The sequence below is a fragment of the Variovorax sp. YR216 genome (assembly GCF_900107745.1).
Classification (GTDB): Bacteria; Pseudomonadota; Gammaproteobacteria; order Burkholderiales; family Burkholderiaceae_C; genus Variovorax.
Map to the genome: position 1 here is coordinate 1 of NZ_FNRO01000001.1, position 902,215 is coordinate 902,215.

Here is a 902,215-nt window from a genome sequence, read left to right on the forward strand (position 1 = left end):
GCTGGGCAAATACGCCGTACATGTGGTTGGAGACCTGGATGTCAGCCACGCCCACGCGCTGTGTCGTGTCGTCGGCCACGAAGGTGATCGAGCCCCCATTCGAAGAGTACGAGCCGGCGCCGCTGGAAGTCTGGCCGATCTGCCACCAGAACGGGTAGCTTGGCGCGGGGGAGGCGAGTTGGGTGTCCGTCCGCTTGTACAGCGCCGGGCCGCTGTTGGCCGTGCCCGAGGAAACTGCATCCGGGCCGTAGCGGTAGGCGATGCCGGCATCCTTGCTCAACTGGGCCGCCATGGCGGTGTATTGCGCCGGAATGATGTTCAGGGCGCTGTCCACGATGTCGCCGGAGACGGCCGGAGCAGGAGCAGGTGCTGGGGCCGGAGCGGGCGCTGGGGCCGGAGCGGGTGCTGGGGCCGGAGCGGGCGCGGGGGCCGGAGCGGGCGCTGGGGCCGGAGCGGGCGCTGGGGCCGGAGCGGGTGCTGGGGCCGGAGCAGGTGCTGGGGCCGGAGCGGGTGCCGGGGCCGGAGCGGGTGCCGGGGCCGGAGCGGGTGCCGGGGCCGGAGCGGGTGCCGGGGCCGGTGCCGGGGCCGGAGCGGGTGCCGGGGCCGGAGCCGGGGTCCCTCCCCAACGGCGGTACTTGTCGAGTTGCGCCTGATCCTTGGCCGCATCCGTACCGCTCGCAGCCGCACTCGTCGTGCTGCCATCTGCGACCGTCGTCGCGCTTCCATTCACGGTGGAAGAGGCGACCGTTCCGGTACCTGCACCGGTTGCTGCAAGCGCACCCAGGTCGCTGCCACTGCCTCCACCCCCACATCCTGCAATCGTCCCTGCTGCAATAAGCAGCAGAAGAGAACTTTTTTCCATAGTTTTCACAAAAAAGGCCTCGAGATTAAGAAAAGAATGGTTTGTACGTGGGACCCTTCCTACCCCGCAAGCTTTCTTTCAAATCCTTTCCGCATGTTTTTTCTTTCTTGGGGCGCGGTTACAACAGTAGTGCTCAGTGACGACTCTGCAGTTAACTTCCTTCTTATTTGCAAAATCCGCATGTAACAGTAGGCAACGCGATTTCATTCGCTTTCATCATGCGAGATGTGAAGATTTGATGAAATTTCAGTACGTCAGCGGCCTACACAAGCTTGGGATGTGGCGCCACGACGCGCGCCTTTTCATCGGCCTAAATTGAAGCGAGAGCCTTCGCGGGCTCGCCGTCAAAAAGGAGCCGTTGAAATGTCGAGTAAAGATTGGTTCAGGACGCCGCCGCTTCTGCGAATTGCGGCGATCACGGCGTGCATTCTGGGTGCGGTGGCATGTACCGACCGGGCCGCCAACGAATCCGCGAAGCGGCAGGTGGACGCTGCGGTGGATCAGACCGGCAAGGCCGCCGCCGCAGCAGCCAACAAGGCCGCGGAGATGGCGGAAACCGCACGCGACAAGACGAAAGCCTTCGTGACCTCGCCCGAAGTCAAGCAGGATGCGATCGCCGCGAGGGAGGCCATCAAGGATCTCGGGGCGGCCACCATCGCGACCACCGATGATGCGGGCGTGACCCTGGCGGTGTCTGCGGCGCTGGCCCGCGATCCCGATCTGAGCGTCTCCCGCATCGACGTCGAGACCCGCAACGGCGCGGTGCGGCTATCCGGACCGGCGCCGAGCGAGGAAGCCAAGGCACGCGCCGGCGACATCGCCAAGTCGGTCAAGGGCGTGGTGTCGGTCGACAACGCGCTGGAAGTCAGATCCGCTGGTTAACCCTGATCGAAAATTGTGCAAATGACTGAATGTCAGCCAATCGACATGTTCTGAAATCAGTCGAACGACGGGATTCTCCAATGAGAAGCCGCGAGCGCCGGGCGCGTATGGCGGTGGCACGGAGTGTGCAGGTTTCGGGCATCGCCAAGGAGACATCGCTATGGACCATCGCCATGACCCCGTCATTGCCGTCCCGGCCGCACACCCGGTTCTGGATGCTGACATCGCCATCCTCGATCTGTCGTTGCGCACGACCAACGTGCTGCGGCTGAATCAGCTCCACACGGTCCGCGACCTGACGCGCGTGCCGGCGCGCAAGCTCTTCGTGCTGTCGAGGCTCGGGCGCAATTCGCTGAGGGAGATCGTCGAGAGCGTCAACCGCCAAGGGCTTCAGCTGGCGGAATGAGGCTCAGCGTCCCTGGTTGAGACGCCGCAAACCCTGCTCCGTGAGGAAGGTGCCTCCCTGGCGGTCGGAGGTCACCAGCCCGTTCGACCGCAGGCGCTCAGACACCTTGATGGCGTCGGTCGGCAACTTCTGGGTGTGCGCTGCGTAGAGCGCGTGTAACGTATTCCATTGCTCATCGTTGAGCCGAATCTTCTTGACCACGGCATCCCCACTTTCCTGCCGGGGAGTTTGAAACAGCTTGTTGTTTTAAACCTCCCCAAAACGGCTCTTGCAAATTGAGGAAGTTCGAGTTAGGGAAAACGATGAATCGAAGGGCCCGCGGACCGTCGTGGCCGGGACGCGGCGCCCGGTGTGTTGCTGGTAAAACGGCTGGCAACCATGTCCATTCCCGCGAATTCCCCTGCGGCGCCCGTCCGCCCCGTGCGCACGGCTGCCACCCTGATCGTTCTGCGTGACGGCCCGGCCGGGCTGGAGGTGCTGATGCTGCGGCGCGCCGAGAAAGAGGCCGACCAGAACAGCGGCGCCGCCGTGTTCCCCGGCGGTACGGTCGACGCCAGCGATCGGGCGCTGCATGGGCTCTGCGCTGGCGTGGACGACGTTGCAGCCAGCCTGCGGCTCGCGATGCCGGCGAACGGCCTCGACTATTACGCTGCGGCGGTCCGCGAATGTTTCGAGGAGGCGGGGCTGCTCTTCGCCACCGGCGCCGACGGCCGGCTCGTCGCGCTCGACGGCCTGCCGCCCGCGGAAGTCGCCGGGCTGCGCGCGACGGTGGAAGAGGGCGGCGACGCCATGCTTCGCCTCTGCGAGCGCCATGGCTGGCGCCTGGCCGTCGACCAGCTGGCGTACTTCAGCCACTGGCTGACACCGCCCGGCATGCCGCGCCGCTTCGATACGCGCTTCTTCGTGGCGCTGGCGCCGCCCGCGCAGAGCGCCCGTCCCGACGGGCGGGAGACGGTCGAGCACCTCTGGCTGCGGCCTGTCGAGGCGCTGGATCCGGCGCGGGGGCTGCGCCTGATGAATGTGCAGCGGCGCATCCTGGAGCAACTCGCGACCTTCGGCACGGCGCTGGATTGCATGGCGCATGCGCGCGGGTTGGACGAGGTCCGTCTCGTGATGCCGCGCCTGGCCGAGGGGCCGGGCGGCCGCAGGCCGGTGAATCCCGGCGAGCCCGCCTATGAGGAGATTTCCCTGATCGATCCCGATGGGCAGTGCCACGGGCGCTACGAGCTCACCCCGGGACTTTCGATGCGCCTGTCGGCCCACGTCGTGCGGGTGACGGCGCGCGCCGGCGACCTGCTGGTCAACAGCTATTTCGTCGGCGGCGAAGGCGGCGAATGGGCGCTGATCGATGCGGGTGCCGGCGACGAGGCGCATGCGGCGATGCTGTCGGCATCCGCGCCCGGCCCGGTGCGTTGGACGCTCGCGCTGCGCGGCCCGGCGCCGTCTTTCGGCGATCGGCTGGCGATCGGCGGATGCACCCTGCGGGTGCTGCGCGCGGCGGAAGCGCCGGATGCGGTGGCCTGCCTGCTGCTGGAGGAGGAGAAGCTGCTTTTCCTCCGCGAAGCGGATCAGCCCTCCGTGCTGGCGGCCGAAGGCGTCGAGTGGCTGGCGCCGGCCAGCGGCTTCCTCAGGCGCGCCTGAGCCTCGGTCTGGTCGCGCGCGAACCCGGGGCGCTCCTCGAGGTCGCGTGCCAGCACGCTGCATTCGAGCAGCGAGATGTCGGGATCGCCTTGCCGGATGCGGACATCCAGCAGGCATCTGCGAAGCAGGGCCATGGTCGGTGAAGAGAAAAGGCCTCCTTTCGGAGGCCGGTCTGGCGATTCTCGATTTGCCCGGCCTCGCGGGTTTTCGCGCTGCGAGGATGGGGCGTCCATGAAAGCGAAACAATCCTAAAGCAGGTCCTCGGGCACCAGCGGGCCGACGACGTCCTTGTAGAGGCGCTGGAACCAGGTGGATTCGGGCTCGGTGCGCAGGATGACTTCCTTTTCGCCGTCCACCGCCAGCCATTCGAGGCTGCCGTCCTCGGCCAGCCGCAGCCGGTAGGCGCTTTCGAGCCGGCTGATCTTGATGATGCGCAGCATCTCGCGGGCGAGCTGCGGGCTGTCGACCATGATGCCGAGCTCGGTGTTCTGCGTTGCCGAGCGCGGATCGAGATTGACCGAGCCGATGAACATCCGCCGCTGGTCGACCACCGCGGTTTTCGCATGCAGGCGGCCCAGCGAGTTGCCGAACATGCCGAGCCGCCCGCTGCGGGTGCGCGCGGGGCTGAGTTCGTAGAGATCGACGCCTTCCTTCAACAGTCGCTCGCGGTAGCGCGCGTAGCCGCTGTGCACCAGCGGCTCGTCGTTGGCCGCGAGCGAGTTGGTGACCAGCGTGACGTTGACATCGCGTTGGCGCAGTTCCGCGATGGCGGCCATGCCTCGGTCTCCCGGCACGAGGTAGGGCGTGGTCAGGACGATCTCGTGCTCGGCTTCGAGCAGCCGGGCCCAGAAGCGGCTGGTGACGCTGGCCGCGTAGGCGCCTTCGGGCGACATGAAGCGCAGCTTGGCGGGCGGGTCGGCCACCGCATTGGCGCGGCCCCAGAGCAGGCCGAGCCTGCCTGCGTCGAGTTCTTCGCCGATCGGGCCGTAGCCGAGCACGTCGCTGGGCGGCAGCGAGAGCTTTCGCGCGCGCGAGTCCATGTCGACTTCCCGCGTGAACCAGGCGACCTGCTGCTCGCGGTCCCGGTCCGGCCGCACCACCGCGGTGACCGGATAGACCTCCTCGCTGTTCCAGTACTCGTCGAAGATGCCGGAGAGCTGATCGACCACCTTGCCGACCACCAGCGAATCCATGTCGACGAAGTTCTGCGCGGTGTTGAGCGTGAAGTACTCGTCGGCGATGTTGCGCCCGCCCGCGACCGCCATCACGCCGTCCGCGATGAACAGCTTGTTGTGCATGCGGTGGTTGAGCCGTTCGAAGTCGAAGGCAGATGCTGCGAAGCGCCCCGGCAGGCTGCCGCGCGCGCAGCAGAAGGGATTGAAGAGCCGCACCTCGGCGTTCGGGATGTTGTGGAGCGCCAGCAGCAGGTGTTCGGTGTTCGCCGTGTACAGGTCGTCGACCAGCAGCCTGACGCGCACGCCCCGTTCGGCCGCCTGCTTGAGCGCCCGCAGCAGCAGCCAGCCCGCGCCGTCGTTCGCGATCACGTAGTACTGCACGTCGAGCGTGCGTTGCGCGCGCTCCGCGAGATCGATGCGCGTCTGCAGCGAATACTCGCCCAGCGGCATCAGGCGAAAGCCCGAGTGCTCGCCGGGCGGCGTCGAGGCCGCGACGATCTTCGCGAGCGATGTCTGCGGGTCGATGGGCGGCGCGGTGGTGGGTGCCATCTGCTTCACGGGGGGAAGCCCACCGCACGCCGTCAGCAAGACCGCGGCGAGCAGCAGGGCGGCGCGCAGGACCCGGCCCGCCCAGGACGCCTGGAATACCATGCGGCTCATCGATCCGGCAGGAATGAGGACATGAAGACTCTCGCAGGCAAGGCAGTGGCGTTGGCGGTCATGGCGTTGGTTCTGGGTGCGGCCGCACCGGCCGGCGCGGCACTCGACGTGGGACAGCGCGCGCCGGCCTTCAGTGCGCCGGCCGCCCTGGGCGGCAAGCCCTTCACCTATTCGCTTTCCACCGCGCTGGCCCGCGGGCCGGTCGTAGTGTATTTTTTCCCGGCGGCTTTCACGCAGGGCTGTTCGATCGAGGCCCATGCCTTCGCGGAGGCGATCGACCAGTTCGCCGCGCTGGGCGCGACGGTGATCGGCGTGTCGACCGATGACATCGACACGCTGGCCAAGTTCTCCAGCCAGGCCTGCCAGGGCAAGTTCCCGGTGGCATCCGATGCGGACAAGACGATCAGCAAGTCCTTCGACGCGATCATGCAGACGCGGCCGGACTATGCGACGCGCGTGTCCTACGTGATTGCGCCCGACGGCACGGTGGCGGCGCAGTACCAGAGCCTCAACCCCGACAAGCATGTCGAGAAGATGCTCGACGCGGTCCGGGCGCTGCCGCGCAGCGGCGCTGCGAAGTAACCGCGACGCCGCGCTGTACAGGCTCACGCGTTGCCGCTACGCTCGCGGCCATTCGCCAGCATTGGCCCGGAGGAGAGCGCATCGTGATCCTGTACCCCTTGCCCGGTTCTCGCGCCTATCAGGAGCGGCTTTACCCCGATCCCGCGCTGCTCGATCCCGCGACGCGCGCGAAGCTCAAGCTCGAGACCCACGAGGACGTCATCGCGCACTTCACCAGGAGCTCCCTGGACGAAGACGGGATCCAGATCGAACCCGGATCGCTCACCGTGACCAAGGGCGCCGGCGGGACCGGCTACATGGTCGGGTTTCGCGCGTTGCCGGCCTTCGCGCAGCAGGCCGAGCATTTTGCGGCGATGCACGTCGCGATGCTCGATGCACGGCATGCGGGCCTCGCGCTCGACGGCTGCGATGCCTGCCGCGAGACGCCCGCATGGAACCCGATGGCCGGCTTTCCGGTGAACCGCAGCGACGGGCCATCGGAATGGCTGCCATGCCTGCCGGTCGGCATGCCCTTCGCCAACCACCAGGCGGTGACGCTGATGCACTACCCGCCGATCGTCGCCTACCGGACCGCGAACTACCTCAACAACATGACGCTGCGGCGTTGGGCGCAGATCCTCCAGTGCGCGGGCATCGGTTCGCCGGAGCGCTACCACGCGATCGTCGACGTCAATCCGATCGCCGCGCCGGGTTCGGGCGAAAGCGAATACCCCAACGACTACTTCCCGATCAGTCTCACCTCGATGTTCTTCGACAACGACGCGCGCGGCCTGACCTACGTGCGCTCGATGCTGGAGCTGATGCTGAATCCGCCGTCGAATGCGGAGAACCCGCTGACGCTGCCGCTGCTGGTGTGCGGTTCGCCCCTCTACGACCCGCAGGCGCCCGGCTGGTTTCGCACGCGCTACAAGGAACATCTGCCGAAGGACGAGAACGGCTCGCCGACGGTCAATGTGCTGCAGGCGGGCTTCATCCGCGTGCTGCCCGGCAGCCCGAAGAAGACGCCGTACCTGATTGCCAACCACATGATCGCTGCCGGCGTGACCGGCCGCTGCACCGACGACGCGGCCCAGATTCCGGACATCCGCAAGTACGAGGCGCAGGACCTCGCGGCCGCGAGCTTCCTGGGTCTTTGCGCCGAAGCGGCCAGGCGCGGTGACGAGGTCGATCCGGAAGAGGCGATCCGCACGGCCTGCGAACGCTGGTTCGGCCCCAACCAGGGCGACGGCAGCGGGGCGCCCGCGCCGGCGAGCGAGAACGACCGGCTGGCCATCTGCGCGCTTGCGCAGATGGACCTGTGCTTCAACCCGCAGACGATCTCGCCGACCTACACCTACGAGCAGGCATTGGCGCGTTGCCAGAGCAAGGGCGGCGCCGATTTCTCGCCCTGCTTCGGCTGCGCCTGAACGCGCCAGCGGTGCGGCCGCCTACTTGTGGAGCAGGCGCTCGAATCCTTCCCACGCCGTGACGGGCTCGCGGAGGTGCCGGGTGCAGCGCTCGATGAAGATGTCCGGGACCGCATCGAGCGGGTCCGCTGCGCCGACCTGTTCGAACAGGCGTAGCGCGGCTTCGAACTCGCCTTCGAAGTACAGCGTCATCGCCGAGTCGAGACGCGCGCGGGTCGAGAGCTTTGCATCGCGCCGCTCCGGCGCCTCGGCATCGATCACCTCGTAGACGTCCACGGCGATGTTCTTGCCCTTCACCGCCACGCGATCGACGCGACGCAGTGCGAATGCATCGGGCGTGCGCAGCGCGTGGTAGGTCGCCTCGCCGATCAGGAAGCGCGCGTGGTAGACCTTGGTGAGCTGTTCGATCCGTGAAGCGAGGTTGACCGGGTCGCCGATCACCGTGCACTGGATTCGGTCGTCGCCGCCGACCGTGCCCAGCAGCAGCGGCCCGGTGTTGACGCCGATGCCCGCCGCCAGGGTCGGCTGGCCGCGCGCGACCGAGCGTTCGTTGAAGGACTCCAGCGCCCGCCACATCGCGATGCCGGTGCGCACCGCGGCATCGGGCTCGGCATCGAAGAGCACCTTGATCTCGTCGCCGGCGAAGGAGTCGATGAAGCCGCCCCCTTGCGTGATCTGGACCTCCATGCTGCCGAAGTACCGGTTGAGCAGATCGATGGTGCTGCGCGGGTCGAGCCGCTCGGACAGCGGCGTGAAATCGCGCAGATCGGCAAAGAGCACGCTCATGGTCTTGGCGACGTTCTCGCCGAGGTTCACGCGCGCGATGTCGCGGCGATCCAGGCTTTCGAGGAACTGGCTGGGCACGAAGCGCCGCTGTGCGTCGATGAGGCGCTGCTGCTGCTGGTAGAGCCGCGCGTTCTCGATGGAGATGGACACCTGCGCCGCCAGCAGCTGGATCACCTCGATGCGCTCCTCGGTGAAGACGCCTGCCGTGAGGCTGTTCTCCATGTAGATCGCGCCTTCGCACCGTCCACGCTGGCGCAGCGGAATGCACAGCACCGACTGCGGCTGGCGCGCCTGCAGATAGGCATCGCGCGAGAAGCGGCCCGCGCGTGCCGCATCGTGCAGAACGATCGGGTCTTCGGTGTGCAGCACGTGATAGACGATCGAGATCGGCAGCGCGAGCGCGCCTTCGTTGCCGTCGAAAGGCATGGAGCGCGACGGTGCGCCGGCCTCCTGCCCGGCCTCGCAGAGCCCTTCGATCAGGAGCTGCCCCTCTTCGCGCACCACGAAGCAGCCGCGCTGGGCGCCGGCGTTCTCCAGCATGATCCGCATCGTCGTGGTCCAGAGCTGGTCCAGTGCGATCTCGCTGGCGATGGCCTGGGAGGCCTTCATCACCGAGGCGAGATCGAGTGACGCGGAGTCGAATCCGGCAGCGGCGGACTTCGCCGCATCGCCGCGCGGCCGCGTGGCCGACGACGGCCGCAGCACCGGGAACTCATCTTCCATGTGCGCGACCTTGCGCCGCGCGCCCCAGCCTTCGTAGAGATTGCGTGCCGCGCGCAGGTAGCCCTCGGCGGCCTTGCGGCGGCCGGCGGCCAGCAGGTGGCGGCCCGCGAGTTCATTGGCCATCGCCTCGTCGCGGCGAAAGCCGGATTCGTGCGCGGCGGCCATCGCGGTTTCATAGGCTTCCAGCGCGGCTTCGACGCGACCGTCGAGGCGCGCGAGTTCCGCCTGCATCAACCACTGCAGATGCAGGAAGTTCGCCGCGCAGTGGCTCGCCCAGCGCGTCATGCGCCGGAGATCGGCGCGCATCCGCGTACGGGTTGCCGCCTGTTCGTCGGCCGTCATGCCCGGCAGGCAGGCGGCCAGCGTGAGGAACGCGACGATGTAAAAGCGCACGAGCTGCGGCAGCGACATCGCGGAGGCGATCAGCTTGTCCTGCTCGCGCACGTGGGCCAGCGCCTGCTGGTGCTCGCCGTAGAACCAGCAGATCTCGGCCTTGTAGATGTGATAGTTGGCCACGCCCGTCATGAAGCGGCGCTGCTGCATGCCCTCGAGGCAGCGCGCCTCGTTGAAGCTCGCGTCGTTCATGGAGCACAGGCCGTCGGTCTGGCCGAGGAAGTTGCGCTGCATCTGCAGGAAGAGCGTCCCCGAATCAAGCGAGTCCTGGTATTCGCAGTCGCGCACGATCGTCAGGAAGTCCGCGTGCTCCTGGGCGGCGGCTTCGAGGTCGAGCTTCGGATCCCAGATGATGCAGTCCTGCGCGCTGTAGGCCAGGTACAGCAGGTCGCCGGACTGGTAGCCGGCCTCGATGCCGCGCCGGAACCATGGCGTCATCGTCGACCAGTGGTTGCTCCAGTGGTGCACGAACATCGCGTACACGTAGATCACGCGCGACTTGAGCGCGATGTCGTCGCTGCGGTCATTCATCGCCACCGCGAGCTGGCCGTACTCGTAGCCGAGCGGTGCATCGTCCAGCGCGCCGCACAGCAGCATCCCGTAGGCCGCATACGCGAAGGCCGATTCCGGGCTGGTGCCGTGGCGCAGCGAGATGTTCACCGCGCGCAGCACCAGGAAGGGGAAGAGGTTGCCGCTGCCCGACAGGAAGGCCGCCGGGAAGATCTCCATCAGCAGCCGGATCGCGACCCGCTGGACCGGATCGGACATCGGCGGCGCGTCGATGAGGTCGGCGATCCGGCGCCCGCCGAGATTGCGCCGCACCGCCGCCATCTCGCGGCCGATCGCGGCGCGGTCGGGGTCATCGGTCATCCGCATGCCGAGCAGCGCGAGGCCGGTGGTCGCGGCGCGGATCGACTCAGCCATCTTGCCGATCGTGGCGTACTGGCGCGTGCGCATCGAGAGGATCTCGGCCTTCTCCAGGTTCGATCGTGCGTGGTCGAGCATTTCCTCGATCCACGATTCCGCTTCGCCGTAGTTCGCGGTCAGGTAGGCGCACTGCTGGTATTCGGTGGCCAGCGCCATCTTGAGGTCGATGTCGCTCGTCCACGCATCTGCCGGCAGCAGCGCGAGGCCATGGCCGAGATAAGCGCGTGCCGATTCGTAGGCCGAGGAGCGCAGCGCGCGAACGCCCGCTTCGAGGTTCATGCGCGCGAGTGCCTTGCGCTCGGCCGGTTGGGCAATGAGCCCGTGGCATTCGTTCAGGTGGCCGACGATCTCGATCAGCCGTTCCTCGCGCTCCTCGGGCGTGGCGTGGCGCTGGATCAGCCGCCCGATCGAGAGATGCACGCTTTCCTTGCTGTCGGCGGCGATCAGCGCGTAGGCCGCCTGCTGCACGCGGTCGTGCTGGAAGCGGTAGCTCGGGTTGAGCCCGGCGCCGGCGGCTTCGTCGCCGCTGCCGACCAGCTTGTAGTCCTCGTTCAGCGGCACCACCAGGTGCCGCTGCATCGCGGGCAGCAGGTCCGCTGCGGTCTGCGCCATCGAATGCTCGTGGATGATCGACAGCGTGCGCAGGTCGAAGGTGTCGCCGATGCAGGACGCCAGTTCCAGCACGCGCTGGGTCGCGGGCGGCAGCTTGCGCAGGTTGGCGAGCACGAAGTCGACCACGTCGCTGCCCAGGCCGCTGCTGCGCACCGCGTCCATGTCCCAGCGCCAGCGGCCCGATTCGGGCGCGAAGGCGATGGCCCGTGCCTGTTCGAGTGCACGGAGCATCGCGGTCAGGAAGAAGGGATTGCCCTGCGCGCGCTCGTGCAGCAGCTCGGCCAGCGGGCGGCACGCCGCCACGTCGGCGTGCAGCGTATCCGCTACCAGTTGCTCGACGGCGGGAAGCGCGAGGGGCCGCAGAGCCAGTTCGTGGATCGCACGGCTCTCCTGGATTTCGTTGAGCGCCAGCCGAAGCGGGTGGCCGACGTCGACCTCGTTGCTTCGATACGCGCCGATCAGCAGCAGATGCCGAAGGTCACGCGCACTCGCCAGCCAGCGCATGAGGTTGAGCGTCGATGCATCGCTGAACTGCAGGTCGTCGAGGAAGACCACCAGCGGTCGTTCGCTCGCGACCGCGCGCACGAAGTTCAGGAAGGCGATCTGCAGCCGGTTCTGCTGCTCGTTGGGCGGCAACGCGGGCACCGGCGGCTGGGGGCCCATGACCTCTTCGAGCTCGGGAATCAGCTCGATGAGCAGCCGCCCGTTGGGCGCCACCGCCGCCACGAGCCTTTCGCCCAGCGCCCTGCGGCGTTCGAGCGGTTCGGCCATCAGTTGCCGTGCGAGGCTCCGGAAAGCCAGTGCCACGGCGGAGTAGGGCGTGCTGCGCTGGAACTGGTCGAACTTGCCCTGGATGAGATAGCCCTCGCGCTGTACCAGCGGCTTGGCGATCTCGTTGACCAGGGCCGACTTGCCCACGCCCGAGTGGCCCGAGACCATGCAGAACTCCGTCCCGCCGGCGGCGACCCGTTCGAACAGCGCGAGCAACGCGGCCTGCTCGGGTTCGCGTCCATACAGGCGCTGCGGGATGTTGAACTTGCGCGAGACGTCGCGATGCCCGAGCGGGAAGGGCGAGATGCTCCCGGTCTGCGCCAGTTCGCGCTGGCAGCGGCCCAGGTCTTCGATGAGCCCGTAGCTGCTCTGGTAGCGGTCCTCCGCGTTCTTCGCCATCAGCTTGAGCACGATCGCCGACACCGGTCGCGGGATCGCGGGCTTCAGGTCGCTGGGCGAGGGCGGTGCCTTGCCGATGTGGCTGTGCACCCATTCGAGCACCGTGCGCGCGTGGAAGGGCAGCTCGCCGGTCAGCAGCTCGAAGAGCGTGATGCCCAGCGAATAGAAGTCCGAGCGGTAGTCGAGCAGCCGGTTCATGCGCCCGGTCTGCTCGGGGGACATGTAGCGCAGCGCACCTTCGAGCCGGCGCGAGAGCGCGTCGTTCTGCCGCTCCAGCGAAAGCTCCGATGCGATGCTGAAATCGATCAGCCGCACATCGGCGGCATCGTCGACGAGGATGCTGTGCGGCTCGATGTTCTTGTGCACCACGTCCAGCTCGTGCACGCGCGCGAGCGCCTCGGCCAGCGCGATCGCGATACGGAAGAGGCTTTCGAGCGGCAGGCCGCGCTCCCCCTGCGCGGCGGCTTCTTCAGCGAGCGAATGGCCGAAGGGTTCGAGCACCAGCGCCACGTTGCCGTTGCCCCAGGATTCGAGCGCATGCACGCGCACCACCGATTCGATCGACTGCAGCCGCTGCAGCAGGCTGTATTCGTGGCGCAGCTCGGCCACCTCCTGCCTGCTGGGGTACTCGGCGTCGAGTGTCTTGATGACGACCGGATGCCCGTCCGCGATGCGCTCGGCGCGATAGATCGAGCGGCGCTGGGACTGGTGGATGCGCTCGCCGATCCGGTAGCCGGGAATCGTGACCACCGTCGGCCGATCCGAAGCGCTAGGCGCCGAACACCTGGCGTGTCCGCTCCGCGTAGGCTTCGGCTGCCCGGTCGCGCAGCGGCGCGCCGTGTCCGCACAGCGCGTGACGGTAGGGAATCGCGCCGAGGCGCGCGTAGTCGCCGACCTTGGGCTGGTTGACCTGCATGAACAGGGGGCCGAAGTTGGCCGGCTGGAAGAAGCCCATGCCGCGCATCATCTCGCGCGACTCTTCAGAAAAGTACTCGTTGGGTTCCACCCAGTTCTGCAAGGCATCGCAGGCCACGAGGATGCCGCCCGCGCGGTCGATGCGCAGGACGCACTCGGGCATGCGGGTCGTCTCGAAGGCGAAGACGGTGCATCCCTTGAAAGGCACCTCCGAGTCGGGGGCCAGCACCTTGTCGGGCACCAGGCCATAGGCGTGCTGCGTGCCCGGCGGCGCCCAGAAGGTCGCGCCGTAGCGCTGCTTGTAGAAGGCGTTGTCGCGGTCGTGCAGCGATCCGATCTGCACCACGTGCGCGATGCGCCCGAGCGCTTCGAGCTTCTTGAGGCCCGCTTCGTCGAGACGCATCGGATTCACCAGCGTGAGGTCCCCGCCGTCGCGCACCACCGTCATGTTGCGGCTGAAATGCCAGGGGGCGTCCATCAGGATGGTCTTCATCGTGCCTGTCACGAAAAAGACATCGGGAAAGACCTCCTCGATCTCGCCGTGCGGCAGGGCAGGTGGCAGTTCGTCCAGCGCGTCCATCGGATGGTTCCTTTGCTCAGGGTAGCCGCGAGCGTACTTCGGCGCCTGCGGCGCGGCAAGGCAATTCACTCGTAAACGAAGCGTCCCGCGTAGGCGTATTCATGCAGGTACGCGTACAGGTATTCGTCGAGGTAGCGCCGCTGCGCTGGCGTGAAGCGGCCGTGGCGCACGTCTTCCAGGGTTTCGCTGCCGTCGGACTGGTCGAGCCGCTTGAGGTGAAAGAGCGTCATGTCGCGCCCGCCGAAGAAGCGCTGGAGATAGCGGTGGTAATCCCGCGCGCCGCTCATGTCGAAGACGCAGCCCGCGAGTGCGGTGTACAGCGGCCGCCGGGCCAGTTCGTCCGCGTTGAATTCGGGGAAGTCGCCCGCGGGCGGTACGAAAGGCGGCAATTCGGGGTTGGCCTGCACCGGCTGGCGGCGCAGCGCATCGACATAGGCGGAGTCGAGCCCGGCGAGCGTCGCGCCCTGCAGCAGGATGTTGAGGTAGCGCTGCGTCGGCAGGCAGGCGTCGTTCAGGAAGGCGGGCAGGCCGACGTAGGCGATCGCCCGCTGTTCGCCCTCGTCGGTCTCCACGGTGACTTCGACGCGGTCATAGCCATGGCCATGGGCTTCGGTGGCATCCAGGGGCGCCATGTGCGCGTCTTCGCAGAGATGGAGCACGCCGCGCACCACGTCGGACGGATCGCCCGTCGGCTCGATGTTGCCGACGCCGCCTTCGTGGCGGAAGAAATGCTGCACGTTGAATCGCAGCCGCCAGCCGTGCAGCGCCGCGCGGCGCGACAGGCGCGGCTCGACGCCCTTGGCGCGCAGGGACGTCAGGTCCATGTTCGATCCGTAGCCGAAGTACCAGAACACGAGGCTCCTCCTGTACATGCAGTGGTCGGCACCAGTAGTATTCGCCGCTGGGGAGTGGGGCGACCGGGCCGCTATGGCTGCGGGATTGTCCGTGAAGGCGGTATCCGTCTTCAATCAGGAGTTGCGCAATGGGCCACAACACACCCGCGAGCCAGGACTTCGTGATCAGCCGCACGCCCGCCCGAGGTGCTTCCACGGGCAGCCCGGGCTATGGGCTCTGGCGTTTCGATCCCGACGCGGACGAGATCTTGACGCCAATGCCGCTTTCGTCCGGCGCGGCATTCGATCCGACCCACTCGCTGGTGCCCATCGGGCGCTACCTGCTCGAATGGGGGCCACTGATGCTGCAGCCCTACCAGCCGTGCTTTCCGTACCGGCTCTTCGAGTTCGATCCGCAAAGCGACGATCCGCTGAATTCGACTGCCTTGCAGCACGGGCTCTGGACCAAGACCAAGTTCTGGCAGTACCGCCCCGACTTCGGCAATCCCGAGGGCGCACACGAGGGCTACGACTCGGGCGACGAACTGCTCCTGCTGCCGCTGGGCGGCTTCATGCTCAACATGATCCCGACGGAGGGACGCGGCACCTTCCAGCTCTGGAACTTCGATCCGAGCCCGCTCAAGCCGGGCGGCGCCGATCCCTTGCCCGCGCCCTACACGCCGCAGGGTTCATTCGACAGCATCCAGTTCGGCCACGAACTGATCCCGTTGGGCAACTACGTGCTCGACCGCGTGCCGGAGACGGGCGAGTACTGGGTCTGGAGCTTCGATCCGCAGAGCGTGATGCCGCTCGGGCAGCCGGCCATCCAGCGCGGCCAATGGAGCGACATCGACGCCTCCCACAGCCTGGCGACGATCGGTGACCTGGTGCTCGACTGGACGCCTGCCGACGGCGCCTATCGCCTGTGGCGATTCGACCCGCGCAGCGCCAATCCGCTGACCGGTCCGCTGCGGCAAGGCACCTTGCCGGAAGGCTTGCGCAGCGGCGTCGAACTGACCGGCATCCAGTCGCTGCGGGTCATCGATCCGGCGCTGGCCGAAATGCCCGGCACGATCGATTTCATGCGCTCGAAGATCAAGCACGTGGTCTACCTGATGCTGGAGAACCGCTCCTTCGACCATGTCTGCGGCTGGCTCTACGGCAAGGGCGAGACCGGCATCAACTTCGTCGGCGACGACCGGCCTTTCGACGGCGTCCTGGAAAGCATGTTCAACCTCGACCCCGGCATGCCCGACAAGAACGGCAAGCCCACGCCGGTGTTCGTCGAGAAGTACAAGGACGGTCAGCTGAGCGACGACTGGGACCTCGACTTCCTGCCGGAAGACCCGTACCACGACAAGTCCGATGTGCTGCGCCAGCTCTTCTACTCGAACCGCGATGGCTACGCGCAGCGCGCCACGCCCGACATGGGCGGCTTCGTGTGGAACAACGGCGTGCACGAGGTGATGTGGACCTACTCGCCCGAACAGTTGCCGGTGCTCAACGGCCTGGCGAAGGGCTTTGGCGTATCCGATGCCTGGTTCAGCGCGATGCCGGGCGCGACCGATCCGAACCGCGCGATGGCCTTCACCGGCTCCGCGCTCGGTCAGCTCAACAACTTCCAGAACGGCACGCAGTACACCTACTGGCCGCTGTCGCCGCACCGGCAGTCGATGTGGAAGGTGCTGTGGAGCAACGGCTTCACCGACTGGAAGATCTACAACTCGGTGGAATGGATGAACTTCGTCCACACCTACCACTTGTACCTGCAGGGGCAGATCCCGTCGGTCGATGCGGCCATCGCGCAGAACCAGAGCAGCTTCATCGAAGGCATCGAGCAGTTCAAGCAGGACGCGCGCGCCGGCAAGCTGCCCGCCTTCAGCATGCTGGAGCCGGCATGGATCGCGACCACGGGCACCTCGTCCTACCACCCCGGCGCCGACCTGGTGCCGGGCGAAGTGGCGCTCAACGAGATCTACGACGCCTTGCGCGCGGGGCCGGCCTGGAACGAGACGCTGTTCGTCATCACCTTCGACGAGCACGGCGGCATCTTCGACCACGCGAAACCGCCTTATGCGGCGAACCCGTGGCCCAACGACGTCAACGACGGCTTCCGCTACGACATCATGGGCGTTCGCGTTCCGACCATCATCGTCTCGCCCTGGATCAAGGAGAAGACGGTGTTCCGCTCGCCCAAGGACGTGGCCTACGACGGCACTTCGTTCGCGGCGACGTTGTTGCGCTGGTTCGGGATTCCCGAATCGCGTTGGTGCATGGGCGATCGCATCATGCAGGCACCGACGTTCGAGGGCGTCCTGCAGTGCGCCAGCCCGCGCGACGAGTCGCCGACGCTCAAGCCGCCTTACGACCGGACCTTCCCGCGCGAAGGCAAGTCGGGCCGCCGGGAGCGGCTGCACGACCTGCATCGCCTGATGGCGCCGCGCGCGGTGACGGCGCTGGCGGCAGGCAAGCTGCCCCCGGACGAGATCAACCGGATCTCCGAGCAGATCCTGGCCGACGCGACCGACCTCAAGTCGTTGCACGCGATGATCGACGCGCTCGCGAAGCGGCTGGCCTGATCACAGCAGGTCTTCGTCCACCATCGCGGCGAGCATCTGCAGGCGCAGCTTGCGGGCGGTGGTGGCGTTCGGCTCGCTGCGCAGCACGACTTCTTCGGTGCCGCGCTGCGAGACCCATTCGATGCCCTGCCGTCCTGGCGTCGTGCGCACCTGGTAGCTGCGCGGCAGGCGGTCGTTGTATAGCAACCCTGCCACTTGCGTCGCGAGCATCGGGCTGTCGACGATCAGGCTCATCTCGGTGTTGGAATGCGCCGAGCGGCGATCCATGTTCATCGATCCGATCGAAAGCCAGCGGCGATCCACCACCGCGAGCTTGGCGTGCAGGCGCCCGAGCGAACCATGTGGGCCGTCGGCATGCGCTTCGCGCTCGTCATCGCCGGGCATCAGCTCGTAGAGCGCCACGCGTCGCTCCAGCAGCGCCTGCCGGTAGCGGGCATAGCCGAAGTGCGCGAGCGGCTCGTCGGTGGTGGCGAGTGAATTGGTCATGATCGAGACGTGTACCTTGTCCTCGGCCGCCTGCTGCAGCACGTCCATCGTGCGGCGCCCGGGCACGAAGTAGGGCGACGCGATCAGCACTTCGGATTGGGCCGACTGCATCAGGTCGAGATTGCCGTTCATCACCACGCCGTCGGCGAGCGATTCGTTGTCGGCATCGGCCTTGCGCGGCGAATCCGCGACCACGCGGACGGCGGCCATCCGCAGCTGGACGCGCCCGGCCGCGATCTGCGGACCGATGGCGGGCTGGCCGAGCGAATCGAGCGTCGTCACTGCCACCTCGGATACTGCCGCGGCGGTCACCTTGTCGAAGTGCCACCTCGCCGCCTCGGTGCCGATGTGGGTCGCAAGCTGCTCGATCGGGTAGGCGTGCGGGCTGTTCCAGTAGGCGTCGAAGACACTCGCCATCTCGGCCACGACCGGGCCGGCGGAAAGCACGTCCATGTCGATGAAGTTCGCGGGCTCGCTGCGGCCGAAGTACTCGTCGGCGATGTTGCGGCCGCCGCTGATCGCGAACGCGCCGTCCGCGACGAAGAGCTTGTTGTGCATCCGGCGGTTGATGCGCGAGAACTCGTTCATCGAGAAGAACACCCGGCGGCCCACGCTGCCGTCGCGCACCGCGAGCGGATTGAACATGCGCACTTCGATGCCCGGATGGGACGCGAAGCCGGCGAGCAGTGCGTCCTGCCCGGCGGCGTGGAGGTCGTCGACCAGCACGCGCACCCGCACGCCGCGATCGGCTGCGTTGCTCAGTTCACGCAGGAACTGCCGTCCCGAGGCGTCGTCGGCGATCTGGTAGTACTGCGCGTCGACTGACTTTTCCGCTGTGCGAACGAGCGCGATGCGGGCTTCGAAGGCCTGGTCGCCGGCAGGCAACAGGCGCAGGCCGGAGAGGTGGGTGTCCTGCGCATCGACCGACGCTGCCGCAACCGCGGCCAGCCGCGTGTCGGCCACATCGGTGCGCGCCTGCGAGACGGGCCTCTCGACGGTCGCCGGCAGGCTCGCGCAGCCGGCAAGTACGGCGAACACCAGCAACAGAAGGATTCGAACGACCCGATTCGACATACAGCGAATCTAGGATGTGCGTCGCCGCCCGGCCATGAAGCAGTGCCCACGCCGAAAGTGACATTGATCACATTGCCTACCGGGTTTGATAATTCGTCCTCACGGGGCTGCCACACCCCACCGCGGGCAGCCCGGAGCCTCCGATGAGTTCTGCCAGCGAACGCCTGCCGCAAGCCCTGCTCGACGCCATCGCGCCGCGCGGCGTGACCCGCACTTTTCCCGCGCACGCGATCCTCATCAATGAGGGGGATACCACCGATTCGCTCTATATCGTTCTGAGTGGCCGCGTGAAGGTCTATGCCAGCTCGGAGGATGGCCGCGAAGTGGTGCTGACCGAGTACGGCCCCGGTGAATATTTCGGCGAGCTGGCCATCGACGGTGAGAAGCGATCGGCCTCGATCAAGGCACTCGGGCCGTGCACCTGCCGCGTGGTGCAGGGCACCGAACTGAGGCAGTTCCTGCTGGAGCAGCCGGATTTCGCGGTGCACCTCACGCACAAGCTGATCGGCATGGTGCGGCGCCTCACCGACCAGGTGCGCAGCATGGCGCTGCAGGATGTCTACGGCCGCATGGTGCGCGTGCTCACGGAGCTCTCCGACCCCGTCGGCGAGGAGCGGGTGATGCGCAACAAGCTCACCCAGCAGGACATCGCGGACCGCGTCGGCGCATCCCGCGAGATGGTCAACCGCGTGATGAAGGAGCTCTCGGCCGGCGGGTACATCGGCCAGCGCGACGGACGGATGGTGATCCTGAGGAAGCTGCCCGCGGCCTGGTAGCGTCCGGCTGCGGTGCCTAGGCCCGTGCCCCCTCGGCACCGAGCTCCGCGCGCTTGTCGTGCCCCACGACGAGCACGAGGCCGATCGCCACGACAGACAGCGCAGCGAGGAACAGCACCGCGTAGAAGTCGTTGCCCATCCGGTCCTTGAGCACCCCGAAGATCGTCGGCCCGATATAGCCGCCGAGGTTGCCGATCGAATTGATCCAGGCGATGCCCGCTGCCGCCGCGACGCCGCTCAGCAGGGCGGTCGGCACGGTCCAGAACACCGGCAGCGCGGAGAAGATGCCGACCGCGGCCACGGTGACTGCCGCCATCTTGGGCACCGGCGAGCTGATCTGCGCCGCGGCCACCAGTCCGAAGAAGATGCAGGCCAGCGGAATCAGCAGGAACAGCTTGCGTTCGCGCCGCGCATCGGACCAGCGCGACCACAGCACCATCGCGATCGACCCGACGAGGTACGGAAACGCGTTGATGAAGCCGATCTCCACATTGCCTAGCCCGCCGAAGCCCTTGATGATCTGCGGCAGGAAGAAGCTGAGCCCGTACAGCGGCACCGTGATGCCCATGTAGACGATGCCCAGCGAGATCACCTTCCAGTTGAGCAGCGCCTGCTTCCACGAGATGCTGTGGATCGACTCGCGATGCACGCGCTCGGCATCGATCCTGCTCTGGAGCCAGCCGGCCTCTTCGGCCGTGAGCCACTTGGCATCCTTCGGACGATCCGGCAGGTAGAAGAGCACGACGAAGGTCAGCACGATGGCGGGAATGGCTTCGAGGATGAAGAGCCACTGCCAGCCACGCATTCCCCCGAACCCGTCCATGTTGAGGATGTAGCCGGAGATCGGCGAACCGATCACGGTCGAGATCGGCACCGCGAACATGAACCAGCCCACGATGCGCGCGCGGTAGGCGGCGGGAAACCACAAGGTCAGGTAGAAGATCACGCCCGGAAAGAATCCGGCCTCCGCGATGCCGAGCAGGAAGCGCACGACATTGAAGCTCGTCGCGCCGCCGACCCAGGCCTGTGCCATCGAGAGCACGCCCCAGCTGAGCATGATGCGTGCGATCCACCGCCGCGCACCGAAGCGCTCCAGCGCGAGGTTGCTCGGCACTTCGAACAGGAAGTAGGCGATGAAGAAGATGCCCGCGGCATTGCCGAACACGGTGGCGCTGAAGCCCAGGTCCTTCGACATCGACGCGCCGGCGAAGCCGAGGTTCACGCGGTCGAGGTAGGCGATGAAGTAGCTGACCATCAGGAGCGGCAGCAGCCGCCAGCTGATCTTGGAGATGGTGCGTTGCTCGATCGAGTCCATGCTGTTGTCTGTCTCTTTCTGTGTTGTTGACGCGTGGGAGCCGACGTTTATACATCGGCGACGCATGCGGCGCAGACGCGCGCTCAGTCGTTCGCGCCGCGCGCGCGAAGGCGGTCGAACAGCACCGCGACGATGATGAAGCTGCCGACGAAAGTTCCCTGCCAGAAAGTGCTGATTCCGAGCAGGATCAGGCTGTTTCTGATCACCTCGATCAGCGCCGCGCCCACGACCGCGCCGAATGCGGTGCCGACGCCGCCCGCCAGGTTGGTCCCGCCGATCACCGACGCGGCGATCACCGACAGCTCCATGCCTTGCCCGAGGCTGGTGGTGACCGTGCCCAGCCAGCCGACTTCGAGGATGCCCGCGATGCCCGCGCAGAAGCTGCAGAACATGTAGACGCTGACCTTCACGCCCTTCACCGGCACGCCGGTCATCGTCGCCGCGCGTTCGTTGCCGCCGATGGCGTAGAGATGACGTCCCCATCGCGTCCAGCGGAACACGATGCTGGCGATCACCAGCAGCACGACGAGAAAGATCACCGGACTCGGAATGCGTATCGGGTCCATGAGGGGCAGCGTCAGGTTCACGAAGCCGCCGCCGAGCGCGAGGAGCCTGGGCTGGTCGGGCCCGAACTCATACACCATGCGGTTGTTCGACAGCACCATCGCGAGGCTGCGCGCGATCGACAGCATGCCCAGCGTGACCACGAAGGGCGGCACGCCGACGTACGCGATCATGAGGCCGTTGAAGGCGCCCACCACCAGCGACGCGCCGAGCGCCAGCGGCACCGCCAGCCAGATCGGCATCCCCGCGTGCATCGTCATGCCGATCACCATCCCCGAGAGCACCAGCACGGCGCCCACCGAGAGGTCGATGCCGCCGGTGATGATCACTGCCGTCATGCCGATCGCGATGATCGCGACGAAGGCAAAGTTGCGCGTGACGTTGAACAGGTTCTGCTGCGTTGCGAACACATCGCTCGCGAACGAGAGCACCACGAATGCCGTCACGGCGGCCACCGAAACCCAGAAGGTCTGCTGGCTCACCAGCCAGCCGAGCCAGGTGCCATGGGCGCGGCGGTCGATGTGTTCTTCGAGCGTCGCGGCCATGGGTTCCCTAGGCAGATTCAATTGCGCCGGTGATGAGGCCGGTCACTTCTTCGGGCGAGCTCTGCGCAATCGGCTTGTCGGCCACCTTCGCGCCGCGGCGCAGCACCACGATGCGGTCGGCGACCGCGAAGACGTCGGGCATGCGGTGGCTGATCAGCACCACCGCAATGCCGTGATCGCGCAGGCGCCGGATCAGGCTCAGCACCTCGGCGATCTGCCGCACGCTGATCGCGGCGGTCGGTTCGTCCATCAGCACGATGCGCGGGTCTGCGAGGCGGGTTCGCGCGATCGCCACCGCCTGCCGTTGGCCACCGGACATGCGGCGAACAAGGTCGCGCGGCCTCGTCTCCGACTTCAGCTCGGCGAAGAGCTCGCCGGCGCGCAGGAACATCGCGCGGTAATTCAGCATCTTGAACGGGCCCACGCGGAACGTCAGCTCGCGGCCGAGATACACGTTCTCTGCGGCCGTGAGGTTGTCGCACAGGGCCAGGTCCTGGTAGACGATCTCGATGCCTTCGCCGCGCGCGTCGGCGGGCTTGTGGAAGAAGACCTGGCGGCCTTCCATGCGCACCGTTCCGTCGCTCGGCGGATAGTTGCCCGCGACGATCTTCACCAGTGTCGACTTGCCGGCCCCGTTGTCGCCCATCAGGCCGACGACCTCGCCGGCCCGGAGCGACAGCGACACATCGTTCAGCGCCTGGATCGCACCGAAATGCTTGGAGATCCGCGAGAGCTCCAGCACGGATGGCGCCGTGGCCTCGCCAGTCGATTGGCCGGTCACTTCGCCGGGCACTTGTCCAGGTTGGTCGGCACGCATTCGTCGAGGCCCGTGTAGAGCGGGTCCGCGACCTGCTTGCCGTTGATCAGGTCGATCAGCACCACCGGCGCGCGGTGACCCATCTCGAACGGGCGCTGGCCGATCTGCGCATGGCTGCGGCCAGCCTTGAGCGCATCGAGCTGTGGCGGCAGCGTGTCGCCCGCGATGATGATCAGCTCCTTGGACTTGAGCTTGGGCATCACCTGGTCGGTCACCTGCGCATAGGCCTGCGGGCCGAACTGCGCCCAGCCGCCCACCAGGATGAAGGCATTGAGCGTCGGGTTCTTGGTGAACACATCGGACATCTGCTGGTTCGCGAGGTCGATCTGGTCATTGGTGAAGAGCGGGCAGCCGGCGATCTCGGTCCAGCCGCCTTCGCCCTTCAGCCGGTCGATGCCTTTCTTGCCGCTGACGGTGTCGCGGAAGCCCGCCGCGCGCGCATTGATGTTGTCGGCCGCGACGTTGCCGAGCTGCATGCACACCGTGCCGCCCTTTGGATTGAGCGCCTTCAGGTGCTTGGCCATCAGCACGCCCATGTCGTAGTTGTTGGTGCCGAGGTAGGTCTTGCGCAGGGCTCGATCCGATGCCGCGAGGTCGGCGTCGATCGTCATGATCGGCATCTTCGGGTTCTTTGCCTTGAGCATCGTCGCCATGGCCGGTGCGTTCGACGGCGAGATCGCGATGCCTGCGACACCCTTGTTGATGAGGTCCTCGACGATCTGGACTTCGCCGGCTTCGTCGGCGCTGGAGGCGGGGCCGGTGTAGAGGCAGGTGTATTCGGAACTCGCGTTCTCCTTGTTCCAGAGCGCGCAGCCATCGCCGAGCACCGTGAAGAAGGGGTTGTCCAGGCCCTTCACGACGACGGCCAGAGTTTTCTTCTGGGCCATGGCCGGCGCGGCGGCGAGGAGGGCGGCGAGCAGGGTGCCTGCGACCATGAGAATCGACTTTTTCATTGCGTCTCCTTCGTTGTGGATTTGCACTGTCGAGATCTCCTGTGCCACTGGCAGCCGCAGCGGCATCTTCCGGGGAGCTGTCGCGGCCCAGGAGGAAAGCGACTATAGGACTCGCCTTCCCCTGTGTCGAGTCGGCGCCGCCGGCAGCCGGGGAGTACACAATCGGCGGTCAAACTCGAAGGTCAACGGTCCTCAGCGTGCAAGCCAGACTTCATCACCTCCCGACTCGACTGGCACTGGCCGCGCTGGTCTTCTGCACAGTTGCGCACGCCGCAGACGACGACGGCGGTCCGCCCATCACCCCTTATCGCCCCTCCGTCTCGAGCCCCGCGCAGCTGCCGGCACCGGGCCAGCTCGAACTCGAACTCGGCGGCCAGCGCAGGAGCGACAGCCAGTCGCTGCGCAACAGCGCGCCTTACCTGTTGAAGCTGGCCTTCGACGACAAGTGGGGCGTGCTCGTCGGCGGAGAGGCCTATGTCTCGCAGCATGGCGATATCGGCCAGTCGCAAGGCGTGGGCGACACCGTCCTGACTTTGAAGCGGGCGTGGGTCGTGGACGATGCAACCGCGTTCGGCATGGAGTTCGACGTCAAGCTGCCGAGTGCCAACGACGTGATCGGCAGCGGCAAGACCGACTACACGATCAACGCCATCTTCAGCCGCAACCTCGGACCGGTGCACATGGACGCCAACCTCAACGCGACGCAACTGGGCCAGGCCGATCCCGGCAGCTCGCACACGCAGATCGGCGCCTCCGCCGCGTTTTCGACCTTGTGGTCAGGGCCGTGGGAGCTGACCGGGGAAGTCTCGGGCACCCACCGCAATGGCGCCGACAACGGCGTGCAGCTTCTTGCGGCGCTCACTTTCAGTCCGACCAGGCGGCTGACTTTCGACGTGGGCGTCGCACGTTCGTTTCGGCCCCGGCCCGCGGCGACGATGCTGTTCACTGGCGTCGTGCTGCCGGTCGCGCGCCTTTGGTAAGTGCGTCCTATGAATGCTCGTGCGTGTGATGTGCATCCGGCACATGCGCGTGCGAATGCCGCAGCGGCTCGTGGCGATGCGGGTGGCTGTGCGGGCCTGAGGGCATCGGGTCGTGTGTGTGCGTGTGATGCCCGTCGTCATGCGAGTGCGCATGTTCGTGCTCGAGTTCGAGGTGATCGTGTTCGTGACCGTGCGACTCGGCCAGGTGAAGCACGACGCCCGCGAGCATCAGCGCGCCGCCGATGGCCATGCCGGTGCTCAGAGACCGGTCGCCGAGTGCGATGGCGCCAACGGCGCCGATGAAGGGGGCGAACGCGAAGACCGAGCCGGTGCGCGCAGCGCCGAACGCGCGCTGGGCGAGCAGATAGAGCCGCAGGCTCAGGCCGTAGCCGCTCGCGCCGATCGCGAGCAGTCCGAGCGCAGCAGGCCAGCCCGGCATCGGCTCGCCGGCCACGATGGCGAGCGTGGCTGTGATCGTGGCGCCCATCAGCGATTTGCCGAACACCACTTGCCCGGGATCGCGTTCTGCCAGCGGGCGTGACAGCGTGTTGTCGACGCCCCAGGCCGCTGTGGCGCCGAGCACCGCGAGCAGGCCGAGCCCCTGCATTCCGCCGGTCAACCCTCGATCGAGCACGAGCGAAATGCCGCCGGCGAGCAGCAGGAGCATCGCCATCCACACGCGGCGATCCATCACCTCGCGGTACAGCAGCCGGGCGAGCAGCGCGGTGAACAGGGCTTCGAGTGCCAGCATGAGGGACGCGCTGGTGCCGCTCGTGTGCTGCAGGCCCCAGGCGAGCGCCACCGGCCCGATGCCGGCGCCGAAGAGCGCCATGAGTGCAAGGCGGCCCAGATCGCTGCGTTGCACGGCTGCCTCGCGTTCGACCGGCTGGCGCAGCAGCGCACCGATGATGGCCGCGCCGGCATAGAGCAGTGCTGCGGTCGAGAACGGCCCGAGCCCGGCGCCGGCACGCTGGACGAACGGCGTGCTGACGCCGAAGAGCGTCGCTGCAAGCAGCGCGAGAAGGGCGCCGCGAACTGCGGGCAGATTGCTCATTGGAGTCGATCCAGCGTCAGGGTTAATTTGATGTCATAGACTCTACATCGATGTAGGATTATCTACATGAATACAACGGGCCTTTCGTGGTTATTGCTGATCGTCTCGTTGCCGACCTCGAGCGCGACGGCGCGCATGCGGGTCTGGCGGGGACTCAAGGCACTCGGGTGCGCAGCTTTGCGCGACGGTGCGCATCTGCTTCCCACGCGCCCTGAGCACGAGCAGGCCTTGCAGGAGCTCGGCGACGAATGCCTGCGCGAAGGCGGCAGCGCCTGGCTGATGTCCGTATTGCCTCGGTCCGACGAGGACGCCGTGGCCTACCGCCATTTGTTCGATCGCAGTGACGACTACGTGCAACTGCGCAAGACCTGGAAGGAAGCGAACGGCGGCCTCGCAGCGATGGGGCCGCAGGAGCTCGCACGCCTGCAGCGCAAGCTCCAGCGTGAGTTCGATGCCGCGCGAGCGATCGACTTCTTCCCGGGCGATGCGAGCGCAGAGGCAGAGGCTGCATGGAACGACTTCAACAAGCGCATCGAGTCGCTGCTTTCACCCGACGAACCGCACGAGACGGAAGGCGGCATTCCGCGGCTCGACATTGGGGACTACCAGGGCCGTCTGTGGGCCACGCGTCGCCGCTTGTGGGTCGATCGTGTTGCAAGCGCCTGGCTGATCCGCCGCTTCATCGACCGGGACGCCCGATTCCAGTGGCTGGCCAAGCCGTCGGACTGCCCGAAGCGCGCACTCGGCTTCGACTTCGACGGCGCAGCCTTCACGCACGTGGGCGATCGGGTCACCTTCGAAACGCTGCTGGCAAGTTTTGGCCTGGATGCCGATCCGGCACTCGTGCGACTCGGTTCCATGGTCCACGCGCTGGACGTCGGCGGCGAACCGGTGCCCGAAGCGAAGGGTTTCGAAGCCGTGATGGCGGGTGCGCGCGAGCGTCTGGCAGATGACGACGCACTGCTGGCCGACATGAGCACGGTACTCGATTCGATCTATGCGCACTTCCAGCGCGAAGTCCAGCGAAACAACGCAAGCAACGACAAGTCGGGAGCGAAATGACCGAGATGAACGAAATGACTGAAATCAAGCCCTCGCAGCCCAGCTATTCGATGTGGCAGCTCGTGCGCTACATGCTCGCCTTGGGCACTTGGGGATTCGGTGGGCCCGTCGCGCTGGTCGGCTACATGTACCGTGATCTCGTCGAGAGACGGCACTGGATCTCTGAAGGCGACTACAAGGAAGGCATGGCCCTGGCGCAACTGATGCCCGGGCCGCTGGCCGCACAGCTGGCCATCTATCTGGGCTTCGTGCACTACCGCTTTGTTGGCGCGACTCTGGTCGGCCTGGGGTTCGTGCTGCCTTCGTTCGCAATGGTCGTCGCGATCGGAGCGGCCTACAAGGCCTACGGCGGCATCGGATGGATGCAGGCCGTGTTCTACGGCGTCGGCGCGGCGGTGATCGGGATCATTGCCATGAGTGCCTACAAGCTCACGACAAAGAATATCGGCAAGGACAAGCTGCTGTGGGCCATCTTCCTGGTGAGCGCAGCGGTCACGGTGATCACCAAGTCCGAGATCGTGTGGATCTTCCTTGGCGCCGGCGTCCTGGTGTGGCTGTGGCGTGCGCCACCGAAGTTCCTCTCTGGCGGTACGGTGAACAGCATCGCAGCGCCCCTTGCGGCGTTCTTCGCGATCGATGCGCTCGACTGGCACAAGCTCGGACAGCTCGGCGCGTTCTTCGCCTATGCCGGCAGCTTCGTGTTCGGAAGCGGCCTGGCGATTGTGCCGTTCCTCTATGGCGGCGTGGTCCAGGAGCACCACTGGCTCACGGACCGTCAGTTCGTCGATGCCGTGGCCGTCGCGATGATCACGCCCGGGCCCGTCGTCATCACGACCGGGTTCATCGGCTTCCTGGTTTCCGGCTTCTGGGGCGCGGTGGTCGCGGCTGCGGGCACCTTCATCCCGTGCTACCTATTCACCATTCTTCCCGCGCCGTACTTCAAGAAGCACGGCAAGCGCCCCGGCATCGTGGCCTTCGTCGACGGCGTGACTGCTGCGGCCATCGGGGCCATCACTGGAGCGGCGATCGTCATCGGCCAGCGGTCGATCACCGATCTCCCCACGGCCGCCCTGGCACTGATCACCGTCGGTGTCCTGTGGCGCTTCAAGAAGGTGCCGGAGCCCGTCGTGGTTGTCGTCGCCGCGCTTGCAGGACTGGTGCTGTATCCGTTGGCCGCCCACCCGTGACATCAATCCATGAGGAGCCGGCATGCATTTGGAGACCATTCCTTCACGCCGCGAGTTCATCGCGGCGACGGCCGTCGGCGCCGTTGCGCTGACCGCTGCCAGCGCGGTCAGCGCGGCAAACACCTCTGATCCAACCAAGGAGACCGCCATGATCACATCGCCTGCTTTCCAGGCCAGCGACGCCTTGAGGCCGCTGCCGTTCGATCCGAGCAAACTCAACGGCCTCTCCGAGCGACTGGTTCGGTCGCATTGGGAGAACAACTACGGTGGCTCGGTCAAGGCGCTGGTCGTCGTCAAGAAGCGTCTGGCCGACGCGATGGGCGAAAAGGATCTTCCGCCCTATGTCTACAACGACCTCAAGCGTGAGCATCTGGTGCGCACGGGCTCGGTAGTGTTTCACGAGCACTATTTCGACAACCTCGGAGGCAATGGAAAGGCCGGCGCACAGGAACGGCAAACCATCGGTCAGGCATTCGGCAGCTTCGACAACTGGGAAGGGGAGTTCCGTCGAATCGGTGCGGGCCTCGGAGGGGGATCGGGGTGGGTCGTGCTCGGATTCAACCTCCACACGCGCCAACTCGAGAACTACTGGATGGCAGACCACGCACACGGGCCGGCGGCGACCGTACCAGTGCTCGTGATGGACATGTACGAGCACTCGTACCAGATGGACTACGGCGCTGCGGCCGCGAAGTACATAGATGCGTTCTTCGAGAACGTGAACTGGGATCGGGTGGCCGCACGACTCGCAGCTGCGAGTGCCATCAAGACATGACACAGGGGAGCCGACATGGACGCGCGCGTATCTCCGCTGAACGAGCTTCATTTCGGGAGCCTCGGAGGCGACGGCATCACGATGGAACCCGCGATGAAACTTGCCCTGGAGGCGAACTTCGGCAGCTTCGAGGGCTGGCGTGACGCGTTCGTTGCCAGCGCAAGGGCGCACCGCTCGGGCTGGATGCTGCTCGAATTCGACCCGCAGAAAGGCACACTCGCAAACCAGTGGACGGGCGACGAGGTGCGTTCAGGTGGCGTTTCAATCCTCGCGCTCGACATGCGCGAGCAGATGGATGCCTTCATGGCCAATATCGACTGGGCTGTCGTCTATCTGCGCTACCAGACGGCCGTGCACGAGGCGAGCGAACCCTACGTTGCGGATATCGACTCATTGCTCGGGGCGGTCGTGCTTGATGTTCGGCGCGCGGGTGTCTTCGAGCAGGCGGACTCGCTCATACCGGGCGCGAAGTGGCGTGACCCCAAGGCGGTTGGCGAATGGGTTCATGACCTACCTTCCGGACGGCCGGTCGTCGTCTACTGTGTCTACGGGCATGAGGTCGGGCGCTCCACCGCGATGCGACTGCGAGCGGCTGGCGTCGATGCGCGCTTTCTCGGTGGCGGCATCGACGGCTGGCTCACGGCGCGTCGGCCCGTCGTAGCAAAGCAGCGAGGATGAACGTCATGTTCGCCACACGCCAAATGTCCGTGGCCTTGCTCTATCCGGGCGATCGGGCGGCGCGCGACCGCAGCGATCCCGCCGAAAGCCGCTTTGCGGCACTGTTCGCTGCCTTTGCGGCTGCAGGGGTGGCGGCGCAACCGGCTGTCTACCACGACGACTTTGCCGATGAGGTTGCCGCGCAATTGCGACGGGTCGACGCGGTGCTCGTCTGGTGCAATCCGGTCGAGGGCGGTCGAAGGAGGGATCGGCTGGACGCCATCCTGCGCGAGGTGGCGCGGGCGGGCGTCCTCGTCAGTACCCATCCGGACACGATCCTGCGGTTGGGTACCAAGGACGTGCTGGTCGACGTCCGCGATCTGCCCTTCGGCAGCGATGCCGTCCGTGTGGACAGTCTCGGGCAACTCGCTGCCGAATTGCCCGATCGACTTCGGCGCGGAGCGCGAGTGCTCAAGCAGTATCGGGGGCACAGCGGCATCGGCGTGTGGCGGGTGGAGTGCATCGAGAACTCGTCGCTGCTTCGCGTTCGGCATGCGCAACGCGGCAGCGAGGAAGAGCAACTCGCGCTTCCGGCATTGCTCCAGCGCGTGGCGCCGTACTTCGAGTCCGCCAACGGCGGCCACATGATCGACCAAGCCTGGCAGCCGAGACTGGTCGACGGCATGGTGCGGGCCTATCTCGTCGAGGACCGTGTGACCGGCTTCGGGCATCAGGCGATCAATGCCCTGTATCCGGCGCAACAGGGGGAACCGGCGCCGTCGCCCGGGCCGAGGCTCTATCACGACGCCGGCATGCCGCAATTCCAGGTGCTCAAGCGGCTGCTCGAAACGCAATGGATCGGGCTGCTGCGAGATCGCGTCGGATTGAGCCCCGCACAGTTGCCTCTGCTCTGGGACTGCGACTTCATGTTCGGCGAGCCGACGGCGCAGCAGGCCGAGCGCTATGTGCTCTGCGAGATCAACGTCAGCAGCGTGTCGCCGTTCCCGCCGTCGTCCATCGATCCGCTTGTCCGCGCCGTGATCGCGCGACTCGCGTTGCGAGGTGCCTGAGCGGCTCCGCGTTGCGGTGGAGGCGCCATCCGCAATGGGGAGCGCGCGCATCGCGAGAGAATGCGCAGGATGCAGAGAACCAACGCCTCATGGCTGAGTCAGGCTCGGCGCACCGTCTCCGTCCTTGCGATCGCGACCCTTGCGGGTTGCGCCACCCAGCAGCCGCCCGTTGCGCCGGCCGCGCCTGTCCAGCCGATGCCGGCGCGGCCGCAGGCGCCAGCGGTCACGGGCCAGCCCGGCTCTGAACAGGGGTTCGCCCAGTGGGTCCAGGACTTTCGCGCCGAGATGCGCGCGGCCGGCGTCGGCGAAGCAGCACTGCGCGATGCCTTTGACAACGTGCAGTACCTGCCGCGCGTCATCGAACTCGACCGCGCGCAGCCCGAATTCGTCCGCCCCGTCTGGGACTACCTCGACACGGCCGTGTCCGCGCAGCGGGTCGCGACCGGCCAGGAAAAGCTCGCGCAGATCCGCGCGGCCGCGGATGCGGCATCGGCACGCTACGGCGTGCCGGCGGGCATCATCGTGGCGATCTGGGGCATCGAGAGCAATTACGGCAGCAACTACGGCAACACGCCGGCGATCGATGCGCTGGCGACGCTCGCCTACGAAGGCCGCCGTCGCGACTGGGCGCGCGGTGAATTGCGCGCGGCGCTCAGGATCATCGAGAACGGCGACATCGATCACGTCCACATGATCGGCTCGTGGGCCGGCGCGATGGGGCAGACGCAGTTCCTGCCATCGAACTTCCTGCGCTATGCGGTCGACGCCGATGGCGACGGCAAGCGGGACATCTGGGGCAGCATGGCCGATGTCATGGCGTCGACGGCGAACTTCCTGGCGAGTTCCGGATGGCAGCGCGGGCAGCCCTGGGGCGCCGAAGTGCAATTGCCTGCGGGCTTCGACTACAGCCGAGCCGATTCGAGTCGGCGCCAGTCGAGTGGCCAGTGGGCCGCCGAAGGCGTGCGCACCATGGACGGACGGCCGCTGCCCGAGTTCGCCGATGGCGCGATCCTGCTGCCGGCCGGCGCGCGCGGGCCGGCGTTTCTGGTCGGGCCCAACTACCGGGCCATCCTGCGCTACAACAACTCGGACAGCTACGCGCTTGCGGTGAGCCTGCTCTCGCAACGCCTGGAAGGCGGCCCCGGCGTGCAGACGCCATGGCCGCGCGACCTGACGCCACTCACGCGAAGCCAGGTGCGCGAGCTGCAGACGGCGCTGAACCAGCAAGGGTATTCGAGCGGCGAGCCCGACGGCCTGCTCGGCCCGGCGACCCGCGCCGCGGTGCGCAACTATCAGCGCAGCGCGGGCCTCGTCGCCGATGGCTTCCCCACGCTGGAGCTGCTCAAGCGCCTGCAGGCGCCATGAGCCCACGCATCGTCCGGATCAGCGGAAGAGGTCGTTGAGTTCCGCGCCCGAGGCCGCATCGGCGAAGCCGTCGAACCGGCCTTCGGCCAGCGTGCGGGCCGCGCGCATGAAGCCGCCCCATGCCGCACGCGCAAGCGCGCCGCCGACGCTCACGCGCCGCACGCCGAGTGCCTCGATGTCCTCGAGGGTGAGATCGCTCGTCGAACCGACCAGCAGATTGACCGGCTTCGGCGCGACCGCGGCGACCACCGCCGCAATCTGCTCGCGTGTGCGAATGCCGGGCGCGTAGAGGCAATCCGCGCCTGCGTCGGCATAGGCCTTGAGCCGCCGGATCGCATCGTCGAGATCGGGCCGCCCGGCGAAGAAGTTCTCGGCGCGGCCGACGAGCAGGGTGTCGCCGCCTTCCTGGTCGATCGCGCCGCGCGCTGCGCGCAGCCGCGCCACGGCGACATCGAGCTCGAACAGCGGCGCCGCCGGGTCGCCCGTGGAGTCTTCGATCGACAGGCCCGCAACGCCGGTGTCGATCGCCATGCGCACGCTTTGCGCCACGCCTTGCGGATCGCGCGCGAAACCGTTCTCGAAATCGGCGTTCACCGGAAGATCGGTCGCGGCGACCATCTGGCGCAGATGCGCGAGCACCGCCTCGCGCGTCTCCGCGCCGTCGCGCCGGCCCTGGGACCATGCGTGGCCCGAGCTGGTGGTCGCGAGCGCCTTGAAGCCCTGGCTCTGCAGGAAGCGCGCGCTCCCGACATCCCATGGATTGGGCAGGATGAAGCAACCCTGTTCATGAAGGGCGCGGAAGGCCGCGCGCTTGTGTGCAACCGTCAGTGTCATGGAGTCCCGCCTCGCCGAATATGATGGCCCGCCGATCCCGCAGGTGCGGGCTTCGATTGTGGATCGCCGGCGCGAAGCCGGAAAGGACTCTGGGATGCACGCCAGCCGTTGGGCTCTTGCCGCGATGGGTTTCTGTCTCCTGCTTCCCGCGGCACCGCCGGCCGCGGCGGCGTCGCCGAGCTTCAGTTGCGCCAGGCCGTCGGGCGCGGCCGAGGAAGCCGTCTGCAAGGACGACATGCTCGCGGCGCTCGATCGCGAGACCGCGCGCCTCTACCGATTGGCGGTGGGCACGCGCGATCTCGGCGCGAAGGAAAAGAAAGAGCTCATCGCCTACCAGCGCGGATGGTTCAAGGGCCGCAACGATTGCTGGAAGGCTGGTGACGCGCGGGCCTGCATCCGCGACAGCTACATGGTGCGGATCGGCGAACTGAGAACCCGCTTCGCAGCGGCACGAAGCGGGGACACGCAGGGCGTGAGCCTCGGGCCGGCTTCGGTGCGCTGCCCGGACGGCCTGAACATCAAGGCGACCTTCGTGAACGTGGAGCCGCCGCTCGCGCTGCTGGCGCTGGACGCCAACAACCTGGTCCTGACCATCGCGCGTTCCGCATCCGGTGCGCGCTACACCGCGACAACGCAGCAGGGCGAGGCGCTCTTCTGGCAGAAGGGGCCGGAGGCGATCGTGCAGATTCCCGGTGGGAAGGAGCAGACCTGCAGCGTGGCCGGTCTGCGCTGAGCGCGGTCTATTCGAGTTCGTGCACCGTTTTCCGCAACGCGCGCAGTCCTGCGTTGCGCGGCGGCTTGCGTGCCGGGGCGCTTTCCTGGCCGTTCCAGGCGATGGGATGCCGCAGCCGGGCTTCGATGGCGCGCCGGCGACGCTCCTTGCGCGACTCGATCGAATCGATGAAGGCCACGATGAGCAACCCGACGATCGAGGCGACGCAGGACACGAGCGCGACGACCATGATCAGGAGCTGGAAGTCATAGAAATCGACGTCCATCGCTGCCATGCGGGTTCCCAGCGCGTCCGCCAGGGTGTCCGACGATTGGGGAGAGAACCTGATGCCCTGCGGGAAGCGCACCTCCAGGGTGATCATCGCGAGCATGAGCAGCAGGGAGAGCGCAGCGGTCCAGGCGAAAAAGCGCCGATAGCCGTGGCGCATCTCCAATGTCGAGGTTTCCATGACACTCATCACGCACTCCACCGATCCTGCGGAAGCTCGCAGAGAAAGGTTGTGATGCCATGCGCTCCGTCCGCTTGTCGGACGAAGCCTGATGCATCTGTGCGTGAAGAAGCGTTACGACCGCACTCACTGAGCCGCCGGACTTGCCCTTGCCGCGGCTTCGTCGTCGATGGCCTTCTGGACGGCCTTGTAGAACACCTCCCGCGCCTCGACGTCGGCCCGGTTGTTGGCGCCTCCGGCCCAGTCGCTGTTGGAAGCGATCACCAACTGGCGCTTCGGGTCGATGAAGATGCCCTGGCCGAAGATGCCGCGCGCCGCGAAGCTGCCGTCGTCGTAGGTCCACCACTGGAAGCCGTAGCCGCGGCCCGGCCGCCCGATGTCGGCCTGCCGCGTCGTTGCCTGCGCCAGCCAGTCGTCCGGCACGATGGGCTGGCCGCCGACCTTCGCGCCGCCGAGCACGAACTGCCCGAAGCGCGCGAAATCGCGTGTGGCGGCCTGCAGGCAGCAGCCGCTGATTTCCTGGCCGGTGCGGCTGAGGATCCAGGTGGCCTGCTGTTCCATGCCGGCAGGGATCCAGATCTTTTCCGAGAGGTAGCTGGCGAGCGGCTTGCCGGTCGCGCGGTTCAGCAGGATGCCCACGAGGTTGGTTTCGCCGGTGCTGTAGTTCCACCGGGTGCCGGGCGGGGCGGCGCGGGGGAGCTTGCGCAGGTAGCTCACCAGTGCATCGACGCCTTCCTCGGGTTGGTGGTTGTTGAAGCGGGCGACATCCGAATTCGGATCGCCGTAGTCCTCGTTCCAGCGCACGCCGGAGGTCATGGTCAGCAACTGCCGGATGCTGACGTCGTCATACGCCGAGCCCTTCATCTCCTTGATGTATTCGCTGACCTTGTCGTCGAGGCTGCGGATGTGCCCGTCGCGCACGGCAGCGCCGAGCAGCGTCGAGGTCATGGACTTCGCGACCGAGAAGCTGGTCCAGCGCCCCTCGCGGTCGAAGCCGAGGCCGTAGCGCTCCAGCCGCAGCTTGCCGTCGTGCAGGATGACGATCGCGGCGCTGCGCTGTTGCGCCATGTAGGCGTCGAGGTCCACGGGCAGCGCCAGCGGCGGACCGGGCGGCAGGGGCGAGGGCGTGCCGCCGGCGGGGACGACGCGGGCCTTGGCGAGGATCGGAAGCCGGTCGAGCGCGCGGAACGCCGCATCGCGCTGCGGCTGGCTCCAGAACAGCACGTCGCGGTTGGTCGGGAGCGTGGCGAGCAGGCCGCGCGTTTCCTTGTCCAGGCTGAACCAACCCGCTGCGCCGGCCACGACGGCCACTGCCAGCGCTCCGAGAACGACCTTGCCAAGCTTCATGCTGCCTATCCTTCGTTGATGTGATGTGCAGCGGATTGGACATCAATCGGCTCGATGCGCCATCCGCATCGGCCCGATGGCTGGGTCAGAGGACGGCGGGGCCCGGCGCGTACAGCACGCCGCGCGGCGCACGGCACAGGCCCCACAGGCGCAGCCCGGAAAGCTGAGCCACCTGCACGCCGGTCGCGGTCGGAGCCGAGATGGTCGCCAGCGCCGCGATGCCGAGGCGGGCGCACTTGCGCACCAGTTCGTGGCTCGCGCGGCTCGACATGACGACGAAGCCGGGCTCGCTGAGCCGGCCCGCGCGCGCGAGCGTGCCGAGCAGCTTGTCGAGCGCGTTGTGGCGTCCGACGTCTTCGAGCACGTCGGTGAGCTCGCCGTTCAGCGTGGACCAGCCGGCGGCGTGGATCGCGCCGGCCTCGGCGTTGAGCACCTGTCGCGCGGGCAGTGAAGCGAAGGCGCGGAGGACCGTCGGCAGGTCGACGCGGTCGATCCACGCGCGCCGCGCGACCGGGGAGGGCGCGAGATCGAGCGCCGCGAAGCTCTCGACCCCGCAGATGCCGCAGCCCGTGCGCCCGGCCATGCTGCGCCGGCGGCCCTTGAGGCGCTCGAAGCAGCGGGGCGAGATGTCGAGGCGCACCTCGATGCCGTCGAGGCCTTCCGGCAGCCCGGAATCCGCGGCATCGACGACGCGCACTTCGATGTCGCGGCAATCGCGGACATGGTCGATGAACCCTTCGCTCAGCGCAAAGCCGAGCGCGAACGATTCCAGGTCGGCAGGCGTGGCCATCATCACCGCGTGCGAGATGCCGTTGAAGACCAGCGCCACCGGCACTTCGGCGGCCAGCGTGTCGTTGCAGTGGCGGCCGGCGGCGGGCGCGCCTGCTTCGCCGACCACGTGCACCGGATGCCGCGACAACGGCGGCGCAAGCTGCGCCAGCGGGATGTCGTCGATGAGCGCGCTCACACCGTCACCTCGTCGGCGGCCGCTTCGGGCTCCGGCGCGAGTTCGTGCAGCGTCAGGATCACCGGGATCGACTTGGACGCCGGCGTGCCGGCATTGCGCGCCACGGCGTCGAGCGGCACCAGCGGATTGGTCTCGGGGTAGTAGGCCGCGAGATTGCCGCGCGGAATGTCATAGGCCACCAGGCGGAACCGGTCCGCGTGGCGCTCCTCGCCGTCGTCCCACACGGTGCGGATGTCGACCCAGTCGCCGTCCTTGAAGCCCAGCGCGCGGATGTCATCCTTGTGGATGAACACCACGCGGCGCTGGCCGAACACGCCGCGATAGCGGTCGTCGAGCCCGTAGATGGTGGTGTTGTACTGGTCGTGGGAGCGCGTGGTGAGCAGCGTGAAGACGATCGCGTCGCGCACCCGTTCACGGGCGAGGTGCGAAGGCGTGTCCTGCGGCACCGCATGCGCCGCGAAGCTCGCCTTGCGGGTGGGCGTTTCCCACACGCGTTCACTCGCTGCGTTGCGCAGGCGGAAGCCGCCGGGCACCGACACGCGCCGGTTGAAATCGTGGAAGTCGTCGAACACCGCCTCGATGCGGTCGCGGATGCGGCTGTAGTCCTCGATCAGCCAGAGCCATGGCGTCCGGCTGCGTTGGCCGATGGTCGCAGCCGCGAGTCGCGCGACGATGGCGGGTTCCGACAACAGGTGCTCCGATGCCGGCGGATTGATGCCGCCCGAGATGTGCACCATGCCCATCGAGTCCTCGACAGTCACGCCCTGCGCGCGGCCGGCCTGCTCATCGATCTCGGTGCGGCCGAGGCAGGGAAGGATCAATGCCTCGCGCCCGTGCACCACGTGGCTGCGGTTGAGCTTGGTCGTCACGTGCACCGTGAGATTGCATTTCTGCAGCGCCTTCCAGGTGGTCGGCGTGTCGGGCGTGGCCGCTGCGAAGTTGCCGCCGAGTGCGAAGAAGACCTTGCCTTTGCCGGCGAGCATGGCGCGGATGGATTCGACCGTGTCGAAGCCGTTGTCGCGCGGCGGCTCGAAGCCGAACACGTCGCGCAGGCGATCGAGCAGCGCGGCGGGCGGCTTTTCCCAGATGCCCATGGTGCGGTCGCCCTGCACGTTGCTGTGGCCTCGCACCGGGCAGGGGCCCGCGCCTTCGCGGCCGATGTTGCCGCGCATGAGCAACAGGTTGACCAGCATCTGGATCGTCGCGACCGCGTGCACATGCTGCGTGATGCCCATGCCCCAGCAGACGATCGCGCGCTGCGCGTGGCGGTACACATCGGCTGCGGCGCGAATCTGCGCCTCGCTGAGACCGGATTCCTGCTCCAGCAGCGGCCACGATTCGGCGCGCAGGTCGGCGGCCAGTGCCTCGAAGCCGGTGGTGTGCTCCGCGATGAAGGCATGGTCCAGCACCGCGTCCCCCGCATCCTCGCGCTCGACGAGGTGCTTCATCATCCCCTTGACCACCGCGAAGTCGCCGCCCACGCGGAGCTGGAAGTAATGCGTGCTGATGGGTGTCGAGCCCATCGTCGCCATCTCGAGCTTGTCTTGTGGATCGGCGAAGCGTTCGAGCCCGCGCTCGCGCAGCGGATTGAAGCTGACGATCTTCGCGCCACGTCGATGGGCCGCACGCAACTCACCGAGCATGCGCGGGTGGTTGGTTCCCGGGTTCTGGCCGAAGATGAAGATCGCATCCGCCTTCTCGAAGTCATCGAGCGTGACCGTGCCCTTGCCCACGCCGATCTGCGGACGCATGCCGCTGCCGCTGGGCTCGTGGCACATGTTCGAGCAGTCGGGGAAGTTGTTGGTGCCGAACTCGCGCACGAAGAGCTGGTAGAGGAAGGCGGCCTCGTTGCTCGCACGGCCCGAGGTGTAGAAGATCGCCTGGTTCGGATCGGGCAGTGCGCCCAGATGGCGCGCGATCAGCGCGAAGGCGTCGTCCCATGCGATGGGGCGGTACTTGTCGCTTGGGGCGTCGTAGACCATCGGGTGCGTCAGGCGGCCCTGGTCTTCGAGCCAGAAGTCGCTCTGCCTGGCGAGTTCGGCCACGGTGTGGCGGTCGAACAGTTCGGGGCCCGCGCGGCGCGCGGTGGCCTCGGCCGCGACGGCCTTCACGCCGTTCTCGCAGAACTCGAAGCTGGATGCGTGATTGCGGTCCGGCCAGGCGCAGCCGGGGCAGTCGAAGCCGTCGGGCTGGTTGGCCGAGAGCATCGTGCGCGCGCCCTTGATCGGGATGTCCTGCTTGAGCAGCGTGTTGGTGACGCTGCGCAGCGCGCCCCAGCCGCCGGCCGGCCCCTTGTAGAAGGCAATTCGTTGTTCCTGCATCCGGCGAGTTTTCAGAAACCACCGGTGCAGCGTCAAATTGAATCGCGACATGCCGCGATTCAATTTGGAAATGATCGAGGCGGGACGCTACTTCGCTTGCTGCGCCCTGTGCGTGTCGGACACCGGATGAACGCGCTGGATCGGCGCGCGCTGCACGTCGCGGCGGGCAATGTCCGCGACTTCGCGCATCAGGGCGCGCGCATCCCAGTCGACCGGCCAGCCCTTCCACAGCCGCATGGCGCCGTTGACGAAGACGGCAGCGATCTGGTCGCGGTTGGCAAAGCGCACCAGTTCCCAGCCCAGGTCCCAGCTCGGCACGAACTCCGGCACGTCGAGGTCGACCAGCAGGAAGTCCGCGGCCAGGCCCGGCGCGATGCGTCCGGTCACGCTGCCCAGGCCCGCGGCCACCGCGCCGCCGTGGGTGGCGTGGTCGAGCCAGAGCCAGCCGCCGCCGCAGGACGAGTCCCCGTTGGCCAGGCCGTGCGTCAGGCGCTGCGTGGCCTCGGCCGCGTCCATGAGGCGGAAGCCGTCCGCGCGCGTTCCGTCGGTGCCCAGGCCGAAGGGCACGCCCAGCATCGCAATCAGCCCGGCATCGAGCACCGCATTGCCCTTCCATTGGCTGGCGACGGGGTTGTAGGCAACGGCCGCGCCGCTGTCGCGCAATAGGCCGATCTCGCGAGGCGTGAGCAGGGTCGCATGCGCGAGCAGCGCCGATTCGTTGAGCGCGCCGCATGCATGCAGCAGTTCGAGCGGCCTGAGACCGCGTGCGACCAGCGATCGCTCGACGGCGGCGAGGTGCTCGTTGACGTGGGTCTGGAAGCGCCGGCCGCTCTCCCGGGTCAGCGCGGCCACCTCGCGCAGCATGCGGTCGGTCGCGGCCTCGGGGATCGAGATCGCCAGCGAGGGGTGCACGAGCGGATCGTGTTCGAGCTGCGCCAGGAAGCCCTGCGCTGAATCGAGGATGCGACGAGCAGCCGCCTCGTCGCCTTCGAGTCCGGCGTCGTTGCAGATCTTGCCGAGCACGCAGCGGATGCCCACGTCACGCACTGCGGAGGCGACTGCATCGAGTCCGGCTTCGGAGCGCGTGCCGGCGTCGACCACCGTGGTGAAGCCACCCCGCAGCGATTCGAGCGCTGAGAGCTTGGTCGCGAGATAGGCCGCGTGCGCGTCGAGCACCGACTCCATCGGCACCCAGATGCGGCGGAAGATTTCCGACGGCTCGCCGAAGGCCAGCGCCTTGCCGAAGGACTGGGTCAGGTGGGTGTGGGTGTCGATGAGGCCCGGCATCAGCAGGTGCTGCGGCAGCGCCACCGGCGCGAGCGAGGGGTGCGCCGCATGCACTTCGGCCAGCGGGCCCACCGCGAGGAAGCGGCCGCCACGCACGACCACCGCCATGTCCTGGCGCGGGCCTTCGGAAAGCATGAGCCACTCGGGCGCGAGCAGCAGGTCGCCGGAAGTGTTCAGGTGTTCGCGTGAAAGCATGATGGATCCGGGTGAAGGTTCATGACAGCAGCAGCCAGGCGAACCAGGCGCCCACCGACAGGAGGAGCAGGGAGACCAGCCGCTGCAATTGCAGCCGGTCGAGGCGGGCTGCCGCGCGTTGGCCCGCGATCGAGCCTGCGAGCATCAGGAGGCCGGCAAGCAGGGCGAGGCGCGGTTCGAGCCGGCCTTCGATCGCGTGCACCGTGCTGCTCGCCAGAGCCACCGGGAGCTGGATCGCTTGCGCGGCGACCACGGAAAAAGGGAGCGGCTGCCCGAGCAGCATGAGCAGCGGCAGCACCAGCACCGGCCCGCCGGTGCCGGTGAGCGCGGAGCCCATGCCCACGAGCGTGCCGACGGCGAACAGGGCAGCCGGTGCAAGCCGCACTTCGGCATGCGTCGCCGCGGTCGCCGATGCGCGCAGGCCGCGCCAGCCGGAAAACAGGACCAGCACGGTCACGCCCGCCATCAGTGCGGTGCCGGGCATCCAGCGCACCAGGAAAGCCCCTGCGCCCGCGCCCAGCAGCGCACCGCCCAGCAGTGGAGCGCAACGCGCCAACAGCGCCGGCTCGCGGCGCAACGGGCCGAGCGCGACGAGCGCCGGCAGCGCGAAGCCCAGCGATGCGGCGGCGATCGCCTGCGGCAGCGGCACGCCACCGAGCGTGGTGAGCACCGGCACCAGCAGCACGCCGCCGATGCCGGTGGCGCCGATCAGCGCGCCGGCCAGCACGATGGCGGGCAGCACCATCCAGGCGCCGGTGAGCGTGAGGGGCATGCGTCGGTCTTCCGCTTATTCGGCCTTGATGCCGGCGGTCTGCACCACGCCCGCGATGGCCTTGCGCTCCTTCGCGAGGTATTCACCGAAGGCGGGGCCGCGGATCAGTTGCGGCTTCACGGCCACGTCGGCGAGCTTGCGCGCGATCTCGGGGTCCTTGATGGTGGCATCCAGCGCGGCCGTCCAGGCGGCGATCACCGCGGGCGGCGTGTTGGCGGGGGCGAGCACGCCGAGCCAGGAGTCCATCTCGAAGTCCTTGAGGGCCGGCGTCTCCGCCAGCGTGGGAATGTCGGGCGCCGAAGGCGAACGCGCCGGCGAGGTCACGCCGAACGCCCGCACCTTGCCTTCCTTGATGAAAGGCTGCGCCAGCGTCAGCGGCAGCACCGCGAGGTCGACCTGGCCGCCGGCCACGTCGGTCAGCACCTGCGGGCCTGACTTGTAGGGCACGTGCACGATGTCGATGCCGGCGCGTTGCTTGAACATCTCCGCGGTGATGTGCAGCGAGGTGCCGACGCCGTCGGTGCCGAAGTTGAGCTTGCCCGGCTGGGACTTTGCGAGCTGGATGAGTTCAGCCGCGGTGCGAGCGGGCAGCGCCGTCTTGCCGATCAGCACGAAGGGGGAGGTGCCCACCGTCGCGACCGGCACGAAGTCCTTGAACGTGTCGTAGCGAACCGCCGAGGGGGCGACCAGCGGCGCGACGTTGAGCGGACTGGCCACCGCGAAGAGCAGCGTGTAGCCGTCGGCGGGCGCGCGCGCCACCTTCTGCGTGCCGATGGTGCCGGCGGCGCCGGCGACGTTCTCGATCACCACCGGCTGCTTCAGGATCTCGCCGAGCTTGGGCGTGAGCAGGCGTGCCGTGGCATCGACGCCGCCGCCGGCCGAGAACGGCACAATCAACGAGATCGGCTTGGTGGGATAGCCCTCGGCCTGGACGGCCCCGGCAGTGACGCCGAGCAAGAGCGCGGCAGCGAAGGAGCGAAGGCGGATGTGGGTAGCAGGCATGGTTTATTTCCTCGAACGATGAATGAACGAAAAGAAAAAGCACCCAGACGGTGCGAGAGAATACTCGTTATGACAAGTTATAACAAGTCATGCAAGCCGCATGCCAGGGACGCCATCGGGGTCCGCCATGTCTGAGCTGCCTCAGTCGCTGCATGCCCAGCTGCGCGACGCCTTGCGCGCGCGCATCCTCGACGGACGCCTCGCGCCGGGCGCCAAGCTGCCGTCGGAGTCCGAGCTCACGGCCGAGCACGGCGTGAGCCGGATCACCGTCCGCCAGGCGCTCGGTGCACTCCAGTCGGAGGGCCTGATCGTCAAGCTGCACGGAAAGGGTGCGTTCGTGTCCCATCCGAAGGCGGCGCAGAGCCTGAACCGGCTGGAAGGGCTGAACGAAGCGCTGGCGATGGAGCAGCACTCGGTGAGCAGCAAGCGCCTGATGTGGCGCGAAGTGAAGGCGCCGGCCGCGGTGGCGCGGCAGCTGGGGCTGCCGTCCGGCGAGAGCGTCTACCACCTGCAGACGCTGCGCTACCTCGACCGCAAGCCACTGTCGGTCAACAACTCGTACCTGCCGCGCTTCCTGGGCGAGAAACTGTCCCGCGTGGATTTCTCGCAGCGCGACCTGATCGACGTCTTCGAGCACGAGGGCGGCCTGAAGATCGGCGAGGCGCAACTGGCGATCGGCGCCGGCCTTGCGCGGCCGCAGGAGGCGAAGCTGCTGCATCTCGAACCGGGTGCGCCGGTGCTGGAGGTGGAACGGCTGCTGCACGTCGCGGACGGCGGGCCGATCCATGTCGAGTTGGCGGTCTACCGCGCGGACACCTTCCGCTACAAGCTCAACCTGCGGCGCTGACCGTCATCACACTGCCATGTGCGGCCGCTAGATTCCCGGGAACCCATGAGTTCCCGCCAGTCAGTCCACATGCAAGTCACGCCGATCGCCAAGATCCTCGCCACCACCGCCGCCGCGTGGATGCTCGCGAAGGATGTCCGCGCGCAGGCCGCAAGGCCCGACGCCGCGCCGTCACGCCAACGCTGAGGTGTAGAGCCGCTTGCCGCGCGTGCGCAGCAGTGCCACGAGGCGCTGCGCGGCAGGCGACAGGTAGCCCTCCTTGCGATAGGTGACGCCCAGGTGGCGTCGCAGCGTCGTTTCCTTCAGCGGCACTTCGCGCAGCGCGTTTGCTGCACCACTCGCATTCAGCGTGTGTCGCGAGAGGAAGCTCAGCAGATGCGTGCGCGCGATCAGCCGCGGCAGCAGCGGGATCGAGTTGGCGTCGATCTGCGCCGTCGGCGTCGGCAGGCCTCGCGAGCGGAAGGCCGCATCGAGCCACTGCCGGCTCACGATCGAGTTCACCGGCAGCACCCAGCGCCACTCGAGCAGCGACTCCATCGTGATCTTCGGTAGCTTGAAGACCGGGTGATCCGGGCTGGTCGCGACCACGACCACGTCCTCCACGATCGAGTGCGCCACGAAGTCGTCGTCGTGCTGGGGCATCAGCCCGATGAGCAGGTCGATCGCGCCTTCGCGCAGCCGTTCCCGCAAGGCGATGCTCGGCGCGACGGTGATGTCGATGGTGGTCTCGCTGGCTTCTGCCAGCAACAGGCTGCAGATTTCGGGCAGCACATGGTCCGCCGCGATGGGCCCGCTGCCGATGCGCACGTGGCCCGCATTGCCCTTGGCGAAATCGCCGACCTCGCGCAGTGCCTCCTCGGTCGCGCCGCGCAGCACCCGCGCACGAGCGAGCAGCACTTCGCCGACCGGCGTGAGCCGGATGCCGCGGCCCTGGCGCTCGAACAGCACCGCGCCGAAGGCTTCCTCCAGCCGCTGGATCGCCTTGGTCAGCGCCGGCTGCGTGCGCCCGATCTTGTCCGCGGCTTGCCCGACGTGCCCCAACTCGGCCACAACCTCGAAATAGCGCAGATCCCGAAGCTGGATGTCCATTCATATCTCCGAGGAATCGAAAGATGAACATTATCGAATGGACGGAATGAGTCGAGATTTCGAGAATCCGACCTATCAACAGGAGACTTGGAGACATGCAGATGAATCGTTCACAACGCTGGATCGCGGGCGCTGCCCTTGCATTGGTGGCCTGCAGCAGCTTTGCCCAGACGGCCTGGCCCGCCAAGCCGATCAAGCTGGTCGTTCCTTTCCCGCCCGGCGGCGGAACGGACTTCGTTGCGCGCCTCCTGGCCGAGAAGCTGACCACGCAGGCCGGCTGGACGATCGTGGTCGACAACAAGCCCGGCGCGGGCGGCAACATCGGGCTCGATGCGGTCGCGAAGTCCCCGCCCGACGGCTACACCCTCGGCCTCGGGCAGACCGCGAACCTCGCGATCAATCCGGCCCTGTACACCAAGATGCCCTTCGACCCGCTGAAGGATTTCGCGCCGATCGCGCCGGTCGCTTCGCAGCCGGTGGTGCTGCTGGTGAATGTGTCGTCGCCCTACAAGACGCTGGCCGACGTGGTCGCCGCGTCGAAGGCCAAGCCGGAGTCGATGCGCATCGGGCTCGCCGGCAACGGCACTGTCGGCCACCTTGCGGGCGAGATGCTCGAGCGTCGCGCGGGCATCAAGATCCTCAACGTGCCCTACAAGGGCGCGGGCCCGGCCATGACGGACCTGCTGGGCAACCAGGTGGAGCTGAACTTCGCCAACACGCCGGTCGCGATTCCGCAGCTTGCCGGCGGCAAGGTGCGCGCACTGGCGATCAGCTCGCCGCAGCGGCTGAAGACCGTGCCGCAACTGGCCGCGGTGCCCACCGTCGCGGAGTCGGGCTACCCGGGCTTCGACGCCATCACCTGGACCGGCCTCGTCGCGCCGGCCGGCACGCCGCCGGCGGTGGTCGACCGCATCAACAGCGAGGTGCAGAAGATCCTCAAGCGGCCCGACGTCGTCGAGAAGCTGGCCGTGGAAGGCAGCACCGCGGCGGCCGAATCCACGCCGAAGCAGTTCGCCGACTACATCCGCAGCGAGCACCAGAAATGGGGCGCGCTGATCCGCGAAGCCAACATCAAGCTCGACTGAGCATCGACGGGAAAGAACAAGTGAATCCAACCATCCTGGTCACGGCGCCCAAGCTTGCGAAGGCCGGTGTCGATCTGCTGTCGCAGGCGGGCGCGCAGGTCCTCTATCTCTCCGATCCGGACGGCACGGAAGAGGTCGAGCACATCATGGCGACGCAGCCTGTCGATGCGGTGATCTCGCGCACGGTAGAGCTCTCCGCCCGGGCGATCGCCGCGTGCCCGACGCTCAAGGTCATTTCCAAGCACGGCGTCGGCGTGAGCAACATCGATGTCGATGCGGCCACGTCGCGCGGCATCCCGGTGTACGTGACGCCGGGCGCCAACGCGCAATCGGTGGCGGAGATGACACTGGGCCTGATGTTCGCTGCCGCGCGGCGCATCGGCTGGATGGATGCCGAGCTGCACGCCGGCCGCTGGTCGCGTGCGCAGGATGGCATCGAGCTGCACGGCAAGACGCTCGGGCTGGTCGGCTTCGGCCAGATCGGCCAGCGCGTCGCCACGGTGTGCCAGGCGCTCGGCATGGAGGTCGTGGCCTTCGATCCGGCCCTGGCGGACGGAGCAAGCCCCGTCGAAGGCGTGCGGTTGATGCCCACGCTCGACGCCATGCTGCCGGTGGTCGATGTGCTGAGCCTGCATGTGCCGCTGAACAGGCACACGCGCAACATGCTCGGCGCGGCGCAGTTCGGCGCGATGCGACGGGGCGCCATTCTCGTGAACACGGCGCGTGGCGAAGTGATCGACGAATCGGCGCTCGTCACCGCGCTGCAGACCGGCCAGCTTCACGCCGCCGGCCTCGACACCATGGCGGCCGAGCCGTTGCCGGCAGGCAGTTCGCTCGCCGCATTGCCGAACGTCGTGCTGACGCCGCATGTGGGTGGCTCCACCCCGGCCGCACTGGCCGGCATGGCCAGCGGGGCTGCGCGCAACGTGCTCGGCTGGCTGCGGGGAACGCCGGTCGATCCCTCCGCCTGCGTCAACCCGCAGGTCTTTTCCTGATTCCTTCCATTCCGCATTTCATCGTTTCCGGAGATTCCATGAGCACCGAACCCACCGTCCAATGGCCCGCCGGCTATCGCATCCATCCGCGCGCCGAAGGGCCGGCGGCCGAGATCGTGGCCGCCTTCCGCGATATCCCGGTCGCGGCGATCGGTGATTCGATGAGCCGTAATGTCGGCACCGTCGGCCTGCGCCAGTACCACGCGCGGCTCGACACCGTGTTGTGTGGCCCGGCGGTGACGGTGCGCGTGCGTCCGGGCGACAACCTGATGATCCACAAGGCGCTGATGATGGTGCAGCCCGGCGATGTGCTCGTGATCGATGGCGGCGGCGATGTGTCGCAGGCGCTCGTCGGCGGCTTGATCCGCACCACCTGTGTCTTCAAGCGCCTCGGCGGTCTCGTGATCGACGGCGCGGTCCGCGACCTGTGCGAGTGGGCGGAGGACGGCATGCCGATCTTTGCCCGCGGCCATACGCATCGCGGTCCGAGCAAGGATGGCCCCGGCGAGATCAACATCCCGATCGCCTGCGCCGGCATGGCCGTGCTGCCCGGCGACCTCATCGTCGGCGATGCCGATGGCGTCATTGCCATCCCCGCTTCGGAATGCGCCGACATCCTCGTGCGCAGCCGTGCACATCTGGTCAAGGAGGCGAAGATCCGCGCCGATAACGCGGCAGGCAAATCCGATCCCGAGCGCTTCGACGCGACGCTGCGCGCCAAGGGCCTGCCGGTGTGAGCGCAGCCGTGACGCCGGTCTCGACCAGCCTGGACGACGTCGCCGCACCGAGCTCGTCGGCGCCGAACGCGAACGCGGCGAAGAAGCTGCCGCGCCAACTGCGCTGCGTGCTGTCACTGGATGACTTCGAGGACGCGGCGCGGCGCTTCCTGCCCAAGCCCATCTTCGCGTACGTGTCCGGCGGTTGCGAGACGAACCGCTCGCTGCGCGCCAATCGCAGCGCATTCGAAGACTACGCGTGGGTGCCGCGCGTCCTCGTCGACACCGCCGCTCGCACGCTGGCCACACCCTTGCTCGGCCACCGGTACGCGGCGCCGTTCGGCATCGCGCCGATGGGCATCAGCGCACTGTCGGCCTACCGCGGCGACCTGGTGCAGGCGCAGGCCGCAGCGGCCGCGAATGTGCCGATGATCCTGAGCGGCACCTCGCTGATCCCGATGGAGGACGTCGCGCGCGCCAATCCGCACGCCTGGTTCCAGGCCTATGTGCCCGGCGAGCCGGAGCGCATCCTGAAGCTGCTGGATCGCGTGGAGCGCGCCGGTTTCGGCACGCTGGTGGTCACGGTGGACACGCCCGTGTCGGGCAACCGCGAGAACAACATCCGCGCCGGATTCTCGACGCCGCTGCGCCCGGGCCTGCGGCTGGCGCTGGACGGCATCACGCATCCGGGGTGGCTCTGCAAGACCGCGCTTCGCACGCTGCTCTGGCACGGCATGCCGCACTTCGAGAATTCGCAGGCTTCGCGCGGCGCGCCGATCCTTTCGTCCAGCGTGATGCGCGACTTCGGCGCCCGCGACCATCTGAACTGGGAACACCTCGCGCTGATCCGCAAACGCTGGACGGGGCAACTGGTGGTCAAGGGCATCCTCGATCCGCGCGATGCGCTGCTGGCCCGAGAGCAGGGGGCGGACGGCATCATCGTGTCGAACCATGGCGGGCGGCAGCTCGACGGCGCCGCCTCGCCGATGCGCATGCTGCCGAAGGTCGTCGAAGCGCTCGGCGACGGCGACTATCCCGTGATGATCGACAGCGGCTTTCGTCGCGGCAACGACGTGCTGCTCGCGCTCGCGCTGGGTGCGAAGTTCGTCTTCGTGGGCCGGCCGTTCAACTACGCCGGCGCCGTGGCGGGCGAGGCCGGCGTGCGGCATGCCATCGATATCCTCGCGTCCGAGATCATGCGCAACATGGCGCTGATCGGTGCGCGCAGCCCGTCAGGCGTCTCGCGCAGCCAGCTGGTCGAGCAGAAGCCGTGATGGACGGACGTCGACTCAGTTCGCGCCGTTCAGAAACTCCCGCACCAGCTTGACGGTGGCCTTCGGGTTCTCTTCCATGATCCAGTGGCCCGATGCGGGCACGATGCCCTCGGTCACGTTGTCCGCGGCGGCGCGCATGACCACCGCCATGGTCGGCCCGAACGACTTCTCGCCGCCCACGGCCAGGACCGGAACGGTGAGCTTGCCCTGGGCCAGGAACGCCTTGTTGTCGATCGCGTCCTGATCGAAGGCGGCGAACTGCGCGAAGCCCGAATGCATGGCGCCGGGCAGCGCATAGAGCTTGGCGTAGTGACGGCGCGAGGCTTCGTCGAACTTCTTCGGGTCGGCGGAGAACTCGTTCCAGAACCGGTCCAGGTAGATCCGCTCGCGGCCTGCCACGAGGCGCTCCATGTCCGGACCGCCGAAGCGGAAGTGCCAGAGCAGCGGGTTCTTCAGGATCTCTTCCCAGGGGCCGACGCCGGGAACGGGCGCGTCGATGAGCACGAATCGCCCGACGCGGTCGCGGTACTGCGCGGCGAAGGCAAAGCCGACCATGTTGCCGATGTCGTGGGTGACGAGATCGGTCTTGTCGATCTTGAGCTTGTCGAGGACCTGCGCGATGTCGACGGCCTGGTTCTTCTTGTCGAAGCCGCCCGGCGGGTGCGCCGACAGGCCCATCCCGCGCAGGTCCGGTACGACGACGGTGTGGTCCTTCATCAGGTCGGCGGCCATCGGTGCCCACATGTCGCCAGTCTCGCCGTACCCATGAATCAGCGTGACCGCCGGCCCCCTGCCGCCGACACGGACATGCAGCGTGGTGCCGTTGACGGCGAGCTCCTGCGTCTTGAAGCCGGGTGGAAAGGGCTGGACTTGCGCGTGCGCCGCGCCGGCAACAAGAGAGATCGCGAGCCATCGGAACAGGAACTTGAGCATGGGCTTTTCCTCGGTGTCGTGGGCAGGTTCGCTTGCGGCGCCGGGGAGGCAGTCTTCGCTCGGATGGCGAGGCGGCGCAATCGGTCGGGCCGCCAGTGTAGGGGCGTCAGTGACTTTTGGCGACCGCTCCCGCCGGGCATCCGGCCCTGCTCACGGCCGGCTTCTGAAGAGCCGCTTCAGCCAGGAATCTCCGGCGGTCCCGGCCGCCCGGGCCGGCATCTCCGCATCCGACAGCTCGATGCCACGGGCCATCTGCGCCAGCGTCTCGTAGATCAGGCGCTGGGTTTCAAGCCGGACCCCCGAGGTGCGCTCGAAGTGGATGATCGTGCGCCCGGCCTTGAGGGAGTCGCCGCCGAGATCGAAGAAGTTGTCGCGCGGACCGATCTCGTCCACGTCCATGCCCAGCACCTCGGCCCACACGCCGGCGAGCGCAGCCTCGGCAGGTGTGCGCCCCTCGCGGAGGAAGACTGGGTCGCCGCGCGATTCGGGTTGGGGCGCAGGAAGCGCATGCCGATCGATCTTGCCGTTGGGCAGCAGCGGCAGTGACTGCAGCGTCACGTAATGCTGAGGCAGCATGTAGTCCGGCAGCCGGCCCCTGAGATGATCCTTGAGGCGCGCGACGTCGATGGCGGTGCCTTCCGTCGCGATGACGTAGGCCACCAGGCGCACGTCGCCCGGCAGGTCCTCCCTGGCCATCACCAGGCATTGCGAGAGCTCGGGGAGCGCCTGCAACTGGGCTTCGATCTCGCCGGGTTCGATGCGGTGGCCGCGCACCTTCACCTGGAAGTCGAGTCGTCCCTGGTGTTCGAGCAGGCCGTCGTGGCGCCATCGGCCACGGTCTCCGGTCTTGTACAGCCGCGCGCCGGGGGCCGCGCTGAACGGGTCCGGAACGAAGCGCTCGGCCGTCGCCCCGGGCTGGTTGAGGTAGCCCAGCGTCACTCCGTCGCCGCCGATGAAGATCTCGCCGGCGCAACCGATGGGACAGGGCTGGCCGTGCTCGTCGAGCACGTGCACGCTGGTGTTGGCGATCGGCCTTCCGATCGAGATCGCCCCCGTTGCTCGCGGCACCTTCCAGCAGGTGGACCACACGGTGGTCTCGGTCGGACCGTACATGTTCCACAGTTCGCCGGTGCGATCGGACAGGGCCTGCGCCATGTGCTCGCTCAGGCTCTCGCCGCCGATCAGCGCCTTGAAGCCGGGGGCACCGTTCCAGCCTGCGTCGATGAGCATCTGCCAGGTCGCCGGCGTTGCCTGCATCGCGGTCGCGCCCGACTGTTCGAGCAAGACACGCAGGGCCGCGCCATCGGTGGCCTGCTCGCGGGTGGCGAGCACGACGGTGGCGCCGACGGACAGCGGCAGCAGCAGCTCGAGCACGGCGATGTCGAAGCTCAACGTGGTCACCGCGACCAGGACGTCCTCCTTGCGCAGGCCGGGTTCGTGCTGCATCGACAGCAGGAAGTTCACCACCGCCCGGTGCGGCACCGTCACGCCCTTGGGCCTGCCGGTGGATCCGGAGGTGTAGATGACATAGGCCGGGTCCTCCGGCCGCGCGTCGCGTTCGGCATCCGGCGGCAACGCGGTGTCGGGCGCGGCGTCGTGCCCGGCCTCGTCCAGCAGGAGCATCGGCAGCGACAGCCCGTGCCAGTGCCCGGACAGGTCGCTGCGGGTCAGCAGGAGCGACAGCCCCGCGTGGCGGGCCATGTCGTGCAGCCGCAGCTGCGGGTAGGAGGGGTCGAGCGGCACATAGGCGGCCCCGGCTTCGAGGACGGCGAGCTGCGCCATCACCATGCCGGGATCGCGTTGCAGGCAGAGGCCGACCCGCTGGCCTCGATGCACGCCGCGCTGGCGCAGCGCACGCGCGAGCCGATGCACACCCGACCACAGCTGCGCGTAGGTCGTCGCATCGCCTGGATGTTGCAGCAGGGCAATGCCTTCGGTGCCGGCCTGGCGGGCCAGCAGGTCATTGATCGTGTGGTCGCGCGGGTAGGCGCGTGCGGTCTGGTTCCATGCGGCCAACCTGGCCAGTTCCCGGGGGCTCGAAAGCGCATGCTCCCGCATCGGCCGGTCCGGCTCGTGGAGGAGGCACTGCAGCACATGCAGGTAGTTGTCCAGCAAGGCCTGCATGGTCGCGGCCGTGAACAACTCGGTGGAATAGGTCAGGGAGAGGGCGTGCTCGCCCTCGGTGTCGATGGTGAGCGCCAGGTCGAACTGCGTCGCCCCGAGACCGAGCGGCATGTAGTCGACCTCGAGCCCTTCGAATGCCAATGCCGGGCTGGGCGTGTTGAGCACGTTGAACATGACGCGCACCTCGGGGATGCGCCCGCCCTGGCCGTGCTCGCGCAGATAGCCGACCAGGTCGTCCAGGGGAACCTCCTGGTGGGTGAAGGCCGACAGGCAGGTTTCGCGCACCTGCTGCAGCAGCTCGCGGAAGCTCTGCCCGGGCTGCACGACGCAACGCAGCACCAGCGTGTTGATCAACGAGCCGATCACGTCTTCGGCCTCGACGCGGTTGCGGCCGGCGATCGGCGTGCCGACCGCGACATCGTCCTGCCCGCAATAGCGCGAGAGCAGCCATTGGAAGGCTGCCAGCAGCGTCATGAAGGGCGACATCCCGTGTTGCGCGCTGAAGTGCTGGATCTGCGCGAACCAGCCGGCCGAGAAAGCCTGTCGCACGCGCGCGCCCTGGCTGGTGAAGCGCTGCACCGCGGAGGTGTCGACCGGAAGGTTCAGCGGGCTCATGCCTGCAAGTTGCCGCAGCCAGTAGCGCACTTGCGGCGCGAGTACCCCGTCGTCGAGGTGCTTGCGCTGCCAGTTCGCGTAGTCGATGAAATCGATCGCGCGCGCAGGCGGCGGGGGCGGCGCCTTTCCATGCACACCCGCGCGATAGATCGCCTGCAGCTCGCGCAGGAGGATGCCCCATGACCAGGCGTCGCCGATGATGTGGTGCATCACCAGCACGAGCGCATGGTCCTGCTCGCCGAGCTGGATGAGGGCGAAGCGGTGCAGCGGACCCAGGACCAGGTCGAAAGGCTGTGCAGCGATGTGCCGGGCCTCGCTCTCGAGCTGCGCCTCGCGCGTCGGTTCGGGCCACGCGCGCGCATCCACCTCGATCAGGTTCGCGGCCTGCGGCTGTCCGACGACGGCCATGGGCTCGGCACCGGCCAGCTCGAAGGTGGTGCGGAAGGCTTCGTGCCGCGCAACCAGTTCGTCGAGCGCAGCGCGCAGGACGTCACGCCGCAGCGGGCCACGCAATCGCAGGGCCTCGCGCATGTTGTAGGCCGCGCCGCGCGGGTCCATCTCGTGCAGGGTCCACATGCGCCGCTGCGAGAAGGAAACGAGCGCCGGCCGCGTGCGCGACACGACGGCGATGGGACTGGTGCCTGCCGCCTCGCCCCCTGCCGATTGGACGAGCAGCGCTCCAACCACCGGGGCCAGCGCCTCGATCGTCGGGTGCTCGAACAGGCTGCGAACCGGCAGGTCGACCTTGAAGGTCGCGCTGATCCTGGAGGCGATCTGGGTCGCGAGCAGCGAATGCCCGCCCAGGTCGAAGAAGTTGTTCCGCACCCCGAATCCGGACCTGCCCAGCACGGCTTGCCATGTCTCCAGCAGCACGGATTCGATCGGCGAGCGCGGGCCGAGCCGGTTGGAAACGGTCGCGCCGGGGTCGGGTTGCGGAAGGCGGCGCCGGTCGATCTTGCCGCTGGGCAGCTGCGGCAGCGCGGGCAAGGACACGAACGCGGCCGGCATCATGTAGTTGGGCAGACGTGCCTTGAGTTCGGCGCGCAACGCGTCGGCGTCCACATCCGCTTCGGTCTCGCCCACGACGTAGGCGACCAGCTCCTTGTGCCCCGGCAGGTCCTCGCGCAGCAGCACGGCGGCCGCACGCACGCCAGGGCAGCCGAGGATGCCGGCCTCGACCTCGCCCAGTTCGATGCGGAAGCCCCGCAGCTTGACCTGGTGGTCGTTGCGTCCGATGAATTCGACAACGCCGTCGTTCAGCCACCGGGCCAGATCGCCGGTGCAGTACATGCGCTCGCCGGGCCGGAAGGGATTCGGCACGAACTTCTCGGCGCTCTGCGCCGGCCGGTTGAGATAGCCGCGGCCGACGCCCACGCCACCCACGTAGAGTTCGCCCGCGACATTGACCGGCTGCGGCTGGAGCCAGGCATCCAGCACGTAGAGCTGCGCATTGGCGATGGGGCGGCCGATGGGCACGATGCGGCGTTCCGGCAGCCGATCGCCCAACTCGTACCAGGCGCTGTCCACCGTGGCCTCGCTGGGTCCGTAGAAGTTACCGAGCGTGACGCCGGGCAGCCTCGTGCGAAACGCGCGGGCCAGCGCACTGTCCAGCGCTTCGCCGCCACTCAGCACATAGCGCAGGCGAGTGGGGCGATGCATCGCCGGCTCGTCGAGGATCATGCGCATCTCCGATGGCACGAACTGGACGACGGTGATGCCGTGTTCGCGAATGGCCTGGGCCAGCAAGGGCATGTCACGGTGCGCGTCGGGTTGCGCGAGAACCAGCTCTGCGCCCGAACTCAGGGTCGAGAGGAACTCCCAGAGCGATGCGTCGAAGCTGAGCGAAGTCTTCTGCAGCACGCGGTCTTCCGGGGTGAGCCGCAGCACGTCGTTCATCCAGAGCACGTGATTGCAAAGGCCCCTGTGCGTCAGTTGCGCGGCCTTGGGCGCCCCGGTCGAACCGGAGGTGTAGACGAGGTAGGCGAGATGCTCGGGCCGGCTGAGTTCTTCGAGCGCAGTGAGCGGCTCGCGCGGCATCTCGCCGCCGTCCGCCTGCACTTCGAGGATCTCGAGCGTCGGCAGCGCATCGAGTTTCCGCAGGATCTCGCCGAAGGGGGCCTCCGCGAGCACGAGCACGGGCGCGGCATCGGCGAGCATTGCGCGCAGCCGGTCGGGCGGATGGTCCGGATCGAGCGGCAACAGCGTCCCGCCGGCCTCGAAGATGGCGAGCAGTCCGACCACCAGGCGGAAGCTGCGTTTCATGCAAAGGCCGACCACGGCGCCCGGTCCCACGCCCTTGCGCCGCAGCCGTCGGGCGAGCTGCTGCGACAACGCGTCGAGCTGGGCGAAGCTCATGGTGTCCTGCCCGAAGCGCAGCGCGATCGCTTGCGGCGTCCGGAGCGCCTGGTCGCGAACATGCAAGTGCACCGGCCGGTCGTTGGCGTACGGGCGGTCGCTGTCGTTCCATTCGACGAGCAGCCGCTGCCGCTCGGCCTCGTCCAGCAACGGCAGCCGGACCACCGGGCGTTCCGGTTCCGCCACCATGGCCGCCAGAAGCCGGCGGAAATGCGTCGCCATGCGCGCGATGGTCTGTGCATCGAACAGGTCGGTGCGGTATTCGATCTCGGCTTCGAGGGATGCTCCGGTCTCGATCACGTTCAGCGACAGGTCGAACTTGGCGCTTTGCGATGGCACGGCCAGCCGCTCGCTGTGCAGGCCCTCGAGCTGGAGGACACGGTGGCCGAAGTTCTCCAGCGCGAAGGACACCTGGTAGAGAGGGTTGCGGCTCGCGTCGCGCAGGGGTCGGAGTTCGCTGACCAACTGGTCGAAGGGCATCGCCTGATGCGTCAGCGCTTCCAGCGTCGCCTCGCGGCTGCGCCGCACCAGGTCGACGTAGGAGGCCTCTGCGCTGAATTCGGCCCGAAGGACCAGCGTGTTGACGAAGAAGCCGACCACGTCGCGCGCACGCGGGTCGTCTCGTCCTGCGAGCGGTACGCCGACGGCAATGTCGTTCTGGCCCGTGTAGCGCGCGAGCAGCGACTGAAACGCCGCGAGCAGGGCCATGAAGAGCGTGGCGTCCTGCCGCGTTGCAAAGGCGCGCACCGCGGCCGTGAGCTCTGCGTCGATGCTGAACGCGAGGGCCCGGCCCGCCGAACCGGCCTGCGGCGGATGCGGCCTGTCGGTAGGAAGTCGCAGGGTTTGCAGGTCGTGCAGCTTCTTGCGCCAGTAGTCCAGCGCAGCGGCCATCGCGCCGGATTCGTATCGCTCGCGCTGCTGTCGTGCATGCTCGCGCAAGTCGAGGCCCGGTTCGGGCAGCGTCGGCGTTGCATCGCTTCTGGCGTAGAGCTGGCCGAGTTCGCGATGGATGATGCTCATCGACCAGCCGTCCGCGACGATGTGATGGACCACCAGCACCAGAGCGTGATGCTCCGGCCCGAGGCGCAACAGGTCGGCGCGCAGCAGGGGCGCCTGCGACAGGTCGAAGGGGCTGGCGATGCTGGCCGCGATGTGCTCGGCAAGCATCGCATCCGAGGCGTCCCGCGCCGTTGCATCGATATGCGTGACGCCAAAGCGCTCCAGGGCTTCAGCGACCGGCATGAGGCGCTGCACCGGTCCCTGCTCTGTCGCATGAAAGGATGTGCGCAGGCTGGGGTGGCGGGCGATCAGCGCACGCAAGGCCTGTTCGAGGCGCCCGGCGTGCAGCGGCCCTTGCAGCCGCGTGATCGAGTGGATGTTGTAGGCGGCGCTGCCGGCCGCCAGCAGATCGAGGAACCAGAGTCCCTCCTGCGCGAATGACAGCGGCGCGTCCTGCTGCGGCCCGGGCGCGGGGCGGGGCGCTGGCTGGGCGTGTTGCTGCTGGAGCTTTCGCGCAAGCAGGCGACGCCGGACAACGGCCATGTCGATGTCCCAGCTTTCCTGCGGGGGTTGATTCGGGTCGAAAGCATCATCCATGGCGTGGCAGCAAGGGGTGGCGGCTAGGGGCCGTGGTGGAGAAGTCGCTCGATGTCCTCGTCAGTGAGTTGATCGATCTCGTTCTGCAGGGCATCGCCAAGGGCATCGGCCTCGTCGATGGCGTCATGGAGCAGCGCCGCGAAGGCGCCGACGGTGGGTGCGGCCAGCACGGCCGAAGCGGACAGATCGACGCCCCAGGCCTCATTGACCCGTTGCGCGAGTCGCGCCGCCGACAGGGAGTCGCCGCCCAGTGCAAGGAAGTTGTCGTCAGGGCTGGCGACCGGACGGCCCAGCAGGCCGGCGAAAAGCGCCGCGACGCGCGCCTCGATGGCGCTGAAGGCGCGCGCGGTGCCGCTCGATGCGGCCGCTGTGCCCTCGATCTTCTCGTGGAGGCGGCGGCGTTGCAGCTTCCCGCCGACACCGACGGGAATCTCGTCCAGGATGTGGATGCGTGCGGGGACCTTGAAGTCGGCGATGGTCCCGAAGAGTGCCATGCGAATGGCGTGCGGATGAGCGTCGCTGCCGCGCGTGAGCACCACGGCCGCGTGCACGTCTTCGCCCAGTGTGGGGTGCTGCACCGGATAGGCGACCGCCTGGGCCACGGCGGGCAGGCGCAGCAGCGCCTGCTCGATCTCGAAGGGCGCGAACTTTTCGCCCCCGCGATTGATGGTGTCGCCATCGCGTCCGACGATGTACAGGTAGCCGTCGGCATCGAACCAGCCAAGGTCGCCAGTCACGAACCAGCCGTCCCTGAAGGCTGCGGCATTCACTGCTGGCGCATCCTCGTAGCCGCTGAACACCACGGGCCCGCGGGCCGCGATGCGGCCGACGTCCCCTGCTGGTTGATCGATGCCGTCATCGTCGATGACGCGCAACCTGGCGCCCGCGGGCAAGCCGACCGATCCGGGCTTGCGCAGTCCGGGTGGCAGCGGGTTGCTTGCCACCTGGGTCGCAGACTCGGTCATCCCATAGGACTCGATGACCGGTACGCCCCAGAGGCGCTCCAGCCGCTGCTGCAGTTCGGGCGGCAGCGCCGAGGAGGCCGAGCGGATGAAACGCAACTTGTGGTTCGACGGCACGCCGTCGGCCTCGTCTGCCAGATCGGCGATTGCCCGGTGGATCGTCGGGGCCGCGGTGTACCACGTGGGCGCGAACCCGCCGATCCACGACATGAATGCAGCACCGTCGAAGCCGGGTGTGCACACGACGGACGATCCGGCCGCGAGCGGCACGAGCAGTCCTCCCACCAGACCGTGGCTGTGGAAGAGCGGCATCAGGCACAAGCCACGATCGTCCGGAGTCAGGGCCAGATGCCGCGCGATGTTGTACGCGGAGGCCAGGACCTGCCGATGGGTGAGCGGCACGCGCTTGGGCTGCCCGGTGGTGCCGGACGTGAAGAGAACGAAGGCCGTGTCATCCGGCAGGGGACCGGCGCGCGTGTCGGTCTCGTCCTCGTGAATCTCCGTCGGGCTGGACAGCAGCCGTTCGAGATCGAGCGTGAGGTACGTGATTCCCTGTTGCCGCGCGAGACGCGCAGGAAGCGGATCATCGGGCAGACCCAGCACCGCATCGGCGCGCGCGTCGGCCAGCAAGGCAGCCAGCTCAGGCTCCGTCAGCCCAGGATGCAGCGCCATCACGGTGGTGTGGCAGCCCACGGCCAGCACCGCAATGGCGAGCGCCATGCCATGAGGCAGGCAAAGGGCGATGCGAGAACCGGCGACCATGCCGTTCGACGCCAGCCACGCTTGCACATGCGAGACGGTATTTGAGAGATCGCCATAGGTGACAACGGGAGACCCGGGCGCGAGCAATGCAGGTGCCGAAGGCGTCGCATGCGCATGGCAGGCCACCCAATGGCGCAAGGTCATGCAATCGGATCCACGCATCACACAAGGTGCCCCTCACAGAGTCGATTCGATCGATTCTGGGCACTGCCACGCCAGAGTGGCTGTAGGAGTACGACTGAACTTTGAGACGGCTCGTTTGCAGTCCGTCTGAACCGACTAGCATGTGTTGCTGCGGAACGCCCATTGCCGAATTCGCAGCGACGCAGAGAACACACCGCGAGCATGAACGCCTTTCTGAATCATGCGGAACTCAGGGAGCTCGCAAGGCGCCGGCTTCCTCGCGCCATCTTCGAATACATCGACAGAGGCACCGAGGATGAGGTCGGTCTTCGGCACAACCGGGAGGCCTTCGACGCGGTGCGCATCCGGCCACGGGTGTTGGCCGCCGGTGGCACCCGTTCGCAGGCGGTCACTCTGTTCGGACAAGCCTGCGACATTCCCATCATTGCCGCACCGACCGCTTGTGCCGGACTGGTGCGCTTTCGCGGAGAGGTCGAACTGGCGAAGGCGGCAGCGGCGAACAACCTGCCGTTCTGCGCTGCGCTGGAAGCCATCAACTCTCTCGAAGACATCACCGAAGCGAGTGAAGGGAACGTCTGGTTCCAGGTCTACGTCTGGCAGGACGAGCAGCTCGTGAGCGCCCTGCTGACGCGGGCATGGAACTTGGGCGTGCGGACCCTGGTCGTCACGCTCGACAGCCCGGTTGCGAGCAAGCGCGAGTACAACCTGCGCAATGGTTTTGGCATGCCGTTCAGGTTCTCGCCGCGCAACGTTTGCGACGTCGCCCTCCATCCCCGCTGGGCCCTTGGCGTTCTGGGCCGCTATCTGGCTTCCGGCAGCGTGCCTTCGTACGCGAACTATCCCGCGGGGCACCGCGACACCATCTTCGCGTCGAGCAAGCCACTGGCGTATCAGGACGACCTGTGCTGGACTCACATGCGCTGGTTGCGCGAGCAGTGGAGGGGCAACCTTGTCCTGAAAGGCATCCTGCACCCGGACGACGCGGTCCTCGCGTGCGAACTCGGAGCGGACGGCATCGTGGTTTCGAATCATGGCGGGCGCACATTCGACAGCGCGGTGGCTCCCATCGAGGTGCTGCCGGAGATAGCGCGAGCGGTGGGTGACCGCGCGACCATCCTGGCTGACAGCAGCGTGAGGCGAGGCAGCGATGTACTGAAGCTGATCGCCGCCGGTGCGAAGGCGGTGATGGTCGGTCGGGTGCTGCTTTATGGCACCGCGGTCGGAGGGATGTCAGGCGCCAGCCAGACGATCGGGATGCTCAGGAGCGAAATCGACAGTGCGCTGGCCATGAGCGGGTGCAAGGACATCCGGAACGTCGACGGGAGTCTCCTCGTCGGCTCGGGCCGTCTTTCTGATCGCTGCTGATGATGATGACGGGGCTGCTGCAGCGGATTGAATTGGCCTGCCCGGAGGGGATCGAACCCCCGACAACCTGCTTAGAAGGCAGGTGCTCTATCCAACTGAGCTACGGGCAGTGAGTGCGGTGCGAGATTCTAAAGCGGCACACAGGCGTCCGCCGGCTGCAGGCCTCAGACCACCAGCGGGGTGGCCGCGCCGTCCATCGAAATGATCGCGCCGGAGATGTAGCTCGCGCCCGGCGATGCGAGAAAGACCACCGCATTGGCGATGTCCTCGGGCATGGCGAGCCGGCCGAGCGGCATGCGCGACTGGGCGTCGCGCAGCACCTCCGCTTCCGGAATCTTGCGCAGGCGCGCATCGGCCGCGATCCCTTCGGCCATGCGGTCGGTCAGTGTCAGCGCCGGGTTGACGGCGTTGACGCGAACGCCGCGAGGCCCGTACGCTGCCGCGAGGCCGGCCGTGGCCAGCATCAGCGCCGCATTGGCGGCCCCGCCCGCGAGATGGGTCGGCGTTGCCACCTTGCCACCCATGCCGATCACGTTCACGATCGCGCCCGTTCCGCGTTCGCCCATGCCCTTGATCACCGGGTCCATCACGTTGATGTAGGTGAAGAACTTGGCCTGCATCGCGTCCTGCCAGTTCTGCGGCCGCAGTTCGTCAAAGGGCGTGCGGCGCGCTGCGCCGGCGGAGTTGACCAGGATGTCGATCGGGCCGGACTCGGCCTGCACCGCGTCGACCATGTTCTGCGCGGCGCGCGGATCGCCCAGGTCCGCGCTGTAGCCGGCGACGGCATGGCCTTCCGCCAGGAGCTGTGCCGCAGCCGCTTCGAGATGCGCCGGCGTTCGGCCCGCGATGCTGACCTTCGCGCCTTCCTTGAGGAACGCGCGCGCACAGGCCAGTCCGATGCCGCGGCTGCCGCCCGTGACGAGTACGTGTTTGCCGGTCAGTCGAAGGTCCATGTCATCTCCGGGAGGTCGTTTGCAACCGGTGGATTGTGAGGTGTTGCCGGAGCGTGGACTCGTCCATACTCCCGGCACCTGAATCATCACGTGGGGATTCCTGATGCGATGTCTTCTGCTGGCTGCGCTGGTGCTATTGGGCGGATGCGCCGATCTGGGAAAGCCTGTCGGCAGCGCGCTGGACCCGCCCTTGATGGGGCACTACTGCGACGCGCCGGTGAGCGGGGCCTGTCTGGGTTGTGACATCCGCTGCCCGTTCCAGGAGCGTGCAAGCTGCAAGTCGGGCGTGACGACGCGGGTCGCGGGCAATCCGCAGGGCGTGTGTACGCGGGGCGCGGTGTGCGAATGCAAATGAAGAAATGCCCGCAACGACGGGCGTCGATGCGGGCATTCAGTTTTGATGGTCGGGGCGGCGGGATTCGAACTCGCGACCCTCTGCTCCCAAAGCAGATGCGCTACCAGGCTGCGCTACACCCCGACAAGCCCTCTATTCTAACCTGACTGAAGGGGCGTTCCGGATTCAGTCGATCAACGACGTTGATATTGCGTCTTGCCGAAGAGAATTTCGCGTTCCTTGTCGCCGGTGATCGGCGTACGCAGGTCTGCAAGCACCTTGACGCCGCGCTGAACTGCCGGCCGCGCCGCGATGCCGTCGAACCATTGCTTCAGGTGCGGGAAGTCCTCGAGCGTGATGCCCTGGTTCTCGTAGCTGCGCAGCCACGGGAAGATCGCGATGTCGGCGATCGTGTAGCTGTCGCCCGCGATGAACTTGTGCGTCGAGAGTTGCTTGTCGATCACGCCGTAGAGGCGCTTGGTCTCGTTCGAGTAGCGGTCGATCGCGTACTGGATTTTCTCCGGCGCGTAGTTGCGGAAGTGATGCGTCTGCCCGAGCATCGGCCCGACGCTGCCCATCTGGAACATCAGCCACTGCAGCACGGCGAATCGGCCGCGGTCGTCTTCCGGAAGGAACTTGCCCGTCTTTCCGGCGAGGTAGACGAGGATCGCGCCCGATTCGAAGAGCGAGATCGGCTTGCCGTCCGGCCCTTCCGGGTCGGTGATGGCGGGGATCTTGTTGTTGGGGCTGATCTTCAGGAACGCGGGCTCGAACTGGTCGCCCTTGCCGATGTTGACGGGATGCGCGCGATAGGGGAGGCCGCATTCCTCCAGCATGATGTGAACCTTGTGGCCGTTCGGCGTGGCCCACGAATAGACGTCGATGGGTGCTTGAGACATGTCCCGGGATCCAGAGGTTGATGACAGGCCGGCCAGCATAGCCGCCGTCGCCGAATCGTGCAGGCGACGGCTTTCAGGCCACCGCGCCCTCGCGCGCCGCCAGGTGCTGATGGATGAGCGCCACGACGGCCGCGCCTTCGCCGATGGCGCCGCCAACGCGCTTGACAGACCCTGATCGCACATCGCCGACCGCGAACACACCCGGCACGCTGGATTCGAGCGGCGCGGCCACCTTGGCGGGAAAGCCGCCACGTGCCTCTGGCCCGGTCAGCACGAAGCCATGCCGATCGAGCGCAACGCCGCAGCCACCGAGCCAGTCCGTTTCCGGCACTGCGCCGATGAAGAGAAAAAGGTTGCGGGCCGGGCAGTCGTGCTGATCGCCGTTGCGTCGGTCGCGCCAGGTCGCGCCGTCGAGGCCGGTGGCCGGCTCGCCATGCAATTGCACGAGCTCGGTGTGGGGCCGCAGCGCGATGTTGGGCGTGGCTTCGATGCGGTCGATCAGGTAGCGTGACATGGTGGCCGCGAGCGAGGGGCCGCGCACCAGCACGTTGACCTTGGCGGCGTGCTGCGAGAGGAACACCGCGGCCTGTCCGGCCGAGTTGCCGCCGCCCACCAGCGCAACTTCCTGTTCGGCGCACAGCTTGGCTTCGAGGGCGGATGCCCAGTACCAGACGCCGCGTCCCTCGAAATCAGCAAGGCGAGGAACCTCGGGCCGGCGGTAGCGCGCGCCGCTGGCGATCACCACGGTCTTCGAGCGCAACCGGCGGCCATCCACCAGTTGCACTGCGATCTCGCCCTTCGATTCCGCAGTTTCGCAGTCGAGCGACGACACCTGCGCCGGGATCAGCATCTCGACGCCGAACTTCTGCGCCTGTACATAAGCGCGACCGGCCAGCGCGCCACCGGAGATGCCGGTCGGAAAGCCCAGGTAGTTCTCGATGCGCGCGCTGGCGCCGGCCTGTCCGCCGAAGAAGCGGCAATCGACGACGATGACGCGCAGCCCTTCCGACGCCGCATAGACCGCCGTTGCCAGTCCGGCCGGGCCCGCGCCGACCACCAGAACATCGAAGAGCTCCTGGCGCTCGAGTGTGTCGACCATGCCGAGGCAGCGCGCCAGCGCGTTCTCGGTGGGGTTGACCGAGACCGAGCCGTTGGGGCAGACCACCAGCAACTCCGCCTCGCCATACTGTTCGAGCAGGGCCGCGGCATCGCGGTCCTGTGTGGCATCGACGACGTGGTAGGGATGGCCGTTGCGGCCGAGGAAGTTCTGGATTCGGAGCAGGGACGCCGATTGCGGGGGGCCGATGAGGACCGGCCCGCTCGCGCCCGATTCGATCAGCGCCACCCGCCGCAGGATCATCGCGCGCACCAGGCGCTCGCCGAGGTCGGCCTCCGCAATGATCAGCGCGCGCAACTGTTCCGGCGGCACCAGCAGGGTCTCGACCCGGCCCTCGGCATGGCCGTCGACCAGCGCGGGCCGCCCGGAAAGTTGCGCGACTTCGGCCAGGAACTGCCCCGGGCCCTGGCGTTCGATCGGCACCACGTGGCCGAGGCCGTCGCGCTGCGTGATCGCGACCACGCCGTCGAGCACGACGAACATGCCCGGCCCGGGCTCGCCGGCGGTGAACAGGCAGGCGCCATCCTCGAAGTGACGCACTTCGCCGAAGCGGCGGATCCGTTCGATGTCCGCGGCGCTCAGCACCGGAAACATCTGATGGCGGCGGGTCTCGACCTCGATACGTACTTCATTGGCCATGAAAACTCCAAGTCTCCTTTGAGCGAATCCCCGGCATTAAACGCCGATGCGGCCGCTTTGGTGCGAGTCACGCAATTGCCACTGGACTGACACGCTTGTTTCACCGCGGGTGCCGAGACTCCGTCCGCAGAAAGGGACCCCGCATGAAAGAACTGCCCACACCGACGTTTCCGTTCTCGCAACTGGGATTGCGTGCCGCGCTCTGGCCTGCCCAGACCCCGCCGCAGCGTTCCGATGCAATCACCGTGCCGCAGCCTGTGCGGCCGGCGGCGAAGGACGCGGCGGGCGGCATCAGCGTGAGCTGGGCGCGTCATCTGGATGAAGTGCGCGCGGCGCAGCGCCTGCGCTACGAAGTCTTCGCCGGCGAGATGGGCGCGCGTCTCTCGACGCCGATCGATGGCCATGACGTGGACCTGTTCGACGACTTCTGCGAGCACCTGCTGGTGCGTGACGACGCCACCGGGCGCGTGATCGGCACCTACCGCGTGCTGACGCCCGCGCAGGCCCGCCGGGTCGGCAGTACCTACAGCGACACCGAATTCGACCTGACCCGGCTGCGCGACCTGCGCCAGCGCATGGTCGAGCTTGGACGCAGCTGCGTCCATGCGGAGCACCGGCAAGGCGGCGTGATCCTTGCGCTCTGGGGCGCGCTGGCCGGCTTCATGAACCGCAACGGCCTCGACACCATGATCGGCTGCGCCAGCATCCCGATGTGGCACAACGGCGTGACCAGCGGCGACGCGGCGGCGAGCATCTGGCGTCAAGTGTCGGAAACACACCTCGCGCCGATTCAATATCACGTGCAGCCGCGGCTGCCGCTGCCGGTGCACCGGCTCGACGACTCGCTCGACGTCGAGCCGCCGGCGCTGATCAGGGGATACCTGCGCCTCGGCGCCAAGGTGCTCGGGCCACCGGCTTGGGATCCGGACTTCAACACCGCCGACCTACCGATGCTGATGCGCATCGAGGATCTGCCGGCGCGCTACCGCAAGCATTTCCTGGGCAATCCAGCCGATTGAGACAGCAGTGCTACATAGTCATACGACTGTCACGCAACTGTCATAAGCTGTCGCGTTTTGGTCTATGGTTGTATCTGTGTCGGCTGATCCTGAGTTCGTTGCCCCGTTGCCGGAATCCGGCGACAACCTGAGCGTCCCCGCCAAACCCGGGCTCACGCTGCTCGATCGTGACCACAGCATCCTGGCCTTCAACGAGCGTGTGCTCGACTGGGCACACCGCCCCGAAGTGCCCCTGATCGAGCGGCTTCGCTATCTCACGATCGTTTCCTCGAATCTCGACGAGTTCTTCGAGGTTCGCGCCGCGCCGCACCTGGCCGCGCACATCGCCGGCGAGCGCAAGGGCAACTACAACGTCGATTCGTTCGAGCGGCTGGCCGACGCGGCGCATTCGCTGGTGGGCCGGCAATACGCGCTGTACAACGACGAGCTCATCCCGGCCTTTGCGGCCAAGGGCATCCAGATCATTTCGCACGGCGAACGCAATGCGGTCCAGCGCAAATGGGTGCACGACTATTTCGAGCGCGAGGTGCGTCCGCTGCTCATCCCGGTCGGGCTGGATCCGGCGCATCCGTTCCCGCAGGTCGCGAACAAGTCGCTGAACTTCATCGTGCGCCTGAGCGGCAAGGATGCCTTCGGCCGCGAGAACCCGATTGCGATCCTGAAGGTGCCGCGCGTGCTGCCGCGCATGATCCGCATGCCGGCCAAGGTGTCGGGCGGCAAGACGCTGTTCATCGCGCTGTCGAGCGTGGTGCGGGCGCACCTGTCGAGCATGTTCCCGGGGCGCGAAGTCGGCGAGTTCTCCCAGTTCCGGGTGACGCGCCATTCCGATCTGGCGGTGGACGAGGAGGACGTCAAGAACCTCCGCACCGCGCTCCGGCAAGGACTCCAGCATCGCCATTTCGGGCAGGCCGTGCGGCTGGAGGTGTCGTCCAGTTGCGCCGAATCGCTCGCGAGCTTCCTGCTTGCGCAGTTCGATCTGCCGCCGCAGGCGCTGTATCGCGTGCATGGGCCGGTCAACCTCGCGCGGGTCGCGCAGATGATCGACCTGCTGGACGAACCGCAACTGCGCTTCCAGCCCTATCAGGGTTCGTACCCGGTGGCTCTTTCGCCGGGGCAGTCCTTCTTCGAGCGGCTGCAGCAGAGCGATGTGCTCATCCACCAGCCGTTCGAGAGTTTCGAGGGTGTGCTTGCCTTCCTCCGTGAGGCAGTGCAGGACCCGCAGGTGCTCGCGATCAAGCAGACCATCTACCGGACCGGCGCGGATTCGCAGATGATGGATTTGCTGCGCGAGGCCGTGCGCCGCGGCAAGGAAGTGACCGCGGTCGTGGAGCTCAAGGCCCGTTTCGACGAAGAGGCCAACATCAACTGGGCCGAGATGCTCGAATCGATCGGCGCGCAGGTGGTCTACGGCGTGGTCGGCCTGAAGACGCACGCGAAGATGTTGCTGGTCACGCGCCGCGAGGGCAAGCAGATGCGCCGGTACGGCCACCTGTCGACCGGCAACTACAACCCGCGCACCTCGGCGCTCTATACCGACATCAGCCATCTGACGGCCGATCCGCTGCTCACTGCGGACATGGAGACGGTGTTCGTCCACATGGCGAGCCAGAGCCGTCTGCCCAAGCTCAACCGGATGTGGCTGGCGCCTTTCGATCTGCATCGCAACCTGATTGCGCGCATCGACGCGCTGGGGGCGGCCTCGGCGGCCGGCGAGCCGACGCGCATCGTCGCGAAGATGAACGCCCTGACCGACGAGGCCCTGATTGCGGCGCTGGTGAAGGCAGGGCAGAAGGGCGTCAAGATCGACCTGATCGTACGCGGCGCCTGCACCTTGCCGGCGAAGGTGCCGGGGCTGACCGACAACATCCGGGTACGCTCCGTGATCGGCCGCTTCCTGGAGCATTCGCGGGTCTTCTATTTCCGCCAGGGGGCCGATGAGTCGCTCTACCTGTCGAGCGCCGACTGGATGAACCGCAACATGTTGCGGCGGATGGAGTTGGCCTGGCCGGTGACCGATCCGGTGCTGCGCCAGCGGCTCATCGACGAATGCCTGGTGGCCTATCTGCACGACGGTCGCGATGCCTGGAACCTGGATTCCGACGGTGTCTATCACCGTGTCTACAAGGACACCCATGCAGGCGAGGACGGGGCACCACGCAACGTCGAAGCCCACGGCGCCCAATTGGCGCTCATGAATCGCTATGCATCGCGCGGGTTCCGGCGCGCCGCACCACGGAGCTGACACCATGGATCTGATTTTCTGGCGCCATGCCGAAGCCGAGGAATGGGTCGAGGGCACTGACGACATGCAGCGCTCGTTGACGCCGCGCGGCGAAAAGCAGGCCAAGCGCATGGCTGCGTGGCTCGACCGTCAACTGCCGGAAGGCACCCGCATCGTCTGCAGCCCGGCGCGCCGTTGCGAGCAGACCGTGCTTGCGCTCGGCCGCAAGTACAAGTTGCGCGGCGAACTGGCGCCCGACACGACGCCCGATGCGCTGCTCTCCGCCGCGGGCTGGCCCAATGGCCGGTCTGTGGTGCTGATGGTCGGCCACCAGCCTTCGCTCGGGCAGGCCATCTCGCTGCTGCTGGGGCTGCAGCAGGACAGCTGCCCGGTGCGCAAGGGCTCCGTCTGGTGGATCCGCACGCGCGAGCGCGACGGCGACGTGCAGACCGTCGTGGTGACGGTTCAGGCGCCGGAGTTGCTGTAGAGCGCCTCCCGTCGCAGCGTCAGGCCGCCGCCTTCAGGCTGCCGGCCAGGTCGATCCGCCAGTTGGTCCGCTGCCATGCCAGCACTTCCTCCCGCAGGAGGTGGCTCGACTGGGGATAGAGTTCGGGCCAGTCCGGTCGCGTGGTGATCGTGAACTGCCGGCTGCCGGGAGAATGGATGATCTTCAGTCCTTCGAGGTCCGGATCCCGCCGTGCGTGACAGAGGATCACGGCCAGGCGCAGGGCGATCAGCTGCCAGACGAAGGCCTCGTCGTCCAGCACCATTTCGAGCTTGCGCAGCTTGCCCCGGTGGCCGAGCACCAGCTGGCTGAGCCAGTGCATCTCGTTGACCGCAAAGCCGGGCGCCTCGGTGTTGTCGAGGATGTAGGCGCCGTGCTTGTGATAGTCGCTGTGCGACACGTGGGTCCCGATCTCGTGCAGCCTGGCCGCCCAGCCCAGTTTGCGCAAGGAGCGGCCGGGGCGACTGGTGGTGCTGGCCCCGCGCGCGCGCGGCTCGAGTTGCAGGAAGAGTTCCGCCGCGGTGTCAGCGACCCGCCGGGCTTGCGCGGCGTCGACCGCGAAGCGGTTGGCCAGCCTGCCGACCGTGGAACTGCGCAGATCGGCAACGACGGCGTCGCGTTCCAGCAATTCGTAGAGCACCCCGTGCCGCAGGGCGCCCTGGGCGACCCGCATCTCATCGATCTCGAGCAGGTCGAACACCGCGCGCAGTACGCTCACGCCGCCGCCGATCACCGCCTTGCGGTCCTCGCGCATGCCGTCGATGCGCAGGCGGTCGGCGCTGCCGGCCTTCAGGAGCTTGTCGAGCAGCCAGTCCAGCCCCTCGCGCGTGACGAGTCCCGGCTCGTTGCCGGCGGCCACGAGCACGTCGCCCACCGCGCCGATGGTGCCTGACGATCCGTAAGCCACGTCCCAGCGGTCCGGCACGTAGGTGGACAGCGCGTCGTCGAGCACCGCCTTGGCCGCGACCTCGGCGGCGCGGAAGGCGGCCGGCGTGAACAGGCCGCTCGCGAAGTGCTTCATCGACCAGGCGACGCTGCCTACCCGATAGGACTCCATCGCCTCGGGTTCGAGCCCCTGGCCGAGGATGATCTCGGTCGAGCGGCCTCCGATGTCGACCACCAGCCGGCGCTCGTTGTTCGAGGCGTCGGTGTGCGGGAGCGTGTGGGCGACGCCCAGGTAGATCAGGCGCGCTTCCTCGTGACCCGAGATCACGTCGATCCCGAACCCCAGAATGGTGCGCGCTCGCAACAGGAACTCGTCGCGGTTGCGGGCTTCGCGCAGCGTCTGTGTTGCGACAGCCCGGACCTCCGAACGCTTGAAACCGGCCAGCCGTTCGGCGAAGCGGGCAAGGGTGTCCCAGCCCCGCTGCATTGCTTCGGGCGTGAGGTTGCGGGCGCTGTCGAGCCCATTGCCCTGGCGGACGGTCTCTTTGATGTACTCGGTGCGGTGGATCTGGCCGTGATCGACCCGGCCGATTTCCAGCCGATAACTGTTCGAGCCCAGATCGACCGCGGCGAGGCGGGTTCCGTTTTGCATGTTGAAGTAGGGATGTCGGGGCCTGATCGTAGCCGGAGGGGCACCATGGCCCGCGCGCGGCGAGGGATCAAGGCTAGGTGTGCAGTGTGACGCTTCGATGACAGCGTCACAAACTGCGGCTTGCTTCAGAGGGTAATTCTCCTCTGTCAAAGGTGTCATCGCACTGTCACACAAGGTTTCTAGAGTCCATGCCAACCCCTGAGGGGGCTTTTGTGCATACCAAAGGAAGTCTTATGAAGATGACGTTCAAGTTCGCAGCTGCCGCCGGTCTGATCGCCGCCGCGTTTGCCGCCCATGTTTCCGCTTTCGCCCAAGAGGCCACGGGCGCTGGTGCCAGCTTCCCGGCACCTCTGTATTCGAAGTGGGCCGCCGACTTCAACAAGGCCACCGGCGCCAAGATCAACTACCAGTCCGTCGGTTCGGGCGCGGGCATCAAGCAGATCGACGCCAAGACCGTGGACTTCGGCGCTTCGGACATGCCGCTGACGGACGACGAGCTCAAGACCAAGGGCCTGATGCAGTTCCCGACCGTCATTGGCGGCGTGGTGCCGGTCATCAACATCCAGGGCATCAAGCCCGGCGAGCTCAAGCTGAGCGGCGCTGTGCTCGGCGACATCTACCTGGGCAAGATCGCCAAGTGGAACGATCCGGCCATCAAGGCACTGAACCCCTCGCTGAACCTGCCTGACGCCGCGATCGCACCGGTTCGCCGCGCGGACGGCTCGGGCACCACCTTCCTGTTCACCAACTACCTGAGCAAGGCCAATCCCGAGTGGAAGGCCAAGGTCGGCGACGGCACGGCGGTCAACTGGCCCACCGGTGCGGGCGGCAAGGGCAATGAAGGCGTCGCCGCTTTCGTGAACCGTCTGCCCAACTCGATCGGCTACGTGGAGTACGCCTACGTCAAGCAGAACAAGATGAACTACGCCCAGATGCAGAACAAGGACGGCAACTTCGTGTCGCCGGACGATTCGGCATTCAAGGCGGCCGCCGCGGGTGCGGACTGGTCCAAGAGCTTCTACCAGGTGCTCACCGACCAGTCGGGCAAGGAATCGTGGCCCATCACCGGCGCCACCTTCATCCTGATGCACAAGACGCAGGACAAGCCGGCGCAGGGTGCGACGACGCTGAAGTTCTTCGACTGGGCCTACAAGAACGGTGACAAGACCGCCGGCGACCTCGACTACGTGCCGATGCCCGACAAGGTCAAGGGCGTGATCGCCACCGCCTGGGGCGACATCAAGGACGCGTCGGGCAAGTCCGTCGCTCCGGCGTCGAGCAAGTAAGCAAGACACCTGGCGCGCCAATGGGCAATCCGCTTGATGGCGCGCCGCTTTCGGAGCGACCTGTGTCATCCACATTTCCTGCGAACGCCACCCCGATCGACGTGAACGCCGAGCGCGCCCGTGCGAAGGCAAGCCCGCCGCCGGCCAAGCGCCCGCGCTCCGGCCCGGCGGCCGATCGCCTGTTCGGCCTTGCCGCCAAGGGCGCCGCGCTGCTCACGCTCGCGATGCTGATCGGCATCCTCCTTTCCTTGCTGGCTGGCGCGTGGCCGGCCATCTCCAAATTCGGTCTCGGCTTCCTCACCAGCAGCGTGTGGGATCCGGTGCAGAACGAATTCGGCGGCCTCGTGATGATCTATGGCACGCTGGCCACTTCGTTCATTGCCCTGGTGATCGCCGTGCCGGTGAGTTTCGGCATCGCGCTCTTCCTCACCGAGATGTCGCCGGCCTGGCTCAAGCGGCCGCTCGGCACCGCCATCGAACTCCTTGCGGCCGTGCCCTCGATCGTCTACGGCATGTGGGGTCTGCTGGTCTTCGGCCCGATCCTCTCCACGTACGTGCAGCAGCCGCTGCAGAAGCTCTTCGCGGGCGTGCCCTACCTGGGCGCGCTGGTGTCCGGGCCGCCTGTGGGCATCGGCATCCTTTCGGCCGGGATCATCCTCGCGATCATGATCATTCCGTTCATCGCCTCGGTGATGCGCGATGTGTTCGAGGTCACGCCGGCGCTGCTCAAGGAATCGGCCTACGGGCTCGGCTCCACGACGTGGGAAGTGGTCTCGAAGGTCGTGCTGCCCTACACCAAGGCCGGCGTGGTCGGCGGCATCATGCTCGGCCTCGGCCGTGCGCTCGGCGAGACGATGGCCGTGACCTTCGTGATCGGCAACACCAACCAGCTCGCGTCGCTGTCGGTCTTCGAGGCGGCGAACAGCATCACCTCGGTGCTCGCGAACGAGTTCGCGGAAGCCGGGGCAGGTTTGCACCAGGCCTCGCTGATGTACCTGGGCCTCGTGCTGTTCTTCATCACGTTCGTGGTGCTGTCTCTGTCGAAGCTGCTGCTGGCGCAGATGCGCAAGAGTGAAGGGAAGAAGGCATGACGACCGCTGAACGCCTGCTGAGCGCCAAGGCACTCGAGGAAACGCGCGCGGCCAAGTTCGCCGGCCGCAAGCGCATCAACATCATCGCCCTGGGGCTGTCGCTTGCCGCGATGGCCTTCGGCGTGTTCTGGCTCATCTGGATCCTCTGGGAGACGCTGCGCCTGGGCTTCGGTGGGCTCACGCTTGCTGCATTGACCGAGATGACCCCGCCGCCGAACGAGGCCGGTGGCATCGCGAATGCGATCTTCGGCTCGTTGGTGATGGTGGCGCTGGCCACCTTCATCGGTGCGCCGATCGGCATCATGGCGGGCATCTACCTGGCCGAGTACAACCCCAAGGGTTGGCTGTCGAGCGTCATCCGCTTCGTCAACGACATCCTGCTTTCGGCGCCGTCGATCGTGATCGGCCTGTTCGTCTATGCGCTCGTCGTCGCCCAGCTCAGGTCGTTCTCGGGCATTGCCGGCGCCGTGGCGCTTGCGCTTATCGTGATCCCGGTCGTGATCCGCACGACCGAGAACATGCTCCAGCTCGTACCGCCGGGGCTGCGTGAAGCGGCCTATGCGTTGGGCACGCCGAAGTGGAAGGTGATCCTGAGCATCACCCTGCGTGCCGCGCGTGCGGGCGTCGTGACCGGCATCCTGCTGGCCGTGGCGCGCATCGCGGGCGAAACCGCGCCGCTGCTCTTCACCGCGCTGAGCAACCAGTTCTGGACGGCCGATCTGACCCAGCCGATGGCCAGCCTTCCGGTGACGATCTTCAAGTTCGCGATGAGCCCCTACGAGAACTGGCAACAGCTCGCGTGGGCCGGCGTATTCCTGATCACGCTCGCGGTTCTTGCACTCAACATCCTCGCGCGAGTTCTCACGCGCAACAAGCTCTGATCAACATGGCACCCACTCTCGCTCAACCCTCGCGCGCGAAGATTTCGGTCAAGGACCTGAACTTCTACTACGGCAAGTTCCACGCACTCAAGGGCATCAATCTCGAGATTCCGGAGAACAAGGTCACGGCCTTCATCGGGCCGTCGGGCTGCGGCAAGTCGACCCTGCTGCGCACCTTCAACCGCATGTTCGAGCTCTATCCGGAGCAGCGCGCCGAAGGCGTGATCGCGCTCGACGGCGAAAACCTGCTGACCTCCAAGCAGGACGTGGCGCTCATCCGCGCCAAGGTCGGCATGGTGTTCCAGAAGCCGACGCCGTTCCCGATGTCGATCTATGACAACATCGCCTTCGGCGTGAAGCTGTTCGAGAACCTTAGCGCTTCCGAGATGGACGACCGTGTCGAATGGGCGCTCAAGAAGGCGGCCCTGTGGACCGAGGTCCGCGACAAGCTGCAGCAGAGCGGCTCGGGCCTCTCCGGCGGCCAGCAGCAGCGTCTGTGCATCGCGCGCGGCATCGCGATCAAGCCCGAAGTGCTGCTGCTCGACGAGCCGTGCTCGGCGCTGGACCCGATCTCGACCGCGAAGATCGAGGAGCTGATCGCGGAACTGAAGAGCGAATACACCGTGGTCATCGTGACCCACAACATGCAGCAGGCTGCCCGCTGCAGCGACTACACCGCCTACATGTACCTCGGCGACCTGATCGAGTTCGGTGCTACCGAAGAGATGTTCTTCAAGCCGAAGCGCAAGGAGACCGAGGACTACATCACTGGCCGTTTCGGCTAAGGAGTTCGAATGACCGAAAAGCACCTTTCCAGCCAGTTCGACAGCGAACTCAACATGGTGTCGTCGCGCGTGATGGAGCTCGGCGGCATCGTGGAATCGCAGATCAACCAGGCCGTCTACGCGCTGCAGGAGTTCGACTCCGAGACCGCGGAGCGCGTCATGGAGACCGAGAACCGCGTCAACGCGATGGAGATCGAGATCGACCGCGAGCTTTCGTCGATCATCGCGCGACGGCAGCCGACCGCACGCGACCTGCGCCTCTTGATCGCGATCTCCAAGACCACCGCCAACCTCGAGCGCGTGGGCGATGAGGCCAACAAGATCGCGCGCATGGTCAAGTCGATCATCGAGAGCGGCGCAGCCCGTGCCCTGCCGTCGACCGAACTGCGCATCGCCGCGGACATGGCATCGGGCCTGCTGCGCAAGGCGCTCGATGCGTTCGCGCGACTCGATACCGCCGCGGCGCTGTCAATCCTGAAGGACGACGATCTCATCGACAAGGAGTTCGACGGCTTCGTGCGCAAGCTGGTCACCTACATGATGGAAGACCCGCGCACGATCTCCGCGAGCCTCGACCTGCTGTTCCTCGCCAAGGCGATCGAGCGCATCGGCGACCACGCGAAGAACATCGCCGAGTTCATCATCTACATCGTGAAGGGTGCCGATGTCCGGCATGCCTCCATGAATGAAATCGAAGCACAACTGCAATGAGCACGCCAGGCGGCCATACGCCGTCTCGCGAATGAATGGAGAATCTGAGGATTCATGAAGAAACCCCGCATTCTGATCGTCGAGGACGAGTCTTCGATCGCCGAGCTGATCGCCGTCAACCTTCGCCATAACGGCTTCGAGCCGATCTGGGCCGAAGACGGCGAATCGGCGCAGCGCGAGATCGATGCTTTCCTGCCGGACCTGGTGCTGCTGGACTGGATGCTTCCGGGCCAGAGCGGACTGCAACTCGCGCGCCAATGGCGCAAGGACCCGCGCACGAAGACCATCCCGATCCTGATGCTGACCGCGCGCGGCGACGAGCCGGACAAGGTCGCCGGGCTCGACGCCGGTGCCGACGACTACATCACCAAGCCCTTCTCGACGCAGGAGATGCTCGCGCGGATTCGCGCGGTCTTGCGTCGCCGCGCGCCTGAAGCGGTGACCGAGCGGGTCGAGATCGGCGAACTCGCGCTCGACACCGCCACGCATCGCGTCACGTGGCAGGGCAATCCGCTGAAGGTCGGGCCGACCGAATTCAAGCTGCTGGGCTTCCTGATGCAGCACGCCGAGCGCGTGCACAGCCGCGCGCAGCTGCTCGACAAGGTCTGGGGCGATCACGTCTATATCGAGGAGCGGACGGTCGACGTCCACGTCAAGCGTCTGCGCGAATCCCTCGGCCCGGCCGCGCCGATGGTCGAGACGGTCCGCGGCGCGGGCTACCGGTTGACCGCACAAGCCACCGTCTGAGAGGCCTCCCCGCCGAGCCGGGCGGGATAATGTTCGGGCATGCCCTTTCGTATCGCGACTTTTCTACTCGCTTCGCTCCTTGGCGGCGGCGCCGCTGCATTCATTGCCTGGCGGTTCGCCTGGCTCGGCGCATGGCTGGGTGCCGTGGCGTGGCTCGCGATCGATGCGTGGCGGGCGCACCGGCTCCTGCGTGTGCTGCGCAACGATGCCGTCGGGCTGCCGTCGCGCGGTCCGGGGGTCTGGGTCGAGCTGGCTGAACGCATCCGCAAGCTGCTGCGCGACCGGGAGAAGCTCGCACAGCAGGCCGAGGAGCGGCTGCAGGAATTTCTCGCGGCGATCCAGGCATCGCCCAATGGCGTGGTGCTGCTCGACCAGCAGGGCCGCATCGAGTGGTGCAACCAGACGGCGGCCGAGCAACTCGGCATCGACGCCGAACGCGATCTGCTGCAGCACCTTTCCAACCTGGTGCGCGATCCCGCCTTCGTGGCGTACCTGGCGTCGTGGAACTACAGCCGCGATGTGGTGATCGATGCGCCTTCGAAGGCGATGCAGCGCAACCAGCACTGTCGCCTGTCGATTCAGGTGCACCCCTATGCCGGCAACCGCCGCATGCTGCTGACGCGCGACGTCACCTCGCTGGAGCAGGCGGAAGCGATGCGTCGCGATTTCGTCGCCAATGTGTCCCATGAGATCCGCACGCCGTTGACCGTGCTGGCCGGTTTCGTCGAGACCCTGCAGAACCTGCCGCTGGATGCGGACGAGCGCGCCCGCTACCTCAACCTGATGAGCCAGCAGTCGCACCGCATGGAGACACTGGTCAACGATCTGCTGACCCTGTCGCGCCTCGAAGGCAGCACCGCGCCGCCGCCCAACCGGTGGATCCGCGTGCGCGCCTTGCTGGCCCAGTGCGAGGATGAAGCGCGCGGGCTTTCGAGCCGGCTGTCGCAGCAGGGACATCGCCTGTCGTTCACGATAGAAGCCGATACCGAAATTGCCGGCGCATCGACTGAATTGCAGAGCGCCATGTCGAATCTCGTGAGCAATGCGCTGCGCTACACGCCGCCGGGCGGCGAGGTCGCGGTGTTGTGGCGCCAGTTGCCCGACGGCCGGGGTGAGTTCTCGGTGCGCGATACCGGCCCGGGCATCGCTGCGGAGCACATTCCGCGATTGACGGAGCGCTTCTATCGCATCGACCGCAGCCGCTCCCGCGAAACCGGCGGAACCGGCCTTGGCCTCGCCATCGTCAAGCACATCGCGCAGCGCCACGGCGCCGAACTGCGGATCGAAAGCAAGGTGGGCGAAGGCTCGCGCTTCACGCTGGTTTTTCCGGTCACGCGACTGCGCCGGACGCCGGCGGTCAGCGCTGTCGCCTGACAGTCCACCCGAGCAGCACGAGAAAGAGCACCGCGGTGGCGAAAAGCGCCGCGCCGCTCATGAGCCAGAACGCGAGGGGCGATTGCATCGCCGCCCAGGGGCCGATCCCGCGATAGGCCAGCAGATAGCTCCCACCCAGGCCGACGCCCCACAGCAGGGTGCAATAGAGGATCAGCGGCATCACCGTCACCTGATAGCAGCGCAGCACGAAGACGCACAGCGTCTGCAGTGCGTCGGCGAGGTGATAGAAGGAGGTCGCCAGCAGCAGCGTCGCCCCCAGCGCGATGACTGCGGGGTTGGCCGAGTAGATGCCCGCCAGCTGCCAGCGGAACAGCGCCATGGCCGATGCGATGAGCAGCGCGAAGAGCAGCGTCAGCTGGAAGCCCTTGCGCCCCGCCTTCCGCGCGAACAGGGGGTCGCCGGCACCCAGCCAGAAGCTCACGCGCGCGCTCGTGGCGATGGCGAGCGACAGCGGCACCATGTAGGCGACCGCGGTGAGGTTCGAGGCGATCTGGTGCGCGGCCGACGCTGCCGTCCCGAGGCGGGCGATGAAGAGCGCCATGAGCGTGAACGAGGTCACTTCCACCAGCACGGCGAGCCCGGCCGGGAGGCCCAGCCTTGCGAACTTGCGAAGCTGCGTCCAGTCGGGCGGCTCGATGCGCTGCCAGAAGCGGTACTCGCGATACGAAAGTTCGGTGCGCAAGAGCCAGAGCGCCGCGCCGAGCATGGCGTAGTTCACCACCAGCGTGGCCCAGCCGCATCCGACGAGGCCCATCGCCGGCAGGCCCGCACCGCCGAAGGCGAACCAGATCGACAGCGGCAGCTTGATGCCCAGCGATGCCAGTTGCAGCCAGGTCACGAGTTGCGGCTTGCCCAGGCTCTGGTTGAGCGTGCTGAAGAGACGGAAGAGCAGGGCCGGCGCCAGGGCGAAGGCGAGCACGCCAAGATAAGCCTCGACGTCGCCGCGCATGCCTGGCGGCACGTCGGTCCACCGCAGCATTGGCGCGGGAAACAGCAGGATCGCCATCCCGATCGCGATCGCGGCGCCGCAGACGTAGAGCGATTGCCTGACCGACCGGCCGACCTCGGACGTACGTTGCGCGCCATGGAGCTCGGCCCAGACAGGCAGCAGCGCCTGCAGCGCCCCCATCAGGGAGACATAGACGCTGATGAAGATCGCGGACCCGACCGAGAGCGCAGCCAGCGCGCCTTCGGCATAGCGGCCCGCAACGATCGTGTCGGTGACGCCGAAAGCCATGACCGCCATCTGCCCGACGAACACCGTCGCGGCGTGGCGTCCGATGACGCGCCGCTCGCTAGTCACCGACGGGCGTCAGGCGTTGATACAGCAGCAGGTCGTCCCCGGGGCTTGTCGGGCGACGCAAGGTGCCGACGAGGCGCCAGCTTTCGAGATTCACGATCTCATGGAGCTTCGCGATTGCGTCGGGGCTGACCAGCAGCCAGGGGCAGGGCGGACCGCCGACCAGCGGCTGCACGTTGAAATTGCCGTGGTAGCGCAGCGCCGCGATGTGCGGGCGGCCAAGTGCCAGTTCGGAGATGCAGCCCGGCTGGCCGACGCGTTCGGCGATCGCGTTGACCTGCGGCACATAGCTGCGGGCGAAGTCGAGCACCGGCAGCCACAGCGTCATGACCAGCATCCAGCACAGGGCGGCGCCTCCGGCTGGCAGCACGAGCGTCTTCCACAGCGCCGCGCGATGGCGTCCGGTGCGCCATCGCACCAGCCAGGCCCAGGCCAGCGTTGCCGTGAGCGCGAAGATAAAGGGCGCCAGGGAAAACTGCGGAACGAAACCTGGGGCCAGCCTGGCGACGTTGGCCGCAGGCTTGGCCGGAACGCCGGTTTGCATGGCGACCCAGATCACCCAGATGATGATGGCCGAGCCGCTGAAGAACAGCAGAGTGAACCAGTCGATCAGCGCGGCCACGCTGCGCCGGAAGGTCGGCAGCGCGAAGGCGGCCAGTGTCGCGAACGCCGGCAGGCCAAGGAGCAGCGAGCGCTCGGAGAAATTGGTGGTCCAGGTCGCCAGCAGCGGCACGGCCGCGAACCACATGGGCAGGGCGACGTGGCGTGCAGTCAATTGCCGGCGCCAGCGCCAGAGTGTCCAGATCGCGAGCGGCCAGGTCGGCCAGGTGAACCAGAGCAGGAGCTTGGCCTGGCTGCGCACTTCGGGCAGCACGCCGCGCGAGGTCGGCAGGTCGATCTTCCACTCCAGCAGGCCGAGCGCGCCTGCCAGTGCGCACGCGAGCAGCGAGATGACGAACACCGCCGCGATCGAGGCCGTGGTGTAGGTGGGTTCGGACGCGGGCACTTCCTGGGCCGGCAGGCGCTTGCGTTCGATCAGCAGGATGACGCCACAGCCGATTCCAAGTGCCAGGCCGACCGTCGGACCGCCGCTGAGCGCCAGCCCGACGGCGCCCAGGATCAGCGCGGCGAAGGGGCCGATGCGTCGGTAGGGCAGTGCCGCGACACCGAAGAACAGGTTCGAGGCGAAGAACAGTTGCGCGAGGGCCGGCGTGGTTTCATGCCCGAGTTGGGCCAGCCCGAGCGATGCAATGAGCGCCAGGAGCGCCCCGTCGGCGATGGCGCGCGCATAGTCGGTCGGCCGCGCCTCGCCGCCGAAGGCGAATGCGACCGGTTGGGCGCGGTAGGTGCGCGCCAGGTAGTAGACGGCATACCACGTCACGGTGAACGTGCCGGCGAGAAGCAGCGCGAAGGCGATGCGGACCGCGAGGTCGGGATTGATCCACGAAGGCGCGATCTTGATCGCCCAGGCCCCGATCCAGTAGGGGATCAGCGCCGGCGTCTCGGGGCGCAGCCCGAGCAGCAGCGGGTCGAACCAGGCCGCAATGCCCCCCTTGCTCTGGGCGAGCTCGGCCATGTAGCCGAACGAGGTGATGTCCGCGCTCTTCCACGGACCGCGGCCGAGCAGGCCGGGCATGAGGTACGCCGCGCACAGCAGCAGCAACGCAACGCGCGGGAGGCGGCGCACGGCGCTCTGGGCAACGATTGCGGGCGTCGGCTGGTTCAACTCGGGTGGGGAGCGTGCTCGTTGGGAAAGAAAAAGGGCAGCGCGGTAACCCGGGCTGCCCTCGACTCGGAAGCGCCTTCCTTACTTGGAGGCCGTCTTGCCGAAGCGGTTGCGGAATTTCTCGACGCGGCCGCCCATGTTGTCGACCGACTTTTGCGTGCCGGTGTAGAACGGATGCGATTCGCTCGAGGTATCGAGCTTGAACAGAGGCAGTTCACGACCGTCGTCGGTCTTGCCGGTTTCCTTGGTGTTGACGCACGAGCGGGTCACGAACTTGAAGCCGTTCGACAGGTCGACGAACAGAACTTCGCGGTAGTTCGGGTGAATGCCTTCTTTCATGATGATTCCTTTGGTCGATGCGAGAGCCACAATCCACGCAGCAGGGGCGCCGCGGTGCACTTTTCGCGAAGCCCGCAATTATCGCATACTGGCCCTTTTCTGCGCCAGAGGCCTAGAGTCATGCCCCAAACCACCCTGCGTGCCGGCCTTGTCGGCTACGGATTCGCCGGTCAGACCTTTCATGCGCCCGTCCTGTCGGCGGTGCCCGGACTGGTGCTTGGCGCCGTGGCAAGTTCCCAGCCGCACAAGGTTCACGCGGATTGGCCGCAGGTGGATGTGGTCCCGGATGTTGACGCCCTGTTGCGCCGAACCGACATCGATTTGGTGGTCGTCGCCACGCCCAATGCCCAGCACCATCCGGTTGCCAAGGCGGCGCTCGCCGCCGGCAAGCACGTGGTCGTGGACAAGCCGTTCACCCTCGATGCGGCGCAGGCGCGCGAGTTGGCGGCGATGGCCGAGCGGCAGGGCCGGGTGCTGTCCGTCTATCAGAACCGGCGGTTCGACTCCGACTTCCTCGCGTTGCGCGAAGTCCTCGCAAGCGGCGAACTGGGGCGACCGGTCTACTTCGAGTCGCATTTCGACCGTTTTCGCCCCGAGGTGCGGGCGCGCTGGCGTGAACAGCCGGTGCCTGGCGCCGGGCTCTGGGTCGATCTCGGCTCGCACCTCGTCGACCAGGTGGTGCAGTTGTTCGGCCGTCCCGATGCGCTGCATCTCGACAGTGCGGTCCTGCGCGATGGTGCGCTCGTCGAGGACTACTTTCACGCCGTCTTGCGCTACGAAAGCGGCCCGCCTGCGCCGCTGCGTGTCGTCCTGCACGCGACGACGCTGGCTGCACATGCCGCTCCCCGCTACATCGTGCATGGCACCCGGGGCAGCTACATCAAACGTGGCGTGGACCCTCAGGAAGACGCGCTTCGCGCCGGAGGCCGCCCGACGGATGCCGCATGGGGTGCGGATCCGGTCGACGGCGAGCTGACGGTGTGCGCGGCCGACGGGCGCATGCAAACGCGCAAGCTGCCGACGAAGGCGGGCGACTATGTCGCCTACTACGCCGCGTTGCGCGATGCGATTCTGGGGAAAGGCCCGAATCCGGTCTCGCCGGATCAGGCGGTCGAGCTGATGGAACTGCTCGACCTCGGCCGACAAAGCGCCACCGAAGGGCGGGCCCTGCCGGCGCGCTGATCAGCCGCCGCGACGCATCATGTCGAAGAACTCGACATTGGTCTTGGTGGCCTTCATGTTCTTGAGCATCAGCTCCATCGCCTCGATCTCGTCCATGTTGTACATGAGCTGACGCAGGATCCGGGTCTTCTGCAGGATCTCGGGCGGCAACAGCAGTTCTTCGCGGCGGGTGCCGCTGCGGTTGAGCTGGATCGAGGGGAACACGCGCTTCTCGTAGAGGCGGCGGTCGAGGTGGATTTCGGAGTTGCCGGTGCCCTTGAACTCTTCGAAGATCACCTCGTCCATGCGGCTGCCGGTGTCGATCAGCGCAGTGCCGATGATGGTCAGCGAGCCGCCTTCTTCCACATTGCGTGCCGCGCCGAGGAAGCGCTTGGGGCGCTGCAGGGCGTTGGAGTCCACGCCGCCGGTCAGCACCTTGCCGGACGAAGGCACCACGTTGTTGTAGGCACGGGCGAGGCGGGTGATCGAGTCGAGCAGGATCACCACGTCCTTCTTGAGCTCGACCAGGCGCTTGGCGCGCTCGATCACCATTTCGGCGACGTGTACGTGGCGGGCGGCGGGCTCGTCGAAGGTCGAGGCGATGACTTCGCCCTTGACCGTTCGCTGCATCTCGGTCACTTCTTCAGGCCGCTCGTCCACGAGCAGCACCATCATGTGCACCTCGGGGTAGTTGGCACTGATCGCGTGTGCGATGTGCTGCATCATGACCGTCTTGCCGCTCTTGGGCGGGGCCACGAGCAGGGCGCGCTGGCCTTTGCCGATCGGGGCGATGATGTCGATGATCCGGCCGGTGATGTTCTCGTCGCCCTTGAAGTTGTCGCGTTCGAGGCGCATCAACTGCTTGGGGAACAGCGGGGTCAGGTTCTCGAACATGACCTTGTGCTTGTTCGCCTCGGGCGGGCCGTCGTTGACCTTGTCGAGCTTGGTCAGCGCGAAGTAGCGCTCGCCGTCCTTGGGCGTGCGCACTTCGCCTTCGATCATGTCGCCGGTGTGCAGGTTGAAGCGTCGGACCTGGCTCGGCGAGATGTAGATGTCGTCCGTGCTCGCGGTGAAGCTGGTGTCGGGGCTGCGCAGGAAGCCGAAGCCGTCGGGCAGGATTTCGAGCACGCCGTCGGCAAACACCTGTTCGCCGGCCTTCGCACGCTTCTTGATGATCGCGAACATCAGTTCCTGCTTGCGCATGCGACCGACGTTTTCGATCTCCAGGGCTTCGGCCTGCTTGAGGACTTCGGAGACGTGAAGTGCCTTGAGTTCGTTTAAGTGCATGGAACGACCCCTTGCGGGGATAGCTGTCAAAACGGGGGGGAGGTTTGATGTGAGGCGAGAGATGCCTCACAAACCGGGGAACTCGAACCGGGTCCCTGAAAGGGCCGGTGATCTTTGGGGGATTATGACAGGAAAAAAGCCGCCAACGCATTGCGCGTGGGCGGCCGGGAGGCTCTTTTTCAGGCGAGCTGCTGGTCGATGAAGGCGGTCAGTTGCGCCTTGCTCATCGCGCCGACCTTGGTGGCGGCAAGCTGGCCGTCCTTGAACAGCATCAGGGTCGGGATGCCGCGGATGCCGAACTTGGCGGGGATGTCGCGGTTCTCGTCGACATTCATCTTGGCGATCTGCAGCTTGCCTTCGTAGGCGCTGGAGACTTCGTCCAGGATTGGCGCGATCATCTTGCAGGGGCCGCACCATTCGGCCCAGTAATCCACGAGCACAGGCTTGCCGGACTTGAGCACGTCGGCTTCGAAAGAGGAGTCGGAGATGTGTTTGATGAGGTCGCTGGCCATGGGATGTGTCCTTCTGCGCTGAGAGTTTCGGTGCAGCTAAAGTGCGGGTCATTGTGACAGAAACCAAGTTCCGGCGTGGCCGGCACAGAAGCTATGGCGCCGATAGCCAAAGCACCCAGAGCGCTTCGACAACCTCCCATGCATCCCTCTGAGCATCACCCCGCGCACGCGCTCTGGCGCGACCCAGGCCACGGCATCGTCGGCCGCATCTCGCGCGTGCTGGCTCAGCGTGACCTGCATCCGTCCCGCACGGTGGTTCTGGTGCCGTACGCGCAACTCATGCAGGTCGCGCGCGACATGTGGGCCGCCCACGGTGCGCCGGGGTTCGCGCCGCGTTTCGAGACCACTCGCAACTGGGCGCGCAGCATCGGCGGCTTCGTGCCCGATGCGGACGACATCGCATTCGATATGGCGCGCGACCTTCTCACTGCGCAGTCGCTCCTGGCGCGAGCGGGATTCGGCGCGTCGCGCAATGCATTGGCGGGGCGTCTGGTCGAGATCGCGCTGCAACTGGCACCGCTGGCCGCGGCCGAGTCGCCCGGCGAGCGCACGGCGTGGATGGAGCGCGTGCGTGGACAGATCGAGGCCGGGCGCGGATCCGAATGGTTCGACGTGGAGAGCGCGCTGAACGGTGTCGCGCTCGCCTGGGCCGGCAGCTCGGGCTATGCGACCGACGTCCTCTTTTCACGGGGCGCGCTGGCGCAAGTGGACCAGCTGATCGTGCTCGACGGCCTGCAGCCCGACCCGCTCATCAGGAAGCTCGCGGCGCTGTTCGGCGACCGCTGCGCGCACCTGCCGCTCGTGACGAAGGATGCGCCCTCGCACGTCGGACTTCACGCGGCCACGGATCCCGAAGACGAAGCCGAACGCGCTGCCGCCTGCGTGCTGCGCCACTTGACGGAAGGCCGTGCCCCGGTCGCCCTGGTTGCGACCGACCGTGCCCTGACGCGACGCATCAGCGCGCATCTCGTCGCGCATGGCGTCACGCCGCACGACGAGACGGGCTGGAAGCTGTCGACCACGCGCGCAGCCGCCAGCCTGATGAGCGCACTGCGCGCTTGCTCCCACGACGCCGGCAGCGACCAGGTTCTGGACTGGCTCAAACATGCCGAAGCTTTCGATCGCAGTGCGGTGCTCTCGCTCGAGGCACGCTTGCGCGACCGTGGCATGCGCGACTGGCGCGGCTGGTGCGCATTCGTGGCCGTCAGCTCGAAGCCCCAGGATGCGGCGCTGCGCCCTTTGACGGAATCCATCGAAGCGGCGCGCGCAGCACTGGTCGGCTCGCGGCCTCTTGGCGAGTGGCTCGCTGCCGCGCGGGCGCTGCTCGATGCCAGCGGCCAGTGGCTGGGCCTGACGAGGGATGTGGCCGGGCTCGAGGCGATTTCCGCACTGCATCTGGATGCCGAGTCCGGGGAGATTCGCGGCCCCCGTTGCACGCTCGTGGAGTTCACGGCCTGGGTGCGCGATGTGCTCGAGGCGGCGAGCTTCGTGCTGGTGCCCGGAGAATCGGAGTCGCCGGGCGCCGTGATACTCCCGCTTCATCACCTGCTTGGCCGTGCGTTCGCCGCGGTGGTGGTGCCGGGGTGCGACGACCAACGTCTGCCGGCGTCGCCCGAGCCCGCCGGCGACTGGAGCGCTGCCCAGCGCGAAGCACTGGCGCTGCCTTCGCGCGAAGCGCTCGAGGCTGCGCAGCGTGCCGGTTGGGCGGTTGCGATGGGCGCCCCGCATTGCGACGTGCTCTGGCGCCGGTTCGATGCAAGCGGCGAACCTGTGCGGCCGAGTCCGCTCGTGCAGATGCTTCATCTCGACGGCGCCGCCGAAGACGCGGCCGACCCGCGTACGCGCGTGCCAGTGGCGACGCGGCCGACCCCGCATCCGAGGCCGCAGGGCGATGCGCTGATGCCGCCCACGCTCTCATCGACGGCTTACGAAGACTTGCGACGCTGCCCCTATCGATTCTTCGCCTTGCGGCAACTGGGTCTGCGAAGCAGCGATGAACTGGACGCCGAGCTCGACAAGCGCGACTTCGGCAACTGGCTGCACGCGGTGCTTGGCCATTTCCATGAGGCGCTGAAGCTCGACCCGACCCCGGACCTGCACGCGCGCCGCACCATGATGGCCGACGCCGAGGCCCAGGCGACCCGCGAATTCGGCCTTTCCGAGGCCGAGTTCCTGCCGTTCGCCGCCGCCTGGCCTGCAACGCGCGACGGCTACCTGGCCTGGCTCGCGGGCCACGAGGCAGGTGAAGGCGCAGTGTTCGTCGAATCCGAGCCGTGGAAGGAAGTGCCGCTGGCGCGCATCAAGCTGGTCGGCCGACTGGACCGCGTCGATTCGACGCCCGATGGCAAGGCCTTCGTGATCGACTACAAGACCGAGTCCGCCGACAAGACCCGCGAGCGCGTGAAAGACCCCTACGAAGACACCCAGCTTGCGTTCTATGCGGCGCTGTTCCCGGACGACACGCTGCGCGCCGCCTATGTCAACGTCGGTGAGAAATCCTCCGGCACCCGCGCCTTCGAGCAAGAGGACATCGTGGAGGCTCGCGATGCGCTGGTCGAGGGCGTGATCGGCGATCTCGAACGCATCGCCGCGGGTGCACCGCTGCCCGCACTCGGCGAAGGGCAGGTGTGCGAGCACTGCGCCGCGCGCGGGCTCTGCCGAAAGGATTTCTGGGAGGGCCAGCCATGACCGCGCCCGCCTACGAACACAACGGCGCGCATGTGTCGCGCGAGCGCTTCTACGAGATCGCGTGCGATCCGCGCCGTTCGGTCGCGGTGGAGGCGTGTGCCGGCGCCGGCAAGACATGGATGCTCGTGTCGCGCATCCTTCGCGCCCTGCTCGAGCATGGCGACGCCGCCTGTGCGCCCCATGAGATCCTCGCGATCACCTTCACGAAGAAGGCTGCCGGCGAGATGCGCGAGCGTCTCGACCAGTGGCTGGAGAAGTTCGCGGCACAGCCGGTGGAAGAGCTGGTGCCCGAGCTGAGGATGCGCGGCATGTCGCTCGAAGCCGCACAGGGCGCGGCGCCCCGGCTGAAGGGCCTCTATCGCGAACTTCTGGGCCGCGGCCGGCCGGTGCAGTTCCGGACCTTTCATGCATGGTTCGCCGGCCTGCTGCGCAATGCGCCGGTCGCGGTGCTCGAGCGGTTGCGGCTTCCGGCCAACTACCAGCTGCTCGAAGACGACGCCGAGGCACGCATCCGCGCCTGGCGCCCGTTCTATGCGGCGGTGACGGCGGACGCGGAGGCTTCGGCGGACTACCACGCGCTGGTCGCGACGCACGGCCGATCGCAGATCGCCAAGGCGCTCGACGAGGCGCTCACCCGCCGCGTCGAGTTCGCGCTTGCCGAAGCGCACGATGCGGTCGATGGCGCGGTGACGCCGATGCAGGCGATGTATCCCGCCTTTGCGGGCTCGGACTCGCCGGATGATGTCCTGCTGCGCGATCCGGCCTGGCGCGGCGTGCTGCTGGCGGCAGCGCGTGCGCTGGGCCGCGCGAGCGCGCCGACCTTCTCGCGCCGCGGCGTCGAACTGGAGCAGGCGGTGACCGACGGCCACGTCGAAGGCGTTCTCGATGCGCTGCTCACGCAGAAGGGAGAGCCTCGCAAATTCGGCGAGAAGCTCGTCGGCATCGAGGATGTGCGCGCGGCGCAGGAGCGCGTACAGCAGTACGGCGCCGCACGTGCGCAGCACGAGGCATGGCTCTATCAGCAACGCATGGCGCGGCTCACGCGGCTGCTCGTCAAGTGCTTCGCCGAGGTGAAGCTTGTCAACGGCTGGGTCGACATGAACGATGTCGAACAGGCGGCGCACATGCTACTGGGCAATGCGGAACTCTGGGGCTGGGTGCAGGAGCGTCTCGATGCGGGTGTGCGGCACCTGCTCATCGACGAGTTCCAGGACACGAACCCGCTGCAGTGGCAGGCCCTCAACGGATGGCTCGGCAGCTATGCCGGCGCCGGCGCCCGGCGCCCGGGCGTGTTCATCGTCGGCGATCCCAAGCAAAGCATCTACCGCTTCCGCCGTGCGGAGCCGCAGGTGTTCATTGCGGCCAAGGAGTTCGTGCGGCAGGGGCTTGGCGGCGACTTGCTCAACTGCGACCACACCCATCGCAACGCGCAGGCGGTGATCGGTCTCGTGAATGCCGCGATGCAGGAGGCGCAGCAGGCCGGCGAGTTCGGCGGCTTCCGCGATCACACGACCGAATCGGGCACGGTGGGGCGCATCGTCAAGCTGCCGCTGATCGGGCGCGACGCGGTTGCCGCCGCGTCCCCGGCCGATGCGACGGCGGATCTTGCACCTGCGTGGCGCGACAGTCTGACCACTCCGCGGCTCTTGCCCGAAGAGAAGCTCCTGCAGAAGGAATGTCAGCAAGCCGCCCGCTGGATCGCCGCGCGCATCGCCGAGGGCATCGCGCCCAGCCAGGTCATGGTGCTCGCGCGCCGGCGCAGCCGGCTTGCGGTGATGCAGGACGAGTTGCGCAAGCTGCACATCGCGGTCCAGCAGCCGGAAAAGAACGAGCTCAACGATGCTCCCGAAGTGCAGGACGTGGTTGCGCTCATCGATGCGCTGGTGTCGCCGGACCACGATCTCTCGCTCGCACGGGCGCTGAAGTCGCCGCTATGGCACCTGGGCGACGACGCACTGGTGCAGATCGCACGCCGTCAGCGCGAAGCCCGCGCGAGCTGGTTCGACCTGCTGCAGGCGCCGGATTGGCCTGCGCCGCTGGCCGGCATCGGTCCGCGGCTGCGGGAGTGGCAGCAGTGGTTGCAGGCGCTGCCGCCGCATGATGCGCTGAGCGCGATCTTTCACGATGCCGACGTCCTTTCGACGTTTGCGGCTGCGGCGCCGGCGGCCATGCGTTCGTCCGTCATTGCCAACCTGCGGGGACTGCTTGCGGCTTCGCTCGAACTCGATGGCGCGCGCTTCGCGACGCCGTATGGCTTCGTGCGCGCATTGCGCGCGGGCGGCGTGCGAGCGCCTTCGGTGTCGGTGACCGAGGCGGTGCAGCTTCTCACGGTCCATGGCGCCAAAGGCCTCGAGGCCAGGTTCGTCCTGATGCTCGACACGGACGCCTCCGCGCAGCGTGCGCAGACCATGGGCGTGCTCGTCAAATGGCCGGGCCACGCGCCCGCGCCGGAGCGCTTCGTGTTCATCGCAAGCGAGAAGAATCCGCCAGCCTGCACGACGGACGATCTGGCGGAAGAGCAGTCGGCCAGGCATCGCGAAGAGATCAACGGACTTTATGTGGCGGCCACGCGCGCGCGGGAAGCACTGGTGGTTTCCGCCGTCGCCGCCGCGCGGACGAATGGGCGAAGTTGGTGGGCGAGGCTCGAAGGCCTCTGCGAGCCGATCGACGATGTGGAGACGACGGCGGACATCGCGGCGGAGTCCGTGCCTTCGTCGTTCGAGATGCCGAGCCTGTCAGCGCTCGCGATCGAGTCGTCCGCGAAGCCATCCGTGGTGTCCATGGTGCGAAGCACCGACAGCCGTGCATCCGCGCTCGGACAGGCCATGCACCGCCTGCTCGAATGGACGCAGCCGGGCGCGCCTCTGCCGATGGAACATCTGCGCGCGGCCGCCCGCGAATTCATGCTCGACCTGCAGGCCACCCGCGCGGCGGCCGCCATGGCGCAGCGCATTCGTTCCGGCGCGGGCGCCTGGGCATGGGAGATCGATGCGCTGGACTGGCACGGCAATGAAGTCACGCTGGTCCATGAGGGGCAGGTTCTGCGCATCGACCGGCTGGTGCGCCACCGCGAGAGCGGCGCGTGGTGGGTGCTCGACTACAAGTCCGCGGCCCGCCCCGAGCGCGATGCAACCCTGATCGCGCAACTCAATCGCTACCGCGATGCGGTGCAGGAAGCCTATCCCGGCGAAACCGTGCGAGCGGCCTTCCTCACGGGGCAGGGCGAACTGGTCACACTCGAATGAACAAAGAAAAGTCTGTAGCGATCGTCGGCGGCGGTCCCGCCGGATTGATGGCTGCCGAAGTCCTGAGCCGGCACGGCGCGCAGGTCCACCTGTATGACGCCATGCCCTCGGTGGGGCGCAAGTTTCTGCTCGCGGGGCGCGGCGGACTCAACCTCACGCATTCCGAACCTTTCGATCGATTCGTCGAACGCTTCGGCGAGCGACGCGCAGAGATCGAGGCGCTGCTTCGCCGGTTCGGCCCCGATGCGCTGCGCGAATGGGCGCACGGGCTCGGGATCGAAACCTTCGTGGGCACCTCGGGCCGGGTCTTTCCGAAGGACATGAAGGCCGCACCGCTTCTGCGTGCATGGTTGCATCGTCTGCGAGAGGCGGGCGTGCAATTTCACATGCGCCATCGATGGATCGGCTGGGAGGATGCATCGGCGCCGACAAGCCGCTTGCGCTTCGGAGCACCGGGCGGCGATGTCGTCGTGTCGCACGATGCGGTCGTGCTGGCGCTCGGCGGCGCGAGTTGGGAACGCCTGGGGTCCGATGGCGCATGGGTGCCGTGGCTGGCGTCGCGCGGTGTCGACATCGCGCCGCTGGTTCCCGCCAACTGCGGGTTCGACCTGCCGTGGACCCCATACTTCGCCGAGCGCTTCGCCGGAATGCCATTCAAGTCGGTTGCCGTTGCGTTCACCGACACGCAGGGGCGCCGGTTCGCGCGCAAGGGCGAGTTCGTCGCGACCGCCACGGGCATCGAAGGAAGCCTGATCTACGCCGCGTCCGCCTTGCTGCGCGATGAGATCGCGGCGCACGGCAGCGCCACCTTGGCGCTCGACCTGTTGCCCGATCGCACGCCGGAGCAGGTGCGCGCTGCCGTGATCCATCCGCGCGGTTCGCGATCGGTCGCGAGCCATCTGAAGAGCCGCTTGGGCCTCGACGGCATCAAGGCGGCCGTGCTGCACGAAGTGCTCACGAAAGACGAGATGCATTCGCCGGAAAGACTGGCTGAAACGATCAAGGCCGTCCCGCTTCGGGTCGTCGCACCGAGGCCGATCGATGAGGCCATCAGTACCGCCGGCGGGGTGCGCTTCGAGGCGCTCGACGACAAACTGATGAGCCTTGCGCTGCCGGGCGTCTTCATTGCCGGCGAGATGCTCGATTGGGAAGCGCCCACCGGCGGCTATCTGCTGACTGCCTGCATGGCCAGTGGCGCTGCTGCGGCAGACGGCGTGCTTCGCATCCTGGACTGAGCCCTACACCGCCTCTGGGCGCAGCTGCCAGTGCCTCACGGTGGTTGCGATGACCCGCGCCGCGTGGATCTGAAGATTGACTGCGCGCGCGGCGGGCGCGGCGGATGCAATGGGAAAGGGCCACGCAGACCGGCCGACCCGCGGCCGAGGTGCAAATGGAAGCACTCGCGCCGCGGCTTGGGGGGAGGGGTGGGTGGTCATATCGTCGCCTCGAGTTGTTCTTGGAGACGACGAATTCTACTCGTTTCACTGTATTTGCATACAGTACTTTCGGTTGAAAGCGCTGGGCGTGAACCCTTCAACGAGCTTCTTGAATGAGGTTGACGAGCCTTACCCCCGGCACTGGCTACGCAGTTAGGGCTGCTTGGTTCCCCACCTGACCCGGTTGGCCACTTCACCATGCGGGGAGGCCCGTCAACCGCTGATTGTAGGCGACGATTCACCACACCATCAGGGAAGTCTCGAGCGCCGCATCGGCGTAGTACAGGCGTACGCCGATCTGGTAGCGCCGTCCCTTCTGCAGACGCATGCTGACCTTGGCGTTGAGGTCCGTGCCGCTGTCGTCGGCCCCTGCGATCTGGACGTTGCCGGTAGGCGTGACCTCGAACAGCACGAGGACCGTGTCGGACGTGCCGAAGGTCCCGATGTTGTAGGTGCGCGTGCGGGGCGGCAGGAAATCGAAGATGCGCGTTTCGCCGGCATTGAGCTTCAGCAACTGTGACAGCCCGACCCCGAGCGCTGCGACGTCAGCCGCCTTGACGCCGGGGTAGGACTCCAGCACCCACGACTTGTCCGCGGCAGACAGCCCGCCTTTCGGCTTGATCCCCGCCTTGTAGGCGGCCGGGGCGTCGATCAGTCCCGCATCGAATCGATACTCCATGACCGAATCAGGATCCCACGTCGTTCCCTTGATCTCCGACACCGGGATCTTGCGCAGGATGTTCCACTCGATCTGCGCGTCGTCCCAGTTGTTCGGCGGACCCTTGAAATAGTCGAGCACCGCCTGCCGGTTCCAGGTGATGCCGGCGTTGGGGTTCTGGTGCTCGTGCTCGAGGCCGATGGTGTGGCCAATCTCGTGCAGCGCGGTGTCGCGGCCGTACGCAGTCGTGAGCGGCCACCCGAAATTCATCGTGCGCTCTTGCAGCGACTTGATGTTGAGCACGTCGCGGCCCACGTAGGACCACGAGCCGTCATTCGGGTTGAATCCGATTCGCACCATGGCGTCTTCCGGGGCGTTGACGCGGCGGAAGCTGATGCCGATGCCCAGCTTGGCCCAGGTGTCGAACGCCTCGTCGACCACGCCCATGTCCGCATTGCCGCCGAGCCAGGCCGCGGGCACCGCATCGCCGCGCTTGAAGCAGTAGTAGGTGATTTGCGTGCCGCTCACCCATTTCTTGCTCGCGGCCAGGATGGCGCGGGTGCGGCCGGCGGGCATGCCGACTTCGAAGTGGCGCAGCGGTTGGATGGGTTGGGCGCAGTAGCGGCGCGGACCGGTGTCCTCGGCGGGTTTGGATTTCCGGGCGGCGGTGGTGGCTGCGGACTTGCGCGATGCGGTGGCCATGGCGGTCTCCTCCAACGGTTTTCATGCTAGGACACGGGGTCGGGATTTCCATCTGAAAGATGGCCTAGTTCGTGGCCGGAGCGCCCCGGCGGGCGCCCTAAAATGCGCCGATGGCCTATCTCGTGCTCGCTCGCAAACACCGTCCAAGAACCTTCAGCGAGATGGTGGGGCAGGAGCATGTCGTGCAGGCGCTCGAAAACGCGCTGACCTCGCAGCGCCTGCATCACGCCTACCTCTTCACCGGCACGCGCGGCGTCGGCAAGACGACCGTCTCGCGCATCCTGGCCAAGTCGCTCAACTGCCAGGGCCCGGACGGGCAGGGCGGCATCACCGCCACGCCCTGCGGCATATGCCAGGCGTGCAGGGATATCGATTCGGGCCGCTTCGTCGACTACACCGAACTCGACGCGGCCTCCAACCGCGGCGTGGACGAAGTGCAGGCGCTGCTCGAACAGGCCGTCTACAAGCCGGTGCAGGGCCGCTTCAAGGTCTTCATGATCGACGAAGTGCACATGCTCACCGGGCACGCCTTCAACGCAATGCTGAAGACGCTGGAGGAGCCGCCGGAGTACCTCAAGTTCGTGCTCGCCACGACCGATCCGCAGAAGGTGCCGGTCACCGTGCTGTCGCGCTGCCTGCAGTTCAACCTGCGGCCGATGGCGCCCGAGACCGTGCTCGAGCATCTCACCCGCGTGCTGCAGACCGAATCGGTCCCCGCCGAGCCGCAGGCGCTGCGGCTGATTGCGCGTGCCGCCCGCGGGTCGATGCGCGATGCGCTGTCGCTCACCGACCAGGCGATCGCCTTCGGCAACGGCGAGCTCCAGGAAAGCGGCGTGCGCCACATGCTGGGCAGCGTGGACCGCGGCCATGTGTTCCGGCTGATCGAGGCGCTGGCGCAGGGCGACGGCAAGACCGTCGTCGAGACCGCCGAGGGCTTGCGGCGCGACGGTTTGTCGGCCGCATCGACGCTCGAGGAAATGACCGCGGTGCTGCAGGGCATGGCGGTGCTGCAGGCCGTTCCTTCGCGCGTGGGCGCGGACACGGGCGGCGACCCCGAGGCGGCCGAAACAGCCCGCCTCGCTGCGCTGATGCCGGCCGACGAGACGCAACTGCTCTACAGCCTGTGCCTGCACGGCCGTACCGAACTGGGACTTGCGCCCGACGAATACGCGGCGCTCACGATGGTGTTGCTGCGTCTGCTCGCATTCAAGCCGAGCGGCGCGGCCACAGAGGAAAAAAAAACTCTGAATGAAGCGCCGCGGCGCGAAGTGCCCCTGGCGCGCGTCGCACCTGCTGAGGCCGCACCGCCGGTTGCCGTAGCGCCGCCGAGCGTGGATCCGGCGGCTGCGCCCTTGGCTCCTGCCGCGCGGCCGGGCCATCGTCTGCCGGTCGTGGACGCGCCAGCGCTGAACGTCGCTGCTTCCGCGCGGCCGGTGGCTACCGACGAGCCCGAGCCGGCCCCGACCAAGGTCATGGCCGTGCCGGTGCGCGTGCAGCCGCCCGCGGGGGCACGTGAGGGTGAATCGATGGCGTCGGCCGCATCGCACCCGATTCCGCCCAGCGAGGAGGGGGATTTCTGGTACGCCACAGTCACGCAGATGGTGGCGGCCGAGTCCATCGCGGCGCTGGCGCGGGAGCTCGCATTGCAATCGCAACTGGTCGCCCGCGATGTCGACCAATGGCTGCTGCGCGTCGAGCGAGAATCGCTCAATCAGTCCGGCAGCCGGGACAAGGTCCAGGCGGCGCTTGCGGCGCTCGGTCATGACGTGAAAATCGCGATCGAGATCGGCAGCGTCGTCGACAGCCCGGCGCGCCGCAACAAGCAGGCTGCCGAGGAGCGCCAGCGCGTCGCCGAGGAGGCGATACGCAATGATCCGGACGTGCAGTCGATGATGCGCGACTGGGACGCGAGGATCGTCCCGGGCACGCTTCGACCCGTCTAGTGTTTTCAATTTCTTTCAACGATCGACAGGACCAACGATGTTCAACAAAGGACAACTGGCCGGCCTCATGAAGCAGGCGCAGGCGATGCAGGACAACCTCAAGAAGGCGCAGGAAGAGCTCGCCACGATCGAGGTCGAAGGCGAGTCGGGTGCCGGACTCGTGAAGGTGGTGATGACGTGCAAGCACGACGTCAAGCGCATCACGATCGACCCGAGCCTGCTGACCGACGACAAGGACATGCTCGAAGACCTCGTGGCGGCCGCTTTCAACGCCGCCGTGCGCAAGGCCGAGGAAACCAGCGAGCAGAAGATGGGCAAGCTCACAGCCGGCATGCCGGGCCTGCCGCCCGGCATGAAGCTGCCGTTCTGAGCGCGCGAGCGTCGATGGCGGATTCCGGCTCGCTCGATGCGCTGGTCGATGCGCTGCGCCGGCTTCCCGGTGTCGGTGCGAAGTCGGCCTCGCGCATGGCCTTTCATTTGCTGCAGCACGACCGCGAGGGCGCGCAGATGCTTTCGCGCGCATTGCAGCAGGCGGCGAGCAACGTGCGACATTGCACGCGGTGCAACACCTTCACGGAAGCATCGATCTGCAACGTGTGCAGCGATCCGCGCCGCGATGCGACCAAGCTTTGCGTGATCGAGACGCCCGCCGATCAGGCGGCGCTGGAGCGCACCGGCGCGTTCAAGGGCTACTACTTCGTGCTGATGGGCAAGCTCAGCCCGCTCGATGGCATCGGTCCCAAGGACATCGGGCTTGCCAAGCTGTTCGACCGCGCGCTCGACGGCACGGTGACCGAAGTGATCCTCGCGACCAACTTCACCGCCGAAGGCGAGGCGACCGCGCATGTCATTGGCGAGGCGCTCAAGCAGCGCGGCCTCACCGTGACGCGGCTGGCGCGCGGCGTGCCGGCCGGCAGCGAGCTCGAGTACGTCGACCTGGGCACCATTGCGCACGCGCTGGTCGATCGCCGCTAAGCGAAAGCCATCGCGAGGAGACGCGCGCATGAGCCTCCCCCATCTGACCCTGGCCTATTGGTGCGTTCTCGCCGCTGCGTTGCTGCCGTATATGTCGGCCTACATCGCGAAGGCCGGTGCATTCGATCTCAAGGACAACAACGCGCCGCGGGAATGGGGCACCCGGCAGGCCGGCTGGCGCGCGAGAGCAATCAGCGCGCAGGCCAATGGCTTCGAGGGCCTGCCGTTTTTCATCGGCGCAGTGGTCATCGCGCATCAGCTCGGCGCAGCACAAGCGACGCTCGACATGCTGGCCCTCGCGTATGTGGTGCTGCGCGTTATCTACATCGGCGTGTATATCTGGGGCATCGGCGCCTTGCGCAGCGCGGTGTGGACGCTGGGCTTTCTGGCGAACATCGCGATCCTCTTCGCGGGCCGCTAGAGGTCTTCATGTTTACGTGAAAACCCGCACGGGATGTTCCCGATGCAGGCGCTGAATCGCGCCCCTAAGCTCGTTTCGAACCACGAAAACAGAGCCTCAGGCGTCGTCATCCATGCTGCTCAATCGCCGTACCTTCACCTTCGCTGCGGCACTGGGAGCCGCTGCCATCGGTGCGCCGCTGGTCCATGGTCAGCCGAAGCTCGAGAAGTCGAAGATATCGATCGCCGTGGGCGGCAAGGCGGCGTTCTACTACCTGCCGCTGACCATCTCCGAGCAGCTTGGCTACTTCCAGGCAGAAGGCCTCGAAGTCGAGATCTCGGACTTTGCCGGCGGCTCACGCGCGTTGCAGGCGGTGGTCGGCGGATCCGCCGACGTGTGCTCGGGCGCCTTCGAGCACACCATCAACCTGCAGGCGAAGAACCAGTACTTTCAGTCCTTCGTGCTGCAAGGGCGCGCGCCGCAGATCGCCATCGGCGTGTCGACCAAGAACATGCCCTCGTACGCCAGCGTCGCCGACCTCAAGGGCAAGAAGATCGGTGTCTCCGCGCCCGGCTCGTCGACCAACATGGTGGCGAATCTGGTCCTCTCGCGCGGAGGACTCAAGGCCAGCGACGTGAGCTACATCGGCGTCGGTGTCGCGGCCGGCGCGCTGACCGCGCTGCGTTCGGGGCAGATCGACGCCATCAGCAACACCGACCCGGTCATGACGATGCTCGAGCAGAAGGGCGACGTGAAGATCATCAGCGACACGCGCACGCTCAAGGGCACGCAGGACGTGTTCGGCGGCCTGATGCCGGCGGCGTGCCTCTATGCGTCTTCCGAGTTCGTGCAGAAGCATCCCAACACCTGCCAGGCGCTGGCCAACGCGATCGTGCATGGCCTCAAGTGGCTGCAGACGGCGGGGCCGGGCGACATCATCAAGACGGTGCCCGAGACCTATCTGCTCGGCGACCGCGCGCTGTATCTCGCTTCGTTCGACAAGGTGCGCGAGGCGATCGCCACCGACGGGGTGGTTCCGGCCGACGGGCCGAAGACTGCATTGAACGCCATCGCGAGCTTCGACTCGACGGTCAAGGCCGACAAGATCGACCTCTCGAAGCTCTATACCAACGAGTTTGCGCGGCGTGCGAAGGACAGGTTCAAGGCCTGACTTGCGCGTCCAGCAACCCGGCTTCGGCCGGGTTTTTTCTTTGATCTCATGGTGGACCACGCACTCGAACTCCTGAACATCAGTTGCATCTTCCGCGCGAAGGACGACCGGACGCAGCGCTACACGGCCGTCGCAGATGCCACCCTGCGCGTGCGTGCAGGAGAGTTCGTGTCGGTGGTGGGGCCGACCGGGTGTGGCAAGTCGACGCTGCTCAATGTCGGTGCCGGGCTGCTCGAGCCTTCGTCGGGCGAGGTGAAGGTCTTCGGGCAATCGCTCAATGGCATCAATGCGCGCGCGGGATACATGTTCCAGAGCGAAGCGCTGATGCCGTGGCGCAGTGCGATGGACAACGTGATGGTCGGCCTGCAGTATCGCGGCATACCCGATGCGAAGGCACGCGCACTGGCGAGCGAGTGGCTCTCGCGCGTGGGTCTGGCGGGCTTCGGCGACCGCTATCCGCACCAGCTTTCGGGCGGCATGCGCAAGCGCGCGGCGCTGGCGCAGGTGCTGGCGCTGGACCCGGACATCATCCTCATGGACGAGCCCTTCAGCGCGCTCGACATCCAGACGCGGCAGCTGATGGAGAACGAAGTTCTCGCGCTCTGGGCGAGCAAGAAGAAGGCGGTGCTCTTCATCACGCACGACCTCGACGAGGCGATCGCGATGAGTGACCGCGTGGTCGTTCTGTCCGCGGGGCCGGCCACGCGGCCGATCGGCGAGTTCGAGATCGACCTGCCGCGTCCGCGCGACGTGGCCGAGGTTCGCACGCATCCGCGATTCATCGAATTGCATTCGCAGATCTGGGCCGTGCTACGCGATGAAGTGCTCAAGGGCTACGCACAGCAGCTGACAAAGGTCGCCTGACATGACACTTCGCCCCAATGAAAGCAATGCGCGCTTCTGGCAGGTCGTGCTGCTGCTGCTGTTGTTGGTGGCGTGGCATGTTTCGTCGCGCAACGAGCAGTTCGCGTTCTTCGTCGGCGAACCGATCAAGGTCGCGGGCCGGATCTGGAGCTGGTTCATGCCGATCGCGATCCCTCCGAACCCCGTGTTCCCGGAAGGGCTGCCGGGCAACGCGGATGTCTATTTGCACCTCGGCGTGACACTGCTCGAGACGGTGCTGGCCTTCATCTTCGGCACCGTGCTGGGGTTGGCTTTCGGCCTGTGGCTCGCGCTGGCGCCGACGGCAAGCCTCGTCTTCGATCCCTACATCAAGGCGGCCAACTCGATGCCGCGCGTGATCCTCGCGCCGATCTTCGCACTGTGGTTCGGCCTGGGCATCTGGAGCAAGGTGGCGCTGGCGGTCACGCTGGTGTTCTTCATCGTGTTCTTCAACGTCTACCAAGGCGTGAGGGAGGTGAGCCCGGTGGTGCTCGCCAATGCGCGCATGCTCGGGGCGAACCAGCGCCAGCTTTTGCGCACGGTGTACCTGCCGAGCGCGACGAGCTGGGTGTTCTCGAGCCTGCACACCTCGGTCGGCCTGGCTTTCGTGGGCGCGGTCGTCGGCGAGTACCTGGGCTCCGCGCGCGGGGTGGGCTACCTCATCCTGCAGGCCGAAGGCACCTTCGACGTGAACACGGTATTTGCCGGCATCGTGGTGCTCACCGGCTTTGCGCTGGTACTCGACGGCATCGTCGGTGTGTTGGAGCGGCGGCTCATGAAATGGCAGCCGAGGATCGGCGAAACCGAAAAGATCTGAACCTCCCCCAGCCGCGCTCTCAGCGCTTCTTCTTGGAAGGCGTTCCGCCGCGCGGCTCGCGAACCACTTGCTTCTCGGCCGGTTTCTTCGCCGTCTTGGAGGGGGTGCCTCGCGGTTCCCTCGATACCACGCTGTCCGCCTTGAGCGTCTTGAGCGTCCTGCCGCCCGTCAGGTGCGCTAGCCCGGCGCCGACGCGCGTGGCCGGGGCAGCCTTCACCGGCAGGTAAACCACCACGTCGTAGCCCTTCGGGAAGGCGTGATTGGTCTTCACGTCATTCCACTCGGCCACGCTGGCCGGGCTGAGACGATAGCGCTGGGCAATGCTCGCGACGCTGTCGCGCTTGCCCGCTTTGATGACAGTGCGGCGCGTGACGATCTCGGGCTGGAAGCTCAGGTGGCCGGTGTCGGCGACGACCGCGTCCACGTCTTCCTGCACACGCGCGGTCCGCGGCACGATCAGCGTCGAGCCGGCCTTGATCAGCATCCGCGGGGGCACGCTGTTGATCGCGCGCAGGTCGGCTTCACTCATGCCCGAGCGCTGGGCCGCGTCCGCGACGGTCATGGTGCTGGGCACGGTCCATGCGGTCCAGCTCGCGTACTGCCCTTGCGCATAGGCCTCGAAATTGCGCTGGAAGACTGCCGCGTTGTCCCACGGCAGCAGGATCTCCGGCGTGCCCGCGGCCAGCAGCACAGGCTTGTGGGCCGACGGATTGAGCGCGCGGAAGTCGTCGATCTTGACGTCCGCCAGCTTCGCCGCGAGGTCGACATCGAGGTCGCGCTTGAGTTCGACGGTCTGGAAGTACGGGTGGTTGGCGATGAGCGGCAGGTCGGTGTTGAAGCGTTCTGGGCTCGCGACGATGTTCTTCACCGCCTGCAGCTTCGGCACGTACATCCGCGTTTCGGCGGGCATCGACAGGTCGTTGTAGCCGGTAGGCAGTCCTGCGCGCTGGTTCTTCGCGATGGCGCGGCTCACATTGCCTTCGCCCCAGTTGTAGGCGGCGAGGGCGAGATGCCAGTCTCCGAACATGCCGTAGAGCTTCTGGAGGTAGTCGAGCGCCGCGCGGGTGGAGGCGACCACGTCGCGGCGGTCGTCGCGGAAGATGTTCTGCTTGAGGTCGTAGTCGGTGCCGGTGGCCGGCATGAACTGCCACATGCCGGCCGCGCGGGCACTGGACACCGCCTGCGGGTTGAAGGCGCTTTCGATGAACGGCAGCAGCGCGATCTCGGTCGGCATGTCGCGCCGCTCGAGTTCCTCGACGATGTGGAAGATGTAGCGGCTGGAGCGCGCGGTCATGCGCTGCATGTAGTCGGGCCGGCTCGCATACCACTGCTCGCGGTCATGCACGAGGTCGTTGTCGAGGTCGGCCATCTTGAAGCCGCGGCGGATGCGGTCCCACATGTCGGTAGGCGCCGCCAGCGTGACGACGGCGCGCGACTTCGTCTGGCCGGAGGTGATCGGTTTGAGTGCCCCGTCCGGATAGACGGGCGCGGCAGTGCCCGATGCAGACGAAGGACCCGTACCGGTGGCGCAGCCTGCGAGAAAGAGGGAGCCCGCGAGGCAGGCGGCAACGATGAGTCTCATCGGAAATCGTTCTTCCATTGACGCAGCGCAGCGAACACCTCGGCTTCGGCGGCCTGAGCCGACAGGCCGGCCTGGGCCTGGACTGCCAGGCGGACGGTGGATTCGCGGCTGCGGAGAAAAGGGTTGACACGGCGCTCGGTGGCGAGCTGCGATGGCAGCGTCGGTTCACCGCGCGCGCGCAAAGCTTCGCATTGCGCCGTGTACTGAGCGAGATCGGCGTTGCCGGGTTCCACGGCATGCGCGAATCTCAGGTTAGCAAGTGTGTATTCGTGGGCGCAGCACACGCGCGTGGGGCCCGGCAGCGAGGACAGCGCATCGAGCGATGCAAGCATCTGCGCGGGTGTGCCCTCGAAAAGCCGCCCGCAGCCGCCGGAAAACAAAGTGTCACCACAAAAGACCAGCGGAGCGACGTCGCCCGCCGATGCGGTGCGTGCGTTGGCCGGCAGGAAATAGGCGATGTGCCCCGCGGTGTGGCCCGGGACCTCGATGATTTCGAAGCGCAGGCCCAGCACGTCGGCGTGGTCGCCCTGAACGAGCGGTGTGTACGGCTGGGGAATGCGTTCGCGCGCAGGGCCGAACACCGGTGCGCCGGTGGCTTCGCGCAACGCGTCCACGCCGCCGGTGTGATCGGCGTGATGGTGCGTGACTAGAATCGCGGCCAACTGCAGATTGTCGCGCCGGAGTGCTTCGAACACTGGCCCGGCATCCCCTGGGTCGACCACGATCGCGTTGCGTCCGTCCTGCAGCATCCAGATGTAGTTGTCGGCAAAAGCGGGCAGCGGAACGAGGGTCATGAGCGGTCAAATTATAGGTTTGCACGATTGGTTCGAGACCCCTCCAGGGCGCTACCTGCTGGACTGGGAGCAGGACCAGTTCGATCAGGCCGTGGCGGACGTCTTCGGCTATCACGCGCTCCAGCTCGGGCTGCCGGAGGTGCAGGGCCTGCGCGCCAACCGTATGCCGCATCGCTGGCTGGCGCTGTCCGAATCGCACATGGCGCCTCGCAGTTCGCTCGTCACCGACTTCTCGGCGCTGCCGTTTTCGGCGAACAGCCTCGATCTGGTCGTGCTGCCGCACACGCTCGAGCTGAGTCCGGACCCGCACGCAACACTGCGCGAGGTCGAGCGGGTGCTCGTGCCTGAAGGCCGTGTCGTGATCTGCGGATTGAATCCGGCGAGCCTCTGGGGAATGCGGCAGCGGCGGGCACGGCTTTACCAGCGGCTGGGGTTCGGCGAACTCTTTCTGCCGGACGCGGGCGAGTTCATCGGCTATCGGCGCATGCGCGACTGGCTGCGGCTTCTGAGCTTCGAGGTCGAATCGGGCCGCTTCGGCGTCTATCGGCCGGCGGTCCGCAGCGAGGCCTGGCTCGAGCGCTGCCACTGGTTCGATTCCGCCGGGGAACGCTGGTGGCCGATTTTCGGCGCCGTGTATTTCCTGGTGGCGGTCAAGCGGGTTCGCGGCATGCGGCTTTTGAGCGCCGACTGGCGCCGCGCGGCGGCACGGGCCAGCGCGCCGGTGCCGATCGCAGGAAGCGTGCATCGGGACCATCGTGAGCACGCGCGCCGCTCATCTCATCGAAAGAAACAAGGAAAAGGTTCTTGAACGAAGTACAGATCTACACCGATGGCGCCTGCAAGGGCAATCCCGGCCCCGGCGGCTGGGGCGCATGGCTGAAATCGGGAGTGACCGAAAAGGAATTGTTCGGCGGCGAACTGAATACCACCAACAACCGCATGGAACTCCAGGCGGTCATCGAGGGGCTCGCGGCGCTGAAGCGGCCGTGCAAGGTCGTCCTCTATCTCGACAGCCAGTACGTGCGCATGGGCATCACCGAGTGGATCCGCGGCTGGAAGGCCAAGGGCTGGCGCACCTCGACCAAGCAGCCGGTCAAGAACGTGGAGCTCTGGCAGCAACTGGACAGGCTGGTGTCGGAAGGCGGCCACCAGATCGAATGGCGCTGGGTCAAGGGGCACTCGGGAGATCCGGGCAACGAGCGCGCTGATGCGCTGGCGAACAAGGGCGTCGAGCGCGCGCTGGGACGCATCTAGGGCGTGTTCACCCTATTTCCGGGGTCGCGAAGGTCTGCCAGGGCCTGCCAATCAAGGCGCGCGACGCCGCATGTGCGTTTGCACATGCAAGGAGCGCAACGCCGAGTGGCAGGCCCTGGCAGACCTTCCCTTCGGGTTGCCGCGCCAAGGGGCCGTCTGCGGCGTTGCCCGCGCTTGCAAGGCCAAAGCCTTGCTGCGCGCGGGCGCCTTGCATCCAGCCCCTTGGTGCGGCAACGCGATCCCCGGAAATAGGGTGAACACGCCCTAGAGCCGTTCGGGCGCTTCCGGCACTTCGCCCATCTGGGCGCGGAACAGCAGGTCGTCGGTGATGCGAAGCCGGCGACTCATCTCGCGGGCGATGTTCATCTGGATCAGCGCGAACTGCTCGACGTTGTGCTCGAACAGCCGGTAAAGGTTGTCCGAGGTGAGTTCGATCGCGCTGCAGTCTTCATCTGCCCGCACGGTCGCGCTGCGGGGGCAGAGGTCGAGCAATGCCATCTCGCCGAAGCAGTCGCCGGGGCCCAGGCGTCGGATGAACAACTCGTGGTCCCGCCAGCTTTTCGAGACCGTGACATGGCCGCTCTCGAGTACGAACATGCAGGTGGGGGTGTCGTTCTCGTGGAAGAAGAAGTCACCGCGCCGCATATGGCTCACGGGTGCTTCGCCGAGCAGGAATTCGATGGTTTCCGCGCCGATGGCGCCGAAGATGGGCATCTGCTGGATCAACTCGATTCTTGATGCCATGCACCGCTCCTTGCCGGGTGGAAGGCTGACGCTAGATCACGCCGGCGAACATCATGACGTCGACCGGATCGCCGTCGGCCACGCTGCCCTGGTCGTGATGCAGCACGACAAGGCCATTGGCCTCGACCATCGAGCTCAGCACGCCCGAGCCTTGATTGCCCGCGATACGCACTTCGGGCAATGATCCGGCCACCGGCTGGACGTAGCCTCGTTGGTACTCGGTGCGCCCGGGCTTCTTGCGGATGGCGCCGATGCTTCGGGCGCGCAGCAGCGGCGGAGGGGCGGCGCAGGCATCGTTGCAGCCCATCATGCGCAGAAGCGCGGGTCGCACGAAGGCCAGGAAGGTGACCATGACCGCGACCGGATTGCCGGGCAGCCCGAAGAGCACGGCGGGTTCGCGATCCGACTTGTCCGTCGGGATCAGGCCGACCGCCATGGGCCGGCCCGGCCGCATCGCCACACGCCAGAACGCCATGTCGCCGAGGCGCTGCATCACGGCTCGCGTGTGATCGGCCTCGCCGACGCTGACGCCGCCGCTGGTGATGATCGCGTCGGCTTCGTTCGCGGCGCGGCGCAGCGCCGATTCGAGCGCGGCCGGATCGTCGCGCACGAGGCCGAGATCGATCACTTCGCAGCCGAGCCGCGTCAGCAGCCCGAAGACGGTGTAGCGGTTGCTGTCGTACACCGCGCCTTCGCGCGGCAACTCGCCGAGGCTCAGGATTTCGTCGCCGGTCGAGAAGTAGGCCACGCGCAGGCGTCGCAGAACCGGCACCATGGGCAGCCCAAGGCTCGCAACCATGCCGAGCGCGGCGGGGGAAATGATCTCGCCGCGCCGCAGTGCAGGCTTGCCCTGCAGGAGGTCTTCGCCGGCCAGCCGCCGGTTGTCGCCCCGGCGCAGCGCCTTGGCGGGGAAACGGACACTCTCGCCCTCGACCGCACAGAACTCCTGGGGAATGACGGTGTCGAGGCCCGCGGGCATCACGGCGCCGGTCATGATCTTCACCGCATCGCCGGCGCCCGCGTTGCCACGCCACGCCGCGCCCGCCAGCGCCGTGCCGACCACGCGCAATTGCACTGTGGCGTCGTTCGCAAGCCCATCGAGCAGGCGGCCGTCGAAGGCGAAGCCGTCCATCGCCGAGTTGTCGTGCGGCGGCACGCTGACGGGCGAGATGATGTCCTCTGCCAGCACCCGGCCGAGGGCATCGCGCAAGGCAATGCGCTCGACCTGCGTAACGACGGACGGCTCGGCCAACCGCGCCAGGAAGGCCTGCACGGCATCGACGCCCAGCGCCTTCGGGTCGTAGCCCGCCAGTGCGGCGGCGATGTCTGCGATACGGCTCATGGAAGCAGCAATGGATCAGTTGCGCTGGGATTCGAGCGCATGCAGCTCGGTCAGCGTGTTGGCATTGAAGAACGCATCCGGCGCGTCGCCGGGCTGGTCGAAGGGCACCAGCACCGTGCGATGCTGGGCGGTCCATTTGTCGATCTTCCGGCCGCCGGCCTGGGTGAAGCGCACGAGGCTTTCGAGCAGGGTTGCGTTCAGGAGGCAGAACACGGGCTGGGCGCGCAGGGCTGCGGCACTGCCGGGTTCTTCCGAGGGCTCGGGCGCCGACACCATGGCAATTTCCGCATCGTTTGCGACCAGCGCTTCAGCCAGTCGGCTTGCCAGATCGAGCGGGAAAAGCGGCGTGTCGCACGGCACCGTCAGGAGGTAGGGCGTCTCGCAATGCTCGAGCCCGGTCAGGAACCCTGCCAGCGGCCCTGCATAGTCGGCCAGTCCATCGGGCCAGACCGGCACGCCGAACGACTCATAGGCCGAGAGATTCCGGTTGGCGTTGATCATCAGCTCGCCGACCTGCATGCCGAGCCGCATGACGGCGTGCATGGCGAGCGCCGTGCCGTTGAAGTTCTGCAGGCCCTTGTCGACACCGCCCATGCGGGTGCCGCGACCGCCCGCGAGCACGAGGCCGGTGATGTCGCCGGTGGCGATGGGGGGTGTGGTGGTCATCCGCCGATGTAGCTCATTTCGACCCGCCGCGGCGCGGCGCCGTCGGTGTCGGGTGCGCGCAGTGCGCGAAGTTCGGAATAGCGATCGGCCCGGCCTTGCCAGATGTGGCCGATGGCCGAGGTGATCTGTTCATCGCTGGCGCCGCCGCGCAGGAGCGGGCGCAGATCATGGCCCGCATTCGCGAAGAGGCACAGGTAGAGCTTGCCTTCGGTCGACAGGCGCGCGCGATTGCAGTCGTGGCAGAAAGCCTGCGTGACGCTGCTGATCACGCCGACTTCGCCGCCGCCGTCCTGGTAGGACCAGCGCTGGGCGGTTTCACCCTGCGCGGTCGCTTCGAGGGGCACAAGAGGGAATTCCTCCGCGATGCGTCGCACCACCTCCGCGGAGGGCAGCACCTCGTCCATGCGCCAGCCGTTGGTGGCGCCGACGTCCATGTACTCGATGAAGCGCAGCACGATGCCGGTCCCGCGAAAGTGGCGGGCCATCGGCAGGATCTCCTGCTCGTTGGTGCCGCGCTTGACGACCATGTTCACCTTGATCGGGCCGAGGCCCGCGGCCTTGGCCGCGTCGATGCCGGCCAGGACCTCGGCGACCGGGAAGTCCACGTCGTTCATGCTGCGGAAGGTGACGTCGTCGAGGCCGTCGAGACTGACCGTGACGCGGCGCAGCCCGGCTGCCTTGAGCGCCGGGGCCTTGCGGGCCAGCAGCGAGCCATTGGTGGTCAGCGTGAGATCGAGCGGCAAGCCATCCGGCGTGCGCAAGGCCGCGAGCTGCTCGATCAGCACTTCGAGATTCTTGCGAAGCAGCGGCTCGCCGCCGGTGAGCCGGATCTTGTGTACGCCGTGCGCCGCGAAGAGGCGGGCGAGCCGGGTGATTTCCTCGAAGCTCAGCAGTGCGCTGTGCGGGAGGTACTGGTAGTCCTTGTCGAAGACTTCCTTCGGCATGCAGTAGCTGCAGCGGAAGTTGCACCGGTCGGTGACGCTGATGCGCAGGTCGGTCAGCGGCCTTTGGAGGCGGTCGAGCAGCACGCCGGTGGCCGGCACCGCAGGGTCGGCCATCGCCGCCGCTGGACGGGCGCGGCCGATTTCGGAAACAGGGACGACATGCTGGCTCATGGGGGAGGCAATTTAACCCATCCCCCCGAGCGGCGACATGCCGAAACCTCTTGACCCTGAGGCGAAGAGGCAGCCCGAGATCACCCGTGACGGATCGCGACGGTCTTCAGCGTCGTGAATCCGTAGAGTGCCTCGAAGCCCTTTTCGCGCCCGTAGCCCGAGGACTTGACGCCGCCGAAGGGCAATTCGACACCGCCGCCGGCGCCGTAGTTGTTGATGAACACCTGGCCGCTCTTCACGCGCTTGGCCATGCGCAGTTGGCGCGCGCCGTTCTCGGTCCAGATGCCGGCGACCAGCCCGAAGCGCGTGGCGTTGGCGAGCGCGACGGCTTCGTCTTCGTCATGGAACCGCATCGCAGCGAGCACCGGGCCGAAGACTTCCTCCTGCGCGAGCCGGTGGTCGACCGGCACGTCGCGCAGCAGGGTTGGTGCCTGGTAGAAGCCGCTTTGGGGCGCTTCGTCGACCACGGTGCCCTGGCCGACCATCGGGATGCCGGCGACCTGGGCGTCCGAGAGGAAATCCCACACGCGCTGCTGCTGCGTCTGGCGGATCAGCGGGCCGACATCGAGGTCCATCGCCGCCGGGCCGACGCGCAACGCTTCGAAGGCGTGCCCGAGGCGCTCCAGCAGCGGCTCGTAGATGCCCTGCTGGATCAATACGCGCGAGCCCGCCGAGCAGGTCTGGCCCGCGTTCTGCACGATCGCGTTGATCAGTACCGGAATGGCCGCGTTCAGGTCGGCGTCGGCAAAGACGATCTGCGGGCTCTTGCCGCCGAGTTCGAGCGTGACCGGGCAATGCCGCTCGGCCGCCACCTGCTGGATGATCGTCCCCACCGTGGGGCTGCCGGTGAAGCTGATGTGGTCGATGCCTTCGTGCCGCGCCAGGGCGTCGCCGACTTCATGGCCGTAGCCGGTCACGATGTTGATCGCCCCGGGCGGAAAACCGACTTCGGCCGCCAGTTGCGCCACGCGGATCAGCGACAGGCACGCGTCTTCGGAGGGCTTGACCACGCAGACGTTGCCGGCCGCCAGTGCACCACCCACGCTGCGCCCGAAGATCTGCATCGGGTAGTTCCAGGGAATGATGTGGCCGGTGACGCCGTGCGGCTCGCGCCACGTCAGCACGCTGTAGCCGTCCTGGTAGGGGATGGTTTCGCCGTGCAGCTTGTCGCACGCACCGGCGTAGAACTCGAAGTAGCGCACCAGCGCCAGTGCATCGGCGCGCGCCTGCTTGACCGGCTTGCCGCAGTCGCGCTGCTCGATCAGCGCGAGTTCGTCGGTGTGCGCCGCAATCTTCTGCGAGAGCTTGTAGAGCAGGCGTCCGCGCTCGGCGGCGCTGACTTTCTGCCAGCTCGTCTCGAAGCAATGACGCGCAGCCTTTACGGCGGCATCGATGTCTGCCGCGTTGCTGCGCTGCAGTTCGTCGAAGGTCTGACCGTCGGAGGGGTCGATCACCGGCAGCGTGCGGCCGGACGAGGAGGCAACGCTTTCGTTGCCGATGTAGTTGAGTTGCATGGGGAAATCTTAGCGCTCACCGCGCGGCGGTCGCGCGGGGCAGGGCGCGCAGCGCATTGAGCATGCGCTCCACGTGCTTGTCGGGGTTGAGGTTCTGGTAGTAGTAGGCGACGCGGCCGTTGGGCGTGACCACGTACGAGAGCCGGTTCGCGAAATCCGGCCGGGTCTGCATCACCGCGTCGAAGCCCTGGATGACGGCCTTGGATTGGTCGGACGCCACTGGAAAGCGGCTTTGGCAGGACCTGACCGAGAACTTGGTCAGCGTGTCGATGTCGTCGGCCGAGATGCCGATCACCGTGGCGCCGAGGGCGGCGAACTGGTCGATGGCTTCGGCGAACGCGTGCGCCTCGATCGAGCAGTCGGCGGTGTCGGCCGCCGGAAAGAAATACACCACCACCGGCCCTTTGGCGAGCGCCTCGGCGAGCGAATAACTGAAGACTTTGCCGCCCTGTGCTGCAGTGGCGATGAACTTCGGGACGGGATCGCCAATGTCGAGCGCGGCGAAGGCTGTCGGAGCCACGGCGGCGGCCAGGGCAAAAAGCGCGGCGCGCACGGAAGTGTGGAGCATCATGATGTAACCCCGGAGGAAGGCGTTCCGAATTCTAGGACCGAGGAGCTGATGCAATTGGCAGCCGACTTGAAGAGAAGGGGGACCGAACATGACGTCCAAGGCTTTCGCTTTCGCCCGCTTTCTGGGCGCCGTGATCTTGTCGGGGGTGATCGCCGCGCTCGCCGCTTGCGGCGCGCTGCCGACGATGCCCGAGCGGCCGGATGAACGCGCCGCCGCGCCGGATCCGTCGACCGTGCTCGCGAAGATCGTCACGGCCTCGACGCCGCCCGGCGAGCACTCCGGCTTCCGCCTGATGCCCCTGGGCGTCTATTCGCTCGATGCACGCATCCAGTTGGCGCAGCGCGCACAGCGTTCGCTCGTGGTGCAGTACTACCAGTTCGAGAACGACGCCACCGGCCGCCTGCTGATGCGCGCGCTGCGCGAGGCCGGTGCGCGCGGCGTGAAGGTGCGGGTGCTGGTGGACGACCTCTACACCAGCAAGAGCCAGCAGCCGCTGCTGGCGCTCGCGCAGACGCCGAACGTGGAGGTGCGGCTCTTCAACCCCTTCTGCTGTGGCCGCGGCGGCATCGTGTCGCGCTTCGCGGCGTCGCCGCAGGACATCCCCAGGCTCAACCACCGCATGCACAACAAGCTGTTCATCGCCGACGGAGTGGCCGCGGTGGTCGGCGGTCGCAACATCGCCGACGAATATTTCGTCCTCAGCCAGGCACAGAACTTCATTGACATGGACGCGCTCGTGGTCGGCAAGGTCGTGGCTGAACTGGAGGCCGTCTTCGATGCCTTCTGGAACGCCGAACAGGTCTGGCCGATCCACGACATCGTGATGGGCGAGGGCGGGCGCAAACCCACGGCGCAGGACTTCGACGACTGGATCGGCATGGCCGCGCTGCCGCCCAGGCTGGAAATCCCCCCGGTCGACGTGCTGGGCTACGGCCCGATCGCCGAGGAGCTCGACGCCGGCCGCATGGGCTTGCTGTGGGGCGAGGCGCATGCGATCGCCGATCCGCCGAGCAAGCCGAAGTACATGTCGGCCGATGAGGCGCTCGCGACCAGCGTGACGATGAAGGTCTGGGGACTGCTGCTCGACGCGAAGTCCGAGGTGGACCTGACCTCGCCTTATCTGGTGCCGGGCGAGAAGGGCATGGCGGCCTTCGACGACCTGATGCAGCGCAAGGTCAAGCTGACGCTGCTGACCAATTCACTGGCGGCCAACGACGAGCCGCTGGTCCATACCGGATATGCGCGCTATCGCGAACGGCTGCTGCGCGGCGGCGCGGATCTCTACGAGCTCAGCCCCGAACGCACCACCGCCAACAAGCGCCTGGGCATGTTCGGCAATTCGCTGGGCAGGCTGCATGCGAAGACGGCGGCGATCGACAAAGAGCGCATCTTCGTTGGCTCGATGAACCTCGATCCACGCTCGGCAACGCAAAACACGGAAATGGGCGTCGTCGTCGACAGCCCGCAGCTCGCGCGCGAAATGCTGCGTGTCATCAACATCAGCAAATTCCAGAATTCCTATCGGCTGCGGCTGGATGGCGAAACCGGGGCATTGCAATGGCTGACGACGGACGGGGAAAAGGAAATGATCCTGACCTCGGAGCCGGAAGCAGGGTTTTTCCAGCGCTTCTACAACACCCTGGTGGCGCCGATCGTTCCGGAAATGCTGTTGTAATCCCGGGATGCTCCTGTCGCTTCCTCCCCCTTGCAATCTCCCGGTGGCGCCCCACATGCTTCGCATGAACGCTACCAACACCCCTGCTCACAAGACCGATCTGGCGGTGACGCACGTCCTGGCGCAGCTCCTCGAGCGGCTTGAGCACAGCGCCGTGCCGGTCGGCGCCGAGCAATACCGCTCCGTCGTCATGCATCTGGTCGACGAGTTCCGCGATGTGGAACCGGGCGCCCAGCTCGGTCAACTGCTGGATGCCTATCCGGCTGCGGCTGAGGTGTACGAGAACATCAACTACCAGCACGCGGGCCTGTGCCGTTCGGGGCTGGATGCCTCGTTGACCGCCGAATTGGCCGCCAGGAACGCCATCGAGCGCGCCATGGGCCGTGGCCCGGAGACCGCGCATGAGTAAAGCCGACGTCAAGACCACCGTGGTGGCCGACGGGCTGCGCTACAAGGCGAAGGCGCCGGGTTCGCCGTTCCGTGCTTCCGCCTCCTTCAGCGGCGCGACGATGTCGTGCTTCATGTGCGGCAAGCATCGCGTTCGCTCGCAATTGCGTACGCGCCAGCTGCTGGGCAAGGCCCAGACGGTTTGCGCCCCGTCCTGCAAGGCACTCGACGAGCTCGTCGCCAGCGGCGGAGGCAGCTGAATCCCTGGCCCGCGTGATTTGCTTCACGAAAGGGCCTATTCGGCGCGCTGAATTTAGTACTTCATACCGCCTATCAAATCGGGAAAAATCGATCTACAGTTAGAAACAATTGATGTGAATTGCATCAATACCAAAGTTTTAATTGATGATCGATTCAATGATCCCGAAGAATTCAAAGGCCGGCGAGGCCCCGGGTCTATGTCGATCGAACGCGAAAGGACGGGCCCCGTGAGCCGACAACGCCACGTCATCATGCAAGTCGTCAAGCGCTCCGGCGGATCGACGCATCACGTCGAGTTCGTGATGGACGACAACTTCGCGGAACGCCTGAAGCAACTGCGTTCGCTGGTGCCGCCGCTCAACTCGCTCAACAAGCAGCGCGATCTGGTGATCGACAAGGTCCGGGTGCGCCTGCCTTCGGCGGTGTGGCGCTACGGCAGCGACATCGACAGCCAGGTCGACGGCTCGTGCATCGTCATCGCGTCGGAGGGCTACTTCAATTGCGGCGCCAAGGACCGCAAGACGAAGGAAAAGCTGGTGACCTACACCTTCCCGATCGCGCGCCTGATCGAACTGCACATGGAACGCCCGCCCGGCGAAGTCTTCTACATCCGCGACGGCATCTTCACCAACGACGAGCCGGCGGAATCGGCGGCGGGCCGTTGGGTGCAGTCCCTGCACGAGCTCGAGGAAATGCAGATGCGTCCGCCCGAGGCCTCGTCCGACTTCGACACCCTGCAAGGTGTACCGCTGCGCAGCGAGCCTTCGCGCACTGTCAGCCTGAACTGATCGCAGTCGTTCCCACAAAGTCCCGCACCGGTCGGTGCGGGACTTTTTTCTTTCTATCGCACCTTCATTTCGATGCGCTGCCGTCTGCGGCGGCCACGGGCGCCGCCGGTGCGGGCGCCGCGGCTTGGGGCGCGACAGACGCTGCCGGCGCGGTCACCGGTGTCGGCGCAGGCGCAGCATGCGCACCGACATCGCCGGCATGGAACTTGACCACCAGCGGCACGATGAGCAGCGCCACGATGTTGATGATCTTGATCAGCGGATTCACCGCCGGGCCGGCTGTGTCCTTGTACGGGTCGCCGACCGTATCGCCGGTCACCGCCGCCTTGTGCGCCTCCGAGCCCTTGCCGCCGTGGTGACCGTCCTCGATGTACTTCTTGGCGTTGTCCCATGCGCCGCCGCCGGTGCACATCGAGATCGCGACGAAGAGGCCGGTGACGATGGTGCCCATCAGCAGCCCGCCGAGCGCCTTGGGGCCGAGCAGCAGGCCGACCAGGATCGGCACGACCACCGGCAGCAGCGACGGAATCATCATTTCCTTGATCGCCGCGCCGGTCAGCATGCTCACGGCGCGGCCGTATTCGGGCTTGCCGGTGCCTTCCATGATGCCGGGGATTTCGCGGAACTGGCGGCGGACCTCTTCGACCACCGAACCGGCCGCGCGGCCCACGGCTTCCATCGCCATTGCGCCGAAGAGGTAGGGAATCAGGCCACCGATGAAAAGGCCCACGATCACCATCGGATCGCTCAAGTTGAAGCTGATTTCCTGCCCGAAGCTCTCGAGCTTGTGTGTGTAGTCGGCAAAGAGTACCAACGAGGCCAGGCCCGCCGAGCCGATCGCGTAGCCCTTGGTCACCGCCTTGGTGGTATTGCCCACGGCGTCGAGCGGATCGGTGATGTCGCGCACCGACGCAGGCATTTCCGACATCTCGGCGATGCCGCCGGCGTTGTCGGTGATCGGGCCATAGGCGTCGAGTGCGACCACGATGCCGGCCATGCTCAGCATCGAGGTGGCAGCGACTGCGATGCCATAGAGGCCCGCGAGCGTGTACGACACGATGATCGCGATACACACGAAGATCACCGGCCAGGCGGTCGAGCGCATCGACACGCCGAGGCCCGCGATGATGTTCGTGCCGTGACCCGTGGTCGATGCCTGCGCGATGTGCCGCACCGGCGAGTACTGCGTGCCGGTGTAGAACTCGGTGATCCACACCAGCGCAGCGGTGAGCGCAAGACCCACGAAGCACGCGCCGAAGAGCTTGAGCTGGCTGCCGGTCGCGGCGATCGCGTTGTCCGGGATCAGCCATGCGGTCACGAACCAGAACGCGATCAGTGACAGGATGCCCGCCACCGCGAGGCCCTTGTAGAGCGCCGGCATCACGTTGACCATGCCCGGCTTCGCCTTCACGAAGAAGCAGCCGATGATCGACGCGATGATCGATACGGCGCCGAGCGCGAGCGGGTACATCACCGCATTGACCGGCGCCGACGCAACCATCAGCGCGCCCAGCACCATGGTCGCGATCAGCGTCACCGCGTAGGTCTCGAACAGGTCGGCGGCCATGCCGGCGCAGTCGCCGACGTTGTCGCCCACGTTGTCGGCGATCACGGCGGGGTTGCGCGGATCGTCTTCGGGGATGCCGGCTTCCACCTTGCCGACGAGGTCCGCGCCCACGTCGGCGCCCTTGGTGAAGATGCCGCCGCCGAGTCGCGCGAAGATCGAGATCAGCGATGAGCCGAAGGCGAAGCCGATCAGCGGATTGAGGACTGTGGAAAGCTTCTTGTCCGGCGTCAATACGCCGTTGCCTGCGAGAAACCAGTAGAAGGCCGTGACGCCCAGCAGGCCGAGGCCGACCACCAGCATGCCGGTGATCGCTCCGCCACGGAACGCGACGTCGAGCGCCGGGCCGATGCCCTGCGTGGCAGCCTGCGCCGTGCGCACATTGGCGCGGACCGACACATTCATGCCGATGAAGCCGCAGGCGCCCGAGAGCACTGCGCCGACCACGAAGCCGACGGCCGTGGTTCCGTCGAGGAAGATGCCGATGAGTATCGCGAGCACCACACCGACGATCGCGATGGTGCGGTACTGCTTTGCGAGATAGGCCGCCGCGCCAGTCTGGATCGCCGCGGCGATCTCCTGCATTCGTGCGTTGCCCGCGTCTTTCGAGAGGATCCAACTGCGTGCCCAGAAGCCATAGGCTACGGCCACGAGGCCGCAGACGATGGCGAGGACGAGTGGGGTGTTGCCAGTCATGCGTTGCTTCTCCAGTAGTTCGTCAAACTTGATGGAGACGTAGGCCGGACCCTGTGCGCAACGCGTACGGGTCAGTGCTTCCGTCGCGTTGCTTCCTCGAGGCCCCGGTGCCTTGACGGCTGGGAACGATTGGCCAACGAGGGCAATTTACAGGCAAATCCGCGGTTCTGTGCGACCGGTCCGTGACATGGAAAGTAAACTTCGGGTTTTTCCGCATCCCACTAACACTTTCAAACTACGAAGCCAGACCATGTCCCTCGGCAAAGTTTCCCCCGGCAAAGACACTCCCGAAGCCTTCAACGTCGTCATCGAAATTCCGATGAACGCCGATCCGATCAAGTACGAAGTCGACAAGGAATCGGGCGCGATCTTCGTCGACCGCTTCATGACCACCGCCATGCACTACCCGACGAACTACGGCTACGTGCCGCAGACGCTCTCGGGCGACGGCGACCCGGTCGACGTGCTGGTCATCACGCCCTATGCGCTGGTCCCCGGCGTGGTGGTGCCATGCCGCCCGCTCGGTATCCTGATGATGGAAGACGAAGCAGGCGTCGACGGCAAGGTGCTGGCGGTGCCTACCGATAAGGTGCTGCCCATCTACAGCCACTGGAAGAAGGTCGAGGACGTCAATCCGATGCGCCTGAAGGCCATCACGCACTTCTTCGAGCACTACAAGGACCTCGAAGCCGGCAAGTGGGTCAAGGTGCTCGGCTGGGAAGGCGTCGATGCCGCGAAGAAGGAAATCGTGGACGGCATCGCGAACTACAAGAAAGAGTCGAAGTAAGTTTCGGCGCCGGAAGTTTTCGGGAAGAGCGCCTCGCGGTATCTGCCGCGAGGCGCTTTTTCATTTGGACGCCTCGCGGTCTTGACGTGGATCAAAGCCGCGGCGAAGGCGCGTCGCTAGCCTTGTCGCATGCAAGCTGCGCTCGCGCACGGCCCGGCCGCGCGTTCCTTCCACGATGCTCCCGATCAGTCGGCAACGCAGCCCGACTGGTCGCTGCTCGACGATCCCGCCGAGTGGCCGGTGTTCGGCCGCCTGCTCGATGGCGACGAGGCGGGCGGTCGATGGGAATCGCAGGTGGTCGTCGAGGGCATGCATTGCGCGGCGTGTGCGCTTTCGGTCGAAGAGGCCGTGGGTCGCATTCCCGGTGTCGAGCGCGTGGAGGTGAACGCGGCCAGCCATCGGGCGCGCATCGTCTGGTCTGCCGCCGCCGTCAAGCCGTCGCGCTGGTTCGAAGCATCGGCCGTCGCCGGCTACGCGCTGGTACCGGCGGGCGATGTATCCGCACGTGGTAGACGCTCCCGCGAAGCCCGGCTAGCGCTCTGGCGCTGGCTTGTCGCGGGCTTCTGCATGATGCAGGTGATGATGTATGCCTATCCCGCGTACATCGCGCAGCCCGGCGACATGTCGGCCGATGCGGCCCAGCTCCTGCGATGGGCTTCCTGGGTGCTTACGCTGCCTGTGATGCTGTTCTCCTGCGGGCCGTTCTTCCGCAGCGCCTGGCGTGATTTGCGCGCGCGCCGCATCGGCATGGACCTGCCGGTGTCGCTCGGCATCGCGATCGCCTTCGTCGTGAGCACCGCCGCGACCTTCGACGCCGGGGGCGCGCTCGGCCACGAGGTGTATTTCGATTCGCTCACGATGTTCGTGTTCTTCCTGCTCACCGGCCGTTGGCTGGAGACGCGGCTGCGCGACCGTACTGCCGGCGCGCTCGAAGCGCTGATGAACCGGCTGCCGGACAGTGTCGAGCGTCTCGGCGAAGGCGGCGTCTTCAGGCGTGTTTCGGTTCGCCGGCTGGCCGTGGGCGACGTGATTCGTGTGTTGCCGGGAGAGGCTTTCCCTGCGGATGGTGTCGTGATCGCAGGAGACACCACCGCCGACGAAGCATTGCTGACCGGCGAATCGCGCCCCGTGCCGCGCCCTTGCGGGGACCGGGTGCTGGCGGGCAGCCACAACATCGCGTCGGCGGTAAGGGTGCGGATCGAATCGATCGGGCAGGGCACGCGCTTCGCGCAGATCGTCGCACTGATGGAAAGTGCCTCGTTGCAGAAGCCGCGCCTGGCACAGTTGGCCGATCGCGCCGCGCGGCCTTTCCTGTTCGCGGTTCTTGTGGCGGCGGCGCTCGCGGCGGCATTGTGGTGGCACATCGATTCGGGCAAGGCGCTGATGGTGGCGGTCTCGGTGTTGATCGTCACATGCCCTTGTGCGCTGTCGCTGGCGACGCCCGCGGCGATGCTCGCGAGCGCTGGCTCGCTCGCCCGTCACGGCGTGATGGTGCACAACCTGCAGGCGCTCGAGACGCTGGCTTCGGCCGACACCGTGGTGTTCGACAAGACCGGAACGCTCACGCGCGACGTGCCGCGATTGGAGCGCGTCTATTGCCGCAAGGGACTGCGGCCCGGCGATGCGGTCGAGCTTGCCGCTGCATTGGCTGCGCAGTCGCTGCATCCGGCGTCGCGCGCGCTGGTGAATGCGTGGAACGGGCAGTTCCGCTCACCGCCGTCGTGGGAACTGGTGGAAGGGAAGGAATACGCCGGAGAGGGGATCGCCGGCCTCCTGCGTCGCCGGGGCGACGCAGGAGGCAAGGTGCGAGTCGCCCGGCTGGGCGCAGCGGCCTTCTGCGGCGTCGAGTCCTTGCAGTCGGGTGCGATGCAGGTCCATCTCGCGGATGAGGACGGCTGGGTCGCCAGCTTCGTTCTGGCCGAGGATCTGCGCGCGGATGCCGCATCGGCCGTGGCCGATCTGGAGGCGCAAGGCCTGTCGGTGCAGCTTCTGTCAGGCGATCGCGACACGGCGGCCAAGGAGGTCGCGCAGCGCGCGGGCATCCGCGATGCGCACGGCGATTGCCTCCCGGAAGAGAAGCTTCGTGTCATGCGGCAATGGCAGGCGCAGGGTCATCGCGTCGTGATGGTCGGCGATGGCCTCAACGATGGCCCGGTGATCGCGCAGGCCGATGCGTCCTTCGCATTCGGGCACGCGGTGCCCCTGACCCAGGCACGCGCGGATTTCATCGTGATGGGCGGCGAGCTCTCGGCCATCGTGCGGACGATCGCCCAGGCGAAGCGCACCTTGCGGGTGGTGCGGCAGAACCTCTGGTGGGCTGGCGGCTACAACGCGTTGTGCGTGCCGCTGGCGCTGGCGGGTTGGCTCCCGCCTTGGCTCGCAGGGCTCGGCATGGCGGCCAGCTCGCTGTTCGTGGTGCTCAACGCGGCGCGACTCGCGCATGTCGCGCCGCAGCCCGGCGCCTGATCCCGATGGACATTCTCTTTCTGCTCATCCCGTTCTCCGTGGTGCTCGTGCTGATGATCCTCGGCGGGCTCTGGTGGGCGGTGCACTGTGGTCAGTTCGACAACGTCGACCACGAGGGCGAGCGCATTCTGCGCAACGATTGATCTGCATCAATTTCGCTCTTGCGAGCCACTTGGAAACTCGGACGAGTTCCATAAGAGTTTCAAGAACAGAGGTCCGATGATGCAATCTCCGAATCCACCCGCAGCGGTCTACAGCGATACCGCGGTGCGGCAGTTCGCCATCATGTCGGTGGTCTGGGGTGTGGTGGGCATGCTCGTCGGCGTGGTCATTGCCTCGCAGCTGGCGTGGCCCGAGCTCAACTTCGGCATCCCGTGGCTCAGCTACGGCCGGCTGCGTCCGCTGCACACCAATGCGGTGATCTTCGCGTTCGGCGGATGCGCGCTGATGGCGACGAGCTTCCACGTGGTGCAGCGCACCTGTCAGGTCCGGCTCTTTGCACCGGCCCTGGCCTCCTTCGTGTTCTGGGGCTGGCAGGCGGTGATCGTGGCCGCCGCCATCAGCCTGCCGCTGGGCTACACCAGCGGCAAGGAATACGCCGAGCTCGAATGGCCGATCGACATCCTGATCGCGGTGGTGTGGGTGGCCTATGCGATCGTGTTCTTCGGCACGATCGGGATCCGCAAGGTGAGGCACATCTACGTGGCCAACTGGTTCTACGGTGCGTTCATCATCGCGGTCGCCTTGCTGCACATCGTCAACAGCGCGGCCGTTCCCGCCGGCTGGATGAAGAGCTACTCGGCCTACGCCGGCGTGCAGGACGCGATGGTGCAGTGGTGGTACGGCCACAACGCGGTGGGCTTCTTCCTGACCGCGGGCTTCCTCGGGATGATGTACTACTACATCCCCAAGCAGGCGGGCCGGCCGGTGTATTCGTACCGGCTGTCGATCGTGCACTTCTGGGCGCTCATCTTCACCTACATGTGGGCGGGCCCGCACCATCTGCACTACACCGCGCTGCCCGACTGGACGCAATCGATCGGCATGGTGTTCTCGCTGATCCTGCTCGCGCCGAGCTGGGGCGGGATGATCAACGGGATCATGACGCTCTCGGGCGCATGGCACAAGCTGCGCACCGACCCGATCATCCGCTTCCTGATCGTGGCGCTGTCGTTCTACGGCATGGCGACCTTCGAGGGCCCGATGATGTCGGTGAAGACGGTGAACGCGCTGTCGCACTACACCGACTGGACCATCGGCCACGTGCACGCCGGCGCGCTCGGCTGGGTCGGCCTCATCACGATGGGATCGCTCTACTATCTGATCCCGCGCCTGTACAACCGCACCGAGATGTACAGCATGAAGGCGATCGAGCTGCATTTCTGGATGTCGACCGTAGGCATCGTGCTCTACATCGCCGCGATGTGGATCGCCGGCGTGATGCAGGGGCTGATGTGGCGCTCCATCAATCCCGACGGCACGCTCACCTACACCTTCGTCGAAGGCGTGAAGGCCACCTATCCCTACTACGTGGTGCGCCTGATCGGCGGCGTGCTGTATCTCGCCGGCATGCTGGTGATGGCGTGGAACGTCGTGATGACGATCGGCGCAGGCCATTCGGTGCGGGCTCGCATCCCCCTGCCTGCTGCGGCCCATGCCTGAAGGAATCGAGGAAAGAACAATGAGCTCCCGCACCCCCGAACCCTCCACCTTCTCGCATCAGAAGATCGAGACCAACAACTTCCTGATGATCGTGCTGATCCTCCTGGTCGTCGCCGTCGGCGGCCTGGTGGAAATCGTTCCGCTCTTCTTCCAGAAGTCGACCACCGAGCCGATCACCGGCCTCACGCCGCCCACTGCACTGCAGGTGCTCGGCCGCGACGTGTACGTGCGCGAGGGTTGCTACAACTGTCACTCGCAGATGATCCGACCGTTCCGCGCGGAGACGCTGCGCTACGGCCACTACTCGGTGGCAGGTGAATTCGTCTACGACCATCCCTTCCAGTGGGGCAGCAAGCGCACGGGCCCCGACCTGCAGCGCGTGGGCGGCCGCTACAGCGACGAGTGGCACCGCATCCACCTGAACAACCCGCGCGACGTAGTGCCCGAATCGAACATGCCCGCGTACCCGTGGCTCGAGAAGACGCAGGTCACGCCGTCCGATGCCGCGGACCACATGCGCGCCTTGCGCCGGGTCGGCGTGCCGTTCACCGACGAGCAGATCGCCGCCGCGCCGGGCGAGGTCAAGGGCAAGACAGAACTGGATGCGCTGGTGGCGTATCTGCAATCGCTGGGCCTCGCGCTCAAGTGAAAGGGCACACGATGGACTTCGACGTCACCACCTTGCGCATCGCAGCCACGCTGGCTTCTTTCGCGACCTTCATTGGCATCCTCGTGTGGGCCTATTCGCGCCGCCGCGCCGCGGCCTTCGAGGCCGCGGCCCGCTTGCCCTTCGAGCAGGACTGACACCATGAGCGATTTCATTCACGATTTCTGGTCGCACTACGTCGCGATCGCCACCGTCGCAAGCATCGTTGCGTGCCTGCTGCTTCTGTGGATCACCGCACGCGCCAAGACGCCGGCCAGCGAAGACAACACCACCGGCCACGTCTGGGACGAGGACCTGCGCGAGATGAACAACCCGATGCCGCGCTGGTGGGTGGGCCTGTTCGTGCTGACCATCGTCTTCGGGCTGGGCTACCTCTTCGTCTTCCCGGGGCTGGGGAGCTACAAGGGCCGGCTCGAATGGAGCACCGATGGCGAATACACCAAGGACCTCGCGAAGGCCAACCGCGAACTCGAGCCGGTCTATGCCGCCTATACGGCACTGCCGGTGGAGAAGGTCGCGACGGATCCGGGGGCGATGGCCATCGGCGAGCGCCTCTTCCTCAATAACTGCGCGCAGTGCCATGGCTCCGATGCGCGCGGCGGCAAGGGTTTTCCGAACCTCACGGACAACGACTGGCTGCATGGCGGCACGCCCGAGAAGATCAAGGAATCGATCACGCTCGGCCGCATCGGCGTGATGCCGCCGATGGCCGAGGCGGTCGGCACGCCGGAGGATGTGAAGAACCTCGCCAACTACGTGCTGAGTCTCTCGGGCAGTCCGCACGACTCGGTGCGCGCCGGGCTCGGAAAGAGCAAGTTCACCGTCTGTGCGTCCTGCCATGGCATCGGCGGCGTTGGCAACACGGCGGTGGGTGCGCCCAACCTGTCGGACCGGATCTGGCTGCACGGCTACGGTCTGGAAGCGATCATCCAGATGATCAACACCGGCAAGACCAACCAGATGCCGGCGCAGCAGGGCCGCCTGACGGAGGCGCAGATCCATGTGCTGACCGCCTACGTGTGGGGGTTGTCGAACGGCAAGTCCCCTGTTGCCGGCGCACCCTGAGGACTTCGACGTGCCGGACTCCGTGCCGAGACCGCGCCGCGTGATCCCGATCGCGGCGGCCGAGAAGAACGTGGGCCTCTACGAGGCCCACAAGAAGGTCTACCCGCGCTCCATCGACGGTGTCTTCGCGCGCTGGCGCTGGGTGATGGTGTTCGCAACCCAGCTCGTCTTCTACGGCATGCCGTGGCTCGAATGGGGGCAGCGGCAAGCGGTGCTTTTCGACCTGGCTTCGCGCCGCTTCTACATCTTCGGGCTCGTGCTGTACCCGCAGGACCTGATCTACCTGACCGGGCTGCTGGTCATCTCTGCGCTCTCGCTGTTCCTGTTCACCGCGGTGGCCGGGCGCCTCTGGTGCGGCTACACCTGTCCGCAGACGGTCTATTCGGAGATCTTCCTGTGGATCGAGCAGAAGATCGAAGGCAACCGCACCGCGCGCATGCGGCTGGACGACGGCGACCTGTCGATCGAAAAGCTGGTCAAGAAGTGGTTCAAGCACGTGGTGTGGCTCGGCATTGCGCTGTGGACCGGCTTCAGCTTCGTCGGCTATTTCACGCCGATCCGCGATCTGGGCATGGCCTTCCTGCAGACGCGCATGACCGGCTGGGAAGTCTTCTGGGTGCTGTTCTACGGCTTCGCCACCTACGGCAATGCCGGCTTCATGCGCGAGCAGGTCTGCAAGTACATGTGCCCGTACGCGCGCTTCCAGAGTGCGATGTTCGATCGCGACACGTTGATCGTGAGCTATGACGCCGGCCGCGGCGAGCCTCGCGGCGTGCGGGCCAAGGGCACGGATGCCCGCGCGCTGGGGCAGGGCGACTGCATCGACTGCTCGCTGTGCGTGCAGGTGTGCCCGACCGGCATCGACATCCGTCAGGGACTGCAATACGAATGCATCGGCTGCGGCCTTTGCGTGGACGCCTGCAACACGGTGATGGACAAACTCGCCTCGCCGCGCGGGTTGATCCGCTACGCCACGCAGAACGGCATGGCGGGGAACTGGTCACCGCGGCAGGTACTGCGGCGCGTGCTGCGACCGCGGGTGCTGATCTACAGCGGCGTCCTCGTCGCGCTCAGCATCGGCCTGCTGGCCAGCCTGGTCACGCGCACGCCGCTCAAGGTGGACGTGGTGCGCGACCGCGGCACCCTGGCACGCATCGCCGAAGGTGGGCGCATCGAAAACGTGTACCGCCTGCAGCTCATGAACGCGACCGAAAAGACGCAGCACTACCTCATCGAGGCGCGCGGCCTCGAGGGATTGCATGCCTTGCCCGAGCAGCCTGTGGAAGTCGGGCCTGCGCAATCGCGCTGGGTTGCGGTCCGCCTGCAACTGCCGTATGGCTCCGCGGAGCCAGGCTCGCATCCGGTCTATTTCGATGTGCGCGCGGCCGAGGGCGCAGCGCAGGTGTCCGAGAAGGCCACCTTCATGGTTCCCCGGTGATGCCGGTCAAGGAGATGTCGATGAACGCAACGAAGACGAACGAAGTGACCCGGACCGAACCCTGGTGGCGCTTCCCTCTGCTGTGGATGGTCCTGGCCGGCCCGGCGGTGGTGGTGGTGGCGAGTTTCGTGACCCTGTGGCTCGCCATGCGCTCGCCGGACCCCGTGATTGCGGAGGACTACTACCGGCAAGGCATCGAGATCAACAAGACGCTGGCCGACAAGAAGCTGATGCCGGCGCTAACCGGCCGCAACCACGCGGCAACTCCGGCGGATGACGTGCCGGCGCCGAAGCGCTGACAAATGCTGGCAGATGGAATCAGCAACCCGCCGGCGTGATCAGCCGGCGAAGTCCCTCGGCATCGACGATCCGCAGGTTGCGCTGCTGGACCTCGATGAGGCCATCGTCCATGAACTTGGAGAGCGTGCGGCTCACCGTTTCGAGCTTGAGCCCGAGGTAACTGCCCATCTCCTCGCGCGTCATGCGCAGCACGAGCTCGGAGCGCGAGAATCCGCGGGCGTGCAGGCGCTGCGCCAGGTTGAGGAGGAAGGCCGCGAGCCGCTCTTCGGCGCGCATGCTGCCCAGCAGCATCATCACGCCGTGCTCGCGCACGATCTCGCGGCTCATGATCTGGTGCACATGCCGCTGCAGGGCCGAGACTTCGCGCGAGAGCTCCTCGATGCGATCGAAGGGCATCACGCAGACTTCGGAATCCTCCAGCGCCACCGCGTCGCAGGTGTGCTGGTCGTTGACGATGCCATCGAGGCCGATGATCTCGCCGGCCATCTGGAAGCCGGTCACCTGGTCGCGTCCGTCCTGGCTGGCCACCCGGGTCTTGAAGACGCCGGTGCGGATCGCGTAGAGCGACGTGAAGCGGTCGCCGTTCCGAAAGAGCATCTCGCGGCGGCGGACCTTGCGCCGCTTGGCCACGATGTCGTCGATGCGCTGCAACTCGGTGGGCTCGAGACCGACCGGCATGCAGAGCTCCCGAAGATTGCAGCTGGAACAGGCGACCTTGATGTTTTCGGTTTTCATTGATGTACGTCGAGTATCTGTCGATTCTGGAACCCGTCGTGGGCGCGGGTGTTGATCCACATCAAGGATCGGGGGGCGCCCCGGCGGCATAGTGGCCCGGACACTGCCTCTGATCGCCTGCGATGAACTCTTCCCCTGCATTCGCGACCGCTTCGCATTCCCAGGAACTGCCGTCGCCCGCCGTTCTGCGGCGTTTCGACGTTGCCGGTCCGCGTTATACCTCCTACCCGACGGCGGATCGATTCGTGGATGCCTTCACCGCGGACGACTATGTCCAGGCGGTTCACCAGCGTACCGCCTCCGGCATGAATGCGCGGCCGCTGTCGCTGTACGTTCACCTGCCGTTCTGTGAGTCGCTCTGCTACTACTGCGCCTGCAACAAGATCGTCACCCGCCACAAGCACTGGGCGGTCGAATACCTCGACTACCTGGAGCGGGAAGTGGCGCTGCAGGTTTCCGAGCTGGGGCGGGGCGCGGTGGTCAGCCAGTTGCATCTAGGCGGCGGAACGCCGACTTTCCTCGATGACGAGGGGCTGGGGCGGCTGCTGGGGATGCTCGGCCGGGAGTTCACGCTTTCGCCCGAGCGCGAGCAGTCGATCGAGATCGATCCGCGCACTGTGGATGGCGCCCGGCTCGAACGGCTGGCCGCACTGGGATTCAACCGGCTGAGCTTCGGTGTGCAGGACTTCGACCCCGACGTGCAGCAGGCGGTCCACCGCATCCAGCCTGCCCGGGAGGTCTTCGACCTGATGGGAAGCGCGCGGGCGCTGGGCTACCGCTCGATCAACATCGACCTCATCTACGGGCTGCCGAAGCAGAGCCGGGCTTCTTTCGATCGCACGCTGGCGCAGGTTTGCGACCTGCGGCCGGACCGGATCGCGCTCTATGCCTACGCGCACCTGCCGGAGCGCTTCAAGCCGCAGCGGCGCATTGCGGCGGAGGACCTGCCGGACGCGAAGACCAAGGTCGAGATGCTGTCGCGCGCGATTGCGGCATTCACCGCCGCCGGCTATGTGTACATCGGCATGGACCATTTCGCGCTGCCGGACGATCCGCTGGCGATCGCCAAGCGCCAGGGCCGGCTGCACCGCAATTTCCAGGGCTACAGCACGCAGCCGGACTGCGACCTCGTGGCGCTGGGCGTTTCGGCCATCGGCCGCGTCGGCGCGACCTACAGCCAGAACGCCAAGACGCTCGAGGAGTACTACGACCTGCTCGACCAGGGGCGCCTGCCCGTGGTGCGGGGTCTGGCGCTGACGCGGGACGACGTGCTCCGCCGTGCGGTCATCATGGCGATCATGTGCCAGGGGCACGTGGACTTCGAGGCCGTCAACCTGGCGCACCTGATCGACTTCAAGGATCACTTCGCGCCAGAACTCGCCGCGCTCGCGCCGCTGGCTGCCCAAGGGCTGGTGAGGATCCGCGACCATGACATCGAAGTGACGCCGACCGGCTGGTTCTTCGTGCGCGCCGTGGCGATGGTCTTCGACCGCTATCTGCAGGCCGACCGCAACCGCACCCGCTTCTCCCGGATCGTCTGAACGATGCAGACGGCGCTACTCGGCACGGCGTTCCTGATGGGCCTCGCCGGAGGGCCACACTGCGTCGCGATGTGCGGCGCGGCCTGCGCGGGCGTCATCCGGATCGTTCGAGCGCCGCAGGGCGGGGCTGCGTCGGTGACCAGCGGCGGCAGCCTGCAAGGGCAGGGCGCGACGCTGGCGTTTCATGCCGGGCGCATCGCGAGCTACGCCGCGGCCGGTGCGGTCGCCGCCATGACGGTTCAGGGCATCGGGCTCGCGAGCGAGCGCATCGCCGCCTTGCGGCCGTTCTGGGTGCTCCTGCACGTCGCGGTGCTGATGTGGGGCCTGTCGCTCGCGGTGCTCGGGCGCCAGCCGGTTTGGGCGCATCGCCTCGGAGGCACGCTCCAGGCGCGGTTGCGTCCATTGACAGGCTCGACGGCCGGGGTGCTGGCGACCGGCGCGCTCTGGGGCGCCATGCCGTGCGGCCTTCTCTATTCCGCCCTGATGCTGGCTGGGCTGGCCGACGGCCCCTTGCAAGGCGCGATGGCAATGGCCGGTTTCGGGGCCGGGAGTGGCGTCTCCCTGATCGCAGCGCCGTGGCTGTGGCAACGCCTGAGCACCAGTGCCGGCATTGCGCGGAAAGAGTGGGGGAGCCGTCTTGCCGGCGCCTTGCTCGCCGCCGTGGCGTTTCACGCATTGTGGGCCGATCTCGCCCGGCAGATCGATCTCTGGTGCCGCTGAACGGGGTTTCCGAAACTGACCGATTGCGTGCAAACTCGAATTCAAAAGGAGTGAATGATGAAGTTGAAAACAACATGCGCTGCGGCGCTCTGGCTCGCATTGGTCGGTACGGCATCCGCCGCCACCTGCGATGTGGACATCGAAGGCAATGACGCGATGCAGTTCAACAAGAGCAGCATCGACGTGCCGCAGAGTTGCAAGCAGTTCACGGTGAAGCTCAAGCATGCCGGCAAGCTGCCCAAGGCGGCCATGGGTCACAACTGGGTGCTGACGACGCCGGCCGATGCGCAGGCCGTGGCGACCGATGGCATTGCCGCCGGTCTCGACAAGAATTACCTGAAGCCAGGCGATGCGCGGGTCATCGCCTTCACGCCGATCGTCGGCGGTGGCGAGTCGACTTCGGTGACCTTCGACACCAGCAAGCTCAAGGCCGACCAGAGCTACATGTACATCTGCTCGTTCCCGGGGCATTCGGGCTTGATGAAGGGCGCGCTGAAACTCGTCAAGTGAGCCGGCGGATGCGTGCCGTCCGTGCACGCATTTGATCTGCCTCAAGGTCGCGAAGCCCCTGGCGTGCGAAGCTGCCATCAACCACGGAGAGAGGCATGATGCACGCCACCTTGCGAATCATTCGGGACGAACATTCGGCCCTTTCGGCCATGCTGCGATCGATCGTCCTGTTGCTGGCAGAGCATCGCTCAAAGCACACGCTGCCGGATTTCGCAGCGCTGCGGGCGATGCTGTTCTACGTCGATGAGTTTCCCGAGAAGCGACATCATCGCAAGGAATCCGAGCTGCTGTTTCCGAAGCTGCGCGCTCGCACGCCGATCTCGCGCGAACTGCTTGATCGCCTGGACGACGATCACGCACGCGGTGAACGCAAGATCCGCGAGGTGGAGCATGCGCTCCTCGCCTTCGAGATGATCGGCGAGCCGCGCCGCCAGGCCTTCGAGCAGGCGGTCGAGCGCTACGTCGAGTTCTATCTGTCACACATGGCGCTGGAAGAAAGGGAGATCCTTCCGCTTGCCGAGAAAGTGCTCACCAAGGACGACTGGGCACAGCTCGACGAGGCATTCCTGGCGAATCGCGATCCGCTGACCGGCTGCGAACCCGAGCCGGACTATGCGGCGCTTTTCAGGCGCATCGTCAATGCGGTGCCGGCGCCGATCGGGTTGGGCGCGCCGCGCTGAGCCTCATTCCTCGTGGCGGAAGGGGCTGCGGTCCCCGAGGTGGTCCATGTAGTTCTGGATGCCCGCGTCTTCGCGTTCGAGAAAGCGCTCAACCGCATCCGCGAATGCCGGATGGGCCAGCCAGTGCGCACTGGTGGTCTTGACCGGCATCAGGGCACGAGCCATCTTGTGCTCGCCCTGCGCGCCGCCTTCGAAGCGCTGCACGCCGTGCTCGATGCACCACTGCAGCGGCTGGTAGTAGCAAGCCTCGAAGTGGAGGCAGTCCACGCGTTCGAGCGCGCCCCAGTAGCGGCCGTAGGCCAGCAACGGGCGGTCCGAGGCGTTGTCCCCGGCCAGGCCGGCCGAAAGGGCAATCAGGCTCGATGCGATCGGCTTGCCTTCGCGCTCCGCGATGAAGAGCAGCCACGCCTCCGGCATCGTCGCCGCCATGCGGTGGAAGAAATCGCGGTTCAGGTACGGCGGATTGCCGTGCTCGCGGTAGGTGCGGGCGTAGCAGCGGTAGAAGAAATCCCAGTCCGCATTGGAGATGTCGGCCCCGCGCGACCAGCGGAACGTCACGCCTGCGTCGCGGACCTTGCGGCGTTCCTGCCGGATCTTCTTGCGCTTGTCGTGCGAGAGGTTCGCGAGGAAGGCGTCGAAATCGTGCCAGTCCTCGTTGGTCCAGTGGAACTGGACCGTGTGGCGAAGCATCAGCCCGGCGTCGGCGCAGGCCACGATGTCGTCGTCGGCGCCGAAGAGCAGGTGCAGCGACGACACCTCCGTCTGCTCGCACCAGGCGACCAGTGCGCGCAGAAGCAGCGCGCGGCTCGGCGCATCGCGCGCGAGCACGCGGGTGCCGGGCACCGGCGTGAAGGGCACCGCGACAACCGCCTTGGGGTAATAGTGCAACCCATGCTGCTGATAGGCGTTGGCCCAGGCCCAGTCGAAGACGTATTCGCCGTACGAATGGTCCTTGACGTAGACCGGGCACGCGGCCATGAGTACACCGTCCTGCCATAGCGTGACGAAGTGCGGCGCCCAGCCGGTGCGAGGCGATGCGCTGTCGCTCGCGTCGAGCGCGTCCAGGTAGGCGTGGCGCATGAAGGGCGAGGGCTCCGCCTGCGCGATGAGCAGGCCGTCCCAGGCGGCAGCGTCGATCTCGGCGACCGATCGGTGGATGCGGATGACCGGTTCGCTCAAGGGAGTCCCATCAGGTCCTTTTGGCGCCGAGGGTCTCGGCAACGTAGATGCCGCCGAGCACGAGGGCCAGCGCGACCGCGTGATACGGCGAGAGCGGTTCGCCAAGGATGAGCACCGCGAGCAGCGGCCCGAAGATCGGCACCAGATTGAGAAAGACGCCGGCCCGCGCGGGGCCGATCAGCCCGACGGCGTGGATGAAGGTGATCTGTGACACGAAAGAGGGCAAGAGGCCAATGAAGACGATCAGCGCGAGACCCTTCGAGGTCGGCATGAAGAACTGGCCCATCGCGATCTCTGCCGCGACCAGCGGCAGCGAAACCACGCAGGCCACCGCGGCAGTTGCGGCAAAGAACACGATCGCCGGCACCGCAGGCCGATTGCGCAGGCCCAGGGCGTAGCCGGCGTACAGCAGGCAGGCGACGATCATCCAGACGTCGCCGATATTGAAGCCGAGGGTTGCGAGCAAGGCCAGATCTCCGCGCGATGCGACGACGCCGATGCCGGCAACCGTCATCATGACGCCGATGATCTGCAGGCCGCGGATCCGCGTGCCGAAAAAGAGAAAACTGCCGACGAGCACCAGCACCGGAATGGTGCCCTGGATGATCGCGATGTTGATGGCCGTCGTGTGGTGTGCTGCTGCATAGAAGAGCGCGTTGAAACCGGTGAAGCCCAGCGTGCCCATCAGCGCAATGGCGCGCCATGACGGCAGCAGCGTTCGCCAGTGCGCTGCGATCTCGCCCCGCGAAGTGAATCCGAGCGCCGTGCAGCAGACGATCCAGCGCGAAAAGGTCAGCATCATCGGCGAGACCTCTCCGACGGCGAGTCGCGCGGCGACCGCGTTGGCGCCCCAGATCACCGTGGTGAAGACCAGCAGGAAGTAGGCCTGACCTTGCGGGCTCGGGATGACCGAGTCGAAGAAGTTGGCGAAGGGGGAACCAGTGCGCATGGCTGGGCGAGGTTAACAGCCCCCGCGATCACGCGTGCCTCGAGGGTTGCGCGGCGGATGCGCGAAATGCGGATGACATAATCGTTCGGCCGTTTCCCCGCTTTGAATGAAAGACCGTATGAAGCAAATCACAGCCATCCTCAAACCGTTCAAGCTCGATGATGTGCGCGAGGCACTGGCCGAGGTGGGCGTCACCGGGCTCACGGTGACCGAAGTCAAGGGCTTCGGCCGCCAGAAGGGGCACACCGAACTCTACCGAGGCGCCGAATACGTTGTGGACTTTCTGCCAAAGATGAAAGTCGAGGTCGTGGTCAACGAGAACGACGTCGATCGCTGCGTCGACGCGATCGTCAGCGCGGCGCGTACCGGCAAGATCGGCGACGGCAAGATTTTCGTGACGAATGTCGAGCGGGTCGTTCGGATCCGCACCGGCGAAGAGGACGAAGCGGCGGTCTAGGCTCTCCCCCAGGCTGCGCGCACTCCGTGTCGCTTTGCCAACCCCCTTCCGGGGGCAACACCAGTGGACCGGCGGAGCCGGATCCACGGTGTTTCTGGCTTCAGGGCGTGCCTGATCTATAGGACTTCGGCCAGTTTGTCGCCTCGGGGGTGGCGGCCGACTTCTTCGACGAGGGCTTCGAGCAAAGCGGGGGCGTCGTTGCCGGAGCGCACCAACTCCATCTGCCATTCGCCCATGAAGCCTTCGCGCACGCTGTGCGCAAGGAATCCGAGCAGGGCGTCGTAGTAACCCCCTGCGTTCAGGATGCCGACCGGCTTGTCGTGGTAGCCGAGCTGGCGCCAGGTCCAGATTTCGAATAATTCCTCAAGAGTGCCGATGCCGCCCGGCAGGGCCAGGAAGGCGTCGGCGCGCTCGCCCATCATGGCCTTGCGCTCATGCATGGTGTCGACGACGTGGAGCTCGTCGCTCTGGCGGTTGGCCAGTTCCTTGTCGACCAGCGCCTTGGGAATGACGCCCACCACGCGGCCGCCGGCGGCTCGGGTGGCCTCGGCGACAGTGCCCATCAACCCGGTCCGCCCGCCGCCGTAGACCAGTTGTCCACCGCGTTCGCCGATCCAGCGGCCGACGGCCCGCGCAACGTGGACGAATTCCGGACGCTCACCGGGGCGGGAGCCGCAATACACGCAAATCGAAAAAGTTGGAGTCATCCCCCGATCATGCCCGGCTCGGGCGTCGACTATGTGGCAAACCGTTGCCAGACGGCGGTGATCCAGACGCCGCCGCACAGGAGGATCGACAGCAGGACGGCTGCGCTGCCGAGATCCTTGGCCTTCTTGGAGAAGCTGTGCCATTCGGGCCCGACGCGGTCGATTGCCGCTTCGATGCCGCTGTTGAGCAATTCAACGATCAGGACAACCGCCAGCACGGCGATGAGCAGCGCGGTTTCGACCCAGTTGCGACCGACCCAGAACGCCGCCGGCAGCATCACGAGGGCGAAGAGGATTTCCTGGCGGAAAGCAGGCTCGTGCCAGCCTTCCCGCAACCCGTGGAGCGAAATCAGGGTCGCGTGCCACACGCGGATCAGTCCGCGGCGGCTCTTTTGAGGATTGACGAGGGGTTCGCTGGTGCTCACGACTTGCTCAGCGGCTTCGAGGCAACGAGCCGAGTGCCCGCCCACACGTCGTGCCAGAACTGCTGCTCGGGCTGGAAGCGCGCCAGGAGCGCCCACACGATGACCCAGCCGAAGATCAGGACGGCAGATTCACCCGCGCCGAGCCCGAAGGGCGAGATGGCCGCCAGCGGCGGCAGGAACCAGATCCAGCTCAGTAGATAGCGCAGTAGCGCCCGGCCTTGGGTGAGCGCGCGGCCATGCCGGTCGACGACCCGGATACCCCAGGTTTTCATCGCCAGCGTCTGGCCATGGGCCCAGAACCAGACGAAATAGACGCCGAAAACGATGAACAGAAACGCCTGAAGGAGATGGCGGCGCGAATCCATGCCACTGCGCATCTGGCTCAGGGTGCTGAACAGCCAGCCGGCGATGAACACGACGGCGAAAAGCAGCATGCCCTCGTAGAGCCAGCAGGCCATGCGGCGCCATAGTCCGGGTGCCACAAGGTGGGAAGCTGCGGTGTCGTCGGCGGACGGTCGAAGGGATCCGGCGTTGCCGGGAGGCGCGGAACGCATTGGCACCTGTATCAGGGCGCCGCTGGGGGTTGTTCCGAAGCCTTCGGCGCGACGTCCGTCGCGCTCGGCGGCGGAAACTGGGCTTCGGCGCTCACCGGCGGGAGGCTCGGTGCCGGAGCCGCGACGGGCGCTGGTGCAGGCACCGGCGCAGGCGCAGGACGCGGGGCGGCCGCAACCGGCGCGGGCGGCGGAGCGAGCTGAATCCTCGGCGTGTGCTGTCCGTCTTGCCCGGCGGCCGGGATGGGAACGAGCTTTTGCTCGGGCACGAGGCGGATCGTCGGCGCAGCGCCGGGTGCCTTCGCGCTCTTTGCGCGCTCGGCCAGCTTGCTCTTTTCTTCGTCGCTGAGCGCCTGGTAGGCTTCCCATTTCGCCTTGCGCTCATCGACAGGGACTTGCTTGACATTGGCGAAGTTGACCCGCGCCTGGGCGCGCTGCTGGTTGGTCAGGCTCGCCCATTCGGTCATGCGGCTATGGAGCATCTCCTGCTCCTCGGGGGACATCTTGGCGTAGTCGCGCGAAACTGCCAGCCACTTTCGCTTGTGGGGTTCCGTCAGCTCGTCCCAATAGGGCGAGAGCGGTTGCAGGGCCTTCTGCTGCCGCGCCGTGAGATCGCGCCACAGCGGCTTGGAGACGACCGGCGGCTTCGCCGGCGTGGTCGTCTGTGGCGGCGCCGAACTCTTGACCGACTGGGCCTCGACCGACGAACTGGCAAGACCAGCGGCGCCAATGAGGAGGCCGGCGCTCAGCCAGGCAGCAGCCGCTCGCGGACGAGCGCACGCGAGACCGAGCGCTTCAGCGCGGGAGAGGGGGCGTTGATGCATTCGGTTGCCGGGCGATCAGCGTTCGGGCGAGTCGTCCGACGTCTTCAGGAACTGCGCAAATCCCGGATCGGTGTAGGCCGCGGGAGGGAGGTCGTCAGTCAGCAGCGCGGAGTCGATCGCGGCGATTTCATTGGCGCGGTTGTCTTCCTGCATCACACTGATCGCCACCAGGCCGGCGACAAGGGCAACCAACGGGATGACCGAGCCGATCCGCGTCCACCAGCTGCCGCCGAGCGTCGCCGTGCCGCCGCGCGAGAGCACCACGGGTGCCGGGCGAAGCTGCTGCGCGACCTTGCGACGGGCGACGGCTTGCACCCTCGCTGCTCGCAAGCGCTCGCTGACCTCGTGCGACAGCTCGCCATTGCCGGCGGTCAGGCGCGCAGCCACCTGGCGGGCGAAGCGCTCCTCGAGTGCGGCGGAAGAGGCAGTTTGCGTAGTGTTCATAGCGAAATTCCCTTGGCTTTGAGCGCCTTGCTCAAGGCGTGGACGGCGCGCGAACAGTGGGTCTTGACGCTCCCTTCGGAACACCCCATGGCGGCCGCCGTCTCTGCGACATCCATTTCCTCCCAGTAACGCATCAGAAAGGCCTCGCGTTGACGACCCGGCAGCGCCGCGATTTGTTCCTCGATTTCGCGAAAAATCTGAGCCCGCCTCGTGGTGTCCTCGGCGCTCTCGGATTCCTGGGAGTCCGCCGACAGCTGGATGTGCTCCAGGAGGTCGAAATCACCGTCGTCGTCCAGATTCTCGAAATCGCTCAGGTTGGAAAAAAGGGCCTTGCGGGTCTTCTGCCGCCGGAACCAGTCCAGGGTGCAGTTCGACAGGATGCGCTGGAACAGCAGCGGCAGCTCGTTCACCGGCTTGTCGCCGTAGTGCTCGGCCAGCTTCATCATGCTGTCCTGCACGATGTCCAGCGCGGCTTCTTCGTCCCGGACGTGGTAGACGGACCGCTTGAAGGCCCGTCGTTCGACGCTCTTCAGGAAATCGGATAGTTCTTTTTCAGTGGCCAAGCGAGTCCGGCGCCGGGGGATGCGCCGCGTACGAAGTATCTCGGGGGACGGGGTCTTTTTCGCCGCGGATTATGCCTGCGAGCCTTAATTGACCGTGATGTGGCCCTTCGGGTGCCTTCCGGTGTCATAATCCGCCTTGCAAGTCAAAAGGCAAACGGGTCACGATCCGGCGGTTGACAAATCCGCCCATGGTTGTGGCCTCAAGTCCCGACGCGGCTTCAAAAGAGCTGGTGAAGGGGCACCCAAGGTTTTTCGTTCCCGAAAATCGCAAAGGTTGATCATGGAAATGTCAAAGGCGGAACTTGCTTCCGCAGCAGCCGTCACCGGCGGTCAAACACAAGAACTCATGGGCGCCGAGGTGCTGGTCAAGGCACTTCAGGCTGAGGGCGTCAAGTACGTCTGGGGCTATCCGGGCGGCGCGGTTCTCTACATCTACGACGCGTTCTACAAGCAGGACACCATCCAGCATGTGCTGGTTCGCCATGAGCAGGCTGCCGTGCATGCCGCCGACGGCTACGCGCGTGCCACCGGCGACGTGGGCGTCGCGCTCGTGACGTCCGGACCAGGCCTCACGAATGCCGTGACCGGCATCGCGACCGCGTACATGGACAGCATCCCGATGGTCATCATCTCCGGCCAGGTGCCCACAGCGGCGATCGGCCTCGATGCGTTCCAGGAATGCGACACGGTTGGTATCACCCGTCCCATCGTCAAGCACAACTTCCTCGTCAAGGATCCGAAGGATCTGGCCCTGACGATGAAAAAGGCCTTCCACATCGCGCGCAGCGGCCGCCCCGGCCCCGTGGTGGTGGACGTGCCGAAGGATGTTTCCTTCAAGAAGGTAACGTACAGCGGCTATCCCGAGAAGGTCGAGATGCGCTCGTACAACCCGGTGCGCAAGGGCCACGGCGGGCAGATCCGCAAGGCGCTGCAACTGCTGCTGAACGCCAAGCGTCCTTATATCTATACCGGCGGTGGCGTGCTGCTCGGCAATGCGACCAACGAGCTGCGCACGCTGGTCGACATGCTCGGCTACCCGGTCACGAACACGCTGATGGGCCTTGGCGCGTATCCCGCGTCGGATCGCAAGTTCCTTGGCATGCTGGGCATGCACGGCACCATCGAAGCCAACAACGCAATGCAGAACTGCGACGTGTTGCTGGCCGTGGGTGCACGTTTCGACGACCGCGTGATCGGCAACCCGAAGCATTTTGCGCAAAACGAACGCAAGATCATCCACATCGACATCGACCCGTCGAGCATCTCCAAGCGCGTGAAGGTCGACATCCCGATCGTCGGCGACGTGAAAGACGTGCTGACCGAACTGATCTCGATGATCCGGGAAAGCACCACGCGCCCCGACGCCGGCGCGCTCGCGAGTTGGTGGGACACCATCGAAGGCTGGCGCAGCAAGGACTGCCTCAAGTACGACCGCGGCAACAAGGATGTGATCAAGCCGCAGCGCGTGATCGAGACCCTCTGGAACATGACCAAGGACACCGACACGTACATCACGTCGGACGTCGGCCAGCATCAGATGTGGGCGGCGCAGTACTACCGCTTCGACGAGCCGCGCCGCTGGATCAATTCGGGCGGGCTGGGCACGATGGGCGTCGGCATTCCGTACGCCATGGGCATCAAGCTCGCCAAGCCGGATTCGGAAGTGTTCTGCGTGACCGGCGAAGGCTCGGTGCAGATGTGCATCCAGGAACTGTCGACCTGCCTGCAGTACAACACGCCGATCAAGATCGTCTCGCTCAACAACCGCTACCTGGGCATGGTGCGGCAGTGGCAGGAGATCGAGTATTCGGGTCGCTACAGCCACAGCTACATGGATGCGCTGCCCAACTTCGTGAAGCTCGCCGAAGCCTACGGTCACGTCGGCATGCTGATCGAGCGCCCGCAGGACGTGGAGCCCGCGCTGCGCGAAGCGCGCAAGCTCAAGGACCGCACGGTGTTCATGGACTTCCGCACCGACCCAACCGAGAACGTGTTCCCGATGGTCAAGGCGGGCATGGGCATCACCGAAATGCTGCTCGGCTCCGAAGACCTCTAAACCTGATCCCAGTCCCCGGTCGGAGGACCGGGTTGTTTCACCTCAATCTTCAGACGAATCTATTGCTCGCCAAGCCCGCGCATTACCGTGCGCGGGGGAGGGCGGCGAAAAGAGGAGTCCCATCGCCATGAAACACATCATTGCCGTGTTGCTCGAGAACGAGCCCGGTGCACTCTCCCGCGTTGTCGGCCTGTTTTCTGCCCGCGGCTACAACATCGAATCGCTCACCGTCGCGCCCACCGAGGACCCGAGCCTCTCCCGGATGACGATCGTCACGGCGGGGTCCGACGACGTGATCGAGCAGATCACCAAGCATCTCAACCGGCTCATCGAGGTCGTCAAGGTCGTCGATCTCACCGAAGGTGCCTACACCGAGCGCGAGCTCATGATGGTGAAGGTGCGCGCCGTTGGCAAGGAGCGCGAGGAGATGATGCGCATGGCCGAGATCTTCCGCGGTCGCATCATCGACGTGACCGACAAGAGCTACACCATCGAGCTCACCGGCGATCACGGAAAGAACGACGCTTTCCTCGAGGCCATCGATCGCGGCGCGATCCTCGAAACCGTCCGTACCGGCGCCAGCGGCATCGGCCGCGGCGAGCGCATCCTGCGCGTCTGACAACCACCGTTCCACATCCACCGAATCAACGAAGGAGAAATCTCATGAAGGTCTACTACGACAAGGACGCTGATCTCAGCCTCATCAAGGGCAAGACGGTTGCAATCATCGGCTACGGCAGCCAAGGTCATGCGCATGCGCAGAACCTGAACGACAGCGGCGTCAAGGTTGTCGTCGGTCTGCGCAAGGGTGGCGCATCGTGGTCGAAGGTCGAGAAGGCCGGCCTCAAGGTGGCTGAAGTCGCCGAGGCCGTGAAGTCCGCCGACGTCGTCATGATCCTCCTGCCCGACGAGCAGATTGCGAACGTCTACAAGAACGACGTCGCGCCGCACATCAAGGAAGGTGCTTCGCTCGTCTTCGCGCACGGCTTCAACGTGCACTACGGTTTCGTTCAGCCGCGCGCCGATCTCGACGTGTGGATGGTTGCGCCCAAGGCCCCCGGCCACACGGTTCGCAGCACCTACACGCAAGGCGGCGGTGTTCCGCATCTGATCGCTGTCCACGCCGATCGCAGCGGCAAGGCCCGTGATCTCGCGCTGTCGTACGCTACGGCCAACGGCGGCGGCAAGGCCGGCATCATCGAAACCAACTTCCGCGAAGAAACGGAGACCGACCTGTTCGGCGAGCAGGCCGTTCTGTGCGGCGGCACGGTCGAGCTGATCAAGGCTGGTTTCGAGACCCTGGTCGAAGCTGGCTACGCGCCTGAAATGGCGTACTTCGAGTGCCTGCACGAACTGAAGCTGATCGTCGACCTGATCTATGAAGGCGGCATCGCGAACATGAACTACTCGATCTCGAACAACGCCGAGTACGGCGAATACGTGACGGGTCCGCGCGTCGTGACCGAAGAGACCAAGAAGGTCATGAAGCAGGTTCTGAAAGACATCCAGACCGGCGAATACGCGAAGAGCTTCGTGCTGGAAAACGCGGCCGGCGCGCCGACGCTCATCAGCCGTCGCCGCCTCAACGCCGAGCACCAGATCGAAGTGGTCGGCGAGAAGCTGCGCGCGATGATGCCGTGGATCAAGAAGAACAAGCTGGTCGACCAGACCCGCAACTGATCGGAATCTTTCCGAACATGATCAGGGCCACCCTTCGGTGGCCCTTTTCTTTCTGAGCGCCATGGCGCCTGAACTACACTGCGACCGATGCAATCGACCCCCTCATTTGTCCTGAATCCGACAGTCATTGGCGCCGCTGCGGCGCGCGCTGGAGGCCGGCTGCATGCATGACGACACGATGCCCGAGGAACTGGCGCCCAAGAAGCGTCGGAAGGGTATCTACATCCTGCCGAACCTGTTCACGCTCGCGGCCTTGTTCGGGGGCTTCTACGCCATCGTGATGGCGATGAATGCGCGATTCGATCTGGCTGCGCTGGGTGTCTTTGCGGCCATGATCCTGGACAGCCTCGATGGTCGCGTCGCTCGACTCACCAACACGCAGAGCGCATTCGGCGAGCAGATGGATTCGCTGTCGGACATGGTGTCCTTCGGTGCAGCGCCGGCGCTGATCGCCTATGAGTGGTCGCTGAAAGGGCTGGGCCGCTGGGGTTGGATCGCCGCCTTCGTCTACTGCGCCTGCGCTGCATTGCGACTCGCCCGGTTCAACGTCAACACGGGCGTCGTCGACAAGCGTTGGTTCCAGGGCTTGCCGTCACCCGCGGCTGCAGCGTTGGTCGCAGGCTTCATCTGGCTGGTGACCGAATGGGGCAAGCGCGGCGGCGAGGTGCTGTATCTCTCGTGGCAGCAGATCACCTGGATCACCTTCGGCTTCACGCTGTACGCCGGGCTTTCGATGGTGACCAACGCGCCTTTCTACAGCTTCAAGGACGTGCAGGTGAAGAAGAGTGTGCCCTTCGCCGTGATCGTTCTGATCGCTCTGGGCATCGCCATCGTCAACATCCATCCGCCGACGGTTCTGTTCGGTATGTTCGTCGCGTACGGACTCAGTGGCTATGTCGTCTACGGTTGGCGCAAGGCAAAAGGGCAGCAGGTCAGCGTCATCAGCATCTCTACCGATGAACCCGATGAGCGAGGTCTGCACAAGTAGCCACTGCTGTGCTACATTCCAGCCTCCTATGAACAAGATTTCGCTGGCCCTACTACTGATCCCCTACGGGCGGAGAAGTTAGCGCGCGCGCAAATTCCTCACAACGGCCCGTTCGCACCAGCAACGGGCCGTTTGTTTTTGGGGTTGCTGGTTGATCCAACCACAGCGAGAAATATCAGATGTTGAAGCAACCCGACCTCAAGTACCGTGCCTTTGCGCCGGTCGGCCTCAAAGATCGCACCTGGCCCGATGCCGTGCTGACGAAGGCCCCGATCTGGCTGTCGACCGATCTGCGTGACGGCAATCAGGCGCTGGTGGAGCCCATGGACATCGCCCGCAAGATGCGGATGTTCGAGACGCTGGTTGAGATCGGCTTCAAGGAAATCGAAGTTGGCTTTCCTTCTGCCTCGCAGATCGAGTTCGACTTCGTGCGCAAGCTCATCGAAGAAGACCGCATTCCGGACGACGTGACGATCCAGGTGCTGACGCAGGCCCGCGATCATCTGATCGAGCGCACCTTCGAGGCTTTGCAGGGCGCGCCGCGCGCGATCGTTCACCTGTACAACGCCGTGGCGCCGGTCATGCGCCGTGTGGTGCTCGGCATGGACGAGGACGAGATCGTCGAACTCGCGACCACGCATGCGCGAATGTTCAACGAACTCGCCGCAAAGCAGCCAAACACGCAGTGGACGTTCCAATATTCGCCGGAGATGTTCTCAGGCACGGACCTCGCGTTCTCCAAGCGGGTGGTCGATGCGGTGACGGCGGTGTGGGCACCGACGCCGGAGCGCAAGTGCATCGTCAACCTGCCGTCGACGGTCGAGCACTCGACCCCGAACATCTTCGCGGACATGATCGAGTGGATGCACCGTCATCTCGCTCGCCGTGACTCGATCGTCCTGTCGGTTCACCCGCACAACGATCGCGGCACCGGTACCGCGGCTGGCGAATTCGCCCTCATGGCTGGCGCTGACCGGATCGAAGGCTGTCTCTTCGGCAACGGCGAGCGAACAGGCAATCTCGACCTTGTGAACGTGGCCCTCAACCTCTACACGCAGGGCGTGTCTCCCGAGCTCGATTTCTCGAACATCGACGAAATCCGTGCCACCGTGGAGCACTGCAACCAGTTGCCCGTGCACCCGCGTCATCCCTACGTCGGCGATCTGGTCTACACCTCCTTCTCGGGATCGCACCAGGATGCGATCAAGAAGGCGTTCGCCGCGCGCAAGGACGGCGACATCTGGGACATGCCTTATCTGCCGATCGACCCCAAGGACGTGGGGCGGACGTACGAAGCGGTGATTCGCGTCAACAGCCAGTCGGGCAAGGGTGGCATCTCCTACCTTCTCGAGAGCGAATACGGGCTCGAACTGCCCCGGCGCCTGCAGATGGAATTCAGCCAGATCGTCCAACGTGTGATGGACGTGGCCGGCAAGGAACTCACGGCCGCCGATCTCTGGGCGCTCTTCGAAGGCGAGTATGGAATTCGTGATGCGGCGGGCCCGCAACACCGCGTGCTCGAAGAGCAGGGCGAGGGAGCCGACGCTTCCGTGGTCCTTCGTGCCGACCTTCCATGGGAAGGCGAAGTCCGACGGATCGAAGGGCGCGGCAACGGCCCGATCGACGCCTTCATCCATGCGCTGGCGGAAGCCACCGGGCACTCGATCCGCGTCATCGACTACCACCAGCACGCGATCGGCTCCGGAGCCGACGCCCAGGCGGTCGCCTACCTCGAACTGCGGGTCGACGAATCCAGGACGCTCTTCGGCGTCGGGATGGATGCGAACATCATCTCGGCTTCGCTGAAAGCCATCGTATCGGGGTTGGCGAGGGCTCGGACCCAGGCCTCGGCCGGCGCACAATCGGTGGCTGAACCCGCCTGAGCCGGCGGAAGGGCCGCGGCGCGGCCTTCGCCCGGCAGTGCGCGCACTGCCGGGCCGTGACATGGAACAAAGGAGATCCACGATGGCCGACAAACTGATCATTTTCGACACCACCCTGCGCGACGGCGAGCAGTCGCCCGGTGCTTCCATGACCAAGGACGAGAAGCTGCGCATCGCGCGCCAGCTCGAACGTCTCCGGGTCGACGTGATCGAAGCGGGTTTTCCCGCGAGTTCGAACGGCGACTTCGACGCGGTGGTCGCGATCGCGAATGCGATCAAGGAATCGATCGTCTGTGGCCTGTCACGCGCCAATGATCGCGACATTTCGCGCGCGGCCGAAGCGCTCAAGGGTGCGGCCCGTGGCCGGATCCACACGTTCATTGCGACCTCGCCGCTTCACATGGAGAAGAAGCTGCGGATGACGCCCGACGAGGTGTTCGAGCAGGCGAAGCTGTCGGTGCGCTTCGCGCGCAATCTGATCGCCGATGTGGAATTCAGCCCGGAGGATGGGTATCGAAGCGACCCGGACTTTCTCTGCCGGGTGCTGGAGGCGGTCATCAACGAGGGCGCCACCACGATCAATGTGCCCGACACCGTGGGCTACGCGATCCCGGAGCTCTACGGCAATTTCATCAAGACGCTGCGCGAAAGGATCCCGAACAGTGACAAGGCGGTGTGGTCCGTTCACTGCCACAACGACTTGGGCATGGCGGTCGCCAATTCGCTCGCCGGCGTAAAGATCGGCGGTGCGCGGCAGGTTGAATGCACCATCAACGGCTTGGGCGAGCGCGCCGGCAACTGCTCGCTCGAAGAGATCGTCATGGCGGTGAAGACCCGCAAGGACTATTTCGGGCTGGATCTGGGCATCGACACACGCCACATCGTGGCGGCGAGCCGCATGGTCAGCCAGACGACCGGGTTCGTGGTGCAGCCGAACAAGGCGGTCGTGGGGGCGAATGCCTTTGCGCACGCCTCGGGGATCCACCAGGACGGCGTCCTCAAGGCGCGCGATACCTACGAGATCATGCGAGCCGAGGACGTGGGTTGGACCGCCAACAAGATCGTGCTCGGCAAACTCAGCGGGCGGAATGCGTTCAAGCAGCGCCTCCAGGAACTGGGCGTGACCATGGAGAGCGAGGCGGACGTCAACGCCGCATTCGCGCGCTTCAAGGAACTCGCCGATCGGAAAAGTGAAATATTTGATGAAGACATCCTCGCGCTGGTCAGCGACGAGGAGCTCTCGCACGTTGGGGAACAGTTTGGTTTTGTTTCCCTGTCGCAACATAGTGAAACAGGTGAGCGGCCTCAGGCGCGCATCGTGTTCACCGTGAACGGCAAGGAGGTCACCGGAGAGTCGGATGGCAATGGTCCGGTCGATGCTTCGCTGAAGGCGATCGAGGCGCACGTCAAGAGTGGCGCCGAGATGGTGCTCTATTCGGTCAATGCGATCAGCGGATCGACGGAGAGTCAGGGAGAGGTGACAGTGCGGCTGCAAAATGCAGGCCGGGTCGTCAACGGTGTCGGGGCGGACCCCGATATCGTGGTGGCGTCGGCCAAGGCTTATTTGAGTGCGCTCAACAAGTTACAGAGCCAAGCTGAGAGAGTAGCGGCACAAGGTTGAATATTAAAGTGCTCCTTGTTTTCGAATGAAGAAGAGGATGCAAGTAACTGATATTGCGTGCCTTTTTTGATTTCGATACACTTCGGAAACCTATTTTCCGCTGGAGAGTTTTTAATGCCCGAAGCCCGTACCCATCGAGTTTCAAGCCAGCGGTTCCTTCCCGCGTTTCGCATGCTCGCCGTTGCGCTGTGCGCGACGGCGTTTTTGTTGCCAGCCGCCCAAGCCGCCGAAAAGAAGGGACCGGCAACCAAGAAGACCGCCACCGCAGACAGCAAGCGCAAGACTGCATCGGTGCCGACCCGTGAAACCGCGTCCTCCAAGCGGAAGGCGGGTGCTGACAAGGACGAGAAAGTCGTCAGCGGCGGCAAGAACGTAGTCGCCTCGGTTCGCCAGAAGAATGGCCGTACTGTCGTGGCTGTGCAACGCCGATCGGTCGTGCGTGTTGCGGAACCCGCGCCTGCGCGTCTCTCGTTCGGCCAGCTGGCCGGTTTGCATCAGACGCCCGATGCACTCGACCTGAAGTCCAGCGTGGCGCTGGTCATCGATCAAGACACCCATGAAGTGCTCCTGAGCAAGAACGACCACGCCGTTCTTCCCATCGCTTCGCTGACCAAACTCATGACCGGCCTGCTCATCAGCGAGGCCCGGCTGCCGTCCGACGAACTGATCACCATCACGCAGGATGATGTCGACACCGAGAAGCGAAGCGGCTCGCGCCTGAGCGTCGGAACGACCCTGCCGCGGGGAGAGCTCCTTCATCTGGCCCTGATGTCCAGCGAGAACCGCGCTGCGCATGCGCTCGGCCGCACCTATCCCGGAGGTCTGGAGACTTTCGTGAGCGTCATGAACGCGAAGGCGAAGATGCTGGGCATGAAGGACACGAGCTACGTCGAACCGACGGGCTTGTCGAGCCGCAACCAGTCGAGCGCGCAGGATCTGGCGCTCCTGGTGAACGCGGCCTATGCGGATGCCACCGTCCGCCAGCTGTCGACCTCGCCGGAGTATCAGGTTGAAGTCGGCAATCGCGTGCTGCAGTTCAACACGACCAACCGGCTTGTGAAGAACCCGGATTGGGACATCGGCGTGCAGAAGACCGGCTACATCAGCGAAGCAGGCCAGTGCCTGGTGATGCAGGCGAAGATTGCAGGCCGCAAGCTGATCATGGTGTTCCTCGATTCGGCAGGGAAGCTGAGCCGCATCGGTGATGCCGAGCGCGTTCGCCGCTGGGTGGAGGCCAATCACATGCTCAACAAGGCCGCGCAGCAGCACGTAGCGTCGAGCAACGCGACCTGATCTCGCGTGACCTGACCCCTTGAACGGGCCGCTTCGTCCATCCGGATAGCGGCCCTTTTCGCTTTCAGGCTGAGCCCGTCGGGCTCGCCTTGTAGCCCAGCGCGCTGGAGATCTCGTTCGCGGTGGCCTGCAGCTTTGGCAGCCAGCCGTCGTCCAGCCGGTCGGCGGGGGCCGAGATCGAGAGTCCGGCCACCAGCTTTCCCTGGTCGTCGTAGATTCCCGCGGCCATGCAGCGCACGCCGAGCTCGAGCTCCTCGTTGTCTCGCGCGATGCCGTACTGGCGCGCTTTCGATAGTTCGCGTTCTAGAACAGGCAACTGCGTGATGCTGTTGCGCGTGTGGCCGGCCAGACCCGTGCGCGTGGCGTAGCTGCGAACACGCTGAGGCTCGTCCACCGCGAGGAATAGTTTGCCGGTCGAAGTCAGGTGCAGTGGCGCCCGCCCGCCGATCGCGCGGACCACCTGCATGCCGGAGCGCTCGCTGTAGGCGCGCTCGATGTAGACGATCTCGTCGCCCTGCCGCATGCTGAGGTTCACCGGCTGCTGCGTGAGCTTGTGCAGTTCCCGCATCGGCGCCATGGCGGCATCGCGGACGTTCAGACGGCCCTTGACCAGGTTGCCAAGTTCCAGCAGGCGCATGCCAAGCCGGTAGCTTCCGGCCTCCGGGCGATCGACGAAGCGGCCGACCGCCAGGTCGTTCAGGATGCGGTGCGTGGTGGACGGGTGCAGCCCCGTCTTCTCGCTGATCTCCTTGAGCGAAATCGCTTCTTCCCGCGACGCGAGCACGTCGATCAGCGCGAACATGCGCTCGATGACCTGGATCACGGGCGTAGCGGGAACGTCGGATTGGAGCTTTTTCATTTGCAACACGGTTCGAAGCCGGTCGCGATTTTACTTGGTGAAATGACTCGGTGGTAACTGCCATTGACCGTTGAGCAGAACTTCGTGCGGGCTGTACCGCGCCTTGTAGTTCATCTTGGCACTGCCCTGGATCCAGTAGCCCAGGTATACATGGGGCAATCCGAGCTTGCGGGCCTGTTCGATCTGCCAGAGCACGCTGTAGTTGCCGTAGCTCGCTCCAGTCTCCGGCTCATAAAAGGTATAGACCGCGGACAGTCCGTCGTTGAGGACGTCGAGGATGGACACCATCTTGAGCACACCGGCGCTGCCATCAGGACGCGTCTCGCGAAACTCCACCAGCCGTGAGTTGACGCGGCTTTGCAGAAGGAACTGCGTGTACTGGTCGATGCTGTCGTGGTCCATGCCGCCGCCTGCGTGTCGGCCATTCTGGTAGCGCAGGTAGAGCTGGTAGTGCTCGGGCACGAAGCACAGTTTGAGCACCCGCGCCTGGAGATCCGAATGCCGCGACAGCGCGCGGCGTTGGCTTCGGGTGGGGGCGAATCCGTTGACCAGCACCCGCAGCGGAACGCACGCATTGCACCCGTCGCAATATGGCCGGTAGGTGAACATGCCACTGCGGCGAAACCCGCTCAGCACCAGGTCCGAATAGGCGTCGTTGTGGATGAGGTGGCTCGGCGTGGCGACCTGGGATCGCGCCTGCCGGTCAGGCAGATAGCTGCACGGATAAGGTGCCGTCGCGTAGAACTGCAGCGTGTGGAGCGGGAGGTCCTTGAGGTGCGTCACGTCTTCAAGAAAGTTCGCGCGGACAAGAGTTGATTCCAGTATACGGGCTCGAAGCGCCAGGCAGGGCCGGGTAATCCGCGGGCGTGGGCCACGTGCGACACGAAGTCGGCTCGCGGCATTTCGTGCGCACCGAGACTGGCGAGGTGGGCTGTGTTCTGCTGGCAATCGATCATCGAGATGCCATGCCGCAGGCAGAAGCAGACCAGCGCCGACAGTGCGATCTTGGAGGCGTCCGTTCGCCGCGCGAACATCGATTCGCCGAAGACAGCGCGCCCGATGGCCACGCAGTAGAGGCCGCCGACAAGTTCGCCGTCCACCCAGGTCTCGACGCTGTGGGCATGGCCTGCGCGATGGAGCGCGGTGTAGGCGCGCACCATGTCGGGCAGGATCCAGGTGCCGGTCTGGCCGGGTCGGGGCGACTGCGAGCAGTGCGAAATCACCGTTTCGAACGCATGGTCTATGCGGATCTCGCAGCGCTCGCCTGCGGCAAAGTGGGCGATGGTCTTGCGCAGCGAGCGGTGCAGGCGAAATTCTCCGACTTGGAGCACCATTCGCGGATCGGGACTCCACCAAAGAATCGGCTGGCCTTCGCTGAACCAGGGAAAGATGCCATTGGCGTAGGCCTGCAGGAGGTTGGCGACATCGAGCGCTCCGCCGGCCGCCAGCAGTCCGGGCACGGGGTCGGCATCGCCCCACGCCATGGCAGCGTCAGGGAGCGGGTCGTTGGGCTCGAGCCAAGGCAGTTGCATGCTCGAATGTTTGCATGCTTTGGCGCGAGCAGGATCGCATCGAGCCGAAAGTACCCGAAGACCCTATAGTCGTTTGTGACCCCGAAAAATTCCCACGACCCAACACAAAGGAAGACGGTGACAACTGAAACGAATCCCACGCGCTTCGGAAGCGGTCAGGCAGTCAAGCGACTCGAGGACGAAGCCCTGCTGGCCGGCGCCGGCCGCTATACCGACGATGTCTCGGTGCCGGGCCAAGCCTGGCTCAGCTTCGTACGGTCACCCTATCCCCATGCGAAGCTGGTCTCGATCGACCGCGATTCGGCGGCGGCGATGCCTGGTGTGCTCGGCGTCTTCACTGGTGCGGACCTGGCTGCGGCCGGCGTTCAGCCGATGCCCGGCGCCGCAGCCTTCAAGCGCGCCGATGGCTCGGATTGCGCGACGCCCGAGCGTCATGTCCTGGCAGTGGGCAGGGTGCGTTTCGTCGGTGAACCCGTGGCGATCGTGGTCGCCGAGACTGCGCAGCAGGCGCGCGATGCCGCCGAGGCAGTGATGGTCGACTACGCGGAACTGCCGATGGTCGTCGATATCGCGGGCGCCACGGCCGACGGCGCGCCGCTCGTGTATGACGCTGCGACGGGCAACATCGCTGCTGAAATGCGGCATGGCAGCGCTGAAGCCACTGCCCAGGCCTTCGCCAAGGCGAGCCATGTGGTCGCGCTCGATGTGGTCAACCAGCGTGTCGTGGCGCTCACGATCGAGCCGCGCTCGGTGCTCGCGGACTTTGACGCCGCGACGGACCGCATCACCATCCGGATGAGCACTCAGATGCCCTCGGGCGTCCGCGACTCCGTGTGCGCCGCCATCGGCCTGCCCAAGGAAAAGGTGCGGGTGGTCGTCGGCGACGTCGGGGGGGGCTTCGGCATGAAGACGGGCGCCTACCCGGAGGACATCGCCGTGGCTTTCGCGGCGCATGCGCTGAAGCGCGCGGTCAAGTGGGTTGCGGACCGGAGCGAGGAATTCCTCTCCACGTCGCACGGCCGCGACATCGAGGCGCACGCCGAACTGGCGCTCGATGCCAACGGAAAGATCCTCGGCCTGCGCATCAAGTCCCATGCAAATGTCGGCGCCTATGCGACGGGCACGGGGGTGGCGATCCAACTCCTGATCGGCCCGTGGGTCCAGACGAGCGTCTACGACATTCAGACCATCGATTTCCACTTCAAGGCGGTGCTGACCAATACGGCGCCAACCGGGGCCTACCGTGGTGCCGGTCGCCCGGAGGCGATCTACAACATGGAGCGCCTGATGGACGAGGCGGCTCGCCAGACTGGCATCGACCGCATCGAGCTTCGCCGCCGGAACTTCATCCGACCAGAGCAGATGCCCTACACGAATCCGATGCGCCAGACCTATGACACGGGCCAGTTCGAATCGGTCATGAACCAGGCGCTGAAGCTCGCCGACTGGGGCGGCTTCGAGGCGCGCGCCGCCGAGTCGAAGCGTGCGGGCCGCATGCGTGGGCTGGGCATTGCGACCTTCCTCGAATGGACCGGGGGCAATGTCTTCGAGGAGCGCGTGACGGTGTCCGTTCAGGCCGACGGCGTCATCGAGGTGTATTCCGCGGTGAACGCCATGGGGCAGGGCATCGCGACCACGCTCGCCCAACTGGTGGTGGATGCCTTCGGCGTGCCGATCGAGAAGGTGCGCATCGTGCTCGGCGACACCGATCGCGGCGACGGCTTCGGCAGCGCCGGCTCGCGATCGCTCTTCACCGGCGGGTCGGCGGTGCGGATCGGCGCCGAGCGGACCATCGACAAGGCCCGTGAGCTGGCGGCGCAGGAATTCGAGGTTTCCCCGGCCGACGTTCAGTACGCCGCAGGCCTTTTCAATGTCGCCGGGACCGACCTCCAGCTCGATCTCTTCACGCTGGCGAGCCGGCAGCCCGAGGGCGAAATCTTCGTGGATTCGACCAGCACGGTGTCCGGTCCCACCTGGCCGAACGGCTGCCACATCACCGAGGTGGAGCTCGATCCGGCAACGGGCGACGTGGGCGTGATGACGTATGCATCGGTCAACGACGTCGGCCGCGTGGTCAACCCGCTGATCGTGCGCGGCCAGCTCGAGGGCGGCGCGGTTCAGGGCATCGGGCAGGCGCTCTGCGAGCGGGTCGTGTATGACCCGCAGACCGGCCAGCCGCTGACCGGCAGCCTGATGGACTACGCCGCGCCGCGTGCGGACATCATCGCCACCATGTTCCGCATGGAAATGGACGAATCCACGCCCTGCAAGAACAACCCGCTGGGGGTGAAGGGTGTCGGGGAGCTCGGCACCATCGGTGCCACGCCCGCCATCGTGAACGCGGTGGCCGATGCGCTGGCGCGCAACGGCATGGCCAAGCTGTCGCCGCGACTGGACATGCCGTTGACGCCGGACCGGCTCTGGCAGCTGATGACCACAGCCGCCTGAAGGCGCCGGTCAGGGCGCTCAGAAGTCTTCGAGCGGCAGGCCGACGTAGTTTTCGGCGAGCGACGTCGAGGCGGCGCGGGAGTGCACCAGGTAGTCGAGCTCGGCTTCCTGGATCTTCTGGCCGAATTCGCCGGTGTCGGGAAAGCGGTGCATCAGCGAGGTGAACCACCACGAGAAGCGTTCGGCCTTCCAGACGCGGCGCAGGCAGAGATCGGAGTACCGATCGAGCGCGGAGGCCGACTTCTCCGCATAGAAGATCTCGAACGCACGCGAAAGATAGCCGACGTCGGCTGTCGCGAGATTCAGGCCCTTGGCACCGGTCGGCGGGACGATGTGCGCCGCGTCGCCGGCCAGGAACAGGCTGCCGAAGCGCATGGGCTCGGCCACGAAGCTGCGCAGCGGCGCGATGCTCTTTTCGAGTGAGGGGCCGGTGACGAGGCGTTCGCGCGCCTCGGGGTCCAGCCGCAGGCGAAGCTCGTTCCAGAATGCTTCGTCGCTCCAGTTCTCGACGCGCTCCTCGGTCGGCACCTGGACGTAGTAGCGGCTGCGCGTGGCGCTGCGCATGCTGCACAGGGCGAAGCCGCGCGACGTGTTGGCGTAGATGAGCTCGTGAGAAACGGGCGGCACGTCCGCCAGCACGCCGAGCCATCCGAACGGGTAGATCTTCTCGTAGGTATGGATCGATTGCGGTGGCACGCTCGTTCGGCTCACGCCGTGGTAGCCGTCGCAGCCGGCGATGAAGTCGCACTCGATCTCGTGCGTGGCGCCGTCCTTCTCGTAGCGGACGCGGGGCTTGGCGCTGTCGAAATCGTGCAGGCTGACCGAGGCCGCGCTGTAGATCGTGGTGAGGCCTTCGGCGTCGCGCGCGGCCATGAGGTCCCGCGTGACTTCGGTCTGGCCGTAGACCGTCACCTGCTTTCCGTCGGTCAGGCCGTGCATGTCGATGCGGTGGCGGGCGCCCTTGAACAGCAGTTCGATGCCTTCGTGCGGCAGTCCCTCGGCGATGGCGCGGGCGTCGACGCCCGCCCGCTTGAGGAGGTCCATCGTGACCTGCTCGAGGACGCCGGCGCGAATGCGGCCGAGCACGTAGTCGGCGCTCTGCCGCTCCACGATGATGTTGTCGATTCCAGCCTTGTGCAGCAGTTGCCCGAGCAGCAGTCCTGCTGGTCCGGCACCAATGATGGCTACTTGTGTTCGCATGGTTGTCTCCAGATGACGAATTCCCGAGCGTAGGGCGGACGATGGGGTACTGTCTCGACGGATTTTCAGGCTGTGTGCGATCATGAGCCTGCCTGCGCGATGATCGCGCAACTCTTTCGGCCATGACCATCGCAAAACCCGACTTCATCGAAGGCATCGCCAAGGGAATGGCCGTGCTCGAGAGCTTCGACACCGAACGCCAGCGGCTCAACGCCACGCTGGCAGCCGAGCGCGCCGGATTGACGCGTGCCGCGGCCCGCCGGCATCTGCTGACGCTGGCGCATCTGGGCTATCTCGAGACCGACGGCAGCTACTTCTGGATGGCGCCCAAGGTGCTGCGCTTTTCAGGCAGCTATCTCGCGTCTTCGCGCCTGCCGCGCGCTCTGCAGCCCACGCTCAACCGGCTCGCGGCGCAGACGCAGGAGTCGTTCTCGGCCGTGGTGCTCGACGGCGAAGAGGTGGTCATCGTCGCGCGCAGCGGCAGCTACGGCGCACCGACGCGCGTTCTGGCGTATGGACTGCATCTGGGTGCCCGGCTTCCGGCACATGCCACGTCGACCGGGCGCGTCCTGCTGGCCGGCCTTGGCACCGCCGAGCTTTCGCAATGGCTGAAGGGGCGCACCCTCCCGCGCCTGACGCCCCACACGATCACGAAGACGAGCGTGCTCCGGCAACGGATCGCCCAGGCCCGCAAAGACGACTTCTGCTTTGCCAGCGAAGAGCACGAACTCGGTGTCCAGGCGCTGGCGGTGCCGCTGCGCGACATGCAGGGGCACACCGTCGCCGCGCTCAATGTGGTGCTTTCGGGCAGTCACCACAACGAGGAGACGCTGCGGCGCGACATGCTCCCGCTGCTGTTCGAGGCGGCGCGGGAGGCCAGGGCGCTTCTATAGGTGCCGGCGATCGCCGCTACGATCTCCCACACTGTGCCGGAAGGACCGAACAGCCATGCGACTCCTGCTGCTTGAAGACGATGTGATGATCGGCGAGACCGTGCTCGACCTCCTGCGGGCCGAGCAGTACGCCGTCGACTGGGTCAAGGACGGCGACATGGCCGACAGCGCGCTGCGCTCCCAGCAGTACGACCTAGTGCTGCTCGATCTGGGTGTGCCGCGCCGCGACGGGCTCGACGTCCTGCGCGCGCTGCGGGCCCGCAAGCAGCGGATGCCGGTGCTGATCGCGACAGCGCGCGATTCGGTGCAGCAGCGCATCGAAGGCCTCGATGCCGGCGCGGATGACTACGTGCTGAAACCCTACGACCTCGACGAGCTCCTCGCTCGCATCCGTGCCCTGCTGCGCCGCGCATCCGGGCGCGCGGAGCCGGTCTACGAGCACATGGGCGTCACGGTCAATCCGACCACGCGCGAAGTTTCGGTGCGCGGGCAGCCGGTGACGCTGTCCGCGCGCGAATGGGCGGTGCTCGAGCCGTTGATCGCTCGACCAGGGATGGTGCTTTCCCGAGCGCAGCTCGAGGAAAAGCTCTACAGCTGGAAGGACGAAATCAGCAGCAATGCCGTGGAGGTCTACGTCCACGGATTGCGCAAGAAGCTGGGCGCGGACCTGATCCGCAACGTACGCGGCGTCGGCTACATGGTCCCGAAGGAATGACCGCCTGATGAAATCATTGCGTGCGCGTCTGCTGTGGTTTCTCCTGGCCGCGATCGTGGTGGCTGCCGGCATTCAGGCGTTCGTGGCCTACCGCACCGTGCTGGAGGAAGCCGACGATATCTTCGACCACCACATGCAGCAGATGGCGCTGTCGCTGCGCGCGGGGCTGCCGCCGAGCGCGACGGTGGGCGGGCTCGGGAATCTCGGGGCGGGGGAGGAGAACTTCGAGTTCATCGTCCAGGTCTGGACCGCCGACGGCCTTCTGATCTTCCAGTCTGCGTCGCACCCCGCGCTGCCGCAGCGTGCGGTGCTCGGCTTCTCGAACGTCCAGGCTCGCGGCACGACCTATCGCGTGTTTTCGATGCAGGCCGGACCGCTGGTGATCCAGGTCGCACAGGACATGGCGGCGCGTCGGCGGATGGCCGGCTCGCTCGCGCTGCGCACCGTGGGGCCGATCGCGCTGGCGGCGCCGCTGCTCATGCTGGTGGTCTGGTGGGTGGTCAGCTTTTCGCTCGCGCCGGTGGCACGGGTGCGGCGACAGGTGGCGGAGCGGCAGGCCGACGACCTCTCGCCGCTGAGCGAGACCGATCTTCCCGAGGAGGTCCGGCCGCTGGTCCATGAACTCAACCTGCTGTTCGCCCGCGTTCAGAAGGCCTTCGAAGCCCAGAAGCATTTCGTCGCCGATGCGGCGCACGAACTGCGTTCACCTCTCGCTGCCCTGAAGCTCCAGGTGCAGGGTCTGCAGCGTGCGACCGATGAATCCACCCGCGAGCTTGCGGTGGCTCGTCTCGCTGCGGGCATCGATCGCGCGACCCGGCTCGTCGAGCAGATGCTCGCGCTCGCGCGCCACGAAGCCAGTGCCGCTTCGGGCGCCGAGCGTGAAGAGGTCGGCTTGTCCGAGGTCGCGCGTCTGGCGATCTCCGACGCGATCGCGGGCGCACAGGCGCGGCACATCGACGTCGGTATCGTGCAGGCCGATCCGGTCAAGGTGGCGGGCCAGGCGGAGGCACTCCGAATGCTGCTTCGCAATCTGCTCGACAACGCCATCAAGTACACGCCGGAGGGCGGGCGGGTGGACGTGAACATCGCCGCGCTCCCGGACGGGGTGGAACTCAGCGTGGACGACAGCGGTCCAGGCATCGACGCCCTCGAGCGCGAGCGGGTGCTCGATCGCTTCTATCGGTCCGGCGAGCCGCAAGCGCCCGGCAGCGGGCTCGGACTGGCCATCGTGAAGTCGATCGCAGATCTGCACGGCGCGACCGTGAGGCTGGAGCGCTCGGAGTCGCTGGGCGGGCTTCGCGTGGTGGTGCGCTTTCGGGCTTCAGCCTGAACTGTTGTCGCGGTGTGTCGCGCATGCGCGCGTGTTTAAGTCGGGCTTAAGCGGGAGCCACGACATTCCTTTCGTCGATTTCTAAAACCCTCGAAAGGATCTCAAATGAAGAAAAGCCTGACTTCGCCCCGCGCGCTCGTCCTTTCGCTGGCGGCCGCCGGCGTGATCGGCGCGGCCGCCACCGGCGCGTACACCAGCGCGAACGCAGTCGCGTCCGCCCAGCCCGCTGCAGCCACGGCCGCGGCATCCGCGCCGCTGGTTTCCATGCCCGATTTCTCCACCGTCACGGCGCAGACCGGGCCGGCGGTGGTCAACATCAGCGTGGTCGGGACGACCAAGACCGCAGAAGGACCGCAGGGGATCCCGGGCATGGACCCGGATGATCCGATGTACGACTTCTTCCGTCGCTTCCAGGGCCAGGGCATGCCGCGTGGCAAGCAACAGCAGCAGCGCGAAGTGCCTGTGCGCGGCCAGGGCTCCGGCTTCATCGTGAGCCCGGACGGCATCATCCTGACCAATGCACACGTCGTGAAGGATGCGACGGAGGTGACCGTCAAGCTGACCGACCGCCGCGAGTTCCGCGCGAAGGTGCTGGGCTCCGATCCGAAGACCGACGTGGCGGTCATCAAGATCGATGCGAAGAACCTGCCGACGCTTTCCATGGGCAAGACCAAGGATCTGAAGGTCGGCGAATGGGTGCTCGCGATCGGTTCGCCTTTCGGCTTCGAGAACACAGTGACCGCCGGCGTCGTCAGCGCCAAGGGCCGCACGCTGCCGGACGACAGCTACGTGCCGTTCATCCAGACCGACGTGGCGGTGAACCCCGGCAACTCCGGCGGTCCGCTGATCAACACGCGCGGCGAGGTCGTTGGCATCAATTCGCAGATCTACAGCCGCAGCGGTGGCTACCAGGGCGTCTCGTTCGCGATTCCGATCGACGTCGCGATCCAGATCAAGGACCAGATCGTCGCCACTGGCAAGGCGAGCCATGCGCGTCTTGGCGTTGCGGTGCAGGAGGTCAATCAGACCTTCGCCGACTCGTTCAAGCTGGACAAGCCTGAAGGCGCCCTGGTGTCGAACGTGGAGAAGGGCAGTCCCGCGGACCAGGCCGGCCTGCGCTCGGGCGACGTGATCCGCAAGGTCGACGGCGATCCGATCGTGGCTTCGGGCGATCTTCCTGCGCTGATCGGGCAGAAGAAGCCGGGCAGCAAGGTCACGCTGGAAGTGTGGCGCCAGGGATCGCGTGAGGAACTCACGGCGAAGCTGGGCGATGCAGCCGAGAAGACCGCCACGGTCGCCAAGAACGAAGACGGCGCGTCCCAGGGCAAGCTCGGTCTTGCGCTGCGTCCGCTCCAGCCCGACGAGCAGCGCGAGGCGGCGGTCGACGGTGGCCTGCTGATCGTGAATGTCGGAGGCCCGGCCGCCATGGCAGGCGTCCAGACCGGCGACGTGCTGCTGGCAATCAATGGCACGCCTGCGAAGAACATCGAGCAGGTTCGCGAAGTGGTGGCGAAGTCCGACAAGTCGGTGGCTTTGCTCATCCAGCGCGACGGCGACAAGATCTTCGTGCCGGTCCGCCTGGGCTGATCGCAGCGGTTCGCGAGCCGGAGTCCTTTGAGACTTTGTTCCGGTTCGCGGACCCGCATGCGGTCCGATGTGCAAAAGTGCCTTGGTCGAAGTTTCTTGCAGCTGTAACAATTCGTGAAGCAACTGAATAAGAGATTTCCCTATGGCACTTCGCGATATTGCTCTGACCGTTCTCGAACTGGAGCCCAATGAGTTTCATTGGGTCCTGATGGAGCCGGTGCAGGCCGAATCCGAGGAGTGCCTGGGCTATCGCCCCATCGACTCCTCGACCCAAGGGCTGCCTGACTACTCGGAAGCGCTGATTCAGGGTGCGTCGGCCCTTCGTGTCCTTCAAGGGCTCGCGCCGTTCGGTAAACCGGTCAACGCAGTTGGCTTCGGAGAAGCCGGCGGATCGGCGGAAGATTCGATGTCCTTGCCTGAGGGCCCCGATTCCTGCATGTTCTCCACCACCGATCACCCAGCGCTGTAATTCCGGAACTCGGGTTCTAGCGAATGCCGATGCCGAAATCGATCGCCGACACCGCGATCACCTTTGCGGCGCGCGACCGGATGGTTTCCCTTTGCGAAACGCCGCGCAGAACCATCAAAGGCTGCGCGGTCCGACTGCATTCGGCCTCTCGCGACCGATGCACGAACGGCGACGAAAACGCGATCCGAAATCGGGTTGCCAGCATGGCGATCTGTTGCATGCGTCGAAATTACGCGAGGCCGTCCTTGTCGGGAATCTCTCTAATGGGGCACTGATCCGCCAGGCGGCATACTCCGGAAGGTCGGAGGATTGGTGAGGCAAGCACCAGCGAAAAGGACTGAAAAATGCCCAGACTCATCGTGCTGCAGAAAAATGGTTCGGCGAGGCAGGTCACCGTCACGACCACGCCATTCGTGATTGGTCGGTCGGATGCAAGCGACCTCGTGCTCGACAACCAACTGGTCAGCCGGTCGCACGCAGTGTTCGAGATGGTCGGCACCACGATGACGATCCGCGATCTGCACAGCCACAACGGAACCTACGTCAATGGCGAGCGTCGGGAATCGGTCGCCTTGAACAACGGCGATGAAATCAAGATCGGCAGCTACCAGATCCGATTTCTCGGAAACAGCGGGCCCGTCGGCGAGGCGCAGGCGCTTCGACTGGTGACCATTCCCGGCAGGCTGGACGAAATCGACCTCATCAAACTCGGCGTCAAGCCCGAGTCTTGAAACGCCGGCGCCGGCTTCGAGGCGCAGTGTGATACTTTTGGTGGGCGAATTTCGCGCTGAAGCCAAAGGGGGCACATGCGACAGAAGCGTAATGACACCGGCGAGCTGAGCTTTCACCTCTTGAAGTGCCTGGTCGCACTGGTCGACCATTCGCATGTTTCACGCGCTGCCGATGCGTTGTTGATCAGTCAACCTGCGATGAGTCGCGCGATGAGCCAATTGCGTGCGGTCACGAACGACCCCATCCTCGTCAAAGGCGGCAGCGGCCTCATTCCCACCGCCAAGGCCGTCCAGCTACGTGAATTTGCCGATCGAATCCTCCAGGAAATGAACCGGCTGCTTGGCAATGCTGTGGCTTTCGATCCCAGCGTGACGCGACATGAATTCCGAATGGTCGTCTCGGACTACATGGAATTCATCTTCATGGAGCGCCTGCTGCGGCACCTCGGCACCGCATTTCCGGGGATCGGCGTCTCGGTCCGACATCCGGTTCATCCATCCCAGTTCACCAAGGTGCTCGAAACCGGTGAGGTGGATTTCGCGGTCGGCATACTGCCGTCGACGCTTCACGATCTTCGTCATCGCCCATTGTTCAAGGACAGGATCGTCTGCGCGGCCAGGGCGGGGCACCGAGCGGCCGGCAAGAAGCTCAGCATCGAGGAGTTCTCGGCGCTCGAGCACCTTGTCATCAAGCCCAATGTTGCAAACGCCTTCGGTGAGATCGTGGACATGGCGCTCGAAAAACACGACGTCAGTCGCAACAGGCGCTATGTCACACCGAACTATCTGACGGCGCCCCAACTTGTCGGAAATTCCGACATGGTGGCGCTCCTTCCCGAACTGCTGTTGACGCGCTTTCGTTCTCATATCGATCTGGTCGAAATTCATATGCCGATCGAAGTACCGCCCTTTGATATCTATCTGTCATGGCACGACCGGACGCATCGCCATGCCGCGCATATGTGGTTTCGTGAGCAAGTCATGAAAAGTCTCGATCCCGAAAGAGTGCCGTCGCTCGCAAGCGCCGAGAAGCAAGAAAATTCGGTACGCGCATAGCGATCATTCTCTGTCGGCATGGACAACTGGCGGGCGACTCTCAATACTCAGCTAGCGCCGCAGCGGGGCGGCGAGTCAGAGAAAGAAACATGCAGTTGGATTTCCGGGTGGGTACCGAACAGAAATCGAGCTGCGCGCGTGGCATCTCCAAGTCAGCCACTGAGGGCAGCTACTGTCACCCAGCGCCGGGGCGCTGGTTGCACATCGATTCACTGTTTGCGTACTCGCTGAAATCGGGTGTATGTCGTATCCGAGCCTTGACGGACTCGCGGATACACGATTCAGAGAGGTCTTCATGTCAAACCGAACCATCCGATCCGTTGAAGATCTGGCGCAATTGCCGGACGGAGAATTGCTGGCGTGCCTTGGTGCATTGCGCGCCGCCATTGTCGAAGCGAAACGTCAGCATGCCGTCGCGCTGCGAGAGCACCTGATTCCTGTCGATTCACCATTCGCCTTCCACACGTTCAACTGGCGACCCAAGGGGCCGCAAAGGCTCGATACACCGGTTCAGTTGAAGCCGGACACTCCGATCGATGAGATTTCTGTTCGCGCGAGTGCGCGCGAAGCATTGAGAGAACTGAGCATTTTCTGCATCGAAGACCTCTCCGCGATCAGCGAGCAGGAGCTTTTGCAGGAAGAGGCCATCGGCGCCAAGACAGTGGGGCGTCTGAGGGAGATCCTGGCGCGAGTCGGGCTGGATTTCCTTCCGAACCCGAACACGGAAGAGCGCGCGCGCGAGCAGAGCAAGGCGGTGCTCGCGCTTCCCTACGAGGCGCGTGCGCTCGCATTGCGCAATCTTGAAGATTCGGCGCCGGTGTCGGCGTTGGGCCTCCGATCATCGACCTTGAGCCGCGCCTTGGCGAATGGTCATGACATGGTTGGCGACCTGCGCCGCCTTCCGCTGCTTGTGCTGTGCGAGAACTACGGCAAGCGCGAGGCGCGCGAGATCTACGATCTGCTGATGCTGACGGACCGCCCATTTGCCGGTTCGGCGGCGCCGATCGAGCTGTGGCGACATGGCCTCGCCTCGACGAAGGAACTGTCGATTCCAACGGCACCGGAAACGCCGATCGGGGAATTGCGCCCCTGGCTCGGCACGTCCGTCGACTCACTGGGGGCTTGCGGAATCCATACCCTCGGTGCCTTGCGTGTTGCGGCCTCCCGCGGCGACGTCGCGTCATTCAGGGGAATCGGCCGAGTCACTGCTGAGCGCGTGGTTGGCTTCCTCGGCGCGTATGTCACGCCGCAGCCCTATCGCCGTGGAGTGTCGGCTGCGGCAGGCTGACTCCCTTCCCTCGATGCAGGGACTTGGTGCAACATGTCGCATCCAATGACCCGAACCAATCCATGAAACTGCACCTGTGTCTTGCTTCCCTGTCGATAGGCCTGCTTGTCTCGACGCAGGCGAACGCTCAGTCGGAACCTTCGAAAAAGACGGAGGCCGATTGCTATGCCCAACAGGCCGCCCTCGAGAAAGACATGAGGGACGCGCGTTCGCGAGGACAGATGCTGCGGCGCCGGCAACTGCAGGAGTCGCTGAACGCGCTGCGCGCGCGCTGCGATGAAATCGCGTCCAAGGAGACGCACGAAGCCCGCGTGATGCGTCAGAAGAACGTAGTCATGCAGTTGAGACTCGATCTCGCTGGCGCGGAAGACGAGTTGCGGCGGCTCGTCTCCGAGAAGAAGAAATAGAGCGCGAGACGGCAGTCGCTGCCCGCGGTCATTCCTTGGAGGTCAGCCGATCACGTACCGCGGTGACGTGATCGCCGACGTGGCTGATGGCGTCGTGCAATTGCGCCTCGGTGCAGCGGAGTTCCTGGCACCAGTACTGCAACTCGACAGGATCCAGCGTATTGATCCGTCCAGGATCCAGAGGCTTGAAGTGGCTCATATCGACAGACATGTCTGCTCCTTCACGATTCCACAAGCACCTCTTATAGGAGGTGAGCGCTGCGACATCAAGCTCCGATGCATTGAGATGCATTGACGCAAAGAAAAGACACCCAAAAAAGAAAATGCCCCGCTATCTTTTGGATAGCGGGGCATTCCAGAGGCCTTGCGGCTTGTAGTGGCTCCTCGACCTGGGCTCGAACCAGGGACCTACGGATTAACAGTCCGGCGCTCTACCGACTGAGCTATCGAGGAACAAGACTTAGATTATAGCGTCTTTTTTTTGCCCTCCCGGATGCGCGAAAAAATCTTTGAAATTTTTATCGCGCGTTCGCCGGGTCAGCAACGATGCGCAGGAGTCTAACCGCTGCAGCTTCGGGATTCGAGTCGGCGACCAGCGCGCGAACCACCGCCACCGATCCGACGCCGGTGCCCAACACTTCAGGCATGCGCGCGGCATCCACACCGCCGATGCCGACCTGCGGATAGCCGCGCATCAGACGTGCATAGGCCGCGAGCCGCGCAACGCCCTGCGGCGCGGTGGCCATCTGCTTGAGCGTGGTGGGATAGATCGCGCCCATCGCGATGTAGCTCGGGGTCACCGCGTCAGCGCGGACCATCTCGGCGTAGCCGTGCGTGCTCACGCCGAGGCGGATGCCTGAGTCGCGGATGGTCTTCAAGGCCTCGGGTGTCAGTGCATCGAGGTCTTCCTGCCCGAGGTGCAAGCCGTAGGCTCGTGCTTCGATGGCTGCACGCCAGTGATCGTTGATGAAGAGCAGGCTGCCAGTGCCCTGGACCACCTGGACCGCGGCGTTCACCTCACGCGCAATCGCTTCGTCGTCGTTGGACTTGAAGCGCAACTGGACGGTGGGAACACCAGCGCGCGCCATGCGACCGACCCATTGCGCGTCTGGCAGCACCGAGTAGAGGCCGAGCTTCTCGGGACACGATGGGAATGCGTCTTCCCGCGCTCCCGGAGGAAACGATCGCATGCCGAAGTCGGCTGGATGTTCGGGCCATGCGTGCGCGTCGAACATTCCAACGCGTTTTGTCTGCGCCTGCCAGGCGCGAGCGAGGCATTCGGCATCGATGTCGATGAATCCGAGCGCGCTGCACGCCTGCTTGGCGCCACGATAGATCGGATCCTCCGACGAGAAAGAGGCGATGTCGCCAGCGAACTCGCCGAAGCGTGAGGCATGTGCCGCAACGATGGATCGCGCAATCGCCTCGGGTGTGTGGAGTTCAGTCATCGCTTTCGATGTGTTCATTGCGTGGAAGCGTGATGCCAGAACGGCGTGCCCAGCACGGGCGTACTTGGTTGTGCGGATTCCTGCGCGGCCATGGCGCCCGCGAGGTACGCACCGCGGCCGGCCTGCACCGCATCCGCAAACGCGCCAGCCATGGCGACCGGGTCCTGCGCGAGTGCCACCGCGGTGTTGAGCAACACGCCGTCGAATCCCCATTCCATGACCTGGCATGCGTGCGAGGGCAAGCCCAGTCCGGCATCGACGAGCAACGGAACATCGAGACGCTCGCGCAGCACCTGCAGCGCGTAGGGATTGATGGGCCCGCGCCCGGTGCCGATCGGCGCCGCCCAAGGCATCACCGCCTGGCAGCCGACGTCGACCAATCGCTGGCACAGCACGAGGTCCTCGGTGCAGTAGGGCAGCACCTGAAAGCCGTCCCGGATCAGCTGCGAGGCGGCATCGACGAGGTTCAGCGTGTCCGGCTGCAACGTGTAGTCATCGCCGATCAGTTCGAGCTTGATCCACGGCGTCTCGAAAAGCTCGCGCGCCATCTGCGCCGTGGCGATCACTTCCTGTACGCTGTGGCAGCCCGCAGTGTTGGGAAGCATCGGCACGTCGAGGCGCTTCATCAATTCCCAGAAGCCGTTGTCGCCGCCCGATCCGTTCGGCGTTGCGGTCTGCCTGCGCAGCGAGGCGGTCAGCATCGCGGGGTTCGCGCGGCGCACCGCGGCTTCGAGAACATCGGGCGAGGGATAGCGCGCCGTGCCGAGCAGAAGGCGGCTCTGGAAGCGCTGTCCGTAGAGAACGAGCGTGTCGTTGTCGGTTGGATGTGTCATGGTTCTTCTCAGCCCCCGGTGACCGGTCGGATGACTTCAATGCGATCGTCGGTTTGCAGCGCGTGCGATTCGTAGTGGGAGCGCGGCACGAACTGACGATTCACCGCTGCAGCAAAGGGCGGCGTCGCGTTGATGAGGCGCAGGGCGTCGGCGAGTTTCGCTTCCGGCGGCAGCGTGTGAGGAATGTCGTTGATCAGGATGTTCATGGGAGGGTTTCTTCCAGGCTGGACGCCAGGTCGAATCGGCTCGCGAGCGCTGAATGCCCGGTCGCGAGCAGCTCCACCGCCACGTCGAGTACCGCGGGTGCAATCATGAAGCCGTGCCTGTAGAGACCATTGATCTGCATGACGCCAGGTCTGAGCTGTCGCACGGCCGGCAGGTTGTCGGGCAGGGTTGGGCGGCACTGCGTCGCGATCTCGACGATTCGCGCTTCGGCAAAACCGCTGTGCACCGCGTACGCAGCGCTCAGCAGTTCGAGCGTCGAGCGCACGCTCGCGGGCGACATGTCGTCGGATTCGATCTCGGTGGCGCCGATCACGAACACGCTGCCCGGCTTCGGCGCGATGTAGAGCGGATAGCGTGGATGCACTAGCCGTGTGGGCCGCCGGAGCTGGACTTCCGGCGCATGCACGCGAATCACTTCGCCGCGCACTCCGCGCAGGTTGCGCCAATCAGGGCGCGCGCCGAGGCCGCGGCAATCGATGACGCGGTCGGGCTGCTCGGGTTCACCCGGCCTGAACGCATCGAGCGTGCGGGGTGAATCCCAATGCAGGCGGACCTGCGGCATGGCCTGCAACGTGGCCAGCAGCGCTGCGAGCAGTTCGCGGTTGTCGAGCTGGCCTTCGTCCGGCAGCAGCAGCCCTTGCGCAAACCGGCGGCCGAGCGACGGTTCCAGTGCATCGATGGCGGCCGCATCCAGTTTCTGCATCGCTGGCAGTTCGGGGACGGCATCGTTCGTTCCGGTCAGCACACGGGCCAGCCGTGCGGCTTCGGGGGCGTCCTGCCGATGCCACAGTACCAGCGTGCCTTCGCGCTGGAAGAACACTGGCCTGTCGAGCGATGCGATCAGCGCGGGCCAGCGCGAAAGCGCGTAGTGCCCCATGCGGACGACCGGGGGAGGCGCGACGGCGGACTCGGCCAAAGGCGCCAGCATCGCGGCGGCCACGCGGGCAGCAGCACCGTTCGCTTCCGGGCCGCCGGCTTCGTAGAGATCCACCTTGCAGCCAGCCTGTGCAAGCGTCACTGCGAGCAGTCGCCCCATGAGCCCGGCGCCAAGGATTGCGGCGTGGCGGAAAGGAAATTCGATTCGGCTGGTCATCGCCCCCTCACGCGGCACGTACGGTGTGGCCGATAATTTTCATCATGACCCATGCATTCTCCCGCTACGCCCGCGTGCTCTCGATCGCGGGCTCCGACAGCGGCGGCGGCGCCGGCATTCAGGCGGACCTCAAGACCTTTGCGGCCCTCGGCTGCTACGGGATGACCGCCATCACGGCGCTGACCGCGCAGAACACGCTCGGTGTCTCGGGCATCCACGGCGTCCCTCCCGAATTTCTCAAGGCGCAGATTCAATCCGTCGTCGAGGACATCGGTGTCGATGCGGTCAAGCTCGGCATGCTGCATGCGCCTGAAATCGTCGAAGTCGTCGCCTGGGCGATTGACCACTACAAGCTGCCCAACGTGGTGCTCGATCCGGTGATGGTCGCCACGAGCGGCGACAGGCTCATCGCCGCCGAAACGGTGCAGGTGCTGGTGCGCGAACTGTTCCCACGCGCAGTGGTGGTCACGCCCAATCTGGACGAGGCCGCGCTGCTGATCGGCCATGCGATCGACGGGGTCGATGCGCTGGACGATGCGGCGAGCGAGCTGCTTGCCCTGGGCACCAGCGCCGTTCTTCTCAAGGGCGGTCATCTGCCCGGGGAGGATGTGGTCGATCTGCTCGCGCAATCCAATGGCGATCGGTTGCAGCTCGCATCGACGCGCATCGTGAGCCGCAATCTGCACGGCACCGGGTGCACCCTGTCTTCCGCCATCGCGTCGCACCTGGCGCTCGGCTACGACCTCGCGCAGGCCGTCGAACGCGCGCGCAACTACGTTGTTGCCGCCATGGCGGCGGGCGCGGACGTCAAAGTCGGAAGCGGACATGGCCCTCTCAACCACGGGTTTGCGCCAGTGCCGACGTTCCGCCTGCCGGCGACGGGCGCGTGACCCAGGCCAGCACGAAGGTGATCGCGAGCGTCGGCAGCGCGGAGCCCCACTGAGGCGCCCATGCGGCGCACGCGTGGTAGATCGCGATACCGCCGATCCAGATCGCTGCCGCGGCGATGTCCACGCGCCGCGCATCGATCGCATCGACGCTCACACCGACGCCCAGCCGCCCGAGGATCACGCCGTAGAGCGGTACGAAGACCGAGCTCAACAGGAGCAGGAAGGGCTCCAGCGAGTGCATCGGGAGCACCAGCGCGAGGGCGATGCACATCGCGGCGAGCATCAGCCCCCAGCGGCGGATGCTCCATTGCGGGAACAGGCTGTGCGAAGAGACGGAGCCCGAGTAGACATCGCCGTAGGCATTGTCGAGTTCGTCGACCAGGATCAGCCCCAGCGCGACCAGTCCGCCCTGCGCCAGCAGCAGGGCAGCGAGCATGTCGGTGCCCGGCTCTGCAACGCTGACGACCATCACGCCGAGCGCATAGCACCAGACGTTCGCGACGGCATAGCCGAGCCAGGTGCCACCGAATGCGCCACCCAGACCGCCCGTGCTGCGCTTGCCGTGGCGGGCGTAGTCGGCCACGAGCGGCAGCCACGAGACAGGCATCGCGATCACCAGATCGAGCGCGCCGAACATGCCCATGCTTCCATCGCCCGGGCGCGACCAGAAAGCTTCGAGTCCCTTTGCGTGGAGGCGGGCGGCGAATTGCCAGCTCAGCCACACCAGTGACAGGACCACCAGCGGCAGCCCGAACCGGCTGACGAAGCGCCGCACCAGCTTCACCATCGAGCCGGCGAGAAGGGCGAGCAGGACCGCGCCCCAGATCAGCGTGGTGATCACCGTGCCCATGCTGCCGTCCAGCGACCAGCCGAATGCCTGCTTGCCGATGGCCTGCGTGCCCTCGCGCATGATCACGATTTCGAAGGTGGTCCAGCCGATCAGCTGGACGATGTTCAGGATCACCGGCAGCCGGGCGAATGCGCTGCCGTAGGTGGCATGCATGAGCCCTGCGCTGGCAAGCCCGCTCTCGCAGCCGATACGGGCGGTCCAAGCCAGGAGGCCCGCGCCGATGCACGAGCCCAGCACGATCGCCAGCGCGGCATCGCGCGTGCCGACCGCCGGCACGAGGAAGGCCCCGATCTGCATGACCAGCAGGCCGACGCCGAGGCTGAACCAGAGCGCCATGTGGTCGTGCCACCGGAAAACGCGTCCGGCTTCGCGAAGCGGCGTGAGCGCCTCATTGGCGCCGAAGGGCGCCTCGGTGTTGTTGGTGTTTGCCATCCATTTGCTCCAGTGCAAATTGTTTGGCAGGTGGGCGAGGCCACGGCGACGGATCCGGCACGCGAGAAAACGTGCGGCCGCCGGACCAGCTTCCCTGCGCGAGGATTACCTCAGTCAGGTTCAAAGGGACTCTCTCAGCCGACTCACCGATAAAACGATGGGCCGGCACCCCTAGCGTTGCTTCAGTCTGGCGAAGCAGGATGGATTGTAGGCCTGACCTTCAGGAGCAACCAGAACACGCCGGTGATGGCCGCGGCCAGGAGGAAGCCCGACGCGACGTCGAGCGGGTAATGCACGCCGACGTAGATGCGGGCCCAGCCAGTGACCAGTGCGATCGCCAGCAGGGCGATGCCCGCGACGCGCAGCGCGGGGCGCATGCAGGCGATCAGCGCAATGGTGAACATGACGGTCGCGTGCGCGCTTGGCAGCGAGCCGCGTGCGGCGTGGTTGATGTAGCTCGGACTCAGGCCGGCGACGAAGGGCCGGGGCACGTTGATGGCGCCTGCAATCGCGTGCGCCAGAAGGGTCGTCGCTGCTGCAGTGGCAAGGGTCGCAGCGACATAGGTGCGCTGCGCAGGATGCCGCCATGCCATCCAGCCCATCACGGCCACGCAGAGCCACGACGAGCCGACGGCGATCGTGGCGGCAAGCCACAGGAGCTGGGGATTGGGCGAATGGCCCGCGGCCATCCATTGGAAGAGCGTGGTGTTCAGCGCCTGCATGCGCGAATGCTAGCCATGGGGCTTGTAGCCAGGATGAACAAGCGATTCACCCTTCGTTCAGGCGCGTCCGCGCAGGCGTCGCTCAGTGCTTCACGCCGAGCAGCTCGTGCAGGCGGGTGCTCGTGGTCGTGTACTGCAGCGGAATCGACTTGTCGGGAAAGACAATGGCCGTCGCGCCCCATGCGGCCAGGGTGGCCTCGTGGAAGCCGCAGACGATCAGCTTCTTCTTGCCCGGGTAGGTGTTAATGTCGCCGATCGCGAAGATGCCGCGTTCGCGCGTCTCGTACTTCTCGGTGTCGACCGGGATCTGCTTGCGCACCAGCTCGAGGCCCCAGTTGGCGATCGGCCCGAGACGCGGGGAGATGCCGAGGCACCCGATGATCGCGTCGAAAGGAAGAACGAGGTTCTGCGCCTCCGGTGTGATGAGCGTCAGGCCCGCATCGTCGAGGGCGGAAGGCTGGCCGATGGCAAGCCGGATCGCGCCCTCCGCGATGCGCTGGCGCAGCGTGGCGACCGTAGCCTCGTCGCCCTGGAAGACATCGCGCCGGTGGACGAGCGTGACCTGCTTCGCAATGGACGCGAGCGCCAGTGCGGTTTCGACCGCAGCATCGTCGCCGCCATTGACCACGACCGTCTGGCCGGCGAAACGGCCGAGCGAATGCGCGTCGGGGTGGTAGAAGAGCTTCGTGCCCTCCAGCCGCTCGATGCCATCGACAGCGATCCGCTTGGGTACGAAGGCGCCGACGCCGGCCGCGATGAAGACCGTCCTGGCCAGAAAGCGCTTGCCGTGATGGGTCGCCAGCAGCAACCGTCCGTCATCCTGCCGCTCGAGCGTTTCGATCTGCTCGCCGAAGTGGAATTGGGGCTTGAAAGGCGCAATCTGCTCCAGCAGTGATTCCGCCAGTCCGCGACCGGTGGTCTTCGGCGTGCCGGGGATGTCGTAGATCGGCTTGTCGCCATACAGCTCGACGCACTGGCCGCCAGCGCGGGGCAGTGCGTCGACCATGTGGCAGGAAATTTCGAGCAGGCCGAGCTGGAAGGCCTGGAACAGCCCGACCGGTCCGGCGCCGATGATCAGCGCGTCGGTTTCGATCGGGGCGGGTGCCGTGCTCAGCGCACCAGCTCCGAGAGCTTGCCGGTCTTGTCCTTCCACTCTTCAGCGTCGGGCAGCGCCGGCTTGCGCTTGGTGATGCTCTTCCAGCCGTCGGCCAGGGCCAACTCGGCGTTGAGCTTGATGAAGGCGATCTGGTCGGCCGGGAGGTCTTCCTCGGCGTAGATCGCGTTGACGGGGCATTCGGGGATGCACACCGCGCAATCGATGCATTCGTCCGGGTCGATCACCAGCATGTTCGGCCCCTCGCGGAAGCAATCGACCGGGCATACGTCGACGCAGTCGGTGTATTTGCAGCGGATGCAGGCTTCGGAGACGACGTGGGTCATGGTGGGCTAGAACGAGTGTTTGATCGGGAAAACCCCGAATTTTAGGCGTTTGTGACAGAAGGCTGCACGAGCACGGCCGCAGAAGTCCGGTGCGAGGCGGTATCGACCAGGATCAGCGAGCCCAGCGCACGCGATTGCGTGAACGGCAGCACCGCGAGCGGCTGCTGCAGGCTGAGCACCACGTCACCGATCGCATTGGCTTCGAGTTGGTCCGCCGGTTCGGATTCGAGCGTGGTGATGTTGACCCGATCGACGATGCGCGCGACCTTGGCCTTGACCCAGCGATGGCCCTGCAGCGCCCAGTAGACGCGGCCCGGCACCAGCGGCTCGTCGTCGAGCCACGCGATGGTCGCGGTGATCTCGCGCTGCGGCTCGAAGGCGCCGGGTTCCAGCAGCCAGTCGCCGCGCGACACATCGAGCTCGCGATCGAGCACGATGCCGGCGCTGTGGCCCGCATGGACGGTCTTGGGCTGGCGGGTGTGGCTCAGCACCTGCGCAACGGTGGCGGTCTGGTTGCCGGGCAGCACCGTGACGCGCTGGCCGGGCTCGACGTGGCCGCTGGCGACACGGCCCCAGAACACGCGGCGGCCGCGCGAGGTGTCGGCCGATGCCGAGAATTTCTCGACCCACTGGACCGGGAAGGCAAATGGAACGGCCTCGTCCTGCGCGGTGACCGGCAGCGATTCGAGTAGCTCGAGCAGGCTCGGGCCTTCGTAGCCCGCCCAGTTGGCATGGCGGGAAGCCACGTTCCAGCCCTTGAGCGCCGAGATCGGCACGGTCGCGGCGACCTGGACGCCCGCGGCTTCGGCGAAGTTCGTAAGGGCGGCGGAAATGCGTTCGAACGCCAGTTCGGCGTCGTCGATCGCGTCCAGCTTGTTGACCGCGAACACGATCGACTGCACGCGCAGCAGATGGCACAGCAGGGTATGGCGGCGCGTCTGCGGCAGCAGCTCGCGCTTCACGACTTCGCCGTCGCCCACTTCGGCGGCCCAGGCCAGCTTGGTCGCGTCGACCAGCACCACGGCGGCATCGGCGCTCGAAGCCGCCGTGACCATGTTGCGGGTGTACTGCTCGTGGCCCGGCGCATCGCCGATCACGAACTTGCGGTGTGCGGTCGAGAAGTAGCGGTAGGCCACATCGATCGTGATGCCTTGCTCGCGCTCGGCGGACAGTCCGTCGGTCAACAGCGCCAGATCGACCTCGCCGCCGCGCTGCACGCCGGCCAGCTGGTCTTGCAGCACCGTCTTGCTGTCCACCAGCAGGCGGCCGATCAGCGTGCTCTTGCCGTCGTCCACGCTGCCGCAGGTGATGAAGCGCAGCGCCGCGCCGGTTTCAGCTTCAACCTTATTCATCGTCGTCGTCGCGTTCATCAGAAATAACCGTCCTTCTTGCGCTTTTCCATCGAAGCTTCAGAGGTTTTGTCGTCCATGCGTGTCGCACCGCGCTCGCTCACGTCGGCGGCGAGCGTCTCGACCACCACGTCGGCCGCATCAGCCGCAAGGCTTTCCACCGGGCAGGTGCAGGTGATGTCGCCCACGGTGCGGAAGCGCACGTCGCGCACTTCGACCTTTTCATCGTCGCGCGGCGGCGTGAGTTCGGTCACCGGCACCAGCAGGCCGCGGCGCTCGACCACTTCGCGCTTGTGGGTGTAGTAGATCGAGGGCAGGGCGATGTGTTCGCGCTCGATGTATTGCCAGACGTCGAGCTCGGTCCAGTTCGAGATCGGGAATACGCGGAAGTGCTCGCCCGGTGCAAGGCGCGTGTTGAAAAGCGTCCACAGCTCGGGCCGCTGGTCCTTGGGCTGCCACTGGCCGAAGCTGTCGCGGTGCGAAAAGATGCGTTCCTTGGCGCGGGCCTTTTCCTCGTCGCGTCGCGCGCCGCCGATCAGCGCATCGAAGCGGAATTCCTCGATGGCTTCGAGCAGCGTCACCGACTGGTGAACGTTGCGCGATTCGCCCGGATGCGCAAGCCGCACCGTGCCGCGCTTCATCGAATCCTCGACGCTGCGCACGATCAGTTCGGCGCCCAGTTCATCGGCGCGCTGGTCACGGAAGTCCGTCACTTCGGGGAAGTTGTGGCCCGTGTCGATCATCAGCAGCGGGTACGGAATGCGGCCGATGCCGAAAGCCTTTTCCGCGCACTTCAGCAGCACCAGCGAATCCTTGCCGCCGGAGAACAGCAGCGTCGGCCGCTCGAAGGAGGCCGCGACTTCGCGCAGGATGAAGATGGTTTCTTCTTCGAGCGCATCGAGGTGGGTGTTGGACAGGCGCGCGAGCGACTGCGAGGTGGTTTGCAGCAGCAGGTCGTGTTCGGTACGGGCGTTCATGGGGATGGGGCGCTCAGAAAACATTGTTGGGGACGGGGCGAACTCAGTGCGAGAGGTGCAGCCCGCACTCCCGGTTGTCCTCGCCCTTGGTCGGATCCACGTAATCGAAGTTGTTCGGCAGGCCATGCGCCTGGCAGTACTCGTACAGATCCTTGGAAGACCAATGCAAGAGCGGCGCGACCTTGATCAGGCCATCGGGGTTGATGCTGACCGGATCCATCTGCGCGCGCACCGCGGTGTCGGTGGCCCGCAGTGCGGTGAACCAGACCTTCGGCGCCATTTGGCGCAGCGCGCGGGCGAAGGGCTCCAGCTTGACCTCCTCGGTGAAGGCGGCGTGGCGCGGATCGTCGAGCGCCGGCGTCGGGCCTTCCACCGCTTCGCGATGTGCGCGCGAACGCCGCGGCACGAAGATGCGCAGGTCCAGATCGAGCAGCTTGGTCACTTCGTCGGCGAAGCGGTAGGTGGCCTCGGTGTTGTAGCCGTTGTCCATCCAGACCACCGGCACGTCAGGCTTCGCGCGCGTGACCATGTGCAGGATCACCGCTTCGAAGGGCCGGAAGTTGGTGGTGATGATCGCCGGCTGGCCCAGGCCGATGGCCCAGTCCACGAGGCCTTCGGCGTTGCGGCCGAACTTGGCGTTGACTTGTGCGAGATCGATGCTCATTTGACGAGGATTCCGATGAAGGCTGGGCCGCTCAGGCGCGTGTGAACAACGGGGCGGCTTCCACCGCGTCGCCCTGGTAGTAGGCGGCGAAGCGGTCGAACTGGCGCTGCGCGGCCGTGGCGTCCACGCCTTCCTTCAGCACAGCGCTGGAGAAACCCGTGCGCTGCATCTGGACGAGCTGGTCGATCAGCACATCGCCCGTGGCGCGGATGTCGCCCTTGAAGCCGAGGCGGCGGCGCAGCAGGTAGGCCTGGCTGTAGGCCCGGCCATCGGTGAACTTCGGGAAGTCGAGGTCGATGCGCTCCACGTCGTCGAGGCACACCTCGATCGCCAGCGGATCGGCGTCGTTCGTCAGTTGCAGGACGTTCGGCTCGCCGTTGTCGACGTGCTCTTCGGCGGCGAGGATCTTCAGGGTCTTGTTCATGCTGCGGCCTCCTCGACCTTGAAACGTGCCGCGTTGGCGGCGGTCTTGAAGGGCTCGATGCCCACGCGCCGCAGTGCATCGATGAAGGATTCGCCGGATTCGCGCGTGTCGCGGTAGGTGTTGAGCACCGCTTCGATCACGCCGGGCACTTCGGTCGCCGAGAACGACGGGCCCACGACCTTGCCGGCCTGCGCCGGTCCGCTCAGGTCCGAGCCGTCCGAGCCGCCGAGCGTGACCTGGTACCACTCCTTGCCGTCCTTGTCGACGCCGAGGATGCCGATGTGGCCGCTGTGGTGGTGACCGCAGGAGTTGATGCAGCCGCTGATGTGCAGGTCGATCTCGCCGAGGTCGTCGAGTTCGTCGAGGTCCTGGTAGCGCTCGGTGATCGCTTCGGCGATCGGGATGGAGCGGGCATTGGCCAGCGCGCAGAAGTCGCCACCAGGGCAGGCGATCATGTCGGTCAGCAGGTGCACGTTGGCGCTCGCGAAGCCGGCTTCGCGGGCGGCGAGCCACAGCGCGTGCAGGTCTTCGGCATGCACCCAGGGCAGCAGCACGTTCTGGTCGTGCGTCACGCGGGCCTCGCCGGCGCTGAAGCGGTCGGCCAGGGTCGCGACGGTTTCGAGCTGCTCGGCCGATGCGTCGCCGGGCGCCTGCAGGCGGCGCTTGAAGGACAGCGTCACGGCACGCAGGGCGGGGTTCTTGTGCGGCGCGACGTTGCGGGCCAGCCAGCGCGCGAACATGACGTCGTCGGCGGCCTGGGCGCGCAGCTCGGCATCGGTTTCCTCGGCGCTGCGGAACACGCGGGTCGCGAGCGTCGGCGGCACGAAGGAGGCGCTCACGCGGTCCAGCTCGGCCTGCGAGATGGTGTGCGGCGCGCCGTCGTGTTCGAGGATCTGCTTGTACTCGGCCTCGACGTCGTCGATGTAGACCTGTCCTTCGGCCTTCACGAGGATCTTGATGCGCGCCTTGTAGATGTTGTCGCGGCGGCCGTAGCGGTTGTAGACCCGGATCACCGCTTCGAGGTAATTCATGATCTGGTTCCACGGCAGGAACTCGCGCAGCACGGTGCCGATGATCGGCGTGCGGCCCATGCCGCCACCGACCTGCACGCGAAAGCCGAGCTCGCCCTTGTCGTTCTTGACGAGGCGCAGACCCACGTCATGCCAGCCGGTCGCGGCGCGGTCTTCGGCGGCACCGGTGATCGCTATCTTGAACTTGCGCGGCAGGAAGGCGAACTCGGGGTGCAGCGTGCTCCACTGGCGCATGATTTCGGCGAAGGGGCGCGGATCGGCCACTTCGTCGACCGCGACGCCGGCACGTTCGTCGCTCGTGATGTTGCGGATGCAATTGCCGCTGGTCTGGATGCCGTGCATGTCGACCGAGGCGAGCAGGTCCATCACGTCTGCCGACTTGGAAAGCGGAATCCAGTTGTACTGGACGTTCTGGCGCGTGGTGAAGTGAGCGTAGTGCGTCGGCAGCTTGTGCGAGCCGAGCTTGCCTTGCGTGGCCACGGCGTTCTTGTAGACCTCGGCCTCCGGCTCGTCGTACTCGCGGGCGATCTTCGCGAGCACGCGCAGCTGCTTGCTCGACAGCTCGCCGTAGGGCACCGCCACGCGCAGCATCGGTGCGTAGCGCTGCACATACCAGCCGTTCTGCAGGCGCAGGGGACGGAATTCATCCTCGGACAGCTTGCCCGTCTGCCAGCGTTCGAGCTGGTCGCGGAATTGCGCCGCGCGCAGGTGCACGAACTGGCGGTCGAAATCTGTGTATTGGTACATCGTGTGTCAGTTGTTGAAGGCAGTGCGTCCACCGGCCCCGGTCAACGAGGCGGCAACTTTAGAAGCGCTCCTTATGGAAACAAACTATTTTTTGGTTCGCGCTTTATGCGGATAAGCATATTCGCCAGTCTCCATGCGGGTTTGCGGGCGATTGGTTGCTTATTCGGGATAAGGCGGACGGGACTGGAATCGCCGTCTTGCGCGGCTGGGCCGCACTCGAAACCGGGCGAATTCTAGGGTCGGGAATTTCCCTACCGGCTGCGGCCGGGCCTGAAGTTCTTCGCGCAGATCAATAACCTGTTCGACCGCAAGTACACGACCGGCGCTTTCCGCTGGTGCACGCGACCTTCCTGGCGCCGGGGGCGCTGCGCACGGCCTGGCTTGGCGTGCGCTACGGCTTCGGAAGCTGACCTACAGCACGAACTGCGTGACGGCAACGTAGTGGCACAGCGTGCCGCCGATCACGAACAGGTGCCACGTGCCATGGGCATGGCGCCAGCCGCGTGGATTGGCATAAAAGATCGTCCCCGCCGAATAGAGCACGGCGCCCGTCAGCACCCACGCGACGGCGACGCCGTCGAGCCGCTCGATGAGCGGTCCGAGCACCAGCGCGCCGACCCAGCCCATGCCCAGGTAGATGAGCAGCGAAGGCTTCGGCGCATTGCCCGGTCGCATCTCGCGGCCGATGCCGACGATCGCCGCGGCCCAGATGCCCGCAAGCAGCGCCCAGCCCCACGGCCCGTGGAGAGTGACCAGCGCGAAGGGCGTGTAGCTGCCCGCGATGAGCAGGTAGATCGCGCAATGATCGGCCCGCTGCCAGAACAGCTTCATCGGCCCGCGCGTGCTATGGAAGAGGGTCGAGGCGGCGTACAGCACCATCATCGACACGCCGAACACGAGCGCGCTGGCCGTCTTGGCCGGATCGTCGCCGGTCATGGTCTTCGAGATCAGCATGGCGGACCCGGCGGTTGCCAGAAGAAATCCGCACAGGTGGCTGTAGCCGTTGAAGCGTTCACCGTGGTACATGATCCTTGCCCCAGGTGTTGCAGGTCCCAGCCGCAGCGTGCAACTGCGCTGCGGTGACGTCATGAGACACCTGTTTACGTATTCACACATCCACCGTTGGCGCTGGCAGATCGGCAGGGGGTCACACCTTCACGGTAGCGACCTCTGCCGATCGGCAGAGCACGGCGGAAAAGGTGCGTATGGCCTCTGGTCAAGCGGGCAGGTCAGCGGCGCTCGCCGAAGACCAGGCTGAACTGGCGCGGGTCCGATTTCGGATGGCCGTGCTCCGTCTCATCCTCGCCGGGATGCGGCTCGCCGGCGATGAGCGCGCGGCAACATTGCTTGCAGGGGCGATCGGCCGTGAAGTGAAATGGCGGCCCGACACAAAGGAGACCGCATGCCCGTGTTCAACACCGTCGTGATCGACAAGGACCCCGCTCATCCACGCATCGCGCGGCTGCTGCTGAATCGGCCGGAAAAGCTCAACGCCATCGGCGAGACCACGCCGTCGGACATCCGGCAGGCCGTCGCCTGGGCGCAGGCCGAGGACGAGGTGCATGTCATCGTCGTCGAAGGCGCCGGTCGCGCCTTCTGCGCGGGCTACGACCTGGGCGACTATGCGGAGGGCCACGTCGACCGCGCAGGCGGCGATCACCCGTGCCGGCAGGAGAAGACGCCCTGGGATCCGATGCTCGACTACGCGGCGATGAAGGGCAACACGGACGACTTCATGTCGCTCTGGCGCTGCACCAAGCCGACCATCGCCAAGGTGCACGGCTACGCGGTCGCGGGCGGCAGCGACATCGCCCTGTGCTGCGACCTGCTGGTGATGGCCGACGACGCGAAGATCGGCTACATGCCCACCCGCGTCTGGGGCTGCCCGACGACCGCGATGTGGACCTACCGGCTGGGCGCGATGCGGGCCAAGCAACTCATGTTCACGGGCGACACCATCACCGGTGCACAGGCCGCTGATTGGGGCCTCGCCAACTTTGCGGTTCCGGCCGGCGAGCTGGACGAGGCCACGCTGAGGCTGGCGCAGCGCATCGCCGGTGTGCCGCGCTCGCATCTCATGATGCACAAGCTGGTGGTCAACCAGGTCTGGCTCTCGATGGGGCTGGAGCAGTCGCAGATGTTCGCCACGGTGTTCGACGGCATCACCCGCCACAACCCCGAGGGCCTGTGGTTCCGTCGGCAGGCCGAGGTCGAAGGCTTCAAGAGCGCCGTGGCCTGGCGCGACAGCGGGCGGCCGATTCCCGAAGGCGACGAGGCGAGGGCCCTGGTGGCCGAACTCGAAGCGCGCCTGGCAGAGGCTCGGGCGGCCGCCAGACCGTAGCAACTGGCGCCGAAACGCGCCTGCGCCGGCACCGGGCCAAATGTCTACCGCCTTCGCGGTATGGACCTATACGTTTATATGTAATACATAAGTAGTCTTGAAGATGCTCCGAAACTTCAGGAGGACGTGTGCAGCGCGAAAGGAGAGGCGAGCTGACCCAGCTCTACCAGGCCGTTGTCGTGAGTCGCCTCGCGGTGGAAGCTGCGCGCGGGGAACTCATCGAGGCGCTGGGCGATTGGCTCTGCGGTGCCGACACGCTGCCGCCGGGGTCGCTGGAGATGCAGGCGCTCGCGCGCCTTTGCGAAGCACAAGAGAAGGCCGAGGCGGAATACGCGAAATGCGTTTCGGCGCTGTCCGAGAAGCTCGTCCAGCGCGCCCGGGTCGCGTGAAGGCGCCCGGAAAGTTTCAGAACGACCCGAAGGTCGACCCCAGCACGATGACCGCAACCAGCGCCAGCAGCGCGCCGACGATGCCCACCATCACGATGTCGAAGTAGCTCTCCTTGTGGCCCGTGCCGCACACGGCAAGCAGCGTGACCACCGCGCCGTTGTGCGGAAGGCTGTCGAGCGTCCCCGCGCCGATCACCGCAACCCGGTGCATCAGCGCCGGATCCAGCCCGGTCGCGGCGGCCAGCTGCATGTAGGTCGCGCCGAGCGCATCGAGCGCGATCGTCAGCCCGCCCGAGGCCGAACCGGTGAGCGCGGCGAGGATGTTGGTCGACAGCGCCAGCGACACCAGCGGCCCGCCGCCGATGCCCAGCACCCATTCGCGCACCATCTCGAAAGCCGGCATCGCGGCCACCACCGCGCCGAAGCCCACGAGGCTCGCCACCGACACCACCGGCAGCACCGAGGCATTGGCACCCGCGTCGACCGTCTCCCGCAGCGAAGGCAGCCGGTTCCAGTTGCAGGCGATCAGCACCACGATCGCCGCCATCAGCGCCACCAGCACCGCCCAGACGCCGCCCACGTTGGCGATCGAGATCCCGCCGAAGCGCGCCTCGGCGAGGTAATCGGTATCGAGCCGCGGCAGCACCACCAGCGCCATCAGCAGATTGACCAGGACGACCACGATCAGAGGCAGCAGGGCGATGAAGACGCCGGGCTCCCTGTCGCTGTGACCGCCGCGCGTGGCCTCGGCGGGATCGAAGCTGCCCGACGTGCTAGCGCGCTCGCGCACGACCGGGTCGGCGGAGGCGTCCATGTGCTTGTCCACCGTGACGGCGCCGAAGCCTTCGCCGGCCTTGCGCGCGACGTTCTCGGCGCGGCGCAGCCACCACATCCCGAAGCCCAGCATGATCACGGCGGCGATCACGCCCAGTCCCGGCGCGGCGAAGGCGGTGGTGCCGAAGAAGGGCATCGGGATCGCGTTCTGGATCGCCGGCGTGCCTGGCAGCGCGGACATCGTGAAGGTCGACGTGCCGAGCGCGATCGCTGCAGGCATCAACCGCGCGGGCACGTTGGCCGCGCGGAACAGCGCCTGCGCCATCGGCGCGAGCACGAAGAAGGCGACGAAGAGGCTGACCCCGCCGTACGTCACCATCGCACCCGCCAGCACGACCGCGAGCATCGCCCGCTGCGGGCCGAGTTTCTCGGTCATGAAGCGCGCGATGGTCTGCACCGAGCCGCTGTCGTCCATGAGCTTGCCGAAGATCGCGCCGAGCAGGAAGAGCGGAAAGAAGCTCGCCAGGAAACCCGCCGCGGAGCCCATGAAGGTCTGCGTCCAGTGCGCGAGCAGCGGCTCGCCCGCGAAGAGTGCCGCGATGATCGCCGCGAGCGGCGCGAGCACCAGCACGCTCCAGCCCCGGTACGACAGCCAGATCAGCAGACCGAGGCCGACGAAGATTCCTGCGAGTCCCATACGCTCACACCCCTTCGAGCAATGCGTCGAGATCGAGCGTCGATCGCTTGCCGATGTCGCTCGTGTGCGCCGCGAGGAATTCAGTGGCTGCACGCCGGCCTTCGTCGCGCAGCTTGCAAAGGAACGCCCATTCCGCGATCAGCTTCGACGAGTAGCCGAGATCAAGCATCGCGTCGGTCGCGATGCGGTGGATGCGCATGCGCGCCCATGCCGCACCCTCGCCGTGGCCGGGGTCGGCCACCTGATGCAGCATCGCGATCATGCGCAGTTCCTTCAGCAGCGGCGAGTTGAAGGAGATCTCGTTGAGCCGGTTGTTGATTTCCTGCGCGCTGCGCGGGACGCCCGGGCGCTCCACCGGATTGATCTGCACCAGGATGGTGTCGCTGGAGGAGCATTCGCGGATGAGGGGGGTCATCGTCGGGTTGCCCGCGTAGCCGCCATCCCAGTAGGGGTCGCCGTCGATCTCCACCGCATGGAACATCGACGGCAGGCAGGCCGAGGCGAGCAGGACATCGGGGCTGATCTCGGCATTGCGGAAGACGCGGCCCCGGCCGGTGCGCACGTTGGTCGCGGTCACGAAGAGCTTGATGGGCGACGAAGCCAGGCGCTCGAAGTCGATCAGGTCCCTCAGGATGCCGCGCAGCGGGTTCATGCCCTGCGGATTGAGGTCGTAGGGCGACCACACGCGCATCGCAAGGTCGGCGGCGAGGAAGGTCGGAGAGTTGTCGAGCGTCCAGCGGCCGGAGATCATCTCCATCCAGCTGCGCTGGAACGGACTGAACCTGGCCGCTTCGGATACGCCGCGCCAGAACTTCTCCAGCGATTCGCGGGCGCCCTCGGCGCCGCCGCCTGCATGGCCGCAGGCCAGCACGGCGGCGTTCATCGCGCCGGCGGAGGTGCCGGAGACGCCGTCGATGCGCAGCCACGACTCCTCGAGCAGGCGATCGAGTACGCCCCAGGTGAATGCGCCGTGGGCGCCACCGCCTTGCAGTGCAAGGTCAATCGCAAGTGTTTTCAAACGGTTCCTCCAAGCGCATCGCGCCGTCATGCACACCAAGCAATGCCCGCGCCAGCGCGATGGCCGGGCCATCCTATGCGAGCAGTGAGACCGACTCAAGGCGATCGTTTGACCATCGTCAAGCGTGCGGCGAACAGGAAAAGGTGGTAGCGGCGGATGATGACGGGGACGCATGACAGTCCCGCGTCGGGTCGCCGAGGTGCTCGGGATTGCACCAAGGGGCCATTGCCTGCCCCGTGCTTTGAAGCGACATTAGCGTTTCACAACAGCCTGCATCGGGTCGGTCGTCGTGCACGATCGGCGTGGGCGAGGAGGATGGTCTATGGGTTTGTCGACTGACATGGCCTTGCGAGCACGACGTGCGGGCCCTTCCCGGACAGTTGCCGCGTCGAGCGTCCGCGGCCTGCTCCCGCTGTTGTGTGCCGCGGTGCTCCTGTCCGCCTGCTCGAAGTCGGAGCCTGAAAAAGCCGCGCCGCCTCCCGCCGAAGTCTCCGCCCTGACCGTCAAGGCGCAGACCGTTCCCGTGACCTACGAGTTCGTGGGCCAGACCGAGAGCTCCCAGCAGGTGGAGATCCGGGCCCGCGTCAACGGCTTTCTGGAAAGACGGGTCTATACCGAAGGCACTTTCGTCGAGCCAGGTCAGGTCCTTTTCAGGATGGACGTGAAGCCCTTCGAGGCCAGCCTGAAGGCCGCGAAGGCCGAACTGGCGCAGCAGCAGGCGCGGCTTGCCACCGCGCGCGCCAACCTCGCGCGGGTCAAGCCCCTCGTTGCCGACAACGCCTTGGCGGTCAAGGATCTCGATGACGCCACCGGCACCGAGCAGGCCGCTGCGGCTGCCGTCGAGGCGGCGGCCGCCAAGGTGACCGACGCGCAGTTGAACCTCGGCTACACCACGATCACCTCGCCGGTCGCCGGCCAGTCGTCGTTTGCCAAGGTTCAGGACGGTGCCTATGTGAACGCCGAGAACAGCCTGCTCACCTACGTGGCGAAGCTCGATCCGATGCGTGTGAACTTCAGCCTCTCGGAAAACGAATCGTTGCGCCTGCAGGACGAGATCGCCAAAGGCAAGCTGATCAAGGCGCCACGCGACGATTACGCGGTTGAACTGGTACTGGCCGACGGCTCGAGCTTTCCGGCGCAAGGGCGCATCACCTTCGCGGATGCCTCCTTCAGCCAGGAGACCGGCACCTTCCTGCTGCGCGCCGAGCTGCCCAATCCGAAGGGCGAACTGCGGCCGGGACAGTTCGTGCGGGTCAAGGTCCACGGCTTCCAGCGGCCCAATTCGATCATCGTGCCGCAGCGCGCGGTGCAGGAGGGGCCGCGCGGCGAGTACGTCTGGGTCGTCGATGCCGAGGGCAAGGCTTCGCAGCGGCCGGTGTCCGTCGGCGACTGGATGGGCGACCAATGGCTGGTGACCGGCGGCCTAAAGGACGGCGAACGCGTCGTGGTCGACGGGTTCATGCGGCTCGCGCCGGGTGCGCCGGTCAAGGTGAAGGACGTGCCGCCGGAGCCGCTGCCGGAGGGCGCGCTGGGACGCCAGGCGGGGCCGACGCCTGCGGGTGCGGCGGCCGCTGCGGCTTCGGTGATGCCGAACTCGGGCGCCGGCCCGGCGGGCGGTGCCGCGAAGGCTGCCGCGGCGTCTCCGCCCCCGGCCTCGGCATCCGCGTCCCCGTCCGGCAGTGGGGGCGCCAACGACGATGCGGTCTATTTCGATCGCGGCCGCACCGCACTCGACGCGACGGGCCAGGTGCGGCTGGTTGCGATCATCGCTGCGCTGAAGGCCAAGCCTGAACTGCGCGTTGTCCTGCACGGCTACGTGGATTCGAGCGGTGATCCGAAGATCAACGCGGCGATCGCCAAGCGGCGCGCGGAAGCGGTGCGCGATGCACTGCTGGCGGCCGATGTGCCGGCCAAGCAGATCGAGATGAAGGCGCCGGCCAACATCGTCGGCGGCGATTCGCCGGCCATGGCGCGCCGCGTCGATGTCATCCTGGCGGAGGCACGATGAAGTTCGCGCACTTCTTCATCGACCGTCCGATCTTCGCGTCCGTCATCTCGATCATCCTGGTCATCGCCGGGGTGGTGTCGATGTTCAACCTGCCGATCGCGCAGTTCCCCGACATCACCCCGCCGCAGATTTCGGTCAGTGCCACCTACCCGGGCGCCAGCTCGTCGGTGGTGGCCGAGAACGTGGCTGCACCGATCGAGCAGCAGGTCAACGGCGCCGACCGCATGATGTACATGAACTCCACGTCGAGCTCGACGGGGAACATGACGCTGTCGGTCTACTTCGAGATCGGCACCGACCCCTCGCTCGCGCAGGTGGACGTTCAGAACCGCGTGAACCTCGCGCTGCCGCAATTGCCTTCGGCGGTGAGCCAGCAGGGCGTGAGCGTGCAGAAGAAGTCGCAGGCCTTCATGCTGATCGTGGCGATCTACTCGCCCGACAACAGCCAGGACCCGACCTTCGTCGCGAACTACGCCAACATCAACGTGCTCGATGCGATCAAGCGCATTCCTGGCGCCAACCAGAGCTCGATCTTCGGCTCGCCCGACTATGCGATGCGCCTGTGGCTCAAGCCCGACCGCATGGCGAGCCTGGGCATGACCGCCACCGATGTGCAGAACGCGGTCGCCGCGCAGAACCAGCAGTACGCCGCAGGCCGGCTCGGCGCGTCGCCGACGGTCACGCCGGTGCAGCAGACCATTCCGGTGGCGACCTCGGGTCGCATGACCGAGCCCACCCAGTTCGACAACATCATCCTGCGCGCCTCCCAGCAGGGCACAGGTGCCATCGTGCGCGTCAAGGACATCGGCCGCGCCGAGCTCGGCTCCAAGGACTATTCGATCCGCTCCAAGTACAACGGCAAGACCGCCACGCTGATCGCGATCTACCAGCAGCCCGGCGCCAATGCGCTGCAGGTGGCCAAGGACACGCGCGCGCTGATGGCCGAGCTGAAGAAGTCTTTCCCGGCCGGGCTGGACTACGACATCGCGCTCGACACCACCGAGTTCGTGCAGGAGTCGATCAGCGAAGTGGTCCACACCTTCTTCGAGGCGGTGATTCTGGTGGTGATCGTGGTGTTCGTGTTCCTGCAGAGCTTCCGCGCGACGCTGGTGCCGATCCTGGCGGTGCCGGTCTCGATCCTCGGCGCCTTCATCGGCATGACCGCGATGGGCTTCTCGATCAACATGCTCACGCTGTTCGGCATGGTGCTCGCGATCGGCATCGTGGTGGACGATGCGATCGTGGTGGTCGAGAACGTCGAGCGCAACATGAGCGAGTTCGGCCTCTCGCCCAAGGACGCGGCCAAGCGTGCGATGGATGAAGTGAGCGGGCCGGTGGTCGCGATCGTGCTCGTGCTGTGCGCGGTGTTCATTCCCGTCGCGTTCCTCTCGGGCATCACCGGGCAGCTCTACAAGCAGTTCGCGATCACGATCGCGGTGTCGGTGGTGCTGTCGGGCCTCGTCGCGCTGACGCTGTCGCCCGCACTCGCGGCGCTGCTGCTGAAGCCGCCGAAAGCGGGCGAGCACGAGAAGAAAGGCTTCTTCGGCTGGTTCAATCGCGGCTTCGACCGGGTGACCGAAAGCTACACATCGACCACCAGGCTGGCGATCAAGCGTGTGCTCGTCTCGGTGCTGCTGATCGTCGGCATGGTCGTGATCATGATGGGCCTGTTCAGGAAGGTGCCGACCACCTTCCTGCCAGTGGAAGACCAGGGCTACATCTTCACCGCGGTCATCATGCCGGATGCCGCGAGCCTGGATCGCACCGAAGCCATCACCGACCGCGCGCAGCAGTGGTTCAGCAAGCAGCCCGGCGTGAAGGCGGTGGCGACGGTGCCGGGTTTCAGCCTGATCGACTCGCAGAACAAATCCAACGCGGGCGTTCTCTTCGTGTCGCTCAAGAGCTTCGCGGAGCGGCAGTCGCCGGACGACCGCGCCGACGCGCTGATCCGGCAGGCCAGCGCGGAGTTCTCGACCTTCAAGGAGGCCGTCCTGGTGCCGGTCAACCCGCCGTCGATTCCGGGCCTGGGGACCACCGGCGGCTTCGAGTTCTGGATCCAGAGCGAGGGCGATGCGCCGTTGCAGCGGGTAGAGCAGGTCACGCGCGACTTCATCGCCAAGGCGCGGCAGCGGCCCGAACTGCGAGGCCTGAACTCGACCATCAACACGCGTTCGCGCCAGTTGATGGTGGATGTCGATCGCGACAAGGCCGAAAGCCTCGGCGTGCCGACGCAGGATGTGTATTCCACCTTGCAGACGCTGTTCGGTTCGCTCTACGTGAGCCAGTTCCCCAAGAACAGCCGCCTGTTCCAGGTGATCCTGCAGGCCGAGCCGGACTTCCGCACCAAGCCCGAAGACCTGCAGAACATGTACGTGCGCAACAAGGAGGGCAAGATGGTGCCCCTCAAGGCGGTCGCGACCACGCGGTACGTGACCGGCGCCGACATCGTCACCCGCTTCAACAACTTCGTCGCGGCCAAGGTCACGGGCGACGCGGGCATCGGCTACAGCTCCGGGCAGGCACTGGCCGCGATGGAAGAGGTGGCGCGCGAGGTGCTGCCGGCGGGCTTCTCGTTCGCCTGGTCCGGCGAGGCCTACGAAGAGCGCAAGGCGGGCTCCACGGCCGGACTGGTGTTCGCATTCGCGCTGGTGATGGTGTTCCTGATCCTCGCGGCGCAGTACGAGAAATGGTCGTTGCCCCTCGGCGTGCTGCTGGCAGTGCCGTTCGCGCTGTTCGGTGCCATCGCGGCAATCTGGCTGCGCGGCATCCAGAACGACGTCTACTTCCAGATCGGCCTCACGGTGCTGATTGCGCTGGCGGCGAAGAACGCGATCCTGATCTTCGAGTTCGCGGTCGAGCTGCGGCACAAGGAAGGGCTCTCGCCCTACGACGCGGCGGTCGGCGCGGCCAAGCTGCGCTTGCGGCCGATCATCATGACCTCGCTGGCCTTCATCCTGGGGTGTATTCCGCTCGCGATCGCCAGCGGCGCTTCGGCCGCCAGCCGGCAGTCGCTCGGCACCGGCGTGATCGGCGGCATGCTGGGCGCGACGGTGATCGCGATCTTCTTCATCCCGATGTTCTTCTGGGGCCTGGAAGCGTTCAGCGATCGCATGAGCGGCAAGAAGGCCGAACATGCGAAGGGCGAGGGGCCGGAAGCGACCGGACAGGGAGCCACCGATGCGCCGCACTGATGCGACTTGTCGCGGCGCGGTGGCATGGGTGTCCGCGCTGTTCTTGGGCCTGCCGCTCGCCGGCTGCATGCTCGGGCCGGACTACAAGCGGCCCGATCTCGACGTTCCGACGCAATACCGCAGTGCCACGCCGATGGGTGCCGTCGATGCGGCTGCGACCGAATCGGCATGGTGGCAGCAGTTCAACGATCCGGCGCTCGATGCACTGATCAGCGAAGGGCTGCGCAACAACCAGGACCTGGTCGCCGCGGCCGCGCGCGTGGAGCAGTTCTACGGCGTGCTCGGCACCACGCGCTCGCAGCTCTTCCCGCAGGTGGGCGCGCAGGTGAGCGGCAGCCGCACGCGCGCGAGCGAGCAGACGATCACCCGGGCGCCGTCGATCAACCCGTACAACGCCTACCAGGCCAGCCTTCTGCTGAGTTGGGAGATCGACCTCTTCGGCCGCACCCGCCGGCTCACCGAAGCCGCGACTGCGGAGCTGGAGGCGAGCGAAGCCTTCCGCCGCGGCACGGTGCTTTCGGTCGTGACCGCGATCACCTCGGGCTACGTCAACCTGCGCGAACAGGACCGCGAGCTGGAGGTGTCGCGCGAGACGCTCGGGCTGCGCCTCGATGCCTTGAACCTGTTCGAGCGGCGCTTCAAGGGCGGGGTGGTGTCCGAAGTCGAGGTCAGCCAGGCGCGGTCGGAATACGCGACGGCGCTGCGTTCGATTCCATTGCTCGAGCAATCGATCGTGCAGCTGGAGAACGCGCTGGCGAACCTCGTCGGCCGCAATCCGGGTCCCATCGCGCGCGGCAAGCCGATCGACCAGCTCATGCTGCCGCCGGTGCCGGCGGGCCTGCCGTCCGATCTGCTGGAGCGGCGCCCGGACATCCGGCAGGCCGAGCAATCGATGATTGCGGCCAATGCCCGCATCGGTGCGGCGAAGGCGGCGTACTTCCCGACGATCTCGCTCACAGGCGCCTTCGGTCAGGCCAGCCGTTCGCTGTCCGACCTGTGGGAGGGGCCGTCGCGCCTGTGGACCTATGGCGCGGACATCGCGATGCCGATCTTCACCGCCGGGGCGATCGCGGGCCAGGTCACGAGCGCCGAGGCGGCGCAGCGGGCGTCGGTCGCGCAGTACCGCAAGGCGGTGCAGGCGGCGTTCGGCGAAACAGAGAACGCGCTGTCCGGCATCACCACGTCGCGCACCGCGCTCGATGCGCAGCTGATGCAGGTTGCCGCGCTCGACAACTATGCGCGGCTGGCGCGCCGGCGGTTCGAAGGCGGCTACACCAGCTATCTCGAAGTGCTCGACGCCGATCGCGCGCTGTTCAGTGCGCGCCTTCAGCTGGCCCAGCAGCAGGGCAGCGTGCTGTTGCAGTCGGCGGCGCTGTATCGCTCGCTCGGCGGCGGCTGGGTCGACGTCGCGGACAAGGAAGCGCCGCAGCCCGGCGTGAACGTGAGCGAGCGGCCGCGCATCTTTCCGTGAACCCGGCTCAGTCCCTCACCTTCCGCACCACGACGGAAGCTTCCAGTCCTTCATAGGTTCCGGGATCGCCATACCAGGTGCCCGACACGGGGGCCGCCAACGACGGATCGCGAGCGACCGCGACGCGGATCAACTGCCCGCCACCCATGAGGTTGTTGGTGGGATCGAACGCGATCCAGCCCGCACCGGGCAGATAGGCATGCAGCCATGCGTGTGTCGTTCCCGCGCCGGTCACGGACTCTTCCGCCGATTCGCCGTCGACGTCGAGCGCGGCGTCGTACAGATAGCCCGACACGAAACGCGTCGCCACCCCGAGCCGTCGAACGGCCTCCATCATCAGCAGTGCGTAGTCGCGGCAGCTGCCGCTGCCCAGGTCGAGCGTCTGCAGCGGCGTCTGCGTGCCTTCCTCCTCGCGTGCCGCATAGGTGAAGTTCTGGCCGATGTAGGCATTCATCCGGGCGAGCACGTCGCGGGTGCCGTTGCCGCCTTCGAGGAATTGATGCGCCCAGCGGATCAGGCGGCCGTCGGGGTCGTCGTGATGGGGGCGGAGGTAGCGCTCGAGGTCGAAGCGGTCGTCCACCGAATAGGCGAAGGGCAGGAGTTCGGCGGACGGATCGAGCGGCAGCTCGTCGACGTAGGTCGGTACATGCTCGATCGAGAAGCGGCAGACGATGCGCAGCTCGTCCGCCTCGCCGAGCGGCTGCACCAGCGCCACGGAATTGGAGTGCGGGTCCTGGATCATCCGGATGCTCGCATCCGGGCTCACCTGGAGATCGGTGGCGAGCACGCGAAGATCGTGGCTCTCGCGCGGCCGGAACATCACCCGGTGCAGGCCGAAACGCACCGGCTTCCTGTAGCGGTAGACCGTGGTGTGGGTGATGTCGTAGTGGATGGGCATGACGCGTCCTCCTTGTGCTCGGCGGCGGGGGTGGCTCGCAGCATGAAATGTAGCGAGCTGCCGCGACATGAGCAGGGGTGGATGTCGGACTACGGGGCGCTCGACAACTTCTGGGTGGGAGGCCTGGCCCACACGCGACGTGTGTCCAGCGCGCTCGCGAGCTTTGCCGGCAGAGGCAAGGGCTCGCCATGCCAGCGTGCGGCCAGCAACTCGGCGCAGAGCGCGGCGAAGCTCATGCCACGCGAGCCGAGCGCGGTGCAGACCCATACGCCGTCTTCCGCATCCGGCCGCAGGGGGCCGACCAGCGGACGACGGTCGCCGGAGGCGCAGCGTATGCCGGCCCAGGCGTGCACCCGGCCGCTCTGGAAGTCGGCAAACAGGTGCGCCGCGGCGTCGGGATGAAGTCGGCGGAGCTTCTCGAGATTGACCTCGTTCTCGTCCGGACGCAGGGCGGGGTCATCGCTGTCGCGGTCGAAGGTCGCGCCCGTGAGCCACAGTTCGCCGCCGTCGTCGGGCACCTGCGCGATCAGGTGGCCATCGCCATTGATCGGCACGGCGGGAAGCGCCGAACCGTGCGGCGCCACGCCCCACGCGACCTGGCCGCGCACGGGCTGCAAGGGCAGGTCGGGCGCGAGGATCCGGCTGTCGAAACCTGCCGCGATGACGACCTTGTCGGCCTGCGCAAAGGGCTCGCCGTTCTCGCCGCGCACTATCCAGCCCGGCGTGCTTTCGTTCGATCGTTCGATGCCGGTCACATGGCGCCCGGTTTCGACGCGGATGCCGGGCTGCGCAAGCCAGGCCTTCACCAGCCGGGCAGGGCGCACCCATCCGGCGCGCACATGCCGGATGGCTTTTGCATCGGCGGGCAATCCGAGCGCGTGAAGCTGTTCGGCCGTCGCGAGCCACGATTCGTTGGGGCCTTCGGCGGACCAGCCGGCGGGCAGGCGCGCATCGCCCGGTGCGCGCCGTTCGACAACGCCGGTCGCGCCCCAGTCGCGCCCTTCGACCAGCCATTGCCCGAGCTGCGGCCACACCGCGCGAATGCCGGCGCGCGTCAGCCGCGACAGCAGCGCGTCGTCCGGCGACACATGGGGCGCCAGCACACCCACCGGCAGGCTCGATGCGCCGGTGGCGGGTTGCGCGGATGCGTCGAGGACCGTCACGCTCCACCCGCGCCGCGCGAGGCTCGATGCGACCGCGGCGCCGGCGAGGCCTGCGCCGATCACGATGCAATGTCCGGGCTGCGTGACCTCCTCGGGCGACGGGTCGCGGCGGCGCAATTCCCAGGCAGGGTCGTAGACCCCGTGGAGGCAGTCGCGCTTCGGAGGCAAGCCTGGCGTCTTCGCGACCTTGAAGCCGCACTGCGCCAGCGCATCGCGCACCGTCCGTGCGATGGTCCAGGTCGCGATGCGCGTGCCGCGCCGGGCGAAGCGCGAGGCCGACTTCAGCGTCTCGGCCGACCACATCTGGGGATTGCGCTGGGGGCTGAACCCGTCGAGATAGATGCTGTCCGCGTCGAAGCGCTGCGCGCGCAGCATCGGCTGCACATCGCCGATGCACAGGGTCAGCAGCACCTGGCCCTTGTCGAGCCAGATGCGATGAAATCCCGGCAGCAGGCCGTGCCATTGCGCTGCCAGTTCCCGCGCCAGCGGAAGCAGCTCCGGCGAACTGGCGGCGGCGCGCAGCAGGTCGTCGCGCGAGACCGGATAGGCCTCGATCGAAACGAAATGCAACAGCCGGCAGCGATTCGGATCCGCGCGCCAGGCTTGCCAGGTTGTCAGGAAGTTGAGCCCGAAGCCGAAGCCGGTTTCGAGAATCCGCCATTGCGGCTTGCCCGACCAGGCCGCAGGCAGGCCGCAGCCGCCCAGAAATACATACCGGGCCTGGGCGGCGCCGCCGCTTTCGGAGTGATAGATGTCATCGAACCGCGCGCTGCGCGGGATGCCGTCCGCGCGCCATTCGACCGGTTCGGCCATGCGCGCGCGTGGGTCAGTTGCTTGGAGGAACGTATCCCTGCGCCACGTCGGCGCCGTCGCCGAAGAAGTGCTTTTCCATCTGGCGGGCCAGGTACTGGCGCGCGCGGGCATCGGCGAGGTTCAGGCGGTTTTCATTGACCAGCATGGTCTGCTGCTTGAGCCAGGCCGCCCAGGCCTCCTTGCTCACGCTCTCCCAGATGCGCTTGCCGAGTTCGCCGGGATAGGGCGGGAAGTCGAGACCTTCGGCTTCTTTGCCGAGCTTGATGCACTGGACCATGCGTGCCATTTGGATGCCTTTGGGGTGTCTTAGTTGATTTTGCTATTTAGAACTGACAACTCGGTCGTTCCGGTTTTCTTATGCCGTATTCAGAATGCGTGGCATCTGCTTTATGCAATTTACGAGCACAAGACCATGAGCCTTCGCCGCGACTTTATCAAGCTTTCCCTCGGTGCCGCCGCCGCCGCGAGCATCGCCCTGACGGCATTGCCGTCGTTCGCCCAAGGCGGCGTGACGCTCTTGAACGTGTCCTACGACCCGACGCGCGAACTGTACGTGGACTACAACCAGGCTTTCGCCAAGTACTGGAAGGGCAAGACCGGCCAGGACGTGACGATCAAGCAGTCGCACGGCGGTTCGGGCAAGCAGGCCCGCTCGATCATCGACGGCATCGATGCCGACGTCGCGACGCTGGCGCTGGCCGGCGACACCGACGCGCTCGTCACGCACGGCGGTCTGGTCAAGCCCGACTGGCAAAAGCGCCTGCCGCACAACTCGGCCCCGTACACCTCGACCATCGTCTTCCTTGTGAAGAAGGGCAACCCGAAGGGCCTGAAGGACTGGGACGACCTGGCGAAGCCGGGCGTGCAGGTGATCACCCCCAACCCGAAGACCTCCGGCGGCGCCCGCTGGAACTACCTTGCCGCATGGGAATTCGCCAAGCGCAAGTATGGCGGCGACGACAAGGCCAAGGAATTCGTCGGCAAGCTCTACAAGAACGTGCCTGTGCTCGACACCGGCGCGCGCGGCTCGACCATCACCTTCGTGCAGCGCGGCGTGGGTGACGTGCTGCTCGCCTGGGAGAACGAGGCTTTCCTCGCGCTGAAGGAGTTCGGCCCTGACAAGTTCGACATCGTCGTGCCGTCGATCAGCATCCTCGCCGAACCCACCGTGACGGTGGTCGACAAGGTGGTCGACAAGAAGGGCACGCGCGCCGTCGCCGAGGAATACCTGAAGTACCTGTATTCGGACGAAGGCCAGGACATCGCCGGCCGCAACTACTACCGCCCGACCTCCGACAAGGCCAAGGCCAAGTACGCGAACCAGTTCCCCAAGCTCACGCTGTTCACCATCGACGAAGCCTTCGGTGGCTGGACCAAGGCGGACAAGGCGCACTTTGCCGATGGCGGCTCGTTCGACCAGATTTACTTGAACAAATAAGCTCGCCCCCAGGCTGCGCGCACTGCGTGTCGCTTCGCCAACTCCCTACCGGGGGCGGGCCGGCCGCTTCGGGCGGCCGGGCGCGGCGCCCCTCCCGACGACATTGCTCTTGAAAGTGATTTGACGTGTCTGTGCTCCTGATCGCCGGTAGTCCCTCTGCGCCGTCCCGCTCGGCGGTCCTGCTCGATGCCGTGGCGGCGCGGCTGGCGCTGCGCGAGGTGAAGGTGGATCGTCTCGCGATCCGCGAACTGGCCGCGCATGCGCTGCTGCTGGGCGAAGCCTCGCACCCCACGGTGCAGCACGCGGCCGAGCAAGTGCATCGCGCCGACGTGATCGTGATCGCGACGCCCGTCTACAAGGCGGCGTACAGCGGCGTGCTCAAGGTGTTCCTCGATCTGCTGCCGCAGTCCGCGTTGAAGGGCAAGACGGTGCTCCCGCTCGCCACCGGCGGCAGCCCGCATCACATGCTGGCGCTCGACTACGCGCTGCGGCCTGTGCTGCAGTCGCTCGCGGCGCGGCACATCCTGCCGGGCGTCTATGCGACCGACGGACAGGTCACGCTGCAGCCCGAAGGCGCCTACCAGTTGCAGGCGGACCTGTCGCAGCGTCTGGACGATGCGGTCGAGACGCTCGCCAGCGAAGGTCTCAGGCTGCCAGCGACCTGGGGCTTCGAGCCCGTGGCCTTCGAACAGGTGCGATGTAGCGTCTGACGGTTCGTCCGTCATCCGGGCGCCTGAATGGCGCCGCCTCCGTCCAACTCCCGTCCCGATCGATTGGGCCGCCATGCGGTCAGGGGACGCCTACGCCCGAAGAAAGAAGAACATGCCCCCTTTGACCTCGAACACCCTGACCCCGCCGCGCTCCGCGTTGTGGGTCGCCCTGGACCTCGCCATCAGCGCGCTGGTGGTCGTCGCGGTCGCGCTCATCACCGGCTTCATCGCCGCGACGTCATGAGCACGCATTCGATTGCGCGCCGCCGCCTGCTGCAACTGCTCGTGGTCACGGCGTCGACCTGGGGGCTGGGCGGGCCCGTCGCGCTGGCGCAGCCGGCGGCTTCGCCGGCATCGTCCGAGCCGCTCCAGCAGCTTCGGATCGGCTACCAGAAGTCCGCGGCCAACCTGGTGATCGTGAAGCAGTCGGGCTGGCTGGAAAAGCGCTTTCCGAGCTCGAAGATTGCCTGGATCGAGTTCCCGGCCGGGCCGCAACTGCTGGAGGCGCTGTCGGTCGGCAGTCTCGAGTTCGGGCTCACCGGCGATTCGCCGCCGGTGTTCGCGCAGGCCGCAGGCAAGGATCTCGTCTATGTCGGCGCCGAGCCACCGAAGCCCGACAGTTCCGCCGTCCTGGTGCTGAAGGATTCGCCTCTCAAATCGCTCGCCGACCTCAAGGGCCGCAAGGTGGCGCTGCAGAAAGGGTCGAGCGCGCACTACCTGCTGGTGCGCGCGGTCGAGAAGGCCGGCCTGCAATGGAACGACATCCAGCCCGTCTACCTCGCACCGGCCGATGCGCGCGCCGCCTTCGAGCGAGGCAGCGTCGATGCCTGGGCGATCTGGGATCCGTTCTATGCCGCGACCGAGCTCGCGATCCAGCCGCGTGCGTTGGCCACCGGCCGTGGGCTGTCGGGCAACAACTCCTTCTATCTGGCGTCGAGGCCGTTCGCGGACAAGCATGCGGCGGTCATCGCCGCGCTCTTCGAGGAACTGACCCGCGCCGATCGCCTGGTGCAGCAGGAGCGTGCCGCCGCGATCAAGCTGATCGCGGATTTCAGCGGTCTCGATGCGGGGATCGTGAGCCTGTTTCTCCAGCGCCGGCCGCCGTCGCCCGTGGGTCCGATCCAGCCTGCGACGGTGACCGACCAGCAGCGCGTTGCCGATGCCTTCTACAAGCTCGGACTCATTCCGAAGCCCGTGGAGGTCGCGCGCATCGTGTGGCGGCCTGACACACGGCTCGCCTCCACCAAACCCTGACGACCAAGCACAAGACACAGCCATGAACATCTTCTGGTTCCTCCCCACGCACGGCGACAGCCGCTATCTGGGCACGACCGAGGGCGCGCGTCCGGTCGATCTGGCCTACCTTCAGCAGATTGCGGGTGCGGCCGATCAACTGGGCTACGAGGGCGTACTGATTCCGACAGGCCGATCGTGCGAGGACCCGTGGGTCGTCGCCTCAAGCCTGATCGGTGCGACGAAGCGGTTGCGTTTCCTGGTCGCGGTGAGGCCCGGGCTGCACCAGCCGAGCCTCGCGGCGCGCATGGCTGCGACCTTCGATCGGCTGTCGGGCGGCCGCGTGCTGGTCAATCTCGTGACCGGCGGCGATCAGGCGGAACTCGAAGGCGACGGCGTGCTTCTGCCCCACGCCGAGCGCTACGAGCAATCGGCCGAGTTCATCCGCATCTGGCGCGAGATCATCGCGCGCAGCCATGACGGCCAAAGCTTCGACTACGACGGCAAGCACCTCTCCGTGAAGGGCGCGAAGCTGCTGTTTCCGCCCACGCAGAAGCCGTATCCGCCGGTATGGTTCGGCGGTTCGTCGGAGGCGGCGCACGAGCTCGCCGCCGAGCAGGTCGATGCCTATCTCACCTGGGGGGAAACGCCCGCCGAGGTCGCGAAGAAGATCGCCGATGTTCGCCAGCGCGCGGCGCGCAAGGGCCGCACCGTGAAGCTCGGCATTCGCCTCCATGTGATCGTGCGAGAGACCGAGGACGAAGCCTGGCGTGCTGCCGAATCGCTCATCAGCCGCGTGAACGACGACACGGTGATACGCGCTCAGGCCGCGTTCGCGCGCATGGATTCCGAAGGGCAGCGCCGCATGGCCGCGCTGCATGCGGGCGGTGCGAAGCGCACCCGCGCCGATCTGGAGATCAGCCCGAACCTGTGGGCCGGCGTGGGGCTGGTGCGCGGCGGTGCGGGCACCGCGCTGGTGGGTGATCCGAAGACTGTCGCTGCGCGCATCGAGGAATACGCATCGCTGGGCATCGAGAGTTTCATCTTCTCGGGCTATCCGCACCTCGAAGAGTCCTACCGCTTTGCGGAGCTCGTTTTCCCGCTGTTGCCGCGCAAGCAACGCACCAGCGTGCCGTCGCAGGCGCTGACCGGGCCTTTCGGCGAGGTGGTCGCGAATCTCGATGCGCCTTCGCGGCTGCTCTCGCAGAGCTGACCGGCGACCCGACAAAGGACCCCAATGACAGAACAAGTGCAAACACAGCCGCTGCCAACGCCGGTGCCGTCGCTGAACGGCGCGAAGGCATTCGGTGTGTCGGTGGCGAAGCGACTCGTCCCGTGGCTGGTGCCGGTGGGCCTGATCGTGGCGTGGCAGATCGCGTCCTCGCTCGGCTGGCTTTCGACCCGCGTGCTGCCGGCGCCCATCGACGTGGTGAAGGCCGCGTGGAATCTCGCCGTCTCCGGCGAGCTGTGGACCCATGTGAAGGTGAGCGCCGGGCGCGCCCTCGGCGGCCTCGCGATTGGCGGCGGGCTTGGGCTGGGGCTGGGACTGCTCACCGGTTCGATCCGCTTCTTCGAGACGCTGCTGGATTCGAGCATCCAGATGGTGCGCAACATCCCGGCGCTGGCGCTGATCCCGCTGGTGATCCTGTGGTTCGGCATCGACGAGTCGGCCAAGCTGTTCCTGATCTCGGTGTCGGTGTTCTTTCCGATCTACCTGAACACCTTCCACGGCATCCGCAACGTCGATCCGCAACTGATCGAGATGGGCCGCACCTACGGGCTCTCGCGCTGGCAGCTCTACAAGGAGGTGATCCTGCCGGGCGCGACCTCGTCGATCCTCGTGGGCCTGCGCTTCTCGCTCGGGCTGATGTGGGTGATCCTGATCGTGGCCGAGACCATCTCCGCGCAGTCGGGCATCGGCTATCTGACGATGAACGCGCGCGAGTTCCTCCAGACCGACATCGTGCTCGTGGGCATCCTGCTCTACGCACTGCTCGGCAAGCTGGCCGACCTGTTCGCCCGGGCGCTGGAGCGCTGGTGGCTGCGCTGGCATCCGGGCTACCAAACCGCAAAGTGAGGAAGAGAAGACCATGAGTGCCATCCCCCAGACCGCGCAGCGCGAGGCCGAGGTGCCCGGCGGCGTACGCCTCGACATCCGCGGCCTGTCCAAGCGCTACGGCGAACGCGAGGTGCTGCGCAATACCCAGCTCGCGGTCGAGCCCGGCCAGTTCATCGCGATCGTGGGCCGCAGCGGCTGCGGCAAGAGCACCTTGCTGCGCCTCGTCGCGGGACTCGAGCAGGGGTCCGAAGGTGCCCTCTACACCGACGGCAAGGCGGTCGACGGCCTGCACGACGACACGCGGATCATGTTCCAGGAAGCGCGCCTCTTGCCGTGGCGGCGCGTGCTCGACAACGTGACGCTGGGCTTGCCGGCCGAGCACCGGGCGCGCGGCGCCGAGGTGCTCGCGCAGGTCGGACTCGCGGAGCGCAAGGACGAGTGGCCCGCGCGCCTTTCGGGCGGCCAGCGCCAGCGCGTGGCGCTTGCGCGTGCACTGGTGCATCACCCGAGGCTGCTGCTGCTCGACGAACCGCTGGGCGCGCTCGATGCGTTGACGCGCATCGAGATGCATCGGCTCATCGAGAGCCTCTGGCAGCGTCACCGCTTTACCGCGCTGCTGGTCACGCACGATGTGCAGGAGGCCGTCGCGCTGGCGGACCGCGTGATCCTCATCGAGGACGGGCGCATCGCGCTTGACGAGAACATCGCGCTCGCGCGGCCTCGCTCACAGGGCGATCCGGCTTTCGCCGCGATCGAGAAACGCATCCTGGATCGCGTGCTGCAGAAGCCCGATGAGGCAGAGCCCGCCAACGACACGCGGTGGGCCGACGGTCCTGCCCACGTTCTTCGCTGGGCGATCTGACCCGCCCGTTTCATTCATCCCAACCCAAAAGGAGTTCTTCATGTCCATCCAAGCCATCAACGTCCGCAACCAGTTCAAGGGCAAGGTCCGCGAAATCATCCGCGGCGATGTCGTCTCCGAAGTCGACGTCGAGACCGCGTGGGGCATCGTGACCTCGGTCATCACCACGCGCTCGGTCGACGAGCTGCAACTCAAGGTCGGATCCGACGTGGTTGCGCTGGTGAAGTCGACCGAGGTGTCGATCGCCAAGCTTTAAAATGGGGATGATCCAACTCTCTGACATTCACCAGATTTATGACGGCCCGAACGGGTCGGTCGAAGCCCTCAAGGGAATCGACCTGACGGTGGCGCCGGGCGAAGTGTTCGGCGTGATCGGGCGCAGCGGGGCGGGCAAGAGCTCGCTGGTGCGCACCATCAATCTTCTCAATCGTCCCGTGCGCGGCAGCGTGCGCGTGGACGGGCGCGAGCTCACTGCGCTCAATGAGGCCGAACTGCGCGCCGCGCGCCAGGGGATCGGCATGATCTTCCAGCACTTCAACCTGCTGGCCTCCCGCACCGTCTACGAGAACGTGGCGCTGCCGCTCGAACTCGCGGGCCTGCGTCCGTCGGACATCCGCGGCCGCGTCGAACCCCTGCTCGAACTGGTGGGCCTGACCGGCCTGCGCGACCGCTATCCGGCGCAGATCAGCGGCGGCCAGAAGCAGCGCGTGGGCATTGCGCGTGCACTCGCCAACCGGCCGAAGGTGCTGCTGTCGGATGAGGCGACCTCGGCGCTCGATCCCGAGACCACGCGTTCGATCCTCGCGCTGCTGCAGCAGATCAACCGCGAGTTCGGCCTGACGGTCGTGCTCATCACGCATGAGATGCAGGTCATCAAGCAGCTCGCGCAACAGGTCGCGGTGATCGACCATGGGCGCATCGTGGAGCAGGGCGCCGTGCTCGATGTCTTCACTCGGCCGCAGCACGAGACGACGCGCAGCCTGCTCGATGACATCGCACCGCAGGAACTGCCTGAAAGCGTGCTGGCGCGCATTCGCACGCTGATGAAGAGCGGCAGCAGCGGGGCGCCGCAACTCTTGCGACTGGCTTTCGCGGGCGACGATGCTGCCGACCAGCCGCTGCTCTCGCAGGTGATCCGCCGCTTCGGCATCGACCTGTCGATCGTGCATGGGCAGGTCGACGAGATCCAGGGGCGGCCTTTCGGCTCGCTCGCCGTGCTGGCACGCGGCGCGGGCGAATCGGTGGCATCGGCCGTCGCCTATCTGCGCGGCGCCGGCGTGGCGGTGCAGGAGGTGGCGCATGTTTGACGTCTTCACCGGCCCCATGCTGGAACTCTTCGCGACTTCGCTGTGGGAAACCATCGTGATGGTCGGCATCTCGGGCCTGATCGGCGCGGCGGTCGGCGTGCCGCTCGGCGTGTACCTGCATCTCACGGACACCGGCGGCGTGCTCGAGAACCGGCCGGCCAACCGCATCGTGGGTGCCATCGTCAATGCGGTGCGCTCCACGCCTTTCATCATCCTGCTGGTGGCGATCATTCCGTTCACGCGCTTGTTGACGGGCTCGTCGATCGGGACCGCGGCGGCCGTGGTGCCCTTGAGCATCGCCGCCGCGCCCTTCGTTGCGCGGCTGGTCGAGACCTCCCTGCGCGAAGTCGATCGCGGCCTCGTCGAGGCGGCGCAGGCCATGGGCGCGACCACGCGCCAGATCGTCTGGAAGGTGCTGCTGCCCGAAGCCTTGCCCGGCATCGTGGCGGGCGTGACGATCTCCTTCGTGAGCCTCACGGGCTACTCCGCGATGGCGGGCGCCATCGGCGGCGGTGGCCTGGGCGACCTGGGCATCCGCTATGGCTACCAGCGCTTTCTGCCCGAAGTGATGCTGGCTGTGGTGATCGTGCTGATCCTGTTTGTGCAGGCGCTGCAAAGCGGCGGCGACTGGCTGGTGCGCAGGCTCAGCCACAAGTGATCCGATTTTTTCTCCCTGGACCCACCGGTCTTTCTTTCTCTCTCCCACAAGGAACACGTTTCATGTCTTCATCCAAACGCAAGCTTCTCCAGTCGATCGTCGCGCTGGCGATCACGTCGGGCTTTGCGGCCGTGCCGGCATTCGCACAGGACAAGCCGATCAAGGTCGGCGTCACCGGCGGCCCGCACGCGCAGATCTTCGAGCAGGTCAAGAAGGTTGCCGAGAAGGACGGCCTCAAGATCCAGATCGTCGAGTTCAGCGACTACGTGCAGCCGAACGCCGCGCTGGCCGCCGGCGATCTCGACGCCAACAGCTACCAGCACAAGCCTTACCTCGACCAGCAGGTCAAGGACCGCAACTACAAGCTCGTGGACGTGGCCTACACGGTCAACTTCCCGATCGGCATCTATTCGAAGAAGGTCAAGAGCCTGAAGGACCTGAAGGACGGCGCGCGCGTCGGCATCCCGAACGACCCGACCAACGGCGGCCGCGTGCTGCTGGTGTTCCAGGACCAGGGCCTGATCAAGCTCAGGCCCGAGGCCGGTCTCAAGGCCACGCCGCTCGACGTGATCGAGAACCCGAAGAAGATCAAGTTCGTCGAAGTCGATGCCGCCCAGTTGCCGCGCTCGCTCGACGACCTGGATGCCGCGGGCATCAACACCAACTTCGCGCTGTCGGCCGGCCTCAACCCGGGCAAGGACGCGATCGCGAAAGAAGGCGCGAAAAGCCCCTACGTGAACATTCTGGTCGTGCGCGAGCAGGACAAGAGCAAGCCCTGGGTCGCCAAGCTGGTGAAGGCCTATCACTCGGAAGAGGTGCGCAACTACATCCAGAACGAATTCAAGGGTTCGGTGCTGGCCAGCTGGTAAGCCTCGCGCGAAGTTGCCGCCGGGGCGGGCGGGTTTCGTGTAGAAACCCGCTCGAGGTGGGGTTTTGCGCGATGGTGCATGGTCAGACCCCACGACCCGGAGGAATGGCATGTCTTTGTTCGATGTGAGCGACATCGTTGCCGCGCTGCATGCGGCACGCGACGAATGGCGCGATGCCCAGAAACGATCGCGCGAGCCCGGCAGCCGCGAATTCCCCTCGCGGGAAGCGCTGGCCGATATCGTCGATTCGCTCAAGGGGGCGCTCTTCCCGATGCGCCTCGGTCCGCCCGATCTTCGTCGCGAGAGCGAGGACTTCTACGTGGGCTATACGCTCGACGCGGCGTTGCAGTCGCTGTGGACGCAGGCCCGCCTGGAACTTCGCTACACCTCGCGCCACGACCCGCGCCCGCCCGAAGCGATCGATGAACAGGCCACCGAGGCCGTTCGCGAATTCGCGGCCGCACTGCCGGGCATTCGCCGCTTGCTCGACGGCGATGTGCTGGCCGCCTACCAGGGCGACCCCGCGGCACGCAGCGTGGATGAAGTGCTGCTGTGCTATCCGGGCATCCTCGCGATGATTCATCACCGGCTCGCGCACCAGCTTTACGGCCTGGGCCTGCCGCTGCTTGCGCGCATCGTGGCCGAGCTCGCGCACAGCGTGACGGGCATCGACCTCCACCCCGGCGCGAAGATCGATGCGGGCTTCTTCATCGATCACGGCACCGGCGTCGTGATCGGCGAGACGGCCGTGATCGGCAAGCGCGTGCGCATCTACCAGGCCGTCACGTTAGGCGCCAAGCGCTTTCCGACCGATGCCGAAGGCAATCTCCAGAAAGGGCAGCCGCGCCACCCGATCGTGGAGGACGACGTGGTCATCTACGCCGGCGCAACCATCCTGGGCCGCGTCACGCTGGGCAAAGGGGCGACCATCGGCGGCAACGTGTGGATCACCGACGATGTGCCGCCCGGCGCCAGCGTGTCGCAGGCGAGCCTTCAGAACGCGCCGCGCAGGACGGCGGCATGAGCCGCACAATCCACCCCTCACGACTTCCTTCAACCCGCACCACAAGGAGTTTCCATGGCCCAGAAAAAGATTGCCGTCGTCATCGGCAGCCTGCGCAAGGATTCGCTGAATCACAAGCTCGCGCTGGCGATTGCGCATCTCGCGCCCTCGGACTTCACGTTCGAGCATGTCCGCATCGATGACCTGCCGCTCTACAACCAGGACCAGGACGGCAACCAGGCGCCCGCGGTCAAGCGGCTCAAGACCGAGATCGCGGCCGCGGACGGTGTGCTGTTCGTGACGCCGGAATACAACCGGGCGATTCCGGGTGTGCTCAAGAACGCGATCGACAACGCATCGCGGCCTTACGGGCAAAGCGCGTGGGCGGGCAAGCCGGCCGGTGTGATCGGGATCTCCATCGGCCAGATCGGCACCGCCGTCGCCCAGCAGCAGCTGCGCGCGGTGCTGGCCTATCTGGACATGCCGACGCTCGGGCAGCCCGAAGTCTTCCTGCAGAACAAGGAGGGGCTCTTCGACGACAAGGGCCATGTGGCCGAAGGCAGCAAGCAGTTCCTGCAGGGTTGGGTCGACAAGTACGTGGCCTGGGTCAACGACCACTCCAAGTAATCGACAGACGAAGAAAAGGGCGGGTACCCGATGGGGTACCCGCCCTTTTTCTTTGGGTCCGCCGGATCAGGCGGCCAGGGTGGCTTGATCCTGGTTGGCGGCCTTGCCGGTCGCCGCAGCGATGTCGGCGCGTGCGGCGGTAAAGGCAGCTGCCTTGGCGGCGTCACCCATGCCGACGCCTTCCGCGCGCACGAAGCGCACGTCGGTGATGCCGAAGAAACCGAAGATCACCTTCAGGTAGCTTTCCTGGTGCTCCATGGCCTGACCGCCTTCGCTGGTCGAGTACATGCCGCCGCGGGTGGAAGCCACGATCACCGTCTTGCCGCCGGCGAGGCCGACCGGGCCCTTGTCGGTGTACTTGAAGGTGCGGCCGGTCTGGGCGAGGCGGTCGATCCATGCCTTGAGCTGGGTCGGCACCGTGAAGTTGTAGAGCGGCGCGCCGATGACGATCACGTCGGAGGCGAGGAACTGGCTCACCAGGCGCTCGGACACCTCGTTTTCGCGGCGCTGGGCTTCGGTCGGTTCGGCCGGGACGCCCACCTTGATACCGAGCGCATCGGCGCTGAAGTGGTTCGGCGTGTCCACCGCGAGGTCGAGATAGTCGACCTTGGTGTGAGGGTGGTTCTTGCGCCATTCGGCCACGATCTCGGCCGTGAGTTGGCGCGAGACGGAGTTGGTGCCCAGGACGCTGGAGTCGACGTGCAGCAGTTTCATGATCGATGGTCTTTCTTGAACAGGGCCGGCACGGAAATCGGTCGGCGTGGGAAGAATTCTATTTTTGAAGCGATTTGCTGATAAGTCGGTAAAAATGGTCTAAATCGTTCCACTGATAGGACAATTGACCATGCAAGACCTGAACGACATGGTGTTCTTCGCCGAAGTCGCCGAGCGCGGCGGCTTCGCGGCGGCGAGCCGCGCGCTCGGCATTCCAAAATCGCGGTTGTCACGGCGCGTCGCGGACCTCGAGACGCAACTGGGCGTGCAGCTGATGCAGCGAAGCACGCGGCGCCTCTCGCTGACGCCGGCCGGCGAGATTTTCCTGAAGCACTGCGCGGCAATGCGCGACGCTGCACAGGCCGCTTCCGAAGCCGTGGCCCAGGTGCAGACCGAGCCGCGCGGCACGGTGCGGCTGAGTTGCCCGGTCACGCTCGCACAGGGCAGCGTCGGGCCCTTGCTGCCGCGCTTCATGGCGCGTTTTCCTGCTGTACGTGTCGAGATGCGGGTGCTCAATCGGCCGGTCGATCCGGTCGAGGAGGGCGTCGATCTCGCCTTGCGCGTGCGGCCTGAGATCGAGGACAGTGCCACGCTGGTCGCGAAGACCTTCGGCATCAGCCGCGGAATCCTGGTCGCGAGCCCCGACCTGCTGCGCAGGCAGGGTCCGGTGCAGACGCCGCCGGATCTGGGAAGGCTGGACACCGTCACGATGTCCACCGGCGACGGCCGCGCCAACTGGCGGCTCGAAGGCCCGGCCGGCAAGGTGGTGGTCCACACCCATGTGCCGCGCTACGTCGCGGACGATCTGCTGACGCTGAAGTTCGCGGTGGTGCAGGGCACAGGCGCCTCGGTCCTGCCCGACTACATGTGCCGGGCCGAACTCAAGGCCGGCACTCTGGTGGAGGTCCTGCCGGGTTGGGGGCCGGCGCCGGGCATCACCCACGCCATGTTCCCGGCCCGGCGGGCGCTGGTGCCGGCGGTGCGGCAGCTCATCGATTTCCTGGTCGAGAACCTGGACCGCGAAGAGCCGCACGACTACGTGATCTGATTGCTTATGCGAAAAACGTCATATTCAAACAATCAGATATTCGTTTGCCTTTGAAGGAAGGCTTCGGAGAATCGCCGGTTCCCCATCCACCGAGAGCGAGCAAGAGGAACCATGGCCCACGTGGCAAAGCCGACCATCATCATCGTGCCGGGCTGGCGCGATTCCGGTCCCGGCCACTGGCAGAGCCTGTGGGCCGAGCGGATGCAGGGCGCGGTCCGCGTCGCGCAGGACGACTGGATCACTCCGCGCCGCGAGGCCTGGGTGGCGTCGCTCGAAAAGCTCGTGCTCGGAAGCCCCCAGCCGGTGGTCATCGTTGCGCACAGCCTCGGTTGCATCGCGACCACGCATCTCTCCGACACGGCCGCGGCACGGATCAGCGGTGCGCTGCTGGTCGCGCCGGCCGACCCGGAACGCCGCGCGGTGCTTTCCGATTTCGCGCCGGTCCCGTACGCGAAGCTGCCGTACCGCAGCATCGTCGTGGCCAGCAGCAACGACCCCTATTGCCCGGTGCGCCTCGCTGGCGCCTATGCCCGCGCCTGGGGGAGCGAATTCGTTCGCATGCAGAATGCCGGGCACATCAACATCGAATCCGGCCACGGTGACTGGCCGCTCGGCCTTGCGCTGCTGCAATCGTTGACGGACGAGCCGTTTCCTCTCCTGGACGGCCGCAAGAATCTGGAACCTCTGGCAACCCTATGACTTCAAGAATCAAGACCCTCATCGGCGCATTCGCGCTGGCCGCCGCCGGCATCGCGTCGGCGCAGCCGACGACCCTGCTCAACGTGTCGTATGACGTGGCGCGCGAGTTCTACAAGGACTACAACACGGCCTTCGCGGCTTACTACAAGAAGACCACCGGCAAGGACGTGAAGATCGACCAGTCGCACGCCGGCTCCAGCGCGCAGGCGCGCTCGGTGGCCGACGGTCTCGATGCCGACGTGGTGACGATGAACACCAGCACCGACATCGATTTCCTCGCCAACGCCGGCGTGGTCGCGAAGGACTGGCCCAAGCGCTTCCCGTACAACGCATCGCCGACCACTTCGACCATGCTGTTCCTCACCCGCAACGGCAACCCGAAGGGCATCAAGGACTGGGATGACCTGGTCAAGCCCGGCGTCCAGGTGGTGATCGTGAACCCGAAGACCGGCGGCAATGGCCGCTATGCGTACCTCGCGGCATGGGGCTATGTGAAGAAGAAGGGCGGTACCGACGCCCAGGCGGCCGAGTTCGTCGGCAAGCTGTTCAAGAACGTGCCGGTGCTCGCGCGCGGTGGCCGTGATGCGACGACTGCGTTCCTGCAGCGCAACATCGGCGACGTGCTGATCACCTTCGAATCGGAAGTGGTCTCGATCGACCGCGAGTTCGGCGCAGGCAAGGTCGATGCGGTCTATCCCTCGATCAGCATCCTGGCCGAGAACCCGGTGGCCGTGGTCGAGCGCACGGTCAACAAGCGTGGTTCGGGCGACCTGGCCAAGGCCTACCTCGACTACCTCTACTCCGACGAGGCGCAGGAAATCGCGGCCAAGCATGCGCTGCGTCCGCGTTCCGAAGCCGTGCTCAAGAAGCACGCTGCGACCTTCAAGCCGCTGCAGCTCTTCACGGTGCAGGAGTTGTTCGGCAGCCTGGCGGAAGCGCAGAAGGTGCACTTCAACGACGGCGGGCAGTTCGACAAGATCTATACGCCTGGCGCGAAGTAATGAGCGCCGCGCTGAACCGCTTCGAGCAAGCGAACGCCCCCTCGGGGGGCAGCGATGACACGACAGTGCTGAGCGTGGGGGTCCGATGAGCGGCGCGGTTTCCTCGGCGCTGCCGTCTTCGGCGGCGGCGCCTGCGCGCACGGGCGGTATGGGTGTGTCCCGGCGCGTGCTGCCGGGCTTTCATCTGACGCTCGGCTATTCGCTGGTGTACCTCGGCCTGATCGTTCTGATTCCGTTGTCGGCGCTGGTCTTCAAGACTTTCGCGCTGACCTGGGATCAGTTCTGGGTGGCAGTCACCGCGCCGCGCGTGATGGCGTCGTACCGGCTGACCTTCGGCGCGTCGTTCATCGCGGCGCTGGTCAATCTCGTGTTCGGGCTGCTCGTGGCCTGGGTGCTGGTGCGCTACAAGTTTCCGGGCAAGCGCATCGTCGATGCGCTGGTCGATCTGCCCTTTGCGCTACCGACCGCGGTGGCCGGTATCTCGCTGACCGCGCTGCTCGCGGGCAACGGCTGGATCGGGCAGTACCTCGAGCCGCTGGGCATCAAGCTCGCGTTCACGCCGGCAGGCGTGGTGATCGCGCTCATCTTCATCGGCCTGCCTTTCGTGGTCCGTACGGTGCAGCCGGTGCTCGAAGACACCGAGAAAGAGCTGGAAGAAGCCGCGACCAGCCTCGGTGCGACACGCCTGCAGACCTTCACGAAGGTGATCCTGCCGTCGATCATGCCGGCGCTGCTCACCGGCTTTGCAATGGCTTTCGCGCGCGCGATCGGCGAGTACGGCTCCGTGATCTTCATCGCCGGCAACATGCCGATGATTTCCGAGATCACGCCGCTCATCATCATCGGCAAGCTCGAGCAGTACGACTTCGCGGGTGCCACCGCGGTGGCGCTGGTCATGCTCGTGATCTCGTTCGTCATGCTGCTGGTCATCAATGGCCTGCAGGCGTGGCAGCGTCGCCGTTCGGGAGCGCCGGTATGAACGCCTCTACGAAGACCGTCCGCCGCGCGCAGGCCGGCACGACCGAATCGCCATGGGTGCGCTGGACGCTGACGGCGATCGCGTTGCTCTTCATGCTGCTGTTCCTGGTGCTGCCGCTCGCGGCGGTCGCGACCGAGGCGCTGCGCAAGGGCTTCGGCGCCTACTTCGAAGCGCTCAAGGAGCCCGATGCATGGAGCGCGATCCGCCTGACGCTGTTGACCGCGGCAATCGCGGTGCCGTTGAACCTCGTCTTCGGTATTTGCGCCGCATGGGCGATCGCCAAGTTCGAGTTCCGCGGCAAGGCGTTCCTGACCACGCTGGTCGACCTGCCGTTCGCCGTGTCGCCGGTGGTCGCGGGCCTGATCTACGTGCTGGTGTTCGGCGCACAGGGCTGGTTCGGGCCGTGGCTCGCGGAGCACGACATCAAGATCATCTTCGCGGTGCCGGGCATCGTGCTCGCGACGATCTTCGTGACCTTCCCGTTCATCGCGCGTGAGCTGATCCCGCTGATGCAGGCACAGGGCACCGATGAAGAGCAGGCGGCGATCGTGCTCGGCGCGACCGGCTGGCAGACCTTCTGGCGCGTGACCTTGCCCAACATCAAGTGGGGCCTGATCTACGGCGTGATCCTCTGCAACGCGCGGGCGATGGGCGAGTTCGGCGCGGTGTCGGTGGTCTCGGGGCACATCCGCGGCCAGACCAACACCATGCCGCTGCACGTCGAGGTGCTCTACAACGAATACCAGTCCGTCGCCGCCTTCGCAGTGGCTTCGCTGCTGGCCATCCTGGCGCTGGTCACGCTGGTGATCAAGTCCTTCGTCGAGTGGCGTCACGAGCGTGAAATGAAGGCGATTGCCGACCTGCCGCCCGAGCGTCCAACGCCGGCTGCGTCCTGAAGGAAAGGAAATCATGAGTATCGAAATCCGCAACGTCAGCAAGCGCTTCGGCGACTTCCATGCCCTGCGCGACGTGAGCCTGGATGTGTCGTCGGGCGAACTGATCGCGCTGCTCGGTCCCTCGGGCTGCGGCAAGACCACGCTGCTGCGCATCATCGCGGGACTCGAGACCGCAGACACCGGCAGCATCCTGTTCTCGGGCGAGGACACCACGGATGTGCACGTGCGCGAGCGCCAGGTCGGCTTCGTGTTCCAGCACTACGCGCTGTTCCGGCACATGTCTGTGTTCGAGAACGTGGCATTCGGCCTGCGCGTGAAGCCGCGCAGCCTCCGGCCCAGCGAGGCGCAGATCAAGGCCAAGGTGACCGATCTGCTGAAACTGGTGCAACTCGACTGGCTGGCGGACCGCTATCCCTCCCAGCTCTCGGGCGGCCAGCGGCAGCGCATTGCGCTGGCGCGTGCGCTCGCGGTGGAGCCGAAGGTGCTGCTGCTCGACGAGCCCTTCGGCGCGCTCGACGCCAAGGTGCGCAAGGAGCTTCGCCGTTGGCTGCGGCGCCTGCACGACGAACTGCACGTCACCAGCATTTTCGTCACGCACGACCAGGAGGAGGCGCTTGAAGTCGCCGACCGCGTGGTGCTGATGAACAGCGGCAAGGTGGAGCAAACGGGTTCACCGCAGGACGTGTGGGACCACCCGGCCAGTCCGTTCGTCTACGGCTTTCTCGGCGATGTGAACCTGTTCCACGGCCGGGCCCACGAGGGCGAAGTGCATGTCGAGGGCTTCCGGATCGATTCGCCCGAGCACCGCGACCTGCGCGACGGCAAGGCGCTGGCCTATGTGCGCCCGCACGATCTCGATGTCGTGCCGTACAAGCAAGGTATCTCCGGCATCGTGTCGACTTTGTCACGAGCGATCGTTGTCGGACCCATCGCGCGCCTGGAACTCGAACCCGTCGAATCGAATCCTGATAATCCGGGCTCCGGAACCATCATCGAGGCGCAACTCCCTGCGCAACAGTTCCGGGAACTGGGTCTTCGCGAGGGCGACACGGTCGTCGCCACGCCGCGCAAGGCCCGGGTGTTCGTAGAGGACTGGGTATCACCTTGATCGATTGGTATTTCGGCGCGCCGCGGCGTGCACTTGCGTTGATCTGTGTCGCATGCGTCGCCATGCTGGCGTTCGGCATGTACTTGCAGCATGTGGTGGGGCTCGAGCCGTGCCCGATGTGCATCGTTCAGCGCTATGCCCTCGTGCTCGTCGCACTGTTTGCGGGGGGGGCCGCCATGAGCCGACGCAGGGGCCTGCAGATCACGGGCTCGCTGCTCGGCCTCGTCATGGCTGTCGGGGGTGCCTACACCGCCGCTCGACAAAGCTGGCTGCAATGGCACCCGCCGGAAGTCGTTTCCTGCGGCCGTGACATCTACGGAATGATCGAGATGTTCCCGCTGCAGCGCGCGGTCCCGATGATCTTCCGCGGTGCGGGGGACTGCACCAAGATCGACTGGACCTTCCTCGGCCTGTCGATCGCGAACTGGTCGTTCCTTGCGTTCAGCGTTTTCGCGGTGTTGCTGCTGGTTCTGGTGTTCCGTCGCGGAACCCGCTGATTTCGGCGCTTCGGTTTCCAGCTCCAGGCAAGAGTTTTCGCCTGAGTGGTCCGACGTTCCCTCGTGTTCCTGGGGCAGGGCGCAAGGCGCAGGGCGGTAAATTTGACCTGTCAAATAACACGCTCTGGCAAGTCCCTCGTCTCCCCACGATTCCATCGCAGCTCGTCATGCCGAAGCATGGCTTGAGCTTTGCTTCCCTCGGGTCGCTTTGATGGCTGATGGGCTGCCAGGCCAGCCCCCGCTGTCACCTCATGAACATCAACGCCACGGGCGAGGTTTACCTCCCGTTCGCGCATCCCGTCTACATCCGAAGCGTCCTTGACTGCCTGAACAGCCGCGGCGTGCGGCCCTCGGCCGTCCTCGAGCGGGCCGGCCTCGCCTGGCACGATCTGCACGACGAAAAGCAGATGGTCGACTTCGCGGTCTTTCGCCGCTTTGTCGCACATGCGATCGAGGCCAGCGGTGAGCCCGCGCTGGGCTTGATGGCAGGATCGATGCTCCAGCCGTATCACAGCCCCGTCGGCATCGCCGTCGTGAGCAGCGAAACGCTGGGCAAGGGCCTTCAGTTTCTCAGCCGTCATTCCAGGTTGATCTTCGGAAGCCTGGAGTTCCATCTCGAAACCGGTCCGAGGCTGAGCACGCTGAGGGTCAGACCGACGCGCCCGCTGTTCGAAACGCTCGTCTTCGTGATGCAGTCGATCGTCGGTGCATATTGCCGCCTGTTGGAAGCAATCCTGGGTCGCCCGGCGGATGAGCTCGCGGTGGGGCTTCCGTATTCCCATCCCTCCGGCAACGACGTGCCGTGCTTGCGCTACGTGCGAAAGGCGGTGTTCGAGCAAGAGCACCTGACGCTCCAGCTGCCATCCGAATTGCTCGATCTGCCTTGTGCCTCGGCCGATGCCAAGGTATTTCTCGACGCCGCGCAGGCCTGTCAGAGGCTGGAGTCGGAAATGCGGCATGGCGGCTTCGTCCAGCGCGTGCGCACGGCGTTGCTCGACCGGCTGATGACCAATCCCGATGTCGCCGAACTGGCGTCCTGCCTGGGGATCTCTGCCCGCACGCTGGTGCGCAGGCTCGGCGAGGTCGGCGCGACGTTCTCTGACATCAAGGACGACCTGCGCAAGACGCATGCGGCCTGGTATCTGCAGCACACGGAGCTGCCGGTCGAATCGATCGCCTCGCAACTCGGCTATGCGGACCCCGCCAGCTTCGGGCGCAAGTTCAAGAGCTGGTATCAGGTCGCGCCGAGCAAGATGCGGCAGGCATTGCGCGGCGGACTGGAGTGGAGCGGGGCGGCCGCTCGATAGGGAAATCGAACGGCGGCGAAGGGCCGCACGTCCTGACATCGGCCCTAGGTCGCGGCCGGCTCCATGGAAGACGACGCAGCCGTGCGGCTGTCTTTTCGATCTCGCGACGATTCCTTCTTGGTCGTCGCAACGAATTTGATCGTCTCGTTCACATGCGAGACGAATTCAAGACACCGCTCCCGCAATGCAGCGCCGCGGCCAGTCAATTCCACCTTGCGCGTCGTGCGTTGGATCAATGGCGTTTCCAGCATCGATTCAAGCCGTGCAATGCTGCGACTGACGCTCGATTTGTGGATTTTCAATGCGTCGGCGGCCAGTGAAAAACTGGCGAGCGAGGCCACGTATGCAAAGACGCGGAGATCATTCAGATCGATCAATTCATCCGCGGTATGAATGGACAGGATATTGTTGTTCGGCATTTCAAAAACTCCCTGGCCGGACTTTCTTATTGGAGATTTGCCGGCAATGCGAAAAAGGCCGCCCGGCTTTCGCCGGGACAGCCTTCAGGTTCACACCTGTTTCGAGACGGTAATCCGATCAGAAGGTGTGGCGGATGCCGATGTCGTAGCCAGTCGACGTCTTCGGCGTCAGGGCAGCAGCTTCGGCGGTGCTGAAGGTGGGCTTGTACTGCGTGACGAAGTTGGGTCCACCCACGGTCAGGCCTGCACCGTCCTTGTTGCTGATGCGCGCCACCGACGCGTACAACGCAGTGCGCTTCGACAGGTTGTGCACGTAGCCGATCGCAAACTTGTTGGCCTTCGGATCCGGGTTGGACACGAGCGGGTTGGCGATCGGATCGAAAGCTGCGCCCGGGTTAACCAGCGCCGCGGGTTCGTCGAGGTCGTACTTGACCGACGAGTAGGACACGCGGATGAGACCCGCACCGACCGGCACGGTCGCGCCGACCAGCCAACCCTTCACCGAGGGTTCGTTGAACGAGCGGAAGCCGTTGATCGGGTCGGTGATGTCGACGATCGGGTTGCTGTCCGACACCTTGTACTTGGCCTGCGAGTACTCGCCGAACAGCTTGACGGGACCGAAGTCGTACGAAGCGCCGAGGTTCCAGGTGTTGACCTTGCTGGTCAGGCCGTCATAGAAGTCGTCACCCACGGTGGACGAGCCGTACGAAGCTGCAACATCCAGAGGTCCGGTTGCATAGCCGAAGCGCCCGCCGACGTAGCCCCCGGTGCGCGAGTTGTTGAGCTCGTGGGGGGTGGCATCGCCGGGGCTGTACTTGGCTTGCTCGTGGAACGAGTACATCAGCTGGCCGTAGAAACCACCAAGATTCGGAGGCAGGAAGTAGCCCACCGAGTTGCTGGCGCGGTCATAGTTCGTGTTGCCCTTGTATCCGTTGTTGGCCGAGTAGACCAGGCTGGTGCCCACGCCGTTGGTGCCGAAGGGATCGAACACGGTGTCGTTCCAATACGTAGGGGTGTAGTCGCGGCCGAGGCGGACTTCACCGAACGGGCCCGACAGGCTTACCGTCGTGCGACGATTGAAGAGCATGCCATCCTTGCCGGCGGTGCCTTGGTCATTGCCAAGGCCGGCTTCCAGCCAGAAGCTGGCAGCCATGCCACCGCCCAGATCTTCCGTACCACGGAAGCCCAGACGGCTGGCGTTGTAGCCGGAATTGCCCAGTCCCGTGCGGCTGGTCGTCACGTGACCGACGTTGAGATATTCGGGGTTGGTCAGGGTGGGGAAGTTCTTGTCTTCCGCCTTGTTCGAATAGCCGCTGATCGAGGCATCCAGGACGCCGAATAGTGTGACAGACGATTGAGCCGAGGCGGTGCCGATGGCGGCCAGAGCGGCCAGGGCGACCAGAGTTTTTTTCATTGCAAATTACTCCAAGGTTAAACATAGGGCACCGGTTTTCACCGGGCCCGGCCAACCTCCTTTTGGGAAGTTGGTGTGATTCCATCAGAGCGATTTGCGAATGGCTGGCGCGATCCTGCTGAATTGCGCCACGATCCTGCAGGATCGACGCGCCTAATTAAGTGACGCGTTGTGGGATTGCGACAGGGTTGTCCAATAGAGCCGGATTCAACTGTCTATTTGCGCAATCGCATTGTTGCGAAATTGCGCAATGCGCGAGTCGTCAAAGCGGCAGCGTGTCGAACGCCGCATAGGCTGTTGCCAGCCAGGTCTTCACGCGCTGGCGTTCCAGCAGGCCGAGCGCACGCGGGCCTTCGCGGTCGTTGACAGCTTTCCAGAAGCTGGTGTTGTGCGCATCGATCTTCCGCATGCTCGCTTCATGCAGGCGTGGCAGGGTCACCACGCGCGCGCCGTGCGCGGTCGCCTTGGCCAGCGATTGCGATCCAAGCAGCATGCCGAAGTCGCTGCCGCGGCCGTAGTTCTGCACCACGATGTAGTTGGGCCGGTTGCCGAAGGTGTCGATCAGGACGCCGAGCAGGTCGGTGGAGTCCTTGCCATCGTCGAGTACATGCCAGAAGTTCACCGACACGCCCAGTTCGGCGAAGACGTCGAAAAGGTCCGACTCCTTGATCCAGCGCGCAAGCGGCGCCAGCGTCTGGGCGGCGAGGTCCACGATGACGTTCTGCTGCGGGTTGTGCTCGAAGCCGTTCACCACGGTGTCGAGACCCTCGAAGCTGTCCACCACCACCTGCGACGCAAAGCCTTCGTAGAAGCGGGTGAAGGAGCTGTGCGAGCGATCGGTGTCGAAGCCCACGAAAGGCCGGCTGTGATCGATGAAATACTGCGCCAGCACGCGCGCTGTCACCGATTTGCCGACACCGCCCTTTTCACCGCCGATGAAGTTGAGGGAGCTCATGAAGGTTCCTGCAGAGTGGGAATGGATGAGTGCGAAGCATTCTATGGGCCAGCCCCGCGTGGCTTCATCTCGATCCCGACCAGTGCCCGAGTTCGTCCTTCATGCGTGCCTGCAGCACGTCGATCATGGCGTCGGACGCCAGGATGGAGGTGTGGTCCTCGTCGAATCCGAAGATGAAATTGGCGCGCGACTGGAGTTCGGGCGGCAGCATGCTGCGCATCGACACGACCCCGTCGTTGTTGCCCGAGGCGAAGCTGGACCGGCCACCGTAGCCGAAGAACAGGGTGTAGCGAATGTCGGGCGGTCGGCGAACGACGGTGAGTTCGCTCAGGTACGCTGAGCCGGGCGCCATGTCGAGCCACGAAGCCGGTACGCGCGTGGGGCCGATGTCGGCCCATCGAGCACCTTCCTGTCCAAGCCAGGGCGTGGAGATCGTGATCACATGATGGACCGGCGGCTCGCGGCCTTCGCGCAGGATGATGTTCAACGCGCCGCGCGCGACCAGGCCGCCCATGCTGTGCGCCACCACGATGCTGGTCGGGAAGCCGTGGCGGAAGTGCAGTTCGTCGACCGCGTTGTTCAGCATCATGGCCGACAGCCCGATCGAGAAGCCGCTGGGGTAGTAGAAGACCCAGGGCTGGAATCTTGTGCGGTCGAGTTTCTCGATCACGTGCTCCCAGTCGCGCGGAGACCCGCCGATGCCGTGCACGAAGATCACCGGCACCCGCTGCGGGTCGTAGGGTTCGAGCATGAACAGGCCGGATCGCCCCTCTTCGAGGAACCGAAAGGGTTGAAACATGCCTTCCCGGATGAGCGGCGGGGAGAACCGCTTTTCGCTGATGCTGGCCTCGGAGCCGAATTCCTGGCGCCGGCGTTGCACCAGGGCGGCGTACGCCTCGGCCGGGAACACCGGCAGCGCGCCGGCCGGCGCACTGGAGGGAATCCTGATGTGACCCAGCCCGGTCGCTGCGGTCGGCGGATCGTTGACCGCGTCGATGCTCAAGGCCGTTCCCTCGTAGTCCACGCCGGGTTCGCCGGGTTGGCGAGTCATGTCCCCATTGATGTCTTCGAACGCCAGGATCCGGTACTTGGCCGGCGCGCCGGCCAGGTGGTAGACGCCGCGGCTTCGGGGTACGACTTCGAGAAAGACCGGCGTCGGTGTCGCGTCCACCTCGTAGAGCACGACCACGATCGGACCGCGGGCCTCTTTCTCCGTCTCGACGATTCCGGTGAAGTACATCGAGTTGTCCAGCCGCCGCATCTGCCGGTCGGCCTGCAGGAGCGAACAACCGGCTGCCAGGGCGCAGAGCACGAGCATCGCGAGCCATCGAACGCGCAATGGAGCCTCGGCATCCGGCATGGGTGACCTCCTAGTTCCTGGGCAACATCGAGAAGAACGGACCGAGGTTTCCGAGAATCCAGTTCTGACTGAAGTCCAGCGCGGCCCGACGGTATTTCTCGTCGGCCTGCGCGGCGAGCAGATCGAGTCGCGCGACCACTTTCGACAGTTCGCGATCGACCAGCAGGTTCCGGCCCCGGTCGCTGATTTCAGTCGCAAGCAGCAGCGGTTGTCCATCCGGACCATCCTTGGAGCTGATGAGCCAGAGCGAGATCTCGCGCAGGTCAGGGGCAGCCAGGCAAGACGTCGGACGAAGAGGGAAATCGAGGGGCAAGCGGGACGGGGCACGCATGGCCCGCACGTTATCATCCCGGCCTCGGGTGGCGGCCGCGCCCGCGGGTGCCGGCCAGTGAAATTTCCCTTATAAATCAACACCTTGGCATAGGGCCGACCTGTCGTGCGTCTTAACTCCATCAAGCTGTCCGGCTTCAAGTCGTTCGCCGAACCCACGAATTTTCTGCTTCCCGGCCAGCTCGTCGGCGTCGTCGGCCCCAACGGCTGCGGCAAGTCGAACATCATGGACGCGGTGCGCTGGGTGCTCGGCGAATCGCGCGCGTCCGAGCTGCGTGGCGAGTCGATGCAGGACGTGATCTTCAACGGCACGACCACGCGCAAGCAGGCGAGCCGTTCGAGCGTCGAACTGGTCTTCGACAACGCCGACCACCGCGCCGGCGGCCAGTGGTCGCAGTTCGCCGAGATCGCGGTCAAGCGCGTGCTGACCCGTGACGGCAATTCGAGCTACTACATCAACAACCAGCCGGTGCGCCGCCGCGACGTGCAGGACGTGTTCCTCGGCACCGGCCTCGGCCCGCGCGCCTACGCGATCATCGGCCAGGGGACGATCAGCCGGATCATCGAATCCAAGCCCGAAGAGTTGCGCCTCTTTCTCGAAGAGGCTGCGGGCGTCTCCAAGTACAAGGAACGCCGTCGCGAGACCGAGAACCGTCTCGGCGACACGCGCGAGAATCTCACCCGTGTCGAAGACATCCTGCGCGAGCTCAACAGCAACCTCGAGAAGCTCGAGAAGCAGGCTGAGGTCGCCGCGCGCTACAACACGCTGCAAGCCGATGCCACGCGCAAGCAGCACCAGCTCTGGTTCCTGAAGCGCGGCGAAAGCGACTCGGACCAGACCCGCATCAGGCTCGACGCCGAAAAGGCGCTCAACGACCTCGAATCACGCACCGCCGACCTGCGCCACGTCGAGGCGGAGCTCGAAACCATCCGCCAGGCGCACTATGCGTCGGGCGACCAGGTGAACCAGGCGCAAGGAAAGCTGTACGAAGCCAGCGCCGAGGTGGGCCGACTCGAGGGCGAGATCCGCTTCGTGGTCGAAGGACGCCAGCGCGTCGAGCAGCGCCTCGTGCAGTTGCGCGAGCAGATCGCGCAATGGAATGCGCGTCGCGAAGACGCCGAAGCCGAGATCGAAACCCTCGCCGGACAAGGTGTGAACGCCGAAGAGCAGGCCGAGCTGCTCGCCGCCCAGCTCGAAGAGCACGATGCGCGCATGCCCGAACTGGAAGACGCGCAGCAGCGCGCACAGAACGAGGCCAATGCGCAGCGCGCCGCGGTCGCGCAGGTGCAGCAGCAGATCCAGGTGCTGGCCGCCGACCAGCGAAATATCGAAGAGCAAAGCCGCCAGCTCAACCAGCGTGCCGAGCGGCTGCGCAGCGACCAGAACGCGCTTGCCGCGCCCGACGAAGCGCGTCTGCAAGACATGCAGGAGCAACTCGCCGCCGCGCAGGAAGCCTCTGCGGAAGCCGAAGCGCGCCTGCACGAGCTGCAGGATTCCGTCCCGCAACTCGACGAGGACCGCCGCAACCGCCAGCAGACGGTGAACACCGAAGGCGCGCGGCATGCGGAACTCGCGGCACGCCTCGAGGCGCTGAAGGCGCTGCAGGAAAAGGTCAAGACCGACGGCAAGCTTGCGCCCTGGCTCGCCAAGCACGGACTCGAAAGCCTGCACGGCCTGTGGAGCCGCATCCACATCGAGCAGGGCTGGGAAAACGCCCTCGAAGCCGCGCTTCGCGAGCGCCTTGGCGCGCTCGAAGTCAGCCGGCTCGACATGGTGCGCGCTTTCGGAAACGACGCGCCGCCGGCCAAGCTCGCTTTCTATACGCCGCCATCGGCCGCCGCGCCGCAGGGCGAGGGCGCATTGCCAAGGCTTGCTGCACTGCTTCGCCTCAGCGACGCCGGTCAGCAGGCACTGCTCGAAGAGTGGCTGCACGGCTGCTTCACCGCACAGACGCTCGAGGAGGCGCTGGCGCAGCGCGAGCAGCTCAAGGCCGGGCAGGTCATCTACGTCAAGAGCGGCCATGCGGTCACTGCGCACAGCGTGAGCTTCTATGCGCAGGATTCCGAGCAGGCCGGCCTGCTCGCGCGCCAGCAGGAAATGGAAAACCTGGAGCGCCAGCTGCGCGCGCAGACGCTGATCGCGGAAGAGTCGCGCACTGCGCTCTCACGCGCCGAAGCGGCGTATGCCGATGCGGCGCAACGGCTCGTCACCGCGCGCCGCGAGGCGGCCGACACGCAATCGCGTGCGCATGAACTGCAGGTCGAGACCCTGCGCCTCACGCAGCTGGCCGAACAGACCCGCGCGCGCAGCGAGCAGCTCTCGAGCGATCTCGGCGAAGTCACCGCGCAGCTCGAAGAACTGCAGGAACGCCGCATTACGGCCGAGTCGCGCTTCGAAGAGCTCGACATGCAGCTCGCCGACAGCCAGGAGCGCCACGCGCAGCTCGACGAACGCGTGATCGAAGCTGGACGTGTGCTCGCAGCGAGTCGCGAACAGCACCGCAGCCTCGAACGCCAGGCGCAGGAAGCCACCTTCGCGCAGCGGACGCTCGAAGCCCGCCGCGCCGAACTCAGCCGCGCCATCGAGACGGCTTCGCAGCAGACCACCTCGCTTGCCGATGAAGACGAACGCGCGCGCGCCGAACTGGGGCGTCTGTCGGATGCCGCAGCGCAAGCCGGCCTGCAGGACGCCCTGTCGGTCAAGCTCGAACGCGAGGCCGCGCTGGGCGCGGCGCGCAGCCAGTACGACGACCTCACGCTCAAGCTGCGCGCGAGCGACGAGCGCCGGCTCCAGCTCGAACGCGGACTCGATCCGCTTCGCCAGCGCATCACCGAGTTCCAGCTCAAGGAGCAGGCAGCGCGCCTGGGCTTCGAGCAGTACCAGCAGTTGCTGGCCGATGCCCAGGCCGACCTCGAAGCGATCGCGCAGTCGATCGAAACCGACAAGGTACGTCTCGCCGGCCTGCAAGGCGAGATCGACCGGCTCAACCGTGAAGTGGTCGCGCTCGGGGCGGTCAACCTCGCGGCCCTCGACGAACTCGCGGTGGCGCGCGAGCGCAAGACCTTCCTCGACTCGCAGTCGGCCGACCTCAACGAGGCCATCGGCACGCTCGAAGACGCGATCCGCAAGATCGACGGCGAGACGCGCGAGCTGCTCGGCGGCACCTTCAAGACCGTCAACGAGCACTTCAGCCGGATGTTCCCGGAGCTGTTCGGCGGCGGCAACGCCAAGCTCATGATGACCGGCGACGAGATCCTCGACTCCGGCGTGCAGGTCATGGCGCAGCCGCCAGGCAAGAAGAACCAGACCATTCACCTGCTTTCGGGCGGCGAAAAGGCGCTCACGGCCATTGCACTCGTGTTCGCGATCTTCCAGCTCAACCCGGCACCGTTCTGCCTGCTGGACGAAGTGGATGCGCCGCTCGACGATGCCAACACCGAGCGTTACGCCAAACTCGTGACGTCCATGAGCCGTGAGACCCAGTTCCTCTTCATCAGCCACAACAAGATCGCGATGGAAATGGCCGAGCAGCTCATCGGCGTGACGATGCAGGAACAGGGTGTCTCGCGGATCGTCGCGGTGGACATGGAGTCGGCCGTTTCGATGGTCGAGGCTGCATGAGCCGCCGGGTCGCCCCAAGGCGAATCCCGAAGCGCCGCTGCGCGAGGGCAGTCCAATGAGCAGCCTGACTGTCGCGCTCGCCATCCTCGGCGGGCTTACCCTGGCCGCGGTGGTGGGCTACAACGCATGGACCTCGCACCGCAACGCCCCGCGTCAGCCGGACGCGCGGAACACGCAGCCTCCCGAGGCGGAGGACGACGCGCCGCAGGAAGACCGCGAGCCGGTTCTCCACGTCGATCCGCACCGTGCTGCCGGCACCGAGCGGCACGAACCGCTGTTCGACCCGGCGCTCCCCGCACCGAGCGCGCTGCCCGTGCCATCGGCCGAGCGCCGCGGGGGCCTCGATCCGCTGATCGACGTGATCGCGCCGATCTCCCTCGAAGGGCTGGCTTCGGGTGACGCGGCGATTGCCGCCATGCCGGCCACGCGCCGGGCCGGCAGCAAGCCGGTGGCGGTCGAGGGACTCAACGAACACACGGGCGCGTGGGAACCTGCGGTGCCGGGCCAGCGCTACAGCGCTTTCCAGGTCGGCGTGCAGCTCGCCAATCGCACCGGTGCACTCAACGAGATCGAGTACTCGGAATTCGTCGTCAAGGCGCAGGCCTTTGCGGATGCGGTGAACGGCGCACTGGAGTTTCCGGAAATGCTTGACGAAGTCGCCCGGGCGCGCGAGCTCGACCAGTTCGCCAGCTCGCATGACGCGCAGCTGAGTTTCGTGCTGCGCGCGCGGCACGCGGCGTGGAGTCCCGGCTACGTTCAGCAGAACGCCTCGCGCCTGGGGTTCGTGCCGGGCATGATCCCGGGGCGCATGGTGCTGCCGGCGGCCGAACTGGGCCTGCCGCCGATTCTCGGTCTGTCGTTCGACACGCAGGCCGCGCTGGCCGACGATCCGGCGCAATCGGCGATCCGCCAGCTGTCGATCAGCCTCGACGTGCCGCAGGTCGACCGCGAGGAAAAGCCCTTCGAGCGGATGCGCAATGCCGCTTCGGCCCTGGCGCACGACATGGACGGTATCGTGACCGACAGCGACGGCCAGCTGCTGCGCGGCGAGACCATGGACGCGATCGGCGTCGATCTCGAACAGCTTTACGACACCCTTGACGCGCGTGACCTGTCGGCGGGTTCGCCGCTGGCACGTCGTCTGTTCAGTTGACGCCGCTCTTCGGGAGACCCGCATGACGACGCGCGACGACGCGGCCCGCGAAGCCGCTGCATTGAGCGAACAGCTCCATCGCCACTCGCACCTCTATTACGTGCTCGATGCGCCGGAAATCCCGGACGCGGAGTACGACAGGCTCTTCCAGCGCCTCCAGGCGCTCGAGGCCGAATACCCCGAACTGCGCACACCCGACTCGCCGACCCAGCGCGTCGGTGGCAAGCCGCTCGAAGGCTTCACCAAGGTGCGCCACAAGGTGCCGATGCTGTCCATCCGCACCGAGACCGACATCACGCCGGCCGGCGCCAGCGCCTTCGACGCACGGGTGCGTCGGGAACTGGGCCTTGCGGAAGACGGGCCGCAGGTCGAATACGTGTGCGAACTCAAGTTCGACGGCCTGGCGATCAACCTTCGCTACGAAAACGGCGTGCTGGTGCAGGCGGCCACGCGCGGCGACGGCGAGATCGGCGAAGAGGTCACGCAGAACATCCGCACGGTGCAGCAGATTCCCCTGCGGCTGCAGGGCGAGCCTTCGAAGATCCCGCCGGTGGTGGAAGTGCGGGGCGAGATCTACATGCGCCGCGACGATTTCGAGTCGCTCAACGAACGGCAGCGCCAGAAGATCGCCGCTGGCCAGAAGAACGAGAAGGTGTTCGTCAATCCGCGCAACGCGGCTGCCGGCGCTGTTCGCCAGCTCGACCCGGCGATTGCCGCGGATCGGCCGCTGAGCTTCTTCGCCTATGGGCTCGGTGAGGTGACGCCGGCAGAGCAGGGCGGCCCGGCGTACGCCACCCAGTTCGATTGGCTGCAGCAGTTTGGCGCCTGGGGCTTTCCGGTTGCCCGGCAGACGGCGCGCGCGCGTGGGGCGCTTGAGTTGATCGCCTTCCACGAGACGACCGGGCGTCAGCGCGATGCCTTGCCCTACGACATCGACGGCGTGGTCTACAAGGTCGACAGCCTGGAACTGCAGCGGCAGCTCGGCTTCGTCTCGCGCGAGCCGCGCTGGGCGGTCGCTCACAAGTACCCGGCGCAGGAACAGCTCACGCAGGTGCTCGGCATCGAGGTGCAGGTGGGCCGCACCGGCAAGCTCACGCCGGTCGCCAAGCTCGCGCCGGTGTTCGTGGGCGGCGTCACGGTGACCAACGCCACGTTGCACAACGAGGACGAGGCCCGGCGCAAGGATGTGCGCGTGGGCGACACCGTGATCGTTCGGCGTGCAGGTGACGTCATTCCCGAAGTGGTCGGCGTGGTGCCTGAAAGCGCGCAGCGCCCCGACAGCGAGCGCGGCCCTGTCTTCACGATGCCGCACAAGTGCCCGGTCTGCGATTCCGATGCGGTGCGGGAAGAGGGCGAAGTCGACTACCGGTGCACCGGCGGGCTCTTCTGCGGCGCGCAGCGCAAGGAGGCGATCCTGCACTACGCCCAGCGCCGTGCGCTCGATATCGAAGGCCTCGGCGACAAGCTGGTCGAACAGATGGTCGACGGCAACCTGATCCGGACGCTGCCCGATCTCTACAAGCTGGGCCTCGTGACGCTCGCCGGCCTCGACCGCATGGCCGAGAAATCGGCCAAGAACCTCATCGACGCGCTGGAGTCTTCGAAGAAGACCACCTTGCCGCGCTTCCTCTTCGGCCTTGGAATCCGGCACATCGGCGAAAGCACCGCGAAGGACCTCGCGCGGCATTTCGGCAAGCTCGACGCGATCATGGATGCGACCGAGGAGCAGCTGCTCGAAGTCAACGACGTCGGCCCGGTGGTCGCGCAGAGCCTGCACACGTTCTTCGGCCAGCCGCACAACCGCGAGGTGGTCGAGCAGCTTCGCGCCGCTGGCGTGCACTGGGAAGAAACCGAGCCGGAAGCACGCGCGCCCAAGCCGCTGGCGGGCAAGACCTTCGTGCTGACCGGGACGCTGCCGACGTTGAGCCGCGACGAAGCCAAGGACATGCTGGAGGCCGCCGGCGCGAAAGTCGCCGGCTCCGTCAGCAAGAAGACCGACTACGTGGTCGCCGGCGCCGAGGCGGGGAGCAAGCTCGACAAGGCGCGCGACCTGGGCGTGGCGGTGGTCGACGAGGCGGGCATGCTGGAGATCCTGCGGAACGGACTCTGACCGGCTGGCTCAAAGCCTCACGGGGGCCGGCTTTACATGGTCCGGCGCCGGTCCGTGTCAACATTGGCCCGCTGCCGGCGTTGAGCACAAGCGTATCGACCAGGAGTGCGTCATGAGCGAAGTTCGTCTTCTTGCGGCAAGTCTTGCGGCCTGTGGCGCCATCGTGCTTGGCGGCTGCGTGGCGGTCCCCGCGGGCTCCTACTACAACGGCGGCGTCGTGTATTCGCAGCCAGCCTACGCCTATCCCTATTCCTATTCCTACTATCCCTACCCGTACTACGGGTGGCCGTCGATCTACCTCAGCGGGTCCTATGGCTACTACGGGGGGTACCGCGGTGGTTACTGGCGGCCTCACGGGTATCCCTACTGGGGGCACGCCGGATACTACGGACCGTATCGCGGCGGCGCGGGCTGGGTGCGAAGAGGCCGCGTCTGACTCCGTATAGTGTCGGGCGCGCCGAACACGATGTCCGTGCCGGCCGACAGGGAGTTTTCATGAAGAGTATTCGCATGGGCGGCAACGCGCTTGCCACGATCGGGATGATTCTTCTCGGGGGTTGTGTGGCGCTGCCACCCAATTCGACCGAGAAGAGCCACGTTATGTTCTGGCAGTCCTACGACACGGCTTACTTCTATCCGTATTACTGGGGGCCAACCGTCTATCTCAACACCCGTACGCTGCTCCAGCCTTCCCCAGATGCCGCGTCATCGCAAGCTCCGGCCGCTGTGCCGACCTCTGATGAGAGTCGACCTTAGTCGGGGCCGGTTCGGCAAATCAAGACTGCACTCATGGCCATCCGCGAAATCCTGAAAATGGGCGACCCCCGGCTGCTGCGCGTTGCGCAGCCGGTCGCCGACTTCGACACCGACGAACTGCACCTCCTGGTGCGGGACATGTTCGAGACCATGCACGCGGTCAACGGCGCCGGGCTGGCCGCGCCGCAGATCGGGGTCGACCTGCAGGTGGTGATCTTCGGGACCGACACGGTCAACCCCCGCTATCCGGACGCGCCGATCGTGCCGCGCACGGTGCTCGTGAATCCCGTGATCACGCCGATCGGCGACGAGGAAGAAGAAGGCTGGGAGGGCTGTCTTTCGGTGCCCGGCCTGCGCGGCGTGGTGCCGCGCTTCGCCAACATCCGCTACACCGGCTTCGACCCTTACGGCGATCCGATCGACCGCACCGTGAGCGGCTTCCATGCCCGTGTGGTCCAGCACGAGGTGGACCACCTGCTGGGCAAGCTCTACCCGATGCGGGTGCGCGATTTCTCGCGCTTCGGCTTCACCGAGGTCCTGTTTCCAGGCCTCGATGCCGGCGAAGACGACTGAAGCTCAGTTGTAGCGGCCGCCGGTGCCGCCGACGCTGAAGCGGCCTGCGCCGAGAAAGGCGCAGGCGATCGCGCCGAAGAGGTACATGCCCTGCAGTTCGAGGGCCCAGCCGCCGCTCTTGCCGAGGTCCCAGACCTGGCCCGTGTGCACCAGCCAGATCGCGAAGACCATGTTGATGGCGACGACCCACGCCGCCGCCCGTGTGTAGATGCCGGCGATCAGCAGCACGGGTGCGAGTATCTCTCCCACATAGACCAGATAGGCCACCGCGCCGGGAATGCCGTGCGAGCTCAGCATGTTCGCGATGCCGCCAACGCCGCCGCCGGCGAGCTTGGCAATGCCATGCAGCAGGATCAGGGAGCCGAGGGTGACGCGCAGAACGAACTTGCCGGTGTCATCGGAACGAATCATGGTCGAGTAATCCTCTTCTTCGAGTGAGTTGAAACAAGGGCCAGATTGTGGTCGATGTGGCCACGCTGAAATCGCATGTGCTGCCAACTCGCGGTTCTTTGGCAGATGTTCGCGAGCCCTCGTAAACTGCCCGCTGCCGTCAATTCCGACACGACAAATCAAGAGGGGTTCCGAATGAACAAGGCTTTCCGTCCCATGCTGGCTTCCGTGGCCGCCGTCCTGGCCTTCGCCGCCACACCGGCGTTTGCAGGCAAGACGCTCGATGCGGTGAAGCAGCGCGGCACCGTCAAGTGCGGCGTGACGAACGGGGTGGCCGGTTTCTCCGCGCCCGACACGCAGGGCAACTGGTCGGGCTTGGACGTAGACACCTGCCGCGCGGTGGCCGCTGCGGTGCTCGGCGACGGCAAGAAGGTGGAGTTCGTGCCGCTCAATTCGCAGCAGCGCTTCTCGGCGCTGCAGGCCGGCGAGATCGACATCCTCGCGCGCAACACCACCTGGACGCTCACGCGCGACGCGTCGCTCGGCTTCCACTTCACGACCATCACCTACTTCGACGGCCAGGGCTTCCTGGTGCCCAAGAAGCTCAAGGTGACGAGCGCCAGGCAGCTCAAGAACGCCACCATCTGCACGCAGGCCGGCACCACCAACGAGAAGAACGTCGCCGACTACTTCAAGGCGCAGAACATCCCGGTGAAGACGGTCGTGTTCGAGAGCTTCGAGGCCTCGTTCAAGGCCTTCTTCGCCGGCCGTTGCCAGGCCTTCACGACCGACACCTCCGCGCTCGCGGGCCTGCGCAACAAGGAAGCGCCGAACCCCGACGACTTCGTCATCCTGCCCGAGCTGATCTCCAAGGAGCCGCTGGCCCCCCTGGTGCGCCGCGGCGACGACGAGTGGTTCGCCATCGTCAAGTGGGTGCCCAATGCGCTCATCGAGGCCGAGGAGTTCGGCGTCACGCAGGCCAACGTCGACGACCTGAAGGCCAACAGCAAGGATCCGGCCCAGATGCGCCTGGTCGGCACCGGCGATGACCTCGGCAAGCTCCTGGGCCTGGACAAGGACTGGTCGTACCGCGCGATCAAGGCCGTGGGCAACTACGGCGAAATCTTCGAGCGCAATGTCGGGCCGAAGTCCGTGCTGAAGCTGCCGCGCGGCACGAACAACCTCTGGAACAAGGGCGGTCAGATGTACGGGCTTCCCGTCCGATGAGCCGTCCGGCGGCCAGCGGGCGACGCGCCACGTGGGTCGCCTGGATGGCGCAGGCACTGCTGATCGCGGCGGTCGTCGGCGGCGTCTTCTGGCTCGTGAACCATGCGCTGGAAGTGCTGCGCGCACGAGGCGTACGTTCGGGCTTCGACTTTCTGCTGCAGCCGGCCGGCTTCGAGATCTCCGAGGGCTGGCTGGACTTCAGTTCGGGCCAGCCATTCTGGCGTGCGTTTCTCGCCGGGCTGATCAACACCATCCGGGCGGCGATCCCGGCCGCAGCGATGGCGGTCGTTCTCGGCACGTTGCTGGGCATCGGCCGGCTGGCGCCGCACGTTCTGGTGCGCGCACTTTGCGGGCTCTATGTCCAGGTGGTGCGCAACGTCCCGCTGCTGGTCCAGTTGCTGATGCTGTACTTCGCGCTGACGCAACTGCTGCCGGACTCGACCGAGCCGATCGAGCTGATGGACGGTTTCTGGCTCAGCAAGGGTGGCCTGTCGATGCCATGGCCGGTCGGAGACGAGGGCAGCTTCTGGCCGAGCCATTTCGAGTGGCCCGAGCGCGGCAGCTTCAACGTCAGCGGCGGCGCGGCGTTGAGCCCGGAATACCTTGCGGTGGTGATCGCACTGGGCCTCTACACCGCGGCTTTCGTCGCGGAGATCGTGCGTGCGGGGATCACCTCGGTGTCGCAGGGCCAGAAGCTCGCGGCACAGGCGCTGGGTCTTTCGCCGGTGCAGCAGCTTCGCATCGTGGTGCTGCCGCAGGCGCTGCGGGTGATCGTCCCGGCGCTCACGAACCAGTTGCTGAGCCTGACCAAGAATTCCTCGCTCGCGGTGGCGGTCGGCTATCCGGAACTGGTGTCGGTGGCCAACACGTCGCTCAACTCGACCGGGCGCGCCTTCGAGTGCATCGCGGTGATCATGGCGGTGTACCTCGGGCTTTCGTTGCTCATTTCGGCCGCGATGAACCGCTACAACGCGCGTGTCGCGCTGAGGGGATGGCGTTGATCGGGGCGGCACGTTCTCCCATCGAATGGCGCAAGGAGCTGTGGGGTTCGCCGCTGCGGGCGGTGTTCACCGTCGTGCTGGTGGCGGTGTTCGCCTGGGGCGGCTACTACCTCCTCGACTGGGCGGTGATCCACGCGGTGTTCCGGCCCGACGCACAAGCGTGCCGCGCCGTGCCGCACGGCGCGTGCTGGGGCGTGATCGCCGAGAAATGGCGGCCGATCCTGTTCGGCCGCTATCCGTATGAAGACCAATGGCGGCCGGCGGTCGCGGTGGTCGTGCTGTCGCTCACCACGATGCTGAGCGCGTGGCCGCGCACTTGGCGGTGGTGGCTCTTGCCTGTGTGGCTGGTTTCGCTCGTGTTCTTCCTGGTGCTGATGCGCGGCGGCGTGCTGGGACTCGAATCCGTGCCGACGAACCGCTGGGGCGGCCTGCCGCTGACCATCGGGCTCGCGGTGGTCGGCCTGGCCCTGGCGTTTCCGCTTTCGCTGGCGCTGGCACTGGGCAGGCGTTCGCAATGGCCGGTGATGCGGACGCTCTGCGCCACCTACATCGAGCTGGTGCGCGGCGTGCCGTTGATCTCGGTGCTGTTCATGGCCTCGTTCCTGTTGCCGCTGCTCTGGCCGGCGGGTTGGCAGCCCGATGTGCTGCTGCGCGTGCTGGCAGGACTGTCGCTGTTCGTCGCGGCCTATCTGGCGGAGATCATCCGCGGCGGCCTCCAGGCCGTGCCGCGCGGCCAGACCGAAGTGGCGATGGCGCTCGGTTTCGGCCGCTGGCCTGTGCAGCGCGACATCGTGCTGCCGCAGGCCCTGCGGCTGGTCGTCCCCGCACTGACCAACAGCGTGGTTGGCACCCTGAAAGACACCTCGCTGGTCACCGTCGTCGGGTTGTTCGAGCTCACCGGTGCCCTGGGCCTCGCGCTTGGGGGTGATCCAACCTGGCGCCCGTTTTACCTGGAGGGCTACCTGTTCATCGCGCTGGTGTACTGGGTGCTGTGCTTCGGACTGTCCCGCTACAGCGCCTGGCTGGAGCGACGGCTCGCTGCGGGACACGTGCAGCCGGAGCCCTGATCAGGCCTTGCGGATCACCAGTTCGGCATAGCCGGTGAGCGCGTCCGGCTCGCGGCTGAAGCGCCATTCGGGCAGCCACGCAACCAGCAGTTCGGCCGTCGTGCGGACGATGCAGCCCGGTGCGACATGGCCGCCGAGCACCTGCCCGTCTGCGTCCGCGATGCTCATGTGCAGATGCGAGCCATCGGCGGAGAGCGTTCCGCAGAGCGTCAGGATCTCCAGGTCGCCGTCCAACGATTGCGGTTCCTCGGCGCCGGCAAGGCGCAGACGCGCGGCGCTCAGGCTGCCGATGCCTGCCACGACGAATGCGGCTTCGCATCCGTGCGTTGCGCGGGCCGCATCGAGCGCGGCGCGAAGGTCGTCACCGGGGTTCAGGCGCAGCGGGGCGGCATCCAAGATCGGCGCCTCGTACTAGTTTTCCACCACGCTGTCGCGCGACCCGCGACGCCTGAAACCGACACAGCCGAGGCGAGGAACCCCGCGGAACCGGCTTTGCCGGGCCGCCGGGGTTGCCCCCTGCAAGGGGGTGTCCGAGCCACACGCAGTGGGCGAGGCTGGGGGTGGGCTTCATTCATGCCGCGAGCGCGTCCAGCAGCTCGGTTTCGATCGCCGCCTGAGCGCGCTGGCCCTGCAGTTCGGGCCCGCTGATCAGGAAGGTGTCTTCCACGCGTTCGCCGAGCGTGGTGACCTTGGCGAGCTGCAGGTTCAGGTGATGCCGTGCCAGCACCCGCGCCACCGAGTAGAGCAGCCCCGCGCGGTCGCTCGCGGAGATGTTGAGCAGCCAGCGCTGTGCCTTTTCGTCCGGCAGCAGGCTGACGCGCGGCTTGATTGGGAAGCTGCGCACCCGCCGCGACACGCGGCCCTTGCTCGGCGTTGGCAGCGGCCCGGCTTCGCTCAGGGCCTTGGCGAGGCCGGCCTCGACCATGTTGATGAGGTCGCGGTAGTGCTCCGGGATGAAGGTCGTGATGACCTGGAAGGTGTCCAGCGCGAAGCCGTTGCTCGTCGTGTACACCTTGGCGTCGAGGATGCTGAACGACGCCTGGTCGAAGTAGCCGCAGATGCGCACGAACAGGTCCGGCTGGTCGGGCGTGTAGACGGCTACCTGCAGGCCTTCGCCCACCGGAGAGATCCGCGCGCGCACGATCGGCGGCCGGTGCAGGTCGACCGGAACACCCGCGGGCGGCACATGGTAGGAGAGCTGCCGCGCGTGCCATGCGATTTCGGAAGGATCGTGGCGCATGAAGTAGCTCACGTCGAGCGTGTCCCACAGCGCCTTGTGCGCATCGAGGGGCTCGGCATGGAGCGCGAGTTGCGCGATCGCGTCGCGCTTGCGCGCTTCGATCTCGGCACCCGGATCGGGCATGCGTCCGCCCAATGCGCGCAGGGTGAAGCGGTAGAGGTCTTCGAGCAGCTTGCCCTTCCACGCATTCCACACGCGCGGCGAGGTGCCGCGGATGTCGGCCACGGTGAGCAGGTAGAGGGCAGTCAGGTAGCGCTCGTTGCCCACGCGCTTCGCGAAAGCGCCGATCACCTCCGGATCGCCGAGGTCCTGCTTCTGCGCGACCTGGCTCATCACCAGATGTTCGGCGACAAGGAATTCGATCAGCTTGGCGTCTTCGCGGGCGATCTCGTGCTGGCGGCAGAAGCGCCGCACATCGCGCGCGCCCAGCGTCGAATGGTCGCCGCCGCGGCCCTTGGCGATGTCGTGGAAGAGCGCTGCGATATAGAGGATCCAGGGCTTGTCCCATCCTGCCGCCAGCTGGGAGCAGCCGGGGTATTCATGCGCATGCTCCGCGATGAAGAAGCGCCGCACATTGCGCAGCACCATCAGGATGTGCTGGTCCACCGTGTAGACGTGGAACAGGTCGTGCTGCATTTGCCCCACGATGCTGCGGAACACGCGCAGGTAGCGACCCAGCACCGAGGTCTGGTTCATGAGCCGCAGCGCGTGCGTGATGCCGCGCGGTTGCAGCAGCATCCGCATGAAGGTCTTGTGGTTCTCCGGGTCGTTGCGGAACTTGCTGTCCATCACGTGCCGCGCGTTGTAGAGCGCGCGCAGCGTGCGGGCCGACAGGCCCGTGACGCCGATCGTCTTCTGGTAGAGCAGGAACGTCTCGAGGATCGCGTGCGGCTCCTTGAGGTAGAGGTCGTCGCTCGCGACCTCGATCATTCCGCCCTTTTCGAAGAAGCGTTCGTTGATCGGCGTGGGCTGGTCGGCCTGCGGCTGCAGCCGGTCGGCAATGTTGAGCAGCAGGATCTGGTTGAGTTGCGACACCGCCTTGGCGGCCCAGTAATAGCGCCGCATCAGCGCCTCGCTGGCCTTGCGCTGCGATTCGCCCACGTAGCCGAAGGTCGCCGCGACGGCGGTCTGCAGGTCGAACACCAGCCGGTCCTCGCGGCGGTTCGCGGTCACGTGCAGGCGGGCGCGGATCAGGCTGAGCAAGGCCTCGTTGCGCTTGATCTGCTGCACTTCGAAGGTGGTGGCGAGACCGTTCTTCGCGAGGTCGTCCCAGCGTTTGCCGAACCCGGCCGCCTTGGTCGCCCACAGGATGATCTGCAGATCGCGCAGGCCTCCGGGCGATTCCTTGCAGTTGGGCTCCAGGGCGTAGGGCGTGTTCTCGAACTTCTGGTGGCGGTGACGCATCTCCTGCGTCTTGGCCGTGAAGAAGGCCTGTGGATCGATGGCCGCGAGGAAGCGCTTGCGGAAGCCCGCGTAGAGCTTCTTGTCGCCGGCGATCAGGCGCGATTCCAGCAGCGACGTCTGGACGGTCACGTCCTTTGCCGCCTCGGCCAGGCACTCGGAGACGGTCCGCACGCTGGAGCCGATCTCCAGGCCGGCGTCCCAGCAGCGGCCGATGAAGGCCTCGACGCGTGCGGGTTCGATCTGGGCGCCTCCCTCGGGAAGCAGCAGCAGCACGTCGACGTCGGAGTAGGGGAAGAGCTCGCCCCGCCCGAACCCGCCGACCGCCACGAGGGCGGCCTCGTTGCCGAAGTCTGCATCGGTCCAGAGGGCGGTCAGCGTCTCGTCCGCCAGCGCAGCGAGCTGGCGCAGCACGGTGTGGACGCTGCGCGTCGGGGCGCGGGCGCTGCGGAGCTGGTCGAACAGCGCCAGCTTGTGCGTCCGATAGGCGTCGCGCAGCGATGGGATGTCCATCATGGCTCCCCTGAAGAGCACGCGCGGTGTCAAGCCGCGTCGGTCACGAAGGCGGGGGGCGGCGGGCTTCCGGCCGACAGCGTGAGCACCTCGTAGCCGGTCTCGGTGACCAGCACGGTGTGTTCCCACTGCGCGGACAGCGAATGGTCGCGCGTGACGATCGTCCAGCCGTCGTACTGGCCGCCCTTGGCGTCTTCCTTGATCTCGCGCTTGCCGGCGTTGATCATCGGCTCGATGGTGAAGGTCATGCCGGGCTTGAGTTCTTCGAGGGTGCCGGGACGGCCGTAGTGCAGCACCTGCGGCTCCTCGTGGAATCCGCGCCCGATCCCGTGGCCGCAGAACTCGCGCACCACCGAGAAGCCGTTGCCTTCGGCAAAGCGCTGGATCGCATGGCCGATGTCCCCGAGGTGGACACCCGGCTTGACCTTCACGATGCCGTGCCACATGGCTTCGTACGTCATTGCGCACAGGCGCTTGGCCGCGATCGAGGCGTCGCCGACGATGAACATGCGGCTGGTGTCGCCGTGCCAGCCGTCCTTGATGACCGTGATGTCGAGGTTGACGATGTCGCCCTTCTTGAGCGGCTTGTCGTTCGGGATGCCGTGGCAGACCACGTGGTTGACCGAGGTGCAGATCGACTTCGGATAGGGCACGCTGCTCGCGCCCATGTAGTTCAGCGGCGCGGGGATCGCGCCCTGGACCTGCGTGATGTAGTCGTGGGCGAGCTTGTCGATCTCGTTGGTGGTGACGCCGGGCTTCATGTGGGGGGTCAGGTAGTCCAGCACTTCGGATGCGAGGCGGCACGCCACGCGCATCCCGGCCACGCCTTCGGCGTCTTTGTAGGTAATGCTCATGGGCCGGAATTATCCCATTGACACCTCAATATTGCCCCGGTGCTCGGCACTTCGTGTCCTCGCGGCCCCCGAGGGGCTGCGGCCACCTTGGGAGCGGCCCGGCGGTGGCCTAAAATTCAGGGTTCGCGCGGATGGCCCCAGTCAGCGGCTGCCGCCCTCTACGCATTCTTCATCCTCAATCCGGCCAGCCGGCCAACCCGAACGTGACGTTGCCCGTGAACCCGTCTTCCCATCCCGCCCATGTGGTGACCTTCTTCGAGGGCGGCAGCGCACTCAGCGACTTCCGGGCCCGGCAACTGCTGCCGAAGCTCCAGGCCGTGGAGCCCCGCATCGAGGGCGTCAGCGCCCGGTTCGTGCACCTGGTCAGCACAGACAAGGCGCCGGACGCGGCGGCCCGTGAGCAGTTTTCGGCGCTCCTGGGCTATGGCGAGCCCTTCGTCGCGCCGGCGAAGACTGGCCCGACCGTCGTGGTCACGCCGCGCCTGGGCACCGTGTCGCCCTGGGCATCCAAGGCCACCGACATCGTCCACAACTGCGGGCTGGCCTTGCACCGGGTCGAGCGGGTCACGGAATACCACCTGACGCTCAAGGCGCCGCTCCTGGACAAGGCGCTCGGCAAGTCCGCCTCGCTCGATGGCGACAGGTTCGCTGCCGTCGCGGCGCTTCTCCATGACCGGATGACCGAGTCCGTGCTGCCGCGGCTCGACGAGGCGGCCGGCCTCTTCGCCGAGCTCCCGCCGCAGCCGATGGCCCACGTCGACGTGCAGGGTGGCGGCCGCGCAGCCCTGGTCGAAGCCAACAGGACCTTCGGCCTTGCGCTGGCCGAGGACGAGATCGACTACCTCGTCGACGCTTTCACCAAGCTGGGCCGCAACCCGAGCGACGTCGAGCTGATGATGTTCGCGCAGGCCAACAGCGAGCACTGCCGCCACAAGATCTTCAACGCCGACTTCATCATCGATGGCCAGCCGCAGCCGCAGAGCCTGTTCTCGATGATCCGGCACACCGAGCGCCAGAACCCGCAGCACACCATCGTGGCCTATGCGGACAACGCCTCGATCATGGAAGGCCATCCGGTCGAGCGCTTCGTGGCGGCGGCCGGTTCGGCCCGCTATGGCAAGACCGACGCGACCCACCATGTGCTCATGAAGGTCGAGACGCACAACCACCCGACGGCGATTTCCCCGTTCCCCGGCGCATCGACTGGCGCCGGCGGCGAGATCCGCGACGAAGGCGCCACTGGGCGCGGCTCCAAGCCCAAGGCGGGCCTGACCGGCTTCACCGTCTCGAAGCTCTGGCCGAAGGAGGGCAGCTACGGCAAGCCCGGGCACATCGCCAGCCCGCTGCAGATCATGACCGAGGGGCCGCTCGGCGGCGCCGCCTTCAACAACGAATTCGGCCGTCCCAACCTGCTGGGCTATTTCCGCGAATACGAACAGACCGCGGCGAGCGACGTCGACACCGTGCAGCGCGGCTACCACAAGCCGATCATGATCGCCGGTGGCCTGGGCAGCATCGACGCCGGGCAGACGAAGAAGATCCTGTTCCCGGCCGGCACGCTGCTGGTCCAGCTCGGCGGTCCAGGCATGCGCATCGGCATGGGCGGCAGCGCCGCCAGCTCTATGGCGACCGGCGCGAATGCGGCCGAGCTCGACTTCGACTCCGTCCAGCGCGGGAACCCCGAGATCGAGCGCCGTGCGCAGGAAGTCATCAACCACTGCTGGCAGCAGGGCGAAGCCAACCCGATCCTCGCGATCCACGACGTCGGCGCGGGCGGCCTGAGCAACGCGTTCCCCGAGATCACCAACGACGCCGGCCGCGGCGCACGCTTCGACTTGCGCGCGGTGCCGCTCGAAGAGTCCGGCATGGCGCCCAAGGAAATCTGGTGCAACGAGAGCCAGGAGCGCTATGTGCTTGCGATCGCGCCCGAGTCGCTCGACCTGTTCCGCGGCTTCTGCGAGCGTGAGCGCTGCCCGTTTGCCGTCGTCGGCGTTGCCACCGACGAGCGCCGGCTGCTGCTGGCCGACGAGGGTGCCGAGGACCAGCCGGTCGACATGCCGATGGACGTGCTGCTCGGCAAGCCGCCGAAGATGCTGCGCGATGTGAAGTCGATCGCGCGCCGGTTCCAGCCGCTCGACCTGACCGGCGTCGACCTGCAGAAGGCCGCGATCGACGTGCTTTCGCACCCGACCGTGGCTTCGAAGCGCTTCCTGGTCACGATCGGCGACCGCACGGTCGGCGGGCTCAGCCACCGCGACCAGATGGTCGGACCGTGGCAGGTGCCGGTGGCCGATTGCGCGGTCACGCTGGCCGACTACAGAGGTTTCGCCGGCGAGGCGATGAGCATGGGCGAGCGCACGCCGCTGGCGGCGCTCGACGCGCCGGCTTCCGGCCGCATGGCGGTGGCCGAGGCGATCACGAACCTGCTGGCCGCGCCGATCGAGCTGTCGCGCGTCAAGCTCTCTGCCAACTGGATGGCTGCCTGTGGCGAGCCCGGCGAAGACGCGGCGCTCTATGAAACCGTGAAGGCGGTCGGCCTCGAACTCTGCCCGGCGCTCGGCATTTCGATCCCGGTCGGCAAGGATTCGCTGTCCATGCGCACGCAATGGAACGACGGCGGCACCGACAAGAAGGTGACTTCGCCGGTCAGCCTGATCGTCAGCGCCTTCGTAACGCTGGCCGACGTGCGCGGCACGCTCACGCCGCAACTCGACGCCGCCGAGCCGGACAGCACGCTGGTGCTCATCGACCTCGGCCGCGGCAAGCTCCGCATGGCCGGCAGCATCCTGGCCCAGACGCTGGAGCAGAGCGGCGACGCCGTGCCTGATCTCGACGATCCGCAGGATCTCGTGAAGCTGGTGAGCGCAGTCAACGCCCTGCGCGCGGAGGGCAAGATCCTCGCGATGCACGACCGGAGCGACGGCGGCCTGTTCGCTGCAGCGTGCGAAATGGCTTTCGCGGGCCAGGTCGGGGTTGCGCTCAATGTCGACATGCTGGTCACCGAGGGCGACGGCATCAGCGACAGCCGCGCCGAGTACGGCGATGCCAAGAACTGGGCCGGACAGGTCAGCGCACGGCGCGAGGAGCTCACGCTCAAGGCGCTCTTCAACGAAGAGCTCGGCATGCTGCTGCAGGTGCGCACCGCGGACCGCAACGACGTCATGCAGACCCTGCGCGCGCACGGCCTGAGCGCGCACAGCCACTTCGTCGGCAAGACCCGGCCCGAGAGCTCGTCGATGGACGCCGGCAAGGGCAAGGTCGAGGTGTGGCGCGATGCGAAGTCGGTCTTCAGCGCGAGCCTCAGCGACCTGCACCAGGTCTGGGATTCGGTGAGCTGGAAGATCTGCCGCGAGCGCGACAACCCCGCCTGCGCCGACGCCGAGCACGCGGCGGCGGGTGATCCGCAGGACCCCGGCATGCATGTGCATCTGACCGCAGGCGTCGAGGAAAACGTTGCCGCGCCGTACCTGAATCTCGCGCGCCCCAAGGTTGCGATCCTGCGCGAGCAAGGCGTCAATTCGCACGTCGAAATGGCCTACGCCTTCACCGAGGCCGGCTTCGAGGCCTTCGACGTCCACATGACCGATCTGCAGACGGGCAGGGCGGACCTGGCCGACTTCAAGGGCGTCGTCGCCTGCGGCGGCTTCAGCTACGGCGACACGCTCGGCGCCGGCATCGGCTGGGCGCGGAGCATCACCTTCAACCCGCGCCTGGCGGAGCAGTTCAAGGCCTTCTTTGGCCGCAGCGACACCTTCGGCCTGGGCGTGTGCAATGGCTGCCAGATGTTTGCCGAGCTGGCGGACATCATTCCGGGCGCCGAAGCCTGGCCGCGCTTCACCACCAACCAGAGCGAGCGTTTCGAGGCCCGCCTGTCGATGGTCGAGGTGCTTGATTCGCCGAGCCTCTTCTTTGCTGGCATGGCCGGCAGCCGCCTGCCGATCGCGGTCGCGCACGGCGAGGGCTACGCCAACTTCCGCCATCGCGGCGACCCGGCCAAGGCGATCGCGGCAATGCGCTACGTGGACAACCACGGTCAGCCTACCGAGCGCTACCCCTTCAACCCCAACGGCAGCGCAGGCGGCCTGACTTCGGTCACGACGCCCGATGGCCGCTTCACCGCGCTCATGCCGCACCCGGAGCGCGTTTTCCGCAACATCCAGATGAGCTGGACCTCGGGCGACCGAAGCGCGCTCAGCCCGTGGATGCGGATCTGGCGCAACGCGCGCAAGTGGGTCGGCTGACGCCGCCCGCTCCCTCACCCAGCGATTGATCCGGCCATGCCGTCGCCCTTCGGGGCGACTGCAGGGTCACGCGTTCCTGCTCAGTCCATTGCGTCGGCTGCCGCCCTTGAGGGGCGCGCGGCCGCGTTCGCTTTCTCTGGGAATGTTCTCGTCATACATAGAGACATTTCTCTATTTTGAGACAGTTCTTATTCATTCGGTTTGGTCATTTATTTAAACTTGAGTCCATGGTTGAGTTGATCAATAAATATTGATTTCAAACGAAACCGAGGCGGGAAGACATCGCAAAGACAAGAATAATTAATTTGTGGATTTTTTCCTTTTGTTCGACGGCTCGAAATTTCAAAATCGAGCCATCAAATTCAAACGTTCAACATTTAAATTTAAAAGGTATTTCCATGAAAAAGTCTATTCTCTTCGCAGCCCTCGTAGCCACCCCGTTCTTCGCCTTCGCTCAAAGCGCGAACACCATCACCTTCCAGGGCGAAGTCGCCGCGCAGACCTGCTCGGTCGCGGTCAACGGCAATTCGAGCAATCCGGTCGTCCTGTTGCCGACGGTCAGCCAGTCCGAACTCAACGCGCTGGGCAAATCGGCCGGTGAAACCCAATTCACCGTCTCCGTGAGCGGTTGCGCGACCAAAGCCTCGGCGCAGGCCATCAACACGACCTTCATGCCGAACACGGTGACCGGCAGCGGCAATCTCGCGAACACCGGCACGGCCTCGAACGTGAGCCTGCAACTGCTCGATCCGCAGGCCGGGACGCCGTTCAATCTGACCGGCGGTTATTCGGCCCCGGGCCTGGTCGTGGCGGCGAACGAAACCACCGCTTCGCATCAATTCGCGGTGCGTTACTTCGCCGAAGGCGCAGCGACGCCAGGCAGCGTGGTCAGCGCGGTTCAATACGCGGTCACCTACCCGTAAGGCGGAACTCCCCGGGCCTCGGACAGGCCCGGGGAAGCTTGTCAAGGACAACGCGAGAAGCCCGACTCACGCGGATTTGCAGTAGGCTGCGAAAGATTGCCGATCGCCGGAGGGCGATCGGCATTGCGCTCAGGAGGGGGTATCCGTATGAGTCGCAAGTTGCGTTTGCTGCTGTCGCTTTTCGTGGCCGGATTCGCGGCCGCGTCCTCTTTGGCCAGCGTGGTGATGACCGGCACGCGGGTCATCTATCCGGGCGGCGCTCCGGAGCGGAGCATCCAGTTCACCAACCAGGACGATGTTCCCAATGTCGTGCAGGTCTGGGTCGACAGCGGCGATCCCAACTCCACGCCGGAGACCGCGAATGCTCCCTTCGTGGTGACGCCGCCCGTTTTCCGCATGGAGCCCAAGGCGGGACAAACCGCCCGTCTCATCTTCACCGGCAAGGACCTGCCGCAGGATCGCGAATCCGTCTTCTTCATCAATGCGGTACAGATTCCCGCGCTGAACCAGGCACAGGCCGATCGCAACAAGATGCTGTTGCTGCTGCGCAATCGGGTGAAGCTGTTCTATCGCCCGAGCGGCGTGGCGGGCGAGCCCGAGCGCGCGGCGGAAAAGCTCAGGTTCGGACTCAGCCGCGAGGGCAGCGAATGGAAGGTCGTGGCAACGAACGATTCGGCATTCCACGTGTCCCTGACCGATGCGCGGATCGTCAAGGCTGGGCGCGCCGGCGTCGCCCTCCAGCCGGACATGGTGGCGCCCAAGTCCACGTTCGAATGGCGCATCAAGAGCGGTGAAGACCTCGCGACCGACGGCTGGAACGTCAAGTTCGTCTTTGTCAACGATTACGGCGGCGAAATCAACGCCGAGGCGCCACTCCTCGTCAGCCGCTAGGGCGCGAATCCGATCTCCTGATGCGAGCACTGCCGGCCATTTTTTTCGGGTCTGCGGTCGGCACTGCGCTGTTCTCGTCCTCGGCCCGGGCCGCGGAGCCTGAAGCGCCGGCGGCCTACCAGTTCGACAGCCGTTTCCTGCTGGGCTCTTCGCTCGGGGCCGGCGACATCGAGCGCTTCAACCGGGCCCAGACGGTCGATCCTGGCGTGTACCAGGTCGACGTCTTCGTCAACGGTGTGTTCCGTTCGCGCAAGAACGTGGAATTCCGTGCGCAGGGCAACGAGGTGGCGCCGTGTCTCGAGACTTCGTTTCTGTTGGCTGCCGGTGTGCTGCCCTCCAGTTTCTCGGCGCCTGCGCAGGGGGCGGCGGATGATGCCTCGCAGACCTGCCGGCCCCTCGGCAGCATTGCCGGTGCGCGGACGAGTTTCGATCTTCCCCGGCTGCGGCTGGACGTGTCGATCCCGCAGGCATTGATGAAACGGACGATCCGCGGCGCGGTCGATCGGGCGGACATCGATCCGGGCGTCACCGCCGGTTTTCTCAACTACGACGCCAACTACTTTCGCGCGAGCAGCCAGGGCACTTCCAACGAGTCGATGTTCCTCGGGATGAACTTCGGCGCCAACCTGGGCATGTGGCGCTTCCGGCAGCAGTCCAGCTACAGCTATTTCGCGGGCCGCGACACCAGCGAAGGCCACTGGAACTCCATTCGCGCCTATGCCCAGCGGGCGCTGCCGGACTGGGGCAGCGAACTGACCATCGGCCAGAGCTTCACGACCGGACGCCTGTTCAGCACGGTCGGCTTCGAGGGCGTCCAGGTCGCCACGGACGAGCGCATGCTGCCCGATTCCCAGCGAGGCTTCGCGCCGGTGGTGCGCGGCGTCGCATCGACGAATGCGCGCGTGACGGTGCGGCAGGCGGGCAACGAGATCTACCAGACGACGGTGGCCCCCGGTCCGTTCTCGATCGAAGACCTGTACCCCACGAGCTTCCAGGGCGACCTGCAGGTGACGGTCACCGAGGCGGATGGCCGGGTGTCGACTTTCACGGTGCCTTTCGCGGCGGTTCCGGGCTCGATGCGGCCCGGCTCGTCGCGCTACGCAGCGACCGTGGGCCGCGTGCGCAACATCGAGGACAGCCGCGCCGTCTTCGGCGAGGGCGTGTACCAGCATGGGCTGTCGAACGAACTGACGGCCAACCTGGGCGTGCGCGGCGCGAGCGACTACCAGGCCCTGCTCGGCGGGGTGGTCTGGGGAACCTCGTTCGGCGCGTTGGGAAGCGACGCGACCTATGCGGTTTCGAAGAGCCCCTCGGGCGATGGCAACCTGACCGGCTGGCGCATCGGCGTGTCGTACAGCCAGTCGTTTCAGCCGATGGGCACCAGCTTCGCGCTGACGGGCTACAACTATTCGCAAGGCTATCGGGAGATGTCCGATGCGCTGGCTTCGTTGGCTGCGCAGCCGAACCTGACCATTCTCCAGTCGACCACGTACCTGCTGCGCAACCAGATCGTTGCCAACGTCAACCAGAGCCTGGGCAGCTTTGGGCAACTGTTTCTCACCGCCTCGGTGAGCGACTACCACGGCGGGCTGAAGGACCGCGACACGCAGTTCCAGCTCAGCTACAGCAACGTGTACCGGTCCGTCAGCTACGGCGTCAACATCACGCGCCAACGCACCGGGGCGCTCTTCGGCACGGACAGGGCGGCAACGGCATTCCCCAACAACGCACCTCCGGCGGTGCTGGCGATCGATTCGAGACTCGTCAACGTCGTGATGTTCACCGTCTCCATTCCGCTGGGCTCGGGGCCGCGCACCGCTTCGGCGTCGGCGTCGGTGGTCCGCAGAAGCGGTGGCGGCACGAGCTACCAGACCTCGGTCTCCGGTGTCGCGGACGAGGCGCAGACGCTCAGCTACGGCATCAGCGCGACGCACGACGCCTACGACGGTGCCGAGTCCGGCGGAACGTCGTCGTCGGCGACGAGCGTCAGTGGCAATCTGCAGAAGCGGTTGTCCATCGCCAGCGTCGGCGCCAGCTATTCGCGCGGCTCCGGCTTCTGGCAGGCGGGCGCCAGCGAGCGCGGTGCGCTCGTCGCCCATGCCGGCGGTCTGACACCCGGGCCCTACCTGAGCGAGACCTTCGGGGTGGTCGAAGCGCCGGGTGCCAGCGGTGCCACGGTGCGCAACGGGCTGGGCGCCCGGGTGGACGGTGCCGGCTTCGCGGTCATTCCTTCGCTCGCCCCGTACCGCTACAACGATGTCGGGCTCGATACGCAAGGCATCAACCGCAACGCCGAACTCGACGGGAGTCTTCAGCGGACCGCGCCATCGGCCGGCGCAGCGGTCCACCTCAAGTTCGCCACCCGCATCGGGTATGCGTTGCTGGCGCGCGTGGGCACCGAAAGCGGCAAACCGCTGCCGCTGGGCGCGCCGGTCACGGGAAGCGATGGCGTGAGCGTCGGCATGGTGGGGCAGGGCGGTCAGGTCTACGCGCGGGTCGGCGAGGCCCAAGGCGTGCTGACGGTCAAGTGGGGTGATGCGCCGTCGGAGCGCTGCGATTTCCCGTTCAGTATCGACCCCAAGGCCGATGAACTGCTGCATCGCTTCGAAGCGACATGCCGGTCGGCCGGGCCTTGAAAGGACGAACATGGCGCCGACATCCACTTCCGCACTTGTCCGCGCCGCCCGTGGACGCAGGGGGCGTTCATGGTGGACGCTGGCCGTGATGCTGACCCTCTGCGTGCCCGCATGGGCCACCTGCACCCGCATCAGCTATGCGCCCGGGGTCGCCTATGCGAGCAACTCGATCTACTACGTCGATCCGGCCCATGGCACGCACAACATCTGGTCGGGTTCGCTCGACACTGCCGGCGCCAGCGGGCTCTCGGTCTCGTCGGTGAATCTCAACAGCAGCACCTTCCAGCCGGACGGCACCCTGTTGGCCAGTGGCAGCGCGAGCTTTCTCACCCTGGGCAACGAGGCCTACACCGCCGAGCAGGTGCTGTTCCGCTGCGATGCGGCGGACGAGGGGAGCCTCTTCGAGTTCTACGCGACCAATGGCGACAACGACTATGGCGGACGCTACGAGGACGGCGCGAGCTTCGGCTTGCCCGGGGCCTACCGGACCTACATCCGGGACATGGTGATCCGCGTCACGCACACGCTCACCGGCAACTACTTCAGCCGCTACTGGCAGTCCAGGCCGCTGACAAACCTGGACCGGGACGGCCAGGGCAAGATCCTGGTCAAGGCCAAGAACTTCAGCGATGTGCGCGTTGAACTCTTTCGCGTCAGCAACACGTACGGCTCCGCCGGTTCGGGTCTCTATGGCTATTCGCAGCCGGCGGCCTACATCGCGTTCAAGGGGCCGGGCTGGTCGAACAATCTGCTGGACGGGCGCGACTCGGGTTCGTACTTCGACGGCTGGTACGCCGCCTGGCCCGGCACGATCAATCTGTACAACCGCCTCACGGTGCGCCGGTCGGCCACCTGCGCGGTGACGAACGTGACGCCGAATGTCCGCTTCCCGCTGATGACCGTCGCGGAGCTGCAGGGCGGCGGCACCCGGCAGATGCCGATCGACATCACGTTCGAATGCCAGACCGGGGCGCCGGCCAATACGGGGCTGGCCGCACTTGCGAGCGGGGTCAATGCCGGGCAGACCGCCATGGGCGTGCTCGTCCCGGCGGCCAACTTCCAGAGCGCGGCTGCCCAGGGACTGACCACTGCCGGCAGCGGGGCGACGTTTCTGCTGTCCGATGGCTACGGGACGGACCCGGGCGTCGCCACCGGCGTGGGGGTCTCGCTGGCGCTCGCCAACGGCACGCCGCTCAACTTTCTCGGCAACGCGATGGTGACCGGCAGCGGAAATGCCGCGGGCTGGTACCCGGTGCTGGACGGCGCGACCGCCACCGGCGTCGCCGCCGGCGTGACGAACTACACCAAACGCCTGCAGGCGACGCTCAAGAGGATCCCGGGCCGCACCGTCACGCCGGGCAAGATCAATGCGCGGGCGCAGGTCGTGATTCGCGTCCAGTAACCAGGAGTCGGCCCATGGCGATCCTTCGAATGCCGTTCGTTCGCATCCTCTTCCTGCTGGCGATGGGACTGTTCGCGGGACGTGCCGCCTTCGCCGGCGTCGTGGCCGAGTCGACGCGCGTCGTCTTCATGGCCAGCGCGGGCGAGCGTTCCCTGCAGCTGATCAACCTGAACGACTATCCGGTCGTGGTGGAGGCATGGGTGGATGACGGCGAACTCGATTCGCTGCCCGAGAACTCCCGCGCGCCGATCATTCCCTTGCCGCCGATCTTCCGCATGGACCCGCACGGCCAGATCAGCCTGCGCCTGCTGTATTCGGGCGCCCCGCTTCCCAAGGATCGCGAGTCGCTGTTCTGGCTGAACCTCTACGAAATTCCTCCCACCGAGCTCGACCGCTCGTCCGACGCGGCGACGCTCACCGTGGCGATCCGCACGCAGATGAAGGTCTTCGTGCGGCCGCAGAGCTTGCCGGTGTCGTCGAGCGAGGTGGCAACCAAGCTCGAATTCCTGCTCGACAACGAGCCGGGCCGCCCGCACCTGACGGTGAAGAACCCCACGCCGTACTTCGCGAACCTGGCCAAGCTGCAGTTCACGCACGCTGCCGAAGAGGTGGCCGAGGCCCTGACGGTCGCGCCTTACGACGACGCAGACGTGGACATCAAGCCCGAGGACGCAGCCCGAGCGGAGGCGACCGCCGCCTTCACGCTCATCGACGACGACGGCAACACCGAGGTCAGGGCGCGCGCCTGTCGCATCGCCCCGCGATGAGCCCAAAAAGAAAAGCGGTCCCGGGGGACCGCTTCGCCTGGAAGGGAGACAGGGCCGCTTACTCGACCTTCGCCTTCGCGCGCAGGTCTTCCTGGTACTTCTGCAGACGCTGCTGCTGCAACTGCTGGACGATCTGCGGCTTCACTTCCTCGAACTTCGGCAGCTGCGCCTGACGGATGTCGTCCACGCGGATGATGTGGTAGCCGAACTGCGACTTGACCGGCTTCTGCGTCATTTCGCCCTTGCCGAGCTTGACCATCGCTTCGGAGAACTCGGGTACGAAGCTCGCCGGCGAAGCCCAGTCGAGGTCGCCGCCGTTGGCGCCCGATCCCGGGTCCTTGCTCTGCTTCTTGGCGATGTCCTCGAACTTGGCGCCCTTCTTGAGGTCGGCAAGGATCTTGTTGGCCTGGTCTTCCGTTTCGACCAGGATGTGGCGGGCCTTGAATTCCTTGCCGCTGTTGGCGGCGACGAACTTGTCGTACTCGGCCTTGGCGTCGGCGTCCGACACCGTGTTGGTCTTGCGATAGTTCTCGAACAGCTGGCGGATCAGGATCGCCTGGCGCGCGAGTTCGATCTGGTTCTTGTAGTCGTCGGTGGCATCCAGGCCCTGCTTCTGCGCTTCCTGCATGAAGACCTCGCGGGCGATGACTTCCTCGCGGAGCTGGTCTTGCATCTCGGGCGTGACCGGACGGCCGGCGGCGGCCAGCTGCTGGGCCAGCACTTCCATACGCGCCTTCGGAACCGGCTTGCCGTTGACGATGGCTGCGTTCTGCGCAAAGGCGGCCACGGGGACCGCGCCAACGAGTACGGCGGCTGCGACGGCGTGCAGGATATGTTTCTTCATGTTGGGAGCCTCTGTCCTGGAGGTAGACGCGCCTTGGGCGCGGTTGAGTAAAGCGCTGGATGAAAAAGGGAGGGGAGTTTTTCGCCGCAAGGAGTACGGCCGGGGTGCGATCAAAGCGGCTTAGAACGTCTCGATGGCAATCGCGTGAAGACCCTGTGCGATGAAAAGCTGCAGCGCATCATACACAAGCCGATGGCGCGCCACGCGGGACATCCCGGCGAAGCGCGGCGAGGCGATCCGCACCCGGAAATGCGTGCCGTAGCCCTCGGCATTGGCGCCCGAATGGCCGGCGTGCGCTGCGCTCTCGTCGATGACTTCGAGCATCGTCGGCTGGAGGGCGTCACGCAGTCGCACTTCGAGATCGCGCGAGGTAGGCAACGTCATGCGGCGGGCTCGTCGGATTTGAGATACGGCGAGATGTACAGCCCCTGCGCAACAAGGAAGACGATCGGGAACACGTATCCCCAGAGCTTGAAGTTGACCCACGCCTCGGTGCTGAAGTACGCCGCGACATAGCCGTTGAGCGCGGCCATGAAGAGGCAATAGAAGACCCACGCGACGTTGAGCCGGCCCCAGATGTGCGTCGGAAGTTCGAGTTGCGTGCCCAGCAGCATCTTCAGGAAGTTCTTCTTGAAGCCCCACAGCGCCACCGCGAGCGCCACGGCCATCGCGCCGTACAGCACCGTCGGCTTCCACTTGATGAAGCGGTCGTCGTGCAGCGCCAGCGTCAGCGAGCCGAAGAGCAGGATCAGCACCAGCGTGGCTTTCTGCATCGGCAGCAGCTTGCGCTCGCGCAGCCAGATGATGCCCATCTGGATGACGGTGCCTGCCATCAGCACGCCGGTCGCGGTGTAGATGTCGTAGAACTTGAACGCCCCGAAGAAGAGCAGGATGGGGAAGAAATCGAGGATCAGTTTCATGATGGGGCGTTCGGTCGTTCGCAGTGGCTCAGCGCTTCTGGAAATCGAGCGCGGCCGAATTCATGCAGTAGCGCAGACCCGTCTCGGTCGGTCCGTCGGGAAACACGTGGCCGAGATGCGCGCCGCAATTGGCACACACATTTTCAGTGCGAACCATGCCGTGCGAGCGGTCGATGATGTTGCGGATCGCGCCGGGCACCGCCTCCTGCGAGAAGCTGGGCCAGCCGCAGCCGGCATCGAACTTGGTCGCCGACTCGAACAGCTTGGCGCCGCAGCAGATGCAGTGGTAGGTGCCGTCTTCCCAGTGCGCTTCGTATTTGCCGGTGAACGGGCGCTCGGTGGCCGCATGGCGCGTGACTTCGAAGGCGCCGCGCTCGGCATCTTTCTCGGCAAGGATGGCCTTCCATTCGGCGTCGGTCTTCTGGATGGGTGCAGTCATGATGAACAGCTGATTTCGATCGTTGAAGCCCAGTCGGGCGGGAAGCCGGCAAAGTCCTCGTGGCCGGCGTGCTCTTCAAATGGGGATTCAAGCAGCGCCAGCAAGGTGGCGACGCCGGAATGGTCCTTGCGCTGCGAGGCTTCGATGGCCTGCTGGCCCAGATGGTTCCGCAGCACGAACTTCGGGTTGCTGGCGAGCATCAGGTCGGCCGCTCTTGCCGGGGGAATGTCGGCATGGCGCCCGGTGAACGACCGGAACCAGGCGTCGAAGCCGTCACGGTCCATGAACAGGTCGCGGACCGTGTCCGGATTGTCACCGGCCACGACCCGGGAGAGCCGGCGCCAGAAGATCGGGTAGTCGACCTTCTCCTGCGCCAGCAGCTTCAACAACTGCTCGATCAGCGGTCGATCGGATTCGGACCGGTCCGGGAGCCCGAGCTTCGCCCGCATGCGCGCTTCATACTCGTTCGGGAAGATGGTCTTGTACGACTCCAGCGCTGCGACCGCGATTTCCTGGTCGCCGATCAGCGGCAGCAGCGCCTGCGCGAGGCAGAAGAGATTCCAGTACGCCACGTTCGGCTGCTGGTTGTACGCATAGCGGCCGGATGTGTCGCTGTGATTGCAGATGTGCCGCGGATCGAAGCCGTCGAGGAACTGGAACGGCCCGTAGTCGATGGTGAGCCCGAGGATGCTCATGTTGTCGGTGTTCATCACCCCATGGCAGAAGCCGACCGCCTGCCATTGCGCAAGCAGCGCCGCGGTGCGCTCGCTCACCGCTTCGAGCAGCGCAGCGTAGGCGTTGCCATTGAAGCGTTCCGTGGTGCGGCAGGCCGGGTAGTAGCGGTCGATCACGTAGTCGGCCAGGGCGCGCAGTTCCTGGTCGCGCTCGCGGGCGGCGAAGTGCTCGAAATGGCCGAAGCGGATGAAGCTCGGCGCCACGCGGGTCACGACGGCGGAGGTTTCGATCTCTTCGCGGCGCACCGGGGCGTCGGAGCCTGTCACGCACAGCGCGCGCGTCGTCGGGATGCGGAGCGCATTCATCGCCTCGCTGCAGAGGAATTCGCGAATGCTGGAGCGCAGAACCGCGCGGCCATCGCCCATGCGGGAATAGGGCGTGAGCCCGCTGCCCTTGAGTTGGACTTCGAGTCCGCCCGCGGATTCGCCGAGCAGGATCGCGCGGCCGTCGCCGAGCTGGCCGGCCCACACACCGAATTGGTGCCCGCTGTAGACCGTGGCGAGCGGCCGCGTGCCGGTGACGAGTGCATTGCCGGTGAAAGCGGCCAGGGCATCGTCCGACGAAAACCGGCCGGCATCCAGCCCGAGTTCCCTGGCCATGGAGAGGTTGCGGCCCACCCAGTAAGGATCGGGCAGCGGCGTCGGCCGGAGTTCGGTGAAGAACGCGGGGCCCAGCGCCGAAAAGCCCGGAACCCAGCGCAAGCCGAGATCCACGACTTCGGTTTCTTCTGCAAGCGTGCTCATGGGGCGGATTGTCCCGCACACGACGTGTGCCGGCCGCGACTGAGGGTTTACTGCGGGTTTCTGTCATTGTGTGACGCGCCCCGCTGGGTGAACCTCGGGCCGCAAGGCGCGCGGTGGTTACATCGCGTTGCCGCCGAATCAACAAAGCCCGTTCAACAAGGAGCCAATAGATGCTGGGTTTGATGCAGGATCAACCGTTGCTGATCTCGTCGCTGATCGAGTTCGCCGAACGCCATCACGGCGACGCCGAAATCGTGTCTCGCAGGGTGGAAGGCGACATCCACCGCACCACGTGGCGCCAAATCGCCGCGCGGTCGCGGCAGGTGGCCAATGCGCTCGAGGACGAACAACTGCTGTTCAGCGATCGCGTCGCGACGCTGGCGTGGAACGGCTACCGTCACCTGGAGTTGTACTACGGCGTCAGCGGTTCCGGCCGCGTCCTGCACACCATCAACCCGCGCCTGCACCCGGACCAGATCGCGTGGATCGCCAACCATGCCGAAGACCAGATCCTCTGCTTCGACATGACGTTCCTTCCGCTGGTGCAGGCGGTGCACGCCAAGTGCACCTCGGTGAAGAAATGGATCGCGCTGTGCGACGCCGACAAGCTGCCGGCCGACACCGGCATCCCCAATCTGGTGAGCTACGAAGCGTGGATGGGCCAGCGCTCCACCGAGTACGCCTGGCCGACCTTCGACGAGAACTCGGCTTCCAGCATGTGCTACACGAGCGGCACGACGGGCAACCCCAAGGCGGCGCTGTACAGCCACCGCTCGACCTTGCTGCACGCTTATGCCGCGGCCTTGCCCGACGTGATGACGCTGTCGGCGCGCGACGCCGTGCTGCCGGTGGTGCCGATGTTCCACGTCAATGCCTGGGGCATTCCGTATTCCGCCGCGCTGGTCGGCGCCAAGGTGGTGTTCCCTGGCCCGGCGCTGGATGGCAAGTCGGTCTATGAACTGATCGAAGCCGAGAAGGTCACCTTTGCCGCCGGCGTGCCGACGGTGTGGCAGATGCTGCTGGGCCACCTGCAGGCCAACGGGCTGCGCTTCTCGACGCTCAAGCGCACGGTGATCGGCGGCTCTGCCTGCCCGCCGGCGATGATCAATGCCTTCCAGCAACAGTACGGTGTCGAAGTGCTGCACGCGTGGGGCATGACCGAAATGTCCCCGCTCGGCACCCTGTGCACGCTGAAGAACAAGCACCTCGAACTTTCGCAGGAGCAGCAGACCGCGATCCGCATGAAGCAGGGCCGGGCGATCTTCGGCGTGGACATGAAGATCATCGATGGCGACGGCAAGGACCTGCCATGGGACGGCAAGGCCTACGGCGACCTGCTGGTCAAGGGCCCGTGGGTGGTCAAGGAATACTTCAAGGGCGAGGGCGGCAACCCGCTCGTCGACGACGAGAACGGACGCGGCTGGTTCCCGACCGGCGACGTCGCGACCATCGACGAAGATGGGTTCCTGCAGATCACCGACCGCAGCAAGGACGTGATCAAGTCCGGCGGCGAATGGATCAGCTCCATCGACATCGAGAACATCGCCGTGGCCCATCCGGCGATCGCGATGGCGGCCTGCATCGGCGTGAAGCATCCCAAGTGGGACGAGCGTCCGATCGTGGTCGTGGTCAAGAAGCCCGGCGGCGAGGTCACGCGCGACGAACTGCTCGCCTTCTACCAGGGCAAGACGGCCAAGTGGCAGATCCCGGACGACGTGGTCTTCGTCGACGCGATTCCCATCGGCGCGACGGGCAAGATCCTCAAGACCCGCCTGCGCGATCTGCTGCGCGACTACAAGCTTCCGGGCGTCTGAGGCCCGACTTCTACCGCCGGGTAGCACCAACAGGAGGCGCGCTGTCGCCTGAGTGATAGAAACCGGCCCGGCGGCAAATTCCTTACGGGCATTCCCTGACGGGCGAGGTTCCAAACACTTGTAATCTCGTCCCGCATTTCGACAGCTGACCAGGAGACACGCAATGAAGTTCGCTCTGAAATTCGCAACCGCTGCCGTACTTGCAGCTTGCGCAACCGGTGCTCTCGCGCAGAAGGGAGAGACCGTGAAAGTTGCCTGGCTCGACCCGCTGTCGGGTCTGATGGCCGCGGTAGGCACCAACCAGTTGAAGACCTACCAGTTCCTCACCGAGGAGTTCAACAAGAAGAACGCTGCCGGCGTCAAGTTCGAGATCATCGGCATCGACAACAAGCTGAGCCCGCAGGAAACCACCAGCGCGTTGCGCTCGGCGATGGACCAGGGCGCCCGCTATGTGCTGCAGGGCAATGGCTCGGGCGCGGCGCTGGCGATCATCGATGCGCTGGAAAAGAACAACGCGCGCAACCCGGGCAAGGAAGCGCTCTACATCAACTATGCGGCGGTCGATCCCGACCTGACCAACAGCAAGTGCAGCTACTGGCACTTCCGGCTCGATGCCGACACCTCCATGAAGATGGAAGCATTGACCACCTTCATGAAGGACCAGCCGGACATCAAGAAGGTCTACATCATCGGCCAGAACTACTCGCACGGCGTGCAGGTGGCCAAGTACGCCAAGGAAAACCTCGCCCGCAAGCGTCCTGACGTCCAGATCGTCGGCGAGGACCTCCACCCGCTGGCCCAGGTGCGCGACTTCGCGCCGTACGTCGCCAAGATCAAGGCGTCGGGTGCGGACACCGTCATCACCGGCAACTGGGGCTCCGACCTCGCGCTGCTGATCAAGGCGGCCAACGATGCAGGTCTCAACAACGTCAAGTTCTACGTCTACTACGGCAGCGTGAGCGGCACGCCGACGGCCATGGGTGCCGCCTCCGCCGGCAAGGTCTACCAGGTGGCCTACGGCCACACCAACATGGGCGGCGAGATCCAGCGCCTGGGCACCGAGTTCACCAAGAGGTTCAAGGAAGACCTCTACACGCAGTCGGCCTACACCGCACTGACGATGCTGAGCGAAGCCTTCGCCAAGGCCAAGTCGACCGATCCGGTCAAGGTGGCGCCAGTCCTCGAAGGCATGCGCTTCAAGAGCTTCAACGGCGATGTCGAGATGCGCAAGACCGACCACCAGCTCCAGCAGGGCCTCTACATCACCAAATGGGAGAAGGCGGGCGGCAAGTACCCGATCGACGAGGAAGGCACGGGCTACACCTTCGTTCCGGTGAAGTACTACGAGCCCTACGTCGCCAGCACGCCGACGACGTGCGAGATGAAGCGTCCGAGCTCCTGATACCTCTTCAGGCTGCTTGACTGGTCGAGGCCCGACTTCAACACTCGGGCCTCTTTCTTTTTCAACGTGACCTAACGATCGATGACCGTCGAATTCTTCGTCATCTCGCTGCTCAACGGCGTGAGCTACGGCTTGCTGTTGTTCATGCTGAGCTCTGGCCTGACGCTGATCTTCAGCATGATGGGCGTGCTCAATTTCGCGCACACCAGCTTCTACATGCTCGGGGCCTACCTGGCCTACACCATCTCGGGCGTCGTCGGCTTCTGGCCGGCGCTGTTCATCGCGCCGCTGCTGGTCGGCGCCATGGGGGCGGCCTTCGAGCGCTACAGCCTGCGCCGCGTGCACAAGTACGGCCATGTGCCCGAACTGCTGGTGACCTTCGGCTTGTCGTTCCTCATCCTTGAAGTGGTGCAGCTCGTCTGGGGCCGCTCCACCGTGCCCTACGGCCTTCCGACACAGCTGCAGGGGCCGCTCTTCACGCTGTTCGGCACGCAGTTCCCGAAGTCGCGCTCCTTCATCATGCTGGTCGCGCTGCTGATGCTGCTATCCGTGTGGCTGCTGCTGACGCGCACGCGCATCGGCCTGGTGATCCAGGCCGCGCTCAAGCATCCCGAAATGGTCGAGGCCCTGGGGCACAACGTGCCGCGCGTCTTCATGCTCGTGTTCGGCGGTGGCGCCGCGCTGGCGGGCCTCGCGGGCGTGGTCGGTGGCAACACCTATGTGACCGAACCGGCCATGGCGGCATCGGTCGGCTCGATCATCTTCGTGGTGGTCGTCGTGGGCGGGCTCGGCTCGCTCGCCGGGGCGTTCCTCGCGTCGCTGCTGATCGGCATCGTGCAGACCTTCGCGGTCGCGCTGGACCAGTCGATGGCGACCGGGCTCAGGGCCCTGGGCGTTGCGGTGACCGAAAGCACCTTCGGGTATCCGCTGCTCAACCTCACGATCTCGCAGGTGGCGCCGATCCTGCCGTACCTGTTCCTTGTCCTGATCCTGATCTTCAGGCCCAAGGGTCTGCTCGGTACACGCGAAGACTGACCGATGACCACCATGACGACCTCTCCCGCGTACTACCGCTTCAAGCCCTGGAACATCGGGCGCATCCTCATCTGGACGCTGTTCGCCGTCGTGCTGATCGTCGCGCCGATGCTCTTCAAGAGCAGCCTCGCGCTCACGATGCTCTCGCAGATGGGCTATCTCATCATCATCTGCCTGAGCTACAACATCCTGCTCGGGCAGGGCGGCATGCTCAGCTTCGGGCATGCGGTCTACGTCGGCCTCGGCTCGTTCATCGCCATCCATGCGATGAATCTCGCGAGCAAGGGCGGCTGGCCGATCCCGCTGGTGCTGATTCCCATCGTGGGCGGCCTCGCGGGGAGTTTCTTCGCGATCCTCTTCGGCTACGTCACCACCAAGAAGTCGGGCACCACCTTCGCCATGATCACGCTGGGCATCGGCGAGCTCGTGGCCTCGATGGCGCTGATGTTCCCCGGCTTCTTCGGCGGCGAGGGCGGCGTGACCACCGACCGCGTCTACGGCAAGCCCTTCTTCGGCATCACCTTCGGGCCGCAGAACCAGGTCTATTACCTGATCGCGGTGTACTGCTTCATCTGCACCGGGCTGATGTATGCCTTCACCGGCACGCCGCTGGGCCGCATCCTGAACGCGGTGCGCGACAACCCCGAGCGCGTGGAATTCATCGGCTACAACACCCAGCGGGTGCGTTACTTCGCCTTCATCATCGCGGGCTTCTTCGCGGGCATCGGCGGCGGGCTCGCGGCGATCAACTTCGAGATCGTCAACGCGGCGGACAGCCTCAACGCTTTCCGCTCGGGCAGCTACCTGCTGTTCACCTTCCTCGGCGGCGCGGTCTTCTTCTTCGGGCCGATCATCGGCGCGGTGCTGCTGGTGTTCGCCGCGGTGCTGCTGTCGGAGCTCACGAAGGCGTGGCAGCTCTACTTCGGGCTGGTGTTCGTCTTCATGGTGATGTTCGCGCCGGGCGGCATCGCGAGCCTGATCATGATGAACCTGCGCGTCGCGAAGTTCGGCAAGTTCAATCGCTTCTGGGGCCTCTACGGCGCTCTGGTGCTGACCGCGATCCCGGTCGTGATCGGCGCTGCCGCGATCATCGAGATGATCTATCACATCCAGCTCAACTCCGCGTTGGGCCCGACGCTCGACTTCATGCGCGTGACGCTCGACACCTCGTCGTTCATGAGCTGGTTCAGCGCGGCGTTGATCCTGCTGGTCGGCCTCGGCCTGCTGGAAGCGGTGCGCCGCCGCTTCGTGCGCGTCTGGGGGCAGGCGCAGGAAGAAATCGAAGCCGAGATCAAACGCAGGGAGACGGCATGAGCGCAGTGCAGAACAAGACCCACGCCATCGAACTCAAGGGCTTGCGCAAGAGTTTCGGCAAGACGGAAATCATTCGCGGCGTGGACCTCGCGGTCGAGGCAGGCGATCGCGTCGCGATCATCGGGCCGAACGGTGCCGGCAAGTCCACGCTGTTCAACCTGATCAGCGGCCGGCTCGCGCCCACCAGCGGCGAGGTGCTGCTCAACGGCAAGCGCATCGACGGCATGCGTCCGTTCGAGATCAATCGGCTGGGCCTTTCGCGCAGCTTCCAGATCACGAACATCTTCCCCAAGCTCAGCGTGTTCGAGAACCTGCGCTGCGGCGTGCTGTGGAGCCTCGGCTACCGCTACACCTTCCTGCGCTTCCTCTCGAATCTCGACGATGCCAACGAGCGCACCGAGGAGCTGATCCATCAGGTCGGCCTCGGCAAGAAGCGCGACGTGCTCGCGGTGAATCTCACCTACGCGGAACAGCGCGCACTGGAGATCGGCGTGACCATCGCCGGCGGCGCCGACGTGATCCTGCTGGACGAGCCCACCGCCGGCATGAGCAAGACCGAGACGCAGCACTTCATCGCGCTGATCAAGCAGGTCACGGTCGGCAAGACATTACTGACGGTGGAACATGACATGGGCGTGGTGTTCGGCCTGGCCGACAAGATCGCGGTGGTGGTCTACGGCGAAGTCATCGCTTTCGACACGCCGGCCGCGGTGCGCGCCAATGCGCGCGTGCAGGAGGCCTATCTCGGTTCGTCGGTTGCCGACGCGCAAGGTGCCGGACACTGAAATGCTCAAGCTTCAAGACATCCACGCCTATTACGGCAAGAGCCATGTGTTGCATGGTGTTTCGTTTGACGTGCGCCCCGGCGAGATCGTCGCGCTGCTGGGCCGCAACGGCTCCGGCCGATCGACCACCGCGAAGGCCATCATGGGCCTCGTGCATGCCGAAGGAACGCTGCGCTGGAAGGAACAGGACATCCTCCGCCGCAAGGCCTACGAGGTCGCCCACCTCGGCATCGGCTACGTGCCGGAGAACCGCGACATCTTTCCGAAACTGACGGTGCACCAGAACCTGCTGCTTGGCCAGAAGGGCTCCGGCAAGGGCAGCCGCTGGTCCTTCGACGACATGTACGGCATGTTCCCGCGCCTGAAGGAGCGCCAGCACACCGAGGCCGGCGTGCTCTCGGGCGGCGAGCAGCAGATGCTGACGCTCTGCCGCACGCTGATGGGCGACCCGGACCTGATCATCATCGACGAGCCCACCGAAGGCCTGGCGCCGAAGATCGTCGAGCTGGTGGGCCAGTACCTGCGCTTGCTCAAGGACAAGGGCATCTCGGTCCTGCTCATCGAGCAGAAGCTGACCATCGCGATGCAGATCTCCGACCGCGCGCTCGTCATGGGCCACGGCAGCATCGTGTTCGACGGCACGCCCGACAGCCTGCGCGCCGACGCCGCGACCCGCAAGGAATGGCTGGAGGTCTAGGCGCGCCTTGAAGTTGTCCCGGTAGCGACTGATTGCCATTGCGGCGACTGCCGAAACGCCTAGAATTTCACGCAAAAAAGAACACTCGTGCTTTTTAAGTGCGGAGCCTCCGGCGTCCATCGATGACGAGGGCTTCGAACCCGTTTTTTCGATCCTCTCCCAATCCAAAGGAACGCAGCATGACGGCTGAATACAAAGTGCTCGGCGACGTCGCCGTGATCACCATGACCAACCCTCCGGTCAATGGCCTCGGTTTCTCGACGCGCATCGGTATCACTGACGGTCTTTCCAAAGCCATCGACGATCCGGCGGTCAAGGCGATCGTCATCACCGGCGCCGGCAAGGCGTTCTCGGGCGGCGCGGACATCAAGGAATTCGGCACGCCCAAGGCGCTGCAGGAGCCCAACCTGCTGAGCGTGATCCTGGCGCTCGAAGCATCGACCAAGCCGATCGTCGCTGCGATCCATTCCGTGTGCATGGGCGGCGGCCTCGAACTGGCGCTGGGCTGCCACTACCGCGTGGCCGCGCCCGGCACCAACGTCGCGCTGCCTGAAGTCAAGCTGGGCCTGATCCCCGGCGCGGGCGGCACGCAGCGTCTGCCGCGCGTGCTCGGTGTCGAGACCGCGCTCAACATGATCGTGAGCGGCGAGCCGGTCAAGAGCGAACTGCTCGCTTCGTTGCCGGGCCAGAAGCTGTTCGACAAGCTCGCGGGTTCTGCCGAGTCGCTGTTCGACGAAGCTGTCGAATTCGCCAAGTCGGTCGCCGGCAAGACCAGCGAGGCGCTCCCGCTGGTGCGCAACCTGCCGTGCAAGCATCCGCAAGGCGACGCCTACTTCCAGTTCGCGCGCAACATGGTCGGTGGCATGTCGAAAAACTATCCGGCGCCGCTCAAGTGCGTCGATGCGGTGCAGTCCGCCACGAAGATGAAGTTCGACGACGGCATGGCCGAAGAGCGCCGCATCTTCACCGCGCTGATGTTCACGCCCGAATCCATCGCGCTGCGCCACCTGTTCATGGCCGAGCGCGCCGCTTCGCACATTCCCGACGTGCCCGGAGACACGCCTCAGCGCGCCGTCAAGTCCGTGGGCGTCATCGGCGCCGGCACCATGGGCGGCGGCATCTCGATGAACTTCCTGGACGCCGGCATCCCGGTGACCATCCTCGAGACGAAGCAGGAAGCGCTCGACCGCGGCGTTGCCACCATCCGCAAGAACTACGAAGCGCAGGTCAAGAAGGGCAAGCTCAAGCAGGACAAGTACGACCAGCGGATGGCGCTGCTCAAGACCACGCTGTCCTACGACGACCTCAAGGACGCGGACCTCGTGATCGAGGCCGTCTTCGAAGAACTCGGCGTCAAGGAAAAGGTATTCACTGAACTCGATCGCGTGGTCAAGCCCGGCGCGATCCTGGCCTCGAACACCTCCACGCTCGACGTGGACAAGATCGCGGCTTTCACCAAGCGTCCGCAGGACGTGGTCGGCATGCACTTCTTCAGCCCGGCAAACGTGATGAAGCTGCTCGAAGTGGTGCGCGGCAAGGCCACCGCCAAGGACGTGCTCGCCACCGTGATGGGCATTGCCAAGAAGATCAAGAAGACCGCCGTGGTCTCGGGCGTGTGCGATGGCTTCATCGGCAACCGCATGATCGAGCAGTACTCGCGTCAAGCCGGTTTCCTGCTCGATGAAGGCGCGACGCCGCAGCAGGTGGACAAGGCGATCGAGAAGTTCGGCTTCGCGATGGGCCCGTTCCGCATGGGCGACCTTGCCGGCAACGACATCGGCTGGGCGATCCGCAAGCGCCGCGCGACCGAAATCGCCGACATGAAGTACAGCCGCACCGCCGACAAGCTCTGCGAACTGGGCCGTTTCGGCCAGAAGACCGGGGCAGGGTGGTACGACTACCAAGCCGGTAAGCGCGACGCGATCCCGTCGGACCTCGTGAACAAGATGATCGAGGACCACCGCAAGGAACTCGGGATCACGCCGCGCAAGATCTCCGACGAAGAGATCGTGCAGCGCCTCGTGTATTCGCTCGTCAACGAAGGCGCGCACATCCTCGAAGACGGCATCGCCTCGAAGTCGGGCGACATCGACATGGTGTACCTGACGGGCTACGGCTTCCCGATCTGGCGCGGCGGGCCGATGCACTACGCGTCGCAGGTCGGCCTGTTCAACGTGGCCGAGTCGATGAAGCGTTTCGCGAAGAACCCGCACGACGATGCGAAGTTCTGGCAACCGGCGGCGCTGATCCAGAAACTGGTCGCCGAAGGCAAGTCGTTCAGCTGACCGGAGGCGAGACCGTTCCATGCTGAAACGAGTGTTCCTTGCGCTGGTGCTGGTGATCGCGGCACTGGTGGCAGTGGTGGCGGTCAATACCTGGCGCACGCCGTCACGGCAGGTTGCCGTGGCGCCGGCGCCGCCGCTTTCGATCGATCTCCCGGCCGCTGCCAGGCGGCTGGCGGGCGGGATTCAGTTCCGCACCGTCTCGAGCCTCGAGGATCCCGCCGGCAACTCGGCGGAATTCGACAAGCTGCATGCGTACCTCGCAGAGCAGTTCCCGAAGGTCCACGCCACCCTCAAGAAGGAAGTGATCGGGCAGCACGCGCTGCTCTACACCTGGGCCGGCTCCGACCCCAAGGTCAAGCCGATCGCGCTGATGGCGCATCAGGACATGGTGCCCATCGCGCCCGGCACCGAAAAAGCGTGGAAGGTCGATCCGTTCGGCGGCGTGATCGAGGACGGCTTCATCTGGGGCCGCGGCGCGCTCGACAACAAGGGCAACCTGTTCGCGCAGATGGAGGCCATCGAAGGGCTCATCGGCAGCGGCTTCAAGCCCGCGCAGACGATCTACCTCGTGATGGGCGATGACGAAGAGGTGAGCGGCCTGCGCGGTGCGCTGCCGATTGCCGAGCTGCTCAAGTCGCGCGGCGTGCGGCTCGACTGGGTGCTCGACGAAGGCCTGCTGGTGCTCGACGGCGTGCTGCCGGGCCTGTCGAAGCCTTCGGCGCTGATCGGCCTGGCCGAGAAGGGCTATGCGACGTTTTTCCTCTCGCTGGACACCGCACCGGGGCACTCGTCGATGCCGCCCGCGCACAGCGCGATCGGCCAGATGAGCGCGGCGCTCGCACGCCTCGAATCCAAGCCGATGCCGGGCGGCATCAAGGGCATCGCGGGCCAGATGTTCGGCACGCTGGCGCCCGAGATGAGCGGACTCAACCGCGTCCTGCTGTCCAACCTGTGGCTCACCGGTCCGCTGGTCGAAAGCCAACTCGAGAAGAGCCCGAGCAGCAACGCGATGCTGCGCACGACCACTGCGCTGACGATCGTTCGCGCCGGCAACAAGGACAACGTGCTGCCGGGCCGTGCCGAGGCGGCGGTGAACTTCCGCATCCTGCCGGGCGACACCATCGACAGCGTGGAAGCGCACCTGAAGAGCGCGCTCGGCAACGACGCGATCCAGGTCAAGCGCTATCCGGGTAACTCGGAGCCTTCGCCCGTTTCGCCGACCGATGGCGACGGTTATCGCGCCATCGAGCGCTCGGTGCGGCAGGCCTTTCCTGACGCCATCGTCGCGCCGGGCCTGATGGTCGCTGCCACCGATTCGCGCCACTTCAGCCTTGTGAGCGACCAGGTCTATCGCTTCTCGCCGTTCCGCGCCAAGAGCGAGGACCTCGCGCGATTCCACGGCACCAATGAACGTCTCGCCATTTCGAACTACGGCGAAGCGATCAATTTCTACCAGCAGCTGCTGCGCGACACCGCACAGCCCCAGTAACCGACATTCCTCTTCTTCAAAGGACCACATCATGACCAGCGCCGTCATCGTTTCCACCGCCCGTACGCCGCTCGCGAAGAGCTGGAAGGGTTCCTTCAACATGACCCACGGCGCCACGCTCGGCGGCCACGCGGTGCAGCATGCGGTCCAGCGCGCCGGCATCGATCCGGCCGAAGTGGATGACGTGATCATGGGCTGCGCGACGCCGGAAGGCGCGACCGGCTCCAACATCGCGCGCCAGATCGCGCTACGCGCCGGCCTGCCGATCACCACGTCGGGCATGACCATCAACCGCTTCTGCTCGTCGGGCCTGCAGACTATCGCAACCGCTGCGCAGCGCATCATCGCGGGTGAGGGCGAGGTCTATGTTGCCGGTGGCGTCGAGAGCATCTCCTGCGTGCAGAACGAAGCCAACAAGCACATGCTGGCCGACCCGTGGCTGGTCAAGCACAAGCCCGAGATCTACTGGAACATGCTGCAGACGGCCGAGCAGGTCGCCAAGCGCTACAACATCGGCCGCGATGCGATGGACGAATACGGCGCCGCCAGCCAGCAGAAGGCCACCGCCGCGCTCGAAGCGGGCCTCTTCAAGGCCGAGATCGCGCCGATCACCGTGCTGGCCGGCGTGGCCGATCCGGTGATGGGTCTGCGCACGAAGGAAGTCACCGTCGAGAACGACGAAGGCATCCGCGCCGGCACCACCAAGGAAGGCATCAGCGGCATCCGCTCGGCGCTGCCCGGCGGCCTGATTTCGGCGGGCAACGCCAGCCAGTTCTCGGACGGCGGCGGCGCCTGCGTGGTGGTCGACGAGAAGTACGCCGAGCAGAAGGGCCTGAAGCCGCTCGGCCGCTTCCTCGGCTTCGCGGTCGCCGGCTGCGAGCCTGACGAAATGGGCATCGGCCCGGTCTTCGCGGTGCCGAAGGTGCTCAAGCGCCTGGGCCTGAAGGTCAGCGACATCGACCTCTGGGAGCTCAACGAGGCCTTCGCGGTGCAGGTGATCTACTGCCGCGACAAGCTGGGCATTCCGGGTGACCGCCTGAACGTGAACGGCGGCGCGATCGCGGTTGGCCACCCCTATGGCGTGAGCGGCCAGCGCCTGACCGGCCACGCGCTCATCGAAGGCAAGCGCCGCGGCGCCAAGAAGGTCGTCGTCACGATGTGCATCGGCGGCGGCATGGGTGCTGCCGGCGTCTTCGAGGTTCTCTAGCTCGCCCCCAGGCTCGCGCACTTCGTGTCGCTCTCCACCCCCTACCGGGGGCAACCCCAGCGGCCCGGCGGAGCCGGTTCCGCGGGGTTTCTGGCTTTTAGGCCGTTGCATTGAGAACTCACATGAGCCTTCGTTCCACCCTCGACTTTCTTTTGTACGACTGGCTGCATGCCGAGTCGCTCAACGAGCGCGAGCGTTTTGCCGACCATTCGCGCGAAACCTTCGATGCGGTGCTCGACACCTGCGAGCGCATCGCGCGCGAGAAGTACGCGCCGTTCAACCGCATCGTCGACACGCAAGAGCCGCATTTCGACGGCGAGAAGGTGATCCTCCCGCAGGCCACGCACGATGCGCACAAGGCCTTCGTCGAGTCCGGCATGATGAGCGCGGCGCAGGACTACGACATCGGCGGCATGCAACTGCCGTACACCGTGCAGGCGGCGGCGAACAGCTTCTTCGCGATGGCCTCGGTCAGCATCGGCTCGAACATGCTCACCAGCGGCAATGCCAATCTGCTGATGGTGCACGGCACCGAGATGCAGAAGGAGGTCTTTGCCAAGAACGAATTCTCGGGCCGCTGGGCGGGCACCATGTGCCTGTCGGAGCCGCAAGCCGGCTCCAGCCTCAGCGATGTCGCCACGCGTGCGGTGCCCGACGGTGCCGACTTCCAGGACGATCCTCTCGGGCCACGCTATCGGCTCACCGGCAACAAGATGTGGATCTCGTCCGGCGACCATGAGCTGACCGAGAACATCGTTCACATCGTGCTCGCCAAGATCCCGGACGAGAGCGGCAAGCTGATTCCGGGCACGCGCGGCATTTCGCTTTTCATCGTGCCGAAGCGAATGGTCGATACCCAGGGCCAGCTCACCGGTGAGCGCAACGACGTGGCGCTTGCGGGTCTGAATCACAAGCTCGGCTGGCGCGGCACGACCAACACGCTGCTCAATTTCGGCGAAGGCAAGTACCCCGTGGGCGGCAAGGCCGGCGCGGTGGGCTACCTGGTCGGCCAGCCCGGCAAGGGCCTGCATTGCATGTTCCACATGATGAACGAGGCGCGCATCGGCGTCGGCACCGCAGCCGTCATGCTCGGCATGGCCGGCTACCACGCCTCGCTGGAATACGCGAAGATGCGCCCGCAAGGCCGCCCCGCCGGGCCCGCGGGCAAGGATTCCGCGAAGCCGCAGGTCCGCATCATCGAACACAGCGACGTGCGCCGCATGCTGCTCGCGCAAAAGGCGTACTGCGAAGGCGCGCTCGCGCTGGAGCTCTACTGCGCGCGATTGGTCGACGAGCAGAAGACCGGCTCGCCGGAAGCCGCCGACGACGCACGGCTGCTGCTGGAGGTGCTGACCCCGATCGCCAAGAGCTGGCCGAGCGAGTGGTGCCTCGAAGCCAACTCGCTGGCGATCCAGATCCATGGCGGCTACGGCTATACCCGCGACTTCCCGGTCGAGCAGTACTGGCGCGACAACCGTCTGAACATGATCCACGAGGGCACCCACGGGATCCAGGCCACCGACCTGCTGGGCCGCAAGGTCCTGATGGAGGACGGACGGGGCCTCACGCTGCTGGGCGGGCGGATCGCGGATACCATCCAGCGCGCCGCCGCGCAGCCCGCGCTGGCCGGTCACGCCAAGTCGCTCGGCGCCGCGCTGCAACGCGTGGCTTCCGCCACGAAGGCCGCATGGTCCACCGGCAACCCGCAGGAAGCGCTGGCGAATGCGGTGCCGTACATGCAGGCCTTCGGCCATGTGGTGCTGGCCTGGATCTGGCTCGATGTCGCACAGCGCGCCCTGGAGGCCGATGCCGCGAAGTCGCAGCCGGCCACCGTGGGCCGCGTCGGTGCAACGGACTTTTTCTTCAACTACGAACTGCCCAAGATCGGCGCGTGGCTCAACGTCGTGGAGTCGCGCGACCCGACTTGTGCCGCACTGCCCGAGGAGGCTTTCTGATGACCGCTACCAAACCGCACGCCACGCTGGAAAAATGGATCTGGATCCTGATCTACGGCGGCCTGCTGACCCTGATCCTCGGCATTGCGACCGGGCGCCAGGAAGGGATGGAGACGCTCGGGTGGGCCATGGCCGTGCCCGGTGCGGTGGCCGCCGCAGTGGGCGTCGTGCTGATCTACGTGCGCTCGCGTCTTTCGAACAAGTGAGGCCCAAGAAACGTCATGATCAAACACATCGTCATGTGGAAGCTCAAGAACCCGGGCGACGCGGCCAGGTTCAAGGCCCAGCTCGACAGCTGCAAGGGCCTCGTGCCCGGCATGCGCGAATTCGAAGCGGCGATTCGTACCGAAGGCCTCGAGGCCAACGTGGATGTCGTGCTCGTCTCGGCCTTCGACGACAAGGCGGCATTGCAGGCCTATCTGGAGCATCCTGTGCACGTCGAGGTGTCGGCCGTCCTCGGCGGCCTTCGCGAATCGCGCACCGTGCTCGACTATGAGATTTGAAACCCACTGATTCCCCGGAGACACCATGACTGCACGAAGCATCCAGCAACTCTTCGACCTGAGCGGCAAGGTCGCGCTCGTCACCGGCGGCTCGCGCGGGCTCGGGCTGCAGATGGCCCATGCGCTCGGCGAGGCCGGCGCGAAGATCATGCTGAGTTCGCGCAAGGCGGACGACCTCGAACAGGCTGCTGCAGAGCTGCAGGCCGCCGGCATCGATGCGCGCTGGATCGCGGCCGATTGCTCGAAGGAAGAAGACACGCGCCGCCTCGCCGATGAAACCCTGGAGCGCCTGGGCGCGGTCGACATCCTCGTCAACAACGCCGGTGCGAGCTGGGGTGCACCGGCCGAGAACCATCCGGTCGAGGCCTGGGACAAGGTCATGAACCTCAACGTGCGCGGCTACTTCATCCTGTCGCAGCAGATCGCGCGCAGCTACATGATCCCGAAGAAGAGCGGCCGCATCATCAACATCGCCTCCATCGCGGGCCTGAACGGCAACCCGCCCGAGATGCAGACCATCGCCTACAACACCTCGAAGAGCGCGGTCATCGGCTTCACGCACACGCTCGCGGCAGAGTGGGGCAAGTACGGCATCAACGTCAATGCAATCTGCCCGGGCTTCTTCATGACGAAGCTGGCGGCGGGCCTGATCAAGTCGATCGGAGAGGAAAAGATGGCTGCGCATGCGCCGCTCGGCCGCCTGGGCGACGACGAGGACCTGAAAGGCATCACGCTGCTTTATGCGAGCGACGCAGGCAAGCACATTACCGGCCAATGGCTGGCGGTGGATGGCGGCGTGAGTGTGGTTCTCGGCGCTTGAGATGACTGACACCAACGACAGCATCAACCTGCGGTCCTACACGGACCAGATTCCCTTCGCGCGCCATCTCGGTTTCGAGATCACGAAGTTCGAGGGCGGCGAGTCCGAGCTGCGCTACACGGCCAAGCCCGAGCACCTGAACACCTTCGACGTGACGCACGGCGGTGCGGTGATGACGATGCTCGACATCGCCATGGCTGCCGCGGCGCGCAGCGAGACGCCGGAGATCGGCGTCGTCACGATCGAGATGAAGACCACCTTCATGGCGCCTTCGGTCGGCCCGCTGATCGCGCGCGGCAAGCTGCTGCACCGCACCGCGACGATGGGCTTCACCGAAGCGAAGATCCACGATGCGCAGGACCGCGTCTGCGCCCATGCCACAGGCACCTTCAAGTACGTGAAGCGAAGGCTTCCCACCGGCGCGGCGAGCGCCAACGAAATGCGCCCACCCTCGACAGACTGAAAGACAAGACCATGCCCACCAATCGCCAACAGATCCTCGACAACCGCCCCGAAGGCGAAGCCGTCGCCAGCAACTTCAAGCTCGTGACCAGCGAGACGCCCGCACTCAAGGACAACCAGGTGCTGGTCCGCCATCACTACATGAGCCTCGACCCGTACATGCGCGGCCGCATGAACGAGTCGAAGAGCTACGCCCAGCCGCAGCCGCTCGGGCAGGTGATGCAGGGTGGCACCGTCGGCGAGATCGTCGAGAGCAAACACCCCAAGTTCGCCGTGGGCGACAAGGTCGTCGGCTTCGGCGGCTGGCAGGAGTACGGCGTGGTCGATGCCTCGCAGCCCGGCATGCTGCGCAAGGTGGACACCACGCACGTGCCGCTGTCGCACTACCTGGGCGCGGTCGGCATGCCGGGCGTCACCGCCTGGTATGGCCTCGTGAAGATCATCAACCCGAAGGCCGGCGAGACGCTGGTCATCACCGCCGCGAGCGGCGCGGTCGGAAGCGCCTTCGGTGCGCTTGCCAAGGCGCGCGGCTGCCGCGTGGTGGGGATCGCGGGCGGCGCCGACAAGTGCAAGTACGTGACCGACGAGCTCGGTTTCGACGCCTGCATCGACTATCGCCAGCATCCCGACGTCAAGAGCATGAGTGCGGCGCTCAAGGAAGCCTGCCCCAACGGGATCGATGGCTACTTCGAGAACGTCGGCGGCTACATCTTCGATGCGGTGCTGTTGCGCGCCAACGCCTTCGCGCGCGTCGCGCTGTGCGGGATGATCGCGGGCTATGACGGCCAGCCGCTGCCACTCGCGAACCCGTCGCTGTTCCTCATCAACCGCATCAAGCTAGAAGGCTTCATCGTCAGCGAGCACATGGAGGTCTGGCCGGAGGCGCTGGCCGAACTCGGCGCGCTGGTGGCGAGCGGCAAGCTCCGTCCGCGCGAATCGGTCGCGCAGGGCATCGAGGCCGCGCCCGAAGCCTTCCTCGGCCTGCTGAAGGGCAGGAACTTCGGCAAGCAGCTCGTCAAGCTGATCTGACAACCTCACGGAGACCGGCCATGGATGCGACTCACGAAGTCTTCAACCAGCCGGCTCCGCTGACCGGCTACAACCTCTTCGAGACCAACCGGCCGCTGCGGGACGCGTTGAAGTTCAACGCGCCGCAACTTCATGCGGCCGCGCTGAGCCATCTGGGCGCGGCACTCGGCTCGGCCGAGATGCAGGCGCATGCGCGGCTCGCGAACATCCACACGCCGTTGCTGCATACGCACGACCGGTTTGGGCGACGGATCGACGAGGTGGAGTTTCATCCGAGCTACCACGCGCTGATGTCGACGGCCGTCGGCGCCGGCCTGCACGGCGCGGCATGGGCGGCGTCCGGGCCGTCGCCGCATGTGCATCGCGCCGCCGGCTTCATGCTGTTCACCGAGCTCGAGCCGTCCATCCTGTGCCCGGTCTCGATGACGTACGCGGTCGCGCCGGCCCTGCGCGGCAATGCGGCCATCCATGCGGACTGGGGACCGAAGCTCTCCAGCCTCTGGTACGACCCGAGCCTGCAGCCATGGTCCGACAAGCCCGGCGTGACGATGGGCATGGGCATGACGGAAAAGCAGGGCGGCTCGGACGTTCGCGCCAACACCACGCGCGCCGTTCGCGTCGGCAGCGACGCCTGGGGCGAGCGCTACGAGATCACCGGCCACAAGTGGTTCTTCTCCGCGCCGATGTGCGATGCCTTCCTGATCCTCGCGCAGGCGCCCGCCGGACTGTCGTGCTTCTTCCTGCCGCGGGAGCTCAATGACGGCAGCCGCAACGCGATCCAGATCCAGCGGCTGAAGGACAAGCTCGGCAACAAGGCCAATGCCAGTTCCGAGGTCGAGTTCCGCGGTGCGACCGCGTGGCTGGTCGGCGAGGAGGGGCGCGGCATCCCGCAGATCCTCGAAATGGGCACGATGACGCGTCTCGACTGCGCGCTCGGCACCGCCGGCCTGATGCGCCAGGCGCTCAGCCTTGCGCTCAACCACACAGCGCAGCGCAGCGCCTTTGGCAAGCCGCTGATCGAGCAACCGCTGATGAAGAACGTACTGGCCGATCTCGCGCTCGAAAGCGAGGCGGCCACGGCGCTGGCGATCCGACTCGCGCGCGCCTTCGACCGGCAGGACGACGAGCATGAGCGCCTGATGGCGCGCCTGCTCACGCCGGTCGCCAAGTTCTGGATCTGCAAGCGTGGCAGCCTGTTCGCGCAGGAAGCGATGGAATGCCTTGGCGGCAACGGTTACGTGGAAGAGGGCGGCGAAGGCGTGATGGCCCGCGTCTACCGCGAGATGCCGCTCAACTCGATCTGGGAAGGTGCGGGCAACATCATGGCGCTCGATCTGCTGCGGGGCCTGCGCAAGGGCGATGCGGTCGCGGCGATCGCGCAGGAACTCGCGCCCGCGCGCGGCACCGAAGCGGCGCTCGACCGTCTGGCCGATGCCTTGCCCGCGCGCATCGAGGCCATGGCGACCGAGATCGAGGCGCGAAGGCTCGCGCAGGATGTGGCGCTCGCTGTGCAAGCCGCCTTGCTCGCGCAGACTGCGCCTGCCGAGGTTGCCAGCGCCTTCTGCGCATCGCGGCTCGGCGGCGACTGGGGCCACGCTTTCGGCACGTTGGGCGCATCGGTCGATTTCGATGCGATCATTTCCCGCGCGCAACCCCACTGAACCAACGCAACACGAAGGATTGCCATGGCAGATCTGATCCTCCATCACTACGCGACCTCGCCTTTCAGCGAGAAGGTCCGGCTGATCATGGGCTACAAGAAGCTCACCTGGAAGTCGGTGATCGTCCCGCAGATCATGCCCAAGCCCGACTATGTGGCGCTCACCGGTGGCTACCGCCGCGTGCCGGTGCTGCAGATCGGCGCGGACATCTACTGCGACACGGCGCTGATCTGCGACGTGCTCGAACATCTCACGCCGCTGCCGTCGCTCTACCCCGAGCCGGGCAAGGGCCTGTCGCGCGTGGTCGCGCAGTGGGCCGACAGCAGCCTGTTCTGGGCCGCGATGGCCTACAACCTGAGCGGCAAGGGCGCCGCGGATGTCTTCGCCAAGGCGCCGCCCGAGGCCGCCAAGGCTTTCGGGGAGGACCGCAAGGCCATGAGCAGCAACATGGTGCGCCTGCGGCCGGGCGACGCGACGTCGGCGTACAAGTCGTACCTGCGGCGGCTGTCCGACATGCTCGACGACACCGACTACCTGCTCGGCGGCTACCCGACGGTGGCGGACTTCGCCTGCTATCACCCGCTGTGGTTCACGCGCAAGCGCACGCCGTCGATGGCCGAGATCCTGCAGCTCACGCCGGCGGTAGTGGACTGGCTCGACCGCATGGCGGGCATCGGCCACGGCACGATGGAGACCTTCGACGAGGCCCAGGCCTTCGAGGTCGCCGAGGCCTCGCTGCCTCACACGCTGCTGTCGGACAGCACCTTCCAGGACGACCACGGCATTCCGCTCGGTTCGCACGTCACGATCACTGCCGAAAGCTTCGGCCCGGAGCCGACCGACGGCGAACTCATCGCCGCCACGCGCACGCACTTCACGCTGCGCCGCACTGGCGAGCGTTTCGGCACGGTGCATGTGCACTTCCCGCGCGTGGGCTACGTGCTGCGGAAGGTCGAGGGCTGATCGGACTCAGCGGCGCGCCGTGACGATGTGCGCCTGGATCCTGCCGTCGATCGGCCCGGCCCCGAACCGGTGCGCCAACGCCTCCTCGCAGACCGCCGTGGCCTCGGTCAGGCTGCCTGAGCGTGCTTCGATCTCGTTGCGCAGCGGCGTGCCCTGGCAGTAGGCGAGCGCCGCCACCCGCGGCGATGCGGCGCGGCTGCGCGCGGTGATGGTTTCGAAGCCGGGCGATGTCGTGAATTCCGCTTTGGCAAGATCGCGCTCGATCACCTGTCGTTCGTAGTAGCCGTGCGCCACCCGCGCCATGAAGCGCGGCGGGTCGGAAGGGAACAGCGTGGCAAGCGCCTGGGTGGAGACGTCGGCGAATTCGTTGTCCTCGATCCGGTCCCAGACGGCGAAGACGAACGCGCCGCCGGGACGGAGCACGCGACGCGTCTCGGCGTACGCCGCAGACTTGTCCGGAAAGAACATCGCGCCGAACTGGCAGACGACCACGTCGAAGCTCGCATCCTCGAAAGGGAGCTTCATCGCATCGGCCTGCTGCCATTGCACCGGCCGTTGCGTGCCCGTGGCGGCGGCGCGATCGAGCATCGGTTGATTCAGGTCGGTGGCGATCAGTTCGACGCTCGCCGGCAGGACGCGCGCCATGGCGCGCGTCACCACGCCGGTGCCGGCGGCGGTTTCCAGCACCCGCGACGGCGCCAGGGCAGCGACCCGCGGCGCGGTTTCGGCGGCATACACCTCGAAGATCAGCGGGACCAGGTACTCGTCATAGAGGGTCGGGATCGAGCCGGCGAACTTGATGTCCGAAGCGGGAATCGCCATCGCGTGCCTCCTGGGTGCTGAATCGCCGCGATTGTGAACCCGTCGGCGGTCTTGTCCTAGCGGATCGCGAGGAGCAGTTCCTCAGCGTTCACGGGCGGGCGCAGGCCATCGGCCCGGTCCCTGAAATAACGCTCGGCCAGATCCGCTGCCGACACGTGCCGGGCATCGCCGAAGCCCGCATCGTGCGCCATCTGCATCATTTCCTGCGGCGCGAAGAAACTGATGAAGGGCGTACCGCTGGCCCTTGCGCCCTTCTCCGCCATCTCCAGCCCGGGCCGCACCGCCGGCTCCGCCATCTCCAGCGGAAGCAGGAAAGTCATGGCGAACATCGAGCCGGGGGCCAGTGCCGCGACCTGTCGCAAGGTCGCGGCGTTTGCTTCCTTGCTCAGGTACATGCTGACGCCGGTCGATACCACGATGGCGGGTTGGTGCTCGTCGAAGCCGGCCTTCCGCAGCCCCTCGAGCCAGGACGCCCTGGCCTCGAAATCGACCGGCACGAAGTGCAGCCAATTGGGCGCTCCGAAGCCGAGCTCATCCAGACGTTGCCGCTTCCACGCCTGAGGCCCGGGCGGGTCCACCTCGAAGACGTGGAGCCGGGATGCGATCTCCGGCCTCCGTTGCGCGAAGCTGTCCAGGCCGGCGCCGAGGATGACGTACTGGGTGAGTCCGTGCCCGATCTGCTCCGCGACCAGATCCTCGATGAAGCGGGCGCGTGCCACGATGGAAGCCCGGAAGGGCCGCGTGAACTGCGGGTCCATGTCGCCGCGTTCGCGCCAGTGCGGACCTGGCGCCAGCATCCGAAGACCGACCGTGTCTTCGAACACATGCGGCAGGGCGTCGACTTCCACATGCAGCGCGCGCCACAACGCGACGCGCGCGGCGGTGCTGTCAGGGGACGATTCTTCGCAAAGGTTCATGTCATGGACTCGGGCAAGTGGCCGCAGATATTTTCAGCCACCGCCGTGTCGAGGCCTCATGGTCCGGGGATGTAGAACACCGAGGAGTTGATCGAACCACTGCCATGGCCGCCACCGACCAGGAGGATCCTGCCATCCGGCAGGGCGACCGCACGGTGTGCGCTGCGCGCCTCGGCCAGCGGATTGGCGCTGAGCCAATGTCCCGTCACCGAGTCATAGATCTCCACGGTGCTCAAGTAGCTGTAGTCGCCGGTTATTCCGCCCACGACGAGCACGTTCCCACTGGGCAGGAGCGTTGCCGTGTTGCCCAAGCGCGCAGTGCTCATGGGGTCGGTGGATGTCCATTGCCCGGCCAACGGGTCGTAGAGATTGGCGGTGCTCAAGAAGGCGAGTGTGTCGTAGGACAGGCCGCCAGCCGACAGAACCTTGCCAGTCGGCAGCAAGACTGCGAAGGCCGGGAGGTCCCGCACGGACATCGACCCGGAGAGCGACCAGGTATCGGTGAGAGGGTCGTAAAGCTCCGAAACCGCGCTTTCCCCTCCATAGGCCAGCACTTTTCCGTTCGGGAGCAAGACGCCGCCCTGATGCGCGTTGCTGAGCGAACCGGCCGGGGTCCATTGCCCGGTTGCTGGGTCATACAGTTCGGCAACGCGCCCCGCTGCGCCGGAAACCCCCCCGACAACCAATACCCTGCCATTGGGAAGCAGAGTGGCCGTATGGTTGCCACGCGCGACGCTCATCGATCCTGTAGGCGTCCATTGACCGGTGGTAGGGTCGAAGAGCTCGGCACTACTCAAGAATCTGCTCGCGATCGGCTCGCTATCGAGGCCGCCGACAGCAAGCACTTTGCCATCGGGTAGCAGGGTCAAGGTGTGGAACCCGCGTCGGGCATTCATTGAACCTGTCGCGGTCCATTGGTTCGAGCCCGAATCAAAGACTTCCGCGCTGTTGGTCGGGGACTCATAGAAGATGCTGGAAAAGTAGCCGCCGGTCGCGAGCGCCTTGCCATCCGATAGAAGGACGAGGCCGAAGTTGCTTCGAGCAAAGCTCATCAGGCCCTGCGCCTGCACTGCGATGGAAACGGTCGCCGAGACGCTGCCCGCAGTGTTGCTGCCGGTAATCACGTAGTCGGTTGCAGGCTGCGACGCCTGCGGTGTGCCGCTGATGGCGCCGCTGACCGTGTCCAGGCTCAGTCCTGACGGCAACGTGGGCTCGACCTTGAAGCGGGTGATGGGCCCACCGCCACCGAGCGGCAGGTTGGGAATGATGGGCTGGCCGAGCAGGTAGGCAGCGTTCTGTTTGTGATACTGCAACGGGCCCGGAAGTGGTGTCGTCCCCTCGACAGAAATACTCAGTGACAAGACGGTGTTCGAGCCTGCGCCATTGCTGACGGTTACCCTGTAGTACGCCTGCGGGCTCGACAGCATGGGCGTTCCGGTGATCGTGCCCGTGCGCGGATCGAGCATGAGGCCGATCGGGAGGCTGGGCGACACCGTCACCAGCGTGAAGTCGCCGCCTTGGGCGCTGAGCGTGTTGGGTGCGATGGGTTGCCCTTGGCGATAGATCGGCGATTCGACGGCGTAGCGCAGATTGCCCGGGGCCACGGTGCGTGGCGACACTTCGATCCGTAACCCCGCCGTTGCCGTTCCGCCGGCATTGCGACCGGTCACCTTGTAGATCACCGTCCTCGACGGGGTTTGTGGCGAACCGCTGATGATGCCGCTCGCCGGATCAATGGTCAGCCCTGCCGGTAGTGGCGGGTCGACGGTAAATTGCTCGATCGAATCGCCGCTGTAGATCGGCTGGTTCGGGACGATCTGAGTCCCTGCTGCATACGACACCATACTTCGGCCGTAATGGAGCCCTTGCGGCTCGGACTTCTGCGGATCCGGTATTGCCGGGGTCGTCGGCGTGGTCGGAGTCTCCGAGCCACCCGGAGACGCGACTTGCGTCGGAGAAGTGGTGGAGGTCTCCGCGCTGGCTTGCGCTGAAGCGGGCGGCGCCGACGAAGCCGAGGCCACGAAACCACTCGGGCCTCCTCCACCTCCACCTCCACCTCCGCACGCGGCCAGCGAAAGGCTGGCTGCGAGCACGACGAAGCGCCCCAGCAAGGCGCGCACGATTCCATCCGCACCTGCCCACGTTCTCCAAACCCTCATTCCTCACTCCTCATCTATTGCGACAACTAGTTACATTGAGTGTAACGATTTGGTAGTCATTCGTTGACTGGGATGTCGCAACATCCACCAGGGACCGCCGCCGCCCCGGCGCGCCCCCGACGCAGCCATGTCGGCACCTTCGTGACTGCACCAATCGGTTTTCCATATTTCAATAGCGCCTTTGCACACAAGAGACGACGAAAGGAAACGCGCAAATGATTCAGGATTTCAAGGGCACCACGGCTGTTCTCACCGGCGCCGGTTCCGGCTTTGGCCTGGAGTGCGCGCGCATCGGCGCGGCCCGCGGGATGAACCTCGTGCTCGTCGACGTGCAGCAGGACGCACTCGACAAGGCGAAGGCCGAGATGGAAGCCGCCGGCGCACAGGTCTTGGCGCGCAAGGTCGACGTGGCCGATGCGAAGCAGATGGAAGACCTCGCCAAGGCGGTGCAGGAGCGTTTCGGCGCGCCGCACTTCGTCTTCAACAACGCGGGCGTCGGTGCGGGCGGGCTGGTGTGGGAAAACACTGTCGCCGACTGGGAATGGGTGCTGGGCGTCGACCTCTGGGGCGTGATCCACGGCGTGCGCCTGTTCACGCCGATGATGCTCGAAGCCGCCGCGAAGGACCCTTCGTACCGAGGCCACATCGTCAACACGTCGAGCATGGCCGGCCTGCTGACGCCGCCCAACATGGGCATCTACAACACTGCGAAGGCGGGCGTGGTGAGCCTGACCGAGACGCTCTACCAGGACCTGAAGCTCGTTACCGACCAGATCGGCGCGAGCCTGCTGTGCCCGTACTTCGTGCCCACCGGCATCAGCCAGAGTCAGCGCAACCGGCCGGGCGAGCTCGCTGCCGGAAAGCCGACGAAGAGCCAGCTCATCGGCCAGGCCATGAGTGACAAGGCGGTGAGCAGCGGCAAGGTCACCGCCGCGGAGGTGGCGCAGAAGGTGTTCGACGCCATCTCCGCGAACCAGTTCTACGTGTTCAGCCACCCGAAGGCGCTGGGCAACGTGAAGAGCCGGATGGAGAACATCGTTGCCATCGAGAACCCGGCCGATCCTTTCCTGGAGCGGCCCGAGATCGGCGTGAACCTGCGCGCGCAATTGCGGGCGCAGTGACGCGGCATCGGCGGCGCGGGCGATGCCCGTGCCGCCGAACGGGACTTGGCCCCGTGGCGACTGGCTGCGTAGACTGAAGCCTTCCGGTTCGGTATCGCTGTCAATCCACATCAAGGAGACGCCGCATGGCCTACGTCGATGGATACGTTCTGCCGGTCCCCAAAGCCAACATCGAGAAGTACCGCGCGCTCGCGCAACGCGCCGCCGCGATCTGGCGCGAACACGGCGCGCTCCAGTACCGCGAGTGCATCGCCGATGACGTGAAGTCCGGCGAAGTCACTTCCTTCCCGCAAAGCGTCCAGCTGAAAGACGACGAAACCGTGATCTTCGCCTACGTCGTCTTCGAGTCGCGTGATCAGCGCGACGAGGTCAACGCCAAGGTCATGAGCGATCCACGTCTGGCCGACATGATGGACGCGAAGAGCATGCCGTTCGATGGCAAGCGCATGTTCTGGGGTGGATTCGAGGTGCTGGTCGAGGCTTGACCGCCTACACCGGCAGCGGGCTGCGCTCCGAGAACTGCCCGTTCCAGTACGGGTAGTACGGATAGGGCGGCGTCACCGCGCTCGCGGCATCGAGCCGCGCGACCTGCCCGGTCGTGAGTTCCCAGCCGGTCGCGCCGAGGTTCTGCTTCAGCTGCGCCTCGTCGCGCGCGCCGATGAGCACGCTCGAAACCGTCGGGCGGCGCAGCAGCCAGTTGAGGGCGATCTGCGGGATCGACTTGCCGGTCTCTTCGGCGATCTGGTCCATCGCATCGATCACGCGGTAGAGCCGCTCTTCTTCGACCGGCGGGCCGAACGCGGCGGTGTCATGCAGGCGGCTGCCGTCGGGCAAGGGTTGGCCCCGACGGATCTTGCCGGTGAGGCGGCCCCATCCCAGCGGGCTCCAGACGATCGCGCCCACGCCCTGGTCGATGCCCAGCGGCATCAGCTCCCATTCGTAGTCGCGGCCGATCAGCGAGTAGTAGGTCTGGTTCGCGACATAGCGGGCGAGGCCGCGCCGCTCCGACGCCGCGAGCGACTTCATCAGCTGCCAGCCCGAGAAGTTCGATGCGCCGATATAGCGCACCTTGCCGGCACGCACGAGGTCGTCGAGCGTGCCCAGCACGTCCTCGACCGGTGTCATCGCGTCGAAGGCATGCAACTGGAGCAGGTCGATGTAGTCGGTACCGAGGCGCTTGAGCGCCGCGTCGGTGGCCTTGACGATGTGATGGCGCGACGAGCCCACGTCGTTCGGCCCATCGCCCGAGCGAAGCGACAGCTTGGTCGAGATGATCGCCTTGTCGCGGCGGCCTTCGAGTGCGGCGCCGAGGATCGATTCCGACGCGCCGTTCGAATACACGTCCGCCGAATCGAAGAGATTGACGCCGGCGTCGAGGCAGATGTCGACGATGCGCCGCGCCGCAGCCACGTCGGTGCGGCCCCAGGCGCCGAAGAGCGGGCCGGTGCCGCCGAAGGTGCCTGTGCCGAAGCCGAGTGCCGGCACCTTGAAGCCGGAGTTGCCGAGATAGCGTTGTTCCATGTGGTTCTCCATTGATCGAAGAAGGGGTTCGGCGGATGTCAGGCGCCGACGCTCGCGCAGTCGGGCAGGGCGACGCGCCGGTCGAGCGCGCGGCTCCAGAGGGCGATGCCGAGCCCGCCGAGAGTGAACAGGGCGGCGGTCCATCCCAGCGCCTCGAGGCCCGGGCCGTGGTCGATCACCATGCCGCCGGCCCATGCGCCGAGCGCGTTGCCGAGGTTGAAGGCCGCGATGTTCAGGCTCGATGCCAGGTTCTGGCCCGCACCCGCGGCCTTTTCCAGCACGCGCATCTGCATCGGCGCGACCGTCGCGAACGAGGCGATGCCGAGAAGCAGCACGAAGAGCACGGCGGTGGTCGGGGTGTGGATCAGCCATTGCATCGCGCCGAGCGCCACGGCCAGCGCGAGCAGGGTGCCGATCAGGGCGGGCATCAGCGCGCGGTCCGCGAGCCGGCCGCCCAGCAGGTTGCCGATGGCGAGCCCGCCGCCGAAGACCAGCAGGATCGGCGACACCGACGATTCCGCCACGCCGGTGACTTGCGTCAGCAGCGGCTGGATGAAGGTGAAGACCAGGAACACGCCGGCGAAGCCGAGGATGGTGACCGCGAGGCCGAGCAGCACCTGCGGCCGGCCGAGCACCGCGATTTCCTCGCGCAACGGCGCTTGCTGGCCGTCGGCCCGGCCACGCGGCACGAAGACTGCGAGCACCGTGAAGGCGATGACGCCGATCAGCGCCACGGCCCAGAAGGTCGCGCGCCAGCCGAAGTGCAGCCCGAGCCACGCGCCGGCCGGCACGCCGAGCAGGGTGGCGGCGGTCAGGCCGGTGAACATGATCGAGATCGCCGAGGCGCGGCGCTCCGGCGGCACGAGGCCGGTCGCGACGACCGAGCCGACGCCGAAGAACGTGCCATGCGCGAGCGAGGTGATGACGCGTGCGGCCATCAGCATGTCGTAGTTGGCGGCCAGCGCACAGGCGATGTTGCCGACGGTGAAGATCGCCATCAGCGCGAGCAGCACGGTCTTGCGCGGCACGCGGCGCGTGGCGATGGTCAAGAGCGGCGCGCCGACCGCCACGCCGACGGCGTAGCCCGAAATGAGCAGGCCGGCGGTGGCGATGGAGACATGAAGATCCGACGAGACCTGCATCAGCAGGCCCATGATCACGAATTCGGTGGTGCCTATTCCGAAGGCACCGGCGGTGAGGGCGAGTAGAGCGATGGGCATGATGTCCCGTACTGTGCGGGCGCGGTCGCTTCGTGACTAGAATGCGCGTCGGATATAGAGCTGTGAACTGAAGTCACAAATCTCGAATCGCCATGCCCCGTATCGAAGTCAATCGCTCCGGCGAGATGGAAGCTTTCGTCCAAGTGGTCGATCGCGGCAGTTTCTCGGCCGGCGCCCGTGTGCTGGGGATGACGCCCTCGGCGGTCAGCAAGCTGATCCTGCGGCTGGAAGGGCGGCTCGGCACGCAACTGGTGCATCGGTCGACCCGCAAGCTGCAACTCACGCCCGAGGGGCGCAACTTCTACGAGCGCAGCGTGCGGGTGCTGGCCGACATGGACGAGGCCGAGCGCTGCGCCGCGGCGGGCGCACTGCCGCGCGGGCGGGTGAGCATCAACGCGAGCGTGTCTTTCGGGCACCATGTGCTGGCGCCGCTGATCCCGCGCTTCACCCGTCAGCATCCCGAAGTGACGCTTGATCTGTCACTTACCGACCGGGTGGTCGATCTGATGGAGGAGCGCGCGGACGTCGCGATCCGCTGGGGCGAACTGCCGCCGTCCGATCTGGTCGCGCGCCGCCTGGGCACGACGCGACAGGTGATCGTCGCCTCGCCGGCCTACCTGTCCCGCTACGGTACCCCGCGCACGCCGGAGGAGCTCGAAGCGCACAACAGACTCGGCTACACCCGTCATCGAAGGTCGGCCGAATGGGCGCTGCGCGTGGACGGCCGCACGATCGAGATCCCCACCGTCGGCAATGTGCGCGTGGCCGATGGCGAAACGCTGCGCGTGCTGGTGGTCGAGGGTCTCGGGCTCGCCAGACTGTCGCGCTACCACGTCCAGGGCGACATCGACGCGGGCCGCCTCGTGCCGGTGATGGAGGAATTCAATCCGGGAGACGTCGCCCCGATCCATGCGGTTTATCTGGGAAAGGCCGGGAGGCTTCCGGCGCGGGTACGGGCCCTGCTTGACTTTCTTGTCGCCAACGTCACCGACAATGGGCGACCCAGACCATGAAAGAAATCCCCGACGCCATCGTCTGCGAAGGTTGCGACGCGATCTACCGCCGCGTCGCGCTGCACCCGCGCGAGGTGTCGCGCTGCCCGCGCTGCGGCACCGAGCTCGACCGGCACGCCGGCGACCAGAGCGCCCGCATCCTGCCGCTCACCGTGGCCTGCCTGATCCTCTTCGCGATCGCCAACCTGTTCCCGATCGTCGAGATCGAGCTGCAGGGCCTGTCGAACGAAACCACGCTCGCCGGGGCGGTGGTCGCGCTCTCGTCCGAAGGCATGTCGCCGGTCGCGTTGCTGGTGCTGGCGACGACGATCCTCTTTCCGTTGCTGCAGCTGTGCATCCTGGCCTACCTTCTGGTGCCGATGGCGTACGAGCGCCGGCCGGCCGGCTTCGGCGTGCTGGTGAAGCTGCTGCAATCGCTTCGGCCCTGGGGCATGGTCGAGGTGTTCCTCCTTGGCGTGCTGGTGGCGATCATCAAGCTGAGCAGCATGGCGCAGGTCATCGCCGGCCCCGCGCTCTGGGCCTTCGCGGCGCTCACGGTGTTGCTGACAGCGGTGATTTCGTTCAACCCGCGCGCCTTTTGGGAAATGGCTTTCGAGCCCCGTCCGGAACAAGAGCAATGAGCGCTGCCCGGCCGCCCGAAGGCGCTCGCACCGCAGTGCGAAGCACGGAGGTTCCCCAATGAGCGAGCCCGATCCCCTGGTGCCCGTCGAAACCGCCGCGCAGTGCGGGCTCAAGAGCTGCCACCACTGCGGCTCCGTGTGGGAAGGCGCTGCGGAGGGCGAACCCTGTGCGCGATGCGCCACGAAGCTGCACAGCCGCAAGCCCGACACCTTCAATCGCACCTGGGCCTACCTGATCGCGGCGGCCCTCCTTTACCTGCCGGCGAACATGCTGCCGGTGATGATCACCAAGAGCCTGTTCGGCACGCAGCAGGACACCATCCTGAGCGGCGTCATCTACTTCTGGGTCTCGGGCGCGTACGGGCTCGCGGCGCTGATCTTCATTGCGAGCTTCCTGGTGCCGCTCTTCAAGCTGACGGCGCTGACGCTGCTCACCTACCTGTCGCAACGCGGCAGTGACTGGCGGCAACAGGAGCGCGCCAGGCTCTACCGCATCCTCGAAGTGATCGGCCGCTGGTCGATGCTCGACGTCTTCGTGGTGGCGCTGCTCGCCGGTCTGGTGCGCATCCATGGGTTCGCCGAGATCACCGCGGGCTTCGGCATCGCCGCCTTCGGTGCGGTGGTGGTGCTGACCATGCTCGCATCGCTGAGCTTCGACCCGCGTTCCACCTGGGACGTGCGAGACGCACCCGCTCCCGAGGACAGCGCCGAGGACGACATGAAAAGAAGTGGAGAAACCGCATGACGACACCCCCGCTGGCCGCACCGGCGGTCGCGAAGCGACGCAACTGGCTGCCGTCGCTGATCTGGCTGATCCCCATCGTGGCGGCGCTGGTCGGCGTGACGCTGGTCGTCAAGCTCCTGATGGAGCGCGGCCCCGAGATCGTGCTGACCTTTCGCACGGCCGAAGGGCTCGAGGCCGGCAAGACCGCGGTCAAGTACAAGGACGTGCAGATCGGCACGGTGCAGAACATCCGTCTTGCGCACGACCGCTCGCACGTGCGCGTGCTGGTGCAGCTCAAGAAGGAAGCCTCGGGCTTCACCGCCAAGGACACGCATTTCTGGGTGGTGCGGCCGCGGCTCGACACGTCGGGGATCTCCGGCCTCGGCACCTTGCTTTCGGGCGCCTACATCGGCGCGGATGCGGGCACGTCCGAGGAAAGCTCGGGCGAATTCACCGGCCTCGAAACACCGCCCATCGTGACGCGGGATGCATCGGGACGGCAGTTCCTGCTGCGCGCGCGCGACGTGGGCTCGCTCGACATCGGCTCGCCGGTGTACTTCCGCCGCATCAAGGTGGGCCAGATCGCGGCCTTCGAGCTCGATGGTGACGGGCGCGGCGTCACGCTGCGCGTATTCATCAATTCGCCTTACGACAAGTTCGTCGGTGTCAACACGCGCTTCTGGCACGCCAGCGGCTTCGACGTCGAGCTCGGCGCAGGCGGCCTCAAGGTGCGCACGCAGTCGCTCGCGACGGTGCTGCTGGGGGGCATCGCCTTCCAGTCGCCCGACGACGTGAGCGGGCCGGTCGCGCAGGAGAACACCGCCTTCACGCTGTCCGGGGACGAGACCTCGGCGATGAAGGAGCCCGATGGCCCGTCGCAGACCATGCTGCTGTACTTCAACCAGTCGCTGCGCGGGCTGTCGCCGGGTGCGGCGGTGGACTTTCGCGGCGTGGTGATCGGCGAGGTCAAGTCGATCGGCGTGGAATTCGACCGCGACGAGCGCGAGTTCAAGATGCCGGTCGTGATCCAGATCTATCCCGACCGGCTGCGGCGCCGCTCGGCGACCCAGCCCGACCCGCGATACACGCAGCTCGACCGCTGGCAGTTCCTGGTCAGCAAGGGCCTGCGTGCGCAGTTGCGCACCGGCAATCTGCTGACCGGGCAGGTCTACGTGGCGATCGATTTCTTCCCCGAGGTGCCGCCGGTCAAACTCGACATCACGCGCAATCCGCTGGAGCTGCCGACAGCGCCCAACAGCCTGGACGAACTGCAGTCGCAAGTGACCGAGATCGCGCGCAAGCTCAACAAGGTGCCGTTCGACGAGATCAGCGGCGACCTGCGCAAGTCCATTGCTTCGTTGAACCGGACGCTCGTCTCCACCGAGCAGCTGATCAAGGGCCTGAACGACAACGTCTCGCCGGAGATGGCCGCCGCGGTGAAGGACGTGCGTCGCACGCTCAATACGGCCGAGAAGACCATCGCCGACGATTCGCCGCTGCAGCAGGACCTGCGACAGACGCTGCAGGAGATCACGCGTGCGGCCGGTTCGCTGCGCGTGCTCACCGACTACCTCGAGCGGCATCCCGAATCCCTGCTGCGCGGCAAACCGGAGGACAAGCAGAAATGACGAAGAATCCCATCCGCCTCGCTGCAGTGGCGCTCGCAACCACCTGGCTGATGGCTGCCTGCGGCAGCGCTGGCGGGCCGCAGTACTACAGCCTCGCGGACACGGGCCTGCCTGTGCGCGCCCCATCCGCGACGGCGGGCACGCCGGCCTACATCGAGCTTGCGCCCATTTCCATGCCCGAGCGCTTCGCGCGCCCGCAGTTCGTGGTCCGCAAGAAGGACGCTCCGGACAGCCCGGCCGTCGATATCCTGGAGCAGCATCGCTGGTCCTCGTCTTTCGAGGACGAATTGCGTGACGCGCTCGGTAGCGGCATCGCGAGCCGCCTCGGCGCGGTCGACGTGACGAAGACCGGTCGCCAGCGCGGCCAGCCCGCGACTCGCATCGCGGTGCAACTGGGCCAGTTCGACGCCATCGAGGGCAAGCGGGTGGACGCCAGCTTCAGCTGGACCGTTCGCCGCACCGACGAAGGGCCGGCGGCAGGGTGCCAGCTCTCGCTCTCCGAGCCCGTGGGCAGCGGCTTCGATGCGCTGGCGCAAGGCGCCCAGCGCGTGACCGCGAGGCTGGCCGATGCGATCGCCGGCAGCGTATCGGCGCTGAAGGCCAACCAGGTGCCGGCCTGCGCGGTCTGAGCTTTCGGCGGCCGCCATGAACCCGACCGGCCTTGCGCTGTTCGCTACCGCCATCGGCGCGTGCGGCATCGCGTGGGGGCCGCATGGGCTGGTCGGCGTGCAATTGCCTGAGGCAGGGGAGACCGAGACGCGGACGCGCATGGCGCGCCGCTTCCCGACGTTGAACGAGTGCGAGCCGCCACCCGAGGTGCAGCGCGCCATCGCCTCGATACGGGCGCTGCTCGAAGGCGAGCCGTTGGACCTCGCCGAGATCGAGCTGGATCTGGAAGGCGTCAGCGAGTTTCACCGGCGCGTCTACGCCATCGCACGCCGCATCCCGCCCGGCCGCACTCGGACGTACGGAGAGATTGCGGAAGAGCTTGGGGACAAGGGCTTGGCACGCGCCGTTGGGCAGGCGCTCGGGCTCAACCCCTTCGCGCCGGTGGTGCCGTGCCATCGCGTGCTTGCGGCGGGCGGGAAATGGGGCGGCTTCTCGGCACACGGCGGCGCGGCATCGAAGCTGCGCATGCTGGCCATCGAAGGCGCACGGCCGGACAGCGATACCGCACCGTTGTTCTGACGGCACGAACCACGAACCCCGCGGAACCGGCTTCGCCGGGCCGCCGGGGTTGCCCCCTCAAAGGGGGGGCCGAGCCACACGAAGTGGGCGAGGCTGGGGGTTAGCCCCTATTTTCACGGCCCATCGAGAGCTTGGCGACAATCTGCCGAATGACTTCTTCGCGCTTCTTCAGGATCGCGCTCGTGCTGGGCCTCTTGTCGGCCATCGGACCGTTCGCCATCGACATGTATCTCCCCGCCTTGCCCGAGATCGGCAGCAGCCTCGATGCTGCCATCGGGCCGGTGCAGATGAGCCTCACCGTGTTCTTCCTTGCGCTCGGCGTGGGGCAGTTGCTGTACGGGCCGGTGTCGGACATGGTCGGGCGCAAGCCGCCGCTGTATTTCGGGCTGGGCCTGTTCGCGCTCGCGAGCATCGGCTGTGCGCTGGCGACCGGCATCGAGATGCTGATCGCGCTGCGCTTCGTGCAGGGCCTCGGCGCGGCGGCCGGCATGGCGATCCCGCGCGCGGTGGTGCGCGACCTGCATACCGGCAACGACGCGGCGCGGCTGATGTCGCTGCTGATGCTGGTGTTCAGCGTGTCGCCGATCCTCGCGCCGCTGGCCGGCAGCGCGGTCATCGCGCTCACCGGATGGCGCGGCGTGTTCTGGGCAGTCTCGATCGCGGCGGTGATCGGCCTTGCCACCATCGCGTCGGTGCTCAAGGAAACGCGGCCCTCCGAGGAACGCGTGGAAAGCAGCCTGGGCAGCGCGCTGCGCGCCTACGGTGTCCTGCTGCGCGACAGGCACTACCTCGGGCTCGTGTTCATCGGCGCATTCGCGATGGCTGGCTTCTTCACCTATCTCGCGAACTCCTCCTTCGTGATGATCGACCACTACGGCCTGTCGCCCACGATGTACAGCGTGGCGTTCGGCGTCAATGCCGCGGCCTTCTTCGGCGCGGCGCAGCTCAACGGCATGCTGTGCGAGCGCTTCGGCATCGTGCGCGTGGTCAAGACCAGCGTGACCGGCTGCGGCCTCGTGATGACCGCGATGTTCCTCTACTACCTGAGCGGCGGAGACCGGCTCGCGGTGCTCATCGTGCTGTACTTCATCGCGAGTGCGCTGATGGGCTTCGTGATCCCGACCACCTCGGTGCTGGCGCTCGAACAGCACGGTGCGATCGCCGGCACTGCCTCGGCGCTGCTCGGCACGATGCAGATGCTCACCGGTGCGGTGGTCATGACGGTGGTGGGCCTGTTCACCGACGGCCGGCCTTTGCCGATGGTCGCGGGCATGGCAGGCGGCGCCTTGATCGCGGTGGTGCTCGCCTGGATCACGCTCGGAGGCCGTCGGGCGACCCGTTACGCGGCAGGGTGAAGGGATGTCGGCCACCACAGCCTCCGCAGCCGCCGTCGCCGCCCGCGATGGCCTGCCGATGCCGCAGCGCTCGCACGCGATGCTGGTCATCATCCTCGGCCTCGCGGTGTCCGTCCTCGACGGCACCATCGTCAATCTCGCGCTGCCCGGCATCGCGCGAGAGCTGAACGCCGACGCCTCCCATGCGATCTGGGTGGTCAATGCCTACCAGATCGCGACGCTGGTGATGCTGCTGCCGCTCGCCTCGCTCGGCGACCTGATCGGCTACCGGCGCGTGTACCTCGTGGGGATGGCGCTGTTCGCCGCGTCGTCGGTGGTCGCGACCTTCTCGAATTCGCTCGGCATGCTGATCGGCGCCCGGGCGCTCCAGGGCCTGGGCGCGGCCGGGATCATGAGCGTCAACTCGGCGCTGGTTCGGCTCGTCTACCCGCGTGCCCAACTCGGGCGGGGCATGGCGATCAACTCGATGGTGGTGGCCATTTCGTCGGTGGCCGGACCGTCGGTCGCGGCGGCGATCCTCTCCGTGGCTTCATGGCCGTGGCTGTTCGCGATCAACGTGCCGCTCGGCGCGCTGACGCTGGTGCTCGGCATGAAGTCGCTGCCCGTGAGCGAACGCGCTTCGGTATCGGGCTCCCGCTTCTCCGGCCTGGACGTGCTGCTCAACGTGCTGATGTTCGCGCTGATCTTCATCGGCGCCGACCGGCTCGGCGTGCGCGGCGAGCAGGGGCAGGGCATCGGCGTCGGCGCATGGGCGATCCTGCTGGCGGGCGTGGCGATCGGATTCATCTACATCCGGCGGCAACTGTCGCTTGCGGTGCCGCTGTTTCCGGTCGATCTGCTGCGCATTCCGGTGTTCGCGCTGTCGATGGGCACCTCGGTCGCTGCGTTCTGCGCGCAGATGCTGTCCTTCATCGCGCTGCCGTTCCTGCTGCTGGAGACCTACGGCCGTTCGCACTTCGAGGCCGGCCTGCTGATCACCGCCTGGCCGCTGGCCATCGTCTTCATGGCGCCGATCGCCGGCCGGTTGATCGGCAAGTACCCGGATGGCCTGCTCGGCGGCATCGGCCTGGCGACACTCGCGACGGGACTCGCGCTGCTGGCTGCCTTGCCCGCGCATCCGGGCAACGCCGACATTGCATGGCGCATGGTGCTGTGCGGCCTGGGCTTCGGGCTGTTCCAGTCCCCCAACAACCACACCATCGTGACCTCGCCGCCGCCCCACCGCAGCGGCGCCGCCAGCGGCATGCTGGGCACGGCGCGGCTCACGGGCCAGACGCTGGGCGCGGTGATCCTGGCCGGCGTCTTCAGCTTCTGGCCGCCGCATGACGGCAAGGGCCAGGTGATCGCGCTGACGATCGCCGCGTGCTGCGCCGCAGTGGCGGCGGTTTTCAGCACGCTGCGAACCCGCCAGCCGGCCCCTCGCCACGCCTGACGCTACTTGGCCTGAATGACGTCGGCGATCCGATCTGCCATGTAGGGGAAGAACGGATTCGAAGACAGCCGCGACAGCGAATCGAGGCTGACGATCAGCGCCCCGCGTTCGCCGCGCATCGCAAGCGAGCCGAGATTGACGCCGAACTCGTCGGTGTTGTCGGGCCGCATGCCATACAGCGAATCGTTCATCGGGAAGGGCAGTGCGAGGTGCGAGAGCGAGAACACCTCCAGCGGAAATTCCAGGTCCAGCGTGCGCGCCTGCTCGTTGGTCGCGCCGGCTTCGGTGACGCGCTCCACCACCTGCCGGCTGTCGGGCCCGGTGTTGGTGATGATGGTCGAGCGGAAGTTTCTGGGCGCGGCCGGCAGGATGCGGTCCAGCCGCAGGTCGCTGCCCGAGCGCAGCAGCGGGCCGAACTTGACGCTGCGGTTCAGGTCGAAGAGCACCAACTCGCTGCCATTGGCCGGCAGCCGCGCGTAGAGCCCGGTCACGATCGCGCGCGTGCTCACCGTGAAGTCGATCAGCGACTGGAAGGTGAGGATTGGCGGCAGCTTCGCGAGGTTGCCCGCGCTTTCCTCGCGCGCGATGTGGGCGCGCAGGTCGCGTGTGAGCAGAGACGACTGCCGCGCGCCGTTCACCGGGAACGAGTTGTACTTGAAGGGGTTGAACTCCGGCACGATGCCCAACCACGCCGCCTTCGCGAACGCCGGGAAGATCGCCGGCCAGCCGAACACGCCCGCGAAGCGCGAGAGCTCGGTGATGCCGATCATCGGCGCGATGAGGATGACGCGATCGGGTCGCGCGAGGCCCTGGTCATCGAGCCCGTCGAGCGCGAACTTCATTGCTAACGCACCGCCGTTGGAGAAGCCCACCACATGCAGCGGCAGCGGCGCGGGCACGCGCCGGCGCGCTTCGCGCACCGCCAGGCGCGTCGCCTCCGACCAGTCTTCCCAATCGACGCTGGTGAGGCCCGAGGGCACCGTGCCGTGCCCCGGCATCCGGATCGCCACCGCGACGAAGCCGCGATCGCGGTACAGACGCGCGATGTGACGCAAGCTGTAGGGCGAATCGGTGAGGCCGTGCAGCAGCACGACCGCGCCGCGCGGCGCGCCTTCGGGCTCGAGGACATACGACCGGTTCCAGTCCTGCGCAAAGCGGCCCGGGTAGATCACGCTGTCCTTGTAGTAGCGGTTGCTGGGCACCTGAGCGTCGGGTGGCAGCTTCTCGGTGACCTGGGTGCGCACTTCGTCGAAGGCTTTGTTCTCGGCGGCGATGTAGGCGGCCCAGTCGGCCTTGCGCAGCTCGTCGCGAGACAGCTCATGAGGCACGAAGGTGTGCCAGCGCTCGAGCGGCGGTCCGCGCTGCACGTCGTAGGTGCGCAGGGCGATCGCCGTGACGAACACGATGACCAGCACCAGCGCGGTCCATTTCAGGAACTTCAACAATCGGGAAACCATTGCAGCCCTCTCGTCCTTGCGCGGCGTCGTGCCGCTGCCGGCGGGCAATCTAGCACGCAGGGCGCGCTGGCATGCGCCCATTCGATCGCCTTGCACGGCGCGCGTGGCTTGCCTTCATACTGGCGGGCCTTCGATGGCACCTGGAAGGCGTCCCAATGACCCAGATCGGCAAGCCGCCGGGCGACGACGCGCTGATCCGCCACGGCTGCGAGACCTTCGATTGCGCACCGGCCGCAAGGCCCTGGGTGCTGGCCGCGGCGATCATCGGCTCCAGCATGGCCTTCATCGACGGAACGGTGGTGAACGTCGCGCTTCCCGCGATCCAGGCGGACCTGCATGCGACCGCCTTCCAGGCGCAGTGGGTGGTGGAGTCGTATGCGCTGTTCCTCGCGGCGCTGCTGCTGGTCGGCGGCGCCATGGGCGACCGCTTCGGGCGGCGCAGGATCTTCGCGATCGGCGTGACGCTGTTCGCGATCGCCTCGGTCGCATGCGCACTGTCGGGCGACGTGCAACAACTCATTCTCGCGCGAGCCGTCCAGGGGGTCGGCGGCGCGATGCTCGTGCCGGGCAGCCTTGCGCTGATCAGCGCGTCGTTTCCAGAGAAGGAACGCGGCCGCGCCATCGGTACGTGGTCGGGCTTCAGCGGCATCACCGCCGCGATCGGGCCGGTGCTCGGCGGCTTCCTCGTCGATCGCTATTCGTGGATCTGGGCCTTTCTGGTCAACGTGCCGATGGCCATCGCGGTGCTGCTGATCGTGTGGCGGCATGTGCCGGAAAGCCGCGGCGGCGAGTCGGCTGCCGGGCTCGACGTCCCGGGCGCGGCGCTCGCGACGCTGGCGCTGGGCGGCGTGGTCTATGCCTTCATCGAAGCGCCGACGCAGGGCTGGAAATCGCGCACGGTGCTTGCAGCGCTGGTCGCGGGCGTCGTTGCCGGCATCGCGTTCGTGGGGGTCGAGCTGCGTGTGCGCTCGCCGATGCTGCCGCTGTCATTGATGCGCATCGGCAACTTCGGCGGGGCGAATCTGCTGACCCTGCTGCTCTACGCGGCGCTGGGTGGCGGGCTCTATTTCTTCCCGCTCAACCTGATCCAGGTGCAAGGCTACTCGGCGACGGCTGCGGGCGCTGCGCTGCTGCCGTTCATCCTCATCATGTTCGCGCTGTCGGGTTGGGCGGGGCAGCTCGTCGATCGCTTCGGACCGCGCGGGCCGCTGGTCATCGGGCCGAGCATCGCGGCGGTCGGGTTCGCGTTGTTCGCGCTGCCGGGCGTGGGGGTCAACTACTGGACGGCGTTCTTTCCCGCGGTGGTGGTGCTGGGCTTCGGCATGACCGTGACTGTCGCGCCGCTCACGACGACAGTGATGAACGCCGTTGGGCCGGACTTGGCGGGTATGGCATCGGGCGTGAACAACGCAGTGTCGCGCGCGGCCTCGGTGCTGGCGATCGCGGTCTTCGGGGTGGTGATGGCGTGGGCGTTCGGTGCGCAGTTGGGGGAAGGGCTGCGCGACGCGGGCGCATCCGCGCAGGCCACGGCGTTTCTCGAATCGCAGCGAAGCCAGCTGGCGGGCGCGGCGCTTCCGCCCGGCGTGGATGAGGCGACGGGCAACGCGCTGCGGTACGCGGTGAACGCGGCGTTCGTGTCAGGATTCCGTTGCGTGATGGGCATCTGTGCAGCGCTGGCGCTGTTGAGTGCGTTGAGCGCCTGGCTCTTCATCAGTCGCCAGCCGGCTACACTCCCGGCCCCTTTTTCTGATCGGAGACCCAAGCGCCCATGAAGAAGAACGAGAGCAAAAGTCCCTCGTGGATGCCCGCCGCCCTGGACTACATCCAAAAGTGGCTCGACTTCCAGGTCGAACGCTACCGCCAACCCGGCTGCGCAGTCGCCATCGCCCAAGGCGGCAAGGTGATTGCCGAATTCGGCATCGGCGTCGCGGACATGCGAACCGGCAAGCCGATGACGCCGAGGCATCGCTTTCGCATCGCGTCGCATTCCAAGACCTTCACGGCCAGCGGCGTGATGTTGCTGCGCGAGCAGGGCAAGCTGGGGCTCGACGATCCCATCGGCCGCTACGTCGGCGGCCTTCACAAGGACCTGGCGAAGGCACGCATCGGCGAATTGCTGTCGCACGGCGCGGGCGTGGTGCGCGACGGTGCGGATGCCGGCCAGTTCCTCGATCGCCGCCCCTATCTGTCGCGCGCCGAGTTGCTCGGCGAGCTTGCGAAAAAGCAGCCGCTCGATGCGGGTGTCCAGCTGAAGTATTCGAACCACGGCTACGGCCTGCTCGGCATCCTGATCGAGGAGATCAGCGGAACGGCGTACGCGGACTGGATCACGCGCAACGTGATCGAAGCCGCCGGCCTGAAGGAGACTGCGCCCGACATGCCGCAATTGCCGAAATCCGCGCCGATGGCCTCCGGCCACACCACGGAGTTTCCGTTCGGTCAGCGGCTGATCGTGCCGGGCGACAACGCCTGCAACGCGATCGCTCCGGCGGGCGGCTTCGTGTCGACCGCTTCGGATGTGGCGCGCTTCTTTGCGCAGCTTGCGCCCGAGAGCAAGCAGAGCATCCTCTCGCCAGCCAGCCGGCGCGAGATGATGCACCGCCGCTGGCGCGACGAGTGCAACACCATGGAGTTCCACTACGGCCTCGGCACGATGATGAACGAGCGCGGGCCGAAGGAGTGGTTCGGCCACACCGGCAGCCTGCAGGGCTTCATCTCGCGCACCGCACGTTTTCCGGCCACGGGCTTCACCATCACCGTGCTCACCAACGCGATCGACGGCCTGGCGTACGCGTGGGTCGATGGCATCGCGAGCATCCTTTCCGCGTTCAGCATCCACGGCGCGCCGGCCAAGGCACTGCAGGGCTGGAACGGCCGCTGGTGGTCGATGTGGGGCACGACCGATCTGGTCGCGATGGGCAAGGTGGTCTGCCAGATCGCACCGGCGATGTTGACGCCATTCGACAGCGCCACCACCGAGTTCACGATCACCGGCAAGGACGACGGGATCATCCGCAAGACGTCGGCCTTCAACAGCCCTGGGCAGACCGTCCGCCGCGTGCGCGACGGCAAGGACCGGGCGACCGAACTCTGGGTCGGCGGCACCAAGCTGCTGCCGAAGGAGACGATGGTGGCGGAGGTCACGGGGCGCTACCGCAAGTCCGGCAAGACGCGCTGAAGATGCCTGCGTAGCGAGCGCCACGCCGCATACTCCCTTCGCGTTAGCGCGCATGGCCGATAGTCAAGGCGCGCACCCCCCTCCAAACTGCGCCATCCCAGCCGCCTGCTCGCGTGGGCGCTGACGCAGGAGGGAAAGCATGACCCAGAGTAGCTGGCGCGCGGCAAGTCTCCTGCCGCTTCTCGCTTGCGCCGTGCTAGCGGCGTGTTCCAAGGGGCCCAAGCCCGGCGAGGTTCTCGACGAAGCCCGGCTGGCCGGACGCGAAGCCAAGTCGTTTCCGCAGGCGGACGAGGATTATTTCCACGACATGGACAACGGCATCGCGCTCTCGCCCGACGAGATCCGCGGCCGCAACATGTGGCTGGTCTGGAGCGGCGGCAACGATCGCTTCTGGAACCTGATGACCGACTACACCTTCGGTGCCTTCGACCTGCTGAAGATCATCAGCTCGCATCCCAGCCAGGGCTATTCGCGCGCCAATCGGTGGAAGTACTTCGGCCTGGTCAACGAGCCCTGCTTCGAGAACGCCGCTGGGCCCGACAAGAACCGCCGCGGCCTGTGGCTCGATGTGCGCAGCAAGGATTGCGCGCCCGACCCCTTCGAGAACGAGAGCAAGTATCCGGGCGTCAAGATCGGATCGCGGGGCCAGCCGCTGGGCGACGGCACCACGCAGCCGGTGGGTTCGTACTACGGCTATGCGACCGGCATCGCTGGCCTCAGGCTCTTTCCCAATCCGGCCTTCGACGAGAAGGCGGCAAAGGAATGGGATGCCGAGAAGTACTACACCGACCCGAGCTACTACAACCGCAAGGACCTCGTGCGGCCCTACCGCGTTGGCATGTCGTGCGGCTTCTGCCACCTGGGGCCGAGCCCGGTGAAGCCGCCCGCGGATCCGAACAGCCCGAAGTTCGAGAACCTCAGTTCGTCGGTGGGCGCGCAGTACATGTGGGTGGACCGGCTCTTCATCCACAACTCGAACAAGCCGGAGGGCCGCACCAACTACATGTACCAGCTCGCGCACACCTACCGGCCGGGCACGATGGACACCTCGCTGGTCTCCACCGACATGATCAACAACCCGCGCACCATGAACGCGGTCTACGAGTTCGGCGCGCGCATGGGCCTGGCCAAGCGGCTCGGCGCCGAGAAACTCGCGGGCGGCGAACTGGACAACAAGCAGTTCAACGACTTCCTCACCGAAGGGCCGCTGACCGAGTTCTTCTCGAAGGGCGACAGCATCGTGCGCACGCCGCGCGTGCTGAAGGACGGGGCGGATTCGGTCGGGCTCCTGGGTGCGCTCAATCGCGTGTACCTGAACATCGGCCTCTTCAGCGAGGAATGGCTGCTGCACTTCAACCCCGTGGTCGGCGGCAAGACGATCACGCCGATCCTCATCGCATCGGCGCAGAAGAACTCGAGCTACTGGCAGGCCACCGAGATCGGCAACTTCGACACGGCGAAGTTTTTCCTCAAGGCGGCAAAGCCCGACCACCTCAAGGATGCGCCCGGCGGCGACAAGTACATGGCCGATGCCGCGACGCTGGAGCGCGGCAAGGTCGCCTTCGCCGACACCTGCGCGCGCTGCCATTCGAGCAAGGCACCGCCCGTGCCCGAATCGCTCGGCCTGACGCCTGCGCGCTGCGCCGGTCCGGGCTACGTCGAATGCTTCAAGCGCTACTGGAACTGGACGCAGACCGACGAGTACAAGATGCAGATGCGCAAGATCGTCCAGGCACCGGACTTCCTGGATGGCAACTACCTCTCCACCGACCAGCGCATCCCGGTGACGCTGCTGCGCACCAATGCGTGCAGCCCGCTCGCGACCAACGCGCTGCGCGGCAACATCTGGGACAACTTCTCGTCGCAGACCTACAAGAACCTGCCCTCGGTGGGCACCATCACCATCGTCGATCCCTTCACCGGCGAGCCGAAGCCCTACCAGATGCCGGCGGGCGGGCGCGGCTTCACGCGCGTGCCTTCGTTGATCAGCGTGTGGTCGACCGCGCCGTTCCTCCTGAACAACACGGTCGGCGAGGCGGATCCCGACAACAACCCCTCCGTCGAAGCGCGGATGAAGGTCTTCGACGCCTCGATCGAGCAGATGCTGTGGCCCGAGAAGCGCAAGACCGATCCCGAGCTCGGCGCGAAGGCCGGCGGCATGATCGACCGCACGACCGAGCGCAGCACCGTGACCGTTCCCGCCGGCTTCGTGCCCGAAGCGGCGCAACCCCTGCAAGGCATGCTGCACCGATGGCTGCCGTGGCTGGTCAAGGACGAGGGCGACATCGTGCTCGGACCGATCCCCCAGGGCGTGCCGGTGAACCTGCTGGCCAACCTCAAGCTGCGCGCCGAAGCCGACAGCATTGGCGAGAAGGCCAGCCACGTGAAGGATGTCGGCGAACTGCTCGTCACGCTCAAGCGCACGCTCGCCAATGTGCCGGCAGGCGCGACCGACGAGGAACTGCGCAAGCACTTCGCCGTGGTGCGCGGCCCGATGCTGGAGCTGAGCAAGTGCCCCGACTTCGTGGTGAATCGCGGCCACTATTTCGGCACCGCGCAGTTCAACCAGCAGGAGAGCCTGAGCGCCGACGAGAAATCGTTCGGCCGCGAGCCCGTGCTGAGCGATGACGACAAGCGCGCATTGATCGCCTTCCTCAAGACCTTCTGACCGCGACACCGACCGCGCCTCATGCATGGACCCGACCCGACCGAGTGGGACTACGTCGTCGTCGGATCGGGGGCGGGCGGCGGCACGCTGGCGGCGCGGCTCGCCGAGGCGGGCATGCGCGTGTTCCTGATCGAAGCTGGCGGCGATCCACGCACGGGCGACAACCGCCTGCCGGACGACTACGACGTGCCGGCCTTCCATGCCTTCGCCTGCGAGAACCCGGCGATGAGCTGGAACTTCCACGTGCGCCACTACGCCGACGAGGCGCAGCAGGCCAGGGACTGGAAGTACGCGCCGGGGCAGGGCGTGTTCTATCCGCGTGCGGCAGGCCTTGGTGGCTGCACCGCGCACAACGCGATGATCTTCATGCTGCCGCATGCCTCGGATTGGGATCACATCGCGCAGCTCACCGGCGACCTCTCCTGGCGCGCCACCCACATGCGACGCTATGCGCAGCGGGTGGAGGACTGCCGGCACCGCCCGGTGTGGCGGGCGCTGCGACATCTCGGGCTCGATCCGACCGGGCACGGATGGCACGGCTGGCTGCGCACCGAAAAAGCCGTCCCGCTGACCGTGCTCGGCGACGACGGGCTGGTGCGCGTGCTGCGCGACACCGCGCGCACCTTCACGAGCAGCCTGCCCACGCCCATGCTCAGCACGCTGCGCTGGTTGCGCGGCGGCATGGGCGACCCGAATGCGCGGCGCGCGACGGGCAAGAGCTTCGAGGGCATCTGCTACACGCCGCTGGCGACGTCGGAGCACCGGCGCGTGGGGGTGCGAGAGCGACTGATCGACGTCGCACAGCGGCATCCTGACCGCCTGCACATCGAAATGAATGCGCTTGCCACGCGGCTGCTCTTCGATTCCGATGGCGGCGTCAGCGGGGTCGAGTACCGCAAGGGCGAAAGGCTCTACCGCGCCCACGAATACCCGAGCGAGTCGAACGGCGACCTGCATGAGGTCCGGGCGCAGCGCGAAGTCGTGCTGTGCGGCGGCGCCTTCAACACGCCGCAATTGCTCATGCTCTCCGGCATCGGCCCGGCGGATCATCTTGCAGCGCTCGGCATTCCGGTGCGCGTCGACCTTCCGGGCGTCGGGCGCAATCTGCAGGATCGGTACGAGGTGGCGGTCACCCATCGCATGCGCGCGCCGTGGGAAGTGCTCGAAGGTGCGCGCTTCGATCGCGACGACACGTTGTGGCGTCATTGGAACGATGGCGAATCGGGCATGTACGCATCGAACGGCGCGGCGCTCGGCGTGGTGCAGCGGTCGCAGGCGGCACAGCAACACGACCAGGCGCCGGACCTGTTCTGCATGGCATTGCTGGCCCGATTCGAGGGCTACTTCCACGGCTTCTCGAAATGGATCAGCGAGTATCAGGACCGCCTCACTTGGGCCGTGCTCAAGGCCCACACGCGCAATCGCGCCGGCACGGTGCGCCTGCGTTCGGCGGACCCGCGCGACATGCCCGAGATCGACTTCCGCTACTTCGATGAACACAGCGACCCGGCTGGCGAAGACCTTCAGGCGGTGGTCGAGGCGATTCGCTTCGTGCGCCGCATGACGGTGCCGCTGATCAAGAGCGGATGGATCGCCGAAGAGATCGCACCCGGGCCCGATGCGCAGAGCGACGAGGCGCTGGCCGCCTATGTGCGCGACACCGCATGGGGCCATCACGCCTCGTGCTCGTGCCCCATCGGCGCGGAGGAAGAGGGCGGGGTCCTCGACAGCACCTTCAGGGTGCACGGCGTGAAGCGGCTGCGCGTGGTCGATGCCTCGGTGTTCCCGCGCATCCCCGGGTTCTTCGTTGTCGCTGCGGTCTACATGATCGCGGAGAAGGCGGCCGACGTGCTCCTGCAGGAAGCGGGCCGCACACGTCTTTCGGCAAATTGACGACCCCCAACGATCGGCAGACACTTTCTGAGCAAAGGGGCTTCCCCCGAGGAGAAGGCGTATGGCATATGACGTGCAGCAGTTGCTGGACATGTCGCAGCAGCAACTCGACGACCTGTTCCGCGCAAGCCCTGCCGGCGACATCCCCAACGGCGAGGCCGAGGGCACCGCGATCATCGCGCCCGGTACGCACTACACGGAATCGATCGCGAAGATCATCAACTTCTTCGGCTGGCAGGGCAAAGTGTTCGATGCCGAGAAGGGCGTGCTGAAGAACAAGATCACGCCCTTCGGTGTCGAGGCCATCGTCGCCAAGGTCGGCAAGGGCGAGAGCTGGCTCGACGGCAAGGAGTGCATCGTGCTCGACTACTCCGCCACTTCGCTGGTCGCGCACTGGATCCGCGACGAGATCCGCCTCATTTCGCCCAACTTCTACCTGGGCAAAGTGTATTGGGGCAAGGAACGGCTGATCGACTTCTGCCTCAAGTTCTGATGATGCGGTGACGCCTCAATCCCACTTCATGGTGTTGGCAGCCATCGTGCCGGACCGGGAGTCCGACTTGCGCGCGTTGCTGGACACGATGAACCTGCTGCCGGGCATGGCGGATCCCGCGAATGCGCTCGTGCCCTTCGGCGCGTTCGAGCGCCTGCACTTCGCGCGCTTCGCAGTGCTCCCGGACGCCACCGGTTCCGACTTCGAGGTCTTCGATCTGCCGAGACTGCAGGTGCCGGTCTATCTCACCTTCCTCGGCGAATGCGACGGGCCGGCAGAAGCTCAGCTCGCGGAGTTCGCGGACGAGGCAGGAGAAGGGTTGCGGCGGATCTTCTCCCACTGTCAGGGCTTCGATGCGGGCGCCGATCTGCTCGCCTGGCTCAAGGCCCACCAGACGCCCACGTCGGCCGGCTATGTGAACTGGATCGGTCGCACCGTCAGGCAGATCCGCGAGAACAGCGCACTGCAGAGAGCGCTGTCTTCGCAGGTGCCGCGCGACGGGACCGCTGCAGACGATCCGCAAGGCGCACGGCACGCATTGATGGCCTTCGTGCAGGACGAGCAGCTCGAAGGCCGCCTGCTGCTGACATCCGCGGAGCGCACGCCGTTCGAATGGCAGGTCCGCAATTTCATTCACGCGGTTGGCATTCCGTTGATCGGCCTGATCCTGCTGCCGCTGATCATCGTGCTCGCGCCGTTCGCCATCGTGCTGTTGCGGCGCCACGAGAAAAGCGATCCCGAGTTCTGTCCGCGCCCCGAGCGGGCCGCGGTGCGGGAGATGCAGCAGCTCGAAGACCACGATCTCACCAACAGCTTCACCGCACTGGGACCGGTCAAGCCCGGATGGTTCCGTCGCCGGCTGACGCAGCTCCTGCTGCTGCTCATCGACTACGCGGCCCGCCATGTCTTCGGGCGCGGGCACCTTGCGCGCGTGCAGACGATCCACTTCGCGCGCTGGGTCTTCCTCGACGACAAGGCGCGGGTGCTGTTCGCGAGCAACTACGACGGCAGCCACGAGAGCTACATGGACGACTTCATCAACAAGGCCGCGTGGGGCCTGAACCTGATCTTCAGCAACGGCTTCGGCTGGCCCCGCACCGACTGGCTGATCAAGGGCGGGGCGCGCCACGAGTTGCGCTTCAAGTACTACCAGCGCCGCCACCAGCTCCCCACGCAGGTCTGGTACAAGGCCTACCCCGGCCTCACCCTCACGGATCTGAACCGCAACCAGCGCATCCGCGAAGGCTTCGAGATGGCATCGATGAGCGACGAACAGGTGCTCGCATGGCTGAGGTTGCTATGAGCCGCCCGGCCGCCCGAAGGCGAATCCCGAAGCGCCTCCGCGCGAGGGTTGTTCCATGAACGCGCGACCGGTCGACTACGAAGACATCCAGGGCATCGTGCGCTTCGGCTACAAGCGCATGACGCAGGCCGTCTTCCTGTTGCTGCGCGTGACGAATGCCGATGCCGCACGCACCTGGCTTGCGAACGCGCGCGTCACCAGCGCCATGACGCAGGAGCCGCCGCCCACGACCGCGCTGCAGATCGCCTTCACCAGCGGCGGCCTGCGCGCGCTCGGTGTGGCCGAGCACATCATCGAAGGCTTCTCGAGCGAATTCATCGTCGGCATGAGCAGCGACCCGGCGCGAGCGCGACGGCTGGGCGATCTCGGGTCGAGCGACCCGGCGCAGTGGCAGTGGGGCGGGGCGCCGGACGCGATCCCGCATGTGATGGTGATGCTCTACGCCGAGCCCGGCGGCCTCGAAGACTGGGGCATGGAGGCAATGGCGGGCGCGGAAGAGGGCTTCGTGCAGCTCGCCGGCCTCACCACGTCCGACATGGACGGCGTCGAGCCCTTCGGCTTCGTGGATGGAATCTCCGAGCCCGCGCTCGACTGGCAGCGCGAGCGTCCGGCGCGCGACATCGAGCGCGAGGACTACACCAACCTCTCGTGCCTTGGCGAGTACCTGCTCGGCTATCCGAACGAATACGGTGGCTACACCGACCGGCCGCTGCTCGATCCGCAGCGCGATCCCGATGCGCTGCTTTCGTCCGCGGAAGATGCGCCCGAGAAGGCCGATTTCGGCCGCAACGGCAGCTACCTCGTGCTGCGGCAACTCGAGCAGGATGTCTCGGGCTTCTGGCGCTTCATCGATGCACAGGTGCAGGGCGACCCGGCGGACCGCAAGCGGCTCGCCGAAGCGATGGTCGGCCGCACGATGGACGGCGAGCCGCTCATGGGCCGCACCAACGAGGCGATCGACGGCGAGGACAACCCGCGCAACACCTTCACCTACCGCGACGACGACGCGGGCCTGCGCTGCCCGATCGGTGCGCACATCCGCCGCAGCAATCCACGCAATGTCGATCTTCCGGCGGGGCCGCCAGGATTCATCTCATGGGCCAGGCGAACGCTGGGCTTCGATGCCAGCGCGCTCGCGGACGACCTCGTGGCATCGACGCGTTTCCACCGGCTTCTGCGGCGCGGACGTGAATACGGGCCGGGCGTCTCCTTGACCGAGGCCCTTGCAGGGCAGGTGCCGCAAGAGGGCACCGGCCTGCACTTCATCTGCCTCGGCGCGAACATCGCGCGCCAGTTCGAGTTCGTCCAGTCGGCATGGCTCTCGGGCATCCGGTTCAACGGATCACCCGACGAAAGCGATCCACTGATCGGCAACCACCTTCCGCGTGCCGACGGTACGCGGACCGACTGCTTCTCGATGCCGCTGGCCAACGGACCCGCGCAGCGGGTGTGCGGCCTGCCGCAGTTCGTGACAGTGCTCGGCGGGGCGTACTTCTTCCTGCCCGGGCTTCGCGCGCTGCGCTACATCGCGAAGGGAGAGCCATGAATTCGAACGTCAGCCGTCCGACGCCACGCGCCAACACGGGTTCGCTGTGGCGGAACGTGGTCAGCGATGCCGGCATGGCGTTCATCCGGCTGGAGCGCCGCTTCGACCCCTTGTTCAGGCCGGCCTTCGATGCCTTCCTGCGCGATCCCCTGGCGCGCTTCACCACCGCGCTGATCAACAGCCGGCGCGAGAACGAAGGGCTCGGCATCGCCGAGGAAAGACTGCTGCCCGACGAGGAAAGCTTCACCGATTCGATCGTCAAGAGCTTCACGCGCCAGATGACCGACCTGTGGAAACCCGGCGGCTTCGAGCGCGGCGGCAACACCAAGACGCAGGGCATCGTGCGCGGCGAGTTCATCGTCCACGACGACATCCCGGAACACATGAAGCGCGGCATCTATGCGAAGCCGCAGACCTTTCGCGCCTGGGTGCGCTTCTCGGGGCCGGGGCCCTACATCACGCCGGACATCGACGACGTGGGCTTCATGAGCATCAGCATCAAGCTCATGGGCGTGCCCGGCGAGAAGCTGATGGACGAGGAGAAGCACACGCTGGACATGTTCGCCGTGTCCACGCCGACGTTCGTGACGCCGGACGCCCGGTGCAATGCGGCCCTGCAGATCGAGAGCGTGAAGAACGCGCAGATCTTCTACTTCGTGAACCTGCGCGAGTCGCACATCCTCGACCTCGTGATGCAGTCGCTCTTCATCAAGACGCAGAGCAGCCCGTTCGAAGCGCCGTACTTCAGCTGCGTGCCGTACCTGATGGGCGAGGGGCAGGCGATGCAGTATTCGGTGTGGCCGAAGACGAACAAGCGCACGCCGATCCCGCGCCTGCCGCTGCGTCCGCCGGACGACTACCTGCGCAATGCGATGGTGGCCTCGCTCGCCGAGGGCGATGTGGAGCTCGACTTCCGCATCCAGATGCAGACCGACTCGCACCTCATGCCCATCGAGAACGCGGGCGTGCTGTGGCCGGAGAAGCTCTCGCCGCGCATCAGCGTCGCGACCTTGCGGCTGCCGCGCCAGAAGTTCGATTCGCCCGCGCAGATGGAATTTGCCAAGCGGCTTTCATACAACCCCTGGCACACCATCGCCGACCATCGCCCGCTCGGCAACCAGAGCCGCGCGAGAAAGCGGATGTACTGGGCGCTGTCGACGCTCCGGCACAACATGAATGCGGTGCCGCACTATGAGCCGACGGGAGACGAGCTGTTCGAGTAGCCCTCGCCGGGCTGGATTCCGGTCGCTACTCTCCTGCCGTCAGCAACACGCGACTCAAGTCAGTCGTAGAGGATCAGGATGGTTGCCGTGGCAGAGAACGGCCCGATCTTTGGCGTGCCCAGGGGGACGAGCGATGCCGTCATGGGCACGTCCATCTGAGTCTGGGTTGGCGAAAAGGTCCCCAACAGGAATGGCTCGCGAATCGGGACCTGCACACCGTTCTGATTCTGGATGCTGATGCCGAAATTGCTGTCCGCTGCGGGCAGCAGCAAGTTGTTCTGCACCGCATTGCTCGTCTCGAAATAGCCGCTGACCTTGATGGAGGTGCTGCAACTCTTGTCGAGTGCGAGGTTGAACGGCTTCGTCGGCCTGGAGGGAGAGAATCCTCCGGGTACCGCCTGCACCTCGCCGAAATCGACGACACCCGGCTCCGGCGTGACCTTCACGTCGACGGTGCAGGCAGTGCCGACGATATTGCTCATGCCTGAAAGAATGTACTGATAGCTCGCCTGCGTAGAGTTGATGCCCAACTGCCCGTCGAACTGGAAGAGCGAAAACAGATCTTGCGTCGGATGGACGAAAGGCGACAGGCCATGTTTTCGAATCACGATCTGATAGGTGATGCTCACATTGATGAAGCAAACACCCCGGTTGTAGTCCGCGAGCGAACAGGGAGGCAGGGTAAAGCCGGTGAACAGGCCATTGCCGGCAACTCCGGAGATCTCTGAAAGCGGATACTCGGCGCCGTTGTAGCGGATGGAGATATCGATCCCCCAGGTCGACGGATCACCGGGATAGATCGCTCTCGGGCTTCCCTGCAAGGAATAGAAATAGATATGGTCGACCGTGGCCAGGTTGACGGAGTCGGATGCCGACTTCTTGCAGGTGCCGCTCGTTGTCCGAGTCGGCGAAATCCAGATGATGGTGCCGTCCGGCACGGTGTCCGGAACAGAGACATTGCCGATGGGTTCGGTAAATTGGGTCGCGCCTGAGGACGTCTGGCAAGTGAGCGCCCATGCGGAAGATGAGCCCAGCCCGATCAGCAGGAACGAGAACACACCCAGGAAGCGCCTGAGGTGGGGCAGCCAGAAAAGCGCCTTCATGGCTGAACGCTCTTGCAGGTATCAGCGACGCACGCGTACTTGACTTCGCTCTCGCCGCCGAAATCGTTCACGTGCGACACGTACAGCGAGATGGGCGCCGCGTCCTTGAAGGGCACGTCCGCCTGGCTCATCGGGGTGACCATGATCGCTTCCAGTTCGACGCGCTTCCTGTTCTCGTCGCTGCCCGTCGAAAGACCGACCACCGTGATGTTGTACGGCGTGGGGTTCTCGAAGATCAGCTTCTGCGAAGAGGTGTCGACACGGATCGTCATGGGCAGGCTCGTGTCCACGCCACGTTCCGGCTTGATGCTCTTGGGCCGGTAGAACAACTTGAGTTTCGAATGCAAGGCGATCTGCAGGGCACTGGACGCCTCGGGTTTCGGTGGAATCTCTCGTATGTTCAGGTAGAACACCGATTCGCGATCCGCCGGCAGGGTGGTACCCGGCAGCTTCGCGACGCGCAGCACATTGCGGTCGTTGGGCTCGATGCGTTGCAGTGGAGGCAACACGACGAAGGGCGACGCGACTTTCTTGCCCTCCGAGTCCTCGATCCACGACTGGATGAGGTAGGGATGCTTCGGGCTCTTGTTGGCGACGGTCACGCTTTCCGATTGCGCACCTTCGTCGTAGATGACCCGGGTACGGTCGGGTACGACTGCGCCATGCGCGAAAAGGGGAGCAGCCACTGCCAGCGAGGCGCAAAGGCGAACGATCGCGGAGTTCGGGAATCGGGTGTTCATGTGTGAGAAGAGCTTGATCAGGAGCCAGCGTTTGGCAGGCGAGTTGCGGGACTGCAGGTGATGGGCGCCGAGGCCCCGTCCGGCGGCGTGTCGTCCGGCAACCTGCCGAGGTGACACACCGCGTTCGGGCCCAGGTTGACGACGAGTTCGCTGTCGGGCTGCACCTGTGTGAGATAGGTGGAACCTTGTTCGCCCACGATGCCGATTTCCCTGCCCGTTTTCAGGTCGGTCACGGAAGCGCCAAAAGGCATCGGCTTTCCGTCAACGCCACTGAGTGCCACCAACAGATTGCGTCCGCGCGCGGCATTGAAGTTCACGAAGCCGATGGCTCCTTCCGTCAGCACGAGGCGCTGCACAGGGTTGGCCACCTGGGTGTCTAGTCCGAGCTTGTTGGTGTTGATGCGGGCGTCGAAGGTATCGAACGGCGAGACGGAGCCGATGACCGCATAACCTGCGCCATTCGTTCGCGCCTGGCCACCGAGCAAGGGAACGCCAGGCACACCATCGGTCGACACGAGCAGGCGGGTGTCGCCATTGTTGCCATTGGCATGCGTTGCAACCCCGAACTGGGTTGCAACCACTGAGCCATCGACCTGGAGCGCCGCAGCGGAATAGGAGTTGGTGACCGTCGAAGCCTGCGCGCTGACTTGGAAGTTCGAAGTCGTCTTGCGGATGTTTCCGCTGGCCATGGGCCTGCCGTCGGACGAGCCGGTGAAGGCCGAGTAGCTCAAGCCATCGCCGTTGTCGCCTGAGAAGCCCACGTTGGCATTGACGCCGGAACCGGTGCTGGACGACACGTTCGTCGAGACAGTGTGGCGATCTCCAAAGGGAATCGTCGCCGAAACGTAGATCTGGTTGCTCCTGCCCGACGGACCGCGGTTGTGGAACGCGGAAAGACTGAGATTGACGTTCTTCAGTGCCCCGATCGATACCGAGCGTGCCAGCGAGACGCCAAACCGCTCGTCCGGATCGCGGTCCCAATAGGTCGACCGGTCATAGGAGAGAAAGGTCGAGACGTCGAACAGACGTTTGGACAGCGAGATGGAAAAGCGCTGCTTGCTGCCGGCGAACGAGTACGCATCGGGGTCGCCGGTGAACTGCGAGAACGTGGTGTAGGTCCTGTCGGAGAAGCGATAGCCAAGGAAGCGAAGGTCCGTGTCCAGGGAGTCGAAGTGCTTGGAGTAGTTGACTCGATAGGATCTGCCGCTCCGGGTTTCGTTGTTCCACCAGAGCGTGGCTCGTGAAGTCGTGACGTCCGCGGATACAGCGCCGATGGCGCCCAGATCCTTGCCAGCGCCGGCGGCGACCGAGGTGTATCCCGATGCACTGATCATGCCCCCATACAAGGTGACGCCGGCGGGCAAGCCATAAGCCGCCTCCCCGAAGCCCAGTGTCGGCGTGATGCCGAGAGCGCCGAAGAGTCGCGGCTGACCCACTGCGGCCTTGAAGCGCAGTTCGCCTTCGCGCGCGAGGAAAGGAACCGCTGCAGCGACCACCTGGAAACGCTGGACGCTGCCGTCTTCCTCCTGCACGGTGACGTCAAGCGTGCCCTGCACGTTGGCAGAGATGCCCTGCAGCGCGAAAGCGCCGGAGGACACCTTCGTCGCATACAACACCCGACCCTGCTGGGACACCGTGACGGTTGCGTTTGAACGCGCGACGCCACTGACCAAAGGCGCGTAACCGCGGAGCGCGGGCGGCAGCATTCGGTCATCGCTTTGTATCGATGCACCCGTATAGGCAAAGGTGTCGAAGACGTCGGAATTCAGGAAGTTGTTGCCGATCGAGGCGGTCGACCGGATGTCCGGCAACGCGCGAAACGCGTAGAGGCGGGTAAACCGGGAATTGGTGTTGCTACCCCCGCCGCCGCCGGAACTCGTCTGAGCCTGATAGTCACCGCGAAATCGCCAGGCGCCAAGATTCGCTCCGACCGTGCCGTAGCTTTGCACCGAGTGGGATTGAGCGTCGTCCCAAGTGTTCTGCCCCGTTTGCCGTCGCGTGTTCGCGATCACGTGGTAGTCGAGCATGGCGCCGTCGACACCGTTGCTCCAGCGCTCGCGCGGGATGTAGTTCGGATCGTCGTATTCGAACGCAACCTGCGGAATGTTGATTTTCAGGAGTGCGGCGCTTTTGATGTAGCGAACCGAACTGGCCTCGATCCCGTCCAGGTCGACGCAAGCGCCATCATTGGTATACGGCAATGCCTTGAAAATTTCCGGCTTCAATCCGAAGCCTTTGACAAGCTCGCCCGGCAGGCAGGCGTAGCTTGTATTGGCCTCGCGGCCTTCCACGAATCTGATCGACTGGCGCCCCAGATATTGATCATTGACCGATATGTCGAGCAAATACGTGCCTGGCATGGTGTAGTCGGCCTGGGAAAACTGGGAAAGATTGAGTTCGTTCGATCCATCGATATTCAAAAAATGTGAATTGAATTCAATCGCGTGGAGTTGGCTGCTGAGCAGTAGGATCGAAGCGTAGGGGATTGTTTTTTTAAAGCGCGCGCATGGAAACTTCAGCCCCTTGCGGGCCGAAGTGGAAGTGCGCGATCCTTTCCTGTTCATACGCAAACCAATCGCCTTCTACTGGGTTAAACAAGTTCGATAAAGTAAATGGGGCGCAAGAAGCGCCCCTTTTTCTGAACCTCGGAAGGCTTAGTAGTAGCGAATCGTGAAATTGGCGACGGCGTCGGCGTCACCCGGGGTCACGGTGGCTGCGGTCGACTCGTAGCGCGCGCCGAATTGGACGCGGTTGTTGCCGGGCTGAAGCAGCACGGGTGCCGCCTGCTCCACGCCGTTGTCGAGCGCCGTGCCCGAACCGGCCTCCAGACGGATGCCGACATTGGTCGCCGCGCCGGTCGTGGCGAACAAGGCAGGCGCGCTCGCGACCGAGGTTCCGGTGAACGTGAACTTGGCGTTCTTCGTGGTCGTCGTGTCGCAGTCGGTCAATTCGATCCAGAAGGGAACCGGAGTCGAGCGGTCGCCCGCAGCCTGGAACACGTTTGCCGGAACGTCGCCGAGCTGAACGATCTGGTCGACCGTGTCGCCGGAGATGCCGCAAGCGCCCGCGATGATCTTCCCCTGGAACGTGACCGTGTTCGCGAAGCTGGCGGAAGACAGCGCCGCCAGAGCAGCGACGAGTGCGATTTTCTTGAGAGTCATATATCCCTGTTTTAGTAGATTGAATTACGCCAAAAGGATTTGGCGGCTTTGGCACCAAATCGCGGAGCGATCGGGGTCGTGTACATTTTTCACATTTGCATTGCGGCCTGAATTCAAGTCGTTTTGGACTTCCCGGTCCGGCGACGAGCAACAACCCGTATACAGCTGCTTATCTGTACGTCCGCCATCATAGGAGGGCCTTCGGGCTATTGATTGAGAATGATCTGAAAGCTGGTTTTTCAGATCATTCTGAGACCATATGCAGCGCGCTCCAATACGGAGGTGCCTCGGCGAATTTCTTGAATTTCAATTCCCGGGCTGCTTGACAAGGCTTTGTGCTCGTGCCGCGTCGGCGTCCCGCGCTCACTTCTGGCGGCGGGAATAGAGAAAGCCAGGTTGTGACTTATTACCGCTTACCCGAATTAATTGATCCGGACGGTTCTTGCTCCGACGCCTTGATGGCGTTAATGAAAGCAATCCGGGTGTGAGCACGGGGCCAGCGAAAAGCGCGCGCAGCGGGAGGTGCGGGTTAGCGGCCCGGCTGGGCGCTGACATGGCTGGATCTTGCGAGATCGAGCTGGCGGAGATGCTGTCCGCCGCCGCAAGGAATTCGACTGAGCGGTGTCGCTCAGAGGTGCCTGTTTCTCGCGCCCGAGACGAGATCAGGCCCGGTGGCCGAGGTCGAAAGACCGGCGATTGGCCCACAGATTGACCATCGCATCGAGTTCCGTCGCATAGATGCCGACTTGCGGCGGCCCGATGGAGCCGTCGTCGCGGCGCTTGCTGCGCATGGTCGCATGCCAGAGCCCGTCCGACAGGTGCCGGTACTGGCCGAGGAACTCACAGCCCAGCGGCGTCGTCAGCGAGAAGGCGCAGCGGCGCAGCAGAATGCCGTCGCTCCGCGAGCCTTCCACCCCTTTGGTCGAGACGAGAAGGTGCTCCCCGTCGTCCTGCAGGATGCTTTCTCTGGGGAGTTGGGGCAGCACTCCCGACGGCTGGCTTGAATCTGGCGTGTCCATGGCTCTGCCTATCGGCGGCCACGGGGCAAGTTGTAGGCGGGTTGTCACGAAAAAGTGTAAGCGCCGGTTATTTAGTGACGCTCCCCAATTTCCGGAAGCGAGGCTTACGCAGGGAAGCTGATCCCGGGTTGCCCGGCCCGCCATTGGGGGTGCTTGTCCATGACCCGCGCGAAGACCGGCGCCTTCAGTCGCGCCGCGAGCCATTCACGAAGCCGCGGCCAGGGCTGAGCGTCGAACCAGGTTGCATCGACCTGCGCGAACTGGCGGACGAAGGGCGCGATCGCGATGTCCGCGAGCGCGGGGTTGTCGCCGAACAGGCAGCGGGATGACTGCAGGCGCGCATCCAGCGATTTCAGGAAGACGCCGCCTTGCTCGCGGTGCAAGGCCGCATCGCGCTCGGCTTCAGGCTGCCGCTCGGGGTACTTGTAGCCGTCCAGGTGCCGCTTGAACGCGCCGTCGCATTCGGCGATGAGGGCCAGCATGTCGTCAAGCGTTCCTTGCGCCGGGCGCAGCCATCCGTCGGGATCGTGGCGCCGAAGCGCCCACAGCATGATGTCCAGGCTCTGGTCGATCACGGCGCCGTGCGGGTCGACCAGCACCGGCACCGTGCCTTTGGGCGATGCGGCGAGCAGTTCGGCGGGCTTGTCGCGCAGCACGACTTCGCGCAACTCGCAGCGCTGGCCGCTTGCCGCGATCGCCATCCGCGCCCGCATCGCATAGGGACAGCGCCGGAACGAATACAGCACCGGCAGCGCTTGCGTCATCGTCAGATCAGCCGGCGGATGGTCTTCTTGCGCCAGACAAAGCGGTAGTAGCAGGCCTGCATCGTCAGCATCGCCGTGAATGCGACGGGGTAGGCGATCCAGATGCCGTTGAGGCCGATGCGGTGGCTCATCCACCAGGCCACCGGCACCTCGATCAATGCGATGCAGAAGATCGAGATGCTGGTCGGCACCAGCACCGAGCCGCTGGCGCGCATGATCCCCGACAGCGCCGAGCCCATGCCGAAGATCACCGTGCTCCACAGCATGATGTGCAGCAGCGTCTGAGCGACTTCGATGACCGGGTCGCTGGTGATGAAGAAGCCCATCAGCGGCCGCGAGAACAGGTAGCCCAGCACCACCAGCGCGCCGGTGAGCACGAGGTTCATCATCAGCGCGGTGCGCGTGATCGCGCCGAGTCGGTCGGTGCGGCCCGCGCCGATGGCCTGCGCGCCCAGGATCGACGCGGTGATCGCGATCGAGATCGCCGGGAACTGCACGTACGCGACGACCTGGTTCACCGCGCCGTACGCGGCGGTCGCATCCGAACCGTAGGTGTTCACGAAGGACAGCAGCGCGAGTTCGGCCAACGACACCACGATCATCTGCACGCCGGTCGGCACGCCGACCTTGAGCACCGCCTTGAGCAGCGCCGGCCGCACCCGCAGGTGCCGCACGAAATCGGCATCGGGCGCGAGCGGGCTCTTCTTGCGCCGCAGGTGGAACGCAAGCCATGTCGTCGCGACCACGAAGGAAACCACGGTCGCGCACGCGCCGCTCGCCACGCCCATCTGCGGCAGGCCGAACCAGCCGCGGATCAGCGCCGGCGTGATGAACAGGCCCATCAGGGTGGAGATCATCAGCGTGTAGAGCGGCGTCACCGTGTCGCCCACGCCGCGCAGCATCGCGGTGGACAGCAGGAAGACGAAGAGGCCCGGCATCGCGATCAGGATGATCCGGGCGTAGCTCGTCGCGTCAGCCAAGATGTCGTGCGGCGTGCCGAGCATGCGCAGCATCGGCTCGGTGAAGGCGCCGCCGAAGAGCGCCACGCCGAGGCCGAACAGCACGCCGACCGTCAGCGTGGTGCCGGCGACGGCGCGTGCCTTGTCCGGCTCGCGCGCGCCCCAGGCCTGGCCGATCAGCACCGAGGCACCGGCGCCGAGCCCGATGGTGAAGGCGATGAAGAAGAACATCACCGGAAAGAAGCTCGACACCGCCGCCAGCGCGCCGACGCCGATCATCTGCCCGAGGAACACGTTGTTGAGCGTGCCCGACAGCGACTGCAGGATGTTGCTGAGCAGCATCGGCGCCAGGAAGACAAGGAAGGTCTTCCATAGCGGGCGGGCCGCCATTGCCGCCGCGCGCGGGTTGGCATGTGAGGCGACCGGCGGCGGCGCCGGATCGGCCACCGATGCCGGTGGCGCGGTGGTCTCGCCCACGTGCTGGATGTCTTCCGGGTCGATGGGGTGGGGGACGGTTCGGGTCTGCATCGGATGGCTCATTGGAGTACCTTCGCGCAGCAGCGCTTCGGTATTCGCCTTCGGAGCGGCCGGGCGGCTCATGCGGCGGCACTCCAGGCCGCCGTGGCCAGCTTGTGCAGGTGTGCCTGTACGTCTTCGGGCCAGGTGGCGATGTGCGCGTCGAAACGCGTGCGATCGCCGGCAAAGAGCGCACGGGCCGCTTCCTCGAAGCCGGACAGATCACCGGCGATGACTGTCATGAAGCTGTAGGTGGCTTCGCGCGCGGCGCGCTGCGCATCGCGGTCGGCGTGCACATGGCGCGCCTCGTCGATCAGCCGCCGCAGCGCGACCGACGCGCCGCCCGGCTGGCGGCCCAGCCATTCCCAGTGGCGCGGCAGCAGCGTGACTTCGCGCGCAACCACGCCCAGCCGGGGCCGGCCGACACCGCGTGCGGAAGGCTCGTCGATCGCGACGGCAGGCGTGGGTGCGCCTTCGCGCAAATCGATGTCCAGCCGCTCGCCAGTGCTGTCGTCGAACACGAAGGGCTGCACCTGCCCGGAACCGGCGCATTGCTTGCGCACCTGGGCGATGACCTTCGCGCGCGGACCGGACGCGATGCGCCGGAAACCGGCGAAAGCCGTGAGATGGGATTCGGGGGAGGAAGACATGGGGCGCGAATAATACCCGGGCAAAAATGAAAGCGCAATCTACCCGGGTAAAAAATCGATCAGCGTGCGCGCCGGAAGCTGCGCCATGAGCGGCGCACGTTGATGCTGATCCCGCGGCCGATGCGCCAGGGCGGGCTTTGGCGCACCATGCACATGAGCCTGTCCTTCCATGCCTTCCAGCGCGGATACCAGCGTGCGAAGAGCGGGATGCGCATCAGCGCGGGCTCGACGAGCTGAAAGAGCCGCGCGAGGATCGCGGTGCCCACCAGCTTGGCCGCAAGCAGCAGCGTCACCGCGCTTTTCGCGTGGCCTTCCGCGAGCAGCAGAAGGCCGATGATCTTGATCGGGAACAGCAACACCATCGGCGCGAAGAAGGCGAGCACCGCGGCCCACGGCGACAGGTTGCGCAAGGCCTGTTCGACGCGTGCCCAGATGGGCAGGCGGGCGAGTTGCGCGACCCACCGCGCGAGCGGCTCCCAGCCCCATTCCTCGAACAGCAGCACCGGCACGATCACGATCGCCGCGAGCACGCGCAGGAGTTTCTTGAGGAGGCCCATTGCCGACCATTGTGGAGCGTCCGCCGTGGGCGCTCGATACACGAAGTAATGCGAAGTCATCACCCCGGAGGAGCCACCTGCCTATGGCAAACTTCCGCGCTTTCGCTTCTTCTTGTCAGTTGCCCGATACGGGCGCCGGATTCAGGGACGTCCTTCCAGCATGCAGAAAATCATTCGCCAGCTCGCCGCCGAGATCAAGGTCGGTGAGCACCAGGTGAAGGTCGCCGTCGAGCTGCTCGACGGGGGCGCCACCGTGCCCTTCATCGCCCGCTACCGCAAGGAGGCGACCAACGGCCTCGACGACACCCAGCTGCGCGAACTCGAAGCACGTCTCGCGTACCTGCGCGAGCTCGAGGACCGCCGCGCCGCGGTGATCAAGAGCATCGACGAACAGGGCAAGCTCACGCCCGAGCTTCGCGCCGCGATCGAGGCCGCGCCGACCAAGCAGGAGGTCGAGGACCTGTACCTGCCGTTCAAGCAGAAGCGCCGCACCAAGGGCCAGATCGCGCGCGAGTTCGGCATCGAGCCGCTGGCCGACAAGCTGCTGGCCGATCCGACGCTGGATCCGGCGGTCGAGGCCAAGGCCTTCCTGCAACCGCCCACCACGCTCGACGACGGCAAGCCGGGGCCCGATTTCTCGACGGTGCCGGCGGTCCTCGACGGCGTGCGCGACATCCTCTCCGAGCGCTGGGCCGAAGACGCCGCGCTGGTGCAGAGCCTGCGCGAATGGCTCTGGAGCGAAGGCCTCTTCAAGTCGAGCCTGATGGCGGGCAAGGACGAGAACAACGCCGAGGTCGCCAAGTTCCGCGACTACTTCGACTACGACGAGCCGATCGGCCGCGTGCCTTCGCATCGCGCGCTGGCCGTCTTCCGTGGCCGCGCGCAGGAAGTCCTCGATGCCAAGCTCGCGCTGCCGGTCGAGCCCGAGCCGGGCAAGCCATCGATTGCCGAAGGCAAGATTGCGCTGCACCTGGGCTGGAGCCATTCGGGCCGCGCGGCCGACGATCTGATCCGCAAGTGCGTCGCATGGACATGGCGCGTGAAGCTCGCGCTGTCGACCGAGCGTGACCTGTTCACCCGTCTGCGCGAAGACGCCGAGAAGGTCGCGATCAAGGTCTTCGCCGACAACCTGCGCGATCTGCTGCTCGCTGCGCCGGCCGGCCAGCGCGTGGTGATGGGCCTCGACCCCGGCATCCGCACCGGCGTGAAGGTCGCGGTGGTCGACGCCACCGGCAAGCTGGTCGAGACCGCGACCGTCTTCCCGCACGAGCCGCGCAAGGACTGGGAAGGCTCGCTGCACACGCTAGGCAAGCTCTGCGCCAAGCACAGCGTGAACCTGATCGCGATCGGCAACGGCACCGCGAGCCGCGAGACCGACAAGCTCGCCGCCGACCTCATCAAGCTGCTCGCGAAGATGAGCGCGCAGGCCGGTGCGGGCACGCACGCCATCGAAAAGGTGGTGGTGAGCGAGGCCGGCGCCTCGGTCTACTCCGCCAGCGAATTCGCGTCGCAAGAGATGCCCGATGTCGACGTGAGTCTGCGCGGCGCCGCGAGCATCGCGCGCCGCCTGCAGGATCCGCTGGCCGAACTCGTCAAGATCGACCCCAAGTCGATCGGCGTGGGCCAGTACCAGCACGACGTGAACCAGAGCGAACTCGCGCGCACCCTGAGCACGGTGGTCGAGGACTGCGTGAACTCGGTCGGCGTCGACCTCAACACCGCGAGCGTGCCGCTGCTGTCGCGCGTCTCGGGCTTGTCGTCGAGCGTGGCCAAGGCGGTGGTGCGTTGGCGCGAAGCCAACGGCGCGTTCGCGAGCCGGCAGCAGTTGCTGGACGTGACCGGTTTCGGCGCGAAGACCTTCGAACAGAGCGCGGGCTTCCTGCGTATTCGCGGCGGCGCCAATCCGCTGGACATGACCGGCGTGCACCCCGAAACCTATCCGGTCGTCGAGCAGATGATCGAGAAGACCGGCAAGCCGGTGCATGAGCTGATGGGCCGGGCGGACATGCTCAAGACGCTGAAGCCGGAGCTGTTCGCGAACGAGAAGTTCGGCGTCATCACGGTCAAGGACATCCTCGGCGAGCTCGAAAAACCCGGCCGCGACCCGCGCCCGGACTTCAAGGTCGCGCGCTTCAACGAAGGCGTGGAAGACATCACCGACCTGGTCGAGGGCATGGTCCTCGAAGGCACGGTGAGCAACGTGGCGCAGTTCGGCGCCTTCGTCGATCTCGGCGTGCACCAGGACGGCCTCGTGCACGTGAGCCAGCTTTCGCACAAGTTCGTCAACGACGCGCGCGAAGTCGTGAAGACCGGCGACATCGTCAAGGTCAAGGTGATGGAAGTCGATGTGGCGCGCAAGCGCATCGGCCTGTCGATGAAGCTCGACGCCGCGCCTTCGCGGCGCGACGGGCCGCGCGAGAACCGCTTCGAAGGGGCTGGGCGCGGCTACCAGCAGGGCTCGCGGCGAGACAGCTCGGCGCAGCCGGCCGGCCAGATGGCGAATGCGTTCGCCAAGCTGCAAGGCTTGCGCAAGTAGACGAACGCGGCGGCGGGCAGGGCATGAAGGCGCTTCGCATCTATGCCGGGCCGGCCGCCCGCGAACACATCGCCGCGAACGGCCTGCGCCCGCAGGACGTGCGTACCGTCCCCGGTGCGGCTGGCGGGCCGAAGGGCTTGATCCTGGGGCCGGTCGACCGCTTCCTCTTCGGCGAATGGCTGCCGCAATCGACGCAGCCGGTCGATCTGGTCGGCGCATCGATCGGCGCTTGGCGCCTCGCCAACGTCTGCCTGCAGGACACGAAGGACGCCTTCGAGCAGTTCGAACACGGCTACATCCACCAGCATTTCGAAGTGCCGCCGGGACAGAAGCGGCTGACGGCGCGACAGGTCAGCGCGCAGTTCGGCGAAGGGCTGCGCCATTTCTACGGCGGCCGCATCGACGAGGTGCTGCGGCATTCGCGATACCGGCTGCATGTCATCACCGCGCGTGGCCGGCACATCCTCGGTCGCGAAGGCAAGGCGCGCACGCCGGTCGGGTATCTCGGTGCCTTCATCACCAACAGCGTGCATCGCAAGAGCCTCGGTGCGTGGCTGGAGCGGGTGGTGTTCTCCACACCGGGTGCGGCGCTGCCTTTCGGCACACGCGATTTCCGCACGCGGCAGGTCGAGCTGATCAAGGGCAACTTCGAACTGGCGCTGCAGGCCTCGTGCTCGATCCCTTTCATGCTCGAAGCGGTGCACGACATTCCGGGTGCACCGCGCGGCGCGTACTGGGACGGTGGCATCACCGACTACCACCTGCATCTCGACTACGTGAATGCGGACGGCATCGTCCTCTATCCGCATTTCCAGAAAGCCGTGGTGCCGGGCTGGCTGGACAAGGGACTCAAGTGGCGACACAAGGCCACCGGCTTCCTCGATCGCATGGTGGTGCTCGCGCCCAGTCCCGAATGGGTTCACAGCCTGCCCAATGGCAAGCTGCCGGACCGCAACGACTTCGTGCGCTATGGCAACGATGTGCCGGCGCGGGTCAAGGCATGGAGCACCGCCGCGAAAGAGTCGCAGCGGCTCGCGGACGAGTTCGCCGAGTTCCTGCAACGAGGCAGCGCAGGCGACGTGCTGGCTCTGTGACTTGCGGCGGCGGGCCGGCTAAAGTCGAGGCGCTTTGGAGAGACTTCATGAACCTGACGCGCGTCATCGGCCTGATCCTCATCGTCGCGGGCATCATGGCCCTCGGCATGGGCGGCTTCAGCTACACGAAGGAAACCCATCAGGCCAAGATCGGCCACATCGAGTTGGCGATCAAGGAGAAGCAGGAAGTGAACTTCCCGATCTGGGCCGGTGTTTCGGCCATCGTGGTGGGCGGTGCGCTTCTGGTGTTTGGCGGCAGGAAGGGCTGATTCAGCCGCTCGCCGTTCGGCCATAGGCCGCGAGCAGTGTCAGCGCAGACGCCAGCATCGGCGAAAAGGTGAGCGCCATGCCGACCACCCGGAACCCATAGCGCTCCCGGACCTGGCTCACACCCACCGCGTGCAGCACGCGCCCGAGCAGGATGCTGATGCCCAGCGCATGCAGGAACCAGGGCTGCGGCAGCGTCGATGAAACGAAGTACATCAAGAGCAGGTTCAATGGCACGTATTCCGCGAAGTTGGAATGCACGCGCATCGCGCGCAGCATGCGTTCGTCGCCCGCATCGCCGATCACGATGCGCAGGCGTCGCCGCATCGCCAGCGTGCGGAAACTCAACCCGACGAACAGCAGCGCGAGCAGGGCGGCATAGAGCCAGACGATGCGCATGGCCTCAGCCGAAATCTCGCGGACGCAGCTCGATCGACTGGCCGTGCGGCGTGCGGTCGGCTGCGTGTTCCCAGGCATCGCGATAGCGCACGAGCTCGTCGGCCGAACTCGCGCCTTTGGCAGCGACCAGTGATTCGAGCGCCGCGAGCCAGTGGTGGTAGTAGGTGTCTCCGAGGTCGGCATCGCCGGCCGCCTGTGCGGCGGTGATCTGCCGCGCCAGCGCATCGGCCCACTCCGGCCAGGTGAACAGTCCGCGCTGGTGGAGGCTCACGGCCATTGCGAACGCGTGCGCCTCCCATGGTTCGCGAAACACCGGCTCCTGGCCGTCTGCCGTCGGCATGCCGGGCAGCAAGGGGAGGGCGTCGGTCATGCGGCGGGCTCCAGGTAGCTTTCCCAGGCGTCCACCGACACCATGAGTCCGGGCTCGGCGTCGTCTCCCCACAGCGCCGTGCCGTCGAAAGCGACCGTGTAGAGCCATTGCGGTTGTTCGCCGAGGCCTTGCGCATGCGCGTCGGCAAAGACGTGCATGCCGTGCAGGTGCTGGACGGTTCCGACCTTGCCCTGCACGTAGCCGGGAAGGCGGGTGTGGTGGTCCACGTGGCCGGCGCGGGTCCGCACGCGCTGGCCCACGGTGAATCGCGCCGGCGCAGTGGCGGGCCGCTCGACGCTCGTGCCTTTCGCGAGCGCGGAAGGCACATCGGCGGCGCGCAGTACTCGCTTCACAGGTACTGGCGCATGCAGCATGTGGCCGGCGGCGAGCTCGTCGGGCATGAGCTGCGAGCGCTCCGCCATGAGCTTTTCGAGCGCGGCCAGCCAGATCTGGTAGTAGCTCAATCGGGCGTAGTCCGGCAGCGTCTCGCGCGCGCTGCGGCTGGCATCGATGTTCCACGAACCGGTGCCGCCCATCGCCAGCGTGAGGGCCAGTGCGCGCGCTTCCCAGTCCGCATGGAAGGGTTCGCCTTCGGGCTCCGGAACGATGGCGCCGGGCAGGTCCCGGCCGCCGAGATCGGCGTGGCTGGTGTAGGTCATTGCACGGCCTCCGGGGTGCGGGGCAGGCCGGTGCCGATCATGGAGTCGCGCGTGACGAGGTCGGCGAGCCGCTCTTCGCTCCATCCCTCGGTGCCGGCAGGGCGTTGCGGAATCACGAGGTAGCGCACCTCGGCGGTCGAGTCCCACACGCGGATGGCGGTCGATGCGGGCAGCCGGACGCCGAAATCGGCCAGCACGCCGCGCGGGTCCTTGACCGCGCGCGAGCGGTAGGGCGCGCTCTTGTACCAGACGGGCGGGAGGCCGAGCACCGGCCACGGATAGCAACTGCACAGCGTGCACACCACCATGTGATGACGATCGTCGGTGTTGGCCACCGCCACCATGTGCTCGCCCTGGCGGCCGGTGTAGCCGAGCGAGGCGATGGCGGCAGTAGCGTCTTTCAGCAGCCACGCATGGAACGCCGGATCGACCCAGGCCCTGGCGACGACGCGGGCGCCATTGCGGGGCCCGATCTTCGTCTGGTAGGTGTCGATGAGCACGTCGAGCGCCGCCGGGTCGATGTAGCCCTTTTCGGTGAGCACAGTTTCGAGCGCACGGACCCGCAGGTCCATCTCGCCGAGCTCGCTGTGGTCTTCGTGGCCGTGGTGATCGTGGTGGTGGTCGTGTGCCATGGCCGCATGCTAGCGCGGCCTGGCGCTGCTACGGCACTTGTTTGTGGCGCGGCGCCGATCGGCTCGCCATTCAGGCCAGGAAGCGCTCGACCAGCCTGACCCAGTAGCTCGCGCCGATCGGCAGGATCGCGTCGTTGAAGTCGTAGCCCGGGTTGTGCACCATGCAGCCGCCCTCGCCATCGCCGTTGCCGATCGTGAGGTAGCAGCCGGGCTTTTGCTCGAGCATGAAGGCGAAGTCCTCGCTGCCGGTCAGCGGCTTCACGTCGGGGATCAGGCAGCCGGCGCCGAAATGTTCGACCGCCACCTGGCGCGCGAAATCGGTCATCGCGGGGTCGTTCTGCAGCGGCGGGTAGTCCCACTGGTAGTCGATCTCGGCGGTCGCGCCGAGCGCCTCGGCCTGGGTCGCCACGAGCCTGGTGATGCGCTCGCGCAGCAGTGCGCGCACCTGGGGGCTGAAGGCCCGCACAGTCAGCCGCATCTCGGCCGTCTCCGCGATCACGTTGGGCGCGTTGCCCGCATGGACCGCGCCGACGCTGATGATCGCCATCTCGCGCGGATCGACATTGCGCGAAACGATGGTCTGCAGCGCGACCACGATGTACGACGCCACCACCACCGCGTCGACCGTGTTGGCCGGCATCGCGCCGTGGCCGCCGACGCCCTGGACCTTGATGATCACGGTGTCGGAAGAAGCCATGAAGCCACCGGCGAGGAAGCCGAATTGGCCGACCGGGAAGCCCGGCATGTTGTGGAAGGCGAAGACCGCGTCGCACGGAAACTTCTCGAACAGGCCGTCTTCCATCATCCTGCGGGCGCCCGCGAAGCCTTCCTCGGCGGGCTGGAATATCAGGTTCAGCGTGCCGTTGAACCTGCCGTGCTGCGCCAGATGACGGGCCGCGGCCAGCAAGGTGGCGGTGTGGCCATCGTGGCCGCAGGCATGCATCTTTCCGGCGATCTTGCTGGCGTAGGGCAGGCCGGTCGTTTCGTGGATCGGCAGCGCATCCATGTCGGCGCGCAGGCCGATCGACCTGCCTGCGCCGCCCCTCGCGAGCGTGGCGACAACGCCGGTACCGCCCAGGCCGCGGTGGGTCGAATAACCCCATGCCTCGAGCCTCTCGGCGACCAGGTCGCTGGTCGCGAACTCCTCGTAGGCCAGTTCCGGATGGGCGTGGATGCGCTGCCGCAGCGCCAGCATCTCGGGCAGATGTTCGGCGATGCCGGACAAGACCGTGTCGTTGATTTCCATGGTGTCGTTCTCCCTTTCAGCTTCAAAAGAATCAGTCCTCGAGCACGTGGTCGCGCGTCTCGGGCAGCGCCGTCATCGCGAGGACCGTGATCGCGCTGGTGCCGGCCACATACCAGGCGGGCGCCGCCGGATTTCCCGTGACCTCGATCAACCAGGTGATGACGAACTGCGTGGTGCCGCCGAACAGCGAGACGCCGATGGCGTAGGCGATCGACAGGCCGGTGGCACGGATGCCGCGCGGCAGCATTTCAGGGATGGCGACGATCGAAGCGGCGCCGCTGACGGCGGTCAGCGCGGCCAGGAAGGCCGCCACCGCGAGCAGCAGCGGGACGCTCGGACGGTCGATCAGCAACAGGAACAACGGCACCGTGAGCACTGCAGTGGCGATCCGCGGCCACAGCATCATCGGCTTGCGGCCGAAGCGATCGGACAGCCAGCCACCGACCAGCGCGAACACCAGCGTGACGAGGCCCACCGTGACGGTGGCGACCATCGCGATCGCCGGCGGAAATTTCAAGGTCGTGATCGCGTAGGTGGTCATGTAGTTGCCGACATAGGTCGACACCGTGCCGCCCAGCACGACCAGCACCGCGAGGGTCAGGATGCGCTTGTGGCGGGCGAGCCCCTTGAGTCCGATGTTCTCGGATTTCTGCGCCGCGTCGTGCAAGGTCTCGGGCATGGCGCGGCGCAGGTAGAGGGCGATCGGCGGCAGCAGCAGCCCGACCACGAAGGGAACGCGCCAGCCCCAGGCCTGCACCTGCTCGGGCTGCAGGATGCCCATGATCAGCACGCCGAACAGGCCGGCCACCAGCGTGGCGATGCCCTGGCTGGCGAGTTGCCAGCTCGCGTAGAGCGCGCGCTTGTGCTGCGGCGCGGCCTCGATCAGGAAAGCCGTCGCCGGGCCGACTTCGCCGCCGAGCGCCAGGCCCTGGATCAGGCGGCAGGCGACGATGATGATCGGCGCCGCCATGCCGATGCTGGCGTAGGAGGGTGTGAGCGCCAGGCCCAGCGTGCCGAGGGTGATCAAGGCAATGGTCAGCAGCATCGCGGGCTTGCGGCCCGCGCGATCGGCGAAGGCACCAATCAGGATGCCGCCCAGCGGCCGTGCCACGAAGCCCACGCCGAACACCGCCACCGACAGCAGCAGGCTGCCCATCGGCGTGGAGGCAGGGAAGAAGGCGCGCCCGATGTAGACGGCGAAGAAGGCGTAGGTGACGAAGTCGTAGAACTCGAGCGCATTGCCCGCCACGCTGGCGGCGATGACCCGCTTCGAAACGGGGACCGGCTGCGCGTCGGGCGCCGATCGAGGGACGTCCAGGGGATTGGCGGCGGAAATGGCGACTGAACTCATGGTGTTGGCTCTCGCTTCGTGAGGGTGGAGGCTGGGCAAGGGAAATCGGTCGAAGACCGGCGCATCGGCGCGGCGATCGAATCGAGTTGGCCGACGGTCGGCTCAGCGCTGGAACAAGTCCTTGTGCTGGATGCGTATCAGGTGCTTCTGCAGCTTCCCGGTGCCGGTGCGCGGGAACTCGGCGACGAAGACGATCGCCTTCGGCGTCTTGAAGCCGGCCAGGCGTGCGTCGCAGTGCGCCATCAGCGCTGCTTCGTCGAGTTCCGATCCGGGCCGGCGAACGACGACGCCGGTGATCGCCTCGCCCCAGTGCGGATGCGGCAGCCCGACTGCCGCAGCCTCCGCCACCTCGGGGTGTTCCATGAGGCAGCGCTCGACCTCGACCGAGGCGACGTTCTCGCCACCGGTCTTGATCACGTCCTTGAAGCGGTCTTCGAACCAGATCGCGCCATCGGCGTCGATGTGGGCCACGTCGCCGCTGTGGAACCAGCCGTGGCGCAGGCAGGCGCGGCTTTCCTCGGGCATGTGGAGATAGGCGTTCATGACCTGCGGCCCGCGGTAGACGAGCTCACCGGTCTGGCCGCGCGGCAGCAACCGGCCTTGTTCGTCCATCACGGCGACGCGCGTCATTGCGGTGGCGGTGCCCCAGGTTGCGGACTTGCTCCACTGGTGTTCGGGTCGCTGCATGCACGTCGCCGGCGTGAACTCGGTCTGCCCCGACCCGAGCACCACGTCCGCATTCGGAAACATCGCGTGGATGGCCGCCAGGCGTTCGTGCGGCATCGGGGCCATGGCGTACATCGCTCGGCGCATTCCGGGAAAGCTGCGCCCCTGCAGCGCGGGATGGTCAATCAGCAGGCCGTACATCATCGGCAGCAGGACCACGAGGTGGACGCCCTCGGCCTCGAACAGCGTCGCCGCCTGCTGCGGCTCGAAGCCCTGAGCCAGCACCACGGTGCCGCCGATGATCATCAGCGGCAGCACGACACCGTTGAGCATCGCGCAATGAAAGAGGGGAAGCGCGACCAGCGCCGTGTAGCCGGGTCCGCCATGCAACGCCAAAGCACCGCTCAGCCCGGCCATCGTCACCGCGAGATGGCTGGTCAACACGCCCTTGGGGTTCGAGGTGGTGCCACTGGTGTAGAGCAGTTGCACGACGTCGCGGTCGCGGACCTCGACCTCCAGGGGCGCGCTGCTGCCACTGGCAAGAAGGTCATCGAACTCGGCGGCGTCAGCCGGGTCGTCGCTGCGGGTATGAAAGCGATGTGCAAGCAGCGGCAGCTCCTCGGCCAGGACCGCCGAGGCCATGTCACGCAGCGGCGCTTCGACGATCAGCACGCGGGCCTCGGCATCGCGCAGGCACCAGGCGATCTCGGCCGGGCGCAGTCCGAGGTTGACCGGCGCGCACACCAGGCCGGCGCGGGCGCAGGCGAAGTAGGTCAGCAGCAGCTCGATGCAGTTGCGCGCCATCACGGCCACGACGTCCTGGTGCGCGAGTCCAAGGCCGAGCAGCGCATGACCGAGCTGGTCGACCTGGCGATCGAAGTCCTCGTAGCGGAGCCGGCGTGGACCGTCGACGATGGCGATCCGGTCCGGATGAAGGTCGGCGCAGCGGGCGAGCACGTCACCCGCGCAGACCCGTTCGACGAGGTTGCGCTCCAGCGCGCCCGTCGAGGCGAACTCATGTTCAAGCATTGCTTGTCTCCCTGATTTGTGCCGAGAAGATAGGGAGGCCGCTATGCCTTGTCTTGCGTGAACTGGCTACCGAGCGCCGCCTGGACAGGCGCTACATCGACGCTTCGAGCATCTGCCGATAGTCCTCCCGCGTCGCGAGCCGCGGATTGGTCTTGTGGCAGTGGTCGGCCATCGCGCCGTCGATGATCTTCTCGAACATGTCCGTGCTGACCCCGACCTCGGCCAGGCCCTTCGGCAGCCCGAGACGCGCGTTCATGTCGCGGATCGCGTCGCCGAGATCGCCGGCCGAATCGAGGTGCATCGCCTGCGCCATGCGCTGCAGCCGCTGATCCTTGCGGACCGATTCCGCACCCGAGTTGAAGTGAATCACCGCGGGCAGGAAGAGGGCGTTGAGCGTGCCGTGATGCAGGCGCGGATCGATGCCGCCCAGGCTGTGGCTCAGCGAATGCACGCAGCCCAGGCCCTTCTGAAAGGCCATCGCGCCTTGCATCGATGCACTCATCAGGTTGAGCCGGGCTTCGCGGTCGCTGCCGTCCTTGGTCGCGCGTTCGATGTGGCCCCAGGCGCGCTCCAGGCCGTCCAGGCCGATGCCGTCCGCCGGCGGGTTGAACGCGGCCGACATGAAGGTTTCCATGCAATGCGCGATCGCGTCCATGCCGGTGGCAGCGGTGAGCCTGGGCGGCAGGCCGAGCGTGAGTTCGGGGTCGCAGATCGCGGCCTTGGGCATCAGGAACCAGCTGTGGAAGCCAAGCTTGCGGTGGTCGTCCACGATGACGATCGCGCCGCGTGCGACTTCGCTGCCGGTGCCGCTCGTGGTGGGCACGGCAATCAGCGGCGCGACGCGGTCGGTGATCTTCGGCGAGCCGCCTTCGATGGTGGCGTAGGTCTTGAGCGGCCCTTCGTGCGTGGCGGCGATGGCGACGCCCTTGGCGCAGTCGATGGCCGAGCCGCCGCCAACCGCGATCAGTCCGTCGCAGCGCTGGTCGCGGTAGGTGGCGGCGGCAGCGCGAACGGCGGCCTCCGTCGGGTTCGACGGCGTCTGGTCGAACACCGCACTGGGTAGGTCGCCGAGCGCATCGAGCGCCTTCTGCAGGATGCCCACGGCGCGCACGCCGGCATCGGTGACGACCAGCGGCCGCGTGATGCCGACGCGCTCGCATTCGCTGCGCAGCAGCTGGATGGCGCCGAAGTCGAACTGGATCTGGGTGAGGTATTGGATGAGAGCCATGGGGTCGTGGTCCGGACGGTACGATGCGGATCCTCGAATCTAACAAGCACCGAGCACCTTGGACACTCCAGAAACCCCTGCGCTTGACACAACCGGGACAAACAGCCGGGCATTGACCCAATGAGCGCACTGACACCCAAGATGGCGAACGTGATCGAGCGGATGGAGCGCGCGGGCCGTCCGCCGCTCTACGCCCTGTCACCGGCCGAGGCCCGTGCCGCCTACGAGAAGGGCGCCGGCGTGCTCGAAGTGCCCAAGCCGCAGCTCGCGCGCGTCGAGGACTTCACGCTGCCGGCGCGCGACGGCCATGCGCTGCCGGCGCGGCTCTACGCGCCCTCGAACGAGGTGCTGCCGGTGCTGATGTTCTTCCATGGCGGCGGTTTCACCGTCGGCAGCATCGCCACGCACGACATCCTGTGCCGCGTGCTGAGCCAGAAGAGCGGCTGCGCGGTGGTCTCGCTGGACTACCGGCTCGCACCCGAGCACAAGTTTCCGACGGCGTCGAACGATGCGTGGGACGGCCTGCAGCACCTGGCGAGGAACGCGGCGCAATTCGGGCTTGACGGCACACGCATCGCCGTCGGCGGCGACAGCGCGGGCGGCACCTTGGCCGCGGTCTGCGCGATCCTCGGGCGCGATGCCGGGTTGCCCATTGCCCTGCAGATGCTGATCTATCCGGGGACCACGTCGCACCAGGACACCGCTTCGCACCTCCGCTTCGCCACCGGCCCGCTGCTCGGCGAAGCGCTCATCAGCTACTTCTTTGCCCAGTACGTGAGCTCGAAAGCCGATCGCGACGACTGGCGGTTCGCGCCGCTCAACGCCGACGATGTGGAGGGCGTCGCGCCCGCCTGGATCGGCCTCGCCGAGTGCGACCCGGTGGTGGACGAAGGCATTGCCTACGCCGACAAGCTGCGAGCCTCGGGCGTGCCGGTCGAGCTGGAAATCTATCGGGGCGTGATCCACGAATTCGTCAAGATGGGTCGCGCCATTCCCGAAGCGCTCCAGGCGCATGAAGACGCCGCCCGCGCACTCAGAGAAGCCCTGCAACCATGACGAGAGCCATGACCGAGACACTCAAGAAATCCGACTTCCGCTTCTTCCACCGCCTGCGCGTGCGCTGGGCCGAGGTGGACATGCAGAAGATCGTCTTCAACGCGCACTACCTGATGTACTTCGACACCGCGATCGCCGACTACTGGCGCGCAATGGCGTTGCCGTACGAAGAGGCGATGCTGTCGCTCGGCGGCGATCTTTACGTGCGCAAGGCCACGGTCGAGTTCAATGCCTCGGCGCGGGTGGACGATGTGCTCGACGTGGGCATGAAGTGCGTACGCGTGGGCAATTCGTCGATCCTGTTCCTGGGCGGCCTGTTCCGCGGCGACGAGTTGCTGGTGACCTGCGAGCTGGTCTACGTCTACGCCGATCCGGCGACCCAGACTTCGAAGCCGGTGCCGCCGCTGCTTCGCGAGGTTCTCGCGGGCTACGAGGCCGGCGAGTCGATGCGCGAAGTCATCACCGGCAACTGGGATGCGATCGGCGAGGGCGCGGGCAAGGTGCGGCGCGAGGTTTTCATCGACGAGCAGCGCATCCCCAAGGAGCTGGAGTGGGACGAGCATGACGCGATCGCGGTGCATGCGGTCGCGCGCAACCGGCTGGGGCAGGCGATCGCGACCGGGCGGCTGGTGCAGGAGTCGCCCGGGCTGGGCCGCATCGGGCGCATGGCGGTGCACCGCACGCTGCGCGGCGGTGGTCATGGCGAGGCGGTGCTGCGTGCGCTCGAAGCGGCTTCGGCTGCCCGTGGCGACAAGGAAGTCATGCTGCATGCCCAGCGCAGCGCCGAGAGCTTCTATGCACGCCTCGGCTACGCGCCGCACGGTGAGCCCTTCGAGGAAGCAGGCATCGCCCACATCGAGATGCGACGAAAGCTCTGAGAGCCAGCCGCCGGGAAACCCCGGTGGCACCCGGCCGGGCCGCCGCTCAAGATGGCCGCTTCGATCTTTTCGGAGACACGGCGATGGCCAACTTTGTTCTCGTTCATGGCGCGTGGCATGGTGGGTGGTGCTACCGGGAAACTGCGAATGCGCTCCGCGCGGCCGGACACAACGTGTTCACGCCCACGCACACCGGCGTCGGCGAGCGCTTTCATCAGTCGGCGGAGAACGTCACGCTCGAAACCCACATCCGCGATGTCTGCGGCTGCATCGAGTGGGAAGAGCTGAACGACTTGATCCTGGTCGGCCACTCGTATGGCGGCATGGTCATCACCGGTGTCGCCGACCGCATGAGCGAGCGCATCCGCACGCTGGTCTATCTCGACGCCTTCGTGCCGGAGAACGGTGATTCGCTGATCCGTCTGATCGACAAGGCGCTCGCGCCCGAGGTGGCTGCGCAGTTCGTCGGCGCCTTCCGCGGCACGGCACTGCAAGGCAACTGCGGGCTGATGCAGCCGATCCCGGCCGAAATGTTCAACATCGCGCAGGTCAACCGCGCCAGGGTGGACCGCTTGTGCCGGCCGCAGGCGCTCGCGACTTTCGAGATGCCGCTCCTGCTCACCGGCGCAGGCGATTCGATCAAGAACCGTCTCTACATCCTGGCCGATGGCTGGGATCCGAGCCCGTTCCGCTACTTCGCGGCGAAGGTCGAATCGGCGCCGGGCTGGCGTTTGATCAAGATGCCGTGCAGCCACGACGTGATGGTCGACATGCCCAAGGAACTGGCTGCCGAGCTGCTCAAGCTGGCCTGAGGCGGCGCCGTAGCGGGGAGGGCGCGGTGGCAGGGCGGTGGTAGTCTTGCCGCCCCATGAATCTCCGCACGAAGATCGTTGCGCTCGCCATCGTGCCGCTGCTGACGGCACTGATGCTGGTCGCCTTCGCGGTGCGGCACCAGGAGCGTGACCTGGCGCAGCGCGAGCGCCTGCTGGCCGAACAGACCTACATGACCCAGCGACGCAGCGAACTGCGCAGCTATGTCGATCTTGCGGTGAGCGTCGTGCGGCCGCTCTACGACAGCGGCAAGGATGACGAAGCGGTTCGTGCCGAGGCGCTGCGCCGGCTGGCCGCGCTAGACTACGGCGACGACGGCTATTTCTTCGTCTACGACCTCGAAGGCAGGTCGCTGATGCATTCGCGGCAACCCGAACTGGTCGGACAGCGGCTCTGGGAACTGCGCGATTCGAAGGGCCGGCCCACGATCCAGGAACTGATCGCGCAGGCGCGCAGCGGCGGCGGCTACGTCGAGTACGAATGGCGCAAGCCATCCAACCAGCAGATGGCGCCCAAGCTCGGCTACGTGACCATCCTTCCGCGCTGGAACTGGATGGTCGGCACCGGCCTGTACCTCGACGACATCGACTCGGCGATGCATCGCCTCGACCAGCAGATGAGCGCCAATCTCACCACCACGATGCTGTGGATCGTCGGGATCGCGGCGCTGGGGATCGCGGTAGTGAGCGCGACGGGACTGCTGCTGAACCTCAGCGAGCATCGCGTGGCCGAGACCAAGCTGCGACAGCTCGCACGCCAGGTGGTGCAGTCGCAGGAGGACGAACGCGCGCACCTGGCGCGCGAACTGCACGACGGCACCAGCCAGACACTCGTGTCGGCGAAGCTGCTCATCGAATCGGCGGTGGATGCGCTGGAGCGCGGCCGGCAGTCGGTGCCGGCTTCGCTGTCGAAGGCGCTGCAGCGTCTCAATGAGTCGCTCTCGGAGGTGCGCGGCATCTCGCACCGGTTGCGCCCGGCGCTGCTCGACACGTTGGGCCTGCCGGCGGCGCTCGAACGGCTGGGCGCCGAGTTCGGCGACGAGGGGCCGATCGAGGCCGCGGTGTCGATCCACGGCACGCCGCGCGAGTTGCCGCAGGAAGTGAAGACCGCGCTGTTCCGCGTTGCGCAGGAGGCATTGACCAACGTGCACAAGCATTCGCATGCCACGATCGTCGACATCGCCCTGGCATTCGACGCCCGTCACGTACGGCTCGACATCACGGACGACGGCCGCGGCTTCGACGAAGCGGCGGTGCAGGCCGACCCCCGCAGCGGCATCGGCCTGCGCAACATGCGCGAACGCATTTCGGCGATCGGTGGGCGACTGGATGTGCTCTCGGGCGAGTCGGGCACGTCGATCCTGGTCGAGGTGGCGCTCGAAGGTCCGGGGGCTGCATGAGGAATCACGACACCATTCGCCTGTTTCTGGTGGACGACCACCCGCTTGTCCGCGACGGGCTGCGCGCGCGCCTTTCATCGCTGCCGGAAATCGACATCGTCGGCGAGGCGGACGGTGCCGCCGAGGCGCTCCCGCTGATCGAGGAACTGAAGCCCGACCTCGTGCTGGCCGACGTCGGCATGAAAGACATCAATGGCATCGAACTTGCTGCCCGGCTCCAGGAGCGGCAGCCGGAGGTGCGCGTGGTCATGCTCAGCATGTATGACAACCCCGAATACGTGCAGCAGGCGCTTCAGGCTGGTGCGCGCGGCTACGTGCTCAAGGATGCGCCGGCGAGCGAGATCGTCGCGGCCATCGACGCGGTGACGGCGGGCGGGACCTTCCTGAGCCCGGCGGTGTCGAAGCGGCTGTTTCGCAACCAGACGCCGCGGCCGCTGCTGACGCCGCGCGAGAGCGAGATCCTCTCGGCGCTCGGCCGTGGCGCATCGAGCAAGGAAATCGCGCTCGATCTGGGCCTGAGCGTGCGGACTGTCGAGGCGCACCGCCAGAGCATCAAGCGCCGCCTCGGCATCGAGGGGCAGGCGGAACTGATCAAGTACGCCGTCGAGCACGCCCGAAAGCTTTGAGGGTTATCCCTTAGGTGTTCTCGCGCGGGCGGCTTGCGCAGTGCAACCGATGCGCAGAAAGTAGTGTCTCGCGACACTCCCGGGGATCAGCTCAAGGAGACATCCGCATGCAAAACCTGCGCCGCCACCTGGTGTGGCTTGTCGTCGCCGTCGTCGGTGCCTTCGCACTCGGAACGGTGGCGCTATCGCGAGGCGAATCCATCAACGCGCTCTGGATCGTCGTCGCGGCCATCTGCACTTACCTGATCGCGTACCGCTACTACAGCCTTTTCATCGCCGAGCGCGTGCTCGGCCTTGACGGCAGCCGCATGACGCCGGCCCACCGTCACAACGACGGGCTCGACTACGTGCCGACGGACAAGAACGTGCTGTTCGGGCACCACTTCGCGGCGATCGCGGGTGCAGGGCCGCTGGTGGGGCCGGTGCTCGCGGCGCAGATGGGCTACTTGCCCGGCCTGTTGTGGATCCTGGCCGGCGTGGTCTTCGCCGGGGCGGTGCAGGACTTCATCGTGCTGTTCATCTCGACGCGGCGCGATGGCCGCTCGCTCGGCGACCTGATCAAGCAGGAGATGGGCACGGTGCCCGGCATGATCGCGCTGTTCGGCACCTTCATGATCATGATCATCATCCTCGCGGTGCTGGCGCTGATCGTGGTGAAGGCGCTCGCCGAATCGCCATGGGGCACGTTCACGGTCGCAGCGACGATTCCGGTCGCGATCTTCATGGGGATCTACCTGCGCTACATCCGCCCTGGCCGCATCGGCGAGATCTCCGTCATCGGCTTCGCGCTGCTGATGCTCGCGATCTACGGCGGTCAGGTGGTGAGCCAGAACCCCGATTGGGCCGCCATGTTCACCTTCGACGGCAAGGCTCTGACCTGGATGCTGATCGGCTACGGCTTCATCGCCGCGAGCCTGCCGGTGTGGCTGCTGCTCGCGCCGCGTGACTACCTTTCGACCTTCCTGAAGATCGGCACGATCATCGCGCTGGCGATCGGCATCGTCTTCGTCGCGCCGCAGCTGCAGATGCCGGCTGTCACGCAGTTTGCGCAGGGCAATGGCCCGGTCTGGTCGGGCAGCCTGTTCCCGTTCCTCTTCATCACCATCGCCTGCGGCGCGGTGTCGGGCTTCCATGCGCTGATCTCGTCGGGCACCACGCCCAAGATGCTGGACAACGAGCTCAACGCGCGCTTCATCGGCTACGGCGGCATGCTGGCCGAATCCTTCGTGGCGGTGATGGCGCTCGTCGCTGCCGCGTGCATCGATCCCGGCGTGTACTTCGCGATGAACAGTCCGGCCGCGCTCGTGGGTTCCACGCCGGACGCGGTGGCACAGGCGATCTCCGGCTGGGGCTTCTCGGTCACGCCCGACATGCTGCTGCAGACCGCCAAGGACGTCGGCGAGACGACCATCCTCGGCCGTGCGGGCGGTGCGCCGACGCTGGCGGTGGGCATGGCCCACATCCTTCACCAGGTCGTGGGCGGGCAGGCCATGATGGCCTTCTGGTACCACTTCGCGATCCTGTTCGAGGCGCTCTTCATCTTGACGGCGGTGGACGCCGGCACGCGCGCCGGCCGCTTCATGCTGCAGGACCTGCTGGGCAGCTTCGTGCCAGTACTGAAGCGCACCGACCTGATCGTGGCCAACCTGACCGCGACTTTTCTCTGCGTTGCGGCCTGGGGTTACTTCCTCTATCAGGGCGTGGTCGATCCGCTCGGCGGCATCAACACGCTGTGGCCGCTCTTCGGCATCTCCAACCAGATGCTCGCTGCCGTGGCGCTGATGCTGGGCGTGGTGGTGCTGTACCGCATGAAGCGCGAGCGCTATGCGTGGGTCGCCATTGCACCCGCCGCATGGCTGCTGGTATGCACCTTGACCGCCGGCTGGCAGAAGATCTTCTCGCCGGACCCGAAGGTCGGCTTCCTGTCGCATGCCTCGAAATACGCCGACGGCCTGGCCCAGGGCGTGCTGATCGCACCGGCCAAGACGCCGGAAGCCATGGCGCGCATCGTCTTCAACGACCGTCTCGACGCGGCGCTGTGCGGGCTCTTCATCTTCGTGGTGCTGAGCGTGCTCGTCTACAGCGTGAAGAGCTGCCTGGCCGCACGTTCGGCCAGCAAGCCGACCGCGCGCGAGACGCCTTTCGAACCGATGCCGGTGTCGGCCGCCGCATCATGAGAACCGCAGGCGCCAGCCTCACGGAATCGGGGCGCTATCTGGCGCGCTCGGTGGCGCAGTCGCTGCGCCTGATGGTCGGCATGCCCGACTACGACGCCTATCTGAGCCACATGGAACGCACGCATCCGGACCGCGTGCCCATGAGCTACGAGGCGTTCTTCAGGGAGCGACTGGAAGCGCGCTATGGCAGCGGCAAAGGCCGCTGCTGCTGAATCGCTCAGATGTCTTCGAGCAGGGGGTAGGGCAGGGGTTCGACCGTAAGCGTTGGCCCGTCGGCCGCGCGGGCGTGCAGGCCGCCCGCTTCGATTGCCGCGATCTGGATGGAGATCAGCCCGGCCCATCCTCCGCCGGGTGCCGGAGCGGCCTGGGCGACCAGACCGACCGGCTGCTCGGGATCGCCGGCGGCGAACACTTCCTGTCCGGCGGCGATCTCGTCGCTCGCCTGGACCAGGTAGGTGCGCCGCTTCAGCGTGCCGCGGAACTGGCTACGCGCCACCACTTCCTGGCCCGGGTAGCAGCCCTTCTTGAAGTTCACTCCGCCGACCGACTCGTAGTTGATCATCTGCGGCACGAAGGCTTCGATCACCGGCGAGGTCAGTGTCACGATGCCGCTTCGTACCTCGCTCCATGGCCACAGCGCCGGATCAAGGACCGAACCGTGGGGCGCGGCGCTGCCGGCCGGCGCGATCCAGAGTGCGCGTGGAACGCCGTCGGAGGGGTAGAGCGTCACGGCATGTGCGTCGCCCACCGCGATCGAGCGTCCGGGCAGCGAGGCCGGATCGACGTCGTTGGCCGCGAGTGCCGTACCGGCGAGGCCGTAGAGCGCGAATTCGTCGCTCGCATCGCTGAGCTTGGCTTTCGCGCGCAGTACATACATCGACAGCCGCTTGAGCGTCGCAGGCAGGATGTCGCGGCTGCAGACGAGCAGGATCCGGTCCGGTTGCGGCCGGATGCCGATGAAGCTCGCGATCGCCCGCCCCTTGGCGGTGCACAGGGCCGCAAGGCGGGCCTCGGCGGCATCGAGCAGCGCGAAATCCTGGGTGAGCTGGCCGTGCAGGAAACTGGCGGCGTCGGGGCCTTCGGCCCGGATGACACCGAGGTGGGAGAGGGCGGTCACGCCATTCAGAACGACTGAGGTCATCGCTGAATTATCATGGCCGGTCCCGATCCGTTCGATCGGCAGGGCTTCCTCCGCTTCCCAGTCTCTTTGCTTCCTTCGCCGGATTCCGTGCGCCGCTTCTTCCTCACGATCTTTCTGTTGGCCGCCCTGGGCGTTCTCGCCATCGGCGCTGCGGGTCTCTGGTGGGTCAACCAGCCGTTGCGGCTCCCGGCACCGAGCGTCGACCTGTCGATCGAGCCCGGCACCACGCCGCGCGGCATCGCTCAAGCTGTCGCCGACACCGGCGTGGACGTGCCCCCGCAATTGCTCTACTGGTGGTTCCGCTTCTCGGGCCAGGACCGGCAGATGCGCGCCGGCAGCTACGAGCTGGAGCGCGGCATCACGCCACGCACGCTATTGAGCGTGCTGGTGCGCGGCGAGGAGGCCACGCGCAGCATCGTTCTCGTGGAAGGCTGGAATATCCGCCAAGTGCGCGCGGCGCTCGCGAAGGCCGATCAGTTGAAGCCTGAAACCGCCGGCCTGACCGATGAGGACCTGATGACCAGGCTCGGCCGGCCGGGGCAGCATCCGGAGGGCCGCTTCTTCCCGGACACCTATACCTACTCGAAAGGCTCGACCGATTTCGCGCTGCTGCAGCGCGCGATGCGGGCCATGGACAAGAAGCTCGATGCGGCCTGGGCCGCCCGGGCGTCCGGGGTGGCGCTCAAGACGCCCGAGGAGGCGCTGATTCTCGCCAGCATTGTCGAGAAGGAGACGGGCAAGGCCCAGGACCGCGCGGAGATTTCTGCCGTCTTCCACAACCGCCTGCGCATCGGCATGCCGCTGCAGACCGACCCGACCGTGATCTACGGCCTGGGCCAGCGCTTCGACGGCAACCTGCGCAAGAAGGACCTGCAGACCGACACCCCCTGGAACACCTACACGCGCAACGGCCTGCCACCCACGCCGATCGCCATGCCGGGCAAGGCGGCGCTCCTGGCCGCCGTGCAGCCGGCGCAGAGCAAGTCGCTCTATTTCGTTTCGCGCGGCGACGGCACGAGTCAATTCAGCAGCTCGCTCGACGAGCACAACCGGGCGGTGAACCGCTACCAGCGGGGCAACACCGATCCGAACCAGCGGAGCGGTCAATGAAGGGGCTTTTCCTCACGCTCGAAGGCATCGATGGTGCCGGCAAGTCGAGCCACATCGATGCGCTCGAAGCGTTGTTCAAGGTTCAGGGGCGGCAGGTCACGCGCACGCGCGAACCGGGCGGCACGCCGCTGGCCGAAACCCTGCGCGGGCTGATCCTCGAACAGCCGATGGATGCGTTGACCGAATCGCTGCTGGTCTTTGCGGCCCGGCGCGACCACGTCGTGCGCGTCATCGAACCGGCGCTGGCGCGCGGCGATGTCGTGCTGTGCGACCGCTTCACCGACGCGACCTTTGCCTATCAGGGGGCAGGGCGCGGGTTCGATCCGGCGGTGCTGTCGACGCTCGAGCGCTGGGTGCAGGCGGATGCGGACGTTGCGGCCGGCGGACTCCTGCAGCCCGACATCACGATCTGGTTCGACCTGGCGCCGGAGATTGCGGCCGAGCGGCTGGCCGGGGCGCGTGTTCCGGACAAGTTCGAGTCGCAGCCGGTCGAGTTCTTCAAGCGTGTCGCTGCGGGCTACGCCGCGCGCGCGAAAGACGCACCACGCTTCGTCCGCATCGACGCCGACCAGTCGCGCGAGGCGGTGTGGCAACAGATCGAAGCGGCCTTGGCCGAGCGCGGTCTCGTGGCATCGCAGAGCGGAGGCGCGCCATGAGCCCCCGCCCGGCCGTTCCGAAGGGGGCTCGCACCGCAGTGCGAGGCACGGAGGTTGCTCAATGAACGCGGACACGCTGTCGCCGTGGCTGCGCAAGCCGCTCACCGAATTGCTGCGCCAGCGCGGCCATGCATGGCTGCTGCAGGGACCTTCGGGCTTGGGCCAATATGAGCTGGGCCTTGCGCTGGCCGCGGCCTGGTTGTGCGAGCAGCCCGAGGAGTCCAAGAAGGAGGGCGCTTGCGGGCACTGCCCCAGTTGCCATGCCATCCAGGTCCGCACGCATGCGGACCTTTGCGTGCTCATGCCTGAAGTCGCGATGCAGGCGCTCGGCTGGCCGCTCGACGAAAAGGCGCAGGCCGACATCGACGACAAGAAGCGCAAGCCAAGCCGCGAGATCCGCGTCGAGGCGATGCGCGATGCCGTGGGTTTCGCTCAGCGGACCAGCGCGCGCGGCTTAGGCAAGGTGGTGTTCGTCTATCCGGCCGAGCGCATGAACACGATCACTGCGAATGCGCTGCTCAAGACGCTGGAGGAACCCGTCGGCGATGTGCGTTTCGTCCTGGCCAGCGAGGCGGCGTGGCAGCTTCTGCCGACGATCCGCAGCCGTTGCCTCGGCTTCACGCTGCCGTGGCCGGAGCCGGGTGAAGCGCACGAGTGGCTGGTTGCGCAGGGCGTTCCAGCGTCCGATGCCGCCGTCCTGCTGCGCGCCGCTGGCGGCCGCCCGAGCGATGCGTTGCGCCTCGCGGCCCAGGGCCAATCGCCCAAGGCCTGGGGATTGCTGCCCAAGGCGATGGTGCGCGGCGATGTCAGCGCGCTGGCCGATCACGCGCCGGCGCAGGCCATCGACGTGCTCCAGAAGCTTTGCCATGACCTCATGGCGACCGACAGCGGCGCCGAGCCGCGCTTCTTCGACATGGCGGACCTGCCGCCGGTGCCGCCGAGGGGCGCATTGGCGCGCTGGTCGAAGTCGCTCGCCAATGCGGCAAAAACCGCGGAACACCCGTTCAATGCGGGACTCATGCTCGAAGCGCTTGTGAGCGAAGCGCGAACCACCCTAAACTCCGCACGCCGCCGCCCATGAACACACCTGCAGCTTCCACCCCCGCCGCGCCCGTCCGGCCCAGCGTCATCCAGTTGGCCATCAAGGAAAAAGGGGCGCTCTATGCAGCCTACATTCCGTTGTTCGCCGAGGGCGGCATCTTCATTCCGACCTCTCGCGAGTACCGTCTCGGCGACGACGTCTACGTGCTCCTGACCCTGCCGGACGATCCGCAACGCTATCCGATCGCCGGCAAGGTGGCCTGGATCACGCCGTCCCGCGCGGCCGGCAACAGGGCGCCGGGCGTTGGCATCCGCTTTCCGTCCGACGACAAGTCGCGCCAGCTCAAGGCGCGCATCGAGGAGGCGCTCGGCGGCACGATGGCCTCCGACCGGCCCACCCAGACCATCTGATCCGAACCCCGTCCTCACGGGGCGCGGACCGCAAGCGGCGCATCAGCGCCGCGCTCATTCCATTCCGCGATGTTCACCGATTCCCACTGCCACCTGACCTTTCCCGAGTTCGCGGACCAGATGCCGCAGATCCGCGCCGCCATGGCGGCCGCGCGGGTCGACCGGGCGCTCTGCATCTGCACGACCCTCGAAGAATTCGACGACGTCCAAGCCCTTGCGGCTGGTTATGACAATTTCTGGGCCTCCGTAGGCGTCCATCCGGACAGTGAAGATGTGCTGGAGCCCACTTTGGATGACCTCGTGCGGCGTTCGGCCCTCCCGAAAGTCATCGCGATCGGCGAGACGGGGCTGGACTACTACCAGATGGAAGAGCGCAAGGGCGGACGCAGCATCGCGGACCTCGAATGGCAGCGCAACCGCTTTCGGGTGCACATCCGTGCGGCACAACAGACGCGCAAGCCACTCGTGATCCACACCCGGGAAGCCTCGGCCGACACCCTGGCCATCCTGAAGGAAGAGGGCGAGGACGGCGGGCCGAAGGCTGCGGGCGGCGTCTTCCATTGCTTCACCGAGACCGCCGAAGTGGCCCGCGCCGCGCTCGATTTGGGCTTCTACATTTCGTTCTCGGGCATCCTGACCTTCAAGAAGGCGCAGGACCTGCGTGATGTGGCGGCATTCGTGCCGCTGGACCGGATGCTCATCGAAACCGACAGCCCGTACCTCGCGCCGGTGCCATACCGCGGAAAGACAAACAATCCCGCCTACGTTCCCTTCGTCGCACAGCAAATCGCCGAACTCCGAAGTCTGCCCGTCGAAACGATCGGAAAGGTGACCAGCGACAACTTCGACCGCCTGTTTGCGGCCGCAAAATCATGAAGAATTACTTTAAAACATTCGTATATCTTATTGTTCTTGCAGTAACTTTCGCTGCCCACGCCGATTCGTTCGACGACTTCTTCAGAGCCGTGCGCGCAGACAATGCCAGCGGCGTCAAAAGCCTCCTGAATCGCGGTTTCGACCCCAACACCCGGGATGCGCAGGGACAGACCGGCTTGCTGATCGCGTTGCGCGAGCCTTCACCGAAGGTGATCCAGGTCCTGATCGACTGGCCCAAGACCGACGTCGAGGCGCGCAATCCCAAGGATGAAAGCCCGTTGATGCTGGCCGCGATCAAGGGGCAGCAGGACATCGTCACGAAGCTGATCGAGCGCGATGCCGACATCAACAAGCCCGGCTGGACACCGCTGCACTACGCCGCGACCAACGGCCATGTGGCGATCATGAAGCAGCTGCTGGACAAGGATGCATTCATCGATGCGCAGTCGCCCAATGGCACCACGCCGCTGATGATGGCGGCGATGTACGGCTCGGCCGCTGCGGTGAAGCTGCTGCTCGAAGAAGGCGCGGATCCGCTGATGAAGAACCAGCTCGGAATGACCGCCGCCGATTTCGCGCAGAAGGCCAACCGCACGGACGCGCTCCAGATGATCAACGAGGCCGTGGGGGCCAAGGCCAAGAGGCCGGCGGATGGCAAGTGGTGAACCCCGGCCGGCGTCGAGGTGGCCGCCTTGAAAGACATACAATGTATATTATGTCAAATAAAGCCGAAGGCCGAGCAATCGATACCCAGCCTCCCTTCTATCGCGGCTGAACGGTTCAAAGCCTATCTGGGCTGCTCGTTGCCGTAGGTCTTCACGAGGTAGTCCACGATCAGCGGCATGTCCTCTTCGTTGATCGGGCCGTTGAAGACCTGCTTCATCCGCTTGACCATGGCCTCCCAATACGGGCGCGGCGCGCTGGGGGGCTGGTAGAGCATGTACTCCGCCGAATGACAAGTCATGCAGTTGGCCTGCGCCTTCTCGTAGCCCGGCAGCGTGTTCGCCTTGAGTTGCACGCCGTCCGGCGGCAGAGTGATCGTCCTTTCGGCAGCGCGAGCACCCGCCGCTCCGATGCACAGGGCCAGCGCGCAAGCGATCGGTGCAACGGAAGGTCTGCGGTTCATGTCTGTTGCTCCCTAGGCGGCAAGCATCTTGACGCTTTCGACCACGTTGCGCATGTAGCCCGCCGGCTGCCAGAGCGCTTCCATGGGCTGACTCTGGCCGGAGCGGTTCCAGGCCCGCACGCGAAGCACGTGGGTTCCCTTCCTGGGCGTGAAGCCGAAGGTGAATTCCCGGAACGAATAGCGCCCCATGTCGCTGCCGAGCGCGGCACTGCGCCAGCTTTGCCCGTCATCGGTCGAATACGCGACTTCGCGAATGCCCTGCCCGCCATCGAAAGCAATTCCGCGCACGACGAGGGGCTGGCCCGCACGCACGTGCGCGCCGTCGGCGTGCGAGGTGATGAACGAGCGCACGTTGAAGCGGCCGATCGGCCGGGTCGCTGCCGGCGCGGTGCCGGGCTCCACGCAGGCGCAGTCGTTGTCGGGCACCCGGTAGGCCGTCTTCATCCAGAAGCCGTCGAAGACGCTGTCGATCACCTGGATCTCCGAGAGGTGCTTCACCCAGTAGGTCCCGTAGTAGCCCGGCACGATGAGCTTGAGCGGATAGCCGTTCAGCATGGGGATGTCGGCGCCATTCATCTGCCAGGCGAGCATCACCTCGCCGTCCATCGCATGACCGACATCGAGGGCCTTGACGAAGTCGCCACCGCCGAAGAGCGCCATGTCCAGGCCCTTGAACGTGACCTGGCGGGCACTGTTCTTCGGTTCCGCACGTGCCAGCACGTCCTTGAGGGCGACGCCCGCCCAGCGCGCATTGCCCATCGCGCCGTTGCCCAATTGACCACCGGTGACCCGCGGATTGAACAGCGCTCGGCCATTGCCGGAACACTGGTTGACGGCCACGTATTCGATCGGCCTGAACTGTGCGCGCAGTTCGGCCAGCGTCAGCTCGAAGGGCTTGCCGACGGCATTGCCGCCGATCTTGATCACGTGCCTGTCGGCATCGATCGAGGTGGGAATGCCGGCGTTGTGGTAGCGCACGAAGAACGCATCGTTCGGTGTAAGCAGGCCGTCGTTGAAGACTTCGAACGGTGTTTCCAGTTGCGGCGGGCGCGAAGTCAGCACGATCAGCGGCCGCTTTTCCGGGTAGGCCGCGACGTTGCGCCTGCCATTGACGAATGGCATCTCGACAGTCGCGGCCTGCGCGAGGGCGGCCCGGCCGAGCGGGCCCAGCCCGAGCGCGGCGATGGCGCCCGTGCCGGCTGCGACCAGTCGGCGACGAAGCTGGTTCATGGGAGCGGCCATGTTTCCCTGCCCTCCCCTCAAGCGTGTGCGGTCACGGCCGCCGCGCGCGGGCGCAGCGTGGCCATCACCAGGTACACACTGCCTCCAACCGCCACGCCGATGAACCAGCCATAAATGTTCCACCAGGCCGGAAGCAGGTTCGTGAAGTTGGGCAGGAAGGTGGAGAAAAGGCTGCCGATCCCGGTCGCGACCAGCGCATTGACGTTCCAGCCGCCTTCGTAGCGATACTCGCCATGCTCCTGGTAGAGCGCCGCCACGTTGATGTCGCTCTTGGCCACGATGTAGTAGTCCACCAGGATCACGCCCAGGAGCGGGCCCATCGTCGCGCCGATCGCGTTGACGAAATGAGCCGCATTGCCCTCCCACGGCGCGAAGGGATAGAGGACGAGCGCGATCAATGCGGCGATCACCCCGCCCCGCTTGAAACTGATCACCTTCGGAAAGGTGTTTGAGATGTCGAACGCGGCAGACACGAAGTTGGCCACCACGTTGATGCCCAGCGTGGCGACCGCGAATGTGATCGCCGCAATGAGGGCGAGCACCCAGCTGTCGAACTTGGCGGAGATCTGCTCGGGATGCAGGAGCACTTCACCGTACACCTTGAAGGCCGCGATGGTGGTGACGCCAGCGACAAGCGAAAAAGCAATCAAGTTGATCGGCAGGCCCCACAGGTTGCCCGTGCGCACCGCCTCCTTGTTCTTCGCGAAGCGCGAGAAGTCGCAGAAGTTGAGGTAGAGCGCCGCGAAGTAGGTGATCCAGGTGGCGCCGACCGCCATCAACGCCCAGAAGGAGCCGGGCTGCCCTGAAACGCCGGCATCCTTGGTCTTTTCGAGCAGCAGATTCATGGGAATGCCGTGTTCGAACGAGAAGCCACCGGCCTTGACGCACAATCCGACCGCCAGGATCAGCATCGCAATCCAGACCGCCGGGCCCGCCCAGTCCTGGAACCGTCGGACCGTCTCCATGCCCTTCTGGATGATCAGCAACTGCAGTCCCCAGACCACGACGTAGCACATCACTTCGAGCCCTGTGTGTCCGACGAAATGCACGCTCTTGTGGAACTCGAGCATCGCATCGTTGCGGATCAGCAGCGCGACCACCGCGCTGGCGGCCGCGGCGGTCTGCGCCCCATACCAGAAGCAGGCCACCACAGCCCGCACCATGGCCGCCAGGTTGGCGCCCCAGACGCCGAAGGAGGCGCGTGCCAGCACCGGGTACGGCACGCCGGTCTTCTCGCCGGCATAGCCGATCAGGTTCATCAGCGCAAAGATCACCAACGAGCTGAGCCCGATGGCCAGCAGGAAATTGACGAAGCTGCCGCAGAGCAAGAACAGGCTGGCCGCGAGGTAGTAGCCCCAGAGGCTGTGAACGTCCGAAGTCCAGACGTTGAAGATGCTGAAGGCCCCCCATCGACGCTCCCGCGCCGGTGCCAGATCTTCGTTGTAGAGGCCTGGGGAAGGATTGCGGATCTCCATGGCTGTCTCCTCATGGCTATCTCGTCGCACACTAACATGCCAAGCTTGCGTCTGCTACTCCATTCCACCAGAACTCATGTCCAGCCTACGAGCCCTCTCCCCTCTCGAAACCCGTGTGCTCGGCGTTCTCTCGGAGAAGCAGCGCACGGTCCCCGACAGCTATCCGCTCACGCTGAACTCGCTGGTCGCGGGCTGCAACCAGAAGACGAGCCGCAACCCGATCCTGGACGTGTCCGAGGCCGAAGCCCAAGCGACTCTCGACAGTTTGAGGTCACTGAGTCTGGTGACGGAATCGAGCGGGGGGCGAGCGTCCCGCTACGCGCACAACATCGATGGCGTGCTGAGGATTCCGTCGCAATCGATCGTCCTGCTCACGGTGTTGATGCTGCGGGGACCGCAGACGCCGGGCGAACTGCGCATCGCATCCGAGCGCATGCACAACTTTGCGGACATCTCGTCCGTCGAGGCCTTCCTCGATGAGCTGGCTGAGAGGCCGGCAGGCGGCCTGGTGATGAAACTGCCTCGCCTGCCCGGAGCGCGCGAAAGCCGGTGGACGCATCTGCTCGGTGGTGCGCCGGAGGAAGATGCGCCCGCCCCTGCCGGCGCGCGTGGCAGCGACGAAGCGTCGCTGGGTGAAGTGGCCGCCCTGAAGGCCAATGTAGCCCGGCTGGAGGCCGAGCTGGCGGGCATGAAGGCGCTGGTCGGCCGGATCTGCTCGGAGCTCGGGATCAGCGACGCTTCCTAGCGAGCGTCGCGGCGCGCCAGGAGCACGTTGCCGCCGGTCGTATTAAAGGAGATTGTCGGGGCGCTGAAGTCACTCAGCGGCGCTCCAAGGCCGATCTCACCGCTGCCATGCAGCACGCACTCGTCACGCCGCAGCGCAATCTCGCCGCTTGCGCCCGCAGTGCCGTGAAAGCGGACCCAAGTGCCATAGGTGCTCACGTCCACGAGGACGCAGCTGCCGTGCCGCAATTCGATCCGCGCATGCAGGCGGGAAACGCGCGGATCGTTGACGACGAACTGCGCCTCGTCGACCCGGCCGAGATGGATCGGCAGATCCTCCACACGGAACAGCGTACGAACGTCGAGCCACGCCAGCTCGATCTGGCCGAACGACGAATCCGGCCCGCGCGCGGATGGAACCAGCGAAGCCGGCATCGTCAGGAACTCGGACACCTCGTCCTGCCAGTCGATGCGATGGACGATGGGCATTTCGTTCTTGCCGCGGATGTTGATCGGCCCCAGGCTGCGATGGCGCACTTCGCCTTCGTGCAACTGCTCGATCACCGACTCCGTGGCCCAAATTTGCCCGGGGCCTGCGAGGTCGCTGAGGCGGGATGCGAGATTCACGGCATCCCCATAGCAATCGCCGTCGACCTCGACAACCTCCCCGCTCGCAACGCCGATCTGTAGCTCCATGCGCAACGGAGTCGGCCAGGTCTGAAGGCGCTTCTGATGATTGCGCTGCATCTCGAGCACCGCGCGCGTCGCCGTGATGCCATTCCCGAAGATGGCGAAGACACCGTCGCCAAGGGACTTCACGACGCGGCCGCCGTGGGACTCGCAGACACCCCCGATCCATTGCGTCAGCCGCGTCACCGTCTCGGTGGCGCGCGCATTCCCCATGGCCTCGAAGACCCTGGTGCTCCCTGTCAGATCAGCGAAAACGACAGTCGAATTGACGCCCATGTTGTGCAGTTTTTGGTAGCCCTCGCCTTTGGATTATGGCAAAGCGGCATGAAAACACTCCCTCAATGCTTCAAATCGCGCGACTTAGGGGCGAACCCTGTTGCTTTTTCATTTAGTCACAGGCGCAGCGAACACTTTCGTTTTTAAAAGTAACACTTAGGTTCCAGTTCTTGGGTCGGCACTTGAACTGAAGCGTGAAGTATGTTGTTTTTAAACATGAAATGATGTTTCCATACTTGTGCGGCTTCGAAGCGGCGCTTAACGTAGGCACCCATCAAGGCTTCTGGCAACCCCGCCTTCCTCGCAATGGTGTCCTTCAGCAGGTTCTTCCGCTTTCTGTCCCTTCCCGGCCTCGGCTCGCGCCGTTCCACGGATCGTCAGATGGGCCAGATCCGTACCGCGATGCTGTCGCTGTTGCAGGTTCACGGCGGCCACTCGGTTCAAAGGGTGGCGCAGCGTGTTCGCTTCGCTGGCGATCTGGAAGCTCTCTGGTATCTCCGCCAGGACGTACTGACCGCGTTGAGCGCGGTCGATGGCGAGGTCGCCGCGCGCCGTCAAATGCGCCAGATCAATCGCCTCTTCAAGGGCGGCCTGCCGCACGCGATGGGGCCGCGTACCCATCAACGCATCACGAGCTGATACGCGTCCGAGCAGACGCAGAGAGGCCAACGGCCTCTTTTTTTCGCCCCTGCGCGCGTTCAATGCGCGTGCCGATGCCCCCAGACCATGAAGACGTCGCGACCATCGGCCGCGACCTCGACCTTGGCGCCGACCGGGAGCAACACCTTCGTAGGCACGTGGCCGAACGGCAGTCCCGTCAGCACGGGCGGCTTGATCAGTTCACGCAGGCGTGCAGCCACCGTCTTCATGCCGAAGCCGCGATCGTGCGGAACCTTGCGAATCCCGGTGAAGTGTCCGAGGATGACCGCCTTCTGCCTGGCCAGCACGCCCGCCTGCCGGAGCTGGTCGAGCATGCGTTCCACGCGATACGGATGCTCGTTGACGTCCTCGAGGAACAGGACGCCCTTGTCGATCGACGGAAAGTAAGGCGTTCCGAGCAGGCTGGTCAGCACGCAGAGGTTCCCACCCCAGAGCACCGCGCCATGGATGCCGCGCATGGGCGCCAGGCCATCGATGTCGCGGGCGGGCATGCGCCAGCCGGTGCCCTCCCCTTGCCCGCTGAGCAGATCGTCGAAGCAGGCCTCCATGATGTCGTCCGCTCCGTCTTCGGCGCCGAAGTCTTCGCCGACCGCTGGCCCCGCCCACGTCACGCTGCCGGTCTTGGCGAGCAGTGCGTTTTGAAAGGCGGTGAAGTCACTGAGCCCGACGAACTCGGTGCCATCATGGATCGCCTTGGCCACCGCCTTGTAGGGAATGGCATCGAGGATGCGCGTGAGCCCGTAGCCACCGCGCGAAATGAGCGCCACGTCGGCGCCGCTCGCCGCCGCCCGCGAGATGGCCGCGACACGCGTGGCATCGTCACCTGCGAATCGCTGGTGGGTGGCGAGTGCGGCCTCATCGATTTCGACCTCGTGGCCGAGTGCCCGAAGCCGTTTGACACCGCGCTTGAACGCTGACTTGTCGCGCACTGCGCTCGACGGCGAATAGATGTAGATGTGCTTTTTCACGGGGCGAAGTATCCCATTGCGTCTTTGACCATCTGCTCCGCCTGCGTGGCGTCGGGGCCGGACACGTGCTTCGGCGTGCGGCCCAAGGCGCGCAATGCGGCTTCATGACCGCGATCGGGAAAGGGCGCTCGCCACGCTTCAGCGACGTTTTCACCAGCATCGGGCGCGACCATCACATGCAGGAAGCGGGCAGGTGCCGCCGAAGCAAGCAGCGATGCCAAGCGGGCGCCGCTGGCGCTGTGGACCAGCACCACGGGCCCGGGACGAACTCGCTCGAGCCACTCCTGTAATACGTCACGATGCCAATCCAGGCGGTGGACGCCCTCCCGCTTGGGTTTGTCGCTCTTGCCCATGCCAATGAGGTCCGGCACCAGCACCCGCACGCCGTTCGCGCGCGCGAGGTGGCGGAAGAAGTAGCTCCACTCGCCGGGCCCGTGGATGCAGAGCAGCACCCGTTCCGAATCTTTCGGGCCTTCATCGAGGTAGTGCATCCGCCATCCGCGTAGCGCCGGCAGATCGCTCACGTAGTTCGCATCGAAGGCGTAGTCGGCCAGCGAGCCAAAGCGTTCGGGCGGCGTGCGCAATGCGTCGTCTCGCAGCGGCTCGGCGGCCATGCGGGCCTCGTTGCGGCGTTCCTGAAAGAAACCCTGGAGAAGCGCCTGGCACTCCAGCGCGAGCACGCCGCCCTGCACCGACGTGTGGTGATTGAGTTGCGGCGGAGCGAACAGATCGACCACCGATCCGGCCGCTCCAGTCCTGGGATCCGCCGCGCCGAACACCACGCGCTTCAGCCGCGCGTGGAGCATCGCGCCGGCGCACATCGGGCAGGGTTCCAGCGTGACGAAGAGTTCGCAGTCGTCGAGGCGGTAGTTGCCGAGCGCCGCGCCGGCGGCGCGCAGCGCGTTGACTTCCGCATGCGCGCTCGGGTCGTGCTGCGCCACCGGCGAATTGCGCCCGACCGCAACGACCACGCCCTCCTTCACCACCACTGCGCCGATCGGCACTTCGCCGGCATCGGCCGCGCGGCTGGCTTCGGCCAGCGCGAGCTGCATCCACTGCGCGTCAGTTGTCATCCGGCACAGGACGCCGTTGCTGCGCGGCGTCGAGCGATTGCTTGACCTGCTCCTGAATCTGCCGGCTTTGCGTCCGAACGTCACCCGCCGGCGCTTGCGTGGTCGCCTGCGCACCGGGCGGCAGCGCCGGCGCCACGGCCGAACTCATCTGCTTCTTGGCCAACAGCCCGACCACGAGCAGTGCGAGCACGAGTCCGATCAGTCCAACGACGCGCATCTCAGCCTTCTCCGATCTGCGCCGGATCGGCAACCTGCATGCCCAGGCGTTCCATCCACACGGCCAGTGCGCGTTCGTCGGCCGAACCCTCGCTGTAGCGGGCATGCATCGCCGCATGCGATTCCTTGCGATGCTGGTTCAGCTTGAGCTTGCATTGCAGCGCGGTCACGCGCAGTTCGAAGCCCACGATGCCGCCCAGCATCTTGTGCTGGAACTCCTCGCCGAGATCGCGCCACTGTTGCGCATAGGCGGGTTCATGCTGCCCGATGAGGCGCTTCAGCAGCGCGTCCTTTTCGTCCGGCGTTTCGATCAGGCGGGCCTCGACGGTGCAATGCACAGCGAGGTAGTTCCAGGTCGGCACGCGGGCAAGGTCGGGATAGACCGATGGCGACAGGTAGGCGTGCGGTCCGAGAAAGGACGCGACCGCCTTCGGCCGTGCCTGCAGATAGCGCCAATGGGGATTGGGCTTGGCGCAGTGGCCGAGCAGCGACCAGCCGCCCTCTCCCCGATCGTCCAGCACCAGCGGAAGGTGCGTGACGAAAGGCACGCCCTCGTCATCGGTCGAGACGAGGCTGGCAAAGGGATGCGAACGCATCAGTTCCATCGCAACCTCGCGGTCGGTGGAATTGAACTGGGGAGGCATGTACATCGGGCGGATCCTGTCTCAGGAATCGCCCGATTGTGCTCGACCGCGCTACCGTGCGCCGGCGGATTTCAGCTTTTCGACCATCGCCGCGTAGCCGCGCGCCTTGGCGAGTTGCAGTGGCGTGTTGCCCTGGCGGTCCGCGAGTTGCGTATTGGCGCCGGCATCGACGAGCGCAGCCATCGTGCGCTGGTGGCGCACCCCGCCGTCGCCGAGCACGATCGACTCGATCAGCGCCGTCCAGTGCAGGTTGTTGACATGGTCCAGCGGTGCACCGGCGCGGATCAGGATGCGCACCACCTCGTCGTGCCCGAGGTGTGCTGCGGCGATGAGCGCGGTGCCGTCGTAGCGGCTGGTGGTCTGCCCGGCTTTCGCGCCAAGCGAGAGCAGCAGCGACACTGTCTGCGGATCGTCGGCGACCGCGGCGATCGTGACGGCGTCGTAGCGGTCGTTCTCGAGGAGATCGAGCTTCGCGCCGGCCTTGGCAAGCAGCGTGATCGCGTCACGCTGCCCTGCATAGGTCGCGACCTGCAACGGCGTGCGGCCCTGCGCATCGCGGGCGTCGACATCGGCGCCGGCCGCGATCAGTGCCTTGACCTTCGCGGCATCGCCACGCCATGCCGCCTGGTGCAGGCCCACATAGGCCTGCGCCTCGGCGGCGGAAGGTGGCACCTGGGCGGTCGACAGCGCGGGCGCCATCGCGACGAGTGCGCCGAAGACGACTGCGCACCCGCACCGACGCAGCATGCCGCTCATGTCGCTCAACCCAGCTGCGCCTTGACCTTTTCGAGCGCTGCGTTGGCGCACTGCTCGTCCAGGTGGCCGCCCGGGGCGCCGCCGACGCCCACGGCGCCGATCACTTCATTGCCGGACTTGATGGGCACACCGCCGCCCAGGAGCAGGAAGCCGGGAATGTTCACGAGGTTGGCCGCGCCGGGGTTCTTCTGCGCGTTTTCCATCATGGCCGACGTCGGAGCCTTGGCAGAAGCCGAAGTCCAGGCCTTGCGCTCGCTCGCGCCCAGCGTGTGCGCACCCGCGTTGTCGGCGCGCTGGACGGCGCGCACGACGCCGGAGCGGTCGACCACGGTCGCGCTCACCGAATAGCCGTTGGCAGCGCAGGCCGCCACGGTCGCGGCAGCGATCTGGTTCGCGAGGTCGAGCGACATGTTCTTTTCGGTGCGCACGACGGGTGCCGGGCTCTGTGCCTGCGCGGTCACCGCGGCGGCTGCGAGAACTGCGGCGAGAGCGCCGAGGCGAAGGGAGGAATGCATGAGGATCTCCGAAGGTTGTGGTTGCTTGGGGCCAGCGCTTCGCCAGCCGCCCGGCAACTTTAGGAGTGCCGCCTCTGCAAAGGTATTCGTACGGCTACGCGCGACGTTCCGTAGAACTACGGAGCGCCATTTCAGTTGTCGCTGTCCACGAGCGCTGCGTAACGCCGGATCAATCGCGCCAGCGAATCGCATTCAAGCTTGGCGAAGAGATTCGCGCGATGCGTCTCGACCGTGCGCGGCGAGAGCGCGAGCGTCCGTGCGATCTCCTTGTTCGTGAGGCCGGTGACGATGAAACCCAGCACCTCGCGCTCCCGCTCCGACAACTGCGCATAGCGATCTCGCGCCACCTGATCCGCCTGCGTGCGCTCACGGGATCGAACATGCTGTCGCACCGCCTGCTGGACCACCTCGAGCAACTGTTCGTCGTCCACCGGCTTCTCGAGGAACTCCGCCGCGCCGGCCTTGAACGCGCGCCGGCACATCTCGACGGTGCCGTGGCCGGTGAGCATGATCACCGGCTGGTCGACACCTTGTGCGATCAGCGTATCCAGCACGGTGAGTCCGCTGATGCCCGGCATGCGGACGTCGAGCACGATCGCGCCGATGCCGTTGCGATCGAAGCCTTCCATGAAGGCCTGCGGGTCGGACCAGGTCTGCGCACGAAGCCCGACTGTGCCGATCAGCAGCGCAAGGCTCTCGCGCACCGCGCGGTCGTCGTCGATCAGATGGATCAGAGGAGATTGCGGCTCGTTCATGCGCTCGGCTTTCCGGTGTCCGCACCAGCCAGCGGCAGTCGCAGGATGAATCGCGCGCCGCGCTGCGCAGCAGGCTCGGCGCCCAACGTGCCACCCATGCCGACGGCCAATGTTTCGCACAGGCTCAGGCCGAGGCCCAGGCCGCCTTCGCGCGTGCTGAAGAAGGGTTCGAAGATGCGCGGCAAGGCATCGGGCGGGATGCCGCGCCCGCTGTCGGTCACGGTCAGCACCCCGTGGTTGCCCTGATGGCCGATCGCCAGAACCAGGCGGCGCTCGCCGGGAGGCACGTCTTCCAGGGCCTGCAGTGCGTTCATCAGCAGGTTGTGCACGATCTGTTCGAGCGCGACCGGCTCCGCCAGCACCACGACCGGTGCGTGCACCGTGTCCTCGAAGGCCGGCGTGACCGAGCGCCGCGCGAACTCGGGCGCGAGCAGATGGAGCGCGCCGCGCACCACGTCCTGGACAACGACGGGCTGGGTGCTGCCCGATCGGTCGGGCCGCTCGATCACGCGCCGCAGGCGCCCCACGACATCCGCCGCACGGCGCGCCTGTTCGCTCGCCCGCTTCATGGCATCTTGCGCGGTGGCGAGTTCCGGCGGATCGTCGTCCAGCAGCCGGCGCGCGGCCTGCGTATTGGCGAGCACCGCCGTCAAGGGCTGGTTCAACTCATGCGCCATGCCAGCGGCAAGTTCGCCGAGCGCGTTGAGGCGCGCAACCTGCCCGAGTCGCAGCAGATCTTCCGCGCGACGACGCTCGATGCGCTGCCGCTGCAGGGCCTGCGCGCCGCCGAGCACCACGGCCACTGCGAGCGCCCAGCCGGCCATGGTGCCCCAGGGCAATTCGCGCCACGAGACATCTCGCTCTGCGATGAGTTCGAAACCCTGGCTTTCCGACGCGAGCGTCTTCCGGAAGTCGAAACGCCATCCGCCGAATGCAGTGGTGTCCCCCGGCTGGACGACGAACTCCTGCCCGTCCTTGTCGAGCACCACGCGCACGGGACTGGTCTTCGGGTCCATCGGCCAGTCGCGCCAAGGCACGGTGGCGGCGAGGTCGACGTCGATGAGGTAGCTGACCGACGCCGCACCCATCATCAGCTTGTATCGGCCGCCCGCGAAATCATCGGCCACGTACTCCGGCCGGCGCAGTTCGCGCGAACGGGCTTCCGCGGCCGCCAGCGCGGGGTCGGTCCACGGGGCGCCACCTTCGTGCCGCTGAACCGCAAGAATCGACGGATACACCGACGACAGCCGCCGCTCGGGCGCGCCCCCCGGCGCCGGCTCCAGCAGCGCGAGCGTTGCGAGCACCGCGTCGTACTGCACCACCTGCTGGCTCATCAAGCGATGCGCAATGCGGCCGTTGGCGTCGAAATCCTCCCGCAGCTGCCGGATCTCGCCGCGCGCGATCCAGACCGCGCCGACGCCGGTGACCAGCAGCCAGGCGAGCCACCAGCCCCCATGTGTGCGCAACCATTGCCTCATGGCGCGGATTGTGCCCGGCGCGTTCCGCGAAAATCCCGCCTCATGACGGTTTGGAGATTTCCCCTCGCGGCGCTGGCCGTGGTTCTCGCCGCCGGCTGCGCGACCGGCGCAAGGCAGCAGGCGATGGCGGACGCGCGCATCGACACGGTCGAGGCCGGCGCCTTCGATCTGTGGGTCGGCCCTTCAGCGACGCAGGGTCTGAAGACAAGCTTCGTGCTCGCCGAGCCCGATTGAGGCGGCGCATGCAGAACTCGCTGTTCGACGATTTCGAGGACGCGGACGAACCCGCATCCGTCGCCGCACCTGAAATCGCGCCCGCGCCCGCACCGAAGAAACGCGCCGCAGCGCGCACGACCAAGGTGCTGCCGGCGCCGCCCGATTCCGTCTTGCAGGCGCTGGCGATCGAGCTGCCGACCAACCTCCGGCTCGGCACTTCGTCGTGGCACTTCCCGGGCTGGACCGGCATGGTCTGGGAGGGCGAGTACGAACAGTCGGTGCTGTCGAAGCACGGGCTCGCCGCCTATGCGCAGCATCCGCTGTTCCGCGCAGTGAGCATCGACCGCAGCTTCTACAAGCCGCTCACGGCGACCCAGTTCGCGGCCTACGCGGCCCAGGTGCCGGAGGACTTCCGCTTCACAGTGAAGGCGCCGAGCCTCGTCGCCGACGCGATGATGCGCGGCGAGGACGGGCGCGGCATGCAGGCCAATCCGGCCTTCCTCGATCCGGCGCTGGCCGCCACGGAATTCGTGCAGCCGGCGCTGGACGGACTCGGGCACAAGCTCGGCGCGCTCGTGTTCCAGCTCAGTCCCCTGCCCGGTCCGATGCTCGCGCGCATGCCGGAGATGCTGGAGCGGCTCGGCACGATGCTGCGTGCACTGCCCGCGCTGCGGCCGGTCGCGCCCGACGGCGTGGTCGCGGTGGAAGTGCGCAACCCGGAGTTCCTCACGCCGGCCTTCTGCGATGTGCTGCGCGACGCGGGCGCGACCTATTGCCTGGGCCTTCATCCCAAGCTGCCACCGATCGAGGCGCAGCTTCCACTCCTGCGGGCGCTCTGGCCGGGCCCGCTCGTGTGTCGCTGGAACCTCAACCGGCTGCACGGCGCCTATGGCTACGAGGACGCGAAGGCGCTCTACGAGCCCTTCGACAAGCTGGTTGACGTCGACCCCGAGACCCGGGCGACGCTCGCGCGCGTGATCGTCGGCACCACCGGCGCGGGCCAGCGCGCCTATGTGACCATCAGCAACAAGGCCGAGGGCTCTGCGCCACAGACGGTGCAGGCGCTGGCCGAGGAGGTCCGCAGGCGACTGACGGCGAATCGCTGAGCGGCACACCTGCCGGCAAGCGCGTCAATCCACCAGATCCGGATCGCTCGCGATGATCTCGTCCCACAGCGTCTGGAAAGAAAGCCAGCCGAAGGTCGGCGACCCCAGCACCGATGCGAGCCAGCGTGCGTCCTCCTCGCGCCATTGCGTCGGCTTGCCGGCGGCTTCGGCCATCAGCTGGGCCTCGCAACAGCGGTTCATCAGCACGAACCACCACGCGGCCTCGTCGATGCTCTGCCCCGTCGTGAAGATGCCGTGGCCGGCGTGGATCGCGACGCGGTGCTCGCCGAAGCCGGCCGCGAACCGGCTTGCCGCCTCGGGATCGCGCACCACGCGCGGCTCGCGGATCAGCGCCTGGTTCCCGAAGAAGATGCACGCATCCTGCGTGATGGGGTCCAGCAGGCGCTCGAACGACGACCAGGTCGAGGCATGCGGCGCGTGCGCATGGCAGACCGCGTTCACTTCCGGGCGCGCGCGGTGGACTGCCGTGTGAAGCAGCAGTCCGACCGGATTGACCATGCCGCTGCCGCGAACGACCTTGCCCTCGGGGTCGACCTGCACCAGATGCGACACCTTCACCTGATGCATCGCGACCCCGACCGGGTTGACCCAGAAGTGGTCGGGCAGCTCGGGATCGCGAACCGTCACATGGCCCAGGAGGCCTTCCGAGAAGCCGCGCCGCCCGAAGATCCTGCAGGTGGCGGCGAGGCGCTGCAGGGCATGCGTTCGCTCGGCCGCCTTGGTCTCGAAGCGCGGCGGGGTTCGGGTCACGAAATTCTGAACGCCGATCTGCACGATGGCTCTCCTTCAGTCGCGGGAGTTCCGGCTCGACGCCGGTCGGCGTAGTGAATCAGATCGCCCGGGCCTCTGCAACCGCGAACGCCTGCATGGCCTTGTTGCAGATTGGAGGCCGACTATGATGCCCCCCACATCAGGAGGACGGCCTCCCCCGCGTCGGGAACATTGTCGGGACGGCCGGTTGTCTTTGACAAGGAGAACCCTCATGGCCTGGACCTATCTCGTCATCGCCGGCATCCTCGAAGTGGCTTGGGCCTATTCGATGAAGCTCTCGGAAGGCTTCACGCGGCCAGTCGCGGCGGCAACGACCATCGTGCTGATGATCGCCAGCTTCGCGCTGCTTTCCATTTCCATGCGCACGCTACCGTTGGGCACGGCCTATACGGTGTGGACCGGCATCGGCGCCGTCGGCGCCTTTGTGGTCGGGATCGTCGCGCTGGGCGAACAGGCCAGCCTCATGCGGATCGGCGCCGGCGTGCTGATCGTCGCAGGCATCGTGCTGATGAAGCTCTCCTCGCCGCAGTGACGCAGCGCAGCGCACGGCCCTACGAGGGATCGGGCGCTTCGGCTTTCTCGGGCTTCGGCCGGTACCAGCGCGGATAGAACGCGGCGACGCGCGGTCCGTCGGTCGCGAGCGCATGGCACCCGTCGAGTTGGAAAGGCTTCTCGGTCTCGGACACGCCGAGGTGGGTCCCGGCCAGCGTCTGGAGCACGCCGGTGCCCATGGTGCGCAGCAATTCCGACATGTGCGTACAGCCGCGGACGCCGCCGAAGAGCCGGGCGGTCTGCCGGCTGAAGCCCGGGCCGACGCGCAGGCCGATCAGCTGCGTGTAGTCCGGCGCGATGTTGCCGCAGGCATCGGGGAACGGCGCGGCGTCAGTCGAGGCGACCGCGTCGACGATGAGCGCCGTCGAATCGACCGTCAGGCGCAGCCACATCGAGTGGATCGCCTCGCCGCCCGGCCGCTCGCCGCCGGGAAAGACGAAATGCTGGTCGCGCACATCGCACAGATGGCCTTCGACGTCCCAGAGGCCGTCGCTGCGGCGATAGCCGCGAAGGGTGATCGTGCGCCCGTTCACAGGGGCGCGTTCTGCAGTGGGTGGAGGCAATGGCATGGCTGGCGCACGATCATGCCCGAGCGTCGGCGAACCCGTCTTGCGCACACTGGTTGCCCCTTCAAGCGCCTCGCTCGCCCGCCTCGCTGGCAGTCACCAGGCGCTTCAACCCCTGGTTCGACCGGATGACCAGCTTCTCCGCCTCGACCACGAGGAAGAACCCCAGCCCGCCCGCGATGAGCCACGGCCAGACGTATCCGGGAACCGCCTCGGTGCCGAAGACCGCCTGCAGCGGCGGCGCATAGGTGAAGAGCAGCTGAAGAACCACGACCGCGCCGATGCCCATCGGCAGGTACTTGTTGCCGAGATGGGCCTGCAGCGACATCGAGCTGTCGATCAGGTAGCGGCTGTTCAGGAGATAGAAGCACTGGCCGATCGTGATCGCATTGACCGCCACGGTGCGCCCGAGCTCGTCCGAAGCACCGTGCCCCTTCATCCAGTAGAAAGCCCAGAGCGTGAAGCCCAGCAAGGCCAGGCCGACAAAGACGATGCGCCAGAAACCGAACCCTGTGAGGATCGGCCGATCGACTGCGCGCGGCGGCCGGCTCATCACGTCCGCCTCATGCGGCTCGAAGCAGATCACGAGCCCCAGCGCGACGGAGGTCACCATGTTGACCCACAGCACCTGCGGCGCGGTGATCGGCAGCACGAGTCCCATGAAGATCGCCACCGCGATGACCAGCGCCTGAGCGAAGTTCGTCGGGAACAGGAAGAGGATCGCCTTCTCGATGTTGTTGTAGACGGTGCGGCCTTCCTTGACCGCTTCGCTGATCGAGGCGAAGTTGTCGTCGACCAGGATCATCTCGGCCGCCTCCTTGGTCACTTCGGTCCCCTTGATGCCCATCGCCACCCCGATGTCGGCCTGCTTGAGCGACGGCGCGTCGTTCACTCCGTCGCCCGTCATGGCGCAGATCTGCCGGTTCGCCTGGATCGCCTTCACGAGCCGCAGCTTGTGTTCCGGGCTGGCACGCGCGAACACGTCGACATCGCGCACCGTCTCGCGCAGCGCGGCTTCGTTCATGGCCTCGATCTCAGTGCCGGTGACTGCGGTCTTGCCGTCTCCGATGCCGAGCATCCGCGCGATCGCGGCGGCGGTGATCCGATGGTCGCCGGTGATCATCGTGACGCGGATGCCGCCGGTGTGGCATTCCTTGACCGCCGCGATCGCTTCGGGCCGCGGTGGATCGAGAAGCCCGATCAGCCCGATGAGCACCAGATTCCTCGGCAAGTCCCCTGGGCCGAGCGCGGCCGTTCCGAGTCCGGCGTTGTCGAGCCAGGCGAGGCCCAGCACGCGCTCGCCCCGGGCGGCCATCTGGTCCGAGACGCGCATGAAGCGCTCGCGGTCCAGCGCGGCGACCGCGCCGTCGACCCCTTGCTGGCGATCGCAGTGCTCCATGATGACTTCGGGCGCGCCCTTGACGAAGAGCACCTCGCGCCCGTCGGCGCCCGCATGCACCGTAGCCATGAACTTGTGCTCGGACTCGAACGGGATCGCGTTGATGCGCGGCCACGCTTCGCGTTCGGCATCGCGCTGCATGCCGATCTTGTTCGCGAACGGATACAGCGCGCCCTCCGTGGGATCGCCTTCGACCGTCCAGAGGCCCTCGCGCTGGAAGATCTCGGCGTCGTTGCAAAGCAGCGAATTGCGCGCGAAGAGTTCGAGCACCCGGTTCGATCCGGACTGGCGGCCGTCGTGCATGACCTCGCCCTCGGGTGCGTAGCCGCTGCCGCTCACCGTGTACTCGGCATCCGCCGATGCCGCCGAGACGACCATCATCTCCATGAGCGTCAAGGTGCCGGTCTTGTCCGAGCAGATCCGCGACACCGAGCCGAGCGTCTCGACGGCGGGAAGGCGGCGGATGATGGCGTTGCGCCGGGCCATCCGCTGCACGCCGATCGCCAGCGTGATCGTGATCAGGGAGGGCAGCCCTTCCGGAATGAGCGACACGGCGATGCCGACCATGGCCTGGAACAGCTCGACGAAGTTCATGCCGATCACCCAGTGGCCATACGCGAACACCACCACGCTGATCACGGCGACGACACCCGTGATCAGGTAGCCGAGCCGCTTGATCTGGCGCAGCAGCGGCGTCTCGAGCTGGCTGACGTTGGCCAGCAGCTGGTTGATCTTGCCGAGTTCGGTTTCGCTGCCCGTCGCAACCACCATGCCGGTCGCCCGGCCGGACACCACCATCGTCCCGGAAAACGCCATGCTCTCGCGATCGCCGACGGTCGACTTCACCGCGACCGGCAGGGTGGTCTTCTCCGCCGGGACCGATTCGCCGGTGAGCGCCGCTTCCTCGGTGCGAAGGTTCTTGACGTCGACGAGGCGCAGGTCCGCCGGCACCTTGTCGCCCGATTCGAGAAGCACCACATCCCCGGGCACCAGTTCGTCCGCGGGGATCATTCGCGTCTCGCCGCCGCGCGTGGCACGTGCTTCCGCGGAAAGCATGTTGCGGATCGAGTCGAGTGCCTTTTCGGCCTTGCCTTCCTGCACGAAGCCCAGCAGCCCATTGAGGAACACGACGCCGAAGATGATGCCGGCGTCGAGCCACAAGCTGAGCATCAGCTTCACGAAGCCGGCGCCGAGCAGCACGTACACCAGGATGTTGTTGAACTGACTGAGGAAGCGCATCAAGGGATGGCGCTTCTTGCCTTCCGGGAGCCGGTTCTTCCCGTGCGTGCGGAGCCGGTCGGCCGCGTCGCTTGCGCCGAGTCCTGCCGAGCGATCGGTGGCGAGTCGCTTCTCGACTTCGTCGATCGGCATCGCATGCCAGGAAGGTGTCTCAGCAGAAGCGGTCGGTCGTGATTCCATGGCCTCCTCCTTCTGGATCGCCTGGATCCGGTAGGAAACAGAACGCTGTCGGGCCCGCCAATGTAGGCCTCCGCGCGCCACCTGGGAAGCCTTTGGGACAGGCTTGGCAGCGTTGCCGAACGGCAGCAAACTGCATGTCGACCTTCAGCGATGCCGAGCCGCAAACACATCTGGCTGCCGCTGATGTCGCGAAGGAGGTGCCCGATGAAAGAGTCGAAAAGTGCCGCCCGACCCAATCCGGCCGAGAAACTGTCGCGTGACATCTATGAGCGGGAGTTGAAAAAGCTGCACGAAGAACTGGTCCTCCTGCAGAAGTGGGTCGTCGAGACCGGGCAGAAGGTCTGCGTGGTCTTCGAGGGACGCGATGGCGCCGGCAAGGGCGGCACGATCAAGGCGATCCTCGAACGCGTGAGCCCTCGAGTCTTCCATGTGGTCGCCCTCCCCGCGCCAACGGAGCGCGAAAAGTCGCAGATGTACACGCAGCGCTATCTGAAGCACTTGCCCGCCGGGGGCGAGATCGTCATCTTCGACCGCAGTTGGTACAACCGGGCGGGCGTCGAACGCGTGATGGGCTTCTGCACCGAGGAGCAGGCGCAGCGGTTCCTGAAGATCGTGCCCGAACTCGAGGATCTGGTCATCGAATCGGGAACGATCCTGCTGAAATACTGGCTCGAGGTCAGCGCGGAAGAACAGACGCGGCGCCTGCAGGCGCGCATCAACGACGGGCGCAAGACGTGGAAGCTTTCACCAATGGACCTCGAGTCCTATCGCAGATGGCATGAATACTCCCGAGCCCGTGACGAGATGTTCAAGGCCAGCGACAAGGACTGGGCGCCTTGGCACGTGGTGCGATCGGACGACAAGCGGCGGGCGCGGCTGAATGTGATCCGGCACATGCTGGACCACATTCCGTACAACGCCAAGCCGCCGAAACCGGTCAAGCTGCCCAAGCGATCGCTCAAGGGCGACTACGTCGAACCGGACTACCCCTACAGGTTCATCGCGGAGCACGATTGGGGCGCTCAACGCTCCGGTTGATTCGATCCGCGCTGGAAGTCGCCGCTCGCGCCCGTATCGCTCACGATCTGTCGCAGCAGCTCCGTGGCCGCCGGGGACAGCACCCGGCCGTGTCGCGAAATGACGTGGGTGCGGCCCTGATGCAACAACGGGTTCTTCATCGGCAGCGCGCTGATCTCGGCCGTGTCCAGATGCGCCGGCAGCGACAGGCGCGTCGACAGTGCATACCCCAGTCCTGCCGCCACGAAGTGCCCCAGCGCGCTGAACGAACTCGTGGTGAGCAGCGCGTTCAGGCGCACACCTTCGCTGATCTCGGCCGCCTCGATGTGCTGGCGCACGCCGAAGCCGCGATGCAGCGTTGCGCCGGGATAGGCCTGCAGGTCCGCCAGCTTGAGCGGCCGTCCCAGCCGCGTGAGCGGATGGCTCGCCAGCACCAGCGTCTGGATGGGCTGTGGGTGTGAATGATGCGAACGCAGGCGTTCGTCCTTCGGCGGCTGGAACAGCATGCCGATGTGTGCGCGCTCATCGACGATGCGCTTGACGATCTCGTCGCTGCTGCCCACATCCAGCGCGATCGTGATCCTGGGATGCGACTGCATGAAGGTGCGCAGGCTGTTGCGCATCAGCCAGTCGACGAAGCCCTCGCCCGCCACGATGTCGATGTGGCCGCGCTCGATCTTGCGGATGCTGTCGAGTTGCGCCAGCAGATGCTGCTTCTGGCTCTGCTGGCGGCGCAGGTAGCTGGCGAGCAGGTCTCCCGCATCGGTGGGCACGACGCCCCGTCCGCGCCGCTCGAGCAGGCGCGCACCGCATTCCGTCTCCAGCAGCGCGACCGCACGGCTGACCGCCGAAGCATCCATGCCGAGAACCTCCGCCGCGCCGCGCACCGAGCCGCTCTCGAGCACCTGCATGAAGTACCGAAGACGGCGGGTTTCCAGCTTGTCATCCATGGCGCGTGCCTCTAAGCGTTGCAATTAATGCAACAAAGATCCGGCAATTCTGTCATTGATGCACGACGGGCTTTCTTTCAGACTTCGCCTGCCCGCCCCGGGCGTTCACAGAAGGTCCCGAATCCCCCATGACTTCCGCCGCTTCTGCCACGCTTGCAACCGAATCGCTGGACAAGTCCGGCACAGGCAAATTCAAGCTCGTCGTCGTTTCGCTGATCGTCGTGGCGATCGCCGAGCTGATCGGGTCCACGCAGTTCAAGCTCGGTCCCGGCAAGGTGGTGCTGCTGCCGATGCTGTGGGCGCTGCTCATTGCCGCCGCATGGGGAATCGCCGCGCGCCGCGTGCCCTCGGTGGGGCGTGTGTCGACAGGTCTGCAGGCCTATGCGGGCGGGCTGCTCAATGCCGGGCTTCTGCTCTTCATGGTCAAGCTGGGCCTGACGGTGGGCGCGGCGCTGCCGCAGGTCCGCCAGGCCGGGTGGGCGCTGGTCTTCCAGGAGTTCGGGCACGCGTTCGGAACGCTGGCGCTGGGCCTGCCGCTGGCGCTGCTGCTGGGCATCAAGCGCGAAGCCGTCGGCGCAACCTTCTCGGTCGGCCGCGAAGGCAATCTCGTGATCATCGGCGAGAAGTACGGCATGGCCTCTCCCGAGGGCCGCGGCGTGCTGGCCGAATACATCACGGGCACGGTGCTCGGCGCGCTGTTCATCGCGGTGCTCGCCCGAGACCGCCTTCGAGGAGCACCGCACCGCGAACCTCGTGGCCAACGCGCTCATGCTGATGGACATCCCGGTGAATCGGGGGCTGGCCGGCACCGGCGTGGTCGGCACCTTGCGCAATGGCGATGGCCCGAGCATCGCGCTGCGCGCGGATCTCGACGCGCTCAACATGACCGAACTGGGTGACCGCCCGCACAAATCCACCTGCGTCGGCAAGATGCACGGTTGCGGGCACGACGGCCACACCGCGATGCTGCTCGGCGCGGCGCATCATCTGGCGCGCCACAAGCCGTTCCGCGGTACCGTGCATTTCGTCTTCCAGCCCGCGGAGGAAAACGAAGGCGGCGGCCGCAAGATGGTCGAGGATGGCCTCTTCGACCAGTTCCCGGCCGATGCGGTGTACGGCATGCACAACTTTCCCGGCATGCCGCGCGGCCGCTTCGGCATCCGCACCGGCACGATGACGGCGTACCTCGACACCTTCGAGATCGTCATCACCGGCAAGGGCTGCCATGGCGCGATGCCCGAAACCGGGATCGACCCCGTCATGATCTCCGCGCAGCTCATCAACGCGCTCCAGACGATCGTGAGCCGCCGCATCGGTGCAACCGACTCGGCGGTGGTCAGCGTGACGCAGATCCACGGCGGCGACACCTGGAACGTGGTGCCCGAATCCGTGGTGCTGCGCGGCACCGCGCGCACGCTCGATGCGGCCATCCAGGACAAGCTCCAGGCCGCCATGGGCCAGATCTGCGCGGGCATGGCGCAGACGCACGGCGCGACCGTGGCGCTCAACTACATGCGCGGCTATCCGGGCGTGGTCAACACCCCGGCAGAGACGTCCGCCGCCGCGCGCGCCGCCGCGAGCCTGGTCGGCGATGCGCAGGTCGACACCGACATCAAGCCGGCCATGGGCTCGGAGGACTTCGCCTTCATGCTGCTGAAGCGGCCCGGCGCCTACATCGGCATCGGCGCGGGCGAAGGCCCGAACGACCCGCCGGTGCACAACCCGTACTACGACTTCAACGACAACATCCTTCCGCTCGGCGCGGCCTACTGGGTGGCGCTGGTCAAGCAGCAGCTTCCGGTTGCATAGTGTGTCGATGCTGTCCGTCTTCGACATCTTCAAGATCGGCATCGGACCGTCGAGCTCGCACACGGTCGGGCCGATGCGCGGCGCGCGCATGTTCGCGGACGCGCTGGCGCGGGACGGGCTGCTTTCGCGGACGGCTCATGTGCACGTGACGCTTTATGGCTCCCTCGGAGCGACGGGGCATGGTCATGCCACCGACGTGGGCGTCATCCTCGGCCTGATGGGCGAGGCGCCGGATACGGTCGATCCAGCGACGGTACAGGCACGGATTCAGGATCTCCGGCGGTCCGGCAAGCTGCAGATGCTAGCTCGACATCCGATGGACTTCGAGCTGCTGCGCGACATCGAATTCGCCGGGCACGAGTCGCTGAGCGAACATCCAAATGGAATGCGGCTGATCGCGCAGGCATCCGATGGCGCGACGCTGGCTGATCGATGCTACTTCTCGGTCGGCGGCGGTTTCGTCGTCGAGCGAGGCGCCACGAGCGATGCGGCAGGTGAATCCCCGGCAACGACGTGGCCGTATCCATTTCAGACGGGCGACGAACTGATGTCGCAGGCGAGAGCTCACGGGCTTTCGGTTGCGCAACTGATGCTTGCCAACGAAAGCGTCTGGCGTGCCCCCGCCGACGTGCGCACAGGCGTGCTGCGCATCTGGCACGTGATGCAGCAATGCGTCCAGCGAGGCTTCGGCATCGACAACCCGTCGGCGAACGAGCACCTGCCCGGCTCGCTGCACATTCGCCGCCGTGCACCCCAGCTCCATCGCGAACTGCTCGCGCGTGACAGCGGCGCCGAGGGGGCGGACCCATTGGCCGCGATGGACTGGGTCAACGCCTTCGCAATGGCTGCCAACGAAGAGAACGCTGCCGGCGGCCGCGTGGTGACGGCGCCGACCAACGGCGCAGCCGGCGTCGTGCCGGCGGTACTGCACTACTTCGCGAAGTTCTGCCGCGGCGCATCCGATGACGGCATCGTCGACTTCCTGCTCACGGCGGCGGCCATCGGCATGCTCTACAAGGCCAACGCCTCGATCTCGGGTGCCGAAGTCGGCTGCCAGGGCGAAGTCGGCGTTGCGTGCTCGATGGCTGCCGGCGCTTTGGCGGCCGCACTCGGCGGCACCCATGCGCAGGTGGAGAACGCTGCCGAGATCGGCATGGAGCACAACCTCGGCCTCACCTGCGATCCGGTCGGCGGGCTGGTGCAGATCCCCTGCATCGAGCGCAATGCGATGGGTGCGGTCAAGGCGATCAACGCCGCGCGCATGGCCCTGCGCGGCGATGGCAGCCACTACGTGTCGCTCGACGCGGTGATCCGCACGATGATGCAGACCGGCGAGGACATGAAGTCGAAGTACAAGGAGACTTCGCTCGGCGGGCTCGCGGTCAACGTGGTCGAGTGCTGAGCTGATCCGTTCATTGCCGACACAGCGCCACCAACTCCGACTTCGCCGCTTCGTCGTACACGCTGCGTCTGTCGCTCTTGTGCCCCACCTCCAGCCGGCGCTTGAGGTCTTCCAATCGTCTGTCAGTTACGTTCCCACGTTCATCTATGGAACGCAGGTTGTCCGGTCACAGCCAGCAGTTCAAGGACGTGCTTCATTGAGCGCATACGTTTCCGACAGGAGAGTCAGGCTATCAAGAAATACCCGCACCTTGGCCGGCCGGAGGCGACGGCTCGGCATAAAGGCGAAGATTCGCAGTGGCTCACAGCTGAAGTCCGGCAGCAACGGCGCTAGTTGCCCCGCATCGACCGCGGGCTGACAAAAGCTTCGGGTAATACGTACGATTCCCACCCCTGCGATCGCAGCGCGAAGCCTGATGCCCGCATTGGCGCTTCGCATGCGCGGCGCTGCAATGGGCACCGAAAACTCAAGGCCCTTTGCATCTTTCATCATCCATTCGAAATCTTCAGGACCGGCGATCAAAGGCATTGCAGTGATATCTTCAGGTCGGACGGGCTTGGAAAATTTCGACAGTAATTCAGGGGCTGCGAACAAACCGCGCTCCAGGGAAAACACTCGACGCATTACTACGGTGGTCGATGAGAGGGGATGGTCATGCGGCGAGAAGACGATGTCGTAGTTGCGCCCGATCAAATCTATTTTTTGATGTAGAACATCGACGTTGATTTTGAGTTCGGGGTAACGGATCATCATATCACTGGCCAGATTTGCTAGATGATGCGCTCCAAATTCATAAGGCGCGGCGATGGATAGCATGCCTCTGACAGCGTCGCCCTTGGCCAGTGCTTCCAGCGCTATTTCCCTGAGCTCGCCAAACGGCTTCGAAATGCCGCGGTAAAGGGCTTCACCGGCCTCGGTCAACCGCACGCGACGCGTCGTCCGTTCCAGTAACTGGACCCCCAATTGCAGCTCGAGCCTGGCGACAGAAGCGCTGAGGCTTGACTTGGGGCGATCTATCGCCCTTGCCGCAACCGTAAAACCTCCGTGCGCGATCACTTGGCAAAACGCGTCGAAATCGTCCCAGTTCATTGTCCATCCTGATGAACAGTCAATCTTCAAAAACCCATTTTTTCATTTGGGCCGTGGCTATATTATAGGCTCGCCAAGGAAGTCTCGTGTGACGTCTTTGCAATTCTGACATAAGGGCATTCACAGGTAGAAAGATCGATATGCTTGCGACGCAACACAATTCATTGAGACGCTTTTGGTACCCTGTCGCCAGGGTGATGGACGTCAGCGATGCTCCGCTTGCCGTTACCCTCCTCGGCGAGCCACTTGCACTTTGGCGAATTGGTGAAAATGAATTCGGCGTGGTGAGAGACAAATGTCCGCATCGCTCGGCAAAGTTGTCGAACGGCTGGATCGACCAAGGAAATCTTGTGTGCCCTTATCACGGATGGACATACAACAGCAACGGATCGTGCGTTCGCATTCCGCAGATGCCTCGAAAAAAGCCGTCGAACAAGATCGTCGTTCAAAATTATCAATGCAAGTCGAAATATGGATATATCTGGGTTTCGCTCGACGAGCCGCTGCATGATATCCCAAACTTCCCCGAGGCGGAAAATCCGTTGTTCTATCAGATTCACGAATTTATGGAGGTATGGAACTGCAGCGGGTTACGAATCCTGGAGAACGGGCTCGACAACTCCCATTTTTCATTCGTTCACAGGAAGACGTTCGGACTGGAAAATCCGGCGCCGGCACCAGCAAGGTACGAGGACACGGATACCGGCTTCAATATGTATAGCAATGTCATCGTCAACAACCCGGGTCTGCAGAAAAACAACCTCGGCATTGAAAGCAAGGAAACTACGAGATACATGGAGCACAACTGGTTTATTCCATTTGGTCGTCGAATGAAAATCCAATACCCTAATGGCTTGATTCACACCATCATTACGTGGGCGACACCGATCAACGAACGGCAATCTCTATTCGTGCAGTTCGCCTTTAGAAATGATGAAGATTGCCATCCAAACGTCGAAGACATCATTGCATGGGACCGCGCCGTTACGAATGAAGATCGCTGCGTACTGGAGACGACAGACTGGAACACTCCGTTGACATCGAACGAAGAATTTCATATGGCGTCGGATATGCCAGGAATCAAAATGCGACGAAAAATAAGCGCCATGTTTTCTCAATTTGACAATGAAAATCGAGCCTAATCGAATTTTCAATCGAAAGAAAACATCAACTCACACCACAGCAGGAAGGAAATAGATCATGAGTACATTCGGCAAAATCATCGTTTCACCAAAACAAGAAAATAAGGTATTTCGCGTCCTGGATATCGTTGACATCAGAATTAGAATGAGCCGCAAGAGCGCTGGCGGCAGGTTTTCCATTTTCGAGGAATGCGTGCCGCCGGGTTACGGGGTTCCGTTTCATTTGCACAAAAATGAGGACGAAATGTTTTACATCGTCGAGGGCACATATCAAATCTGGTGCGACAAAATGACCTTGATTGCCGAGCCGGGCGATACGGTGCTTCTACCCAAGAATGTTCCTCATTCCTTTTACAACGCCGGGGACACCGTGAGCAAGACCATTAATACTTATTTGCCCGGCGGCTTCGACGAATTCGTCGAGGTGCTGTCTACCATGGGAACCGATATCGACCTGACCAACCTCGGCGATCTCGGCGTGAAATATGGGATTTCCTATACGACTCATCGTCCGTGGGAAGACAACGCCCTGGTGAGCTAGTCGGGCCGCTCGGCGATCGGCTCGATAAGAACCATGTGCCCCCATCAAAACATTGTCAGGTTCGTGGTGAGATCAGCGTTTCGACCCGAACCGAACATCGTTTCGCAAGCCGGATGGTTGATATGACCAAGGCCAACTCCCTCAAGGGCTCGCTGTCCGGTGCGTGCTTGACCGTCATCTATCTCTGCCTCGTCTCGAGTGTCGGGAAGGCCATTCACAACGACTTTGCCTTCTTCCCCGAGCTTGCGGCACTCGCATATGGCATGTTCATGCGGCCGGCCGGACCGTGGGCCATGGCGCCGCTGATGGTCGTCACGACCCCCACGGTGACTGCGCTTTGGGGCGTGAGCGTCGCGAACCACCTGCCATACGGAATACCAGCCTCCGTGCTTTGTATCGCGGGTTCTATCCTGATCGTGAAGACAATGAAGTCCCCGGTGTTTCCTGCCGTTCCGGCCGGATTTCTGCCGTTGGTGTTCAACGTAACCAGCGTCCACTATGTTGCGTTCATCGTCTTCGACACCGGCTTGCTTGCGCTGCTGTCAGTGGCGTATCGGCGGTGGTGGCTGTCCGGGATCGGAAAATCTGCCGTCGCTCCCGTGAATACTCCCGCGCCGGCGAATACATCCAGCAAGACTATGCGCTGGGTGACTTTCTCCGGCGTCCTGGCGATCACCTATTTTTTGGCGGCTCGCACCGACATCAGACTGATCCTGTTCCCGCCGCTGCTCGTGATCGCGTATGAGTCGCTGGTGCGACCGGAAACATGCCCATGGGCACGACGTTTCGCACTGCTGCCGGTGATATGTGTGTTGACGGCGGGGCTCGGGTGGGCCGGCGTTGCGCTGTTCGGCGCCGGGCCGCTGTCGGTATTGTGCGCGTTGGGCGCAAGCATTGTCTTCATTCGCGTTATCGACACATTCGTGCTGCCGGCACTCGTGATATCGGTCATTCCACAGATCATCGTCCGCACGGACTGGAAATATCCCCTGGCGATCGGGACGGGCACGCTCGTGGTCGTCACCGCGCGGTCGCTACTCAATGTCATCGAGCGGTTCCAGTCTCGCTCGGCCGGCGATTGGCAATCGAACTAGGAAGAAGCGGAGCTCAGCCACTGCAAAACGCGCAACAGGCGATAAGGCCTAGCATCAATGTTCCCCACCAGGCGCGCGCCACCCTGCTGCGCGTGCTACCAGTGAACACGGCCCTGTGGGCGCTTGGGGCGTTCTACTTGTCCCTTGGTCCAACCCCGGCGGCACGCGTCATTGGCAACAGTGCACTGCTGGTAGGCGGCGCGCTGATTGGGGTGCTGATGTTCAGCAGCGCCGCAACGATCCCTTCTTTCACGCAGGTTCACTCCGCACACAGCGACGTCGGCAGGCGCGGTTGGCCTGACGGTCGGTGTATTGCTGACCCTGGTCGGAATCGAGTGGTCCTCGCCAAGCGCCGCGCTCACCGGCACGCTTGTCTCCGGCGCGGGCTTCGGTGCCGCATTCAGCGGTTCGCTGCGCAGCCTCGCCCCGCTCGCTTTGCCGCATGAGCGGGCCGGCCTGATGGCGGGCTTCTTCGTAGCCAGCTATCTCGCGTTCAGCGTGCCTCCCATCGTCGCGGGGCTATTCACGAGCAGGGCTGGCATCGAAGTCACTGCCGTTGGCTATGGGCTTGCTGTCGCCTCCTTGGCCTTGACCGCATTCGTCGCAACGTCGTTCCATGTCAGTAGCTACCAGAGATAAGTTGTTTAATATCAAAGACTTAACGCGCTTTTTTGATAGCTTCCGATAGCCTCGGAATGACCTGCGGTCATTCCCACTCGATCGTCGCGGGCGGCTTGCTGCTCACGTCGTAGGTCACGCGGTTGATGCCGCGCACCTCGTTGATGATGCGGCCCGAGACCTTCTTGAGCAGCGCGTACGGCAGCTCGGCCCAGTCGGCGGTCATGAAGTCGCTGGTCTGCACGGCGCGCAGCGCCACCACGTAGTCGTAGGTGCGGCCGTCGCCCATCACGCCGACGCTCTTCACCGGCAGGAAGACAGTGAAGGCCTGGCTGGTGAGGTCGTACCAGCTCTTGCCGGTTTCCTTGTCGACAAAGTTGCGCAGCTCTTCGATGAAGATCGCGTCGGCACGGCGCAGCAGGTCGGCGTATTCCTTCTTGACCTCGCCCAGGATCCGCACGCCCAGGCCCGGGCCGGGGAACGGATGGCGATAGACCATCTCGGGCGGCAGGCCCAGCGCGACGCCGAGTTCGCGCACTTCGTCCTTGAAGAGGTCGCGCAGCGGCTCCAGCAGCTTGAGACCCAGTTGCTCCGGCAGGCCGCCGACGTTGTGGTGGCTCTTGATCGTGACCGCCTTCTTGCTCTTGGCGCCACCGGACTCGATCACGTCCGGATAGATCGTGCCCTGTGCCAGCCACTTCGCGCCCTTCGCGCCCTGGCTGGTGAGCTTGGCCGCTTCCTGCTTGAAGACGGTGACGAACTCGCCGCCGATGATCTTGCGCTTGGCTTCGGGGTCGCTCACGCCGGCGAGCTTGCCGAGGAACAGGTCGCTCGCATCGACACGGATCACCTTCGCATGCAGCTTGCCGACGAACATGTCCATGACCATGTCGCCTTCGTCGAGGCGCAGCAGGCCGTGGTCGACGAACACGCAGGTCAGCTGGTCGCCGATGGCGCGGTGGATCAGCGCCGCCGCCACGGATGAATCGACGCCGCCCGAAAGGCCCAGGATGACTTCCTCGTCGCCAACCTGCTGGCGGATCGCCTCGACGGCTTCGGCAATGTGGTCGCGCATGATCCAGTCGGGCTTCGCGTCGCAGATGCCAAGCACGAAGCGCTCGAGGATCGCCTTACCCTGCTGCGTGTGCGTGACTTCCGGATGGAACTGCACGGCATAGAAGTGCCGTGCCTCATCGGCCATGCCGGCGATCGGGCAGCTCTCGGTCGACGCCATCAGCTTGAAGCCCGGCGGCAGTTCAGTGACCTTGTCGCCGTGGCTCATCCAGACGTTGAGCATGCCGTGGCCTTCGTCGGTCGTGAAATCGGCGATGTCGCGCAAGAGCTCGGTGTGGCCGCGCGCGCGCACCGCCGCGAAACCGAATTCACGTTTGTGGCCGCTCTCGACCTTGCCGCCGAGCTGGTGAGCCATGGTCTGCATGCCGTAGCAGATGCCCAGCACCGGCACGCCGAGCTCGAACACGACCTGCGGCGCCTTGTCGGTGCTTTCCTCGTACACGCTGGCGTGGCTGCCGGAAAGGATCACGCCCTTGAGATGGCCGTCCTTCGCGTAGTCGCGAATCCAGTCGTCGGTGACGTCGCAGGGATGGACTTCGCTGAGCACGTGGGCTTCACGCACGCGGCGCGCGATCAGTTGCGTGACCTGCGAGCCGAAGTCGAGGATGAGGATCTTGTCGTGTTGCATAGGTCAGAGCGTGGAGAGATCGAGAAGACGGATGCCGGACTGGGTCGCGGCTTCGGCCAGCTTCCTGTCGAAAGTGGCCAGGGGAAGATTGAGCGATCGAGCCAGCCAGAGGTAGCCCGCGTCATAGGAGGAAAGCCCGCTGTCCATGGCGATGGCCAGCGATGCCTTGTGCTGGGGAGGTGCCATTTCGTGCAGCTCGACGCGGTGCCGGACCGCCTCGAGTACCGACCAGAGGCCCTCGACGGCCGCTTGCGGAATCCGCCCGCGCCGCACGCCGTTGGCAATGATGTTGGCGCATTCCCACTGCCAGAGGTTCGGTGCCTGCGGCTCGACCTCGTCACGGCGCATCAGCGCGTACAGGCGTCGCGTATGTTCGTTCGCCTCATCGGGCAGCAGCCACGCGGCCGTTACCGAAGCGTCGAGGACGAAGGCGGTCATCCCTGCCGGCCTTCGTCGCGAAGTTCTCGCACCGACGGGCCGGGCCGGATCATCGCGTGGAGTGCGTCGATCTGGCTCAGCTCGCGCTGGATCTGCTCGTCTGTGATCACCGGCTTGCGACGCACCGGGAGGATGCGCGCCACTTCCTTGCCGTGACGGGTGATGCGAACCTCCTCGCCCTTTTCGACCGATTCGATCAGGGCCGAGAAGTTGTTCTTCGCCTCATAGATACCGGTGTACTGCATGAGTCTGACCAGATTTGGAAAGCTGGCCATTATAGGCATTCCGGCCAGATTTTGAAGTCTGGCCAGAATGGCGGTTCAAGCAATCACTCGGCGCGGTAGTTCGGCGCTTCCTTCGTGATCTGCACGTCGTGCACGTGGCTTTCGCGGATACCGGCAGCGGTGATCTCGACGAACTCGGCCTTGTTCTTCATGTCCTCGATCGTCGGGCAGCCGCAGTAGCCCATGCTCGCGCGCAGGCCGCCTGCCATCTGGTAGACGATGGAAACCATGGAGCCCTTGTAGGGCACACGGCCTTCGATGCCTTCGGGAACCAGCTTGTCGGCATTGGGGTTCCCGGTCGTCGATTCCTGGAAGTAGCGGTCGGCACTGCCCTGCTGCATCGCGCCGATGGAGCCCATGCCGCGGTAGCTCTTGTAGCTGCGGCCCTGGTACAGGACGATTTCGCCCGGCGCTTCTTCGGTGCCGGCGAACATCCCGCCCATCATCACCGTGCTCGCGCCCGCCGCGATGGCCTTGGCGATGTCGCCCGAATAGCGGATGCCGCCGTCGGCGATCAATGGTACGTCGGTGCCCTGCAGCGCGGTTGCGACGTTGTCGATCGCCATGATCTGCGGCACACCCACGCCGGCCACGATTCGGGTGGTGCAGATCGAGCCCGGTCCGATACCGACCTTGACCGCGTCGGCACCGGCGTCGGCCAGTGCGCGGGCGGCATCGCCGGTGGCGATGTTGCCGCCGATCACGTCGACCTGCGGATAGTTTCTCTTGACCCAGCGCACGCGCTCGATCACGCCGGCGCTGTGGCCGTGCGCGGTGTCGACCACGAGGGCATCGACACCGGCCTTGACGAGCGCCTCGACGCGCTCCTCGGTGCCCTCGCCCACGCCGACCGCCGCGCCCACGCGCAGGCGACCGCTGGCGTCGCGCGCCGCGTTCGGGAAGCTGGTCTGCTTGGTGATGTCCTTGACGGTGATCAGGCCCTTGAGCTCCCAGGCGTTGTTGATGACCAGCAGCCGTTCGAGCTTGTGCTTGTTGAGCAGCGCCTTGGCGTCGGCCAAGGTGGTGCCGTCAGGCACGGTGATGAGCTTGTCGCGCTGGGTCATGATCTCGCTGACCGGGGCGTCGTAGCGGCTCTCGAACCTCAGGTCGCGACCGGTCACGATGCCAACGACCTTGCCGGCATCGCACACCGGGAAACCCGAGATCCCGAGCTGCTCGGAGAGCGCCATGACCTGGCGGACGGTGTGCGTCGGCGTGATCACCACCGGGTCGCGTAGCACACCCGACTCGTAGCGCTTCACCTTGGCGACCTGCGCGGCCTGCTCGGCGGGCGTGAAGTTCTTGTGGACGATGCCGATACCGCCTTCCTGCGCCATCGCGATCGCGAGACGGGCCTCGGTCACGGTGTCCATGGCGGCGGAGACCAGGGGCAGGTTCAGGGTGATGTTTCGGGAGAGCCGGGTGGCGAGGGAGGTGTCCTTCGGGAGGACCTGGGAATACGCTGGCACCAGCAACACGTCGTCGAAGGTGAGCGCTTTGCCGAGAAGGCGCATGGGTGAAGCTCCAAAAGATGGATTGTAACGATCGGCAGGTCGTTTCTTGGGCCCAGGGGCTTGAGTCTGGCCTCCCACGGAGACCCGAAGCCGGTCAGAATTCGGAAAAGAGCGTTGCGAAAACGCCAGCTTTCAGGTTGCAAAACGTAAGGGAACGCTAAACTGCCGCCCATGAAACTCGCGCATCTTCTCGTCATTGGATCGGTGTTCCTGCTGCCCCTGGGCGCGCAGGCGCAATGGCAATGGATCGACAAGGACAACAAGAAGGTCTTCAGCGATCAGCCGCCCCCGATCGATATTCCCGAGAAGAGCATCCTGCGCAGGCCCAGCACCGCCAAGCGCCTGAACTTCAGCACGCCGGCCGCGCCGGAAGGCGCCGCCAAGGACACGCCGGCCGCGGCCCCCATCGCTGCCGCCAAGCCGTCCGGTGTCGACAAGGATCTCGAGGAAAAGGCGCGCAAGGCCGAGGAAGCCGAAAAGGCCAAGCAGGCCGCCGAAGAGCAGAAGATCGCCCAGGCCAAGGCGGACAACTGCAAGCGCGCCCGCGAAGGCAAGGCCACGATGGACAGCGGCATCCGCGTGGCGCGTGTCAATGCGCAGGGCGAACGCGAGATCATGGACGACGACATGCGCGCCGCCGAGCAAAAACGGCTTCAGGGCGTGATTAGTTCCGATTGCAAGTGAGCGGCCCTGCGGCTGCCCTTCAGTAGCCCGCCTTGCCGCCCTTGCGGCGGCGCGCGAACAGCCCGGTCCCACGGGCTCCCTGTTGCTTGAAGCGCTCACGTCGCGCCACCTTGGGGTCGACGGTGAGCGGGCGACAGAGCTCGACGCGATCGAGATTCGCGACCGCCTGCGTCCAGTCGACGGAACGCCCCCAGATCCCTGGCGCCGCAGCCTGCCAATCGAACGCCGGATATGCCGCGCCAAGGCCGCTCGCAACAACTGCATCGCGCACCGATGCCCCGTCGGCCACGCTCACGATCTCCTCGAAAACCTCCCGCGGCGCCGGCGAGCAAACCACTGTCACTTGCAGCAGCATCAGGCAGCGCCGTAGATGTGCTCTGCGCGCTTCACGAACGCTTCGACCAGGTTGGAAGCGATCTTGTCGAACACGGGGCCGACAAGTGTCTGCAGCGCAATGCTGTTGAAGCCGTACGTGAGGTTCAGCTCGACGCGACAGGCTCGCTCGCCCTCTTCACCCACCGGCGTGAACTTCCAGAGGCCATCGAGATTGGAGAAAGGTCCGTCGACGAGCTTCAGATGCACCTCGCGGCCGGGCACATGGGTGTTGCGGGTGGTGAAGCTCTTGTGCAAGCCGCTGAACGCAAGGCCGACTTCGGCCGTCATGCCGAAGTCGTCCTGTTCGATCACCTTGGACCGGTCGCACCACGGCAGGAACTCCGGGTACCTGGCCACGTCGGTCACCAGGGCGTACATCTCGTCGGCGCTGTACCAGATGAGGATGGACTTGTGGACTGTTTTCATAGAATGGGCACAGCGTGCGCGACGGATTGTATTGAAGCCATGCCGACCTCACTTGATTCACCATGGCCACAAAAAAGAAGCAGGACCCCTCTTCCCGGATCGCGGACAACAAGAAAGCCGCGTACAACTATTTCTTCGAGGAGCGCTTCGAGGCCGGTATGGTCCTCGAAGGCTGGGAGGTCAAGTCGCTGCGCGAAGGCAAAGTGCAACTGACCGACGGCTACGTGGTCATCCGCGACGGCGAACTCTTCGTGATCGGCTGCCAGATCAATCCCCTTCGATCCGCGTCGACCCACATCACGCCCGATTCGGTGCGCACCAAGAAGCTGCTCCTGCACAAGGAGCAGATCCGCCGTCTCATCGGCAAGGTGGAGCAAAAGGGCTATACCCTCATCCCGATCAATCTCCACTGGAAGGCCGGCAAGGTCAAATGCGAGATCGCTCTGGCGAAGGGCAAGGCCGAGCACGACAAGCGTGACACCATCAAGGACCGTGAAGGCAAGCGTGAAGTCGAACGGGCCATGAAGAACCGAACCCGCTGAGGAATCCCGGATGGCGCTGCAACCCCTGGACGCCTCCCGCGTCAATCCGCTCGAAGGCGGCCCGAGCTTTTCGCTGGGCAACCGGATCATGCGCGCCCTCTGGAGCGTGACCTGGGCGGTCCTCGCGTCCTGGACGCCGCCACAGATGAGCTTCTGGCGCCGCTTCCTCCTGAAGCTCTTCGGCGCCAGGCTGGGCGAGTCGTGCGACGTGCGCGGCAGCGCGAAAGTCTGGTATCCCCCTCACCTGCATCTGGCCGATCGCGCGCTCCTGGCCGAGCGGGTGACTTGCTACAACATGGCGCCAATCTCGCTCGGACGCGGCGCGCTGGTGTCGCAAGGGGCGCATCTCTGCGCGGGCACCCACGACATCTCCTCGCCCGCGTTTCAGTTGATCGCGCGGCCGATCACGATCGGTCCCCAGGCCTGGATCGCGGCCGAGGCCTTCGTCGGCCCTGGCGTGGAAGTCGGCGAAGGGGCGGTGCTGGGAGCGCGCAGCGTCGCATTCCGCTCGCTCGACCCGTGGACGGTCTATGGCGGCAACCCTGCGAAGCCGCTCAAGCGACGCGTCCTCAGAGACGCAGGCTGATCTTTTTTCGGGGGGCGTGGAATAAACGCCATTCCATAGGCGTTCATGCAGCATCAGCCAAACTGCATCCATGGATTCCAGCGTCATCGTCGAACACATCCCGAGCCTGCGCCGCTATGCACGGGCGCTGACGGGCGACGCGTGGGCCGCCGATGACCTGGTGCAGGACACCCTCGAGCGCGCCTGCACCAAATGGCGGCTCTGGAGCGTCGGCACGGATCTCCGCGCATGGCTCTTCACGATCATGCACAACGTGTTCGCGAGCCAGGTTCGCCGCGCACCCGCACGCAATACGGTCGACGTCGACGACGTGATCCACGAACTGCGCGTCGTCGACTCGCATCGCGACCAGGCCATCGATCTTCAGCGTTGCGTGCTGCTCCTGCCCGAGGACCAGCGCGCCGTGCTGCTGCTGGTGGCGCTGGAAGACCTGTCCTATGCGCAGGTTGCCAAGGTGCTCGGCGTTCCGCTCGGCACCGTGATGTCGCGCCTTTCGCGGGCGCGCGATCGCCTGAGAGAACTGATGGAAGCAGCGCCGCCGCCGGTCACGACCCGCCCTGGTCTGCGGCGCCTCAAATAGCCGGCCATGAAGACCACCGATACCGATTTCGATGACGGCTCGCCCGACTGGCAGGCGCAGCGTGACGCCCTGCGGCAACTGCATCGCGACGTGCTGGACGAGCCGATTCCGGCAAACCTGCTGGCCGCGGCGGGACTGGCCGCGCAGTCGCACGCCCGCAAGGCCATGTGGGCACGCTGGGGCGGCATGGCTGCAGGCATCGCAATGGCGTTTGGCGCAGGCTGGCTGGCCAGCGCGCAATGGTCCGGCTCCCACACCGGTTCGATGCTGGCGCGATCACCGGCGGCCCGAGAGTTCGTCCATGCCGCCGCTGTGGCGCACGTGGTCTATGCGCCGGAGAAGCGTCATCCGGTCGAAGTCGCCGCGGCCGAACAGCAGCATCTCGTCCAATGGCTGTCCAAGCGACTCGACAAGCCCTTGCGGGTGCCCGATCTCTCTGCACAGGGCTACGCGCTCGTCGGTGGCCGGCTGCTGCCGGGCAACGAAGGCGCCCGCGCACAGTTCATGTTCGAGCGCGCTGGCGGCGAAAGGCTCACCCTCTATGTCGGTAGTCTGGGGCCGTCGTCGAGTGCGCCGCGCGCCGACGAAACGGCATTCCGCTTCTCGGCCGACGGTCCGGTCCCCAGCTTCTATTGGGTCGACCGCGGCTTCGGCTATGCACTGACCGGCCCGCTCTCGCGGGACGCTCTGCTCACGCTTGCCACCGCGGTGTACCGTCAGCTCGAAAAGGCCGATGGATAGACTGCGACCTCGCACCGCTTTTTTTCAACCGAAGGAGAAAACTTCATGAAACTGCTCAGCGCCTCGATCCTCACTGCCGCCCTGCTTGCCGGCTGCGGAAGCATGTCTCCCGCGCCGGACACGCCCACCCGCACCGCCGACGGCGTGCTGATCGGCCCGACGGGCATGACGCTCTACACCTTCGACCGCGACGCGCCCAACAGCGGCAAGTCGGCCTGCAACGGTCCGTGCGCCACCAACTGGCCGCCGCTCCCGGTGGCCGATTCGGCCAAGCCCATGGGTGCCTACACGATCATCACGCGCGACGACGGCAAGAAGCAGTGGGCCTACAAGGGAGCGCCGCTGTACTACTGGGCGAAGGACGTCAAGCCCGGCGACAAGACCGGTGACGGCATGTTGAGCGGAGCCTGGAAGGTCGCTCGCCCCTGAACGGCGGCAAGGCACAAAGAAAAAGGGCCGGCAACCGGCCCTTTTTTCATTGGCGGGAGCGGCTCAGCACCGGCCCTTTTTCGCTTGTCCCGGAGGGCAGTGATAGTGGTCACCATCGTAGTCGTCACGGTCGTGGCGGTGGCCCTTCGGCTCCTTGTACTTGGCTGCCTTCCATTCGGGCTCGACCCAGCGCCATCCGCCCTCGGCGCGCACCCAGCGACCCGGCGCATAGACGTAGTCCGGTCTTGCGGGCTGCCAGTAGCCCTGCTGCCAGGCATAGGCGTCATGCCGGTACTGCCAGACCCCCGGCACCCACACATAGCCCACGCGCGGCGGCGGCACCGGCTCGTAGCGCGGCGCGGGCGGCGCCACGGCGACGAGGCCGGGCACGTTGATGTTGATCGAAACCTGCGCCGACGCAACGAACGGCGCGGCGGCCAAGGCGCATGCCAGGAGAGTGGATGAAAGTCGCATCAATACCTTCCTTCGAAAACGATTAAACGCGGCGATCCCTGTCTGGTGGACAGGGCTTGTCCCAGGCTCAGGGGGCTCCGCTCAGCGCGGCGCGCGGTGCGCGTCGCTCGCGCATGCCGAGCAGTTCGTTGAAGACCAGTGCGCCAATCACCAGGGCGCCACCGGTCAGCACGCTCGACGGTGGCTCTTCGCCGGCGCCGGCCCAGGCCAGCGCGATGCCGAAGATCACCTCCAGAAGCGCGAGCAGCGACACTTCGGGTGCCTTCAGCACGCGGGCGCAGATCACCGAAAGCACGCACGGGATCGCGAGTTGCACGAGGCCGAGAAAGGCCAGCAGGCCGAGGTCATGCGCGTTGGCCTGAAAGGGCCATGCAAGCGGCAGCGTCACCAGGGCCGAGATCGCCGCACCGATGAGCACCGCCGGTACGAGGTCGATGTCATGCCCCTTCGCATGCGCATGCTGGACGACGGTCCAGTTGCACGCAGCCGCGATGGGAACGCACAAGGCCACGAGCGTGCCGACGAGCAGGCCCTCCCCGAGTTGCGTGCCGTACATCCAGCCAATGCCCAGCCCCGCCACCACGATGGCGAACCAGGTCCGCGCAGGCAGCTTGTGCCCGATGAAGATTCTCGCGACGAGCGCCGTGAGCAGCGGCCCGACGGCCATGGTCACGAGCACATTGGCAACGCTGGTCAGCGTGAGCGCCACCATGAACGCGGTGAACATGACGCTCCAGCACACGCCCGAGATCCACAACTCGCGGCCACCGCGACGGATCTTGGCGAACACCGCCGGCCCCTGCCACAGCGGCAGGATGACGAGCAGCGCAAGCAGCGTGAAGAAGCTGCGCCAGAACGTCACCTCGAAGCTGCGCGCGTGCTCCAGATGCCGCGTGACGAGGCCCGCCGTGGCCCACATCAGGGTCACGGCGACCATCAGCCAGGCCGCACGGCCATGGGTCAAGCCACGACCCGCGGCCCGCATCAGGCAGCCTCGCGCGAAGCGCGCTTGCGCTCGTGTTCCTTGAGGTAGCGCTTGCGCAGACGCACGCTCTTGGGCGTGATCTCGACCAACTCGTCGTCCTCGATGAACTCGACGCCGTACTCGAGCGTGAGATCGATCGGCGGCGTGATCTTGATCGCGTCTTCCTTGCCCGAGACGCGGAAGTTCGTGAGCTGCTTGGTCCGCGTGGCGTTGACCACCAGGTCGTTGTCGCGGCTGTGGATGCCGACGATCATGCCCTCGTAGACGGGGTCGTTGGCGCGCACGAACATGCGGCCGCGGTCGTCCAGCTTGCCGAGGGCGTAGGTGAAGATCTCGCCATCGTCCATCGAGATCAGCACACCGTTCTTGCGGCCGCCGATGTCGCCCTTGTGCGGTTCGTAGCCGTCGAAGATGTTGGAGATCAGGCCCGATCCGCGCGTCAGGTTGAGGAATTCATTGCTGAACCCGATCAGGCCGCGCGCCGGAATGCGGTATTCGAGGCGCACACGCCCCTTGCCGTCCGGCTCCATGTTGACCAGATCGCCCTTGCGTTCGCCCAGCGCCTGCATGACGCCGCCCTGGTGCTGCTCCTCGATGTCTGCGGTGACCATTTCGATCGGTTCGTGACGGACACCGTCGATGTCCCTGAACACCACGCGCGGCTTCGACACGGCCATTTCATAGCCTTCGCGGCGCATGTTCTCCAGCAGGATGGTCAGGTGCAGCTCGCCGCGGCCCATGACCTCGAAGACGCCTTCTTCGTCCGTTTCCTTCACGCGCAGCGCCACGTTGTGCTGGAGCTCCTTCTGCAGGCGGTCCCAGATCTGGCGGCTGGTGACGAACTTGCCTTCCCGGCCGGCGAGCGGGCTGGTGTTGACGCAGAAGTTCATGGTCAGCGTCGGCTCGTCGACGCGCAGCATCGGCAGCGGCGCCGGCTTGAGCGGATCGGTCACGGTGACGCCGATGCCGATGTCCTCGATGCCGTTGATCAGGACGATTTCGCCGGGTCCCGCTTCCTTGGCCTGAACGCGGTCGAGCCCCTGGAACGTCAGCACTTGATTGACGCGTCCCTTGACCGCCTTGCCGTCCGGTCCTTCCATCACGACGACGTCCATCATTGGCCTGATGGTCCCCGCGTTGACGCGACCCACGCCGATGCGGCCGACGAAGGTCGAGAAGTCGAGCGCGGAGATCTGCAACTGCAGCGGTGCATCCGGATCGCCGGCATGCGCAGGCACGTGCTTCAGGACGGTGTCGAACAGGGCCGACATGTCCGGTCCCCACTGCTCGCCCGGCTCGCCCTCTTCCAGCGACGACCAGCCGTTGATGCCCGATGCGTAGACGACCGGGAAGTCCAACTGCTCGTCGGTGGCGCCCAGCTTGTCGAACAGGTCGAAGGCGGCGTTGACCACGTGGTCCGGACGCGCACCCGGCTTGTCGACCTTGTTGACGACCAGGATCGGCTTGAGGCCGAGCGCCAGCGCCTTCTTGGTCACGAAGCGCGTTTGCGGCATCGGGCCTTCCTGCGCATCGATCAGCAGCACGACGCCGTCGACCATGCTGAGCGCACGTTCCACTTCGCCGCCGAAGTCCGCGTGCCCGGGGGTGTCCACGATGTTGATGTGGGTGCCCTTCCAGGTGACGGCGCAGTTCTTGGCCAGGATCGTGATGCCCCGTTCCTTTTCGATGGCGTTGTTGTCCATCACCGTGTCGACCACTTTCTCGTGCTCGGCAAAGGTGCCCGACTGGCGCAGGAGTTGGTCGACCATCGTGGTCTTGCCATGGTCGACGTGGGCAATGATGGCGATGTTGCGAATCTGATTGGTGCTCATGGTGTCGCTTCGGTCAATAGTGTTTGCTGGATTTCGATGGGGCTCAGCAAGCGCCCCGGAATGAGCTCGCCGGCCTTCACATGGGCCGTGCCGAGAAAGGTGCGAGGTGTGTCGCCGAACACGGCCACGGCCGGCGAATCGCCCCAGCCGCCGCGCCTGCGCAGGCCCGAAAGAAAGCGCCCGGCATCTTCGGCACCGAGCGTGACACGGGTGTGATCGGCCACGAGCGACTCGGCAGGCAGGAGCCGGGCCAGGCGCTCGCCTTCGTCCATCGCTTCGAAGGCGTCCAGCGTGACGCACTGGCTCGCATGAAAGCCGCCGGTGGCGACGCGCCGCAATGCGACGAGGTGGGCGCCGCAACCCAGCGCTTCGCCGATGTCCTCGCCGAGCGTGCGGATGTAGGTTCCCTTGCTCACGGTCGCGCGGATGTGGATGTCGTCGCTGCCCGGCTGGGCGATGATCGAAAGGCTGTGAATCACGACATCCCGCGGCGCGCGCTCGACTTCGAGCCCTTCGCGGGCGTATTCGTACAGTGCCTTTCCGTCCTTCTTCAGGGCACTGTGCATCGGCGGCACCTGGCGGATCGGGCCGGTGAAGCGGGCTTGTACCCGGGCCAGATCGCCGTCGTTCAGTGCGACCGCGCGGCGCTCGATCACTTCGCCCTCGGCATCCCCGGTCGACGTCTTGACGCCGAGTCGTGCGACGGCTTCGTAGGTCTTGTCCGCATCCAGATGGAGCTGGCTGAACTTCGTGGCGGCCCCGAAACACAGCGGCAGCACGCCCGTCGCGAGAGGGTCGAGGGTTCCGGTGTGCCCGGCCTTTTCCGCGCGCAGCAGCCACTTGGCCTTCTGCAAGGCCTGGTTGCTGGAGAGCCCCAGCGGTTTGTCGAGCAGCAACACCCCATGCACAGGGCGCCGCTGCACCCGTGTGCGTGGCGCGTTCATCTTCAGTCGTCTTTGGAACGGGAAGCGACGGCCTGCGCGATGAGCGCATTCATGTCGGCGGCGCGTTCGGTCGTGCGATCGAACTGGAAGTGAAGCGTCGGCACCGTATGGATGTGCAGACGCTTGAAAAGACCGTTGCGCAGGAAACCAGCCGCCTGGTTCAGCGCCTCGGTCGTCTCGACCGGATCGCCCACCAGCAGGCTGAAGAAGACCTTCGCGTGCGCGTAGTCGGGCGTGACCTCGACCGCCTGGATCGTCACCATGCCCACCCGCGGATCCTTCAACTCGCGCGCGATCAGCTCCGTCAGATCGCGTTGGATCTGATCGGCCACCTTGAAGGCGCGGTTGGGGGCTGCTGATTTTCTCTTGGGCATTTCAGTTTCTCCACGATCTCCGTACGCCCCACCCTCTTTGTGGGAAACACCGCGGAACCGGCTCGGCCGGGCCGCTGGTGTTGCCCCCTGCAAGGGGGTTGGCGAAGCGACACGAAGTGCGCGAAGCCTGGGGGTGTTACAAGGTCCTTGCGATTTCCTTGATCTCGAAGAACTCCAGTTGATCACCTTCCTTGATGTCGTTGTAGTTCTTGAGCTTGATACCGCACTCGAAGCCTTCGCGCACTTCGCGCACATCGTCCTTCAGGCGCTTGAGCGATTCGATCTCGCCGGTATAGATCACCACGTTGTCGCGCAACAGTCGGAAGTGCGCGTTGCGGTTGACCGAGCCGGACGTGACGTACGAACCCGCGACCGTACCGATCTTGGATGCCACGAACACGGTGCGGATCTCGGCCGAGCCGATGACCTCTTCGCGACGCTCGGGAGCCAGCATGCCGGCCATTGCCGTCTTCAGATCGTCCACAGCGTCATAGATGATGCTGTAGTAGTGGATCTCGATGTTGTTGCCTTCGGCGTGCTTGCGCGCGCCGGCGTCGGCACGCACGTTGAAGCCGATGACCATCGCCTTGGAAGCGATCGCGAGGTTGATGTCCGACTCGCTGATGCCGCCCACGGCTGCGTACACGACCTGCACCTTGACCTCTTCGTTCGAGAGCTTGAGCAGGGATTGCGAGAGCGCTTCCTGCGAGCCTTGCACGTCGGCCTTGATGATGATCGGCACCGTCTTGACTTCGCCGGCGGTCATGTCCGCGAACATGTTCTCGAGCTTGGCGGCCTGCTGCTTCGCCAGCTTGGTGTTGCGGAACTTGCCCGCACGGTAAGTCGCGATCTCGCGCGCACGGCGCTCGTCGCCCATCACCATGAACTCGTCGCCAGCCTGCGGCACTTCCGTCAGGCCCTGGATTTCGACGGGAATCGACGGACCCGCGGACTTCACCGGCTTGCCGTCCTCGTCGATCATGGCGCGAACGCGGCCGTAGGTCGACCCCGCAAGCACCACATCGCCGGTCTTGAGCGTGCCGGACTGCACCAGCACCGTCGCGACCGGACCGCGGCCCTTGTCGAGCTGCGCTTCGATGACGAGACCCTTGGCGGCGGCATCCACCGGCGCCTTGAGTTCCAGAATTTCGGCCTGGAGCAGAACCTGTTCGAGCAGGTCGTCGACGCCCTGCCCCGTCTTGGCGGACACGGGCACGAACGGCGTGTCGCCGCCGTACTCTTCGGGCACCACTTCCTCGGCAACCAGTTCCTGTTTCACGCGGTCGAGGTTCGCATCGGGCTTGTCGATCTTGTTGATCGCCACCACGATCGGCACCTTCGCAGCCTTCGCGTGCTTGATGGCTTCCTTGGTCTGCGGCATGACGCCGTCGTCCGCGGCCACCACCAGGATGACGATGTCGGTCGCCTGGGCGCCGCGCGCACGCATGGCGGTGAACGCCTCGTGGCCCGGGGTATCCAGGAAGGACACCATGCCGCGTTCCGTCTCCACGTGGTACGCGCCGATATGCTGCGTGATACCGCCCGCCTCGCCCGCAGCGACCTTGGTGCGGCGGATGTAGTCGAGCAGCGAGGTCTTGCCGTGGTCGACGTGACCCATCACGGTCACGACAGGCGCGCGCGGGAGTGCTTCGGCCTGTTGTGCCGACACGTCCTCGTCAGTGAAGGCTTCGGGATCGTCCAGCGCCGCAACCACGGCGTTATGACCCATTTCCTCCACGATGATCATCGCGGTGTCCTGGTCCAGCGACTGGTTGATGGTCGCCATCTGACCGAGCTTCATCAACTGCTTGATGACCTCCGATGCCTTGATCGACATCTTGTGCGCGAGCTCCGCAACCGTGATGGTCTCGGGCACATGCACTTCGATCACGCGCGCCTCGACCGGCGCGGCCGGTGCGCGTTCTTCCATACCGTTGCGATCGTTGCCGCGCCGGCCGCGCGGACCACCGCGCCAGTTGCCTCGGCCAACGCCACCGCTGGCATCGCCTCGGGTCTTGATTTCCTTCTTCTTGGCCGTGTCGCCCGCCCAGCTCGACGAGAGCTTGGCCGACTTCACTTCCTTGCCCGCTCCGGCACCCGCAGCGGGGGCGGTTGCCTGTGCCCCCTGGGCCGCAGCCGGTGCGGCCGTACGGGTGGTGGGCGCGGTCGGCTTGTGCAGCGTGCCTTTGACGCCTGCCTTCGCTTCGACGGCCGGCCTCTCGGGTTGCTTCGGCACCAGCACGCGCGCCGGCGAGTTCAGCATCGCGCGGATAGCCTCGGCTTCAGCCAGCGCCTTGCGACGACGCTCGTCCAGATCCCGGGCGCGTGCGGCCTCTTCGTCGGCGCGCGCCTTCGACTCGGCGGCGGCCTTGGCCTTGGCATCTTCCTTGACTTGCGCGGGAGTGGGTTCAGCGGCCTTGCGGTCCGTCTCCGCCGGTGCTTCCTCGGCCGCCTCAGGGCCATCGGCCGTGACGGTCGCAGCAGCTGCGGCTTCCGCAGCCTTCTTTTGTGCAGCAGCCTTCGCTTCCTGCTCCGCACGCTCGGCTTCCTCGACGCGGGCGCGTTCACGCGCTTCCGCTTCCTCGCGCAGACGGCGCTTTTCGGCGAGTTCTTCTTCCTGGCGGCGGATCAACTCGGCCTGGCGTCGAGCTTCTTCCTCGCGTCGGGCAAGTTCGACGTCGTCGATGCGCGGTGCTGCGGGGGCGGCTGCAGGCTGCGCTTCCGCCTGCGGCACGACCGCTTCCGCGGCAGCCGGATGCCCGTCGTCGCGCTGGATGAAGGTGCGCTTCTTGCGCACCTCCACCTGGATGGTCCGGGCGCGTCCCGTCGCGTCGGCCTGCTTGATCTCGCTGGTCGACTTCTTGGTCAACGTGATCTTCTTGCGTTCCGGCTCGACCGTGCCGTGGCTGGCCTTCAGAAAGCCGAGCAGGCGCTGCTTGTCCGCCTCTGTGAGCGCATCGGTCGCGGCGGCCTTGGGCACGCCCGCGCTCTTGAGCTGGTCAAGCAGGATTTCGGGAGTCTTCTTGAGTTCGTGTGCGAACTCGGCGACAGTGGTACTGGACATATTGGTTTCGTGCCTCCATGACCATCACTCTTGGCCGGCGAACCAGTGTTCGCGGGCCTTCAAGATGAGGTTCTTGGCGTCATCGGCGCTCTGGCCGGTGATCTCGGTGAGTTCATCGACCGCGAGGTCGGCCAGGTCGTCACGGGTATGCACACCCGCCTCGGCCAGCTTCGGAATGAGCGCCGGATCGAGTCCGGCGAGATCTCGCAAGTCCTGGGAAATGCTCTCGACGTTTTCTTCACGGGCGATTTCCAGCGTCAGCAGCGCATCCTTGGCGCGCGAACGCAGTTCGTTGACCGTGTCTTCGTCGAAAGCCTCGATCTCGAGCATCTCCGAGATCGGCACGTAAGCCACTTCTTCGAGGCTCGTGAAGCCCTCGGAGATCAGGATGTCCGCGATTTCCTCGTCCACATCGAGCTTTTCCATGAAAAGCTTGCGGCTGGCGTCGGTCTCTGTCGCCTGCTTCTGGGCCGATTCGTTGGCATCCATGATGTTGATCTTCCAGCCGGTCAGATCGGAGGCAAGCCTCACGTTCTGGCCGCCGCGGCCGATCGCGATCGCGAGGTTTTCCTCGTCGACCACCACGTCCATTGCGTGCTTTTCCTCGTCGACGACGATCGAGGTCACGTTGGCCGGCGCCAGCGCGCCGATCACGAACTGGGCGGGGTCTTCGCTCCAGAGCACGATGTCCACGCGTTCGCCGGCGAGTTCATTGGTGACCGCATTCACCCGTGTGCCGCGGACGCCGACGCAGGTGCCGATCGGGTCGACACGCTTGTCGTGCGAAAGCACCGCAATCTTGGCACGCGAGCCGGGGTCGCGGGCGCAGCTCTTGATTTCCAGCAGACCCTGCTCGATCTCGGGCACTTCCTGGCGGAACAGCTCGATCATGAATTCCGGCGCCGCGCGCGACAGGATGATCGGCGCGCCGCGCAGCGTCAGGTCGACCTCCATGATCATGGCCCGCACGCGATCGCCGTTGCGCAGGTTCTCCTTGGCGATCATCTCGCTGCGGCGCAGGCGGCCTTCGACGCGGCCGGCCTCGACGATGATGTCGCCCTTGTCCAGCCGCTTGACGGTGCCGGTGAAGATCTTCTCGCCACGCGACATGAAGTCGTTGAGCAGCATCTCGCGCTCCGCGTCGCGGATCTTCTGCAGGATGACCTGCTTTGCAGCCATCGCGCCGATGCGGCCGATCGGCATGGACTCGACGGACTCTTCGATGTACTCGTCGATCTCGATGTCCGGCATCTCTTCCTTGGCTTCGAAGAGCAGGATTTCCTGGTCGGGCAGCTGCAGACCAGCTTCGTCGGGCACGACATGCCAGCGGCGGAAGGTTTCGTAGTCGCCGCTTTCGCGGTCGATCGCCACACGAATGTCCACATCACCCGGATAGAGTTTCTTTGTCGCTTGTGCAAGGGCGGACTCGACGGCGCCGAAGACGACGTCACGCTCGACGTTCTTCTCGCGCGAGATCGCATCCACCAACATCAACATTTCGCGATTCATGCCACCACTCTCCTCGTTCAGTCCGACACCAGCGTGCCAGGTTTGGGCCTACGCCCCTTGAAATCCACGATTGGCGCGAGTCGCGCCTCGCGCAACTCGTCCAAGGCAAAACCGAGCGCCTGCAACGGGGCGGGCGCGCGCTTCTTGCTGACCTTCTGGCCGGGCTTCGGCACTGGCTCGTCGCTCCAGACGATCTGCCAGCCCGACGAGCCGTCGGCCCCTGCGACCCGCTCCAGCGTGCCGCGAAACTTCTTGCGGTTGGCTGCCACCTGCCCACCCGCGGCGGCGCCCATCGGCGCCTTGAGCGTGACGTCGATCACCTCGCCGACAAAACGCTCGAAATCCTGCTCATTGCGCAACGGGCGATCAATGCCCGGCGACGACACCTCGAGGCGCTTGTAGTCAACGCCATCGACCTCGAGTGCAAACTGCAACTGCCGAGTGACCTTTTCGCAATCCTCGACCGTCACGAACGGCTCAGGCGCTTCGCCAGCCGCATCGGTTGAATTGGGGCCATTCCATGGCAAATCAATCGTGACGCGCAGCAATCCACCAGCCGAGCGCTCGATCTCGACCAGGTCGTAGCCGAGCCCGGCCACGGTTTTTTCCACTGTCTGCTGCAATGCCACGTGTCTGTATGCGCCCTTGAAATGTTTGCTGCCCTGTCGGCGCCGCCCGTCCCGCATGAGCCGCACCAAAAATGCATCGACCAATAAAAAACGGGCGGTTGGTACCCGCCCGTTTGGTCGTGAGAGTCGAATTATATGCCAAATGCGTTACGTAATAGCAATTTCTATCCGCCAGCGGATGTGCTCGAAGAACGGGATTGCCACCACACGCATGCAAAAAGCATCGCGCCAACAGTCAAAACTGCCGCTGCAACGAGCAAAGGCATCGTGAACGATCCGGTGCGCTGGGCCAGCGGCGCGGCAAACAAAGGCCCGAGGATCTGCCCCACTCCATACGACGCCGTTGCGTACCCGATCAATCCGGAAGATGAATTGCCGCGCAGGCGGCGCGCATCCCGCATCGCAAAAAAGGTAATGGCCGTGAACGGCATGCCCAGCAGCAGGCTCCCCAGCGCGAAACCGGCGATCGTGGGCCAGACCACGGAAAGCACCACCCCAAGGGCCTGAAGCAGGTACGCGACGGCCAGCAGGAGCCGGTTGTCCCAGTGGAGGGGCGCGCGCGCACCGATCAGGGCACCCGGGACGACCGCCAGCCCGAAAAGCGGCCAGAACAGGTCGGGCCACGGCGATCCCGGGAGCGCATGGCGAGCGATCACCGGCAGAAAGGTCGCGGTGATGATGTAGCCGAATCCGGCGAGCCCGTACAGCCCAACCAGCCAGCGTGCGTCGCTTCGCAGGGCGGTCGCCTTGGCCGGCGCCGAACCGGCAACGGGCGCGGTTGTCGCGGCTGCATGCGCTTGCGCGCCGTCGCCGAAAACGAACCAGGCGGCGGCGACCAGCACGAGCGCCATCAGGCCGAGCCCGATCCATCCGGCTTCGGATCCCCAGCGCCCCACCGCGCCACCCAGCAGGCCGGTCACGGCGATGCCGATCCCCGGCCCGGCGTAGATGACGCCGCCCAGCGCCGGTACGCCGGTTTCTGCGAGCCGCCGCAATCCCCAACCAGATGCGAAGACGAAGGTCCACGCGCTCATGACCCCTGCCGCGGTCCGCAAGATGCTCCATGCAACGAAGCCCTGCAGAAGTCCCATCCCGAGCAGCAGTGCAGCCGTCGCAACAAGTCCACCACGCACCATGCTGGCCGGCCGGACACGAATGGCTGCACAGCTGAGCGCACCCAGGAAGTAGCCGAGATAGTTCAGCGATGCGAGCAGGCCGCCCGCCTGCAGGTCGAGCTTGCCTTCATGGAGCATGACCGGAAGCATCGGCGTGAATGCAAAGCGCCCCAGCCCCATGGCGACGGCGAGGGCCACCATGCACGCCAGCGCTGCGCGCCAGGCGTCGCGCCTGTCATCACTGATCAGCGACATTCGTGCTCCAGATGCGCCTAGTCGGCCAGGGCCGCGGCGACCAGCTTCTGCGTGTAGGGATGCCCAGGTGCGTCGAGCACCTGCCCGACCAGGCCGGATTCGAGGATCGCGCCGTCCTTCATCACGATGACCTGGTGCGCCATGGCCCGGATCACCTCCACGTCATGGGTGATCAGCAGGTAGCTCAGGCCCCGTTCGCGCTGCAGGCGCTGCAGCAGCCCGAGCACCTGCTTCTGGATGGTCACGTCCAGCGCGCTCGTGGGCTCGTCGAGCACCAGCAGCTTCGGATCGACGATCAGCGCTCGCGCCACCGCGAGCCGCTGGCGCTGGCCGCCCGAGAACTCGTGCGGATAGCGGTCCAGCAGCGCCGGGAACAGCGCCTCCGTCAGGCCGACCTGGGCCAGCACATCGAGCGAGCGTGCTCGACGGGCGGCGGTGTCGAGTTCCGGCGCGTGCACCGTCAAGCCCTCGCCCACGAGTTGCTCCACCGTCATCCGGGGCGACAGCGACGAAAACGGGTCCTGGAAGACGACCTGCATCACTCGCCGCAATGCGCGGTCGCTGGCGCCGCCGGCGTTCCAGCGCCGGCCGGCGACGTCGAGCTCGCCCTGATGCTCGAGCAGGCCCAGTGCTGCGAGCGCCAGCGTGGACTTGCCCGAGCCGGATTCGCCGACGACCCCGAGCGTCTCGCCGGGCGCGATGCTGAAGTCGGCGCCTTGCACCGCGACGAATTCGCCCTTGCGGAACCAGCCTTTGAAGCCGGGCCGCGGCACGGGGTAGATCACGCGCAGCGACTTCGCAGCCAGCACCGGCTCGGCCTGGTGCGCAGTCACGGGCGCCACATCCCGCTGCGGGCGGCTGTCGATCAGCTTGCGGGTGTACGGATGTCGCGGCGCATCGAAAACGGCGGCCACGGCGCCGTGCTCGACGATGTGCCCGTTCTCCATCACCGCCACGCGATCCGCGAAGCGGCGCACGAGGTTGAGGTCATGCGTGATGAGCAGCACCGCCATGCCGTACTTGCGCTGCAGATCGGTCAGGAGATCGAGGATCTGCGCACGTACCGTGACGTCGAGCGCTGTGGTCGGCTCGTCCGCGAGCAGCAACCGGGGTTGGCAGGCCAGCGCCATGGCGATCATGGCGCGCTGGCGCTGGCCGCCCGACAACTGGTGCGGAAACGCCCTCGCCCGTCGCGCCGGCTCGGGAATGCCGGTGTCCGCAAGCAACTGCACCGCCGCCTCGTGCGCGGCCCTGGCCGACAGGGCCTGATGCAGTTCGAGCACCTCGGCGATCTGGTCTCCCACGGAATAGAGCGCATTGAGCGCGGTCATCGGCTCCTGGAAGATCATCGCGATCTCCTTGCCCCGGATGCCGCGGAGCTTCGATTCGGGCAGGGCGAGGAGATCGCGCGCACCGCCGCCCTCCTCGCCCGCAAAGTGGGCGACGCCTGTCACGTCGGCGTTCTGCGCCAGCCGGAGCAGGCTCAGCGCCGTCACCGTCTTGCCGGAACCGGACTCGCCGACCAGCGCGAGCTTTTCGCCCTGGGCGATGTGGAAGTCGATGCCATGCACGACCTCCTTGCCGCCGAAGCCGACACGAAGGCCTTTCACCTCGAGCAACGATGGGTTCATCGATCCGCCTTCCGGGGGTCGAGGGCGTCGCGCAAGGCGTCGCCCATGAAGGTGAGCAGCATCAGCGTGATCACGAGCACGCCGAAGGTGGACAGCGAAATCCACCACGCATCGATGTTGGCCTTGCCCTGGTTCAGCAGTTCGCCGAGCGATGGCGTTCCCGGGGGCACACCGAGTCCGAGGAAATCAAGCGAAGTCAGCGCGAGGATGGCCGCGCTCATGCGGAACGGCAGGAAGGTGACGACCGGCGTCATGCTGTTCGGCAGGATGTGCCGCCACATGATCTGCAGGTTGCCCACCCCCAGTGCGCGTGCGGCGCGCACGTAGTCCATCTGCCGGTTGCGCAGGAACTCCGCGCGCACGTAGTCGGACAGCCCCATCCACCCGAACAGGCTCAGCAGGATCAGCAGCAGCGCCACGCTGGGCGCGAACACCGCGCTGAAGATGATCAGCAGATACAACTCGGGCATCGAACCCCAGATTTCGATGAAGCGCTGGAAGGCGAGGTCGACCTTGCCCGCGAAGTAGCCCTGCACCGCGCCGGCGGCGACACCGAGCACCGTGCCGATCGCCGTCAACGCGAGGCCGAACAGCACGCTCACCCGGAAGCCGTAGATCAGTTGCGCCAGCAGGTCGCGCCCGCGATCGTCGGTGCCAAGCCAGTTGTCGCGCGTCGGCGGTGCCGGGCTCGGCGACTTCGCAAAGTAGTTGAGCGTCTTCGGCCCGTAGGTGTTGGGCGCGTAGATCGCCCAGTTGCCGCCCTTCGTGATGCGTTCACGTATGAAGGGATCGAGATAGTCGGCCGGTGTCTCGAAGTCGCCACCGAATGTCTTCTCCGAATAGTCGCGAAGCACCGGGAAGTAGACCTTGCCCTCGTAGCGCATGACCAGGGGCCGGTCGGTCGAGAGCACTTCCGCGAAGAGGCTCAGCACCACCAACGCAACGAAGATCACCAGGCTCCAGAAGCCGAGACGGTTGCGCTTGAAGCGCAGCCACGCGCGGCGTCCCGGGCTCAGCGACACGGGCTGGGCGGGCGGCGCGCTAGTCAAACTTCACCCTCGGATCGACCCATACGTAGCAGAGATCGGAGATGAGCTTCGTCAGGAGCCCGATCAACGTGAAGATGTAAAGCGTACCGAGCACCACCGGATAGTCGCGCCGGATCACGCTTTCGTAGCCCAGAAGGCCCAGGCCATCGAGCGAGAACAGCGTCTCGATCAGCAGTGATCCGGCGAAGAACGCCCCAATGAACGCGGCCGGCAGTCCGGTCACGATCGGGATCAGCGCATTGCGGAAGATGTGCTTCCAGAGCACCTGCCTCTCGCCCAGGCCCTTGGCCCGTGCGGTCAGGACGTACTGTTTGCGGATCTCCTCCAGGAAGGCGTTCTTGGTCAGCATCGAGGTCACCGCGAAGCTGCCCAGCACCATCGCGGTCACCGGCAGCGTGATGTGCCAGAGGTAGTCGACGATGCGCGCGCCCCAGTTCATCTCGTCCCAGTTGGCGGAGGTCAGGCCGCGCAGCGGGAACCACTGCAACTGCCCGCCGAAAACCACCAGCAACGCCACGCCGAGCACGAAGCCCGGAATCGCATAGCCCACGAGGATCAGCAGCGTCGTGACCAGGTCGAAGCGCGTGCCGGCGCGAACCGCTTTCGCCACGCCCAACGGCACCGCGACGCCATAGCTGATCAGAAAGGTCCAGAGCCCGAGGCTGATGGACACCGGGAGCTTTTCGAGGATCAGTGTCCATACGTCCTTGTTCTGGAAAAAGCTGCGACCGAGATCGAAGCGCGCAAATTGCCCGAGCATCTGGAAGAGCCGCTCGTGCGCCGGCTTGTCGAAGCCGTACAGCGCCTTGATTTCGGCGAGCCGCTTGGGATCGACCCCCTGGTCGCCGCGGTAGTTGGAGCCGCCGGATTCCACGCCGCCACCGCGCACGTTCGCCCTCGCCTCGGCCAGGTACTGCTCGACCGGCCCGCCCGGAACGAACTGGATCACCAGGAAGGTGACCAGCAGCACGCCGAGCAGGGTCGGGATGAACAGCAGCAGCCGCTTCAGAACATAGGCCAGCATCCGCGTCTACCTCCGGTCGCCCTCGCGGGCCCACCATGTCGTCATGATCCAATCTTCGGCCGAAGCGTAGGGCGGCATCGGCGACTTGTAGTCCAGCCGCCATGCGTTATAGGCGACGCGGTGCGCCGTCAGGGTCCATTGCGGGATCAGGTAGTGGCTGTGCATGATCACCCGGTCCAGTGCGCGGCAGGCCGGCAGAAGCTCCTGCTTGGTTTTGGCGCGCACGATGTCGGCCACCAGCGCATCGACCGCCTGGCTGCTCACGCCCATGTAGTTGCCCGAGCTTTCCGTCCTGGCGGCCTTGCTGCCGAAGATGTCCGCCAGTTGCTGGCCTGGGTTGTTCGTGCCGGGGAAGTTGATCGTCGTGATGTCGAACTCGAACTTGTCCAGCCGCTGCTGGTAAAGCGCGAAATCGACCGAGGCGAACCTGAGCGTGATGCCGAGCTTCTCCAGGTTGCGCATCCACGGCGACACGGTCCGCACGCCGCCTTCCTTGCTGTCGAGGTACTCGAGCTCCATGGGCTCGCCCTTCGCATTGCGCAGCGCGCCGTCGCGGTACTCCCAGCCTGCCTCCTTGAGCAGCTCACGCGCGCGCCGCAGATTGTTGCGCAGGGACTGCTCCGGACCATCGGTCGTGGGCGGCGTGTACATCGGGCCGAACACCGCATCGGGCACCTTGCCGCGCCAACGCTCGAGCAGCTTGAGCTCCTCCGGCGACGGCGTGCCCTCGGCCGCGCAGTCGGTGTTGCCGAAGAGGTCCCGCACACGCGGATAGCCGTTGTAGAACATCTGGCGGTTCATCCACTCGTAGTCCAGCGCGAGGCCCAGCGCCTCGCGCACCCGCGGATCCTGCAGCTGCGCACGACGACTGTTCAGAACGTAGCTCTGGAATCCCGATGGCAGCCGGTGGGTGAATTCGCGCTTGACCAGTTCGCCGGAATCGAAGCGCTTGCCCGTCACCCGGCGCGCCCAGTCGCCGGCCGAGTAGAAGCTCATCATGTCGAACTCGCCCGCCTTCAGGGCTTCGAGGCGCGCGGTGTTGTCCTTGTAGATCTTGATCGTGATGCGGTCGAAGTTGTTGGTTCCGCGCCGCACGCCGAGATCGCGCGCCCAGTAGTTCGGGTCGCGCACGTAGGTGATGTCCTTGCCGAAGCGCACCGGCCCGATCTTGTAGGGCCCGCTTCCGATCGGGATGTCCATGACGACCTGGTCGAAGGGCTTGGCCTTGCCGTTCTCCATGCCCCATCGCCGGCTGAAGACCGGCAGGCCGCCGACGATCAGCGGCAGTTCGCGATTGGGCTTCTTGAACTTGTAGCGAATGGTGTGGGCATCGATCACCTCGGCGCTCTCGACGTCCTCCAGCAACGTCTTGTAGGACGGCGAGACATACGGTCCGATCAGCGTGTCGTAGCTGTACTTGACGTCCGCCGCCTCGACTGGCGTACCGTCGTGGAAGCGCGCCTGCGGCCTCAGCCTGAAGGTCGCGCTGAGGCGGTCGGGAGATACGACGATGTCTTCGGCCAGCAGCCCGTAGCCGGAAGCGGTCTCGTCCATGGACCCGGCCAGCAGCGAATCGAACATCAGGCTGCCCAGGTAGGCCGGCGGCGCACCCTTGATCGTGAACGGGTTGTACTTGTCGAAGGTGGAATAGCGCAGGTTGCTGACGAGCCGCAGTTCGCCGCGCTTGGGTGCATCGGGATTGACGTAGTCGAAATGCGGAAAACCCGCCGGGTACTTGAGATCGTCCCACATCGCATAGCCGTGCGCAGCCCATGCGGGAAACGCGCATGCCATCAACCACAAGCACCAAAGAAGCCGCATGCGAGAATTCTGCCCAAGATTTTCACGAGGTCGTCCCATGGGCTTTCTTTCCGGTAAAAAACTTCTGATCACCGGCGTTCTGAGCAACCGCTCCATCGCCTACGGCATCGCCAAGGCCTGCCACGAGCAAGGCGCCGAACTGGCGTTCAGCTACGTGGGCGAGCGATTCAAGGACCGCATCACCGAATTCGCCGCCGAGTTCGACTCCAAGCTGGTCTTCGACTGCGACGTCTCCGACGATGCGCAGATCGACAAGCTTTTCGCGGACCTGTCACAAACCTGGCCCAAGTTCGACGGCTTCGTCCACAGCATCGGCTTTGCACCGCGCGAGGCGATCGCGGGCGACTTCCTCGAAGGCATCTCGCGCGATGCCTTCAAGGTGGCGCACGACATTAGCGCCTACAGCTTCCCGGCCATGGCCAAGGCCGCCCTGCCCTACCTCAACGACAAGTCCGCGTTGCTCACGCTGACCTACCTCGGCGCGGTGCGCGCGCTGCCCAACTACAACACGATGGGCCTCGCCAAGGCGTCGCTCGAAGCCTCGGTGCGCTATCTGGCCGAATCGCTCGGGCCGAAAGGCATGCGCGTCAACGGCATCAGCGCCGGCCCCATCAAGACGCTCGCCGCGAGCGGCATCAAGGGCTTTGGCAAGATCCTGTCGGCCGTGGCCGAGGTGGCGCCGATCCGCCGCAACGTGACGATCGAGGAAGTGGGCAACGTCGCCGCGTTCCTGCTCAGCGACCTCGCCAGCGGCGTGACGGCCGAAATCACCTATGTCGACGGCGGCTTCAGCCATGTCGTCGGCGGCATCGCCGAACCGGTCGCCTGAGCAGCGGACATCGCGCACGATAATCCTGGCATACCTAGAGATGCCAGGGAGTAGACAGTGAGTTTTTCCTTTCGTATGGGCCGTGACGTGCTCATGGCCATTACACGCCGATGGTTTCTGCTGGCGGCTGCCGGCGCGGCCTTCGGCCTTGCCCACGTCACGGATGCGGCCGCGCAACCTGCGCAGAAGGTGCCGGCCCCGGTCATGCTTGCCGAGGTCTACCACCCCGGCGTGGCGCTGGACGACTACTGGGTCAGCGAGAAGTACGACGGCATCCGAGGCTACTGGGACGGCAAGCAGCTATGGACACGCAGTGGCGAGCGCATCGCCGCGCCGCGCTGGTTCACCGAAGCGCTGCCCGCCGAGCCGCTCGATGGCGAGCTCTGGGCCGGTCGGGGCCGCTTTTCCCAGACCGTCTCGACGGTCCGCAGCCAGCCGCCGTCGGACACGGCCTGGCGCGAGATCCGCTTCATGGTTTTCGATGTGCCGGCCCAGCCCGGCGACTTCACCGCGCGGCTCGCGTACCTGCGCAAGCTGCTGCCCATCACGAGCGTCCCCTGGGTCGTCGCTGTCCCGCAGCAGCGCGCAACGACGGCCGAAGACCTCGACGCTCTTCTCGAGAAGACGATGAAGCTGGGCGGCGAAGGCCTGATGCTCCACCGTGGCGCATCGCACTATCACGCAGAGCGCAGCAACGATCTCCTCAAGGTCAAGGCCTACGACGACGCCGAGGCGCGCGTGGTCGAACACATCGGCGGACGCGGCAAGCACGGCGGACGCCTCGGCGCCCTGCTCGTCGAGATGCCCAATGGCAAGCGATTCAAGCTTGGCGGTGGCCTCACCGACGCGGAGCGCGAAAACCCGCCTCCGGTCGGCACGTGGGTGACCTACCGCTACAACGGCACGAACCCGTCCGGCGTGCCGAGGTTCGCGCGCTTCCTGCGCGTGCGCGAGGACATGGATTTCTGACCTCGCGCCGCCGCCTCGGCACGGATGCGGCGGCGACAGGCCCGGTCAGGCCGCGCGAACGCAATCGGCGTAGTAGCGCTTCTTGCCAGAGTCGTCGATCCGCGCGACCAGCCCGTGGATGTCGGTCTCGAAGCCTGGGCACTGCGTGTTGAACTCGCGCGCGAATTTCAGGTAGTCGACGATCTTCTTGTTGAACACCTCGCCCGGGATCAGGAGCGGAATGCCGGGCGGATACGGCGTGATCAGGCTGGTCGTGATGCGGCCTTCCAGTTCGTCGATCTCCACGCGCTCGGTCTTGCGGTGCGCGATGTGGGCGAAGGCGTCGCTGGGCTTCATGGCGGGCGTCAGGTCGCTCAGGTACATCTCGGTGGTCAGCCGCGCGACGTCGTAGCGCGCATAGAGTTCGTGCACGTGGTGACACAGGTCGCGCAGCCCGAGACGCTCGTAGCCAGGATGCTGCTGGCAGAACTCCGGCATGATCCGCCACATCGGCTGGTTGCGCGCGTAGTCGTCCTTGAACTGCTGCAGCGCCGTGAGCAGCGTGTTCCAGCGGCCCTTGGTGATGCCGATGGTGAACATGATGAAGAAGCTGTAGAGGCCGGTCTTCTCCACGATCACGCCGTGCTCCGCGAGGAACTTCGTGACGATCGCTGCCGGAATGCCGGTCTTGGCGAACTTGCCGTTGAGGTCCAGGCCGGGCGTCACGATGGTCGACTTGATCGGGTCGAGCATGTTGAAGCCGTCGGCCAGCGCGCCAAACCCGTGCCACTTCGCGGTGCGCGATTCGCCCTTGATGATCCAGTCGTCGGCGCGGCCGATGCCCTCTTCCACGAGCCTCTCGGGGCCCCAGACCTTGAACCACCACTCGTCCTTGCCGAATTCGGCTTCGACCTTGCGCATCGCGCGGCGGAAATCAAGCGCCTCGAGGATGCTTTCCTCCACCAGTGCGGTGCCGCCGGGCGGCTCCATCATCGCCGCGGCCACGTCGCAGCTCGCGATGATCGCGTACTGCGGGCTGGTCGACGAGTGCATCAGGTAGGCCTCGTTGAACAGGTCCCGGTCGAGCGCCCGATTCTGCGAATCCTGCACAAGCACGTGGCTGGCCTGGCTGATGCCGGCCAGCAGCTTGTGCGTGGACTGGGTCGCGAACACCAGCGACTCCTTCGGCCGCACGCGACGCTTGCCCATCGCGTGATAAGCGCCATAGAACGGATGGAAGGCCGCATGCGGCAGCCAGGCCTCGTCGAAGTGCAGCGTATCGACGTAGCCGTCGAGCATGCCCTTGATCGTCTCGGTGTTGTAGATCACGCCGTCGTAGGTCGATTGCGTGAGCGTCATCACGCGCGGCTTGACCTTGTCGGCGTCGACGTGCGAGAGCAGCGGATTGGCGCGGATCTTCGCCTTGATCGCGGTCGGCTCGAATTCGCTCTTGGGGATCGGGCCGATGATGCCGAAGTGGTTGCGCGTCGGCTTCATGAAGACGGGAATAGCGCCGGTCATGATGATCGCGTGCAGCACCGATTTGTGGCAGTTGCGGTCCACCACCACCACGTCGTCCGGCGCCACCGTGTGGTGCCACACCATCTTGTTGCTGGTGCTCGTGCCGTTGGTCACGAAGAAGCAGTGATCGGCATTGAAGATGCGCGCCGCATTGCGCTCGCTGGCCGCCACCGGCCCGGTGTGATCCAGCAACTGGCCGAGTTCCTCCACCGCGTTGCACACGTCGGCGCGCAGCATGTTCTCGCCGAAGAACTGGTGGAACATCTGGCCGACCGGGCTCTTCAGAAAAGCCACGCCGCCCGAGTGCCCGGGACAGTGCCATGAATACGAACCGTCTTCCGCGTAGTCGATCAGCGCCTTGAAGAACGGCGGCTGCACGCCCTCCAGGTAGCTCTTGGCCTCGCGGATGATGTGGCGCGCCACGAACTCCGGCGTGTCCTCGAACATGTGGATGAAGCCGTGCAACTCGCGCAGGATGTCGTTCGGGATGTGCCGCGAGGTCTTGGTCTCGCCGTAGATGTAGATCGGCACGTCGGCGTTCTTGCGACGCACTTCGCCGATGAAGTTGCGCAGGTTGAGAACGGCCGGATCCAGGTCCGGGCCGACCGAGAACTCTTCGTCGTCGATCGACAGGATGAAGGCGCTGGCGCGGCTCTGCTGCTGGGCGAACTGGCTCAGGTCGCCGTAGCTCGTGACGCCCAGCACCTCGAAGCCTTCGTTCTCGAATGCCTGAGCCAGTGCGCGAATGCTGAGCCCCGAGGTGTTCTCGGAGCGGAAGTCCTCGTCGATGATGACGATCGGAAAACGAAATTTCATGAGCGTGGCTCCGGTAGGGCTGGCAAACAGGCGCGAAGTGTACGGAATTCAGATGAACGCCCATGGCGTCTTTCGCCTTTGCCACAATCGCCGTGTCTCAACGCACAGAGAGGATTGGCTATGGCAAGTTCCACCGTCTGGTGGCTCATGACGGGGGCGGCCATCGTGCTCGAGCTGATTTCCGGGACCGGCACGGTCTACCTGCTGCTCATCGGCGCAGGCTTCGCTGCCGCGGCGGTGTCGACGCACCTGGGCGCCTCGCTCGGCACGCAGTTCATCGTCGCAGCCGTGGTCAGCGTGTCGGCGGTGATCGTCTGGCACGCCATCCGCCGCCGGCGTCCCCCGGGACCGCCCACCTCCGCCAATCCCGACGTGAACATGGATATCGGCGAGCGCGTACAGGTCGATGCCTGGAATGCGGACGGCACCGCCGTCGTGCGCTATCGCGGCACGCAATGGACCGCGGTCGCGCGCGCCGGCGACGTCCCGACCGCAGGGCAGCACAAGGTCGTCGAAGTGGTCGGCAGCCGCCTCGTCGTCGAAAAGATCTGAATCAAGAAAAGGAAGGAATCCGCTCAATGGAATATGCCCTCGTTCCCCTCGTCATCCTGGGGATCGCCATCCTCTTCATCACCCAGTCGATCAAGTTCGTGCCGCAACAGAACGCCTGGGTGCGCGAACGGCTCGGCCGCTATCACGGGACCATGTCGCCGGGGCCCAATTTCCTGGTCCCTTTCATCGACCGGGTCGCGTACCGGCACAGCCTGAAGGAAATTCCGCTCGACGTGCCCAGCCAGGTCTGCATCACGCGCGACAACACGCAGTTGCAGGTGGATGGCATCCTGTACTTCCAGGTGACCGACCCGATGCGCGCGAGTTACGGCTCGTCGAACTACGTCATGGCCATCACGCAGCTCGCGCAGACCACGCTGCGCAGCGTCATCGGCAAGCTCGAACTGGACAAGACCTTCGAGGAGCGCGACATCATCAACGCCCAGGTGGTCTCCGCCATCGACGAGGCGGCGCTCAACTGGGGCGTGAAGGTGCTTCGCTATGAAATCAAGGACCTCACGCCGCCCAACGAGATCCTGCATGCAATGCAGCGCCAGATCACCGCGGAACGCGAGAAGCGCGCGCTGATCGCCGCCTCCGAAGGCCGCCGCCAGGAGCAGATCAACATCGCCACGGGCGAGCGCGAGGCCTTCATCGCACGCTCCGAAGGCCAGAAGCAGGCGCAAATCAACAACGCACAAGGCGAGGCAGCCGCCATCACCGCCGTGGCCGAAGCCACCGCCGGCGCGATCGAGCGCATCGCCGCCGCGATCCGCCAGCCTGGCGGCGAGCAGGCGGTGCAGCTCAAGGTGGCCGAACGTGCAGTCGATGCCTACGGCAAGGTCGCTGCGGACGCGACGACCACGCTGATCGTCCCGAGCACCATGAACGAGACCGCCGCCCTCATCGCATCGGCGATGCGGATGGTGCAAGCAGGCAAGACATCGAGCACGACCTGACCCAGGATATGGGTCCACGCACTGCTACAATCGTAGGCTTCGGAGCGGTGGATGAGCGGTTTAAGTCGCACGCCTGGAAAGCGTGTGAGGGTTAATAGCCCTCCGCGGGTTCGAATCCCGCCTGCTCCGCCACAAATACATAGTCAAGTTTCAATCACGGCGCGACCCTCACGAGGGGTCGCGCCGTTTTTGTTTGCCGCGGCTTCTTTCTTCGGTTGATCCTGTTGAAGGCGGCGGCCACACCTCGTTCTCAAAAACCTCATAAAAAAGGGAGTTACCTCATGCCTCGTTTTCAACGTCCTGCCATTGCAGCCCTACTTGCCTTGGGCTTCAGCCTCGTCGCCCATGCCGCCGAGCACGCGCACTGGTCTTACAACGCCGGAACCGGCCCCGCGCAATGGGCCGAACTCGATCCGGACAACCGGCTGTGCAAGGCGGGCTTTCAGCAATCCCCCATCGCGCTTCACACGCGCAAGTCCACGCGCCTCGCGGACCAGGACATCGCCCTGCACCTCGGCAAGGCAAAGGGTCAGCTCGTCAACAACGGCCACACGATCCAGTTCAACGTGGCCGATGCGGCGCCCAACCGCGTAGCGTTCAAGGGCGGCAGCTATGCACTGGCGCAATTCCATTTCCACACGCCGAGCGAACACCATCTCGACGGCAAGTCGTTCCCGATGGAAATGCACTTGGTGAACAAGGATGTCGACGGCAAGATCACCGTTGTAGGCGTGTTCATCAAGCCAGGCGCGAAGAACGAAGCGCTCGCCCAACTGTGGGGACAACTGCCCGCCGCAAACGGAGCACCGAATGACGGCGAAGTCGATCTCGCCACTTTGCTGCCGACCTCGCACAAGGCCCTGCTCTATTCCGGATCGCTGACCACGCCGCCGTGCTCCGAAGAGGTGAACTGGATCGTCATGGAGCAGCCGATCGAAATGTCTCGGCAGCAGATCCAGGCTTTCCAGAAGCTGTTCCGCGACAACCACCGCCCCATCCAGCGGGACCACGGGCGCAAGGTGGTCGAGGAAGCGGCCATGTGAACTGAGCGCACAAACAAAAAGGGCCCCGAAGGGCCCTTTTTCATGGTCGGCGCTTGCCGATCAGCTACCACCGCGCACCACGGCGATCTGCGTACGCTGGCCGCCCTTGTAGGTGTAGAGCGTCAGCGCACCGTTCTTGACGTCGCCCTTCTCGTCGAATGCGATCGGACCGGTCAGGCCCTTGTAGTCGATCTTGCTCACTTCAGGCAGGTACTTCTCGGGATCGGAGGAGCCCGCCTTTTCCATGGCAGCAGCCAGCACGTTCACGGCGTCATAGACGTACGGTGCATAGATCTGCACTTCGACGCCGTTCTTCTCCTTGAACTTCGCCTTCCAGGCATCCAGCGGCGCCTTGAAGTCGCCTTCCACGCCACCGGCTTCAGCGCACACGACCATGTCTTCGCCGATCGCATCGCCGGCGAGCTTGGCGAGTTCGCCGGTGCACAGGCCGTCGCCGCCCATGAACTTGACGTTCATGCCGAGCTGCTTGACCTGCTTGAGCATCGGGCCGCCCACGGCGTCCATGCCGCCGAAGAACAGGATGTCAGGCTTGGCGCCCTTGAGCTTCGTCAGGATGGCGTTGAAGTCGGTCGACTTGTCGGTGGTGAACTCGTGGCCGACGATGTTGGCGCCGGCGGCCTTGGCGGCCTTCTCGAATTCTTCTGCGACGCCCTGGCCGTACGCGGTGCGGTCGTCGATCACGGCAATGTTCTTGCCGTTCAGCTTTTCGACCGCGTACTTGCCGAGCGTGCCGCCGAGCTGGGTGTCGTCAGCCACCACGCGGAAGGTGGTCTTGAAGCCCTGCCGGGTGTACTTGGGGTTGGTCGCCGACGGCGAGATCTGCGGGATGCCCGCGTCGCTGTACAGCTTGGAGGCCGGGATGGTGGTGCCGGAATTCAGGTGGCCGACAACGCCGTTGACCTTGCTGTCGACCAGCTTCTGTGCAACTGCGGTGCCTTGCTTCGGATCGGCTGCGTCGTCTTCGGCGAGCAGTTCGAACTTCGCGACCTTGTCGCCGATCTTGATGCCCTTGGCGTTCAGGTCCTCGATGGCCATGCGGGCGCCGAACTCGTTGTCCTTGCCGAGGTGCGCGATGGCGCCGCTGGTCGGAGCAACGTGACCGATCTTGACGACCAGCGTTTCAGCCGGAGGCGCAGCCGGTGCCGGCGCCGCTGCGGTCGGAGCAGGAGTTGCAGCGGGTGCAGCAGCTTCTTCCTTCTTGCCACAGGCCACGAGCGCGAGAGCAGCCAGTGCGACCGCAGTCCATTTCAATTGCATGGGGAACCTCCAGAACATGATTGAGTGAAGTTGAAAACCGGTCTTGCGATCCCGGCGCTTTCGACTCAGCAAATATCGCGCCGCGGTCGCTTGGCGCCCACGCGCTCTCCGACCTGGCGCGCAGTTTAGCCCAAGGATCGAGGGCCAAACGTTGGCGTAGACCCGGGGTTTTCCGTTAGTTCACGGGCCAGCGATTCGCTCACCAGATCACGCAATACCGCCTCGATTTCCTTGCGAAGTGCAGGGATCATCTTGTCCAGGTGATGCTGAACGGCGGCTGACACCGCATCGCTCACCCGCTCCTCGAGCGAGAGGTCCACGCGCTGCAGAACGCGGTGCAGCAATTGCTCTTCGAGCCTGAAAGCCTCGGCCTCGGAAAGCCGTGCCTCGGGGCTCAGCGCGACCGCCTCTGAAGGCTCCGTGGCCATGGGCAAGGGTTCGATCTGCGGGGTCTCCGACGGCGCAGTGAGCACAGGCGAAACCGGCGGCGTCTCCTGCGACTGCTCGAACACCGTCGTCAGCGTCGGAACGAAGCGCGGCGGCGTGCGTTGCGTCGACATCAGTTCGAGCCTCCGCCGTAGGGGTACGTGCGGATCGCGTACCCGCGATCCTTGTAGTGTCGCCAACGCGTCCGGCCGGCCTGCTTGTCGGCGTCTTCGCTGCCGACGATGTCGATCAGTCGCTCGAAGCGCTCGAACCTGGCGGGCAGCTCCGCGCCGAGGTTGACGAGGATCGGCCGGTCCGGAAGCGACGTCGTACCACTCTCCGCCAGCACGACAGGTGAACGCGCGACGACGTGGGCTTCATCGCCGCTGCGGCAATGCGCGATGAACTCGGTCGGCTGCAGGGCCCAGAGGGACTGGTCGATCGCATCCAGCGTCGCCTGATCGGCCATGACCACGAGACGTGCGCCGTGCGCGCCGACGGCCTTGCGCAGCAGACGGCAGGCGTAGCTCACCTTGTCCGGCATGTTGTAGTGGCCGTCGATCTCAGTCACTTGGTGCGCGCCTTTCCGGTGGCCTTTCGCGCGGCCTTGGGGGCCTTGGGGGCCTTGTCCGAAGCCGACTTGCCGCCGCCGGTCCGGCTTTCGGTCAGCAGGTAGTTGAGCAGCAGGCCGACCGGTCGCCCGCTTGCGCCCTTGGCCGCCCCGCTCTTCCACGCCGTCCCCGCGATGTCCAGGTGAGCCCAGGCGAAGTCGCTGGTGAAGCGCTGCAGGAACTTGGCCGCGGTGATCGCACCGCCCGCGCGGCCCGCGATGTTGGCCACGTCGGCGAAATTGCTCTTGAGGCCCTCGGCATAGTCGTCGTCGAGCGGCATGCGCCAGCAACGGTCTTGCGACTGCTCGCCAGCGGTCGTCAAGGCGGTGGCCAATGCGTCGTTGCTCGAGAAGAGACCGCTTCGAACGCCACCGAGCGCCACCACGCAGGCACCGGTGAGGGTCGCAATATCGATGACGGCCGACGGCTCGAAGCGCTTGGCGTAGCTCAGGGCATCGCAAAGGATCAGCCGGCCTTCCGCATCCGTGTTGAGGACCTCGATGGTCTGGCCGCTCATGCTCGTCACCACGTCGCCCGGCTTGACCGCGCGCCCGTCGTTCATGTTCTCGCAGGCCGGTACCAGGCCGATCACGTTGATCGCAGGCTGGATGTCGCCCAGCGCACGGAACACGCCGAGCACGCTCGCCGCGCCGCACATGTCGAACTTCATTTCGTCCATTTCGGCTGCGGGCTTGAGCGAAACGCCGCCGGTGTCGAAAGTGATGCCCTTGCCGACCAGCACGACAGGCGCCTGGTGCCGCGAAGCGCCGTGGTAGCGCAGCACGATGAAGCGCAGCGGCTCCGCCGAGCCCTGCGCCACGGCCGAGAACGCGCCCATGCCGAGCTTGGCGACTTCCTTGGGCCCGAGCACTTCGCATTTCACGTTCGGGAGCTTCGCGAGTTCTTCAGCGGCACCGGCCAGCAGGGTCGGCGTGCAGTAGTTGGCCGGCCGGTTCGCCCATTCCTTGGCGAGCTCGATACCGGCCACGGTCGCGGCCGCTTCGTCGAAAGCCTGGCGCAACCCGCCGACATCCGGGAGACCGAACACGACTTGCTTGATCGACCGCAATTCCGCCTTCGACTTGGTGGTGCCGTACATGTAGCTGGCATCGGCCACCGCGATCACGGCGCCGCCCAGCGCGGCGCCATCCAGCGGCTGCGTCGCCGCGATCACGACCCGCTTGGGATTCGATCCCTTCGCGGCGCCGATCGCGGCAGCCACCGCCGAGCGGACCGAAGCGGGCTTCCCGTCCCCCGACGACACCAGCACCACGCGCGACGCGGCGATCCCGGCGGGCCTGTACAGCGTGAGCAACTTGCCGGATTTGTCAGGCAGGTCGCCGGCCTTGCGGGCTTCGGCGATCAGCGCGGAAAGCGCGTCCTTGGCGGTGGTGGAACCGGCTCCCACAAGCACGACGAGCACATCGGCTTTTTCGGCGGCAGCCTGGGCGGCGGAGAGGGTCTTGAGTTGAAAGTCCATAATCCTTTTTTTCCCTCGACGATGTTATTCCATTCCTCATTACGCAAGGAGCTGTCCCGCAGCTTCGGAGCCACCGTGGTGGTGCTGGTCACGATCGTGATGACCATGATGCTGATCCGCACGCTCGGCTTGGCGAACAAGGGCAGCGTGAATCCTCGCGAGGTCTTCCTCGTGATGACGTACACCGTGCTCGGCTACATGCCGACCATCCTGAGCCTGTGCCTGTTCGTGTCGATCGTCGGCACGCTGTCGCGCATGTACCGTGACAGCGAAATGGTGATCTGGTTCTCCAGCGGGCGCGGGCTGGCCGAGTTCCTCCGGCCGCTGTTCGGCTTCGCATGGCCGATCCTGGTGCTGATCGCAGTTTTCGCGCTCGTCGGCTGGCCCTGGGCCAACTCGCAGACGCAGGGCATGCGAGAACGCTACGAGCAGCGCAGCGACATCGAGCGGGTCTCGCCGGGCGAGTTTCGCGAATCCGCGGGCCGGCTGCGCGTGTTCTTCATCGACAAGGACGCGCCCGACAGTGCCACCGCCAACAACGTGTTCATCCAGTCGATCGAGCGCAACTTGCAGATCATCACGTCCGCCCGCCGCGGTCACATGGAGGACATCGACGGCAAGCGCTACCTGCTCCTGAGCAACGGCCAACGAGTGGAGCGCTCGCTGAACGCCGAAGGCACCAAGATCAGCGAATTCCAGACCTATGGCGCCAAGATCGGCAGCAGCAGCGGCAACTCGCCCGATGACGCCCCGGTGCGCACGCGCACCACGCTGTCGCTGTTGCGCGAACCGACGCTGCTCAATCTCGGCGAGCTCGGTTGGCGCATCGGCATGCTGCTCGCGGGCGCCAATTTCGTGTTGCTCGCGCTGGCGCTCTCGAGCGTGAATCCGCGGGTGGGCCGCAGTGGCAACTATCTCTTCGCCCTCTTCGCCTTCGTCCTCTACTACAACCTGCTCAATCTCGGCCAGAACTGGGTGGGCTCGGGAAAGTACAGCCTGGGCGGCTTCATGCTGGTCCTGCATGGCGGCGCCTTCCTGATCGGCCTCGCCTGGCTCGCGAAGCGGCACTACAACTGGAGCCTGCTGCCCGCGTTTCGCGTCCGCCGCGCCCGAAAGACTGACGCCGCGTGAAAACAATCCGTCGCCTCATTTACGTGGAGGTGGCGAAGGCGGTCGCCTTCGTCGCGCTCGGTTTCTTGAGCCTCTTCTTCTTCTTCGACTTCGTCGACGAACTGCAATCGATCGGCCGCCCCGAGACGCTGGGCTACGGTGGGGCGCAGGCGCTGCTGTACGTCGCGCTGCTGATTCCCAGCCATCTCTACGACCTGCTGCCGATCGCTGTGCTGATCGGCACCATCTTCGTGATGGCGCGGCTCGCGCAGAGCTCCGAATTCACCATCCTGCGCACCAGCGGCCTCGGGCCCTGGCGGGCGCTTCGGGCATTGCTCATCCTCGGGCTGGGCTTCGTCGTGCTCACCTTCGCGATCGGCGACTACATCGCGCCGTTGAGCGACCGCACGGCGCAATTGCTCAAGGTGCGCTACCAGAATATCTTTTCGCTGGTCGGCAACACCGGCGCGTGGCTCAAGGAGCGCCAGGGCGACACCTCCTACGCCGTCAACGTGGCCACGATGGGCCGCAATGGCGAATTGAAGGAACCGCGCATCATCGAGTTCGACAACAAGGGCTTCATCACCTCGCAGACGACTGCCGCATCGGCCCAGGCCAGCGACGGACGATGGACGCTCGTCGATGTCAGCCGGGAGGAATACGACACGCGCGGGCCCGGCAATGCGCGCATCGTCACGACCAAGATCCCGATGATCGAATGGCCGACTTCGCTGACGTCCGAGATGGTGTCGGTCGCGCTGCTGCGGCCCGATCGCATGCGCACGCTCGATCTGTTCGACTACATCCGCCATCTCGAGGCCAATGGCCAGACGGCGCAGCGCTACGAGATCGAGTTCTGGCGCAAGGTGTTCTACCCGCTGTCGTGCCTCGTGATGGTCGTGCTGGCGCTGCCGTTCGCGTACCTGCACTTCCGCCAGTCCGGCATCACGACCTATGTGTTCGTCGGCGTGATGATCGGCATCAGCTTCTTCCTGCTGAACAACGTGTTCGGCTATCTCGGCAATCTCGGCAACTGGCTGCCATGGATGACGGCAGCCGCGCCGGGGCTCATCTATTCGGTGATGTCGCTGGGCGCGTTCACCTGGCTGGTGCTGAGGCGCTAGAGGCCCCCCGCATGAATGCCACCCGCGGCATCGTCCTCTTTGCGCACGGCTCGCGCGACGAGCGCTGGCGTGCGCCTGTGGAAGCGGTGGCGCGGCGGGTCGCCGAACTCGATCCGCAGACCAAGGTCTCTTGCGCGTACCTCGAACTGGTCCAGCCCGATCTGCGCGGTGCAGCGGAAGCCTTGATCGTCCAGGGCGCACGCACCATCCGGGTGCTACCGCTCTTCCTCGGGATGGGCCGGCATGTGCGCGAAGACCTCCCACGCCTTCTCGATGATTTGCGCGCACGGCATCCGGCGGTCGAATTCACCCTGGCCGGCGCTGTCGGCGAAGCGCCTGAGGTGATCGAGCTGCTCGCGAGAAAGGCGCTCGAATCCTGAAGCCGCGGTGATTTTCATAGATTCCGAAGGCATAATGAATTCCCGAATAAGACGGAATTTGTTATGAATCTTCACCAGTTCAAGTTCGTGCAAGAGGCCGTGAGGCGAAACCTCAACCTGACCGAAGCTGCCAAGGCGCTGCACACCTCGCAGCCGGGCGTCTCCAAGGCCATCATCGAACTCGAAGAAGAACTGGGCGTGGAAATCTTCGCGCGGCACGGCAAGCGGCTCAAGCGGGTGACCGAACCCGGCCAGCATGTGCTGGCGAGCATCGAGCTGATCATGCGCGAGGTCGGCAATCTCAAGCGGATCGGCGAGCAGTTCAGCGCCCAGGACAGCGGCACGCTCTCCATTGCCACCACGCACACCCAGGCCCGCTACGTCCTGCCGGTGCCGGTCGCCAAGCTGCGGGAGGCCTACCCCAAGGTCAACGTGAGCCTGCACCAGGGCTCGCCGGACCAGGTGGCGCGGATGGTCATCGACGAGATCGCCGAGATCGGCATCGCGACTGAATCGCTGTCCGACTATGCCGATCTCGTGACGATGCCCTGCTACGAGTGGCAGCACGTGCTGGTGCTGCCCAAGGAGCACCCGCTGGCCGCCAAGGAGCGCATCACGCTCGAGGACCTCGCGGCCGAGCCGATCATCACCTACCACCCCTCGTTCACCGGCCGCACGCGCATCGACCACGCCTTCGCACACAAGAAGCTGACGCCGCGCATCGCGCTCGAAGCGATCGATTCGGACGTCATCAAGACTTACGTGCGGCTCGGCCTCGGCGTGGGCATCGTGGCCGAGATGGCGGTGCGCGACGAATCGAACAGCGACCTCGTCGTGCGACCGATGGGCCACATCTTCGGCGTCAACATCGCCCGCGTCGCGTTCAAGCGCAGCGCCTACCTGCGCAACTTCGTCTTCAAGTTCGCCGAGCTCCTTTCGGACCGGCTCGACCGCAACCTGATTGCCAAGGCATTGAGCGGCCAGCACCAAGACTACGACCTGTGAGTACCTCCACCGTGACTGCACGCACCCCAGAAGTCCAGACCAAGCTGCCCGCCGTGGGCACGACCATCTTCACCGTCATGTCGGCGCTGGCCGTCGAAAAGAACGCGGTGAATCTCGGGCAAGGATTCCCCGATTTCGGGTGCGATCCGAAGCTGCTGCAGGCCGTGACCGATGCCATGGCCGCGGGGCACAACCAGTACCCGCCGATGCCCGGCATCCTTCCGCTGCGGCAGGCGATCGCATCGAAGATCGCCACGCTGTACGGCCACAGCTACGACCCGCAAACCGAGATCACCATCACCGCAGGCGCGACGCAAGCGATCATCACCGCCATCCTCGCGGTGGTCCGACCCGGTGACGAAGTGATCGTGCTGGAGCCGTGCTACGACAGCTACGTGCCCAACATCGACCTCGCCGGCGGCAAGGTGGTGCGTGTGCCGCTCACACCCGGAACCTTCCGGCCGGACTTCGACAAGATCGCAGCCGCACTCACGCCACGCACCCGCGCGATCATCATCAACACGCCGCACAACCCCAGCGCCACCGTCTGGACCGAAGCGGAGATGCAGCGGCTGGAGGAACTGCTCGCGCCGACCGATGTGCTCGTGATCAGCGACGAGGTGTACGAGCACATGGTCTACACCGGCGCAAGGCATGAAAGCGCCGCACGCTTCCCGGGCCTGGCCGCGCGCACCTTCATCGTGAGCAGCTTCGGCAAGACCTACCACGTGACCGGCTGGAAGGTCGGCTATGTCGCTGCGCCGGCGCCGCTCACCGCGGAGTTCCGCAAGGTCCACCAGTTCAACGTGTTCACGGTCAACACGCCTATGCAGCACGCGCTGGCGAGCTTCATGGCCGACCCCGCGCCTTACCTCGAACTACCGGCCTTCTATCAGCGCAAGCGTGACCTGTTCGCCGAAGGGCTTGCAAAGACCCGACTCAAGCTGCTTCCGAGCGGCGGCACCTACTTCCAGTGCGTGGACATCAGCGAGGTGAGCGACCTCAATGAAGCGGATTTCTGCCAGTGGCTCACCAGCGAGATCGGCGTCGCGGCGATTCCGCTGTCGGCCTTCTATGGCGACGGCTTCGACCAGCGGGTGGTGCGCTTCTGCTTCGCCAAGAAGGACGAAACGCTCCACAACGCCCTGGAGCGGCTGGCCCGGCTCTGACAGAAACGGTAGGAGAGTCCTGACCGCCGGAGGGCGTGCCTTCCGGCGAGGGATGCGACGGCCCGCCTCGACCATGGGCTTCTCGGTTGATTCCGCCCAAGGAGAAGTCCATGTCACTTTCGTTGATTCTGCTGATCGTGCTGATCCTGCTGTTGGTCGGCGCGTTGCCAAGCTGGGGCTACAGCCGCAGTTGGGGCTACGGTCCGAGCGGCGGCCTGGGTCTGGTGCTCGTCGTGGTAGTCGTGCTGCTTCTCATGGGGCGGATATAGCGCCCTCCGCCATCGCATGAGAACGCGAGCTGCCCGCTTCGGCGGGCTTTTTCGTGCGCGGTCGAAAGTCGCTCAGCTCTCGAGCTGGACCCAGAGCTTGTCGAGGCGCTTCACGCTCACGGGCTGCGGTGTGCGCAGTTCTTGCGCGAAGAAGCTCACGCGCAGTTCCTCGAGCAGCCAGCGGAATTCGCCCATGCGTTCGTCGATCGCACCCTTGCGCTCTGCGAGCAGGCGCCAATAGCGCTGCTCCTGAGGGCGAAGCTCCGCCAGGCGCTGCGCATCGCGGTCGGGGTCGCCGCGCAGCTTGTCGAGCCGCAACGTGATCGCCTTGAGGTAGCGCGCGAAATGCTGGAGACGCTGCCAGGGCGTATCGACCAGGAAGCGCTTGCCGACCAGCCGCTGCAACTGCTGCAACGCATCGGCCGTGGCCGTCGGCTGGATCTTGGTGTCCTTGATCTTGCGCGCCGCGACCGCGTACTCGGCGAGGATCACACCGGCAAGCCGCGCCACCTCGTTGGCAATCAGCGTCAGCCGGCCGCGCCCCTCTTCCACACGGCGCTTGAAGCCGGCTTCGTCGGTCGGCAGCGGGTCCTGCAGGAAAGCACGGTCAAGCGCGACATCGATGACCTGCGCGCGCAACTCCTCCAGCGTGCCGAGCGGCATGAAGGCCACCGCCATCTTCTGCAGATCGGGGATGTTCTTCTCGAGGTACTTGAGCGCATCCTTGATCTGCAAGGCGAAGAGGCGCCGCAGGCCGATGCGATGCTTCGCGGCCGCGACGGCCGGTTCGTCGAAGACTTCGATGGTGACCGCATCGCCGCCGTCGACCAGCGCCGGGAAGCCGATGAGCGATTGCGCGCCGCGCCGCACCTCCATCAGTTCCGGCAACTCGCCGAAGGTCCATGCGGTGTAGCGCTGTCCCGCCGGCACCGCCGCCGCGGGCGCTTCGGCTGCCGTCGCGGGCCGCTCATCGCGCTTGCCGGCCGGCGCCGACGGTGCTTCCGGCGCCGTCTTCACATTGAGCCCCGCGAGCGCCTGGAACGCACCCCGCGCCTGCGCGCCAAGCTCCGCCTTCAGCGCGCCAAGATTGCGTCCCATGCCGAGTTGGCGGCCATGCTCGTCCACCACACGCAAGTTCATGAACAGGTGCGGCGGCAGCATGTCCAGCTTGAAGTCCGTGCGCTTCACATCGAGGCTGGTTTCCTCTCGCACGCGCTTGAGCAGCGCATCCGTCAGCGATCCATGGCCGAATACCTCGGGCGCACCGAACACTTCAGCCAGGCGCGTCGCGGTTTCCGGCAGCGGCACCAGCCGCGCCCGCGGCTTCTGCGGGAGGCTCTTGAGAAGTGCCTGGATCTTGTCCTTGAGCATGCCGGTCACCAGCCACTCGCAACGCTCCTCGCTGACCTGGTTCAACACGAAGAGCGGCACCGTGACCGTGAGCCCGTCCTTGGCATCGCCCGGCTCGTGCAGGTAGGTTGCCGCGCAGTCGACGCCGCCGAGCCGAAGCGTTGGAGGAAATGCCTGCGTCGTGATGCCGGCCGCCTGATGGCGCATCAGCTCATCGCGCGTCAGATACAGCAGCCGCGGCGCGCCCTTTGATTGCGCGCGATACCAGTTCTCGAAGCCCAGGCCGCTCGCAACATCCGCCGGCACCTGCGCGTCGTAGAACGCGTAGATCAGTTCGTCGTCGACCAGCACGTCCTGGCGGCGCGACTTGTGCTCCAGCGCTTCGACCTCTCGCACCAGCTTCCGGTTGGCGGCAAGGAAAGGCAACTTGCTCTCCCACTGGCCGCCCACAAGCGCCTCGCGAACGAAGATCTCCCGCGCCGCCGCCGGGTCGACCCGGCTGAAGTCCACGCGGCGCCCGCTGTACACCACGAGCCCGTAGAGCGTGGCCCGCTCCAGCGCCGCGACCTGCGCGCCCTTCTTCTCCCAGTGCGGATCCAGCAACTGCTTCTTGAGCAGGTGGCCGCCGACCTGCTCGATCCACTGCGGCTCGATGTTGGCGATGCCGCGGCCGAAGAGGCGCGTGGTCTCGACCAGTTCGGCGCAGACGATCCAGCGCCCGGGCTTCTTCTTCAGGTGCGCGCCGGGGTGCCGGTAGAACTTGATGCCGCGCGCACCCAGGTACGCCTCGTCGTCTTCGAGCTTCCAGCCGATGTTGCCCAGCAAGCCCGACAGCATCGACATGTGCAGTGCGTCGTAGGTTGCGGGCTGCGCGTTGATCCGCCACTTGTGCTCCGTCACCACGGTCAGAAGCTGGGAATGGATGTCACGCCACTCGCGCACGCGCCGCACGTTGATGAAGTTCTGCCGCAGCAGTTGTTCGTACTGGCGATTGCTCAACTTGTGAGTTTCGCCATGCCCGCCACGCGCATCGTGGATCCATTTCCACAGCCGCAGGTAACCGCTGAATTCGCTGCGGTCGTCGTCGAACTTCGCGTGGGCCTGGTCCGCCTGCTGCTGTGCTTCCATCGGGCGGTCCCGCACATCCTGCACCGACAGCGCGCTGGCGATCACCAGCACCTCTTCGAGCGCACCGCGCGAGCGGGCCTCCAGGATCATCCGGCCGACGCGGGGATCGAGCGGCAGCTTCGACAGCTCCACGCCGGTCGGCGTGAGTTCGTTCGCGTCATCGACTGCGCCGAGTTCGTTGAGCAACTGGTAGCCGTCGGCAATCGCTCGCCGCTGCGGCGCTTCGAGAAAAGGAAAGCGCTCGACGTCCCCGAGGTGCAGCGACTTCATCCGCAGGATGACCCCCGCGAGCGACGATCGCAGGATTTCGGGATCGGTGAAGCGCGGGCGCCCATCGAAATCCTTCTCGTCGTAGAGCCGGATGCAGATGCCGTTCGCCACCCGCCCGCAACGGCCGGCGCGCTGGTTGGCCGCCGCCTGGCTGATCGGCTCGACCAGCAGCTGCTCGACCTTGCTGCGGAAGCTGTAGCGCTTGACCCGCGCGGTGCCGGCGTCGATCACGTAGCGGATGCCCGGCACGGTCAGCGAGGTTTCGGCGACGTTGGTCGCCAGCACGATGCGCCGGCCCGTATGGCCGTCGAAGATGCGGTCCTGCTCCGCCTGCGACAGCCGTGCGAAGAGCGGCAGCACTTCAGCGCTGCGCATCACCGGCTGGTGGCTCAGGTGCTTGCGAAGATGGTCCGCCGCCTCGCGGATCTCGCGCTCACCGGGAAGGAAGACGAGGATGTCGCCGGCGTTGTGCGGATCCCGCCAGAGCTCGTCGACGCCGTCGGCGATCGCGTCGTTCAGATCGTGGTCGCGTGATTCCTCGAAGGGGCGGTAGCGCTGCTCGACCGGAAAGGTGCGCCCAGACACCATGATCGTCGGTGCGGGCCCCTTCGCCGACGCGAAGTGCTGTGCGAAGCGATCCGCATCGATCGTCGCAGAGGTCACGATGACCTTCAGGTCCGGCCGCCGCGGCAGGATCTCCTTCAGGTAGCCGAGCAGGAAGTCGATGTTGAGTGAACGCTCGTGCGCCTCGTCGATGATCAGCGTGTCGTAGGCCTTGAGCAGCGGATCGGTCTGCGTCTCCGCCAGCAGGATGCCGTCGGTCATCAGCTTGACCGAGGCGTCGCGCGAGAGGCGGTCCTGGAAGCGCACCTTGAAGCCGACCACCTCGCCCAGCGGCGTCTTCAGTTCTTCGGCGATGCGCTTGGCGACCGACGAAGCCGCGATCCTGCGCGGCTGGGTATGGCCGATCAAGCGGCCCTTGCCGGGCGGCGCGTTCAGCTTGCCGCGTCCGAGCGCCAGGGCGATCTTGGGCAGCTGCGTGGTCTTGCCCGAACCCGTCTCGCCGCAGACGATGACCACCTGGTGCGCCTCGATGGCGGCCATGATTTCGTCGCGCCGGGCCGACACCGGCAGGGATTCTGGAAACTCGATTCGAAGTGAGGGCGAAGACAAGGCGGACAGTTCGGGGAAAATCGTCGATTATCTTGCGACCGGCCTTCCGCCGCCCCACTCCCGCCAATGTCCACCGTCTTCAACTTCACCTTCGTTCCCTGGTTCCGCTCGGTGGCGCCGTACATCCACACGCATCGCGGCAAGACTTTCGTGGTTGCCCTGGCCGGCGAGGCGATCGCGGCGGGCAAGCTTCAAAGCATTGCGCAGGACCTTGCCCTGATCCAGAGCATGGGCGTCAAGGTGGTGCTGGTCCACGGCTTCCGGCCACAAGTCAACGAGCAGCTGCGCGCCAAGGGCCACGAGGCGAAGTATTCGCACGGCATGCGCATCACCGACGAGGTCGCGCTGGACTGCGCCCAGGAGGCCGCCGGCCAGCTGCGCTACGAGATCGAGGCCGCCTTCAGCCAGGGCCTGCCGAACACGCCGATGGCCGGCTCCACGGTGCGGATGATCTCCGGCAATTTCATCACCGCGCGGCCGGTCGGGGTCGTCGACGGCATCGATTTCCAGCACTCCGGCCTGGTGCGCAAGGTCGATGCGGCCGGCATCCGGCGCGGACTGGATTTCGGCGCGATGGTGCTGATGTCGCCCTTCGGCTTCTCGCCCACCGGCGAGGCCTTCAACCTCACCATGGAAGAAGTCGCGACCAGCGTGGCGATCTCGATCCAGGCGGACAAGCTGATCTTCCTGACGGAAATCCCCGGCATTCCGGTGGATGCCAGCCGGCCGATCAGCGACGACAACCCGATCGACACCGAACTGCCGCTCGACGCGGCAAAGAAGCTTCTCGCCTCGCTGGCACCAGCGCAGCGGCCGACCGACACCGCCTTCTATCTCCAGCACTGCGTGAAGGCCTGTGAAGCGGGCGTCGAGCGCAACCACATCATTCCCTTCAGCGTCGACGGCTCGCTGCTGCTCGAGATCTACGTGCACGACGGCATCGGCACGATGGTGATCGACGAGAAGCTCGAATCGCTGCGCGAGGCCACCGCCGACGACATCGGCGGCATCATCCAGCTCATCGAACCCTTCGAGCGCGACGGCACGCTGGTCAAGCGCAGCCGCACCGAGATCGAGCGCGACATCGGCCAGTACACGGTGATCGAGCACGACGGCGTGATCTTCGGCTGCGCGGCGCTGTACCCCTATCCCGAAGCCAAGACCGCGGAGATGGCGGCACTCACGGTGTCGCCCCAGTCGCAGGCGCAGGGCGACGGCGAACGCATCCTCAAGCGCATCGAGCACCGCGCGAAGGCGCAGGGGCTGGACAGCATCTTCGTGCTCACCACGCGCACCATGCACTGGTTCCTCAAGCGCGGCTTCCAGCAGGTTAACCCCGACTGGCTGCCCGAAGCGCGCAAGCGCAAGTACAACTGGGACCGCAAGAGCCAGGTGCTGGTCAAGAAGCTCTGATCGATCCCCAAGGCCCTACCGACGAGGAGAAGACGATGTTTCCGTGGCTCTGGTTCTGGTCCCCGGTGTTTCATCTCCCCTTCAGCGGCAGCGTGGCGCAGCAGATCGAGCCCGACACCAACTGGTTCTTTGCCGGGATTCCTTCATCGGCGGGCAACGGCCTGCTCGAGAAGAAGGCGTTCGATGTGGCCAGCTACGGGCGGCAGCTCGGCTGGATCACCGAAGTACTGCTGGCCGCGAAGGGCTCCGACGCCATCGCGCCCGGCGATGCCGAGGATTCGCTGCGCAAGCTCGAAGCCGCCTATCTCAAGATCGAAGCCGTCAAGGAAGAGAGCCGCGCCGAACTCGTCGATGTCGCGAGCGCCGCGCTCCAGAAGCTGGGCGAAGCCGACCCGGCGGCGCTCGAAATGCTGATCCTCTCGGCACAGGCACGCCTCAAGGCGATGGCGCCGCGCCTCGGCCACGATAATTCCGCCCTATGAATCCCTTGCTCGCCAAACTGCAGCCCTACCCTTTCGAGCGGCTGCGACAACTCTTCGCGGGCGTCACGCCGAACCCGCAATACGCGCCCATCAGCCTGGGCATCGGCGAGCCCAAGCACCCGACGCCCGGGTTCATCAAGGACGCGCTCTGCGCCGGGCTCGGCGCCCTCGCGGTCTATCCGGCGACGGCGGGCGACCTGCAGTTGCGCGAGTCCTTCACCGGCTGGCTGCAGACGCGCTATGGATTGAGCCTCGACCCGGCGACGCAGGTGCTGCCGGTCAACGGATCGCGCGAGGCGCTCTTCGCGCTGGCGCAGACCGTGGTCGACGCGAGCCGATCGCCCGCGCCGATCGTGATGTCGCCCAATCCGTTCTATCAGATCTACGAAGGCGCGGCCTTCCTCTCGGGCGCCGAGCCGTACTACGTGCCGAGCGTGCCCGCGCGCAACTTCGCGGTCGACTGGGACAGCGTGCCGGATGAGGTCTGGGCCCGCACGCAGCTCGTCTTCGTCTGCTCTCCGGGCAATCCGACCGGGGCAGTGATGCCGCTCGACGAGTGGAAGAAGCTCTTCGCGCTCTCCGACCGCCACGGCTTCGTCATCGCCGCCGACGAGTGCTACAGCGAGATCTACTTCCGCGATGAACCGCCGCTCGGCGGGCTCGAGGCCGCGGCCAAGCTCGGCCGCGGCGACTTCCGCAACCTCATCGCGCTGACCTCGCTGTCCAAGCGCAGCAACGTGCCCGGACTGCGCAGCGGCTTCGTGGCGGGCGATGCGTCCATCATCAAGTCCTTCCTGCTCTATCGCACCTACCACGGCAGCGCGATGAGCGGCACGGTCGCGGCGGCCAGCATCGCGGCGTGGGGCGACGAGTCGCACGTGCTCGAGAACCGAATGCAGTACCGCACCAAGTTCGCGGCAGTCACGCCGCTCCTGGAGCCGGTGCTCGACGTGCGCCTGCCCGACGCGAGCTTCTACCTCTGGGCCGGGGTTCCCTCCTCCTGGCAGGGCGACGACCAGGCCTTCGCCCGCGAGCTCTACGCTCAATACAATGTCACGGTGCTGCCTGGCAGCTATCTCGCCCGCGACGTGGCCGGCAGCAATCCGGGACGCGGGCGTATCCGGATGGCGCTGGTCGCCGACACCGCCGAGTGCACCGAAGCCGCGCAACGCATCGTCCAATTCATCCAGAACCGAGTTCTTCCATGACCCAACAACTCCAGCAGACCATCGACGCAGCGTGGGAAGACCGCGCCAACATTTCCGCCGCCAGCGCTCCGAAGGAAGTGCGCGACGCCGTCGAGCACGTGATCGCCGAGCTCAACAACGGCAAGCTGCGCGTCGCCACGCGTGAAGCCGTCGGCCAGTGGACCGTCCACCAGTGGATCAAGAAGGCCGTGCTGCTGTCCTTCCGCCTGCGCGACAACGAGCAGATGCAAGCCGGCTCGCTCGGCTTCTACGACAAGGTGCCGACCAAGTTCTCGCACCTGTCGGCCGGCGAGCTGAAGGACGCCGGCGTGCGCATCGTGCCCCCGGCCGTCGCTCGCCGCGGCAGCTACATCGCCAAGGGTGCGGTGCTGATGCCTTCCTACGTGAACATCGGCGCCTACGTCGGCGAAAACACGATGGTCGACACCTGGGCCACCGTCGGCTCGTGCGCCCAGATCGGCGCCAACGTGCACCTCTCCGGCGGCGTCGGCATCGGCGGTGTGCTCGAGCCCCTGCAGGCCGGCCCGACCATCATCGAGGACAACTGCTTCATCGGCGCGCGCTCCGAGGTCGTCGAAGGCGTCGTCATCGAGGAAAACTCGGTGCTGTCGATGGGCGTCTACATCGGCCAGAGCACCCCGATCTACGACCGCGCCACCGGTGAAGTCACCTATGGCCGGGTGCCTGCCGGATCGGTTGTGATCAGCGGCACGCTGCCCAAGGACAACGGCCGTTACAGCCTGTATGCGGCCATCATCGTGAAGCGTGTCGACGCGCAAACCCGCGCCAAGACCTCGCTGAACGACCTGCTGCGCGACTGATCGAACACCGGCCGCCGGAGGGGCGGCCGGACGTCAAAATCCCTTTACAACAGATACGTCGAGGAGAGTGAGCCGATGAACACGATGGAGCGGATTCTTCGCCTGATGGCCGAACGCAAGGCCTCCGACATCTACCTATCGGCCAACTCCCCTGCGCAGATCCGCATCAATGGCAACTGCATGCCGATCAATGCGCAGATCCTGCCGCCCGAAGCGCCACTGAGCCTGCTGGCCGAGGTGGTGCACGAGAGCCGCATCGCCGAACTGGAACGCACCGGCGAGCTCAACACGGCGATCGCGCTCGAAGGCGCAGGCAACTTCCGAATCAGCGCGATGCGCCAGCGCGGCACCTATGCCGTGGTGGTGCGGCACATCGCCTCGGTCATTCCGGCCTTCGAGGACCTGAACCTGCCCGAGATCCTCAAGACGCTGGTGATGGAAAAGCGCGGCCTGATCCTCATGGTCGGCTCCACCGGCGCCGGCAAGAGCACCACGCTGGCCTCGATGCTCGACTACCGCAATGAGAACGCCACCGGCCACATCCTGACGGTCGAGGAACCGATCGAATTCACCTTCACCAACAAGAAGTCGCTGGTGAACCAGCGCGACGTCGGCAGCGACACGCAGTCGCTGCAGATCGCGCTCAAGAACGCGCTGCGACAGGCGCCCGACGTGATCCAGATCGGCGAAATCCGCGATCGCGAGACGATGACCGCCGCGATCGCCTATGCCCAGTCGGGCCATCTCTGCGTGGCCACGCTGCACGCCAACAACAGCTATCGCGCGCTGAATCGCGTCCTGAGCTTCTATCCGGTGGAAGTACGTCCCACGCTCCTCGGCGACCTCAGCGGCGCCCTGCGCGCGGTCGTCGCCCAGCGCCTGCTGCGCACACCCAACGGGGCGCGCGTGCCGGCCCTCGAAGTGATGCTCAACACCACGCTGATCGCCGAACACATCGCCAAGGGCGACTTCACCGCGGTCAAGGAAGCCATGGAGCAATCGATGGCCGAAGGGTCGCAGACCTTCGAGGAAGACATCGCCCGGCTGATCACCGAAAATCTCGTCACCCGCGAAGAAGGCTTGGCGCAATCCGATTCGCCGACCAACCTGATGTGGCGCCTGCAGAACCGCAAGGCGCCGACCACGCACAACGAAGAACGCTCCTTCCTCGAACAGGTCGAGGAACCCACCTTCACGGACATCACGCTCGACGTGCGTCTGTGAGCCACTCGCCCTTTCGATGTCCCGAACGCTCCAGCTTGCCGAACAACTGATTTCCCGGCCCTCGGTCACCCCTGACGATGCGGGGTGCCAGGGGATTCTTGGCGAGCGACTGGCGCGGCTGGGCTTCAGCCTCGAGACCATCGAAAGCGGGCCGGCGGATTTCCGGGTGACCAATCTCTGGGCGGTGCGCACCGGTACGGCCGGCGCTGAAAGCCGGACCATCGCCTTCGCCGGCCACACCGACGTGGTCCCGACCGGCCCGCTCGAACAGTGGACCAGCCACCCTTTCACCCCGACGCACCGCGACGGCAAGCTCTACGGGCGCGGCGCGTGCGACATGAAGACATCGCTCGCGGCCTTCGTCGTCGCCATCGAGGAATTCCTCGCCACCACGCCAGACCCACGGCTTTCGCTCGCCCTGCTGCTGACCAGCGACGAGGAAGGGCCCGGCGTTGACGGCACGGTGGTCGTCTGCAACGCGCTCGCCGCTCGAGGTGAACGCATCGACTACTGCATCGTCGGCGAACCGACGGCAGTCGAGCGCTGCGGCGACATGATCAAGAACGGCCGCCGAGGCACGATGAGCGGCAAGCTCACCGTGAAGGGCGTGCAGGGCCACATCGCCTACCCGCACCTCGCGAAGAATCCGGTGCATTCGTTCGCGCCAGCCCTGGCCGAACTGGTCGCGATCAACGACGCCGGTGGCTGGGATGCCGGCAATGAGTATTTCCAGCCAACGAGCTGGCAGATCAGCAACATCCACGCAGGCACCGGCGCCAGCAACGTGATTCCGGGTTCGGCGGTCATCGACTTCAATTTCCGTTTCTCGACCGAATCGACGCCGGAATCGCTGCAGCAGCGCGTTCATCAAGTGCTCGACTCTCATGGGCTGGACTTCACGCTCGCCTGGACTGTCGGTGGCCTGCCCTTCCTGACCAAGCCCGGCGAATTGGTCGAGGCGGTCCAGAAGGCGATCCGCGACGAGACCGGCATCGAGACCGAACTCTCGACCAGTGGCGGCACCAGTGACGCGCGGTTCATCGCCAAGATCTGCAAGCAGGTCGTGGAACTGGGTCCGACCAACGCCAGCATCCACAAGATCGACGAGCACATCGCGGTCGCGGAAATCGAGCCCCTCAAGAACATCTATCGCCGCACGCTGGACAGGCTCGAAGCGCTGCTTCACGTATGAGCACAGTGATCCAACTCGTCGAGGCCGGCGCGAAGCAGTTGGCCGACGCCGGCGTTTCCTTCGGCCACGGCACGACCAATGCCTTTGACGAGGCGGCGTGGCTGGTGCTCTGGCGTCTTGGCCTGCCGCTCGATGACCTCGATGGCGCCGCGGAGCGTCCGGTCGCGCCGGCCGATGCGGTCCGCGTCGCGGCACTGTTCGATCAGCGCATCCAGACGCGCAAGCCCGCGGCGTACCTGACCAAGGAAGCATGGCTCCAGGGCGTGTCCTTCTACGTCGACGAGCGCGCGATCGTGCCGCGCAGCTTCATCGCCGAACTTCTCGCCGATGGTTCCATCGATCCATGGCTCAGCGACCGGACGCACAAGGTGCTCGACCTGTGCACCGGCAATGGCAGCCTCGCGGTTCTCGCGGCCATGACCTATCCCGATGTCTCGGTCGATGCCGCCGACATCTCGAGTGAAGCGCTCGAGGTCGCGGCGATCAACGTCACGCGCCACCAACTCGATGCGCGCATCACCCTGCTCCAATCCGACGGCCTCGCTTCGGTGCGCGGGCCCTATGACCTCGTCCTCTGCAATCCGCCTTACGTGAACGCGCAAAGCATGAGCGAGCTTCCGGCCGAATTCCGCGCCGAGCCCGAACTGGCCCTCGCCGGCGGTACCGATGGCATGGACTTCATCCGCCGGCTCTTCGCCGATGCGCCCGCCAGGATGAGCGAGTCCGCCGTGCTGGTGCTTGAAATCGGCAACGAGCGCGCGCATTTCGAAGCGGCCTTTCCGCGGCTCGAAGTGGTGTGGCTCCCAACGAGCGCCGGCGATGACCAGGTGCTGCTGGTCCCGCGCGAATCCCTGTTGTAGATATTCCCCGGCCCGCCGCGATGGCGGGCGATTCCATGATCACCCTCAAGAACGTCATCCTGCGCCGCAGCGCCAAAGTGCTGCTCGACGGCGCCAGCGTCACCATCAACCCCGGCGAGAAGGTCGGGCTGGTGGGACGCAACGGTGCGGGCAAGTCGACCTTGTTCGCGCTCTTCAACGGCACGCTGCATGAAGACGGCGGCGACTTCTCGATACCGAAGCAATGGCGCATGGCGCAGGTCGCGCAGAACATGCCCGAGACCGACGAATCGGCGACCGATTTCGTCGTCACCGGCGATACGCGCCTGGTCGAGTTGCGCGAGGCGCTCGCCACCGCGGAAGCCGGGCACGAGGCCGACCCGGACGACGCCGAGCTGGGCATGGCCCTCGCCCACGCCTACACCGATCTCGCCGACGCCGGCGAGCACGACGCAGTGCCCCGCGCACAGGCGCTGATCCTTGGGCTGGGCTTCAAGCCGCATGAGCTCGACCAGCCAGTGAACAGCTTTTCGGGCGGCTGGCGCATGCGCCTGCAGCTTGCGCGCGCGCTGATGTGCCCAAGCGACCTGCTCTTGCTCGACGAGCCCACCAACCACCTGGACCTGGACGCCCTCGTCTGGCTCGAAGCGTGGCTGCAGAAATATGCCGGCACGATGATCGTGATCAGCCACGACCGCGAGTTCCTCGACGCCGTGACCGATGTGACGCTGCACATCGAACATGCCCGCCTCAACCGCTACGGCGGCAACTACAGCGCCTTCGAGACGCTGCGCGCACAACAGCTGGAGCTTCAGCAAGCCGCCTACGCCAAGCAGCAGGACAAGATCGCGCACCTGCAGAAGTTCATCGACCGGTTCAAGGCCAAGGCCAGCAAGGCCAAGCAGGCGCAAAGCCGGGTCAAGGCGCTCGAGCGCATGGAAAAGGTCGCGCCGCTGCTGGCTGAAGCCGATTTCAGCTTCGAGTTCAAGGAGCCGGGCAACATCCCGAATCCGATGCTGACGATCAGCGACGGGAGCTTCGGCTACCAGTCCGAGGACGAGCCGACCAAGATCATCCTGCGCGGCGTGAACCGGTCGGTGCTGGCCGGCCAGCGCATCGGCATCCTGGGGGCCAACGGCCAGGGCAAATCGACGCTGGTCAAGACCATTGCGCGCGAAATGGGCGCGCTGGCCGGCACGATCACCGAGGGCAAGGGCCTCAACATCGGCTACTTCGCGCAGCAGGAGCTCGACGTGCTCCGGCCGACAGACACGCCGCTCGAACACATGGTCCGCCTGGCCCGTGAACTCGGCGCGGCGGCCAGGGAGCGCACCGGCGAGCAGGACCTGCGCGGCTATCTCGGCAGCTTCAACTTCAGCGGCGACATGGTGAAGCAGCCGGTCGGCACGATGAGCGGCGGCGAAAAGGCGCGGCTGGTGCTCGCGATGATGGTCTGGCAGCGACCCAACCTGCTGCTGCTCGACGAGCCGACCAACCACCTCGATCTCGCGACGCGCGAAGCACTGGCGGTGGCGCTCAACGAATTCGAAGGGACGCTCATGCTGGTCAGCCACGATCGGGCACTGCTGCGTTCGGTCTGCGACGAGTTCTGGCTCGTCGGTCGGGGCGTGGTGAGTGACTTCGACGGCGATCTGGATGACTACCAGCGCTATCTGCTGGAGGAAGCCCGGCGCCTGCGCGAGGAAGCCAAGGCGGCGATGACTGCGGTGGCGGTCGAGCCCGTACCTGTCGTGCAAGAGGCGCCCGCGTCCGGAAAGGGCCAGCGTCGGCAGGATGCTCAAGACCGGCAGCAGCGCAACGAGCGCGCCAAGCCGCTCAAGCGGGAACTCGCCCAGATCGACCAGCGGCTGGCCGACGCCGGCGTCGAAAAGACCGCCATCGAGGCGCGTCTGGCACAACCACTGCCCGCACCCGAGATCGCCGAAGCTGGCAAGCGCCTGAAGGCGCTGAACGACGAGATCGAGCAACTCGAGGAACGCTGGCTGGACCTGTCCGATCAGCTCGAAGCGCTCGCCTGACTCTGATAAGGTCTGGGGACATGCCGTCCTCCGTCGAACTTGCACAGGGCGATCCCGAGCTGATCGCTGCCATCCGTCGCAGCCGCCGTCTGCTCAGCCGCAAGGCAATGATGGCCGCCGCGGTGGGCGCCGTGCCGGTGCCGGGCCTCGACTGGGCGGCTGACGCCACATTGCTGTCGCGGGTCGTCCCGCAGATCAGCGCCGAGTTCGGTCTTTCCGTCACTCAGCTCGAACGACTCGCTCCCTATGACCGCGAGCGTATCCAGAAGGCCGCCGGCGCCGTCGGCGCGCTGCTGGTCGGCCGGCTGGTGACACGCGAATTGCTGATCAAGCTCGCGCGCCATGCCGGCGTCAAGCTCACCGCCCAGCAGGCCGCAAAGTACGTTCCCATCGTCGGGCAGGCCGTTTCGGCCACGCTGAGCTACGCCGCACTGCGCTCGCTCGGCGAACTGCACATCAAGGACTGCGTCAAGGTGGCGCAGTCCGTCCGCCACCTGCTCCCTCCGCCGATCGCTGAGACCGAGCCGCGCCCCGAAGCTCGGCGCGCGCCACGGCTTGGCGGCGTTTGGCGCCGGCTGGGGCTGCGCCAGGGCAATTGAGCCATTTATCCCTGCTGACCTGTTGGACTAGCACGACAGCGGAAAGAGCGCAATTGAGCGAACGGGAGATAATGCCGAGGCTCACGAGAAATTTTCTATAGTTTTTCCGCGATCAAACACGGAGGGGCGGAAGATGAATGAGACAGATCTTGCAGCGTCGGTAGAACGATTGATGGCTCGGGTCGACTACTACCTGCATTGCGAACTCGACGAGGAATACGACCATGACAGGCCGGACACTGCTCGCCGCCTGCTTGAAGCCGCGCTGCGACAGGAACTGATCCGCGCCAGCGCCGTCGGCCTCGTTTCCAGCATGTCGGGGTCCCGACAACCATCGATGCACGACAACGACGCTCCTGCGTAGCTCACATCTGAAAAGGCCGCCTCCGCGGCCTTTTTGTTGGCCCGGGCGGACCCGGATTTGGGCGCTTCGCGATCCCGGTGTAAGCTGGCCGCGTGAAACGACACCTCCCCCTCATTGCCCTCGCCTGCTTCGCTTTGCTGGCGCCCGAGATCGCCGCGGCGGCGACGTCATCGAACAAATCGCGGTCCTGCAATTGGGACCGACAGACGGGCCGCATGATCTGCAAGCGGCGTGCGCCTTCGCCGAGTACCCCGGAAACGCCGCCCAAGCCGCAGCAGGACAATCCGCCAGCGACCGGCTCGTCTTCGTAGAGCGGGGAATGATCCGAAAAGAAAAATGCCTGCTAGCGATATCTCGATAGCAGGCATCTCCTGTTGTGCGCGCTTGAATGGTAGGACGTACTGGATTCGAACCAGTGACCAACGGATTAAAAGTCCGCTGCTCTACCAACTGAGCTAACGTCCCCTTCCTGTTCAGGCATCTTTGCCGGCGTCGAATCCGACAAAGCCAGAGATTATAGCGTGCTGATTCTGGCAATCCTGTCCAGAACCCACCCGGCGGCGCATTGACCGAAGGTCGCCGTGACGCTGACGACCGATCCATAGCCATGGCAGTTGAGCGACCCGTCGCCCGCGACCGCGCACGAGGCATCGGGGGGCGCCACGCTCTCACGGCTGAACACACAGGCGACACCGATCTTCCGGCCTTCGCGCGGCGCGCCGTGTTCCTTGCGCAGTCGTTGGCGCAACTGCGCGAGCAAGGGGTCATGCGTCACCAGCGAAAGGTCGTCGATGTCGACCTTGTGCGCCAGACGCTTGCCCCCCGCCGCGCCCACCGTGATGAAGCCGGCCTTGGTGGCGCGAGCCCAGGCCGCCATCGCCACCTTGGCCCGCACCTGATCGCAGGCATCGATGACTGCTGCCGGCACGCCGTGCGCTTCGCGTGCATTGGCAAGCAACGCCTCCCAGTTTCCCGGCTCCACGAATTCGTCGATCGCCAACACCTCGCACGAAGGGTTGATCTGCGCGATGCGCTCCCGCATCGCTTCGACCTTGGCCTGCCCGATCGTTGCGTCGAGCGCATGGATCTGGCGGTTGATGTTCGATTCGGCGATGTGGTCGAGGTCGATCAGCGTCAGTCGCCCGACCCCGCTTCGCGCGAGCGCTTCGACCGCCCATGAACCGACCCCGCCGATGCCGGCGACCATCACATGCGACGAACGGATCGCAGCCGCACCCGCGACGCCGTAGAGGCGCTCCAGCCCGCCAAAGCGGCGAGCCAGGTCCGCATCGTCCGAAGCAACGGCCGGCGTCATGATGTGGCGCGATGAAGGGCCGCGCTCAACGCAGCCGCGAAAGCCGCTCGCGTCCGGCCTGCGCGGCCTCGGATTGCGGGTAGGCCTTCGTCAGGTCCTCGAGCGTGCGCCGCGCCGCCTTCGTGTCCTTCAACTCGATCTGGCAGTTCGCGATCGACAGCACCGCCTCGGGCGCCTTCGCATGGTCGGGCGCGAGCGAAAGCATCGAGCGGAAGTTCGCGATGGCCTCGTTGTAGTTGCGGGTCGCGTACTGCGCGTTGCCAAGCCAGAACAGCGCCGAAGCGTTGTAACCACTCTGCGGATAGCGCTTCACGAAATCCGCGAAAGCGGTTTGCGCCTGCGCGAACTGCCCCGCACGGAAGACGCCCAGCGCCGCTTCGAAGTCCGCCTTCTCTCGCGGATCGGCATTGAATTCGCGTCCGTCGATCGCGACCTTCGAGGGCTCGTTCTTCTTGAGCTGGGTGTCGAGGTCGGTCTGGCGCTGCTGCATCTCGGAGAGCGACTTCGTGAGCTGCTCGTTCTGGCCCGTCATGCGGGCCAGGTCGCCGCGCATCTGCTCGATCTGGTTCTGCAGATCGAGCAGGCTGCGACGCAGCTGAGCGTTTTCGTCGGCACCTTGCGTGCGAATGGTCTCGACTCGCTGACGCAAGTCGAGAATCGCGCGCCGAGCCTCGTCGTCTTCGAAAAGAGCGGCCTGTGCGCCCAGCGAGGCGCACAGCAATGCGGCTGCGAGGGCGCTGCCTCGCAAGAAAGCACCGCGCATCATCATCAACGGTAGGTGATTTCGGCGCGGCGGTTCTGCGCCCAGACGTCCTCACCCGTGCCTTGAGCCGCCGGCTTTTCCTTGCCGAAGCTCACGGCCTCGATCTGGCTGTCGGACACGCCGAGCAGCACCAGCGCACGGCGCACGGCCTCGGAGCGCTTCTGGCCGAGGGCCAGGTTGTACTCGCGGCCGCCGCGTTCGTCGGTGTGGCCTTCGATCGAGACGCGGCGCTGCGGGTTCGCCTTCAGGAAGCGGGCATGGCCGTCGATCAGCGACTGGAATTCGGGCTTGACGGTGTAGCTGTCGAAGTCGAAATAGATGATCCGTGCCACACCGACCGGACCCTGCGCGGTTTGCGCATTCGGGTCGATCGTGACCGGAGCGACGCCGCTGGCCGCCCCACCCGAGCCCTGGCCGCCGCGGTCCGTCACCGGGGCTTCGTTGAGCTTCGTGCCCGACGAGCAGCCTGCGATGAGCGCGACGATGGCCAGCGAATAAATCGTACGTTTCAACATTTCGAACTCCTCAAGTTAATCATTGCTTTTGAAACGGACCCCAGTCCGGTTCGCGGATGTCTCCTGCCTGTCCTGCCAGGCGGGCTTTTATCTTTCCGTCCAGCGTCGTGGTCATCAGGGCCTCCCGGCCTTGAAGCTTCGTGGCGTAGACGATCAATTTGCTATTGGGCGCAAAACTGGGGCGCTCGTCGGCAGTGGTGTCGGTGATGGCCTGCGCGTTGCCGGACTGCAGATCCATCACATGGAGTTTGAATCCGCCGTTGACGCGCGAGATGTAGGCCAACCACCGCCCATCGCCGCTGATGGACGGAGAGATGTTGTAGGTGCCGTTGAAGGTCACGCGGGTCGGATTGCCACCGCTGGCACTCATCTTGTAAATCTGGGGCGCGCCCCCGCGATCGCTCACGAAGTAGATGGTGCTGCCATCCGCCGAGTACACCGGCTCGGTGTCGATGCTGTTGCTCTGCGTGAGACGGCGGGGCTCCCCGCCAGCGGAAGAGATCGTGTAGAGCTGCGAGCCGCCATCCCGGCTCAGCGTGACGGCGAGCGTGTTGCCATCGGGCGCCCAGGCCGGTGCGCTGTTGGAGCCGCGGAAATTGGCAACCAGGCGACGCTGACCGCTCGCGACGTTGTGCACGTAGACCACCGGCTTGCGCGATTCGAAGGACACGTAGGCGAGCTGCGTGCCATTGGAAGACCAGCGCGGCGAGATGATCGGCTCGGGGCTGGCGAGCGCGGCCTGCGCGTTCTCGCCATCGGCGTCGGCCACCCACAGGCTGTAGCGGCTGCCGCCCTTGGTGACGTAGGCGATGCGGGTCGAGAAGATGCCTTTCTCGCCGGTGAGTTTCTCGTAGACGTAGTCGGCGATGCGGTGCGAAGCGAGGCGCAGATCGCCCTGCGGCACGGTATAGCTCTGACCGCCGAGATCCTGGCCGCGAACCACATCCCAAAGGCGAAAGCTCACGGTGTAGCGGCCGTCTGGAAGGCGTGTCACGCTGCCTGCCACCAGGGAGTCGGCAGTGCGCTGGCGCCACAGGCTCAGGTCGGGACGGGAGTTCTCGTCGAGCGCCTGCCCCGAAGCGTCGACGCCACGGAACTGGCCGCTGCGCTCGAGGTCGGCCTGCACGATGGCGGAAATCTTCTGGGGCGAGCTGTCCTCACCCTTGAAGGGAACGAGCGCAATGGGCAGCTGCGTCAACCCCACGCCCGACACCTCGACCCGGAACTGGGCGAGTGCAGGAAGAACGGGGGAGGCAGCGAGAGCCGCAATCAAGGCGCGGCGAGCGAGGAACGATGAAGAAGGGGTTGGGGATAAGTCTTGCAACGGCTTTTTCATGCGGTTCGGAGAGATTTCCGAGGAATAAGTTTCCCGCCTCGGACCTGACGGGGTCACATGGTACACATTGCGATGCGGCCCAAGTCACAAAACGTGTACAAGAACCGGTCCGGTCCTACATGGAAGGCGCGAACGTAGAATGCGCCGCCATGCAACCCTCCCCCGCCGCCCCCGATGAGCGGCCCCCGCTGACGCGTCGACTCGCGCGATTGATGACCTGGTTCGGCGGTTCGCGCCAATGGTGGGCCATCGGATTCCTTACCGCCAGCATCGCCGCGCTGACCGAAGCGCTCATGCCCGCGCTCACGAAGCCCCTGCTCGACCGAGGCTTCACCAAGGGCCAACTGCAGCTCTGGATGGTGCCGGCGGCGATGATTTCGCTTTTCGCAGTCCGCGGGCTCGCGCAGTTCGCTTCGCAATACGCACTCTCGCGCATCGCGAATGAAGGCATGCAGCGGCTTCGCCGCATGCTCTTCCAGAAACTCATGGCGGCCGAGCTCGCATTGTTTTCGCGCCAGTCGGCCAGCGCGCTGTCCAACACCGTCATCTATGAAGTGCAGACCGGGGGGATGCTGCTGATACAGGCCCTGCTGGGGCTGTCACGCGATGGGCTCACCCTGATCGCGCTCGTGATCTACCTGCTCTACCTCAACTGGAAGCTCACGCTCATCATCTGCGCCATGGTGCCGGGTGTCGCGTGGATCATGAAGACGCTGTCGAAGCGCCTCTATCACCTGACGAAACTGGGTCAGCTCGCAACCGACGAGCTCGCCTATGTCGTCGAAGAAAACGTACTCGCCCATCGGGTCGTGCGCCTGCACAACGCCCAGGCGAGCCAGTTGGGCCGCTTCGAGCGCTTGAGCCACAGCGTCAATCGCCTGGCGCTGAAATCCACCATTGCTTCCGCCGCGATGACGCCGCTCACGCAGTTGCTAGCCGCCGTCGCGTTGTCCATCGTGGTGGTCATCGCGCTGTGGCAAAGCAGCGAACAAGGCCTGACGGTCGGCGGTTTCGTGGCCTACGTCGCCGCCATGGCGATGCTGATTGCGCCGATCCGTCGTCTTGCCGACGTGGCGAATCCGATCACCCGAGGACTTGCCGGGCTGGAGCGCGGCCTCGATCTGTTCGACACGGTCGGCCCCGAGAAGCAAGGCCAACACGAACTCGCGCGCGCCACGGGCCGCATCGAGCTTCGCAAGGCGCGCGTCAACTACCGCGGAAGCGACGAGGCACGTGCCCTCGACGATGTCGATCTGGCGATCGAGCCCGGCGAAGTGATCGCCTTCGTGGGACCCTCGGGTTCCGGCAAGACGACCCTCGTCAACCTCCTGCCGCGATTCGTGCTGCCGAGCGGCGGACAGATCCTGCTCGACGGCCTGGATGTCGCCGAATGGCAGCTCAAGAGCCTGCGCGCGCAGTTCGCCATGGTCAGCCAGGACGTCGTCATGCTCAACGACACGCTCGCGGCCAACGTGGCCCTCGGCGCCGAGATCGACCGCGACCGGATCGCCGAATGCGTCACGGCTGCCAACCTCGCGGCGCATGTCGAGAGCCTGCCCAACGGAATCGACACCGTGCTCGGCCATAACGCGACGCAGCTTTCCGGTGGACAGCGCCAGCGTCTCGCGATCGCGCGCGCCCTCTACAAGGACGCGCCGATCCTGCTGCTGGACGAGGCCACCTCGGCGCTCGACACCGAATCCGAACGCCTGGTGCAGGAGGCACTTCAACGCCTGATGCAAGGCCGCACCACGCTCATCGTCGCGCACCGCCTGTCAACCATCCAGCACGCCGACCGCATCGTGGTCATGGATCATGGCCGCATCGCGGAGCAAGGCAGCCACGCGCAGCTGATGGCTTTCGATGGGCTCTACGCAAGGCTGCAGCACCTGGCCATTCGAGGTGCTACCCCGGGCCAGGATCCGACGATCTAGAGCAGAACAATGTCGTACTGGCCCTGCCCCATCGCAGGCTCGGCCTGCAGCGAGATCGGCTTGCCGATGAAGTCGCTGAGCCCGGCCAGATGCTGGCTCTCCTCGTCGAGGAACAGCTCGATCACCTGTGGCGACGAGACAATGCGGAATTCGCGCGGGGTGAACTGGCGCGCCTCGCGCAGGATCTCGCGCAGCACGTCGTAAGCCACGCTGCGGGCGGTCTTCACGATCCCCTGTCCGCTGCATGCAAGGCACGGTTCGCACAGCATGTGCGCCAGCGACTCGCGCGTGCGCTTGCGCGTCATCTCCACCAATCCGAGTTGGGAGAACCCGCCCGCGGTCGTCTTCACGCGGTCACGCGCGAGCTGTTTGCGGAACTCGGCCAGCACCTGCTCGCGATGGTCGTCGCGGGCCATGTCGATGAAGTCGACGATGACGATGCCGCCCAGATTGCGCAACCGGAGCTGGCGCGCGATGGCCTGCGCAGCCTCGAGGTTGGTCTTGAAGATCGTGTCGTCGAAGTTGCGCGCCCCGACGAAGCCGCCGGTGTTCACGTCGACCGTCGTCAGCGCCTCGGTCTGATCGACCACCAGGTAGCCGCCGGACTTGAGATCGACGCGCCGTCCCAGCGCCTTGGCGATCTCCTCGTCGATCGAGTAGAGATCGAAGATCGGCCGCTCGCCCTTGTAGAGCTGCAGCTTGCCCGCTGCCTGCGGCATGAACTCGAGGCCGAACTTGAGCAGCGAATCGAACTGCTCGCGCGAATCGATGCGGATCGTCTGCGTGTCCTCGCTGGTCATGTCGCGCAGCACGCGCTGCAGGAGGCTCAGGTCCTGGTGCAGCAAGGACATCGGCGGCATGCGCGCCGACAGCTCGCGGATACGCGACCAGGTCTTGCGCAGGTAGGCGATGTCCTCGGCAAGCTCGGCATCGCTCGAATCCTCGCCGTTGGTCCGCAGAATGAAGCCGCCCGTGTTCGCGGGCACCACGCCACCGGCTTCCGCTGCCGCCGCGGCCTCGATCAGCACCTGCATGCGCGAGCGCAACGCATCGCGCAGATCGGGCGGAATCTTCTGCGAGACGCCGATATGGTTGTCTTGCGGGAGAAACACCAGCAGCCGGCCCGCGATGCTGATCTGCGTTGACAGCCGTGCGCCTTTGGTGCCGATCGGATCCTTGATGACCTGCACCAGCAGCGACTGCCCCTCGAACACCTGCTTCTCGATCGGGACCATCCCACCGGCATTGCGATGGTCACGGTCCGTCAGGATCGCGCTTGGCCGCGAGCCCGGCGTGAACGGCGCCACGATATCCGCCACATGCAGGAAGGCGGTGCGGTCGAGGCCGATGTCGATGAAGGCGGACTGCATGCCCGGCAGCACCCGCGACACCTTGCCCAGATAGACGTTGCCGACCAGCCCACGCTCGAGCGTGCGCTCCAGGTGGAGTTCCTGGACCGCGCCGTGCTCCACCACCGCAACGCGGGTCTCTTGCGGCGACCAGTTGATCAGGATGTCTTGCATCTGTTGTCTAAAGCCTGAACCCCGCCTGGCGCAGTAACCGGGCGGTCTCGAACATCGGGAGGCCCATGATGCCCGAATGCGAGCCGCTGATGTGTTCGATGAATGCGGCCGCACGACCCTGGATGGCGTACGCACCGGCTTTTCCGAGCGGCTCGCCCGTCGCGACGTAGGCGGCGATCCGATCGGCATCGATCGGCGCGAAGCGCACATGGGACACATTGAGCAACGTCCACCGCTCTGCACCATGCTGCAGCGCGATCGCGGTCATCACGCGGTGGGTGTGGCCGGAAAGCATCGAGAGCATCCGCCCGGCATCCGCGGCGTCCTCCGGCTTGCCGAGGATCGTCCGCCCGAGCGCCACGGTCGTATCGGCGCACAGGATCGGCGCACGCGGCAGGCTGCGCTGCTCCCAGCGCGCCACGGCCGCGTCCAGCTTCAGTGCGGTCACCCTCTGGACGTAGGCCGTCGGCGATTCGCCCGGGAGTACCGCCTCGAGCGCTTCGGCATCTTCGTCCGGCAGGGCAAGCAGCAACTCATGCTTGACGCCCAACTGGCCGAGCAGCTGGGCGCGTCGCGGACTCTGCGACGCGAGATAGATGAATTCGGGGGTCATTCGCGGTGGTAGGGATGACCGGCATTGATCGACCAGGCTCGATAGAGCTGTTCGACGAGCAACACCCGAGCCATCGCATGCGGCAGCGTGAGGTCGGAAAGCCTGATGCGCTCGTGCGCCGCCGCCTTGAATGCGGGGTCGAGTCCGTCGGGCCCGCCAATCACCAGGGCGACGTCGTCGCCCTCGCCCTGCCATGCCTGCAGCCGGGCGGCCAGCGCCTTGGTGGTGAGCGAGGTCCCTCGTTCGTCGAGCACGACGATGCGCATGCCCTTGGCGATGGCGGCTTCGATGCGCTCGCGCTCGGCGGCGTAGAGCGTCTCCAGGGTCTTGGAGCCGCGCGGCTCGGTCTTGACCGCACGCAGCTCGAGCTTGAGCTCGGGTGGAAAGCGCTTGGCGTAATCGTCCCAGGCGGTCTGCGCCCAGTCGGGCACACGCTGCCCGACTGCGACCACCAGGAGTTTCATGACCGGGCGGACGTGGTCTTGCGCGCCGCCTTCTTCGCCGGTGCCGCTTTCTTCGCCGCAACCTTCTTGGCTGGCGCCTTCACGACGACGGTCTTGGCCGGCTTCGGTGCCGCGGCCTTCTTTGCGGGCGCCTTCTTTGCGGCAGTCTTCTTGGCATCCGGCCTCTTCCCGGCGAGCTCCGCGGTACGGGCTGCCGTCTTGGCAGCGCTGGAACGCCGCAGCGACGTGTTCTTCGCGGCTGGAACCTTGTCAGCCTCTTCTGATGCCCTCACCGCCATCGGCTTGGTCGCGCCGAGCTTGGTGCGCACCGGCTTGTCACCCCAGATTTCCTCGAGGTGATAGTACTGGCGGATCGCCGGCTGCATGATGTGCGCGACCGCGGAGCCACAGTCCACGATGATCCACTCGCCGTTGGCTTCCCCTTCGACGCGCGGCTTGTTGAAGCCCGCCTCGCGCACCGCGTCGAGCACGCTCGCTGCAAGCGCCTTGGTCTGGCGATTGGAGGTTCCGGAAGCGACGATCACGCGCTCGAAGAGCGGGGAAAGATGCTCGGTATCGAAAACCTGGATGTCCTGCGCCTTGACGTCCTCGAGGCCATCGATGATGGCCCTCTGGAGTTTCTGCGTGTCTTTCTTGGCGGCGGCTTCAGTTCTCATCAGGCGGATCGGTAGAGGTGGTGTTGTTCAATATAGCGTGCAACCGCCGGCGGAACCAGTTGGCGAAGATCCTCCCCCCGCATGGCGCGCGCGCGGATGTCGGTCGCGCTGATGTCCATCGGAGGGAGCTGGAGCTTTTCGAAGTGGGCGCCGGGCGGCACGGGAGGCAGCGATGATGGATCGAACTGCACGTCAGAGCCCGTGGGTAGTGCGCGGTATGCTACGGAAATTATAGCGATCGAAAGAATCTCCTCCCAGCCGTGCCAGTGGTGCAGGGAGTTGGCCTGGTCGGCGCCCATGATGAGCACGAGCTGCGCGCCGGGCAATTCATGTTGCAGTTCGCGCAACGTGTCGAGCGTGTAGGTCGGGCCAGGTCGAAGGATCTCGCGCGGATCGACGCTGGTGCCGGCCAGATCGCCGAAGGCAAGTCGCGACATGGCGAGGCGATGCTCAGGCGCGCTCAGCGGCCGGTCCTTGTGCCAGGCCTGCCCCGTGGGGAAGATGCGCAACTCCGCCAGGTCAAGCTGTGCGAGCGCGGCCTGCGCCATGGCCACGTGCGCGTTGTGGGGCGGATCGAACGCCCCGCCAAAAACTCCGATCCTCGGCTTCTTCAAAGCCATTCACGTCGCACGATGAAATCGCGGTACAGCGCCGCTTCGGGGCTGCCCGGCTCGGGCTCCTGCCGGTACGCCCAGCTTGCGAGCGGCGGCATCGACAGGAGGATCGATTCAGTGCGCCCGCCCGATTGCAGGCCGAAGTGCGTCCCGCGATCCCACACGAGGTTGAACTCGACGTAGCGGCCGCGCCGATATAGCTGGAAGCCCCGCTCGCGCTCCCCATAGAGCGTGTTGCGGCGGCGCTCGACGATCGGCAGGTAGGCCGGCAGGAAGGCGTCGCCGACAGAACGCAGCATCGCGAAGCTGCGTTCGAAACCGAGCTCGGAGAAATCGTCGAAGAAGATGCCGCCCACCCCTCGCTGCTCGTTGCGATGCTTGAGGAAGAAATAGTCATCGCACCACGCCTTGAAGCGGGAGTACTTGTCGTCGCCGAAAGGCGCGAGCGCGTCACGGCAGGTACGGTGGAAATGGACCGCATCCTCCTCGAACCCGTAGTACGGCGTCAGGTCCATGCCGCCGCCGAACCAGCAGACCGGCGGCGCATCGGCAGGGAGCGCGGCGAGCATCCGCACATTCATGTGCACCGTCGGCACGTACGGATTGCGCGGATGGAAGACCAGCGACACGCCCATGGCCTCGAACGGCGCGCCGGCCAACTCCGGCCGATGCTGGGTCGCCGATGGCGGCAGCTTCGGGCCGCGCACCTGCGAGAAGCCGCAGCCTGCGCGCTCGAAGAGCCCGCCCGCCTCCATGATGCAGGTCAGGCCGCTGCCTTGAAGCGGTTCGCCCGGGGCCTTGTGCCACTCGTCGCGCACGCATTGGCTGCCATCCGCCGATTCGATCGCGGAAACGATGCGCTGCTGCAGACCGCGCAGGTAGTCGCCCACCTCCTGCGGTCTGGCTTCGAGCGGGGTGGGTTCCATTCGACGCTCAGGCGCCGCGGGCATGAACCGCGCGGTGCCCGATGTCCTTGCGGTACTGCGCGCCGTCGAAGCCGATGCGCGCAGCCAACTCGTAGGCACGCTGCTGCGCCTGCTTGACGCTGTCGGCCAGCACGGTCACGCAGAGCACGCGGCCGCCGCTGGTCTTGAGCTCGCCGCCTTCCAGGGTGGTGCCGGCGTGGAAGACAACCGCATCGGAAGCTTCAGCCGGAATGCCCTGGATGCGATCCCCCTTGCGCGGCGACAGCGGATAGCCGTGCGCGGCCATCACCACCCCGAGCGCCACACGGCGATCCCATTCGAGCTCGACCTGATCCAGCGTGCCGTCGGTGGCGTGCCAGAAGACCTCGAACAGGTCGGACTTGAGTCGCAGCATGATGGGCTGCGTTTCCGGGTCGCCCATGCGGCAATTGAATTCGAGCGTCTTCGGGTGGCCCGCGGCGTCGATCATGAGCCCGGCGTAGAGGAAGCCGGTGTACGGGATGCCGTCCTTTTCCATGCCGCGGATCGTCGGCAGGATGATTTCGCGCATCGCCCGCGCATGCACTTCCGCAGTGACCACCGGCGCGGGCGAATAGGCGCCCATGCCGCCGGTGTTCGGCCCCTGGTCGCCATCGAGCAGACGCTTGTGATCCTGGCTGGTCGCCAGCGCGGTGACGTTCTTGCCGTCGCACAGCACGATGAAGCTCGCTTCCTCGCCCTGCAGGAACTCCTCGATGACGACGCGCGCGCCGCCTTCGTTGTGCGACACGCCGAACTTGTTGTCGAGCAGCATGAAGTCGATGGCTTCGTGCGCCTCGGCCAGGGTCGTCGCGACGACGACCCCCTTGCCCGCCGCGAGACCGTCGGCCTTGATCACGATCGGCGCGCCCTTGGCATCGACGTATGCATGCGCGGCGGCAGCGTCTGTGAACGACTCGTACTCGGCAGTGGGAATGCCGTGGCGTTTCATGAACGCCTTCGAGAAAGCCTTGGAGCTTTCGAGCTGCGCGGCGGCCTGGGTCGGACCGAAGATGCGCATGCCATGCGCGCGGAACTCGTCCACGACGCCGGCAGCCAACGGCGCCTCGGGGCCGACGACGGTCAGCGAGATCTTTTCCTTCTGCGCCCACTCGCGCAGCGCGGCAGGCGCCGAAACATCGACGCACTCGTAGCGTGCATCCCCGCGGGTGCCGCCATTGCCGGGTGCCACGTACACCTTGCTCACGCGCTGGGACTGCGCCAGCCGCCATGCCAGGGCGTGCTCCCGGCCCCCTCCCCCGATCACCAGTACTTTCATTCGCGTGCTTTCGTTCGCGCTTCCGTCAATCGGGCAGCGCAGCGTTGTGATAGACGTCCTGCACGTCGTCGAGGTCCTCCAGGACGTCGAGCAGCTTTTGCATCTTTGCGGCGTCGTCGCCGGCGAGCTCGATGGTGTTCTCGGCCCGCATCGTGACCTCCGCCACGTCGGGCGTGAGGCCCGCGGCCTCCAGCGCGTTCTTGACGGCTTCGAAATCGCCGGGCGCGGTCAGGACCTCGATCGCACCGTCGTCGTCGGCGATGACGTCCTCCGCACCCGCGTCGAGCGCCACTTCCATCACCTTGTCCTCGCTGGTGCCCGGCGCAAAGATGAGCTGACCGCAATGCTTGAACTGGAAGGCGACCGACCCCTCGGTGCCCATGTTGCCGCCGTGCTTGGTGAACGCGTGGCGCACCTCGGCCACGGTGCGCACCCGGTTGTCGGTCATGGTGTCGATGATGATCGCCGCGCCGCCGATGCCGTAGCCTTCGTAGCGGATTTCCTCGTAGTTCACGCCTTCGAGGTTGCCGGTGGCCTTGTCGATGTTGCGCTTGATGGTGTCGGCGGGCAGGTTGACCGCCTTGGCCTTGTCGACCGCCAGCCGCAGCCGCGGATTGGCGCTGAGATCACCGCCTCCGGCCTTGGCGGCAACCATGATTTCACGGATCGCACGGGTCCAGAGCTTGCCTCGCTTCTCGTCCTGGCGGCCTTTTCGATGCTGGATATTCGCCCATTTACTGTGTCCGGCCATGGCTCTAACTCTCGCTGTCTTGTGTTTTCAAAGCAAAGGGCGAGTTTACTGTCCGGCGCGCACGGCGCCCGGGCCGATGTGGGGGAACCGGATGCCTTTTTGGGATAATCGCCGCGCTGAAAGACGCACTCTTCCGAGCACCCTTGCTCCGGATCCATTCCAGCCCCTCTGCATGAAGATTCCTTCCATCACGTCCGAGCATGTCGAAACCTGCGACGTCCTAGTCATCGGCGGCGGCCCCGCTGGCGCAACGGCCGCGGCGGTGCTCGCCAGCGAGGGGCGCAAGGTGGTGATGGTCGAAAAGGCGCATCACCCCCGTTTCCACATCGGCGAATCGCTGCTGCCAGCCAACGTGGCCCTCTTCGACAGGCTGGGCGTGCGCGACCAGATCGAACGCATCGGCATGCCCAAGTTCGGCGTGGAATTCGTTTCGCCGGATCACGATCACACCGCACGCGTCGAATTTGCCGACGCCTGGGACAAGTCGATGCCCTATGCCTGGCAGGTGCGACGTTCCGAAATGGACGAGATCCTCTTTCGCAACGCCGCGGCGCGTGGCGCGGAAGCCGTCGAGGGCTGCCAGGTGCGCGAGGTCAGCTTCGACGCCGACGGCGCCGATGTGCAGGCGGTACTCGACGATGGGTCCCGTCGCCAGTGGCGGGCGCGCTTCGTGCTCGATTGCTCCGGCCGCGACACCTTTCTTTCGAACAAGCTCAAGGCCAAGCTGAAGAACCCGCGGCACAACAGCTCCGCGCTGTTCGGCCACTTCGTGAACGCCGAGCGACTCCCGGGCAAGCTCGAAGGCAACATCACCATCTTCTGGTTCGACCACGGCTGGTTCTGGTACATCCCCCTGGCCGACGGCACCACGAGTGTCGGTGCGGTCTGCTGGCCCTATTACCTCAAGTCGCGCAAGAAGCCGTTGCAGGAATTCTTCGCCGACACCATCGCCATGTGCGAACCATTGAAGCAGCGGCTGAAAGACGCCACGCTGGTGGACGACGCTGTCTACGCGACCGGCAACTATTCGTACACCAGCACCCATTGCAGCGGCGAGCGCTACCTGATGCTCGGCGACGCCTACGCCTTCATCGATCCGGTGTTCTCGTCGGGCGTCTACCTCGCGATGCACAGCGCCTTCGAGGGCGCCAAGGTCGTCGCCGCCACGCTGGACCAGCCCGCGAGGGCCGCCGCGGCGCGACAACGATTCGAGCGAGACATGCGCCACGGACCACGGGAGTTCTCGTGGTTCATCTTCCGCGTCACCAATCCGACGATGCGGGATTTCTTCATGTACCCGCAGAACCCCTTCCGCGTGAAGGAAGCCCTGCTGTCGCTGCTGGCCGGCGACATCCATGGCAAGACACCGATCTGGGGCTCGCTGCGGATCCTCAAGACCATTTATTTCTCCGTCTGCGCCGTGAATCCGCGCAGGTCGTGGAATGCCTGGCAGCGCCGCCGGCGGAACATTCGCGACCTCGGCCCGCTCGCCGGCGAAAACATCATCGGAACCAAGTGACAGCAAGAGAACCTCTCGGGGCGCCGCCCCTGCGCGTCGAGCGCCTTTCCCTGTCCGACAGCCTGTCACTCGCGGCCGGCGGATCCTCGCCGTTCGGCGCGCTCGGCTACGGCACGCCCGACGACCTGGCCTGGATGCCGACCGTCAACGCGCGCGTCCTGTCGGCGCGCGGCGCGATGGCGGACGTCTGGCATGCCAGCGAACACATCGAATCCGGCACCACCGGCGTAGTGCGGTGGCGATGCGACGGCCACTGGATGCTCGGCGCCATCGACCTCGACGAGGCGGTCGAGAAGCAGGGCCTGGCCGCCCTCTCCCAGCACGCGTACCACGACCTCTTCAAGGCGCTCGAGCAGACCGGGTGCACGCACCTGCTGCGCATCTGGAACTACCTGCCGCAGATCAACGGCGACGGCGGCGGCCTCGAGCGCTACCGGCAGTTCAATCTGGGCCGCCAGCAGGCGTTCGTCGAAGCCAATCAGGCCGCCTTCGAAGGCGCCCCGGCCGCGTGCGCGCTCGGAATTCATCAGGGCGCGCTGAGCATCCGCTTCCTGGCGGGCCGCAGCGCGCCGGTGCCGGTCGAGAACCCGCGACAGGTCTCGGCCTACCACTATCCCAAGACCTACGGGCCGCGCGCGCCGACGTTCTCCCGGGCGGCCCTTGCCGAGATCGGCGGTGGCGACGTTGCGCTGTTCATCTCCGGCACGGCGAGCATCATCGGGCACGAGACGGTCCACATCGGCGAGGTCCTGGCGCAGACGCAGGAAACCTTGCGCAACCTGCGCGCGGTGATCGCCGCAGCCAACGCGCGCACCACGGCCACCTTCGACCTCGCAGCGATCGACAGCGTCGTCTATGTGCGTCATGTGGCCGATGCACCGGTCGTGCGGCAGGTCATGGAAGAAGCCCTCGGCCCCGAGGCGCACACGCTGACCCACGCGGTGTTCCTCGAAGCCGACATCTGCCGCCAGGACCTGCTGGTCGAAATCGAAGCCCACGCGGTCGGACGCGGCGCGCTTCGCGGCTGAGGACGTCATTCACGCCATGAATCGGCTGCTTCACCTGGCACTTTCGATGGCGCTTGCGCTGCCGCTGTACGCGCTGCTCGCGCTGCTGGGTGTCATATCGCTCGTCTGGAACCTGATCGCGATGCTGCTCTATCCGCTGCTGCCGGCCGGAGCCGGTCGGACAGTGGGCCGCAGCGTCATCGCGCACGCGTACCGGGCCTTCTGGGCCTCGGCATCGCTGTGCGGCATGATGCGCATCGATGCAAGCTGCCTCGACACCCTGCGCAACGAGCGCGGCCTGATCATCGTCGCCAACCATCCCACCATGCTGGACGCCCTGCTGCTGGTGGCGAGACTGCCGCGCAGCGCCTGCATCATGAAGGCCGACCTGATGCGCAATGTCTTCCTGGGCGCAGGCGCACGGTTGGCACGCTACATCCGCAACGACTCGGCCCGCACCATGGTCAAGCTCGCAGTCGAGGACCTGCGCAGCGGCGGGCAGCTCGTGATCTTTCCCGAGGGAACGCGAACCGTGACGCCGCCGCTCAACGCGTTCCGGCCCGGCGTCACGCTGATCGCCAAGCTCGCGCAGTCGCCCATCCAGACGGTCTTCATCGACACTGATTCGCCCTATCTCGCCAAGGGCTGGCCGCTGTGGCGCGTGCCGCCTCTGCCCATCGTCTTCCGGCTGCGCCTTGGCCAGCGCTTTGCGCCCTCGCAGGACAGCGACGCACTGCTCAAGCAGCTCGAACAGTATTTCCGCCAATCCATGGAACAGCGCACTCCAGATGCGCAGCCCGCATGCCAGACGTCTCGCGCACCCACCTTGTCCTGATCCCCAGCTACAACACGGGTGAGCGCCTGTTCTCGACGGTCGAAGCGGCCCGCGCGCAGTGGAATCCGGTGTGGGTCGTGATCGACGGCAGCACCGACGGCACCGGCGAGCGGCTTCAGGCGATGGCGGCGTCCGACCCGGGCCTGCGCGTTTCGATCCTCCCCGACAACCAGGGCAAGGGTGCCGCCGTGCTGCACGGCTTGCGCGAGGCGCGCGCAGCCGGCTTCACGCACGTGCTGACCATGGATTCGGATGGCCAGCATCCTGCCGACCTGATCCCGGCCTTCATGAAGGCATCACAGGATCGCCCCGAGACGATGGTGCTCGGCCGCCCCGTCTTCGATGCGAGCGCGCCACTGCTGCGCGTGCGCGGCCGCCGCGTCTCGAACAGCTGGACGCAGCTCGAAACCCTGTTCGCCGGCATCGGCGATTCGCTGTACGGCTTCCGCGTCTATCCCCTCGCCGAGCTGATGTCGGTGATGGAAGCGCAACCCTGGATGCGCCGCTTCGACTTCGACACCGAGGCGGTGGTGCGGCTGGCATGGCGCGGCGTGAAGCCGGTCAATATCGATGCACCGGTGAAGTACCTCACGGCCGAGGAAGGCGGCGTGTCGCACTTCCGCTATGGGCGCGACAACGTTCTGCTGACGTGGATGCACACCCGGCTGGTGATCGAGTTCGTCTTCAGGCTGCCAGGGCTGCTATGGCGCCGGCTGCGCGGCGCACCGCCCTTCCAGGCTTGAGGCGAGCGTGACCCCGCCTGCTCAGGCGTTTTCGCGGGCCTGTGCGCGCGCGAAAGCCGGGCGGCCGGTCACCCGCTTCACATAGTTCTCGAGCAAGGGCGTGCGCTGCAGCATCGGGCTGCCGAGGAAGAGCGCGAAGGTGGTGCCGACGAGGATGTCGGCGGCGGAAAACTGCTCTCCCAGAAGGTATGGGCCGCGCTCCAGGGTGCGGTTCACATGGACCATGACTTCATCGGGATCAACCCACCCCGCCGTGCCGCGCGGCGGTGTCACGCCCATGAACTTGCCAACCCAGGCGGGTTCCATCACACCGGCGTAGTAGGCCAGCCAGGTCAGGTACGCCCCGCGAAGCGGCGAGCCCACCACCGGGCCGATGCCGGCCGCGGGAAACTTGTCGGTGAGATAGCAGGCGATCGCGCTGGACTCGAACACCAGCGCGCCGTCGTCCTCGATCGCGGGCACCTTGCCGTGGGGATGCGGGTTGGCGGGGTCGGCCGCACCGGTGCCATTGCCGCGGCGGATGTCGACCTTCCGGATCTCGTACGGGGCACCCAGTTCTTCGAGCAGAAAGATCATGCGCGAGGAGCGCGAGTTCGGTGCGTGGAAGAGCTTGATCATCGCCTGCCTTTCAGATTCAGATCATTCCGCCGTTGATCGAGATGATCTGCCCCGTGATGTAGGCAGCCTCGTCGCTGGCGAGGAAACCAGCCAGCGCGGCCACTTCCTCGGGCGTGCCGGCGCGTTTCGCCGGCACGAGCTGGTTGATCATCGCCGCGTCGAACACGCCATCGGCCATCGGCGAGGCAATGATGCCCGGCGCGATCGCGTTCACCGTCACACCGCGCGCCGCCACTTCCAGCGACAGGGACTTCGTCGCACTGTTGAGCGCTCCCTTCGCCGCTGCGTAGTTGACCTGCCCGCGATTGCCGGTCAGCGACGCAACCGAGGAGATGTTCAGGATGCGCCCCCAGCGCGTGCGCAGCATCGGCAGCAGCAGCGGCTGCGTCACTCGGAAGAATCCGTTGAGCGACACATCGATCACCTTGTGCCACTGCTCGGGCTGCATGCCCGGAAGCACCGCGTCGTCGTGCACGCCCGCGTTGTTGACGATGATCTGCACCGGCCCGTCCTTCAGCATGCGCTCGCACGCAGCGCGTGCTGCCTCGTCGCTGCGCAGGTCGAACACCACGCATTCGGCCTTGCCGCCGGCTGCGGCGATGGTGGCCGCAAGCTGCTCGACCGATTCGGGCCGCGAATTGGCATGCAGCAGCACGGTCGCGCCATCGCGGGCAAGGCGCTGCGCGATCGCGGCGCCGAGCGCGCCGCTGGCGCCGGTCACCAGCGCACGTTTTCCTGTGAGACTCATGGACTTCCTTCAGTTGGCAAGCGGTGTGTTGAGCACGACGACTGCGCGGCCTTCGGCGAGCGCCCGGCCCTGCCCGTCTTTCACCGCGAACTCGTAGAGGATCTGCGTCGCATCGCCGGAAACCCGTTCGGCGTGCACATGCAGGGCGCCGGCCACCTCGTCGATGCGCTCGACGGCCAGCCGCACGCCGCGCGCGCTCGCCAGGAAACCGGCCGAGGGTTCGCTGTCTTCCGGCGCCAGCAGGCCGCCATGCAACGCCATCGCCTGCGCCGCGTATTCGACGAGGTTCGGCGACAGCAGGCCGCTGGCGGTGCGCAGCGGATTGTCCGGGCGCGTGTGCGTGTTCGTCGTGCAGTGGATGCGGTTCGCATCCCACGACTCCAGGCGCTCCAGCAGGCACATCGTGCCGCTGTGCGGGATACGGCGGGCAATGCCGGCCTGGTCCATGGTTTGAGGTGCGGTCATCGGGAATCCTTGAGATCGGCCACCAGCAGCACGTTCGCGAAGGGCGTGCCTTCGCTCATCGGGATGCTGTCGACCGAGAAACCGAGGCGCTCGAGCAGCGCCTTCCAATCCTTGAGCGGCCGGCCCCAGGTGGGCGACACCTGGTGCCCCCGGATGCGCGTGACCGTGCGATCGACCCACTGGCTGATCGCAAAGCCTCGCCGGCTGTCCGCATCACCCACGCGCAGGAGCAGCCGTCCGCCCGGTTGCAGGGCATCGCGGACGCGGCGCAGAACGCCCTCCTGCGCATCGAGGTCGACGTAGTGCAGCACGTCGAGGATCACCACGAGGTCGCTGGCAGGCAGCTCCGTCGTGCACATGTCGCCGCACACGAAGCGGGGTGCCGGCCGCAGATGGCCCACGGACGCCTCGGCGCGCGCCACGTCCTTGGGCATCAGTTCGACGCCGGTGTAGCTTGCCGCGGCCGGCGTGGCAGGCCATGTCGACGGCCATTCGCCGGGCTGCGCCTGCATCGCGCTCATGGCCGAAAGAAGGCTCACGAACAGGCCTTGCCCGCAGCCGATGTCGACCACGCGTGCCCGGCCTTCGCCGATCAATCCGCGCTCGATCAGCCCGCGAAAGACAGGGTCGCGCCCGAGCTTGCCGCGCGCGAAGTGCCAGGCAAACTTGCCGGCCTTCTTGTAAGGGGCGCTCGCGCGCTCATGCAATCGACGCCACGCGGCGTCCGTGGAAATCTGGACACTCATGAAAGAACTCTGGGAGGTGCGGCGACCGGCCGGCGACTCATGTCGACAGGCCCTCCGGCAAGGTCACGGCACGCAGGCGATCGACTTGCAGCCGCGCGAGCAACCCGGGAAGCACCTCGAGGATGACCGGCTGCCCCTGCGCGGTGCGCGCCGCGTGGCCGTCGTGCAGCAGCAGGATGTCGCCCGCCTTCAGCCCGTCGGTGAGCCGCGCCAGCACGGTCGCGGCGTTGCCTTCGCGGGTATCGAAGCCACGCCGCGTCCAACTCACCAGCGACAGTCCCATGCGGTGCAGCACCGGCGCCAGGAAGGGATTGCGCAGACCGGCGGGCGCGCGGAAGCAGTCGGGCCTCAGGCCGATGACGTCCTCGAGCACCTGCTGCGCGCGCGAGATCTCCTGCGCGAAACCACGCGGCCCCAGCAGCGAGAAGTTGTGACGGTGCCGCGCCGTGTGGTTCTGGATGCTGTGGCCGCGCGCGATGATCTCGCGTGCCAATGCAGGATGCTCGAGCACCCGCTCGGCAATGCAGAAGAATGTGGCGCGCTGCCCGTATGCGTCGAGCAGATCCAGCACCTGCGGCGTCACATCCGGGTCGGGACCATCGTCGATCGTGATCGCGACCTCGCACCTTGCCGCAGCGCTTGCCGGAAGCCGCGTGACGTTGGGGCCGAGCAGGCTGCTGCGCGGCGTCAGGCCGGCCGCGCTGATGACCGCATGGTTCAGCACGACGGCGCCAATTGCCCACGGCCACGCGCCCGGCACGAACAGACCCGCGCCGAGAGCCGCGATGTGCACCAAGGCGCTGGCCTGAATGACCGGCGGCCATGGCCAGGATCCGCGATGGGAGACAGGAAGGACTTGCGACATGGACTCTCGAGAGGCGTAGCCGGTCGATTCTCCCATCAGCGCGCCCTGGGAGCGAGCGGCGCGGTGGCACGCGCGAACGCGGCCGAGAGCAGCAGCGCCAGCAGCGCGCCGGGTGCGACCACGCGGCCGATCGACGACAGCGCCGGGATGTTGGAGATCGCGATCAACCCGAACGAGATCACCGTCGTCAGGTTCGCCAGCATCAGCGACGCCAGCGTGTCTTCGTCGGCGCGGCCGGTCTCGCGAAGTTGATCGAAGAACAAGGCGTAGTTCGATCCGACCGCCACGATCAGGAGCATCCCCACCAGATGAAGGATGCCCAGCGGCACATGGAGCGCCGCCATGCCGCCCATCGTGAGCACCACGGCCACTGCGAGTGGCTGGCACACCGCGAGCAACCGGCGGCCCGACCGCAAGTAGGCGCCGAGCAGGATCACCACCGCGAGCGCGCCGAGCATCACCTGCACGAAGGCCTCGTGCAGATAGCGCTGATAGAGGTTCGCCAACTCGTCGCCCACGTTGACCACCTGGACGTCCTGCACCCCGTCGAGCGCCGCCGCGAGCCGACTGGCGTCGAAGCTCGCGCCCGGATGCAACGCGATCAGCGTGGCCCATCCGCCGGCCTGCCGTTCGAACATCAATGCGCTGAGCACCGCGTCGAGCGGCCCGCCCTTCAGGTCGGCACGCTGGACGATCGGCAGGACCTTGGCCGCCTCCACATCCGCAATGAAGGGTTCGAGCCGCGATGCGGGCAGCGGTAATCCGCGCGTCGCATCTGCCAGCCGGGCGCGCAAGGTGTCTGCGTCCGGCAGGCTCGCGAGCCGCGCCTTCTGCGCCGCTTCGCTCGGCAACAGCCGCGTGACGGTTTCGTAGCCCGCGAGGTCGCCCTTGTCGACCAGCGCGTCAAGCCGCGCGCCAGCGGCCTCGGTGCTCTGCAGCGCCGATTGCAGATCGGCCCCCTGGACCACGACCAGCGTGCCGCCGTCGCTCGCGCCGATGTCCGATCGCAGTTCTGCGTCGAGCTTCTGCGTGGCCTGCGGCACCGGGCTCATCGCGCCGAGATTCGCGCGCCACAGATCGCCGCCCTGCCACAGCACCAGGACCAGAGCGACGGCGCCCAGTCCGGCGAACACCCAGCGCAGACGCGGCAGACCCCGCACGAGGAATCCCGCCACACGCGCCATCCGGGCCCGCATGCCCATGCCCGTGGCGCCGTCCGGCGCGAGGACCGGCAGCACGAAGCGTGCGACCAGCGCGGCCGCGATCAGGCCCGCGAGCGAGAACACGCCAAGCTGCGCCAACCCCGGAAAGCCCGAGAACACCAGCGCGGCGAATCCGCACACCGAGGTCAGCAGGCCCAGGCGCACCGTCGGCCAATGAATGTCGCGCCAGCGCCGCCATCCGGTGCCCGGCGTGGCCGCGCCGCGCGCCTGGATCAGGTAGTAGATCGCGTAGTCCACCGTCTCGCCGATCAGCGTGCTGCCGAACCCCAGCGTGAGGCCGTGCACCGAGCCGAAGACGAGGCTGACCGTCGCGGTGCCCCAGACCACGCCAGTCGCGACCGGCAGGAACGCGACGACGAGCGCGCGCGGCGATGCGAAAGCCAGCAGCAGCAAGGCGCCCATCACGATGCCGCCCACCACCGCGAGGTGAATCGCCTCGGTCTTGATCTGGTCCCGGCTCTCGACCGAGAAGATCGGCGCGCCGGTCATCTGCAGTTGCGGGCGGTCGCCCGAGAGGCCGTTCGTCGCTGCGTCGAACGCGCCGCGCACCTTTGCAATGGCCTTCGCGACTTCGTCGAGGTCGCTGCCCGACGCATGCGTGGTCGCGAGGATCACCGCGCGCGGCGCGCTGCGCGAGACCCACACGCCTTCTTCGCTGCGCGGTGAGCTTGCCGGGATCAGCCCTTCGGCGATGCGCTGCGTTTCGCCGGTCGGGTCACGATCGAGCAACGGCTTGAGCGCGTTGCCCGCGGGTGTTCCGAGCATCGACAGCGTGTCGACGATCGCATCGCGCAGGCCTTCGGTGGTGAAGCGTTCCGGCGTCACCCCGGGCGAAAGCTGGTAGCGGTGGTCGAAGACCCAGGTGCCCGACTGCTTCCATTCGCTGGTGTCGCCGTTCTGGACCTGGTCGAAGAGACCGCCTTGCCGCATCGCCGATGCAAGCGCGCGCGACACATCGGCGCGCTGCGCCGCATCCTTGCCGCCCTCGATGCCGATGAAGATGGTGCGCGAGGCGATGCCGCTCTGGAGTTGCTCGATCAGCAGCCGCTGCCGCGCGTCGGGGCTCTTCGGCAGGAAGGCGGAAAGGTCCGCGCTGAAGTGCGAGCGCGCGATCACCGCGATGCCCACGGCCAGCAGCGCCAGCCAGAGCCACAGCGAGAGCCTGGCGGGGCGCCCGCTCGCCGATGAAGCGACGCGCGTCACGGCGTGGGTCGCGCCGGCGCGCTGACAGTGCTGCGATCGGGCGTGATGTTCATCACCGAACGGTCGCCGCCGATGAACTCCATCTCGATGCCGAGCACTTCGCCGCCCCGACCGGTCAGGCGCATGCTGCGCACCTGTGCGGCGAGGCGTTCGTCGACGGGCTGGAGCTCCAGCGCCCACTCGTTGCGGGTGCCGGTGAGCGTGCTGCGGAAGTAGCGCTGCAGGCTTTGTGCATTGCCGCTCAGGGTGCCGCGCATCGCTTCGACCATGCCGAGCAGCTCGGGCATGCTGTCGAGCGCGACCGTGCGGGTGCGGCCGCCGCGCGACAACGTCAGCGTGTTGCCCTCCACGCTCATCGTCTCGGGGCGCGGCGTGATCGTGCGGCGCATCAGCCGGTCGGGCGCGGTAAAGCTCAGCACGCCGCTGGCGTCCAGCGGCCCTTCGAGGCCGCGCACGAAGCGCTGTTCGGTGAACGTGGCGTCCCCGCTCCTGCGCTGCGCCAGCAGGCTCATGAGCTCGGGCACATCGAACGCCCAGGCGGACGACGCCGACATCACGAGCGCCAGCGCCGCGAGCAACGCCTTGCACCAGCGATCAATCCGAATCTTCGAGCCAGAAATCATGAAAGTTGAACCAGTTGTGCGGATACGCGCGGCACAGCGCCTCGAGCCGCGCCACATAGCTTTCGAGCGCTGCACGGATGCGCCGTTCGCGCTCGGCAGGATCGGCGATGCGTTCGCTGAAGTCGGCCAGCGGCTCGAACAGCACATCGTAGCGGGCACCGCCCACGTAAAGGCCGGCCATGAAGAACACCTTGCGGCGCAGCAATGCGGCCAGGCGGAAAGGCCCGTCGTTGAAGATCGCAGGCTGCCCGAGGAAAGGCAATTCGACGCTGCTGCCCCGCTGCTGACCCGCCTCTTCGGGACCGGCGAGCGTGCGGTCCGCCAGCAGGCCGGCGAGGCCGCCGGAGTCGAGCCAGTCGCGCAGTTCGAGCATCGCGTGCGGACGGCCCAGCGCAATGATGTGCGGCCGGTGCTCGGGCAGGCTGATCGCATTGAGCAAGGCGCTGATCTGCTGCGCGTTGTCCTGGTACATCAGCATCGCGAGCCGGATGTCGGCAGGGGCTTCTTCCTTCTGCCGCGTGGCGCCCAGCGCCTCGAAGCTGCCGACGTGCGCGCCCAGCATGAAGGCACCACGCCCCGCATTCACCTCGGCCTCGACTGCTTCGTGACCGCGCACGTGCACGTCGAAGAGGTCGATGCGTCCGCGCAGGAAATAGAGCCGGTCGAGCACCGTCGATGCGAAGGCATGCAGCAGCCGGTAGCCATCGCTCCACCCGGCCCGCGGCCCGATCGCGCGGAGCAGATAGCGTTTGATGTGGCGTCGCGGCGTCGGCGAAAAGAGGAGGAAATAGAGCGCGATGGGATGCAGCACCAGGCGCGCAATTGGCCGACCGAGCCTGAGCGCGATCCAGCTGATGACACGCAGCGCGAGCATGTTGCTGCGCTCGGGCGCGCGTGCCCAATCGGCCTGCCCGGGACGGGAATCGCCGCTCTCGGGCGGCGAAGCGCTCATGACGCGATGCCGACGCCGGGTGTCCAGCGCCCGCTCGCGGCGACGACCTCGCCGCAGCGCACTTCGAACCGCAGCCCGCGCGACGCGCCGGTTTCAGGAACGAGATCGATCAGCAGCGCGCTGCCCGGCCGTACGGGCGCGAGGAACTTGGCCGCCGCAAGCGTCGGACTGGGCCCAAGACGCGCCGAGAGCGCCGGTACACCGCGCACGGCTTCGAGCACTTCCGCCACCAGCAGCGCACCCGGCAACAGCGGTTGGCCCGGGAAGTGGCCGGCGAAGGCCGGATGGTCTTCGGGCACCTCGCGCGTCAGTTGCACCGGCGTCGTGTCCGAGGCCAGATGCGCCAGCGCGAACTCGCGCAACGACTTGACCGTGAGCTTGCCGGTGCCTTCGCGCGGGAAGGCATTCACATGCACCACGCGCCGCGGCACGAACACCGCCTCGACGCGCTCGCGCAGCGCAGCGATGATCGCCTGTGCATCGAGCGTCGGCGCCACGACGAAGGCGACAGGCCGCACCACGCCGTCGACCACGTCATCGGGCAGCCAGAAGGCACCGTCGACGACGCCCGGAATGCTGTTGAGGTGGTGGTTGAGATAGCCCAGCGAACTGCGTCGGCCGGCCACGTGGATCAGGTCGTTCGCACGGCCCAGCAGGCGGAAGCGACGATCGCCCTGCAGCTCGAGGATGTCCGCCACCGGGGTCGGCTCGCGAATGAAGTCACCCGAGACGACGAAGCGCTCGTTGCCCGCTGCATCCTGCTCGCGGTGGACGCGGACGTCGCCAAAGGTTTCCCACACCTCGCTCTGGGTCGGCTGGCGCGTGGCGACCTGGCCGGATTCGGTGCTGCCGTAGATCTCGATCAGCTTGCCGCCCATCGCCTCCTCCGCCTGGGCCGCGAGTTGCGGCGACAGCGGCGCGGTGGCCGAGAGGATCAGGTCGACCTGCGGCAGCTCGATGCCGGACAGCAGCAGGGTCTTCAGGTGGAAAGGCGTGGTCACCAGCGCGCGCGGCTGCGGCACCGAGGCCAGCGCCTTCGCCACGTCGGCCGGGAAGAACGGCCGTCCGCTCTCGAACGCCGCGCCGCCCAGCAGCGCGAGCAACGCCGAGGATTCGAGGCCGTAGCTGTGCTGCACTGGCACCGTCGCGACCAGCGTCAGGCCGGACAGCGAGGGACGGCCCAGCAGGCTCGACAGCCGCTCGACCGCCGCCTTGACGCAGCCCACGAGACTGCCCCAGGTCTTGGCGTGCGGTTGCGGCGCGCCGGTGGAGCCGGAGGTCAGCAGACTCGCCGCATGCATGTCGCGATCGAATGCCGGCAGCGGCGCGTCGGCCGAGCGATCCGAGGGCGCGTGCTTGTCGAAGAGAACGTTCGGAAGGCCGGGCGTTTCGATCGCGGCGTCGTCGATCACCGCGAATGCCGGATCGCCGACTTCGTGCAGTCGCGCGAGGGTGTCGGGCCGGGCATCGGGCGGCAGGAAGCTGGTTTCTCCGCGTACGAGTGCAGCCGCCAGGCTGACGGCGAAGGCGTAACGGTCCACGCACAGGTTCACGACCGGGCCACCCTCGCGCAATTGCGGCGCGAAGCGGGCCACGTCGGCGAGAAACTCGCGTGCGCTCACGGGCACGCCGTCGCGCCACGCGAGCGGCTGGTCGAGGTCACGGTCCGCGATCAGCGGGAATTGGGATTTGGATGTCACCGCAGAGTCCGGTTCAACGCCGGGCGGTGCCACTGGCCGGCGTGCTGTAGAAGGCGCGCACCGCATCCACGAGGCGGGTGCGTTCGAATTCGGGATGGAGCCGATAGCGCAGCAGGTGTTCGCCCAGGAAGAGCACACCGATCAGCAGCGGCGTCAGCAGATTCGCGAGCACCGACCAGACCGCGAACGGCTGGGTTTCGAACACGATGACCGAAGCGACGGCCATCAAGGCGAAATAGAGCGTCCAGACCCGCGTGACCTGCGCGGTGTAGGCCACGTGGGCCGGCGACAGCGGATGCACGCGCTGCGCGAACTGCCCGATGAGCGACAGCCGGCCGGCGCGCAGCGTGCCACCGAACCACCCGCACAGCAGCGCGTTGATGCCGGCGTGCTGGAGCATGTAGAGCCGGTTCGTGTCGCCCACATCGCCACGGATCACGAGCGCGAACAGGACGACGCCCACCATGGCGGAAAGCGCCAGCCCCCGGCTTCCGAAGCGGCTGCCGGCGAGCCCCATGGCGGTCAGCCACAGCGGGCCGAGCAGCACCACGATCGCCCACGGCTCTGCCGCGTGGTAGAGCATCATCCAGTGGGAAACAAAGGCATAGCCCACCCCCGCGATCAGCAGGAGCGCCATGCGCCATCGAGACATGGATCAGGAAGTGCCGCGGTTTTGCGCGACATGCGCTGCAAGACTGCGCAGCGACGAGAAGATCTGCTGGTTGCGCTCGTCGTCCGAGCGCAGCTGGAAGCCGTACTTGCGCGAAACTTCCAGCGCCACTTCGAGGATGTCGATCGAATCGAGACCCAGGCCTTCGCCATAGAGCGGCGCGTTGGGCGCGATGTCGGCCGGGGCGACTTCCAGGTTGAGCGATTCGACCAGAAGCACGGCCAATTCATTCTCCAGGGGGGACTGTTCGGAAGTGTCGCCAGCGGCGGAAACGGGAAATTGTGCAGTCGATGACAAAAGAGAACTCCGGAACTTGTGAAAAACTATCGCTCGGGTTCTTGGAATTATAGGGAGGCCTGCTTCGCTAGACTGGCTGCTCTCGCAACGACCGGAATTCACCCATGGCCGACCCCCTCCTCATTGCCCGTCACGACGCCGTCGAATGCAACCTGCTGCCGGGACTGGCCAACCGCCATGGCCTGATCACCGGGGCCACCGGCACCGGCAAGACCGTCACGCTGCAGACCATGGCCGAGAAGCTGTCCACCATCGGCGTGCCGGTATTCATGGCCGACGTCAAGGGCGACCTGACCGGTGTCAGCCAGAAAGGCAGCATCGGCGAGAAGATGGCCGCTTCGCTGAAGGAACGCGGCATCGATGCGCCCGAGCCCTTCGCCTGCCCCGTCACGCTGTGGGATGTGTTCGGCGAACAGGGCCATCCGGTGCGCGCCACCATCTCCGACATGGGGCCGCTGCTGCTGGGCCGCATGCTCGACCTCAACGACACCCAGTCGGGTGTGCTCAACCTGGTGTTCAAGATCGCGGACGACAACGGCCTGCTGCTGCTCGACCTCAAGGACCTGCGCGCGATGCTCCAGTACGTGGGCGAGAACGCGAGCCAGTTCACCACCCAGTACGGCAACATCAGCGCGGCCAGCATCGGCGCGATCCAGCGCGGCCTCCTGCAGATCGAAACCCAGGGCGGCGACAAGTTCTTCGGCGAGCCGATGCTCAACATCGCCGACTTCATGCAGACCGAAGGCGGCAAGGGCGTGGTGAACATCCTGGCGGCGGACAAGCTGATGAATTCGCCGCGCCTTTACGCGACCTTCCTGCTGTGGATGCTCTCGGAGCTCTTCGAGCAACTGCCCGAGATCGGCGACCCGGACCAGCCCAAGCTGGTGTTCTTCTTCGACGAAGCGCACCTGCTCTTCAACGAGGCGCCCAAGGCGCTGGTGGAGCGCATCGAACTCGTGGTGCGGCTCGTGCGCTCCAAGGGCGTGGGCGTCTTCTTCGTCACACAGAACCCGCTGGACATCCCCGACTCGGTGCTCGCCCAGCTCGGCAACAGGGTGCAGCACGCATTGCGGGCCTTCACGCCGCGCGACCAGAAGGCGGTCAAAGCGACCGCGACCACGATGCGGCAGAAGCCCGGCCTGGACATCGAGAAGGCCATCACCGAACTCGCGGTCGGCGAGGCGCTGGTCAGCTTCCTCGACGACAAGGGCCGCCCGTCGGTGACCGAGCGCGTGTACGTGCTGCCGCCCGGCAGCCAGATCGGGCCGATCACGCCCGCCCAGCGCCAGGCCCTGGTCGCGAACTCGCTGGTCGCAGGTGTCTACGAAAAGGCGGTCGATCGTGAGTCGGCCTATGAAAAGCTCAAGGGCCGCGCGGCGAGCGCGCCGGATGCACCCGTGCCTGGGACCGTGAACCCGGGCGCGGCGTCGCCGCAGGATGCAGGCGGTGGCGTGATGAACACCGTCAACGAGATCCTGTTCGGCTCGGTCGGTCCGCGCGGCGGCCGACACGACGGCCTCGCGCAGACCATGGCGAAGTCCGCGATGCGCACCATGGGCACGACCGTCGGCAAGGAAATCCTGCGCGGCGTGCTTGGCGGCATCTTCGGCTCGAAGAAGCGCTGACTCAGACCAGCTGCGTCAGCGCGTTCTCGAAGGCCTGGCGCGCAATCCCGGTGCGGCCGCTCGAACGGGCATGGCAGCGCGCGAGCGCCGCAGCCACCGTGGCAGACACGTCACCGAAGATCGCCGCATCGGACACTTCCGCGTCACCCTCCATCAGGAACGCGAAGGCGCGCGCCATGCCGCAGTTGGCGATGAAGTCAGGGATCACCGCGACCTGCGAATCGGCCTGCTCGTAGATCGGGCCGTAGAAGATCTCGCTGTCGGCAAAGGGCACGTTCGCGCCGCTGGACACCACTTCGAGCCCGCCTTCGACCAACGCCTCGACCTGCTCGCGGGTCACGAGCCGAGAGCCCGCACAGGGCAGGAAGATCTCGGCGCCCGCGCTCCAGACCAGGCTGTCGATTTCGTCGAAGCGCAGCATGTACTTCGCCGAGAGCTGGTTGCCCTTCTTTTCGAGGAAAAGCTGGCGCACCTGGTCAAAGCTGAAGCCGTCCGGATTCAGCAGTCCGCCGTCGCGGTCGATGATCCCGACCACCTTCGCGCCTTCCTGCGCAAGGTAGTACGCGGCGGCGGAACCGACATTGCCCCACCCCTGCACGATGACGCGCTTGCCGGCCACGCTGCCCCCGTACAAGCGGTAGTAGTGCCGCACCGACTCGGCCACGCCCCAGCCGGTGATCAGGTCGGCCACCACGTATCGGCGCGCGATGTCGGGCGAGTACTGGCGGTCTTCCACCACCTTGGCCACGCCCATGCGCAATTGGCCGACCTTCTGGATGCGCTCGCTGTCGCTCGGCGCGAAATGCCCGTTGACCACGCCCTCCTGGGGATGCCAGAGGCCAAAGCTCTCGGTGATTGGGATCACTTCGTGCACCTCGTCGACGTTGAGGTCGCCGCCGGTGCCGTAGTAGGTCTTGAGCAGCGGCGTCACCGCCTTGTACCAGCGCCGCAGCACGTCGTTCTTGCGCGGATCGGCCGGGTCGAAGTCGATGCCCGACTTCGCGCCGCCGATGGCCGGGCCGGAGACGCTGAACTTGACTTCCATGGTCTTCGCCAGCGATTCGACCTCGCGCCGGTCCAGACCGGCACGCATTCGCGTTCCACCGCCGGCGGCGCCGCCGCGCAGCGAATTGATGACGACCCAGCCCTTGGCGGGTGTTTCGGCGTCGTGCCATTCGAAGACGATCTCGGGCGCCTTGTTCTCGAAGCGGGTCAGCAGTTCTTTCATCTTTGTCTTTCAGGATTCGTTGAGGTCAGGCAAGCAGCAATTTGTCGTCGTCGAGCTTCTCGCCGCGGGTCTTCTCGAACATGTCGAGCAGGTCGGGCACGTCCATGCCCGTGCGCTCCCTGCCCGCGACGTCGAGGATCACGCGGCCTTCGTGCAGCATCACGGTGCGTGTGCCGTAATCCAGCGCCTGCCGCATGCTGTGCGTGACCATCATGGCCGTGAGCTTGCCGGCCTCGACGATGCGCGCGGTGAGTTCCAGCACGAAGGCGGCGGTCTTCGGATCGAGCGCCGCGGTGTGCTCGTCGAGCAGCAGGATGCGCGACGGCTGCAGCGAGGCCATCAGCAGGCTCACCGCCTGCCGCTGTCCGCCGGACAGCAGCCCCATGCGATCGGCCAGGCGGTTCTCCAGGCCGAGGTTGAGGATGCTGAGCTTCTCGCGGAAGAACTCGCGCAGGCTGCGCGTGAGCGACAGGCCGAAGCCGCGGCGCGCGCCGCGCTTCCAGGCCAGCGCCATGTTCTCCTCGATCGTCAGCGCCTCGCAGGTGCCGGCCATCGGGTCCTGGAAGACGCGCGCCACCAGGTCCGAGCGCTGCCATGCAGCACGTCGCGTGACGTCTTCGCCGTCGATGTGGATCGTGCCGCGATCGACCAGGAGGTCGCCGCTCACCGCGTTCAGGAAGGTCGACTTGCCCGCGCCGTTGGAGCCGATGACCGTGACGAACTGGCCCGTCGGGATCTTCAGGTCCAGCCCGCGCAGCACGCGGTTCTCGATCGGCGTGCCGGGGTTGAAGGTGATTTCGAGACCCTTTGCGTGCAACATCAGCGTACCCCCTTGGCAGCCATCGAAGAGACAGTGCGCGCGGCCGCCCGGCGTGCCGGCAGCTTGCGCTTCCAGGCGGGCACGAGCAGCGCGAACGCGACGAGAACGGCCGTCACCAGGTTCAGGTCCTGGGCCTTCAGGCCAATGAAGTCGCTGTTGAGCGCCAGCGCGATGAAGAAGCGGTAGAGCACCGCACCGAGCACGCAGGCCAGCGTGGTCACGACCAGGCTGCGCGCCGGCAGGATGGTCTCGCCGATGATCACCGCGGCAAGCCCGACCACGATGGTGCCGATGCCCATCGAGATGTCCGCCCCGCCCTGGCTCTGTACGAAGAGCGCGCCGGCCAGTGCGACCAGCGCGTTCGACAGCGCCAGGCCGCAGATGGTCTGGCGATCGGTCGAGATGCCCTGCGCACGCGCCATGCGCGGATTGCCGCCGGTGGCCCGCATCGCGAGGCCCGCTTCGGAGGCGAAGAACAGGTCCAGCAGCACCTTGACTGCGACCACGATGGCGAGCAGCACGAGCGGCTTGAGCAGGTAGTCGGGCATGCCGCCGAATGCGAGCATGCTGAATACCGTGGGCTCGTCGATCAGCGCGATGTTGGGCTTGCCCATGACGCGCAGGTTGATCGAATAGAGCGCGATCATCACAAGGATGCTGGCGAGCAGCTGCATGATGCGCAGGCGCACGTTCAGCCATGCGGTGAGCCAACCGGCCAGCGCGCCGGCCGCGATGGCCGCGCCCGTCGCGGCGAAGGGATTCCACCCCGCCACGATCAGCGCTGCCGCGACGGCGCCGCCGAGCGGGAAGCTGCCGTCGACCGTCAGGTCCGGAAAGTTGATGATGCGAAACGACAGGTAGACGCCGAGCGCGACCAGTCCGAAGATCAGACCGATCTCGACGGCGCCGAGCGAAGCAATAAGGGACATTTCAGTTCTTTTCCAAACAGTGGAAATCGGCGCAGCGCAATCCAGGGATACCGCGGAACCGGCTTCGCCGGGCCGCTGGTATCGCCCCCGGTCGGGGGTGGAGAGCGACACGAAGTGCGCGAGCCTGGGGGCGAGTTACTTAATCACCACCTGGGCTGACTTGACGAGCTCATCCGAGAGCGTCACGCCCTGCTTCTGCGCCGCACCCGGGTTGACATGCAGTTCGAAGTTGTCGCTGGTCTGCGAGGCGATCGTTCCCGGCGCCTGGCCCTGCAGGATGCGCACGACGATCTTGCCGGTCTGGTGACCGATGTCGTAGTAGTTCAGGCCCAGCGCCGCGACCGCGCCGCGCTTGACCGCGTCGGTATCCGCCGCCACGACCGGGATCTTGGCCTGCTGGGCGACCTTCACGATGCCCTCGAAGGCCGACATCACGTTGTTGTCCGTCGGCGCGTAGATGACGTCCACCTTGCCGACCAGGCTCTGCGCGGCGCTCGCCACGTCGACGGTGCGCGCGGCGGCGCTTTCCACCAGCGTGAGGCCCGCGGCGGGCATCGCCTTCTTCAGCGCCTCGACGATCGCGACCGAGTTGGCCTCACCCGGGCTGTAGATCACGCCCACGCGCTTGGCTGTGGGCACGACCCGCTTGATCAGCGCCAGGTGCTTGTCCAGCGGCGAGAGGTCCGACACGCCGGTGACGTTCGTGCCCGAGGCTTCCCAGCCCTTCACCAGCTTGGCCGCGACCGGATCGGTCACCGCGCTGTAGACCACGGGGATGTCCTTGCTCGCAGCGACCACGGCCTGCGCCGACGGCGTGGCGATCGCGACGATCACGTCCGGACGCTCTCCGACGTACTTGCGCGCGATCTGCGCGGCCGTGCCGTTGTTGCCCTGGGCGCTCTGGAATTCGTACTTCAGGTTCTTGCCGGCTTCGAATCCGGCGGACTTCAGTTCGTCCTTGACGCCGTCGCGCACCGCGTCGAGGGCCTTGTGTTCGACGATCGAGGTGACGGCCACCGAGACCGTCTTGTCGGAGGCGTGGCTGGGAGCGGCTGCGCCAGCGAGCGCGAAGGCGAGAAGACCGAGGGCGGAACGCACGAAAGAATGTTTCACGTTGAAGTCCTGATGGGAAATAGTCGAGTGGGTTTCAATTCAGGGAAGCACTCCGGCGAAAGGGCTTTGTGAGCCCGGTCGAATCACTGCGTTCCCAGGGAGAGAAGTGTGAACTTCCGCACGAAAAATCTGCTTTCATCGCAGACCCGGGCGAACCCTCAGGCATGAAATAGAATTTCTCCAATTCGGCAACTTTGGAGTAAATCTTGTACGAGACCGATCTGGACCGCATCGATCGCAAGATCCTGGGCTTCCTGCAGGAGCACGGTAGAGCCTCCAACCTGGAGCTGGCCGAGGCCGCCGGCTTGTCGCCGGCACAGTGCCACCGCCGCCACCGGCGACTGGAGGAAGCCGGCTACATCGCCCGTTACGAGACCCGGCTGGCCCCTGCCCGGCTCGACCTGAATGTGGTCGCCTTCATCCTCGTGGCGATGGAGAAGGGCCACATCCGCGACCTGTCGAAGTTCACCAACGTGGTGACCGACCTGCCGGAAGTGCTGGAGTGCTACTCGATCACCGGCGACTACGACTTCGTGATGAAGGTCATCGCGCGCGACCTGAAGGGGCTGTCGCAGTTCCTGATCGAGAAGCTGATGCGGCTGCCCGGCGTGGACGGCGTGCGGTCCAGCGTGTGCCTGGACGAGTTCAAGTGCACGAGCGCGCTGCCCCTGCCGGAATGATCGGCGATCACCAGCGCAGGAAGCGACTGCCGATCAGCGCGCCCACGACCGCCGGCAGCGAAATGCCGAGCACGTACCAGACCGCGAAAAAAGGCGCTGCCAACTCCACGCAGTGCAGCGCGTAGATCGCCGCCCCGGCGCCGCCGGCCATCAGCCCGGCCGCGGCACCCGCCAGCGCCGGCCGTGTCGGCGCCAGCCCCTTGAGTGCAACCAGCGCCGCGACGAACACCGGCAGCGCGACGAAAGCGATGTTCGCCGTGCAGGTCCGCCAGGTCTGCCCCATGACCAATGCGGGGCGCTCCTCGGCGGGCGCGGACACCAGCATGTAGGCGGCCATGCCCCAGACGACCAGCACCGGCACGGCCAGCCCGAGCCAGGCCTTGCGCACCTTCACGCCCGGCCGCGACAGCCGCTCGACCATCAGATAGGCGCCTGCCGCGATGCAGACCGGGAACAGCAGCCGCACCCAGAACATGGGCCACGTCATCACTTCCATCAGGTCACGCCGCAGGCCGAACACCCACTGCATGAAGACGAAAGACAGCGGCAGCCCAACCAGCAACGCAGTCAACAGCCGCCGGCTTGCCACATGCGTCGGCACCGGCGTAGCGCTGGCGGCGAGCATCGAGATCAGGTCGTCCGTCTTCATCAGATCGCCTCCTTGATCTTCAGGGCGAGCGCCTTCAAGCCACGGTGGATGCCGACCTTGACCGCCGACTCCGACATGCCGGTGAGCTTCGCGGTCTCGGCCACCGAGAGGCCTTCCAGCTTGACATGGACGATGGGCAATCGATGTCGATCCGGCAAGGTGTCGAGCAGACCGGCCAGGTCCCGTCGCGCATCGCTGGCTTCAGTGGCCGATTCGGCAAAGACCGCGAGCTCATCGTCAAGCGGCTCGTGCAAGGCCTCGCGTCCCGCCTTGGAGCGCAGCAGATCGATCATCTTGTAGCGCGCGATCGCATGCACCCAGGCCGTCAGCGGCTGGTCGCTCTGGTAGGTGTGGCGCTGGTTGTGCATGGCGAGAAGGCATTCCTGGACGAGATCTTCCACTTCATCGGGCCACCCGAACAGCCGCCTCGCGAGATAGGCGCGAAGGTGCGCGCTCAGCTTCTGCAGGAAGGTGCGATAAGCCGTGGCGTCGCCTTCCAGCCCGCGCAGGAAGAGCTCGTGGAGCTCCTGCTCGGCGCCGTTCCCGTACTGCGGATTCCCTTTGGACATTCGTGTTTTCAGCTCACCTGGTTACAGGGCCATGCAAAAAAAGAAACCGGGCGGATTGTGCCGCGCGCTGTAACTCACGGCGAGCGGACCGCGAAGTAGAGACGACTGCGCCAGCCGGTGCGGTTGAACAACCACCCAAGCACAGGAGTTCACCATGATCAATCGTTCTTTCGCAATCGCCGCCCTCGCACTGGGCGCCCTCGCCGCGTCCTCCGCCATGGCACAGGACAAGAAGCCGATGGATGACTCGATGGCCAAGGTCGAGAAGTGCTACGGCGTCTCGATGGCCGGAAAGAACGACTGCGCCGCCGGCCCCGGCACCACCTGCGCGGGCACGTCGAAGATGGACTACCAGGGCAACGCCTGGCGAAACGTGCCCGCCGGCACCTGCACCTCGATCAAGACGCCCAAGGGCATGGGCTCGCTGATGCCGATGAAGGCCTGACCCACCTGTCAGGACGCGGCCATGTTTGCAGCAATGACAGCGGGCGTCGGACTCAAGCCGCAGCACTTCGACGCGGCGGCATCCGCCGCGATCGACGGCCTGTGGTTCGAGGTCCATCCCGAGAACTACGCCGTCGAGGGCGGGCCGCGCTTGGCATGGCTGGAAGCGATACGCGAGCGGCACCCGGTGTCGCTGCACGGCGTCTCGCTCTCGCTCGCGTCGGATGCCGGACCCGACGCGGCCCAGCTTCGGCGGCTGGCCGCGCTGGCGCGCCGGATCGAACCCGCGCTGGTGTCGGAGCACCTGGCCTGGTCGCGCTGGGACGGCCGCTACTTTCCCGACCTGCTCCCGTTCCCGCGCACGGATGAAGCGCTGCATTGCATCGTGCGCAACATCGAGCGCGTACAGGCCGCGCTCAACCGCCCGATCGCGATCGAGAACCCGTCGCACTACCTGCGCATCGCGACGCACGAATGGGACGAAATCGACTTCCTCGACGAGATCGCGCGACGCACCGGCTGCACGCTGCTGCTCGACATCAACAACGTGCACGTCTCGGCGCGCAATCTCGGCTTCGAGGCGGACGACTGGCTCGACCGCTTTCCCGCATCGCGCGTGACCGAGATCCATCTGGCCGGGCATACGCGCGATCCGAACCTGGGTGCCTCGCTGCTGATCGATTCGCACGATGCACCGGTCGCTCCGGACGTCTGGCGGCTCTATCGCCGATTCCTCGAGCGCGCGGGCGCACGCCCGACCTTGATCGAACGCGACGGCAACATCCCATGTTTCGACGAACTGATGACCGAACGCGCACACGCCGAAGGTGAACTGCGGCGCGCCGCGTGCGGCGCGGAGGTCACCTCATGACATCGGGACTCAGCCGATTCCAGTCGGCCTTCGCGTCCGCGTTGCACGCACCGGATGACATCGCGGACCCCGCCATGCACGCACTGCTCGCACAGCCGGCGTTCGCGGTCTACCGCAACACGGTGATGAAAGGCTGCGTCGATGCGCTCGAAGCCAACTTCCCCGCGGTGGCGCGACTGGTCGGCAGCGAGTGGTTCCGTGCAGCGGCGGCGCTTCATGTGGCCGACCAACCGCCGCGCGACGGGCAACTTTCGCGCTATGGCGGCGCGTTCCCCGACTTCCTCTCGGGCTTCGAGCCGGCCTCCGGGCTCACCTACCTCGCGGACGTGGCCCGGATCGATGCCATGTGGAGCGAAGCCCACGTCGCCGCCGATGCCGCCCCGGTCGACGCTGCATGGCTCGCCCGCCAGGAGCCCGATACGCTGGCCCGGCTCGTCCTCGTGCCGCATCCGGCGGCCCGCTGGGCATGGTTCCGTGATCAGCCGATCTTCTCCATCTGGCAACGCAATCGCGCAGAGGGCGACGCGGCCGGCATCGCGCATCTCGACTGGCGCAGCGAAGGCGCGTTGATCACACGCCCCCGCGACGCGGTTCGGTCGTGCGCGATCGGCGAGGCGGACTGCGCATTTCTCGATGCCTGCGCCACCGGCCTGCCGCTCGCCGAGGCGGCGGAGCGCGCATCGGACGCGAATCCCGAAGCCGACCTCGCCGCCCTGCTCGAAGGCCTGCTGCGCGCCGGCGCCTTCGCGCGCCCTTCCCCTCAACCCGACCTGGAAGTGAGAACGCCATGAACACCCGCACCGCATCCCCCGCGCTCAGCCATGACGCCCAGGACCACGGCCTGATCGCGCGATGGAACCGGCTCGCCGCCGGACTCACGCGCCTCGTGACGCACGACGTGCTGGCGCTGGCCAGCCGCTTCGCCATCGCCGCGATCTTCTTCATGTCCGGGCGAACCAAGGTCGATGGCTTTCTCCACATCACGGAAGGCGCCTACGAGCTTTTCCGTACCGAATACAAGCTGCCGCTCGTTCCACCCGAGATCGCGGCGCATCTGGCAGCCTATGCCGAGCATCTCTTTCCGGTGCTGCTCGTGCTGGGTCTGTTCACGCGGCTGTCCTCGCTTGCGCTGCTCGGCATGACATTGGTGATCGAGGTCTTCGTCTACCCCGACGCATGGCCGACGCATCTGTCGTGGGCCGCGCTGTTGCTCTACCTCGCGGGCCGCGGCGGCGGCACCCTCGCGCTAGACCGGTTGCTGCGCATTGCCTAGCGAGCGCATCGCGACGCCATCCGCCTGCTACGGCGAATGGCGTATGCACCGGCTTGCCAGTTGGGAAAGCCCTCGATACATTTTGTTTTTTGAGGGCCTGCAATGTCTGTTGACACCGTTCCGACTCCATCCTCTTCCTCCGTTTCCTCCGCGTCTCCCGAGCCCTCCATCGACGCAGCGGCCGCCCCGGCGGCCGGCCCATCCTCGCCACGCAAGCACATCCGACTGACGTCGCACGCCGGACTCACCGGCGCGCTGCCAATCCAGTGGGGCGCGGCAACACCTGCCGAGCGCGGACCCGTGGTCGGCACCACCACCAAGCGCGCCCACCGCAACGTGATCGGCACGCACAGCGGCTCCTACAGCGTCTATCGCGCGCTGGCCGTGGCTGCCGGCGCGCTGTCGCCGAGCCACAAGGCCGACCTGACCAACACCGCGCCCACCGATGCGATCGGCCCTTATCCGCAGTGGAGCGAACCGGGCCGCATCGTCTCGCTCGACCCATGGGGCGCTGTCGTCGCGGACGTCTTCGCGACCGAGCTTGCCGCCGGCTACGACATCCGACCGACCATCGCGATCACCAAGGCGCACGTCATCCTTCCGGAAGTCATCGAGGCGCTGCAAAAGGGCCGCCTCCAGGCCGACGGCAAGTTCCTTACGCCGGGCGGCGCAGCGATGGTCACCAAGGCGGCGGTCGAACCCGTGTGGTACCTGCCGGGTGTCGCCAAGCGCTTCGGCTGTTCCGAGACCGACCTGCGCCGCGTGCTCTTCGAGGAAACCGGCGGCATGTACCCCGAGCTCGTGACCCGCTCCGACCTGGAGGTGTTCCTGCCGCCCATCGGCGGGCAGACGCTCTACATCTTCGGCAACCCGCGCGATCTCGCGAACCCGGAGGTCGAACTCACCGCGCGCATCCACGACGAGTGCAACGGCTCGGACGTCTTCGGCTCCGACATCTGCACCTGCCGGCCGTATCTCACGCACGCCATCGAGGAGTGCATCCGCGGCGCGCAACGCGGCGGCGTAGGGTTGATCGCCTACTCGCGAAAGGAAGGCCGCGCGCTCGGCGAAGTCACCAAGTTCCTGGTCTACAACGCCCGAAAGCGCCAGGTGGGCGGCGACACGGCCGACCAGTATTTCGCCCGCACCGAATGCGTCGCCGGCGTGCAGGACATGCGCTTCCAGGAACTGATGCCCGACGTCTTCCACTGGCTGGGCATCCGCAAGATCCATCGGCTGGTCTCGATGAGCAACATGAAGTTCGACGCCATCGTCGGCTCGGGCATCGAGATCGGCGAGCGCGTCAACATCCCCGACGAGCTGATCCCCGCCGACGCGCGCGTGGAGATGGACGCCAAGATGGCGGCCGGCTACTTCACGCCCGGCGTGGTGCCCGACGCCGAGGAACTCAAGAAGGCCAAAGGCCGGGGGCTCGATCAATGAGCAAGGACAACTACGGGGTCGATCCCGACCGGCCGACGCGCAACGCAGCCGTGCGGAGCGCAGATGCCGAGGGTCATGTCGATCCCACTGTCGAGTTCGATCTGGACACCGACCAGCCTGCCGGCGCGGCCGCCTACCTGCGCACCACCACCGCGATCCGCAGCCGCGCGGCGATGCTGCTTGCACGCGCGCGGGCCGGCGAATCGCAGTGGTTCACCATCGGCAACGCCGATGCGCTCGAAGACACCGCACGCACGATCGGAGAAGTCACGCGCGACCGCTATCCGTGGAACCCGATCCCCTATCACAGCCGCTGGCGGCACTTCGAGGCGGGCGGCGTCAACCGCGTGAAGATGCTGGACGACCTGCTGGGCCCGATCGACGCGACCCAGCGCGCCCGCGCGCACATCGACCTGGCGCTGGTGAGCGTTCTCCTCGATGCCGGCGCCGGCCCCGACTGGCACTACGTCGAGCCGGCCACCGGCCAGCGCTACACCCGCTCCGAAGGTCTGGGCGTCGCGAGCTTCCATGCGTTCACGAGCGGTCTGTTTTCGTCGGACCCCAAACACCCGTACCAGGCCGACGCCGCCGGATTGCGCGCCCTCGTCACCGACCGGCTCGGCGATGCCTTTCAGGTCAGCACGTTCAATCCACTGGTCGGCCTCGCGGGCCGCGCCATGCTGCTGCGCCGCCTCGGCGAGGCGATGAGCGAGCAGCCGGAATACTTTGGCGACGACGGCCGGCCCGGCGGCATCTTCGATGCACTGGTCGCACCCCACGGTCCGGCCGCACCACCCACCGCGGAGATCCGGGCGCACGACATTCTTTCGCTGTTGCTCGATTCGCTCTCCGCGATCTGGCCGGCCTCCAACGCGGTCGACAGCATCGCGGCGGATGGCAGCGACTCGGCCGGCACCGGCGACCCCGCCTTTGCCCTGGGCGACTGCTGGCGCCATAGCGCGGTGCAGGGGCCGGGATTGACCCATGGCTGGATGCCCTTCCACAAGCTCTCCCAGTGGCTCACCTACTCGCTGCTCGAACCTTTCGAATGGGCGGGCGTGAAGGTGCGGCAGGTCGATGCACTGACGGCGCTGCCCGAATACCGCAACGGCGGCCTGCTGATCGACAGCGGGCTGATCGTGCCCAGGAGCCCGGCCTTTCTCGAACGCGAATGGAAGGTGGGCGACGAATTCATCGTCGAGTGGCGCGCGTTGACGATCGCCCTGCTCGACGAACTGGTGCCCGTGGTGCGCAAGGTGCTCGGCAAGAAGGACGACGAGCTGCCGCTCGCGCGCATGCTCGAAGGCGGCACCTGGGCGGCCGGGCGGGTGATGGCACAGCGCTTGCGTGAAGGTGCACCACCATTGCGGATCGTGAGCGACGGCACCGTCTTCTAGACTTCAACACCTTTTTCACAACGACAAGAGCGCCAAGGCGCGCCCCGAATCATCATGAGCAACGTCCACCTCCTCGACCATCCCCTCGTCCAGCACAAGCTCACGCTCATGCGCCGCAAGGAGGCCAGCACCAACAGCTTCCGACGGCTCCTCAATGAAATCAGCATGCTGATGGCCTACGAGGTCACGCGCGACATGCCGATGCAGGACATCGAGATCGAGACGCCGCTGGAGACCATGAACGCCAAGGTCATCGATGGCAAGAAAGTGGTGCTGGTGTCGATCCTGCGCGCAGGCACGGGCATCCTCGACGGGATGCTGAGCGTGATCCCCGGCGCGCGCGTCGGGCACATCGGGCTGTACCGCGATCCGAAGACGCTGACCGCCGTGGAGTACTACTTCAAGATGCCTAGCGAAATGGAAGAGCGCGATGCGATCGTGGTCGATCCGATGCTGGCGACGGGCAATTCGGCCGTGGCGGCGGTCGAACGCCTCAAGGAGCTGAACCCGAAGTCGATCAAGTTCGTCTGCCTGCTGACCTGCCCGGAGGGCGTCAAGACGATGCAGGAGGCACACCCCGACGTGCCGATCTACACCGCCGCAATCGATCGCGAGCTCAACAGCCACGGCTACATCCTGCCGGGGCTGGGAGATGCCGGCGACCGCATCTTCGGCACCAAATGAGCTCGCCCCCAGGCTGCGCGCACTTCGTGTCGCTTCGCCAACCCCCTACCGGGGGCGACACCGGCGGCCCGGCGAAGCCGGTTCCGCGGTGTCCCACGGCTGGGCTGTGATCCAACAAAGATTCTTTACTCGAGGAGAAGCACTGTGAACCAACGCCGCCAGATGATCGTCCGTTCCGTCGCCCTTGCCGCCGCGCTCGCGGCCGGTGCGCCGGGTCTTGCGCTTGCGCAGCAGAAGCTCAAGGTGGCGGCGGTGTACACCGTGCCCTTCGAGCAGCAATGGGTCGGGCGCATCCACAAGGCGCTGAAGGCGGCCGAGGCGCGGGGCGAGATCGAGTACACGGCAACGGAGAACGTCGCCAATGCCGACTACGAGCGCGTGATGCGCGAATACGCGCAGGCAGGCAACCAGCTCATCTTTGGCGAAGTCTTCGGCGTCGAGGCGGCCGCGCGCAAGGTCGCGAAGGACTTCCCGAAGACCGCCTTCGTGATGGGTTCCTCGCTCAAGCCGCAGGCGCCGAACTTCTCGGTGTTCGACAACTACATCCAGGAGCCGGCCTATCTGTCCGGCATGGTCGCGGGCGGCATGACCAAGAGCAACAAGATCGGCATGGTCGGCGGCTTTCCGATTCCCGAGGTCAACCGGCTCATGAATGCCTTCATGGCCGGTGCCAAGGAAGTGAACCCGAAGGTCGAATTCAGCGTGAGCTTCATCAACAGCTGGTTCGATCCGCCGAAGGCCAAGGAAGCCGCCTTCGCGATGATCGACAAGGGCGCCGACGTGATGTACGCCGAGCGCTTCGGCGTCAGCGACGCAGCCAAGGAGCGCGGCAAGCTCGCGATCGGCAACGTGATCAACACGCAGGACAAGTACCCCGACACCGTCGTCGCATCGGCCCTGTGGAATTTCGAGCCCTCGGCCGACCGCGCGATCAAGCTGGTCAAGGAAGGCAAGTTCACCGCCGAGGACTACGGCCAGTTCTCGACCATGAAGCACAAGGGCTCCGAGCTCGCGCCGCTGGGCACCTTCGAGTCCAAGGTGCCGGCGGACATCGTCGCCAAGGTCAAGGCCAGGCAGGCCGACATCCTCTCGGGCAAGTTCACGGTGAAGGTGGACGACACTCAACCAAAGTCCACGGCCAAGTGAGCGGCACGGGAAGCCGCCAGTGACGGTCCTGTCATTGCGCGGCATCACCAAGCGCTTCGGCGCGCTGGTGGCCAACGACGACATCTCGCTCGACCTGCAGGCCGGCGAGGTGCTCGCACTGCTCGGCGAGAACGGTGCGGGCAAGTCCACGCTGATGTCGATCCTGTTCGGGCACTACGTGGCCGATGCCGGCCACATCGAAGCCTTCGGACGGCCTCTCGCGCCGGGCAACCCCAAGGCGGCGCTGGCCGCGGGTATCGGCATGGTGCACCAGCACTTTACGCTGGCCGACAACCTGAGCGTGCTCGACAACGTGCTGATGGGCACCGAGTCGCTCTGGCGGCCGTTCTCGCAGCGTTCCGGCGCACGCACCAAGCTCATGGACGTGGCGCAGCGCTTCGGCCTGCCGGTACAGCCGGACGCGATGGTGGGCAGCCTGTCGGTCGGCGAACGGCAGCGCGTGGAGATCCTGAAGGCGTTGTACCGCGATGCGCGCATCCTGATCCTCGACGAGCCCACGGCCGTGCTCACGCCGCAGGAAAGCGAGGCGCTCTTCGCCACGCTCTCGCAGATGGTGGCGCAGGGCCTGTCGATCATCTTCATCAGCCACAAGCTCGCCGAGGTGATGCGCGTGTCGCACCGCATCGCGGTGTTGCGCGGCGGCAAGCTGGTCGCCGAGGCGAACACCCGCGATGCCACGCAGGCCCAGCTTGCGCTGTGGATGGTGGGGCATGCGATAGCAGGTACCGCGCGAAGCCCCGCCAGGCGTGTTGGAGATGCTGTGTGCGTGCTCGACCATGTGCGCACCGACGGCGACGGGCACGACCGGCTGCAAGACGTGACGCTCACGCTGCGCGCCGGCGAAATCACCGCGATCGCGGGCGTCTCCGGCAACGGCCAGGTGGCGCTGGCGGAACTGCTCAGCGGCACGCGCAGCCCGACGGCAGGCACGGTCAAGCTGATGGGGCGCGACCTGCCGCCCTCGCCCGCCCGGCTGGTGCTGCGCGGCGTGGCGCGCATTCCCGAAGACCGGCACGCGGTCGGCGTGATCGGCGATCTGCCGGTATGGGAAAACGCGGTGTCCGAACGCCTGCGCAGCCGCGCCTTTTCGCGCTGGCGGTTCTGGGTGCGGCGCGGCGCCGCGAAGGCGCACGCACGCGCAGTCGAGAAAGCCTATGACGTGCGCGGCGGCGGGCTCGACACGCCGGCGCGTTCGCTCTCCGGCGGCAACATGCAGAAACTGATCCTCGGGCGTGCGCTGCTGGCACCGGCATCGGTCGCGGCGCAAAACCGGCTCGCGCGGCTGATCGTCGCGCACCAGCCGACCTGGGGGCTCGACATCGGCGCGGTCGCCTATGTGCAGCAGCAACTGGTGGCCGCACGCGATGCGGGTGCGGCGGTGCTGCTGATCTCCGACGATCTGGACGAGGTGCTCACGCTCGGCGACCGCGTCGCGGTGATGCACGGCGGCCACCTCGGCGAACCCCGCGCGGCCTCTGCCTGGACGCGCGAGGCGATCGGCCTCGCCATGGCGGGGTCGAAGGCATGAGGCTCGAACGCCGCCACGAGATTTCGCGCACCGCGCTGCTGGTCGCACCGATCGGCGCGATCGCGTTCACGCTGCTGGTGAGCACCCTGCTCGTGCTCTGGGCCGGTGCGCCGGTGGGCCGAACCTACGCGGTGCTGCTCAAGGGCGGCTTCGGCTCGGTCTTTGCATGGAGCGAGACGCTCACCCGCGCGATTCCGCTGATCCTGACCGGCCTTTCCGCGACGGTGGCTTTCAAGGCACGCCTTTTCAACATCGGGGCCGAAGGCCAGCTCTATGCGGGCGCGCTGGCCGCCGTCGCGGTGGGCGGCATGCACGGCGGCACGGGCTTCGAGTTGCCTGTGTGGCTGCTGTTTCCGCTGATGATGCTGGCGGCGGCGATCGCCGGAGCGCTGCTGCTGCTCGGTCCGGCGCTGATGAAGAACAAGCTCGGCGTGGATGAAGTCGTGACCACGCTGCTGATCAACTTCATCGTGCTGCTCGGCGTCTCGGCGATGCTCGACGGGCCGATGAAGGACCCGAGCGCGATGGGCTGGCCGCAAAGCGTTTCGCTGCAATCGGACCTCGAACTGGCCAAGCTCATCGCCCAGACGCGGGTGCACACCGGGCTGCTCTGGGCAGCGTCGCTGGCGGTCGTCGTCTGGGCACTCTTCAAGTACACGGTGATCGGCTTTGACATCCGCGCCGTGGGTGCAAATGCGCGCGCCGCCGCGTTCGCTGGCGTGCCGGTCACGCGCACCGTGGTCTTCGTCGCGCTGATCTCGGGCGCGCTCGCGGGGCTGGCCGGCGCGATCGAAGTCGCCGGGCGTACCAGCTACGTGACTCTCGACATGTCGCCTGGCTACGGCTACAGCGGCATCGTGATCGCGATGCTCGCAGGGCTGAATCCGCTGGGCGTGCTTGCGGCTGCGATCTTCGTGGCGGGCGTGCTGGTCGGCGCGGACACCATGAGCCGCGCGATCGGCGTGCCGACGTACATCGCGGACGTGATCGTCGCCGCATCGCTGATCGCAGTGCTGGTCGCGACCTTGCTCACCCAATACCGCGTGCGCAGGAAATAGCGCCATGAGCGAGATCGCGGACATCCTTTCCAACGCAGCCTTCTGGGTGGCGGTGCTGCGCATCGCCACGCCACTGATCTTCGGCACCCTGGGCGTGCTGCTGTGCGAACGGGCCGGCGTGCTGAACCTCGGGATCGAAGGGATCATGGTCGCGGGCGCGTTCGCCGGCTGGCTCGCGGTCTATGCCGGCGCACCGCTGTGGGTGGGCGTGGGCGTGGCGGCGCTGACCGGCGCAGTGTTCGGGCTGCTGCATGCCTTCCTCACCGTGGGGCTCGCGCTGTCGCAGCATGTGTCGGGTCTCGGCATCACGCTGCTCGCCACTGCGTTGAGCTACTACGGCTACCGCGTGAGCTTTCCGAAGGTCAACACGCCCCCGACCATCACGCCCTTCGCACCGATGGAATGGCTGCACATCCCGGTGCTGGACGCGCAAACCCCGCTGACCCTGTTCGCGCTGCTGCTGGTGCCGGTGGTGGCGTACGTCCTCTATCGCACGCCATTGGGGCTCGCCGTCCGCATGGTCGGCGAGAACCCGCAAGCGGCCGAGGGCCAGGGGGTGTCGGTCGCCGCCACGCGCACCGGCGCGATCGTGGCGGGATCGGCGCTGATGGGCGTCGCCGGTTCGTTCCTCACGCTGTCGGCGTTCAACGCCTTCTTCTTCAACATGATCAACGGCCGAGGCTGGATCTGCGTGGCACTGGTGGTGTTCGCATCCTGGCGGCCGGGCAAGGCGTTGCTGGGTGCGCTGCTTTTCGCGTTCTTCGATGCGCTGCAGCTGCGCCTGCAACAGTCGGGCGATGCCTTGCTGCCCTATCAGTTCTATCTGATGCTTCCCTACCTGCTGTCGATCCTTGCGCTGGTGCTCGTGGCGCGAAAGGCGAGCTATCCGCAGGCACTCATGAAACCGTACCGCAAGGGAGAACGCTGATGCTCGATCTGCTCGTCCAGAACGCCACCCTGCCCGACGGCCGCACCGGCATGTCGATCGCGGTGAAGGATGGCCGTATCGCCGAAGTGACACCCGGCCTCGACGCACCGGCCGCAGAGAAGCTCGACGCCGGTGGCCTGCTAGTCACGCCTCATTTCATCGACCCGCACTTCCACATGGACGCCACACTCAGCTACGGCCTGCCTCGCGTCAACGAAAGCGGCACGTTGCTCGAAGGCATCGCGCTGTGGGGCGAGCTCAAGCCGCTGCTGACGGCCGATGCCTTGATCGAACGCGCGCTGGCCTACTGTGACTGGGCGGTGGCCAAGGGCCTGCTCGCCATCCGCAGCCACGTGGACACCAGCGACCCGAGCCTGCTCGCGGTGGATGCACTGCTCGAAGTCAAGCGCCGCGTGGCGCCCTATCTGGACCTGCAACTCGTCGCATTTCCGCAGGATGGCGTGCTTCGCACCAAGGGCGGCGTCGACAGCCTGAAGCGCGCGCTCGACAAGGGCGTGGACGTGGTCGGCGGCATCCCCCACTTCGAGCGCACCATGGCCGACGGCGCCGCAAGCGTGAAGTTGCTGTGCGAGATCGCCGCCGAGCGCGGCAAGCTCGTGGACATGCATTGCGACGAATCGGACGACCCGCACTCACGCCATATCGAAACGCTGGCCTTCGAGGCGCAGCGCCTCGGGCTGCAGGGCCGCGTGACCGGCTCGCATTGCACCTCGATGCACTCGATGGACAACTACTACGTGAGCAAGCTGCTGCCGCTCATCGCGGAAGGCGGCGTCAGCGTGATCGCGAATCCGCTGATCAACATCACGCTGCAGGGCCGGCACGACACCTATCCCAAGCGCCGCGGCATGACGCGCGTGCCGGAACTGATGGCCGCCGGCGTCAACGTCGCCTTCGGCCACGACTGCGTGATGGACCCGTGGTACGGCATGGGCTCGGGCGACATGCTCGAAGTGGCCCACATGGGCCTGCACGTGGCGCAGATGACCAGCCAGCGCGGCATCCGGCAGTGCTTCGACGCGGTCACGACCAACGCGGCGAAGGTGTTCCATCTGGACGCCTACGGCCTCGAGGCAGGCTGCGATGCGAGCTTCGTGCTGCTGCAGGCGCGCGATCCGGTGGAGGCGATCCGGCTGCGCGCGACGCGGCTCAAGGTGTATCGCAAGGGCAGGCTGCTGGCCGAGACACCGGCGGCCACCGCGGCGCTGCATGTGCCGGGCCGCGGGGCTTCGACGGCCTGGATGATTCCGCGCGCCTGATCCGGCCAGGCCATCAGGCCGCATCCGCCGCGTCATGGTCGCGGCGCCACTCCCCCGGCGGCTTTCCGACCAACCGCTTGAACGCGCGCGCGAAGGCCGCCTCGGATTCGTAGCCAACGTCGAGCGCGATCGCTGCCACCGTCGCCCGCGTTTCGAGCAGCAGCCGCGCCGCCGCCTGCATCCGCCACTGCGCGAGGTACTGGATCGGCGGAATGCCCACCAGGTGCGCGAAGCGGTCGTGAAGCGCCGAGCGCGACAGGCCCACCTGCCGCCCGAGTTCGTCGATCGTCCAGTCCTGCGCAGGCTGCTCGTGCATCAGCGCCAGCGCGCGCCCGACGAAACGGTCGCGCAGGCCGGCGAGCCAGCCGGCGCTCTGCGCGGGCAGGCTGTCGGCATAGCGGCGCACCGCATCGACGAACATCATCTCGCTCATGCGCGCCAGCATCGCCTCGCCGCCAGGACGCCGGGCGTGCGATTCGGCCACCGCCTGCTGCGTGAACTGCGCGATCCATGCGCCCTCGCCGTTCGCACGCAGATGCAGGAGGCGCGGCAGCGCATCGATCAGCGGGTTGAAGGGCTGCAGGTCGCATCCCAGGAAGCCGCAGACGATGGTGACGTCCGCATCGGCCTCGACATGCGGAACCCATTCCGGCGATGCCGAATGCGTGACGCTGGTACCGTTGTAGGCCACGCCCAGCGGAAGCTGGCCGATGCCGTCCATGCCCGGGAACCAGCCCAGGCCCGCATCGCCGCGCATGCCCGGCGCGCTCGACACCACATGGGCATCGCCGTGCGGGAACATGACGACGTCGCCGGCCAGCAGATGGGCCGACGGGCCGCCGGGGATGCCGGCCCAGCAACTGCCCCTGGCGACCGCGTGGTACTCGATCACATGATCCACGCCGCGCATCAGCATCGGCGCGAGTTCGCGGGCAGGCGGCGCCTCGGCGGCCCAGTCGCTGCTGCCGCTGATGCTGAAGAACACCGCTCCGCGAAGGCGCACGCCGCGCAGCACGTCCGACAGCGTGTCCTGGCTCATTGGGAAACCTCCGTGCTTCGCACTGCGGTGCGAGCCCCCTTCGGAACGGCCGGGCGGGGGCTCATGGCCGTGTCACCGCGGAGGATCGGACAAGGGGACCGGACGATCGGGCAACCCGCGAACCAGCCGCCGCGCAACACAGGACGATCGGACAAGACGCGCGGACTTCGGGTACGGCGCGGCGACGCGCGAAGGAAAAAAATGCTCCCACTCGCCGCAATGCGAGCACGGCGACGAAGTCTTCATCGTTTTCACCCGAGGAGCAGCTCATGCCATCGTTGACCTACCTTACGCTGGACAAGGACGTCCGGCAAGCCCAGCAGTCCGACGTCGATGCCTTCGCCGCGCAGATCAAAGGCGGCGTCCTGCGCATGGGCGATGCGGCGTACGACGAGGCCCGCAAGATCTGGAACGCGACCGTCGACCGCCGGCCGGCGCTGATCGCCAAGTGCACCAGCGCTGCCGACGTGCAGGCCGGCGTGCAGTTCGCCGCGAAGCACCGGATGCTTCTGAGCGTGCGCGGCGGCGGGCACCACATCGCAGGCAATGCGGTCGCCGAAGGCGGGCTGATGCTCGACATGTCGGGCATGAAGACCGTCGACGTCGATGCCGCGAAGCGCACCGCGCGCGTCGGCGCCGGCGCGCTCCTCAGCGACTTCGACAAGGCAGCGCAGGCGCACGGCCTCGCGACGCCGCTGGGCATCAACTCCACGACCGGGGTCGCTGGCCTCACGCTGGGCGGCGGCTTCGGCTGGCTCACGCGGCGCTACGGGCTGACCGTGGACAACCTCATGAGCATCGACGTGGTCACCGCGGACGGCGCCAGGCGCACCGCCTCGGCGACCTCCGAGCCGGACCTCTTCTGGGCGATGCGCGGCGGCGGCGGCAACTTCGGCGTGGCGACCTCCTTCGAGTTCAAGCTCCACCCCGTCGGGCCGGAGGTGTACTCGGGGCTGGTGGTCTACCCCTTTGCGCAGGCGCAAAAGGTGCTGCGCGCGTGGCGCGACTTCAACAAGACGTCGCCCGACGAGCTCAGCGTCTGGACCGTGATGCGCAAGGCGCCGCCACTGCCCTTCCTGCCCGAATCGGCGCACGGGACCGAAGTCGTGATCTTCCCGCTGGTGTACTGCGGCGAGATGAAGGACGGCGCAGGCGCCGCCGCGCCGGTGACGAAGTTCGGCGATCCGATCGCGGTCGCGCTGGGGGCGAACCCCTACGCCGGATTCCAGACCGCGTTCGACCCGCTGCTGACGCCGGGCAGCCGCAACTACTGGAAATCCAACAACTTCAGTGACCTCAGCGACGCAGCGCTCGACATGCTGATCGCAAACATCGGCCGCCTGCCCGGGCCGGCATGCGAGATCTTCATGGCGCAGCTCGGCGGCGCGATGGCGCGCGTGAAGCAGTCGGAAACCGCCTTCCCCGGCCGCGATGCGAACTACATCATGAACGTGCACGGCCGCTGGGACGACCCGGGCGACGACGACAAGGTGCGCGATTGGGCGCGCCGCGTGTTCCAGGAGGCCGCGCCGCACGCGACCGCCAGCGGCTACGTCAACTTCCTGACGGAAGACGAAGCGGCGCGGGTCGAGGGAAGCTATGGCGCGAACTACGCGCGGCTTCAGACAGCCAAGCGGAAGTACGACCCGGACAACCTCTTCCGCATGAACCTCAACATCGCACCGTAGGAGCCGCAGTGAGCCTGGTCGATCATCGCGGGAGCCGCATCACCGGCGCCACGCTCGAGGCGCTCGCCGCGTACGAACGGGCGCTCACTGCATTCCAGGGCTGGCGCACCGGTGTCGATGGCGAACTGGCGATTGCGCTGAGAGAAGCCCCCGACTTCGTCATGGCGCACGTGCTGCGCGGCTACCAGTGGATCTGCAGCCGCGATCCCCGGCAGGTGCGGCGCGGGCATGAGGTGCTGGCGCGTGCCGCAGCCATGACGGCCAACCGGCGCGAACGGATGCACCTGGCCGCTATCGCTGCCGCGTTGGCCGACGACTACGAAGGCGCGAAGTCGCGGCTCGGCGAGCTTCTCGACGAGCATCCGAGGGATGCGCTCGCGCTGCAGGTGGCGCATGCGTTCGACCACGTCACCGGCGACGAGGCCCAGATGCGCCGCCGTGTCGCGTCGGTGCTGCCGGCGTGGTCGCCCGACCTGCCGGGCTATCACACGATCCTGTCGATGCACGCCTTCAGCCTGGAGGAAAGCGGCGAATACGCGCGCGCGCAGGATGTGGCGCTGGCCGCCCTCGAACTCGACCCCCACGACGCCCGCGCGCACCACGCGATGGCGCATATCTTCGAAATGACCGGGCAAGCCGATGCCGGCGTCCGCTGGATGCGCCGGCACGTGGCCGCGTGGAGCGAGGGCACCGTCGTCGCGACGCATTGCTGGTGGCACCTCGCGCTTTTCCATCTGGCGCGTGCCGAGTGGGGGCATGCGCTGGCGCTGTACGACGAGCGCGTACGCGCCCGCCATTCGCTGGAGATCGCGGACCTGATCGACGCCGCGGCGCTCCTGTGGCGGCTCGACTTCCACCGCACCGACCTGGGTGCGCGCTGGGCGGAACTCGCCGCCGCCTGGGCCTCACACGTCGACGACGGTTTCTGCAGCTTCAACGACCTGCATGCTGCGCTTGCCTTTGTCGGTGCACGCCAGTGGGGCCTCGCCCGTCAGTTGGAGACCTCGCTCGTCGATGCGCAGTCGAAGCCCACCCGCCACGGGAACGCCACGCGGGAGCTCGGCCTGGCCTCGTGCCGCGCGATGATGGCCTTCGGCCGCGGCGATGAGACGCTTGCGGTCACCCTGCTGGCCAGCCTGCCGGCGCTGGCCCACCGGCTCGGAGGCAGTCATGCCCAGCGCGACGTGCTGCATCTCACGCTGCGAGAAGCGGTCGAGCGCCTCTGCGCGGTGGCCCGCCGGTCGCTGCAAAGCGCCTGATCCATCAAGAACAGAGAGAGAGGTCATTCCATGCAGTTCGCTTCCCAGCAGGTCGAGATGCTCCAGGACGTCCCCTTCTTCCGCGAATCCGGCAACGGGCCCGGTGTGGTCTGCATTCACTCGAATGCCAGCACGTCGTCGCAATGGCGCGCATTGGCCGACCGCCTGAGCCCGTCCTTTCGGATACTCGCGGCAGATTCGATCGGCGCCGGGAAGAGCCCCGCCTGGCCCGTGAATCACACGGTCACGCTGCGCGATGAAGTCGCGCTGCTGGAGCCGGTCTTTGCTGCTGCAGGGCATCCGTTCTTTCTGGTCGGCCACTCCTACGGAGCAGCAGTGGCGTTGATCGCGGCGCTGTCGTTTCCGGATCGGATTCGCGCGATGGTCCTCTACGAGCCGACCCTTTTCGCGGTGCTCGAGCAGGAATCCCCGGCGCAGCCTGCAGCGAACGGAATCCGCTCAGCCGCCGACGATGCGGCGAAATCGATCCGCGCGAACGATCCGATGGCGGCCGGCGAGCGTTTCATCGACTACTGGATGGGCGATGGCGCCTGGCAGACGACGCCCGAAGCGCGACGGGCGCAGATCGCCGGCAGCATGCACAACGTCGCGGGCTGGGCGCGCGCCCTGTTCACCGAGCCGACACCACTGCGCGATTTCGCGGCGCTCGACATTCCGGTCCTCTACATGCTGGGCGCCCGGTCGCCGGCTTCGACGCATGGCGTTGCGCGCCTGCTGACCGGCGTCCTGCCTTCGGTCACGGTCATGGAATTCACCGATCTCGGCCACATGGGGCCGGTGACCCACCCGGACGTCGTGAACGAGGCGGTGCAAGCCTTTCTGCTGCGCAACTGAACGTGCCGATCGTCACAAAGCGCTACGGCCCTCGAAGGGCCGCGGGCGGCCCTCTGGCGACGCCGCCCGCCGCGTGGTAACTTGCGTAGCTCTGCTTCAGCGTCAGAGACGCGAAGGAGTCCGCTATGACAACCGCCATGAATCCGCCCGTTGCACCGGGCGAACCGGCCCCCGACTTTGCGCTGCCGGCGGTCGCCGATGCCGACACCATCTCCCTGGCGGACTATCGCGGTCGAAGCCCCTTGTTCCTGGCGCTGCTGGTAGGCCTGTGGTGCCCCTTCTGCCGCCGGCAGCTCGTCCAGCTCGGCACCCTCGACGACAAGCTGAAAGCGCTGAGCGTCGAAAGTCTCGCAGTAGTGGCCACCGCGCCGGAGAACGCGCGGCGCTACTTCAAGTTCAGGCCGACGCGGCTGCGGCTGGCCTCCGACCCCGAGCTGTCGATACACCGCGCCTACGGGGTGCCCAAGCCCGAGGCCACGCCGGACCTCATCCGGGCGCTGGAACAGATCCGCGTGAACCCCTTCGGCGATCTGCCCGAGCCGCTGCCGGTCGCCGAAGCCGCCAAGGTGTTCCAGGATCGCGACGGCTACGTCAACACGCCGACCGACAACGCCGAGGTGGAAAGGCAATGGCCGCAGCTCAAGGCCTACTTCATGATCGACCGCGAAGGCATCGTGCGCTGGGCAGACATTGAGTGCAGCAGCGAAGGCCTGGGGGGCATCGGCAAGCTGGCGTCGGAAGACGTGATCCTCGGCGCCGCCCGCGCGCTGCATTGACGCGGCGCCGGCGCTTTCAGGGCAGCGCCGCCACCGCGCACCACATGTGCACCTTCGAGAGGTACGCGCCGTCGAGCGCGACTGCGTAGGGTTCGACGCCGAACGGCCTGAAGCCGCAGCGTTCGTAGAGCGTCTGCGCGGCGGCATTGCCTTCGGTCACGGTGAGTTGCACGACCCGCACACCCTCCCGTGCCGCGGCCTCGTCCAGCAGGGCCGCTACCAGTTTCCGTCCCAGCCCGGCGCCTCGCACGGCCGACGCGACGTACATCCCGAACAGGTCGGCCTTGTGCCTCGCCTTTTCGCGTCCCTGGAACTGCAATCCGGCGGCGCCCACGAGCACGTCGCCATCGAAGGCGCCGAACACCACCTGGTCGGCCGCCGCGGAAGCATCGAGGCGCTTCTCCCACCACGAAAGCGGCAGTGCCTCGCGCTCCGCGACCGTCGAGGTGAACGCGTCAGGATGGCGTGCATAGCCCTCGAGCATCAGTGCGCGATAGGCTTCGGCGTCGGCGGGAAGCAGGCGACGTATCGTCATGTCAGACCGCCGGTGCGATGGCCTCGGCGTATTCGTACAGTGCGCCAAGGATTTCTTCGCCGCGCTCGTCGGCCTTCTCGGCGAGCGTGTCGATCTCCGCGAACAGTTCATCGACATTGCGCGCACCGCCCTCGCCCTCGAGCAATCGCGCGACGCGATGGGCCTCCCAGCGTTCCGTTTCTTCCTCCGTCAGCGTCTCGACGAAATTGCGCGCGCGGTAGCGGAAGAGCAGCTCTTCGAGCCTCGGGTCGTCGAACGCGGTGCGTTCCTGGGCCTGCACGAGCTGCGCCGGCGAAAGGCTGCGCAACTGCGTGAGCCGCCGGCGATCGCCGTTGCCGACGAACCCGCCGTAGAGGTCTTCGTCGACATCGGGCGTGCCTTCCTTCGGGCGCTCGAAGACGCGCTGCCAGATGCTGCTCATGTCGGGCAGCGAGGCCGCGATGGCCGCGTTGCGCATGGCGGCGTCCATGTCGATGCCCCAGCGCTTGGCCATCGCCGGTGCGAGCGTGCGCAGGTTGCCGACGACCATCGGCGACTTGTTCAGGTGCACGCTCTTGATCGGCAGCCGCGTCACCCCTTCGGGCAGATCGGCGGTTCGCGTGAAAAGGCGAAGCCGCATCGTCTCGACGTCGAGGCCGCCCAGTTCGCTCGGGTCGTGCGCAAGGTCCCAGGCGAGCAGCTCGTTGCGATTGGTCGGATGGCTTGCCAGCGGCCACATCACCGCGAGGCACCCGCGCTCGGCGGGGAACATGCCCGAGACATGCAGGAAGGGGCGCATGCCTTCCTTCGTCGCCGGAAGGCCCAGCTCGCTCGCCACGCGATCCTTGCGGTGCAGTGAGAAAGCGAAGTCGAACAGGCGCGGCTGCTGGTCGCGAATCAGGCGCGCAAGCGCGATGGTCGCGCGCACGTCCGACAAGGCATCGTGCGCCGCCTCATGCACCAGCCCGTTGGCGCGGGCGAGGTCCTCGAGCTTGAAGCTCTGGCTGCCATCCGCCTTCTTCGGCCATTCGATGCCGTCCGGACGCAGCGCATAGGTCAGCCGCACCACGTCGAGCAGGTCCCACCGGCCGCAGTCGTTCTGCCACTCGCGCGCATAGGGGTCGATAAGGTTGCGCCAGAAGAGGAAGCGCGTGACTTCGTCGTCGAAGCGGATCGTGTTGTAGCCCACGCCGATGGTGCCGGGCTGCGAAAAGGCACTTTCGACCTGCGCGGCGAATTCGTGCTCGGGCAGGCCGCGCTCCAGGCATTGCTGCGGCGTGATGCCGGTGATCAGGCAGGCCTCCGGGCTCGGCAGATAGTCCGGCGCAGGCTTGCAGTAGATCATCAACGGCTCGCCGATCTCATTGAGCTCGGCATCGGTTCGGATCGCGGCGAACTGCGCCGGGCGATCGCGGCGCGGCACTGCCCCGAAGGTTTCGTAGTCGTGCCAGAGAAAGGTGTGAGGAGCCATCGTCAAAGCAAAGGGGAAAACAAGCGCGCCGTGGCTTCGCCCAGGCGCCGCGGGAAAGTCTGGTGCCGGTTGGCCCGCACCGGCGAGGCATTGCGCAGGTCGGTCTGGAACTGCGTCACGAGCGCACCGGTCAGTGTCGGTCCGTAGATCACGGCGGAAACCTCGAAGTTGAGCCTGAAGCTGCGGTTGTCGAAGTTCGCGGTGCCGATCATCGCGCAGTTGTCGTCCACCACCAGCGTCTTGGAATGCAGCATGCGGGCCTTGTATTCCCAGATCTTGACGCCGGCGGCGATCAGTTCGTCGTAGTACGAGCGCGCCGCGGCGCTGACGATGAGCGAGTCGCTGCGGCGCGGCACCAAAAGCCGCACGTCGACGCCGCGAAGCGCCGCACTCGTGAGCGCCATCAACGCCGGCTCGGTGGGCACGAAGTACGGCGTGGTGAGCCATGCGCGATGCTTCGCGGCATGGATCGCATCGACCTGGACGCGATGGATCGCCTCGACGGCGCTGTCGGGGCCACTGGTGACGATCTGCACCGGAATGTCCCCGACGCCGTCCTCCGCGTCGACGCGCGGGAACATGCTGTCGATCGCCCTGTGCACATGCCGCAGCGTCTCGCCGGTGGCATAGGTCCAGTCCTCGATGAAGGTGGTCTGGAGCCAGCGAACGGCGCTTCCCGCGATCTTCAGGTGGACGTCGTGATAGGCATCCGGCCGCGTGCGCGCATCTTCCTCATCGGTGATGTTGACGCCGCCGGTGAAGCCGATGCGTCCATCGCAAACGACGATCTTGCGGTGCGTCCGGTAGTTGGTCACCGGGCGCAGACGCCGGCCGATGCGCGTGTCATGGAACAGCGCCACATGGATGCCGACCTCGCGCATCGGTGCCATGAACTTGCGGCCGACGCGCTTGGAGCCGAGCGCATCGAGCAGCAGGCGCACCGTCACGCCTTCGCGCGCGCGCTCGATCAGCAGGTCGCGCAGCTGGGTGCCGATGTTATCGGGCTCGAAGATGTAGTACTCGAGATGCACGTGGTCTCGTGCCTGACGGATGCAGTCGAATATTGCATCGAAGGTGCGTGCACCACCCGACAGCAACTCGACCGAGGTCGCGGTCGACACTGGCAGGCCGCACGCCGCCGTACCCAGGGCAGCCAGCTGCCGCAAGGTGGGCGGCGCATGCTTCGAGGCGTCTCGCAGCCTCGCGATGTCACCCGGCGCCTGCTCGATCGCACGGCTGCGAAGGCGCCGCAGCCGCTGCTTCTTGAGTCGCTGCGGGCCGAGGAAGTAGTAGATGACGAAGCCCACGAACGGCAGCAGCGCGAGCGAGAGGATCCAGCTCATCGTCGATACCGGCGCGCGCTTCTGCATCACGATCCAGACCGAAAGGACCGCGATGTAGCCGCTCCATGCGAGGGAGAGACCCGTTTTCCATTCGTGACTGAACTCGGGGAGGATCAAGGCGAGAGGTAGCTGAAAAAGAAAAAGGCCGGTAGCCCGATGCTACCGGCCTTCGATGACCTTCCAGACGCGCCGATCAACCCGCGGCGGTTTCTTCCGCTTCCGGCTTCGAACGCCCTTCCTTCTTGGGCAGCGGCTGGATATCCAGCACGACCTCTTCCTTGTCGTCGAGATCGACCGTCAGACGACCGCCTTCCTGCAGGCGACCGAACAGCAGCTCGTCGGCCAAGGCACGACGGATCGTGTCCTGGATCAGACGCTGCATCGGACGTGCGCCCATCAACGGATCGAAGCCCTTCTTCGCCAGATGCTTGCGCAGCGTGTCGGTGAACGTGACATCCACTTTCTTCTCGGCAAGTTGAGTCTCGAGTTGCAGCAGGAACTTGTCGACCACGCGCAGGATGATCTGCTCGTCGAGCGCCTTGAAGCTCACGATCGCGTCCAGGCGATTGCGGAACTCCGGCGTGAACAGGCGCTTGATATCGCCCATTTCGTCGCCGGCCTGGCGCGGGTTCGTGAAGCCGATGGTCGACTTGTTCATCGTCTCGGCACCGGCATTGGTGGTCATGACGATGATCACGTTGCGGAAGTCGGCCTTGCGACCGTTGTTGTCCGTCAGCGTGCCGTGGTCCATGACCTGCAGCAGCACGTTGAAGATGTCCGGGTGCGCCTTCTCGATTTCGTCGAGCAACAGCACCGCGTGCGGCTTCTTCGTGATCGCCTCGGTCAGCAGACCGCCCTGGTCGAAACCGACGTAGCCCGGAGGCGCACCGATCAGGCGGCTCACCGCATGGCGCTCCATGTACTCCGACATGTCGAAGCGAATCAGCTCGATGCCCATGATGTAGGCGAGCTGGCGCGCCGCTTCGGTCTTGCCGACGCCGGTGGGACCACTGAACAGGAACGAGCCGATCGGCTTGTCGTCGCGACCCAGGCCCGAACGAGCCATCTTGACCGCGGAAGCAAGCACTTCCAGGGCCTTGTCCTGGCCGAACACCACGCTCTTGAGGTCGCGCTCGATCGTCTGCAGCTTGCCGCGATCGTCGTTCGACACGTTGGCCGGGGGAATACGCGCGATCTTCGCGACGATTTCCTCGACCTCGGTCTTGCTGATGGTCTTCTTGCGCTTGTTTGCGGGCAGGATGCGTTGGGCCGCGCCAGCCTCGTCGATGACGTCGATCGCCTTGTCGGGCAGATGACGGTCATTGATGTACTTGGCGCTCAGCTCGGCGGCGGCCTGCAGTGCGGCCGGGCCGTACTTCACGCCGTGATGCTCCTCGAAGCGCGACTTGAGGCCCTTCAGGATGTCGACCGTCTCGGCCACCGTCGGCTCGACCACGTCGACCTTCTGGAACCGGCGAGACAAGGCCGCATCCTTTTCGAAGATGCCGCGGTATTCGCTGAACGTGGTGGCGCCGATGCACTTGAGCTGGCCGCTGGAAAGCGCCGGCTTGAGGAGGTTGGACGCATCCAGAGTGCCGCCCGAAGCAGCGCCAGCGCCGATCAGGGTGTGGATCTCGTCGATGAACAGGATCGCGTTCGGCTTGTCCTTGAGCGACTTGAGCACGCCCTTGAGACGCTGCTCGAAATCGCCACGGTACTTCGTGCCAGCGAGCAGCGCGCCCATGTCGAGCGAGTACACGTTGGATTCGGCCAGGATCTCCGGCACGTCACCCTGCGTGATTCGCCATGCGAGTCCTTCGGCGATCGCGGTCTTGCCCACGCCAGCCTCGCCGACCAGCAGCGGATTGTTCTTGCGACGGCGGCACAGGATCTGGATCACGCGCTCGACCTCGTATTCGCGGCCGATCAGCGGATCGATCTTGCCCTCCTTGGAAAGCTGGTTGAGGTTCTGGGTGAACTGCTCGAGAGGAGACGACTTCTCGTTCTTCTCGCCACCGCCCTCCTCGCCCTCGCCGGACGACGCATCGCTGCTGCCCTTGGCCGCTTCCGGCGGATCGCTCTTCTTGATGCCGTGGGCGATGAAGTTCACGACGTCGAGGCGCGTCACGCCCTGCTGGTGCAGGTAGTACACGGCGTGCGAGTCCTTCTCGCCGAAGATCGCCACGAGCACATTGGCGCCGGTGACCTCTTTCTTGCCGTTGCCGGTCGACTGCACGTGCATGATCGCGCGCTGGATGACGCGCTGGAAGCCCAGCGTCGGCTGGGTGTCCACGTCATCCGTGCCGGCAACCTGCGGCGTGTTGTCCTTGATGAAGTTGGTGAGCGACGCCCGGAGGTCGTCGACGTTTGCCGAGCATGCGCGCAGGACCTCCGCGGCACTCGGGTTGTCCAGCAAGGCGAGCAGCAGGTGCTCCACCGTGATGAACTCGTGGCGCTGCTGCCTGGCTTCGACAAAAGCCATGTGCAAGCTGACTTCCAGTTCCTGGGCAATCATGTGATTTCCTTTTGGCCTTGCTGTAAATATTCCGCAGATGGGTTGGAGCGCAATTTATTCAACCGGTTCGCTGACACACTGCAGCGGATGCCCGGCCTGGTGGGCTGCTTCCATCACCTGATTCACCTTGGTCGCTGCCATGTCGCGGGAGTACACGCCGCACACGCCACGCCCATCGAGATGGATCTTGAGCATGATCTGCGTGGCTGTTTCCCGGTCCTTGTTGAAGAACTGCTGGATCACGACGATGACGAACTCCATCGGCGTGTAGTCATCGTTGAGCATCACCACCTGGTACATCTGGGGTGGTGCGGTCTTCTGCGGCCGCCGTTCAAGAACGACCGAGTCGCCGTCGTCGCCGGCCGGCTTCGTGGCCGGTGGCGTCTTGGGGGTCGGGGGGATTCTGGTAGCCATGAAAATCATTTTATAGAGCAGCCGCGCATTGCACTTGCGGCAGGGGGACAAGTGGTGGCGGCTTTGTGACATTCAAGGCGAATCGCGGGGTGGAACCGGTCGCCAGCTCACGCAAACACCGTGCCTCCGGGTCCGATAGCTCCCCATATATCGGCCGATCACGCCGAAAAGAAAGCCCCGGCGCCTTGCGACGCCGGGGCTTGGTGCTCGCGGTCCGGCAATGCGCCGGACGTCGCTTACATGTTGTCGATCATCACCTGCCCGAATCCGGAGCAGCTGACCTGGGTGGCGCCTTCCATCAGGCGCGCGAAGTCGTAGGTCACCTTCTTGCTCACGATCGACTTCTCCATGGCGCTGATGACCAGGTCGGCAGCCTCCTTCCAGCCCATGTGACGCAGCATCATCTCGGCCGAGAGGATCTCGGAGCCCGGGTTCACGTAGTCCTTGCCTGCGTACTTGGGCGCCGTGCCGTGGGTGGCCTCGAACATGGCAACCGTGTCGCTCAGGTTCGCGCCAGGGGCGATTCCGATGCCGCCGACCTGCGCCGCCAGGGCGTCGGAAATGTAGTCGCCGTTCAGATTCAGCGTGGCAATGACGCTGTATTCGGCCGGTCGCAGCAGAATCTGTTGCAAGAACGCATCAGCAATCGAATCCTTGACGGTAATTTCTTTACCGCTTTTCGGGCTCTTGAGTTTCATCCACGGACCGCCGTCGATGAGCTCGGCGCCGAATTCCTTGGCCGCCAGGCCGTAGCCCCAGTCACGGAACGAACCCTCCGTGAACTTCATGATGTTGCCCTTGTGCACGAGCGTCACGCTGGACTTGTCGTTGTCGATGGCGTACTGGATGGCTTTGCGGACCAGGCGCTCGGTGCCTTCCCGGGAAACCGGCTTGATACCGATGCCCGAGGTATTCGGAAAGCGGATCTTCTTGACACCGAATTCGTCCTGGAGGAACTTGATGAGTTTCTTCGCCTTGTCGCTCTCGGCTTCGAATTCGATGCCGGCGTAGATGTCCTCGGAGTTCTCGCGGAAGATCACCATGTTGGTCTTCTGCGGTTCCTTCACGGGGCTCGGTACCCCCTCGAAATACTGGATCGGCCGCAGGCAGACGTACAGGTCGAGTTCCTGCCGCAATGCAACGTTCAGCGAACGGATGCCGCCACCCACCGGCGTCGTCAGCGGTCCCTTGATCGAAACCACATATTCGCGGACCGCCTCCAGAGTCTCGTCGGGCAGCCAGACGTCGGGGCCATAGACCTTGGTTGACTTCTCGCCTGCGTAGACTTCCATCCAGTGGATCTTCCGCTTCCCGCCGTAAGCCTTGGCCACTGCGGCATCGACCACCCTCAGCATCACGGGCGTAATGTCCAGGCCCGTTCCGTCCCCTTCGATGAACGGAATGATCGGCTGATCGGGCACATTCAGCGAGTTGTCGGCATTCACCGAGATCTTTTGGCCTTCGGATGGGACTTTGATGTGCTGATAGCTGGACATGTGGGCGTCGGCTCCGGATGAAATGAAGACTGGAAGACACTACGCTTCCAATCGCCTGAATACCCTTAGAATTTTAGACGCAACCGGAGGAGCCTGAGGATGTGTCAACCGCGGCCGTATTGGCGCCGTTGTTGACAGACCTTCTGCTGGCCGGGAGGCGTTTTCAACCATTTCCAATGAGGAATCCGTAATGAGCAAAGTTCTCGCAGCAACGATGGCCGGCCTGATCGCAGCCAGTGCCGGTCTGTTCTCGGTCAATGCGTCCGCACAAGGCGCCTCCACCTCGCAGGAAGCCGCTCCGCCGACCAACACCAAGCCGCAACAACGCGCCACGGAACGCCGTGCCAGCAAGCCCCAGGGCGAAGTGCGCCCGCAAGGCGGCGACACGCCCAAGACGGCCGAAGGCAGCGGTGGCCTGACCCAGAACAAGTCAACGGCCGCCGGCCAGGCACGCGCCGACACGCGCAGCGACCGCCGCCGCGACAAGCAGGGCAACGTCCGCAAGATGAACCCGCAAGGCGGCACGCCTAACTAAGTCAGGGCTCGTCCCTAATCGAAAAAGCGTTCCCTGCGGAGCGCTTTTTTTTCGTCCTTCTCATCAGCTCGGCTGTCAGCTGGTCGACAGCAATTTCGGCCGAATTAGAGGTAAGCTCGTGGCAATTGGCGATGCCCGCGGACGCGGGCATTGTCGTTTGTGTTGCCGTTTGAAAGTCGTTCCATGTTTCAGCGCTTATTCGCTCTTCTCCTGCTGTCCACGTCTTTGAGTTTTGCGCATGCTCAGGAGCCGCAAAGCAATCTGCCGCATGTCCGGATAACGGCCGGGATGTATCAAATCGATGCACAAGTCGCCAAAACGCCCGAGCAGCGTCAGACCGGCCTGATGTTCCGCAAGGAGATGCCGCAAGCCGAAGGGATGATCTTTGTCTTCGAGCAACCGGCAACCCAGTGCTTCTGGATGAAGAACACCTTGATTCCCCTCACCGCCGCCTTCGTGGCGGACGACGGGCGCATCGTGAACCTCGCGGACATGAAGCCGATGACCGAGGATTCACACTGCTCGAAGGAACCGGTGCGCTTCGTCCTCGAGATGAACCAGGGCTGGTTCGAGCACAAGAACATCAAGGCCGGCACGAAGCTCGGCGGCGAGCTGTTCGCACAGATCCGCTAACCTCTGCGCCTCGACGCCAACGAAAAAGCCGACCCGAGGTCGGCTTTTTTCGTTGGTGCGGAGAACCGGAATCAGCCGAAGTTCTTCTCGGCAAAGCCCCAGTTCACCAGCTTGGCGAGGAAGGTCTCGACGAACTTCTGGCGCAGGTTGCGGTAGTCGATGTAGTAGGCATGCTCCCAGACGTCGACGGTCAGCAGCGCCTTGTCGGCGGTGGTGAGCGGCGTGCCGGCGGCGCCGGTGTTCACGATGTCGACGGAACCGTCCGCCTTCTTCACAAGCCAGGTCCAGCCGGAACCGAAGTTGCCCACGGCCGACTTGACGAAGGCTTCCTTGAATGCCGCGTAGCTACCCCACTTGGCATCGATCGCCTTGGCCAGCGCGCCGCTGGGTTCCCCGCCGCCCGCGGGCTTCATGCAGTTCCAGAAGAAGGTGTGATTCCAGATCTGGGCCGAATTGTTGTAGATGCCGCCGCTGGACTTCTTGACGATGTCCTCAAGCGCCATGTTTTCGAATTCCGTGCCCTTCTGCAGGTTGTTCAGATTCACGACATAGGCGTTGTGGTGCTTCCCGTAGTGGTACTCGAGAGTCTCCTTGGAGTACTCGGGCGCCAGTGCGTCCATCGCGTATGGCAGGGGAGGAAGAACGTGTTCCATGTTTTTTCTCTCGGGTTGGTTGTGGGATGGTTGATTCTAGAAAGGAAATCACACCGCTGACGTCGGACGCATTCCCTTGCCCGCAGTTTGCAGGACCTTGAGATCGGCCCGGCCATCGGCGAGATGCGCCTGCACTTCGTCGCCGACGGCCAGCCGATCGACGCTGGTGACCGCATGGCCCTGCGCGTCCGTGATGAGGGCATAGCCCCTCTGCAGCACGAGCTCCGGATCCAACAGCTTCAATCGCAGCAATGCACGGTTGAGCAGCTCGTGGTGACGATCGAGCGCCACCCGAAGCCGCGAAGGCAACCCGGTCTGCAGCGCCTGTTGCGCATGACCGAGCCGCGACGTCTTCGCCTGCACGGCGAAATGCATCCGCTGCGCGTGATGCGCCAGACGCAGACGCTGGCGCGCCACGAGCTCCGAGGGACGGCCGAGCCGTCCCGCTGCGACATCCAGCCGCTGGCTCGACGCATCGACCCTCGTGAGGATCGCGTCGCGCAAGCGCTCTTCGATCAGTTCCAGTGCGCCCAGCCAGACGTCACGCGGCGCCGCGACGAGCTCTGCGGCGGCAGTCGGCGTGGGCGCGCGCACGTCGGCGCAAAAGTCGGCGATCGTGAAGTCGGTTTCATGGCCGACACCGCTGACGAGCGGCACCGGACTTTTGGCGATCGTCCGCGCCAGCATTTCATCGTTGAACGCCCAGAGGTCCTCGATCGATCCGCCGCCACGCACGAGCAGGATGACATCGACCTGCGGCTTCAATGCATAGAGCGCCTCCAGCGAACGCACGAGTTCGGCCGGTGCGTTCGCACCTTGTACCGCCGCCGGCGCGAGCACCACCGGGATATGGGGCACCCGCCGCCGCAGCGCCGTCACGACGTCGTGAAGCGCCGCCGCCCCCAGCGACGTGACGAGCCCGACGGACCGGGGCATCGCTGGCAACGTGCGCTTTCGCGCGACGTCGAAGAGTCCCTCCGCCTCGAGCTTCGCCTTGCGCTGAAGAAACTGCTCGAACAACGCGCCCTGCCCCGCCCGACGCAGACTCTCGACGATCAACTGAAGGTCGCCGCGCGGCTCATAGAGCCCGAGCCGCCCGCGCACTTCGACCTGGTCGCCGTCGCGCGGCGCGAAGTCCAGCAGCCCCGCTGCGCGGCGGAACATGGCGCAGCGCAACTGCCCGTTCTGATCCTTCAGCGAAAAGTAGCAGTGGCCGCTCGAGGCTCTTGAAAAGCCTGAGATCTCGCCCCTGACAACGACCGGGTTGAAGCGCGCTTCGAGCGCGTCCGCGACGGCACGACACAGCGCTCCCACGGCCCAGACGCGCACGCCGCCCGCAGGTGTTTGCTCACGTTCATTCATGCCGCATCGATGTGACAGGGTGGGAATCTTCCACAAGCGCCCACGAGCCTCCCTGATGGAGCTCTCCATACGCATCACAGGCACATGTTCTCGTGCAAGCCATTGATTTCATTGAAAAAAGTACTGCTCAAATATCGCTCGATCCAGTGAGGCGTCCATCTGGCGCGGCTCCGGCCGAGTTGCTCTGCGTGTTAATCACAAAGTTATCCACAGTTTCTGTGCGTCAATCCCTACACGCGAAGGACACCGAAACATGCACCGGCTCGGTAGATAATCGCCGCGCATTTGCAGTCGATGGGCCGGAGGAATATTTGTTTTCCATCATAGTTGCTGCGGGCTGGCCGATCTGGCCGCTGCTCGCTTGTTCGGTTATCGGCCTGGCACTCGTCATCGAGCGCTTCGCCAGCCTGAAGACCTCGAAAGTCTTGCCACCCAAGTTGCTCGACGAGGCCATCGCGGTCTCGCGCAATTCCGTTCCGGCGCCGGACGTCGTGTCGAAGCTGGAGCACAACTCCAGTCTCGGCGAAGTCCTTGCTGCAGGTTTTCGGGCGCTGAACTCCAACCCGGCGTCCAGCGAGGATGATCTTCGCGTCTCGATGGAAGCTGCCGGGCGCGTGGTGGCGCATCGGCTCGAGCGCTATTTGCCCGCGCTTGCGACGATCGCCTCCGCCGCGCCGCTGCTGGGCCTGCTCGGCACGGTGATCGGCATGATCGAGATATTCGGCTCGCAATCGCCCTCCAGCGGCGCGGTCGGCTCCGGCAACCCGGCCCAGCTTGCGCATGGCATTTCGATCGCCCTCTACAACACGGCGTTCGGGCTGATCATCGCGATCCCGACGCTGATCTTCTGGCGCTATTTCCGTAGCCGGGTCGATGAGTACCTGCTCAACCTCGAGCTCGCGGGCGAGCGCTTCGCACGTCACCTGAACACGCTCCGCCGATGAGGATGCACTTCCGCCACGGCTCGCGCGACGAGCCGGAGATCAACCTGATCCCGTTCATCGACGTCCTACTCGTCGTGCTGATCTTCCTGATGCTGTCGACCACCTACAGCAAGTTCACGGAAATGCAGCTTCGGCTACCGGTGGCCGATGTCGAGGCGCAGCGCGACTATCCCAAGGAAGTGATCGTCTCCGTATCGGCCGATGGCCGCTACGCGATCAACAAGACGCCCCTGTCCGACCGCAGCGTCGAGGCAGTCACGGCCGCCCTGAGCGCTGCAGCCAGCGGCGCAAAGGACAACGTCGTCATCATCAGCGCCGACGCCAGCGCAGCGCATCAATCCGTGATCACCGTCATGGAGGCCGCACGGCGTGCCGGCCTCATGCAGATCACCTTCGCCACGCAGTCGGCCGCCCAGGCGGGTCGATAGCCTTGGCTTCGTTGCAGCACGCCTGGCTGCGACGCGGCACGCTGGCGCGGCTGCTGTGGCCGCTGTCACTCCTCTTCGGCGGGCTGACGGCATTGCGGCGCGCCCTTTTTCGATCCGGCATCCTGCGAACCGAACGCGTCGACGTGCCGGTGGTCGTGGTCGGCAATGTCGTCGCCGGTGGGTCGGGGAAGACGCCGGTCGTCATGGCCATCGTGCGCCATCTGCAATCGCAGGGTATCCGTGTTGGCGTGGTGTCGCGCGGCTATGGCCGATCGACCACCGGCTGCCGTGAAGTACTGGACGGCAGCACGCCCGCCGACACGGGCGACGAGCCGCTGCTCATACGGCGATCGACCGGCGCCCCGTTGTTCGTCGCCGAGCGACGCGTCGAGGCCGCGCGAGCCCTTCGGGCGCGTTATCCCGATACCCAGGTCATCGTCAGCGACGACGGCCTGCAGCATCTCGCGATGGCGCGTGATGTCGAAATCTGCGTCTTCGACGACCGTGGCGTCGGCAACGGATGGCTGCTCCCGGCGGGCCCCCTGCGCGAGAACTGGCCTCGGCGCTGCGATCTCGTACTGCACACCGGCCGGCATCCGGCTTTCGCGGGCTTCACGGCGACGCGATCGCTCGCCGACTACGCACTCGCGAGCGACGGCTCACGGGTGCCGCTCGCCAAACTTGCCGATCGGAAGCTCGCCGCCGTCGCAGCCATCGCGAAGCCCGAGGCCTTCTTCGAGATGTTGCGACAGTGCGGCCTGCGCCTCGAACGCTGCTTCGCACTCCCGGACCATCACGATTTCGAGGACTGGATGCCCGGGGCAACGCAAGGCTGCACGGTGCTCTGCACCGAAAAGGACGCCGTGAAACTCTGGCGCAAGGCGCCGGACGCGCTGGCAGTGCCGCTGCTGTTCGAGCCCGAAGCGGTCTTCTTCTCGGCGTTCGACGCAAAGCTATCATCGACCGATGGATACCAAGCTGCTTGAACTGCTCGTCTGCCCCGTGACCAAGGGTCCGCTCACCTGGAATGCGGAGAAGCAGGAACTCGTCTCACGCAGTGCACGCCTGGCCTATCCGGTGCGCGACGGCATTCCGGTGCTGCTCGAGAGTGAAGCGCGTCCCCTGACCGACGAGGAACTGGGCCTTTGATCTTGACCATGAAGTTCATCGTCCTGATCCCGGCACGGCTCGCCTCGACCCGGCTGCCGGACAAGCCGCTGGCCGACATCGCCGGCCTGCCCATGGTGGTGCGCGTGGCACAGCGCGCGCGCGAATCAACCGCCGGGCGCGTGGTCGTGGCAGGCGATGACACCCGCATCATCGAGGCGTGCGAGGCACACGGCATCGAAGCGTTGCTCACCCGCAAGGACCATGCGAGCGGCAGCGATCGCCTGTCGGAAGCCTGCACCCAGCTCGGCCTGCCGGACGACGCAACCGTCGTCAACGTCCAGGGTGACGAGCCGCTCATCGACCCTTCACTGATCGATGCGGTTGCGCAAACGCTCTCGGACCACCCCGGCGCGGCCATGAGCACCGCAGCGCACGCGATCGATTCGCCGCAGGAATTCACCAATCCCAATGTCGTCAAGACCGTCTTGGACGCGAATGGCTACGCGCTCTACTTCAGCCGCGCGCCGATTCCCTGGTGGCGCGACGGATTCGCTGATGCGGGCCCGAACAAGCTGCCACTCTCGCCGCCCGCCTTGCGGCATATCGGCATCTACGGCTACCGGGCCGGCTTCGTCCGGCAGTTTCCGAGTCTTCCTCCGGCACCGGTGGAAGGTACCGAGGCGCTCGAACAGCTACGTGCGCTTTGGCATGGCCACCGCATCGCGGTGCATGTCAGCGAGCACGCGCCCGGACCTGGCATCGACACCCCAGAGGATCTCGCGCGCGTGCGCGCCCTCTTCGCGGCAACCTAGCCGCCGGGCCCGGCGAGGGGCCATGCTATCCTCAAAGGAACTCCGCCATTGACGCCACTCGTGATCAGCACGGCGCGACAGAAATCCAAAAAAACCTTCGAGGACACCATGAGACTGATATTGTTGGGCGCACCCGGGGCGGGCAAAGGCACACAGGCGGCCTTCATTTGCCAGAAATACAGCATCCCCCAGATTTCCACTGGCGACATGCTCCGCGCGGCGGTCAAGGCCGGCACACCGCTTGGCAAGCAGGCCGAAGCCGTCATGGCTTCCGGTGCCCTGGTCAGCGACGACCTGATCATCAACCTCGTGAAGGAACGCATCGCGCAGGCGGATTGCGCGCAAGGCTTCCTGTTCGATGGCTTTCCACGGACCATCCCGCAGGCCGAAGCGATGCGGGCCGCAGGCGTCAAGCTCGACTACGTCCTCGAGATCGACGTCCCCTTCTCCGACATCATCGATCGGATGAGCGGGCGCCGCTCGCACCCGGCGTCCGGCCGCACCTATCACCTGAAGTTCAATCCGCCAAAGGTCGAAGGCAAGGACGACGTGACGGGCGAAGACCTGATCCAGCGCGAAGACGACAAGGAAGAAACCGTCCGCAAACGGCTTGATGTCTACAGCCAGCAGACCCGCCCACTGGTCGATTACTACTCGCAGTGGGCCAAGGTCGAGCCCGCTGCGGCGCCGAAGTACCGCTCCATCAGCGGCGTCGGCACCGTCGACGAAATCACGCAGCGCGCACTCGCAGCACTGGCGAGCTGATCAGGCCGGGCTGGAACGCAGCCCGTAGACCTTCCCGTCGACAAACAGGTATTCGACGCGGATCACCGCCTCCTTGCCTTCCTTCTGGCCGAAGCCGACGGCGGCCACCTGCGTGCCGGGCTTGATCTCCTGGATCTTCCAGGCCTCCATCCGGGTGAGTGGCGCCAGTTCAAGCTCCCACTGACGCGTATTGCGGCTCGGCGGCGCTGCCTTCGCAAGAAGCGCGGCTCCATCCACAGGCGCAGTCTGTGCGGGCAAGGCGCGCTTCGGCAAATCCGCCGGCACCTTCAGATCCGCCGGCACATCGATCATGAGCTCGACGTGCGGGTTCTGCCACTTCACGCTCACCACCCTGCCTTCGAGATAAAGCGGGCGGTCCTGGTCGAAGCTGCCCCACCCGTGGTGCGCCCAGGCTGACGACATCGTCGCGGGGACGGATGCGACGGCGAGTAAGAGGCTGCGGCGTTTCATGCGGGCTCCTTTCGATCAGTAGGCGATCCATCGGCCGCAGAACACCACGGCCAGCCAGATCGCAGTGGACGACAACATCTGTATCCGCGCCAGTGGATCGAGTTTGGCAAGCGAGCCGCGGGCGTGGAACCAGACGGCATTGCAGCCCGCGGCCACGAGCAGTCCCATCTTGAAGACGAAGGCCCGGTTCGCGAGCAACTCGGATGGTTGGGTTGAGAACATCAGTGCGCCGCTGGCCGCCGCGAGCGCGAAACCGCTCAAGGCGATGGTCAGCGACAGTCGCGCCAGGCCATGCACAGGGAGAGTGGCCGCCCGTCCGAACACACGCATCTCGAGCGCCACGAGATTGCCAAGCAGCAGCGCGATCCCGACGATGTGCACGACCTCCAGCGTCGGATAGACCCAGGTGGTCGTGCGCAGTGCATCGAGCATCGGACGGCTCCCGTCAAGAGGACTGCGCGCTCCCTGGGAGAAGCTCCAGCGCCAACGCGATACGTGCCTTGACCGGCGTCAGCGCGCCCGCGTCGCGCAAGGCTTCGTTCGGCTTCGGGAGAATACGACCCTGCATGCAACGGGTCGCGCGCACGACGGCGATCCCTGCGGCCTGCGCACGCAATGCGGCCGCCTCCAGCGCATGGTGCAGGGTGCCGTTGCCGGTCGCGGCAAGCACGATGCCCTGCACGGCGTCGGGAGCACCTCGCTTGCGTTCGGCGACCAACGCATCGACGATCGCGCCCCTCGCCTCGGCGTGGCTCACCAGGATCTCGACGCGCGGCCACGATGCCGCGCTGACGACACGATCGAAAACCGGCGTTGCAACCTGCGGCTCGGGCCAATTGCGCAGCACCCGAACGGCGCCCTCCTCCACGTACGCCAACGCGCCGGCATCCCCGGAGTCGAAGGCATCGAGGCGATAGGTGTGGACCTTCTGCACATCGGTGGCGCCGTGCACGGTCCCCGCGCAAACCGCCACGACGCCTCGCGCACCCGGCGTCGCTGCGACCACGACGGCATCGCGCACATTCTGAGGACCGTCGGGGGCCAGCGCGGTCGCCGGACGCATCGCACAGGTCAGCACGACGGGCTTGGAGGCCGACAGCACCGATTGGAGAAAGAAGGCAGTCTCTTCCAGCGTGTCGGTCCCATGCGTGATGACGATGCCCGCCACATCCGCTTCTGCGAGCCAATGCGCACACCGCTGTGCAAGCTTCTGCCAGGTCGCAAAGCTCATGTCCTTGCTGTCGATCTGCGACACCTGCTCTGCAAGAAGCGCCACACCGTCGGGCGCCTCGATACCCGTCAGCAGGTCCGCGACACCCACCTGCCCGGCGGTGTAGCCGATGTTGTCGCCCGCGTGGCTGGCACGTCCTGCAATCGTGCCGCCAGTGCCAAGAACGACGACCCGCCGCTTGCCGCCTTGAATGTTTTCGCGCATTGCTTGCCAATCCCAGGGAAACTGGTTAAAAATACAGGTACTGGATATGCACCCAGTCCTTCAGGAGTCACCATGCAGTTCGCCGTCAAGCTTACCGCCCGCCAGCAGCAGATTCTGGACTTGATTCAAAGCGCCATCGCCCGCACCGGCGCCCCGCCGACGCGCGCCGAGATCGCGGCCGAGCTGGGCTTCAAGTCGGCCAATGCGGCGGAAGAGCATCTGCAGGCATTGGCGCGCAAGGGCGTCATCGAACTGGTGAGCGGCACTTCGCGAGGCATCCGCCTCAAGGGCGAAGCGCTGCGCGCGCTCAACGAATCGCGGAACAACCAGTATTCGCTGTCCCTGCCCGGCATGGCGCAGCTTGCGCTGCCACTGATCGGCCGGGTCGCCGCCGGCTCACCGATCCTCGCGCAGGAGCACATCGACCAGACCTACTACGTCGAGAACACGCTGTTCCAGCGCCAGCCCGACTATCTCCTCAAGGTGCGCGGCATGTCGATGCGCGACGCCGGCATCATGGACGGCGACCTTCTCGCGGTGCAAGCCACCAAGGAAGCTCGCAACGGGCAGATCGTGGTTGCCCGCCTGGGCGATGAGGTCACCGTCAAGCGTCTCAAGCGGAACAAGCAGGTCATCGAGCTGCACGCTGAAAATCCCGACTACCCCACGATCGTTGTTCAGCCCGGCGAACCCTTCGAGATCGAAGGCCTCGCGGTCGGGCTGATACGCAACACGATGTTGATGTAGCCATCCGTACAGGTCAACGCGACGAAAGCTGCGTTCGCCTCATGACCATCCGCGACAGGTGGCGGGCGTATGGCACTAGCCATCACCCTGTCGAGGCAATGAAAGCAATCCTGCCTGTGTTCAATCTCTACCTCCTGGAGTTCACATGGGAATCGCTCTTCTCAGCATCGTCGACCTGTTCACGCCCCTGCAGTCGCTGGCCGATCGCTGGATGCCGGCACGGCGCTCGCGTCACGTCAATTCATCGGGATTGCGCTATGTTGGCGTCCGCCCAAGCTGCGCATCGCGGCAGAGTCCCGCAGTCCGGGATGCGTCCGCCAGCGCGCGGCCGCTGCGCGTCGTTCGCATGGTCGATGCTCAACAGCCCCATCGGCACCCGGGCCGGGTGGTCATCTCCGGTCGCATGGCGGATGTGTGCGCGGAGCTCGACCGACTGGCCGCGCTCGAAGCCGCGGACGCGGCCGGCCATTGCGCCCGCATGCATTGAAACCCCAACCCGGCGTTGCGTGCATTGCCCGACGCCGGGCAATGCGCCGACACAGCCGGCGGGTCGTGCAAGGCACAATGCACGCCATGAATATTGTGATCCTCGACGACTACCAGGACGCGGTACGCAAGCTGCAGTGCGCCTCCAAGCTCGATGCCTATGCAGCCAAGGTTTACACGAACACCGTCAAGGGTATCGGGCAGCTCTCGGTTCGACTCAAGGATGCCGAAGTGATCGTGCTGATCCGGGAACGCACTCACATCTCGCGGCAGTTGATCGAGAAGCTGCCCAAGCTGAGGCTCATCTCCCAGACCGGCCGCGTCGGCAGCCACATCGATGTGAACGCCTGTTCAGAGCTCGGCATCGCAGTGGCCGAAGGCACCGGGTCTCCGCAAGCGCCGGCTGAACTCACCTGGGCACTGATCATGGCGGCAATGCGTCGTCTGCCCCAGTACATCAGCAACCTGAAGCACGGCGCCTGGCAGCAGTCGGGGCTCAAGTCGGCATCCATGCCCGCGAATTTCGGACTGGGTTCCGTGCTCAAGGGCAAGACGCTCTGCGTCTGGGGCTACGGACGCATCGGGCAATTGGTCGCGCGCTACGGCCAGGCGTTCGGCATGCAGGTGGTCATCTGGGGACGCGAGCAGAGTCTTGCCAAGGCGCGGTCCGACGGCTTTCAGGTCGCGCCGAATCGCGAAGCCTTCTTCGCGGCGGCTGACGTGCTGTCGGTCCATCTCCGCCTCACGGAGGAAACCCGCGCACTCGTCACACTTGAGGACCTGTCGCGCATGAAGCCGACCTCCCTGTTCGTGAACACCTCGCGCGCCGAGTTGGTCGAGCAGGACGCGCTCCTCGCGGCGCTCAATCGCGGCCGGCCCGGTCTGGCGGCCATCGATGTCTTCGAAAGCGAACCACCGCTGCAGGGCCACGCCCTGCTCCGTCTCGAGAACTGCATCTGCACGCCGCACATCGGCTATGTCGAGCAGGAAAGCTACGAGATGTACTTCGGGCAGGCGTTCGACAACGTCGTGAGCTTCATCAAGGGCAATCCGACGAACATCGTCAATCCCGGCGCGCTGCAGGTCCGCCGTTGAAGCAGCCCGCACTGCCGGCCGCCTTGTGGGCCCTGCTGGCGGGCAACTTCGTGATCGGCACGGGTGTCATGGTGGTGCCCGGCACGCTCAACGAGCTCAGCTCGTCACTCCAGGTCGGCGCGGCGACCGCCGGCCAGCTCATCACTGCCGCCGCCGTGGTGATGTGTGTCGGCGCCCCGCTGCTGGCGGCGCTGGTCGCCGGTTGGGACCGGCGCGTGCTGCTGGCCTGCACGATGCTCTGGTATGCCTGCGGTCATCTGGTCTCCACCCTGATGCCCACCTTCGGCGCCCTGCTGCCGGTTCGCATGTTGACGGTGATCGCGCCGGCGATCTTCACGGCTCAGGCGGCCGCGTGTGCGGGACTGCTGGTGCCGTCGGAGCAACGCGGGCGCGCCGTGACCTTCGTCTTCCTGGGCTGGTCCATGGCTTCGGTGCTGGGCCTGCCCCTTGGCGCCCTGATCGGAGGCCACCTGGGCTGGCGTGCAGCCTTCGGCACCATTGCGCTGCTTTCGTTGATGAGTGCCGGCTGGATATGGCTGAAGCTGCCGTCCGGCATCCGCCCCGCCGCGTTGTCGCGCGATGCCTGGGGGCGTGTCCTCAAGAGCCCGCTCCTGATGGGCGTGGTCTGTGTGACGGCGCTACAGGGCTCCGGCCAGTTCGTGCTGTTCAGCTACTTCGCCCCCATCCTGAAGGAGCGGCTCGGCGCCGACGCAACGCAGCTCGGGCTGATCTGGGCGTGGTTCGGAGCCTGTGGCGTGGTGGGCAACATGCTGGTGAGCCGCTATGTCGATCGCCTCGGCGCATCGCGCATGGTCTTGCTGACGACGGCGCTGATCGCATTGAGCCTGCTCCTCTGGCCTCTGGGTGTCAGCCTGGCCTGGCTGGCCGTCCTGCTCACGCCGTGGGGGTTGGGCTGCTTCGCGACCAATTCGGCGCAGCAGGCTCGGCTGGTGTCGCTGTCTCCCGCCCTTGCGCCGGGCTCGGTCGCGCTGAACAGTTCCGGGATCTACATCGGCCAGGCCATCGGCGCCGGCGCGGGCGGCTGGCTGCTCGCCAACGGCGCGATCGGCTGGATGAACTGGGTCGGCTTCACGACGGTGCTCGCCGCACTTGCGCTGAGCGTCTCGGTCGACAGGGCGCAGAGGCGCGCCCCTGCCGTCAGCGTTTGATCGACTTCGCCTTCGGCGCGATCTCGGCCTCGGTGGCCGGATCGAAGAGTTCGAAATCGATGATGTGAGGATCGCTCGACGGGGCCGGCGGCTTCGGGGGCTCGATCGGCGTCGGCATGGTTTCGTAGGCTGTCTTGTCGAACTCTGCGAGGTCCAGCTCCGGCGGCGGCACGGCGCGCGGCGGAGCCTCCCGCTCCTCGCCTTGCGCCGGCATGACCGGCGCGTCAGGGACCATCACCGTGTCGTGGTGCAGCCTGTCGTCGATCGAACCAAAGATCGAAGGAGGCAGCGTCGGCCCGTCATGCATGACGGGCGGCATCGTGTCGGGCCAGAGCGGCGCGGTGGCGGTTGGTGAATGCGTGTCCGTGAACGGCGCAGGCATCTCCGCAGCGGGCGGTGCGGTGTCGGGCTCGGGCTCGGGCTCGATCACCTCCTTGGCCAGGCCGTAGAGAAGCAGAAGCTCCTGGTACGCCGCGAGATCGAAGGCACCGTCTTCGTGGACGCCGGGCTTGCGGAAGATCAGTTCCTCGATCAGCGCCAGCGTGCTCGGCGCCGGCCATTGCGATTCGATGCGCGCGAGCGCGCTACGGTAGTGCTCCAGTCCCTTGCCTGCGTCGGTGTACTTGTCGAACGGCGGCACATCGGCATTGAACGCACGTTCGAACTCCTCGGCGAGATGCGCGTAGTCCTCGCGGCGGTCGAGCGAATGGTAGATGCGCAACAAGTCGAGGTACGCCAGCGCGCTCGTGCCCGGGTTGGCGGCGATGTGCTCGCGCAACACGTCGATCGCCTGGTCATGCTGGCCGAGCGAGAGAAAGAAATCCGACTGCTGCTGCACGTCGAACAGTTCTTCGGTGTTGACCGGGCGGGCTGCGGCGCCTTCGAGCGGTCGCGCGGCGGGCGGCGGCGCGCCGGCCTCGTCATCGTCGTCCGGCGCCAGAGGTGCAAAGGGCGTGGCGCCGAAGGTCGTCATGCCGAGCGTACGCTTCCTGGGCGGTTCGTCCTCGGAATCGGGGTCCGATTCGCCTTCATCGAGCAGCCCGCCATCGCGGCGCAGCCGCTTGGAACTGCCTGTGCCTTCGGGCTGCAGCACCGATTCGCGCCACCACGCAGAGGCCGCGGCACGGCGATTCGCGCGCCACAGGAGCAGAAGAGCGACCAGCGCCAGTAGCAGTCCGGCAATCAGGGCATAGACCAGCGGATTGCGGAACTGGCTCTCACGAGCCTGAGCGAGCTCGCTGCGCAATTCGAGGAGCGCGCGCTGGTTCTGCGCGGTCTGTTCGCGCAACGCGGCCAGTGTGGCTTCGAGTTCCTTGTTGCGCGGGTTCTCGCGCTGCGCCTGTTCGGCAGCGGGATTCATCGCGCCCCACAGCGCAGCGGCAGCGGCGCGGCGGGCCGGATCCTCGACCGGTGGCGGCACGAGCTGGGCGGTGGTCTTCAGCCCGTTGTCCCTGGCTGGCTCGGGCTCGAGCGCTTCGACCTGCAGCCGGGGACCTGTTGCAACGGATTCAGTCTTCGTCGGAGCGACCGGTGTCGGCCGAGCAGCGGGCACTGCGCGCGGGATGACCGGCGCGGCGCGGCGCGGCGCCGCAGCCACGGGGGCACTTGCCTGCGGTGCGGCGGCCTGTGCGGTGTTTTCGCGTTCTGCCGAAGAGCGTGCCGCGGCACGGCGTGCCGTCGGACTACCGGAACCATCGGGACTCGCGACACCACCGCCGCCCCCACTCGCCGAGCGAGATGCGGACCGTGCAGGCTGTCTTTGCACCGGCACCGCATCGGACGACGGCCGCGCACCCGCTATCGCCACACCCGGCGGCGTGACATCGGAAGGCACGTCGGCCAGAAGCACATAGCTGCGTGTCGACTTCATGTCGCAGCCCGCGCGCACCGTGATCGTGACGACGGGCTCATCGACCGGAGCGGTCGTGCGCACACGAATGTTGGAATTGCCGGGGCTGCTGCCCGACTCGAGGGAAACAGTCACCCGGCGTTCGAGCATGGGCGTGTCGCCCTGCAGCACCTCGGCCCCGAGACACAAGGACCCACCGGCTTCTGCCGCGTCGAGCGCCAGGGGAATCACCATGTCGATCGGCTTGCCGATCCAGACGGCACCTTGCGGGCGCCCGATCGTCAAGGCGGGTGATTCGAGGGCGACTCCGAGGAGGAGCAGGCTCGCCGCTAAGCGTGGGAGTTGCAAAATGGGATGCGAAAAGCAATCAAAAGTTGACGCATTCTGACACGGTGGTCAGCCCCCCCTATTCACCGAGAGACAATTATCAAATGACTGTGAACTTTTCCAATACCGCCGTAATCGGCGCAGGCGCCATGGGGCGAGGCATCGCCCAGATCGCAGCGCAGGCCGGAAGCCAGGTCCTGCTGCTGGACAGCTTTGAGGGAGCCGCCGAGCGAGGCCGCGACGCGATCCTCGCCCAATGGCGAAAGCTGCAGGAGAAAGGCAAGCTCGATGCGGCGCAACTCGAAGCGCTTTCCGGTCGCGTGCAGACCGCCGGCTCGATGCAGGACCTTGCCGGTTGCGACCTGGTGATCGAGGCCATCGTCGAGGACATCGACGTCAAGCGAGCGCTGTTCCGCGACCTCGAGGCCGTGGTCTCCCCGTCGACAACACTGGTCAGCAACACATCGTCGTTGTCGGTCACTGCCATTGCGGCCGCGCTCAAGCATCCGGAACGCATGGCGGGATTCCACTTCTTCAATCCGGTTCCACTGATGAAGGTGGTCGAAGTCGTGGCGGGCTTCAAGACCGATCCCGAGGTCTGCCGCAGGCTGGCCGGCTACGCGACGCAGATGGGCCACAGCCCGGTGCAGGCCAAGGACACGCCCGGGTTCATCGTGAATCACGCGGGGCGCGGCTACGGCACCGAGGCGCTGCGCATCGCCGGGGAAAGCGTCGCCGACTTCGCCACCATCGATCGCATCCTCAAGGACCAGGCCGGCTTCCGGCTCGGCCCGTTCGAGCTGCTCGATCTCACGGCACTCGATGTGTCCCATCCGGTGATGGAGTCCATCTACCGCCAGTACTACGAGGAACCGCGCTACCGCCCCAGCGTGATCACCGCTCAGCGACTCGCCGCCGGCGCGCTGGGCCGCAAGAGCGGAGAGGGGTTCTACCGGTATCCCGACGGCGCGATGCAGCAAGTCGCGGAACCGCCTGTGCCTACGGTCGACACGATTCCGCCGGTCTGGGTATCGCCGCGCGCGGCACGACGCCCCGAACTGCTGAAGCTGGTCCACGCGCTCGGCGCGCAGCTCGAAAGCGGCGCGGCGCCCTCGCCCGCCGCACTGATCCTGGTCGCGCCGCTGGGCTTCGACGTCACGACCGTCGCGGCGGTCGACCGCCTCGACGCCACCCGCACCGTCGGCATCGACATGATGGTCGACGATGCCGCCACCAAGCGACGGGTGCTCGCCACCAATCCGGCCACGCGCCGCGACATCCGCGACGCGGCCCATGCGCTGTTCGCGCGCGACGGCAAGGCGGTCAGCGTGATCCGCGACAGCGGCGGCTTCGTCACCCAGCGCGTCGTTGCGACGATCGTCAACATCGCCTGCGACATGTGCCAGCAGGGGGTCTGCACGCCGGCCGATTTGGATCTCGCGGTGCGGCTCGGCCTCGGCTATCCGCGAGGGCCTCTGGCGATGGGCGATCTTTATGGTCCGACCAACATGCTGGAAATCCTGTTCAACCTCCAGACCGTGTACGGAGATCCGCGCTACCGCCCGAGCCCTTGGCTGCGCCGCCGAGGCGCGCTTGGCCTGAGCCTCACCCATCAAGAAGACTAGAGACCAAGAGACGACAACCATGACCGCAGAACTCAAGAGCACCACCGAAGGCAGCACCATGGTGCTGACCCTGTCCAATCCATCGCAGCGCAATGCGCTCGGCCCCGAGATGTATGCGGCCGGCATCGAGGCCTTCAACGGCGCCGAGAACAACGCCGAGATCCGCAGCGTCGTCATGGTCGGCGAAGGTAAATGGTTCTGCGCCGGCGGCTCGCTGCAGCGGCTGCAAAACAACCGCGCACTCGACCCCTCGGTGCAGGCAGAAAGCATCGAGGCGCTGCACACCTGGATCGACACGATCCGGACTTTCCCCAAGCCCGTCATTGCAGCCGTCGAAGGCGCCGCGGCCGGCGCGGGCTTTTCGCTCGCAATGGCCTGCGACTTGGTGGTGTCGGCGCGCGACGCGGTGTTCGCCGCTTCGTACAGCAACGTCGCGCTCTCGCCGGACGGCGGCCTGAGCTGGCACCTGGGGCGCGCGCTGCCTCGCCAGCTCGCCAGCGAGTGGCTCATGCTCGGCGAGCGGCTCGAACCCGCGCGCCTGCATGCGCTGGGCCTCGTCAACGAGCTGACCGAGAACGGTCAAGCGCTTTCCGGCGCGCTCGCACTGGCGGCAAAGATCAATGCACGCGCACCGAACTCGATGGCAAGCATCAAGGAACTGCTGGGCGAAGCACGCGGCGCATCGCTGGTTTCGCACCTGTCGCAGGAGCGCGATCACTTCGTGCGCAACCTCCATCACGCCAATGCCGGCATCGGCATCGCGGCATTTCTTTCCAAAGAGACCCCGCGCTACGAATAGCGCGGCGTCGCTCTCGTGACAACCCCAGGCATTTCAGTCACCGACAGGACAGCCCATGGACGACCCCATTCTTACCATCGAAGAACGTGAAGCGATCAACGGTGGTCGCTGGTTTTCTTCTCTTTCTCCATCACTGCGCCACGACATCCTCCGATGTGCATTTGTCAAGCGATACAAGGACGGCGATTTGATCTGCGCGCGCGGCGATCCGCCCGAGCAGTGGATCGCCTGCGCCAAGGGCGCGGTCCGCGTGAGCTCGACCGCGGTGTCGGGCAAGCAGGTCACGCTGACCTACGTGGAGCCGGGCATCTGGTTCGGCGACGTGGCGATGTTCGATGGGGACAGGCGCACGCACGATGCGTACGCGCATGGGGACTCCACGATTCTTTGCGTGGCACGCGCGGACTTCCAGAAGATCCTCGCGAGCCACGTGGAACTCTACGAAGCACTGATGCGGCTGCAAGCGCGCCGCATCCGGACGCTTTTCGGTCTGGTCGAGGACCTGAACACCCTGCCCTTGCGAGCGCGGCTCGCGAAGCAGCTCATCCATCTGGTGCGCAGCTATGGGGTGCCGAATCTCGCCGATGGCAGCCAGATGCGGATCGGGCTGCAACTCGCGCAGGAAGAACTCGCGCAACTGCTTGGGGCCTCGCGCCAGCGGGTCAACCAGGAACTCAAGGCCATGGAGCGCGAGGAAGCGATTCGCATCGAACCGGGCGGACTGGTGGTGCTCGACCGGGCCGCGCTGATGCGCATTTCAGAAGCCGATCAATAAATCTCAGAGACATGACCCAGGACTTCGACAAATTCGTCGGCACACGTGCCATCTCCCCACAGCACCAGTTCGACGTCGACGCGCTGACCGCCTGGCTCGAAAAGAACCTGGGCGGGTTCAAGGGCCCGCTGACGGTGGAGATGTTCAAGGGCGGGCAGTCCAACCCGACCTACAAGCTGGTGACTCCCACGCAGAGCTACGTGATGCGCGCGAAGCCCGGCCCTGTCGCCAAGCTGCTGCCTTCCGCGCATGCGGTCGAGCGCGAGTTCAAGGTCATGAGCGGCCTCGCCGGCACCGACGTGCCGGTGCCGCGGATGTACTGCCTGTGCGAGGACGAATCCGTCATCGGCCGCGCCTTCTACATCATGGAATTCATGCAAGGCCGGGTGCTGTGGGACCAGTCCCTGCCCGGCATGAGCAATGCGGAGCGCGCCGCAATCTACGACGAGATGAACCGCGTGATCGCCGCCCTGCATACGGTGAAGTTCGCCGAACGCGGCCTCGCCGACTATGGCAAGCCCGGCAACTACTTCGAGCGCCAGATCGGCCGCTGGAGCAGGCAATACGTCGCCTCGGTCACGCAGCCGATCCCGGAGATGGACCGGCTGATGGAATGGCTGCCGGCGCATATCCCGGCGAGCGCGCGCGACGAGAAGATGACCTCGATCGTCCACGGCGACTTCCGCCTCGACAACCTGATGTTCCACGCCACCGAGCCGCGGGCGATCGCCGTGCTCGACTGGGAGCTTTCCACGCTCGGCCATCCGCTCGCGGACTTCAGCTACCACTGCATGTCGTGGCACATCCCGCCCGGATCGTTCCGCGGCATCGGCGGCCTCGACCTCAGGAGCCTCGGCATTCCCACCGAGAGCGAATACATCCGCAAGTACTGCGAGCGCACCGGCATCACCACGCCCGAAGCGCTGGCGCCCGACTGGAACTTCTACCAGGCCTACAACCTGTTCCGCATGGCGGCCATCCTGCAAGGCATCGCCAAGCGGGTCGAGGCCGGCACCGCCTCGAGCGAACAGGCCGTGGCTTCGGGCCGCGGGGCGCGGCCGATGGCCGAAATGGCATGGCAGTTCGCCCAGCGGGCCTGATCGCGGCAGCGACCTGCTGAAACCCTTACCCCACAGGAGACGATATGGACTTCGAATACTCGGCCAAAACCAAAGACTTGCAGAAGCGCGTCACCGCCTTCATGGAAGACAACATCTACCCGGCTGAAGCGGAGTACGCGGCCGAGCTGGCGGCCAACACCGCAGCCGGCAAGCGCTGGAGCGCGCTCAACACCGTCGAAAAGGTCAAGGCCAAGGCCAAGGCCCAGGGTCTCTGGAACCTGTTCCTGCCGGTCGACAGCGCCGCCGCATCGGGCTACGAGGGCGCGGGTCTGACCAACCAGGAATACGCACCGCTCGCCGAAATCATGGGCCGCGTGCCATGGGCCAGCGAGGCATTCAACTGCTCGGCACCCGACACCGGCAACATGGAGACCATCGCGCGCTACGGCTCCGAGGAAATCAAGTCGCGCTGGCTCAAGCCGCTGCTCGAAGGCGAGATCCGCTCCGCCTTCGCGATGACCGAGCCTGAAGTCGCATCGAGCGATGCCACCAACATCGCGACGCGCATCGAGCGCCAGGGCGACGAGTACGTCATCAACGGCCGCAAGTGGTGGATCTCCGGCGCGGCCGACCCGCGGTGCAAGGTGTTCATCACCATGGGCAAGACCGACCCCGACGCGCCCAAGCATTCGCAGCAGAGCATGATCATCGTGCCGGCGGACACGAAGGGCATCCGCATCGTGCGTCCGCTCAACGTCATGGGTTACGACGATGCGCCGCACGGCCACGTCGAGATGTACTTCGAGAACGTGCGCGTGCCGGCCGGCAACATGCTGCTCGGCGAAGGCCGCGGCTTCGAGATCGCCCAAGGCCGCCTCGGCCCGGGCCGCATCCACCACTGCATGCGTCTGATCGGCCTCGCAGAACGCGCACTCGAACTGATGTGCAAGCGCGCCAGCTCGCGCGTCGCCTTCGGCAAGACCGTCGCATCGCAGACGGTGACCCAGGAGCGCATCGCCGAGGCGCGCTGCAAGATCGACATGGCCCGCCTGCTCACGCTGAAGGCGGCCTGGCTGATGGACGTGGCCGGCAACAAGGTCGCGAAGACCGAGATCGCGATGATCAAGGTGGTCGCGCCGAACATGGCCTGCCAGGTGATCGACTGGGCCATGCAGGTGCACGGCGGCGGCGGCATGTGCGACGACTTCCCGCTTGCCTACGCCTACGCGGGCGCGCGCACGCTGCGCTTTGCGGACGGCCCGGACGAAGTGCACCGCAATGCGATCGCGAAGTGGGAGCTGGGCAAGTACGGCACCGGCAAGACCGACGACACCATGCCCGTCACGCGCTTCTGAGCGCCGTTCCTTCCGGCACAAGCCGCCGCACTGCGAGGTGCCGGCGGCTTTTTTACAGCTTCTTCTGCAGGAACATCGCTGTGCCGAACGCGGGATCGAGCTGATAACCCGCAAAGCCCTCGCGCTCATAGGCGCGCAGCGCGCTCCCGTTGCCCGACAGCACCTCGAGCGTCAGCTTGCAGGCGCCGCGAGCCCTCGCTTCCTGTTCGACGCGGGCCAGCATGCGCTGGGTCACGCGCTGGCCCCGATGGCTCTCGAGCACCACCACGTCGTGCACGTTGACCAACGGCTTGCAGGCGAAGGTCGAGAAGCCCTCGATGCAATTGATCAGCCCGACCGGCTGGTCGCCGTCGTACGCCAACACACTGAAGGCCTGCGGCCGCGCTGCCAGCGCCTCCGGCAGTCCTGCCAGCACGCTCGCTTCGAGCGGCGTGCCGCCGCCCGCCGGATCACGCGCATAGGCGTCCAGGAGTGCCACCAGCGCGCGTGCATGCGAAGGATCGCGATAGTCTGCGAGCCGAACCTCGATCGCGGACTGGCTCATACGGCTTGCACGGCCGCGACGAGGCGCTTTGCGCAAGACTCGGACTGGGCCGCATCCCTGGCTTCGACCATCACGCGCAGAAGCGGCTCGGTGCCGCTGGCTCGGATCAGCACCCGGCCCGCATCGCCCAGCTCGGCTTCGACACGCTCGATCTCGGCGGCGAGCTTCTGGTTGGATTTCCAATCCTGGCCCTCGGCAAGACGAACGTTGATGAGCGTCTGCGGAAATAGCGTCACGCCGGCGAGCAGTTCGGCCACGGTCTTGCCGCTGCGGGCGCAGGCCTGGAGCACCTGCAGCGCGCTCACGATGCCGTCGCCCGTCGTGTGACGATCGAGCGCCAGCAGATGGCCCGAGCCCTCGCCGCCGAGGAGCCAGTTGCGCTTGTCGAGTTCCTCGAGCACGTAGCGGTCGCCCACGCGCGCCCTCACGAACTCGATGCCCTGGGCCTTCAGCGCGATCTCGACGGCCTTGTTGGTCATCAGGGTGCCGACCACGCCGGCGGGTTTCTCGCCGCGCGCGACACGCTCCATCGCCATCAGGTAGACCAGCTCGTCACCATTGAAAAGGCGTCCGCTCGCATCCACGAGCTGCAGACGATCGGCGTCGCCGTCGAGCGCGATGCCGTAGTCGGCGCCCTGCGCCTTGACCGCTTCGATGAGCGCCTGCGGATGCGTCGCGCCGAAGCCCTTGTTGATGTTCAAGCCATCGGGTGCGCAGCCGATGCTGGTCACCTCGGCGCCCAGCTCGTGGAAGACGGCCGGCGCGACCTGGTAGGCAGCGCCGTGCGCCGCGTCGACGACCAGCTTGCGCCCCTTCAGCGTCAGGTCGTTGGCGAAGGTGCTCTTGCAGAACTCGATGTAGCGTCCCGGCGCATCGTTGAGCCGGCGTGCCTTGCCGAGATTGCGCGAGTCGACCCACACCGGTGCCTCCTCCAAGGCGGCTTCGACCGCCAGCTCCCACTCGTCGCTGAGCTTGGTGCCGTGCGCGCTGAAGAACTTGATGCCGTTGTCTGGAAACGCGTTGTGGCTGGCGCTGATCACCACGCCGAGGCTCGCGCGCTGCGCCCGCGTGAGATAGGCCACGCCCGGCGTCGGCAGCGGGCCGAGCAGCACCACGTCCACACCCGCCGAGTTGAAGCCCGACTCCAGCGCCGACTCGAGCATGTAGCCGGAGATGCGCGTGTCCTTGCCGATCAGCACCGTCGGCCGCGACTCCGACTGCTTGAGCACACGCCCCACTGCATGCGCCAGCCGCAGCACGAAGTCGGGGGTGATGGGCGCCTGTCCGACGGTGCCACGAATGCCATCGGTGCCGAAATACTGCCTTGTCATTGTCGAGTTTCCTCTCTGTGTTGTTCTCTGTTCATCGCTTGCCAGACGGCCAGCGCCGCGACGGTTTCGCGCACGTCGTGCACGCGAACGATCGCCGCTCCCTTGTCCACGGCCAGCACCGCGGCGGCCACGCTGGGTACCATCCGCTCGCCGGCCGCTTCGATGCCGGTCACCGCGCCCAGCGATGACTTTCGCGACCAACCTGCCAGCAGCGGCAGGCCTGGGCCCAGCAATTCGGCCTGCCGCGCGAGCAGCGCGAAATTCTGCTCGACCGTCTTGCCGAATCCCACGCCGGGATCGAGGACGATGCGTTCCGGCCGCACGCCGCGGTTCGTCAGCGCCTTGACCTGCAGTTCGAGGAATTCGCGCACTGCGGGGACCACGTCCCCGCTCATCGGCGCAACCTGCATCGTCTGCGGATCGCGGTGCATGTGCATCAGGCAAACCCCACACGCCGGGTGCGCAGAGACGACCTCCATCGCGCCGGGCTGACGCAGGGCCCAGATGTCGTTGATGATGTCCGCGCCGAGTTCCAGCACCGCGCGCATCACTTCAGGCTTGTAGGTGTCGACCGATACCGGCACGCGCAGCTTCACCGCTTCGCGCACGACCGGCACCACGCGCGCGAGTTCTTCCTCCAGCGGGACCGCGGGACTGCCTGGCCGCGTCGACTCACCACCGATGTCGAGGATGTCCGCGCCCTCTTCAATCAGTTGCTCGCAATGGCGCAGTGCGGCGTGCGTCGAAGCGTGAGCGCCGCCGTCCGAGAACGAATCGGGCGTGACGTTGACGATGCCCATCACCTGTGGACGCGCAAGGTCGATCGCAAAGCGCGATGTTTGCCAGGCTGCCGTCATGCCGCGTCCCCATGAAAAAACGGGGCCAGAGGCCCCGTTGATTGCCAAAGCTCGGTCACGCTCAGGCTGCGGTCGGCGTCGGATCGGGATTCACCGCCGGCGTACCGCCACTGCCACCGCTGCCGGATGGCGGAACGCGCGGCGTCCAGTCTTTGGGCGGACGCGGCGCGCGGCCGGCCATGATGTCGTCGAGTTGCTCGGTGTCGATGGTTTCCCATTCGAGCAGCGCCTTCGCCATCGCGTGCATCTTGTCGCTGTTCTCCTCGATGAGGCGACGCGCCAGGGCGTACTGCTCATCGATGATGCGGCGGACTTCCGCGTCGACCTTCTGCATGGTCGATTCGCTCATGTTCGTGGTCTTGGTGACCGAGCGGCCGAGGAAGACCTCGCCTTCGTTCTCCGCGTAGACCATCGGGCCAAGCGATTCGGTCATGCCGTAGCGCATCACCATGTCGCGGGCAATCTGGGTCGCGCGCTCGAAGTCGTTGCTGGCGCCGGTGGTCATCTGGTGCATGAACACTTCTTCGGCGATGCGGCCGCCGAAGAGCATGCTGATCTGGTTCAGCATGTATTCGCGGTCGTAGCTGTAGCGGTCCTGCGCGGGCAGGCTCATCGTCACGCCGAGCGCACGGCCACGCGGGATGATCGTGACCTTGTGGACCGGGTCGCACTTGGGCAGCAGCTTGCCGATCAGCGCATGGCCCGACTCGTGGTACGCCGTGTTGCGGCGCTCTTCCTCGGGCATGACCATGCTCTTGCGCTCGGGGCCCATGAAGATCTTGTCCTTGGCCTTTTCGAAGTCCTGCATTTCGACCACGCGCGCATTGCGGCGCGCGGCCATCAACGCAGCTTCGTTGCAGAGGTTGGCCAGGTCGGCGCCCGACATGCCGGGCGTGCCGCGCGCGATGATGCTCGCGTTGACGTCCTGGCCCAACGGCACCTTGCGCATGTGGACGTTGAGGATCTGCTCGCGGCCACGGATGTCCGGCAGCGTCACATAAACCTGGCGGTCGAAACGGCCCGGTCGCAGCAAGGCGGCATCAAGGATGTCCGGTCGGTTCGTCGCCGCGACCACGATCACGCCGAGGTTGGTCTCGAAGCCGTCCATCTCGACCAGCATCTGGTTGAGGGTCTGCTCGCGCTCATCATTGCCACCGCCGAGGCCGGCACCGCGCTGGCGGCCGACCGCGTCGATTTCATCGATGAAGATGATGCAAGGCGCGTTCTTCTTGGCGTTCTCGAACATGTCGCGAACGCGCGCGGCACCCACGCCGACGAACATTTCAACGAAATCGGAACCGGAGATCGAGAAGAACGGCACCTTGGCTTCGCCGGCGATGCTCTTGGCCAGCAGCGTCTTGCCGGTGCCCGGAGGGCCGACCAGCAGCAGGCCACGAGGAATGCGGCCGCCGAGCTTCTGGAACTTGGCCGGGTCCTTCAGGAAGTCGACGACCTCCTTCACCTCTTCCTTGGCCTCGTCGCAGCCTGCGACGTCTGCGAAGGTGACCTGGTTGTTGTTCTCGTCGAGCATGCGGGCCTTGCTCTTGCCGAAGCTGAAGGCGCCGCCTTTTCCACCGCCCTGCATCTGTCGCATGAAGTAGACCCACACGCCGATCAGCAGGAGCATCGGGCCCCAGCTCACCAGCAGGGTCATCAGCAGCGAGCCTTCCTCGCGCGGCTTGACGTCGAACTTGACGTTGTTGGCGATCAGGTCGCCAACCAGCCCGCGGTCGAGATAAGTGGCGGTGGTTCGGATCTTGCGGTCGTCGGTGGTGACCGCGACGATTTCGCTGCCGCCCTGGCCTTCCTGGATCGTGGCGCTCTTGATTCGGTTGTTACGCACTTCCTCGAGGAAGTCCGAGTAGCCGATGTTGCCTGCGCCGGCCACGCCGCGGGTGTCGAACTGCTTGAACACAGTGAACAACACCATCGCGATGACGAGCCATACGGCAACTTTGGAAAACCACTGATTATTCAAACGAAGCTCCAGTCGATAGCGCTTAGCACTGAAAACAAAAAAGGCGCCGTGGGCACGCAATTGGCGCCCATTTTAGGCTTTTCAACCCGAAAAACCCGCTGATTTCCCTATAGCAGCCATAGGACGTGAGCGGTTTTAAGGAGAACGTTACACACCGGCACCGGTATCAATTCGTATCCAGCTACTTGAGCCCGATGCCGACCATGAATGTTTCAGCCGATTTGTCGCGCGATGCCTTGGGTTTGAACGGTTTGACGACGCGGAAGTTGTCCCTGAAGAGTTGGGTCAGCTCGTTGTAGCCGCTGCCGTGGAACAGCTTGGCCACCAGCGCTCCCTCGGGTTTCATATGGTGGCGAGCAAAATCAATCGCAAGTTCGATGAGATGCGCCACGCGCGCCGTGTCGGCCGAGGCGATGCCGGACAGATTGGGGGCCATGTCCGACACCACCACGTCGGCCTTCCGGCCCGCCATCGCGGCGGACAAGCGGTCGAGCACGTCGGCCTCGCGGAAATCGCCTTGAAGGAAGGTCACGCCTTCGATCGGCTCCATGGGCAGGATGTCCAGCGCGATGATCGTGCCCGCCAGTTCTCCGACCGCGGCGCCGTCCGGCGAGAGCCTGCGGCGCACGTACTGGCTCCACGCGCCCGGCGAGGAGCCCAGGTCGACCACGACATGCCCCGGCTTGATCAAGCTCAAGCTTTCGTCGATTTCCTTGAGTTTGTAGGCGGCGCGCGCCCGGTAGCCCTCCTTGGTGGCCAGCTTCACATACGGATCGTTCACGTGGTCGTGCAACCACGCGCGATTGACCTTCTTGGCTTTCGGTTTGGGATTCATTGACATCGATAATACGGGGATGCCCGCCATTCAACTTACCCCTGCGCAGCGCAAGGTGCACCGCGCCGAAGCGCACCACCTCGACCCGATCGTCATGATCGGCGGCGACGGTCTGACCCCCGCCGTCAAGAAAGAGGCCGATGCGGCGCTGAAAGCCCACGGCCTGATCAAGGTGCGCGTGTTTTCCGATGACCGGGCGGCGCGCGAAGCCATGCTCCAGACGTTGGCGGACGACCTGGACGCTGCACCCATCCAGCACATCGGCAAGCTGCTCGTACTTTGGCGCCCGATCCCCGAGAAAGAGCGCGTCCTCGACGAGGACCGCATGCCCGGCCCGCGCGACGTGAAGGTCATCAAATACAGCAAGCGTGGCGGCCAGCGCCCCGAAATCAAGACATTGCGAGTGCTTGGCAACCAGCGCCTGACCTCCGGCGGGAACATCAAGCGGGCCAAGCCGCGCAAGCCGCTGTCGGACAAGAAGCGGCGACAGGCAGACTGAGGATGCCGACCGAGACCGCGGCAGGCCCGCAACGCCACATCCTCTGCATGAAATGGGGCACGAAGTACGGCCCCGAGTACGTCAATCGCCTCTATGCGATGGTGCGCAGGCACCTGACTGGCGACTTCAAGTTCGTCTGCCTGACCGACAACGGTGCAGGGATTCGCAGCGAAGTCGAGTGCTATCCGATCCCCCCGCTCGACCTGGAACTGGCTCCCGGCCAGGTCGACCGCGCCTGGAAGAAGCTGACGACCTTCGAATCCGACCTTCACGGATTGCGCGGAACGGCGCTCTTCATCGATCTCGACGTCGTGATCGTCGGCAGCTTGGACGAATTCTTCGAGTATCCGGGCGAGTTCCTCATCATTCACGACTACGAGCGCCCTTGGCGGCGCCGACGCATCACCGGGAACTCCTCGGTCTACCGGTTCGAACTGGGGGCTCACCCGGACGTGCTGGCGTACTTCCGCCAGAACATGGACAAGGTGCAGGAGGAGTTCCGCAACGAGCAGACCTACCTGTCCGACTTCATGTACCGCAAGGGCACCCTCGCCTACTGGCCTGAAGCCTGGTGCCCGAGTTTCAAGTACCACGGCATCCCGACGTGGCCGACCAACTACTGGAAGGAACCTTTTGTGCCCGAGGGCGCGAAGATCATGGTCTTTCACGGGGAATGCAATCCCCCGGATGCATTGGCCGGTCGGCGCAACCGCCGCTTCAGGTTCATCCGGCCGGCGCGCTGGATCACGCAGTTCTGGCAGACCTGACGACCCGCCCCGCCGGGCCGGTGTCGGTCGGGTTCAGTCCCGCACGCGCCCCATCCGCCAAAGCAGTGCACCGGCGCACAGCCACTGGCCGAGGTACATGCCGCTGCCGAGCGAGTGCCAGAGCCTGAGGTTCTCGCGTGCAAGGATCCGTGGCGCGACGGCGTACTGCTGGAGCAACGCGAGCAACATCGCCGTCACGATCAGGATGACGCCGATCCGATCGGCGTCCGTCAACCGGTCGTCGGCCCTCGACCGGAAATGAATCAGCAGAACGAGCCCGCATGCCAGCGCCACCCAGGTCTGAGCGGCAAACAGCTGGCCCGCGAAGTTGCCGGCCACGGACGGGTTGCCGAGCCGCGAGAAAAGCATCGGGACCACCAGAAAACCGATCGTCGTCAGGCTGCCCCACCAGAGCGCGGCGAGCATGAGCGCGATACGGCCCTTCATTCGGCTTGCGCTCAGACGTAGCTGACCGAAACGATCTCGTAGCGCTTCACGCCGCCAGGTGCCTGGACCTCGGCGGTATCACCCTCTTCCTTGCCGATCAGCGCGCGAGCGATCGGGCTCGAGACATTGATGAGACCCAGTTTCAAATCGGCTTCGTCTTCGCCGACGATCTGGTACCTGACGGCATCACCGGTGTTCTCGTCCTCGAGATCGACGGTGGAACCGAAGACGACCTTGCCGCCTGCATCCAGCTCCGACGGGTCGATGACCTGGGCCGCCGACAGCTTGCCCTCGATGTCCTGGATGCGCCCTTCGATGAAGCCTTGGCGGTCCTTTGCCGCCTCGTACTCGGCGTTTTCGCTGATGTCGCCCTGCGCACGCGCTTCGGCGATCGAGTTGATGACGCCCGGTCGGTCGACCGTCTTGAGCCTTTGCAGCTCTTCGCGCAGTTTCTCGGCACCGCGCTTGGTAATCGGAATGGTGGCCATTGTTTGCTCCAGAAAGCGAAACCGCCGAACGCTGCCGTTCGGCGGTCGATGGGAGAGAAATGATCAGACGAGCTGGCGTCCGGTCAGCCGGCTCAGGATGGCGAGCGGGCTCGATTCGGGATTGTATTGCCTCGCGGCCGGCAGATGCAGCGTCTGCTCGAGCATGTACTGGCCCGCCATCACCGCGTGTGACGTCTGGTCCGAGAAGCAGACCCACACCGAACCGGCCGGGAACGGCACGGTCTGCTGCTCGGAGTTCTTCTGGTACTCGAGATCCGACTTCATGCCATCGTGCAACTGCAGCATGAGATGGTCGTACTCGCTGCGCAGCGACTTCGTCACGCGCAGTGCGCGCAACAGTCGCGCCTGGAGACGCGAATACGGCTTGGCGCGCGGCAGAAAGCGTCGCGCGACCGCCTCGAACGGCTCGCCGACGCGCCAGACTCGTGGCGCACCCTCCGGATTGGCGTTGGTGAACACGCGAAGGATGCGTTCGCCGTAGTTGGGTCGAGACGGAAAGGCATCGACGTGCAGCCGGCGGTCATCCGCCCGCCACGACTGCACGCGCGTTTCGACCTGCGCCGGCCGGTAGCTGGTTGGCGCCAGTCGCAGCGCCGGCGTGTAGTGCGGCAACAGTCCATGGATCAACTGCTGCGCCTGCGCGCGAAAGCGCCCGACCATCGCAGCCACCGCCTGCTGCCGCGCCTCATCGCCCTCCACGCCTTTCAGGCGCCCCTGCGCATCGAGGCTGATGTTGCGGACCTTGGGCGACAGCACCTTGGGCGACAGCAGCGCCCGCTCCTCGGGAAGGATGTCGAACCCGAGCCGGGGGAAGTACAGAACCTTCCCCGCCTCGAGCGCCGCGATCCATGCCTCGTTGGGCACCGCGGCATTCCAGTCGGCCAGATCGAGTTCGACGAGCTGCGATTCCATGGACCGCCTTTCAGAGGTTACGCCGCCACGAGCTTGGCGTGCATTTCCTGCACCGAGATCACGTCGAGCTCGTTCATGTGACGCATGCCTTCGACGGCCGCTTCGGCGCCGAAGATGGTCGTGAACGTCGTGACGCGGGCCAGCAGCGCCGATGTGCGGATCTGACGCGAGTCGGCAATGGCATTGCGGCGCTCTTCCACCGTGTTGATGACCAGCGCAATCTCATTGTTCTTGATCATGTCGACGATGTGCGGGCGCCCTTCGGTCACCTTGTTGACGACCGCGCAGGCGATTCCCGCCGCGTTGATCGCGCCCGCGGTTCCCTTGGTCGCGATGAGCTCGAAGCCCAGCGCCGCCAGACCGCGGGCCACCTCGACCGCACGCGGCTTGTCGTTGTTCTTCACCGAGATGAAGACACGGCCGGACTTCGGCAGGTGTGTGCCGGCGCCGAGCTGCGACTTGACGAAGGCTTCGCCGAACGTCTTGCCTACGCCCATGACTTCGCCGGTCGACTTCATTTCGGGGCCGAGGATGGTGTCCACGCCCGGGAACTTCACGAACGGGAACACCGCTTCCTTGACGCTGAAGTACGGCGGCGTGACTTCCTTCGTGACGCCCTGCGAGGCGAGCGTCTGGCCGGCCATGCAGCGCGCAGCCACCTTCGCCAGCTGGATACCGGTCGCCTTGCTCACGTAGGGCACGGTGCGCGAAGCGCGCGGATTCACTTCGAGGACGTAGATCACGTCCTGGCCATCCTTTTCCTGGATGGCGAACTGCACGTTCATCAGGCCGACCACGTTAAGAGCCTTGGCCATCGCCGCGCTCTGGCGCTTGAGTTCCGCAACGGTTTCGGCCTTCAGGCTGTAAGGCGGCAGCGAGCACGCGGAGTCGCCCGAGTGCACGCCGGCCTGCTCGATGTGCTCCATGACGCCGCCGATCAAGGTCGCGCCGTCCGCATCGCGCAGGCAATCCACGTCGCACTCGGTCGCGTCGTTGAGGAAGCGATCGAGCAGCACCGGCGAATCGTTGCTGACCTTCACCGCTTCGCGCATGTAGCGCTCGAGGTCGCGCTGCTCGTGCACGATTTCCATCGCACGGCCGCCGAGCACGTAGCTCGGGCGCACCACCAACGGGTAGCCCAGTTCGGAGGCCTTTTCGAGCGCCTCGGCTTCGGTACGCGCGGTAGCGTTCGGCGGCTGGCGCAACTTGAGTTCGTGCAGCAGCTTCTGGAAGCGCTCGCGATCTTCGGCCGCGTCGATCATGTCGGGCGAGGTGCCGATGATCGGCACGCCGTTGGCCTCCAGGTCGAGCGCCAGCTTGAGCGGCGTCTGGCCGCCGTACTGGACGATCACGCCGGTCGGCTTTTCCTTGTCCACGATTTCGAGCACGTCTTCGAGCGTCAGCGGCTCGAAGTAAAGACGGTCACTGGTGTCGTAGTCGGTCGAGACGGTCTCGGGGTTGCAGTTGACCATGATGGTCTCGTAGCCGTCCTCGCGCATCGCGAGCGCCGCGTGCACGCAGCAGTAGTCGAACTCGATGCCCTGGCCGATGCGGTTCGGACCGCCGCCGAGCACCATGATCTTCTTCTTGCTGGTCGGGTCGGCTTCGCACTCGTCCTCGTAGGTCGAGTACATGTAGGCCGTGTTGGTGGCGAACTCCGCGGCGCAAGTGTCGACGCGCTTGAAGGCCGGACGCACGCCCAGCGCGCGGCGCTTTTCGCGGATCGCGGTGTCGGTGGTCTTGAGCTGGCGTGCGAGGCGGCGGTCGGAGAACCCCTTCTTCTTCAGCGCAAGCAGCGTGTCGCGGTCGATGTCGCCCAACGACTTGGTTTCGAGCTCGAGCTCGATCTTCACGATTTCCTCGATCTGCACGAGGAACCAGGGGTCGATCTTGGTCAGCGCATGCACCTCGTCGACAGTCAGCCCCATCGCGAAGGCATCGCCAACGTACCAGATGCGGTCCGGACCCGGCTCGCCCAGCTCCTTTTCGAGGACTTCGCGATCCTGCGTCTTCTCGTTGAGGCCGTCGACGCCAACTTCGAGGCCGCGCAGCGCCTTCTGGAACGATTCCTGGAAGGTGCGGCCCATGGCCATCACCTCGCCGACCGACTTCATCTGCGTCGTCAGGCGCGAGTCGGCCTGCGGGAACTTCTCGAACGCGAAACGCGGGATCTTGGTAACCACGTAGTCGATGCTCGGTTCGAAACTCGCGGGCGTGGCTCCGCCAGTGATCTCGTTGCGCAGTTCGTCGAGCGTGTAGCCGACGGCCAGCTTGGCCGCGACCTTGGCGATCGGGAAGCCGGTGGCCTTCGATGCCAATGCGGACGAGCGCGACACACGCGGGTTCATCTCGATGACGATCATGCGGCCGTCCTTCGGATTGACCGAGAACTGGACGTTCGAGCCACCGGTGTCGACGCCGATCTCGCGCAGCACCGCCAGCGAGGCGTTGCGCATGATCTGGTATTCCTTGTCGGTCAGCGTCTGCGCCGGCGCGACGGTGATCGAATCCCCGGTGTGCACGCCCATCGGGTCGAGGTTCTCGATCGAGCAGACGATGATGCAGTTGTCGGCCTTGTCGCGCACGACTTCCATCTCGTACTCTTTCCAGCCGAGCAGCGATTCCTCGATCAGCAGCTCGTTGGTCGGCGAGGCTTCCAGGCCGCGCTTGCAGATGACTTCGAACTCTTCCGGGTTGTAGGCAATGCCGCCGCCGGTGCCGCCGAGCGTGAAGCTCGGGCGGATGACGGTCGGGAAGCCGACGTTCTTCTGGACCGCCCACGCTTCGTCCATCGAGTGCGCGATGCCCGAGCGCGCCGAACCGAGACCGATCTTGGTCATCGCGTCCTTGAACTTCAGGCGGTCTTCGGCCTTGTCGATGGCTTCCGGCGTGGCGCCGATGAGCTCCACCTTGTACTTGTCGAGCACGCCGTTGCGCCAGAGATCGAGCGCGCAGTTCAGCGCCGTCTGCCCGCCCATGGTCGGCAGGATCGCATCCGGGCGCTCCTTGGCGATGATCTTCTCGACCGTCTGCCAGGTGATCGGCTCGATGTAGGTCACGTCGGCCGTGGCCGGGTCGGTCATGATCGTCGCGGGATTGCTGTTGATCAGGATGACCTTGTAGCCCTCCTCGCGCAGCGCCTTGCACGCCTGCACGCCGGAGTAGTCGAACTCGCAGGCCTGGCCGATGATGATCGGGCCGGCGCCGATGATGAGGATGCTCTTCAGGTCTGTGCGCTTAGGCATTCTTCTGCCCCTCTTTGTGCGTTTGCATGAGTGCCGTGAAGCGGTCGAACAGGTAGCCGATGTCGTGCGGGCCTGGCGAAGCCTCCGGGTGACCCTGGAAGCAGAACGCCGGCTTGTCGGTGCGGGCGAGACCCTGGAGCGTGTTGTCGAACAGGCTCACATGCGTCGGGCGCAGGTTGGCCGGCAGGCTCTTCTCGTCCACTGCGAAGCCGTGGTTCTGGCTGGTGATGCTCACCCGGCCGTTGTCGAGGTCCTTCACCGGATGGTTTGCGCCGTGATGGCCGAACTTCATCTTGAAGGTCTTCGCGCCCGAGGCCAGCGCCATGATCTGGTGGCCGAGGCAGATGCCGAACACCGGGATACCGGTTTCGATCAGCTGGCGAGTCGAATCGATGGCGTAGTCGCAGGGCTCCGGATCGCCCGGGCCGTTGGCCAGGAAGATGCCGTCCGGTCGCAGCTTCAGCACGTCGGCCGCCGGCGTCTGGGCCGGCACGACCGTGATGCGCGCGCCGCGCTGGGCCAGCATGCGCAGGATGTTCTTCTTGACGCCGTAGTCGAAAGCGACGACGTGGAAACGGGGCGTGATCTGCACGCCGTAGCCCGAGCCGAGCTTCCACTCGGTCTGGGTCCATTCGTATGTTTCCTTGACGGACACGACCTTGGCCAGATCGAGGCCGGCCATGCTGGGCGCGGCTTTTGCGGCGGCGATGGCCTTGTCGATCAGAGCCTGGGTGACCGCTTCACCTTCGGCCAAGCCGAGGATGCAGCCGTTCTGCGCGCCGTTGGTGCGCAGATGACGGGTGAGCTTGCGGGTATCGATGTTGGCAATGGCAACCGTCTTGCCTCGAACGAGGTACTCGTTCAGCGTTTCCGACTTGCGGAAGTTCGACGCGACGCGCGGCAGGTCCTTGATGATCAGGCCCGCGGCATGGATCTTGTCGGCTTCGATGTCTTCCTCGTTGACGCCGTAATTGCCGATGTGAGGATATGTGAGCGTCACGATCTGCTGGCAATAGCTCGGGTCGGTCAGGATTTCCTGGTAACCGGTCATTGCGGTGTTGAACACCACTTCGCCGGTCGTGGCGCCGGTGGCGCCGATCGAGTTGCCGAGAAAGACCGTGCCGTCTGCAAGCGCCAGGATGGCGGACGGGAATTTTCCCTTGAGAGACAAAAGCACTGGGATCTCCGGATGGATGACGCCCAAAGCGAACCCAAGATGTGACTCGCGGGTCGCGACTTTCGTCGAGGAGTTGGCTTGCGTGCGCTGAGGGCGGGGTATGTTCGGGAAAGCCCTTGATTATAGCCGGCGCAAGGTCACGACTTTGCCCCTACAGCGCTTGCGTGCAAGCAAATTGCGGCTGCGGCAGCGACATTCAGGGACTCCTCGCCGCCCGGCTGCGCGATTCGCATGTGCCTTGCCGCCCGTGCCTCCAGTTCAGCCGATACGCCCTGCCCCTCGTGCCCCATGAGCCAGGCGCAGGGAAACGGCAATTCGGCCCGGTGCAGCCAGTCGCCGCGATGCGAGCTCGTCGCGACGCAAGGGACCTGAAGCGCATCGAGTGCGGCGATCTCGACACCTTCGATCAGCCTGAGCCCGAAATGCGCGCCCATGCCGGCGCGCAGCACCTTCGGGGACCACAGCGCGGCGGTCCCTTTCAAGGCGATCACTTGTTTGAAGCCGAACGCCGCGGCGCTGCGCAGGATGGAGCCGACGTTCCCGGCGTCCTGCAGGCGGTCGAGAACCACGGTGGGCGTATGGGATTCGACCTGGGGACGCTCCGGCAGATCGAGCACGAATCCCATGTGCGCGGGCGATTCGAGCCCGCTGATGCCGGCCATGAGCGCGTCGGCGACGATGACGGTCTTGTCGGCTGCATCGGCCCATTCCACACGTGCCGACGGCCAGATCGATTCCGTGAACAACGCGATCGAGGCCCGAACGCTCCGCTCGCGGGCAGCCCTGCAGAGATGGTCTCCCTCGAGCCAGATCCGTCCGGCCTTCCGGTAGGCGCCGGGCTCGTGCGAGAGCTTCCGCAGTTCCTTGAGCAGCGGGTTGTCGCGCGAGGTGATGTGAGCGGGCTCGGACGTCATGGCGCGATCCGGATCTCGACATCGGTCGTCTGCAGCATGGCCTCGCCGACCACCTGGATGCCCGCCGTCCCGCCCGAATCGCGCGCCAGCACGGCCGCGACCGGACTGAACGATCTCCGGTGGTGCACGCACGCGCCGTGGCGATCCAGTGCCTCGAGGTGCTCGGGCGTGCCATAACCCTTGTGACCGGCGAAACCATAGTGCGGGAACTCGGCATGCAGTTGCTCGCAAAGCCGGTCGCGGTACACCTTCGCAAGGATCGACGCCGCCGAGATCGCCTTGACGCGGGCATCGCCCTTGACGACAGCTTCCGCCAAGACATCCAGCGTCGGCAGCCGGTTGCCGTCCACCAGCACCTTCGCCGGCTTGAGCCGCAACCCTTCGACCGCCCGGCGCATCGCGAGCATGGTCGCCTGCAGGATGTTGTGGGTGTCGATCTCCTCCACGCTGGCCTGCGCGATGGAGCAGCACAGCGCCTTGGCCAGGATCTGGTCGTTGAGCTTCTCGCGCTGCAGGGCGGTCAGTGTTTTCGAATCCGCCAGGCCGCGGATCGGTCGCTGGTCGTCCAGGATCACCGCCGCGGCAACGACCGGCCCTGCCAGCGGGCCCCGTCCCGCCTCGTCGACACCGGCCATCAGGCCCGGCGCATCCCAAGCCAGCGTGGCCTGCTCAGCCTTCAAGAACTTTCTGGATCGCATCGGCGCACAGTGTCGGCGTATCGCGCAGCAAGTCGGCATGCATGGCGCAAAAACGTTGTTGCAAGGCGTGAATCCTCTCGGGCGCATCGAGCCACTCGAGGGTGGCCTCGGCCAACGCTTGCGGCGTTGCGCGGTCCTGCAGCACCTCGGGCACGACGAATTCGCCCGCAAGAATGTTGGGCAGGCCGACCCAGGGCTGAAGCTGCTTGTGGCGCATGATCAGGTTCCAGGTCAGTGAATTCATGTGATACGAGATCACCATCGGCCGCTTGAAGAGTGCCGCCTCGAGCGTGGCGGTTCCACTCGCGATCAGGGTCACGTCGCAAGCCGCGAGCGCAGCATGGGATTGGCCGTGAAGGAGCTTCACGTGACCCGCCATTCCGCTGGCGTGCAGCAATTGCTCCACCTCGCCGCGAAGGGTTGGCAGAACCGGCACGATGAACTGCAGCGACGGCCTCACCTTGCGCATGAGTGCGGCGGCAGCAAAGAACCTCGGGGCGATGTGACGAACCTCCGAGAGGCGGCTTCCCGGGAGCAGCGCGACCACGGCGGCATCGGCGTCCAGCCCGATCGCGGCGCGAGCCGCTGCGCGATCCGGCACCATCGGGATGACCTTGGCGAGCGGATGGCCGACGTAGGTCGCATCGACGCCGTGCTTGGCGAGAAGCTCGGGCTCGAACGGGAAGATGCAAAGCACGTGATCGGCCGCGGCGCGCAGTTTCACGACGCGCTCCGGCCGCCACGCCCAGATCGAGGGGCAGACGAAATGCGCCGTCTTGATGCCGCTCGTGCGCAAGCCGGCCTCGAGATCGAGATTGAAATCCGGCGCATCGACGCCGATGAAGATGTCCGGGCGTTCAACAAGGAGCCGGGCCCGAAGCTGACGACGGATGCCGGCGATCTCTGCGTAGTGCCGCAGGACTTCGATATAGCCGCGTACCGCAAGCTTCTCCTGCGGCCACCAGGATTCGAAGCCGCGCGACAGCATCTGAGGCCCCCCGATGCCGACTGCCTTCATGGCGGGCCAACGCGCCTGCAGGCCGTCGAGCATCAGGCCCGCCAGCAAGTCGCCCGAAGCCTCGCCCGCGACCAGCGAAAACTGCCGCTGCGTTTCAGACACGGGACAACTCAACGCGCGATGCCGCGCGTGGCACCGGCGAGGAATTCACTCATCATGGCGATGTCCGACGCCGCTTCGGGCATTTCGGCAGCCAGCGCCTCGATCGCGGTGCGCGCCTCGTTCAGCGTCTTGCCCTGGCGGTACAGGAGCCGGTGCATCTGCTTCACCGCCGCGATCCGGGCCGGCGAGAAGTCGCGGCGACGCAAGCCGACCACGTTGAATCCGTGCACCGCGAGTGGATTGCCATCCACCAGCATGAAAGGCGGTACGTCCTGCGAGACCGCACTGGCAAAACCGAGCATCGCATGGGCACCGACCGACACGAACTGGTGAATACCGGTCAACCCGCCCACGGTCACCCAGTCGGCGAGGTGCACATGACCGGCCAGCGTCGTGTTGTTGGCGAGCGTGGTGTGGTCATCGATACGGCAGTCATGCGCGATGTGCGTGTACGCCATGATCCAGTTATCGTTGCCCACCCTCGTCACGCCACCCGCACCGGGCACGCCGATGTTGAACGTGCAGAATTCGCGGATCGTATTGCGGTCGCCGATCACCAACTCCGTGGGCTCCCCGGCGTACTTCTTGTCCTGCGGCACAGCGCCCAACGACGCGAACTGGAAAATCCGGTTGTCGCGGCCAATGGTGGTCCTGCCCTCGATCACGGCGTGCGCGGCAATCGTCGTCCCCGCACCGACCCGCACGTGCGGGCCGATCACGGCGTAGGGACCGACACTCACCGTCGGGTCGAGTTCGGCCTGGGGGTCGACGATCGCCGTCGAATGAATCAGCGTCATGCCACGTAGGATCAGTTGATCTGGCGCATCGCGCACATCAGGGTGGCCTCGCAAGCCAGTTCCGCACCGACGGACGCCTTGCCCTTGAACTTCGAGATGCCGGCCTTCATGCGCTCGATCTCGACTTCCAGCGTCAGCTGGTCGCCCGGCTCCACGGGACGCTTGAAGCGCGCGCCGTCGATCGCCGCGAAGTAGTAGATCGTGTTGTCGTCGGGCACGATGTCGAGCGAATGGAACGAAAGCAGCGCCGCTGCCTGCGCCATCGCCTCGAGCATGAGCACGCCCGGCATCACGGGCCGGTGCGGGAAATGGCCATTGAAGAACGGCTCGTTCATCGTCACGTTCTTGATCGCCGTGATGCGCTTGCCTTTCTCCATCTCGATCACGCGATCCACAAGCAGGAACGGGTAGCGGTGAGGAAGCAGCTTGAGGATTTGATGGATATCGAGCGTCATGATTTCTTGTCCTGCATCGTCATTTTTTCCAGCGCCTTGAGGCGCTCGCGCAGACTGTGCAGTTGCTTGAGCGTGGCTGCATTCTTTTCCCAGGTGGCATTGTCGTCGATGGGAAACACGCCGGTGTAATGGCCCGGCTTGTGAATGGATCGCGTCACCAGCGACGTCGACGAGATGTGCACGTGGTCCGCGATGGTCAGATGCCCGAGCACGCCTGCGCGGCCTCCGATCGTGCAATAGGCGCCGATCGTGGCACTTCCTGCGACGGCGGCGCAGCCCGCCATGGCCGTGTGCTTGCCGATGTGCACGTTGTGGCCGATCTGGATCAGGTTGTCGAGCTTGACGCCGTCCTCGATGACGGTGTCTTCGAGCGCACCCCGGTCGATGCAGGTATTGGCCCCGATCTCCACGTCGTTGCCGATCCGAACGGCGCCCAGCTGCTCGATCTTGACCCAGGCACCTTCGTGCGGGGCGAGTCCGAAACCGTCGGCGCCGATCACGACACCTGGATGCAGGAGGCAACGGTCGCCAATGATGCAATCCTCGCTCACGGTCACCCGGGACTTCAGAACGGTCTCCGCACCGATGCGCGCACCGCGCTCGACCACGCACAGCGCGCCGATGCGCGCCGTCGGGTCGATGGTGGCATCGGGATCGATGACGGCTGTCGGGTGGATCCGCACCGCGTCTGGCCTGGCGTGCGCCTTTCGCCAAAGCTGTGTCAGCCGCGCGAAATAGAGATACGGATCGGACGCAACGATGAACGCGCCGCGCTCCGCTGCCGCATCGCGCATGGAAGGCGCCACGATGACGCACCCCGCCTTCGAGGCGGCAAGTTCCTTGCGGTATTTGGGATTGCTCAGGAAGCTGATGGCATCGGGCTGCGCTGTCGAAAGCGGCGCGAGCCGTTCGATGGACAGTTCCCGATCGCCTTCGAGCTCGCCCCCGAGCGCATCAACGATTTCGCCTAGCCGGATTGCCACACCGAGATGCGGCGCTACTTGCCGCCGTTGGTAGTTGTTGCGTTCAGCGCCTTGATCACCTTCTCGGTGATGTCGTGCTTGGGATTGATGTAGATCGCTTCCTGCAGGATGGCGTCGTACTTTTCCGCCTCGGCGACCTGTTTGACCACACGGTTTGCGCGCTCGTAGACCTGCTGGAGTTCTTCGTTCTTGCGCGCGTTCAGGTCTTCCTGGAACTCGCGGCGGCGACGCTGGAAGTCGCGGTCCTGCTCGACCAACGCGCGCTGGCGGGCGATCCGCTGCGTTTCGGAAAGCGTTGGTGCCTCGCGCTCGAACTTCTCCGAAGCGGCCTTGAGCGCCTCGCCCTGCGCGGTCAGATCCTTCTCGCGCTTGAGAAACTCGGACTCCAGCTTGGCCTGCGCCGCCTTTGCAGGAAGCGCCTCACGCAAGACACGATCCGGATTGACAAATCCGATACGGAAGGTTTCCTGCGCGTGCGCCGGCATCCCCACAGCCATGAGGGCCGGAAGCAACAGCGCGCCAGCGGCACGGAGCAAAGCAGTCATTAGAAGGAAGTTCCGATCTGGAATTGCAAGCGCTGAATTCTATCCTCCGGGACGAAGGTCGTCGGATCCAGCGGGTCTCCCTCGGCCTTCTGGTATCTGACAGGGATCGCATAGGCAAGGCGCAGCGGTCCGAGCGGCGAAATCCAGCTGATGCCCAAGCCCGCCGAGGCACGGACTTTCTTGATCGCATCCCACTGCGCATCCGTCCAGAAGCCGGCAGGCCGGTCGGCGAACACGTTGCCCACGTCGACGAAGCCGTAAAGACGCAGCGTGCGATCGTTGCCGGCACCCGGGAACGGCGTGCTCAGCTCGGCGTTGAAAATCGCCTTCTTGGTGCCGCCCAAGGCAGCAGTCTGTTGTCCGGGGTAGAGCGGCTTGTCACGCGGGCCAAGGGAGTTTTGCTCGAAGCCGCGCACGGAGCCCAGGCCACCCGCATAGAAGTTCTTGAAGATCGGATACGCCTTGTTGCCATAGGCATCCGCATAGCCAAGCTCGCCGTTGATCGCAAACGTGTACTGCTTGTTGATTGGGTAGAACTGCTGGTACTGGTAATTCGCCTTGTAGTACTGCATGTCCCCGCCCGAGCCCACCTCGAGGTTGGCCCGCTGCAGGCGTCCACGGGTCGGCACCAAGGCGCTGTCGCGGTCATCACGCGACCAACCGACCGTCAATGGAATACCCCAAACCGAATCCTGTCGGCAAGAGACGATGAATTGCCCGGTCGAATCCGTAATGCAACCGAAATAGTCGCGATAGGACTGCGGCGTCAGCAGAGCGACCCTGTTACCCGGGTCAAACCGATATTGCTCGAGACCCGCACCGAAGTAGACCGTGTCGACTTCGCTGAAGGGCACCCCGAACCGAATGCTGCCCCCCTGATTGACCAGCTTGTAATCACCGTCCTGGGTGTAGTACGGACGGGTCGTGGTGCTGTACAGGCTGAGGGAGCGGGAGATCCCGTCCTTCGTGAAGTACGGATCGACCGTCGTCAACGAAATCGCGCGGTTGTACTTGCTGGTGTTGACCTGCACACCGAGGTAGTTGCCGGAGCCGAAGACGTTTTCCTGGGAGATGCCGAAGGTCAAGGAGACCTTTTCCGAGGTGGAGAAGCCGGCGCCCAATTGCAGCGTGCCGGTGGGTTTCTCGGTCACGTTGATCACCAGGTCCACCTGGTCCGGCGAGCCTGCCACTTCCTGGGTGTCGACGTTGACTTCGGTGAAGAAGCCCAGGCGATCGACGCGGTCGCGCGACAGCTTGATTCTGTCGCCGTCGTACCAGGATGCTTCGAACTGCCGGAATTCCCGGCGAATGACTTCGTCCCGCGTGCGATTGTTGCCGCCGATGGAGATCCGGCGGACGTACACACGACGGCCCGGATCTGCATTCAAGGTCAGCGCGACGCGGTTGTTGACCCGATCGATCTCCGGCTCCGCCTGAACGCGCGCAAAGGCGTAGCCGAACGAGGCGAAGTAGTCGGTGAAGGCCTTGATCGTCTCATTGACCTGCTCGCCGTTGTAGGGCTCACCCGCCTGGATGGTCACGAGCGACTTGAATTCATCCTCGCGACCGAGGAAGTTGCCCGACAGCTTGACGCCCGAGACAACGAACTTCTGGCCTTCGGTGATGTTGACCGTGACCGCAAGGTCCTGGCGGTCCGGCGAAATGGCAACCTGGGTCGAATCGATGTGGAACTCCAGGTAGCCGCGCGTCAGGTAGTACGAGCGCAGCGTCTCGAGGTCGGCGTTGAGCTTGGCCCGCGAGTACTGGTTGGATTTGGTGTACCAGCTCAGCCAGCCGCCGCTGTCCTGGTCGAAGAGGCTGAGCAGCGTCGACTCGCTGAAATCCTTGTTGCCCACGATGCGCACTTCGCGGATACGCGCGGACTCACCCTCGGTCACGGTAAAGGTCAGATTGACGCGATTACGCTCGATCGGCGTGACCGTCGTGACGACCTGCGCGTTGTAGAGGCTGCGGCCCACGTACTGGCGCTTGAGTTCCTGTTCGGCGCGATCGGCCAGTGCCTTGTCGAAAGGCCGGCCTTCCGCCAAGCCCACTTCGCGCAGTGCCTTCTGGAGCGCAGTCTTGTCAAATTCCTTGGTGCCGACGAATTCGACATCGGCGATGGTCGGCCGCTCTTCCACGATCACGACGAGCACGTCCCCGTTGACGTCGATCCGAACATCCTTGAACAAACCAAGATCGAACAACGCACGGATCGCAGCCGAACCACGCTCGTCGTTGTATTGATCACCCACGCGAAACGGCAGCGAGGCGAAGATGGTCCCCGGCTCCACACGCTGAAGGCCTTCGACCCGAATGTCGCGAACCGTGAATGGTTCGACCGCCCAAGCCGCCGTGGCGGCAATCGCGCTGGCCACGATTGCGGCGACGCTGCGCAGGCGAAAGCGACTGAATGATTTGTTCATCTGTGAAATTGAGCCAGCGCGGAACGGGCCGGCAGATAGTTAACCAAAGAGCCGCGTGACGTCGTTGAAGAGTGCGATCGACATCATGACCAGCAGCAACGCGACACCGCCGCGCTGTAGCCGTTCCATCCATGCGTCGGAGACACCCCTGCCGGTCAGGCCCTCCCAAAGATAATACATCAGGTGTCCCCCATCGAGGACCGGCAGAGGCATCAGGTTCAGCACGCCGAGACTCACGCTGATCAGCGCGAGAAAAACCAGATACTGGGTCAATCCGAGACTCGCCGATTTGCCCGCATAGTCGGCAATCGTCAGCGGCCCGCTCAGGTTCTTCAGCGACGCTTCGCCGATGATCATCTTGACCATCATGCGCACCGTCAGGGCCGAGACCTCCCAGGTGCGAACAACGCCATTCTTGACTCCTGCGATCACACCCTGCCGCACCAGGACCATCTCGGGTGGCGCACCCACGTAGGCACCGATGCGGCCGACCTTCCCGGCGCCTTCTTCGCGCACCTCGGGGGCAACGTCGATCTTGATCAACCGCCCTCCGCGCTCGATCTGCCAGGTCTGGCTGCGCGGCTGATCGCCATCGACCGAGGCACGAATGACCTCGCGCAACTGCTGGCCATCAACGATCCCGACGGCACCGATTTCGCGCACGACATCGCCGGTGCGAAGTCCAGCGCGCTCCGCCGCGCCCTTGGGCATGACTTCACCGATCTCGGGGCGGGTCAGCGGCGCGACGACGCCGATCTTGCGGAACATCTGCGCGTCGGCATCCTTGGCCTCGACGCGGCTCAGAGGCAGCACGAGTTCGCGCGATGGACGTCCGCCCTCACCCGCAATCTCCAACGTGAGATCGCGCCGGTCCAACGCCCCTCGGGTGATGCGCCAGCGAAGATCTTCAAAGGATTGGACGTTCTCGAGATCGCCGTCGAAGCCTGCCCGCGTGACATGCTCACCGCCGCGCAGACCCGCCGTCTCCGCGAGGGAGGCCGCAACGGGTCGGGCGAGCTTGGCGACCGGCTCCTGCACACCGATCCAGTTGACCAACGTGTACAGCAGCACCGCCAGTAGCAGATTGGCCAACGGACCGGCCGCGACGATGGCGGTGCGAGAACGCAGACGCTGGGTGTTGAATGCGCGATGCCGCTCCTCGGGCGCGACCGGGCCTTCTCGCTCGTCGAGCATCTTCACGTAGCCGCCGATCGGAAACGCGCCGATGACGAACTCCGTGTCCTGCCCCGGGTGCTGGCGCTTCGGCGTCCAGCGATAGAGAGTCGGACCGAAGCCGATCGAGAAGCGCAACACCTTCACGCCGCATGCGACGGCCACACGGTAGTGACCGTATTCGTGCACCGCGATCAAGAGGCCCAGTGCAACGATGAAGGCAACAACTGTGAGCATCGGGTGTCCCGGAAGTTGGATGGCGTCAGGCCGCGAAACGCAGCGCCGCGGCATTGGCCGCGGCTCGGGCGGTCGCATCGAGTGCGAGAAGGTCCCCGAGCGACTGCGGCTTGGAGGGATGCACCACTTCCAAAGTTTCCATGTTGACCGCGTGGATGCGGTCGAAGCGCAGCCTGCGATCGAGGAAGGCTTCGACGGCGACTTCGTTGGCCGCGTTCAAAACCGCCGTGGTCCCGGGTTCCGCGCGGAGCGCCTGCCAGGCGAGGTCGAGCCCGGGGAAAAGCTCCGCATTGGGCGAGTCGAACGTGAGTGCGGCCATCTGGCGGAAATCGAGCCGGGTTGCGCCGCTCTCGATGCGCTCGGGCCATGCGAGTCCGACCGCGATGGGAACGCGCATGTCGGGCGTCCCCAATTGCGCAATCACGGACGAATCGGTGAACTGGACCATCGAGTGCACCACGCTCTGCGGATGAATCACCACCTCGATCTGCTCCGGCTGCACGCCGAAGAGATGGCGTGCTTCGATGACCTCGAGCGCCTTGTTCATCATCGTTGCCGAATCCACCGAGATCTTGCGGCCCATGACCCAGTTGGGATGGGCACACGCCTCCTCCGGCGTCACGTTCGTCAGCGACGCGGGCAGGCGTGTACGGAAGGGGCCACCGGAGGCGGTGAGGATGATCTTGTCGATGCGCCGAGCCCAGGTCGACGGATCTTCCGGAAGCGACTGGAAGATCGCCGAATGCTCGCTGTCGATCGGCAGCAAGGTCGCGCCACCGGCCCGCACCGTGTTCATGAACAGGTCGCCGCCGACCACCAGCGCCTCCTTGTTGGCCAGAAGCAGACGCTTGCCCGCACGGGCCGCGGCGAGGCACGGGCCCAACCCGGCGGCCCCAACGATCGCCGCCATCACGGCGTCGGCGTCTTCGTGCGAAGCGATGGACTCGAGGGCTCCCGCGCCCATCAGAACGCGCGTCGGCAGACCGTTCCGGGCCAATTTGTCGGCGAGCAATTCAGCGTGCGCCGCGCTCGCCATCACGGCGAACTTCGGAGCGAAACGCGCACATTGCGCGAGCATCTCATCGACCTTCGTGGCCGCGGACAGTGCAAAGACCTCGAAGCGGTCGGGATGGCGGGCGATCACGTCGAGGGTGCTGACACCGACGGACCCCGTCGATCCGAGCACCGTGACGCGCTGTTTGGTTGTGTTCACAAGAAAGCCAACATCATTGCAATGGGCAGCGTCGGAAGCAGCGCGTCGACCCGGTCGAGTACGCCGCCATGCCCTGGCAGCAAGGCGCTGCTGTCCTTGGCGCCGGCGCTCCGTTTGATCAGCGATTCGACCAGGTCGCCGACCACGCTCATCGCCGCGAGGAATATTACGCTGATCACGAGCAGCCACCAGCCTCGCTCGGCGAGCCGGGTGTACAGGCTCGCGACGCTCGCCTGCAGGGCCGAATCGCACCAGGCCCAGGCCAGGGCAAGAATGAGCACACCGGCCATCCCACCCCAGACACCCTCCCAGCTCTTTCCTGGACTGATCGTCGGCGCCAGCTTGTTTCGCGTGAACTTGAGACCGAACGCGCGGCCCGAAAAATACGCGAAAACATCCGCAACCCACACCAGCACGAGGACGGAAAGAAGAAAGTTGATCCCCACGACCCGCGCCTGCACCGCGGCGAGCCAGGCAACCCACAGCGCGAGCTGCCCGCCGACGAGGCGCAACCCCCTTGGAATCCGCGGCCAGCCGGGAACCGCCGCGCGCAGCAACGCCGCCCCGCCGAGCACCCATCCAGCACTGGCCGCGATCCACACCGGAAGCAGGGAACTCTCCAGCAACCCCAGCCACCACGAGAGCCCGCAGAGCGCGGCGATCTCGGCGCCAAGAAACAGCGAGATGCGCGGACCATAACCGTTGAGTCGCCCCCATTCCCATCCCGCGGCCGCGATCAGCGCCAGCATCACGCAGGCGAAAGGGACATGGGACGGATAGAAGAGCGCAGGCAGCAGGATCGCCAGCAGGACGACCGCGGTGATGATGCGTTGTTTGAGCATTCGCTCAGGCGGCTTGCTGATCGGGGCGCGCCGCCCGAACCTGAGCGGAGGTCTGACCGAAGCGGCGCTCGCGGTTCTGATAGACAGCGATGGCCTCGTCCAGCGCGGCCTCGTCGAACTCGGGCCACAGGCGATCGCTGAAGAACAGCTCGGCGTAGGCGCTTTGCCAGAGAAGGAAATTCGAGAGGCGCTGTTCGCCGCCGGTTCGGATGAACAGATCGGGATCGGGAACGTGCGACAGTGCCATGGCCGCGTCGAGGTTGGCTTCGGTCAGCGCCTCGCCGCGCGCAGCCAGTTGTGCCGCGGCGCGCGCGATGTCCCAACGCCCGCCGTAGTTGAAGCACACATTGAGCACCAGGCGCGTGTTGTGAGCCGTCGCCGCCTCGGCCTGCAGCAGGCCTGCCGCGATCTTCTCGGACAAGCCACTGCGCTCGCCAACGAAGTGGAGTCGCACGCCATCCTGCAGGAGCCTGGGCACTTCGCGCCCGAGGGCCACGACCATCAGGTCCATCAGCCCCGAGACCTCCTCGACAGGACGATTCCAGTTTTCGGACGAGAACGCGAACACGGTGAGCACCGAGACACCGCGTGCAGCACACGCTTTGACGCACCGTCGCAGGGACTCGACGCCTTGCTTGTGCCCGGCGACGCGCGGCAGAAAGCGGCGTGTCGCCCAACGGCCGTTCCCGTCCATGACGATCGCAATGTGATGGGGAACGGCGGGCGCTGCGCTCATTGTCAGACCGCCATGATCTCGGCTTCCTTTGCAACCACGAGGCGGTCGATTTCCGCGATGTGGCGATCGGTCACCTTCTGGATTTCGGCTTCGGCGCGTTTCTGATCGTCTTCGGAGGCCAGCTTTTCCTTGACCAGCTTCTTGATCGCGTCGTTGGCGTCGCGGCGTAGGTTGCGCGTGGCGATCTTGGCGTTCTCGCCTTCGGTGCGGACGAGCTTGGTCATCTCCTTGCGGCGCTCCTCGCTCATCGGCGGCATCGGCACGCGGATCAGGTCGCCCATCGACGCCGGGTTGAGGCCCAGATCGCTCTCGCGGATCGCCTTCTCGATCTTGGCGCCCATGCCCTTTTCCCAGGGCTGGACACTGATCGTGCGGGAATCGATCAACGAGACATTCGCCACCTGCGACAGCGGCACGCTGGAGCCGTAGTAGTCGACGTGGATGGAATCGAGCAACTGAGGATTGGCACGTCCCGTGCGGATCTTGGTCAGGTTGTGTTGGAACGCCGCCAGCGATTGGTTCATCTTGGCGTCAGTCGTGGTCCGGATTTCTGCGATGGTCATATTCTTTCTCCACTCAGGCATGCACCAGCGTGCCTTCGTCCTCGCCCATCACGACACGCTTGAGCGCGCCATTCTTGAAGATCGAGAACACCTTGATCGGCAGGTTCTGGTCGCGGCACAGCGCGAAAGCCGTGGCGTCCATGATGCCGAGATTCTGCGCGATGGCCTCGTCGAAACTCAGCCGCGAATAGCGGGTTGCGCTCAGGTCTTTCTTGGGGTCTGCCGTGTAGACGCCATCGACCTTGGTCGCCTTCAGAACCAGTTCGGCGCCGATCTCGGCGCCGCGCAAGGCCGCGGCCGTATCGGTGGTGAAGAACGGATTGCCGGTCCCGGCGGCGAAGATCACGACCTTGCCCTCCTCCAGGTACTGGAGCGCCTTGGGACGGACGTAGGGTTCGACGACCTGCTCGATCGCGATGGCGGACATCACGCGCGCGATCAGACCCTGCTTGTTCATCGCATCGGCGAGAGCCAGCGCGTTCATGACGGTCGCGAGCATGCCCATGTAGTCGGCCGTGGCGCGGTCCATGCCGACCGAGCCTCCCGCGACGCCGCGGAAGATGTTGCCGCCGCCGATGACGACGGCCACCTCGACCCCCATGTTCACGACCTCGGCAACTTCACCCACCATCCGGACGATGGTCGCCCGGTTGATGCCGAATGCGTCGTCCCCCATCAACGCCTCTCCCGACAGCTTCAACAAGATTCGCTTGTGGGCCGGGCGGGTTTCTGGCATGGAGAGTTCCTTTGAAAATTGGGCGTTTGCGAGTGTATGACGTGGAATTGAAACAGCGGCGACGCCATGACGCGCCGCCGCTGATTGGCCTTGACTCAGGCTGCAGCAGCCTTCGCGGCCGCGACCTGGGCAGCCACTTCGGCCGCGAAGTCATCGACCTTCTTCTCGATGCCTTCGCCGACCACGTACAGCGTGAACGACTTGATCGTGGTGCCGGCAGCCTTGAGCATCTGCTCGACGGTCTGCTTGTCGTTCTTCACGAACGGCTGGTTGTGCAGCGACACTTCCTTGAGGTACTTCTGCACGCTGCCTTCGACGCGCTTGGCGACGATATCGGCGGGCTGCGGCTGCTTGCCGGCGGCTTCGGCGGCCTTGCGGTCTTCTTCCGCCTTGCCGGCGGCGACAGCACGTTCCTTCTCGATCAGCTCAGCCGGCACCTCGGCCGACGAGATCGCCACGGGCTTCATCGCGGCGACGTGCATGGCAACGTCCTTGGCGGCGGTTGCGTCGCCTTCGAACTCGACCATCACGCCGATGCGGGTGCCGTGGAGATACGTCGCCAGCTTGCCGTTGCCAGCGAAGCGCTTGAAGCGGCGGAACGTCATGTTCTCGCCGATCTTGCCGATCAGGCCCTTGCGAACGTCTTCGAGCGTGGGGCCGAAGCTGTCCTGCTCATACGGCAGCGCGGCGAGCGCATTCAGGTCCGCGGGATTGTGCTTGGCGACCAGCATGGCGGCAGCGTTGGCAAACGCCAGGAAGCTGTCGTTCTTGGAGACGAAGTCGGTTTCGCAGTTGATCTCGACGATCGCACCCGCGTCGCCCTCGGCATAGGCGGCGACCACGCCTTCGGCCGTGATGCGGCTCGAAGCCTTACCCGCCTTGTTGCCCAGCTTGATGCGCAGCAGCTCTTCGGCCTTTTCCATGTTGCCGTCGGCTTCGGTGAGCGCCTTCTTGCACTCCATCATCGGAGCGTCGGTCTTTGCGCGCAGCTCTGCGACCATGCTTGCGGTGATTGTTGCCATGTGTATTCTCCGTTCGGTTTGTCAGTTGCCGCCCCTCGCGGGCGTCACGAAAATCAGATTAAAAAAAAGGGGCTTCGAGGCCCCTTCTTCAGGCTCGAACGAGCACAAATCAGGCGGAAGCGCCCTCTTCGACCTCGACGAACTCGTCGGAATTGCCTTCGGACACAGCCTTGACCACATCGCTGACGGCGTTCGCACGGCCTTCGATGATCGCGTCGGCGATGCCGCGCGCATACAGCGTGACTGCCTTCGACGAGTCATCATTGCCCGGGATCACGTAGTCGATGCCTTCGGGCGAGTGGTTGGAGTCCACCACACCGATGAGCGGGATGCCCAGCTTCTTGGCCTCGGCCACGGCGATCTTGTGGAAACCGACGTCGATCACGAAGATGGCGTCCGGCAGCGCACCCATGTCCTGGATGCCGCCGATGTCCTTCTCGAGCTTCTCGATTTCGCGCGTGAAGGTGAGCTGTTCCTTCTTGCTCAGGCTGTCGAGACCGGCTTCGAGCTGGGCCTTCATGTCCTTCAGACGCTTGATCGACGTCTTGACGGTCTTGAAGTTCGTCAGCATGCCGCCGAGCCAGCGGGTATCGACGTAGGGAACGCCGGCGCGGCGCGCTTCGGCAGCAACGATCTCACGAGCTTGACGCTTGGTGCCAACCATCAGGATCGTGCCGCGATTGGCGGTGAGTTGCTTGGCGTACTTCATCGCATCCTGGAACATCGGGAGCGACTTTTCCAGGTTGATGATGTGAATCTTGTTGCGGTGACCGAAGATGTACGGGGCCATCTTGGGGTTCCAGAAGCGGGTTTGGTGTCCGAAATGGACGCCGGCTTCCAGCATTTCGCGCATGGTGGTCGACATAGAGATAACTCCAAAGGTTGGGTCTAAAATCCAGCCCGTTTTGTGCGCCTCATTGAGACCTCACAACACCTTGATTGGGCTGGTTTGCGGATGCGCTTCACTCTGGGACGCTGGGAAAACACCAGAAAACGTGAGTAAAAGTACCCGGAGCGAAACCCAAAGAGTATAGCACGCGCCCCCGTCCACCCCGCCTCATCCCCTCCCGACATGCGCCTCGACCTGCACGCCGCCCGCCACACCCTGACGACGGGCGCCTCCGACGCACGCACCGAAATGGAGCACTCCATCGCCGCGGCCGAATCGGCAGCCTGCGAGCATGTCTTCACGCGCACCCTTTTCGACGAGGCCAGGCGCAAAGCGACAGAGGCCCGGCCGGAACTGCCCTTGGCGGGGCTCGCCTTCACGGCCAAGGATCTTTTCGACGTCGCTGGCCAGCCGACGCCCGCCGGCTCGACAGTGCTGTCCCATGCACCGGCGGCGAAGGCCGATGCCGTCGCGGTCGCACGTCTGCGCGCCGCCGGAGGCGTCCTGCTCGGCAGGACGAACATGACGGAATTCGCCTTCTCGGGCGTTGGAATCAATCCCCACCACGGAACGCCAGCCAATCCGAGCGATCCTGGAACGCCGCGCATTCCGGGCGGCTCGTCCTCCGGCGCCGCGGTGTCCGTTGCAACAGGCGCAGCGTTCATCGGGCTGGGCTCGGATACCGGTGGGTCGATCCGGATTCCCGCCGCACTCAACGGGATCGTGGGGTTCAAGAACACCGCACGACTCGTTCCCACAGACGGCGCTCTCCCGTTGTCGACGACGCTCGACACGGTGTGCGCGATGACACGGTCGGTCCGCGATGCGATCACCGCGCACGAAATCCTCGCGAACCGTCGCGTCATCGCGGGAAACGCGTCGCTGGCGACCTACCGGTTCGCAGTCTCGAGAGACCTTTTCCAGAATGAAATGGACGCCGCCGTTGGCACAGCCTTCGAGCGGACGCTCCGCACGCTGCGAAACGCGGGCGCGCAGATCACCGAAATCAGCCTCCCGGCGCTGGCGGACCTGCCGGCGATCAATGCCACGGGGGGTTTCTCCGCGGCGGAGTCCTACGCCTGGCACCGCCATCTGCTGGAGCGCAGCGGCGCAGGGTACGACCCGCGCGTCGCGCAGCGCATCCTCAAGGGCGCGACGATGAGGGCCCATGAGTACATCGATCTCTGCCACGCCCGACGACACTGGATCGCCCGCATGGAACAGGCGCTCGCACCTTTCGACGCGGTGCTGTCGCCGACGGTGCCGATCACCGCTCCGACCATCGCGAGCGTGGCGCCGGGAGCGGAGCGCGACGAGGCGTTCTTCCGCATCAATGCGCTGCTTCTGCGCAATCCTGCCGTCGTCAACATGCTCGACGGCTGCGCCATCTCGATTCCGTGCCACGCCCATGGCGAGTTGCCGGTCGGCCTGATGATCTGGCACGCAGCGCTTCGCGACGACGGGGTGCTGGCCGCGGCGCTGCAGGCGGAGCAGGTGCTCGCCGGCCGGTGATCTGACCCGATACCGCGCCAGGACGCCAAATCAATATCTGCAAAGTACCGAATGAAAGTAGCGATCGTGGGCGCCGGCATCATCGGCGTCACCACTGCGTGGGAGTTGGCCTCGGACGGCCATGAAGTCATGGTCTTCGACCGCCGCGGTGCCGCGGCCGAGGAATCGAGTTTTGCCAACGCGGGCGTCGTCGCACCGGGCTACGTCACTCCGTGGGCGGCCCCGGGCATGCGCGGCAAGGTGCTTCGCTCCCTTCTGTCCACGCACGGCGCGGTCAAGCTGCGCTGGCCGCTGTCGATGCGCGACATGCGCTGGATGGCGCACTGGCAGCGCGCGTGCAAGCTCGAAACCTACCTGGCCAATCGCACGCGACTGCAGCGGCTCGCCTTCTACAGCCGCACGCGCCTTCATGCCATCACCGAAGCTTGCGAACTCGACTATGAGCGCAGCGACGGTTATCTGGTGCTGATGCGCTCCAAGCGCGAGAAGAAGCTGGTGCAGGCCGGCCTCGACGTGCTGCGCACAGCCGGAACCAAGTTCCAGGAGATCGACGCCGACGAGGCCCGCAAGATCGAGCCGGCGCTGAATGCCGACACCGCCCTCGCCGGCGCCATCTATCTGCCGGACGACGAGGTGGCCAACTGCCGGCAGTTCGCGCAGCTGCTGAAGTGGGAAGCCGAGGCGCTGGGTGCCCAGTTCCATTTCAACTGCGACCTGGCGCCACTCAAGCGTGCCGCCCCCACCGAGATTTCGCTCGCGGCCGGCTCCGAGAGTCACCGCTTCGACGCGGTAGTGGTCTGCGCCGGCGTTGCCTCCGCGGACTTGCTCAGACCGCTGGGACTGCGCGTACCGCTGGCCCCGGTCTATGGGCATTCGATCAGTGCCAACATCCGGGAACCGCTGAGCGCGCCTCGCAGTGCGGTGATGGACGAGCGGTACAAGGTCGCGATCTCCAGGCTCGGCCTCAGGGTGCGCGTCGCGGGGAGCGCAGAGATCGGCGGCTCATTGGGAACCATCAACCCGGCTTCGCTGCAGACGCTCTACAAGGTGCTCCAGGACTGGTTTCCCGGCGCGGTGACGCTTCGCTCGGGTGTGCAGCAATGGAAAGGTGCTCGGCCGATGCTGCCGGATGGGCCGCCGATCATCGGCCGCAGCGGCATACCGGGCGTCTGGCTGAACCTCGGCCACGGATCGAGCGGTTGGGCCCTCTCGTGCGGCAGCGCGCGGGTTCTGGCGGACCTCATGGAGGGCCGCGACCCCGGCATCGATCTCGAGGGTCTCGGGATGGAGCGCCTGCTGGAACACTGACCCGACGAGGACTGCCGCATGCTTCGCATCACCGCCGCCACCGCCGCCGACCTGTTCGACATCGCAGCCACGCGCCGGATCGAGGAAACGGCTGCCAAGGCACTGCCGCCGCACACGCTGATGCAGCGCGCAGGGCTGGCCGTGGCCCGGCTCGCGATGGCGCTGGCGCCGCATGCGCGTGTCATCTGGGTGGCCTGCGGACCCGGCAACAACGGGGGCGACGGCTTCGAGGCGGCAGCCCAGCTTCAGCGGCGCGGCTTCAGGACGGTCGTCACCCGCATCGGGGAGGACGACCGGCTCCCGGCCGATGCGCAAGCTTCGCTCCGGCGCGCACAGGAGGCGGGCGTCATCTTTGCCGAAACGCCACCGACGCACTACGAACTTGCAGTGGATGCCCTGCTCGGGATCGGGTCCGTCCGCCCACCGTCAGGCGCGATGCTCGACTGGCTTCGCCAGATGGCCAGCGGCGTCGCACCGGTGCTCAACATCGATACGCCGTCCGGGCTAGACGCCGATACGGGCGTTTTGGCCGAGAACTACCTGCAAGCCGGGAGTGCGCAGGTCCGCCGCGTTTGTTTGAGCCTGCTGACGCTCAAGCCCGGGCTTTTCACGGCCCACGGCCGCGATGCCGCTGGCGAGGTGTGGTTCGACGATCTCGGCATAGCGGACATCGTCGAGCCCCCGACAGCCCGGTTGCCCGGCATCCCCGCCGCTTTGCTGCGGCAGCACGCCTCGCACAAAGGAAGCTACGGCGACGTCGCCGTGATTGGCGGCGCACCTGGAATGGCCGGCGCCGCCTTGCTCGCAGGATCTGCAGCCCTCAACGCTGGCGCAGGGCGAGTGTTCGTTGCGCTGCTCGATCCTGGCGCGCCGGCACTCGATCAGGTGCGGCCCGAGCTCATGTTCCGCCGAGCCGACACGCTTGACCTCTCGGGCATGACCGTCGTGAGCGGATGTGGAGGTGGCGCCGCGGTGGGCGAACTGCTGCCGCACATCCTCCGGACCGCCGATACGTTGGTTCTCGATGCGGATGCGCTCAACTGCATCGCCGCGGATCCCGCGCTGCAGGGCCTGTTGAAGGCCCGCGCCTCATCTGGCCCCTCGACGGTTCTGACGCCCCACCCACTCGAAGCGGCTCGGCTGCTGGGCTCGAACACCGGCGAGGTTCAGCGCGACCGCCTCGCGGCGGCGCACGAACTCGCAAAGCGGTTCGGCGCGATCGTGGCGCTGAAAGGTTCGGGCACGGTGATAGCGCAGCCCGACGGAATCCCGGTGATCAACCCGACCGGCAATGCGCGACTGGCGACGGCCGGCACCGGCGACGTGCTCGCCGGCATGGTGGGTGCAGCACTCGCTGCCGGCCTCGCGCCGATGGCGGCAGCCTGCGAGGCCGTCTGGCGCCACGGCGACCTGGCGGATCGCTGGCCGGACGAGGTCCCGCTCACAGCAGGTGCGCTCGCCGGCGGCTGCCCGCCTGTCGCCCGCTGAACGATCAGCCGCGGCCCACGAAGGGCATCTTGGTCGCCATCACCGTGTGGAAGAGCACGTTGGCGTCCAACGGCAGATTGGCCATGTAGAGCACCGACTGCCCGACGATCGACACATCCATGGTCGGCTCGATCGCGATCTCGCCGCTGGCCTGCGGGACACCCTTGGTCATGCGCGCCGCGAGTTCGGTCAGTGCATTGCCCACATCGATCTGGCCCACCGCGATGTCGTGCTTGCGCCCATCCAGCGAAGCCGTTTTGGTCAGGCCTTCGACCGCGTGCTTGGTCGACGTGTAGGCCATTGAATTCGGCCGCGGCGTCGTGGCCGAGATCGATCCGTTGTTGATGATGCGGCCGCCGCGCGGCGTTTGCGAACGCATCGTGCGGAAGGCCTGCTGGATGCAATAGAACATGCCGTTCAGGTTGATGTCGACGACGCCGCGCCACTGCTCCGGCGTCCAGTCCTCGAACGGTCCGGGCGGATTGCCCACGCCAGCGTTGTTGAACAGCAGATCGACTCGGCCGAAGCGCTCCACCGCCGAAGCGAACAGCGCCTGCACCGATTCAGGGTTGGCAACGTCGGTCGGCACCGCGAACGCCCGTGCACCCGCGCCCGACTCCTTGGCCACCTGCTCCAGCGGTTCGAGGCGGCGGCCGGCCAGCGCGACGCTCCATCCATCGCCGAGCAAGGCCAGTGCAGCCGCTTTTCCAATGCCGCTCCCCGCACCCGTGACGATCGCGACACGGCTCTTCTTTTCAACGCTCATTCAAATCTCCTTGGGTCAACGGCGCGTCTTGCGCCCTTTCATCTTGTTGGCCGCCTTCTTGACCGCAGTCTTGAAGGCTTGCATCGCCGACTTTGGCGCGCGTTCGCTCCGTTCGACGGCTTCGGGCTTCTTGCGCGCGCTGCGCTTGGCGGAGGCTTTGACGGGCACCCCGCTCGGCGCGGCACCCTTGTCCTTCATCGCACGCGCCGCGAGTTCCTCGCCTTCGCGCACCAGCCGGAAATCGATCTTGCGGCCGTCCAGGTCGACGCGGCTGACCTGCACGCGTACGCGCGTGCCGATCGCGTAGCGGATCCCCGTGCGTTCACCGCGCAGCTCCTGGCGCTGCTCGTCGAACTTGAAGTACTCGCCGCCGAGTTCGGTGATGTGCACCAGGCCTTCGACGTACATCGCATCGAGCGTGACGAAGATGCCGAAAGTGGTGGCCGCGGTCACCACGCCGCCGTATTCCTCGCCGAGATGCTCGCGCATGTACTTGCACTTCAGCCAGGCTTCCACATCCCGACTGGCCTCATCGGCACGACGCTCGTTGGCGCTGCAGTGCAGGCCGGCGGCCTCCCAGGCCTGTACTTCCTTGCTCGGCGCGACATTGGCCTTCTGCGGCTTGGCGCTTGGCGACTTCACGCGCGAAGCCAGGCGCTTTGCGAGCTTGGCATGCGCCTCACCCGGCGTCGGCAACATCGGCAACTGGTACTTGGTCCGGCCAAGGATCGCCTTGATCACGCGATGCACCAGCAGGTCCGGATAGCGCCGGATCGGGCTCGTGAAGTGCGTGTACGCCTCATACGCCAGGCCGAAGTGACCACTGTTGATGGGCGTGTAGATCGCCTGCTGCATGGAACGCAGCAGCATCGTATGGATCTGCTGCGCATCCGGTCGCTCCTTGGTCGCATCGGCGATCGCCTGGAACTCACCGGGCTTCGGATCGTCGGTGATCGAGAGCCCGACGCCCATTGCCTTGAGGTAGCCGCGGAGGATCTCCTTCTTCTCCGGCGTCGGCCCTTCGTGCACGCGGTACAGGCCAGGGTGCTTGCCTTCGGCGATGAAGTCCGCGCTGCAGACGTTGGCGGCGAGCATGGCTTCTTCGATGAGGCGATGCGCCTCGTTGCGCGTGCGCGGCACGATCTTCTCGATGCGCCCGGCCTCGTCGCAGATGATCTGCGTCTCCGTCGTCTCGAAGTCCACCGCGCCACGCTTCGAACGCTGGCCCAGCAGCGCGCGGTACACGTCGTGCAGATTCAACAGGTCCTTGACGCGGTCCTTGCGCTTCTGCGCCTCGGGCCCGCGCGTGTTGCCGAGAATCGCCGCGACCTCGGTGTAGGTGAAGCGCGCATGGCTCCACATGACCGCGGGATAGAACTGATAGGCGTAGATCTCGCCATCGGCCGCCACGAGCATGTCGCAGACCATGCACAGCCGCTCGACCTCGGGGTTGAGCGAGCAAAGCCCGTTCGACAGTTTCTCCGGCAGCATCGGGATCACACGCCGCGGGAAGTACACGCTGGTCGCACGATCGTAGGCATCGATGTCGATGGCCGATCCGGTCTGCACATAGGCGCTGACGTCCGCAATCGCCACCAGCAGACGCCATCCCTTGCCACGACCGACCTTCGCAGGCTCGCAGTACACGGCATCGTCGAAGTCGCGCGCGTCCTCGCCGTCGATGGTGACCAGTGGAATGTCGGTGAGATCGATGCGGCCCTTCTTGTCCGCGGGCCGGACCTTGTCGGGCAGCGCCTTCGCTTCAGCAAGACATGCTTCGGAGAACTCGTGCGGCACGCCGTACTTGCGAACCGCGATCTCGATTTCCATGCCGGGGTCGTCGATTTCGCCGAGCACTTCCTTCACGCGACCCACGGGTTGGCCGAAGAGTGCAGGCGGCTCGGTCAGTTGCACGACCACGACCTGCCCGACCTTCGCGGTACCGGTCGCGCCCTTGGGGATCAGCACGTCCTGCCCGTAGCGCTTGTCCTCCGGCGCCACGAGCCACACGCCACCTTCATGCAGAAGGCGGCCGATGATGGGTTGCTCCGGGCGCTCGAGGATCTCGACCACACGGCCCTCGGGCCGACCACGTCGATCGAGCCGCACGACACGCGCCTTGACGCGATCCTTGTGCAGCACCGCACGCATCTCGTTCGGGGGCAGATAGATGTCGGCTTCACCGTCATCGCGCTGCACGAACCCGTGTCCATCGCGATGTCCGAGAACCGTTCCTTCAAATTCATCCAGCAGTCCGCCGGAATGGCCAAAATTTTTGATATGATCTCCTTCTTTCCTGAAATTCAAAACATAACTGCTTCGGCAGATATGTGGGCCCAGATGGCGGAATTGGTAGACGCACTAGTTTCAGGTACTAGCGAGTAACATCGTGGAGGTTCGAGTCCTCTTCTGGGCACCAAGTTTAAATACACCCCTTGTGGGTTCTTCGATTCAAGCCACCGGTCTCCGGTGGCTTTTTTCTTGGGGCTTTGCAGCATCAAATCGGCAGCGCGATCAGGTCGTGGCCCTCCGCACCCACGATGCGTGCACGGGTGAACTCACCGACCTTCATTGTCTTGCTGATCTTCTCCGGCGGCAGCAGCCGCACGGTGCCGTCGATCTCCGGCGCGTCCGCGTAGCTGCGGCCGACGCCGCCCTTGCGTCCCATCGCGGGCGCTGAATCCACGAGAACCTGCATCGTGGCACCGATGCGTCTTTGCAGCCTGGCGATGGAGACCGCCTCGGCGACCTCCATGAAACGCGCGCGCCGCGCCTCTCTCTCGGCTTCGGGCAGCATGCCCGGAATGTCGTTGGCAGAGGCACCGGCGACCGGGCTGTAGGCGAAGCATCCCGCGCGGTCGATCTCGGCTTCACGGATGAAGTCGAGCAAGTGCTCGAACTCCTCTTCTGTCTCTCCGGGGAAGCCGGCAATGAAGGTGCTGCGAATCACCAGTTCCGGGCAGACCTCGCGCCAGCGGGCAATGCGCTCGAGATTCTTCTCCCCGCTGGCCGGCCGCTTCATGCGACGCAGGACATCGGGATGACTGTGCTGCAACGGCACGTCGAGGTACGGCAGAACCTTGCCTTCTGCCATCAACGGAATGATCTCGTCGACGCTGGGGTACGGATAGACGTAGTGCAGCCGAACCCACGCACCGTAGGGCGCGGCGATCTCGCCGAGCGTGCGCACCAGTTCGAGCATGCGCGTCTTGACCGGCTTTCCGTCCCAGAAGCCCGTCCGGTACTTCACGTCAACGCCGTAGGCCGAAGTGTCCTGGCTGATCACCAGGAGTTCCTTGACACCCCCCTCGAACAAAGCCTTCGCCTCAGACAACACATCGCCGACCGGCCGCGACACGAGGTCGCCGCGCATCGACGGGATGATGCAGAAGGTGCAACGGTGATTGCAGCCCTCGCTGATCTTGAGATAAGCGTAATGGCGCGGCGTGAGCTTCAGCCCCGCGATGCCGAACGCCTGCGGCACCAGATCGATGAAAGGATCGTGCGGCTTCGGCAGGTTCGCGTGAACGGCATCCATCACTTCCTGGGTTGCATGGGGGCCGGTCACGGCCAGCACGCTCGGGTGCATCTCGCGCACCAGGTTGCCACCCTGCTCGCCCGTCTTCGCGCCCAGGCAGCCGGTGACGATCACCCGGCCGTTCTCGGCGAGGGCCTCGCCGATCGTGTCGAGGCTTTCCTTGACGGCATCGTCGATGAAGCCGCAGGTGTTCACGATGACGAGGTCGGCGCCTTCGAAGGTCTTCGAGGTCTGGTAGCCCTCTGCGCTCAGTTGGGTCAGGATGAGTTCTGAATCAGTCAACGCCTTGGGGCAGCCAAGGCTCACAAAGCCGATCTTGGGGGCAGTCGGCAGGGTCGTGCTATCGGGGGAGGCTACTTCGCTCATATCCCCGTATTGTCCCAGCTATCGGCCGGCACGCGGCATTCAGGGACGCTTGATACCGAATGCGCCCAGGACTTGCTCGGTGTTCTTCTGCATCTGCTCCTGCATCTGCAGGAAGACATTCTTGGACTGTTCGACGTAGTTGCCCATCAGCCCCTGCAGCATCGGCGATTGAAGCGTCATGAAACGGGCCCACATTTCCGGCGTCAGGCTCTCGGCCTTTTCCGCGAGTTGGGCCTGCACCTCGGCCATCGCCTGGATGTTCTTTTCCAGATACGGGCCCATGTAGCCCTGCATGGCTTGGCCATAGAACCGGATGATGCTGGCAAGCACCTGCTCTGTGAACATCGGCGCGCCGCCAGCCTCCTCCTCGAGGATGACCTGCAGAAGGATGCTGCGCGTCAGATCGTCGCCGGTCTTGGCATCTCGCACGACGAAGGACTCCTTGTTCATGACAAGCTGCTTCACCTCGGCAAGCGTGATGTAGCTGGAGGTTTCCGTGTCGTAGAGCCTTCGGTTCGGATACTTCTTGATCACCCGCTGGACCGGCTTGACACCGGACTTCTTGCTCTGCACTAGGGACTCCTTCGAATTTCGCATCAGGGCGTGCAAACGATTCTAGGGAGCGGCCATATTGCGCCGCGCCAAGGTTTACCCTGACCGAAAAGAAGGCGTCAGTCCAGCGATGTCGCGTACTCGGCGCCGCAGATCTTGCAGGTGCCCGTCTCGGGGCGCTCGTCCGTGGCCTCCCGGTACTGCAGCGGGCTCTTGATGCCGTTGAACACCCAGCACCGCGGACAGTGTTCCTGCCCCGCGACCGGCAGATAGGCGCGTGCGCGCTGCTCGGCCCGCTCGCGGGTCACCGGAGTCCCCTGACGAAGGGTGCGCGCCACTTCCTCCGCCGCCATGGTGCCGGCACGGCCGTTGGCCCGGTCGTTGAGTCCGTAGACCACCCGCGCGAATTCGAGCGGTGCCTGCCGCACCAGCGCCGCGATGCGAAGTTCTTCTAGCGTTGGATCGATCTCGGCGGCGGGGGTGTTCATCTGTTCCCTGGAGTCGAGTGCATTGAGGTGACGAGCGGCAAGTTACCACATCTGACGCCGCAGCCGCCAGTCACCCGAAGGCCATAGACCGATAAGCGATCCAAAGCGTGAATCGGGGAGGAGAAACGGGAAGGAGGGAGAAGGACTTGATCAGTTTGCGTCTGGTGGTTAATCAGACTTGACCAAGTAAATTGGTAGGCGCGATTGGACTCGAACCAACGACCCCCACCATGTCAAGGTGGTGCTCTAACCAGCTGAGCTACGCGCCTGTGTGTATTCGAGAGATGAGAGTATAGCAGGCTTTTTCGAGCCTCTTTTCACCGACGTCGCACAGAACGCACACCGATCACCGAAGCAACCACCGTGAGCACCTGCGCGAGCCGCGCGGCATCGGCGATCTCGACGGTGAAAGTCATCCAAGCCGTCCCCTTGACGGACTGCGTCTGCACGCCGATCACATTCATCTTCTCGCGCGCGAACACGTCGGAGATATCGCGCAGCAAGCCCTGTCGATCCGCGGCTTCGATCGCGACATCGACCGCATAGACCGCGGCGCCGTCGCCCTTCTGCGCACCCCACTCGACGTCGATCACGCGCTCCGCGTTCTGGCTCGCCATCGACCTGAAGTTGCTGCAGTTGGCGCGATGGATGCTCACGCCGTGCCCCTTCGTGACGAAGCCGCGGATCGCGTCGGGGGGCGCCGGCTTGCAGCACTTGGCAAGCTGCGTCATCAGCGAAGACACACCGACCACCAGCACGCCGCCGCGTCTGGCCTGTTCGCTGCCGCGCGCCTTCTTGATGACGACGCCGTCGTCGGGACTGGCCGGTGGCTCGGGTGGACGCAACAGCAGCTCGATATTGCGCAGCGAAAACTCGTCCTTGCCGACCACCTCGAACAGGTTGTCCGCCGACTTGAAGCCGAGCTGGGACGCGAGGTCGTCCAGCTTGAGCGCCGTCTTTCCTTCGCGCTGCAGGAGCCGTTCGACCGCCTCGCGACCGCGCGCCACCGTCTCGTGCGTGATCTGCGCGTTGAACCAGGCCCTGACCTTCGCCCGCGCCCGATGGCTCACCAGATAGCCCAGCTCGGCGTTGAGCCAGTCGCGCGACGGACCACCCTCCTTCGCCGCAATGATCTCGACCGTCTGGCCGTTCTGCAGCGGCGTGTTGAGCGGCACCATCACGCCGTCGACGCGCGCACCGCGGCAGCGATGGCCGAGGCTGGTATGGACCGTGTACGCGAAATCGACGGCCGTCGCGCCCTGCGGCAACTCGACGATGGCGGCATCGGGTGTCAGCACGTAGATGCGGTCGTCGAAAAGCCCCTGCCCCTGTTGCCCGCCGGACAGATCGCGCTCCCAGGCAAGGAGCTGCCTGAGCACAGCGATCTTCGCGTCGTACTCGCCCGTCGCCCACACGCCGGCATAACCTTTCTGGCCAGCCTCCTTGTAGGCCCAGTGCGCGGCCACGCCATGCTCGGCATGGTCGTGCATTTCCTCCGTGCGGATCTGGATCTCGATCGGCTTGCCCGCACGGCCGCCGATCACATCGCGCACCACCGTATGCAACGACTGATAGCCGTTGGGCTTGGGCCGCGCAATGTAGTCGTCGAACTCCGCGTCGATCGGCTGGAAGTGCGAGTGCACCCACGCAAGCGCCGCATAGCAATCCTTGACGTCGCCCACGATCACGCGCAGCGCCATGATGTCGAAGACCTGTTCGAAGTCGAGCGACTTGCCGCGCATCTTCTTGACGATGCTGTAGATGTTCTTCGGCCGGCCCTGCACCTTGGCCTTGATGCCCTCGGCGGCCAGCTCGCGCTCGAGGCGCGTGCGCAACTGCTCGACGTAGCTTTCGCGCTCGACGCGCTTCTCTTCGAGAAGTCGCGCGATGAGCTTGTACGTCTCCGGCTCGAGGAAGCGGAACGAGAGGTCCTCGATCTCCCACTTCACCTGCCAGATGCCCAGGCGGTTGGCCAGCGGCGCGAACACCTGCAGCGATTCGCGCGCGACGTTCTCGGGCGGAGGTTGCTTGGATGCCGCTGCATAGCGCAGCGTCTGGAGCCTGGATGCCAGCCGGAGCATGACCACGCGCAGATCGCGCGAGAAGGCCAGCAGCATCTTGCGCACGTTCTCCGTCTGCGTGCCCGCGCTTTCGCTCAGATGGCCGCTGGCCGCGGCCGAACGCGCCTGCTTCTGGACATACACCAGCTTTGTCGTCTCGACGGCGAGCGCAGCGAAGTTGTCGCCGAAGACCTTCGCGATGACTTCCTGCGGGCGGTTCAGGTGCTGGCACGAGTAGACAAGGTAGCTCGCCGCCTGCATCGCTTCGGAGCCGCCCATCGACGCGACGATGTGCGCCACGGCATCGGCATGCGCCAGCGTGTTCTCGCCGGTGTCCAGCGTTTCGTCGGCGATCAGCGGCTCGGCGAATGCGCGTGCGCGCGCGAGCATGTTCTCCATCACCGGCGTCCGCTCCGCCGTTGCGGCGGACAGCGGATAGTCGACCAAGATCGACTCCGGCGTGGATGACGCCTGCAGGCTGGTTTGCTCGCGCTTCACGGTGTCGATCGCCGGAAATCGGATCGCCTTGCCATCCGGCAAGCCTCACGGAGGGCGTGATGAAGGGCTGGCGCGGTCATGTCGAAAGCGAAGTCGCGATGAAGATAATGGTCTCGTTGCATCCTACTTCAACCGGAGTCCACCATCATGCTCAAAGGCAAAACCGCGCTCGTCACGGGGTCCACCAGTGGCATCGGCCTTGGAATCGCCAAGGCGCTTGCACAACAAGGCGCAAACATCGTTCTCAATGGCTTCGGCGATTCCGAACAGCCGCGCGCCGAGGTCGCAGCGCTGGGCGTCAAGGTCGAATACCACGGCGCCGACATGAGCAAGCCCGACCAGATCGCAGACATGATGAAGTTCGCCGCCTCGAAATTCGACCGTGTGGACGTGCTCGTGAACAACGCCGGCATCCAGCACGTCGCGAACGTCGAGGACTTTCCGCCGGAGCGCTGGGACGCGATCATCGCGATCAATCTCACGAGCGCATTCCACACCACCCGCCTCGCCATTCCTGCGATGCGCCGGGCCAACTGGGGCCGAGTCATCAACATCGCGTCGGCGCATGGGCTCGTCGCTTCGGCGCAGAAGTCGGCCTACGTCGCGGCCAAGCACGGCATCGTCGGGTTCACGAAGACGGTCGCACTCGAAACCGCGACCACTGGCGTGACCTGCAACGCCATCTGCCCCGGCTGGGTGCTGACGCCGCTGGTGCAGAAGCAGATCGACGACCGCGCCGCACGCGAAGGCATCTCGGTCGCGCAGGCCCAGAAGGACCTGCTCGGCGAAAAGCAGCCCTCGCTGCAGTTCACCACGGTCGATCAGCTGGGCGGGCTGGCCGTGTTCCTGTGCTCGCCGGCAGCCGATCAGGTCCGCGGCGTCGCCTGGCAGGTCGACGGCGGCTGGACCGCCCAGTAAGCGTCCGCTACGGTCCAGCTACTTGAGCTGGACCGATCCGGAGACGTTCACCACCACGCTGGTCTTGCCCGCCTCGATCGGCACCGGTGCATCCGACGCCGAGGCTGCCTTGGCCATTTCCATCGCCATCACGCGCGGCTGGATGGGCCCGCCGAGGTGCGAGTTGACCGCCACCTCGCGCAGCGTGTAGCCGGCAAAGCCCAGCCGCTTGGCCAATTCGTCGGCCCGCTGCTTGAAGTTGTCGATCGCCTGACCCTGGGCTTCGGACTCGACCTTGGCCTGCTGTTCGCGGCTCAGGCTGAACCCGACGTTCCGCACGGTCAGGGTCGAGATCCGGCCCGCGGTCTGGGCGATGCGCGGAAAATCCCGACCTTCGAGAATCAGGTCAGCAGTCCCTTGCCAGCCGGTGAGCTTGCCGTCGCGGCTGCGGCGGGGCGACATGGTGAAGTTCCCGGTGTGCACATCGAGTTGCCCTGCCTGCGCATTCTTGCGCGCTTCGGCGAGCGCAGCGTCGAGCGCAGACTTGAGCTGCGCCTGCACAGCGCTCGCATCAGTGCCATCGCGCGTCGTCGAGAGCGTCATGCTCAACTGATCCTGCTGGACTTCCACCGTGGCCGTGGCCGACAGCTGCAGCACGTTCTGCGGCGAGGGAAGCGTGACGGCCTGCGACCAAGCGGCCGAAGCACCCATCAGGACGGCGCAAGCCGCCAACCATTTGGCTCTGTTCAAGACTGAATTCCTTTGGATTGAAGACAAGGCTCGCGCCGGGCGCCGCTCACGGGCGCGACTTGCCCAGCGCCACGCCCTTGAAATCGGGCCCCGGAACCATGCGCTCGGCCGGCACGGATTCTGTCGGAACCAGCCGCGGCGCCGATTGTTGTCGTACCTGTTGACGCAATTCCGCCAGTTCGGCAGGCGTCAGCCTGCGACCCGCCATCGCCTCGCCCTGCTTGGCCTCGGCGCGGGTGGCCGCACGATGGGCCTCGACCGCATCGCGCAGGCTGCGCTGCTGGGCGCCACCAGTGGGGAAGTAGCCGACGGGGCCCGCTTCGGCAAAGGGACCGAGCGATGCGCAGGCAAGGACAAATGGCAGTGCGAATTTGTTGCTATTCATAACGACTGTGAGACAGCAACAGCGACTTTGCCATCCCAAAGCAATGCGTGAACGTCCTACCCGCTAACGGCCGCAAGTTTTGTAACTTAGTGTCAAACAACTACCCAAAGCGGCACATCGGGTGCGCAACACCCTCAAAATCGGCGTTGTTACAAATTCACCGTTGTAAAAATGAATCAGACTCCAGCTCGCACCGACAAGATCGTGATCGTCGACGACGACGCCCGCATCCGCGACCTGCTGCGTCGCTACCTCACCCAGGAGGGCTTCGAGGTCATCGTGGCTGAAGACGGCAAAGCGCTGAACCGGATCCTGCTTCGCGACACGGTCGATCTGATCGTGCTCGACCTGATGATGCCCGGCGAGGACGGCCTCTCCGTTTGCCGCCGGCTCCGGGCCGCCAACGACCGCACTCCGATCATCATGCTGACCGCCAAGGGCGAGGACGTCGACCGCATCGTCGGCCTCGAGGTCGGCGCCGACGACTACCTCGGCAAGCCCTTCAATCCGCGCGAACTGCTGGCCCGCGTCCATGCGGTGCTTCGTCGCCGGCCGCCGCTGGAGGCGCCCGGCGCCCCATCGACCGACAACGAGACCGTCAACTTCGGCCCGTTCAGCTTCGACCTGGGCTCCCGCACGCTCAAGAAGGATGGGGAGGAGCTGTCGCTGACCACCGGCGAATTCGCGATGCTGAAAGCGCTGGTGCGGCATCCGCGCCAGCCGCTCTCACGGGAAAAGCTCGCCCAGCTCGCGCGCGGTCGCGAGTTCGAGCCCTTCGACCGCAGCCTGGACGTGCAGATCTCGCGCCTGCGCAAGCTGGTCGAATCCGACGCCGCGGCGCCGCGCTATATCCAGACGGTCTGGGGCGTCGGCTACGTGTTCGTGCCGGACGGCACGACCTGAGGCCAGAAGCCCGTGGCCGTCACGCTCGGCCCCCAGACCACCCAGCCGAGCCCGCTCGAGGACAGCACCCAGGGGACGCTGCCGAGCCCGCTTGACGGCATCGGGTCGCGCAAGCGCCGCACGCGGCTGCAGCTCGGCCTGAGCCTGTTCTGGCGGACCTTCTTCCTGCTCGTCCTGCTGCTCGTGGGCTGCACGGTCGCTTGGCTGCAGACGTTCCGCGCGCTCGAATACGAGCCGCGCGCGATCCAGACCGCGCACCAGATCGCCTCGCTCGTGAACCTCACGCGCGCGGCGCTGGTGTATTCCGACGCGATCACCCGCGTTTCGCTGATCAAGACGCTCGCCGACCAGGAAGGCGTTCGCATCCTTCCGCGCGAACCGGGTGACCGCTTCCTGCCCTACACCAGCGGCGCGCTGGATCAACGGGTCACCGAAGAGCTGATCGCACGGCTCGGCGAAGGCACGACCGTCGCCAGCCGCGTCAACGACGAACCCGGCCTGTGGATCGGCTTCACCATCGAGAGCGACACCTACTGGCTGCTGGTCGACCCGACCCGCTTCAGCCGCCTGGACCGGCGCACCTGGCTGATCTGGCTTGCGACCACGATGGCGCTGTCGCTCGCCGGCGCCGCCTTGATCACGCGGCTCATCAACCGGCCGCTCAAGCAGTTGTCGCAAGCGACGATGCAGGTGCGCGAAGGCGAATACGAGGCGCACCGGCTCGACGAACGCGCCCGCACCAACGAGATCCGCGCGGTGAACGTCGGCTTCAACCGCATGGCCGACCAGCTCGCCAAGATCGAACAGGACCGCGCGGTGATGCTCGCCGGCATCTCGCACGACCTGCGAACACCGCTCGCCCGCCTGCGGCTCGAAACCGAGATGAGCGTCGCCGATCCGGACGCGCGCGACCACATGGCCGCCGACATCGCGCAACTCGACGCGATCATCGACAAGTTCCTCGACTACGCACGCCCCGATCACGTCGAGTTCAAGCCGGTGCTGCTGCGCGACGTGGTCGACGCCTGCGCCTACGCGGTGCAGGACCATGAGGACATCAAGATCACCGTCGAAGTGCCGACCGACCTGCGGGTCATGGCCGACGAGGTGGAACTGCAGCGCGTGATCTCCAACCTCGTCGAAAACGCCCGGCGCTACGGCAAGACGCCCTCGACTGGCGTCGCCGACGTCACGATCCAGGCACAGGCCCACAACGACGCGGTGCTGATCAAGGTGCGCGACCACGGCGCGGGCGTGGCGCCGGCCCTGCTGTCGCAGCTGAGCAAGCCGTTCTTTCGCGGTGACGTGGCGCGGACCTCGGCGGCGGGCGCGGGGCTCGGGCTGTCGATCGTCACCAAGAACATCGAGCGCATGGGCGGCACGTTTGCGCTCACCAGCACGCCCGGGCGCGGGTTGGCCGCGCACATCCGCATGCCGCGCGCCGCGTCAGCAAAGGGCGATCCGTCCCAGGCGAAGGACAAGGACAGGCAGCCGCAATCGCGCGCCTGACGGCTATCTGTGAATCAGGGCAATGGCGCGCGATTCCATCGCGCGGCCTTCGCCCACCGGCCCGAGCTTCTCGGCCGTCTTGGCCTTCACGTTCACCTGCCCGACTTCGACGCCGAGCACCGCCGCGATGCGTTCGCACATGGCCGGAATGTGCGGCGCGAGCTTCGGCGCCTGGGCGATCACGGTGCAGTCGACGTTGCCGATCTCCCAGCCCGCGGCGCGCACGCGACGCGCCGCCTCGGCCAGCAGCACGGCGGAATCGGCGCCGCGAAACTGCGCATCCGTGTCAGGAAAATGACGCCCGATGTCGCCCAGCGCGGCTGCGCCGAGCAGCGCGTCCGTGATCGCGTGCAAAAGCACGTCGGCATCCGAGTGACCGAGCAGGCCCATGGTGTGTGGCACCTCGACGCCGCCGAGCATGAGCTTGCGGCCCGCCACGAGCTGATGGACGTCCCAGCCTTCGCCGATACGCAGATTGAATGGGGTCATGGCTGGATTTTCCGGCTGCGAAGGACGGCATCCGCGAGCGCGAAATCTTCCGGATAGGTCAATTTGAAGTTCTGGCCGCTGCCCGCCACCAGGAGCGGCGCGAGGCCGACGGCCTCGATCGCGCTGGCTTCGTCGGTGACCGCATCGCCCGCGCGCTCGAGCGCGTCGAGCAGCATGCCGATGCGGAACATCTGCGGCGTCTGGGCCAGCCATTTGTCGGCGCGCGTCGCGGTGCTCGCCACCCGGCCGTCGGGCGATGCGACCTTGAGCGTGTCCGCCAGCCGGTGCGCCAGCAGCCCGCCGACGGCGTCGTGCTCGCAGGCGGCGATCAGCGCCTCGATCTGCGTCGGCGTGACGAGGCAGCGCGCCGCGTCGTGCACCAGCACCCAGTCATGCGCGCCGGCGCCGGCCTGCCGCAATGAACGCAGCCCGTTGCGCACCGTCGCAGCGCGCGTGGCGCCGCCGACGCGGAACAGGTACTCGCCATCGGCCGGAAAGCGCTGCAGCACGAGGCCGACATCCGCATCCTCGGGCGAAACCACCAGCGCCACGCCGGCGAAAACGCCCTTGAGCGCCCGGAAGGCCTCCAGCGTGTGCTCGACCATGGGTCGGCCCGCGACTCGCTGGTACTGCTTGGGCCCGTGCCCGCCGGCTCGGCTGCCGGTCCCGGCACTGGGAATCAACACGTAAAGACGGGAAGCGGACATGGATGCGAATGGCCTGCGTGAACGGGGCAGCCATTCTAGAATCGCGCTTCACACCCCTCGCCGGTCGGCGCGGGGTGTTCTGCATTTCCAGGCACTTCATGGACCTCCCCCAACTCACGGCCGGCAAGCGCTTCACGCTGCCCCGCCCGCCCCTGTCGGCCGATGCACTGATGCTCGCGCAACTGGCCGGACGCGAGAAAGCCGCAGGCCGCGCGACTGCCGTCTTCACCGCTGACGCCAACGATGCCCAGCGGCTGATCGACGAGATCGTCTTCTTCGCGCCCGAGCTGCGCTGCGCGCTCTTCCCGGACTGGGAAACGCTGCCCTACGACAGCTTCTCGCCGCACCAGGACCTGATCAGCGAGCGCCTCGCGACCCTCTGGCGGATCAGCCAGAAGGAAGCCGACGTGGTGCTCGTCCCGGCGACCACTGCGCTGTACCGGCTCGCGCCACCGGGATTCCTCGCGGGCTACACCTTCCATTTCAAGAGCGGCCAGAAGCTGGAGGAAGCGAAGCTCAAGGCTCAGCTCACGCTCGCCGGCTACAGCCACGTCACGCAGGTCGTGAGCCCGGGCGAATACGCGGTGCGCGGCGGGCTGATCGACCTGTTCCCCATGGGTTCGCCGGTGCCCTTCCGGGTCGATCTCTTCGACGACGAGATCGACTCGATCCGCACCTTCGACCCCGACACGCAACGCAGTCTCTATCCAGTGCCCGAGGTGCGCCTGCTTCCGGGCCGCGAGTTCCCGATGGACGACGACGCCCGAGCACGCTTCCGAAGCCGCTGGCGCGAGTTGCTCGAAGGCGACCCCACGCGCAGCCGCATCTACAAGGACATGGGCAACGGCGTCGCGACCGCCGGCATCGAGTACTACCTGCCGCTTTTCTTCGAAGAGACGGCCACGGTGTTCGACTACCTCGGCCCTGATGCCACCGTGGTGCTGCACGGTGACCTCGAACCCGCGTTCCAGAATTTCTGGCAGGACACCGGCGAACGCTTTCGCCTCGTGCGCGGCGACCCGGAGCGTCCCGCGCTGCCGCCCGAAGCGCTCTTCCTGAACGCCGAGCAGTTCTACCAGCGCGCCAAGCCGCATGCCCAGCTCGCACTGCGCGGCGATGTGGCCGCCGATGCGCCCTACGCTGAATTCGACGTCCTGCCACCATTTGCAGTGGTGCGTGGCGCGGACGATCCTCTCGTCAAGCTCAAGGCCCACATCCAGGCAACGCCCCACCGGGTGCTGTTCATCGCCGAAAGCGACGGCCGGCGCGAAAGCCTGCTGGACTTCCTGCGCGCGAGCGGCGTCGGCCCGCCGGCCTTCGATTCGCTGGCGGAGTTCGAAGCCTCGGCAGACGAAAAGATCGGCATTGCGACCGCCGCCCTGGTCGCCGGGTTCGCGTGGCGCGAACAGGGTATCGACTTCGTCACCGAAACCGAGCTCTTCGCCGCGGCACCGTCGGCGCGCCGACGCAACCGCAAGCAGGAACAGGTCAGCGACGTCGAAGCGCTGATCAAGGACCTGAGCGAACTCGCGGTCGGCGACCCGATCGTGCACTCGGCGCATGGCATCGGCCGCTACCGGGGCCTGATCAACATGGACCTCGGCCAGGGCACCGGCCCCGACGGCAAGCCGCTGGTGCAGGAAATGCTGCATCTGGAATATGCGGACAAGGCCACGCTCTACGTGCCGGTGTCGCAGTTGCACCTGATCAGCCGCTACACCGGCGTCAGCGCCGACGAGGCGCCGCTGCACAAGCTCGGCTCCGGCCAATGGGAAAAGGCCAAGCGCAAGGCCGCCGAACAGGTGCGCGACTCGGCCGCCGAACTGCTCAACATCTACGCCCGGCGCGCGGCACGCGAAGGCTATGCCTTCCGCTTCTCGGCCGCCGACTACGAAGTGTTCGCCAACGACTTCGGCTTCGACGAGACGGCGGACCAGAAGGCGGCGATCCATGCGGTCATCCAGGACATGATCTCGCCGCGCCCGATGGATCGCCTCGTCTGCGGCGACGTCGGCTTCGGCAAGACCGAGGTCGCACTGCGCGCCGCCTTCGTCGCCGTGACCGGCGGCAAGCAGGTGGCCTTCCTCGCGCCGACCACGCTGCTCGCGGAACAGCACTACCAGACGCTGGTGGACCGCTTCGCGAAGTGGCCGGTGAAGGTCGCGGAGATGAGCCGCTTCCGCTCGGCCAAGGAGATCACCACCGCCGCGAAGGGCCTCGCCGACGGCAGCGTGGACATCGTCGTCGGCACGCACAAGCTGCTCTCGCAGTCGGTCCAGTTCAAGAACCTCGGCCTGCTGATCATCGACGAGGAGCATCGCTTCGGCGTGCGCCACAAGGAAGCGATGAAGGCGATGCGCGCCGAGGTCGACGTGCTGACACTGACCGCGACGCCGATCCCGCGCACGCTGGGCATGGCGCTCGAAGGCCTGCGCGACCTGAGCGTGATCGCCACCGCGCCGCAGCGGCGGCTGGCGATCAAGACCTTCGTTCGCAATGAAGGCACCGGGGTGATCCGCGAAGCGGTGTTGCGCGAGTTGAAGCGCGGCGGGCAGGTGTACTTCCTGCACAACGAGGTCGAGACCATCGAGAACCGCCGCCAGAAGCTCGAGGAAATCCTGCCCGAGGCCCGCATCGCGGTCGCCCATGGCCAGATGCCCGAGCGCGAACTGGAGCGCGTGATGCGCGACTTCGTGGCCCAGCGCTACAACCTGCTCCTGTGCTCGACCATCATCGAGACCGGCATCGACGTGCCGAGCGCCAACACCATCGTGATGAGCCGCGCCGACAAGTTCGGCCTGGCGCAGTTGCACCAGTTGCGCGGACGAGTCGGCCGCAGCCATCACCAGGCCTATGCCTACCTGATGGTGCCGGACATCGACGGCCTCACCAAGCAGGCGGCGCAGCGGCTCGATGCGATCCAGCAGATGGAAGAACTCGGCTCGGGCTTCTACCTCGCGATGCACGACCTGGAAATCCGCGGCGCGGGCGAAGTGCTCGGCGAGAACCAGAGCGGCAACATGATGGAGATCGGCTTCCAGCTCTACAACGAGATGCTGGCCGAGGCGGTGCGTTCGCTCAAGGCCGGCAAGGAGCCCGACCTGCTGTCGCCGCTGTCGGTGGCCACCGAGATCAACCTGCACGCGCCCGCCCTGCTACCCGATGACTACTGCGGCGACGTGCACCTGCGCCTGTCGTTCTACAAGAAGCTCGCGACCGCGAAGACCTCCGACCAGATCGACACGCTGCTCGAAGAGATCGTCGACCGCTTCGGCAAGCTGCCGCCGCAGGCGCAGACGCTCATCGACATGCACCGGCTGCGCGTGCTGGCGCTGCCCTATGGCGTCACCAAGGTCGATGCCGCTCCGGGCGTCATCAACATCACGTTCCGGAAAGACCCGCCGGTCGATTCGATGAACATCATCAATCTCATCCAGAAGAACAGGCACATCAAGCTCGCCGGCAACGAAAAGCTGCGCATCGAGCGCGAGCTCAAGGAGCCCAAGGACCGCGCGCAGATGGTGCGCGACGTGCTGCGCAGCCTGGGCCAGCCCAAAGTACAGGAATCCGCATCGGTATGACCCCCAAGGAAATCTCTCCCGGCCTCGTCGTGCAGCGCTTCACGCCGCCGCTCGCGTTGGCCGATTTCAAGCTGATCGCGTTCGACATGGACTCGACGCTGATCAACATCGAATGCATCGACGAGATCGCCGATGCGGTCGGCAAGAAGGCCGAGGTGGCCGCGATCACCGAAGCCACGATGCGCGGCGAGATCAAGGACTTCAAGGAAAGCCTGCGCCGCCGTGTCGCGCTGCTGAAGGGCGTGCCGGTCGGTGCGCTGCAGAAGGTCTATGACGATCGCCTTCGGCTCAATCCCGGCGCGGAACAACTCGTTGCCGCATGCAAGGCCACCGGGCTCAAGGTGTTGCTGGTGTCCGGGGGCTTCACCTTCTTCGCCAACCGCGTGAAGGACCGGCTCGGCATCGACTTCGCACGCTCCAACCTGCTCGACGAAGCGGACGGCAAGCTCACCGGCGAGGTGGTGCAGCAATCGTGGGGCGACATCTGCGACGGCGCCGAGAAGCGCCGCACGCTGCTCGAAGTGGCCTCGCTGCTCGGCATCTCGCCGCAGGAGGCCATCGCCGTCGGCGACGGCGCGAACGACCTGCAGATGATGGGCGAGGCCGGCCTCTCGGTGGCCTTCCACGCCAAGCCGAAGGTGCGCGAGCAGGCCATGGTCGCGATCAACGAAGGCGGGCTGGACCGCCTGCTGGAAGTGCTGAGGTGAGACATGGGCAACACTGAAGACAAGAAGGGCCCGCTGCCCACATCCGCCACGGTGCATGCCGACCGCCGCTTCGGCGTGGAGCACGGCGCCATCCACAAGCCGATCCACACGTCGGTGCAATACGGCTTCGACCGCGTCGAGGACCTGATCGGCGTGTTCCAGGGCACGTTCAAGGGTGGCTTCAACTATGCGCGCCAGGGCACGCCGACCAGCGCCGCACTCGAAAGCAAGATCACCCTGCTGGAAGGCGGCATCGGCACCGTGTCCTTCTCGACCGGCATGGCTGCGTTGACCGCGATCTTCCTCACGCTGCTGCGCGCGGGCGATCACATGGTGTCGAGCCAGTTCGTCTTCGGCAACACCAACAGCCTGTTCGGCACGATGGGCGATCTCGGCATCGAGGTCTCGAAGGTCGATGCGCGCGCGGTCGAGAACGTGCGCGCGGCGCTTCGGCCCAACACCCGCATGGTGTTCGTCGAGACGATCGCCAATCCGGGCACGCAGGTGCCGGATCTCGAAGCCATCGGCGCTCTGTGCCGCGAGCGCGGGATTCTCTATGTGGTGGACAACACCATCACCTCGCCCGCCCTCTTCCAGCCGAAGAGCGTCGGCGCGGGGCTGGTGGTCAACTCCCTGACCAAGACGATCGCCGGCCACGGCGCCGCGCTCGGCGGTGCGGTCACCGACACGGGGCTCTTCGACTGGTCCGCCTATCCCAACATCTCGCCGAGCTATCGCAGCGTCGATCCGCGCCAGCAGGGGCTGCAGCAGTTGCGCAAGAAGGCGCTGCGCGACATGGGTGCGACGCTGTCGCCGGAACAGGCGCACCGCATCAGCCTCGGCGCGGAGACACTCGCGCTGCGCGTCGCCCAGACCAGCGCCACCGCGCTTTCGCTGGCGCGCTTTCTTGAAGCCCACCCGTCGATAGCGGCCGTGCACTACCCGATGCTCGAGAGCCATCCGCAGCATGCGCTGGCGGTGCGGCATTTCAAGGCCGGCTCATGGCTGATGGCGTTCGAGCTGCGCGAGGGCCTCGACATGCAAGCCACGCTCAACCGTCTGCAATTGCCGATCAAGGCCACGGGGCTCGGCGACAACCGCACCCTGATCATTCCGGTGGCGCCCACGATCTTCTGGGAGGCCGGCCCCGCGGTGCGCGCCCAGATGGGCATCGCGGACGGGTTGGTCCGCGTCTCGGTCGGACTGGAAGACGCAGACGAACTGATCGCTGATTTCGATCGCGCACTGGCGCCCGTCTGACCGCTCCGGAAGCACGTCAAGGCCCCATGTGGTGGGCCGGCGCGCGCACGGTACGGCACCGTGCGCGCGCCCGGCAGCAGACTAACCCTAGCTGGTCGCGGGACCGACAAGCCGATATAAAGCCGTCGGCGAGCCCTTGCAGCCCACTCGCGCCAAAGCCTTCCTGGCTGCCTCGAATCCCAACAATCAAGAGGAGACTCCATGCAGGATCGACACAAGGCCCGGTCGGAACACGCCCGACCCATTCGCCGGTTCACGCAGCGCCTGACCACCCTCGCTGTTCTGATCGCAGCGCCGGTCGTCACCATGGCAGCCGGCGTCAGCGTGAAGCTGGATTTCTCCAGCCCGGCGACGAGCCCTTTCCCCAGCAACCGGTTCACGCGGCCGGACTGGACCCAGAACACGTTCAGGCGCGTCAACCTTCCCAAGCCGGACTGCGCCGTGATGGTGTCCGAGTGCGCGGACATCGACGTCATCAATACGCTCGACGGCTTCAACACGCAGCCGCGCATCACCGTGCCGTTCACCGGCGACATCGACCTGTCCACCGTCAACAGCGACACGCTCTATCTCGTGAACCTGGGCGACACGCTCTCAGGCGCCGGATTCGGGCAGAAGGTGGGCATCAACCAGGTGTCCTGGGACGTCGCCGGCAAGACGCTGGTGGTCGAATCCGATGAGCTCCTGCAGGAACACACGCGCTACGCGCTCGTCGTCACCAACGGGATCCGCGACAAGGCAGGCGATCCCATCGATGCCGGGCGATTCGGCCAGCTTCGCCAGGGAACCGGTCGCCCGGAGATGCAGGACCGTGACACGACGGACTATCTCGGGGCACTGCAGGACGCGGACCGCACGATCCGGCCGAGCAAGCATCGCGCCGTGGCGCTGAGCCTGTTCACCACGCAGAGCATCAGCGCCGACCTCTTCAAGATCCGCGATCAGATCAGGCGCTCCACCCCGGGTCCGGTGAACTTCATGATCGGCAACGGCGGCACGCAGCGCGCCGTGTTCACGGTGGCCAACCTCGCGGGCATCCAGTGGATGCAGCAAACCGGAACGGCGCCCGCGTTCACCCCCTCGTTCGTCCCGCTACCGGCGCTGGGCGTCGTTCCGGGTGCGGTGGGGCGCATCGCCTTCGGGAAGTTCCGCTCGCCCGACTACGAGAACGCAGCCCGGGTCATTCCGCCGACCGGGACGTTGACGGGGCATCCGGTCCCGCAGTCGAGCAACGACCTGCTGGTCGAGGTGTTCCTGCCGAGCGGCCCTCGACCCGCGAACGGATGGCCCGTGGCGATCTTCGGCCATGGATTCACCGACAGCATGTACGGCGCACCGTGGACCGTGGCCTCGATCTTCGCGTCGAGAGGCATCGCCACGATGGCGATCAGCGTCGTCGGCCACGGCGGCGGCCCCCTGGGCACCCTCAACGTGATTCCCTTGGGCGGTGCGCCGGCGGTTGTCGTGCCCTCGGGTGGCCGCGGATTCGATCAGGACGGCAACGGCACGATCGACTCGACCGAGGGCGTCAGCGCCGTCGGCCCGGTGTCGATCGTGTCCAGCCGCGACGGGCTGCGGCAGACAGTGGTCGACCTGATGCAACTGGTGCGCCAGATCCAGGCCGGGATCGACATCGAGGGAGACGGCTCGGTCGACATCGACAAGACCCGGATCTACTACGCCGGCCAATCCTTCGGCGGGATCTACGGAACGATCTTCCTCGGACTGGAAGGCGCCGTGAGGGCCGGTGTTCCGAACGTGCCGGGCGGATCCATCTCGGAAGTGGCGCGGCTGGGCGGGTTCCGGTTCCTGACGGCCGCCGCGCTGGCAACGCGCCAGCCGCAGTTGCTGAACCTGCCGCCCACGCCGGGCGTGCCGCTACCCTTCAATCTGAACTTCAACGAGAACATTCCGCTGCGCAATCTGCCGCCGCTCTTGAACAACGTGCCCGGTGCCACCGCGATCCAGGAGGTGCTGGAACACAACGAATGGGTCCAGCAAACGGGCAACCCGGTGTCCTATGCGCCGTACATCCGCCGACAGCCGCTGCCCGGAAATGGGCCCAAGCCGGTGATCGTGCAGTTCGCCAAGGGAGATCAGACCGTTCCAAATCCGACCAGCACTGCGATCCTGCGCGCCGGAGAGTTGGCGGACCGCGCCATGTACTTCCGCAACGACCTCGCCTACGCTGCGACCGGAGGGGCCATTCCCAAGAACCCGCACACCTTCCTCACCAACATCGGCATCCCGGCGGCCGCGCCGCTGGCCGCCGCGGCGCAAACGCAGATCGCGCTGTTCTTCGCCACGGACGGCGCACAGGTCATCGACCCGGACGGTGCCGGCGCGCTGTTCGAAATGCCGGCCAGCCTGCCGTTGCCGGAGTCGCTCAACTTCCTGCCCTGAGGCCGTCCGGATCGCGGCGCCTCAGAGCGCCGCGCCGAGGCGCGCGATGCCTTCCTGGATCTTCTCGACGTTCGCCGTCGCAAAGCTCAGGCGCAAGGTCGCGACATCGGGCTTCTCGGCATAGAACGGCGCGCCCGGCACGAAGGCCACGAGCTTCTCGATCGCGCGCCTGGCGAGTTCATTGGCGTCCGCGACCTTGCCGTTGGCGCCGGTGAGACGTGCCCAGAAGAACAGGCCGCCGCCCGGCTGCGTGAAGGTGATCGCATCGCCGAGTTCCTTGCGCAGCGCCACACCCATGGCCTCGGCGCGCTCCGCGTAGACCTTGCGCACGTGGGCCAGCGTCGCCGGCATGCGGCCGCTCTTGAGGTATTGCGCCGCCGTGGCCTGCGCGAAGGTGCTGGTGTGCGCGTCGCTGAACTGCTTGCACATCGTCGCCTTGGCCAGCAGTTCGGCATCACCGATCATCCAGCCGATGCGCAGGCCCGGGCTCAGCACCTTGCTGAGGCTGCCGCAATGCACGACCAGCTCACGGCTGCCAGGCACTTCCTTCGTCAGCGACATCAGCGACGGCGGCGGCGCCTTGTCGAAATAGAGATCGCCGTAGGGGTCGTCCTCGACGATCACCGTGCCGTGCTTCACCGCCATCTCGAGCACCTTCCTGCGGCGCGCGAGGCTCAGCATCGCGCCGCTCGGGTTGCCGAACGTCGGGATCAGATAGACGAACTTGGGCTTGTGTTCGGCGATGAGCGCTTCGAGCTCGTCGGTCTTCACGCCATCGGCATCGACCGGTGCGCTGATCAGTTGCGCGCCATAGAGGCGGAAGCACTGAATGGTCGCCAGGAAGGTCGGCCCCTCGACGATCACCTTGTCGCCGGGCGAGACCAGCGTCTTGCCGAGCAGATCGAGCGCCTGCTGGCTGCCGGTGGTGACGATCAGGCCGCTGGGGTCGACATCGACACCCTTGGTCTTCATGAAGGCGCTGAGTTGCGTGCGCAGCGGCTCATAACCCTCGGTGGCACCGTATTGCAGCGCGCCGCTCGCTTCTTCCGCGAGGGCCTTGGCACTGGCTTCCTTCAGCCCTTCGACGTCGAACATCGCGCTGTCCGGAAAGCCGCCCGCAAAGCTGATGATGCCCGGCTTGCCGAGCAGCTTGAAGAGCTCGCGGATGGCGGAGGTTTCGACGTTATCGAGGCGGGAGGCGAATTGCATGGGAACCTTCTGTCGGGGATTGGCGGAGAGCGTCGATTGTCGCAGCCGTGTGCGCCCCGCCCTAAACTCCCGGCCACGATGAAAAAAGCCGACATAGAACCCTTCTTCGCGACGCTGGAGGCAGCGAACCCCACGCCGGAGACCGAGCTCGAATACAGCACGCCTTTCGAACTGCTCGCCGCGGTGCTGCTGTCGGCGCAGGCGACCGACGTGGGCGTGAACAAGGCGACCCGCAAGCTCTTCCCGGTCGCGAACACGCCGCAGGCGATCGTTCAGCTCGGCGTCGAAGGGCTGGAGGACTACATCAAGACCATCGGCCTGTATCGCAGCAAGGCGAAGCATCTCGTCGAAGCCGCCCGCATGCTGGTCGAACAGCACGGCGGCGAAGTGCCGAGGACGCGCGCCGAGCTCGAAGCCCTTCCGGGCGTGGGCCGCAAGACGGCCAACGTGGTGCTCAACGTCGCCTTCGGCAAGCCGACGATGGCGGTCGACACGCACATCTTCCGTGTCGGCAACCGCACCGGCCTCGCGCCGGGCAAGACGCCGCTGGAAGTGGAGCTCAAGCTCGAAAAGCGCGTACCCGAGAAGTACCGGCTGCATGCGCATCACTGGCTGATCCTGCATGGCCGCTACACCTGCCTTGCGCGCAAGCCGCAGTGCTGGCAGTGCGCGGTGTCACCTTACTGTGACTACAAGCCGAAGACGCCGGCGCCCTGAAGACTGAAAGCGAGACCAGCCTTCCTGCGGCTTGGACTCGGCCCTCAAAGCTCGATCGTCACGCACTCGCCGAAGGCAATCGGCTGGCCCGGCCACTGGTCGGAACGCTCGATCGCGCGGACGCCATCGCGAAGCAGCCATGCGGCGCGGATCACGCCGGCGTGCGTGACCCAGACCGCGTCGCGGCCGCCCGCCCGCCATGCATCGAAGGCCTCGCCCACCCGCAGCAGGAACTGCCGCGTGCTTTCACCGCTGCGGCCCGCGCGTGTGTCCGCGAAGTCGCGGGTCCAGGCGTCGAGCTCGGCGCGGTCGATGGCGGACCAAAGCTGCGTTTCCCAATCGCCCAGATCCATCTCGGCGATGCGCGGGTCGGTCGACATGCCGAGATCGGGCCGCAGCTCGATGATGGTCCTCGCAAGGTCGGCACATCGCGAGAGCGGCGAACACGTGAGTGGCACCCCGGCAGGCAACAACGGCGCCACGCCCTCCGCCACCGCGCGGGTCACTTCGGGCAGCACGGAAACATCCGTTCGCCCATAGCAGAAGCCCTCGACCGCGGTCGTTCGCGCATGGCGGATGAGCACAAGCTTCATGCGTGCCAGGCCAGGGCGAGATAGATCGCCAGCTCGCAGACCTGCTGCGTCGCGCCGAGGCCATCGCCAGTGAATCCGCGAAGCCGCCGGTGAAGCAGGCGCGCCATGAAGAACGCGGCCAGCGCGCAAAGAAGCACGGGTGCCAGGCCGCGGGCGATGCCGAGCGTCATGACGAGCCACGCCACCGCCGGCAACGACCAGGCCACCCCGACCAGCATGGCGCCGTTGTTGATCGCATCCGCCAGCGGCTTCGACTTGCTCGCCGCGTTCTCGTCGCCGACGTACGGCAGCCAGCGGATCAGGAACAGCGGCGCGAGGCGGGAGAGCACATGGGCGCACACGAGCGCGACAACGACACGCAGCGCGCCCTCCTCCGCCAAGGCCGCCAGCAACACCACCTTGAGGCCCAATGCCAGCACCAGCGCGATCGCGCCGAATGCGCCGATGCGCGAATCCTTCATGATCTCCAGCGCCCGCGCGCGGTCTGCCGAGCCGCCGAGGCCGTCCGCCACATCCGCGAGTCCGTCCTCGTGGAATGCGCCAGTCATCAGCACCGTCGCGATCGTCGACAGCATTGCCGCGACCGCTGCGCCGGCCAACCCCGGCAAGCCGGCGAACGCGAGGTAGAACACGCCCGCACCGAACGCGCCGACCAGCCATCCGACACCGGGAAAATGCGCCGCGCTCGCGCGCAGCATCGCGGGGCTGAACCCCACCCATCCCGCCAGCGGACCCGTGACGGGCACGCGGGTGAAAAACTGAAGCGCCAGAAGAAAGTGGCGCACACCGTTCACGTTGGCTCCTGCCTCGAAACGCCTGCCGATTCGAAGCTCGCCATCTCACGCAGGATGCGGCAGGCGGATTCGAGCAGCGGCCATGCGAGCGCGGCCCCGGAGCCTTCGCCGAGGCGCAGGTCGAGCTGCAACAACGGTTGGAGCGACAGGTAGTGCAACAGCAGCCGATGGCCCGGTTCAGCCGACTCATGCGCCGCCACGCAGCGCTGCAGCACATTCGGCCGCAGCGCCTGCGCGACGAGCACCGCGGCGCTGGCGATGAAGCCATCGAGCACGATCACACGCCGCTCGTGCGCCGCCTGCAGCACCGCGCCGACGAGCGTCGCGATCTCGAAGCCACCGAAGGCCGCCACGGCGGCCAGCGGGCTCGTTGCGGCCGCATGCAGTTCGAGCACGCCGCGCAGCACCTTGCGCTTGTGGGCTCGTCCGGCGGCATCCAGCCCGGTTCCGGCACCGGTGCAGGCATCGATGTCCTGGCCGGAGAGGCGCGCGAGCAGCATCGCCGCGGCGGACGAATTGCCGATGCCCATTTCGCCGAGCAGCACCACGTTGCCCGGCATCTCGCGCATGAGCGCCATGCCGTTGGCGATCGCTTCTTCGCATTGCGCCATGCTCATCGCAGGGCCCACGGATGCATCGGCGGTCCCCGGCGCGATCTTGCGCACGAGCAGGCCGTCGCGCGGCGCGAACGCATGCCGCACGCCGCAATCGACGACCGTGAGCTTGAGGCCATGCTGACGCGCCAGGACACTCACCGCCGCGCCGCCCGCGAGGAAGTTCTCGACCATCTGCCAGGTCACGTCGCTCGGATAGGCCGAAACGCCGCGTGCCGCCAACCCATGGTCGCCGGCGCAAACGAGCATCTGCGGCGATTCGAGTGCGGGTGCGGTGGTGCCAAGGATCGTCCCGAGGCGCAAGGCCAGCGCTTCGAGCCGGCCGAGCGCGCCGACCGGCTTGGTCTTGTTGTCGATCGCATGCTGGAGCCGCGCCGCGAGCGCGGGGTCGTCGATGCTGTCGATGGGGGGAAGTTCAAGCGTCATTGGATGAGGGAGCGCAGCACGCCCGGTTCAAAGTTGGATTCGATGTGATCTGCGAGGCCGTCGAACACCGCATCGAGCGTGCGTGCTTCGACGCCGAAGAGCGCCTTGAGCACGACGGGGTCTTCGAAGAGACCGTGCAGGTACAGGCCGAGCACGTTGCCTGTGCCGTTCTGCCACGCGAGGTCATCGGCCATGACGGCGCTGGCGCGATCGCCGGCCGCAGCCATGGCACTGTGTTCGGCGGTCTGGCCGTGATGGATTTCGTAGCCATGTAGGGTGACGCCGGAGAGCGCGGCCCACGGCCCGTTCACCTGCGCGAAGCTCGCTTCGCGATGCCGCACCGTCTTGTCGGCGGCGAACACCGTGACCACCGGCAGCAGGCCGAGCCCCGGCCCATTGCCATCGACGCCATGCGGGTCGATGAGCGCCTCGCCCAGCATCTGCAGCCCGCCGCACACGCCGAGCACCGCGCCGCCACGCGCCGCATGCGCAGCGACCGCACGGTCCAGTCCCTGGGCGCGCAGCCATGCGAGGTCGCCGCTGGTGTTCTTGGAGCCGGGCAGGACGATCCAGTCCGCATCCGCCACGTCGGCGGGGCTGCGGGCCCAGCGCAGGCGCACGCCCGCGATGTTCTTGAGCGGCTGGAATTCGTCGAGATTGCTGATGCGCGGATAGGCGATCACCGCAATCGTCCGCGTGACTTCGCCGCTCGCCACGCTGCGGTCGTCGAAGACACCGTCTTCCTCCGGCAACCCGTGCTGCCACCACATCGGCAGCGTCGCGACGGTCGGGACGCCGGTCAATTCCTGCAACTGCTGCGGCGCGGGCGCCAGCAGCGAGGCATCGCCGCGGAACTTGTTGAGCACGAAGCCGGCGATCAATGCGCGGTCTTCCGGTGGCATCAGCGCCCAGGTACCGTAGAGATGGGCGAAGGCACCACCGCGATCGATGTCGGTGACGAGCAGGCAGCGCGCATTCGCGTGCCGCGCCACGCGCAGGTTGACGATGTCGCTCGCCATCAGGTTGATCTCGGCCGGCGAACCTGCGCCTTCGATGACGACGACGTCGTTCTCGGCACGAAGCTCGTCGAGCGCCTGCGCGATCTGCGGCCAAACGCGCTCGCTTCGTCCGCGCCACGGCAGCGACGAGAGCTCGTTGCTGACCTGTCCCATCAGGACCACCTGGCTATGGGTGTCGCGCTCGGGCTTGAGCAGCAGCGGGTTCATGCGCACATCGGGCTCGGCGCGCGCGGCCAGTGCCTGGAAATACTGCGCGCTGCCGATTTCGCCACCTGTGACGACGCGCGCGTTGTTGCTCATGTTCTGCGCCTTGAACGGTGCGACCTTCAGGCCCTGGCGCACATACCACCGGCACAACGCCGTCGCGATCCAGCTCTTGCCGGCACCGCTGGTCGTGCCGAGGACCATCACGCAGCGCGCTCGCGGACTCACCACATTGGGACTCATGGGGGCGATTGTCCTTTACGTGAAGTCCGTCACGGTTCGTGAGCGTCTCGTTCGAGCGATGTAAAACCTTTCATCTAATTCGCCGTTAGCTTCAGATGAACTGCAAACAAAGGGAATACGGCGAATGGCCGCACTACGAGAAATTGCGCTCACGGTCGAAGAGCGCGAAGCAAATCAGTTCTATTGGGTTCTTCTGGAGGCTGTGAGCAGCGACGAGACGGAGGCGATTCACTACCGCAAGATCCGGTCTGCGCCCCTGGCGCAGACCAGCTACTCGAGCGCGCTGGCCGTGGGGGCGAATGCGCTGCGGCGGTTGGCGGATTCCGGGGGGTTCTCGGAGACCATCCTCTAGGCGTTTCCGGGGGCGGCCCGGGTGTGGGAACCACCGCCCGCCGCGCACCCCGTCAAACAAGCAGCCTCAGCGCGCAGCAACCGCCTGACCGTCAGAGGCAGCAACCTTCACGTCCCAACTCCCCCCCAACGCCCGAATCAGCCCCACCGTCGCCTGGTACTGCGCCGACCGCACCTGCAGCGCCTGCCTGCGATTGGCGAGTTCCTGCCGCCGTGCATCGAGCAGATCGAGCTGGCTGACCATGCCGTTGCGATACCGGGAATCGGACAGGCTCGTCGCCCTGCTCGCCGAGGTCACCGCCTTCGCCTGCACATCCGCCTGCTGCTCGAGGATGCGCAGCGAAGAAAGCTGGTCCTCGACTTCCTTGAACGCGACAAGCACCTGCGTCCTGTAGTTCGCCAGCGCCCCGTCGAGCTGCGCCGAAGCGCTCTGCACCCCGGCCTCCCGACGACCGCCATCGAAAAGCGGCAGGTTCAACAGCGCGCCAATGCCCCACGACTTCGCCGACCACTTGAACAGGTCGCTCAGGTCCTGCGACGCATAGCCGCCGCCCGCCGTCAACGAGATGTCCGGGAACCATGCCAACTGCGCCACGCCGACGCGCGCCTGCGCCGCCATCACCGACTTCTGCGCGGCCGAGATGTCCGGCCGCCGGGTCAACACAGTCGCCGGCACGCCCGGCGGAATCGTAGGCAGCGCAGTCGCCCACTCATCCGTGTTCACCCCGAAATCCGAAGCCGCATCGCCCGCCAGCACCGCGAGCGCATGCTCCAGTTCGGCGCGGCGGCGGTCGAGCGTCAGCGCATCGGATTCCGTCGACGCCACCTCCGTCTCCACGCGCGCCACATCCAGCTCCGCGACATCGCCCGCGCGCTGCCGGCTCTGCGTCAGCTTCAGCGTGTCGCGGTACGCCTCGACCGTGTCGCGCACCAGTGCCCGCTCCGCATCGACCGCACGGAGTTGCAGGTACGTCTGCGCGGTCTCCGATTCGACCAGCAGCCGCGTGCTCTGCAACAGCCCTTCGCGCGCATCGGCATCCAGTTGCGCCGCCTCGCTCGCCCGCGACAGCTTGCCGAACAGGTCGAGCTCGTACGAAGCCGCGACGCCCGCCTGCAGCAATGTCGACGGCCTCGGGCTCAGGTTGCGGTCCAGCCCGGCGCTGCGCACGCCACCCGCGACCACCCCGACCTGCGGCGAGCGCTCGGCGTCGGCGCTGCGCGCCAGCGCGCGCGCTTCAGCCAACCGAGCGGCTGCCGCCTGGATGTTCGTGTTGCGCGCATCGGCTCGTTCGATCAGCTTGTCCAGCACCGGGTCGTTGAACGCCCGCCACCATTCGCCGCGCGGCTGCGCCTCGGCCGGCTGTGTGCGCGTCCACGCGCCATCGGCCGGCGCGACAGCCTGTTCCTTGAACTGCGCGGGCGCCTCGAAGGTCGGCGCCTCCACCTTGGCCGTCGCGCAACCCGCCAGCACCAGCGCCGCCACCAGCGGCAACAACACGGCCCGCCACGGCCGCGCCTTGGCTTGTGTTTCGTTTTTCATGATCAGCTTTCTTCTCGATTCACAAAGGTTGGCCCGGCGCCTCACTCGATCGCCTTGAGCGGCGCGGCAGGCGAAGGCCGCAGCGGTCCGCCACCGGCATGCGAAGGCGCGACCGGATGGTCACCCGACACGAACGCATCACCATGCGGCACCTCGCCATGCAGCTTCAGTGGACGGTTGCCCGTCATGCGGCGCAGCAGCACGTAGAACACCGGCGTCAGGAACAGCCCGAAAGCGGTCACGCCGATCATTCCGGAGAACACCGCGATGCCCATCGCGTGGCGCATCTCCGCGCCCGCGCCGGTCGACAGCACCAGCGGCAGCACGCCCATGATGAAAGCCATCGAGGTCATCAGGATCGGCCGCAGGCGCAGCCGGCTCGCCTCGATCGCGGCCTGCACCGGCGTTCGCCCGGCGAACTCCAGCTCACGCGCGAACTCGACGATCAGGATCGCGTTCTTCGCCGACAACCCGACCAGCACCATCAGCCCGATCTGCGTGAAGATGTTGTTGTCGCTGCCGGAGAGCCACACGCCCGTCATCGCAGCCAGCAGGCCCATCGGCACGATCAGGATGATCGCCACCGGCAAGGTCAGGCTCTCGTACTGAGCAGCCAGCACCAGGAACACCAGCAGGATCGCGAGCGGGAACACCCACACCGCCGAATTGCCGGCCAGGATCTCCTGGTAGGTCAGTTCCGTCCACTCGAAGCTCACGCCCGGCGGCAGCGTCTCGGCCGCGATGCGTTCGACCGCCGCCCTCGCCTGTCCCGACGAGAAGCCCGGCGCGGGTCCGCCGTTGATGTCGGCCGAGAGGAAGCCGTTGTAGCGCATCGCTCGCTCCGGCCCGTAGCTGGGCTGGATGTTCATCAGCGCCGACAGGGGCACCATCTCGCCGCTGGTCGAACGCACCTTGAGCAGGCCCACGTCCTCGGCCCGCGCCCGGTACGGCGCATCCGCCTGCACCCGCACGCTGTAGGTGCGACCGAAGCGGTTGAAGTCGTTCGCGTAGAGGCTTCCGAGGTAGATCTGCATGGTGTCAAACACTTCGGTCACCGGCACACCGAGCTGGCGCGCCTTGGTGCGGTCGATGTCCGCGTAGAGCTGAGGCACATTGACCTGCCAGCTCGTGAACATGCCCGCGAGCTCCGGCGTCTGGTAGGCCTTCGCCATGAAGGCCTTCACCGCCTTGTCCATGCCGGCGTATCCGACCGAGCCGCGGTCCTCGAGCTGCAGCTTGAAGCCGCCCGTCGTGCCGAGGCCCTGCACCGGCGGCGGCGGGAAGATCGCGATGTAGGCATCCTGGATCTGGCTGAACTGCGCGTTGAGCTGCCCCGCGATCGCGCCGGCGCTGAGGTCCTTCGACTTGCGCTTGTCGAACTCGTCCAGGCCAACGAACACGATGCCCGAGTTCGAGCTGTTGGTGAAGCCGTTGATCGACAGCCCCGGGAAGGTGATCGCGTGCTGCACGCCCGGCTGCTTCATCACGATCTCGTTCATGCGGCGCGTGACCTCTTCGGTGCGGTCGAGCGTCGCGCCGTCGGGCAACTGTGCGAAGCCGATCAGGTACTGCTTGTCCTGCGCCGGCACGAAGCCGCCGGGCACCGCCTTGAAGAGGCCGAAGGTCACGCCGACGAGCGCGAGGTAGATCACCATCATCAGCGCCTTGCGCGAGATCGCGCCCTTGACGCCGGTGCTGTAGCCCTCCGCGCCGCGATGGAACACGCGGTTGAAAGCGCGGAAGAAGCGGCCGAACACACGGTCCATGCCACGCGTGAGCGCGTCCTTGGGCGCATCGTGGTGGCGCAGCAGCAAGGCGGCGAGCGCGGGCGACAGCGTGAGCGAGTTGATCGCCGAGATCACGGTCGAGATCGCGATCGTCAGTGCGAACTGGCGGTAGAACTGCCCCGTGAGCCCGCTGATGAAGGCCAGCGGCACGAACACCGCCACCAGCACCAGCGCGATCGCGATGATCGGCCCGGAGACTTCACGCATCGCGCGGTAGGTCGCCTCGCGCGGGCCGAGACCCGCCTCGATGTTGCGCTCCACGTTCTCGACCACCACGATCGCGTCATCCACCACGATGCCGATCGCCAGCACCAGCCCGAAGAGGCTCAGCGCATTGATCGAGAAGCCGAAGACATGCATCACCGCGAAGGTTCCGATGACCGACACCGGCACCGCGAGCAGCGGAATGATCGATGCGCGCCAGGTCTGCAGGAACAGGATCACCACCAGCACCACGAGCGCGATCGCCTCGATCAACGTGTGCACCACCGATTCGATCGAGGCGCGCACGAACTGCGTCGGGTCGTAGACGATGTCGTAGTCCACGCCGTCGGGCATGTTCTTCTTGAGCTCGGCCATCGTGGCGCGCACGTCGTTCGAGATCTGGATCGCGTTCGAGCCCGGCGCCGCGAAGATCGGCACCGCCACCGCGTCCTTGTTGTCGAGCAGCGAACGCAGCGCATAGCTCGACGCGCCGAGTTCGAGCCGCGCCACGTCGCGCAGCCGCGTCACCGCGCCATCGGCGCTGGTCTTGACGATGATGTCGCCGAACTCCTCCTCGGTCTGCAGGCGGCCCTGCGCATTGATCGAGATCTGCATGTCCACGCCCGGCAGTCCCGGCGAAGCGCCGACCACGCCGGCCGCCGCCTGCACGTTCTGTTCGCGGATCGCGCGCACCACGTCGCCGGCCGAGAGGCCGCGCTGCGCGACCTTCTGCGGATCGAGCCACACGCGCATCGAGTAGTCACCCGAGCCGAAGAGCTGCACGTCGCCCACGCCCTGCACCCGCGCGAGCCGGTCCTTGACATTGAGCACCGCGTAGTTGCGCAGGTAGGTCATGTCGTAGCGGCCGTTGGGCGACAGCAGGTGCACCACCATCGTGAGATCGGGCGAACTCTTGACGGTCGTGATGCCGAGCCGGCGCACTTCTTCCGGCAGGCGCGGTTCTGCCTGCGCGACGCGGTTCTGCACGAGCTGCTGCGCCTTGTCCGGATCGGTGCCGAGCTTGAAGGTGACGGTCAGCGTCATCAGGCCGTCGGTGGTTGCCTGGCTGCCCATGTAGAGCATGCCTTCGACGCCGTTGATCTGCTCCTCCAGTGGCGTCGCCACCGTCTCGGCGATCACCTTCGGGTTCGCGCCCGGGTAGTTGGCCCGCACCACCACGGAGGGCGGAACCACCTCGGGGTACTCGGAGATCGGCAGGCCACGCAATGCAATCAGCCCGCCGATCAATATCAGCACTGAAAGCACGCCGGCAAAGATCGGCCGGTCGATGAAGAATTTCGAAAGATTCATGGTGGGTTCCCTCCTCGAACGGGATCAGGATTTCTCAGGCTTCGCTTGCGCGACGCGCTGGGTCTGCGGTGCCAGTTCGGCCTTCGCATCCATCGTCACGGTCTGCGGCGCAACGACCGCGCCGGGGCGGATGTGCTGCAGGCCGTTGACGATCACCCGCTCGCCGGGCGCGAGGCCCTTGGTCACGATGCGCAGGCCGTTGAACGGCGCACCCAGCGCGACTTCGCGGTACTCGGCCTTGTTGTCGGCGCCGACGACCATCACGAACTTCTTGTTCTGGTCGGTGCCGACGGCGCGTTCATTCACCAGCAACGCCTTGTCGCTGTGGGCCTGGCCCATGCGGATGCGTGCGAACTGGCCAGGGATCAGGGAGCCGTCCTTGTTGTCGAACGCGGCGCGCACGCGCACCGTGCCGCTCTTGGCGTCGACCTGGTTGTCGATGAGCTGCAGGCGGCCTTCATACGGCGTGCCGTCGGTGCCCGCAGTGCCCATCTGGACCGGGATGCCTTCGATGCGATTGCGTGCGCCGCTGTCGCCCGGCAGGTCCTTGAGCGCCCGGACCACGATCTGCTCGTCGGCATCGAAGCTCGCGTAGATCGGGCTGACCGACACCAGCGTCGTGAGCACCGGCGCGCCCGGGCCGGCCGCGACCAGATTGCCCACCGTCACCTCGAGCTTGCCGATCCGCCCGGCCACCGGTGCACGCACCTGCGTGTAGCCGAGATTGAGACGTGCGCTCTGCAGCTGCGCCTGCGCGGCGCGAAGACTGGCTTCGGCTTCGCGGCTGGCGTTCGTCCGCTCATCCAACTCGCGCTGCGCGATCGCCTGTTCCGCCCAGAGGCGGCGAGACCGTTCCGTCTCGCTGCGGGTGAAGGCCACGCGCGCCTGCGCGGCGACGACCTGTGCTTCGGCGCGGTCCACTTCAGCCGCATACGGCGCCGGGTCGATGGTGATCAGCAATTCGCCCTGCTTGACCAGCGCACCTTCGCGGAAATGCACCGCCTGCACCGCCCCCGCGACGCGCGAACGGACGTCGACGCGCTCGACCGCTTCGAGCCGGCCCGAGAACTCGTCCCAGGTATTGACTTCGGTCGAGGCGACGCTGGCGACCGACACAGGCACCGCGGGCGACGCCCCGGCCGCCGGCGCATTGTTCGCCTCGGCATTGAAACTGTGGAAGCCCAGGATCACCGCCGAAGCGATGGCCACCAGGGCCGTGACGCCGGTCACCGCGGGCCAGAGGCCGCGCCGGGCCAGGGAGGAAGACTTGTTGTTCGTCATGATGAATACGTCCTTTTGGTGACTTCTGGGATGCAACGGGCCCTCCCGCGCGGATAGCGCAGGACGGCGGAAGGAAGGAATCGGTTGGGAGCACGGCGGTCGACGGCCACAGCCGTTGCGCGGACGAAGGCATCTCCGCTGCGGCGGTTTTGCCGTCGCAGGAGAACGAGGGATCGGGCCCTCAGCCTTCGGATCGATCCCGCGCTACGGGATCCATGGCCGCACGGCGAACCGTGCGTCGCCGCTCAGTGAGGCGGCGGTGCGGCGCTGAAGAACTCGCGGAAGTGCTTCTGCACCACCGCTTCGCATTCAGCGCAACCGGAGCCCTCGGGCTCGTAGAGTGCAGCGGGCCAGTTCGAGGCCCCGGGCAATACGCTGCACGTGACCGGAATGCCGGCGTTCTGGAGCCGCTGTGCGAAAGCGAGGCCCTCGTCACGCATCGGGTCATCCTTGCCGACCAGCACCAGCGTCCGGGCGACCTCGGCCAGTCGCAGCGACCCGCCCGGTACCGCGTAGGGGTGCGTGGCATTGACCGGGCGGTTCAGGAATTCCCGCCAGCCCGACGCCCACCGGCACTGGACCGCATCGCCCGTCGCCTGCCGCAATGAGGCGGTGCCGGCGCAGGGGTCGAGCATGGGCGACAACAGGATCTGCCCGGCCAGCGGCGGATGGCCCCGGTCGCGCGCAATCATCGCCACCGCCGCCGCCACATTGCCTCCGGCTTCCTCGCCTGCGAGGAAAAGGTCGGCCCCCTTGCCACCCAGCTTGGCGCGCTGCTTGTAGAGCCATTCGAGAGCCGCGTAACCCACCTCGATCGGCTCGGGGAACGGCGCCTTGGGCGCTTTCGGGTAGTCGAGCGACACCACCACCGCGCCCGCGCCGGCCAGAAGGCGCGCCACATTGCGGCCGTTGTCGAGACCGCCGCAAACGAAGGTCCCGCCATGGAAATGCAGCACCAACGGCACGGTCGCGCCACGGGCGCGCTCGCCGTAGATGCGGGCCTTGACGGGGTCGCGACCGGGCAGGTCGATGCTGATGTCGGGTTCGGCACCCCGCGCGGCGACTGCAGCGGCATCGGCAGATGGCGGGGACGGTCGGGTGGACATGAGGCGGCCTCGGTGGATGGACGATGGATGGAATATAAGACGCCGCCCTCATGCTTCAAACAGGATACGAGCCCCTACTCTGTTTCCAACCGGCTAACAATCGGCTCAAATGACCATGTGAGAATCCCGCTCCCCCGGCCCCAGGGCCACCCCCAAAGCGCACTCTCAGGAGCAGCATAGATGGATCAGATCCAAGGCATGCGGATCTTCGTTCGCGTCGTCGAAGCAGGCACTTTCACCCGTGCCGCCGACTCGCTCGGCCTGCCCAAGGGCACGGTCACCAAGCAGATCCAGGCGCTGGAAGCGAGGCTGCGCGTCAAGCTGCTCAACCGTACGACCCGCCGAGTCACGGTCACACCCGACGGCGCCGCCTATTACGAGCGCACCGCCCGGCTGCTGAACGATTTCGACGACATCGAGGCCAGCATGACGAACGCGCAGGCCAACCCGACGGGCCGGTTGCGGATCGACGTCGGCTCATCCATGGCACGTCTGGTCATCCTTCCAGCGCTGTCGACCTTCTGCGACCAGTACCCGGACATCCAGGTGGACGTCGGCGTGAGCGACCGCACGGTCGACCTGATCACCGACAACGTGGATTGCGTGATCCGCGGCGGCGACCTCACCGACCAGTCGCTGGTCGCGCGGCGCATCGGCAACCTGCCGTGGATGACGGTGGCCTCGCCCGCATACATCAAGCGCTACGGCATCCCGCAGCATCCGACGGATATCGAGAAGCGGCACCTCGTGGTGGGCTTCTTCTCCGGCAGCACCCGCCGCGTCTACCCGCACGAATTCCACCGCGGCGACGAACAACTGGAAATCACCGGGCCCTATCGCGTGTCGGTGAACGACAGCAACGCGCACATGACGGCGGTGCTCGGCGGCTACGGGCTCTCGCAGGTCATCACCTACATGGCGGAACCGTACCTCGCGAGCGGCGAGCTGGTGCAGATCCTGCCGGAATGGACGCGCCCGTCGCTGCCGGTGCACGTGGTGTACCCGCCAAACCGGCACCTGAGCGCCAAGGTGCGAGCCTTCGTGGACTGGGCGGCGGAGTTGTTTGCGAAGCATCCGCAGTTGCAGCGAACCGAACCCGTCCCCGTTCCGGCCCCTATTGCCAGGACCGCCTGAGCGCCGCCTGGCTGCCCGGCGGCAGCACGCCGAGCCGGACGTGTCCGGGCAGGCCGAAAGACGCAGCATCGCGCAGCTTGATGCCCTGCGCACGAAGCGCAACGGCGCGCTCCGCCGAACATGGCACGTCCGGTCTCGCGCAGAAGTAGTTGGCAACGCTGGGCAGGCATCGCCAGCCCAGCGATTCGCACATCTCGCGCTGCGCCGCTTTCCACGAGCGCAGCGTGGCGCGACTTTCATCCAGCCACTGTTGCGTCGTCGAACGGGTCCAGCTTTCGAGCAGCGCGACGCCGTGCGCGCCGATCGGCCACGACGGCGCGAGCGCCGCGAGCTGCGCCACCCTGTCTTCCCGGTCCACAGGCGCGATCGCATAGGCGGCGCGAATGCCGGTCAGTCCCAGCGCCTTGTTCGGCGTCCAGAGCTGCCAGATCGCGTTCAGGCGCTCCCGGCTCAAGGCAAGCGCACCCTCCAACCTCAGGGGCTCGTAGGCGAGATCGATCACGCAGACCGCCTCCGCGCCCAGCCCGTCGATGCACGGCTCGAGCCCCTCCTGCGCCTGGCCGAGCGGACTTGATGGATCGCAGCACCAGGCCAGATCGGCGCCGTGGCTCACCCGCTCGAAACCCCATGCGCCCGCTGCACGCAGGTAGTCGCCGTAGCAGTGCGGCGGCACCTGGATCCGACGGCCGCCGCGCTGCGCCACCGCCGTGGTGATCCGCGCGATGAACTCGCTGGCGCTCGACGCGATCACGATCCGACTCGCATCGACGTGGTGGAAGTCGGCAAGCCGCTCACGCAGCGCGGTGTAGCGCGGGTCCGGGTAGCGGCGAGGATCGGCATTCTCGATCGCCGACAGCGCATCGGGACAAGGACCGCATGCGTTGGCGTTGGTCGAGAAGTCATGCAGCGCCGCGCCCAGCGCGTCAGGGCCGCCGTGCATCATGTCCACGCAGTCCGGCCGGCCATCGCCACCGTCGCGCCGATGGCGGACAACACCACCACGCGCGATGCAAGCGTCGCGGCGCGCACCGTGTCGGACGCAATGGATTCGCGCCCTGGCGCATTGAGCACATACACGCCGGGCTTCGCCAGCCGCACGCCCAGCCGCAAGGCCATCGCGCCCATGGGCCATCCGCCGTTGGGCGACGGCGTCCGGCGAGCCTCCCGCCTGCACGACGCCCACGCAACCGGCGACACCGGCAGCAGCAGGGCCGCAGTGATGCGCGCCGGTATCCACGAAAGCACGTCATCCACGCGCGCGGCCCACTTGCCGGCCCATTCCCAATCGTGACCCGCACGCGCACCACGGTAGCCCCACATCGCATCCGCCGTATTGGAGAAGCGATAGACAGCCGCGCCCGGCAACCCCAGCAGCACAAACCAGAACAACGGTGCGACCAGCGAATCATTGAGGTTCTCGGCCAGCGATTCGATCGCGCTCTCGCGCACCTGTACTTCGCCGAGCGTGCTGACGTCGCGGCTCACCAGCCGGGCGAGCTGCGTCCGGCCTTCGTCGAGCGATCGGCCGAGTGCCGCTTCGACTGCCAGCACTTCATCCCACAGCATGCGCCACGCCAGCAGCGGCTTGAGCGCAAAGCCCACCAGCAGCGCACCTGCCCACGCCGGCAGCATCACGGCGACCAGCGCGATCCCGACGGCAACCGCCGCGACCATCGACGCCCCCACGCACCAGGCGAACGCGCCTGCGCCGAAAGTGAGAAGACGATGCGTCCGGTCCTCGCCCGGCCGCGGCGCGATCCGGCTCCCGGCCCAGCCCAGATACCGACCCATCCACACCACCGGATGCCAGCCGTCAGGCGGCTCGCCGAGCCATCGATCGATTGCCAGCGCCAGCCAGAGTGCGGCGATCGAAACCAACGCCGCCGGCTCCTAGTCCTCGATCCCGCGCTGCGCGGGAATGCCGGCCTTGAACGCATGCTTGATCATCGTCATCTCGGTCACCGTGTCGGCGAGCTGGATGATTTCCTCGGGGCAGCGCCGGCCGGTCAGGACCACGTGCACCTCCTTCGGTCGCGTGCGCAGCGTCTCCAGCACACCGTCGAGCGGCAGCCAGCCGTAGATCAGCGGATAGGTGATCTCGTCGAGCACGACGAGGAAATGCTCGCCGGAGAGGATCGCCGCCTTCGCCTTCTCCCACCCGTCTCGCGCGAGTTGCGCGGAGCGTTCGAGGTCCTGGCTCTTCCAGCTGAAGCCGTCGCCGAGACCTTCGATCGGAATGCCGATCTGCTCGAACATCCGGTGCTCGCCGAAGCGCGCGCTGGGGACCTTCATGAACTGGAAGATCTTCACCGCCTTGCCGCGTCCATGCGCGCGCAAGGCGAGGCCGAAGGCAGCGGTGCTCTTGCCCTTGCCGTCGCCGGTGTTGACGATCACGAGGCCGCGGCGCTCGCCTTCGGGCTTCTCATAGGGCTTCTCGCTGGGTGGGGTTTCGATGTGCATGGGTCTTGAATGGGTCAACGCGCAACGGCCAGCCACTGGCCTTCGATTTGGTACACCACGACACGCCGGTCGAACACGGCCTCCAGCGCGCGATGCGTGCTGCCGTCATCGCAGGCGCCGTGATGAAGAACGCGCCCTTGCGCCATGACGACCATGTCGTCGGCGGCGAGCGCGGCATTGAGTTCATGCAGCACGCTGACCACGGTGCGCCCCTGTGCGATGAGTTCGCGCACGGTCTGCATCCAGTCGGCCTGATGCGGCGGGTCGAGGTTGGCAAGCGGCTCGTCCATCAGCAGCACGTCGGCTTCGACAGCCAGCGCGCGTGCCAGCAGCACCCGCTGGCGCTCGCCGCCGGAAAGCTGGCCGAGCGGCCGGTCGCGCCACTCCCAGGCCTGCGTGCTGCGCAGCGCGCGTTCCACGGCAGCGCGATCCGCGTCGTTGGGCGCGGCGAGCCAGCGCTGGTGCGGCAAGCGGCCGAGCATCGCGACGTCGTACACCATGAGGTCGTCCGCACTGCCCTCGCCCGCGCCGCCCTGGCCGAGCCACGAGAGGCGCCGGGCCCGTGCGCGCCCCGGCATCGCCGCGAGCGGCTCGCCCAGCAGACGCACCTCGCCGCGGTGCGGCAGCAGGCCCGCGAGCACCTTGAGCAAGGTCGACTTGCCCGCGCCGTTGGGGCCGACGATGCTGGTCCAGCGCCTTTCGGGGAACGACACATCGATCGCGTGCAGCACCTCCGTGTGGCCGAGCCTCGCACCAATGCGCCGCCCTTCAAGCACAGCAGTCATCGCGCACCGCCTTTTGCGCTGCGGCGATGCATGAGCCACAGCAGGTAGGTTCCGCCGAGCACCGCGGTCAGCACGCCGACGGGCAGTTCCTGGGGCGCGATCAGCCATCGCGCCAGCAGATCGGCAGACATCAGCAGCAGCCCGCCCATCGCGCTCGACAGGATGATCAGCCGTGCATGCGTCGTCTTGACCGCCGAACGCACCAGATGCGGTGCGGCCAAGCCGACGAAGGCGATCAATCCCGTCTGCGCCACCGCGGCGCCGGTCGCCAGCGCCAGCACCGCCACCAGCGCCGCGCGCATGGCACCGAGCGGAAGGCCGAGGCTGCTCGCGGTCGATTCGCCGAGCGCCAATCCGTCCAGTACCGGTGCCAGCGCCCAGCCCAGCAGCAGGCAAACCAGCGCGAGCGCGCCCATGATCGCGCAGGCGCTCCATCCGACGAGGCCGGTGCTGCCGAGCATGAAGCCCTGGATCGCCTGGAGAATGTCCGCCGATGCAATGGTGATGAGGTCCTTCACCGCGCCCAGCACCACGCCGACGATCACGCCCGCCAGCAGCAGACGCAGCGTCTGCTGCACGCCGCGCGCGAGCAGTAGCGTGAGCATCACCGCCGCCACCGCGCCGAGAAACGCCGCCCCGGTCATGCCCAGGCGAACCACCCACTGCGTGCTGGCCGGCGATGCGCCGAACAGCCACAGCGCCGCCGCCACGCCGAGCGAGGCACCGGACGCGCTGCCCAGCAGATAGGGGTCGGCCAGCGGATTGCGGAACAACCCCTGCGCCACCGCGCCCGCCAGGCCGAGCAGTGCACCGGCCAGCCATGCGCCGAGCGTGCGAGGCAGCCGGATGTCCCACACGATCTGCATCGCCACCGGATCGTGCCAGGCGCCCCAGAGACTCTCGAACCCCGTGCTGCCCACGCCCGCGCCGAGCGTCAGCACGATGCCGCCAAGCAGCAGCAGCACGACACCGAGCCCGAGCGCAAGACGGTGTTCGCTCTTCATCGCTTCGCCTGGGACTGCAGGCACCGCGCCATGAGAGCCGCGGCTTCGCCCATGCGCGGACCCGGCCGCACCAGCACGTCGGATTCGTCGGCGGTGAAGCGGCAGATGCGCCCGTCGCGCACGGCCTTGATGCGGCTCCATCCCGGCCGCTGTTCGAGCCCCTGGGCACTTCGCTCGCCCACCATGATCAGGTCGGGATCGGCGCGCACCACGAACTCGGGGTTGAGCTTCGGGAAGGGCCCCATCGAGCCCGGAACGATGTTCTTGGCACCGAGGCGCGACAGCGTCTCGCCGATGAACGACGACTCGCTCGCCGCATACGGCGCGCTGCTGACCTCGAAATACACCCGCGTGCGCCCGACGCTTTCGGGCAGGGACTGCGCCGCCGCCGACACGCTCGCATCGATGTCGCGCCATACGCGCGGCGCGTCGTCCGAGCCGATCACGCGAGCCACCGAGTCGAGCACGCGGCGCACATCCGCATGGTTCTTGGGTTCGAGCACCAGCACCTTGAGGCCGAGCCCTTCCAGCCGTTCGGTCACGCGCGAAGACTTCGCCAGCAGCACCACGTCGGGCCTGAGCGCCACGATGGCCTCGACATTGGGATCGATCCCGCCGCCGACCTGGGGCAATGCGCGCACCGACTCGGGCCAATTGGAGTAGCGGTCCACGCCGACCAGCCGGTTGCAGGCGCCGAGCGTGCAGACGGATTCGGTCAGCGAAGGCAGCACGGTGACGATCCGCTGCGGAGGCCTGGGCAGGTCGACGGACACGCCGCGCTCGTCGGTCACGACGATCGCCTGCGCCGCGGCCGCGAACACGGCCAGCACGGCAGCGAGCGACAGTCTCGCAAGGAGATTCATTCGGGTTCCTTCAGGGCCAGCGGCAGGCCGGCCACCATCAGCGTGACACGGTCGCAAGCAGCCGCCACGCGCTGGTTGAGCATGCCCAGCGCATCGACGAAGGTGCGCACCTCGCGGCCGAGCGGGATCACGCCGAGGCCGATTTCGTTGCCGATCAGCACGACCGGGCCGCTGGCAGCACCGAGTTCGCGCACCAACGCGGCGGTGGCGGCTTCGATCTCGACCGGGGTGCACGCGAGGGCATCGCCCGGCATCATCAGATTCGTGAGCCAGAGCGTGAGGCAATCGACCAGCACCAGTGTTTGGGGCGACGCATGCGCACGGATCGCCTCCGCAACAGCACGCGGTTCCTCCACCGTGCCGAGCCCAGGCACGCGCAGCGCGCGATCGCGGCGATGACGCGCGATGCGCGCGCGCATTTCGTCGTCATGCGCCTCCGCGGTCGCGATGAGCACGGCCCGGTGCGCATCCGAACGCCCGAGCCACGCCGCGGCGAGCTCTTCGCCGCGGCGCGATTTGCCGCTCTTCTGGCCACCGAGGATCAGTTCGCGGCAAACATCGCTCATTTCGGCTGCCACCTCAGCGTCAGGTAGAACGCGCGGCCGGGCTGGTTGTAGCCCCATGCGGTCTCGTAGTTCACGTCGCCGATGTTCGAGACGCGCCCCTGCACCGACCAGTCCTTCGCCACGCGGTATTCCACATATAGATCGACCGTGGTGTAGCCGTTGAGGACGCGCGTGTTGGCCGCGTCGTCATAGCGCTGGCCCACGTAGAGCGCCGAACCACCGAGCTTCCACGCGCCGATCTGGTAGTCGGCGCCGAGCGTGGCCTGGTCCTTCGCGCGCCGCGGCAACTGCTTGCCGGTCACTTCGTTGTGCGGATCGAGCGAGTCGTAGCTCGCATGCAGGCCGAGGTTGCCGAACTGGCCGTCGTAGCTCAGCGTGCCGCCCTGGATGCGCGCGCGCGGGATGTTCTGCGGCAGCGTCTCGTTGGTGATGAAGCCGGTGATCTTGTTGTCGTAGCCCACCAGCTTCACCGTGTGGCCGCCCTGGCTCCAGGTGATGCCGAGGTCGGTGTTCTTTCCTTCTTCCGGCTTCAGGTTCGGATTGCCGAAGCCGGGGTAGTAGAGCTGGTTGAACGACGGCGCCACGAAGCTGGTGCCATGCGACACGTTCACGCGCCAGTTCTGCGTGATGCGGTAGCCGTAGCCGGCGAACCAGGTGTCGTTGCCGCCGAACTGCGAGTTGTCGTCGTGCCGCGCGTTGAGCTGCCAGCTGTGCGCGCCCTGGTCGCCGTTGAGGCCGACGAAAGCGGAATTGATGTCGCGGTCGGTGACGGTGTAGCGCGTGTCGCTGTTCACGTTCTGCTCGAGCCGCTCCAGGCCAGCGATCACCGTGCCGACCGGCGTGGCGATGTCGTTCTGCCAGAGGTACTGGTTCTGCGTGGTCTCGAACAGCCCCGGCACGTTGCCGGGCGCGGCCACGATGTTCTGGGTCTTGTCCTCGCTGCGGGCGTAGCGCAGCTGGGTGTTCCAGTTCGACATCACCTTGCCGCTCGCGCCCACGTAGGCGGTCTGCGTGCGCACCGTGTTGCGGCTGTCGCGCCCAGGACCATCATCGAAGCGGTTCAGGCCGTCCGAATACAGGAGCCCGGCGTCCAGCTTCCAGTCCGGGTTGAACTGGTAGCCGAACGAAGCGTTGGCCGCGCTCTGGTTGAACGGGTCGCGGTCAGGGTTGTAGTTGCCGAATTGCACCCTGCTGTTGGTGGCGGAAAAACTGTCCTGGATTGTGCGCTGAACGTCCAGCGAGTAGGTCGCGGCGCCCGACGCGCCGCTGAAGCCGCCGGTAATCTGCTTGTAGCTCTCGCTGCCGAGCGTCGTCGAGGCGCGCGGCATGAAGACCGAATCGCCCGCCGCCGCCTTGCGCGTGAAGATCTGCACCACGCCCCCCACACCGTCGCTGCCGTAGAGCGCGGAGGCCGGACCCTTCACCACTTCGATGCGGTCGATCATCTCGACCGGGATGTTGTCCCAGTTCGGCGTGCCGAGCGTCGCGGAGCCGTAGCGCACGCCGTCGATCAAGAGGATGGTGTGGCGCGCCTCGGCGCCGCGGATGTAGACACTGCTCGACTTGCCGGCACCGCCGTTGGCCGAGATCTGGACGCCGGCGACGCGCGCGAGGATCTCGGGCAGCGTGCGGCTGGCCTGCTGCTCGATCTGCGCGCGATCGATCACGACGGTGTCGGAGACCAGGTCATCGACGCGCGTCGGCGTGCGGGTGGCGGTCACCACGGTTTCGGTGAGCGTGGGCGCGCTTTGGGCCATCGCGACGGATGACACGCCCGACAACGCGGCCACGGCCAGGGAAATGTGGGTAGCGCCCGCGAGCGGCCACGACGAAGCGCACCGGTCGGTGCGATGGAAGAAAACGCTTGTCTTCATGGGGACAACAAAAGATCAATGTCCTTCGCCGGCTTCCCCGCCAGCGCATGGACGTCATGGCCGACACATGCGCGAACATGCGGCGACCGCCTCGTTGGCCGGTATCCGGGCTGGCAGCACGACCTTCGTCGCCTTCCCAGAAGCCTGTTTCATTGCTTCCAGTGGCTGATTGACGAAGGCGGCATCCCTCAAGAGGATGCCGACTGCTTGACCGTTGCGGGGGCAGCGCAGGTTGGCTTGAGCCCTGTGAGGGCGTCGGCTTCTGCTTCCCGTTCAACTGCGACGTGTGAACCACTTCGCGAGCACCAACAGCGCGGGATTGTAAAGTCTCGTGAAACTCGTTCCACCGAGCCGTCGGCCGGCCGTGGAAACCCGCAAGCGCCGGAATCTACAATCGCCCCCCATGCCTGCACCGAGCCGTATTGAACAGATCGCCGAGCGTGTCGAACGACTGCTCGTGCGCCATGAAGAAGTACAGCGCACCAATGCGTTGCTGCAGGAACAGGTGGAGGCGCTGACGCGGGAACGCGATGCGCTCAAGTCCCGCCTGACCGCCGCGCGGACGCGGCTCGATGCCCTTCTCGATCAGCTCCCGGCCGATCCCACACAAGATCCGAGCGCCCGCTCATGAAACAAATCGAAGTCCAGATCATGGGCCAGAGCTACCTGCTCGGCTGTCCCGAAGGCGGTGAAGCCCAGTTGCGCGAAGCGGTGGAACGTGTCGACGCGGCGATGTGCAAGATCCGCGACGCCGGCAAGGTCAAGGCGCGCGACCGCATCGCGGTGCTCGCTTCGCTGAATCTCGCATTCGACCTGGCGCAGCGCGAAGCCGAAGCCCCGGCCGCACCGCCCGCGTCCGCGTCCGCGTCCGATCCCATCGCGGACGATGCACGCGCCGCGCAACTTGTCCAGCGTCTCGATCAGGCCCTCGCCGGCGACGGACATTTGCTCTGAAAACTCGTGCCACCGCGTCGGGTCGGCGTAAAATCGCGCCTGTCTGCGGTGCGCGCTGGGCTCTATATGTCCTTGTACCAATGCTCCACGGAGCAGGGCTTGGTATATCGCTTGGCAGGTGTGATCATCTCGCGTCAGATGAACCCGAAGCCTTGCTGCCCTCGCCCACCTGAACCCCGGTTCAGGCTGCGAGTCCAGGCCCACTCGCAGACACCTATTCCTCATCGCCACGGCCCCCGCATCGGGGCCGTGGCTTTTTTCTGGCCTCTGTTTCGTACTGCATGACGATCGAACCCCTGCTGATCGCCGAACTCGCCCTTCTCGGCGTCGGCACCGGATTCCTGGCCGGCCTGCTCGGCATCGGCGGCGGCATGCTGATGGTGCCGTTCCTCACGATCATCATGGGCCACCGCGGCGTATCGGCGGATCTCGCGGTGAAGATGGCGATCGCGACTTCGATGTCGACCATCATCTTCACCTCGATCGCGAGCGTGCGGGCGCATCACAAGCGCGGCGCGGTCCGCTGGGACATCGTCCGGCGGCTCGCCCCCGGCATCGTCATCGGCAGCCTGATCGGGAGCCTCGGCCTGTTCTCGCTGCTCAAGGGCACCGCGCTCGCGATCTTCTTCGCGTTGTTCGTCGGCTTCTCGGCCACGCAGATGTTCCTCGACAAGAAGCCCAAGCCCACCCGCCAGATGCCCGGCACAGGCGGCCAGCTCGCGGCCGGTGGCGTGATCGGCTTCGTCTCGGGCCTCGTCGGGGCCGGCGGCGGCTTCATCAGCGTGCCCTTCATGACCTGGTGCAACGTCGCGATTCACAACGCAGTAGCGACGAGCGCGGCGCTCGGCTTCCCGATCGCTGTGGCCAACGTGGCGGGCTACATCGCGAGCGGCCAGTCGGTGCAGGGGCTGCCCGCCGGTGCCTTCGGCTACATCTGGCTGCCGGCGCTCGCGGCCATCGCGGTCACCAGTTTCCTGGTCGCGCCGCTGGGCGCGAAGGCGGCGCACAGCCTGCCGGTGTCGAAGCTCAAGCGGGTGTTCGCGAGCATCCTCTATCTACTCGCGATCTACATGCTCTGGAAAGGCCTGCGCGGCTGAGGTTTGATCTGACACAAGCGCGTCTCCGCGCGGCTGGCTTAAAGTCGTCGCACTCAACAGAAGGAGAAGTGCATGTTCCAGCGAATCCTGGTCGCCACCGACGGCTCACCTCTCGCCAAGAAGGCGGTGACGAGCGCCATCGCGCTGGCGGCGCAGAACGGCTCCGAACTGGTCGCGCTGACCGTCGTGCCTCGCTACCCCACCAACTATTTCGACGGTGCCGCCGTCTTCACGCCCGAGGACATCGGCCGCATCGAAAAGCAATGGGCCGAGTCGGCCCAGACCGCACTCGACGCGGTCGCCACCGAGGCCAAGGCGGCCGGTGTGAACGTCAAGACCGCGGTCATCAGCTCGGATGTCGTCGGCGACGCGATCATCGGTGCGGCCAGGAAGCACGAGAGCAACCTCATCGTCATGGCCTCGCACGGCCGCAAGGGCATCAAGCGGCTGCTGCTGGGCAGCGAAACCCAGCATGTCCTTACGCATTCGGAGCTTCCTGTTTTGGTGCTGCGCTGATCGCGGTTTATAACGACGCAGCGGTGCTGCCCTCGCCGCACCGCGCTACCAAGAAAAGAAAGGAAGTGAATGAAGATCCTGATCGCCGTGGACGGCAGCCTCCACACGCAGAAAGCCATCGACTACCTGGCGAAGCATCGCCCGATGTTCGTGAACGGCAATGAGTTCGTCGTGGTCCACGTCTGTATCGGCGTGCCGGGGCATGTGGCCCGCCATCTGAGCAAGGGAACGATCGCGGAGTACTACACGGAAGAAACCGCGAAGGTCATCGAACCGGTGAAGGCGCAGCTCGCGAAGCACGAGATCACGAACTACAGCGTCGACGCGCGCCACGGCCATGCGGCCGAGGAAATCATCAAGTCCGCCAACGAGTGCGGTGCCGAGCTGATCGTCATGGGCACGCACGGCCATGGCCTGATCGGCCGCGCGCTCATGGGTTCGGTGGCCACGAAGGTCGTGGCGGAAACCGACATCTCCGTCCTCCTGGTGCAATAGCGCCGCTCAGGCGCTCGCGAACAGCCCTTTGTGCTGTTCGCGCAAGAGCGCCTTCTGTACCTTGCCCATCGCGTTGCGCGGCAGCTCGGCCACCACGAAGCAGCGCTTGGGAATCTTGAAATTCGCGAGCCGGGCCTTGAGGTCGGCCACGATCGCATCGGCATCGAGTGTCGCGCCCGCCTTCGGAATCACGATCGCCACGCCCACCTCGCCGAAATCCGGATGCGGCACGCCGACGATGGCGCTTTCTGCCACGCCGGGCATCTCGTTGATGAATCCCTCGATCTCCGCCGGATAGACGTTGTAGCCGCCGCTGATGATCAGGTCCTTGCTGCGCCCGACGATGGTCACGTAGCCGAGGCCGTCGATCTTGCCCACGTCGCCCGTCTTGAAATAACCGTCGGGCGTGAACTCCTCCTTGGTCTTCTCCGGCATGCGCCAGTAGCCGGCGAACACGTTCGGCCCGTCGACCTCGATATGTCCGATCTCTTCGGTCGGGCACGGGTTGCCGTGGTCGTCGCGCACGCGCAGGCGCACGCCGGGCAGCGGGAAGCCCACCGTGCCGCCGCGCCGCTCGCCCTGCACCGCGCTGTACGGGTTGGAGGTGAGCATCGCCGTCTCGCTCATGCCGTAGCGCTCGAGGATGGTGTGATCGGTGCGCTCGCGCCATTCGTTGAAGGTCTCGATCAGGAGCGGCGCGGAGCCCGAGATGAACAGCCGCATGTTGCTGCACGCCTCGCGCGTGAGTCCGGGCTCGGCCAGCATGCGCACGTAGAGCGTCGGCACGCCCATGAAGACGGTCGCTTCCGGCAGGCGTGCGACCACGCGGCGTGGATCGAACCGGTTGAGCCAGATCATCCGGCTTCCGCTGATCAGAGCGCCGTGGATCGCGACGAAGAGGCCGTGCACATGGAAGATCGGCAGCGCGTGGATCAGCACGTCGCCATCGCCGCGCTTGGACGAGCGCCAGCCCCAGTAGTCCTTGAGCACCTCGGCGTTCGACTGCAGGTTGCGGTGCGAGAGCATCGCGCCCTTGCTGCGGCCGGTGGTGCCGCTGGTGTAGAGGATCGCGGCGAGATCGTCGCCCCTCTTGCGGGCGATGTCGTGCTGGTCGCTGCACTGCGCCGCGACTTCGAGCAGCGTGCCCGTGCGGTCGTCGTTGAGCGTGAAGACATGGCGCGTGCCGGCCTTCGTTGCGATCGGCGCGACCCAGTCCGCGTTGGCACTGCTGCAGACGACCACCTCTGGTTCCGCGTTGCCGATGAAATACTCGATCTCGGCCTGCCGGTAGGCGGTGTTGAGCGGCAGGAAGACATAGCCCGCGCGCAGCGTCGCGAGGTACAGCAGCATCGCCTCGACGGACTTCTCGACCTGCACCGCGATGCGTGCGCCCTCCTTGAGCTTCAGCGCACGGAGCAGGTTCGCGATCATCGCGCTCGCGCGGTCGAGATCGCGCCAAGAATAGTAGAGGCCATCGTCGGTCTCGACCGCGATCGAATCGAGATCCGAGGGAAAGGCCGCGCGCAGCGCAGCAAAGAGATTGGCGTTCGTTGTCGTATCGGTCATGTGAATTCAGAAGACAGGAGTGCGCTTGCCGAGGAAGGCGGCGATGCCTTCACGGTGTTCATCGGAATCGGCGTAGTCGTAGGCCACGGCCACGAGCGCTGCCAGCGGGTCTTGGCCGCCTGCGCCGCGCAGCGCGGAAAAGGTGCGTTTGTTGAGTCGGGCGGCCTCGGGCGCGAGCGCCGCGATGCGCTGCGCGTGCGCGAGCGCATCGCCCGCGACGTCGGCGTCGGGCAGCACCTGCAGCAGGAAGCCGGCGTCGTACAGGCGCTGCGCATCGTGAACGCTCGCAGCCAGCAGCATGTCGCGCGCCAGCGTATCGCCGATCGCGCCGCGCACCAGCGCGGCCTCGCGCGGCGCCATCGGAAAGCCCAGCTTCGCGATCGGCGCGCCGAACTTCGCTGAATCACCGGCCAGGCGGATGTCGCAGCAGCTGGCGATCTCGAGCCCCGCGCCCATGCAGGCGCCCTCGATCTGCGCGACGAGCGGCACCTCGCACGCCAGCATCGCGGCCAGGGCCGCCCACACTTCGTTCTCGTGAAATTCGCGCAGGCTCGCCGCGTCGAAGCGGAACGACGGGTACTCGGAAATGTCGCCGCCCGCGCAGAAGGCGCCGCCCTCCCCGCGCACGACGATGCAGCGGCGCGACGCATCGCGCGCAAGCCCCTCGAAGACCGCGCGCAATTGGAGCCACATCGCGCGCGTCATGGCGTTGAGCCGGCCTGCGTTCGCCAGCGTGACGAACGCGATCGGCCCGTCGCCGTGCAGCGTGATCGAATCCGTCATTCCAGCTTGGCCCCTGAATCCCTCACCACCGCGGCCCAGCGCTTGATCTCGGCGTTCACGAAGGCGCCGAACTGCGGGCCCGTGAGGCTCGGGATCTCGGATCCGTTGGCAGCCCAGATCGATTTCAGTTCGTCGGTCGCGAGCGCCTTCTTCATGTCTTCGATGGCCCGTGCCTGGATGTCGGCCGCGGTGCCCTTGGGCGCCCACAGGCCGTACCAGGTGGTCACGGTGTAGTCGGGCAAGCCCACCTCCGCCGCGCAGGGCACGTCGGGGAACGCCGGGTTGCGCTTGGTGCCGGCCACCATCAGCGCCTTGATGCGGCCCGCCTTGATGTGCTGCGCCGACGAGCCCAGCCCGTCGAACATCACGTCCACGTTGCCGGCGATCAGGTCCTGCAGCGCCGGCCCCGCCCCGCGGTACGGGATGTGCGTGATGAACGTGCCGGTCTGCAGCTTGAAGAGTTCACCCGCCAGATGGTGCGAGGTGCCCGAGCCCGCCGAGGCGTAGTTGAGCTTGCCCGGGTTCTGCTTGGCGTAGGCGACGAAAGCCTTCAGGGTGGTCGCGCTCACCCGCTTCGGGTTGACGACCACCACCTGCGGCACATCGGCCAGCAGCATCAGGGGCACGAAGTCCTTTTCGAGGTCGTAGTCCAGCTTGGGGTAGACCGAGGGCGCAATCGCATGGTGGACCGCGCCCATGAAGAGCGTGTAGCCGTCCGGGTGCGCCTTGGCCGCGATGCTCGCGCCGACGGTTCCGCCCGCGCCGCCGCGGTTGTCGATCACCAGCGTCTGGCCGACGAGACGGCTGAACTGCGCCGAGAGCGGCCGCGCGAAGGCGTCGGTGCCGCCGCCGGCCGGAAACGGCACGATCATCGTGACGGGTTTGGTCGGCCAGCCCGACTGCGCGCGCGCGCCGCCGGCCAGGGCCGCGGCACTCGCCGCCGCCGCGAGCTGCAACAGCTCGCGCCGCTGAAAGGTTGGGGTCATGGCTTGTCTCCTCGTTATGGTCTGCACGCGCCGGGGCCTGCGGCGCAGGATCATTTGGCCCTCTGAAAAATCAATCCGGGAAAAAGAGATCGTCGATCGCGCCGGACACGGCCACCTTGCCCTGCGCCAGCAGGGCACGATGCTTGTCGAGCCGCTTGAGATCGTAGAGGTAGTTGACCATCAACCCGTAGGACTGCTTCAACCCCTTCGGCGAAGGATCGCCGGCCCAGTTGAGCCGCTCCACCCGCGCGCCATTGCCGAGATGAAAGCGCGCCACCGGGTCCACCGGCTTGCCGTCCGCGGTGGCGCGGCCGAGGTATTCGGCGGCTGCATTGAGCAGCAGTTGCCGCACCGGCGACCTGGCGTCGAGCGCGCCGACCTCCTCCGCTGCCGCGAGCAGTCGCTCCGCTGTGGGCGGGAGTGATCCGATCACGCGGCCGAGCTCGGTCGAGCGCTTCTCGTCGAGCCGCGCCAGCACCTCGCCGGCGTGCTTGCCGAGCCATGCGCGGAAACCAGGAACCGGCGAGAGGGTTGCGAACGTCTTGAGGCGCGGCAGCTCTTCCTGCAGCGTCTCGACCACACGCTTGATCAGCGAGTCGCCGAAGCTCACGCCGCGCAGGCCGGTCTGCGTGTTGCTGATCGAATAGAAGATCGCGGTCGTCGCCTTGTCGGGCTTCGTGAGCGCGGCGGCTTCGTCCAGCAGGGGCGCGATGCCTTCGCTGATGTGGTCCACCAGCGCCACCTCGACGAAGATCAGGGGCGTATTCGGCAGGCGCGGATGGAAGAAGCCGTAGCAGCGCCGGTCGCTGTCGAGCCGGTTCTTGACGTCGGCCCAGCTCTTGATGTCGTGGACCGCCTCGTACTGGATCAGCTTCTCGATCAGCGAAGCCGGCGAATCCCAGCTGATGCGCCGCAGGTCCAGGAAGGCCACGTCGAACCAGGTGGAGAACAGGTGTTCGAGTTCGGCATCCAGTGGCAGCAGGCGCCGGTCTCCCTTGAGATGCGGCAGCAGTTGCGCGCGCAGATCGACGAGGAAGCGCATGCCGTCGGGCTCGATCGCGAAGCGCTGCAGCAGCCGCGCGCGCGGCGACGCAAGTGCACGGCGCAGGTGAACCTCCGCCTGGCCTTCGTCGGGCGTGCCGACCGCGGCCTCGTGGCGTTCGCGGGCGCTGCTGACTTTCTGCGCATCAGGTGCGAAGCGCTCGCTCATGAGCAGCCAGATATCGCGCCGCTCGTCGAGTTCGCGGCCGGCGTACCAGTTCACGAAATCATGCGCGCGGCGCCCGCCCTCGACTTCGCTCACGCTGGGGTCGACCACCGCCTGGAGTTCGACCAGCGCGCGCCGCAGGGCGCGGGGCGCGAGCGCCTCGCCGGAGCGGCGCAGCGTGGCCTCGAGACGTTCGGAAAGCGGCCTGGGCCCAACGGCATTGGCCGCTTCGGTGGCGTTGCCCGGCTTCAGGCGCGAGACGTTGCGTGTGATCCAGTCGCTGGCATTCATGAGATCGGTTCGACCCTTCCTTGCGCACGATGACTCTGACGAAAAGAGGCATCTTAGTGCGCCACCGCGCGCTACACGACGCGCGATGCCAGGAACCCCGCGGAACCGGCTTGGCCGGGCTGCCGGGGTTGCCCCCTGGAAGGGGGTGCCCGAGCCACACGAAGTGGGCGAGGCTGGGGGTGAGTTCCACCCCTATCGCGCGGCCTGCATCACGCCGCAGTCGACGATCTTGAATTCGACGCGGCGGTCCAGTGCATCGACCGCGTCGTCGGTGCCGCTGCCGATGATGTTCTCGCGAAAGCCCTTGCCGCTCGGCGCGGTGCGCGCGCCGAGCACGGCCGCCTCGCCCACCAGCCGCTGCTGGATGAACTTGGCCCGCTGCAGCGAGAGCGTGTCGTTGTAGGCCACCGAACCGGTGTGGCTGGTGTGGCCGATGATGTCCATGCAGACCTTCGCCCCGGCGCTTGCCTTGGCAATCTCGCGCAGCCACATCGGATACGGGCCGCTGATCTTCTGTTCCGACCAGAAAACCGTGCTGTTCGGATTGAACAGGAACTTGACGCCGAGCTGCTGATTGGCGATGCCGTACGCCACGAGCTTGCCGAAGGCCTGCTCGGCGTCCACGGTCTTGCCGAGCTTGGCCGAGCTCAGGTAGATGCCGTTGAGCACGCGAAGCTGCTCGCCGATCGCACTGTCGCCTGCGGCGTTGTAGCCCGCGAGCGCATCCTGGTAGCGCTCGGCGTTGTAGGCGCTCGTGGCGTCCTTGATCAGCGGCGCGACCGCGAGACGCTCGAGGTAGTACGCATCCGCCTTCTGGCCGGGCGCTGTCGCGCTGGTCCGTACGTAGCCTTCGACCACGCGGTCCTTCGTCGGCACGGGCGTGTCGCGGTAGTAGAGCAGCGGCGTGTGGTCAAGCCCCTCGTCACGGGTGACCGCGGAGGACTGCGCGATCACCTTGCCGCCCGCGAGCTCGGTCAGGGCAAGGTTGATTTCCATCGGGCCGCGCGGCTGGTCGACCGCCAGCCGGGTCATCGTGCCGGTCAGCAGGTAGCGCGCCTTGTCGAGGTTGGCGCGCTGGAAGGGCACGACCTGGATGGAATCCTGCGTCGCGAGACGTTCCGTCACGCGGTCCTGGAGCAACTGGGTCGCGGCCGTCTGCTGGCCGCTGCCGGCGTCGATCATCGGATCCAGCACCACGCCGCTCTTGCCGCCCATCCTGCCGAGGAAGCCCTGCATCTTCTGGGTCTGCACCATCAAACCGTCGGTCGCCTGCGCGACGGCCTGGTCGAACGGAAGCTCCGTCTTGGAAGGCGGCGGCTGCGAGGCGCACGCCGCCAGGAGCACGGCCAGGCCGAACGAGGACAGGGCCTGAAGCCAGCGAGCGAGTGTCGTGGTCATCATTCACACCCCTTTCTGAGTTGAGCCGCCTCCGACGGAGACAGCGAGCCGAGCGACGCGCGCTGGAGGATGTCGGTGCAGTTCGTGCCGCCCTGCACGCGCTCCTGCGCCGGCTGGCGAACGATCGGCACGACGACGGTCCGGATTTCCGACTCGGGCTCGGCGACAGGCTGCTCGCGCCGTGCAAGGCGCCTGGGTTCCTGGCGCGCGTGCGATGCGGTTCGGGGAGACGGCGCGACGGCGGCCGACGACGGGACGGCCGGAGCGGGCCCGACAGCCTTCGAGGATTCGTTGATCGAGGCGGGAGCGACCGCTGCCTTCACCGGCTCGGACGCCTTTTCCTTGCGGAGCTCGGTCGTCTTGGGCGGCTCAGCGGCCGGTATCGGAGCGAGTGCTTCGATGGCCTTCGGGCCGGTAGGCTCGGACCGTGGCGCAGGTTGCACCGCCGGAGCCGGCAATGGCTGCGGCGCCTGCACGGGTGCGACCACCGGCCGGGGCGCCCCAAGCGACTTCACGGGTTCCGGCTCCTGCAGCGCGGGCGCGACCCGCATGGTCACCGCGCGCGGCTTGGCGGGCGCCGATGGAGTCGTCCCCGCCGGCGCAGGCCCGGTCGTCGGCGAAACGCTGCTGCTGCGGTAGTAGACGAAGGTCATCGCGCACGCCAGCACGGCCAGCGCCGCCAACACGGCGGGCTTGCCCCAATGCGCACGCTGCCGCGCTGCCGCCGGAGCGCCGACCAGCGGAGGCCAGTTCGACACCGGCGCCCTGCGCCGGCTGCGGATCACCACGGGCTCTTCGCGGTCGTCGATCTCGTCCGACGCCGTGTGCACATGTTCCACCGCCGCCGGCGGCATCGTCGGCGGCACACGCACCGCTTCCGCCAGTTCGCGCTCGACGACCGGGTCGGGTTCGGTGAACGAAGGACGGTCGGTCACGACTGTCGCGCCGGACACCGGAGTGCCCGCCAGCGCGTCGTTCCGGTGGACGGCGCGCACGAGTTCCAGATCCTGCAGCTTCTCGCCGCAGCTCAGCATGGTCCAGAACTCGGCGGCGCTCTGGGGCCGGTTGCGCGGATGGAGCGACAGCGCGGCGTCGATCGCGGCGAGGAACGATTCGCTGTACTGCCCTTGGGCAATGTCCGACAGCGGCTGGAGCCGGTCCTCCATCAGCCGCTCGATCGCCGGCATCGGCGCATGACCGGTCACGGCCGCATACACCACGCCCGCAAGCGCGTAGAGATCCGTCCAGGCGCCCTGGCGCATCGAGGCGACTTCGCCGTACTGCTCGATCGGCGCATAGCCGGGCTTGAACACCACCGTCGGCGACGAACCCATGCCGTCGATCACGCGCCGCGCGGCGCCGAAGTCGAGCAGGACCGGGCCGGCGTCGGTCAGCAGGATGTTGTCGGGTGCGATGTCGCGATGGAAGCAGCTCGCGGCGTGCATGGTGCCAAGCGCATCCAGCAGCGGGCGAAGCCAGTTGCAGAGTTCTTCCTCCGTCGGCGGGCGGCCGAGTTCCGCGAGCGCATGCTGGAGCGTCGGCCCTTCGTAGTACGGCATCGCCATGTAGGCCGTGCCGTTGTCTTCCCAGAAGTGGAGCACGCGCACCAGCGAGGGATGATCGAAACGCGCCAGCAACCGCGCCTCGTTGAGGAAGCTGCGCATGCCGACGCGGAAGCTGTCGCGATGCCGCTGCGACTTGACCACCACCGCAGAAGAGACGCTCGCGCGCGTCGCGAGGATGGCCGGGAGGTACTCCTTGATCGCGACATGCTGCTCGAGCGAGTGGTCCCACGCGAGATAGACGATGCCGAATCCGCCTTCGCCGATCGGGCCGACGATTTCGTAGTCCAGCAGCCGCATGCCTTCGGGCAGCGTGTGCGCAGTGGCCTGCTCGGAATCGCTCCATCCGAGCGGGGCCGAGTCCGTATCGTCCTGGCCCGGGAGGCGGCCAAGCACGGAGTTCGAATCGATTGCCGACACGGAGGTCATTGCATCACTTCAGTTTCCCTGTCGTGCGGACTCTACTGCGCACCGCACCATGATGCATTCACCAGAAGCACTAGCCGAAAGGACGCTCCTTTCGCCTACGAACGCGCCGGAATCCCCCTTACGCGGGCGCGGTCGTGGCTCGCCGCCGGGCGGGCGCGCTGAAGTAGAGCCACACGCCGAAGATGATCATCGGCACGCACAGCCACTGCCCCATGCTCATGTTCAGCGCCAGCAGGCCGAGGAAGTCATCGGGCTCGCGGAAGAATTCGGCCGTGAAGCGCATCGCGCCATAGCCGATCAGGAACACCGCCGACACGCGGCGCTCGCGCCTTTCCTTGCGCGCATAGAACCACAGGACAACGAAGAGCAGCAGACCTTCGAGCAGGAACTGGTAGACCTGCGAGGGATGGCGCGGCAGCATCGACCCGCTCTGTGGAAAGACCATGCCCCACGGAAGGTCGAGAGGCGCAAAGCGGCCCCAGAGCTCGCCGTTGATGAAGTTGCCGACACGGCCCGCCGCCAGGCCCGTCGGCACGCAGGGCGCGACGAAATCCATGACCTGCCAGAACGGCCGCTTGCGCGAATGCGAGAACCAGACCATCGACGCGATGACGCCCAGCAACCCGCCATGAAAGCTCATGCCGCCCTGCCAGACGAAGAAGATCTCCAGCGGATGGGTGAGATAGAAGCCCGGCTTGTAGAAAAGGCAGTACCCAAGCCGGCCGCCGACGATCACGCCGAGCACGCCGAGAAAGAGGATGTCCTCGAGATCCTTGCGCGTCCAGGCGCCGGGGCCGGTGATCGAGCGAAACGGCTCGTGCCGCAGCCGCCGGGTGCCGAGGAAATAGAACAGTGCGAAAGCGGCCAGATAGGTCAGGCCATACCAGTGGATGGCGATCGGCCCGAGCTGCAACGCCACGGGGTTGATCTGCGGATACATGAGCATGCCCGGGATTAAAACACCCCAGGCGCGCCTACACGGCCGGTCCGTGGCCGATGAACTCGATGAAGCGCGCGAGCGCCGGATTGGCGGCTTCGGCGGCCCAGACCAGGCTGGTCTCGCAGCTCGGCAGCGCGACCGGCCCACGCCGGCGGCCTTCGGGTTCGAACTCGGCCGCCCCGCGGTAGACGATGCCCGAGCGTCGGAACTGCATGACGCTCTCGGGCACCCAGGCGACGCCGAGACCGCCCCAGACGAGGTTCACGATGGTCTGCATCTGGATGGCCTCCTGCGCGATGCGCGGTGTGCGGCCGGCCACGTGATAGAGGTCGAAGATGGCATCGTGCAGCGAGGGCACGATACGGCGCGGAAAGATCACCACCGGCTCCGCCAAGGCATCCGCGAGCCGGACCTTCCTGGCCTTCGCCAGGGGATGCGTGGCGGGCAGCGCGAGCACCAGTGGCTCCTGCGACACCGCGAGGCGCTCCAGGCCCGGGGGCGCGGAGCCCGGCGAATGCAGCATCAGCCCGGCATCGATCTCGCCGCGCGAAAAGGCTTCGAGCTGCACGTCGCCGGTGGCCTCGACCAGCTCCAGCGCCACGTCCGGCGAGCGCAGGCGGAATTCGCGCACCCAGACGGGCAGCCGCTCGAAACCGATGGTCGACACGAAGGCCAGCCGCACCCGTCCCACCTCGCCCGCCGCCGCGGCGCGCGCACGCGCCGGCAAGGCCTGTGCGCGGGCCAGGAGCTCCCGCACCTCGGGCACCAACGCCTCGCCTGCAGGGGTCAGCGCAACACGGCGCCGCGTGCGGTCGAACAGCACCACACCGAGCGTTTTTTCGAGCTGCGCAATCGCCTGCGTGACCGGCGGCTGCGTCATGTGCAGACGCTGCGCCGCGCGGCCGAAATGCAACTCCTCCGCCACCGCGAGGAACTGGCGCCAGACGCGGAGGTCGACCAGGCTTTCTTTCATATGCCGAGCATATCAATGCAGGGAAAAAATTGGATTGGAACCAATCAATCAATCGTCCGATACTTGGCGTCCCCCGATTCCTCCATTCCCCCGATCACGAGAGACCCACGATGGAAACGAAACCGATCCAGATCAACCGCCGCAGCGCCAACATCGTCGAGGGCAAGAGCCGCGCGCCGAACCGCTCGATGTTCTATGCCATGGGCTACGAAGAAGGCGACTTCAAGAAGCCAATGGTCGGCGTCGCCAACGGCCACAGCACCATCACCCCCTGCAACTCGGGCCTGCAGAAACTGGCCGACGCGGCCATCGAGGGCATCGAGGAAGCCGGCGGCAACGCGCAGGTGTTCGGCACGCCGACGATTTCCGACGGCATGGCGATGGGCACCGAAGGCATGAAGTACTCGCTGGTGAGCCGCGAAGTCATCTCGGACTGCATCGAGACCTGCGTCGGCGGCCAGTGGATGGACGGCGTGCTCGTGGTCGGCGGCTGCGACAAGAACATGCCCGGCGGCATGATGGGCATGCTGCGCGCCAACGTGCCGGCGATCTACGTCTACGGCGGCACCATCCTTCCCGGCCACTACAAGGGCCAGGACCTGAACATCGTGAGCGTGTTCGAGGCCGTGGGCCAGAACGCGGCCGGCAACCTGAGCGACGAGGACCTGTTGGAAATCGAACGCCGCGCCATTCCCGGCACCGGCTCGTGCGGCGGCATGTACACCGCCAACACCATGTCGAGCGCCTTCGAGGCCCTCGGCATGTCGCTGCCCTACTCGTCCACCATGGCGAATCCGCATGACGAGAAGCAGAACTCGGCCAAGGAATCGGCCAAGGTGCTGATCGAGGCGATCAAGAAGGACCTGAAGCCGCGCGATATCGTCACCAAGAAGGCGATCGAGAACGCGGTGGCGGTCATCATGGCCACCGGCGGCTCGACCAACGCGGTGCTGCACTTCCTCGCGATCGCGCATGCGGCCGGCGTGGACTGGACCATCGACGACTTCGAGCGCATGCGCAAGAAGGTGCCGGTGATCTGCGACCTGAAACCCAGCGGCAAATACCTCGCGGTCGACCTGCACAAGGCCGGCGGCATTCCGCAGGTCATGAAGGTGCTGCTGAACGCCGGCCTGCTGCATGGCGACTGCATCACCATCACCGGCCAGACCATCGCCGAAGTGCTCAAGGACGTGCCAGACCAGCCGCGCGCCGACCAGGACGTGATCCGCCCCATCCACAATCCGATGTACGCCGAAGGGCATCTGGCGATCCTCAAGGGCAACCTCTCGCCCGAAGGCGCAGTCGCGAAGATCACCGGCCTGAAGAACCCGGTCATCACCGGACCGGCGCGCGTCTTCGACGACGAGCAATCGGCGCTGCAGGCCATCCTCGACGGCAAGATCAAGGCGGGCGACGTGATGGTGCTGCGCTACCTCGGCCCCAAGGGCGGCCCGGGCATGCCGGAAATGCTGGCCCCGACGGGCGCGCTGATCGGCGCCGGCCTCGGTGAAAGCGTGGGCCTCATCACCGACGGCCGCTTCTCCGGCGGCACCTGGGGCATGGTGGTCGGCCACGTCGCGCCCGAAGCGGCGGCGGGCGGCACCATCGCGTTTGTCAACGAAGGCGACTCGATCACCATCGACGCGCACCAGTTGAAGCTCGAACTCAACGTGCCCGAGGCAGAAATCGCCAAGCGCCGCGCCGGATGGAAGGCCCCTGCCCCCCGCTACACCCGCGGCGTGCAGGCCAAGTTCGCCTTCAACGCCTCCAGCGCCAGTTCAGGCGCCGTCCTGGACAAGTTCTAAGAGGAACCCGATCCCAACCGGGAAACACCACGGAACCGGCTCCGCCGGCCCGTCGGTGTTGCCCCCGGTAGGGGGTGCCCGAGCTACACGAAGTGAGCGAGGCTGGGGGCGAGCTCTATTTCCTTCGGAGGGTGCCCAAGCGGCTGCGCTGGCGATCGATGCGCTCCTGCCGGCGCGCGTTTTCCCGTTCGATCACCTTGCGCTTGGTATAGCCCGAGGCATCGGCCCAGGCCCACCACGCGACGGCCAACGCGAACGGCGTCAGGATCACCCACCAGCTCCAGGTGGCGACAACACCGACCTCGAGCACCTTGAGCGCCACGCCCAGCAGGCCCAAACCCAAAAACCACATCGCGAACTCCTCCGTCCTTTGTATGCGACACGCCGGGCAAGGGACGTCCACCGCCCTACCTACAATCGCGTTGGATCGACTTTAACGCACCCACGCCGTTGAACCCCATGAAAAGAGCGCTCCTCGCTGCCGCCCTGTGTGTCGGATGCGCAGCCCCTGCCTTCGCCGATCTGGCGCTGGCCACATCGAAGAACTGCATGAGCTGTCACGCGGTCGATCGCAAGGTGCTGGGCCCGGCCTTCAAGGACGTGGCCGCCAAGTACAAGGACAGCAAGGGCGCGGCCGACCTGCTCGCCAACAAGATCATGAAGGGCGGCTCCGGCGTGTGGGGGCCGGTGCCGATGCCCGCCAACAACCAGGTCAGCGAAGCCGACGCCAAGAAGCTCGCGGCCTGGGTGTTGTCGACGAAATAGCGTCGCGACTCAGACCGCTGGCGGCATGCCGGCCGCTGCGCCACTCGAGCGGCGATCCAGGCGGTCTTCGAGCTGGCCGATGTGCGCGGCCAGCGTGTTGTCGAGCTGCTCGGAACGCACCTTCATGGCCGCCTCCAGTTGCTCGACCCGCGCGAGCATCGCCGCGTGCCGCTCGGCGTTGCGGGTCATGTGGGCGTTTTCCTGGGTTTCGAGGAAGTTGCGCAACTCGGTGAAGCGGGAGGCTTCCGCCTTGTCGGCAAGATCGCGCTGGGCCTGCATTTCCTTGGTGTGACGGCGCGTCTCCAGGAGGATCGAGCTCTGCAGGTAGACCACGTAGGCGACGAAGAAGACGCCCAGCAGCGCGGTCAGCCCCAGCATGATCAGCCCGAAAGGCGCGGTGACCTGCATGAAGCCGATCGACATGGTCGTCGGCGTGACGATGAGGCCCCAGTTCAAGGCAGCCAGCGCCGCAATCAGCAGCACGACCACCAGCAATACACCTGTTCTGACCCCCATGACCTGCTCCGGTTTGTGATTGGAGGGTCGTTTGTAACGCATGGCGGTCGCGCCCCCTGTCGGACAGGGGTGGGAACGCGCCGCGACGAACAGCCGAAACGGCTCGAATCAGTAGGCTTGACCCAATTGCTCGAGGATCGCCGGATTCTCCAAGGTCGATGTGTCCTGGGTAATCGCCTCGCCCTTGGCAATGCTGCGCAGCAGGCGGCGCATGATCTTGCCGCTGCGGGTCTTGGGCAGGTTCTCGCCGAAGCGGATGTCCTTGGGCTTGGCGATGGGGCCGATTTCCTTTGCGACCCAGTTGCGCAATTCCGCCGCGATCTGCTTGGCCTCGTCGCCAGAAGGACGGCCACGCTTGAGCACCACGAAGGCGCAGACCGCTTCACCCGTCAGGTCGTCGGGCCGGCCGACGACTGCAGCCTCCGCCACGAGGTCGGTCTTGGCGACCAGCGCAGATTCGATCTCCATGGTGCCGAGGCGGTGGCCCGAAACGTTGAGCACGTCGTCGATTCGGCCCGTGATGCGGAAGTACGCCCGGTCGGCGCTGCGCACCGCGCCGTCGCCGGCGAGGTAGATCGCGCCGCCCATCTCTTCGGGGAAGTAGCTCTTCTTGAAACGCTCCGGATCGTTCCAGATGGTCCGGATCATCGACGGCCACGGCCGCTTGATGACGAGCATGCCGCCGGCCCCATGCGGGATGTCCTTGCCGGTCTCGTCGACGATCGCGGCCATGATGCCCGGCAGCGGCAGCGTGCACGAACCCGGCACGAGCGGCGTGGCGCCCGGCAGCGGCGTGATCACGTGGCCGCCGGTTTCCGTCTGCCAGAAGGTGTCGACGATCGGGCACTTCTCGCCGCCGACGTTCCGGTAGTACCACATCCACGCTTCGGGATTGATCGGCTCCCCGACCGTGCCGAGGATGCGCAGCGACGAGAGGTCCCAGTTCTTCGGGTGCACCTTCTCGTCGCTGTCCGCCGCCTTGATCAGCGAACGGATCGCGGTCGGCGCGGTATAGAAGATCGAGACCTTGTGCTTCTCGATCATCTGCCAGAAGCGCCCTGCGTGCGGGAAGGTCGGGATGCCCTCGAACACCACCTGCGTCGCGCCCGCGGCGAGCGGGCCGTAGGCGACATAGGTGTGGCCGGTGATCCAGCCGATATCGGCAGTGCACCAGAAGACATCCTCCGGACGGATGTCGAAGGTCCAGTCCATCGTGAGCTTGGCCCACAGCAGGTAGCCGCCGGTCGAATGCTGCACACCCTTGGGCTTTCCGGTCGAGCCGGAGGTGTAGAGGATGAAGAGCGGGTGCTCCGCGCCGACCGGCACCGGTGCGCACTCGCTGCTCTGGCCCTTGAGGACCTCGTCGAAAGTCCTGTCGCGGCCAGCGACCATGTTGCACGCGGTCTTCGTGCGCTGGAAGACCAGCACCGTCTTGATCGATTCGCAGCCGCCGAGCGCGATGCCGTCGTCGACGATCGCCTTGAGCGGCAGCTCCTTGCCGCCACGCAGCTGGAAGTTGGACGTGATGACCGCGACCGCGCCGGCGTCGATGATCCGTTCCTGCAGCGCCTTGGCCGAGAAGCCGCCGAAGACCACGCTATGCGTCGCGCCGATGCGTGCGCAGGCCTGCATCGCGACCACGCCTTCGATGGTCATGGGCATGTAGATGACGACGCGATCGCCCCTCTTGATGCCTTGCGCCTTCAGCGCGTTGGCGAACTGCGAGACGCGCGCCAGCAGTTCCTTGTAAGTGACTTTCGTGACCGCGCCGTCGTCGGCCTCGAAGATGATTGCAGTCTTGTTCTCGACCGGCGTGCCGATGTGCTTGTCCAGGCAGTTGGCCGAAGCATTGAGCTCACCGTCATCGAACCACTTGTAGAACGGCACGTTGGACTCGTCGAGCACGCGGGTGAAGGGCTTGGCCCACACCACATTGGCCTTGGCCTGCCGGGCCCAGAAGCCTTCCAGGTCGTCGGCGGCCTCCTTGCACAGGGCTTCGTAGGCGGCCATGCTGGGAATGCGCGCGCCCTGGCTGGCGCGGGCGTCCGGCGGAAACACCCGGTTTTCGACCAGGACGGATTCGATGGTGGATGCGCTGCTCATTCGTTTGTCTCCTATACCGACTGCATCAGATGGCGCCCAGTGGCGGTGCCGATCGAATGTCGGTGCCTGCACTTACGGAGGACTGACGGACCCTGCCGATGCGGGAATCGTCACATGGCACGGGATGGTCGCCCCCTAGAATCTCGCGTCCTGACTATTGTCAAAGAAGTTCAAGAACCGTCCGCCCGATGTCAAACCAAGATCCCCTCCGTGCCGTGGAAGGCAAGGCTTCGCCGCTTCGACCGCTGCCCAACCTGATCTTCGCGAGCCGCTGGCTCCAGCTCCCGCTGTACCTGGGACTCATCGTCGCGCAGGCAGTCTACGTGGTGCATTTCCTGGTCGAGCTGCTCCACCTCGTGGAGGCCGCCTTCGGCAGCAAGGACGCGCTGCAGGCGCTCATCACCAGCATCGGCTACAAGACCACCGCGCCGGTGGCGACGCTCAATGAGACGGTGATCATGCTGGTCGTGCTGGCGCTGATCGACGTGGTGATGATCTCGAACCTGCTCATCATGGTGATCGTCGGCGGCTACGAGACCTTCGTGAGCCGGCTGAACCTGGAAGGCCACCGCGACCAGCCCGAGTGGCTGAGCCATGTCAATGCCTCGGTGCTCAAGGTCAAGCTGGCGACCGCGATCATCGGCATCAGCTCGATCCACCTGCTGAAGACCTTCATCAACGCAGACAACTACACCGATCGGGTGCTGATCGCGCAGACCGCGATCCACATCACGTTCCTGCTTTCGGCGATGGCCATCGCGGTGACGGACCGGCTGATGGCCCCGGCGCCTGCCGAAGACCACTGATCCCGCGGGACCGGCTCAGCGGCCGGTCATTTTCTCGGGCACCACCCAGGCGTCGAACTGCTCGGCCGTGAGGTGCCCCGAGGCGATCGCCGCCTCGCGCAGGCTGGTGCCTTCCTTGTGCGCCTTCTTCGCGATGAAGGCAGCCTTGTCGTAACCGATGTGCGTGTTCAGCGCGGTCACGAGCATCAGCGAACGCTGGACCAGCTCGGTGATGCGCTCCCGGTTGGGCTCGATGCCGACCGCGCAGTGGTCGTTGAAGCTCACCATGCCGTCGGCCAGAAGCCGCACGCTCTGCAGGAAGTTGTGGGCGATCATCGGGCGGAACACGTTCAGCTCGAAGTTGCCGGAAGCACCGCCGACATTGATCGCGACGTCGTTGCCGAACACCTGCGCGGCCAGCATCGTGACCGCCTCGCTCTGCGTCGGGTTGACCTTGCCGGGCATGATCGAGGAGCCCGGTTCGTTCTCGGGGATGGTCAACTCCCCGATGCCGCTGCGCGGCCCGCTGGCCAGCCAGCGGATGTCGTTGGCAATCTTGTTCATGCTGGCCGCCAGGGTCTTCAGGGCGCCGTGCGCATGGACCAGTCCGTCGGCCGAGGCCATGCCTTCGAATTTGTTCGGCGCGGTCACGAAAGGCAGTCCGGTGAGCTTTGCGAGCTCCGCTGCCACCTGCTCGGCATAGCCCTTGGGCGCGTTGAGCCCGGTGCCCACCGCGGTGCCGCCGAGGGCCAGCTCGCACAGGTGCGGCAGCGCCGCGCGCACATGCGCCTCGCCATGCGCGAGCTGAGCCACATAGCCCGAGAACTCCTGTCCGAGCGTCAGCGGCGTCGCGTCCTGCAAGTGCGTGCGGCCGATCTTCACGATGTCGGCGAAGTCCTTGGCCTTCTTGTCGAGCGTGGCGCGCAACTTGGCAATTGCCGGCAGCAACCGGTGCGTGATCGCGTCGACCGCAGCGACATGCATTGCTGTCGGGAAGACGTCATTGGAGGACTGGCTGCGGTTGACGTCGTCGTTGGGATGCACCAGCCGCCCTTCTCCGCGCTCGCCGCCGAGCAGCTCGCTCGCGCGATTCGCCAGCACCTCGTTCACGTTCATGTTGGTCTGGGTGCCCGAGCCGGTCTGCCAGACCACGAGCGGAAACTCGCCGGGGTGCTTTCCCGCGATGACTTCGTCGGCGGCCCGGACAATGGCTTGTGTCTTCTTCTCGTCCTGCAGGCCGAGGGCTTGATTGACCACCGCAGATGCCCGTTTGACCTGGGCCAATGCGCGGATGATCTCGGCGGGCTGTCGCTCCCCGGAGATGTCGAAATTCTGGAGGGAGCGCTGGGTCTGCGCGCCCCAGAGCTTGTCGGCCGGCACATCGATGGGTCCGAAGGTGTCGCGCTCGGTGCGGGTCTTGGCGTCTGTCGTCATGGAAAAGAGTTCCCGGTCGGATTCGAAACGTCGACCATGGTACTCGGGCGAGCGTCGCCGCCCGGGCAGCCCACGGCCGCGGCGCGGATAATCGGGGGGTTTTGTCCGCCCTCACCCACGTAAAGCCATGACCATCATCCAGCAGGCCGACCTGATCGAGTCGGTTTCCGCAGCCCTCCAGTACATCAGCTACTACCACCCGACCGACTACATCGCCCACCTGGCCAAGGCCTACGAGCGCGAGCAGAGCCCGGCGGCCAAGGATGCGATGGCGCAGATCCTGACCAACAGCAAGATGAGCGCGATCGGCCACCGCCCGATCTGCCAGGACACCGGCATCGTCAACGTGTTCCTCAAGGTCGGCATGGACGTCCAGTGGGGCGGCTTCACCGGCAGCCTCGAGGACGCCATCAACGAAGGCGTGCGCCGCGGCTACAACCATCCCGACAACATGCTGCGCGCCTCGGTCGTCGCCGATCCGCAGTTCGACCGCAAGAACACCAAGGACAACACGCCGGCCGTGATCTTCACCGAGATCGTGCCGGGCAACACCGTCGAAGTCACGGTCGCGGCCAAGGGTGGCGGCAGCGAGAACAAGAGCAAGCTCGTGATGCTGAACCCCGGCGACAGCGTGGTCGACTGGGTACTCAAGACGGTGCCGACCATGGGCGCCGGCTGGTGCCCGCCGGGCATGCTCGGCATCGGCATCGGCGGCACCGCCGAGAAGGCCACGCTGCTTGCCAAGGAAAGCCTGATGGACGACCTCGACATGCACGAGTTGCAGGCCAAGAAGGCCTCCGGCGCCGAGCTGACGAAGGTCGAGGCGCTGCGCATCGAGCTGTATGAAAAGGTCAACGCACTGGGCATCGGCGCGCAGGGCCTGGGCGGTCTTTCGACCGTGCTCGACGTCAAGATCAAGATGTACCCGACGCACGCGGCCAGCAAGCCGGTGGCGATGATCCCGAACTGCGCGGCGACCCGGCATGCGCATTTCGTGCTCGACGGCTCGGGTCCGGTTTACCTCGAAGCACCGTCGCTCGACCTCTGGCCGAAGATCGACTGGGCACCCGACTACAACAAGAGCAAGCGCGTCGACCTCGACAAGCTCACGCCCGAGGAAGTCGCGAGCTGGAAGCCGGGCGACACGCTGCTGCTCAACGGCAAGATGCTCACCGGCCGCGACGCCGCGCACAAGCGCATCGGCGACATGGTCGCCAAGGGCGAGAAGCTGCCGGTGGACTTCACCAACCGGGTGATCTACTACGTGGGCCCGGTCGATCCGGTCAAGGACGAAGCGGTCGGCCCCGCGGGCCCGACCACCGCCACCCGCATGGACGGCTTCACCGAAATGATGCTCGCCAAGACCGGCCTGATCGCGATGATCGGCAAGGCCGAGCGCGGCCCGGTGGCGATCGAGGCCATCAAGAAGCACAAGAGCGCCTACCTGATGGCGGTCGGCGGCGCGGCCTATCTCGTGAGCAAGGCGATCAAGTCGGCCAAGGTGGTCGGCTTCGCGGACCTCGGCATGGAAGCCATCTACGAGTTCGACGTCGTCGACATGCCCGTGACCGTCGCGGTCGATGCCGGCGGCACCAGCGCCCACATCACCGGCCCGGCCGAGTGGCAGAAGCGCATCGCCAGCGGCGAGTTCAAGACCATCACGCTGGAACCGGCTTGAGCGCTCTCGCGGTAGCAGGAGCATCGGGCGCCGATCGGCCGATCGGCGTCTTCGACAGCGGCGTCGGGGGCCTGAGCGTCCTCAACGCGCTGCGCGCCGAACTGCCGCATGAGCGCTTCGTCTATTTCGCCGACACGGCACATGCGCCGTACGGCGAGCGCGGGGACGCCTTCGTCGCAAGGCGAACCACGGCAATCGCGCGCCACCTGATCGACGAGCACGGAATCAAGGCGCTCGTCGTCGCCTGCAACACGGCGACCGCGGCGGCGATCCATGAATTGCGCGCCGCGTATCCCGCACTTCCCGTGATCGGCGTCGAACCGGCCCTCAAACCGGCGGTCGCGCTGAGCAAGACTCGTCACATCGCGGTCATCGCCACGCGCGTGACGCTGGAGAGCCGCAAGTTCGATGTACTGCGCGGCTCGCTCGCGGCGCAGGCCCATTTCCACATCGTTCCGTGCGACGGCCTGGCCGGCGCCATCGAACGCGCGGATTCCGTGCGGATCGCCACGCTCTGCGAGAAGTACCTCGGCGCGGTGGGCGCCTTCGGCGATCAGCCCGGGCAGGTCGACACCCTGGTGCTCGGCTGCACCCACTACCCGTTCATCACCGGCGAGTTGCGCCGCTGGACCGGCGACGCGGTGCGCTTCATCGATACCGGCGCGCCGGTGGCGCAGCAAACCCGCAGGCTGCTGCAGAACGCCGGGCAACTCGACACGGAAGGCGCAGGCGGCGTCCTGATGCTCAGCAGCGCCGCGCCCGAAGCGCTCGATGCCGCAACGGCGCGCTGGCTCGACGGATCCGTCGATCGGGCCATCCGCGCCTGGGCCGCCGACATGACCGCCGCCTGACCCACCCCGCATGCACCGCCGATTCGTCGCCGCATGCCTTCTCGGACTCGCTTGCGGGGCTGGACATGCGGCGTGCGATACCGGCCTCGCAGAGCGGATGCACGCCAAGCTGCACCCCAAGCGCGCCCTCGACCATGAGCGCGCCGTGTGCGAGCCCTGGAGGGGCTCGCCGGGCCGTTTCATCGTCGTGCTGCCGTTGCCGCAGTCCGGCGGGGATCACGACACCACCCGCTTCGATCTCGACGTGCTCGTCGTCCAGCAGGCCGACAACGGGAACACCGAGCGCGCGAAGATCGTCAGCCGGCTGCTCGACGAGGGTGCGCTCACCGAAGACGCGAGCCACATCGCGGAAATCCGCCTCGACACCGCGCGCTACACGCTGGCGCCTGATGCCCGCGCCTTCGGCTTGCGCGTGATCTATCAGGGGTCTTCGCGCACGAGTCCCTATGCACGGGAAACACTGACGCTCTATCTGCCCCAAGGCCAGAAGCTCGCCAAGGTGCTCGAGGAACTCGAGATGACGCTGGAGCGCGGCGAGTGGGACGCGAATTGCACCGGCAATTTCGACACGACGCGCGGCACGCTGTCGGTCATGCGCGCCGCGAGCAACGGATTGGCCGACCTGACGCTGCGGCGAACACGCTCGGGGAGCCGCAACCTGCTTCAGGGCGAGGAATGCATCACCCAGGAACGGCCGGCGACGTTCAGCTCCATCGTCCTGCGCTTCGACGGCACGCTTTACCGGATGCCCAAGCGCGCGGCGCGGGACTGAATCTCGCGCACGCTCATGCGCGCAGCGCGGCCTCGCGACCCCGCCGCATATCGATCGGCAGCAGCATCAGAAGGCCCAGAACGAACAGCACCGCGGTCGCGAGAATCGCGATGCGCTGGTTGCCACCGGTCACCCAGGTGATCAAGCCGTAGCTCAATGGGCCGATGATGCTGGCCAGCCGGGTCGCGAAAGTCCACAGCCCGAAGAATTCGGCCAACTGGCCCGGCGGCGCGAGGACACCCGTCATCGCGCGTCCTGCGGATTGGCTGGAGCCCATCGCAAGGCCGGCGATCGATGCGGCCCACCAGAAGCCGCCCTTGGTCGTCACCGCCGCCGCGATCACGCACACGGCGATCCAGGCGAGCAGCGTGCCGGCCAGCGAACGCCTGTGCCCGATGCGATCCTGCCAGTAGCCGAAGACGAAGGCCCCGAGCGCAGCGGCGATGTTCAGAACGAAGATGAGGACCATCGTTTCGTTCGGGACGAATCCGATCACCTGTTCCGCATAGATCGCGGCCAGCGTGATCGCGACTGCCACACCGCCCTGGTAGGAGACGGTGCAGGCCAGCAGCCACATGAAATCGCGATACTTGCGGGCTGCGCGAAAGGTGCTGCGCAACTGCTGCCACGCGCCGGACTCCTCTGCGCGCGCCTGCGGCACCGCGCGCTCCGGGAGCAGGACGAAGGTCACGCATGCGGCGACGCCATAGAGTCCCGCCGTGATGAGCATCGTCACCGGCACGAAGTGGGCGGCAGGCAGCCCGCGGCTTTGCGCCCACAACACGTAGGCGAGGCACAGCCCCAATGCAAGCATGCCGCCGATGTAGCCGAAGCCCCAGCCCCAACCGCTGACCTTGCCCATGCCGTCGGCGGTCGCCAGCTCGGGCAGGAAGGCACCGGTCAGCGACTCGCCATAGGAATAGAAGGTGTTGGAGAAGATCACCAGCGCCATCGCGACGATCACGCCGCTGAATCCGTCGACGCGCGGCGTGAAAGCGAGGGCCGCGGTACCCACCACACAACCCGCGGTGGCCAGGATCAGCACCCGCTTCTTGGCTGCATGGAGATCGGCCCAGGCACCGATCGCAGGCATGGTCACCATCACAAGCCCGTACGAGATGCTGAGCGCGAGGGTCCATGCGAAGGCGCCCCACGGCGCGCCCTGGGCAATGCCGCCGACGAAATAGGCAGCAAACACCGCGGTGATCACGACGGTGGTGTAGCCCGAGTTGGCGAAGTCGTACATCGCCCAGCCGAACACCTCACGTTTGCGAACGCCCGGCTGAAGGGCTGACTGGGGGAAAAGGGCCAAGCGACGTCTCCTCGAATAGATCGCCGCAGAGCATAGCGGAGCGGGCTGACCGCTCCGTGTCGCGAATGGCTGGGCGCGCCGAAGCGCGTGGTCCTAGTGGAGGTGGCGCGGCCGGCGTCCACCGCCGTGGCCGCTGCTGCCCGCGCCGCCCGTACCGCCGCGCGGGCGCTTGCCGATTTCGAGGGAGTTCACGAGCGCGTCGAAGCGGTCACCGAAGAGCTTGTCGATCTCTGCCACCACGCCGCCGAGTTCGGCACCGTCGAAGTGACGCTCCATCAGGTTCACGACGTCCTCGACGAGCAGGTCGCGCTGCACCTGCATGATCGCGGCGGGATTCGGTCCGACGAAGAGCATCAGGAAGTCGTCGCGCGACTCCTGGTCCGGGTCACCCTCTTCCTCATCGAAGTCGGTGTCGTAGAAGGTGACTTCCAGCGCAGCCCCCTGCTCGGACAGTTCGTTGAGCGCCATGCACATCTCGTCGAGCGCCTGGCGGAAGTCATCGTCGCCCGCCACGGTCCAGCAGATCTGGAGCATGTGGTCCTTCTGCTCGAAGCGGATGCCCGGTTCTTCCTCGTAGACACTGCCCGCGCCATCGGCGAGCGAACGTGCGCCGGCGTATTTCCAGAGCGGCTTGAGGGCTTCCTGAATCTGCTCGAAATTCACGTCGGAGCGCAGCGGCACATCGCCATGCACATGGATTTCGAACGGAGCGTTATAGCGAGGCATGTCTTGCTCCCTTGTAATGTGGTGGTGCCCGGAACCGGGGTCGAACCGGTACGCCCCTTATGCAGGAAGCGGCGGATTTTAAGTCCGATGTGTCTACCAATTTCACCATCCGGGCTTCGGGTCGGATGTTGACGATACCCCAAACAAAAACAGTCCCGTCAATCTGTATTGGCGGGACTGCATTTTGGGACATGAGGATAGGGTGGAGGCGCGATCCGGAGTCGAACCGGACTAGACGGATTTGCAATCCGTTGCATAACCGCTTTGCTATCGCGCCGCTCTCGTTGCCGAGATCTGAAGCTCGCAGAACCTGCGAAAAAAAAGGAAGCTCCGGCTTCCCTTTTTAGAACTGGAGCGGGAAACGAGACTCGAACTCGCGACCTCAACCTTGGCAAGGTTGCGCTCTACCAACTGAGCTATTCCCGCATACTGCACTGATCGCTGCAGAGCCTCGAATTATATAGCAATTTTCCGAGGCTCCGCAAATCGCGGCGGCAATTTAGTTAGTGCTTCACCGATCCTTCAGCCGGTTGCGATGCGCGCTGCTTGGCCTGCTCCGCCATCGCCGCCGCGGACGCAGCGACTTCCTCGTCGGAAAGCGGCGTCGGCGTCTTCTCGAGCGCGATCTCGAGCACCTTGTCGATCCACTTCACGGGCACGATCTCGAGGCCATTCTTCACGTTCTCGGGAATGTCCTGCAGGTCCTTCGCGTTCTCTTCGGGAATGAGCACCGTCTTGATGCCGCCACGCAGCGCTGCCAGGAGCTTTTCCTTCAATCCGCCGATGGCCGTCACCTCGCCTCGCAGTGTGATCTCGCCCGTCATCGCCACATCCGCGCGCACCGGAATGCCGGTCAACGCCGAAACGAATGCAGTGGTCATCGCCGCACCGGCGCTCGGTCCGTCCTTGGGAGTGGCACCGTCAGGCACGTGAATGTGGATGTCGCGCTTCTCGAAGACCTCGTCCTTGATGCCGAGCCGGCGCGCACGGCTGCGCACCACGGTGCGGGCCGCCTCGACCGATTCCTTCATCACGTCGCCGAGCGAACCCGTGCGGCTGATCACGCCCTTGCCGGGCATCGTCACGGCCTCGATCGTGAGCAGGTCGCCCCCGACCTCGGTCCATGCCAGACCCACCACCTGTCCGACCTGGTTCTGCTTTTCGGCGAGACCGAAGGTGTACTTGCGCACGCCCAGGAAGTCGTTGAGGTTCTGGCCGTCCACGACAACCTTCGCCTCCATCTTCTTGAGCAGCAGGCCCTTGACCACCTTGCGGCAGATCTTCGACAGCTCGCGCTCGAGCGAACGCACGCCCGCTTCGCGGGTGTAGTAGCGCACGATGTCGCGCACCGCCTCTTCGGTGATGAGGAGTTCGTCCTCTTTCACGCCGTTGTTCTTCATCTGCTTGGGCAGCAGGTACTTCAGCGCGATGTGTGTCTTCTCGTCTTCGGTGTAACCGGCGAGCCGGATGACTTCCATCCGGTCCAGCAACGCCGGCGGAATGTTCATCGAGTTCGACGTCGCAACGAACATCACGTCGGAGAGGTCGAAGTCGACCTCGACATAGTGGTCGCCGAAGGTGTGGTTCTGCTCGGGATCGAGCACCTCCAGCAGCGCGCTGGAAGGATCGCCACGGAAGTCGGTCCCGAGCTTGTCGATCTCGTCGAGCAGGAACAGCGGGTTGCGCGTGCCGACCTTGCCCAGGCTCTGCAGCACCTTGCCCGGCAGCGCGCCGATATAGGTGCGACGGTGGCCGCGAATCTCGGCTTCGTCGCGCATGCCGCCCAGTGCCATGCGGGTGTACTTGCGGCCGGTCGCCTTGGCGATCGACTGCCCGAGCGAGGTCTTGCCGACGCCCGGCGGGCCCACGAGGCACAGGATGGGCGCCTTGACCTTGTCGACGCGCTGCTGCACCGCGAGGTATTCGAGGATGCGGTCCTTGACCTTCTCGAGCCCGTAGTGGTCCTCGTTGAGTACCGCCTCGGCATGCGCAAGGTCGTGCTTGATCTTGGTTTTCTTGCTCCAGGGCAGGCCGATCAGGACGTCGATGTAGTTGCGCACCACGGTGGCTTCGGCCGACATGGGCGACATCAGCTTGAGCTTCTTGAGCTCGCTCTCGGCCTTCTTGAGCGCGTCCTTGGGCATCTTGGCGAGCTTGATCTTCTTTTCGATCTCCTCGATGTCCGCGCCCTCTTCGCCTTCGCCCAGTTCCTTCTGGATCGCCTTGACCTGCTCATTCAGGTAGAAGTCGCGCTGGTTCTTCTCCATCTGGCGCTTCACGCGGCCGCGGATCTTCTTGTCGACGTTGAGGATGTCGACCTCGCGCTCCAGCTGTCCGAACAGGTTTTCGAGACGCTCCTTGATGTCGTCCAGATCCAGCACCGCTTGCTTGTTGTCGAGCTTCAGCGGCAGATGGGCGGCAATGGTGTCCGCCAGCCGGCCCGGGTCGTCGATGCTTGAGATCGACGTCAGGATCTCGGGCGGAATCTTCTTGTTCAGCTTGACGTACTGGTCGAACTGCTGCATCACCGCGCGGCGCAGCGCCTCGATTTCGGTCGCCTTCTGGGTGGTGGTGTCGGCAGGCTCGACCGGCGTCACGTTCGCCGAGAAATGCGTTTCGCTATCGTCGATCCGGTTGACGCGCGCGCGCTGCTGGCCTTCGACCAGCACCTTCACCGTCCCGTCGGGCAGCTTCAGCATCTGCAGGATGGTCGAGACGCAGCCGACCTCGAACATGTCTTCGACCGAAGGTTCGTCCTTCGCGGCGGCTTTCTGCGCCACCAGCATGATGCGGCGCTCCGCCTCCATCGCCAGCTCGAGCGCCTTGATGCTCTTGGGACGGCCGACGAACAGCGGGATGACCATGTGGGGAAACACGACCACGTCGCGCAGGGGCAGCAGCGGCAGGTCGAGCTCGGTTGCAGGCAGGGGGGTATGACCGGACATGGGGATCCTTTACTTGATCATGAAAAGATGGTCGGCCGCACGCGCTTTTCAAGCCCGCGGTGGCGGATTTCGACGAATGACGCCGGACGCCTGTTTCAAAGCGGCCGGCCGCGTGGTCATCACGCCTTCTTTGCGGCTTCGCGGTAAACGAGCAGCGGAGGCTTGTTCTCGTCGATGGTCGACTCGTCGACCACCACCTTGTCGACATTGGTCGCGTTCGGGAGCTCGAACATCGTGTCGATCAACGACTGCTCCAGGATGGAACGCAATCCGCGGGCGCCCGTCTTGCGCGCAAGCGCCTTGCGGGCGATCGCCTTGAGCGCGGCCGGGCGGATCTCGAGATCCACGCCTTCCATCTGCAGCAGCTTGGTGAACTGCTTGACGACGGCGTTCTTCGGCTCGGTCAGGATCTGGACCAGCGCATCCTCCGAGAGCTCTGCCAGCGACGCCACGACCGGCATCCGGCCGACGAGTTCGGGAATGAGGCCGAACTTGATCAGGTCCTCGGGTTCGACCTCGCGGAACACCTCGGTGAGGCTGCGCTGCTGCTTGCTCTTGACCGACGCACCGAACCCGATGCCCGAAGCCTCGGTGCGGTTCTCGATGACCTTCTCGAGGCCCGCGAACGCACCGCCGCAGATGAACAGGATGTTGGTCGTGTCGATCTGCAGGAAATCCTGGTTGGGATGCTTGCGCCCGCCCTGCGGCGGCACGCTGGCCATGGTGCCTTCGATCAGCTTCAGCAGCGCCTGCTGCACGCCCTCGCCGGACACGTCACGGGTGATCGACGGGTTGTCGGACTTGCGCGAGATCTTGTCGATTTCGTCGATGTAGACGATGCCGCGCTGCGCGCGCTCGACCTCGTAGTTGCAGCTTTGGAGCAGCTTCTGGATGATGTTCTCGACGTCCTCGCCGACGTAGCCAGCCTCGGTCAGGGTGGTCGCGTCTGCCATCACGAAAGGCACATCCAGCATGCGCGCCAACGTCTGTGCCAGCAGCGTCTTGCCCGAACCGGTCGGTCCGATCAGCAGGATGTTGCTTTTGCTCAACTCGACGTCATCGCCCTTGGCCTTGTCCTTGTGGCGCAGGCGCTTGTAGTGGTTGTAGACGGCCACCGACAGCATCCGCTTGGCCGGCTCCTGGCCGATCACGTAGTTGTCGAGGTTCGCCTTGATTTCCGACGGCGTCGGAAGGTCGCTACGGGACTCGCGCGATTCCTCGCCAGTAGGCAGCTCGTCACGAATGATCTCGTTGCAGAGATCGATGCACTCGTCGCAAATGAAAACCGAAGGCCCCGCGATCAGCTTCTTGACCTCGTGCTGACTTTTCCCGCAGAACGAGCAGTAAAGCGTTTTTTCGCTGGAGGAGCCTTTTTTTTCGGCCATGGACAAATGCCTCGTAACAGGGGTTTTAACAATGATAGCGAAACAAAAACGGCGTTCCCCGTGTGGGAAAACGCCGTCGTTGCTCGGGCGCCTTGCGCGGCGGTCAGCTGCGCTTGGAGATCACCTGGTCGATCAACCCGTATTCCTTCGACTCGTCGGCCGTCAGGAAGTAGTCGCGCTCGGTGTCGCGGGCAATCTTTTCGAACGATTGGCCGGTGCGCTCGGCCAGGATGCGGTTCATCTGCTCGCGGGTCTTCAGGATGTCGCGGGCATGAATCTCAATGTCCGTGGCTTGTCCGCGTGCGCCGCCAAGCACCTGGTGGATCATGATCTTCGAGTTCGGCAGCGAGAAGCGCTTGCCCTTCTCGCCAGCCGCCAGCAGGAACGCGCCCATGCTCGCCGCAAAGCCGATGCAGAGGGTCGACACAGCAGGCTTGATGAATTGCATGGTGTCGTAGATCGCCATGCCCGCGCTCACGCTGCCGCCCGGGGAGTTGATGTAGAACGAAATGTCCTTGTCGGGGTTCTCGCTCTCGAGGAACAGGAGCTGCGCCACCACCAGATTGGCGGTCTGGTCGTTGACCTCGCCGACCAGGAAGATCACCCGCTCCTTGAGCAGGCGCGAATAGATATCGTAGGAACGCTCGCCGCGACCCGACTGCTCGATGACCATCGGAACCATGCCGAGGCCTTGAATTTCCTGTGCGCTCATGTTTGCTCTCCAGAGGGATTTGGACTGTACCCAGACGAAATGGGGCTCGTGCCACAAAGCACAAGCCCCATGGATCCGACCTGTCGTGATCAGCCCTGTTGGGCCATCAGTTCGTCGAAGGATACCGATTTCTCGTTGACCTTCGCCTTGCCAAGCACGAAATCGGTCACGTTGTTTTCGATCACCACGGCCTCGACTTCCGCCAGGCGGCGGTTGTCGCTGAAGTACCAGCGCACGACATCGGCAGGCTTCTCGTAGCTGGCGGCGAGCTCATCGACATGCGCCTTGATCTGCTCCGGCTTGGCCTGCAGGTTGTTGGCGCGGACCAGCTCGGCCACGACGAGGCCCAGGCGCACTCGGCGCTCGGCCTGCGGGCGGAACACGTCATCGGGGATAGGAGCCTTGTCGGCGTCCTTGATACCGCGTTGCTTGAGCTCGGCGCGCGCGCCTTCGACCATGCGCTCGACTTCGGCCTGGACGCTCGCGTTGGGCAGATCCAGTTCGGCGTTGGCCATCAGCGCGTCCATCACGGCGTTCTTGTTGCGCGCGAGGAGACGGAACTTGACTTCGCGCTCGAGGTTGCGCTTGATGTCGGCGCGCAGGCCTTCGACCGTGCCTTCGGCAATGCCGAGCGACTTGGCGAACTGCTCGTTCACTTCAGGCAGGTTCGAGGATTCGATCTTCTTCACGGTGACCATGAAGTCGGCTTGCTTGCCGGCCACGTCCTTGCCGTGATAGTCGGCCGGGAACGACAGCGGGAAGGTGCGGCTGTCGCCCGCCTTCAGGCCGCGAACGGCGTCTTCGAATTCCTTGAGCATCTGGCCTTCGCCGACGATGAACTGGAAGTCGTCGGCCTTGCCGCCCTGGAAGGGCTCGCCGTCGATCTTGCCTTCGAAATCGACCGTGACGCGGTCGCCGTCCTGAACGGCGGCGTCCTGCGCGCGCTGCGCGAAGGTGCGACGCTGCTTGCGCAGGATGTCGAGCGTCTTGTCGATCGCGTCGTCACCGACTTCGGCGCTGAGCTTTTCGACTTCGGCGCCGGACAGGTCATTGATCTTGACCTCGGGGAAGACTTCGAAGATCGCGTCGAACGCGAGCTGGCCCTCGGGCGATTCTTCCTTCTCGGTGATGCGCGGCTGGCCGGCGACGCGCAGCTTGGCTTCGTTGGCGGCTTGCGAGAAGGCCTCGCCGACCTTGTCGTTCATGACCTCGTAGTGGACCGAGTAACCGTAGCGCTGCGCCACGACGTTCATCGGCACCTTGCCGGGACGGAAGCCGTCCATCTTCACGGTGCGAGCCAGCTTCTTGAGGCGCGAATCGACCTCGGACTGGATGGCGCCGACGGGCAGCGTCAGCGTGATCTTGCGCTCGAGCTTCTCGAGGGTTTCAACGTTCACGGTCATTAGAGTCTTCCTTGTGAGGGTCTTTTTGCTGGTGCGCGGGGCCGGACTCGAACCGGCACGCCATTGCTGGCGTCAGGACCTAAACCTGGTGCGTCTACCAATTTCGCCACCCGCGCGGTTCCAGTGTTTTCAGGTGATGAATACCCGAAGGCGGCCCGCGGGCCGCCTTCGTTCATTCGCTAGCAGACGGCTCTGAAACTCGCCTGCCTGAAATCGGTCAACCGCGTATTTTAAACGCGAACAAGGGCCTCTTCTGCCAGGGCCGCAGGGTTTCTCTCTTCGCGCTTGACGCGGAACCATGCCGCGTACATCGCTGGCAGCGCCAGCAACGTCAGGACGGTCGCGACGATGAGGCCGCCCATGATGGCCACTGCCATGGGCCCCCAGAACACGCTGCGCGACAGCGGAATCATCGCCAGCACCGCGGCAGCGGCGGTGAGCACGATCGGCCGCAGACGGCGCACCGCGGATTCGACGATCGCGTCCCACGTCGGCACACCGGCTGCGCGGTCGTGCTCGATCTGGTCGATCAGGATCACCGCATTGCGCTGGATCATGCCCATCAATGCGATCACGCCCAGCAATGCAACGAATCCGAAAGGCCGGTTCAGCGCCAGCAACGCACCTGCCACGCCGACGATGCCCAGCGGTCCGGTGATGAACACCAGCACCGAACGGCTGAAGCTGTGCAGTTGCAGCATCAGCAGCGTGAAGGTGAGGAACAGCATGATCGGCACACCGGCCACGATCGATGCCGATCCCTTGCTGCTTTCCTCCACCGCGCCGGCCACCTCGATGCGATAAGCGCCCTGCCCTGCAGCGTGCCACTTGGCTTCGAGCTCGCGCAGCTTGGGAAGGAGCTGACCGGTCACGGTCGCACCTTGCAGCCCTTCGACGATGTCGCCCTGCACCGTGATCGCGTAGTCGCGGTTCTCGCGCCACATCACGCCGGGTTCCCAGGTGAAGACCGGCCTCGCGATCTGGGTCAGCGGGATCGAGCGGCCCGAAGTGGTGGGGAGATAGGCGTTGCCGATGTCGGAGATCGCCTCGCGCTCGTCCGGTGACTGGCGCAACACGATGTCGATGAGGCGGTCGTTCTCGCGGTACTGCCCGACCGTGGTGCCGCTGAACATGGTCCGCGACGCCTGCGCGATCGCCTGGCTGGTCACGCCGAGTGCGCGCGCCTTGTCCTGGTCGACTTCGAGGCGGATCACCTTCACCGACTCGTTCCAGTTGTCGTTGACGCCGCGCATGTTCGGGTTCTCGCGCATCACGGCCTTGACCTCGTCGGCGTGCGCGCGCAGTTCGGCCGGTTCGATCCCGATCACGCGGAACTGCACCGGATACGGCACCGGCGGGCCATTGGGCAGCAGTTTCACGCGCCCACGCGCCTCCGGAAACTCCTGCGCCAGCAGGCCTGGAAGCTTCAGCCGCAGGGTCTCGCGGTAGTGCAAGTCCTGCGCGAGCACGATCAGTTGCGAGACGTTGGTCTGGGGAAACACCTGGTCCAGCGGCAGGTAGAAACGCGGCACGCCCGAGCCGATCCAGCTCGTGACCGTCGACACGCCCTCTTCCTTGCGCAAGCGCTGCTCGACGCGCCTAGCGACTTCCTCGTTCGCGGCGAACGAGGTGCCCTCCGGGAACCACAGGTCGACCAGGATCTCCGGACGGCTCGAATCGGGGAAGAACTGCTGCTGCACCTTGCCCATGCCCACGATCCCCAGGCCGAACATCAGCACGGTCGCGCCGATGGTGATCCAGCGGTGCGCCACGCACCAGTCCACCGTGCGGCGGAAGGTGTTGTAGAACGGCGAGTCGAAGAGTTCGTGCGGCGGCGCGTCGGGGTCATGCGGCTTGACCTTCAGGATGATCGTCCCGAGGTACGGCACGAAGTACACCGAAACCAGCCAGCTCAGCACCAGCGCGATCACGGTCACCGCGAAGATCGCGAAGGTGTATTCGCCCGTCACCGATTTCGCGATGCCGATCGGCAGAAAGCCCGCGGCCGTGATCAGCGTGCCGGTCAGCATCGGCTTGGCGGTGACGTCGTAGGCGAAGGTGGCGGCGCGCACCTTGTCGTAGCCCTCCTCCATCTTCCGCACCATCATCTCGACCGCGATGATCGCGTCGTCCACCAGCAGGCCGAGCGCGATGATCAGCGACCCCAGCGATATCTTGTGCAGCCCGATGCCAAAGTAGTTCATCGCGAGGAAGGTCACCGCAAGCACGAGAGGAATCGTGATCGCCACCACCAGCCCCGGCCGGATGTCGATGTACCAGCCGAAGCGCCCGCCCTTGTGCAGGCCGAGCGAGATGAAGCTCACCGCAAGCACGATCGCCACCGCTTCGATCAGCACGTGGATGAATTCGTTGACCGAGCGCGACACCGAGACGGGCTGGTCCTGCACCTGCACGAGCTTCACGCCGAGTGGTAGCTGCTTTTCGATCTGGTCGGTCGCGCTGCGCAACGACTTGCCGAGCGCAATGATGTCGCCGCCCTTTGCCATCGACACGCCGAGCGCGATCACTTCCTTGCCCTCGTGCCGCACCTTGACGGCCGGCGGATCGACGTAGGCGCGATGGATCTCCGCGATGTCGCCCAGACGCATCTGGTTGCCCGAGCTGCCGCGGATCGGCATCGCGCGCAACTGCTCGACATTGGTGAACTGGCCGGCCACGCGCACCTGCACGATGTCCTGCGGCGCCTGGATCGTGCCGGCGCTCTCGATCGCGTTCTGCGAGCCGAGCTGCGCGAGCACGTTGTTGAAATCGAGTCCGAGTTGGGCGAGACGCTTTTGCGAGACCTCGATGAAGACCTTCTCGTCCTGCACGCCGAACTGCTCGACCTTGGCGACATCCTTCACACGCAGCAGGCGCTGGCGTACATCGTCGGCAAAGGTCTTGAGCTCGGCGTACGAGAAGCCTTCGCTCTCCAGCGCATAGATCACGCCGTAGACGTCGCCGAAGTCGTCGTTGAAGAACGGACCCTGCACGCCCGCCGGCAGCGTGTAGCGCATGTCGCCGATCTTCTTGCGTACCGTGTACCAGACGTTCGCCACGTCGCCCGGCGGCGAGGAGTCCTTGATCTGGAAGATGATCTGCGACTCGCCGGGCTTGGAGTAGCTGCGGATCTTGTCCGCGTACGGCGCCTCCTGCAGCGTGCGTTCGAGCTTGTCGGTCACCTGCTCGGCCACCTGTTGCGCGGTGGCGCCAGGCCAGTAGGTGCGGACCACCATCGCGCGGAAGGTGAACGGCGGATCCTCGTCCTGGCCGAGCTGGAAATAGGACGCGAATCCCAGCAGCATCAGCACCAGCATCAGGTAACGGGTGAGCGCCGCGTGGTCGAGCGCCCATTTCGAGAGGTTGAAGCCGGTCTTGCCGGCGTCGGCTTTGGAGGACGTCATCGAGCCGTCCTCAGCGCGTGGCGACCGGAGCAATGGGCGCGCGCACCGCGGTCACCGCCGTTTCCGCAGCCGCCGGCGCCGCCGAGCGGTCCTGGTAGATCGTCACTTTCTGGCCCGGCTGGAGTACATGCACCCCTGCGGCAACCACCAGCATGCCCGGCTCCAGCCCGCGGGCAATCACCGCGTCGTTGCCGTCGGCAGTCATCACATCGACCGCCTGCGAACGCACGGTCATGGTGGACTTGTCGAGCACCCAGACCGCGGTCCCCTTGCCCTCCTGCCGCAGGGCGCTCGTCGGCACCTTCAGCACCGGCGCGCCGCTGACAGACAGCGCCTTCGGACGCGCATAGACAGTGGCACCGAGCGCGGGCGCGGTCGCGGGATCGACGGTCACCTTGACGGTGTAGGTGCGCGTGACTGCATCTGCGCTTGCCGCCACTTCGCGCACCTGCCCTTCGAACTCGCTGCCGTTGGACCAGCCACGGACGGCAACGGGCGAACCGGCCTTGATCCGGCCCGCCTTGTCCTCGGGCACCGCGAACACCACGTCTCGCGCGCCGTCCTGAGCCACACGCACGACCGGCGCGCCGGCAGCGACCACCTGCCCCGGCTCGGCCTCGATCGCGGTGATGATGCCCGGCACGTCGGCCACCAGCGTGGTGTAGTTGGCCTGATTGCCCTGCGTCGTCAGTTGGGCCTGTGCCTGTTCGAGCTGGGCCTGTGCGGCCTTGAAAGTGGTCTCGCGGCGCTCGAGATCGGCGCCGCTGATGAAGTTCTGCGCGCGCAGCTCGCGATAGCGCTTGAGGTCCGCAGCGGCCAGGTCCCGGTTGGTCAGCGCGGCGGCATGCTGCGCACGGGCTGCCTCCGCCGCGAGCCGGTAGTCCTGCGGATCGAGCTGCGCCAGCACCTGTCCGGCCTGCACATGCTGTCCGAGTTCGGCCTGACGCTTCGTGATCTTGCCCGCCACGCGGAAGCCGAGGCGCGATTCGACCCGGGCCCGCACCTCGCCCGAGAACTCGGGCTCGGTGTCATAGCCGCTCACACCGACCGCAATCACCTTGACTGCACGGACAGGCTCCTCCGCAGCGGGAGGACGGGAGCAACCCGCGAGAACGAACGCGGCAACCAATGCGCCGACGCAGAGCGGGACCCGGAGATGTGAGGAGGCGGTCATGAATCACCCTTGAAAGACGAGCGGGGTCACTAATGACCGGCCGGTTAGTAATCTAGGGTAAACGCGGGGGGCTGTCAATGAAAACAGCGGCCGCTCCGTGGGCCTATCAGGTTCTCTGGCCCATCTCCACCAGCCGGTTGTCGGGGAGCTGGAAATAGTCCGAGGCACGACCGGCGTTGCGCTGCAGCCAGCCGAACAGCGCGCGCCGCAAGGGGTTCATCTGCGGCAGCCGTTCGTCGCCCACCGAGGCACGCGAGACGAAGTAGGAGGTGGTCATCGAATCGCAGGCCAGCGCCTTCTGGTAGGCCAGGATGCGGATGAACTCGGGCACGTTGGGCCGTTCCATGAAGCCGTGCCGCGCAGTCACGACCCAGATGCCATGGCCGAGCTGCTCGGCCTCGATTCGCAATCGCGCGTCCACGCGCGGCGTGTCGCACGACTGCACCCTGAGCACGATGACCTGCGAGTGCAGTACCTGGTTGTGCTTGAGGTTGAGGAGCAGTGCATGCGGCACGGTTTCGGCATCGGGATTGAGGAACACCGCCGTGCCCTTGATCCGGTGCGGCATGTCGGCGGCGAGCGATTCGACGAAGGGCGCCAGCGGCAGCCGCTCTGCCTCGGCCGCCTGGAGCCCGAGGCGCCGGCCGGTGGCCCACGTCGTGAAGACCGCCATCACGATCACCGCGACCGCCAGCGTCAGCCAGCCGCCGTCCGCGATCTTCAGGCTGTTGGCAATGACGAAGGTCATGTCGACGAACGCGAAGACCAGCGTGCCGATCACCACCGCCACGCGATTCCAGCGCCACAGCTTGTACGCGATGATCCCGGCCAGCAGCGTGGTGGTGACCATCGTGATCGACACCGCGATGCCATAGGCTGCCGACAACGCACTCGAACTCCGGAAGCCGAGCACCAGCAGCACCACGCCGACCATCAGGAGCCAGTTGACGCCCGGCACGTAGATCTGACCGATGGCCTCGCCCGAGGTCTGCACGATGCGCATGCGGGGCAGATAGCCCATGCGCATGGCCTGGCCCGTGATCGAAAACGCGCCGGAAATGACTGCCTGCGAGGCGATGACCGTGGCCATCGCCGCGAGAACCACCATGGCCAGTACCGCCCAGGGCGGAAAAAGCCGGAAGAACGGGTTGTCGATCGCGGCGGGGTTGCCGAGCACCAGCGCGCCCTGGCCGAAATAGTTCAGCACCAGGGCCGGGAGGGCGATGAAGAGCCATGCGAGGCGGATCGGCCGCGCGCCGAAATGCCCCATGTCCGCGTAGAGCGCCTCGCCGCCCGTGAAGGCCAGGAACACCGCGCCCAGCACCGCCAGCGACTGCGTCCGATGCGTGAACAGGAAACCCACCGCATGCCGGGGATCGAGCGCGGCGAGAACCTGCGGCTGGAGCATCACCTGCTGCAGGCCGCCGACCGCGATCACGAGGAACCACAGCAGCATCACCGGCCCGAAGATCCTGCCCACGACACCCGTTCCCCGGCGCTGGACCGCGAACAGTCCGATGAGGATCGCGATCGCGATGGGCACCACGAACGGCTGCAGCCCCGGCGCCTCGATCTCGAGGCCCTCGACCGCCGAGAGGACCGAAATGGCCGGCGTGATCAGGCTGTCGCCATAGAACATCGCCGCCCCCACCAGACCGAGCCCCGCGATCAGTTGCAGCACCCAGGGCGGGGTCTTCGTCTCGGTCACCGCCTTGCGCGCCAGCGCCTGCAGCGCCAGGATGCCGCCCTCGCCGTCATGGTCGGCGCGCAGCACGAAGACGACGTATTTCAGCGTCACCACGACGATGAGGCCCCAGAACACCAGCGACAGGAGACCGAGCACCGCTTCCGGGGTGAACGGAATGCCGTGGTCGGGATTCAGCGTTTCCTTGAAGGCATAGAGCGGTGAGGTTCCGATGTCGCCGAACACGACGCCCAGCGCCGCAATCATCACCCCGGGTCCGGCACGGGGATGGGCGGCGGAATCCCCGGGATTCCCTGGCTGCGACGTTGTTTTCATGATGTGGAGATCCTCCGGTGCCGGATCGTACCCGCGGTGCAGCACAATCCGCCGCGTGTCAACCCGTGCCCCTCCGATCGTCGCCGCGCCGCCGACCCACTACGAAAACTTCCCCGTCGCCTCCTGGCTCTGCCCGCCGCGACTGCGGCCGCCGATCGCCGCGATCTACGGCTTTGCGCGCACGGCGGACGACATCGCCGACGAAGGCGACGCCAGCGCCGCGCAGCGCCTCGACGACTTGCGCGCCTATCGCGACGATCTCGCGGCCGCGGCGCGCGGAACGCCCCCTTCGCCGCGCTGGCCCGAGGTGTTCGGCCCACTCGTGCACGCGATGCACGGCTTCGCGCTGCCCGAGCAACTCCTCGCCGATCTCCTGTCCGCTTTCATGCAGGACATCGAGAAGACGCGCGATCGCACCGGTTATGCGGACCGATCCGAACTGCTCGACTATTGCCGCCGCTCCGCCAACCCGGTCGGCCGGCTGTTGCTGCATCTGTACGGCGTGAACGACGAGCGATCGCTCCGCCAGAGCGATGCGATCTGCAGCGCGCTGCAGCTCATCAATTTCTGGCAGGACCTGAGCGTCGACCTGCCGCGCGGCCGCTACTACCTGCCGCGCCAGGACTGCGAGGCGCACGGGTTGAGCGCGTCGAGCTTCGAGACCTTCCAGCCGCTCGGTCCGGCGCCCGCGCCGGCACCGGCGATCGCACTGGTCGCCAGCCTCGTCCGATGGGCCCGCGACCTGATGCGCGAAGGCGCGCCGCTGGTGCACGCGCTGCCGGGCCGCGCCGGGTGGGAGCTGCGCTTCGTGGTCCAGGGCGGCTGCCTCATCCTCGACAAGATCGAGGCGCTCGGTTGCGACACCTTCGCGTCCCGGCCGACGGTCGGCAAGGCCGATGCGCCGCTGCTCGCGTGGCGGGCGCTGCGTATGCGGAGACAATCGCAAGGATGAATCTCACCCCCGTTGCTTGCTCACTTCGTGTAGCCGCCTCCCCCCTCAAGGGGGCGCACCCAGCGGCCCGGCAAAGCCGGCTCCGCGGGAGCCCTGATGTAGACCGTACAGCTGGTGGAGTCACTGGAGCGTGACACCCGAGCAGTACGTCCAGGACAAGGCCGCTGCATCGGGCAGCAGTTTTTATTACGCGTTCCTGTTTTTGCCGAAGCTGCGCCGCGCGGCGATCACCGCCTTTTATGCGTTCTGCCGCGAGATCGACGACGTGGTCGACGAAGTCAGCGACCCCGGCGTCGCCGCGACCAAGCTCGCGTGGTGGCGCGCCGAGGTGTCGCAAGCCTTCGCCGGCCAGCCGCACCACCCGGTGATGCAGGCGCTGATGCTGTACACGGCCGAATACGGCATCGAGGAACGTCAACTTCAGGAAGTGATCCAGGGCTGCCAGATGGACCTGGAGCAGACGCGCTATCTCGACTTCCAGGCGCTGCGCCGTTACTGCCACCTCGTCGCCGGTGTCGTCGGCGAAGGTGCGGCGCGCATCTTCGGACAGACCGACCCGCAGACTACCGCCTACGCGCACAAGCTCGGCCTGGCGCTGCAACTGACCAACATCATCCGCGACGTCGGCGAGGACGCATTGCGAGGCCGCATCTACCTGCCAGTGAACGAGCTGCAGCAGTTCGACGTCAAGGCGCACGAGATCCTCAACCGCGTGCATTCCGATCGCTTCGTCGCGCTGATGAAGTTCCAGGCAGCGCGCGCCCAGGCGGCCTACGACGAAGCGCTCGGCCTGCTCCCGGCAGCCGACCGCCGCGCACAGAAGCCCGGACTGATGATGGCCAGCATCTATCGCACGCTGCTCTCTGAAATCGAGCGCGACAACTTCCAGGTTCTCAACCAGCGCGTGAGCCTGACGCCGGTGCGCAAGCTGTGGCTGGCGTGGCGTGTCCAGGCACTCGGGAAGCTGTGACTCGCCCCCAGGCTTGCTCACTGCGTGTAGCCGCCCACCCCCTACCGGGGGCAACACCGGCGGCCCGGCAAAGCCGGTTCCGCGGTGTTTCGCGAACGGGCCCGGCTGCGCCGGCCAAGGGTCTGGCAGCGCAGCGCCCGTGTGTGGCGGCGCGAAGCGGTCGCCTGTTCGAGGGCAGCCGCGGAACCGGCTTGGCCGGGCCGCTGGCTGCGCCCCCGGCAGGGGGGTGGCGAAGCGACACGAAGTGCGCGCAGCCTGGGGGCGAGCAATGAACGTCGCGATCATCGGCGGCGGGTGGGCCGGCATGGCGTGCGCCGTGGAAGCCGCAGGCGCCGGCCACGCGGTCACTGTCTTCGAGGCCGCGCGCAACTGGGGCGGCCGGGCGCGCGCGCTGACTGGCGAGCTTCCCAACGGCGAAAGCGTGACGCTCGACAACGGCCAGCACATCCTCATCGGCGCCTACACCGCATCGCTGGACCTGATGGCGCGCGTCGGCGTCGATCCGGACGAAGCCTTGCAGCGCGTTCCGCTGAACCTGCGTTTTCCGGACGGCACCGGCCTGTCCCTGCCGCAGCTTCCGTCCTGGCTCGACCGTGCGACGCGCCGCATCGCGCCGCTCGACGTGCTGGCCGGCGTGCTCGGCGCGCGCGGATGGTCATGGCAGGACAAGCTGTCGCTGCTGAAGACCTCCACCCGCTGGCAGCGGCAGGGCTTTGTCTGCGCGGACCACGAAACGGTGGCGGATCTGTGCGCGCCGCTCACCCCGCGCGTGCGTGCGGAGCTCACCGAGCCGCTGTGCGTCTCGGCCCTCAACACGCCGGCCGCACAGGCCAGCGGCAAGGTCTTCCTTCGCGTGCTCGACGAGGCACTGTTCCGCACAGCGGGCGGATCCCAGCTTCTGCTGCCGCGCGTCGATCTCGGCGCGCTGTTTCCGGATGCGGCAGACCGCTGGCTGCGCGAGCGCGGCGCCCGCACGGAGCTCGGCCGCCGCGTGCGCTCGGTCGAGCCGGCCGGACACGGTTGGCGAGTTGATGGCGATGCCTTCGATCGGGTGGTGCTGGCATGCTCACCGTGGGAAGCCGCCCGGATTGCAGCCGACATCGCACCGACATGGTCCGCCACCGCCGACGAACTGGCGCATGAGGCCATCACCACCGTGTACCTGCACGGCAGCGCAGGACTTCCGGCCCCATTTCTTGCGCTGCGCTGCACGCCGGCAGCGCCTGCGCAGTTTGCCTTCGACCGGGGCCAACTCGGCGGTCCCCGGGGCCTGCTCGCCTTCGTCATCAGCGCGAGCGGCGACGATCGCGAGCTGCTGCAACGCCAGGTCGTCGCGCAGGCCCGCGAACAGCTCGGACTGGACGGGCTCCGCCCCGTGCTCACGGTGATGGAACGGCGCGCGACCTTCGCATGCACGCCACGCCTGGTCCGGCCGCCGATGCAGGTCGCGCCGCAACTCATGGCGTGCGGCGACTACATCGAAGGTGCCTACCCCGGAACGATCGAAGGGGCGGTGCGCAGCGCGATCGCGGCCGCCGCGGCGCTCTAAGGCCTCAGGCCTTGGACCTCAGGCCCGCCCGGAGGGCTTTCCCGCGCCACTCCAGTCGGCGTGAAAGCCGGGCACCGGCGTACCCAGCATCGTCTCCAGCGGATTGCTCACCGGTGCGGCGGGCGCGGTGCGCAGGTTCGGCTGCGGCGTTGGCCACGGCTGCGTCACATGCGGCCTGACCTCGGAATCCAGCGCGATGCTGTGCTTGTCCATCAACCGATAGAGCGTCATGCGCGACACGCCGAGTTCGCGCGCGGCATGCGTGATGTTGCGGCCGACGCGGGTCAGGGTCAGCACGATCGCGTCGCGCTCGGCGACGGTTCGCGCGGCGTCGAGTCCCATGCCCACCGGGTTGTCCGCGGGCGCGAGGCCGAGGTCGTTCGGCCCGATCAGGCGCCGGTCGGTCATCACCACCGCGCGCTGCACCCGGTTGAAGAGCTCACGCACATTGCCCGGCCACGCATGCGCGAGCATGGCCGCGACGGCCTGCCGGCTGAAGCCCTTGACGCGCGCCCGACTCTTCGCGGCGCAGCGCTGGAAGAAGTACTCGGCAAGGATCGGGACGTCCTCCATGCGCCGCCGCAGAGGCGCGACTTCGATGGACAGCACATTCAGGCGGTAGAAAAGGTCGTCGCGAAACTGCCCGACCGCCACCGCCTCCGCCAGGTCCACATGCGATGCCGCGACGACCCGCACGTCGACATTCAGGTTGCGCACCGCGCCCACGCGGCTGATGGTCTTTTCCTGCAGGAAACGAAGCAGGTTGGTCTGCAGTTCCACCGGGAGATCGCCGATCTCGTCGAGGAAGATGGTTCCGCCGTTGGCCGCCTCGATGAGCCCGCGCCGTTCCGACGAGGCGCCAGTGAACGCGCCGCGCTCGTGCCCGAAGAGCTCCGACTGGATCAGGTTCGGCGAGATCGCGCCGCAGTTCACCGCGACAAACGGCCCCGCCGAGCGCTGCGAGCATTGGTGGATCGCCCGCGCCGCAAGCTCCTTGCCGCTGCCGCTTTCCCCGCCGATGAGCACTGGCGCATCGGTGGCGGCCACCTTGCGTATCTGCTGGCGCAGCCGCGTGATCGCAGGCCCCTGCCCCACCATGCCAAGCGCATCGACCGCATGGCGATGCGCCGCGTCGTGGCGCAATCGCAGCAGCGCGCGCTGATCCGCGTGCTGCAGCGTCATCTCGAGCTCGCCGAGGTCGATCGGCATCACCTGGTGGTCGAAGAAGCAGCCGAGCACCAGTTCGCGGAAACCGGGGTGCTCCAGCGCCTCTGTCTCGCAGAGGGTCACCCATTCGGAACCCGGCGACGCATTGACGCAGGCTTCGACGGCGGCTTCCGGCACGCTCAGCGACGTGCCGACGATCAGCACGCCCACCTTGAAATGCCGATGCGCCTGGATGCGGCCCGCGGCGACGAGGTCGCTCGCCTGCGTCACGTCCCAACCCCTGGCGATCAGGGGCTCGAGGACCTGGGTCGCGTCACCGCCCAGCGTCACGCAAAGAATGCTTCCCGGCTGCATGCCGTTACGCCCCCACTCAGAAGGACAACGGGAATCGGACTGTCAGTTGGAGGTCGGGTGTGTCGCGCGTCAGGCCAGCGCCCACGCTCACGTTCAACACGGACTTGGCGCTGTACCGATACGAGTAACCCAGCAGCAACGATGCGAGTTGGGTACGCACCGAGCCAATCACTGTCTGGCCGTTCTGCTTCGTCGGCGCGACGGTATACAGCTCCATGCCCAGGCTGAACGACGAACGCTCGTTGAGCGCCAGGCCCATGCCGAAATTCAGGCCCCATACATCGCCAGCCTTGATGTCGCCGAGGAATTCCTTCTGCCCGTTCAGCACCGTGCGGCTGACATCGTTGCGCTGGAAGTTGTAGGTGTAGCTCAGGCCGCCGAAGAACACGGCGGGATCGGACGGCAGCAGGAAGGTCAGGCTCGGCTGCAGCGAATAGAAACCCGAGCCCGTCGGCAGCTCGAGCGGCAGACCGGTTCCGGTGGTGTTGCCGATGCACCGCGTCACGCAGTCGACCGGCACTTCAAATGGGTCCGTGCCGTTGCGCGCCTTGAAGCGCAACCCGCCGACCACGTAAGGCTTGTTGTTGTCCCGACCGTCGGCAATCTGGTAGCGGATGGCGGCTTCGATGTCGCCCATGCCGTTGCCGTGCGTATTGAAGACGTTGTCGGTTGCAGAGCCGGTGAAGATCTCGCGGCTGATGGTCGAGTCGGAGCGCGCGACATACGGCAGCTTCAGCTCCAGCTCCATGCGGTTCGTCGCACCCCAGCGGCCCGTCAGCGCGCCGATGAAGGTGTTGCGCTTGAACTCGCGCACGTCGATGAGGCCGATCAGGATCGCCGGGATCACCGTGTAGCCGACGAGCGCGACGCGATTGTTCGATGAGTAGCCGTACTGCAGGGAGGGTTCCAGCACGAAGTGGCCCTGCGGCGTCAGGATGCTGGGCTCGTCGAAGAGCTGGGCCACCGGCGGTGCCTGTACTTCCTCGCTCGGCGCGACACCCACGCGCACGGCACGCGTCGAAGTGTCGGCGGCATCGGCGGCGGCACCGGCCGGTGCGGGCCTTTCCTCGGCGATCTTCGAGCCCGGCGCAGGCATCGGAACGGGTCTTGCGGGCGCGGCCGACTTGGCTTCCTGCGATGACAGGCGTTCCTGCAGTTCGCGATAGCGACCTTCCTGTTCGGTGGCCTGGCGGCGCAGCGCCTCGATTTGCTGGCCCTGCTCGGTTACCTGCTTCTGGAGGGCCTCCACGCGCCTGTTGGGGTTGGTCGCGGTGGTCGCACTGGTCGGGTTCCGCGCGGCCGCGGGTTTGGGCTTGGAGGCGCTTGAGGTCGAGGCGGCACCCTGGTCACTTTGCGACTGAGCAATGGCATCGGACCATGCCATCGAGGAACAGGCAAGTAACAAGAGCGCCCCGTATGAGCGGTAAGTCTCCATCGATGTCCCTCACTTCCTGCTTCTTGCGCCGGACATGCGCCCAGCATTCTGCATGCCAGCGTAAGCGGAATGCTCGAACTGCGCAAAGCCAGAAGTTGCAAACAAAAGTAAGCGCCCGATCGTCTCCCGGATGCTGTCTCAGGGATGTGGCACTTTCGTTGCGAATCCGCCCGGCGAACGCGGCAGTTCACGAGTCAGACACGGTGTCGTTGCCTCGGCGCGAGGTTCGGCGAACAGGGTTGGATCGATTGCCCCCCGCGTACCACATTTGAGACACAACGCGAATCCACACGCGTTGCAGCTCAAGTCAATGCGCGCGCTGGTGTTGCGAGTGAAAGCACTGCGAATCCAACGCTGATCGCTGTCAATCAGATGTGACAGTCAGCGTTGAAAAAGCACCCATCCAAGCGCGCCGCGAGCCCCTGTTGCTTTGTCGCGATTCCGTCATCTTCGACTCGCTCCCAATGAGGAAAGGTCCGCGAGAAACAAGCCGTAATTTGCTGGCATTGAAGTTGCACTGCGCCCTTGGATTTGCGGCGACGCACGTCAATCCACGCTTGTTCAACTTTTACTGGAGGGTTCATGAAAAAGACACTATTGGCCACGGCCATAGCGCTTGCCTACGGGTTCTGCGGTCTGGCTCTTGCGAATGACACCGATCAGATCACTGGGCAGAGAACGTCGGCGGGCAACAACACGAGTACGGATACGAGTACCAGTACGAGCACCAGTTCGCGCAGCAGTACACGTACCAGTACGAGCACTCGCACGGACAGCCACAACGACACGGGTGAAGCCAACGCCGATGCTGCACGCTCCGCCGCGCTGAACAACGGCTCGAGCAACAACAACTTCACGAACGCGTTCTCCAACACGAAGGTCTCCGCCATCAGCAAGCTCGAGGGCTCGGTTTCGCACAACAGGATCTACGGCATCGGCAATAGCGTGGCCAACACCGGCTCGGCCAATGGCGGCACGGGTCTGGGCGGACACGGCGGCACTGGCCAGGGCGGCGAAGCCAGTGGCTCGGGCACCGGCGGCAATGGTGCCGTGGGCAACGGTGCGGTGGGTGCGGCGGGCGGAAGCGCCTCCAATGGCGCGATCTCGCGCGGCAACACGACGAATGGCAGTTCGGGAGATGCCGGCAACGGCGGAAGCGGCAGGGGCGGCGGCGCCAATGGCTCAAGCGACAGCGGAACGGCGGCATCGCTCGGCGGTAGCGGCGGTCGCGGCGGCTCCAGCGGCGACAGCGGCCGCGGCGGAAACAGCGGCAGCCTGGCAGCTGCCGGTGGCGGCGACAGCGGCCGCGGCGGAAGCAGCAGCAGCCTCGGAGCCGGCTTGGGCGGCAGGAGCGGCGGCGGCGGTGGCGGCGGCAGCTCCGGCGGGACGGCCGGTGGCGACGGCGGCAACGGCGGCAACGGCGGCCTGAGCGGTGCCGGCGGTGCGGGCGGCGCAGGTGGCGCAGCAGGTGCGAGCGGCACGGCTGGCGCAGGCGGCGCGAGCGGCGCAGGCGGCGCGGGCACCGGCACTGGCACGGCAGGTGCGGGCGGTGCGAGCGGCGCAGGCGGTGCGGGCACCGGAACCAGCACGGCTGGTGCGGGCGGCGCGAGCGGCGCAACGGGCGCTGGCGGAGCGGGCGGTGCAGGCGGTGGCGGCGGTGCGGCAACCAGCGCGTCCGGCGGAACCCGCACGGGCGGGGCAGGCACGGGCGGCGCAGGCGGCTCGAGCACCAATGGCAGCGCAACTGCAGGCAGCGACAGCAACGGCAACAACACGGCCGGCTCAGGTGGAAATGGTGGCAGCGGCACGGGCGGCGCAGGCGGCTCGGGCAGCGGCGGAACCAACACGGCAGCTGGCGGCACCGGCGGCACCGGCAACGGTGGCACGGGTGGCGCAGGCGGCACGGTGTCCCTCAATGCTGGCACGTTCAACATGTCCAACACGATGGGCAACGCCGCTCAATCGGCCGCTGGCGTGGTGATCATGAACCAGAACAGCGGCTTGTCGTCGCTGGTTCAACAGGCTGTGACCGTCCAGGCCAACCTGACCGTTCACTGATCGATAGCGAAGCCCGATGCGTGCCGCATGGCCTGACCTGCTCAGGCTGCGCGGCGCACATCGGCTCGCCGTCACGGCAGGCCAAGGGGAGACGCTATGAAATTCACCACTCTTCCGGGGACCGTGAGCATGGCCCTGGGGATGCTGCTGCCGTTGGCAGCTGCGGCGCAGAGCGCCCTGCCAGGCAGCGATACGACAGCGAAGACCGAAGAGACCGTGGCCTTCGTCGCCACGCCGGTCGATTCGGCGAAGCTGGCAGGCTATCGAGGCGGAGCCGAGGTGGTCCGCAACGACATGACCCTGAACGGCACGACGGCCGGCAATTCGGCCCGCAATGTCGACACAGGGGACAACACCATCAGTTCGGGCTCGTTCGCCAACATGAGCGGGCTGCCGGTCGTGATCCAGAACTCTGGCGCGAACGTACTGATCCAGAACGCAGTGATCGTCCACGTGCAGATGAACTGAGGAGACGGACATGCGCGGCATGCTGATCTCCCTCGCACTGCTGGCCGTGGCCACCGCGGCGCCCGCCCAGGAAGAAAAGGAGCGGGCCTATATGCCATCCATGGGTATGGGCGACTTCAACATACCCGTGACGAGCCTGAAGAAGCAACGCCAGGCACGCACGCTCATCCAGAAGTACGACTTCAGCTGCGGCTCGGCTGCGCTCGCGACGCTGCTCACGCACCACTTCAACTATCCGGTCAGCGAGCAGCAGGTATTCACCTGGATGTACGAGAACGGCGATCAGGCCAAGATCCACCAGGAAGGCTTCTCGCTGCTGGACATGAAGCGCTACCTGAAGACGCTGGGCTTCGAGGCCGACGGTTTCGAGCTGCCGCTCGAAAAACTCACGCAGGCGCGCGTGCCGGCCATCGTGCTGATCAACGCCAACGGGTATCACCACTTCGTGGTCGTGAAGGGTGTGCAGCCAGGGCGCGTGCTCCTGGGCGATCCGGCGCAGGGCACGCGAGCGATCTCACGCAAGGAGTTCGACGAGATATGGCAGAACGGCCTGCTCTTCGTGATCCACAACCGGATGGACATCGCGCGCTTCAACGTCGCCGCCGACTGGCGCGTTGCGCCGCACGCGCCGCTCGGTCAGGGCATTTCCCGCGAGGGCATGGACATGCTCGCGCTGCCCAAGCTGGGGCCGGGAGACTTCTGATGGCCGTTCGCCGCTTCCCCCTCGTCCATCTCGTCATCGGGCTCTATGCGCTGATGGTGGGAAGCGTGCTGTCGCCCGCGCGTGCGGACGACCCGGAATCCGAGCAGCCGCAAAGAACGGAAGAGATCTGGATCGCTGCGAGCAACCACGACCTCGACGGAATGCGGGGCGGTTTCGACCCCGCCGGCACCGGGCTGATGGTGAGCTTCGGCATCACGCGCGCCGTCTACATCAACGGCGACCTCGTGACGCAGACGACGCTCGACTTCGGCCGCATTTCCGACCTGACACCTGTGCAGGTGGCGCAACTCGACAAGCAGCTCGCGAGCCTGAACCTGGTCCAGAACGGGCCCGGCAACACCTTCCAGGCGCAGAGCGGCGTTTCGAACGTCGGCACGGTCATCCAGAACTCGCTGAACAACCAGACCATCGTCAACCAGACGATCATCAACGCGTCGAGCAATTCGGCAGGGATGGTGAGGAACCTCAACATCCTCTCGACACTGAACGACAGCGTCGCGGCCGCGATCGGATCACGATAGCTCACCCCCAGCCTCGCCCACTTCGCGTGGCTCTGCACCCCCTTCCAGGGGGCAATCCCAGTGGCCCGGCGGAGCCGGTTCCACGGGATTCCTGGTCTGGGCTGCGGGGGTTCTCCGTCGGCGTCGGAGTCAGGCGCCGCCGGCTTGGAGCGCCACGCACAGCGCGTGCAGATTGGGCACGACGAGTTGCGGGCGTGCGTCGTGTTCCCATGGGCGCTCGTCACGCACCAGCCATGCGGCCTGCATGCCGGCGCCGAGCGCGCCGACTACGTCGAGCGCGGCATCGTCGCCGACGTGGAGCACGTCCTTGGGCAGCAAGCCGACTGACGCTGCTGCCGCGCGGAAGATCGGCGCATGCGGCTTGCCGCTGCCGAATTCACGCGCGTTGAACGCGGAGCGAAACCAACGCCCGACACCGGTCCGGTGCACGTCGGCATTGCCGTTGGAAACCGCGACCAGCGGGTAGCGCTCGCTGAGCCACTTGAGCGCCGGGAGCGCGTCGTCGTAGAGCTCCACCCGCTGGCGCTCCGCGAAGAAGATGTCGAAGGCCGGCTCCGCGAGCGCCGGGTCTTCGCCAGAGCGCTTCAATGCGGCGCGGATGGACTCGCGGCGCAGCGCACTCAGGTCATGGGCAAGGTCGGAACGCTCCTTGGCAGTCGCCTCGCGCAGCTCGCGCAGCACGCCGGGCGTGACCAGAAGGTTGGCGGTCCTCGGCGCCTCGCGCATCAGCCATGCATGCAGCACGCGCTCGGCGCGCTCGATGGTGGGCCAGATCGGCCAGAGGGTGTCGTCGAGATCGAGCGAGATCGCGGCGATGCGCTTCACGTCGAGTGTCAGGGAATCGGGGGTCGCGGGGAGCATGGCCGAGAATATCGCATGCCTTTTCGACAAGAACCGCCCGCCGCCGACATGACCCCAGGGCGCACCGCCGTGCTCTGGTGCAACCTTGGCTCGCCCGACGAACCGACGGCGAAGGCCGTCCGGCCCTATCTCGCGGAATTCCTCGGCGATCCGCGCGTGGTCGAGATTCCGAAGGCCGCCTGGATACCGATCCTGCATGGCATCATCCTGCGCACCCGGCCTGCGAAATCGGCCGCGAAGTACGCCAGCATCTGGATGCCCGAAGGTTCGCCGCTCAAGGTGTGGACGCAGAAGCAGGCCACCCTGCTGCGCGGCTGGCTCGGCGAGCGCGGCCATCGCCTGACGGTGCGCGAGGCGATGCGCTACGGCCAGCCGTCCATCGCAAGCCGGCTCGACGAACTCAAGGCCGAAGGCGTCACCCGCGTGCTGGTGCTGCAGGCCTATCCGCAGTACTCCGCCACCACGACGGCCAGCGTCATCGACGAGGTGAACGCGTGGAGCGCACGCGTGCGGCGCGTGCCCGAGTTCCGCTTCGTCAACGACTACCACGACGATGCGGGCTACATCGACGCGCTCGTGCACAGCGTGATGCGCCACTGGCAGCACAACGGCCGGCCGGACCAGCTCGTGATGAGCTTCCACGGCATTCCGGCTCGCAACATCCGGCTGGGCGATCCGTATCACGCGCAATGCGTGGTCACCGCGCGCCTTTTGGCCGAACGCCTGCAGCTCACGCCCGACGAATACCGCGTCACCTTCCAGTCGCGCTTCGGCCGCGCGAAGTGGCTCGAGCCCTACACCGAGCCAACGCTGCGCGAACTGGGCGCCAAGGGCGTGAAGCGTGTCGACGTGATGTGCCCGGGCTTCCCCGCCGACTGCCTCGAGACGCTGGAGGAAATCGCGATGGAAGGCCGCGAGGCCTTCCTTCAGGCGGGCGGCAAGGAGTTCAACTACATCCCCTGCCTGAACGACAGCCATGCGTGGATCACCGCGCTCGCGGGCATCGCCGAGCGCCACCTCGCCGGCTGGCCGACCGACTCGCGGGCCCGGGCTCAGTAGCGCCCGAGGTAGTCGAGTTTGCCGATCGGCACGCCGCTGTGCCGCAGGATGTCGTAGGCGGTGGTGAGGTGGAAGAAGAAGTTCGGGATCGCGAACTGGAGCAGATAGCGCTGGGCCGTGAACTTCAGCTCGTTGCCTCGGACCTTCATGACCACCTCGCGATCCTCGTGGCCGTCGATCAAAGACCGATCCACGGTGTCGAGATAGTCGATGGTCTTCGCGACGCGCGCCTGCAGCTCCGCATAGGTTGCCTCGTCGTCCGGAAAGCTCGGTCCCGTGACGCCGGCGATGCGCGCCACGCCGAACTTGGAGGCATCGCTCGCGCTCTGGATCTGCCCCGCGAGGGTGAACATGTCCGGCGCGAGGCGCGCATTGAAAAGCTGCGAAGGATCGATGCCCGAGGCCTGCGCATGCGCCAGGCCCTTGTCCAGGATGTGGGTAAGCTGGCCCAGTCCGCGGGTGAACACCGGGACCGAGACGTCGTAGAGCGAAACCGCCATGAGATGACTCCGTGTTGTTCTGGCCGCGCGATTGTGCGGCCGCCGCAAATCACGCGCCGGCTCCGCGCACAAAGGCCTCGATCGGGTCCAGGTGCGCCGGCACGTTCAACGCCGGGGCGTGGCCGCAGCCGGGCACTTCGACGATCTGCAGGCGCCGCTTGTCGCCGGGGCCGCGGCGGCGCATTTCATCCAGCGTCTCGCGCAAGACGAGGTCGGAGTCCACGCCGCGAAGGCACAGCACCGGCGCTTCGATCGCGTCGTAGTGCGACCACAGCACGTAGTCCTCGGGATGCGAGATGAACTGCCGCACCATCATCGGGTCGTAGTGCGGCGTCACGCGGCCGTCGGGCAGGCGCCGGGTGGAGGTTTCGGTCAGCCGCCGCCACTGTGCATCGCTCAGCCAGCCGTAGGGCTTGTATACGGTGCGGAAGAAGGCTTCGAGCTCCACCACCGTGTCGAAGGCCGGCGGCTGGCCTGCGTAGGCGCGGATGCGCCCCACCGCCTCCGCCGCGAGCTGCGGCGCGTTGTCGTTCAGCACCAGGCTCGCGATGCGCGGCTTCATCGCCGGCTCGACCAGCCCGCCCGCGCAGACCATGCCGATCGCGCCGCCCATCGAGGTGCCGACCCAATGCACGCGCGTGAGCTTCAATTCGTCGCACAGCGCCAAGGCGAGCCGGGCATAGAACGAGAGCTTGTACTCGTCATCGGGCGCCCTGCTCCACTGGCTCAGGCCGCGACCGATCGTGTCCGGGCAGATCACGCGGAACCCGCGGTCCGCGAAATGCGCCGCCAACTCGTCCATGTCGCGGCAGGTGCGTGCAAGGCCGTGCCATGCGATGACGACGGGATCCCCCGCACGGCCCCAATCCATCCAGTGGATCTCGTACCCGGCGAGTTGCGCGTAGTTCGAAGTCGGTGTGTTCATTTCTATCGCCTCCGTATTCATTTGCGCAACCGGCCGACGATGCCGGTGGGGAAGTAGTAGACCGACAGCACGAAGAGGACCCCGAGCCACAGCAGCCAGCGGTCCGGCGACAGCAGCGACGACAGCCCCGGCACCCCGCTCGCGGCTTCGCTGCCGATGCGCAGCAGGTCCTGCAGGTAGCTCTGCGCGACCACGAAGATCACGCTGCCGACCACCGCGCCGTACATCGTGCCCATGCCGCCGATGACCACGATCAGCAGCACGTCGATCATGATTTCGAAGCTCAGCGAAGTGTCCGGCCCGTTGTAGCGCAGCCAGATCGCGAGCATGGCGCCGGCGAGCGTCGCAAAGAGTGCCGAGAGCACCGATGCGATCGTGCGATACACCACCACGCGGTAGCCGATCGCCTCGGCGCGGAACTCGTTCTCGCGAATCGCCTGCAGCACACGGCCGAACGGCGAGTTCACGATGCGCAGCAAGGCGAGCACCAGCACCACCGCAAGCACGAACAGCATGTAGTAGCAGAGCAGCCGGCCATCGAGCGACACGCCGAGGAAGGGCTCCTCCGCGAACTCGAAGCTCGGCGAGATCAGCTCGGGCAGCTTGAAAGTCAGGCCATCCTCGCCGCCGGTGAAGTCCGACAACTGCGACGCCAGCGTCTGGAAGGCCGAGGCCACCGCGAGCGTGATCATCGCGAAGAAGATCGCGCGCACCCGCAGCGAGAACAGGCCAATGGCCAACGACAGCACCAGCGAGATCGCCAGCGCCAAGCCGAGCCCGAGCAGCAAGGCGCCCCAGCCCGATCCGAGGCGCGTCGCCGAGATCGCGATGCCGTAGGCGCCGATGCCGAAGAACATCGTCTGCGCGAAGCTGACGATCCCGGTATAGCCGAGCAGCAGATCGAAGCTCGCGACCAGCACGATGAACACCAGCACCTTGGCCGCGACGCTGAGCGCCTTGACGCCTGGGAAGATGAACGGCGCGAACGCGAGTCCCAGCACCACGGCGAGCAGCAGCACCGCCAGCATGCGGTTGCGCGGCATATCGTTGGAAAGAAGACGGGAAATCATGGGTCGTCCTTTCAACGGTTCGCGACGGGGTAGACGCCCTGGGGCCGCCACAGCAGCACGGCGACCATCAGGAAGATGCTCGCGAACTGCGTGAGCGTCGGCATCAGGAAGCCGGTGTAGTTGTTCATCAGGCCCACGAGCAGCGCGCCGATCAGCGCCCCGGTCGTCGACCCGAGGCCGCCGATGATGATCACGATGAAGATCAGCACGTTGACCTGCGCGCCCATCTGCGGGATCAGGTTCTGCTGGAACAGGCCCCACATCACGCCGCCGAGACCGGCCAGCGCGCTGCCCACCACGAACACGCCGACGAAGAGCCGGCCGATGCGGTAGCCGAGCGACTCGACCATCTCGCGGTCCTGCACGCCGGCGCGGATCAGGAGGCCGATCTTGGTCCGGCCCAGCGTCCAGGCGAGCAGGCCGAAGACGAAAGCGCCGACGATCACCGCGAGGATGCGGTACTTGCTGATCGCCGCATCGCCGATGAACAGCGAGCCGCGCAGCGCGTCGGGCAGCGGCAGCGGGACCTGGCCGGGACCCCAGATCACCTTGATCAGTTCCTCGCCGATGATCATGCCGCCCATCGTGATGAGGATCTGCTTCAGGTGCTGGCCATAGACCGGCCGCACGATGAAACGCTCGAACGCCAGGCCGACCGCGCCCGCAACCAGCATCGCCACCAGCATGGCCGGGAAGACGGCGACCAGGTTGCGCCACAGCGCCTGCGAGCCGGTCCAGTCGCTCATGCCGCCGAGCACGGTGCTCGCGACGAACGCGCCGAGCGCGATGAACACGCCGTGGCCGAAGTTCAGCACGTCCATCAGCCCGAAGACCAGCGTGAGGCCGGAGGCGATGATGAAGATGATCATCCCCATCGCGAGTCCCGCGACCGTGAGCGTGAGCCAGGTCGAGACAGAGCCCGTGAGCGGCAATGCGATCAGCGCAAGCACCGGCACGAGCGCCAATGGTTTCCAGTCGAAGTCTTTGTTCATAGTGCCAGCCCCAGCAGGGATTGCTGCAAGGCTTCGTCCGCCGAGAACGCGGCCATGCTGCCGCTGTGCACCACGACGCCGTTGTCCATCACGGCGACCGTGTCGCCCAGCCTTTGTGCGAAGTTGATGTTCTGTTCGACGAGCAGGATCGTCACGCCGCTCTTCTTGAGCTCGCTGAACGCGTCGATCATGTTGTTGATGATTGCGGGCGCGAGGCCCTTGCTGGGTTCGTCGACGATCAGCAGCTCGCGTGGCTCGACGATCGCGCGCGACACCGCGAGCATCTGCTTCTGCCCACCCGAGAGCTTGCCCGCGGGATGGTTCCAGAATTTCTCGACCGCCGGGAAGAGCTTGAAGATCCACTTGAGCCGCGAGTCGTCCATCTGGTCCGCGTTCTTCGCCGCACGCGCGGCCAGCAGCATGTTTTCCTTCACGGTGAGGTCCGAGAAGATGCCCATGTTCTCGGGCACGTAGGCGATGCCGAGTTCGGCGATCTGGGGCGTGCGCATCGCGGTGATGTCGGTGCTGCCGAAGCGCACGCTGCCCTGCGACGCATGCCACAGGCCCATGATGGTCCGCAGCGTGGTCGTCTTGCCGGCGCCGTTGCGGCCGAGCAGCATGGTGAGCTGGCCCTTCGGCACCGCGAGGTTGACGCCGTGGAGGATGTGATACGCCCCGATGTGCGTGTGCACGCCGCTCAGTTCCAACAGGTTCGTGGTGGTCATGCGGCCTCCTTCGCGACACCGAGATAGGCCTCTTGAACCACCGGCGAGGCGATCACCTCGGCCGGTTCGCCATCGGCCACGAGCTGGCCGTTGTGCAGCACGATGATGCGGTCCGCGAGTTCGCGCACCACATCCATCTTGTGCTCGACCAGCAGGATGGTTTTCGTCTTGTCCTTCTTGAGCGCGCGGATCAGGTCGAGGATCACCGGCGCTTCGGCGGCGTTCATGCCGGCGGTCGGCTCGTCGAACATGAACACCTTCGGTTCGAGCGCCATCAGCAGCGCGACTTCCAGCTTGCGCTGGTCGCCGTGCGGCAGGCTCGCCACGGTCGCGTGCTCCTTGGCCTTGAGCGCCACATCCGAGAGGATCCGTTCGGCGCGCTCGGTCAGCGCACGGTGGTCGCTCCAGATGCTCCAGAGGTTGAGGCCGCGCCGGTGCGCGCCTTCGCGCGTCGCCTGCACCGCGAGCCGCACGTTCTCCAGCACGGTGAGGTTGGGAAACAGGTTGGTGAGCTGGAACGCGCGCCCCAGCCCCGCCCGCGTGCGCGCCGAGGCCGGCAGGCCCGACAGCAATTGCCCGTCGAGCATCACCGTCCCCTCGGTCGCCTTGAGCTGGCCCGAGATGAGATTGAAGTAGGTGGTCTTGCCGGCGCCGTTGGGGCCGACGATGGCAGTCAACGTGCCGGGCGCGAAAGCGCAGCTGACAGCATTGACCGCCACGTGGCCGCCGAAGCGGATGGTCAGGTTTCGGGTCTCAAGCATCGATCGAAGGTTGAAGCCGCCTCGCGGCGGCGCGGGTTGGAATCAGCAGGTGCCAATCACGTAGTAGTTGGTTCCGGTCTGTTTCAGGGTCGTGGTGACGAAGGTGTTCCACAGGCCCATGTTCTGGTTGGAACCGTTGGCATAGGTATAGCCGCCGGTCTGCGTGGCGCGACCCGCGGTGGTGTGGGCGTAATTGCTCGCGGTGTAGCAGACCGGCGTGGTCCCACCGCCGCTGGCGGCGAGCGTGGTGCCGGTGGCTGCCGTCGACATCGCACCCTCGACGTTGCTCGTGTCGACCGCGGTCACGCTCCAGCTGTAGGTGGTCGATGCGGCGAGCCCGGTATCGGTGTAGCTGGTGGCCGAGACCGCCGACGCATTCACCTTGCTGCCTCCACGATAGACGTTGTAGCTCGCAGCGCCCGAGACGGCGTTCCATCCGATGACCATGCTGCTGCTGGTCGCGCCGGAGGTGCCGACACCGGTCGGTGCGGCGAGCGTCGATCCGCCCCCACCGCCGCCGGTCGAGCCGCTGGTCACGCGGTCGACCATGGCCTTGATCGCGGCCATCTGCGGGCCGGACTTCTTCGCGTAGTTCGCGTTGTCGTAGCCCCACCAGTCGAAGCAGCTGTTGGTCGCCGCGGTGCTGGTCTGCGGGTAGATCAGGATGATGTTGTTGGTGTCGGCCCAGCGGTTGTAGCCCGTGTTGCGAACGTACTTGTCGCCGATGTCGGTGTAGTTCTGCTTGCAGCCGTGCAGCACCACATGCACGCGGCACGACGTGCTGCTGCAGCTTTGCGGCACATAGATCCACCCGGTCGAGGCCATGCCGTGGCCGCTCACGAAATCGGTCTGGTTGAACTCGGTGAAAGTGCCCGAGAGCGTGCCGTTGTTGCGCGCGTTCAGCGTGCCATAGAGGTACTGGAGGATGTCGCCTGCCAGGTCGAAGCCGCAGTTGTTGATGTACGGCGAGGCCGTCGTGCTGCAGCTGCTGCCGTAGTCATCGGTGATCATCGCGTGACCGGAGCCGATGGTGTTCTTGTAGAAGGTGTTGGCCGTCGGAACGAAGCTCTGGTAGTAGGTCTTGAGGTCGTTCATCACGGCCTGCACCACCGTGTTGTCCGAGGTGCCGGAGTAGAGATAGACCTTCGAGTTCGCGAGGTTCGACACCGGGTCGATGGTGCCGCTCGACGCCCAGCTGTTGGTGGTGCTCACCAGCGACGACACCGGGATGCTGCTGCTGTGCGACATGCAGCGGCCGGTCGCGTTGACGATCGATCCCTCGGCGCAGTAGTACGGCCCGCCCGCGACGACACCCGCCCCGCGCTTGAAGGTCGCCGAATAGGCGACGTGCAGCTGCGCTGCCATGAACCCGCCCGCGGATAGCCCAGACACGCTGACCTCCGCGGAATTGGCCCCGAGCGCAGGCAACGGCACCGCGGCCGTGGCAGCGTGCGTCGCCAGCGCAGCGAAAGCCGCGACCATGCTCGTCTTCATCATCATCCAGTTGCGCTTCATCGTTGTCTCCTGTTGGTTTTTTCGAGGTGCACTGAACCGTCCCCCTCTTGCGAGGGGACAGATGGGGAAAGCGTTGCTGGCTACGCGAGTGAAGCCAGGAACCCCGCGGAACCGGCTTTGCCGGGCCGCCGGGGTTGCCCCCTGAAAGGGGGTGTCAGAGCGACACGCAGTGCGCGAGGCTGGGGGTCAGCGTTTATTCCTGATGGGGATATCCATCTCTTCGGGCTTGATCTCGTGCACGAGCTCAGGCACGCCCCACGCAAAGGCCGGATCCACCTTGATCTTGAAGTGGTACATGCTCTGCATCGCCTGGTGGTCTTCCTTGCGGAAGGTCATCTTGCCCTTCGGCGTGTCGAAGCTCATGCCCTCCATCGTCGAGATCAGCTTGTTGGTGCTGGTGTCGCCGCCCGTCTTCTTCAGCGCCGTCACCAGCGCCATCGCGGCGGAGAAGCCGCCGGCGGTGAAGAAGTCCGGCGGCGTCTTGAATTCCTTGTAGTGCGCCGCGACCATCGCCTCGTTCACCGGGTTCTTCGGGATGCCGAAGTAGTAGTAGGCCGCGCCTTCCATGCCCGGCAGCGCCTTGTAGGCCGCCATTGCCGGCAGGATGTTGCCGCCGGTCGCGATCTCGATGTTGTAGCGCTTGAGGTCGAGGTCGACGATCTTGAACGGGTTGCCCGCGCCGGCCCACACGATCCAGATGATCTTGCGGCCCGGCTGGTCCTTGAGCTTGTCGATCAGGCGCTGGGCGCCGGCGGTGAAGTCGGTCGTCGCGGCCGGCAGGTATTCCTCATGAACCAGCTTGGCCTTCTTGAGCGCGTCCTTGAACGCCTTCACGCCGTCGCGGCCGAAGGCGTTGTCCTGCGCCAGCGTGGCGACGGTGACGCCGGCCTTGTCGACCGCCACGGCGTTGGAGATCGCGTCCTGCGAGCTGTTGCGGCCAGTGCGGAAGATGTACTTATTCCACTTGTCGCCGGTGATCGAATCGGCCACGGCCGGCTCGACCAGCAGGATCTTCTTGTATTCCTCAGCCACCGGCAGCATCGCGAGCGCCACGCCCGACGACGTCGGGCCGACCGCGATCGCCGCCTTGTCGTCCGCATAGGCCGCCGCCAGCAGCGACTTGCCGAGGTCCGGCTTGCCCTGATCGTCCTTCTCGATGACCACGAGCTTCTTGCCGTTGACCATCATGGTCCCGCCCGTGGCGTAGTCCAGGCCCATCATCAGGCCGGTCTGCGTCTGCTTGCCGTAGGCTTCGAGCGGCCCGGTCTTGCTGTAGATGTGGGCGATGCGGATCTCGTTGGACCGCGCCCAGGCCGGTGCGGTGAAAGCGGTGACTCCGGCGGTGGCCATGGCGGCCAGAGCGACGAGGTGGCGACGGTGCATTCTTTGTCTCCTGATGATGATGGCTGAATATTGCACACATCGTGCCAAGCGCCATCACCTTGGAAACAAAGGACTTTCCCGCGCTTCGCTCTCGAAACGGACGGAATCAAGACAAATCGATTGTCTTTAATTCAGACAATTGCCTGCTTTTTATTCAGGGTTTTCCAGACGTTCATAGAGCGTCGCGCGCGAGATTCCGAGCAGCCGCGAGGTCGCGAGCTTGTTGCCGCCAGTCTCTGCCATCGCAGCGGCGATGGCCTTGCGCTCCAGTTCGGCGACCTGCTGCGCGAGCGGTCGCAGCAACAGGGCGCGCTCCTCCGCTTCGGTGGCGGGCTCGGCCTGCACGCGGGTCGGCGGCGCGATGTTCTCCTGTCCGGCTTCGCGCAGGATGCGTTCGAGCTGGGGCGCATCGATGCGCTGTGAATCGCTGCGCATGGTCACCTGCTCCAGCACATTGCGCAGCTCGCGGATGTTGCCGCGCCAGTGCTGCGCGGCCAGCAGCGCCAGCGCTTCGGGCGTCAGTTCGGGCGGCGCCTCGCCGCTGCGCAGCGCCATGTCTTCGCCCAGCGCCTCCACCAGCGCGGGGATGTCGCCGCGGCGTTCGCGCAATGGCGGCACCCGCACCGGCAGCACGTTGAGGCGGTAGTACAGGTCTTCGCGGAAGCGTCCTTCTCGCACCAGCGCCGCCAGATCGCGCGAGGTCGCCGCGATCACGCGGGCATCGAACGGAACCAGCTTGTTCGACCCCAGCGGCTCGATCTCGCCTTCCTGCAACGCCCGTAGCAGCTTGGCCTGCAGGCCCAGCGGCATGTCGCCGATTTCGTCGAGGAACAGCGTGCCGCCATCGGCCAGCTTGAACTTGCCCTCGCGCGCCTTGCGGTCCGCGCCGGTGAACGCGCCGGGCGCGACGCCGAAGAATTCGGCTTCGAGCAGCGTGTCCGGCACCGCAGCGATGTTCACGCTCACGAAGAGCCCTTGCGCTCGCGTCGATGCCGCGTGGATCGCATGGGCCAGCAGTTCCTTGCCCGTGCCGGTCTCGCCCAGCAGCAGCACCGGGCTCGACGACTGCGCCGCGCGCCGCGCGTGGCGTTTGACCTCGACCGCGGCCGGACTGCTGCCGATGAAGCTCGCGAAGGTGTACTTGGACCGCCGCTGCCCGTCCGCCGACTGCTGGTAGAGCGGATTGGCGCGCTGGCTCGCCAGCTCGCGCCGCGCATCGTCGAGGTCGCGCTGGAGCAGCGCGAACTTGCTGATCAGCGGCTGCAGCGTCGTCTCGGGATGGTCGAACAGCACGATGCCGATCGCGCCGATCACGTCGCCCATCGCGGCGCCCTCACCCTCCTCGCGCAAGGGAAGGCGGCTGACCACGAAAGTCCCGGCCTTGTTGGTCAGCAGATCGACCAGGATCGGCTCGCCGGTCTCGAGCACGCGGCGCATCTGCGTGTTGGGAATCACGTCCTCGACCATGTGGCCGAGGAACTGGTCGATCGACGAGAAGCCCAACGCCGGCAGGAAGCGCCGATAGCCCTCGTTCACCCACACGATGCGCCCGGTGCGATCGACCAGGAACATGCCCTGGCTGATGCTGGAGAACAGATGGAACATCGACCGCGCGGCCAGCGCGAGGATGCCGTCGGCGTCGAGCGGAAGTGCGGGTGGAGCGGCGGTGGCGGGGGGCATGGGCGGGATCGTAGCGTTCTCTGTGCGACGTCAGGACAGGCCCTCGCTCGACGCAAGAAAAATCCCCTGAAGACGCGATGCACACCGACACCGGCACCCTCATTCGCCTTGTTATGCTCCGCGGTTTCCACGGGCCTACCGGCCTCACGATGGCATTGCGGCGGCTGATCCAGCCGGCCGACGACGCCTTTTTTGCGGAACCCCAATCTCATGAGGAATTCCCGGCTTCCGGCGCTCCCGCTCGTTGCCTCCCTTTTGCTGCTTTCCGCCTGCGCCGTCCCGCGCCCACCGGAAAAGGCCGATGCACCCACGCCGCCAGCATGGAGCAACCCGCTCCCCGCGTCCACGGCCCCCCTGCCCCACGGCGGCTCGCTGCCCACGCTCGGGCAATGGTGGGAGCAGTTGCACGACCCGCTTCTGGTCGAACTGATCTTCGCCAGCGAAGCGGTGAGCCCCACGGTGGCGAGCGCCGGTGCGCGGATCGCCGAAGCACGGGCGACGCGTGTGTCGGCCGGCGCGGCGCTGATTCCGAATCTCAACGGCCAGTTGTCGGCCAGCCGCGGCAATTCGCCGACGTCCGGCTTCACCGGCACCACCAGCACCGAGGGGGTCAGCACCAGCCTGCCGATCCTCACGACCGGCCAGGCCGCGCTGCAATCGAGTTGGGAAATCGACCTGTTCGGCGGCCTTCGCGCGAACCGCGACGCCAGTCAGGCGCGACTTGCGGGTGCGGATGCGAAGTGGCATGACGCGCGGGTGTCGGTCGCGGCCGAAACCGCGAACACCTATCTGGGCGAGCGCGCCTGCCGCCGGCAACTCGCGGTGTCCACTTCCGATGCGCAATCGCGTGCCGAAACCGCGCGCCTCACCGACCTGTCGATGCGCGCGGGCTTTACCGCGCCGGCCGACGCGGCCCTCGCGCGCGCCAGCGCCGCCGAAGCGTCGGGGCGGCTCACGCAGCAGCGGGCGCAGTGCGCAGTGCTCGAGCAGGCGCTGGTGTCGCTCACGGGCATCGAGGCGCCGGTGCTCAAGGCCAAGCTCGAAGCGGCGCCGATCGATGTCGCGCTGCCGGCCGTTCAGGCGGTGCACAGCGTGCCGGCCGAAGCGCTCGCGCAACGGCCCGATGTGTACGCGGCCGAACTCGGCGTTGCGGCCGCCAGCGCCGATGCGGGCGCCGCGCTCGCGCAGCGATTTCCGAGGCTGACGCTGCAGGGCTCGATCGCCATGGTGCAGGTGCGCACAGGCGGGTTCCGCGAGACGTTCGACACCTGGACCATCGGCCCGCTCGCACTCAACCTGCCGATCTTCGACGGCGGCACGCTCGCGGCCAATGAAGCGGCGGCGAAGGTTCGCTACGACGAGGCGGTCTCCCAGTACCGCGCGAGCGTGCGGCAGGCGGTGCGCGAGGTCGAGGAGGCACTGATCAATCTGCGCAGCACCGATGATCGGGCCGAGGACGCCGAGACGGCGGTGCGCAACTACCAGGCGTCGTTCGACGCCACGCAGGCGCGCTTCAGCACCGGGCTCGCGAGCCTGTTCGACCTCGAGGACGCGCGGCGCACGCTGTTCGTCTCGCAGACGTCGCGCGTGTCGCTGCAGCGCGAGCGCGCCGAAGCCTGGGTGGCGCTCTACCGCGCCATGGGCGGCGGCTGGTCGCGGCCCGAATCGATCGCAACGACGGCCCCGACGGCCGCTCCGTCACCGTAAGAAGAATGAAGAAACGCTCTACTCTCATCCTCATCGCATTGGTTGTGCTGGTGCTCGCGGGCGCAGGGTTCTGGCTCGCGCGCGGCAAGTCGCCCCGCGGCGAGCATGCGAGGGCGGCGGCATCGACCGCCCGGCCCACGCTGACGGTCACCGTCGCCAAGCCGGAAACCAGCGAGCTCAATGTCACCCTTTCCGCCAACGGCAATGTCGCGGCGTGGCAGGAAGCCAGCATCGGCTCCGAGTCCACCGGCCTGCGTCTCGCCGAAGTGCGGGTGAACGTGGGCGATGCGGTCAAGAAGGGCCAGGTGCTCGCGGTGTTCTCCGGCGAATCGGTGGATGCCGACGTGGCGCAGGCCAAGGCCTCGCTGGCCGAGGCGCGCGCGACCGCCGCCGATGCGGCCGGCACCGCGGCGCGTGCGCGCACCTTGCAGGCAACCGGTGCGATGAGCCAGCAGCAGATCAACCAGTACACGACCGCCGAGCAGACCGCCAAGGCGCGCGTCGAGGCGGCGGAAGCGGTGCTCGCGGCGCAGCAGGTGCGCGGCCGAAATACCAAGGTGATGGCGCCGGACGACGGCGTGATCTCCTCCCGCACCGCCACCGTGGGCAGCGTGGTGTCGGCGGGCACGGAACTGTTCCGGCTGATTCGCCAGAGCCGTCTCGAATGGCGCGCGGAGATCACCTCGTCCGAACTCGGCCGCATCACGGTCGGCACGCCCGCGGTCGTGGTGAGCGCGACCGGCGCGACGGTCAACGGCAAGGTGCGCAGCGTGGCGCCCACGGTGGACCCGCAGACGCGCGCCGCACTGATCTACGTCGACATCCCCGACGTGCAGCAGAACACCGGCATCAAGGCCGGCATGTTCGCGCGCGGCGATTTCATGCTGGGGCGCAGCAGCGCGGTCACGGTGCCGCTCGCGTCGGTGGTGCCGCGCGATGGCTTCAATCACCTGCTGGTGATGCAGCCCGACAGCCGCGTCTCGATGCTGCGCATCGAGACCGGCCGGAGAGTTGGCGACCGCATCGAAATCACCAGCCCGCTGCCGCCCGACGCGCGCGTGGTCGTGCAGGGCGCGGGTTTCCTGAACGATGGCGACCTGGTGCGCGTCGTGGACGCGTTGCCCGGCAATCCGGCAAATGGAGCTGCAAAGTGAACGTCTCGGCTTGGTCGATCAGAAACCCGATCCCGGCGGTGATGCTGTTCGTGCTGCTCACCTTCGGCGGACTGCTGTCCTTCAACGCGATGAAGGTGCAGAACTTCCCCGACATCGACCTGCCGACGGTCACCGTCTCGGCAGCGCTGCCGGGCGCATCGCCGTCGCAGCTCGAGAACGACGTGGCGCGCAAGATCGAGAACTCGATCGCCACCGTGCAGGGTCTCAAGCACATCACGACCAAGGTGCAGGACGGCGCGGTCACGCTGATCGTCGAGTTCCGCCTCGAAAAGCCGGTGCAGGAAGCGGTCGACGACGTCCGATCCGCGGTGCAGCGCGTGCGCGCCGACCTGCCCGCGGACCTGCGCGATCCGGTCATCACCAAGCTCGACTTCGCGGCGCAGCCGGTGCTGGCGTTCACGATCTCGTCGTCGCGCATGGACGACCAGGAGCTCTCGTGGTTCGTCGACAACGACGTGACCCGCCGCCTGCTCGCGATCAGCGGCGTGGGCGCGGTCAATCGCGTGGGCGGCGTCACGCGGCAGGTGCATGTCGATCTCGACCCGGGCAAGCTGCAGGCGCTCGGTGCGACCACGGCCGACATCTCGCGCCAGCTGCGGCAGCAGCAGATCGAAAGCGCCGGCGGCCGCACCGACCTGGGCGGCAGCGAGCAGCCGGTGCGCACGCTCGCCACGGTGCGCTCGGCGGACGAGATCGCGGACATCCAGATTTCGCTCTCGGACGGCCGGCGCATCCGGCTCGACCAGGTGGCGCGCATCAGCGACACGATCGCCGAGCCGCGCGCCGCCGCCTTCCTCGACGGCAAGCCGGTGGTCGGCTTCGAGGTCGCACGCAGCCGCGGCGCGAGCGAGGTCGAAGTGGGCGATGCGGTGCAGAAGGTGCTCGCGCAGATGCGCGCCGAGCGCCCCGACATCCACCTCACCGAGGCCTTCAACTTCGTCGAGCCGGTGCGCGAGGAATACGAAGGCTCGCTGCACCTGCTGTACGAAGGCGCCATCCTTGCAGTGGTGGTGGTGTGGCTCTTCCTGCGCGACTGGCGCGCGACCTTCGTGTCGGCGGTCGCGCTGCCGATGTCGGTGATCCCGGCGTTCGTCGGCATGTTCCTGTTGGGCTTTTCCATCAACGTGGTCACGCTGCTCGCCCTGTCGCTGGTGGTCGGCATCCTGGTGGACGACGCGATCGTGGAGGTCGAGAACATCGTGCGCCACCTGCGCATGGGCAAGACGCCGTACCAGGCCGCGATGGAGGCGGCCGACGAGATCGGCCTTGCGGTGATCGCAACCACCTTCACGCTGATCGCGGTGTTCCTGCCAACCGCCTTCATGAGCGGCGTGGCCGGCAAGTTCTTCAAGCAGTTCGGCTGGACCGCCTCGCTCGCGGTGTTCGCCTCGCTGGTGGTGGCGCGGATGCTCACGCCGATGATGGCGGCCTACATCCTCAAACCGATCGTCACGGCCGAGAAGGAACCGCGCTGGCTATCGGCGTACATGCGCCTGGCCGAAGCCTCGATGCGCCACCGCTTCGCGACCATGGTGCTCGCCACCCTCTTCTTCTTCGGCTCGGTGGCGATGATTCCGCTGCTCAAGACCGGCTTCATCCCGCCGGACGACAACTCGCAGACGCAGGTCTACATCTCGCTCGCGCCCGGGGCGACGCTCGCGCAGACCACCGCGATGGCGGAGGAAACACGACGGCGCGTGATGGCGGTCGAGCATGTGCGCAGCGTCTACACCACCGTCGGCGGCGGCAGCGCAGGCGGGGACCCGTTCGCGAACTTCGGCACGCCCGAGACGCGCAAGTCGACCCTCACGATCCAGCTCGACCCGCGCGGCGACCGCCCGCGCAAGCAGGTGATCGAGAACAAGATCCGCGCTGCACTCGAAACGCTGCCCGGCGTGCGCAGCACGGTCGGTCTCGGCGGCTCGGGCGAGAAGTACATCCTCGCGCTCTCCGGCGACGACCCGAACGCACTGACCACGGCCGCGCGCGCAGTCGAGCGCGACCTGCGCACCATCCCTGGCCTCGGCAACATCACGTCGACCGCGAGCCTGATCCGCCCCGAAATCGCGGTGCGGCCCGACTTCGCGCGTGCCGCCGACCTCGGCGTGACCAGCACGGCAATCGCCGACACGCTGCGCGTCGCCACGCTCGGCGACTACGACCAGAACCTGCCCAAGCTCAATCTCGCGCAGCGCCAGGTACCGATCGTGGTCAAGCTGGAGGATTCGGCGCGGCAGGATCTCTCGCTGCTCGAACGCCTCGCGGTGCCCGGTGCGCGCGGGCCAGTGATGCTGGGCCAGGTCGCCACCCTGTCGATTGAAGGCGGCCCGGCGGTGATCGACCGGTACGACCGGTCGCGCAACGTCAACTTCGAGATCGAGTTGTCCGGCGTTGGCCTGGGCGACGCGAAGGATGCGGCGATGAAGCTGCCATCCATCCGCAGCCTGCCGCCCGGCGTGCGCGTGGCCGAGGTGGGCGATGCGGAAGTGATGACCGAACTGTTCAACAGCTTCGGCCTCGCGATGCTGACCGGCGTGCTGTGCATCTACATCGTGCTGGTGCTGCTGTTCAAGGACTTCCTGCATCCGATCACCATCCTGTGCGCGCTGCCGCTTGCGCTCGGCGGCGCGTTCGTCGGGCTGCTGGTCGGGCAGAAAGCGCTGTCGATGCCCTCGCTGATCGGCCTGATCATGCTGATGGGCATCGCGACGAAGAACTCGATCCTGCTGGTCGAATACGCGATCGTCGCGCGCCGCGACCACGGCATGAGCCGCTTCGATGCGCTGCGCGACGCCTGCCACAAGCGGGCACGGCCGATCATCATGACCACGCTCGCGATGGGCGCGGGCATGGCGCCGATCGCCTTCGGCTGGAGCTCGGCGGATTCGAGCTTCCGCTCGCCGATGGCGATGGCGGTGATCGGCGGACTCATCACATCCACCGTGCTGAGCCTGCTGGTGGTGCCGGCCGTGTTCACCTATGTCGACGACACCGAGCACTGGATTCGCAAGACAGTCAAGCGGATTCGTGGAGCGATGCCCCACGGCCACGCCCGTGACGCTGGCGATAGACTCCCGCCATCGTCGATCGACAGAGGTACACCGTGATCAACATCCTTCAGCGTGTGACGGTTTCCGGCGCCTTTCTGGGCATTTCGCTGGCTGCGCTTGCCCAGACGCCCGATCTGGCCGAGGCCCAGCGGCTCTACGACGAGCAGGTCGCGAAGTGCAACAACGGCTCGCTGCCCCGGCCGCAGCGCGATGCCTGCATCCGCGATGCCGGCGCGGCGCTGGACCGGGCGCGCGGCGGTGCGACGGGCAACGTCACCACGCGCTCGCGGGATCGGCGCTCCACCGTGGTCAAGCCGGAAGGCGCACCCGTGCCCGGTGGCACGAACACGGTCCGCTCGGGCGATCGCCGCTCGACCGTGGTGACACCCCAAGGCACGCCCGCGCCAGCCGGATCGACCACAGTCACCTCGCCGGACGGGCGTTCCACCGTGGTGGTCCCGGCCCAGCCGCAGCGCTGAATTTCAGGGAAAGCCCCGCACCTCCGCCAGCATCGCGACGAGGCGCTGCACGTCGAGCACGACGAGCGCCTTGCGGTCCTTCTCGATAACGCCCGCACGTTGAAGCGCATTGAGCTCGCGCGTGACCTGCTCGCGGTTGGTGCTGACCCGGCTCGCCAGCTCGGCATGCGTCGGCGCCGGATCCAGCCGCGCGCGATTGCCCTCGACGCCCGACTCCCGCGCAAGACGGAGCACCTCGGCATGCACCCGGTTCTGCACGCCCATCGTGCTCAGGTCGATGACGCGTTCCGACAGTTGCCGCACGAGCGAGGTCAGGTTCTGCATCACGCGCTCGGCCACCGTCGGCTCGCTGCGCAGCAGCTCGAGGAACGCGAGGCGATCCAGGCTCGCGACCACGCTGGGCCTGAGCGTCACGACATCGGCCGAACGCGGCCGGCCGTCGATGGCGGCGATCTCGCCGAGGTGCTCGCCCTCGTTCAGGTCGCGGAAGGTGATTTGCCGCCCGTTGGCCGAATAGGTGGTCACGCGCAACTGGCCCGACACCAGGAAATACACATCGCTCTTTTCTTCGGAGCGCAACAGCAGTGGCGTATCGGCCGGAACGCTCTGCCAAAGGCATTGCTGGGCCAGTTGATCGAGCCGCTGCTGCGACAGGCCCTCCAGCAGCGCGATGTGCTTCAGGGCCAGGCTGGAACGCTGGATGGTCATTCGTGTGAGCAGTTGAGAAAACCTGTGCGCAAACGCACAGCGCAGATGGCTCGCCGACGCCACAGTACAGCCCTGTGATCCAGCGATTCCCCGCCGTCACACATCAAGGCTTCAAGGAGATTTCAACATGAATGCAAAACTATTTCTCGGCATCTCCGCACTTGCGCTTGCCGGTGCCGTATCCGCCCAGACCGTGCCGGCCGAGCAGTGGGTCGGCGCACCGATTCCCGCCGCCAGCCATTTCAGCCGCGCCGAAGTGGCGGCGGACCTGTCCGCGAGCCGTTCGACCTTCGCGAGCGCACCGGCGGAATACCGCGTCGGTCCCGCTGATGCGAAGACGGGCGCCGCGAGCCGTGCCGAAGTCGCCGCCGACGAGCGCCTGTGGATTCGCTCCGGCATGAGCCAGGTCGCAAACCGCGACAACTTCGATCCGAACAGCGCGGAATACCGCCAGCAGATGGCCGCTTATCAGCGCATGCGCAACGGGCCGGAATTCATGGCCGAAGTGCAGCGCGCGCAGAGCACGCGCTCGATGAGCCTGGCGCGATTCGGCCACGGATCGTCCGCCGCCGAATAAGCAAGGTTGAACAAGCCGTAGCGTCGCGATCGCCGCGGAGCCGCACAGGCGGTCCGCGGCGTTTTTTTGCGTGCGCGGCCGCCTCGGGAATCAGGCCAGCTGCGGCCTCGCGCTCATGCGCTTGGCCAGGCGCGGGAGCACCAGCACGGCCAGGATCACGACGATCAAGGCAATCGACATGGGCCGCTGGAAGAACACGCCTGCACTGCCTTCGCCGATGGACATCGCATTGCGAAGCTGTGCTTCGGCGAGCGGCCCGAGGATCATGCCAACCACCACCGGCGCGGTCGGGAAGTCGAAGCGGCGCATCACCACGCCCAGCACGCCGATGGCGTAGAGCAGCAGCAGGTCGAACGCGCTTTGCCGCATGCCGTAGGCGCCCACCGTCGCGAAGATCAGGATGCCCGCGTAAAGCTGCGGCTTCGGGATCTTGAGGAGCTTGACCCACAGGCCCACCATCGGCAGGTTCAGCACCAGCAGCATCACGTTGCCGATGTAGAGCGAAGCGATCAGCGCCCACACCAGTGCGGCCGAGGTCGTGAACAGCTGCGGACCCGGCTGGATGCCGTAGTTCTGGAAAGCGCCGAGCAGGATCGCGGTGGTGTTCGACGTCGGGATGCCGAGCGTCAGCAGCGGGATCAGCGCCGCGGTCACGGTCGCGTTGTTCGCCGCCTCGGGGCCGGCCACGCCTTCGATCGCGCCCTTGGTGCCGAATTCGGCGCGGGCCTCGGGGTCCTTCACCAGCTTCTTCTCGGCCGCATAGCTCAGGAAGGTCGGGATTTCTGTCCCGCCGGCCGGGATGCAGCCGAAGGGCGTGCCGATGGCGGTGCCGCGCAGCCAGGCGGGAATCGAACGCTTCCAGTCGCGGGCCGTCATGTGCACCCGGCTGAGCTTGTTCTGCCCCTCGACGACACGGCCTTCGTACAGCACCGCGTAGAGCACCTCGGCCACTGCGAACAGGCCGACCGCGACCAGCACGATCTCGATGCCGTCGAGCAGTTCGGGGATGCCGCCGGTGTAGCGCCCCTGCCCCGAGATCTGATCGAGCCCGATGCAGCCGGCCGCCAGGCCGATGAACAGCGCCGTCATGCCGCGCAGGGTGCTCTTGCCGAGCACCGCGCTCACCGTGGTGAAGGCCAGGAGCATCAGCAGGAAGTACTCCGGCGGGCCCAGGCGGACGGCAAAGTCGGCGACGAACGGCGCGAACAGCGTGACCACCACCGTGGCGATGGTGCCCGCCACGAACGACCCGATGGCCGCCGTCGCCAGCGCGGCGCCCGCACGGCCGCTCTTGGCCATCTTGTTGCCTTCCATCGCGGTCACCATGCTGGCGGTTTCGCCGGGCGTGTTGAGCAAGATGGAGGTGGTCGAGCCGCCGTACATGGCGCCGTAGTAAATGCCCGAGAAGAAGATCATCGACGCGGTGACGTCGACCTTGCCGGTGATCGGCAGCAGCATCGCGACCGCCACCGCCGGCCCGATGCCGGGCAGCACGCCGACCGCCGTGCCGAGGGCGCAGCCGACCAGGCACCAGAGAAGATTCGCCGGCGTGATCGCGAGCGCGAAGCCGTGCAGGAGAGCGTTAAAGATTTCCATCGCTTCAGATCCAGCCCGTCGCGGTCAAGCCCGGGAGGTTGATCGCCAGGAACTTCGTGAACATCCAGTACACCGGCGCAGAGATGACGAGGCCGGTCACGAGATCGATGAACCAGGTGCGCGGCGAATTCGCGATCGCCTGCCCGCCGGCGCGGCGCAGGCCCTGCACCGCGAGCAAGTAACACAGCGCGCAGCTCAGGATGAAGCCGATGGCGGTGATGAGGCCGGCGTTGAGCAGCAGCCCGGCCGAGACCCAGATGAACCCGGTCCAGTACGGAGGCGCCGAGTCCGACTCCTCCATTTCGCGGAAGCCGCCGGTGCGCGCTTCCCAGATGATCCACGCGCCGCACACCGTGAGCGCGATCGAGACCAGCCAGGGCAGGAAGTTGGGGCCGACGCCGCCGTAGCCGGCCTCGGACGAGATGTCGATCGCGCCCCACGCGAGGGCGAGGCCGGTGACCAGAACCCCGACGCCGACCAGCGTCTGGGGCCAGTTCGCTGGCGTCGCCGTGGAGGTCAGTGCGGCCTGCACGGTCAGACCATTCCCGACTTGACCATGGTGGCGCGCAGGCTCGCGAACTCATCGTCCACGAACTTGGCGAAGGCATCGCCCGAGAGCACTGCCGGCGTCCAGTCGTTCTTCTTCACCGCTTCGGCCCACGCCGGCGTCTTCACCGCGGCCAGCACGAGGTCGGTCAGGGCCTTGCGCTGCTCGGGCGTGATGCCCGGCGCGCCGTACACGCCGCGCCAGTTGCCGATCTCGACGTCGATGCCCTGCTCCTTGAGCGTCGGCACATTGATGCCGGGCAACCGCTGCGCCGAGGTGACGGCAATCGGCTTCATCTTGCCGGCGTTGATGTATTCGGCGAACTCGCTGAAGCCGCTGCCGCCCACCGTGACGTTGCCGCCCAGGATGGCCGCCGTGGCCTCACCGCCCCCACGGAAAGCAACGTAGTTGATCTTGGACGGATCGACGCCCACGCGCTGCGCGATCATCGCCGCCGCGATGTGCTCGGTGGAGCCGCGCGAGCCGCCGCCCCACTTCACGCTGCCCGGATCCTTCTTGAGTTGGTCGATCACGTCCTTCATGCTCTTGAACGGCGAGTTGGCCGGCAACACGAAGACGTTGTATTCGCTGGTCAGGCGCGCGATCGGCGTGGCCTGCGAGAGCGAAACCGGCGGCTTGCCGGTGATGATGCCGCCCAGCATCACGGCGCCCATGATCATCATCGCGTTGGGGTCGCCCTTGGAGCCGTTGACGAATTGCGCCAGCCCGAGCGCACCGGCCGCGCCGCCCTTGTTGTCGAAGGTGACCGTATCGGCCAGCTTGCCGTCGGTGAGGGCCTTGCCCAGCGCGCGCCCGGTGGTGTCCCATCCGCCGCCCGGGTTGGCGGGGATCATCATCTTGATGTTGGCGGCGGCCCATGCCGACAGCGGCAAGGCACCGGTGGCCGCCAACGCGACCATGGATTTCAGAAACGTGTCTCGGCGCATCGATGTCTCCTTTGTTTGAACCTGAGTAGAAGCTGACGCCGGTATGATGCGCCGCCCTGCTGTCAGTTGGCTGTCCGGCAGACTGGGGTAAACACCGAAAATCCCGGCATGAAGCTGCTGCTAGTCGAAGACGACGCATCGATGCAGACCACCCTGCAGCGCACCTTCGGCCGGCGCCAGATCGACGTGCGGGTGTGCGGCGACGGCGCGCAGGCCATTGCGCAATGGCGTTCGCTCGAACCCGACGTGGTGGCGCTCGACCTGAGCCTGCCCAACCTCGACGGCCTGCAGGTGCTGGCGCAGGCCCGCGCCGCCGGGCTGCGCACGCCGGTGCTGCTGCTGACCGCGCGCGGCACGGTCGGCGACCGCATCATGGGACTCAACGCCGGCGCCGACGATTACCTGCCCAAGCCCTTCGACCTCGACGAACTGGAGGCGCGCATCCGCGCCCTGCACCGGCGCAACCAAAGCGCGGGTGCCGATTCGCCCGCACGGCTGCCCGAAGTCGGCAGCCTGCGCTACGACGCCGAGAACGGCGCGATCTACCACCGCGCCGAGGTGCTCGAACTCACGCCGCGCGAGCTCGCGCTGCTCAAGGCGCTGATGGTCAAGCCCGGCCACGCAGTGTCGAAGGAGCGCCTGTTCGAGCTGGTCTTCCCCGGCGAGATGGACGTGCAGTACGAAGCCATCGAAGTCGTGGTCTACCGCCTGCGCAAGAAGCTCGCCGCCACCGGCGTCACGCTGATGACGCTGCGCGGCCTCGGCTACCTGCTGCGCGAAGAGAAATGAAGCCTGTGTCTTCGCTGCGCGCGAGGCTGCTGGTCGGCATCCTCGCGCCGATCGCGCTGTTCATCGTCATCAACAGCGTGAGCCTCTATCGCCAGAGCCTGGCCGCCGCGACCACCGCCTACGACCGCACCCTGCTCGCCTCGGCCAAGACGATCGGCGAAGAACTGGACGTGAACGGCTACGACGAGCAGGCGCAGCTCCGCGCCGTGGTCCCCTACGCCGCGCTCGAAGCCTTCGAGGCCGACAACCAGAGCCGCATGTACTACCGCGTCTCCGCGCTCGGCGGCGAGCTCATCTCCGGCTTCGAGGACCTGCCCTTCTGGCGCGGCAAGCTGCCCGACCGGCCGCCGTATGCGGCGCTGGTCGATTTCTACGACGCCGAGTTCCGCGGCATGCCGGTGCGCGTCGCGGTGTTGCTGCAGCCGGTGGCCAGCTCGCACGGCCGCGGCATGGCCGTGGTGCAGGTCGCCGAGACGCTCGAACTGCGGGAAACGCTGGCGCGCAAGCTGCTCGTCGACACGCTGTGGCGGCAACTGGTGCTGATCTCCGTGATCGCCGCGGTCACGGTGGTGGTGGTGCAACGCGCGACGCGGCCGGTGCGCGAGCTGGGCGAGGCGATCGAGGCCCGCGCCGACGACGACCTCTCGCCCATCGATGCGCCCGATGCGCCGCGCGAGCTCAGGCCGCTGATCGACGCGACCACGCGCGTCATGGGGCGGCTCCAGCGCCTGCTCGACCATCAGAAGCGATTCGTGCGCGACAGCGCGCACCAGTTGCGCACGCCGCTGGCGGTGCTCAAGGCGCAGGTGCAGTCCGCGCGCCGGGGCGACGTGCCGGCCGACCAGGCGCTCCAGGAAATCAGCCAGACCGTCGAGCGCGCGACGACGCTCGCCAACCAGATGCTGTCGCTTGCGAAGGTCGAACAGCTGCGGCAGCAGCCCGAATCGGTGACGCTGGACCTCGCCGAATGCGTGCGCGACATCGCGCTCGACGTCTCCCCGCTGGTGGCGGACAAGGCGCTCGATTTCGAGCTCTCGGCCGCGCCTGCGCCAGTGCCGGTGCGCGCGCACCGCTGGATGCTGCAGGAGCTGTCGCGCAACCTGCTGCACAACGCGATCAAGCACAGCCCGCCCGGGGGGGCGCTGGTCGTGCGGGTGGCGGCCGACGCGCAGACCGCCACATTGACCGTGAGCGACCAGGGCCCGGGCATTTCGGACGAACTGCGCCAGCGCCTGTTCGCGCCGTTCGCGGCCGGCGACGTGGCGAGCGGCTCGGGACTCGGACTGGCGATCTGCCGCGAGATCGTGCTGGCGCTCGGCGGCACCATCGCGCTGGAAAACCGGGAATCCGCCACAGGGGTGATCGGGCTCGATGCCGTCGTCCATTTGCCGCTGGCGCGCGACAATCGCTGATCCATGGATCGCCTACGTATCGACAAATGGCTCTGGGCCGCGCGCTTCTTCAAGACGCGCTCGCTCGCCGCCGACGAAATCGGCAAGCACCGCGTGCAGGTCAACGGCGAGGTTGCCAAGGCCTCGCGCGAAGTGAAACCGGGCGACAAGGTCACGGTGCGGCTGGGCCCGTTCACGCGCGAGGTGCTGGTGCGCGGCTTGAGCGGCCAGCGCGGCCCGGCACCGGTCGCTCAGCAGCTCTACGAAGAAACGCCCGAAAGCCTGGCGGCGCAGGCTGCCGTGCGGGAACAGCGCCGCCTGGGCAGCGAGCCCGCGCTCAGCATCGAGCAGGGCCGGCCGACCAAGCGTGACCGGCGCGATCTGGAAAGCGCCCGTCGCGGCAACTGGGACAACCGCTGGAGCGCATCGCTCGACGACGACGAGTGAGTCGGGCCGGACGCAGCCGCTTGGCGTACCCTGCGCCTTTTGCGACAGGAGTCCGATCCCCATGGCCAGCTTCAAGAAATATCGCGTCGCCGGAAAGTTCAAGCTCGCGAACATCGATCCCGCCGCGACCCCTTTCCTGAAGGGCGACGAGGAGGCACAGAGGCAGGAGCTGGAAGCGCTCGCGGTTCGCCTGGACGATCTGCAGAACAAGCTGCATGCCGAGGGGCGGCGCAAGCTGCTGCTGGTGCTGCAGGGGCTGGACACCAGCGGCAAGGACGGCACGATCCGATGGGTCTTTTCGCGCACGTCGCCGCTCGGCGTCCGGGTGAAGGCCTTCAAGGTGCCCAGCGAGGACGAGCGCGCGCACGATTTCCTCTGGCGCTGCCACGCGGCCGTGCCGGCGGCCGGCGAACTCGCGATCTGGAACCGCAGCCACTACGAGGACGTGCTGGTCCCGGTGGTCGAAGGACTCATCGACAAGGCCGAGACACGGCGCCGCTACGCGCAGATCAACGACTTCGAACGCCTGCTGGCCGAAACCGGCACGGTCGTCATCAAGTGCATGCTGCACATCAGCAGGGAAGAGCAGCGCAGGCGCCTGCAGGCGCGCATCGACCAGCCGGACAAGCGCTGGAAGTTCCAGATGGACGACCTCGCGGTGCGCAAGAAGTGGGCGGACTACGAGGAGGCATACGAGAAGGCACTCGCCGCCACCTCGTCCGCCAGTGCGCCATGGCACGTGGTACCGGCGGACAGCAAGAGCCAGCGCAACCTGATGATCGCGCACCTGATCGTGAAGACGCTGGAAGACATGAAGCTCACCCTGCCGCCGTCGAGTCCCGCCGTGAGCCACCTCGTCGTGCAGTGAACGGTGGTCGGATCCGGCGCCGTAGGCGCCGTCCGACAACGCGTCCCGCCATTGGACGGATTGAAGGTGCGCAACACCGTTGAGAGAGTCCCGACTTCATTCCGGCGCCCGCCGGAGCAACTCGGGGATTTTTCGATGAGCGTTCTCACCCACATGGATCTGCTTGCAGGGCTCGTGATGCTGGTCGGCACGGCCAGTCTGATCATGACGACGGCCCACCGGCCGCCCAAGGCCCTCAGCGACGAAATCGCTCATCGGGTCGAAACGACCATCGCAGTGCTTGACGAATGCGGCGCCGGGCCGCGCCGCTGAGTTCAGGTCGAAGTATTGGCTTGAGCGCCGGCAAACAACCCGGCGTGCGCCTTGCGCAGGTCCCGCTTGAGCAGCTTGCCGCTGGGGTTCTTGGGCAGCGCCTCCGCGAACACCACGCGCTTGGGCGCCTTGAAGCCCGCGAGGTGCTCGTTGCAATGCGCCAGCACCAGCCCTTCGTCGAGCGTGTGGCCGGCCTTTGGCACCACGATGGCGACCACGGCCTCGACCCAGTGCGGATGCGGAACGCCGACCACCGCGACCTCCGACACCTGCGGCATGCGATAGATCATTTCCTCGACCTCGCGGCTCGCCACGTTCTCGCCGCCGGTCTTGATCATGTCCTTCTTGCGATCGACGATGGTGATGTAGCCCTCTTCGTCGATGGTGGCGAGGTCGCCCGAGTGGAACCAGCCTCCGTCGAAGGCGGCCCGGGTCCGCTCGTCGTCGTGGAAATAGCCGAGCATCAGATGCGGTGATCGGTGCACGACCTCGCCGATCTCGCCGACCGCCACATCCCTCATCAGGTCGTCGACCACGCGCGTCTCGACATTGAGCACCGCGCGTCCCGCCGAACCGGGTTTGCGCAGCTGGTCGTCCGGGCCGAGCATCGTCGCCAGCGGTGCGATCTCGGTCTGGCCGTACAGATTCCAGAGCCGCATCTGCGGCAGCCGGCGGATGATCTCGCGCATGACTTCGACCGGCATGATCGACGCGCCGTAGTAGCCCTTGCGCAGGCTGCCGAGGTCGGTTGTGTCGAAAAGCGGCGATCGCAGGAGCGAGATCCAGACGGTGGGCGGCGCGAAGAACGAGCCGATGCGGAATTTCTCGATCAGCGGCAGCAGGTTGTCCGGTGTCGGCTTGGCGGTGATGACGTTGGTCGCGCCCGCGTAGATCGACGGGCCGAGGAACACGTCGAGCTGCGCGCAGTGGTAGAGCGGCAGTGCGTGCAGCGTGAGGTCGCCGCCGGCGATCTCGGCGTCGACGAGGCAGCTCACGTATTGCGCGATCACCGCGTCGTGGGTGAGCATCGCGCCCTTGGGCATCGACTCGGTGCCGCTGGTGTAGACGATCTGTGCGAGATCGCCGGTCTGCAAGTCCACCTCCGGCGGTTCGGCGTTGCCGAGGGCGAACTCATCGAAGCGCAGCATGCCGGGCACCGGATCGCTTGGGTCTTCGGACGGCAGCCAGAGGAAGTCGCGCACCGCCGTGTCGAGCGCAGCGGCCTCGCGCGCGAGGGACGCGAGGCCGGTGTCCGTCGCCAGCATGGAGGCACCCGCGTGCCGGAGGATGTAGGCCACCTCTTCCGACTTCAGCATGAAGTTGATCGGCACCAGCACCGCGCCGAGCCGTGCGAGCGCGAAGCGCAGCGCTGCGAAGGCGTGCGAGTTGCGCGCGAGGACCGCCACGCGCTCGCCCTTCCCGATGTCGTGACGGGCCAGCGCGCCGGCCACCCGTGAACAGATCGCATCGAATTCGGCGTAGGTCCATCGCGTTTCGCCGCAGGCGATGGCGAGCTTGTCGGGGTAGCGCCTCGCGCTGCGGCGCAGAAGGTCCGCCAGTGTCTGGCGGCGTGCTGTCTCTTGCGGCATCGGTGTCTCCTTTTTGGCGCACCGAGCATAGTGCCCGGCCGGCGCCGCCGCCAGCGGTCCCGCCTCAGGTGCGCATCGGCGCGCGGCTGCGCTCGTTGTTGACGGTCACGAACTTGCTGAGCAGTTCGATGAACGCCTCGCGCTCTTCCTCGGAGAGCATGCCCAGCAGCGCGTTCTGCATCTGCTGCATGCCGGGCACCATCCGCGCGAGGAGCGCCTCGCCTTCGGCGGTGAGGCGCAACTCGCGCTGGCCGCGCGCGAGGAGCTTGCGGGTGATCCAGCCCTTGCCTTCGAGCCGCACCGCGATGTCGGCCGTGCTCGACGTGTCGAGCGCCACCTGCTGCGCGAGCGTGACCTGGTCGATGCCGGGGTTGTCCTGCAGGGTGCGCATCACCGCGTACTGGACCGGCGTGACGTCGCGGCCCAGCGTTTCATAGAAGACCGACACCGAAATCTGATGCGCCCGGCGGATCAGGTGTCCGGGCTGGTCATTCAGGCTGATTTCGGCGGTGCTGGATTCCTGGCTCTGCATGGCGGGTTCGATTGGCATTCAGCCCGCGATTATCGATGGCGGGGCAGGCCCCGCGCGCAGCTACAGGTCAAGGACCAGCACCGGCGAACGCGAGCGCGAGCAGCAGGGCGTGAACTGGTCATTGGCCGCCTGCTCTTCCGGCGTGAGGTACATGTCCTTGTGGTCCGGCTCGCCTTCAAGCACGCGCGTCAGGCAGGTGCCGCACACACCCTGCTCGCAGGAGGTCTGCACCTCGACGCCGATGGCGGCCAGGGCCTGCACCACGGTCTGGTCCTTCTCGACCTTGACCACGCGGCCGGAGCTCGCGAGCCTGACCTCGAAGGCCGCGTCGTCATCGGACTTGGCCACTTCGGCAGAGAAGAACTCGTAGTGGAGCTGGTCGGCCGGCCAGCCCGCGGCACGCGCGGCATCGAGCACCCAGTCCATGAAGCCCTTCGGCCCGCAGACGTACAGGTGCACGCCGGGTTGCGGCGCGGCCAGCAACGGATCGAGCGCGAACTTCTGCGACGCGTCGCCGTCGTCGAAATGAAAGTGCACCTGCGGCGCGAAGGCCGACTGCGCGATGCGATCGACGAAGGCCGTCCGATCTCTCGACCGCGTGCAGTAGTGCATCTCGAACGCGCCGCCGGTGATCGCCAGACGCTCGGCCATGCAGAGGATCGGCGTCACGCCGATGCCGCCGGCAATCAGCAGGCTGCGGGTCGCGCCGTGCGCGAGCGGGAAGTGGTTCTTCGGCGAGCTGATGCGCAGCAGGGCGCCCTCTTCCATCGCGTCGTGCATGGTCTTCGAGCCGCCGCGCGAAGCGGGGTCTCGCAGCACGCCGATCAGGTATCGATGGCTTTCTCGCGGGTCGTTGCACAGCGAGTACTGGCGCGTGACGCCGCCGGGCATGTGCACGTCGATGTGCGAGCCGGCGGAGAACGCCGGCAGCGGATGGCCCTCGGCCTGCACCAGCTCGAAGGTGCAGATGTCGACGGCTTCCGCCTGCTTGCGCGCGATGCGCACTTCGAGTTCGGCCGAGCTCATGCCACCACCGCGTCGGCGCCGATGCCTTCCTGCGCCATCAGGCGATCGAGCACGCGACGCGATTGCACGCCGCCCGAATCGATGTTGAGCTTGAGCAGATTGCGCGTCGGGTGCGCGAGCAGGTTGCGCTGCTGCGACTCGAGCATCTCCAAGTCTTCGCTGAAGATCTTGTGCTGGCCTTCGCGGATGGTTGCCGTGAGGGCCTTGTCCTGCGGCTGGAAGTTGCGCGCCATGCCCCAGAAGTACCAGTGCGAGGTCTCGGTTTCCGGCGTGATGAAGTCGACCACGATGCTCGACACCTTGTGTGCCGGATCGGCGTTGTAGCCGCCCTTGCCCGCGTGCGCGACACCGACCTCGATCATCACGTGGCTCGGCGGCGTGAAGCGGCAGATCTGCCAGCGATCCACCGGCACGTCGTCGGCCAGATGATTTCCGCGCAGTGCCATGCGCCAGAACGGCGGCGCCTGAATGTTCTCCATGAAGCGGCTGGTGACCACCGTGTCGCCGTCGACCTTGGTGGTGGTCGGGGTTTCGTCGATTTCCTTCTGGCCGATGCTGGTCGAATGCACGTAGGTTTCGTGCGTCAGGTCCATCAGGTTGTCGACCATCAGGCGATAGTCGCAGTTGATGTGGAACAGGCCGCCGCCGTAGGCCCACTCGGGGCTTTCGGCCCACTCGAGGTGGTGGAGCTTGGAAGCGTCGGCCAGCGCCGGATCGCCGGGCCAGACCCAGACGAAGCCGTAGCGCTCGATCACCGGGAAGTTGCGGATCGCAGGAAAGCCGCGCACGCGCTGGCCGGGCATGGCAACGGTCTTGCCGTCGCAGCCCATCTCGAGGCCGTGATAGCCGCAGACCAGCTTGCCTTCGACCACGCGCCCGAGCGACAGCGGTGCACCGCGGTGCGGGCAGAAGTCTTCCAGCGCCGTCGCCTTGCCACCGAGTGCGCGGTACAGGACCAGGCTTTCGCCGCAGATCTTGCGGCCCAAGGGCTTGTCGTCGATCTCGTTGGCCGAACAGGCTACGTACCAGGCGTTCTTCGGAAACATGGTGGCTCCTCGTGGGGTGGGTGCTGAGTGGGATCGGGGGGCTGCGATTTAGTGCGCTTGGCCGCTTGATTCAGTACACTGAATACTCGTCGATGAGTGTACTGAACGAAGTTTTCAGGACCTACCCCGTGATTACCCTTAGTCGCCAACGGCCGACCGGCGCGGGCTCGTGGCCGATGCGGATGACCTCGTCCGGTTCACGTGGCGCACATCAAGGCACTGGGCGTGGATGTGCAGGGCCAGAGCGGCGACATCATCCGGCGCATCGACGCCGCGCGCGCCAAGGGCCTGGACATCACGGCCGACCACTATCCGTGGACCGCGTCGAGCACCCGCTTCTCCGCCGCGCTGATACCGCCGTGGGCGCTGGATGGCGGCGCGAAGGCGCTGCTGCAGCGCTTCGACGATCCCTCCGTGCAGCAGAAGCTGCGCACGGACATCCACGAGAACCTGCGCCTGCGCGGCGGCCCCGACGCCATTCTTTTCGCGGACGGCAATCCCAAATACGTCGGCAAAACCTTGACGCAGGTGATGCAGGCCAGCGGACAGGACGCGGTGGACGCCACCATCGCCGTGCTGCGCGGCGGTGACCTGCTGATCGCTTCGTTCAACCAGAGCGACGACGACGTCCGCGCCTTCATGAAGCAGCCGTGGGTGATGACCTCGTCCGACTCCTCGCCGGGGCACCCGCGCGCCGTCGGCACCTTCTCGCGCAAGTACGACCAGTACGTGGTCAAGGAATCCAATATTTTATTTATTGGATCCAATATTTAAATAATAGGATCCTCAACGACAATCTTGTATGCAGAGATAAGAATCGGAAAACACCCCCCATGACCTCGGCCAATTCGGGCGCGCGACAGCCGCTTCACCAGACCATCCGCGACACGCTGCGCGAGGAGATCCTTTCGGGCTGCCTGCCCGGCGGCAGCGCCCTGCGGCAGGACACGCTGGCCGAGCGCTTCAACGCGAGCCGCATCCCGGTGCGCGAGGCGTTGCGGCAGCTTGAATCGGAGGGATTGGTGACGCACCACCTGAACCGGGGCGCGGTGGTGAAAAGCATGAACGTCGAGCAAATCTGCGAAATGCTCGACATCCGCGTGGCGCTGGAGTGCTACGCCGCCCGGCTTGCGGTGCCGAACATGGTCGAACGCGACTTCGACGCGATGGATCGCATCCTCGACGCCTATCAGGAATCGAACGAGTTGTCGGAATGGGCCGAATACAACCGCCGTTTTCACCTGGCGCTATCGGCGCCCGCGAACAACCGGCGGCTGCGTCAGCTGATCGAGGAGTACTGCCTCAACACCGACCGCTACACCCATGTCGCGATGTCGATCGCGACCGGCAAGGAAAGGCCGCAGAACGACCACCGGCGGCTGGTGGAAGCCTGCCGCCAGCGCGATGTCGCCAAGGTCGTCGCGCTGCTCGAGGAGCACATCATGGACACCAAGCGGGAGCTGATGGCGACGGCGCGCAACGTCGAGTTCTCTCAGGCCGACACCGGGGAAAAGGGCCGGGTCAACGACGCCGCGTTCGTGCGCCTGAAATGATTGCGCCGCGCGCAAGAATTCCTGCGGCGCGGCGGACCACACCATGCGTTTGATCAGGCCGCCCACCATGCACGAGTTCGCCGTACTGCGTGTGCTTCGTGCGGAGGCCGAACGTCTGCCGCACGCCGCCGCAGCGATGGCGGCGGCGTACCTGCCGACCATCCCCCTGCCAGACGACAACTGGCGGTCGGTGCTCGGGCGGGCCCTCGGCGAACGAGCCGGCGACGTGCCTTGTCCGCCGCTCGACGAGCTGGTGGCGGGGTACGGCAGACCCGGCGCATGGCTTCCTGCCGCCTATCACGGCGACGCCACGGACGCGCGCTACTGGCTGGTAGGCCTGCTGGAGCGCACGGCCGAGTACCTCTCCCCGGCCCCGGCGGGGACGACCGGCGCTCGCTGATCGGGACGCGCGCGCCGAACTCAAGACCAGGCAGCAGCCGTTCCGGTGCGCCGGGAATGATGACGCACGACACGCAACTGATGGCGAAGCGTGCACGGCTCCATCGCGTCGGCCAGCGTTGCCAAGAAGTCCTGCCGGTCAAGCAGGAGCAGCGCGTTCGGCTACTTGGCCATCTTGGAATTCAGGGTCTCAGCAAGGTAGTTCGTCGCCAGGGCCTGCACTAGTTGCGCCGCAAGTTCGCGCTGCTCGTGCGTACTGGCCCCGGCAAATGTCGACGCGATGTCTTTTGCGAGGTCGAGCTGCTCGAGCGTGATCGCGTGCGCACGCGCCAGCATCGACTTCTGGAATGGGTTCATCTTGTTCGGCTCGGTGGACATTTCTCGCTCTCTCTATTGAAAGGGCTGCAGTATGACCACTGCGCCCAACCCCATTCGACCGCGCGGAGGGTGAGGGAGGACGCGATGTGCCGCGTCCAGACGCAAAAAAGCCCCGTCTGGCGGGGCTCTTGAGGCCTTCTTGATGCGCTGTGAAGCGATCTGAAAGCTAGTTCTGGCGGAACCGGAGGGATTCGAACCCTCGATGAGGCTCTACACCCCATACTCCCTTAGCAGGGGAGCACCTTCGGCCACTCGGTCACAGTTCCTGAGCCGTCGATTATGCCACGTTCAAGCGGCCGGCTGATCGAGATCGAAAGCTTTGTGCAGCGCGCGGACGGCCAGCTCCATATATTTCTCGTCGATCACGACCGAGGTCTTGATTTCACTGGTGGAAATCATCTGGATGTTGATGCCCTCTTCGCTCAGCACGCGGAACATCTTGCTCGCCACGCCGACGTGGCTGCGCATGCCGATGCCCACGATGCTGACCTTGCAGATCTTGGTGTCGCCGACGATGTCCGCCGCGCCCAGGGTGGGCAGCACCTTGGCCTTGAGCAGATCGACCGCGCGGGCGTAGTCGTTGCGGTGAACCGTGAAGCTGAAGTCGGTGCGACCGTCCTTGCTCAGGTTCTGGATGATCACATCGACCTCGATGTTCGCATCCGCGACAGCGCCGAGGATGTGATACGCGATGCCCGGCTTGTCGGGCACGCCCAGCACGGAAATCTTGGCTTCGTCCCGATTGAACGCAATGCCGGATACGACGGCTTGTTCCATGTTTTCGTCTTCCTCGAAAGTGATCAGCGTGCCTGACTTGGCTTCTTCGTTGATGTCGATGTCCCACGGCGTGAAGCTCGAAAGCACGCGCAGGGGCACCTTGTACTTGCCGGCGAATTCGACCGAGCGGATCTGCAGCACCTTGGAGCCCAGGCTCGCCATCTCGAGCATTTCCTCGAAGCTCACGGTGGCGAGGCGGCGCGCATCGGGTTCGACACGCGGATCCGTGGTGTAGACGCCGTCGACGTCGGTGTAGATGAGGCACTCGTTCGCCTTCATCGCCGCGGCGATCGCCACTGCCGAGGTGTCGCTGCCGCCACGGCCGAGCGTGGTGATGTTGCCGGCATCGTCGACGCCCTGGAAACCGGTGATCACGACCACCTTGCCGGCATCGAGGTCGGCGCGCACGCGCTCGTCGTCGATGCGCTCGATGCGGGCCTTGGTGAAGGCGCTGTCGGTCTTCACCTGAACCTGCCAGCCCGCATAGCTGACGGCCTGCAGACCCTCGGACTGCAGAGCGATGGCCAGGAGCGCCGAGGAAGCCTGCTCGCCGGTCGAGGCGAGCATGTCGAGCTCGCGGTTGTGCTCGTCGTTGGGCGTGCCGGAGGCGAGTTCCTTGGCGAGCCCGAGCAGGCGATTGGTTTCGCCGCTCATGGCACTCGGGACCACGACCATCTGGTGGCCGGCGCGAGCCCATTTGGCGACGCGCTTGGCGACATTTCGGATGCGCTCGGTCGAGCCCATCGACGTGCCGCCGTATTTGTGAACGATCAATGCCATGGGTGAAGTCAAGAGAGAAGAGTTCGCATGCCGCAATGCCGGCATTCGTGCGCCTTCGCCAATCAGCTCACCTATCAAGATCAGCGCGAGGCTGAGAGCTACGGCAAGGGCGAAGCATTGTACCAATGCAACGTGTCGCCTTCGCGCTCGACCCGCCCGGATGCCACCTTGATGCGGATCCGATGCCCTCGGGTACTGCAGGCGGCGATCTGGTCGAGAAGCTGCTCGAGCTGCGCTTCGCTCGGCACCACGCCGTGCTCGCTCTTGAGCCAGTGACGAAGAAGATTCGCCAGCCGTTCGCGCGGCAAGGCCCGCAGCGCGGTCAACCTGGGCGGGGAGCCCGCGTCAGCGAGATCGCCTGCAGCCGCCTCGGACAGCAACCGGGAAGCCCTCGCCGCATTGCGCGCCGAACGCGCAAAAGTCTCGCGGTACTGCGGCAAGGCTTCCGCAAGCGCCGGCAGCACCAGACGGCGGATGCGATTGCGCGTATAGCGCAGATCGGCATTGCTCGGGTCATCGATGTGGGGAATGCCGGCTGCGGCAATCCACTCGCGCAAAGCCTCCGCGTGCAGTTCGAGCAGCGGGCGATGGAACACCACGCCATGGCGCTCCATGCGACTGGGCATGCCGGCCAAGCCGTCCACGCCGGCGCCGCGACTGAGGGCAATCAACAGCGTCTCGACCTGGTCGTCGGCATGCTGCGCCAGAACGACGTGCTGCAGTCCGTGCGCCTGCGCTAGGCCCGCCAGGGTCGCGTAGCGCGCGCGCCGCGCAGCATCCTCCGGGCTTTCGCCGGGCGCATGGCGCGCATCCACGCGTCCCACGTGCAGTGGCACGTCCAGCACCGCACATGCTGCGGCGCAATGCGCCTCGAAATCATCCGCGGCCCGCTGCAGGCCATGGTGAACATGCAGTGCATGAACCTGCCCCGGCCAGCGTCTTGCGGCCGCATGCAGCAACGCGGTGGAATCGGCCCCGCCGCTGTAGGCCACGCCCAAAGGCAGAACCGCCGACCATGAAGCCAGTGCATGGTCGGCGGGATTGTCCATACGAGCGATCGCGCAGCGGGCAGGCGCCCGCGCCGCGCGTTACTTGCCGCTGTCGGCCTTGGTGTCGGCGAAGCGACCGTAGCCCTGGAGCCGGTCGTAGCGACGCGCCAGCAGTTCCTTGACCGACAGGTCGCCGACCTGACGGAAGGCATCGTTCAATGCGCGTTTCAGAAAAGCGGCCATCTGCCGGTGATCGCGGTGCGAACCACCCACGGGCTCGTTGACGATCTTGTCCACCAATCCCAGCGCCTTGAGCCGGTGCGCGGTGATGCCCAGGGCATCGGCCGCCTCCTGCGCCTTGTCGCTGGTCTTCCAGAGGATGGATGCGCAGCCTTCCGGGCTGATGACGGAATACACCGAGTACTGAAGCATCAGCACCTGGTCGCCGACCGAGATCGCCAGCGCGCCGCCGGAACCGCCCTCGCCGATGATCGTCACGATGATCGGCACCTCGAGCTGCGCCATCTCGAAGATGTTGCGGCCAATGGCTTCGGACTGGCCGCGCTCTTCGGCGTCGATACCCGGGTACGCGCCCGGCGTGTCGACGAAGGTGAAGACCGGGAGCTTGAACTTCTCGGCGGTCTTCATCAGGCGCAGCGCCTTGCGGTAGCCCTCGGGCTTGCTCATGCCAAAGTTGCGCGCAGTGCGTTCCTTGGTATCGCGGCCCTTCTGGTGGCCGAGCACCATGCAGGGCGTGCCGTTGAATCGCGCCAAGCCGCCGACGATCGAAAGATCATCCGAAAAGTGGCGGTCGCCGTGCAATTCGACGAAATCCGTGAAGATCTCGTTGATGTAGTCGAGGGTGTAGGGACGCTCCGGATGCCGGGCGATCTTGGTGATCTGCCAGGGCGTCAGGTCGCTGTAGATTTCCTTGGTGAGCTGAAGGCTCTTTTTGCCGAGCTGATCGATTTCTTCCGAGATATCAACTGCCGACTCCGTCTGCACATAGCGCAGCTCTTCGATCTTGCTTTCGAGCTCCGCCACGGGCTGCTCGAAGTCGAGAAAGGTTCGTTTCGCCAACGTCTTCTCCTGTTATTCAGTATGCGACCGGTAGCGGGTCGAGCGATCGCCAAATATACCAAGTCGCCACGCTGCAGTATGGGGCCCAGGCGACAGCCACCTCGCGCGCATCGCTGCGGCTGACGGGGTCGCCCGAAAAATAGTTCTGGCTGATGCCATTGATGAGCCCGAGGTCATCCAGCGGCAGCACGTTGGGGCGCATGAGGTGGAAGATCAGGAACATTTCGGCCGTCCAGCGACCGATGCCCCGGATCGCGACGAGCTCCTCGATGATCATTTCGTCGGACATGTCCTTCCACTTGTCGACGTGGACCGCGCCCGAGTCGAAATGCAGCGCGAGATCGACCAGGTATTCGATCTTGCGCACGGAAAGCCCCGCCGCGCGCATGTCGTCGACCTTGAGCTTGAGCACGCTCGCGGGCGCCATCTTGCGGGGCAGTTTCGCGAAACGGTCCCAGACGGACTGGGCGGCCTTCACCGAGATCTGCTGTCCCACGATGCTGCGCGCCAGCGTGGTGAACGCATCGCCGCGCGACTCGAGACAGGCGTCGCCGAAACGGGGAATGAGCCGCTTCATGACGCGGTCCTTCTTGGCCAGGTGCTTGCAGGCCTCTTCCCAATAGTCGGGCGTGAAGACCTCCACGGCCGCCTTCTTTGCAGGGGGCATCGTCTTGGTCGCGTTCACTGAGCCGAAGACCAGGTGGTACCGGTCGGTGAATCCTTCAGCACGATGCCTTGTGCAAGAAGATCGTTGCGAATGCGGTCCGCCTCCGCAAAGTTCTTCGCGGCCTTGGCATCAGCCCGCTGCTGGATCAAGGCCTGAATGGCAGGCTCGTCGAGCGTCGCGCCAGCCTGCAGGAAGGCCTGCGGGTCCGACTGCAGGATGCCCAGGCAAGCGCCGAGCGCCTTCAGCAGCCCGGCGAGCGCTGGCGACCGCGAGCGGTTGACTTCACCGGCCAGATCGAACAGCACCGCAACGGCTTCGGGCGTGCCGAAATCCTCGTCCATCGCGGCCTTGAAGCGCGCGGCGTAGGGATCGGTCCAGTCGATGCGAACCGCTTCCGCTGGCGGCACCAGATGCAGCGCGTTGTAGAGCCGCTTGAGCGATGCGCGCGCATCGCCGAGATGCACGTCGCTGTAGTTGAGCGGGCTGCGATAGTGCGCCCGCACCACAAAGAACCGGATCGTCTCGGCGTCGAACGCCTTGAGCACGTCGCGGATCAGGAAGAAGTTGCCCAGGCTCTTGGACATCTTCTCGTCGTCGATATTGATGAAGCCGTTGTGCATCCAGAAGCGCGCCAGCGGCTTGCCGTTGGCGCCTTCGCTCTGCGCGATCTCGTTCTCGTGATGAGGGAACTGCAGATCCGCGCCACCGCCGTGGATGTCGAGCGTTTCACCGAGCAGTTCGCAGGCCATGGCCGAGCACTCGATATGCCAGCCAGGTCGCCCCGGACCGAATGGACTGGCCCACTTGACCTCCTCGGGCTCCGTCGGCTTGGAACTCTTCCAGAGCACCGGGTCCAGCGGATCGTCCTTGCCGTCGAGCACCGCGACACGTTCACCGGCGTGCAGTTCGTCGAGCGACTTGCCGCTGAGCTTGCCGTACCCGGGGAACTTGCGTACGGCGTAGTTCACGTCGCCGTTGGGCGAGCGGTAGGCCAGGCCCTTCTGCTCCAGCGTGCCGATCATCGAGAGCATCTGGGGCACGTATTCCGTGGCCCGCGGCTCGTGTGTGGGCCGCTCGATGCCGAGCGCATCGGCATCCTCGTGCAGCGCGTCGATCATGCGATCGGTCAACGCGCGGATGCTCTCGCCGTTCTCGACGGCGCGGCGGATGATCTTGTCGTCGATGTCGGTGATGTTGCGCACGTAGTCGACAGCAAGCCCGGAGGCCTTGAGCCAACGCTGCACCACGTCGAACGCGATCATCGAACGCGCATGGCCCAGGTGGCAGTAGTCATAGACGGTCATTCCGCACACGTACATGCGAACCCGGCCGGGTTGCAGCGGAGAAAACTCCTCCAGTTCACGCGACAGCGTGTTGTAGATGCGAAGACTCATGAAGGTTAGGAGCGTCAGTTCGCGCTCGTGCAAAAACGGGCGAAGGACAGCTGATTTTCAGGGGTGGAAGTGCTGCGCAGACGAGCGGTTCGGCATGACCCCTCGGCTACAATGCCTCGCAGTATAAACGGCCACCGACGGATATTTCCGCGTGTTTACGCGGCTTGTGTCCCTTCCAAATCTCGAGGCTCCATGCAGCTTGCCGCTTTCTCCCCCGCTTCCCTTCTCCGCGTTTTCCCTGCCCTCGTGCTGGCTTTGGCGATGGGCGCCGCGCACGCGGACGACTACGGCGACGTCAACGCGTTGCTGCGCCAGGGCAAGGCGGACGAAGCGCTGGCGAAGGCGGACACCTACATCAGCGGCAAGCCCCGCGATCCGCAGATGCGCTTTCTGCGCGCCGTGATCCTCACCGAGCAAGGCAAGCGGGCCGATGCGATCACCGCATTCACGCAGCTCACCCAGGATTACCCCGAGCTGCCCGAGCCCTACAACAATCTCGCCGCCCTCTATGCCGCGCAGAGCCAGTTCGACAAGGCCCGCGCTGCGCTCGAGATGGCCGTCAAGCTCAACCCCGACTACGCGACGGCGCACGAGAACCTCGGCGACGTGTACGTGCGGCTCGCTGCAGAGTCCTACAGCCGGGCCAAGCAGCTCGAGGCCAGCAACGCCACGGTGCCACCCAAGCTCGCGCTGATCCGCCAGATGTTCGGCACGCCCGCCGCGGGCGATCTGCCGTCGACGACGCCGGATGCACGCAAACCCGTGCGCAGGTAACTCGGCCACGTTCCCCCGCGCCTCGGCGCATTTTCGGAAAGCGAATCTCCCGTGACTCTTCGAATCCTCTCGCGCCGCGCGGCACTGATCGCCGCCACGACGCTGGCGATGGCCGGCACCAGCACCATCGGCTGGGCCCAGACCGCCGCACCTCGCGTCAAGCTCGGCACCTCGGCCGGCGACATCGTGGTCGAGCTCTATCCGGACAAGGCGCCCAAGACAGTCGAGAACTTCCTGCAGTACGTCAACGACAAGCACTACGACGGCACGATCTTCCATCGCGTCATCGACGGCTTCATGATCCAAGGCGGTGGCTTCACCTCCGAGCTCCGGCAAAAGCCCACGCGCGCGCCCATCCCCCTCGAGGCCAAGAACGGTCTCAAGAACGACAAGTACACGATCGCGATGGCACGCACCTCCGATCCGAACTCCGCCACTTCGCAGTTCTTCATCAACGTGAAGGACAACGCCAGCCTCAATGCGCCCTCGCCCGACGGCTACGGCTACACCGTCTTCGGCAAGGTGGTCTCGGGCACCGAGGTGGTCGACAAAATCCGCGCCGCGCGCACGGGCAACAAGGGCGGCATGCAGGACGTGCCGGTCGAAACCATCACCATTCAATCCGCCACCGTGGTGGCCAAGTAATTCAAAGGAGCCCTCATGAGCAACCCCCAAGTCGAACTTCACATCAAGGACAAGGGCGTCATCACGCTCGAACTCGATCAGGACAAGGCCCCGAAGACGGTCGAGAACTTCCTGAACTACGTGAACAACGGCCACTACAACAACACCGTCTTTCATCGCGTGATCCCCGGATTCATGGTGCAAGGCGGAGGCTTCGAGCCCGGCATGTCGCAGAAGCCGACCGGCGCCGAAATCCAGAATGAGGCCAATAACGGCCTGAAGAACGACAACTACACGATCGCCATGGCACGCACCAGCGCACCCCATTCGGCGACCGCGCAGTTCTTCATCAATGTGGCCGACAACGGCTTCCTGAACCACACCGCACCTTCGGCCCAAGGCTGGGGCTACGCGGTGTTCGGCAAGGTCATCGAGGGCAAGGAAGTGGTCGACAAGATCAAGGTCGTCAAGACCGGCCGCAAGGGCTTCCACGACGACGTCCCGCTCGACGACGTCGTGATCGAGAAGGCCGTCGTCAAGAGCTGACCTGCATATGGAGGCGTTTGCCGAGATCGTCGCGCCGGCGAACTGGCGCACGGTCGATCTCATCTCCGACCTCCACCTGCAGACCGCGGACCAGGCCACGTTCGACGCCTGGCGCGGTTATCTGGAAACCTCACCCGCCGACGCGATATTCATCCTCGGCGACCTGTTCGAAGTCTGGATTGGCGACGACGCCGCCACCGTCCCGGGCTTCGAGGCGCAATGCGCCGGGGTGCTGCGCACGGCAACGGCTCGGCGCCCCGTCTTCTTCATGCACGGCAACCGGGATTTCCTGCTCGGCCCCGCCTTCGCAGCCCAATGCGGCATGACACTCATCGACGATCCGACAGTGCTCGTCTTGCACGACAAACGCTGGCTGCTGAGTCACGGGGATCTCCTGTGTCTCGATGACGTCGAGTACCTGCGCTTTCGGGCCCAGGTGCGCACGCCGGAGTGGAAAGCCACGGTACTCGCCCGCCCGATGGAGGAGCGCCGCGCCCTCGCTCGATCGGTCCGCGCCCAGAGCGAGGATCGCAAGCAAAGCCCCGGCATGGTCTGGGCCGACGTCGATGCCGATGCCGCGCGCGACTGGCTGCACCGCGCCCGCGCCACCACGCTGGTCCACGGCCATACCCACAAACCCAGGAAGCACGACCTGGGCGATGGCCTCGAACGCATCGTGCTGAGCGATTGGGATGCGGCGGCGCATCCACCCCGCGCACAATTGCTCTGCATCTCCGCCGCCGGCGCCCAGCGCGTCGATCTGCGCTGATGTTCTCCTGGCTGCGCCGGATACGCCCGGCGCCCCGCATTCCGGACGAGGCCTGGCAGGCCACGCTGGCCCGCTACCGCTTTCTGGCCGAGCGGCCGCAGGCCGATATCGACCGTCTGCGCGAACTCGCGGCCGAATTCCTGCGCGACAAGCGCTTCCACGGCGCGCACGGCTTCGTCATCTCCGACGAGGTCGCACTGGCGATCGCCGCGCAGGCCGTCCTGCCGGTCCTGCACCTCAAGGGCGGACTGGACTGGTATGACGATTTCATCGGCGTGGTCGTGCACGCGTCCGAAGCAGTCGCGCAGCGCACGACGGTCGACGCGACAGGCGTCGTGCACGAGTATGAGGAGGTCGTGGCCGGCGAAGCCATGGACCGCGGACCCGTGATGTTGAGCTGGCAGGACGTGCTCGCCAGCGGCGCCACGCGCGACGAGGGCTACAACGTCGTCATCCACGAATTCGCCCACAAGATCGACATGCGAGGCGGCGCGGCCGATGGCTGCCCGCCGCTGCCCCGGGGCTTTCGCGGTACGTCCAGTTCGCGAGACGCGCGCGCCGCGTGGCTCGCGGTACTGAAACCGGCCTACGACAGCTTCCGCGAAAAAACCGTCGTGGCCGAACGCTTCGGCGGCGAGGAGCCGTGGCTCGACGCCTACGGCGCGCAATCACCCGGCGAGTTCTTCGCCGTCGCCTGCGAAGCCTATTTCGTGAACCGCGAGAGACTGCGCAGCGACTTCACAGAACTCGTCGGCCTGTTCGACGAGTTCTTCACGCCGCCCGGCAAACGATAGTCCGGACCGGCGCGGCGCTCACTTGCGCAGCAAGGCCTTGAGCGCGTTCTGCAGCCGGCGTGCCGATGCCGCATCGTGCGGCGCGGCCAACACCTTGCCCGCATCCTGACCCCAGGTCTGCGCCGGCGCCGGATCGCCGCGACGGGTCAGCAGCTTGAGTTGCAACGCGCGACGGGCCTCGAGTTGCTCGGCCGGAGTCGGAACTTCGGCCGCCATCTCGAGACGCAGCAGTGCTTCCGCGGCATCGCCAGCCGGCGCGGATGTCGTCGCCACAAGCGCCTGCGACCAGGCGTTGCGAACGGCCGGCGTCACGGCGCGCCCCAGCTCCTGCGCACTCGGAAGCTGAGACGCATCGCGCTTCTCCCACGCACCCAGCACCTGGGTGAGCGCCTCTCCGTGGGCTTGCGCCGCCAGCTTGCGCAGTGCAAGGTCCGCGCGCTCGAGCGCATCACGCTGCGCGCGAAACGCGGCGTCGCCCAGGCGCGGACCGCGATCTTCGCGTGGCGGCCGATCGCCGAAGCGGCCACCTGCGGGCGCGCCACGTTCGCCACCACCGCGAGGCGCACGGTCACCCGGTCGTCCACCCGGTGCACCACGGTTGTCGCGCCGATCACCGAAGCGACCGCCACGCGCAGCGGGTGCGGGTTCGGACTTCCTGTTGCCAGGGCGGTCGTCGCCGCGCACGGCAATCACAGGCTTCGGCGCCGATTTGGCCACCGCCACGACAGGCGTCGCCTCGGCATCGCTGCGCGCCGAAGGATCGGCACCATCGGCTGGCGCCACCAGATCGGCCGCTGCCGCAGGCGCGTCAACCTGCGCTGGTGCAGGCTGTGCCTCCGCATCTTCCGGAGAGGGCGCCTGCCCCGCGCTTTCGCTGAACTCGGCGGCCGCCTGCCCCGGGGCCACGACTTCGGTCGCACCGACGGACGGCCCGTCGGCGGGAGCTGGCGCCTGGTTGCGCATCGCAGCCTCCAGTTGCGCGATGGCTGCACGGATCTTTTGCGCGTCGCCAGTGCTGCTGGCGGCTTCGAGCGCCTTCGACGCGTCGAGCACGCTGCGATCATGTGCACTCATGGCCGCCGACGCCTTTTCGCGCTCGGCGGACTTGCGGTTGAAGGCTTCGTCGATCGGCGCGCGGAACGCATCCCACAGCTTCTGTTCCTGCCGGCGATCGAGCGGAACCGACTGCGCCTCGGCCTGCCAGCGCTGCTGAAGCGACTTGACCGCATCGATGCGCAGCATGGGAGTGGCACCGAGTTCGGTCGCCTCCGCGATCATGGCCTGGCGGCGCTCGACGCTCGCCTTTTGCTGGGCTTCGAACGGCGCACGTGCGGCACCGAAGGCCTCGGACCACTGCGACTGCAATTCGGCGAACACCTTCTCGCCGACGTGGCCGGCATCGCGCCAGCGATCCGCGAACTGATGCAGCGCACGATTGATGGACTTCAGCTCCGACCCGTTCGCATGCTCTGCCGCCCAGGTCTTCACTTCCTCGATCAACGCGAGACGATGCGCCCGGTGTTCGGCGGCATCAGCGCGCACCTTTTCAAGCCAGGCTTCGACCACCTTGTGGGCCTCGTTGCAAGCCTCGTCGAAGCGCTTCCAGAGCGCATGGTTCGGCACGCCGCCCTGGTCGGATTGTTTCCACTGCTCGCGCAGGCCGCGCAGGGTTTCCTGCATCTTCCGGCCACCCAGCGCCTGGCCTTCGGGACGCTTGAGCAAGGCCTCGGCCTTGGCGACGAGTTCTTCGCGGACCTTGTCGGCGCTCCAGCGTTGCCAGCCTTCGAGTTCGCCCGCCGCGACGAGCGCGGCATGCACGCGGGCTTCAAGCGCCGCATCGACCAGCCGGCCATGTTCCTTGAGTACCGCGCGCAGCGCGGCAGCTGCACCGGCACTTGCCTTGCCATGGCCTTGAGCCGTTTCCTGCTCCAGCTTGAGGAGCGCCGCCTCGACTGCCACGTGTGCCGCGGCGCGTTTCTCGGGATCGACCTTGGGACCGGCTGGCTTCACAGGGGCCGGCGCTGCGGCTTCGGGCACGCCGCCACGCGCCACGCGCAGCTCGTCGGCCCACACCGGCACCGGCGGCAGCGGTGCGGCGGGATCGGCGGCCGCAGCCTGGGCCTGCGCCAGAGCGCCATGGAATGCATCGGAGACGACCAGAAGCTGTGCCTTGGACGATTCGAGCTGCGGTGCGAACTTGGCGTCCAGGCTGCTCCAGTTGCCATCGGCCGTGATCTCGGCCGCCTGCTGCTGCCAGTGTGCAACGTCTGCGCGCAGGGCCTCCTCGGCCGCCTGCGCGTCGCGCCAGCTCTTGGTCGACAGCACCTCGAAGCGCTGCGCGAGCAGCACCGCCGCCTCGCGATGCACCTGGGCGCGGTGCTGCAGGTCCTCGATGCCCTTGACCCGATCGGCCAACTGCGTCTTGATGCCGGCCAGCGGCTCGCGCGACAGGGGAGCGCCGGCCTTCGCGGCATCGCGCTGCCAGGCGAGCGCGTCGGCAATGTTGAGCTTGGGCTGGGCAAGGAGCGACTCGGCCTTCTGAGTCCATTCGGCGGCGATCGCCTCCTGCCCCTTCGCGCGCTTGAGTTCGTCGAGCTTCTCGCGCAGCAGCCGGGCTGCGCCCTTGTCGCGACCGCTCAGTTCCTTGAAGACGTCCTGCATCTGCTCCGGCGACGGATTGCCCGCGAGCCAATCACGGATGCGCTGCGCACGCTCGCCCGCCGTCGGCGCGGTGAACGCGCCGCCGGTCAGCGTGTCGAGGGACTGGATGTCGTGAGGCTTGGAAGAAGTTGAAGTCACTGCGCGAAGAATCGTTATCTGTAGAAGAAAAGCGAAGGCGCCGGCAATTGCCGGCGCACCGCTGCATTTTCACCGACTTGTCGCCGCCCGGTTCAACGGGTCGCGAGTTTCAGCTCGGCACTGGGTTTCCAATTGTCGCCGTCGGCCTTGGTGCGCACTGCCCCAAGGAAAAGGCGCTCGCTCGGCACTTTCTGCTCGAGCAGGTAGTCGCGCACCGCGGCACCGCGCGCCACCGCCAGCTGGCGCATCGACTCCTCGTCGACGGGGATGCTGGTCGCCAGCAGGTTTTCCATGTCCTGCTGCGGCAGATCCTTGGCGAGCCCCACCATGTTGCGCGGCTTGGTGACATCCGACCGCTTGTAGGCCGCGGCCAGGAGATCCGGGTACTCGGAATCGCTGAGCGCGTCGACGTCCGCCGCGTTCTGGCCTGCCCGGACGGCTGCACGCCGTTTCTCGGCCTGCGCGAGCTGGCGCACGCGCTGGCGCTGATAGCCGTCGCGCTCCTGTTCGAGACTGGCCGTTCCGACGACGGTCATCTGCAGCCCTGGCCGGTCGATGATGGCCTTCGCGACCTTGTCGAGGCTCTGCTTGGCTTCGGCAGAGAGTTCGGTGCTGCCGGGCGCGAAAACGATGGCGCTCGACTCCCCGCCTCCGCCGCCGCCGGTCAGCAACGCGAACGGTGCGGTCGCGGCTTTCGCGATCAGATTCACGATGGCCTTGAGGATCAGCGGCCCGATGCTGAATTCGGGATCGTTGATGGATCCACGCAGCGGGAGGTCCACGTCGATCACACCATTGCGGTCCGCCAGCAGCGCCACGGCGAGCCGCACCGGCAGGCTCGCAGGCGCGCCTTCCACCTGCTCGCCGAACTGGAGCTGGTTCAGGATCAGCCGGTTGGACGCGGTCAGCGAGCCATCCGGCGCGATCTTGTAGTTGACGTCCATGCTCAGCTTGCCCCGCTCGATGCCGTGGCCGGCGAAGCGGATCGAATACGGTGAAAGCGGCGGCAGGTCGAGCTCGCGCATCTTCGCGGTGATGTCGAGTTCGAGCGGCTTGACCAGCGGATTGAGCCGCCCGGTGATCTCGAGCGACGCGGTCTGCTGGGCCTTGCCGCGCAATTCGAGATCCGCCAGCGCCGGCTTGTTGCCCGCAGGCCTCGAAGAGAACGCGCTCAACCGGCCTGTCAGTTCGGTGAGGTCCGCCGAATAGTTCGGCTTGATGAACAGGTCGGAAAAATCGATCCGCCCGTTGACCAGCGCCATCGGGCCGAAATTGATGACCGGTGCCATCGGGTTTGGCGGCGCGGCGGGCGCAGGCGCGGCCGCCGCGGCTGCCGGTGCCTGCGGAGCGCCGCCCACCATCAGTTCCGCGGGCGGGGCTTCCACCTGGGCCCGCGAGCGGGCCGCGCGGCGGGTGTTCGTCGTCGTGGTGGTTCCACCCAGGCTGCGCTTGGTCGTGACCTCGGGCGCTGGCGCCGATGCATCCGGGGTTCCCGGTTGCCCCGGCTGCTTGACCAGATACAGCAGATTCAGCTTGCCGGTCGGGTCGATGATGATTCGAGCGAAGAAATCGGTGAGCGTCGTTTCGCGAACGTCGAGGTTCAGCGGCGCGCCCGGCACCATGTTCACCTGCACCCCGCGCAACCCCAGCGTCTTCCAGCTCAGGAGTTGCCTGTTGCCCGAGCTGGCCTGCCCTTGCGCCTGGGTGAGGATCACACTGTTGGCGCGAAAGTCGTCGACGGCAGTGTCACCCGCCAGCCGCACGCTCATGCCGTCAGGCGTGGACGCATATTTGACGGTCCCCCGGTAGCTCGCGAAGGCGCGCCGGATGTCGATGTTGAGCGCGTCGGCGTAGTACGCCTTGAAGACGTGCGCCGGCAGCGATGCGATGGTCACCTTGCCCTCGGCGGCGATCGGCTTGAGCGCCAGGTTGCCGTCGTATTCGAAGCGCCCCGGCTCGGCGCGCCCTGCGGCGATACGGCCCGAGACCTTGAGCGGCGAGACCGTGGCGGTGTTCGGCGCGATCTTCTGCGCGTTGACCTTCAGCGCACTGATCTCGAACGCGACCGGCGTGTCGCTGGCGTTGTCGGCATAGGAGAGCGCGCCGTTGTCGACTGCGACCGTGGCGATGGAAAGCTCCCACGGCTTCGTGTTCGACGCGGGCGACGGCGCCTCGGACGCCTGGCGGTCCTTCGGCGCAGCGACCTTGGCCTCCGTCGCGCCGCCGTCGCCGCCATTGCCTCCGGCGGGCACCTTGAGCCAGCGCTCGAACATCCAGCGCTTTTCCTTGTCGCGCTCCACGCGCAACTTGGGGTTCACGGCCGCGAAGGAGCCGATGGCCAGCGTGTGCTGGGTCATGTCGACTTCGGCGTCTTTCAGCTCGAACCGGCCGACGCTGACAAGCGCGGTCTTCTCCTGCGTGAGCGCGAGGTCTTCGGCGACCACGCTACGCGCCTTGAACTTCAGGTCCGGCTTGGTCCACGCCACTTCGATCTGGCCGCTGAGCTTGCCGTCGAGCGTCGGCTCGAGACTTTGCGCGAGGTACGGCGCCGCCAGGGACAGCGGCAGCGCGCCGACTTCCGTCTGCACCTGCGCCTGCTTGTCCGTCGCCTGGCCCTCGAACTTGATGGTCGCCCCGGCGACGGCCGTCGATCCGTTAAAGGTCGCCGGCTTTTCCATCGGCCAGGCCACCGCATTCACCTCCACAGCCAGGTCCTTCGCATCGATTGCCGCGGCCGGCTTCGTCGTCTGGTCACGCCATCCGACATGGCCACCGGTGAGCGCGACCTTGTCCACTTGCAGGTGCCAGCCCGGCGGTTCGGCCGGCTTGGCTGTGGCATCGCCGTTGGGTGCGGACGCGGGAACCGTCGCGACCTTTTCCTTCGCACCGGTCGCCGGGTCCGTGGCGAGGAGGTTCAGCTTGCCGGCCTCGTCGCGCGCCACCACCAATTGCGGAGCGGCCAGCGCCACTTCGCTCAGATGCACCACGCGCTCCAGCGGCCGCACATCCGCCAGCGCCACCTTGAGCGACTCGAATCCGAGCAGGTCCTTGCCCCTGCCATCCGCCACCTTGACGCCGTTCGCCGCGACGGTGCCGGTGATCTTGAGCGTCGGCGACGCGGCCTGCGCGAAATCGATCCGGACGTCTGCATCGAGCTTGCCCGCCTGCAGCGACACAGGCAGCCCCCCGGGGATGTAGCCCAGGTAAGGCACGAGATCGAGCCCTTCGAACTTGATCTGCGCATCCGTCTTGCGGCTCTCGGCAAAGGGCGTCGACGACGCGGACGAGTCGAATCTGCTGCCGTTCAGGACGAACGCCAGCTTGGGCTCGGTCGTGATGTCCCGCTTGGAAGCCAGATTGCTCAGGAACGGCACCGCCAGCTCCAGATTGCGCAGTTCGTGCCGACGCTGGACCGTCTGGTCGTCGAAGGTGAACGAGCCATTCGAGATGCCGATGTTGTAGATCGCGAAGCGTGGCGGCTCGCTCTTGGGCGCATCAGGCGCGGCTGCGAGCTTGGCCAGGATGTCGTCGATGTCGTACTTGCCGTCGGCGAGGTGCGTGAGCAGGATGGCCGGCGAGTCGATCGACACCGCGTCCACCACAGGCGCGAGCCGCAGGATCGACTGAAGTTCCGCATCGAGATAGATGCGATTGACCGCTACCTGCGCCTGCTTGCCGTCGGCCGTGGCGATACGCAGGTCGTGCACGGTGAGTTCGAGCGTCCAGGGCTTGAAGTCGACCTTGCCGACGGTGACCTGCCGGCCCAGCTTGTCGCTCGCGATTCGCTGGATCTGTCCCTTGGCGATCGGCGGCACTGCGAGCCATGCGAGCACCCACACGGCCAGAAGGACCAGCAACGCGACAACGCCGCGCCGCACCCATTTGTTCTGCTTCAGCTCACCTGCTTTCATCGCCCGGGAGTGTGCCCCAAACAACCTCGCGATCCCAGAAACGAGAAAGCCCGGTGGCGGGACGGAAAGTCATGCCACCGGGCTCGATGGCGGACGCAACGCCCATGCCATCTTTTCGCGCGACCGGAAGTTGAACCGTTCCGGTCAGGCTGGCAGCAAGAGATTGCCACCGTTGGGCCGCAGTCGCTGAACCGCCGGATTGCTCCTTGGGTTACCGGACCTTGGTGAAGCGCCTACAAAGTCGAGGCACCTACAGCCTAGGCCTGTACCGGAGAGATTTCCAAATGAGCTTTTCAATCGGCTTGGCACGGCCGATTCGCGAACTAATCCTCACATTTTTTACAACACAAATTAGAATAACGTCCCCATTTCTTATTCTTGACCGGGTATTTAGCCGCTCCTAGAATGCCCCCACACCGGACCGCCAGATCGTCCGGACTCACCCCCTAATCCGCTGCCGATTTGCAATCGGCTTGATCAGGCGGCCGCGCTCCCTCCCTCCTTCGCGCGGACCTGATACGTACCAATCCAGGCGTTGCTGCGTTCTTCTTCGTCCTCGTGGCGTTGCGAACAAGGTTCCGCATAGAAAGGAAAAGCGATGAAGCAGGCGCTTGATGCCACAGCCCGAGGGCTACGGACTTTCATGTCCGACGTGGTCGACGGCTTCTTTGAAATCACGCACAACGGCTTTGCCCTTGTCGGGCTGGCGATCGTCTTCGCGGCGCTCGCACTGGCCGCCAGGCCGGACCTGCGCCAATCCGGCGAAGAGCAACTGATGGGCTGGCTGCAGTCCCGCAAGCCACAGCCGGTGCCCGCCGAGTTCGAGCTCGAGCCGACCGCCATCGAGCGCACCACCGCGGCCAGCCCCCACGAGTTGCCGAAACAGCAGGCCGCCGTCGCCTACTGGCTGAGCAAGAAATACCGCGTCGCCGCGGAACCGCTGGCGGTGCTGGTCTCGGAAGCGTTCGACCTCGGCAAGCGCACCAAGCTCGACCCGACGCTGATCCTGGCGATCATGGCGGTGGAATCCAGCTTCAACCCGTTCGCCCAGAGCCAGGTCGGCGCCCAGGGCCTGATGCAGGTCATGACGCGCGTCCACGGCGAGAAGTACGAGAGCGCCGGCGGCACCCTGACCGCCTTCGACCCAGTCACCAACATGCGGGTCGGCGTCAAGGTTCTGCAGGAGTGCATCGCACGCGCGGGTTCGCTCGAAGGTGGGCTGCGTTTCTACGTCGGTGCGGCCAACCTGACGGACGACGGCGGCTACGCCTCCAAGGTCCTCGCCGAGCACGAACGACTGCGGCAGGTCGTTGCCGGACGCCCGCCGGCGGTCAATACGCCGCCAGCCGCAGCGCGCCAGAATCCGGCGCCGGTCGCGAACCCCGCGCCCGCCAAGCAGCAGGAAGCCGCTTCGGAACGGGTCGCGATGGTCGGGGATTAACACCTTTTTCGAACCGGCGACTACCGCCGTCAGCTACACTCGGCGAGCACGCGACTGGCGATAGGCGCTGCACTTCTTCAAGTGCGTTGCGCTGACGTGGACTACCACTGGGGAGCGTGCTGCCTGCGGTCTTGAGCAGGTGTTCAGCCGTTCGCCTGGGCAGCCCTTGTTTGGTTGAAGAACAAGGCCCACCGTCTTGAAGGACTGCCATGTACCACCGCGACAACCTGGTCGAACAGACCGATCCTGAAATCTGGGCTGCCATCCAGGCCGAGAACGCCCGCCAGGAACACCACATCGAGCTCATCGCGAGCGAAAACTACGCCTCGCCGGCCGTCATGGCCGCGCAGGGCTCGCAGCTCACCAACAAGTACGCCGAGGGCTACCCCGGCAAGCGCTACTACGGCGGCTGCGAAAACGTCGACGTCGCCGAACAGCTGGCCATCGACCGCGTCAAGCAGCTCTTCGGCGCCGATGCCGCCAATGTGCAGCCGCATTGCGGCGCCTCCGCCAACGAGGCCGTGATGCTCGCCTTCCTCAAGCCCGGCGACACCATCATGGGCATGAGCCTCGCCGAAGGCGGCCACCTGACCCACGGCATGCCGCTGAACATGAGCGGCAAGTGGTTCAACGTCGTGAGCTACGGCCTCGACGCCAAGGAAGAGATCGACTACGACGCGATGGAGCGCAAGGCGCACGAGCACATGCCCAAGCTGATCATCGCGGGCGCCTCGGCCTATTCGCTGCGCATCGATTTCGAGCGCTTCGCGAAGGTCGCGAAGGACGTTGGCGCCATCTTCATGGTCGACATCGCGCACTACGCCGGCCTCGTTGCCGCCGGCGTGTACCCCAACCCGGTTCCTCACGCGGACGTGGTCACCTCCACCACCCACAAGAGCCTGCGTGGCCCGCGCGGCGGCATCATCCTGATGAAGTCGCAGCACGAGAAGGCGATCAACAGCGCGATCTTCCCGGGTCTGCAGGGCGGTCCGCTGATGCACGTGATCGCCGCCAAGGCCGTGGCGTTCAAGGAAGCGCTGTCGCCGGAGTTCAAGGTCTACCAGCAACAGGTGGTCAAGAACGCCCAGGTCGTTGCCGAGACCCTCACCCAGCGCGGCCTGCGCATCGTGAGCGGCCGCACCGAGAGCCACGTCATGCTGGTTGACCTGCGCGCCAAGGGAATCACCGGCAAGGAAGCCGAAGCGGTGCTGGGCGATGCGCACATGACGATCAACAAGAACGCCATCCCGAACGATCCGGAAAAGCCGATGGTCACCAGCGGCGTGCGCATCGGCACGCCCGCGATGACGACCCGTGGCTTCAAGGAAGAAGAAGCCCGCCTCACCGCCAACCTGATCGCCGACGTGCTCGACAACCCGCGGGACGCAGCCAACATCGAGGCGGTTCGCGCCAAGGTGAACGCGCTGACCAGCCGTTTCCCGGTCTACCTTTGATCACCCCCGAGCGCCTTCGGCGCTCCCCCTCAAGGGGGCGCACCCAGCGGCCCAGCGGAGCCGGCTCCGCGGGTGCCCTGGATTCGGTTGCGCCGGTTTCAACCAGCGGGTCGGCATGAAATGCCCCTTCTGCGGCCACCTCGAAACGCAGGTCGTCGAGACCCGCGTTTCGGAGGACGGCGACTTCGTCCGTCGCCGGCGGCAGTGCGGCGCCTGCGACAAGCGCTTCACCACTTATGAACGGCCTGACGTCAACTTCCCGGTCGTGGTGAAGAAGGATGGCAGCCGCGCCGACTTCACGCCTGCCAAGGTTCGCGCGTCGATGATGCTGGCGCTGCGCAAGCGGCCGGTCAGCATCGAGCAGATCGACACCGCGCTGCTGCGCATCGAACAGAAGCTGCTTTCAAGCGGCTTGCGCGAGATCGAATCCACCAAGGTGGGCGAACTCGTGATGCGGGAACTCAAGAAGCTCGACAAGGTGGCGTACGTGCGCTTTGCGTCGGTCTACCGCAGCTTCGAGGATGTGGACGAGTTCCGGCAGTTGCTGCGGGATATCTGAAGTCCGGTTGCGCGATCAGGTGCCGCATGCACCGGCGCAATCTCCCTTCTTCCCGGGATCGCAGACCCTGGGCCGGCCCGAGGCAGAAAGCACGACGGAACTGCGCCGGCCTGTGTCTGCCTTGAACGTGAGGCAGCCTGCACCAAAGGCACCGCTCTTGGTCTTGGAGAAGCCGCTCGCGTCGTAGCTGACGAACTTGTTGAAGCCCTCGCCGTATTGGGGATCCACCGCGATGCCCGCTCGCAGCGCATCGAATGCGCGCAACACGACCCGATTGCCATCGATGTCCGTGATGGCCACCTCCCAGCCGTTCGACCAATCCCGGTTCGTCGGAAGCAGTGTCACCAACTGCGAATGCCTGATGGCTTCGGCGCGCGCCAGGCTCAACGAGGCGACAAAGTCACTGGTCGTCGCGGCCAGTCTCTGGTTGACGAGCAGGTCACGAAATCCGGGCACGGCAACCGCACCCAGGATCGCGACGAGCGCAACCACCACCATCATTTCGATGAGCGTGAAGCCACGCCCTTGCTTGAGCGATGGACGTGTGCCGCTCATTGCCAACACCTCCTGGAGTCCGAGCCGCTGCAGCCCTTGAGACCCGAACTTTCGATCCAGATGCTGCCAGCCACGGAATCCGAGTGGCCGGGCCTCGGATTGGCAGTCAACCGGATGCATTGCGCAGCGTCGTCGCGTCCTTCGCATGCAGCGACGGTGATGTCGTACCTGCTGCCTGCCACATTGGCGCCTGCAGTCGCAGTAAAGGCCTTGTCGGTCTTGTACCTCGCGCGCTGGGTGTAGAAGCGCTCCTGCTGCTGCATCTCGTGGATCAGCGCAGAACGCGCTTCCGCGCGCCAGCCCTTTTGAACCGAATCGAGGTAGGCGGGATAAGCAATGGACGCAAGGATGGCGACCACCGCCACGGCGATCATGAGTTCGATCAGGGTAAAACCGCGATCAAGACCCTGCCGGGTGGACCAAGGAGTCTCCTGTTTCATTTGTTGGCCTCCTTGAAGTTGACGACTTGACGCCAGTTGAGTCGGCCGCCCACCAGCGACACCGATCCGCCGTCAAGGGGGCTCTCGATCGAGGTTCCGGACCCGGAACCCGCTCCCGACCCAAAGTTGATGACGGACACCCTCTTCCTGTAGATGCGGCGCCCGAACGAGTCCACCGACGTGAAGGCGGCGTCCACCTCTTCGATCACGAGCGGCGAACCGAGCAGACCGACCGTCGAAGGGATGCAGGTACTGCCCGACGACAAGCCGGTCATCGCATTCACCGCGCAGCTGTGGCCTCCGCCACCCGCACCGCTGGCGGGGAGACCGGGGACGAACGTGTTGAACAGCAGATAGCCATCGCGGAGCGCCATCTGCGAGACCAGGCGCTCGCCTTGACTCGTTGCATCAGGCAAATCGAAGAACCAGCCACGTCGCCGCGATGCCTTGCCGTCATAGCTGCCGTAGGCGAACGCATTGCCGGAGATGATGAACTTCCCGCCCTCATCGGGCGTCACCCGCCGCGGCTCGAGCTGCGTCCGCGCTTGGGCATTGGGGATGGTCGTGTCGTTGTCGTACACGCCATAGAGCGTTTGCACGCGACGACTGCTCAGGTCGTCGACCTCGACAAGCTTCCCGGTGCCGAACAGGACGATCGCCCCGCCATGGGGACCCCCACCGGCCAGCGGTGCAGTCGTGATGGGTTGACGGTTGCCTTGTCCGTCCTGCGCGACCATCAGCGGTGTTCGATCGAAAGCCAAGGCGTCCTGTCCCCATGGCGGCCCCTTTGCGAAGTCGAATCTCCACAGGTTGCCTTGCGTGTCGCCGGCGTACAGCCAGCGCGTTGCATTGTCGGCAGTGCTGTAGTCAGCCACGGGCCCCAGCGCATTCACGACCGTCTTGTCGAGCGGATCGGGCAGCACGATCTTGTAGTAGTTCGCGTCAAGCCGCCATGGCTCGGTGGCGGCCTTGTCCAGAGAGAGCAGAAACAATGCAGCCGCCTTGTTGACGTTGCCATTGTTGAAGCCCGAGGCAACCACCGCGAACCAGCGATTGGCGGCCGGCTGGCCTTTCGCGGCCGATGCGGTACGGAACTTCATGATGCTCGGAGCCTGCAGCACATGGCCCATATCGGGGTCGTCGTCACCGTTGAATTCCCACATCACGTCGTTTGCGGAGAACGCCCTCGGTTCGCTCACGTTCAGGGCAAACACGCCACGCGCGCCCGCGCCCATGCCGGAAACCAGCACGGTCCTCGTCGAGCCATTCGCCAACTGCACCTCGCCCGCGGCCGGGCTGCCGTCCACGTAGGATTGGTGCACATAGTCCGGCGAGGTGTACGCGCCCAGCTTGGCGTGCAAGGACCGCGGCACGTAGGCGAAGAACTCGGTGCCGCTGTCGGCGCCGAACGCGTGCAGCATGCCGTCATTGGCGCCGACGTACACCGCCTGCGCATCGTTCTCCCCGGTGTTCGTCGGACCGGCCAGCAACGGCGTCGAGTTCACGATGTCCCCCATGACCGAACTGCGCGTCCTGAAGACGCCGCCGATGTGGCGGGTCTCTTTCGTGCGATCGCCACGCAAGTAGTCGATGCGGGCGGCGCCAAGATCGTCCATGGCGCCCGGCGACTGGTAGGGCTCGGCGTTCAGGTAGCCTGCCAAGGCCGCGTCATTCTTCACGTCGTCCCAGGTGAATGGAACGCCACGGCCGGAATCGAGCATCGTGAAGATCTTTCGCGTACTCGGAAGCCGTGCCGGAACTGCGGGGCTCGCAAGCCGATTTCCGGTCAGCAACTCGCCCGCATTCCAGATCGGCTTCGTTTCGCGACTCACCGCACCGTCCTGGTACTTCAGGCTGTAGGCCAGCAAGGAGCCAGACCAAGTGGTGCTATCGAGTTGAGGGATGAAGACCGAGGCGTCGTTGGCGGCGACGCGGGGACTCGAGACCGGCGAGGTCGTGGACAACAGCGGTTCATTCGCCAGCACGGCATCCGGCGGAACATCCGCCGTTGGCACAGCCTCCGCGGGGGTGGACGCGCCCGCAAGCAGCAGCGCGACCGCGGCGAAGGCAACCTTCAGTTCGTTCGTTCTTGTCAATTTGAACTCCCTCGTCATGGACAACCGGCGCTGGCCGCCGGCTTGTAGAGAGTGGTCTGCAGAACCACCCGCGTTTCCTTCCTGACGCCAAAGCCGATGGCGGTCACGCGAAAGATGTGGGTCACGGCGCCAGCACTCGCGCTCCGCAGCCGGTTGACTTCCCAGCCGCCGCGGTTGCGCATCGCCTCGATGACGTAGCGCGGGGATGCAGCGGTGGTGGCGCTCCCGGTCGCGTATTTCCGCCCGGTGAAGGTTCCGTACGCCACCGATGTCTCGCTTTCGGGCGACAGGTCCGCCCTCATCCAGGCGGGCACCGCACCCGTCTCGGCCGCAGCGCACAGCCCATGGTTGCTGGCTCCCTCACGTCCGCAACCCGGAGCGAACGGCGTGATGTCCTTGTCGTTGAAGAGGCAGAGACGCGCCTTGGCGTCGGTGTTCGGCCCCAGCACGTCCAGTTCGGCGTCGGTCAGCGCAGCCTCCGCCGCCTGGAAGGCCACTTCGTGATCCCGATCGCTGCGCGCGCCGAGTTCGTTGACGATGGAGAGCTGTGCCGAGCCCACGCCGAGGACCGTGATCACCACCAACAGCAGCAGAACGACGATCAGCGAAAAGCCGGCCTCCCGGTGCCCCGCACCGGTTGCGGGAGAATAGGCGCTCATTCGGGATCCCTGACGACGTTGCGCAACATCACGGTGAACGTCGCGACCGAGCGAAAGCGTCCGTCAGCGGGCGGCGCGAAGGAGACGTCCTTGAACTCCAGCCCCAGCGGGAACAGGCGATAGTCCTCGCCCACAACCCGCTTCAGATCGCCATTCGGACGCTGACTCCGAACCACGATGCCCACGCGGACCGCCACGACCTTGCGCCACTCGGCATGCGCACTCCCGGTTTCCGCCCCCTTGGCCGCGATCGCGCTGGCGTCCAGCCAGGTCTCGGGTACGCCATCGCCGTTGCCGTCATAGCCGTAGACGACCTTGAACTTCTCGACACCGCGAACGAGGGGCTGCGCCGCGGACTTCGCATCGGTCTTGCAGTAGAGACTCGGTTCGCCGTCGCGCGCGACCTTCACATGGAAGATGTTCAATACCCGATCACCGGATGACGGCATATCGGCAGGCCCCGCCCTCCTGGTGCCCATGCAATCGATCATCGATCCGTCGGCATTGCGAGTGCCGCCCTCGCTGCGCCCGAAAAAGCGCACCATGAGCGAATCGTTCCCGCCCGCCCGGTCAGAATTGTTCTGACCAAAGTCGCTGCCGCTCACGGTGGTGTTGCTCGCGCCCGCAATGTTCAGGTCCATCGGGTCCGACGAGTCCGCCAGCAGGTTGGCATTGCTTGCGATGACCCCAACGCCGTTGGTGAGCTGATCGGGCGCATAGTCCGCATAGCCCGCCTGACGGACCAGGCTCTGCACCACGTAGCGTGCGAAGCGCAGCGAATCCTGGACCGCCTGCACGTCGGAATCGGTGTTGAACAGCTTGTTGCCGGCGAGAAACGCGGTCGAGGCGGCGAGCACGAGAACCAGCCCCAAGGCCATCGCCACCATCAACTCGATCAACGTCACGCCGCGCTGAGAAGGTCGACGCGTCATCTCACGGACCTCCCGAACCGCTGTCGCCGTGCGCCAAGACCAATTGCATGACGACCCGCGGCGCTGCGTCGGGACTCATTTCCTCGGGACTGCCAACATGCGGCTTCCAGCCCAGCTTGACGACGAGGTTGTGACCGCCATCGGAGCAGTCCCACGTCGGGCTCTTGCCGTCGTCGTCCAACAGCCCGTCGTCGAAGCACACGGCGACACGAGCCTCGGGCAACGTGCTTCTCACCCGTGCCACCCATTGGCGAAGATCCCATGCCGCCAGCGCCTTCGCATCGCAACTGGCACCGGCCCCTGCGCACGATGCACCGGCCAGCCCACCCGGCAGAGCGTCCGTGCTCTTCAGGTCGTCAAGCAGATAAGGATTGACGGCCCGGTCATTCCTTGACGAAACGTTCTTGTTGATACGGACCGCTTCCGACAGCTCGCGAACAAGATTGACTGCTGAAGTGAAGGCCCCGGACTCGCCCATGCTTCGCACCGAGGTCGTCAGCATGCCCACCGCACCCAGCAGCCCCAAGCTGAGAACGACGATCGAGACGAGTACTTCAAAAAGCGAAAAGCCAGCGACCCGGCGTCTGGATGGCGCCATGTTTTTGTGTCTCCCTGAGCAACGACCGACGGGGCGTCCCATCGGACCGGCGCGGAGTCTATGGACGACGCGCTGAATCGATGCGCCGTCCGGCCATCCATCGCTACCGCTCGTATCATTCGAGAAATTGCCCTGCAATTTCCGCCGCTTTCCTGCGCCGCGTGACTGTCACGGCAAGGCGTTGCGCCCTCCTCCATGCCCATGTCCTCTATTTCCCCAGACGCGCACCTGATGGCCTGCGCGCACCAGCTCGCGATCCAGAGCCGTTTTCTCACCGACCCCAATCCGCGCGTCGGCTGTGTTCTGGTCGATGCGTCGGGCACCGTGCTTGGGCAGGGTCACACGCAACCCGTCGGCGGTCCGCACGCCGAAGTCATGGCGCTTCGCGATGCTGCCGCGCAAGGCCGCTCGGTCGCAGGCGCTACCGCCTACGTGACGCTGGAGCCCTGCTCGCATCACGGTCGAACCGGGCCGTGCTGCGACGCCTTGATTGCCGCGGGCATCCGCCGAGTGGTCGCATCGATCGCCGACCCCAATCCGCTGGTGGCAGGTCAAGGCTTCGAGCGCCTTCGTGCCGCAGGCATCGACGTCGAAGCGGGCCCTCTCGCCGCCGAATCCCGCGAGCTCAACATCGGCTTCTTCAGCCGGATGATCCGCAGGACACCGTGGGTGCGTCTCAAGGCGGCCGCCTCGCTCGACGGAAAGACGGCGCTCGAGAACGGCAAGAGCCAATGGATCACCTCCGAAGCGGCACGCACCGACGGCCACGCCTGGCGCGCACGCGCCGGCGCGATCCTGACGGGCGTCGGCACCGTCATCGAGGACGATCCCCGGCTCGATGTCCGGCTGGTCGAGACGACGCGGCAGCCGCCCCTGGTGATCGTCGACAGCCATCTGCAGACGCCGCCGACGGCCCGGCTTTTCGAGATCGAGCGCAAGGTCTGGATCTACGCCGCCACGCGCGACGAGTCGAAAGCGGCGGCGCTGGAGGCCCGTGGCGCCACGATTTCGTGCATGGCCAATCCGCAAGGCAAGGTCGACCTCGCGGCGATGCTGCGCGACCTTGCCGCGCGCGAAGTGAACGAACTGCATGTCGAAGCCGGCCACAAGCTCAATGGCTCCCTGATGCGCGAAGGGCTGGTCGACGAATTGCTGCTGTACGTCGCTCCGAAGTTCATCGGCGACGGCCTCGGCATCGCGAGCCAGCCACACGCCGGCGGTGCGCTGACCTCCCTGGGAGACGCGCTGGCGCTCGAATTCCGGTCCTTCGACCCGGTCGGACCGGACCTGCGGATCGTCGCGCGGGTGGCGGGACGCGACCAGTTTTAGGGTTCCCCCTGATCCCCGGCCTCATCTCTGCGAAAATGCCGGGATGTTCACCGGAATCATTACCGGCGTGGGGCGCATCGCCGCCGTCCACGACCTCGGCAGCTCTTCATCCCACGGCAAGCGGCTCAGCATCGCGGCGCCCGACGGCTATCTCGACGACGTGGGGCTCGGCGACAGCATCGCGCTCAATGGCGCGTGCATGACGGTCACCTCGCTCGACCTGCCCGGCAAGCAATTCACCATCGACATTTCCGCGGAGTCGCTCGACAAGACCGCCGGCCTTTCGGAAGAAGCCGCGCAGATCAATCTCGAAAAGGCACTGCGCGCGCATGACCGCCTGGGCGGTCATATCGTGTCGGGGCATGTGGACGGCATCGGCACCATCACCCGCTTCGCGCCGGTCGGCGAAAGCTGGGAACTGCGCGTGCTCGCCCCGCCCGCCCTCGCCCGCTTCCTCGCCTACAAGGGCTCGATCACGGTCAATGGCGTGAGCCTCACCGTCAACAGCGTGACCGACCAGCCGGACGGCAGCGAGATCAGCATCAACCTCATCCCCCACACCGTCGAGAACACCGCGCTCGGCAGCCTCAAGGACGGCAGCCGCGTGAACCTCGAGATCGACACCGTGGCGCGCTACGTGGAGCGCATGCTCCAGGCCGGCGCCATTCAAACCCCACAGAAAGACAAAGCCCCATGAACGCAGCCGTCACGCCGATCGGCGCGCCCCGCAGCAACCGCGCGCCAGCGCCCATTTCATCGGTCGAGGAAATCGTCGCCGAGTTGCGCGCCGGCCGCATGGTGATCCTGGTCGACGAAGAAGACCGCGAGAACGAAGGCGACATCGTGCTCGCCGCCGACCATGTGACGCCCGAGGCCATCAACTTCATGGCGCGCCACGCCCGGGGCCTGATCTGCCTCACTCTCTCGCGCGAAATGTGCGAGCGCCTGAACCTGCCGCCGATGGTCGCGCGCAACGGCGCCAAGCATTCGACGGCGTTCACGGTGTCGATCGAGGCCGCTGAAGGCGTCACGACCGGCATCTCGGCCGCCGATCGCTCCCGCACGGTGCAGGCCGCGGTTGCGCCCAATGCCGTGGCGTCCGATCTGGTCCAGCCGGGCCACATCTTCCCGTTGCAGGCCGTGGACGGCGGCGTGCTGATGCGCGCCGGCCATACCGAGGCCGGTTGCGACTTCGCGGCGATGGCGGGCTGCTCGCCCTCCGCGGTGATCTGCGAGGTGATGAACGAGGACGGCACGATGGCACGGCTGCCGGACCTGCAAATCTTCGCCGCCGAGCACGGCCTCAAGATCGGCACCATCGCGGCGCTGATCGAGCACCGCAGCCGCACCGAATCGCTGGTCGAGAAAGTCGGCTGCCGCGAGATCCAGACGGCGTGGGGCCCCTTCACTGCGCACGCCTTCAAGGACAAGCCGAGCAACGGCGTGCACCTGGCGCTGGTGCGCGGCCAGTGGTCTGAAGGCGACACGGTCGATGTACGGGTGCACGAGCCGCTTTCGGTGCTGGACGCGCTCGAACGCGATCGCGCCATGCACTCGTGGAGCCTCGACGCCAGCCTCGCCCATCTCGCTGCGCAAGGCAAAGGCGTCGCCGTGCTGCTGAACTGCGGCGAAACCGGCGCAGAGCTGCTCTCGCAATTCGACGGCACCGCCCGCCCCGCGCAGGCGCCCGAGCGCGGACGCATGGACCTGCGCAGCTACGGCATCGGCGCGCAGATCCTGCGCGAGTGCGGCGTGCATCGCATGAACCTCATGGGCACGCCCCGCCGCATGCCCAGCATGGCCGCCGGTTTCGGACTCGAAATCGCCGGCTACATCACGAAAGACGAACAATGAACAACGCCAACGCAGGGCAGGCCGACTGATGCAACACGCGAACAAGGGCAGCGACGTCGAACTCGACGGCAAGGGATTGCGCATCGGCATCGTGCAGGCGCGCTTCAACGAGGACATCACCGATGCACTGGCCAAGGCCTGCCGCGACGAACTCGCGTCGCTCGGCGTGGCCGATGCGGACATCGACCATGTGAGCGTGCCGGGCGCGCTCGAAGTGCCGGTGGCACTCCAAGGCCTGGCCGAGCGCAACCGCTATCACGCGCTGGTCGCGCTGGGTTGCATCATCCGCGGCGAGACGTACCACTTCGAGCTGGTGGCGAACGAGTCCGGCGCCTGCGTGAGCCGCGTGGCGCTCGACTACCGCATTCCGGTCGCGAACGCGATCCTCACGACCGAGAACCTCGAACAGGCCGTCGCGCGCCAGACCGAAAAGGGCCGCGATGCGGCGCGCGTGGCGGTCGAGATGGCGCGACTGCTGGCGAGCCTCCAATGACCGACGACACCAAAGCCACCGGCGGCAAGCCGCGCCAGACGCGCACCGGCCTCACCAGCACCGGCGCGCGCAAGGCATCAGCCAAGTCGACCCGCAGCCGCGCGCGAGAGTTCGCCCTGCAGGCGCTCTACCAGTACCTGGTGGGCCGCAACGACGCCACCGCCATCGACGAGTTCACACGCGACCTCGCCGGCTTCCACAAGGCCGATGCGGCGCACTACGACGCGCTGCTGCACGGCGCCATCGAATCCGCCGAGAGCCTCGATGCGCTGATCGTCCCGCTTCTCGATCGGAAGCTCGAAGAAATCTCTCCCATCGAGCACGCCGTGATGTGGATCGGCGTCTACGAATTCCAGAACTGCCTGGACGTGCCGTGGCGCGTGGTGCTCAACGAATGCATCGAGCTCGCCAAGGAGTTCGGCGGCACCGACGGCCACAAGTACGTGAACGCGGTGCTCAACGGCCTCGCGCCCCAGCTGCGCGCTGCCGAAGTCGAAGCCGACCGCGCGGCCGGAAAGGCTCGTTCATGAGGATTTCGAAGCGCGCGGAGCGCATCGAGCCGTTCTATGTGATGGAGGTCGCCAAGGCCGCTTCGGCACTCGCGCGCGAAGTCGCACACACCGATCGGCCGATGCTCTTCCTGAACATCGGCGAGCCCGACTTCACCGCGCCGCCGCTGGTGCAGGAAGCGGCGCTGCGCGCGGTCCGCGCCGGCGCCACGCAATACACCCATGCGACCGGGCTCGACCGCCTGCGCGAGCGCATCAGCGGCTGGTATGCGGAGCGCTTCGGCGTGGACGTGCCGGCCCGTCGCATCGTCATCACGGCCGGCGCTTCGGCAGCGCTGCAGCTCGCCTGCCTCGCCCTCATCGAAGCCGGCGACGAGATCCTGTTGCCTGACCCGAGCTACCCGTGCAATCGCCATTTCGTCACCGCGGCGGACGGCCGCGCAGTGCTGGTGCCGACAACCGCCGCCGAGCGATTCCAGCTCAGCGCCGCCAAAGTCGAGGCCGCATGGAATGACCGTACACGTGGCGTTCTGCTCGCGTCGCCGTCGAACCCGACCGGGACCTCGATCCCGCCCGACGAGCTTCGCCGCATCCACGAAGTCGTGTCGCAGCGCGGCGGCATCACGCTGATCGACGAGATCTATCTCGGTCTCTCCTACGACAGCGCCTTCGGCCAGACCGCGCTCGCGATCGACGACCAAGTCATCAGCATCAACAGCTTCAGCAAGTACTTCAACATGACCGGCTGGCGCCTCGGCTGGCTCGTCGTGCCCGAAGCGCTAGTGCCGGCAGTCGAGCGACTGGCGCAGAACCTCTTCATCTGCGCAAGCACGGTGTCGCAACACGCCGCGCTGGCGTGCTTCGAGCCCGAGAGCATCGCCGAGTACGAACGTCGCCGCGCGGAGTTCAAGGCGCGCCGCGACTGGTTCATTCCGCAGCTCGACGCGCTCGGTCTCGACGTGCCGGTCATGCCCGACGGCGCTTTCTACGCCTGGGCCGACTGCTCGAACTTCGCTGAACGTCTCGGCATTTCCGGAAGCTGGGACTTCGCCTTCGAAGCGATGAAGCAGGCGCACGTCGCGGTCACGCCGGGGCGCGATTTTGGCTCGGCCGAGACCTCCCGCTTCGTGCGTTTCTCGACCGCCAGCTCGATGGCGCACCTCGAAGAATCCATCGATCGCCTGCGCGTGTGGGCGAACGCGACCGTCGCTGCATGAGCTTCGCTCTGCCGATTCGCGTCTACTGGGAAGACACCGATGCCGGCGGCATCGTGTTCTATGCCAACTACCTGAAGTTCATGGAACGCGCCCGCACCGAGTGGCTGCGCTCGATGGGCATCGCGCAGCAACGCCTGCGCGAGGAGACCGGCGGCATCTTCGTCGTGAGCGAAACGCAGCTCAAATACCATCGGCCGGCCCGGCTCGATGACGAACTGCTGGTTACAGCCGAGCTCCGTCAGATCGGTTCCGCGTCGTTGATAATTGCCCAGCGCGTGCTATCAAAATCAGAGCAGTGCGCCGATGCGGGCACCGCGGACAATGCAGTGCTCCTGTGCGAAGGCACGATCCGCATCGGCTGGGTCCAGGCCGACACGCTGCGGCCGGCACGAATCCCGCGTCAGGTTTCGGGAACCCTCGAGCGCCACGCCGGCTCCATGTCTCAACCTTTCAAGCCATGAATCAAGACCTCTCGATCATTTCCCTGCTGCTGCACGCCAGCCTTCCGGTGCAACTGGTGGTGGCATTGCTCATCGTCGTTTCCGTCGGGAGCTGGGCAGCCATCTTCCGCAAGTACTTCTCTCTCAAGCGCACGCGGGCGCTCAACGAAGATTTCGAGCGCGACTTCTGGTCGGGCACCAGTCTCAACGAACTCTTCTCCTCTGCCGCGCAGAACGCGAAGTTCGCCGGTCCCATGGAACGCATCTTCGCGTCCGGCATGCGCGAATATCAAAAACTGCGCGAACGCCACGTGTCCGACCCGGGGACCTTGCTCGACGGCTCGCGCCGCGCGATGCGGGCGAGCTTCCAGCGCGAGCTCGACGCGGTCGAACAGAACCTCTCGTTCCTCGCCACCGTCGGATCGGTGTCGCCGTATGTCGGTCTTTTCGGCACGGTGTGGGGGATCATGCATGCCTTCACCGGTCTCGCCGCGCTGGCGCAGGTGACGCTCTCCACCGTCGCGCCGGGCATCGCCGAAGCGCTCGTGGCCACCGCGATCGGCCTCTTCGCCGCAATCCCGGCCGTGGTCGCCTACAACCGCTTTGCCCGCGAGATCGACAAGATCGCGATCGCGCTCGAGACCTTCATCGAGGAGTTCTCGAACATCCTCCAGCGCAACCTGACGGCCCACCAGAGTCCGGCGAGCGTCGCGACGGCAACGGGCCGCTGAAGCGGAGCACGACACCATGCCAGCCATGTCCTCCCGCGGCCGCGGCCGCCGAACGATCAACGAGATCAACATGGTCCCGTTCATCGACGTGATGCTGGTGCTGCTGATCATCTTCATGGTCACGGCGCCGTTGATCACGCCGAGCGTGATCAACCTGCCGAGCGTCGACAAGGCCAACAAGCAGCCCGACAAGCCCATCGAGATCGTCATCAAGAGCGATGACGAGGTTCAGATCAAGAAAGACCCGTCCACCGGCAGCGGCGGCAGCTCGATTCCGATGACGCAGATCGGTTCGGCCGCCAAGACCGCACAAGGTGGCGACGAAGAGCGTCCGGTCGTCATCAGCGCGGACAAGTCCGTCAAGTACGAGACCGTGGTCAAGGCCATGAACCAGCTCAAGCGCAGCGGGATCGAGCGGGTCGGCCTCTCGGTGCAGACCACTGGCGCGAAGTAAGGCATGTTGCTCGCTGCGGAACGCCCCGAATTCGCACCGCCGCCGCAGCGCGGCACGCTGCGCGCCGTGCTGCTGGCGCTGTTCGCGCACGCGCTGCTGATCGCCCTGCTGACCTGGGGCGTCAACTGGCGTCGCGAGGCCGAGAACGACGCCATCGAGGCGGAGCTTTGGTCGTCGACCGTGCAGCAGGCCGCGCCTCGCGCCGTCGCGCCGCCGACGCCGACGCCGACCCCTCCCCCGCCGGTCCCGACCCCGGCACCACCGCCGCCCCCTCCTCCGCCCCCGCCACCGCAGGCCGTGAAGCCGCCCGAGCCGACGCCGACGCCGAAGGCGCCTGACATCGCGCTCGAACGCGAGAAGAAGCAGAAGGAACAGAAGGAACGCGAACTGGAGCAGCAGCGAGTCGAACAGCAGAAGAAGCTCGAAGCCCAGAAGAAGGCCGCGCAGGAAAAGAAGGAAGCCGAGGCGCGCAAGCGCGAAGAGGAAGAAGCTGAGCGCAAGAAGGACGAGCAGAAGAAGCTCGCCGAACAGAAACGCAAGCAGGAAGCCGAAGCCAAGCAACAGGCCGAGGCCGCGAAGAAGAAGGAAGCCGACGCCAAGCAGGCCGCGCAGGCGGCCGCCGATCGCGCGGCAACGCTCAAGCGCATGCAGGCGATGGCCGGTACCGGCGGCGAGAACTCAACGGGCACGGCTGCGCGTGCTTCGGGCCCATCCGGCGGCTACGGCGCGCGAATCGCCGCGAAGGTCCGCCCCAACATCGTCTATCCGGATGCGGATACGGTGAGCGGCAATCCCACGGCAGAGTTCGACGTGAGCCTGGCGCCCGACGGCACCATCGTCGGCGTCAAGCTCCGCAAGTCCAGCGGGGTTCCCGCGTGGGACGAAGCTGCCGAGCGAGGACTGCGACGCACCGAGACGCTGCCGAGGGATATTGACGGGCGGGTGTTCCCCTCTTTGACGGTCGCACTGCAGCCTAAACGTTGACCTCCGCCGGTCGCCGCACCGACTATTTGGCGCGCCCGTACTTCGCGGTGAAGCTCGCCGAGCCGAGCTTGTTGGCGTTGATCATGAAGCCGACCAGCGCGGCGGTCGCATCCGCCGGGATGTCCAGCTTGTCGGTCTTCAGCGCATACACCGTGAAGATGTACCGGTGCGGCTTGTCCCCTGCCGGCGGGCAGGCGCCGCCGAATCCCGGCGCGCCGAAGTCCGTGCGCCCCTGCACGCTCCCCGCCGGCATGCTCTTGCCCTCGGCGGTGCCGGCACCTTCGGGGATCTCGCTGACAGTGGCAGGAATGTTGTAGACCACCCAGTGCCACCAACCGGAGCCCGTGGGCGCATCGGGGTCGTAGGCAGTCACCGCAAAGCTCTTGGTGTCCTTGGGCGCCCCACTCCATTTCAAGGCCGGAGAGACGTTCTTGCCGGTGCAGCCGAAGCCGTTGAACACCTGCGCATCCGTCAGCGTGCTGCCGGGCTTGATGTTGGGGCTGGTCAGGACGAATCCGGCGGCTTGCGAAAGCGTCGCACAGGCGGCCAGCGCCGCCACGAGGGAAACCGAACGCAGTCTGGAATGCATGGTCATCGCTCCTCCTTCCCGGATGCTTGCGGGGGCACGATCATGCCGCGCGTCGCATACCGCCGTCCAGCCCTCGCCACCACCCAGTGCGCCGCCATCGCCGCGAGGCCGCCGAGCAGTACCCCGAAGAACACATCCATGGGGTAGTGCACCCCGACGACCACGCGGGCTACGGCCACGAGGCCAGCGAGTACCAGCAGGACGCCACCGAAGGTCCGATGGCCCGCCATGAGCAGGTACGAGAAAGCCACGGCGCTGTACGCCGTCGCATGGCTGCTCGGAAACGAGGGGCTCGGACCATGCGGAAGATGCAGGAAGCCCAGCCCGAGCACGAAGGGCCGCGGCCGGTTCCAGACGTCACCGACGAGCTCGCAGGCCAGCGCGCCCAGTCCAAGCGCAAGGACTGCCGCCAGCAGCGGCGTCAGGGACGGCTTGCCTCGCCGCAGCGCATAGCCCACCAGCAGCGCCAGCAGCAGCCAGTGCGCGTGCGCCGCGAAGAAAGCCGCCGTGGCGATCCACCACCTGGGTGCATCGGCGTGCGCATTCAGCAGCAGGAACAGCTGGCGGTCCAGCGCGCCGAGCATTGGGAAAGCCCGTTACTCGTAGACGACGGCCGCCTTGCCGGCATCGGCCTGCGCCATCCAGCTCGCCAGCGCGGCATCGGTCGGGAAGAACTTGGCGCGCTCTCCGAGCTGAAGCTCGACTTGCGCGCCGTTCCGGGCCATCGAAAGGCGCACGCCCAGCCCCTGCAGCAGTTCGCCATGCTCGCTCTGCTCGGTGCGCGGCGGAAACTCCTTCACGAGCCGCGCGATGTCGGGCGCCTTGCCGTTGACCGACACACGCAGGTACTTTCCGAAGCGGCAGCGCGCCGCGGCCAGATCCCACGCGTTCATCACCTGGAAGCGCGCCTCGAAACCGCCGCGCGCCGGCTGCAGGCGGCCGCTCACGATCACCAGCTCATCGTCCTTGAGCACATTGCGGTTGGCGTTGAACAGCGCTTCGTCGGCGGTTGCCTCGATCGAGCCCGACTTGTCGTCCAGCTTGAAGATGCACAGGCGCCCGCGCTGGCCGTTGATGACGCGGAAGTCGCTCACGATGCCCGCGATCACCTGTTGCTCGCGGCTGTCGATCAGGTCGTCGATCGCGCGCTTGCAGAAGCGGCGCACCTCGTGCTCGACTTCGTCGAAAAGATGGCCCGACAGGTAGAAGCCGACGGCCGTCTTCTCGTACGTCAGCCGTTCCTTCACGCCCCATGGCGTCGCATCGATCAGGTCGGGCTCCTGCGCTGCGGAGCCATGCTCGCTGTCGCCGAAGATGTCGACCTGCGCCGCATTGGCCTCGGTCGCCACCGCGAACTCGAAGGCACGGTCGAGCGATGCGATCAGCGACGCCCGGTTCTGCTGCAGCGAATCGAAGGCGCCAGCCTTGATCAGCGCCTCGACGGTGCGCTTGTTGATGCGCTGGCGGTCCACGCGCACGCAGAAGTCGAACAGGCTCTTGAAGGGACCGCCCTCTTGGCGCGCCCGGACCACCGCCTCGACGGCAAGCTGCCCGGTGCCTTTCACCGCGCCCAAGCCGTAGCGGATGACCTTGTCGTTGACCGGCTCGAAGCGGTAGTTGCCGCGGTTCACGTCCGGCGGCTCGAAGGTCAGGCCGAAGTTCTTCTGCGCGTCCTCGAACAACACCTTGAGCTTGTCGGTGTTGTCCATTTCCACGGTCATGTTGGCGCAGAAGAACTCCGCCGTGTAGTGGACCTTCAGCCAGCCGGTGTGATACGCCAGCAGCGAGTAGGCGGCCGCGTGCGACTTGTTGAAGCCGTAGCCCGCGAACTTCTCCATCAGGTCGAAGATCTCGTCGGCCTTCGCTTCCTCGATGCCGTTCTGCGCCGCTCCCTTGCGGAAGATCTGGCGATGCTCGGCCATTTCCTCGGCCTTCTTCTTGCCCATCGCGCGGCGCAAGAGGTCGGCGCCGCCGAGCGAGTAGCCGCCGAGGATCTGCGCGGTCTGCATCACCTGTTCCTGGTAGACCATGATCCCGTAGGTCTCGGAGAGCATGTCGGCCACCAGCGGATGCGGATACTCGACCGTCTCGCGCCCGTGCTTGCGCGCGACGAAGCTCGGGATCAGGTCCATCGGGCCCGGGCGGTACAGCGCGTTCAGCGCGATCAGGTCCTCGAGCCGCGTCGGCCGCGCGTCCTTCAACATGCCCTGCATGCCGCGCGATTCGAACTGGAACACGGCTTCCGTCTTGCCGTCGGCGAAGAGCCGGTAGGTCGGCGCATCGTCGAGCGGGATGTTCTCGAAGGCGAAGTTCTCCTGCCCCTTGTGCCGCTGGACGATGAACTCCTTCGCGATCTCCAGGATCGTGAGCGTCGCGAGCCCCAGAAAGTCGAACTTCACGAGGCCGACGGCTTCGACGTCGTCCTTGTCGTACTGGCTCACCGCCGAGTCGCTGCCGGGCTGCTGGTAGAGCGGGCAGAAATCGGTGAGCTTGCCCGGCGCGATCAGCACGCCACCGGCGTGCATGCCGATGTTGCGGGTCATGCCTTCGAGCTTCTGCGCCATCTCGACGACGGTGCGGACCTCTTCTTCCTTCTCGATGCGGGCCGCAAGCTGCGGTTCCATCTCGATGGCGTAATTGTTCTTGTCGCCTTCGACCTTCGGGCTCGGCGGATATTGCAGCGTGACCGACATGCCCGGCTTGTTCGGGATGAGCTTGCTGATGCCGTCGCAGAAGGTGTAGCTCATGTCCATCACGCGGCCCACGTCGCGAATGGCGGCGCGCGCCGCCATGGTGCCGAAGGTGGCGATCTGGCTCACCGCATCGCGGCCGTACTTGTCTTTCACGTAGTCGATCACGCGGTCGCGGTTGCCCTGGCAGAAGTCGATGTCGAAGTCAGGCATCGACACGCGCTCCGGGTTCAGGAAACGCTCGAAGAGCAGCTTGTATTCGAGCGGATCGAGGTCGGTGATCTTCAGCGCATACGCCACCAGCGAGCCCGCGCCGGACCCCCGGCCCGGCCCCACCGGACAGCCGTTGTTCTTGGCCCAGTTGATGAAGTCGCCCACGATCAGGAAGTAGCCGGGGAACCCCATCTTCAGGATGGTGTTGATCTCGAATTCCAGCCGCTCGACGTAGCGCGGCCGCTCGGCGTCGCGCTTTGCCGCATCGGGAAAGAGATGCGCGAGGCGGGCTTCGAGTCCTTCGAAGGAAGCGTGCCGGAAGTACTCCTCGATCGGCATGCCATTGGGCGTCGGGAAGTTCGGCAGTTGCGGCTTGCCGAGCACCAGCGTCAGATTGCAGCGCTTGGCGATCTCCAGGGTGTTGGCGATCGCGCTCGGCACGTCGGCGAAGAGCGCCTCCATCTCGGCCGAGGACTTGAAGTACTGCTCCTTGGTGAACTTGCGGATGCGGCGCGGATTGCCGAGGATTTCGCCTTCGGAAATGCACACGCGCGCCTCGTGTGCCTCGTAGTCGTCAGCGGTCGCGAACTGCACCGGATGCGTCGCGACCACCGGCAGCCGCAGGCGCGCGGCGAGTTGCACGGCAGCGATCACGTGCGGCTCGTCGTCCGGCCGGCCGGCACGCTGCAGCTCGATGTAGAAGCGGTGCGGAAAGATGCCCGCCAGTTGCAGCGCGACTTCGGCGGCGCGCTCGTGCTGTCCCTGGAGCAGCGGCCCGCCCAGCGGCCCGGCCTGCGCGCCGGACAGCGCGAGCAGCCCGCCCTGCAATTCCTTGAGCCACGCCAGCTTGCACGCTGCCTGCGCCTGTCCGCGCCCGACGTTCTGCGTCCAGGCGCGCGCGAGGAGTTCGCAGAGGTTGAGGTACCCCTCCTTGTTCTGCACCAGCAGCACGATGCGCGCGAGCGCTGCAGGGTCCGATCCCAGGCCCTCGACCACCACTTCGGCACCCAGGACGGGCTTGACGCCCTTGCCTCGCGCTTCCTTGTAGAACTTGACGCCGCCGAACAGGTTGTTCAGGTCGGTGATCGCCAGCGCGGGCTGTTGATCGGCGGCGGCCGCCTTGACAACGTCATCGATGCGATTGGTGCCGTCGACGACGGAAAACTCGGTGTGCAGGCGCAGGTGAACAAACATCCGTCGATTGTAGAAAGCGCGACCTCCACGATGTGATCTCGCTGTCCCTATTGCATCGGGCCGGGCCGCCTAAAATCCCGCCCCGTGCAAGAGACTTTGAACATTGCGGCCTACAAGTTCGTCCCGATCGACGATGCCGCCGAACTGCGCGACACGCTTCGCGCCCAGACCCACGCGCTCGGACTCAAGGGCACCATCCTGGTTGCGCAGGAAGGTATCAATCTGTTCGTGGCGGGCACGCCCGACTCGGTGCGCGCCTTCCTGGCCTCGCTGCGCGCAGATCCGCGCTTTGCGGACCTCGAAGCCAAGGAGAGCTGGTCCGCGTCGCAGCCCTTCCGCCGCATGCTGGTGAAGATCAAGCGCGAAATCATCCGCATGGACCATCCCGCCATCCAGCCGGCCGCCGGCCGGGCGCCCGGCGTGGACGCCGCCACGCTCAAGCGCTGGCTCGACCAGGGCCATGACGATGCCGGCAAGCCGGTGGCGATGCTCGATACGCGCAATGCGTTCGAGGTCGACTACGGCACGTTCGAAGGCGCGATCGACTGGCGGATCCACAAGTTCACCGAGTTTCCCAAGGCCGTGCAGAAGCACCGCGACGAGCTCGCCGGCAAGACGGTGGTCAGTTTCTGCACTGGCGGCATCCGCTGCGAGAAGGCCGCGATCCTGATGCACGAACTCGGTCTGGACAACGTGTTGCAGCTCGACGGCGGCATCCTCAAGTACTTCGAGGAAGTCGGCGGCGCGCACTACAGCGGCGAGTGCTTCGTCTTCGACGGCCGCGAATCGCTCTCGCCGGACCTCAAGGCACGCGCCAACGGCGTGAGCGCCCGGGCCTCGGAAGACCCGGACATCGGAATCAAGCGCTGATCTTCATTTCGCCTGGCTCGCCGGGCGGAAGGCTGGATGGTCGGGCAGCGGGATGAATTCCGTCTCGCCCGGCACATGGCCGATGCGCTGCGCGGTCCAGTCGGCGCCGGCTTCAAAGATGCGTTCGCGCCGGCTCGACACGAAGTTCCAGGTGATGAAGCGCGGGCCGTCGAGCGGCTCGCCGCCGATGACCACCGCGCGGACCGCGCCCTGCGTGGTCAACACGCCGCCCTGTCCATCGGGCAGCGTCGCCATCGTGTGCTGGGCGACGGTTTCGCCGTCGAGCATCAGGTCGCCATCGACCGGGTAGATCGCCAGTTCCTCCGCCAGCGCCGGCAACTCGAAGCGCGCGCCGGCCGGCAACGCGAGGTCGAGGTAGATCGTCTTCGAAAACGTCTTCACCGGGGAACGCACGCCAAAGGCCTCGCCGACCAGCACCCGCACCGGCACGCCCTGCACGTCGAGCGCCGGAATATCTTCCGCCGCCGTGTGCGTGAAGCTGGGCTCGGCCTCCTCATGCGCCTGCGGGAGAGCGCACCAGAGCTGGAGGCCGTGATTCACATACGTCGCCTGGAGCAGGCGCTCAGGCTTGCGCTCCGAATGCACGATGCCGCGGCCGGCGGTCATCCAGTTGATCGCGCCGGGGCGGATCTCCTGCACGCTGCCGAGGCTGTCGCGATGCATCATCGCGCCCTCGAACAGATAGGTCACCGTCGCGAGGCCGATGTGCGGGTGCGGTCGCACGTCATGCTGGTTGCCGGGCTGCTCGGTCGCCGGCCCGAAATGATCGAAGAACACGAAAGGCCCGACCGAACGGCGCTTGGCGGCCGGCAGCAGGCGGCGGACGTTGAAGCCGCCTCCCAGGTCCTTGTCATGCGGCTGAAGCTGGAGCGTCGCGGTCATCGTGGTGTCCTAGAGAGTTGCGTTGCAGTTGTCCGCTGTCCTCAGACCAGAAACCCCGCGGAACCGGCTCTGCCGGGCCGCCGGGGTTGCCCCCGGCGAGGGGGTTTGCGGCCACACGAAGTGGGCAAGCATGGGGGAGAGTCTATGTGACCACTGCGGCGACGCGCTCGCCGAAAGCGATTGCGGTTTCAAAATCGCCCTTGGCCATCTCAGCGGGACTGGCGTCCGTGGGCGACGTCGTCAGCAGGCCGTTGTAGCCGCCGACGTAGTTGATCGAATCGCGCTTCGCGGCCTTGTCGTTGCTCGGCATGATGCCGAGGCTGATCCAGAGCCCACCGTGCTGCATCGCAAAGTGCCACAGGTAGGTCAGCGTGGCATCCTTGTCGCCGTTCATTGCGCTGCTGTTGCTGAAGCCGGCGAAGAACTTGTTCTTCCAGCCCTGCGTGTACCAGACCTTCGACGAGGCGTCGGCAAACTTCTTGAACTGCCAGCTCGGGCCGCCCATGTAGGTCGGCGCGCCGAGGATGATGGCATCGGCGCCCGCGAGAAGCTCCCAGCCACCGGCGGGAAGGTTGCCGTCGGCATCGATCGCCAGCAGGTGCGCGCCCGCGCCATCGGCCACGGCCTGCGCCACGCGCTGCGTGTGCCCGTAGCCCGAATGAAAAACAACAACGATCTCGGCCATCGCCCTTCCTTGCTTGTGAAGCGGCAGAGCTTATGCCAGAAACACCGCGGACCGGCTTTTGCCGGTCCGCGGTGTTGCCCCCCCTGCAAGGGGGTGTCAGAGCCACACGAAGTGGGCGAGGCTGGGGGTGAGCCTTACTTCTTGTCGATGCTGATGCGACCGGGACCGAAAGCGGCGATAGCCAGGAGACCACCGGCGATCGCGAGGTTCTTGAAGAACATCAGCTGGTTCACATACGCCTTCTCGGCGGGCATGCCCCAGTAGTTGTGGAAGAACAGCGCAGCCGCCACGGTGAACACCGCAATGACGATCGCCGACAGGCGCGTCTTGAACCCGACCAGCAGCAGGATGCCAAGGCCGAGCTCGACGACGATCGCGATCACCGCGCCAAGCTGCGGCAGCGGAAGGCCCGCGGAGGCGATGTAGCCCACGGTGCCGGCGAAGCCCATGATCTTGCCGAAGCCGGCCGGAATGAAGAGCGCCGCGATCAGGATGCGGCCGATGAGGGCCAGCGCGTCTTGCGCCGCGCCGGTGGTTGCGGCCGGAGCGGCGTAGTTGGATGCGGTGGTGGTGGTCATTGGATGGACTCCTGGGTTGAAAAAAACGTGAATGAGTTCGATGTCAGGCCGCGAGGTCGAACACCAGCACTTCGGCGTTCTTGCCGCCGTCGAGCGTGAGTTTCGATTCGCCCTGGATCAAGGCGGCATCTCCGGTGGTGAGCTTCGTACCGTTGGCCTCGAGCTCGCCGCGCACCAGGTGCACGTAGCTCTTGCGCTTCGGATCGAGCGTCAGATCGGCCTTTTCGTCGCCGTCCAACAGGCCCGCGAAGAGCTTCGCGTCGGCATGTATCAGCACCGAGCCTTCCGCGCCGTCGGGCGACGCGACCAGGCGCAGCTTGCCGCGCTTCTCGTCTTCCGAAAAGCTCTTCTGCTCGTAGCCCGGCTCGATGCCGCGCACGTTCGGTTCGATCCAGATTTGCAGAAAGTGCGTGGTCTGGTCGGCCTTGTGGTTGAACTCGCTGTGCATCACGCCACGCCCGGCGCTCATGCGCTGCACATCGCCGGGGGGAATGGATTCCACGTTGCCCATGCTGTCCTTGTGCGCCAATTCGCCGGACAGCACGTAGCTGATGATCTCCATGTCCCGGTGACCGTGCGTGCCGAAGCCGGCGCCGGCCGCGACGCGGTCTTCATTGATCACGCGCAGGTTGCCGAAACCCATGTGCTCGGGGTCGTAGTAGCCGGCGAAGGAAAAACTGTGAAACGAGCGCAGCCAGCCGTGATCGGCATAGCCTCGTTCCTGGGATTTACGGACTTGCAACATCGTTGAACTCCTGCCCTTCCATCGAGGGCCTCTTCGGTATGCCGCGCCCTGTGCGCGGCGGATGTGCAGAACTTTAGGGTCCGGGCCTACCGCCAAAAGCAATGCCGTTTGATGGCATCATTCAATTTTTTTGAACGATCAGCCATCTTGCCGACCCCTCGCGATGTCCTGACGCCCGACGCACTGGCCATGCTGCAGACCGTGGCGAGCACCGGCAGCTTCGCTGCGGCGGCTCGCACGCTCAACCTCGTGCCGAGCGCCTTGAGCTACCGGGTCCGGCTGATCGAGGACGCGCTGGATGTGCTGCTGTTCGACCGCAGCGGCCGTCAGGCGCGCGTGACCGAAGCCGGCGTCGAGCTGCTGCGCGAGGCGTCCCGGCTGCTCAGCGAGATCGATTCGGTGGCCAACCGGGTCAAGCGCGTCGCCACTGGCTGGGAGCCGATGCTCACCATCGCGGTCGACAGCGTCATCGCCCGCGACCCGCTGCTCGACCTGGTCAACGCCTTCTACGCGCTCGAACCACCGACACGCCTCAAGCTGCGCGACGAGACGCTGCTGGGCACCATCGAGGCGCTGACGAGCGGCGAAGCCGATCTCGCCATCGGCGCGGTGCTCGACGCAGCCAGCCTCGCCTTCACCGCAACGGGCATCCGCAGCCGGCCGATTGGCGAACTGGCATTCGTCTACGCCGTGGCGCCACACCATCCCCTGGCGCGCATTGACGAGCCGCTGAGCGACGACGTGCTCAAGCAGTACCGGGCGGTCGCAGCGGCGGACTCCTCGCGCGCCGGCCCGAGCATGACGGTCAACCTCGTCGGCGGGCAGGACGTGCTGACGGTGCCGACCATGCAGGCCAAGCTGGCCGCGCAACTGCACGGGCTGGGCGGCGGCTTCCTCCCCGAGCCGATGGCCCGGCCCTACATCGAGGCCGGCCACCTGGTCGAGAGGAAAACGGTGCGCGTGCAGCCGCTGGCCACCATGCACTGCGCCTGGCGCGTGCGCACCGCCGGCAATCCGGGGCGCGCGCTGCAGTGGTGGCTCGAACAATTCGAGCACGAGGGCAGCCGCCGCGCGTTGCTCGAACGTCACCGCGGCAGATAGACCCACCCCCGTTGCTTGCTCACTTCGTGTAGCCGCCTCCCCCCTCAAGGGGGCGCATCCGGCGGCCCGGCAAAGCCGGTTCCGCGGGTACCCCCTGCTGGGTCCCGAGCATTGTTTCGGTCCTGAACCGAGCAGCAACGGTTAGAGTCGCTTTCAGCCATTCGACAATCAACCAGCGAGACGACCGACATGATTCTTCGCCCCCCCGCCGACCGCCACCGATCCACCCCGTCTCGCCACTATGCGGTGGTTGGGGCGGGCATCGCGGGCGTGGCTTGCGCCCGCACGCTGATCCAGGCGGGGCATCGCGTCACCGTGTTCGAGCGCGAGGCTGCACCGGGCGGGCGCATGGCTAGCGTCTCGACGCCGTTCGGCCGCTTCGACACCGGCGCGCAGTACTTCACCGTACGCGACCCGCGCTTCACGGCAGCGATCGAAACCGCGCCGGGCATCTGCAAGCCCTGGAGCGCGAACCTCGTGCGTGTGCTCGACGCGCACGGCCGGGTCGCCGAAGCCGCCCTCCCCGGCCTCGAACAGCACTGGGTGGCCCAGCCGGGCATGGATGCGCTCGTCGCGCAATGGGCCGCGCCGCTGGGCGATGCCCTCGTCACCCGGACCAACGTGACACGCATCGAGCCTGATGCCCTCGATGCAACACGCTGGCAGCTCCGGACGACCGGCGACGATGATTCGCAGCACGTCTATTCGGGCTTCGACGCGGTGCTTCTCGCGGTGCCGCCGGCCCGCGCGCGCGAGCTTCTCGATGGCGGCCGACTCTCGCGAAAGATCAGCAAGAAGGTCGATCCGGTACGCATCGCGCCGTGCTGGACCCTGATGATCGCCTTCCCGCAGGCCAATCAGCCCACGATGTCGCACCTCGGCCCGCAATGGAACGTAGCGCGCAGCACGCACCACCGGATCGCCTGGCTGGCGCGCGAATCGTCCAAGCCCGGCCGCGACCGCATCGAACGCTGGACAGTGCAGGCCAGCCCGGCCTGGTCCCAGGAACATCTGCGCGACGGCCGCCCGCGCGTCGAGGCCAAGCTGCTTCGCGCCTTCGCCGAAATCACCGGCATCCGTGCCGAGCCGTCACATTCGCAGGCCCGCTGCTGGCCCGAGGCGCAGACGCAGGTGCCGGTCGGCGAAGAGCATCTGTGGGACGCCGAAGCCCGCATCGGCGTGGCGGGCGACTGGTGCCTCGGGCACCGGGTCGAGGACGCCTTTCTCTCGGGCCTCACATTGGCGCTCAAGGTCATCTGACGCCTTCGCGGAAAGGCATGACGCGGACCGGCCGCTTCGCTCCCTCGCCGACAGGGCCGCTTCACGCCGGGTCGCTTGTGGCGGCGCTGGCGAGCTGGCTCGACGTTCGGGCGCAAGGCCGGGACGCGCGTTGGCTGGTGCGGATCGAAGACGCCGACACCGAGCGCTGCCTGCCGGGCATGGGCGAGCTGATTCTTTCGCAGCTCGCCGCCTGCGCGCTGGTGCCGGACGAACCGCCGGTGTGGCAGACGCAGCGCGCGCATCGCTATGAACTGGCACTCGAGAAGCTCAAGGGCGCCGGACTCGCCTACCCCTGCGCCTGCTCACGCAAGGACATCGACGAAGCGCTGGCGCGACTCGGCGTCGCGCACGCGCGGCACGGCGAGCGGATCTATCCCGGCACCTGCCGCGATGGCCTGCATGGCAAGGCCGCGCGCGCATGGCGATTTGCCGCGACGAAATTCCAGGAAGCATCGGCGGAGCCCATGGTGCACTGGCACGACCGGCGCCTGGGCGACCAGCAGCAGGACGTGGCGCGCGAAGTCGGCGATTTCGTGCTCAAGCGCGCGGACGGCCCGTGGGCCTACCAGCTCGCCGTGGTGGTCGACGATGCCGAGCAAGGCGTGACCGATGTCGTGCGTGGCGAGGACCTCGCGGACAACACCGCGCGGCAGATCCTGCTGCAGCGTGCGCTCGACCTGCCGACGCCCCGCTACCTCCACACACCGCTGGTGCTCGGGCCGGACGGCGAGAAGCTCTCCAAGCAGAACGGCGCGACCGCCCTGCAGACGGGCACGCCCGCCGAGGCGCTCGCCGCGCTCGACACTGCCGCGCAGCGACTCGGGCTTCGCGTCGCATCCGGCGACTCAGCCGCGGAAGCGCTCGCGCAGTGGGTTTTGCAATGGCGCGATCTCTACAATTCGCGCCCGTGACCAGCCCCATCAACGACATCCCCGACACCCCGCCGGAAGACACCCCGGGCGAGAAGCCCACCGGCGAGGCGCATCCGCTCCACCGGCGCCTCAAGAGCTTCGTGCGGCGCGCCGGCCGCACCACCGACGGCCAGGCGCGCGCCTATGAGCAATTCGGCCCCCGATTCCTGCTGCCCTACAACCCCGCGCCGCTCGACTTCGAATCCGCATTCGGCCGAAAGGCGCCGACGATCCTGGAGATCGGCTTTGGCATGGGCGAAGCCACCGCGCACATCGCGGCGCTGCTGCCCGAGAAGAACTTCCTCTGCTGCGAGGTCCACGAGCCCGGCGTGGGCGCGCTGCTCAAGCGCATCGGCGAGCAGAACCTGCAGAACATCCGCATCTGTGCGCACGACGCCGTCGACGTGCTCGACCACATGCTGCCGCCCGCGACGCTCGCAGGCGTGCATGTGTTCTTCCCCGACCCGTGGCACAAGAAGCGGCACAACAAGCGGCGGCTGATCCAGGGGCCGCTCGTGCGCAAGCTTGCGGACCGGCTCGCGCCGGGCGGCTATCTGCATTGCGCGACCGACTGGCAGCCCTACGCCGAGCAGATGCTCGAAGTCCTTTCGCAGGAACCGCTGCTGCGCAACACCGCGCAAGACTACGCACCCAAGCCGTCCTACCGCCCGCTGACGAAGTTCGAGAACCGCGGCCTGAAGCTGGGCCACGGCGTCTGGGACCTGGTGTTCGAGCGCGTTTGAGCGGGCTCGCCGCCCGCGGGCCGGCTGCTCAGTACGCGAGCGAAAGCGTCCGTGCTCCGCTCGCCGTCGCGGCATCGAGTCCGCGCGCCGACAGCGCGTCTTCCTGCTCCGCCAGGATCAGCGCTGCACGGTGCGCGGAACGGCTCGCGATCTTGGTGTGGGTGATCAGCGCCTGAAACTCACGCTCCAGGTCTTCCGGCGACCGCTCGCCCGGCGCTCTCATCAACGTCTTGCTCACATCGACCAGCGCTGCGGCGGCGCTCAGGCAGATGTTGACCGCCGACTGTGCCGGGCTGGCGCGAAAGCGCTGCAGTTCGTCCTGGGCAGCAACGTCGACCGCATCGAGCGGCAGGTCGATCGCCGTTCCGAAATACGGACCGTCCAGGAGTTCACTGTCGGCATGCGCAAGCACTTTTTCGATGGCAAGAAGCGCGCTTTCAAGGAGAGCGGTATCGGTGGACGTTGACTTCATTTGACTCGCCGGCGGTGATTTCCGGTACGGCGGGAATGGTGACAGGACGGCCCCGATTGCCCCTGTGAAAAATGCCACACGCTTGATGCAAAAGTTAACATTTTTGGACGCATACAACGACGACCTGGGTCGCATCCATGACGGGCTGACGTCAGTCCCGTGAATTAGTCCCTTTGTTTACGCCAACCGTGTTGCTACATTTTTTGTCAATTGCAAGAAAGGTTGAGCGATGGAGCTGACACGCAGGAGTTGGGTGGGCAGGACCGGCGTCATGCTGTTGCTCGGCGGCGGCGCGATCTACGCGGGACGACCGGCCCACGCGCAATCGGCCGGCACCGGCCGCGCTTTGGCTGCTGCCGCGGCGCCGCGCACCGTGGTCCTCGGGCAATCGGTGCCGCTGACCGGCGCGGCCAGCGAGATCGGTCTCGCGTTCGCGGCGGGCGCCAAGCTCTACGCCGACCAGTTCAACGAATCCAGCGCGGCGAGCGGCCTCCAGCTCAAGCTGCTGCAGCTCGACGACGGCTACGACGCCACGCGCGCCACCGCCAACGCGCGCAAGCTCCTCGATGCGGACAAGGTGGACATGCTCTTCGGCTTCGTCGGCACCGCCAGCAGCGACGCCGGCGCCGCCGTCGCCACAAAGCAGGGCTCGATCCTGTTCGCGCCATTCGCGGCCGCCGACAACCTGCGCGGCCCGAACTCCCCCAACGTCTTCCACGTGCGCCCGAGCATGGCCGACGAGGCGATCAAGATCCTGCGCCAGTGCGCCGCCGTCGGGCAGACGCGCATCGCGCTCATCGGCGACGACGACGCCATGGGCCGCGCTGGCCTCGCGGCGGTCGAGCAGGCGATCAACGAGCTCAAGAACCCGCCGCTCGTCGCCACCGCGATGGTGTCGGACAGCAGCGACAAGATCGACGCCGCGGTGGCGGCAGTGCTGAAGCAGTCGCCGCAGGCGATCGTGCTGGTGTCGCTGTCGGGCACGACGTCCAACGTGGTGCGCAAGCTGCGCAAGAGCGGCTATTTCGGCACCCTGACGACCTTCTCGATCGTGGGCATCGATCCGCTCTACGCGACGCTCGGCAAGGACGTGGGCGGCATGGTGATCTCGCAGGTGGTGCCGTCGCCGCGCCCATCGGCGATCCCGATCGTCAAGGAATACCTCGCCGCGGTCGACAACTCCGACCAGACCGCCTCCTACGAAGGCCTCGAAGGCTTCATCGCCGCCAAGGCCGCCGGCGAAGCGGTGCGCCGCGCGGGCAAGGGCTTCACGCCCGCCACGCTTCAGCGGACGATGGCCGGCATGACGGACTACGACGTCGGCGGGTTCCGCATCAATCTGCGGCCGGGGCTGCGCGATCCAGGTCGCAGCATCGACCTGATCAGCATCGCCAAGGACGGTCGGGTCCTGCGTTAGCCCACCCCCAGCCTCGCCCACTTCGTGTGGCTCTGCACCCCCTCAAGGGGGCGCACCCCTGCGGCCCGGCGGAGCCGGTTCCGCGGGTGCCCTGGTTATGCCGTGCTGCCCAATCGCTGCAGTGCGTCGCTTGACAGCAGCTCGATGCGTCCGTAGCCGAGCGCGATCACACCCTCCTGCGCCATCGCATTGAGCTCTTTCGACAACGTCTGGCGCGTGACGCCCAGCATCATTGCAAGCGCCTCCTGAGGCAGCGAAACCGTCCGGCGCAACTCCGGCGATTGCGTGACGTCGCCACGTGCGAGCGACATCAGCCGCCGCGCCACGCGGGCACGCAGCCCGCGCAGGGTCGCGTCCTCCATCAGTCCGTAGAGCCCACGCACGCGCGCCGCCAGCAACGCGGCAATCGCGCGCGCGAAAACCGCATCCTGCATCTGCCGCGCAAAGGCTTCGTAGGGCACGACCATCAGGTCGAGCGCCGACAGCGCGGTGGCATCGTGGGTGCGCGGCGATCCGTCGATGAGGCTGATCTCGCCGAACCAGTTGCCGGGCTCGAGCACTGCGAGGATCGCCTCGCGGCCGTCCTGCCGCAGCGTCGAGATCTTGATGGTTCCGGCCGCGAGCCCGTAGAAGCCCGCGCCCGCCACATGCACCGGGTCGCCCTGCCTGAAGACCATGGCGCCGCGCCGCACGTGGATCAATTCGGCGGCACCGAGCAAGGCCTCGCGCTGCGTGCGGCTCATCGAGGCGAACCATGGATTGGCCTCCAGCGCGCGGCGGTGGGCGGCGGAGATGCGGGGTCTGGAAGGCGGCGGCATGCGGGGGTTTGTCTGGGCGCCGCATTGTCAAATTTTTGACAGTTCAGCGTCAACCAGCGGTCTACAGTGGGCCGCACCCCACGGAGACGAGACGATGAACGCAAGAGCGAATTTCACCCGCATGCAGGACAGCACGCGCGAAGACTGGCAACGGATCGGCGGCGAGTTCATGCATTTCGCAACCGGCCTGCCCGACCGCGTGATCAAGCACCTGCAGATCCTCGAAGGCGACTACGGCGGCTTTCCGATCGACCGCTACGCGCATTCGCTGCAGACCGCGACGCGGGCGCTGCGTGACGGACGCGATGAGGAGTACGTGATTTGCGCGCTGCTGCACGACATCGGCGACACGCTCGGCACCTTCAATCATCCGGACATCGCCGCTGCCATCGTGAAGCCCTTCGTGAGCGAAGAGAACCACTGGATGGTGCAGCACCACGGCATCTTCCAGGGCCACTACTTCTTCCATCACATCGGGCTGGACCGCGACCTGCGCGAGAACTTCCGCAGCCACCCGAACTTCGAGCGCACCGCCGAGTTCTGCGAGCTCTACGACAACCCCGCCTTCGATCCGAAGGCGGAGACCTTGCCGATCAGCGAATTCGAGCCGATGCTCCGGCGTGTGATGGCGCAGCCGCGCCAGAGCCTCTACAAGTCCGCCTTGAAATCCGAACAGGCCGCCGCCTGAACCCCGCCACCAGGAGACCCCGATGAACGCCACCGCCCCCAGCGAAGTCCAGAAACTCGTCAGCGCCGAAGAATGGCAATTGCGCGTCGACCTTGCCGCCTGCTACCGGCTCGTGGCGCTCTACGGCTGGAGCGATCTCGTCTTCACCCACATCAGCGCGCGCGTGCCGGGGCCGGAGCATCACTTCCTGATCAACCCCTACGGGCTGATGTTCGACGAGATCACCGCATCGAGCCTGATCAAGGTCGACAAGAACTGCAACAAGGTCATCGACTCGCCCTACCCGGTCAACCCGGCCGGCTTCGTGATCCACAGTGCGGTGCACGAGGCGCGGGAGGACATCCAGTGCGTGCTGCACACCCACACCCGCGCGGGCATCGCGGTCAGCGCGCAGAAGAATGGTGTGCTGCCGATCAGCCAGCAATCGACCTTCGTGCTGGCGTCGCTGGCGTACCACGACTATGAAGGCGTGGCCTTCCGCGAGGATGAAAAGCCGCGCCTGCAGGCCGACATGGGCGAGGCGAACTTCCTGATGCTGCGCAACCACGGCCTGCTGACCGTGGGCAAGACCATCGCGGACGCCTTCCTCTCGATGTACATCTTCGAGAACACCTGCCAGATCCAGATCGCCGCGCAGGCTGGCGGTGGCGAGCTCACGCAGGTCGACCCGCGCATCGTCGACGGCGTGGGCCACGCGATGAAGGTGCAGACCGGTGGGATGGGTGGTGCCTTCGTGTGGCCGTCGCTGATTCGCAAGCTGGATCGCGTCGATCCGTCGTACAAGAGCTGACCCCCAGCCTCGCCCACTTCGTGTGGCTCTGCACCCCCTTCCAGGGGGCAATCCCAGCGGCCCGGCAAAGCCGGTTCCGCGGGATTTCGCGAACGGGCCTCGCTTCGCTGGCCGGTGGGTCCATGTATCGGGGCGAGATGGCGCCGACGGCGCGATCCGCCACCGCGGTGTCGCTAGATATCCAATCCCGACCCATCCCGTGATGCCGGAAGGCGCCCCCTTGCTTCCTCTTCCACCCGGCAGTACTCGCGCAGCTTGACCAGCGCGCGGTACAGCGCGTCCCGCTCCTCCGAATCCAGCACGCGCAGCGCCGTCGCCTGCCGCTGCCGCGCGATCGGAATCGCCTCGGTGTGCAGCGCCCTGCCCGCCTCCGTGATCGAGCAAAACACCTTCTTGCGCGGCGTGTTGCCCTCGGCCCGCAGTTCAACCAGGCCGCGGTTCTCCAGCAGCTTGAGCGTGCGGCTGACCAGCGCCTTGTCCGAGGTCGACTGCTGCACCAGGTCGCTGAAGGCCAGTGTCTGCGCATGGGCCACGAGCGAGAGCACCCGCCATTCAGAGACCGAAAGGCCGAACTGGTCGGCATAAGGCAGCGTGACGATGCGCCGCAGGGCATTGCCCACCTGGCTCATCATGGTCGTGATGAAGGCATCGACGGTGAGGCCCGTGCCCAGCGCGTCGAGTTCGGTCCAGGGCGTTGTCTGTGCGCCGGCTGGCCGGGAAGAACTTTGGTCAGTCATGTGGCGCGCATTGTTCCATGAGCGCCGCCGCACTCGATTGATATGAATTTCATAATGAAATTATTTTTGTCAATAGGTAGTTACGGCAAGTTGATGCATCAACATACAGGCGCAGAATTATCTCTCGTTAGTGAATCAATGTTTCACTAATAAATCAACCCTTCCACGATGCCAGCCGCCATGCGGAGTCTTCGCCTCCCATGGTTCTTTTCCAGGAGCCAGTGATGTTCTCGACCCGTCGCCAAGTTCTTCTTGCGGCCACGATGGCGGCTTGCGCCATGACCGCCGGACCCGCCGCCTTCGCCCAGCCGGCCTACCCTGCCAAGACGATCAGCGTGATCGTGTCCTATCCCCCAGGCGGCGACACCGACGCCATCGCGCGCCTGTTCGCGGACAAGCTCTCGCAGCGTCTGAACCAGGCGGTCATCATCGACAACAAGCCCGGCGCCGGCGGCGCGCTCGGCAACAACTTCGTCAGCCGCGCTCCGGCGGACGGCTACACGCTGCTGTTCACGCCCAACCCCTTCACCACCGCGCCGCTGGTGATGAAGCTGTCGCCGAGCGCAAGCTACGACGTGCTGCATGGCTTCGAGCCGATCATCAACACCGCGACGCAGCCGCTGGTGCTGGTCGCAAACCCGGCTGTCGGCGTGAAGACGCTGCCGGACCTGATCAAGCTCGCCAAGGGCGGCAAGCAGGTGACCTACGCCAGCCCGGGTGCCGGCTCGCCGATGCACATCGTGGGCGAATGGCTCAACAAGGCCGCGGGCGTGAAGTTCACGCACGTGCCTTACAAGGGTGTCGGGCCGTCGGTCACCGACGTGGTGGCCGGCCATGTGGATACCGCCTGGGTCACTTTCGGCGCCGTGCGCGCGTACCTCGAGAACGGCCGCCTGGTCCCGCTCGCCATCGGCGATGCACAACGTTCCAAGCTTGCGCCGAACGTGCCCACGCTGGTCGAACTGGGCTACAAGGACGTAGTCGTCGGTGCGTGGAACGGCTTCTTCGCACCCAAGGGCACGCCGGCACCGGTCGTGAAGATGCTGAACGAGAACCTCAACGAGATCCTCAAGCAGCCTGAAGTGGCCGAGAAGCTCGCCGTGTTCGGCGCGCTGCCCGCAGGCGGCGCGGCCGACAAGCTGAGCCAGATCAATTCGACCGACTACACGGTCATGGGCAAGATCATCAAGGACCTGGGCATTAGTGCTGAATAAGGCTCGCCCCCAGGCTGCGCGCACTTCGTGTCGCTACGCCAACCCCCTACCGGGGGCAACACCGGCGGACGGGCAGAGCCGGATCCGCGGTGTTTCGCGAATGGGCTTCGCTGCGCTTGCCCTTGAAGGGGGCGCGGCGGTGTGAGGTGAATATGAAGAATCCCCCTGAACTTTCTACGCCCAGCGCTTCGACGCTGGGGGCGGATATTCCGCAAGTCACGGCGCGGGCCAAGGTGCTTGGGCGCGCGATGTATGCGGGCGACATCAAGGTGCCGGGCATGCTGCACGGCAAGGTGCTGCGCAGTCCCTACCCGCATGCGCGCATCGTGTCGATCGATGTGTCGGAGGCGCTCGCGCTGCCGGGCGTGAAGGCGGTGCTCACGGGCGCCGATGCGCCGCGCGCAATGTGGGGCGTGCATCACAAGGAACGGCGGATCCTCGCCGAAGGCGTCGTTCGCTTCGCGGGCGAGGAAGTGGCGGCGGTGGCCGCGACGACGGAAGAGATCGCGCGCGATGCGCTGGACCTGATCCGCGTCGAGTATGAAGAGTTGCCCGCGATCCTCACGACCGAAGAGGCGATGGACGAGGACGCGCCGGGCGTGCATCCGGGCCGCAACAACATCTCGCACGAGATCCGTTTCGAGCGCGGCGATGCGGATGCGGGCTTTGCTTCCGCGCACATCGTGCACGAAGCGACCTACGACACGCACGCGCAGTACCCGGGCTACCTGGAGCCGATGGGCACGGTCGCGACGATCGATCCGGAAGGCCGGCTCGTCGTGTGGACCTCGACGCAGTCGATTACGCAGGCGCGACTGCGGCTCGCCGCCGCCCTGGAGCGGCCGATTTCGAGCATCCGCGTGCTTCAGGCGACCACCGGTGGCGGCTTCGGCGGCAAGCTGGTGGAAGACGCCAACAACCTCATCGCCGGGCTGCTGGCGGTGAAGACCGGCAAGCCGGTGCGGCTGGTCAACAACCGGCTCGAGGACTTCCTCGCGTGCTGCTCGAGCGTGCCCGAGCGCATCACGCTCAAGCTGGGCATGGACCAGGACGGGATCATCGTCGCGAAGGACGTGCGCATCGTCGCCGAGTGCGGCGCCTACTCCGGCCTCTCGGCCGAGGTGATGCACGTCACCGCCATGCGCAGCGACAACATGCACCGCAACCCCAACGTGCGCTCGCATGCCACGCTGGTCTACACCAACAACCCGCCGCATGGCGCGTTCCGCGGCTTCGGCGGCACGCAGATGCAGTTCGCGCTCAACAGCCACATCCATACGATGGCCGGCATGCTCGGGCTCGACCCGATCGAGATCCACAAGCGCAACGCGATCCGCAAGGGCGACGTGTCGATCCACGGCTGGGAGATCGGCAGCACCGGTCTCGTCGAATGCATCGACCAGGCCACGCAGGCGCTCGACTGGGAAGCCAAGCGCAAGGCGCCGAAGTCCAAGGGGCCCAGGAAGCGCGGCGTCGGCATGGCCGCCGCGATGCACGTCAGCGGCAACCGCACCATCGGCAACTGGGACGGCTCCACCGTCGTCGTGAAGATCAACGAAGACGGCCGCATCTTCATCATGAGCGGCGAATGCGACATGGGCCAAGGCGCGATGACCATGCTGAGCCAGGTGGTCGCGCATGAACTCGACCTGCCGCTCGCGCATGTGCTCGTGCTGCAGCCCGACACCGACACCTCGCCGATCGCGATCGGCTCGCTCGCCTCGCGCGTCACCATCGCAGCCGGCAATGCCGCGATCGTGGCGGCGCGCATGGCGCGCGACAAGCTCTTCGCGCTCGCATCGAAGCAGTGGAACGTGCCGGCCGATCAACTCAAGCTCGCTGGCGGCGCGGTCTTCGCCGCCGATGCACCCGAACGCCGCGCGACCATCGCCGAACTGGCGAAGCTCCACGTCTGGACGCACGGCGGCGAAGGCATCCAGGTCAGCGGCACCTGGGACGCCAAGACCGTCATGCACGACGACAAGGTCTACGGCAACATCGCGCCGGCCTACTCCTTCGCCGCGCAAGCGGTCGAAGTCGAGGTCGACACCGAGACCGGCCAGGTCACCGTGCTCGACAGCTATGTCTCGGACGACTGCGGCAAGGCGCTGAATCCGATTGCGATCCACGGCCAGACCAATGGCGCGACGGTGCAGGCCTTCGGCTGGGCGCTCTACGAGCAGCTCCAGCTCGACAACGGCCGCCTGATGAACGGCAACTTCGCCGACTACACCATGGCCACCGCCGACGCGGTGCCGCTGCTGCGCGGCGGCTTCGTGGAATCGAACGACCCGAACGGGCCCTACGGCGCGAAGGGCGCGAGCGAAACCGCGATCCTGCCCGGCGCACCCGCCATCGCCAACGCGGTGTTCGACGCCGTCGGCGTGCGCATCACCGACCTGCCGATCACCCCTGAAAAGATCCTTGCCGCATTGCGCGCGAAGCAAGAGGAGACGCAGCATGCGTGACTTCGACTACCTTGAGCCGACCACCGTCGACGAAGCCAGCCGCATGCTCGGCGACCTCGGCGACGAATGCCGCGCCATCGCGGGTGGCACCGCCTTGATGCTGGGCATGCGCCAGCGCATGCTGACGCCGACGCACCTCGTCTCGCTCGCACGCATCGAGGCGCTGCGCGGCATCGACTTCGATCCGCGGAACGGCTTGCGCATCGGCGCCCTCTCGCGCCACGCGGATGTCGCGAACTCGGCGATCGTGCAGAAGCACTACCCGGTGCTCGCCAGCATGGCCTCGCGCGTGGCGAATCCGCAGGTGCGAAACCAGGGCACGATCGGGGGCAACCTCTGCTATGCCGACCCGTCGACCGATCCGCCGGGCTGCCTCATGGCGCTCGATGCGCAGATCGTCCTCGGGAGTGCGCGCGGCGAGCGCGTGCTGAGCATCGAGGAGTTCCTGGTCGACTACTACGTCACCGCGCTGGAGCCCGACGAGATGGTCGTCGAGATCCGCGTGCCGCCGCTCGCCGCCGGCACCACCGGCGTGTACACGCGCTTCCTGCGCACCGCAGCCGAGCACCGGCCGCTCGCGAGCGTGGCCCTCGTCGCGCGGCGCGAAGGTCTGCTCTGCCGCGAAGCAAAGCTCAGCGTCGGTGCATCGACGCCGATCCCGACCCGGCTTCGCCGCGCCGAGTCCTTCCTCGAAGGCCGAACGGTCACTGCAGACATCGCGGCCGAGGTGGCCGACATCATCGCCGCCGACATCGAGCCGGTGTCCGACGCACGCGGCTCGGCGGACTTCCGCCGCGACATGGTGCGCATCGTTGCGCGCCGCACCGTGGCCGAACTGTTCGGCCTCGACTTGAACGAAGGAGCGCTTCAATGAGCCAGCACCGTATCGAATGCACAGTGAACGGCGAGGCGCAGAGCGTCGAAGTGCCGGCACGCCGGCTGCTGTCGGACTTCCTGCGCGACGACCTGCACCTCACCGGTACCAAGCGCGGCTGCGAAACCGGCATCTGCGGCGCCTGCTCGGTGCTGGTGGATGGCGAAGTCGTCAAGTCGTGCCTCAAGCTCGCCGTGCAGGTGCAGGGCTGCGAGATCACGACCGTCGAAGGGCTCTCCAACGGCGATCAGTTGCACCCGCTGCAGGAAAGCTTCATGCAATGCGGCGGCCTGCAATGCGGCTACTGCACGCCAGGTTTCCTGATGACCTCGTGCGCGATGCTCAAGAACAACCCCCAACCGACCGCCGACGAAGTGCGGCACGGGCTCAACGGCAATCTCTGCCGCTGCACCGGCTACACCCAGATCGTCGAATCCATCCTGACCGCCGCGGAGAAGATGCATGGAAATTGAAAAGACACTGACCGTCGCTGCGTCCCCGCAGCGCGTATGGGCCCTGCTGCTCGACCCGCAGGTGATGGGCGGCTGCGTGCCGGGCATGAAATCGATCGATGTGGTGAGCGACGTCGAGTACGTCGCGCTGATGCACGTGAAGATCGCCTTCATCAACGCCAAGTTCAAGCTGCGCACCACCATCGTGGAGCAGCGCGAACCCAGCTACCTGCGCGCCGAAGGCACGGGCGAAGACGCCTCGGTCGCCAGCTCGCTGAAGCAGCAGAGCGAGATCTTCCTCACGCCGACGGCGGAGGGCGGCACCGAGCTGCGCATCAAGGTCAATGTCGACGTGCTCGGCCGACTCGGCACCTTCGGGCTCAGCGTGATGAAGACCAAGGCCGACCGGATGTGGGAAGAGTTCGGCGCGAACCTTGTCGCGCGCATCGATGGCGGTGAGGCGCCTGCAGCGGCGACGAAGGCACCTGCCGCGCCGGCACCCGCATCCAAGGCCGCCGCCGCGAGCAAGCCAGCGCCGCAGCTCGTGCACGAAGCAGCCTCGGCCGTCGCCCCGGTCCTCTCCGACAACGGCAAGCCAATTCATGCGGCGCGCCCGCACGTCGCGCCCGCGCGAGCGGCCAACGCACATGAACGCGAAACCGAACCCGGCTGGTGGTCCCGCCTGCTCGGCGTGCGCAACGGTCGCGCTGCCCACGCCGTCGCAGCGGATCGCTCGATCCGCATCGAAGTTCGCCAGCTCGACAAGACGATCCACATCGAATGGCCGCTCGAAGGCGCGGACCAGTGCAAGGACTGGTTGCGCGAACTGCTCGCGAAGTGACGACGCGGCCGCTATGATGAGTCCGGCGCCGCGTGCATCGACTCTGGTCGGTTCACGCGGCGCCAACGTCGCTCGGACGGTTCCGGGCGCTCACGTTCAAGGAAACTCTTCATGTCATCCGCAGGCACGCGCCGCTTCGCACGCATCGACCGCCTTCCCCCCTACATCTTCAACATCACCGCCGAGCTCAAGCTCGCGGCTCGCCGGCGCGGCGAGGACATCATCGACATGAGCATGGGCAACCCCGATGGCGCCACTCCGGCGCACATCGTCGCCAAGCTCACCGAAGTCGCGCAACGGCCGGACACGCACGGCTATTCGTCGTCCAAGGGCATTCCGCGCCTGCGCCGCGCGATCGCCCACTGGTATCGCGAGCGCTACGACGTCGAGATCGACCCGGACACCGAGGCCATCGTCACGATCGGCTCCAAGGAAGGACTCGCGCACCTGATGCTCGCCACGCTCGATCGCGGCGATACCGTGCTGGTGCCGGATCCGAGCTATCCGATCCACATCTACGGCGCGGTGATCGCCGGGGCCGACATCCGCTCGGTGCCGATGAATCCGGATATCGACTTCTTCGCCGAACTCGAGAAGGCGATTCGCGGCAGCTACCCCAAGCCGAAGATGATGATCCTCGGCTTTCCGTCGAACCCCACCGCGCAGTGCGTAGAGCTGGACTTCTTCGAACGCGTGATCGCGCTCGCGCGCAAGCACGAGATCCTGGTGGTGCACGACCTCGCCTACGCCGACATCGTGTTCGACGGCTGGAAGGCGCCGTCGATCATGCAGGTCAAGGGCGCGAAGGACATCGCAGTCGAGTTCTTCACCCTTTCCAAGAGCTACAACATGGCCGGCTGGCGCGTCGGCTTCATGGTGGGCAACGCCGATCTGGTCACGGCTCTCGCGCGAATCAAGAGCTATCACGACTACGGCTCGTTCACACCCGTGCAGGTCGCGGCGATCGCGGCGCTCGAAGGCGACCAGCAATGCGTGCGCGAGATCGCCGGGCAGTACCAGCGGCGGCGCGACGTGCTCTACAAGGGGCTCATGGAGGCCGGCTGGCAGGTCGACAAGCCCAGGGCGTCGATGTACATCTGGGCGAAGATCCCCGAGCCCTACCGCTCGCTCGGCTCGCTCGAGTTCGCCAAGCAGTTGCTGGCCAAGGCCAAGGTATCCGTATCGCCGGGGATCGGATTCGGCGACCAGGGCGACGACTATGTGCGCTTTGCGCTGATCGAGAACGAGTCCCGCATCCGGCAGGCGGTGCGGGGCATCAAGGCCATGTTCAAGGCCGATGGCCTGGTGAAGCCGGCCAACGCCACGGCGGCCGGCTGAACGGCGAGGCGGGACGGCCGCCCGCCTCCGGCAGTCAGGCCGCCGTCGCCGTGATGCCCGGCTGCGGCGCATGGCGCTCGCGCAGCCACAGGATCAGGCCGCAGACGAACACGACCAACTGCGTACCGATCAGCATCGCGAAGCCTGCGAAAAAGCCTGCTGCCGAACCGCCCGGTGTGCCCGCGCCGCCCGAGAGCGCACCGATCACCGCGCCCATCATGGCCGGCATGAAGCCCGCCACCAGGCTGCCCGTGCCGTTGACCACGCCGAAGGCGCTGGCCACGTGCTCGGGCCGCGAGCAGTACTGCACCGTACTCGGGATCGCCGGGCTCATCAGGCCCCAGCAGAAGTTGGCCGCGATGAGCGAGTACGCGGCGACGTAGCGGTCCTGCGCGCTGATCGCCAGCAGCACCGACAGCCCCACGCCGAGGCTCGCACCCATGAAGATGAAGGGTACGTGCAGCCGCTCGATCTTGTCGATGAGCACGCCGCCCAGCAGCACGGCCAGCACGGTCGCGTACTGCGGCAGCGATGCGAGCCAACCCATCTCACGCAGCGAGAAGCCGCGCGCTTCCTTGAGGTAGGCCGGCAGCCAGTTGCTGCCGCCCCAGAGATAGGACAGCACCGCCGAAGTCAGCACCGTGATGAGCACGAGGTGCCGCGTGTGCAGGGCGCCGCGGGCGATGCCCGCCACCTTGGCCATCGCCTCGCCGAAGGTGCGCGGCTTGGCCTGGGTCGCATAGGACGCCGGCATGCGCACGAAGGCGATCACCAGCGGAATACCCAGCACGATGTTCAGCAGGCCGAGCACGTGGAAGGAGGTGTCCCATGCATAGGTGGCGAGCAGATACCCGACGAAGGGATAGCCCACCGCGAGGCCCAGCCCGGTGCCCATATTGACGAAGGAATTCGGCTTGCCGTTCTCCCGGTCCTCGAAGTGCGCCTTGATGTACGACGAAGCCAGGGAGAACAACGGCCCTTCGGAGACGCCGAGCAGGATGCGAGACGCGAGGAGCATGCCGTAGCCCGTGAACCAGGGCGTGGCGAAGGTCACCACGCCCCAGAGGACCAGGCCCATGATCAGACTTTTTCGCACGCCGAACAGCCCCGCGCAGAACGGCGTCAGCACGAAGGCCGACACGCCGTAGCCCACCATGAAAGCGGTCGCGAGCAAGCCCTGGCTGACGCGGTCGGTCGCGGCGATGCCCATGTGACCGAGGAACGCGGGGTCCGTGATGAGAACCGCGATGTTGATGCGGTCGACATAGGAGATGGCGACGATCACGAACAGCGTGATCACACCGTACCAACGAAATTGTCTGGCTTGCATGGCAATGCTCCTGTAATGGGCGGCGCCGGAACTAGAAGGCGTGGCGCATACCGAACTCAGTCCCCGTCGAATCATGGTTCGGCGAGGTTGTCGAGCCGCTGAGCGCCTGCGCAGCCCCGTTGCTGTTGGAGATGCGCGCGACCGTGGCGTACACGGCGCTGCGCTTGGACAGGTTGTAGACGTAGCCCAGCGCCACCTTCGAGGTCGTCGGCTTGGGCACATTGCCCGCCGGCTCGCGCTCGTAACGCGCATACGACAGCTTGATCTCGCTCGCACCGATCGGCAGGTTGAAGCCCACCAGTGCGCCCTTGCCGTCCAGCGTGCCCTGCGACTCGTCGTAGTACTCGCCCATGAGCTTGAGACTCCACAGCGACTCGAAGGTGTAGGACGCGCCGATGTTCGACACGCGCAGGTTGTTCGACGCGGGCTGGTTGCCCGCGATGAGCGTGTAGGTGGTGCGGCCGGTGGCCAGCGCGATGTTGAACGGGCCGTTCAGGTAGCCCACGCGCGCGCCGACGTAGTTGCCATCGTTGTGGTTCCAGGTCGGCAGCAGGCCCGGGATGTCCGAGCGCGATTCGTTCTCGCCCATGGCGTACATCAGCTGGCCGTAGAAGCCGCCGAGCGTGGGCGGCAGGAAGTAGCCCACGCTGTTGGACGCGCGCGTGCCCGTCGCCGAGGTCAGGCCGCCGAAGCCCGAGAAGTAGATCTGGTTGGCGCCGATGCCGCTGCCGGTGCCGAAGGGGTCGAACAGCGCCGTGTTCCAGAAGGTGGGCGTGTAGTCGCGGCCCGCGCGCACTTCGCCGAAAGGCCCGGAGAGGCTCACGGTGGAGCGGCGGTTGAACGTCAACCCGCCGAGCGTGGTGTTGCCGCTGGACTGGTTGTTGGTGTTGGTGGTGAAGCCGCTACCGGTGTCGTTCTGCAGGCCGGCTTCGAGCCAGAAGCTCGCCGCGTAGCCACCGCCGAGGTCCTCGGTGCCGCGGAAACCCAGGCGGCTGAAGGTGTTGGCGCTGTTGGTCAGTTGCCATTTGCTGGTGGCCAGGGGGCCGGAACCCGTGGTGTAGGTGACGGCTGCATCGAGCACGCCGAACAGCGTCACGCTCGATTGCGCGCAGGCGACGCCCACGGCCATGCAAGCGGCCGCGGCCACTACTGTCTTTTTCATCTAATTTTCTTTCGAGGGGCTGGGGTTGGATACCGCGTCAGATATCCAGGACGAGCGGGCCGCGCTTGCAGCCCGAAACACAAATCATGATGGTCTTGTTGGCCGCCTGTTCGGCCTTGGTCAGGATGCCGTCGCGGTGATCGATCTCGCCGGCCTCGATGACCTTCGTCTCGCACGCGCCGCAGACGCCTTCCTTGCAGCTGTGGTCGGGGTTCAGGCCCGCATCGATCAGGCTGTCGAGGATCGACTTGCCCGGCGGCACCTCGACCGACTTGCCGCTCTTCGCGCATTCGACGATGTAGGTCGCCGTCGCTGCGGGCGCTTCGACGTGCACCGCCGCAAAGCGCTCGATGTGCGCATGCGGGAAGCCGAGCTGCTCGCAGGCCTTCTCGAAGCTGTCGAGCATCGGCGTCGGGCCGCAGCAGTAGTAGTGGCTGTCGGCGCCCTTGCCTGCCAGCAGTTCGGCGAGATTGGGCGGCACGCCCTTCTCGTCATCGAAGTGCCAGGTGAGCTGCACGCCCTTCTCGGCCGCGAGCGCCCCGATCGCCTCGCAGAACGCCGCTTCCTTGCGGGTGCGCGCGCAGTAGAGGATCTCCACCGGCTTGCCGATCGCCACCAGGCGCTGCAGCATGCACCAGATCGGCGTCACGCCGATGCCGCCGGCCACCAGCACCGAGCGCTGCGCGCCCTCTTCGAGCTTGAAGTTGTTGCGCGGCGCCGAGATCGGCAGCGTCATGCCCACGCGCAACTGCTGGTGCACGTAGCGCGAGCCGCCGCGGCTCTTGCGGTCGTTGAGCACGCCCACCACGTAGCGCTGGCGGTCGCTCGAAGGATTGCACAGCGAGTAGCTGCGGACCAGTCCGTTGGGCAGGTGCAGGTCGATGTGGGAGCCGGCCTCGAAGGCGGGGAAGTCCACGTCCGGCGAGGCCGGGCGGAATTCGACGCTGACGATGCCGTCGGCTTCGTAGCGCATCGTGTGCACCAGGGCGTTCAGCGTGGGGGAAGACATGGCGGAAACCTCGAAGAAACGATTCAGTTGACGGTGCGCAGGTCGACGTCGAGCCGCGCGAATGCGTCGATCTCGACGCGAAGTTCGGGAAACACCAGCGCGCTGACCGCAACCAGGGTGGAGGCCGGGTATGCCGATTCCGGCGCCTGCGCGAAGAAATCGCGCCGGGCGCGCCCGACCTCGTCCTTGTCCGCGATGTCGGTCACGTACACCACGAGCTTCACGATGTTGTGGATGCCGCCGCCCGCGGCTTCGAGCAGGGCCTGCACCTTGCGCAGCACCACGAGCGCCTGCTCGTAGGCGCCGAGCGGCTGGCCGGCCTGCGCGGCGTCGCGCGTCGCGGGATGCGCCGTCTGCCCCGAGAGCACCACCTCCTGGCCGACGACAAGCGCGTTGGACCAGGTGGTGTGCGGCAGATCGGGCATGGCTTCGCAGACGACACGGCGCACGGGCATGGCGGCTCCGGAGGTCATGCCGACTGGGTGGCAGCTTCGATTTGCTGCTGGGCCAGGTTGCGCATGTGGCGACGCAGGCGGACGATGCCCAGGTCGTGCTGGTAGAGCTGCTCGTGCTGGTTCGCGTCGGCCTCCATGTTCTCGATCAGCACGCGGTCCTGTTCGAGCACGTGCCAGTGGCGTGCCTCAAGGCGGTTCTTGTAGAGGAAGCGCCACGTATCGCGCTCCCAGCCCTTCGGCAGCTTGCGCACGCGCCAGTGGAAGGCGCACGACAGCGTCGGCGAGATCGGCGTGTAGCTGCCGACGATGATGAAGTTGCCGCCGGGGCCGCCGGTCTTCGGGTACGGGATCTCCAGGCGCATCCAGTGCACGCCGGTATCGGCCCACTCGGTCCAGTCGAAGTTGACGTTGCGCTGGCCTTCCTTCTCGAACACGAACCCGGTGTCGGTCGCGCGGATGCCGAACTTGGCGGTCGAATCGCCCTCGGCCATCGAGTGCGACTGCTTGTGCAGGAAGGTGCCGTGCATCGGGTCCATCACGTTGTCGAGCACGTAGCGGTAGTCGCCCTTCCACTCCGCGTAGCAGAGGAAGTGCGAATACTCGTCCTCGTTGGTGAGCTGCTCGGGCAGCACCAGCGGGGGCGGCGTCTCGACATCGTTCTTCGAGTTGTAGAGCCACACCGCGCCGGCCTTCTCTTCCACGTGGAAGAAGCGCGTCGCGTGCGAGCCTTCGAGCTTGCAACCCGGGCTGCCGGGTACCTTGGTGACCACGCCGTCGCAGCGCACTTCGACGCCGTGATAGGGGCACGACAGGCGATCACCCAGGATCACGCCCTGCGACAGCGGCGCGCCGCGATGCGGGCAGCGGTCTTCGAGTGCATGCAGCTTGCCCGCGTGATCGCGCCAGAACGCGAGCTTGCGGCCAAGGCGGCGCAGCGAAACCGGCTTTTCCTTGATGAGATACGACGGGCAGATCGGATACCAGAGATCCTTGAGGCCGACTTCGAGCAGCTGGTCAACGGGATCGACTTGGATGGGAATGGTCGTCATGGTGGTTCCTCGGATGAAGAATGAATGTCGGACGGATCAGTTGCCGAGCGCGGCGATCTCTTGGCGGTAGATGGCTTCGGTCCAGAGCTGGCCGCTCGGGCTGCTCAGGCCGCTGTTGTTGAGCGATTCCACCAGGCTCGCCAGATCATGGATGCCGGCTGCGTAGGCGCGCTCGATCGCGTCGCCGAGCAGGTCTTCGTAGGTGGTGGGAGTGCGCGTGCGCGCCTGGTGCGGGTCGAGGTAACGGTCGGTCATGGTTCGCTCCATCGGGGTTGATTGGGTCATTGTTCAGGTGCGGCCTCACTGGCCGCCGTTGCGTACGCGCTCGCGGATGCGTTCGCGCACCGGAACGAAGTCGTAGGTCGGATAGCACTCGGTGGTGAAGACGCCCCACGCACGACGTTCGAGTTCGAGGTTCACCAGCGGCAGCTTCTCGGGCGGCAGCTCCAGCGTGAGGATCTGTCCCAGCCCCATCGCCACCGTCCACGAGACGATGCGCGTGCCTTCCGGCGGAAAGGATTCCCACCAGTCGCTGGCCTTCATGCGCGATTGCACGTCGTCCAGCGTGAGGCCGGGGTGATGCTTCATCACGATCGTGAGAAGCATCGAGGACGAGGCTGCTGCGGTGCTCATGCTTCGTTCCGGTTCCTGCACTTACTCGGCGACGATGTTGCGCGCCTTGATGATCTGGGCCCAGACCTTGGTCTCGTCACGCATCGCGGTGGCGAACTCGGCCGGCTTCATGGTGGCGGCGGTCATGCCTTGTGCCTGAAGCTTCTCGCGCACATCGGGCCTGGCCAGCATTTCGGCCGCGTCCTTCGCGAGCTGCTCGACCACCGCCGGCGGCGTGCCGGCGGGCGCGAGCAGGCCATACCACGAGGTCACGTTCACGCCCTGGATACCCTGCTCCGCCAGCGTCGGAATCTCCGGCGCCACCGGCGTGCGCTTGGAATCGGTAATACCCAGTGCGACCAGCTTGCCGCTCTTGATGAACTGCAGCGTGCCCGGCAGGTTGCTGAACATCAGCGGCACCACGCCGCCCAGCACGTCGTTGAGCGCGGGCGCCGTGCCCTTGTACGGCACGTGCATCAGGTCGACGCCGGCCTGCTGCTTGAACAGTTCGCCCGCCAGATGCAGGCCGCTGCCCACGCCCGGGGACGCATACGACAGGGTGCCGGGCTTGGCCTTGGCCTGCGCGACCAGGTCCTTCGCAGTCTTGATGCCCGCGGTGGGCGCAGCCACCAGCACGTTGGGCGCCTTCGCCAGCATCGTGACCGGCACGAAGTCCTTCTCGATGTTGAACGGGAAGTTCGGCATCAAGGTCGGGTTGATCGTCAGGTTGCCGGCCGGCACGACCAGCAGCGTGTGGCCGTCGCCCTTGGCGCGCTTGACCCTGTCCATGCCGATGTTGCCCGCCGCACCCGCGGCGTTGTCGACCACGGCGACCTGCCCGTAGCGTTTGGCGAGGCCGTCGGACAGGATGCGCGCCAGCGTGTCGACAGGCCCGCCCGGCGGGAACGGCGAGACGATCGTGAAACGTTCGCTGCCGAGCTGCTTCTGAGCTTCGGTCTGGGCATGCGCCGACGTCAGGGCCCCCAGGGCCAGCAACGTCGTGCCGAGCAGGCGAAGCATGGAAGTACGGCGATTCATGGTCATGACCTTCATTTCTTTTCAGTGAGGAATTTGCCCTGCGGGCCTTCGACATTCTTCTGGCGACGGGTGTTGCCATCGAGACCGCCGTCGATCGCCCATTCGGCGAACACCGTCGGGCCGGGTTCGAACTCCCGGGGTTGCCATTCGGCGGTGAGCTGATCCTCGTCCGCGTAGTACTCGATCAAGCCGCCGGCCGGGTTCTTGAAGTACCAGAAGTACGCCGACGACACCGGGTGACGGCCCGGGCCGAGCTGCGTGTCCCAACCCTTGCGCGAGAAATGCAGGCCGCCGCCGAACACTTCGTGGATGTCGCGCACGGTGAACGCGACGTGGTTCAGGCCGCGCTTGCCGGAGGGAAGCTGCAGCAGGAACAGGTCGTGGTGGCCGCCGTCCGGCGCACAGCGCATGAAGGCGCCGCGGTTCGGGTAGCTGTCGGAGCCGACGAAACCGAAGCGGTCTGCATAGAAAGCGCTGGTGCCCTTCACGTCGCTCACGAAGAAGACCACATGGCCGACTTCGATCGGGGTCGCGCGTTCGTAGATCGGCGCGGGCTGGTTGATGCGCTGCTTCGCGTTCCAGGTATTCATGGCGCCGCAGTCGACTTCGACCGCACGCTTGCGCGAGACCTGCAGGCGCACCGAGAGCCCGTTCGGATCGATGCAGCCGATACGGCGCGCGCCTTCGACCTTGCCGTCGGTGAAGCCCGGATCCTTCGCGATCGCGGCGGCATAGCGGTCGAGGTCGCCGTCGTTCTGCACGCCCCACACCACCTCGAGCAGCGTCGGGCCTTCTTCCATTGCGACCGGCAGCCCGGGCTTGCCGAGCGCAGCGACCACTACGCGGCAACCGTTCAGGCACTCGAAGACGAGCTCGTCGGCGGCTTCGGACTTCAGGGTCAGGCCCCAGTCCTGGAAGAAGGTGCGGCAGGTGGCGAGGTCGTCCGCGCCGTAGGTGATCTGGTCAATGCCCAATACGCTCATTTGGTTCTTCCTGTCAGTTGGCCCACGGCAGGGGCTGCTCGTTGGTGCCCCAGTACATGCTCTTCTGCTCCATGTACTGGAAGATGCCTTCGCGGCCCTTCTCGCGGCCCAGGCCGCTGTCGCGCCAGCCGCCGAACGGCGTGGAGACCGAGAACTGCTTGTAGGTGTTGACCCAGACGGTGCCGGCCTGAACCGCGCGGCCGAGCTTCCAGGCGCGCTTGAAGTCGCGGCTCCACACGCCGGCTGCCAGCGCGTAGACGCTGTCGTTGGCTTGCGCGATCAGCTCTTCCTCGTTGTCGAAGGGCATCGCAACCAGCACCGGGCCGAAGATTTCCTCCTGGCTGATCCGGGCGTTGTTGGTGAGGCCTTCGAGGATGGTCGGCGTGTAGAAGTAGCCCTTGTCCATGCCGTTGCCGTGCGGGCGCACCCCACCGGTGCGGATGTGCCCGCCCTCGGAGACGCCGAGTTCCACATAGCGCTCGATGCTCTCGCGGTGGCGCGAGGTGATCAGTGGCCCCATCTGCGTGCGCTCGGAAGCCGGGTCGCCCACGCGCAGCGCGTTGGCCCCTTCGACCAGCCGCGTGAGGAATTCGTCGTAGATGTTGCTCGCCACGAAGAGGCGCGAGCCCGCGATGCACGATTCGCCCGAGCTGCTGAAGATGCCGTAGAGCACGCCGTTGACCGCGTGGTCAAGGTCGGCGTCTTCGAGCACCATCGTCGGCGACTTGCCGCCGAGCTCCAGCGACACCGGCATCATCTTGTCGGCCGCGATGTGCGCGATGTGCTTGCCGGTGGTAGTGCCGCCGGTGAAGGACACGCGCTTGACCAGCGGATGCTTGGTGATGGCGTCGCCGATCACCGAGCCCTTGCCCGGCAGCACGCTGACGATGCCCTTCGGCACGCCGGCTTCTTCGCAGATGCGGGCCAGTTCGAGCGCCATGACGGGCGTGACTTCGGCGGGCTTGACGACCACCGCATTGCCGGCGGCGAGTGCCGGCGCCAGCTTCTGCGCTTCGCTCGCGATCGGCGAATTCCACGGCGTGATCGCTGCGACCACGCCCATCGGCTCGTGCACGCTCATGGTGACGAACGGTCCGCGCGACGGCGTGATGGTCTCCTCGAGGGTTTCGAGTGCGGCAGCGAAGAACTGGAAGGTGCCGGCGGCGCTGGCCACCAGTGCGCGGGTTTCGTTGATCGGCTTGCCGTTGTCCAGGCGCTGCTTCTGCGCGAGGGTTTCGGCCTGCTCGCGGATCAGGTGGGCCACACGGTGCAGCACGGCAGCGCGCTCGTGCGGCAGTTTCTGTGCCCAGCCGCTGGTGCGGAAGGCGTGGTCGGCGCGCTGGATCGCTTCTTCGACATCGGCCAGGCTCGCGGCCTTCAGGCGCGCGATCGGCTCGCCGGTGGCGGGATAGAGGCTCTCGTAGACATCGGCGCCGCCGAGGCGCCATTCGCCGCCGACGTTGATGGGGAGCAGTTCGGTGGAAATCATGGGGTGACTCGCTTCAGGGGGAGCTTCAGATCGTGAGGGCCGCTACGCGGTTGCGCAGCGCGCGCACGGCGCTGTACACGGTCAGCGCGGAAGTCTTGGGATTGGCCGCCAGCGGCTTGTTGCGCATGGTCAGCTCGAAGTTGCCGAAGGCACCTTCGGCTTCGACGGTGTGGACGTTCTCGGTGACCGACGGATCGGCAATCAGGCGCACGCTGGTGCGGTCCAGGCCCAGGCCGGCGAGCGACACGGTGGCCGCGACGTTGGCGTTCTTCGGGTAGAGCGTCGCGGCCTCGCGCGCACTGCCTTCGAAGATCACGGTCGCGGCGGTCAGCGCGCCGAGATCGCGGCCCTGCTCGGCCGGCGTGCCCTTCCAGGCGTGCGGCGGCTTGCGGCCGGTGTAGCGCACGGTATCGAGGCCGCCGATGCGCGCCGCGGCCAGTGCATCGATGGCGCCGATCGCACCGGCGATCAGCTGCACCTGGGTCTTGCCGGCGACCGCCGCAGCTTCGAGCTTCTCGGCGAAGCCTTGCGCCGACAGCGCACCGACGGATGCCACGACGCAGGGCGTGCCACGCTGCAACGCGGGCAGCACATGTGCCTCGATGGCGGCGTGCCCCGCGGCTTCGACCACGAGATCGATGCCTTCGGCCGGCACGGCCGACACCACCTGGGCGCCGGGGGCGAGACGCGCGGCGACATCCTTCGTTGCCGCGAAGGCATCGGCGGGCACCACGATGGCTGCAACCGACAGCCCCGCGTCTTCGCGCAGCAGTTCGAGCGCAGCGGTGCCGATGGCGCCGCAGCCGATCAGGGCGATACGAACGGTCATTGCTGGTGCCCCGCTCACTTGCCGCCGCTCAGCGCGGGGATCTGCGTGATCTTGTTGGTCGGCGGGCCGGCGAAGGTGCTCTTGAAGCTGCCGATCGTCAGCATGTCGATCTCGAGCAGGAACGGGCCGTCGGTCGACAGGGCTTCGTCAAGACGCGCCGGCAGCTGGTCGAGGCTGGTCACGCGGGCATGCGGCAGCGCGATCGACTTGCACAGCAGGTCGTAGTCGGGCGTGTGCAGCTCGGCATAGCAGCGGCGGCCACCGTACTGCACGTCCTGGATGTTCTTGATGACGCCGTAGCTCTTGTCGTTCATGAGCACGATCACCATCGGGGCCTTTTCCTGGACCATGCAGGCGAGCTCGCCGAGGTTCAGGATGAAGCCGCCGTCGCCGGCCAGGCAGAAGGTCTTGCGGCCGGAGCCGGTGACCGCCGCGCCGATGGCTGCGCCGATCGCCATGGGCATGCCCTGGCCGATGCCGCCGCCGGTGGCGTGCACGCCTTGGCTGGGTTCAAACACCCGCAGTTCGCGGTTGCCCCAGGTGCTGTTGGAGACGGTCACGTCCCGCACCCAGTTGAAGTTGCGGCCGGCAGAAGCCTGGATCCGGCTCACGAGCTCGGCGTACGGGCCGAGGCCATCGCGCAGCGACGCGACAGCTTCGTCGTGCGCAGCGCGCAGGTCGGTCAGCAGCTTCGGATCGGCTTTGTACTTGGCGGCTTCGAGGCGATCGGCCAGGCCTTCCAGCGCGAGGGCGGAGTCGCCGCAGACGAATGCGTCGGTCGTGTAGCAACGGCCTTCGACGGCGCCGTCGGCGTCGATGCGGTAGAGCGGGCGCGGGAGCTTCAGCTCGTACTTCAGCGTTTCATTGCCGCGCAGGCGCGAACCGACGACGAGCATCGCATCGCAGGTCTGGTAGAGCGCCTCGACGGGCTTCTGGATGTTGTAGGCGCCCAGCGAGCCCGGATCGTCCTCGGGCACCGTGCCACGGCCTTGCGTCGTGGTGACCACGCCGAAACCGAGCTTCTGCAGGCGCTTGATGGCCGCGCCGGCATGGCGGGCACCGCCGCCGATCCACAGCATCGGGCGCTTGGCCTTCGCGAGGTTCGCGGCCAGTGCGTCGAGGCCGGCCTTGGACGGAACCGCGGCTTCGATGGGCAGCGGCGACAGGTCTTCGGGCATCGCGACGAGCGCGGACTGGATGTCGATCGGGATCTCGACGCTGACCGGGCCGGTCGGCGCGGTCAGCGCGACCTGCACCGCGCGCTTGAGCGTGCCGAGCACGTTCTCGACGCTGCGCACGCGGAAGGCAGCCTTCGAGACGGCCTTGAGCATGGTGAGCTGGTCCGGTGCCTCGTGGATGTACGACATGCCCTTGTCGATGTAGGGCGTCTCGATCTGGCCGGTGATGTGCAGGACCGGCGCGCCGGCGGTCAGCGCCTCGACCATGCTGCCGGCGATGTTGCCTGCGGCCGGGCCGGTGCTGGTGATCGCCACGCCGAGGCTGGCGGTCGAGCGCGCATAGGCGTCAGCCATGTTGCCCGCACCCGCTTCGCCGCGCGCCGAGATGAACCGGACCGCGCCGCGCTGGGCGAAGGCGTCCAGGATCGGCATGTTGTGGATGGAGATGACGCCGAACGCAGCCTTGACGCCGCACTGTTCGAGGAAAGCCGCGACGACTGCGCCGACGGTGACGGTGTTGGTGGGGTTATGCATGGCGGGAATGGCCTCCGGAGATGTCGATGTGGGCGCCCGTCGTATAGGAAGCGAGGGGCGAAGCGAGGAAAAGGATGGCGCGCGCGGCTTCGACGGGAAGTCCGAGGCGGCCCATGGGGATGTGCTTGCTCTTGGCGAGCTGGCCGGTCCAGGTGGGCCAGTCGAGGCTCTTGTCTTCGCGCGCCTCGAAGCGGCGGCGCCATTGCCCGGACTCGATCAAGCCGATCAGGATGCCGTTGACGCGCACGCCTTGCGGCGCGAACTCGGTGGCCATCGAGCGCACGAGGTTCAGCAGACCCGCACGTGCGGCCGAGGTGGCGACCATGTGCGGCTCGGGCTGGCGCGCGAGCAGCGAGTTGGCACAGACGATGGCCGCGTCGCCGAGCAACACGCGCTGGGCCGCGAGCTGCGGCAGGAAGGCGCGCGTGGGATTGATGACCGAGAAGAACTTCAGGTGCAGCTCTTCGGTCCACGCCGCGTCTTCGGTGTTGGCGAAGGTGCTGACGCGGCCCTGCCCCGCGTTGTTGATGAGCATCGACGCAGCGCCGAGCGCGGCGTCGCTCTCGGCCGCGAAGCTCTGCACCGATTCGGCGTCCAGCACGTCGCAGGTGCGGGCGAACAGCTCGGCCTTCGGGAACCTGGCGCGAAGGCCCGCCACCGCGCCATCGAGGCGCTCGGCATTGCGGCCGCACAGCGCGACCGACGCGCCGCATTCGAGCAGCAGCTCGACCGTCGCAAGGCCGATGCCGGAAGACCCGCCCGTCACGACCGCGACGCGGCCTGCGAGCGCATCGGGCGCGAAGAAGGGAGTGGAGATCGTTGGCGTGGTCATGATCGTCTCAAGCCCGGTCGTCGGCGCGGGTGCCGTTCCGAAGTGGAACCACCTTGGCCGACGCCGCGGGCGAATAGTTCAGGAGGCCGGAGATGGCATCGGCGGTATCGCGCACGCGCTGCACCATCTCGTCCATGCGGTTCTCTTCGATATGGCCCGAAGTGATGGTCGCGCCCAGCGCCGCCACGATGTGGCCGCTGTGGTCGCGCACCGGGGCGGCGATGGTCGAGATGTTCGACTCGAAGAAGCCTTCGCCCAGCACGTAGCCGCGCGAGCGGTCGGCCTGGACCATGTCGAACAGCTCGGTGACCGTCTTCGGCGTGCTCGGCGAGAAGGTCTCGAGCCGCTCTTCGGGATAGAGCGCGCGCAGCTGCGGCAGGCTCAGGTCTTCCAGGAGGATGCGGCCGAGCACCGTGGCATGCGCCGGCAGGCGCGTGCCGACCGTGACCGAGCTGGCGAACGGCGTCGGCGGCGCGACCTTGGCCACGTAGACGATCGAGCGGCCGTCGCGCACCACGAGGTTGCAGGGCGTGCGCACGTCCTCGCACAGGCGCTGCAGGAGCGGCGTGCCGAGCTGCGTGAGTTCGAGCGACGCGAGGTACTCGAAGCCCAGACGCAGCACCGCGAGGCCGAGCCGGTAGTCGCGGCCGCCTTCGGTCTTCTCGAGGAAGCCCATGTTCTCGAGCGTGGTGAGCAGACGGAAGACCGTCGAGCGCGGCAGGTCGAACCGGCGCGCCAGCTCGGGTGCGGACAGCGTGCGGTTCTCGCGGCTGAATTCGCACAGCACGCGAAGGCCGCGCTCCAGCGCCGGAACGTTGTACCGGTCGGAGCCCTCTTCGATCACTTCATTGCCAGGGGTGGTCATAAGTCTCTGGTTCTGTTGCTTGTTGTTCGGGTCAGGCGGCCAGCGCTTCTCGCAGCAGTGGCGCCACCACCGCGGGCCGCTCCACGTAGCTGGCATGGCCCGCGCCGGGGAGCAGTTCGAGCGCGACGCCGCATTGCCTCGCGACTTCCTCGCAGCTCGCAGGCGTCGTGACCACGTCGAGCTCGCCGCAGGCGACGCGCACCGGCATCGCCGGCGGCAGGTCGGCCAGCAGGTCGGCGCCGCAGAGCAGCTCGACGGCCTGCCGGTAGCCACGGTCGTTCAGTCGGGCCATGTTCCAGCGCACCCATTGGCGCGCGACTTCGCTGGCGTTGTCCGACACGAGGCGGCCCGAGCGATGGGCGGCCATGCCGGCGACACCGAGCTTGTCGAGCGTATCGAGGCGCTCGGCGCGAACGCGCTGGCTGGCTTCCGTGCGCGTGCCGTAGCCGGCGGCCGGGCTGATGAGCACCAGCCGCCGGATGCGCGCAGCCAGCGGCGAACCCGGACGAGCCGCCGAAGCCGCGGTGAGCGCGCCTAGCGAATGACCGACCAGCACGCACGATTCGATTTCCATCGCGTCGAGCAGCCCGAGCAGGCGCTCGGCATAGTCCGCCGCCTTCGGCGCGTCGGGCGTGAGCGGCGTGGAGGCGCCGTAGCCCGGCGCGTCCCAGGCGATCAGCCGTGCATCCGATTCGAGCAGCAGCGCCGTGTCGAGCCACGACGCCGCCCCCGAGCCGATGCCATGCAGGCACACCAGCGCGGGACCGGCGCCGCATTCACGCACCGAGACGACACCGCCGCGCACCGGCACGCTGCGCGCGGGAAAGCGCGCCTCGAGGCGGGCCACTTCGGCTTCGGGCAGCACGGAGATGTCGGTCACGGCGGCGTTGCTCATTGAGGTTCCTCAGCGCTTGATCTTGGCGAGGGGGTGATCGGCCGGATAGGTCGGCGTGATCGGCTTCTTGGCGCCGAGCATCACGCACATCAGCGCGTCTTCGTCGCCGACGTTGATTTCCTCGCGGTACACGCCCGGGGGAACCGACACGACGTCGCGGTCGGTCAGGACGGTCTCGTAGCGCTCGCCTTCGGGCGTGGTCAGCACCACCTTGAGCTTGCCGCGCAGGACGAAGAACACTTCTTCCACGTCGGTGTGAATGTGCGGCGGGCCTTCATGGCCGGCGGGGATCACCATCGTGGAGAAGGTGAAGTTCTCCGACGGGATGGTGTTCATGTCGGTCGAGACACCGGTGCCGCCGGTGCCGATGTAGCGCATCTGCGCACGGCGGAACTTGGGGTCGTAGTCGGCCTGGAACTTGAGGGCGTCCCAGTCGTACTTGCGCGTGGAAAAGCGCGCGACGCGGGTGGTCATCCACGCCTCGAAGCTCGCGCCTTCGGGGCGGGCCCAGCTCGGTTGTTCGTTGTCGATGCTCTTTTGCTCGGACAGGTCGCTCATCGGGTACTCCTTTGTCGAAAAAATCAGTGCATGACGAAGCCGCCGTTGACGGCCAGCAGCTGGCCCGTCACGAAGCGCGACAGGCCGGACAGGCCGAACAGCACCGCGCCGCAGACGTCGACCGCCTGCTGCTCGCGCGGAATCGAACGGCCTTCAAGATACTTCTGGTGCCGTGCCATCGGCACGTATTCGGTGGCCTCCACCAGCGTGAGGCCCGGCGCCACGGCGTTGACCGTGATGCCATCGCCGCCCCACTCGCGGGACAGCGAGCGGGTCATGGAGATGACCGCGCCCTTGCTCGACGCGTAGGCGAGCAGGTTGGGTGCGCCCCAGAGGGCGGTGTCGGACGCGAGGTTGACGATCGCGCCGCGGCCGCTCCTGGCGAGCGCGGGTTGGCAGGCGCGGCTCATGAGCCAGGTGCCGCGCACGTTGACGTTCATCACGCGGTCCCACATGTCGATCTCGAGGGCATGGGCATCCTTGCCACCGGAGTTGGTGATCGCGGCGTTGTTGACCAGGCCGTCGAGGCCGCCGAGCAGCCGCACGGCTTCTTCGGCGCCCGCGGTGATCGATGCCGGGTCCGACAGGTCGATCGCGAGTGCATGCGCGTTGAAGCCCTCATCGCGCATGGCCTGCGCTTCGGTCTGCGCGAGGTCCGCCAGGATGTCGGCCAGCACCACGCTCGCGCCGGACTTGGCGATGCACTTGGCAAACGCCAGGCCCAGGCCGCGCGCGGCGCCGGTCACGAGCACGCGGCGGCCCTTGAGCAGGTCGGCCGGCAGTTCGGCGAGCAGCGCATTCAGGCCGGCGGGATCAACAGTAGCGTTCACAACAGCGGTCATAGATAAATCAGTCCTTCAGAAATCCCGCGGAACCGGCTTCGCCGGGCCGCTGGGATTGCCCCCAGAGAGGGGGTGTCCGAGCCACACGAAGTGGGCGAGGCTGGGGGTGAGTGTTCAGTCGGCCTGGATACCTTGCTCTTTGATGATCCGACCGAAGCGCGCGAAATCCGAGGCGTTGGTCTTCGCCAGCGTTTCCGGCGTGCCGCCGAGCGGCAGCGCCCCGAGCGTCTCCATGCGTGCCACCACGTCAGGCATCTTGATGATCTCGTTGAAGTGCGCGTTGAGCGTCTTCACGACTTCGGGCGGCATGCCCTTGGGGCCGAACAGGCCGTGCCAGGCGGTGACTTCCACGTCCTTGACGCCCAGTTCCTGGAAGGTGGGCACGTTCGGCGCGAGCGGCGAACGCTTCGTGTCGGCGATCGCCAGCACGTTCAGCTTGCCGCCTTGCAGGTAGGGAGCCACCGGGCCCAGCGTGATGTAGGTCAGCGGAACATGGCCACCCAGCAGGTCATTGACGGCCGGTGCGACGCCCTTGTAGGGCACATGGGCCAGCTTCAGGCCGGTGGCCTTGTTGACCATCTCGCCGAGGATGTGCATCGGCGAGCCGCTGCCCGGACTGGCGTACGTCAGTTGCTGCGACTTGGAGGCGGCCGCGAGGTCCTTGAAGCTCTTGATGCCGGACGCCGAGGTCGACACCAGTGCCAGCGGCAGCGTGCCGGTCTGGATGATGGGGGTGAAGCCGTTCAGCACGTCATAGCCGCCCGAGCCGGCCTTGAGGACGAGCTGCGCAATGGAGAACGTGCTCGGCGCGAACAGGAGCGTGTAGCCGTCCGCAGGCGCCTTGGAGACGATGCTGCTGCCGATGACGCCGCTGGCGCCCGGCTTGTTGTCGATCACGACGGGCTGCCCGATGCGGGTGGACAGCTTCTCGGCGTAGAGACGCGCAAGCGCATCGGTGTCGCCGCCGGCCGGATAGGCCACCACGATGGTGATCGGCTTGGTCGGATAGCTCTGCGCCCAGAGCGGCCCGGCGCCGGTGGCGGCCGCGAGCGAGAGAGCGAGAGCGAGGGCTTGGCGACGTGTCTGCTTCATCATGGTGGTCTGCAATCCGTACGAGGTTGAAACTGAGAACCGGCCTCCACTCCAGATGCAAATGAGCGGGTCGAAATGCCTGCCTTGCTTGCCGCCGGATTCGTTTTACTAATTAAACAATGATCTATTGGTGAAACGATGGATGAAGAATATGCCGAAAACCATCCGCAAACATAGGTAGAAACCCTATTCTTTACGTCCACTTACAGGCAATGTCACGCGCCTGACGCCGTTCGGTGGCCTCGCTTCAGCACTCGCGCGCCTGATTGCCGCCTGACTCTGGCGGCCCGGACAAACCCCGAACGCGCAGACGGCTGATCGACAGCTTGGATTCCTACGGTGGGCAGGCACGCACTAGAGCTCACTCCGGAGACACGCATGACCTCAGCGACCCTGGCGCCCGGGAACACCGCGCCCCACCACGACACATCCAAGCTCGGCGCGGTGCTGCGCGTGACGAGCGGCAACTTCCTCGAACAGTTCGACTTCTTCCTGTTCGGCTTCTACGCCACCTACATCTCGAAGGCCTTCTTCCCCGCCAGCAGCGAGTTCGCGTCGCTGATGCTCACCTTCGCGGTGTTCGGCGCCGGCTTCCTCATGCGGCCGCTGGGCGCGATCGTGCTCGGCGCCTATATCGACAAGGTGGGGCGCCGCCAGGGCCTGATCGTCACGCTGGCGATCATGGCCAGCGGCACGGTGCTGATCGCCTTCGTGCCGGGCTACGCCACGATCGGCCTCGTGGCGCCCGTGCTCGTGCTGCTCGGGCGGCTGCTGCAGGGCTTCTCGGCGGGCGCCGAGCTCGGTGGCGTGTCGGTCTACCTGTCGGAGATGGCGACGCCCGGCCGCAAGGGCTTCTACACCTCCTGGCAGTCCGCGAGCCAGCAGGTGGCGATCGTGCTGGCCGCGGCGCTGGGCTTCGCGCTCAACGAGATGCTCGATCCGGCCATGCTCTCCGCATGGGGCTGGCGCATTCCCTTCTTCGTCGGCTGCATGATCATTCCCTGCATCTTCGTCCTGCGCCGCTCGCTCCAGGAGACCGAAGCCTTCCAGGCGCGCAAGCACCACCCGAGCACGCGCGAAGTCCTCCGGTCGATGATGCGCAACTGGCGCATCGTGCTCGCCGGCATGCTGCTGGTCGCGATGACGACCACCACGTTCTATCTCATCACGGTCTACACGCCGACCTTCGGAAAGACGGTTCTGCACCTGAGCGCGCGCGACAGCCTCATCGTGACGCTGCTCGTGGCGGTGACGAATTTCATCTGGCTGCCGATCGGCGGTGCGCTGTCGGACCGCATCGGCCGCAAGCCGCTGCTGCTCGCGGTCACGATCCTTGCCATCCTTACCGCCTACCCCGCGATGCACTGGCTCGCCGCGGCGCCGAGCTTCGGCCGGATGCTCGACGTGCTGCTGTGGTTCTCGTTCCTGTTCGGCATGTACAACGGCGCGATGGTGGTGGCCCCGACCGAGGTGATGCCGGTCGAGGTCCGCGTGGTGGGCTTTTCGCTCGCCTACAGCCTGGCCACGGCCCTTTTCGGCGGCTTCACGCCCGCGATCTCGACCTGGCTGATCGAGGCCACCGGCGACAAGGCGGCGCCGGCTTACTGGCTCAGCGTGGCCGCGGTGTGCGGCCTGGGTGCGACGCTCGCGCTCTATCGCAAGGGGCGCCGGCCCGGCGCCGCAGCCGCGTAGCGCGGCAGAATCGCCGGATGAGCACCCCCCTCCCCGCCGCCGTCGTTTCGGCCTTCGCGCGTGCCGGCGCACTGCGCGCCTCGATCAATCTCGGCAACCCGATCCTCGCGAACAAGGATCCCGCCAGCGGCGAGCCGGTCGGCGTCTCGGTCGATCTGGCCCGGGAGTTCGCGCGCCGGCTGGGCGTGGCGATCGAGCTCGTGGTCTTCGAGAAGGCCGCCGCCTCGGTCGAGGCGGTGCGCAGCGAGCAGGCCGACATCGGCTTCTTCGCCATCGATCCGCTGCGCAGCGAAGGCATGCAGTTCACCGCGCCCTACGTGCTGATCGAAGGCAGCTACCTCGTTCCGACGTCCTGCGCACTGCAGCGCAACGAGGACGTCGACCGCGCCGGAACCCGCATCGCGGTCGGTGCCGGGAGCGCCTACGACCTCTTCCTCACGCGCGAGATCAAGCAGGCAGACATCATTCGGGTGCAGGGCGCGAAGGGCGTGATGGAAAGCCTGAACGCAGGCCAGGTCGAAGTGGCGGCCGGCATCCGGCAGGTCCTCGAAGCCGAAGCCGCAGGCACGCCCGGGCTGCGCCTGCTGCCCGGCCGCTTCATGGTGATCCAGCAGGCGATGGGAACGCCCGCCTCCCGCGGCCCCGAAGCCGGTGCCGCCCTGTCGGCATTCGTCGAGGAGATGAAAGCCAGCGGCTTCGTGGCGGATGCGCTCAAGCGGCACCGCGTGCAAGGCGCCAGCGTCGCGCCCGCGGGCCACACGGCCTGAACTCGCTGTCTACAAGCCGAGTTCGGACACGAGCCTGGCGGCCGGCCAGCGCTCCTTGCGCTCCGGCCAGGCTTCGAGCAGCTCAACCATCTTTGCATTGAGCGGCGCTTCGCCGCCGTGCTTGCGCGCAAGGCGCACCACCTCGCCGCAGAGCGCGTCGATCTCCGTACGGCGGCCGAGCGCGAGGTCGTCCGCCATGCTCGAACGCGCCTTGGCGTCGATACGCAGCATGCGCGCGGCCACGAGGCGGAACAGCGGAGTCGGCAAGCGCAGGATGCCCGGCAGCTTGTGCGCCGGCACCGCCGCGAGCTGCGCCGGCTGGATGCCGGCCTGGCCGAGCGCGTCCAGCGCCTCGTCCATCAGGGCGGCGAGGCAGCGCCGGTAGCCGCGCTGCAGCAGTTCGTCGCGCAGCGGAAGTCCCGACAACGCATTCACCGGGTTGTTGAGGTTCATCAGCAGCTTGCCCCACTGCACCGGCACGAGATCCACATGCAGGTCGATGGGAACGCCCGCGCGCTCGAACACCGCGACCCAGCGCCGGAGCACCGGATCGTCCTTCGCGGCCAGGCGACCGACCGTGCCCCGGTGGAAGGCACCGGGGCCAAGCTCGGCGATGTTGTAGGGAACCATGGCCGGCAGGACGTTGAGCCTGGGTGCGGCCTTGGCAGCGACCTCGGCGTTCGAGATGCCGTTCTGCAACGACAGCACCGCGGTGCCCGCCGGCAGCTGCGCCGCGAGCTCGGCCGCGGCATCGGCTGTCGCACCGCTCTTGACGGTAAGGAGGACCAGCGCCGGACGAACGCCCGAGGGGACCTGTTCGTAGACCCGGATCAGGCCGGGCGGCACGTGGTGGTGGATGCCCTCGATGTTGGTCAGCGTGAGGCCGCGCGAATCCAGTGCGCCGATCACGCGCGGACGCCCCACGAAGCCGACGCGAACGCCCGCAGCCGCAAGACTGCCCCCGATATAGCACCCGACCGCGCCCGCCCCCATCACGAGGACGTCGACCGCCGAATCCTCGTTCATCCCTTGGCTTGGAGTCGTTCCGCCACCCAGCCCTGGACCGACTGCAGCGCGGCCGGAACGCCGGCGGCATCGGTGCCGCCAGCCATCGCCATGTCAGGCTTGCCGCCGCCCTTGCCGCCCACCTGCTGGGCGACGAAGTTGACCAATTCGCCCGCCTTGACCTTGCCCATGGTGTCGGACGTGACGCCGGCCGCGAGCTGCACCTTCGCGCCATCGACCGCCGCGAGCACGATGGCTGCGGTCTTGAGCTTGTCCTTGAGCTTGTCCATCGTCTCGCGCAGCGTCTTGGCATCGGCGCCGTCGAGCTTGGCCGCGAGCACCTTGATGCCGTTGACGTCGACCGCCTGCGCCACCAGCTCGTCGCCCTTCGACGATGCGAGCTTGCCCTTGAGGGCGCCCACTTCGCGCTCCAGCGCGCGGACCTGCTCGAGCACTTGCGAAAGACGCGGCTGCAGTTCGGACACGGGCGCCTTGAGGGTCGCGGCGGCGCTGTTCACGGTGGCTTCGAGCTGCTGCAGGTAGGTCAGCGCGTTGGCACCGGTCACCGCCTCGATCCGGCGCACGCCGGCGGCCACGCCGCCTTCGCTCACGATCTTGAACATGCCGATGTCGCCGGTGCGCGCGACGTGCGTGCCACCGCACAGCTCGCGGCTGCTGCCGATGTCGAGCACGCGGACCGTCTCGCCGTACTTCTCGCCGAAGAGCATCACGGCGCCGGTCTTCTGCGCCGATTCCATGTCCATCAGGCGCGCCTGCGTCGCCTCGTTGGAGAGGATCTCGGCGTTCACGCGGCGCTCGACCTCGGTGATCTGCTCCTGCGTGACCGGCGCGTTGTGCGCGAAGTCGAAGCGCGTCTTGTCGGCGTCGACCAGCGAGCCCTTCTGCTGGACGTGGCCGCCGAGCACTTCGCGCAGCGCCTTGTGCATCAGGTGGGTCACGCTGTGGTTGCGCATCGTCGCGGCGCGGAGCTGGGTGTCGACGCGGGCGGCCACGACATCGCCGACCTTGAGCGTGCCCTGCGTCTGCGTGCCGTGGTGGCCGAACACGTCGGCCTTGATCTTCTGGGTGTCGGCCACCCCGAACTGCACGCCCTCGGCGACGAGCACGCCCTGGTCGCCGACCTGGCCGCCGCTCTCGGCATAGAACGGGGTGGTGTCGAGCACGACGATGCCGGGCTGGCCTTCGCGCAGCTGCGGCACCGGCGCGCCCTCGAAGTACAGCGCGACGACCTTCGCCTTCTCTTCCAGGTGCTCGTAGCCGGTGAAGACGTTGCCCGCGCCGGTGTATTCGACGGCGCGTTCCATCTTGAACTTGCCCGCCGCGCGGCCTGCGGCCTTCTGCTTTTCCATCGCGGCGTTGAAGCCGGCCTCGTCCACCGCCACGCCGCGCTCGCGGCACACGTCGGCCGAGAGGTCGAGCGGGAAGCCGTAGGTGTCATGCAGCTTGAAGGCCACGTCGCCCGGCAGGACCTTCGCGCCATCGGCGAGGGCCGCGTCGAGGATTTCCATGCCGTTGGCGAGCGTCTCGAAGAAGCGCTCTTCCTCGGCCTTCAGCGTCTCGGTGATGCGCTGCGCGTCGGCGCGCAGCTTGGGATAGGCGTCGCCCATCAGCACCACGAGGTCGGGCACCAGCTTGTGGAAGAAGGGCTTCTTCTGGTCGAGCTTGTAGCCATGGCGGATCGCACGGCGCACGATGCGGCGCTGCACGTAGCCGCGGCCTTCGTTCGACGGAATCACGCCGTCGGCCACCAGGAACGCGGTCGCGCGGATGTGGTCGGCGATGACCTTCAGCGAGTTGTTGCCGAGGTCGGCGCAACCCGTCTCGCGGGCAGCGGCCTTGATGAGCGCGTCGAAGATGTCGATCTGGTAGTTGCTGTGAACGTGCTGCAGGATGGCCGCGAGGCGCTCCAGCCCCATGCCGGTGTCGACGCAGGGCGCGGGCAGCTTCACGACGCTGCCGTCTTCCTTCATGTCGAACTGCATGAACACGTGGTTCCAGATCTCGATGAAGCGGTCGCCGTCTTCGTCAGGGCTGCCCGGAGGGCCGCCCGGGATCTCCGGGCCGTGGTCGTAGAAGATCTCGCTGCACGGGCCGCAGGGGCCGGTGTCCGCCATCATCCAGAAGTTGTCTGACTTGTACTTGCCGCCCTTGTTGTCGCCGATGCGGATCACGCGCTCGGGCGCGAGGCCGATTTCCTTGGTCCAGATGTCGTAGGCCTCTTCGTCCTCGTGGTAGACGGTGGCCAGCAGGCGATCGGCCGGCAGCTTGAAGACTTCGGTCAGCAGTTCCCAGCCCCACTTGAGCGATTCGCGCTTGAAGTAGTCGCCGAAGCTCCAGTTGCCCAGCATCTCGAAGAAGGTGTGGTGGCGCGCGGTGTAGCCGACGTTCTCGAGGTCGTTGTGCTTGCCGCCGGCACGAAGGCACGCCTGGACGGACGCGGCGCGCACGTAGGGACGCTTGTCGGTGCCGAGGAACACGTCCTTGAACTGCACCATGCCGGAGTTCGTGAACATCAGGGTCGGGTCGTTGCCCGGCACCAGCGAACTGGAGGGCACCACGGTGTGGCCCTTGCTCTCGAAGAATTCGAGGAACGTCTTGCGAATGTCGGCAACGCTGAAGGTGGGCTGGCTCATCTTGGAATTGGCTTGTTGCAGAGGCGGCCTGCGTCGTGAAGCTGGTGCGCAGCGCCCCGCATCGAACCCACCTAACTGCTTGATCTGCTTGAACATTCGATTATAGGTTTGGGGAAGAATCCCACCCCATGCAGGATCGCCTCCTCGCCGACGCCGTGCTGCTGCTGCACGGCGCTTTCATCCTCTTCGTGCTGGCCGGCGGCGCGCTGGTCTGGCGCTGGCCGCGGCTCGCCTGGCTGCACCTGCCGGCCGTCGCCTGGGCGATATGGATCGAAGGGTCGGGCGGGATCTGCCCGCTCACACCGCTGGAGAACGAATTTCGCCACGCGGCCGGCCTTGCAGGCTACGGCGGCGGGTTCATCGAGCACTACCTGCTCGCGGCGATCTACCCCGACGGGTTGACGCGTGGCATGCAGATCGGGCTGGGCGCCTTCGTCGCGCTGCTCAACCTCACGGTGTACGCAGGGCTGCTTCTGCGGCGTTGAACGGCGACTCTTCGCGCAGCATCGCGACAGCGCGGCGAAACTGGAGTGCGCGGACCGCACCGTCAAGCTGCGCGAAGCGCTCATCCCCGAGCGTGGCACGCAGCGCGGGAGCGAGTTCCTCGAACCATGGCATGGCGGCGAGATCCTGTCGGTCCAGCGCATCGACGAGCAAGGCAAGGCCCTCGGGATCGAGCACCGGAGCCTCTTGCGCTTCCTGCAGTTCTTGCGTGCCGGCCGCCGTATCGAGCCATGGGCGAGCGGATGCTTCGAGCGCGCGCAGCGCCGCCACCAGCGCCTGCAGTGCGCGCCCGGCCGCCACCCGATCACCGGCCTTCAGCGCTGTTTCGCCATCGAGCGCCGCCTGCCGGACATCGCGGGCGCCGATCACCCCCGCGCTTCCCTGAAGCTTGTGGAGCCGCGCCCGAAGGGCATCGCCCGTGCCATCGTCACCGCACGCCGGTGCGCTCGCGGCCAGATCGGTGTACTCGCCGAGAAGCCCGCGCAGCACGCTGAGCAGCAGCGCCTTGTCGCCCACCAGGCGCGCGAAGGCATCCGCCGCATCGATGCCCTCGATGCGCGGCCAATCCGGCGGCGGCTCCGCGCGCGGCAAGGCCGATTCGGCCGATACGGAAGGTATGGAAGCTACGCCGCGCACGCGCTCAACGCATCGCCGCACGGTCCGGATCAACTCCTCGACCTCGAAAGGCTTGCTGATGAAGTCCGTCATGCCGGCTTCCAGCGCGCGATCGCGCTCGGAGATCAGTGCGCTCGCGGTCAATGCGATCACGGGCAGATCACGCAATCCCAGCTCGCCGCGGATGCGTCGGGTCGCCTCGTTGCCGTCGAGCACGGGCATGTGGACGTCCATCAGCACTGCATCGAAGGCATCGGGCGCGGCGCGCAACTGCGCGACCGCCTGCACGCCGTCGGAAGCCAGGCTCACGCGCGCACCCTCGCTCTCGAGGATGTGCCGGCACACGTCGAGGTTGATCGGGCTGTCGTCCACCACGAGCACGCGGACACCCTCGAGCCGCCACAGCGGATGCGGGTCGTCCGGCATCGGAAACGCATCGTCTTCGGCAGCCAACCCGAGCGGCAGAACCACCCAGAACTCGCTGCCCACGCCCGGCGTGCTGCTCACGCCGATCTCGCCGCCCATCAGTTCGGCCAACTGTCTGACGATGGACAGGCCCAGCCCAGTGCCGCCGAAACGCCGCGTGGTCGATGAATCGGCCTGCGTGAAGGGCGTGAACAGGCGGTCCAGCAACTCGGGCTCGATGCCGATGCCCGTGTCGGTCACCGCGAGTCGCAGCCGTACCCGGTGCTCGTCGCGCGCCATGGCATGCACGCCCAGACGGACCGAGCCCTTGGCGGTGAACTTGACCGCGTTGCTCAGCAGATTCACCAGGATCTGCCGGATGCGGGTGACGTCGCCGCGCAGGCGGTCGGGCAGGTCTTCGTCCGCGTCGAGCCGAAGCGCGATGTCCTTGTTGCCGGCCGCGACCGCCGCCATCTCGATCACGCCTTCGAGCAGCTCGCGCACGCCGAACTCGGTCTCGTCGATCACCATCTCGCCGGCTTCGATCTTCGAGATGTCGAGGATGTCGTTGATGACGCCGAGCAGCGCGGTGCTGGCGGTCTGGATCCTTTTCAGCAGCTCCCGCTGACGCTCGTCCAGTTCGGTCTGGCGCAACAGGTAGGCCACCCCCAGCACCGTGTTGAGCGGGGAGCGGATCTCGTGGCTCATGTTGGCGAGGAATTCGCTCTTGGCCCGGCTCGCCGATTCGGCCTGCGCGCTGCGCTCGTTGAGCGCCTCGTTGAGCTGCTCGAGCTGCGCCTGCGCCTCGCGCATGTCGGTCACGTCCACCGCCACCGTGATGAAGCCCTGCACCACCCCGGCGTCGTCGCGGTCGGGGATGAAGTGCAGCCAGTAGTGCACGACGGAGCCGTCGGCCATCTCACGAGTGCGCATCACGCGCTGGTCCTCGCCGGCGAGCACCGCGCGGATCATGGGCTGGTTCTCGCCAAGACGCACCGGCCCCAGAAGCTCTTCCATCGTGATGCCGGCCATCTCCGCAGACTTGCGGCCCAGCCAGCGCTCGTGCGCGTTGTTGGCGAAGGTGCATCGCAGGTCCGGCGTCCAGTAGGCCACGACGCCCGGGATGTTGTCCGTCACGATGCGCATGAAGCGTTCGTTTGATCGCAGGCGATGCTCGGCCACCTTCCGCTCCGACAGGTCGGCCGCGATCGCGATGAAGCCGACCACCGTGCCTTCCGCATCGCGCAGCGGACTCACGTTCAGGTGCACCGGGACGCGCCTGCCGTCCTTTCGCACGTAGGTCCACTCCCGCGCCTGCGCGCGGCCGGTGCCGGGCGCGGGCGCGAAGACCTCGCCGGCTTCGAGCGGACGGCCCATCTCGGTCGTGAGCGCCATTGACCGGCCGTGGACCTCGAATGCATCGTGGAAGCTGTTCATCTCCATCCGGTCGACGACCTCGGCGGCCGAGTAGCCGAGCAGGGCCTCCGCCGCGGGATTGAAAAGCGTCACCACGCCGCGCACGTCGGTCGCGATGATCGCGCTGGCGGCGCCGTCGAGGATCGCGCGCTCGCGCTGCGACAGCGCGGCCAGTTCGGCGGTGCGCTCTTGCACCTGCTGCTCCAGCGTGGCGTTCAGTTCGAGGATGCGCGCCTTGGTCGCCTTTTCGTGCGTGATGTCGCGCATGGTCTCGGCAACGCCGATCACGCGGCCGTCCGCGGCACGGATCGGCGCGGCGGCCACCGACACCGCGACCGGCGAGCCGTCGCGATGCCGCCGGAAGGTCTCGAACGCGGCGACCGACTTGCCGTCCGCGATGTGCCGAAGCAGCGTGACTTCTTCCTGCACGTAGTCGGGCGGCAGAAGCAGCGATTGCAGCGGCTGGCCCTGCACCTCCTCGGCGCTGTAGCCGAAGATCTTCGCGGCCGCGGCGTTCCAGTCGGTAATGCTGCCGTCGAGCCGGCAGCCGATGACGGCGTCGTTCGAACTGGTCACGATGGCCGCGAGACGGGAGCGCTGCTCGCCTTCGCGTTCCTTGCGGCGCTGGATGATCTCCTCCACGAACGAGAGGAGCGCCAGCAGCAGCGCGAGCACCAGGCCGATCGCGAAGATCGCCCACGGACTGCGCAGGTTGAGCTGGTTGATGAATCGCGGCTGCGCCTTGATGTCGACCTGCCAGGTCCGTCCGTAGAGCTGAAGCGGCCGCATGGTCTGGAGTTCGGTCTCCTGCCCGCCCAGCTGCCGCGGCGAAGTGAAGAAACGCTCGGGCCGGCCGCCGGGCGTCGCGTCCACCAGCGACATCGCGAAATCGCCGCCCTGGAAATCGAAGCCCTTCAGCACTTCGTCGATCCGCAGCGGGGTGTAGGCCCAGCCGAAGACATCGTCCGGCGTGCCGTGCGCCGCCGACGACCGCCGCTGCCGCTGCTGGAGTTTCCCGAGTTGGGCCTCGGCGCGGTAGATCGGCAGCAGCATCAACACCGAGCGCAACCTGACGCTCTCGGATTCCGACTGGACCAGCGTGATCGGCGCGGTGATCGTGGCCTGCCCGCTGCGCATCGCGCGTTCCGCCGCCGCGCGCCGCTTGGGCTCCGAAGCGATGTCGAGCCCGATGGCCGGGCTGCTCGAATCGCCCGGCTCGAAATACTGGACGACGAAGCGCTCGCCATCGTTGGGGCCGAGCTGATGGATGTGGAAATCCGGCTTGCCGTCGAGCCGCGCCGCGGCGATGAAGGCGGCCTCCTGCGCCGCCGGCACGCGCCGGATGTAGCCGAACCCGCCCGCCCCCGGGAACTCGCGCTCGACATCGCGCGAGGCCATGAACTGCGCGAAGCGCAACCGGGTGATCCCGCCTTCCCCTCCCGCGGCGATGACCGCGCCACGCGTGCTGCGCAGGCCGACCTCGTACGAATGCATCCGGTTGTCGAGTTGCTCCACTGCGCGCCGGGCCAATGCGTCGAAGCGCTCCTGCGCCAGCGACTCGTTGTATTGGAGCTGCAGCAACGCGGCGCCCACCGCGCCGCAAAGGCCGACGATCAGCCAGACCAGGGACCGCGCGGACTCACGAATCCCCACGGGCGCGTTCAGCCCGCGTCGGCGGCCATCGCCGTCGGGACTTCGCAAGCCGCCACCGCAGCCTGCGCGCGGCCAGCGGCGATGGCCGCTTCGAGCGCCTTCGCGGCCGAGGCGCCCAGCGCATCGACCGCCGCGACGCCGGCGGCGGTCAGTTCGCCACGGCGCGCCGCGTCGAGGCATGCCACGCCCGCGCTGCAGGTCACATGGCGCGACACCGCCGAGCCCTGGTGGCTGATGTCGAGCGTTTCGACCGCACGCAGCGCGCGGTTGGTCACATGCAGCGCGTCGTCGGCAGATGTATCGGGGAGAACCAGCGCGAAGCGCTCGCGATCGAGCCTCGCGGCGGCATCGCCCGGCCGCCGCGCGCTGCGGCGCAGCGCATCGCCGACCGCTGCAAGGCAGGCGTCGGTCGCCTTGCGGTCGTAGAGCGCCTCGAAGGACTGGAAGAAGTCGACCTCGATCAGCACCACGGAAACAGCCTGCCCTGCTTCCGCCGCGCGGGCGCTCTCGCGCGCGAGCGTCTCCGCGTAGGCGGCTTCGTTCGCCAGGCCGGTGAGACCGTCGATGCGCGACAGCCGGCGCAGGTCGTCCGACAGCCGCTTGAGCTTGAGTTGCGTGTTGACCCGCGCGAGCACCTGCTGCGCATTGAACGGCTTGCGGATGAAGTCCACAGCGCCCATCTGCAACACCGCGACTTCCAGCTCGGATTCCTGGTGGCTGCTGACGAAGATCACCGGCACATCGGCCAGCGCCGGATCGGCCTTCAGTGCCTCGCAGACCTGGAGACCGCTCATGTCGCCCATCTGCGCATCGAGCAGGATCAGATCGGGCGTCGCCTGTTGGCTCAGTTGCAGTGCGTCGGCACCGCTGGTGGCGAAGCGAAGGGTCGAGTAATCAGAAAGTATCCGACTCAACACCTGGATGATGTTGGGATCGTCATCGACGAGAAGAAGGCTCGCCTCCACCGGAAATTTCTTCATCGCTGGATTCTGCCGCAAGCACCCTGACGGTCAGCCCCGCGCGGGATAGCGCGCGATGAACTCGTAGCGCGACGGATACGCCGTGTGCGAGCAGACCAGTACGAATTCATTCACTTGCCAGGCGATCGGCGCCATCCCGGTCGGCGGGACCGCTCCGCGCGACCGGCGTGCGAGGGTGAGATGCGGCACCCAGTGCTCTGGCGGCACGACGAAGCCCGTGCTTTCGACCTGCCGCACGATGTCCTCGCGCAGCGCGCGCAGGCCTTGATGCTCGTCGGGCATCAGCACCGCGATCGGGTTGCGCCACGCCTGCGGCGTGCAAAGCTGCAACGTCATCGCGTGCATGCGCACGTCCGCGAGCCGCGCGGCGAGGAGCGATTCGCGCGAGTGCTCCACCTCGCCGAGGAAGTGCAGCGTCACGTGGATGCGCGCGGCATTCGTCAGCCGGACGCCGGCCGGCCATGACCACGTCTTGCGATGCGCCTCGATGGCGGCACGCACGGCCGGGTCCGGGAAGAGCCCGATGAAGAGACGCCGCGTCGGTTCGTGGATGGCATTCATCTGCAATTCGAGGTTACGTGCTCTCCGTGCATCGAAGTCCCGGCAAGGGTATTTCCCGAGCCACCGGCACAAACCCTGATTTGTATGATGATCGTGCAACCTGCCCAAAGGACGATGTGCAGGTGTGCGCGGCATTGTTTTCGCCCCTTGGGCGGTCACGTTCAGGCGGGCCCCACGTCCAGAACAAGGAGACAGCAATGATCTTTCGCACCCGCATCGTCGCCGCGGCCGCGGCATTCGCCTGCGCTTCCGCCATGGCGGCCGGCCCCTCGGTGGTCAACGGCCCTGGCGAGAACCCCGCCTGCTTCAAGCCCTGGGACGCCAGCACCAAGTACTTCCAGTGGCCGGCCAAGAAGGGGCCGTACCGCATCGCGCTGGCCAACGGATTCGTGGGGAATACCTGGCGCATCCAGATGATCAAGATGGCGAAGGCCTACGCGGCGACGCCGGAGATGAAGTCCAACATCAAGGAGTTCAAGATCGTCTCCACCGGCACCGACGTCGCCGCGCAGATCGCGGCGATCGACAACTTCATCAACTCGGGCTACGACGCGATCGTGACGATCGCGGTCAACCCGACTGCCTTCGCGCCGGTGATCAAGCGCGCGAACGCGGCGGGCGTGGTGGTGGTGCCTTTCGACAACGTGCTGGACAGCGACCAGGTGATGATGGTCAACGAGGACCAGCTCGCCATGGGCCAGCAGTCCGGCGAATGGGTGGTGAAGAACATCCCGAGCAAGAGCGGCAAGCTGCTCGAAGTGCGCGGGGTGCCGGGCAACTCGGTGGACCGCGATCGCCACCTGGGCTTCCGCAAGGTCGTGGAAGCGCCGGGCAACAAGTTCGAGGTGGTCGAGGTCGTCGGCAACTGGGACGACGGCACCGCGCAGAAGGCGGTCGCCGATGCTGTCGCGGTGCACAAGAACTTCGACGGCATGTTCGTGCAGGGCGGCTCCACCGGCGCGGTGCGCGCGCTGATCGACGCCAAGCACAAGATGATCCCGGTCGCGGGCGAGGCCGAGAACGGTTTCCGCAAGCTCTGCGTGGAGCACGCCAAGGAAGGCCTGGTGTGCGCCTCGCTGGGCCAGTCGCCGGGCCTGGTCGCGATCTCGATGAAGGCTGCCGTGGCCGCGCTGCAGGGCAAGGTGATGCCGCAGATGATCTCGGTGCCGATCCCGATGGCGACGCATCCGAACTTCAAGGCGGGCGAGAACTACTTCCCCGATCTCACCGACAACTTCTTCACGACGAATGATTTCCCGCCCTGCGACGTGAATCTCAAGGCGACGGACATCATGTCCAAGGACGAGAAGAACAACTGACGAACAGAGTGGCCGTTCCTGCTTTGGAACCGATCCTGCAGCTGGTCGACGTCTCCAAGCGCTACGGCGGGGTGCGCGCGCTGGAGCGCGCCAGCTTCGCCTGCGCGCCCGGCCGCATCCACGCGGTGCTTGGCGAGAACGGCGCCGGCAAGTCGACACTGATCAAGATCATGGCCGGCGTGGTGCAGCCCGACGAGGGCCGCATCGTGCTGGAGGGCGCGGAGCGCCGCTTCTCGCATCCGCAGGAAGCGGTCGCAGCCGGCATCGCGTGCATCTTCCAGGAGCTGTCGCTGATGCCGGACCTCTGCGTCGCGGACAACATCTGCATCACCAATCCGCCGCGCCGGTTCGGACTGATCGACCGCAACGCGCAGCGCCGCATCGCCGAGGCCGCACTGGCGCGCGCCGGCGCGGAGGACATCCATCCGCTCGCGCCGGTCGAAAGCCTGACGCTGTCGCGCCGGCAGATGGTCGAGATCGCGAAGGCGCTCGCGCGCGATCCGAAGATCCTGATCCTCGACGAGGCGACCTCGGCGCTGACCACGGCGGACGTGGAGCGCGTCTTCTCGCTGCTCAAGCGCCTGCGAAGCGAAGGGCTCGCGATCATCTACATCTCCCATCGCATGAAGGAGATCGCCGAGCTCGCCGACGACTGCTCGGTGTTCCGCAACGGCAGCCACGTCGCCACCTTCCAGGCCGGCACGCGCAGCGATGCGGAAACCATCGAGATGATGATCGGGCGCGACATCGCACACGCCTTTCCGCCCAAGCCGGCACCGCGCGCCACGGGCACGGGCGGCGCACCGGCGCTGGAGACGCGCGCCCTCTCGTGGAACAACCGGCTGCACGACATCGACATGGCGGTGTGGCCCGGGGAGATCGTCGGGCTCGGGGGCCTCGACGGCCAGGGACAGCGCGAGTTCTTTCTTTCGCTCTTCGGCGTTCTGCGCGGCGTGACCGGTGAGGTGCGCCTCCAGGGCAAGCCCGCGTCGGTGCGCGATCCGCGGCAGGCCAAGAGCTCGCGCTTCGGCATTGCGCTGGTGCCCGAGGACCGCAAGACCGACGGCCTGATGCTGCCCATGTCGGTCAAGGACAACCTGAGCCTCGCCGCGCTCGATCGCCTCAGTCGCGCCGGCGTGCTGGCTGCCGCCGACGAAGCGCAGGCGGTCTCGCAGATCGTGCGCCGCCTGTCGATCAAGGCGCCGGATCTTGGCGATGCAGTCGGCACGCTCTCGGGCGGCAACCAGCAGAAGGTGGTGATCGGCAAGTGGCTGATCAACGCGCCGCGCATCCTGCTCCTGAACGACCCGACGCGCGGCATCGACGTCGGCACCAAGCAGGAGATCTACGCGCTGGTGCGCGCGCTGGCCGACGAAGGCGCGGCGGTGATGCTCTATTCGACCGACTACGCCGAGCTGATCGGCTGCTGCGACCGCGTCGCGGTGTTCTACGACGGACGGATCGTGCGCTGGCTGGCCGGCGCGGAACTCACCGAACGGGCGCTGGTGTCGAGCGCCCTCAATCTCGAACGGGCCGCCGCATGATGCATGCCGACTGGCGCCATCACCTGCGCGAGCACCGTGCCGTCCTTGCGACCGCGGTGATGTTCGTCCTGATCTTCGCGCTCTACATCGCCAAGCATCCGGTCGGCTGGAGCACGCCGGTGCTGACCACGGCCGCCAACAAGGGCGTGCTGCTCGCGATCGTCGCGATGGCGCAGACGCTGCCGGTGCTGACCGCCGGCATCGATCTCTCGGTGGGCATGGTCTTCGTGCTTGCGAACTGCATGGCCTCGCACCTGGTGATCGGCACGCCGCTGCAGGCGGGCCTCGGCGTCGTCGCGGTGCTGGCGACCGGCGCGCTGTGCGGCTTCGTCAACGGGATCATCATCGTCTACGGCCGCCTGCAGCCGATCATCACCACGCTGGCCACCGGCATCATCTACTTCGGCCTCGCGCTGGGCCTGCGTCCGGTGCCTGGCGGCGACGTGCATGCGGGGCTGGCCGACGCGCTCACCGGCGCCCTGCCCGGCGGCATTCCGACGATGCTGGTGGTGCTCGTCGCGGTGGTGCTGGTGGTATGGGTGCCCTTTCGCCGTTCGGTGACCGGGCGCGCGGCGCTGGCCATCGGGTCGTCGGAAAGCGCGAGCTACATGTCCGGCGTCGCGATCGGCCGCGCCAAGATCGTGACCTACACGCTCGCGGGTCTGCTGGCGGCCATCGGCGGGCTTCTGCTCACCTTCGTGACCTATTCGGGCGAGGCGTCATCGGCCATTGGCGGCGTCTACACGCTGAACTCGATCGCCGCGGTCGTGATCGGCGGCACCTCGCTCGCGGGCGGCGCGGGCAGCGCGATCGGCTCGATCTTCGGCGCGCTCGTGCTGCGCACCATCGGCGACCTGCTGTTCGTGTTCGACCTCGAACCGCTGTGGCAGCCGCTGTTCCAGGGCGTGATCCTGCTGACCGCAGTGAGCTTCGGGTCGCTCCGGCTGCTCAAGGTCACCAACCGGCTCGAGATCTTCAGGTGAGGCTCGCCATGAGCACACTCGCGTTGCGTTTCAGGCGCTCCGGCCAGTTGCCGGTGCTCGCGGGCGCGCTGTGTACGGTCGCGCTGCTGCTGGTCGGCAGCCTCTATTCGAAGAACTTCCTGTCGCCGGACTACCTGCTGCTCCAGTTGCAGATCGCCTCCTTCCTCGGCGTGATCGCCACCGGCGCGATGCTGGTGATCCTGCTCGGCGGCATCGATCTCTCGGTGCCGTGGCTGGTCACGGCGGGCGGCATGATGTCGGCCGCCGCCGCGGGCTGGTGGAGTGGCGCGGGTGCGGCGATCGCGATCCCCTTCGGCATCCTGTGCGGCGCGGCGCTGGGCCTGGTCAACGGCATCGGCGTGGCGTATCTGCGTGTGCCGTCGATGATCTTCACGCTCGGCATCAACGCGGTGGCGCAAGGCCTGATCGTGGTGCAGACCGGCGGCTTCGCGCCGCAGGATCGCGCCACGCCCGCGATGCATCTGATCGCGACCGGCCGCTCGGTGCTCGGGATCCCGAACGCACTGCTGGTGTGGATCGCGGTCGGCGCGGCGACGATGTTCCTGCTGCACCGCACGACCTTCGGCCGCGCGATCTACGCGGTGGGCAACCGCGAGCGCGCCGCGTACCTTTCGGGCATCGACACGCGCCGCGTGACGCTGCTGTGCTTCGTGATCGCGGGCGCGTGCTCGGCGGCGGCCGGCGTGCTGCTGACCGGCTATTCGACCAAGGCCTACCAGGCGATGGGCGACGCCTACCAGTTGCCGGCCATCGCGGCGGTGGTGCTCGGCGGCACCAACATCCTCGGCGGACAGGGCTCGTACCTCGGCACCGTCGTCGGAGTGATCCTGATCACCCTGCTCCAATCGATTCTTTCGGTGATGCAGATTCCCGAGATGGGCCGGCAGGTCATCTACGGCGTCGTCATCATCGCGATGCTGCTGGTCTACGGACGCGGCCGCCGCCAGTCGGGCTGACAAGGCCGGGCATACGAACAGCAAGATATCCAAGGAGATTTCATGACGATCGAATCCGCAGCGAGCTACGAGGTGCTCGACCCTCGCTTCAGCCGGCTCATCTTCCCGACCGCGCACGTCGACAAGCTCTACACCGGCTGCCGTTGGGCCGAGGGGCCGGCGTGGTTCGCTGCCGGCCGCTACCTCGTGTGGTCCGACATTCCGAACGACCGCATGATGCGCTGGGACGAAACCGACGGCTCGGTCTCGGTCTTCCGCCAGCCCGCGCTCAATACCAACGGCCACACGGTGGACCTGCAGGGCCGGCTCGTCTCCTGCGAGCATCGCGGGCGCTGCGTGTCGCGCGTCGAACACGACGGCTCACGCACCGTGCTCGCCTCGCACTTCGAAGGCAAGCGCTTCAACTCGCCGAACGACGTGGTGGTGAAGTCCGACGGCAGCATCTGGTTCTCGGATCCGAGCTACGGCATCGACAGCGACTACGAAGGCGACGCCGCGCCCAGCGAGATCGGCGATCGCTGCGTCTATCGCATCGATCCGCAAGGCGGCTCGGTGGCACGCGTGGCGGATGGCTTCGTGCAGCCCAACGGCCTGGCCTTCTCGCCGGACGAACGGCTGCTGTACGTGGCCGACACCGGCGCGACGCATGTCACGGACGGGCCGCGCCACATCCGCCGCTTCCAGGTTGCAGACGATGGCCGCAGTCTCAGCGGCGGCGAAGTCTTCGCGACGTGCGCCGACGGCCTCTTCGACGGCTTCCGCATCGACACCGAGGGCCACCTCTGGAGCAGCGCGGGCGACGGCGTGCACTGCTACCTGCCGGACGGCACGCTGATCGGCAAGATCCGCCTGCCCGAGGTCGTCGCCAACGTGTGCTTCGGTGGGCCGAAGCTCAACCGGCTCTTCATCTGCGCGACGAGCTCGCTCTACGCGGTCTATCTCAACGCGCGGGCGGCGCGGCGAAGCGGTTCCTGACGTCTGTCGAACGGCCTATGTCGAGGGTTTTCCCTTATGCGTCAGCTCGACAACGGAGTAACCTTTTGTTTTCAAACTCCCGCGTGCAGGCAATGCACGAACTACCACTCTTTCAAGGGAGGAGGTTGCGATGCTTTTTGGAGAGTTCGTCCCGCGCGAACGCGCCGCCGCGATGGCCCGGGGCAGAGGGCCGCGGTCCGACGGCTTGCTTCAGTTCGATCCCGAGGAGGTCGGCAACGCGTACAACCGCCGGCCCTTCATCGTCAGGCACAGGCTGGCCGAACACCCGCTGCTGACGCCGCAGGCGCTGTTCTCGCTGTGCCGGCGGCTGCCGAGCGACTACGTCAAGCTCCGGCGCGGCGTCATTCCCGGCAATGCCCACTTCGATTCGTCCTACGACCGCTACCGGGACGGCCTCTCGCTGGAGGAAACGCTCGAGCATTTCGAGGAATTGAAGGCCTATATCTGCATCTACAACCCGGAGCGCGATTCGACCTATCGGCCGCTCATCGACAGCCTCCTGTCCGAGATCGCCGCGGCCATCGCGGACACCGATCCGGTCGTCACCTGGTTCTCGACCTACATCTTCGTCTCGACCAGCGGCGCAGTAACGCCTTATCACATGGACCGCGAGATGAACTTCCTGCTCCAGGTGCGCGGGGACAAGGAAGTGCTGCTCTGGGACCCCGCCGACGAGGAGATCCTCAGCCCCGCGGAAAAGGACCACCTGCTCTCCGGCTTCGGCGCCTGGCGGCCGATCTACAAGCCGTCGTTCGAGGCCAAGGCGATGCACTTCGACCTCCATCCGGGGCTGGGCGTGCACCACCCGTTCATCGCGCCGCACAGGGTCCACACCCTGGACGGCCTTTCGGTTTCGCTCGCGTTCACCTTCCGCACCCTCAAGTCCGACATGGCCACCAAGGCCCACAGCTTCAACGAGGTACTCAGGCGCCTGCACATGTCGCCGCATCCGATCGGGGAAAGCGATGCGGTGGATCACGTCAAGGCCGTCGCGTCGAATGCGGTGCGGGTGCCGATCAAACTGTGGCAGGCCCGAAGGCGGGTGATGAACTGGCCTACTCAGGCCAGCACGTAGACATCGAAAGCCGCGCCGGAAGGCAGACCACCGCGGGACGAGAGGCTGTTTCCGCGACGCTAGAATCCGGACCTGCGCGGGCGTAGTTCAATGGCAGAACGGCAGCTTCCCAAGCTTCATACGAGGGTTCGATTCCCTTCGCCCGCTCCACCTCCCTTTGGTTGCCATGACCACCTGGTCAGCCGGTCGTCAGACTAGTCCCGAGGGCAGCGAGAACTTCTCCGCACAAGGCCGGAATACGCTGAATCTCCTCTGTTCGGAGGAGATCACACGCCTCTAGACTGCCCCGGTCCACTTTCTACGCGTCGGGGCGTGCCGCCCCGCGCAGCTGCTTTGCCCCTCGCGATCGAACCACTGCTGCTGACCGAACTGCCGTCGCGGTCTCGCGTCAGCATCGTCATTGCGAGTTTCAACTACGGGCGCTTTCTCGGCGAATGTCTCGATGCCTGCCTGGGCCAGAGCAGGCCGCCGGACGAGATCGTCATCGTGGACGACGGCTCGACCGACGACACCTGGGAACTCCTTTCAGGCTACATGGCGCGTCACCCGCAGGTGCGCGGCATTCGCCAGCTCAACGCCGGCGTGTGTGCCGCCACCAACAGCGCGATCGCGGCTGCGACGGGCGATGTGCTGCTCCTGCTCGATGCGGACGACATCCCGGCGAAGACCCGCGTCGAACACGTCCTGGCCGCGCTGCGGCGGCCCGTGGAGGGCCGCGTCGCCGGCTGGGCGCATCATCCCCTGCAGCGCTTCTCCAAGACGCACGACGACCTCGGTCTGACGCCGCACTATCACGCGCCACCCGAGGGCTGGTTCGGCCGACAGGTCCTCGAGCGCGCCCAGAGCCCGGTGGCCACCATGACCTCGGGGCTCGCGTTCCGGCGTGAACTGCTCGAGGCGATCGGACCTATCGCGGAGGACCGCAGCCTGTCGCAGGACATGCAGTACTGGCTCGCGGCCGCGCTGCTGAGCCCCGTAGCCTGGATCGCGGAGCCACTCGGGCGCTACCGCGCCCACGACGTCTCGAGGTCCTTCGGCGGGATGCTCTCGACCTTGCCCAAGGTTCAACTCATGCGCAGGCGCGTCGAGCTCGTCGATGCCTGGATACACCAACTGCTCGAAAGACAAAGGCCAGCGGCCGCGCCAGACTGGCGCGTGCTCGACGAACAGCCTGCCTACAACTGGCTGCGCTTCCTCGAAGGCTGGCTCGCGGGATCGGGACGGGACTTCGCCCTGCTCATGAAGGTGCTGCGCCACCCCCATACCCGCATGGCGCCGCTTCAACAGCGCGTGTACCTCTACAGCAGCATCTGCCTGCCGCAGTCCTGGTTCACGGCGCTCTCGCGGTTGGTGTTCGGCGCGAGCCCGCTGAAGGCCTTGGTGCGGCGTAGCCTGGGCAGAAGCTGATTCCGGCCAGAGCAATGTCCTGCTGCTGCGCGCCGGGCCGCCGAGTAGGCCACATGACCACTTCACGCGCCAACGACCCGCCGCTAGACTGCCACGTCACCTATCGGCGCGCCGACAACCGCTGCGCGAAACTGCCTTGTCCATCGCCATCGAACCTTTGCCGCTGACCGCGCTGCCCGCGCAGCCTCGCGTCAGTATTGTCATTGCGAGTTACAACTACGGGCGCTTTCTCGTCGAATGCCTCGATGCCTGCGTGGGGCAGAGCCGGCCACCGGACGAGATCGTGGTCATCGACGACGGATCGAAAGACAACACCTGGGAACTGCTCTCGGACTACATGGCGCGCCACCCGCAGGTGCGCGGTATCCGCCAGCCGAACGGGGGCGTCTGCGCCGCGACCAACGCCGGGATCGCGGCCGCGACCGGCGATGTGGTGGTGCTGCTCGATGCGGACGACCTGCCTTCCGACAAGCGCGTCGAACGCGTCCTGGCCGCGCTGCAGCGGACCGTGGACGGCCGCGTTCCCGGTTGGGTCCATCATCCCTTGCGGCGGTTTTCCGAGACGCACGACGACCTGGGCCTGACCCCCCACTACCACACGCCGCCCGAGGGCTGGTTCGGCCCGCAGGTGCTGGAGCGCTCCCAGAGCCCGGTCGCAACCATCACCTCGGGGCTGGCGTTCCGCCGCGAACTGCTCGAGGCGATCGGGCCCATCGCGGAAGACCGCTGCCTCGTGCAGGACATGCAGTTCTGGGTCGCCGCTGCACTGCTGAGTCCGGTGGCCTGGATTCCGGAGCCGCTCGGGCGCTACCGCGCGCACGGCGTCTCGGAGTCCTTCGGCGGCATGTTGTCGAGCCTGCCCAAGGTCAAACTCACGCGAGAGCGCATCGAGATCATCGATGCCTGGCTGCGCGCGCTGATCCGCCGCCGGATGCCCGCCGCCCTGCCGCAGTGGCGCGGGCTCGACGAACAGCCCGGCTACAACTGGCTGCGCTTCCTCGAGGGCTGGTTCGCAGGCTCGGGGCGCGACTTCGGTCTGCTCATGAAGGTACTGCGGCACCCTGACACGCGCACGGCACCGCTGCAGCAGCGCGTGTACCTCTACAGCAGCACCTGCCTGCCGCAGTCCTGGTTCCTCGCATTCTCGGGACTGGTGTTCGGTGCGAGCCCGCTCAAGGCCTTCATCCGGCGCGGCCTCGGCAGAAGCTGACGCACGCGCGCGTTACCGCCCGGCAATGTGTGCTGTCTGCGCCTCGCCTTCACCCGGGGGAGCGCCCAGGTGGTCGACCAGCATGCGCGCGGCCGGCGACAGCGCCTCGACGCTGCGCACAGCCAGCACCAGCCGACGGCTCGCCCAGGCTTCATCGAGCGACACGGTCCGGATCCCCAGCGATGACAGGTAGAGCCTCGCGCTCAGCCGCGGCAGCACGCCAACGCCCAGTCCCGCAGCGACCATCAGCGCCATCGCGTCATACGCGCTGACCTGGATCCGAAGCCGCAGCGGCAAGCCGGCCTCGCTGGCCGCGCGGTGCAGCATGGCGTTGACCGCGCTGCCCGGATGCGCGCCGACGAATTCATACGCAAGCACCTCACGAAACCGCACTCGCCGCCGCCGCGCCAGCGCATGGCCGCGCGGCACCAGCAGCACGAGTTCGTCGGTGCGATAAGGCAGGAAGTTGAGCGATTCGCCATAGTCGCCGGCGTTGAGGATGCCGATGTCCGCGGTGCTGTCGGCCACGGCGCGCGCGATGGCGGTGCTGATGCGCTCCTGCAGATGCACCTGCACCATCGGCGCCGCCGCCATGAAGCTGCGCAGATCGTCCGGCAGGAACTGGGTGATGGCCGAGATGTTCGCGAACACGCGCACATGCCCGCGCAGCCCGGTGCCGAAGCCCGCCATCTGCTCGGCAATGTCGTCGAGCCCATTGAGCACGTTGCGCGCGAGTCCGAGCAGCGCGTGCGCGGCGGGCGTGGACCGGGTGCCGCGGTTGCTGCGCTCGAACAGCAAGGTGTCGAGCGCGGCTTCGAGTTCGCTGATGCGCTTGCTTGCCGCCGCCGGCGCGATGTGTTCGCGCTGGGCGGCGGCGGCAATCGTGCCTTCTTCCATGACGGCGACGAAGAGGCGCAGCGAGACCGGGTCGAGCTTCATGCGCCGCATTAGACACCCGGGTGCGGCCTGCCATCGCGTTTCGCGATGGCAGCCTCGCCAATGAACGCTTTGCGGCGCGGACGCCGCTCCGCATCATTGGCGCACCCTCACGGACGATGCACATGAAAGCACCACATCCCCAACCCGGCGCTGCCACGATCCAGGGCGCCCTGTCCGGACTGCGCGTGATCGAGATGGGCCAGCTCATCGCCGGCCCGTTCTGCGGCAAGACGCTCGGCGAATTCGGCGCGGACGTCATCAAGATCGAGCCGCCCGCCGACCCGGCCCGCCCCGGCGCGAGCGGCGGCGATCCGCTGCGCAACTGGCGGATGCTGCAGGACGGCACCTCCGTCTGGTGGCAGGTGCAATCGCGCAACAAGCGGTCGATCGCGCTCGACCTGCGCGCCGCCGAGGGCCAGGACATCGCGCGCCGGCTGATCGCCGAGGCCGACGTGCTGATCGAGAACTTTCGCCCCGGCACGCTCGAGGGCTGGGGTCTGGGCTGGGAGACGCTGCATGCGCTCAACCCGCGCCTGGTGATGCTGCGCATCTCGGGCTACGGCCAGACCGGCCCCTACCGCGACCTGCCCGGCTTCGGTGCGATCGGCGAAGCGATGGGCGGACTGCGGCACCTGACCGGCGAGCCCGGCCGCGTACCGGTGCGCACCGGCATCTCCATCGGCGACACGCTGGCCGCGCTGCACGGCACGATCGGCGTGCTGATGGCGCTGTATCACCGGGCGATGCACGGCGGACCGGGACAGGTCATCGACGTCGCGCTGCACGAAGCGGTCTTCAATGTGATGGAAAGCCTCATCCCCGAATACAGCGCGTTCGGCGCGGTGCGCGAAGCGGCCGGCAGTGCCCTGCCCGGCATCGCGCCATCGAACGCCTACCGCTGTGCCGACGGCTACGTGCTGATCGCGGGCAATGGCGACAGCATCTTCCGCCGCCTGATGGAAACCATCGGCCGCCCGGACCTCGCCAGCGCCCCCGATCTGCAAAGCAATGCGGGCCGTGCGGCGCGCGTCGATGCGCTCGATGCCGCGATCGGCGACTGGACGTTGCCGCGCACCATCGCCGAGGTGCTCGCCGCGCTTGGCGAGGCGCGCGTTCCGGCCGGCCGTGTCTACACCGCGCGCGACATCCACGAGGACCCGCACTACCGCGCCCGCGACATGATCCTGCGCCAGACCACGAGAGACGGCCGCGAGATCGACGTGCCGGGCATCGTGCCCAAGCTGTCGCTCACGCCAGGCACCGTGCGCAGCGCAGCGCCGCACCTGGGCGGCGACACCGACAGCGTTCTTGGCGAACTGGGACTGGCCTCCGGCGACATTGCGGCGCTGCGCAGCAAGGGAGCGGTGGCATGAGCAACCTCAATGCCTGGACCGGCGCCCGCCGCCGCATCCACATGCAGGAAGTCGGGCCGCGCGACGGCCTGCAGAACGAAGCCGCCTACGTCGCGACGGTCGACAAGATCGCGCTGATCGATGCGCTCTCGGATGCGGGGTTCGCGAAGATCGAGGCGACCGCGTTCGTGTCGCCGCAGGCCATTCCTGCACTGCGCGATGCGGAGATCGTGCTGCGCGAGATCCAGCGCAAGCCCGGCATCGTCTACACCTGCCTCGTGCCCAACGTGCGCGGCGCGGAACGCGCGATCGATGCGAAGGCAGACGAACTCAACCTCGTGATGTCGTGCAGCGAGACCCACAACATCGCCAACCTGCGCATGACGCGCCAGCAGTCGTTCGACGCGCTCAGCGAAGTCATGGCGCTCGCGCGCCAGGCAAAGGTGCCGGTGAACGTGTCGCTCTCGTGCGTGTTCGGCTGCCCCATGGAAGGCGACATCGATCCGCAGGTGGTGTTCGACTGGGCCGCGCGCTTCGCCGACGCCGGTGCGTGCGGCATCACGCTGTGCGACACCACGGGCATGGCCTATCCGACGCAGGTGTCGGCGCTGGTGCGCGACTTCCGCGGCCGCTTCGGGTCGCTCGAAACCACGCTGCACTTTCACAACACGCGCGGCATGGGCCTCGCGAACGTCCTCGCGTCGATCGAGGCCGGCGCGGACCGCTTCGATGCGTCGCTCGGCGGGCTCGGCGGCTGTCCCTACGCGCCGGGCGCGAGCGGCAACGTGTGCACCGAGGAGATCGTGCATGCGCTCGAACTCATGGACTTCGACACCGGCTGCGACCTCGAGGCGCTGATCGAAGCAGCAGAGCGCCTGCCCGCGCTGGTCGGCCACGACATCCCAAGCCAGATCGTGAAGGCCGGCCGGCGGCTGGACCTGCATCAGCCGCCGAAGGACTTCGCCATCTGGCGCGACCGCGCACTGGCGCGCTGACAGCCGTTCTTTGCACGCATTCGACACAACAAGGAGACATTGCATGACACCCACACACACCCGCCGCCTCTCGCGCCGCGCCATCGCCACGGGCGCCCTCGGGGCGATGGCGCTCGCGCTCGCGGGCCCGCTGCACGCAGAGAACTCGCAGGGCTCGGCCAGCGGCTACCCGAACCGCCCCGTCATGCTCATGGTGCCCACCGCAGCCGGCGGCACCACCGACCTCGCGGCGCGCATGCTCGGCGTGCAGCTTGGCACCGCACTGGGCCAGACCATCGTGGTCGACAACAAGGGCGGCGCCAACGGCGCGATCGCCGCGATGGCAGTCAAGCGCGCGGAGCCCGACGGCTACACGCTGCTGATGCAGTACTCCGGCTACCACGTCATCACTCCGCTGGTCAGCAAGCAGCCGCCGCAATGGCAGATGAACGACCTCACGCCGGTCGCGAACGTGCTGTCGGCGCCGCAGATCGTGGTGATCCGCGCGGACCTGCCGATCAGGAACATGGCCGAGCTCATCGCCTACGCCAAGGCCCACCCGGGCAAGCTCAACTACGCCTCGTCGGGCAACGGCTCGCTGCAGCACGCGACCGGCGCGATGCTCGAACAGCAGGCCGGCATCAGGCTCACGCACGTGCCATACAAGGGCACGGGCCCTGCATTGCAGGACTTGCTGGGAGGCACCGTCGACCTGACCTTCGGAACCGCCCCGCCCTTCGTGCCGCACATCCAGTCGGGCAAGCTGCGCGTGCTCGCCACCACCGGCAAGACCCGCCTGCCGAGCCTGCCTGACGTGCCCACGACCGCCGAGGCGGGCCTGCCCAAGCTCGACGCGACCTCATGGTTCGGCGTCTTCGCGCCGGCCCGGACACCGAAGCCGATCATCGACAAGCTGACGACCGAGATCGCCAAGGTCGTTGCCTCGCCGTCGTTCAAGCAGAAGGCGCTCGAGCAAGGCGCGGTGGCAGACTACCTGCCGCCGCAGCAGTTCGCCGATGCGATCAAGGTGCAGACGGCGCAGTGGGCCGAAGTGGTGAAGGCGACCGGCATCGAGGCCGACTGAGCTACAGGCCGGTGAGGCCGGTGAGGCCGGTGAGGCCGGTGAGGCCGGTGACGCTTATCGCTCGGCCTCGGGCTTGAGCTGCGAAGCGATCGCCTGGCCCATCGCAGTGAACCCTTCGGCGCCGAGATGGGTGTCGTTCGGGAGATAGAAGTCGACCCTTGCCTGCGCTTCTCTCAGGAAAAGTGTCTTCAGGTCCACGGACCGGATGCTGGTCGAGGCCAGCGCGCGCCAGACATCCTTCGGTGTGTCGAAAAGCGGCTCCTTCAGGTATTTCGAATAGACCGTGGACTTGTCGGGCACGACCGCCAGGATGAACTTCACGCCCCGCTTGTTCACGCTCTCCGAGATCTGGCTGACCGACCTGACTGATCGCTCGAGCTGCTCGCCGGTCCAGTTCTTCTTGTTCAGATCCTCGTGAAAGAAGAGCAGGAAATCGGATCGCCGGTTCGAGAACAGGTCGGATCGATCGAGCGGCGCGATGTAGCCATCGCCGGAAGCGGCGGTCGTGGCGTAGGAAGCCCCTTCGGCCATCAGCGCCTTCACCGCATAGACCGGATCGAGGATGGGCTTGTCGACATCGAACCTGGGCCGTGTCGCCAGGGTCGGCTCGTTCCTTGGCTTGACCGATGACCTGACGACGGCCTTGCAATGCTGCGGGTCCTGCTGGTCGCCGTAGAAATTGCCGACGAAGGCACGCTCCACGGATTCGACGACGAAGTACCTGACCGAGGGATAGCGCGCCATCAAGGTGAAGAGCGTCGACTGAAGGCATTCGGCCTTGCCGATGTCGTGCCAGGTGAAGGTGAGGAACCTTTCTCCCGAGACCGTCTGCGACACCGTTTGCCAGATGTTCTTATCCGAGAACGAATCGCCGATGACGATGACGTGAGCATCGGGCGAATCCTCGTTGCCGTGCACGCTGATGGCCGGTTGCGGCTTGTTCCAGCCCCAGCTCTTCTCGGAAAGATTCGCAACGCGGGTGAGATCGCCCTGGATGGGCTGCAGGTAGAAGCTGATCGAAAAGAAGAACAGCAACAGCGGCAGCGAAGCGGCCGCGAACATCTTGATGAATGGCATCGCCGCTCCTAGAACTGGAAGTAGAGGAACGGGCTGTTCCTGGTGAACGACACCACGGATGCCGCGAACAGCAACCCGGCCACCACGCCGAATGCGCGGGTCGGCCTCCAGGAAATCGCGGACGCGCGGTATTTGACGACGTCCCAGGCAGGCGCATAGCTGGCGAGCCATTGCTGGCTGTTGGGCAGCACCCAGATCACGCCGAGGCCGATGGGTACCCAGATCAGCACTTCACCGGTGATGATCGGCAAGCCGGGAAACGCGCCGTCGAACCGGAAGCTGCCAAACTCAGCCGGCAGTCTTCCCGCCAGAGACTCGGGCAGGGACACGCCGTTCAATCCGATCATGCCGTTCCACAGCACCAAAGCGGCATGGAGCGATTCGGCCCGGAAAGGCACCCACGCCACGACCACCACCGTGAATGTCAGCAGCACGCAGAGTGCGTGCACGACCACGTTGTTCGTCTCGCCTTTGTTGCGCGTCAGCCACCGCCAGCCATGGTTGACGATGAGAAAGACACCGTGCAATCCGCCCCAGAGAACGAAGTTCCAGCCCGCACCGTGCCACAGGCCGCCGAGCAGCATCGTGGCGAGAAGATTGAAATGCCGGCGGACGGGGCCCTTTCGATTGCCACCCAGTGGAACGTAGAGATAGTCCCGCAGAAACTTGGACAACGTCATGTGCCAACGCCGCCAGAAATCGATGATGCTGGCCGCCTTGTAGGGCGAATCGAAGTTCAGCGGCAGCTTGATGTTGAACATCCTCGACAGGCCGATCGCCATGTCGGAATAGCCGGAGAAATCGAAGTAGAGCTGCAGCGCGTAGGCCACGGCACCGACCCATGCAGCGATCAGCTTCGGTGATTCGCCATGGGCCGCCGAATCAAACACCGGATTGGCAAAAAGCGCAAAGTGATCCGCGAGATAGACCTTTTTGAAGAGACCCACCGAAAAAAAGGTCAGACCGACGGCGATCGATTCGACATTCGGTTTGTAGGTGCTTGCAAGAGCGAATTGCGGCATCATTTGCTTGTGATGCAGCACCGGGCCTGCAATCAGGTGCGGAAACCACGTCACGAACAACAAGTAGTGGACGAAGTTGTATTCCTTGGCAATTCCGCGGTAGACGTCGACCAGAAACGCGATCTGCGTAAAGGTGAAAAAAGAGATGCCCAACGGCAGGATGATGTCGAGCAGGCCGATTTGGGCGCCCGCGCTGTTCAGCGTCGAGACGAAGAAGTTGGCGTACTTGAAAACACCCAGCAGGACGAGATTGGATGCGACGGAAGCCACCAGGATCGCCTTGGCCCTGCTGCCCCCGTGCCCGATCAGGTAGCCCGCGCCATAGTTGAAGCATATGGATGCGAGCAGCAGCGAGACGAATTTCGGGTTCCACCACCCGTAGAAGAAAAGGGATGCGATCGCCAGCCAGAATGCAGCCAGTTTCTGGTTTCTCCGCGCCAGAAAGAAGAAACCCAAAAACACAATGGGCAGATAAACAAAAATAAACCCGATGGAATTGAAAAGCATCGTGGTCCTTGGCGTGGATTTGTTTTGGCCGCGATACTAGCAGTGCGACAACAGCAGGCGCAACGGGGAACGCGCCTATATTCTTCGCCACTTGACGTATTGCCTATTGACTACGCCAGGAACGGCAGTACCACCAGCGCGTCGGGATCGAGCCCCGCGCGCTCGCAGAGATCGCTGGCAAGTTCCATGTAGTGCTCGGCTTCCTCCCCCTTGTCCAGGTCGAGGTGCAGCGTCGCCAGCCCGTCGTAGCAGGGAAAGAGCAACTGCGGCTCACCCGACTTCTCGGCCAGCGCCAGCGCTTCCCTGTAGTAGCGCAGCGCGCGCAACGGATCGCCGTGGCACTGGTAAATCTGCGCCAGCACGACGAGCGAGACCGCCAGGTGGTCGAGCTGCCCGGTGCTGCGGTCGATGCGGATGGCATCGTGCGCCGCGACCATGCCGCGCTCGTCGCAGCGGTTGGTCAGCGTGCAGTAGGCGACCGCCAGGTTGGCCGACAGGCGCGATTGCAGGCCCAGGTCGCCGATGCGGTGGGCGGTCTGCAAGCCGCGTTCGCAGGCATCGATGGCGCGCTGCGGATCGCTCGAGCTGTAGAGCACGCCGAGGTTCGACAACGCACGGCACTCCACCTGCGGCAGGTCGGCGGCGCGCGCCACCTCGATGCTCTGCTCCAGCCGTTCGACCGCTTCGTCGATGCGGTCGAGCCGCGCCAGCGCGATGCCCTGGATGTTGAGCGCGAGCGCAACCGCCGCGCGGCTCCCTCGAGGGCCCGCCAGTGCGTCGGTGGTGCCGTCGAGGCTGCGGATGTGCGCGAGCGCGCGCTCCGTCCACGCCAGCGCGCCGTGGCTGTCGCCGCTGCGAAATGCCAGTTCGCCCCGCTTCTGGAAGAGCCACGCCAGCTCGGGGTGCGGCGCGGCTTCGTTCATCAGCGCGAGGCCCGCATCCAGGCATTGCCGCGCTTCGTCGCGCTGACCGACTTCCCAGCGCAATGCGGCGATCTTGCGCAGCACGCGCGCCTGCGCGATGCGGTCGCCGGTGCGCGCATACCCCTCGCGCACTGCGTCGAGATGCGCCGTCGCGTCGGCGATCCGTCCAGCCGGCGCGAGCACGTCGGCGAGCCGCTCGCGGATCTGCAGCGGCTGTCCCTCATCCCCGCCGCCAGCCTGCGAGAGCGTCTCCAGCGCGAACTCGTAGTGCCGGATCGCATCGGCATTCGCATAGGTCTTGCGCGCCCAGTCACCCGCGGCGACGAGGTAGTGCACCGCGCGCGACTTGTCGGCGCCGAGGCGGAAGTGATGGGCCAGCACCTGCAGTTCTTCCAGATGCCGTGGCGTGCCGCCGCACAGGCGCTCCAGGCCCTCGCCGATGCGGGTGTGCAACTCGGTGCGGCGGCTGATCAGAAGGGTCTCGTAGGCCACCTCCTGGAACAGGCCGTGGCGGAAACGGAACTGCCGGTCCCGCGAGGCGGGCGCGGCAGTCGAAGGCGTCGCCAACGACAGCAGTCCGGCGCCGACGAGTGCATCCAGCGCATCGGACAGCGCCCCTGCGCGCGCGGTCGCAACGTCCCGCAGCATCGCCTCGCCGAAGACGGGGCCGATGACCGCCGCCTCGCGCAGCGTCTGGCGCACCGGCACCGGCAGGCGATCGATGCGACCCAGCAGCAGGCCGTGGATCGTCAGCGGCACCTGCTCCGCCGTCGCTCGCGGGCTGCAGATCCAGGCGCCGTCCTGCTGGCGCAGCACGCCGTCGGCGATCAATGCGCGCACCATCTCCTCGAGGAAGAGCGGATTGCCGCCCGCGTGCTCGACGATGCGCATGCGCAGTTCATCGGGGAGCGTCCGCCGCGAAGTGCCGAACAGGCCATCGAGCAGCGTCGCGCTGCAGGCCGGCGAGAGCGGCTCCAGCGCGATCCGCGTGTGAGCCGTGGACCCGCCGGCCAGCACGCCGACCTCCGGAACCGGCCGGTGCGTGACGAGCAGCATGAAAGGCTTGCCGCCCAACTGGTCGAGCAGATAGCGCAATACATCGAGCGATGCCGCATCGGCCCAGTGAAGGTCCTCGACGATGAGCATCACCGGCTCGCGCTGAAGGCGGTGCTGGATGACCGCGAGCACGGCGGAGAAGATCTGCCGCTTGAGCTGCTCCGGATCGAGATAGCGCGTGCGGGCATCGTCGCCTTCGAGGCCCAGCACGCAGCCGAGATAGGACGCGACCTGTTCGCGCTCCTGCGGGTCCACGCCCAGTTCCACGAGCGCGGCCGCGATCTTGCGTTGCGCCTCGACCGCGTCCTCCCGCTGCGACAGGCCATAGGCATCGCGCAGCAGAGCCGCCGGCACGCCGTAGGTCCGCTCGCCGAGGGACGAGCACGCGGCGTTGCGCACCGCGACACCCTCCAGCCTGCCGAACGCGCGCAGTTGCGCGACGAACTCCGCGACCAGCCGGCTCTTGCCGGTGCCAGCTTCGGCGACGAGGCTCGCGAGCTGGCACTGCCCGGCCCGCATGGCCTCGAAAGCGCAGACCAGCGCATCGAGGTCCGCGTCCCGGCCGACGAGCGGTGTCGCGAGGCCATGCGCCTGCAACCCGCGCGCCGCCAACGGCGCGGCCAGCGCAGCGCCGAGGCGGTAGGCGATCACCGGCTGGCTCTTGCCCTTGAGCGACAGCGCGGGCATTTCCTCGAAGCCGAAGGCATGCCGCGTGAGCAGCCAGGTCGAGCGGCTCACCAGGGTCTCGCCCGCGCCCGCGGCGGATTGCAGGCGCGCGGCGGCATTCACCGTGTCGCCGGTGACCGCATAGGTGGCAGCCGGATTCGAGCCGATGCGCCCGGCCACCACCGGCCCCGTGTTGATGCCGATGTGAAGGGCCAGCGGACGGCCGATGCTGGGCTGCCAGCGCTCGCTCAGTGCGGCGATCCGCTCATGCAGCAGAAGCGCCGCACTCACCGCGCGCGTCGGGTCTTCGTCGTGCGCGACGGGTGCGCCGAACACCGCCATCACCGCATCGCCGACGTACTTCTCGACGAAGCCGTCGAGACGCTGGATGCTCGAGGCCATCTCCGCGAACAGCTCGGTCTGCAGCGCGCGCACGACCTCGGGGTCCAGCGATTCGCTAAGCGACGTGAAGCCCGACAGATCCGCGAACATGACCGTGACCGGGCGGCGGTCCGATTCGGGCTCGGGAGCCGCCACCTCGAGACGCTGCCCGCACTTCGGACAGAAGGCGAACGTGGCGTCGGCTTCGAACCCGCAGGCTGGGCAAAGCATGGATGAATTCTCCCCCAGGATTTGGCTCTCCCCCAGCCTCGCCCACTTCGTGTGGCTCTGCACCCCCTTCCGGGGGCAACCCCAGCGGCCCGGCGGAGCCGGTTCCGCGGGAGGACTGTTGCTCACCCCCAGGCTGCGCGCACTGCGTGTCGCTTCGCCAACCCCCTTCCGGGGGCAACCCCAGCGGCCCGGCAAAGCCGGTTCCGCGGGGTTTCTGGCTTCGGGTGGGGGCGGCCTACAATCGCGCCCCATGCGCGCTTCCGTTCCGTTCCACGCCAATCACCAGGCCGATGCGACCATCGCCGGCATGGCGGGACTGCGCCAGCCGGACGGACCCTCCTCCGCCCGGCGATCCCCTCTCCCACCTCATTAGCGCAACCATCGATCGCCGGGCTCCCGCCCCGCGCGACAGCGGCCGTCATTTCCAGCCGGCCGCATTCGACTGGAGAGTCTTTTCATGACCGCAACCATTCACGGCGAGCGCGTGCTCACCGAACTCGATCACGTCCGCCTCACCAAGCTGCAGGACGCCAGGGCGTATCCGGCGCTTGAATCCCTGCTCGACCTCGCCGAGGTGATGCGCTCGCGCGAGGTCCCGGCCGACATCGTGACCATGCATTCGAGGATCACCCTCGTGGACACGCGAACCGGCCAACGCGACCAGATGACGCTGTGCTATCCGCCGGAAGCCGATCCGGCCAAGGGCTTTCTCTCGGTGCTTTCGCCGGTCGGCATGGGCCTGATCGGGCTTCGCCTCGGCGCCACCGCGCAATGGAAGACGCCCGGCGGCGAGGAGCGTAGCGCGCAGGTCGAGGAGATCCTCTACCAGCCCGAGGCCAGCGGCGAATACACGCTCTGAGCGGGCCCATCGGACATGGGCACGAACCCGCCCCGGAAACCGCACCTGGACGATCGCGCGCTGGAGCCCTATCCGCTGCGGCAGTCGCTGTCGGTCAACGAGCAGAAGCTCGCCTCGCTGCGCGACAACGCCGCGACCGAATGGATCTCCAGGCCGGACCACTACCTGCTGGTGGATGACGGCGAGCAGCTCACGCTCTGCGCAGCGAATGAACAGGCGCTGGAGGAAGCCACGCCGCTGGTCGCCGCAGCGCTCGGCGCCTCGGCGCGGTTCGGCGCGCCGCGCGCGCACTGCGCCATTCGGGGGCACGACGGCGCACGGCTGCAACCGGTGATGTACGTGCGGGTGCAGGTGTCCCGCGCACACGCCGCGCATGTGCGGGAGGAACTGGCGCGCCGCGGCGCCAGGCTGGTCGAGGAAGATCCGCAGGGCGACCGCCTCGTGCTGCGCGCCGAGGCGCCGCTCTCAGCCCTGATCGGCTACCGGAAATTCCTGCGGGACACCACGAACGCACGCTTCGAGCTGTGGAGCTGGCTCGCGCGCTACGAAACCACCGACGCCTGAGCGGCATCGATCCGCTGCGGCATCGCCGCCTGCGGAGGCAGGCTTCCTTCGAGATAGCGCACGAGCAGATCGCGCACCACTGCCTCGGGCTGGCTTTCGAGGCGCGACACGAGCTGCTCGCCGACGCAGCGGCCCTGGAAGCGAACGTAGACGCAAGGAAAGTAGGTCAGCGCCTCCGCAGCATCGCGAAGGCATTCCACGAAGGACGTGAGGCCCCGATCCTCGTAGCAGGGCTCCGCCACCGGCGCGCCTGTCGCCCGGGTGGCACGCACGGTATAGGTATAGGAGCGCTCGCCGAGCTTGCGAATTTCGAGAACTGGCTGCATGGCGGACTCCTCTTCAGGCCGCGTGGGGCGGACGGCGCCAAATTGGCGGGGGAGGTAGTTTACGTTCCGTCGCACGGCTGACAACTGACTACAACTTCCGGCCAGTGCGCCGGCGTCACTCAGCCTTCGAGGCCCGGCAGCAGATCCTGCACCTCGTCGTCGAAGCCCGCCACGGGCTGCGCCTTGGCCAGCGCCATCCAGATCGCGAACGGCAGGCGCGGCAACGCGCGGTGCACCGCCGAGCGGGCCACGACCAGCCGGTCGCCCTGCGCGACCATCACGCCGCACTCTGCCGGGATCTCGTCCGGCTCGCCGATGGGCCGGCCGCGCGCATCGCAGCCGAGCACGTACCAGCACTCGCCGCCCAGGTCGAGGTAGGCCGCACGCTTGTCGGGTTTGCGCAGATCGCCGAGCAGGTCGGCACGGTTGACCTTGACCTCGTGGACCACCGGCTGAGCGTAGGCCTCCACGCTGGTGTTGCGGATCGAGAAGACATCCGGCCGCGCGATGCACCAGCGCGGCTTGTCGCCCTCCGCGGCGGGCGGCAGTTGCGCCCGCAGCGTCAGGCCGCGCCAGGCGACGCGGCCCGCGCGCGTCATCTCGCGCGCGACGCGCTCCACCAGCGCCTCGTGACGCGACATGACCGCGCGGTTCACCACCAGCGAGGTCGCGATGTGCGCGATGCCGGCATCGGTGACGCGCAGCGTCTCGTGGCCGTGCACGGAGCGGACCCGCTCCAGCAGCCCCGCGGCCAGCAGATCCACCTCGATCGAATCGCAACAGGGCCAGCCGGCGGAGCGATAGACCTCGCGCAACCGCCGGGCGTGCACGCGCCCGAGCGCGATGGCGCCAGGCGGCGGATCGGCCACCGAAGGCGACTTGCCGGGCTCGACCAGCGGCGGGTCTGCGGGCGGCGGATCGACCACCGGCGTCGGCGGATGCGTCGCGGGCGGCGACGGCGGCTCGGGAACATCCGGCGCGGGCGGCGGCGGACCGATCGGCTCGCCCACTGCGGCGTCCAGGATGGCGAATGCGTTCATCGCGCTAGGTTAGCGAAAAGCGCACCGATGAGCGCCACCGGGGGCCTTCCCCCGCCCTCGCCCCCTCCGCCAAGGAGGGGCGCCTGGCACACCCCCGCTTCCAGAATTCCACCCTGTTCCCGGCTGCCCGCAGGCGGGGAACACATCCCCCCAGGCCCCACAAACAGAGAAAGAAGAGACCTCGTGCCTCAGCTCAACAACCAGACGGCTTCCTTCGCAGTCCGCCCGTCTTTCCGGCTCGCCGCGACCGCGTTCGCAGCCCTGCTCGCCACACTGTCGTCGAACGCGCGGGCGTTCGAGATCGACACGGGCAACCCCGACGTCGCGATCCGCTGGGACAACACGGTCCGCTACAACTACGCGAACCGGGTCGAGAGCCGCGATCCGAAGATCGGCAACTCCGCCGTCTCCGACGAAGGCACCTACAGCTTCGACCGCGGCCAAACGGTGGCCAACCGCCTGGACCTGCTGAGCGAGTTCGACATCACCTACCAGAAGCGCTACGGCGCACGCGTGAGCGCAGCCGGCTGGGCCGACGGCGCCTACGGGTCGACCAGCCACTCCAATCCGCTGCCGCCGCTCAGCCAGATCCCCAGCTACATCAACCACCAGTACAGCGACTACATCAATCGCTACTACCGCGGGCCTTCGGGCGAGTGGCTCGATGCGTTCGTGTTCGGCGGCGCCGACATCGGCAGCGTGCCGGTCAACGCCAAGCTGGGCCGGCATTCGATCTACTGGGGCGAGTCGCTGTTCCTCAATGGCAACCTGAACGGCATCGCCTATGCGCAGAACCCGCTCGACCTGCAGAAGGGCTTTGCCACGCCGGGCGTGGAAGCCAAGGAACTCTTCCGTCCGCTGAACCAGCTCTCGGCGCAGGCGCAGGTCACGCAGGACCTGTCCATCGCCGGCCAGTACATGCTGGAGTGGGACTCCTTCCGCTACCCCGAAGGCGGCACCTACCTCGGCCCGGTGGACTTCGCCTTCAACGGCCCCGACCGCCAGTTCCTGTCGAACCAGCTCGGCTTCGCGCGGCGCGGCGATCCGTCCGAGCCCAAGCAGCACGGCGAAGGCGGCCTGGCCGCGCGCTGGAGCCCCGAATGGATGGACGGCACGATGGGCTTCTACTGGCGCAACTACGCCGACAAGCTGCCGCAGACCTTCCTCACGCAGGTCGGCCGCAACATCAGCCGCTACAACCTGATCTACGCCGACAACATCGACATGTACGGCGTGAGCTTCGCGAAGAACATCGCGGGCATCAGCTTCGGCAGCGAGCTCTCTTACCGCCACAACACGCCGCTGAACAGCACGGTGCTCGGCATCGCCCCTGGCCTGCCTACGGAGGGCAACACCAAGGGCCCGCGCGGCGACACCTACCACGGCCTCGTCAACGCCGTGGGCGTGATCCCGAAGACCGCCCTGTTCGACACAGCCACGTGGGCCGTCGAACTGGTGTGGGCGCAATGGGCCAAGGTGACCAGCGGCGCCAACCTCTTCTACGCCGAAGGCTTCGCAGCCTGCGCCGGCAAGGACAAGTGGGACGGCTGCACGACCAAGAACTACTTCGGCAGCGGCATGTCGTTCACGCCCACCTGGTTCCAGGTGTGGCCGGGCATCGACCTGTCCATGCCCATCACCTATGCGGTGGGCCTCAGCGGCAACGCTCCCACGGTCTTCGGCGGCAACCAGGGCAACGGCAACTACAGCGTTGGCATGGGTGTCGATGTCCGCCAGAAGTACCGCTTCGACATCAAGTACATCGACTACCTCGGCAGCTACCGCAGTACCAACGGCACCGCGGTGACGAGCCAGAACGGGTTCACCACGCTGCTGAAGGACCGCGGCTTCGTGAGCCTGACTTTCAAGACCACCTTCTAGAGCTTTCTAGAGACCCCACCCAAGGAGACAAGAGATGAAGTTCACACTCAAGCGCGTCGTCATCGCCGGATTCGTCGCGGCGCAAGCGGGCATCCTGGCGCACGCCGCGGTGAGCGCCGATGAAGCCAAGGCGCTCGGCACCACGCTGACCCCGGTCGGCGCCGAGAAGGCCGCCAACAAGGACGGCACCATCCCCGCCTACACCGGCGGCCTGACCAAGGCCCCGGCCGAATTCAAGGCCGGCGATGGCATCCGCCCCGACCCGTTCGCGGGCGAGAAGCCGCGCCTCGTGATCGACGCCAAGAACATGGGCGAGTACGCCGACAAGCTGACCGAAGGCACGAAGACGCTGCTGAAGACCTACCCGAGCTTCCGCGTCGACGTCTACCCGACGCACCGCACCGTGGCCTTCCCGAAGTTCGTGACCGACAACACCGCCAAGAGCGCCGTCAACGCCAAGACCACGAACGACGGCCGCTCGGTCGAGGGCGTGCACGCGGGCTTCCCCTTCCCGATCCCGAAGACCGGCTACGAGGCGATGTGGAACCACCTCGTGCGCTTCAACGGCCAGTCCTATGAAGCCAAGTACCGCAACATCAACGTCGATGCCAGCGGCCGCCCGGCCCTCGCCACCGAAGGCGTGAGCGTGCAGGACTTCCCTTTCTGGGACACCGCCAAGGCGGACGCCGACACCTACTGGCGCATCAAGCTGACCTACACCGGCCCCGCTCGCCGTGCCGGCGAGGCGCTGATGATCGTGGACCCGCTCGACGTCGGCAACAAGGACCGCCGCGCCTGGAGCTACCTGCCCGGCCAGCGCCGCGTGAAGGTCGCACCGGACCTGTCGTTCGACACGCCGAACCCCGGCACCGCCGGCGCCACGACGTTCGACGACACCTTCATCTTCAACGGCTCGATGGACCGCTTCGACTTCAAGCTCGTCGGCAAGAAGGAGATGCTGGTGCCCTACAACACCTACGCCGCCGTGTACGGCACCAAGCAGGACGACCTGCTCAAGGCCAACCACCTGAACCCCGATGCGGTTCGCTGGGAACTGCACCGCGTGTGGGTGGTCGACGCCACGCTGCGTGAAGGCAAGCGCCACGTCTACAGCAAGCGCACCTTCTACCTCGACGAGGACTCGTGGGCGGCGCTGGCGTCGGACAACTACGACGCACGCGGCCAGCTCTACCGCGCCGGCTTCGCCTACATGGCGCCGAGCTATGACCTGCCCGCGCCGTACACCGACATGTTCGGCCACTACGACTTCGTCTCGCGCGTCTACTCGCTGACCGGCTATATCGCCGAGACCGGCGGCCTGCGCCACACGAAGCCGCTCGCGGACCGCGAGTGGACCGCCGATTCGCTCGCCGGCAGCGGCGTGCGCTGAAGCGAGGAGCCTGCACATGAACGCGAAGCGAGCAAGCATTGCCGCCTTGGCGATCGCCTGCGCCGCCGCGTGGGGAACACAGGCGGCGGCCGACAAGGGCTGGCGCGACGTGCTGGACACGCCGGCCGCCCGAAGCACCCTGGCATCGCGCGCCCTGCTCAACGGGCTGGCGCGGGCCGGCGACCGCATCGTCGCGGTCGGCCAGCGCGGCCATATCGTCTACTCCGACGATGCTGGCAAGAGCTGGCGTCAGGCCGAGGTGCCGGTGAGCTCCGACCTCGTCGCCGTGAGCTTCCCGACCGCCACCGACGGCTGGGCCGTGGGCCACGATGGCGTGGTGCTGCACTCGAAGGACGGCGGCCAGAGCTGGACCACCCAGCTCGACGGCCGCCGTCTGGGACAGGTGATGTTCGAGTACTACTCGAAGTCGGCTTCTGCGCTCACCGACGACCCGAAGCGCGCCGCGCTGCTGGTCGAGGAAGCCAAGCGCTTCCAGGCGCAGGGTGCGGAGAACCCGTTCCTCGACGTGTGGTTCCGCGATGCCAGCAACGGCTATGTCGTCGGCGCCTTCGGCCTCGTGTTCCGCACCGCTGACGGCGGCGCGACCTGGGAGCCGCTGCAGCACGCGGTCGACAACCCCAAGGGCCAGCACCTCTATGCGGTGCGCGGCATCGGCTCCGACATCTACATCGCCGGCGAGCAAGGGCTGCTGCTCAAGCTCGCGCAAGGCGACACGCAGTTCCGCGCGCTGGAGCTTCCCTACAAGGGCACGCTGTTCGGTGTGACCGGCAGCGGACAAACCGTGGTCGCCCACGGCCTGCGCGGCACCGTGCTGCGCAGCACCGACGGCGGACACCAATGGCAGCAGGTGCCCACGGGCCTGCAGGTCGGCCTGACGGCGAGCACGCGCGACAGCGACGGCCGCCTCGTCATCGTGAGCCAGGCCGGCCACATCCTCGCCAGCCGCGATGACGGCGCGAGCTTCAAGCCGGTGCCTGTTGCCGGCACCCTCCCCGCAGCAGCCGTCACCGTCGCCGCGCGAGGAACCCTGGTCGTCGCCGGTCCGCGCGGCGCCCAGTCACTGCAACTGCCCTGATTCCGGGCAGCCGGAGAACCGATATGCACACCCCCACTACGCGCGCGGATGACGCCGCGCCGATCTCGCTCGACTCCTTCGACCCCCGTTCCGGCTCGCGGCTGGAACGGCTGGTGTTCAACAACCGGCTCGTGGTCATCGTCGCCTGCGCGCTGATCACGATCGCGCTGGGCCTCATGGCCTGGTCGAAGCTGGGCCTCAACGCCAGCTTCGAGAAGATGATCCCGCGCAGCCATCCGTACATCCAGAACTACCTGGAGCACCGCGCCGACCTGCGCGGCCTGGGCAACTCGCTGCGCATCGTGGTGGAGAACACCGACGGCGACATCTACCAGCCCAGGTACCTCGACGCGCTCAAGCACCTGCAGGATGAGCTCTTCCTCACCCCCGGCGTGGACCGCGCCTGGATGAAGTCGCTCTGGGCACCTGGCGTGCGCTGGACCGAAGTGACCGAGGAAGGCTTCCGCGGCGGCCCGGTCATGCCGGACAACTACGACGGCTCGCCGCGCGCCACCGAGCAGCTGCGCGGCAACATCGCGCGCGCCGGCCTCTCGGGCAGCCTCGTCGGCAACGACTTCAAGTCGAGCATGATCATCGTGCCCCTCCTCGACAAGGACCCGACCACCGGCCAGCGCATCGACTACCGCGCGCTCTCGCACACGCTGGACAAGCTCGCCGCCAGCTACGAACAGGACGCCAGCGGCAAGCCCACCGGCATCAAGGTGCACGCCGTCGGCTTCGCCAAGCTCGTCGGCGACCTGATCGACGGACTGCACCAGGTGGCGCTGTACTTCGCCATCGCGGCGCTGGTCGCGGCGGCCATCATCTATCTCTACACCCGGTGCCTGCGCAGCACCGCGCTCGTGATCGCGTGCTCGCTCGTGGCCGTCGTGTGGCAGCTCGGGCTGGTGGCGGGCCTCGGCTTCGAACTCGACCCCTACTCCATCCTCGTGCCCTTCCTGGTGTTCGCGATTGGCGTCTCGCACGGCGCGCAGAAGATGAACGGGATCATGCAGGACATCGGCCGTGGCGCGCACAAGCTGGTCGCCGCGCGCTTCACCTTCCGCCGCCTCTTCCTCGCGGGCCTCACGGCGCTGGTGGCCGACGTGGTGGGCTTCGCGGTGCTGATGGTGATCGACATCCCGGTCATCAAGGACCTCGCGCTCACCGCCAGCATCGGCGTGGGCGTGCTGATCTTCACCAACCTGATCCTGCTGCCGGTGCTGCTGTCGTACATCGGTGTGAGCCCGGCCGCCGCCGCGCGCAGCCTGCGCGCCGACAACAACGCCGGTGCCTCGCGCCTGAACGCATGGCTCGGCCACTTCACCGAGCGCAAGTGGGCCGTGCGCACCATCGGCGCCGCCGCCGCGCTGCTCGCGATCGGCTTCGCCGCCAGCACGCACCTGAAGATCGGCGACCTCGATCCGGGTGCGCCGGAGCTGCGCCCGCAGTCGCGCTACAACCGCGACAACGCCTACATCACGGCGAACTACTCGCTGTCGAGCGACACCTTCGCGGTGATCGTGAAGACCGCGAAGGAAGGCTGCCTGCAGTACGGCACGCTGGTCGAGGCCGACCGCCTCGCCTGGGCCCTGCAACAGGTGCCGGGCGTGCAGACCACGGTGTCGCTCACCAATGCGGTGCGGCAGATCACCGCGGGCAGCAACGAAGGCAGCCCCAAGTGGCTCACCATCGCGCGCAACCAGGACGTGCTGAACTACGGCGCGCAGCAGGCCAGCGTGAACAACCCCGAGCTGTTCAACACCGACTGCTCGGTGATGCCGGTGATCGCGTATCTCTCGGACCACCGTGCCGAGACGCTGGACCGCGTGGTCGCCGCGAGCGCCGCCTTCGCCGATGCGCACAGCAACGAAGACCGCAAGTTCCTGCTCGCCGCCGGTGGCGCGGGCATCGAGGCCGCGACCAACATCGTGGTGCACAAGGCCTGGAACGAGATGCTCGTGCTGGTCTACGCTGCCGTCATCGCACTGTGCTTCGTCACCTTCCGCAGCTGGCGCGCAGTGGTCGTGGCCGTCGTGCCGCTCATCATCACCTCGGTGATGTGCGAGGCGCTCATGGTGTGCCTGGGCATCGGCGTCAAGGTCGCGACCCTGCCGGTGATCGCACTCGGCGTGGGCATCGGCGTGGACTACGCGCTGTACCTGCTCAGCGTGCAGCTCGCCGAACAGCGCCAGGGCGCGACGCTCGGCGAAGCCTATGCACGTGCGCTGCGCTTCACCGGCAAGGTGGTCGCGCTGGTCGGCGTCACGCTGGCCGCCGGCGTGCTGACGTGGGCCCTGTCGCCCATCAAGTTCCAGGCCGACATGGGCATCCTGCTGGCGTTCATGTTCATCTGGAACATGGTCGGCGCGGTGCTACTGATTCCCGCGCTGTCGCACTTCCTGCTTCGCCCCCGCGCGAACGAGCCCGCGTCGCAGCCCGCCGCCGCCGCTGCGCCGAACGCGGCTTGATTCCCAACGATTCGTCTCCAGAAAAATGACACCCCTCAAGAACTACAACATCGCCACGCTGAAGGACCACGTCGGCCACGACTTCGGCGCCTCGTCCCCGACCCTGCTCGACCAGCGTCGCATCGACCGCTTTGCCGGATGCACCGGCGACGAGCAGTGGATCCACATCGATGCCGAACGTGCTCGCACGGAGAGCCCCTTCGGCCAGACCATCGCGCACGGGCTGCTCGTCCTCTCGCTCATTCCTTCCGCGCATTTCGAGCTCGGCGTCTATCCCACCGACGCCAAGGGCGTGCTGAACTACGGCTTCGACCGCGTGCGCTTTCTTTCGCCAGTGCCGAGCGGCACCTATGTCCGACTTCACATCGAACTGGTCGAAGTCACCGAGAAGCAGCCCGGCCAATGGCTGGTGCGCTGCAAGAACACGGCCTATGCCGGTGGCGACACCTGGCGCCCGGTGATGGTGGCCGAATCACTCGCGATGGTGGTGTCATGAGCAAGGGCGTCCGCATCCGATCCGACCTCGTCCGCAACGGCTCGCGACTCAGCGATTCCTTCATTTCGTTGGCGATTGCCGTCTGTCGCCGGCCCTTCGAGACGATCAGTAGCCTGCAGCGCTCCAGCACGGCCCTGCTGAAGGCCACCACCGGCTTCTCGGAGATCGAACCTGCCGCGGGCGACCGCCGGTTCGACGATCCGGCGTGGACCCACAACCCGGTGTACCGCGCGCTCATGCAGAGCCACCTCGCGCTCGCGAAGGAGGTGCACCGGCTGGCGAGCGAGCTCGATCTCTCGCCGCGCGACGAGGCTCGTGCGCACATGGCGCTCAGCATGGTCGCGGACACGCTGGCGCCGACCAACACGCTCGTGGGCAACCCCGCCGCGATCCGCCGCACGCTCGAGACCGGCGGCCGCAACCTCTTCGAAGGCACGAGGCAGCTCGCCGCCGACTGGCGCGACAACGGCGGCCTGCCCTCCATGGTCGACGGATCGAAGTTCGGCGTCGGCCGCAACCTCGCCGTCACGCCCGGTGCGGTGGTGCACCGCCACGCCATGCTGGAGCTGATCGAATACAAGGCGCAGACGAAGACGGTGCACGGCACGCCGCTCTTCATCGTGCCCCCTCAGATCAACAAGTACTACATCTGGGACTTGGCGCCCGGCCGCAGCCTGATCGAGCACCTGGTGCAGCAAGGCTTCCAGGTCTTCGTGGTGAGCTGGTTCGATCCGGGTCCGGAGCAGTCGGAATGGGGGCTGCACGACTACGTGCTCGCGCTCGAAGACGCGATGCAGGCGGTGCGGGAGATCTCGCGCTCGCCGCAGATGCACGTGCTCGGCGCGTGCTCGGGCGGCATCACCTCCGCCGCGCTGCTCGCCTACCTGCAAGCCAAGGGAAGCGACTGGGCGCGCAGCCTGACGCTGCTCGTCTCGCTGCTCGACATCGGCAGCATTGCCGACAGCTCGATGGGCCTCTTCGCGCACCTGGAGACGCTCGAACTGGCGCGCACCGTGAGCGGCAACACCGGCGTGCTGCAAGGCAAGGACCTCGCCAAGGTCTTCGCGTGGCTGCGGCCGAACGAGCTGGTGTGGAACTACTGGGTCAACAACTACCTGATGGGCGAGAAGCCGCCGACCTTCGACATCCTCTACTGGAACTCCGACACCACGCGCCTGCCCGCGCGGCTGCACGCCGACTTCATCGCGCTGCTGGAGACCAATGCGCTCACGCACGAGGGCGGGCTGTCGATCGGCGAGCTGCCGCTGCAGCTCTCGAACGTCACCTGCGACAGCTACATCGTGGCCGGCCGCACCGACCACATCACGCCGTGGGACGGCTGCTACCAGACGCGCAACATGCTCGGCGGGGAAAGCGAATTCGTGCTGACCTCCAGCGGGCATGTTCAATCGATCGTCACGCCGCCGGGCGCCAAGAAGGCCTCGTTCATGACCAACGCCGGCACGCACGATTCGCCGGAAAGCTTCGAGGCCGACGCGAAGACCCACGAAGGCAGCTGGTGGCCGCATCTCTCGACGTGGCTTGCCGAACGCTCCGATGCAGAGCGACGCGCACCCGCGCGCGAAGGCTCGCGCAAGCATCCGCCGCTGTGTGACGCGCCGGGCACCTATGTGCTGGCGGCCAGCGAACCGGCGGCGGCCGAATGAGCCGGGCGAGCAAGCCCCTGGAGACCTTCCCGGTCCGCATCGGTGCCCAGCGCCTGCGCGTCGCCATCGGCGGTGCGGCGCAGGCGGAGCGCACCCTGCTGCTGTTCAACGGCATCGGCGCCAGCGTGGAGACGATGGCGCCGTTCATGGCGGGCTTCACCCGCACGCGGGTCGTCACCTTCGACGCGCCCGGCGTCGGCGAATCGCCCGCGCCACTGCTGCCCTACCGGCCGCGCGACATTGCGCAACTCGGCGCCGACGTGCTCGCCCGACTCGACGTCAAGGACGCGCATGTGTTCGGCGTCTCGTGGGGCGGCGCAATCGCGCAGGAGTTTGCGATCAACCATCCGCGCCGCTGCAAGACCCTCACCCTCGCGGCCACCTGCGCCGGCATCGTGATGGTGCCCGGCCGGCTCAACGTGCTGTTCAAGATGCTCAGCCCGCGGCGCTACACCGACCCGGCCTACCTGATGCAGATCGGCGGCGATCTCTACGGCGGCGAACTGCGGCTCGAAACGGAGCTGCTGCAGCTGCACGCCGAATCGATGCGCAGCCCGAGCCGCCACGGGTATCTCTACCAGCTGCTCGCCACCGTGGGCTGGACGAGCTGGCCGCGCCTGAACCGCGTCGAGGCACCCGCCCTGGTGCTGATGGGCGACGACGACCCGATCGTGCCGCCCATCAACGGCCGCATCCTCGCCTCGGGCCTGCGCAAGGCCACGCTGGAGACGGTCGATTGCGGACACCTCTTCGTGCTCACCCGTGCAGCGCAGACGGCGCGACGGGTCGAGGCGTTCATGGATCAGCACGCGGCGGCTGCGGTCCGGGACTCTTAAGACCAAAGTTCAACCAACGCATCGGCGCAACACCAGACTGTTCCCAAGCAACGGAACGTGTGCTCAAATCGCGCCCCGCTGCAATCCCTACGCAGGAGGGCATCCATGGGCAAGAATCTGGCGTTCGTCTGTGCGACAGCGCTGGTTTGCGGTTGCGCCACGCAGCCCACGACCACCCCGGGCACCGGCTCGGGCGCGTCGTACATGCCCATGGTCGACATGAAGGGCGTGGACCCGAACATCCTCACGACAGACGTCGCCGCCTGCCGCACCATGGCATCCAACGTGCGCGTGCTGCCGGTCAAGGGCCAGGGAAGCAACGAGGTGGCCGATGCGGTCGCACTGGGCGTGGGCATCGTCGTGCCGTTCGGCTTCGTGGGGATGGCCGTCTTTTCCGGCATCGTTTCCGGCCTGAATGACGAGAACAAGCCCCGGCTCGCCGACGCGTCGCTTCAGCAGAAGACGCTGGTCAACTGCATGGCCCGCAAGGGCTATCGCAATCTCGATCCGCATGTGACCGTCGCCTACGTGCCGCGGCCGCCGGAGCCGGATGCGAAGGCGGTCCGGACAGGAAGGGACACCTACGTGGCCGAGAGCTACGCCAAGGCGAATGTCTGTCACGGTCCGGCGCGCACCGTGCTCGCGGGCAAGGGCCCCGGCTTCGAGCGGCACAGCGTCGTCTGCGCGAATGGGCAGCGCGCCATCTTGCGATGCGAGTTCGGAAACTGCACCCCGGAGCCGATGGACGTGGCCCTGGGCCAGTGACCGGGCGCCCCTTGGCTCACCCGGCCGGCGGCGCGGGATCACTCCAGAGCTTGCCGCCGGTGGCCCAGTCGTGCCTTGCGATGTCGAAGAAGAGAACGTCGACGCCGTCCGGCGATCCACCGAGCGTGCGCACGGTCGCTTCCGTCAGGGCTTGCGCGAGTGCGCGCTTCTGTTCGACCGTGCGGCCTTCGAAGAGCTCGACGCGGATGGTTGGCATGGTTGCATCTCCAGTTGGTTCAGGGGTTCGTCAGTCGCTCAATGGCGATAGCCCGGCATGGAGCGATCCAGCCGCCTCAGCAGCGCCGGCCACTCCACGTCGCCGTCCCACTCGCTGCCGTCGCCGACCCATTCGCGGTAGGTGCGCGCGGCCATCTCGTCGCTCGCAACCCGCACCGCGCCGCCCGTGGCCGCCATGGCACGAAGCTGCGCCTGTGCGGCGCGCTCGAGCAGGTGCATCAGCATCCAGGCCTCGGCGACGGTGCGCCCCACCACCAGCGTGCCGTGGTTCTCCAGGATCAGGCCGTCGAGCACGCCGAGTTCCGCGACGAGCCGCTGCTGCTCGTCGGCGCCGAGCGCGAGTCCTTCATAGGCATGGCGGCCCAGTCGCCCATGCAGCCGCATCGCGTACTGCGATGTCGCCTGCAGGCCGTTCGGCAGCATCGACAAGGCCACGCCCCACGGCGTGTGCAGGTGTATGACGCACTCGATGTCAGGCCGCGCCGCATGCACCGCCCCGTGGATCGCAAAGCCGCTGGGATTCACGCGCGCGCCCGAGCCGTCGACCACCTCGCCGCGCACGTTCACCTTGACCAGGCTGCTCGCGGTGATCTCGTCGAAGGTGGCGCCGAAGGGGTTCAGCAGATAGTGGCCGGGCTCACCCGGGACGCTCGCCGACAGGTGCGTGTACACCGTGTCGTCCCAGCCGTTCTGCGCCGCCATGCGGTAGGCGGCCGCGAGGTCGATGCGGACTTCGCGTTCGGTACGTTCACCGGTCTTCAGGCGCTGGTTCATGGCTGACAGGCAGTATGCCAGCGGCACTGAAAGCTACCAGTTGCGGATGTCGGGGTTCCGGAAGGAGAAGTCGTTGGGCACGTCCAGATTCGAATACGACAGGGACATGCAGAGGTCGAGCGACACCACCTGGTGCCACCAGGCGAGCGGAAGGAAGAGGGTCTCCCCGGGTTCGACGACCACGTCGAGGACCGTGGCTTCCTTGAAGAGCGGATAGCGGCCCAGGTCGGGGTCGTCGATATCGACCGGACTGAAGACGTTGTTGAAGTTGTAGAGCTTCGGCGTCTCCAGCGGCGATATGAGGCGCCAGCGCTTGCGCCCGACCACCTGCGTGTGGAACAGCATGATCGTGTCGTGGTGCAGCGGCGTCTTCGTGCCCGCCGGGCCGAACCAGAAGGATGACCTCTCGGCCAGTTGCGACCGGTCGCAGGCCGGCGGCAGGCTCCCGATGTCGGCCAGGAGCGGCGAGAACGCCTCGCTGCGCAGGGCCTCGTTGTTGGCGGTGAGGTAGTAGTCGTTGGTCGGGCCGCCCGCGAGCACGCGATCCACGAAGGGGCCGAGCTGGACGACGCGGCGGTGCGCCAGCTTGTTTTCCTCGTAGTTGGGGTCCGCGTCGCGGCCGTCCTGGATCTCCACGTCGAACTGACCGAAGCGCCGCTTCAGGTCGTCGGGCGACCAGCGCTTCATCGCCGGCCAGTCGCGGGTGACATCGGTCAGCACCACGGGATGGCAGCCGCGGACGTAGCGTTCGATGAATTCCTCGCGGGGCGGCGAGGTGCGCTTTTCGACGCGGTCGTACCGCGGTGCGGACGCCCACAGCTTCTGCAGGTTTCCGGCGACGGATTCGAGCTTGCGTTGAAGCTGCTGCATGCGGCGCCCCGCCAGGAACGCGGGCTCGTTCTCCATCGCCCTAATCGCGGCCTCGGCCTGCGCCGCGTCGAGCCCCGCTGCCTTCATGGTCTCCAGCATGGATTCAGGCGTGCAATCCCGCAGCCGGCTCTCGGCGATCCACTGGCGCCAGTCGCGTGAGAGCTCGGGCGCGGCAGCGGCCGTGGCGCGAGGCCGCGGGGCGGGCGGCAACTCCGGCAAGGCACTGGCCGGGTCCGCGCGCCGCAGCATGTCTAGGATTTCCGAGAACAAGGCATCGACGAAGCGTCTGTCCGGAACATCGTCGGGAATGCCTGAATGGTCCTTGAGGACATGCTCGATCGTCGCGCGGACAAAGCCGCTTTGCCGGCGCTCCGCTTCCTTCAGCAGGATGTGCAGGAGATAGGTGCAGGCCCCCAGCTGGGTGGTCTGGTTCGGTTCAATGGCGTTCGAGTTCATTCTTTCTCCGACGGGTTTCGCCGCGGCGCCGGGGCGCCAGCCCACGCATTCTGGACTCGGCGGCGGCGGCCGGCTCACCCGCCACGGGCAGTGACGAGCGCCAGCGTGGACGGACCCGAGCCGCATGCGAGGTTCCGGTCGGTGCATCCATCCGTCCGGCCGCATCCCGACAACACGGTCACGCCCGCGAGCAGCATCGCGGCGACGAGCGCCCTCATGGCGTGCCCTCTGCGCGGTCGTGCAGCCGAAGCAGCGGAAAGCGCAAGGTCAGCGACTGCTGGCCGAGCGGCGACGGCGCCGCGTACAAGCGCCCGCCGAAGTCCTCGACGATGGCGCGGCATGTCGCGACGGCCGCTGGCACACCGTCGCCGTGGGTCGCCAGGATGCGGGGGAGCACCGGCTCCGGCCCGCCCGCGTCCAGGCAGTTGATCACCGCCTGCGCACCGTCCGACCGCGCCAGGACGCGCAGCGTCGCGCCCACGGCCGGTGCGGAGCACACCTCTCGCACGATGTGCGCGAAGACCCGCCGCAGATCGGCTTCGCGCACCGCCACCGTGAGCGGCATCGATGGCACTTCGAGCTCCAGCCGCAGGCCGTGGCGCGCCAGCGTCGGCTCGTAGGTCGACTGCACCGCGCAGAGGAACTGGCGCAGGTCGAGGGTCTCGCAGACCCGTTCGCGCCGCGATGCCGACGCCGATGGTGAATCCTGGTCGCCACGCGGCTCCACAGGATCGGCGCGAAGCTCCATGTGCGCCGAAGCCGCCCGGATGTTGGCCCGCATGGATTGCCACAGCATCACGAGGATGAAGAGAACGGCCGCGGCGATGGCGATGGCGCTCCCGTTCATGCCGCCACCTCGTCGGTCGCGCGCTTGAGTTCGCAGAATAGATTCACGTCGATTGCTCCAATGAAGATGGAGCCGTGAGCTTCACCGGCGCTTGTTGCCGGGGGATTTCGCTTGTTTGCACGCGCGTTGCGTGCGCGTCAGGACGAAGGCGGCTGCCGCGTGACGGCGGGGGTGAACATGTAGCCTTCGTTGCGCACCGTGCGAATCAGGTTGGCGCGCGCCTCGCCGAAGCTCAGCTTGCGGCGCAAGCGGCTGATCTGCACGTCGATGGCGCGGTCGTACGACTCGCTGCCCGCCCCCAGTGCCTGGTCGAGCAGGTGATTGCGCGACAGCACGCGCCTCGGGCTCTGGACAAAGGTGCGCAGCAGCCTGAATTCGCCATCCGACAAGGTCACCACGGCCCCGTCCGGGTCGAAGAGCATCCGCGCGGCCAGGTCGAGGCGCCAGCCCTCGAAATAGACGGCTTCGGCGGCCTCGTCGGGCACCGCCGCGGCAGCGACCGGAGATGCCACGGCGGGCGCGGCAACACGGCGCAGCACGGTGCGGATGCGCGCCAGCAGTTCCCTCGGATTGCAGGGCTTGGCCAGGTAGTCCTCCGCGCCGATCTCGAGGCCGACGATGCGGTCGACGTCGGTGCCCACGGCCGACAGCATGATGACCGGCGGGCCGCCGCTCTTCTGCAGGTTGCGCAGGGCGCTGAGGCCATCCTCGCCCGGCATCATCACGTCGAGCACGATCAGCGCATAGGGCTGCGCGGCCAGCATCGCGTTCATTTCCGCCACGTTGGCCGCCGTGTCGACATGGAATCCGTGTTTCTCGAGGAACGACGACACGAGGCCGCGGATGCCGACGTCGTCATCGACGATGAGGAGACGGGTGGACAGGTTCACTGAAGGCGGGAGGTGAATCGGAGCAAGGATGCGCGCCACGCTGCAACAAAGCGCAACACGATGAAATGCAGGCGCAAAACGCGCCGGGAATTATCGCGGCATTGCCTGGCCGAGCGCCGCCCCACGCGATTCCGGACCGCGCTGCCCCAAGAGCGGTGACAGCGGATGGGGTCCATGCCAGCATCCGCACATGAATTCTTCCCGCACCGCGCGCCGCTGGACCGGCCCGCCGCTTGCCCTGCAGATCACGGCGTTGCTTCTGGCCGGGCTGGGCGTCGCCCAACTCGTGACCCTCGCACTGACGATGCTGCTGCCCCCGCAGCCGCCAGCCCAATACCAGCTCGACGACATCGCCAGGATGCTGAAGGGCGACGGCAGCGCCGCCGACCGCGACCGCATGTTCGTTCGCGCGACGCGGTCCGGGTCGCCGGAACCCAGCGGCCCCGGCTGGCTGACCTCGGAGCGCTCACGCCACGATCTCGCGCAACTGCTGGGGCGCGACGATGCCGACGTGCGCCTCTACTTCTACACGCCGCTGCCTTTTGCGGGCGTGGCCGGCGCGCCGCCGCGCCCGATGGGCAGCAACAACGCCACGTCGCCGACAGCGACGCGCGCCGCGCTGCCGGTGCGGGTGTGGCCCGATGGCTTCATGCGGGTCGACTTCACGGTCGCGCAAGGTGGGCCGGGTGGCGGCATGGGGCCCGGTGGTTTCGGCCCCGGCGGGTTCGGCCCGCCCGGCGGCTTCGGCGCACCCGGTGGTGTCGGCATGCCGGGCGGCTTTCCGCAAGGTGGCGCCGGCAACGCGCCGGCCGGTGGAATGCGGACACTGCCTCAGCGACAGCCGGACGCCGCCCCCCAGCGGACGGAAACGCCGGGTGCCTCCCCCCTCCCCGCACCGGATCCGACACCCGGACACGGCGGCACGCAGGCGCCGCCGGATGCGGGGAGCGCCGCCGGCGCCCCGGGCGTGCCCGGTGCCGCCAAGCCATCCGCCGTCCCCGAAGGCGCAGCCGCCAAGCCTGCGGCATCGGCCAGTTCGCCTTCCGCTTCGCCGGCGCCGTCATCGCCGCCCGCCGCCATGACGGCCGCGCCGCCGGGCGGGTCGATGTCGGGCGTGAGTCCCGCGCCGGCAGGCGCCATGCGAATGCCGGTCCCGGGTGGCGGCGCGGTGCTGCCACCCGCACCGAGCGACGCCGTCATCGCCGAGCCGGTGATTCGCGAGCGTCCATCCCGTCCCGCTGCACCGACGCACCGCGAACCCACCGCGAAGGCGCCCGCCCCCTCTGCGGCCGAACCGGCGCCCGCCAATCCCGCGACAGGCACCGAGAGCCTGCACGCCCCACAGGGCCCGATCGCTTCACCGCCCGCCAGCAAGGCGCCCGCAGTCCCGGCGCAGGTGCGGCCGCAGCCGCTCGAAGCCGAGAAGCCCCAGCCGATCACCGCACCCGCCCGCGGCCTGTTCGGGCTGGCGCCCGCCCCCTTCGTCGTCGGCGATTTCGTCGCCGCGGTGCGTCTGCCCGAGGGCGGCTGGGCCACGGTCCAACCGGTGCCCGAGCCCTTCCCGAACGCCTGGCAACGCCGCGTGCTGCTCTGGTTCCTGGTCGCCGCGCTGATCGTGACCCCGGCGGGCTGGTGGTTCTCGCGCCGCCTGGTCCGGCCCATCGCCGGCTTCGCGCGGGCGGCGGAACAGCTCGGCCGCGACCCGCAGGCGCCGGTGCTGGCGCTTTCCGGCCCGGCGGAAGTGGGACGCGCCGCGCAGGCCTTCAACCGGATGCAGAGCCAGCTTCGCAGCTTCGTGGCGGACCGCACCGCCATGATCGGCGCGATCAGCCACGACATGCGCACGCCGCTGACCCGCCTGCGCTTCCGCATCGAGGACGTGCCGGACGATGTTCGGGCCGGGATGCTCCAGGACGTCGAGGAAATGGAGCAGATGATCAGCTCCGTGCTGGCCTTCATCCGCGATGCGTCGGAGCCCGGACCGCGCGAACACCTGAACCTGGCGAGCGTCGTCGAGGACGTGGTCGAGAACGCGGAGTTCGTCGGCAAGAACGTGCGCCTCGGCCACAGCGAGGAAGCGCCGGTGGACGTCGACGCCATCGGCATGCGGCGCGTGCTGGACAACCTGATCGACAACGCCGTCAAGTACGGAAGCGAAGCACGGGTGCGGCTTTTCGTCGATGGCGAGGATGCGGTCGCCGAGGTCAGCGACAGCGGCCCGGGACTGCCGGACGGCGAGCTGGAGCGTGTGTTCGAGCCCTTCTATCGCGCCCCGCACGCGCGCGCTTCCGGCAAGCGCGGGAGCGGCCTGGGCCTGGCCGTGTGTCGATCGATCGCGCGGGCCCACGGCGGCGACGTGCAGCTCAAGTCCGGCGCGCGCGGGCTGGTCGCGCAGCTTCGCGTGCCGCTGGCCATGAGCTTCGCGGGCGCGCATTGAAAGAATGCCGCAAGGTTGCGAAACACACGGGAAACAAGGCTTGTCGATCCTCGGCGTCCCACCACCGGACCCGGATGAAGCAAGTGATCAAAGACAACCTCCCCAGCGCCCCGACCCACGGACACAGCCTCGCCGAAGACATCGCGCGGATCGAGGACCAGATGCTGCGGCGCCGCCGCGCGCTGGCCTGGCTGGGCTCATCCGCCGGCGCATTCCTGATCGGCGGCTGCGGCGGAGGCGGCAGTTCGTCAGGCTCGCTGACCGCCGCGGCGACGAGCACGGGGACGACGGCTGCCACCACGACGTCGACATCGAGCAGCACCAGTAGCGCCAGCAGCACCTCGTCCGCATCGTGCGTCGCAGACCCGCAGGAAACCGCGGGGCCCTATCCGGCGGACGGCACCAACACCTCGTCCGGCTCGACCTCCGACATCCTGACCGCCAGCGGCATCGTGCGCAGCGATATCCGTTCGAGCTTCATCGGCAGGGCCACCGTGGCGCAGGGCGTGCAGGTCACGCTGACCCTCACGCTCGCCAACACCGGCGCCAACTGCGCCGCGCTGGCCGGCTACGCGGTCTACCTCTGGCACTGCGACGCCGTCGGCGACTACTCGCTTTATTCGGCGCCGGCCGAAAGCTACCTGCGCGGCGTGCAGGTCTCCAACAGTGCCGGACAGGTGACCTTCGTGACCATCTTCCCGGGCTGCTACTCGGGCCGCTGGCCGCACATGCACCTGGAGGTGTTCAAGTCCGAAGCGGCCGCGACCTCCGGAAAGAATGCGGCGCTGACCACCCAGCTCGCCATGCCGAGCGCCGTGTGTTCGGCGATCTACCCCTACGCGTCGACCTACACCCGCAGCGTCTCGAACTTCGCCGCGATCAGCATCCAGGCCGACAACGTCTTCGGCGACAACACGACGGCGCAGATCGCAGCCATGACGCCGACCATGGCGGGCAGCATCGCCGACGGGTACACCGCGGCAGCGACGATCGCGCTGGCGGGTTGAAGAAGCCTCCCGCTGCTCCGGCAGGCGAGAATCGCTCCAGGTTTGAACCCTCGGAGCCCCGAGTCCTGAAAGGATCCACGGATGGAATCAGCAAGCGCCGACGCGTTCGACGAGTCCTACTACCAGCGCTACTACTTCGACAAGAAGACCAAGGTGGCCGACCCGCAGCATGTCGAACGCCTGGGCGACTTTGTCTGCGCCTATCTGAAATACCTGCGCGTCCCGGTGCATCGCGTGCTCGACGTGGGCTGCGGCATCGGCTTGTGGCGCGACATCGTGGCGCGGCATTTTCCGCAGGCCAGCTATCACGGCGTGGAGGTCAGCGAGTACCTGTGCAACCGCTACGGCTGGGAGCTCGGCTCGGTGGTCGACTTCCGGGCCAGGCAGCCGTTCGACTTCGTCATCTGCCAGGGGGTGCTGGCATACCTGAATCCGTCAGACCTGAAACGCGCGCTGACGAATCTCGGCGCATTGAGTGAAGGTGCGCTCTACGTGGAAGTCGTCACGCGCGAAGACTACGAGCGGGACATCGTCGACGAGAAGCTCACCGATCCGAACCTCTTTCGCCACCGCGCCGAGGTGTACCGGCGCGGGCTGTCGCGCCACTTCAAGGAAATGGGCGGCGGCGTCTGGCTGAGCCAGCGGTCGGACGTGCCGCTCTTCTCGCTGGAGAGTCCGGCGGCCTGAAGCCTCAGCACCGGCCGGAAGCCCCAACTCACTCCGGCTTGAAGTCGATCGACTTCAGCACCTCGCCCACGCGCTTGTATTCGGCGTTCAGCGAGGTCACCAGTTCGTCGGGCGTGCGCCCGCTGCCGGCTTCGAGACCCGCATCCAGCAGCCGCGTGCGCACGGCCGGTTGCGAGATGGCCTTGAGCGCAGCCTCGCGAACGGCCGCCTGCACGGCCGCGGGTACGTCGGGCTTGGCCCACAGGCCCATCCACGAGACCGTTTCGAGCTGCGGATAGCCGAGTTCCGCGAAGGTCGGCACATCCGGCAGCAGCGGCGAGCGCTTGGGCGTGCTGACCGCGAAGGCCTTGATCTTGCCGGCCTTGATCATCGGCAGCGAGGTCGCCATGCCGTCGAACATCAGCGGCACATGCCCGCCCATCACGTCGGTGAGCGCGGGCGTCGAGCCCTTGTAGCCCACATGCGTCATGTCGATGCCCGCCGCCTTGTTGAGCTGCAGCCCGATGACGTGCGAGACGGTGCCCGGGCTGTACGAGGCATAGCTCACCTTGCCCGGATTGGCCTTCACCCAGCTCACCACCTCGGCAAAGTTCTTAGCGGGCACCGAGGTCGCGCCGACCATCACGAGGCCGCCGCGTCCGAGCTCGGCCACGGGACGGATCTCCTTGGACATGTCGTTGCGCAGCTTGACGATGTGCGGGATCTCGCTCACGAGGGAGCTGACGCCGACCAGCAGCGTGTAGCCGTCATGCGGCGCCATCGAGAGCTCGTTGACCGCCAGCGCACCGCCGGCGCCGGGCTTGGCGTCGACCACCACCGGCTGGCCCGTGTCCTTCGTGAGCTGGTCGCCCAGGAGGCGCGCCACGATGTCGGCGGTGCCGCCGGCCGGTCCGGCCACGATGATGCGCACCACCTTGTCGGGCCACTTGGCAGGCTGCTGGGCGTGCGCGGCGAGGCTTGCAACGCCAAGGAATGAAAGGCAAGCGGCCTGGATCATCTTCCGCCGCAATGGATTGGGGTTCATGTTCTGTCTCCTCTTCACGGCTTCAGGCAGGCCAACGCAGGAGCGCGATGGCCAGTATGGCTAGAAACACGGTCTCGCCCAACATCAATGCGACGGGCTTGAGGCCGACGGTGGCGAGGTCGCGCAGTTGCGTCTTCATGCCAATACCGGCAATGGCCGCCACGAGGAACCAGCGCGAGAAGTCGCTGCCCAGTTCGGTGAGCGCCGCCGGCAGCCAGCCGGTGCTGTTGATCGCCACCAGCACCGCGAAAGCGACCGCGAACCACGGCAGCAGCGGCGGACGCGCGCCGCCCGTCTGCATGCCGCTGGCCCGTGCGCACATCACCGCGAAGACGATCACCGGCAGCAGCATCGCGACGCGCATCAGCTTGACGACGGTGGCGATGTCGCCGGTCTCCTTCGACATGCTGTAGCCCGCACCGACCACCTGCGCCACGTCATGGATGGTCGCGCCGAGGAACACGCCCGACGCATGGTCGCCCAGGCCCAGGGCGCGCGCGATCATCGGGTAGGCGATCATCGCGAAGGTCGACAGCGCCGAGACGCCCACCACGGTGAAGAGCGTCGCCTTCTCCTTCTGCGGATGCGAAGGCAACGCCGCGGCAAGGGCGAGCGCGGCCGATGCGCCGCAGATGGCGGTCGCGCCACCGCTCAGCAGGCCGAAGAGCGTGTTGAAGCCCATGAGCTTCGCCACCACCATCGACACGCCGATGGTCACCACCACCGCCACCAGCACGAGCACCACCGGATGCCAGCCCAGCGCCACGACCTGTGCGACCGTGATGCGCAGGCCCAGCAGCGCGACGCCCCAGCGCAGCACTTGCCGCGCGGTGAACTCGATGCCCGGCTTGCAGGCGCCTTCGGCCGAGAGGAAGTTCATCGCCATGCCGAGCATGAGCGCGAACAGCATCACCGGCGCGCCGTAGTGCTGCGACAGGAAGGTCGATGCCGCCGCGACCACCGCGCAGGCGAGCACCCCCGGGAACAGTGTGCGGCTGCGTGCCGGCCACGCGGCGATCGAAAGGCTGGTCATGCGAACCTCATGCCGATGTTGGCCAGCAGATGATCACCGTGGACGTCCCGCAGCAGGTTCTTCTGGACCTTGCCGGTGGCGCCGAGCGGAATGCGGTCGACGAAGACCACGTCGTCCGGCGTCCACCACTTGGCGATGCGGCCGTCATAGAAGCGGATCAGTTCCTCGCGCGTGACCTCCTGGCCCGACTTCTTCACCACGATCAGCAGCGGGCGCTCATCCCACTTGGGATGGCGTGCCGCGATGCAGGCGGCCATCTCGACCGCGGGGTGCGCCATCGCGATGTTCTCCAGGTCGATCGAGCCGATCCACTCGCCGCCGGACTTGATCACGTCCTTGCTGCGGTCGGTGATCTGCATGAAGCCGTCGGCGTCGATGGTCGACACGTCGCCTGTCGGGAACCAGCCATTCACCAGCGGACCCGCCCCTTCTCCCTTGAAATAGTTCGAGATGACCCACGCGCCGCGCACCATCAGCTCGCCGGCCGTCTTGCCGTCGTGCGGCAGCTCGGCGCCGTCTTCGCCGACGATCTTCATGTCGATGCCGAACACCGAGCGGCCCTGCTTCGACTGGATCGCGAGGCGCTCGGCCGCATCCAGCGACTGGTGGCACGGCTTGAGCGTGCACACGGTGCCGACCGGGCTCAGCTCGGTCATGCCCCAGGCGTGCAGGACCTGCACGTCGTAGCGGTCCTGGAAGGCGCGCATCATCGCCGGCGGGCAGGCCGAGCCGCCGATGATCGTGCGACGCATGGTGCTGAAGTGCAGGTCGTTGCTCTCGACATGCGCGAGCAGGCCCTGCCACACGGTGGGCACGCCGGCCGAGACCGTGACGCCTTCGGCTTCGAAGAGGTCGTGCAGCGACTTGCCGTCGAGCCACGGGCCCGGGAACACCAGCTTGGCGCCGACCATGCACGCGATGTACGGCAGGCCCCACGCGTTGACGTGGAACATCGGCACCACCGGCAGGATCACGTCCTTGGCCGAGCAGTTCAGCGCATCGGGCAGCGCGGCGGCGTAGGTGTGCAGCATCGTCGAGCGATGGCTGTAGAGCGCGCCCTTGGGGTTGCCCGTGGTGCCCGAGGTGTAGCAGAGGGACGAAGCGGCCTTCTCGTCGAACACCGGCCATTCGAAGTCCGCCGTGTGGTCGTCGATCAGGTCTTCGTAGCACAGCAGGTTCGGCACCTTCGACGAAGCCGGCATGTGCGCGCGGTCGGTCATCACGACGAAAGCCTTGATGGTCGAGACGCGCGAGGCCACGGCCTCGATCAGCGGCAGGAAGGTCAGGTCGAAGAAGAGGATCTCGTCCTCGGCATGGTCGGCGATCCACACCACCTGGTCGGGGTGCAGGCGCGGGTTGAGCGTGTGCAGCACCGCGCCGGAGCCGGAGACCGCGTAGTACAGCTCCATGTGGCGATAGCCGTTCCAGGCCAGCGTGGCGACGCGTTCGCCCTGCTCGATGCCGCGTGCGGCGAGCGCATTGGCGAGGCGGCGCGCGCGCTGGCCCATGTCGCGGTAGGTGTAGCGGTGCACGTCGCCTTCGACGCGGCGCGAGACGATCTGCTGTTCGCCGTGATGGCGTTCGGCGTGGGTGAGGAGGCTGGAGATCAGCAGGGGCTGATCCATCATCAATCCGTTCATGGTGGTAGTCCGTTCAATTCAGTGAATGTGCGTACGCAGGCTCAGGCCGGCACGCTGCGGTGAGCGCCTGCGGGCGCGGAATCAGGTCCGGCGTCGACGTCGGTCTCGCAGGCGCGCTGCAGGTCCGCCCCGTAGCTGCGCGAGGCACGCATGAAGGCGCCAGCAGCCAGCAGACCGAAGACGGGCATCGCGATCAGCGCGTGTTCGAGCGACCAGGCGTCCGACAGGAAGCCCGCGACCAGCGGGCCCATGGCCAGGCCGAGCAGGTTCTGGAACAGCGAGAGCACCGAAGCGCCGGTGGCACGGATGCCCGGATGGATCACGTCGATGACGACGGCCGCGACGACGCCCACGGAGCAGGTCATCAGGAAGCCGCCGAACGCCAGCAGTGCGAACTGCGCCTGCTTCGACAGGACGAGCCCGACGTGCTCTGCACCGAAGCCCAGCGCGAGCACCGCCGCCGAGGCGATGCAGACGACAGCCGTCACCTGCAGCTTGGCCGCGGGACGCTTCTTGCCGGCGCGGTCGGCGACCGCACCCCAGACGACGCTGCCCAGCGCGCCGCACAGCACCACGAGAGCGGCCTTGATCGCAGCCTGCTCGGGCGACATGCCGTGCACACGGTTGAGGAAGCTCGGAAGCCAGGCCCAGATGGCCGACACGAGGATGAGCTGCGCCGGTGCGGCGATGCAGACCCACAGCAGCGTTTTCGAACGCATCAGCCGCTTGACGATCGCACTCGCCGCTCCCTGCGTCGAGCGGGTGGCCTGCTCGATACGCGGCGTGAGTTCCACGGTGCGGTAGTCGCGCACCTTGATGTAGAGCAGCGCCAGGACGAGTCCCGGCACGCCGACCACGCCGAACGCGGCCTGCCAGCCCCAGCGCGCGGCGATGACGCCGCCGAGCATCACGCCCAGCACCGAGCCGATCGACGCGGCGGAGAAGAACGCGGCCATCAGCGCACCCCGCATGCGCGCAGGGAAGTGACTGGCGATGAGCGCTGCGCCAACGGAGCCATAGCCCGCTTCGCCAAGGCCCACTGCCGCGCGCGCGGCGAGCAGCTGCCCGTAGTTGCGCGTGAACATGCAGGAGATCGAGGCGAGGCTCCAGACGGTCGCCATCACCACGATGCTCTTCACACGGCTGAAGCGGTCGGCGACCAGCGCGATCGGGATGCCGCCCACGGCCACCGTGACCGACACCGAGGACACCAGCGCACCGAGCTGCTTGTCCGAAAGGCCCCAGGCCTCCTTCAGATGCGGGAAGAGAGAAACGATGACCTGGCGGTCGATGTAGTCGACCATCATCAGGCCGAGCGTCATCGCGAACGCGAACCACGCCTGGCGCGGGCCGAACAGGTAACTGTCGGACCCTTGCTTCGAGTCGAGGGCATGCATGTCCATGGCAATCCCCTTGGTGTCAGGGCACGAGCACGGTCGCGCCGGTGGTCTTGCGCGATTCGAGCGCACGGTGCGCATCGGCGGCATCCGCGAGCGCGAAGCTCTGCTTGGGCTCGCTCACGATGCGGCCTGCGAGCACATGGCCGAAGAGCTCGTCGGCCATCTCCAGCATGTGCGAGCGCGGGGTGATGTAGTGCATCATCGCCGGCCGCGTGACCCAGATGGAGCCCTTCACGGCGAGCAGCTGCGAGTCGATCACGACCGGACCCGAGGTGGTGCCGTTGCTCACCAGCGAGCCGCGCGGCTGCAGGCTGTCGAGCGAGTCCATCAACGTGTCCTTGCCCACCGAGTCGTAGACCACCGGCACGCCCTTGCCATCGGTGATTTCGCGCACGCGCTTGGCGATGTTCTCGCGCGAGGTCACGATGGTGTAGGCACAGCCGTTCGCCTTGGCGATCTCGGCCTTCTCGTCGGTGCTGACGGTGCCGATCATGGTCACGCCCATCGCACGCGCCCACTGGCAGGCGATGAGGCCGACGCCGCCGGCTGCCGCGTGATAGAGGATCGTCTCGCCGCCCTTGAGCGGGTAGACCTGGCGGAACAGGTACTGCGCCGTCATGCCCTTCATCATCAGCGTGGCCGCGGTGCGGTCCGAGACGCCATCGGGCAGCGGGATCAGCACCTCGGCCGGCATCACGCGAACATCGGAATACGCGCCCTGCGGGCCGATCAGGTAGCCGACGCGGTCGCCGACCTTGATGTCCGTGACGCCGGGGCCGACGGCCTCGACAACGCCGACCGCATCCGAGCCCAGTCCATTGGGCAGCGGCAGCGGATAGCGGCCGGTGCGGAAGTAGATGTCGATGAAGTTGACCGCGATGTACGTGTGACGCACGCGCGCCTGGCCCGGGCCGGGTTCGCCGACTTCGACGTTTTCCAGCTTCAGGACTTCGGGTCCGCCGGTTTCATGAAAGCGAATGGCCTTGGCCATGTTTGTCTCCTGTATAGAAATCTCCCCCAGGCTGCGCGCACTTCGTGTCGCTGCGCCACCCCCTCTCCGGGGGCGCACCCGGCGGCCCGGCAAAGCCGGTTCCGCGGGTGCCCTGGTGTGGACTACTTCGTCAATTCGTTGATGAACAGTTCCGCGCGGGGCCACTTGCCGAAGCCGGACGCGGGATTCAGGTGGCCGACCTCGCCGAGGTCGAACAGGCGGCTGCCCCAGTCGCGTGCCAGCGCGGCCACGCGGGTGTAGTCGCCGAGCGGGTCGTTGCGGCTTGCCGCCACGATGCTCGGAAATGGGAGCGTCAACCGCGGCACGGGCAGCCAGCCGCTGGCGCGCAGTTCGTCGATGGTCGGATAACCCTCGGGCATCGGCCGCTCGAAGTCCGGCGGCGCGGCCAGCAGCGCGCCTTCGATGGCACGCCGCGTCCGGCGGGCCCAGTGCGCGACCATCACGCAGCCGCCGCTGTGCGCCACGATGACGATCGGGCCGTCGATGGCCTGCGCCTCGCGCTCGATGGCCGAGACCTTCGTCCCGCAATCGAGATCGGCGCGCCCCATCGGCGGCACGGTGCGCACCTTGCGCCCCTTGGCCGCGAGATCAGCGGCCAGCAGCGTCTGCCAATGACCTGCGACGTGGTCGCGCAGGCCAGGGACGATGAGGACGGTCGACATCACGGCAGCGCTTTCCGTCTTCAAGCGACCCGGCGCAGGTAACCCTGCTGGCGGCCCTTCGGGTTCGGCGCGAAGCCGTTGGCGGCCAGCGTCTCTTCGACGGTGTCGTAGAACACGCCGATCTTCAGGATCTCGCGCGCTTCCTTGCCGTTGGCGACTTCGCGACCGAACTCGCGCGACATGCGAACAAGCTGCTCGATCTGCTGCACCGTCGACATCTTCTCGGTGCGCGACTGGTTCCAGAGGTTGTCCTCGATGCCGCAGCGCACGTGCAGGCCCATCGCCATGCCCATCATGTTGATCGGCAGCACATTCCGCATGCTGCTTTCCACCGTCAGCATGGTGCCGTCAGGGATGGCGCGCAGGAAGTTGGACAGGCTGTAGATGGTCGGCTGGTCCATGCCGCCGCTGATCGCGACCCAGTTGCACACCAGCGGGCCCTTGTAGATGCCGCGGCGCATCAGGCGCTCGACCGTCTCGAAGCTGTTGATGTTGTAGAACTGGAAGGCGCTCTGGATGCCCGCTGCGCTCAGGCGGCGCACATGCTCCTCGATGAAGCCGGGGCCCGAGGGCACGATCATTTCGCGGTAGGCCGCGTTGTTCTGCGGGTCCGCGAGCGAGGTGCCGGCGATGTCTTCGGCCTCCATGTGCTCCAGCACGTTCATCTGCGTCGTGTTGACGGTGACCGTGACCTGGTCCGGCTTCGGATCGAGCTCGGCCAGCATGTGGCGCGTGTCGTCGTGCAGCCACTTCGCGTTGGCGCCGTCGCTCTCGGGGGCGAAGGAGATCGAGCCGCCGACCTGGATGATCATGTCGGGCACGGCCTTGCGCACGCCGGCGATCAGTTCGTTGAACATCGACAGGCGCTTGGAGCCCTTGCCGTCCAGTTCGCGCACATGCAGGTGCAGCACGCTGGCGCCGGCGTTGTAGCAGTCGACCGCCTTCTGCACTTGCTCTTCCATGGTGACGGGGATGTCCTGCGGGAAGTCGGAAGGAATCCACTCGGGGCCGTAGGGGGCTGCGGTGATCACCAGCTTGTCCTGGTTCTCCGGGAAGAGGGAGCCGTCGAGGAAGTTCATGATGGGTCTTTCAGTTGAGATGTCGGGGTTGAATGAGGTGAAGCGGCGGGCGGCGTATCAGTACGTGGCTTCGCCGATGATTCCGGCGCGTTCCATCTTCCGGTGGCACGGCGGGTAGTCCATGACCGCGTAGTGCTGGGTGCTGCGGTTGTCCCAGAAGGCGACGCTGTTCTTCTTCCAGCGCCAGCGGATCTGGTACTCGGGGATCGCGGCCTGGCTGACCAGGTAGTTCAGCAGCAGGCTGGCGCCGGGCGCGTGGTCCTGGCCGAAGCGCACGTTGGCAGCGGTGTGGTAGTTGGTGATGTGCGTGGTGAAGGCGTTGACGAAGAGGATCTTCTCGCCCGTCTCCGGGTGCGTGCGCACCACCGGGTGCTCGGCATCGGGGAACTGCGCATGCAGTGCAAGACGCTTCTCGATCGGCATCGCGGCGCCGAAGCTGGCCTCGATGCTGTGGCGGGCACGCAGGCCGCCGATCTTCGCCTTGACGTCTTCCGGCAGGCGGGCATAGGCCTCCACCATGTTCACCCAGATGGTGTCGCCGCCGACTTCCGGCGTCTCGACGCAGCGCAGCACGCAACCGAACGGCGGCTTCTCGCGCCAGGTGGCGTCGGTGTGGAAGGCGTTCTCGTAGCGGTCGTTGGGGGTGTCAGGCGACTTGTAGATGCGCACCAGGCCGGGATGATCAGGATCGCTGCCAGCCACCGGGTGGTCTTCGAGATCGCCGAAATGACGCGCGAAGGCGACGTGTTCGGCACGGCTGAAGTCCTGATCGCGGAAGAAGAGCACCTTGTGCTTGAGCAGCAGGCCGCGGATCTCGGCGACGGTCTCGGTGTCGCGCGAGGCGGCGCCGAGGTCGACGTTGCTCAGCAAGGCGCCGATGGTGCAGGTCAGCGGTTCGACCTGGATGGAGGTTTTGATCGCGGCGGACGACACCACGGCGGGTGCGCCTTTCAGCGGGGTTGCTTCGACGGTTGTGTTCATGGGCCTGTCTCCGTTGTGAGTGATAGAGCCGCATATCGCGACTCCTCAGGCCGTAAGAATAGGTAGAGGAGGTCGCTGCCCCCCCCTCCTTGCGGGAGGGGGGAACCCCTCCTCCTCTGCCTCAATCCCCCGGCTGAATGAGCCCGAGAATGCGCGCCCGCACGACGACTTCCTTGCGCGTGCCTGCGTCCAGCTTGGCGAGCAGGTTCTTGACGTGCCACTTGACAGTGGTCTCGCCCACCTGCATCGCGCGCCCAATCTCCTTGTTGGAGAGGTTGCGCGCCAGCAGCTCCAGCACCTGGCGCTCCTTGGGGGTGAGCACCATGCCGCGTGCGGCTGTCGGATGAGGAATCTCGCGGGCCGGCGCCGGGCGGGCCGGTGCCGTGGCGGGGGCCACCGCCCGCGCGGGCTCGCCGCCCTGCTCGGCCACCTGCCGCACCCAGCGGCCGAGATCCGGATGGGCGTCCTCGAAAACGCGAACCAGCCCATAACTTTGCGCCAGATCCATCGCCTCGCGCAACATCGCCGCTCCAGCGCGCTCGCCGCAGCGGTCGAGCGCGAAGGCACGCATGCCGATGATCTCGATGCGGAAACGTCCCTGGTGCAAGGCCTGCGCCAGCTCGTCGGCGCGCGCGAGAGGCTCCAGCGCCCCGCGCCAGTCCTGGCTGGCGATCGCCGCATAGCCCTGCGCGAGCCCCCGCAGCGCATCAACGCCCCGTCGCCAGAGCCGGCCCTGCGGCAGCGAAGGGTCGTCGAGCATCGCGTCGATGCGCTGGCACAGCTCGCGGCAGCTCCCGGCACGATAGCGCCGTGCATGCATGCGCACCTGCTCCAGCAGGCTGGCGACGCGAAGCCGGGGCAGCGAGCGGGCCGAGCCCACGGCGTCGAGCGCGCCGAGCAGCTCCATCGCCCGGTGTTCGGCGCCCTCGGCCATCGCCATGCGCGCCATGGTGCGATAGGCCAGCAGCAGCGATTCCGGCAGGCCGCTGCGCTCCAGCACGTCGATCCGGTCGGCCAGCAGTGCCGAGGCATCGGCGGGACGGCCGCGCTCCCACATCGCCGAGGCCAGCAGCGCCGCGAGCATGCAGCTGAAGCTGTTGCGCCGGCCAAGCTCCGCGTCGGCACTGGCCACGGCCGGCTGCAGCAGGCTTTCGACCAGCAGCACCTGCCCCTCCCACACGTACGAGAGACCGATGATGAACTCGCCCCAGCGCCCGACGAAGCCCTGCCCGCGACCGAAATCCCCGCGCGGCGACTGCTGCTGCCGCAGGCGGGCCAGTGCCGGATCGCCTTCGAGCAGGGTGCGGTACGCGGTGCGGTTGGCATGCACCTGCAGCAGCATCGGATCGCGCAGCGGCGGCGATTCAGCCCACGGATCGTGCAGCGCAGCAAAGCGATCCGGGTCGTCGGCGAACACCGCCGCGCCGCTGAGGATCAGCGCGCATTCGCATTGCAGCGTCGGGTCGGGCTTGTCCGTGGACTGGTGCGCCTGGATGCGCGCGACCATGCGGCCGGCGTCTTCGTGCCGCTCGCTGATCGCCAGCGTCCACGCCGCGGCCAGCAGCAGGCGCGGACGGCGATCGAGTTCGTCGGCGGGCAACTGCGCCAGCCATTCGAGCACCACGCCCTGCCGGCCGTGGGTCACGATGGCTTCGTAGAGGCTGCGCTCGGCCAGCTCGTAGGCCAGTTCGCGCTGGCCCGCGACCAGCGCGTGCCGCGCCGCGTCTTCGAGCATGCCGCGTTCCGCGAGCCAGGCCGCCGCCCGCGCGTGCGCGCTTTCCTGCTGGGGCTTGGGCAGCGCGGCGAAGGCCTCGCGCAGCACGTCGCGCGCGAGCGCGTGCATGCGCAGCCAGTCGCCCTGCTCCGCCGCGACGAAGACCGGCGTGTCGCGGCTCAGGCGCGCGAGCCGCTCGGTGGCGTCGTCGGTCTCGGCGACCCGGCGGCACAGCTCCGGATGCAGGTGGTCGAGGATCGCGATGCGGGTGAGGAACTCGCGGTCCGAGGCATCGAGGTTCGCGAGCAGCAGCGTCATGAACTGGTCGCGCAACTGCCCACCAATGCCAGCGATGCCCGTCACGTCGGCGCCGCGCGCCATCACCGTCAGCGACAACTGCAGGCCCAGCGGCCAGCCTTCGGTGAGCGCGTGCAGGCGCGCGGCGGTGTCGTTGTCGATGGCCGAGCCGAAGCGCTCGTGCACCAGCTCCAGCGTCTCTTCGAGCCGGAAGCGCAGCATGGCCGGCCCGACCACCACGCACTGGCCGTAGGCGATCAGGTCGTCGATGTCGAGGTTGCTGTCCGGCCGGGTCGCAATGATGGTGCGCAGGTTCGGCGGCGCATTGCGCAACAGATAGCCCAGCGCCTCGCGCGAGGCCGCGGGCAGGCGCTCGGCCTCGTCGACGATCAGCACGACGTCGAGCGCCGTCTGCGCCAGCTCGGCCAGCCAGATCGTGATGCCTTCGAGGCCGCTCGGCCCCACCGCGTCGAGCAGCACATGGCCGAAGGTCGAACGCCCCGAACTGCGCCGCACCGCCATCGCCAGCGCCTGAGCGAGGCGCTGCGGCGTGTCGCGCGGCTGCACCGAGACCCAGGCCACGACGAGCCCGTGCGAAAGATGCTCCAGCCGCCATTGCGCCAGCAGCGAGGTCTTGCCGAAGCCGGCCGGCGCCTGGATCAGGATCGCCGGAACGCCGCGGAAGGCCGGGTCGTTGGCCAGGAGCCTCGGCCGGGAAAGCAGGTGCCGAGGCACCCTCGGCGGCGAAACCCGCAGCAGCAGGTCGTCGCCCGCGCTGTCTGGTGATTGGGTTTCTGAAGTCACTGGGAGCTTCGATGAGCGGGGGACGCCACGGGGGTTCACCAGTCTAAATGCGCCCGGCTACTTCAGGTACGACCGCAGCGCCGAAACGACCACGTCGAGGTCTTCCGCGCGCTCTTCGCGGGAAGCGTCGTGCGCGCCGAGATGGTGGCGCACATGGCCGTCGAGCACTTCCAGCATCAGCCCGTTGACCGCGCCGCGGATGGCGGCGAGCTGCTGGAGCACGGCGGCGCAGTCGCGGTCTTCGTCGAGCGCGCGCTCCAGGGCTTCCGTCTGCCCCTTGATGCGCCGGATGCGCGTGAGCAGGGGTTTCTTGTTCAGAACCGTATGCGACATGAGGGCGATTCTAGGCTTCGCCAGATACTGGGGTACAGTATCCGGATGATCCATGCTTCCACCAATTCCGACGCCGCCCGATTCGACGCAGGCAGCCATTCGCACGTCTTCGACGACGGCAATCCGCTCGGCGAAAAGAACGCGCGGCTCGCCGTCCTGCTTACCGCGGCGATGATGGTGCTGGAGATCGTGGGCGGCTACTGGTTCAACTCCATGGCGCTGCTGGCCGACGGCTGGCACATGAGCTCGCACGCGCTGGCGCTCGGGCTTTCGGTGGCGGCCTACACCATGGCGCGCCGGCTTTCTGGCAACACGCGCTTCGCCTTCGGGACCTGGAAGATCGAGATCCTGGCCGGCTACACGAGCGCCATCTTCCTGCTGCTGGTCGCGGGCTGGATGGCGTACCAGTCGGTCGAGCGGCTGTTCTCACCGGCGGCCATCCACTACGAGCAGGCGATCGTGGTCGCTGTCGTCGGCCTCTTGGTCAACCTCGCCTGCGCTTGGCTGCTGAAGGATGGCCATCACCACCATCACCATGGTCATGAGCACCACGGTCACGACCACGATCACCACCACGGCCACCAGGATCTCAACCTGCGTTCGGCCTACATCCACGTGCTCGCCGATGCGGCCACCTCGATCCTGGCGATCGCCGCACTCCTGGGCGGCCTGCTGTGGGGCTTCGGCTGGCTCGATCCGGTGATGGGCATCGTCGGGTCGGTGCTGGTCGCGGTCTGGGCGCTGGGCCTGCTGCGTGACACCAGCCGGGTGCTGCTCGATGCCGAGATGGACGCGCCGGTGGTCGCAGAGATCCACGAAGCGATCGCAGCCAGCCCCGTGCCCGCGCACATCTGCGACCTGCATGTCTGGCGCGTCGGCCGCGCGAAGTACGCGTGCATCCTCGTCGTCGAAGTGCAGCAGGCCGCCAGTCCGACCTACTTCCGGCAATTGCTCGGCATTCACGAAGAGCTGGTGCACGTCACGGTCGAGGTCAATCCGTAGACATTCCCGCGGCATTTCGCTCCAGCGCATCGAGCAGCACGCGCACGCGCGGCGGCACCATCCGGTGGCCGGGCATGACGGCATGGATCGGCATCGTGGGCGGACGGTGCGGCGCGAGCACCTCGACGAGGCGGCCCGCGGCGATGTCGGCCGCAACCATGTAGTCGGGCACCTGCGCGAGCCCCATGCCCAGCACCGCCGCCTGCACCATGGCTTCGCCGTCGTTCAGGCGGGTGCCGTGGGCGGGGTGCAGTGAGATCGTCTTGCGCCGCACGGTGAATTGCTGCGGCCGGTCGCGCCCGGTGGTCGGCATGCGAAAGAGGATGTGCCGGTGCGCGCTGAGGTCCTCGATCGCCTTCGGCTCGCCGTTCGCCTGCAGATAGGAAGGGGCGGCGACCAGCACGAGCTGCTGGCTCGCGAAGCGGCGCGCCACGAGCGTCGAATCCTGCAAGTCGCCGGCGCGGATGGCGACGTCGATGCCGTCCTGGATCAGGTCCACGTACGCGTCTGAAAAGCGCGCATCGATCTCCAGCCCGGGGTATTGCGCCGCGAGCTGCGCCAGCACCGGCAGCACGAACATCCGTCCGAACACGATCGGCATGTTGATGCGCAGCGTGCCGATCGGCGCGGCACGCACGCCCGAGGCTTCGGACTGCAGTTCGTCGAGCTCGGCCAGCACGCGCTGGCAGCGCCTGAACAGGCGTTCGCCATCGACGGTGAGCGTCACGCGCCGCGTGGTGCGGTGAAAGAGCCGCAGACCCAGCGAATCCTCCAGCCGCCCCACCGACTTGGCCAGCGCTGAAGACGAGGTGCCGAGTTCGCGCGCGGCGGCAGCGAAGCCACCTCGCTTGGCGGTTTCCGAGAAAGCCAGAAGTGCTTGCAGGCCATGCATCGCGGACCTCCATTACGGACATTCTGTCGGCAATGTTAGGCCGCCGCCGCTGCTTCCGCTCGACCCGTTCGCCGCGCAAACTCCGGTCGTCCGTGGCGCCACGGCATCCCCTCAACCACTCTTCCGACTGGAGCGAAACATGTACGTGATCGCACAAGCTGCCCCGAGCGCCGCGGCCATTCCCAGCGTCGCCCACGCCACCTGGGCCGGCCATGACGAGGGCGTGAACCAGATCTCCATCTGGCGCCAGACCCTCGAACCCGGTGCGGCGACGCCCCCGCACCGGCACGAATGCGACGAGGTCGTGCTGTGCCAGGCCGGCTTCGGCGAACTGCACGTGGACGGCGAGGTGCACCGCTTCGGGCCCGGCAGCACGCTGATCCTGCCGCGCGGCCGCGACCACCAGATCTTCAATACCGGCGAAGTGCCGATGGAAACGATGGGCGTCTTCGGCGCCAGTCCGGTCATCACCTATCTGCCCGACGGCCAGGTGCTGGACCTGCCCTGGCGCAGTTGAGATCAGATTGCCCGCTTCGCACCGATCGGGTAGCGTCGCGGGCCATCTCTGTTCGAACGAAGGTGACTCACGATGTCTTCCGACCCGATTGCCGCGTGGCATCAACTCCTCAAGGACCGCAATGCCCGGGGGCTCGACGCGCTTCTCGCGGATGACGCGGTCTTCCACTCCCCCGTCGTGCACACGCCGCAGGTGGGACGCGCCATGACCAAGGCGTACCTCACCGCAGCGTTCCATGTCTTCTTCAACGAGTCGTTCCGCTACGTGCGGGAGTTGAAGGGCGAGCACGATGCCGTCCTTGAATTCGAGGTCCAGATCGACGGGATCGCCGTGAACGGCGTGGACATGATCAAGTGGAACGACGAAGGCCGGATCACCGAATTCAAGGTGATGATTCGTCCGCTGAAGGCGATCAATCTGATCCATCAGAAAATGGCCGCCATGCTCCAGGGCGGCCAGCAGTAGCCGCCAAACGATGACCTCACCTGCCCTCGACCGCTTCATTTCCCGCGCTGCGGCCTTCAGTCAGTCCCATTCGGAGCCTGCGGACTGCGTGCTCGGCATCGCGCCGCTGATGCTCGAACTGATCGACGAGGCCAGCACCTTCCTGCAGCCGCAGCACCGGCGCAGCAGCGCTGAAGGCTACGCGCGCAACCTGATCCGCAACATGCCGGAGCACGGCCTGTCCCTCTACGCCCTGGTCTGGGAACCGGGCCAGTGGACGCCGGTACACGACCACGGCAGTTGGGGCGTGGTGGGCGTCGTCGAAGGCGTGCTCGAGGAGCGCAGCTATGTGCGCGTGTCGCCCGACCGCGGCGTCGACGACAACATCGACCTCGTGCGCGGCGGCATCCTCCTGCTCAAGCAGGGCGCGGTCACCAGCTTCGTGCCGAACCCGGACCATATCCACGTCACAGGCGTTCCGGCCGAACGGCCGGCCGCGATCAGCCTGCATCTGTACGGGCGCACGATGAACGACTTCAACATCTACGACGTCGCGGGCCGCACGCGCAAGCGCATGCACGTCGCGCACAACGAGAGCTGAGCCGAACGCTCAGCCGCGGCGCTGGATCATCTTCCAGCCGTTGCCGGAGGGCGTCCACAGTGCCGTAGCCTTGGCCACGATCTCTCGCACCGCCTGCGATGCGGCGGGGTGCCGAAAGCCTGCTTGAATCGGTCGCCATGTCATCAGTTGTCCTATAACAAAAGTACAACCGGCGGCTCGGAATCGGACGGGCGAAGGCAAGCAATTGTGGATAAACACCCGTCAATCCACTTGATTAACAAGGGTTTACCCTTCAATCAAGCATCTTCGTTTCTCATTGACAGGTCTCGATTGAGGCACAAATAATCGGCCATGTTGTAGGACAACCGATAACTAAAGCGCCCACGAAAACGGAGACCCATGAAGAAATCCCCCATTCAAGCAGCCGAATCGATCGTGCCAGCCCCCGCGCCGCGGGGCATGCAATCGCCAGGACGACGGGCGTTCATCGCCCTGGCCGGCGCATCCGCCGGGGCCACATTGCTGAGCGCCTGCGGCGGCGGTGGCAGCAATTCGCCCCTCTTTCCGTCCACCGCGGGATCGACGCCGACCGGAACCACCACGCCTTCATCGACGACACCTGCGCCGTCCGAACCCGTCGATCCGATCTGGGGCCCCGCCGGCCTGGGCACGCAGATCATCGACTCCTTGAAAGGCGTCAATCAGTCGATGTTCGCCAGCCGCGACTTCCTGGTCACGGACTACGGCGCACAGGCATGCGGCACGGTGCCGGCGACCAGTCCGTACACCGACCCGACCAAGTCGCCACTCAGCGTCGGCGCCGATACGACGCATGCGCCGGGTTCGTTCGACTCGCGGCCGGCCTTCCTGGCCGCCATCGCCGCGTGCAACAGCGCCGGCGGCGGCCGGGTCGTGGTTCCATCGGGAACGTGGTATTGCGCCGGGCCGATCGTCCTGAAGAGCAATGTCAACTTCCACCTGAGCCAGAACTGCACGATCTACTTCAGCCCCGATCCCGCCGACTACGCCAAGGACGGCCCGATCGACTGCGGCACCAACGGGCAGTTGTTCTACAGCCGTTGGCAGGCGAACGATTGCCTGAACTTCGGCGCGCCCATCTACGCGAGAAACGAGAGAAACATCGCCGTCACCGGCGAAGGCGACACCTCGGTCTTCAACGGCCAGGCCATGACGCCCTTCGCGGGCACGGGCAACACCAGCACCTGCTGGTGGACCTTCAAGGGCAACAACGGCGTCTACGGCGTCGTGAGTGCCGCGGCGACCCCGTCGCAGGCCAGCATCAATGCCGCCAACGTCGATCTGCGCATCGCGGCGCCCGGTATTTCGGATGCGCTGTACACCCTGCTGACCAACCCGATCACGCCTTGGCAGCAAGACCAGAACTATCTTCCGGCCCTGTCGGAGGCCGGCGTGCCGATCGAACAGCGGATCTTCGGCAAGGGCCACTACCTGCGGCCATGCATGGTCGAGTTCCTCGGCTGCACCAACGTGCTGATGGAGGGCTACCAGACCCGGAACACGCCCTTCTGGCAGCACCATCCGACCGACTGCACGAACGTGGTGATCCGCAAGGTCACGGTCAACAGCATCGGGCCCAACAACGACGGCTTCGATCCCGACGCCTGCGACAACGTGCTCTGCGAGGATGTCGTCTTCAACACCGGCGACGACTGCATCGCGATCAAGTCGGGCAAGAACCTCGACAACGAATACGGCTCCGCGAAGAACCACGTCATCCAGAACTGCACGATGAACAGCGGCCATGGCGGCATCACGCTGGGCAGCGAGATGGGCGGCGGCGTCGAGAAGATCTATTGCCGCAATCTCGCCATGCTCAACGAATTCTGGGCGACGAATTCGCTGAACATCGCGATCCGGATCAAGACCAACATGAACCGGGGCGGCTTCGTCAAGGATTTCTACGTGGACGGCGTGACGCTCCCCAACGGCGTCAGCCTGACCGGCGCAGGCTACGGCAGCAGCATGCTGCCGGGAAGCCCCATCAACAGCAACGTCCCCATCGGGGTGAGCACGCAGGCAAACAGCAACCCCTCGGCCTCGCAAGGCGGGATCATCACTTTCGACTGCGACTACCAGCCGTCCAAGGATGCGATCCGCACGCGCCCGGCATTGCTGCAGAACATCAATATCTCCAATGTCGTCGCAAAGAACGTGACGCTCGGCGGAGCGACCGGATCGTGCTTCCAGGCCATCGTGGCGCAAGGCCCGGTGGCCTTCGACTACAACGGACCGGCGCCGGCACCCAGCGCGCCGGCGATCCAAGGGGTGAGCATCGTGAACTGCGATTTCGGCAGCCCCATGGCGACCGGTCCCGCGAGTGCCACCGTGCCGGCGCCGATCTACGCCTACAACGTCCACGACATCACGCTCGCGAACACGTTGATTGCAGGCCAGACCTACAACACCACCGTCACCGACCCGCGTTGAACGGCAACTGGCTGATGCCCGGCGTCCTTGGAGGCGGCGCCATGCCTCCTCGGTTCGCGCCGCGCACGGCGGGACCTGCGTGATATGGAGTCCCAACAGCAAGATCGGAAGTACCAGTTGCGGAACATAACCAACTAGTTATAGAAAAGAACCTTGCGCGCATTCCTCCAGTACAACAACCAGGAGACTTGGAATGAACCTCAAGGATCGACTTCCGGCGCCGCTTGCACTGCTCCTCCTGGGAGCGACGGCCTACAGCCATGCGGCGACGCCCATCGCGTGCAACGCCCTTCTCAACCAGACCATCGAGGGCGCGACCATCACCAGCGCCGTTCTCAACGTGGCAACGCCGACCTTGCCGGAACACTGCGAGGTGTTCGGCAGCATCGGCCAGCACACCGGGGCGGATGGGCAGGGCTACGCGGTGAAGTTCCATCTGCGCATGCCCACGTCATGGAGTGAACGCTTCTACTACCAGGGCGGCGGCGGGCTTGACGGCAGCGTCGGCGGCGCCAATGCGTCGCAGATCAGCCAGGGGTATGCCGTGGTCTCCACGGACAGCGGGCACGACGCCGCAACGAACATCTCCGCCGTCGCGGGCAACGCCGAGTTCGGTTTCGATCCACAGGCGCGCCTCGACTACGGCTACGACGGCCCCGCCCGCGTCGCGCAGGCCGCCAAGGCGATCACGCGGACCTACTACCGCCAGAAGATCAAGTACGCCTACTTCGAAGGCTGCTCGGAAGGCGGCCGCGAGGGCCTGATGTTCTCGCAACGCTATCCCGACCTCTTCGACGGCGTCATCGCGGGCAACCCCGGCATGGACCTGCCCAAGGCCGCCGTCGCCGAGGCCTGGGACACCCAGGCATTCGCCGGTGCCGCACGCTCGCTCACGCCCTTCGGCTTTCCCGATCTTGCGACCTCGTTCACCTCGGCTGAGCTGAGCGCGATCGGCGATGCGATCCTCAAGGAATGCGACGGGAAGGACGGCCTCGTCGACGGCATCATCGCCAACCCGCAGGCCTGCCGCTTCGATCCACGCACGCTCGGCCCGCAGGGCTCAGGGCTGCTGTCCGCCAGCCAGGTCACCGCCTTGCGGAGCGTGTTCGACGGCGCCAGGGACTCGAAGGGCCGCGCGCTCTACGCCGGCTGGTTCTGGGATCCGGGCATCGCCGCGCCCGGCTGGCGCCTCTGGAAGATCGGACCGCTCTTCCCCGCCCCCGGCAACACGTCGCTCAATACGACGCTCGGCGGCTCGGCATTGCCATTCGTCTTCACCACGCCTCCGAACTCGATGACCGCCGGCAGGCCGGGCTACGCAGGCACCGTCATCACCACCGCGGGGCCGGCGCCGGGTCTGCCGGGGCTCAATGACTCCTTCATGCCGTGGCTGCTCAGCTTCAACATGGACGTGGACGCCCCGAAGATCTATGCCCGCAGCGGCATCTTCTCGCAGTCGGCGATGGACTTCATGGGCACCAGCTCGACCGACTACCGCCGCTTCCGCGCCGGCGGCAGCAAGCTCATCGTCTACAGCGGCCAGGCCGATCCGGTGTTCTCGTCGAAATACCACATTGGCTGGTATCGCGACCTGATCGACCGCTCCGGCGGCGTGCGCGACACGCAGCAGTTCGCGCGCCTCTTCGTGGTGCCGGGCATGAACCACTGCGGCGGCGGCTATGCGACATCGCAGTTCGACGCCTTCGGCGCACTCGTCAAATGGGTCGAGCAGGGACAGGGACCGTCAGCGCTCATCGGCACCGCACCCGCGGACACGCCATGGCCCGGACGCACCCGGCCGATCTGCGCCTACCCCGCCCAGCCGCGCTACGTGGGACACGGCAGCATCGAGGATGCCGCGAACTTCGCCTGCGTGGCCGTGCGCGACGATGACGATGGCCCCGGACACGGGAACGACAACAACAATCACCAGTGACACCTGAATGCACGGAGACATGACCAGCATCTGGAAGAAATCCACCACCCAGCTCACCCGACGCGGCGCGATCGCCACCGGACTGACGACCGCCGCGCTCGCTGCATGCAGCACCGCCCAGACTTCCACGGGCGTCCGCCGAACGCCCTTCCAGGTCGCCGATGTCACCGTGCCCATCGTCGGCAGCGACGAAGTCTTCCCGGTGCGCCGCATCTACTGCATCGGCCGCAACTACGCAGCGCATGCGCGCGAGATGGGCTCCGATCCGAACCGGGAACCGCCCTTCTTCTTCCAGAAGCCCACCGACGCGATCCAGCACGTGCCCACGGGCACCGTGGGCGACCATCCCTATCCGACGCTGACCAGGAACTACCACTACGAGGCCGAGCTGATTGCCGTGCTCGGCAAGGGCGGCCGCAACATCCCGGTGACGCAGGCGCTCGATCATGTCTATGGCTACTCGCTCGGCCTCGACATGACGCGCCGCGACCTGCAGCGCGCCATGGGCGATGAGAAGAAGCCCTGGGAGATCGGAAAGAGCTTCGATCACTCCGCGGTGATCGGCGCCGTGCATCGTGTGGCGCAGACCGGCCACTTCGCCAAGGGAGCGATCTGGCTGAAGGTGAACGGCCAGACCAAGCAGAACGCGGACCTCAACCAGATGATCTGGTCGGTGGCCGAGCAGATCAGCAAGCTGTCCGAGGCGAACGAGCTGTTCGCCGGGGACATCATCTACTCCGGCACGCCGGAGAACGTCGGGCCGGTGGTGCGGGGCGACGTGATCGAGATGCACATCGACGGGCTGCCGAATCTGAGCGTGCGCATCGTCTGAGGCGCGCGGAGAGGCAGTTCAGCCTGCCTCCCCGCCATCAGGGCAGATTGAAGCTCAGCGGCGGCACCGGGGCGCTGGTGTCGATGGCCGTGTTCCGCAGAGTACCGTTGGAGTTCGCCTGCACGGTGTACAGGCCAGCGACCGCCGAGTCGGCCGTGAAGCCGAACGAGGATGCATTGGCCACGAACGGCGCGCGCACTGGCGCACCGATGGGCAGATTCATGCTGAACTCACCGCTCAACGCATCCACCGGCGGCGACGCCACTTCGATCGCGGGTCCACCGGTGAGGCTCTGCAATGCGCGCACCGTCGCGCTGGCCGGGCTCACCGTTCCGCTCACCGAGCGCATGGACGTGCCCGGCGGGTTGATTCGCACGCTGTCGCTACCCACGGAGGTGACTGCCGTGGCGCCAACCGGCACGCCCGTGATCACCGCAGTGGCGCGGTCCGCCGAGGTCACCACCAGGTCGTAGTTGCCGGTCGGGACCGGGAAGAGGACGAAGCGGCCGAGACTGTTCGGGATGCTGGCCTTGACCGGCAGGCCCTGTGACTGCAGCGAAACGAAGGTGGTTCCCGCCGCCAGCGACGGATCCACCCAGCCTTCGATCCGCTGGCCGCCGCTGTTGACGATCGGCACCACGGCAATCACCGGCTTGAGGTTGTAGCGGCCCGAGTTGCCACGTTTCACCACGGACTTGCAGGCGTCGAAGTCCAGCACCACGTCCACCACCTGGCCGGCCGGCACGTCGACGTTCATGTTGAGCTTCAGGCCGCTTTGCTGGGCGCTCGGGGTGTCCAGCGGCGTCTCGCTGCCACCGGTGGGCTTGACCGAGTTCGCCAGGGGATTGGCTTGCGTGTTGTTCACCAGGACCAGGCGCATCTGCTGGTACTTGCCGGCCGGAAGCGGCGCCTCGCCCAACGGAAAGAGCACGCCGTTGGTCAGCGTGAGCAGGTCCACGCGTTGCGGGCTGGCCAGCTGGATGTCCACCCAGCCGCTGGCGGTGTCCGCGGCATCACTGCTCTGGTTCACGCGTACCTTGTCGATGGTGACATTGACCGCGTCGTATCCGCAGGCCGGAGCGTCCGTCATGGATACGCGGATGGTGCCCTTGTCGGCACTCACGCCCGATCCGCCGATGCCGCCTCCGCCCACAAAGCCTGCCCCACCGCCGCCACCCCCCCCGCAGGCGGCCAGGAGCAAGGCGCACGTAGCCGCACTCGCGACCAGAAGTCTCTGAATCTTCATCCTGCTTCTCCTTGAGATGTGGGAGCCGCCGGCTCCTCGAAGTAGTAAATGCCCAGGCCCACGCGCCGACGCGGCGTGGCGGCGGATTCTTCCCCGTTGCGCGCAGCGTCCACTCTGTCGCGCACCTGCAGCCAGCGATCCATCCGCTCCAGCAGCGACTGCGCCTGAGTGGCGCTGAGCTTGCGAAAGGCCGGCAGGTCGCTTCGGGGGATGGCGTCGTACATCACCTTGCGCTGGAAGTGCGGGTCACCGGCGCCGTGCTGGATGTTGTGGTCGATGGTGGCGATGAGCTGGGGCACGTCCCGCCCCAGGATGCCCAGCTTGTCGGATGCGCTGCAGGCCGGCACAAACGCGCGGGTGTGCAGTTGCACATGCTGGTCATCCAGGCACTCCACCGCACCCACCCGCTGCAACTCGTCGAGCACAGCGCGTGCCGGCATGTCGCCACTGTGGCGTCGCACCAGTTCGGCGAAGCCCTGGGGGCCGTCCATCTGCAGCGCGCGCGGCTCGCCAGCGGTGTCGAGAAAGCTGGGGTCGCGTACCCAGCCGGTGAGCACGCGGGCGGCGCGGTTGTAGCGCTCGCCACCTACTGCCACCGATTCGCGGACGGGCAGCGAAAGCAGCCGCCGCACCTCCTTGCGGGTGAGTCCCGAGAGGATGGAGGCGCGCGAGATGGTGGACTTCTTGCCCTCGATGGCGAAGTCCTTCATGGCCACCTCGACATAGGCGCGCCGGGCCAGTTCGTCGAACGCGGAATAGGACATGGAATGGCGCAGCACCACCCGGAACAGGGCGCGCAGGACGTTCGACACTGCGTCCTCCAGAGCTTGATACATCCTCGTGCCGGCATCCATTTTGGGAAATTTATCCCAAAACAAGGCCCCCGCCAAGACCGCATCCTGCCCAACCGGGCAGTAGCGCCACCCCCTTGTGGCTTCACACAATGAAGCCATCTAAGGAGCTCCCCATGGCCGACGCGATGACTTCCCCGTCCCTCGAACAACTGTCCGCCGCCATGGCGGACGCGGTGGCTGCCGCCTCGCGCAGCGTGGTCGCGGTGCACGGCGCGCGGTCGCGCGCCAGCGGCTTCGTCTGGCGCGACGGGCTGGTCGTCACTTCCGAAGAATCACTGTCCGACGAAGGTGACGTGGCCGTCCTGCTGCCGGAAGGCGGCAAGCTGCGCGCGAGCATCGTCGGGCGTGACCCCGCCACCGATGTCGCGCTGCTTCGCGTCGAAGGCCAGGCGCCCTCCCCGATCGCCTTCGATGCCGCACCGGTGCGCACCGGTTCGATCGCACTCGCAGTGGGCTCGCAGGCCGGCACCGCCATTGCGGCAGCGGGCGTGGTGTCGCTGGTCGGTCCTGCATGGCGCAGCCTGCGCGGCGGCGACATCGACATGCGGATCGAACTCGGCCTCGTGATGCGGCGCAGCGTCGAAGGCGGCCTCGCGCTCGATGCGGGCGGCCATGCGATCGGGATGAGCGTATTCGGGCCGCGCGGGCGCGTGCTCGTGATTCCGGGCGCGACTGTCGAGCGTGTGGCGGCGCAGCTTGCCGCGCATGGCCGCGTGCCGCGCGGCTACCTCGGCGTCGCGCTTCAACCGGTGAAGGTGGAGCCCGATGGCGTTGGCGCGATGGTCATGGGCGTCGATCGCGACGGACCCGGCGCGGCCGCGGGCATTCGGCAAGGCGACGTGATCCTCGCGTGGGACGGGGAGCCGGTGCGCAGCGTGAACATGCTGCTGCGCGCGCTCGGCCCGGCGAGCGTGGGCACGGTCGTGAAGCTTTCGCTGCAGCGCGCGGGCGAGCCGGTCGAACAAATGATCACCATCGGAGAAAGGCCCACTGATTGAGCACATTGCGGGTTGCGGACCCGATCGTGGTCGCGATCGACATTGATGACGCCGCGCTGTCGGAGCGGCTGTCCGCGTCGCTGGGGGACGCGCCTGGCCTGCGCATCGCGCAGGCCGGCGAGCCGGCGGACGTGACGGTGATCGCGACAACCGAATCCGCGCCCGCTGCCGACGACAACGAAGCCACGCTGACACCGCGAGAACTCGAAGTGCTCGCCCTGATGGCCGAAGGCGCATCGAACAAGGCGATCGCGCGGCGACTCGGCATTTCGGTCCACACGGCCAAGTTCCACGTGGGCTCGCTGCTCGACAAGCTCGACGCGACGGGCCGCACGGACGCTGTCGCGCAGGCGGTGCGGCAAGGCGTCATCCATTTGTGAGACGAACATGTTCGACGACGACACTCCTTCATCATCGACCATCGAAGGCGGCTCGCCAGAGGCGGATCAGGACGCGCTGATCGATGCCTACTCGCACGCGGTCGCAACGGTGGCCGACCGCATCGGCCCCGCGGTTGTGCGCGTGCAGAGCGGCACGGCGGGCCGCCGCGGCGGCCTCGGCTCGGGCGTGGTCATCGCCAACGACGGGCTCGTGCTGACGAACAGCCACGTGGTCGCCGCTGCGCGCCGCGTGCGCGTGGGCAGCACCGAAGCCGGCGACCGCGAAGCCGAGGTGATCGGCGACGACCCCGCGACCGATCTCGCGCTGCTGCGTGTCGAACTGCCGCGCGGCGCCGCCACTGCCCGGCTCGGCGACTCGAAGATGCTCAAGCGCGGCCATCTGGTGGTGGGCATCGGCAATCCGCTGGGCTTCGAATCGACGATCACCGCGGGCATCGTTTCGGCGCTCGGCCGTTCCTTGCGCTCGCAGAGCGGGCATCTGATCGATGACGTGATCCAGACCGACGTCGCGTTGAACCCCGGCAATTCCGGCGGCGCGCTGGTGGCGGCTTCGGGCCAGGTGGTGGGCATCAACACCGCGATGATCGCGGGCGCGCAAGGGCTCGCGTTCGCGGTATCGAGCAACACGGCGGGTTTCGTGATCGGCGAGTTCATCGCGCATGGCCGCGTGCGGCGCGCACACCTGGGCATCGCGGCGCAGACGGTGCCGCTTGCGCGCCGCGTCGCCCTCGCGATTCACTCGGGCGCGAATGCGGTTCGCATCGGCGAGGTGCAGCCCGGCAGTGCGGCAGAGCAGGCAGGCCTGCGTGTCGGCGACATCCTCGTGGCACTGGACGACATGGTGGTCGCGGGTGCAGACGACCTGCTGAGGCTCTTGAGCGCAGACCGCATCGGCCGCAGCCTGGAGGTGTCGGTGCTGCGCGATGGGCGGCTCATCACGCGATCGGTGACGGCGCAGGAGCGGCCGCCGATCGTTGCGGGCCGGCGCTAGGCGCCCGGGGTGATCGCCTCTTCGACATCCCGGTGGAACCTGGCGGAACACCACTCCGTCGCGCCGAAGTACAACGCCTTGTTCGCCCCGCTCGCCAGCGTCGACTGCGCCGAGACGCCGAGCGCGAAGTCCTCGTCGAGTGCGCCCCAGAATGACTCGATGTTCTTGCGCCAGTAGTTGACCGACTTCTCGGTCTGCGGCATTTCGGGGATCAGCGTGGTGGCGAGCACGCGCGAGCGATCGGGCGCTTCGGGCAGCACGGTGAAGGCGTTGGCATGGTCGCCTTCATGCAGGATGAAGGTCGCCGGGAAGAAGAAATAGATGATGTTCGAGTGCGGCCCTGCCTGCCATTGGTCCATCGGCGCGTCCCTGAGCGACTCGATGCTGCGCTTGGGCAGGAAGATGCGTTGGTGCTGCCGGTCATGGTCCGCGAGCAGCAGGTTGTGGTAGAACATGTGCGCGATGCTGTTCCGGTGCGCGTACTGGAAGTGATACGTCTCCAGATTGGCCTCGAAAGGGATCTTCCAGTTCGCCGCGTTCGGGAATTCGCGCTGATGGAACGGCACCCAGCAGTCGTAGCCCCACGAACGCAGGTCCGCACCGAAGCGGCCGAGCCATGCATCGATGTCGAGCGTGGCTTCGTCTTGCTTTTCGACGATGCGAGGCACGACCCAGACGAAGCCGAGCGCTTCGGCGGCAGGCACGCGCGCGAGCGCACAGTCGGACGTCGGTGCGTGCGGAAAGTCCTCGCCGTGCGGGCGAGCGCGCAACGCGCCATCGAGTCCATAGGTCCAGCTGTGATACGGGCACACCAGCACGCGCTGGCTCATAGCGCCGGGCGGCCGTAGCCGCGCACCACGGTGCCGACAGGCGTTGACGAATGCGTTGATGCGGCCATCTGCGGCGCGCACGACGAGGAGCGGCAAGCCGGCAACGTCGATGGCCAACGAATCGCCTTCGTTCGGCAACGAGGCTGACGCGCACAGCGCCAGCGGATAGCGGCGAAAGAACACGTCGACTTCGCGCTTGTATCGCACGGGGTCGAGATAGCGCTCGACGGGGCTCAGTGTGGGCTCGCCGCGTTCACTGCCCCGGCTGTCGATCAGCGCCATGGCCCGCTGGATCAGTGCAACCTGTTCGTCATGAAGCATTGAATGCACCCCAATTGCTCATTTGCTCATTTGCTCATTTGCTTCGCGGTTCATCTTCGCGCGTGAGCGTCACCAGCGATTCCAGTGTTGGCAAGAATTGAAGGTCACACTCGTCCTGGACATGCCTCAAGTTCCATAGCGCACTGTGGCGAATCTCTGCGCGTGGGCTGAATCGACCGAGCCAGCCACTGCTTGACACATCCAGAGGTGCGAGCTTGTTCGATAGCAGCGCGATCGTATTTCGCTCGATATATGCGCGCATGCTCAGTGGGCCAGGCTCATCAGGCACGGCCACCCAAAGCACCGTCATTTCGCCGATGTGCGCCGATACACGCCGCTCTAGTTCGGCCTCTGCAGCCAGAGCGACCGGATTTCCACGAACCTGCGGTGGCAAGGCAGAACCGACGCCCCAAGATGGCAGTGACAGTCCATCACGGGCCAGCAGGGCCGCCCCAACATGCAGCCTGAAGATGGAGCCTCGGTGATTTCCTCCCCCGGTTCGAGTTCCGAGGTGCGCTCCGAGACGCGCGCCCAGCAAAGACTTTGATCCGGCACTGACCGCATGGGTGCCGATTCGAACGATTCGCCGGATTTCCGGATGCGTGACTCGAAACTCCCCTGATTCCATGAAGAAATAGACACCGCGCCGCGGCAGCACGAAGCGCTCCTTGAGTTGACGCAGGCGCAACCCTTGTCCTGGGGCCGTCGAAAGGCGTGCGAGCAGTGAATAGAACCGATCTACACCTTGAACAAAAGCAGACATGGCCTTACTCAAGCGCAGTCGATAAGTTGAGCGGCGCATTCATAGTGCCAATTCGTCTTTCGTGGTGTATCGAATTTTTTTAGATTGAATCCCAAACCAAGCTCAGGCTTTTCGGAAGATCTGTAATACACCGTTTTTTCGCCCTTATACGTCATGACAAGATTTCGAAATAGATTTAGATAGCTCAGCCCCCCAAGGAAGACCATCTCCTCTCCATCGTCGGGTATTTGACAAAAATCCAGATACCGATCTCCCGCCCTTCGCCTGTTGCAGGAATGGGCGCTTCCGCTGAACGTGATATCGTAATCCGGCGTGAGGAACGTCGAAGCGATCAGGCCCCAGCCGGCTGAAAGTATGTAGACCTTCTCACCGAACTTGTTGAAGAGCCCCTCGTAGATTCGATTTTTGTAGAGCTTGTAGGCCGAATTTAATCCCAGCGGGTTCTGACTCAACTGCTCGGAATTATATTGAGCCAGACGATTCCTCCAACTCGTGCCATGACCATCATCGTCATCGGGTCGAGCATAAAAAAATTCGTGATCGAGCGCCAATTGAGGGTACGCGACGAATTTCACAATTCGGCCGTCTGAATGGCGAAATCCTGTTCTGGTGGGATTTTTATTGCCGGCACACTGGATGACAATTTTCATGATCTTCCCATTCAGCTGCTGCAAACACGCCAAAGTCACAAGTATTGCCGCCCGGCAGCTTTGCCTTGAACATCTCCGCAGCGTTATACGGTTGGCTCGAAGAGTGGGCAAGCCTGGGAGCTCAGTGGAAATCCCTGCTCTTGTTGCTTTCCGCAAGTCGGCCCAGCAGCGGCGTCAGGTCCCTGAACCCGGTTGCCACGAGGTGCCGCACGTTCCCGCCACTGTCCACGTCGCGCTGCCAGGTGCCTTGCACCGCCAGCAGCGTCGACTTGAGCAGCGGTTCCCGCCAGGCGTCGACCATGCTTCCCCACACGATCACGTTGACGTTGCCGGTCTCGTCTTCGAGCGTGACGAAGATGGTTCCCTTGGCGGTCTGCGGGCGCTGGCGGCCCTTGACGATGCCGCAGGCGCGCACGGTCTGGCCGTTCGGCAGCGGGTTCAACTGCGCCGCGCTCATCAGCTTCATGCGCGCCAGCCGGGGGCGCAACAGCGCGAGCGGATGGCGGCGCAGCGTGAGGCCGAGCGAGGCATAGTCGCCGACGATCTCTTCGCCCTCGGGTGCCGCGGGCAGCTGCAAGGTGGGCTCGTTGATCGGCACGCCACGCAGCAAGGCTGGAGCGCGGCGCTGCGCGGTTGCATCCCACACCTGCTGGCGGCGGTGGCCGGAGAGCGACATCAATGCATCGGCGGCAGCCAGCGCGCCCATGTCCTTGCCGTCGAGTTCGGCGCGCAATGCCAAGTCTTCGGTGCTGGTGAATGGCGCCTGCGCGCGCGCTGCGAGCAGGCGCTTCGCACCGACTTCGCTGAGCCCGGATACGCGGCGCAGGCCGAGACGTACCGCCGGTTGATCCGCATGGCCGAGGCGATCGGCATAGCGGGCCTCGGTGCCGGCCGGCATGCGTGGTGCGTCGGTCGCGCGGGCTTCGATGCTGCTGTCGTACTCGCTCATGCTCACATCGACCGGCCGCACTTCGACACCGTGACGCCGCGCGTCCTGCACGAGCTGCGAAGGGCTGTAGAAGCCCATCGGCTGCGCATCGAGCAATGCGGCGAGAAAGCACGCGGGCTCGTAGTGCTTGAGCCAGCTGCTCGCAGTGACCAGCAGCGCGAAGCTCGCGGCATGGCTTTCCGGAAAGCCGTAGTCGCCGAAGCCCATCACCTGCTTGAAGATCGATTCGGCAAAAGCCGGCTTGTACCCTTTCCCGACCATGCCCTTCACGAGTTTGTCGTGGAACTTGCCGAGGCCGCCCTTGCGCTTCCACGCAGCCATGGCGCGGCGGAGCTGGTCGGCCTCGTCGGCGCTGAAGTCGGCTGCGATCATCGCGATCTGCATCACCTGTTCCTGGAAGATCGGCACGCCCAGCGTGCGCTCCAGCGCGGGGCGCAGTTCGTCTTTCTCGTACGTGATGGTCTGCCCCTTGCGCAGGCGCTCGCGCTGCTTGAGGTAGGGATGCACCATGCCGCCCTGGATGGGCCCGGGCCGCACGATGGCAACTTCGATCACGAGGTCTTCGTAGCAGCGCGGTTTCAGGCGCGGCAGCATCGACATCTGCGCGCGGCTCTCGATCTGGAAGACGCCGATGGTGTCGGCGTCGCAGATCATGTCGAACACCTTGTCGTCGTTGCTGGGGATGTGGTGCATTTCCAGCGCGGTGCCGCGCCAGCGGTTCATGAGCTCGAGCCCGCGCCGGATCGCGCTGAGCATGCCGAGCGCCAGCACGTCGACCTTGAGCATGCCCATGGCTTCGAGGTCGTCCTTCTCCCACTGGATGACCGAGCGGTCTTTCATCGACGCTTTCTCGACCGGCACGAGCCGCGTGAGCTTGGTGTGGGTGAGCACGAAGCCGCCGACGTGCTGGCTGAGGTGGCGCGGAAAGCCCCGGAGTTGATGCGTGAGGTCGATCCACTGCCGCAGCTTGAGCTCGTCCTCCTGCACGTTCACGCGCTCGGCGGCAGTGCGCAACTGTTCGCCAAGCACGGCATCGTCGAACCAGTAGTGGTCCTTGGCGAATTCGTCGACCAGTCGCGCATCGATGCCAAGCGCCTTGCCCACGTCGCGCAGCGCGCTGCGGGCGCGATAGCAGATGACGACGGCGGCAATGGCAGCACGCTCGCGGCCGTACTTCCTGTAGATGTACTGGATGACCTCTTCGCGCCGCTGGTGCTCGAAGTCGACGTCGATGTCGGGCGGCTCGCGGCGGTGGCGGCTCAGGAAGCGTTCGAACAGCAGATGGCCCTTGTCAGGAGGAATCGCGGTGATGCCGAGGCAATAGCAAACGGCCGAGTTGGCCGATGAACCCCGGCCCTGGCAAAGAATGTCTTCCGAACGGGCGAAACGCACGATGTCCTCGACCGTCAGGAAGAACATCGCATAGTCGAGTTCGAGAATCAGATCGAGCTCGCGCTGCACCTGCCGGCAGACGTTCTCCGGAATTCCGGAGGCATACCGTTCGAGCGGATACCGCTTGAGCGCCCCCTCCCACGTCTTGCGCACCAGCGTCTGCGCCGGCGTCTCGTTGCGGCCCACGCTTTCGAGCGGGTACTTGTAGTTCTCGCGGATCACCTCGGGATCGAAGCGGCAGCGGTCGGCCACGCGCAAGGTGTTGGCAAGCATCTCGCCGGCATAGAGACCCGCGATATGCATGCGCATGCGCAGATGACGTTCCGCGTTGACTTGCAGTGCGAAGCCGCATTCGGCGACGGTGCAGCCTTCGCGCACGGCGGTGAGCACGTCCTGCAACGGCTTGCGCCCGCGTGAATGCATGTGCACGTCGCCGGCCGCGACGAGCGGCACGCCGGCCTGCTCGCCCGCTTCGACCAGGGTGACGAACCAGAGGTCATCGTCGAGCTCGTTGAGCATCTCGACCGCGAGCCAGAGGTTGTCGCCGTAGAGCGCTTTCGCGGCGAGAAGGTCTTCGTGCAGCGTCGCGAGGTCGACCGCGCCACCGGGCGCGCGGTCGGGCACGAAGAGGATCTGGCAGTGCGTGAACGAGGCGACGTCGCTCTCTTCCCAGCCCACGCGGTAGTCGCCCTTGGGCAGTTCGGTGGTGCGTGCGGCGGTGATGAACTCGCAGAGGTTGCCCCAGCCTTCGGTGTCGTTGGCGATGACCACGAGCCGGAAGCGCTCGAAGCGGAATTCGCTGCCGAAGAGCAGGCGGAATTCCGGATTGCGCGGGATCGATGGCTCTTCGGGGTGTTCCTTCTCATAGGCATCGAGCTTGGCCGGCAGCTCGCGCAGGCCGACGTGTGCACGCACGATGCCGGCGACCGAGCACTCGTCGGTGATCGCGAGCGCCGAATACCCGAGCTGGTAGGCGCGCTCCACCATTTCCTCGGGCGTGGAGGCGCCGCGCTGGAAGCTGAAATTGGTGACGCAGTGCAGTTCCGCGTAGTCGGGCAGGCCCGGCACGGGCGGCTGCCGTTGCTGCTGCGGCAGCGCATGCATCTCGGCGAGCGCGAGCGAGCGCTGCTTCTTGTCGCTGAGTTCAGGCATACAAGCCCTGCAGATACCAGTGCACTTCGGCGTCGGCGAAGCGGGTCGGCACACGTTCGCGATAGATCCACACCAAGCCGGCCTCGGGGCTTTCGGCGACGTAGTAGTCGCGCACCGCCGGGTGGCCGCCGTCTTTCATTCCGCCCCACCAACCGGCTTCGACACGCTGCGGGCCGATCAGCTTGCGTAGCGGGCCGCGGTAACAGGGGCGCTCGCCGTCCATGTCGAGCCTCAAAGGCTTGGGCAGAAGCCATGTCGGGTAGATCGCATCCGGCTGGGATGGCGCGGTGGCTGCGCGCTCCTTCTTTTTCTCTTTCTTTTCCTGCGGCCGATTTCCCGACAAGGCCGGCTGCCACGTCTGCGTGCGCTCGGCGCGACGATCGGCATGCGGCACGGGCACCAGCACCTGCTGTGGGCCGAGCCGGGCGCTCAGCCGCTCGACCATTTCATGCAGCTTGTCGCCCTTGCGGTTGTCCTCCGGCAGGAAGCTGGTGCTGGCGCCGGCCCACGGATCGGTTTCGAGGGAGCGCAGCCGCAGCCAGCTCGCGGGCGCGGCCAGCGTGGTGAGCGCGAGTTTCTCGGCCAGCAGGCGGCGCAGGTGTGCCATGTCCTGCGTGGGCTCGGCAGTGCGCACGGTGATGTGCTGGTTGGGCGGCAGGTCGACGCCGTTGAAGCGCTTGAGGTCGAGCGTCCATTGCAGCTCGATCGCACGCGCGCCGCGCTGACGTGCGCGCAGCCAGATCGAAAGCGCCGCGAGCAGGCGGTTGGCCGACCACATGAGTTCGCCCGCGTTCTCGGCCAGCGCGGGCAACTCCAGCTTCTGCTCGAACACGTCGGGCAGTTGGAGCCAGACATGGGTTTCGGGGCGCTGCCCCCAGGCCACGTCGAGCGCCTCGCGCAGCGCCGCGCCGAAACGCCGCGTGAACCCGCCGCGCGGCAAGGCGGCCACGTCGCCCCAGGTCCGGCAGCCCAGACGCGCGAGCAGGTCGAGGTGATCGCGCGCGGCGCTGAGCGTGTCGAGCGGCAGGCCGGCGGGCATGTCGTCGGGCCGGCGCTCGCCGCGCACGAAAAGCCGCAGGCGCGCAAGCGCCTCCAGGCTGGTGGCCCCTTGTGCGCCCAGCAGACGCGCGTCGGGCGCAGGGTGGGTGGCGGAAATCTGGCGCATGAGACTCAGCCGTCCGCCCCAGAGCCGTTCGCAGGCGGCGACTTCGAGCATCAGGGCTTCGTCCTGCCAGACGACATGCGGCGTGAACTGCAGCGCCCACCAGCCCAAGGCTTCGGCGGTCGGCATGAGCGCAGCCAACTCCAAGGTACCCGCGGAACCGGCTTCGCCGGGCCGCAGGGGTGCGCCCCCTTGAGGGGGTGCAGAGCCACACGAAGTGGGCGAGGCTGGGGGTGGTTCAAGCCTCAAGGCGATCCAGTGCATGGCGTCCTTCCTTCCATGCGTCGATGCTGACCACGGTCGCTGAATCGGCCGCTTCGGGCACCGGCGCGCCCTGCTGCAGGCGCAGCTTGCGGCGCACGCGCGCGGCGGCGAGCAAGGCGCTCATGCGCTCGCTGCGCGCCGGCGCCATCACCGGCGTCGCGAGCGGCGGGCCGCGCCGCTTGAGGATGTGGACCGCGACCTGCCCCGGATCAGCCGCGCTGCGCACGATGTGCAGCCGCAGCCGCGCGGGCGAAGCCGATGGCGCCGCCGTCTCGGGCCGGCAGACGAAAAGCAGCGCCTCGTGCTGCGCCGCCGCGAGTTGCAGCCGCCGCAGCTCGCCGACCCGGGCCTGCGGCAGCCAGGCCAGCACCGCACCCACGTCGGCGCAGCGCAAAGCCTGCTCGCAGGCCCACAGGCGCGCGGCCGGCGCGTCGCTGCGGACCCACATCAGCGACTCGGGCGCAAGCCCATGCGCGGCCAGCGAGGCGCCGAAGGGCTCGCAGGGCGCGCCGATGAGCACCACTGGCCCGCCGCGCGCTTGCACCGCCTGCACGAGGCCGGGCAGCAGCAGCGGCCAGATCGGGTCCTGCGGCGCGGTCTGCAGCAGCTCCGTCATCGCGCCGACCGGCCAGCCGCCGCCGGGCAGCTCGGCATCGAGTGCGGCGTGGCCGGTGCCGATGACCTGCGCGTCGGCGCTGCCGAGTTCGTCGGCATGCCAGACGCCATGGCGGGCGGCAGCGGAAAAGGAGTCGAGAAAAGGCAAGCCCATGATGCAGTTTTACTGTATTTTTATACAGCATTTCTGCACCTGATTAGAGAATTTTCTTGTAATCCCGAGCAGCCATCCCGGGAACCGCGAGAAGCCTGCGCAAGCATGCAGTCCGCTCCGGATACTGCGTCCGATGACCGATGCAGGCGCCCTCCTCCTCACGCGCGCCCGGCTGCTGCGGCTGGGCGCGGCGCTGTGTGCCGGCACCGCCATCCCCACCCTCGCGCAGCAGCAACAGCCGCCAGGCAGGTCCCGAATGAACACTCGCCCCATTCCCTCGACGAAGGAAGCCTTGCCGGTGGTCGGCTGCGGCACCTGGCTCGGCTTCGACAAGCGCCCCGACACGCCCGAATACCAGCGATTGGCGGGCGTGCTCGATGCGCTGTTCGCGGCCGGCGGCGCGGTCATCGACAGCTCGCCGATGTACGGCCGCTCCGAGGAAACCACCGGCGAGCTGCTGGCCGCGTCGAGCCAGCACGCCAAGGCCTTTTTTGCCGCCGGGCCGCCCCAAGACGAAAAGCACCCCCTCGGGGGGCAGCGAGGACACGAAGTGCCGAGCGTGGGGGCCTTCCTCGCGACCAAGGTCTGGACCTCGGGCCGCGAAGCCGGCATCGCGCAGATGGAGCAGTCCTTCACACGGCTGCGCACGCAGCGCATGGACCTGATGCAGGTGCACAACCTCGTCGACTGGCGCACGCACCTCGCGACGCTGCGCGGCTGGAAGGACCAGGGCCGCGTGCGCTATATCGGCATCACGCACTACACCGCCTCTGCGTATGGCGAGGTTGAAGCGGTGCTGCGCGCGCAGAAGCTCGACTTCCTGCAGATCAACTATTCGCTCGACGCGCGCGACGCCGAAAAACGCCTCCTGCCGCTGGCCGCCGAACGCGGCGTGGCGGTGATCGTCAACATGCCCTTCGGCGGCGGCGGGCTGCTGCGCCGCCTGCGCGACAAGCCGCTGCCCGACTGGGCCGCGGAGATCGGCTGCACGAGCTGGGCGCAGGTGCTGATCAAGTTCGTGCTGAGCCACCCGGCCGTGACCTGCACCATCCCCGGCACGAGCCGCGCCGAGCACATGGCGGACAACGCGGCCGCCGGCGCGGGGGCGATTCCGGATGCGGCGTTCTGGCAGCGCCACGCCGCGTCGCTGGCGGCCTAGAAGCCGCCTCAAACACCGCTCAGAGACCCGTGCGAGTCGCAAGGGCATCGCCTCGCGGGCGATGGCTTTTGCGCCGCAGCATCAAACAACAACACGAATTGGATAATCTTTTCTCAAATTCAAACTTTGAAGATAGAAATATTCCGTTAATCACGTACGTAGGGTATTTCATCACCATTTCGAAGAGCAATCCGAATACATTCGTCGCCCAGTCGAACACACATCTTTCGCACCGCAGGGAGACACATCAATGAGCAGCCATTTCGAGACGATCTCGAACCGGGAAAAGGGCCTTCACAAATCGCTCACCGCCGGCCAGATGGCCATGATCGCGATCGGCGGCGCCATCGGCACCGGCCTGTTCCTCGGCAGCGGCTTCGCGATCGGCATCGCGGGCCCGAGCGTCCTGATCAGCTACACCATCGGCGGCATCATTGCGCTGCTCCTGATGGGCTGCCTTGCCGAAATGACGGTGGCCCACCCCACCTCCGGATCGTTCGGCGCCTATGCCGAGCACTACATCGGCCCGTGGGCCGGCTTTCTTGTGCGCTATGCGTACTGGGCCTGCGTCGTGCTGGCCGTCGGCACCGAGGTCACCGCCGTCGGCGTCTACATGGCCTACTGGTTCCCGTCCGTGCCGCAATGGATCTGGGTGGTGGTGTTCTCGCTCGCGCTGGTCGTGGTCAACGCGATGAGCGTGAAGTCCTTCGGCTTCGTCGAGTACTGGTTCTCGATGATCAAGATCGCGGCCATCGTCGGCTTCATCCTGATCGGCGCCTACGTGGTGTTCGGCTCGCGTCCGGCCGGCGTCGGGCTCGAGAACTACACCGCGCACGGCGGCTTCTTTCCCAACGGCATCTGGGGCACCTGGGTGGCGGTGGTGGTGGCGATCTTCAGCTACATGAGCGTCGAAACCATCGCGGTCGCCGCCGGCGAAGCGCAGGACCCGGAGCGTGCGGTCACCCGCGCCTTCCGCGCGACCCTCGTGCGGCTGGTCGTGTTCTATCTCGCGTCGATCTTCCTGATGCTGGCCATCGTGCCGTGGAACGCCGCCAGCGCCGACAAGAGCCCCTTCGTGAAGGTCATGGAAATCATCGGCATCCCCGGCGCGGCCGCGGTCATCAATTTCGTGGTGCTGGTCGCCGCGCTGTCGGCGATGAACAGCCTGCTCTACATCTCCACCCGGATGATGTTCAGCCTTTCGCGCGCGGGCCATGCGGCGAAGCGCTTCGGCCGCGTGAGCGCCAACGGCGTGCCGGTGGATGCGCTCGGCGTCTCGTGCGCCGGAATCGCCGTCGCCACGCTGCTCAGCGTCGTCGCGCCCAAGGAATCCTTCGGGCTGATGATGGCCATCTCGATGTTCGGCGCGATGTTCACCTGGTTCATGATCTTCGTGACGCACGCCTTCTTCCGCCGGGCCTGGGTCGCGCAGGGCAACGCGCCGCTCGGCTTCCGCATGTGGGGCTTCCCGTGGCTCACGCTGCTCGGCGCAGGGCTGATGTTGGCGATCCTGGTCACGACGTACTTCACGCCGATGTTCAGGCTGACGCTGATCGTCGGCGTGCCCTTCCTGCTCGCGCTGCTGGCAATCTACTGGCTACGCTATCGCCCGCGGAAGGCGCAGGAAGCGGCCGGTTCGCTGATGCGCAACTGACCTGCGACGAACACCTCACGCCGTCGGGGAAAGCGGTGGCCACGCTGATGCGCGGCCCAGCGCTTCGTAGAAGGCGACGCGACGGCACGCTGCCTCGCCGCGTGCCTAGCACTGGCGCGACGTCTCTCAGCGCCTGGGATCGGGACGCGGGTCGAGCGGACACATCGGAACGGCACGCTCGGGCAAGGGCGAATCCTGCCAGTCGGGCAAGTCGCGCTTTTTGTAGGACTCCAATGTTGGATACGCACGCAAGGCCCACATCGAGGGCGGTTCACGGGTTTCCTGCTGAATCTCCAGGACCTCGAAGCCGCAATGTTTGCTGGGCTTCTCGATCTTGACTGCGATCCGTGGAAGTTCATTCTTCTCGGCAACATCCAGCACCTTGTAAGGGCTGCGTTTGCAGCTATTCCACGTTGCGTGCCATTCAACGGTTTTCGCGCGGAGGAATACAGCGCCGCCGCAACCGCGACTCCAAGGTCTGTAGACACCAATGTAGGGTGCGGCTGCGTCAGGCACTGTGGCGCTCGCAATGGTGGAAAAGAGGAAAAGCCCGATCGATCCGGTGACCGTCTTCATTGCGCCCCCGCCTTGCGAATCGCGTCATAGGCGTACGCGAGTTTCTTTCGATAGAGCGGATCGCCCCCGCCGTTGTAGTAGTACGCAACCTGCACCGGATCAATGAACTTCCAGCCGGTCACCACCTTCTTGAACGACGCCTTCTGGTACTTCAGCACTTGTCCGGCCCTCAAGACGTGGTCCGCTGGATTGTGCTTCTTCAGCACCTCCACCGTCGTGCCTTTGGCTTTCGCAATCCGGTCGAGGCTATCGCCAGGACCCACAGTGACTTCATAGACGTGGCTGTCCTGGTCCAGGACTGTTTGAAACTCGAAGTTCGCCATTCGCATCAGCAGGTACCCGACGCCAGCCTTGATGTTTTCGCGCGGATTGCTTCTTACCGCACTCTGGCTTACGTAGGTGGCTGACGGAAGAATGAGTTCGCCACCCTCTTGCCGACCGAACAGGGCGCTCAATCCAGGATCGGCGGCAAATTCACCAATCTGCATCGGCCGCGTCTTCCACTTCTTGACGCCCGGGCCAGTTTCAACCCACAGCATCGCTTTGACCAAGCGCCAGTCCAACTGGAAATAGCGCGGCGTGCTGCGCCCGAGATGCATGTTGTACTCACCTACGACTTGCTTGATGACCAGGTCGTATTCGTCCCATCTCGAGTCGGCGCCATCCACCCCGCGCCGCCAGCTTTCATATCCTTCCGAACGGGCAATCGTAGTTGCCATGTTTTTATCTCCCTGAATGAACTCCGTGCACCGCGCAGCGGAGCGAACGGCAGGATAGCGCAGGCGCTCGGCGCGCTAGATAGACTCGCCGGCACGCGCGACGATCGAATCGCGCACGTCCAGGGAAACCCATGCTCAACACCGCTCTCGCCCGCGTCCACATGGTGATGGCCGCGCTCTATTTCGTCGTATGTGCCGGAATCGTTCTGAAAGTGCTCCATACGGGCGGCAAGGCGCAGATGGAGGCAGTGATCATCCTCACGCTGATCTTCGCGCTGCCGGTCGGCCTGCATGCCCTCGCTTTCGCCGGCGTGCGGCAAGGCAAGTCTTGGGCGCGCGGCCTGTCGCGTGCCGTTGGCATCCTCCTGCTGCTCAGCATTCCCATCGGCACCATCATCGGCATCTTCATCCTGCGCAGGACGCGCGGCGCGGATTGGGAAGCCGGCGCGACCGGCACCTCTCCACCGGCGCGTTCGTAGCCGGCAGGCGCCCGAGCGGACGCACCCGCGCGCCCTACTCGAACTTCACGTTGTGCTCCCGCACCGTCGCGCCGAAGGCGTCGTACTGCACGCGGAAGAAGTCCCTGAACTTCTCGGGGCTCATGCCGTAGCCCTCGAAGCCCTGCTGTGCGAGCTGCTTGCGCACTTCGGGTCGCTGGAGCGTGTTCTGCAACTCGCGCGAGAGCCTGTCGGTGATGGCCTGCGGCAACCCCGGTGGTCCGAAGAAGCCGGCCCACGGCGTGATGGTGAGCTTGCCGAGCCCGAGTTCGCCGCCGGTCGGCACATCGGGCAACAGGTCGCTGCGGTCCGGCAGCAGCGTGACCAGCGCCCGGATGCGCCCGTCCTTCACGTAGGCCGGCGCGAGCGTGCCGGTGGTGAACATCATCTGCACCTGGCCTCCGAGCAGATCGGTCATCGCCTGCATGTCGCCCTTGTAGCGCGCATTCACCACCTTGCGATCGCCCAGCAGTTGCAGCATCGCCAGCTCCGAGGCGCTGTTGCTCGACGCGGAGTTGTACGCGCCGGGCTTCGCCGCGATCAGCGCGAGCAGCTCGTTCACGCTCTTGGCCGGCAGGCTCGATGGAACGACCAGGAACATCGAGAACTGGCCGGCCGAGCTGATCGGCGTGAAGGCCTTGAACGGGTCGTACGGCGGCGTCGGCCGCAGCGTGGGCGCGGCGACCATCGCCGTGTTCGTGCCCATCAGCAGCGTGTAGCCGTCGGGCTTCGCGGACGAGGTGGCCTGCGCAGCCAGCACGCCGTCGGCGCCCGGCCGGTTGTCCACGATCACCTGCTGGCCGAGTTGCTTGGACAGCCCGTCCGCGATGATGCGCGTGAGTGCATCCGCGCCGCCGCCGGGCGCGAAGCCGACGATGAGGCGGATCGGCTTCTGGGGATATGCCTCATCGGCACCTGCCGCGAGGGGCAGGCTCGTCAATGCGGCCGCACCCCACAGGGCCGCGGCGGTCAAGGTTCTGCGTCGCATGGTCTCGTCCTTCTAGAAGCGGTCCTGGCCCGATGTCTGGGAGCGCTCGGTGCGCACCAGCACCGCGCCCTGCGAAAGCGCGCTGACGTTGCGCCGGTACTGCTGCAACCAGCCGGTGTCATGCAGCCGTGGCGGGGGCTGCCAGTCGACGCGGCGGGCCTGGATTTCTTCGTCGCTCAATGCGACGTCGAGGCGTCGTGCGTCGAGGTCGATGGTGATGACGTCGCCGTCGCGTAGCAGGCCGAGCGGCCCGCCGAGCGCGGCTTCGGGCGACACCTCGGCGACCACGAGACCCTTGCAGACGAGGCCCGAGAGATGACCGTCGGTGAGCAATGCCACTTCGTCACCAAGCCCCGCGCCGTCGAGCGCGAACACCACGCGCGAAGCCCCGCCGCCCATCGCAGGCCCGCCGCAGGCGCCAGCGCCGCGCATCACCATCACTTGCCCGGGCACGATGTCGCCCTGCTTGAGGGCGGTGATGGCGGCATCGGCAGTCCAGAAGCAGATGGCCGGCCCTGTGAAGCGCCGCACCTTGCGCTCGGCGATGCCGGTCTTGATGAGACCCGACTCGGGCGCGAGATTGCCGCGCAGCAGCACGATCGCGGGCAGCGGCGCCACCGGTCGATCGATGGGACGGATCACTTCCGCGTTGGCGACTTCGACGCCTCGCAGGTTGTCCGCGAGCGTGCCCCCGGTAACGGTGCGTGCGCTGGTGTCGAGCAACGGCTCGAGTTGCTTCAACAACGCGCGGCAGCCGCCGGCTGCTTCGAAGTCCTCGATCGAGTTCACGCCCACCGGTCGCACGCCGGACAGCACCGGCGTGGTCGGGCCGAGCTTTTCGAAGAGACCGTAGACATCGACGCCGGTCTCCCCTTCGGTCGCCACCGCCTGAAGATGCTTGGCGGTGTTGAGCGATCCACCGACCGCGAGCACCGCACGCACCGCATTCGCGAATGCGCCGGGCGTGAGGATGTCGCGCGGCTTCAGGTCGTCCCACACCATCTGCACGATGCGCGCGCCCGCGTCGCGGGCATCGGCCATCATCTTCGGGCTCAACGCCGCGACAGGTGCACTGCCGGGCAGCGCCATGCCGAGCGCCTCGCACACGATGTGCATCGAGTTGGCGGTGCCGAGGCCCGAGCACACCCCCGGCCCGCGAATCGCCTCGCGGCTCATGCCCACGAGCTCTTCCACCGGCAGCTTGCCTGCGACCGCATGCATGGCGCCGATGAACACTTCCTCGATGTCGACGTGATGGCCCCGGTACTCGCCGCTGGGCTGATAGCCGCAGGGCACGAGCAAGGTCGGGATGTTGAGCCGCGCCGCCGCCATGAGCTGGCCGGGCACCGTCTTGTCGCACGAGGTGAGGCACACCATGCCATCGAGCTGCGCGCCTTCGACCGCGACCTCGATGTCGTTGGTGACCAGATCGCGCGCGGCCAGCATGTAGGCGCCGCGTGCGCCCGCGCCGGTGATGAAGTCGCTTGGCGCGGCGGTGCGGATCTCGAAAGGCACCCCGCCGGCGGCGCGGATCGCGGCCTTCACTTCGGCTGCGACCGTGTCGAGGTGGCTGAAGCAGGCCGCGAGCTCCGAGGAGCTGTTGACGATCGCGATCTTGGGCTTTTCGCAATCCTCTTCGGGAATGCCGAGCGCACGCCAGTGGGCGTTGCGCACCGACCAGAGGTAGGAGCCACGGGGGAAGTTGCTGCGCAGGGGCCGGGTCATGTTGCATCTCCTGCATTTGCACGTTGCGATTTCTTGATGACTTCGACGATGCCGCGATCCGCGTCCACGCGCACCCAGTCACCGGTCTCGATGCTGGCGAGCGGATCACGGTCGAAGTCGGTCATCGCGGGCGAATGCGTGACGACAGCGCCAAGCGCCATCTTGGTCGTCATCTCGTTGAAGAGGAACGCCGCCGGCGCGGTCTTCATGAGCCGCGTCATGTGGAACATGGCCGACCAGCCCGACGAGCCCTTGGCGCCCGGAAACACCAGCACCTTGCCCGCGAAGCTCTGCCCGCGCAGCGAATGCCGCGTCTCGATGACGGAGCCGGTGCGCGGGTCGATGCCGCCCCAGCCCGAGATGCGGTCGCGCGTGACCAGGGCCTCGCCTTCCGACACGCCACCCACGACCTTGCGGCCGCGAATGACGATGGTTTCTTCCGTGATGACTGCGTCGTTCATGCCTGGAACCCTTTCCAGCGGCCGGTGCAGGCCGCATCGATGCATTCGGCGGTGCTGCCGAACCAGGCCTGCACGCCGAGGATGGCGGGCAGGTAGTGGGCCTGCTTGGCCGAATCGAGCGCCACAGTCTTCGTGCCCTTGGGCACCGCGCGGCTCATGGCGGAGCAGCTGTCCGTCATCAGGATGCCGCCCGCGTCCTCGATGATCTTCGTGTAGCCGTTGCGATCGGCCAGCGACTTGATCGCACGCGGCGTGAAGATCCACAGCTCGCAATCCGGATGGACCTTGCGACCTTCCAGAAGCTGGGCCGCCTCCCAGATCTGCTCGATGGTGTAGTGCGGGCAGCCGAGCATCACGTACTGCACATCGGCGTCCTTGCCGGTGCTGTTGATCTTCTCGAAGGTGGCGCGGCGCTCGGCCTCGCCGTAGCGCAGCACCTCGACGGGTGCGCGTCCGCCGAGCGCCTGTTCCAGCGTGATCGCCTCGGGCGTGACGCCGACGATGTGGTACATCTCCACGCCGCCCGACGACGAGGCCGCAGCACCGAAGTGCTTGAGGCGCGGCAGGTTCGGTACGCGCGCGATGCCGCGCCGGCTGTGCACCACAGGCACGCGCTCCTGCACCTGTTCGCCGATGTAGTAGCCGAGCAGGCCCCAGTCCTGCACCGACTCGACCTCGATGTCGAGCTCGACCACATGCGTGGCGCGACGGTTCTCGTCGAGGTGATACCCCCAGTAGGGAATGCGCCCGGTGAGCATCGCGGCCCCGGTGCTCTCGCGGCCTTCGGTGTTGGTGCGCGCGCCGAGCACCGAGTTGCAATACACGACCGCCGATGATTCCATCCACGCGCAGTGCTCGCCGCGCGTCGGGATGTTGCCCACCTGGTAAGGCGTGCAGGTGTTCATGATCTGGGCGCCCAGGCTCGCGGCGTGCCGCTCGCTCTTGCCGTAGAACTGCACGATCTCCTCGCTCACGCCCATGCGTTCGGGCTGGCCGGGGTCGAAGCCCAGTTGCAGGTGGCTGGTGAAGACCTTGAACTTCGGGATCTCGACCGTCTCCTGGCTGTCGAGGCTGAATTCGGAGAACACTGCATCCATGCCACCGCCGCGAGCCATCGCGAAGTCGCGCTGGAAGGGCGTGGTCGATGTGATGGAGGCGCAGACGTTGCGCGTCTCGACCAGCCGCTCGGCGTCCAATGCCTCGCCGTAGCGGATCAGCAGGTCCATCGCCTTCTGCACCGCCGGTCCGTCGCGGCCGTCGCGCATGGCTTTTTCTTCATCGCTCAGGTGCATGACCTGTGTCTCCGTTCTTCTGTGCGCAGTCGTGGGGATTCCCCCGCCGGGCGCGCTAGCCCGACGAGGGCGTGGGTACGTGGCCGCCGATGTCGCGCGCGATGGTGAGCGCGATGTCGTGCAGCCGGGGTGCGAGTTCGTTGCGCAGCCGCTCTTCGGTGAAGACGAAGGCCGCGCCGCCGCCGTTGAGCGCCATCACTTCGCCGTCCGGGCCGATGAGCGGCACGGACACCGAATTGATCTCGCGATGGAATTCGCCGAGCGAGAGGCAAAAGCCCAACCGCTTCGATTCGCCGATCGCGCGGTTCATGGCGGGTTCGATGCCGCCCCACTCCGGACCGCGCAGCAGGCGCATCGAATCGACGAGCTGGTTGCGCTGCGCTTCCGGCAGGGCCGAGAGATAAGCGCGGCCGAGCGCCGAATTGGCCAGCGGCGCACGCGAACCCACATCGAGCCGCGCCGACAGCATCGACGAGCGCGGACGGCAGGCTTCGATCAGCACCATCTCCATGCCGTCACGAACCGCCAGGTAGACCGATGCGCCCAACTCTTCCGCCATCGCCTGCATGCTCGGACGCGCGACCGCCCGCACATCGAGGCTGCCGAGGAACACCCGCGCCAGCGACACCACGCCCGGGCCGAGCATGAAGCGGTCGGCCACCGTTGCAGGCTTGAGCATGCCCATGGAGAGCAGCGTGGCGACGAGCCGGTTCACTGTCGGGCGCGGGATGCCGGTCATGCGCGCGACATCGGCATGGCCGAGCACCGGCTGCTCTTCGCTGAAGCAGCGCAGCACCGAGATGCCGCGCTCCAGCGCGCTGACGGTGTCGGAGCGCTCGCCGCGCGCATCGGCTGCCTCGGCGGTGGACATGGAGAGGTCGTTTTTGTCAGTGGACATGATGGAACCCTTGGAAAGAGGCTCCAATGTAGAGGCTCGTGAAGTGACGCCCACCGGTCGCATAGGGTGCTTTCAGATGCTCGCCTCGGCCGTCGCCGCCACGGGCACGCCGTCCTGCCCAACGCCGGGACGCAGGTGGACGCCCTGGCGCAGCAGCTCGGACTGCAGTGCGCCGATATCGACGAAGCGCGGCGCGATGCCGCCACGCGACGCCAGCGCCGCTGCGGCACCCGCCGCCTGCCCGGTGATCCAGCATTGCGGGATCTCGCGCATGAAGCCGTGCGAGTTGCGGTCGCACGAGATGTGGCGCCCACAGGCCACCAGGCCGTCGAGCTGCTGGGGCACCAGCGCGCCGTAGGGAATCGAGATGTTCGGGAACTTGGGCGATACCGCGGGCGACACGCCGATCTCATCCGCCAGCGCCACGCCGTCGGGCCACTGGCTGCGCAGCACCGCGCCCACGCCGGTGAGGCGGCGCGCATGGCGCACGCCGATCTGCGGCGCGCTCAGCATCATGTAGGCGTTCTCGAAACCCGGCGCGTGCGCGCGGAAGTAATCGAGGTGCGCCACCATCGCCCGGTGCGAGCGGACTTCCACCGCGGTGAGATCGTCCACATCGAGCGCCGAATATCCGGACTGGCGCGGCCCCATGAACAGCGCGACATCGTTGCGCCACGAGACGAAGGGCCGCTCGAATAAACCACACTGCTCGCGCCCACCCGCCATGAAGGCCGAGAAGGCTTCGGGCTGGCCGGCCTTGAATTCGATCCAGCGGTTCATGTCCACGCCGCCGAACAGCCACGAGGTGTTCATGCAGTGGTGCACGTCGGCTTCCTCGATGTCGTTCACGTAGGCGGCGCCGGCGCGCGCGAAGAGGTCGCCGTCGCCGGTGGCGTCGACCACCACGTCGGCCATGATCGCCATGCGGCCTTCCTTGCTCTCGAACACCACCCCCTTCACCGCGCCGTCCTGCACGATCGGAATGGCAGCCCACGAGTGGTAGATGAGCTTCACGCCCCGCTCCAGCACGATCTCCTGCGACAGCAGCTTGAGGCGCTCGGGGTCGATGGTCGGCGACCAGGTGACGATGCCGTGGTAGGCGGCAGTGCGCTGCGACCAGTGCGCGGCCTTGGCCTCGTCCTGCGAACCCCAGTCGCCGCGCGACGGGCCGGCGATGGCATCGGCCGGCAAGCGGTCGAACAGTTCCTCGGCAAAGCCGCGGATGACCAGTTGGCCTTCCCAGTCGGTCATGCGGTCGATCCAGATCACGAGGCCGCCGGTGGAGAGGCCGCCGAGGTGGTTGTAGCGCTCGAGCAGCGCAACGTCGGCGCCAGCACGCGCGGCCGCTGCGGCGGCGGCGGTGCCCGACGGCCCGCCGCCCACCACCAGCACGCCACAGCGGTGATAGACCGGGATCTGCTTTCCGGGCTCGGCCCAGTGGCCGTGGTCGGGCCGCTTGGCGCGGCTGTCGCGTTCGAAGATGTCCGAGGACAGGATGCGCTCATCGGTGCGGACGACAGTTTTCATGCGTTCGTTCTGGGATGTCTGATTCAATGGAACGGATGATATTTTGATTTCATCTTCCATTTTTCGAATTTATGAGCATTTTCTTTCAGGGTATTCCCTGAATGATGATCTGTTTTATGGACACGATGATTGATATCCATGAAAACCAAGGAGACATCCATGAAGACAGGGCACGCGGGCCGCCGGGCCTTTGCCTCGGCGCTTGGCGCCGCGGCCCTCCTGGGCCTGATGCCCGCGGCTGCGATGGCGCAGGCCTTTCCAGCACCGGGCAAACCGATCCGAATCGTCGTGGGCTTCACCGCCGGCGGCGGCACCGATGCGCAGGCGCGCATCGTTGCGCAGAAGCTCGGCGAGGTGCTGGGCACCAGCGTGATCGTCGACAACAAGCCGGGCGCGAGCACCATGCTGGCGGCCAGCGAGGTCGCACGCTCCCTGCCCGACGGCTACACGCTGCTGTACGCGCCCTCGTCCACGATGGCGCAGAACCCGCACACCTTCGCGCAGGTGCCGTATGACCCGTTCAAGGACTTCACCCCCATCTCGATGGGCGGGCGCGGGCCGCTGGTCCTGTCGATCAGCACCACGGTGCCCGCCACCAGCGTGAAGGAGCTGGTCGCCTACGTGAAGGCCCATCCGGGCCAGGTGAGCTACGCCTCGTTCGGCACCGGCACGTCCTCGCACATCTACGGCGAGGCGTTCGTCAAGAAGACCGGCATCGATGCGGTCCACATCCCGTACAAGGGCGGCTCGGACGCGGCCAAGGATCTGATCGGCGGACGCGTGCAGTACATGTTCGACTCGGCCTCGTCGGCGGTCATCACGTCGGCCACGGGCAAGGTGAAAATCCTCGCGGTGGCCGCCAGCGCGCGCATTCCGGCGATGCCCGACGTACCGACCTTCGCCGAACAGGGATTCGCCGGGCTCGACCTGCCGAGCTGGCTCGGCTTCTACGGACCGGCGCGCATGCCGGCGCCGGTGGTGGCGAAGCTCAACGCGGCGCTCACCAAGGTCCTGGCGATGCCGCAGGTGCAGGAGTTCTACCGCAGCGGCGGCTACGAGGCCGGCGCCACCACGCCGGATGAATTCGCCAGCATCACGCGGTCCACCTACGAACGCTGGGGCACGATGGTCCAGCAAGTCGGATTGACCAAACAATGAACACCATGCACCCACGCCCGAATCTGAACCGCCGCCGCTTCGCCACCTGGCTCGCGTCAAGCGCGGGCGCGTTGCCGTTCGCCACCTACGCCGCCGCGCCCTTCCCGGAAAAGGGCCGCACGATCCGCATCGTGCTGGGGCTCGCCGCGGGCGGCGCGTCCGATGCACAGGCGCGCTTCGTCGCCAACAAGCTCGGCGAGGTGCTGCAGACGCCGGTGATCGTCGAGAACCGGCCGGGCGCGAGCTTCATCCTCGCGACGGAGGAAGTCATCCGCTCCGCGCCCGACGGCTACACCTTCATGTACGCGCCCTCGTCCGTGGTCGCGCAGAACCCGCAGACGCTGGCGCAGGTGCGCTACGACCCGTTCAAGGACCTCACGCCCATCTCGCTCGGCGCGCGCGGCCCGCTGATCCTGACGGTGCACACGAGCGTGCCAGCGAAGACGGTGCAGGAGCTGATCGCCTACATCAGGGCCAATCCGGGGAAGATGAGCTACGCCTCCTTCGGCACCGGGACGTCCTCGCACATCTACGGCGAGGCCTTCGCGCGCCAGGCGGGGCTGGACGTGGTGCACGTGCCATACAAGGGCGGCAGCGATGCCGCGAAGGACTTCCTCGCAGGCCGCGTGCAGTACTACTTCGACGCGGCGCCGAATGCGATCCAGAACACCGCCACGGGCAAGGTCCGCATGCTGGCGGTCGCTGCGCCCAAGCGCAGTCCGATGCTGCCCGACGTGCCGACGATGGCCGAACAGGGCGTGAAAGGCGTGGACATGGCGAGCTGGCTCGGCTTCTACGGACCGCCACGCATGCCCGAAGCGGTGGTTGCGCGGCTCAACGCGGCGCTCGTGGAAGTACTGGCCATGCCGGCCACGCGCGACTTCTTCCGCCAGGGCGCCTACGAGGCCGAATCGTCGAGCCCGCCGGCACTGGCCGCGTTGACCCGGTCGACCTATGAGGAATGGGGCGACATCATCCGCAAGCTGGGTCTGGCCAAGCAGGCGCAGTAGGTCGGAGCCGATCAGGAGCGCGAACCAGGGCTCCTGATTCGCAACTGACCGAAAAAGGGAAAAAGTCGGGATAGAATATAAAAAATAACTATCTTTACATTTTTTTACCTTTTTCGGCCTAGCGCCAGCTGTCACAAAAATCTCGGAGCAAGCCGGAAAAGGCTGCTGCTTCCCGCCCGCGCGCCGCGCCGTTGACCGGCATCCACAGCGCATTCACGGCGGTCACCCGGGTGATTCACCGAACGCGGTTGCGTCGGTGTCTTTTGTTGCGCCTGCGTCTCGTCCGTTAGCCCTTCACAAATTCTAAGAACAAACGAAAGACGAACATGAGAAAGACGCTCTCGCTGACGGCTGCCCTTCTGCTCTCCGCTTGCGGTGGTGGAGGCGGCGGTGGGAACTCGTCCTACCAGATCCCTTCCGCGGCTCAGGAAAAACCAGCAACCGCCGCCACGCCCACGACGACATGCAGCGTGGTCCTCTATGGAGACAGCATCATGCGCGGCGAACCGCTCATCGCGCAGGGCCCGCAGAGGCGCATGCAGAATGCTCGCCCGGCGTGGACTGTGGACCTTCGTGCCGTAGGCGGCCAGACGGGCAGCGCCGGGGCGCCCGCCGTCATGAGCGATGCACGCCCTGCAAAAGCCGTCGTGGTGCTGGGCTGGGGCGTGAACGACGTCATTCAGCACACCGACGTGGCGCCGATGCGGGCGCTCATCGAAAAGACACGCGCCGAAGGCTCGAGGCCCGTCCTCACGGGCCCCGTGCCCTACGCCGGCGACGTTCCAGGCTGGCTCGTCGTCACTGCGGCCATCCGCGCCATGGCATCTGACACCGCAACCCCATCGGCGGACTGGTCGGCAGTTCCGATCGTGACGATCGACACCGTGCACCCGGACCAAGCCAGCTCGAACCGGCTCGTCGACAAGCTGATTCCGGTCATCGATGCAGAGTGCGAAAAGGCCGCCCAGGCGGCCAGCTAGGCTCCGCGCCAGGGAAAGCGCTTGCCCATGCTGATGCGCGGCTCCACGCTGAAGCCCAGCGATTCGTAGAAGGCGACGACCTGCTCGTTGCCGGTCACGATCTGCAGGTTTACCTTCGGGCAGCCGAGCGCCTTCAGGGCCTGCTCGGCATGCCGCACCAGCGCGGCCCCGATGCCGCGGCGGCGAAAGGCCGGATCGACCGCCACCGAGTAGATCCAGCCGCGATGGCCGTCGAACCCGGCCATCGTGGTGCCGATCACCGCGCCGCCTTCCAGCGCGACGAAAAGCAATCCGTCATCGGCCCGAAGCTTCATGTCGAGCGAGTAGTCCGGGTCGTTGTGCGGCGTTCCGTAGTCGAAGGTCTTGTGCCAGAGCGCGACGACACCGGCGCGGTGGATGCCATCCGAATAAGTGGCAATCACGGGGGTCATTGGGCAACCTCCTCAGTGCTTCGCACTGCGGTGCGAGCCCCCTTCGGAGCGGCCGGGCGGAGGCTCATGCGCGCGGCTCCGACAGGAAGCGCAGCACCCGCGCGTTGACTTCCTGCGCGCGCTCGAACTGGACCCAGTGCCCCGCCCCGTCGATCACCGTCCCTTCGCGCAGCGGGTGATCCTTGACGAGTTGCGCCACCAGCGGACGCGAATCGGCGGTGACGTCGTGCTCGCCCCAGACCAGAAGCTGCGGCCCGCCGATAGTGTCCAGTGCCGACTGCAAGCCGCCCGAGAGTGAGATCTCCTTGCTGCGAAAGCGCGTGCCGTGGCAAGAGATGTCGTGGATCGCGAAGGCCAGCGCATCGATGGATGCCTTGTCATGCAGCATCAGCGCGGCGAGGTTGTGCAGCAGCGCGGCACGCTCCTCATCGCGGTCCTCGGCTTCGCGCCAGTTGATCATCTCGACCGTCATGCGACGCAGGGTGCCGTGGCCACCGCTACCCATCAGGATCATCCGGCGGATGCGGCCGCGCCGCGCGCCGAGCTTGGACGCGATCAGGCCGCCGAAGGAGAAGCCACCGAGGTCGATCTCGGCTTCAGCACCGACGAGTTCGTCGAGTGTCGCGCACAGCGTGTCGAGAAAGGCATCGAGCAGCGACTGGCCCGGCAACGGTTCGGCCATCGCATCGGAATCGTTGAATCCCGGCATATCGGGCAGCCACAGCGAGCGCGTGGCCGAGAGCGCCTCCACGTTGCGCAGCCAGTGCATCCAGCTGCCATGGCCGCCATGCAGCAGCACCAGCGGCGGATTCGATGCGTCGTTGCCGAATCGGCGCCATCGCACGCGGACGCCGCCGTGCTCGACGTCGTGGTGGGTGGCAAGCGCATCGACGCGCTCGATCAGGCGGACGGCTTCAGCTTCCGCGCGAGGTTCGTAGGTGGAGAAGTAAGGCACCCGCGCATTGTGACGTGACGCGGGCGGGCGAAGCTGGGGGTGGGCTACCCGAACTTGAAGCTGGACACCGCGATGCCGCCCATGAATGCGTCCTCGTGATAGACAAGCTCACCGGCTTCATCTTGTGCTGCGCCGACGGCAACCATCAGCGGAATCAGATGTTCCTCGCGCGGATGCGCGATGCGCGCGGCGGGCGCAGCGGACCATTGCAGCAGACGCTCGTTGCGACGATCGCCCGTCGATCCCACCGTGGTGTCGCCAAGCCAGTCGTCGAACGCCTTCGACACATCGCGCGCCTGCGGACCGAAGGCACGCAGGTTGTGATAGCTCAAACCACTGCCGACGATCAGGATGTTCTCGTCGCGCAACGGCGCGATCGCTCGGCCAAGCGCGATGTGCTCCGCCGGATCGAGTCCGCGTCGCAGCGACAGTTGCACCACAGGCACATCGGCGTCGGGATAGATCGCAGCCATCGGCGAGAACATGCCGTGGTCGAAGCCACGCTCCGGATCGATACGCGCCGGCAGCCCGGCCGATTCGATCAGCGATTGCACGCGACGCGCCAGTTCGGGCGAGCCGGGCGCGTCGTAGTGCACCTGGTAGGTGTGCGCGGGGAAGCCGCCGTAGTCGTAGATCATCGGCGGGCGCGGATTGCCCATCACGGTGAAGGCAGGCTCCTCCCAGTGCGCGGAAACCATCAGGATGGCGTCCGGCCTGCGGCCGATCTGGCGCGGCATGTCGGCCAGCGAGGCTTCGAGCTTGTCGTAGGCATGGCCCATCTCGTTTTTCATCCACGGCCAGGGGCCGCCGCCGTGCGAGATGAAATAGGTGGGAAGACGTGGGTGGGTGTTGCTCATGGATCGCTCCTTGGCACGAAGTCTAAAGATTTCCGCAGGAGAAATCGATGGGCTACGATTCATCGATTCATTTCCCCACAGGAAACCAGGATGGACCGCCTCACCAGTCTGCGCGTGTTTCGCGAAGTGGTCGAATCCGGCAGCTTCGTCGCAGCGGCGGATCGCCTCGGGATCTCCGCGCCGATGGCGAGCAAGCATGTGGCGCAGCTCGAAAAGTCGCTCGGCGCACGGCTTCTTCACCGATCGAGCCGCCACCTGAGCCTCACCGAAGCCGGACAGGCCTGGTATGAGCAGAGCTGTCGCGCGCTCGACCTGCTCGATGCGGCCGAGGCCGCCATCGGACAGACCAGTGCCACGCCGCGCGGGCAGCTCAAGGTGAGCGCGCCCGTGTGGTGCGCGACGCCGCGGTTCGCGCGCGTGCTGGCAGGCTACCGCGCGCAGTGCCCCGAAGTCGTGGTCGACATGCATCTGGAAAACCGCAAGGTCGACCTCGCGGCCGATGGCTACGACCTCGCGCTGCGCGCGACGCAGGAGCCCTCGCCCGCGCTGATCGCACGTCCGCTTTGCAAGCTGCAGTTCCATCTGGTGGCCACGCCTGCGTGCATCGCACGCAGCGGGCTTCCCGCCACGCCCGCCGATCTCGCAAAGCTCGATGCGATCGTGCCCAGCTACGTCAACCTCGAAGGCTTCGGACTCAAGGGCCCGGGCGGCCGGCAGGCGCCGCTGCGGCTGCAGCCGGTGACGAAGTCCGACGACACCAACCTGACGCTGCATGCAGTGCACGCCGGCATCGGCATCTCGTTCCTGCCCGAATGGCTGATCGACGACGATCTGGCCGCGGGCCGGCTGGTTCGCCTGGTGCCCGACTACGCCGCGCCGCCGGTGACCCTGTTTGCGGTGTACACCAGCCGGCAATACATGGCGCCCAAGCTGCGCAGCTTCATCGATTTCCTGGACTCCAGCCTCGGCGCGCCTTAGTGCATGCGGAGCGGGCGGCGCGTGCATCTCGCGGCGATCGCCGGCGAGGCGGCCCATTGGCCTAGGCGACAGCGTCCTCTCCCACCTCCCGGCCATGATGGCGCGTCGCGTCCACGAGCGTCCGCGTATAGGCATGCCTTGCCTCGCCGCGACACAGCGCATCGGTCGACAGCGTCTCGACGATCCGGCCCTGCTGCATGACTGCCAGCCGGTCGCACAGGTGGGCGACCACGCCGAGGTCGTGGGTCACCATCAGGTAGGTCAGGCCGTCACGCTCGCGAAGATCTGCCAACAGATTGAGGATCTCGGCCTGCACTGACACGTCGAGCGCGGAAGTAGGCTCATCGAGCAGCAGCAGGCGCGGCTCGAGGATGAGCGCCCGCGCGATCGCCACGCGCTGTCGCTGCCCACCCGACAACTGATGCGGGTAGCGAAACCGGAAGCTGCCGTTCAGCCCCACCTTGGCGAGGATGCCGTCGATGCGTTCGCTCTGGTCGCCGATGCCGTGGATGTGCAACGGCTCCGCCAGCGCGGCGTGGACGGTGTGCCGCGGGTGCAGCGACCCATAGGGGTCCTGGAACACCATCTGCACCTCGCGGCAGCGCGCGCGGTCGCGCTTGTGCCCGAGCGCGTGGCCGGCGATCCGGGCGCTGCCGGTCCAGTGCGTGAACTGGCCGGCCAGACAGCGCAGCACGGTGGTCTTGCCCGACCCGGATTCACCCACGAGGCCGAACGACTCGCCGGCCTCGATTTGAAGATTCACGTCGTTGAGCACGCGGCTCGCGCCGAACGCGAGCCCGAGCGCGCTGACTTCGATCATGGTCATGAGTTTCCTTTCACACGAAGTGCGCGAGCCCTGGGGGTGAGCTTCATCCCAGCCACGCAGGATCGCGCTGCAGCACAGGCAGGCGCGCGCGGCGCTGCTCCAGGCTGGGCAAGGCACCCAGCAGGCCGCGCGTATAGGGATGCCCGGCGTGGTCCAGGTCGGAGGCCGCGATGCTCTCGACCACGCGGCCCGCATACATCACGAGCACCCGGTCGCAGAAGCGCCGAACCAGATTCAGGTCGTGGCTGATAAAGATGAGGCCCAGCCCACGCTCGCGAACCAATTCGTCGAGCACATCCAGCACCTGAAGGCGCACCGACACGTCGAGTGCGGACGTGGGTTCGTCCGCGATCAACACTTCAGGCTCGGTGATGAGCATCATCGCGATCATGATGCGCTGCCCCATGCCACCCGACACCTCGTGCGGATAGAGATCGAACACACGCTGCGGATCGCGGATGCGCACCGCCGCGAGCATGGCCAATGCACGCTCGCGGGCTTCGGCGCGCGGCACGTCGTTGTGGGCCAGATAGGCTTCGGCGATCTGCCGGCCGACCCGAACGACCGGGTTCAGGGAGTACTTCGGGTCCTGCATGATCATCGACATGCGCCTGCCGCGCAGGGTCTGCATGGTCTTTGGGTCGGCGCTCAGAAGGTCGATGTCGTCGAATGCCAGGGTGCGCGCTTCGATGCGCGCGCTGCGCGGGTGCAGCCTGAGCAGCGCGCGGCCGACCGTGGACTTGCCCGACCCGGATTCGCCGACGATGGCCAGCTTTTCGCGCGAGAGTTGAACGACACGCCGCGGACGGCATGCATCGGTCCGTCGGGCGTTGCGAAGTGGACGTGCAGGTCTTCGACCCGCAACTTCGCGCGCAGGGGTGGCTCGGAAACGGGAGAGTGCATGGCGGAGATCCTCATTCGCTGCGAGGGTCGAGCACGTCGCGCAAGCCATCGCCGATCAGGTTGAACGCAAGGCTCACCAGCATGATCGCCAGCCCCGGCGCGGCCACGAGCCACCAGCACTCGATCATGTAGCGCCGGCCGCTGGAGATCATCGCGCCCCACTCCGGCGCCGGTGGCTGCGCGCCCAGCCCCAGGAAGCCGAGACCGGCGGCGATCAGGAGCACGTTGGCCATGTTCATGGTCAGCCGCACCACCACCGACGACATCAGCATGGGCGCGATGTAGCGCGCCAGGATGCGGGCCGACGAGGCGCCCTGCAATTGCGCGGCGATCACATAGTCGGCATGACGCAGTGACAGGGCCTCGGCCCGCGCCAGCCGCGCGATCGGCGGCCATGCGGCCAACGCAATGGCGATCACCGCATGGTCCAGCCCCGGGCCCAGCGCGGCCACGAAAGCCAGCGCCAGCACCAGGCTCGGGAACGAGATGAAGATGTCGGTGATGCGCATGAACAGGTTGTCCACCCAGCCGCCGAAGTAACCGGCCATGCTGCCCACTGCGAGTCCGACCGGGCCGACGATGACCGTGACCAGCGCGATGACGTAGAGCGAGATGCGCGAGCCATGCACCAGGCGGCTGAAGATGTCGCGACCGTATTCGTCGGTGCCGAACCAGTTCGCATGCGACGGCGCCCGCAGCGCCTGCTTCAGGTTCTGTTCGAAAGGATCGTGGGTGGCGATCCACGGCGCGAACAGGGCCACCAGGAGCATCAGCGCGATGACGAGAACACCGGCCAAGGTCATCGGATTGCGCAGCAGCCTGCGCAGTCCCTGACGCAGGTTGAGCGCCAAGGCCTGAGCCGCGGAGCCAGGCGTGCGGGAAGGGGTTGTGGTCGTTGGCGATGCGGCGGTGGAAGCCATCATGAGCGGGTCCTCGGATCGAGCAGGTGGTAGAGCGCGTCGGACAGAAGGTTGAGCGTGATGAAGATCACCCCCACCGCCAGCACGCAGCCCATCACCGCGTTCATGTCGCCCAGCAGCAGGCCGTTGGTGAGGTACAGGCCGAAGCCGGGCCAGGCGAACACGGTTTCGATCAGCACGGCGCCCTCCAGCAGGCCGCCATAGGCCAGCGCCACGATGGTCAGCAACTGCACGAGGATGTTGCGGAACGCGTGACCCCAGATCACGTCGCGCTCCGGCAGGCCCTTGACCCGTGCTGTGGTGATGTACTCCTGCGACCACTGCGCCAACATGAAACTGCGCGTCATGCGGCTGATGTAGGCCATCGAATGCAGGCCCAGCACGCAAGCCGGCAGGATGAGGAACCTGAGCGCGCTGCGAAACACCTGCCAGTCGCCGGCGAGCGCCGAATCGACCAGCAGCAGGCCAGTGCGCGTGGGCACGACACCGTCGAAGGCCAGGTCGACCCGTCCCGCCCCGCCAGCCCAGCCGAGCCAGGCGTAGAACACCAGCAGGCCCATCATGCCGAACCAGAACACCGGCGTCGAATAGCCGAAGAGGCTGATGACGCGCACCACATGATCCGCGAGTGCGCCACGCCGCGTGGCGGCGAACACACCGAGCGAGACGCCGGCGCAGGTGCCGAGCAAAAGAGACATGGTGGCAAGCTCGACGGTGGCCGGCAACACGCGCGCCAGGTCGTCCGTCACCGCATGTCCGGTGAACAGCGCATGCCCCAGATCGCCGTGAAGCAGGTCGCGCAGGTAGTAGCCGAACTGCACGGCAAGCGGCCGGTCGAAGCCGAGCTGCCTGTAGACCTGGTCGTAGGTGGATTTGTCGGCATCGGGGCCGACGATGGACAGCACCGGATCGAGCGGCATCACGCGGCCGATCACGAAGGTCAGCAGCAGCAGTCCTAGCAGGGTCAGCACCACGCTGATCGCACGATGCGCGGCCGCGCGCAGCATCGGATGGTTCAAGCAAGCGAACATGGAAACCTCCCCATCGAATTCAGACGCCGGCTTCGGGATGCTGCTTGTCGACGTCGCGCAGCCGCGTGGTGGCAGCCGGGTGAGCCTGATAGTTGCGCACTTCCCTGCGCATCACCACGGTGTCCACCATCTTCGAAATCGGCTGGATGCCACCGACCTCGGCGTCGTACTGCCGCTGCGCCTGCTGGTAGTCGGCAATCTGCCGGGCTTCGTCGCGCTCGACCTCGGCCTTGCGGATCAACTGATTCAACGCGGGGCTGAAGAACGAGGTGCGCCATCCCTGGAAGTTGGTGAGCCGGGCCGCATCACTGTTGTCGGGGTTGTAGACCAGAGCCCGGAAACTGCCGTGCGGATGCGGCTCCACCCCGACACCGCGCCCCACCAGGATCTCGAACTTGCGTTCGCGCATCGCGCCATACACCTGATTGCCGGTGCCCGACAGCACGCTCGCACGGATGCCGGCCTGCGCCAGCGTCGCCTGCAGGCTCGTGGCGATGTTGATGAAGGGCGGATCGGACAGCACGCGGATGGTCGTGTCGAAGCCATCCGGATAGCCCGCCTCCGCCAGCAGCGCCCTGGCGCCGGCCACGTCGAGCTTGTAGCCGGGGCCGGGCAGCGTCGCAGCCAATCCGAGCGGCACGGGCCGCTGGTTGGGCACGCCATAGTCGGGCATCACGGTGGCGTTGATGCCCTCGTAGTCGATCAGCTTGCGGATCGCGAGGCGTACGCGGCGGTCGGCGTACCTGGGGTCCTTCAAGCTCACGGCGACGTAGTACATCGTGCCGCGCTGCGTCGATCGCACGACCACCTCGGGGTTCTTGCGCATGGCCTCGATGTCGGGCACCGAGAGTCCCGAAGCCAGGTCCAGATCGCCGCGTGCGAGCATCAGCCGCAGCGTCTGCGACTCGGTCATGTGCCGCATGACGACCCGCTTCATCTTCGCCGGACCGCGCCAGTAGCCATCGAAGCGATTCATGATCAGCGTGTCCTTGGCCCGCCACTGGGCCAGCGAGAACGGCCCGGAGCCCGCCGAATGCGTGGTGAGCCATGCGCGGCCCATGTCGCCGTTCTTCTCGTGAGCCATGACGGTTCGGCGATCGAGCACCACGGCGCTGACCGACGTGGCCAGCGTGAACAGAACCATCTTCGGATCGGTAGCGACAGGCAGGTCGATCACCAGCGTGTGCGCGTCGGTCGCGCGTACGGCCTTCTCGACGTTCTCCGCACTCAGGCCGTAGCTCTTCCACGGCGAGGCCATGGCGAGGTTGAGCTTGAGCACCCGGTGCAGCGACCACGCCGCATCCTCCGCGGTCAGCGCATGGCCCGACTGGAACCTGACGCCCTCACGCAGCCAGAGCGTGATGCGGCGGCCGTCGTCCGAAACGCTCCACCGCTCGGCCAGGCCGGGCAGGATCTTGTCGGGCACGCGTGCATCCAGCTCGATCAGGTAGTCGTACAGATTGACGTTGACCTCCACCACGTCGTTGCCGGTGGCGGTGGCCGGGTCCAGCGTCAGCAGGTTGTTCATGCTGAACCCCACGATCAGCTGGTCGACCGGCGTCCTGGCCTGCAGCCCGGTGACGCCGGCGCACAGCGCCCCGGCCAGCGCCAGCAGGCGCAGCCATTTCCTGTTCTTCATGGCCTTTGTCTCCTCACTTTCCGCTAGTAAACACAAACGCATATGCGTCCGTCGTACGCTCCCAGCCCAACTCAGGAATCCTGCGGAACCGGCTTGGCCGGACCGCAGGGATTGCCCCCGGAGAGGGGGTGAGTTCAGTATTTGCGGAGGGTGTGGGCTTCGATGTAGCCGAAATTGATGTCCTCGCCCAACCCCGGCAACGGCGAAAGATGCACGTAGCCTTCCGCATCCATCGGGTCGGCGAGCTGATTCAGATAGGCCGGCACTTCGTCATAGTCCAGAAACGGGTGGAGCAGGCCCCGCTCGTACCAGCGGCAGTTCCTGATGGCCGCGCACACGGCCAGGTTGCCCGCGCCGTTACCGTGCACCTCGCACTGCATGCCGAAGGATTCCGCGAGGTGCGCCACTTTCAGCGTCGGCGAAATGCCGCCCACGCCCGGCACGCCGGCGCGCAGGATGTCGCAGGCACCAGCCTTCACCCAGTCGGCCCGGCTATGGTGCTTGCCCGAGAGACTTTCGGGCCCGACGATGGGGATGTCGAGCTGATCGGCCAGCCACGCATAGGACGCCATGCTCTGCTCGTTCATCATTTCCTCGAACCACGTGAAGTTGAGCTTCTCGAGCGCCCGGCCGATGGTGAGCGCGTCGACGCGGCTGTAGTTGTGATAGCCGTCCAGCATCAGCGGAATGTGCGGCCCCACCGCCTCGCGCACGGCGGCGCAGGCCTTGATGTCCATCTCGACGCTGGGCGCGAACGACACCGGCGGCATCCAGGTATGGAGCTTGATGGCCTTGTAGCCGCGCGACACCAGCCTTTCCGCGAAGTCGGCATATTCGTCTGGCGTGGACAGGCCACCCTTGAACTCGTCGCCGCACATCGTGCTGCCATAGGCCGGCACCTTGTCGCGATAGCCGCCGATGAGCCGGTACACCGGCTGACCCAATGCCCGGCCCGCCAGATCCCAGAGCGCCTGGTCGACGGCCGCCAGACTGCGGTCGGTAAGCTGCCCCGCGCTGCCGCGCTGCCAATGCTCCAGCCCATGCCAGAGTTGCTCGCGCTGGAACGCGTCCTGCCCGACCAGCACCTTGCGTACGAAGGCATCGATCACGTGCGGGCGGATCACCTCAGGCGGCGCGAAGGCATGACCGCTTTGCCCATCCTCGGTGGTGATGGTCAGCAGCGCCAGCCTGGCCTGGATCTCGGGACCCGGATGGGAATGGCCCGCGCCATCCACCGAGCGCCGGGTGGGATAGCTGAACTCGGTGCCCTGCACCCTCGCAATCTTCATAGAATTCCTCCCCAATCATCAGTCGTCAGACTTGCGAGAAGTCTACCCAACACGTCTGACGTGTTGCCTCGTATTTACCCTAGATCGTCTGTCGCCCGCCAATGAACGAAAACCCAGTCCGCGCCAAGAGCCAGCCACAGCGCGTGGTCGACGGCGTCTCCGAGCGCATCCGGCACGGGGCCCTGAAACCCGGCGACCGCGTGCCGCCCGAGCCAAGCCTGATGCGCGAATTCGGCGTCAGCCGCACCGTCGTTCGCGAGGCTATGTCCCGATTGCAGGCCAGCGGCCTCGTCGAAACGCGGCAAGGCATCGGAACCTTCGTGCTGGCGCCGCCGGCGGGCGGCTCGTTGCTTTCGGTCAGTGCGCATGACGTGCAGGACCGGCAGAAGCTCGCCATGCTCGAGCTGCGCATCAGCCTCGAATCCGAAGCCGCGAGCCTGGCCGCCATGCGCCGAAGCGACGAGCACCTCCAGGCCATGCGCACGGCGCTGGACACCTTCGACGCCCAGCGCCGGGCGGGCAGCAGCACCATCGAAGCCGACTACCAGTTCCACGCGCAGATCGCCGCAGCCACCGGCAACGAGTACTTCGAGGAAGTGCTGCGCAACCTCGGCAACGCCACCATTGCACGACGCGAAGGCGCGGAAGACCCCTCCTCCACCGCTCGCTTCGGTGAAGCACAACCCGCCCTGGAAAGCGGCAAAGCCATCACCCAGCGGGAGCACGAGGCCATCTACGACGCCATTCGCCGAAGCGATCCGGCCGCGGCGCGTGCCGCGATGTTCATGCATCTGAGCAACAGCCGCGAGCGCCTGCGGGCCAGCGCCGAAACGCGAGCCTAGCGCACCCGTTCAAGGGTTTTCACGGGGTGGTAGCGCGGGTGAGCTCACCCGTATGATCGATTTACACATCAGACGACTGACGTCATCTGATGTCAGTGATTCGATCAGGGAGAGGTACTCAAAAATGAAATCGGCTGCACTCGCCGCGCTTTGCTGCGCAGGCGCTTTCACGTCCGTGGCGTCCGCGCAATCCGGCCTGACGCTGTGGGGCATCACCGACGCCTGGATCGGCAGGAGCGTCCACAAGAGCAGCGACAGCCCCACGACACGGCAAACAGTGCTGGAGAGCGGCGGCGCCCAAGTCAGCCGATGGGGCCTGAAAGGCACCGAGGACCTGGGCGGAGGGCTCGCCGCCCGCTTCGTGCTCGAACAGGGCTTCGGCGTCGATACGGGCGCCATCAGCAAGGTGTCGAATTCGGAGCAGGGATTCAACCGCGCCTCCTACGTCGCGCTCGCAGGCGCTGCGGGCGAAGTTCGCCTGGGCCGCATGCTCACCGCCTTCGACGCCCTGCGCGGCTCCACCAACCACCTGTATGACTCCTCCGGCTTCGCCTCCACCGGCCAGGTGTGGAGCGCCAGCACCACCGCCGCCCACGGGCTTCCCGCCGTGATCGGAAGCGACTACATGGCACGGGGCAACAACACCGCCTACTACGCAACGCCGAACGTCGGGCCATTCAGGGGATCGATCGGCTACAGCGCCGACGAAGGAGCCTCGACGGCCACGCTCAACCCGCGCATCTGGTCCGGACACATGGAGTACGCCGCAGGTCCGCTGCGCATCGGCTATGGCTACCAGTCCGATCGGTACTCGACCGGCAAGAACAATTTCCAGATCGTCGCGGGCCACTACAACTTCGGCCCAGTCCGAATGGTCGGCGCGGTGCAGCGGCAAACCGACGAACGCGTCCCCGGCCGCCCCCGTTCGAACGAATGGGAAGTCGGCTTCGACGCCTCTTTCGGCGCCTCGAACATCGCCATCGGCTACGCCAGCGCGTTCACCTGGGATCGGGGCGGCATCCGGGTCATCGATGCGCGCGGCCTGAGCCTGATGGCCACCTACAACCTGTCGGCCCGCACCCGCATCTACGCGGGCTTTCGCAAGCGCAGGACCCTGCGCGCGGACCGCAGCGTCTCGCTCGATGCCTCGCGGATCGGCACGGGCGTGATGCACAGGTTCTGAGCGCGTTGCGCTTCGCGGCACGGCACCAATCCCCGATCGCTGCAGTTCCGGAAGGAGGCCGGTACAGTCGGCCCCTCACTGGGAGACCGTTCGCTTGTTCCGCTTCTTCGAAAAACGCCTCGACGCCTATCCATCCGCCGAGCCCGGACTGCCGCCGCACGGCTTCCTGGCTTTCGTCTGGTCGTGCACGCAGGGGTTGCGCGGAGCGATCGCCACGATGGCGCTGCTCACCGCGGCGATGTCGGCTTTCGAGGCGCTGCTGTTCGCCATCCTCGGCCGCATCGTCGACTGGCTCGGCGGGCAGGCACCGTCGCGGCTGTGGGAAGACCGCGGCACCACGCTGGCATGGCTCGGCGTCGCGCTGGTCGCGAGCATCGCCGTGGTCGCTCTGCAGACCATCGTCAAGCACCAGACGCTCGCGATCAACCTGCCGATGCGGCTGCGCTGGAACTTCCACCGCCTGATGCTCGGGCAGAGCATGGCCTTCTACCAGGACGAGTTCGCGGGCCGCATCACGGCCAAGGTGATGCAGACCGCGCTCGCGGTGCGCGACACCATCTTCGTGCTGGCCGACGTGCTGGTGGCCATGTGCGTCTACGTCGCGACGATGATCGTGCTCGCCGCGGTGCTCGACCGGCAGTTGATGCTGCCCTTCGTCATCTGGCTGGCCCTCTACATCGCGCAGCTCGTCTTCTTCGTGCCGCGCCTGGGCCACATCGGAAAGGCACAGGCGGATGCACGCGCATCGATGACCGGTCGCGTGACCGACGCCTACACCAACATTGCGACGGTCAAGCTCTTCTCGCATGCGCACCGCGAGGCCGGCTTCGCGCGCTCGGCCATGCAGGAGTTCATGCAGACCGGCTACGCGCAGATGCGTCTGGTGAGCGCCTTCGAGATCACCAACCACACGCTCAGCATGGGCCTGACCGCCGGCATGGCGGGCATGGGCCTGTGGCTCTGGTCGCAGGGCGCGATCGGCGTCGGCGCCGTGGCCGCGGCCACCGCGATGGCGCTGCGGCTGCAGGGCATGTCGCACTGGATCATGTGGGAGATGACCAGCCTGTTCGAGAACATCGGCACGGTGCAGGACGGCATGAAGACGCTGTCACGCCCGCGCACCGTGGTCGATGCGCCGGACGCCGCGGCGCTCGCGGTGCCGCGCGGCGAGGTCCGCTTCGAGCACGTGAGCTTCCGCTACGGCGACGCGGGCCGGCGCGTGATCGACGACCTCACGCTCACCGTCGCGCCGGGCGAGAAGATCGGCCTGGTCGGCCGGTCGGGCGCGGGCAAGTCGACGCTGGTGAACCTGCTGCTGCGCTTTCATGACCTGGACAGCGGCCGCATCCTCGTCGACGGACAGGACGTCGCGCACGTCACGCAGGACAGCCTGCGCGCCCACATCGGCATGGTGACGCAGGACACCTCGCTGATGCACCGCTCGGTGGCCGACAACATCAGCTACGGCAAGCCCGATGCGACCGCGACCGCGATCCAGGCCGCAGCCGAACGAGCCGAAGCGCATGCCTTCATCCAGACGCTGGGTGACCCGGCGGGCCGCAAGGGCTACGAGGCCCATGTGGGCGAGCGCGGCGTCAAGCTCTCGGGCGGGCAGCGCCAGCGCATCGCGATCGCGCGGGTGATGCTGAAGGATGCGCCGATCCTGCTGCTCGACGAAGCCACCAGCGCGCTCGATTCCGAAGTCGAGGCGGCGATCCAGGCCAGCCTCTACCGCCTCATGGAAGGCAAGACCGTGGTCGCGATCGCGCACCGGCTGTCGACCATCGCCGCGATGGACCGGCTGGTGGTGCTCGACAACGGCCGCGTGGTCGAGGAAGGCGACCACAAGACGCTGCTGGCAAAGGGCGGCCTCTATGCGCGGCTCTGGGCGCACCAGAGCGGCGGCTTCCTCGGCGATGGCAGCGAGGACGAGGGCAGCGAAGAGGCGGAGACGTCGACAGTCTGACCCGCAAGTCCTACAGTGGGCAGTGCACCCCGCCGACACCGGCGGGAGGGCGCGATGGGCATTCTGGAATCGTCTTCAACAGAGGAGTTTCAACCGTGAATTCCATCATCTACATCGTCGGTCTGGTCGTGGTCGTGGTCGCCGTGCTGTCGTTCTTCGGCTTGCGCTGAGACCCACCCCCGTTGCTTGCTCACTTCGTGTAGCCGCCTCCCCCCTCAAGGGGGCGCACCCGGCGGCCCGGCAGAGCCGGTTCCGCGGGTGCCTGCGAACAGGCCTGCTGCGCGGCCTCGGGTTTTGCTGAAGACTCTCCCCTTCCCCCGCGCATGGACTTGATGAGGCAGTAGCCGCGGCCGTTTCGTGGACGTTGCTCCCGGGTCGCCGCGGGCATAATTTCCCGCTCCCCTCCGGTGCCCCGGAGTGCCCCGAGCCGTGAAATAAGAAAGCTGTCGAACCCCGTGGCGCACCCCTCTTCGTTCCAGGACGCAACGCTCACCGAGGCAGTGCGATTGATCGAAGAGACGGGGCCGCTCGAGGATTCCCAGGCCATGCGCGAGGCCGCCGCTGGCATCGGTGCAGCGGGCCGGATCGCGCAGCGCGCACGCATCCTCGCCGAGCGCACGGGACTCGCCTCCGAACTCGCACGTGCCCGCATCTGGGCGCCGTGGGTGCTGCTCGCGCTGGTGGCCGTCATCGTCATCGCAGGACTCTCGCTCGCAGGCAATGTCCTCGGCGGCGGCGAGCGGCAGATCAATGTCGTCGTCGCGCTCGCCAGCCTTCTGGGCCTGCATCTCTTCACGCTGCTGCTGTGGCTGATCGGGCTGCTGGTGCCGCTCGGTTCCTTCAACGCCTCCTTCGGCTGGATCTGGATGGCACTCACCGCGCGGGTGGCAGGCGGCCAGCGGGGGCAGGCGCCGGTGCTGCTGCGCGCCGCCACGCGGCTGCTCGGGCAGGCCCGGCTGCTGCCCTGGGCGCTGGGGTTCGTCAGCCATGCCATCTGGTCGCTGTCGTTCGCGGTGGTGATCGCGGCCATGCTCTTCGCGCTGGCGTTCCGCAACTACACGCTGAACTGGGAAACCACGATCCTCGAACCCGACTTCTTCGTTCGGGCCGTGCAGTGGCTGGGCCACGGGCCGGCGCGGCTGGGTTTTCCGGTGCCGGACGCGCAAGCGGTGCTTTCACCGACGGCTGCCGCATCGAGCCAGCGCGACTGGGCGCTGTGGCTCACGGGCTGCATCGTGGTCTACGGGCTGATTCCGCGCGCGGCCTTCGCGCTGCTTTGCGCAGCGGTCTGGCGCATTCGCCGATACGCGCTGTCGCCCGATCTTTCGCTGCCCTACTACCGCAAGCTGATCGCGCGCTTCGACGCACTCGCGCCCCCGAGCATCGTCGACGCCGATCCCGGCTCCTCGCCGCATCCCGCACCGCGGCGTCTGCCACGGATCGACACCACCGACACGCTGATGGCCGTCGGCTTCGAACTACCCGACGAACTGCCCTGGCCGCCCGCCGCGCTCGACATGCGCGGCGCCCGCGCGATGCGCATCGACGGCAGTGCGGCAGCGCGACGCCAGTTGCTCGACACGCTGGCGCAGTTGCGGCCGCGGCGGGTGCTTGTCGGCTGCCACGCGGCTTCGAGCCCCGATCGCGGCACCGAGCGCTTCCTGCGCGAAGTCTTGGCGCTCTGCGGCGAATGCCGCCTGTGGCTCTTCGGCACCGCGGCCGACGACGAAGCACGCCGCCGCTGGCACACCTGGCTGGCCGACACCGGGCTCGACGGCATCCGCGCCGGCGACGCGCTGGAGCCTATGCTCCACGACTGGACATGACGACCGACAAGCCCATCCGCATCGCCGTGGTCGGCCACACCAACGCCGGCAAGACCTCGCTGCTGCGCACCCTCACGCGGCGGGTGAACTTCGGCGAGGTGTCGGAGCAACCCGGCACCACGCGGCACGTCGAGTCGGCCGACCTTGACGTCGGCGGCCGGGCGGCCGTGCGCTTCTTCGACACGCCGGGCCTCGAGGATGCCGTCGCGCTGCGCGAGCATCTCGAGGTCTTCGACAGGCACCTGACGCCGCCGGACCGCATCCGCCGCTTTCTACAGGGCCCGGAAGCGCACGGCGTGTTCGAGCAGGAGGCGAAGGTCCTGCGCGCGATGCTCGAAGTCGATGCGGCCTTTCTCGTGATCGATGCGCGCGAGCCGGTGCTGCCCAAGTTCCGCGCGGAAATCGAACTCCTCAATGCCTGCGCACGGCCGGTGCTGCCGGTGCTGAACTTCCTGCACGGCGCCACGCACCGCGAGGACGCATGGAAGGAACTGCTGTCGGCCTACGGCCTGCACGTGGTGGTGCGCTTCGACGCGGCCGCCCCTTTCGTGGGCGCGGAACGCGAGCTGTACCGCGACCTGTCGACGCTGCTGCGCGACCGGCGGGCCGAACTCGACAAGGTGGCCGCATCGCTCGACGCCGAGTTCGCACAGCGCCGGCAGGCCGCCTGCCAGCGCATCGCCGAACTGCTCGTCGACGCCACCGCGATGCGACGCACCGCGAGCGCTGTCGAATTCGCAGACGAACAGGGACGCCATCGCCTCGTCGCCGAATTGCAGAAGTCCCTCTTCGACAAGGCGCAGCGTTGCGCCGACGACCTGCTGACCCTCTACGGCTTCCGCGAAGGCGATGCCGACGAGGCACCGTTGCCCGCCATCGAAGGCCGGTGGACCATGGACTTCTTCCACCCCGAGGCGATGAAGGATGCGGGCATTCTTCTCGGCAAGGGCGTGGCCGTCGGTGCCGCGGTGGGCGTGGTGGCCGACCTCGCACTGGCCGGCCTGTCGCTCGGCACCGGTGCCGCGCTGGGCGGGGCGATCGGCGGGGCGATGTCGCAGGGCCTCGGCCCGCTCGGACGCAAACTCGCCAACAAGCTGCGCGACGTGCACGAACTCACCGTGGAAGACCGGGTGCTGTTCGTGCTCATGGGCTGGCAGGTGCGCCTTCTTCTCGCGCTCGAATACCGGGGACATGCGGCGGTGGCGCGCATCGGCGCCGACGGCCTCCACGGCATCGACCAGCGCGCGCTGGCCGAGGTGGTGCGCGCCGCACAGCCGGCGCGCAGCCACCCCGATTGGGAATCCGGCGCGCGCCTGCGCTGGCGCGAGGCGCCACAGCGGCAGGACCTCGTGTCTCATGCGGCACGACGCCTGCGAGAGGCCATCGAGGCCGCCGACGCCGCGCCCGCATGATTCCGGCATGATCGAAGGCATGGAAGACATCGAACCCCGTCCCCTCGCGATCATCAAGGTCGGCGACACCTTCGAGCCGCTGCGCGAACGCCGCGGCGACTTCGAACACTGGATCGCCGCCGGACTCGGCGACACGCCCCTGCCCGTCGTGGTGCTCGACCCGCGCCGCGGCGACACCCTGCCCGACCCCGCCATGCTCTCGGGCGCCATCGTGACCGGCTCGCACGCCATGGTGTCGCACCGCGAGCCGTGGAGCGAAAGCACCGGCCAGTGGCTCAGGCAGCTCGTGGCCCATCGCACGCCGGTGCTCGGCATCTGCTTCGGCCACCAGCTTCTGGCCGATGCCCTCGGCGGCGAAGCCGGCGACCATCCGGTGGGCATGGAGATCGGCACGGTGCAGGTCGAACTCCAGCCCGAGGCCGCGGACGATCCGCTCACGCAAGGACTGCCGCCGCGCTTCGATGCGCACGTGGTGCACCGGCAGAGCGCGCTGCGCCTGCCCAAGGACGCAGTGCGCCTCGCAGGCAACGACTTCGAGTCGACCCAGGCCTTCCGGATCGGCGACAGCGCATGGGGCGTCCAGTTCCATCCCGAGTTCGACGACGAGATCATGCGCGGCTATGTCGAGCATCTCGCCGAGCCGATTCGCGCGGAGGGCGCGGACCCCGGCGCGGTCGAAGCACAGGTGAAACCGACGCCCGCGGCCGCGGGACTGCTCGGGCGGTTCGCGCGCATCGTCGAGGCACGGTGGACGGCGGCGCCTTCCGCATAGCGGCTGCACCTGCCGCCCCGACTTGCGCTAAGGTGTCCCGCAGGCCCGACCAAGGAACAGCCCATGCCCAACCCAGCCTCCGGCACGCGCCCCGCCCCGAAGCACTTCTCGATGATCCGCGGCTTCCACCTCGCGGACTTCTTCACCCTCGCCAACGCGGCGTGCGGTGTCGGGGCGATCTTCCTGGCGATGGCCTTCATCGCCAGCCAGTCGGTCGTGCACTTCCTGTGGGCTGCGGCGCTCGCGCCGGCGGCTTTTGTCTTCGACGTGTTCGACGGCCGCATCGCGCGCTGGCGGCAGACGCATTCCGCGCTGGGCCGCGAACTGGATTCGCTGGCGGATGTCATTTCCTTCGGCGTGCTGCCCGCATCGCTCGGCTTCGCCGCGGGCCTCAACGGCGGCTGGGACTGCGTGATCCTGATCTACTTCGTCTGCTGCGGCGTGAGCCGGCTCGCACGCTACAACGTCACGGCCGAAGCGCTTTCCGAGGGCGCGGACAAGGTCAAATACTTCGAGGGCACGCCCATTCCGACCAGCGTGGTGCTCGTGGGCATCCTCGCGTTCGCCGCATGGCAAGGCCGCATCGGCAACGAAATCTGGGGCGGTGCATGGACGCTCGGACCCTGGGTGCTGCATCCATTGGCCCTGCTGTTCGCACTCTCGGGGACCTTGATGATCAGCAAGACCTTGCGTATCCCGAAGCTGTAATCCGGTCGAGGCAACAGGTCCCTAGAATGCCCGCATCGTCTTTGCCGGCATCGTGACCATGACCGCTTCACGCGCACTCGTTGCCTTTCTCCTCGGCCTGCTGCTCACCGGCTGCGCCAGTCTGCCGGCAACCGTCGAACGAACGCCGACGACGGCGCTCACGAATACCGCCGACACGCGCCTGGGCCAGGCGACCCGGTCGCTGACGTCGGCGCATCCCGGCAAGTCCGGCATCCATCCTCTGGTCCTTGCGGAAGACGCCTTCGCCGCGCGCGTGGTGCTCGCGAAGCTCGCAGAGCGCAGCCTCGACCTGCAGTACTACATCTGGCACAACGACACCACCGGCCAGTTGCTCTGGCAGGCGATCTGGGAGGCCGCCGAGCGCGGCGTGCGCGTGCGGCTTCTGCTCGACGACGCGAACACCGGCGGACTCGATGCGACGCTCGCGGCACTCGATGCGCACCCGAATATCGAGGTCCGACTGTTCAACCCGTTCGCGAACCGCGGCTTCCGCGCGGGCGACTTCGTCTCGGACTTCTCGCGCGTCAACCGGCGCATGCACAACAAGTCGTTCACCGCGGACAACCAGTCGACCATCGTCGGCGGCCGCAACATCGGCGACGAGTACTACGGCGCCAACATGGAAGTGGGCTTCCAGGACCTCGACGTGCTGGGCATCGGCCCGGTGGTGCAGCAGGTCTCGAACGAGTTCGACCTGTTCTGGAACAGCGCCTCCGCCTACCCCGCCGCCACCGTGCTCGCGCCCGCGAAGCCGGACAGCGCCGCGATGCTGCGCGAGGCGTGGGACAAGGTCCGCCAGAACCCCGAAGCCGTGCAGTACCTGGAAGCGGTGCGCAACACGCCGCTGATGGCGCAATTGGCGGGCGAGAAGCTCGACTTCGAGTGGACCACTGCGCGCGTGCTGCATGACGATCCGTCGAAGGTGCTGCAGCCGATGGATCGCAGCGACCTGCAGATGCTGCCGAAGCTGCTCCAGGCCATGGGACAGCCCAAGCGCGAGCTCGACCTCGTGTCGCCCTACTTCGTGCCGGGCGCCGATGGCACCAAGTCGCTCGTCGAACTCGCACAGAACGGTGTGAAGGTGCGCGTGCTGACCAACTCGCTCTCGGCCACCGACGTGAGCCCGGTGCATGCGGGCTATTCCAAGTACCGCGACGAACTGCTCAAGGGCGGCGCGGTTCTCTATGAGCTGAAGCCGGGCTCGGCCGTGCCGCCGCCTGACAAGGACAAGAACGAAGACAAGGCGCGCGGGCTTCCTGGCAGCGGCAGCCGCGCCAGTTCGGCCGCAAGCCTGCACGCGAAGACCTTCGCGGTGGATCGCGAGCGCATCTTCGTGGGCTCCTACAACCTCGATCCGCGCTCCGCCAAGCTGAACACGGAAATGGGCGTGGTCATCGAAAGCCCGGCACTGGCGGGCATCCTGTCGAAGCAGTTCGACACCACGATCCCCACGCGCGCCTACCTCGTGCGCCGGCAGTCCGATGGACACGGGCTCGAATGGGTCGACGTCGGGCCCACGGGCGAAACGCGCTATTCCACCGAGCCCGGCGCAGGCCCAGTCAAGCGCCTGTGGATCGACTTCCTCGAGGTTCTGCCAATTGAATGGCTGCTCTGAACGCTCCAAGCCCCAAATGACAACAGGCCTGAAACTCCTTGCCCAACTGGCTGCCCGGCAGCCGCTCCTGCCCGAGTGCGATCACTTCTACTTCCTGCGCCATGGACAGACCGCGTGCAATGCGCGCCGCATCTTCCAGGCCACCGATGAGCCGCTGAGCGAGCTCGGCGTGCAGCAGGCACACAACGCCGCGGCGATCCTCGCCGGCGAACCGGTGCGCAACATTCTCAGCAGCGGCGTGGTGCGCGCGTTGACGACCGCGCACACGGTCTCGGCGCCGCATGGCATCGCACCACGGGTGGTCGAGGGGCTGCGCGAGCGCAACTTCGGCGCGCTCATCGGCACGTCGTCGGCCCACATCGACTGGGCCTGCGAGCCCGAGAACGGCGAGACCCTGCCGACGTTCATCGACCGCTCGCGCGCAGCGCTCGAGCATGCGCTGACGCATCCGGGCCCGGTGCTCATCGTCGCGCACGGCGGCACGCTCTACGTGCTTGCGGCGCTGCTGGGCGTGCCGGTCGACCTCAGCGTGCTCGGCAATGCGCAACCCTTGCGATTCGAGCGCAGCGGCACCACCTGGCGCCTGAAACCCCTCCTGCAGCAGGTGGATGGCGGGGCGGCTCTCGCCTGATCACGCCGTTCGCCGCATTCTTCTGGACACCCATCGCCATGGACTTCAAGGACTACTACAAGATCCTCGGGCTTGAACGCGGCGCCACCGAGGATGAAGTGCGCAAGGCTTATCGCAAGCTCGCGCGCAAATACCACCCGGACGTCAGCAAGGAAGCCGACGCCGACGCGCGCATGCGCGAGATCAACGAGGCGAACGATGTACTGCGCGACAAGGAAAAGCGCGCGGCCTACGATCAGCTTGCCGACCACGTCGCGCGCGGCGGCAGCCCGGATGGTGGATTCCAGCCCCCGCCCGGATGGGACGAGGGCTTCGAGTTCCATCGCGGTCCACATGCGGGACCGGCCGATCACGCCGAGTTCAGCGAGTTCTTCTCGTCGCTGTTCGGTGCGGCCGAGAGGCGCGGCGCCCAGCGGCGCAACTACCGCGCGCGCGGCGAGGATCACCATGCCGCGATCGAGATCGCACTCGAAGACGCGATCAAGGGCGCCGAGCGCGAGATCACGCTGCGCTCGCAGGAGATCGACCAACAGGGCCACGCGCAATGGAAGACGCGCACGCTGAGCGTGAAGATCCCTCCGGGCGTGCATCCGGGCCAGTTCATCCGACTCGCCGGCCAGGGCATGCCGGGCCACGGCGGCGAGCCACCCGGCGACCTCTACCTCGAAGTGCGCATCGCGCCGCACAAGCTCTACCGGATCGAGGACCGCGATCTCTACATGACGTTGCCGATCACGCCGACCGAAGGCGCGCTCGGCGCGAAGGTGCAGGTGCCCACGCCGACCGGCGGCATCGTCGAGGTGACCGTGCCGCCGAACGCGCGCAACGGCCTCAAGCTGCGGCTGAAGGAACGCGGCCTGGCGGGCAAGCCGCCGGGCCATCTCTACCTGCTGCTTGAGATCGCACTGCCGCCGGCCGATTCCGATGCGGCCCGCAAGGCGTACGAACAGCTGGCACAGGCAGCGCCCTTCAACCCGCGCCGCCATCTTGGAGTTTGATGACCATGGCTACCGTGACTGTCACGACGACCGCACTCAGCGCTTCGCATCCTCTCGCCGCCTCGGAACTCGCCCATGCCTGCGGCGCCGAGATCGACTGGGTGGTTCAATTGGTCGAGGTCGGCATCATCGAATCGCGCGAGGCGGGAGAGCGGCCCGAGCAGTGGCGCTTCCACAGCAGCGACCTGCAATGCGCACTCGAAGTTCGCCGTCTGGAACGCGACTTCGGCGTGCAGGTCGATGCGGCCGCGCTGATCCTCGACCTCGAACACGAGGTGCGCCGACTCAAGGCCGTGCTGCGCGCGCAGGGGCTCGGCCGCGAGATCTGAACCGACACATCAATTCCCTTTTTTCAAGAAGCTTCCGATGCAGCCACGTCTCACCGCCAAGGATTTCGACCAGGAACTGCTTATTCTTTTCGACGCTTATGTGCATGGCAGTCTCGACCGCCGCGGCTTCCTTTCGCAGGCGCAGAAATTCGTGAAGGCGGGCGTCACGGCTGCCGGGGTGCTCGCGGCGCTGAGTCCCGATTTCGCGGCGGGCCAGCAGGTGCCGCCGGGCGATCCACGGCTCAAGGCCGAGCGCGTCAGCTACCCCTCGACGGCCGGCAACGGCACGGTCAATGGCTATCTGGTGCGACCTGCGAACGTGGGCTCGAAAAAGCTGCCCGCGGTGCTGGTGATCCATGAGAACCGCGGGCTGAATCCGCACATCGAGGACATCGCGCGCCGACTCGCGCTCGATGGCTTCATGGCCTTCGCGCCCGATGCCCTGACGCCGCTCGGCGGCTATCCCGGCGACGAGGACAAGGCACGCGAAGCCTTCGCCAAGCTCGACCAGGGTCGCGCACGCGAGGATTTCGTCGCAGCGGCGAACTGGCTGAAGGACCGACCCGACTCGTCGGGGAAGATCGGTGCCATCGGCTTCTGCTACGGCGGCGGCATGGTCCACACCCTGACCACGCGCCTGCCAGAACTCAACGCAGCGGTGGCCTTCTACGGCAACACGCCGGCGCCGTCCGAAGCGGCCAAGGTCAAGACACCGCTGCTGGTGCAGCAAGCCGCTATCGACGAGCGCATCAATGCCGCGTGGCCCGCCTACGAAGCCGCGCTCCGGGCCGCAAATGTGAAGTTCGACGTCTACCAGTACCCAGGAACGCAGCACGGCTTCAACAACGACACCACGCCCCGCTATGACGCCGCCGCGGCGAAGCTGGCGTGGTCGCGCACGGTGGAGTTCCTCGAGGCGCGGCTCGACGGAGCCTGACAACGCCCTCAAAGTAGGCGGCGGCTGGCAGACTTTGCCCTGAACTCGCACGAAAGTGGATGCTTCGCGTCGCTGACGCGCCCGGAGTGACCCATGTCAGTGATCTGTCCCGCCTGCCAGACGGAGAACCGCGACGCCGCGATGTTCTGCCATGGCTGCGCGCGCAAGCTGCCGAACTTCACCCCGACCCAGCCGTCGATGCTGGAAACGATGCGGGCGATGCCGGCGCGCCCGGTCGTCTCGACGCCCGCCATGGCCACGCCGGTGGAGATCGAGCCCCGTTCGCTGATCGGGCTGTGGATCGGGGTCGGCGTGGCCGTGTTGCTGCTGCTGGCGGGCATCGGCACGTGGTATGCGCACCTGCTGCGCACGCCTGCGCCGTCCTCGGCGAGCGCGGCCGCGCATGTCGCGAAGCCAGCCGTAGCTGCGCCATCCATCGCCGCCGCGGCGGACAAGCCCAAGGCATCGACACCGGCGCCGGAAACCGTTTCGCTCGGGGCCTCCCTGGCGCCTGGCGAGGCTGCGGTCGCCCCGGCCATGGATGCCGCGCAAGGCGCCGGTCTGGCGCTCCCTCCCGCGGCGGTGCCGCCCCCGGTTGCTGCGCTGGCGCCTCCATCCCCGCCCGCCGAACGCAAACAGCTTCCCAAGGCCGCGCCTCCCGCGCGCATCGGCGCGCTCGACCCGCGCAGTGGCTGCGAGACGCTCAACTTCGTCTTCGCGGCGCGTTGCGAAGCCGCGCACTGCGACAAGCCGCAGTACGCCAGACATCCCCGCTGCGATCTGGTTCGCCAGCAGCGCAAGCGCGATGAACTGCACCGCAATCCGACGCTGGCGTTCTGACGGAAGGCCGGTCCACTCCGCTTCGCCCTATCAGAAGCCGGACGAGGAAGGAAGCGCCCCGAATAGCCTTGGCGACGATGGCGAATCGCGTCAGACTCCGCCTCGCAGTCTCGAAACGACAACTCATCTCAACGAAGGAGCGACGTTCACCATGGCATTCCAGTTGCACACCCGCATTGCAGCCGTCGCCACGGCCCTCATGCTGACCGCTTGCGCGGCCCCGCAACAGCAGGCACCGATGGCGATCACGCAAGGCAAGATCGAGCAGATCACTCCCACCACCATCCGCAGCGAAGCCCATACGGGCGTAGGCGCGGTGGTCGGCGGCCTGACCGGCGTCGGCCTCGGCAGCCTGATCGGCGGCGGCACGGGACGCGATGTGGCGATGGTGGCCGGCGCGATCGGCGGCAGCATGGCCGGCGCGCAGGTTGCGAACAACGCCGCAGGTTCGCAGCCTGGTCAGGAAATCTTCGTGCGCACCGACAGCGGCGTGCTGGTCGAAGTGACCCAGCCCACGACCCCGGGCCTGCGCGTGGGCCAGCGCGTGTTCATCCAGGGCCAGGGCCACATGGCCCGCGTCGTGCCGCAGTAACGACACCCGCCGCGGGCGCGGCGCGCCTTACGCGGACTTGGCCTGCACCAGCTTGATGACGCTCGAGAAATCGAGCGCGCCATGCCCCGCGAGACTGTGCGCCGCATAGAGGTTGCGTGCGAGCCCGCCCAGGGGCGTGGCCGCGCGCACGGCCGCCGCGTTCTCCTGTGCGAGGCCGAGGTCCTTCAGCATCAAGTCGGTGCCGAAGCCACCCGCATAGCCCTTTGAAGCGGGCGCGGTTTCCATCACGCCCGGCAGCGGGTTGTACTTTTCGAGCGCCCAGTTGCCGCCGGAGCTGCGGCGCATGATCTCCGACAGCACCTTCGGATCGAGCCCGTTGGCGACGCCCAGCGCGATGGCTTCCGAGGTGCCGATCATCAGGATGCCGAGCAGCATGTTGTTGCAGATCTTCGCGGTCTGCCCTGCGCCCGCGCCGCCGGCATGGAAGATGTTGGCGCCCATCTTTTCGAGCACCGGGCGCGCACGTTCGAGGTCGGCCTCCGAGCCACCGACCATGAAGGTCAGGGTGCCCGCGATCGCACCGCCGGTGCCGCCGGAGACCGGCGAATCGATCACCGCCACGCCGCGCTTCGCGCCAGCCTCGGCCACTTTGCGCGACGTTGCCGCAGCGATGGTGCTGCTGTCGATCACCAGCGTGTCCGCTGGGATCTGGTCCATCAGCCCGGGCTTGCCGTCGCTGCCGAGGTAGAGCGATTCGACATGCGGGCTCGCGGGCAGCATGCTGATCACGACCTCGGCGCCGGCGATGGCTTCGGCCGCCGACGCGGCGATACCCAGCCCTTCGGCCGCAAATTTCTCGCAGGCCGGCTTCGACAGGTCGAAGCCCCGGACCTCGTGCCCGGCCTTCTTCAGATTCAGGGCCATCGGACCACCCATGTTCCCGAGGCCGATGAATGCGATCTTCATGTGTTGTCTCCGTTGTCTTGTTGGCGATGAATGAGGTTCAGACGAGCGCGGCCAGCGGATGCGGTCCCGGCGCACGCACGCGCAGATGGTCCTCGATGAACCCGGGCGTGATCTCTTCGAGCGTCGCCGGGCTCCAGCGCGGATTGCGGTCCTTCTCGATGAGCAGCGCGCGAATTCCTTCGGCGAAGTCCTTGTGCGCGCAGCAGCCGAGCGATGCCCAGTATTCGAGCCGGAACACTTCGGCGAGTGACATGCGCGTGACGCGCTGCCAGAGTGCAAAGGACAACGCGGCCGAACTCGGCGAGCCCTTGGTGAAAGTCGTCGCTGCCGTCTGCAGCCACGCATCGTCGGACTTCAGCTTGCGCAGGCGATTCGCGATGTCGAGCAGGTCCTCGCCGGCCATCAGTTCGTTGATCGTGTCGAAGTGCTCGCGCAACTTCGAGGGCTGTTTCTCCGCGCCCTCACCCGCCCGGGCAAGCAGGCGCGACAGCACCGCGCGATCTGCCTTCGATTCACCCTGCCAGGCCGCTGCCGCGATGCCTTCCAGTACCTGCGCCTTGCGCTCGTGCGGCACCACAATGTCCGCGAGACCGCAGAAGATCGCATCAGCGGCATTCAAGGGCGCAGCGGTGAGTGCAAGAAAGAGCCCCACACGACCCGGCGCACGACGCAGGAACCAGCTTCCACCCACGTCGGGATACAGGCCGATGTTGATCTCGGGCATCGCAACCCGGCTTTGCAGCGTGACGACACGATGCGACGCGCCCGCCATCAGGCCCACGCCCCCGCCCATCACGATGCCGTGTCCCCAGCACAGGAAAGGCTTGGGGAAGGTGTGGATCAAGTGGTCGAGTTCGTACTCCTCGCTGAAGAACTCTTCGGCGTAGGTGTTGCGCGCGGGGCCACATTCGAGCAGCGTCTGGTAGAGCTGGCGCAGATCGCCGCCGGCGCAGAAAGCCTTCTCGCCCGAGGCATCGAGCAGCACGCCGGCGACGCCGCCGTCCTGCGCCCATTCGCGCAGCTTCGGGATCAGCAGCCGCACCATCGCCACCGAGAGCGAGTTGAGCGACGCGGGTGAATTGAGCGTGGCAACGCCGAAGCGCTTGCCGTTGGCGGTCTTGATTTCGTTGAAGAGAACGACGGGATCGGTCATTGGATGTGGTTGTTATCGGATGTCTGAATCGCCTTCGAGCAGCTTGCGCGCGACGATCATGCGCATGATTTCGTTGGTGCCTTCGAGGATCTGGTGCACGCGCGCATCGCGCACCAGCCGCTCCAGCGGGAACTCGCTGAGGTAGCCGTAGCCGCCGTGCAACTGCAGCGCATCGTTGCAGACAGTGAAGCCCGCATCGGTGGCGAAACGCTTCGCCATCGCGCAATAGGTGCTCGCGTCGGCATGGCCCGCGTCGAGCTTGCTCGCCGCCATCCGCACCATCTGCCGCGCGGCGACGAGCTCGGTCGCCATGTCGGCGAGCTTGAACTGCAGCGCCTGGAAGCTCGCGAGCGGCTTGCCGAACTGCTGGCGCTCGTGCAGGTAGCGGCGCGCCGCGTCGAGCGCGCCCTGCGCCGCGCCGACCGAGCAGGTCGCGATGTTGATGCGCCCGCCATCGAGCCCCTTCATCGCAATGCGGAAGCCCTCGCCTTCCTGCCCGAGCAAGTTCTCGGCGGGCACGCGCACGTTGTCGAAGCTGATGGTCCGCGTGGGCTGGCTGTTCCAGCCCATCTTGTGTTCCTTCTTGCCGTAGCTGATGCCGGGCGCATCGGCCGGCACCGCGATGGCGGAAATGCCACCGGGGCCACCGCCGCCGGTGCGCGCCATGAGCACCAGCACGTCGGTCGAACCGGCGCCGGAGATGAAGGCCTTGCCGCCGTTGATGACGTACTCGTGGCCCTGCAGTTCGGCGCGCGTCTTGAGCGAACCTGCATCCGAACCCGCACCGGGTTCGGTCAAGCAGTAGGACGCGAGCTTGCGCCCGCTCGTCAGATCGGCGCCCCAGCGCTCGCGCACCGCGGGGCCGCCCCAGGTGCCGAGCATCCACGTCGCCATGTTGTGGATCGTGATGAAGGCGGTGGTCGACGGGTCGACCGCCGCCATTTCCTCGAACACCAGCGTCGCATCGAGGCGCGGCAGCGCGAGCCCCTCGATGCTCTCGGGCGCATAGAGGCCGCAGAAGCCCAGTTCACCGGCCTTGGCGATCGCTTCCTTGGGGAAGATCGCCTCGGCGTCCCACCGGGCCGCATGCGGCGCGAATTCGGCGAGCGCGAATTCGCGCGCGGTCTGCGCGAAGGCGCGCTGCTCTTCAGTCAGCTCGAAGTCCATGCGGGACGAGCTTACTTGAGGCTGATGGTGGTGTTGACCCCGTGCGAGACGGTGCTGTCGTCGAACCAGCGCTCCGTCACCGTCTTGGTCTGCGTGTAGAACAGGACGACCTGCTTGCCGTACGGGCCGAGATCGCCGAGCTTCGACGCGCGCGAACCGGTGAACGAGAACATCGGCACCGGAACCGGAATCGGCACGTTGATGCCCACCTGCCCCACGTCGATGTCTTCCTGGAAGCGCCGCGCCGCCGCGCCCGACTGCGTGAAGATCGCGGTGCCGTTGCCGTTGGGATTGGCGTTGATCAGCTCGATCGCCTCGTCGATGGTCTCTGCATTCGCCAGGCACAGCACCGGCCCGAAGATTTCCTGGTCATAGATGGTCATGCCGGGCTTGACGTCCGCGAACACCGTCGGGCCGACGAAGTTGCCCTTCTCGTAGCCGGGCACCGTGGGCTTGCGGCCGTCGAGCGCCAAGGTCGCGCCATCGGCCACGCCGCGTTCGATCAGGCCCGTGACGCGGTCATACGCCGCGCACGACACCAGCGGGCCGACATCCACGCCCTTCTCGGTACCGGCGCCGATCTTGAGCGTCTTCGCCTTCTCGACCAGATCGGGCACCCACTTGCGCGCCTCGCCGACGAGCACCGCGACCGACACCGCCATGCAGCGCTGCCCCGCCGCACCGAAGGCCGCACCGGCGAGTGCATTGAGCGTCTGTTCCTTGTTGGCGTCCGGCATCACGATCGCGTGGTTCTTGGCGCCCATCATGCATTGCACGCGCTTGCCGGCGAGCGATGCGCGGTTGTAGACGTGCGTGCCGACCTTGGTCGAGCCGACGAAGGAGATCGCCTTGATGTCCTTGTGGTCGCAGATCGCGTTGACCACGTTCTCGCCGCCATGCACGACATTGAGCACGCCAGGCGGAATGCCGGCTTCGAGGGCCAGCTCGCACAGGCGCATCGTGACCATCGGGTCCTGTTCGGAAGGCTTCAGCACGAAGGTGTTGCCGGTGGCGATCGCCATCGGGAACATCCACAGCGGGATCATCGCGGGGAAGTTGAACGGCGTGATGCCCGCGCAGACGCCGAGCGGCTGCAGCACCGTGTAGGTATCGACACCGCCCGCGACGTTGTTGGCGAATTCGCCGAGCTGCAGGTTGCCAATGCCCGACGCGTGCTCGACCACTTCGAGGCCGCGGAACACGTCGCCCTCGGCATCGGGCAGCGTCTTGCCCTGCTCGGCTGTGAGGATCGCGGCCAGCTCGCCCATGTGCTCGCGGATGAGCTGCTGGTACTTGAGGAAGATGCGCGATCGCGCGCCGATGGCCGTCTTGCGCCAGGTCTTGAAGGCTTCCTTGGCGGAAGCGACCGCGGCATCGACCTCGTCCTGCGTGGCGAACGGCACCTTGGCCAGCACTTCCTGCGTGGCCGGGTTGACGATGTTGCGCCACTCGGTGGTCTTCGACTCGACGAACTTGCCGCCGATGAGCAGCTTGACGGTAGCGACCTTCGTCGCCGGGGTGGTGGTGGCGTCCATGAACCTTGTCTCCTGAATGGGGTGCGAGCGAGGATGCTAGCTTTGCACTTTTGCCTGTGCAATAGACAAATACGCACCCCCGATCTGCATAATTGCAAAGCATGGACTGGGACAACCTGCGCTTCTTCCTGGAGCTTTCGCGCACCGGCACGCTGGTCGGCGCGGCGCGTCGGCTGGCGGTCGACCACACGACGGTCGCCCGGCGCATTCAGGCGCTGGAGAAGGAGATCGGCACCGCCCTGTTCTCGCGCGAATCCGATGGTCACCGCCTGACCGAGGCCGGCCGCCGGCTGCAGCCGCAGGTCGAGGCGATGGAGAGCGCCTTCCGTGCGGTCGAAAGCACCGCGCCGGCATCCAACGAGGGCCTGTCGGGGCTGGTGCGCATCGGCGCGACCGAAGGCTTCGGCACCATCGTGCTGGCGCCGCAGCTCGCGCTTTTCGCGCAGCAGCACCCGAAGCTCGTGATCGATCTGCTCGCGATGCCGCGGCTGGTGCACCTGTCGCGGCGCGAGGCCGACATCGTGATCTCGCTCGAACGGCCAGCGCGCGGGCCCGTGGTGGTGACCAAGCTCACCGACTACGCGCTGCGCCTGTACGCGTCGAAGCACTACCTCGCGAAGCACGGCGCGATACGCACCCGCGAGGACCTGCGCGGCCACACGTTCATCAGCTACGTGGACGACCTGCTGTTCAGCAAGGAGCTGCAGTACCTCGACGAGTTGTACAAGCCGGATTCGTTCGCGCTGCGCAGCACGAGCATCCTGGCGCAACACCAGGCCACGGCGGCGGGCGCCGGCATCGCGGTGCTGCCGGCCTTCATCGCCGAACGCGACAAGTCATTGCAGCGCGTGCTGCCGGATGAAGCGAACTTCACGCGGACCTTCTGGATGTCGGTGCCGGCGGAGACGCGGCACCTGGCACGCATGAAGGCGGTGTGGAGCTTTCTTCGGGAGACGGTTGAAGCGCAGCGTGGGGTGTTGCTCCCGTAGCACTCTGGTTCGGGTGCCCTCAGGCCAAAGGCAGATGCAGGACCTGCTCGGTCGTCAGGATGTCGCCAAAGGTGTCGTCGATGGAGGCCAGGGCCGCGCGATGCAGGGCCGCATGGGTCACGCCGGGCGACATGCCATCGCTGCTGTCGAGGTCGCGCGTGGCACAGGCGTCGTCGACGACGATGACCGAGTAGCCCAATGGCACCGCATCGCGTGCAGCGCCGGCGACGCAGGCATGCGTCATCAGTCCGGCAATGATCAGGGTTTCGACGCCCGCGGCGCGAAGGCGGCGGTCGAGATCGGTGGTGGGGAACACGCTGACCGAGGATTTTTCGAGCACGGCGTGATGCGATGCGGGCTGCAGGTCGCGATGGAACTGCACGCCGGCACTGCCCTCGGCGAAGACCGGACTCCCCGCCGGCGTGACGTGCTGCACATGGAACACCGGCATCTTCGCTTGATCGGCATGGGCGATCAGGCGCTGTGCGTTGCGCAATGCGCGCGCGCCGTCCTGAATCGGCATCCTGCCGCTGAAATACTCGTTCTGGAAATCGATGACGAGCAAGGCGCTGCGGGATGCATCGAGGGTCCGGGGCGCCGTGGCGCCGGACATGGTGCGGATCGTGGGATGATTCATTTCGTGTTTTCCGTTCTCTGTTGAAGTGGTGTCTGTTCGGCTCTCCCTGGCCTTGGCAACAGGACGTGGATCTTCGAGCGCCGGCGCTTTCGCCGAAAGCATGCTGGAAGACAACAAGTGATCGATTTGGGCCAAAAGCAATGACCGCCTTGCATTCAACAGAAACACATACCGTCGCCGTGATCGCTTTCGACGGCATCAGCTCGTTTCACCTTTCGGTTCCCGGTATCGTGTTCGGCGACCCTCTCGCGCGCCTGGGCGTGCCGCGCTACCGGCTCCTGGTTTGCGGCGAAAGACCCGGACTGGTATCGACCATGTCAGGCTTCGATATCGATGTGCCGCACGACCTGTCGGTGCTGGACGAGGCCGGCACGGTGATCGTGCCGGCATGGCGGGACCCCGATGAACGCCCATCCGAACCGCTGCTGCAGGCCCTGCGCGCCGCGCACGAACGCGGCGCCCGCATGGTCGGCCTCTGCCTGGGTGCCTTCGTCCTCGCCGAGGCGGGTCTCCTGGACGGCAGGACCGCATCGACCCATTGGGTCTGGGCCAGCGACTTCGCGAGAAAGTATCCGCAGGTCAGGCTGGACCCCAGGGCCCTTTTCCTCGACGAGGACGACATCCTCACCTCGGCGGGCACCGCCGCCGCAATCGACTGTTGCCTTCACCTGCTGCGGCGCGATCACGGTGCGGAGGTGGCGAACCAGGTCGCGCGGCGCCTCGTGGTAGCACCGGGGCGACATGGCAAACAGGCGCAATACATCGAGCAACCGTTGCCCAGGACGGAAGGCAGGGATCTGCTCGGCAAGACGCTCGACTGGGCCATCGAGAACCTCGAACAACACTTGTGCGTGGATCAACTTGCCGCCAGATCGGGGCTGAGCCGGCGCAGCTTCACCCGGCGCTTCAAGATGAAGACCGGAACCACGGTGACGCAGTGGCTGCTGAGCCACAGGCTCTCCGCGGCGCAGCGCTTGCTGGAGGCCACCGACAAGCCGGTCGAGCACATCGCCGACCTCGTCGGCTTCGGCTCGACGGTGTCGCTGCGCCGGCACTTCACAGCCGCCTTCTCGAATTCACCCACCGCCTACCGAAAGCAGTTCCGGCGGACGTAGCGCACGGCTGGAGCGCATCGCCGAGGCGGGTGTTCCGCCGGCGGCGCACGCGACCTCCCAGGCTCAGAAGCTCGGGATGTACTCGATGTTCTGAGGCGTCGGGGTGCCCGAGAACACTTCGCTAGCGCTGGGCACGGCATAACCGGCTTCAGCTGCGGATGGCGTCTGCACGGCCGCTGACGGCCTCGCGGCCTCCGAGGGGTGGGACTTGAGCGATTCCTCGACGATCGAGGTGCCAAGCACCACGGTTGCCAGCAACGCCAGGGCCACGAGCCATTGCCTTCCGAACCTCGGAAACGAACTCCCCGCTGATCGCTTGTTCATGACGATCACCTTTCCTTCCTGAGCGCCGGTCGATCAGGGGTCCTGCCGACCGATCAAGAGTCAATCTAGCAACAGACCTTCGACGGCACATCCCCAGCCAAGGGGAGAAGACGGCTTCCCGCAGCGAAGTCAGGCAGCAGACGCGGCGAGGCCGACATCTTCACGGCATTGACACGAACTCCACCCTTCCTATACCGTGGGCTGAAGGCGGTGACCAGGCGCCGCAAAGGCGCCTTCCGTGCCAGGGAGAAGCGTAAGCACCCAGAAGGAGTCACGATGCCAAGGAAGGAGATCCTCAAGGAAACCCGCCGGCTGACCGAGCCGTTCGTCGTCACCAACGGCAAGGGCTTCCGCCTGAAGGACTTTGACCCACGCGAAACGCGCGGTCTCATCGAAAAGGGCGAAGCCGCTCAACTTCTCGAGCGCGGCGTTCGATGGCTCGCCGAAGAGCAGGACATGCTCTATGCGCAGGACCGCTGGTCGGTGCTGCTCGTCTTTCAGGCCATGGATGCCGCCGGCAAGGACAGCACGATCAAGCACGTGATGTCGGGCATCAATCCCCAGGGATGCTACGTTTCGTCGTTCAAGGTGCCTTCGAAGGAAGAACTCGAGCACGACTTCCTGTGGCGCTACGTCAAGCGCCTTCCCGAGCGCGGGTGCATCGGCATCTTCAACCGCTCGTACTACGAAGAGGTCCTGGTCGTGCGCGTGCACCAGGACATCCTCGCCCACCAGATGCTGCCGCCCGAGTTGGTGAGCGAACGCATCTGGGACGAGCGCCTGACCGAGATCGCGAACTTCGAGGACTACCTCACCCGCCAGGGGACCGTGGTGCTCAAGTTCTTCCTCCACGTATCGAAGGAGGAGCAGAAGAAGCGCTTCCTGGAGCGCCTCGATCAACCGGACAAGAACTGGAAGTTCTCCCCCTCCGACATCCACGAGCGGCAGTACTGGGACGACTACATGGCGGCGTTCGAGGAGGCGATCCGCGCAACCGCTTCGAAGCGGGCACCCTGGTTCGTCGTGCCCGCCGACAACAAGTGGTTCACGCGGCTGGTCGTGGCCGCCGCGATCGTGGAGACACTGGAGAGACTTGACCTGCACTACCCCAGGGTCGATGCGCAGAAGAAGGTGGGGCTGGCCACCGCGCGCACCGCGCTGTTGCAGGAGAAGAAGCAAGGTGCACCAAGCGCACGCACCAGGAAGGCATGACGCACAACGCCGGGCGTGACCGGCATGGGGGATAGCACATGGAGACAGATGTCGCCCTGAAGGTCCTCGGCGGACTGGGCCTTTTCCTTCTGGGAATTCACCATCTCACCGAAGGCCTGAAAAGCTTCGCCGGCGATTCGCTTCGCCGGGCGCTCCAGACCGCGGTGTCTGGACGCTTCAGCGCCGTGGTCTCCGGAGCGCTGTTCACCGCGGCGATCCAGTCCTCGACCGCGACGATCCTGACCGTCATCGGCTTCGTCAGCGCAGGTCTCATCACCTTCACGCAGGCCATCGGAGTGACCATCGGCGCCACCTTCGGGACCACCTCGACGCCGTGGCTGATCGCAGTCTTCGGCTTCCGCGTCCGGATCGCCGATGGCGCCCTGCCGCTGCTGGGCGTTGGCGCGCTGCTCTGGCTGGTCGCCAGCGGCAGGCTGCGATCGCTCGGGGCGATCCTCGCCGGCTTCGGGCTGCTTTTCACCGGGATCGACTTTCTCCAGACGGGGATGAAGGGCGTCACCTGGAACCTCGAAGCGTTCGCTGGCACCGGCTTCTTCGCACGCTGGGTGCTGGCCGGGATCGGCATCGTGATGACGATCGTGATGCAGAGTTCGAGCGCCGCCGCGGCGACCACGCTGGTGGCGCTCGACGCGGGCTCGCTCACCTTCGAGCAGGCGTGCGCCATGGTCGTCGGGCAGAGCATCGGGACGGCTGCGACGAGCGCCCTCGCGGCGCTCGGCGGCGGTCTGGCGGTGCGGCGCACCGCGATCGCCCACGTCACCTTCAGCCTGGTCGTCGGCGTGCTCGGCATCGCGTTTCTCGGACCGCTGGTCAATGCGGCGGAGTGGCTGGGCGGACGGCTCGGCGACCTCGACGGCGTGCTGGCGCTCGCGGCCTTCAGCAGCATCTTCAAGCTCGCGGGCGTCATGGTGTTCTATCCGTGGCTCGACCGCTTCGCGCAGTTCATCAGCCGCATCGCCGGCAGCGGCGGCGAAACCGCCGTGAGCCACCTCGAACCTGCCGTCGCGCGCACGGGCGGCACGATCGCGCTCGAAGCCGCGTGGCGGGCGATCCTCGAAGTCGCGCGCGGTGGGGTCGACGCCGTTCGAGCCAGCCTCGCGGGCGAGCGTGCCGGCTATGTCCCGCCGACCCAGGCGATCCAGCAGATCGAGCAGTTCCTCGAATCGGTGTCGCTCGACACCATCGACCCGAGCGTCGCGGAGTTCCGCCTCGTGCGCATCTGCCATGCGCTGGACGACCTCTCGACGCTGCAGCAGGAACTCGCGCGCATTCCCGCGGCCGTCAGCGACTGGCAACCGCCGCCCGGCTACGCGGAGGGCGCCCGGGCATTGGCCTCCTGGCTCGATGCGACGAAGGAACCCGAAACCGCAGCCGGCGCGGCGGTGACCTCACCCGTCGAAAAGGCCAGAGAGCAACTCATCCAGGAACGGAAAGCGGAACGCGAACGGCTTCTCGGCGACGTCGCCCTGCGCCGCGTACCGGCGGCGACGGCCGCATCGGCGCTCGAATCGCTGCGATGGGCCGAGAGTGCGCTTCAGGGAGCGCAGCAGCTGATCGAGTCGCTGCACGCAGCCAGAGGCGAGTAGCCGGGGGCCTGGGCGATCAAGGCCACACCGGCGGGTGGCTCCCGGGCGGCATCGAAGGCCGGGGCCATGCGGCCGGTGTGCGCGACAACTGCGCGCTGTGGCTCAAGCCGGTGAGTTCGCCGAAGCCGGAAGGCGAGGATTCGAGAAACGGCGCCCTGTCGGGCACCGCCGCCTTCAGCCCATCGGGCACGCGTCCCAGCCCGCGCAGCCAGTGCCCCGTCTGCGCGAGCGACACCTGCACATGCCAGCTTCCGCCTTCGCGCTGCTGGCGGCACATCGCGGCCGATGCACCCATGGCGATCAGGTAGCCGGTCGCTTCGTCGAGGATCTGCATCGGCAGCGGCCTGGGCTTGCCGCCGCCCGCGGCTTCGCCCTCGGCGTGGTTGAAGCCCATGGCCGTCTGCACGAGCGAATCGAAGCCGCGCCGCGATGCCCACAGGCCTCGCGTGCCGTAGGCGGTCAGCGAGACATAGACGATGCCCGGACGCGCGCGCGCAGCAGCCTCCGGCCCGAAGCCCAGCGCCGCGATGCCGCCGGGCCGATAGCCCTGGATGAACACATGCGCGCCGTTCAGCAAGCGGCCGAGCACATCGCGCCCCGCTCCGCTCCGCAGATCGATGTGCGTGGAGAGCTTGCCGCGACTCGTGTCCGCGACGGCTTCGATGTTGGGGAGGTCCGGCGAGTTGACCAGCATCACATCGGCGCCATAGGCTGCCAGCGCACGGCCGCCGACCGGGCCGGCGAGGATGCGCGTGAGGTCGAGCACACGCACGCCTGACAGCGGACGCGCATCGTCCGCCAGCGCCGGTAGCGATAGCGGCCGCGCATCGCCGATGCGCTCGATGGTGAACAGCGGCTGGCCCGAGAGCGCCTGGCCCTGCGGCGTCGCATCCCATTCGTCGAACCGTCTCAACGCCGTCGCGACGAGACCGTTGGCGGCAGCAGCTTCCTCGAAGTCCTGCGCCTTCCACGTCTGCATCGCCGTTTCGGCATCCGGGCGTTGCGCCGTTGCCGGATCGAGCCCCAGCAACCGCAGTGCGCCTTCGCGGTGGTGCGCGAAGTTGGCATGAATGCGCACCCAGCCGTCGGAAGCCCGATAGAGCCCGGAGAACGCATCCCACAGGTCCGGCACGCGACCGTCGATGCTGAACCAGGCGGTGCATTCGAGCGCCGCGTGCAGCATGTCCACCGCCACTTGCTGGCGCGGCACGCCGCGCGCATGGCCCAGCTCGCATGCGGCCAGCGCGGCGGCCGCGATGGTGCTCTGCGCCGCCGCGCCCACCGCGAACGACGACGGCAGCACCGGATCGGCACCGGTCAGCCGCGCCTGCGCCAGTGCCTCGTCCGGCAAGCCCGCCTGCCGCCAGATGCCTTTCAGGACTTCGCTCGCATCCATGCCGTGCCTTCCGTTCTCCAAAAAACAAAAGGCAGGGTTCGCGCGCACGACCCTGCCCTTTTCGTTGCGCTACATCGCGCAGCCGATCACTGGATCAGCTTCGGCCCGGTCTTCGACTGGAGCTGCTCGAAGCTCACGCCCGGCGCCAGCTCGACGACCTTGAGGCCCTGCGGCGTCACGTCGATCACACCCAGGTCGGTGATGATCCGGTCGACCACGCCCACGCCGGTCAGCGGCAGCGAGCAGTTGTCGAGGATCTTGAGGTCCTCGGTGCCGTCCTTCTTCTTGGCGACATGCTCCATCAGCACGATCACGCGCTTGACGCCCGCGACCAGGTCCATCGCGCCGCCCATGCCCTTGACCATCTTGCCCGGGATCATCCAGTTGGCGAGGTCGCCCTTCTCGCTCACCTGCATCGCACCGAGGATCGAGAGATTGATCTTGCCGCCGCGGATCATCGCGAAGCTGTCGTGGCTGCCGAAGATGGCGCTGCCCGGCAGCGTGGTCACCGTCTGCTTGCCGGCGTTGATCAGGTCCGCGTCGACCTGGTCTTCGGTCGGGAACGGGCCGATGCCGAGCATGCCGTTTTCGCTCTGCAGCCACACTTCCTTGTCGCCGACGAAGTTGGCAACCAAGGTGGGGATGCCGATGCCGAGGTTGACGTAGAAGCCGTCTTCGAGTTCTTGGGCCGCGCGCGCGGCCATCTGGTCCTGGTTCCAGGGCATGTCAGGCTCCTTTGGTGTTGTTCTTGACCGGGGCGGGCGAGCCGACGGCGGCCTGCGCAATGGCAGCTTGGGCCTCGACCTTGGCGGCGACGGCATCGACCGATGCGCTCACGGTGCGCTTCTCGATGCGCTTCTCGGGCGTCGCGTTGAGCACGATGCGGTGCACGTAGATGCCCGGCAGATGGATGTCGTCCGGCGCGAGTTCGCCGACCTCGACGATCTTCTCGACTTCGACGATGCAGATCTTCCCGGCCATGGCAGCGGCCGGATTGAAGTTGCGCGCCGTCAGGCGGAAGCGCAGGTTGCCGGACTTGTCGGCCACGTCGGCCTTGACCAGCGCCACATCGGGCACGAGCGAGCGTTCCATCACGTAGGTCTCGCCGTCGAACTCGCGCAGTTCCTTGCCTTCGGCGACCTGCGTGCCGACGCCGGTCTTGGTGAAGAAGGCCGGGATGCCCGCGCCGCCGGCGCGCAGCTTCTCGGCCAGCGTGCCCTGTGGCGTGAATTCGAGTTCCAGCTCGCCCGCGAGGTACTGGCGCTCGAACTCCTTGTTCTCGCCGACGTAGCTCGCGACCATCTTCTTGATCTGGCGCGTCTCGAGCAGCTTGCCGAGGCCGAAGCCGTCGACGCCCGCGTTGTTCGAGATGCAGGTGAGGTTCTTGACGCCGGAATCGTGCAGTGCATCGATCAGGGCTTCGGGGATGCCGCAGAGGCCGAAGCCTCCGACAGCGAGGGTCTGGCCGTCGGCCACGACGCCCTTGAGCGCCGCGTCGGCGGAGGGGTAGATCTTGTTCGCCATGGTTCCTCGTTCGGTGGTGGTGGGTGGTTGAATCCGGCTGAAATCCGACTGAATTCGAGACTGAGACGATACTACGTACAGACATACGTAGTATTTCGTAATGGAGACACCCGAAGGAAATTTACCGATGGTCGACTACCGGCTGGCTTTCGAGCTCGCGCCGGTGGGCATGGTGCTGTCTCGCCACCGCATCATCGTGGACTGCAACGCCCGCGTGTGCGAGATGTTCGGCGCCACGCGCGATGCGCTCGTCGGCCAATCCTTCCAGGTGCTCTACCCGAGCGTCGCCGAATTCGAGCGGATCGGCAAGCGCATGGAGCCGATTCTGAACGCCAGCGGGCGCTATGCCGACAACCGCATGATGAAGCGGCTGGGCAACCTGCACGGCATGTTCGCGGGCGAGACCTTCTGGTGCCACGTCAGCGGCCAGGCGCTGAACCGCGAGGCGCCGCACGAGGCCGGCATCTGGACCTTCGAGGACCTGGGCTCGCGCCGCTCGGTCAAGGCGGAGCTCACGCCGCGCGAGCGCGAAGTGGCGGCGCAGGTGATGCAGGGGCGCACATCGAAGGAGATCGGCAAGGCGCTGCAGATCAGCCACCGCACCGTCGAAATCCACCGTGCCCGGCTGATGCGCAAGTACGCCGCGGCCACCACCGCCGAGCTGGTCCAGAAACTGATTGCGGGATAGATTGCGACACCGATGAACCGCTACTCCGACCCCGCCCGGCCGCACCACCGCGAACGCGGCTTCCAGAACAACTACGAGGAGTTCCAGCCGAAGAGCCTGTCGGAGTTGCTGCGCTGGCGCCGGCAGGCCTTGCGCGACCGTCTGCCGCCGTCACCGCTCGCGCCGACGCCGCGGGTGGCGCCCGAGCTGGAATGGCTGCACGCCAATGCCCGCGCCGGCACCGCGATGGTGCCCTGCTTCACCTGGATCGGCCATGCAACGGTGATGGTGCAGATGGGCGGACTCACGATGCTGACCGATCCGATGTTCTCGCCGCGCGCATCGCCGGTGCGCTTTGCGGGGCCGAAGCGGCACACGCCGCCGGGGATCGCGCTGTCGCAGCTGCCGCGCGTGGACCTGGTGCTGGTGTCGCACAACCACTACGACCATCTCGACGCGCCGTCGGTCGACGCGCTCAACCGACAGCCCGGCGGGCCGCCGTTGTTCGTGGTGCCGCTGGGCATCAAGCCCTGGCTGGCGAGTCGCAGGATGCACAACGCAATCGAGCTCGATTGGTGGGACCGGCACACCGTGCCCGGCGCGCACGGGGACCTGGAGATCGCGCTCGTGCCCGCGCAGCACTGGTCGTCGCGCAGCCCCCGCGATGCGATGGCAACGCTGTGGGGCGGCTTCGCGGTGCTCGCGCCGGACTGCCATCTGCTCTACACCGGCGACACCGGCTATTCGCGCGACTTCGCCGACATCCGCCGGCACTTCAGCGACCGGCAGACGCCGGAGCAAGGCGGCGGCTTCGATATCGCGTTGATCCCGATCGGCGCCTATGCGCCGCGCTGGTTCATGAAGTCGCAGCACGTGGATATCGAGGAGGCGCTGCGCATCCACGCCGACGTGGGCGCCAAGCGTTCGCTCGGCATCCACTGGGGCGTTTTCGAGCTGAGCGACGAGGCGATCGACGAGCCGCCGCGCAAGCTGGCGGAAGTGCGCGACGCACAAGGTATTCCGGAGGAGCAATTCTTCGCCGTCGCGGTCGGCGAGACACGGCGTCTCCCGCCGCGCCGGTGATCGATGCCGGCGACCATAGCCAATCGAACCCCGCGTTCAGCCCGCTTTGCGAAAGGTGAGATTGATCCGGCATCCATCCCAGAACGGGTGCACGCCCTCCTTCAACGGCAGCACACCGTGGTAGTGCAGCCGGGCCGGCCCGCCCCAGACCACCACGTCGCCATGATCCAGCGGGACGCGGCGCGCCTTGTCCGAACGCTTCGGTCCCCCGAACAGGAACACCGCGGAGAGGCCAAGTGACACCGACACGATGGGCTGGCTGAAATCGCGTTCGTTGCGGTCCTGGTGCATCGAGAGCCGCGTCCCCGGTTCGTAGCGATTGACCAGGCACGCATCGGGCGCGAAGCCCTCGAAGCCGGCCTGCGACGCAGCTTCCGCCGCCAGTTGCTTGAAGACATCCGGCAATCTCGGCCAGGGCTTGCCGCTTTCGGGATCGTTCGTGTCGTAGCGGTAGCCGGTGCGGTCGCTCACCCAACCGAGATCGCCGCAGTTGGCCATCGCGACCGACATGCGCAAGCCGCCGGGCGTGACCATGTGGCGCAGCGGCGCCTGCGCGATCACCTCGCGGACGGCATCCAGCAAGGGCGCTTCATCCGGCCGCGCGAACCGGCGCAGCACGACGGCGCCGGGACCGAGCGGCAGTGCCGCGGCCGCCGCTTCATCGTCGAACAGGTCTTGCGTCATGGCTCACTCGGCATCGTGAAAGATGATCCCCGCCGTATGCCGCCGTCCCGAACGCACGCGGCTCACGCCGTGGCGCAGGTTCACGCGATACGCACCGCGCGTGCCCTGCACCGGCCGGTGATGCACCGCGATCACCGCTGCATCGCCCTGCCGCAGCGGCAGCACCATCGGGCGCGACTGCATGCGCGGACGCTGCTCCGTCATCACGAACTCGCCGCCGGTGAAATCGCGGCCGGGTTCGGACAGCAGGATGACCACCTGCAGTGGAAACACATGCTCGCCGTACAAGTCCTGGTGCAGGCAGTTGTAGTCGTCGGGCGCGTACTGCAGCAACAAGGGCGTCGGCCGCAACTGGCCCGCCGCATGGCAGCGGTCGATGAACTCGGCGTGCCGCGCCGGATAGCGCACATCGATGTCCAAGATCTCGTTCCACCGGTTCGCGATCGGCACCAGGTGCGGATAGATCCGCTCGCGCAAGGCCGCGACGGGCTCCGGCAACGGGTAGGCGAAGTACTTGTACTCGCCGCGCCCGAAGCCGTGCCGCTCCATCACGACGCGGCTGCGAAAGGGCTTGTCGGCCCCGTACATCCCGGCGAGCGCCTCGCACTCGCCGGGCGTCAGCAACGATGGCAGCAGTGCGCAGCCCTGGTCGTCGAGATCGGCTTCGGCCTGCGCCCAGTCCATCTGCGCCACCCGTTCTTTCCACGAACTCATGCCGGCTCGGCTTCCCGGCGCAGCAGCGTGCCCTTGCGTTCGACGCCCCAGCGGTAGCCCGAGAGGCTGCCGTCGCTGCGCACCACACGATGGCAGGGGATCGCCACCGCGAGCGCATTCGCACCGCAGGCCTGCGCCACTGCGCGCACCGACTTCGGCGAACCGATGCGTTCCGCGATGTCGCTGTAGCTGGCCGTCTCGCCCACCGGGATCTCGCGCAGCGCCTGCCAGACGCGCTGCTGGAAGGCCGTGCCGCGCACGTCAAGCGGCAGATCCAGCCCCACGCGCGGCGCCTCGACGAAGCCGACGACCTTCGCGACCAACGCTTCGAATCCGGCATCGCCGCCGATCAGCCTCGCGCGCGGGAACCGGTCCTGCAGCTCCCGGGCCAGCGCGTCGGGATCGTCGCCCAGCGAAATCGCGCAGACGCCGCGCCCGCTCTGCGCGACGAGGATCGCGCCCAGCGCGCATTGGCCGACCGCGAAGCGGATCTCGGTGTCCGCACCGCCGGAACGCCAGGCGGTCGGCGTCATGCCGAGGATTTCGTTCGAATCCGCATAGAAGCGGCCGTTCGAGTTGTAGCCCGCGTCGTAGATCGCCTCGGTCACCGTGTCGCTGCGCGTCAGCTCGCGGCGCACCCGGCTCGCGCGATGCGCGGCCGCATACGCCTTCGGCGTCAACCCGGTCACTTCCTTGAAGAGCCGGTGCAGGTGCCAGGGGCTGAGCCCGGCGCGCTCGGCGAGTTCGTCCAGCGTCGGGACCTGCTCGGCGCTTTCGATGTGACGGCACAGCGCCGCCACAAGGTCCGCCTGCTGGCGGGGCCGCGCAGGCTCGTCGGGCCGGCAGCGCCGGCACGGGCGGAAGCCCGCGCGTTCGGCATCGGCCGCCGTGGCGTGGAAATCGATGTTCTCCGGCCGCGCATGGCGCGACGCGCAGGACGGCCGGCAGTACACCCCCGTGGTGCGTACCGAATAGAAGAAGCTGCCGTCGACCTTCGCATCGCGCGCCATCACCGCGGCCCAGCGCGGATCGCTCACCGTGGCGAGCGCGCGCATCTCGTTGTCATTGCGCATGTTCATTTCCTGCGTCCTTCAGTGTCGTTGATCGGTGCATTCACTGTAGGGATCAGGGGCGGAACGGACACTCCGCCGCTTGCTTTCGAATTCGATCGTAGGACGATACCGACACTGCAGCGCCCATTTCAGCCATCGGCCTACGGTGCCGGCGCCGGGCCATCGTTAACATTTGCGGCACATGATCGATCGACGCTCACTCCTCACCGCAGGCGGCGCCTCGCTGGCGCTCGCTTCCCTGGGCATTTCCGCCGATGCATTCGCGGCCGCCGGACTCCAGCTGAGCCAGCCGCGGCCCTTCTCCTTCGAGCGCCTCGTGGCGTACGCGAAGACGCTGGGCGCACAGCCGTACGTCGCCGACAAGTCCCTGCCGGCGGACATCCTGGAGCGGATCGACTACGACGCCCACGGCAAGATCAAGTTCAACACCGACAACGCCCTCTTCCGCGATGGCCCGGGGCAGTTCCCGGTCACCTTTTTCCACCTGGGCCGCTACTTCCAGGTACCGGTGCACATGCACGTGCTGGAAACCGCGGGAGGCGACAGCTTCGCGCGCGAGATCGTCTACGACCCGGCGTACTTCACGATGCCGCCCGACAGCCCCGCGCGCCAGTTGCCCGACGGCGCCGGCTTCGCGGGCTTCCGCCTGCAGGAAAGCCGGCTCGGCGACCAGAAGAAGCTGCCGTGGCAGACCAACGACTGGGCGGCCTTCCTCGGTGCGTCGTACTTCCGCGCCATCGGCGAGCTGTTCCAGTACGGCCTGTCGGCCCGCGGCATCGCGCTCGATGCGGCCATGCCTGATCGCGCCGAGGAGTTTCCGACCTTCACCCAGTTCTACTTCGAGCCGCCGGCGAACGATTCGTCAAACGCCGTGACCGTCTACGCCCTGCTCGAAGGACCCAGCATCACCGGCGCCTACAAGTTCGTCCTGCAACGGGGCAAGGCGGTGCTGATGGATATCGACGCCCGCCTCTTCCTGCGCCGCGACATCGGCCGCTTCGGCCTGACGCCGCTGACCTCGATGTACTGGTATTCGGAGACCGTAAAGCCCACCGGCATCGACTGGCGCCCCGAGGTGCACGACTCCGACGGCCTCGCGATGTGGAACGGCGCTGGCGAGCGCATCTGGCGTCCGCTCAACAATCCGACGCAGACCCGCGCATCGGCCTTCAGCGACAACGACCCGCGCGGATTCGGCCTCTTGCAGCGCGACCGCGCGTTCGACCACTACCAGGATGGCGTCTACTACGACAAGCGCCCGAGCCTCTGGGTCGAGCCGCTCGGCCAGTGGGGCGAAGGCTCGGTGCAGCTCATCGAGATTCCGACCGACGACGAGATCCACGACAACATCCTCGCCTGCTGGGTGCCCAAGACGCCCGCCAAGGCGGGTTCGACCTTCGAGCTCAAGTACCGGCTGCACTGGTCGGCCGAGGAGCCCTTCCCGTCGCCGCTGGCGCGCTGCGTGGCGACGCGCATCGGGCGCGGCGGACAGCCCGGCACGCAGCGGCCTCAGGGGGTGCGCAAGTTCATGGTCGAGTTCATCGGCAAGCCGCTCGAAGCACTGCCCTTCGGCGTCAAGCCCGAACTGGTGCTGACCGCTTCGCGCGGCAAGTTCTCGTACATCTTTGCCGAGGCGGTGCCGAATGGCGTGCCGGGGCATTGGCGGGCTCAGTTCGACTTCACCGCTGAAGGGGCCGATCCGGTGGATATGCGGCTGTATATGAAGAACGGGGATCAGACGTTGACGGAGACCTGGCTTTATCAGTTCCAACCCTTCTGATCCCCAGCGGGCTCACTTGCCCTTGATGCCAAGCAGCTCGATCTCGAAGTTGAGCGTCGCATCCGGCGGAATCACCCCGCCCGATCCCCGCTTGCCGTAAGCGATCCCCGGCGGGCAGGTCAGCTTGGCCTTGCCGCCGACCTTCATGAGCTGCACGCCTTCGGTCCAGCAGGGGATCACGCCATTGAGCGGAAACTCGGCCGGCTCGCCGCGCTTGAAGGAGCTGTCGAACTCCTTGCCGTCGGGGAAGGTTCCGCGGTAGTGCACCCGCACGACGTCGGTGGCGGCCGGCGATGCACCCTTGCCGTCCACGAGCGACTGGAAGATCAGCCCGCTCGGCTTGGTCACGGGCGCCGATTGCGCGAAGGCGGCCGGCAGCACGAACATCGAAACGATGGCGGTACAGAGAATGGATCGCACGGAGAACCCCTTTGATGTTTGAATGAACCGGTTCATTATTGCCGCCCCGCAAACCCGCTTGGCACCGCTCTTGCAGGCCCACGCCCATGCGCTACCGAACCACGATCGATTCGCAGGTCTTCGAATTCGCCGATCTGAAACAGGTGATGGCCTGCGCGAGTCCGGCCCGTTCGGGTGACTATCTCGCGGAGATCGCGGCCGCGACGGCGCAGCAGCGCCTCGCGGCGCGTCACGTCCTGGCGGAAACGCCGCTGAAGCAGTTTCTCAACGAAGCGCTGGTTCCGTACGAAGAAGACAACATCACCCGGCTCATCATCGATGGCCATGACGGGCAGGCGTTCGCGCCCGTGGCGCATCTGACTGTGGGCGACTTCCGCAACTGGCTGCTGTCGGAGCAGGCGGACACGCAGGCACTGACGGCGCTCGCCCCCGGTCTCACGCCGGAGATGGTGGCCGCGGTGTCCAAGCTGATGCGCAATCAGGACCTCGTGGCGGTCGCGCGCAAGTGCAGCGTCGTCACGCGTTTCCGCGACACCATCGGCCTGCCCGGGCACCTGGCCGTGCGGCTGCAGCCCAACCACCCGACCGACGATCTGCGCGGCATCGCGGCGTCGCTGCTCGACGGACTGCTGCTGGGTGCAGGCGACGCGGTGATCGGCATCAACCCCGCGTCCGACAGCATGCAGGTGCTCGGCAACCTGCTGCGCATGCTCGACGAGGTGATCCAGCGCTTCCAGATCCCGACGCAGAGCTGCGTGCTCACGCATGTCACCAACACGCTGAAGCTGGCCGAGGGCGGCGCGCCGGTCGATCTGGTGTTCCAGTCCATCGGCGGCACCGAGAAGACGAACCGCTCCTTCGGCATCACGCCCGAGCTGCTCGACGAAGCCTACGCAACTGCCCTCGCGATGAAGCGGGGGACCGCCGGCGACAACGTCATGTATTTCGAGACCGGCCAGGGCAGCGCGCTTTCGGCCAATGCCAATTTCGGCGTCGACCAGCAGACGTGCGAGGCCCGCGCCTATGGCCTCGCGCGGCGGTACAAGCCCTTGCTGATCAACACCGTGGTGGGCTTCATCGGGCCGGAGTACCTCTACGACGGCAAGCAGATCATCCGCGCCGGTCTCGAGGACCACTTCTGCGGCAAGCTGCTGGGCCTGCCGCTGGGTTGCGACATCTGCTACACCAACCACGCCGAAGCGGACCAGGATGACATGGACACGCTGCTGGTGCTGCTCGGCACCGCCGGCATCAACTTCATCATGGGCGTGCCGGGCGCGGACGACGTGATGCTGAACTACCAGAGCACCTCGTTCCACGATGCGCTGTTCCTGCGCGAGACGATGGGTCTCAAGCGCGCGCCCGAGTTCGAGGCCTGGCTGCAGCGCATGCGGATCACCGATGCGGCGGGACGCATCGCACCACCCTCCTCCAACGCCATGCTCTCCGACATGGCCTCGCTGAAGGCGCTCGCAGGATGAACGATCCCCTCATCACCCACAACCCGCTGGACCTCTGGCGCGGGGCGACGCCTGCCCGCATCGCGCTCGGCCGCACCGGCGCGGGCATGCCCACGAACGAAGTGCTGCGCTTCGGCTGGGCGCACGCGATGGCGCGCGATGCGATCCACGCGGCGCTCGACGTGCAGGCGCTCGCGAACACCTTGAACGCCCAGGGCTGGGAAACCGAACAGGTCCACAGCCGAGCAGGCGATCGTGCGTACTACCTGCGGCGGCCCGATCTCGGGCGGCAGCTCGCGCCCGAGGATTCATCGCGGCTGCGCTCGCGGGCCGGCACGCCCAAAGACCTCTGCATCGTGATCGGCGACGGGCTGTCGTCGATGGCCATCGAACGGCATGCCGCACCGCTCCTGGCGGAACTGCGGCCGAAGCTGCCACCGGGGCTTTTGCTGACGCCCGTCGTGATTGCATCCCAGGCCCGCGTCGCGCTGGCGGACGAGATCGCGGAGGATCTCGGCGCGCGCCTGTCGATCATCCTGATCGGCGAACGCCCGGGCCTCAGCTCGCCGGACAGCCTGGGCGTCTACATCACGCACGCACCGCGCCGCGGGCGGCACGATGCCGAGCGCAACTGCATTTCCAACATCCGCCCCGAGGGCCTCGGTTACGCCGCTGCGGCGTTCAGGCTCGCATGGCTGATTCGCGAATCGCTGCGGCGCAGCATCACCGGCGTCGACTTGAAGGACGAAAGCCATCTGGCACTGGTCGACGAAGGCGACTCCCTATGATCGGCGGCGTTGCGGTTCATCAGGAGACCCCATGACCGATCGCTATCCCCTCGCCGAAATCAAGGACCTGCCCGACGACATCCGCGCCGCGGTGCTCGAAGTGCAGGAAAAGGCGGGCTTCGTGCCCAACGTGTTCCTCGCGCTCGCGCGCCGGCCCGCGGAATGGCGCGCGTTCTTCGCCTACCACGACGCGCTGATGCTGAAGGAAGACGGCTCGCTCACCAAGGGCGACCGCGAGATGATCGTGACCGCCACGAGTGCGGCCAACCAGTGCCTCTACTGCGTGGTCGCGCACGGCGCGCTGCTGCGTATCTACGAGAAGAAGCCGCTGGTGGCCGACCAGGTGGCCGTCAACTGGCGCAAGGCCGACATCACGCCCAGGCAGCGGGCAATGCTCGAATTCGCGATGAAGGTGTGCGAGCGCTCGCACGAGATCGACGAAGACGATTTCCCGCCGCTGCATGCCCACGGATTCAGCGACGAGGACATCTGGGACATCGCCGCGATCACCGCGTTCTTCGGGCTCTCCAACCGCATGGCGAGCTTCAGCGGCATGCTGCCGAATCCGGAGTTCTACCTGCTTGGGCGATTGCCGCGCGAGAAGAAATAGCAGCCCGTGGCGAGGGCTACGCGATCAGCCGCTTGCAGCGGCCGCCGGACCGCGGCAGCCCGCCAGCGCGTCGAGCGAAGGAATGTAGGTCGGCGTCTGCACGTCCAGGAGGCCCAGGACGGTGTGATAGAGGTTGTCGTGCGTGAGCGGCTTGTCGAGCCCGGATTCCATGCACGGACGCGAGAGCTTGTCGCGCTCGATCATGCCGCCGCCGAACCAAACCACCATCGGCACGCGCTTCTGCACATCGGGCGCGAAGCCGTAGGGCAGGCCATGCAGGAACAAGCCGTACTCGCCAAGCGACTCGCCGTGGTCGCTCACGTACAGGAGCGACGGGTCGAAAGTCCCGGACTTCCCCTTGAGCCAGTCGATGGTCTTGCCGAGGAAGCGATCGGTATAGGCGATCGAGTTGTCGTAGCCGTTGATCAGCTCGGAATGGGTGCACTCCGCCAGCGCATTCGTCCTGCACTCGGGCATGAAGCGCTTCACGTCGGTCGATGAGCGCTTGTAGTAGGCCGGGCCGTTGCTACCCATCTGATGCATCACGAGCACGATGCCCTTGCGGCGGCGCTCGGCGGGCAGTGCGGCGATGCGCTCGTCCAGGCCGTGCAGCATCACGTCATCGAGGCACGCATCGGCATCGCACAGCGTGCTCCTGAGCGCAGGGTCCAGGCGGTCGAAGGCCGACGCATGCGGCACGCGGTCGCACACCCCCTTGCACCCGCTGGCCTGGTTGTCGAGCCAGAGCACCGCGAGGCCCGAAGCCTGGAGGACGTCCATGAGGTTCTCGAATTCATCCTCGCGCGCCTCGAATGCGTCCTTGCTGAGCGGCGAGAACATGCAGGGCACCGAAGCGAGCGTGTGGGTGCCGCATGAACGCACGTCGCGGTAGCTCAGCACATGGCGCGCGGCAAGCTCCGGCGTCGTGTTGCGCGCGTAGCCATTGAGTCCGAAGTGATCGGCGCGCGCGGTCTTGCCCACCACCAGCACGAAGAGCGGCGGCCTTGCCTGGTTCGCGTAGCTCGCGCCGAGGACGGTGCCGCCCGTCACCGGAATCAGCTTGCGCCCATGGACGAACATCGGCTTGACCACCGTCGCGGTTGTCGAATAGATGCTCGCGAGCGGGTTCAGCATGTAGCGCAGATGGACGTTGTTGCGCATCAGCGGCGCAAGCTGCCGGTTCATCGCGAAGGCCCCGGCGCCAGCGACGGCGGCCACGATCAGCAGCAACGCCAGGTTGCGCCAGAGCTGCGACAACGGCGGTGCAGGCACGAGGCGCACGCGCCAGAGCGCCCAGGCCGGCAGCGCGACGACCCACAGCACGTTGAACAGCATGCGCCAGCTCAGCAGGTCCTGCACCTCGTTCGCATCCGTCTGCAGGGCATTGGCCATCATCGTCGGGTCCATCACGACGTGGTAGGTCAGCATGTAGTGCTGCGCCACCGCGGCGAGCACGACCACACCGAACCACAGCGGCTTCATCCATCGCGTCCAGGCGGTGAACGAAAGCACCGCGACCATGCCGCAGACCACCAGCAGCGACATCAGCGCGATCAAGGGCAGGTAGACGCTGGGCGCGCCTCCGATCCGGGCCAGTTCGTTCCACAGGGGCCAGTTCGCGGCCACGGCGAGATAGAGGCTCAGCCCGATGACGACGCTGCGCGGCGAACGCGGACGTGCGACCCAGCCGTCCAGCGCTCGCCATGGCGTGAGTGCCGCCTCGGCATCTTCCGCGGAGCCTGCCGTCGCGAGAGCAGGGGAAAGAGAGGCGGAATGCGCACGAAGGCCGAACATCCCGCAAGGCTAGGAACCAGGAATGAAAGCTCGCTGAATGTTTCAATCAGGTTCCATTCAGCTTCCTCAGGCAATGCGGCGCGGCCTGCGCCGCCAGGCGCGCGCCGGCGGGCGCTGGCACTAGACTTCCGCTTTTGTCATAGGAAAAGGAGGGCCGAGGTGCGCATATTGCTGGTCGAAGATGACGCCGCCCTCGCGAGCGCGCTCTGCAGCTATCTCGTGGCCAAGGCCTTCGTGGTCGATGTCGCGCCGGGCCTCGCGGACGCGCGCGCCGCGCTCGCGGCGGTGCAATACGCCGCGGTCCTGCTGGATCTGCACCTGGGCGACGGGGACGGCCTGTCGCTCCTGCCGAGCGTGCGAGCACTGCGCGACCGCCCGATCGTGATCGTGCTGACCGCCCGCGACCAGGTGACCGACCGCATCCGCGGCCTGGACGCCGGTGCGGACGACTACCTGATCAAGCCCTACGACCCGGCGGAACTGCTCGCCCGGCTGCGGGCGGTCGAGCGGCGGCGCAGCACCAGCAGTTCGCCGGTGCTTCAACTGGGCAAGCTGGAGATCGACCTGGCGCGCGACCTGGTGCGCAAGGACGGCATTCCGGTCACGCTCACCCAGAAGGAATGGGCGCTGCTGCGGGTCATGGCGACGCGGCCCGACCGCATCCACACGCGCGAAAACCTGGCCGACGCACTTTATGGCTTCGGCGACGAAGCCGACAGCAACACGCTCGAGGTGTTCATCAGCCGCCTGCGCCGCAAGCTCGGCCGCAGCCACATCCAGACGCTGCGCGGGCTGGGCTATCGCCTTTCGTTCAGCCCCGAAGACGAGGACGAATGAACCTCGGTTTCCTGCGCCTGGCGACTGTCGAGCCGCTCAAGCGCGATTCGCTCGCCGGCCGGCTGACGCGCACCCTCATCGTCTGGGTCGGCGGGGTCTGGCTTCTGTGCGTGCTCGGCGTGGTCTGGTATGTGGACCGCGAGATCAACCACAACTTCGACAACGAACTCATCGAGGTTTCGCACCGGATGTTCGACATGGCGCTGAGCGAGTTGGACAAGCTGCAGGCCGCCCATCCGGATGCGCCCCAACCCCTGATCGCGCGGCCGCAGCTCTTCTCGTCGGATGCCGTGATCTACCAGGTGGTCGATCCGGGCGAGCACATCCTGTTGCGTTCGGCCGAGGCGGCGGGCACCTCGTTCGACGTGCCGCTGGCACCCGGGTTCGCGAATGCCGAGCCCTGGCGGATCTATACCGTGCATCACCCCACGCGCAACCTCTACTTCCAGGTGGCCGACCCGCTCGACGAGCGCCGCTCTGCCCTCAATCGGACCTTGCTGGGTCTCATCATTCCATTGGGCGCGGTGCTGCCGCTGCTCGCGCTGGTGCTGCGCAATGTCGCGCGCAGCGAGCTTCGGGGGCTGCAGGCACTGGCCGCCGAGATCGAACAGCGCAGCGGCACCGACCTGCGCCCGATCCGGCTGCCGGGCCTGCCCAAGGAGCTGCGGTCGGTGGGCGACCACGTGAATGAGTTGCTGGAGCGGCTGTCGCATTCGCTCGACGTGGAACGCGCGCTCGCCGCGAATGCCGCGCACGAGCTGCGCACGCCGCTGGCCGCGGCCAGGCTGCGGCTGCAGACCGCGCTCGAACATGACCTCAAGCGCGAGGAAGTGGTGGCCGCACTCGAAGCGCTTCAAGTGCTCGGCCATCGCACCGAAAAGCTGCTGCAGCTCTCGCGGGCCGAATCCGGTGCTTCGCTGACGCGCGCGCGGATCGACCTCGTGCAGCTCGCCGGCACCGTCGCGCAGGAGTTCTGGCAGGACCCTCGCGTGAACGAGCGCCTCAAGCTCAAGGTGCCCGACAGCGAGCCGCCGATCGCGCTCGGCGACGTCGATTCGCTGGCGATCGCATTGCGCAATCTGGTGGAGAACGCCCTGCGCTACGGCAAGGGCCGAGTCTCGATCGAAGTGATGTCGCCCTGCACGCTCGCCGTGCGCGATTTCGGGCCAGGCGTGAGCCCCGAGGAGCTGCACACGCTGCAGCAGCGCCATGTGCGCCACGGCTCGAACCGCGCGGGCTACGGGCTCGGGCTGTCGATCGTGAACACCATCGTCGAGAAGCTCGGCGGCCAGCTCGACCTGGCCTCGCCGCCGCCCGGTGCGGCGACCGGCTTCGAAGCGCGGATCGTGCTGCGGCCGGCGTGACGAGGCAGCGGCTACACCGTCGCCAGTTCCCTGAGCCAGTCCGGCAGCGTCAGCGCCTTCTGCTGTGCCACGTCGATCCAGATCGTGGTGGCGCCGCCTGCCGCACAGATCACATCCGGCGCGTCGGCGCGCGCCATCGTGGCCCAACTCTCGAAGGTGGTACGGCCGGGGTCGCTCACGTACATCTTGAGCAGCACGTCGCCCGGATACTCGATCTGCCGGTAGAAGTTGCAGAACGCATTGACGATCACGATGCCCTGGCCTTCCGGCATCGGCTCATGGCCGAGCGAATGCATCCAGTCGATACGCGCGATCTCCAGGTACCTGAAGTAGGTCGTGTTGTTGAGGTGCCCCATGGCGTCCATGTCGCCCCAGCGGATGGGGATGGACGTTTCGTAGACGAGCTTCTTCTTTTCGGGGATTTCGATCCGCATCGGTGATCCTTCTTTTCAGAGCGCGAACCCGTCGTCTGCCGCAATGACCGCGCCGTTGACGAAATGGCTCTCGCCGCTGGCGAGCAATACGATCAGCCCGTCGAGGTCCTCGGGCTTGCCGACGCGCTTGCGCGGCAGCATGCCGACGAGCTTCTGCCCGCCGTCGGTGACCCAGTGCTCCTCGTTGAGTTCAGTCGCGATGTATCCCGGGCACAGCGCGTTGACGTTGATCCCGAAGCGGCCCCATTCGAGCGCCATCGCCTTGGTCATCTGCACCACGGCCGCCTTGCTCATGCAGTAGACCCCGATCTGGGGCAGCACCTTGAGCGCCGCAACCGAGGCGATATTGATGATCCGCCCGCCGATGTAAGTGCCCGGCGCAGCGCCCTTGGCGCGCGCGAGCATCCGCTTGCCGACCTCCTGCGCGACGAAGAAGGAGCCCTTGACATTGGTATCGAAGATGAAGTCGTAGTCCTCGACAGAGACTTCCTGCAGGCGCCGCGTGATGCTCACGCCGGAGTTGTTGACGAGGATGTCGATCGGCCCGACTTCGGTTTCGGCGCGCGCCACGGCGGCCTTGATGCTGCCCTGGTCGGTCACGTCGAGGTCCACCACGTGGGCGTCGCCGCCCTCGCCTTCGATGCGCGCACGAAGCTCCTTGAGCCGGTCGGTGCTGCGGCTCGCGAGAACCACCGCCGCGCCCGCGCGCGCGAGCGCCTTCGAGAACTGCGCGCCGAGGCCGCTCGACGCGCCGGTGACGAAAGCCACCCTGCCGGAAAGATCGATGCTGTACGCCATGGAGAGATCCTCTGGGAGTCGCCAACGCGACGGCTCGGGAGCCGCGCAACCGCCGCATAAAATGGCCCGGCCACAGCGGTGCCTCGCACCCTCAGATCATTATCGACGAGACCCACATGACGAACGACGAAATACTTGCCCAGTTCGGCCCCCGCGAATCCATGGAATACGACGTGGTGGTCGTAGGTGCGGGCCCCGCAGGCCTCTCGACCGCCATCCGGCTGAAGCAGCTCGCCGCGTCGCATGGCAAGGAGATCTCGGTCGTTGTGCTCGAAAAGGGCTCCGAGCCCGGCGCGCACATCCTCTCGGGCGCGATCATGGATCCGCGCGCCCTCTACGAGCTTCTCCCCGACTGGGAAGAGATGGGCGCACCGCTGAACCAGCCGGTCACGCAGGACACCTTCCTGATGCTGACCGAGACCGGCGCCACGCGCACCCCCAACTTCATGCTGCCCCACAACTTCCACAACGAGGGCAACTACATCGTCAGCCTCGGCAACGTGGTGCGCTGGCTGGCACAGCAGGCCGAGGCGCTCGGCGTCGAGATCTTCCCGGGCTTCCCGGCGGCCGAGGTGCTCTACACCGAGGACGGCAAGGTGCGCGGCGTCGCCACCGGGAACTTGGGGCTAGGCAAGGACGGCGAGCCCACCGAGAATTTCCAGCTCGGCATGGAGCTCCTGGGCAAGTACACGATCTTCGCCGAAGGCGCGCGCGGCCACCTGGGCCGCCAGCTCATCGCCAAGTACAAGCTCGACGAAGGCAAGGACCCGCAGAGCTACGGCATCGGCATCAAGGAACTGTGGGAAATCGACCCCGCGCGCCACGAGCCGGGCCTCGCGGTGCACACCGCCGGCTGGCCACTGCCGTCGGACACCTATGGCGGCTCTTTCCTCTATCACGCCGAGAACAACCAGGTGGTCGTCGGCTTCGTGGTCGGCCTCGACTACCAGAATCCGTACCTGAGCCCGTTCGAGGAATTCCAGCGCTTCAAGACGCACCCCAACATCCGCTGGTACTTCGAAGGCCAGGACAAGGGCCTGAAGGCGCCCAAGCGCCTGAGCTACGGCGCACGCGCGATCACCGCGGGCGGCCTGCTTTCGCTGCCGAAGACGGTGTTCCCGGGCGGCGCGCTGGTCGGCTGCGATGCCGGCTACCTCAACGCGAGCCGCATCAAGGGCAGCCATGCCGCGATCAAGACCGGCATGCTCGCGGCCGAGGCCGCCTACGACGCCGTGATGGGCGGCCGCCAGCACGACGAGCTCACCGGCTACCCGGCCGCCTTCGAGCGCAGCTGGCTGCACACCGAGCTGAAGAAGGCACGCAACTTCAAGCAGTGGTTCAAGAAGGGCATCGCGGTCGGCACGATCATGACCGGCATCGAGCAGTTCCTGCTGCGCGGCCATGTGCCATGGACCATCCACCGCAACCAGCCCGACCACGAGCGGCTCAAGCGCGCATCGGCCTCGAAGAAGATCAACTACCCCAAGCCCGATGGCAAGTTGACCTTCGACCGGCTCTCCTCGGTGTTCATCAGCAACACCAACCACGAAGAGAACCAGCCCGCACACCTGACGCTGAAGAACGCCGCGGTGCCGACGCAGATCAACCTGCCCGAGTACGCCGGCCCCGAAGGCCGCTACTGCCCGGCCGGCGTCTACGAGTTCGTGCCGGACGAATCGACCGGCAAGGAACGCCTGCAGATCAACGCGCAGAACTGCGTCCACTGCAAGACCTGCGACATCAAGGATCCGACGCAGAACATCGTGTGGGTCACGCCCGAAGGCGGCGGCGGGCCGAACTACGTGGGCATGTAAGGCCTGCACATCAAAAAAAGGCGCCCCAGGGCGCCTTTTTCATTGTCAGGCCCGAGCGGCCTCGGCCTCGCCCCAGCCGCCGCCCCCGGGCGTCTCGATCACGAACACATCGCCGGGCCGCATCCGCACCTGCCCGATGTGGTCCAGCGCCTCGACCGTTCCATCCGCACGTTCGACGCGATTGACGCCCACGGCGCCCGCAGATCCACCAGCGCCTCCGAACGAACCCTCGTGCCGGCCGTTGCTCAGGATCGAGGCGGTCATCGGCGCCAGGAAGCGCACCCGCCGCACGCCGCCGTCGCCACCACGCCAGCGGCCCGCACCGCCCGAGCCGGCCCGAAGGCTGTAGCTGTCGAGCCGGACGGGGAAGCGGAACTCCAGCACTTCAGGGTCGGTCAGCCGCGAGTTGGTCATGTGTGTCTGCACCACGCTCGTGCCGTCGAAGCCTGGCCCGGCGCCCGAGCCGCCCGAGATCGTCTCGTAGTACTGATGATCCCCATCGCCGAAGGTGAAGTTGTTCATCGTGCACTGGCTCGCCGCGATGACGCCGAGCGCGCCGTAGAGCGCATTGGTCACGCAGCTCGACGTCTCGACGTTGCCCGCGACCACCGCCGCAGGCGACTGCGGGTTGAGCATGCAGCCCACCGGCACGATCACCTCGATGGGCTTGAGGCAGCCCGCGTTGAGCGGAATCTCATCGTCCACCAGCGTGCGGAACACATAGAGCACGGCCGCCATGGTGATGGCACGCGGTGCATTGAAGTTGTTGGGCAACTGCGCGCTGGTGCCGGTGAAGTCCACCGTGGCGGAGCGCGCGGCGGCATCGACCTTCACCCGTACGCGGATGCAGGCGCCGTTGTCGAGCGGGAGCGCGTATTCGCCATCCTTCAGCGCGGTGATGACACGGCGCACCGACTCCTCGGCGTTGTCCTGCACATGGCCCATGTAGGCGACCACCGTGTCGCGGCCGAACTGCTGGACCATGGCCTGCAGTTCCTGCACGCCCTTTTCGTTCGCGGCGATCTGGGCGCGCAGGTCGGCCAGGTTCTGTTCGATATTGCGCGAGGGGTGTGGCCCGCTCGCCAGCAGCGCACGGAGTTCGACCTCGCGCAGCCGCCCTCTTTCGACCAGCTTGAAGTTGTCGATCAGCACACCTTCTTCCTCGATCGTCTTCGAGAACGGCGGCATCGAGCCCGGCGTGATGCCGCCCACGTCGGCATGGTGGCCGCGAGAGGCGACGTAGAAGGACGGGCGCGCATCTCCCGCATCGAGATAGACCGGCGTCACCACCGTGATGTCGGGCAGGTGCGTTCCGCCGTGGTACGGGTCGTTGAGCACGTAGACGTCGCCCGGCGCCATGGACGGATTGCGGTCGATGACAGTCCTGATCGACTCGCTCATCGACCCCAGGTGCACTGGCATGTGCGGCGCATTGGCGATCAGGTTGCCCTGCACATCGAACACCGCGCACGAGAAATCCAGGCGCTCCTTGATGTTCACCGAGTAGGCGGTGTTCTGCAGCCGCAGGCCCATCTGCTCCGCGATGTTCATGAAGAGGTTGTTGAACACCTCCAGCATCACCGGATCGGCGCTGGTGCCCACCGACTGCCCGGCAATACGGGGCCGCACGCGATGGAGCGAGACGCCGGATGCCGAGGCCCGCGCCTGCCAGCCGGGTTCGATCACGGTGGTGGCATTGCGGCCGGCGAGGATGGCCGGGCCGTCGATCACGGCACCGGCGGCCAATGCAGCCTCGTCGTGCAGGGTCGCATCGCGCCAGCCGGCGGATTGCTCGTCCGCCTCGCAGTACATGCGGACCACCGCGAGGGGCTCCGGCGTATGGGGGGCGGCCTGCGTGACCGGCGCGGCGCCGCCGGGGCGCTCGCCGGCGCCGGTGGCCTCGACCGTCACCGCCTCGATCACCAGCGCGCGCCCCTCCATCAGGAAGGCGAAGCGACGGCGATAGGCCTGCTCGAATTCGTCTCGCAGCGCCGCAATGGCCTCGGCGGAACCCGACCCCATGGGCAGCACGCAAGGCAGGGCGGTGTCGGTGCCGTCGTATCGCAGCTGTGCGCGATGCACGACCTCGATGCCGCTGCGCGCCACACCCTGCCCTCGCAGTTCTTCCACCGCCCGCGAAGCCAGCGACGTTGCCGCTTCGCGCGCGGCCGACAGGCCTTCGGCATCGAGCCGGCGTTCGAGCGCCATCTCGCGCATCGCAAGCTGATCGGCCAGACCCATGCCGAACGCGGAAAGCACCCCCGCGAACGGATGCAGGTAGACGCTGCGCATCCCGAGCGCATCGGCCACGAGGCAGGCATGCTGGCCGCCCGCGCCGCCGAAGCACTGCAGCGTGTACTGGGTCACGTCGTATCCCCGCGCGACCGAGATGCGCTTGACGGCGTTGGCCATGCTCTCGACCGCGATCCGAAGCGCGCCGCTGGCCACCTGCTCGCCGCTCACGGTGCGGCCGGTGGCCTGCGACATCCGCCGGGCCATCTCCGAGAACCCGCGCTGCACCGCGGCGAGGTCGAGCGGCTGGTCGGCGCCGGGCCCGAACACATGCGGGAAGTGCGCGGGCTGCAGCTTGCCGAGCATCACGTTGGCGTCGGTGGTGGTCAGCGGCCCGCCGCGGCGATAGCTCGCGGGGCCGGGGTTGGCGCCCGCCGACTCGGGCCCGACGCGCAATCGCGCGCCATCGAAGCCGATCACCGAGCCGCCGCCGGCCGCGACGGTGTGGATGCTCATCATCGGCGCGCGCATGCGCACGCCGGCCACCTGCGTTTCGAAGGAGCGCTCGAACTCGCCCGCGTAGTGCGAGACATCGGTCGACGTACCGCCCATGTCGAAACCGATCACGCGCGGATGGCCGGCATCCAGTGCGGTCCGCACCATGCCGACGATGCCGCCCGCAGGCCCCGAGAGGATCGCGTCCTTGCCCTGGAAGCGGCTGGCCTGCGTCAATCCACCCGAACTCTGCATGAAGAAGAGTGGAACGCCCGGCATCTGCTGCGAAACCTGGTCGACATAGCGTCGCAGGATCGGACTCAGGTACGCATCGACCACGGTGGTGTCGCCGCGCGGCACCAGCTTCATGAGCGGACTGGTCTTGTGCGACACCGACACCTGCGTAAAGCCGACGTCGCGTGCCACGCGCTCGGCCGCCAGTTCGTGCGATGTGTATCGCCAGCCGTGCATGAAGACGATGGCGCAGGCGCGGAGGCCCTCGTCGAACGCGCCCTGCAGCGCAGTGCGCAGCGCCATTTCGTCGAGCGGCTGCACGATGCCGCCCTGCGCATCGATGCGTTCGCCGGCCTCGATCACGCGGCTATAGAGCAGTTCCGGAAGCACGATGCGGCGGTCGAACAGACGCGGCCTCGCCTGCGTCGCGATGCGCAGGGCATCGCGAAAGCCGGTGGTCGTGACAAGCACCGTCGGCTCGCCCTTGCGCTCCAGCAGCGCGTTGGTGGCCACCGTGGTGCCCATCTTCACGCACTCGACCCGCTCGGGCGTGATGGCCTCGCCAGCCGCAAGCCCGAGCAGCCGCCGGATGCCCTCAACCGCCGCGTCGCGGTACTGCTCTGGGTTCTCCGACAGAAGCTTGAGCGTATGCAGCCGCCCTTCGGGATCGCGCCCCACGAGATCGGTGAACGTGCCGCCCCGGTCGATCCAGAACTGCCAGCGGGAGGAGAAGGAGGAGAAAGAAGTCTGCGTATTCATGACAAAGAAGCAATAAGGGAGATGAACAAGCACGCCGCAACGCCACCCCTTCCAGGACCACCGCGGAACCGGCTTCGCCGGGCCGCCGGTGGTGCCCCCTGAAAGGGGGGTGGAGAGCGACACGAAGTGCGCGAGCCTGGGGGTTAGAACTTCCTCCCGCGCGTCTCGGGCAGGCACAGGGCCATGACGATCACGATCGCATAGGCGATTGCCGCGCAGATGCCGATGGCGGAGCCCAGGGACAGGCTGGTGCGGTCGCTCAGCAGCCCCACGACCGCGGGGAAGGTCGCCCCGATACCGCGCCCGAAGTTGTAGCAAAAGCCCTGCCCCGAGCCGCGAAGTTCATTGGGGAACAACTCCGCCAGGAAAGCGCCGGAGCCGCTGAAGATGCCCGACATGAAGAAGCCGAGCGGAAAGCCGAGCACGAGCATGACGCTGTCGGTGATCGGCAGCAGCGTGTAGGCATAGACCAGCGAACCCGCCCCGACGGCGAAAAGAATGAAGGCCAGCTTGCGCCCCAGCCGGTCGGACAGGTAGGCCCCGCACAGATAGCCGGCGAAGGCGCCCACGATGAACATGAACTGGTAGCCGCCCGAGCCGAGCACCGTCAGGTGGCGCTCGTTCTTCAGGAAGGTCGGCAGCCAGACGCCGATGGCGTAGTAGCCGCCCTGCATCCCGGTGAACATCAGGCTTGCGAGCACGGTGGTGCCGAGGATGCCGGGCTTGAAGATCGCAAGGAAGTTGCCGTTGCGTTCACCTCGCGCCACCGCGGCGCGCGTCTGCAAGTAGACCTCGGGCTCGTGCAGCGACCGGCGAATGAAGACGATCAGCAGCGCCGGCAGCAGCCCCAGCAGGAACATCACCCGCCACGAGATCTCCGGCGGCAGAAAGGAGAACAGCGCCATCGACACCAGCACCGCGGCGCCCCAGCCAATGGCCCAGCTGCTCTGCACAAATCCGACGGCCTTGCCGCGATAGGCGGGCCGGATCATCTCGGCGATCAGCACCGAGCCCACGGCCCATTCGCCCCCGAAACCGAGGCCTTGCAGGGTCCGGGCCATGAGCAACTCCTGCGGGGAGCGCGCCAGGCCGCAGGCGAAGGTGAAGATCGCAAACACCAGGATCGTCAGCTGGAGCACGCGCACCCGGCCGTAGCGATCGGCCAGCACCCCGGCCATCCAGCCGCCGATCGCGGAGGCCACGAGCGTGGAGGTGCCGATCAGTCCCACCTCCGTCTTGCTCATGCCCCACAACGTCAGCAGGATCGGCGTGACCAGCGGCAAGGTGTAGTAGTCGAAGGCATCGACCGCATAACCGCTGAACGAGGCGCTCAGCGCGCGCTTCTCGTTGCGGTCGAGCGTGGTCAGCCAGCTGCCTTGCGGGGGACTCGCGTCGACCAGGTCGGCGGCATCGAGCGTGTTCTTCATGATGTTGTCTCCTTTGTTGGATGCGTATGGACGAAGGAATTCAGAACGCCGCGAGGCGGTGGTGCAGCAGGTCGGTGACGAGCATCGCCCCGGGCGCATGCGTGATCGCGAAGGGCAGGCGTGCGGCGGCCAGCGCCGCCTGCGGTGTGACGCCGCAGGCCCAGAAGACGGGCAGCTCGCCCTGCATCAGCTCGACGGCCTCGCCATAGTCCGGGCGGTTGATCGAACGGATCCCGATCAACGCCGGATCGCCGATGTGGACCGGCGCGCCATGCACCGCCGGAAAACGCGAGGTGATCTGGACGGCGCGAATCGCATCTGCCGCGCGCAGCGGACGCATCGATACCACCATCGGGCCATGAAACACCCCGGCACGCGCGGTCTGGATGTTCGTTCGGTACATCGCAACATTGCGACCCTGCGAGACATGACGCAGCTCGATGCCTTCGGCCAGCAACGCATGCTCGAAAGTGAACGAGCAGCCGATGACGAAGCTGACCAGGTCGTCGGCCCACAGCGCGCGAACGTCGCTGGGCTCATCGACCAGTTCGCCGTGACGCCACACCCGGTAGCGCGGCAGGTCGGAACGGATGTCGATGTCGTCGCCGAGCGCGCGCAGCGACGGGTCGCCGACTTCCGAGACGCCCAGCAGCGGGCATGGCTTGGGATTGGCCTGGCAGAAGCGCAGGAAATCGCCCGCGTGCGCCTGCGGCACGATCACGAGGTTGCCCTGCACATGGGCGCTCGCCAGGCCGCTGGTGTGGCTGCTCAGTGCGCCACTGCGCGCGGCGAGGCGGACGCTCCGTGCGCTGCTCGCGCCATCGATCTTTTCGTTGAGGACTTCATTGGATTGCATGAGGGCGGATTTTGGGAATCCGCCGCCCCGAACGCCAACGCAAAGTTTCTTGCTCAGGTCATCGATTTTTTCGATGAGCCGACGCGGTGCGAAGCATGCACCACGGCGGAACCCAGCGCCGCCTCCAGCAAGGGAGACGAAGGGTCTTCCCGATAGCTCGCATAGATGGGCAGCGGCTCCAGGGTGGCGTCGCAAGGCAGCGCGCGCAGCGGAAGCCGGCGTGCCAGGGGCTCCACCACGGCACGCGGCAGGGTCGCGACGCCGAATCCGGCTTCCACGAGCTGCGCCATCGCGGAGATCGAGGAGATCGCATGCACCCTGGGCGCGGGATAGCCTGCCTCCCGGAAGAACTCGAGCAAGGCCACATGAGGCTGCGAGCCGCGCTGGAAGGTCAGCAGGTCGAACGAGAGCAGGTCCGCCATCCGGTAGCGGCGCCGCTGATGCAGGTCGCGATGGCCGACAAAGCACATCGGCATCGCCGGCACCGCGCGGGTGCGCACGCCGTCGCCGGCGCCGGGCAGCGCGGCGAACACCAGATCCTGCTTGCCGCGCTGGAGCTGGTCGACCAGCACAGGCGTGGTTTCGACGGTGAGTTCGAGCTCGAAGTCCGGATAGGTCTCCCGCATGTGCTGCAGCCACCCGGTGAGCCAGCTGTGCACGACCGACTCAATGGCGCCCACGCGCAGCACGGTCTCGCGCGCGGTGCCCGAGCCCATCTCGGCCTTGATGTGCATCTGCATCTCGAGCAGCCGCTGCGCGAAGGCATGAAAGCGCTGGCCCGCCACCGTGAGGCGGAACTGCTTGTCGCGCCGGTCGAGCAGCAGCACGCCGAGTTCTCGCTCGAGCGCCGCGATGCGGCTGGAGAGCGCCGACTGGGTGAGGTGCAGTTTCTCGGCCGCGCGGGTGACGCTCTTGAGCGCAACCGCCCAGTGAAAGGCTTCAACGAATCGCAGGTTCATGTCCGGGCTGCTTCGATGTCGGGACGCGAGGGCCCGATCATCGCCCGGATCACTTCCCGATCAACTGGGTCAGCTTCTCCGCCTCGAACGACTCGTCCTTCGCCGCATCGCAAGGCACGCAATCCTTCTTGCCAGGCTGCTTGGACAGCGATTCGAGCGCCTGCCACAGCAACGCGATCTGGTGCTCCTGGCTCGCGGTGTGGTCGATGAGGCCCTTCATCGCCTGGCTCAGCGGGTCATCTTCCAGCGTGACGCCATAGGCCGAGAACTTCGCGACCTGCGGTTGCGTGACGTCGGCGCTCTCCCCCGACTTCGACGGGATGATCCGCGCCGGGATGCCCACGGCCGTCGCGCCAGCCGGCACGGGCTTGATCACCACCGCATTGCTGCCGATCTTGGCGCCGTCGCCCACCGTGAAGCCGCCCAGCACCTTCGCGCCGGCGCTCACCACCACGTTGCGGCCCAGCGTCGGGTGCCGCTTGGTGCCCTTGTAGAGCGAGGTGCCGCCCAGCGTCACGCCCTGGTAGATGGTGCAGCCGTCGCCGATCTCGGCGGTTTCGCCGACCACCACGCCCATCGCATGGTCGAAGAACACGCGCTCGCCGACGATCGCGCCGGGATGGATCTCGATGCCGGTGAACCAGCGCGAGAACTGGGAGACGAAACGCCCGACCCACTTGAAGCCGTGGGTCCAGAACCAGTGCGCGAACCGGTGCAGCACGACCGCATGCAGCCCCGGGTAGAGGGTCAGGACTTCCCAGCGCGACCGGGCCGCCGGGTCACGGTCGAGGATGCACTGGATGTCGGAACGCAGCCGGGAGAACATCGGTTGTTGTTATATCGATATGGGGCAGGCAGTCTATTACCGCGGCTCTTTACTCACGGCGGATGGGGTTTTGCCGGGTCCGCCGCCGTTCGCGGCGTCCGCCATGGCCTTGGCGATGCCGCGAAGGATGTGGATTTCCTCCTGCGTGGGTTGTGCCCGGTTGAAAAGCTGCTGCAGGCGCGGCATGAGCTTCTTGGGTGCCTGCGGGTCGAGAAAGCCGATCTGTACCAGAGAGCGTTCCCAATGGTCCAGCATGCCCGCCACCGCCTGGGCATCGGCTGCGCGCACCGGCGCGGTCGCGTCGCGCACCGCAAAGCCGCCCAGCGCCTGCCGCCATTCATAGGCGATCACCTGGATCGCCGCGCCGAGATTGAGCGAGCCGAACTGCGGATCGGTCGGGATGCAGAGCGCGACGTTGCAGCGGTACACGTCCTCGTTGCGCATGCCGAAGCGCTCGGAGCCGAAGAGGAAGGCGACGTGCTGCGCCTCCCCCTTGGCCAGCGGTTCGAGGTGTTCGCGCGGGGTCCGCGTCGGCGGGCCGAAGTCGCGCGGGACCATCGCCGTGGCACACAGGTGCGTGACGCCGTCGAGCGCCTCGTCCAGCGTGTCGACGATGCGCGCGTTCGCCAGCACGTCGAGCGCACCGCTTGCGCGCTGGATGGTTTCCTCGCGCCGAAGCACGTTGGCCCAGCGCGGCGCGACCAGCACCAGTTCGTCGAAGCCCATGGTCTTCATGGCGCGGGCGGCCGCGCCGACATTGCCGGCGTGGCTGGTCTGGATCAGGATGAATCGGGTACGCATGGAGGCTTGAATCGAACCGCGGAAGGCCTTAAAACGCGGAGCCGGTAAAATCCCCCGATTCTCGCCGCCCGCATCGCCGGGCCGCATTCCAGGGGGCCACATGCAAACGTCGTCGCTCCCATTCCGTTCTTCGCACAATTCATGTCGTCCCCGAACCTGCACCCCATGCTCAACGTGGCCATCAAGGCCGCCCGCGCCGCCGGCGCCATCATCAATCGCGCAGCGCTCGATATCGAGGCCGTGCGCATCTCCCAAAAGCAGGTCAACGACTTCGTGACCGAAGTCGATCACGCGAGCGAGCACGCGATCATCGAAACGCTGCTCACCGCCTATCCGGGGCACGGCATCCTCGCCGAAGAATCGGGCACCCAGCATGGCGCCAAGGATTCGGACTACGTCTGGATCATCGATCCGCTCGACGGCACCACCAATTTCATCCACGGCTTTCCGGTCTACTGCGTCTCGATCGCGCTGGCGGTGCGGGGCAAGATCGAACAGGCCGTGGTCTATGACCCGACGCGCAACGACCTCTTCACCGCCACCAAGGGCCGCGGCGCCTTCATGAACGAGCGCCGCATCCGCGTGAGCAAGCGCACCCGGCTCGCCGAATGCCTGATCTCCACGGGCTTCCCCTTCCGCACGGGCGACAACTTCAAGCAGTACCTGGCCATCATGGCGGACCTGATGCCCCGCGCCGCCGGCCTTCGCCGCCCCGGCGCCGCCGCGCTCGACCTCGCCTACGTGGCGGCCGGCTTCAGCGATGCCTTCTTCGAAACCGGGCTGAACATCTGGGACGTGGCGGCGGGCTCGCTCCTCGTGACGGAGGCCGGCGGCCTGATCGGCAACTTCACCGGCGAGCCCGACTTCCTCGACCAGCGCGAATGCCTCGCGGGCGCGCCGCGCATCTACGGCCAGCTCGTGCCGCTGCTGGCCCAATACTCGAAGTTCGCCAGCGTCGATGACAAGCTCCGTGCCAGCGACCGGATCCGCGCCGTCGATCCTTCGCGTTCGCACGCCGATCTCTACGCGCGCAGCACGGTCGGCCTGGCGGAAGATAAGGCCGAGGACGAAGCGCCCGCAGCCCCTTCCGAGGCCGCACCGCAGCCCCGCAAGCTGACCCGCGTCCGCCGTGACGCCCCTGCGGCGCCCAACGAGGGCGACGCGCCGGCCCAGTGATGCCGTCGCAGCGCGCGGCCACCCAGCGGGGCCGCGCTGCCCTGCGGGTGGCGCTCAGCCACTATGTGCTCAACGGGATCGCGGTCGCCTTCGGGCTGCTGCTGATCTCCGGGGGCGTCCACCTCGCGCTCGGCGCGCTCGCGGCATCGGCTGCATCGGTCGGCGTCATCGTGACCGCGCCGCCCGACCTCGCGGCGCCACGGCGCGGCAAGTTCTTCCAGATGCTGCCGGCGCCGCTGATCGGGCTGCCGCTCTTCTTCATGGTGCAGATGCTGCACGCGGCGCCCTTGCGGCTGGGCCTGCTGCTGGTGCCGGCGACCTTCCTTGCGTTCCTCGCGATGGCCTGGGGCAAGCGCGGGATTCCGATCGCCATCGCGGTCATGTTCTCCATGATCTTCTCGATGGCCACGCCCACGCCGACCGGCATGGCCGAAGCGGTGCAGCGCACGATGTACTTCGGCCTCGGCGCCGGGCTCTACGTGGTCTATGCGGTCATCGCCAATTCCCTGCTCAATGCGCGCTACCGCGTGCAGGTGACGGCCGACCTGCTGCTCTCTCTGGCCGCGCTGATGCGCACCGAAGCGCGCCAGTTCATGCCGATCGACGAATCCGGCGACGTGCGCGAGATCCCGCCGTCGCTCCTCGGCCAGCTCCTGCGCGAACAGGCGGCGCTGGCCGACCAGCTGCAGGCGGCGCGCGACATCGTGCTCGAATCGCCGCGCACGCCGCGCCGGCAGCAACTGGCCGGCATGCTGGTGACGGTGCTCGAACTTCGCGACCTGCTGCTGGCGAGCGAGCTCGACCTCGACGCACTCAAGACGCATCCCGATCACGCGCCCGCGCTCACAGAGATGCGCGACATCCTTCAGGGGCTGGCGGAGGACACGACAGCGCTGGCGGACGCGCTGCTGCTGATGCGCAAGCCCGAAGTGGTCGTCGACCGGCGCCCGCGTCTCGCGGCCATCCGCCTGCAGGAAGACGCTTCCCCCGGCAGCTACACCGGCCCCACGCCGGCGATGCTGTCCCGCGGGCTCGCCAACCGCATCGGCCACATCAACGACGAAGTGCTGCGCCTGTCGGCGCTCGCGCGGGGCGACCGCGAGCCCGATCTCGCGGTGGTCCGCGCGAGCTGGCAAGTGTTCGTGAGCCCGACCGAATGGTCGCTGCGCCCCTTTCTTGCGCTGTGGCGCTGGGACGCCCCGCCGCTGCGCCATGCGATCCGCGCCACGCTCGCGATCGCCGCCGCCTACGGCATCGCGCTCGCCATGCCGTGGGGATCGCACGACTACTGGATCCTGCTGACGATCGTGGTGGTGCTGCGGGGCAGCCTGTCTCAGACGCTGGAGCGACGCAACAGCCGCGTCGCCGGCACATTGCTGGGCTGTGTCTTCGCGGTCGGCCTGTTGTCGGCCCACCTCTCGCCGGTGGCCCTGCTGATCGGCATGACGCTGGCGCAGGCCATCGCGCACGGCTTCGCGGTCCGCCGCTATCTCGTCACCGCGGTCGCGGCGACAGTGCTCGGGCTGGTGCAGGCCCACATGCTCAACACCGGCGTGAGCACCGCGTTCGCGCTGTTCGAGCGCGTGGCCGATACGCTGATCGGCGCGGCGCTCGCATGGGCGTTCTGCTACGTGCTGCCGTCGTGGGAACGCGGGCAGATTCCGGCGCTGGTCGCCCGCACGCTCAAGGCGCAGGCACGGCATGCGCGGCTGGCACTCGGGCTCGGGCAGTTCCGCTCGGTCGACGCCACGCCGGAACTCGACTGGCGCCTCGCACGCCGCGAGGCCTTCGACAGCCTGTCCGCGCTGGTGCAGGCCACCCAGCGCTCGCTGTCGGAGCCACGCGCGGTGCGCCCGCCGCTGGAGCCGCTCGAACACCTGCAGGCGCACAGCTACCAGCTGCTCGCGCAGTTGAGCGCGGTCAAGTCGATGCTGGTGCTGCGGCGCGACCGGCTCACGGTGGCCGACATCGAGGGACCGCTGGCCCGCACGATCCAGCGCATCGAGGCAGCCATCGGAAGCGCGCCGACGGGCGGCCCCGCGATGCCCGAGAGCCCGCCCGCGACCACCATCGCCGGCCCGATCTCGCTGCCCGATCCCTTCAACAACGACATCACGCCCTGGCTGCTGCGCCGGCTCGACATGGCCACGGGCATCGCCGCCCAGTTGCGCGATGACGCTTCGCGCATCCTGCAATCGCTCGCCGAAACCGAGACCGAAGCGCAGACGCAGGCCGGGACGGTCCGATGATCAAGCAAGTGCCCGGCTGATCTGCGCATCGGCGCGCTGCGACAGCACGGCGCGGATCGCCTCGATCAACCGGCGCGCACCCTCGCCCGGCTCGCTGCCACGACGCATCGTCATGCCCACGGGCCCTTCGGTGCTCGCCGTGTCGATGGGCAGGCGCACCAGCTCCCCAGCCGCCAGAAAGCCTTCGACCGCACCCTGCGGCGCGAACCAGATCGCATCGGAGCACCGCAGGAGGCCAAGCGCGAAGCTCGTGTCGGTGGCTTCGATGAGGCTGCGCGGCGGCGCCATGCCATGCCCGAGCAGGAAGGCATCGACCGTATGCCGGATCAGCGTTCCCGACACCGGCACCAGCAACGGATACGCCGACAGCGCATCCAGCGCCGGACGCCGCAGCGCGGCGACCGGGTGCCCGGGCCGCGCCACGAGCAGCAACGGCTCGCTGTAGAGCAGCTCGAACGCGAGATCGGCCATCGCCGACGCCTGCGCGATGCGGCCGAGCACCAGATCGATCTCACCCTGGCGCAACTGCGTCATCAGCTGCGCGTTGGTGCCGCTGACCACGCGAACCCGCAGCGCGGGTGTGTCCGACTGCAGCAACGCGACGGCCGCGGGAAGCAGATTGGCCGCGATGTTCGGCAGTGCGCCGACCGCGACACGGAGCTGGTCCGCCTCGGGCTGGTCGAGCGCGAGGCTCAACCCGTCACGCAGTCCGCGCAAGGCGACGACCGCATGGCGCACCAGCACTTCGGCCGCGGGCGTCAGTTCGACGCCGCGGCGGCGCCTGACGAGCAATTGACGACCCACGATGTCCTCCAGTTCGGCGACTGTCTTGGACACCGCAGGCTGCGTGAGCGCGAGCGCCTTGGCGGCGCGCACGAGGTTGCGCTCCTGCGCCACCATCACGAGGCACTGCAGATGGCGCAGCTTGAGGCGAGCAAAGTTCATGGCTGATCGGTGGTTTTGCTCTGGAGCGGGCAACGGAAAATATAACGAACCGGAATACCAGGCGGAAGAGCTTTCAGTTGTGCCGCCGCGGCCGCACTCCTAGAGTGCGGGCATATCGCGGAGATCGCAGATATCACGCGCCTCACGCCGCCACCGATTCGGAGACACAAGACATGACACGCCCCGCCCCTTCCGGCGCCACGCGCCGCCTCGCCCTTGCGGCTGCCTGCGCGCTGCTCGCCGCCCCGCTCGCGATGACGGCTCACGCCGACGCGCCCTATCCCAGCAAGCCGGTGAGGTTCATCACCAACTTCCCGGCCGGCGGGCCGCTCGACATCCTCGGCCGCGCGCTCGCGGATCCGCTGCAGAAGGAACTCAAGCAGCCCTTCGTGGTCGATAACCGGCCCGGCGCGGGCGGCAACATCGGCGCCGATGCCGTCGCCAAGAGCCCGGCGGACGGCTACACCGTGCTGCTGTCGATCGACACCACCTTCACGATCAATCCGCACCTCTACGCATCGATGCCCTTCGCGGCGAAGGACCTGAAGCCGCTGATGATCTTCAGCTCCTCGGGCCTGACCTTCGGGGTCGGCTCCACCGTCGGCGCGAAGACGCTGCCGGACTTCGTCACGCAGAGCAAGGCCGAGGCGGCGACCTTCGCCTCGGCAGGCAACGGCAGCCCGGGCCACATCGCGGCCGAGATCTTCTCGACCGCGACCGGCGCGAAGATCACGCACGTGCCGTACAAAGGCAACGCGCCGGCCGTGATGGCGCTGCTGTCGAACGAGGTGCAAGCGGGCATCCTCGCAACGCCCGGGTTGCTTTCGCAGATCCAGGCCGGCAAGGTGCGGCCGCTGGCCGTGACCGGCCGCCAGCGCTCGCCGCTGCTGCCACAGGTGCCGACCGTGGGCGAACTGGGCCTCAAGGACCTCGAGTTCGAAGTGCTCTACCTTGCGATGGTGCCCGCGGCCACGCCCGAACCGGTGATGAAGACGCTGCGCGGCGCGCTCCAGTCCGCGCTGGCGCTGCCGGAAGTGAAATCGCGCCTCGCCACGCTCGACATGGTGGCACTGGGCGAGACCGGCGACGCGGCCGCACAGCATCTCGGCGGCGCCCGCGCGCGCTACGGCAAGATCGTCAAGGCGACCGGCATGAAGCTGGACTGAAGCGATGCGCGCGCCGGCTGCCGCTCAATCGGCCTTCGCGCCACGCCGCCGTCGGTCCGCCTTGGGCAGCACGGCCTCGGCGACCATCTGCTCGGCATGCAGTTGCAGACGCACGAGCGATTCGTCCAGTTGCACAGCGGCGTCCGCGTCCAGCGCGCCGAGCAGTTCGGCGTTGATGCGGGTCACCAGCGGGAACAGTTCGTCGTACAGGTCACGGCCGCGCTCGGTGAGGCACAGGAGCACCTGCCGTCGGTCGCCCGCCGGATGCGACCGCGCGACCAGCTCTTTGTCGACCAGCGAACCGACCGCCTTCGAGGTGCGGGCGCGATCGAGCTGCGCATGCTCGGCGAGTCCCGATGAGCTCAGCTCGCCGTGGCTCGCCAGCGTGGCGATCAGCCGCCACTCGCGCCGCGTGATGCCGAAGCGCCCCTCGCAGATCCTGATGACCATGCTGCCCGCGACCGACAGCAGGCGCGACAGCCGGTACAGCAGCAGGTCGTCGAGCGGTCGGCGCGGCGCGGGCATCGGGGTCATCTGGGGTTAGTCCGGAGGATGGTTGATTAGATCAATCGAATGTCGCAACTCTAAAGTCATCCGAGGCCGGGCCGCCTCGAAGGCCCGCTGCACGAACACATTCCAGGAGACTTCCATGCCCCGCACCGACCTCGACCGCCGCAGCCTGATCGCAGGCGTCTGCGCCCTGGCGCTTTCGCCGCTCGCCAGCGCCGAAGCGGCCTTCACGCCCGGCCAGCCGATCCGGGTGCTGATCGGCGTGCCAGCCGGCGGCACGCAGGACGTGCTGGCGCGCGCCATCGCGCAGGAAGTGCGCGACTCGCTCGGCCCGCTGATCGTCGACAACCGCTCGGGCGCTTCGGGACGCATCGCGGTGGAGGCCGTGAAGCACGCGCCGCCCGACGGACGCACGCTGCTGCTCGGCACCGCCAGCATGATGACGATGTACCCGAGCGCCTACGCGAAGCTCTCGTACGACCCGATCAAGGACTTCGTGCCGATCATCAACGCGGCCCGCTTCGAGCTCGCGCTGGTGGTGAGCAAGGACGTGCCGGCCAACACGCTGGCCGAGTTCATCACCTGGGCGAAAGCGCAGGGCGACAAGGTCAGCTTCGGCTCGTACGGCGCGGGCACGCCGTCGCACTTCCTCGGCGAGATGCTCAACCGCTCGGCGGGGCTCAGGATGGTCCATGTGCCGTACCGCGGCTCCACGCCGGCGCGGCAGGACGTGATGGGCGGGCAGATCCCGGTGTATTTCGACACCGTCGGCGGTGCGCTGCAGATGCAGCCCGGCGGCCGCGTGAAGGTGCTTGCGACCAGCGGCGAGAAGCGCTCGCCGCTGATGCCCGATCTGCCGACCTTCGTCGAGGCGGGACTGAAGGATGTGGTCGCGACCGCCTGGTTCGCCTTCTATGCCCCCGCGAAGACGCCGCAGCCGATCGTCGACAAGCTGCGCGCAGAGTTCACCCGCGCGGTCAACTCGCGCGAGGTGCGGCAGCAACTGCTGCAGAACGGCATGTATGCCGTCAATGACGACGCGAACACGCTTCTGAAGACAATGCGCGATGACACCGCCCGCTGGGCCGTGATCATGAAGGCCGTGAACTTTCAAGCCAACGACTGACACAACGCGAATTGTTCGGAGGATCCATGTTTCGCAAATTCATCCCACGCATCGCCACCACCCTGGCGCTGGCTGCCGCCTCGCTCGGCGCGCAGGCCCAGACGCTCGAAGGCGGGCCGTTGCACATCGTCGTGGGCTACGCAGCCGGCGGCGCCACCGACCGCGTGGCGCGCATCGTGGCCGACAAGCTCCAGGCCAAGGTCGGCGTTCCGGTGATCGTGGACAACAAGGCCGGCGCAGGCGGCCGCCTCGCGGCGCAGCAGGTCAAGGGCACGCCGGCCGGGCAGAACGTGCTGATGGTCGCCAACCCCGCCGTAATGGTGGTCGCGCCGCTGGTGTTCAAGGACAACGGCTATGACGCGGAACGCGACTTCGTGCCCGTGTCGCACGTCAACGACTACGAGTTCGCGCTCGCCGTCTCGACCGCCGTGCCGGTGCGCGAGCTGTCCCACCTGATCGCGTGGATGCGCGCGAATCCCGAGAAGTCGAACTTCGGCGTGCCCGCCACCGGCAGCCTGCCGCACTTCTTCGGCCTGATGATGGGAGAAAAGGCGAACGTGCAGGCACAGGTGGTCGGCTACCGCGGCTCCGGCCCACTGCTGACCGACCTGGTGGGCGGGCAGGTGCCGATCGCCTTCGACACCTTCGACGTCGATCTTCCGCAGCACCAGGCGGGCAAGATCCGCATCCTCGCGGTGTCGGGTGCCAAGCGCTCGCCCTTCGCGCCCGACATCCCCACCTTCAAGGAAGCCGGCCTCGACCTCGTCGCGACCGGCTTCAACGCGTTCTTCGCGCCGGCCACCATGCCGCGCGAGAAAGTCGCGCGGCTGTCGAAGGACATTCACGCGGTGATGCAGGACCCCGACACCCAGCGCCGCTTCAAGGACGCACTGATGACGCCGGTCGTCAGCACGCAGGAGCAGACGGCCGCCATGCTCAAGGCCTACCGCGCGCAGTGGGCGCCCGTGGTCCAGAAATCCGGCTACCAACCCTGAAGTCCATGCAAAGACCCAACATCATCTTCATCGTCGCCGACGACCTCGGCTATGCGGACCTCGGCTGCTACGGCGGCCGCGATGCCAATTTCGGCCCGGTGTCGCCGGTGCTCGACCGGCTCGCCGCTCGCGGCATCAAGTTCACGCAGGGCTACGCGAACTCGCCGGTGTGCTCGCCCACGCGCTTCGCGATGATCACGGCGCGCTACCAGTACCGCCTGCGCGGCGCGGCCGAGGAGCCGATCAACAGCAGGAGCCGCGGCAGCACCACGCTCGGCCTGCCGCCGGCGCATCCGACGCTGCCTTCGCTGCTTCGCGGCGCGGGCTATCGCACCGCGCTCATCGGCAAGTGGCACCTCGGTTTTCCGCCGGCATTCGGGCCGCTGCGCTCGGGCTACGAGGAGTTCTTCGGGCCGATGTCGGGCGGCGTCGACTACTTCACCCACTGCGATTCGGCGGGCCGGCACGATCTGTGGTCCGGCGAGGAAGATCACCAGGAAGAGGGCTACCTCACCGACGTGCTGTCGCGCCGCGCGGTCGACTACGTGGAGCGCATGGCGAAGCAGGACGCCCCCTTCTTCATGAGCCTGCACTACACCGCCCCGCACTGGCCGTGGGAAACGCGCGACGACGCGGCCAAGGCGCCGGCGGTCAAGGACAACCTGTTCGATCTCTCGGGCGGCAACATCCACACCTATCGCCGCATGATCCATCACATGGACGAAGGCATCGGCTGGATCATGGACGCGCTCGAAAAGCACGGCATGGCCGACAACACGCTGGTCGTCTTCACCAGCGACAACGGCGGCGAGCGCTTTTCCGACAACTGGCCGCTGGTCGGCGGCAAGATGGACCTGACCGAAGGCGGCATCCGCGTGCCATGGATCGCGCACTGGCCCCAGGTGATCGCCGCGGGCGGCGACAGCGCGCAGCACTGCATGACGATGGACTGGTCGGCGACGATGCTCGATGCGGCGGGCGTGAAGGCCGACCCGGCCTATCCGCTCGACGGCGTCTCGCTGATGCCGGTGCTGCGTGATGCGAAGCACAGCTTTGCCCGCCCCCTGCACTGGCGCATGAACCACCGCGACCAGCGCGCGATGCGGGAAGGCGACTGGAAGTACCTCCAGGTCGACGGCAACGAGTACCTGTTCAACATCCCGGGCGACGAGCGCGAGCGGGCCAACCAGGCGAAGAAGGAGCCGGAACGCCTCGCCCGCATGCGCGAAGCGTGGCTGGCCTGGAACGCGACGATGCCGCCGATTCCGGACGACGCGACGGTCAGCCTCGGCTACTCGGTCAAGGACATGCCGCAGCGTTGAGCAGGCAGCAAAAAGCCCCTCGTCGAGGGGCTTTTTCATGGAGCGGCAGCAGGGCCTCAGCGGGCCTGGATTCCGACCTTCGGTCGCGCGCTGCGCATCAGGGTGGCAAAGGCTTCGGCAATGCGTTTGAATGCCGGCGCCAGGAGGGACGGCTCATCACGGCCGATATGACGGACATCGTCGTTCGCCAGGGCGCGCTCGAACGAGTCCGTGAACTTGGGGTTGCGGGGGAAGTACGAGGTCGAAGCAGTCATGCGCTCTATTTTAAGGGTTTACCCTAGTTCTTGCACACACCCCGGCAAATCCCCCGGCAACCCGGCATTCCGTCACGCCAAAGCGCCTAGAGCGCGCGGATCGGCATGCAGAGCTCGCAGTTGAAGGCGCCGGTCTTCTCGTCCATCGCGAAATCCTTGCCGTACACCTCGACCGGCGGTGCGTCGTCGGCCTGGTAGCTGCTGTCCGGCAGCCAGTCGCACAACTGCACCCAGGCACCGTGGATATCGGCGGACGTGCCTGAAAACCGCGCACAGGCAAAGCGCCCGCCGCGCAGGGTCTGCACGCCGACCTCGCCTTGCGGCCTGAAATCGTCGCCCACCTCGATGCAGGCGTCGTAGCGGCATTTCTCGGGTGGCGTGACGTCGGGGTTGTCATGGCTGATGCCGTACATCACCCGGCGCGGCTCCATCAGCCCCTGCTCGCCACACCACGCCGCGAAACGCTGCCAGAGCTGCGCGATGCCCGAACTTCCATACGGGCCGACATGGCGCATGTAGGCGACGCGTGCCGGTGCCAGGGTCTTGATCTCGACTTTCATGGTTTCGTCTCCTGAAACGCGGCCCTTGGGCCAGGAACGCTCATCGTCGCGAAAAGCCTCGATCACGGCTTGATAGCGCTTGCGGTCCGCTTGATGAATCTTGCGCAGCTGCATGCGCCGGGCGCCCGCCCATTCGCGGAACGCGCCGCGCCGCCATTCCGTCGGGGTCACGCCGAAATGCGCCCTGAAGGTGCGCGTGAAGACCGGTGCCGAGCCGAACCCGACGTCCAGCGCAATCGCCAGGACCGGCTCAGGCGGCAGGAACAGAAGCCGCCCGGCCGCCACTTCGAGCCGACGGCGCCGCACCCGGTCCGCGAGCGTCTCGCCGGTCATCGACTGGAACACGCGATGGAAATGCCAGGAGGAGAAATGCGCGACCTGCGCCAGCGCGGCGAGATCCAGCGGTTCCGCCAGGTGGCCATCGATGTGGTCGATCACGCGGTTGATGCGCGCGAGATAGGTGTGCCGCGAGATCAGACTTGACTTAGACATGATTCAGATATATCTTTACGCAATCAGATATCAACACAAAGGTTCAACATCCATGCGCCATTTCAGACACTTTGTACACGGCACCCGCCGCGATGAACACGACGACGGACTCGGCGGCGGTGGGCACGACGGCGGCTCGCACCGCGGTCTGCGCGCCGGCCGCGGCGGCGGCCGGATCTTCGGCCACGGCGGCCTGCGCTTCGTGCTGCTCCAACTCATCGCCGACAAACCCAGCCACGGCTACGAGCTCATCAAGGCCATCGAGGAACGCCTCGGCGGCCGCTATGCGCCGAGCCCGGGCATCGTCTATCCGACCCTGACGCTGCTCGAGGAACTGGGCTACGTCAGCGTCGACACTCCGGAAGGTGGCAACCGCAAGCGCTACACCGTCACCGATGCGGGTCGCGAATTCCTGGGCGCCAACCGCGCCACGACCGACGAGCTGATGGCCCGCATGCAGGGCGGCCTGGATGGTGCGGGTGTGCGCGCCGGCCGTCCGCCGCAGGTCGTGCGCGCGCTCGAGAACCTCAAGCTCGCGATGCGCATGCGCCTCTCGGCGCCCCTCACCGAACAGCAAGCCCACGAATTCGCCGCCGTGCTCGACAGCGCCGCCCAGCAACTGGAACGCATCTGACATTCATGACATCTCCCCAACATACCGGCACCAACTCACCCGACCGCCTGCCACGCCGCGTGCGCCACGAACTCCGCTTCCGCAAACTGCAGGTGCGCGCGGTGCGGCGCGTCACACCGCACCTGATCCGGGTCACGCTCGAAGGCGACGAGCTGGCGGGCTTCACCAGCCCCGGCTTCGACGACCACGCCAAGCTCTTCTTTCCCGAGGCGGAAACGGGCGCCCTGCAACTGCCGACGGCCGGCCCGGACGGACCGGTATGGCCCGGCGGGATCAGGCCCACGATGCGCGACTACACGCCGCTGCGGCACGATCCGGCGGCGGGCACGCTCGAATTCGACTTCGCGCTGCACGACGCCGGTCCCGCCACGCAATGGGCGGAATCCGCCAGGCCCGGGGACGTCATCGGCGTCGGCGGCCCGCGCGGCTCGTTCATCGTGCCCACCGCGTTCGACTGGCACCTGCTCATCGGCGATGACACCGCCCTCCCCGCGATCTCGCGCCGCCTGGCGGAACTGCCGGCAGGAGCCCGCGCGGTGGTGCTGGCCGAGGTGGACACCGAGGCCGACCAGATCCCGCTCGCATCCGCCGCGAACGTGAAACTGCACTGGGTGCACCGGCGCGGCGCCGAGCCCGGCGCCGGCGCACCGCTGCTCGATGCGTTGCGCGGACTGACGCTGCCGCAGGGTGAATTCCACGCGTGGGTCGCCTGCGAATCGGGCGCCGCCAAGGCCCTGCGCGCGCACCTCGTCAACGAGCGCGGGGCGCATCCCAAATGGATCCGCGCGTCGGGCTATTGGCGCCGCGGTGCCGCCGCTACCCACGACACCCACGAGGGCTGAGGTCCCGACCCACCGAAAGCCCTATGCCGCGTGACCGGTTTACGACCACCGGAGCGAGTTTGAAAATTCTTTCGTTTGAGTACTTAGGCAGTATTTTCTTGGGGTCTACGGATGGGCTTCAGCATGGCGCAGTGGCAGTTCTTCGCGGCCTTGTTGACCGGCGTCCTGCTCCTGCTCGCAGTGATGTGGGCATGGCGGCGAGCCGCCGGGCGGCGTGAATCGCAGCGCCGCATCGAGGCAGCGCGCATCCGCTCGGGGCACGTGCCGCTCGAGATTCCGACCGTGCGCGGCAGCATCAACCCTTCGGACGGCGACTCGGTGCCCGACACGCTGCCCGAATGGTTCATCCAGGGCAAGGGCGAGCACGCGATCGTCGACGAACACCCGCGCATTCGCGTGCGCTACGTCGACGCGCACGACAAGAAGATTGAATGCGTGATCCAGGTGGACAAACTGGACCTGCAGAAGAAGATCATCACAGGCCACGGCGAAATGCCCGGAGAAGTCCGGCGCGTGCCGCTTCATCGCATCCATTCGGCCCGGGTCGCCGAAACGGGGCAGCGGTTCAACGTCGATACGTGGGTCGAGGCGGTGCGCGTCGCCCGGCGGCGGCGCGGGCAGGCCTGAGGGATACGGCGGCCTGCGCCGCGTCGGTTCCTTATGATGCGTGCCTGCCGGCCCATCGGCCGGCGCAGCTTTCTCCTTGATGACTCCTCCTGCGACGGCACCCCACACGCCCATGATGGCCCAGTACCTGGGCCTGAAGGCCGACCATCCGGACACCCTGCTCTTCTACCGGATGGGCGATTTCTACGAACTCTTCTACGACGACGCCGAAAAGGCGGCGCGACTGCTCGACATCACGCTGACGCAGCGCGGCCAGTCTGCGGGGCAGCCCGTGATCATGTGCGGCGTGCCGTTCCATTCGGTCGACACCTATCTCGCGCGGCTGATCAAGCTCGGCGAATCGGTGGCGATCTGCGAACAGGTGGGCGAAGTCGGTGCGGCCAAGGGCCCGGTGGAACGCAAGGTGGTGCGCGTGGTCACGCCCGGCACGTTGACGGACGCCGAGCTGCTCAACGACAAGAGCGATTCGCTGCTGCTCACGGTGCATGCGGGCACGCGCAACTTCTGCGGGCTGGCATGGCTCAGCGTGACGGGCGACGAGCTGCGGCTGGCCGAGTGCCCGGCCGATGCGCTCGATGCGTGGATCACGCGCATCGGGCCGAGCGAGGTGCTCTACAGCGCCGAAGTCACGCCGGCCTTCGAACAGCGCCTGAAGGCGATGCGCAACGGTGCGTCTTCATTCACGCTTTCGGTGCGGCCCGCATGGCAGTTCGACGGCGGCCTCGGTGAGCGCAAGCTGTGCGAGCAGATGGGCAGCAACAGCCTCGCAGCCTGGAATGCCGAATCGCTCTCGAACGCCCATGCGGCCGCGGCCGCGCTTCTGGGGTATGCCGAGCACACGCAGGGCCGTGCGCTGTCGCATGTGCAGCGTCTGACGGTGGAGCGCGACGGCGACCTGATCGAATTGCCGCCCGCCACCCGGCGCAATCTGGAACTGGTGCAGACATTGCGCGGCGAGGATTCGCCGACCCTGTTCTCGCTGCTCGACACCTGCATGACCGGCATGGGCAGCCGCCTGCTCAAGCGCTGGCTGCTCGCGCCGCGCCGCGACCGGGCTGACGCGCAGGCGCGGCTCGATGCCATCGATGCGCTGCAAGCCACGCCGCCCGGCGGGATTTCCGCACCGTGGCGCACGTTGCGCGAACAGCTCAAGAACACCAGCGACGTGGAACGCATCGCCGCGCGCATCGCCTTGCGCCAGGTCCGCCCGCGCGAGCTGGTCGCGCTGCGGATGGCGCTCGCGAAGGCGGAGCAGCTCGCGCCGGCGCTTCCCGCTTCGGCGCCGCTGCTGGCGGCGATTGCTGCGCGGCTCGCACCGCCGGCGGGTTGTGTGGAAACGCTGGTGGCGGCCATCAGCCCGGAGCCGGCCGCACTGGTGCGCGACGGCGGCGTGATCGCCTCGGGGCACGATGCAGAGCTGGACGAACTGCGCGCCATCAGCGAGAACTGCGACGACTTCCTCCTGAAGCTCGAAACCAGCGAGCGCGAGCGCACCGGCATCTCGAACCTGCGGGTGCAGTTCAACCGCGTGCACGGCTTCTACATCGAAGTCACGCAGAGCGCGCTCGACAAGGTGCCCGACAACTACCGCCGCCGGCAGACGCTCAAGAACGCCGAGCGCTTCATCACGCCCGAACTCAAGGCTTTCGAAGACAAGGCGCTGTCGGCGCAGGACCGCGCCCTGGCTCGCGAGAAGTGGCTGTACGAGCAACTGCTCGATGCGCTGCAGCCCTTCGTCGCCGACCTGAATCGCCTCGCGGGCGGCCTCGCCACGCTCGATGCGCTGTGCGCGCTGGCAGAGCGCTCGCACACGCTGCACTGGCGCGCACCCGGCTTCGTCTCGCATCCGTGCATCGAGATCGACAAGGGCCGCCATCCAGTAGTCGAAGCGCGCCTTGCCGAAAAATCATCGGGCGCGTTCATTGCGAACGACACGCGCATGGGCCCACAGCAGCGCATGCAAATCATCACCGGACCGAACATGGGCGGTAAGTCCACCTACATGCGGCAGGTGGCGATCATCGTGCTGCTCGCATCGATCGGCTCGCACGTGCCGGCCGATGCCTGCCGGCTCGGGCCCATCGATGCGATCCACACGCGCATCGGCGCGGCGGACGACCTGGCCAACGCGCAGTCGACCTTCATGCTGGAGATGACCGAGGCCGCGCAGATCCTGCACAGCGCCTCGGCGCATTCACTGGTGCTGATGGACGAGATCGGCCGCGGCACCAGCACCTTCGACGGGCTCGCGCTCGCGGCAGGCATCGCGGCGCAGCTGCACGACCGCACCCGCGCCTTCACGCTCTTCGCCACGCACTACTTCGAGCTGACGGAGTTCCCCGCCACGCACCACGGCGCGGTGAACATGCACGTGAGCGCGACCGAAGCCGGCCGGGACATCGTGTTCCTGCACGAAATGCAGCCGGGCCCCGCGAGCAAGAGCTACGGTATCCAGGTCGCCCGGCTCGCCGGCATGCCCGCCGCGGTGGTCAATCACGCGCGCCAGGCGCTGGAGGCGCTCGAAGCCCAGCAGACGCAGACGCGCGCCCAGGTCGACCTCTTCGCACCGCCGCCCGCGGCCGAAGCGCCCCTGATCAGCGCCGTAGAATCCGCGCTGACTGCGCTCGACCCCGACGCGATGAGTCCGCGAGAGGCACTCGAAGCGCTCTACACCTTGAAAAAACTCCAGACGCGCGAACAGGGCTGATGGCTTTAATCGCGCAACAAGACCTCATGACGTACTGTGTAGGCATCAAACTCAACGCCGGACTGGTGTTCCTTTCCGACTCGCGCACCAATGCGGGGGTGGATCACATCAGCACGTTCCGCAAGATGATCGTCTACGAAAAGCCGGGCGATCGCTTCATGGTGCTGCTGTCGGCCGGCAACCTCAGCATCTCGCAGTCGGTGCGCGAGATCCTGCAGATCGAAGAGCTGCGCGAAACGCGCGAAGACGGCGAGGACGGCCCGCCGATCACCATCTGGAACGCCAAGAGCATGTTCGACGCAGCCCGCGTGCTCGGCTCCGCGGTGCGCCATGTGTACGACCGGGACGCCGAGGCGCTCAAGCATGCAGGGCTGGACTTCAACGTCTCGTTCATCTTCGGCGGCCAGGTCAAGGGCGAAGGAATGCGCCTCTTCCTCGTCTACTCGGCCGGCAACTTCATCGAGGCCACCACCGAGACGCCCTACTTCCAGGTCGGCGAATCCAAGTACGGCAAGCCGGTGCTCGATCGCGTGCTGACGCCCGAGACCCCGCTGGACGAAGCCGCCAAGTGCGCACTGGTGTCGATGGATTCGACGATGAAGTCGAATCTCTCCGTCGGCCTGCCGCTGGACCTCGTGGTGTACGAGGCCAACCAGTTGCATACCGACAGGGTCATCTGCATCGACGCAGACAACCCCTACTACCGCATGATGCACAACAGCTGGGGCCAGAAGCTGCGCGAGGTGTTCGACAGCATCGAGGACCCGGTCTGGGACGACGCCTACACCGAGCATCCGCTCAAGATGCCCGCCACGCGGCACAGCCCGCTGCGCAAGATTTCCACGCCGGACGAAAAGCTGATCTGACCCCCAGCCTCGCCCACTTCGTGTGGCTCGGACACCCCCTTTCAGGGGGCAACCCCGGCGGCCCGGCAAAGCCGGTTCCGCGGGGTTTCGCGAATGGGCTTCGCTTCGCTGGCCGGCTTGCTCCGTGTGTCATGGTCCCTTGATTCCCATGCTTCCTCCTGTCATCTTTTCCCACGGCAACAGCTTTCCGGCGAGCACATATCGGGTGATGCTCGACAGCCTGCGCAATCGCGGCTTCGACGTCGACGCGGTCGAGAAATTCGGCCACGACCCGAAATACCCGGTCACCGACAACTGGCCGCACCTCGTGCAGCAGCTCGCCGATTTCACACGGGAGCGAACGAAGAAACTGGGCGCTCCGGTGTTCCTGGTCGGACACTCGCTCGGCGGCTTTCTGAGCCTGATGTGCGCCGCGCAGCACCCTGAGCTCGCGCGCGGCGTGGTACTGATCGACTCCCCGATCATCGGCGGCTGGCGGGCCGGCACCATCAACCTGATGAAGCGAACGCCGCTCATGAAGAGCGTCTCGCCCGGTGTGATCAGCCGCAAGCGCAAGAACACCTGGGAACACCGCGACGCCGTGTTCGAGCATTTCCGCAGCAAGAAGGCCTTCGCGAAATGGGACGAGCGCGTGCTGCGCGACTACATCGAGCACGGCACCTTCGACGCCGAGGATTCACGCACCCTGAGCTTCGATCGCGATGTGGAGACGGCGATCTACAACACCCTTCCGCACAACCTCAGCGGCCTGTTGCGCGCGCATCCGCTGAAGTGCCCCGCCGCCTTCATCGGCGGCCGCCAGTCGGTCGAGATGCGCCGCGTCGGCATGACGATGACGCAGCAGGTGACCAAGGGCCGCATCACGATGCTCGACGGCACCCATCTCTTCCCGATGGAAAAGCCGATCGCCACAGCGGCGGCGGTGGAAGCATCGCTGCGGAATCTGCTCACCTAGCGGGCCAACCACGCCCCTCGCCAGGGATACCGCGGAACCGGCTCCGCCGGGCCGCCGGTATCGCCCCCGGTAGGGGGTTGGCGAAGCGACACGAAGTGCCCGCAGCCTGGGGGCGAGCCTTAATCAGCCCATACGACCAGCCCGCTCCAGGCGGTCGCCAGCACCACGATCCCGAACGCGATGCGATACCACGCGAACGGGATGAAGTCGTGCGTGCTGATGTAGCGCAGCAGCCAGCGCACGCACAGCCAGGCACTCACGAACGAGAACACGAGCCCGACCAGGAACAGCGGAAGGTCGGCCACCGACAGCAGCGCGCGCTCCTTGTAGAGGCTGTAGACGCCCGCGCCGATCAGCGTCGGGATCGCGAGGAAGAAGGAGAAATCGGTCGCCGCCTTGCGCGACAGCCCGAGCAGCATGCCGCCGATGATGGTCGAGCCGCTGCGGCTGGTGCCCGGGATCATCGCGAAGCACTGCACGAGGCCGACCTTGAGCGCGTCCCAGGGCGTCATGTCGTCCACGTGCTCGATGCGCACCGAGCCCGGCGGCCGCTTCTCGGCCCACAGGATGATGAAGCCGCCGATGATGAAGGTGCTCGCCACCACCACCGGGATGAACAGGTGCGCCTTGATCGCCTTGCCGAACAGCAGGCCCAGCACCACGGCCGGCAGGAAGGCGATCAGCACGTTGAGCACGAAGCGCCGCGCCTTGGGCTGGCGCGGCAGCGCGACGATGGTCGAATGGATCTTCTGCCAGTAGACCAGGATGACCGCGAAGATCGCGCCGGTCTGGATCGCGATGTCGAAGACTTTCGCCTTGTCGTCATCGAAGCCGAGCAGCGAGCCCGCGAGGATGAGGTGGCCGGTCGACGAGATGGGAAGAAATTCGGTCAGCCCCTCGACGATGCCCATGACGGCGGCCTTGACCAGCAAAACGATATCCACGCGCGCTCCTTGAAAGAGCGTCGATTATCGCGATGGAACAAGTCAGCTGTCGCTCAGATCAGCACAGCGAGATCACGCGAACTGCCGCTTCGCAGTGGTCGCGGAAGCCCATGCGCAGGTACAGCCGGTGCGCGCTGTCGTTGTCGCGCATGACGTGGAGGAACGGCGTTTCGCCGCGCAGCAGCTGGCGGCGGATCAGCTTCTCCATCAGCCGGCGGGCGAGTCCGCGCCCCTGGAAGTCAGGGTGCGTGCACACGCCGCTGATCTCGTGCAGCGTGCCGGCGTGCATGCGCTCGCCGGCCATGGCAATCAGGCGGCCGCTCTCGAAACAGCCGAAGTATTCGCCCAGCTCGGGCGTGCGCGGACCGAAGGGGCCGGGCCGGGTCAGGGTTGCGAGCTCGACCGCCTGCGCCGCATGTTCCGGCCGCAGCGGCACGGCATCGAGTGCGGGGTCGTCGCCCGGCATCGCACCGTCCCAGACCATGCGGTACATCGTGGCATCGACGTCGATGTTCCACCCCGCCGGCGCGGCGCCGGTCCAGTCCATGCAGTAGACGTGCTCCCCGGGCTCGCAAAGCGGCGCGAGCGCGTCGAGATCGGGATGCCCCGCATCCGCGAATCCGGCGATCGGAGAGAAGCCCGATGCGTAGCGCCGCGCCCGCTCGTTGCCGGATGCGAACTTCGCATGCGGGCCGGAAAGCGCGTTCCAGGCAATGTTGTCGAGGAGCTGGATCATTCTCACGCGCGCTCGCGCAACGCCCGTATCGCGCTGTCCACGGTGGTCATCACGGGCAGTCCCGACGCGTCCTCGCAGGCTCCACGTGCGCGCGCCATGCTGAACTGGGCCAGCGCGATGCGCGCGCAGCCGCGTACTTTCAACGCCCTGGCCTGCGCGGCGATCAGCGCGTCGTGCTCCTGCGCATCGCCGCGGTTCAGTGCCTCCATCGCGCCGATGGCAAGCGCCGTCACGAGCTCCACACCGTCCGGGAATTCCGAGGGCATCGAATCCAGCGTCGGCTGAAAGGTGGCGATCAGCCCGAGCCTTCCCGTCCCTTGCGCGGCCTGCGCCACCATCGCCTCGTTGGGCTTGAGTACCGGGATGCCGGCATGCCGCCGCGCGACCGCCTCGATGCACGAGCCGAAGGCCGAGCAGGTGAACAGGATTCCGTTCGCGCCGGTGTCGACCGCGTAGTGCGCCAGGCGCTGGAAGCGCTCGTGCATGGCCTCGTCGAGCCGGCCGGCGCGCACGAGGTCGGCGGAAAGGCTGTCGTCCAGCAGGTTCATGCGGACAGCTTCGGGCCAGTCGCGTTCGAAGGCGCTGTTGATGGGCGCGATCGAGTGGCCGATGGCGTGGATCAGGGCGATGCGTGTCATCCCCTGAGCGTAGCTCAGGAGCCGTTGCTTGCAACAGGCTGCGCGGCGTCCTGCATCCAGTCCGCATGCCAGCCGCCGCCGAGCGACTGGATCAGTGCCACCGCCGCTGTCTGCCGGCTGACCTGCACCTGCAGCAGCGTGCGCCGCGCATTGAGCGCCGACACCTGCGCCACCACGACGCTGGTGTAGTCGATGGTGCCCGCGCGATAGCGGTTGAGGAACTGCTCCTCGGTGCGGTCCGCCGCGGCGGAGGCCTGGCGGCGCATGGTTTCCTGCTCGGCGAGGCTGGCACCGGCGGTGAGCTGGTCCTCGACGTTCTGGAACGCGGTCAGCACCGTCTGCCGATAGCGCGCGACGGACCCTTCATGGCTCGCCTTGGCCGCATCGACGCTCGCACTGATCGCGCCCCCGTCGAACACCACCTGCGCCACGGACAGGCCGAGCGACCAAAGCGTGTTCGAGGCATTGAAGAGATCGCCCACGCGGGTTGCACTGCTGCTGACGGCGCCACTGAGCGTGAAGCTCGGGTAGTAGGCGGACCGCGCGATGCCAATCTGCGCATTGGCGGCGGCGACGTCGCGCTCGGCGGCCGCGATGTCGGGGCGGCGCTGCAGCAGCGTCGTCGGCACGCCGGACGGAATGCCGGGCACGACCGGCTTCCAGTCCGCGGCGGGCAGCGAGAACTCCGCCGGCGCCGCACCGATCAGCACCGCGATCGCATGCTCCAGCGTGTCGCGCGTGCGCTTGAGCGCCACGCGCTCGGCCCGGGTGGTGACCAGCAGCGTTTCCGCCTGCAGCACGTCGCTCTGTGCGGCGATGCTGGCCTCGTAACGGTTGCGCGTGATCTGGAGGCTGCGCTCGTAGCCTTCGAGCGTGATGTCGAGGATGCGCAACTCGGCATCGGCCTCGCGCAGCGAGAAGTAGTTGGTCGCGAGATCGCCGATGGCGGACAGGCGCGCCAGCGCCAGATCGGCCTCGCTCGCCTGCGCGTTGGCCTGTGCGCTGTCGACCGCCTTGCGCAGCCGGCCCCAGACGTCCGGCGCCCAGTCGGCGTTGAGCGAAGCGGCCATGGCGTTCGACGGCGAGGTGTTGCGCGCACCGCTGCGGCGCGCGCTGCCATCGACCGTGACGCTCGGGAACAGCACAGCGCGCTGTCCGCGCACCAGCGCCTGCGCCTGCGCGTAGTTGGCGACGGCGGCGGCGATGTTCTGGTTCGATACCTGCACGCGCGAGGCAAGATCGTCGAGCGTCGCATCGCCAAAGAGCGTCCACCACTCGCCGCGGTCCAGCGCATCCGCGGGTGCCGCGGGCAGCCAGCCTTCGGCGGCCGGTGCGGACTTCCAGGCGGCCGGGCTTGCGGTTTCCGGCTGGACGTAGTCGGGGCCCACCGCACATCCGGCCAGCGCGGCGGCCAAGGACAGGGCCATGGCTGTGCGCGCGAGCACTCGCGGGGGGTTGCGGAAAGTCAATGGATTCGAAGCACTCATGATGTCGGTTTCACGTCGGCCACACGGCTGAGGTTTCTTTCGTTGGACGTACGGCGGCGTAGCTTGTCCAGCAGCACATAGACCACCGGCGTGGTCAGCAGCGTCAGCAGTTGGCTCGCGATCAGCCCGCCGATGATCGCCACGCCCAGTGGCTGGCGCAGCTCCGCGCCCAGCCCGAAGCCGATCGCGAGCGGCAACGCGCCCAGGGCCGCCGCCAGCGTGGTCATCAGGATCGGGCGGAAGCGCAGCAGGCAGGCTTCGCGCACCGCCTGCGCGGCGGTGAGGCCGCGCGCACGCTCGGCTTCGAGCGCGAAGTCGATGATCAGGATCGCGTTCTTCTTCACGATGCCGATCAGCAGGAACACGCCGATCAACGCAATGATCGAGAACTCCATGCGGAAGATCAGCAGTGCCAGTACCGCGCCGACACCGGCCGAAGGCAACGTGGTCAACACCGTGATCGGGTGAACGAGGCTTTCGTACAGCACGCCCAGCACGATGTAGATCACCACCAGCGCCGCGACGATCAGGAACCACTGCTGCCCCTGCGACTGCTGCGCCGCGAGCGCCGTGCCCTGGAAGCTGCCGCGCACGTTGACCGGCATCGCGATGTCGGCCTCGGCCTGCGCGACGACGCGCTTCGCATCGCTCAGGCTCACCCCGTCGGCGAGGCTGAACGAGACGGTGCTCGCGAGTTCGGTGTCCTGGTGGTCGATCGAGGTCGGCACCGCGCGCTCGCTGAACTTCGCGAAGGCCGACAGCGGCACCATCAGCGTGGTGTCGGTCGCGATCTGCTGGCCGGTGGATGCGGTGCGCGACGACGGGTTGGCCGACACGAGGGTGGACGTGCCGGTGGTCGTGTCCTTGTTGTCCTCGACCGAGCTCACGATGGTGTCGCCCCTCGCGTTGGTGGTGGCGGCCAGCGTCGAAGGCACGTAGAGGTCCTTGAGCACGATCGGCGAGCGCTGGAAGCGAGGCGCCCATTCCATGATCACCGAGTACTGGTTGAGCTCGTCGTAGATGGTCGCGACCGAGCGCTGGCCGTAGGCGTTGTAGAGCGCGGCGTCCACCGCGCTCGAATTGACGCCCAGGCGCGCGGCCGCGTCTCGGTCGACTTCGACGAAGGTCTCGACGCCGTTGTCCGCATCGTCGCTGTCGACGTCGGTCAGCGAGGTTTCCTGCCGCAGCCGATCGGCGAGCTTGGTCGACCAGGCGCGCAGGTCGCTCAGGTTGTCGCTCTTGAGCGTGTACTGGTAGGTCGAGTTGCTCGACCGCCCGCCCATGCGCAGGTCCTGCACCGGGCTCAGGAACACACGCAGGCCGGTGAGCTGGTTGAGCTGCGGGCGCAGGCGATCGATGACCGCCTGCGTACGGTCGGCGCGCTCCGACACCGGCTTGAGGTTGACGAACATGAAGCCGCCCCCCGCGCGCCCGCCGCCGGAAAAGCCGACGACCGTGTCGACCGCCGGATCCTTGCGGATGATGTCCACCGCCTGCTTCAGCTTCTCGGCGATGGCTGCCGACGAGATGCTCTGGTCGGCGCGCAGGCCGGCGTTGAGCTGCCCGTTGTCCTGCTGCGGAAAGTAGCCCTTGGGAATGGCGTTGAAGAGATAGACGTTGAGCCCGATCACCGCGATCAGCACCGCGACCACCACCCCCTTGCTTGCCAGCGCCCAATCGAGGCTGTGGGCGTAGGCAAGCAGCGTGCGATTCCACGCGCGCTCGGTGAGGCGGATGAAAAAGCCGCGCACCTTGCCGGGCTGCTTGCCGCCCTCTTCCGCTTCACTGCGCAGCAGCATGGCGCACAGCATCGGCGTGGTGGTGAGCGAGATCACCAGCGAGATCAGCACCGACACCGACAGCGTGACCGCGAACTCGCGGAACAAGCGCCCCACCTGCCCGCCCATGAAGAGCAGCGGGATGAACACCGCCACCAACGACAGGCTGATCGACAGCACGGTGAAGCCCACTTCGCGCGCACCGCGCAACGCGGCTTCCACCCGGTTCATGCCCGCCTCGACGTGGCGCATGGTGTTCTCGAGCACCACGATCGCGTCGTCGACCACGAAGCCGGTGGCGACCGTGAGCGCCATCAGGCTCAGGTTGTTCAGGCTGTAGCCCAGCAGGTACATCACGCCGAAGGTGCCGAGCAGCGACACCACGGTCGCCACCGCCGGCACGATGGTCGCGCGCGCCTTGCGCAGGAAGAGGCCCACCACCAGCACCACCAGCGCGACCGAGATCATCAGCGTGGTCTCGATCTCGCGCAGCGACGCACGGATGGAGTTGGTGCGGTCCGAGGCGACCTCGATGTTGATGTCCTGCGGCAACTGCGCGCGCAGTTCGGGCAGCAGGTTGCGCACGCCATCCACCGTTTCGATGATGTTGGCGCCGGGCGACTGGGTGAGCAGCACGATCACCGCCGGCTCGCCGTTGAAAAGGCCCAGCGTGCGGGTGTTCTCGACCCCGTCGATCACCCGCGCCACATCGCTGAGGCGCACCGCCGCACCATTGCGCCATGCGATCACCAGGTCTCGGTAGTCGACCGCCTTGCGGCCGGGTGCGGGCGTGTAGATCTGCAGCTTGCGGTCGGCGCTTTCGATCGCGCCTTTCGGCCGGTTGGCGTTGTTGGCCTGGATCGCGGCGCGCACGTCCTCGGTGCTGATGCCGAACTTGTTGAGCGCGAAGGGCTCCAGTTCCACCCGCACCGCAGGCAGCGAGCCGCCGCCGATCTCGACCTCGCCGACGCCCTCCACCTGCGAGAGGCGCTGGCTGACGATGTTCGAGACCTCCTCGTAGATCTGGCCCGGTGTGCGCGTCTTCGAGGTGAGCGCGAGGATCATGACCGGCGCCGACGCCGGATTGCGCTTGCGGTAGGTGGGATTGCTGCGCAGCGTCGCCGGGAGATCGACACGCGCGGCATTGATCGCGGCCTGCACCTCGCGCGCGGCACTGTCGATGTTGCGGCTCAGGTCGAACTGCAGCGTGATGCGCGCCGAGCTGTTCGAACTCGTGGACGTGAGCTCGTTGACGCCCGGGATGATGCCCAGCCTGCGCTCCAGTGGCGTCGCGACGCTGGA

General features: G+C 66.4%; 836 protein-coding genes, 13 tRNA genes, 1 other RNA gene, 1 pseudogene and 3 riboswitches (1 of these 854 cut by a window edge). Of the genes and pseudogenes, 419 read left to right on the forward strand and 432 right to left on the reverse strand.

Annotation, left to right across the window (positions count from 1 at the left end; genetic code table 11):
• A partial coding sequence (locus tag BLW05_RS35825) for a hypothetical protein (protein WP_177142517.1) occupies window positions 1–334 on the reverse strand: 334 nt, incomplete at its 3' end.
• An 891-nt stretch (window positions 335–1,225) separates the two neighbouring features.
• Between BLW05_RS35825 and BLW05_RS00015 the strand changes: the two genes are divergently transcribed.
• Together BLW05_RS00015 and BLW05_RS00020 are read left to right on the forward strand one after the other, a co-directional pair.
• Window positions 1,226–1,744: a BON domain-containing protein gene (locus BLW05_RS00015; protein ID WP_093158141.1), complete on the forward strand. Its 519-nt coding sequence runs from the start codon at window positions 1,226–1,228 to the stop codon at window positions 1,742–1,744.
• 160 nt (window positions 1,745–1,904) lie between these two features.
• Window positions 1,905–2,150: a DNA-directed RNA polymerase subunit alpha C-terminal domain-containing protein gene (locus tag BLW05_RS00020; RefSeq protein ID WP_093158145.1), complete on the forward strand. Its 246-nt coding sequence runs from the start codon at window positions 1,905–1,907 to the stop codon at window positions 2,148–2,150.
• A gap of 3 nt (window positions 2,151–2,153) precedes the next feature.
• Here the strand turns inward: BLW05_RS00020 and BLW05_RS00025 are convergent, their stop codons facing one another.
• Window positions 2,154–2,351 carry a helix-turn-helix domain-containing protein gene (locus tag BLW05_RS00025; protein ID WP_093158147.1) on the reverse strand — a complete coding sequence of 66 codons (198 nt, stop codon included), beginning with the start codon at window positions 2,349–2,351 and terminating at the stop codon, window positions 2,154–2,156.
• A 177-nt stretch (window positions 2,352–2,528) separates the two neighbouring features.
• Between BLW05_RS00025 and BLW05_RS00030 the strand changes: the two genes are divergently transcribed.
• On the forward strand, window positions 2,529–3,791 hold the full coding sequence (locus BLW05_RS00030) for an NUDIX hydrolase (protein ID WP_093158150.1): 1,263 nt from the start codon (window positions 2,529–2,531) through the stop codon (window positions 3,789–3,791).
• A 248-nt stretch (window positions 3,792–4,039) separates the two neighbouring features.
• Here the strand turns inward: BLW05_RS00030 and BLW05_RS00040 are convergent, their stop codons facing one another.
• Window positions 4,040–5,626, reverse strand: coding sequence for a phospholipase D family protein (locus BLW05_RS00040; protein ID WP_256329919.1), 1,587 nt, complete (start codon window positions 5,624–5,626; stop codon window positions 4,040–4,042).
• Window positions 5,627–5,647: 21 nt separating this feature from the next.
• On the opposite strand from BLW05_RS00040, the gene BLW05_RS00045 reads away from it, so the two are divergent.
• Both BLW05_RS00045 and BLW05_RS00050 read left to right on the forward strand, forming a co-directional pair.
• A complete protein-coding gene (locus tag BLW05_RS00045) occupies window positions 5,648–6,208 on the forward strand; it encodes a peroxiredoxin (protein WP_177142518.1) in 561 nt (186 codons plus the stop codon).
• Between the two features lie 83 nt (window positions 6,209–6,291).
• Complete coding sequence (locus tag BLW05_RS00050) at window positions 6,292–7,614, forward strand: hypothetical protein (protein ID WP_093158157.1); 1,323 nt, start codon at window positions 6,292–6,294, stop codon at window positions 7,612–7,614.
• A gap of 21 nt (window positions 7,615–7,635) precedes the next feature.
• Here BLW05_RS00050 and BLW05_RS00055 read toward each other — a convergent pair whose 3' ends face one another.
• The 3 genes from BLW05_RS00055 to BLW05_RS00065 form a co-directional block, all read right to left on the reverse strand.
• Window positions 7,636–12,975 (reverse strand): AAA family ATPase, encoded by a 5,340-nt coding sequence (locus BLW05_RS00055; protein ID WP_093158160.1) that lies wholly within the window; start codon window positions 12,973–12,975, stop codon window positions 7,636–7,638.
• A 19-nt stretch (window positions 12,976–12,994) separates the two neighbouring features.
• A complete protein-coding gene (locus tag BLW05_RS00060; RefSeq protein ID WP_218135130.1) occupies window positions 12,995–13,720 on the reverse strand; it encodes a hypothetical protein in 726 nt (241 codons plus the stop codon).
• 65 nt (window positions 13,721–13,785) lie between these two features.
• A complete protein-coding gene (locus tag BLW05_RS00065) occupies window positions 13,786–14,574 on the reverse strand; it encodes a gamma-glutamylcyclotransferase family protein (RefSeq protein WP_093158162.1) in 789 nt (262 codons plus the stop codon).
• A gap of 128 nt (window positions 14,575–14,702) precedes the next feature.
• On the opposite strand from BLW05_RS00065, the gene BLW05_RS00070 reads away from it, so the two are divergent.
• Window positions 14,703–17,132, forward strand: a complete 2,430-nt coding sequence (locus BLW05_RS00070; RefSeq protein WP_093158165.1) for an alkaline phosphatase family protein — start codon at window positions 14,703–14,705, stop codon at window positions 17,130–17,132.
• Here the strand turns inward: BLW05_RS00070 and BLW05_RS00075 are convergent, their stop codons facing one another.
• A complete protein-coding gene (locus tag BLW05_RS00075) occupies window positions 17,133–18,692 on the reverse strand; it encodes a phospholipase D-like domain-containing protein (protein WP_093158167.1) in 1,560 nt (519 codons plus the stop codon).
• A 143-nt stretch (window positions 18,693–18,835) separates the two neighbouring features.
• Between BLW05_RS00075 and BLW05_RS00080 the strand changes: the two genes are divergently transcribed.
• Complete coding sequence (locus BLW05_RS00080; protein ID WP_093158170.1) at window positions 18,836–19,468, forward strand: Crp/Fnr family transcriptional regulator; 633 nt, start codon at window positions 18,836–18,838, stop codon at window positions 19,466–19,468.
• Window positions 19,469–19,484: 16 nt separating this feature from the next.
• On the opposite strand, the gene BLW05_RS00085 is transcribed toward BLW05_RS00080, so the two are convergent.
• The 4 genes from BLW05_RS00085 to BLW05_RS00100 all read right to left on the reverse strand — a co-directional run bounded on the left by BLW05_RS00085 (window position 19,485) and on the right by BLW05_RS00100 (window position 23,662).
• Window positions 19,485–20,783, reverse strand: coding sequence for an MFS transporter (locus BLW05_RS00085; protein WP_093158172.1), 1,299 nt, complete (start codon window positions 20,781–20,783; stop codon window positions 19,485–19,487).
• An 83-nt stretch (window positions 20,784–20,866) separates the two neighbouring features.
• Window positions 20,867–21,892 carry an ABC transporter permease gene (locus tag BLW05_RS00090; protein WP_093158175.1) on the reverse strand — a complete coding sequence of 342 codons (1,026 nt, stop codon included), beginning with the start codon at window positions 21,890–21,892 and terminating at the stop codon, window positions 20,867–20,869.
• Window positions 21,893–21,899: 7 nt separating this feature from the next.
• Entirely contained in the window at window positions 21,900–22,673 is a 774-nt protein-coding gene (locus tag BLW05_RS00095) for an ATP-binding cassette domain-containing protein (RefSeq protein ID WP_256329921.1), read from the reverse strand.
• The gene (locus BLW05_RS00100) at window positions 22,670–23,662 is read right to left on the reverse strand and encodes a substrate-binding domain-containing protein (protein WP_093158180.1); all 993 of its coding nucleotides are present in this window, start codon (window positions 23,660–23,662) and stop codon (window positions 22,670–22,672) included. The genes BLW05_RS00095 and BLW05_RS00100 overlap by 4 nt, the downstream gene beginning before the upstream one ends.
• Window positions 23,663–23,859: 197 nt before the next feature.
• Here BLW05_RS00100 and BLW05_RS00105 point away from each other — a divergent pair, with 197 nt between their 5' ends.
• The gene (locus tag BLW05_RS00105) at window positions 23,860–24,642 is read left to right on the forward strand and encodes a transporter (protein ID WP_256329923.1); all 783 of its coding nucleotides are present in this window, start codon (window positions 23,860–23,862) and stop codon (window positions 24,640–24,642) included.
• A 7-nt stretch (window positions 24,643–24,649) separates the two neighbouring features.
• On the opposite strand, the gene BLW05_RS00110 is transcribed toward BLW05_RS00105, so the two are convergent.
• Window positions 24,650–25,696: a DMT family transporter gene (locus BLW05_RS00110; protein ID WP_093158182.1), complete on the reverse strand. Its 1,047-nt coding sequence runs from the start codon at window positions 25,694–25,696 to the stop codon at window positions 24,650–24,652.
• A gap of 66 nt (window positions 25,697–25,762) precedes the next feature.
• Between BLW05_RS00110 and BLW05_RS00115 the strand changes: the two genes are divergently transcribed.
• The 6 genes from BLW05_RS00115 to BLW05_RS00140 all read left to right on the forward strand — a co-directional run bounded on the left by BLW05_RS00115 (window position 25,763) and on the right by BLW05_RS00140 (window position 31,812).
• Complete coding sequence (locus BLW05_RS00115; RefSeq protein WP_143044747.1) at window positions 25,763–26,758, forward strand: chromate resistance protein ChrB domain-containing protein; 996 nt, start codon at window positions 25,763–25,765, stop codon at window positions 26,756–26,758.
• A gap of 14 nt (window positions 26,759–26,772) precedes the next feature.
• Window positions 26,773–27,945, forward strand: coding sequence for a chromate transporter (locus tag BLW05_RS00120; RefSeq protein WP_371126903.1), 1,173 nt, complete (start codon window positions 26,773–26,775; stop codon window positions 27,943–27,945).
• A 148-nt stretch (window positions 27,946–28,093) separates the two neighbouring features.
• Window positions 28,094–28,720 carry a superoxide dismutase gene (locus BLW05_RS00125; RefSeq protein ID WP_177142557.1) on the forward strand — a complete coding sequence of 209 codons (627 nt, stop codon included), beginning with the start codon at window positions 28,094–28,096 and terminating at the stop codon, window positions 28,718–28,720.
• 15 nt (window positions 28,721–28,735) lie between these two features.
• Window positions 28,736–29,398 carry a rhodanese-like domain-containing protein gene (locus BLW05_RS00130; protein ID WP_093158190.1) on the forward strand — a complete coding sequence of 221 codons (663 nt, stop codon included), beginning with the start codon at window positions 28,736–28,738 and terminating at the stop codon, window positions 29,396–29,398.
• A 5-nt stretch (window positions 29,399–29,403) separates the two neighbouring features.
• The gene (locus BLW05_RS00135) at window positions 29,404–30,447 is read left to right on the forward strand and encodes a Cj0069 family protein (RefSeq protein ID WP_093160300.1); all 1,044 of its coding nucleotides are present in this window, start codon (window positions 29,404–29,406) and stop codon (window positions 30,445–30,447) included.
• Between the two features lie 69 nt (window positions 30,448–30,516).
• Complete coding sequence (locus BLW05_RS00140; protein ID WP_093158193.1) at window positions 30,517–31,812, forward strand: lytic murein transglycosylase; 1,296 nt, start codon at window positions 30,517–30,519, stop codon at window positions 31,810–31,812.
• Between the two features lie 18 nt (window positions 31,813–31,830).
• Here the strand turns inward: BLW05_RS00140 and BLW05_RS00145 are convergent, their stop codons facing one another.
• Window positions 31,831–32,646 (reverse strand): isocitrate lyase/PEP mutase family protein, encoded by an 816-nt coding sequence (locus tag BLW05_RS00145; RefSeq protein WP_093158195.1) that lies wholly within the window; start codon window positions 32,644–32,646, stop codon window positions 31,831–31,833.
• A gap of 94 nt (window positions 32,647–32,740) precedes the next feature.
• Here BLW05_RS00145 and BLW05_RS00150 point away from each other — a divergent pair, with 94 nt between their 5' ends.
• Window positions 32,741–33,379: an MliC family protein gene (locus BLW05_RS00150; RefSeq protein WP_256329925.1), complete on the forward strand. Its 639-nt coding sequence runs from the start codon at window positions 32,741–32,743 to the stop codon at window positions 33,377–33,379.
• Window positions 33,380–33,386: 7 nt separating this feature from the next.
• On the opposite strand, the gene BLW05_RS00155 is transcribed toward BLW05_RS00150, so the two are convergent.
• The 7 genes from BLW05_RS00155 to BLW05_RS00185 all read right to left on the reverse strand — a co-directional run bounded on the left by BLW05_RS00155 (window position 33,387) and on the right by BLW05_RS00185 (window position 41,718).
• Window positions 33,387–33,836, reverse strand: a complete 450-nt coding sequence (locus tag BLW05_RS00155; RefSeq protein WP_143044749.1) for a hypothetical protein — start codon at window positions 33,834–33,836, stop codon at window positions 33,387–33,389.
• A 117-nt stretch (window positions 33,837–33,953) separates the two neighbouring features.
• Window positions 33,954–35,174: a serine hydrolase domain-containing protein gene (locus BLW05_RS00160; RefSeq protein ID WP_093158200.1), complete on the reverse strand. Its 1,221-nt coding sequence runs from the start codon at window positions 35,172–35,174 to the stop codon at window positions 33,954–33,956.
• An 85-nt stretch (window positions 35,175–35,259) separates the two neighbouring features.
• A complete protein-coding gene (gene fdhD / locus BLW05_RS00165) occupies window positions 35,260–36,078 on the reverse strand; it encodes a formate dehydrogenase accessory sulfurtransferase FdhD (protein WP_256330030.1) in 819 nt (272 codons plus the stop codon).
• Window positions 36,079–36,137: 59 nt separating this feature from the next.
• Window positions 36,138–38,462, reverse strand: coding sequence for an FdhF/YdeP family oxidoreductase (locus BLW05_RS00170; RefSeq protein WP_093160307.1), 2,325 nt, complete (start codon window positions 38,460–38,462; stop codon window positions 36,138–36,140).
• Window positions 38,463–38,549: 87 nt separating this feature from the next.
• A complete protein-coding gene (locus BLW05_RS00175; protein ID WP_093158202.1) occupies window positions 38,550–39,944 on the reverse strand; it encodes an amidohydrolase family protein in 1,395 nt (464 codons plus the stop codon).
• A gap of 19 nt (window positions 39,945–39,963) precedes the next feature.
• The gene (locus BLW05_RS00180) at window positions 39,964–40,716 is read right to left on the reverse strand and encodes a TSUP family transporter (protein WP_093158205.1); all 753 of its coding nucleotides are present in this window, start codon (window positions 40,714–40,716) and stop codon (window positions 39,964–39,966) included.
• Window positions 40,717–40,731: 15 nt separating this feature from the next.
• Window positions 40,732–41,718, reverse strand: a complete 987-nt coding sequence (locus tag BLW05_RS00185; RefSeq protein ID WP_093158208.1) for a Bug family tripartite tricarboxylate transporter substrate binding protein — start codon at window positions 41,716–41,718, stop codon at window positions 40,732–40,734.
• 127 nt (window positions 41,719–41,845) lie between these two features.
• On the opposite strand from BLW05_RS00185, the gene BLW05_RS00190 reads away from it, so the two are divergent.
• The gene (locus tag BLW05_RS00190; RefSeq protein ID WP_177142520.1) at window positions 41,846–42,565 is read left to right on the forward strand and encodes a GntR family transcriptional regulator; all 720 of its coding nucleotides are present in this window, start codon (window positions 41,846–41,848) and stop codon (window positions 42,563–42,565) included.
• A 45-nt stretch (window positions 42,566–42,610) separates the two neighbouring features.
• The gene (locus BLW05_RS35830; RefSeq protein ID WP_177142521.1) at window positions 42,611–42,751 is read left to right on the forward strand and encodes a hypothetical protein; all 141 of its coding nucleotides are present in this window, start codon (window positions 42,611–42,613) and stop codon (window positions 42,749–42,751) included.
• Here BLW05_RS35830 and BLW05_RS00195 read toward each other — a convergent pair.
• Complete coding sequence (locus tag BLW05_RS00195) at window positions 42,737–43,654, reverse strand: LysR family transcriptional regulator (protein WP_093158214.1); 918 nt, start codon at window positions 43,652–43,654, stop codon at window positions 42,737–42,739. The two genes, BLW05_RS35830 and BLW05_RS00195, sit on opposite strands and share 15 nt — an antisense overlap.
• A gap of 101 nt (window positions 43,655–43,755) precedes the next feature.
• Between BLW05_RS00195 and BLW05_RS00200 the strand changes: the two genes are divergently transcribed.
• Genes BLW05_RS00200 through BLW05_RS00215 form a run of 4 tightly spaced genes read left to right on the forward strand, consistent with a single transcriptional unit; the run spans window position 43,756 to window position 47,724 of the window.
• A complete protein-coding gene (locus tag BLW05_RS00200; protein WP_093160310.1) occupies window positions 43,756–44,739 on the forward strand; it encodes a Bug family tripartite tricarboxylate transporter substrate binding protein in 984 nt (327 codons plus the stop codon).
• A 20-nt stretch (window positions 44,740–44,759) separates the two neighbouring features.
• A complete protein-coding gene (locus BLW05_RS00205; protein WP_256329926.1) occupies window positions 44,760–45,734 on the forward strand; it encodes a hydroxyacid dehydrogenase in 975 nt (324 codons plus the stop codon).
• A 38-nt stretch (window positions 45,735–45,772) separates the two neighbouring features.
• Window positions 45,773–46,471, forward strand: a complete 699-nt coding sequence (locus BLW05_RS00210; RefSeq protein WP_093158219.1) for an RraA family protein — start codon at window positions 45,773–45,775, stop codon at window positions 46,469–46,471.
• 29 nt (window positions 46,472–46,500) lie between these two features.
• Window positions 46,501–47,724: an alpha-hydroxy acid oxidase gene (locus BLW05_RS00215; RefSeq protein ID WP_093160313.1), complete on the forward strand. Its 1,224-nt coding sequence runs from the start codon at window positions 46,501–46,503 to the stop codon at window positions 47,722–47,724.
• Window positions 47,725–47,739: 15 nt separating this feature from the next.
• On the opposite strand, the gene BLW05_RS00220 is transcribed toward BLW05_RS00215, so the two are convergent.
• The 3 genes from BLW05_RS00220 to BLW05_RS00230 form a co-directional block, all read right to left on the reverse strand.
• Entirely contained in the window at window positions 47,740–48,657 is a 918-nt protein-coding gene (locus BLW05_RS00220; RefSeq protein WP_093158222.1) for an alpha/beta fold hydrolase, read from the reverse strand.
• A 150-nt stretch (window positions 48,658–48,807) separates the two neighbouring features.
• Window positions 48,808–55,347: a non-ribosomal peptide synthetase gene (locus BLW05_RS00225; RefSeq protein ID WP_093158225.1), complete on the reverse strand. Its 6,540-nt coding sequence runs from the start codon at window positions 55,345–55,347 to the stop codon at window positions 48,808–48,810.
• Between the two features lie 23 nt (window positions 55,348–55,370).
• The gene (locus BLW05_RS00230) at window positions 55,371–57,215 is read right to left on the reverse strand and encodes a non-ribosomal peptide synthetase (RefSeq protein WP_177142522.1); all 1,845 of its coding nucleotides are present in this window, start codon (window positions 57,213–57,215) and stop codon (window positions 55,371–55,373) included.
• Window positions 57,216–57,416: 201 nt separating this feature from the next.
• Here BLW05_RS00230 and BLW05_RS00235 point away from each other — a divergent pair, with 201 nt between their 5' ends.
• Complete coding sequence (locus BLW05_RS00235; RefSeq protein WP_093158229.1) at window positions 57,417–58,580, forward strand: alpha-hydroxy acid oxidase; 1,164 nt, start codon at window positions 57,417–57,419, stop codon at window positions 58,578–58,580.
• A gap of 33 nt (window positions 58,581–58,613) precedes the next feature.
• On the opposite strand, the gene BLW05_RS00240 is transcribed toward BLW05_RS00235, so the two are convergent.
• Window positions 58,614–58,690, reverse strand: a tRNA-Arg gene (locus tag BLW05_RS00240).
• Window positions 58,691–58,744: 54 nt separating this feature from the next.
• Window positions 58,745–59,533 carry an SDR family oxidoreductase gene (locus tag BLW05_RS00245; protein WP_093158231.1) on the reverse strand — a complete coding sequence of 263 codons (789 nt, stop codon included), beginning with the start codon at window positions 59,531–59,533 and terminating at the stop codon, window positions 58,745–58,747.
• Between the two features lie 103 nt (window positions 59,534–59,636).
• Between BLW05_RS00245 and BLW05_RS35255 the strand changes: the two genes are divergently transcribed.
• Window positions 59,637–59,888, forward strand: a complete 252-nt coding sequence (locus BLW05_RS35255; protein ID WP_143044750.1) for a hypothetical protein — start codon at window positions 59,637–59,639, stop codon at window positions 59,886–59,888.
• Window positions 59,889–59,934: 46 nt separating this feature from the next.
• On the opposite strand, the gene BLW05_RS00250 is transcribed toward BLW05_RS35255, so the two are convergent.
• From BLW05_RS00250 to BLW05_RS00260, 3 genes are all read right to left on the reverse strand, one after another.
• Window positions 59,935–60,011 (reverse strand) — tRNA-Pro (locus tag BLW05_RS00250).
• Window positions 60,012–60,061: 50 nt separating this feature from the next.
• Window positions 60,062–60,766, reverse strand: a complete 705-nt coding sequence (locus BLW05_RS00255) for a glutathione binding-like protein (RefSeq protein ID WP_093158234.1) — start codon at window positions 60,764–60,766, stop codon at window positions 60,062–60,064.
• A 73-nt stretch (window positions 60,767–60,839) separates the two neighbouring features.
• Entirely contained in the window at window positions 60,840–62,522 is a 1,683-nt protein-coding gene (locus BLW05_RS00260) for an FAD-dependent oxidoreductase (RefSeq protein WP_093158236.1), read from the reverse strand.
• A gap of 143 nt (window positions 62,523–62,665) precedes the next feature.
• On the opposite strand from BLW05_RS00260, the gene BLW05_RS00265 reads away from it, so the two are divergent.
• The 3 genes from BLW05_RS00265 to BLW05_RS00275 all read left to right on the forward strand — a co-directional run bounded on the left by BLW05_RS00265 (window position 62,666) and on the right by BLW05_RS00275 (window position 66,249).
• Window positions 62,666–63,541: a GNAT family N-acetyltransferase gene (locus tag BLW05_RS00265; RefSeq protein ID WP_093158239.1), complete on the forward strand. Its 876-nt coding sequence runs from the start codon at window positions 62,666–62,668 to the stop codon at window positions 63,539–63,541.
• Between the two features lie 64 nt (window positions 63,542–63,605).
• Window positions 63,606–65,783, forward strand: a complete 2,178-nt coding sequence (gene ppk1, locus BLW05_RS00270) for a polyphosphate kinase 1 (RefSeq protein ID WP_093158241.1) — start codon at window positions 63,606–63,608, stop codon at window positions 65,781–65,783.
• 4 nt (window positions 65,784–65,787) lie between these two features.
• The gene (locus tag BLW05_RS00275) at window positions 65,788–66,249 is read left to right on the forward strand and encodes a SixA phosphatase family protein (protein WP_093160315.1); all 462 of its coding nucleotides are present in this window, start codon (window positions 65,788–65,790) and stop codon (window positions 66,247–66,249) included.
• A gap of 19 nt (window positions 66,250–66,268) precedes the next feature.
• On the opposite strand, the gene BLW05_RS00280 is transcribed toward BLW05_RS00275, so the two are convergent.
• The gene (locus BLW05_RS00280; protein WP_093158244.1) at window positions 66,269–67,804 is read right to left on the reverse strand and encodes a Ppx/GppA phosphatase family protein; all 1,536 of its coding nucleotides are present in this window, start codon (window positions 67,802–67,804) and stop codon (window positions 66,269–66,271) included.
• Between the two features lie 233 nt (window positions 67,805–68,037).
• Between BLW05_RS00280 and pstS the strand changes: the two genes are divergently transcribed.
• Genes pstS through phoR form a run of 7 tightly spaced genes read left to right on the forward strand, consistent with a single transcriptional unit; the run spans window position 68,038 to window position 74,679 of the window.
• Window positions 68,038–69,090, forward strand: coding sequence for a phosphate ABC transporter substrate-binding protein PstS (gene pstS, locus BLW05_RS00285; protein WP_093158247.1), 1,053 nt, complete (start codon window positions 68,038–68,040; stop codon window positions 69,088–69,090).
• Between the two features lie 20 nt (window positions 69,091–69,110).
• Complete coding sequence (gene pstC / locus BLW05_RS00290; protein WP_093158250.1) at window positions 69,111–70,181, forward strand: phosphate ABC transporter permease subunit PstC; 1,071 nt, start codon at window positions 69,111–69,113, stop codon at window positions 70,179–70,181.
• The gene (pstA, locus tag BLW05_RS00295) at window positions 70,178–71,062 is read left to right on the forward strand and encodes a phosphate ABC transporter permease PstA (RefSeq protein ID WP_093158252.1); all 885 of its coding nucleotides are present in this window, start codon (window positions 70,178–70,180) and stop codon (window positions 71,060–71,062) included. The genes pstC and pstA overlap by 4 nt, the downstream gene beginning before the upstream one ends.
• A 5-nt stretch (window positions 71,063–71,067) precedes the next feature.
• The gene (gene pstB / locus BLW05_RS00300) at window positions 71,068–71,847 is read left to right on the forward strand and encodes a phosphate ABC transporter ATP-binding protein PstB (RefSeq protein WP_093158255.1); all 780 of its coding nucleotides are present in this window, start codon (window positions 71,068–71,070) and stop codon (window positions 71,845–71,847) included.
• A 9-nt stretch (window positions 71,848–71,856) separates the two neighbouring features.
• Window positions 71,857–72,558, forward strand: a complete 702-nt coding sequence (phoU, locus tag BLW05_RS00305) for a phosphate signaling complex protein PhoU (RefSeq protein ID WP_093158257.1) — start codon at window positions 71,857–71,859, stop codon at window positions 72,556–72,558.
• A 54-nt stretch (window positions 72,559–72,612) separates the two neighbouring features.
• Entirely contained in the window at window positions 72,613–73,305 is a 693-nt protein-coding gene (phoB, locus tag BLW05_RS00310) for a phosphate regulon transcriptional regulator PhoB (protein WP_093158260.1), read from the forward strand.
• Window positions 73,306–73,344: 39 nt separating this feature from the next.
• Window positions 73,345–74,679, forward strand: a complete 1,335-nt coding sequence (gene phoR / locus BLW05_RS00315) for a phosphate regulon sensor histidine kinase PhoR (protein ID WP_093158262.1) — start codon at window positions 73,345–73,347, stop codon at window positions 74,677–74,679.
• On the opposite strand, the gene BLW05_RS00320 is transcribed toward phoR, so the two are convergent.
• The 3 genes from BLW05_RS00320 to BLW05_RS00330 form a co-directional block, all read right to left on the reverse strand.
• Window positions 74,663–75,946, reverse strand: a complete 1,284-nt coding sequence (locus BLW05_RS00320; protein ID WP_177142558.1) for an MATE family efflux transporter — start codon at window positions 75,944–75,946, stop codon at window positions 74,663–74,665. The genes phoR and BLW05_RS00320 overlap by 17 nt on opposite strands.
• 49 nt (window positions 75,947–75,995) lie before the next feature.
• The gene (locus BLW05_RS00325) at window positions 75,996–77,726 is read right to left on the reverse strand and encodes a hypothetical protein (protein ID WP_093158267.1); all 1,731 of its coding nucleotides are present in this window, start codon (window positions 77,724–77,726) and stop codon (window positions 75,996–75,998) included.
• 81 nt (window positions 77,727–77,807) lie between these two features.
• On the reverse strand, window positions 77,808–78,065 hold the full coding sequence (locus BLW05_RS00330; protein ID WP_088957310.1) for a type B 50S ribosomal protein L31: 258 nt from the start codon (window positions 78,063–78,065) through the stop codon (window positions 77,808–77,810).
• Window positions 78,066–78,185: 120 nt separating this feature from the next.
• On the opposite strand from BLW05_RS00330, the gene BLW05_RS00335 reads away from it, so the two are divergent.
• Window positions 78,186–79,247: an oxidoreductase gene (locus BLW05_RS00335; RefSeq protein WP_093158269.1), complete on the forward strand. Its 1,062-nt coding sequence runs from the start codon at window positions 78,186–78,188 to the stop codon at window positions 79,245–79,247.
• Here BLW05_RS00335 and rho read toward each other — a convergent pair whose 3' ends face one another.
• Window positions 79,248–80,513, reverse strand: a complete 1,266-nt coding sequence (gene rho, locus BLW05_RS00340) for a transcription termination factor Rho (RefSeq protein ID WP_088957308.1) — start codon at window positions 80,511–80,513, stop codon at window positions 79,248–79,250.
• A gap of 179 nt (window positions 80,514–80,692) precedes the next feature.
• A complete protein-coding gene (gene trxA, locus BLW05_RS00345) occupies window positions 80,693–81,025 on the reverse strand; it encodes a thioredoxin TrxA (RefSeq protein ID WP_093158272.1) in 333 nt (110 codons plus the stop codon).
• Between the two features lie 138 nt (window positions 81,026–81,163).
• Here trxA and BLW05_RS00350 point away from each other — a divergent pair, with 138 nt between their 5' ends.
• From BLW05_RS00350 to BLW05_RS00360, 3 genes are read left to right on the forward strand one after another with little or no spacing between them, the layout of a single operon-like run.
• A complete protein-coding gene (locus BLW05_RS00350) occupies window positions 81,164–83,713 on the forward strand; it encodes a PD-(D/E)XK nuclease family protein (RefSeq protein WP_093158274.1) in 2,550 nt (849 codons plus the stop codon).
• Window positions 83,710–86,958 carry a UvrD-helicase domain-containing protein gene (locus tag BLW05_RS00355; RefSeq protein WP_093158277.1) on the forward strand — a complete coding sequence of 1,083 codons (3,249 nt, stop codon included), beginning with the start codon at window positions 83,710–83,712 and terminating at the stop codon, window positions 86,956–86,958. Before BLW05_RS00350 ends, BLW05_RS00355 begins: the two co-directional genes overlap by 4 nt.
• Window positions 86,955–88,193 (forward strand): TIGR03862 family flavoprotein, encoded by a 1,239-nt coding sequence (locus tag BLW05_RS00360; RefSeq protein WP_093158279.1) that lies wholly within the window; start codon window positions 86,955–86,957, stop codon window positions 88,191–88,193. The genes BLW05_RS00355 and BLW05_RS00360 overlap by 4 nt, the downstream gene beginning before the upstream one ends.
• Window positions 88,194–88,512: 319 nt before the next feature.
• Here BLW05_RS00360 and ffs read toward each other — a convergent pair.
• Window positions 88,513–88,609, reverse strand: an RNA gene (gene ffs, locus BLW05_RS00365) — signal recognition particle sRNA small type.
• 23 nt (window positions 88,610–88,632) lie between these two features.
• Window positions 88,633–89,754, reverse strand: a complete 1,122-nt coding sequence (locus BLW05_RS00370) for a M12 family metallopeptidase (RefSeq protein WP_143044751.1) — start codon at window positions 89,752–89,754, stop codon at window positions 88,633–88,635.
• Between the two features lie 110 nt (window positions 89,755–89,864).
• Between BLW05_RS00370 and dnaX the strand changes: the two genes are divergently transcribed.
• The 7 genes from dnaX to BLW05_RS00405 all read left to right on the forward strand — a co-directional run bounded on the left by dnaX (window position 89,865) and on the right by BLW05_RS00405 (window position 95,942).
• The gene (gene dnaX, locus BLW05_RS00375; protein WP_093158284.1) at window positions 89,865–91,697 is read left to right on the forward strand and encodes a DNA polymerase III subunit gamma/tau; all 1,833 of its coding nucleotides are present in this window, start codon (window positions 89,865–89,867) and stop codon (window positions 91,695–91,697) included.
• 37 nt (window positions 91,698–91,734) lie between these two features.
• Window positions 91,735–92,067, forward strand: a complete 333-nt coding sequence (locus tag BLW05_RS00380) for a YbaB/EbfC family nucleoid-associated protein (protein WP_093158287.1) — start codon at window positions 91,735–91,737, stop codon at window positions 92,065–92,067.
• 14 nt (window positions 92,068–92,081) lie between these two features.
• Complete coding sequence (gene recR, locus BLW05_RS00385; protein ID WP_093158289.1) at window positions 92,082–92,672, forward strand: recombination mediator RecR; 591 nt, start codon at window positions 92,082–92,084, stop codon at window positions 92,670–92,672.
• 28 nt (window positions 92,673–92,700) lie between these two features.
• Window positions 92,701–93,093, forward strand: a complete 393-nt coding sequence (locus BLW05_RS00390) for an MAPEG family protein (RefSeq protein ID WP_093158292.1) — start codon at window positions 92,701–92,703, stop codon at window positions 93,091–93,093.
• Window positions 93,094–93,205: 112 nt separating this feature from the next.
• Window positions 93,206–94,243, forward strand: coding sequence for an ABC transporter substrate-binding protein (locus BLW05_RS00395; RefSeq protein ID WP_177142523.1), 1,038 nt, complete (start codon window positions 93,206–93,208; stop codon window positions 94,241–94,243).
• 48 nt (window positions 94,244–94,291) lie between these two features.
• Entirely contained in the window at window positions 94,292–95,107 is an 816-nt protein-coding gene (locus BLW05_RS00400) for an ABC transporter ATP-binding protein (RefSeq protein WP_093158294.1), read from the forward strand.
• Window position 95,108: 1 nt separating this feature from the next.
• Window positions 95,109–95,942 (forward strand): ABC transporter permease, encoded by an 834-nt coding sequence (locus BLW05_RS00405; protein WP_093158297.1) that lies wholly within the window; start codon window positions 95,109–95,111, stop codon window positions 95,940–95,942.
• A gap of 19 nt (window positions 95,943–95,961) precedes the next feature.
• Here BLW05_RS00405 and BLW05_RS00410 read toward each other — a convergent pair whose 3' ends face one another.
• Window positions 95,962–97,524, reverse strand: coding sequence for a transglycosylase SLT domain-containing protein (locus BLW05_RS00410; RefSeq protein WP_093158299.1), 1,563 nt, complete (start codon window positions 97,522–97,524; stop codon window positions 95,962–95,964).
• Window positions 97,521–98,318, reverse strand: a complete 798-nt coding sequence (gene gloB / locus BLW05_RS00415; protein ID WP_093158302.1) for a hydroxyacylglutathione hydrolase — start codon at window positions 98,316–98,318, stop codon at window positions 97,521–97,523. The genes BLW05_RS00410 and gloB overlap by 4 nt, the downstream gene beginning before the upstream one ends.
• Between gloB and BLW05_RS00420 the strand changes: the two genes are divergently transcribed.
• A complete protein-coding gene (locus BLW05_RS00420; RefSeq protein ID WP_177142559.1) occupies window positions 98,317–99,126 on the forward strand; it encodes a class I SAM-dependent methyltransferase in 810 nt (269 codons plus the stop codon). The two genes, gloB and BLW05_RS00420, sit on opposite strands and share 2 nt — an antisense overlap.
• Complete coding sequence (rnhA, locus tag BLW05_RS00425) at window positions 99,123–99,572, forward strand: ribonuclease HI (RefSeq protein WP_093158308.1); 450 nt, start codon at window positions 99,123–99,125, stop codon at window positions 99,570–99,572. Before BLW05_RS00420 ends, rnhA begins: the two co-directional genes overlap by 4 nt.
• Before the next feature lie 264 nt (window positions 99,573–99,836).
• Here the strand turns inward: rnhA and BLW05_RS00430 are convergent, their stop codons facing one another.
• The 6 genes from BLW05_RS00430 to BLW05_RS00455 form a co-directional block, all read right to left on the reverse strand.
• Window positions 99,837–100,316, reverse strand: a complete 480-nt coding sequence (locus BLW05_RS00430) for a Crp/Fnr family transcriptional regulator (RefSeq protein ID WP_093158310.1) — start codon at window positions 100,314–100,316, stop codon at window positions 99,837–99,839.
• Window positions 100,317–100,347: 31 nt separating this feature from the next.
• A complete protein-coding gene (gene glp / locus BLW05_RS00435; RefSeq protein ID WP_093158313.1) occupies window positions 100,348–101,658 on the reverse strand; it encodes a molybdopterin molybdotransferase MoeA in 1,311 nt (436 codons plus the stop codon).
• Window positions 101,659–101,673: 15 nt separating this feature from the next.
• Window positions 101,674–102,324 carry a molybdenum cofactor guanylyltransferase MobA gene (mobA, locus tag BLW05_RS00440; RefSeq protein ID WP_093158315.1) on the reverse strand — a complete coding sequence of 217 codons (651 nt, stop codon included), beginning with the start codon at window positions 102,322–102,324 and terminating at the stop codon, window positions 101,674–101,676.
• Complete coding sequence (gene moaA / locus BLW05_RS00445; protein WP_093158318.1) at window positions 102,321–103,439, reverse strand: GTP 3',8-cyclase MoaA; 1,119 nt, start codon at window positions 103,437–103,439, stop codon at window positions 102,321–102,323. Before moaA ends, mobA begins: the two co-directional genes overlap by 4 nt.
• An 80-nt stretch (window positions 103,440–103,519) precedes the next feature.
• Window positions 103,520–104,953, reverse strand: a complete 1,434-nt coding sequence (locus tag BLW05_RS00450; RefSeq protein WP_093158320.1) for an aldehyde dehydrogenase family protein — start codon at window positions 104,951–104,953, stop codon at window positions 103,520–103,522.
• A 16-nt stretch (window positions 104,954–104,969) separates the two neighbouring features.
• A complete protein-coding gene (locus BLW05_RS00455; RefSeq protein WP_093158323.1) occupies window positions 104,970–105,524 on the reverse strand; it encodes a peroxiredoxin in 555 nt (184 codons plus the stop codon).
• Window positions 105,525–105,756: 232 nt separating this feature from the next.
• On the opposite strand from BLW05_RS00455, the gene BLW05_RS00460 reads away from it, so the two are divergent.
• The 4 genes from BLW05_RS00460 to BLW05_RS00475 all read left to right on the forward strand — a co-directional run bounded on the left by BLW05_RS00460 (window position 105,757) and on the right by BLW05_RS00475 (window position 108,635).
• The gene (locus tag BLW05_RS00460; protein ID WP_256329933.1) at window positions 105,757–107,199 is read left to right on the forward strand and encodes a phospholipase D family protein; all 1,443 of its coding nucleotides are present in this window, start codon (window positions 105,757–105,759) and stop codon (window positions 107,197–107,199) included.
• A gap of 64 nt (window positions 107,200–107,263) precedes the next feature.
• Entirely contained in the window at window positions 107,264–107,608 is a 345-nt protein-coding gene (locus BLW05_RS00465) for a hypothetical protein (RefSeq protein ID WP_177142524.1), read from the forward strand.
• The gene (locus BLW05_RS00470; protein WP_093158332.1) at window positions 107,601–107,846 is read left to right on the forward strand and encodes a hypothetical protein; all 246 of its coding nucleotides are present in this window, start codon (window positions 107,601–107,603) and stop codon (window positions 107,844–107,846) included. The genes BLW05_RS00465 and BLW05_RS00470 overlap by 8 nt, the downstream gene beginning before the upstream one ends.
• A gap of 228 nt (window positions 107,847–108,074) precedes the next feature.
• Window positions 108,075–108,635, forward strand: coding sequence for a hypothetical protein (locus BLW05_RS00475; RefSeq protein ID WP_093160320.1), 561 nt, complete (start codon window positions 108,075–108,077; stop codon window positions 108,633–108,635).
• Between the two features lie 64 nt (window positions 108,636–108,699).
• Here BLW05_RS00475 and BLW05_RS00480 read toward each other — a convergent pair whose 3' ends face one another.
• On the reverse strand, window positions 108,700–110,895 hold the full coding sequence (locus BLW05_RS00480) for a sodium-translocating pyrophosphatase (RefSeq protein WP_093158335.1): 2,196 nt from the start codon (window positions 110,893–110,895) through the stop codon (window positions 108,700–108,702).
• Between the two features lie 250 nt (window positions 110,896–111,145).
• On the opposite strand from BLW05_RS00480, the gene ppa reads away from it, so the two are divergent.
• The 9 genes from ppa (at window position 111,146) to BLW05_RS00525 (ending at window position 119,279) form a co-directional block, all read left to right on the forward strand.
• Window positions 111,146–111,682 carry an inorganic diphosphatase gene (gene ppa / locus BLW05_RS00485; protein ID WP_093158338.1) on the forward strand — a complete coding sequence of 179 codons (537 nt, stop codon included), beginning with the start codon at window positions 111,146–111,148 and terminating at the stop codon, window positions 111,680–111,682.
• Window positions 111,683–111,811: 129 nt separating this feature from the next.
• Window positions 111,812–114,148: a heavy metal translocating P-type ATPase gene (locus BLW05_RS00490; protein ID WP_093158340.1), complete on the forward strand. Its 2,337-nt coding sequence runs from the start codon at window positions 111,812–111,814 to the stop codon at window positions 114,146–114,148.
• Between the two features lie 5 nt (window positions 114,149–114,153).
• On the forward strand, window positions 114,154–114,291 hold the full coding sequence (ccoS, locus tag BLW05_RS00495; protein ID WP_093158343.1) for a cbb3-type cytochrome oxidase assembly protein CcoS: 138 nt from the start codon (window positions 114,154–114,156) through the stop codon (window positions 114,289–114,291).
• 79 nt (window positions 114,292–114,370) lie between these two features.
• Window positions 114,371–115,810 carry a cytochrome-c oxidase, cbb3-type subunit I gene (gene ccoN, locus BLW05_RS00500; protein ID WP_093160323.1) on the forward strand — a complete coding sequence of 480 codons (1,440 nt, stop codon included), beginning with the start codon at window positions 114,371–114,373 and terminating at the stop codon, window positions 115,808–115,810.
• A gap of 19 nt (window positions 115,811–115,829) precedes the next feature.
• Window positions 115,830–116,459: a cytochrome-c oxidase, cbb3-type subunit II gene (gene ccoO / locus BLW05_RS00505; protein WP_093158346.1), complete on the forward strand. Its 630-nt coding sequence runs from the start codon at window positions 115,830–115,832 to the stop codon at window positions 116,457–116,459.
• Between the two features lie 11 nt (window positions 116,460–116,470).
• Window positions 116,471–116,614 carry a CcoQ/FixQ family Cbb3-type cytochrome c oxidase assembly chaperone gene (locus BLW05_RS00510; protein ID WP_093158348.1) on the forward strand — a complete coding sequence of 48 codons (144 nt, stop codon included), beginning with the start codon at window positions 116,471–116,473 and terminating at the stop codon, window positions 116,612–116,614.
• A gap of 4 nt (window positions 116,615–116,618) precedes the next feature.
• Window positions 116,619–117,542 (forward strand): cytochrome-c oxidase, cbb3-type subunit III, encoded by a 924-nt coding sequence (gene ccoP, locus BLW05_RS00515; protein WP_093158351.1) that lies wholly within the window; start codon window positions 116,619–116,621, stop codon window positions 117,540–117,542.
• 10 nt (window positions 117,543–117,552) lie between these two features.
• Complete coding sequence (gene ccoG, locus BLW05_RS00520) at window positions 117,553–118,980, forward strand: cytochrome c oxidase accessory protein CcoG (protein WP_093160325.1); 1,428 nt, start codon at window positions 117,553–117,555, stop codon at window positions 118,978–118,980.
• 20 nt (window positions 118,981–119,000) lie between these two features.
• Window positions 119,001–119,279 (forward strand): FixH family protein, encoded by a 279-nt coding sequence (locus tag BLW05_RS00525; RefSeq protein WP_093160328.1) that lies wholly within the window; start codon window positions 119,001–119,003, stop codon window positions 119,277–119,279.
• A 19-nt stretch (window positions 119,280–119,298) separates the two neighbouring features.
• Here BLW05_RS00525 and fnr read toward each other — a convergent pair whose 3' ends face one another.
• Window positions 119,299–120,105, reverse strand: coding sequence for a fumarate/nitrate reduction transcriptional regulator Fnr (gene fnr, locus BLW05_RS00530; protein WP_093158354.1), 807 nt, complete (start codon window positions 120,103–120,105; stop codon window positions 119,299–119,301).
• A gap of 32 nt (window positions 120,106–120,137) precedes the next feature.
• Here fnr and hemN point away from each other — a divergent pair, with 32 nt between their 5' ends.
• The 4 genes from hemN (at window position 120,138) to BLW05_RS00550 (ending at window position 123,466) form a co-directional block, all read left to right on the forward strand.
• A complete protein-coding gene (gene hemN / locus BLW05_RS00535) occupies window positions 120,138–121,556 on the forward strand; it encodes an oxygen-independent coproporphyrinogen III oxidase (RefSeq protein ID WP_093158357.1) in 1,419 nt (472 codons plus the stop codon).
• 3 nt (window positions 121,557–121,559) lie between these two features.
• Window positions 121,560–122,276: a sulfite exporter TauE/SafE family protein gene (locus tag BLW05_RS00540; RefSeq protein WP_093158360.1), complete on the forward strand. Its 717-nt coding sequence runs from the start codon at window positions 121,560–121,562 to the stop codon at window positions 122,274–122,276.
• A 57-nt stretch (window positions 122,277–122,333) separates the two neighbouring features.
• On the forward strand, window positions 122,334–122,786 hold the full coding sequence (gene azu / locus BLW05_RS00545) for an azurin (RefSeq protein WP_177142525.1): 453 nt from the start codon (window positions 122,334–122,336) through the stop codon (window positions 122,784–122,786).
• 95 nt (window positions 122,787–122,881) lie between these two features.
• Window positions 122,882–123,466 carry a hemerythrin domain-containing protein gene (locus BLW05_RS00550; protein WP_093158366.1) on the forward strand — a complete coding sequence of 195 codons (585 nt, stop codon included), beginning with the start codon at window positions 122,882–122,884 and terminating at the stop codon, window positions 123,464–123,466.
• Window positions 123,467–123,469: 3 nt separating this feature from the next.
• On the opposite strand, the gene BLW05_RS00555 is transcribed toward BLW05_RS00550, so the two are convergent.
• Together BLW05_RS00555 and BLW05_RS00560 are read right to left on the reverse strand one after the other, a co-directional pair.
• The gene (locus BLW05_RS00555) at window positions 123,470–124,645 is read right to left on the reverse strand and encodes a GNAT family N-acetyltransferase (protein WP_093158368.1); all 1,176 of its coding nucleotides are present in this window, start codon (window positions 124,643–124,645) and stop codon (window positions 123,470–123,472) included.
• Window positions 124,646–124,655: 10 nt separating this feature from the next.
• Window positions 124,656–125,594 carry a DMT family transporter gene (locus BLW05_RS00560; protein ID WP_093158371.1) on the reverse strand — a complete coding sequence of 313 codons (939 nt, stop codon included), beginning with the start codon at window positions 125,592–125,594 and terminating at the stop codon, window positions 124,656–124,658.
• A gap of 118 nt (window positions 125,595–125,712) precedes the next feature.
• Here BLW05_RS00560 and BLW05_RS00565 point away from each other — a divergent pair, with 118 nt between their 5' ends.
• Window positions 125,713–126,051 carry a P-II family nitrogen regulator gene (locus BLW05_RS00565; RefSeq protein ID WP_088957270.1) on the forward strand — a complete coding sequence of 113 codons (339 nt, stop codon included), beginning with the start codon at window positions 125,713–125,715 and terminating at the stop codon, window positions 126,049–126,051.
• Between the two features lie 116 nt (window positions 126,052–126,167).
• Here the strand turns inward: BLW05_RS00565 and BLW05_RS00570 are convergent, their stop codons facing one another.
• From BLW05_RS00570 to BLW05_RS00595, 6 genes are all read right to left on the reverse strand, one after another.
• On the reverse strand, window positions 126,168–126,758 hold the full coding sequence (locus tag BLW05_RS00570; RefSeq protein WP_093158373.1) for an LOG family protein: 591 nt from the start codon (window positions 126,756–126,758) through the stop codon (window positions 126,168–126,170).
• A gap of 29 nt (window positions 126,759–126,787) precedes the next feature.
• Entirely contained in the window at window positions 126,788–127,183 is a 396-nt protein-coding gene (locus tag BLW05_RS00575; protein WP_093158376.1) for a diacylglycerol kinase, read from the reverse strand.
• On the reverse strand, window positions 127,180–127,641 hold the full coding sequence (locus BLW05_RS00580; protein WP_371126904.1) for an RDD family protein: 462 nt from the start codon (window positions 127,639–127,641) through the stop codon (window positions 127,180–127,182). The genes BLW05_RS00575 and BLW05_RS00580 overlap by 4 nt, the downstream gene beginning before the upstream one ends.
• A 107-nt stretch (window positions 127,642–127,748) precedes the next feature.
• Entirely contained in the window at window positions 127,749–128,558 is an 810-nt protein-coding gene (locus tag BLW05_RS00585; protein WP_093158381.1) for a DUF3106 domain-containing protein, read from the reverse strand.
• Window positions 128,559–128,573: 15 nt separating this feature from the next.
• Entirely contained in the window at window positions 128,574–129,002 is a 429-nt protein-coding gene (locus tag BLW05_RS00590) for a DUF3619 family protein (RefSeq protein ID WP_093158384.1), read from the reverse strand.
• Window positions 128,999–129,565, reverse strand: a complete 567-nt coding sequence (locus BLW05_RS00595; protein ID WP_093158386.1) for an RNA polymerase sigma factor — start codon at window positions 129,563–129,565, stop codon at window positions 128,999–129,001. The genes BLW05_RS00590 and BLW05_RS00595 overlap by 4 nt, the downstream gene beginning before the upstream one ends.
• A gap of 280 nt (window positions 129,566–129,845) precedes the next feature.
• Here BLW05_RS00595 and BLW05_RS00600 point away from each other — a divergent pair, with 280 nt between their 5' ends.
• The 7 genes from BLW05_RS00600 (at window position 129,846) to BLW05_RS00630 (ending at window position 139,086) form a co-directional block, all read left to right on the forward strand.
• Window positions 129,846–131,621, forward strand: coding sequence for an acetolactate synthase 3 catalytic subunit (locus BLW05_RS00600; RefSeq protein ID WP_093158389.1), 1,776 nt, complete (start codon window positions 129,846–129,848; stop codon window positions 131,619–131,621).
• A 127-nt stretch (window positions 131,622–131,748) separates the two neighbouring features.
• On the forward strand, window positions 131,749–132,240 hold the full coding sequence (gene ilvN, locus BLW05_RS00605; RefSeq protein WP_076998466.1) for an acetolactate synthase small subunit: 492 nt from the start codon (window positions 131,749–131,751) through the stop codon (window positions 132,238–132,240).
• A 44-nt stretch (window positions 132,241–132,284) separates the two neighbouring features.
• The gene (gene ilvC, locus BLW05_RS00610) at window positions 132,285–133,301 is read left to right on the forward strand and encodes a ketol-acid reductoisomerase (RefSeq protein ID WP_093158391.1); all 1,017 of its coding nucleotides are present in this window, start codon (window positions 132,285–132,287) and stop codon (window positions 133,299–133,301) included.
• A gap of 163 nt (window positions 133,302–133,464) precedes the next feature.
• Window positions 133,465–134,289 (forward strand): CDP-diacylglycerol--serine O-phosphatidyltransferase, encoded by an 825-nt coding sequence (gene pssA, locus BLW05_RS00615; protein ID WP_093160330.1) that lies wholly within the window; start codon window positions 133,465–133,467, stop codon window positions 134,287–134,289.
• A gap of 179 nt (window positions 134,290–134,468) precedes the next feature.
• Window positions 134,469–136,172, forward strand: coding sequence for a 2-isopropylmalate synthase (leuA, locus tag BLW05_RS00620; protein ID WP_093158394.1), 1,704 nt, complete (start codon window positions 134,469–134,471; stop codon window positions 136,170–136,172).
• A gap of 82 nt (window positions 136,173–136,254) precedes the next feature.
• Window positions 136,255–137,793: a 2-isopropylmalate synthase gene (locus BLW05_RS00625; RefSeq protein ID WP_093158396.1), complete on the forward strand. Its 1,539-nt coding sequence runs from the start codon at window positions 136,255–136,257 to the stop codon at window positions 137,791–137,793.
• Between the two features lie 114 nt (window positions 137,794–137,907).
• Window positions 137,908–139,086: a D-alanyl-D-alanine carboxypeptidase family protein gene (locus BLW05_RS00630; protein WP_093158399.1), complete on the forward strand. Its 1,179-nt coding sequence runs from the start codon at window positions 137,908–137,910 to the stop codon at window positions 139,084–139,086.
• A gap of 64 nt (window positions 139,087–139,150) precedes the next feature.
• Here BLW05_RS00630 and BLW05_RS00635 read toward each other — a convergent pair whose 3' ends face one another.
• The 3 genes from BLW05_RS00635 to aat are packed head-to-tail and all read right to left on the reverse strand — an operon-like array spanning window position 139,151 to window position 141,477.
• On the reverse strand, window positions 139,151–139,945 hold the full coding sequence (locus tag BLW05_RS00635) for an IclR family transcriptional regulator (protein ID WP_093158401.1): 795 nt from the start codon (window positions 139,943–139,945) through the stop codon (window positions 139,151–139,153).
• A gap of 30 nt (window positions 139,946–139,975) precedes the next feature.
• A complete protein-coding gene (locus tag BLW05_RS00640) occupies window positions 139,976–140,728 on the reverse strand; it encodes an arginyltransferase (protein ID WP_093158404.1) in 753 nt (250 codons plus the stop codon).
• Window positions 140,725–141,477, reverse strand: coding sequence for a leucyl/phenylalanyl-tRNA--protein transferase (gene aat / locus BLW05_RS00645; RefSeq protein WP_093158406.1), 753 nt, complete (start codon window positions 141,475–141,477; stop codon window positions 140,725–140,727). Before aat ends, BLW05_RS00640 begins: the two co-directional genes overlap by 4 nt.
• Window positions 141,478–141,594: 117 nt before the next feature.
• On the opposite strand from aat, the gene BLW05_RS00650 reads away from it, so the two are divergent.
• Window positions 141,595–143,925, forward strand: coding sequence for a xanthine dehydrogenase family protein molybdopterin-binding subunit (locus BLW05_RS00650; RefSeq protein WP_093158409.1), 2,331 nt, complete (start codon window positions 141,595–141,597; stop codon window positions 143,923–143,925).
• A gap of 18 nt (window positions 143,926–143,943) precedes the next feature.
• On the opposite strand, the gene pobA is transcribed toward BLW05_RS00650, so the two are convergent.
• Entirely contained in the window at window positions 143,944–145,125 is a 1,182-nt protein-coding gene (gene pobA / locus BLW05_RS00655; RefSeq protein ID WP_093158412.1) for a 4-hydroxybenzoate 3-monooxygenase, read from the reverse strand.
• A gap of 122 nt (window positions 145,126–145,247) precedes the next feature.
• Here pobA and BLW05_RS00660 point away from each other — a divergent pair, with 122 nt between their 5' ends.
• The 5 genes from BLW05_RS00660 to BLW05_RS00680 all read left to right on the forward strand — a co-directional run bounded on the left by BLW05_RS00660 (window position 145,248) and on the right by BLW05_RS00680 (window position 150,119).
• Window positions 145,248–146,018 (forward strand): IclR family transcriptional regulator domain-containing protein, encoded by a 771-nt coding sequence (locus BLW05_RS00660; RefSeq protein ID WP_093158415.1) that lies wholly within the window; start codon window positions 145,248–145,250, stop codon window positions 146,016–146,018.
• Window positions 146,019–146,073: 55 nt separating this feature from the next.
• Window positions 146,074–146,733 (forward strand): response regulator, encoded by a 660-nt coding sequence (locus tag BLW05_RS00665; protein WP_093158417.1) that lies wholly within the window; start codon window positions 146,074–146,076, stop codon window positions 146,731–146,733.
• Window positions 146,734–146,740: 7 nt separating this feature from the next.
• A complete protein-coding gene (locus BLW05_RS00670; protein WP_093158420.1) occupies window positions 146,741–148,063 on the forward strand; it encodes an ATP-binding protein in 1,323 nt (440 codons plus the stop codon).
• A gap of 105 nt (window positions 148,064–148,168) precedes the next feature.
• The gene (locus tag BLW05_RS00675; protein ID WP_093158423.1) at window positions 148,169–149,650 is read left to right on the forward strand and encodes a DegQ family serine endoprotease; all 1,482 of its coding nucleotides are present in this window, start codon (window positions 148,169–148,171) and stop codon (window positions 149,648–149,650) included.
• A gap of 142 nt (window positions 149,651–149,792) precedes the next feature.
• Window positions 149,793–150,119, forward strand: a complete 327-nt coding sequence (locus tag BLW05_RS00680; protein ID WP_093158426.1) for a hypothetical protein — start codon at window positions 149,793–149,795, stop codon at window positions 150,117–150,119.
• Window positions 150,120–150,135: 16 nt separating this feature from the next.
• On the opposite strand, the gene BLW05_RS00685 is transcribed toward BLW05_RS00680, so the two are convergent.
• Window positions 150,136–150,339, reverse strand: coding sequence for a hypothetical protein (locus BLW05_RS00685; protein ID WP_093158428.1), 204 nt, complete (start codon window positions 150,337–150,339; stop codon window positions 150,136–150,138).
• 124 nt (window positions 150,340–150,463) lie between these two features.
• Here BLW05_RS00685 and BLW05_RS00690 point away from each other — a divergent pair, with 124 nt between their 5' ends.
• The 4 genes from BLW05_RS00690 to BLW05_RS00705 all read left to right on the forward strand — a co-directional run bounded on the left by BLW05_RS00690 (window position 150,464) and on the right by BLW05_RS00705 (window position 153,601).
• Window positions 150,464–150,850: an FHA domain-containing protein gene (locus tag BLW05_RS00690; protein ID WP_093158431.1), complete on the forward strand. Its 387-nt coding sequence runs from the start codon at window positions 150,464–150,466 to the stop codon at window positions 150,848–150,850.
• 75 nt (window positions 150,851–150,925) lie between these two features.
• The gene (locus BLW05_RS00695; protein ID WP_093158434.1) at window positions 150,926–151,906 is read left to right on the forward strand and encodes a LysR family transcriptional regulator; all 981 of its coding nucleotides are present in this window, start codon (window positions 150,926–150,928) and stop codon (window positions 151,904–151,906) included.
• Between the two features lie 295 nt (window positions 151,907–152,201).
• A complete protein-coding gene (locus BLW05_RS00700) occupies window positions 152,202–153,194 on the forward strand; it encodes a helix-hairpin-helix domain-containing protein (protein WP_143044752.1) in 993 nt (330 codons plus the stop codon).
• A 62-nt stretch (window positions 153,195–153,256) separates the two neighbouring features.
• The gene (locus tag BLW05_RS00705) at window positions 153,257–153,601 is read left to right on the forward strand and encodes a DUF1090 family protein (RefSeq protein ID WP_093158440.1); all 345 of its coding nucleotides are present in this window, start codon (window positions 153,257–153,259) and stop codon (window positions 153,599–153,601) included.
• A 28-nt stretch (window positions 153,602–153,629) separates the two neighbouring features.
• Here BLW05_RS00705 and BLW05_RS00710 read toward each other — a convergent pair whose 3' ends face one another.
• The 6 genes from BLW05_RS00710 to BLW05_RS00735 all read right to left on the reverse strand — a co-directional run bounded on the left by BLW05_RS00710 (window position 153,630) and on the right by BLW05_RS00735 (window position 157,200).
• Window positions 153,630–153,812 (reverse strand): DUF3606 domain-containing protein, encoded by a 183-nt coding sequence (locus BLW05_RS00710; protein WP_093158443.1) that lies wholly within the window; start codon window positions 153,810–153,812, stop codon window positions 153,630–153,632.
• Between the two features lie 166 nt (window positions 153,813–153,978).
• A tRNA-Asn gene (locus BLW05_RS00715) sits at window positions 153,979–154,054 on the reverse strand.
• A gap of 65 nt (window positions 154,055–154,119) precedes the next feature.
• On the reverse strand, window positions 154,120–155,049 hold the full coding sequence (locus tag BLW05_RS00720; RefSeq protein ID WP_093158446.1) for a thiamine phosphate synthase: 930 nt from the start codon (window positions 155,047–155,049) through the stop codon (window positions 154,120–154,122).
• 14 nt (window positions 155,050–155,063) lie between these two features.
• Window positions 155,064–155,882, reverse strand: coding sequence for a thiazole synthase (locus BLW05_RS00725; RefSeq protein ID WP_093158449.1), 819 nt, complete (start codon window positions 155,880–155,882; stop codon window positions 155,064–155,066).
• Window positions 155,883–155,890: 8 nt separating this feature from the next.
• A complete protein-coding gene (gene thiS / locus BLW05_RS00730) occupies window positions 155,891–156,088 on the reverse strand; it encodes a sulfur carrier protein ThiS (RefSeq protein ID WP_093158452.1) in 198 nt (65 codons plus the stop codon).
• Window positions 156,085–157,200: an FAD-dependent oxidoreductase gene (locus BLW05_RS00735; protein WP_177142526.1), complete on the reverse strand. Its 1,116-nt coding sequence runs from the start codon at window positions 157,198–157,200 to the stop codon at window positions 156,085–156,087. The genes thiS and BLW05_RS00735 overlap by 4 nt, the downstream gene beginning before the upstream one ends.
• A gap of 44 nt (window positions 157,201–157,244) precedes the next feature.
• On the opposite strand from BLW05_RS00735, the gene thiD reads away from it, so the two are divergent.
• Window positions 157,245–158,090: a bifunctional hydroxymethylpyrimidine kinase/phosphomethylpyrimidine kinase gene (thiD, locus tag BLW05_RS00740; protein WP_093158455.1), complete on the forward strand. Its 846-nt coding sequence runs from the start codon at window positions 157,245–157,247 to the stop codon at window positions 158,088–158,090.
• Here the strand turns inward: thiD and BLW05_RS00745 are convergent.
• The 10 genes from BLW05_RS00745 to BLW05_RS00790 all read right to left on the reverse strand — a co-directional run bounded on the left by BLW05_RS00745 (window position 158,035) and on the right by BLW05_RS00790 (window position 167,752).
• Window positions 158,035–159,372, reverse strand: a complete 1,338-nt coding sequence (locus tag BLW05_RS00745; protein WP_093158457.1) for a purine-cytosine permease family protein — start codon at window positions 159,370–159,372, stop codon at window positions 158,035–158,037. The two genes, thiD and BLW05_RS00745, sit on opposite strands and share 56 nt — an antisense overlap.
• 74 nt (window positions 159,373–159,446) lie before the next feature.
• A riboswitch (TPP riboswitch) is annotated at window positions 159,447–159,555 on the reverse strand.
• Complete coding sequence (locus tag BLW05_RS00750) at window positions 159,555–160,094, reverse strand: phosphatase PAP2 family protein (protein WP_093158460.1); 540 nt, start codon at window positions 160,092–160,094, stop codon at window positions 159,555–159,557. Its footprint overlaps the riboswitch before it by 1 nt.
• 82 nt (window positions 160,095–160,176) lie before the next feature.
• A complete protein-coding gene (locus BLW05_RS00755; RefSeq protein ID WP_093158462.1) occupies window positions 160,177–161,247 on the reverse strand; it encodes an NAD(P)/FAD-dependent oxidoreductase in 1,071 nt (356 codons plus the stop codon).
• Window positions 161,205–161,534, reverse strand: coding sequence for a ferredoxin FdxA (fdxA, locus tag BLW05_RS00760; protein WP_093158465.1), 330 nt, complete (start codon window positions 161,532–161,534; stop codon window positions 161,205–161,207). The genes BLW05_RS00755 and fdxA overlap by 43 nt, the downstream gene beginning before the upstream one ends.
• Before the next feature lie 41 nt (window positions 161,535–161,575).
• Entirely contained in the window at window positions 161,576–162,886 is a 1,311-nt protein-coding gene (locus BLW05_RS00765) for a sulfate adenylyltransferase subunit 1 (protein ID WP_256329942.1), read from the reverse strand.
• A 17-nt stretch (window positions 162,887–162,903) separates the two neighbouring features.
• Window positions 162,904–163,860, reverse strand: a complete 957-nt coding sequence (gene cysD / locus BLW05_RS00770; protein WP_093158470.1) for a sulfate adenylyltransferase subunit CysD — start codon at window positions 163,858–163,860, stop codon at window positions 162,904–162,906.
• A 43-nt stretch (window positions 163,861–163,903) separates the two neighbouring features.
• Entirely contained in the window at window positions 163,904–164,524 is a 621-nt protein-coding gene (locus tag BLW05_RS00775; RefSeq protein WP_093158472.1) for a phosphoadenosine phosphosulfate reductase domain-containing protein, read from the reverse strand.
• A gap of 31 nt (window positions 164,525–164,555) precedes the next feature.
• Window positions 164,556–164,948: a DUF934 domain-containing protein gene (locus tag BLW05_RS00780; RefSeq protein ID WP_093158475.1), complete on the reverse strand. Its 393-nt coding sequence runs from the start codon at window positions 164,946–164,948 to the stop codon at window positions 164,556–164,558.
• Window positions 164,945–166,726, reverse strand: a complete 1,782-nt coding sequence (locus BLW05_RS00785) for a nitrite/sulfite reductase (RefSeq protein ID WP_093158477.1) — start codon at window positions 166,724–166,726, stop codon at window positions 164,945–164,947. The genes BLW05_RS00780 and BLW05_RS00785 overlap by 4 nt, the downstream gene beginning before the upstream one ends.
• A 411-nt stretch (window positions 166,727–167,137) precedes the next feature.
• On the reverse strand, window positions 167,138–167,752 hold the full coding sequence (locus BLW05_RS00790; protein WP_093158480.1) for a PAQR family membrane homeostasis protein TrhA: 615 nt from the start codon (window positions 167,750–167,752) through the stop codon (window positions 167,138–167,140).
• A gap of 376 nt (window positions 167,753–168,128) precedes the next feature.
• Here BLW05_RS00790 and BLW05_RS00795 point away from each other — a divergent pair, with 376 nt between their 5' ends.
• Window positions 168,129–169,067 carry a crotonase/enoyl-CoA hydratase family protein gene (locus BLW05_RS00795; RefSeq protein ID WP_093158482.1) on the forward strand — a complete coding sequence of 313 codons (939 nt, stop codon included), beginning with the start codon at window positions 168,129–168,131 and terminating at the stop codon, window positions 169,065–169,067.
• A gap of 128 nt (window positions 169,068–169,195) precedes the next feature.
• The gene (locus tag BLW05_RS00800; protein WP_093158485.1) at window positions 169,196–169,456 is read left to right on the forward strand and encodes a hypothetical protein; all 261 of its coding nucleotides are present in this window, start codon (window positions 169,196–169,198) and stop codon (window positions 169,454–169,456) included.
• Window positions 169,457–169,472: 16 nt separating this feature from the next.
• On the opposite strand, the gene BLW05_RS00805 is transcribed toward BLW05_RS00800, so the two are convergent.
• Both BLW05_RS00805 and BLW05_RS00810 read right to left on the reverse strand, forming a co-directional pair.
• The gene (locus BLW05_RS00805) at window positions 169,473–170,927 is read right to left on the reverse strand and encodes a GntP family permease (protein ID WP_093158487.1); all 1,455 of its coding nucleotides are present in this window, start codon (window positions 170,925–170,927) and stop codon (window positions 169,473–169,475) included.
• A gap of 4 nt (window positions 170,928–170,931) precedes the next feature.
• Complete coding sequence (locus tag BLW05_RS00810; RefSeq protein ID WP_093158490.1) at window positions 170,932–171,975, reverse strand: patatin-like phospholipase family protein; 1,044 nt, start codon at window positions 171,973–171,975, stop codon at window positions 170,932–170,934.
• A 292-nt stretch (window positions 171,976–172,267) separates the two neighbouring features.
• Between BLW05_RS00810 and BLW05_RS00815 the strand changes: the two genes are divergently transcribed.
• From BLW05_RS00815 to BLW05_RS00825, 3 genes are read left to right on the forward strand one after another with little or no spacing between them, the layout of a single operon-like run.
• Complete coding sequence (locus tag BLW05_RS00815) at window positions 172,268–173,953, forward strand: efflux RND transporter periplasmic adaptor subunit (protein ID WP_371126905.1); 1,686 nt, start codon at window positions 172,268–172,270, stop codon at window positions 173,951–173,953.
• Window positions 173,950–177,144, forward strand: a complete 3,195-nt coding sequence (locus BLW05_RS00820; protein WP_093158495.1) for an efflux RND transporter permease subunit — start codon at window positions 173,950–173,952, stop codon at window positions 177,142–177,144. Before BLW05_RS00815 ends, BLW05_RS00820 begins: the two co-directional genes overlap by 4 nt.
• Window positions 177,131–178,615, forward strand: coding sequence for an efflux transporter outer membrane subunit (locus tag BLW05_RS00825; RefSeq protein ID WP_093158498.1), 1,485 nt, complete (start codon window positions 177,131–177,133; stop codon window positions 178,613–178,615). The genes BLW05_RS00820 and BLW05_RS00825 overlap by 14 nt, the downstream gene beginning before the upstream one ends.
• A gap of 7 nt (window positions 178,616–178,622) precedes the next feature.
• Here BLW05_RS00825 and BLW05_RS00830 read toward each other — a convergent pair whose 3' ends face one another.
• The 3 genes from BLW05_RS00830 to BLW05_RS00840 form a co-directional block, all read right to left on the reverse strand.
• Window positions 178,623–179,513: a transglutaminase family protein gene (locus BLW05_RS00830; RefSeq protein ID WP_093158500.1), complete on the reverse strand. Its 891-nt coding sequence runs from the start codon at window positions 179,511–179,513 to the stop codon at window positions 178,623–178,625.
• 89 nt (window positions 179,514–179,602) lie between these two features.
• A complete protein-coding gene (mnmC, locus tag BLW05_RS00835) occupies window positions 179,603–181,489 on the reverse strand; it encodes a bifunctional tRNA (5-methylaminomethyl-2-thiouridine)(34)-methyltransferase MnmC2/FAD-dependent 5-carboxymethylaminomethyl-2-thiouridine(34) oxidoreductase MnmC1 (protein WP_093158503.1) in 1,887 nt (628 codons plus the stop codon).
• A gap of 13 nt (window positions 181,490–181,502) precedes the next feature.
• Window positions 181,503–181,775 (reverse strand): oxidative damage protection protein, encoded by a 273-nt coding sequence (locus BLW05_RS00840; protein WP_093158505.1) that lies wholly within the window; start codon window positions 181,773–181,775, stop codon window positions 181,503–181,505.
• A gap of 126 nt (window positions 181,776–181,901) precedes the next feature.
• On the opposite strand from BLW05_RS00840, the gene BLW05_RS00845 reads away from it, so the two are divergent.
• The 13 genes from BLW05_RS00845 (at window position 181,902) to BLW05_RS00900 (ending at window position 192,255) form a co-directional block, all read left to right on the forward strand.
• Window positions 181,902–182,927: a sulfate ABC transporter substrate-binding protein gene (locus BLW05_RS00845; protein ID WP_093158508.1), complete on the forward strand. Its 1,026-nt coding sequence runs from the start codon at window positions 181,902–181,904 to the stop codon at window positions 182,925–182,927.
• Window positions 182,928–183,052: 125 nt separating this feature from the next.
• Complete coding sequence (ssuE, locus tag BLW05_RS00850) at window positions 183,053–183,637, forward strand: NADPH-dependent FMN reductase (protein ID WP_093158510.1); 585 nt, start codon at window positions 183,053–183,055, stop codon at window positions 183,635–183,637.
• Window positions 183,638–183,749: 112 nt separating this feature from the next.
• Entirely contained in the window at window positions 183,750–183,881 is a 132-nt protein-coding gene (locus BLW05_RS36345) for a hypothetical protein (protein ID WP_256329945.1), read from the forward strand.
• A complete protein-coding gene (locus BLW05_RS00855; protein WP_093158513.1) occupies window positions 183,878–184,891 on the forward strand; it encodes a sulfonate ABC transporter substrate-binding protein in 1,014 nt (337 codons plus the stop codon). The genes BLW05_RS36345 and BLW05_RS00855 overlap by 4 nt, the downstream gene beginning before the upstream one ends.
• A 22-nt stretch (window positions 184,892–184,913) precedes the next feature.
• Entirely contained in the window at window positions 184,914–186,083 is a 1,170-nt protein-coding gene (gene ssuD, locus BLW05_RS00860) for an FMNH2-dependent alkanesulfonate monooxygenase (RefSeq protein WP_093158515.1), read from the forward strand.
• A gap of 24 nt (window positions 186,084–186,107) precedes the next feature.
• Complete coding sequence (gene ssuC / locus BLW05_RS00865; protein WP_093158518.1) at window positions 186,108–186,947, forward strand: aliphatic sulfonate ABC transporter permease SsuC; 840 nt, start codon at window positions 186,108–186,110, stop codon at window positions 186,945–186,947.
• 13 nt (window positions 186,948–186,960) lie between these two features.
• Window positions 186,961–187,791 carry an ATP-binding cassette domain-containing protein gene (locus BLW05_RS00870; RefSeq protein ID WP_093158521.1) on the forward strand — a complete coding sequence of 277 codons (831 nt, stop codon included), beginning with the start codon at window positions 186,961–186,963 and terminating at the stop codon, window positions 187,789–187,791.
• A 40-nt stretch (window positions 187,792–187,831) separates the two neighbouring features.
• Complete coding sequence (locus tag BLW05_RS00875) at window positions 187,832–188,047, forward strand: TOBE domain-containing protein (RefSeq protein WP_007829250.1); 216 nt, start codon at window positions 187,832–187,834, stop codon at window positions 188,045–188,047.
• Window positions 188,048–188,054: 7 nt separating this feature from the next.
• Window positions 188,055–189,098, forward strand: a complete 1,044-nt coding sequence (locus tag BLW05_RS00880) for a methionine ABC transporter ATP-binding protein (RefSeq protein ID WP_093160335.1) — start codon at window positions 188,055–188,057, stop codon at window positions 189,096–189,098.
• Entirely contained in the window at window positions 189,091–189,756 is a 666-nt protein-coding gene (locus BLW05_RS00885; RefSeq protein WP_093158523.1) for a methionine ABC transporter permease, read from the forward strand. The genes BLW05_RS00880 and BLW05_RS00885 overlap by 8 nt, the downstream gene beginning before the upstream one ends.
• Window positions 189,757–189,818: 62 nt before the next feature.
• Window positions 189,819–190,625 (forward strand): MetQ/NlpA family ABC transporter substrate-binding protein, encoded by an 807-nt coding sequence (locus BLW05_RS00890; RefSeq protein WP_093158526.1) that lies wholly within the window; start codon window positions 189,819–189,821, stop codon window positions 190,623–190,625.
• Window positions 190,626–190,734: 109 nt separating this feature from the next.
• Window positions 190,735–191,649: a serine O-acetyltransferase EpsC gene (gene epsC / locus BLW05_RS00895; RefSeq protein ID WP_093158528.1), complete on the forward strand. Its 915-nt coding sequence runs from the start codon at window positions 190,735–190,737 to the stop codon at window positions 191,647–191,649.
• Window positions 191,650–191,703: 54 nt separating this feature from the next.
• Window positions 191,704–192,255, forward strand: coding sequence for an NADPH-dependent FMN reductase (locus BLW05_RS00900; RefSeq protein ID WP_093158531.1), 552 nt, complete (start codon window positions 191,704–191,706; stop codon window positions 192,253–192,255).
• A gap of 66 nt (window positions 192,256–192,321) precedes the next feature.
• Here the strand turns inward: BLW05_RS00900 and BLW05_RS00905 are convergent, their stop codons facing one another.
• Complete coding sequence (locus BLW05_RS00905) at window positions 192,322–192,969, reverse strand: FMN-dependent NADH-azoreductase (protein WP_093158533.1); 648 nt, start codon at window positions 192,967–192,969, stop codon at window positions 192,322–192,324.
• Window positions 192,970–193,099: 130 nt separating this feature from the next.
• Here BLW05_RS00905 and BLW05_RS00910 point away from each other — a divergent pair, with 130 nt between their 5' ends.
• The 8 genes from BLW05_RS00910 to BLW05_RS00945 all read left to right on the forward strand — a co-directional run bounded on the left by BLW05_RS00910 (window position 193,100) and on the right by BLW05_RS00945 (window position 200,504).
• Entirely contained in the window at window positions 193,100–194,017 is a 918-nt protein-coding gene (locus BLW05_RS00910) for a LysR family transcriptional regulator (protein ID WP_093160338.1), read from the forward strand.
• A gap of 111 nt (window positions 194,018–194,128) precedes the next feature.
• Window positions 194,129–194,716 (forward strand): RBBP9/YdeN family alpha/beta hydrolase, encoded by a 588-nt coding sequence (locus tag BLW05_RS00915; protein ID WP_093158536.1) that lies wholly within the window; start codon window positions 194,129–194,131, stop codon window positions 194,714–194,716.
• On the forward strand, window positions 194,713–195,717 hold the full coding sequence (locus BLW05_RS00920) for a sulfate ABC transporter substrate-binding protein (RefSeq protein ID WP_093158538.1): 1,005 nt from the start codon (window positions 194,713–194,715) through the stop codon (window positions 195,715–195,717). Before BLW05_RS00915 ends, BLW05_RS00920 begins: the two co-directional genes overlap by 4 nt.
• An 85-nt stretch (window positions 195,718–195,802) precedes the next feature.
• Window positions 195,803–196,696 (forward strand): sulfate ABC transporter permease subunit CysT, encoded by an 894-nt coding sequence (cysT, locus tag BLW05_RS00925; RefSeq protein ID WP_093158541.1) that lies wholly within the window; start codon window positions 195,803–195,805, stop codon window positions 196,694–196,696.
• Complete coding sequence (cysW, locus tag BLW05_RS00930) at window positions 196,693–197,592, forward strand: sulfate ABC transporter permease subunit CysW (RefSeq protein WP_093158543.1); 900 nt, start codon at window positions 196,693–196,695, stop codon at window positions 197,590–197,592. Before cysT ends, cysW begins: the two co-directional genes overlap by 4 nt.
• Window positions 197,593–197,605: 13 nt before the next feature.
• Window positions 197,606–198,700, forward strand: a complete 1,095-nt coding sequence (locus BLW05_RS00935; RefSeq protein ID WP_093158546.1) for a sulfate/molybdate ABC transporter ATP-binding protein — start codon at window positions 197,606–197,608, stop codon at window positions 198,698–198,700.
• A complete protein-coding gene (locus BLW05_RS00940) occupies window positions 198,697–199,197 on the forward strand; it encodes a disulfide bond formation protein B (RefSeq protein WP_093158548.1) in 501 nt (166 codons plus the stop codon). Before BLW05_RS00935 ends, BLW05_RS00940 begins: the two co-directional genes overlap by 4 nt.
• A gap of 251 nt (window positions 199,198–199,448) precedes the next feature.
• Window positions 199,449–200,504 carry an AraC family transcriptional regulator gene (locus BLW05_RS00945; RefSeq protein WP_177142527.1) on the forward strand — a complete coding sequence of 352 codons (1,056 nt, stop codon included), beginning with the start codon at window positions 199,449–199,451 and terminating at the stop codon, window positions 200,502–200,504.
• A 44-nt stretch (window positions 200,505–200,548) separates the two neighbouring features.
• Here BLW05_RS00945 and BLW05_RS00950 read toward each other — a convergent pair whose 3' ends face one another.
• The 5 genes from BLW05_RS00950 to BLW05_RS00970 all read right to left on the reverse strand — a co-directional run bounded on the left by BLW05_RS00950 (window position 200,549) and on the right by BLW05_RS00970 (window position 204,992).
• On the reverse strand, window positions 200,549–200,923 hold the full coding sequence (locus BLW05_RS00950) for a LysR family transcriptional regulator (protein ID WP_093158553.1): 375 nt from the start codon (window positions 200,921–200,923) through the stop codon (window positions 200,549–200,551).
• Window positions 200,924–201,041: 118 nt separating this feature from the next.
• Window positions 201,042–202,337, reverse strand: coding sequence for a porin (locus BLW05_RS00955; protein ID WP_093158556.1), 1,296 nt, complete (start codon window positions 202,335–202,337; stop codon window positions 201,042–201,044).
• Between the two features lie 262 nt (window positions 202,338–202,599).
• A complete protein-coding gene (locus BLW05_RS00960) occupies window positions 202,600–203,292 on the reverse strand; it encodes a P-loop NTPase family protein (RefSeq protein ID WP_093158558.1) in 693 nt (230 codons plus the stop codon).
• A gap of 64 nt (window positions 203,293–203,356) precedes the next feature.
• Complete coding sequence (locus BLW05_RS00965; protein WP_093158561.1) at window positions 203,357–204,652, reverse strand: esterase/lipase family protein; 1,296 nt, start codon at window positions 204,650–204,652, stop codon at window positions 203,357–203,359.
• 10 nt (window positions 204,653–204,662) lie between these two features.
• Complete coding sequence (locus BLW05_RS00970; protein WP_256329948.1) at window positions 204,663–204,992, reverse strand: hypothetical protein; 330 nt, start codon at window positions 204,990–204,992, stop codon at window positions 204,663–204,665.
• Between the two features lie 96 nt (window positions 204,993–205,088).
• Between BLW05_RS00970 and smc the strand changes: the two genes are divergently transcribed.
• The 6 genes from smc (at window position 205,089) to def (ending at window position 213,196) form a co-directional block, all read left to right on the forward strand.
• Window positions 205,089–208,604: a chromosome segregation protein SMC gene (gene smc / locus BLW05_RS00975; RefSeq protein ID WP_093158563.1), complete on the forward strand. Its 3,516-nt coding sequence runs from the start codon at window positions 205,089–205,091 to the stop codon at window positions 208,602–208,604.
• 55 nt (window positions 208,605–208,659) lie between these two features.
• On the forward strand, window positions 208,660–209,757 hold the full coding sequence (locus tag BLW05_RS00980) for a cell division protein ZipA C-terminal FtsZ-binding domain-containing protein (RefSeq protein ID WP_093158566.1): 1,098 nt from the start codon (window positions 208,660–208,662) through the stop codon (window positions 209,755–209,757).
• 22 nt (window positions 209,758–209,779) lie between these two features.
• On the forward strand, window positions 209,780–211,867 hold the full coding sequence (gene ligA / locus BLW05_RS00985; RefSeq protein WP_093158568.1) for an NAD-dependent DNA ligase LigA: 2,088 nt from the start codon (window positions 209,780–209,782) through the stop codon (window positions 211,865–211,867).
• A 112-nt stretch (window positions 211,868–211,979) separates the two neighbouring features.
• Window positions 211,980–212,303: a hypothetical protein gene (locus BLW05_RS00990; protein WP_093158571.1), complete on the forward strand. Its 324-nt coding sequence runs from the start codon at window positions 211,980–211,982 to the stop codon at window positions 212,301–212,303.
• Window positions 212,304–212,362: 59 nt separating this feature from the next.
• The gene (locus tag BLW05_RS00995; RefSeq protein ID WP_143044753.1) at window positions 212,363–212,623 is read left to right on the forward strand and encodes a hypothetical protein; all 261 of its coding nucleotides are present in this window, start codon (window positions 212,363–212,365) and stop codon (window positions 212,621–212,623) included.
• Window positions 212,624–212,656: 33 nt separating this feature from the next.
• The gene (gene def / locus BLW05_RS01000) at window positions 212,657–213,196 is read left to right on the forward strand and encodes a peptide deformylase (RefSeq protein ID WP_093158576.1); all 540 of its coding nucleotides are present in this window, start codon (window positions 212,657–212,659) and stop codon (window positions 213,194–213,196) included.
• A gap of 3 nt (window positions 213,197–213,199) precedes the next feature.
• Here the strand turns inward: def and BLW05_RS01005 are convergent, their stop codons facing one another.
• Entirely contained in the window at window positions 213,200–213,607 is a 408-nt protein-coding gene (locus BLW05_RS01005) for a DoxX family protein (RefSeq protein ID WP_093158579.1), read from the reverse strand.
• Window positions 213,608–213,781: 174 nt separating this feature from the next.
• Between BLW05_RS01005 and BLW05_RS01010 the strand changes: the two genes are divergently transcribed.
• The 3 genes from BLW05_RS01010 to BLW05_RS01020 are packed head-to-tail and all read left to right on the forward strand — an operon-like array spanning window position 213,782 to window position 216,881.
• Entirely contained in the window at window positions 213,782–214,813 is a 1,032-nt protein-coding gene (locus BLW05_RS01010) for an amino acid ABC transporter substrate-binding protein (protein ID WP_093158581.1), read from the forward strand.
• Entirely contained in the window at window positions 214,810–215,814 is a 1,005-nt protein-coding gene (locus BLW05_RS01015) for an amino acid ABC transporter permease (RefSeq protein ID WP_093158584.1), read from the forward strand. The genes BLW05_RS01010 and BLW05_RS01015 overlap by 4 nt, the downstream gene beginning before the upstream one ends.
• Window positions 215,805–216,881 (forward strand): amino acid ABC transporter permease, encoded by a 1,077-nt coding sequence (locus BLW05_RS01020; protein WP_256329951.1) that lies wholly within the window; start codon window positions 215,805–215,807, stop codon window positions 216,879–216,881. Before BLW05_RS01015 ends, BLW05_RS01020 begins: the two co-directional genes overlap by 10 nt.
• Here the strand turns inward: BLW05_RS01020 and BLW05_RS01025 are convergent, their stop codons facing one another.
• The 3 genes from BLW05_RS01025 to map form a co-directional block, all read right to left on the reverse strand.
• On the reverse strand, window positions 216,882–217,277 hold the full coding sequence (locus tag BLW05_RS01025; protein WP_093158588.1) for a PPC domain-containing DNA-binding protein: 396 nt from the start codon (window positions 217,275–217,277) through the stop codon (window positions 216,882–216,884).
• A gap of 175 nt (window positions 217,278–217,452) precedes the next feature.
• Window positions 217,453–220,038, reverse strand: a complete 2,586-nt coding sequence (locus tag BLW05_RS01030) for a [protein-PII] uridylyltransferase (protein WP_093158590.1) — start codon at window positions 220,036–220,038, stop codon at window positions 217,453–217,455.
• 26 nt (window positions 220,039–220,064) lie between these two features.
• The gene (gene map / locus BLW05_RS01035) at window positions 220,065–220,889 is read right to left on the reverse strand and encodes a type I methionyl aminopeptidase (RefSeq protein ID WP_093158593.1); all 825 of its coding nucleotides are present in this window, start codon (window positions 220,887–220,889) and stop codon (window positions 220,065–220,067) included.
• 131 nt (window positions 220,890–221,020) lie between these two features.
• Here map and purL point away from each other — a divergent pair, with 131 nt between their 5' ends.
• The 6 genes from purL to BLW05_RS01065 all read left to right on the forward strand — a co-directional run bounded on the left by purL (window position 221,021) and on the right by BLW05_RS01065 (window position 231,749).
• Window positions 221,021–225,130 (forward strand): phosphoribosylformylglycinamidine synthase, encoded by a 4,110-nt coding sequence (gene purL, locus BLW05_RS01040; RefSeq protein WP_093158595.1) that lies wholly within the window; start codon window positions 221,021–221,023, stop codon window positions 225,128–225,130.
• A 398-nt stretch (window positions 225,131–225,528) separates the two neighbouring features.
• The gene (locus BLW05_RS01045; protein ID WP_093158597.1) at window positions 225,529–226,053 is read left to right on the forward strand and encodes a fimbrial protein; all 525 of its coding nucleotides are present in this window, start codon (window positions 225,529–225,531) and stop codon (window positions 226,051–226,053) included.
• A gap of 147 nt (window positions 226,054–226,200) precedes the next feature.
• Window positions 226,201–226,944 carry a fimbrial biogenesis chaperone gene (locus BLW05_RS01050; protein ID WP_093158599.1) on the forward strand — a complete coding sequence of 248 codons (744 nt, stop codon included), beginning with the start codon at window positions 226,201–226,203 and terminating at the stop codon, window positions 226,942–226,944.
• A gap of 20 nt (window positions 226,945–226,964) precedes the next feature.
• The gene (locus tag BLW05_RS01055) at window positions 226,965–229,580 is read left to right on the forward strand and encodes a fimbria/pilus outer membrane usher protein (protein WP_093158602.1); all 2,616 of its coding nucleotides are present in this window, start codon (window positions 226,965–226,967) and stop codon (window positions 229,578–229,580) included.
• A 10-nt stretch (window positions 229,581–229,590) separates the two neighbouring features.
• Complete coding sequence (locus BLW05_RS01060) at window positions 229,591–230,982, forward strand: fimbrial protein (protein WP_093158604.1); 1,392 nt, start codon at window positions 229,591–229,593, stop codon at window positions 230,980–230,982.
• 14 nt (window positions 230,983–230,996) lie between these two features.
• Window positions 230,997–231,749, forward strand: a complete 753-nt coding sequence (locus tag BLW05_RS01065; protein WP_256329953.1) for a fimbrial biogenesis chaperone — start codon at window positions 230,997–230,999, stop codon at window positions 231,747–231,749.
• Between the two features lie 58 nt (window positions 231,750–231,807).
• On the opposite strand, the gene BLW05_RS01070 is transcribed toward BLW05_RS01065, so the two are convergent.
• From BLW05_RS01070 to BLW05_RS01090, 5 genes are all read right to left on the reverse strand, one after another.
• Entirely contained in the window at window positions 231,808–232,593 is a 786-nt protein-coding gene (locus tag BLW05_RS01070) for a peptidylprolyl isomerase (RefSeq protein WP_093158607.1), read from the reverse strand.
• A 120-nt stretch (window positions 232,594–232,713) separates the two neighbouring features.
• Window positions 232,714–232,977, reverse strand: a complete 264-nt coding sequence (locus BLW05_RS01075) for a BolA family protein (RefSeq protein ID WP_093158609.1) — start codon at window positions 232,975–232,977, stop codon at window positions 232,714–232,716.
• The gene (locus BLW05_RS01080; RefSeq protein WP_093158612.1) at window positions 232,974–233,513 is read right to left on the reverse strand and encodes a septation protein A; all 540 of its coding nucleotides are present in this window, start codon (window positions 233,511–233,513) and stop codon (window positions 232,974–232,976) included. The genes BLW05_RS01075 and BLW05_RS01080 overlap by 4 nt, the downstream gene beginning before the upstream one ends.
• A 28-nt stretch (window positions 233,514–233,541) precedes the next feature.
• Window positions 233,542–233,952, reverse strand: a complete 411-nt coding sequence (gene msrB / locus BLW05_RS01085; RefSeq protein WP_093158614.1) for a peptide-methionine (R)-S-oxide reductase MsrB — start codon at window positions 233,950–233,952, stop codon at window positions 233,542–233,544.
• Window positions 233,949–235,430: a protein adenylyltransferase SelO gene (locus tag BLW05_RS01090; RefSeq protein ID WP_093158617.1), complete on the reverse strand. Its 1,482-nt coding sequence runs from the start codon at window positions 235,428–235,430 to the stop codon at window positions 233,949–233,951. Before BLW05_RS01090 ends, msrB begins: the two co-directional genes overlap by 4 nt.
• A 170-nt stretch (window positions 235,431–235,600) precedes the next feature.
• Here BLW05_RS01090 and BLW05_RS01095 point away from each other — a divergent pair, with 170 nt between their 5' ends.
• The 17 genes from BLW05_RS01095 to BLW05_RS01175 all read left to right on the forward strand — a co-directional run bounded on the left by BLW05_RS01095 (window position 235,601) and on the right by BLW05_RS01175 (window position 254,851).
• Window positions 235,601–237,244, forward strand: coding sequence for a 3-(methylthio)propionyl-CoA ligase (locus tag BLW05_RS01095; RefSeq protein WP_093158619.1), 1,644 nt, complete (start codon window positions 235,601–235,603; stop codon window positions 237,242–237,244).
• A 163-nt stretch (window positions 237,245–237,407) separates the two neighbouring features.
• Window positions 237,408–238,646, forward strand: a complete 1,239-nt coding sequence (locus BLW05_RS01100; protein WP_093158622.1) for a branched-chain amino acid ABC transporter substrate-binding protein — start codon at window positions 237,408–237,410, stop codon at window positions 238,644–238,646.
• 81 nt (window positions 238,647–238,727) lie between these two features.
• Entirely contained in the window at window positions 238,728–239,681 is a 954-nt protein-coding gene (locus BLW05_RS01105; RefSeq protein WP_093158625.1) for a branched-chain amino acid ABC transporter permease, read from the forward strand.
• A gap of 3 nt (window positions 239,682–239,684) precedes the next feature.
• Window positions 239,685–240,995 (forward strand): branched-chain amino acid ABC transporter permease, encoded by a 1,311-nt coding sequence (locus BLW05_RS01110; protein WP_093158627.1) that lies wholly within the window; start codon window positions 239,685–239,687, stop codon window positions 240,993–240,995.
• On the forward strand, window positions 240,992–241,780 hold the full coding sequence (locus BLW05_RS01115) for an ABC transporter ATP-binding protein (protein ID WP_093158630.1): 789 nt from the start codon (window positions 240,992–240,994) through the stop codon (window positions 241,778–241,780). The genes BLW05_RS01110 and BLW05_RS01115 overlap by 4 nt, the downstream gene beginning before the upstream one ends.
• A gap of 1 nt (window position 241,781) precedes the next feature.
• Complete coding sequence (locus BLW05_RS01120; RefSeq protein WP_093160345.1) at window positions 241,782–242,477, forward strand: ABC transporter ATP-binding protein; 696 nt, start codon at window positions 241,782–241,784, stop codon at window positions 242,475–242,477.
• A gap of 179 nt (window positions 242,478–242,656) precedes the next feature.
• Entirely contained in the window at window positions 242,657–244,762 is a 2,106-nt protein-coding gene (locus tag BLW05_RS01125) for a 3-hydroxyacyl-CoA dehydrogenase NAD-binding domain-containing protein (RefSeq protein ID WP_093158633.1), read from the forward strand.
• Between the two features lie 19 nt (window positions 244,763–244,781).
• Window positions 244,782–246,251 (forward strand): M20 family peptidase, encoded by a 1,470-nt coding sequence (locus tag BLW05_RS01130; RefSeq protein WP_093158635.1) that lies wholly within the window; start codon window positions 244,782–244,784, stop codon window positions 246,249–246,251.
• Between the two features lie 31 nt (window positions 246,252–246,282).
• The gene (locus tag BLW05_RS01135; RefSeq protein WP_093158638.1) at window positions 246,283–247,458 is read left to right on the forward strand and encodes an acetyl-CoA C-acyltransferase; all 1,176 of its coding nucleotides are present in this window, start codon (window positions 246,283–246,285) and stop codon (window positions 247,456–247,458) included.
• 122 nt (window positions 247,459–247,580) lie between these two features.
• Complete coding sequence (locus tag BLW05_RS01140; RefSeq protein WP_093158641.1) at window positions 247,581–249,413, forward strand: acyl-CoA dehydrogenase; 1,833 nt, start codon at window positions 247,581–247,583, stop codon at window positions 249,411–249,413.
• Entirely contained in the window at window positions 249,413–249,619 is a 207-nt protein-coding gene (locus tag BLW05_RS01145) for a hypothetical protein (RefSeq protein ID WP_093158644.1), read from the forward strand. The genes BLW05_RS01140 and BLW05_RS01145 overlap by 1 nt, the downstream gene beginning before the upstream one ends.
• Before the next feature lie 15 nt (window positions 249,620–249,634).
• On the forward strand, window positions 249,635–249,916 hold the full coding sequence (locus tag BLW05_RS01150) for a Dabb family protein (protein ID WP_093158646.1): 282 nt from the start codon (window positions 249,635–249,637) through the stop codon (window positions 249,914–249,916).
• Between the two features lie 25 nt (window positions 249,917–249,941).
• Complete coding sequence (locus tag BLW05_RS01155) at window positions 249,942–250,736, forward strand: SDR family oxidoreductase (protein WP_093158649.1); 795 nt, start codon at window positions 249,942–249,944, stop codon at window positions 250,734–250,736.
• 1 nt (window position 250,737) lies between these two features.
• Window positions 250,738–251,199: a PaaI family thioesterase gene (locus tag BLW05_RS01160; protein WP_093158651.1), complete on the forward strand. Its 462-nt coding sequence runs from the start codon at window positions 250,738–250,740 to the stop codon at window positions 251,197–251,199.
• An 11-nt stretch (window positions 251,200–251,210) separates the two neighbouring features.
• Window positions 251,211–252,227 (forward strand): NADP-dependent oxidoreductase, encoded by a 1,017-nt coding sequence (locus tag BLW05_RS01165; RefSeq protein WP_093158654.1) that lies wholly within the window; start codon window positions 251,211–251,213, stop codon window positions 252,225–252,227.
• A gap of 20 nt (window positions 252,228–252,247) precedes the next feature.
• On the forward strand, window positions 252,248–253,888 hold the full coding sequence (locus BLW05_RS01170) for an isovaleryl-CoA dehydrogenase (RefSeq protein WP_093158656.1): 1,641 nt from the start codon (window positions 252,248–252,250) through the stop codon (window positions 253,886–253,888).
• Window positions 253,889–253,912: 24 nt separating this feature from the next.
• Complete coding sequence (locus BLW05_RS01175) at window positions 253,913–254,851, forward strand: glutathione S-transferase family protein (RefSeq protein ID WP_093158659.1); 939 nt, start codon at window positions 253,913–253,915, stop codon at window positions 254,849–254,851.
• A 6-nt stretch (window positions 254,852–254,857) separates the two neighbouring features.
• Here BLW05_RS01175 and BLW05_RS01180 read toward each other — a convergent pair whose 3' ends face one another.
• From BLW05_RS01180 to BLW05_RS01190, 3 genes are read right to left on the reverse strand one after another with little or no spacing between them, the layout of a single operon-like run.
• Window positions 254,858–255,673, reverse strand: a complete 816-nt coding sequence (locus BLW05_RS01180) for a class I SAM-dependent methyltransferase (RefSeq protein WP_093158661.1) — start codon at window positions 255,671–255,673, stop codon at window positions 254,858–254,860.
• A gap of 56 nt (window positions 255,674–255,729) precedes the next feature.
• The gene (locus BLW05_RS01185) at window positions 255,730–256,590 is read right to left on the reverse strand and encodes a class I SAM-dependent methyltransferase (protein ID WP_093158664.1); all 861 of its coding nucleotides are present in this window, start codon (window positions 256,588–256,590) and stop codon (window positions 255,730–255,732) included.
• A gap of 56 nt (window positions 256,591–256,646) precedes the next feature.
• The gene (locus tag BLW05_RS01190; protein WP_177142528.1) at window positions 256,647–258,431 is read right to left on the reverse strand and encodes a putative Ig domain-containing protein; all 1,785 of its coding nucleotides are present in this window, start codon (window positions 258,429–258,431) and stop codon (window positions 256,647–256,649) included.
• A gap of 533 nt (window positions 258,432–258,964) precedes the next feature.
• Between BLW05_RS01190 and BLW05_RS01195 the strand changes: the two genes are divergently transcribed.
• The gene (locus BLW05_RS01195) at window positions 258,965–259,870 is read left to right on the forward strand and encodes an SDR family oxidoreductase (RefSeq protein WP_093158669.1); all 906 of its coding nucleotides are present in this window, start codon (window positions 258,965–258,967) and stop codon (window positions 259,868–259,870) included.
• 125 nt (window positions 259,871–259,995) lie between these two features.
• A complete protein-coding gene (locus BLW05_RS01200) occupies window positions 259,996–260,355 on the forward strand; it encodes a DUF1428 domain-containing protein (RefSeq protein ID WP_093158671.1) in 360 nt (119 codons plus the stop codon).
• A gap of 4 nt (window positions 260,356–260,359) precedes the next feature.
• Here the strand turns inward: BLW05_RS01200 and BLW05_RS01205 are convergent, their stop codons facing one another.
• Together BLW05_RS01205 and BLW05_RS01210 are read right to left on the reverse strand one after the other, a co-directional pair.
• Complete coding sequence (locus BLW05_RS01205) at window positions 260,360–261,391, reverse strand: aldo/keto reductase (protein ID WP_093158674.1); 1,032 nt, start codon at window positions 261,389–261,391, stop codon at window positions 260,360–260,362.
• A 38-nt stretch (window positions 261,392–261,429) separates the two neighbouring features.
• Window positions 261,430–262,611, reverse strand: a complete 1,182-nt coding sequence (locus BLW05_RS01210) for an MFS transporter (protein WP_093158676.1) — start codon at window positions 262,609–262,611, stop codon at window positions 261,430–261,432.
• A 92-nt stretch (window positions 262,612–262,703) separates the two neighbouring features.
• Between BLW05_RS01210 and BLW05_RS01215 the strand changes: the two genes are divergently transcribed.
• From BLW05_RS01215 to BLW05_RS01250, 8 genes are all read left to right on the forward strand, one after another.
• The gene (locus tag BLW05_RS01215; RefSeq protein ID WP_093158679.1) at window positions 262,704–263,624 is read left to right on the forward strand and encodes a LysR family transcriptional regulator; all 921 of its coding nucleotides are present in this window, start codon (window positions 262,704–262,706) and stop codon (window positions 263,622–263,624) included.
• Complete coding sequence (locus BLW05_RS01220; RefSeq protein ID WP_093158681.1) at window positions 263,621–264,244, forward strand: paraquat-inducible protein A; 624 nt, start codon at window positions 263,621–263,623, stop codon at window positions 264,242–264,244. The genes BLW05_RS01215 and BLW05_RS01220 overlap by 4 nt, the downstream gene beginning before the upstream one ends.
• Before the next feature lie 58 nt (window positions 264,245–264,302).
• Window positions 264,303–264,989, forward strand: a complete 687-nt coding sequence (locus BLW05_RS01225; RefSeq protein ID WP_093158684.1) for a paraquat-inducible protein A — start codon at window positions 264,303–264,305, stop codon at window positions 264,987–264,989.
• Window positions 264,986–266,596: a PqiB family protein gene (locus BLW05_RS01230; protein ID WP_093158686.1), complete on the forward strand. Its 1,611-nt coding sequence runs from the start codon at window positions 264,986–264,988 to the stop codon at window positions 266,594–266,596. Before BLW05_RS01225 ends, BLW05_RS01230 begins: the two co-directional genes overlap by 4 nt.
• Entirely contained in the window at window positions 266,593–267,225 is a 633-nt protein-coding gene (locus BLW05_RS01235) for a PqiC family protein (RefSeq protein WP_093158688.1), read from the forward strand. The genes BLW05_RS01230 and BLW05_RS01235 overlap by 4 nt, the downstream gene beginning before the upstream one ends.
• Window positions 267,226–267,241: 16 nt before the next feature.
• Window positions 267,242–267,784, forward strand: a complete 543-nt coding sequence (locus tag BLW05_RS01240) for a methylated-DNA--[protein]-cysteine S-methyltransferase (RefSeq protein WP_093158692.1) — start codon at window positions 267,242–267,244, stop codon at window positions 267,782–267,784.
• Between the two features lie 149 nt (window positions 267,785–267,933).
• Window positions 267,934–269,139: a multidrug effflux MFS transporter gene (locus BLW05_RS01245; protein WP_177142529.1), complete on the forward strand. Its 1,206-nt coding sequence runs from the start codon at window positions 267,934–267,936 to the stop codon at window positions 269,137–269,139.
• 4 nt (window positions 269,140–269,143) lie between these two features.
• Window positions 269,144–270,571, forward strand: a complete 1,428-nt coding sequence (locus BLW05_RS01250) for an MFS transporter (protein ID WP_093158694.1) — start codon at window positions 269,144–269,146, stop codon at window positions 270,569–270,571.
• A 2-nt stretch (window positions 270,572–270,573) separates the two neighbouring features.
• On the opposite strand, the gene BLW05_RS01255 is transcribed toward BLW05_RS01250, so the two are convergent.
• A complete protein-coding gene (locus tag BLW05_RS01255) occupies window positions 270,574–272,028 on the reverse strand; it encodes an alpha/beta hydrolase (RefSeq protein WP_093160350.1) in 1,455 nt (484 codons plus the stop codon).
• A 155-nt stretch (window positions 272,029–272,183) separates the two neighbouring features.
• Here BLW05_RS01255 and BLW05_RS01260 point away from each other — a divergent pair, with 155 nt between their 5' ends.
• From BLW05_RS01260 to BLW05_RS01295, 8 genes are all read left to right on the forward strand, one after another.
• Window positions 272,184–273,800, forward strand: a complete 1,617-nt coding sequence (locus tag BLW05_RS01260) for an MFS transporter (RefSeq protein ID WP_093158697.1) — start codon at window positions 272,184–272,186, stop codon at window positions 273,798–273,800.
• Window positions 273,797–275,206 carry a serine hydrolase domain-containing protein gene (locus BLW05_RS01265; RefSeq protein ID WP_093158699.1) on the forward strand — a complete coding sequence of 470 codons (1,410 nt, stop codon included), beginning with the start codon at window positions 273,797–273,799 and terminating at the stop codon, window positions 275,204–275,206. Before BLW05_RS01260 ends, BLW05_RS01265 begins: the two co-directional genes overlap by 4 nt.
• Before the next feature lie 139 nt (window positions 275,207–275,345).
• Window positions 275,346–277,874, forward strand: a complete 2,529-nt coding sequence (locus BLW05_RS01270; protein ID WP_093158702.1) for a hypothetical protein — start codon at window positions 275,346–275,348, stop codon at window positions 277,872–277,874.
• Window positions 277,875–277,895: 21 nt separating this feature from the next.
• A complete protein-coding gene (locus BLW05_RS01275; RefSeq protein WP_093158704.1) occupies window positions 277,896–279,767 on the forward strand; it encodes a GMC family oxidoreductase in 1,872 nt (623 codons plus the stop codon).
• 61 nt (window positions 279,768–279,828) lie between these two features.
• The gene (locus BLW05_RS01280) at window positions 279,829–280,260 is read left to right on the forward strand and encodes a hypothetical protein (RefSeq protein WP_093158706.1); all 432 of its coding nucleotides are present in this window, start codon (window positions 279,829–279,831) and stop codon (window positions 280,258–280,260) included.
• A 7-nt stretch (window positions 280,261–280,267) separates the two neighbouring features.
• On the forward strand, window positions 280,268–281,563 hold the full coding sequence (locus BLW05_RS01285; protein WP_093158708.1) for a hypothetical protein: 1,296 nt from the start codon (window positions 280,268–280,270) through the stop codon (window positions 281,561–281,563).
• A 55-nt stretch (window positions 281,564–281,618) separates the two neighbouring features.
• The gene (locus BLW05_RS01290; RefSeq protein WP_093158711.1) at window positions 281,619–283,109 is read left to right on the forward strand and encodes a Dyp-type peroxidase; all 1,491 of its coding nucleotides are present in this window, start codon (window positions 281,619–281,621) and stop codon (window positions 283,107–283,109) included.
• Window positions 283,106–284,332 carry a catalase family protein gene (locus BLW05_RS01295; protein WP_218135131.1) on the forward strand — a complete coding sequence of 409 codons (1,227 nt, stop codon included), beginning with the start codon at window positions 283,106–283,108 and terminating at the stop codon, window positions 284,330–284,332. Before BLW05_RS01290 ends, BLW05_RS01295 begins: the two co-directional genes overlap by 4 nt.
• 59 nt (window positions 284,333–284,391) lie before the next feature.
• On the opposite strand, the gene BLW05_RS01300 is transcribed toward BLW05_RS01295, so the two are convergent.
• From BLW05_RS01300 to BLW05_RS01340, 9 genes are all read right to left on the reverse strand, one after another.
• Window positions 284,392–285,435, reverse strand: a complete 1,044-nt coding sequence (locus tag BLW05_RS01300; RefSeq protein WP_093158713.1) for a fimbrial protein — start codon at window positions 285,433–285,435, stop codon at window positions 284,392–284,394.
• Entirely contained in the window at window positions 285,432–286,175 is a 744-nt protein-coding gene (locus BLW05_RS01305) for a fimbrial biogenesis chaperone (protein WP_093158716.1), read from the reverse strand. Before BLW05_RS01305 ends, BLW05_RS01300 begins: the two co-directional genes overlap by 4 nt.
• A 17-nt stretch (window positions 286,176–286,192) precedes the next feature.
• On the reverse strand, window positions 286,193–288,646 hold the full coding sequence (locus BLW05_RS01310; protein ID WP_093160355.1) for a fimbria/pilus outer membrane usher protein: 2,454 nt from the start codon (window positions 288,644–288,646) through the stop codon (window positions 286,193–286,195).
• Window positions 288,647–288,829: 183 nt separating this feature from the next.
• Window positions 288,830–289,336, reverse strand: coding sequence for a fimbrial protein (locus BLW05_RS01315; protein ID WP_093158719.1), 507 nt, complete (start codon window positions 289,334–289,336; stop codon window positions 288,830–288,832).
• A 662-nt stretch (window positions 289,337–289,998) separates the two neighbouring features.
• A complete protein-coding gene (locus BLW05_RS01320; RefSeq protein WP_093158722.1) occupies window positions 289,999–290,355 on the reverse strand; it encodes a hypothetical protein in 357 nt (118 codons plus the stop codon).
• Between the two features lie 104 nt (window positions 290,356–290,459).
• Window positions 290,460–291,119 (reverse strand): glutathione S-transferase, encoded by a 660-nt coding sequence (locus tag BLW05_RS01325; RefSeq protein WP_093158724.1) that lies wholly within the window; start codon window positions 291,117–291,119, stop codon window positions 290,460–290,462.
• Between the two features lie 2 nt (window positions 291,120–291,121).
• Window positions 291,122–292,468, reverse strand: coding sequence for an MATE family efflux transporter (locus tag BLW05_RS01330; RefSeq protein ID WP_093160358.1), 1,347 nt, complete (start codon window positions 292,466–292,468; stop codon window positions 291,122–291,124).
• A gap of 206 nt (window positions 292,469–292,674) precedes the next feature.
• Window positions 292,675–293,244, reverse strand: a complete 570-nt coding sequence (locus BLW05_RS01335) for a DUF2239 family protein (protein WP_093158727.1) — start codon at window positions 293,242–293,244, stop codon at window positions 292,675–292,677.
• A gap of 59 nt (window positions 293,245–293,303) precedes the next feature.
• Complete coding sequence (locus BLW05_RS01340) at window positions 293,304–293,801, reverse strand: hypothetical protein (RefSeq protein ID WP_093158729.1); 498 nt, start codon at window positions 293,799–293,801, stop codon at window positions 293,304–293,306.
• A 160-nt stretch (window positions 293,802–293,961) separates the two neighbouring features.
• On the opposite strand from BLW05_RS01340, the gene BLW05_RS01345 reads away from it, so the two are divergent.
• From BLW05_RS01345 to BLW05_RS01355, 3 genes are read left to right on the forward strand one after another with little or no spacing between them, the layout of a single operon-like run.
• The gene (locus BLW05_RS01345; RefSeq protein ID WP_093158732.1) at window positions 293,962–296,337 is read left to right on the forward strand and encodes a Tex family protein; all 2,376 of its coding nucleotides are present in this window, start codon (window positions 293,962–293,964) and stop codon (window positions 296,335–296,337) included.
• A gap of 23 nt (window positions 296,338–296,360) precedes the next feature.
• Window positions 296,361–297,431, forward strand: coding sequence for a patatin-like phospholipase domain-containing protein (locus BLW05_RS01350; protein ID WP_093158734.1), 1,071 nt, complete (start codon window positions 296,361–296,363; stop codon window positions 297,429–297,431).
• A 47-nt stretch (window positions 297,432–297,478) separates the two neighbouring features.
• The gene (locus tag BLW05_RS01355; protein WP_093158737.1) at window positions 297,479–297,700 is read left to right on the forward strand and encodes a hypothetical protein; all 222 of its coding nucleotides are present in this window, start codon (window positions 297,479–297,481) and stop codon (window positions 297,698–297,700) included.
• Between the two features lies 1 nt (window position 297,701).
• Here the strand turns inward: BLW05_RS01355 and BLW05_RS01360 are convergent, their stop codons facing one another.
• The 8 genes from BLW05_RS01360 to BLW05_RS01395 form a co-directional block, all read right to left on the reverse strand.
• The gene (locus tag BLW05_RS01360) at window positions 297,702–298,097 is read right to left on the reverse strand and encodes an MAPEG family protein (protein WP_093158739.1); all 396 of its coding nucleotides are present in this window, start codon (window positions 298,095–298,097) and stop codon (window positions 297,702–297,704) included.
• 4 nt (window positions 298,098–298,101) lie between these two features.
• Window positions 298,102–298,467, reverse strand: coding sequence for a nitrile hydratase accessory protein (locus BLW05_RS01365; RefSeq protein ID WP_093158742.1), 366 nt, complete (start codon window positions 298,465–298,467; stop codon window positions 298,102–298,104).
• Complete coding sequence (gene nthB / locus BLW05_RS01370; protein WP_093158744.1) at window positions 298,464–299,126, reverse strand: nitrile hydratase subunit beta; 663 nt, start codon at window positions 299,124–299,126, stop codon at window positions 298,464–298,466. The genes BLW05_RS01365 and nthB overlap by 4 nt, the downstream gene beginning before the upstream one ends.
• Complete coding sequence (gene nthA, locus BLW05_RS01375) at window positions 299,123–299,758, reverse strand: nitrile hydratase subunit alpha (RefSeq protein WP_093158747.1); 636 nt, start codon at window positions 299,756–299,758, stop codon at window positions 299,123–299,125. Before nthA ends, nthB begins: the two co-directional genes overlap by 4 nt.
• Window positions 299,759–299,828: 70 nt before the next feature.
• Window positions 299,829–301,004, reverse strand: a complete 1,176-nt coding sequence (locus BLW05_RS01380) for a M20 aminoacylase family protein (protein WP_218135132.1) — start codon at window positions 301,002–301,004, stop codon at window positions 299,829–299,831.
• Between the two features lie 31 nt (window positions 301,005–301,035).
• Window positions 301,036–302,355, reverse strand: a complete 1,320-nt coding sequence (locus BLW05_RS01385) for an MFS transporter (RefSeq protein ID WP_093158749.1) — start codon at window positions 302,353–302,355, stop codon at window positions 301,036–301,038.
• Window positions 302,356–302,457: 102 nt separating this feature from the next.
• The gene (locus BLW05_RS01390; RefSeq protein WP_093158752.1) at window positions 302,458–304,050 is read right to left on the reverse strand and encodes an AMP-binding protein; all 1,593 of its coding nucleotides are present in this window, start codon (window positions 304,048–304,050) and stop codon (window positions 302,458–302,460) included.
• Between the two features lie 91 nt (window positions 304,051–304,141).
• Window positions 304,142–305,278, reverse strand: a complete 1,137-nt coding sequence (locus BLW05_RS01395) for an iron-containing alcohol dehydrogenase (protein WP_093158754.1) — start codon at window positions 305,276–305,278, stop codon at window positions 304,142–304,144.
• A gap of 120 nt (window positions 305,279–305,398) precedes the next feature.
• On the opposite strand from BLW05_RS01395, the gene BLW05_RS01400 reads away from it, so the two are divergent.
• The 7 genes from BLW05_RS01400 (at window position 305,399) to BLW05_RS01430 (ending at window position 312,457) form a co-directional block, all read left to right on the forward strand.
• Window positions 305,399–306,334, forward strand: a complete 936-nt coding sequence (locus BLW05_RS01400) for an alpha/beta hydrolase (RefSeq protein WP_256329955.1) — start codon at window positions 305,399–305,401, stop codon at window positions 306,332–306,334.
• An 8-nt stretch (window positions 306,335–306,342) separates the two neighbouring features.
• Entirely contained in the window at window positions 306,343–307,212 is an 870-nt protein-coding gene (locus BLW05_RS01405) for a YbgC/FadM family acyl-CoA thioesterase (protein WP_093158759.1), read from the forward strand.
• Between the two features lie 83 nt (window positions 307,213–307,295).
• Window positions 307,296–308,024 carry an alpha/beta fold hydrolase gene (locus tag BLW05_RS01410; protein ID WP_093158762.1) on the forward strand — a complete coding sequence of 243 codons (729 nt, stop codon included), beginning with the start codon at window positions 307,296–307,298 and terminating at the stop codon, window positions 308,022–308,024.
• A gap of 56 nt (window positions 308,025–308,080) precedes the next feature.
• On the forward strand, window positions 308,081–309,442 hold the full coding sequence (locus tag BLW05_RS01415) for a cache domain-containing protein (RefSeq protein WP_093158765.1): 1,362 nt from the start codon (window positions 308,081–308,083) through the stop codon (window positions 309,440–309,442).
• Window positions 309,439–310,068: a response regulator transcription factor gene (locus tag BLW05_RS01420; RefSeq protein ID WP_093158767.1), complete on the forward strand. Its 630-nt coding sequence runs from the start codon at window positions 309,439–309,441 to the stop codon at window positions 310,066–310,068. Before BLW05_RS01415 ends, BLW05_RS01420 begins: the two co-directional genes overlap by 4 nt.
• A gap of 107 nt (window positions 310,069–310,175) precedes the next feature.
• Entirely contained in the window at window positions 310,176–312,245 is a 2,070-nt protein-coding gene (locus BLW05_RS01425; RefSeq protein ID WP_093158770.1) for a carbon starvation CstA family protein, read from the forward strand.
• Window positions 312,242–312,457 (forward strand): YbdD/YjiX family protein, encoded by a 216-nt coding sequence (locus tag BLW05_RS01430; protein ID WP_093158772.1) that lies wholly within the window; start codon window positions 312,242–312,244, stop codon window positions 312,455–312,457. The genes BLW05_RS01425 and BLW05_RS01430 overlap by 4 nt, the downstream gene beginning before the upstream one ends.
• Before the next feature lie 5 nt (window positions 312,458–312,462).
• Here the strand turns inward: BLW05_RS01430 and BLW05_RS01435 are convergent, their stop codons facing one another.
• Window positions 312,463–313,386: a CAF17-like 4Fe-4S cluster assembly/insertion protein YgfZ gene (locus BLW05_RS01435; RefSeq protein ID WP_093158775.1), complete on the reverse strand. Its 924-nt coding sequence runs from the start codon at window positions 313,384–313,386 to the stop codon at window positions 312,463–312,465.
• A gap of 87 nt (window positions 313,387–313,473) precedes the next feature.
• Here BLW05_RS01435 and mltG point away from each other — a divergent pair, with 87 nt between their 5' ends.
• The 6 genes from mltG (at window position 313,474) to BLW05_RS01465 (ending at window position 318,145) form a co-directional block, all read left to right on the forward strand.
• Entirely contained in the window at window positions 313,474–314,496 is a 1,023-nt protein-coding gene (gene mltG / locus BLW05_RS01440; RefSeq protein WP_093160363.1) for an endolytic transglycosylase MltG, read from the forward strand.
• A complete protein-coding gene (gene tmk / locus BLW05_RS01445) occupies window positions 314,493–315,152 on the forward strand; it encodes a dTMP kinase (protein ID WP_093158777.1) in 660 nt (219 codons plus the stop codon). Before mltG ends, tmk begins: the two co-directional genes overlap by 4 nt.
• Window positions 315,153–315,213: 61 nt before the next feature.
• Entirely contained in the window at window positions 315,214–316,233 is a 1,020-nt protein-coding gene (locus BLW05_RS01450) for a hypothetical protein (RefSeq protein WP_093158780.1), read from the forward strand.
• Window positions 316,230–316,604 carry a PilZ domain-containing protein gene (locus BLW05_RS01455; RefSeq protein ID WP_093158783.1) on the forward strand — a complete coding sequence of 125 codons (375 nt, stop codon included), beginning with the start codon at window positions 316,230–316,232 and terminating at the stop codon, window positions 316,602–316,604. The genes BLW05_RS01450 and BLW05_RS01455 overlap by 4 nt, the downstream gene beginning before the upstream one ends.
• Window positions 316,605–316,673: 69 nt before the next feature.
• Window positions 316,674–317,480, forward strand: a complete 807-nt coding sequence (locus tag BLW05_RS01460; RefSeq protein ID WP_093158785.1) for a TatD family hydrolase — start codon at window positions 316,674–316,676, stop codon at window positions 317,478–317,480.
• On the forward strand, window positions 317,477–318,145 hold the full coding sequence (locus BLW05_RS01465; protein ID WP_093158788.1) for an ankyrin repeat domain-containing protein: 669 nt from the start codon (window positions 317,477–317,479) through the stop codon (window positions 318,143–318,145). Before BLW05_RS01460 ends, BLW05_RS01465 begins: the two co-directional genes overlap by 4 nt.
• A 122-nt stretch (window positions 318,146–318,267) precedes the next feature.
• Here the strand turns inward: BLW05_RS01465 and BLW05_RS01470 are convergent, their stop codons facing one another.
• Genes BLW05_RS01470 through BLW05_RS01480 form a run of 3 tightly spaced genes read right to left on the reverse strand, consistent with a single transcriptional unit; the run spans window position 318,268 to window position 321,323 of the window.
• Window positions 318,268–318,606: a SorB family sulfite dehydrogenase c-type cytochrome subunit gene (locus tag BLW05_RS01470; RefSeq protein WP_093158790.1), complete on the reverse strand. Its 339-nt coding sequence runs from the start codon at window positions 318,604–318,606 to the stop codon at window positions 318,268–318,270.
• 12 nt (window positions 318,607–318,618) lie between these two features.
• Window positions 318,619–319,836 carry a SorA family sulfite dehydrogenase catalytic subunit gene (locus tag BLW05_RS01475; RefSeq protein WP_256329956.1) on the reverse strand — a complete coding sequence of 406 codons (1,218 nt, stop codon included), beginning with the start codon at window positions 319,834–319,836 and terminating at the stop codon, window positions 318,619–318,621.
• Between the two features lie 29 nt (window positions 319,837–319,865).
• Window positions 319,866–321,323: an NCS1 family nucleobase:cation symporter-1 gene (locus BLW05_RS01480; RefSeq protein WP_093158795.1), complete on the reverse strand. Its 1,458-nt coding sequence runs from the start codon at window positions 321,321–321,323 to the stop codon at window positions 319,866–319,868.
• 76 nt (window positions 321,324–321,399) lie between these two features.
• Here BLW05_RS01480 and BLW05_RS01485 point away from each other — a divergent pair, with 76 nt between their 5' ends.
• On the forward strand, window positions 321,400–322,068 hold the full coding sequence (locus BLW05_RS01485; protein WP_093158798.1) for a YceH family protein: 669 nt from the start codon (window positions 321,400–321,402) through the stop codon (window positions 322,066–322,068).
• Here BLW05_RS01485 and BLW05_RS01490 read toward each other — a convergent pair.
• Entirely contained in the window at window positions 322,065–323,012 is a 948-nt protein-coding gene (locus BLW05_RS01490) for an adenylate/guanylate cyclase domain-containing protein (RefSeq protein WP_093158800.1), read from the reverse strand. The genes BLW05_RS01485 and BLW05_RS01490 overlap by 4 nt on opposite strands.
• 381 nt (window positions 323,013–323,393) lie before the next feature.
• Here BLW05_RS01490 and BLW05_RS01495 point away from each other — a divergent pair, with 381 nt between their 5' ends.
• A complete protein-coding gene (locus tag BLW05_RS01495) occupies window positions 323,394–323,651 on the forward strand; it encodes a hypothetical protein (protein ID WP_256329957.1) in 258 nt (85 codons plus the stop codon).
• A 59-nt stretch (window positions 323,652–323,710) separates the two neighbouring features.
• Here BLW05_RS01495 and BLW05_RS01500 read toward each other — a convergent pair whose 3' ends face one another.
• The 8 genes from BLW05_RS01500 to BLW05_RS01535 form a co-directional block, all read right to left on the reverse strand.
• Window positions 323,711–324,640 carry an LD-carboxypeptidase gene (locus tag BLW05_RS01500; protein WP_093158805.1) on the reverse strand — a complete coding sequence of 310 codons (930 nt, stop codon included), beginning with the start codon at window positions 324,638–324,640 and terminating at the stop codon, window positions 323,711–323,713.
• On the reverse strand, window positions 324,637–325,713 hold the full coding sequence (gene tadA, locus BLW05_RS01505; RefSeq protein ID WP_093158807.1) for a tRNA adenosine(34) deaminase TadA: 1,077 nt from the start codon (window positions 325,711–325,713) through the stop codon (window positions 324,637–324,639). Before tadA ends, BLW05_RS01500 begins: the two co-directional genes overlap by 4 nt.
• Window positions 325,703–325,930 carry a hypothetical protein gene (locus tag BLW05_RS01510; protein ID WP_093158810.1) on the reverse strand — a complete coding sequence of 76 codons (228 nt, stop codon included), beginning with the start codon at window positions 325,928–325,930 and terminating at the stop codon, window positions 325,703–325,705. The genes tadA and BLW05_RS01510 overlap by 11 nt, the downstream gene beginning before the upstream one ends.
• Before the next feature lies 1 nt (window position 325,931).
• Entirely contained in the window at window positions 325,932–326,579 is a 648-nt protein-coding gene (locus BLW05_RS01515) for an FMN-binding negative transcriptional regulator (protein WP_093158812.1), read from the reverse strand.
• Between the two features lie 45 nt (window positions 326,580–326,624).
• Window positions 326,625–327,272: an ankyrin repeat domain-containing protein gene (locus BLW05_RS01520; RefSeq protein ID WP_256330034.1), complete on the reverse strand. Its 648-nt coding sequence runs from the start codon at window positions 327,270–327,272 to the stop codon at window positions 326,625–326,627.
• 62 nt (window positions 327,273–327,334) lie between these two features.
• The gene (locus BLW05_RS01525; RefSeq protein WP_093158815.1) at window positions 327,335–327,844 is read right to left on the reverse strand and encodes a GlcG/HbpS family heme-binding protein; all 510 of its coding nucleotides are present in this window, start codon (window positions 327,842–327,844) and stop codon (window positions 327,335–327,337) included.
• Between the two features lie 131 nt (window positions 327,845–327,975).
• On the reverse strand, window positions 327,976–328,599 hold the full coding sequence (locus tag BLW05_RS01530) for a response regulator transcription factor (RefSeq protein ID WP_093158817.1): 624 nt from the start codon (window positions 328,597–328,599) through the stop codon (window positions 327,976–327,978).
• Window positions 328,596–330,077, reverse strand: coding sequence for a sensor histidine kinase (locus tag BLW05_RS01535; RefSeq protein WP_093158820.1), 1,482 nt, complete (start codon window positions 330,075–330,077; stop codon window positions 328,596–328,598). Before BLW05_RS01535 ends, BLW05_RS01530 begins: the two co-directional genes overlap by 4 nt.
• A gap of 42 nt (window positions 330,078–330,119) precedes the next feature.
• Between BLW05_RS01535 and BLW05_RS01540 the strand changes: the two genes are divergently transcribed.
• On the forward strand, window positions 330,120–330,311 hold the full coding sequence (locus tag BLW05_RS01540; RefSeq protein WP_093158823.1) for a hypothetical protein: 192 nt from the start codon (window positions 330,120–330,122) through the stop codon (window positions 330,309–330,311).
• Window positions 330,312–330,319: 8 nt separating this feature from the next.
• Window positions 330,320–331,399 carry a DUF72 domain-containing protein gene (locus BLW05_RS01545; RefSeq protein WP_093158825.1) on the forward strand — a complete coding sequence of 360 codons (1,080 nt, stop codon included), beginning with the start codon at window positions 330,320–330,322 and terminating at the stop codon, window positions 331,397–331,399.
• Window positions 331,400–331,423: 24 nt separating this feature from the next.
• On the opposite strand, the gene BLW05_RS01550 is transcribed toward BLW05_RS01545, so the two are convergent.
• A complete protein-coding gene (locus BLW05_RS01550) occupies window positions 331,424–332,194 on the reverse strand; it encodes a class II aldolase/adducin family protein (protein ID WP_177142530.1) in 771 nt (256 codons plus the stop codon).
• A 208-nt stretch (window positions 332,195–332,402) separates the two neighbouring features.
• Between BLW05_RS01550 and BLW05_RS01555 the strand changes: the two genes are divergently transcribed.
• Window positions 332,403–332,723 (forward strand): DMT family transporter, encoded by a 321-nt coding sequence (locus tag BLW05_RS01555; RefSeq protein ID WP_093158831.1) that lies wholly within the window; start codon window positions 332,403–332,405, stop codon window positions 332,721–332,723.
• A gap of 19 nt (window positions 332,724–332,742) precedes the next feature.
• Here BLW05_RS01555 and BLW05_RS01560 read toward each other — a convergent pair whose 3' ends face one another.
• Together BLW05_RS01560 and BLW05_RS01565 are read right to left on the reverse strand one after the other, a co-directional pair.
• Window positions 332,743–333,276, reverse strand: a complete 534-nt coding sequence (locus BLW05_RS01560; RefSeq protein WP_177142531.1) for a DUF2889 domain-containing protein — start codon at window positions 333,274–333,276, stop codon at window positions 332,743–332,745.
• Between the two features lie 97 nt (window positions 333,277–333,373).
• Entirely contained in the window at window positions 333,374–336,127 is a 2,754-nt protein-coding gene (locus BLW05_RS01565) for a cation-translocating P-type ATPase (protein WP_093158836.1), read from the reverse strand.
• A 204-nt stretch (window positions 336,128–336,331) separates the two neighbouring features.
• Between BLW05_RS01565 and ppk2 the strand changes: the two genes are divergently transcribed.
• Window positions 336,332–337,165, forward strand: coding sequence for a polyphosphate kinase 2 (gene ppk2, locus BLW05_RS01570; protein WP_093158838.1), 834 nt, complete (start codon window positions 336,332–336,334; stop codon window positions 337,163–337,165).
• Here ppk2 and BLW05_RS01575 read toward each other — a convergent pair.
• Window positions 337,150–338,094, reverse strand: coding sequence for a LysR family transcriptional regulator (locus tag BLW05_RS01575; protein ID WP_093158841.1), 945 nt, complete (start codon window positions 338,092–338,094; stop codon window positions 337,150–337,152). The genes ppk2 and BLW05_RS01575 overlap by 16 nt on opposite strands.
• Before the next feature lie 128 nt (window positions 338,095–338,222).
• Here BLW05_RS01575 and BLW05_RS01580 point away from each other — a divergent pair.
• The 3 genes and pseudogenes from BLW05_RS01580 to BLW05_RS01590 all read left to right on the forward strand — a co-directional run.
• Window positions 338,223–338,810, forward strand: a pseudogene (locus tag BLW05_RS01580) (DUF3100 domain-containing protein); the annotation flags it as partial.
• Between the two features lie 37 nt (window positions 338,811–338,847).
• Window positions 338,848–339,903 carry a M20 aminoacylase family protein gene (locus BLW05_RS01585; protein ID WP_093158844.1) on the forward strand — a complete coding sequence of 352 codons (1,056 nt, stop codon included), beginning with the start codon at window positions 338,848–338,850 and terminating at the stop codon, window positions 339,901–339,903.
• A gap of 7 nt (window positions 339,904–339,910) precedes the next feature.
• Complete coding sequence (locus tag BLW05_RS01590) at window positions 339,911–341,305, forward strand: L-serine ammonia-lyase (protein ID WP_093160368.1); 1,395 nt, start codon at window positions 339,911–339,913, stop codon at window positions 341,303–341,305.
• A gap of 180 nt (window positions 341,306–341,485) precedes the next feature.
• On the opposite strand, the gene BLW05_RS01595 is transcribed toward BLW05_RS01590, so the two are convergent.
• Complete coding sequence (locus BLW05_RS01595; protein WP_093158846.1) at window positions 341,486–342,394, reverse strand: LysR family transcriptional regulator; 909 nt, start codon at window positions 342,392–342,394, stop codon at window positions 341,486–341,488.
• 140 nt (window positions 342,395–342,534) lie between these two features.
• Here BLW05_RS01595 and BLW05_RS01600 point away from each other — a divergent pair, with 140 nt between their 5' ends.
• The 4 genes from BLW05_RS01600 to BLW05_RS01615 all read left to right on the forward strand — a co-directional run bounded on the left by BLW05_RS01600 (window position 342,535) and on the right by BLW05_RS01615 (window position 345,810).
• Complete coding sequence (locus BLW05_RS01600) at window positions 342,535–343,536, forward strand: aromatic ring-hydroxylating oxygenase subunit alpha (RefSeq protein WP_093158849.1); 1,002 nt, start codon at window positions 342,535–342,537, stop codon at window positions 343,534–343,536.
• Window positions 343,537–343,594: 58 nt separating this feature from the next.
• Window positions 343,595–344,077 (forward strand): cupin domain-containing protein, encoded by a 483-nt coding sequence (locus BLW05_RS01605; RefSeq protein WP_093158851.1) that lies wholly within the window; start codon window positions 343,595–343,597, stop codon window positions 344,075–344,077.
• Between the two features lie 122 nt (window positions 344,078–344,199).
• A complete protein-coding gene (locus tag BLW05_RS01610) occupies window positions 344,200–345,171 on the forward strand; it encodes an HPP family protein (RefSeq protein WP_143044756.1) in 972 nt (323 codons plus the stop codon).
• A 312-nt stretch (window positions 345,172–345,483) separates the two neighbouring features.
• On the forward strand, window positions 345,484–345,810 hold the full coding sequence (locus BLW05_RS01615; RefSeq protein ID WP_093158857.1) for a hypothetical protein: 327 nt from the start codon (window positions 345,484–345,486) through the stop codon (window positions 345,808–345,810).
• Between the two features lie 67 nt (window positions 345,811–345,877).
• On the opposite strand, the gene guaA is transcribed toward BLW05_RS01615, so the two are convergent.
• The 4 genes from guaA to guaB form a co-directional block, all read right to left on the reverse strand.
• Entirely contained in the window at window positions 345,878–347,491 is a 1,614-nt protein-coding gene (gene guaA / locus BLW05_RS01620) for a glutamine-hydrolyzing GMP synthase (RefSeq protein ID WP_093158859.1), read from the reverse strand.
• A gap of 3 nt (window positions 347,492–347,494) precedes the next feature.
• Window positions 347,495–347,929, reverse strand: coding sequence for a type II toxin-antitoxin system VapC family toxin (locus tag BLW05_RS01625; protein WP_093158863.1), 435 nt, complete (start codon window positions 347,927–347,929; stop codon window positions 347,495–347,497).
• Window positions 347,926–348,174, reverse strand: a complete 249-nt coding sequence (locus tag BLW05_RS01630; protein WP_093160370.1) for a type II toxin-antitoxin system Phd/YefM family antitoxin — start codon at window positions 348,172–348,174, stop codon at window positions 347,926–347,928. The genes BLW05_RS01625 and BLW05_RS01630 overlap by 4 nt, the downstream gene beginning before the upstream one ends.
• Window positions 348,175–348,257: 83 nt before the next feature.
• Complete coding sequence (gene guaB / locus BLW05_RS01635; RefSeq protein WP_093158865.1) at window positions 348,258–349,727, reverse strand: IMP dehydrogenase; 1,470 nt, start codon at window positions 349,725–349,727, stop codon at window positions 348,258–348,260.
• A 171-nt stretch (window positions 349,728–349,898) separates the two neighbouring features.
• Between guaB and BLW05_RS01640 the strand changes: the two genes are divergently transcribed.
• Complete coding sequence (locus BLW05_RS01640; protein ID WP_093158868.1) at window positions 349,899–350,411, forward strand: DUF4124 domain-containing protein; 513 nt, start codon at window positions 349,899–349,901, stop codon at window positions 350,409–350,411.
• A gap of 19 nt (window positions 350,412–350,430) precedes the next feature.
• Here the strand turns inward: BLW05_RS01640 and BLW05_RS01645 are convergent, their stop codons facing one another.
• Window positions 350,431–350,766, reverse strand: a complete 336-nt coding sequence (locus tag BLW05_RS01645; RefSeq protein ID WP_177142532.1) for an RnfH family protein — start codon at window positions 350,764–350,766, stop codon at window positions 350,431–350,433.
• Window positions 350,766–351,212: a type II toxin-antitoxin system RatA family toxin gene (locus BLW05_RS01650; protein ID WP_093158870.1), complete on the reverse strand. Its 447-nt coding sequence runs from the start codon at window positions 351,210–351,212 to the stop codon at window positions 350,766–350,768. The genes BLW05_RS01645 and BLW05_RS01650 overlap by 1 nt, the downstream gene beginning before the upstream one ends.
• Window positions 351,213–351,274: 62 nt before the next feature.
• On the opposite strand from BLW05_RS01650, the gene smpB reads away from it, so the two are divergent.
• The 5 genes from smpB to BLW05_RS01675 all read left to right on the forward strand — a co-directional run bounded on the left by smpB (window position 351,275) and on the right by BLW05_RS01675 (window position 354,090).
• Window positions 351,275–351,754 carry an SsrA-binding protein SmpB gene (gene smpB / locus BLW05_RS01655; RefSeq protein ID WP_093158873.1) on the forward strand — a complete coding sequence of 160 codons (480 nt, stop codon included), beginning with the start codon at window positions 351,275–351,277 and terminating at the stop codon, window positions 351,752–351,754.
• A gap of 10 nt (window positions 351,755–351,764) precedes the next feature.
• Window positions 351,765–352,340, forward strand: coding sequence for an LbetaH domain-containing protein (locus tag BLW05_RS01660; RefSeq protein ID WP_093158875.1), 576 nt, complete (start codon window positions 351,765–351,767; stop codon window positions 352,338–352,340).
• Between the two features lie 70 nt (window positions 352,341–352,410).
• On the forward strand, window positions 352,411–352,920 hold the full coding sequence (locus tag BLW05_RS01665) for an RNA polymerase sigma factor (RefSeq protein WP_093158878.1): 510 nt from the start codon (window positions 352,411–352,413) through the stop codon (window positions 352,918–352,920).
• A gap of 6 nt (window positions 352,921–352,926) precedes the next feature.
• Complete coding sequence (locus tag BLW05_RS01670; protein WP_093158880.1) at window positions 352,927–353,661, forward strand: anti-sigma factor family protein; 735 nt, start codon at window positions 352,927–352,929, stop codon at window positions 353,659–353,661.
• Between the two features lie 45 nt (window positions 353,662–353,706).
• A complete protein-coding gene (locus BLW05_RS01675; protein ID WP_093158883.1) occupies window positions 353,707–354,090 on the forward strand; it encodes a COG4315 family predicted lipoprotein in 384 nt (127 codons plus the stop codon).
• Window positions 354,091–354,153: 63 nt separating this feature from the next.
• On the opposite strand, the gene BLW05_RS01680 is transcribed toward BLW05_RS01675, so the two are convergent.
• From BLW05_RS01680 to BLW05_RS01740, 13 genes are all read right to left on the reverse strand, one after another.
• On the reverse strand, window positions 354,154–354,564 hold the full coding sequence (locus BLW05_RS01680; RefSeq protein WP_093158885.1) for a YXWGXW repeat-containing protein: 411 nt from the start codon (window positions 354,562–354,564) through the stop codon (window positions 354,154–354,156).
• 67 nt (window positions 354,565–354,631) lie between these two features.
• The gene (locus BLW05_RS01685) at window positions 354,632–355,549 is read right to left on the reverse strand and encodes a DMT family transporter (RefSeq protein WP_093158888.1); all 918 of its coding nucleotides are present in this window, start codon (window positions 355,547–355,549) and stop codon (window positions 354,632–354,634) included.
• Window positions 355,549–357,381, reverse strand: a complete 1,833-nt coding sequence (typA, locus tag BLW05_RS01690) for a translational GTPase TypA (RefSeq protein ID WP_093158890.1) — start codon at window positions 357,379–357,381, stop codon at window positions 355,549–355,551. Before typA ends, BLW05_RS01685 begins: the two co-directional genes overlap by 1 nt.
• The gene (gene truB / locus BLW05_RS01695; RefSeq protein ID WP_093158893.1) at window positions 357,378–358,325 is read right to left on the reverse strand and encodes a tRNA pseudouridine(55) synthase TruB; all 948 of its coding nucleotides are present in this window, start codon (window positions 358,323–358,325) and stop codon (window positions 357,378–357,380) included. The genes typA and truB overlap by 4 nt, the downstream gene beginning before the upstream one ends.
• A gap of 2 nt (window positions 358,326–358,327) precedes the next feature.
• Window positions 358,328–358,699 carry a 30S ribosome-binding factor RbfA gene (rbfA, locus tag BLW05_RS01700; RefSeq protein ID WP_093158896.1) on the reverse strand — a complete coding sequence of 124 codons (372 nt, stop codon included), beginning with the start codon at window positions 358,697–358,699 and terminating at the stop codon, window positions 358,328–358,330.
• 136 nt (window positions 358,700–358,835) lie between these two features.
• Window positions 358,836–361,763, reverse strand: a complete 2,928-nt coding sequence (gene infB / locus BLW05_RS01705) for a translation initiation factor IF-2 (protein WP_093158898.1) — start codon at window positions 361,761–361,763, stop codon at window positions 358,836–358,838.
• A 24-nt stretch (window positions 361,764–361,787) separates the two neighbouring features.
• Window positions 361,788–363,272: a transcription termination factor NusA gene (gene nusA / locus BLW05_RS01710; protein ID WP_093158901.1), complete on the reverse strand. Its 1,485-nt coding sequence runs from the start codon at window positions 363,270–363,272 to the stop codon at window positions 361,788–361,790.
• A 17-nt stretch (window positions 363,273–363,289) separates the two neighbouring features.
• A complete protein-coding gene (gene rimP / locus BLW05_RS01715; RefSeq protein ID WP_093160375.1) occupies window positions 363,290–363,901 on the reverse strand; it encodes a ribosome maturation factor RimP in 612 nt (203 codons plus the stop codon).
• A gap of 164 nt (window positions 363,902–364,065) precedes the next feature.
• Window positions 364,066–365,271 carry a YbfB/YjiJ family MFS transporter gene (locus tag BLW05_RS01720; RefSeq protein WP_093158903.1) on the reverse strand — a complete coding sequence of 402 codons (1,206 nt, stop codon included), beginning with the start codon at window positions 365,269–365,271 and terminating at the stop codon, window positions 364,066–364,068.
• Between the two features lie 17 nt (window positions 365,272–365,288).
• Window positions 365,289–366,902 carry an ABC transporter ATP-binding protein gene (locus BLW05_RS01725; protein ID WP_093158906.1) on the reverse strand — a complete coding sequence of 538 codons (1,614 nt, stop codon included), beginning with the start codon at window positions 366,900–366,902 and terminating at the stop codon, window positions 365,289–365,291.
• Window positions 366,899–367,951, reverse strand: a complete 1,053-nt coding sequence (locus BLW05_RS01730) for an ABC transporter permease (protein WP_093158909.1) — start codon at window positions 367,949–367,951, stop codon at window positions 366,899–366,901. The genes BLW05_RS01725 and BLW05_RS01730 overlap by 4 nt, the downstream gene beginning before the upstream one ends.
• Window positions 367,944–368,975 (reverse strand): microcin C ABC transporter permease YejB, encoded by a 1,032-nt coding sequence (locus BLW05_RS01735; RefSeq protein ID WP_093158911.1) that lies wholly within the window; start codon window positions 368,973–368,975, stop codon window positions 367,944–367,946. Before BLW05_RS01735 ends, BLW05_RS01730 begins: the two co-directional genes overlap by 8 nt.
• A gap of 6 nt (window positions 368,976–368,981) precedes the next feature.
• Entirely contained in the window at window positions 368,982–370,796 is a 1,815-nt protein-coding gene (locus BLW05_RS01740) for an extracellular solute-binding protein (protein ID WP_093158914.1), read from the reverse strand.
• 37 nt (window positions 370,797–370,833) lie between these two features.
• On the opposite strand from BLW05_RS01740, the gene fabI reads away from it, so the two are divergent.
• On the forward strand, window positions 370,834–371,625 hold the full coding sequence (fabI, locus tag BLW05_RS01745) for an enoyl-ACP reductase FabI (protein ID WP_093158916.1): 792 nt from the start codon (window positions 370,834–370,836) through the stop codon (window positions 371,623–371,625).
• 93 nt (window positions 371,626–371,718) lie between these two features.
• Window positions 371,719–372,594: a DNA ligase gene (locus tag BLW05_RS01750; protein ID WP_093160378.1), complete on the forward strand. Its 876-nt coding sequence runs from the start codon at window positions 371,719–371,721 to the stop codon at window positions 372,592–372,594.
• Window positions 372,595–372,639: 45 nt separating this feature from the next.
• On the opposite strand, the gene BLW05_RS01755 is transcribed toward BLW05_RS01750, so the two are convergent.
• Entirely contained in the window at window positions 372,640–374,910 is a 2,271-nt protein-coding gene (locus BLW05_RS01755; protein ID WP_093158919.1) for an arginine/lysine/ornithine decarboxylase, read from the reverse strand.
• Between the two features lie 120 nt (window positions 374,911–375,030).
• Between BLW05_RS01755 and BLW05_RS01760 the strand changes: the two genes are divergently transcribed.
• From BLW05_RS01760 to BLW05_RS01775, 4 genes are all read left to right on the forward strand, one after another.
• Window positions 375,031–375,462, forward strand: a complete 432-nt coding sequence (locus BLW05_RS01760) for an NfeD family protein (protein ID WP_093158921.1) — start codon at window positions 375,031–375,033, stop codon at window positions 375,460–375,462.
• A 26-nt stretch (window positions 375,463–375,488) separates the two neighbouring features.
• On the forward strand, window positions 375,489–376,421 hold the full coding sequence (locus tag BLW05_RS01765) for an SPFH domain-containing protein (protein ID WP_093158924.1): 933 nt from the start codon (window positions 375,489–375,491) through the stop codon (window positions 376,419–376,421).
• A 41-nt stretch (window positions 376,422–376,462) separates the two neighbouring features.
• Window positions 376,463–376,553 (forward strand) — tRNA-Ser (locus tag BLW05_RS01770).
• Window positions 376,554–376,636: 83 nt separating this feature from the next.
• Window positions 376,637–377,464 carry a carbonic anhydrase gene (locus BLW05_RS01775; RefSeq protein ID WP_143044757.1) on the forward strand — a complete coding sequence of 276 codons (828 nt, stop codon included), beginning with the start codon at window positions 376,637–376,639 and terminating at the stop codon, window positions 377,462–377,464.
• Window positions 377,465–377,524: 60 nt separating this feature from the next.
• On the opposite strand, the gene BLW05_RS01780 is transcribed toward BLW05_RS01775, so the two are convergent.
• The 4 genes from BLW05_RS01780 to BLW05_RS01795 form a co-directional block, all read right to left on the reverse strand.
• Entirely contained in the window at window positions 377,525–378,742 is a 1,218-nt protein-coding gene (locus tag BLW05_RS01780) for a branched-chain amino acid ABC transporter substrate-binding protein (RefSeq protein ID WP_093158929.1), read from the reverse strand.
• Window positions 378,743–378,867: 125 nt separating this feature from the next.
• Window positions 378,868–379,302, reverse strand: coding sequence for a hypothetical protein (locus BLW05_RS01785; protein ID WP_256329958.1), 435 nt, complete (start codon window positions 379,300–379,302; stop codon window positions 378,868–378,870).
• The gene (locus BLW05_RS01790) at window positions 379,302–379,739 is read right to left on the reverse strand and encodes a DNA polymerase III subunit chi (RefSeq protein ID WP_093158932.1); all 438 of its coding nucleotides are present in this window, start codon (window positions 379,737–379,739) and stop codon (window positions 379,302–379,304) included. Before BLW05_RS01790 ends, BLW05_RS01785 begins: the two co-directional genes overlap by 1 nt.
• Window positions 379,736–381,259 (reverse strand): leucyl aminopeptidase, encoded by a 1,524-nt coding sequence (locus BLW05_RS01795; RefSeq protein ID WP_093158934.1) that lies wholly within the window; start codon window positions 381,257–381,259, stop codon window positions 379,736–379,738. Before BLW05_RS01795 ends, BLW05_RS01790 begins: the two co-directional genes overlap by 4 nt.
• Before the next feature lie 21 nt (window positions 381,260–381,280).
• Between BLW05_RS01795 and lptF the strand changes: the two genes are divergently transcribed.
• The 6 genes from lptF to BLW05_RS01825 all read left to right on the forward strand — a co-directional run bounded on the left by lptF (window position 381,281) and on the right by BLW05_RS01825 (window position 386,316).
• A complete protein-coding gene (gene lptF / locus BLW05_RS01800) occupies window positions 381,281–382,390 on the forward strand; it encodes an LPS export ABC transporter permease LptF (RefSeq protein WP_093158937.1) in 1,110 nt (369 codons plus the stop codon).
• Complete coding sequence (lptG, locus tag BLW05_RS01805) at window positions 382,387–383,493, forward strand: LPS export ABC transporter permease LptG (protein WP_093158939.1); 1,107 nt, start codon at window positions 382,387–382,389, stop codon at window positions 383,491–383,493. Before lptF ends, lptG begins: the two co-directional genes overlap by 4 nt.
• Window positions 383,494–383,504: 11 nt before the next feature.
• On the forward strand, window positions 383,505–383,873 hold the full coding sequence (locus BLW05_RS01810; RefSeq protein WP_093158942.1) for a sirohydrochlorin chelatase: 369 nt from the start codon (window positions 383,505–383,507) through the stop codon (window positions 383,871–383,873).
• A 63-nt stretch (window positions 383,874–383,936) separates the two neighbouring features.
• A complete protein-coding gene (locus tag BLW05_RS01815; protein ID WP_093158944.1) occupies window positions 383,937–384,878 on the forward strand; it encodes a CysB family HTH-type transcriptional regulator in 942 nt (313 codons plus the stop codon).
• A complete protein-coding gene (locus tag BLW05_RS01820) occupies window positions 384,875–386,047 on the forward strand; it encodes a pyridoxal phosphate-dependent aminotransferase (RefSeq protein ID WP_093158947.1) in 1,173 nt (390 codons plus the stop codon). Before BLW05_RS01815 ends, BLW05_RS01820 begins: the two co-directional genes overlap by 4 nt.
• Before the next feature lie 110 nt (window positions 386,048–386,157).
• Window positions 386,158–386,316, forward strand: a complete 159-nt coding sequence (locus BLW05_RS01825; RefSeq protein ID WP_088956970.1) for a DUF3309 family protein — start codon at window positions 386,158–386,160, stop codon at window positions 386,314–386,316.
• 72 nt (window positions 386,317–386,388) lie between these two features.
• On the opposite strand, the gene hrpA is transcribed toward BLW05_RS01825, so the two are convergent.
• On the reverse strand, window positions 386,389–390,168 hold the full coding sequence (hrpA, locus tag BLW05_RS01830; RefSeq protein ID WP_256329965.1) for an ATP-dependent RNA helicase HrpA: 3,780 nt from the start codon (window positions 390,166–390,168) through the stop codon (window positions 386,389–386,391).
• 135 nt (window positions 390,169–390,303) lie between these two features.
• On the opposite strand from hrpA, the gene argA reads away from it, so the two are divergent.
• The 10 genes from argA (at window position 390,304) to BLW05_RS01880 (ending at window position 400,418) form a co-directional block, all read left to right on the forward strand.
• Window positions 390,304–391,650, forward strand: a complete 1,347-nt coding sequence (argA, locus tag BLW05_RS01835; protein ID WP_093158952.1) for an amino-acid N-acetyltransferase — start codon at window positions 390,304–390,306, stop codon at window positions 391,648–391,650.
• Window positions 391,651–391,685: 35 nt separating this feature from the next.
• Entirely contained in the window at window positions 391,686–392,132 is a 447-nt protein-coding gene (locus BLW05_RS35835; RefSeq protein ID WP_177142533.1) for a hypothetical protein, read from the forward strand.
• Window positions 392,129–393,340 carry a succinyldiaminopimelate transaminase gene (gene dapC / locus BLW05_RS01845; protein ID WP_093158954.1) on the forward strand — a complete coding sequence of 404 codons (1,212 nt, stop codon included), beginning with the start codon at window positions 392,129–392,131 and terminating at the stop codon, window positions 393,338–393,340. Before BLW05_RS35835 ends, dapC begins: the two co-directional genes overlap by 4 nt.
• A complete protein-coding gene (gene dapD, locus BLW05_RS01850; protein ID WP_093158957.1) occupies window positions 393,337–394,161 on the forward strand; it encodes a 2,3,4,5-tetrahydropyridine-2,6-dicarboxylate N-succinyltransferase in 825 nt (274 codons plus the stop codon). The genes dapC and dapD overlap by 4 nt, the downstream gene beginning before the upstream one ends.
• 75 nt (window positions 394,162–394,236) lie before the next feature.
• Window positions 394,237–395,385, forward strand: a complete 1,149-nt coding sequence (locus tag BLW05_RS01855; protein ID WP_093158959.1) for a PilT/PilU family type 4a pilus ATPase — start codon at window positions 394,237–394,239, stop codon at window positions 395,383–395,385.
• Window positions 395,386–395,401: 16 nt separating this feature from the next.
• A complete protein-coding gene (gene dapE, locus BLW05_RS01860; protein WP_093158962.1) occupies window positions 395,402–396,577 on the forward strand; it encodes a succinyl-diaminopimelate desuccinylase in 1,176 nt (391 codons plus the stop codon).
• Window positions 396,574–397,437, forward strand: a complete 864-nt coding sequence (gene prmB, locus BLW05_RS01865) for a 50S ribosomal protein L3 N(5)-glutamine methyltransferase (protein WP_093158964.1) — start codon at window positions 396,574–396,576, stop codon at window positions 397,435–397,437. The genes dapE and prmB overlap by 4 nt, the downstream gene beginning before the upstream one ends.
• A 35-nt stretch (window positions 397,438–397,472) precedes the next feature.
• On the forward strand, window positions 397,473–399,455 hold the full coding sequence (locus tag BLW05_RS01870; RefSeq protein WP_093160383.1) for an ABC-F family ATP-binding cassette domain-containing protein: 1,983 nt from the start codon (window positions 397,473–397,475) through the stop codon (window positions 399,453–399,455).
• A 20-nt stretch (window positions 399,456–399,475) separates the two neighbouring features.
• Window positions 399,476–400,054, forward strand: a complete 579-nt coding sequence (locus tag BLW05_RS01875; protein WP_256329967.1) for a hypothetical protein — start codon at window positions 399,476–399,478, stop codon at window positions 400,052–400,054.
• Between the two features lie 133 nt (window positions 400,055–400,187).
• A complete protein-coding gene (locus BLW05_RS01880; protein ID WP_143044758.1) occupies window positions 400,188–400,418 on the forward strand; it encodes a hypothetical protein in 231 nt (76 codons plus the stop codon).
• Window positions 400,419–400,807: 389 nt separating this feature from the next.
• Here BLW05_RS01880 and BLW05_RS01885 read toward each other — a convergent pair.
• From BLW05_RS01885 to tolB, 5 genes are all read right to left on the reverse strand, one after another.
• Window positions 400,808–400,883 (reverse strand) — tRNA-Lys (locus BLW05_RS01885).
• 49 nt (window positions 400,884–400,932) lie between these two features.
• On the reverse strand, window positions 400,933–401,733 hold the full coding sequence (locus BLW05_RS01890; protein ID WP_093158970.1) for a tRNA threonylcarbamoyladenosine dehydratase: 801 nt from the start codon (window positions 401,731–401,733) through the stop codon (window positions 400,933–400,935).
• Window positions 401,734–401,758: 25 nt separating this feature from the next.
• Entirely contained in the window at window positions 401,759–402,496 is a 738-nt protein-coding gene (gene ybgF / locus BLW05_RS01895) for a tol-pal system protein YbgF (RefSeq protein ID WP_093160386.1), read from the reverse strand.
• A 5-nt stretch (window positions 402,497–402,501) separates the two neighbouring features.
• Window positions 402,502–403,011, reverse strand: a complete 510-nt coding sequence (gene pal, locus BLW05_RS01900) for a peptidoglycan-associated lipoprotein Pal (protein ID WP_093158972.1) — start codon at window positions 403,009–403,011, stop codon at window positions 402,502–402,504.
• 19 nt (window positions 403,012–403,030) lie between these two features.
• A complete protein-coding gene (gene tolB, locus BLW05_RS01905; RefSeq protein WP_177142534.1) occupies window positions 403,031–404,347 on the reverse strand; it encodes a Tol-Pal system beta propeller repeat protein TolB in 1,317 nt (438 codons plus the stop codon).
• A 149-nt stretch (window positions 404,348–404,496) separates the two neighbouring features.
• Here tolB and msbA point away from each other — a divergent pair, with 149 nt between their 5' ends.
• Window positions 404,497–406,281, forward strand: coding sequence for a lipid A export permease/ATP-binding protein MsbA (msbA, locus tag BLW05_RS01910; protein WP_093158977.1), 1,785 nt, complete (start codon window positions 404,497–404,499; stop codon window positions 406,279–406,281).
• On the opposite strand, the gene rng is transcribed toward msbA, so the two are convergent.
• Genes rng through BLW05_RS01950 form a run of 8 tightly spaced genes read right to left on the reverse strand, consistent with a single transcriptional unit; the run spans window position 406,278 to window position 413,125 of the window.
• Entirely contained in the window at window positions 406,278–407,804 is a 1,527-nt protein-coding gene (gene rng / locus BLW05_RS01915) for a ribonuclease G (RefSeq protein ID WP_093158981.1), read from the reverse strand. The genes msbA and rng overlap by 4 nt on opposite strands.
• 7 nt (window positions 407,805–407,811) lie before the next feature.
• Complete coding sequence (locus BLW05_RS01920; RefSeq protein WP_093158983.1) at window positions 407,812–408,417, reverse strand: Maf family protein; 606 nt, start codon at window positions 408,415–408,417, stop codon at window positions 407,812–407,814.
• Complete coding sequence (rlmH, locus tag BLW05_RS01925; protein ID WP_093158986.1) at window positions 408,414–408,881, reverse strand: 23S rRNA (pseudouridine(1915)-N(3))-methyltransferase RlmH; 468 nt, start codon at window positions 408,879–408,881, stop codon at window positions 408,414–408,416. The genes BLW05_RS01920 and rlmH overlap by 4 nt, the downstream gene beginning before the upstream one ends.
• Window positions 408,878–409,537: a ribosome silencing factor gene (gene rsfS, locus BLW05_RS01930; RefSeq protein WP_093158988.1), complete on the reverse strand. Its 660-nt coding sequence runs from the start codon at window positions 409,535–409,537 to the stop codon at window positions 408,878–408,880. Before rsfS ends, rlmH begins: the two co-directional genes overlap by 4 nt.
• Window positions 409,537–410,157 carry a nicotinate (nicotinamide) nucleotide adenylyltransferase gene (gene nadD / locus BLW05_RS01935; protein WP_093158991.1) on the reverse strand — a complete coding sequence of 207 codons (621 nt, stop codon included), beginning with the start codon at window positions 410,155–410,157 and terminating at the stop codon, window positions 409,537–409,539. Before nadD ends, rsfS begins: the two co-directional genes overlap by 1 nt.
• Window positions 410,148–411,077, reverse strand: a complete 930-nt coding sequence (gene hemF, locus BLW05_RS01940) for an oxygen-dependent coproporphyrinogen oxidase (RefSeq protein ID WP_093158994.1) — start codon at window positions 411,075–411,077, stop codon at window positions 410,148–410,150. The genes nadD and hemF overlap by 10 nt, the downstream gene beginning before the upstream one ends.
• Window positions 411,078–411,084: 7 nt before the next feature.
• Window positions 411,085–412,374, reverse strand: coding sequence for a phosphoribosylamine--glycine ligase (gene purD, locus BLW05_RS01945; protein ID WP_093158996.1), 1,290 nt, complete (start codon window positions 412,372–412,374; stop codon window positions 411,085–411,087).
• A gap of 25 nt (window positions 412,375–412,399) precedes the next feature.
• Window positions 412,400–413,125 (reverse strand): YebC/PmpR family DNA-binding transcriptional regulator, encoded by a 726-nt coding sequence (locus BLW05_RS01950; RefSeq protein WP_093158999.1) that lies wholly within the window; start codon window positions 413,123–413,125, stop codon window positions 412,400–412,402.
• A 172-nt stretch (window positions 413,126–413,297) separates the two neighbouring features.
• Between BLW05_RS01950 and BLW05_RS01955 the strand changes: the two genes are divergently transcribed.
• Genes BLW05_RS01955 through BLW05_RS01970 form a run of 4 tightly spaced genes read left to right on the forward strand, consistent with a single transcriptional unit; the run spans window position 413,298 to window position 417,229 of the window.
• On the forward strand, window positions 413,298–414,644 hold the full coding sequence (locus BLW05_RS01955) for an NAD(P)/FAD-dependent oxidoreductase (protein WP_093159001.1): 1,347 nt from the start codon (window positions 413,298–413,300) through the stop codon (window positions 414,642–414,644).
• Window positions 414,641–415,672 (forward strand): chorismate transformation FkbO/Hyg5 family protein, encoded by a 1,032-nt coding sequence (locus BLW05_RS01960; protein ID WP_093159004.1) that lies wholly within the window; start codon window positions 414,641–414,643, stop codon window positions 415,670–415,672. Before BLW05_RS01955 ends, BLW05_RS01960 begins: the two co-directional genes overlap by 4 nt.
• A 16-nt stretch (window positions 415,673–415,688) precedes the next feature.
• Window positions 415,689–416,486 (forward strand): lysophospholipid acyltransferase family protein, encoded by a 798-nt coding sequence (locus BLW05_RS01965; RefSeq protein WP_093159006.1) that lies wholly within the window; start codon window positions 415,689–415,691, stop codon window positions 416,484–416,486.
• Window positions 416,453–417,229: a glycosyltransferase family 2 protein gene (locus tag BLW05_RS01970; protein ID WP_093159009.1), complete on the forward strand. Its 777-nt coding sequence runs from the start codon at window positions 416,453–416,455 to the stop codon at window positions 417,227–417,229. The genes BLW05_RS01965 and BLW05_RS01970 overlap by 34 nt, the downstream gene beginning before the upstream one ends.
• A 21-nt stretch (window positions 417,230–417,250) precedes the next feature.
• On the opposite strand, the gene BLW05_RS01975 is transcribed toward BLW05_RS01970, so the two are convergent.
• The 11 genes from BLW05_RS01975 to BLW05_RS02025 are packed head-to-tail and all read right to left on the reverse strand — an operon-like array spanning window position 417,251 to window position 427,339.
• Entirely contained in the window at window positions 417,251–417,847 is a 597-nt protein-coding gene (locus BLW05_RS01975) for a glutathione S-transferase family protein (RefSeq protein ID WP_093159011.1), read from the reverse strand.
• Window positions 417,848–417,863: 16 nt separating this feature from the next.
• Entirely contained in the window at window positions 417,864–418,595 is a 732-nt protein-coding gene (fabG, locus tag BLW05_RS01980; protein ID WP_093159014.1) for a 3-oxoacyl-ACP reductase FabG, read from the reverse strand.
• A 9-nt stretch (window positions 418,596–418,604) separates the two neighbouring features.
• Complete coding sequence (locus BLW05_RS01985; protein WP_093159016.1) at window positions 418,605–419,060, reverse strand: hotdog family protein; 456 nt, start codon at window positions 419,058–419,060, stop codon at window positions 418,605–418,607.
• Window positions 419,057–419,806 carry a class I SAM-dependent methyltransferase gene (locus tag BLW05_RS01990; protein WP_093159019.1) on the reverse strand — a complete coding sequence of 250 codons (750 nt, stop codon included), beginning with the start codon at window positions 419,804–419,806 and terminating at the stop codon, window positions 419,057–419,059. The genes BLW05_RS01985 and BLW05_RS01990 overlap by 4 nt, the downstream gene beginning before the upstream one ends.
• A gap of 37 nt (window positions 419,807–419,843) precedes the next feature.
• A complete protein-coding gene (locus tag BLW05_RS01995) occupies window positions 419,844–420,671 on the reverse strand; it encodes a polysaccharide deacetylase family protein (RefSeq protein ID WP_256329971.1) in 828 nt (275 codons plus the stop codon).
• Window positions 420,672–420,706: 35 nt separating this feature from the next.
• On the reverse strand, window positions 420,707–423,097 hold the full coding sequence (locus BLW05_RS02000; protein ID WP_093159024.1) for an MMPL family transporter: 2,391 nt from the start codon (window positions 423,095–423,097) through the stop codon (window positions 420,707–420,709).
• On the reverse strand, window positions 423,094–423,720 hold the full coding sequence (locus BLW05_RS02005) for a LolA-related protein (RefSeq protein ID WP_093159027.1): 627 nt from the start codon (window positions 423,718–423,720) through the stop codon (window positions 423,094–423,096). The genes BLW05_RS02000 and BLW05_RS02005 overlap by 4 nt, the downstream gene beginning before the upstream one ends.
• Entirely contained in the window at window positions 423,692–424,672 is a 981-nt protein-coding gene (locus BLW05_RS02010; protein ID WP_093159029.1) for an acyl-CoA synthetase, read from the reverse strand. Before BLW05_RS02010 ends, BLW05_RS02005 begins: the two co-directional genes overlap by 29 nt.
• Window positions 424,669–426,372 carry an AMP-binding protein gene (locus BLW05_RS02015; RefSeq protein WP_256329972.1) on the reverse strand — a complete coding sequence of 568 codons (1,704 nt, stop codon included), beginning with the start codon at window positions 426,370–426,372 and terminating at the stop codon, window positions 424,669–424,671. The genes BLW05_RS02010 and BLW05_RS02015 overlap by 4 nt, the downstream gene beginning before the upstream one ends.
• Window positions 426,373–426,385: 13 nt before the next feature.
• Entirely contained in the window at window positions 426,386–427,009 is a 624-nt protein-coding gene (locus BLW05_RS02020) for a COG4648 family protein (protein ID WP_256329973.1), read from the reverse strand.
• An 18-nt stretch (window positions 427,010–427,027) separates the two neighbouring features.
• Window positions 427,028–427,339, reverse strand: coding sequence for a phosphopantetheine-binding protein (locus tag BLW05_RS02025; RefSeq protein WP_093159037.1), 312 nt, complete (start codon window positions 427,337–427,339; stop codon window positions 427,028–427,030).
• A 104-nt stretch (window positions 427,340–427,443) separates the two neighbouring features.
• On the opposite strand from BLW05_RS02025, the gene BLW05_RS02030 reads away from it, so the two are divergent.
• Complete coding sequence (locus BLW05_RS02030; protein ID WP_093159040.1) at window positions 427,444–428,964, forward strand: helicase HerA-like domain-containing protein; 1,521 nt, start codon at window positions 427,444–427,446, stop codon at window positions 428,962–428,964.
• Between the two features lies 1 nt (window position 428,965).
• Here the strand turns inward: BLW05_RS02030 and BLW05_RS02035 are convergent, their stop codons facing one another.
• From BLW05_RS02035 to BLW05_RS02050, 4 genes are all read right to left on the reverse strand, one after another.
• Window positions 428,966–430,192 (reverse strand): Glu/Leu/Phe/Val dehydrogenase dimerization domain-containing protein, encoded by a 1,227-nt coding sequence (locus BLW05_RS02035; RefSeq protein WP_093159042.1) that lies wholly within the window; start codon window positions 430,190–430,192, stop codon window positions 428,966–428,968.
• A gap of 25 nt (window positions 430,193–430,217) precedes the next feature.
• Window positions 430,218–431,012: an ABC transporter ATP-binding protein gene (locus tag BLW05_RS02040; protein WP_093159045.1), complete on the reverse strand. Its 795-nt coding sequence runs from the start codon at window positions 431,010–431,012 to the stop codon at window positions 430,218–430,220.
• Window positions 431,012–431,941: an ABC transporter permease gene (locus BLW05_RS02045; RefSeq protein WP_093159048.1), complete on the reverse strand. Its 930-nt coding sequence runs from the start codon at window positions 431,939–431,941 to the stop codon at window positions 431,012–431,014. Before BLW05_RS02045 ends, BLW05_RS02040 begins: the two co-directional genes overlap by 1 nt.
• 135 nt (window positions 431,942–432,076) lie before the next feature.
• Entirely contained in the window at window positions 432,077–433,054 is a 978-nt protein-coding gene (locus BLW05_RS02050) for an ABC transporter substrate-binding protein (protein WP_093159051.1), read from the reverse strand.
• Between the two features lie 206 nt (window positions 433,055–433,260).
• Here BLW05_RS02050 and BLW05_RS02055 point away from each other — a divergent pair, with 206 nt between their 5' ends.
• Window positions 433,261–433,734: an Lrp/AsnC family transcriptional regulator gene (locus BLW05_RS02055; RefSeq protein ID WP_093159054.1), complete on the forward strand. Its 474-nt coding sequence runs from the start codon at window positions 433,261–433,263 to the stop codon at window positions 433,732–433,734.
• A gap of 7 nt (window positions 433,735–433,741) precedes the next feature.
• On the opposite strand, the gene BLW05_RS02060 is transcribed toward BLW05_RS02055, so the two are convergent.
• Together BLW05_RS02060 and BLW05_RS02065 are read right to left on the reverse strand one after the other, a co-directional pair.
• Window positions 433,742–434,383 (reverse strand): DUF1109 domain-containing protein, encoded by a 642-nt coding sequence (locus BLW05_RS02060; RefSeq protein ID WP_093159057.1) that lies wholly within the window; start codon window positions 434,381–434,383, stop codon window positions 433,742–433,744.
• Window positions 434,383–434,952, reverse strand: coding sequence for a sigma-70 family RNA polymerase sigma factor (locus BLW05_RS02065; protein ID WP_093159060.1), 570 nt, complete (start codon window positions 434,950–434,952; stop codon window positions 434,383–434,385). Before BLW05_RS02065 ends, BLW05_RS02060 begins: the two co-directional genes overlap by 1 nt.
• A gap of 154 nt (window positions 434,953–435,106) precedes the next feature.
• Between BLW05_RS02065 and BLW05_RS02070 the strand changes: the two genes are divergently transcribed.
• The 12 genes from BLW05_RS02070 (at window position 435,107) to BLW05_RS02125 (ending at window position 447,025) form a co-directional block, all read left to right on the forward strand.
• On the forward strand, window positions 435,107–435,397 hold the full coding sequence (locus BLW05_RS02070; protein WP_093159062.1) for a BufA1 family periplasmic bufferin-type metallophore: 291 nt from the start codon (window positions 435,107–435,109) through the stop codon (window positions 435,395–435,397).
• A 21-nt stretch (window positions 435,398–435,418) separates the two neighbouring features.
• The gene (locus BLW05_RS02075) at window positions 435,419–436,267 is read left to right on the forward strand and encodes an MNIO family bufferin maturase (protein WP_093159065.1); all 849 of its coding nucleotides are present in this window, start codon (window positions 435,419–435,421) and stop codon (window positions 436,265–436,267) included.
• Window positions 436,264–437,058, forward strand: coding sequence for an HvfC/BufC N-terminal domain-containing protein (locus BLW05_RS02080; RefSeq protein WP_093159068.1), 795 nt, complete (start codon window positions 436,264–436,266; stop codon window positions 437,056–437,058). Before BLW05_RS02075 ends, BLW05_RS02080 begins: the two co-directional genes overlap by 4 nt.
• Window positions 437,055–437,540 (forward strand): DoxX family protein, encoded by a 486-nt coding sequence (locus tag BLW05_RS02085; protein ID WP_093159071.1) that lies wholly within the window; start codon window positions 437,055–437,057, stop codon window positions 437,538–437,540. Before BLW05_RS02080 ends, BLW05_RS02085 begins: the two co-directional genes overlap by 4 nt.
• Before the next feature lie 102 nt (window positions 437,541–437,642).
• Window positions 437,643–438,983: a GTP cyclohydrolase II gene (locus tag BLW05_RS02090; RefSeq protein ID WP_256329974.1), complete on the forward strand. Its 1,341-nt coding sequence runs from the start codon at window positions 437,643–437,645 to the stop codon at window positions 438,981–438,983.
• Complete coding sequence (locus tag BLW05_RS02095) at window positions 438,980–440,380, forward strand: URC4/urg3 family protein (RefSeq protein ID WP_093159073.1); 1,401 nt, start codon at window positions 438,980–438,982, stop codon at window positions 440,378–440,380. Before BLW05_RS02090 ends, BLW05_RS02095 begins: the two co-directional genes overlap by 4 nt.
• Before the next feature lie 54 nt (window positions 440,381–440,434).
• Window positions 440,435–441,064, forward strand: a complete 630-nt coding sequence (upp, locus tag BLW05_RS02100) for a uracil phosphoribosyltransferase (protein WP_093159076.1) — start codon at window positions 440,435–440,437, stop codon at window positions 441,062–441,064.
• Between the two features lie 162 nt (window positions 441,065–441,226).
• Window positions 441,227–442,210: a BMP family protein gene (locus tag BLW05_RS02105; protein WP_177142561.1), complete on the forward strand. Its 984-nt coding sequence runs from the start codon at window positions 441,227–441,229 to the stop codon at window positions 442,208–442,210.
• Between the two features lie 19 nt (window positions 442,211–442,229).
• The gene (locus tag BLW05_RS02110; RefSeq protein WP_093159081.1) at window positions 442,230–443,759 is read left to right on the forward strand and encodes an ABC transporter ATP-binding protein; all 1,530 of its coding nucleotides are present in this window, start codon (window positions 442,230–442,232) and stop codon (window positions 443,757–443,759) included.
• Complete coding sequence (locus BLW05_RS02115; protein WP_093159083.1) at window positions 443,756–444,817, forward strand: ABC transporter permease; 1,062 nt, start codon at window positions 443,756–443,758, stop codon at window positions 444,815–444,817. The genes BLW05_RS02110 and BLW05_RS02115 overlap by 4 nt, the downstream gene beginning before the upstream one ends.
• Before the next feature lie 4 nt (window positions 444,818–444,821).
• Entirely contained in the window at window positions 444,822–445,745 is a 924-nt protein-coding gene (locus BLW05_RS02120) for an ABC transporter permease (protein WP_093159086.1), read from the forward strand.
• Window positions 445,745–447,025, forward strand: a complete 1,281-nt coding sequence (locus tag BLW05_RS02125; protein ID WP_093159088.1) for an amidohydrolase family protein — start codon at window positions 445,745–445,747, stop codon at window positions 447,023–447,025. Before BLW05_RS02120 ends, BLW05_RS02125 begins: the two co-directional genes overlap by 1 nt.
• A 13-nt stretch (window positions 447,026–447,038) precedes the next feature.
• Here BLW05_RS02125 and BLW05_RS02130 read toward each other — a convergent pair whose 3' ends face one another.
• Window positions 447,039–448,064, reverse strand: coding sequence for an AraC family transcriptional regulator (locus BLW05_RS02130; protein ID WP_093159091.1), 1,026 nt, complete (start codon window positions 448,062–448,064; stop codon window positions 447,039–447,041).
• Between the two features lie 269 nt (window positions 448,065–448,333).
• On the opposite strand from BLW05_RS02130, the gene BLW05_RS02135 reads away from it, so the two are divergent.
• The 4 genes from BLW05_RS02135 to BLW05_RS02150 all read left to right on the forward strand — a co-directional run bounded on the left by BLW05_RS02135 (window position 448,334) and on the right by BLW05_RS02150 (window position 452,642).
• Window positions 448,334–449,752 (forward strand): FAD-binding oxidoreductase, encoded by a 1,419-nt coding sequence (locus BLW05_RS02135; RefSeq protein ID WP_093159093.1) that lies wholly within the window; start codon window positions 448,334–448,336, stop codon window positions 449,750–449,752.
• A gap of 8 nt (window positions 449,753–449,760) precedes the next feature.
• Window positions 449,761–451,011 (forward strand): tetratricopeptide repeat protein, encoded by a 1,251-nt coding sequence (locus tag BLW05_RS02140; RefSeq protein ID WP_093159095.1) that lies wholly within the window; start codon window positions 449,761–449,763, stop codon window positions 451,009–451,011.
• Between the two features lie 30 nt (window positions 451,012–451,041).
• Window positions 451,042–451,866 (forward strand): alpha/beta fold hydrolase, encoded by an 825-nt coding sequence (locus BLW05_RS02145; RefSeq protein ID WP_256329975.1) that lies wholly within the window; start codon window positions 451,042–451,044, stop codon window positions 451,864–451,866.
• 125 nt (window positions 451,867–451,991) lie between these two features.
• Complete coding sequence (locus BLW05_RS02150; protein WP_093159098.1) at window positions 451,992–452,642, forward strand: redoxin domain-containing protein; 651 nt, start codon at window positions 451,992–451,994, stop codon at window positions 452,640–452,642.
• A 16-nt stretch (window positions 452,643–452,658) separates the two neighbouring features.
• On the opposite strand, the gene BLW05_RS02155 is transcribed toward BLW05_RS02150, so the two are convergent.
• From BLW05_RS02155 to icd, 6 genes are all read right to left on the reverse strand, one after another.
• On the reverse strand, window positions 452,659–453,177 hold the full coding sequence (locus BLW05_RS02155) for a GNAT family N-acetyltransferase (protein ID WP_093159100.1): 519 nt from the start codon (window positions 453,175–453,177) through the stop codon (window positions 452,659–452,661).
• Between the two features lies 1 nt (window position 453,178).
• Window positions 453,179–454,627 carry an exodeoxyribonuclease I gene (sbcB, locus tag BLW05_RS02160; protein WP_093159103.1) on the reverse strand — a complete coding sequence of 483 codons (1,449 nt, stop codon included), beginning with the start codon at window positions 454,625–454,627 and terminating at the stop codon, window positions 453,179–453,181.
• 2 nt (window positions 454,628–454,629) lie between these two features.
• Entirely contained in the window at window positions 454,630–456,087 is a 1,458-nt protein-coding gene (cls, locus tag BLW05_RS02165; RefSeq protein WP_093159105.1) for a cardiolipin synthase, read from the reverse strand.
• A 76-nt stretch (window positions 456,088–456,163) separates the two neighbouring features.
• Window positions 456,164–458,485: an ATP-dependent Clp protease ATP-binding subunit ClpA gene (clpA, locus tag BLW05_RS02170; protein ID WP_093159108.1), complete on the reverse strand. Its 2,322-nt coding sequence runs from the start codon at window positions 458,483–458,485 to the stop codon at window positions 456,164–456,166.
• Window positions 458,486–458,539: 54 nt separating this feature from the next.
• On the reverse strand, window positions 458,540–458,899 hold the full coding sequence (clpS, locus tag BLW05_RS02175; RefSeq protein WP_088958998.1) for an ATP-dependent Clp protease adapter ClpS: 360 nt from the start codon (window positions 458,897–458,899) through the stop codon (window positions 458,540–458,542).
• A gap of 236 nt (window positions 458,900–459,135) precedes the next feature.
• The gene (gene icd / locus BLW05_RS02180; RefSeq protein WP_093159110.1) at window positions 459,136–460,395 is read right to left on the reverse strand and encodes an NADP-dependent isocitrate dehydrogenase; all 1,260 of its coding nucleotides are present in this window, start codon (window positions 460,393–460,395) and stop codon (window positions 459,136–459,138) included.
• 190 nt (window positions 460,396–460,585) lie between these two features.
• On the opposite strand from icd, the gene BLW05_RS02185 reads away from it, so the two are divergent.
• A complete protein-coding gene (locus BLW05_RS02185; RefSeq protein ID WP_093159113.1) occupies window positions 460,586–460,930 on the forward strand; it encodes a hypothetical protein in 345 nt (114 codons plus the stop codon).
• A 183-nt stretch (window positions 460,931–461,113) separates the two neighbouring features.
• A complete protein-coding gene (locus tag BLW05_RS02190; RefSeq protein WP_093159115.1) occupies window positions 461,114–461,563 on the forward strand; it encodes a DUF192 domain-containing protein in 450 nt (149 codons plus the stop codon).
• Between the two features lie 71 nt (window positions 461,564–461,634).
• On the opposite strand, the gene BLW05_RS36350 is transcribed toward BLW05_RS02190, so the two are convergent.
• Together BLW05_RS36350 and xseA are read right to left on the reverse strand one after the other, a co-directional pair.
• Complete coding sequence (locus tag BLW05_RS36350) at window positions 461,635–462,216, reverse strand: superoxide dismutase (protein WP_256329976.1); 582 nt, start codon at window positions 462,214–462,216, stop codon at window positions 461,635–461,637.
• A gap of 48 nt (window positions 462,217–462,264) precedes the next feature.
• Window positions 462,265–463,578 carry an exodeoxyribonuclease VII large subunit gene (gene xseA, locus BLW05_RS02195; RefSeq protein WP_256329977.1) on the reverse strand — a complete coding sequence of 438 codons (1,314 nt, stop codon included), beginning with the start codon at window positions 463,576–463,578 and terminating at the stop codon, window positions 462,265–462,267.
• A gap of 311 nt (window positions 463,579–463,889) precedes the next feature.
• Between xseA and BLW05_RS02200 the strand changes: the two genes are divergently transcribed.
• The 6 genes from BLW05_RS02200 to adk all read left to right on the forward strand — a co-directional run bounded on the left by BLW05_RS02200 (window position 463,890) and on the right by adk (window position 467,637).
• Complete coding sequence (locus BLW05_RS02200; RefSeq protein ID WP_093159118.1) at window positions 463,890–464,522, forward strand: MotA/TolQ/ExbB proton channel family protein; 633 nt, start codon at window positions 463,890–463,892, stop codon at window positions 464,520–464,522.
• Between the two features lie 2 nt (window positions 464,523–464,524).
• Window positions 464,525–464,950, forward strand: coding sequence for an ExbD/TolR family protein (locus BLW05_RS02205; RefSeq protein ID WP_093159120.1), 426 nt, complete (start codon window positions 464,525–464,527; stop codon window positions 464,948–464,950).
• Window positions 464,947–465,936 (forward strand): tetraacyldisaccharide 4'-kinase, encoded by a 990-nt coding sequence (gene lpxK, locus BLW05_RS02210; RefSeq protein WP_093159123.1) that lies wholly within the window; start codon window positions 464,947–464,949, stop codon window positions 465,934–465,936. The genes BLW05_RS02205 and lpxK overlap by 4 nt, the downstream gene beginning before the upstream one ends.
• On the forward strand, window positions 465,917–466,099 hold the full coding sequence (locus BLW05_RS02215; protein WP_093159125.1) for a Trm112 family protein: 183 nt from the start codon (window positions 465,917–465,919) through the stop codon (window positions 466,097–466,099). Before lpxK ends, BLW05_RS02215 begins: the two co-directional genes overlap by 20 nt.
• A gap of 8 nt (window positions 466,100–466,107) precedes the next feature.
• A complete protein-coding gene (gene kdsB / locus BLW05_RS02220) occupies window positions 466,108–466,872 on the forward strand; it encodes a 3-deoxy-manno-octulosonate cytidylyltransferase (RefSeq protein WP_093160394.1) in 765 nt (254 codons plus the stop codon).
• Window positions 466,873–466,980: 108 nt separating this feature from the next.
• The gene (gene adk, locus BLW05_RS02225; RefSeq protein ID WP_093160396.1) at window positions 466,981–467,637 is read left to right on the forward strand and encodes an adenylate kinase; all 657 of its coding nucleotides are present in this window, start codon (window positions 466,981–466,983) and stop codon (window positions 467,635–467,637) included.
• Here the strand turns inward: adk and BLW05_RS02230 are convergent, their stop codons facing one another.
• From BLW05_RS02230 to BLW05_RS02240, 3 genes are read right to left on the reverse strand one after another with little or no spacing between them, the layout of a single operon-like run.
• Window positions 467,638–468,108, reverse strand: a complete 471-nt coding sequence (locus tag BLW05_RS02230; protein ID WP_093159128.1) for a DUF6152 family protein — start codon at window positions 468,106–468,108, stop codon at window positions 467,638–467,640. It abuts the gene before it with no gap.
• A 15-nt stretch (window positions 468,109–468,123) separates the two neighbouring features.
• The gene (locus tag BLW05_RS02235; RefSeq protein ID WP_093159130.1) at window positions 468,124–468,540 is read right to left on the reverse strand and encodes a hypothetical protein; all 417 of its coding nucleotides are present in this window, start codon (window positions 468,538–468,540) and stop codon (window positions 468,124–468,126) included.
• 13 nt (window positions 468,541–468,553) lie between these two features.
• Window positions 468,554–469,543 (reverse strand): asparaginase, encoded by a 990-nt coding sequence (locus tag BLW05_RS02240; RefSeq protein ID WP_093159133.1) that lies wholly within the window; start codon window positions 469,541–469,543, stop codon window positions 468,554–468,556.
• A 72-nt stretch (window positions 469,544–469,615) separates the two neighbouring features.
• On the opposite strand from BLW05_RS02240, the gene lexA reads away from it, so the two are divergent.
• From lexA to BLW05_RS02260, 4 genes are all read left to right on the forward strand, one after another.
• The gene (lexA, locus tag BLW05_RS02245; RefSeq protein WP_088956850.1) at window positions 469,616–470,290 is read left to right on the forward strand and encodes a transcriptional repressor LexA; all 675 of its coding nucleotides are present in this window, start codon (window positions 469,616–469,618) and stop codon (window positions 470,288–470,290) included.
• Window positions 470,291–470,435: 145 nt separating this feature from the next.
• On the forward strand, window positions 470,436–470,777 hold the full coding sequence (locus BLW05_RS02250; RefSeq protein WP_093159135.1) for a hypothetical protein: 342 nt from the start codon (window positions 470,436–470,438) through the stop codon (window positions 470,775–470,777).
• An 86-nt stretch (window positions 470,778–470,863) separates the two neighbouring features.
• The gene (locus tag BLW05_RS02255) at window positions 470,864–471,871 is read left to right on the forward strand and encodes a D-2-hydroxyacid dehydrogenase family protein (RefSeq protein WP_093159138.1); all 1,008 of its coding nucleotides are present in this window, start codon (window positions 470,864–470,866) and stop codon (window positions 471,869–471,871) included.
• Window positions 471,868–473,040 (forward strand): MFS transporter, encoded by a 1,173-nt coding sequence (locus BLW05_RS02260; protein WP_093159141.1) that lies wholly within the window; start codon window positions 471,868–471,870, stop codon window positions 473,038–473,040. Before BLW05_RS02255 ends, BLW05_RS02260 begins: the two co-directional genes overlap by 4 nt.
• Here the strand turns inward: BLW05_RS02260 and BLW05_RS02265 are convergent.
• Complete coding sequence (locus BLW05_RS02265) at window positions 473,030–475,174, reverse strand: type IV pilus assembly protein FimV (RefSeq protein ID WP_093159143.1); 2,145 nt, start codon at window positions 475,172–475,174, stop codon at window positions 473,030–473,032. The two genes, BLW05_RS02260 and BLW05_RS02265, sit on opposite strands and share 11 nt — an antisense overlap.
• Window positions 475,175–475,320: 146 nt before the next feature.
• Between BLW05_RS02265 and BLW05_RS02270 the strand changes: the two genes are divergently transcribed.
• Genes BLW05_RS02270 through BLW05_RS02290 form a run of 5 tightly spaced genes read left to right on the forward strand, consistent with a single transcriptional unit; the run spans window position 475,321 to window position 480,831 of the window.
• Window positions 475,321–476,841, forward strand: coding sequence for a 3-hydroxyacyl-CoA dehydrogenase (locus tag BLW05_RS02270; RefSeq protein WP_093159146.1), 1,521 nt, complete (start codon window positions 475,321–475,323; stop codon window positions 476,839–476,841).
• Window positions 476,842–476,860: 19 nt separating this feature from the next.
• Window positions 476,861–477,640 (forward strand): oxepin-CoA hydrolase, alternative type, encoded by a 780-nt coding sequence (locus BLW05_RS02275; RefSeq protein WP_093159148.1) that lies wholly within the window; start codon window positions 476,861–476,863, stop codon window positions 477,638–477,640.
• Window positions 477,641–477,695: 55 nt separating this feature from the next.
• Entirely contained in the window at window positions 477,696–478,415 is a 720-nt protein-coding gene (locus BLW05_RS02280; protein WP_093159151.1) for a Crp/Fnr family transcriptional regulator, read from the forward strand.
• 11 nt (window positions 478,416–478,426) lie between these two features.
• Window positions 478,427–479,515 (forward strand): phosphotransferase, encoded by a 1,089-nt coding sequence (locus tag BLW05_RS02285; RefSeq protein ID WP_093159153.1) that lies wholly within the window; start codon window positions 478,427–478,429, stop codon window positions 479,513–479,515.
• A gap of 44 nt (window positions 479,516–479,559) precedes the next feature.
• Window positions 479,560–480,831 carry an acyl-CoA dehydrogenase family protein gene (locus BLW05_RS02290; protein ID WP_093159156.1) on the forward strand — a complete coding sequence of 424 codons (1,272 nt, stop codon included), beginning with the start codon at window positions 479,560–479,562 and terminating at the stop codon, window positions 480,829–480,831.
• Window positions 480,832–480,883: 52 nt separating this feature from the next.
• On the opposite strand, the gene BLW05_RS02295 is transcribed toward BLW05_RS02290, so the two are convergent.
• The 5 genes from BLW05_RS02295 to BLW05_RS02315 form a co-directional block, all read right to left on the reverse strand.
• Complete coding sequence (locus BLW05_RS02295) at window positions 480,884–481,375, reverse strand: GNAT family N-acetyltransferase (protein ID WP_093159158.1); 492 nt, start codon at window positions 481,373–481,375, stop codon at window positions 480,884–480,886.
• Entirely contained in the window at window positions 481,372–482,706 is a 1,335-nt protein-coding gene (gene glmM, locus BLW05_RS02300) for a phosphoglucosamine mutase (protein WP_093159161.1), read from the reverse strand. The genes BLW05_RS02295 and glmM overlap by 4 nt, the downstream gene beginning before the upstream one ends.
• The gene (gene folP, locus BLW05_RS02305) at window positions 482,703–483,563 is read right to left on the reverse strand and encodes a dihydropteroate synthase (RefSeq protein ID WP_093159163.1); all 861 of its coding nucleotides are present in this window, start codon (window positions 483,561–483,563) and stop codon (window positions 482,703–482,705) included. The genes glmM and folP overlap by 4 nt, the downstream gene beginning before the upstream one ends.
• A gap of 61 nt (window positions 483,564–483,624) precedes the next feature.
• Window positions 483,625–485,541: an ATP-dependent zinc metalloprotease FtsH gene (gene ftsH, locus BLW05_RS02310; RefSeq protein WP_093159166.1), complete on the reverse strand. Its 1,917-nt coding sequence runs from the start codon at window positions 485,539–485,541 to the stop codon at window positions 483,625–483,627.
• 181 nt (window positions 485,542–485,722) lie between these two features.
• On the reverse strand, window positions 485,723–486,376 hold the full coding sequence (locus BLW05_RS02315; protein ID WP_093159168.1) for an RlmE family RNA methyltransferase: 654 nt from the start codon (window positions 486,374–486,376) through the stop codon (window positions 485,723–485,725).
• Window positions 486,377–486,395: 19 nt separating this feature from the next.
• Between BLW05_RS02315 and BLW05_RS02320 the strand changes: the two genes are divergently transcribed.
• Together BLW05_RS02320 and BLW05_RS02325 are read left to right on the forward strand one after the other, a co-directional pair.
• Window positions 486,396–486,875 carry a YhbY family RNA-binding protein gene (locus tag BLW05_RS02320; RefSeq protein WP_093159171.1) on the forward strand — a complete coding sequence of 160 codons (480 nt, stop codon included), beginning with the start codon at window positions 486,396–486,398 and terminating at the stop codon, window positions 486,873–486,875.
• A gap of 2 nt (window positions 486,876–486,877) precedes the next feature.
• Window positions 486,878–487,642, forward strand: a complete 765-nt coding sequence (locus BLW05_RS02325; protein WP_093159173.1) for a glycosyltransferase — start codon at window positions 486,878–486,880, stop codon at window positions 487,640–487,642.
• A 33-nt stretch (window positions 487,643–487,675) separates the two neighbouring features.
• On the opposite strand, the gene BLW05_RS02330 is transcribed toward BLW05_RS02325, so the two are convergent.
• The 21 genes from BLW05_RS02330 to rpsB form a co-directional block, all read right to left on the reverse strand.
• On the reverse strand, window positions 487,676–488,089 hold the full coding sequence (locus BLW05_RS02330) for a DUF4149 domain-containing protein (RefSeq protein WP_093159176.1): 414 nt from the start codon (window positions 488,087–488,089) through the stop codon (window positions 487,676–487,678).
• An 11-nt stretch (window positions 488,090–488,100) separates the two neighbouring features.
• Window positions 488,101–488,577, reverse strand: a complete 477-nt coding sequence (gene greA / locus BLW05_RS02335; protein ID WP_093159178.1) for a transcription elongation factor GreA — start codon at window positions 488,575–488,577, stop codon at window positions 488,101–488,103.
• A gap of 63 nt (window positions 488,578–488,640) precedes the next feature.
• Entirely contained in the window at window positions 488,641–489,510 is an 870-nt protein-coding gene (locus tag BLW05_RS02340; protein WP_093159181.1) for a Kdo hydroxylase KdoO, read from the reverse strand.
• Window positions 489,511–489,527: 17 nt separating this feature from the next.
• On the reverse strand, window positions 489,528–492,755 hold the full coding sequence (carB, locus tag BLW05_RS02345; RefSeq protein ID WP_093159183.1) for a carbamoyl-phosphate synthase large subunit: 3,228 nt from the start codon (window positions 492,753–492,755) through the stop codon (window positions 489,528–489,530).
• The gene (carA, locus tag BLW05_RS02350) at window positions 492,748–493,932 is read right to left on the reverse strand and encodes a glutamine-hydrolyzing carbamoyl-phosphate synthase small subunit (protein ID WP_093160399.1); all 1,185 of its coding nucleotides are present in this window, start codon (window positions 493,930–493,932) and stop codon (window positions 492,748–492,750) included. Before carA ends, carB begins: the two co-directional genes overlap by 8 nt.
• Window positions 493,933–494,069: 137 nt before the next feature.
• Complete coding sequence (locus BLW05_RS02355; protein ID WP_093159186.1) at window positions 494,070–494,846, reverse strand: TrmH family RNA methyltransferase; 777 nt, start codon at window positions 494,844–494,846, stop codon at window positions 494,070–494,072.
• Window positions 494,843–495,544: a ribonuclease HII gene (gene rnhB, locus BLW05_RS02360; RefSeq protein WP_093159188.1), complete on the reverse strand. Its 702-nt coding sequence runs from the start codon at window positions 495,542–495,544 to the stop codon at window positions 494,843–494,845. Before rnhB ends, BLW05_RS02355 begins: the two co-directional genes overlap by 4 nt.
• On the reverse strand, window positions 495,516–496,637 hold the full coding sequence (gene lpxB / locus BLW05_RS02365; RefSeq protein WP_093160401.1) for a lipid-A-disaccharide synthase: 1,122 nt from the start codon (window positions 496,635–496,637) through the stop codon (window positions 495,516–495,518). Before lpxB ends, rnhB begins: the two co-directional genes overlap by 29 nt.
• A gap of 35 nt (window positions 496,638–496,672) precedes the next feature.
• Complete coding sequence (lpxA, locus tag BLW05_RS02370; RefSeq protein WP_093159191.1) at window positions 496,673–497,461, reverse strand: acyl-ACP--UDP-N-acetylglucosamine O-acyltransferase; 789 nt, start codon at window positions 497,459–497,461, stop codon at window positions 496,673–496,675.
• 11 nt (window positions 497,462–497,472) lie between these two features.
• Entirely contained in the window at window positions 497,473–497,916 is a 444-nt protein-coding gene (gene fabZ / locus BLW05_RS02375; RefSeq protein ID WP_093159193.1) for a 3-hydroxyacyl-ACP dehydratase FabZ, read from the reverse strand.
• Window positions 497,913–498,899, reverse strand: coding sequence for a UDP-3-O-(3-hydroxymyristoyl)glucosamine N-acyltransferase (gene lpxD / locus BLW05_RS02380; protein WP_093159196.1), 987 nt, complete (start codon window positions 498,897–498,899; stop codon window positions 497,913–497,915). Before lpxD ends, fabZ begins: the two co-directional genes overlap by 4 nt.
• A gap of 14 nt (window positions 498,900–498,913) precedes the next feature.
• Window positions 498,914–499,444: an OmpH/Skp family outer membrane protein gene (locus BLW05_RS02385; protein ID WP_088956825.1), complete on the reverse strand. Its 531-nt coding sequence runs from the start codon at window positions 499,442–499,444 to the stop codon at window positions 498,914–498,916.
• On the reverse strand, window positions 499,444–501,870 hold the full coding sequence (bamA, locus tag BLW05_RS02390; protein WP_093159198.1) for an outer membrane protein assembly factor BamA: 2,427 nt from the start codon (window positions 501,868–501,870) through the stop codon (window positions 499,444–499,446). Before bamA ends, BLW05_RS02385 begins: the two co-directional genes overlap by 1 nt.
• A 39-nt stretch (window positions 501,871–501,909) precedes the next feature.
• Window positions 501,910–503,280 carry an RIP metalloprotease RseP gene (gene rseP, locus BLW05_RS02395; protein ID WP_093160404.1) on the reverse strand — a complete coding sequence of 457 codons (1,371 nt, stop codon included), beginning with the start codon at window positions 503,278–503,280 and terminating at the stop codon, window positions 501,910–501,912.
• Window positions 503,281–503,305: 25 nt separating this feature from the next.
• A complete protein-coding gene (gene ispC / locus BLW05_RS02400; protein WP_093159201.1) occupies window positions 503,306–504,493 on the reverse strand; it encodes a 1-deoxy-D-xylulose-5-phosphate reductoisomerase in 1,188 nt (395 codons plus the stop codon).
• Complete coding sequence (locus tag BLW05_RS02405; RefSeq protein WP_093159203.1) at window positions 504,490–505,335, reverse strand: phosphatidate cytidylyltransferase; 846 nt, start codon at window positions 505,333–505,335, stop codon at window positions 504,490–504,492. Before BLW05_RS02405 ends, ispC begins: the two co-directional genes overlap by 4 nt.
• Window positions 505,336–505,339: 4 nt before the next feature.
• Window positions 505,340–506,071 (reverse strand): polyprenyl diphosphate synthase, encoded by a 732-nt coding sequence (uppS, locus tag BLW05_RS02410; protein WP_093159206.1) that lies wholly within the window; start codon window positions 506,069–506,071, stop codon window positions 505,340–505,342.
• A gap of 2 nt (window positions 506,072–506,073) precedes the next feature.
• A complete protein-coding gene (frr, locus tag BLW05_RS02415) occupies window positions 506,074–506,634 on the reverse strand; it encodes a ribosome recycling factor (protein ID WP_093159208.1) in 561 nt (186 codons plus the stop codon).
• A gap of 13 nt (window positions 506,635–506,647) precedes the next feature.
• Entirely contained in the window at window positions 506,648–507,370 is a 723-nt protein-coding gene (gene pyrH / locus BLW05_RS02420) for a UMP kinase (protein ID WP_093159211.1), read from the reverse strand.
• A 95-nt stretch (window positions 507,371–507,465) separates the two neighbouring features.
• Window positions 507,466–508,392 carry a translation elongation factor Ts gene (tsf, locus tag BLW05_RS02425; RefSeq protein ID WP_093159214.1) on the reverse strand — a complete coding sequence of 309 codons (927 nt, stop codon included), beginning with the start codon at window positions 508,390–508,392 and terminating at the stop codon, window positions 507,466–507,468.
• Window positions 508,393–508,501: 109 nt separating this feature from the next.
• Window positions 508,502–509,257: a 30S ribosomal protein S2 gene (gene rpsB, locus BLW05_RS02430; RefSeq protein WP_093159216.1), complete on the reverse strand. Its 756-nt coding sequence runs from the start codon at window positions 509,255–509,257 to the stop codon at window positions 508,502–508,504.
• Window positions 509,258–509,464: 207 nt separating this feature from the next.
• Between rpsB and BLW05_RS02435 the strand changes: the two genes are divergently transcribed.
• From BLW05_RS02435 to BLW05_RS02445, 3 genes are read left to right on the forward strand one after another with little or no spacing between them, the layout of a single operon-like run.
• Complete coding sequence (locus tag BLW05_RS02435; RefSeq protein WP_093159219.1) at window positions 509,465–510,793, forward strand: amidase; 1,329 nt, start codon at window positions 509,465–509,467, stop codon at window positions 510,791–510,793.
• Window positions 510,794–510,844: 51 nt separating this feature from the next.
• Entirely contained in the window at window positions 510,845–512,101 is a 1,257-nt protein-coding gene (locus BLW05_RS02440; RefSeq protein WP_093159221.1) for a D-amino acid dehydrogenase, read from the forward strand.
• Between the two features lie 18 nt (window positions 512,102–512,119).
• A complete protein-coding gene (locus BLW05_RS02445) occupies window positions 512,120–513,589 on the forward strand; it encodes an NAD(P)H-hydrate dehydratase (protein ID WP_093159224.1) in 1,470 nt (489 codons plus the stop codon).
• A 4-nt stretch (window positions 513,590–513,593) separates the two neighbouring features.
• On the opposite strand, the gene BLW05_RS02450 is transcribed toward BLW05_RS02445, so the two are convergent.
• Both BLW05_RS02450 and rnr read right to left on the reverse strand, forming a co-directional pair.
• Window positions 513,594–514,355 carry an SDR family oxidoreductase gene (locus BLW05_RS02450; RefSeq protein ID WP_093159226.1) on the reverse strand — a complete coding sequence of 254 codons (762 nt, stop codon included), beginning with the start codon at window positions 514,353–514,355 and terminating at the stop codon, window positions 513,594–513,596.
• Between the two features lie 15 nt (window positions 514,356–514,370).
• Entirely contained in the window at window positions 514,371–516,662 is a 2,292-nt protein-coding gene (gene rnr, locus BLW05_RS02455; RefSeq protein WP_256329979.1) for a ribonuclease R, read from the reverse strand.
• Window positions 516,663–516,689: 27 nt separating this feature from the next.
• Between rnr and BLW05_RS02460 the strand changes: the two genes are divergently transcribed.
• Window positions 516,690–516,774, forward strand: a tRNA-Leu gene (locus BLW05_RS02460).
• 78 nt (window positions 516,775–516,852) lie between these two features.
• On the opposite strand, the gene rimO is transcribed toward BLW05_RS02460, so the two are convergent.
• The 5 genes from rimO to BLW05_RS02485 form a co-directional block, all read right to left on the reverse strand.
• Entirely contained in the window at window positions 516,853–518,259 is a 1,407-nt protein-coding gene (gene rimO / locus BLW05_RS02465) for a 30S ribosomal protein S12 methylthiotransferase RimO (RefSeq protein WP_093159229.1), read from the reverse strand.
• Window positions 518,260–518,298: 39 nt separating this feature from the next.
• On the reverse strand, window positions 518,299–518,856 hold the full coding sequence (gene phaR, locus BLW05_RS02470) for a polyhydroxyalkanoate synthesis repressor PhaR (RefSeq protein ID WP_371126907.1): 558 nt from the start codon (window positions 518,854–518,856) through the stop codon (window positions 518,299–518,301).
• A gap of 74 nt (window positions 518,857–518,930) precedes the next feature.
• Window positions 518,931–519,299, reverse strand: a complete 369-nt coding sequence (locus BLW05_RS02475) for a hypothetical protein (RefSeq protein ID WP_093159231.1) — start codon at window positions 519,297–519,299, stop codon at window positions 518,931–518,933.
• A gap of 192 nt (window positions 519,300–519,491) precedes the next feature.
• Window positions 519,492–519,568, reverse strand: a tRNA-Val gene (locus BLW05_RS02480).
• A 48-nt stretch (window positions 519,569–519,616) separates the two neighbouring features.
• Window positions 519,617–521,857 (reverse strand): RelA/SpoT family protein, encoded by a 2,241-nt coding sequence (locus BLW05_RS02485; RefSeq protein WP_093160412.1) that lies wholly within the window; start codon window positions 521,855–521,857, stop codon window positions 519,617–519,619.
• 147 nt (window positions 521,858–522,004) lie between these two features.
• On the opposite strand from BLW05_RS02485, the gene BLW05_RS02490 reads away from it, so the two are divergent.
• Window positions 522,005–522,775 (forward strand): 3-hydroxybutyrate dehydrogenase, encoded by a 771-nt coding sequence (locus BLW05_RS02490; RefSeq protein ID WP_093159234.1) that lies wholly within the window; start codon window positions 522,005–522,007, stop codon window positions 522,773–522,775.
• An 18-nt stretch (window positions 522,776–522,793) separates the two neighbouring features.
• On the opposite strand, the gene BLW05_RS02495 is transcribed toward BLW05_RS02490, so the two are convergent.
• Window positions 522,794–523,465: an SIMPL domain-containing protein gene (locus BLW05_RS02495; RefSeq protein ID WP_093159236.1), complete on the reverse strand. Its 672-nt coding sequence runs from the start codon at window positions 523,463–523,465 to the stop codon at window positions 522,794–522,796.
• Window positions 523,466–523,550: 85 nt separating this feature from the next.
• Window positions 523,551–523,889 carry a hypothetical protein gene (locus BLW05_RS02500; protein WP_093159239.1) on the reverse strand — a complete coding sequence of 113 codons (339 nt, stop codon included), beginning with the start codon at window positions 523,887–523,889 and terminating at the stop codon, window positions 523,551–523,553.
• Window positions 523,890–524,060: 171 nt separating this feature from the next.
• On the opposite strand from BLW05_RS02500, the gene ompR reads away from it, so the two are divergent.
• Together ompR and BLW05_RS02510 are read left to right on the forward strand one after the other, a co-directional pair.
• Complete coding sequence (ompR, locus tag BLW05_RS02505) at window positions 524,061–524,792, forward strand: osmolarity response regulator transcription factor OmpR (RefSeq protein ID WP_088956805.1); 732 nt, start codon at window positions 524,061–524,063, stop codon at window positions 524,790–524,792.
• A 78-nt stretch (window positions 524,793–524,870) separates the two neighbouring features.
• Complete coding sequence (locus tag BLW05_RS02510; protein WP_093160415.1) at window positions 524,871–526,301, forward strand: sensor histidine kinase; 1,431 nt, start codon at window positions 524,871–524,873, stop codon at window positions 526,299–526,301.
• Window positions 526,302–526,304: 3 nt separating this feature from the next.
• Here the strand turns inward: BLW05_RS02510 and ispF are convergent, their stop codons facing one another.
• Together ispF and ispD are read right to left on the reverse strand one after the other, a co-directional pair.
• On the reverse strand, window positions 526,305–526,790 hold the full coding sequence (gene ispF / locus BLW05_RS02515) for a 2-C-methyl-D-erythritol 2,4-cyclodiphosphate synthase (protein WP_093159241.1): 486 nt from the start codon (window positions 526,788–526,790) through the stop codon (window positions 526,305–526,307).
• Window positions 526,787–527,497: a 2-C-methyl-D-erythritol 4-phosphate cytidylyltransferase gene (gene ispD, locus BLW05_RS02520; RefSeq protein ID WP_093159244.1), complete on the reverse strand. Its 711-nt coding sequence runs from the start codon at window positions 527,495–527,497 to the stop codon at window positions 526,787–526,789. The genes ispF and ispD overlap by 4 nt, the downstream gene beginning before the upstream one ends.
• 98 nt (window positions 527,498–527,595) lie before the next feature.
• Here ispD and mfd point away from each other — a divergent pair, with 98 nt between their 5' ends.
• From mfd to BLW05_RS02540, 4 genes are all read left to right on the forward strand, one after another.
• Window positions 527,596–531,078 carry a transcription-repair coupling factor gene (gene mfd / locus BLW05_RS02525; protein WP_093159246.1) on the forward strand — a complete coding sequence of 1,161 codons (3,483 nt, stop codon included), beginning with the start codon at window positions 527,596–527,598 and terminating at the stop codon, window positions 531,076–531,078.
• Entirely contained in the window at window positions 531,075–531,785 is a 711-nt protein-coding gene (gene serB / locus BLW05_RS02530) for a phosphoserine phosphatase SerB (RefSeq protein WP_093159248.1), read from the forward strand. The genes mfd and serB overlap by 4 nt, the downstream gene beginning before the upstream one ends.
• Before the next feature lie 3 nt (window positions 531,786–531,788).
• Window positions 531,789–533,045, forward strand: coding sequence for a cystathionine gamma-synthase family protein (locus tag BLW05_RS02535; protein ID WP_093159250.1), 1,257 nt, complete (start codon window positions 531,789–531,791; stop codon window positions 533,043–533,045).
• Between the two features lie 201 nt (window positions 533,046–533,246).
• The gene (locus tag BLW05_RS02540) at window positions 533,247–535,448 is read left to right on the forward strand and encodes an Ig-like domain-containing domain (protein WP_093159253.1); all 2,202 of its coding nucleotides are present in this window, start codon (window positions 533,247–533,249) and stop codon (window positions 535,446–535,448) included.
• Window positions 535,449–535,469: 21 nt separating this feature from the next.
• On the opposite strand, the gene BLW05_RS02545 is transcribed toward BLW05_RS02540, so the two are convergent.
• Window positions 535,470–536,657: an aminotransferase-like domain-containing protein gene (locus BLW05_RS02545; protein WP_093159255.1), complete on the reverse strand. Its 1,188-nt coding sequence runs from the start codon at window positions 536,655–536,657 to the stop codon at window positions 535,470–535,472.
• A gap of 78 nt (window positions 536,658–536,735) precedes the next feature.
• Between BLW05_RS02545 and nth the strand changes: the two genes are divergently transcribed.
• Window positions 536,736–537,374, forward strand: a complete 639-nt coding sequence (gene nth / locus BLW05_RS02550) for an endonuclease III (RefSeq protein WP_093159258.1) — start codon at window positions 536,736–536,738, stop codon at window positions 537,372–537,374.
• A 44-nt stretch (window positions 537,375–537,418) separates the two neighbouring features.
• Here the strand turns inward: nth and BLW05_RS02555 are convergent, their stop codons facing one another.
• Genes BLW05_RS02555 through BLW05_RS02570 form a run of 4 tightly spaced genes read right to left on the reverse strand, consistent with a single transcriptional unit; the run spans window position 537,419 to window position 541,267 of the window.
• On the reverse strand, window positions 537,419–537,967 hold the full coding sequence (locus tag BLW05_RS02555; RefSeq protein WP_093159260.1) for a histidine phosphatase family protein: 549 nt from the start codon (window positions 537,965–537,967) through the stop codon (window positions 537,419–537,421).
• Window positions 537,964–538,761, reverse strand: a complete 798-nt coding sequence (locus BLW05_RS02560) for an adenosylcobinamide-GDP ribazoletransferase (RefSeq protein WP_093159263.1) — start codon at window positions 538,759–538,761, stop codon at window positions 537,964–537,966. The genes BLW05_RS02555 and BLW05_RS02560 overlap by 4 nt, the downstream gene beginning before the upstream one ends.
• Entirely contained in the window at window positions 538,758–539,801 is a 1,044-nt protein-coding gene (cobT, locus tag BLW05_RS02565; protein WP_093159265.1) for a nicotinate-nucleotide--dimethylbenzimidazole phosphoribosyltransferase, read from the reverse strand. The genes BLW05_RS02560 and cobT overlap by 4 nt, the downstream gene beginning before the upstream one ends.
• A complete protein-coding gene (locus BLW05_RS02570; RefSeq protein WP_256329980.1) occupies window positions 539,798–541,267 on the reverse strand; it encodes a cobyric acid synthase in 1,470 nt (489 codons plus the stop codon). Before BLW05_RS02570 ends, cobT begins: the two co-directional genes overlap by 4 nt.
• Window positions 541,268–541,391: 124 nt before the next feature.
• On the opposite strand from BLW05_RS02570, the gene BLW05_RS02575 reads away from it, so the two are divergent.
• On the forward strand, window positions 541,392–541,619 hold the full coding sequence (locus tag BLW05_RS02575) for a hypothetical protein (protein WP_093159271.1): 228 nt from the start codon (window positions 541,392–541,394) through the stop codon (window positions 541,617–541,619).
• Window positions 541,620–541,685: 66 nt separating this feature from the next.
• Here BLW05_RS02575 and BLW05_RS02580 read toward each other — a convergent pair whose 3' ends face one another.
• From BLW05_RS02580 to BLW05_RS02595, 4 genes are all read right to left on the reverse strand, one after another.
• Window positions 541,686–543,158 carry an efflux transporter outer membrane subunit gene (locus BLW05_RS02580; protein WP_093159274.1) on the reverse strand — a complete coding sequence of 491 codons (1,473 nt, stop codon included), beginning with the start codon at window positions 543,156–543,158 and terminating at the stop codon, window positions 541,686–541,688.
• Between the two features lie 41 nt (window positions 543,159–543,199).
• A complete protein-coding gene (locus tag BLW05_RS02585) occupies window positions 543,200–546,460 on the reverse strand; it encodes an efflux RND transporter permease subunit (protein WP_093159276.1) in 3,261 nt (1,086 codons plus the stop codon).
• A gap of 24 nt (window positions 546,461–546,484) precedes the next feature.
• Window positions 546,485–547,741, reverse strand: coding sequence for an efflux RND transporter periplasmic adaptor subunit (locus tag BLW05_RS02590; protein ID WP_093159279.1), 1,257 nt, complete (start codon window positions 547,739–547,741; stop codon window positions 546,485–546,487).
• A gap of 245 nt (window positions 547,742–547,986) precedes the next feature.
• Window positions 547,987–548,847 (reverse strand): alpha/beta hydrolase fold domain-containing protein, encoded by an 861-nt coding sequence (locus BLW05_RS02595; protein ID WP_093159281.1) that lies wholly within the window; start codon window positions 548,845–548,847, stop codon window positions 547,987–547,989.
• 180 nt (window positions 548,848–549,027) lie between these two features.
• Here BLW05_RS02595 and BLW05_RS02600 point away from each other — a divergent pair, with 180 nt between their 5' ends.
• The gene (locus BLW05_RS02600) at window positions 549,028–549,981 is read left to right on the forward strand and encodes a LysR family transcriptional regulator (RefSeq protein WP_093159284.1); all 954 of its coding nucleotides are present in this window, start codon (window positions 549,028–549,030) and stop codon (window positions 549,979–549,981) included.
• On the opposite strand, the gene BLW05_RS02605 is transcribed toward BLW05_RS02600, so the two are convergent.
• The 8 genes from BLW05_RS02605 to BLW05_RS02640 are packed head-to-tail and all read right to left on the reverse strand — an operon-like array spanning window position 549,962 to window position 557,533.
• On the reverse strand, window positions 549,962–550,921 hold the full coding sequence (locus BLW05_RS02605) for an aminotransferase class I/II-fold pyridoxal phosphate-dependent enzyme (protein WP_093160417.1): 960 nt from the start codon (window positions 550,919–550,921) through the stop codon (window positions 549,962–549,964). The two genes, BLW05_RS02600 and BLW05_RS02605, sit on opposite strands and share 20 nt — an antisense overlap.
• Window positions 550,921–551,859, reverse strand: a complete 939-nt coding sequence (gene cbiB / locus BLW05_RS02610) for an adenosylcobinamide-phosphate synthase CbiB (RefSeq protein ID WP_093159286.1) — start codon at window positions 551,857–551,859, stop codon at window positions 550,921–550,923. The genes BLW05_RS02605 and cbiB overlap by 1 nt, the downstream gene beginning before the upstream one ends.
• 12 nt (window positions 551,860–551,871) lie before the next feature.
• Window positions 551,872–552,441 carry a cob(I)yrinic acid a,c-diamide adenosyltransferase gene (gene cobO / locus BLW05_RS02615; protein ID WP_093159289.1) on the reverse strand — a complete coding sequence of 190 codons (570 nt, stop codon included), beginning with the start codon at window positions 552,439–552,441 and terminating at the stop codon, window positions 551,872–551,874.
• 14 nt (window positions 552,442–552,455) lie between these two features.
• Complete coding sequence (locus BLW05_RS02620) at window positions 552,456–553,226, reverse strand: ABC transporter ATP-binding protein (protein WP_093159292.1); 771 nt, start codon at window positions 553,224–553,226, stop codon at window positions 552,456–552,458.
• Window positions 553,223–554,230, reverse strand: a complete 1,008-nt coding sequence (locus BLW05_RS02625; RefSeq protein WP_093159294.1) for a FecCD family ABC transporter permease — start codon at window positions 554,228–554,230, stop codon at window positions 553,223–553,225. Before BLW05_RS02625 ends, BLW05_RS02620 begins: the two co-directional genes overlap by 4 nt.
• Complete coding sequence (locus BLW05_RS02630) at window positions 554,227–555,093, reverse strand: ABC transporter substrate-binding protein (protein WP_093159297.1); 867 nt, start codon at window positions 555,091–555,093, stop codon at window positions 554,227–554,229. The genes BLW05_RS02625 and BLW05_RS02630 overlap by 4 nt, the downstream gene beginning before the upstream one ends.
• Window positions 555,090–555,659, reverse strand: a complete 570-nt coding sequence (locus BLW05_RS02635) for a bifunctional adenosylcobinamide kinase/adenosylcobinamide-phosphate guanylyltransferase (protein ID WP_093159300.1) — start codon at window positions 555,657–555,659, stop codon at window positions 555,090–555,092. The genes BLW05_RS02630 and BLW05_RS02635 overlap by 4 nt, the downstream gene beginning before the upstream one ends.
• A complete protein-coding gene (locus BLW05_RS02640; RefSeq protein WP_256329981.1) occupies window positions 555,656–557,533 on the reverse strand; it encodes a TonB-dependent receptor domain-containing protein in 1,878 nt (625 codons plus the stop codon). Before BLW05_RS02640 ends, BLW05_RS02635 begins: the two co-directional genes overlap by 4 nt.
• Before the next feature lie 78 nt (window positions 557,534–557,611).
• Window positions 557,612–557,858: riboswitch (cobalamin riboswitch) on the reverse strand.
• 78 nt (window positions 557,859–557,936) lie between these two features.
• Between BLW05_RS02640 and BLW05_RS02645 the strand changes: the two genes are divergently transcribed.
• From BLW05_RS02645 to BLW05_RS02665, 5 genes are all read left to right on the forward strand, one after another.
• On the forward strand, window positions 557,937–558,164 hold the full coding sequence (locus tag BLW05_RS02645; protein WP_093159302.1) for a DUF904 domain-containing protein: 228 nt from the start codon (window positions 557,937–557,939) through the stop codon (window positions 558,162–558,164).
• Window positions 558,161–558,487 (forward strand): cell division protein ZapA, encoded by a 327-nt coding sequence (locus tag BLW05_RS02650; RefSeq protein WP_093159305.1) that lies wholly within the window; start codon window positions 558,161–558,163, stop codon window positions 558,485–558,487. Before BLW05_RS02645 ends, BLW05_RS02650 begins: the two co-directional genes overlap by 4 nt.
• A 281-nt stretch (window positions 558,488–558,768) precedes the next feature.
• A complete protein-coding gene (locus BLW05_RS02655; RefSeq protein WP_093159307.1) occupies window positions 558,769–559,584 on the forward strand; it encodes a sulfite exporter TauE/SafE family protein in 816 nt (271 codons plus the stop codon).
• Window positions 559,585–559,656: 72 nt separating this feature from the next.
• A complete protein-coding gene (locus BLW05_RS02660; RefSeq protein WP_093159309.1) occupies window positions 559,657–560,100 on the forward strand; it encodes a universal stress protein in 444 nt (147 codons plus the stop codon).
• 69 nt (window positions 560,101–560,169) lie between these two features.
• Entirely contained in the window at window positions 560,170–560,595 is a 426-nt protein-coding gene (locus BLW05_RS02665) for a universal stress protein (protein WP_093159311.1), read from the forward strand.
• Between the two features lie 6 nt (window positions 560,596–560,601).
• Here the strand turns inward: BLW05_RS02665 and BLW05_RS02670 are convergent, their stop codons facing one another.
• The 8 genes from BLW05_RS02670 to BLW05_RS02705 all read right to left on the reverse strand — a co-directional run bounded on the left by BLW05_RS02670 (window position 560,602) and on the right by BLW05_RS02705 (window position 570,730).
• Complete coding sequence (locus tag BLW05_RS02670) at window positions 560,602–562,161, reverse strand: malonate--CoA ligase (RefSeq protein ID WP_093159313.1); 1,560 nt, start codon at window positions 562,159–562,161, stop codon at window positions 560,602–560,604.
• 6 nt (window positions 562,162–562,167) lie between these two features.
• Entirely contained in the window at window positions 562,168–562,944 is a 777-nt protein-coding gene (locus BLW05_RS02675) for an enoyl-CoA hydratase/isomerase family protein (protein ID WP_093159315.1), read from the reverse strand.
• Window positions 562,941–563,930 carry a Bug family tripartite tricarboxylate transporter substrate binding protein gene (locus BLW05_RS02680; RefSeq protein ID WP_093159318.1) on the reverse strand — a complete coding sequence of 330 codons (990 nt, stop codon included), beginning with the start codon at window positions 563,928–563,930 and terminating at the stop codon, window positions 562,941–562,943. Before BLW05_RS02680 ends, BLW05_RS02675 begins: the two co-directional genes overlap by 4 nt.
• 70 nt (window positions 563,931–564,000) lie before the next feature.
• Window positions 564,001–565,428: a malonyl-CoA decarboxylase gene (locus tag BLW05_RS02685; RefSeq protein ID WP_093159321.1), complete on the reverse strand. Its 1,428-nt coding sequence runs from the start codon at window positions 565,426–565,428 to the stop codon at window positions 564,001–564,003.
• Window positions 565,429–565,620: 192 nt separating this feature from the next.
• Window positions 565,621–566,826 carry an OmpA family protein gene (locus BLW05_RS02690; RefSeq protein ID WP_256329983.1) on the reverse strand — a complete coding sequence of 402 codons (1,206 nt, stop codon included), beginning with the start codon at window positions 566,824–566,826 and terminating at the stop codon, window positions 565,621–565,623.
• The gene (locus BLW05_RS02695) at window positions 566,826–568,817 is read right to left on the reverse strand and encodes a serine/threonine protein kinase (protein WP_093159326.1); all 1,992 of its coding nucleotides are present in this window, start codon (window positions 568,815–568,817) and stop codon (window positions 566,826–566,828) included. The genes BLW05_RS02690 and BLW05_RS02695 overlap by 1 nt, the downstream gene beginning before the upstream one ends.
• 118 nt (window positions 568,818–568,935) lie before the next feature.
• Window positions 568,936–569,763 carry a prolipoprotein diacylglyceryl transferase gene (gene lgt, locus BLW05_RS02700; RefSeq protein ID WP_093159328.1) on the reverse strand — a complete coding sequence of 276 codons (828 nt, stop codon included), beginning with the start codon at window positions 569,761–569,763 and terminating at the stop codon, window positions 568,936–568,938.
• A 28-nt stretch (window positions 569,764–569,791) separates the two neighbouring features.
• On the reverse strand, window positions 569,792–570,730 hold the full coding sequence (locus BLW05_RS02705; protein ID WP_093159331.1) for a LysR family transcriptional regulator: 939 nt from the start codon (window positions 570,728–570,730) through the stop codon (window positions 569,792–569,794).
• 110 nt (window positions 570,731–570,840) lie between these two features.
• On the opposite strand from BLW05_RS02705, the gene ilvD reads away from it, so the two are divergent.
• Entirely contained in the window at window positions 570,841–572,535 is a 1,695-nt protein-coding gene (gene ilvD / locus BLW05_RS02710) for a dihydroxy-acid dehydratase (RefSeq protein WP_093159333.1), read from the forward strand.
• A 115-nt stretch (window positions 572,536–572,650) separates the two neighbouring features.
• On the opposite strand, the gene BLW05_RS02715 is transcribed toward ilvD, so the two are convergent.
• Window positions 572,651–572,887 carry a TIGR04438 family Trp-rich protein gene (locus BLW05_RS02715; RefSeq protein WP_093159336.1) on the reverse strand — a complete coding sequence of 79 codons (237 nt, stop codon included), beginning with the start codon at window positions 572,885–572,887 and terminating at the stop codon, window positions 572,651–572,653.
• 107 nt (window positions 572,888–572,994) lie between these two features.
• Between BLW05_RS02715 and BLW05_RS02720 the strand changes: the two genes are divergently transcribed.
• Window positions 572,995–573,300 carry a c-type cytochrome gene (locus tag BLW05_RS02720; RefSeq protein ID WP_093159338.1) on the forward strand — a complete coding sequence of 102 codons (306 nt, stop codon included), beginning with the start codon at window positions 572,995–572,997 and terminating at the stop codon, window positions 573,298–573,300.
• Window positions 573,301–573,309: 9 nt separating this feature from the next.
• Here the strand turns inward: BLW05_RS02720 and BLW05_RS02725 are convergent, their stop codons facing one another.
• The gene (locus BLW05_RS02725) at window positions 573,310–573,816 is read right to left on the reverse strand and encodes a Signal transduction histidine kinase (RefSeq protein ID WP_093159341.1); all 507 of its coding nucleotides are present in this window, start codon (window positions 573,814–573,816) and stop codon (window positions 573,310–573,312) included.
• Window positions 573,817–573,924: 108 nt separating this feature from the next.
• Complete coding sequence (gene acs, locus BLW05_RS02730) at window positions 573,925–575,919, reverse strand: acetate--CoA ligase (RefSeq protein WP_093159343.1); 1,995 nt, start codon at window positions 575,917–575,919, stop codon at window positions 573,925–573,927.
• A gap of 188 nt (window positions 575,920–576,107) precedes the next feature.
• Here acs and BLW05_RS02735 point away from each other — a divergent pair, with 188 nt between their 5' ends.
• Entirely contained in the window at window positions 576,108–576,725 is a 618-nt protein-coding gene (locus BLW05_RS02735; RefSeq protein WP_093159346.1) for a YqhA family protein, read from the forward strand.
• A 15-nt stretch (window positions 576,726–576,740) separates the two neighbouring features.
• Here BLW05_RS02735 and fumC read toward each other — a convergent pair whose 3' ends face one another.
• Window positions 576,741–578,138, reverse strand: a complete 1,398-nt coding sequence (gene fumC, locus BLW05_RS02740) for a class II fumarate hydratase (protein WP_093159348.1) — start codon at window positions 578,136–578,138, stop codon at window positions 576,741–576,743.
• Between the two features lie 127 nt (window positions 578,139–578,265).
• Here fumC and BLW05_RS02745 point away from each other — a divergent pair, with 127 nt between their 5' ends.
• The 3 genes from BLW05_RS02745 to BLW05_RS02755 all read left to right on the forward strand — a co-directional run bounded on the left by BLW05_RS02745 (window position 578,266) and on the right by BLW05_RS02755 (window position 581,439).
• Window positions 578,266–579,816 (forward strand): fumarate hydratase, encoded by a 1,551-nt coding sequence (locus BLW05_RS02745; protein WP_093159351.1) that lies wholly within the window; start codon window positions 578,266–578,268, stop codon window positions 579,814–579,816.
• Window positions 579,813–580,667, forward strand: coding sequence for a glutamate racemase (gene murI, locus BLW05_RS02750; protein ID WP_093159353.1), 855 nt, complete (start codon window positions 579,813–579,815; stop codon window positions 580,665–580,667). Before BLW05_RS02745 ends, murI begins: the two co-directional genes overlap by 4 nt.
• A 97-nt stretch (window positions 580,668–580,764) precedes the next feature.
• A complete protein-coding gene (locus BLW05_RS02755; RefSeq protein WP_256329984.1) occupies window positions 580,765–581,439 on the forward strand; it encodes a PA3715 family protein in 675 nt (224 codons plus the stop codon).
• 13 nt (window positions 581,440–581,452) lie between these two features.
• Here the strand turns inward: BLW05_RS02755 and BLW05_RS02760 are convergent, their stop codons facing one another.
• The 13 genes from BLW05_RS02760 to BLW05_RS02820 all read right to left on the reverse strand — a co-directional run bounded on the left by BLW05_RS02760 (window position 581,453) and on the right by BLW05_RS02820 (window position 596,451).
• Entirely contained in the window at window positions 581,453–582,751 is a 1,299-nt protein-coding gene (locus BLW05_RS02760) for an MFS transporter (RefSeq protein WP_093159359.1), read from the reverse strand.
• 93 nt (window positions 582,752–582,844) lie between these two features.
• On the reverse strand, window positions 582,845–583,477 hold the full coding sequence (locus BLW05_RS02765; RefSeq protein WP_093159361.1) for a DUF6806 family protein: 633 nt from the start codon (window positions 583,475–583,477) through the stop codon (window positions 582,845–582,847).
• A 22-nt stretch (window positions 583,478–583,499) separates the two neighbouring features.
• Window positions 583,500–583,592 (reverse strand) — tRNA-Leu (locus BLW05_RS02770).
• 88 nt (window positions 583,593–583,680) lie between these two features.
• Window positions 583,681–583,754 (reverse strand) — tRNA-Cys (locus tag BLW05_RS02775).
• 73 nt (window positions 583,755–583,827) lie between these two features.
• Window positions 583,828–583,903: transfer RNA gene (locus BLW05_RS02780), tRNA-Gly, on the reverse strand.
• A 77-nt stretch (window positions 583,904–583,980) separates the two neighbouring features.
• Window positions 583,981–586,422 (reverse strand): endopeptidase La, encoded by a 2,442-nt coding sequence (gene lon, locus BLW05_RS02785; RefSeq protein ID WP_093159364.1) that lies wholly within the window; start codon window positions 586,420–586,422, stop codon window positions 583,981–583,983.
• Window positions 586,423–586,541: 119 nt separating this feature from the next.
• Window positions 586,542–587,807, reverse strand: a complete 1,266-nt coding sequence (clpX, locus tag BLW05_RS02790; RefSeq protein ID WP_093159366.1) for an ATP-dependent Clp protease ATP-binding subunit ClpX — start codon at window positions 587,805–587,807, stop codon at window positions 586,542–586,544.
• Between the two features lie 103 nt (window positions 587,808–587,910).
• The gene (gene clpP / locus BLW05_RS02795) at window positions 587,911–588,519 is read right to left on the reverse strand and encodes an ATP-dependent Clp endopeptidase proteolytic subunit ClpP (protein ID WP_093159368.1); all 609 of its coding nucleotides are present in this window, start codon (window positions 588,517–588,519) and stop codon (window positions 587,911–587,913) included.
• An 89-nt stretch (window positions 588,520–588,608) separates the two neighbouring features.
• On the reverse strand, window positions 588,609–589,922 hold the full coding sequence (tig, locus tag BLW05_RS02800) for a trigger factor (protein WP_093159371.1): 1,314 nt from the start codon (window positions 589,920–589,922) through the stop codon (window positions 588,609–588,611).
• Window positions 589,923–589,951: 29 nt separating this feature from the next.
• A tRNA-Leu gene (locus BLW05_RS02805) sits at window positions 589,952–590,038 on the reverse strand.
• A gap of 114 nt (window positions 590,039–590,152) precedes the next feature.
• Window positions 590,153–593,326, reverse strand: coding sequence for an efflux RND transporter permease subunit (locus BLW05_RS02810; RefSeq protein WP_093159373.1), 3,174 nt, complete (start codon window positions 593,324–593,326; stop codon window positions 590,153–590,155).
• 10 nt (window positions 593,327–593,336) lie between these two features.
• Window positions 593,337–594,500 (reverse strand): efflux RND transporter periplasmic adaptor subunit, encoded by a 1,164-nt coding sequence (locus tag BLW05_RS02815; protein WP_093159376.1) that lies wholly within the window; start codon window positions 594,498–594,500, stop codon window positions 593,337–593,339.
• 106 nt (window positions 594,501–594,606) lie between these two features.
• Window positions 594,607–596,451, reverse strand: coding sequence for a potassium transporter Kup (locus tag BLW05_RS02820; protein ID WP_093159378.1), 1,845 nt, complete (start codon window positions 596,449–596,451; stop codon window positions 594,607–594,609).
• 124 nt (window positions 596,452–596,575) lie between these two features.
• On the opposite strand from BLW05_RS02820, the gene hpnC reads away from it, so the two are divergent.
• From hpnC to hpnE, 3 genes are all read left to right on the forward strand, one after another.
• The gene (hpnC, locus tag BLW05_RS02825; protein WP_256329985.1) at window positions 596,576–597,472 is read left to right on the forward strand and encodes a squalene synthase HpnC; all 897 of its coding nucleotides are present in this window, start codon (window positions 596,576–596,578) and stop codon (window positions 597,470–597,472) included.
• Window positions 597,473–597,602: 130 nt separating this feature from the next.
• A complete protein-coding gene (hpnD, locus tag BLW05_RS02830) occupies window positions 597,603–598,442 on the forward strand; it encodes a presqualene diphosphate synthase HpnD (RefSeq protein ID WP_093159381.1) in 840 nt (279 codons plus the stop codon).
• A gap of 268 nt (window positions 598,443–598,710) precedes the next feature.
• Window positions 598,711–599,991, forward strand: a complete 1,281-nt coding sequence (gene hpnE, locus BLW05_RS02835; protein WP_093159383.1) for a hydroxysqualene dehydroxylase HpnE — start codon at window positions 598,711–598,713, stop codon at window positions 599,989–599,991.
• Between the two features lie 18 nt (window positions 599,992–600,009).
• On the opposite strand, the gene BLW05_RS02840 is transcribed toward hpnE, so the two are convergent.
• Window positions 600,010–601,512 carry a sigma-54 dependent transcriptional regulator gene (locus tag BLW05_RS02840; RefSeq protein ID WP_093159386.1) on the reverse strand — a complete coding sequence of 501 codons (1,503 nt, stop codon included), beginning with the start codon at window positions 601,510–601,512 and terminating at the stop codon, window positions 600,010–600,012.
• Between the two features lie 16 nt (window positions 601,513–601,528).
• The gene (locus tag BLW05_RS02845) at window positions 601,529–602,896 is read right to left on the reverse strand and encodes a SlyX family protein (protein WP_256329987.1); all 1,368 of its coding nucleotides are present in this window, start codon (window positions 602,894–602,896) and stop codon (window positions 601,529–601,531) included.
• A 633-nt stretch (window positions 602,897–603,529) separates the two neighbouring features.
• Here BLW05_RS02845 and BLW05_RS02850 point away from each other — a divergent pair.
• The 4 genes from BLW05_RS02850 to BLW05_RS02865 all read left to right on the forward strand — a co-directional run bounded on the left by BLW05_RS02850 (window position 603,530) and on the right by BLW05_RS02865 (window position 606,718).
• On the forward strand, window positions 603,530–605,005 hold the full coding sequence (locus BLW05_RS02850) for a hypothetical protein (RefSeq protein ID WP_093159388.1): 1,476 nt from the start codon (window positions 603,530–603,532) through the stop codon (window positions 605,003–605,005).
• Between the two features lie 96 nt (window positions 605,006–605,101).
• The gene (locus tag BLW05_RS02855) at window positions 605,102–605,473 is read left to right on the forward strand and encodes a hypothetical protein (protein WP_093159391.1); all 372 of its coding nucleotides are present in this window, start codon (window positions 605,102–605,104) and stop codon (window positions 605,471–605,473) included.
• 10 nt (window positions 605,474–605,483) lie between these two features.
• On the forward strand, window positions 605,484–606,176 hold the full coding sequence (locus BLW05_RS02860; RefSeq protein ID WP_093159393.1) for a C39 family peptidase: 693 nt from the start codon (window positions 605,484–605,486) through the stop codon (window positions 606,174–606,176).
• Complete coding sequence (locus BLW05_RS02865) at window positions 606,176–606,718, forward strand: hypothetical protein (protein ID WP_093159396.1); 543 nt, start codon at window positions 606,176–606,178, stop codon at window positions 606,716–606,718. Before BLW05_RS02860 ends, BLW05_RS02865 begins: the two co-directional genes overlap by 1 nt.
• Before the next feature lie 129 nt (window positions 606,719–606,847).
• Here the strand turns inward: BLW05_RS02865 and BLW05_RS02870 are convergent, their stop codons facing one another.
• Window positions 606,848–607,579, reverse strand: coding sequence for an HAD family hydrolase (locus BLW05_RS02870; protein WP_093159399.1), 732 nt, complete (start codon window positions 607,577–607,579; stop codon window positions 606,848–606,850).
• 15 nt (window positions 607,580–607,594) lie between these two features.
• On the opposite strand from BLW05_RS02870, the gene hemH reads away from it, so the two are divergent.
• Window positions 607,595–608,638: a ferrochelatase gene (gene hemH, locus BLW05_RS02875; RefSeq protein ID WP_093159402.1), complete on the forward strand. Its 1,044-nt coding sequence runs from the start codon at window positions 607,595–607,597 to the stop codon at window positions 608,636–608,638.
• On the opposite strand, the gene BLW05_RS02880 is transcribed toward hemH, so the two are convergent.
• The 9 genes from BLW05_RS02880 to BLW05_RS02920 all read right to left on the reverse strand — a co-directional run bounded on the left by BLW05_RS02880 (window position 608,632) and on the right by BLW05_RS02920 (window position 618,189).
• Window positions 608,632–609,138 (reverse strand): DUF1993 domain-containing protein, encoded by a 507-nt coding sequence (locus BLW05_RS02880; RefSeq protein WP_093159404.1) that lies wholly within the window; start codon window positions 609,136–609,138, stop codon window positions 608,632–608,634. The two genes, hemH and BLW05_RS02880, sit on opposite strands and share 7 nt — an antisense overlap.
• A gap of 49 nt (window positions 609,139–609,187) precedes the next feature.
• A complete protein-coding gene (locus BLW05_RS02885) occupies window positions 609,188–610,063 on the reverse strand; it encodes an alpha/beta fold hydrolase (RefSeq protein WP_093159407.1) in 876 nt (291 codons plus the stop codon).
• A gap of 17 nt (window positions 610,064–610,080) precedes the next feature.
• Window positions 610,081–611,133 (reverse strand): branched-chain amino acid ABC transporter permease, encoded by a 1,053-nt coding sequence (locus BLW05_RS02890; protein ID WP_093159409.1) that lies wholly within the window; start codon window positions 611,131–611,133, stop codon window positions 610,081–610,083.
• Between the two features lie 11 nt (window positions 611,134–611,144).
• Window positions 611,145–612,125: a branched-chain amino acid ABC transporter permease gene (locus BLW05_RS02895; protein WP_093159412.1), complete on the reverse strand. Its 981-nt coding sequence runs from the start codon at window positions 612,123–612,125 to the stop codon at window positions 611,145–611,147.
• Window positions 612,122–612,850, reverse strand: a complete 729-nt coding sequence (locus tag BLW05_RS02900) for an ABC transporter ATP-binding protein (protein WP_093159413.1) — start codon at window positions 612,848–612,850, stop codon at window positions 612,122–612,124. The genes BLW05_RS02895 and BLW05_RS02900 overlap by 4 nt, the downstream gene beginning before the upstream one ends.
• The gene (locus BLW05_RS02905) at window positions 612,847–613,611 is read right to left on the reverse strand and encodes an ABC transporter ATP-binding protein (RefSeq protein WP_093159416.1); all 765 of its coding nucleotides are present in this window, start codon (window positions 613,609–613,611) and stop codon (window positions 612,847–612,849) included. The genes BLW05_RS02900 and BLW05_RS02905 overlap by 4 nt, the downstream gene beginning before the upstream one ends.
• 42 nt (window positions 613,612–613,653) lie before the next feature.
• Entirely contained in the window at window positions 613,654–615,126 is a 1,473-nt protein-coding gene (locus BLW05_RS02910; RefSeq protein WP_371126908.1) for an extracellular catalytic domain type 2 short-chain-length polyhydroxyalkanoate depolymerase, read from the reverse strand.
• 186 nt (window positions 615,127–615,312) lie between these two features.
• Complete coding sequence (locus tag BLW05_RS02915) at window positions 615,313–616,509, reverse strand: substrate-binding domain-containing protein (RefSeq protein WP_093159418.1); 1,197 nt, start codon at window positions 616,507–616,509, stop codon at window positions 615,313–615,315.
• Between the two features lie 150 nt (window positions 616,510–616,659).
• Window positions 616,660–618,189, reverse strand: a complete 1,530-nt coding sequence (locus tag BLW05_RS02920; protein WP_177142535.1) for a sigma-54 interaction domain-containing protein — start codon at window positions 618,187–618,189, stop codon at window positions 616,660–616,662.
• 210 nt (window positions 618,190–618,399) lie between these two features.
• Between BLW05_RS02920 and BLW05_RS02925 the strand changes: the two genes are divergently transcribed.
• The 4 genes from BLW05_RS02925 to BLW05_RS02940 are packed head-to-tail and all read left to right on the forward strand — an operon-like array spanning window position 618,400 to window position 624,600.
• Window positions 618,400–619,896: an efflux transporter outer membrane subunit gene (locus BLW05_RS02925; RefSeq protein WP_093159423.1), complete on the forward strand. Its 1,497-nt coding sequence runs from the start codon at window positions 618,400–618,402 to the stop codon at window positions 619,894–619,896.
• Between the two features lie 5 nt (window positions 619,897–619,901).
• The gene (locus tag BLW05_RS02930; RefSeq protein ID WP_093159426.1) at window positions 619,902–621,050 is read left to right on the forward strand and encodes an efflux RND transporter periplasmic adaptor subunit; all 1,149 of its coding nucleotides are present in this window, start codon (window positions 619,902–619,904) and stop codon (window positions 621,048–621,050) included.
• The gene (locus BLW05_RS02935; RefSeq protein ID WP_093159428.1) at window positions 621,047–624,178 is read left to right on the forward strand and encodes an efflux RND transporter permease subunit; all 3,132 of its coding nucleotides are present in this window, start codon (window positions 621,047–621,049) and stop codon (window positions 624,176–624,178) included. Before BLW05_RS02930 ends, BLW05_RS02935 begins: the two co-directional genes overlap by 4 nt.
• A complete protein-coding gene (locus tag BLW05_RS02940) occupies window positions 624,175–624,600 on the forward strand; it encodes a hypothetical protein (protein ID WP_093159431.1) in 426 nt (141 codons plus the stop codon). Before BLW05_RS02935 ends, BLW05_RS02940 begins: the two co-directional genes overlap by 4 nt.
• Window positions 624,601–624,603: 3 nt before the next feature.
• Here BLW05_RS02940 and BLW05_RS02945 read toward each other — a convergent pair whose 3' ends face one another.
• Entirely contained in the window at window positions 624,604–625,308 is a 705-nt protein-coding gene (locus BLW05_RS02945) for a Crp/Fnr family transcriptional regulator (RefSeq protein ID WP_093159433.1), read from the reverse strand.
• A gap of 127 nt (window positions 625,309–625,435) precedes the next feature.
• Between BLW05_RS02945 and BLW05_RS02950 the strand changes: the two genes are divergently transcribed.
• Window positions 625,436–625,885 carry a hypothetical protein gene (locus BLW05_RS02950; protein ID WP_093159436.1) on the forward strand — a complete coding sequence of 150 codons (450 nt, stop codon included), beginning with the start codon at window positions 625,436–625,438 and terminating at the stop codon, window positions 625,883–625,885.
• Between the two features lie 90 nt (window positions 625,886–625,975).
• Here the strand turns inward: BLW05_RS02950 and BLW05_RS02955 are convergent, their stop codons facing one another.
• Genes BLW05_RS02955 through BLW05_RS02965 form a run of 3 tightly spaced genes read right to left on the reverse strand, consistent with a single transcriptional unit; the run spans window position 625,976 to window position 628,975 of the window.
• On the reverse strand, window positions 625,976–627,481 hold the full coding sequence (locus BLW05_RS02955) for a tripartite tricarboxylate transporter permease (RefSeq protein ID WP_093159438.1): 1,506 nt from the start codon (window positions 627,479–627,481) through the stop codon (window positions 625,976–625,978).
• 4 nt (window positions 627,482–627,485) lie between these two features.
• Window positions 627,486–628,013 carry a tripartite tricarboxylate transporter TctB family protein gene (locus BLW05_RS02960; RefSeq protein ID WP_256329988.1) on the reverse strand — a complete coding sequence of 176 codons (528 nt, stop codon included), beginning with the start codon at window positions 628,011–628,013 and terminating at the stop codon, window positions 627,486–627,488.
• 2 nt (window positions 628,014–628,015) lie between these two features.
• The gene (locus tag BLW05_RS02965; RefSeq protein WP_093159441.1) at window positions 628,016–628,975 is read right to left on the reverse strand and encodes a Bug family tripartite tricarboxylate transporter substrate binding protein; all 960 of its coding nucleotides are present in this window, start codon (window positions 628,973–628,975) and stop codon (window positions 628,016–628,018) included.
• A gap of 108 nt (window positions 628,976–629,083) precedes the next feature.
• On the opposite strand from BLW05_RS02965, the gene BLW05_RS02970 reads away from it, so the two are divergent.
• The 5 genes from BLW05_RS02970 to BLW05_RS35840 all read left to right on the forward strand — a co-directional run bounded on the left by BLW05_RS02970 (window position 629,084) and on the right by BLW05_RS35840 (window position 632,782).
• Complete coding sequence (locus BLW05_RS02970; protein ID WP_093159443.1) at window positions 629,084–629,764, forward strand: response regulator transcription factor; 681 nt, start codon at window positions 629,084–629,086, stop codon at window positions 629,762–629,764.
• Entirely contained in the window at window positions 629,761–631,176 is a 1,416-nt protein-coding gene (locus tag BLW05_RS02975) for a sensor histidine kinase (RefSeq protein WP_093159446.1), read from the forward strand. Before BLW05_RS02970 ends, BLW05_RS02975 begins: the two co-directional genes overlap by 4 nt.
• A gap of 3 nt (window positions 631,177–631,179) precedes the next feature.
• Window positions 631,180–631,602, forward strand: a complete 423-nt coding sequence (locus tag BLW05_RS02980; RefSeq protein WP_093159448.1) for an RNA-binding S4 domain-containing protein — start codon at window positions 631,180–631,182, stop codon at window positions 631,600–631,602.
• A gap of 61 nt (window positions 631,603–631,663) precedes the next feature.
• A complete protein-coding gene (locus BLW05_RS02985; protein ID WP_093159451.1) occupies window positions 631,664–632,470 on the forward strand; it encodes a PPK2 family polyphosphate kinase in 807 nt (268 codons plus the stop codon).
• 135 nt (window positions 632,471–632,605) lie between these two features.
• A complete protein-coding gene (locus tag BLW05_RS35840; RefSeq protein WP_177142536.1) occupies window positions 632,606–632,782 on the forward strand; it encodes a hypothetical protein in 177 nt (58 codons plus the stop codon).
• A 2-nt stretch (window positions 632,783–632,784) separates the two neighbouring features.
• Here the strand turns inward: BLW05_RS35840 and BLW05_RS02990 are convergent, their stop codons facing one another.
• From BLW05_RS02990 to BLW05_RS03005, 4 genes are all read right to left on the reverse strand, one after another.
• Complete coding sequence (locus BLW05_RS02990; protein WP_093159453.1) at window positions 632,785–634,371, reverse strand: acyl-CoA synthetase; 1,587 nt, start codon at window positions 634,369–634,371, stop codon at window positions 632,785–632,787.
• A gap of 64 nt (window positions 634,372–634,435) precedes the next feature.
• Window positions 634,436–634,903, reverse strand: coding sequence for a MarR family winged helix-turn-helix transcriptional regulator (locus BLW05_RS02995; RefSeq protein ID WP_093159456.1), 468 nt, complete (start codon window positions 634,901–634,903; stop codon window positions 634,436–634,438).
• 60 nt (window positions 634,904–634,963) lie between these two features.
• The gene (locus BLW05_RS03000) at window positions 634,964–635,929 is read right to left on the reverse strand and encodes a PDR/VanB family oxidoreductase (protein WP_093159458.1); all 966 of its coding nucleotides are present in this window, start codon (window positions 635,927–635,929) and stop codon (window positions 634,964–634,966) included.
• Entirely contained in the window at window positions 635,926–636,975 is a 1,050-nt protein-coding gene (locus BLW05_RS03005; protein WP_093159461.1) for an aromatic ring-hydroxylating dioxygenase subunit alpha, read from the reverse strand. The genes BLW05_RS03000 and BLW05_RS03005 overlap by 4 nt, the downstream gene beginning before the upstream one ends.
• 201 nt (window positions 636,976–637,176) lie before the next feature.
• Between BLW05_RS03005 and BLW05_RS03010 the strand changes: the two genes are divergently transcribed.
• The 3 genes from BLW05_RS03010 to BLW05_RS03020 are packed head-to-tail and all read left to right on the forward strand — an operon-like array spanning window position 637,177 to window position 638,928.
• A complete protein-coding gene (locus BLW05_RS03010) occupies window positions 637,177–637,749 on the forward strand; it encodes a hypothetical protein (protein WP_256329990.1) in 573 nt (190 codons plus the stop codon).
• A 59-nt stretch (window positions 637,750–637,808) separates the two neighbouring features.
• Complete coding sequence (locus BLW05_RS03015; protein WP_093159463.1) at window positions 637,809–638,528, forward strand: GntR family transcriptional regulator; 720 nt, start codon at window positions 637,809–637,811, stop codon at window positions 638,526–638,528.
• Between the two features lie 43 nt (window positions 638,529–638,571).
• On the forward strand, window positions 638,572–638,928 hold the full coding sequence (locus tag BLW05_RS03020) for a hypothetical protein (RefSeq protein WP_093159466.1): 357 nt from the start codon (window positions 638,572–638,574) through the stop codon (window positions 638,926–638,928).
• 161 nt (window positions 638,929–639,089) lie between these two features.
• On the opposite strand, the gene BLW05_RS03025 is transcribed toward BLW05_RS03020, so the two are convergent.
• The 7 genes from BLW05_RS03025 to cysS all read right to left on the reverse strand — a co-directional run bounded on the left by BLW05_RS03025 (window position 639,090) and on the right by cysS (window position 644,992).
• Entirely contained in the window at window positions 639,090–639,305 is a 216-nt protein-coding gene (locus BLW05_RS03025) for a hypothetical protein (RefSeq protein ID WP_093159468.1), read from the reverse strand.
• A gap of 173 nt (window positions 639,306–639,478) precedes the next feature.
• Window positions 639,479–639,571: transfer RNA gene (locus BLW05_RS03030), tRNA-Ser, on the reverse strand.
• A gap of 22 nt (window positions 639,572–639,593) precedes the next feature.
• A complete protein-coding gene (locus BLW05_RS03035) occupies window positions 639,594–640,862 on the reverse strand; it encodes an aspartate kinase (protein ID WP_093159471.1) in 1,269 nt (422 codons plus the stop codon).
• A gap of 98 nt (window positions 640,863–640,960) precedes the next feature.
• Entirely contained in the window at window positions 640,961–641,911 is a 951-nt protein-coding gene (tilS, locus tag BLW05_RS03040; protein WP_093159473.1) for a tRNA lysidine(34) synthetase TilS, read from the reverse strand.
• 39 nt (window positions 641,912–641,950) lie between these two features.
• Window positions 641,951–642,931 carry an acetyl-CoA carboxylase carboxyltransferase subunit alpha gene (locus BLW05_RS03045; protein WP_093159476.1) on the reverse strand — a complete coding sequence of 327 codons (981 nt, stop codon included), beginning with the start codon at window positions 642,929–642,931 and terminating at the stop codon, window positions 641,951–641,953.
• Between the two features lie 16 nt (window positions 642,932–642,947).
• On the reverse strand, window positions 642,948–643,598 hold the full coding sequence (locus BLW05_RS03050) for a DNA-3-methyladenine glycosylase family protein (protein WP_093160432.1): 651 nt from the start codon (window positions 643,596–643,598) through the stop codon (window positions 642,948–642,950).
• Between the two features lie 14 nt (window positions 643,599–643,612).
• Window positions 643,613–644,992, reverse strand: coding sequence for a cysteine--tRNA ligase (gene cysS / locus BLW05_RS03055; RefSeq protein WP_093159478.1), 1,380 nt, complete (start codon window positions 644,990–644,992; stop codon window positions 643,613–643,615).
• 261 nt (window positions 644,993–645,253) lie between these two features.
• Between cysS and BLW05_RS03060 the strand changes: the two genes are divergently transcribed.
• The 5 genes from BLW05_RS03060 (at window position 645,254) to BLW05_RS03080 (ending at window position 648,499) form a co-directional block, all read left to right on the forward strand.
• A complete protein-coding gene (locus BLW05_RS03060; RefSeq protein ID WP_371126909.1) occupies window positions 645,254–645,766 on the forward strand; it encodes a tetratricopeptide repeat protein in 513 nt (170 codons plus the stop codon).
• Window positions 645,767–645,874: 108 nt separating this feature from the next.
• Window positions 645,875–646,411, forward strand: a complete 537-nt coding sequence (locus BLW05_RS03065; protein WP_093160434.1) for a peptidylprolyl isomerase — start codon at window positions 645,875–645,877, stop codon at window positions 646,409–646,411.
• Window positions 646,412–646,426: 15 nt separating this feature from the next.
• A complete protein-coding gene (locus BLW05_RS03070; RefSeq protein WP_093159483.1) occupies window positions 646,427–646,936 on the forward strand; it encodes a peptidylprolyl isomerase in 510 nt (169 codons plus the stop codon).
• Between the two features lie 7 nt (window positions 646,937–646,943).
• On the forward strand, window positions 646,944–647,705 hold the full coding sequence (locus BLW05_RS03075) for a UDP-2,3-diacylglucosamine diphosphatase (RefSeq protein ID WP_093159486.1): 762 nt from the start codon (window positions 646,944–646,946) through the stop codon (window positions 647,703–647,705).
• Complete coding sequence (locus tag BLW05_RS03080; RefSeq protein ID WP_093159488.1) at window positions 647,705–648,499, forward strand: M90 family metallopeptidase; 795 nt, start codon at window positions 647,705–647,707, stop codon at window positions 648,497–648,499. Before BLW05_RS03075 ends, BLW05_RS03080 begins: the two co-directional genes overlap by 1 nt.
• A gap of 18 nt (window positions 648,500–648,517) precedes the next feature.
• On the opposite strand, the gene BLW05_RS03085 is transcribed toward BLW05_RS03080, so the two are convergent.
• Both BLW05_RS03085 and BLW05_RS03090 read right to left on the reverse strand, forming a co-directional pair.
• Complete coding sequence (locus BLW05_RS03085; RefSeq protein WP_093159491.1) at window positions 648,518–651,298, reverse strand: DUF349 domain-containing protein; 2,781 nt, start codon at window positions 651,296–651,298, stop codon at window positions 648,518–648,520.
• A gap of 92 nt (window positions 651,299–651,390) precedes the next feature.
• Window positions 651,391–655,209, reverse strand: a complete 3,819-nt coding sequence (locus BLW05_RS03090; protein WP_093159493.1) for a DUF748 domain-containing protein — start codon at window positions 655,207–655,209, stop codon at window positions 651,391–651,393.
• A gap of 598 nt (window positions 655,210–655,807) precedes the next feature.
• Here BLW05_RS03090 and BLW05_RS03095 point away from each other — a divergent pair.
• From BLW05_RS03095 to nrdR, 3 genes are all read left to right on the forward strand, one after another.
• Window positions 655,808–656,650: a lytic transglycosylase domain-containing protein gene (locus BLW05_RS03095; RefSeq protein ID WP_093159496.1), complete on the forward strand. Its 843-nt coding sequence runs from the start codon at window positions 655,808–655,810 to the stop codon at window positions 656,648–656,650.
• Window positions 656,651–656,690: 40 nt separating this feature from the next.
• Window positions 656,691–656,818: riboswitch (ZMP/ZTP riboswitch) on the forward strand.
• A 41-nt stretch (window positions 656,819–656,859) separates the two neighbouring features.
• Window positions 656,860–658,104 carry a serine hydroxymethyltransferase gene (glyA, locus tag BLW05_RS03100; protein WP_093159498.1) on the forward strand — a complete coding sequence of 415 codons (1,245 nt, stop codon included), beginning with the start codon at window positions 656,860–656,862 and terminating at the stop codon, window positions 658,102–658,104.
• 115 nt (window positions 658,105–658,219) lie between these two features.
• A complete protein-coding gene (nrdR, locus tag BLW05_RS03105) occupies window positions 658,220–658,663 on the forward strand; it encodes a transcriptional regulator NrdR (RefSeq protein ID WP_093159501.1) in 444 nt (147 codons plus the stop codon).
• Between the two features lie 15 nt (window positions 658,664–658,678).
• Here nrdR and BLW05_RS03110 read toward each other — a convergent pair whose 3' ends face one another.
• The 6 genes from BLW05_RS03110 to pilV form a co-directional block, all read right to left on the reverse strand.
• The gene (locus BLW05_RS03110; RefSeq protein WP_093159504.1) at window positions 658,679–659,218 is read right to left on the reverse strand and encodes a GspH/FimT family pseudopilin; all 540 of its coding nucleotides are present in this window, start codon (window positions 659,216–659,218) and stop codon (window positions 658,679–658,681) included.
• Window positions 659,215–659,658: a type IV pilin protein gene (locus tag BLW05_RS03115; protein ID WP_093159506.1), complete on the reverse strand. Its 444-nt coding sequence runs from the start codon at window positions 659,656–659,658 to the stop codon at window positions 659,215–659,217. The genes BLW05_RS03110 and BLW05_RS03115 overlap by 4 nt, the downstream gene beginning before the upstream one ends.
• Window positions 659,655–661,379: a pilus assembly protein gene (locus BLW05_RS03120; RefSeq protein ID WP_177142537.1), complete on the reverse strand. Its 1,725-nt coding sequence runs from the start codon at window positions 661,377–661,379 to the stop codon at window positions 659,655–659,657. Before BLW05_RS03120 ends, BLW05_RS03115 begins: the two co-directional genes overlap by 4 nt.
• A gap of 389 nt (window positions 661,380–661,768) precedes the next feature.
• Window positions 661,769–662,413 (reverse strand): pilus assembly PilX family protein, encoded by a 645-nt coding sequence (locus BLW05_RS03125; protein WP_093159511.1) that lies wholly within the window; start codon window positions 662,411–662,413, stop codon window positions 661,769–661,771.
• Entirely contained in the window at window positions 662,410–663,345 is a 936-nt protein-coding gene (locus BLW05_RS03130; protein WP_093159514.1) for a PilW family protein, read from the reverse strand. Before BLW05_RS03130 ends, BLW05_RS03125 begins: the two co-directional genes overlap by 4 nt.
• 1 nt (window position 663,346) lies before the next feature.
• The gene (pilV, locus tag BLW05_RS03135; RefSeq protein ID WP_177142538.1) at window positions 663,347–663,943 is read right to left on the reverse strand and encodes a type IV pilus modification protein PilV; all 597 of its coding nucleotides are present in this window, start codon (window positions 663,941–663,943) and stop codon (window positions 663,347–663,349) included.
• Between the two features lie 201 nt (window positions 663,944–664,144).
• Between pilV and ribD the strand changes: the two genes are divergently transcribed.
• From ribD to tolA, 10 genes are read left to right on the forward strand one after another with little or no spacing between them, the layout of a single operon-like run.
• A complete protein-coding gene (gene ribD / locus BLW05_RS03140; protein ID WP_093159519.1) occupies window positions 664,145–665,272 on the forward strand; it encodes a bifunctional diaminohydroxyphosphoribosylaminopyrimidine deaminase/5-amino-6-(5-phosphoribosylamino)uracil reductase RibD in 1,128 nt (375 codons plus the stop codon).
• Window positions 665,273–665,315: 43 nt separating this feature from the next.
• Entirely contained in the window at window positions 665,316–665,969 is a 654-nt protein-coding gene (locus tag BLW05_RS03145) for a riboflavin synthase (protein ID WP_093159521.1), read from the forward strand.
• Window positions 665,966–667,126 carry a bifunctional 3,4-dihydroxy-2-butanone-4-phosphate synthase/GTP cyclohydrolase II gene (gene ribBA, locus BLW05_RS03150; RefSeq protein ID WP_093159524.1) on the forward strand — a complete coding sequence of 387 codons (1,161 nt, stop codon included), beginning with the start codon at window positions 665,966–665,968 and terminating at the stop codon, window positions 667,124–667,126. Before BLW05_RS03145 ends, ribBA begins: the two co-directional genes overlap by 4 nt.
• Before the next feature lie 28 nt (window positions 667,127–667,154).
• Entirely contained in the window at window positions 667,155–667,619 is a 465-nt protein-coding gene (gene ribH, locus BLW05_RS03155; RefSeq protein WP_093159526.1) for a 6,7-dimethyl-8-ribityllumazine synthase, read from the forward strand.
• Window positions 667,616–668,149 carry a transcription antitermination factor NusB gene (gene nusB / locus BLW05_RS03160; RefSeq protein ID WP_093159529.1) on the forward strand — a complete coding sequence of 178 codons (534 nt, stop codon included), beginning with the start codon at window positions 667,616–667,618 and terminating at the stop codon, window positions 668,147–668,149. Before ribH ends, nusB begins: the two co-directional genes overlap by 4 nt.
• Window positions 668,146–669,345 carry a pyridoxal phosphate-dependent aminotransferase gene (locus BLW05_RS03165; RefSeq protein ID WP_093159532.1) on the forward strand — a complete coding sequence of 400 codons (1,200 nt, stop codon included), beginning with the start codon at window positions 668,146–668,148 and terminating at the stop codon, window positions 669,343–669,345. The genes nusB and BLW05_RS03165 overlap by 4 nt, the downstream gene beginning before the upstream one ends.
• The gene (gene ybgC, locus BLW05_RS03170; protein WP_093160437.1) at window positions 669,342–669,806 is read left to right on the forward strand and encodes a tol-pal system-associated acyl-CoA thioesterase; all 465 of its coding nucleotides are present in this window, start codon (window positions 669,342–669,344) and stop codon (window positions 669,804–669,806) included. The genes BLW05_RS03165 and ybgC overlap by 4 nt, the downstream gene beginning before the upstream one ends.
• Entirely contained in the window at window positions 669,803–670,516 is a 714-nt protein-coding gene (tolQ, locus tag BLW05_RS03175; protein ID WP_093159535.1) for a protein TolQ, read from the forward strand. Before ybgC ends, tolQ begins: the two co-directional genes overlap by 4 nt.
• Before the next feature lie 16 nt (window positions 670,517–670,532).
• Window positions 670,533–670,970: an ExbD/TolR family protein gene (locus BLW05_RS03180; protein ID WP_093159537.1), complete on the forward strand. Its 438-nt coding sequence runs from the start codon at window positions 670,533–670,535 to the stop codon at window positions 670,968–670,970.
• Between the two features lie 3 nt (window positions 670,971–670,973).
• Window positions 670,974–671,954, forward strand: a complete 981-nt coding sequence (tolA, locus tag BLW05_RS03185) for a cell envelope integrity protein TolA (protein ID WP_093159540.1) — start codon at window positions 670,974–670,976, stop codon at window positions 671,952–671,954.
• Window positions 671,955–671,976: 22 nt separating this feature from the next.
• Here tolA and BLW05_RS03190 read toward each other — a convergent pair whose 3' ends face one another.
• Genes BLW05_RS03190 through dnaE form a run of 3 tightly spaced genes read right to left on the reverse strand, consistent with a single transcriptional unit; the run spans window position 671,977 to window position 676,640 of the window.
• Complete coding sequence (locus BLW05_RS03190; RefSeq protein WP_093160440.1) at window positions 671,977–672,543, reverse strand: YbhB/YbcL family Raf kinase inhibitor-like protein; 567 nt, start codon at window positions 672,541–672,543, stop codon at window positions 671,977–671,979.
• A gap of 2 nt (window positions 672,544–672,545) precedes the next feature.
• Window positions 672,546–673,127: a phosphatase PAP2 family protein gene (locus BLW05_RS03195; protein ID WP_093159543.1), complete on the reverse strand. Its 582-nt coding sequence runs from the start codon at window positions 673,125–673,127 to the stop codon at window positions 672,546–672,548.
• A 12-nt stretch (window positions 673,128–673,139) separates the two neighbouring features.
• Entirely contained in the window at window positions 673,140–676,640 is a 3,501-nt protein-coding gene (gene dnaE / locus BLW05_RS03200; protein WP_093159545.1) for a DNA polymerase III subunit alpha, read from the reverse strand.
• An 84-nt stretch (window positions 676,641–676,724) separates the two neighbouring features.
• Between dnaE and BLW05_RS03205 the strand changes: the two genes are divergently transcribed.
• Window positions 676,725–677,510, forward strand: coding sequence for a sulfurtransferase (locus BLW05_RS03205; protein ID WP_093159547.1), 786 nt, complete (start codon window positions 676,725–676,727; stop codon window positions 677,508–677,510).
• A 3-nt stretch (window positions 677,511–677,513) separates the two neighbouring features.
• Here the strand turns inward: BLW05_RS03205 and BLW05_RS03210 are convergent, their stop codons facing one another.
• The 4 genes from BLW05_RS03210 to BLW05_RS03225 form a co-directional block, all read right to left on the reverse strand.
• Window positions 677,514–678,413 (reverse strand): pirin family protein, encoded by a 900-nt coding sequence (locus BLW05_RS03210; protein WP_093159549.1) that lies wholly within the window; start codon window positions 678,411–678,413, stop codon window positions 677,514–677,516.
• A 142-nt stretch (window positions 678,414–678,555) separates the two neighbouring features.
• Window positions 678,556–679,098, reverse strand: a complete 543-nt coding sequence (locus BLW05_RS03215; RefSeq protein ID WP_093159552.1) for a flavodoxin family protein — start codon at window positions 679,096–679,098, stop codon at window positions 678,556–678,558.
• Window positions 679,099–679,232: 134 nt separating this feature from the next.
• The gene (locus BLW05_RS03220; RefSeq protein ID WP_093159554.1) at window positions 679,233–679,676 is read right to left on the reverse strand and encodes a DoxX family protein; all 444 of its coding nucleotides are present in this window, start codon (window positions 679,674–679,676) and stop codon (window positions 679,233–679,235) included.
• Between the two features lie 43 nt (window positions 679,677–679,719).
• Window positions 679,720–680,421 carry a pirin family protein gene (locus tag BLW05_RS03225; protein WP_093159557.1) on the reverse strand — a complete coding sequence of 234 codons (702 nt, stop codon included), beginning with the start codon at window positions 680,419–680,421 and terminating at the stop codon, window positions 679,720–679,722.
• Between the two features lie 147 nt (window positions 680,422–680,568).
• On the opposite strand from BLW05_RS03225, the gene BLW05_RS03230 reads away from it, so the two are divergent.
• The 4 genes from BLW05_RS03230 to trmB all read left to right on the forward strand — a co-directional run bounded on the left by BLW05_RS03230 (window position 680,569) and on the right by trmB (window position 684,457).
• Complete coding sequence (locus BLW05_RS03230; RefSeq protein WP_093159559.1) at window positions 680,569–681,522, forward strand: LysR family transcriptional regulator; 954 nt, start codon at window positions 680,569–680,571, stop codon at window positions 681,520–681,522.
• A gap of 189 nt (window positions 681,523–681,711) precedes the next feature.
• Window positions 681,712–682,782 (forward strand): NAD(P)/FAD-dependent oxidoreductase, encoded by a 1,071-nt coding sequence (locus BLW05_RS03235; RefSeq protein WP_093159562.1) that lies wholly within the window; start codon window positions 681,712–681,714, stop codon window positions 682,780–682,782.
• Window positions 682,783–682,799: 17 nt separating this feature from the next.
• Window positions 682,800–683,714 carry a tRNA glutamyl-Q(34) synthetase GluQRS gene (gene gluQRS, locus BLW05_RS03240; protein ID WP_093159564.1) on the forward strand — a complete coding sequence of 305 codons (915 nt, stop codon included), beginning with the start codon at window positions 682,800–682,802 and terminating at the stop codon, window positions 683,712–683,714.
• Window positions 683,684–684,457, forward strand: coding sequence for a tRNA (guanosine(46)-N7)-methyltransferase TrmB (gene trmB, locus BLW05_RS03245; protein ID WP_093159567.1), 774 nt, complete (start codon window positions 683,684–683,686; stop codon window positions 684,455–684,457). The genes gluQRS and trmB overlap by 31 nt, the downstream gene beginning before the upstream one ends.
• 28 nt (window positions 684,458–684,485) lie before the next feature.
• Here the strand turns inward: trmB and BLW05_RS03250 are convergent, their stop codons facing one another.
• Entirely contained in the window at window positions 684,486–685,007 is a 522-nt protein-coding gene (locus BLW05_RS03250) for a hypothetical protein (RefSeq protein ID WP_143044761.1), read from the reverse strand.
• A 151-nt stretch (window positions 685,008–685,158) separates the two neighbouring features.
• Between BLW05_RS03250 and BLW05_RS03255 the strand changes: the two genes are divergently transcribed.
• Window positions 685,159–686,346 (forward strand): ABC transporter substrate-binding protein, encoded by a 1,188-nt coding sequence (locus BLW05_RS03255; RefSeq protein WP_093159572.1) that lies wholly within the window; start codon window positions 685,159–685,161, stop codon window positions 686,344–686,346.
• Window positions 686,347–686,441: 95 nt separating this feature from the next.
• On the opposite strand, the gene BLW05_RS03260 is transcribed toward BLW05_RS03255, so the two are convergent.
• Window positions 686,442–687,164, reverse strand: coding sequence for a Crp/Fnr family transcriptional regulator (locus BLW05_RS03260; RefSeq protein ID WP_093159574.1), 723 nt, complete (start codon window positions 687,162–687,164; stop codon window positions 686,442–686,444).
• Between the two features lie 94 nt (window positions 687,165–687,258).
• On the opposite strand from BLW05_RS03260, the gene BLW05_RS03265 reads away from it, so the two are divergent.
• The gene (locus tag BLW05_RS03265) at window positions 687,259–687,852 is read left to right on the forward strand and encodes an HD domain-containing protein (RefSeq protein WP_093159577.1); all 594 of its coding nucleotides are present in this window, start codon (window positions 687,259–687,261) and stop codon (window positions 687,850–687,852) included.
• A 22-nt stretch (window positions 687,853–687,874) separates the two neighbouring features.
• On the forward strand, window positions 687,875–688,642 hold the full coding sequence (locus tag BLW05_RS03270; protein ID WP_093159579.1) for a class II aldolase/adducin family protein: 768 nt from the start codon (window positions 687,875–687,877) through the stop codon (window positions 688,640–688,642).
• A 173-nt stretch (window positions 688,643–688,815) separates the two neighbouring features.
• On the opposite strand, the gene BLW05_RS03275 is transcribed toward BLW05_RS03270, so the two are convergent.
• On the reverse strand, window positions 688,816–689,379 hold the full coding sequence (locus BLW05_RS03275) for a MarR family winged helix-turn-helix transcriptional regulator (RefSeq protein ID WP_093159582.1): 564 nt from the start codon (window positions 689,377–689,379) through the stop codon (window positions 688,816–688,818).
• A 224-nt stretch (window positions 689,380–689,603) separates the two neighbouring features.
• Between BLW05_RS03275 and BLW05_RS03280 the strand changes: the two genes are divergently transcribed.
• From BLW05_RS03280 to alaC, 6 genes are all read left to right on the forward strand, one after another.
• Window positions 689,604–690,593: a Bug family tripartite tricarboxylate transporter substrate binding protein gene (locus BLW05_RS03280; protein WP_093159584.1), complete on the forward strand. Its 990-nt coding sequence runs from the start codon at window positions 689,604–689,606 to the stop codon at window positions 690,591–690,593.
• A gap of 152 nt (window positions 690,594–690,745) precedes the next feature.
• Window positions 690,746–693,061 carry a xanthine dehydrogenase family protein molybdopterin-binding subunit gene (locus BLW05_RS03285; RefSeq protein WP_093159587.1) on the forward strand — a complete coding sequence of 772 codons (2,316 nt, stop codon included), beginning with the start codon at window positions 690,746–690,748 and terminating at the stop codon, window positions 693,059–693,061.
• Window positions 693,054–693,935 carry an FAD binding domain-containing protein gene (locus tag BLW05_RS03290; RefSeq protein ID WP_093159590.1) on the forward strand — a complete coding sequence of 294 codons (882 nt, stop codon included), beginning with the start codon at window positions 693,054–693,056 and terminating at the stop codon, window positions 693,933–693,935. Before BLW05_RS03285 ends, BLW05_RS03290 begins: the two co-directional genes overlap by 8 nt.
• Window positions 693,932–694,408: a (2Fe-2S)-binding protein gene (locus BLW05_RS03295; protein WP_093159592.1), complete on the forward strand. Its 477-nt coding sequence runs from the start codon at window positions 693,932–693,934 to the stop codon at window positions 694,406–694,408. The genes BLW05_RS03290 and BLW05_RS03295 overlap by 4 nt, the downstream gene beginning before the upstream one ends.
• Window positions 694,398–695,228, forward strand: a complete 831-nt coding sequence (locus BLW05_RS03300; RefSeq protein ID WP_093159595.1) for an SRPBCC family protein — start codon at window positions 694,398–694,400, stop codon at window positions 695,226–695,228. Before BLW05_RS03295 ends, BLW05_RS03300 begins: the two co-directional genes overlap by 11 nt.
• 111 nt (window positions 695,229–695,339) lie before the next feature.
• Window positions 695,340–696,566 carry an alanine transaminase gene (gene alaC / locus BLW05_RS03305; protein WP_093159598.1) on the forward strand — a complete coding sequence of 409 codons (1,227 nt, stop codon included), beginning with the start codon at window positions 695,340–695,342 and terminating at the stop codon, window positions 696,564–696,566.
• Between the two features lie 34 nt (window positions 696,567–696,600).
• Here the strand turns inward: alaC and BLW05_RS03310 are convergent, their stop codons facing one another.
• From BLW05_RS03310 to BLW05_RS03395, 18 genes are all read right to left on the reverse strand, one after another.
• Entirely contained in the window at window positions 696,601–697,896 is a 1,296-nt protein-coding gene (locus BLW05_RS03310) for an MFS transporter (RefSeq protein ID WP_093159600.1), read from the reverse strand.
• 31 nt (window positions 697,897–697,927) lie between these two features.
• On the reverse strand, window positions 697,928–699,058 hold the full coding sequence (locus tag BLW05_RS03315) for a porin (protein ID WP_093159603.1): 1,131 nt from the start codon (window positions 699,056–699,058) through the stop codon (window positions 697,928–697,930).
• Between the two features lie 37 nt (window positions 699,059–699,095).
• Complete coding sequence (locus tag BLW05_RS03320) at window positions 699,096–700,067, reverse strand: PDR/VanB family oxidoreductase (RefSeq protein ID WP_093159606.1); 972 nt, start codon at window positions 700,065–700,067, stop codon at window positions 699,096–699,098.
• A 23-nt stretch (window positions 700,068–700,090) separates the two neighbouring features.
• Window positions 700,091–700,522: a RidA family protein gene (locus BLW05_RS03325; protein ID WP_256329996.1), complete on the reverse strand. Its 432-nt coding sequence runs from the start codon at window positions 700,520–700,522 to the stop codon at window positions 700,091–700,093.
• Between the two features lie 14 nt (window positions 700,523–700,536).
• A complete protein-coding gene (locus BLW05_RS03330; RefSeq protein ID WP_093159608.1) occupies window positions 700,537–701,571 on the reverse strand; it encodes an aromatic ring-hydroxylating oxygenase subunit alpha in 1,035 nt (344 codons plus the stop codon).
• A gap of 36 nt (window positions 701,572–701,607) precedes the next feature.
• Window positions 701,608–701,838, reverse strand: coding sequence for a recombinase-like helix-turn-helix domain-containing protein (locus BLW05_RS03335; protein ID WP_218135142.1), 231 nt, complete (start codon window positions 701,836–701,838; stop codon window positions 701,608–701,610).
• Between the two features lie 33 nt (window positions 701,839–701,871).
• A complete protein-coding gene (locus tag BLW05_RS03340; protein ID WP_093159613.1) occupies window positions 701,872–702,204 on the reverse strand; it encodes a hypothetical protein in 333 nt (110 codons plus the stop codon).
• A gap of 21 nt (window positions 702,205–702,225) precedes the next feature.
• Window positions 702,226–703,221, reverse strand: a complete 996-nt coding sequence (locus BLW05_RS03345; protein WP_093160445.1) for a Bug family tripartite tricarboxylate transporter substrate binding protein — start codon at window positions 703,219–703,221, stop codon at window positions 702,226–702,228.
• Between the two features lie 11 nt (window positions 703,222–703,232).
• On the reverse strand, window positions 703,233–704,204 hold the full coding sequence (locus BLW05_RS03350; RefSeq protein WP_093159616.1) for a VOC family protein: 972 nt from the start codon (window positions 704,202–704,204) through the stop codon (window positions 703,233–703,235).
• 13 nt (window positions 704,205–704,217) lie between these two features.
• Window positions 704,218–705,693: an aldehyde dehydrogenase gene (locus tag BLW05_RS03355; RefSeq protein ID WP_093159618.1), complete on the reverse strand. Its 1,476-nt coding sequence runs from the start codon at window positions 705,691–705,693 to the stop codon at window positions 704,218–704,220.
• Between the two features lie 25 nt (window positions 705,694–705,718).
• The gene (locus tag BLW05_RS03360; RefSeq protein ID WP_093159621.1) at window positions 705,719–706,522 is read right to left on the reverse strand and encodes an aspartate dehydrogenase; all 804 of its coding nucleotides are present in this window, start codon (window positions 706,520–706,522) and stop codon (window positions 705,719–705,721) included.
• A 14-nt stretch (window positions 706,523–706,536) separates the two neighbouring features.
• Window positions 706,537–708,234, reverse strand: coding sequence for a thiamine pyrophosphate-binding protein (locus BLW05_RS03365; protein ID WP_093159623.1), 1,698 nt, complete (start codon window positions 708,232–708,234; stop codon window positions 706,537–706,539).
• Window positions 708,227–709,066 (reverse strand): SDR family oxidoreductase, encoded by an 840-nt coding sequence (locus BLW05_RS03370; protein ID WP_093159626.1) that lies wholly within the window; start codon window positions 709,064–709,066, stop codon window positions 708,227–708,229. The genes BLW05_RS03365 and BLW05_RS03370 overlap by 8 nt, the downstream gene beginning before the upstream one ends.
• Before the next feature lie 7 nt (window positions 709,067–709,073).
• The gene (locus BLW05_RS03375; RefSeq protein ID WP_093159628.1) at window positions 709,074–709,931 is read right to left on the reverse strand and encodes an IclR family transcriptional regulator; all 858 of its coding nucleotides are present in this window, start codon (window positions 709,929–709,931) and stop codon (window positions 709,074–709,076) included.
• Between the two features lie 31 nt (window positions 709,932–709,962).
• Window positions 709,963–710,826 (reverse strand): alpha/beta fold hydrolase, encoded by an 864-nt coding sequence (locus BLW05_RS03380; protein ID WP_093159631.1) that lies wholly within the window; start codon window positions 710,824–710,826, stop codon window positions 709,963–709,965.
• A 9-nt stretch (window positions 710,827–710,835) separates the two neighbouring features.
• The gene (locus BLW05_RS03385) at window positions 710,836–711,384 is read right to left on the reverse strand and encodes a cupin domain-containing protein (protein ID WP_093159633.1); all 549 of its coding nucleotides are present in this window, start codon (window positions 711,382–711,384) and stop codon (window positions 710,836–710,838) included.
• 23 nt (window positions 711,385–711,407) lie between these two features.
• Window positions 711,408–712,178 carry an SDR family oxidoreductase gene (locus BLW05_RS03390; protein WP_371126913.1) on the reverse strand — a complete coding sequence of 257 codons (771 nt, stop codon included), beginning with the start codon at window positions 712,176–712,178 and terminating at the stop codon, window positions 711,408–711,410.
• A gap of 162 nt (window positions 712,179–712,340) precedes the next feature.
• Window positions 712,341–713,318, reverse strand: coding sequence for a Bug family tripartite tricarboxylate transporter substrate binding protein (locus BLW05_RS03395; RefSeq protein WP_093160447.1), 978 nt, complete (start codon window positions 713,316–713,318; stop codon window positions 712,341–712,343).
• A 378-nt stretch (window positions 713,319–713,696) separates the two neighbouring features.
• Here BLW05_RS03395 and BLW05_RS03400 point away from each other — a divergent pair, with 378 nt between their 5' ends.
• Both BLW05_RS03400 and BLW05_RS03405 read left to right on the forward strand, forming a co-directional pair.
• Window positions 713,697–715,010 (forward strand): MFS transporter, encoded by a 1,314-nt coding sequence (locus BLW05_RS03400; RefSeq protein ID WP_093159638.1) that lies wholly within the window; start codon window positions 713,697–713,699, stop codon window positions 715,008–715,010.
• A 17-nt stretch (window positions 715,011–715,027) separates the two neighbouring features.
• Window positions 715,028–715,777, forward strand: coding sequence for a transporter substrate-binding domain-containing protein (locus BLW05_RS03405; protein ID WP_093159641.1), 750 nt, complete (start codon window positions 715,028–715,030; stop codon window positions 715,775–715,777).
• A 9-nt stretch (window positions 715,778–715,786) separates the two neighbouring features.
• On the opposite strand, the gene BLW05_RS03410 is transcribed toward BLW05_RS03405, so the two are convergent.
• Together BLW05_RS03410 and alaS are read right to left on the reverse strand one after the other, a co-directional pair.
• Complete coding sequence (locus BLW05_RS03410) at window positions 715,787–716,803, reverse strand: 2-dehydropantoate 2-reductase (RefSeq protein WP_093159643.1); 1,017 nt, start codon at window positions 716,801–716,803, stop codon at window positions 715,787–715,789.
• The gene (alaS, locus tag BLW05_RS03415) at window positions 716,800–719,436 is read right to left on the reverse strand and encodes an alanine--tRNA ligase (RefSeq protein ID WP_093159646.1); all 2,637 of its coding nucleotides are present in this window, start codon (window positions 719,434–719,436) and stop codon (window positions 716,800–716,802) included. The genes BLW05_RS03410 and alaS overlap by 4 nt, the downstream gene beginning before the upstream one ends.
• A gap of 128 nt (window positions 719,437–719,564) precedes the next feature.
• Between alaS and BLW05_RS03420 the strand changes: the two genes are divergently transcribed.
• Window positions 719,565–719,921, forward strand: a complete 357-nt coding sequence (locus BLW05_RS03420) for a DUF2784 domain-containing protein (RefSeq protein WP_093159649.1) — start codon at window positions 719,565–719,567, stop codon at window positions 719,919–719,921.
• On the opposite strand, the gene BLW05_RS03425 is transcribed toward BLW05_RS03420, so the two are convergent.
• Genes BLW05_RS03425 through thpR form a run of 3 tightly spaced genes read right to left on the reverse strand, consistent with a single transcriptional unit; the run spans window position 719,887 to window position 725,570 of the window.
• Window positions 719,887–724,029: a CHASE domain-containing hybrid sensor histidine kinase/response regulator gene (locus BLW05_RS03425; RefSeq protein ID WP_177142539.1), complete on the reverse strand. Its 4,143-nt coding sequence runs from the start codon at window positions 724,027–724,029 to the stop codon at window positions 719,887–719,889. The two genes, BLW05_RS03420 and BLW05_RS03425, sit on opposite strands and share 35 nt — an antisense overlap.
• Window positions 724,030–724,037: 8 nt before the next feature.
• Entirely contained in the window at window positions 724,038–725,009 is a 972-nt protein-coding gene (locus BLW05_RS03430; protein ID WP_093159654.1) for a diguanylate cyclase domain-containing protein, read from the reverse strand.
• A gap of 30 nt (window positions 725,010–725,039) precedes the next feature.
• Window positions 725,040–725,570 (reverse strand): RNA 2',3'-cyclic phosphodiesterase, encoded by a 531-nt coding sequence (gene thpR / locus BLW05_RS03435; protein ID WP_177142540.1) that lies wholly within the window; start codon window positions 725,568–725,570, stop codon window positions 725,040–725,042.
• Between the two features lie 197 nt (window positions 725,571–725,767).
• On the opposite strand from thpR, the gene BLW05_RS03440 reads away from it, so the two are divergent.
• The 9 genes from BLW05_RS03440 (at window position 725,768) to BLW05_RS03480 (ending at window position 735,081) form a co-directional block, all read left to right on the forward strand.
• The gene (locus tag BLW05_RS03440) at window positions 725,768–726,889 is read left to right on the forward strand and encodes a sugar ABC transporter substrate-binding protein (protein ID WP_093159656.1); all 1,122 of its coding nucleotides are present in this window, start codon (window positions 725,768–725,770) and stop codon (window positions 726,887–726,889) included.
• A gap of 8 nt (window positions 726,890–726,897) precedes the next feature.
• Window positions 726,898–728,433: a sugar ABC transporter ATP-binding protein gene (locus tag BLW05_RS03445; protein WP_093159659.1), complete on the forward strand. Its 1,536-nt coding sequence runs from the start codon at window positions 726,898–726,900 to the stop codon at window positions 728,431–728,433.
• Window positions 728,430–729,416, forward strand: coding sequence for an ABC transporter permease (locus BLW05_RS03450; protein WP_256329999.1), 987 nt, complete (start codon window positions 728,430–728,432; stop codon window positions 729,414–729,416). The genes BLW05_RS03445 and BLW05_RS03450 overlap by 4 nt, the downstream gene beginning before the upstream one ends.
• 8 nt (window positions 729,417–729,424) lie before the next feature.
• Window positions 729,425–730,393 (forward strand): ABC transporter permease, encoded by a 969-nt coding sequence (locus BLW05_RS03455; protein ID WP_093159661.1) that lies wholly within the window; start codon window positions 729,425–729,427, stop codon window positions 730,391–730,393.
• Window positions 730,394–730,435: 42 nt separating this feature from the next.
• On the forward strand, window positions 730,436–731,368 hold the full coding sequence (locus BLW05_RS03460) for an SMP-30/gluconolactonase/LRE family protein (protein WP_093159664.1): 933 nt from the start codon (window positions 730,436–730,438) through the stop codon (window positions 731,366–731,368).
• A gap of 130 nt (window positions 731,369–731,498) precedes the next feature.
• Complete coding sequence (locus BLW05_RS03465) at window positions 731,499–732,464, forward strand: cupin-like domain-containing protein (protein WP_093159666.1); 966 nt, start codon at window positions 731,499–731,501, stop codon at window positions 732,462–732,464.
• A gap of 76 nt (window positions 732,465–732,540) precedes the next feature.
• Window positions 732,541–732,614 (forward strand) — tRNA-Gly (locus BLW05_RS03470).
• Between the two features lie 183 nt (window positions 732,615–732,797).
• A complete protein-coding gene (locus BLW05_RS03475; protein ID WP_177142541.1) occupies window positions 732,798–733,871 on the forward strand; it encodes a glycosyltransferase family 2 protein in 1,074 nt (357 codons plus the stop codon).
• Between the two features lie 136 nt (window positions 733,872–734,007).
• On the forward strand, window positions 734,008–735,081 hold the full coding sequence (locus BLW05_RS03480; protein ID WP_177142542.1) for a glycosyltransferase family 2 protein: 1,074 nt from the start codon (window positions 734,008–734,010) through the stop codon (window positions 735,079–735,081).
• 12 nt (window positions 735,082–735,093) lie between these two features.
• Here the strand turns inward: BLW05_RS03480 and BLW05_RS03485 are convergent, their stop codons facing one another.
• Window positions 735,094–736,020: a LysR family transcriptional regulator gene (locus tag BLW05_RS03485; RefSeq protein WP_093160455.1), complete on the reverse strand. Its 927-nt coding sequence runs from the start codon at window positions 736,018–736,020 to the stop codon at window positions 735,094–735,096.
• 122 nt (window positions 736,021–736,142) lie between these two features.
• Here BLW05_RS03485 and BLW05_RS03490 point away from each other — a divergent pair, with 122 nt between their 5' ends.
• The 3 genes from BLW05_RS03490 to BLW05_RS03500 are packed head-to-tail and all read left to right on the forward strand — an operon-like array spanning window position 736,143 to window position 739,430.
• Window positions 736,143–737,393 carry a CaiB/BaiF CoA transferase family protein gene (locus BLW05_RS03490; RefSeq protein ID WP_093160457.1) on the forward strand — a complete coding sequence of 417 codons (1,251 nt, stop codon included), beginning with the start codon at window positions 736,143–736,145 and terminating at the stop codon, window positions 737,391–737,393.
• On the forward strand, window positions 737,390–738,367 hold the full coding sequence (locus BLW05_RS03495; protein WP_093159674.1) for a hydroxymethylglutaryl-CoA lyase: 978 nt from the start codon (window positions 737,390–737,392) through the stop codon (window positions 738,365–738,367). Before BLW05_RS03490 ends, BLW05_RS03495 begins: the two co-directional genes overlap by 4 nt.
• Window positions 738,368–738,410: 43 nt before the next feature.
• Window positions 738,411–739,430 (forward strand): Bug family tripartite tricarboxylate transporter substrate binding protein, encoded by a 1,020-nt coding sequence (locus tag BLW05_RS03500; protein ID WP_093159676.1) that lies wholly within the window; start codon window positions 738,411–738,413, stop codon window positions 739,428–739,430.
• A 54-nt stretch (window positions 739,431–739,484) separates the two neighbouring features.
• Here BLW05_RS03500 and BLW05_RS03505 read toward each other — a convergent pair whose 3' ends face one another.
• From BLW05_RS03505 to BLW05_RS03515, 3 genes are all read right to left on the reverse strand, one after another.
• The gene (locus BLW05_RS03505; protein ID WP_093159679.1) at window positions 739,485–740,507 is read right to left on the reverse strand and encodes an alginate O-acetyltransferase AlgX-related protein; all 1,023 of its coding nucleotides are present in this window, start codon (window positions 740,505–740,507) and stop codon (window positions 739,485–739,487) included.
• A gap of 8 nt (window positions 740,508–740,515) precedes the next feature.
• Window positions 740,516–742,036 (reverse strand): MBOAT family O-acyltransferase, encoded by a 1,521-nt coding sequence (locus tag BLW05_RS03510; protein WP_093159681.1) that lies wholly within the window; start codon window positions 742,034–742,036, stop codon window positions 740,516–740,518.
• Window positions 742,037–742,146: 110 nt separating this feature from the next.
• Window positions 742,147–745,293, reverse strand: coding sequence for an adenylate/guanylate cyclase domain-containing protein (locus BLW05_RS03515; protein ID WP_177142543.1), 3,147 nt, complete (start codon window positions 745,291–745,293; stop codon window positions 742,147–742,149).
• A gap of 457 nt (window positions 745,294–745,750) precedes the next feature.
• Here BLW05_RS03515 and BLW05_RS03520 point away from each other — a divergent pair, with 457 nt between their 5' ends.
• Both BLW05_RS03520 and BLW05_RS03525 read left to right on the forward strand, forming a co-directional pair.
• Window positions 745,751–746,152 carry a GreA/GreB family elongation factor gene (locus BLW05_RS03520; protein ID WP_093159686.1) on the forward strand — a complete coding sequence of 134 codons (402 nt, stop codon included), beginning with the start codon at window positions 745,751–745,753 and terminating at the stop codon, window positions 746,150–746,152.
• Window positions 746,153–746,167: 15 nt separating this feature from the next.
• Window positions 746,168–746,716 carry a hypothetical protein gene (locus BLW05_RS03525; RefSeq protein ID WP_093159689.1) on the forward strand — a complete coding sequence of 183 codons (549 nt, stop codon included), beginning with the start codon at window positions 746,168–746,170 and terminating at the stop codon, window positions 746,714–746,716.
• Here the strand turns inward: BLW05_RS03525 and BLW05_RS03530 are convergent.
• On the reverse strand, window positions 746,695–747,042 hold the full coding sequence (locus BLW05_RS03530; protein WP_093159691.1) for a hypothetical protein: 348 nt from the start codon (window positions 747,040–747,042) through the stop codon (window positions 746,695–746,697). The two genes, BLW05_RS03525 and BLW05_RS03530, sit on opposite strands and share 22 nt — an antisense overlap.
• Window positions 747,043–747,161: 119 nt before the next feature.
• Window positions 747,162–748,082: a hypothetical protein gene (locus tag BLW05_RS03535; RefSeq protein ID WP_093159694.1), complete on the reverse strand. Its 921-nt coding sequence runs from the start codon at window positions 748,080–748,082 to the stop codon at window positions 747,162–747,164.
• Window positions 748,083–748,265: 183 nt separating this feature from the next.
• Here BLW05_RS03535 and BLW05_RS03540 point away from each other — a divergent pair, with 183 nt between their 5' ends.
• From BLW05_RS03540 to BLW05_RS03575, 8 genes are all read left to right on the forward strand, one after another.
• Window positions 748,266–749,963, forward strand: coding sequence for a DUF1302 domain-containing protein (locus BLW05_RS03540; protein ID WP_256330000.1), 1,698 nt, complete (start codon window positions 748,266–748,268; stop codon window positions 749,961–749,963).
• A gap of 34 nt (window positions 749,964–749,997) precedes the next feature.
• Window positions 749,998–751,353: a DUF1329 domain-containing protein gene (locus BLW05_RS03545; protein ID WP_093159699.1), complete on the forward strand. Its 1,356-nt coding sequence runs from the start codon at window positions 749,998–750,000 to the stop codon at window positions 751,351–751,353.
• Window positions 751,354–751,369: 16 nt separating this feature from the next.
• Window positions 751,370–752,449, forward strand: a complete 1,080-nt coding sequence (locus BLW05_RS03550) for a WD40/YVTN/BNR-like repeat-containing protein (RefSeq protein ID WP_093159701.1) — start codon at window positions 751,370–751,372, stop codon at window positions 752,447–752,449.
• Window positions 752,450–752,472: 23 nt separating this feature from the next.
• On the forward strand, window positions 752,473–754,920 hold the full coding sequence (locus tag BLW05_RS03555; RefSeq protein ID WP_093159704.1) for an efflux RND transporter permease subunit: 2,448 nt from the start codon (window positions 752,473–752,475) through the stop codon (window positions 754,918–754,920).
• 25 nt (window positions 754,921–754,945) lie between these two features.
• Window positions 754,946–755,416, forward strand: coding sequence for a MaoC family dehydratase (locus BLW05_RS03560; protein WP_093160460.1), 471 nt, complete (start codon window positions 754,946–754,948; stop codon window positions 755,414–755,416).
• On the forward strand, window positions 755,413–757,083 hold the full coding sequence (locus BLW05_RS03565) for an alpha/beta fold hydrolase (protein ID WP_177142544.1): 1,671 nt from the start codon (window positions 755,413–755,415) through the stop codon (window positions 757,081–757,083). Before BLW05_RS03560 ends, BLW05_RS03565 begins: the two co-directional genes overlap by 4 nt.
• Window positions 757,080–757,919, forward strand: coding sequence for a poly(3-hydroxyalkanoate) depolymerase (gene phaZ, locus BLW05_RS03570; protein WP_093159709.1), 840 nt, complete (start codon window positions 757,080–757,082; stop codon window positions 757,917–757,919). The genes BLW05_RS03565 and phaZ overlap by 4 nt, the downstream gene beginning before the upstream one ends.
• A 105-nt stretch (window positions 757,920–758,024) precedes the next feature.
• Complete coding sequence (locus BLW05_RS03575) at window positions 758,025–758,684, forward strand: hypothetical protein (RefSeq protein ID WP_093159711.1); 660 nt, start codon at window positions 758,025–758,027, stop codon at window positions 758,682–758,684.
• Between the two features lie 16 nt (window positions 758,685–758,700).
• On the opposite strand, the gene BLW05_RS03580 is transcribed toward BLW05_RS03575, so the two are convergent.
• The 6 genes from BLW05_RS03580 to BLW05_RS03600 all read right to left on the reverse strand — a co-directional run bounded on the left by BLW05_RS03580 (window position 758,701) and on the right by BLW05_RS03600 (window position 762,758).
• Window positions 758,701–758,901 (reverse strand): 4-oxalocrotonate tautomerase, encoded by a 201-nt coding sequence (locus tag BLW05_RS03580; protein ID WP_093159714.1) that lies wholly within the window; start codon window positions 758,899–758,901, stop codon window positions 758,701–758,703.
• Between the two features lie 38 nt (window positions 758,902–758,939).
• Window positions 758,940–759,695: a class II aldolase/adducin family protein gene (locus BLW05_RS03585; protein ID WP_093159716.1), complete on the reverse strand. Its 756-nt coding sequence runs from the start codon at window positions 759,693–759,695 to the stop codon at window positions 758,940–758,942.
• 33 nt (window positions 759,696–759,728) lie between these two features.
• Entirely contained in the window at window positions 759,729–761,021 is a 1,293-nt protein-coding gene (locus tag BLW05_RS03590) for a cupin-like domain-containing protein (protein ID WP_177142545.1), read from the reverse strand.
• 74 nt (window positions 761,022–761,095) lie between these two features.
• Complete coding sequence (locus BLW05_RS35845) at window positions 761,096–761,239, reverse strand: hypothetical protein (RefSeq protein ID WP_177142546.1); 144 nt, start codon at window positions 761,237–761,239, stop codon at window positions 761,096–761,098.
• A complete protein-coding gene (locus tag BLW05_RS03595) occupies window positions 761,236–761,868 on the reverse strand; it encodes an ATP-binding protein (RefSeq protein ID WP_093159720.1) in 633 nt (210 codons plus the stop codon). Before BLW05_RS03595 ends, BLW05_RS35845 begins: the two co-directional genes overlap by 4 nt.
• A gap of 137 nt (window positions 761,869–762,005) precedes the next feature.
• The gene (locus tag BLW05_RS03600; RefSeq protein ID WP_093159723.1) at window positions 762,006–762,758 is read right to left on the reverse strand and encodes a response regulator; all 753 of its coding nucleotides are present in this window, start codon (window positions 762,756–762,758) and stop codon (window positions 762,006–762,008) included.
• A 190-nt stretch (window positions 762,759–762,948) separates the two neighbouring features.
• Between BLW05_RS03600 and BLW05_RS03605 the strand changes: the two genes are divergently transcribed.
• The 3 genes from BLW05_RS03605 to BLW05_RS03615 all read left to right on the forward strand — a co-directional run bounded on the left by BLW05_RS03605 (window position 762,949) and on the right by BLW05_RS03615 (window position 766,889).
• Window positions 762,949–765,195 (forward strand): ATP-binding protein, encoded by a 2,247-nt coding sequence (locus BLW05_RS03605; RefSeq protein ID WP_093159725.1) that lies wholly within the window; start codon window positions 762,949–762,951, stop codon window positions 765,193–765,195.
• An 83-nt stretch (window positions 765,196–765,278) separates the two neighbouring features.
• Window positions 765,279–766,202: a peptidase associated/transthyretin-like domain-containing protein gene (locus tag BLW05_RS03610; protein WP_256330001.1), complete on the forward strand. Its 924-nt coding sequence runs from the start codon at window positions 765,279–765,281 to the stop codon at window positions 766,200–766,202.
• An 81-nt stretch (window positions 766,203–766,283) separates the two neighbouring features.
• On the forward strand, window positions 766,284–766,889 hold the full coding sequence (locus BLW05_RS03615) for a methyltransferase domain-containing protein (protein ID WP_093159730.1): 606 nt from the start codon (window positions 766,284–766,286) through the stop codon (window positions 766,887–766,889).
• 28 nt (window positions 766,890–766,917) lie between these two features.
• Here BLW05_RS03615 and BLW05_RS03620 read toward each other — a convergent pair whose 3' ends face one another.
• From BLW05_RS03620 to BLW05_RS03665, 10 genes are all read right to left on the reverse strand, one after another.
• Window positions 766,918–767,913, reverse strand: coding sequence for a Bug family tripartite tricarboxylate transporter substrate binding protein (locus tag BLW05_RS03620; protein WP_256330002.1), 996 nt, complete (start codon window positions 767,911–767,913; stop codon window positions 766,918–766,920).
• A 22-nt stretch (window positions 767,914–767,935) separates the two neighbouring features.
• Complete coding sequence (locus BLW05_RS03625) at window positions 767,936–768,946, reverse strand: YeiH family protein (protein ID WP_093159735.1); 1,011 nt, start codon at window positions 768,944–768,946, stop codon at window positions 767,936–767,938.
• Window positions 768,943–770,586, reverse strand: coding sequence for a 3-(methylthio)propionyl-CoA ligase (locus tag BLW05_RS03630; RefSeq protein WP_093159737.1), 1,644 nt, complete (start codon window positions 770,584–770,586; stop codon window positions 768,943–768,945). Before BLW05_RS03630 ends, BLW05_RS03625 begins: the two co-directional genes overlap by 4 nt.
• Before the next feature lie 41 nt (window positions 770,587–770,627).
• Window positions 770,628–771,989, reverse strand: coding sequence for an MFS transporter (locus BLW05_RS03635; RefSeq protein ID WP_256330003.1), 1,362 nt, complete (start codon window positions 771,987–771,989; stop codon window positions 770,628–770,630).
• A gap of 16 nt (window positions 771,990–772,005) precedes the next feature.
• A complete protein-coding gene (locus BLW05_RS03640) occupies window positions 772,006–772,977 on the reverse strand; it encodes a quinone oxidoreductase family protein (protein WP_093159740.1) in 972 nt (323 codons plus the stop codon).
• 122 nt (window positions 772,978–773,099) lie between these two features.
• Window positions 773,100–773,660: an RBBP9/YdeN family alpha/beta hydrolase gene (locus BLW05_RS03645; RefSeq protein WP_093160465.1), complete on the reverse strand. Its 561-nt coding sequence runs from the start codon at window positions 773,658–773,660 to the stop codon at window positions 773,100–773,102.
• Window positions 773,661–773,680: 20 nt separating this feature from the next.
• Window positions 773,681–774,739, reverse strand: a complete 1,059-nt coding sequence (locus BLW05_RS03650; RefSeq protein WP_093159742.1) for a beta-keto acid cleavage family enzyme — start codon at window positions 774,737–774,739, stop codon at window positions 773,681–773,683.
• A gap of 57 nt (window positions 774,740–774,796) precedes the next feature.
• Window positions 774,797–775,720, reverse strand: coding sequence for a TauD/TfdA dioxygenase family protein (locus BLW05_RS03655; RefSeq protein WP_218135133.1), 924 nt, complete (start codon window positions 775,718–775,720; stop codon window positions 774,797–774,799).
• A 121-nt stretch (window positions 775,721–775,841) separates the two neighbouring features.
• A complete protein-coding gene (locus BLW05_RS03660; protein WP_218135134.1) occupies window positions 775,842–778,535 on the reverse strand; it encodes a winged helix-turn-helix domain-containing protein in 2,694 nt (897 codons plus the stop codon).
• Window positions 778,536–778,592: 57 nt separating this feature from the next.
• The gene (locus tag BLW05_RS03665; RefSeq protein WP_093159745.1) at window positions 778,593–778,868 is read right to left on the reverse strand and encodes a metal/formaldehyde-sensitive transcriptional repressor; all 276 of its coding nucleotides are present in this window, start codon (window positions 778,866–778,868) and stop codon (window positions 778,593–778,595) included.
• A gap of 45 nt (window positions 778,869–778,913) precedes the next feature.
• Here BLW05_RS03665 and dmeF point away from each other — a divergent pair, with 45 nt between their 5' ends.
• Window positions 778,914–779,870, forward strand: coding sequence for a CDF family Co(II)/Ni(II) efflux transporter DmeF (gene dmeF / locus BLW05_RS03670; protein WP_093159748.1), 957 nt, complete (start codon window positions 778,914–778,916; stop codon window positions 779,868–779,870).
• Here dmeF and BLW05_RS03675 read toward each other — a convergent pair.
• The gene (locus BLW05_RS03675; protein ID WP_093159750.1) at window positions 779,860–780,762 is read right to left on the reverse strand and encodes a LysR family transcriptional regulator; all 903 of its coding nucleotides are present in this window, start codon (window positions 780,760–780,762) and stop codon (window positions 779,860–779,862) included. The genes dmeF and BLW05_RS03675 overlap by 11 nt on opposite strands.
• Window positions 780,763–780,901: 139 nt before the next feature.
• On the opposite strand from BLW05_RS03675, the gene BLW05_RS03680 reads away from it, so the two are divergent.
• The 3 genes from BLW05_RS03680 to BLW05_RS03690 all read left to right on the forward strand — a co-directional run bounded on the left by BLW05_RS03680 (window position 780,902) and on the right by BLW05_RS03690 (window position 782,324).
• On the forward strand, window positions 780,902–781,279 hold the full coding sequence (locus BLW05_RS03680; protein ID WP_093159753.1) for a cupin domain-containing protein: 378 nt from the start codon (window positions 780,902–780,904) through the stop codon (window positions 781,277–781,279).
• Window positions 781,280–781,351: 72 nt separating this feature from the next.
• Window positions 781,352–781,744: a nuclear transport factor 2 family protein gene (locus BLW05_RS03685; RefSeq protein WP_093159755.1), complete on the forward strand. Its 393-nt coding sequence runs from the start codon at window positions 781,352–781,354 to the stop codon at window positions 781,742–781,744.
• 10 nt (window positions 781,745–781,754) lie between these two features.
• Window positions 781,755–782,324 (forward strand): cysteine dioxygenase family protein, encoded by a 570-nt coding sequence (locus BLW05_RS03690; protein ID WP_093159758.1) that lies wholly within the window; start codon window positions 781,755–781,757, stop codon window positions 782,322–782,324.
• A 9-nt stretch (window positions 782,325–782,333) separates the two neighbouring features.
• Here BLW05_RS03690 and BLW05_RS36360 read toward each other — a convergent pair whose 3' ends face one another.
• A complete protein-coding gene (locus tag BLW05_RS36360) occupies window positions 782,334–782,468 on the reverse strand; it encodes a hypothetical protein (RefSeq protein ID WP_256330004.1) in 135 nt (44 codons plus the stop codon).
• Between the two features lie 216 nt (window positions 782,469–782,684).
• Here BLW05_RS36360 and BLW05_RS03695 point away from each other — a divergent pair, with 216 nt between their 5' ends.
• The 3 genes from BLW05_RS03695 (at window position 782,685) to BLW05_RS03705 (ending at window position 787,522) form a co-directional block, all read left to right on the forward strand.
• Window positions 782,685–784,754 carry a glycoside hydrolase family 28 protein gene (locus BLW05_RS03695; protein WP_093159760.1) on the forward strand — a complete coding sequence of 690 codons (2,070 nt, stop codon included), beginning with the start codon at window positions 782,685–782,687 and terminating at the stop codon, window positions 784,752–784,754.
• A gap of 193 nt (window positions 784,755–784,947) precedes the next feature.
• On the forward strand, window positions 784,948–786,690 hold the full coding sequence (locus BLW05_RS03700) for a tannase/feruloyl esterase family alpha/beta hydrolase (protein ID WP_093159763.1): 1,743 nt from the start codon (window positions 784,948–784,950) through the stop codon (window positions 786,688–786,690).
• Between the two features lie 19 nt (window positions 786,691–786,709).
• Window positions 786,710–787,522 carry a fumarylacetoacetate hydrolase family protein gene (locus BLW05_RS03705; RefSeq protein WP_093159765.1) on the forward strand — a complete coding sequence of 271 codons (813 nt, stop codon included), beginning with the start codon at window positions 786,710–786,712 and terminating at the stop codon, window positions 787,520–787,522.
• Between the two features lie 37 nt (window positions 787,523–787,559).
• Here BLW05_RS03705 and BLW05_RS03710 read toward each other — a convergent pair whose 3' ends face one another.
• Both BLW05_RS03710 and BLW05_RS03715 read right to left on the reverse strand, forming a co-directional pair.
• Window positions 787,560–788,768: a DUF4382 domain-containing protein gene (locus tag BLW05_RS03710; RefSeq protein ID WP_093159768.1), complete on the reverse strand. Its 1,209-nt coding sequence runs from the start codon at window positions 788,766–788,768 to the stop codon at window positions 787,560–787,562.
• Complete coding sequence (locus BLW05_RS03715; protein WP_177142547.1) at window positions 788,765–789,658, reverse strand: DUF6502 family protein; 894 nt, start codon at window positions 789,656–789,658, stop codon at window positions 788,765–788,767. The genes BLW05_RS03710 and BLW05_RS03715 overlap by 4 nt, the downstream gene beginning before the upstream one ends.
• 77 nt (window positions 789,659–789,735) lie before the next feature.
• Between BLW05_RS03715 and BLW05_RS03720 the strand changes: the two genes are divergently transcribed.
• The 3 genes from BLW05_RS03720 to BLW05_RS03730 are packed head-to-tail and all read left to right on the forward strand — an operon-like array spanning window position 789,736 to window position 792,012.
• Window positions 789,736–790,620, forward strand: a complete 885-nt coding sequence (locus BLW05_RS03720; protein ID WP_218135135.1) for a S1C family serine protease — start codon at window positions 789,736–789,738, stop codon at window positions 790,618–790,620.
• Window positions 790,617–791,000, forward strand: coding sequence for a response regulator transcription factor (locus BLW05_RS36365; protein WP_093159773.1), 384 nt, complete (start codon window positions 790,617–790,619; stop codon window positions 790,998–791,000). Before BLW05_RS03720 ends, BLW05_RS36365 begins: the two co-directional genes overlap by 4 nt.
• A 7-nt stretch (window positions 791,001–791,007) precedes the next feature.
• Complete coding sequence (locus BLW05_RS03730; RefSeq protein ID WP_093159775.1) at window positions 791,008–792,012, forward strand: S1C family serine protease; 1,005 nt, start codon at window positions 791,008–791,010, stop codon at window positions 792,010–792,012.
• On the opposite strand, the gene BLW05_RS03735 is transcribed toward BLW05_RS03730, so the two are convergent.
• From BLW05_RS03735 to imuA, 6 genes are all read right to left on the reverse strand, one after another.
• The gene (locus BLW05_RS03735) at window positions 792,009–793,163 is read right to left on the reverse strand and encodes an aromatic ring-hydroxylating oxygenase subunit alpha (protein ID WP_093159778.1); all 1,155 of its coding nucleotides are present in this window, start codon (window positions 793,161–793,163) and stop codon (window positions 792,009–792,011) included. The two genes, BLW05_RS03730 and BLW05_RS03735, sit on opposite strands and share 4 nt — an antisense overlap.
• A 34-nt stretch (window positions 793,164–793,197) precedes the next feature.
• Window positions 793,198–793,926 carry a GIY-YIG domain-containing protein gene (locus BLW05_RS35270; protein WP_143044763.1) on the reverse strand — a complete coding sequence of 243 codons (729 nt, stop codon included), beginning with the start codon at window positions 793,924–793,926 and terminating at the stop codon, window positions 793,198–793,200.
• A gap of 8 nt (window positions 793,927–793,934) precedes the next feature.
• The gene (locus tag BLW05_RS03740; protein ID WP_093160476.1) at window positions 793,935–794,576 is read right to left on the reverse strand and encodes a hypothetical protein; all 642 of its coding nucleotides are present in this window, start codon (window positions 794,574–794,576) and stop codon (window positions 793,935–793,937) included.
• Window positions 794,577–794,697: 121 nt separating this feature from the next.
• On the reverse strand, window positions 794,698–798,069 hold the full coding sequence (locus BLW05_RS03745) for an error-prone DNA polymerase (protein ID WP_093159780.1): 3,372 nt from the start codon (window positions 798,067–798,069) through the stop codon (window positions 794,698–794,700).
• On the reverse strand, window positions 798,062–799,360 hold the full coding sequence (locus BLW05_RS03750) for a Y-family DNA polymerase (RefSeq protein ID WP_093159783.1): 1,299 nt from the start codon (window positions 799,358–799,360) through the stop codon (window positions 798,062–798,064). The genes BLW05_RS03745 and BLW05_RS03750 overlap by 8 nt, the downstream gene beginning before the upstream one ends.
• 109 nt (window positions 799,361–799,469) lie before the next feature.
• Window positions 799,470–800,264, reverse strand: coding sequence for a translesion DNA synthesis-associated protein ImuA (gene imuA / locus BLW05_RS03755; protein ID WP_093159784.1), 795 nt, complete (start codon window positions 800,262–800,264; stop codon window positions 799,470–799,472).
• 133 nt (window positions 800,265–800,397) lie between these two features.
• Between imuA and BLW05_RS03760 the strand changes: the two genes are divergently transcribed.
• Window positions 800,398–801,423, forward strand: a complete 1,026-nt coding sequence (locus BLW05_RS03760) for an aldo/keto reductase (protein ID WP_093159787.1) — start codon at window positions 800,398–800,400, stop codon at window positions 801,421–801,423.
• Between the two features lie 250 nt (window positions 801,424–801,673).
• Window positions 801,674–803,077 carry an amino acid permease gene (locus tag BLW05_RS03765; protein WP_093159789.1) on the forward strand — a complete coding sequence of 468 codons (1,404 nt, stop codon included), beginning with the start codon at window positions 801,674–801,676 and terminating at the stop codon, window positions 803,075–803,077.
• A gap of 126 nt (window positions 803,078–803,203) precedes the next feature.
• On the opposite strand, the gene BLW05_RS35275 is transcribed toward BLW05_RS03765, so the two are convergent.
• Both BLW05_RS35275 and BLW05_RS03775 read right to left on the reverse strand, forming a co-directional pair.
• Window positions 803,204–803,653 (reverse strand): hypothetical protein, encoded by a 450-nt coding sequence (locus BLW05_RS35275; RefSeq protein ID WP_143044764.1) that lies wholly within the window; start codon window positions 803,651–803,653, stop codon window positions 803,204–803,206.
• Complete coding sequence (locus BLW05_RS03775) at window positions 803,650–804,372, reverse strand: LysM peptidoglycan-binding domain-containing protein (protein WP_093159794.1); 723 nt, start codon at window positions 804,370–804,372, stop codon at window positions 803,650–803,652. Before BLW05_RS03775 ends, BLW05_RS35275 begins: the two co-directional genes overlap by 4 nt.
• A 131-nt stretch (window positions 804,373–804,503) precedes the next feature.
• Between BLW05_RS03775 and BLW05_RS03780 the strand changes: the two genes are divergently transcribed.
• On the forward strand, window positions 804,504–804,851 hold the full coding sequence (locus BLW05_RS03780) for a hypothetical protein (RefSeq protein ID WP_093159797.1): 348 nt from the start codon (window positions 804,504–804,506) through the stop codon (window positions 804,849–804,851).
• A 34-nt stretch (window positions 804,852–804,885) separates the two neighbouring features.
• Here BLW05_RS03780 and BLW05_RS03785 read toward each other — a convergent pair whose 3' ends face one another.
• The 6 genes from BLW05_RS03785 to BLW05_RS03810 all read right to left on the reverse strand — a co-directional run bounded on the left by BLW05_RS03785 (window position 804,886) and on the right by BLW05_RS03810 (window position 811,760).
• Window positions 804,886–805,857, reverse strand: a complete 972-nt coding sequence (locus tag BLW05_RS03785) for a Bug family tripartite tricarboxylate transporter substrate binding protein (protein WP_093159799.1) — start codon at window positions 805,855–805,857, stop codon at window positions 804,886–804,888.
• A 12-nt stretch (window positions 805,858–805,869) separates the two neighbouring features.
• Complete coding sequence (locus BLW05_RS03790) at window positions 805,870–807,582, reverse strand: dihydroxy-acid dehydratase (protein WP_093159802.1); 1,713 nt, start codon at window positions 807,580–807,582, stop codon at window positions 805,870–805,872.
• On the reverse strand, window positions 807,579–808,043 hold the full coding sequence (locus tag BLW05_RS03795; RefSeq protein ID WP_093159804.1) for an aconitase X swivel domain-containing protein: 465 nt from the start codon (window positions 808,041–808,043) through the stop codon (window positions 807,579–807,581). The genes BLW05_RS03790 and BLW05_RS03795 overlap by 4 nt, the downstream gene beginning before the upstream one ends.
• On the reverse strand, window positions 808,040–809,335 hold the full coding sequence (locus BLW05_RS03800; RefSeq protein WP_093159806.1) for an aconitase X: 1,296 nt from the start codon (window positions 809,333–809,335) through the stop codon (window positions 808,040–808,042). The genes BLW05_RS03795 and BLW05_RS03800 overlap by 4 nt, the downstream gene beginning before the upstream one ends.
• A 55-nt stretch (window positions 809,336–809,390) precedes the next feature.
• Window positions 809,391–810,233 (reverse strand): IclR family transcriptional regulator, encoded by an 843-nt coding sequence (locus BLW05_RS03805; protein ID WP_093159808.1) that lies wholly within the window; start codon window positions 810,231–810,233, stop codon window positions 809,391–809,393.
• Between the two features lie 72 nt (window positions 810,234–810,305).
• The gene (locus tag BLW05_RS03810; protein WP_093159811.1) at window positions 810,306–811,760 is read right to left on the reverse strand and encodes an FAD-dependent oxidoreductase; all 1,455 of its coding nucleotides are present in this window, start codon (window positions 811,758–811,760) and stop codon (window positions 810,306–810,308) included.
• A gap of 159 nt (window positions 811,761–811,919) precedes the next feature.
• On the opposite strand from BLW05_RS03810, the gene BLW05_RS03815 reads away from it, so the two are divergent.
• From BLW05_RS03815 to BLW05_RS03825, 3 genes are all read left to right on the forward strand, one after another.
• A complete protein-coding gene (locus BLW05_RS03815) occupies window positions 811,920–812,918 on the forward strand; it encodes a Bug family tripartite tricarboxylate transporter substrate binding protein (protein ID WP_093159813.1) in 999 nt (332 codons plus the stop codon).
• A complete protein-coding gene (locus tag BLW05_RS03820) occupies window positions 812,915–813,928 on the forward strand; it encodes a Bug family tripartite tricarboxylate transporter substrate binding protein (RefSeq protein WP_256330005.1) in 1,014 nt (337 codons plus the stop codon). The genes BLW05_RS03815 and BLW05_RS03820 overlap by 4 nt, the downstream gene beginning before the upstream one ends.
• 326 nt (window positions 813,929–814,254) lie before the next feature.
• Window positions 814,255–814,908, forward strand: a complete 654-nt coding sequence (locus BLW05_RS03825; protein WP_143044765.1) for an SGNH/GDSL hydrolase family protein — start codon at window positions 814,255–814,257, stop codon at window positions 814,906–814,908.
• Here BLW05_RS03825 and BLW05_RS03830 read toward each other — a convergent pair.
• The 3 genes from BLW05_RS03830 to BLW05_RS03840 all read right to left on the reverse strand — a co-directional run bounded on the left by BLW05_RS03830 (window position 814,905) and on the right by BLW05_RS03840 (window position 817,151).
• Window positions 814,905–815,339, reverse strand: a complete 435-nt coding sequence (locus BLW05_RS03830) for a GNAT family acetyltransferase (protein ID WP_093159818.1) — start codon at window positions 815,337–815,339, stop codon at window positions 814,905–814,907. The two genes, BLW05_RS03825 and BLW05_RS03830, sit on opposite strands and share 4 nt — an antisense overlap.
• Window positions 815,340–815,403: 64 nt before the next feature.
• On the reverse strand, window positions 815,404–816,294 hold the full coding sequence (locus tag BLW05_RS03835) for an alpha/beta fold hydrolase (protein WP_093159821.1): 891 nt from the start codon (window positions 816,292–816,294) through the stop codon (window positions 815,404–815,406).
• 44 nt (window positions 816,295–816,338) lie between these two features.
• Complete coding sequence (locus tag BLW05_RS03840) at window positions 816,339–817,151, reverse strand: DODA-type extradiol aromatic ring-opening family dioxygenase (RefSeq protein ID WP_093159823.1); 813 nt, start codon at window positions 817,149–817,151, stop codon at window positions 816,339–816,341.
• 90 nt (window positions 817,152–817,241) lie between these two features.
• Between BLW05_RS03840 and BLW05_RS03845 the strand changes: the two genes are divergently transcribed.
• Entirely contained in the window at window positions 817,242–818,129 is an 888-nt protein-coding gene (locus tag BLW05_RS03845; protein WP_093159826.1) for a LysR family transcriptional regulator, read from the forward strand.
• Window positions 818,130–818,190: 61 nt separating this feature from the next.
• Here BLW05_RS03845 and BLW05_RS03850 read toward each other — a convergent pair whose 3' ends face one another.
• From BLW05_RS03850 to BLW05_RS03875, 6 genes are all read right to left on the reverse strand, one after another.
• Window positions 818,191–818,949, reverse strand: a complete 759-nt coding sequence (locus BLW05_RS03850; protein ID WP_218135144.1) for an ABC transporter ATP-binding protein — start codon at window positions 818,947–818,949, stop codon at window positions 818,191–818,193.
• A gap of 49 nt (window positions 818,950–818,998) precedes the next feature.
• Window positions 818,999–819,907 carry an ABC transporter ATP-binding protein gene (locus BLW05_RS03855; protein WP_218135136.1) on the reverse strand — a complete coding sequence of 303 codons (909 nt, stop codon included), beginning with the start codon at window positions 819,905–819,907 and terminating at the stop codon, window positions 818,999–819,001.
• Window positions 819,870–820,778 carry an ABC transporter permease gene (locus BLW05_RS03860; protein WP_371126914.1) on the reverse strand — a complete coding sequence of 303 codons (909 nt, stop codon included), beginning with the start codon at window positions 820,776–820,778 and terminating at the stop codon, window positions 819,870–819,872. Before BLW05_RS03860 ends, BLW05_RS03855 begins: the two co-directional genes overlap by 38 nt.
• On the reverse strand, window positions 820,778–821,809 hold the full coding sequence (locus BLW05_RS03865) for an ABC transporter permease (RefSeq protein WP_093159833.1): 1,032 nt from the start codon (window positions 821,807–821,809) through the stop codon (window positions 820,778–820,780). The genes BLW05_RS03860 and BLW05_RS03865 overlap by 1 nt, the downstream gene beginning before the upstream one ends.
• 19 nt (window positions 821,810–821,828) lie before the next feature.
• The gene (locus BLW05_RS03870; protein WP_093159835.1) at window positions 821,829–823,448 is read right to left on the reverse strand and encodes an ABC transporter substrate-binding protein; all 1,620 of its coding nucleotides are present in this window, start codon (window positions 823,446–823,448) and stop codon (window positions 821,829–821,831) included.
• A 134-nt stretch (window positions 823,449–823,582) separates the two neighbouring features.
• Complete coding sequence (locus tag BLW05_RS03875; protein ID WP_093159837.1) at window positions 823,583–824,737, reverse strand: mandelate racemase family protein; 1,155 nt, start codon at window positions 824,735–824,737, stop codon at window positions 823,583–823,585.
• A gap of 101 nt (window positions 824,738–824,838) precedes the next feature.
• Here BLW05_RS03875 and BLW05_RS03880 point away from each other — a divergent pair, with 101 nt between their 5' ends.
• The 14 genes from BLW05_RS03880 to BLW05_RS03945 all read left to right on the forward strand — a co-directional run bounded on the left by BLW05_RS03880 (window position 824,839) and on the right by BLW05_RS03945 (window position 839,409).
• Complete coding sequence (locus tag BLW05_RS03880; protein ID WP_093159840.1) at window positions 824,839–825,579, forward strand: FadR/GntR family transcriptional regulator; 741 nt, start codon at window positions 824,839–824,841, stop codon at window positions 825,577–825,579.
• Between the two features lie 124 nt (window positions 825,580–825,703).
• Window positions 825,704–826,762 carry a porin gene (locus BLW05_RS03885; RefSeq protein ID WP_177142548.1) on the forward strand — a complete coding sequence of 353 codons (1,059 nt, stop codon included), beginning with the start codon at window positions 825,704–825,706 and terminating at the stop codon, window positions 826,760–826,762.
• Between the two features lie 94 nt (window positions 826,763–826,856).
• The gene (locus BLW05_RS03890) at window positions 826,857–828,728 is read left to right on the forward strand and encodes an ABC transporter ATP-binding protein (protein ID WP_093159845.1); all 1,872 of its coding nucleotides are present in this window, start codon (window positions 826,857–826,859) and stop codon (window positions 828,726–828,728) included.
• A gap of 455 nt (window positions 828,729–829,183) precedes the next feature.
• On the forward strand, window positions 829,184–830,554 hold the full coding sequence (locus tag BLW05_RS03895) for a DUF2868 domain-containing protein (protein ID WP_256330008.1): 1,371 nt from the start codon (window positions 829,184–829,186) through the stop codon (window positions 830,552–830,554).
• Window positions 830,551–831,966: a GTPase/DUF3482 domain-containing protein gene (locus tag BLW05_RS03900; RefSeq protein ID WP_093159847.1), complete on the forward strand. Its 1,416-nt coding sequence runs from the start codon at window positions 830,551–830,553 to the stop codon at window positions 831,964–831,966. The genes BLW05_RS03895 and BLW05_RS03900 overlap by 4 nt, the downstream gene beginning before the upstream one ends.
• A gap of 7 nt (window positions 831,967–831,973) precedes the next feature.
• On the forward strand, window positions 831,974–832,738 hold the full coding sequence (locus tag BLW05_RS03905) for a glutamine amidotransferase (RefSeq protein ID WP_256330009.1): 765 nt from the start codon (window positions 831,974–831,976) through the stop codon (window positions 832,736–832,738).
• A gap of 63 nt (window positions 832,739–832,801) precedes the next feature.
• On the forward strand, window positions 832,802–833,446 hold the full coding sequence (locus BLW05_RS03910; protein ID WP_093159850.1) for a CDP-alcohol phosphatidyltransferase family protein: 645 nt from the start codon (window positions 832,802–832,804) through the stop codon (window positions 833,444–833,446).
• A 58-nt stretch (window positions 833,447–833,504) separates the two neighbouring features.
• Window positions 833,505–835,082: a phospholipase D family protein gene (locus tag BLW05_RS03915; RefSeq protein ID WP_093159852.1), complete on the forward strand. Its 1,578-nt coding sequence runs from the start codon at window positions 833,505–833,507 to the stop codon at window positions 835,080–835,082.
• Between the two features lie 16 nt (window positions 835,083–835,098).
• Complete coding sequence (locus tag BLW05_RS03920) at window positions 835,099–835,713, forward strand: histidine phosphatase family protein (protein WP_093159855.1); 615 nt, start codon at window positions 835,099–835,101, stop codon at window positions 835,711–835,713.
• A 38-nt stretch (window positions 835,714–835,751) separates the two neighbouring features.
• Complete coding sequence (locus tag BLW05_RS03925; RefSeq protein WP_093159857.1) at window positions 835,752–836,711, forward strand: DnaJ C-terminal domain-containing protein; 960 nt, start codon at window positions 835,752–835,754, stop codon at window positions 836,709–836,711.
• 5 nt (window positions 836,712–836,716) lie between these two features.
• The gene (locus tag BLW05_RS03930; protein ID WP_093160487.1) at window positions 836,717–837,040 is read left to right on the forward strand and encodes a chaperone modulator CbpM; all 324 of its coding nucleotides are present in this window, start codon (window positions 836,717–836,719) and stop codon (window positions 837,038–837,040) included.
• A gap of 37 nt (window positions 837,041–837,077) precedes the next feature.
• Entirely contained in the window at window positions 837,078–837,977 is a 900-nt protein-coding gene (locus tag BLW05_RS03935) for a dienelactone hydrolase family protein (RefSeq protein ID WP_093159860.1), read from the forward strand.
• Between the two features lie 93 nt (window positions 837,978–838,070).
• Window positions 838,071–838,817: a hypothetical protein gene (locus tag BLW05_RS03940; RefSeq protein ID WP_093159862.1), complete on the forward strand. Its 747-nt coding sequence runs from the start codon at window positions 838,071–838,073 to the stop codon at window positions 838,815–838,817.
• A gap of 151 nt (window positions 838,818–838,968) precedes the next feature.
• The gene (locus BLW05_RS03945) at window positions 838,969–839,409 is read left to right on the forward strand and encodes an outer membrane lipoprotein (RefSeq protein ID WP_093159865.1); all 441 of its coding nucleotides are present in this window, start codon (window positions 838,969–838,971) and stop codon (window positions 839,407–839,409) included.
• 27 nt (window positions 839,410–839,436) lie between these two features.
• Here BLW05_RS03945 and mmsB read toward each other — a convergent pair whose 3' ends face one another.
• The 4 genes from mmsB to BLW05_RS03965 are packed head-to-tail and all read right to left on the reverse strand — an operon-like array spanning window position 839,437 to window position 844,191.
• Window positions 839,437–840,336 (reverse strand): 3-hydroxyisobutyrate dehydrogenase, encoded by a 900-nt coding sequence (gene mmsB / locus BLW05_RS03950; protein ID WP_093159867.1) that lies wholly within the window; start codon window positions 840,334–840,336, stop codon window positions 839,437–839,439.
• A 37-nt stretch (window positions 840,337–840,373) separates the two neighbouring features.
• Window positions 840,374–841,489: an enoyl-CoA hydratase/isomerase family protein gene (locus BLW05_RS03955; RefSeq protein ID WP_093159870.1), complete on the reverse strand. Its 1,116-nt coding sequence runs from the start codon at window positions 841,487–841,489 to the stop codon at window positions 840,374–840,376.
• 12 nt (window positions 841,490–841,501) lie between these two features.
• Entirely contained in the window at window positions 841,502–842,656 is a 1,155-nt protein-coding gene (locus tag BLW05_RS03960) for an acyl-CoA dehydrogenase family protein (RefSeq protein ID WP_093159872.1), read from the reverse strand.
• Between the two features lie 11 nt (window positions 842,657–842,667).
• On the reverse strand, window positions 842,668–844,191 hold the full coding sequence (locus tag BLW05_RS03965; RefSeq protein ID WP_093159875.1) for a CoA-acylating methylmalonate-semialdehyde dehydrogenase: 1,524 nt from the start codon (window positions 844,189–844,191) through the stop codon (window positions 842,668–842,670).
• Between the two features lie 101 nt (window positions 844,192–844,292).
• Here BLW05_RS03965 and BLW05_RS03970 point away from each other — a divergent pair, with 101 nt between their 5' ends.
• The gene (locus BLW05_RS03970) at window positions 844,293–845,180 is read left to right on the forward strand and encodes a LysR family transcriptional regulator (RefSeq protein ID WP_093159878.1); all 888 of its coding nucleotides are present in this window, start codon (window positions 844,293–844,295) and stop codon (window positions 845,178–845,180) included.
• A 19-nt stretch (window positions 845,181–845,199) separates the two neighbouring features.
• On the opposite strand, the gene BLW05_RS03975 is transcribed toward BLW05_RS03970, so the two are convergent.
• Window positions 845,200–845,817 carry a cysteine hydrolase family protein gene (locus tag BLW05_RS03975; RefSeq protein ID WP_093159880.1) on the reverse strand — a complete coding sequence of 206 codons (618 nt, stop codon included), beginning with the start codon at window positions 845,815–845,817 and terminating at the stop codon, window positions 845,200–845,202.
• A 140-nt stretch (window positions 845,818–845,957) separates the two neighbouring features.
• Between BLW05_RS03975 and BLW05_RS03980 the strand changes: the two genes are divergently transcribed.
• On the forward strand, window positions 845,958–846,932 hold the full coding sequence (locus BLW05_RS03980; protein WP_093159883.1) for a helix-turn-helix domain-containing protein: 975 nt from the start codon (window positions 845,958–845,960) through the stop codon (window positions 846,930–846,932).
• 63 nt (window positions 846,933–846,995) lie between these two features.
• Here the strand turns inward: BLW05_RS03980 and BLW05_RS03985 are convergent, their stop codons facing one another.
• Window positions 846,996–847,256 carry a hypothetical protein gene (locus BLW05_RS03985; RefSeq protein WP_143044766.1) on the reverse strand — a complete coding sequence of 87 codons (261 nt, stop codon included), beginning with the start codon at window positions 847,254–847,256 and terminating at the stop codon, window positions 846,996–846,998.
• A gap of 276 nt (window positions 847,257–847,532) precedes the next feature.
• On the opposite strand from BLW05_RS03985, the gene BLW05_RS03990 reads away from it, so the two are divergent.
• Window positions 847,533–848,468 (forward strand): polyphosphate kinase 2 family protein, encoded by a 936-nt coding sequence (locus tag BLW05_RS03990; RefSeq protein WP_093159889.1) that lies wholly within the window; start codon window positions 847,533–847,535, stop codon window positions 848,466–848,468.
• 38 nt (window positions 848,469–848,506) lie between these two features.
• Window positions 848,507–850,075 carry a Na/Pi cotransporter family protein gene (locus BLW05_RS03995; RefSeq protein WP_093159892.1) on the forward strand — a complete coding sequence of 523 codons (1,569 nt, stop codon included), beginning with the start codon at window positions 848,507–848,509 and terminating at the stop codon, window positions 850,073–850,075.
• Window positions 850,076–850,091: 16 nt separating this feature from the next.
• Here BLW05_RS03995 and BLW05_RS04000 read toward each other — a convergent pair whose 3' ends face one another.
• The 3 genes from BLW05_RS04000 to BLW05_RS04010 all read right to left on the reverse strand — a co-directional run bounded on the left by BLW05_RS04000 (window position 850,092) and on the right by BLW05_RS04010 (window position 852,995).
• Window positions 850,092–851,471, reverse strand: a complete 1,380-nt coding sequence (locus tag BLW05_RS04000) for a CoA transferase (RefSeq protein WP_093159895.1) — start codon at window positions 851,469–851,471, stop codon at window positions 850,092–850,094.
• 86 nt (window positions 851,472–851,557) lie between these two features.
• Window positions 851,558–852,196, reverse strand: coding sequence for a 3-oxoacid CoA-transferase subunit B (locus tag BLW05_RS04005; protein ID WP_093159897.1), 639 nt, complete (start codon window positions 852,194–852,196; stop codon window positions 851,558–851,560).
• Between the two features lies 1 nt (window position 852,197).
• Window positions 852,198–852,995 (reverse strand): CoA transferase subunit A, encoded by a 798-nt coding sequence (locus tag BLW05_RS04010; RefSeq protein WP_093159900.1) that lies wholly within the window; start codon window positions 852,993–852,995, stop codon window positions 852,198–852,200.
• Window positions 852,996–853,122: 127 nt separating this feature from the next.
• On the opposite strand from BLW05_RS04010, the gene BLW05_RS04015 reads away from it, so the two are divergent.
• The gene (locus tag BLW05_RS04015; RefSeq protein WP_177142549.1) at window positions 853,123–853,683 is read left to right on the forward strand and encodes a LuxR C-terminal-related transcriptional regulator; all 561 of its coding nucleotides are present in this window, start codon (window positions 853,123–853,125) and stop codon (window positions 853,681–853,683) included.
• Window positions 853,684–853,695: 12 nt separating this feature from the next.
• Window positions 853,696–854,745 (forward strand): MBL fold metallo-hydrolase, encoded by a 1,050-nt coding sequence (locus tag BLW05_RS04020; protein ID WP_093159905.1) that lies wholly within the window; start codon window positions 853,696–853,698, stop codon window positions 854,743–854,745.
• Window positions 854,746–854,781: 36 nt separating this feature from the next.
• On the opposite strand, the gene alkB is transcribed toward BLW05_RS04020, so the two are convergent.
• From alkB to ada, 3 genes are read right to left on the reverse strand one after another with little or no spacing between them, the layout of a single operon-like run.
• Entirely contained in the window at window positions 854,782–855,429 is a 648-nt protein-coding gene (alkB, locus tag BLW05_RS04025; RefSeq protein WP_093159908.1) for a DNA oxidative demethylase AlkB, read from the reverse strand.
• Window positions 855,430–855,432: 3 nt separating this feature from the next.
• Window positions 855,433–856,143, reverse strand: coding sequence for a 2OG-Fe(II) oxygenase (locus BLW05_RS04030; RefSeq protein WP_093159911.1), 711 nt, complete (start codon window positions 856,141–856,143; stop codon window positions 855,433–855,435).
• Complete coding sequence (ada, locus tag BLW05_RS04035; RefSeq protein ID WP_371126910.1) at window positions 856,140–857,222, reverse strand: bifunctional DNA-binding transcriptional regulator/O6-methylguanine-DNA methyltransferase Ada; 1,083 nt, start codon at window positions 857,220–857,222, stop codon at window positions 856,140–856,142. Before ada ends, BLW05_RS04030 begins: the two co-directional genes overlap by 4 nt.
• A 175-nt stretch (window positions 857,223–857,397) precedes the next feature.
• Here ada and BLW05_RS04040 point away from each other — a divergent pair, with 175 nt between their 5' ends.
• The gene (locus tag BLW05_RS04040; RefSeq protein WP_093159913.1) at window positions 857,398–858,996 is read left to right on the forward strand and encodes an OpgD/OpgG family glucan biosynthesis protein; all 1,599 of its coding nucleotides are present in this window, start codon (window positions 857,398–857,400) and stop codon (window positions 858,994–858,996) included.
• 12 nt (window positions 858,997–859,008) lie between these two features.
• Here the strand turns inward: BLW05_RS04040 and BLW05_RS04045 are convergent, their stop codons facing one another.
• The gene (locus BLW05_RS04045; protein ID WP_371126915.1) at window positions 859,009–859,383 is read right to left on the reverse strand and encodes an FKBP-type peptidyl-prolyl cis-trans isomerase; all 375 of its coding nucleotides are present in this window, start codon (window positions 859,381–859,383) and stop codon (window positions 859,009–859,011) included.
• A gap of 119 nt (window positions 859,384–859,502) precedes the next feature.
• On the opposite strand from BLW05_RS04045, the gene BLW05_RS04050 reads away from it, so the two are divergent.
• The 3 genes from BLW05_RS04050 to BLW05_RS04060 are packed head-to-tail and all read left to right on the forward strand — an operon-like array spanning window position 859,503 to window position 862,274.
• Window positions 859,503–860,897 carry an ethanolamine ammonia-lyase subunit EutB gene (locus BLW05_RS04050; protein ID WP_093159919.1) on the forward strand — a complete coding sequence of 465 codons (1,395 nt, stop codon included), beginning with the start codon at window positions 859,503–859,505 and terminating at the stop codon, window positions 860,895–860,897.
• Window positions 860,894–861,664 (forward strand): ethanolamine ammonia-lyase subunit EutC, encoded by a 771-nt coding sequence (gene eutC, locus BLW05_RS04055; protein WP_093159922.1) that lies wholly within the window; start codon window positions 860,894–860,896, stop codon window positions 861,662–861,664. The genes BLW05_RS04050 and eutC overlap by 4 nt, the downstream gene beginning before the upstream one ends.
• Window positions 861,665–861,695: 31 nt before the next feature.
• The gene (locus BLW05_RS04060; protein WP_093159925.1) at window positions 861,696–862,274 is read left to right on the forward strand and encodes a peroxidase-related enzyme; all 579 of its coding nucleotides are present in this window, start codon (window positions 861,696–861,698) and stop codon (window positions 862,272–862,274) included.
• A 24-nt stretch (window positions 862,275–862,298) separates the two neighbouring features.
• Here BLW05_RS04060 and BLW05_RS04065 read toward each other — a convergent pair whose 3' ends face one another.
• The gene (locus BLW05_RS04065; protein WP_093159928.1) at window positions 862,299–864,068 is read right to left on the reverse strand and encodes a phosphoethanolamine transferase; all 1,770 of its coding nucleotides are present in this window, start codon (window positions 864,066–864,068) and stop codon (window positions 862,299–862,301) included.
• Between the two features lie 159 nt (window positions 864,069–864,227).
• Between BLW05_RS04065 and BLW05_RS04070 the strand changes: the two genes are divergently transcribed.
• Both BLW05_RS04070 and BLW05_RS04075 read left to right on the forward strand, forming a co-directional pair.
• Window positions 864,228–864,905, forward strand: coding sequence for a response regulator (locus BLW05_RS04070; RefSeq protein WP_093159931.1), 678 nt, complete (start codon window positions 864,228–864,230; stop codon window positions 864,903–864,905).
• On the forward strand, window positions 864,902–866,269 hold the full coding sequence (locus BLW05_RS04075; RefSeq protein ID WP_093159935.1) for a sensor histidine kinase: 1,368 nt from the start codon (window positions 864,902–864,904) through the stop codon (window positions 866,267–866,269). The genes BLW05_RS04070 and BLW05_RS04075 overlap by 4 nt, the downstream gene beginning before the upstream one ends.
• Window positions 866,270–866,280: 11 nt before the next feature.
• Here BLW05_RS04075 and BLW05_RS04080 read toward each other — a convergent pair whose 3' ends face one another.
• Both BLW05_RS04080 and BLW05_RS04085 read right to left on the reverse strand, forming a co-directional pair.
• Window positions 866,281–866,703 (reverse strand): acyl-CoA thioesterase, encoded by a 423-nt coding sequence (locus BLW05_RS04080; RefSeq protein WP_093159937.1) that lies wholly within the window; start codon window positions 866,701–866,703, stop codon window positions 866,281–866,283.
• A gap of 15 nt (window positions 866,704–866,718) precedes the next feature.
• Window positions 866,719–867,501, reverse strand: a complete 783-nt coding sequence (locus tag BLW05_RS04085; protein WP_093159940.1) for an SDR family oxidoreductase — start codon at window positions 867,499–867,501, stop codon at window positions 866,719–866,721.
• A 116-nt stretch (window positions 867,502–867,617) separates the two neighbouring features.
• On the opposite strand from BLW05_RS04085, the gene BLW05_RS04090 reads away from it, so the two are divergent.
• On the forward strand, window positions 867,618–869,315 hold the full coding sequence (locus BLW05_RS04090) for an electron transfer flavoprotein-ubiquinone oxidoreductase (RefSeq protein ID WP_093159943.1): 1,698 nt from the start codon (window positions 867,618–867,620) through the stop codon (window positions 869,313–869,315).
• 45 nt (window positions 869,316–869,360) lie between these two features.
• On the opposite strand, the gene BLW05_RS04095 is transcribed toward BLW05_RS04090, so the two are convergent.
• From BLW05_RS04095 to BLW05_RS04120, 6 genes are all read right to left on the reverse strand, one after another.
• The gene (locus tag BLW05_RS04095) at window positions 869,361–873,035 is read right to left on the reverse strand and encodes a hydantoinase B/oxoprolinase family protein (RefSeq protein ID WP_093159945.1); all 3,675 of its coding nucleotides are present in this window, start codon (window positions 873,033–873,035) and stop codon (window positions 869,361–869,363) included.
• Between the two features lie 143 nt (window positions 873,036–873,178).
• Window positions 873,179–874,462 (reverse strand): MFS transporter, encoded by a 1,284-nt coding sequence (locus BLW05_RS04100; RefSeq protein WP_093159948.1) that lies wholly within the window; start codon window positions 874,460–874,462, stop codon window positions 873,179–873,181.
• A 40-nt stretch (window positions 874,463–874,502) separates the two neighbouring features.
• Window positions 874,503–875,318, reverse strand: a complete 816-nt coding sequence (locus tag BLW05_RS04105; RefSeq protein WP_093159950.1) for a putative hydro-lyase — start codon at window positions 875,316–875,318, stop codon at window positions 874,503–874,505.
• 53 nt (window positions 875,319–875,371) lie between these two features.
• The gene (locus tag BLW05_RS04110) at window positions 875,372–876,277 is read right to left on the reverse strand and encodes a LysR family transcriptional regulator (RefSeq protein WP_093159953.1); all 906 of its coding nucleotides are present in this window, start codon (window positions 876,275–876,277) and stop codon (window positions 875,372–875,374) included.
• Window positions 876,278–876,326: 49 nt separating this feature from the next.
• The gene (gene cysE / locus BLW05_RS04115; protein ID WP_093159955.1) at window positions 876,327–877,103 is read right to left on the reverse strand and encodes a serine O-acetyltransferase; all 777 of its coding nucleotides are present in this window, start codon (window positions 877,101–877,103) and stop codon (window positions 876,327–876,329) included.
• Window positions 877,104–877,139: 36 nt separating this feature from the next.
• A complete protein-coding gene (locus tag BLW05_RS04120) occupies window positions 877,140–877,904 on the reverse strand; it encodes an RNA methyltransferase (protein ID WP_093159958.1) in 765 nt (254 codons plus the stop codon).
• A 141-nt stretch (window positions 877,905–878,045) separates the two neighbouring features.
• On the opposite strand from BLW05_RS04120, the gene BLW05_RS04125 reads away from it, so the two are divergent.
• Together BLW05_RS04125 and BLW05_RS04130 are read left to right on the forward strand one after the other, a co-directional pair.
• A complete protein-coding gene (locus BLW05_RS04125; protein WP_093159960.1) occupies window positions 878,046–879,080 on the forward strand; it encodes an inositol monophosphatase family protein in 1,035 nt (344 codons plus the stop codon).
• Window positions 879,080–881,329 carry an FUSC family protein gene (locus BLW05_RS04130; protein WP_093159963.1) on the forward strand — a complete coding sequence of 750 codons (2,250 nt, stop codon included), beginning with the start codon at window positions 879,080–879,082 and terminating at the stop codon, window positions 881,327–881,329. Before BLW05_RS04125 ends, BLW05_RS04130 begins: the two co-directional genes overlap by 1 nt.
• Here the strand turns inward: BLW05_RS04130 and pcaQ are convergent, their stop codons facing one another.
• Entirely contained in the window at window positions 881,330–882,274 is a 945-nt protein-coding gene (pcaQ, locus tag BLW05_RS04135) for a pca operon transcription factor PcaQ (RefSeq protein ID WP_093159966.1), read from the reverse strand.
• A 173-nt stretch (window positions 882,275–882,447) separates the two neighbouring features.
• On the opposite strand from pcaQ, the gene BLW05_RS04140 reads away from it, so the two are divergent.
• Window positions 882,448–883,440, forward strand: a complete 993-nt coding sequence (locus tag BLW05_RS04140) for a Bug family tripartite tricarboxylate transporter substrate binding protein (RefSeq protein WP_093159968.1) — start codon at window positions 882,448–882,450, stop codon at window positions 883,438–883,440.
• A gap of 24 nt (window positions 883,441–883,464) precedes the next feature.
• Here BLW05_RS04140 and BLW05_RS04145 read toward each other — a convergent pair whose 3' ends face one another.
• Window positions 883,465–883,965: a MarR family winged helix-turn-helix transcriptional regulator gene (locus tag BLW05_RS04145; RefSeq protein ID WP_093160492.1), complete on the reverse strand. Its 501-nt coding sequence runs from the start codon at window positions 883,963–883,965 to the stop codon at window positions 883,465–883,467.
• Window positions 883,966–884,089: 124 nt separating this feature from the next.
• Between BLW05_RS04145 and BLW05_RS04150 the strand changes: the two genes are divergently transcribed.
• Genes BLW05_RS04150 through BLW05_RS04160 form a run of 3 tightly spaced genes read left to right on the forward strand, consistent with a single transcriptional unit; the run spans window position 884,090 to window position 887,393 of the window.
• Window positions 884,090–885,076 carry a Bug family tripartite tricarboxylate transporter substrate binding protein gene (locus tag BLW05_RS04150; protein ID WP_093159971.1) on the forward strand — a complete coding sequence of 329 codons (987 nt, stop codon included), beginning with the start codon at window positions 884,090–884,092 and terminating at the stop codon, window positions 885,074–885,076.
• A gap of 26 nt (window positions 885,077–885,102) precedes the next feature.
• Window positions 885,103–886,071, forward strand: a complete 969-nt coding sequence (locus BLW05_RS04155) for a Bug family tripartite tricarboxylate transporter substrate binding protein (protein ID WP_093159973.1) — start codon at window positions 885,103–885,105, stop codon at window positions 886,069–886,071.
• Window positions 886,072–886,076: 5 nt separating this feature from the next.
• Entirely contained in the window at window positions 886,077–887,393 is a 1,317-nt protein-coding gene (locus tag BLW05_RS04160) for a sulfatase family protein (RefSeq protein WP_093159976.1), read from the forward strand.
• A 56-nt stretch (window positions 887,394–887,449) separates the two neighbouring features.
• Here the strand turns inward: BLW05_RS04160 and BLW05_RS04165 are convergent, their stop codons facing one another.
• Complete coding sequence (locus BLW05_RS04165) at window positions 887,450–887,647, reverse strand: hypothetical protein (RefSeq protein WP_093159979.1); 198 nt, start codon at window positions 887,645–887,647, stop codon at window positions 887,450–887,452.
• An 86-nt stretch (window positions 887,648–887,733) separates the two neighbouring features.
• Window positions 887,734–888,699, reverse strand: a complete 966-nt coding sequence (locus BLW05_RS04170; protein WP_093159982.1) for an AraC family transcriptional regulator — start codon at window positions 888,697–888,699, stop codon at window positions 887,734–887,736.
• A gap of 52 nt (window positions 888,700–888,751) precedes the next feature.
• Here BLW05_RS04170 and BLW05_RS04175 point away from each other — a divergent pair, with 52 nt between their 5' ends.
• The 6 genes from BLW05_RS04175 (at window position 888,752) to BLW05_RS04200 (ending at window position 895,330) form a co-directional block, all read left to right on the forward strand.
• The gene (locus tag BLW05_RS04175) at window positions 888,752–889,333 is read left to right on the forward strand and encodes a PadR family transcriptional regulator (protein WP_093159984.1); all 582 of its coding nucleotides are present in this window, start codon (window positions 888,752–888,754) and stop codon (window positions 889,331–889,333) included.
• A gap of 5 nt (window positions 889,334–889,338) precedes the next feature.
• Entirely contained in the window at window positions 889,339–890,175 is an 837-nt protein-coding gene (locus BLW05_RS04180; protein WP_093159987.1) for a siderophore-interacting protein, read from the forward strand.
• Window positions 890,176–890,286: 111 nt separating this feature from the next.
• Entirely contained in the window at window positions 890,287–890,802 is a 516-nt protein-coding gene (locus tag BLW05_RS04185) for a hypothetical protein (protein ID WP_093159989.1), read from the forward strand.
• Window positions 890,803–890,881: 79 nt separating this feature from the next.
• A complete protein-coding gene (gene mutS / locus BLW05_RS04190) occupies window positions 890,882–893,509 on the forward strand; it encodes a DNA mismatch repair protein MutS (protein WP_093159992.1) in 2,628 nt (875 codons plus the stop codon).
• 26 nt (window positions 893,510–893,535) lie between these two features.
• Window positions 893,536–894,375 carry a proteasome-type protease gene (locus BLW05_RS04195; protein WP_093159995.1) on the forward strand — a complete coding sequence of 280 codons (840 nt, stop codon included), beginning with the start codon at window positions 893,536–893,538 and terminating at the stop codon, window positions 894,373–894,375.
• 148 nt (window positions 894,376–894,523) lie between these two features.
• Window positions 894,524–895,330 carry an alpha/beta fold hydrolase gene (locus BLW05_RS04200; RefSeq protein WP_093159998.1) on the forward strand — a complete coding sequence of 269 codons (807 nt, stop codon included), beginning with the start codon at window positions 894,524–894,526 and terminating at the stop codon, window positions 895,328–895,330.
• A gap of 119 nt (window positions 895,331–895,449) precedes the next feature.
• Here BLW05_RS04200 and BLW05_RS04205 read toward each other — a convergent pair whose 3' ends face one another.
• The 5 genes in view from BLW05_RS04205 to BLW05_RS04225 are tightly spaced (at most 58 nt apart) and all read right to left on the reverse strand, a layout consistent with a single transcriptional unit that may run on beyond the window.
• On the reverse strand, window positions 895,450–896,274 hold the full coding sequence (locus BLW05_RS04205; protein WP_093160001.1) for an undecaprenyl-diphosphate phosphatase: 825 nt from the start codon (window positions 896,272–896,274) through the stop codon (window positions 895,450–895,452).
• 58 nt (window positions 896,275–896,332) lie between these two features.
• Window positions 896,333–897,010, reverse strand: coding sequence for a GNAT family N-acetyltransferase (locus tag BLW05_RS04210; protein WP_093160003.1), 678 nt, complete (start codon window positions 897,008–897,010; stop codon window positions 896,333–896,335).
• A 2-nt stretch (window positions 897,011–897,012) separates the two neighbouring features.
• Window positions 897,013–897,648: an aspartate/glutamate racemase family protein gene (locus BLW05_RS04215; protein ID WP_093160006.1), complete on the reverse strand. Its 636-nt coding sequence runs from the start codon at window positions 897,646–897,648 to the stop codon at window positions 897,013–897,015.
• A gap of 14 nt (window positions 897,649–897,662) precedes the next feature.
• Window positions 897,663–899,075, reverse strand: coding sequence for an efflux transporter outer membrane subunit (locus BLW05_RS04220; RefSeq protein ID WP_256330015.1), 1,413 nt, complete (start codon window positions 899,073–899,075; stop codon window positions 897,663–897,665).
• 56 nt (window positions 899,076–899,131) lie between these two features.
• Window positions 899,132–902,215: the 3' portion of an efflux RND transporter permease subunit gene (locus BLW05_RS04225; RefSeq protein WP_093160011.1), read on the reverse strand. The gene runs 180 nt beyond the window's last position; only the last 3,084 of its 3,264 coding nucleotides appear in the window; the start codon falls outside the window, past its right edge; its stop codon occupies window positions 899,132–899,134.

Coding starts and splice junctions, on each gene's coding strand:
- BLW05_RS00015 (WP_093158141.1), top strand. CDS start 1,226: ATGTCGAGTAAAGATTGGTTCAGGACGCCGCCGCTTCTGCGAATTGCG.
- BLW05_RS00020 (WP_093158145.1), top strand. CDS start 1,905: ATGGACCATCGCCATGACCCCGTCATTGCCGTCCCGGCCGCACACCCG.
- BLW05_RS00030 (WP_093158150.1), top strand. CDS start 2,529: ATGTCCATTCCCGCGAATTCCCCTGCGGCGCCCGTCCGCCCCGTGCGC.
- BLW05_RS00040 (WP_256329919.1), bottom strand. CDS start 5,626: ATGAGCCGCATGGTATTCCAGGCGTCCTGGGCGGGCCGGGTCCTGCGC.
- BLW05_RS00045 (WP_177142518.1), top strand. CDS start 5,648: ATGAAGACTCTCGCAGGCAAGGCAGTGGCGTTGGCGGTCATGGCGTTG.
- BLW05_RS00060 (WP_218135130.1), bottom strand. CDS start 13,720: ATGGACGCGCTGGACGAACTGCCACCTGCCCTGCCGCACGGCGAGATC.
- BLW05_RS00070 (WP_093158165.1), top strand. CDS start 14,703: ATGGGCCACAACACACCCGCGAGCCAGGACTTCGTGATCAGCCGCACG.
- BLW05_RS00075 (WP_093158167.1), bottom strand. CDS start 18,692: ATGTCGAATCGGGTCGTTCGAATCCTTCTGTTGCTGGTGTTCGCCGTA.
- BLW05_RS00080 (WP_093158170.1), top strand. CDS start 18,836: ATGAGTTCTGCCAGCGAACGCCTGCCGCAAGCCCTGCTCGACGCCATC.
- BLW05_RS00085 (WP_093158172.1), bottom strand. CDS start 20,783: ATGGACTCGATCGAGCAACGCACCATCTCCAAGATCAGCTGGCGGCTG.
- BLW05_RS00090 (WP_093158175.1), bottom strand. CDS start 21,892: ATGGCCGCGACGCTCGAAGAACACATCGACCGCCGCGCCCATGGCACC.
- BLW05_RS00100 (WP_093158180.1), bottom strand. CDS start 23,662: ATGAAAAAGTCGATTCTCATGGTCGCAGGCACCCTGCTCGCCGCCCTC.
- BLW05_RS00110 (WP_093158182.1), bottom strand. CDS start 25,696: ATGAGCAATCTGCCCGCAGTTCGCGGCGCCCTTCTCGCGCTGCTTGCA.
- BLW05_RS00115 (WP_143044747.1), top strand. CDS start 25,763: ATGAATACAACGGGCCTTTCGTGGTTATTGCTGATCGTCTCGTTGCCG.
- BLW05_RS00120 (WP_371126903.1), top strand. CDS start 26,773: ATGACTGAAATCAAGCCCTCGCAGCCCAGCTATTCGATGTGGCAGCTC.
- BLW05_RS00125 (WP_177142557.1), top strand. CDS start 28,094: ATGATCACATCGCCTGCTTTCCAGGCCAGCGACGCCTTGAGGCCGCTG.
- BLW05_RS00130 (WP_093158190.1), top strand. CDS start 28,736: ATGGACGCGCGCGTATCTCCGCTGAACGAGCTTCATTTCGGGAGCCTC.
- BLW05_RS00135 (WP_093160300.1), top strand. CDS start 29,404: ATGTTCGCCACACGCCAAATGTCCGTGGCCTTGCTCTATCCGGGCGAT.
- BLW05_RS00140 (WP_093158193.1), top strand. CDS start 30,517: ATGCAGAGAACCAACGCCTCATGGCTGAGTCAGGCTCGGCGCACCGTC.
- BLW05_RS00145 (WP_093158195.1), bottom strand. CDS start 32,646: ATGACACTGACGGTTGCACACAAGCGCGCGGCCTTCCGCGCCCTTCAT.
- BLW05_RS00150 (WP_256329925.1), top strand. CDS start 32,741: ATGCACGCCAGCCGTTGGGCTCTTGCCGCGATGGGTTTCTGTCTCCTG.
- BLW05_RS00155 (WP_143044749.1), bottom strand. CDS start 33,836: ATGAGTGTCATGGAAACCTCGACATTGGAGATGCGCCACGGCTATCGG.
- BLW05_RS00160 (WP_093158200.1), bottom strand. CDS start 35,174: ATGAAGCTTGGCAAGGTCGTTCTCGGAGCGCTGGCAGTGGCCGTCGTG.
- BLW05_RS00170 (WP_093160307.1), bottom strand. CDS start 38,462: ATGCAGGAACAACGAATTGCCTTCTACAAGGGGCCGGCCGGCGGCTGG.
- BLW05_RS00175 (WP_093158202.1), bottom strand. CDS start 39,944: ATGCTTTCACGCGAACACCTGAACACTTCCGGCGACCTGCTGCTCGCG.
- BLW05_RS00180 (WP_093158205.1), bottom strand. CDS start 40,716: ATGCCCCTCACGCTCACCGGCGCCTGGATGGTGCTGCCCGCCATCGTG.
- BLW05_RS00185 (WP_093158208.1), bottom strand. CDS start 41,718: ATGCCTGCTACCCACATCCGCCTTCGCTCCTTCGCTGCCGCGCTCTTG.
- BLW05_RS00190 (WP_177142520.1), top strand. CDS start 41,846: ATGTCTGAGCTGCCTCAGTCGCTGCATGCCCAGCTGCGCGACGCCTTG.
- BLW05_RS35830 (WP_177142521.1), top strand. CDS start 42,611: ATGAGTTCCCGCCAGTCAGTCCACATGCAAGTCACGCCGATCGCCAAG.
- BLW05_RS00195 (WP_093158214.1), bottom strand. CDS start 43,654: ATGGACATCCAGCTTCGGGATCTGCGCTATTTCGAGGTTGTGGCCGAG.
- BLW05_RS00200 (WP_093160310.1), top strand. CDS start 43,756: ATGAATCGTTCACAACGCTGGATCGCGGGCGCTGCCCTTGCATTGGTG.
- BLW05_RS00210 (WP_093158219.1), top strand. CDS start 45,773: ATGAGCACCGAACCCACCGTCCAATGGCCCGCCGGCTATCGCATCCAT.
- BLW05_RS00220 (WP_093158222.1), bottom strand. CDS start 48,657: ATGCTCAAGTTCCTGTTCCGATGGCTCGCGATCTCTCTTGTTGCCGGC.
- BLW05_RS00225 (WP_093158225.1), bottom strand. CDS start 55,347: ATGGATGATGCTTTCGACCCGAATCAACCCCCGCAGGAAAGCTGGGAC.
- BLW05_RS00230 (WP_177142522.1), bottom strand. CDS start 57,215: ATGACCTTGCGCCATTGGGTGGCCTGCCATGCGCATGCGACGCCTTCG.
- BLW05_RS00235 (WP_093158229.1), top strand. CDS start 57,417: ATGAACGCCTTTCTGAATCATGCGGAACTCAGGGAGCTCGCAAGGCGC.
- BLW05_RS00245 (WP_093158231.1), bottom strand. CDS start 59,533: ATGGACCTTCGACTGACCGGCAAACACGTACTCGTCACGGGCGGCAGC.
- BLW05_RS35255 (WP_143044750.1), top strand. CDS start 59,637: ATGCGATGTCTTCTGCTGGCTGCGCTGGTGCTATTGGGCGGATGCGCC.
- BLW05_RS00255 (WP_093158234.1), bottom strand. CDS start 60,766: ATGTCTCAAGCACCCATCGACGTCTATTCGTGGGCCACGCCGAACGGC.
- BLW05_RS00260 (WP_093158236.1), bottom strand. CDS start 62,522: ATGGCCAATGAAGTACGTATCGAGGTCGAGACCCGCCGCCATCAGATG.
- BLW05_RS00265 (WP_093158239.1), top strand. CDS start 62,666: ATGAAAGAACTGCCCACACCGACGTTTCCGTTCTCGCAACTGGGATTG.
- ppk1 (WP_093158241.1), top strand. CDS start 63,606: ATGGTTGTATCTGTGTCGGCTGATCCTGAGTTCGTTGCCCCGTTGCCG.
- BLW05_RS00275 (WP_093160315.1), top strand. CDS start 65,788: ATGGATCTGATTTTCTGGCGCCATGCCGAAGCCGAGGAATGGGTCGAG.
- BLW05_RS00280 (WP_093158244.1), bottom strand. CDS start 67,804: ATGCAAAACGGAACCCGCCTCGCCGCGGTCGATCTGGGCTCGAACAGT.
- pstS (WP_093158247.1), top strand. CDS start 68,038: ATGAAGATGACGTTCAAGTTCGCAGCTGCCGCCGGTCTGATCGCCGCC.
- pstC (WP_093158250.1), top strand. CDS start 69,111: ATGGGCAATCCGCTTGATGGCGCGCCGCTTTCGGAGCGACCTGTGTCA.
- pstA (WP_093158252.1), top strand. CDS start 70,178: ATGACGACCGCTGAACGCCTGCTGAGCGCCAAGGCACTCGAGGAAACG.
- pstB (WP_093158255.1), top strand. CDS start 71,068: ATGGCACCCACTCTCGCTCAACCCTCGCGCGCGAAGATTTCGGTCAAG.
- phoU (WP_093158257.1), top strand. CDS start 71,857: ATGACCGAAAAGCACCTTTCCAGCCAGTTCGACAGCGAACTCAACATG.
- phoB (WP_093158260.1), top strand. CDS start 72,613: ATGAAGAAACCCCGCATTCTGATCGTCGAGGACGAGTCTTCGATCGCC.
- phoR (WP_093158262.1), top strand. CDS start 73,345: ATGCCCTTTCGTATCGCGACTTTTCTACTCGCTTCGCTCCTTGGCGGC.
- BLW05_RS00320 (WP_177142558.1), bottom strand. CDS start 75,946: ATGGCGGTCATGGCTTTCGGCGTCACCGACACGATCGTTGCGGGCCGC.
- BLW05_RS00330 (WP_088957310.1), bottom strand. CDS start 78,065: ATGAAAGAAGGCATTCACCCGAACTACCGCGAAGTTCTGTTCGTCGAC.
- BLW05_RS00335 (WP_093158269.1), top strand. CDS start 78,186: ATGCCCCAAACCACCCTGCGTGCCGGCCTTGTCGGCTACGGATTCGCC.
- rho (WP_088957308.1), bottom strand. CDS start 80,513: ATGCACTTAAACGAACTCAAGGCACTTCACGTCTCCGAAGTCCTCAAG.
- trxA (WP_093158272.1), bottom strand. CDS start 81,025: ATGGCCAGCGACCTCATCAAACACATCTCCGACTCCTCTTTCGAAGCC.
- BLW05_RS00350 (WP_093158274.1), top strand. CDS start 81,164: ATGCATCCCTCTGAGCATCACCCCGCGCACGCGCTCTGGCGCGACCCA.
- BLW05_RS00355 (WP_093158277.1), top strand. CDS start 83,710: ATGACCGCGCCCGCCTACGAACACAACGGCGCGCATGTGTCGCGCGAG.
- BLW05_RS00360 (WP_093158279.1), top strand. CDS start 86,955: ATGAACAAAGAAAAGTCTGTAGCGATCGTCGGCGGCGGTCCCGCCGGA.
- BLW05_RS00370 (WP_143044751.1), bottom strand. CDS start 89,754: ATGGCCACCGCATCGCGCAAGTCCGCAGCCACCACCGCCGCCCGGAAA.
- dnaX (WP_093158284.1), top strand. CDS start 89,865: ATGGCCTATCTCGTGCTCGCTCGCAAACACCGTCCAAGAACCTTCAGC.
- BLW05_RS00380 (WP_093158287.1), top strand. CDS start 91,735: ATGTTCAACAAAGGACAACTGGCCGGCCTCATGAAGCAGGCGCAGGCG.
- recR (WP_093158289.1), top strand. CDS start 92,082: ATGGCGGATTCCGGCTCGCTCGATGCGCTGGTCGATGCGCTGCGCCGG.
- BLW05_RS00390 (WP_093158292.1), top strand. CDS start 92,701: ATGAGCCTCCCCCATCTGACCCTGGCCTATTGGTGCGTTCTCGCCGCT.
- BLW05_RS00395 (WP_177142523.1), top strand. CDS start 93,206: ATGCTGCTCAATCGCCGTACCTTCACCTTCGCTGCGGCACTGGGAGCC.
- BLW05_RS00400 (WP_093158294.1), top strand. CDS start 94,292: ATGGTGGACCACGCACTCGAACTCCTGAACATCAGTTGCATCTTCCGC.
- BLW05_RS00405 (WP_093158297.1), top strand. CDS start 95,109: ATGACACTTCGCCCCAATGAAAGCAATGCGCGCTTCTGGCAGGTCGTG.
- BLW05_RS00410 (WP_093158299.1), bottom strand. CDS start 97,524: ATGAGACTCATCGTTGCCGCCTGCCTCGCGGGCTCCCTCTTTCTCGCA.
- BLW05_RS00420 (WP_177142559.1), top strand. CDS start 98,317: ATGAGCGGTCAAATTATAGGTTTGCACGATTGGTTCGAGACCCCTCCA.
- gloB (WP_093158302.1), bottom strand. CDS start 98,318: ATGACCCTCGTTCCGCTGCCCGCTTTTGCCGACAACTACATCTGGATG.
- BLW05_RS00430 (WP_093158310.1), bottom strand. CDS start 100,316: ATGGCATCAAGAATCGAGTTGATCCAGCAGATGCCCATCTTCGGCGCC.
- glp (WP_093158313.1), bottom strand. CDS start 101,658: ATGAGCCGTATCGCAGACATCGCCGCCGCACTGGCGGGCTACGACCCG.
- mobA (WP_093158315.1), bottom strand. CDS start 102,324: ATGACCACCACACCCCCCATCGCCACCGGCGACATCACCGGCCTCGTG.
- moaA (WP_093158318.1), bottom strand. CDS start 103,439: ATGAGCCAGCATGTCGTCCCTGTTTCCGAAATCGGCCGCGCCCGTCCA.
- BLW05_RS00450 (WP_093158320.1), bottom strand. CDS start 104,953: ATGCAACTCAACTACATCGGCAACGAAAGCGTTGCCTCCTCGTCCGGC.
- BLW05_RS00455 (WP_093158323.1), bottom strand. CDS start 105,524: ATGATGCTCCACACTTCCGTGCGCGCCGCGCTTTTTGCCCTGGCCGCC.
- BLW05_RS00465 (WP_177142524.1), top strand. CDS start 107,264: ATGAACGCTACCAACACCCCTGCTCACAAGACCGATCTGGCGGTGACG.
- BLW05_RS00470 (WP_093158332.1), top strand. CDS start 107,601: ATGAGTAAAGCCGACGTCAAGACCACCGTGGTGGCCGACGGGCTGCGC.
- BLW05_RS00480 (WP_093158335.1), bottom strand. CDS start 110,895: ATGACTGGCAACACCCCACTCGTCCTCGCCATCGTCTGCGGCCTCGTG.
- ppa (WP_093158338.1), top strand. CDS start 111,146: ATGTCCCTCGGCAAAGTTTCCCCCGGCAAAGACACTCCCGAAGCCTTC.
- BLW05_RS00490 (WP_093158340.1), top strand. CDS start 111,812: ATGCAAGCTGCGCTCGCGCACGGCCCGGCCGCGCGTTCCTTCCACGAT.
- ccoS (WP_093158343.1), top strand. CDS start 114,154: ATGGACATTCTCTTTCTGCTCATCCCGTTCTCCGTGGTGCTCGTGCTG.
- ccoN (WP_093160323.1), top strand. CDS start 114,371: ATGCAATCTCCGAATCCACCCGCAGCGGTCTACAGCGATACCGCGGTG.
- ccoO (WP_093158346.1), top strand. CDS start 115,830: ATGAGCTCCCGCACCCCCGAACCCTCCACCTTCTCGCATCAGAAGATC.
- BLW05_RS00510 (WP_093158348.1), top strand. CDS start 116,471: ATGGACTTCGACGTCACCACCTTGCGCATCGCAGCCACGCTGGCTTCT.
- ccoP (WP_093158351.1), top strand. CDS start 116,619: ATGAGCGATTTCATTCACGATTTCTGGTCGCACTACGTCGCGATCGCC.
- BLW05_RS00525 (WP_093160328.1), top strand. CDS start 119,001: ATGAACGCAACGAAGACGAACGAAGTGACCCGGACCGAACCCTGGTGG.
- fnr (WP_093158354.1), bottom strand. CDS start 120,105: ATGCCGCCGGGGCGCCCCCCGATCCTTGATGTGGATCAACACCCGCGC.
- hemN (WP_093158357.1), top strand. CDS start 120,138: ATGAACTCTTCCCCTGCATTCGCGACCGCTTCGCATTCCCAGGAACTG.
- BLW05_RS00540 (WP_093158360.1), top strand. CDS start 121,560: ATGCAGACGGCGCTACTCGGCACGGCGTTCCTGATGGGCCTCGCCGGA.
- azu (WP_177142525.1), top strand. CDS start 122,334: ATGAAGTTGAAAACAACATGCGCTGCGGCGCTCTGGCTCGCATTGGTC.
- BLW05_RS00550 (WP_093158366.1), top strand. CDS start 122,882: ATGATGCACGCCACCTTGCGAATCATTCGGGACGAACATTCGGCCCTT.
- BLW05_RS00560 (WP_093158371.1), bottom strand. CDS start 125,594: ATGCGCACTGGTTCCCCCTTCGCCAACTTCTTCGACTCGGTCATCCCG.
- BLW05_RS00565 (WP_088957270.1), top strand. CDS start 125,713: ATGAAGCAAATCACAGCCATCCTCAAACCGTTCAAGCTCGATGATGTG.
- BLW05_RS00570 (WP_093158373.1), bottom strand. CDS start 126,758: ATGACTCCAACTTTTTCGATTTGCGTGTATTGCGGCTCCCGCCCCGGT.
- BLW05_RS00580 (WP_371126904.1), bottom strand. CDS start 127,641: ATGGCCTGCTGGCTCTACGAGGGCATGCTGCTTTTCGCCGTCGTGTTC.
- BLW05_RS00585 (WP_093158381.1), bottom strand. CDS start 128,558: ATGCATCAACGCCCCCTCTCCCGCGCTGAAGCGCTCGGTCTCGCGTGC.
- BLW05_RS00590 (WP_093158384.1), bottom strand. CDS start 129,002: ATGAACACTACGCAAACTGCCTCTTCCGCCGCACTCGAGGAGCGCTTC.
- BLW05_RS00600 (WP_093158389.1), top strand. CDS start 129,846: ATGGAAATGTCAAAGGCGGAACTTGCTTCCGCAGCAGCCGTCACCGGC.
- ilvN (WP_076998466.1), top strand. CDS start 131,749: ATGAAACACATCATTGCCGTGTTGCTCGAGAACGAGCCCGGTGCACTC.
- ilvC (WP_093158391.1), top strand. CDS start 132,285: ATGAAGGTCTACTACGACAAGGACGCTGATCTCAGCCTCATCAAGGGC.
- pssA (WP_093160330.1), top strand. CDS start 133,465: ATGCATGACGACACGATGCCCGAGGAACTGGCGCCCAAGAAGCGTCGG.
- leuA (WP_093158394.1), top strand. CDS start 134,469: ATGTTGAAGCAACCCGACCTCAAGTACCGTGCCTTTGCGCCGGTCGGC.
- BLW05_RS00625 (WP_093158396.1), top strand. CDS start 136,255: ATGGCCGACAAACTGATCATTTTCGACACCACCCTGCGCGACGGCGAG.
- BLW05_RS00630 (WP_093158399.1), top strand. CDS start 137,908: ATGCCCGAAGCCCGTACCCATCGAGTTTCAAGCCAGCGGTTCCTTCCC.
- BLW05_RS00635 (WP_093158401.1), bottom strand. CDS start 139,945: ATGAAAAAGCTCCAATCCGACGTTCCCGCTACGCCCGTGATCCAGGTC.
- aat (WP_093158406.1), bottom strand. CDS start 141,477: ATGCAACTGCCTTGGCTCGAGCCCAACGACCCGCTCCCTGACGCTGCC.
- pobA (WP_093158412.1), bottom strand. CDS start 145,125: ATGCGAACACAAGTAGCCATCATTGGTGCCGGACCAGCAGGACTGCTG.
- BLW05_RS00660 (WP_093158415.1), top strand. CDS start 145,248: ATGACCATCGCAAAACCCGACTTCATCGAAGGCATCGCCAAGGGAATG.
- BLW05_RS00665 (WP_093158417.1), top strand. CDS start 146,074: ATGCGACTCCTGCTGCTTGAAGACGATGTGATGATCGGCGAGACCGTG.
- BLW05_RS00670 (WP_093158420.1), top strand. CDS start 146,741: ATGAAATCATTGCGTGCGCGTCTGCTGTGGTTTCTCCTGGCCGCGATC.
- BLW05_RS00675 (WP_093158423.1), top strand. CDS start 148,169: ATGAAGAAAAGCCTGACTTCGCCCCGCGCGCTCGTCCTTTCGCTGGCG.
- BLW05_RS00680 (WP_093158426.1), top strand. CDS start 149,793: ATGGCACTTCGCGATATTGCTCTGACCGTTCTCGAACTGGAGCCCAAT.
- BLW05_RS00685 (WP_093158428.1), bottom strand. CDS start 150,339: ATGCAACAGATCGCCATGCTGGCAACCCGATTTCGGATCGCGTTTTCG.
- BLW05_RS00690 (WP_093158431.1), top strand. CDS start 150,464: ATGCCCAGACTCATCGTGCTGCAGAAAAATGGTTCGGCGAGGCAGGTC.
- BLW05_RS00695 (WP_093158434.1), top strand. CDS start 150,926: ATGCGACAGAAGCGTAATGACACCGGCGAGCTGAGCTTTCACCTCTTG.
- BLW05_RS00700 (WP_143044752.1), top strand. CDS start 152,202: ATGTCAAACCGAACCATCCGATCCGTTGAAGATCTGGCGCAATTGCCG.
- BLW05_RS00705 (WP_093158440.1), top strand. CDS start 153,257: ATGAAACTGCACCTGTGTCTTGCTTCCCTGTCGATAGGCCTGCTTGTC.
- BLW05_RS00710 (WP_093158443.1), bottom strand. CDS start 153,812: ATGTCTGTCGATATGAGCCACTTCAAGCCTCTGGATCCTGGACGGATC.
- BLW05_RS00720 (WP_093158446.1), bottom strand. CDS start 155,049: ATGACTGAACTCCACACACCCGAGGCGATTGCGCGATCCATCGTTGCG.
- BLW05_RS00725 (WP_093158449.1), bottom strand. CDS start 155,882: ATGACACATCCAACCGACAACGACACGCTCGTTCTCTACGGACAGCGC.
- thiS (WP_093158452.1), bottom strand. CDS start 156,088: ATGAACATCCTGATCAACGACATTCCTCACACGCTGCCGCCGGAAGCG.
- BLW05_RS00735 (WP_177142526.1), bottom strand. CDS start 157,200: ATGACCAGCCGAATCGAATTTCCTTTCCGCCACGCCGCAATCCTTGGC.
- thiD (WP_093158455.1), top strand. CDS start 157,245: ATGACCCATGCATTCTCCCGCTACGCCCGCGTGCTCTCGATCGCGGGC.
- BLW05_RS00745 (WP_093158457.1), bottom strand. CDS start 159,372: ATGGCAAACACCAACAACACCGAGGCGCCCTTCGGCGCCAATGAGGCG.
- BLW05_RS00750 (WP_093158460.1), bottom strand. CDS start 160,094: ATGCAGGCGCTGAACACCACGCTCTTCCAATGGATGGCCGCGGGCCAT.
- fdxA (WP_093158465.1), bottom strand. CDS start 161,534: ATGACCCACGTCGTCTCCGAAGCCTGCATCCGCTGCAAATACACCGAC.
- BLW05_RS00765 (WP_256329942.1), bottom strand. CDS start 162,886: ATGAATAAGGTTGAAGCTGAAACCGGCGCGGCGCTGCGCTTCATCACC.
- cysD (WP_093158470.1), bottom strand. CDS start 163,860: ATGAACGCCCGTACCGAACACGACCTGCTGCTGCAAACCACCTCGCAG.
- BLW05_RS00775 (WP_093158472.1), bottom strand. CDS start 164,524: ATGAGCATCGATCTCGCACAAGTCAACGCCAAGTTCGGCCGCAACGCC.
- BLW05_RS00780 (WP_093158475.1), bottom strand. CDS start 164,948: ATGAACAAGACCCTGAAGATCCTCGCCGCCGAAGAGCACGTCGACAAC.
- BLW05_RS00785 (WP_093158477.1), bottom strand. CDS start 166,726: ATGTACCAATACACAGATTTCGACCGCCAGTTCGTGCACCTGCGCGCG.
- BLW05_RS00790 (WP_093158480.1), bottom strand. CDS start 167,752: ATGTACCACGGTGAACGCTTCAACGGCTACAGCCACCTGTGCGGATTT.
- BLW05_RS00795 (WP_093158482.1), top strand. CDS start 168,129: ATGCCCGTGTTCAACACCGTCGTGATCGACAAGGACCCCGCTCATCCA.
- BLW05_RS00805 (WP_093158487.1), bottom strand. CDS start 170,927: ATGGGACTCGCAGGAATCTTCGTCGGCCTCGGTCTGCTGATCTGGCTG.
- BLW05_RS00810 (WP_093158490.1), bottom strand. CDS start 171,975: ATGACGGCGCGATGCGCTTGGAGGAACCGTTTGAAAACACTTGCGATT.
- BLW05_RS00815 (WP_371126905.1), top strand. CDS start 172,268: ATGGGTTTGTCGACTGACATGGCCTTGCGAGCACGACGTGCGGGCCCT.
- BLW05_RS00820 (WP_093158495.1), top strand. CDS start 173,950: ATGAAGTTCGCGCACTTCTTCATCGACCGTCCGATCTTCGCGTCCGTC.
- BLW05_RS00825 (WP_093158498.1), top strand. CDS start 177,131: ATGCGCCGCACTGATGCGACTTGTCGCGGCGCGGTGGCATGGGTGTCC.
- BLW05_RS00830 (WP_093158500.1), bottom strand. CDS start 179,513: ATGCCCATCCACTACGACATCACCCACACCACGGTCTACCGCTACAGG.
- mnmC (WP_093158503.1), bottom strand. CDS start 181,489: ATGGCCGAACCGGTCGAATGGCGCGCGGACGGCATCCCGCGCAGCGCG.
- BLW05_RS00840 (WP_093158505.1), bottom strand. CDS start 181,775: ATGGCACGCATGGTCCAGTGCATCAAGCTCGGCAAAGAAGCCGAAGGT.
- BLW05_RS00845 (WP_093158508.1), top strand. CDS start 181,902: ATGAGCCTTCGCCGCGACTTTATCAAGCTTTCCCTCGGTGCCGCCGCC.
- BLW05_RS36345 (WP_256329945.1), top strand. CDS start 183,750: ATGCCCCCTTTGACCTCGAACACCCTGACCCCGCCGCGCTCCGCGTTG.
- BLW05_RS00855 (WP_093158513.1), top strand. CDS start 183,878: ATGAGCACGCATTCGATTGCGCGCCGCCGCCTGCTGCAACTGCTCGTG.
- ssuD (WP_093158515.1), top strand. CDS start 184,914: ATGAACATCTTCTGGTTCCTCCCCACGCACGGCGACAGCCGCTATCTG.
- ssuC (WP_093158518.1), top strand. CDS start 186,108: ATGACAGAACAAGTGCAAACACAGCCGCTGCCAACGCCGGTGCCGTCG.
- BLW05_RS00870 (WP_093158521.1), top strand. CDS start 186,961: ATGAGTGCCATCCCCCAGACCGCGCAGCGCGAGGCCGAGGTGCCCGGC.
- BLW05_RS00875 (WP_007829250.1), top strand. CDS start 187,832: ATGTCCATCCAAGCCATCAACGTCCGCAACCAGTTCAAGGGCAAGGTC.
- BLW05_RS00880 (WP_093160335.1), top strand. CDS start 188,055: ATGATCCAACTCTCTGACATTCACCAGATTTATGACGGCCCGAACGGG.
- BLW05_RS00885 (WP_093158523.1), top strand. CDS start 189,091: ATGTTTGACGTCTTCACCGGCCCCATGCTGGAACTCTTCGCGACTTCG.
- BLW05_RS00890 (WP_093158526.1), top strand. CDS start 189,819: ATGTCTTCATCCAAACGCAAGCTTCTCCAGTCGATCGTCGCGCTGGCG.
- epsC (WP_093158528.1), top strand. CDS start 190,735: ATGTCTTTGTTCGATGTGAGCGACATCGTTGCCGCGCTGCATGCGGCA.
- BLW05_RS00900 (WP_093158531.1), top strand. CDS start 191,704: ATGGCCCAGAAAAAGATTGCCGTCGTCATCGGCAGCCTGCGCAAGGAT.
- BLW05_RS00905 (WP_093158533.1), bottom strand. CDS start 192,969: ATGAAACTGCTGCACGTCGACTCCAGCGTCCTGGGCACCAACTCCGTC.
- BLW05_RS00910 (WP_093160338.1), top strand. CDS start 193,100: ATGCAAGACCTGAACGACATGGTGTTCTTCGCCGAAGTCGCCGAGCGC.
- BLW05_RS00915 (WP_093158536.1), top strand. CDS start 194,129: ATGGCCCACGTGGCAAAGCCGACCATCATCATCGTGCCGGGCTGGCGC.
- BLW05_RS00920 (WP_093158538.1), top strand. CDS start 194,713: ATGACTTCAAGAATCAAGACCCTCATCGGCGCATTCGCGCTGGCCGCC.
- cysT (WP_093158541.1), top strand. CDS start 195,803: ATGAGCGGCGCGGTTTCCTCGGCGCTGCCGTCTTCGGCGGCGGCGCCT.
- cysW (WP_093158543.1), top strand. CDS start 196,693: ATGAACGCCTCTACGAAGACCGTCCGCCGCGCGCAGGCCGGCACGACC.
- BLW05_RS00935 (WP_093158546.1), top strand. CDS start 197,606: ATGAGTATCGAAATCCGCAACGTCAGCAAGCGCTTCGGCGACTTCCAT.
- BLW05_RS00945 (WP_177142527.1), top strand. CDS start 199,449: ATGAACATCAACGCCACGGGCGAGGTTTACCTCCCGTTCGCGCATCCC.
- BLW05_RS00950 (WP_093158553.1), bottom strand. CDS start 200,923: ATGCCGAACAACAATATCCTGTCCATTCATACCGCGGATGAATTGATC.
- BLW05_RS00955 (WP_093158556.1), bottom strand. CDS start 202,337: ATGAAAAAAACTCTGGTCGCCCTGGCCGCTCTGGCCGCCATCGGCACC.
- BLW05_RS00960 (WP_093158558.1), bottom strand. CDS start 203,292: ATGAGCTCCCTCAACTTCATCGGCGGTGAAAAGGGCGGTGTCGGCAAA.
- BLW05_RS00965 (WP_093158561.1), bottom strand. CDS start 204,652: ATGCCGGATGCCGAGGCTCCATTGCGCGTTCGATGGCTCGCGATGCTC.
- BLW05_RS00980 (WP_093158566.1), top strand. CDS start 208,660: ATGAGCAGCCTGACTGTCGCGCTCGCCATCCTCGGCGGGCTTACCCTG.
- ligA (WP_093158568.1), top strand. CDS start 209,780: ATGACGACGCGCGACGACGCGGCCCGCGAAGCCGCTGCATTGAGCGAA.
- BLW05_RS00990 (WP_093158571.1), top strand. CDS start 211,980: ATGAGCGAAGTTCGTCTTCTTGCGGCAAGTCTTGCGGCCTGTGGCGCC.
- BLW05_RS00995 (WP_143044753.1), top strand. CDS start 212,363: ATGAAGAGTATTCGCATGGGCGGCAACGCGCTTGCCACGATCGGGATG.
- def (WP_093158576.1), top strand. CDS start 212,657: ATGGCCATCCGCGAAATCCTGAAAATGGGCGACCCCCGGCTGCTGCGC.
- BLW05_RS01005 (WP_093158579.1), bottom strand. CDS start 213,607: ATGATTCGTTCCGATGACACCGGCAAGTTCGTTCTGCGCGTCACCCTC.
- BLW05_RS01010 (WP_093158581.1), top strand. CDS start 213,782: ATGAACAAGGCTTTCCGTCCCATGCTGGCTTCCGTGGCCGCCGTCCTG.
- BLW05_RS01015 (WP_093158584.1), top strand. CDS start 214,810: ATGAGCCGTCCGGCGGCCAGCGGGCGACGCGCCACGTGGGTCGCCTGG.
- BLW05_RS01020 (WP_256329951.1), top strand. CDS start 215,805: ATGGCGTTGATCGGGGCGGCACGTTCTCCCATCGAATGGCGCAAGGAG.
- BLW05_RS01030 (WP_093158590.1), bottom strand. CDS start 220,038: ATGATGGACATCCCATCGCTGCGCGACGCCTATCGGACGCACAAGCTG.
- map (WP_093158593.1), bottom strand. CDS start 220,889: ATGAGCATTACCTACAAAGACGCCGAAGGCGTGGCCGGGATGCGCGTG.
- purL (WP_093158595.1), top strand. CDS start 221,021: ATGGCCCCAGTCAGCGGCTGCCGCCCTCTACGCATTCTTCATCCTCAA.
- BLW05_RS01045 (WP_093158597.1), top strand. CDS start 225,529: ATGAAAAAGTCTATTCTCTTCGCAGCCCTCGTAGCCACCCCGTTCTTC.
- BLW05_RS01050 (WP_093158599.1), top strand. CDS start 226,201: ATGAGTCGCAAGTTGCGTTTGCTGCTGTCGCTTTTCGTGGCCGGATTC.
- BLW05_RS01055 (WP_093158602.1), top strand. CDS start 226,965: ATGCGAGCACTGCCGGCCATTTTTTTCGGGTCTGCGGTCGGCACTGCG.
- BLW05_RS01060 (WP_093158604.1), top strand. CDS start 229,591: ATGGCGCCGACATCCACTTCCGCACTTGTCCGCGCCGCCCGTGGACGC.
- BLW05_RS01065 (WP_256329953.1), top strand. CDS start 230,997: ATGGCGATCCTTCGAATGCCGTTCGTTCGCATCCTCTTCCTGCTGGCG.
- BLW05_RS01070 (WP_093158607.1), bottom strand. CDS start 232,593: ATGAAGAAACATATCCTGCACGCCGTCGCAGCCGCCGTACTCGTTGGC.
- BLW05_RS01075 (WP_093158609.1), bottom strand. CDS start 232,977: ATGACGTTGCCTACCTCGCGCGATCTCGAAGTGCGACTGCGTGACGCC.
- BLW05_RS01080 (WP_093158612.1), bottom strand. CDS start 233,513: ATGAAACTGATCCTCGATTTCTTCCCCATCCTGCTCTTCTTCGGGGCG.
- msrB (WP_093158614.1), bottom strand. CDS start 233,952: ATGACTGCACCCATCCAGAAGACCGACGCCGAATGGAAGGCCATCCTT.
- BLW05_RS01090 (WP_093158617.1), bottom strand. CDS start 235,430: ATGAGCACGCTTGCAGAAGAAACCGAAGTCGTGGATCTCGGCTTGCGC.
- BLW05_RS01095 (WP_093158619.1), top strand. CDS start 235,601: ATGCTGGGTTTGATGCAGGATCAACCGTTGCTGATCTCGTCGCTGATC.
- BLW05_RS01100 (WP_093158622.1), top strand. CDS start 237,408: ATGAAGTTCGCTCTGAAATTCGCAACCGCTGCCGTACTTGCAGCTTGC.
- BLW05_RS01105 (WP_093158625.1), top strand. CDS start 238,728: ATGACCGTCGAATTCTTCGTCATCTCGCTGCTCAACGGCGTGAGCTAC.
- BLW05_RS01110 (WP_093158627.1), top strand. CDS start 239,685: ATGACCACCATGACGACCTCTCCCGCGTACTACCGCTTCAAGCCCTGG.
- BLW05_RS01115 (WP_093158630.1), top strand. CDS start 240,992: ATGAGCGCAGTGCAGAACAAGACCCACGCCATCGAACTCAAGGGCTTG.
- BLW05_RS01120 (WP_093160345.1), top strand. CDS start 241,782: ATGCTCAAGCTTCAAGACATCCACGCCTATTACGGCAAGAGCCATGTG.
- BLW05_RS01125 (WP_093158633.1), top strand. CDS start 242,657: ATGACGGCTGAATACAAAGTGCTCGGCGACGTCGCCGTGATCACCATG.
- BLW05_RS01130 (WP_093158635.1), top strand. CDS start 244,782: ATGCTGAAACGAGTGTTCCTTGCGCTGGTGCTGGTGATCGCGGCACTG.
- BLW05_RS01135 (WP_093158638.1), top strand. CDS start 246,283: ATGACCAGCGCCGTCATCGTTTCCACCGCCCGTACGCCGCTCGCGAAG.
- BLW05_RS01140 (WP_093158641.1), top strand. CDS start 247,581: ATGAGCCTTCGTTCCACCCTCGACTTTCTTTTGTACGACTGGCTGCAT.
- BLW05_RS01145 (WP_093158644.1), top strand. CDS start 249,413: ATGACCGCTACCAAACCGCACGCCACGCTGGAAAAATGGATCTGGATC.
- BLW05_RS01150 (WP_093158646.1), top strand. CDS start 249,635: ATGATCAAACACATCGTCATGTGGAAGCTCAAGAACCCGGGCGACGCG.
- BLW05_RS01155 (WP_093158649.1), top strand. CDS start 249,942: ATGACTGCACGAAGCATCCAGCAACTCTTCGACCTGAGCGGCAAGGTC.
- BLW05_RS01160 (WP_093158651.1), top strand. CDS start 250,738: ATGACTGACACCAACGACAGCATCAACCTGCGGTCCTACACGGACCAG.
- BLW05_RS01165 (WP_093158654.1), top strand. CDS start 251,211: ATGCCCACCAATCGCCAACAGATCCTCGACAACCGCCCCGAAGGCGAA.
- BLW05_RS01170 (WP_093158656.1), top strand. CDS start 252,248: ATGGATGCGACTCACGAAGTCTTCAACCAGCCGGCTCCGCTGACCGGC.
- BLW05_RS01175 (WP_093158659.1), top strand. CDS start 253,913: ATGGCAGATCTGATCCTCCATCACTACGCGACCTCGCCTTTCAGCGAG.
- BLW05_RS01180 (WP_093158661.1), bottom strand. CDS start 255,673: ATGGCGATTCCCGCTTCGGACATCAAGTTCGCCGGCTCGATCCCGACC.
- BLW05_RS01185 (WP_093158664.1), bottom strand. CDS start 256,590: ATGAACCTTTGCGAAGAATCGTCCCCTGACAGCACCGCCGCGCGCGTC.
- BLW05_RS01195 (WP_093158669.1), top strand. CDS start 258,965: ATGATTCAGGATTTCAAGGGCACCACGGCTGTTCTCACCGGCGCCGGT.
- BLW05_RS01200 (WP_093158671.1), top strand. CDS start 259,996: ATGGCCTACGTCGATGGATACGTTCTGCCGGTCCCCAAAGCCAACATC.
- BLW05_RS01205 (WP_093158674.1), bottom strand. CDS start 261,391: ATGGAACAACGCTATCTCGGCAACTCCGGCTTCAAGGTGCCGGCACTC.
- BLW05_RS01210 (WP_093158676.1), bottom strand. CDS start 262,611: ATGCCCATCGCTCTACTCGCCCTCACCGCCGGTGCCTTCGGAATAGGC.
- BLW05_RS01215 (WP_093158679.1), top strand. CDS start 262,704: ATGCCCCGTATCGAAGTCAATCGCTCCGGCGAGATGGAAGCTTTCGTC.
- BLW05_RS01220 (WP_093158681.1), top strand. CDS start 263,621: ATGAAAGAAATCCCCGACGCCATCGTCTGCGAAGGTTGCGACGCGATC.
- BLW05_RS01225 (WP_093158684.1), top strand. CDS start 264,303: ATGAGCGAGCCCGATCCCCTGGTGCCCGTCGAAACCGCCGCGCAGTGC.
- BLW05_RS01230 (WP_093158686.1), top strand. CDS start 264,986: ATGACGACACCCCCGCTGGCCGCACCGGCGGTCGCGAAGCGACGCAAC.
- BLW05_RS01235 (WP_093158688.1), top strand. CDS start 266,593: ATGACGAAGAATCCCATCCGCCTCGCTGCAGTGGCGCTCGCAACCACC.
- BLW05_RS01240 (WP_093158692.1), top strand. CDS start 267,242: ATGAACCCGACCGGCCTTGCGCTGTTCGCTACCGCCATCGGCGCGTGC.
- BLW05_RS01245 (WP_177142529.1), top strand. CDS start 267,934: ATGACTTCTTCGCGCTTCTTCAGGATCGCGCTCGTGCTGGGCCTCTTG.
- BLW05_RS01250 (WP_093158694.1), top strand. CDS start 269,144: ATGTCGGCCACCACAGCCTCCGCAGCCGCCGTCGCCGCCCGCGATGGC.
- BLW05_RS01255 (WP_093160350.1), bottom strand. CDS start 272,028: ATGGTTTCCCGATTGTTGAAGTTCCTGAAATGGACCGCGCTGGTGCTG.
- BLW05_RS01260 (WP_093158697.1), top strand. CDS start 272,184: ATGACCCAGATCGGCAAGCCGCCGGGCGACGACGCGCTGATCCGCCAC.
- BLW05_RS01265 (WP_093158699.1), top strand. CDS start 273,797: ATGAAGAAGAACGAGAGCAAAAGTCCCTCGTGGATGCCCGCCGCCCTG.
- BLW05_RS01270 (WP_093158702.1), top strand. CDS start 275,346: ATGACCCAGAGTAGCTGGCGCGCGGCAAGTCTCCTGCCGCTTCTCGCT.
- BLW05_RS01275 (WP_093158704.1), top strand. CDS start 277,896: ATGCATGGACCCGACCCGACCGAGTGGGACTACGTCGTCGTCGGATCG.
- BLW05_RS01280 (WP_093158706.1), top strand. CDS start 279,829: ATGGCATATGACGTGCAGCAGTTGCTGGACATGTCGCAGCAGCAACTC.
- BLW05_RS01290 (WP_093158711.1), top strand. CDS start 281,619: ATGAACGCGCGACCGGTCGACTACGAAGACATCCAGGGCATCGTGCGC.
- BLW05_RS01295 (WP_218135131.1), top strand. CDS start 283,106: ATGAATTCGAACGTCAGCCGTCCGACGCCACGCGCCAACACGGGTTCG.
- BLW05_RS01300 (WP_093158713.1), bottom strand. CDS start 285,435: ATGAAGGCGCTTTTCTGGCTGCCCCACCTCAGGCGCTTCCTGGGTGTG.
- BLW05_RS01305 (WP_093158716.1), bottom strand. CDS start 286,175: ATGAACACCCGATTCCCGAACTCCGCGATCGTTCGCCTTTGCGCCTCG.
- BLW05_RS01315 (WP_093158719.1), bottom strand. CDS start 289,336: ATGACTCTCAAGAAAATCGCACTCGTCGCTGCTCTGGCGGCGCTGTCT.
- BLW05_RS01320 (WP_093158722.1), bottom strand. CDS start 290,355: ATGGACACGCCAGATTCAAGCCAGCCGTCGGGAGTGCTGCCCCAACTC.
- BLW05_RS01325 (WP_093158724.1), bottom strand. CDS start 291,119: ATGACGCAAGCGCTGCCGGTGCTGTATTCGTTCCGGCGCTGTCCCTAT.
- BLW05_RS01330 (WP_093160358.1), bottom strand. CDS start 292,468: ATGGCGGCCCGCCCGCTATGGAAGACCTTCCTTGTCTTCCTGGCGCCG.
- BLW05_RS01335 (WP_093158727.1), bottom strand. CDS start 293,244: ATGTCTTCCTCCCCCGAATCCCATCTCACGGCTTTCGCCGGTTTCCGG.
- BLW05_RS01340 (WP_093158729.1), bottom strand. CDS start 293,801: ATGGGCCTCCTCAAGAAACTCCTGCGCGTGCTCGCGGCGATCGTGATC.
- BLW05_RS01345 (WP_093158732.1), top strand. CDS start 293,962: ATGCAGAAAATCATTCGCCAGCTCGCCGCCGAGATCAAGGTCGGTGAG.
- BLW05_RS01350 (WP_093158734.1), top strand. CDS start 296,361: ATGAAGGCGCTTCGCATCTATGCCGGGCCGGCCGCCCGCGAACACATC.
- BLW05_RS01355 (WP_093158737.1), top strand. CDS start 297,479: ATGAACCTGACGCGCGTCATCGGCCTGATCCTCATCGTCGCGGGCATC.
- BLW05_RS01360 (WP_093158739.1), bottom strand. CDS start 298,097: ATGCGCATCGTCTGGCTCTATGCCGCCCTGCTCGCGCTGCTGTTCGTC.
- BLW05_RS01365 (WP_093158742.1), bottom strand. CDS start 298,467: ATGACCGACGCCCTCCCCTTGCTGCCCGGCATGCCGACGGCAGACGGC.
- nthB (WP_093158744.1), bottom strand. CDS start 299,126: ATGACCTACACCAGCCACGCCGATCTCGGCGGCCGGGACCTGCCCGGC.
- nthA (WP_093158747.1), bottom strand. CDS start 299,758: ATGGCACACGACCACCACCACGATCACCACGGCCACGAAGACCACAGC.
- BLW05_RS01380 (WP_218135132.1), bottom strand. CDS start 301,004: ATGGAAATCAACGACACGGTCTTGTCCGGCATCGCCGAACATCTGCCC.
- BLW05_RS01385 (WP_093158749.1), bottom strand. CDS start 302,355: ATGAGTTCAGTCGCCATTTCCGCCGCCAATCCCCTGGACGTCCCTCGA.
- BLW05_RS01390 (WP_093158752.1), bottom strand. CDS start 304,050: ATGCTTGAACATGAGTTCGCCTCGACGGGCGCGCTGGAGCGCAACCTC.
- BLW05_RS01395 (WP_093158754.1), bottom strand. CDS start 305,278: ATGGCTCTCATCCAATACCTCACCCAGATCCAGTTCGACTTCGGCGCC.
- BLW05_RS01400 (WP_256329955.1), top strand. CDS start 305,399: ATGAGCGCACTGACACCCAAGATGGCGAACGTGATCGAGCGGATGGAG.
- BLW05_RS01405 (WP_093158759.1), top strand. CDS start 306,343: ATGACCGAGACACTCAAGAAATCCGACTTCCGCTTCTTCCACCGCCTG.
- BLW05_RS01410 (WP_093158762.1), top strand. CDS start 307,296: ATGGCCAACTTTGTTCTCGTTCATGGCGCGTGGCATGGTGGGTGGTGC.
- BLW05_RS01415 (WP_093158765.1), top strand. CDS start 308,081: ATGAATCTCCGCACGAAGATCGTTGCGCTCGCCATCGTGCCGCTGCTG.
- BLW05_RS01420 (WP_093158767.1), top strand. CDS start 309,439: ATGAGGAATCACGACACCATTCGCCTGTTTCTGGTGGACGACCACCCG.
- BLW05_RS01425 (WP_093158770.1), top strand. CDS start 310,176: ATGCAAAACCTGCGCCGCCACCTGGTGTGGCTTGTCGTCGCCGTCGTC.
- BLW05_RS01430 (WP_093158772.1), top strand. CDS start 312,242: ATGAGAACCGCAGGCGCCAGCCTCACGGAATCGGGGCGCTATCTGGCG.
- BLW05_RS01435 (WP_093158775.1), bottom strand. CDS start 313,386: ATGACCTCAGTCGTTCTGAATGGCGTGACCGCCCTCTCCCACCTCGGT.
- tmk (WP_093158777.1), top strand. CDS start 314,493: ATGAAGGGGCTTTTCCTCACGCTCGAAGGCATCGATGGTGCCGGCAAG.
- BLW05_RS01450 (WP_093158780.1), top strand. CDS start 315,214: ATGAACGCGGACACGCTGTCGCCGTGGCTGCGCAAGCCGCTCACCGAA.
- BLW05_RS01455 (WP_093158783.1), top strand. CDS start 316,230: ATGAACACACCTGCAGCTTCCACCCCCGCCGCGCCCGTCCGGCCCAGC.
- BLW05_RS01460 (WP_093158785.1), top strand. CDS start 316,674: ATGTTCACCGATTCCCACTGCCACCTGACCTTTCCCGAGTTCGCGGAC.
- BLW05_RS01465 (WP_093158788.1), top strand. CDS start 317,477: ATGAAGAATTACTTTAAAACATTCGTATATCTTATTGTTCTTGCAGTA.
- BLW05_RS01470 (WP_093158790.1), bottom strand. CDS start 318,606: ATGAACCGCAGACCTTCCGTTGCACCGATCGCTTGCGCGCTGGCCCTG.
- BLW05_RS01475 (WP_256329956.1), bottom strand. CDS start 319,836: ATGAACCAGCTTCGTCGCCGACTGGTCGCAGCCGGCACGGGCGCCATC.
- BLW05_RS01480 (WP_093158795.1), bottom strand. CDS start 321,323: ATGGAGATCCGCAATCCTTCCCCAGGCCTCTACAACGAAGATCTGGCA.
- BLW05_RS01485 (WP_093158798.1), top strand. CDS start 321,400: ATGTCCAGCCTACGAGCCCTCTCCCCTCTCGAAACCCGTGTGCTCGGC.
- BLW05_RS01490 (WP_093158800.1), bottom strand. CDS start 323,012: ATGGGCGTCAATTCGACTGTCGTTTTCGCTGATCTGACAGGGAGCACC.
- BLW05_RS01495 (WP_256329957.1), top strand. CDS start 323,394: ATGGGCCAGATCCGTACCGCGATGCTGTCGCTGTTGCAGGTTCACGGC.
- tadA (WP_093158807.1), bottom strand. CDS start 325,713: ATGACAACTGACGCGCAGTGGATGCAGCTCGCGCTGGCCGAAGCCAGC.
- BLW05_RS01510 (WP_093158810.1), bottom strand. CDS start 325,930: ATGCGCGTCGTTGGACTGATCGGACTCGTGCTCGCACTGCTCGTGGTC.
- BLW05_RS01515 (WP_093158812.1), bottom strand. CDS start 326,579: ATGTACATGCCTCCCCAGTTCAATTCCACCGACCGCGAGGTTGCGATG.
- BLW05_RS01520 (WP_256330034.1), bottom strand. CDS start 327,272: ATGGCGCCCGCGCTGTCGACCGCCCAGGTGCCACCTTCCGCCGCCGAG.
- BLW05_RS01525 (WP_093158815.1), bottom strand. CDS start 327,844: ATGCATTCCTCCCTTCGCCTCGGCGCTCTCGCCGCAGTTCTCGCAGCC.
- BLW05_RS01530 (WP_093158817.1), bottom strand. CDS start 328,599: ATGAACGAGCCGCAATCTCCTCTGATCCATCTGATCGACGACGACCGC.
- BLW05_RS01535 (WP_093158820.1), bottom strand. CDS start 330,077: ATGAGGCAATGGTTGCGCACACATGGGGGCTGGTGGCTCGCCTGGCTG.
- BLW05_RS01540 (WP_093158823.1), top strand. CDS start 330,120: ATGACGGTTTGGAGATTTCCCCTCGCGGCGCTGGCCGTGGTTCTCGCC.
- BLW05_RS01545 (WP_093158825.1), top strand. CDS start 330,320: ATGCAGAACTCGCTGTTCGACGATTTCGAGGACGCGGACGAACCCGCA.
- BLW05_RS01555 (WP_093158831.1), top strand. CDS start 332,403: ATGGCCTGGACCTATCTCGTCATCGCCGGCATCCTCGAAGTGGCTTGG.
- BLW05_RS01565 (WP_093158836.1), bottom strand. CDS start 336,127: ATGGAATCACGACCGACCGCTTCTGCTGAGACACCTTCCTGGCATGCG.
- ppk2 (WP_093158838.1), top strand. CDS start 336,332: ATGAAAGAGTCGAAAAGTGCCGCCCGACCCAATCCGGCCGAGAAACTG.
- BLW05_RS01575 (WP_093158841.1), bottom strand. CDS start 338,094: ATGGATGACAAGCTGGAAACCCGCCGTCTTCGGTACTTCATGCAGGTG.
- BLW05_RS01590 (WP_093160368.1), top strand. CDS start 339,911: ATGCTGTCCGTCTTCGACATCTTCAAGATCGGCATCGGACCGTCGAGC.
- BLW05_RS01595 (WP_093158846.1), bottom strand. CDS start 342,394: ATGAACTGGGACGATTTCGACGCGTTTTGCCAAGTGATCGCGCACGGA.
- BLW05_RS01600 (WP_093158849.1), top strand. CDS start 342,535: ATGCTTGCGACGCAACACAATTCATTGAGACGCTTTTGGTACCCTGTC.
- BLW05_RS01605 (WP_093158851.1), top strand. CDS start 343,595: ATGAGTACATTCGGCAAAATCATCGTTTCACCAAAACAAGAAAATAAG.
- BLW05_RS01610 (WP_143044756.1), top strand. CDS start 344,200: ATGACCAAGGCCAACTCCCTCAAGGGCTCGCTGTCCGGTGCGTGCTTG.
- guaA (WP_093158859.1), bottom strand. CDS start 347,491: ATGCAACACGACAAGATCCTCATCCTCGACTTCGGCTCGCAGGTCACG.
- BLW05_RS01625 (WP_093158863.1), bottom strand. CDS start 347,929: ATGACCGCCTTCGTCCTCGACGCTTCGGTAACGGCCGCGTGGCTGCTG.
- BLW05_RS01630 (WP_093160370.1), bottom strand. CDS start 348,174: ATGCAGTACACCGGTATCTATGAGGCGAAGAACAACTTCTCGGCCCTG.
- guaB (WP_093158865.1), bottom strand. CDS start 349,727: ATGCGCCTTCTCGGCAAAGCGCTCACCTTCGACGACGTGTTGCTGGTG.
- BLW05_RS01640 (WP_093158868.1), top strand. CDS start 349,899: ATGAAACTCGCGCATCTTCTCGTCATTGGATCGGTGTTCCTGCTGCCC.
- BLW05_RS01645 (WP_177142532.1), bottom strand. CDS start 350,766: ATGCTGCTGCAAGTGACAGTGGTTTGCTCGCCGGCGCCGCGGGAGGTT.
- BLW05_RS01650 (WP_093158870.1), bottom strand. CDS start 351,212: ATGAAAACAGTCCACAAGTCCATCCTCATCTGGTACAGCGCCGACGAG.
- smpB (WP_093158873.1), top strand. CDS start 351,275: ATGGCCACAAAAAAGAAGCAGGACCCCTCTTCCCGGATCGCGGACAAC.
- BLW05_RS01660 (WP_093158875.1), top strand. CDS start 351,765: ATGGCGCTGCAACCCCTGGACGCCTCCCGCGTCAATCCGCTCGAAGGC.
- BLW05_RS01665 (WP_093158878.1), top strand. CDS start 352,411: ATGGATTCCAGCGTCATCGTCGAACACATCCCGAGCCTGCGCCGCTAT.
- BLW05_RS01670 (WP_093158880.1), top strand. CDS start 352,927: ATGAAGACCACCGATACCGATTTCGATGACGGCTCGCCCGACTGGCAG.
- BLW05_RS01675 (WP_093158883.1), top strand. CDS start 353,707: ATGAAACTGCTCAGCGCCTCGATCCTCACTGCCGCCCTGCTTGCCGGC.
- BLW05_RS01680 (WP_093158885.1), bottom strand. CDS start 354,564: ATGCGACTTTCATCCACTCTCCTGGCATGCGCCTTGGCCGCCGCGCCG.
- BLW05_RS01685 (WP_093158888.1), bottom strand. CDS start 355,549: ATGCGGGCCGCGGGTCGTGGCTTGACCCATGGCCGTGCGGCCTGGCTG.
- typA (WP_093158890.1), bottom strand. CDS start 357,381: ATGAGCACCAATCAGATTCGCAACATCGCCATCATTGCCCACGTCGAC.
- truB (WP_093158893.1), bottom strand. CDS start 358,325: ATGAACGCGCCACGCACACGGGTGCAGCGGCGCCCTGTGCATGGGGTG.
- rbfA (WP_093158896.1), bottom strand. CDS start 358,699: ATGCCCAAGAGAAAATCAGCAGCCCCCAACCGCGCCTTCAAGGTGGCC.
- infB (WP_093158898.1), bottom strand. CDS start 361,763: ATGTCCAGTACCACTGTCGCCGAGTTCGCACACGAACTCAAGAAGACT.
- nusA (WP_093158901.1), bottom strand. CDS start 363,272: ATGAATCGCGAAATGTTGATGTTGGTGGATGCGATCTCGCGCGAGAAG.
- BLW05_RS01720 (WP_093158903.1), bottom strand. CDS start 365,271: ATGTCGCTGATCAGTGATGACAGGCGCGACGCCTGGCGCGCAGCGCTG.
- BLW05_RS01725 (WP_093158906.1), bottom strand. CDS start 366,902: ATGAACCCATCGTTGCTCGAGGTGAAAGGCCTTCGTGTCGGCTTCGGC.
- BLW05_RS01735 (WP_093158911.1), bottom strand. CDS start 368,975: ATGCTGGCCTATGTTCTGAAGCGGCTGCTGCTGTTCATCCCGACCCTG.
- BLW05_RS01740 (WP_093158914.1), bottom strand. CDS start 370,796: ATGCGGCTTCTTTGGTGCTTGTGGTTGATGGCATGCGCGTTTCCCGCA.
- fabI (WP_093158916.1), top strand. CDS start 370,834: ATGGGCTTTCTTTCCGGTAAAAAACTTCTGATCACCGGCGTTCTGAGC.
- BLW05_RS01750 (WP_093160378.1), top strand. CDS start 371,719: ATGGCCATTACACGCCGATGGTTTCTGCTGGCGGCTGCCGGCGCGGCC.
- BLW05_RS01755 (WP_093158919.1), bottom strand. CDS start 374,910: ATGAAATTTCGTTTTCCGATCGTCATCATCGACGAGGACTTCCGCTCC.
- BLW05_RS01760 (WP_093158921.1), top strand. CDS start 375,031: ATGGCAAGTTCCACCGTCTGGTGGCTCATGACGGGGGCGGCCATCGTG.
- BLW05_RS01765 (WP_093158924.1), top strand. CDS start 375,489: ATGGAATATGCCCTCGTTCCCCTCGTCATCCTGGGGATCGCCATCCTC.
- BLW05_RS01780 (WP_093158929.1), bottom strand. CDS start 378,742: ATGCAATTGAAATGGACTGCGGTCGCACTGGCTGCTCTCGCGCTCGTG.
- BLW05_RS01785 (WP_256329958.1), bottom strand. CDS start 379,302: ATGTCGACGCAACGCACGCCGCCGCGCTTCGTTCCGACGCTGACGACG.
- BLW05_RS01795 (WP_093158934.1), bottom strand. CDS start 381,259: ATGGACTTTCAACTCAAGACCCTCTCCGCCGCCCAGGCTGCCGCCGAA.
- lptF (WP_093158937.1), top strand. CDS start 381,281: ATGTTATTCCATTCCTCATTACGCAAGGAGCTGTCCCGCAGCTTCGGA.
- BLW05_RS01810 (WP_093158942.1), top strand. CDS start 383,505: ATGAATGCCACCCGCGGCATCGTCCTCTTTGCGCACGGCTCGCGCGAC.
- BLW05_RS01815 (WP_093158944.1), top strand. CDS start 383,937: ATGAATCTTCACCAGTTCAAGTTCGTGCAAGAGGCCGTGAGGCGAAAC.
- BLW05_RS01825 (WP_088956970.1), top strand. CDS start 386,158: ATGTCACTTTCGTTGATTCTGCTGATCGTGCTGATCCTGCTGTTGGTC.
- hrpA (WP_256329965.1), bottom strand. CDS start 390,168: ATGGCCGCCATCGAGGCGCACCAGGTGGTCATCGTCTGCGGCGAGACG.
- argA (WP_093158952.1), top strand. CDS start 390,304: ATGTCCACCGTCTTCAACTTCACCTTCGTTCCCTGGTTCCGCTCGGTG.
- BLW05_RS35835 (WP_177142533.1), top strand. CDS start 391,686: ATGTTTCCGTGGCTCTGGTTCTGGTCCCCGGTGTTTCATCTCCCCTTC.
- dapC (WP_093158954.1), top strand. CDS start 392,129: ATGAATCCCTTGCTCGCCAAACTGCAGCCCTACCCTTTCGAGCGGCTG.
- dapD (WP_093158957.1), top strand. CDS start 393,337: ATGACCCAACAACTCCAGCAGACCATCGACGCAGCGTGGGAAGACCGC.
- BLW05_RS01855 (WP_093158959.1), top strand. CDS start 394,237: ATGAACACGATGGAGCGGATTCTTCGCCTGATGGCCGAACGCAAGGCC.
- dapE (WP_093158962.1), top strand. CDS start 395,402: ATGTCCCGAACGCTCCAGCTTGCCGAACAACTGATTTCCCGGCCCTCG.
- prmB (WP_093158964.1), top strand. CDS start 396,574: ATGAGCACAGTGATCCAACTCGTCGAGGCCGGCGCGAAGCAGTTGGCC.
- BLW05_RS01870 (WP_093160383.1), top strand. CDS start 397,473: ATGATCACCCTCAAGAACGTCATCCTGCGCCGCAGCGCCAAAGTGCTG.
- BLW05_RS01875 (WP_256329967.1), top strand. CDS start 399,476: ATGCCGTCCTCCGTCGAACTTGCACAGGGCGATCCCGAGCTGATCGCT.
- BLW05_RS01880 (WP_143044758.1), top strand. CDS start 400,188: ATGAATGAGACAGATCTTGCAGCGTCGGTAGAACGATTGATGGCTCGG.
- BLW05_RS01890 (WP_093158970.1), bottom strand. CDS start 401,733: ATGACGCCGGCCGTTGCTTCGGACGATGCGGACCTGGCTCGCCGCTTT.
- ybgF (WP_093160386.1), bottom strand. CDS start 402,496: ATGCGCGGTGCTTTCTTGCGAGGCAGCGCCCTCGCAGCCGCATTGCTG.
- pal (WP_093158972.1), bottom strand. CDS start 403,011: ATGTTGAAACGTACGATTTATTCGCTGGCCATCGTCGCGCTCATCGCA.
- tolB (WP_177142534.1), bottom strand. CDS start 404,347: ATGAAAAAGCCGTTGCAAGACTTATCCCCAACCCCTTCTTCATCGTTC.
- msbA (WP_093158977.1), top strand. CDS start 404,497: ATGCAACCCTCCCCCGCCGCCCCCGATGAGCGGCCCCCGCTGACGCGT.
- rng (WP_093158981.1), bottom strand. CDS start 407,804: ATGCAAGACATCCTGATCAACTGGTCGCCGCAAGAGACCCGCGTTGCG.
- BLW05_RS01920 (WP_093158983.1), bottom strand. CDS start 408,417: ATGACCCCCGAATTCATCTATCTCGCGTCGCAGAGTCCGCGACGCGCC.
- rlmH (WP_093158986.1), bottom strand. CDS start 408,881: ATGAAACTCCTGGTGGTCGCAGTCGGGCAGCGTGTGCCCGACTGGGCG.
- rsfS (WP_093158988.1), bottom strand. CDS start 409,537: ATGAGAACTGAAGCCGCCGCCAAGAAAGACACGCAGAAACTCCAGAGG.
- nadD (WP_093158991.1), bottom strand. CDS start 410,157: ATGGCTTTGAAGAAGCCGAGGATCGGAGTTTTTGGCGGGGCGTTCGAT.
- hemF (WP_093158994.1), bottom strand. CDS start 411,077: ATGGAACCCACCCCGCTCGAAGCCAGACCGCAGGAGGTGGGCGACTAC.
- purD (WP_093158996.1), bottom strand. CDS start 412,374: ATGAAAGTACTGGTGATCGGGGGAGGGGGCCGGGAGCACGCCCTGGCA.
- BLW05_RS01950 (WP_093158999.1), bottom strand. CDS start 413,125: ATGGCCGGACACAGTAAATGGGCGAATATCCAGCATCGAAAAGGCCGC.
- BLW05_RS01955 (WP_093159001.1), top strand. CDS start 413,298: ATGAAGATTCCTTCCATCACGTCCGAGCATGTCGAAACCTGCGACGTC.
- BLW05_RS01965 (WP_093159006.1), top strand. CDS start 415,689: ATGAATCGGCTGCTTCACCTGGCACTTTCGATGGCGCTTGCGCTGCCG.
- BLW05_RS01970 (WP_093159009.1), top strand. CDS start 416,453: ATGCCAGACGTCTCGCGCACCCACCTTGTCCTGATCCCCAGCTACAAC.
- BLW05_RS01975 (WP_093159011.1), bottom strand. CDS start 417,847: ATGATCAAGCTCTTCCACGCACCGAACTCGCGCTCCTCGCGCATGATC.
- fabG (WP_093159014.1), bottom strand. CDS start 418,595: ATGAGTCTCACAGGAAAACGTGCGCTGGTGACCGGCGCCAGCGGCGCG.
- BLW05_RS01985 (WP_093159016.1), bottom strand. CDS start 419,060: ATGACCGCACCTCAAACCATGGACCAGGCCGGCATTGCCCGCCGTATC.
- BLW05_RS01990 (WP_093159019.1), bottom strand. CDS start 419,806: ATGAGTGTCCAGATTTCCACGGACGCCGCGTGGCGTCGATTGCATGAG.
- BLW05_RS01995 (WP_256329971.1), bottom strand. CDS start 420,671: ATGTCGCAAGTCCTTCCTGTCTCCCATCGCGGATCCTGGCCATGGCCG.
- BLW05_RS02005 (WP_093159027.1), bottom strand. CDS start 423,720: ATGATTTCTGGCTCGAAGATTCGGATTGATCGCTGGTGCAAGGCGTTG.
- BLW05_RS02010 (WP_093159029.1), bottom strand. CDS start 424,672: ATGAGCGCTTCGCCGCCCGAGAGCGGCGATTCCCGTCCCGGGCAGGCC.
- BLW05_RS02020 (WP_256329973.1), bottom strand. CDS start 427,009: ATGGCGCTCCTGCTGATCGCGGGGGTGGGCTATGCCTTTGTTTCCCAC.
- BLW05_RS02030 (WP_093159040.1), top strand. CDS start 427,444: ATGGCCGACCCCCTCCTCATTGCCCGTCACGACGCCGTCGAATGCAAC.
- BLW05_RS02035 (WP_093159042.1), bottom strand. CDS start 430,192: ATGAAAGAACTGCTGACCCGCTTCGAGAACAAGGCGCCCGAGATCGTC.
- BLW05_RS02040 (WP_093159045.1), bottom strand. CDS start 431,012: ATGTTGCACGCAAAGGGTCTCGAAATCACCTTCAACCCCGGCACGCCG.
- BLW05_RS02045 (WP_093159048.1), bottom strand. CDS start 431,941: ATGTCCCTTATTGCTTCGCTCGGCGCCGTCGAGATCGGTCTGATCTTC.
- BLW05_RS02060 (WP_093159057.1), bottom strand. CDS start 434,383: ATGAAGACGGACGACCTGATCTCGATGCTCGCCGCCAGCGCTACGCCG.
- BLW05_RS02065 (WP_093159060.1), bottom strand. CDS start 434,952: ATGTCCAAAGGGAATCCGCAGTACGGGAACGGCGCCGAGCAGGAGCTC.
- BLW05_RS02070 (WP_093159062.1), top strand. CDS start 435,107: ATGATCAATCGTTCTTTCGCAATCGCCGCCCTCGCACTGGGCGCCCTC.
- BLW05_RS02075 (WP_093159065.1), top strand. CDS start 435,419: ATGTTTGCAGCAATGACAGCGGGCGTCGGACTCAAGCCGCAGCACTTC.
- BLW05_RS02080 (WP_093159068.1), top strand. CDS start 436,264: ATGACATCGGGACTCAGCCGATTCCAGTCGGCCTTCGCGTCCGCGTTG.
- BLW05_RS02085 (WP_093159071.1), top strand. CDS start 437,055: ATGAACACCCGCACCGCATCCCCCGCGCTCAGCCATGACGCCCAGGAC.
- BLW05_RS02090 (WP_256329974.1), top strand. CDS start 437,643: ATGTCTGTTGACACCGTTCCGACTCCATCCTCTTCCTCCGTTTCCTCC.
- BLW05_RS02095 (WP_093159073.1), top strand. CDS start 438,980: ATGAGCAAGGACAACTACGGGGTCGATCCCGACCGGCCGACGCGCAAC.
- upp (WP_093159076.1), top strand. CDS start 440,435: ATGAGCAACGTCCACCTCCTCGACCATCCCCTCGTCCAGCACAAGCTC.
- BLW05_RS02105 (WP_177142561.1), top strand. CDS start 441,227: ATGATCGTCCGTTCCGTCGCCCTTGCCGCCGCGCTCGCGGCCGGTGCG.
- BLW05_RS02115 (WP_093159083.1), top strand. CDS start 443,756: ATGAGGCTCGAACGCCGCCACGAGATTTCGCGCACCGCGCTGCTGGTC.
- BLW05_RS02120 (WP_093159086.1), top strand. CDS start 444,822: ATGAGCGAGATCGCGGACATCCTTTCCAACGCAGCCTTCTGGGTGGCG.
- BLW05_RS02125 (WP_093159088.1), top strand. CDS start 445,745: ATGCTCGATCTGCTCGTCCAGAACGCCACCCTGCCCGACGGCCGCACC.
- BLW05_RS02130 (WP_093159091.1), bottom strand. CDS start 448,064: ATGAGCCAGGACACGCTGTCGGACGTGCTGCGCGGCGTGCGCCTTCGC.
- BLW05_RS02135 (WP_093159093.1), top strand. CDS start 448,334: ATGCCATCGTTGACCTACCTTACGCTGGACAAGGACGTCCGGCAAGCC.
- BLW05_RS02145 (WP_256329975.1), top strand. CDS start 451,042: ATGCAGTTCGCTTCCCAGCAGGTCGAGATGCTCCAGGACGTCCCCTTC.
- BLW05_RS02150 (WP_093159098.1), top strand. CDS start 451,992: ATGACAACCGCCATGAATCCGCCCGTTGCACCGGGCGAACCGGCCCCC.
- BLW05_RS02155 (WP_093159100.1), bottom strand. CDS start 453,177: ATGACGATACGTCGCCTGCTTCCCGCCGACGCCGAAGCCTATCGCGCA.
- sbcB (WP_093159103.1), bottom strand. CDS start 454,627: ATGGCTCCTCACACCTTTCTCTGGCACGACTACGAAACCTTCGGGGCA.
- clpA (WP_093159108.1), bottom strand. CDS start 458,485: ATGATTGCCCAGGAACTGGAAGTCAGCTTGCACATGGCTTTTGTCGAA.
- clpS (WP_088958998.1), bottom strand. CDS start 458,899: ATGGCTACCAGAATCCCCCCGACCCCCAAGACGCCACCGGCCACGAAG.
- icd (WP_093159110.1), bottom strand. CDS start 460,395: ATGTCCAGCTATCAGCACATCAAAGTCCCATCCGAAGGCCAAAAGATC.
- BLW05_RS02185 (WP_093159113.1), top strand. CDS start 460,586: ATGAGCAAAGTTCTCGCAGCAACGATGGCCGGCCTGATCGCAGCCAGT.
- BLW05_RS02190 (WP_093159115.1), top strand. CDS start 461,114: ATGTTTCAGCGCTTATTCGCTCTTCTCCTGCTGTCCACGTCTTTGAGT.
- BLW05_RS36350 (WP_256329976.1), bottom strand. CDS start 462,216: ATGGAACACGTTCTTCCTCCCCTGCCATACGCGATGGACGCACTGGCG.
- xseA (WP_256329977.1), bottom strand. CDS start 463,578: ATGAATGAACGTGAGCAAACACCTGCGGGCGGCGTGCGCGTCTGGGCC.
- BLW05_RS02205 (WP_093159120.1), top strand. CDS start 464,525: ATGCACTTCCGCCACGGCTCGCGCGACGAGCCGGAGATCAACCTGATC.
- BLW05_RS02215 (WP_093159125.1), top strand. CDS start 465,917: ATGGATACCAAGCTGCTTGAACTGCTCGTCTGCCCCGTGACCAAGGGT.
- kdsB (WP_093160394.1), top strand. CDS start 466,108: ATGAAGTTCATCGTCCTGATCCCGGCACGGCTCGCCTCGACCCGGCTG.
- adk (WP_093160396.1), top strand. CDS start 466,981: ATGAGACTGATATTGTTGGGCGCACCCGGGGCGGGCAAAGGCACACAG.
- BLW05_RS02230 (WP_093159128.1), bottom strand. CDS start 468,108: ATGAAACGCCGCAGCCTCTTACTCGCCGTCGCATCCGTCCCCGCGACG.
- BLW05_RS02235 (WP_093159130.1), bottom strand. CDS start 468,540: ATGCTCGATGCACTGCGCACGACCACCTGGGTCTATCCGACGCTGGAG.
- BLW05_RS02240 (WP_093159133.1), bottom strand. CDS start 469,543: ATGCGCGAAAACATTCAAGGCGGCAAGCGGCGGGTCGTCGTTCTTGGC.
- lexA (WP_088956850.1), top strand. CDS start 469,616: ATGCAGTTCGCCGTCAAGCTTACCGCCCGCCAGCAGCAGATTCTGGAC.
- BLW05_RS02250 (WP_093159135.1), top strand. CDS start 470,436: ATGGGAATCGCTCTTCTCAGCATCGTCGACCTGTTCACGCCCCTGCAG.
- BLW05_RS02255 (WP_093159138.1), top strand. CDS start 470,864: ATGAATATTGTGATCCTCGACGACTACCAGGACGCGGTACGCAAGCTG.
- BLW05_RS02270 (WP_093159146.1), top strand. CDS start 475,321: ATGACTGTGAACTTTTCCAATACCGCCGTAATCGGCGCAGGCGCCATG.
- BLW05_RS02275 (WP_093159148.1), top strand. CDS start 476,861: ATGACCGCAGAACTCAAGAGCACCACCGAAGGCAGCACCATGGTGCTG.
- BLW05_RS02280 (WP_093159151.1), top strand. CDS start 477,696: ATGGACGACCCCATTCTTACCATCGAAGAACGTGAAGCGATCAACGGT.
- BLW05_RS02285 (WP_093159153.1), top strand. CDS start 478,427: ATGACCCAGGACTTCGACAAATTCGTCGGCACACGTGCCATCTCCCCA.
- BLW05_RS02290 (WP_093159156.1), top strand. CDS start 479,560: ATGGACTTCGAATACTCGGCCAAAACCAAAGACTTGCAGAAGCGCGTC.
- BLW05_RS02295 (WP_093159158.1), bottom strand. CDS start 481,375: ATGAGCCAGTCCGCGATCGAGGTTCGGCTCGCAGACTATCGCGATCCT.
- glmM (WP_093159161.1), bottom strand. CDS start 482,706: ATGACAAGGCAGTATTTCGGCACCGATGGCATTCGTGGCACCGTCGGA.
- folP (WP_093159163.1), bottom strand. CDS start 483,563: ATGACGGCAGCCTGGCAAACATCGCGCTTTGCGATCGACCTTGCGCGT.
- BLW05_RS02315 (WP_093159168.1), bottom strand. CDS start 486,376: ATGAATCCCAAACCGAAAGCCAAGAAGGTCAATCGCGCGTGGTTGCAC.
- BLW05_RS02320 (WP_093159171.1), top strand. CDS start 486,396: ATGCCCGCCATTCAACTTACCCCTGCGCAGCGCAAGGTGCACCGCGCC.
- BLW05_RS02325 (WP_093159173.1), top strand. CDS start 486,878: ATGCCGACCGAGACCGCGGCAGGCCCGCAACGCCACATCCTCTGCATG.
- BLW05_RS02330 (WP_093159176.1), bottom strand. CDS start 488,089: ATGAAGGGCCGTATCGCGCTCATGCTCGCCGCGCTCTGGTGGGGCAGC.
- greA (WP_093159178.1), bottom strand. CDS start 488,577: ATGGCCACCATTCCGATTACCAAGCGCGGTGCCGAGAAACTGCGCGAA.
- BLW05_RS02340 (WP_093159181.1), bottom strand. CDS start 489,510: ATGGAATCGCAGCTCGTCGAACTCGATCTGGCCGACTGGAATGCCGCG.
- carB (WP_093159183.1), bottom strand. CDS start 492,755: ATGCCTAAGCGCACAGACCTGAAGAGCATCCTCATCATCGGCGCCGGC.
- BLW05_RS02355 (WP_093159186.1), bottom strand. CDS start 494,846: ATGACGTCCGAGCCCGCTCACATCACCTCGCGCGACAACCCGCTGCTC.
- rnhB (WP_093159188.1), bottom strand. CDS start 495,544: ATGCGATCCAGAAAGTTCTTGAAGGCTGAGCAGGCCACGCTGGCTTGG.
- lpxA (WP_093159191.1), bottom strand. CDS start 497,461: ATGACGCTGATTCATTCGACGGCGATCGTCGACCCCCAGGCCGAACTC.
- fabZ (WP_093159193.1), bottom strand. CDS start 497,916: ATGACGCTCGATATCCATCAAATCCTCAAGCTGCTTCCTCACCGCTAC.
- BLW05_RS02385 (WP_088956825.1), bottom strand. CDS start 499,444: ATGACTGCTTTGCTCCGTGCCGCTGGCGCGCTGTTGCTTCCGGCCCTC.
- bamA (WP_093159198.1), bottom strand. CDS start 501,870: ATGAACAAATCATTCAGTCGCTTTCGCCTGCGCAGCGTCGCCGCAATC.
- rseP (WP_093160404.1), bottom strand. CDS start 503,280: ATGCTCACAGTTGTTGCCTTCATCGTTGCACTGGGCCTCTTGATCGCG.
- BLW05_RS02405 (WP_093159203.1), bottom strand. CDS start 505,335: ATGCTCAAACAACGCATCATCACCGCGGTCGTCCTGCTGGCGATCCTG.
- uppS (WP_093159206.1), bottom strand. CDS start 506,071: ATGAGCGCAGCGCCCGCCGTTCCCCATCACATTGCGATCGTCATGGAC.
- frr (WP_093159208.1), bottom strand. CDS start 506,634: ATGACCATCGCAGAAATCCGGACCACGACTGACGCCAAGATGAACCAA.
- pyrH (WP_093159211.1), bottom strand. CDS start 507,370: ATGCCAGAAACCCGCCCGGCCCACAAGCGAATCTTGTTGAAGCTGTCG.
- tsf (WP_093159214.1), bottom strand. CDS start 508,392: ATGGCAACAATCACCGCAAGCATGGTCGCAGAGCTGCGCGCAAAGACC.
- rpsB (WP_093159216.1), bottom strand. CDS start 509,257: ATGTCGACCACCATGCGCGAAATGCTGGAAGCCGGCGTCCATTTCGGA.
- BLW05_RS02435 (WP_093159219.1), top strand. CDS start 509,465: ATGCGCCTCGACCTGCACGCCGCCCGCCACACCCTGACGACGGGCGCC.
- BLW05_RS02440 (WP_093159221.1), top strand. CDS start 510,845: ATGAAAGTAGCGATCGTGGGCGCCGGCATCATCGGCGTCACCACTGCG.
- BLW05_RS02445 (WP_093159224.1), top strand. CDS start 512,120: ATGCTTCGCATCACCGCCGCCACCGCCGCCGACCTGTTCGACATCGCA.
- BLW05_RS02450 (WP_093159226.1), bottom strand. CDS start 514,355: ATGAGCGTTGAAAAGAAGAGCCGTGTCGCGATCGTCACGGGTGCGGGG.
- rimO (WP_093159229.1), bottom strand. CDS start 518,259: ATGAGCGAAGTAGCCTCCCCCGATAGCACGACCCTGCCGACTGCCCCC.
- phaR (WP_371126907.1), bottom strand. CDS start 518,856: ATGCGAAATTCGAAGGAGTCCCTAGTGCAGAGCAAGAAGTCCGGTGTC.
- BLW05_RS02475 (WP_093159231.1), bottom strand. CDS start 519,299: ATGAACACCCCCGCCGCCGAGATCGATCCAACGCTAGAAGAACTTCGC.
- BLW05_RS02490 (WP_093159234.1), top strand. CDS start 522,005: ATGCTCAAAGGCAAAACCGCGCTCGTCACGGGGTCCACCAGTGGCATC.
- BLW05_RS02495 (WP_093159236.1), bottom strand. CDS start 523,465: ATGGGTGCTTCGGCCGCTTGGTCGCAGGCCGTCACGCTTCCCTCGCCG.
- BLW05_RS02500 (WP_093159239.1), bottom strand. CDS start 523,889: ATGAATAGCAACAAATTCGCACTGCCATTTGTCCTTGCCTGCGCATCG.
- ompR (WP_088956805.1), top strand. CDS start 524,061: ATGAATCAGACTCCAGCTCGCACCGACAAGATCGTGATCGTCGACGAC.
- ispF (WP_093159241.1), bottom strand. CDS start 526,790: ATGACCCCATTCAATCTGCGTATCGGCGAAGGCTGGGACGTCCATCAG.
- ispD (WP_093159244.1), bottom strand. CDS start 527,497: ATGTCCGCTTCCCGTCTTTACGTGTTGATTCCCAGTGCCGGGACCGGC.
- mfd (WP_093159246.1), top strand. CDS start 527,596: ATGGACCTCCCCCAACTCACGGCCGGCAAGCGCTTCACGCTGCCCCGC.
- serB (WP_093159248.1), top strand. CDS start 531,075: ATGACCCCCAAGGAAATCTCTCCCGGCCTCGTCGTGCAGCGCTTCACG.
- BLW05_RS02535 (WP_093159250.1), top strand. CDS start 531,789: ATGGGCAACACTGAAGACAAGAAGGGCCCGCTGCCCACATCCGCCACG.
- BLW05_RS02540 (WP_093159253.1), top strand. CDS start 533,247: ATGCAGGATCGACACAAGGCCCGGTCGGAACACGCCCGACCCATTCGC.
- BLW05_RS02545 (WP_093159255.1), bottom strand. CDS start 536,657: ATGCAATTCGCCTCCCGCCTCGATAACGTCGAAACCTCCGCCATCCGC.
- nth (WP_093159258.1), top strand. CDS start 536,736: ATGAAAAAAGCCGACATAGAACCCTTCTTCGCGACGCTGGAGGCAGCG.
- BLW05_RS02555 (WP_093159260.1), bottom strand. CDS start 537,967: ATGAAGCTTGTGCTCATCCGCCATGCGCGAACGACCGCGGTCGAGGGC.
- cobT (WP_093159265.1), bottom strand. CDS start 539,801: ATGACGCTTGAACTTCCCCCCATCGACAGCATCGACGACCCCGCGCTC.
- BLW05_RS02570 (WP_256329980.1), bottom strand. CDS start 541,267: ATGAGTCCCAATGTGGTGAGTCCGCGAGCGCGCTGCGTGATGGTCCTC.
- BLW05_RS02575 (WP_093159271.1), top strand. CDS start 541,392: ATGGCCGCACTACGAGAAATTGCGCTCACGGTCGAAGAGCGCGAAGCA.
- BLW05_RS02580 (WP_093159274.1), bottom strand. CDS start 543,158: ATGAAAAACGAAACACAAGCCAAGGCGCGGCCGTGGCGGGCCGTGTTG.
- BLW05_RS02585 (WP_093159276.1), bottom strand. CDS start 546,460: ATGAATCTTTCGAAATTCTTCATCGACCGGCCGATCTTTGCCGGCGTG.
- BLW05_RS02590 (WP_093159279.1), bottom strand. CDS start 547,741: ATGACGAACAACAAGTCTTCCTCCCTGGCCCGGCGCGGCCTCTGGCCC.
- BLW05_RS02595 (WP_093159281.1), bottom strand. CDS start 548,847: ATGTCCACCCGACCGTCCCCGCCATCTGCCGATGCCGCTGCAGTCGCC.
- BLW05_RS02600 (WP_093159284.1), top strand. CDS start 549,028: ATGGATCAGATCCAAGGCATGCGGATCTTCGTTCGCGTCGTCGAAGCA.
- BLW05_RS02605 (WP_093160417.1), bottom strand. CDS start 550,921: ATGCACGGCGGCCCTGACGCGCTGGGCGCGGCGCTGCATGACTTCTCG.
- cobO (WP_093159289.1), bottom strand. CDS start 552,441: ATGCACATCGAAACCCCACCCAGCGAGAAGCCCTATGAGAAGCCCGAA.
- BLW05_RS02620 (WP_093159292.1), bottom strand. CDS start 553,226: ATGACTGCTGTGCTTGAAGGGCGGCGCATTGGTGCGAGGCTCGGCCAC.
- BLW05_RS02625 (WP_093159294.1), bottom strand. CDS start 554,230: ATGAAGAGCGAACACCGTCTTGCGCTCGGGCTCGGTGTCGTGCTGCTG.
- BLW05_RS02630 (WP_093159297.1), bottom strand. CDS start 555,093: ATGAATCTCCTTGCGAGACTGTCGCTCGCTGCCGTGCTGGCCGTGTTC.
- BLW05_RS02635 (WP_093159300.1), bottom strand. CDS start 555,659: ATGAGCGATGTTTGCCGCGAACTGATCCTCGGTGGCCAGAAGAGCGGC.
- BLW05_RS02640 (WP_256329981.1), bottom strand. CDS start 557,533: ATGAAGACAAGCGTTTTCTTCCATCGCACCGACCGGTGCGCTTCGTCG.
- BLW05_RS02645 (WP_093159302.1), top strand. CDS start 557,937: ATGCCTGCACCGAGCCGTATTGAACAGATCGCCGAGCGTGTCGAACGA.
- BLW05_RS02650 (WP_093159305.1), top strand. CDS start 558,161: ATGAAACAAATCGAAGTCCAGATCATGGGCCAGAGCTACCTGCTCGGC.
- BLW05_RS02655 (WP_093159307.1), top strand. CDS start 558,769: ATGACGATCGAACCCCTGCTGATCGCCGAACTCGCCCTTCTCGGCGTC.
- BLW05_RS02660 (WP_093159309.1), top strand. CDS start 559,657: ATGTTCCAGCGAATCCTGGTCGCCACCGACGGCTCACCTCTCGCCAAG.
- BLW05_RS02665 (WP_093159311.1), top strand. CDS start 560,170: ATGAAGATCCTGATCGCCGTGGACGGCAGCCTCCACACGCAGAAAGCC.
- BLW05_RS02670 (WP_093159313.1), bottom strand. CDS start 562,161: ATGACCGATACGACAACGAACGCCAATCTCTTTGCTGCGCTGCGCGCG.
- BLW05_RS02675 (WP_093159315.1), bottom strand. CDS start 562,944: ATGACGGATTCGATCACGCTGCACGGCGACGGGCCGATCGCGTTCGTC.
- BLW05_RS02680 (WP_093159318.1), bottom strand. CDS start 563,930: ATGACCCCAACCTTTCAGCGGCGCGAGCTGTTGCAGCTCGCGGCGGCG.
- BLW05_RS02685 (WP_093159321.1), bottom strand. CDS start 565,428: ATGAATGCCAGCGACTGGATCACACGCAACGTCTCGCGCCTGAAGCCG.
- BLW05_RS02690 (WP_256329983.1), bottom strand. CDS start 566,826: ATGACCACGACACTCGCTCGCTGGCTTCAGGCCCTGTCCTCGTTCGGC.
- BLW05_RS02695 (WP_093159326.1), bottom strand. CDS start 568,817: ATGACCTCCGTGTCGGCAATCGATTCGAACTCCGTGCTTGGCCGCCTC.
- lgt (WP_093159328.1), bottom strand. CDS start 569,763: ATGCTCATGTATCCGCAGATCAACCCCGTGGCGTTGCAGCTCGGGCCG.
- BLW05_RS02705 (WP_093159331.1), bottom strand. CDS start 570,730: ATGAAAGAAAGCCTGGTCGACCTCCGCGTCTGGCGCCAGTTCCTCGCG.
- ilvD (WP_093159333.1), top strand. CDS start 570,841: ATGGAAACGAAACCGATCCAGATCAACCGCCGCAGCGCCAACATCGTC.
- BLW05_RS02715 (WP_093159336.1), bottom strand. CDS start 572,887: ATGTGGTTTTTGGGTTTGGGCCTGCTGGGCGTGGCGCTCAAGGTGCTC.
- BLW05_RS02720 (WP_093159338.1), top strand. CDS start 572,995: ATGAAAAGAGCGCTCCTCGCTGCCGCCCTGTGTGTCGGATGCGCAGCC.
- BLW05_RS02725 (WP_093159341.1), bottom strand. CDS start 573,816: ATGGGGGTCAGAACAGGTGTATTGCTGGTGGTCGTGCTGCTGATTGCG.
- acs (WP_093159343.1), bottom strand. CDS start 575,919: ATGAGCAGCGCATCCACCATCGAATCCGTCCTGGTCGAAAACCGGGTG.
- BLW05_RS02735 (WP_093159346.1), top strand. CDS start 576,108: ATGTCAAACCAAGATCCCCTCCGTGCCGTGGAAGGCAAGGCTTCGCCG.
- fumC (WP_093159348.1), bottom strand. CDS start 578,138: ATGACGACAGACGCCAAGACCCGCACCGAGCGCGACACCTTCGGACCC.
- BLW05_RS02745 (WP_093159351.1), top strand. CDS start 578,266: ATGACCATCATCCAGCAGGCCGACCTGATCGAGTCGGTTTCCGCAGCC.
- BLW05_RS02755 (WP_256329984.1), top strand. CDS start 580,765: ATGCACGCCAAGCTGCACCCCAAGCGCGCCCTCGACCATGAGCGCGCC.
- BLW05_RS02765 (WP_093159361.1), bottom strand. CDS start 583,477: ATGCCTCGCTATAACGCTCCGTTCGAAATCCATGTGCATGGCGATGTG.
- lon (WP_093159364.1), bottom strand. CDS start 586,422: ATGTCCGGTCATACCCCCCTGCCTGCAACCGAGCTCGACCTGCCGCTG.
- clpX (WP_093159366.1), bottom strand. CDS start 587,807: ATGGCCGAAAAAAAAGGCTCCTCCAGCGAAAAAACGCTTTACTGCTCG.
- clpP (WP_093159368.1), bottom strand. CDS start 588,519: ATGAGCGCACAGGAAATTCAAGGCCTCGGCATGGTTCCGATGGTCATC.
- tig (WP_093159371.1), bottom strand. CDS start 589,922: ATGACCGTGAACGTTGAAACCCTCGAGAAGCTCGAGCGCAAGATCACG.
- BLW05_RS02810 (WP_093159373.1), bottom strand. CDS start 593,326: ATGACGTCCTCCAAAGCCGACGCCGGCAAGACCGGCTTCAACCTCTCG.
- BLW05_RS02815 (WP_093159376.1), bottom strand. CDS start 594,500: ATGACCGCCTCCTCACATCTCCGGGTCCCGCTCTGCGTCGGCGCATTG.
- BLW05_RS02820 (WP_093159378.1), bottom strand. CDS start 596,451: ATGATTGCGGCGCTGGGCGTCGTGTTCGGCGACATCGGAACCTCACCG.
- hpnE (WP_093159383.1), top strand. CDS start 598,711: ATGAACGTCGCGATCATCGGCGGCGGGTGGGCCGGCATGGCGTGCGCC.
- BLW05_RS02840 (WP_093159386.1), bottom strand. CDS start 601,512: ATGCAGCCGGGAAGCATTCTTTGCGTGACGCTGGGCGGTGACGCGACC.
- BLW05_RS02845 (WP_256329987.1), bottom strand. CDS start 602,896: ATGGCATGGTCCGATGCCATTGCTCAGTCGCAAAGTGACCAGGGTGCC.
- BLW05_RS02850 (WP_093159388.1), top strand. CDS start 603,530: ATGAAAAAGACACTATTGGCCACGGCCATAGCGCTTGCCTACGGGTTC.
- BLW05_RS02855 (WP_093159391.1), top strand. CDS start 605,102: ATGAAATTCACCACTCTTCCGGGGACCGTGAGCATGGCCCTGGGGATG.
- BLW05_RS02860 (WP_093159393.1), top strand. CDS start 605,484: ATGCGCGGCATGCTGATCTCCCTCGCACTGCTGGCCGTGGCCACCGCG.
- BLW05_RS02865 (WP_093159396.1), top strand. CDS start 606,176: ATGGCCGTTCGCCGCTTCCCCCTCGTCCATCTCGTCATCGGGCTCTAT.
- BLW05_RS02870 (WP_093159399.1), bottom strand. CDS start 607,579: ATGCTCCCCGCGACCCCCGATTCCCTGACACTCGACGTGAAGCGCATC.
- hemH (WP_093159402.1), top strand. CDS start 607,595: ATGCCTTTTCGACAAGAACCGCCCGCCGCCGACATGACCCCAGGGCGC.
- BLW05_RS02880 (WP_093159404.1), bottom strand. CDS start 609,138: ATGGCGGTTTCGCTCTACGACGTCTCGGTCCCGGTGTTCACCCGCGGA.
- BLW05_RS02885 (WP_093159407.1), bottom strand. CDS start 610,063: ATGAACACACCGACTTCGAACTACGCGCAACTCGCCGGGTACGAGATC.
- BLW05_RS02890 (WP_093159409.1), bottom strand. CDS start 611,133: ATGATTTCCCGTCTTCTTTCCAACGATATGCCGCGCAACCGCATGCTG.
- BLW05_RS02895 (WP_093159412.1), bottom strand. CDS start 612,125: ATGAACAAAGACTTCGACTGGAAACCATTGGCGCTCGTGCCGGTGCTT.
- BLW05_RS02900 (WP_093159413.1), bottom strand. CDS start 612,850: ATGACCACCACGAACCTGTTGGAACTGAGCGGCGTGCACACGCACATC.
- BLW05_RS02905 (WP_093159416.1), bottom strand. CDS start 613,611: ATGCTTGAGACCCGAAACCTGACCATCCGCTTCGGCGGCCACGTGGCG.
- BLW05_RS02910 (WP_371126908.1), bottom strand. CDS start 615,126: ATGAAGCGCAACTGGATGATGATGAAGACGAGCATGGTCGCGGCTTTC.
- BLW05_RS02915 (WP_093159418.1), bottom strand. CDS start 616,509: ATGCACCGTCGCCACCTCGTCGCTCTGGCCGCCATGGCCACCGCCGGA.
- BLW05_RS02920 (WP_177142535.1), bottom strand. CDS start 618,189: ATGCCCCCCGCCACCGCCGCTCCACCCGCACTTCCGCTCGACGCCGAC.
- BLW05_RS02925 (WP_093159423.1), top strand. CDS start 618,400: ATGAGGAATTCCCGGCTTCCGGCGCTCCCGCTCGTTGCCTCCCTTTTG.
- BLW05_RS02930 (WP_093159426.1), top strand. CDS start 619,902: ATGAAGAAACGCTCTACTCTCATCCTCATCGCATTGGTTGTGCTGGTG.
- BLW05_RS02945 (WP_093159433.1), bottom strand. CDS start 625,308: ATGACCATCCAGCGTTCCAGCCTGGCCCTGAAGCACATCGCGCTGCTG.
- BLW05_RS02950 (WP_093159436.1), top strand. CDS start 625,436: ATGAATGCAAAACTATTTCTCGGCATCTCCGCACTTGCGCTTGCCGGT.
- BLW05_RS02955 (WP_093159438.1), bottom strand. CDS start 627,481: ATGGAAATCTTTAACGCTCTCCTGCACGGCTTCGCGCTCGCGATCACG.
- BLW05_RS02965 (WP_093159441.1), bottom strand. CDS start 628,975: ATGCGCCGAGACACGTTTCTGAAATCCATGGTCGCGTTGGCGGCCACC.
- BLW05_RS02970 (WP_093159443.1), top strand. CDS start 629,084: ATGAAGCTGCTGCTAGTCGAAGACGACGCATCGATGCAGACCACCCTG.
- BLW05_RS02975 (WP_093159446.1), top strand. CDS start 629,761: ATGAAGCCTGTGTCTTCGCTGCGCGCGAGGCTGCTGGTCGGCATCCTC.
- BLW05_RS02980 (WP_093159448.1), top strand. CDS start 631,180: ATGGATCGCCTACGTATCGACAAATGGCTCTGGGCCGCGCGCTTCTTC.
- BLW05_RS02985 (WP_093159451.1), top strand. CDS start 631,664: ATGGCCAGCTTCAAGAAATATCGCGTCGCCGGAAAGTTCAAGCTCGCG.
- BLW05_RS35840 (WP_177142536.1), top strand. CDS start 632,606: ATGAGCGTTCTCACCCACATGGATCTGCTTGCAGGGCTCGTGATGCTG.
- BLW05_RS02990 (WP_093159453.1), bottom strand. CDS start 634,371: ATGCCGCAAGAGACAGCACGCCGCCAGACACTGGCGGACCTTCTGCGC.
- BLW05_RS02995 (WP_093159456.1), bottom strand. CDS start 634,903: ATGCAGAGCCAGGAATCCAGCACCGCCGAAATCAGCCTGAATGACCAG.
- BLW05_RS03000 (WP_093159458.1), bottom strand. CDS start 635,929: ATGAGCTCGGCCGAACTCGAAGTGCGCATCGCGCGCAAGCAGGCGGAA.
- BLW05_RS03005 (WP_093159461.1), bottom strand. CDS start 636,975: ATGTTTCCGAAGAACGCCTGGTACGTAGCCTGTTCGGCCAACGAGATC.
- BLW05_RS03015 (WP_093159463.1), top strand. CDS start 637,809: ATGACCTCGGCCAATTCGGGCGCGCGACAGCCGCTTCACCAGACCATC.
- BLW05_RS03020 (WP_093159466.1), top strand. CDS start 638,572: ATGCGTTTGATCAGGCCGCCCACCATGCACGAGTTCGCCGTACTGCGT.
- BLW05_RS03025 (WP_093159468.1), bottom strand. CDS start 639,305: ATGTCCACCGAGCCGAACAAGATGAACCCATTCCAGAAGTCGATGCTG.
- BLW05_RS03035 (WP_093159471.1), bottom strand. CDS start 640,862: ATGGCATTGATCGTTCACAAATACGGCGGCACGTCGATGGGCTCGACC.
- tilS (WP_093159473.1), bottom strand. CDS start 641,911: ATGGACAATCCCGCCGACCATGCACTGGCTTCATGGTCGGCGGTTCTG.
- BLW05_RS03050 (WP_093160432.1), bottom strand. CDS start 643,598: ATGCCCCCTGCAAAGAAGGCGGCCGTGGAGGTCTTCACGCCCGACTAT.
- cysS (WP_093159478.1), bottom strand. CDS start 644,992: ATGAGTCTTCGCATCTACAACACGCTGTCGCGTGAACTGGAGGAGTTT.
- BLW05_RS03060 (WP_371126909.1), top strand. CDS start 645,254: ATGGGCGCCGCGCACGCGGACGACTACGGCGACGTCAACGCGTTGCTG.
- BLW05_RS03065 (WP_093160434.1), top strand. CDS start 645,875: ATGGCCGGCACCAGCACCATCGGCTGGGCCCAGACCGCCGCACCTCGC.
- BLW05_RS03070 (WP_093159483.1), top strand. CDS start 646,427: ATGAGCAACCCCCAAGTCGAACTTCACATCAAGGACAAGGGCGTCATC.
- BLW05_RS03075 (WP_093159486.1), top strand. CDS start 646,944: ATGGAGGCGTTTGCCGAGATCGTCGCGCCGGCGAACTGGCGCACGGTC.
- BLW05_RS03080 (WP_093159488.1), top strand. CDS start 647,705: ATGTTCTCCTGGCTGCGCCGGATACGCCCGGCGCCCCGCATTCCGGAC.
- BLW05_RS03090 (WP_093159493.1), bottom strand. CDS start 655,209: ATGAAAGCAGGTGAGCTGAAGCAGAACAAATGGGTGCGGCGCGGCGTT.
- BLW05_RS03095 (WP_093159496.1), top strand. CDS start 655,808: ATGAAGCAGGCGCTTGATGCCACAGCCCGAGGGCTACGGACTTTCATG.
- glyA (WP_093159498.1), top strand. CDS start 656,860: ATGTACCACCGCGACAACCTGGTCGAACAGACCGATCCTGAAATCTGG.
- nrdR (WP_093159501.1), top strand. CDS start 658,220: ATGAAATGCCCCTTCTGCGGCCACCTCGAAACGCAGGTCGTCGAGACC.
- BLW05_RS03110 (WP_093159504.1), bottom strand. CDS start 659,218: ATGAGCGGCACACGTCCATCGCTCAAGCAAGGGCGTGGCTTCACGCTC.
- BLW05_RS03115 (WP_093159506.1), bottom strand. CDS start 659,658: ATGAAACAGGAGACTCCTTGGTCCACCCGGCAGGGTCTTGATCGCGGT.
- BLW05_RS03120 (WP_177142537.1), bottom strand. CDS start 661,379: ATGCTCGATTCCGGCCGTGGCGTTCCATTCACCTGGGACGACGTGAAG.
- BLW05_RS03125 (WP_093159511.1), bottom strand. CDS start 662,413: ATGAGCGCCTATTCTCCCGCAACCGGTGCGGGGCACCGGGAGGCCGGC.
- BLW05_RS03130 (WP_093159514.1), bottom strand. CDS start 663,345: ATGACGCGTCGACCTTCTCAGCGCGGCGTGACGTTGATCGAGTTGATG.
- pilV (WP_177142538.1), bottom strand. CDS start 663,943: ATGGCGCCATCCAGACGCCGGGTCGCTGGCTTTTCGCTTTTTGAAGTA.
- ribD (WP_093159519.1), top strand. CDS start 664,145: ATGTCCTCTATTTCCCCAGACGCGCACCTGATGGCCTGCGCGCACCAG.
- BLW05_RS03145 (WP_093159521.1), top strand. CDS start 665,316: ATGTTCACCGGAATCATTACCGGCGTGGGGCGCATCGCCGCCGTCCAC.
- ribBA (WP_093159524.1), top strand. CDS start 665,966: ATGAACGCAGCCGTCACGCCGATCGGCGCGCCCCGCAGCAACCGCGCG.
- ribH (WP_093159526.1), top strand. CDS start 667,155: ATGCAACACGCGAACAAGGGCAGCGACGTCGAACTCGACGGCAAGGGA.
- nusB (WP_093159529.1), top strand. CDS start 667,616: ATGACCGACGACACCAAAGCCACCGGCGGCAAGCCGCGCCAGACGCGC.
- BLW05_RS03165 (WP_093159532.1), top strand. CDS start 668,146: ATGAGGATTTCGAAGCGCGCGGAGCGCATCGAGCCGTTCTATGTGATG.
- ybgC (WP_093160437.1), top strand. CDS start 669,342: ATGAGCTTCGCTCTGCCGATTCGCGTCTACTGGGAAGACACCGATGCC.
- tolQ (WP_093159535.1), top strand. CDS start 669,803: ATGAATCAAGACCTCTCGATCATTTCCCTGCTGCTGCACGCCAGCCTT.
- BLW05_RS03180 (WP_093159537.1), top strand. CDS start 670,533: ATGCCAGCCATGTCCTCCCGCGGCCGCGGCCGCCGAACGATCAACGAG.
- tolA (WP_093159540.1), top strand. CDS start 670,974: ATGTTGCTCGCTGCGGAACGCCCCGAATTCGCACCGCCGCCGCAGCGC.
- BLW05_RS03190 (WP_093160440.1), bottom strand. CDS start 672,543: ATGCATTCCAGACTGCGTTCGGTTTCCCTCGTGGCGGCGCTGGCCGCC.
- BLW05_RS03195 (WP_093159543.1), bottom strand. CDS start 673,127: ATGCTCGGCGCGCTGGACCGCCAGCTGTTCCTGCTGCTGAATGCGCAC.
- dnaE (WP_093159545.1), bottom strand. CDS start 676,640: ATGTTTGTTCACCTGCGCCTGCACACCGAGTTTTCCGTCGTCGACGGC.
- BLW05_RS03210 (WP_093159549.1), bottom strand. CDS start 678,413: ATGACCGCGACGCTCCAGCTTCAGCCGCATGACAAGGACCTGGGAGGC.
- BLW05_RS03215 (WP_093159552.1), bottom strand. CDS start 679,098: ATGGCCGAGATCGTTGTTGTTTTTCATTCGGGCTACGGGCACACGCAG.
- BLW05_RS03220 (WP_093159554.1), bottom strand. CDS start 679,676: ATGACCACCACCACCGCATCCAACTACGCCGCTCCGGCCGCAACCACC.
- BLW05_RS03225 (WP_093159557.1), bottom strand. CDS start 680,421: ATGTTGCAAGTCCGTAAATCCCAGGAACGAGGCTATGCCGATCACGGC.
- BLW05_RS03235 (WP_093159562.1), top strand. CDS start 681,712: ATGATTCTTCGCCCCCCCGCCGACCGCCACCGATCCACCCCGTCTCGC.
- gluQRS (WP_093159564.1), top strand. CDS start 682,800: ATGACGCGGACCGGCCGCTTCGCTCCCTCGCCGACAGGGCCGCTTCAC.
- trmB (WP_093159567.1), top strand. CDS start 683,684: ATGGCGCGATCTCTACAATTCGCGCCCGTGACCAGCCCCATCAACGAC.
- BLW05_RS03255 (WP_093159572.1), top strand. CDS start 685,159: ATGGAGCTGACACGCAGGAGTTGGGTGGGCAGGACCGGCGTCATGCTG.
- BLW05_RS03260 (WP_093159574.1), bottom strand. CDS start 687,164: ATGCCGCCGCCTTCCAGACCCCGCATCTCCGCCGCCCACCGCCGCGCG.
- BLW05_RS03265 (WP_093159577.1), top strand. CDS start 687,259: ATGAACGCAAGAGCGAATTTCACCCGCATGCAGGACAGCACGCGCGAA.
- BLW05_RS03270 (WP_093159579.1), top strand. CDS start 687,875: ATGAACGCCACCGCCCCCAGCGAAGTCCAGAAACTCGTCAGCGCCGAA.
- BLW05_RS03275 (WP_093159582.1), bottom strand. CDS start 689,379: ATGACTGACCAAAGTTCTTCCCGGCCAGCCGGCGCACAGACAACGCCC.
- BLW05_RS03280 (WP_093159584.1), top strand. CDS start 689,604: ATGTTCTCGACCCGTCGCCAAGTTCTTCTTGCGGCCACGATGGCGGCT.
- BLW05_RS03285 (WP_093159587.1), top strand. CDS start 690,746: ATGAAGAATCCCCCTGAACTTTCTACGCCCAGCGCTTCGACGCTGGGG.
- BLW05_RS03290 (WP_093159590.1), top strand. CDS start 693,054: ATGCGTGACTTCGACTACCTTGAGCCGACCACCGTCGACGAAGCCAGC.
- BLW05_RS03295 (WP_093159592.1), top strand. CDS start 693,932: ATGAGCCAGCACCGTATCGAATGCACAGTGAACGGCGAGGCGCAGAGC.
- BLW05_RS03300 (WP_093159595.1), top strand. CDS start 694,398: ATGGAAATTGAAAAGACACTGACCGTCGCTGCGTCCCCGCAGCGCGTA.
- alaC (WP_093159598.1), top strand. CDS start 695,340: ATGTCATCCGCAGGCACGCGCCGCTTCGCACGCATCGACCGCCTTCCC.
- BLW05_RS03310 (WP_093159600.1), bottom strand. CDS start 697,896: ATGCAAGCCAGACAATTTCGTTGGTACGGTGTGATCACGCTGTTCGTG.
- BLW05_RS03315 (WP_093159603.1), bottom strand. CDS start 699,058: ATGAAAAAGACAGTAGTGGCCGCGGCCGCTTGCATGGCCGTGGGCGTC.
- BLW05_RS03320 (WP_093159606.1), bottom strand. CDS start 700,067: ATGTCTTCCCCCACGCTGAACGCCCTGGTGCACACGATGCGCTACGAA.
- BLW05_RS03325 (WP_256329996.1), bottom strand. CDS start 700,522: ATGCCCGTGCGCCGTGTCGTCTGCGAAGCCATGCCCGATCTGCCGCAC.
- BLW05_RS03330 (WP_093159608.1), bottom strand. CDS start 701,571: ATGACGACCATTCCCATCCAAGTCGATCCCGTTGACCAGCTGCTCGAA.
- BLW05_RS03335 (WP_218135142.1), bottom strand. CDS start 701,838: ATGGAGCGAACCATGACCGACCGTTACCTCGACCCGCACCAGGCGCGC.
- BLW05_RS03340 (WP_093159613.1), bottom strand. CDS start 702,204: ATGAGCACCGCAGCAGCCTCGTCCTCGATGCTTCTCACGATCGTGATG.
- BLW05_RS03345 (WP_093160445.1), bottom strand. CDS start 703,221: ATGAATCGCCGTACTTCCATGCTTCGCCTGCTCGGCACGACGTTGCTG.
- BLW05_RS03350 (WP_093159616.1), bottom strand. CDS start 704,204: ATGAGCGTATTGGGCATTGACCAGATCACCTACGGCGCGGACGACCTC.
- BLW05_RS03355 (WP_093159618.1), bottom strand. CDS start 705,693: ATGATTTCCACCGAACTGCTCCCCATCAACGTCGGCGGCGAATGGCGC.
- BLW05_RS03360 (WP_093159621.1), bottom strand. CDS start 706,522: ATGACCGTTCGTATCGCCCTGATCGGCTGCGGCGCCATCGGCACCGCT.
- BLW05_RS03365 (WP_093159623.1), bottom strand. CDS start 708,234: ATGCATAACCCCACCAACACCGTCACCGTCGGCGCAGTCGTCGCGGCT.
- BLW05_RS03370 (WP_093159626.1), bottom strand. CDS start 709,066: ATGACCACGCCAACGATCTCCACTCCCTTCTTCGCGCCCGATGCGCTC.
- BLW05_RS03375 (WP_093159628.1), bottom strand. CDS start 709,931: ATGACCACCCCTGGCAATGAAGTGATCGAAGAGGGCTCCGACCGGTAC.
- BLW05_RS03380 (WP_093159631.1), bottom strand. CDS start 710,826: ATGAGCAACGCCGCCGTGACCGACATCTCCGTGCTGCCCGAAGCCGAA.
- BLW05_RS03385 (WP_093159633.1), bottom strand. CDS start 711,384: ATGAGCGACCTGTCCGAGCAAAAGAGCATCGACAACGAACAACCGAGC.
- BLW05_RS03395 (WP_093160447.1), bottom strand. CDS start 713,318: ATGAAGCAGACACGTCGCCAAGCCCTCGCTCTCGCTCTCTCGCTCGCG.
- BLW05_RS03400 (WP_093159638.1), top strand. CDS start 713,697: ATGACCTCAGCGACCCTGGCGCCCGGGAACACCGCGCCCCACCACGAC.
- BLW05_RS03405 (WP_093159641.1), top strand. CDS start 715,028: ATGAGCACCCCCCTCCCCGCCGCCGTCGTTTCGGCCTTCGCGCGTGCC.
- BLW05_RS03410 (WP_093159643.1), bottom strand. CDS start 716,803: ATGAACGAGGATTCGGCGGTCGACGTCCTCGTGATGGGGGCGGGCGCG.
- alaS (WP_093159646.1), bottom strand. CDS start 719,436: ATGAGCCAGCCCACCTTCAGCGTTGCCGACATTCGCAAGACGTTCCTC.
- BLW05_RS03420 (WP_093159649.1), top strand. CDS start 719,565: ATGCAGGATCGCCTCCTCGCCGACGCCGTGCTGCTGCTGCACGGCGCT.
- BLW05_RS03430 (WP_093159654.1), bottom strand. CDS start 725,009: ATGAAGAAATTTCCGGTGGAGGCGAGCCTTCTTCTCGTCGATGACGAT.
- thpR (WP_177142540.1), bottom strand. CDS start 725,570: ATGAATGCCATCCACGAACCGACGCGGCGTCTCTTCATCGGGCTCTTC.
- BLW05_RS03440 (WP_093159656.1), top strand. CDS start 725,768: ATGATCTTTCGCACCCGCATCGTCGCCGCGGCCGCGGCATTCGCCTGC.
- BLW05_RS03450 (WP_256329999.1), top strand. CDS start 728,430: ATGATGCATGCCGACTGGCGCCATCACCTGCGCGAGCACCGTGCCGTC.
- BLW05_RS03455 (WP_093159661.1), top strand. CDS start 729,425: ATGAGCACACTCGCGTTGCGTTTCAGGCGCTCCGGCCAGTTGCCGGTG.
- BLW05_RS03460 (WP_093159664.1), top strand. CDS start 730,436: ATGACGATCGAATCCGCAGCGAGCTACGAGGTGCTCGACCCTCGCTTC.
- BLW05_RS03465 (WP_093159666.1), top strand. CDS start 731,499: ATGCTTTTTGGAGAGTTCGTCCCGCGCGAACGCGCCGCCGCGATGGCC.
- BLW05_RS03485 (WP_093160455.1), bottom strand. CDS start 736,020: ATGAAGCTCGACCCGGTCTCGCTGCGCCTCTTCGTCGCCGTCATGGAA.
- BLW05_RS03490 (WP_093160457.1), top strand. CDS start 736,143: ATGAAAGCACCACATCCCCAACCCGGCGCTGCCACGATCCAGGGCGCC.
- BLW05_RS03495 (WP_093159674.1), top strand. CDS start 737,390: ATGAGCAACCTCAATGCCTGGACCGGCGCCCGCCGCCGCATCCACATG.
- BLW05_RS03500 (WP_093159676.1), top strand. CDS start 738,411: ATGACACCCACACACACCCGCCGCCTCTCGCGCCGCGCCATCGCCACG.
- BLW05_RS03505 (WP_093159679.1), bottom strand. CDS start 740,507: ATGCCATTCATCAAGATGTTCGCGGCCGCTTCGCTGCCGCTGTTGCTG.
- BLW05_RS03510 (WP_093159681.1), bottom strand. CDS start 742,036: ATGCTTTTCAATTCCATCGGGTTTATTTTTGTTTATCTGCCCATTGTG.
- BLW05_RS03515 (WP_177142543.1), bottom strand. CDS start 745,293: ATGCTTTGCCCAGCCTGCGGGTTCGAAGCCGACGCCACGTTCGCCTTC.
- BLW05_RS03520 (WP_093159686.1), top strand. CDS start 745,751: ATGACCGCAACCATTCACGGCGAGCGCGTGCTCACCGAACTCGATCAC.
- BLW05_RS03525 (WP_093159689.1), top strand. CDS start 746,168: ATGGGCACGAACCCGCCCCGGAAACCGCACCTGGACGATCGCGCGCTG.
- BLW05_RS03530 (WP_093159691.1), bottom strand. CDS start 747,042: ATGCAGCCAGTTCTCGAAATTCGCAAGCTCGGCGAGCGCTCCTATACC.
- BLW05_RS03535 (WP_093159694.1), bottom strand. CDS start 748,082: ATGAACGCATTCGCCATCCTGGACGCCGCAGTGGGCGAGCCGATCGGT.
- BLW05_RS03545 (WP_093159699.1), top strand. CDS start 749,998: ATGAAGTTCACACTCAAGCGCGTCGTCATCGCCGGATTCGTCGCGGCG.
- BLW05_RS03550 (WP_093159701.1), top strand. CDS start 751,370: ATGAACGCGAAGCGAGCAAGCATTGCCGCCTTGGCGATCGCCTGCGCC.
- BLW05_RS03555 (WP_093159704.1), top strand. CDS start 752,473: ATGCACACCCCCACTACGCGCGCGGATGACGCCGCGCCGATCTCGCTC.
- BLW05_RS03560 (WP_093160460.1), top strand. CDS start 754,946: ATGACACCCCTCAAGAACTACAACATCGCCACGCTGAAGGACCACGTC.
- BLW05_RS03565 (WP_177142544.1), top strand. CDS start 755,413: ATGAGCAAGGGCGTCCGCATCCGATCCGACCTCGTCCGCAACGGCTCG.
- phaZ (WP_093159709.1), top strand. CDS start 757,080: ATGAGCCGGGCGAGCAAGCCCCTGGAGACCTTCCCGGTCCGCATCGGT.
- BLW05_RS03575 (WP_093159711.1), top strand. CDS start 758,025: ATGGGCAAGAATCTGGCGTTCGTCTGTGCGACAGCGCTGGTTTGCGGT.
- BLW05_RS03580 (WP_093159714.1), bottom strand. CDS start 758,901: ATGCCAACCATCCGCGTCGAGCTCTTCGAAGGCCGCACGGTCGAACAG.
- BLW05_RS03585 (WP_093159716.1), bottom strand. CDS start 759,695: ATGAACCAGCGCCTGAAGACCGGTGAACGTACCGAACGCGAAGTCCGC.
- BLW05_RS03590 (WP_177142545.1), bottom strand. CDS start 761,021: ATGAACTCGAACGCCATTGAACCGAACCAGACCACCCAGCTGGGGGCC.
- BLW05_RS35845 (WP_177142546.1), bottom strand. CDS start 761,239: ATGAGGGCGCTCGTCGCCGCGATGCTGCTCGCGGGCGTGACCGTGTTG.
- BLW05_RS03595 (WP_093159720.1), bottom strand. CDS start 761,868: ATGAACGGGAGCGCCATCGCCATCGCCGCGGCCGTTCTCTTCATCCTC.
- BLW05_RS03605 (WP_093159725.1), top strand. CDS start 762,949: ATGAATTCTTCCCGCACCGCGCGCCGCTGGACCGGCCCGCCGCTTGCC.
- BLW05_RS03615 (WP_093159730.1), top strand. CDS start 766,284: ATGGAATCAGCAAGCGCCGACGCGTTCGACGAGTCCTACTACCAGCGC.
- BLW05_RS03620 (WP_256330002.1), bottom strand. CDS start 767,913: ATGAACCCCAATCCATTGCGGCGGAAGATGATCCAGGCCGCTTGCCTT.
- BLW05_RS03625 (WP_093159735.1), bottom strand. CDS start 768,946: ATGACCAGCCTTTCGATCGCCGCGTGGCCGGCACGCAGCCGCACACTG.
- BLW05_RS03630 (WP_093159737.1), bottom strand. CDS start 770,586: ATGAACGGATTGATGATGGATCAGCCCCTGCTGATCTCCAGCCTCCTC.
- BLW05_RS03635 (WP_256330003.1), bottom strand. CDS start 771,989: ATGGACATGCATGCCCTCGACTCGAAGCAAGGGTCCGACAGTTACCTG.
- BLW05_RS03640 (WP_093159740.1), bottom strand. CDS start 772,977: ATGGCCAAGGCCATTCGCTTTCATGAAACCGGCGGACCCGAAGTCCTG.
- BLW05_RS03645 (WP_093160465.1), bottom strand. CDS start 773,660: ATGTCGACCGTCCTCATCGTCCCTGGCCTGCGCGACCACGTCGCAGGT.
- BLW05_RS03650 (WP_093159742.1), bottom strand. CDS start 774,739: ATGAACTTCCTCGACGGCTCCCTCTTCCCGGAGAACCAGGACAAGCTG.
- BLW05_RS03655 (WP_218135133.1), bottom strand. CDS start 775,720: ATGAACACAACCGTCGAAGCAACCCCGCTGAAAGGCGCACCCGCCGTG.
- BLW05_RS03665 (WP_093159745.1), bottom strand. CDS start 778,868: ATGTCGCATACGGTTCTGAACAAGAAACCCCTGCTCACGCGCATCCGG.
- dmeF (WP_093159748.1), top strand. CDS start 778,914: ATGATCCATGCTTCCACCAATTCCGACGCCGCCCGATTCGACGCAGGC.
- BLW05_RS03675 (WP_093159750.1), bottom strand. CDS start 780,762: ATGCATGGCCTGCAAGCACTTCTGGCTTTCTCGGAAACCGCCAAGCGA.
- BLW05_RS03680 (WP_093159753.1), top strand. CDS start 780,902: ATGTACGTGATCGCACAAGCTGCCCCGAGCGCCGCGGCCATTCCCAGC.
- BLW05_RS03685 (WP_093159755.1), top strand. CDS start 781,352: ATGTCTTCCGACCCGATTGCCGCGTGGCATCAACTCCTCAAGGACCGC.
- BLW05_RS03690 (WP_093159758.1), top strand. CDS start 781,755: ATGACCTCACCTGCCCTCGACCGCTTCATTTCCCGCGCTGCGGCCTTC.
- BLW05_RS36360 (WP_256330004.1), bottom strand. CDS start 782,468: ATGACATGGCGACCGATTCAAGCAGGCTTTCGGCACCCCGCCGCATCG.
- BLW05_RS03695 (WP_093159760.1), top strand. CDS start 782,685: ATGAAGAAATCCCCCATTCAAGCAGCCGAATCGATCGTGCCAGCCCCC.
- BLW05_RS03700 (WP_093159763.1), top strand. CDS start 784,948: ATGAACCTCAAGGATCGACTTCCGGCGCCGCTTGCACTGCTCCTCCTG.
- BLW05_RS03705 (WP_093159765.1), top strand. CDS start 786,710: ATGACCAGCATCTGGAAGAAATCCACCACCCAGCTCACCCGACGCGGC.
- BLW05_RS03710 (WP_093159768.1), bottom strand. CDS start 788,768: ATGAAGATTCAGAGACTTCTGGTCGCGAGTGCGGCTACGTGCGCCTTG.
- BLW05_RS03720 (WP_218135135.1), top strand. CDS start 789,736: ATGGCCGACGCGATGACTTCCCCGTCCCTCGAACAACTGTCCGCCGCC.
- BLW05_RS03730 (WP_093159775.1), top strand. CDS start 791,008: ATGTTCGACGACGACACTCCTTCATCATCGACCATCGAAGGCGGCTCG.
- BLW05_RS03735 (WP_093159778.1), bottom strand. CDS start 793,163: ATGCTTCATGACGAACAGGTTGCACTGATCCAGCGGGCCATGGCGCTG.
- BLW05_RS35270 (WP_143044763.1), bottom strand. CDS start 793,926: ATGTCTGCTTTTGTTCAAGGTGTAGATCGGTTCTATTCACTGCTCGCA.
- BLW05_RS03740 (WP_093160476.1), bottom strand. CDS start 794,576: ATGAAAATTGTCATCCAGTGTGCCGGCAATAAAAATCCCACCAGAACA.
- BLW05_RS03745 (WP_093159780.1), bottom strand. CDS start 798,069: ATGCCTGAACTCAGCGACAAGAAGCAGCGCTCGCTCGCGCTCGCCGAG.
- BLW05_RS03750 (WP_093159783.1), bottom strand. CDS start 799,360: ATGCCGACCGCCGAAGCCTTGGGCTGGTGGGCGCTGCAGTTCACGCCG.
- imuA (WP_093159784.1), bottom strand. CDS start 800,264: ATGGGCTTGCCTTTTCTCGACTCCTTTTCCGCTGCCGCCCGCCATGGC.
- BLW05_RS03760 (WP_093159787.1), top strand. CDS start 800,398: ATGACCGATGCAGGCGCCCTCCTCCTCACGCGCGCCCGGCTGCTGCGG.
- BLW05_RS03765 (WP_093159789.1), top strand. CDS start 801,674: ATGAGCAGCCATTTCGAGACGATCTCGAACCGGGAAAAGGGCCTTCAC.
- BLW05_RS35275 (WP_143044764.1), bottom strand. CDS start 803,653: ATGAAGACGGTCACCGGATCGATCGGGCTTTTCCTCTTTTCCACCATT.
- BLW05_RS03775 (WP_093159794.1), bottom strand. CDS start 804,372: ATGGCAACTACGATTGCCCGTTCGGAAGGATATGAAAGCTGGCGGCGC.
- BLW05_RS03780 (WP_093159797.1), top strand. CDS start 804,504: ATGCTCAACACCGCTCTCGCCCGCGTCCACATGGTGATGGCCGCGCTC.
- BLW05_RS03785 (WP_093159799.1), bottom strand. CDS start 805,857: ATGCGACGCAGAACCTTGACCGCCGCGGCCCTGTGGGGTGCGGCCGCA.
- BLW05_RS03790 (WP_093159802.1), bottom strand. CDS start 807,582: ATGACCCGGCCCCTGCGCAGCAACTTCCCCCGTGGCTCCTACCTCTGG.
- BLW05_RS03795 (WP_093159804.1), bottom strand. CDS start 808,043: ATGAACGACGCAGTCATCACGGAAGAAACCATCGTCATTCGCGGCCGC.
- BLW05_RS03800 (WP_093159806.1), bottom strand. CDS start 809,335: ATGCACCTGAGCGATGAAGAAAAAGCCATGCGCGACGGCCGCGACGGA.
- BLW05_RS03805 (WP_093159808.1), bottom strand. CDS start 810,233: ATGTCCACTGACAAAAACGACCTCTCCATGTCCACCGCCGAGGCAGCC.
- BLW05_RS03810 (WP_093159811.1), bottom strand. CDS start 811,760: ATGAAAACTGTCGTCCGCACCGATGAGCGCATCCTGTCCTCGGACATC.
- BLW05_RS03815 (WP_093159813.1), top strand. CDS start 811,920: ATGAAGACAGGGCACGCGGGCCGCCGGGCCTTTGCCTCGGCGCTTGGC.
- BLW05_RS03820 (WP_256330005.1), top strand. CDS start 812,915: ATGAACACCATGCACCCACGCCCGAATCTGAACCGCCGCCGCTTCGCC.
- BLW05_RS03825 (WP_143044765.1), top strand. CDS start 814,255: ATGAGAAAGACGCTCTCGCTGACGGCTGCCCTTCTGCTCTCCGCTTGC.
- BLW05_RS03830 (WP_093159818.1), bottom strand. CDS start 815,339: ATGACCCCCGTGATTGCCACTTATTCGGATGGCATCCACCGCGCCGGT.
- BLW05_RS03840 (WP_093159823.1), bottom strand. CDS start 817,151: ATGAGCAACACCCACCCACGTCTTCCCACCTATTTCATCTCGCACGGC.
- BLW05_RS03845 (WP_093159826.1), top strand. CDS start 817,242: ATGGACCGCCTCACCAGTCTGCGCGTGTTTCGCGAAGTGGTCGAATCC.
- BLW05_RS03850 (WP_218135144.1), bottom strand. CDS start 818,949: ATGATCGAAGTCAGCGCGCTCGGGCTCGCGTTCGGCGCGAGCCGCGTG.
- BLW05_RS03855 (WP_218135136.1), bottom strand. CDS start 819,907: ATGGCTTGCGCGACGTGCTCGACCCTCGCAGCGAATGAGGATCTCCGC.
- BLW05_RS03860 (WP_371126914.1), bottom strand. CDS start 820,778: ATGGCTTCCACCGCCGCATCGCCAACGACCACAACCCCTTCCCGCACG.
- BLW05_RS03865 (WP_093159833.1), bottom strand. CDS start 821,809: ATGTTCGCTTGCTTGAACCATCCGATGCTGCGCGCGGCCGCGCATCGT.
- BLW05_RS03870 (WP_093159835.1), bottom strand. CDS start 823,448: ATGAAGAACAGGAAATGGCTGCGCCTGCTGGCGCTGGCCGGGGCGCTG.
- BLW05_RS03875 (WP_093159837.1), bottom strand. CDS start 824,737: ATGAAGATTGCGAGGGTGCAGGGCACCGAGTTCAGCTATCCCACCCGG.
- BLW05_RS03880 (WP_093159840.1), top strand. CDS start 824,839: ATGAACGAAAACCCAGTCCGCGCCAAGAGCCAGCCACAGCGCGTGGTC.
- BLW05_RS03885 (WP_177142548.1), top strand. CDS start 825,704: ATGAAATCGGCTGCACTCGCCGCGCTTTGCTGCGCAGGCGCTTTCACG.
- BLW05_RS03900 (WP_093159847.1), top strand. CDS start 830,551: ATGACGACCGACAAGCCCATCCGCATCGCCGTGGTCGGCCACACCAAC.
- BLW05_RS03905 (WP_256330009.1), top strand. CDS start 831,974: ATGATCGAAGGCATGGAAGACATCGAACCCCGTCCCCTCGCGATCATC.
- BLW05_RS03910 (WP_093159850.1), top strand. CDS start 832,802: ATGCCCAACCCAGCCTCCGGCACGCGCCCCGCCCCGAAGCACTTCTCG.
- BLW05_RS03915 (WP_093159852.1), top strand. CDS start 833,505: ATGACCGCTTCACGCGCACTCGTTGCCTTTCTCCTCGGCCTGCTGCTC.
- BLW05_RS03920 (WP_093159855.1), top strand. CDS start 835,099: ATGACAACAGGCCTGAAACTCCTTGCCCAACTGGCTGCCCGGCAGCCG.
- BLW05_RS03925 (WP_093159857.1), top strand. CDS start 835,752: ATGGACTTCAAGGACTACTACAAGATCCTCGGGCTTGAACGCGGCGCC.
- BLW05_RS03930 (WP_093160487.1), top strand. CDS start 836,717: ATGGCTACCGTGACTGTCACGACGACCGCACTCAGCGCTTCGCATCCT.
- BLW05_RS03935 (WP_093159860.1), top strand. CDS start 837,078: ATGCAGCCACGTCTCACCGCCAAGGATTTCGACCAGGAACTGCTTATT.
- BLW05_RS03940 (WP_093159862.1), top strand. CDS start 838,071: ATGTCAGTGATCTGTCCCGCCTGCCAGACGGAGAACCGCGACGCCGCG.
- BLW05_RS03945 (WP_093159865.1), top strand. CDS start 838,969: ATGGCATTCCAGTTGCACACCCGCATTGCAGCCGTCGCCACGGCCCTC.
- mmsB (WP_093159867.1), bottom strand. CDS start 840,336: ATGAAGATCGCATTCATCGGCCTCGGGAACATGGGTGGTCCGATGGCC.
- BLW05_RS03955 (WP_093159870.1), bottom strand. CDS start 841,489: ATGACCGATCCCGTCGTTCTCTTCAACGAAATCAAGACCGCCAACGGC.
- BLW05_RS03960 (WP_093159872.1), bottom strand. CDS start 842,656: ATGGACTTCGAGCTGACTGAAGAGCAGCGCGCCTTCGCGCAGACCGCG.
- BLW05_RS03965 (WP_093159875.1), bottom strand. CDS start 844,191: ATGGACGCCACCACCACCCCGGCGACGAAGGTCGCTACCGTCAAGCTG.
- BLW05_RS03970 (WP_093159878.1), top strand. CDS start 844,293: ATGGACTGGGACAACCTGCGCTTCTTCCTGGAGCTTTCGCGCACCGGC.
- BLW05_RS03975 (WP_093159880.1), bottom strand. CDS start 845,817: ATGAATCATCCCACGATCCGCACCATGTCCGGCGCCACGGCGCCCCGG.
- BLW05_RS03980 (WP_093159883.1), top strand. CDS start 845,958: ATGACCGCCTTGCATTCAACAGAAACACATACCGTCGCCGTGATCGCT.
- BLW05_RS03985 (WP_143044766.1), bottom strand. CDS start 847,256: ATGAACAAGCGATCAGCGGGGAGTTCGTTTCCGAGGTTCGGAAGGCAA.
- BLW05_RS03990 (WP_093159889.1), top strand. CDS start 847,533: ATGCCAAGGAAGGAGATCCTCAAGGAAACCCGCCGGCTGACCGAGCCG.
- BLW05_RS03995 (WP_093159892.1), top strand. CDS start 848,507: ATGGAGACAGATGTCGCCCTGAAGGTCCTCGGCGGACTGGGCCTTTTC.
- BLW05_RS04000 (WP_093159895.1), bottom strand. CDS start 851,471: ATGGATGCGAGCGAAGTCCTGAAAGGCATCTGGCGGCAGGCGGGCTTG.
- BLW05_RS04005 (WP_093159897.1), bottom strand. CDS start 852,196: ATGCCCTGGAACCAGGACCAGATGGCCGCGCGCGCGGCCCAAGAACTC.
- BLW05_RS04010 (WP_093159900.1), bottom strand. CDS start 852,995: ATGGCGAACAAGATCTACCCCTCCGCCGACGCGGCGCTCAAGGGCGTC.
- BLW05_RS04015 (WP_177142549.1), top strand. CDS start 853,123: ATGGTCGACTACCGGCTGGCTTTCGAGCTCGCGCCGGTGGGCATGGTG.
- BLW05_RS04020 (WP_093159905.1), top strand. CDS start 853,696: ATGAACCGCTACTCCGACCCCGCCCGGCCGCACCACCGCGAACGCGGC.
- alkB (WP_093159908.1), bottom strand. CDS start 855,429: ATGACGCAAGACCTGTTCGACGATGAAGCGGCGGCCGCGGCACTGCCG.
- BLW05_RS04030 (WP_093159911.1), bottom strand. CDS start 856,143: ATGAGTTCGTGGAAAGAACGGGTGGCGCAGATGGACTGGGCGCAGGCC.
- ada (WP_371126910.1), bottom strand. CDS start 857,222: ATGAACATGCGCAATGACAACGAGATGCGCGCGCTCGCCACGGTGAGC.
- BLW05_RS04040 (WP_093159913.1), top strand. CDS start 857,398: ATGATCGATCGACGCTCACTCCTCACCGCAGGCGGCGCCTCGCTGGCG.
- BLW05_RS04045 (WP_371126915.1), bottom strand. CDS start 859,383: ATGTTCGTGCTGCCGGCCGCCTTCGCGCAATCGGCGCCCGTGACCAAG.
- BLW05_RS04050 (WP_093159919.1), top strand. CDS start 859,503: ATGCGCTACCGAACCACGATCGATTCGCAGGTCTTCGAATTCGCCGAT.
- eutC (WP_093159922.1), top strand. CDS start 860,894: ATGAACGATCCCCTCATCACCCACAACCCGCTGGACCTCTGGCGCGGG.
- BLW05_RS04060 (WP_093159925.1), top strand. CDS start 861,696: ATGACCGATCGCTATCCCCTCGCCGAAATCAAGGACCTGCCCGACGAC.
- BLW05_RS04065 (WP_093159928.1), bottom strand. CDS start 864,068: ATGTTCGGCCTTCGTGCGCATTCCGCCTCTCTTTCCCCTGCTCTCGCG.
- BLW05_RS04075 (WP_093159935.1), top strand. CDS start 864,902: ATGAACCTCGGTTTCCTGCGCCTGGCGACTGTCGAGCCGCTCAAGCGC.
- BLW05_RS04080 (WP_093159937.1), bottom strand. CDS start 866,703: ATGCGGATCGAAATCCCCGAAAAGAAGAAGCTCGTCTACGAAACGTCC.
- BLW05_RS04085 (WP_093159940.1), bottom strand. CDS start 867,501: ATGGCGTACAGCATCGATCTTTCCGGCAGGGTGGCTTTCGTCACCGGC.
- BLW05_RS04090 (WP_093159943.1), top strand. CDS start 867,618: ATGACGAACGACGAAATACTTGCCCAGTTCGGCCCCCGCGAATCCATG.
- BLW05_RS04095 (WP_093159945.1), bottom strand. CDS start 873,035: ATGAATACGCAGACTTCTTTCTCCTCCTTCTCCTCCCGCTGGCAGTTC.
- BLW05_RS04100 (WP_093159948.1), bottom strand. CDS start 874,462: ATGAAGAACACGCTCGATGCCGCCGACCTGGTCGACGCGAGTCCCCCG.
- BLW05_RS04105 (WP_093159950.1), bottom strand. CDS start 875,318: ATGCAATCCAATGAAGTCCTCAACGAAAAGATCGATGGCGCGAGCAGC.
- BLW05_RS04110 (WP_093159953.1), bottom strand. CDS start 876,277: ATGAACCTGCGATTCGTTGAAGCCTTTCACTGGGCGGTTGCGCTCAAG.
- cysE (WP_093159955.1), bottom strand. CDS start 877,103: ATGTTCTCCCGGCTGCGTTCCGACATCCAGTGCATCCTCGACCGTGAC.
- BLW05_RS04120 (WP_093159958.1), bottom strand. CDS start 877,904: ATGCGTACCCGATTCATCCTGATCCAGACCAGCCACGCCGGCAATGTC.
- BLW05_RS04125 (WP_093159960.1), top strand. CDS start 878,046: ATGTCGTCCCCGAACCTGCACCCCATGCTCAACGTGGCCATCAAGGCC.
- BLW05_RS04130 (WP_093159963.1), top strand. CDS start 879,080: ATGCCGTCGCAGCGCGCGGCCACCCAGCGGGGCCGCGCTGCCCTGCGG.
- pcaQ (WP_093159966.1), bottom strand. CDS start 882,274: ATGAACTTTGCTCGCCTCAAGCTGCGCCATCTGCAGTGCCTCGTGATG.
- BLW05_RS04140 (WP_093159968.1), top strand. CDS start 882,448: ATGACACGCCCCGCCCCTTCCGGCGCCACGCGCCGCCTCGCCCTTGCG.
- BLW05_RS04145 (WP_093160492.1), bottom strand. CDS start 883,965: ATGCCCGCGCCGCGCCGACCGCTCGACGACCTGCTGCTGTACCGGCTG.
- BLW05_RS04150 (WP_093159971.1), top strand. CDS start 884,090: ATGCCCCGCACCGACCTCGACCGCCGCAGCCTGATCGCAGGCGTCTGC.
- BLW05_RS04155 (WP_093159973.1), top strand. CDS start 885,103: ATGTTTCGCAAATTCATCCCACGCATCGCCACCACCCTGGCGCTGGCT.
- BLW05_RS04160 (WP_093159976.1), top strand. CDS start 886,077: ATGCAAAGACCCAACATCATCTTCATCGTCGCCGACGACCTCGGCTAT.
- BLW05_RS04165 (WP_093159979.1), bottom strand. CDS start 887,647: ATGACTGCTTCGACCTCGTACTTCCCCCGCAACCCCAAGTTCACGGAC.
- BLW05_RS04170 (WP_093159982.1), bottom strand. CDS start 888,699: ATGTCTAAGTCAAGTCTGATCTCGCGGCACACCTATCTCGCGCGCATC.
- BLW05_RS04175 (WP_093159984.1), top strand. CDS start 888,752: ATGCGCCATTTCAGACACTTTGTACACGGCACCCGCCGCGATGAACAC.
- BLW05_RS04180 (WP_093159987.1), top strand. CDS start 889,339: ATGACATCTCCCCAACATACCGGCACCAACTCACCCGACCGCCTGCCA.
- BLW05_RS04185 (WP_093159989.1), top strand. CDS start 890,287: ATGGGCTTCAGCATGGCGCAGTGGCAGTTCTTCGCGGCCTTGTTGACC.
- mutS (WP_093159992.1), top strand. CDS start 890,882: ATGACTCCTCCTGCGACGGCACCCCACACGCCCATGATGGCCCAGTAC.
- BLW05_RS04195 (WP_093159995.1), top strand. CDS start 893,536: ATGACGTACTGTGTAGGCATCAAACTCAACGCCGGACTGGTGTTCCTT.
- BLW05_RS04200 (WP_093159998.1), top strand. CDS start 894,524: ATGCTTCCTCCTGTCATCTTTTCCCACGGCAACAGCTTTCCGGCGAGC.
- BLW05_RS04210 (WP_093160003.1), bottom strand. CDS start 897,010: ATGATCCAGCTCCTCGACAACATTGCCTGGAACGCGCTTTCCGGCCCG.
- BLW05_RS04215 (WP_093160006.1), bottom strand. CDS start 897,648: ATGACACGCATCGCCCTGATCCACGCCATCGGCCACTCGATCGCGCCC.
- BLW05_RS04220 (WP_256330015.1), bottom strand. CDS start 899,075: ATGGCCCTGTCCTTGGCCGCCGCGCTGGCCGGATGTGCGGTGGGCCCC.